Source organism: Arthrobacter dokdonellae, assembly GCF_003268655.1.
Lineage (GTDB): Bacteria > Actinomycetota > Actinomycetes > Actinomycetales > Micrococcaceae > Specibacter > Specibacter dokdonellae.
The window spans coordinates 1541971-2464716 of record NZ_CP029642.1 but is presented as its reverse complement, the minus strand read 5'-3'; the positions used below and the strand labels follow the sequence as shown (position 1 = coordinate 2464716).

At 67.1% G+C, this 922746-nt stretch carries 804 protein-coding genes, 12 tRNA genes, 6 rRNA genes, 15 pseudogenes and 3 riboswitches (2 of these 840 cut by a window edge); of the genes and pseudogenes, 321 read left to right on the top strand and 516 right to left on the bottom strand.

What is annotated here, in order from left to right; all coding sequences use genetic code 11:
* From DMB86_RS10975 to DMB86_RS10965, 3 genes are all read right to left on the bottom strand, one after another.
* On the bottom strand, window positions 1–566 hold the beginning of the coding sequence (locus tag DMB86_RS10975; protein WP_113717851.1) for an ABC transporter ATP-binding protein. 1177 nt of this gene lie to the left of the window's left edge; only the first 566 of its 1743 coding nucleotides appear in the window; the start codon lies at window positions 564–566; the stop codon falls past the left edge of the window.
* 140 nt (window positions 567–706) lie between these two features.
* Window positions 707–1405 (bottom strand): PIG-L deacetylase family protein, encoded by a 699-nt coding sequence (locus DMB86_RS10970; protein ID WP_227878321.1) that lies wholly within the window; start codon window positions 1403–1405, stop codon window positions 707–709.
* Between the two features lie 29 nt (window positions 1406–1434).
* Entirely contained in the window at window positions 1435–2265 is an 831-nt protein-coding gene (locus DMB86_RS10965; protein ID WP_113717850.1) for a trans-aconitate 2-methyltransferase, read from the bottom strand.
* A 43-nt stretch (window positions 2266–2308) separates the two neighbouring features.
* Between DMB86_RS10965 and DMB86_RS10960 the strand changes: the two genes are divergently transcribed.
* On the top strand, window positions 2309–4846 hold the full coding sequence (locus DMB86_RS10960; RefSeq protein WP_113717848.1) for a DEAD/DEAH box helicase: 2538 nt from the start codon (window positions 2309–2311) through the stop codon (window positions 4844–4846).
* 30 nt (window positions 4847–4876) lie between these two features.
* Here the strand turns inward: DMB86_RS10960 and DMB86_RS10955 are convergent, their stop codons facing one another.
* Complete coding sequence (locus DMB86_RS10955) at window positions 4877–6184, bottom strand: MFS transporter (RefSeq protein WP_227878320.1); 1308 nt, start codon at window positions 6182–6184, stop codon at window positions 4877–4879.
* Window positions 6185–6404: 220 nt separating this feature from the next.
* Here DMB86_RS10955 and DMB86_RS10950 point away from each other — a divergent pair, with 220 nt between their 5' ends.
* Entirely contained in the window at window positions 6405–6911 is a 507-nt protein-coding gene (locus DMB86_RS10950; protein WP_113717844.1) for a GNAT family N-acetyltransferase, read from the top strand.
* Window positions 6908–8200, top strand: a complete 1293-nt coding sequence (locus DMB86_RS10945; RefSeq protein WP_113717841.1) for an alpha/beta fold hydrolase — start codon at window positions 6908–6910, stop codon at window positions 8198–8200. The genes DMB86_RS10950 and DMB86_RS10945 overlap by 4 nt, the downstream gene beginning before the upstream one ends.
* Before the next feature lie 6 nt (window positions 8201–8206).
* On the opposite strand, the gene DMB86_RS10940 is transcribed toward DMB86_RS10945, so the two are convergent.
* The 5 genes from DMB86_RS10940 to DMB86_RS10920 form a co-directional block, all read right to left on the bottom strand.
* Window positions 8207–9202 carry a TerC family protein gene (locus DMB86_RS10940; RefSeq protein WP_113717840.1) on the bottom strand — a complete coding sequence of 332 codons (996 nt, stop codon included), beginning with the start codon at window positions 9200–9202 and terminating at the stop codon, window positions 8207–8209.
* A 159-nt stretch (window positions 9203–9361) separates the two neighbouring features.
* Window positions 9362–11437 carry an excinuclease ABC subunit UvrB gene (gene uvrB / locus DMB86_RS10935; protein WP_113717838.1) on the bottom strand — a complete coding sequence of 692 codons (2076 nt, stop codon included), beginning with the start codon at window positions 11435–11437 and terminating at the stop codon, window positions 9362–9364.
* Window positions 11438–11467: 30 nt separating this feature from the next.
* Entirely contained in the window at window positions 11468–12673 is a 1206-nt protein-coding gene (gene coaE / locus DMB86_RS10930) for a dephospho-CoA kinase (RefSeq protein WP_113717836.1), read from the bottom strand.
* Between the two features lie 30 nt (window positions 12674–12703).
* Entirely contained in the window at window positions 12704–14095 is a 1392-nt protein-coding gene (locus DMB86_RS10925) for an FAD-binding oxidoreductase (RefSeq protein WP_113717833.1), read from the bottom strand.
* Window positions 14096–14222: 127 nt separating this feature from the next.
* On the bottom strand, window positions 14223–17333 hold the full coding sequence (locus DMB86_RS10920) for an ATP-binding protein (RefSeq protein ID WP_113717832.1): 3111 nt from the start codon (window positions 17331–17333) through the stop codon (window positions 14223–14225).
* Window positions 17334–17445: 112 nt separating this feature from the next.
* On the opposite strand from DMB86_RS10920, the gene DMB86_RS10915 reads away from it, so the two are divergent.
* Entirely contained in the window at window positions 17446–18162 is a 717-nt protein-coding gene (locus tag DMB86_RS10915; RefSeq protein WP_227878319.1) for an IMPACT family protein, read from the top strand.
* A 106-nt stretch (window positions 18163–18268) separates the two neighbouring features.
* On the opposite strand, the gene rpsA is transcribed toward DMB86_RS10915, so the two are convergent.
* Window positions 18269–19747, bottom strand: coding sequence for a 30S ribosomal protein S1 (rpsA, locus tag DMB86_RS10910; protein ID WP_113717830.1), 1479 nt, complete (start codon window positions 19745–19747; stop codon window positions 18269–18271).
* Between the two features lie 209 nt (window positions 19748–19956).
* On the opposite strand from rpsA, the gene DMB86_RS10905 reads away from it, so the two are divergent.
* Window positions 19957–20721, top strand: coding sequence for an ABC transporter permease (locus tag DMB86_RS10905; protein WP_227878318.1), 765 nt, complete (start codon window positions 19957–19959; stop codon window positions 20719–20721).
* Window positions 20722–20732: 11 nt separating this feature from the next.
* Here DMB86_RS10905 and DMB86_RS10900 read toward each other — a convergent pair whose 3' ends face one another.
* From DMB86_RS10900 to polA, 3 genes are read right to left on the bottom strand one after another with little or no spacing between them, the layout of a single operon-like run.
* Window positions 20733–21980, bottom strand: a complete 1248-nt coding sequence (locus tag DMB86_RS10900; protein ID WP_113717826.1) for an NAD(P)/FAD-dependent oxidoreductase — start codon at window positions 21978–21980, stop codon at window positions 20733–20735.
* A 32-nt stretch (window positions 21981–22012) separates the two neighbouring features.
* Window positions 22013–23356 (bottom strand): GNAT family N-acetyltransferase, encoded by a 1344-nt coding sequence (locus tag DMB86_RS10895; protein WP_113717824.1) that lies wholly within the window; start codon window positions 23354–23356, stop codon window positions 22013–22015.
* A gap of 52 nt (window positions 23357–23408) precedes the next feature.
* A complete protein-coding gene (gene polA, locus DMB86_RS10890; RefSeq protein WP_236783371.1) occupies window positions 23409–26054 on the bottom strand; it encodes a DNA polymerase I in 2646 nt (881 codons plus the stop codon).
* Window positions 26055–26169: 115 nt separating this feature from the next.
* On the opposite strand from polA, the gene DMB86_RS10885 reads away from it, so the two are divergent.
* A complete protein-coding gene (locus DMB86_RS10885) occupies window positions 26170–26628 on the top strand; it encodes a hotdog fold thioesterase (RefSeq protein ID WP_113717821.1) in 459 nt (152 codons plus the stop codon).
* A 67-nt stretch (window positions 26629–26695) separates the two neighbouring features.
* On the opposite strand, the gene DMB86_RS10880 is transcribed toward DMB86_RS10885, so the two are convergent.
* Both DMB86_RS10880 and DMB86_RS10875 read right to left on the bottom strand, forming a co-directional pair.
* The gene (locus DMB86_RS10880; protein WP_227878317.1) at window positions 26696–27001 is read right to left on the bottom strand and encodes a hypothetical protein; all 306 of its coding nucleotides are present in this window, start codon (window positions 26999–27001) and stop codon (window positions 26696–26698) included.
* A complete protein-coding gene (locus tag DMB86_RS10875) occupies window positions 27001–28368 on the bottom strand; it encodes an inorganic phosphate transporter (protein WP_113719495.1) in 1368 nt (455 codons plus the stop codon). The genes DMB86_RS10880 and DMB86_RS10875 overlap by 1 nt, the downstream gene beginning before the upstream one ends.
* Window positions 28369–28641: 273 nt before the next feature.
* Here DMB86_RS10875 and DMB86_RS10870 point away from each other — a divergent pair, with 273 nt between their 5' ends.
* Window positions 28642–29625, top strand: a complete 984-nt coding sequence (locus DMB86_RS10870; protein ID WP_113717819.1) for a pirin family protein — start codon at window positions 28642–28644, stop codon at window positions 29623–29625.
* Between the two features lie 223 nt (window positions 29626–29848).
* Here the strand turns inward: DMB86_RS10870 and DMB86_RS10865 are convergent, their stop codons facing one another.
* The 7 genes from DMB86_RS10865 to DMB86_RS10835 all read right to left on the bottom strand — a co-directional run bounded on the left by DMB86_RS10865 (window position 29849) and on the right by DMB86_RS10835 (window position 38584).
* The gene (locus DMB86_RS10865; protein WP_113717817.1) at window positions 29849–32380 is read right to left on the bottom strand and encodes a DUF222 domain-containing protein; all 2532 of its coding nucleotides are present in this window, start codon (window positions 32378–32380) and stop codon (window positions 29849–29851) included.
* A gap of 277 nt (window positions 32381–32657) precedes the next feature.
* On the bottom strand, window positions 32658–33701 hold the full coding sequence (locus DMB86_RS10860) for an LLM class flavin-dependent oxidoreductase (RefSeq protein ID WP_113717815.1): 1044 nt from the start codon (window positions 33699–33701) through the stop codon (window positions 32658–32660).
* A 123-nt stretch (window positions 33702–33824) separates the two neighbouring features.
* On the bottom strand, window positions 33825–35060 hold the full coding sequence (locus DMB86_RS10855) for a pyridoxal phosphate-dependent aminotransferase (protein ID WP_113717814.1): 1236 nt from the start codon (window positions 35058–35060) through the stop codon (window positions 33825–33827).
* Between the two features lie 162 nt (window positions 35061–35222).
* The gene (locus DMB86_RS10850; protein WP_113717811.1) at window positions 35223–36008 is read right to left on the bottom strand and encodes an ABC transporter permease; all 786 of its coding nucleotides are present in this window, start codon (window positions 36006–36008) and stop codon (window positions 35223–35225) included.
* Complete coding sequence (locus DMB86_RS10845; RefSeq protein WP_113717810.1) at window positions 36005–37105, bottom strand: ATP-binding cassette domain-containing protein; 1101 nt, start codon at window positions 37103–37105, stop codon at window positions 36005–36007. Before DMB86_RS10845 ends, DMB86_RS10850 begins: the two co-directional genes overlap by 4 nt.
* A gap of 160 nt (window positions 37106–37265) precedes the next feature.
* The gene (locus DMB86_RS10840) at window positions 37266–38210 is read right to left on the bottom strand and encodes a permease prefix domain 1-containing protein (RefSeq protein ID WP_113717808.1); all 945 of its coding nucleotides are present in this window, start codon (window positions 38208–38210) and stop codon (window positions 37266–37268) included.
* The gene (locus DMB86_RS10835) at window positions 38207–38584 is read right to left on the bottom strand and encodes a PadR family transcriptional regulator (RefSeq protein WP_113717806.1); all 378 of its coding nucleotides are present in this window, start codon (window positions 38582–38584) and stop codon (window positions 38207–38209) included. The genes DMB86_RS10840 and DMB86_RS10835 overlap by 4 nt, the downstream gene beginning before the upstream one ends.
* Before the next feature lie 230 nt (window positions 38585–38814).
* Here DMB86_RS10835 and DMB86_RS10830 point away from each other — a divergent pair, with 230 nt between their 5' ends.
* Entirely contained in the window at window positions 38815–39450 is a 636-nt protein-coding gene (locus DMB86_RS10830) for a uracil-DNA glycosylase family protein (protein WP_113717804.1), read from the top strand.
* Window positions 39451–39590: 140 nt separating this feature from the next.
* Window positions 39591–40721 carry a PQQ-dependent sugar dehydrogenase gene (locus tag DMB86_RS10825; protein WP_113717802.1) on the top strand — a complete coding sequence of 377 codons (1131 nt, stop codon included), beginning with the start codon at window positions 39591–39593 and terminating at the stop codon, window positions 40719–40721.
* Between the two features lie 116 nt (window positions 40722–40837).
* On the opposite strand, the gene DMB86_RS10820 is transcribed toward DMB86_RS10825, so the two are convergent.
* The 3 genes from DMB86_RS10820 to DMB86_RS10810 are packed head-to-tail and all read right to left on the bottom strand — an operon-like array spanning window position 40838 to window position 44124.
* Window positions 40838–41749: a sugar phosphate isomerase/epimerase family protein gene (locus tag DMB86_RS10820; protein ID WP_113717800.1), complete on the bottom strand. Its 912-nt coding sequence runs from the start codon at window positions 41747–41749 to the stop codon at window positions 40838–40840.
* Window positions 41746–42987, bottom strand: coding sequence for a dihydrodipicolinate synthase family protein (locus DMB86_RS10815; RefSeq protein ID WP_113717799.1), 1242 nt, complete (start codon window positions 42985–42987; stop codon window positions 41746–41748). Before DMB86_RS10815 ends, DMB86_RS10820 begins: the two co-directional genes overlap by 4 nt.
* A gap of 3 nt (window positions 42988–42990) precedes the next feature.
* On the bottom strand, window positions 42991–44124 hold the full coding sequence (locus DMB86_RS10810; RefSeq protein ID WP_113719494.1) for a Gfo/Idh/MocA family protein: 1134 nt from the start codon (window positions 44122–44124) through the stop codon (window positions 42991–42993).
* Window positions 44125–44363: 239 nt separating this feature from the next.
* On the opposite strand from DMB86_RS10810, the gene DMB86_RS10805 reads away from it, so the two are divergent.
* Window positions 44364–45455: a LacI family DNA-binding transcriptional regulator gene (locus DMB86_RS10805; protein ID WP_227878316.1), complete on the top strand. Its 1092-nt coding sequence runs from the start codon at window positions 44364–44366 to the stop codon at window positions 45453–45455.
* Between the two features lie 8 nt (window positions 45456–45463).
* Window positions 45464–45886: a pyridoxamine 5'-phosphate oxidase family protein gene (locus tag DMB86_RS10800; RefSeq protein ID WP_113717797.1), complete on the top strand. Its 423-nt coding sequence runs from the start codon at window positions 45464–45466 to the stop codon at window positions 45884–45886.
* Between the two features lie 128 nt (window positions 45887–46014).
* On the opposite strand, the gene DMB86_RS10795 is transcribed toward DMB86_RS10800, so the two are convergent.
* Window positions 46015–46563, bottom strand: a complete 549-nt coding sequence (locus DMB86_RS10795) for an AMIN-like domain-containing (lipo)protein (RefSeq protein ID WP_113717795.1) — start codon at window positions 46561–46563, stop codon at window positions 46015–46017.
* A 133-nt stretch (window positions 46564–46696) separates the two neighbouring features.
* Between DMB86_RS10795 and DMB86_RS21030 the strand changes: the two are divergent.
* Window positions 46697–46837, top strand: a pseudogene (locus tag DMB86_RS21030) (hypothetical protein); the annotation flags it as partial.
* Window positions 46838–46928: 91 nt separating this feature from the next.
* Here the strand turns inward: DMB86_RS21030 and DMB86_RS10785 are convergent.
* Genes DMB86_RS10785 through DMB86_RS10750 form a run of 8 tightly spaced genes read right to left on the bottom strand, consistent with a single transcriptional unit; the run spans window position 46929 to window position 53295 of the window.
* Window positions 46929–47999 (bottom strand): HoxN/HupN/NixA family nickel/cobalt transporter, encoded by a 1071-nt coding sequence (locus tag DMB86_RS10785; protein ID WP_113717791.1) that lies wholly within the window; start codon window positions 47997–47999, stop codon window positions 46929–46931.
* The gene (locus tag DMB86_RS10780) at window positions 47999–49045 is read right to left on the bottom strand and encodes an urease accessory protein UreD (protein WP_335645000.1); all 1047 of its coding nucleotides are present in this window, start codon (window positions 49043–49045) and stop codon (window positions 47999–48001) included. Before DMB86_RS10780 ends, DMB86_RS10785 begins: the two co-directional genes overlap by 1 nt.
* On the bottom strand, window positions 49042–49659 hold the full coding sequence (gene ureG, locus DMB86_RS10775) for an urease accessory protein UreG (protein ID WP_113717789.1): 618 nt from the start codon (window positions 49657–49659) through the stop codon (window positions 49042–49044). Before ureG ends, DMB86_RS10780 begins: the two co-directional genes overlap by 4 nt.
* A gap of 20 nt (window positions 49660–49679) precedes the next feature.
* Window positions 49680–50369 carry an urease accessory protein UreF gene (locus DMB86_RS10770; protein WP_113717788.1) on the bottom strand — a complete coding sequence of 230 codons (690 nt, stop codon included), beginning with the start codon at window positions 50367–50369 and terminating at the stop codon, window positions 49680–49682.
* 8 nt (window positions 50370–50377) lie between these two features.
* Window positions 50378–50872 (bottom strand): urease accessory protein UreE, encoded by a 495-nt coding sequence (gene ureE / locus DMB86_RS10765; protein WP_113717786.1) that lies wholly within the window; start codon window positions 50870–50872, stop codon window positions 50378–50380.
* A gap of 10 nt (window positions 50873–50882) precedes the next feature.
* The gene (gene ureC, locus DMB86_RS10760) at window positions 50883–52595 is read right to left on the bottom strand and encodes an urease subunit alpha (RefSeq protein ID WP_113717784.1); all 1713 of its coding nucleotides are present in this window, start codon (window positions 52593–52595) and stop codon (window positions 50883–50885) included.
* On the bottom strand, window positions 52592–52951 hold the full coding sequence (locus tag DMB86_RS10755) for an urease subunit beta (RefSeq protein ID WP_113717782.1): 360 nt from the start codon (window positions 52949–52951) through the stop codon (window positions 52592–52594). Before DMB86_RS10755 ends, ureC begins: the two co-directional genes overlap by 4 nt.
* Window positions 52952–52992: 41 nt before the next feature.
* A complete protein-coding gene (locus DMB86_RS10750; protein WP_113717780.1) occupies window positions 52993–53295 on the bottom strand; it encodes an urease subunit gamma in 303 nt (100 codons plus the stop codon).
* A gap of 274 nt (window positions 53296–53569) precedes the next feature.
* Between DMB86_RS10750 and DMB86_RS10745 the strand changes: the two genes are divergently transcribed.
* The 3 genes from DMB86_RS10745 (at window position 53570) to DMB86_RS10735 (ending at window position 58148) form a co-directional block, all read left to right on the top strand.
* Window positions 53570–55558, top strand: coding sequence for an MFS transporter (locus tag DMB86_RS10745; RefSeq protein WP_227878315.1), 1989 nt, complete (start codon window positions 53570–53572; stop codon window positions 55556–55558).
* Between the two features lie 203 nt (window positions 55559–55761).
* Window positions 55762–56310, top strand: a complete 549-nt coding sequence (locus tag DMB86_RS10740; protein ID WP_113717778.1) for a hypothetical protein — start codon at window positions 55762–55764, stop codon at window positions 56308–56310.
* 137 nt (window positions 56311–56447) lie between these two features.
* On the top strand, window positions 56448–58148 hold the full coding sequence (locus DMB86_RS10735; RefSeq protein WP_227878314.1) for a S53 family peptidase: 1701 nt from the start codon (window positions 56448–56450) through the stop codon (window positions 58146–58148).
* Window positions 58149–58197: 49 nt separating this feature from the next.
* Here the strand turns inward: DMB86_RS10735 and DMB86_RS10730 are convergent, their stop codons facing one another.
* Window positions 58198–60525, bottom strand: coding sequence for a transglycosylase domain-containing protein (locus DMB86_RS10730; RefSeq protein ID WP_227878313.1), 2328 nt, complete (start codon window positions 60523–60525; stop codon window positions 58198–58200).
* Window positions 60526–60817: 292 nt separating this feature from the next.
* Between DMB86_RS10730 and DMB86_RS10725 the strand changes: the two genes are divergently transcribed.
* From DMB86_RS10725 to DMB86_RS10705, 5 genes are all read left to right on the top strand, one after another.
* On the top strand, window positions 60818–61438 hold the full coding sequence (locus DMB86_RS10725) for an L-threonylcarbamoyladenylate synthase (protein WP_113719489.1): 621 nt from the start codon (window positions 60818–60820) through the stop codon (window positions 61436–61438).
* Window positions 61439–61527: 89 nt separating this feature from the next.
* Window positions 61528–63165, top strand: coding sequence for an FG-GAP-like repeat-containing protein (locus tag DMB86_RS10720; RefSeq protein WP_113717774.1), 1638 nt, complete (start codon window positions 61528–61530; stop codon window positions 63163–63165).
* A gap of 35 nt (window positions 63166–63200) precedes the next feature.
* Entirely contained in the window at window positions 63201–64061 is an 861-nt protein-coding gene (locus tag DMB86_RS10715; RefSeq protein WP_113717772.1) for a glycoside hydrolase family 25 domain-containing protein, read from the top strand.
* Between the two features lie 101 nt (window positions 64062–64162).
* Window positions 64163–64723, top strand: a complete 561-nt coding sequence (locus DMB86_RS10710; RefSeq protein ID WP_113717771.1) for a Dps family protein — start codon at window positions 64163–64165, stop codon at window positions 64721–64723.
* Between the two features lie 7 nt (window positions 64724–64730).
* Entirely contained in the window at window positions 64731–65576 is an 846-nt protein-coding gene (locus DMB86_RS10705; RefSeq protein WP_227878312.1) for an SDR family oxidoreductase, read from the top strand.
* Between the two features lie 25 nt (window positions 65577–65601).
* Here DMB86_RS10705 and hrpB read toward each other — a convergent pair whose 3' ends face one another.
* The 6 genes from hrpB to DMB86_RS10675 form a co-directional block, all read right to left on the bottom strand.
* Window positions 65602–68247 (bottom strand): ATP-dependent helicase HrpB, encoded by a 2646-nt coding sequence (hrpB, locus tag DMB86_RS10700; RefSeq protein WP_113717769.1) that lies wholly within the window; start codon window positions 68245–68247, stop codon window positions 65602–65604.
* A 4-nt stretch (window positions 68248–68251) separates the two neighbouring features.
* Window positions 68252–68575: a putative quinol monooxygenase gene (locus DMB86_RS10695; protein WP_113717767.1), complete on the bottom strand. Its 324-nt coding sequence runs from the start codon at window positions 68573–68575 to the stop codon at window positions 68252–68254.
* Window positions 68576–68611: 36 nt separating this feature from the next.
* Window positions 68612–69274, bottom strand: coding sequence for an MBL fold metallo-hydrolase (locus DMB86_RS10690; protein WP_113717766.1), 663 nt, complete (start codon window positions 69272–69274; stop codon window positions 68612–68614).
* 88 nt (window positions 69275–69362) lie between these two features.
* Window positions 69363–70139 carry an ABC transporter permease gene (locus DMB86_RS10685; RefSeq protein WP_113719487.1) on the bottom strand — a complete coding sequence of 259 codons (777 nt, stop codon included), beginning with the start codon at window positions 70137–70139 and terminating at the stop codon, window positions 69363–69365.
* A 76-nt stretch (window positions 70140–70215) separates the two neighbouring features.
* The gene (locus DMB86_RS10680) at window positions 70216–71253 is read right to left on the bottom strand and encodes an ABC transporter ATP-binding protein (RefSeq protein ID WP_113719486.1); all 1038 of its coding nucleotides are present in this window, start codon (window positions 71251–71253) and stop codon (window positions 70216–70218) included.
* Window positions 71254–71282: 29 nt separating this feature from the next.
* A complete protein-coding gene (locus tag DMB86_RS10675; protein ID WP_227878310.1) occupies window positions 71283–72494 on the bottom strand; it encodes a LolA family protein in 1212 nt (403 codons plus the stop codon).
* A gap of 268 nt (window positions 72495–72762) precedes the next feature.
* Here DMB86_RS10675 and DMB86_RS10670 point away from each other — a divergent pair, with 268 nt between their 5' ends.
* Window positions 72763–73515: a glycosyltransferase family A protein gene (locus DMB86_RS10670; RefSeq protein WP_113717763.1), complete on the top strand. Its 753-nt coding sequence runs from the start codon at window positions 72763–72765 to the stop codon at window positions 73513–73515.
* Between the two features lie 40 nt (window positions 73516–73555).
* On the opposite strand, the gene DMB86_RS10665 is transcribed toward DMB86_RS10670, so the two are convergent.
* Window positions 73556–74470 (bottom strand): alpha/beta fold hydrolase, encoded by a 915-nt coding sequence (locus DMB86_RS10665; protein ID WP_113717761.1) that lies wholly within the window; start codon window positions 74468–74470, stop codon window positions 73556–73558.
* Between the two features lie 54 nt (window positions 74471–74524).
* Window positions 74525–75520, bottom strand: coding sequence for an alpha/beta hydrolase (locus tag DMB86_RS10660; RefSeq protein ID WP_227878309.1), 996 nt, complete (start codon window positions 75518–75520; stop codon window positions 74525–74527).
* A gap of 210 nt (window positions 75521–75730) precedes the next feature.
* Between DMB86_RS10660 and DMB86_RS21525 the strand changes: the two are divergent.
* Window positions 75731–75844: pseudogene (locus tag DMB86_RS21525) on the top strand (GlsB/YeaQ/YmgE family stress response membrane protein); the annotation flags it as partial.
* Between the two features lie 66 nt (window positions 75845–75910).
* Here DMB86_RS21525 and DMB86_RS10650 read toward each other — a convergent pair.
* Both DMB86_RS10650 and DMB86_RS10645 read right to left on the bottom strand, forming a co-directional pair.
* Window positions 75911–76255: a VOC family protein gene (locus DMB86_RS10650; RefSeq protein ID WP_113717757.1), complete on the bottom strand. Its 345-nt coding sequence runs from the start codon at window positions 76253–76255 to the stop codon at window positions 75911–75913.
* A 94-nt stretch (window positions 76256–76349) separates the two neighbouring features.
* On the bottom strand, window positions 76350–77471 hold the full coding sequence (locus DMB86_RS10645) for an alcohol dehydrogenase catalytic domain-containing protein (protein WP_113717755.1): 1122 nt from the start codon (window positions 77469–77471) through the stop codon (window positions 76350–76352).
* A gap of 180 nt (window positions 77472–77651) precedes the next feature.
* On the opposite strand from DMB86_RS10645, the gene DMB86_RS10640 reads away from it, so the two are divergent.
* From DMB86_RS10640 to DMB86_RS10630, 3 genes are all read left to right on the top strand, one after another.
* On the top strand, window positions 77652–78668 hold the full coding sequence (locus tag DMB86_RS10640; RefSeq protein ID WP_236783370.1) for an alkene reductase: 1017 nt from the start codon (window positions 77652–77654) through the stop codon (window positions 78666–78668).
* Between the two features lie 166 nt (window positions 78669–78834).
* Window positions 78835–79857: an isopenicillin N synthase family dioxygenase gene (locus DMB86_RS10635; RefSeq protein WP_113717753.1), complete on the top strand. Its 1023-nt coding sequence runs from the start codon at window positions 78835–78837 to the stop codon at window positions 79855–79857.
* Window positions 79858–79863: 6 nt separating this feature from the next.
* On the top strand, window positions 79864–80520 hold the full coding sequence (locus DMB86_RS10630; protein WP_113717752.1) for a DUF1684 domain-containing protein: 657 nt from the start codon (window positions 79864–79866) through the stop codon (window positions 80518–80520).
* Between the two features lie 33 nt (window positions 80521–80553).
* On the opposite strand, the gene DMB86_RS10625 is transcribed toward DMB86_RS10630, so the two are convergent.
* From DMB86_RS10625 to DMB86_RS10600, 5 genes are all read right to left on the bottom strand, one after another.
* The gene (locus DMB86_RS10625; protein ID WP_227878308.1) at window positions 80554–81468 is read right to left on the bottom strand and encodes an alpha/beta hydrolase; all 915 of its coding nucleotides are present in this window, start codon (window positions 81466–81468) and stop codon (window positions 80554–80556) included.
* A 412-nt stretch (window positions 81469–81880) separates the two neighbouring features.
* Entirely contained in the window at window positions 81881–83464 is a 1584-nt protein-coding gene (locus tag DMB86_RS10615; RefSeq protein WP_113717750.1) for a phytoene desaturase family protein, read from the bottom strand.
* A gap of 4 nt (window positions 83465–83468) precedes the next feature.
* Window positions 83469–84005, bottom strand: coding sequence for an HAD domain-containing protein (locus tag DMB86_RS10610; protein WP_113717748.1), 537 nt, complete (start codon window positions 84003–84005; stop codon window positions 83469–83471).
* A complete protein-coding gene (locus DMB86_RS10605) occupies window positions 83998–84291 on the bottom strand; it encodes a DUF503 domain-containing protein (RefSeq protein WP_113717746.1) in 294 nt (97 codons plus the stop codon). Before DMB86_RS10605 ends, DMB86_RS10610 begins: the two co-directional genes overlap by 8 nt.
* An 83-nt stretch (window positions 84292–84374) precedes the next feature.
* Window positions 84375–84716 carry a YciI family protein gene (locus DMB86_RS10600; protein WP_113717744.1) on the bottom strand — a complete coding sequence of 114 codons (342 nt, stop codon included), beginning with the start codon at window positions 84714–84716 and terminating at the stop codon, window positions 84375–84377.
* 363 nt (window positions 84717–85079) lie between these two features.
* Between DMB86_RS10600 and DMB86_RS10595 the strand changes: the two genes are divergently transcribed.
* From DMB86_RS10595 to DMB86_RS10560, 8 genes are all read left to right on the top strand, one after another.
* Entirely contained in the window at window positions 85080–85838 is a 759-nt protein-coding gene (locus DMB86_RS10595) for an ankyrin repeat domain-containing protein (RefSeq protein WP_113719483.1), read from the top strand.
* Between the two features lie 27 nt (window positions 85839–85865).
* On the top strand, window positions 85866–86750 hold the full coding sequence (locus DMB86_RS10590; protein WP_113717742.1) for an AAA family ATPase: 885 nt from the start codon (window positions 85866–85868) through the stop codon (window positions 86748–86750).
* Between the two features lie 29 nt (window positions 86751–86779).
* Window positions 86780–87877 carry a vWA domain-containing protein gene (locus tag DMB86_RS10585; protein ID WP_113717739.1) on the top strand — a complete coding sequence of 366 codons (1098 nt, stop codon included), beginning with the start codon at window positions 86780–86782 and terminating at the stop codon, window positions 87875–87877.
* Window positions 87870–89036, top strand: coding sequence for an XdhC family protein (locus DMB86_RS10580; RefSeq protein ID WP_113717738.1), 1167 nt, complete (start codon window positions 87870–87872; stop codon window positions 89034–89036). Before DMB86_RS10585 ends, DMB86_RS10580 begins: the two co-directional genes overlap by 8 nt.
* Before the next feature lie 127 nt (window positions 89037–89163).
* Window positions 89164–89694 (top strand): (2Fe-2S)-binding protein, encoded by a 531-nt coding sequence (locus tag DMB86_RS10575; protein WP_113717736.1) that lies wholly within the window; start codon window positions 89164–89166, stop codon window positions 89692–89694.
* On the top strand, window positions 89691–92093 hold the full coding sequence (locus tag DMB86_RS10570) for a xanthine dehydrogenase family protein molybdopterin-binding subunit (protein WP_113717734.1): 2403 nt from the start codon (window positions 89691–89693) through the stop codon (window positions 92091–92093). The genes DMB86_RS10575 and DMB86_RS10570 overlap by 4 nt, the downstream gene beginning before the upstream one ends.
* Entirely contained in the window at window positions 92090–92953 is an 864-nt protein-coding gene (locus DMB86_RS10565; protein ID WP_113717732.1) for an FAD binding domain-containing protein, read from the top strand. The genes DMB86_RS10570 and DMB86_RS10565 overlap by 4 nt, the downstream gene beginning before the upstream one ends.
* A 21-nt stretch (window positions 92954–92974) precedes the next feature.
* On the top strand, window positions 92975–93670 hold the full coding sequence (locus DMB86_RS10560; protein WP_113717730.1) for an SRPBCC family protein: 696 nt from the start codon (window positions 92975–92977) through the stop codon (window positions 93668–93670).
* Between the two features lie 63 nt (window positions 93671–93733).
* Here the strand turns inward: DMB86_RS10560 and DMB86_RS10555 are convergent, their stop codons facing one another.
* From DMB86_RS10555 to DMB86_RS10540, 4 genes are all read right to left on the bottom strand, one after another.
* Entirely contained in the window at window positions 93734–93973 is a 240-nt protein-coding gene (locus DMB86_RS10555; protein WP_171814448.1) for a DUF2188 domain-containing protein, read from the bottom strand.
* A gap of 38 nt (window positions 93974–94011) precedes the next feature.
* Window positions 94012–94980, bottom strand: coding sequence for a flotillin family protein (locus DMB86_RS10550; protein WP_113717726.1), 969 nt, complete (start codon window positions 94978–94980; stop codon window positions 94012–94014).
* Between the two features lie 3 nt (window positions 94981–94983).
* A complete protein-coding gene (locus DMB86_RS10545) occupies window positions 94984–95538 on the bottom strand; it encodes a flotillin family protein (protein ID WP_171814447.1) in 555 nt (184 codons plus the stop codon).
* A gap of 97 nt (window positions 95539–95635) precedes the next feature.
* Window positions 95636–96106: a GatB/YqeY domain-containing protein gene (locus tag DMB86_RS10540; protein ID WP_113717723.1), complete on the bottom strand. Its 471-nt coding sequence runs from the start codon at window positions 96104–96106 to the stop codon at window positions 95636–95638.
* A gap of 362 nt (window positions 96107–96468) precedes the next feature.
* Here DMB86_RS10540 and DMB86_RS10535 point away from each other — a divergent pair, with 362 nt between their 5' ends.
* The 3 genes from DMB86_RS10535 (at window position 96469) to DMB86_RS10525 (ending at window position 98977) form a co-directional block, all read left to right on the top strand.
* Window positions 96469–96960 carry an FBP domain-containing protein gene (locus tag DMB86_RS10535; RefSeq protein WP_113717722.1) on the top strand — a complete coding sequence of 164 codons (492 nt, stop codon included), beginning with the start codon at window positions 96469–96471 and terminating at the stop codon, window positions 96958–96960.
* Between the two features lie 263 nt (window positions 96961–97223).
* Complete coding sequence (locus DMB86_RS10530; RefSeq protein ID WP_129545515.1) at window positions 97224–97907, top strand: MFS transporter; 684 nt, start codon at window positions 97224–97226, stop codon at window positions 97905–97907.
* A gap of 119 nt (window positions 97908–98026) precedes the next feature.
* A complete protein-coding gene (locus tag DMB86_RS10525; protein WP_113717719.1) occupies window positions 98027–98977 on the top strand; it encodes a diacylglycerol/lipid kinase family protein in 951 nt (316 codons plus the stop codon).
* A gap of 54 nt (window positions 98978–99031) precedes the next feature.
* Here the strand turns inward: DMB86_RS10525 and DMB86_RS10520 are convergent, their stop codons facing one another.
* The 3 genes from DMB86_RS10520 to DMB86_RS10510 form a co-directional block, all read right to left on the bottom strand.
* Entirely contained in the window at window positions 99032–100063 is a 1032-nt protein-coding gene (locus DMB86_RS10520; RefSeq protein ID WP_113717717.1) for an aldo/keto reductase, read from the bottom strand.
* A gap of 120 nt (window positions 100064–100183) precedes the next feature.
* Window positions 100184–101008, bottom strand: a complete 825-nt coding sequence (locus DMB86_RS10515) for a class I SAM-dependent methyltransferase (RefSeq protein ID WP_113717714.1) — start codon at window positions 101006–101008, stop codon at window positions 100184–100186.
* 194 nt (window positions 101009–101202) lie between these two features.
* A complete protein-coding gene (locus DMB86_RS10510) occupies window positions 101203–102519 on the bottom strand; it encodes an MFS transporter (protein ID WP_113717712.1) in 1317 nt (438 codons plus the stop codon).
* A 184-nt stretch (window positions 102520–102703) separates the two neighbouring features.
* On the opposite strand from DMB86_RS10510, the gene DMB86_RS10505 reads away from it, so the two are divergent.
* The 13 genes from DMB86_RS10505 (at window position 102704) to arfB (ending at window position 114769) form a co-directional block, all read left to right on the top strand.
* Entirely contained in the window at window positions 102704–103474 is a 771-nt protein-coding gene (locus DMB86_RS10505) for an IclR family transcriptional regulator (RefSeq protein ID WP_113719482.1), read from the top strand.
* Between the two features lie 136 nt (window positions 103475–103610).
* Window positions 103611–104555 carry a shikimate dehydrogenase gene (locus DMB86_RS10500; RefSeq protein WP_113717710.1) on the top strand — a complete coding sequence of 315 codons (945 nt, stop codon included), beginning with the start codon at window positions 103611–103613 and terminating at the stop codon, window positions 104553–104555.
* Window positions 104555–106402: a bifunctional sugar phosphate isomerase/epimerase/4-hydroxyphenylpyruvate dioxygenase family protein gene (locus DMB86_RS10495; RefSeq protein ID WP_113717708.1), complete on the top strand. Its 1848-nt coding sequence runs from the start codon at window positions 104555–104557 to the stop codon at window positions 106400–106402. Before DMB86_RS10500 ends, DMB86_RS10495 begins: the two co-directional genes overlap by 1 nt.
* Before the next feature lie 60 nt (window positions 106403–106462).
* Window positions 106463–107263, top strand: a complete 801-nt coding sequence (gene pcaH / locus DMB86_RS10490; protein ID WP_227878307.1) for a protocatechuate 3,4-dioxygenase subunit beta — start codon at window positions 106463–106465, stop codon at window positions 107261–107263.
* On the top strand, window positions 107256–107855 hold the full coding sequence (pcaG, locus tag DMB86_RS10485; RefSeq protein ID WP_113717705.1) for a protocatechuate 3,4-dioxygenase subunit alpha: 600 nt from the start codon (window positions 107256–107258) through the stop codon (window positions 107853–107855). Before pcaH ends, pcaG begins: the two co-directional genes overlap by 8 nt.
* Entirely contained in the window at window positions 107852–109288 is a 1437-nt protein-coding gene (locus tag DMB86_RS10480) for a lyase family protein (protein WP_227878306.1), read from the top strand. The genes pcaG and DMB86_RS10480 overlap by 4 nt, the downstream gene beginning before the upstream one ends.
* On the top strand, window positions 109281–110156 hold the full coding sequence (locus DMB86_RS10475; RefSeq protein ID WP_113717703.1) for an alpha/beta fold hydrolase: 876 nt from the start codon (window positions 109281–109283) through the stop codon (window positions 110154–110156). Before DMB86_RS10480 ends, DMB86_RS10475 begins: the two co-directional genes overlap by 8 nt.
* A complete protein-coding gene (pcaC, locus tag DMB86_RS10470; protein WP_113717702.1) occupies window positions 110153–110656 on the top strand; it encodes a 4-carboxymuconolactone decarboxylase in 504 nt (167 codons plus the stop codon). Before DMB86_RS10475 ends, pcaC begins: the two co-directional genes overlap by 4 nt.
* Window positions 110653–111864: a thiolase family protein gene (locus DMB86_RS10465; RefSeq protein ID WP_113717700.1), complete on the top strand. Its 1212-nt coding sequence runs from the start codon at window positions 110653–110655 to the stop codon at window positions 111862–111864. The genes pcaC and DMB86_RS10465 overlap by 4 nt, the downstream gene beginning before the upstream one ends.
* Window positions 111865–111874: 10 nt before the next feature.
* Window positions 111875–112567 carry a 3-oxoacid CoA-transferase subunit A gene (locus tag DMB86_RS10460; protein WP_113717699.1) on the top strand — a complete coding sequence of 231 codons (693 nt, stop codon included), beginning with the start codon at window positions 111875–111877 and terminating at the stop codon, window positions 112565–112567.
* The gene (locus DMB86_RS10455) at window positions 112564–113229 is read left to right on the top strand and encodes a 3-oxoacid CoA-transferase subunit B (protein WP_113717697.1); all 666 of its coding nucleotides are present in this window, start codon (window positions 112564–112566) and stop codon (window positions 113227–113229) included. Before DMB86_RS10460 ends, DMB86_RS10455 begins: the two co-directional genes overlap by 4 nt.
* Window positions 113230–113241: 12 nt before the next feature.
* Window positions 113242–114042: an IclR family transcriptional regulator domain-containing protein gene (locus tag DMB86_RS10450; protein ID WP_113719480.1), complete on the top strand. Its 801-nt coding sequence runs from the start codon at window positions 113242–113244 to the stop codon at window positions 114040–114042.
* A gap of 301 nt (window positions 114043–114343) precedes the next feature.
* A complete protein-coding gene (gene arfB / locus DMB86_RS10445) occupies window positions 114344–114769 on the top strand; it encodes an alternative ribosome rescue aminoacyl-tRNA hydrolase ArfB (protein ID WP_113717695.1) in 426 nt (141 codons plus the stop codon).
* Between the two features lie 17 nt (window positions 114770–114786).
* On the opposite strand, the gene DMB86_RS10440 is transcribed toward arfB, so the two are convergent.
* From DMB86_RS10440 to DMB86_RS10415, 6 genes are all read right to left on the bottom strand, one after another.
* Window positions 114787–116028: a nitrate/nitrite transporter gene (locus tag DMB86_RS10440; protein ID WP_113719479.1), complete on the bottom strand. Its 1242-nt coding sequence runs from the start codon at window positions 116026–116028 to the stop codon at window positions 114787–114789.
* A gap of 43 nt (window positions 116029–116071) precedes the next feature.
* Window positions 116072–116818 carry a respiratory nitrate reductase subunit gamma gene (narI, locus tag DMB86_RS10435; RefSeq protein WP_113717694.1) on the bottom strand — a complete coding sequence of 249 codons (747 nt, stop codon included), beginning with the start codon at window positions 116816–116818 and terminating at the stop codon, window positions 116072–116074.
* A 2-nt stretch (window positions 116819–116820) separates the two neighbouring features.
* A complete protein-coding gene (gene narJ / locus DMB86_RS10430; RefSeq protein WP_113717693.1) occupies window positions 116821–117441 on the bottom strand; it encodes a nitrate reductase molybdenum cofactor assembly chaperone in 621 nt (206 codons plus the stop codon).
* Window positions 117438–119168, bottom strand: coding sequence for a nitrate reductase subunit beta (gene narH, locus DMB86_RS10425; RefSeq protein WP_113717692.1), 1731 nt, complete (start codon window positions 119166–119168; stop codon window positions 117438–117440). The genes narJ and narH overlap by 4 nt, the downstream gene beginning before the upstream one ends.
* Window positions 119168–122881 (bottom strand): nitrate reductase subunit alpha, encoded by a 3714-nt coding sequence (locus DMB86_RS10420; RefSeq protein WP_227878305.1) that lies wholly within the window; start codon window positions 122879–122881, stop codon window positions 119168–119170. The genes narH and DMB86_RS10420 overlap by 1 nt, the downstream gene beginning before the upstream one ends.
* A 93-nt stretch (window positions 122882–122974) precedes the next feature.
* Window positions 122975–123361 carry a universal stress protein gene (locus tag DMB86_RS10415; protein WP_113717691.1) on the bottom strand — a complete coding sequence of 129 codons (387 nt, stop codon included), beginning with the start codon at window positions 123359–123361 and terminating at the stop codon, window positions 122975–122977.
* Between the two features lie 205 nt (window positions 123362–123566).
* Between DMB86_RS10415 and DMB86_RS21025 the strand changes: the two are divergent.
* A pseudogene (locus DMB86_RS21025) lies at window positions 123567–123833 on the top strand (AarF/UbiB family protein); the annotation flags it as partial.
* A 147-nt stretch (window positions 123834–123980) separates the two neighbouring features.
* On the opposite strand, the gene DMB86_RS10410 reads toward DMB86_RS21025, so the two are convergent.
* The gene (locus DMB86_RS10410) at window positions 123981–124217 is read right to left on the bottom strand and encodes a pyridoxamine 5'-phosphate oxidase family protein (protein WP_236783330.1); all 237 of its coding nucleotides are present in this window, start codon (window positions 124215–124217) and stop codon (window positions 123981–123983) included.
* 259 nt (window positions 124218–124476) lie between these two features.
* Here DMB86_RS10410 and DMB86_RS10405 point away from each other — a divergent pair, with 259 nt between their 5' ends.
* Together DMB86_RS10405 and DMB86_RS10400 are read left to right on the top strand one after the other, a co-directional pair.
* Window positions 124477–124803, top strand: coding sequence for a DUF3040 domain-containing protein (locus tag DMB86_RS10405; RefSeq protein ID WP_113717690.1), 327 nt, complete (start codon window positions 124477–124479; stop codon window positions 124801–124803).
* Window positions 124804–124960: 157 nt separating this feature from the next.
* Entirely contained in the window at window positions 124961–125623 is a 663-nt protein-coding gene (locus DMB86_RS10400; protein ID WP_113719476.1) for a response regulator, read from the top strand.
* Window positions 125624–125678: 55 nt separating this feature from the next.
* Here DMB86_RS10400 and DMB86_RS10395 read toward each other — a convergent pair whose 3' ends face one another.
* Together DMB86_RS10395 and DMB86_RS10390 are read right to left on the bottom strand one after the other, a co-directional pair.
* Window positions 125679–126284: a sensor histidine kinase gene (locus DMB86_RS10395; RefSeq protein WP_129545514.1), complete on the bottom strand. Its 606-nt coding sequence runs from the start codon at window positions 126282–126284 to the stop codon at window positions 125679–125681.
* Window positions 126206–127276: a GAF domain-containing protein gene (locus DMB86_RS10390; RefSeq protein WP_171814446.1), complete on the bottom strand. Its 1071-nt coding sequence runs from the start codon at window positions 127274–127276 to the stop codon at window positions 126206–126208. Before DMB86_RS10390 ends, DMB86_RS10395 begins: the two co-directional genes overlap by 79 nt.
* A 227-nt stretch (window positions 127277–127503) precedes the next feature.
* Between DMB86_RS10390 and DMB86_RS10385 the strand changes: the two genes are divergently transcribed.
* Together DMB86_RS10385 and DMB86_RS10380 are read left to right on the top strand one after the other, a co-directional pair.
* Window positions 127504–127974, top strand: coding sequence for a pyridoxamine 5'-phosphate oxidase family protein (locus DMB86_RS10385; protein ID WP_113717687.1), 471 nt, complete (start codon window positions 127504–127506; stop codon window positions 127972–127974).
* A 392-nt stretch (window positions 127975–128366) separates the two neighbouring features.
* Window positions 128367–128837, top strand: coding sequence for a pyridoxamine 5'-phosphate oxidase family protein (locus DMB86_RS10380; RefSeq protein WP_113717686.1), 471 nt, complete (start codon window positions 128367–128369; stop codon window positions 128835–128837).
* A gap of 99 nt (window positions 128838–128936) precedes the next feature.
* On the opposite strand, the gene DMB86_RS10375 is transcribed toward DMB86_RS10380, so the two are convergent.
* From DMB86_RS10375 to acs, 4 genes are read right to left on the bottom strand one after another with little or no spacing between them, the layout of a single operon-like run.
* A complete protein-coding gene (locus DMB86_RS10375) occupies window positions 128937–129431 on the bottom strand; it encodes a CoA-binding protein (protein ID WP_113719475.1) in 495 nt (164 codons plus the stop codon).
* Complete coding sequence (locus tag DMB86_RS10370) at window positions 129428–130774, bottom strand: O-acetylhomoserine aminocarboxypropyltransferase/cysteine synthase family protein (protein WP_113717685.1); 1347 nt, start codon at window positions 130772–130774, stop codon at window positions 129428–129430. Before DMB86_RS10370 ends, DMB86_RS10375 begins: the two co-directional genes overlap by 4 nt.
* Entirely contained in the window at window positions 130775–132007 is a 1233-nt protein-coding gene (gene sfnG / locus DMB86_RS10365) for a dimethylsulfone monooxygenase SfnG (protein WP_113717684.1), read from the bottom strand.
* Complete coding sequence (acs, locus tag DMB86_RS10360) at window positions 132004–134073, bottom strand: acetate--CoA ligase (protein WP_113717683.1); 2070 nt, start codon at window positions 134071–134073, stop codon at window positions 132004–132006. The genes sfnG and acs overlap by 4 nt, the downstream gene beginning before the upstream one ends.
* 220 nt (window positions 134074–134293) lie before the next feature.
* On the opposite strand from acs, the gene DMB86_RS10355 reads away from it, so the two are divergent.
* The gene (locus DMB86_RS10355) at window positions 134294–134866 is read left to right on the top strand and encodes a flavin reductase family protein (protein WP_113717682.1); all 573 of its coding nucleotides are present in this window, start codon (window positions 134294–134296) and stop codon (window positions 134864–134866) included.
* Window positions 134867–134901: 35 nt separating this feature from the next.
* On the opposite strand, the gene DMB86_RS10350 is transcribed toward DMB86_RS10355, so the two are convergent.
* The 5 genes from DMB86_RS10350 to DMB86_RS10330 form a co-directional block, all read right to left on the bottom strand.
* Window positions 134902–136098: a 4-hydroxybenzoate 3-monooxygenase gene (locus DMB86_RS10350; RefSeq protein ID WP_113717681.1), complete on the bottom strand. Its 1197-nt coding sequence runs from the start codon at window positions 136096–136098 to the stop codon at window positions 134902–134904.
* A gap of 76 nt (window positions 136099–136174) precedes the next feature.
* Entirely contained in the window at window positions 136175–136954 is a 780-nt protein-coding gene (locus DMB86_RS10345; protein WP_113717680.1) for an IclR family transcriptional regulator, read from the bottom strand.
* A 120-nt stretch (window positions 136955–137074) separates the two neighbouring features.
* A complete protein-coding gene (locus DMB86_RS10340; protein WP_113717679.1) occupies window positions 137075–137965 on the bottom strand; it encodes a helix-turn-helix transcriptional regulator in 891 nt (296 codons plus the stop codon).
* 98 nt (window positions 137966–138063) lie between these two features.
* Window positions 138064–139080 carry an aldo/keto reductase gene (locus tag DMB86_RS10335; RefSeq protein ID WP_113717678.1) on the bottom strand — a complete coding sequence of 339 codons (1017 nt, stop codon included), beginning with the start codon at window positions 139078–139080 and terminating at the stop codon, window positions 138064–138066.
* Window positions 139081–139090: 10 nt separating this feature from the next.
* On the bottom strand, window positions 139091–139513 hold the full coding sequence (locus DMB86_RS10330; protein WP_113717677.1) for an NAD(P)H-binding protein: 423 nt from the start codon (window positions 139511–139513) through the stop codon (window positions 139091–139093).
* A gap of 470 nt (window positions 139514–139983) precedes the next feature.
* On the opposite strand from DMB86_RS10330, the gene DMB86_RS10325 reads away from it, so the two are divergent.
* Window positions 139984–140421 carry a hypothetical protein gene (locus DMB86_RS10325; RefSeq protein ID WP_171814445.1) on the top strand — a complete coding sequence of 146 codons (438 nt, stop codon included), beginning with the start codon at window positions 139984–139986 and terminating at the stop codon, window positions 140419–140421.
* Between the two features lie 5 nt (window positions 140422–140426).
* Here the strand turns inward: DMB86_RS10325 and DMB86_RS10320 are convergent, their stop codons facing one another.
* The 5 genes from DMB86_RS10320 to DMB86_RS10300 form a co-directional block, all read right to left on the bottom strand.
* Window positions 140427–140885 carry a universal stress protein gene (locus tag DMB86_RS10320; RefSeq protein ID WP_113717675.1) on the bottom strand — a complete coding sequence of 153 codons (459 nt, stop codon included), beginning with the start codon at window positions 140883–140885 and terminating at the stop codon, window positions 140427–140429.
* Window positions 140886–140937: 52 nt separating this feature from the next.
* Window positions 140938–142413, bottom strand: a complete 1476-nt coding sequence (locus tag DMB86_RS10315; protein WP_113717674.1) for an MFS transporter — start codon at window positions 142411–142413, stop codon at window positions 140938–140940.
* Window positions 142414–142592: 179 nt separating this feature from the next.
* Window positions 142593–143147 carry a type 1 glutamine amidotransferase domain-containing protein gene (locus DMB86_RS10310; protein WP_227878304.1) on the bottom strand — a complete coding sequence of 185 codons (555 nt, stop codon included), beginning with the start codon at window positions 143145–143147 and terminating at the stop codon, window positions 142593–142595.
* 43 nt (window positions 143148–143190) lie between these two features.
* Window positions 143191–144036 (bottom strand): DUF1206 domain-containing protein, encoded by an 846-nt coding sequence (locus tag DMB86_RS10305; RefSeq protein WP_227878303.1) that lies wholly within the window; start codon window positions 144034–144036, stop codon window positions 143191–143193.
* Between the two features lie 315 nt (window positions 144037–144351).
* Complete coding sequence (locus DMB86_RS10300; protein WP_227878302.1) at window positions 144352–145845, bottom strand: sugar porter family MFS transporter; 1494 nt, start codon at window positions 145843–145845, stop codon at window positions 144352–144354.
* A gap of 383 nt (window positions 145846–146228) precedes the next feature.
* Between DMB86_RS10300 and DMB86_RS10295 the strand changes: the two genes are divergently transcribed.
* From DMB86_RS10295 to DMB86_RS10265, 7 genes are all read left to right on the top strand, one after another.
* Window positions 146229–147329, top strand: a complete 1101-nt coding sequence (locus DMB86_RS10295) for an SDR family oxidoreductase (protein ID WP_171814444.1) — start codon at window positions 146229–146231, stop codon at window positions 147327–147329.
* Window positions 147326–147658, top strand: coding sequence for a hypothetical protein (locus DMB86_RS10290; protein ID WP_113717669.1), 333 nt, complete (start codon window positions 147326–147328; stop codon window positions 147656–147658). Before DMB86_RS10295 ends, DMB86_RS10290 begins: the two co-directional genes overlap by 4 nt.
* Window positions 147659–147723: 65 nt before the next feature.
* On the top strand, window positions 147724–148206 hold the full coding sequence (locus tag DMB86_RS10285) for a hypothetical protein (protein ID WP_227878301.1): 483 nt from the start codon (window positions 147724–147726) through the stop codon (window positions 148204–148206).
* On the top strand, window positions 148203–148865 hold the full coding sequence (locus DMB86_RS10280) for a gluconate 2-dehydrogenase subunit 3 family protein (RefSeq protein WP_113717668.1): 663 nt from the start codon (window positions 148203–148205) through the stop codon (window positions 148863–148865). The genes DMB86_RS10285 and DMB86_RS10280 overlap by 4 nt, the downstream gene beginning before the upstream one ends.
* Window positions 148862–150511: a GMC family oxidoreductase gene (locus DMB86_RS10275; RefSeq protein WP_113717667.1), complete on the top strand. Its 1650-nt coding sequence runs from the start codon at window positions 148862–148864 to the stop codon at window positions 150509–150511. The genes DMB86_RS10280 and DMB86_RS10275 overlap by 4 nt, the downstream gene beginning before the upstream one ends.
* 12 nt (window positions 150512–150523) lie before the next feature.
* Window positions 150524–152317 carry a thiamine pyrophosphate-requiring protein gene (locus tag DMB86_RS10270; protein ID WP_113717666.1) on the top strand — a complete coding sequence of 598 codons (1794 nt, stop codon included), beginning with the start codon at window positions 150524–150526 and terminating at the stop codon, window positions 152315–152317.
* Between the two features lies 1 nt (window position 152318).
* Window positions 152319–153422 (top strand): enolase C-terminal domain-like protein, encoded by a 1104-nt coding sequence (locus DMB86_RS10265; protein WP_113717665.1) that lies wholly within the window; start codon window positions 152319–152321, stop codon window positions 153420–153422.
* Between the two features lie 126 nt (window positions 153423–153548).
* Here DMB86_RS10265 and DMB86_RS20765 read toward each other — a convergent pair whose 3' ends face one another.
* Entirely contained in the window at window positions 153549–154037 is a 489-nt protein-coding gene (locus tag DMB86_RS20765) for a hypothetical protein (protein ID WP_193926253.1), read from the bottom strand.
* Between the two features lie 130 nt (window positions 154038–154167).
* On the bottom strand, window positions 154168–155940 hold the full coding sequence (locus DMB86_RS10255; protein WP_113717664.1) for a glycoside hydrolase family 15 protein: 1773 nt from the start codon (window positions 155938–155940) through the stop codon (window positions 154168–154170).
* 129 nt (window positions 155941–156069) lie between these two features.
* On the opposite strand from DMB86_RS10255, the gene DMB86_RS10250 reads away from it, so the two are divergent.
* The 9 genes and pseudogenes from DMB86_RS10250 (at window position 156070) to DMB86_RS10215 (ending at window position 165067) form a co-directional block, all read left to right on the top strand.
* A complete protein-coding gene (locus tag DMB86_RS10250; RefSeq protein ID WP_113717663.1) occupies window positions 156070–158622 on the top strand; it encodes an ATP-dependent DNA ligase in 2553 nt (850 codons plus the stop codon).
* Between the two features lie 115 nt (window positions 158623–158737).
* A pseudogene (locus DMB86_RS21020) lies at window positions 158738–159040 on the top strand (carboxylate-amine ligase); the annotation flags it as partial.
* A gap of 59 nt (window positions 159041–159099) precedes the next feature.
* A complete protein-coding gene (locus DMB86_RS21015) occupies window positions 159100–159408 on the top strand; it encodes a glutamate--cysteine ligase family protein (RefSeq protein WP_227878797.1) in 309 nt (102 codons plus the stop codon).
* A 316-nt stretch (window positions 159409–159724) separates the two neighbouring features.
* Complete coding sequence (locus tag DMB86_RS10240) at window positions 159725–160648, top strand: SDR family oxidoreductase (protein WP_113717662.1); 924 nt, start codon at window positions 159725–159727, stop codon at window positions 160646–160648.
* 198 nt (window positions 160649–160846) lie between these two features.
* On the top strand, window positions 160847–161248 hold the full coding sequence (locus tag DMB86_RS10235; RefSeq protein ID WP_113717661.1) for a hypothetical protein: 402 nt from the start codon (window positions 160847–160849) through the stop codon (window positions 161246–161248).
* A gap of 61 nt (window positions 161249–161309) precedes the next feature.
* Window positions 161310–161774: a hypothetical protein gene (locus DMB86_RS10230; RefSeq protein WP_113717660.1), complete on the top strand. Its 465-nt coding sequence runs from the start codon at window positions 161310–161312 to the stop codon at window positions 161772–161774.
* 91 nt (window positions 161775–161865) lie between these two features.
* Window positions 161866–162996: an acyl-CoA dehydrogenase family protein gene (locus tag DMB86_RS10225; protein ID WP_129545512.1), complete on the top strand. Its 1131-nt coding sequence runs from the start codon at window positions 161866–161868 to the stop codon at window positions 162994–162996.
* Window positions 162990–164348, top strand: coding sequence for a bifunctional PIG-L family deacetylase/class I SAM-dependent methyltransferase (locus tag DMB86_RS10220; RefSeq protein WP_113717658.1), 1359 nt, complete (start codon window positions 162990–162992; stop codon window positions 164346–164348). Before DMB86_RS10225 ends, DMB86_RS10220 begins: the two co-directional genes overlap by 7 nt.
* A complete protein-coding gene (locus tag DMB86_RS10215; protein WP_113717657.1) occupies window positions 164345–165067 on the top strand; it encodes a glycosyltransferase family 2 protein in 723 nt (240 codons plus the stop codon). Before DMB86_RS10220 ends, DMB86_RS10215 begins: the two co-directional genes overlap by 4 nt.
* Window positions 165068–165099: 32 nt before the next feature.
* Here the strand turns inward: DMB86_RS10215 and DMB86_RS10210 are convergent, their stop codons facing one another.
* From DMB86_RS10210 to DMB86_RS10200, 3 genes are all read right to left on the bottom strand, one after another.
* Complete coding sequence (locus DMB86_RS10210; protein ID WP_113717656.1) at window positions 165100–166083, bottom strand: DNA topoisomerase IB; 984 nt, start codon at window positions 166081–166083, stop codon at window positions 165100–165102.
* Window positions 166084–167148 carry a non-homologous end joining protein Ku gene (gene ku, locus DMB86_RS10205; protein ID WP_113717655.1) on the bottom strand — a complete coding sequence of 355 codons (1065 nt, stop codon included), beginning with the start codon at window positions 167146–167148 and terminating at the stop codon, window positions 166084–166086.
* 210 nt (window positions 167149–167358) lie between these two features.
* Complete coding sequence (locus DMB86_RS10200; protein ID WP_113717654.1) at window positions 167359–167874, bottom strand: hypothetical protein; 516 nt, start codon at window positions 167872–167874, stop codon at window positions 167359–167361.
* A 745-nt stretch (window positions 167875–168619) separates the two neighbouring features.
* On the opposite strand from DMB86_RS10200, the gene DMB86_RS10195 reads away from it, so the two are divergent.
* Window positions 168620–169150, top strand: coding sequence for a DUF6328 family protein (locus tag DMB86_RS10195; protein WP_113717653.1), 531 nt, complete (start codon window positions 168620–168622; stop codon window positions 169148–169150).
* A 59-nt stretch (window positions 169151–169209) separates the two neighbouring features.
* On the opposite strand, the gene DMB86_RS10190 is transcribed toward DMB86_RS10195, so the two are convergent.
* Together DMB86_RS10190 and DMB86_RS21010 are read right to left on the bottom strand one after the other, a co-directional pair.
* Window positions 169210–170142, bottom strand: a complete 933-nt coding sequence (locus tag DMB86_RS10190; RefSeq protein ID WP_227878300.1) for a molybdopterin dinucleotide binding domain-containing protein — start codon at window positions 170140–170142, stop codon at window positions 169210–169212.
* A gap of 56 nt (window positions 170143–170198) precedes the next feature.
* Complete coding sequence (locus DMB86_RS21010; protein WP_227878299.1) at window positions 170199–170405, bottom strand: hypothetical protein; 207 nt, start codon at window positions 170403–170405, stop codon at window positions 170199–170201.
* Between the two features lie 269 nt (window positions 170406–170674).
* Here DMB86_RS21010 and DMB86_RS10185 point away from each other — a divergent pair, with 269 nt between their 5' ends.
* Window positions 170675–171943, top strand: coding sequence for an IS110 family RNA-guided transposase (locus tag DMB86_RS10185; protein ID WP_418202269.1), 1269 nt, complete (start codon window positions 170675–170677; stop codon window positions 171941–171943).
* Between the two features lie 358 nt (window positions 171944–172301).
* Here DMB86_RS10185 and DMB86_RS20760 read toward each other — a convergent pair whose 3' ends face one another.
* Window positions 172302–172775, bottom strand: a complete 474-nt coding sequence (locus DMB86_RS20760; RefSeq protein WP_193926252.1) for a hypothetical protein — start codon at window positions 172773–172775, stop codon at window positions 172302–172304.
* Window positions 172776–173183: 408 nt separating this feature from the next.
* Here DMB86_RS20760 and DMB86_RS10175 point away from each other — a divergent pair, with 408 nt between their 5' ends.
* On the top strand, window positions 173184–174068 hold the full coding sequence (locus DMB86_RS10175; RefSeq protein ID WP_113719472.1) for a cation diffusion facilitator family transporter: 885 nt from the start codon (window positions 173184–173186) through the stop codon (window positions 174066–174068).
* A 287-nt stretch (window positions 174069–174355) separates the two neighbouring features.
* Window positions 174356–174607, top strand: a complete 252-nt coding sequence (locus DMB86_RS21340; RefSeq protein ID WP_236783329.1) for a PPC domain-containing DNA-binding protein — start codon at window positions 174356–174358, stop codon at window positions 174605–174607.
* Window positions 174608–174656: 49 nt separating this feature from the next.
* Here DMB86_RS21340 and DMB86_RS21520 read toward each other — a convergent pair whose 3' ends face one another.
* Complete coding sequence (locus DMB86_RS21520; protein WP_113719471.1) at window positions 174657–174872, bottom strand: pyrimidine dimer DNA glycosylase/endonuclease V; 216 nt, start codon at window positions 174870–174872, stop codon at window positions 174657–174659.
* Window positions 174873–175330: 458 nt separating this feature from the next.
* Entirely contained in the window at window positions 175331–176140 is an 810-nt protein-coding gene (locus DMB86_RS10160) for a GAF and ANTAR domain-containing protein (protein WP_113717652.1), read from the bottom strand.
* A gap of 255 nt (window positions 176141–176395) precedes the next feature.
* Here DMB86_RS10160 and DMB86_RS21515 point away from each other — a divergent pair.
* Both DMB86_RS21515 and DMB86_RS21510 read left to right on the top strand, forming a co-directional pair.
* Window positions 176396–176665, top strand: a pseudogene (locus DMB86_RS21515) (hypothetical protein); the annotation flags it as partial.
* Between the two features lie 146 nt (window positions 176666–176811).
* Window positions 176812–176967 (top strand): DUF72 domain-containing protein, encoded by a 156-nt coding sequence (locus tag DMB86_RS21510; protein WP_335644999.1) that lies wholly within the window; start codon window positions 176812–176814, stop codon window positions 176965–176967.
* 10 nt (window positions 176968–176977) lie between these two features.
* On the opposite strand, the gene DMB86_RS10150 is transcribed toward DMB86_RS21510, so the two are convergent.
* From DMB86_RS10150 to DMB86_RS10135, 5 genes and pseudogenes are all read right to left on the bottom strand, one after another.
* On the bottom strand, window positions 176978–177643 hold the full coding sequence (locus DMB86_RS10150; RefSeq protein WP_113717651.1) for a PAS and ANTAR domain-containing protein: 666 nt from the start codon (window positions 177641–177643) through the stop codon (window positions 176978–176980).
* A gap of 177 nt (window positions 177644–177820) precedes the next feature.
* Window positions 177821–178081, bottom strand: a complete 261-nt coding sequence (locus DMB86_RS10145) for a DUF4235 domain-containing protein (protein ID WP_113717650.1) — start codon at window positions 178079–178081, stop codon at window positions 177821–177823.
* Window positions 178082–178238: 157 nt separating this feature from the next.
* Window positions 178239–178466, bottom strand: a complete 228-nt coding sequence (locus tag DMB86_RS10140; protein ID WP_113717649.1) for a CsbD family protein — start codon at window positions 178464–178466, stop codon at window positions 178239–178241.
* A 90-nt stretch (window positions 178467–178556) separates the two neighbouring features.
* Window positions 178557–178790 carry a catalase-related domain-containing protein gene (locus DMB86_RS21730; protein ID WP_472239152.1) on the bottom strand — a complete coding sequence of 78 codons (234 nt, stop codon included), beginning with the start codon at window positions 178788–178790 and terminating at the stop codon, window positions 178557–178559.
* Between the two features lie 24 nt (window positions 178791–178814).
* Window positions 178815–179774 (bottom strand): annotated as a pseudogene (locus DMB86_RS10135) (catalase); the annotation flags it as partial.
* Window positions 179775–180223: 449 nt separating this feature from the next.
* Between DMB86_RS10135 and DMB86_RS10125 the strand changes: the two are divergent.
* Complete coding sequence (locus DMB86_RS10125; RefSeq protein WP_113717647.1) at window positions 180224–180475, top strand: hypothetical protein; 252 nt, start codon at window positions 180224–180226, stop codon at window positions 180473–180475.
* A 19-nt stretch (window positions 180476–180494) separates the two neighbouring features.
* Here the strand turns inward: DMB86_RS10125 and DMB86_RS10120 are convergent, their stop codons facing one another.
* The 7 genes from DMB86_RS10120 to DMB86_RS10090 form a co-directional block, all read right to left on the bottom strand.
* Complete coding sequence (locus DMB86_RS10120; protein ID WP_113717646.1) at window positions 180495–180911, bottom strand: low affinity iron permease family protein; 417 nt, start codon at window positions 180909–180911, stop codon at window positions 180495–180497.
* A 96-nt stretch (window positions 180912–181007) separates the two neighbouring features.
* Window positions 181008–182789 carry a malto-oligosyltrehalose trehalohydrolase gene (gene treZ / locus DMB86_RS10115; protein ID WP_113717645.1) on the bottom strand — a complete coding sequence of 594 codons (1782 nt, stop codon included), beginning with the start codon at window positions 182787–182789 and terminating at the stop codon, window positions 181008–181010.
* Window positions 182790–182835: 46 nt separating this feature from the next.
* On the bottom strand, window positions 182836–185190 hold the full coding sequence (gene treY / locus DMB86_RS10110; protein ID WP_113717644.1) for a malto-oligosyltrehalose synthase: 2355 nt from the start codon (window positions 185188–185190) through the stop codon (window positions 182836–182838).
* The gene (glgX, locus tag DMB86_RS10105; RefSeq protein ID WP_113717643.1) at window positions 185187–187433 is read right to left on the bottom strand and encodes a glycogen debranching protein GlgX; all 2247 of its coding nucleotides are present in this window, start codon (window positions 187431–187433) and stop codon (window positions 185187–185189) included. Before glgX ends, treY begins: the two co-directional genes overlap by 4 nt.
* 170 nt (window positions 187434–187603) lie before the next feature.
* Window positions 187604–189685 carry a xanthine dehydrogenase family protein molybdopterin-binding subunit gene (locus DMB86_RS10100; protein WP_113717642.1) on the bottom strand — a complete coding sequence of 694 codons (2082 nt, stop codon included), beginning with the start codon at window positions 189683–189685 and terminating at the stop codon, window positions 187604–187606.
* Window positions 189678–190673, bottom strand: a complete 996-nt coding sequence (locus tag DMB86_RS10095) for an FAD binding domain-containing protein (protein WP_113717641.1) — start codon at window positions 190671–190673, stop codon at window positions 189678–189680. Before DMB86_RS10095 ends, DMB86_RS10100 begins: the two co-directional genes overlap by 8 nt.
* Window positions 190670–191233, bottom strand: coding sequence for a 2Fe-2S iron-sulfur cluster-binding protein (locus DMB86_RS10090; protein WP_113717640.1), 564 nt, complete (start codon window positions 191231–191233; stop codon window positions 190670–190672). Before DMB86_RS10090 ends, DMB86_RS10095 begins: the two co-directional genes overlap by 4 nt.
* A gap of 282 nt (window positions 191234–191515) precedes the next feature.
* Here DMB86_RS10090 and DMB86_RS10085 point away from each other — a divergent pair, with 282 nt between their 5' ends.
* The 4 genes from DMB86_RS10085 to DMB86_RS10070 are packed head-to-tail and all read left to right on the top strand — an operon-like array spanning window position 191516 to window position 194157.
* Window positions 191516–192310: a hypothetical protein gene (locus tag DMB86_RS10085; RefSeq protein WP_113717639.1), complete on the top strand. Its 795-nt coding sequence runs from the start codon at window positions 191516–191518 to the stop codon at window positions 192308–192310.
* A gap of 17 nt (window positions 192311–192327) precedes the next feature.
* The gene (locus DMB86_RS10080) at window positions 192328–193056 is read left to right on the top strand and encodes a class F sortase (RefSeq protein ID WP_113717638.1); all 729 of its coding nucleotides are present in this window, start codon (window positions 192328–192330) and stop codon (window positions 193054–193056) included.
* A gap of 50 nt (window positions 193057–193106) precedes the next feature.
* Window positions 193107–193541, top strand: a complete 435-nt coding sequence (locus DMB86_RS10075; RefSeq protein WP_113717637.1) for a cupredoxin domain-containing protein — start codon at window positions 193107–193109, stop codon at window positions 193539–193541.
* A 37-nt stretch (window positions 193542–193578) separates the two neighbouring features.
* The gene (locus DMB86_RS10070) at window positions 193579–194157 is read left to right on the top strand and encodes a hypothetical protein (RefSeq protein WP_113717636.1); all 579 of its coding nucleotides are present in this window, start codon (window positions 193579–193581) and stop codon (window positions 194155–194157) included.
* 112 nt (window positions 194158–194269) lie between these two features.
* On the opposite strand, the gene DMB86_RS10065 is transcribed toward DMB86_RS10070, so the two are convergent.
* From DMB86_RS10065 to DMB86_RS10055, 3 genes are all read right to left on the bottom strand, one after another.
* Window positions 194270–194977: a hypothetical protein gene (locus tag DMB86_RS10065; RefSeq protein WP_113717635.1), complete on the bottom strand. Its 708-nt coding sequence runs from the start codon at window positions 194975–194977 to the stop codon at window positions 194270–194272.
* 2 nt (window positions 194978–194979) lie between these two features.
* The gene (locus tag DMB86_RS10060) at window positions 194980–195384 is read right to left on the bottom strand and encodes a DUF4383 domain-containing protein (RefSeq protein WP_113717634.1); all 405 of its coding nucleotides are present in this window, start codon (window positions 195382–195384) and stop codon (window positions 194980–194982) included.
* Between the two features lie 137 nt (window positions 195385–195521).
* Window positions 195522–196070, bottom strand: a complete 549-nt coding sequence (locus DMB86_RS10055) for a DUF488 domain-containing protein (protein ID WP_113717633.1) — start codon at window positions 196068–196070, stop codon at window positions 195522–195524.
* A 121-nt stretch (window positions 196071–196191) separates the two neighbouring features.
* On the opposite strand from DMB86_RS10055, the gene DMB86_RS10050 reads away from it, so the two are divergent.
* Window positions 196192–196977: an isocitrate lyase/PEP mutase family protein gene (locus tag DMB86_RS10050; protein WP_113717632.1), complete on the top strand. Its 786-nt coding sequence runs from the start codon at window positions 196192–196194 to the stop codon at window positions 196975–196977.
* Between the two features lie 109 nt (window positions 196978–197086).
* Here the strand turns inward: DMB86_RS10050 and DMB86_RS10045 are convergent.
* Window positions 197087–197364: pseudogene (locus DMB86_RS10045) on the bottom strand (MerR family transcriptional regulator).
* A gap of 176 nt (window positions 197365–197540) precedes the next feature.
* Here DMB86_RS10045 and DMB86_RS10040 point away from each other — a divergent pair.
* Entirely contained in the window at window positions 197541–197876 is a 336-nt protein-coding gene (locus tag DMB86_RS10040; protein WP_113719470.1) for an Hsp20/alpha crystallin family protein, read from the top strand.
* An 86-nt stretch (window positions 197877–197962) separates the two neighbouring features.
* Window positions 197963–198193: pseudogene (locus tag DMB86_RS10035) on the top strand (hypothetical protein); the annotation flags it as partial.
* A 430-nt stretch (window positions 198194–198623) separates the two neighbouring features.
* Here DMB86_RS10035 and DMB86_RS20295 read toward each other — a convergent pair.
* Both DMB86_RS20295 and DMB86_RS10020 read right to left on the bottom strand, forming a co-directional pair.
* A complete protein-coding gene (locus DMB86_RS20295; protein WP_129545511.1) occupies window positions 198624–199331 on the bottom strand; it encodes a hypothetical protein in 708 nt (235 codons plus the stop codon).
* A 129-nt stretch (window positions 199332–199460) separates the two neighbouring features.
* Window positions 199461–200123 carry a hypothetical protein gene (locus DMB86_RS10020; RefSeq protein WP_113717630.1) on the bottom strand — a complete coding sequence of 221 codons (663 nt, stop codon included), beginning with the start codon at window positions 200121–200123 and terminating at the stop codon, window positions 199461–199463.
* Window positions 200124–200425: 302 nt separating this feature from the next.
* Here DMB86_RS10020 and DMB86_RS10015 point away from each other — a divergent pair, with 302 nt between their 5' ends.
* Together DMB86_RS10015 and DMB86_RS10010 are read left to right on the top strand one after the other, a co-directional pair.
* Window positions 200426–200971, top strand: coding sequence for a hypothetical protein (locus tag DMB86_RS10015; protein WP_227878294.1), 546 nt, complete (start codon window positions 200426–200428; stop codon window positions 200969–200971).
* A 127-nt stretch (window positions 200972–201098) separates the two neighbouring features.
* On the top strand, window positions 201099–201365 hold the full coding sequence (locus DMB86_RS10010) for a GlsB/YeaQ/YmgE family stress response membrane protein (protein ID WP_113717629.1): 267 nt from the start codon (window positions 201099–201101) through the stop codon (window positions 201363–201365).
* 93 nt (window positions 201366–201458) lie between these two features.
* On the opposite strand, the gene DMB86_RS10005 is transcribed toward DMB86_RS10010, so the two are convergent.
* Window positions 201459–202142 (bottom strand): SOS response-associated peptidase, encoded by a 684-nt coding sequence (locus DMB86_RS10005; protein ID WP_236783328.1) that lies wholly within the window; start codon window positions 202140–202142, stop codon window positions 201459–201461.
* A gap of 354 nt (window positions 202143–202496) precedes the next feature.
* Here DMB86_RS10005 and DMB86_RS10000 point away from each other — a divergent pair, with 354 nt between their 5' ends.
* The 9 genes from DMB86_RS10000 to DMB86_RS21000 all read left to right on the top strand — a co-directional run bounded on the left by DMB86_RS10000 (window position 202497) and on the right by DMB86_RS21000 (window position 211211).
* Window positions 202497–202790 carry a hypothetical protein gene (locus DMB86_RS10000; protein WP_113717627.1) on the top strand — a complete coding sequence of 98 codons (294 nt, stop codon included), beginning with the start codon at window positions 202497–202499 and terminating at the stop codon, window positions 202788–202790.
* A gap of 213 nt (window positions 202791–203003) precedes the next feature.
* The gene (locus DMB86_RS09995; RefSeq protein ID WP_227878738.1) at window positions 203004–203984 is read left to right on the top strand and encodes an App1 family protein; all 981 of its coding nucleotides are present in this window, start codon (window positions 203004–203006) and stop codon (window positions 203982–203984) included.
* Window positions 203985–204189: 205 nt separating this feature from the next.
* Window positions 204190–204375 carry a hypothetical protein gene (locus DMB86_RS09990; RefSeq protein ID WP_236783368.1) on the top strand — a complete coding sequence of 62 codons (186 nt, stop codon included), beginning with the start codon at window positions 204190–204192 and terminating at the stop codon, window positions 204373–204375.
* 241 nt (window positions 204376–204616) lie between these two features.
* Window positions 204617–205618, top strand: coding sequence for a Gfo/Idh/MocA family protein (locus tag DMB86_RS09985; RefSeq protein WP_171814443.1), 1002 nt, complete (start codon window positions 204617–204619; stop codon window positions 205616–205618).
* Between the two features lie 14 nt (window positions 205619–205632).
* Window positions 205633–205884, top strand: a complete 252-nt coding sequence (locus DMB86_RS20290; RefSeq protein ID WP_129545510.1) for a hypothetical protein — start codon at window positions 205633–205635, stop codon at window positions 205882–205884.
* Window positions 205885–206068: 184 nt separating this feature from the next.
* The gene (locus tag DMB86_RS09980) at window positions 206069–206566 is read left to right on the top strand and encodes a substrate-binding domain-containing protein (RefSeq protein WP_113717623.1); all 498 of its coding nucleotides are present in this window, start codon (window positions 206069–206071) and stop codon (window positions 206564–206566) included.
* A 318-nt stretch (window positions 206567–206884) separates the two neighbouring features.
* A complete protein-coding gene (locus tag DMB86_RS09975; protein WP_113717622.1) occupies window positions 206885–208249 on the top strand; it encodes an MFS transporter in 1365 nt (454 codons plus the stop codon).
* A gap of 40 nt (window positions 208250–208289) precedes the next feature.
* On the top strand, window positions 208290–210530 hold the full coding sequence (locus DMB86_RS09970; RefSeq protein ID WP_113717621.1) for a DUF6807 family protein: 2241 nt from the start codon (window positions 208290–208292) through the stop codon (window positions 210528–210530).
* A gap of 441 nt (window positions 210531–210971) precedes the next feature.
* Window positions 210972–211211, top strand: a complete 240-nt coding sequence (locus DMB86_RS21000) for a substrate-binding domain-containing protein (protein WP_236783327.1) — start codon at window positions 210972–210974, stop codon at window positions 211209–211211.
* Between the two features lie 204 nt (window positions 211212–211415).
* On the opposite strand, the gene DMB86_RS09960 is transcribed toward DMB86_RS21000, so the two are convergent.
* The 8 genes from DMB86_RS09960 to DMB86_RS09925 are packed head-to-tail and all read right to left on the bottom strand — an operon-like array spanning window position 211416 to window position 221339.
* On the bottom strand, window positions 211416–212954 hold the full coding sequence (locus DMB86_RS09960; RefSeq protein WP_113717620.1) for a rhamnulokinase: 1539 nt from the start codon (window positions 212952–212954) through the stop codon (window positions 211416–211418).
* Entirely contained in the window at window positions 212951–215005 is a 2055-nt protein-coding gene (locus DMB86_RS09955) for a bifunctional aldolase/short-chain dehydrogenase (RefSeq protein WP_418202268.1), read from the bottom strand. Before DMB86_RS09955 ends, DMB86_RS09960 begins: the two co-directional genes overlap by 4 nt.
* 2 nt (window positions 215006–215007) lie before the next feature.
* Window positions 215008–216174, bottom strand: coding sequence for an L-rhamnose isomerase (gene rhaI, locus DMB86_RS09950; protein WP_113717618.1), 1167 nt, complete (start codon window positions 216172–216174; stop codon window positions 215008–215010).
* Window positions 216171–216566 carry an L-rhamnose mutarotase gene (locus tag DMB86_RS09945; protein WP_113717617.1) on the bottom strand — a complete coding sequence of 132 codons (396 nt, stop codon included), beginning with the start codon at window positions 216564–216566 and terminating at the stop codon, window positions 216171–216173. Before DMB86_RS09945 ends, rhaI begins: the two co-directional genes overlap by 4 nt.
* A gap of 54 nt (window positions 216567–216620) precedes the next feature.
* The gene (gene rhaS, locus DMB86_RS09940) at window positions 216621–217670 is read right to left on the bottom strand and encodes a rhamnose ABC transporter substrate-binding protein (RefSeq protein WP_227878292.1); all 1050 of its coding nucleotides are present in this window, start codon (window positions 217668–217670) and stop codon (window positions 216621–216623) included.
* 47 nt (window positions 217671–217717) lie between these two features.
* Complete coding sequence (locus DMB86_RS09935) at window positions 217718–218755, bottom strand: ABC transporter permease (protein ID WP_113717616.1); 1038 nt, start codon at window positions 218753–218755, stop codon at window positions 217718–217720.
* Entirely contained in the window at window positions 218752–219786 is a 1035-nt protein-coding gene (locus DMB86_RS09930; protein ID WP_227878291.1) for an ABC transporter permease, read from the bottom strand. The genes DMB86_RS09935 and DMB86_RS09930 overlap by 4 nt, the downstream gene beginning before the upstream one ends.
* Window positions 219787–219815: 29 nt before the next feature.
* Window positions 219816–221339 (bottom strand): sugar ABC transporter ATP-binding protein, encoded by a 1524-nt coding sequence (locus DMB86_RS09925; RefSeq protein ID WP_418202326.1) that lies wholly within the window; start codon window positions 221337–221339, stop codon window positions 219816–219818.
* Window positions 221340–221481: 142 nt separating this feature from the next.
* Between DMB86_RS09925 and DMB86_RS09920 the strand changes: the two genes are divergently transcribed.
* From DMB86_RS09920 to DMB86_RS09885, 8 genes are all read left to right on the top strand, one after another.
* On the top strand, window positions 221482–222507 hold the full coding sequence (locus DMB86_RS09920; RefSeq protein WP_227878290.1) for a LacI family DNA-binding transcriptional regulator: 1026 nt from the start codon (window positions 221482–221484) through the stop codon (window positions 222505–222507).
* 515 nt (window positions 222508–223022) lie between these two features.
* Entirely contained in the window at window positions 223023–223643 is a 621-nt protein-coding gene (locus DMB86_RS09915; RefSeq protein ID WP_227878289.1) for a helix-turn-helix domain-containing protein, read from the top strand.
* Window positions 223640–224200 (top strand): DUF6036 family nucleotidyltransferase, encoded by a 561-nt coding sequence (locus DMB86_RS20995; RefSeq protein WP_227878288.1) that lies wholly within the window; start codon window positions 223640–223642, stop codon window positions 224198–224200. The genes DMB86_RS09915 and DMB86_RS20995 overlap by 4 nt, the downstream gene beginning before the upstream one ends.
* A gap of 372 nt (window positions 224201–224572) precedes the next feature.
* On the top strand, window positions 224573–224977 hold the full coding sequence (locus tag DMB86_RS09905; protein WP_113717614.1) for a hypothetical protein: 405 nt from the start codon (window positions 224573–224575) through the stop codon (window positions 224975–224977).
* Window positions 224978–225036: 59 nt separating this feature from the next.
* A complete protein-coding gene (locus DMB86_RS09900; RefSeq protein ID WP_113717613.1) occupies window positions 225037–226005 on the top strand; it encodes a DDE-type integrase/transposase/recombinase in 969 nt (322 codons plus the stop codon).
* A gap of 130 nt (window positions 226006–226135) precedes the next feature.
* The gene (locus DMB86_RS09895; protein WP_113717612.1) at window positions 226136–229477 is read left to right on the top strand and encodes a TerB N-terminal domain-containing protein; all 3342 of its coding nucleotides are present in this window, start codon (window positions 226136–226138) and stop codon (window positions 229475–229477) included.
* Window positions 229474–230874, top strand: coding sequence for an ATP-binding protein (locus tag DMB86_RS09890; RefSeq protein WP_113717611.1), 1401 nt, complete (start codon window positions 229474–229476; stop codon window positions 230872–230874). The genes DMB86_RS09895 and DMB86_RS09890 overlap by 4 nt, the downstream gene beginning before the upstream one ends.
* A complete protein-coding gene (locus DMB86_RS09885) occupies window positions 230849–233098 on the top strand; it encodes a DEAD/DEAH box helicase (RefSeq protein WP_171814442.1) in 2250 nt (749 codons plus the stop codon). The genes DMB86_RS09890 and DMB86_RS09885 overlap by 26 nt, the downstream gene beginning before the upstream one ends.
* Before the next feature lie 392 nt (window positions 233099–233490).
* On the opposite strand, the gene DMB86_RS09880 is transcribed toward DMB86_RS09885, so the two are convergent.
* Window positions 233491–233571: transfer RNA gene (locus tag DMB86_RS09880), tRNA-Leu, on the bottom strand.
* A 187-nt stretch (window positions 233572–233758) separates the two neighbouring features.
* Here DMB86_RS09880 and DMB86_RS09875 point away from each other — a divergent pair.
* On the top strand, window positions 233759–234355 hold the full coding sequence (locus DMB86_RS09875) for an ANTAR domain-containing response regulator (protein WP_113717609.1): 597 nt from the start codon (window positions 233759–233761) through the stop codon (window positions 234353–234355).
* A 512-nt stretch (window positions 234356–234867) separates the two neighbouring features.
* Here DMB86_RS09875 and pyk read toward each other — a convergent pair.
* The 11 genes from pyk to hisI form a co-directional block, all read right to left on the bottom strand.
* Complete coding sequence (gene pyk, locus DMB86_RS09870; RefSeq protein ID WP_113717608.1) at window positions 234868–236352, bottom strand: pyruvate kinase; 1485 nt, start codon at window positions 236350–236352, stop codon at window positions 234868–234870.
* A gap of 69 nt (window positions 236353–236421) precedes the next feature.
* Complete coding sequence (locus tag DMB86_RS09865; protein ID WP_113717607.1) at window positions 236422–237876, bottom strand: glutamate synthase subunit beta; 1455 nt, start codon at window positions 237874–237876, stop codon at window positions 236422–236424.
* Window positions 237869–242551, bottom strand: coding sequence for a glutamate synthase large subunit (gene gltB, locus DMB86_RS09860; protein ID WP_113717606.1), 4683 nt, complete (start codon window positions 242549–242551; stop codon window positions 237869–237871). The genes DMB86_RS09865 and gltB overlap by 8 nt, the downstream gene beginning before the upstream one ends.
* Before the next feature lie 679 nt (window positions 242552–243230).
* A complete protein-coding gene (gene lgt, locus DMB86_RS09855; RefSeq protein WP_171814441.1) occupies window positions 243231–244457 on the bottom strand; it encodes a prolipoprotein diacylglyceryl transferase in 1227 nt (408 codons plus the stop codon).
* 6 nt (window positions 244458–244463) lie between these two features.
* A complete protein-coding gene (gene trpA / locus DMB86_RS09850; protein WP_113717605.1) occupies window positions 244464–245330 on the bottom strand; it encodes a tryptophan synthase subunit alpha in 867 nt (288 codons plus the stop codon).
* Window positions 245323–246747 (bottom strand): tryptophan synthase subunit beta, encoded by a 1425-nt coding sequence (gene trpB, locus DMB86_RS09845; RefSeq protein ID WP_171814598.1) that lies wholly within the window; start codon window positions 246745–246747, stop codon window positions 245323–245325. The genes trpA and trpB overlap by 8 nt, the downstream gene beginning before the upstream one ends.
* A 155-nt stretch (window positions 246748–246902) precedes the next feature.
* Entirely contained in the window at window positions 246903–247733 is an 831-nt protein-coding gene (gene trpC, locus DMB86_RS09840) for an indole-3-glycerol phosphate synthase TrpC (RefSeq protein ID WP_113717603.1), read from the bottom strand.
* A 2-nt stretch (window positions 247734–247735) separates the two neighbouring features.
* Window positions 247736–248020 (bottom strand): HGxxPAAW family protein, encoded by a 285-nt coding sequence (locus DMB86_RS09835; protein WP_113717602.1) that lies wholly within the window; start codon window positions 248018–248020, stop codon window positions 247736–247738.
* A 95-nt stretch (window positions 248021–248115) separates the two neighbouring features.
* Window positions 248116–248712: a Trp biosynthesis-associated membrane protein gene (locus tag DMB86_RS09830; RefSeq protein WP_113717601.1), complete on the bottom strand. Its 597-nt coding sequence runs from the start codon at window positions 248710–248712 to the stop codon at window positions 248116–248118.
* Window positions 248709–250319 (bottom strand): anthranilate synthase component I, encoded by a 1611-nt coding sequence (locus DMB86_RS09825; protein WP_113717600.1) that lies wholly within the window; start codon window positions 250317–250319, stop codon window positions 248709–248711. Before DMB86_RS09825 ends, DMB86_RS09830 begins: the two co-directional genes overlap by 4 nt.
* 45 nt (window positions 250320–250364) lie before the next feature.
* A complete protein-coding gene (gene hisI / locus DMB86_RS09820; RefSeq protein ID WP_113719462.1) occupies window positions 250365–250820 on the bottom strand; it encodes a phosphoribosyl-AMP cyclohydrolase in 456 nt (151 codons plus the stop codon).
* Between the two features lie 136 nt (window positions 250821–250956).
* Between hisI and DMB86_RS09815 the strand changes: the two genes are divergently transcribed.
* Complete coding sequence (locus tag DMB86_RS09815) at window positions 250957–251601, top strand: TIGR03085 family metal-binding protein (protein ID WP_113719461.1); 645 nt, start codon at window positions 250957–250959, stop codon at window positions 251599–251601.
* Window positions 251602–251775: 174 nt separating this feature from the next.
* On the opposite strand, the gene hisF is transcribed toward DMB86_RS09815, so the two are convergent.
* From hisF to DMB86_RS09735, 16 genes are all read right to left on the bottom strand, one after another.
* Window positions 251776–252546, bottom strand: a complete 771-nt coding sequence (hisF, locus tag DMB86_RS09810; RefSeq protein ID WP_113717599.1) for an imidazole glycerol phosphate synthase subunit HisF — start codon at window positions 252544–252546, stop codon at window positions 251776–251778.
* An 11-nt stretch (window positions 252547–252557) separates the two neighbouring features.
* On the bottom strand, window positions 252558–253403 hold the full coding sequence (hisG, locus tag DMB86_RS09805) for an ATP phosphoribosyltransferase (RefSeq protein ID WP_113717598.1): 846 nt from the start codon (window positions 253401–253403) through the stop codon (window positions 252558–252560).
* Window positions 253404–253480: 77 nt separating this feature from the next.
* Window positions 253481–253744 carry a phosphoribosyl-ATP diphosphatase gene (locus DMB86_RS09800; RefSeq protein ID WP_113717597.1) on the bottom strand — a complete coding sequence of 88 codons (264 nt, stop codon included), beginning with the start codon at window positions 253742–253744 and terminating at the stop codon, window positions 253481–253483.
* Between the two features lie 218 nt (window positions 253745–253962).
* Window positions 253963–254448 carry a 6,7-dimethyl-8-ribityllumazine synthase gene (gene ribH, locus DMB86_RS09795; RefSeq protein ID WP_113717596.1) on the bottom strand — a complete coding sequence of 162 codons (486 nt, stop codon included), beginning with the start codon at window positions 254446–254448 and terminating at the stop codon, window positions 253963–253965.
* Window positions 254445–255137, bottom strand: coding sequence for a GTP cyclohydrolase II (locus DMB86_RS09790; protein WP_113717595.1), 693 nt, complete (start codon window positions 255135–255137; stop codon window positions 254445–254447). Before DMB86_RS09790 ends, ribH begins: the two co-directional genes overlap by 4 nt.
* Window positions 255130–255885 (bottom strand): 3,4-dihydroxy-2-butanone-4-phosphate synthase, encoded by a 756-nt coding sequence (ribB, locus tag DMB86_RS09785; protein ID WP_113717594.1) that lies wholly within the window; start codon window positions 255883–255885, stop codon window positions 255130–255132. The genes DMB86_RS09790 and ribB overlap by 8 nt, the downstream gene beginning before the upstream one ends.
* Window positions 255882–256565, bottom strand: coding sequence for a riboflavin synthase (locus DMB86_RS09780; RefSeq protein ID WP_113717593.1), 684 nt, complete (start codon window positions 256563–256565; stop codon window positions 255882–255884). Before DMB86_RS09780 ends, ribB begins: the two co-directional genes overlap by 4 nt.
* On the bottom strand, window positions 256566–257669 hold the full coding sequence (gene ribD / locus DMB86_RS09775) for a bifunctional diaminohydroxyphosphoribosylaminopyrimidine deaminase/5-amino-6-(5-phosphoribosylamino)uracil reductase RibD (RefSeq protein WP_113717592.1): 1104 nt from the start codon (window positions 257667–257669) through the stop codon (window positions 256566–256568). It lies immediately after the preceding gene.
* On the bottom strand, window positions 257666–258505 hold the full coding sequence (gene pnuC, locus DMB86_RS09770) for a nicotinamide riboside transporter PnuC (protein ID WP_113717591.1): 840 nt from the start codon (window positions 258503–258505) through the stop codon (window positions 257666–257668). Before pnuC ends, ribD begins: the two co-directional genes overlap by 4 nt.
* 106 nt (window positions 258506–258611) lie before the next feature.
* A riboswitch (FMN riboswitch) is annotated at window positions 258612–258756 on the bottom strand.
* A 116-nt stretch (window positions 258757–258872) separates the two neighbouring features.
* Window positions 258873–259550: a ribulose-phosphate 3-epimerase gene (gene rpe / locus DMB86_RS09765; protein WP_113717590.1), complete on the bottom strand. Its 678-nt coding sequence runs from the start codon at window positions 259548–259550 to the stop codon at window positions 258873–258875.
* Window positions 259551–259566: 16 nt separating this feature from the next.
* Window positions 259567–261117 (bottom strand): RsmB/NOP family class I SAM-dependent RNA methyltransferase, encoded by a 1551-nt coding sequence (locus tag DMB86_RS09760; protein ID WP_113717589.1) that lies wholly within the window; start codon window positions 261115–261117, stop codon window positions 259567–259569.
* On the bottom strand, window positions 261114–262034 hold the full coding sequence (gene fmt, locus DMB86_RS09755; RefSeq protein WP_113717588.1) for a methionyl-tRNA formyltransferase: 921 nt from the start codon (window positions 262032–262034) through the stop codon (window positions 261114–261116). Before fmt ends, DMB86_RS09760 begins: the two co-directional genes overlap by 4 nt.
* Window positions 262031–262594: a peptide deformylase gene (gene def / locus DMB86_RS09750; RefSeq protein ID WP_113717587.1), complete on the bottom strand. Its 564-nt coding sequence runs from the start codon at window positions 262592–262594 to the stop codon at window positions 262031–262033. The genes fmt and def overlap by 4 nt, the downstream gene beginning before the upstream one ends.
* A gap of 129 nt (window positions 262595–262723) precedes the next feature.
* Window positions 262724–263566 (bottom strand): cytochrome, encoded by an 843-nt coding sequence (locus DMB86_RS09745; protein ID WP_113717586.1) that lies wholly within the window; start codon window positions 263564–263566, stop codon window positions 262724–262726.
* A gap of 126 nt (window positions 263567–263692) precedes the next feature.
* Window positions 263693–263767, bottom strand: a tRNA-Val gene (locus DMB86_RS09740).
* Between the two features lie 4 nt (window positions 263768–263771).
* Window positions 263772–264002: a hypothetical protein gene (locus tag DMB86_RS09735; protein WP_113717585.1), complete on the bottom strand. Its 231-nt coding sequence runs from the start codon at window positions 264000–264002 to the stop codon at window positions 263772–263774.
* A gap of 171 nt (window positions 264003–264173) precedes the next feature.
* On the opposite strand from DMB86_RS09735, the gene DMB86_RS09730 reads away from it, so the two are divergent.
* The 5 genes from DMB86_RS09730 to DMB86_RS09710 all read left to right on the top strand — a co-directional run bounded on the left by DMB86_RS09730 (window position 264174) and on the right by DMB86_RS09710 (window position 264751).
* A tRNA-Gly gene (locus DMB86_RS09730) sits at window positions 264174–264246 on the top strand.
* 24 nt (window positions 264247–264270) lie between these two features.
* Window positions 264271–264344: transfer RNA gene (locus tag DMB86_RS09725), tRNA-Cys, on the top strand.
* A gap of 60 nt (window positions 264345–264404) precedes the next feature.
* Window positions 264405–264476, top strand: a tRNA-Val gene (locus tag DMB86_RS09720).
* A 62-nt stretch (window positions 264477–264538) separates the two neighbouring features.
* Window positions 264539–264611: transfer RNA gene (locus DMB86_RS09715), tRNA-Gly, on the top strand.
* Between the two features lie 68 nt (window positions 264612–264679).
* Window positions 264680–264751, top strand: a tRNA-Val gene (locus DMB86_RS09710).
* Window positions 264752–264814: 63 nt separating this feature from the next.
* Here DMB86_RS09710 and DMB86_RS09705 read toward each other — a convergent pair.
* Together DMB86_RS09705 and DMB86_RS09700 are read right to left on the bottom strand one after the other, a co-directional pair.
* Window positions 264815–265129 carry a DMT family transporter gene (locus DMB86_RS09705; protein WP_113717584.1) on the bottom strand — a complete coding sequence of 105 codons (315 nt, stop codon included), beginning with the start codon at window positions 265127–265129 and terminating at the stop codon, window positions 264815–264817.
* Between the two features lie 12 nt (window positions 265130–265141).
* Window positions 265142–265203, bottom strand: a riboswitch (guanidine-III (ykkC-III) riboswitch).
* A gap of 75 nt (window positions 265204–265278) precedes the next feature.
* Window positions 265279–265776, bottom strand: coding sequence for a MarR family winged helix-turn-helix transcriptional regulator (locus DMB86_RS09700; RefSeq protein ID WP_227878287.1), 498 nt, complete (start codon window positions 265774–265776; stop codon window positions 265279–265281).
* Window positions 265777–265864: 88 nt separating this feature from the next.
* Here DMB86_RS09700 and DMB86_RS09695 point away from each other — a divergent pair, with 88 nt between their 5' ends.
* Together DMB86_RS09695 and DMB86_RS09690 are read left to right on the top strand one after the other, a co-directional pair.
* Window positions 265865–268123, top strand: coding sequence for an MMPL family transporter (locus tag DMB86_RS09695; protein ID WP_113719459.1), 2259 nt, complete (start codon window positions 265865–265867; stop codon window positions 268121–268123).
* An 81-nt stretch (window positions 268124–268204) separates the two neighbouring features.
* On the top strand, window positions 268205–268390 hold the full coding sequence (locus tag DMB86_RS09690) for an antitoxin (protein WP_113717583.1): 186 nt from the start codon (window positions 268205–268207) through the stop codon (window positions 268388–268390).
* 97 nt (window positions 268391–268487) lie between these two features.
* Here DMB86_RS09690 and zapE read toward each other — a convergent pair whose 3' ends face one another.
* A complete protein-coding gene (gene zapE / locus DMB86_RS09685) occupies window positions 268488–269597 on the bottom strand; it encodes a cell division protein ZapE (protein WP_113717582.1) in 1110 nt (369 codons plus the stop codon).
* A 249-nt stretch (window positions 269598–269846) separates the two neighbouring features.
* Between zapE and DMB86_RS09680 the strand changes: the two genes are divergently transcribed.
* The 3 genes from DMB86_RS09680 (at window position 269847) to ybaK (ending at window position 271965) form a co-directional block, all read left to right on the top strand.
* Complete coding sequence (locus DMB86_RS09680; protein ID WP_113717581.1) at window positions 269847–270767, top strand: sulfurtransferase; 921 nt, start codon at window positions 269847–269849, stop codon at window positions 270765–270767.
* A gap of 50 nt (window positions 270768–270817) precedes the next feature.
* Window positions 270818–271276, top strand: a complete 459-nt coding sequence (locus DMB86_RS09675; protein ID WP_113717580.1) for a SufE family protein — start codon at window positions 270818–270820, stop codon at window positions 271274–271276.
* A 176-nt stretch (window positions 271277–271452) separates the two neighbouring features.
* Window positions 271453–271965, top strand: a complete 513-nt coding sequence (gene ybaK / locus DMB86_RS09670; protein WP_113717579.1) for a Cys-tRNA(Pro) deacylase — start codon at window positions 271453–271455, stop codon at window positions 271963–271965.
* Between the two features lie 78 nt (window positions 271966–272043).
* Here ybaK and DMB86_RS09665 read toward each other — a convergent pair whose 3' ends face one another.
* Window positions 272044–273258, bottom strand: coding sequence for an alpha/beta hydrolase family protein (locus DMB86_RS09665; protein ID WP_113717578.1), 1215 nt, complete (start codon window positions 273256–273258; stop codon window positions 272044–272046).
* A 122-nt stretch (window positions 273259–273380) separates the two neighbouring features.
* Between DMB86_RS09665 and DMB86_RS09660 the strand changes: the two genes are divergently transcribed.
* The 17 genes from DMB86_RS09660 (at window position 273381) to DMB86_RS09580 (ending at window position 293954) form a co-directional block, all read left to right on the top strand.
* The gene (locus DMB86_RS09660; protein WP_113717577.1) at window positions 273381–273872 is read left to right on the top strand and encodes a hypothetical protein; all 492 of its coding nucleotides are present in this window, start codon (window positions 273381–273383) and stop codon (window positions 273870–273872) included.
* A 14-nt stretch (window positions 273873–273886) separates the two neighbouring features.
* Window positions 273887–274300 (top strand): peptide-methionine (R)-S-oxide reductase MsrB, encoded by a 414-nt coding sequence (gene msrB / locus DMB86_RS09655; protein WP_113717576.1) that lies wholly within the window; start codon window positions 273887–273889, stop codon window positions 274298–274300.
* A 186-nt stretch (window positions 274301–274486) separates the two neighbouring features.
* The gene (locus DMB86_RS09650) at window positions 274487–275872 is read left to right on the top strand and encodes a DUF6421 family protein (RefSeq protein WP_227878286.1); all 1386 of its coding nucleotides are present in this window, start codon (window positions 274487–274489) and stop codon (window positions 275870–275872) included.
* An 18-nt stretch (window positions 275873–275890) separates the two neighbouring features.
* Window positions 275891–276691 carry an SDR family NAD(P)-dependent oxidoreductase gene (locus DMB86_RS09645; protein WP_113717575.1) on the top strand — a complete coding sequence of 267 codons (801 nt, stop codon included), beginning with the start codon at window positions 275891–275893 and terminating at the stop codon, window positions 276689–276691.
* A 10-nt stretch (window positions 276692–276701) separates the two neighbouring features.
* Window positions 276702–277775, top strand: a complete 1074-nt coding sequence (locus DMB86_RS09640; RefSeq protein ID WP_113717574.1) for a threonine aldolase family protein — start codon at window positions 276702–276704, stop codon at window positions 277773–277775.
* Between the two features lie 161 nt (window positions 277776–277936).
* A complete protein-coding gene (locus DMB86_RS09635; protein WP_113717573.1) occupies window positions 277937–278506 on the top strand; it encodes a DUF3000 domain-containing protein in 570 nt (189 codons plus the stop codon).
* Window positions 278507–278577: 71 nt separating this feature from the next.
* The gene (locus DMB86_RS09630) at window positions 278578–280017 is read left to right on the top strand and encodes an HRDC domain-containing protein (protein WP_113717572.1); all 1440 of its coding nucleotides are present in this window, start codon (window positions 278578–278580) and stop codon (window positions 280015–280017) included.
* Window positions 280018–280204: 187 nt separating this feature from the next.
* Complete coding sequence (locus DMB86_RS09625) at window positions 280205–281509, top strand: thiolase family protein (RefSeq protein ID WP_113717571.1); 1305 nt, start codon at window positions 280205–280207, stop codon at window positions 281507–281509.
* Window positions 281506–283647, top strand: a complete 2142-nt coding sequence (locus DMB86_RS09620) for a 3-hydroxyacyl-CoA dehydrogenase NAD-binding domain-containing protein (RefSeq protein ID WP_113717570.1) — start codon at window positions 281506–281508, stop codon at window positions 283645–283647. Before DMB86_RS09625 ends, DMB86_RS09620 begins: the two co-directional genes overlap by 4 nt.
* Window positions 283648–283748: 101 nt before the next feature.
* On the top strand, window positions 283749–284237 hold the full coding sequence (locus DMB86_RS09615) for a Rieske (2Fe-2S) protein (protein WP_113717569.1): 489 nt from the start codon (window positions 283749–283751) through the stop codon (window positions 284235–284237).
* A gap of 53 nt (window positions 284238–284290) precedes the next feature.
* The gene (locus DMB86_RS09610) at window positions 284291–284653 is read left to right on the top strand and encodes a TraR/DksA family transcriptional regulator (RefSeq protein WP_113717568.1); all 363 of its coding nucleotides are present in this window, start codon (window positions 284291–284293) and stop codon (window positions 284651–284653) included.
* Window positions 284654–284754: 101 nt separating this feature from the next.
* Window positions 284755–286347 (top strand): Na+/H+ antiporter, encoded by a 1593-nt coding sequence (locus tag DMB86_RS09605; protein ID WP_227878689.1) that lies wholly within the window; start codon window positions 284755–284757, stop codon window positions 286345–286347.
* Between the two features lie 103 nt (window positions 286348–286450).
* Window positions 286451–289576, top strand: a complete 3126-nt coding sequence (gene aroA / locus DMB86_RS09600) for a 3-phosphoshikimate 1-carboxyvinyltransferase (protein WP_113719456.1) — start codon at window positions 286451–286453, stop codon at window positions 289574–289576.
* Window positions 289573–290778: an acyl-CoA dehydrogenase family protein gene (locus DMB86_RS09595; protein WP_113717567.1), complete on the top strand. Its 1206-nt coding sequence runs from the start codon at window positions 289573–289575 to the stop codon at window positions 290776–290778. Before aroA ends, DMB86_RS09595 begins: the two co-directional genes overlap by 4 nt.
* Window positions 290775–291596: an SDR family oxidoreductase gene (locus DMB86_RS09590; RefSeq protein WP_113717566.1), complete on the top strand. Its 822-nt coding sequence runs from the start codon at window positions 290775–290777 to the stop codon at window positions 291594–291596. Before DMB86_RS09595 ends, DMB86_RS09590 begins: the two co-directional genes overlap by 4 nt.
* 146 nt (window positions 291597–291742) lie before the next feature.
* A complete protein-coding gene (locus DMB86_RS09585; RefSeq protein WP_113717565.1) occupies window positions 291743–292276 on the top strand; it encodes a GNAT family N-acetyltransferase in 534 nt (177 codons plus the stop codon).
* Window positions 292277–292502: 226 nt separating this feature from the next.
* Complete coding sequence (locus DMB86_RS09580; protein ID WP_171814440.1) at window positions 292503–293954, top strand: DHA2 family efflux MFS transporter permease subunit; 1452 nt, start codon at window positions 292503–292505, stop codon at window positions 293952–293954.
* 36 nt (window positions 293955–293990) lie between these two features.
* On the opposite strand, the gene DMB86_RS09575 is transcribed toward DMB86_RS09580, so the two are convergent.
* The 8 genes from DMB86_RS09575 to DMB86_RS09540 form a co-directional block, all read right to left on the bottom strand.
* Window positions 293991–294968 (bottom strand): aldo/keto reductase, encoded by a 978-nt coding sequence (locus tag DMB86_RS09575; RefSeq protein WP_113717563.1) that lies wholly within the window; start codon window positions 294966–294968, stop codon window positions 293991–293993.
* Between the two features lie 36 nt (window positions 294969–295004).
* Window positions 295005–295640: a hypothetical protein gene (locus tag DMB86_RS09570; protein WP_113717562.1), complete on the bottom strand. Its 636-nt coding sequence runs from the start codon at window positions 295638–295640 to the stop codon at window positions 295005–295007.
* Complete coding sequence (locus DMB86_RS09565) at window positions 295637–296176, bottom strand: ribonuclease FAU-1 family protein (RefSeq protein WP_113717561.1); 540 nt, start codon at window positions 296174–296176, stop codon at window positions 295637–295639. The genes DMB86_RS09570 and DMB86_RS09565 overlap by 4 nt, the downstream gene beginning before the upstream one ends.
* A gap of 56 nt (window positions 296177–296232) precedes the next feature.
* Complete coding sequence (gene dxs, locus DMB86_RS09560; protein WP_113717560.1) at window positions 296233–298221, bottom strand: 1-deoxy-D-xylulose-5-phosphate synthase; 1989 nt, start codon at window positions 298219–298221, stop codon at window positions 296233–296235.
* Between the two features lie 571 nt (window positions 298222–298792).
* On the bottom strand, window positions 298793–301618 hold the full coding sequence (locus DMB86_RS09555) for an aconitate hydratase (RefSeq protein WP_113717559.1): 2826 nt from the start codon (window positions 301616–301618) through the stop codon (window positions 298793–298795).
* A 68-nt stretch (window positions 301619–301686) separates the two neighbouring features.
* Window positions 301687–304494, bottom strand: coding sequence for an HAD-IC family P-type ATPase (locus tag DMB86_RS09550; RefSeq protein ID WP_227878688.1), 2808 nt, complete (start codon window positions 304492–304494; stop codon window positions 301687–301689).
* The gene (locus DMB86_RS09545; RefSeq protein ID WP_113717558.1) at window positions 304484–305998 is read right to left on the bottom strand and encodes a class I SAM-dependent RNA methyltransferase; all 1515 of its coding nucleotides are present in this window, start codon (window positions 305996–305998) and stop codon (window positions 304484–304486) included. The genes DMB86_RS09550 and DMB86_RS09545 overlap by 11 nt, the downstream gene beginning before the upstream one ends.
* A gap of 12 nt (window positions 305999–306010) precedes the next feature.
* The gene (locus DMB86_RS09540; RefSeq protein WP_113717557.1) at window positions 306011–308017 is read right to left on the bottom strand and encodes an APC family permease; all 2007 of its coding nucleotides are present in this window, start codon (window positions 308015–308017) and stop codon (window positions 306011–306013) included.
* Between the two features lie 132 nt (window positions 308018–308149).
* On the opposite strand from DMB86_RS09540, the gene DMB86_RS09535 reads away from it, so the two are divergent.
* Both DMB86_RS09535 and DMB86_RS09530 read left to right on the top strand, forming a co-directional pair.
* A complete protein-coding gene (locus tag DMB86_RS09535) occupies window positions 308150–308821 on the top strand; it encodes a potassium channel family protein (protein WP_113717556.1) in 672 nt (223 codons plus the stop codon).
* Window position 308822: 1 nt separating this feature from the next.
* Window positions 308823–309506 (top strand): potassium channel family protein, encoded by a 684-nt coding sequence (locus DMB86_RS09530; RefSeq protein WP_113717555.1) that lies wholly within the window; start codon window positions 308823–308825, stop codon window positions 309504–309506.
* A 24-nt stretch (window positions 309507–309530) separates the two neighbouring features.
* On the opposite strand, the gene DMB86_RS09525 is transcribed toward DMB86_RS09530, so the two are convergent.
* Genes DMB86_RS09525 through dut form a run of 4 tightly spaced genes read right to left on the bottom strand, consistent with a single transcriptional unit; the run spans window position 309531 to window position 312019 of the window.
* Window positions 309531–310280: a DUF3159 domain-containing protein gene (locus DMB86_RS09525; protein ID WP_113717554.1), complete on the bottom strand. Its 750-nt coding sequence runs from the start codon at window positions 310278–310280 to the stop codon at window positions 309531–309533.
* Window positions 310281–310616 carry a single stranded DNA-binding domain-containing protein gene (locus DMB86_RS09520; RefSeq protein ID WP_113717553.1) on the bottom strand — a complete coding sequence of 112 codons (336 nt, stop codon included), beginning with the start codon at window positions 310614–310616 and terminating at the stop codon, window positions 310281–310283.
* Window positions 310617–310619: 3 nt separating this feature from the next.
* Entirely contained in the window at window positions 310620–311408 is a 789-nt protein-coding gene (locus DMB86_RS09515) for a DUF3710 domain-containing protein (RefSeq protein WP_113717552.1), read from the bottom strand.
* A 53-nt stretch (window positions 311409–311461) separates the two neighbouring features.
* Entirely contained in the window at window positions 311462–312019 is a 558-nt protein-coding gene (dut, locus tag DMB86_RS09510; RefSeq protein WP_227878687.1) for a dUTP diphosphatase, read from the bottom strand.
* A gap of 105 nt (window positions 312020–312124) precedes the next feature.
* Between dut and DMB86_RS09505 the strand changes: the two genes are divergently transcribed.
* Window positions 312125–312604 (top strand): DUF3093 domain-containing protein, encoded by a 480-nt coding sequence (locus DMB86_RS09505; RefSeq protein WP_113717551.1) that lies wholly within the window; start codon window positions 312125–312127, stop codon window positions 312602–312604.
* Between the two features lie 15 nt (window positions 312605–312619).
* On the opposite strand, the gene DMB86_RS09500 is transcribed toward DMB86_RS09505, so the two are convergent.
* A complete protein-coding gene (locus tag DMB86_RS09500; RefSeq protein WP_113719453.1) occupies window positions 312620–312919 on the bottom strand; it encodes a DUF4193 domain-containing protein in 300 nt (99 codons plus the stop codon).
* 303 nt (window positions 312920–313222) lie between these two features.
* Between DMB86_RS09500 and sepH the strand changes: the two genes are divergently transcribed.
* The gene (gene sepH / locus DMB86_RS09495) at window positions 313223–314716 is read left to right on the top strand and encodes a septation protein SepH (protein WP_113717550.1); all 1494 of its coding nucleotides are present in this window, start codon (window positions 313223–313225) and stop codon (window positions 314714–314716) included.
* A 13-nt stretch (window positions 314717–314729) separates the two neighbouring features.
* Here sepH and DMB86_RS09490 read toward each other — a convergent pair whose 3' ends face one another.
* From DMB86_RS09490 to DMB86_RS09480, 3 genes are read right to left on the bottom strand one after another with little or no spacing between them, the layout of a single operon-like run.
* On the bottom strand, window positions 314730–315974 hold the full coding sequence (locus DMB86_RS09490) for an alkaline phosphatase family protein (protein ID WP_113717549.1): 1245 nt from the start codon (window positions 315972–315974) through the stop codon (window positions 314730–314732).
* Between the two features lie 5 nt (window positions 315975–315979).
* Entirely contained in the window at window positions 315980–316660 is a 681-nt protein-coding gene (locus DMB86_RS09485) for a DUF5998 family protein (protein WP_113717548.1), read from the bottom strand.
* Window positions 316661–316713: 53 nt separating this feature from the next.
* A complete protein-coding gene (locus DMB86_RS09480; protein ID WP_113717547.1) occupies window positions 316714–319389 on the bottom strand; it encodes a bifunctional acetate--CoA ligase family protein/GNAT family N-acetyltransferase in 2676 nt (891 codons plus the stop codon).
* A gap of 83 nt (window positions 319390–319472) precedes the next feature.
* On the opposite strand from DMB86_RS09480, the gene DMB86_RS09475 reads away from it, so the two are divergent.
* Window positions 319473–322127: a DNA gyrase/topoisomerase IV subunit A gene (locus DMB86_RS09475; protein ID WP_113717546.1), complete on the top strand. Its 2655-nt coding sequence runs from the start codon at window positions 319473–319475 to the stop codon at window positions 322125–322127.
* A 156-nt stretch (window positions 322128–322283) separates the two neighbouring features.
* On the top strand, window positions 322284–322802 hold the full coding sequence (locus DMB86_RS09470) for a DinB family protein (protein ID WP_113717545.1): 519 nt from the start codon (window positions 322284–322286) through the stop codon (window positions 322800–322802).
* Between the two features lie 156 nt (window positions 322803–322958).
* On the opposite strand, the gene DMB86_RS21420 is transcribed toward DMB86_RS09470, so the two are convergent.
* The 5 genes from DMB86_RS21420 to DMB86_RS09445 all read right to left on the bottom strand — a co-directional run bounded on the left by DMB86_RS21420 (window position 322959) and on the right by DMB86_RS09445 (window position 332695).
* On the bottom strand, window positions 322959–325355 hold the full coding sequence (locus tag DMB86_RS21420; RefSeq protein ID WP_129545508.1) for a DUF222 domain-containing protein: 2397 nt from the start codon (window positions 325353–325355) through the stop codon (window positions 322959–322961).
* Window positions 325356–325515: 160 nt separating this feature from the next.
* Entirely contained in the window at window positions 325516–326520 is a 1005-nt protein-coding gene (locus DMB86_RS09460; protein WP_113717543.1) for a GNAT family N-acetyltransferase, read from the bottom strand.
* 9 nt (window positions 326521–326529) lie between these two features.
* On the bottom strand, window positions 326530–329943 hold the full coding sequence (gene cydC / locus DMB86_RS09455) for a thiol reductant ABC exporter subunit CydC (RefSeq protein WP_171814439.1): 3414 nt from the start codon (window positions 329941–329943) through the stop codon (window positions 326530–326532).
* A 1-nt stretch (window position 329944) separates the two neighbouring features.
* Window positions 329945–331042, bottom strand: a complete 1098-nt coding sequence (gene cydB, locus DMB86_RS09450; RefSeq protein ID WP_113719452.1) for a cytochrome d ubiquinol oxidase subunit II — start codon at window positions 331040–331042, stop codon at window positions 329945–329947.
* Window positions 331043–331099: 57 nt separating this feature from the next.
* Window positions 331100–332695, bottom strand: a complete 1596-nt coding sequence (locus DMB86_RS09445; protein WP_113717541.1) for a cytochrome ubiquinol oxidase subunit I — start codon at window positions 332693–332695, stop codon at window positions 331100–331102.
* Between the two features lie 151 nt (window positions 332696–332846).
* Here DMB86_RS09445 and DMB86_RS09440 point away from each other — a divergent pair, with 151 nt between their 5' ends.
* Window positions 332847–333215: a BlaI/MecI/CopY family transcriptional regulator gene (locus tag DMB86_RS09440; protein WP_113717540.1), complete on the top strand. Its 369-nt coding sequence runs from the start codon at window positions 332847–332849 to the stop codon at window positions 333213–333215.
* Between the two features lie 39 nt (window positions 333216–333254).
* Window positions 333255–334205 carry a M56 family metallopeptidase gene (locus DMB86_RS09435; RefSeq protein ID WP_113717539.1) on the top strand — a complete coding sequence of 317 codons (951 nt, stop codon included), beginning with the start codon at window positions 333255–333257 and terminating at the stop codon, window positions 334203–334205.
* 144 nt (window positions 334206–334349) lie between these two features.
* Here DMB86_RS09435 and DMB86_RS09430 read toward each other — a convergent pair whose 3' ends face one another.
* Complete coding sequence (locus DMB86_RS09430) at window positions 334350–336452, bottom strand: DNA gyrase/topoisomerase IV subunit B (protein ID WP_113717538.1); 2103 nt, start codon at window positions 336450–336452, stop codon at window positions 334350–334352.
* 224 nt (window positions 336453–336676) lie between these two features.
* On the opposite strand from DMB86_RS09430, the gene DMB86_RS09425 reads away from it, so the two are divergent.
* The 3 genes from DMB86_RS09425 to DMB86_RS21455 all read left to right on the top strand — a co-directional run bounded on the left by DMB86_RS09425 (window position 336677) and on the right by DMB86_RS21455 (window position 340478).
* Window positions 336677–336901, top strand: a complete 225-nt coding sequence (locus DMB86_RS09425; protein WP_113717537.1) for a DUF7455 domain-containing protein — start codon at window positions 336677–336679, stop codon at window positions 336899–336901.
* 458 nt (window positions 336902–337359) lie between these two features.
* Complete coding sequence (locus tag DMB86_RS20590; RefSeq protein ID WP_171814438.1) at window positions 337360–337575, top strand: hypothetical protein; 216 nt, start codon at window positions 337360–337362, stop codon at window positions 337573–337575.
* A gap of 41 nt (window positions 337576–337616) precedes the next feature.
* Window positions 337617–340478, top strand: coding sequence for a helix-turn-helix transcriptional regulator (locus tag DMB86_RS21455; protein ID WP_171814437.1), 2862 nt, complete (start codon window positions 337617–337619; stop codon window positions 340476–340478).
* Window positions 340479–340552: 74 nt separating this feature from the next.
* Here DMB86_RS21455 and DMB86_RS09415 read toward each other — a convergent pair whose 3' ends face one another.
* The 4 genes from DMB86_RS09415 to DMB86_RS09400 form a co-directional block, all read right to left on the bottom strand.
* A complete protein-coding gene (locus DMB86_RS09415) occupies window positions 340553–341809 on the bottom strand; it encodes an RNA polymerase sigma factor (protein ID WP_418202314.1) in 1257 nt (418 codons plus the stop codon).
* Window positions 341810–342067: 258 nt separating this feature from the next.
* A complete protein-coding gene (locus DMB86_RS09410) occupies window positions 342068–343324 on the bottom strand; it encodes a DUF4192 domain-containing protein (protein ID WP_113717535.1) in 1257 nt (418 codons plus the stop codon).
* A 98-nt stretch (window positions 343325–343422) separates the two neighbouring features.
* A complete protein-coding gene (locus DMB86_RS09405) occupies window positions 343423–344823 on the bottom strand; it encodes an MFS transporter (protein ID WP_113717534.1) in 1401 nt (466 codons plus the stop codon).
* Between the two features lie 56 nt (window positions 344824–344879).
* Window positions 344880–345869 (bottom strand): proteasome assembly chaperone family protein, encoded by a 990-nt coding sequence (locus DMB86_RS09400; protein WP_113717533.1) that lies wholly within the window; start codon window positions 345867–345869, stop codon window positions 344880–344882.
* Between the two features lie 282 nt (window positions 345870–346151).
* Between DMB86_RS09400 and DMB86_RS09395 the strand changes: the two genes are divergently transcribed.
* The 5 genes and pseudogenes from DMB86_RS09395 (at window position 346152) to DMB86_RS09380 (ending at window position 352134) form a co-directional block, all read left to right on the top strand.
* On the top strand, window positions 346152–347675 hold the full coding sequence (locus DMB86_RS09395) for a leucyl aminopeptidase (RefSeq protein WP_227878686.1): 1524 nt from the start codon (window positions 346152–346154) through the stop codon (window positions 347673–347675).
* Window positions 347676–347948: 273 nt separating this feature from the next.
* The gene (lpdA, locus tag DMB86_RS09390) at window positions 347949–349331 is read left to right on the top strand and encodes a dihydrolipoyl dehydrogenase (RefSeq protein WP_113717531.1); all 1383 of its coding nucleotides are present in this window, start codon (window positions 347949–347951) and stop codon (window positions 349329–349331) included.
* A gap of 129 nt (window positions 349332–349460) precedes the next feature.
* A complete protein-coding gene (gene sucB, locus DMB86_RS09385) occupies window positions 349461–351263 on the top strand; it encodes a 2-oxoglutarate dehydrogenase, E2 component, dihydrolipoamide succinyltransferase (protein ID WP_113719451.1) in 1803 nt (600 codons plus the stop codon).
* 123 nt (window positions 351264–351386) lie between these two features.
* Window positions 351387–351518: pseudogene (locus tag DMB86_RS21400) on the top strand (hypothetical protein); the annotation flags it as partial.
* 187 nt (window positions 351519–351705) lie between these two features.
* A complete protein-coding gene (locus DMB86_RS09380) occupies window positions 351706–352134 on the top strand; it encodes an OsmC family peroxiredoxin (RefSeq protein WP_113717530.1) in 429 nt (142 codons plus the stop codon).
* Window positions 352135–352247: 113 nt separating this feature from the next.
* Here DMB86_RS09380 and DMB86_RS09375 read toward each other — a convergent pair whose 3' ends face one another.
* Both DMB86_RS09375 and DMB86_RS09370 read right to left on the bottom strand, forming a co-directional pair.
* Window positions 352248–355892, bottom strand: a complete 3645-nt coding sequence (locus DMB86_RS09375; RefSeq protein ID WP_113717529.1) for a S41 family peptidase — start codon at window positions 355890–355892, stop codon at window positions 352248–352250.
* 9 nt (window positions 355893–355901) lie between these two features.
* Window positions 355902–357659, bottom strand: a complete 1758-nt coding sequence (locus DMB86_RS09370; RefSeq protein ID WP_113717528.1) for a serine/threonine protein kinase — start codon at window positions 357657–357659, stop codon at window positions 355902–355904.
* Window positions 357660–357774: 115 nt separating this feature from the next.
* On the opposite strand from DMB86_RS09370, the gene lipB reads away from it, so the two are divergent.
* The 3 genes from lipB (at window position 357775) to DMB86_RS09355 (ending at window position 360388) form a co-directional block, all read left to right on the top strand.
* Complete coding sequence (gene lipB / locus DMB86_RS09365) at window positions 357775–358500, top strand: lipoyl(octanoyl) transferase LipB (protein WP_113717527.1); 726 nt, start codon at window positions 357775–357777, stop codon at window positions 358498–358500.
* On the top strand, window positions 358497–359513 hold the full coding sequence (gene lipA / locus DMB86_RS09360) for a lipoyl synthase (protein ID WP_113717526.1): 1017 nt from the start codon (window positions 358497–358499) through the stop codon (window positions 359511–359513). Before lipB ends, lipA begins: the two co-directional genes overlap by 4 nt.
* A gap of 104 nt (window positions 359514–359617) precedes the next feature.
* The gene (locus DMB86_RS09355; protein ID WP_113717525.1) at window positions 359618–360388 is read left to right on the top strand and encodes a DUF4191 domain-containing protein; all 771 of its coding nucleotides are present in this window, start codon (window positions 359618–359620) and stop codon (window positions 360386–360388) included.
* 171 nt (window positions 360389–360559) lie between these two features.
* On the opposite strand, the gene DMB86_RS09350 is transcribed toward DMB86_RS09355, so the two are convergent.
* A complete protein-coding gene (locus DMB86_RS09350; RefSeq protein WP_113717524.1) occupies window positions 360560–360997 on the bottom strand; it encodes an RDD family protein in 438 nt (145 codons plus the stop codon).
* Window positions 360998–361179: 182 nt separating this feature from the next.
* Between DMB86_RS09350 and glnA (DMB86_RS09345) the strand changes: the two genes are divergently transcribed.
* A complete protein-coding gene (glnA, locus tag DMB86_RS09345; RefSeq protein ID WP_113717523.1) occupies window positions 361180–362604 on the top strand; it encodes a type I glutamate--ammonia ligase in 1425 nt (474 codons plus the stop codon).
* Between the two features lie 139 nt (window positions 362605–362743).
* On the opposite strand, the gene DMB86_RS09340 is transcribed toward glnA (DMB86_RS09345), so the two are convergent.
* The 8 genes from DMB86_RS09340 to glnA (DMB86_RS09305) form a co-directional block, all read right to left on the bottom strand.
* Window positions 362744–362944, bottom strand: a complete 201-nt coding sequence (locus DMB86_RS09340; RefSeq protein ID WP_227878685.1) for an AsnC family protein — start codon at window positions 362942–362944, stop codon at window positions 362744–362746.
* A gap of 121 nt (window positions 362945–363065) precedes the next feature.
* Window positions 363066–363977 carry a glutaminase gene (locus DMB86_RS09335; RefSeq protein ID WP_113717521.1) on the bottom strand — a complete coding sequence of 304 codons (912 nt, stop codon included), beginning with the start codon at window positions 363975–363977 and terminating at the stop codon, window positions 363066–363068.
* A gap of 90 nt (window positions 363978–364067) precedes the next feature.
* Window positions 364068–364820 carry an amino acid ABC transporter ATP-binding protein gene (locus tag DMB86_RS09330; RefSeq protein WP_113717520.1) on the bottom strand — a complete coding sequence of 251 codons (753 nt, stop codon included), beginning with the start codon at window positions 364818–364820 and terminating at the stop codon, window positions 364068–364070.
* A complete protein-coding gene (locus DMB86_RS09325) occupies window positions 364817–366367 on the bottom strand; it encodes an amino acid ABC transporter substrate-binding protein/permease (protein ID WP_113717519.1) in 1551 nt (516 codons plus the stop codon). Before DMB86_RS09325 ends, DMB86_RS09330 begins: the two co-directional genes overlap by 4 nt.
* A gap of 150 nt (window positions 366368–366517) precedes the next feature.
* On the bottom strand, window positions 366518–366697 hold the full coding sequence (locus DMB86_RS09320) for a hypothetical protein (RefSeq protein WP_113717518.1): 180 nt from the start codon (window positions 366695–366697) through the stop codon (window positions 366518–366520).
* Window positions 366698–366985: 288 nt separating this feature from the next.
* The gene (locus tag DMB86_RS09315) at window positions 366986–367258 is read right to left on the bottom strand and encodes a hypothetical protein (RefSeq protein ID WP_113717517.1); all 273 of its coding nucleotides are present in this window, start codon (window positions 367256–367258) and stop codon (window positions 366986–366988) included.
* Window positions 367259–367757: 499 nt separating this feature from the next.
* Window positions 367758–370811: a bifunctional [glutamine synthetase] adenylyltransferase/[glutamine synthetase]-adenylyl-L-tyrosine phosphorylase gene (locus DMB86_RS09310; RefSeq protein ID WP_113717516.1), complete on the bottom strand. Its 3054-nt coding sequence runs from the start codon at window positions 370809–370811 to the stop codon at window positions 367758–367760.
* An 8-nt stretch (window positions 370812–370819) separates the two neighbouring features.
* The gene (gene glnA / locus DMB86_RS09305; protein ID WP_113719450.1) at window positions 370820–372160 is read right to left on the bottom strand and encodes a type I glutamate--ammonia ligase; all 1341 of its coding nucleotides are present in this window, start codon (window positions 372158–372160) and stop codon (window positions 370820–370822) included.
* Window positions 372161–372324: 164 nt separating this feature from the next.
* On the opposite strand from glnA (DMB86_RS09305), the gene panB reads away from it, so the two are divergent.
* Window positions 372325–373212, top strand: a complete 888-nt coding sequence (gene panB, locus DMB86_RS09300; RefSeq protein WP_113717515.1) for a 3-methyl-2-oxobutanoate hydroxymethyltransferase — start codon at window positions 372325–372327, stop codon at window positions 373210–373212.
* Between the two features lie 69 nt (window positions 373213–373281).
* Here the strand turns inward: panB and DMB86_RS09295 are convergent, their stop codons facing one another.
* Window positions 373282–374316 (bottom strand): SGNH/GDSL hydrolase family protein, encoded by a 1035-nt coding sequence (locus DMB86_RS09295; RefSeq protein WP_113717514.1) that lies wholly within the window; start codon window positions 374314–374316, stop codon window positions 373282–373284.
* A gap of 7 nt (window positions 374317–374323) precedes the next feature.
* On the bottom strand, window positions 374324–374488 hold the full coding sequence (locus tag DMB86_RS09290; RefSeq protein WP_113717513.1) for an SPOR domain-containing protein: 165 nt from the start codon (window positions 374486–374488) through the stop codon (window positions 374324–374326).
* A gap of 83 nt (window positions 374489–374571) precedes the next feature.
* Between DMB86_RS09290 and map the strand changes: the two genes are divergently transcribed.
* Window positions 374572–375450, top strand: coding sequence for a type I methionyl aminopeptidase (map, locus tag DMB86_RS09285; protein WP_113717512.1), 879 nt, complete (start codon window positions 374572–374574; stop codon window positions 375448–375450).
* A 65-nt stretch (window positions 375451–375515) separates the two neighbouring features.
* Window positions 375516–376310 (top strand): polyphosphate--glucose phosphotransferase, encoded by a 795-nt coding sequence (gene ppgK, locus DMB86_RS09280; RefSeq protein WP_113717511.1) that lies wholly within the window; start codon window positions 375516–375518, stop codon window positions 376308–376310.
* 62 nt (window positions 376311–376372) lie between these two features.
* Here ppgK and nrdR read toward each other — a convergent pair whose 3' ends face one another.
* The 26 genes from nrdR to dinB form a co-directional block, all read right to left on the bottom strand.
* Window positions 376373–376849 carry a transcriptional regulator NrdR gene (nrdR, locus tag DMB86_RS09275; RefSeq protein ID WP_113717510.1) on the bottom strand — a complete coding sequence of 159 codons (477 nt, stop codon included), beginning with the start codon at window positions 376847–376849 and terminating at the stop codon, window positions 376373–376375.
* An 89-nt stretch (window positions 376850–376938) separates the two neighbouring features.
* Complete coding sequence (hisD, locus tag DMB86_RS09270) at window positions 376939–378348, bottom strand: histidinol dehydrogenase (RefSeq protein WP_418202313.1); 1410 nt, start codon at window positions 378346–378348, stop codon at window positions 376939–376941.
* 9 nt (window positions 378349–378357) lie between these two features.
* Window positions 378358–378864 carry a hypothetical protein gene (locus DMB86_RS09265; RefSeq protein ID WP_113717509.1) on the bottom strand — a complete coding sequence of 169 codons (507 nt, stop codon included), beginning with the start codon at window positions 378862–378864 and terminating at the stop codon, window positions 378358–378360.
* Window positions 378865–378866: 2 nt separating this feature from the next.
* Complete coding sequence (dnaE, locus tag DMB86_RS09260; protein WP_236783366.1) at window positions 378867–382376, bottom strand: DNA polymerase III subunit alpha; 3510 nt, start codon at window positions 382374–382376, stop codon at window positions 378867–378869.
* A gap of 141 nt (window positions 382377–382517) precedes the next feature.
* A complete protein-coding gene (locus DMB86_RS09255; RefSeq protein ID WP_113717507.1) occupies window positions 382518–383441 on the bottom strand; it encodes an RluA family pseudouridine synthase in 924 nt (307 codons plus the stop codon).
* A complete protein-coding gene (lspA, locus tag DMB86_RS09250) occupies window positions 383434–384039 on the bottom strand; it encodes a signal peptidase II (RefSeq protein WP_113719448.1) in 606 nt (201 codons plus the stop codon). The genes DMB86_RS09255 and lspA overlap by 8 nt, the downstream gene beginning before the upstream one ends.
* 305 nt (window positions 384040–384344) lie before the next feature.
* Window positions 384345–385016 (bottom strand): DivIVA domain-containing protein, encoded by a 672-nt coding sequence (locus DMB86_RS09245; RefSeq protein WP_113717506.1) that lies wholly within the window; start codon window positions 385014–385016, stop codon window positions 384345–384347.
* 146 nt (window positions 385017–385162) lie between these two features.
* On the bottom strand, window positions 385163–385465 hold the full coding sequence (locus DMB86_RS09240) for a YggT family protein (protein ID WP_113719447.1): 303 nt from the start codon (window positions 385463–385465) through the stop codon (window positions 385163–385165).
* 142 nt (window positions 385466–385607) lie between these two features.
* Window positions 385608–386129, bottom strand: coding sequence for a cell division protein SepF (locus DMB86_RS09235; RefSeq protein WP_113717505.1), 522 nt, complete (start codon window positions 386127–386129; stop codon window positions 385608–385610).
* A 90-nt stretch (window positions 386130–386219) separates the two neighbouring features.
* Entirely contained in the window at window positions 386220–386969 is a 750-nt protein-coding gene (locus tag DMB86_RS09230) for a YggS family pyridoxal phosphate-dependent enzyme (protein ID WP_113717504.1), read from the bottom strand.
* A gap of 53 nt (window positions 386970–387022) precedes the next feature.
* Complete coding sequence (locus DMB86_RS09225; RefSeq protein WP_113719446.1) at window positions 387023–387778, bottom strand: purine nucleoside phosphorylase YfiH/LACC1 family protein; 756 nt, start codon at window positions 387776–387778, stop codon at window positions 387023–387025.
* Window positions 387779–387830: 52 nt separating this feature from the next.
* Window positions 387831–389009 (bottom strand): cell division protein FtsZ, encoded by a 1179-nt coding sequence (gene ftsZ, locus DMB86_RS09220; protein WP_113717503.1) that lies wholly within the window; start codon window positions 389007–389009, stop codon window positions 387831–387833.
* A gap of 232 nt (window positions 389010–389241) precedes the next feature.
* Window positions 389242–390519, bottom strand: coding sequence for a cell division protein FtsQ/DivIB (locus tag DMB86_RS09215; RefSeq protein WP_227878684.1), 1278 nt, complete (start codon window positions 390517–390519; stop codon window positions 389242–389244).
* Window positions 390512–391996 carry a UDP-N-acetylmuramate--L-alanine ligase gene (gene murC, locus DMB86_RS09210; protein WP_113719444.1) on the bottom strand — a complete coding sequence of 495 codons (1485 nt, stop codon included), beginning with the start codon at window positions 391994–391996 and terminating at the stop codon, window positions 390512–390514. Before murC ends, DMB86_RS09215 begins: the two co-directional genes overlap by 8 nt.
* Before the next feature lie 8 nt (window positions 391997–392004).
* Window positions 392005–393114: an undecaprenyldiphospho-muramoylpentapeptide beta-N-acetylglucosaminyltransferase gene (gene murG / locus DMB86_RS09205; RefSeq protein WP_113717502.1), complete on the bottom strand. Its 1110-nt coding sequence runs from the start codon at window positions 393112–393114 to the stop codon at window positions 392005–392007.
* Entirely contained in the window at window positions 393111–394451 is a 1341-nt protein-coding gene (gene ftsW / locus DMB86_RS09200) for a putative lipid II flippase FtsW (RefSeq protein WP_113717501.1), read from the bottom strand. Before ftsW ends, murG begins: the two co-directional genes overlap by 4 nt.
* Window positions 394451–396019 (bottom strand): UDP-N-acetylmuramoyl-L-alanine--D-glutamate ligase, encoded by a 1569-nt coding sequence (gene murD, locus DMB86_RS09195; protein ID WP_227878683.1) that lies wholly within the window; start codon window positions 396017–396019, stop codon window positions 394451–394453. The genes ftsW and murD overlap by 1 nt, the downstream gene beginning before the upstream one ends.
* Window positions 396016–397128, bottom strand: a complete 1113-nt coding sequence (gene mraY / locus DMB86_RS09190; RefSeq protein ID WP_113717499.1) for a phospho-N-acetylmuramoyl-pentapeptide-transferase — start codon at window positions 397126–397128, stop codon at window positions 396016–396018. The genes murD and mraY overlap by 4 nt, the downstream gene beginning before the upstream one ends.
* Entirely contained in the window at window positions 397125–398672 is a 1548-nt protein-coding gene (locus DMB86_RS09185; protein ID WP_113717498.1) for a UDP-N-acetylmuramoyl-tripeptide--D-alanyl-D-alanine ligase, read from the bottom strand. The genes mraY and DMB86_RS09185 overlap by 4 nt, the downstream gene beginning before the upstream one ends.
* 6 nt (window positions 398673–398678) lie before the next feature.
* Window positions 398679–400382: a Mur ligase family protein gene (locus tag DMB86_RS09180; RefSeq protein ID WP_113717497.1), complete on the bottom strand. Its 1704-nt coding sequence runs from the start codon at window positions 400380–400382 to the stop codon at window positions 398679–398681.
* Window positions 400382–402190, bottom strand: a complete 1809-nt coding sequence (locus tag DMB86_RS09175; RefSeq protein WP_335645036.1) for a peptidoglycan D,D-transpeptidase FtsI family protein — start codon at window positions 402188–402190, stop codon at window positions 400382–400384. The genes DMB86_RS09180 and DMB86_RS09175 overlap by 1 nt, the downstream gene beginning before the upstream one ends.
* Window positions 402191–402251: 61 nt before the next feature.
* The gene (gene ftsL, locus DMB86_RS09170) at window positions 402252–402935 is read right to left on the bottom strand and encodes a cell division protein FtsL (RefSeq protein WP_113717496.1); all 684 of its coding nucleotides are present in this window, start codon (window positions 402933–402935) and stop codon (window positions 402252–402254) included.
* Window positions 402932–403948, bottom strand: coding sequence for a 16S rRNA (cytosine(1402)-N(4))-methyltransferase RsmH (rsmH, locus tag DMB86_RS09165; RefSeq protein WP_227878682.1), 1017 nt, complete (start codon window positions 403946–403948; stop codon window positions 402932–402934). Before rsmH ends, ftsL begins: the two co-directional genes overlap by 4 nt.
* Before the next feature lie 221 nt (window positions 403949–404169).
* Window positions 404170–404601, bottom strand: coding sequence for a division/cell wall cluster transcriptional repressor MraZ (mraZ, locus tag DMB86_RS09160; RefSeq protein WP_113717494.1), 432 nt, complete (start codon window positions 404599–404601; stop codon window positions 404170–404172).
* A gap of 532 nt (window positions 404602–405133) precedes the next feature.
* On the bottom strand, window positions 405134–405499 hold the full coding sequence (locus DMB86_RS09155) for a DUF3040 domain-containing protein (RefSeq protein ID WP_113719442.1): 366 nt from the start codon (window positions 405497–405499) through the stop codon (window positions 405134–405136).
* A 214-nt stretch (window positions 405500–405713) separates the two neighbouring features.
* Window positions 405714–406898: a DNA polymerase IV gene (gene dinB / locus DMB86_RS09150; protein WP_113719441.1), complete on the bottom strand. Its 1185-nt coding sequence runs from the start codon at window positions 406896–406898 to the stop codon at window positions 405714–405716.
* Window positions 406899–407111: 213 nt separating this feature from the next.
* Between dinB and DMB86_RS20970 the strand changes: the two genes are divergently transcribed.
* On the top strand, window positions 407112–407711 hold the full coding sequence (locus DMB86_RS20970) for a hypothetical protein (RefSeq protein ID WP_227878681.1): 600 nt from the start codon (window positions 407112–407114) through the stop codon (window positions 407709–407711).
* A 124-nt stretch (window positions 407712–407835) separates the two neighbouring features.
* Window positions 407836–408939, top strand: a complete 1104-nt coding sequence (locus tag DMB86_RS09135) for a polyprenyl synthetase family protein (protein WP_113717492.1) — start codon at window positions 407836–407838, stop codon at window positions 408937–408939.
* A 42-nt stretch (window positions 408940–408981) separates the two neighbouring features.
* On the opposite strand, the gene DMB86_RS09130 is transcribed toward DMB86_RS09135, so the two are convergent.
* Window positions 408982–409335 carry an Rv2175c family DNA-binding protein gene (locus DMB86_RS09130; RefSeq protein ID WP_113717491.1) on the bottom strand — a complete coding sequence of 118 codons (354 nt, stop codon included), beginning with the start codon at window positions 409333–409335 and terminating at the stop codon, window positions 408982–408984.
* 204 nt (window positions 409336–409539) lie between these two features.
* On the opposite strand from DMB86_RS09130, the gene DMB86_RS09125 reads away from it, so the two are divergent.
* Window positions 409540–411129 (top strand): LysM peptidoglycan-binding domain-containing protein, encoded by a 1590-nt coding sequence (locus DMB86_RS09125; RefSeq protein WP_113717490.1) that lies wholly within the window; start codon window positions 409540–409542, stop codon window positions 411127–411129.
* A gap of 82 nt (window positions 411130–411211) precedes the next feature.
* Window positions 411212–413347: a Stk1 family PASTA domain-containing Ser/Thr kinase gene (locus tag DMB86_RS09120; RefSeq protein WP_113717489.1), complete on the top strand. Its 2136-nt coding sequence runs from the start codon at window positions 411212–411214 to the stop codon at window positions 413345–413347.
* A gap of 413 nt (window positions 413348–413760) precedes the next feature.
* Here the strand turns inward: DMB86_RS09120 and istB are convergent, their stop codons facing one another.
* The 5 genes from istB to istA (DMB86_RS09095) all read right to left on the bottom strand — a co-directional run bounded on the left by istB (window position 413761) and on the right by istA (DMB86_RS09095) (window position 420124).
* The gene (gene istB / locus DMB86_RS09115) at window positions 413761–414585 is read right to left on the bottom strand and encodes an IS21-like element helper ATPase IstB (protein WP_227878680.1); all 825 of its coding nucleotides are present in this window, start codon (window positions 414583–414585) and stop codon (window positions 413761–413763) included.
* Entirely contained in the window at window positions 414582–415391 is an 810-nt protein-coding gene (locus tag DMB86_RS20755) for a Mu transposase domain-containing protein (protein WP_193926274.1), read from the bottom strand. The genes istB and DMB86_RS20755 overlap by 4 nt, the downstream gene beginning before the upstream one ends.
* 77 nt (window positions 415392–415468) lie before the next feature.
* Window positions 415469–417928: a tyrosine-type recombinase/integrase gene (locus tag DMB86_RS09105; RefSeq protein WP_227878548.1), complete on the bottom strand. Its 2460-nt coding sequence runs from the start codon at window positions 417926–417928 to the stop codon at window positions 415469–415471.
* On the bottom strand, window positions 417925–419088 hold the full coding sequence (locus tag DMB86_RS09100) for a tyrosine-type recombinase/integrase (RefSeq protein WP_113716834.1): 1164 nt from the start codon (window positions 419086–419088) through the stop codon (window positions 417925–417927). Before DMB86_RS09100 ends, DMB86_RS09105 begins: the two co-directional genes overlap by 4 nt.
* Entirely contained in the window at window positions 419072–420124 is a 1053-nt protein-coding gene (istA, locus tag DMB86_RS09095; protein WP_236783355.1) for an IS21 family transposase, read from the bottom strand. The genes DMB86_RS09100 and istA (DMB86_RS09095) overlap by 17 nt, the downstream gene beginning before the upstream one ends.
* 767 nt (window positions 420125–420891) lie before the next feature.
* On the opposite strand from istA (DMB86_RS09095), the gene DMB86_RS09090 reads away from it, so the two are divergent.
* From DMB86_RS09090 to DMB86_RS09075, 4 genes are all read left to right on the top strand, one after another.
* A complete protein-coding gene (locus tag DMB86_RS09090) occupies window positions 420892–422145 on the top strand; it encodes an IS110 family RNA-guided transposase (RefSeq protein ID WP_113717488.1) in 1254 nt (417 codons plus the stop codon).
* A gap of 82 nt (window positions 422146–422227) precedes the next feature.
* Window positions 422228–422917 carry a hypothetical protein gene (locus tag DMB86_RS20585; protein WP_171814436.1) on the top strand — a complete coding sequence of 230 codons (690 nt, stop codon included), beginning with the start codon at window positions 422228–422230 and terminating at the stop codon, window positions 422915–422917.
* A 339-nt stretch (window positions 422918–423256) separates the two neighbouring features.
* Complete coding sequence (locus DMB86_RS20280; protein ID WP_171814435.1) at window positions 423257–423715, top strand: hypothetical protein; 459 nt, start codon at window positions 423257–423259, stop codon at window positions 423713–423715.
* A 122-nt stretch (window positions 423716–423837) separates the two neighbouring features.
* A complete protein-coding gene (locus DMB86_RS09075; protein ID WP_113717485.1) occupies window positions 423838–424674 on the top strand; it encodes a hypothetical protein in 837 nt (278 codons plus the stop codon).
* 500 nt (window positions 424675–425174) lie between these two features.
* Here the strand turns inward: DMB86_RS09075 and DMB86_RS09070 are convergent, their stop codons facing one another.
* Both DMB86_RS09070 and DMB86_RS09065 read right to left on the bottom strand, forming a co-directional pair.
* On the bottom strand, window positions 425175–426548 hold the full coding sequence (locus tag DMB86_RS09070) for a class II 3-deoxy-7-phosphoheptulonate synthase (protein WP_113717484.1): 1374 nt from the start codon (window positions 426546–426548) through the stop codon (window positions 425175–425177).
* Window positions 426549–426728: 180 nt separating this feature from the next.
* Window positions 426729–427685 carry a lysophospholipid acyltransferase family protein gene (locus DMB86_RS09065; RefSeq protein ID WP_113717483.1) on the bottom strand — a complete coding sequence of 319 codons (957 nt, stop codon included), beginning with the start codon at window positions 427683–427685 and terminating at the stop codon, window positions 426729–426731.
* Between the two features lie 185 nt (window positions 427686–427870).
* Between DMB86_RS09065 and DMB86_RS09060 the strand changes: the two genes are divergently transcribed.
* Together DMB86_RS09060 and DMB86_RS09055 are read left to right on the top strand one after the other, a co-directional pair.
* A complete protein-coding gene (locus DMB86_RS09060; RefSeq protein WP_113717482.1) occupies window positions 427871–428620 on the top strand; it encodes an alpha/beta hydrolase in 750 nt (249 codons plus the stop codon).
* A complete protein-coding gene (locus tag DMB86_RS09055; protein WP_113717481.1) occupies window positions 428610–429263 on the top strand; it encodes a hypothetical protein in 654 nt (217 codons plus the stop codon). Before DMB86_RS09060 ends, DMB86_RS09055 begins: the two co-directional genes overlap by 11 nt.
* Before the next feature lie 20 nt (window positions 429264–429283).
* Here the strand turns inward: DMB86_RS09055 and DMB86_RS09050 are convergent, their stop codons facing one another.
* Window positions 429284–430351: an ROK family glucokinase gene (locus DMB86_RS09050; protein WP_113717480.1), complete on the bottom strand. Its 1068-nt coding sequence runs from the start codon at window positions 430349–430351 to the stop codon at window positions 429284–429286.
* A 165-nt stretch (window positions 430352–430516) separates the two neighbouring features.
* Between DMB86_RS09050 and DMB86_RS09045 the strand changes: the two genes are divergently transcribed.
* Complete coding sequence (locus tag DMB86_RS09045; protein ID WP_113717479.1) at window positions 430517–432331, top strand: AMP-dependent synthetase/ligase; 1815 nt, start codon at window positions 430517–430519, stop codon at window positions 432329–432331.
* Here the strand turns inward: DMB86_RS09045 and DMB86_RS09040 are convergent.
* The 3 genes from DMB86_RS09040 to gcvP all read right to left on the bottom strand — a co-directional run bounded on the left by DMB86_RS09040 (window position 432328) and on the right by gcvP (window position 440593).
* Window positions 432328–433815, bottom strand: coding sequence for a nucleotide-binding protein (locus DMB86_RS09040; protein WP_113717478.1), 1488 nt, complete (start codon window positions 433813–433815; stop codon window positions 432328–432330). The genes DMB86_RS09045 and DMB86_RS09040 overlap by 4 nt on opposite strands.
* 132 nt (window positions 433816–433947) lie before the next feature.
* Entirely contained in the window at window positions 433948–437346 is a 3399-nt protein-coding gene (locus DMB86_RS09035) for a pyruvate carboxylase (protein ID WP_113717477.1), read from the bottom strand.
* A gap of 427 nt (window positions 437347–437773) precedes the next feature.
* Window positions 437774–440593, bottom strand: a complete 2820-nt coding sequence (gcvP, locus tag DMB86_RS09030; protein WP_418202312.1) for an aminomethyl-transferring glycine dehydrogenase — start codon at window positions 440591–440593, stop codon at window positions 437774–437776.
* 226 nt (window positions 440594–440819) lie between these two features.
* Between gcvP and DMB86_RS09025 the strand changes: the two genes are divergently transcribed.
* Complete coding sequence (locus tag DMB86_RS09025; protein WP_113717475.1) at window positions 440820–441656, top strand: ParA family protein; 837 nt, start codon at window positions 440820–440822, stop codon at window positions 441654–441656.
* 66 nt (window positions 441657–441722) lie between these two features.
* Here DMB86_RS09025 and DMB86_RS09020 read toward each other — a convergent pair whose 3' ends face one another.
* The 6 genes from DMB86_RS09020 to gcvH form a co-directional block, all read right to left on the bottom strand.
* Window positions 441723–442670, bottom strand: a complete 948-nt coding sequence (locus DMB86_RS09020) for an endonuclease domain-containing protein (protein ID WP_113717474.1) — start codon at window positions 442668–442670, stop codon at window positions 441723–441725.
* Between the two features lie 144 nt (window positions 442671–442814).
* The gene (locus DMB86_RS09015) at window positions 442815–443408 is read right to left on the bottom strand and encodes a MerR family transcriptional regulator (protein ID WP_113717473.1); all 594 of its coding nucleotides are present in this window, start codon (window positions 443406–443408) and stop codon (window positions 442815–442817) included.
* Window positions 443409–443688: 280 nt separating this feature from the next.
* Entirely contained in the window at window positions 443689–444198 is a 510-nt protein-coding gene (locus tag DMB86_RS09010; RefSeq protein ID WP_113717472.1) for a bifunctional nuclease family protein, read from the bottom strand.
* Window positions 444195–444953, bottom strand: a complete 759-nt coding sequence (gene ftsR / locus DMB86_RS09005) for a transcriptional regulator FtsR (RefSeq protein ID WP_418202311.1) — start codon at window positions 444951–444953, stop codon at window positions 444195–444197. The genes DMB86_RS09010 and ftsR overlap by 4 nt, the downstream gene beginning before the upstream one ends.
* A 16-nt stretch (window positions 444954–444969) precedes the next feature.
* Window positions 444970–445452, bottom strand: coding sequence for an FHA domain-containing protein (locus DMB86_RS09000; RefSeq protein WP_113717470.1), 483 nt, complete (start codon window positions 445450–445452; stop codon window positions 444970–444972).
* 112 nt (window positions 445453–445564) lie between these two features.
* A complete protein-coding gene (gene gcvH, locus DMB86_RS08995) occupies window positions 445565–445951 on the bottom strand; it encodes a glycine cleavage system protein GcvH (protein ID WP_113717469.1) in 387 nt (128 codons plus the stop codon).
* A gap of 276 nt (window positions 445952–446227) precedes the next feature.
* On the opposite strand from gcvH, the gene DMB86_RS08990 reads away from it, so the two are divergent.
* Genes DMB86_RS08990 through crcB form a run of 4 tightly spaced genes read left to right on the top strand, consistent with a single transcriptional unit; the run spans window position 446228 to window position 448436 of the window.
* On the top strand, window positions 446228–446944 hold the full coding sequence (locus DMB86_RS08990) for a hypothetical protein (protein WP_129545505.1): 717 nt from the start codon (window positions 446228–446230) through the stop codon (window positions 446942–446944).
* A complete protein-coding gene (locus DMB86_RS08985; RefSeq protein WP_113717467.1) occupies window positions 446945–447529 on the top strand; it encodes a universal stress protein in 585 nt (194 codons plus the stop codon).
* On the top strand, window positions 447526–448056 hold the full coding sequence (locus DMB86_RS08980; RefSeq protein WP_171814434.1) for a fluoride efflux transporter FluC: 531 nt from the start codon (window positions 447526–447528) through the stop codon (window positions 448054–448056). The genes DMB86_RS08985 and DMB86_RS08980 overlap by 4 nt, the downstream gene beginning before the upstream one ends.
* Window positions 448053–448436, top strand: coding sequence for a fluoride efflux transporter CrcB (crcB, locus tag DMB86_RS08975; RefSeq protein WP_113717466.1), 384 nt, complete (start codon window positions 448053–448055; stop codon window positions 448434–448436). The genes DMB86_RS08980 and crcB overlap by 4 nt, the downstream gene beginning before the upstream one ends.
* Before the next feature lie 325 nt (window positions 448437–448761).
* Here the strand turns inward: crcB and DMB86_RS08970 are convergent, their stop codons facing one another.
* Both DMB86_RS08970 and DMB86_RS20965 read right to left on the bottom strand, forming a co-directional pair.
* Window positions 448762–449811: an FAD-dependent monooxygenase gene (locus tag DMB86_RS08970; RefSeq protein ID WP_171814433.1), complete on the bottom strand. Its 1050-nt coding sequence runs from the start codon at window positions 449809–449811 to the stop codon at window positions 448762–448764.
* 62 nt (window positions 449812–449873) lie between these two features.
* Window positions 449874–450107, bottom strand: coding sequence for a hypothetical protein (locus DMB86_RS20965; protein WP_227878678.1), 234 nt, complete (start codon window positions 450105–450107; stop codon window positions 449874–449876).
* 3 nt (window positions 450108–450110) lie between these two features.
* Between DMB86_RS20965 and DMB86_RS20960 the strand changes: the two genes are divergently transcribed.
* Both DMB86_RS20960 and DMB86_RS08960 read left to right on the top strand, forming a co-directional pair.
* Window positions 450111–450380, top strand: a complete 270-nt coding sequence (locus DMB86_RS20960) for an SRPBCC family protein (RefSeq protein ID WP_227878677.1) — start codon at window positions 450111–450113, stop codon at window positions 450378–450380.
* Window positions 450377–450565 (top strand): hypothetical protein, encoded by a 189-nt coding sequence (locus tag DMB86_RS08960; protein ID WP_129545504.1) that lies wholly within the window; start codon window positions 450377–450379, stop codon window positions 450563–450565. The genes DMB86_RS20960 and DMB86_RS08960 overlap by 4 nt, the downstream gene beginning before the upstream one ends.
* A gap of 12 nt (window positions 450566–450577) precedes the next feature.
* Here the strand turns inward: DMB86_RS08960 and DMB86_RS20580 are convergent, their stop codons facing one another.
* The 10 genes from DMB86_RS20580 to DMB86_RS08915 form a co-directional block, all read right to left on the bottom strand.
* Complete coding sequence (locus DMB86_RS20580) at window positions 450578–450736, bottom strand: hypothetical protein (RefSeq protein WP_171814311.1); 159 nt, start codon at window positions 450734–450736, stop codon at window positions 450578–450580.
* Window positions 450737–450877: 141 nt separating this feature from the next.
* A tRNA-Pro gene (locus DMB86_RS08955) sits at window positions 450878–450951 on the bottom strand.
* 191 nt (window positions 450952–451142) lie between these two features.
* Window positions 451143–452699 carry a ribosome biogenesis GTPase Der gene (gene der, locus DMB86_RS08950; protein ID WP_113717463.1) on the bottom strand — a complete coding sequence of 519 codons (1557 nt, stop codon included), beginning with the start codon at window positions 452697–452699 and terminating at the stop codon, window positions 451143–451145.
* Window positions 452696–453430 carry a lysophospholipid acyltransferase family protein gene (locus DMB86_RS08945; protein WP_113717462.1) on the bottom strand — a complete coding sequence of 245 codons (735 nt, stop codon included), beginning with the start codon at window positions 453428–453430 and terminating at the stop codon, window positions 452696–452698. The genes der and DMB86_RS08945 overlap by 4 nt, the downstream gene beginning before the upstream one ends.
* Window positions 453427–454155, bottom strand: a complete 729-nt coding sequence (gene cmk / locus DMB86_RS08940; protein ID WP_113719437.1) for a (d)CMP kinase — start codon at window positions 454153–454155, stop codon at window positions 453427–453429. The genes DMB86_RS08945 and cmk overlap by 4 nt, the downstream gene beginning before the upstream one ends.
* A gap of 5 nt (window positions 454156–454160) precedes the next feature.
* Window positions 454161–455264 (bottom strand): prephenate dehydrogenase, encoded by a 1104-nt coding sequence (locus DMB86_RS08935; RefSeq protein WP_113717461.1) that lies wholly within the window; start codon window positions 455262–455264, stop codon window positions 454161–454163.
* A gap of 8 nt (window positions 455265–455272) precedes the next feature.
* Window positions 455273–456439, bottom strand: coding sequence for a pseudouridine synthase (locus DMB86_RS08930; RefSeq protein ID WP_113717460.1), 1167 nt, complete (start codon window positions 456437–456439; stop codon window positions 455273–455275).
* Window positions 456440–456556: 117 nt separating this feature from the next.
* The gene (gene scpB, locus DMB86_RS08925) at window positions 456557–457234 is read right to left on the bottom strand and encodes an SMC-Scp complex subunit ScpB (protein ID WP_113719436.1); all 678 of its coding nucleotides are present in this window, start codon (window positions 457232–457234) and stop codon (window positions 456557–456559) included.
* Entirely contained in the window at window positions 457224–458219 is a 996-nt protein-coding gene (locus DMB86_RS08920) for a segregation and condensation protein A (RefSeq protein ID WP_171814596.1), read from the bottom strand. Before DMB86_RS08920 ends, scpB begins: the two co-directional genes overlap by 11 nt.
* 43 nt (window positions 458220–458262) lie before the next feature.
* The gene (locus DMB86_RS08915) at window positions 458263–459144 is read right to left on the bottom strand and encodes a ParA family protein (RefSeq protein WP_113717459.1); all 882 of its coding nucleotides are present in this window, start codon (window positions 459142–459144) and stop codon (window positions 458263–458265) included.
* Between the two features lie 203 nt (window positions 459145–459347).
* On the opposite strand from DMB86_RS08915, the gene DMB86_RS08910 reads away from it, so the two are divergent.
* Complete coding sequence (locus DMB86_RS08910) at window positions 459348–460082, top strand: ABC transporter ATP-binding protein (RefSeq protein ID WP_113717458.1); 735 nt, start codon at window positions 459348–459350, stop codon at window positions 460080–460082.
* A 4-nt stretch (window positions 460083–460086) separates the two neighbouring features.
* Window positions 460087–461760 carry a DUF6297 family protein gene (locus tag DMB86_RS08905; protein ID WP_113717457.1) on the top strand — a complete coding sequence of 558 codons (1674 nt, stop codon included), beginning with the start codon at window positions 460087–460089 and terminating at the stop codon, window positions 461758–461760.
* 234 nt (window positions 461761–461994) lie between these two features.
* Here DMB86_RS08905 and DMB86_RS08900 read toward each other — a convergent pair whose 3' ends face one another.
* Complete coding sequence (locus DMB86_RS08900) at window positions 461995–463356, bottom strand: cation:dicarboxylate symporter family transporter (RefSeq protein ID WP_113717456.1); 1362 nt, start codon at window positions 463354–463356, stop codon at window positions 461995–461997.
* Between the two features lie 128 nt (window positions 463357–463484).
* Between DMB86_RS08900 and DMB86_RS08895 the strand changes: the two genes are divergently transcribed.
* The 3 genes from DMB86_RS08895 to DMB86_RS08885 all read left to right on the top strand — a co-directional run bounded on the left by DMB86_RS08895 (window position 463485) and on the right by DMB86_RS08885 (window position 467120).
* Window positions 463485–465239 carry an ATP-binding protein gene (locus DMB86_RS08895; protein WP_113717455.1) on the top strand — a complete coding sequence of 585 codons (1755 nt, stop codon included), beginning with the start codon at window positions 463485–463487 and terminating at the stop codon, window positions 465237–465239.
* Window positions 465236–465937 carry a response regulator gene (locus tag DMB86_RS08890; protein WP_113717454.1) on the top strand — a complete coding sequence of 234 codons (702 nt, stop codon included), beginning with the start codon at window positions 465236–465238 and terminating at the stop codon, window positions 465935–465937. Before DMB86_RS08895 ends, DMB86_RS08890 begins: the two co-directional genes overlap by 4 nt.
* 238 nt (window positions 465938–466175) lie before the next feature.
* Complete coding sequence (locus DMB86_RS08885; RefSeq protein ID WP_113717453.1) at window positions 466176–467120, top strand: endonuclease domain-containing protein; 945 nt, start codon at window positions 466176–466178, stop codon at window positions 467118–467120.
* 35 nt (window positions 467121–467155) lie between these two features.
* Here DMB86_RS08885 and DMB86_RS08880 read toward each other — a convergent pair whose 3' ends face one another.
* The 3 genes from DMB86_RS08880 to DMB86_RS08870 all read right to left on the bottom strand — a co-directional run bounded on the left by DMB86_RS08880 (window position 467156) and on the right by DMB86_RS08870 (window position 472198).
* On the bottom strand, window positions 467156–468403 hold the full coding sequence (locus tag DMB86_RS08880; protein WP_171814431.1) for a beta-ketoacyl-[acyl-carrier-protein] synthase family protein: 1248 nt from the start codon (window positions 468401–468403) through the stop codon (window positions 467156–467158).
* Window positions 468400–470115, bottom strand: coding sequence for a class I adenylate-forming enzyme family protein (locus DMB86_RS08875; protein ID WP_113717452.1), 1716 nt, complete (start codon window positions 470113–470115; stop codon window positions 468400–468402). The genes DMB86_RS08880 and DMB86_RS08875 overlap by 4 nt, the downstream gene beginning before the upstream one ends.
* 154 nt (window positions 470116–470269) lie before the next feature.
* Window positions 470270–472198, bottom strand: coding sequence for an AMP-binding protein (locus tag DMB86_RS08870; protein WP_171814430.1), 1929 nt, complete (start codon window positions 472196–472198; stop codon window positions 470270–470272).
* 198 nt (window positions 472199–472396) lie between these two features.
* On the opposite strand from DMB86_RS08870, the gene DMB86_RS08865 reads away from it, so the two are divergent.
* From DMB86_RS08865 to DMB86_RS08845, 5 genes are all read left to right on the top strand, one after another.
* On the top strand, window positions 472397–473038 hold the full coding sequence (locus DMB86_RS08865; protein WP_113717450.1) for a GntR family transcriptional regulator: 642 nt from the start codon (window positions 472397–472399) through the stop codon (window positions 473036–473038).
* 42 nt (window positions 473039–473080) lie between these two features.
* Entirely contained in the window at window positions 473081–474601 is a 1521-nt protein-coding gene (locus tag DMB86_RS08860) for an MmgE/PrpD family protein (RefSeq protein ID WP_113717449.1), read from the top strand.
* Between the two features lies 1 nt (window position 474602).
* Window positions 474603–475532 carry a methylisocitrate lyase gene (gene prpB / locus DMB86_RS08855; protein WP_113717448.1) on the top strand — a complete coding sequence of 310 codons (930 nt, stop codon included), beginning with the start codon at window positions 474603–474605 and terminating at the stop codon, window positions 475530–475532.
* A 19-nt stretch (window positions 475533–475551) separates the two neighbouring features.
* Complete coding sequence (locus DMB86_RS08850; protein WP_113717447.1) at window positions 475552–476691, top strand: bifunctional 2-methylcitrate synthase/citrate synthase; 1140 nt, start codon at window positions 475552–475554, stop codon at window positions 476689–476691.
* 97 nt (window positions 476692–476788) lie between these two features.
* A complete protein-coding gene (locus DMB86_RS08845; protein WP_113717446.1) occupies window positions 476789–477118 on the top strand; it encodes a cupin domain-containing protein in 330 nt (109 codons plus the stop codon).
* 11 nt (window positions 477119–477129) lie between these two features.
* On the opposite strand, the gene DMB86_RS08840 is transcribed toward DMB86_RS08845, so the two are convergent.
* The gene (locus tag DMB86_RS08840) at window positions 477130–477618 is read right to left on the bottom strand and encodes an 8-oxo-dGTP diphosphatase (RefSeq protein WP_113717445.1); all 489 of its coding nucleotides are present in this window, start codon (window positions 477616–477618) and stop codon (window positions 477130–477132) included.
* A gap of 321 nt (window positions 477619–477939) precedes the next feature.
* Here DMB86_RS08840 and DMB86_RS08835 point away from each other — a divergent pair.
* Window positions 477940–478150, top strand: a pseudogene (locus DMB86_RS08835) (acetamidase/formamidase family protein); the annotation flags it as partial.
* 107 nt (window positions 478151–478257) lie between these two features.
* Here DMB86_RS08835 and xerD read toward each other — a convergent pair.
* From xerD to DMB86_RS20750, 9 genes are all read right to left on the bottom strand, one after another.
* Window positions 478258–479271, bottom strand: coding sequence for a site-specific tyrosine recombinase XerD (xerD, locus tag DMB86_RS08830; protein WP_113717444.1), 1014 nt, complete (start codon window positions 479269–479271; stop codon window positions 478258–478260).
* Window positions 479268–479960, bottom strand: a complete 693-nt coding sequence (locus DMB86_RS08825) for an NUDIX domain-containing protein (RefSeq protein ID WP_113717443.1) — start codon at window positions 479958–479960, stop codon at window positions 479268–479270. Before DMB86_RS08825 ends, xerD begins: the two co-directional genes overlap by 4 nt.
* Before the next feature lie 7 nt (window positions 479961–479967).
* Entirely contained in the window at window positions 479968–481674 is a 1707-nt protein-coding gene (locus DMB86_RS08820) for a CTP synthase (protein ID WP_113717442.1), read from the bottom strand.
* A gap of 68 nt (window positions 481675–481742) precedes the next feature.
* Window positions 481743–483473: a DNA repair protein RecN gene (gene recN, locus DMB86_RS08815; protein ID WP_113717441.1), complete on the bottom strand. Its 1731-nt coding sequence runs from the start codon at window positions 483471–483473 to the stop codon at window positions 481743–481745.
* Window positions 483466–484569, bottom strand: a complete 1104-nt coding sequence (locus tag DMB86_RS08810; protein ID WP_113717440.1) for an NAD kinase — start codon at window positions 484567–484569, stop codon at window positions 483466–483468. Before DMB86_RS08810 ends, recN begins: the two co-directional genes overlap by 8 nt.
* A gap of 26 nt (window positions 484570–484595) precedes the next feature.
* Window positions 484596–485402 carry a TlyA family RNA methyltransferase gene (locus DMB86_RS08805; RefSeq protein WP_113717439.1) on the bottom strand — a complete coding sequence of 269 codons (807 nt, stop codon included), beginning with the start codon at window positions 485400–485402 and terminating at the stop codon, window positions 484596–484598.
* Entirely contained in the window at window positions 485399–485608 is a 210-nt protein-coding gene (locus DMB86_RS08800) for a hypothetical protein (RefSeq protein WP_113717438.1), read from the bottom strand. The genes DMB86_RS08805 and DMB86_RS08800 overlap by 4 nt, the downstream gene beginning before the upstream one ends.
* 8 nt (window positions 485609–485616) lie before the next feature.
* Entirely contained in the window at window positions 485617–486609 is a 993-nt protein-coding gene (locus tag DMB86_RS08795; RefSeq protein WP_113717437.1) for an HAD-IIA family hydrolase, read from the bottom strand.
* Window positions 486610–486613: 4 nt separating this feature from the next.
* Entirely contained in the window at window positions 486614–487804 is a 1191-nt protein-coding gene (locus DMB86_RS20750; RefSeq protein ID WP_193926273.1) for a tetratricopeptide repeat protein, read from the bottom strand.
* Here DMB86_RS20750 and DMB86_RS20745 point away from each other — a divergent pair.
* Complete coding sequence (locus tag DMB86_RS20745; protein ID WP_193926272.1) at window positions 487733–488677, top strand: hypothetical protein; 945 nt, start codon at window positions 487733–487735, stop codon at window positions 488675–488677. The genes DMB86_RS20750 and DMB86_RS20745 overlap by 72 nt on opposite strands.
* A gap of 141 nt (window positions 488678–488818) precedes the next feature.
* Here the strand turns inward: DMB86_RS20745 and DMB86_RS08785 are convergent, their stop codons facing one another.
* The 11 genes from DMB86_RS08785 to DMB86_RS08740 all read right to left on the bottom strand — a co-directional run bounded on the left by DMB86_RS08785 (window position 488819) and on the right by DMB86_RS08740 (window position 507200).
* A complete protein-coding gene (locus DMB86_RS08785) occupies window positions 488819–489313 on the bottom strand; it encodes an SRPBCC domain-containing protein (RefSeq protein ID WP_113717436.1) in 495 nt (164 codons plus the stop codon).
* A gap of 206 nt (window positions 489314–489519) precedes the next feature.
* Window positions 489520–489636 (bottom strand): 5S ribosomal RNA (rrf, locus tag DMB86_RS08780).
* Between the two features lie 225 nt (window positions 489637–489861).
* Window positions 489862–493038: ribosomal RNA gene (locus DMB86_RS08775) — 23S ribosomal RNA — on the bottom strand.
* Window positions 493039–493615: 577 nt separating this feature from the next.
* Window positions 493616–495150, bottom strand: a 16S ribosomal RNA gene (locus DMB86_RS08770).
* A 1253-nt stretch (window positions 495151–496403) separates the two neighbouring features.
* Window positions 496404–496520, bottom strand: a 5S ribosomal RNA gene (gene rrf / locus DMB86_RS08765).
* A gap of 226 nt (window positions 496521–496746) precedes the next feature.
* Window positions 496747–499923 (bottom strand): 23S ribosomal RNA (locus DMB86_RS08760).
* A 569-nt stretch (window positions 499924–500492) separates the two neighbouring features.
* Window positions 500493–502027, bottom strand: a 16S ribosomal RNA gene (locus DMB86_RS08755).
* Together the 16S, 23S and 5S rRNA genes form the textbook arrangement of a ribosomal RNA operon.
* Window positions 502028–502556: 529 nt before the next feature.
* Window positions 502557–503867, bottom strand: coding sequence for a tyrosine--tRNA ligase (tyrS, locus tag DMB86_RS08750; RefSeq protein ID WP_113717435.1), 1311 nt, complete (start codon window positions 503865–503867; stop codon window positions 502557–502559).
* Window positions 503868–503919: 52 nt separating this feature from the next.
* Window positions 503920–506160: a HelD family protein gene (locus DMB86_RS08745; protein ID WP_113717434.1), complete on the bottom strand. Its 2241-nt coding sequence runs from the start codon at window positions 506158–506160 to the stop codon at window positions 503920–503922.
* Window positions 506161–506330: 170 nt separating this feature from the next.
* On the bottom strand, window positions 506331–506504 hold the full coding sequence (locus DMB86_RS20575) for a type I phosphoribosyltransferase (RefSeq protein WP_171814429.1): 174 nt from the start codon (window positions 506502–506504) through the stop codon (window positions 506331–506333).
* Window positions 506505–506531: 27 nt separating this feature from the next.
* Window positions 506532–507200 carry a DNA-3-methyladenine glycosylase gene (locus tag DMB86_RS08740; RefSeq protein WP_113717433.1) on the bottom strand — a complete coding sequence of 223 codons (669 nt, stop codon included), beginning with the start codon at window positions 507198–507200 and terminating at the stop codon, window positions 506532–506534.
* Between the two features lie 188 nt (window positions 507201–507388).
* Here DMB86_RS08740 and DMB86_RS08735 point away from each other — a divergent pair, with 188 nt between their 5' ends.
* Window positions 507389–509689 carry an HNH endonuclease signature motif containing protein gene (locus tag DMB86_RS08735; protein ID WP_171814428.1) on the top strand — a complete coding sequence of 767 codons (2301 nt, stop codon included), beginning with the start codon at window positions 507389–507391 and terminating at the stop codon, window positions 509687–509689.
* A gap of 186 nt (window positions 509690–509875) precedes the next feature.
* Here DMB86_RS08735 and DMB86_RS08730 read toward each other — a convergent pair whose 3' ends face one another.
* Window positions 509876–510514 carry an SRPBCC domain-containing protein gene (locus DMB86_RS08730; RefSeq protein ID WP_113717431.1) on the bottom strand — a complete coding sequence of 213 codons (639 nt, stop codon included), beginning with the start codon at window positions 510512–510514 and terminating at the stop codon, window positions 509876–509878.
* 68 nt (window positions 510515–510582) lie between these two features.
* On the opposite strand from DMB86_RS08730, the gene DMB86_RS08725 reads away from it, so the two are divergent.
* A complete protein-coding gene (locus DMB86_RS08725) occupies window positions 510583–511479 on the top strand; it encodes a DNA-3-methyladenine glycosylase family protein (RefSeq protein ID WP_113717430.1) in 897 nt (298 codons plus the stop codon).
* 678 nt (window positions 511480–512157) lie between these two features.
* Here DMB86_RS08725 and DMB86_RS20275 read toward each other — a convergent pair.
* A complete protein-coding gene (locus DMB86_RS20275; RefSeq protein WP_129545503.1) occupies window positions 512158–512724 on the bottom strand; it encodes a hypothetical protein in 567 nt (188 codons plus the stop codon).
* A 58-nt stretch (window positions 512725–512782) separates the two neighbouring features.
* On the opposite strand from DMB86_RS20275, the gene DMB86_RS08720 reads away from it, so the two are divergent.
* On the top strand, window positions 512783–513484 hold the full coding sequence (locus tag DMB86_RS08720; protein WP_113719433.1) for a YcnI family copper-binding membrane protein: 702 nt from the start codon (window positions 512783–512785) through the stop codon (window positions 513482–513484).
* Window positions 513485–513527: 43 nt separating this feature from the next.
* Window positions 513528–514118 carry a copper resistance CopC family protein gene (locus DMB86_RS08715; RefSeq protein WP_113717429.1) on the top strand — a complete coding sequence of 197 codons (591 nt, stop codon included), beginning with the start codon at window positions 513528–513530 and terminating at the stop codon, window positions 514116–514118.
* A 570-nt stretch (window positions 514119–514688) separates the two neighbouring features.
* On the opposite strand, the gene DMB86_RS08710 is transcribed toward DMB86_RS08715, so the two are convergent.
* From DMB86_RS08710 to argC, 9 genes are all read right to left on the bottom strand, one after another.
* The gene (locus DMB86_RS08710; RefSeq protein WP_113717428.1) at window positions 514689–515426 is read right to left on the bottom strand and encodes a maleylpyruvate isomerase family mycothiol-dependent enzyme; all 738 of its coding nucleotides are present in this window, start codon (window positions 515424–515426) and stop codon (window positions 514689–514691) included.
* 193 nt (window positions 515427–515619) lie between these two features.
* Complete coding sequence (gene argH / locus DMB86_RS08705; RefSeq protein WP_113717427.1) at window positions 515620–517071, bottom strand: argininosuccinate lyase; 1452 nt, start codon at window positions 517069–517071, stop codon at window positions 515620–515622.
* A 35-nt stretch (window positions 517072–517106) separates the two neighbouring features.
* Window positions 517107–518312, bottom strand: a complete 1206-nt coding sequence (locus DMB86_RS08700; RefSeq protein ID WP_113717426.1) for an argininosuccinate synthase — start codon at window positions 518310–518312, stop codon at window positions 517107–517109.
* 95 nt (window positions 518313–518407) lie between these two features.
* Entirely contained in the window at window positions 518408–518944 is a 537-nt protein-coding gene (locus tag DMB86_RS08695) for an arginine repressor (RefSeq protein ID WP_113717425.1), read from the bottom strand.
* 2 nt (window positions 518945–518946) lie between these two features.
* A complete protein-coding gene (gene argF / locus DMB86_RS08690) occupies window positions 518947–519933 on the bottom strand; it encodes an ornithine carbamoyltransferase (RefSeq protein WP_113717424.1) in 987 nt (328 codons plus the stop codon).
* Complete coding sequence (locus DMB86_RS08685; RefSeq protein WP_113717423.1) at window positions 519930–521288, bottom strand: acetylornithine transaminase; 1359 nt, start codon at window positions 521286–521288, stop codon at window positions 519930–519932. The genes argF and DMB86_RS08685 overlap by 4 nt, the downstream gene beginning before the upstream one ends.
* Entirely contained in the window at window positions 521285–522184 is a 900-nt protein-coding gene (argB, locus tag DMB86_RS08680) for an acetylglutamate kinase (protein ID WP_113717422.1), read from the bottom strand. Before argB ends, DMB86_RS08685 begins: the two co-directional genes overlap by 4 nt.
* A gap of 387 nt (window positions 522185–522571) precedes the next feature.
* Complete coding sequence (gene argJ, locus DMB86_RS08675) at window positions 522572–523741, bottom strand: bifunctional glutamate N-acetyltransferase/amino-acid acetyltransferase ArgJ (RefSeq protein ID WP_113717421.1); 1170 nt, start codon at window positions 523739–523741, stop codon at window positions 522572–522574.
* Window positions 523738–524796, bottom strand: coding sequence for an N-acetyl-gamma-glutamyl-phosphate reductase (gene argC, locus DMB86_RS08670; protein ID WP_113717420.1), 1059 nt, complete (start codon window positions 524794–524796; stop codon window positions 523738–523740). The genes argJ and argC overlap by 4 nt, the downstream gene beginning before the upstream one ends.
* Before the next feature lie 168 nt (window positions 524797–524964).
* On the opposite strand from argC, the gene DMB86_RS08665 reads away from it, so the two are divergent.
* From DMB86_RS08665 to DMB86_RS08645, 4 genes are all read left to right on the top strand, one after another.
* The gene (locus tag DMB86_RS08665) at window positions 524965–525939 is read left to right on the top strand and encodes a quinone oxidoreductase family protein (protein WP_113717419.1); all 975 of its coding nucleotides are present in this window, start codon (window positions 524965–524967) and stop codon (window positions 525937–525939) included.
* Window positions 525940–525987: 48 nt separating this feature from the next.
* Window positions 525988–526605 (top strand): MBL fold metallo-hydrolase, encoded by a 618-nt coding sequence (locus DMB86_RS08660; protein WP_113717418.1) that lies wholly within the window; start codon window positions 525988–525990, stop codon window positions 526603–526605.
* A 291-nt stretch (window positions 526606–526896) separates the two neighbouring features.
* A complete protein-coding gene (locus DMB86_RS08650) occupies window positions 526897–527160 on the top strand; it encodes a type II toxin-antitoxin system Phd/YefM family antitoxin (RefSeq protein WP_113717417.1) in 264 nt (87 codons plus the stop codon).
* A 2-nt stretch (window positions 527161–527162) separates the two neighbouring features.
* The gene (locus DMB86_RS08645) at window positions 527163–527585 is read left to right on the top strand and encodes a type II toxin-antitoxin system VapC family toxin (RefSeq protein WP_227878676.1); all 423 of its coding nucleotides are present in this window, start codon (window positions 527163–527165) and stop codon (window positions 527583–527585) included.
* Window positions 527586–527658: 73 nt separating this feature from the next.
* Here DMB86_RS08645 and DMB86_RS08640 read toward each other — a convergent pair whose 3' ends face one another.
* From DMB86_RS08640 to pheS, 3 genes are all read right to left on the bottom strand, one after another.
* Complete coding sequence (locus tag DMB86_RS08640) at window positions 527659–527838, bottom strand: hypothetical protein (protein ID WP_171814427.1); 180 nt, start codon at window positions 527836–527838, stop codon at window positions 527659–527661.
* Between the two features lie 531 nt (window positions 527839–528369).
* A complete protein-coding gene (gene pheT / locus DMB86_RS08635) occupies window positions 528370–530913 on the bottom strand; it encodes a phenylalanine--tRNA ligase subunit beta (RefSeq protein ID WP_113717416.1) in 2544 nt (847 codons plus the stop codon).
* Between the two features lie 3 nt (window positions 530914–530916).
* On the bottom strand, window positions 530917–532005 hold the full coding sequence (gene pheS / locus DMB86_RS08630; protein WP_113717415.1) for a phenylalanine--tRNA ligase subunit alpha: 1089 nt from the start codon (window positions 532003–532005) through the stop codon (window positions 530917–530919).
* A 184-nt stretch (window positions 532006–532189) separates the two neighbouring features.
* On the opposite strand from pheS, the gene DMB86_RS08625 reads away from it, so the two are divergent.
* From DMB86_RS08625 to DMB86_RS08615, 3 genes are read left to right on the top strand one after another with little or no spacing between them, the layout of a single operon-like run.
* Complete coding sequence (locus tag DMB86_RS08625) at window positions 532190–533317, top strand: hypothetical protein (RefSeq protein WP_129545502.1); 1128 nt, start codon at window positions 532190–532192, stop codon at window positions 533315–533317.
* The gene (locus DMB86_RS08620; RefSeq protein WP_227878675.1) at window positions 533314–533814 is read left to right on the top strand and encodes a hypothetical protein; all 501 of its coding nucleotides are present in this window, start codon (window positions 533314–533316) and stop codon (window positions 533812–533814) included. Before DMB86_RS08625 ends, DMB86_RS08620 begins: the two co-directional genes overlap by 4 nt.
* Window positions 533811–534470: an SIMPL domain-containing protein gene (locus DMB86_RS08615; protein ID WP_113717413.1), complete on the top strand. Its 660-nt coding sequence runs from the start codon at window positions 533811–533813 to the stop codon at window positions 534468–534470. Before DMB86_RS08620 ends, DMB86_RS08615 begins: the two co-directional genes overlap by 4 nt.
* A gap of 65 nt (window positions 534471–534535) precedes the next feature.
* Here DMB86_RS08615 and DMB86_RS08610 read toward each other — a convergent pair whose 3' ends face one another.
* Window positions 534536–536041 carry a long-chain-fatty-acid--CoA ligase gene (locus DMB86_RS08610; protein WP_113717412.1) on the bottom strand — a complete coding sequence of 502 codons (1506 nt, stop codon included), beginning with the start codon at window positions 536039–536041 and terminating at the stop codon, window positions 534536–534538.
* Window positions 536042–536205: 164 nt separating this feature from the next.
* Here DMB86_RS08610 and DMB86_RS08605 point away from each other — a divergent pair, with 164 nt between their 5' ends.
* Window positions 536206–537408 carry an Rv2578c family radical SAM protein gene (locus tag DMB86_RS08605; RefSeq protein WP_113717411.1) on the top strand — a complete coding sequence of 401 codons (1203 nt, stop codon included), beginning with the start codon at window positions 536206–536208 and terminating at the stop codon, window positions 537406–537408.
* Window positions 537409–537441: 33 nt separating this feature from the next.
* Here the strand turns inward: DMB86_RS08605 and DMB86_RS08600 are convergent, their stop codons facing one another.
* Together DMB86_RS08600 and DMB86_RS08595 are read right to left on the bottom strand one after the other, a co-directional pair.
* Window positions 537442–537645: a DUF5302 domain-containing protein gene (locus tag DMB86_RS08600; RefSeq protein ID WP_113717410.1), complete on the bottom strand. Its 204-nt coding sequence runs from the start codon at window positions 537643–537645 to the stop codon at window positions 537442–537444.
* A 78-nt stretch (window positions 537646–537723) separates the two neighbouring features.
* Window positions 537724–538143, bottom strand: a complete 420-nt coding sequence (locus DMB86_RS08595) for a (deoxy)nucleoside triphosphate pyrophosphohydrolase (RefSeq protein ID WP_418202325.1) — start codon at window positions 538141–538143, stop codon at window positions 537724–537726.
* 141 nt (window positions 538144–538284) lie between these two features.
* Here DMB86_RS08595 and DMB86_RS08590 point away from each other — a divergent pair, with 141 nt between their 5' ends.
* A complete protein-coding gene (locus tag DMB86_RS08590; RefSeq protein ID WP_113717408.1) occupies window positions 538285–539520 on the top strand; it encodes an MFS transporter in 1236 nt (411 codons plus the stop codon).
* A gap of 47 nt (window positions 539521–539567) precedes the next feature.
* Here DMB86_RS08590 and DMB86_RS08585 read toward each other — a convergent pair whose 3' ends face one another.
* The 5 genes from DMB86_RS08585 to infC all read right to left on the bottom strand — a co-directional run bounded on the left by DMB86_RS08585 (window position 539568) and on the right by infC (window position 543505).
* A complete protein-coding gene (locus DMB86_RS08585) occupies window positions 539568–540500 on the bottom strand; it encodes a cation diffusion facilitator family transporter (RefSeq protein WP_113717407.1) in 933 nt (310 codons plus the stop codon).
* 85 nt (window positions 540501–540585) lie between these two features.
* Window positions 540586–541497, bottom strand: coding sequence for a TrmH family RNA methyltransferase (locus tag DMB86_RS08580; RefSeq protein WP_113717406.1), 912 nt, complete (start codon window positions 541495–541497; stop codon window positions 540586–540588).
* Window positions 541498–541561: 64 nt separating this feature from the next.
* Window positions 541562–541945: a 50S ribosomal protein L20 gene (gene rplT, locus DMB86_RS08575; RefSeq protein ID WP_113717405.1), complete on the bottom strand. Its 384-nt coding sequence runs from the start codon at window positions 541943–541945 to the stop codon at window positions 541562–541564.
* A 106-nt stretch (window positions 541946–542051) separates the two neighbouring features.
* Window positions 542052–542246 carry a 50S ribosomal protein L35 gene (rpmI, locus tag DMB86_RS08570; protein ID WP_113717404.1) on the bottom strand — a complete coding sequence of 65 codons (195 nt, stop codon included), beginning with the start codon at window positions 542244–542246 and terminating at the stop codon, window positions 542052–542054.
* Between the two features lie 107 nt (window positions 542247–542353).
* The gene (gene infC, locus DMB86_RS08565; protein WP_113719431.1) at window positions 542354–543505 is read right to left on the bottom strand and encodes a translation initiation factor IF-3; all 1152 of its coding nucleotides are present in this window, start codon (window positions 543503–543505) and stop codon (window positions 542354–542356) included.
* A gap of 246 nt (window positions 543506–543751) precedes the next feature.
* Here infC and DMB86_RS08560 point away from each other — a divergent pair, with 246 nt between their 5' ends.
* The gene (locus DMB86_RS08560; RefSeq protein WP_113717403.1) at window positions 543752–544159 is read left to right on the top strand and encodes a DUF1844 domain-containing protein; all 408 of its coding nucleotides are present in this window, start codon (window positions 543752–543754) and stop codon (window positions 544157–544159) included.
* Between the two features lie 93 nt (window positions 544160–544252).
* Here the strand turns inward: DMB86_RS08560 and DMB86_RS08555 are convergent, their stop codons facing one another.
* The 8 genes from DMB86_RS08555 to DMB86_RS08525 all read right to left on the bottom strand — a co-directional run bounded on the left by DMB86_RS08555 (window position 544253) and on the right by DMB86_RS08525 (window position 550951).
* The gene (locus DMB86_RS08555) at window positions 544253–545647 is read right to left on the bottom strand and encodes an MFS transporter (protein WP_113717402.1); all 1395 of its coding nucleotides are present in this window, start codon (window positions 545645–545647) and stop codon (window positions 544253–544255) included.
* 60 nt (window positions 545648–545707) lie between these two features.
* Entirely contained in the window at window positions 545708–546598 is an 891-nt protein-coding gene (locus DMB86_RS08550; protein WP_113717401.1) for an SseB family protein, read from the bottom strand.
* Between the two features lie 5 nt (window positions 546599–546603).
* Window positions 546604–547341 (bottom strand): bifunctional 1-(5-phosphoribosyl)-5-((5-phosphoribosylamino)methylideneamino)imidazole-4-carboxamide isomerase/phosphoribosylanthranilate isomerase PriA, encoded by a 738-nt coding sequence (gene priA, locus DMB86_RS08545; RefSeq protein ID WP_113717400.1) that lies wholly within the window; start codon window positions 547339–547341, stop codon window positions 546604–546606.
* Between the two features lie 57 nt (window positions 547342–547398).
* Window positions 547399–547554 (bottom strand): hypothetical protein, encoded by a 156-nt coding sequence (locus tag DMB86_RS20570; protein WP_171814426.1) that lies wholly within the window; start codon window positions 547552–547554, stop codon window positions 547399–547401.
* Complete coding sequence (gene hisH, locus DMB86_RS08540; protein WP_113717399.1) at window positions 547555–548286, bottom strand: imidazole glycerol phosphate synthase subunit HisH; 732 nt, start codon at window positions 548284–548286, stop codon at window positions 547555–547557. It lies immediately after the preceding gene.
* Window positions 548283–548909: an imidazoleglycerol-phosphate dehydratase HisB gene (gene hisB / locus DMB86_RS08535; RefSeq protein ID WP_113717398.1), complete on the bottom strand. Its 627-nt coding sequence runs from the start codon at window positions 548907–548909 to the stop codon at window positions 548283–548285. The genes hisH and hisB overlap by 4 nt, the downstream gene beginning before the upstream one ends.
* 167 nt (window positions 548910–549076) lie before the next feature.
* Window positions 549077–550174 carry a histidinol-phosphate transaminase gene (locus tag DMB86_RS08530; RefSeq protein WP_113717397.1) on the bottom strand — a complete coding sequence of 366 codons (1098 nt, stop codon included), beginning with the start codon at window positions 550172–550174 and terminating at the stop codon, window positions 549077–549079.
* 378 nt (window positions 550175–550552) lie between these two features.
* Window positions 550553–550951, bottom strand: a complete 399-nt coding sequence (locus DMB86_RS08525; protein WP_113717396.1) for a LysM peptidoglycan-binding domain-containing protein — start codon at window positions 550949–550951, stop codon at window positions 550553–550555.
* 363 nt (window positions 550952–551314) lie between these two features.
* Between DMB86_RS08525 and lexA the strand changes: the two genes are divergently transcribed.
* Entirely contained in the window at window positions 551315–552058 is a 744-nt protein-coding gene (gene lexA / locus DMB86_RS08520; RefSeq protein ID WP_113717395.1) for a transcriptional repressor LexA, read from the top strand.
* 197 nt (window positions 552059–552255) lie between these two features.
* Here the strand turns inward: lexA and DMB86_RS08515 are convergent, their stop codons facing one another.
* Both DMB86_RS08515 and hflX read right to left on the bottom strand, forming a co-directional pair.
* Window positions 552256–554325: an ATP-dependent DNA helicase gene (locus DMB86_RS08515; protein WP_113717394.1), complete on the bottom strand. Its 2070-nt coding sequence runs from the start codon at window positions 554323–554325 to the stop codon at window positions 552256–552258.
* Complete coding sequence (gene hflX / locus DMB86_RS08510) at window positions 554318–555970, bottom strand: GTPase HflX (protein ID WP_113717393.1); 1653 nt, start codon at window positions 555968–555970, stop codon at window positions 554318–554320. Before hflX ends, DMB86_RS08515 begins: the two co-directional genes overlap by 8 nt.
* 157 nt (window positions 555971–556127) lie before the next feature.
* Here hflX and DMB86_RS08505 point away from each other — a divergent pair, with 157 nt between their 5' ends.
* Window positions 556128–556760, top strand: a complete 633-nt coding sequence (locus DMB86_RS08505; protein ID WP_113717392.1) for a class I SAM-dependent methyltransferase — start codon at window positions 556128–556130, stop codon at window positions 556758–556760.
* Here the strand turns inward: DMB86_RS08505 and dapF are convergent, their stop codons facing one another.
* The 7 genes from dapF to DMB86_RS08470 all read right to left on the bottom strand — a co-directional run bounded on the left by dapF (window position 556761) and on the right by DMB86_RS08470 (window position 563882).
* Window positions 556761–557681: a diaminopimelate epimerase gene (gene dapF, locus DMB86_RS08500; protein ID WP_113717391.1), complete on the bottom strand. Its 921-nt coding sequence runs from the start codon at window positions 557679–557681 to the stop codon at window positions 556761–556763. It abuts the gene before it with no gap.
* A gap of 58 nt (window positions 557682–557739) precedes the next feature.
* Window positions 557740–558702: a tRNA (adenosine(37)-N6)-dimethylallyltransferase MiaA gene (gene miaA / locus DMB86_RS08495; protein WP_227878674.1), complete on the bottom strand. Its 963-nt coding sequence runs from the start codon at window positions 558700–558702 to the stop codon at window positions 557740–557742.
* Window positions 558699–560204: a tRNA (N6-isopentenyl adenosine(37)-C2)-methylthiotransferase MiaB gene (miaB, locus tag DMB86_RS08490; protein WP_236783365.1), complete on the bottom strand. Its 1506-nt coding sequence runs from the start codon at window positions 560202–560204 to the stop codon at window positions 558699–558701. Before miaB ends, miaA begins: the two co-directional genes overlap by 4 nt.
* 217 nt (window positions 560205–560421) lie before the next feature.
* Window positions 560422–561699, bottom strand: coding sequence for a coiled-coil domain-containing protein (locus DMB86_RS08485; RefSeq protein ID WP_113717389.1), 1278 nt, complete (start codon window positions 561697–561699; stop codon window positions 560422–560424).
* 42 nt (window positions 561700–561741) lie between these two features.
* Window positions 561742–562278 carry a regulatory protein RecX gene (locus tag DMB86_RS08480; protein ID WP_227878673.1) on the bottom strand — a complete coding sequence of 179 codons (537 nt, stop codon included), beginning with the start codon at window positions 562276–562278 and terminating at the stop codon, window positions 561742–561744.
* Between the two features lie 9 nt (window positions 562279–562287).
* Entirely contained in the window at window positions 562288–563340 is a 1053-nt protein-coding gene (gene recA / locus DMB86_RS08475; protein WP_113717388.1) for a recombinase RecA, read from the bottom strand.
* 320 nt (window positions 563341–563660) lie between these two features.
* The gene (locus tag DMB86_RS08470; protein WP_113717387.1) at window positions 563661–563882 is read right to left on the bottom strand and encodes a DUF3046 domain-containing protein; all 222 of its coding nucleotides are present in this window, start codon (window positions 563880–563882) and stop codon (window positions 563661–563663) included.
* Window positions 563883–563938: 56 nt separating this feature from the next.
* On the opposite strand from DMB86_RS08470, the gene DMB86_RS08465 reads away from it, so the two are divergent.
* Window positions 563939–564424, top strand: coding sequence for a MarR family winged helix-turn-helix transcriptional regulator (locus DMB86_RS08465; protein WP_113717386.1), 486 nt, complete (start codon window positions 563939–563941; stop codon window positions 564422–564424).
* A 203-nt stretch (window positions 564425–564627) separates the two neighbouring features.
* Here the strand turns inward: DMB86_RS08465 and DMB86_RS08460 are convergent, their stop codons facing one another.
* From DMB86_RS08460 to DMB86_RS08395, 14 genes are all read right to left on the bottom strand, one after another.
* Entirely contained in the window at window positions 564628–565068 is a 441-nt protein-coding gene (locus DMB86_RS08460) for a helix-turn-helix domain-containing protein (RefSeq protein WP_113717385.1), read from the bottom strand.
* Between the two features lie 131 nt (window positions 565069–565199).
* The gene (locus DMB86_RS08455) at window positions 565200–565682 is read right to left on the bottom strand and encodes a CinA family protein (protein WP_113719428.1); all 483 of its coding nucleotides are present in this window, start codon (window positions 565680–565682) and stop codon (window positions 565200–565202) included.
* Between the two features lie 17 nt (window positions 565683–565699).
* Window positions 565700–566233: a CDP-diacylglycerol--glycerol-3-phosphate 3-phosphatidyltransferase gene (pgsA, locus tag DMB86_RS08450; protein WP_113717384.1), complete on the bottom strand. Its 534-nt coding sequence runs from the start codon at window positions 566231–566233 to the stop codon at window positions 565700–565702.
* 121 nt (window positions 566234–566354) lie between these two features.
* Window positions 566355–569246: an FtsK/SpoIIIE family DNA translocase gene (locus tag DMB86_RS08445; RefSeq protein WP_113717383.1), complete on the bottom strand. Its 2892-nt coding sequence runs from the start codon at window positions 569244–569246 to the stop codon at window positions 566355–566357.
* Between the two features lie 68 nt (window positions 569247–569314).
* Window positions 569315–571006, bottom strand: coding sequence for a ribonuclease J (locus tag DMB86_RS08440; protein WP_113717382.1), 1692 nt, complete (start codon window positions 571004–571006; stop codon window positions 569315–569317).
* Between the two features lie 2 nt (window positions 571007–571008).
* The gene (dapA, locus tag DMB86_RS08435; RefSeq protein WP_113717381.1) at window positions 571009–571914 is read right to left on the bottom strand and encodes a 4-hydroxy-tetrahydrodipicolinate synthase; all 906 of its coding nucleotides are present in this window, start codon (window positions 571912–571914) and stop codon (window positions 571009–571011) included.
* Between the two features lie 79 nt (window positions 571915–571993).
* Window positions 571994–572803, bottom strand: coding sequence for an alpha/beta fold hydrolase (locus DMB86_RS08430; RefSeq protein ID WP_113717380.1), 810 nt, complete (start codon window positions 572801–572803; stop codon window positions 571994–571996).
* A 106-nt stretch (window positions 572804–572909) separates the two neighbouring features.
* The gene (locus tag DMB86_RS08425) at window positions 572910–573356 is read right to left on the bottom strand and encodes a hypothetical protein (protein WP_113719427.1); all 447 of its coding nucleotides are present in this window, start codon (window positions 573354–573356) and stop codon (window positions 572910–572912) included.
* A 34-nt stretch (window positions 573357–573390) separates the two neighbouring features.
* Window positions 573391–574149, bottom strand: coding sequence for a 4-hydroxy-tetrahydrodipicolinate reductase (gene dapB, locus DMB86_RS08420; RefSeq protein WP_113717379.1), 759 nt, complete (start codon window positions 574147–574149; stop codon window positions 573391–573393).
* Window positions 574150–574159: 10 nt separating this feature from the next.
* On the bottom strand, window positions 574160–574675 hold the full coding sequence (locus DMB86_RS08415; protein WP_113717378.1) for a molybdenum cofactor biosynthesis protein MoaE: 516 nt from the start codon (window positions 574673–574675) through the stop codon (window positions 574160–574162).
* Window positions 574665–575165, bottom strand: coding sequence for a MogA/MoaB family molybdenum cofactor biosynthesis protein (locus tag DMB86_RS08410; protein ID WP_113717377.1), 501 nt, complete (start codon window positions 575163–575165; stop codon window positions 574665–574667). The genes DMB86_RS08415 and DMB86_RS08410 overlap by 11 nt, the downstream gene beginning before the upstream one ends.
* A complete protein-coding gene (moaC, locus tag DMB86_RS08405; RefSeq protein WP_113717376.1) occupies window positions 575162–575689 on the bottom strand; it encodes a cyclic pyranopterin monophosphate synthase MoaC in 528 nt (175 codons plus the stop codon). Before moaC ends, DMB86_RS08410 begins: the two co-directional genes overlap by 4 nt.
* The gene (locus tag DMB86_RS08400; protein ID WP_113717375.1) at window positions 575677–576954 is read right to left on the bottom strand and encodes a molybdopterin molybdotransferase MoeA; all 1278 of its coding nucleotides are present in this window, start codon (window positions 576952–576954) and stop codon (window positions 575677–575679) included. The genes moaC and DMB86_RS08400 overlap by 13 nt, the downstream gene beginning before the upstream one ends.
* Window positions 576955–577064: 110 nt before the next feature.
* Window positions 577065–578720, bottom strand: coding sequence for a molybdopterin-dependent oxidoreductase (locus DMB86_RS08395; RefSeq protein WP_113717374.1), 1656 nt, complete (start codon window positions 578718–578720; stop codon window positions 577065–577067).
* A gap of 113 nt (window positions 578721–578833) precedes the next feature.
* Between DMB86_RS08395 and moaA the strand changes: the two genes are divergently transcribed.
* Together moaA and DMB86_RS08385 are read left to right on the top strand one after the other, a co-directional pair.
* Entirely contained in the window at window positions 578834–579949 is a 1116-nt protein-coding gene (gene moaA / locus DMB86_RS08390) for a GTP 3',8-cyclase MoaA (RefSeq protein ID WP_113717373.1), read from the top strand.
* 2 nt (window positions 579950–579951) lie between these two features.
* Window positions 579952–580233: a MoaD/ThiS family protein gene (locus tag DMB86_RS08385; protein ID WP_113717372.1), complete on the top strand. Its 282-nt coding sequence runs from the start codon at window positions 579952–579954 to the stop codon at window positions 580231–580233.
* Between the two features lie 77 nt (window positions 580234–580310).
* Here DMB86_RS08385 and DMB86_RS08380 read toward each other — a convergent pair whose 3' ends face one another.
* From DMB86_RS08380 to truB, 10 genes are all read right to left on the bottom strand, one after another.
* Window positions 580311–582374, bottom strand: coding sequence for an HNH endonuclease (locus tag DMB86_RS08380; protein ID WP_129545501.1), 2064 nt, complete (start codon window positions 582372–582374; stop codon window positions 580311–580313).
* Window positions 582375–582829: 455 nt separating this feature from the next.
* On the bottom strand, window positions 582830–583540 hold the full coding sequence (locus DMB86_RS08375; protein WP_171814425.1) for an MBL fold metallo-hydrolase: 711 nt from the start codon (window positions 583538–583540) through the stop codon (window positions 582830–582832).
* A gap of 29 nt (window positions 583541–583569) precedes the next feature.
* Window positions 583570–584928, bottom strand: coding sequence for a M16 family metallopeptidase (locus DMB86_RS08370; protein WP_113717369.1), 1359 nt, complete (start codon window positions 584926–584928; stop codon window positions 583570–583572).
* Window positions 584929–584931: 3 nt separating this feature from the next.
* The gene (locus DMB86_RS08365) at window positions 584932–587169 is read right to left on the bottom strand and encodes a polyribonucleotide nucleotidyltransferase (protein ID WP_113717368.1); all 2238 of its coding nucleotides are present in this window, start codon (window positions 587167–587169) and stop codon (window positions 584932–584934) included.
* A gap of 309 nt (window positions 587170–587478) precedes the next feature.
* The gene (gene rpsO, locus DMB86_RS08360) at window positions 587479–587748 is read right to left on the bottom strand and encodes a 30S ribosomal protein S15 (RefSeq protein ID WP_113719426.1); all 270 of its coding nucleotides are present in this window, start codon (window positions 587746–587748) and stop codon (window positions 587479–587481) included.
* Window positions 587749–587910: 162 nt separating this feature from the next.
* Window positions 587911–588855 (bottom strand): bifunctional riboflavin kinase/FAD synthetase, encoded by a 945-nt coding sequence (locus tag DMB86_RS08355; RefSeq protein WP_113717367.1) that lies wholly within the window; start codon window positions 588853–588855, stop codon window positions 587911–587913.
* A gap of 58 nt (window positions 588856–588913) precedes the next feature.
* Window positions 588914–590080, bottom strand: a complete 1167-nt coding sequence (locus DMB86_RS08350) for a GNAT family N-acetyltransferase (protein ID WP_113717366.1) — start codon at window positions 590078–590080, stop codon at window positions 588914–588916.
* Window positions 590077–590520 (bottom strand): hypothetical protein, encoded by a 444-nt coding sequence (locus DMB86_RS08345; RefSeq protein WP_113717365.1) that lies wholly within the window; start codon window positions 590518–590520, stop codon window positions 590077–590079. The genes DMB86_RS08350 and DMB86_RS08345 overlap by 4 nt, the downstream gene beginning before the upstream one ends.
* Entirely contained in the window at window positions 590517–590921 is a 405-nt protein-coding gene (locus DMB86_RS08340) for a hypothetical protein (RefSeq protein WP_418202310.1), read from the bottom strand. The genes DMB86_RS08345 and DMB86_RS08340 overlap by 4 nt, the downstream gene beginning before the upstream one ends.
* Window positions 590918–591862 carry a tRNA pseudouridine(55) synthase TruB gene (truB, locus tag DMB86_RS08335; RefSeq protein ID WP_227878671.1) on the bottom strand — a complete coding sequence of 315 codons (945 nt, stop codon included), beginning with the start codon at window positions 591860–591862 and terminating at the stop codon, window positions 590918–590920. Before truB ends, DMB86_RS08340 begins: the two co-directional genes overlap by 4 nt.
* Window positions 591863–592111: 249 nt before the next feature.
* Here truB and DMB86_RS08330 point away from each other — a divergent pair, with 249 nt between their 5' ends.
* Window positions 592112–593290, top strand: coding sequence for a ScyD/ScyE family protein (locus DMB86_RS08330; protein ID WP_171814424.1), 1179 nt, complete (start codon window positions 592112–592114; stop codon window positions 593288–593290).
* A gap of 101 nt (window positions 593291–593391) precedes the next feature.
* Here DMB86_RS08330 and rbfA read toward each other — a convergent pair whose 3' ends face one another.
* The 5 genes from rbfA to rimP form a co-directional block, all read right to left on the bottom strand.
* Complete coding sequence (gene rbfA, locus DMB86_RS08325; RefSeq protein ID WP_113717362.1) at window positions 593392–593826, bottom strand: 30S ribosome-binding factor RbfA; 435 nt, start codon at window positions 593824–593826, stop codon at window positions 593392–593394.
* Window positions 593827–593922: 96 nt separating this feature from the next.
* Window positions 593923–596820, bottom strand: a complete 2898-nt coding sequence (gene infB / locus DMB86_RS08320) for a translation initiation factor IF-2 (protein WP_113717361.1) — start codon at window positions 596818–596820, stop codon at window positions 593923–593925.
* A gap of 161 nt (window positions 596821–596981) precedes the next feature.
* Window positions 596982–597347: a YlxR family protein gene (locus tag DMB86_RS08315; protein ID WP_113717360.1), complete on the bottom strand. Its 366-nt coding sequence runs from the start codon at window positions 597345–597347 to the stop codon at window positions 596982–596984.
* A 65-nt stretch (window positions 597348–597412) separates the two neighbouring features.
* Complete coding sequence (gene nusA, locus DMB86_RS08310; protein WP_113717359.1) at window positions 597413–598384, bottom strand: transcription termination factor NusA; 972 nt, start codon at window positions 598382–598384, stop codon at window positions 597413–597415.
* A 2-nt stretch (window positions 598385–598386) separates the two neighbouring features.
* Window positions 598387–599016, bottom strand: coding sequence for a ribosome maturation factor RimP (rimP, locus tag DMB86_RS08305; RefSeq protein ID WP_113717358.1), 630 nt, complete (start codon window positions 599014–599016; stop codon window positions 598387–598389).
* A 168-nt stretch (window positions 599017–599184) separates the two neighbouring features.
* Here rimP and DMB86_RS08300 point away from each other — a divergent pair, with 168 nt between their 5' ends.
* The 3 genes from DMB86_RS08300 (at window position 599185) to DMB86_RS08290 (ending at window position 602654) form a co-directional block, all read left to right on the top strand.
* A complete protein-coding gene (locus DMB86_RS08300; protein WP_113717357.1) occupies window positions 599185–600840 on the top strand; it encodes a DUF4439 domain-containing protein in 1656 nt (551 codons plus the stop codon).
* A 74-nt stretch (window positions 600841–600914) separates the two neighbouring features.
* Entirely contained in the window at window positions 600915–601646 is a 732-nt protein-coding gene (locus DMB86_RS08295) for a VIT1/CCC1 transporter family protein (RefSeq protein WP_113717356.1), read from the top strand.
* A 15-nt stretch (window positions 601647–601661) separates the two neighbouring features.
* Window positions 601662–602654: an aminoglycoside phosphotransferase family protein gene (locus tag DMB86_RS08290; protein ID WP_113717355.1), complete on the top strand. Its 993-nt coding sequence runs from the start codon at window positions 601662–601664 to the stop codon at window positions 602652–602654.
* On the opposite strand, the gene DMB86_RS08285 is transcribed toward DMB86_RS08290, so the two are convergent.
* Complete coding sequence (locus DMB86_RS08285; protein ID WP_113717354.1) at window positions 602651–603475, bottom strand: sulfite exporter TauE/SafE family protein; 825 nt, start codon at window positions 603473–603475, stop codon at window positions 602651–602653. The genes DMB86_RS08290 and DMB86_RS08285 overlap by 4 nt on opposite strands.
* A gap of 439 nt (window positions 603476–603914) precedes the next feature.
* The gene (locus tag DMB86_RS08280; protein WP_113719424.1) at window positions 603915–605708 is read right to left on the bottom strand and encodes a proline--tRNA ligase; all 1794 of its coding nucleotides are present in this window, start codon (window positions 605706–605708) and stop codon (window positions 603915–603917) included.
* A gap of 311 nt (window positions 605709–606019) precedes the next feature.
* Between DMB86_RS08280 and DMB86_RS08275 the strand changes: the two genes are divergently transcribed.
* From DMB86_RS08275 to DMB86_RS08265, 3 genes are read left to right on the top strand one after another with little or no spacing between them, the layout of a single operon-like run.
* Window positions 606020–606739: an ABC transporter ATP-binding protein gene (locus DMB86_RS08275; protein WP_113719423.1), complete on the top strand. Its 720-nt coding sequence runs from the start codon at window positions 606020–606022 to the stop codon at window positions 606737–606739.
* A gap of 8 nt (window positions 606740–606747) precedes the next feature.
* A complete protein-coding gene (locus DMB86_RS08270) occupies window positions 606748–607491 on the top strand; it encodes an ABC transporter permease (protein WP_113717353.1) in 744 nt (247 codons plus the stop codon).
* A 4-nt stretch (window positions 607492–607495) separates the two neighbouring features.
* Window positions 607496–608134, top strand: a complete 639-nt coding sequence (locus tag DMB86_RS08265) for a TetR/AcrR family transcriptional regulator (protein ID WP_113717352.1) — start codon at window positions 607496–607498, stop codon at window positions 608132–608134.
* 64 nt (window positions 608135–608198) lie between these two features.
* Here the strand turns inward: DMB86_RS08265 and DMB86_RS08260 are convergent, their stop codons facing one another.
* The 17 genes from DMB86_RS08260 to DMB86_RS08180 form a co-directional block, all read right to left on the bottom strand.
* Window positions 608199–608738, bottom strand: a complete 540-nt coding sequence (locus tag DMB86_RS08260) for a PadR family transcriptional regulator (protein ID WP_113717351.1) — start codon at window positions 608736–608738, stop codon at window positions 608199–608201.
* 12 nt (window positions 608739–608750) lie between these two features.
* The gene (locus DMB86_RS08255) at window positions 608751–610778 is read right to left on the bottom strand and encodes an NADPH-dependent 2,4-dienoyl-CoA reductase (protein ID WP_113717350.1); all 2028 of its coding nucleotides are present in this window, start codon (window positions 610776–610778) and stop codon (window positions 608751–608753) included.
* Window positions 610779–610839: 61 nt separating this feature from the next.
* Complete coding sequence (locus DMB86_RS08250; protein WP_171814421.1) at window positions 610840–611472, bottom strand: DUF998 domain-containing protein; 633 nt, start codon at window positions 611470–611472, stop codon at window positions 610840–610842.
* A 35-nt stretch (window positions 611473–611507) separates the two neighbouring features.
* Window positions 611508–612338: a GNAT family N-acetyltransferase gene (locus DMB86_RS08245; protein WP_335645035.1), complete on the bottom strand. Its 831-nt coding sequence runs from the start codon at window positions 612336–612338 to the stop codon at window positions 611508–611510.
* Between the two features lie 19 nt (window positions 612339–612357).
* Entirely contained in the window at window positions 612358–613521 is a 1164-nt protein-coding gene (ispG, locus tag DMB86_RS08240) for a flavodoxin-dependent (E)-4-hydroxy-3-methylbut-2-enyl-diphosphate synthase (RefSeq protein WP_113717347.1), read from the bottom strand.
* Between the two features lie 124 nt (window positions 613522–613645).
* Complete coding sequence (locus DMB86_RS08235) at window positions 613646–613939, bottom strand: YciI family protein (RefSeq protein ID WP_113717346.1); 294 nt, start codon at window positions 613937–613939, stop codon at window positions 613646–613648.
* 9 nt (window positions 613940–613948) lie between these two features.
* Window positions 613949–614401: a hypothetical protein gene (locus tag DMB86_RS08230; RefSeq protein WP_113717345.1), complete on the bottom strand. Its 453-nt coding sequence runs from the start codon at window positions 614399–614401 to the stop codon at window positions 613949–613951.
* 96 nt (window positions 614402–614497) lie between these two features.
* A complete protein-coding gene (locus DMB86_RS08225) occupies window positions 614498–615103 on the bottom strand; it encodes a MarR family transcriptional regulator (protein ID WP_113717344.1) in 606 nt (201 codons plus the stop codon).
* 63 nt (window positions 615104–615166) lie between these two features.
* Window positions 615167–616498 (bottom strand): M50 family metallopeptidase, encoded by a 1332-nt coding sequence (locus tag DMB86_RS08220; RefSeq protein WP_113719422.1) that lies wholly within the window; start codon window positions 616496–616498, stop codon window positions 615167–615169.
* Window positions 616492–617742, bottom strand: a complete 1251-nt coding sequence (gene dxr / locus DMB86_RS08215) for a 1-deoxy-D-xylulose-5-phosphate reductoisomerase (protein WP_113717343.1) — start codon at window positions 617740–617742, stop codon at window positions 616492–616494. The genes DMB86_RS08220 and dxr overlap by 7 nt, the downstream gene beginning before the upstream one ends.
* 116 nt (window positions 617743–617858) lie before the next feature.
* Window positions 617859–618656: an HpcH/HpaI aldolase/citrate lyase family protein gene (locus DMB86_RS08210; protein ID WP_113717342.1), complete on the bottom strand. Its 798-nt coding sequence runs from the start codon at window positions 618654–618656 to the stop codon at window positions 617859–617861.
* A 37-nt stretch (window positions 618657–618693) separates the two neighbouring features.
* Window positions 618694–619197: a MaoC family dehydratase gene (locus DMB86_RS08205; protein WP_113717341.1), complete on the bottom strand. Its 504-nt coding sequence runs from the start codon at window positions 619195–619197 to the stop codon at window positions 618694–618696.
* The gene (locus tag DMB86_RS08200) at window positions 619194–619847 is read right to left on the bottom strand and encodes a CoA transferase subunit B (protein WP_113719421.1); all 654 of its coding nucleotides are present in this window, start codon (window positions 619845–619847) and stop codon (window positions 619194–619196) included. Before DMB86_RS08200 ends, DMB86_RS08205 begins: the two co-directional genes overlap by 4 nt.
* A 2-nt stretch (window positions 619848–619849) precedes the next feature.
* Window positions 619850–620776 (bottom strand): CoA transferase subunit A, encoded by a 927-nt coding sequence (locus tag DMB86_RS08195; protein ID WP_113717340.1) that lies wholly within the window; start codon window positions 620774–620776, stop codon window positions 619850–619852.
* A gap of 27 nt (window positions 620777–620803) precedes the next feature.
* Window positions 620804–621967: an acyl-CoA dehydrogenase family protein gene (locus DMB86_RS08190; RefSeq protein WP_113717339.1), complete on the bottom strand. Its 1164-nt coding sequence runs from the start codon at window positions 621965–621967 to the stop codon at window positions 620804–620806.
* Complete coding sequence (locus DMB86_RS08185; protein WP_113717338.1) at window positions 621960–624026, bottom strand: acetyl/propionyl/methylcrotonyl-CoA carboxylase subunit alpha; 2067 nt, start codon at window positions 624024–624026, stop codon at window positions 621960–621962. Before DMB86_RS08185 ends, DMB86_RS08190 begins: the two co-directional genes overlap by 8 nt.
* An 8-nt stretch (window positions 624027–624034) precedes the next feature.
* Complete coding sequence (locus DMB86_RS08180) at window positions 624035–625642, bottom strand: carboxyl transferase domain-containing protein (RefSeq protein ID WP_113717337.1); 1608 nt, start codon at window positions 625640–625642, stop codon at window positions 624035–624037.
* Between the two features lie 137 nt (window positions 625643–625779).
* On the opposite strand from DMB86_RS08180, the gene DMB86_RS08175 reads away from it, so the two are divergent.
* Window positions 625780–626382, top strand: coding sequence for an SACE_7040 family transcriptional regulator (locus DMB86_RS08175; protein WP_113717336.1), 603 nt, complete (start codon window positions 625780–625782; stop codon window positions 626380–626382).
* Between the two features lie 47 nt (window positions 626383–626429).
* Here DMB86_RS08175 and DMB86_RS08170 read toward each other — a convergent pair whose 3' ends face one another.
* The 4 genes from DMB86_RS08170 to pdhA all read right to left on the bottom strand — a co-directional run bounded on the left by DMB86_RS08170 (window position 626430) and on the right by pdhA (window position 630563).
* On the bottom strand, window positions 626430–626798 hold the full coding sequence (locus DMB86_RS08170) for an SPW repeat protein (protein WP_113717335.1): 369 nt from the start codon (window positions 626796–626798) through the stop codon (window positions 626430–626432).
* Between the two features lie 131 nt (window positions 626799–626929).
* Window positions 626930–628327 carry a dihydrolipoamide acetyltransferase family protein gene (locus DMB86_RS08165; protein WP_113719420.1) on the bottom strand — a complete coding sequence of 466 codons (1398 nt, stop codon included), beginning with the start codon at window positions 628325–628327 and terminating at the stop codon, window positions 626930–626932.
* A 5-nt stretch (window positions 628328–628332) separates the two neighbouring features.
* Window positions 628333–629343 carry an alpha-ketoacid dehydrogenase subunit beta gene (locus DMB86_RS08160; RefSeq protein ID WP_113717334.1) on the bottom strand — a complete coding sequence of 337 codons (1011 nt, stop codon included), beginning with the start codon at window positions 629341–629343 and terminating at the stop codon, window positions 628333–628335.
* Complete coding sequence (gene pdhA / locus DMB86_RS08155) at window positions 629340–630563, bottom strand: pyruvate dehydrogenase (acetyl-transferring) E1 component subunit alpha (protein WP_113717333.1); 1224 nt, start codon at window positions 630561–630563, stop codon at window positions 629340–629342. Before pdhA ends, DMB86_RS08160 begins: the two co-directional genes overlap by 4 nt.
* 147 nt (window positions 630564–630710) lie before the next feature.
* Here pdhA and DMB86_RS08150 point away from each other — a divergent pair, with 147 nt between their 5' ends.
* On the top strand, window positions 630711–631181 hold the full coding sequence (locus DMB86_RS08150; RefSeq protein WP_113717332.1) for an Lrp/AsnC family transcriptional regulator: 471 nt from the start codon (window positions 630711–630713) through the stop codon (window positions 631179–631181).
* 84 nt (window positions 631182–631265) lie between these two features.
* Here DMB86_RS08150 and DMB86_RS08145 read toward each other — a convergent pair whose 3' ends face one another.
* The 4 genes and pseudogenes from DMB86_RS08145 to DMB86_RS08130 form a co-directional block, all read right to left on the bottom strand.
* Window positions 631266–632018, bottom strand: coding sequence for an ABC transporter permease (locus tag DMB86_RS08145; protein ID WP_171814420.1), 753 nt, complete (start codon window positions 632016–632018; stop codon window positions 631266–631268).
* 23 nt (window positions 632019–632041) lie between these two features.
* Window positions 632042–633295, bottom strand: a complete 1254-nt coding sequence (locus tag DMB86_RS08140; RefSeq protein WP_418202309.1) for an ABC transporter ATP-binding protein — start codon at window positions 633293–633295, stop codon at window positions 632042–632044.
* A gap of 148 nt (window positions 633296–633443) precedes the next feature.
* Window positions 633444–633506, bottom strand: a pseudogene (locus tag DMB86_RS21625) (hypothetical protein); the annotation flags it as partial.
* Between the two features lie 520 nt (window positions 633507–634026).
* Entirely contained in the window at window positions 634027–634305 is a 279-nt protein-coding gene (locus DMB86_RS08130; protein WP_227878669.1) for a putative quinol monooxygenase, read from the bottom strand.
* 201 nt (window positions 634306–634506) lie between these two features.
* Here DMB86_RS08130 and DMB86_RS08125 point away from each other — a divergent pair, with 201 nt between their 5' ends.
* Together DMB86_RS08125 and DMB86_RS20270 are read left to right on the top strand one after the other, a co-directional pair.
* Window positions 634507–634947: a Clp protease N-terminal domain-containing protein gene (locus tag DMB86_RS08125; RefSeq protein ID WP_171814419.1), complete on the top strand. Its 441-nt coding sequence runs from the start codon at window positions 634507–634509 to the stop codon at window positions 634945–634947.
* 232 nt (window positions 634948–635179) lie between these two features.
* Entirely contained in the window at window positions 635180–635791 is a 612-nt protein-coding gene (locus tag DMB86_RS20270) for a hypothetical protein (protein ID WP_129545500.1), read from the top strand.
* 298 nt (window positions 635792–636089) lie between these two features.
* On the opposite strand, the gene DMB86_RS08120 is transcribed toward DMB86_RS20270, so the two are convergent.
* From DMB86_RS08120 to DMB86_RS08085, 8 genes are all read right to left on the bottom strand, one after another.
* Window positions 636090–636353: a type II toxin-antitoxin system RelE family toxin gene (locus DMB86_RS08120; RefSeq protein ID WP_113717328.1), complete on the bottom strand. Its 264-nt coding sequence runs from the start codon at window positions 636351–636353 to the stop codon at window positions 636090–636092.
* Window positions 636350–636637 carry a type II toxin-antitoxin system RelB family antitoxin gene (gene relB / locus DMB86_RS08115; RefSeq protein WP_171814418.1) on the bottom strand — a complete coding sequence of 96 codons (288 nt, stop codon included), beginning with the start codon at window positions 636635–636637 and terminating at the stop codon, window positions 636350–636352. Before relB ends, DMB86_RS08120 begins: the two co-directional genes overlap by 4 nt.
* Before the next feature lie 238 nt (window positions 636638–636875).
* On the bottom strand, window positions 636876–637304 hold the full coding sequence (locus tag DMB86_RS08110; RefSeq protein ID WP_113717326.1) for a VOC family protein: 429 nt from the start codon (window positions 637302–637304) through the stop codon (window positions 636876–636878).
* 144 nt (window positions 637305–637448) lie between these two features.
* Window positions 637449–637742 carry a hypothetical protein gene (locus tag DMB86_RS08105; protein WP_113717325.1) on the bottom strand — a complete coding sequence of 98 codons (294 nt, stop codon included), beginning with the start codon at window positions 637740–637742 and terminating at the stop codon, window positions 637449–637451.
* Between the two features lie 128 nt (window positions 637743–637870).
* The gene (locus tag DMB86_RS08100) at window positions 637871–638878 is read right to left on the bottom strand and encodes an alpha/beta fold hydrolase (RefSeq protein WP_113717324.1); all 1008 of its coding nucleotides are present in this window, start codon (window positions 638876–638878) and stop codon (window positions 637871–637873) included.
* Window positions 638879–639146: 268 nt separating this feature from the next.
* Window positions 639147–639404, bottom strand: coding sequence for a type II toxin-antitoxin system RelE family toxin (locus DMB86_RS08095; protein ID WP_113717323.1), 258 nt, complete (start codon window positions 639402–639404; stop codon window positions 639147–639149).
* Complete coding sequence (locus DMB86_RS08090; RefSeq protein WP_113719418.1) at window positions 639401–639649, bottom strand: type II toxin-antitoxin system Phd/YefM family antitoxin; 249 nt, start codon at window positions 639647–639649, stop codon at window positions 639401–639403. Before DMB86_RS08090 ends, DMB86_RS08095 begins: the two co-directional genes overlap by 4 nt.
* Window positions 639650–639799: 150 nt before the next feature.
* Window positions 639800–640582 (bottom strand): class I SAM-dependent methyltransferase, encoded by a 783-nt coding sequence (locus DMB86_RS08085; RefSeq protein WP_113717322.1) that lies wholly within the window; start codon window positions 640580–640582, stop codon window positions 639800–639802.
* Window positions 640583–640783: 201 nt separating this feature from the next.
* Between DMB86_RS08085 and DMB86_RS08080 the strand changes: the two genes are divergently transcribed.
* Window positions 640784–641407: a maleylpyruvate isomerase N-terminal domain-containing protein gene (locus DMB86_RS08080; RefSeq protein WP_129545499.1), complete on the top strand. Its 624-nt coding sequence runs from the start codon at window positions 640784–640786 to the stop codon at window positions 641405–641407.
* Between the two features lie 165 nt (window positions 641408–641572).
* Here the strand turns inward: DMB86_RS08080 and DMB86_RS08075 are convergent, their stop codons facing one another.
* Window positions 641573–641944 carry a DUF6984 family protein gene (locus DMB86_RS08075; RefSeq protein ID WP_113717320.1) on the bottom strand — a complete coding sequence of 124 codons (372 nt, stop codon included), beginning with the start codon at window positions 641942–641944 and terminating at the stop codon, window positions 641573–641575.
* A gap of 242 nt (window positions 641945–642186) precedes the next feature.
* Here DMB86_RS08075 and DMB86_RS08070 point away from each other — a divergent pair, with 242 nt between their 5' ends.
* The gene (locus tag DMB86_RS08070; RefSeq protein ID WP_113717319.1) at window positions 642187–642621 is read left to right on the top strand and encodes a hypothetical protein; all 435 of its coding nucleotides are present in this window, start codon (window positions 642187–642189) and stop codon (window positions 642619–642621) included.
* A 57-nt stretch (window positions 642622–642678) separates the two neighbouring features.
* Here DMB86_RS08070 and DMB86_RS08065 read toward each other — a convergent pair whose 3' ends face one another.
* A complete protein-coding gene (locus tag DMB86_RS08065; protein WP_113716823.1) occupies window positions 642679–643470 on the bottom strand; it encodes an ATP-binding protein in 792 nt (263 codons plus the stop codon).
* The gene (istA, locus tag DMB86_RS08060; protein ID WP_335645009.1) at window positions 643467–645047 is read right to left on the bottom strand and encodes an IS21 family transposase; all 1581 of its coding nucleotides are present in this window, start codon (window positions 645045–645047) and stop codon (window positions 643467–643469) included. The genes DMB86_RS08065 and istA (DMB86_RS08060) overlap by 4 nt, the downstream gene beginning before the upstream one ends.
* A gap of 211 nt (window positions 645048–645258) precedes the next feature.
* On the opposite strand from istA (DMB86_RS08060), the gene DMB86_RS08055 reads away from it, so the two are divergent.
* The gene (locus DMB86_RS08055; protein ID WP_227878668.1) at window positions 645259–645588 is read left to right on the top strand and encodes a GNAT family N-acetyltransferase; all 330 of its coding nucleotides are present in this window, start codon (window positions 645259–645261) and stop codon (window positions 645586–645588) included.
* Window positions 645589–645764: 176 nt separating this feature from the next.
* Window positions 645765–645941: an RNA-binding protein gene (locus DMB86_RS20560; RefSeq protein ID WP_171814417.1), complete on the top strand. Its 177-nt coding sequence runs from the start codon at window positions 645765–645767 to the stop codon at window positions 645939–645941.
* A gap of 501 nt (window positions 645942–646442) precedes the next feature.
* On the opposite strand, the gene DMB86_RS08050 is transcribed toward DMB86_RS20560, so the two are convergent.
* Window positions 646443–647522, bottom strand: coding sequence for a hypothetical protein (locus DMB86_RS08050; RefSeq protein ID WP_129545498.1), 1080 nt, complete (start codon window positions 647520–647522; stop codon window positions 646443–646445).
* 416 nt (window positions 647523–647938) lie between these two features.
* Between DMB86_RS08050 and DMB86_RS20955 the strand changes: the two are divergent.
* The 6 genes and pseudogenes from DMB86_RS20955 to DMB86_RS08020 form a co-directional block, all read left to right on the top strand.
* A pseudogene (locus DMB86_RS20955) lies at window positions 647939–648040 on the top strand (recombinase family protein); the annotation flags it as partial.
* A gap of 136 nt (window positions 648041–648176) precedes the next feature.
* Window positions 648177–649427, top strand: a pseudogene (locus DMB86_RS08040) (IS256 family transposase).
* A gap of 12 nt (window positions 649428–649439) precedes the next feature.
* Window positions 649440–649974 (top strand): annotated as a pseudogene (locus DMB86_RS08035) (recombinase family protein).
* Window positions 649975–650187: 213 nt separating this feature from the next.
* Window positions 650188–650445: a hypothetical protein gene (locus tag DMB86_RS08030; protein WP_227878667.1), complete on the top strand. Its 258-nt coding sequence runs from the start codon at window positions 650188–650190 to the stop codon at window positions 650443–650445.
* Between the two features lie 83 nt (window positions 650446–650528).
* A pseudogene (locus tag DMB86_RS08025) lies at window positions 650529–651107 on the top strand (sodium:solute symporter family transporter); the annotation flags it as partial.
* A 52-nt stretch (window positions 651108–651159) separates the two neighbouring features.
* A complete protein-coding gene (locus DMB86_RS08020) occupies window positions 651160–651366 on the top strand; it encodes a hypothetical protein (RefSeq protein WP_113717316.1) in 207 nt (68 codons plus the stop codon).
* Here the strand turns inward: DMB86_RS08020 and DMB86_RS08015 are convergent.
* The 6 genes from DMB86_RS08015 to rpsB form a co-directional block, all read right to left on the bottom strand.
* Window positions 651363–651962 carry a DivIVA domain-containing protein gene (locus tag DMB86_RS08015; protein WP_418202308.1) on the bottom strand — a complete coding sequence of 200 codons (600 nt, stop codon included), beginning with the start codon at window positions 651960–651962 and terminating at the stop codon, window positions 651363–651365. The genes DMB86_RS08020 and DMB86_RS08015 overlap by 4 nt on opposite strands.
* 67 nt (window positions 651963–652029) lie before the next feature.
* Window positions 652030–652944: a phosphatidate cytidylyltransferase gene (locus tag DMB86_RS08010; protein ID WP_227878730.1), complete on the bottom strand. Its 915-nt coding sequence runs from the start codon at window positions 652942–652944 to the stop codon at window positions 652030–652032.
* A gap of 467 nt (window positions 652945–653411) precedes the next feature.
* The gene (frr, locus tag DMB86_RS08005) at window positions 653412–653969 is read right to left on the bottom strand and encodes a ribosome recycling factor (RefSeq protein WP_113717314.1); all 558 of its coding nucleotides are present in this window, start codon (window positions 653967–653969) and stop codon (window positions 653412–653414) included.
* A gap of 158 nt (window positions 653970–654127) precedes the next feature.
* Complete coding sequence (pyrH, locus tag DMB86_RS08000) at window positions 654128–654889, bottom strand: UMP kinase (protein WP_113717313.1); 762 nt, start codon at window positions 654887–654889, stop codon at window positions 654128–654130.
* 273 nt (window positions 654890–655162) lie between these two features.
* Window positions 655163–655990, bottom strand: a complete 828-nt coding sequence (gene tsf, locus DMB86_RS07995) for a translation elongation factor Ts (RefSeq protein ID WP_113717312.1) — start codon at window positions 655988–655990, stop codon at window positions 655163–655165.
* 150 nt (window positions 655991–656140) lie between these two features.
* The gene (gene rpsB / locus DMB86_RS07990; RefSeq protein ID WP_113717311.1) at window positions 656141–657004 is read right to left on the bottom strand and encodes a 30S ribosomal protein S2; all 864 of its coding nucleotides are present in this window, start codon (window positions 657002–657004) and stop codon (window positions 656141–656143) included.
* A 350-nt stretch (window positions 657005–657354) separates the two neighbouring features.
* On the opposite strand from rpsB, the gene DMB86_RS07985 reads away from it, so the two are divergent.
* A complete protein-coding gene (locus DMB86_RS07985) occupies window positions 657355–657981 on the top strand; it encodes a M23 family metallopeptidase (RefSeq protein WP_113717310.1) in 627 nt (208 codons plus the stop codon).
* Window positions 657982–658151: 170 nt separating this feature from the next.
* Here the strand turns inward: DMB86_RS07985 and DMB86_RS07980 are convergent, their stop codons facing one another.
* Window positions 658152–659348: an acyl-CoA dehydrogenase family protein gene (locus tag DMB86_RS07980; protein WP_113717309.1), complete on the bottom strand. Its 1197-nt coding sequence runs from the start codon at window positions 659346–659348 to the stop codon at window positions 658152–658154.
* A gap of 449 nt (window positions 659349–659797) precedes the next feature.
* On the opposite strand from DMB86_RS07980, the gene DMB86_RS21620 reads away from it, so the two are divergent.
* Both DMB86_RS21620 and DMB86_RS07970 read left to right on the top strand, forming a co-directional pair.
* Complete coding sequence (locus DMB86_RS21620) at window positions 659798–660040, top strand: helix-turn-helix domain-containing protein (protein ID WP_113717308.1); 243 nt, start codon at window positions 659798–659800, stop codon at window positions 660038–660040.
* A gap of 89 nt (window positions 660041–660129) precedes the next feature.
* The gene (locus DMB86_RS07970) at window positions 660130–660678 is read left to right on the top strand and encodes a hypothetical protein (RefSeq protein WP_113717307.1); all 549 of its coding nucleotides are present in this window, start codon (window positions 660130–660132) and stop codon (window positions 660676–660678) included.
* Window positions 660679–660741: 63 nt separating this feature from the next.
* Here DMB86_RS07970 and DMB86_RS07965 read toward each other — a convergent pair whose 3' ends face one another.
* The 14 genes from DMB86_RS07965 to DMB86_RS07910 all read right to left on the bottom strand — a co-directional run bounded on the left by DMB86_RS07965 (window position 660742) and on the right by DMB86_RS07910 (window position 669504).
* Window positions 660742–664023, bottom strand: a complete 3282-nt coding sequence (locus tag DMB86_RS07965) for a hypothetical protein (protein WP_113717306.1) — start codon at window positions 664021–664023, stop codon at window positions 660742–660744.
* A 215-nt stretch (window positions 664024–664238) separates the two neighbouring features.
* Entirely contained in the window at window positions 664239–664382 is a 144-nt protein-coding gene (locus DMB86_RS20555) for a hypothetical protein (protein WP_171814416.1), read from the bottom strand.
* Window positions 664382–665161 carry a hypothetical protein gene (locus DMB86_RS07960; RefSeq protein WP_113717305.1) on the bottom strand — a complete coding sequence of 260 codons (780 nt, stop codon included), beginning with the start codon at window positions 665159–665161 and terminating at the stop codon, window positions 664382–664384. Before DMB86_RS07960 ends, DMB86_RS20555 begins: the two co-directional genes overlap by 1 nt.
* An 11-nt stretch (window positions 665162–665172) precedes the next feature.
* Window positions 665173–665343, bottom strand: coding sequence for a helix-turn-helix domain-containing protein (locus DMB86_RS21615; RefSeq protein WP_227878728.1), 171 nt, complete (start codon window positions 665341–665343; stop codon window positions 665173–665175).
* 242 nt (window positions 665344–665585) lie between these two features.
* Entirely contained in the window at window positions 665586–665915 is a 330-nt protein-coding gene (locus DMB86_RS07950; RefSeq protein WP_113717303.1) for a hypothetical protein, read from the bottom strand.
* Window positions 665916–666047: 132 nt separating this feature from the next.
* A complete protein-coding gene (locus DMB86_RS07945; RefSeq protein ID WP_113717302.1) occupies window positions 666048–666602 on the bottom strand; it encodes a helix-turn-helix domain-containing protein in 555 nt (184 codons plus the stop codon).
* Entirely contained in the window at window positions 666577–666810 is a 234-nt protein-coding gene (locus tag DMB86_RS07940; RefSeq protein ID WP_113717301.1) for a hypothetical protein, read from the bottom strand. Before DMB86_RS07940 ends, DMB86_RS07945 begins: the two co-directional genes overlap by 26 nt.
* On the bottom strand, window positions 666803–666988 hold the full coding sequence (locus DMB86_RS20265; RefSeq protein ID WP_129545497.1) for a hypothetical protein: 186 nt from the start codon (window positions 666986–666988) through the stop codon (window positions 666803–666805). Before DMB86_RS20265 ends, DMB86_RS07940 begins: the two co-directional genes overlap by 8 nt.
* Window positions 666985–667488 carry a hypothetical protein gene (locus DMB86_RS07935; RefSeq protein ID WP_113717300.1) on the bottom strand — a complete coding sequence of 168 codons (504 nt, stop codon included), beginning with the start codon at window positions 667486–667488 and terminating at the stop codon, window positions 666985–666987. Before DMB86_RS07935 ends, DMB86_RS20265 begins: the two co-directional genes overlap by 4 nt.
* Window positions 667485–668336, bottom strand: a complete 852-nt coding sequence (locus DMB86_RS20260) for a hypothetical protein (protein WP_129545496.1) — start codon at window positions 668334–668336, stop codon at window positions 667485–667487. Before DMB86_RS20260 ends, DMB86_RS07935 begins: the two co-directional genes overlap by 4 nt.
* A gap of 148 nt (window positions 668337–668484) precedes the next feature.
* Window positions 668485–668700: a hypothetical protein gene (locus DMB86_RS07925; RefSeq protein ID WP_113717298.1), complete on the bottom strand. Its 216-nt coding sequence runs from the start codon at window positions 668698–668700 to the stop codon at window positions 668485–668487.
* Window positions 668697–668924 carry a hypothetical protein gene (locus tag DMB86_RS07920; protein WP_113717297.1) on the bottom strand — a complete coding sequence of 76 codons (228 nt, stop codon included), beginning with the start codon at window positions 668922–668924 and terminating at the stop codon, window positions 668697–668699. The genes DMB86_RS07925 and DMB86_RS07920 overlap by 4 nt, the downstream gene beginning before the upstream one ends.
* Window positions 668925–668962: 38 nt before the next feature.
* Window positions 668963–669283 (bottom strand): hypothetical protein, encoded by a 321-nt coding sequence (locus DMB86_RS07915; RefSeq protein WP_113717296.1) that lies wholly within the window; start codon window positions 669281–669283, stop codon window positions 668963–668965.
* Window positions 669283–669504, bottom strand: a complete 222-nt coding sequence (locus DMB86_RS07910; protein WP_113717295.1) for a helix-turn-helix domain-containing protein — start codon at window positions 669502–669504, stop codon at window positions 669283–669285. Before DMB86_RS07910 ends, DMB86_RS07915 begins: the two co-directional genes overlap by 1 nt.
* 94 nt (window positions 669505–669598) lie before the next feature.
* On the opposite strand from DMB86_RS07910, the gene DMB86_RS07905 reads away from it, so the two are divergent.
* Genes DMB86_RS07905 through DMB86_RS07895 form a run of 3 tightly spaced genes read left to right on the top strand, consistent with a single transcriptional unit; the run spans window position 669599 to window position 671902 of the window.
* Entirely contained in the window at window positions 669599–670165 is a 567-nt protein-coding gene (locus DMB86_RS07905) for a helix-turn-helix domain-containing protein (protein ID WP_113717294.1), read from the top strand.
* Complete coding sequence (locus tag DMB86_RS07900; RefSeq protein WP_171814415.1) at window positions 670155–671435, top strand: site-specific integrase; 1281 nt, start codon at window positions 670155–670157, stop codon at window positions 671433–671435. The genes DMB86_RS07905 and DMB86_RS07900 overlap by 11 nt, the downstream gene beginning before the upstream one ends.
* The gene (locus tag DMB86_RS07895; protein WP_129545495.1) at window positions 671432–671902 is read left to right on the top strand and encodes a hypothetical protein; all 471 of its coding nucleotides are present in this window, start codon (window positions 671432–671434) and stop codon (window positions 671900–671902) included. The genes DMB86_RS07900 and DMB86_RS07895 overlap by 4 nt, the downstream gene beginning before the upstream one ends.
* 85 nt (window positions 671903–671987) lie before the next feature.
* On the opposite strand, the gene DMB86_RS07890 is transcribed toward DMB86_RS07895, so the two are convergent.
* The 5 genes from DMB86_RS07890 to DMB86_RS07870 form a co-directional block, all read right to left on the bottom strand.
* Window positions 671988–672061, bottom strand: a tRNA-Ile gene (locus DMB86_RS07890).
* A gap of 82 nt (window positions 672062–672143) precedes the next feature.
* Entirely contained in the window at window positions 672144–673325 is a 1182-nt protein-coding gene (locus DMB86_RS07885; protein ID WP_113717291.1) for a glycosyltransferase, read from the bottom strand.
* Between the two features lie 174 nt (window positions 673326–673499).
* On the bottom strand, window positions 673500–674387 hold the full coding sequence (locus DMB86_RS07880; protein ID WP_113717290.1) for a DMT family transporter: 888 nt from the start codon (window positions 674385–674387) through the stop codon (window positions 673500–673502).
* Window positions 674384–675007 (bottom strand): CDP-alcohol phosphatidyltransferase family protein, encoded by a 624-nt coding sequence (locus DMB86_RS07875; RefSeq protein WP_113717289.1) that lies wholly within the window; start codon window positions 675005–675007, stop codon window positions 674384–674386. Before DMB86_RS07875 ends, DMB86_RS07880 begins: the two co-directional genes overlap by 4 nt.
* A gap of 56 nt (window positions 675008–675063) precedes the next feature.
* The gene (locus DMB86_RS07870) at window positions 675064–675897 is read right to left on the bottom strand and encodes a phage holin family protein (protein WP_113717288.1); all 834 of its coding nucleotides are present in this window, start codon (window positions 675895–675897) and stop codon (window positions 675064–675066) included.
* A gap of 315 nt (window positions 675898–676212) precedes the next feature.
* Here DMB86_RS07870 and DMB86_RS07865 point away from each other — a divergent pair, with 315 nt between their 5' ends.
* On the top strand, window positions 676213–677433 hold the full coding sequence (locus DMB86_RS07865; RefSeq protein WP_227878665.1) for a multidrug effflux MFS transporter: 1221 nt from the start codon (window positions 676213–676215) through the stop codon (window positions 677431–677433).
* Between the two features lie 16 nt (window positions 677434–677449).
* Here DMB86_RS07865 and DMB86_RS07860 read toward each other — a convergent pair whose 3' ends face one another.
* Genes DMB86_RS07860 through DMB86_RS07845 form a run of 4 tightly spaced genes read right to left on the bottom strand, consistent with a single transcriptional unit; the run spans window position 677450 to window position 680648 of the window.
* Window positions 677450–678139 (bottom strand): RibD family protein, encoded by a 690-nt coding sequence (locus DMB86_RS07860; protein WP_113717286.1) that lies wholly within the window; start codon window positions 678137–678139, stop codon window positions 677450–677452.
* Window positions 678132–679259, bottom strand: a complete 1128-nt coding sequence (locus DMB86_RS07855) for a glycosyltransferase family 4 protein (RefSeq protein ID WP_113717285.1) — start codon at window positions 679257–679259, stop codon at window positions 678132–678134. The genes DMB86_RS07860 and DMB86_RS07855 overlap by 8 nt, the downstream gene beginning before the upstream one ends.
* The gene (locus tag DMB86_RS07850; RefSeq protein ID WP_113717284.1) at window positions 679256–679654 is read right to left on the bottom strand and encodes a 6-pyruvoyl trahydropterin synthase family protein; all 399 of its coding nucleotides are present in this window, start codon (window positions 679652–679654) and stop codon (window positions 679256–679258) included. The genes DMB86_RS07855 and DMB86_RS07850 overlap by 4 nt, the downstream gene beginning before the upstream one ends.
* Before the next feature lie 4 nt (window positions 679655–679658).
* Window positions 679659–680648 (bottom strand): zinc-dependent alcohol dehydrogenase, encoded by a 990-nt coding sequence (locus tag DMB86_RS07845; RefSeq protein ID WP_113717283.1) that lies wholly within the window; start codon window positions 680646–680648, stop codon window positions 679659–679661.
* 236 nt (window positions 680649–680884) lie between these two features.
* On the opposite strand from DMB86_RS07845, the gene DMB86_RS07840 reads away from it, so the two are divergent.
* On the top strand, window positions 680885–682855 hold the full coding sequence (locus DMB86_RS07840; protein WP_227878664.1) for a CDP-alcohol phosphatidyltransferase family protein: 1971 nt from the start codon (window positions 680885–680887) through the stop codon (window positions 682853–682855).
* Complete coding sequence (locus tag DMB86_RS20945; protein WP_171814414.1) at window positions 682809–683144, top strand: hypothetical protein; 336 nt, start codon at window positions 682809–682811, stop codon at window positions 683142–683144. The genes DMB86_RS07840 and DMB86_RS20945 overlap by 47 nt, the downstream gene beginning before the upstream one ends.
* Window positions 683145–683386: 242 nt before the next feature.
* Here the strand turns inward: DMB86_RS20945 and DMB86_RS07835 are convergent.
* Window positions 683387–683462, bottom strand: a tRNA-Asn gene (locus DMB86_RS07835).
* A 104-nt stretch (window positions 683463–683566) separates the two neighbouring features.
* Entirely contained in the window at window positions 683567–684760 is a 1194-nt protein-coding gene (locus DMB86_RS07830; protein ID WP_113717282.1) for a pyridoxal phosphate-dependent aminotransferase, read from the bottom strand.
* A 289-nt stretch (window positions 684761–685049) separates the two neighbouring features.
* Here DMB86_RS07830 and DMB86_RS07825 point away from each other — a divergent pair, with 289 nt between their 5' ends.
* Window positions 685050–685829, top strand: coding sequence for a 2-hydroxyacid dehydrogenase (locus DMB86_RS07825; RefSeq protein ID WP_227878663.1), 780 nt, complete (start codon window positions 685050–685052; stop codon window positions 685827–685829).
* Between the two features lie 77 nt (window positions 685830–685906).
* On the opposite strand, the gene DMB86_RS07820 is transcribed toward DMB86_RS07825, so the two are convergent.
* A tRNA-Asn gene (locus tag DMB86_RS07820) sits at window positions 685907–685982 on the bottom strand.
* Window positions 685983–686048: 66 nt separating this feature from the next.
* Window positions 686049–688157: a DNA primase gene (gene dnaG / locus DMB86_RS07815; protein ID WP_113717281.1), complete on the bottom strand. Its 2109-nt coding sequence runs from the start codon at window positions 688155–688157 to the stop codon at window positions 686049–686051.
* A 227-nt stretch (window positions 688158–688384) separates the two neighbouring features.
* On the opposite strand from dnaG, the gene DMB86_RS20740 reads away from it, so the two are divergent.
* From DMB86_RS20740 to DMB86_RS07800, 3 genes are all read left to right on the top strand, one after another.
* Window positions 688385–688768 carry a hypothetical protein gene (locus DMB86_RS20740; RefSeq protein ID WP_193926270.1) on the top strand — a complete coding sequence of 128 codons (384 nt, stop codon included), beginning with the start codon at window positions 688385–688387 and terminating at the stop codon, window positions 688766–688768.
* Between the two features lie 62 nt (window positions 688769–688830).
* Window positions 688831–689208 (top strand): VOC family protein, encoded by a 378-nt coding sequence (locus DMB86_RS07805; RefSeq protein ID WP_113717280.1) that lies wholly within the window; start codon window positions 688831–688833, stop codon window positions 689206–689208.
* Window positions 689209–689597: 389 nt separating this feature from the next.
* Window positions 689598–690602 carry a plastocyanin/azurin family copper-binding protein gene (locus tag DMB86_RS07800; RefSeq protein ID WP_113717279.1) on the top strand — a complete coding sequence of 335 codons (1005 nt, stop codon included), beginning with the start codon at window positions 689598–689600 and terminating at the stop codon, window positions 690600–690602.
* Between the two features lie 232 nt (window positions 690603–690834).
* Here the strand turns inward: DMB86_RS07800 and DMB86_RS07795 are convergent, their stop codons facing one another.
* Both DMB86_RS07795 and dusB read right to left on the bottom strand, forming a co-directional pair.
* Window positions 690835–692109 carry a deoxyguanosinetriphosphate triphosphohydrolase gene (locus DMB86_RS07795; RefSeq protein ID WP_113717278.1) on the bottom strand — a complete coding sequence of 425 codons (1275 nt, stop codon included), beginning with the start codon at window positions 692107–692109 and terminating at the stop codon, window positions 690835–690837.
* 175 nt (window positions 692110–692284) lie between these two features.
* Window positions 692285–693466: a tRNA dihydrouridine synthase DusB gene (dusB, locus tag DMB86_RS07790; protein ID WP_171814413.1), complete on the bottom strand. Its 1182-nt coding sequence runs from the start codon at window positions 693464–693466 to the stop codon at window positions 692285–692287.
* A gap of 238 nt (window positions 693467–693704) precedes the next feature.
* On the opposite strand from dusB, the gene DMB86_RS07785 reads away from it, so the two are divergent.
* Entirely contained in the window at window positions 693705–694301 is a 597-nt protein-coding gene (locus DMB86_RS07785; protein WP_113717277.1) for a TetR/AcrR family transcriptional regulator, read from the top strand.
* A 16-nt stretch (window positions 694302–694317) separates the two neighbouring features.
* Here DMB86_RS07785 and mgtE read toward each other — a convergent pair whose 3' ends face one another.
* From mgtE to DMB86_RS07755, 6 genes are all read right to left on the bottom strand, one after another.
* Entirely contained in the window at window positions 694318–695676 is a 1359-nt protein-coding gene (gene mgtE, locus DMB86_RS07780; RefSeq protein ID WP_113717276.1) for a magnesium transporter, read from the bottom strand.
* Window positions 695677–696092: 416 nt separating this feature from the next.
* A complete protein-coding gene (locus tag DMB86_RS07775) occupies window positions 696093–696701 on the bottom strand; it encodes a response regulator transcription factor (protein ID WP_113717275.1) in 609 nt (202 codons plus the stop codon).
* Entirely contained in the window at window positions 696698–697915 is a 1218-nt protein-coding gene (locus DMB86_RS07770) for a sensor histidine kinase (protein ID WP_113717274.1), read from the bottom strand. Before DMB86_RS07770 ends, DMB86_RS07775 begins: the two co-directional genes overlap by 4 nt.
* A 32-nt stretch (window positions 697916–697947) precedes the next feature.
* Window positions 697948–698775, bottom strand: a complete 828-nt coding sequence (locus tag DMB86_RS07765; RefSeq protein ID WP_113717273.1) for an ABC transporter permease — start codon at window positions 698773–698775, stop codon at window positions 697948–697950.
* Window positions 698776–698780: 5 nt separating this feature from the next.
* Complete coding sequence (locus tag DMB86_RS07760) at window positions 698781–699740, bottom strand: ABC transporter ATP-binding protein (protein ID WP_113719414.1); 960 nt, start codon at window positions 699738–699740, stop codon at window positions 698781–698783.
* Between the two features lie 68 nt (window positions 699741–699808).
* Window positions 699809–700369, bottom strand: a complete 561-nt coding sequence (locus DMB86_RS07755; protein WP_113717272.1) for a hypothetical protein — start codon at window positions 700367–700369, stop codon at window positions 699809–699811.
* Window positions 700370–700490: 121 nt separating this feature from the next.
* On the opposite strand from DMB86_RS07755, the gene DMB86_RS07750 reads away from it, so the two are divergent.
* The 3 genes from DMB86_RS07750 to DMB86_RS07740 are packed head-to-tail and all read left to right on the top strand — an operon-like array spanning window position 700491 to window position 703582.
* Window positions 700491–701684: a type III polyketide synthase gene (locus tag DMB86_RS07750; RefSeq protein ID WP_113717271.1), complete on the top strand. Its 1194-nt coding sequence runs from the start codon at window positions 700491–700493 to the stop codon at window positions 701682–701684.
* A gap of 4 nt (window positions 701685–701688) precedes the next feature.
* Window positions 701689–702393 carry a class I SAM-dependent methyltransferase gene (locus tag DMB86_RS07745; RefSeq protein ID WP_113717270.1) on the top strand — a complete coding sequence of 235 codons (705 nt, stop codon included), beginning with the start codon at window positions 701689–701691 and terminating at the stop codon, window positions 702391–702393.
* A complete protein-coding gene (locus DMB86_RS07740; protein ID WP_335645034.1) occupies window positions 702386–703582 on the top strand; it encodes an FAD-dependent oxidoreductase in 1197 nt (398 codons plus the stop codon). Before DMB86_RS07745 ends, DMB86_RS07740 begins: the two co-directional genes overlap by 8 nt.
* A 101-nt stretch (window positions 703583–703683) precedes the next feature.
* On the opposite strand, the gene DMB86_RS07735 is transcribed toward DMB86_RS07740, so the two are convergent.
* The 4 genes from DMB86_RS07735 to DMB86_RS07720 all read right to left on the bottom strand — a co-directional run bounded on the left by DMB86_RS07735 (window position 703684) and on the right by DMB86_RS07720 (window position 708362).
* Window positions 703684–704391 carry a hypothetical protein gene (locus DMB86_RS07735; RefSeq protein ID WP_113717269.1) on the bottom strand — a complete coding sequence of 236 codons (708 nt, stop codon included), beginning with the start codon at window positions 704389–704391 and terminating at the stop codon, window positions 703684–703686.
* A 351-nt stretch (window positions 704392–704742) separates the two neighbouring features.
* Complete coding sequence (locus DMB86_RS07730; protein ID WP_113717268.1) at window positions 704743–705735, bottom strand: GNAT family N-acetyltransferase; 993 nt, start codon at window positions 705733–705735, stop codon at window positions 704743–704745.
* A gap of 2 nt (window positions 705736–705737) precedes the next feature.
* Window positions 705738–707123, bottom strand: coding sequence for a glycine--tRNA ligase (locus DMB86_RS07725; protein WP_113717267.1), 1386 nt, complete (start codon window positions 707121–707123; stop codon window positions 705738–705740).
* A gap of 183 nt (window positions 707124–707306) precedes the next feature.
* A complete protein-coding gene (locus DMB86_RS07720; RefSeq protein ID WP_113717266.1) occupies window positions 707307–708362 on the bottom strand; it encodes a lactonase family protein in 1056 nt (351 codons plus the stop codon).
* An 87-nt stretch (window positions 708363–708449) separates the two neighbouring features.
* On the opposite strand from DMB86_RS07720, the gene DMB86_RS07715 reads away from it, so the two are divergent.
* A complete protein-coding gene (locus DMB86_RS07715) occupies window positions 708450–708677 on the top strand; it encodes an RNA-binding S4 domain-containing protein (RefSeq protein ID WP_113717265.1) in 228 nt (75 codons plus the stop codon).
* Between the two features lie 2 nt (window positions 708678–708679).
* Here the strand turns inward: DMB86_RS07715 and DMB86_RS07710 are convergent, their stop codons facing one another.
* The gene (locus DMB86_RS07710; RefSeq protein ID WP_418202307.1) at window positions 708680–709324 is read right to left on the bottom strand and encodes an alpha/beta hydrolase; all 645 of its coding nucleotides are present in this window, start codon (window positions 709322–709324) and stop codon (window positions 708680–708682) included.
* 228 nt (window positions 709325–709552) lie between these two features.
* Here DMB86_RS07710 and DMB86_RS07705 point away from each other — a divergent pair, with 228 nt between their 5' ends.
* Complete coding sequence (locus DMB86_RS07705; RefSeq protein WP_113719412.1) at window positions 709553–710341, top strand: SGNH/GDSL hydrolase family protein; 789 nt, start codon at window positions 709553–709555, stop codon at window positions 710339–710341.
* A gap of 104 nt (window positions 710342–710445) precedes the next feature.
* The gene (locus DMB86_RS07700; protein WP_113717263.1) at window positions 710446–710934 is read left to right on the top strand and encodes a hypothetical protein; all 489 of its coding nucleotides are present in this window, start codon (window positions 710446–710448) and stop codon (window positions 710932–710934) included.
* Window positions 710935–710992: 58 nt separating this feature from the next.
* Here DMB86_RS07700 and metX read toward each other — a convergent pair whose 3' ends face one another.
* The 3 genes from metX to DMB86_RS07685 form a co-directional block, all read right to left on the bottom strand.
* Complete coding sequence (metX, locus tag DMB86_RS07695) at window positions 710993–712087, bottom strand: homoserine O-acetyltransferase MetX (RefSeq protein WP_227878726.1); 1095 nt, start codon at window positions 712085–712087, stop codon at window positions 710993–710995.
* 113 nt (window positions 712088–712200) lie between these two features.
* A complete protein-coding gene (locus tag DMB86_RS07690; RefSeq protein WP_113717261.1) occupies window positions 712201–713517 on the bottom strand; it encodes a bifunctional o-acetylhomoserine/o-acetylserine sulfhydrylase in 1317 nt (438 codons plus the stop codon).
* 81 nt (window positions 713518–713598) lie between these two features.
* A riboswitch (SAM riboswitch) is annotated at window positions 713599–713716 on the bottom strand.
* 199 nt (window positions 713717–713915) lie between these two features.
* Complete coding sequence (locus DMB86_RS07685; RefSeq protein ID WP_418202324.1) at window positions 713916–716411, bottom strand: Tex family protein; 2496 nt, start codon at window positions 716409–716411, stop codon at window positions 713916–713918.
* 168 nt (window positions 716412–716579) lie between these two features.
* Between DMB86_RS07685 and DMB86_RS07680 the strand changes: the two genes are divergently transcribed.
* A complete protein-coding gene (locus DMB86_RS07680) occupies window positions 716580–717218 on the top strand; it encodes a VOC family protein (protein WP_113717259.1) in 639 nt (212 codons plus the stop codon).
* A 265-nt stretch (window positions 717219–717483) separates the two neighbouring features.
* On the opposite strand, the gene DMB86_RS07675 is transcribed toward DMB86_RS07680, so the two are convergent.
* Window positions 717484–718305: a CPBP family intramembrane glutamic endopeptidase gene (locus DMB86_RS07675; protein WP_113717258.1), complete on the bottom strand. Its 822-nt coding sequence runs from the start codon at window positions 718303–718305 to the stop codon at window positions 717484–717486.
* Window positions 718306–718365: 60 nt separating this feature from the next.
* Here DMB86_RS07675 and DMB86_RS07670 point away from each other — a divergent pair, with 60 nt between their 5' ends.
* Entirely contained in the window at window positions 718366–719040 is a 675-nt protein-coding gene (locus tag DMB86_RS07670) for a histidine phosphatase family protein (RefSeq protein WP_113717257.1), read from the top strand.
* A gap of 32 nt (window positions 719041–719072) precedes the next feature.
* Here DMB86_RS07670 and DMB86_RS07665 read toward each other — a convergent pair whose 3' ends face one another.
* The 5 genes from DMB86_RS07665 to DMB86_RS07645 are packed head-to-tail and all read right to left on the bottom strand — an operon-like array spanning window position 719073 to window position 723689.
* Window positions 719073–719864 carry a DeoR/GlpR family DNA-binding transcription regulator gene (locus tag DMB86_RS07665; protein WP_113717256.1) on the bottom strand — a complete coding sequence of 264 codons (792 nt, stop codon included), beginning with the start codon at window positions 719862–719864 and terminating at the stop codon, window positions 719073–719075.
* A gap of 28 nt (window positions 719865–719892) precedes the next feature.
* Window positions 719893–720759, bottom strand: coding sequence for a class II fructose-bisphosphate aldolase (locus tag DMB86_RS07660; RefSeq protein ID WP_113717255.1), 867 nt, complete (start codon window positions 720757–720759; stop codon window positions 719893–719895).
* 15 nt (window positions 720760–720774) lie between these two features.
* Window positions 720775–721686 carry a 1-phosphofructokinase family hexose kinase gene (locus DMB86_RS07655; RefSeq protein ID WP_418202323.1) on the bottom strand — a complete coding sequence of 304 codons (912 nt, stop codon included), beginning with the start codon at window positions 721684–721686 and terminating at the stop codon, window positions 720775–720777.
* 56 nt (window positions 721687–721742) lie between these two features.
* On the bottom strand, window positions 721743–722738 hold the full coding sequence (locus tag DMB86_RS07650) for an ROK family protein (RefSeq protein WP_113717254.1): 996 nt from the start codon (window positions 722736–722738) through the stop codon (window positions 721743–721745).
* Between the two features lie 33 nt (window positions 722739–722771).
* Window positions 722772–723689 carry an SIS domain-containing protein gene (locus DMB86_RS07645; RefSeq protein ID WP_113717253.1) on the bottom strand — a complete coding sequence of 306 codons (918 nt, stop codon included), beginning with the start codon at window positions 723687–723689 and terminating at the stop codon, window positions 722772–722774.
* Window positions 723690–724059: 370 nt separating this feature from the next.
* On the opposite strand from DMB86_RS07645, the gene DMB86_RS07640 reads away from it, so the two are divergent.
* Window positions 724060–728655, top strand: coding sequence for an endo-alpha-N-acetylgalactosaminidase family protein (locus DMB86_RS07640; RefSeq protein WP_113717252.1), 4596 nt, complete (start codon window positions 724060–724062; stop codon window positions 728653–728655).
* A gap of 107 nt (window positions 728656–728762) precedes the next feature.
* Here DMB86_RS07640 and hutI read toward each other — a convergent pair whose 3' ends face one another.
* Window positions 728763–729974 (bottom strand): imidazolonepropionase, encoded by a 1212-nt coding sequence (hutI, locus tag DMB86_RS07635; RefSeq protein WP_113717251.1) that lies wholly within the window; start codon window positions 729972–729974, stop codon window positions 728763–728765.
* 152 nt (window positions 729975–730126) lie between these two features.
* On the opposite strand from hutI, the gene DMB86_RS07630 reads away from it, so the two are divergent.
* Together DMB86_RS07630 and DMB86_RS07625 are read left to right on the top strand one after the other, a co-directional pair.
* A complete protein-coding gene (locus tag DMB86_RS07630; RefSeq protein ID WP_113717250.1) occupies window positions 730127–730768 on the top strand; it encodes a LysE family translocator in 642 nt (213 codons plus the stop codon).
* A 148-nt stretch (window positions 730769–730916) separates the two neighbouring features.
* Window positions 730917–731555, top strand: a complete 639-nt coding sequence (locus DMB86_RS07625; RefSeq protein ID WP_113717249.1) for a LysE family translocator — start codon at window positions 730917–730919, stop codon at window positions 731553–731555.
* A 12-nt stretch (window positions 731556–731567) separates the two neighbouring features.
* On the opposite strand, the gene DMB86_RS07620 is transcribed toward DMB86_RS07625, so the two are convergent.
* The 3 genes from DMB86_RS07620 to tdh form a co-directional block, all read right to left on the bottom strand.
* Entirely contained in the window at window positions 731568–732656 is a 1089-nt protein-coding gene (locus DMB86_RS07620) for an NAD(P)/FAD-dependent oxidoreductase (protein WP_113717248.1), read from the bottom strand.
* Window positions 732657–732806: 150 nt separating this feature from the next.
* Window positions 732807–734018 carry a glycine C-acetyltransferase gene (locus DMB86_RS07615; RefSeq protein WP_113717247.1) on the bottom strand — a complete coding sequence of 404 codons (1212 nt, stop codon included), beginning with the start codon at window positions 734016–734018 and terminating at the stop codon, window positions 732807–732809.
* Between the two features lie 73 nt (window positions 734019–734091).
* Window positions 734092–735141, bottom strand: coding sequence for an L-threonine 3-dehydrogenase (tdh, locus tag DMB86_RS07610; RefSeq protein WP_113717246.1), 1050 nt, complete (start codon window positions 735139–735141; stop codon window positions 734092–734094).
* A gap of 125 nt (window positions 735142–735266) precedes the next feature.
* On the opposite strand from tdh, the gene DMB86_RS07605 reads away from it, so the two are divergent.
* Window positions 735267–736283, top strand: coding sequence for a LysR family transcriptional regulator (locus tag DMB86_RS07605; protein ID WP_113717245.1), 1017 nt, complete (start codon window positions 735267–735269; stop codon window positions 736281–736283).
* Between the two features lie 95 nt (window positions 736284–736378).
* On the opposite strand, the gene DMB86_RS07600 is transcribed toward DMB86_RS07605, so the two are convergent.
* Window positions 736379–737374: an ABC transporter permease gene (locus DMB86_RS07600; RefSeq protein WP_113717244.1), complete on the bottom strand. Its 996-nt coding sequence runs from the start codon at window positions 737372–737374 to the stop codon at window positions 736379–736381.
* A gap of 211 nt (window positions 737375–737585) precedes the next feature.
* Here DMB86_RS07600 and DMB86_RS07595 point away from each other — a divergent pair, with 211 nt between their 5' ends.
* The gene (locus DMB86_RS07595; protein WP_113717243.1) at window positions 737586–738935 is read left to right on the top strand and encodes a C1 family peptidase; all 1350 of its coding nucleotides are present in this window, start codon (window positions 737586–737588) and stop codon (window positions 738933–738935) included.
* 38 nt (window positions 738936–738973) lie between these two features.
* Here DMB86_RS07595 and DMB86_RS07590 read toward each other — a convergent pair whose 3' ends face one another.
* The 12 genes from DMB86_RS07590 to DMB86_RS07535 all read right to left on the bottom strand — a co-directional run bounded on the left by DMB86_RS07590 (window position 738974) and on the right by DMB86_RS07535 (window position 754798).
* Window positions 738974–740188 carry a Gfo/Idh/MocA family protein gene (locus DMB86_RS07590; RefSeq protein WP_113717242.1) on the bottom strand — a complete coding sequence of 405 codons (1215 nt, stop codon included), beginning with the start codon at window positions 740186–740188 and terminating at the stop codon, window positions 738974–738976.
* Between the two features lie 66 nt (window positions 740189–740254).
* Window positions 740255–741262: a LacI family DNA-binding transcriptional regulator gene (locus DMB86_RS07585; protein WP_227878661.1), complete on the bottom strand. Its 1008-nt coding sequence runs from the start codon at window positions 741260–741262 to the stop codon at window positions 740255–740257.
* 163 nt (window positions 741263–741425) lie between these two features.
* Complete coding sequence (locus DMB86_RS07580; RefSeq protein ID WP_113717240.1) at window positions 741426–743066, bottom strand: type 2 periplasmic-binding domain-containing protein; 1641 nt, start codon at window positions 743064–743066, stop codon at window positions 741426–741428.
* Window positions 743067–743131: 65 nt separating this feature from the next.
* Entirely contained in the window at window positions 743132–744055 is a 924-nt protein-coding gene (locus DMB86_RS07575; RefSeq protein ID WP_113717239.1) for a carbohydrate ABC transporter permease, read from the bottom strand.
* 27 nt (window positions 744056–744082) lie between these two features.
* A complete protein-coding gene (locus tag DMB86_RS07570) occupies window positions 744083–745135 on the bottom strand; it encodes an ABC transporter permease (protein WP_113717238.1) in 1053 nt (350 codons plus the stop codon).
* Between the two features lie 240 nt (window positions 745136–745375).
* On the bottom strand, window positions 745376–748549 hold the full coding sequence (locus DMB86_RS07565) for a glycoside hydrolase domain-containing protein (protein WP_193926269.1): 3174 nt from the start codon (window positions 748547–748549) through the stop codon (window positions 745376–745378).
* 255 nt (window positions 748550–748804) lie between these two features.
* A complete protein-coding gene (locus DMB86_RS07560) occupies window positions 748805–749812 on the bottom strand; it encodes a phosphotransferase family protein (protein WP_113717237.1) in 1008 nt (335 codons plus the stop codon).
* A complete protein-coding gene (locus DMB86_RS07555) occupies window positions 749809–750678 on the bottom strand; it encodes a hypothetical protein (RefSeq protein WP_113717236.1) in 870 nt (289 codons plus the stop codon). The genes DMB86_RS07560 and DMB86_RS07555 overlap by 4 nt, the downstream gene beginning before the upstream one ends.
* A gap of 154 nt (window positions 750679–750832) precedes the next feature.
* Window positions 750833–752341, bottom strand: coding sequence for an Asp-tRNA(Asn)/Glu-tRNA(Gln) amidotransferase subunit GatB (gene gatB, locus DMB86_RS07550; RefSeq protein WP_113717235.1), 1509 nt, complete (start codon window positions 752339–752341; stop codon window positions 750833–750835).
* Entirely contained in the window at window positions 752341–753921 is a 1581-nt protein-coding gene (gene gatA / locus DMB86_RS07545) for an Asp-tRNA(Asn)/Glu-tRNA(Gln) amidotransferase subunit GatA (RefSeq protein ID WP_113717234.1), read from the bottom strand. Before gatA ends, gatB begins: the two co-directional genes overlap by 1 nt.
* A 3-nt stretch (window positions 753922–753924) precedes the next feature.
* Window positions 753925–754221 carry an Asp-tRNA(Asn)/Glu-tRNA(Gln) amidotransferase subunit GatC gene (gene gatC / locus DMB86_RS07540; protein ID WP_113717233.1) on the bottom strand — a complete coding sequence of 99 codons (297 nt, stop codon included), beginning with the start codon at window positions 754219–754221 and terminating at the stop codon, window positions 753925–753927.
* 79 nt (window positions 754222–754300) lie between these two features.
* On the bottom strand, window positions 754301–754798 hold the full coding sequence (locus DMB86_RS07535) for a GNAT family N-acetyltransferase (RefSeq protein ID WP_113717232.1): 498 nt from the start codon (window positions 754796–754798) through the stop codon (window positions 754301–754303).
* A gap of 339 nt (window positions 754799–755137) precedes the next feature.
* Here DMB86_RS07535 and DMB86_RS20940 point away from each other — a divergent pair, with 339 nt between their 5' ends.
* A complete protein-coding gene (locus DMB86_RS20940; RefSeq protein WP_227878660.1) occupies window positions 755138–756061 on the top strand; it encodes a hypothetical protein in 924 nt (307 codons plus the stop codon).
* A gap of 122 nt (window positions 756062–756183) precedes the next feature.
* Here the strand turns inward: DMB86_RS20940 and DMB86_RS07525 are convergent, their stop codons facing one another.
* Window positions 756184–757644 carry a CoA transferase gene (locus DMB86_RS07525; protein WP_113717231.1) on the bottom strand — a complete coding sequence of 487 codons (1461 nt, stop codon included), beginning with the start codon at window positions 757642–757644 and terminating at the stop codon, window positions 756184–756186.
* A 44-nt stretch (window positions 757645–757688) separates the two neighbouring features.
* Here DMB86_RS07525 and DMB86_RS20545 point away from each other — a divergent pair, with 44 nt between their 5' ends.
* Together DMB86_RS20545 and DMB86_RS07520 are read left to right on the top strand one after the other, a co-directional pair.
* Entirely contained in the window at window positions 757689–757832 is a 144-nt protein-coding gene (locus tag DMB86_RS20545) for a hypothetical protein (RefSeq protein ID WP_171814412.1), read from the top strand.
* Window positions 757833–757841: 9 nt separating this feature from the next.
* Window positions 757842–759395, top strand: a complete 1554-nt coding sequence (locus DMB86_RS07520) for a carboxylesterase/lipase family protein (RefSeq protein ID WP_113717230.1) — start codon at window positions 757842–757844, stop codon at window positions 759393–759395.
* Here DMB86_RS07520 and DMB86_RS07515 read toward each other — a convergent pair.
* The 5 genes from DMB86_RS07515 to ligA form a co-directional block, all read right to left on the bottom strand.
* On the bottom strand, window positions 759365–760333 hold the full coding sequence (locus DMB86_RS07515; RefSeq protein WP_227878659.1) for a DMT family transporter: 969 nt from the start codon (window positions 760331–760333) through the stop codon (window positions 759365–759367). The genes DMB86_RS07520 and DMB86_RS07515 overlap by 31 nt on opposite strands.
* Window positions 760334–760433: 100 nt before the next feature.
* Entirely contained in the window at window positions 760434–760898 is a 465-nt protein-coding gene (locus tag DMB86_RS07510) for a DUF2087 domain-containing protein (protein WP_113717228.1), read from the bottom strand.
* Window positions 760895–761353 (bottom strand): VOC family protein, encoded by a 459-nt coding sequence (locus DMB86_RS07505; RefSeq protein WP_113717227.1) that lies wholly within the window; start codon window positions 761351–761353, stop codon window positions 760895–760897. Before DMB86_RS07505 ends, DMB86_RS07510 begins: the two co-directional genes overlap by 4 nt.
* Window positions 761354–761400: 47 nt before the next feature.
* On the bottom strand, window positions 761401–762231 hold the full coding sequence (locus DMB86_RS07500; RefSeq protein WP_113719409.1) for an inositol monophosphatase family protein: 831 nt from the start codon (window positions 762229–762231) through the stop codon (window positions 761401–761403).
* Window positions 762232–762236: 5 nt separating this feature from the next.
* Window positions 762237–764576, bottom strand: coding sequence for an NAD-dependent DNA ligase LigA (gene ligA, locus DMB86_RS07495; RefSeq protein ID WP_418202306.1), 2340 nt, complete (start codon window positions 764574–764576; stop codon window positions 762237–762239).
* Between the two features lie 1047 nt (window positions 764577–765623).
* Here ligA and DMB86_RS07480 point away from each other — a divergent pair.
* The 4 genes from DMB86_RS07480 (at window position 765624) to DMB86_RS07465 (ending at window position 768263) form a co-directional block, all read left to right on the top strand.
* Entirely contained in the window at window positions 765624–765917 is a 294-nt protein-coding gene (locus tag DMB86_RS07480; RefSeq protein WP_113717225.1) for a hypothetical protein, read from the top strand.
* Between the two features lie 287 nt (window positions 765918–766204).
* Window positions 766205–766573: an NAD-dependent epimerase/dehydratase family protein gene (locus DMB86_RS07475; protein WP_113717224.1), complete on the top strand. Its 369-nt coding sequence runs from the start codon at window positions 766205–766207 to the stop codon at window positions 766571–766573.
* 261 nt (window positions 766574–766834) lie between these two features.
* Window positions 766835–767614 (top strand): type 1 glutamine amidotransferase domain-containing protein, encoded by a 780-nt coding sequence (locus DMB86_RS07470; protein WP_113717223.1) that lies wholly within the window; start codon window positions 766835–766837, stop codon window positions 767612–767614.
* A 268-nt stretch (window positions 767615–767882) separates the two neighbouring features.
* Complete coding sequence (locus DMB86_RS07465) at window positions 767883–768263, top strand: VOC family protein (protein WP_227878658.1); 381 nt, start codon at window positions 767883–767885, stop codon at window positions 768261–768263.
* Window positions 768264–768299: 36 nt separating this feature from the next.
* On the opposite strand, the gene DMB86_RS07460 is transcribed toward DMB86_RS07465, so the two are convergent.
* Window positions 768300–769139: a DMT family transporter gene (locus tag DMB86_RS07460; RefSeq protein ID WP_236783354.1), complete on the bottom strand. Its 840-nt coding sequence runs from the start codon at window positions 769137–769139 to the stop codon at window positions 768300–768302.
* 522 nt (window positions 769140–769661) lie between these two features.
* On the opposite strand from DMB86_RS07460, the gene DMB86_RS07455 reads away from it, so the two are divergent.
* Complete coding sequence (locus DMB86_RS07455; protein ID WP_113717221.1) at window positions 769662–770306, top strand: maleylpyruvate isomerase family mycothiol-dependent enzyme; 645 nt, start codon at window positions 769662–769664, stop codon at window positions 770304–770306.
* Between the two features lie 168 nt (window positions 770307–770474).
* Here DMB86_RS07455 and DMB86_RS20935 read toward each other — a convergent pair whose 3' ends face one another.
* The 4 genes from DMB86_RS20935 to DMB86_RS07435 form a co-directional block, all read right to left on the bottom strand.
* A complete protein-coding gene (locus DMB86_RS20935) occupies window positions 770475–772709 on the bottom strand; it encodes an FHA domain-containing protein (RefSeq protein ID WP_227878656.1) in 2235 nt (744 codons plus the stop codon).
* Entirely contained in the window at window positions 772702–773532 is an 831-nt protein-coding gene (locus DMB86_RS07445; RefSeq protein WP_113719405.1) for a PP2C family protein-serine/threonine phosphatase, read from the bottom strand. The genes DMB86_RS20935 and DMB86_RS07445 overlap by 8 nt, the downstream gene beginning before the upstream one ends.
* Window positions 773533–773585: 53 nt before the next feature.
* Entirely contained in the window at window positions 773586–773822 is a 237-nt protein-coding gene (locus DMB86_RS07440; protein WP_113717220.1) for a hypothetical protein, read from the bottom strand.
* A 223-nt stretch (window positions 773823–774045) separates the two neighbouring features.
* A complete protein-coding gene (locus tag DMB86_RS07435) occupies window positions 774046–774435 on the bottom strand; it encodes a VOC family protein (protein WP_113717219.1) in 390 nt (129 codons plus the stop codon).
* Between the two features lie 497 nt (window positions 774436–774932).
* Here DMB86_RS07435 and DMB86_RS21450 point away from each other — a divergent pair, with 497 nt between their 5' ends.
* Window positions 774933–777881: a helix-turn-helix transcriptional regulator gene (locus tag DMB86_RS21450; RefSeq protein ID WP_113717217.1), complete on the top strand. Its 2949-nt coding sequence runs from the start codon at window positions 774933–774935 to the stop codon at window positions 777879–777881.
* Between the two features lie 117 nt (window positions 777882–777998).
* Here DMB86_RS21450 and DMB86_RS07420 read toward each other — a convergent pair whose 3' ends face one another.
* Together DMB86_RS07420 and DMB86_RS07415 are read right to left on the bottom strand one after the other, a co-directional pair.
* Window positions 777999–778874, bottom strand: coding sequence for a CE1 family esterase (locus DMB86_RS07420; RefSeq protein WP_113717216.1), 876 nt, complete (start codon window positions 778872–778874; stop codon window positions 777999–778001).
* 6 nt (window positions 778875–778880) lie between these two features.
* Window positions 778881–779693, bottom strand: a complete 813-nt coding sequence (locus tag DMB86_RS07415; protein ID WP_113717215.1) for an SGNH/GDSL hydrolase family protein — start codon at window positions 779691–779693, stop codon at window positions 778881–778883.
* Window positions 779694–780017: 324 nt separating this feature from the next.
* Here DMB86_RS07415 and DMB86_RS07410 point away from each other — a divergent pair, with 324 nt between their 5' ends.
* Entirely contained in the window at window positions 780018–781397 is a 1380-nt protein-coding gene (locus DMB86_RS07410; RefSeq protein WP_113717214.1) for a reverse transcriptase family protein, read from the top strand.
* Window positions 781398–781490: 93 nt separating this feature from the next.
* Here DMB86_RS07410 and DMB86_RS07405 read toward each other — a convergent pair whose 3' ends face one another.
* From DMB86_RS07405 to DMB86_RS07390, 4 genes are all read right to left on the bottom strand, one after another.
* Window positions 781491–783833: an HNH endonuclease signature motif containing protein gene (locus DMB86_RS07405; protein ID WP_171814411.1), complete on the bottom strand. Its 2343-nt coding sequence runs from the start codon at window positions 783831–783833 to the stop codon at window positions 781491–781493.
* A 172-nt stretch (window positions 783834–784005) separates the two neighbouring features.
* The gene (locus DMB86_RS07400; RefSeq protein ID WP_227878655.1) at window positions 784006–785085 is read right to left on the bottom strand and encodes an adenylate/guanylate cyclase domain-containing protein; all 1080 of its coding nucleotides are present in this window, start codon (window positions 785083–785085) and stop codon (window positions 784006–784008) included.
* Window positions 785069–785695, bottom strand: coding sequence for a PH domain-containing protein (locus DMB86_RS07395; RefSeq protein ID WP_171814410.1), 627 nt, complete (start codon window positions 785693–785695; stop codon window positions 785069–785071). The genes DMB86_RS07400 and DMB86_RS07395 overlap by 17 nt, the downstream gene beginning before the upstream one ends.
* On the bottom strand, window positions 785688–786629 hold the full coding sequence (locus DMB86_RS07390) for a biotin--[acetyl-CoA-carboxylase] ligase (protein WP_113717210.1): 942 nt from the start codon (window positions 786627–786629) through the stop codon (window positions 785688–785690). Before DMB86_RS07390 ends, DMB86_RS07395 begins: the two co-directional genes overlap by 8 nt.
* Before the next feature lie 211 nt (window positions 786630–786840).
* On the opposite strand from DMB86_RS07390, the gene DMB86_RS07385 reads away from it, so the two are divergent.
* Window positions 786841–788424: an acyl-CoA carboxylase subunit beta gene (locus tag DMB86_RS07385; protein ID WP_113717209.1), complete on the top strand. Its 1584-nt coding sequence runs from the start codon at window positions 786841–786843 to the stop codon at window positions 788422–788424.
* Window positions 788421–788693 (top strand): acyl-CoA carboxylase subunit epsilon, encoded by a 273-nt coding sequence (locus tag DMB86_RS07380; protein ID WP_113717208.1) that lies wholly within the window; start codon window positions 788421–788423, stop codon window positions 788691–788693. The genes DMB86_RS07385 and DMB86_RS07380 overlap by 4 nt, the downstream gene beginning before the upstream one ends.
* A 38-nt stretch (window positions 788694–788731) precedes the next feature.
* Here DMB86_RS07380 and DMB86_RS07375 read toward each other — a convergent pair whose 3' ends face one another.
* Complete coding sequence (locus tag DMB86_RS07375) at window positions 788732–790867, bottom strand: FUSC family protein (protein WP_227878720.1); 2136 nt, start codon at window positions 790865–790867, stop codon at window positions 788732–788734.
* A gap of 132 nt (window positions 790868–790999) precedes the next feature.
* On the opposite strand from DMB86_RS07375, the gene DMB86_RS07370 reads away from it, so the two are divergent.
* A complete protein-coding gene (locus DMB86_RS07370; protein ID WP_113717206.1) occupies window positions 791000–792751 on the top strand; it encodes a DUF885 domain-containing protein in 1752 nt (583 codons plus the stop codon).
* Window positions 792752–793092: 341 nt separating this feature from the next.
* Here the strand turns inward: DMB86_RS07370 and DMB86_RS07365 are convergent, their stop codons facing one another.
* The gene (locus DMB86_RS07365) at window positions 793093–793890 is read right to left on the bottom strand and encodes a hypothetical protein (protein ID WP_193926268.1); all 798 of its coding nucleotides are present in this window, start codon (window positions 793888–793890) and stop codon (window positions 793093–793095) included.
* An 85-nt stretch (window positions 793891–793975) separates the two neighbouring features.
* Between DMB86_RS07365 and DMB86_RS07360 the strand changes: the two genes are divergently transcribed.
* The 10 genes from DMB86_RS07360 (at window position 793976) to DMB86_RS07315 (ending at window position 805596) form a co-directional block, all read left to right on the top strand.
* Window positions 793976–794455: a MarR family winged helix-turn-helix transcriptional regulator gene (locus DMB86_RS07360; protein WP_113717205.1), complete on the top strand. Its 480-nt coding sequence runs from the start codon at window positions 793976–793978 to the stop codon at window positions 794453–794455.
* 183 nt (window positions 794456–794638) lie between these two features.
* Window positions 794639–796075 (top strand): dicarboxylate/amino acid:cation symporter, encoded by a 1437-nt coding sequence (locus DMB86_RS07355; protein ID WP_113717204.1) that lies wholly within the window; start codon window positions 794639–794641, stop codon window positions 796073–796075.
* A gap of 167 nt (window positions 796076–796242) precedes the next feature.
* Window positions 796243–796626, top strand: a complete 384-nt coding sequence (locus DMB86_RS07350; protein ID WP_113717203.1) for a YbjQ family protein — start codon at window positions 796243–796245, stop codon at window positions 796624–796626.
* A gap of 83 nt (window positions 796627–796709) precedes the next feature.
* Window positions 796710–797339 (top strand): TetR family transcriptional regulator, encoded by a 630-nt coding sequence (locus DMB86_RS07345; RefSeq protein WP_113717202.1) that lies wholly within the window; start codon window positions 796710–796712, stop codon window positions 797337–797339.
* A 62-nt stretch (window positions 797340–797401) separates the two neighbouring features.
* Window positions 797402–800071: an MMPL family transporter gene (locus DMB86_RS07340; protein WP_113717201.1), complete on the top strand. Its 2670-nt coding sequence runs from the start codon at window positions 797402–797404 to the stop codon at window positions 800069–800071.
* A gap of 160 nt (window positions 800072–800231) precedes the next feature.
* The gene (locus tag DMB86_RS07335; protein WP_113717200.1) at window positions 800232–800699 is read left to right on the top strand and encodes a hypothetical protein; all 468 of its coding nucleotides are present in this window, start codon (window positions 800232–800234) and stop codon (window positions 800697–800699) included.
* A gap of 99 nt (window positions 800700–800798) precedes the next feature.
* Window positions 800799–802058, top strand: a complete 1260-nt coding sequence (locus DMB86_RS07330) for a sigma-54-dependent transcriptional regulator family protein (RefSeq protein ID WP_113717199.1) — start codon at window positions 800799–800801, stop codon at window positions 802056–802058.
* A 195-nt stretch (window positions 802059–802253) separates the two neighbouring features.
* Entirely contained in the window at window positions 802254–803777 is a 1524-nt protein-coding gene (exaC, locus tag DMB86_RS07325) for an acetaldehyde dehydrogenase ExaC (RefSeq protein ID WP_113717198.1), read from the top strand.
* Between the two features lie 235 nt (window positions 803778–804012).
* Entirely contained in the window at window positions 804013–805023 is a 1011-nt protein-coding gene (gene adhP / locus DMB86_RS07320; protein ID WP_113719404.1) for an alcohol dehydrogenase AdhP, read from the top strand.
* A 156-nt stretch (window positions 805024–805179) separates the two neighbouring features.
* The gene (locus DMB86_RS07315; protein WP_113717197.1) at window positions 805180–805596 is read left to right on the top strand and encodes a DUF779 domain-containing protein; all 417 of its coding nucleotides are present in this window, start codon (window positions 805180–805182) and stop codon (window positions 805594–805596) included.
* Window positions 805597–805648: 52 nt separating this feature from the next.
* On the opposite strand, the gene DMB86_RS07310 is transcribed toward DMB86_RS07315, so the two are convergent.
* Window positions 805649–806203: a TetR/AcrR family transcriptional regulator gene (locus DMB86_RS07310; protein WP_113717196.1), complete on the bottom strand. Its 555-nt coding sequence runs from the start codon at window positions 806201–806203 to the stop codon at window positions 805649–805651.
* Window positions 806203–808338 carry an MFS transporter gene (locus DMB86_RS07305; protein ID WP_227878654.1) on the bottom strand — a complete coding sequence of 712 codons (2136 nt, stop codon included), beginning with the start codon at window positions 808336–808338 and terminating at the stop codon, window positions 806203–806205. The genes DMB86_RS07310 and DMB86_RS07305 overlap by 1 nt, the downstream gene beginning before the upstream one ends.
* 115 nt (window positions 808339–808453) lie before the next feature.
* On the opposite strand from DMB86_RS07305, the gene DMB86_RS07300 reads away from it, so the two are divergent.
* Both DMB86_RS07300 and DMB86_RS07295 read left to right on the top strand, forming a co-directional pair.
* Complete coding sequence (locus DMB86_RS07300; protein WP_113717194.1) at window positions 808454–809104, top strand: Maf family protein; 651 nt, start codon at window positions 808454–808456, stop codon at window positions 809102–809104.
* Between the two features lie 319 nt (window positions 809105–809423).
* The gene (locus DMB86_RS07295) at window positions 809424–811226 is read left to right on the top strand and encodes an acetyl/propionyl/methylcrotonyl-CoA carboxylase subunit alpha (protein WP_113717193.1); all 1803 of its coding nucleotides are present in this window, start codon (window positions 809424–809426) and stop codon (window positions 811224–811226) included.
* A 108-nt stretch (window positions 811227–811334) separates the two neighbouring features.
* On the opposite strand, the gene DMB86_RS07290 is transcribed toward DMB86_RS07295, so the two are convergent.
* The gene (locus tag DMB86_RS07290) at window positions 811335–812753 is read right to left on the bottom strand and encodes an MFS transporter (RefSeq protein WP_113717192.1); all 1419 of its coding nucleotides are present in this window, start codon (window positions 812751–812753) and stop codon (window positions 811335–811337) included.
* A gap of 266 nt (window positions 812754–813019) precedes the next feature.
* Here DMB86_RS07290 and DMB86_RS07285 point away from each other — a divergent pair, with 266 nt between their 5' ends.
* From DMB86_RS07285 to DMB86_RS07275, 3 genes are read left to right on the top strand one after another with little or no spacing between them, the layout of a single operon-like run.
* Entirely contained in the window at window positions 813020–814429 is a 1410-nt protein-coding gene (locus DMB86_RS07285) for an MFS transporter (protein WP_113717191.1), read from the top strand.
* The gene (locus tag DMB86_RS07280; protein ID WP_113717190.1) at window positions 814429–816591 is read left to right on the top strand and encodes a molybdopterin oxidoreductase family protein; all 2163 of its coding nucleotides are present in this window, start codon (window positions 814429–814431) and stop codon (window positions 816589–816591) included. Before DMB86_RS07285 ends, DMB86_RS07280 begins: the two co-directional genes overlap by 1 nt.
* The gene (locus DMB86_RS07275; RefSeq protein ID WP_227878653.1) at window positions 816588–818195 is read left to right on the top strand and encodes an FAD-dependent oxidoreductase; all 1608 of its coding nucleotides are present in this window, start codon (window positions 816588–816590) and stop codon (window positions 818193–818195) included. The genes DMB86_RS07280 and DMB86_RS07275 overlap by 4 nt, the downstream gene beginning before the upstream one ends.
* Before the next feature lie 121 nt (window positions 818196–818316).
* Here the strand turns inward: DMB86_RS07275 and DMB86_RS07270 are convergent, their stop codons facing one another.
* The gene (locus DMB86_RS07270; protein WP_113717189.1) at window positions 818317–818937 is read right to left on the bottom strand and encodes a hypothetical protein; all 621 of its coding nucleotides are present in this window, start codon (window positions 818935–818937) and stop codon (window positions 818317–818319) included.
* Between the two features lie 191 nt (window positions 818938–819128).
* On the opposite strand from DMB86_RS07270, the gene DMB86_RS07265 reads away from it, so the two are divergent.
* Window positions 819129–819854 (top strand): response regulator transcription factor, encoded by a 726-nt coding sequence (locus DMB86_RS07265; protein WP_113717188.1) that lies wholly within the window; start codon window positions 819129–819131, stop codon window positions 819852–819854.
* Between the two features lie 95 nt (window positions 819855–819949).
* Window positions 819950–821347: a sensor histidine kinase gene (locus DMB86_RS07260; RefSeq protein ID WP_171814409.1), complete on the top strand. Its 1398-nt coding sequence runs from the start codon at window positions 819950–819952 to the stop codon at window positions 821345–821347.
* Between the two features lie 17 nt (window positions 821348–821364).
* On the opposite strand, the gene DMB86_RS07255 is transcribed toward DMB86_RS07260, so the two are convergent.
* Complete coding sequence (locus DMB86_RS07255) at window positions 821365–822705, bottom strand: NAD(P)H-quinone dehydrogenase (RefSeq protein ID WP_113719402.1); 1341 nt, start codon at window positions 822703–822705, stop codon at window positions 821365–821367.
* A 193-nt stretch (window positions 822706–822898) separates the two neighbouring features.
* On the opposite strand from DMB86_RS07255, the gene DMB86_RS07250 reads away from it, so the two are divergent.
* The 5 genes from DMB86_RS07250 (at window position 822899) to DMB86_RS07230 (ending at window position 829143) form a co-directional block, all read left to right on the top strand.
* Entirely contained in the window at window positions 822899–823720 is an 822-nt protein-coding gene (locus DMB86_RS07250) for a purine-nucleoside phosphorylase (protein WP_113717186.1), read from the top strand.
* A gap of 123 nt (window positions 823721–823843) precedes the next feature.
* Complete coding sequence (locus DMB86_RS07245; RefSeq protein WP_418202305.1) at window positions 823844–825694, top strand: phospho-sugar mutase; 1851 nt, start codon at window positions 823844–823846, stop codon at window positions 825692–825694.
* 113 nt (window positions 825695–825807) lie between these two features.
* Window positions 825808–826473, top strand: a complete 666-nt coding sequence (locus tag DMB86_RS07240) for a DnaJ family domain-containing protein (RefSeq protein WP_113717185.1) — start codon at window positions 825808–825810, stop codon at window positions 826471–826473.
* A gap of 41 nt (window positions 826474–826514) precedes the next feature.
* Complete coding sequence (locus tag DMB86_RS07235) at window positions 826515–827690, top strand: YihY/virulence factor BrkB family protein (protein WP_227878651.1); 1176 nt, start codon at window positions 826515–826517, stop codon at window positions 827688–827690.
* A gap of 43 nt (window positions 827691–827733) precedes the next feature.
* Complete coding sequence (locus DMB86_RS07230) at window positions 827734–829143, top strand: mycothione reductase (protein WP_113717184.1); 1410 nt, start codon at window positions 827734–827736, stop codon at window positions 829141–829143.
* A gap of 77 nt (window positions 829144–829220) precedes the next feature.
* Here the strand turns inward: DMB86_RS07230 and DMB86_RS07225 are convergent, their stop codons facing one another.
* Window positions 829221–829436 (bottom strand): hypervirulence associated TUDOR domain-containing protein, encoded by a 216-nt coding sequence (locus DMB86_RS07225; RefSeq protein WP_113717183.1) that lies wholly within the window; start codon window positions 829434–829436, stop codon window positions 829221–829223.
* 95 nt (window positions 829437–829531) lie between these two features.
* Window positions 829532–829906 (bottom strand): nitrite reductase small subunit NirD, encoded by a 375-nt coding sequence (gene nirD / locus DMB86_RS07220; protein ID WP_227878650.1) that lies wholly within the window; start codon window positions 829904–829906, stop codon window positions 829532–829534.
* Between the two features lie 272 nt (window positions 829907–830178).
* On the opposite strand from nirD, the gene nirB reads away from it, so the two are divergent.
* The 3 genes from nirB (at window position 830179) to DMB86_RS07205 (ending at window position 835232) form a co-directional block, all read left to right on the top strand.
* The gene (gene nirB / locus DMB86_RS07215) at window positions 830179–832953 is read left to right on the top strand and encodes a nitrite reductase large subunit NirB (protein ID WP_113717182.1); all 2775 of its coding nucleotides are present in this window, start codon (window positions 830179–830181) and stop codon (window positions 832951–832953) included.
* A gap of 186 nt (window positions 832954–833139) precedes the next feature.
* Entirely contained in the window at window positions 833140–834006 is an 867-nt protein-coding gene (gene cobA, locus DMB86_RS07210) for a uroporphyrinogen-III C-methyltransferase (protein ID WP_113717181.1), read from the top strand.
* An 8-nt stretch (window positions 834007–834014) separates the two neighbouring features.
* Window positions 834015–835232 carry a uroporphyrinogen-III synthase gene (locus DMB86_RS07205; protein ID WP_113719399.1) on the top strand — a complete coding sequence of 406 codons (1218 nt, stop codon included), beginning with the start codon at window positions 834015–834017 and terminating at the stop codon, window positions 835230–835232.
* Here DMB86_RS07205 and DMB86_RS20920 read toward each other — a convergent pair.
* Genes DMB86_RS20920 through DMB86_RS20910 form a run of 3 tightly spaced genes read right to left on the bottom strand, consistent with a single transcriptional unit; the run spans window position 835214 to window position 835897 of the window.
* Window positions 835214–835393, bottom strand: coding sequence for a type 2 periplasmic-binding domain-containing protein (locus tag DMB86_RS20920; RefSeq protein ID WP_227878799.1), 180 nt, complete (start codon window positions 835391–835393; stop codon window positions 835214–835216). The genes DMB86_RS07205 and DMB86_RS20920 overlap by 19 nt on opposite strands.
* Window positions 835350–835574: a hypothetical protein gene (locus DMB86_RS21610; protein ID WP_227878719.1), complete on the bottom strand. Its 225-nt coding sequence runs from the start codon at window positions 835572–835574 to the stop codon at window positions 835350–835352. The genes DMB86_RS20920 and DMB86_RS21610 overlap by 44 nt, the downstream gene beginning before the upstream one ends.
* Before the next feature lie 17 nt (window positions 835575–835591).
* Window positions 835592–835897 carry a helix-turn-helix domain-containing protein gene (locus DMB86_RS20910; RefSeq protein ID WP_227878649.1) on the bottom strand — a complete coding sequence of 102 codons (306 nt, stop codon included), beginning with the start codon at window positions 835895–835897 and terminating at the stop codon, window positions 835592–835594.
* A gap of 88 nt (window positions 835898–835985) precedes the next feature.
* On the opposite strand from DMB86_RS20910, the gene DMB86_RS07195 reads away from it, so the two are divergent.
* The 3 genes from DMB86_RS07195 to DMB86_RS07185 all read left to right on the top strand — a co-directional run bounded on the left by DMB86_RS07195 (window position 835986) and on the right by DMB86_RS07185 (window position 837519).
* Entirely contained in the window at window positions 835986–836423 is a 438-nt protein-coding gene (locus tag DMB86_RS07195; protein ID WP_236783353.1) for a putative sulfate exporter family transporter, read from the top strand.
* 78 nt (window positions 836424–836501) lie between these two features.
* Complete coding sequence (deoC, locus tag DMB86_RS07190) at window positions 836502–837209, top strand: deoxyribose-phosphate aldolase (RefSeq protein WP_113717179.1); 708 nt, start codon at window positions 836502–836504, stop codon at window positions 837207–837209.
* Between the two features lie 82 nt (window positions 837210–837291).
* A complete protein-coding gene (locus tag DMB86_RS07185; protein ID WP_113717178.1) occupies window positions 837292–837519 on the top strand; it encodes a hypothetical protein in 228 nt (75 codons plus the stop codon).
* A 111-nt stretch (window positions 837520–837630) separates the two neighbouring features.
* Here the strand turns inward: DMB86_RS07185 and DMB86_RS07180 are convergent, their stop codons facing one another.
* Together DMB86_RS07180 and mfd are read right to left on the bottom strand one after the other, a co-directional pair.
* Window positions 837631–838179 carry an acyl-CoA thioesterase gene (locus tag DMB86_RS07180; protein ID WP_113717177.1) on the bottom strand — a complete coding sequence of 183 codons (549 nt, stop codon included), beginning with the start codon at window positions 838177–838179 and terminating at the stop codon, window positions 837631–837633.
* Between the two features lie 197 nt (window positions 838180–838376).
* Entirely contained in the window at window positions 838377–842012 is a 3636-nt protein-coding gene (gene mfd, locus DMB86_RS07175; RefSeq protein ID WP_113717176.1) for a transcription-repair coupling factor, read from the bottom strand.
* Between the two features lie 168 nt (window positions 842013–842180).
* Between mfd and DMB86_RS07170 the strand changes: the two genes are divergently transcribed.
* The 13 genes from DMB86_RS07170 (at window position 842181) to DMB86_RS07105 (ending at window position 859599) form a co-directional block, all read left to right on the top strand.
* On the top strand, window positions 842181–842681 hold the full coding sequence (locus DMB86_RS07170) for a DUF2505 domain-containing protein (RefSeq protein ID WP_113717175.1): 501 nt from the start codon (window positions 842181–842183) through the stop codon (window positions 842679–842681).
* A 294-nt stretch (window positions 842682–842975) separates the two neighbouring features.
* A complete protein-coding gene (locus tag DMB86_RS07165) occupies window positions 842976–844076 on the top strand; it encodes a glycoside hydrolase family 16 protein (protein WP_227878648.1) in 1101 nt (366 codons plus the stop codon).
* Window positions 844077–844525: 449 nt separating this feature from the next.
* Window positions 844526–845329: a glycosyltransferase family 2 protein gene (locus DMB86_RS07160; protein WP_227878647.1), complete on the top strand. Its 804-nt coding sequence runs from the start codon at window positions 844526–844528 to the stop codon at window positions 845327–845329.
* A 1-nt stretch (window position 845330) separates the two neighbouring features.
* Window positions 845331–846305 carry a glycosyltransferase family 2 protein gene (locus tag DMB86_RS07155; RefSeq protein WP_113717173.1) on the top strand — a complete coding sequence of 325 codons (975 nt, stop codon included), beginning with the start codon at window positions 845331–845333 and terminating at the stop codon, window positions 846303–846305.
* Window positions 846302–847807 (top strand): polysaccharide lyase family protein, encoded by a 1506-nt coding sequence (locus DMB86_RS07150; RefSeq protein ID WP_113717172.1) that lies wholly within the window; start codon window positions 846302–846304, stop codon window positions 847805–847807. The genes DMB86_RS07155 and DMB86_RS07150 overlap by 4 nt, the downstream gene beginning before the upstream one ends.
* The gene (locus tag DMB86_RS07145) at window positions 847804–848910 is read left to right on the top strand and encodes a hypothetical protein (protein WP_113717171.1); all 1107 of its coding nucleotides are present in this window, start codon (window positions 847804–847806) and stop codon (window positions 848908–848910) included. Before DMB86_RS07150 ends, DMB86_RS07145 begins: the two co-directional genes overlap by 4 nt.
* Before the next feature lie 270 nt (window positions 848911–849180).
* On the top strand, window positions 849181–851514 hold the full coding sequence (locus tag DMB86_RS07135) for a hypothetical protein (RefSeq protein ID WP_129545492.1): 2334 nt from the start codon (window positions 849181–849183) through the stop codon (window positions 851512–851514).
* A 121-nt stretch (window positions 851515–851635) separates the two neighbouring features.
* The gene (locus DMB86_RS07130) at window positions 851636–852469 is read left to right on the top strand and encodes a glycosyltransferase family 2 protein (RefSeq protein WP_113717168.1); all 834 of its coding nucleotides are present in this window, start codon (window positions 851636–851638) and stop codon (window positions 852467–852469) included.
* Window positions 852466–856011: a polysaccharide biosynthesis protein gene (locus tag DMB86_RS07125; protein WP_113717167.1), complete on the top strand. Its 3546-nt coding sequence runs from the start codon at window positions 852466–852468 to the stop codon at window positions 856009–856011. Before DMB86_RS07130 ends, DMB86_RS07125 begins: the two co-directional genes overlap by 4 nt.
* Entirely contained in the window at window positions 855998–856417 is a 420-nt protein-coding gene (locus DMB86_RS07120; protein ID WP_113717166.1) for a hypothetical protein, read from the top strand. Before DMB86_RS07125 ends, DMB86_RS07120 begins: the two co-directional genes overlap by 14 nt.
* Complete coding sequence (locus DMB86_RS07115; RefSeq protein ID WP_227878646.1) at window positions 856404–857633, top strand: alkaline phosphatase family protein; 1230 nt, start codon at window positions 856404–856406, stop codon at window positions 857631–857633. The genes DMB86_RS07120 and DMB86_RS07115 overlap by 14 nt, the downstream gene beginning before the upstream one ends.
* 211 nt (window positions 857634–857844) lie before the next feature.
* The gene (nhaA, locus tag DMB86_RS07110) at window positions 857845–859101 is read left to right on the top strand and encodes a Na+/H+ antiporter NhaA (protein WP_113717165.1); all 1257 of its coding nucleotides are present in this window, start codon (window positions 857845–857847) and stop codon (window positions 859099–859101) included.
* A 48-nt stretch (window positions 859102–859149) separates the two neighbouring features.
* The gene (locus DMB86_RS07105) at window positions 859150–859599 is read left to right on the top strand and encodes a VanZ family protein (protein ID WP_171814408.1); all 450 of its coding nucleotides are present in this window, start codon (window positions 859150–859152) and stop codon (window positions 859597–859599) included.
* Between the two features lie 91 nt (window positions 859600–859690).
* On the opposite strand, the gene DMB86_RS07100 is transcribed toward DMB86_RS07105, so the two are convergent.
* Entirely contained in the window at window positions 859691–860596 is a 906-nt protein-coding gene (locus DMB86_RS07100) for a response regulator transcription factor (RefSeq protein WP_113717163.1), read from the bottom strand.
* Between the two features lie 203 nt (window positions 860597–860799).
* On the opposite strand from DMB86_RS07100, the gene DMB86_RS07095 reads away from it, so the two are divergent.
* On the top strand, window positions 860800–862479 hold the full coding sequence (locus tag DMB86_RS07095) for a sensor histidine kinase (RefSeq protein ID WP_227878645.1): 1680 nt from the start codon (window positions 860800–860802) through the stop codon (window positions 862477–862479).
* A 52-nt stretch (window positions 862480–862531) separates the two neighbouring features.
* Here the strand turns inward: DMB86_RS07095 and DMB86_RS07090 are convergent, their stop codons facing one another.
* The 5 genes from DMB86_RS07090 to DMB86_RS07070 all read right to left on the bottom strand — a co-directional run bounded on the left by DMB86_RS07090 (window position 862532) and on the right by DMB86_RS07070 (window position 866121).
* On the bottom strand, window positions 862532–863428 hold the full coding sequence (locus DMB86_RS07090; RefSeq protein ID WP_113717162.1) for a hypothetical protein: 897 nt from the start codon (window positions 863426–863428) through the stop codon (window positions 862532–862534).
* Complete coding sequence (locus tag DMB86_RS07085) at window positions 863425–864258, bottom strand: hypothetical protein (protein WP_113717161.1); 834 nt, start codon at window positions 864256–864258, stop codon at window positions 863425–863427. Before DMB86_RS07085 ends, DMB86_RS07090 begins: the two co-directional genes overlap by 4 nt.
* Window positions 864255–864863: a signal peptidase I gene (locus tag DMB86_RS07080; protein WP_113717160.1), complete on the bottom strand. Its 609-nt coding sequence runs from the start codon at window positions 864861–864863 to the stop codon at window positions 864255–864257. The genes DMB86_RS07085 and DMB86_RS07080 overlap by 4 nt, the downstream gene beginning before the upstream one ends.
* A 12-nt stretch (window positions 864864–864875) precedes the next feature.
* On the bottom strand, window positions 864876–865469 hold the full coding sequence (locus DMB86_RS07075; RefSeq protein ID WP_129545491.1) for a hypothetical protein: 594 nt from the start codon (window positions 865467–865469) through the stop codon (window positions 864876–864878).
* 103 nt (window positions 865470–865572) lie between these two features.
* Window positions 865573–866121 (bottom strand): alternate-type signal peptide domain-containing protein, encoded by a 549-nt coding sequence (locus tag DMB86_RS07070; protein ID WP_113717158.1) that lies wholly within the window; start codon window positions 866119–866121, stop codon window positions 865573–865575.
* 293 nt (window positions 866122–866414) lie between these two features.
* Here DMB86_RS07070 and DMB86_RS07065 point away from each other — a divergent pair, with 293 nt between their 5' ends.
* Window positions 866415–866759, top strand: coding sequence for an Hpt domain-containing protein (locus tag DMB86_RS07065; RefSeq protein ID WP_113717157.1), 345 nt, complete (start codon window positions 866415–866417; stop codon window positions 866757–866759).
* A 75-nt stretch (window positions 866760–866834) separates the two neighbouring features.
* Here DMB86_RS07065 and sufU read toward each other — a convergent pair whose 3' ends face one another.
* The 3 genes from sufU to rfbA all read right to left on the bottom strand — a co-directional run bounded on the left by sufU (window position 866835) and on the right by rfbA (window position 869660).
* Window positions 866835–867308 (bottom strand): Fe-S cluster assembly sulfur transfer protein SufU, encoded by a 474-nt coding sequence (sufU, locus tag DMB86_RS07060; protein WP_113717156.1) that lies wholly within the window; start codon window positions 867306–867308, stop codon window positions 866835–866837.
* 5 nt (window positions 867309–867313) lie between these two features.
* Window positions 867314–868627, bottom strand: coding sequence for a SufS family cysteine desulfurase (locus DMB86_RS07055; RefSeq protein ID WP_227878644.1), 1314 nt, complete (start codon window positions 868625–868627; stop codon window positions 867314–867316).
* A 172-nt stretch (window positions 868628–868799) separates the two neighbouring features.
* Window positions 868800–869660 (bottom strand): glucose-1-phosphate thymidylyltransferase RfbA, encoded by an 861-nt coding sequence (rfbA, locus tag DMB86_RS07050; protein ID WP_113717155.1) that lies wholly within the window; start codon window positions 869658–869660, stop codon window positions 868800–868802.
* Window positions 869661–869712: 52 nt separating this feature from the next.
* Between rfbA and rfbB the strand changes: the two genes are divergently transcribed.
* From rfbB to DMB86_RS07005, 9 genes are all read left to right on the top strand, one after another.
* The gene (gene rfbB / locus DMB86_RS07045; protein ID WP_113717154.1) at window positions 869713–870747 is read left to right on the top strand and encodes a dTDP-glucose 4,6-dehydratase; all 1035 of its coding nucleotides are present in this window, start codon (window positions 869713–869715) and stop codon (window positions 870745–870747) included.
* Between the two features lie 53 nt (window positions 870748–870800).
* A complete protein-coding gene (locus DMB86_RS07040) occupies window positions 870801–872165 on the top strand; it encodes a sugar nucleotide-binding protein (RefSeq protein ID WP_113719394.1) in 1365 nt (454 codons plus the stop codon).
* Window positions 872162–873367 carry an L-2-hydroxyglutarate oxidase gene (gene lhgO / locus DMB86_RS07035; RefSeq protein ID WP_113717153.1) on the top strand — a complete coding sequence of 402 codons (1206 nt, stop codon included), beginning with the start codon at window positions 872162–872164 and terminating at the stop codon, window positions 873365–873367. The genes DMB86_RS07040 and lhgO overlap by 4 nt, the downstream gene beginning before the upstream one ends.
* Window positions 873364–874566 carry an EfeM/EfeO family lipoprotein gene (locus tag DMB86_RS07030; RefSeq protein ID WP_113717152.1) on the top strand — a complete coding sequence of 401 codons (1203 nt, stop codon included), beginning with the start codon at window positions 873364–873366 and terminating at the stop codon, window positions 874564–874566. The genes lhgO and DMB86_RS07030 overlap by 4 nt, the downstream gene beginning before the upstream one ends.
* Window positions 874567–874579: 13 nt before the next feature.
* Complete coding sequence (locus tag DMB86_RS07025; RefSeq protein WP_113717151.1) at window positions 874580–875797, top strand: Dyp-type peroxidase; 1218 nt, start codon at window positions 874580–874582, stop codon at window positions 875795–875797.
* A 158-nt stretch (window positions 875798–875955) separates the two neighbouring features.
* Window positions 875956–880977, top strand: coding sequence for a DUF4082 domain-containing protein (locus DMB86_RS07020; protein ID WP_113717150.1), 5022 nt, complete (start codon window positions 875956–875958; stop codon window positions 880975–880977).
* 172 nt (window positions 880978–881149) lie between these two features.
* Window positions 881150–882439, top strand: a complete 1290-nt coding sequence (locus DMB86_RS07015) for a glycoside hydrolase (protein ID WP_113717149.1) — start codon at window positions 881150–881152, stop codon at window positions 882437–882439.
* Between the two features lie 167 nt (window positions 882440–882606).
* On the top strand, window positions 882607–885402 hold the full coding sequence (locus DMB86_RS07010; protein WP_227878643.1) for a WecB/TagA/CpsF family glycosyltransferase: 2796 nt from the start codon (window positions 882607–882609) through the stop codon (window positions 885400–885402).
* Window positions 885395–886627 carry a glycosyltransferase family 4 protein gene (locus DMB86_RS07005; RefSeq protein WP_113717147.1) on the top strand — a complete coding sequence of 411 codons (1233 nt, stop codon included), beginning with the start codon at window positions 885395–885397 and terminating at the stop codon, window positions 886625–886627. The genes DMB86_RS07010 and DMB86_RS07005 overlap by 8 nt, the downstream gene beginning before the upstream one ends.
* 223 nt (window positions 886628–886850) lie before the next feature.
* Here DMB86_RS07005 and DMB86_RS07000 read toward each other — a convergent pair whose 3' ends face one another.
* From DMB86_RS07000 to DMB86_RS06870, 27 genes are all read right to left on the bottom strand, one after another.
* A complete protein-coding gene (locus DMB86_RS07000; protein WP_113717146.1) occupies window positions 886851–887612 on the bottom strand; it encodes a hypothetical protein in 762 nt (253 codons plus the stop codon).
* Entirely contained in the window at window positions 887612–888949 is a 1338-nt protein-coding gene (locus DMB86_RS06995) for an O-antigen ligase family protein (protein ID WP_129545490.1), read from the bottom strand. Before DMB86_RS06995 ends, DMB86_RS07000 begins: the two co-directional genes overlap by 1 nt.
* Complete coding sequence (locus DMB86_RS06990) at window positions 888950–889780, bottom strand: hypothetical protein (protein ID WP_113717144.1); 831 nt, start codon at window positions 889778–889780, stop codon at window positions 888950–888952. It lies immediately after the preceding gene.
* Between the two features lie 103 nt (window positions 889781–889883).
* Window positions 889884–890744: a glycosyltransferase gene (locus tag DMB86_RS06985; RefSeq protein ID WP_113717143.1), complete on the bottom strand. Its 861-nt coding sequence runs from the start codon at window positions 890742–890744 to the stop codon at window positions 889884–889886.
* Between the two features lie 16 nt (window positions 890745–890760).
* Entirely contained in the window at window positions 890761–891819 is a 1059-nt protein-coding gene (locus tag DMB86_RS06980; protein ID WP_171814407.1) for a glycosyltransferase, read from the bottom strand.
* 10 nt (window positions 891820–891829) lie between these two features.
* Complete coding sequence (locus tag DMB86_RS06975) at window positions 891830–892903, bottom strand: glycosyltransferase family 2 protein (RefSeq protein ID WP_113717141.1); 1074 nt, start codon at window positions 892901–892903, stop codon at window positions 891830–891832.
* Window positions 892900–893769 (bottom strand): glycosyltransferase family 4 protein, encoded by an 870-nt coding sequence (locus DMB86_RS20540; RefSeq protein WP_171814406.1) that lies wholly within the window; start codon window positions 893767–893769, stop codon window positions 892900–892902. The genes DMB86_RS06975 and DMB86_RS20540 overlap by 4 nt, the downstream gene beginning before the upstream one ends.
* Before the next feature lie 281 nt (window positions 893770–894050).
* Window positions 894051–895517, bottom strand: coding sequence for an oligosaccharide flippase family protein (locus DMB86_RS06965; RefSeq protein WP_113717140.1), 1467 nt, complete (start codon window positions 895515–895517; stop codon window positions 894051–894053).
* Between the two features lie 147 nt (window positions 895518–895664).
* The gene (locus DMB86_RS06960; RefSeq protein ID WP_113717139.1) at window positions 895665–896822 is read right to left on the bottom strand and encodes a DegT/DnrJ/EryC1/StrS family aminotransferase; all 1158 of its coding nucleotides are present in this window, start codon (window positions 896820–896822) and stop codon (window positions 895665–895667) included.
* 1 nt (window position 896823) lies between these two features.
* Complete coding sequence (locus tag DMB86_RS06955) at window positions 896824–897501, bottom strand: NeuD/PglB/VioB family sugar acetyltransferase (protein WP_113717138.1); 678 nt, start codon at window positions 897499–897501, stop codon at window positions 896824–896826.
* A gap of 6 nt (window positions 897502–897507) precedes the next feature.
* Window positions 897508–898680, bottom strand: a complete 1173-nt coding sequence (locus DMB86_RS06950) for a DegT/DnrJ/EryC1/StrS family aminotransferase (protein WP_227878641.1) — start codon at window positions 898678–898680, stop codon at window positions 897508–897510.
* Window positions 898677–899687, bottom strand: coding sequence for an NAD-dependent epimerase/dehydratase family protein (locus DMB86_RS06945; protein ID WP_113717137.1), 1011 nt, complete (start codon window positions 899685–899687; stop codon window positions 898677–898679). The genes DMB86_RS06950 and DMB86_RS06945 overlap by 4 nt, the downstream gene beginning before the upstream one ends.
* Window positions 899684–900787 (bottom strand): Gfo/Idh/MocA family protein, encoded by a 1104-nt coding sequence (locus DMB86_RS06940; RefSeq protein WP_113717136.1) that lies wholly within the window; start codon window positions 900785–900787, stop codon window positions 899684–899686. Before DMB86_RS06940 ends, DMB86_RS06945 begins: the two co-directional genes overlap by 4 nt.
* Window positions 900788–900837: 50 nt before the next feature.
* The gene (locus DMB86_RS06935; RefSeq protein ID WP_227878640.1) at window positions 900838–902415 is read right to left on the bottom strand and encodes a sugar transferase; all 1578 of its coding nucleotides are present in this window, start codon (window positions 902413–902415) and stop codon (window positions 900838–900840) included.
* Window positions 902416–902940: 525 nt separating this feature from the next.
* Window positions 902941–905805 carry a helix-turn-helix transcriptional regulator gene (locus DMB86_RS06930; protein WP_113717134.1) on the bottom strand — a complete coding sequence of 955 codons (2865 nt, stop codon included), beginning with the start codon at window positions 905803–905805 and terminating at the stop codon, window positions 902941–902943.
* Complete coding sequence (locus DMB86_RS06925) at window positions 905802–908456, bottom strand: helix-turn-helix transcriptional regulator (RefSeq protein ID WP_171814405.1); 2655 nt, start codon at window positions 908454–908456, stop codon at window positions 905802–905804. Before DMB86_RS06925 ends, DMB86_RS06930 begins: the two co-directional genes overlap by 4 nt.
* Before the next feature lie 231 nt (window positions 908457–908687).
* Window positions 908688–909272, bottom strand: a complete 585-nt coding sequence (gene pth / locus DMB86_RS06920) for an aminoacyl-tRNA hydrolase (RefSeq protein WP_113717132.1) — start codon at window positions 909270–909272, stop codon at window positions 908688–908690.
* 11 nt (window positions 909273–909283) lie between these two features.
* Window positions 909284–909889 carry a 50S ribosomal protein L25/general stress protein Ctc gene (locus tag DMB86_RS06915; RefSeq protein ID WP_113717131.1) on the bottom strand — a complete coding sequence of 202 codons (606 nt, stop codon included), beginning with the start codon at window positions 909887–909889 and terminating at the stop codon, window positions 909284–909286.
* Window positions 909890–910271: 382 nt separating this feature from the next.
* On the bottom strand, window positions 910272–911252 hold the full coding sequence (locus DMB86_RS06910) for a ribose-phosphate diphosphokinase (protein WP_113717130.1): 981 nt from the start codon (window positions 911250–911252) through the stop codon (window positions 910272–910274).
* Window positions 911253–911292: 40 nt separating this feature from the next.
* Window positions 911293–912669 (bottom strand): bifunctional UDP-N-acetylglucosamine diphosphorylase/glucosamine-1-phosphate N-acetyltransferase GlmU, encoded by a 1377-nt coding sequence (glmU, locus tag DMB86_RS06905; RefSeq protein WP_236783364.1) that lies wholly within the window; start codon window positions 912667–912669, stop codon window positions 911293–911295.
* 209 nt (window positions 912670–912878) lie between these two features.
* Window positions 912879–912950: transfer RNA gene (locus DMB86_RS06900), tRNA-Gln, on the bottom strand.
* Between the two features lie 146 nt (window positions 912951–913096).
* A complete protein-coding gene (locus tag DMB86_RS06895; protein WP_129545487.1) occupies window positions 913097–913930 on the bottom strand; it encodes a type IV toxin-antitoxin system AbiEi family antitoxin domain-containing protein in 834 nt (277 codons plus the stop codon).
* 188 nt (window positions 913931–914118) lie between these two features.
* Window positions 914119–915894, bottom strand: coding sequence for an ABC-F family ATP-binding cassette domain-containing protein (locus DMB86_RS06890; protein ID WP_113717128.1), 1776 nt, complete (start codon window positions 915892–915894; stop codon window positions 914119–914121).
* A 24-nt stretch (window positions 915895–915918) separates the two neighbouring features.
* Window positions 915919–916923 carry a 4-(cytidine 5'-diphospho)-2-C-methyl-D-erythritol kinase gene (locus tag DMB86_RS06885; protein WP_418202322.1) on the bottom strand — a complete coding sequence of 335 codons (1005 nt, stop codon included), beginning with the start codon at window positions 916921–916923 and terminating at the stop codon, window positions 915919–915921.
* A gap of 20 nt (window positions 916924–916943) precedes the next feature.
* Window positions 916944–917822, bottom strand: a complete 879-nt coding sequence (gene rsmA, locus DMB86_RS06880) for a 16S rRNA (adenine(1518)-N(6)/adenine(1519)-N(6))-dimethyltransferase RsmA (RefSeq protein ID WP_227878638.1) — start codon at window positions 917820–917822, stop codon at window positions 916944–916946.
* Window positions 917823–918287: 465 nt separating this feature from the next.
* Window positions 918288–919478 (bottom strand): resuscitation-promoting factor, encoded by a 1191-nt coding sequence (locus DMB86_RS06875; RefSeq protein WP_113717125.1) that lies wholly within the window; start codon window positions 919476–919478, stop codon window positions 918288–918290.
* A 243-nt stretch (window positions 919479–919721) separates the two neighbouring features.
* Window positions 919722–920630 (bottom strand): TatD family hydrolase, encoded by a 909-nt coding sequence (locus DMB86_RS06870; protein WP_113717124.1) that lies wholly within the window; start codon window positions 920628–920630, stop codon window positions 919722–919724.
* A gap of 152 nt (window positions 920631–920782) precedes the next feature.
* On the opposite strand from DMB86_RS06870, the gene DMB86_RS06865 reads away from it, so the two are divergent.
* Both DMB86_RS06865 and DMB86_RS06860 read left to right on the top strand, forming a co-directional pair.
* Window positions 920783–921988 carry an AAA family ATPase gene (locus DMB86_RS06865; RefSeq protein ID WP_171814404.1) on the top strand — a complete coding sequence of 402 codons (1206 nt, stop codon included), beginning with the start codon at window positions 920783–920785 and terminating at the stop codon, window positions 921986–921988.
* Window positions 921989–922002: 14 nt separating this feature from the next.
* Window positions 922003–922746: the 5' portion of a DUF58 domain-containing protein gene (locus DMB86_RS06860; RefSeq protein WP_113717123.1), read on the top strand. The gene runs 675 nt beyond the window's last position; only the first 744 of its 1419 coding nucleotides appear in the window; it begins with the start codon at window positions 922003–922005; its stop codon lies beyond the right edge, outside the window.

The window sequence follows — 922746 nt, the reverse complement described above, 5'->3', positions numbered from 1 at the left end:
TGGTGCTGGACCTTGCGGAACGTCGGGACAAGGACGCGGACAATGAGACCGATCGCGACCACCAGGACCGGCAGGATCACCAGCAGCAGCCCGGACAGCGGCACGTCCTGCTTCATGGCCAGGATGATCCCGCCAATGCACATGATGGGGGCGGTGACCATCAGGGTGAAGGACATCAGTGTCAGCATCTGCACCTGCTGGACGTCGTTGGTGGTGCGGGTGATCAGTGACGGAGCGCCGATGACCCCAACCTCCTGGGCGGAGAAGGTCTCGACCTTGTTGAACAGGTCCCGGCGGACCTGCCGGCCCACGCCCATGGCCAGCCGGGCGCTGAGGAACGTGGCCACAATGGCGCAGACGACCTGTCCGGCGGTGATCAGCAGCATCCAGCCGCCCAGGCTGAAGATGATGCCGATGTTGCCCTTGACCACGCCGTCGTCAATGATGTCCGCGTTAAGCGTCGGCAGGTACAGGGTGCCCAGCGTGGAGAGGAACTGCAGCACCACCACGGAGATGAGCGGGACCTTGTGCGGCGCCAAATTTCGGGCGATCAAGCGGTACAGCACGTTTCCTCCTCGTGGCACCGGGCCGGGGGCGCAGGTGCGTCATCATGATAAAAACTACTCCTGCACCGTGGGCGTTGTCAGGGGAGTTTTCTCTGGGCTGATTTTCCAACCACGGCTGTTTCCGGCGTGCTGCCCGGTCGCTATCCGTAGAGTTCGAACGCGACCCTGCCGCCGGCCGTCACCATCTCCACCTGCCGGCGGGCCTGGGACTCCGCCGGGTCTGGGCCGAGCGCCTTGAGGTATTCGGCGTGCTCGGCCAGGGATGCCACGGCGCGTTCAATGCTGCGTTCGCTGACCGGCTGGGCATGGGTGGGGTGGGGCGAGCTGATGGCCACCCGGCGCACCTTGTGCCGGGCCAGGCCCGCTTCGAGCAGTTCCGGGAAGATCCACTCGTTGTCCGCGTCGGAGACGGCGTCAAGCACGCTGCGGCCCACGGCGCGGTGGTCGGCGCTGTTCCAGCGGCCCGGGCCCCATTCGTCCCGGTGGTTGAGGGTGAGCACCAGGTCCGGCCGCACCTGGCGGATGTGCCCGGCAATCTCGCGGCGCAGCTGCAGGCCCTCCTGGACCCGGCCGTCCGGGTGGTCCAGGAACGCCAGGCTGGCGACGCCCACCCGGAGGCACGCGTCTTGCTGCTCCCGCACGCGCAAGGGACCGGACTGTTCCGGCGGCAGGCCCGCGATGCCCGCCTCGCCGCGGGTGGCCAGCAGGTAGTGGACCTCCTTGCCGCCCTCCGTCCATTCCGCCACGGCCGCGGCCATGCCGTATTCCGGGTCGTCGGGGTGGGCAACCACCACCAGTGCCCTCTGCCAGTCCTGCGGGAACGGCTCCAAGTCAACCATCCTGTGTCCCTTTCATTGTGTGCTCCCACTCATTGCTTTTGGCCCACCATGAAGATGCGGCGGAAGGGGTACAGGGTGCCGAAGTCTCCGGCCGGGTAGGCCTCGTCCAGCAGGGCCGAATACTCCGCCTCAAACTCCCGCCCGTCCCGCCCGCCGAGGGCCTGGAGCACGGGCCGCAGCCCGGTGCCCCGGACCCATTCCAGCACGGGGCGGCTGCCCGGCAGCAGCTGGCTGTAGGTCGTTTCCCACACGTCCGCTCGGGCGCCGCCGCGCAACAGGAGCTCGTGGTACTGCCCGGGTTCCCACACGGCGTCCTGGTGCCGCAGTGCACCGTCAAGCTGCTTGCGCCAGCGTGGGGACTGCGCCACCTGGCGCATCAGCGTGTGGGACGGCGAACCGAAGTTGCCCGGCACCTGCACCGCCAGCCACGCGCCTTCCGGCAACCCGCGCAGCCACCCGGACATGAGCTCCTGATGGCCGGGAACCCATTGCAGCGCCGCGTTGGACACCACCACGTCGGTGTCCTGCCCCGGCACCCAGCCGCGGATGTCCGCCAGCTCGAAGGCGAGGTTCCCCGGAAGGCGCGTGCCGGCGTCGTCCGGGGTTCCGCGCGCGCCCTCCGCGCCGGCGCCCCGGGCCGCAGCCACCATGTCCGGGGAGCTGTCCAGGCCCTGCACCCGCGCGCCGGGCCAGCGCCGGGCCAGGGTGGCCGTCAGGTTGCCCGGACCGCAGCCCAGGTCCACGACGCGGCGCGGCGCGGACGCCGTGATGCGGGCGGTGAGGTCGAAGAACGGGCGGTTGCGAAAGTCGCCGAACTCCACGTATTTGGCCGGATCCCAGCCCAGCCGCTTTGTTCCCATGGCGTTATCCTGCCACAGCCCCCGCCCGTAGACTGGGGAGACCATGAACCTTCTTGATCAGCTCTCCGGCCTTGACCCGCAAACCTCCAGCGACGACGACGTGCTGGAGGCCTTTTTGGAGTGGACCACGGACCGCGGGCTGGAACTCTACCCGGCCCAGGAGGACGCCGCGATCGAGCTGGTCAGCGGCAACAACGTGATCCTGTCCACCCCGACGGGATCCGGCAAGTCCATGGTGGCCATTGCCGCGCACTTCAACGCCATGGCGCGCGGCGCCGCCAGTTATTACACCGCCCCGATCAAGGCGCTCGTCTCGGAGAAGTTCTTTGCCCTGTGCGAGATCTTCGGCGCCGCCAACGTGGGCATGGTCACGGGCGACTCCTCCGTGAACCAGGACGCGCCGATCATCTGCTGCACGGCGGAAATCCTGGCGAACATCGCCCTGCGCGAGGGTGAAAACGCGGACGCGGGCGTTGTCATCATGGACGAGTTCCACTACTACTCCGACCCCCAGCGGGGCTGGGCGTGGCAGGTGCCACTGCTGGAACTGCCGCAGTCGCAGTTCCTCCTCATGAGCGCGACCCTGGGCGACGTCACGCGCTTTGAACGGGAGCTCACGGAGTTGACCAACCGCACCACCACCACGGTCTCCTCCGCCGAGCGCCCCATCCCGCTGCACTATTACTACGTCACCACCGGCGTCCACGAGTCCCTCGAGGAACTGCTCGCCACCAAGCAGGTCCCCGTCTACGTGGTCCACTTCAGCCAGGCCGAGGCCATCGACCGGGCCCAAAATCTCATGAGCATCAACGTCTGCACGCGGGAGGAGAAGGACAGGATCGGCGAGCTGATCGCCGGCTTCCGCTTTTCCGCCGGCTTCGGCAAGACTCTCAACCGGCTGGTGCGCCACGGAATCGGCGTCCACCACGCGGGCATGCTGCCCAAGTACCGCCGCCTCGTCGAACAGCTGGCGCAGGCCGGCCTGCTGAAGGTCATTTGCGGCACCGACACGCTGGGCGTGGGCATCAACGTGCCCATCCGCACCGTCCTCATGACGGCGTTGAGCAAGTATGACGGCGTGCGTACCCGCGTCCTGCAGGTCCGTGAATTCCAGCAAATCGCCGGACGTGCCGGGCGGGCGGGCTACGACACCGCCGGAACCGTGATGGTGCAGGCGCCGGAGCACGTCATTGAAAACACCAAGGCCATGGCCAAGGCGCTGGCGAAGTTTGGCGACGACGCCAAGAAGCTGCGCCAGGTGGTCAAGAAGAAGCCGCAGCAGGGCTTTGTCAGCTGGGGCGAGCCCACGTTCACCCGGCTCAGCGAATCCGTTCCTGAGCCGCTGACCTCCAGCTTCACCGTCACGCACGCCATGCTGCTGAACCTGCTGGAACGTCCAGGGGACCCGTTCCAGGCGGCGCGGAAGCTGCTGACCGGGAACCACGAGTCCCCCGCCGCGCAGCGCAGGCTGATCCGCAAGGCCCTGGGCATCTACCGCGAGCTGCTCGGGGCCGGCATTGTGGAGCGCATCCCGGAGAATGAGCTGGAGGCCGACGGCCGCACCGTCCGGCTGACCACCCACCTGCAGCTGAACTTTGCCTTGAACCAGCCGCTCTCCCCCTTCGCCCTGGCAGCCCTGGACCTCTTGGATCCCGAGTCCCCCAGCTACGCCCTGGACGTCCTGTCCGTCATAGAGTCCACGCTGGAAAAGCCGCGGCAGATCCTCAGCGCGCAGCTCAAGCGCGAGCGGACCGAGAAGGTCGCCGCCATGAAAGCCGAGGGCATCGAGTATGACGAGCGCATGGCGATCCTCGACGAGGTCACGTACCCCATGCCGCTGGCCGAGATGCTGTTCGCCGCCTTCGAGGTCTACCGCAAGGCCGCCCCGTGGGTGGGCGACTTTGAGCTGAGCCCGAAATCGATTATCCGCGACCTCTACGAGCGCGCCATGAATTTTGGCGAATACGTCCAGTACTACTCGCTGGCCCGCTCCGAGGGGATCGTGCTGCGGTACCTGACCGACGCCTACAAGGCGCTGCGCCAGACAGTCCCCCGGGACGCGCTCCGCGAAGACCTCGAGGACATCATCTCGTGGCTGGGCGAGCTGGTCCGCCAGGTCGATTCCAGCCTGTTGGACGAATGGGAGAAGATGACCAGCGGCGAGGTGGAGGAGCTGGCCCCCGAGCCTGCCGTCCCTCCCGCCCCGCCGAGGCTCACGGACAACCACCGCGCCTTCCGTGTCATGGTGCGCAACGAGATGTTCCGCCGCGTGGAGCTGGCCGCGGACGACGACTTTGAGGCGCTGGGCGCCCTCGACGGCGACCACGGCTGGGACGCGGACCGCTGGGCGGACGCCCTGGACACGTACTGGGACGAACACGATTACATCGACGCCGGCCCGTCCGCGCGCGGTCCGGCCCTGCTGCACATCACCGAGGGCCCGGAGCAGTGGACGGTCCGGCAGGTGCTGGCGGACCCGGAAGGCAACCACGACTGGTCCATGACGGGCACGGTGGACCTGAAGGCATCCAATGAGGCGGGCGCCGCCGTCGTCCGGCTGGAGGACTTCAGCCGCATGTAGCCGGACGACGCCTGCGTGGGCCGCCGGCAGTTAGACGGCGTTGTCCGCCTTCCCCACGCGCGGCTGGTAGGTGCCGGAGTCCGCGATGTCCGACTTGGAGTAGTCCTTCAGACCCAGCGAGGCCGCAATGGTGATCAGGGCCGAGACCAGGATGTACACGGATACGGCGTAGCCCGTGCCGAAGCTGTGCAGCAGGACCGTTGCGATCAACGCGGCCGGCCCGCCGGCGACAATGGACGCGAGCTGGTAGCCCAGGCCGGCGCCGGTGTACCGGAGTTCCGTCGGAAAGTTCTCCGCAATGATCGACGCCTGGGGGCCGTACTGCATGGCGTGCGGGATGAGCGCCACGGACAGGGCGATGAAGACCAGCCAGGACGCACCGCTGTCCAGCAGCGCGAAGTAGACAAAGCCCCACACGCCGGTGATGGCGGCGCCGAGCTGGTAGATCCGCAGGCGGTTCCGCTTGTCCGAGAGGTGCCCGAAGTAGGGCACGAAGAACAGTTCCAGCGCCGCGGCGACCATGGTGCCGATCAGGACGAAGTTGTAGCTGTAGTTATGGTTCTTGTCCGTCAGGTAGGACAGCACGAAGGCCGTCACGATGTAGAACGGCATCTGCTCGGACATGCGCAGCAGCGCCGAAAGCACGATTTCCTTGGGGTAGCGCCTGATGACCTCCAGGACGGGTGCCTTCTGGGTCTTTTCGGTCCGGACCACCTCGGCGAACATGGGCGTTTCCATGATCCTGATCCGGATGTAGAGGCCGATTGCGACCAGCACCAGGCTCAACAGGAAGGGTATGCGCCAGCCCCAGGCGATGAACGCGTCCGTGCCCATGATGCCGTTGAACAGCGCCATGAGTCCGGTGGACAGGATGATGCCGATGGCGACGCCAAGCTGGGGCCAGCTGGCCATCAGCCCGCGGCGTTTCTGGTTGCCCCATTCCATGGAAAGCAGGATGGAGCCGCCCCACTCCCCGCCGACGGCGATGCCCTGAAGTACGCGCAGCAGGATCAGGACGGCCGGTGCGGCGTCGCCCCACGAGCCCGCGCCGGGCAGCACGCCAATCAGCGCCGTGGAGATCCCCATGATCAGCAACGTGGTGATCAGCATCGCCTTACGGCCGATCCTATCCCCCCAGTGCCCGAATATTGCCGCGCCAATGGGGCGCGCCACGAAGCCGACAAAGTAGGAGGCAAAGGAGGCGATCAAGCCGAGGTAGGGGGACATGTTGGGAAAGAAGACGTGCGGGAACACCAATGCCGCCGCCGCGCCGTAGAGGAAATAGTCATACCATTCAATGGTTGTGCCAATGGTGCTGGCGACTGCCGCCTTTCGCACCTGGCTTCTGTGTTCCTGGCTGCTGATCGCAACTGGTTCCGGCGTGGCCATGGTTTGTCCCGCTTTCAAGAAGTGAATCGCTTAGACGTTTTCCCCCACATTTCTGTCTTAATGAGCGTTGAAAGGTTTGTCAAGGAAATCTGAAGGATTCCTGCGCGGCAGCTGGATTCGCTGACGGGCCCGTTGCGGGGGGCCGCCCGGCACCGGATAAGCTCGTTTCATGAGTTTGATTCGCACCGCATCCCCCGCCGACGTCCCCGCCATCCTTGACATGATCCACGACCTTGCCGCCTATGAAAAGGAGCCGGACGCCGTGGTCAACGACCAGGAGATGCTTCGCGCGCACCTCTTCGGCGACAACCCGCAGGTCTATGCCCACGTGGTGGACAGCCCCGTTGCCGGCGGGCCCATCCTCGGCTTCGCGCTCTGGTTCCTGAACTACTCCACGTGGGAAGGCACCCACGGCATCCACCTCGAGGACCTGTACGTGCGCCCTGAGGCCCGCGGCGGCGGCCACGGCAAGGCGCTGCTGCGAACGTTGGCGGGGATCGCCGTCGAGCGCGGCTACGCGCGGGTGGAGTGGAGCGTGCTGGACTGGAACGAGCCGTCCATCAACTTCTACAGGTCCCTCGGGGCCGCACCCATGGACGGCTGGCACGTGTTCAGGCTCGACGGCGATGCGCTGGGTTCCTTTGGTGCCCCCGCCGCCGTGCGGGCCGGCGCATGAGCGCGGGCAGCAGCTACGTGGTGCGCGGGACGGCCCTGCGCGACCACTGGTTTGATGCCCCGCTGGACCATGCCGACCCCTCCGGGCCGGCCATCAGGCTTTTTGCCCGCGAGATCTACGATCCCGCGCTGGAGTCCGGGAACCTGCCCTGGCTGCTGTTTCTGCAGGGCGGCCCGGGCGGCCGCGGCAACCGGCCGCTGGGCCTGTCCGGCTGGCTGCGGGAGGCGTCCAAAAGCTTCCGGGTGCTCATGCTGGACCAGCGCGGCACCGGCCTTTCCACACCCGCATCCCGGCAGACCCTGCCGCTGGTGGGCGGCGCGGCAGCGCAGGCCGACTACCTCTCACACTTCCGCGCCACCGACATCGTGGCCGACGCCGAACTGATCCGCGCACAACTGGGTTCGGGCCCGTGGTCCATCTTCGGCCAGAGCTACGGGGGCTTCTGCGCCTTGACCTACCTTTCCTTCGCCCCGGAAGGGTTGAAGGAGGTGCTCATCACCGGCGGCCTGGGTCCGCTTGCCGGGCCGGCGGACCAGGTGTATGAGGCCACGTTTGGCCGCCTGCGCGCCCGGAACGCCGAATACTTTGCCCGCTACCCGCAGGACCGTGCCGTCGCAACCCGGATCATGGACCATGTCCGGAACGTGGCGGAGTTCCTGCCCACCGGCGAACGGCTCACCCCGGAGCGCGTGCAGATGCTGGGGAACTACTTTGGCGGGAACACGCGCATCGATGCCCTCCACTATTTGTTCGAGGACGCGTTTGTCCCCACACCCGACGGCGACCGGCTCTCCGACGGGTTTCTCACCCAGATGTCGGCCCAGGTCAGCCGTGCCGCCAACCCTCTTTACGCGCTCATGCACGAGTCCATCTACGTCCAGGGCGCGGCCAGCAACTGGGCCGCGGCGCGCGTGCTGGCCGGCCACCCGGAGTTCCACCCGGACGCGCCGGAGCCGCTGCTCACGGGCGAGGCCGTGTACCCGTGGTACTTCGAACAGGACCCTGCGCTGGTGCCGCTGCGCGGGGTGGCGGAGCTTTTGGCCGTCCGCAGCGATGGCTGGGGTCCGCTGTACGACCCCGCCCAGCTCGCGCGCAACACTGTCCCCGCGGCCGCGGCCGTCTATGCGGAGGACATCTACGTGGACCGGGACATTTCCCTGGCCACTGCCGCCTCCGTGCGGGGCCTGCAGGTCTGGGAAAGCGCCGACTTCCACCACGACGGCATTGCCGACGACGGCGAGGGCATCTTCGCCCGCCTCCTGTCGATGGTCCGCGGGGACGCGGGCTGACCCGCGTCAGCCCGCGTCGTGCGGCTGCCGTTCCTGCTTCCTGGCGTGGATCAGGCTCGCGAAGACCGCCACGGCCATGGTGCCAAGGATGACGGCGAGGGAGAGGAAGGTGGGGATCTCGGGGGCCCAGGCGATGGACCGGCCGCCGTTGATGAACGGGAGCTCGTTGACGTGCATGGCGTGCAGCACCAGCTTCACGCCGATGAAGGCCAGAATGACTGAAAGCGCGTGCTTGAGATAGACAAGCCTGTCCATGAGGCCGCCCAGCAGGAAGTAGAGCTGGCGCAGGCCCATCAGCGCGAAGATGTTGGCTGTGAACACGATGAACGCGCTCTGGGTCAGGCCAAAGATCGCGGGGATGGAGTCGACGGCGAACAGCAGGTCGGTGACACCGATGGTCACAAACACCACCAGCATGGGTGTGAAGGTCCGCTTGCCGTCGACGGTGGTGCGGAGGCGGCCCTCGTCATAGACGTTCGTCATGGGGATGACGCGGCGCACGCCGCGGATCAGGAAGTTCTCCCTGTCCTCATCGTCCTCCTCGCTTTCCGGGCGGCTCTGCTTCCAGGCCGTCCACAGCAGGAACGCCCCGAAGACGTAGAAGATGGCGCTGAACTGTTCAATGACCACGGCGCCCACCATGATGAAGATGCCGCGCAGGACCAGCGCGATGATGATGCCCACCATCAGGACTTCCTGCTGGTAGCGGCGTGGCACGGAAAAGCGGGCCATGATGATGATGAAGACAAACAGGTTGTCGATGCTCAGGCTGTATTCGGTGACCCAGCCGGCCACGAACTGGGCGCCGAACTCGGGGCCGGTAAAGATGAACACCATTGCCGCAAACAGGAACGCGAGGGCCACGTAGAACCCGACCCACAGCCCGGCCTCCTTCATGGAGGGAATGTGCGGGCGCTTGATGACCAGCAGGAGGTCGGCGAGGAGGATGAGTCCCAGGACGGCGAAGGAGCCGACCTCGAACCAGAGGGGCAAATTGTGCATGGTGCACCTTTCAAGGCATGACGAAGAAACATAAGTCTCTCCGCCACCTTGGAGGTGGCCGCTGGGTCCGGCGCGGCAGCGGTGCCGCACGTGTTGACGAATCCAGCGCTTGGGATACTCCCCTACCTGCCCCAGTCTACCTGCTATTCGGCCGGGACCCTACGCGTGTCCGGCCGCACGCATTTGGCGCAGCTCCTTCTTCAGGTCGGCCACCTCGTCGCGCAGCCGGGCAGCCAGCTCGAAGTGCAGCTCGGCCGCGGCCCCGTGCATCTGGGCGGTCAGCTCCTCGATCAGGCCCATGAGTTCGCCGGCCGGCCGGGCGGCCAGCCCGTCGCGCCGCACGGACGGCTTGGCCGTTTCGCGCTTCGTGCGGGCCTCCTGGAGCAGCGCGGCGGTGTCGGCATCCTCCCGGGCGAGCTGGTCGGTGATGTCCGCGATCTTCTTGCGCAGCGGCTGCGGGTCAATGCCGCGTTCGGTGTTGTAGGCCACCTGGATGGCCCGGCGGCGGTTGGTCTCGTCGATGGCGAACTGCATGGAGTCGGTGATCCGGTCCGCGTACATGTGCACCTGGCCGGAGACGTTGCGGGCAGCACGCCCGATCGTTTGGATCAGCGAGGTCCCGGAACGCAGGAAACCCTCCTTGTCTGCGTCGAGGATGCTGACCAGGGACACCTCCGGCAGGTCCAGGCCCTCGCGGAGCAGGTTGATGCCGACCAGGACGTCAAAGACGCCCATGCGCAGCTCCCGCAGCAGTTCCACCCGCCGGAGCGTGTCCACGTCCGAGTGCAGGTATTGGACCTTGACGCCGTTGCCGAGCAGGTAGTCCGTGAGGTCCTCGGCCATCCGCTTGGTCAACGTGGTGACCAGCACACGCTCATTCTTCGCGGCCCGCTCCCGGATTTCACCGAGGAGGTCGTTGATCTGGTCCTTGGACGGCTTGACGATGATTTCCGGATCGATCAGGCCCGTGGGCCGGATGATCTGCTGGACGTAGCCGTCCGACTTCCCCAGCTCGTACTTCCCGGGCGTGGCGGACAGGTAGACGGTCTGGCCGACCCTGTCCAGGAATTCGTCCCATTTGAGCGGCCGGTTGTCCATGGCCGACGGCAGCCGGAAGCCGTGGTCCACCAGGGTGCGCTTGCGTGACATGTCGCCCTCGTACATGGCACCGATCTGGGGCACCGTGACGTGGGACTCGTCAATGACCAGCAGGAAATCGTCAGGGAAGTAGTCGAGGAGGCAGTGGGGGGCGGTTCCGGGCGCGCGGCCGTCAATGTGCCGCGAATAGTTTTCGATGCCGTTGCAGAACCCCATCTGCTCCATCATTTCCAGGTCGTACGTGGTGCGCATGCGCAGCCGCTGGGCCTCCAGCAGCTTGTTTTGGCTCTCCAGTTCCTTGGTGCGCACGGCCAGTTCGTCCTCGATCGCCTTCATGGCACGGGCCATGCGCTCCGGCCCGGCCACGTAGTGCGAGGCCGGAAAAACGTACATTTCCGTCTCTTCCCGGATGACCTGGCCGGTCAGCGGGTGCAGCGTGTAGATGTTCTCAATCTCGTCGCCAAAGAACTCGATGCGCAACGCCTGTTCCTCATACATCGGGATGATCTCCACGGTGTCACCGCGCACGCGGAACGTGCCCCGGTGGAAGTCGATGTCGTTGCGGGCGTACTGCATGCTGACGAATTTGCGCAGCAGGTCGTCGCGGTTCATCGTGGCGCCGCGCGTCAGCGTCACCATGCCGGAAACGTATTCCTCGGGCGTGCCCAGACCGTAGATGCAGGACACCGTGGCCACCACGATCACGTCGCGCCGGGTGAGCAGGGCGTTGGTGGCCGAGTGACGCAGACGCTCCACTTCCTCGTTGACCGAGGAGTCCTTTTCAATGAACGTGTCCGATTGCGGCACGTAGGCTTCCGGCTGGTAGTAGTCGTAGTAGGAGACAAAATATTCAACGGCGTTGTTGGGCAGCAGTTCCCGGAACTCGTTGGCCAGCTGCGCGGCAAGCGTCTTGTTCTGGACCATGACCAGCGTGGGCCGCTGCACCTGCTCGATCAGCCACGCGGCGGTGGCGGACTTTCCCGTGCCGGTGGCGCCCAGCAGGACAATGTCCTTCTCACCGTTGGTGATCCGTTCGGTGAGTTCCTTGATGGCCGTGGGCTGGTCGCCGGCCGGCTGGAAGTCGCTGATGACCTCAAAGGGGGCAACGACTCGGTTGATTTCCTGCGCAAGACTCATGGGCTTAAGGCTACTCCGGTTGCGGCACGGTCAGGATTCCTGGCTGGACCGCTGCAGCCGCCACCGTGCCATCTCCGGCACCGCCGAGGCAAACCACGGCTCCTTGGCATCGGCATAGGCGGCCGTGGTGGCGTCCCCAGCGTGTGCGGCGGCCAGCCCTCGCTTCATGGATTCGTAGCGCGCCCGGACGCCGGCGTCGGCCCGAAGCCAGTCCCGGAACGCCAGCGCGAGCAGGGCCGCCGGTGACCCGTCAACCCTGACGTGCAGGTTCACGGGGCGGCCGGGGTCGGCGGCGTTGTGGAAGCGCTTCTCCCACCGCTCCCCTGGACGGCCCCCGGCAAAGTCGTGCCCCGTGTCCCACCACTGTCCCGCTCTCCGCGGAAAGCCGGCCGCGGCCAGCGCCGGGGCCACCGCATCCGCGTCCGCCAGGGACTTCACACGCAGCTGCAGGTCAAGGACATCCTTGGCGGCCAGACCGGGGACGGACGTTGAACCGATGTGGTCCACGGCGACGCCGGCACACCCGGCCGCCTTCCCGATGCGGGCCGCCAGCCGGACTGCCTGGGCCGGCCAGGCCGGGTCCGGGCCCGTGATGGCGGGCGGGCCGGCAGGAACGGCTGGCACGCCGGCCGCCAGGTTGCGGGCAAACGGCACCAGCCGCGCCTCCCACAGCGCGTCAAGGGCCGCCAGCGCCGCCTCGGGGGTGCCGGAGTTGTCCAGCACGACGTCGGCCGCCGCGCGCCGTTGCGCGTCGCCGGCCTGCGCCGCCATGCGGGCCCTGGCGTCCCCGGGCGTCATCCCCCGGGCCTCCACCATCCGGGCCAGGCGCTGTTCCGCGGGCGCGTCGACCACCACCACCAGGTGGAAGTCGGCCCCCTGCCCGGTCTCCACGAGCAGGGGGATGTCCTGGACCACGATGGCACCCGGCCCGGCGTGGTCCTTCAGGTGCGCGGCCGCGGCCCGGACCAGCGGATGGACAATGGCGTTCAGTGCGGCGAGCCGGTCCTTGTCGGCGAAGACCAGGGAGCCCAGTTTGGGCCGGTCCAGCGCGCCGTCCGCCGCGAGGACCTGCGGGCCGAACTCGGCCGCGACGGCGGCCAGCCCGGGCGTGCCGGGCGCCACGACGTCCCTGGCCAGCCGGTCGGCGTCGACCAGCACCGCGCCCAGTTCACGGAAGCGCACGGACAGCAGGGACTTGCCGGCGGCGATGCCGCCCGTGAGACCAATCGAAAGCATTGACCAAGTGTAGCGGCGCCGTGTCACGGCTCAGCGTGCGGGCGGGATGTTCTGGTTGACGTGGAACACGTTCTGCGGATCATACTGGGCCTTGACACGCGCGAGCCTGGCGTAGTTTTCCCCGTAGGCTGCCCGGACGCGGGCGTCGCCCTCGTCGCCAAGGAAGTTCACATAGGCGCCGCCGGCCGAGGCCGGGTGCAGTTCCTCCCAGTAGCTGCGCGCCCAGGCCGTGATGGAGGAGGCCTGCGCGGGGTCGGGGTCGACGCCGACGATCACCCCGGCCCAGCCGCCGCCCCGGTAGGGGAACGCCGTGGCCGCCGCGTCAATGCGCGCAGCGGCGCCGTCCACAGGGTACAGGTGCATGGTGGAGTGGCCGGTCGGCAGCAGGGCGCCAAATTTTGCGTGGATGTCTATCGCGGTGTCGCTGATTTCCGTGAACATGTCCGCCTTCCAATACCATTGAAGCCCGGCCGGGTAGAACGGATCAAAGGCGCCCTGCAGCGCCGAGAACGGCATGCTCTGCAGGCCCACCAGCAGCGGCCGGCCAAATTCACGCACCGGCGCGGTCACGGCGTCGGCCTCGTCGGCCGGGCCCGTATAGCACCAAACCACGCCGCACGCCTTCCTGCCCCACAATTCTTCGGGGAACGGCGGCGCGGGCGGTATGGTCAGCAGGGCGATCCAACCGCTGAGCTCCTCCGGCAGGGCGGGCAGCAGCTCACGGTACCAGCGCATGACGTCCGGCGCGTCGGCCAGGTCGTAGAGGACCGGCCCGCCCACCACGGTGCCGTTGTCGCCGATGTCGTGGCAGGCGAAGCGGAACGAGGTGACGACGCCGAAGTTGCCGCCGCCGCCGCGCAGCGCCCAAAAGAGGTCGGAGTTATCGTGCGGCCCGGCCGTCACGAGCGTGCCGTCGGCAAGCACGACGTCGGCGCCGAGCAGGCTGTCCACGGTCAGCCCGTAGCGGCGGCTCAGGTATCCCACACCGCCGCCAAGGGTCAGGCCGCCGACGCCGGTGGAGGACAGGAAGCCGGATGGAACCGCCATGCCGAAGGGCACGGTGGCCGCGTCGACGTCGGCCCAGGTGCAGCCTCCGTCCACGCGGACTTCATGGGCGCCGGCGTCGACCTCGACGGCGCGCATGCCGGACAGATCCACGACGAGCGCATCGTCCCAGGTGCCGAGGCCGGCGGCATTGTGCCCGCCACCGCGCACCGCGAGGACAATGTCGTGCGCGGTCGCGAAGCGTACGCACTGTTGGACGTCGCCGGCGTCGGCGCACTTGGCGACCGCCAGCGGCCTGCGGTCAATCATGGCGTTGTAGACGGCGCGGGCCTCGTCGTAGCCCTCGTCGGCGGCTGAAATGAGGGTGCCGCGCAGTTGGGCGGCAAGGTCAGCGATGGGGGCGGCTGTGGATTTCATGGCGTACCCTTCCGGGGTTGTCGGCTGGTTGGCGGCACAGGGTCCGCCTGGATGTGGACAACGCTAGGCGTGCGGGCGTTCGCGTTGCGTTCGCCCGCACCTGCGTGCCTGCGGCGCGGGCTGGTCGTCACCGGGGCGGCAGCCGGCGCGCCAGCATGACGCTGTGCTGTTCCTGCGCCAGGTCCCGTGCCGTGTCGAGCAGCCGGGCCGCGGCGGCCGGTTCCGCCAGGAGCGCCCGGCGCCGCAGCACCTCGGGAAGCCACCAGAGGTCTCCGCGTGCCACTGCCGTCGACTGCGCGGCGGCCAGCACGGCGTCCGCCCCCACCGGTTGGCCGCAGGACTGCAGGGTGTCGGCCAGCAGGCACAGCCAGAACGGCATCCGGGCAAACGCCACCGTCGCGCGCAGCCCTCCGATCCCGCCCCGGATGGCTTCAAGGCCCGGTTCCCCGCCGGACAGCCATCCCCTCAGGATGGCGCCCCACTGCCCGTAGTAGGCAAAGTTGTACCGGGTGCATGTCTCCTCCAATGCCGCCGTCGTGCGGGCCAGCTCTCCAGCATCCGGACCTGCGCATTCGCGGGATGGCATGCCCATGGCCAGCAGCACAGCATGATAGGCCAGTGCCACGGCCAGGCTGTACGGGTGTCCGGAACGCTCGGCGCGGTCCACGGACGCGCGGGAGAGGGCCATCGCCCCCTCGCCATGGCCGGACAGCCAGAGGGCGTGCGCGCCCCAGGCCCGGCTGTGCACGTCGATGCGGGTGCCCAGAATGTACGACTGCGTGTCAGTGCCCAGCGCCCACGCGAGCCTGAAGTGTTGCACGGCCTCATCCAGACGGCCAAGGCTCGTGGCGGCTCCCGCGGCGGCGAAGTGCGCCTGCCCGGACAGCCCCGGCATGTCGCCGGCCAGCGCCAGGGCCCGCAGGGCAAGGGAGTGGGCAAGCTGCGTGTGCCCCTGGACGAACGTCGAGGCGAAGAGTCCTATCAGCGCCCGCGCCAGGTCCCTGGGCCGGTCAAGCCCTCCACACAGTTCGATGATGCGTTCGAGCGTCACGCGCAGTTGGGGGGATGAGTATCCGCGCAACGCAGTCAGCGGTGCGGGCATGCGCAGCAGTACGTCGAGTTCCTGGCCGGCGTTGCCGGCTCGGGGTTCCCGCGATGTGAGGAGGTTCAGTGCGTCCTGGTAGTCCGATATGGCGCGGGCATTGGCGAAGATGCTTGTCGCGGCGTCTCCTGCCTGCAGATAAAAGTGGACGGCCCGGTCCACGTTCCCACTCCTTCGGTACTGCTCTGCGAGTTGGGCTGCAACCGCCGTGGAATTGCCGGGGTGAAGCGCTTCCATGGCTTCGGCCAGGCGCCGGTGAAGCCGCCAGCGCTGGGGAGGCGAAGCCAGTTCATAAGCGCACTGGCGTAAGAGGTCGTGCGAGAAATCGTAGCCGCCGCGCTGTTCACGCAGGATCCGCAGCCGCCACAGTTCGTCAACGGCACGGACCAGCGCCTGTTCCTCGATGCCCGAGGCGCGGGCGATCAGTTCGAGCGGGAATTCCCGTCCGACGGCGGCCGCCAGCGTGGCCACGGTCCTGGCCTGGCGCGAGCATTGCGCCAGGCGCCGGTCCAGCAGTCCCTGGCCCGCGGTCGCGCCGGCAAGCACGTCGGCGAGGCTGGAGCCTGCCATGCCCCGGGCCGCTTCCACAACGTACAGCGGGTAGCCGCCGGTGGCGCCCTGCAGCAGGGATTCCTCCGCCGCAGTGAGCCTGCGGTCCAGGACGGACGCGGCAAGTTCCGCGGAGCTGGCTGCATCCAGTGGCGGCAGCTCCAGCTGTTCCGCCCAGCCGGCGTCGTGCAGGACCTCCAGTCCGGCCCGGGCCGCCGGGGCCCGCAGCAGGTCACCCGGGCGGACACCGGCCGCGACCAAGAGCCTTGCCGCCGGTGCATGGGCGAAGAGGAACGCCAGCCAGTCAAGGGACTCCTCGTCACACCACTGCAGGTCGTCAAGCACCAGCAGCGTGGGCCGGCCGGCGGCCAGGACCGCCTGGGAAACGCCTTCATAAAACGCCCGCCGGCGCCACGCGTCCGCCAGTGCGTTGTCCGGCCCGTTCACCACGTCCGGTTCCCGCCGCGGCGGGTCTCCACCGGTGTCCCGGGGCAGGAGCCTGGCCAGTTCCGTGGTCCAGGCACCATCGGCCGTGGCGGCGACGGCATCGAAGTCGGCGCTGCGCAGCCACTCAGACACCGGGGCGAGGGCCATCCGACCCACACCCCGGAAACACCGCGCGTAGGCCGTGGCGGCCCCTTCCGACGTGGCGGCGGCCAACAGGGACACCAGCAGGCGGGTCTTGCCCACGCCGGCTTCGCCGCGCACCACCACCAGGCCCGGCGCCCCGGCGGCGGCACGCGCCCACCGCTTCAGCAGCAGCCTTTCTTCGCGCCCACGTCCCACCGGGGGCCTTGAGCCGGGGCCCGGCGCGAGCGCCATGACGGCACGCCCGCCGTCGGGCCGGCCGACAGGCAGGTGGCCGAGCAGCCGGCGGGCGAGCTCCTTGGTGCGCCATCCGGGCTTCACGTGCAGTTCCTGTTCGAGGACCGACGCGCACCGGTGATAGGTCCCCAGCGCGGCCGCCGCGTCGCCGGCCCGGCACTGCAGTTCCATCAGTGTTTGGTACCCGGCCTCCTCCAGCGGTTCCAGCTGCAGCCGTCGCCGGGCGGCCCCGAGCGCGCCGTGCAGGTCAGTGTCCGGGGCGCGCGCGACGAGGTCGCACAGTTCCACGCACTGCCGGTGAAGCCGCTCCCGTTCCACCAGGACCCAATCGGAATACATGCCGGGCAGCAGCTGTCCCTTGTAGGCGCCGATCGCGGCAGCAGCGTGCAGGCGGCCCCCGCCGGGGTCGCGTTCCCGTGCCAAGCGAAGCGCCAGTTCCCGGTGCCGCATGAAGTCGTACACATCCGAGCGCGAGCCATCCCCCTCCCGCCACAGCAGTGCGGCGCCATCCGCCTGGATGAGGTGGGCAAGCCCTGGCAGCTGGCGCAGGCCGTGCAACTCGCGACGGAGGTTGGTCCGCGACTGGCCTTCGGAGGAATCGGGCCAGATGAGCCCCGCAAGCCGTACGCGTTCCTGCGGGAGGCCCGCGTGGAGCACAAGGAAGGCCAGAATTTCCAGCGCGCGCCCCGACACCAGCGACGGCGCTGGCGCCGCCCCTTCAAAACTCACGCGCTGCTCTCCCAGGAATTCAAGTCGCAACATGACTCAACGCCCTTAGGCCGCAAAGGACTGACCGGTCCCCACCATTCTTCCACCGGCCGCCCGCCGCCATCAAGAAAGGAATGCTGCCCGTGGCCGCGGCTAGTATGGCGGGGTGACCCCTCCCTCGACGCCTGTCGTTCCCAACAGCTACGCAACCTTGGCCGCGGGGGCGGATTTCCGCCACGAGCTCGCCATCAAGCGTTCTCGCTTCATCACGGTCCTGCGCCGCGTGGGCGACGAGGCTGCTGCCCGCGGGCTGATCACCGAGCTGCGGCGCGAGTTTTCCGATGCCCGCCACCACTGCTCCGCGTTTGTGTTGGGGGCGGACAGGGCGGTGCAACGCTCGAACGACGACGGCGAACCCTCCGGCACGGCGGGGCAGCCGATGCTTGATGCCCTGTTAAAGCGCGAAACCGGGACCGCAGCGGCCCCCGCCGCCGACCTCAGTGACGTTTGCGCCGTCGTCGTCCGCTATTTTGGCGGGATCCTGCTGGGCGCGGGCGGACTGGTGCGGGCATATTCGGAGTCGGTCAGCTCGGCGCTTGAGCTGGCGCCCCTGGTCCGCCGGGACCGGATGCAGCGCTTCACGGTCTCCGCCCCGCACGCGGCGGCGGGGCGGCTGGAAAACGAGCTCCGCAGTGCCGGTTACGTCATGACGGGCAACAGTTACGATGCCGACGGGACAAAGGTGGGACTGGCCATGGCCGACGATGCTGCCGTGATTGCTGCTGCACAGGAACGCCTGGCGTCTTTGACGTCGGGCGAAGGCGCCCTGGTCGCGGCCGGCCGCGACTGGGTGGACACCCCGCTCCCACGGGGCAGCCGCTAGCCGGCCACTGCTGGGTTTCCCCCCGGGCCGGGGCGCCGCGGGTTAAAGGGAGCGGGTCCCCCACCCGGAGGTGGAGGACCCGCTGAACTGCACCCGCCTTGGCGGATTAGTTTCCGGTGAGCTTCTCGCGCAGTGCGGCAAGGGCCTCGTCGGAAGCAAGCGTGCCGGCACCGGTGTCGGTTGCGGCGGGCTCGGACGAGTAGCTGGTCCCTGCGGACTCGCCGGCCTCGCTGCCGTCAGCTGCCGCATCTTCCGCGGCATGCTGGGACACCTGCTTCTTGTGGGCTTCCCAACGTGCCTGGGCGTCAGCGTACTGCTGCTCCCATACGGCGCGCTGGGTCTCGTAGCCTTCGAGCCATTCGTTCGACTCGGGGTCGAAGCCCTCGGGGTACTTGTAGTTGCCTTCTTCGTCGTACTCGGCAACCATGCCGTACAGGGCGGGGTCGAACTCGGTGGAGTCGATGTCCACGCCTTCGTTGGCCTGCTTGAGCGACAGCGAGATGCGGCGGCGTTCCAGGTCGATGTCGATGACCTTGACGAACAGTTCGTCGCCCACGGAGACAACCTGCTCGGCCAGCTCCACGTGGCGCACGGCCAGCTCGGAGATGTGGACCAGGCCTTCGATGCCGTCTTCGACGCGGACGAACGCACCGAACGGAACCAGCTTCGTGACCTTACCCGGCACAACCTGCCCCAGGGCGTGGGTGCGGGCGAAGGTCTGCCACGGGTCTTCCTGCGTTGCCTTGAGCGAGAGCGAAACACGCTCGCGGTCCAGGTCCACTTCGAGCACCTCGACGGTGACTTCCTGGCCAACTTCGACAACCTCGGAGGGGTGGTCGATGTGCTTCCAGGACAGCTCGGAAACGTGGACGAGGCCGTCTACGCCGCCCAGGTCCACGAAGGCACCGAAGTTGACGATGGAGGACACGACGCCGGGACGGACCTGGCCCTTTTCCAGCTTGTTGAGGAACGTGGAGCGGACCTCGGACTGGGTCTGCTCCAGCCAGGCACGGCGGGAAAGCACCACGTTGTTGCGGTTCTTGTCCAGCTCGATGATCTTGGCTTCGATCTGCTGGCCGATGTACGGAGCGAGGTCGCGCACGCGGCGCATCTCGACGAGCGACGCGGGCAGGAAGCCGCGCAGGCCGATGTCGAGGATAAGACCACCCTTGACCACCTCGATGACGGTACCGGTGACGACGCCGTCTTCTTCCTTGACCTTCTCGATATCGCCCCAGGCACGCTCGTACTGCGCGCGCTTCTTGGAGAGGATGAGACGGCCTTCCTTGTCTTCCTTCGTGAGGACCAGGGCTTCGACCTGATCGCCCACGGCGACAACGTCACCGGGGTCGACGTCGTGCTTGATGGAAAGCTCGCGGGAGGGGATGACGCCTTCGGTCTTGTAACCGATGTCGAGCAGAACTTCGTCGCGGTCAACCTTGACAACTACACCTTCGACGAGATCGCCGTCGTTGAAGTACTTGATGGTTGCGTCCACTGCGGCGAGGAATTCTTCAGCAGTACCGATGTCGTTGATGGCAACAACAGGCGTGGTACCAGTCTTCTCGGGGGTCGTGATGGTCATGTAGTAGGGGCTCCGATGTGGATAGTTGGCTTCGCCGGGACGTAGTCCCGGAATTATTATGGTTGCAGGGGTTCCTGCGGATGATACCTGCGGACAGCGCGCGGTGACGTACCCGTTTCGGGGCACAAACCACGCATTACACGCCCGTTTAGTCTAGTGGCCCACGCCAAGGAGCGCAAAATGCCGGCACGACGGCGATAATGGCGTTTGTGGACAATTCGACCCTTCTCGTGCTTGGCCCGAGCGCGTGGGTCCTGCTGGCGGTATTGCTGGCCCTGGCCGCCGTCGTGTGGCGTGTCTGGCTGGACCGGCCGCCGGCCCAGATGGTGGTGGCGGGGTGCCGCGCCCTCATCCAGCTGACCGTCGTCGCCCTGGTCATCGCGTTCCTCGCCAATCGCGGCGCCTGGGCCTTTGCCTTTGTGACGCTCATGTTTCTGGTCGGGGTCTGGACGTGCGGGCGCCGGGTTGCACGGCAGGGCCGGTGGTGGCTGGCGGCTCTCCCCCTGGCTGCCGGCGTGGTGCCTGTTGCCGCCCTGATGTTCGCCGCAGGCGTGCTGCCGTTTTCGGCCCTGGCCATCATCGCCGTGCTGGGCCAGCAGATTGGCGGGGCCATGTCCACCGTGACGCTCAGCGGCCGTCGCGTTGAGGACGAGCTGCTGGTACGGCGTGGTGAAGTGGAGGCGGCCGTGGCGCTGGGGTTCATGTGGCCGGCCGCCCGGCTGATGGTGGGCCGGCCCGTGGCCGGGGAGGCGGTGCTGCCTTCCGTCGACCAGACCCGCACCGCCGGGCTGGTGACGCTCCCGGGCGCGTTCGTCGGCATGATCCTGGGCGGTGCCGCGCCGCTGGATGCCGGGCTGATCCAGCTGCTGGTGTTGATTTCGCTGCTTCTGGTCAACTCCCTGGCCGCTGCAACGACGCTGTGGCTCAGCTGCCGCGGCGCGTGGTGGGCCGGCCCGGACCGCTCCGTGCCCTAGTCCGGATTTCCCTAGTCCGGGTTGCCGAGCACCACGTGGGACCGGCTGTGGGTGAGGTAGTCATCCGCCCAGGAAATGAGTGCGCTCACGCGCTGGCGGTTGCCGGACAGCAAGACCACATGCACGCCGAGCCAGGCAAGGAAGGCGAGGGGCCCCTGTACCTGCAGTCGCTTGCGGCCAATCTCGGCCACCGCGGCGCCACGGCCGATCATGGCCATGTAGCCCTTGTCCAGATAGGCGAAAGGTTCCCGCGTCCCGCCGCGGAGATCGGCGTGGATGTTCCGTGCGGCCCACTTGCCCGCTTGCTGGGCACACGAGCCCAGCTGCGGAAGCTTCTCACCGCGGGCGTCGGTCATGTTGGCGGCATCGCCCAGGACATAGACGCCCGTGGACCCCGGGGCGGTGAGGTCCGGGTTGACATCAATACGGCCGCCGCGCCCTTGTTCGAGGCCGGACTGGGCGACGACGGCGCCGGCCTTCAGGCCGCCGGCCCAGACCACGATCTGGCTGGGCAGGGAGGTGCCATCGGCAAAGTCCACCCCGTCCGGGCGGACTTCCGTCACGCCCGAGCCCATCTTGAGCCGGACGCCCGCCTGCTGCAGCCGCCGGGTGGCATAGCTCTTGTTTTTGTCTGAAAACGGGCCCAAAATGCTCGGCACCATGTCGACCAGGTGGACGCTGGACCTTGCCGCCACGCCGTCCGAATAGTATTTGGGCACCACATACCTGAAGTTTTCGGCGATGGCCCCGGCGGTTTCCACCCCCGTGGGTCCGCCGCCGACCACCACGACATGGACTCCGCGGCTTTCAGCCCCCTCACGCTGGGCCGCGTCAAGGGCCCGGACCATGGCATTGCCGAGGCGGACCGCGTCCGTCACGGAATACAGTGGGTAGGCGTGCTCTTCGGCGCCGGGGGTGTTGAAAAAGTTGGCTTCCGCGCCGGCGGCCAGGACCATGATCTGGGCGTGGAAGGTGTCGCCGTCGGCCGTTGTGACCGTGTGGGCGTGGACGTCGACGGCCTCCACCTTGGCGGTGAGCACGGTGGCGCTGCGGTAGCGCTGGAACATGCCGCGAAAAGTCCGGGTGACGTCGGAGACGCCGATCTGCGCCGTCGCCACCTGGTAGAGCAGCGGCTGGAACTGGTGGTAGTTGTGCTGGTCAATCAGGAGCACCTTCACGCCGCTGCGGCCCAGGGCCTTTACCGCTGCCACGCCGGCAAAGCCACCGCCGACCACAATCACCTCAAATGTCTTGTCCATTTACCCACCCTGCCACTCCTGTGGGCCTAATGCTAGAAGTTCGTCAGGCTGTGGGCGGAGTCGGGCCGGGCGAACAAGGCATCGAAGCGGGCGGCGGCGCCCGGATGTTCCTCCCGGAGCCGCCCCGCGGCGAGCAGCGTGCGTGCCGTGACCGCGCCCAGGTACAGGCTGGAGAGTTCGCTGACGCCCATGGACAGTTCCGCGGCGACGGAACCGTCCTCCGGGCAGCGGGTCACGGTCGCGGTGCCGTGGACCACGTCAATGCGGAAGATCCCTGAGGCATGCCCCAGCGGGTCCCCCACATGGATGGCCACGCGGCCGTCGGCGGCGTAGGGGCGGGCGGCCAGGGCCGCCGGTGCGTCCAGGATTCGCAGCCACAGGTGGTCCTCGGTTTCGGTCCGCTTGTAGTCCCGCTTGGCAGCCATGGCCCATTCCAGCGGATCCACCTCGGGCGCCATGTCCCAGGTGACGCGTTCGATCAGGTCCAGGGAGCCGAGGTAGTTCCAGAGGGCCAGATAGGCGCCCTCCCCCGCCGCCAGCAGGTCCACGATCTTGACCGTGGGTGGACGGGCGGCATCGTCCGGCTTATAGGTGACATAGCCGTCCACGGCGCCGGCGGAATCGTAGTGCAGGGCGGCCCGGATGTTTTTGGCAGGTTCCATGTCCGCGTAGTTGCCCTGCCCCGAGGCGACCAGGCGGTACATGTCGTGCCGGCCGATCGAGCCGTAGGTGGCGGCGTGGACGCGGGCAAAGATTTCATTGTGCAGGTCTCGCACGGCGAGGGCGTCGGCCACCTCCACCGTGCCCAGGGCCGCCGCTCCCGGATTGAGCAGAGTGATCCCGCCACGGCTGGCCACCTCCACCTGGCACACATGCGTGGCCACGCCGAAGCCGAACCGCCCGTAAATGACGGCTTCGGACGCCGTGAGCGCGGCGATCGGGATTCCCGCGGCCTTCGCCTGGGCCAGGTCCGAGCTGATCATGGCGCGCAGGATGCCGCGCCGGCGGTGGCTGGGGCGTACCGTGACGGCGGTGATCTGGTGCACCGGCAGGAGCGTGCCGCCGCCCACATTGAGGGTCTTGCGGTGGTAGGCATAGGTGGCCACGGGATACTCCGGACCCCACGCGCCCGCGGGCGCTGCGGCGTCGGTGAGGTAGGCCCCTGTTGCCATGCGCCCGTCCACCTGCTCCACGGCCGCAAACTTGGCGATGTCCTCCGGCGTGGGGGCGTTGCCGTAAAACCCCAGCGCCACCGCCTGTGTCCACGAGGCGACCTCTGCGGGGACTTCCCCGTCCACGAGGCGGACGGGGAAGGTGCGCAGTTCATAGGGGAACGGCCGCGGGTGGCGGGTGGATGGTTCGCGGTCCGTGCTCATGGTGGTTCCTTCCCTGGAGGGGCGGGGGCGTGCGGCGGGATGGGGCTGGGGCTCAGTGTCCGGCGTCGTTCCAGCTGGCGCCGACGCCCACCTGTACTTCCAGGGGCACGAGCAAGTTGGCGGCGGCGCCCATCTGGGCCACCACCAGGGCCTCCACTGCCTCCCGCTCCCCCGGCCACACTTCCAGGACCAGTTCATCGTGGACCTGCAGCAGCATGCGGGATTTCAGGCCCTGCCTCGTCAGTTCCGCGGCGACGCCGAGCATGGCGTGCTTGATGATGTCCGCCGCGGAGCCCTGGATGGGCGAATTCAAGGCGACGCGTTCCGCCAGCTCGCGCAACTGGCGGTCCGTGCTGGAGAGGTCGGGCAGGTAGCGGCGGCGTCCTTCAATGGTGGAGGTGTAGCCGTCAATGCGGGCCTGTTCGACGACGCCGCGCAGGTAGTCCCGCACGCCGCCAAACCGGTCAAAGTAGTCCTTCACGAGCGTGCGGGCCTCGTCCACGGAGATCTCCAGTTGCTTGGAGAGGCCGAAACTGGTCAGACCGTAGGCCAGCCCGTAGGACATCGCCTTGACCTTTGAGCGCATGGCGGAGGTGACTTCCGCCGGGGCGACGCCGAAGACGTGGGATCCGACGTAGCGGTGCAGGTCCTCACCTTCCGCATAGGCCTGGATGAGCCCGGCGTCGGCTGAGAGGTGCGCCATGATGCGCATCTCAATCTGCGAGTAGTCGGCCGCGAGCAGGCACTCGTAGCCGGCACCGACCACGAACATGTCCCGGACGCGCCGGCCCTCTTCGCTGCGGATGGGGATGTTCTGCAGGTTCGGGTTGTTGGAGGACAGCCTGCCGGTGGCCGCCACGTTTTGCGCGTAGGTGGTGTGAATGCGGCCGTCCTCCGCCACGGACTTCTTGAGCGTTTCCACCATCTGCCGCAGTTTGGAGGCCTCGCGGTGCGCCATGAGCTGGGCGAGGAACTCGTGCCCGGTCTTCTCCAGCAGCGCCTTCAGCGATGCCGCGTCGGTCGTGTAGCCGGTCTTGATCTTCTTCGTCTTGGGCAGCTCAAGTTCCTCGAACAACACCTGCTGGAGCTGTTTGGGCGAGCCCAGGTTCACTTCGTGGCCGATCGCGGCAAACGCGGCGGCCTGCGCGGCCTCCATGGTGGAGGTGAGGTCGTCCATGAGGGTGTCGAGGCGTTCGCGCGAGATGTCGATGCCGGTCAGCTCCATGTCGGCCAGGACCGCGGCCAGCGGCAGCTCCAGCTCGGCCAGCAGGCGGGCTGCGCCGCGTTCGGCCAGCATGGGGGCAAAGTGCCCGCTCAGGAGCAGGGCCACGTAGCCGCGCTGCACGGCGTCGGCAAATTTTGCCCCCTCCTCCAGGCCCAGGTCCAGCTGGCCGGCGTCCGAGGAACCGGCGGCCGAGAAAGTGACCTTCAAGTGCACCTGGCTCAGGTCCGGCAGGTCGTAGCTGCGCCGGTCCGGCTGGATCAGGTACCCGGAAATGGAGGTGTCATCCACCACCCCGGCCAGGGACAGCCCGCGCGGGGCCAGGGCCTTCAGCGCCTCCTTGTATTCGTGGACAACCTTGGGCGCCTCCGAAGTGAGCCAGGACGCCAGTTCCTTGTCCAGTGCCTCATCCGCCGTGCCAAGTTCGACGACGGCTGCCGAGTCCGCGCGCACCAGCGCCACCCCGGTGGCCTCCGCCATGAGGCCGACGCGTTCAGCGAGGACCTCCACGGCGGTCGGCGCCGGGGCCCCCTCGGCCTGGGTTCCGGCGTCGAGCCATTCCCTCAGCGCTACCGCATCCGTGATCATCTGGTGGCGGGGCACCTCGTGGCCCTCGCCGTCGTCGACCGCTTCCTCCTCGGCGAAAAGGTCGAAGAGGCGTTTGCGCAGGGTGTTGAACTGGAGCGCGTCAAAGAGCTCCTCCACGGCGGCACGGTCCGGCGACCGCAGCACGGTGTCCTCGAGCGCCACGGGCAGGTCCATGTCCCGCAGCAGGTGGTTCAGGCGGCGGTTGCGCTTCACGTCGTCAACATGGGCGCGAAGCGATTCACCCACCTTGCCCCCGATGGAATCCAGGTTCTCCAGAATCCCTTCCAGTCCCCCATACTGGTTGATCCACTTGGCCGCCGTCTTGGGCCCCACCCCGGGCACGCCCGGGAGGTTGTCAGCGGTCTCCCCGACGAGGGCGGCCAGGTCCGAATAGCGGTTCGGGGGCACAAAGTACTTGGCCTCCACGGCTGCCGCGTCCATGGGTGGGATGTCCGAAATGCCCTTTTTCGGGTAGAGCACCAGCACCTTGTCCGTGATGAGCTGGAACGCGTCGCGGTCACCGGAAACCACCAGGACCTTCCAGCCGGCCGCCTCGCCTTGGGCGGAGAGCGTGGCGATGATGTCGTCCGCCTCGAATCCGTCAACCGAGATGGTGGGGATGTTCATGGCGGCCATGACCTTGATGATCAGGTCCACCTGGCCGTAGAACTCCTCGGGAGTCTTGTTGCGCCCGCCCTTGTATTCCGTGTACTCGACGGAGCGGAAGGTGGGGGTGTCCAGGTCAAAGGCCACCACCACATGCGTGGGCTTTTGCTGGCGGATCATGGTCAGCAGCATGGACGTAAAGCCGTGGACCGCGTTGGTGTGCTGTCCGCTGTCCGTGGAGAAGTTCTCCGGCGGCAGGGCGTAGAAGGCGCGAAACGCCATCGAGTGTCCGTCGATCACCAACAGGCGGGGCTCCCCGCCGGTCGAGGCGGCAGCGGGAACAAGTGTTTGGGGGGCCGTCTTGGCAGATTCACTCACAGGTGCCAGCCTAGTCATCATGAACGCTAATTACACGCCGCTGCCCTATGCTGCCGAACTTGCCGCCGCCGGAGTCCCGGACGAGTATCACGAATGGCTCGGGACCATGGGAGTGGGGGCCCTGGTGGTGAAGATGGGTATCGTCTTTGGCGAGATGAGTGCCGCGCGCATGACGGCCATTATGCCGGTGGAAGGGAACACCCAGCTGGCAGGGCTGCTGCACGGGGGCGCGCACCTGGTGCTGGCGGAAACCCTTGGATCCTTCGCGGCCGCGTTCCATGCCGGCCCCGCCCGCCGTCCCGTGGGAATTGAAATCGGCGCCACCCACCACCGCGGCATCACGTCCGGACTCGTCACGGGAACTGCCACCGCGCTTCACCTGGGCCGCACCCTGGCCACCCACGAGGTGGTCATGACGGACGCCGACGGCAGGCTGCTCTCGACCGCAAGGATCACGAACATGATTCTGGACGTCTGATCCCCACGCCCTCCCACGCCCCCCGCTGCCAGCGAGACCCGGCTTCCCGGCGTCGTGCTTGAAACCGCTAGACGGTGACGCCGAACCAGCTCATGACGGTTTTGTAGAACACCGGCACAATCAGGATGATGCCCGCCGCCACTGCCAGGCCACAGAAAAGGAAGCAGACCCACGAACCCCACTTGGCGGCCGTGTTGGGACTGGCAGTGTTGTCGCTGCTGATGGCGGTGAGGCGCACCCCGAGGGAGTACATGAGCACGACAAAACCGGCCCCGACGAGCGTGACGACGGCTACGACAATGAAGCCCATCCAGTCGATCACGGGCTTGTTGGCGGTTTGTGCCGCCATGTTGGCGATGGTCGCAAACTGCATTATTTACCCTTCTTACCGGATTGCTTCTTGCCTGCCTTGGGCGACCCTGCGGCGGCGGCTGCCTTGGTCATTGCCTTGAGGACGGCGGTGTCTGCCTGATCCAGGGCTGCCTGCGCACGGGCGCGGACGGCCGCGGTCTCTGCGGCGCGCTTGGCGGCCTTTGCCGCGAGCTTCTCGGCGGCGCGAACCTGCGCAGCCAGGCGGTCGCGCTCCTTCTTGCTCGGGATGTGGAGTGCCTCGCCCACGGCATCAACGTCACTGATGGCGTTGTTGTGGTCCACGGTTTCGCGCTGGGACAGGTAGAACATGACGAGGATCGCGCCCAGCCCCAGCACGGCCACAATGATGACTCCCACGGTGCCGGCGCGGATGACGAGGGCGGCGAGACCGCCGACCAGGGCCGCTGCGGGGAGCGTGAAAAGCCAGCCAAGGCTGATCTTGCCGATGGCGCCCCAGCGCACCGTGGAACCCTTTCGACCGAGGCCCGAACCGATCACCGAGCCGGAAGCCACGTGGGTGGTGGAGAGCGCGAAGCCGAGGTGGCTGGAGGCGAGGATGGCGGCGGCGGTGCTGGTCTCCGCTGCGAAACCCTGGGCGGGCTTCACGTCGGTCAGGCCGGAACCGAGGGTGCGGATGATCCGCCAGCCGCCGGCATACGTGCCGCCGGCAATGGCCAGCGCGCAGGCCGTGATGACCCAGATGTGTGGTCCGGTCCCGGGCGTCTGCAGCTGGGATGCGATCAGCACAAGGGTGATGACGCCCATGGTCTTCTGTGCATCGTTGGTGCCGTGTGCCAGCGCCACGAGGGACGAGCTGAACACTTGGCCGTGCTTGAAACCGCGGCGCTTTTGGGTCAGCTTGTCGCCGGAGTCCGGGTCGGAGCGCCTGGTGATGCCGTAGGCCATCCTGGTGCACAGGTAGGCCACGCCGCCTGCGACGGCCGGAGCCAGCAGCGCAGGGATGATCACCTTGGACAGCACCACCAGGAAGTTCACGGCGCCGAAGGACCACGTGCCGACGATCGCGGCACCGATGAGGCCGCCGAACAGTGCATGTGACGAGCTTGAGGGGAGGCCCAGGAGCCAGGTGAAGAGATTCCACAGCACGGCGCCCATGAGTCCGGCAAAAATCATCTCCGGGGTGATGGCGACACCTCCGGACCCCTCATTGATGATGCCGCCGGAAATGGTCTTGGCGACCTCGGTGGAGAGGAAGGCACCCACCAGATTCAGAATGGCGGCCAGCGCCACGGCCGTCTTGGGCTTGATGGCACCAGTGGCGATGGGGGTAGCCATCGCATTGGCCGTGTCGTGAAAGCCATTCGTGAAATCGAAGAAGAGGGCCAGTGCAATGACAAGCACGACCATGAAGGTGAGATGATCCACCCGCGATCCGTTCTATTGAGGGCAAAAGCGAGACGTCAAAGAGTCTAGTCGGACACGGCGGTCGGCGGTCTTGCGTGTACGTCGCGCCTGCCCCGTGGGGCGAACCAACTTTATGATCCTACGACGGTATTGCCATCCGCCGGAATGCGCGTCCAAGACCCCGCCGCGGTGCGGCTGCCCGCGCTAGGCTTCAGGAATGGAGGTGGTGTGGACAACCTCTGCACGGTGGCATAGCCGATGGATGGATGGTGTGTTGTGAGCAATTTGGAAACTGAGCCGCAGGAACTGCTGTGCCCCAGCAGGCCGGGCACCGTGGAGGTGCTGGAACCCCGGCTGGTGCCGTTAGGCGGTCCCCGGGCCATGACGGTCCGGCGGACCCTGCCGCAGAGGCAGCGCTCCCTCATCGGTGCATGGTGCTTCGTCGACCACTATGGACCGGATGATGTCGCCGGCACCGGCGGCATGTCGGTCCCACCCCACCCGCACACAGGCCTGCAGACCGTCAGCTGGTTGTTTACCGGCGAAATTCAACACGCCGACAGTGCTGGATATCACGCCAGGGTGCGCCCCGGCGAACTGAACTTGATGACTGCAGGGAAGGGCATCAGCCACTCGGAATACTCCACACCGGCCACCACGGTCCTCCACGGCGCCCAGCTGTGGGTGGCCCTGCCCGACGGCGCCCGCTTCATGGAGCCGACCTTTGAGCACTACCGGCCCAGGCCATTCTCCTTGCCCGGGGCCACCCTGAGCGTCTTTCTGGGTACGTTGGCCGGTGAGATTTCTCCGGTGGCGACGCACACGCCCCTCCTGGGCGCGGAGCTCGTGATCGCCGCCGATGCCGCTCTCAGGCTCAATCTTGACCCATCCTTTGAGCATGGCTTCCTGGTGGACTCGGGTTCCCTCACCCTGGCCGGGCAGCCGCTCGCACGTGGCGAGTTGGGGTATGTGGGGCCAGGCCGCTCCTTGCTGGTACTTGAGGCCGGACCCGAGCCGGTCAGGCTGCTCCTGATTGGTGGCACTCCCCTGGGTGAATCAATTGTCATGTGGTGGAACTTCGTTGGACGCAGCCACGATGAAATAGTCGCGGCACGGCAAGCGTGGCAGACGGAGATTGGCGCCGAAGGCGCTCACCCGGCTTCACCGCTCTTTGGACTTCCGGCCGACCAAGAGGATCCACCTCTCCCGGCGCCCGCCCTCCCCACAGTCACTTTGCGGCCAAGGACCAATCCGGCCTGACCATGGCCGCCCGGTGGCCGGGCGGCGATCTCTGCGGGGGCGTCGAGACCCTGGACCCGGTGGCTGGGCTTTTAGAAACTGGTGGCCGGTCTGCGATCTCTGCGGGGGCGTCGCGCCCAGGGTCCCGGTGGTTGGGTCTGTCGAAAGCCGGTGGTTGGGTCTGCCGGTAATCCGGGGGGTGGGTCTGTCAGTAACCCGGGGTCTGTCAGTAACCCGGGGTCTGTCAGCTGTCGGGTTGGTTGTTGTTGTTGGGGTGTTTGAAGTTGTAGTCGAGGAGGCTTTCGAGGGGGCTTTGACTTAGGTCGATCCGGGGTGCCGGGCCGGTTGTGGGGCTGTTTTTGTGGTGGCTGGGGTTTTTGGCGAGGCGTTTTTTGAGCCATTTGGGGTAGGCCGGTGGCTGGGTGTCGCGGGGTGTGGGGGCGTGGTATTTGCCGGTGGGCGAGGTCCAGCCCACGCGCCCGTCGGCGGTGGTGCAGGGCTTCCAGCCGCGCAGCTTGATCCCGGCCCGGTCCGGGTCCCGGTCCTGGCGGTAGCGGCCGTGGCGGTCCTTGTCGTCACGGAAGTGACGCAGCGCGTGATGGAGGCGGCAGCCCGGGTGGGTGTTGGCCCTGGTGGTGGGCCCGCCCTGGCCGTAGGCGATGACATGGTCGATGTCGGCGGTGATGGCCGGGTTGGTGCAGTTCGGGAACGAACACGTCTCGTTCAACGCCCGCAGCAGGGTTTTCTCGGCTTCCCGCAGCCGGTACCGTTCCGGGGCCAGCTCCGCCAGGGGCACGTTGGTGACGGGATCGGTGAGCACGCGCAGGAACGCCCCGGCGTTCTCCAGGAGCCTGCGGGCGGTTTCCTCCGGGATCGGCCCGTGCCCGGCCAGCTGCGCCGGTTCGTTCGTGGCTCCGAGCAGGCCCAGGACCGGGACCGTGATGATCACCTGCGCGCCCGGCAGCGGAGGCCCGGTGATCGCCGCCCCGTTGCGGGCGGCCTCGAGCTGGTCCAGGTAGTCCTGCACGGGATCCTCCAGCAACCCGTCGACCACCCCGTCCACCAGGGCGCCGGCAAGCCCGGCGACCAGCTCCCCAATCATGCCACCGGTCCCACCAGTGCCGCCGCCCGTGCCGCCGGTGGTGGCTCCATTCGTGCCGCCGCCCGGGACGGAACCGTCCCCTCGGGGATGACCGTCCCCCATCACGGAGCCTCCGACCGTGCCGCCGGTGCCGGATGCCGTGCCGGTGCTGCCGGTGCCGGATGCCGTGTCGGTGCTGCCGGTGCCGGGTGGGGTGTCGGGGCAGAGGGTTCCGGTCAGGGGGATGTTTTCCGGGTTGGTCTCCCAGGCCCTGGCGCGGGCGTCGGCGTCCCGGGTCAGGGGCCCGATCACTTCGTGCGAGGGCCCGTGGGCCCAGTCCGGGACCACGTCCACCAGCGTCAACCCGGTATACCCGCCCTCTTCCATCGGGGTGGGGCTGGTGATGGTGTACATGTCCAGGATCTGGCCCGAGAACGGGTCGCTGATGAACCGTGCACCCACGTACGGGCCGCCGACAGGCCCGCCATTGCGGCCGCCGGCCACAGTGTGGCTGCCGTCCGGAGCGCCAGCGGCGCCGCCGGCATTGTTTCCTCCGGGCCCGTCGTGGCGGGTGTTGCCGTTGCTTCCGCCGGTGCTGCTTGAGCCGCCGTTGCTCCTGTCGCTGTCTGCGCCGGTCGTGCGGTTGTCGCTGTTGCTGTCTGCGCCGGTCGTGGGGTTGTCGCTGTTGCTGTCTGCGCCGGTCGTGGGGTTGTCGCTGTAGCTGAGCCCGCCGGTGGTTCCGGCGTTGGTTCCGGCGTTGCTGTCGCCGGTGGTGTTGGTGGTGCCTGCGTTGGTGGTGGTGGGGAGGGGTTGGTTTAGGAGGAGGAGGGTGGCGGTGTCGGCTTGGAGTTGGCCGGGGGTGCGGTGTTCGTCGGGGCCTTGTTGGGTCCGGGCGAGGCGCGTGCATTGGACGTAGGCGCCCTGGGCTGCCGGGGCGGGGATGTGCAGGGTCAGCCAGGACATGCCGTCCTTGCCCGGTTCGAGGGTGAGGGAGCGTTTGGTGATGGCCTGGCGGGTGCGGGTGGTGAGGGTTTCCGGGTGCAGGCCCTCGCGCATCCGCCGGGCCCGGGAGGCGAACCCGCCGGCGGTGGTGCCCGGCGCGGCGGCGAGCAGGCGGGCTTCGAACGCGGTGATGTCGGCCGGGGCCAGGGACGGGGTTTGGGCCAGGGTGCCGGTTTCACCCAGGACCGTGCACGCGTGCCGCCAGGACAGGGTGCCGGTTTCCAGGGCGGTGAGGGTCTCGGGGTGGTGGGCGAGCAGTTCCACGGCCTGGCGGGCCAGGGCGGCCGCGCTGCCCTGGGCGATGCACAGGGTCGTGGCGATCTCGGCGGTCGCGGAGGCTTCGCCCAGCCCGGCCTGCCACGGGTCCAGGGCCACCGCGGCCGATTCGACGGCGGCGGCGGCCAGGTGGCGGGCGAGCAGGGCCGCCTTCAACGCCGCGGTCCTCCCCTCCAGGACCCGCACCGCGGCCAGGGCGGCGATGGTGGCGTCCTGCACGGTGCGCGCGACCTGGACCCGCGAGGCCGGTTCCGGCTCCGGGACCGGGTGCGGGGTGTACGCCGGCAGCCCGGCCAGCCCGGGCGTGTCGGGGCCGAAGGGTTCAATGGAGGGAAGGGACACGGCGGCGATGAGGGCCGCCACATCCGCTGTGGCGGGAACTCCCCCGCTGCCGGGGCCGCTCTCCGGCCTGTCCATGACACCAAGTCTACGCCCTATATACCACACTATCAATAGTTTCTAGAACATTAGTTCTAAACAGTTTCCGCCCCGCCCACGCCACCAATCCCCGGACTGGATACCGCCCACCGGGCCGGACGTGACCTCCGGGCGGAATTCGCCCGCCGGGGCCGGCTCTACCAGGGCGGCGCCAGAGTCTCAGTCGACCCGGGCCGGCCTCGCCCACCGGACCCGGACCCGGGCCCGCCAAGGCCCGCGCGCCGCAGCGGCGCCGAAGGGCCGGGCCGCAGGCGAATCAGCCCTTACGCAGGTTTCCCCTGACGACGGGGGCCACAAGCGTGCCATAAAGCTCAATGCTTTTGAGCATCTGCTCGTGCGGCAGCGTGCCGTGGCTGTATTTGAGATCAAAGCGGGACAGCCCCAGCGCCTTGGCGACCGCGGTGATCTTGCGGGCCACAGTTTCCGGCGAGCCGACCATCAGCGCACCTTTTGGGCTCGCCGTGGCATTGAACTGCATGCGGGTCAGGGGCGGCCAGCCGCGGTCACGTCCGATGCGGTTATGCATCGCGGCATAGTGCGGCCACAATTCCTCCATGGCCTGTTCGTCCGTCTCGGCAATGTGCCCCGGCGAGTGGACGCCGATGGGCTGGTCCGGTTGGCCAAATTCCTTCAGTGCACGGTGGTAGAGCTCGGTGAACGGCGCAAACTGAAGCGGCTCCCCGCCGATGATGGCGAGCATCAGCGGCAGCCCGTAGCTGGCGGCGCGGACCACCGACTGTGGGCTGCCGCCCACAGCGACCCAGGTTTTCAGCGTGCCCGACTCGAGGTGCGGAAAGACCATCTGTTCCGACAACGCCGGCCTCGTCTTGCCGCTCCAGGAGACCGGCTCCTGCTTCAGGAGCTCGGCGAACAGTGCCAGCTTCTCCTCAAACAATTCCTCATACTGTGCCAAGTCCAGCCCAAACAGCGGAAACGATTCCGTGAAGGAGCCGCGGCCCAGCGTGACTTCGGCCCGGCCGGAGGAAACGGCGTCGAGCGTGGAAAACCTCTGGAACACCCGGATGGGGTCATCGGAACTGAGCACTGTGACTGCGGAACCCAGCCGGATGCGCTTGGTCCGTCCGGCGATGGCCGCAAGCACCATGTCGGGCGACGACACGGAGAAATCGTCGCGGTGGTGTTCGCCAACTCCAAACGAGTCCAGCCCCAGGGAATCCGCCAGCACTGCCTGTTCGACGACGTCGCGAATCACCTGCGCGGCCGGCTTGGCGCGGCCGTCCGCGTCCAAGGTGACGTCCCCAAAGGTGTCCAGTCCCAGTTCGAATTCAGCCGCGGTCATGCCTTGCTCCCTTTTCCTTGCCCCAGTCCCGGCCATGAAGCCGAGAAACATGCGTTTGCATCTACAGAGGGGAACTGGCCGGCCTGCGGAACTATTCCCCGCAGCGGGAGGGGTGAAGAAAAACTACCGTCGCGCCGTCGTGGCCTTGCTGCGGTACACGGCCAGGAAGGTGGATATCCGCCGCACGGCCTCCTCGATGTCGCGCACGGAGGGCAGCAGGACAAAGCGGAAATGGTCGGGCGTGGGCCAGTGGAAGGCGGTGCCGTGGGAGACAAGGATCTTCTGGTCCTGCAGCAGGTCGATCACGAACTTTTCGTCGTTGTCGATGGGATACATCTCCGGGTCCAGCTTCACGAACAGGTACATGGCCCCCGACGCGGGAACGCAGGAGACGCCGGGCAGCGCGTTGAGCAGCTGCGAAGCCCGCGTCCGCTGTTCGCAGAGACGTCCGCCCGGCTTCGTGAGGTCGTTGATGCTTTGATAGCCGCCAAGCGACGTCTGGATGGCGTGCTGTGCCGGAACGTTGGAACACAGGCGCAGCGAGGCGATGAGTTCCAGCGATTCCTTGAACTCGGCCATGGCGGCACGCGGTCCGGACAGCGCGACCCAGCCGGCACGGTAGCCGGGCATCCGATACGCCTTGGACAGGCCGCTGAAGGTGAGCATGCAGACGTCGTCGGCCAGGGAGGCCATATGGATGTGGGTGCGGCCGTCGTAGAGGATCTTCTCGTAGATCTCATCAGCAAAGATGACGAGATCGTTCTCGCGCGCCAGTTCGACGAACCGCTCCAGGATATGGCGCGGGTAGACGGCGCCGGTGGGGTTGTTGGGGTTGATGATGACAATCGCGCGGGTGGCGGGGGTGATCTTCGCCGCCACGTCCGCCATGTCCGGCCACCACTCGTTGTCCTCGTCGCACAGGTAGTGGACGGGCACGCCGCCGGTCAGCGTGACGGAGGCGGTCCACAGCGGGTAGTCGGGCGCCGGAATCAGCACCTCATCGCCGTTTTCCAGGAAGGCCTGCAAGGTCATGGAGATCAGCTCGCTGACGCCGTTTCCGACAAAAATGTCATCGACGCCGATCTGCATCAGTCCCTGGGTCTGGTAGTACTGCGAGATGGCGGTCCGGGCGGAAAAGATGCCTTTGGAATCGCTGTAGCCCTGTGCCCCGCGCAGGTGGTGAATCATGTCCACCACGATCGATTCGGGCGCCTCCAGGCCGAACGGGGCGGTGTCCCCCAGGTTCATGCGCAGGATCCGGTGCCCCTCCGCCTCCATCTTCTGGGCCGCGTGGAGAATCGGGCCGCGAAGTTCATACCGTACATTGGCAAGTTTGCTGGAGTGTTGCATGGGGCGCATGAACTCTATTTTCACACAGGCCGGCCCGCGGCCCGCGGCTCCGTCCACATGGCGGTCGCACAGGAAGCAAGCACGACGGCGCCTGCCGTCCCGGGTGCCCCGCGCCGGCCCGGGCCGGAGCGCCGGACCGCGGCACGCAGGCGCCCGGGGCGCCCGGCCACGCTATGCGGAGCGCTGGTAGACGCGGAACGCCCGCGCCGCCAGCCACGTCATGACAACGGCCAGCGCCGCAAGCAGCCCCAACGATCCCCACACGGCGCCCCAATCCGGCGCGGTCTGCAGCGAACCGCGGCCCGCTGTCACCGCCCATTCAAACGGGTTGAAACGTGCCACGTTGCGTACCCACGCCGGCGACAGGCCGGTGTCCATGATGGCCGAACTGAGGAACATCAGCGGGAAAGCGATGACCTGGGAGATGGCGATCAGCGCCGTCTGCGCCCGCGCCAGCAGTGCCATGGCGTTCGAGAACGCCGCGAAGATGAAGGTCAGCAGCACGGCGGCGAGGAGGAGCACCGCAAGGCCCGGCCATCCGCCGTCGAACCTTGCGCCGGCCAGCCAGGCCACGCCGAGCACCACCAGTGTCTGGATGACGGTCAGCACGGCCTGGTAGAGCATCGTGGCGACGACCAGGCCGCTGCGGCTGGTGGGCGAAGAGAGGAAGCGGTCCAGCACGCCCCGGTCCATGTCCTGGATGAAGCTGGTGCCGGCCCAGGCGCTGCCGAACAAGGCCATCATCATCACGATGCCCGGGGTGAGGAAGACCAGGTAGTCGCCGCCGCCGGAGAACCCGGGGATGTCGACCACGGACTTGAACAGCTGGCCGAACAGGAGGAGCCAGATGATGGGCTGGATCAGGTTCATGACCAGGTACGCGGGGACACGCATGAACGCGCGCAGCTGCCGCGCGGTGAGGAACGCCGTGTGGCCGGCCATGGTCAGGGCGCTCATGCCTCGCTCACTTCACTGGCAGCCCCGCTGGGGGCGTCCTGTGGACCGGCGCCCTGAGAACCGGCGCTGTGTGGACCGGCGCCCTGCGAACCGGCGCTGTAGGCGCGCCCGGTGTGGCGCAGGTAGACGTCGTCCAGGCTGGGCCGGGACACGGTGGCCGTGGCCGCCTCTAACCCGGCCGCCGCCAGCTGCTGAAGGACCACCGGCAGCGCGGCGGCGCCGGAATCGACGCGGCCACGCAGGATGTCGCCGTCGAGGAAGGGCTCACGCAAAAGTCCCGCCCTTGAAAGTGACTCAAGGGCGTCCGCCGCCGTACGCCCGTGTCCGTCGGCACCGCTTCCGTGGGCACCTTGCGGCGCCGCCAGCTTCAGCGTGATGGCGTCGCCATGGAGCCCGTCCTTGAGCTCCTCGGGCGTGCCTTCCACCACGATCCGGCCGTGGTCCACGATGGCCAGCCTGCCGGCCAAGCGGTCCGCCTCCTCGAGGTAGTGGGTGGTGAGCAAGATGGTCATTTCCTCGGCGCTGGCCATGGATTCGAGCTCGGCCCACATGTCGGCCCGGGATTCCGGGTCCAGGCCCGTGGTGGGCTCGTCCAGGAACAGCACTTGCGGGCCGTGCATCAGGCCCATCGCCACGTCCAGCTTGCGGGCCATACCGCCCGAGTAGCTCTTGACCTGCCGGTTGCCGGCGTCTGTGAGCGAAAACCGCTCCAGCAGCCACGCAGCCCGGGCCTTGGCCCGGGAGCCGGGCAGGCCTTGCAGCCGGCCGGCGAGGACCAGGTTTTCCCGTCCCGTGTCCATGGGGTCGGAGACCTGCTTTTGGGCGACAAAGCCGATGGTGCGCCGGACCTTTGCTGGGTGGCGTCCGACGTCGATCCCGGCAACGGTGGCCCTGCCCGAGTCGGCGCGGGCCAGGGTGGCGAGGATCTTGACGGTGGTGGACTTGCCGGCGCCGTTGGGGCCGAGCAGGCCGAAGATCGTGCCGGCGGCGACGGTAAAGCTGAGCCCCGCAAGGGCTTCAACGCGCGGCTTGCCGCGCCCGCCCGGGTAGGACTTGGCAAGCCCGCGGGCCTCCAGTGCTGGTTGTGCTTGTGCCATGGTTGGCTCCTTTGGAAAGGAGCCTCCCGTCCAGGTTGCGCTGGCGTAAACTTCCAAGTGTGCCTTGAGTAATTGTTAGCGCAATTCCCGTTTGGGAGACTCAATGGTTGGTACAGGTGGCCTGGATGCTCGAACATCCGGGCCACTTGTATTTGGGTGGTCAGTTCGGTGCCGGGCCGTGCTTTCGCGGGGCGGCGGGGCCGGTGTTGGCGCCGCCGGCGGGAAAGAGCATGCGGGCCAGGATCACCATGGTGGCTGCCAGCGCGGCCAGGATCGCAAGCCAGGACCAGGCAATGCCCACCGTGAACGTCAGCACGGCAAACACGGCGAGGGCGGCAATCCAGAGGGCACCGACATACATGCCAAACCGTGCGGCGGCCGCCGGATCCTGTGAAAAACGGTCCTGCCCCTCAAACCCGCGCTGTACCTCACGCACCCAGGGCTTCTTCCGGTTGGTCTGCGAGATCCCCAGCCGAATGAAGCCCACCACGGATCCCAGGACCACGAACACGCCTGCAACCAGCATGCCCGTCCCCGCCGTCGTGACGAGAGCGCACAGTGCAAGCCCGACGACGCCGGCAGCCGCCGCCGCACCGTAGGCCAGTGCACGGCGCGGCGGCACCGGATAGTTGTGGCCAGTCTCCTGCCGCAGGCTCCAGCAGACAATCACCCCAACGGAAACTGCAAGAACAAAGCTGGACAGCACCGCCATTCCCGGATTTCCGGAGGGTCCCAGAACCATGACGAACAGCAGGAGCGACGCCACCGCCAGCACGGACAGCAGCACCGCGCCGGTGACAAAGCCGGCGTTCGGCCTGACGCGGTTGCGGGCGCAGTCCCTGACCTGCGCCAGTCCGGGGCTAACGGATTCCGCCACCTCCCCCGCCGATTCCTGGCGGATGAGCTCCCCGATGTCGCCAAGTTCCGTGATCGCCGTCGCCGCCGCCTCATCGTCGGTGGCGCCGGATTGACGAAGTTCGTCGACCCGCGCCGACAAATTGGACCTGATCTCCTCCTTCAGGTCCTGCAGCTCCGGCGTCATGGCCAGTCCCGCAAAGGCCTCGTCGAGGTGGCGATGGATGTTGGATTGTCCGGCACCGCTCATGACTGGCCGCCTTTCAGGTTCAGGAGTGTATTGATGACGTGCTGCGTTGCCGTCCAGTCGCGGACATTTTGCTGGTAGACGGCCCGCCCGGCGTCGGTGATCCGGTAATACTTGCGCCGCCCGCCCTGGGTTTCATCGCCCCAGCTGGCCTCGACCAGCCCGTCCTTCACGAGTCGGCGATAGGTGGCGTAAAGCGTGGCTTCCTTGATCTCGTACAGCCCGCCCGTGGCGTCACGGATCATTTTGTAGATCTCGAAGCCGTAGCGCTCGGTGTCACGCAGCACGCCCAGCACGATCGTGTCGGTGTGCCCGCGCAGCAAGTCCGCGGCAAATGGCTCGGTCTGCGGCGCCGGGCCCTTCAAGTTCTGCGTCATGTCAACTACTGTATCAGATCAGGTAATCGACATGGAAGAGGTATTTCAGAACTTCCACGGTCCCCACAAAGGCTGTTGAATTTCTCACAAACGGCGCACTGCCCACGGGCCTAGCACAACCCGCCCGCAGCGGCGGACGGCCAAAGATTGGTAGGCTGAAATGCTGGACAAGGGCCTCGTGGGGAAGCGCCTGTCACATCACTTTCACCCTCAAGGAGACCAAGCCCTCAATGACATCCGTGGCAACTGAATCACCGCGTGAACAGCTCTGGAACCGTCGTTACGACGAGAACATTGCACCCATTACGGAACTCTGCGACTCCCTGGCCGAAGCCCGGCCTGCGCAGCAGGTGGCGTATGTGGATCCGGTTCACGATGTCGATGATTGCCGCATCATCAGCCTCTTCTCCAACGTGGGCGAGATGGACGAGTCCGGTTACATCACGGCGGGCGACGAGCAGGCCACCACCCGCCTGCTGGGGATCCACTGGCAGCTGGGCCTGCGTCCCAGCTACGTGATGCCGTGGAACGTCCACCCCTGGTATACGCCGGGCCAGCCCAACGGAAGGCTCACCGCCCCGCAGATCGAGCAGGGCCTGCGCCCGTTGGCGAAGTTCATGACCCTGGTCCCCCGTGCCTCCGCCCTCGTGGCCCACGGCACCGAGGCCCACCGCCTGGCGGACCAGCTCCTCAAGGCCCAGGGCCCGATGCTCTACAAACGCGGCTTCGGCATTTACAAGGTGCGGTCCCTGAGCGGGCGCAGCTTTGCCGGTTCCGCCGAACGCCAGGCCGGCTGGCTGCTGGAGTCCGCCAAGGCCTACGCGGAATCCATGACCCGCAACGGCATCCCCGTCAAGGGCCGCTAGGGTCCCGCCCACAGCTGTGTTGCACAAGTTGGACCGATTTCCCTGTTTTTCGGCGTTTTCCGGCCAACTGGTGCAACACAGATCTTGAGCAGACGACGCCGGCACCTCCTGTCCCATGCCCGTTCCGTTAGGCTGTGGCCATGGCTGCGACGACGCACGGCCCAGCGCAAGTTCCACGCCTTTCGCGGCGGCGGCTGCTTGCCGCCGGGTGCGCGGTATCAGCATCCGCGGCACTGGCGGCCTGCCAGGCACCTGCGCCGGTCCCCACCGAAAGCGCCTCAACGGTTGTGGGGCTCGCCACGGGCCTTGACTCGCCGTGGTCCATGGCCGTGCTCGCCGACCAGTCAACCCTTGTGAGTGAACGGGACTCGGGGCAGGTGCTGGAGGTGTCGGCGTCGGGCGCCAAGCGCGTCGCCGGCACCGTGCCGGGTGTGGTCCACCAGGGCGAGGGCGGGCTGCTTGGCCTGGCCACGCGGCTGGGCAGCTGTCACCCGGGCGCCGACCCGCACACCGGCTGCCTTGACGTCTACGCGTATCTGACCACGGCGGTTGACAACCGGATCGTGCGGATGCCCTTGCTGGGCGCCGCCGGCAGCAGGTCCTTGGGTCCGGCCACCGTCGTCCTCCAGGGCATCCCCAAGTCCACCAACCATAACGGGGGCCGCATCGCCTTCGGCCCCGATGGGATGCTGTACGCGGGCACGGGCGACGCCGGCAACAACGCCAACGCGCAGAACAGGTCGTCGCTGTCCGGGAAGATCCTGCGCCTCACGCCCGACGGCGGCATTCCCGCCGGCAACCCGTTCCCCGGCAGCCCGGTCTGGAGCATGGGGCACCGGAACGTGCAGGGCATCGCCTGGGACAGCCGCGGCCGCATGTGGGCGTCCGAGTTCGGCCAGAACACCTGGGACGAACTCAACGACATCAAGCCCGGCAAAAACTACGGCTGGCCCACCGTCGAGGGAATGGGGGGCCGGGACCTGGCCCGGTTCACCAACCCGGTGCTTGTCTGGCCCACGGACCAGGCAAGCCCCAGCGGCATTGCCATCAGCGGCACAACCCTGTACATGGCCGCGCTGCGCGGCGAGCGGCTCTGGGTGGTGGACCTGGCCGGGACTCCCACCGCGCAGGCGTTCCTCACCGGGCAGCTGGGCCGCCTGCGCGATGTGGCGTTAACGCACGGCGGCCTGCTGCGTGTCCTGACGAACAACACGGACGGCCGCGGCACCCCCAAGCTTGGCGACGACAGGATCGTGGAACTCCAGCCCTGATCGGGCAACGGCCGGCGTACGCTGGGCCGGATGGCGCGCACGGACTTTCGGCGAGGAACGAGCCCAAATAAATCTTTCTGCGCGCGGCGGACCCAGCGGAAGCCGGCAGGACGCCCCTACGTCAGGTGCGGGGCCACGAGTTCGGCGTAGCGCGCCTTGACGGTGTCGACGACGTCGGCGTAGGGCAGGTTCCAGATGTCATCGTTGAAGATCTCCACCTCGACCACGCCGTCGTAGCCGGCCTCGGCAACCCACCGGCCGATGGAGGCGAAGTCAATGACGCCGTCGCCCATGAAGCCGCGGGACAAGAGCGCATCGGCGGCGATGGGCAGGTTGAAGTCGCACACCTGGTAGGAGGCGATGCGGCCTTCGGCCCCGGCCCGGGCAATCTGCTCCTGCAGGGCCGGGTCCCACCAGACGTGAAAGGTGTCCACCACGACGCCCACGGCCTCGACCGGGTGCGGCGCTGCCAAGTCCAAGGCCTGGCCCAGGGTTGAGAGCACAGCGCGGTCCGCCGCGTACATGGGGTGCAGCGCCTCCAGCACCAGCCGCACGCCGTGCTCCAGTGCGAATGGCACCAGCTCGGCGAGGCGGTCCCCCACCCGCTGCCGGGCCAAGACCAGGTCCTTGCCGCCCGTTTGGACAGCAGGGTCGGCGGCACCTTCCCCTACGCCGCCGTCGACGGCTCCGGGGGCCACGCTGAAGTCGGGCAGCCCGCCAACCACCATGATGACTTCCGTGGTGCCGAGCGCCTTCGCTTCCAGGATGGCCGCCTTGTTGTCGGCAAGGGCAGCCGCCTGGCCGCGGCCATCGGCAGCCGTCAGGAAGCCGCCGCGGCACAGGCTGGAAACCTGCAGGCCTGACGCCTTGACCAGCTCGACGGCGGTGTCCAGGCCGGCTTCGGCGACCTTGTCGCGCCACAGGCCAATGTGCTTCAACCCTGCCGCAACGCTGAGGTCGAGGGCCTCGGCCAGCGATGCCTTCTTGATGGTGGCCGTGTTGATGGACAGCTTTTCAAAGGTCTTCATGCACTGGCCCCTTCCGGCACGGTGGCTTCCGCGGAGACCGCTGATTCGACGCCGGCGGCGTTCAGAAAGCCGGCCATGCGGGTGGCGGCCATCCCGGGGTTGAGCAGCAGCCGGGCCGTGTTGGCGCGGCGGAACAGCTCCACCAGGTGGTTGACGTCGCGGCCCGAGTGCAGGCCGCCGACCATCTGGAAGCCGGCCTGGTAGCCGTTCAGCCAGGCGAGAAACGCGATCCCGGTCTTGTAGTAGTAGGTGGGTGCCTCGAAGATGTGCAGGCCCAGCTCACGCGTCGAGTCGAGGATGGCACGGGCTTCGGCGGCGCGGCCGGCGTCGTACTCCTGCAGGGCGGTTGAGGCGGCAGGGGCGATCGCGGCAAAGATGCCCAGCAGGGCATCCGAGTAGTGCGTGCCGTCGCCGTCGATCAGCTCGGGGTAGTTGAAGTCGTCGCCGGTGTACAGACGCACGCCCTCGGGAAGGGAGGCACGCAGCGCAACTTCGTGGCCGGCGTCGAGCAGGGATACCTTCACGCCGTCAACCTTGGCGGCGTGCGCCTGGATGAGCTGCTGGAAGGTGGCCGTGGCGGCGGCAATGTCATCGCTGCCCCAGTACCCGGCCAGGGCGGGATCGAACATGGTGCCCAACCAGTGCAGGACCACAGGTTCCTTGACCTCGGAGAGCAGCGTGCCGTAGAGGGCCAGGTAGTCCTCGGGGCCGCTGGCCACCTTGGCCAGGGCGCGGGAGGCCATGATGATGACCTTGGCGCCGGATGCCTCGACGACGGAGATCTGCTCGCGGTAGGCGGCCAGCACGGCTTCCAGGCCGGCCGCGCCAGGCCAAACGCCGGCCGGATCGAGCTGGTCGGTCCCGGCACCGCAGGCGAGGAGGTCGCGCACAGTGCGCTCCGGCGTCGCGATCTTCGCCGCCTCGGCGGCGCTGCGGGCAATGAGCTCCTGCGTGGCGGGCCAGTCCAGTCCCATGCCGCGCTGGGCCGTGTCCATGGCGTCCGCGATGCCCACGCCCCAGCTCCACAGCTCGCGGCGGAAGGCCAGGGTGGCGTCCCAGTCGATGTCGGCCGGCGCGCCGGGGACGTTGTTGCCCAGCACCTCCGGGATGACGTGGGCCGCGGCGTAGACCTTGCGGGACGTGATCAGCCCGGCGGGCTTGCGCCACGGCCCGGTGGGGTTGAGGGTGAGTGTTTCAAGCGCACCGGCGGCGCGCGGAAGGGTGATTGAAATCGCCATGGCCTAGAGCTCGATTTCCGGGATGTCCAAGGTGCGGCGCTCGGCGGAGGACCGCAGGCCCAGTTCGGCCAGCTGCACGCCGCGGGCTGCGGACAGCAGGCCAAAGCGGTGCTCGCGCCCGGCCACGACGTCGCGCAGGAATTCCTCCCACTGCAGCTTGAAGCCGTTGTCCAGGTCCGCGTTGGCCGGGACTTCCTGCCATTGCGCACGGAAGGATTCGGTCACGGGCAGGTCCGGGTTCCAGACGGGCTTGGGCGTGTGCGCGCGCTGCTGGGCCACGCACTTGTTCAGCCCGGCGACGGCGGAGCCGTGGGTGCCGTCGATCTGGAACTCCACGAGTTCGTCGCGGTAGACGCGCACCGCCCAGGAGGAGTTGATCTGCCCCACCACTTCGTCGCCGTCGGGCGTCTCCAGTTCGAAGATGCCGTAGGCGGCGTCGTCGGCCGTGGCCTTGTACTCCTTGCCTGCCTCGTCCCAGCGGGCGGGGATGTGGGTGGCGGTCTTGGCATTGACGGACTTGACCGTGCCGATGATGCCCTCCAGGACGTAGTTCCAGTGGCAGAACATGTCCGTGGTCATGCCGCCGCCGTCTTCCTTGCGGTAGTTCCAGGACGGGCGTTGGGCGGCCTGGTGGTCGCCTTCGAAGACCCAGTAGCCGAATTCCCCGCGGATGGAGAGGATGCGGCCGAAGAAGCCTTCGTCCACGAGGCGGCGCAGCTTGACCAGGCCCGGCAGGTACAGCTTGTCGTGCACTACGCCTGCGGTGATGCCGGCTTCCCGGCCGATGCGGGCCAGCTCAATGGCCTCTTCGAGGGTCTCCGCCGTGGGCTTCTCCGTAAAGATGTGCTTGCCGTTGCCCATGGCCTTCTTCAGTGTGGCGGCGCGCAGGCTCGTCATGGAGGCGTCGAAGACGACGTCGACCGTGGGGTCTGCAATGATCGCGTCCAGGTCGGTGGTCCAGTGCGCAACGTTGTGCAGCTCGGCCAGTTCGCGGACCTTCTCGGCGTTGCGGCCTACCAGGATGGGCTCAATGGCAACCTTGGTGCCGTCTTCGAGCGTCAGCCCGGTTTCGCGCAGCGGCAGGATGGAGCGCAGCAGGTGCTGGCGGTAGCCCATGCGTCCGGTGATGCCGTTCATGGCAATGCGGATGACCTTTTTCCTGCCGTCGGTGGTGGTGTCGGCGGCGGCCGTCTGCTCGGTGGTTGATGTCAGCGTCACTGGTAACTCCTTGGAAGCGGCGGGCGGCCGGAACCGGGGGGACCGGCGCGGCCTGGAATTTGGAAAGCGCTTTCCAATATATGCTGTAGCTAACGTCCGGTCAAGGCCCTTGCCCGGCCCGCCGGATCCCTGCGAGCAAACACGAGAAGGACGCCACCGTGAGCGTGAAACTAACAGAAGTGGCCCGGCAGGCCGGCGTGTCGCTTGCCACCGCCTCGAGGGTCCTGAACGGCTCCGACCGCACGCCCGCGGCCGGCATCGCCGACCGCGTGAGGGCCGCCGCGGAGGAGCTGGGCTATGTGGCCAACGCGCAGGCGCAGGCGCTGGCCCGCTCCACCACCGGACTGGTGGGCCTGGTGGTCCATGACATCGCCGACCCCTATTTCTCAGCCATTGCCCACGGCGTCCAGGAGGCCGCCCTGAAACGCCGCCACCAGGTACTGCTGGCCGGCACGGACATTGCCGGCGACACCGAATCGGAGGGCGGGGCCGAGCTCTCCGCCGTCAATGCCTTCATCTCCTACCGCACCGACGCAATCATCCTGGCGGCCTCGCGCCTGCACAGCGAGGACCCCCGGCTTTCCGCCGCACTGGGGCGCTACATCGCCAATGGCGGACGCGTGGTGGCCCTGGGCGCCACGCACATCCCGGGGGCGCAATCGCTCACCCTGCCCAACGAGGAGGGTGCCGCCGCCCTGGCCGCCGCCCTCATCGAACAGGGCCACCGGCGTTTCGCCATCCTGGCCGGGCCGCCGGAGCGCAACACTGCCCGCCACCGCGTGGAGGGTTTCACGCGGGCGCTGGCCGCCGCGGGCCTTGAGCCGGTGGCCGTGGTGCCGGGCGCGTTCAACAGCCAGGGCGGCTTCGACGCCACACTGGAATGCCTGGAACAAGTGGGCATCGCCGACAAGGACGCGGTCACCGGGATTGGAGCGGGCCCCGGGGACGACGCCGGCGCGGCAGGCCTGTGCCTGCTGGCGGCCAACGACGTCATGGCCCTCGGCGCCATGACGGCGCTGCGCTCGCGCGGGCTGCGCATCCCCCAGGACGTGCAGGTGGCCGGCTTTGACGACATCCCCACCCTGCGCGACCACTCCCCCGGCCTGACCACCTACCGGCTGCCCTTGGAACAGATCGGGCGGCTCGCGGCGGAACTGGCGTTGGACCCGTCGCGCAGTTCCGACGCCGCCATCGCGGGCCAGGTGGTATTACGCGAAAGTGCGGGCGCCGCACAGCCGGACGAGGCATAATCAGCACCATGACGACCAACGACGAGCACCCCGGCGAAGCAATGTCCACTCAAGATGCCTGGCGATTTTTGGAACACACCTCGTTTGGCCGGCTGGCGGTCAGCGTGGCCGACGTTCCGAACATCTTCCCCATCAACTACCTGGCGCACGACGGCAGGCTGCTCATGCGCACCAACCCCGGCACCAAGCTGGCCCAGCTGACGGTCAACAACTCGGTGGCCTTTGAAATTGACGGGATCGCGGAGTCGGAGGCCTGGAGCGTGGTGGTGGAGGGCACGGCCCGCGTGGTCGAGTCGCAAAGCGAGATCGACGCCCTGGACCTGCTGCCCCTGGCACCGTGGATCCGGACGAGGAAGTACACGTACGTGGAAATTACCCCGGGCAACGTCAGCGGCTTCCGCTTTGAGCTCGGCACCGAACCGGACCGCTAGGGCAGCCATCTCCCGGTACGATGGCGCGTTCCCCGCCTTGGCAGGGAACGCGCCGTCGTCAGCTGCCCGCAGGAACCGTCAGCTGCCCGCAGGAATCGTCAGCTGCCCGCAGGAACGCGGGTGACCCGCTACCACCTGTGCGCCACGTCAATCACCAGCCGCGACTGGCTGCCCGGACCGGACAGGACAAACACGGTGAACGGGAGCCTGGCCCGCACCCCCATGCCAAGGGTTGTCTGGGATTCAAAGCTGCCGGCCAGGGCCACCTGGCGGAAAGTGGCGAAGCCGGCCGTGTTGACCAGTTCATTCGGGTTGGCGGGCCGGTAGACTTGGGCGCCGGTGGCAACGTTGTATGTGGGATCCTTGACCGTTGCCTGCAGGAAGGCTCCTCCGCGCAGCGGCACCACGGCACCGCTGCCCTCCCTGTGGACCGCCGTGACGTACTGCACGGTGTAGCCTCCGGCGTGGCCGCCGATGTCAACGACGACGCGGTCAAAGCAGGGGTGTTGGCCTGCCCTGACGTTGGTGATGGGCGCGCTGGAGAGGGTGCCGGCCGACTTGGCCAGCGACCCCCAGGTGATCCCGCAGTAGGGTGCTGCCTGTGCCTGGCTTGGCGCGACGAAAACGAAGGCGGCGAGCAGCCCCAGTACTGCCAGCCATGACGTGAACTTTCTCATGGGGAACGCTTCCTCTGTGTTTGGGCGGGGTGATGGGTAGGTCCAGTATCAGCGCCACCGCGGTACGCGGGCGACCCCCTGCACCGAAACGGCGGCGAATCGTTAACGTGCGTCGCCGGTGGTCTCAAACGTTATGCGCCTCAGGCCCCGCCGCCCTTCCGTTACCGGGCGCGTGGACTGGCCGCTGTTTGTGGGTGTCTGCATCGGCACCACGCTGGTGATCGGCTCCGCCTGCGTGCTAAACAACGTCCTGGACCGCGACATCGACACCGTGATGGAGCGGACCAGGAAGCGGGCCACGGTGACGGGCCGCGTCCAGGCCCGCAACCTGACCGGCGTTCCGTGGGCGTGGGTGGCACCCGCCCCTATTGGTATTCGACGCCGGTTTCCAATCCCGGCGCGCCGGTGCGGTCCCGGCGCCAGCCGAGTGCGGCGATCCCCCACACCGCCAGGAACAGGCCCACGAGCAGCAGTCCGGCGTGGCCCAGGTCCAGCCCGGCGAGCCACGTGGTGACGGGGTCCGCCAGGCCCAATGCGTCGTGCAGGATGGCCGCGATGGTCAGCACCGATATGAACAGCGCCGACGTGGCCGAAAGCCCGGTGACCACCATGTTGAATCCGATCCGCCGGGCCGGGTTCATGATCGCCGAGCGGTACATTTTCATCATCGCCATCCCGTTGGCGGTGTCGCACAGCGTCATGGCGGCCGTGAAGGCCAGAGGCAGGGCAAGCAGCGCGGCAATGGAGATCCCGGCCAGTGCGGCGGAGGCGGTCAGCACCAGGAACGCGATCGTGGAGGCGGTGTCAAAGCCAAGGCCAAAGAGGAAGCCGAGCACGTAGATGTCGCGGGGCCGCTTGACGCGCGACAGGGGCTTGTTCATCAGCCGCGCCACCATTCCGGTGGGGGTAAGTTCGCCGTCGGCCACCGTCCCGCCGTGGCGGACGCGCCGGTACAGCACATTCGCCTTGAGGAACGCGGAGCCGTTGAACAGGCCGATGGACAGCAGGAACAGGGCGGAGACGCCGGCCCCAATGCCTGCCAGCACCATGTTGGCTGCGGATCCTTCCTGCAGCATGGTACCCATGATGCCGGCACCGCTGACCACTAGGATGCCGGCGAGAAGCACCACGGAACTGTGCCCCATGCTGAACGCAAAGCCGACGCTGACGGGCGCCCGGCCCTGCGCCGCGAATTTCCTGCTCGAATTGTCAATGGCCGCGATGTGGTCCCAGTCGTAGCTGTGCTTGACGCCGGCCATGTACGCTGCCAGCACCAGTCCCAGCGCCAGCGGGTGGGCGTCGTGGAGCAGCGAAAAGGTCAGCAGTGCCGCCACCATGAAGTGAAGCAGGGCCACCGCCGCAAAGGTGGCACCGGCGCGCCGGACAACAGGCAGCTGCTCGCGCTCAAGGTATCCCATCCGGGCGGTGGCGGTCATCAATACTTCCTCAGGTTCAGCGGGTCCTGGCCGTGCCAGCGGCCACGCAGCAGGTCGACGGCGGCGGCCAGCATTTCATTCAACGGTTCGGTGGTGCCGGAGAGTGCACGCAGCGCCAGTCCCGGACCGTCCAGGAGCGTGATGCCCAGCTGCCCTTGCGGATCCATGGGCGCCAGCGCGGCGTGAAGCTCGTCGACCAACGCCGCGTCGACGCGGGCGTCCATGACCAGCAGCGAACCCAGGTGGGTGTGGCGGTCCATGAAGGACATGCCGTCCACCGGTGAACCCGTCCCGGGCCGGATCAGGAGGTTGTCCAACACGGCCAGCCGGCCGCCAATGGAGATTTCGTTGCGCATCCGTATTTCGTCGTAGCGGAACGGCTTTCCATCCGGCGACCACCCCGGCGTCACCACCTCGGCCATGACGAACGAGGCGCCGGGGTCCATCTCCACCACTGTCACCTGCCCGTAGCTGGCCTCCCGGTAGGCGATCAACGGATCGGGCAGCAGCTCCATGCGGGCGCCGGCCGCCAGCCGGATGTGCAGGCGTTGTTCGGCCCGGCTGTCCGGCGTGCGGTAAACCTTGGTGGCCGACTGCGTCGTCAACAGCAGCTCGGCACCCGGCGCGACGTCGACCTCGATGAGGTACTTGTCCCCGCCAAGGTAGGCGCCGCCGGGATTGATGACCACATAACAAACCTGTCCGGACTCATCGAGGTAATGCGGACGCAAGACCCGCAGCGCGCCGTCGTGGTACTGCTTGACGGCGATCGACCTGTCTCCGCGCCGGTCGATGGACAGGGAAAGCGTCCCGGCCCATGTGGACGGTTCAGCAAGCCGGCCGACGGCGGCGGGTCCGGTGTTCCCGGAGGTCGCGGACCCGGTGTTCCCGGAGGTCGCGTAAAGGAGACCCCGCAGGCCGCCCGCGGCCGAGGAGTCGGATAGTCCCCAAGCGCTCCCACGGCTCGCAAGCTCGCCGCGGGTCCCTAGCGCTTGTGGGCCCAACCGAGGGAATGCCGGTCCGCCCTCAGCGACGGTTTCAGTCACCGTGATTCCAGGTCCAGCATGAGCACGTCGCGCTTAAGCCAGTTGATGACGTGTTCCAGTCCGTCGTCGGTCTTCAGGTTCGTGAAGCAGTACGGCTTGTGGCCACGGAATTCCAGCGTGTCGGCTTCCATCACCGAGAGGTCGGCGCCCACGTAGGGGGCAAGGTCCGTCTTGTTGATGATGAACAGGTCGGACTTGATCATGCCCTGCCCGGCCTTGCGGGGGATCTTTTCCCCCTGTGCCACATCGATGATGTAGATGGAGAAGTCCACCAGCTCCGGGCTGAACGTGGCCGAGAGGTTGTCGCCCCCCGACTCGATGAAGATGACCTGCAGGTCCGGGTGCCGTGCCTCCAGCTCCGCCACGGCGGCCGAGTTCATCGACGTGTCCTCGCGGATGGCCGTGTGGGGGCAGCCGCCGGTTTCAATGCCGATGATCCTGTCCAGCGGCAGCACGCTGTTCGCGGCCAGGATCTTGGCGTCCTCAATGGTGTAGATGTCGTTGGTGATGGCGGCGCTGGAAACCTCCCCGTCCAGGGCGCGGGTGAGGCGCTCCACGAGCTGGGTCTTGCCGGCGCCGACAGGGCCGCCAATGCCAATCTTGATGGGCTTCATGGTTTTCTCCTTCTACGGTTTCAGGACATGAACATGCGGGCCCGCTGGCGTTCGTGCTGCATCTGTGCGATCTCCAGCCCCGGCGCGGTGACGCCAAAGTCTTCCCGCCCCAGCGTTTGGACAAGCACGACGCCGTCACCCACCTCCCGGTGCGCAGCGCGCAGGACGCGCTGGCCGGCATTTTGGCCGATCGGGATGCCCCTGATGGCGTTTTGTGTCAGCGACGTGGCGGTGGAAAACATGTAGGTGGCCAGCAGCTCGGCGGCGGGTACTCCCAGGGACTTTCCCGCCACGGCAAACGCCAGGGCGGGGTGCCCGGCGCAGTCGCCGCGGGCCACGGCCCTGGCGAAGCTTTCCAGTTCCCGGGAAGGTGCCACGGAGCGGGCGATGTCCAGCATGCGCGCACCCATCTTCACGCCCGCTTCACGGATTTCCCGGGGCAGCGCAGCGGCGTGCAGTTCGTGGTCCACCCGGAACAGTTCCTCCTCGCTCGCCGCCTCCAGTGCGAAGCGGATGGCCAGCCCGTCACTGTGGACCAGCTGGATCCGGATGAACTGGGTCAGCCAGTCCGCGAAGGTGGGCTCGTCGTGGACCTGGCCGCGGTGCAGGCTGGTTTCCAGGCCGAGGGAGTGGCTGAAGGACCCGGTGGGCAGGGCCGAATCGCTGAGCTGAAGCAGCGCCAGAAGGTACGCGGGGGCGGTGGAAGTCATGCCGGGCCTCAGTGCGTGTGTCCGGCGTGCCGGAACGGCACGGGCATGACGCGTTCCTGCCGCGAGTACGCCACGCCTACGTGCTTGAGGTAGTCCTCCACGGTGTGGTCGTAGGCCAGCACCATCACTTCCGCGCCGTACTCGGAGCCGGCGCCAAAGAACTGGGCCTGCATGTGCCGGTTGCCCAAGTTGTGGGCCACCACCCCCATTTCCTGGATGGAGGCGGGGGCGATGACCAGCACGTCGGTGTGTTCGACGGCCACGACGATGGCGTTGTGCCCGTCCATGAACAGGACGTCGCCGTCGCGCAGGTCAGGCGCCTTGTCGCCCGCAAGCCGTATGCCCAGTTCCTTGCCGTGGTCCGTGGTGACCCGCTGGATGCGTTTGACCAGGGCGGCGGAGGGCAGCAGCACCTTCTCCTCATGGAGGCCCGCAAGCGAATCCGGGTCGAACGATTGTGTGGCGGGGTCAAACTTGTTGCCCAGGACCTTTTCGATGATCACAGCGCTCTCCTTAAAACAGGAAGTAGCGCTGGGCCATGGGCAGGACCTTTGACGGCTCCGCGGTGACGACCTCGCCGTCCACGCGCACCTCGTACGTTTCCGGATCCACCTGGATGTCCGGGGTGCCTCCGTTGCGCTTCATGTCCGCCTTAGTGAGGTTGCGGATGCCGCGGCAGGGGCGCACCTCGTGCTGCAGGCCAAGTTGCGCCGGCACGCCGGCGTCGACCGCGGCCTGGGACATGAACGTGATGGACGAGGAATGCACGGCCCGTCCCAGTGCGGCGAAGTTCTGGCGCAGGGTCCGCGGCTGCGGGGTGGGGATGGAGGCGTTGGGGTCGCCCATGACGCTCATGACCATCTGGCCGCCCTTGAGCACCATCTCCGGCTTGACGCCAAAGAACGCCGGCTCCCACAGCACCAGGTCGGCAAACTTGCCTTCCTCGACGCTGCCCACGGAGTCGGCGATGCCGTGGGCGATGGCCGGGTTGATCGTGTATTTCGCCACAAAGCGCTTAAGGCGCGCGTTGTCGCCCACGGAGGGGTCGTCGTCATACTTGCCGCGCTGGCGCTTCATGGCGTCGGCCACCTGCCAGGTGCGCAGCACCACCTCGCCCACGCGGCCCATGGCCTGCGAGTCGGAGGAGGTGATGGAGAAGATGCCCATGTCGTGCAGGACGTCCTCGGCGGCGATGGTCTCCTTGCGGATGCGGGAGTCGGCGAAGGCCACGTCCTCCGGGATGTCCGGGCTGAGGTGGTGGCAGACCATCAACATGTCCAGGTGCTCGTCGATGGTGTTGACCGTGTAGGGCAGCGTGGGGTTCGTCGAGGCCGGGAGCACGTTGGGCAGTCCGGCCACCTTGATGATGTCCGGTGCGTGGCCGCCGCCGGCGCCTTCCGTGTGGAAGGTGTGGATGACGCGGCCGTCGATCGCCTTGATGGTGTCCTCGACAAAGCCGCATTCGTTGAGCGTGTCGGAGTGGATGGCCACCTGGACGTCGTATTCGTCCGCCACCCGCAGGGACATGTCGATCGAGGAGGTGGTGGAGCCCCAGTCCTCGTGGACCTTCAACCCGATGGCGCCGGCGCGGATCTGCTCGGCGAGCGGCTCGAGGGCGCTGGCGTGGCCCTTGCCGAGCAGGCCGATGTTGATGGGCATGTTGTCCACGGCCTGGAGCATCTTGGAAATGTGCCAGGCGCCAGGGGTGACGGTGGTGGCCTTGCTGGCGTCGGAGGGGCCCGTGCCGCCGCCGATGAGGGTGGTGACGCCGGAGGCCAGCGCCACGGGGATCTGGTCGGAACTGACAAAGTGCACATGGGTGTCGATGCCGCCGGCTGTGAGGATCTTCCCTTCTCCGGCGATGATGTCGGTGGCCACGCCGATGGTGATGTCCACGCCGTCGGAGATTTGCGGGTTGCCGGCCTTGCCGATCTTGAAGATGTGCCCGTCGCGCAGGGCGACGTCGGCCTTGTAGATGCCGGTGTAGTCGAGCACGACCACGTTGGTGATGACGGTGTCGGGGATGTCCTCGTCGCGGATCAGCTGTCCGTTTTGGCCCATGCCGTCGCGGATGACCTTGCCGCCGCCGTAAACCACTTCCTCGCCGTACTTCGTCAGGTCGTGTTCGATCTCGGCAAAGAGTTCGGTGTCGGCCAGGCGGACGGCGTCACCGGTGGTGGGGCCGTACAGGTCCGAATACTGCTTGCGGCTCAGTTCGAAGCTCATTTGCTGCCTCTCCCTGCCGTGCCGGCGTCGACTCTCCCTGCCGTGCCGGCGTCGAGGGGACCATTCACCCGGTTCTGGAAGCCGTAGACTTCCCGGGCGCCGGAGAGCGCTATCAGGTTGATGGTCTTGGCGTCGCCGGGCTCGAAGCGCACGGCGGTGCCTGCCGGGATGTCGAGCCGGCAGCCCCGGGCCTCGCCGCGCTCAAACTCCAGCGCGCTGTTGACTTCCAGGAAATGGTAGTGCGATCCGACCTGGATGGGCCGGTCCCCGCGGTTGGTGACCTGCAGCGACTTCGATTCTGAACCCCCGTTGCAGGTGATGGGATCGGTACGGAGGATGTATTCACCCGGAATCATGGCATGCCTTTCAATGCACGGCGCTCTGCTGGGACAGGCCGTCAGCGGATGGGGTTGTGGACTGTGACAAGCTTCGTGCCGTCGGGAAAGGTCGCCTCGACCTGGACGTCCTTGATCATTTCCGCGACGCCTTCCATGACGTCGTCCCGGTTCAGGATGGTGCTGCCCCAGCTCATCAGGTCCGCGACCGTGCGTCCGTCGCGGGCACCCTCGATCAGCTCGTAGGTCAGGATTGCCACCGCTTCGGGATGGTTGAGCTTCAGCTGCCGCGCCTGCCTCCGGCGTGCCAGGTCCGCGGCCACCACGACCATGAGTTTTTCGTGTTCCCGTGGCGTCAAGTGCATATGGTTCTCCTCAAGTCTGGAAAGGATTCCAGTGGCCACCCGACATCTACAACTGGCAGGCGACCGTGCCCGGAGATCCGCGGGTAGGGTCAGGCTATCAGAACAGGGGACCCTTCCGGATGGGGCCCGGGACCGCCCGCCGGGTTGACAGAAAGCTCCCAGCTTCGCCGCTGCGCCACGGGACTACCATGGATAGTTGACAGAGGTAACCACCGCCGCTGCCCATGGACGTGACAGCTTCCCAGGGAGTGCGAAAATCGTGGCCAAGGCTTCATTGACACCATCCACGGCATTGACAAATTCGGCCGGCGCACGCGCGCGGGCCCGCCGTGACCGTGACCTCGCCAGCCCCCGCTACAAGTGGATCGTGCTGTCCAACACCACGCTTGGCGTGTTGATGGCCACGATCAACGCGTCGATCCTGTTGATCGCGTTGCCTGACATTTTCCGCGGCGTCGGGATCAACCCGCTGGCTCCCGGCAACACCTCGCTGCTGCTTTGGCTCATCATGGGCTACATGGTGGTGACGGCCGTCCTGGTGGTCAGCTTCGGCAGGCTCGGCGACATGTTCGGGCGGGTGAAAATGTATAACGCCGGCTTTGCGATTTTCACCGTCTTTTCCATCCTGCTCGCCGCCACCTGGCTCAGTGGCGTGCCCGGCGTGTACTGGCTGATCATCATGCGCGTCCTGCAGGGCGTGGGCGGTGCACTGCTGATGGCCAATTCCACCGCCATCATCACCGACGCGTTTGGCGTGGACCAGCGCGGCCTGGCGCTGGGGCTGAACCAAGTGGCGGGCATCGCAGGCTCCTTCCTGGGGTTGATCATTGGCGGCCTGCTGGGACCCATCGACTGGCGGCTGGTGTTTCTGGTCTCCGTCCCCGTCGGCCTCTTCGGCACGGCGTGGGCGTACCTGAAGCTGCACGACAACGGCATCCGGCAACCGGCCCGGCTCGACTGGTGGGGCAACATCACCTTTGCCTCCGGGCTCGTCGCCGTGCTGGTGGGCATCACGTACGGGATCCAGCCGTACGGAGGGCACACCATGGGCTGGACCAACCCGTGGGTGCTTTCCGCGCTGATCGGCGGCACAGTGGTGCTGGCAATCTTCGCCGCCATCGAAATGCGGGTGCCCGAGCCCATGTTTGAGCTGAAGCTGTTCAGGATCCGCGCCTTCACGGCCGGGAACCTGGCCAGCCTGCTGTCCGCCATTGGCCGTGGCGGGCTGATGTTCATCCTGATCATCTGGCTCCAGGGCATCTGGCTCCCCCGCCACGGCTACGACTTCGCCAACACGCCGCTGTGGGCCGGCATCTACATGCTGCCGCTGACGGCCGGCTTCCTGGTGGCCGGCCCGGTGTCCGGCTGGATCTCGGACAGGATGGGCGCCCGCCTGCTGGCCACCGGCGGAATGGTGGTCGCGGCCCTGAGCTTCTGGTGGCTGCTCCTGCTGCCCGTGGACTTCCAGTACTGGACGTTTGCCCTGGCCCTGCTCGTCAACGGGATGGGCATGGGCCTCTTCGCCGCACCCAACCGGGCCGGCATCATGAACAGCCTGCCGCCCAACCGCCGCGGCGTCGGCGCCGGCATGAGCACCACCTTCCAAAATTCCGCCATGGTGCTCTCCATCGGCATCTTCTTCTCCCTCATGGTCACGGGGCTGGCCCGCACACTGCCGGCCACGCTCACCAGCGGGCTCACGGCGCACGGCGTCAGCGCGGCCGACGCCGGCCACATCGCCTCGCTGCCGCCGGTCTCCGTGCTGTTTGCCTCCCTGCTGGGCTACAATCCCGTGCAGACGCTGCTGGGGCCAGCCGCGCTGGCCCGCCTGTCCCCGGTCGACGCCGCGTACCTCACCGGCCGCGGCTTCTTCCCCGCACTGATCTCCGGGCCGTTCGCCGACGGGCTCGCCGTGGCCTTTGGCTTTGCCATCGCCGCCTGCCTGGTGGCCGCGGTCGCCTCGGCGCTGCGCGGGGGCAAGTATGCCTACTCCGAGCCGGCGGGAGTGCCTGCCGGCAGTCCAGGCACGGCGCCGGGCGATGCCGTCCACGGAGGTGGCCCGCCCGCGGGCATCCCGGCTGGACGGTTGCCTGCCGGCGTGACGTCCGACAATTTTCCGCCCGCGCGTCGTGTGCCCGCCGTCGAACGCCGCCGACGGCCGGGTGCGGCGCCCGCCACCGGCCATGCCCAGACCGGCACGGGGCCGGCCCGCCATGCGCCGGCCGCCACACAGCAGCCGGTGCCCCGGCACCGCCTGGAGTAAGACCCTGGACAAAAAAGGGGCACGATGGGAGCTTGCCGCCCGTGGCGGCGCGGGGCCCCCTTGACCTTGCAGGGGAAAAGGCCTGCAATGGAATCAGGGAACCGGTGCGGCCGGCTCCTTGTGCGGGTGTCCGGGCCGCAGGCCCGGGACGGTTGGCGGGAGGTGCCACGATGGTTGTTACAGCCCTTGCAGGACTCACCTTAATGGCTGTGCTGGTGGTGCTGTCCACGGCTGGAACCGTTTGGCTGGTGAAGGTTCGTCCGGCCGTGGAACACGACCCCGACACCCAGTTCTGGTACCTCTTTGCCGGCCTGTGCATCCTCCTGCCGTCCGTCCTGATCACCGCGGTGCTGAACCGCTGGGCGGGCGCGGCGCTGGCGGTGCTCGCGGCGGGTACATGGTGGTGGACGAACAGGGTGGTTTCCCGGCGCATTCACCTGCTGGCCGACGCGGACGCGCGGCACGTTGACGACGCGGAGCGCCGCGCGGTTTCGGCCCGGCACAACTCGTTGCTCGCCCGCTGGCGCCGGTATGAACTGGACCCGGCCGAGGCCATCGACTTCCCGGCGATGTCCGACGTGCGGGTTCCGGAAACGTCGGCCATGGTCAAGGCGATGGCCCTGGCGGAACGGCTGCGGCGCAGCACCGGGCCCGGTGGCACCGCCGAGTACCGGGCCGCCGTCGCCGTTTTGGAGAGCGCATTCAAGACGGCCGAAGACGCCGCGACGCAGGCGGCCGCGGGACGCACCTGACGACCCTCCCGAGGAAGGGGGCCCCGTTCCGTGGATGCTCCCTCCGGGTGTGACAGGCATTGTCTGGGCCCGAAATCGGCCGTAGTATCGCCGTAAACGAGTGGAGGGTGTGTGCCATGCCAGGACAGGAACCGCCAGTGGACGGACCGGACGCAAAAAGACCACCTGTTGACCAACCTTCGGACAACGGACCGCATACCGGGGGCGGGGGCTCCGGTGCGCAGGACCCCGCCGCGGATGCCCCGCGGCGCGGGCGGCATGCGGCTCCACTGGCCGGCCCCGAACTCGTTCCGCTCCCCGGCAGCAGCCGGGAGCCGGCCCCGCAGGCACTCCACCTCCCGCCGCCAAGCGGAACCCCGGACGAGCTGTACATGGAGGACATCACGGTAACCGTCGTGCTGCGGCGTGCCGGTACCGCTGCCGACGGCACCGGGTCGCCCACATCAGCCGCACCGGCAGACGTCGAACTCGCCACCCGGACCTTCACCGGACTGGGTGCCAGGGTGGTGGAGACCGATCCCGTGTCGCGCAGGCTGCGGATCGCCGGGCCCGTGGGACTGCTCTGCTCCCTTTTTGGCACCGAGCTCGACACGGTTTCCAGCGTCGGGCCCAACAATGAAAGCAGCACACACCGCCACCGCACCGGCGGACTGAGCGTTCCGGCGGCGCTGGACGGGGTGGTCACCGCCGTGCTGGGCCTGGACGACAGGCCAACGGCTCGCGCCCCCTTTCACTTCGCGCCGGCGGCCGCCGGCAACGTAAGCTACACGCCGCTGGAGCTGGGCCGCATCTACGATTTCCCGGCCGGCACCGACGGCGGCGGCCAGGTCATTGCCATCATCGAACTGGGTGGCGGGTTTGGCCAGGCGGACCTGGACACATACTTCTCGGGGCTGGGGATCACCGGCCCGACCGTCCAGGCGGTGGGCGTGGACGGTGCCGTCAACGTGCCCGGCGGCGATCCGCAGGGGGCGGACGGAGAGGTGCTCCTGGACATCGAAGTCGCCGGAGCGCTGGCACCGAAAGCCACCTTGAAGGTCTACTTTGCGCCGAACACCGACGCCGGTTTCCTCGACGCCGTCGCCAAGGCGACCCACGACACCCCCGCCCCGGCGGCGATCAGCATCAGCTGGGGCCAGAGCGAGGACCAATGGACGGCGCAGGCGCGCACCGCCATGGACGATGCCTTCATCGACGCCGGCATGCTGGGCATCACGGTAACCGCGGCGGCCGGCGACAACGGCAGCGCCGATGCCCAGGGCGACGGGAGCAACCATGCCGACTTCCCGGCGTCGAGCCCGCATGTGCTCGCCTGCGGCGGCACGCGGCTCGAGGCGGACGGCTCCACTGGAAAGGTGGCCAGCGAAACGGTGTGGAACGACTCCTCCAGTTCAGCCACCGGCGGCGGAGTCAGCGACACCTTCCCCCTGCCCGACTGGCAGCAGCACGTCACGGTGCTGTCCGGCGCCGGCCCCGCGACCACACCCAAGGGCCGCGGGGTGCCCGACGTCGCCGCCGTTGCCGATCCACAGACCGGCTACCAGGTCAGGGTCGACGGGACGGACATGGTCATCGGCGGCACCAGCGCCGTGGCGCCGCTGTGGGCCGCACTCGTTGCCCGGCTGGCCCAGACCCGGGGCAGCGGGCTGGGACTGCTGCAGCCCCAGCTCTACCCCGGAGAGACCCAGGCGCAGGCCGGACCGGGCTTCCGTGACGTGACGGTCGGCAACAACGGCAGCTACCACGCCACGCCAGGCTGGGACGCCTGCACCGGCCTGGGCGTACCCGACGGGACCGCGTTACAGGGGGTTCTGGCGACCGGGACCGGCAAGTCCTAAGCGCCCCCGGCGGGGGCGGTGTGTCCGTCCAGCGGTCAGGTCCAGGCGGTCAGGGATTCGGCGCCTTCGGCGGAGTCACCTTCGGTGTCGGGATCGTTATTTTCGGCGGCACGGGCTGGGGCGCCGGGGCGCGCGTGGCCGCGGGCGGCGCCTGGGTGGCCGGTGCGGCGGGGGCCTGTGTCTGTGGCTGTGTGTCTCCCGGAGCCGGCTGCTCCTGGGTCGCCGGTGCAGGCACGCCGCTGCCGGCCATGGGGTCGTTGGAGCCGGCAACCAGCGGCGCAGTCTGGCTGAGCATGCTCGCCGGCGGTGCCGTCAGCGGGTCGACCTGGTAGGCGGAATTGCCGGCGGCGGCGTTCATGACCGCGGCCCAGTTGGAGCCGGCCAGCTGGTTACCGTCAATATTCGGGTAGTAGACGCCGTTGATGGTGATGTCTTGGTTGACCCACTGGTCACCGTTTCCTTGGTAGCTGCCAAACCAGGCCGCCGTGGCGATGCCGGAGTTGGCGCCCACCGTCCAGGTCTCGACGTTGCCGTCCGTGGTGCCCGTCTTGGCGAAGGCAGTAGCTTTGTCATTGAGCGGGATGGCGTAGCCGGAACCGTGCACCAGCATGTACTGCAAGGCGTACGTCACGCCGGCGGCGACTTCCTTGCTCATGGTCCGCTGGCAGTTCGCCGTCGGGACGGGGTAGCTCTTTCCCGTCGAGTCGGTGATCGAGGTCAGGGCGATCGGCTCGCAGCGCACGCCGCCGTTGGCAAAGGTGGCATAGGCCGTGGCCAGATCGATCGGCGCCACGTTCTCGGAACCGATGAGGTTGGAGATCTTCGAGACGTCATACGGCTTGTTGGTGGTGCCGTTCTTCAAGCCCGCTGCCGTCGCCATCTTTTGGATGTTGCAGAAGTCCAGCTGCGTGGCGGTCTGGAAGGTGACGGTGTTGATGGAGATCGCCAGGCCCAGGTACGCCGTCATCGAGTAGTAGTGGTCCGGGTCGTCATTGGGGAGCAGGTTCGTGCCGCTCGCCGGGTCGTAGAAGCCCGTGGTGGAGCCACAGGAATTCTTCCACGGGTAGTTGGGCGGGTAGTCGCGCACGGACCCGTCAATGTTGGTCATCATGGAGTGCCCGCTCCTGAGCCATTCGGCAAACACAAACGGCTTGAACGTGGACCCGATCTGGAAGCCGCCGGAACCGTGCAGGGGCAGGCCGTTGGCGTCCTTGAGGGGAAGGGAAAAGTTGCCCATGTAGTTGCCCGGCTTCGTGGCCGGGTTGTACACGGTGTTTTGGGCCATCGTGAGGACCTTGCCGGTGCCCGGCTGGACACTGACGACGTCGGCCCCGCGCTGCAGGGGATCCGTGGGGCTCATGGTGTTGTCGACCCGCTCCTGCGCCACCTTTTGCAGCTTGGGGTCAAGGGTGGTCTTGATGGTCAGCCCGCCCTGGTACAGGAACTTGGCCCGGTCCTCCGGGGTGGAACCGTAGGCCGAATTGTTGAGCACCAGCTGCTGGACGTAGTCGCAGAAGTACGGCGCCATGGCCGCCGCGACACAGCCCTGTGTGGGCTTGTTCAGGTGCAGCTTCAGCGGCGCCTTCACGGCGGCGTCATGCTCCTTCTGGGTGATCTTCTTCTGGGCCAGCATTTTGCCCAACACCTCGTTGCGCCGAGTGACCACGTTGTTCGGGTGGGCCACCGGATCGTACACGGAGGGGCTGTTGACGACGCCGGCCAGCGCCGCGGCCTGCGGCAGCGTCAGGTTCTTGGCGTCGGTGTCGAAGTACAGTTTCGAGGCGGCCTGGATGCCGTAGGCGCCGTTGCCGAAGTAGATGAGGTTGAGGTAGCCCTGGAGGATGTCGTTCTTGGACGTCGTCTTCTCCAGGTCGATGGCCTGCTTCATCTCGTTGATCTTGTCAACGATGGTCTTTTGGGCGCCCAGCTTGGCCTGGTCGGTCTTCCCGGCCGTGACCAGGTTTTCAATGATCACGTTGTTCACGTACTGCTGGGTAATGGTGGAGGCGCCCTCGCGTCCGCCCTGGATCGTGGCCACGACGGCGCGCATGATGCCTGTCATGTCGATGCCGCCGTGGTCGTAGAACCGCGCGTCCTCAATGGCGACTATGCCGTTCTTGATGAACGGAGACATGTTGGCCAGGGACACTGTCTGGCGGTCCTGTTCATAGAATTTTGCGATCACGGAGCCGTCGTTGGCCAGCACGGTGGTGCCCTGCGCGGGGGCGTTGAGCTTCAGTGCGCCCGGGCTCGTGTTCAGAAAGGTGTCTGTGCCCGAGACGGCGGCGGTTGCAACGGCGCCGGCGGGCACCATCAGTCCTGCAACCAGGATCCCTGCCACGCCGCAGGCCACGAAGAGCTTCAGCAGGTTGCCCAAGGTCGAGCCGGTGTCCCTCCATATCGAAGAGATCTTTCTTCCTTGCGTTCCTCTGGGCATTCTTAGGAAGGCCTTCCTGTGCTGGCTCGCTGTTCGGCTGCGGTTGCGGGCCGGCGTGTCAATGACAAGCCGTACCGGTACTGGTGGTGTCGTGATCGGGCTGGGCGGCGGCATCCGGAAGGATGGCACAAGTGTAGTGTGCACCCTTTTGGTGGGAATTTCCTGAACGTGGCACACAAAAAGGGCTCACCCAATGCCCGTCCCGTGCCCGGCCGGAAGTATGCTTGCCTGCATGGCCAGATTCTTCGACATCCACCCCCACGATCCGCAGGCCCGCTCGGTGGCCCAGGTGGTGGCGCTGCTGCGCTCCGGCGGACTGATCGCCTACCCGACAGACTCCTGCTATGCGCTGGGAGCCCAGATCGGAAACCGCGAGGCGCTGGACCGGATACGGGCCATCCGCCACTTGGACAGCAAACACCACTTCACGCTGGTCTGCAAGGACTTTGCGCAGCTGGGACAGTTCGTCATGGTGGACAACGACATCTTCCGCAGCATCAAGGCCGTCACCCCCGGGCCGTACACCTTCATCCTGCCGGCCACCAAGGAAGTCCCCCGCCGCATGGCCCACCCCAAGAAAAAGACGGTGGGCGTGCGCATCCCGGACAGCCGCCTGATCCACGCCATCCTCGATGAGCTGGGCGAGCCGCTGCTCTCCAGCACGCTGCTGCTGCCCGATGAGGACGAGCCACTGACCCAGGGCTGGGAAATCAAGGAAACACTGGACAATGTGGTGGACGCCGTGATTGATTCGGGCGACGTCGGCGCCGAGCCCACCACGGTGGTCGACTTCTCCAGCGGCTATGCCGAAGTTGTGCGGCGCGGCATGGGCGACCCCACCCGGTTCGAATAGCCGAAAACTACCGGCCGGTACTCTGGCGACGGTCGTTGCGCAGTGCTTGACTGGTGGATACCCACCAGCCACTAATGAAGCCGCGAAAGATGAACACCCGTCCTGGCCTCCGCCATCCCGGCACAGTTGCAGGACCGCGCGGTCCGCTGCAGCGCCTCGCGGCCATGGCCGCGTGCGCCGCACTGGTTTTGGCCTCCCTGGCGTCGGGGCTCTTCTTCTCGCTGCCGGCACAGGCTGCCTCCCTCTCCGGCAACGATGTTTCGTGGCCCCAGTGCCCGACGTCGGCCGGCGGCAGCGGGCTTCCCCTCCCTCCCGACTCCGCCCAGTTCGTCATCATCGGCCTGACCAGGGGCCTGCCGTTCACTACCAATCCCTGCCTGTCCTCGCAGGTTGGCTGGGCGACGTCACGGAACAAGCCGGCACACGGCTACGCCATGGCCGCCTTCCCCACAGCCTCCCAGCTGGCCAGCTACAAGTCCCAGGGGCCGTGGTCAACAGCCACCCGGGCCGGGCAACTCTCCAATGCCGGCTACGCCGAGGCAACGGCCGCCGTCGCCGCCATGGCCGGCGCCGGGTTCCACCCGCCGGTCGTGTGGATCGACGTTGAGCCGCGCCCCGCGCAGCCGTGGCCGACGGCGACCGCCGCGCAGCAGCGGGAGAACCGCCTGGTGGTGGAGGGCCTGATGCGCGGACTTCACGACGCCGGATTCGCCTATGGACTGTATTCCTTTGCCTCTGGCTGGGCCGCCATCACCGGCTCCTGGCTGCTGCCGGGCGTCCCTGTCTGGGCCACGGCAGGGCGACTGGACTACCCCGCCGAAGCGCAGGACATGTGCACCAGGGCGAGTTTCTCCGGCGGCCACGTATACCTCTCCCAGTGGTACGACGACGTGCGCGACTACGACATCACGTGCAGCCCGTACACGTTCACGGCGCTGGCCATGCCCGGGTCCTCCCTGTCCGGTTCGACTGGCGATTTCAATGGTGACTGGAACAACGACGTGCTGGCACGCGTCAGCTCCACGGGTGAGCTGCGCCTGTACCCGGGCAACGGCAAGGGCGCTTTCACGGGAGGAACAAGGATCGGCTCCGGCTGGCAGGGCATGAGTGCCCTCGACACGGTGGGTGACTTCAACGGGGACGGGCGGACGGACGTGCTCGCGCGCGAAAGGTCCACGGGATACCTGTGGCTGTACCCGGGCAACGGCCACGGCGGATGGCTGCCTCCGGTGAAGGTGGGCAGCGGCTGGAACGGGTTCGGGACCATTCTGGGCCCCGGGGACTTCAACGGCGACCAAACGGCCGACGTGCTGGCCCGCGACGCCACCGGCGCGTTGTGGCTGTATCCCGGCAACGGCCGCGGCGGCTGGCTGCCGCGCGTCAAGGTGGGCAGCGGCTGGAACGCCTTCAACTCCATCCTGGGGCCCGGCGACGCCAATGGCGACGGCACCGCGGACATCCTGGCCAGGCAGGCCTCCACCGGCGAATTGTGGCTGTATCCCGGCAACGGTCGCGGCGGCTGGCTGCCCAGGGTCAGGGTGGGCAACGGTTGGAATTCGATGACGGCCCTCGCGGCCCCCGGAGACTTCAACGGTGACCGCACCCCCGATGTCCTGGCCCGGGATGCCGCCGGCAACCTGTGGCTGTACGCCCGCAGCGGCAGTGGGTCGTGGCTGCCCCGCACCCAGGTCGGCCGGGCCTGGAATTCCATCGACACGATATTCTGAGCGGCACACGGAATGGGAGGACCGCCAGGATGCGAATGGCAGGGAGGCTGGCGGTCCTGGCGGCGTGCGCGGCACTGCTGGCCGGTTGCGCGCCAGCCACGCCAGATCCCCCCGCAAACCCTCCCTACCCCTCCGCGCAGGCGGCCCTGCTGCAGGGCAACGACATTTCCTGGCCGCAATGTCCCGCGTCGGCCGGCGGCTACGGACTTCCCCTTCCACCGGACACGGCCCGGCTGTCCGTCATCGGCCTGACGAACGGGCTGCCGTTCACCGTCAACCCGTGCCTGGCATGGCAGGTCACGTGGGTCTCGAACGCGCGCGTGCCGGCCCATGCGTATGCCATGGCAGCGTTCCCCACCCCAACCCAGCTGCGCGCCCATAAGGCGGCGGGTCCGTGGTCCCCTGCCACCCGGGACGGCCAGCTGTCCAACGCAGGATTCGCCGAGGCAACGGCCGCGGTGGCCGCCATGGCCAAGGCATCGTTCCTGCCCTTCGTGGTGTGGATTGATGTGGAGCCGCACAAGCCGCAGCCCTGGCCGACGTCGAACGCCGCCCAGCGGCGCGAGAACCGGCTGGTGCTGGCCGGCCTGATGCGCGGCCTGCACGACGCCGGACTCGCCTACGGGCTGTACTCGTTCGCCTCAGGCTGGGAATCCATCACCGGGTCCTGGCAGCTGCCCGAGGTCCCTGTCTGGGCCACCGCCGGCCAAGTCTCCGCCGCCAAGGCCCGGGCCATGTGCACCAGGCCAAGCTTCTCAGGTGGCCATGTCTACCTTGCGCAGTGGTACGACGACGTCCGCGACCACGACGTCACCTGCGGACCGTACCGTTTCACGAGCCTGGCGGTCCCCGACCCCCCTGCGCCAGGGACCCTCCGGGGCCAGCCCGCAAGCTAGCCGGTGGCCGTTTGCTCTGGACGCGGCCGGGCGGGTTGGCTAGCGTGGAGCCAGCGCCGCCACCCCGTGCGGCGCACGGCACGTCGACGAAGGAGCTGCACATGGCTGTCAAGAGAACCACGCACGCCGGATACACCGTTCCCGGGCTCTCACTGCAGGACGGCCATCAGGTGGCGGCGATCCTGCAGCCCCGGCTGCACGCGCTCAACGACCTGGCCCTGACGCTCAAGCACGCCCACTGGAACGTGGTGGGCCGCGACTTCATCGGTGTCCACGAGATGCTCGATCCACAGGTCCTGCTGGTCCGGGCCATGGTCGATGAGACGGCCGAACGCATTGCCACGCTGGGCGTCTCCCCGAACGGGCTGCCCGGCGCCCTGGTGGAGGCACGCAGCTGGGACGACTACGCCATTGGCCGTGCCGGCACATCGGCCCACCTTGCCGCCCTTGACGTGGTGTACACCGGCTTCCTCAAGAGCCACCGGAAAGCCTTGGCGGAGATCGGCGAGCTGGACCCCATCACGGAAGACATGGTCATTGCACAGTGTGCCAAGCTGGAACTGTTCCAGTGGTTCATGCGTGCCCATTTGGAGGACGACGCCGGGGACCTCCTCAACGCCGGCGCCAAGACGGAGCGCTCAGCGGCCAGCAAGGCGAAGTAGGCGTCCGGTGGCCGAGCCCCGTCCGGTGGTCGAGCCCCGTCGAGACGCGGGACTCCCATATCCGCGAGTCGCCATTGTCACGGGGGCCGACCGGGGCATCGGCAAGGCTGTGGCCCTGGCGTTGGCGCGTGACGGCTTCAACGTCGGCTTCACCTGGCACGACGACGAGGCCGGCGCCGCCGACACGGCGGGACGCATCGGCAACCTTGGCCGCGCCAGCGCCTCCACCTGGCTGGACACGGCATCCCTGGCGGGTTGCGCCCCCGCCATCGCCGGTCTGGCCGACCGGCTCGGCGGACTGGGAGTTTTCGTCAACAACGTCGGCGTCGGGCTTAGCAAGCCGGTGCTGGACACCCCGCTGTCCGACTGGACACGCCTGCTGGACACTAACCTCAACGGCGCCTTTCTGTGCCTGCAGGAAGCCGCCCGCCTCCTGGTGGCCGGCGGGGCGGGCGGGCGGATGGTGGCCGTCACCAGCATTCACGCCCAGCAGCCAAAATACGGCTATGGGGCGTACTGCGCCTCCAAGGCCGGCCTTGACGGGCTGGTCAAGGTGCTGGCACTGGAACTGGCCGCCCACGGCATCACTGTCAACGCCGTGGCGCCCGGGGAAATCGCGACGCACCTGCCCGCCGCCGAAACCCGCCACCCGCATGACATCCCCCGCCCCGGCATCCCGCTCGGCCATGCCGGCACGGCGGCGGAGGTGGCCGAAGTCGTCGCGTTCTTGGTTTCCCCCGCGGCCGCCTACGTCACCGGCGCCAGCTGGGAGGTCGACGGCGGCATGGCCCGGATGGGCGCCCAGGCCAGTTCCGTTCTGCGCACGGACGGCTGGCGGACGGCGGAAGCCTGACACCGGCCGACGCCTCCGGCCACCCTCAGGGCAGCCTGCGGGCTGCGGACTTCTTCTTCGTCAACGCCGTCGCAGGTGCGGTCCACGGGTCATCCGGCCAGGGATGTTTGGGGTACCGCCCGCGCATCTCGGCCCGGACCTGCGCGTAGGGCCCGGACCAGAAGGAGGCGAGATCGTCCGTGACGGCCAGCGGATGGCCAGCTGGGGAAAGCAGGTGAAAGAGCACGGGTACGCGGTCCCCGGCCAGGCGCGGGGTGGCGGCCCAGCCAAAGCATTCCTGCAGCTTGACGGCGACCACGGGCCGGCCGCCGTCGGAATCCACCTCCGGATAGTCAATGCGGACCCGGGAACCGCTGGGCACCGCGAGCCGCTCCGGGGCCAGCTCGTCCATCCGGCCGGCTTCGGGCCATGGCAGCAGCCGGCGCAGGGCATCAACCAGGCCCACCGCGCCCGGAGAGCTGCCGGCCGCGACCGTCTCCAGCTCCGGCGCCAGCCATTCGTCCAGCCGTTCAAGAAGTGCTGCGTCGGATACGTCCGGCCAGGGCGCTCCAAGCTCCCGGTGCAGCAGGGCCAGCCGGCGCCGCAGCGCGTCCGCGGGTCCGTTCCAGTGGAGCAGTCCGAGACCATTGGACCGCAGCTCGGCCGCCACCGCCGCCCGGCCCTGCGCCGCGGTGGGCTTGACCGGCGTGGAGGCGAGCACGATGGCCCCCAGCCGGCGTTCGCTGCGCGCCGAGACCCTGCCGTTGCGGAATTCTGCCGTCACACCCTCGGACGCTAGATGCCGGGCCGCGGCCAGTGCGGTGCCCAGTCCCAGCGGCGCCGCGGAGCGGATGACCGCTCCGGTGCCCGCGGCGTCCCGGCCCTGTGCACGGGACACCTCGGCCACGGCAAGCCACTCCTGGCCGCTGAGCGGGCTCGCGGCCGGCAGTCCGGCGCGCGTGCCAGACGTGAAGAGGTAGCTGCCGGTTCCCGGAACCTGACGGGCCACCCGGTCCGGATAGGCCAGGGCGACCACGAAACCTGTGACTTCAGCGGCCGGCACCGTGGCGGCGGCCGGCAGGGCGGTGCCTCTTTGCCCGACTTTCTGCCCCCTTCCCTTGGGACCTGCTTCCTGGCGCACAATCCCTTCCATACGCCGGGTGTCTTCCTGCCACCGCCGGGCACCCGGGTCCCGGCCCGACCGCAGCGACGCCGCCAGCTGGGCCAGGTCCGCGCCCTGGGCGCGGTGGTCCCCGGAAACAAGGGCGACGGCCGCAGCCGCCTCACGTGGTCCGACGGCGGCAGCGCCGTCCAGGAGGGCGCGCGCCAGGCGGGGGTCGGCAGGGACGCGGGCCAGTGTCCTGCCGAGGGCCGTTGCCAGTCCCTCCCCGTCCACGGCGCCCAGCTCGCGCAGCGTTTCCACGGCATCGTCCATGGCGGCCTTCGGCGGGGCTGACGGCAACGCCAGCCCCGCCCCTCCGGGAGCACCCCAGCAGGAAAGCACCAGCGCGGCGTGTGCCAGGTCCGCCACGAGGATCTCCGGCGTCTGGTGGGCCGGCGCCGCGGCAAAGGCCTTTTGGTCGTAGCAGCGGACCACCGTACCCGGGCCCAGCCGCGCCGCCCGGCCCGCCCTCTGGTCGGCTGAAGCGCGCGAACAGGACGATGTGACCAGCCCGGACATGCCGCGGGCCGCGTCGCGCCGGGGTTCACGGGACAGCCCGGAGTCGATGACCAGCCGTACCCCGGGCACGGTGAGCGAAGACTCGGCCAGGCTCGTGGAGACGATGATCCGTGGCTCACCCCCTGCCGGGCGGCCGGACACGGCCCGGTCCTGCTCGGCCGGCGACGCCTGGCCGTGGAGTTCGAGCACGTCCGTGCCGCCCCGGCGCAGGCGTGCGGCTATGTACCCCACTTCATAGGCGCCGGGGGCAAAGACCAGCGCATCGGTGCCGGGCTCGGACCGCAGGGCCCGGGCGTGGGCCGTCGCGGCGGTGTCGGCCACATGGTCAAGAAATGCACGGGACACCCCGCGCCCGTCAAGCCGGGGTTCCGGCGACGGGGCCCATACAGTCGCGAGGGGAAACAGGACGGACGGCGAGTCGACCACGGGGGCCGGGAAGCCGGCGTCGTCCGCGAGCAATGCGGCGAAGCGCGCGGCCTCCAGGGTCGCGGACATCGCCACCAGCACCAGGTCCCCGCGCAGCTGGCGGACTTCGGCGAGCATGCCCACCAGCAGGTCCGTCTCGAGCCCGCGTTCGTGCACCTCGTCGAGCACCACGCCCCCGGTGGACTCGAGGCCGGCGTCGGCCAGGAGGCGGCGCAGCAGGATGCCGGGCGTTACGAATTCAACCAGCGTGTCCGGGCCGGCGTGGCGTTCGCCGCGGACGGTGTAGCCCACGCGGCCGCCGAGCGGACTGCCGTCCAGCGCGGCCAGCCGCCGGGCCGCGGCCCGCGCCGCCACCCGCCGGGGCTGGGTGACCACCACGCGCCGTCCGCCCAGCAGGTTGGCGAGCAGCGGCGGGACCAGCGTGGTCTTGCCGGTTCCGGGCGGGGCCTGGACGACGGCGGCGCCGCCGGGGGCTGCGGCTGCGCCGCCGGGAGCTGCGGTATTCAGGGCCGCAGCGAGGCGGTCCAGGGATGCGGCAAAGGCCAGGCCGCGGCCGATCGTCTCCAGGTCAAAGGCTTTGGCCATCGGCTCAGCCGATCTGCAGTTCGCCCATCTCGCCCCAAAAATCACCGTCCACCTTGCGCGACACGATCCGCGGCGTCGAGAGCAGGGCCGGGCGCATGGCCTCCAGGCCGGCCTTGAAGTGGGCGCTGTTGACGTGCGCGCCGGCGGCGTCGTCGTCCAGGAAGGCCTCCACCAGGACAAACTCGGCCTGGTCCTCCACGCTGCGCGACCAGTCAAACCAGAGGTTTCCGGGCTCCTGCCGGGTGGCCTCGGTGAACGGGCCCACCAGGTCCATGAAGCGGTCGGTGTAGTCGGGCTTGGTCTGGAATTTCACGACGATGAAGTACATGCCATCCAGCTTAGGCGAACTGCACGGACGGGCCATCTACCAGCCGCGTCCGCGCCATGCCGGCAGGGACGGGCGCTCGGCGCCAAGGGTGGTGGCGTCGCCGTGGCCGGGCAGCACCACTGCGTCGTCGGGGTAGGCCCCGAACAGGCGTTCCTCGACGTCGTCCAGCAGGGACGTAAACCGCTCGGGATCGTTTTCGGTGTTGCCGACGCCGCCCGGGAAGAGGGAGTCGCCGCTGAAGATCAGCGTGGTGCCGCCGTCGGCCAGGACGTAGGCCATGGATCCGGGCGTGTGGCCGCGGAGGTGGACCGCGTGAAGGCTGATTCCGCCTGCCTCCAGCACGTCGCCGTGTCCCAGCAGCCGGTCGACGGCCACCCCGGATTCTGCTTCGATGCCGGTGGCGTCGTCCCGGCCGGCCGCGGTGGGAACGCCGTCGGCAATTTCGGCCAGGGCCCGCACGTGGTCCCAGTGCCGGTGCGTCGTGGCGACGAGCTCCAGGGCGGCGGGGACCGCGGAGTCGCCCGCCGCGTCGCCGAGCATGCGCCGGATGGCCGGGACGTCGTCGGCGGCGTCGATCAGCACCTGGGCGCCGCTTTGCCGGTGCGTGATGAGGTAGGCGTTGTTGGCCATGGCGGATACCACCGTGCGGCGGACGGTGACGGTGGGCAGCTCGTGGATGAGGGAGGTCGGCTCTGTCATGGGCCAAGCCTAGCGGCCGAGGGGCCCCGCACGAGCGGAGCGAGTGTGGGGAGGCCGGTAGGCGCTAGCGGCCGAGGGGCAGCCGCCTTCAGGACAGCACGTCCTTCGTGGCGAAGCGCCCGTAGGCCAGCGCCCCGAACACCAGCACGTAGCCCAGCTGCAGCACGGCATTGTTTCCAAACGACGTCCACTCGACGGGCTGGCGCAGCAGGTCGGCGAATCCGAGCCACCAGTGGCTGAACAGCCAGGGGTGCAGCCAGTCCAGCTGGGGCAGCGTGTCGAGCACCTGCGCGGCGATGGCCAGCACAATGGTGGCCGCCATGGCACCGACGGGCACGTCGGTCAGGGTGGAAATGAACAGACCCACGGCGGCCAGCCCGAGCAGCGATACGCAGACATAGGCGCCCACCAGCAGAATCCTGCCCCCCGCCGTCCACGCGTCGACCAGCTCTCCGGAGAGCAGGGGCACCGGGCCCGACGGAAACAGGGCCAGGCCGGCCACGGTGCCGGCAAGCAGCACGGCTGCCGTGGCGGCCGCGCAAAAGACCGCGGCCCCCACATATTTCACCAGAAGCAGGCGCGCCCGCCCGGCCGGGGCCGCCAGCAGGTAGCGCAGGGTCCCGAGACTGGCCTCCCCCGCGATGGTGTCCCCCGCGACCACGCCCACGGTCAGCGGCAGGAACAGTGGGGTGCACAGCACCAGGGCCGTCAACACCACGAACAGGCCGTTTTGGGTGATCCGGTCCAGAAACGCAGGGCCGTGCCCGGCGCTGCCGCTTTCCGTGAGTCTGACGGCAATGGCGATCAGCACCGGAATTGCCGCCAGGGCCGCCAGCATGGCCCAGGTCCGGCGACGGCGGAACATGACAGAGAGCTCGGAGACCAGCAAGGGCCACGTCCTGGCACGCGTGCGGCGTACGGGCACGTCGGCCGGAATATTGTCAGCGTGCAACGTCGAACCCCTCCCCCGTCAATTCCACAAAGCGGTCCTCGAGGCTGCCGCTTTCCACGCTGAAGCCGCGGACGCGGATGCCGTCCCGGACCAGGGCGGCCACAATGTCCTCGGGCCGGGGCATGCCGTCCTGGGCCGCGTCCACCGCCCCCGGGAGCTTCGCAGTGACGGGCGGTCCGTCCGTGCCATCCGCCCCAGCCGCACCTGCCGTGGTGTTCGTGGCCGGGCCGGGGACCAGGCCAAGCCCGGCGAGGACGCGGCGGGCGGCTCCGGCGTCGGGCGTGCGGACCACGACCAGCGGCTGGCCCGCCGCACGCAGCCCGGCCAGGGTCCCCTGCGCCACAAGGCGCCCGGCACGCATGACGGCCGCGTGCGTGCAGATTTGTTCCACCTCGGCCAGGAGGTGGCTGGAAACAAAGACGGTGGTGCCTTCCGCGGCAAGGGACCGGACCAGGTTCCTGACCTCGCGGGTGCCCTGCGGGTCCAGGCCGTTGGTGGGCTCGTCCAGCACCAGCAGTTCGCGCGGGCGCAGCAGGGCATTCGCCAGCCCCAGCCGCTGCTTCATGCCCAACGAGTAGGCCTTGACCTTCTTCGATGCCGCATGCTGGAGGCCTACCCGTTCCAGCGCCTCCCCCACCCGCTGCCGGCGGGTGGGGCGCGGCGAATGCGGGTCCGCGGTGTCCAGCCGGTGGAGGTTGGCGGTGCCGGAGAGGAAGGGGTAGAACGCCGGGCCCTCCACGAGGGCGCCCACCCGGGGCAGGACGGCGTCGAGGCTGCGCGGCATGTCCTGGCCCAGCACGCTCACCGTCCCGCTGGTGGCGTTGGCCAGTCCGAGCAGCATGCGGATCGTGGTGGTCTTTCCGGAGCCGTTGGGGCCGAGGAAGCCAAACACGGCGCCGGCCGGGACGCGCAGGTCCAGGCCGTCGACGGCAGTTTGGCGGCCGAACCGCTTGGTCAGTCCACGCGTCTCGATGACGGCGGGACCCTCACGCCCCCTGCCCGCGCCGTCGCGGTCAGTGGCTTGGATTTCCGAGGCGGCTTCTTCCGGCGGGCCGCTCACTTCGCGGCCGCGGCCTGCTGCAGCGCGGCCAGCGGGACAGCGCCAGCGAACAGTGCGCCGTCAGGGGTGATCAGGACGGTGAACAGCGGGGTGGAGAGAGCGTGCCCGCCGGCGACCGGCTCCAGCAGCTGTGCGAGGGCCGGCGAGGCGGAAAGGCTGGCCGGAACGGTGCCGGAAGGTGCCTCTGCGATGGTCGCCCAGCCGTTGCCGGACGCTGCCACCTTCGGCGCCGCGCCCATCTTGGCCGCTGCGCCCGGCGTTCTCTCCGTCAGCGGGGCTGCAACATGTCCCGGCAGCGGGGCTGCACCCGGGACGGGCACCCCGGGCTGCATGGGAACGGCCGGCGCGGTCTTCCTGGTGACGCTGGTGCCCGGAGGCGGGGTGAACACGAAGATGGAGGCCGGCGGGGCCGTGAGCTCCAGCTTGCTGAAGCCGATCGCCAGGGCCGCACTGTCCTGGCCGCGTGCGGAAACGGTGACCCGCAGCGGCAGTCCGGTCGCGGCATCCACGGCGATGGACACCTTGCCGATGAGCGTCCCGCCGCTCCGCGGCACGAGTTGCAGGACGTACGCGGCATGGCCGGCAACTTTGGTGTTCGCGCCAAGGCTAAGCTGCGTGGTCGGGTCTAGGTCCTTGACCAACCCTGCTGCCAGCGCGGCGGGGGTCCGCACGGCATCCGGAGTGTGCTCGGTGAAGCCCGGCGTCAGTGCCTTCGGCAGCCGCGGGTTGGGCAGCGTCAGTTCGGTGGCAGTGTTCTTGCCGGAGTCGTACGTCCACACGGTGGTGCCGTGGCGGATGACGTCCCGCTCGGCCAGCTTGTCCAGGACCTGCACCCGCTGGTTGCCCGCGCCGTCCAGGTAGACGCGCACGGTGTGCGGCGCCGTCAGGAACCCCACCAGCTGGCTGATGTTGGAAGCTGTCAGGAGATTCGCCACGGCCGGTGAACTTCCGGAAGCGGCAGTGCCGTCCGGCGCCGGCGAGCCAAGGCTTGAGGAGCCGGACGTGCCGGGCCCAAGGTCGGGCAGCTGCGGCAGGCCCAAGTTGGCGGTCTCTTCGAGCGTCCCGGAGAGCTGGTGCACCTGGCTGCCGACCATCAGGGCCAGGACCTGCTGCGGTGTCTTGCCCGGCAGGTCGACCCGGGCTGACGCCTGAAGGGGGCCGGCGAGCACTGCCGCGGCGATGACCGCCGGCATGGCCGCGGCCGGCATCCACCGAATCCATCGACGTTTCATGACCGCCCCTCCGCTGTTGGCGTGCGCATCCCACCAGCTTACGCCGCTGCCGCCGCCAGGAGCTGGGAATTTCCTGTCATGTGCGGCGGCAGGCTGTGGGCCGGGTCGCGGAGCCGCAGGCTGTGCGCCGGGTCGCGGAGCCGCAGGCTGTGCGCCGGGCCCGGTTTCTCGTGGTGGCCCGGTTGTAGGGTGGCATCATGACGCGCAGCGGCGGTTTTGGGCAGCACCTTTGCAGGGCCGGTACATGACCCGGATCGCCGTCGTCATTCCGTGCCGCAACGACGCCGCCATGCTTCAGTCCTGTCTGGCCCTGCTGGCGCTTCAGGATAGGCCGGCGGACCGGATCATCGTGGTGGACAATGCCAGCACGGACAACACGGCCGAAGTCTGTGCGGCCGCCGGGGTCCAGCGGATCCTCTCCGCACCGCCGGGCATTGCGCCCACCTCTGCCCGCGGGTTTGATGCCGCAGCCCAGTCCGGTGCGGCAATCCTGGCCCGGCTGGATGCCGATTCACGGCCGCCCGCAGGCTGGCTGGCACGGCTGGAGAACACCCTGGAAGAGGCGGGGCCGTTGTCTCTCGTGACCGGGCCGGGCGACTTTTACGGCGCAAACAAGCTGGTTTGCGGGCTGGGGCGCACGCTCTACCTGGGCGGCTACTTCCACGCAGTGGGCTTCCTGCTGGGCCATGTGCCCGTCTTCGGCTCCAACTTCGCCATGACCGCCGACGTTTGGGCGAGAATCGGCCCCCGCGTGCTGCGCGGTTCGCCCCTGGTCCACGACGACCTCGACATCTCCTACCGCGTGCGCCCGGACATGCAGGTGCTCTTCGACGCCGGGATGCGCATGCCTGTTTCCGCCCGGCCCTTCCGGTCGTGGGGCGCCTTGGGCCTGAGGCTGTCCATGGCGTGGGCGACGCTCCGCTGGGAGTTCCGGGCCGAGCCGCCACTGCGCCGGCGCCGGGAACGACGCCGGCCGCCCGGGCAGCAGGGTCCGTGAACTGCCTGGGGGGCCGGCCGGCTCCCGGTCCGGCCGCGCTTCAGGCTGCCCGCGCAAAGAGGGCCAGCAGGTCCCGGCTCAGCTGGTGCGGCGAGGTCTCGCACGGGCTGTGACCCGAACGGTAAACGGCCAGGCTCGCCCCGATGGACGCGGCGAAGCCGGCGTGCAGGCGGGTGGGCCAAAGATCGTGCTCGCCCACGGCGACCAACTTGGGCAGCGGCGCGCCGGCGAGCACCTTCGTGAGGTCGGGGCTGTGCTGCATGAGTCCGACCATGTCGCGTACCGACTGGCGGCGCGTGAGCTGGAAACGGTCCCTCACAAAGCGCAGCCTGCCGGCCGGCACAGGGATGACATTGGCCTTGATCCCCCAGATCATCAGGGCCGCCCCGGTCCGGCCTCCTGCCAGGCCGGTCAGCGGGCCGATCCTGCTGATGCCGCGAAAGCTTTGCCCGGCAAGCGGCGGACACCCGAGCAGGGTCAGGCTCGCAAACAGGTCCGGTTGCTTGGCCAAAGCGAGACCGGCGACAATGCCGGCGAACGAATAGCCCACCACGTGCGCCGGCCTTTCGGCCTTGGCGGCGGCGTCGCGCAGCACCGCCACGAGATCGTCCGTAAAGAGTGCGTAGCTGTAGTGAAGGCGGGCGGGCGTGAGGTTTTCGGGGCCGGCCCCGGCAGATTCGTACTGGCCGGACAGGTCAAAGCTGATGGCGTTATAGCCGGCCCCGGCCAGGATGGGCATCATGAGGGCGAAGTCTTCCTTGGAACCGGTGGCGCCGGGAACCAGGACCACGGGCTGCCCTGCCGGGTCGCCCAGCTGGGCCATGGCCAGCGAACCGCTCGGTGCGGCAAAGGTGCAGCGGTTGAATTCACTGGGAAGCCGGGCCCAATCAAAGTCCTGCAGTTTGGCGTCCAGCTGTTCTGCGGAATCCAGTGTGGGGTCTTCCTGTTCGGCCATTGCGCTACTTCCGGTCCTGGTCGGGGCGGCCCGGGCGGACATCCGGGCGAGGGCTTAGTGCGCCACCTTGCTTACAAAGGATTGTAGGCGCCGGTACACCTCCTGGGATTCAGGGAAGCGGAAGTTTTGCTGCCAGGTGTGTTCGGTGTTGGGACTGTTCCAGCCGTACACCATCTTCTCGACCACGACCCCGTGGCGTTCCAGGCTGGCGATCAGGTTCAGGTTGGCGGTGTAAAAGAAATCCCGCTCCGATGTGGTGATGAACACCGGCGGACAGCGCGAGTCCAGCCACTCGATGGGCGACATGTAGTGGGCGGCCTCACGCAGGGGCAGCCTGTCCTTGGCGTCGCCGCCCGTGGGGATGAGCATGCGGATGAAGTTCAGGCTTAACACGAAACCCGGATCGAAGCACACCGAGAAGTCCGCCACGCTGCAGTGCTGCACCAGGCCCCTGAGGTGTGCTGCCGGCAGTGCCGGTGCCAGGTCATAGTGGCGGGCCAAAAGCGGGCGAAACGTGGCGGCCGTTATAAGCGCCGCGACCTGGCCGCCAGCCGAGTCGCCGCCAAGCACCACGCGGAGGGGGTCCCCGCCAAAACGTTCGATGTTGTGCCGCACCCAGCCCAGCGCCGCGTTGGCGTCCTGCAGCACGTGGCCCAGATGGAACCGGGGCGCCTTGCGGTAGTTGACGTTGACCACCACCATCCCGGCCGCGGCCTGGCTGGCACAGTACTTGGTCAGTGAGGCCTTGTCCCCCGAGGTCCATCCTCCACCGTGAAAGTACACATACACGGGCAGCAGTCCCTGGGGAGCGGGGTCGGGCGCCATGACGTCAAGCCGCTGGGCAGCGGAGGCCTCATGACCCGTAAAGTCCATTTCCGGCCAATGCTGCACACTGGCAACGGGGTCCACATTGAAACGCGATATTTCACCGTCCCGAACGGCGCGCATGAGCAGCCTCCACGCCCAGACGGGAACCCGGCGCAGCACCAGCCTGGCACGCCGTCCGAAAGCAAAGGTGCCGCGGGGACCACCAGGATCAGGGCCTTCCATGGGACAAGGGTACGCCGCGCGTCAGGGACGGACCTGAATCACCAGATGCCCTGCGCGCAGGCGGATCTGCGCGCAATGCATTCCCGCGGCCGTGTTGCACATCGGCCACGTGACTGAACGCAGGCACGGCGCGGGACTAAGTTGTGGTCAAGACCGATTCATTTAGTCGGTTTTGTCATATCGGAAAAGCAATAAAAGCAATCCGCATTCGGCGGAGGCTGGATCACCAGCCTGATCCTGGGCGTTGTCGGCGCAATCGTCGGCGGCCTGGTTGTCGCAGGCATTTACGGCGCAATCACCGGCCGCTCCAAGTCGGCCGCCTAACCGCCTATCAAACGTTTATGTCAAGGTGGACCGGCACCCGTGGGTGCCGGTCCACCTCCACGTCCACTAGGCGTCCCTGGGGCGCCAGACGCCGAAACGGTTTCCCTGCGGGTCGACCAGGTGGGCGAACTCAATGGCACCGTTGTCGACGAGGGGGACGGCAACGGTGGCGCCCAGGCTGACGGCCTTTTCAATGCTCTCGGCGACATCGTCCACCTGGACGTAGAAGATTGCCCAGTTCCCTCCCCCCATCGTCGAAGTGTCCCATAGGCCGCCACGGTCGCCGTCGACCATGCTGTAACGGGCCTCGGAGGGCGGACCGACGGGCCAGTTGAACATTCCCGAATAGAAGGCGGTGCTGGCCGCCGGGTCAGGGGTGCCGACTTCAAAATAGTTGACGGAGTTGGACATGGCGAACCTTCCGGGAGCATGGGATGGATTCCTGCCCCACCAGCTTCCCTCCGCCGGCGCGCCGGCGCAAGGGATTCACCCCTCCAGCGGCGGCCTAGGGTGCAAGGGTGAAGAGCCGGCGCACCACCCGGCCGTCGGCGAGCGCGTCCAGTCCTTCGTTGATCTCCGCCAGCGGCCTGGTGTCGGTGTGCAGCAGTTCCACCGGGAGGCGGCCATCGCGCCACATTTGGAGGTAGGCGGGAATGTCCCGGGCGGGGTTGGCATCCCCCATGTACGAGCCGAGCAGCCGCTTGCCCATGCCGGCAAACTGCAAGGCCTGCACGCTCAGCACCTGGTCCGGATGCGGCAGCCCTACGGAGACCAGCGCGCCGCCGCGGGTGAGCAGGCCCAGGCAGGATTCCATGACCCGGGCGCTGCCCACGGCCTCGATGGCCACGTCGACGCCGTCGCCCGCGTGTTCGGCGACGAGGGCTTCGGCATCGGCCGGGGCACCGGCCGCGCGTGCGCCGCAGCGCGCCGCGAGCGCCTGTTTTTCCGGGAGGGGGTCGATGGCGATCACCGTTGTCCCGGCAACCTGCGCGGCGCCCATGACGGCCATGAGACCCACGGCGCCGAGGCCAAACACGATGACTGATTCTCCGCCGGACACCTTGGCCGAGTTAAGCACCGCCCCGATTCCCGTCAGGGCGGCACAGCCGAACATGGCGGCAATGTCGAAGGGGACGTCGTTGTCGACCACGACTGCGGATTCCCGGGCCACCACGGCGTAGTCCGAGAAGGCGGAGACGCCCAGGTGGTGGTTGATCCGCTCCCCGTCCACGGTCCGCAGCACTGCCTCCCCGTGCAGCAGGTCGCCGCTTCCGTTGGCCGCCGCGCCGCGGTGGCACAGAGCCGGCCGGCCGGCGTCGCAGGCGCGGCAGTCCCCGCAACCGGGCACAAACACCATGACCACGCGGTCGCCGTCCTTCACGTCCGGGACGCCGGGCCCGACGGCGGCCACGGTCCCGCTGGCCTCGTGCCCCAGTGCCATGGGCAGCGGGCGGACCCTGGAGCCGTCCACCACGGACAGGTCGGAATGGCACAGGCTGGCCCTCTCGATCTTGACGAGCAGCTCCCCCGCCCGCGGCGCGGGCACCGGAATCCGTTCCAGGACCAGGGGACGGCTCCCGGCGTAGGGCCGGGCTGCCCCCAGGGAATGAAGCACGGCGCTGGTCATCAACTGATCCGTCATGGATCCCAATGTACCCCCGCCCGGCCGGGCACCGAAGGGCCGGGGAATAGTCGGGGCAACACGGGGCGTTGACGCCAACGGAACCCATTCCCGATCTTGGAGCTGCATGTGAACCTGTTTTCCCCCGTGACCCTCGGCGACCTCGAACTGCCCAACCGGCTCGTCATGGCGCCGCTGACCCGTTCCCGCTCCGGCCGCGACGGCGTCCCCGGCGACGATGTCGTGGAGTACTACCGCCAGCGTGCCTCCATGGGCATGCTGGTCAGCGAGGGGACGTACCCGAGCTTTGCCGGCCAGGGCTTTGTGCGCCAGCCGGGGCTCGTCACCGCGGATCAGCTTGCCGGCTGGAAGCGCGTCACCGACGCCGTCCATGCGGAAGGCGGGCTGATCATTGCGCAAGTGATGCATGCCGGGCGGGTCACGCATCCCGGAAACACGGGCGGCCGCGAGGTGGTGGCGCCCAGCGCTGTCGCCGTCGACGGGCTCACGCGCACCTATGACGGCAAGGCCCCCTACCCGGTGCCGCACGCCCTCACCACTGAGGAGCTGCCCGCCGTCATCGAGGAATTCGTGCAGGGGTCCCGCAACGCGATGGCAGCCGGGTTTGACGGCGTGGAACTCCACGGCGCCAACGGCTACCTCCTCCACGAGTTTCTGGCGCCGTCCGCCAACCGGCGCACCGACGCGTACGGCGGCCGGCCGGAGAACCGCGCCCGGTTCGTCGTCGAGACCGTCACAGCCGTGGCAGCCGCCATCGGTGCCGGGCGGACCTGGCTGCGCATCTCCCCCGAGCACAACGTCCAGGGCGCCCTGGAGACGGACGCCTCGGACACGCTGGCGACGTACCGGGCCCTGCTTCAGGAAATTGCCCCGCTGGGGCTGGCCGGGCTGAGCATCCTGCACTCGGATCCCTCAGGGTCCCTGGTCCAGGAACTGCGCGCAGCCTTTGGCGGCCCGTTCCTGGTCAACACCGGCTTCGGCACCATCACCACGCTCGAGGACGCGCAGGCCGTCGCCGCCCACGGCTGGGGCGACGCCGTGGTGGTGGGCCGCCCCGCACTGGCGAACCCCGACCTTGTCCGCCGCTGGAGCGAGGGGCTGCCCCTCAATGAGCCCGACCGCGCCACGTTCTACACCGAGGGTGCCTCGGGGTACACGGACTACCCGTTCTGGGCGAACTAACACTCCGAAACAGGTCCTTCCAGCGTATAACGTTCGACGGCGGCGCCCCGGCGGGTGCCGCCGTCGAACTTTGCGCTGCACATGCCTTCCGGCCGCGCAAGTCGGGCACGCAACAAAGGGAAATATTCCTTAGCCATTTCAGTCCCGCCGGGGGCACTCTGGGTATATGAGCACACCACGCACCTCGGTCCCCGTCCTGGATCTGTCCGCCGCACGCACCCCGGACGGGCAGTTCGCCCCGGCCTTCATCGACGCCCTGCGCGACGCCGCCCACAACGTCGGTTTCTTCCAGGTCACCAACTACGGCGCCGGGCCCGGCCAGGCGCAGGAGCTCCTGGACACGCTGGCCGGGTTCTTCCGCCTGCCGCTGGAGCAGCGCCTGGAGCTGGACAACCGCACCTCCGCACAATTCCGCGGCTACACGCGGCTTGGCACCGAGATCACCCGCGGCCGCGCCGACTCCCGCGAACAAATCGACTTTGGCCCGGACCGCGAACCGCTGGCGCAGGTGCCGGCGGACAAGCTTTTCCTGCGCCTGCAGGGACACAACCAGTGGCCTGCGCAATACCCCGAACTGGAACGGGCCGCAGGGCAGTGGGCGGCGCTCATGTCGGGCATTGGCGCGGAGCTGCTGGCCGGCATCAGTGCCGTCCTGGGCCTGCCGGAGGACTACTTTGCCGAACCGTTCGCCGGGACCCCGGCATGGATGGGCAAGCTGGTCCACTACGTGGGCGGCCAGGTGCCGGAAGCGGGCACCCAGGGCGTGGGGTCCCACGCCGACTACGGCTTCGTGACCCTGCTGCTGCAGGACGGGGTGGGCGGACTGGAAGTCCAGCCACACGGCCAGGAGGACTGGATCGCGGTCGAACCCATCCCGGGCGCCCTGGTGGTGAACCTGGGCGAGATGCTGGAAGTCGCCACCAACGGCTACCTCATGGCCACCATCCACCGCGTCACCGCGCCCGCGCCCGGCGTGGACCGCTACTCCGTGCCGTTCTTCTGGTCGCCGCGGCTCGACGCCGTCATCGACACGGTGCCGCTGCCGGCGGAACTTGCCGCGGAGGCCCGCGGCGTCACCGACGACCCCGAGAACCCCATGCTGTCCTCCTACGGCGCCAACGTGCTCAAGGGCTGGGTCCGGGCCCATCCGCAGACGGCGGCCATCCATTACCCCGAACTGGGCGGATAACCGGACATGGACGCCCCGTCCGCGGCCATGGCAGGCAGCGCCGCCACCGCCATCATGGACTGGCGGCTGCGCACCTTCGAGCTCTACTCCCAGGTGCGCGGCACGGCCCGGAGCGACGGCGCCGCAGCGGCCCACGCGCTGTGGGTCCGGGAGCGGGACGCACTGTTCGCCAGCCACCCGGCGTCGGCCCTGAGCGAGGAAAAGAAGGCCCGCTTCCGGGGGCTTGCGGTGGCGCCCTACGACCCCGCCTTCCGCTTCGACTGCCAGCTCTTGCCCGAAGGGGCCGGGGAGGAAATGCTGGTGCGCACCGGCACCGACGGCACGGTCCCGTTTGAACGGCTGGGCACCTTCAGCATCACCGGCGTGGGATCCCTGGCGGCGTGGCGGCTGCGCAGCTACGGCGGCGGCATCTTTGTCCCGTTCCGGGACGCCGGCTCCGGCAAACCCGGCGGCAGCTACGGGGCCGGCCGCTACCTGATCGACACGATCAAGGGCGCCTACCTGGGGCACGCCGACGGAGCGTTCACCCTCGACTTCAACTTTGCGTACAACCCGTCCTGCGCCTATGACGGTGCCTGGGCGTGCCCGCTGCCCGGGCCGGACAACCGGGTGGCCGCGGACGTTCCGGCCGGGGAGCTGTATCTGCCGGAGCTGGCCGGCTGATCACCACGTCGAACAGCTTGGACGGCACGGAAATCAGGCGGTCACCCTCCTAATGAAGGACTGCATGCGCCCGTACACCTCCTGGGATTCCGGATAACGGAAGTTCTGCTGCCACGTGTGCTCGGTGTTGGCGCTTTTCCAGCCATAGACGAGGGAATCCACGGGAACCCCGTGCTGGGAGAGCCTGTCGATGAAGTTCATGTTGGAGGTGTAGAAGAAATCCCGCTCCGAGGTGGTGATGAACACCGGTGGGCAACGGGAGTCGAGCCACTCGATGGGTGACATGTAATGGGACTCCTCCCGCAGCCTGTGTTTTTCCTTCCAGCTGCCCTTGCCCTGTCCGTCGTGGGGCAGGAGCATGCGGATGAAGTTCAGGCTCAGCACAAAGCCCTTGTCGAAGAACACGGAGAAGTCGACGATGCTGCAATGCTGCACGAGTCCCTTGAGCGAGTTGGCTGGCAAGGCCGGTTTCAGCGCATAATGTTCGGCCAGTTCCGGACGAAACGTGGCCGCAGCCGTGAGCGCGGAAATCTGTCCGCCCGCGGAGTCCCCGCCGAGGACTATCCGCCGGGCGTCCCCGCCAAATTCTCCAATGTGGGCGCCGACCCAGGCAAGGGCCGCATTGGCGTCCTCCAGGACGTGGCCCAGATGAAAATGCGGTGCCATGCGGTAGTTCAGGTTGACCACCACCAGGCCGAATGCTGCCTGGCTCGCGCAGTACTTCGTCAGCGAAGCCTTGTCGCCGGACGTCCAGCCTCCCCCATGGAAGTAGACGTACACCGGCAGGTGGCCCTCCGCGGCACGTTTGCCGTCCGGTGCGATGACGTCCAGCCGGTGCCAGCGGATATGGTCGCCCACGAAGTCAATGTCGTGCCACTGCAGAACCCCGGCGACGGGATCCACATTGAGATGCTGCCGCTCGCCCTTGCTGATCGCGTGCATGTACATGCGCCAAACCCACACGGGCACCCGGCGCAACATGCCCCGGACCATGCGGCCGGAGGAAAATGCGCTGCCAGACCCATCATGAACCCTTTCGCCCATATCTAAACGTTAAGCCTTACCGCGAGGTTCCGGCTGTGAAATCCACGCATCCTCTTCGGTTTGGGCGCCGTCGGATCCATCGTTTGGTACACCACCACAAAGAGCACCACCATGAAGGCTGACGGCAAGGTTGCGCTCATCACGGGCGCCTCGACATCCTGGTCAGCAACGCCGGCCGCGCCATGCACGGACCGGCCTTGCGCCGGACACGGCGGAATGCGCCGCCTCCCTGGTGCTCGAGGCCATCGAAACCGAACAGGCGGAACCCTTCGCCGCCAAGACTGCCGGACTGCCGAAGCCGTAGCGCGCCTGGGAGCTACGGCGCCACAGCGGCGGCATGGTCCGCCAGGACCGCCATGGCCGCATTGTGCCCGCCGATCCCGCTCACTCCGCCGCCCCGCCGTGCCCCGGAGCCGCACAGGAAGATCCGTTCATGGCCCGTGTCCACGCCCCACCGCCGGGCGGGGGTGTCGCGTGGGGCCCCGTCCTCCAGAAACGGCCAGTCCAGCGGGCCGTGGAAGATGTTGCCGCCGGGCATGTTCAGGGCCTGCTCCAGGTCAAGCGTCGTCTTGGTCTCCACGCAGGCGTTGCCGTCGGCATCCCTGAGCAGCAGGTCCTCGACGGGTTCGGCCAGCACCGAATTCAGCGATGCCAGCACCGCTGCCTGAAGCTGTGCCCGCATGGCCCCGTTGTTCGCCCCCGTGAGCCATCGGTGCGGGGTGTGGAGCCCGAAGGCAGTCAGCGTCTGCGCCCCGGCGCCGGCGAGTTCGGGCGAGAGGATGCTGGGGTCGGTCAGGGAGTGGCAGTAGATTTCGCACGGCAGCGGCGCCGGAACGGCCCCGCCGGCTGCTGCCCGGAAAGACTCCTCCAAGTGCCCGTACCCTTCATTGATGTGGAAGGTCCCGCCAAAGGCGGCAGCCGGTGAAACGGATTCGTCGCGCAGCCGCGGCAGCCGGCGCAGCATGAGGTTGACCTTGACCTGGGCTCCCTCCGGGCCGTGAACGCCTGCCTCCGCTTCGCCCAGCAGACCCCGGAGCACGGCCGGGGCCACGTTGGCGAGCACGTGGCGCCCGGCGACCACAGTGTCCGTGCCGGAACGGCGGAACGTGACCTCGCCGTCGTCGGCCACGCGGGTCACGAGGGCTCCCGTCAGGAGCCGGGCGCCGGCGTCGCGGGCCGCCCGCTCGAGTTCGGCGGTGACAGCTCCCATGCCGCCGATCGGGAGGTCCCAGTCCCCTGTTTCGTTGCCGATGACGTGGTAGAGGAAGCAGCGGTTCGCGGCCAGGGACGGGTCCTCCAGCGAGGTGAACGTGCCGATCAGGGCGTCGGTGGCGACCAGTCCGCGCACGGTGTCGTTGCTGAAGCGGGCGGTGATGGCCCGGCCGATCGGCTGTTCGACGAACTCGTCCCAGAGGGCGTCGTCGCCGAGCAGGCGGCGCGCCTCGGACCGGGTCGGCAGGGGTTCGCAGACGGTCGGGAAGAGGGCCCGGGCGAGGCGTGCGGTGTTGGCGTGGAAACCGGCAAGGGCCTCATAGTCCGCCCCGGCGCCGAGCCCGGCGAAGGATGCCCGGCTCGCTCCTGCGTCGCCGTGGTCCACGAGGAGTCCGGCCGCCGTGCCTCCGGGGTCCGGCGTGTAGGAGGAAAAGCGGCGCCTGGCCAGCTGCAGGTCCAGCCCCAGTTCGCCGATGATGCGCTTGGGCAGCAGGCTCACCAGGTAGGAATAGCGGGACAGCCGCGCGTCCACGCCCTTGAAGGCCGTGGCGGAGACCGCGGCCCCGCCAAGGTGCCCATCCCGTTCCAGCAGCAACACGCCCTTGCCGGCCCGGGCCAGGTACGCGGCCGCCGTCAGCCCGTTGTGCCCGCCGCCGACAATGACGACGTCGTGGGTGGTGGGGGTCATGGACTCACCTTTCGCGTGGGCGCGGTTCCGAGCCGCCGTCCAGGAAGGCCTCGATGCGCCGGAGGTCCGCGGGCGCAATGCCCCGCCGGGGATCCGGCGAGATGCCCAGAATACCCCGGCCCAGGATGGACATCCACGCGGCGGCCGACTCCTCGTAGTCGAGCTGGTCGTCGATCCACACCGCGCGCCGCGGGCTGCGCCGTTCAATGTCCCGCTGGATGGCCTCCAGCTTCCACCAGCCGGCGCCGCCGGACTGCTCGCCGGCACGCAGCACGGGCCATTTCCGCCCGTCGAGGCCGATGGCCCGGCACAGGTACCTGGGCGCGAGGTCCTCCCAGCTGGTCAGCCACACAAAGCGCACGCCGGGCCGGGCGGAGAGCCGGTTGAGTTCGCCGACCAGCCCCGGCGCGTAGTGGATGCCCAGCATCCCGATGTCCACGTACTCAAACGCGGATTCCCAGTCGGAGCGTTCCCCGGGGCCGAACGGGCAGAGGACCCCGTCCACGTCCAGGTAGACGGCGGCGCGGGCCGCGTCAGTCATCGCCGGTCACCTCACGCCGCTGCACCTCGAGCAGCTCGATTCCCGGGCGGTACGCCACGTAACGTTCGACGGCGTCGAGCACCTCCACCGTGTGGGCCCGGTCCGCTGCCACCAGGGCGGCCCCGATGACGGCGCGCCGGTGCAGATCCTGCAGCCCCACCTCGGCGACGGAAACGTCAAAGCGCCTGCGCACCTCCGCAATCACGGGGCGCAGCACGGACCGCTTTTCCTTGAGCGAATGGACGTCGCCCAGCAACAGGTCACATTCAATCCAGCCGATCCACATAGCTCCATCGTCCTCCTGCACCGCGCGGAGGCACAGGGCCGGACGGCCATGGGGGCGCATGCGGGCTGCCGCAACGGACGGCGTCAGCCCGCGGGGTCGTACTGGAACGCACGCACCTCCTGCGCGCAGCGGCAAGCGGCCGCGATCCTCGCGGCCCATCCCAGAGCCGCCTCGCGAGAGGGCAGATCCAGCACCGTGTAGCCGCCTTCGAGCTGCTTCGTCTGCGTGTAGGTGCCCTCGGTCACGGTTCCGTCGCCATCGACCATGACGGGCGCCACGCTTTCATCAATCCCGCCGCTGAACACCCACACGCCGGCATCCCTCGCCTCCCGCACCACCGCGTGCGCGGCATCCGAAACTGCCTGCAGGTCCTCGTCGGGAAAAACCATGGCTGCACTCGGGAACGAGATGAGGTACTTCGTCATTGTGTCGACTCCTTGATCGCACTTCACGGATGGAATCCATCCTCGCCAATGGGCGCGCTACGCGAAAGCCCCCAAGCTCCCGCACGTCATCCGCAGCGTCCGGCGCGTACAATTGGACCACGAGCCGGTCCGCTTCACGCCCCACATCGTCAAGGAAATTCATGGACCCGCTGGCCTGCTTTCCACAAAAAAGCCCGGCACCGCCTGTCCCCATTCCGCGCAGGGTGGGGAACCAGGATTAGACGCGTCGTATCCCTCGTGCAACACCCCCGGCAGCACCGCCACACGGCCCCATGGAACCCCCAGCGTTCCTTCCCCATGGCAGCAGGCCAGCACGCCCCCGGGCCGGAAGTCGGTGAACAGATGATTGATGTGAAAGAGCCGCCCCCGGACACCCTGGTCCGGGCCATCCAGTCGGGCCGCCTCAAGACGGTCCGGCGAATCTTGCGTCACCACCCCGACATGGCCCGGACCAGGTTCGCAACGCCGGACCCCCACGGTGCAGCCCGGACACTCCTGCACATAGCGACCTGCCCGCCCGGGCACTACCCCCGCTGCGCCGAGACCATCGCCGCGCTGGCGGCGGCGGGGGCGGACGTGAATGCGCGCTGCACGGGGAGCTTTCCCGAAACGCCGCTGCACTGGGCCGCCAGCTGCAATGACATCGAGGCGCTCGAAGCCCTGCTGGACTCGGGTGCGGACATCGAGGCTGCCGGCGCCGTCGTGGACGGCGGAAGTCCGTTGTCGGACGCCGTCGGGTTTGGCCAATGGCAGGCCGCCCGGGACCTGATCGACCACGGGGCCCACATGACGTTGCGCGAGGCCGCGGCCTTGGGCCTGCGCCAGCGCATCCGGGACTGCTTCGCCGACGGCAGGGCGCCCTGCCAGCAGGAGATCAACGACGGGTTCTGGCACGCCTGCCACGGCGGCCAGCTGGTTGCCGCCCACTACCTTCACCGCCAGGGGGCCGACATCAACTGGCGGCCGGACTGGGAGGACCTGACGCCGCTCGACGCGGCCCGGCACGGCAACGCTGCGGACCTAGCCACCTGGTTGCAGGCCCTGGGCGCGCTCAGCGCCGCGGACCGCCCCGCCGGCTGGGAGCGGGCGCGGCCCGGCTAGTCCCGCCCATGGCCCTATGCTGGTGCCATGACGAAGACGTCGATCCTTTCCGCTGCCACCCTGCAGGACAGGCTGGCCGCCACCGGCTACCTGGCCGACGACGGCCTGGCCACCATCGGATACCTGGCCCTGGCCATGGAGCGGCCGCTGCTGCTCGAAGGCGAACCGGGAACGGGCAAGACGGCGCTGGCCGAGTCCCTCGCGGAGGCGTTCAGTCTGCCGCTGATCCGGCTCCAGTGCTACGAGGGCATCGATGCCTCGCAGGCCCTGTACGACTGGGACTTTACGGCGCAGATCCTGCACCTGCGCAGCGTGGAGGCCGGCGGCGGCTCCGGCCTGAGCACGGCGGAGCTGGAAAGCAGCCTGTACGATAAGCGGTTCCTGCTGGCCAGGCCCATCCTGAAGGCGCTCCAGGAAAGCCCGGCAGTGCTGCTGATCGATGAGATCGACCGGGCCGACGACGAGTTTGAGGCGTTCCTCCTCGAGGTCCTCTCCACCTACCAGGTGTCCATACCGGAGTTTGGCACGGTCAAGGCGGACACGCCGCCCATCGTGGTCCTGACCTCGAACCGCACGCGCGACCTCCATGACGCGCTGAAGCGCCGCTGCCTCTACCACTGGATCGACCACCCCGGACTGGCCCGCGAGGTGGAGATTGTGCGCACGCGCCTCCCCCAGGTGCCCGCGCTGCTGGCCGCGCAGGTGGTGCGCACCGTCCAGCAGATCCGCGCCACCGACGGCGTCCTCAAGCCCCCGGGCGTCGCCGAAACCCTGGACTGGGCTCGGGCCATCCACCAGCTGGGACGCGCCGAGCTGGACCTGGCGTCCGCGGCGGCGAGCATCGGCGCCCTGTGCAAGTACCGCGAGGACACCGAGCGCGTCACGGCTGCGCTGGCCAGGATGCTGGGGTGACCGTGCCGGTCCATGGATGGAACACTGGTGTGGTCGAACACAGCGCGGAGGAGATCCTGCTCGCCTTCGCCTCCGCAGTGCGCGCGGCCGGCGTCAAGGTCACGGCCGACCGGGCCCGCAGTTTCGTCGACGCGGTGGGCCGGCTCGACGTCGGCCGGCGACCGGACGTGTTCTGGGCCGGCCGGGCCACGCTGTGCGCCGCCCCGGACGAACTTGGGGCCTACCAGCGCACCTTTGAGGCGTGGTTTGCCCCCGAACCTTCGACGGCGGCCACCAGGGACACCGCCGCCACCACCGTCAGCGAGGCCTCCCTAGCGGACGACGCCGGTCCCTCCGACGGGGCGAAGGAGACTGTGCGGGCCGTCGCCAGCCGGCGCGAGCTGCTGCGGCACCGCGATGTGGCCACCCTGGACGCGGCAGGAAAAGAACTGCTGCGCCGGCTGTTCGCCGAACTGCCGGTCCGGCTGCCCACCCGTCCCAGCCGGCGCCGGCAGCTGAACCCGCACGGGGACATCGACCGGGTCCGCACCCTGCGCGAGCAGCTGAGGCGCGGCGGGGAGCCGGGTCCGCTGCGCCGGGCGCGCGCTCCGCGGCGGCTGCGCCGGATCGTCTGGCTCATTGACGTCTCGGGGTCCATGGGCCCCTACGCCGACAGCCTGCTCCGGCTGGCACACCGCGTGGTTGCCGAGGCGCCGCACGGCGTGGAAGTGTTCACGCTCGGCACGCGGCTGACCCGGGTGACCGGCGCCCTGCGCCTGCCGGACGCCGACGACGCGCTGGGCGTGGCCGGGCGGACCGTGCCGGACTGGTCCGGCGGGACGCGCCTGGGCGAGGTGCTCCGGGCGTTCAACGACCGGTGGGGGCAGCGGGCGGTGGCACGCGGCGCCGTCGTCGTCATTGCCAGCGACGGCTGGGAGCGGGGAGACCCCGCGCTCCTGGGCCGGCAGGTGGAACGCCTGCACCACGTGGCACGGCGGATCATCTGGGCCAACCCGCACCGCGGGAAGCAGGGGTACCAGCCCGTGCAGCAGGGCATCATGGCCGTCCTGCCGCACGTTGACCACTTTGTGGACGGCCATTCACTGAAGAGTTTCGAGGAGTTGTTGGGCGTGGTTGCCAATGCGTGAGGTGTTGAAGGACCTGGGTGCCGCACTGGCGGCGGGACAAACGGTGGGGCTGGGCACGGTGGTGCGCACCTTCCGCTCGGCACCGCGGCCGGCCGGCGCGTCCATGATGGTCGACGCCGACGGCCGGGCGGTGGGCTCCGTCTCGGGCGGCTGTGTGGAAGGCGCGCTGTACGACCTCGCCACGCGCGTGGTGGAGGACGGCACGCCAGTGCTCCAGCGCTATGGCATCTCCGACAACGACGCCTTTGAGGTGGGCCTGACCTGCGGGGGCATCCTGGACGTCTTTGTGGAGGCGGTCTCGCAGGAGAGCTTCCCCGAGCTGCAGGGCGTGGCCGACGACGTCGACGCCGGTGTCCCGGTGGCCGTGGTCACCGTCATTGAACATCCCGACCCGGCCTGGCTGGGACGGCACCTGGTGGTGCACGCCGACGGATTCTCCGGCTCGCTGGGCTCGGACCGGGCCGACCACGCCGTCAGCGACGACGCCCAGGGGCTGCTGGCTGCCGGGCGGAACTCAACCCTGATGTACGGCCCGGACGGCGAGCGGCGCGGGGACGGCATGCGGGTGTTCGTGGTCAGCTTCGCGCCCCAGCCGCGCATGCTGGTCTTCGGGGCCATCGACTTTGCCGCGGCGGTGGCGCGGCAGGGCAGCTTCCTGGGGTACCGCGTCACGGTATGCGACGCCCGCGCGGTGTTCGCCACCAAGGCCCGCTTCCCCGTGGCCGACGAGGTGGTGGTGGAGTGGCCGCACCGCTACCTGCAGGCCCAGATCGACGCGGGCCAGATCGATCCGCGCACGGTGATCTGCGTCCTGACGCACGACCCCAAGTTCGACGTTCCGCTGCTGGAGGTGGCCCTGCGCCACGACGTCGCCTACGTGGGCGCCATGGGCTCGCGCCGCACCCACGACGACCGGCTCGACAGGCTCCGGGAGGCGGGTCTGGCAAAGGAGGAACTGGCACGGCTCTCCAGCCCCATCGGCCTGGACCTGGGTTCCCGCACTCCCGAGGAAACAGCCGTGTCCATCGCCGCGGAAATCATCTCCCTGCAGTGGGGCGGCAAGGGCGGACGGCTCAGCGAAATGGACGTGCGCATTCACCACGAGCCGCTCACCGACGCCGCCCGCGAGGAGCCGGCAGCGGAATCCGGCGCACCCTAACTAAAAACCCTACGGTGGGGTAACGTGGCTCACATCAGGGCTGGAGCGGCAGTCGTGCGCCGCTCCACGGTTTCAGCTGGACGCAGTGACACATTCAGCTGGACGCAGTGACACAAAGGAGATCTCAATGGCGAGTTCCAAGACGATCACCGTCGAAGTTGACGATGTGAGTTACACCGACGACGTCGAGCCGCGGCTCTTGCTGGTCCAGTACCTGCGTGAGCGGCTGGGCAAGACGGGCACGCTGGTTGGCTGCGACACCACCAACTGCGGCGCCTGCACCGTCCACCTGGACGGGGTCAGCGTGAAATCGTGCACCATGCTGGCCGTGCAGGCCGACGGGCACCAGGTCACCACCATCGAGGGCATGGCCACGGACGGAAGGCTCGCCCCGCTCCAGGAAGCCTTCCACCAGTGCCATGCCCTGCAGTGCGGCTTCTGCACTCCCGGCATGATCATGCAGTCGGCCTCGCTCCTGACGGAAAACCCGCACCCGAGCGAGCAGGAGATCCGGGACGGGCTGGAAGGCAACCTCTGCCGCTGCACCGGCTACCAAAACATTGTGGCCGCCGTGAGGAGCGTGGCTGACGGCACCGTGTACGGTGATTCCGGCGTGTCCACGACCGTGGGCGAGACCGAAACGGCAGGTGTGTCATGACTGCCACCACTGAAGTCGGCGGCACCGGAGCAAGCCGCCCCGAAGTTGGCAAAGCCAGATTGCGCAAGGAGGACCGCCACCTGGTCACGGGACGCTCACGCTTCACCGACAACATGGTGCTCCCGGGCATGCTGCACCTGGCCATGGTGCGCAGCCCGTTCGCGCACGCGAAGATCACCGCCGTCGACACGGCCGCGGCCAAGTCCTCCCCCGGCGTCGTGGCCGTGCTTACGGGCGCGGACGTGGCCGGCGAGCAGGGCAGCGTGCCCAACGTCTGGCCCATCACACCTGAGCAAAAGGGACCGGACCACCCGTCCATCGCCGTCGACGAGGTCGCCTTTGCGGGCGAAGTGGTCGCCGTGATCGTGGCACGCACCGCGGCAGCCGCGCGGGACGCCGTCGAACTCGTGGACGTCAGCTATGACGAGCTGCCGGTGGTCATGGACCTGGAAGAGGCCTTCACGGACAAGGTCCTGGCCCATACCTCGCTGGAGTCCAACCTGTCGGCCACGTGGGTGTTCGACTCGGCGGAGGCGGGGACGGGAAGTTCCGTGCAGGAGGCCATCGACAACGCCGAGGTCCTCATTGAGCGCACCTTCTACCAGCAGCGCCTCATCCCTGCCTTCATGGAGCCCCGTTCCATCGTCGTGGACCCGACCGGCGAGCAGGTCACCATGTGGTCGTCCACGCAGGTGCCGCACATTGCGCGCCTCATGGTTGCCCTGACGCTGGGCATCCCCGAGAGCAAGGTTCGCGTCATCGCCCCCGACGTGGGCGGCGGATTCGGCGGGAAGCTGCAGGTGGTGCCGGAGGAGTTCATCACCGTCATGGCGGCCCGGCGTACCGGCAAGCCGTGCAAGTACACTGAAACGCGCAGCGAATCCCTGCAGGCCGGCCACCACGGCCGGGCACAGGTGCAGCGGCTCAAGCTCGCCGCAAGGAAGGACGGCACCGTCACCGGCCTGTCCGTCAACCTGCTGGCCGACATGGGCGCCTACCTGGGCCTGATCGGCTCCGGGATCCCCATCCTCGGGGCCTTCATGTACAACGGCATCTACAAGTTCCCGGCCTACCGCCTTGAATGCAACAACATCTTCACCAACAAGGCCTGGACCGGCGCCTACCGCGGCGCCGGACGGCCGGAGGCCACCTTCGCCGTTGAGCGGATGATGGATGAACTCGCCACGGAACTGGGCATGGACCCGCTGGCCGTGCGGGAAACGAACTGGATCCGGCACGAGGAATTCCCCTTCACCACGGTGGCCGGGCTGGAATACGATACCGGCAACTACGAAGCCGCCACGTCGAAGGCCGTGGACCACTTCGACTACGAGGGACTGCGGGCCGAACAGAAGCGCCGCCGGGACGCCAACGACCCCGTCCAGCTGGGCATCGGGGTATCCACGTTCACGGAGATGTGCGGCCTGGCCCCCTCCCGGGTGTTGGGGGCGCTCAACTACGCGGCTGGAGGCTGGGAGCACGCCCAGGTGCGGGTGCTGCCGACCGGCAACATCGAAGTCGTCACCGGAACTTCCCCCCATGGCCAAGGCCACGAAACGGCGTGGAGCCAGCTGGTCGCGGACAAACTGGGCGTGCCGTTTGAAAACGTCGAGGTGCTCCATGGGGACACGCAGATTTCCCAACGCGGCCTGGACACTTACGGTTCGCGCTCGCTGGTGGTCGGCGGCATGGCCGTCCTGGCCGCGGCGGACAAGGTCATTGAAAAGGCCAAGGCCGTGGCGGCGCACCTGATGGAGGCCAGCGAGGAGGACATCGAATTCGTGAATGGATCCTTCACGGTCAAGGGCACTGAGCAGTCCACGGCGTTCGGGGATGTCGCCTTTGCCACGTTTTCAGCGCACAACCTGCCGGACGGCTTCGAGCCCAACCTGGACTCGGACGCGACCTTCGACCCCGCCAACTTCTCCTACCCGCACGGCACCCATCTGGCCGCCATTGAGGTGGACACCGAGACGGGGCATGTGGGCATCCTGAAGTATGTGTGCGTGGACGACGTCGGCGTGGTGGTCAATCCTCTCCTTGTCGAGGGACAGGTCCATGGCGGCCTGGCCCAGGGCATTGCGCAGGCCCTCTACGAGGAGGCGGTGTACGACGATGCCGGCACGCTCGTCACGGGATCCTTTGTGGACTACCTGGTCCCCGGCGCCGCGGACCTGCCGCACTACATCACGGCCCGCACCGAAACCCCGGCCACCAGTAACCAGCTGGGCGCCAAGGGCGTCGGCGAGGCGGGCACCATCGCCTCCACCCCGGCCATCGTCAACGGCATCCTGGACGCCGTGCGGCACCTGGGCGTGAAGGACATCAAGATGCCGTGCACGCCGTCGCGCGTATGGCATGCATTGGAAGAAGCCAAGACCACCGGAGGTGTGCGATGATCCCGAGCGCTTTTGACTACGCCGCACCGGCCACCGTGGAGGAGGCGCTGGGCCTGCTCGCGGCGGCCGACGCCGCGGGGGACGACGTCAAGGTGCTGGCCGGGGGCCAGAGCCTGCTGCCCGTCATGAAGCTGCGCATGGCCGACCCGTCCATGGTGGTCGACCTGGGCCGGATTGCGGGCCTCTCCGGCGTCACGGACGACGGCGATTCGCTCCTCATCGGCGCCATGACGCCCCACCACGTCATCGCCACCGATCCCCTCGTCGCGCAGCATGTGCCGCTGCTGGCCCGCGCCGCCGCGACGGTGGCCGATCCCCAGGTGCGCCATCGCGGCACCCTTGGCGGTGCCCTGGTGCATGCGGACCCGGCAGGCGACATGCCGGCGCCCGTGCTGGCCACTGGTGCCACCTTCGTGATTGCCGGCCCGAACGGGAAACGCAGCGTGGACGCGGCGGATTTCTTCCAGGGCTACTTCACCACCGCGGTGGAGGAAGGCGAGATCCTCACGGCGATTCGAGTGCCCAAGTACACCGGCTGGGGAGCCCACTATGAAAAGTTCACGCGCGTGGCCCAGCAGTGGTCCATCGTGGCCGTTGCCGCGCTGGTCCGGATGGAGGGCGGCACCATCGCCGAGGCCCGGATCGGGCTGACCAACATGGCCAGCACCCCCTTGCGCGCCACAGCGGTGGAGTCCGCGCTCGCCGGCGCCCCGGCGACCGCCGACGCCGTCGCCGCGGCAGCTTCCCACGCGGCGGAAGGCACCGACCCGGCGAGCGACCTGAACGGCGACGCCTCCTACAGGGCGCACCTCGCCCAGGTGCTCACCAAGCGCGCGGTGCTGGCCGCCATGGGGCTTTAGGGCCGGGACGGACGGGAAACCATGGAACTCAAGCACCATTTCAGCGTTCCCAGCCCGCTGGCGGATACGTGGCACGCCTTCAACCAGTTGGAGGAGATTGCCCCCTGCTTTCCCGGCGCGGTCCTCACCTCCGTGGAGGGAGACACGTTCACCGGGACGGTCAAGGTCAAGCTGGGGCCCATTGCCATGGTCTACTCCGGCAAGGGCGAGTTCACCACCCGCGACGAGGCCACGCACACGGTGGTCATCGAGGCGCAGGGGAAGGACAAGCGCGGCAACGGCACGGCGGGGGCCACCGTCACCGCCGTCCTGGCGGCCGACGGGGGCGGCACGACGGTGGATGTCAGCACGGACATGAACGTCACCGGCAAGCCGGCGCAGTTTGGCCGCGGCGTCATCCAGGACATCTCGGACAAACTGCTGGAGCAGTTCGTGCAGTGCGTCATCGACAAGGTGGGCCAGCCGGTTGAGGAGCCGCCGGTGGACGTGCCTCCGGAGGAAGCGCGGATGGGGAGCGAGACCCAGGAGACCGGAATTCGACAAGCTCAACCACCGGCACCAGCGCAGGCGCCGTCCCAATCAACGGCAACGGAGCTGGACTTGGGCCCGGCCATGTGGCCGGTCCTCGCCAAACGCTTCGCCCCGGCGGCCCTGGCAGTGCTCGGCGCAATCGCCCTGGGCGTCTGCCTTGGCAGGCGCAAGGGCCGACGCCCGTAGGCGCAAGGAAAGGGCACCGCGCACGTCCGGCGGTGCCCCTTCCCTTGTTGCCGCCGCTACCGGTCAGTTGATGTCGTACTCCCGGTAGGCGTGCCCGTCCAGGGCGTGCATCACTATGTGCGACGGCCTGTCGCCGCACTCGGCGTGCGCCGCCGCGACGGCTTCCTTTTGGCTGTGGAACTGCTCGTGCTGGGTGGTGCGGAACTTGTGGAGTTCCCACTTCATCCCGTCCGCGCCGTCGCACGGACGCACGTGGTAGACAGATCGCCGGACGGCCTTCTTCTCAAGCGTTGCAGTGGGCATGGGTACCTCCTGGGTTGTTCTGCAAACTTGCACAGGGCTCAACCGCTCCCACACAAACGCAGCCATCGCCCTCCCTCCAGTTCACTCCTGTGTGCCGGGAATGACAAGTGCCGTTTGTGTGCCGGGAATGACAAGGGCCGTTTGCCTGCCCAGCTGCCTGTGGCAGCGGGTGGATGGCCCGTTGCCACGGGCCTGGGCCGCCAGCTTCCAGACCGCGTCGAGGTCCCCGGCCGTGCAGTACCTCCAGGACCTTGCTGAGGATGGCGGCCAGCCTCGTTGACCTTCTCGTAGGCCTCGGCCTGCGCGGCTATTCCCGCGGCACCGGCCAGCCCCCTGGCTTCCGTGGACTCGGCCTCGGGCTGGCCCAGGAACTTGATGACGGCGCCCTCGGCCTGGCCCTTGGCCTCGATGACGGCGGCGTCGGCATTACCGCGGGCCATGTTCGACGCGGCATCCGCTTCGGCTGCGACGCGGTCGCCCTCGGCGGTGAGCTTGCGCTTGGCCAGTTCCACCGTTGCCTCGATCTCGGCCGCCTCCGAAGCGCGACGGCGTTCCTCCAGTTTCGCGTCGGCCAGCTGGATGAGCCGGTACTTCTCGGCGTCGACCGGCATGCGGACCTCCGTGTCGAGCTCCTTTTCGCGCAGTTCGGCACGGCGCAGGGCCACCTGCTGGTCGTGGATGATGACCTGCTCGTTTTGCTGGGCGGCGGCCAACGGGCCGGCCGCGTCCGCCCGGGCCTGGCGGACGTCGGCCACCTCCTTCAGTTCCGCCCGCTTGATGATCAGCTGCTGCTGGGCCAGCGCCACCTGCTCTTCGGCGATCGCCGTGGCCTGTTCAGCCTCCTGCAGCGACTGGGCCTCGGCCATTTTGGCCCGTTTTTCGGCAAGGGCCGCCTCGGGGCGGCCCAAGTTGTCCAGGTACCCGGAGAAGTCGTCCACGGACTGGATCTGGAACGTGTCGATGACCAGGCCCTGGTTGTGCATGGAGTGCTCGTCCTCCTCCTTCACGCTCTAGGCAAAGCTGGCGTGGTCCTTGATGATGGACTCCACCGTCAGCGTGCCCACGATGGAGTGCAGCGAACCGGACAGCGTTTCCTGCGTGTAGTGGTCGATGGCGTCCTGCTGGTTCAGGAAGCGCTGGGCCGCCTTGCGGACCGAATCGGCGCCGCCGCCGACCTTGACCTGCGCCACGCCCGTGAGGTGGAGCTTGCTGCCGTTCTGCGAAATGCCCTCGATCGTCAGCGACACCTGGCGTGAGGCCAGCGACAGATAGGCGCGCTGGGTGAACGGGTTGATGAAGATCCGGCCAAACACCACGCGCTGGGTGTTGGGGTCCGGCTGGCTTTTGTTGTCCCTGGAGGAGATGACCAGGGCCTGGCCGGGGCTGGCGATGTGCAGGGCCATCCGGGAGATGACGGCGGCGGCGAGCAGCAGCCCAACCAGTGCGGCCTGCCCAATGAACAAGGGGATGAGAGTGAGGATCATGGGGTCCTTCAGGCGTTCGTCGTGGGTCGCCTCGGCTGCGCGGTGCGAAGGCCGCGCGGGCGGCCGTCCTGTGCAGCCCACGTTTGATCCTACGGAAGTTCCCGCAATAATCCACTCGATGGATTTTGAAGCGGCAACCAGTCCGCCATCGAGGCGCGCAGGTGATCCGCCTGGTCGATCACTGACCCGCCAGGCGCCGGCGGACCATGTCGGAGACCGCCTTGCCGTCAAAGCGGCCGGCAATCCTGGGCGTGATCGACTTCATGGCCTGGCCCATCTGGCGCAACGTCAGCGGCTCACCGGCCGCTTCGAGCTCAGCGATGACGTCCTGGACAATTCCCTCGGCCTCAGCATCCGACAGCGGCCGGGGCAGGTATGTTTCGATGACCTCGGCCTCGGCAATCTCGGCCTCCGCGCGCGCGGCTTCGCCGGCTTCCGTGTAAATGGCGGCCGTCTCGCGGCGCTTGGCGGCTTCCTTTTGCAGGAGGAAGGTCACCTGAAGGTCGTCGAGCTCCACAGGGGCCTTGCCGGACTTCTCCCGGGTTTCAATCTCTCCCAGAACGTTGCGGACTGTCGCCAGCGCGACCTTGTTGCCGTCCTTCATGTGCGCGACGACGTCGGCCTTCAACTGCTGCTTGAGAGTGGACATGGTGCTCCTTTGATGGGCGTGAGGTGGCACGGCCACCGGCTGGTGCCATTATCCCCCGGCCGCGACTCCCGGGCCCCAACAGACCGGAGCGGGTGTATGCTTTTCGACGTGAGTCTGCCTGTCTGTTACACGGTGCCCGCGGGGCGTTCGGAGGTTGTCGGCGTTGTGTTCGCCGACGCCAGATAGCGCCGTTTCCCTTCCGGTGGTCCAGCCGCGCCGCGATGCGGCGTGCACGGTCCGCGCCCCGGGCCTGGGGGACGCTGACGATCCCGGCCCGGTCCATCCGATCAACGCCCCGTGTCCAGCCGCGGCCGCTTGCGTGCCCCTTCTGGGCGTCTGGGCAAAACAGACTAGGCAATCCCATGCTTCCCATGACCGAACCCGACCTTCGGGAATCCTTTATCAACGCCTCCCGCCGCGAGCGGACCGAGCTGACCCTGCCGGACGACTTTGGCGCCCTTGACTGGAGCAGCCTGGACTTTCTGGGCTGGCGCGACGCCAAGCTGCCCGCCGTCGGCTACGTCGTCGGCGTTTCGGCCGGCCGGCTGGTGGGCGTCATGCTCCGGGAGGTGAACGGCAGGACGCGTTCGCGGCCCCAGTGCTCGTGGTGTGAGGACGTGCTGCTGCCCAACGACGTGGTGTATTTCAATGCCAAGCGTGCCGGCAAGGCAGGCCGCAACGGCAACACTGTCAGCACGCTGGTTTGCGCAGGGTTCGAATGCTCCGCCAATGCCCGCCGCCTGCCGCCACTCCCTTACCCCGGGTTTGACTTGGAGTCGGGGCGGAAGCGGCGGATTGTGGAGCTGCGCGGCAACTTCGAGAACTTTGTGCAACGAATCAACGACGAAAAGTAGCGGTGCGGCATGCGGCCCGGCCTCCACCGGCCGCATGCCGGTGGATTTCTGTGAGTCTCATCGGTTCCCTTTCCGCATGATTGGCAGGCGCGTAATCTTGAATTGATGCCCCAGGCACCATGCGGACTGCCTTAGGCAGAATTATCCAAGGGACGCATCATGATGATTAGCAGCGACGCAGCCGCCTTATCCTCCCCCGGCACGGCCCGAGAACCGGCGCCTGCCGGACAGGCCCCGAAACATGCGCGGGGCGGTGCGGCCACATGAACCAGTATCGATGTGCCTGGTTGTTGCTGTGCCGGTCCGTCGCCGTGGTGGGTGCCTGCCTGGCGGTGCTCATCTATCCGTTGGCGTCAGCGGTGGCGCTGTGGTGCACTGGTGCCGTGGTGGGGTGTGTCCTGACGTATGCCCGCCGTACAGCGGCCGATGTACCGGCGCCCAAGGCCCGCACGATGCGAAAGGCCGGCATGAATGCCCTGTCCGCCGGGGTTGCGGTCTTGGCCGTGGCCGGATTCACGGTGGTCCTCAACGGATGGGTTTGGGCCCTTATTCTGGTGGCGGCGGTCACGTCGCCATGGGCCATCGAGCGCTTGCTTCGGCACACACCGCCCAGCCCGGACGCAGACGGGCGCCCGGCGCCCGGTGCGGCCGAGTCTGCAGGCGTGCCGGACATCCCGGTCCAGGCAGCCACCTTCGCGCCTTCTGTCCAGGCGCTTGACGACGCGGACATTTGCCAGGCCTGGCGCGGGAGCTATCGGTGGCTCGAAGTCGCACCCACCCTGGCACTCCAGGCGTACATCGTCGCCCTGCGGCAGGCCTATCTCGATGAATTGGACAGGCGCGATCACGACGGACTGGAGGCCTGGCTCGATTCGCGGCCCCGTCCCCGCGGCGGGCCCGACAAGTTTCTCCACCACGGCACCGACGGCCACCACCTGTCCGCCTGAATCCCCTGCGGCGGACCCCAACCGTCCCGGTCCCGAACGGGCTTGCCGCACCACGCTGCCCGCTGAAAGCGGCTAGGCTCAGGGTCAGGTACAACTCCCCCTCTTCCGCAAAGGACGCCATGACAGCGAATAGCCACGGGCCGGCCAGGCTCGCCGCCGTCGTCATCAACCCCGTCAAGTCCCCCGGCAACGGTTTTCGGGCGGAATTTCAGGCCCTCTGCCGCGAGGAAGGCTGGGCCGAGCCGCTTTGGCTGGAAACCACCGAGGACGACCCCGGCGCGTGGCAGGCGCGGCAGGCCCTGGAATCCGGGGCCGACGTCGTCATTGCCGCCGGCGGCGACGGCACCGTCCGCTGTGTGGCGGAGGTGCTCGCGGGAACCGGGACAGCCATGGGCCTGATCCCGCTGGGGACGGGGAACCTGCTGGCCCGCAACCTGGGCATCGGCGTGGCCGACCCCATCGGCGCAGCCCGCGACGTCCTTGCCGGCGCGGACATCGCCGTCGACGCGGTCAAGGCGCACCTTGACCACGCGGAGGACGGCCAGCTCTTCCTCGTCATGGCCGGCCTTGGCTATGACGCGGCCATCATGGCCAACACCGTCGACGGCCTCAAGGACCGCGTGGGATGGCTGGCCTATGTGGAGGCGGGCATCAGGCACCTGCCGGGCAGGCCGGTGCGGGCCCGGATCAGGATCGACGGCGGGCCCGAAGTCAGGCGCCGGATCCGCAGCGTCCTCGTGGGAAACTGCGGGCAGCTGATGGGTGGGGTGGAAATTTTCCCCCAAGCCAGGGTCGACGACGGCGTGCTGGACCTCGTGGCCCTCTCACCACGCGGGCGCTTCGGCTGGTTCAACGTGGTGGCGGGCCTGTTTGGCCGGAACCAGGACAAGAACCGTTCCGTGGAGTACCTGGCCGGCAAGTCCGCAGAAATCATCCTGGACGACCCGCAGGAGTTTCAGCTCGACGGCGACCACTTCGGCTCCGGCAAGCACCTGCTCGTCACGGTGGTACCGGGGGCCCTGACCATCAGGACCTCGGCTTCACGGGCGGAAGCCGGGGTCCTGGGCTGACCTCCAGCCTTGTGCATGGGTGCTTGTGGCCTGCCTGGTGGCGACTTCGGGCGGCTACCGGCCCCCCGCAATCTTGCGGCTGCGCTGCTCCAGGGCCATGGGTCCGTAGGGGTACACGCCGACAGCGGGCCGGCTCACCTCCGCGAGCCTCCGCGTTTCCTCATCGGAGAGCTCCAGCTGCGCCGCGGCCAGGTTGTCCGCCAACTGGTCGGTGGTGCGGGCGCCCAAGATCACGGACGTGACGGCGGGCCGCCCGGCCAGCCACGCCAGCGCCACCTGGGCCGGGCTGGCATCGTGGGCCTTGGCGATCTCGTCCACCGCACCGATCACGTCCCAGGTGTGGGGGTTGTCGTTGCGTTCCTGCCAGGCCTCCATGCCGCGCTGGGGGTTCTCACCCAGCCGCGTTGCCCCCGCCGGCGGCACGTCACGCTTGTACTTGCCGGACAGCCACCCGCCGCCCAGCGGCGACCACGGCAGCAGGCCGATCCCGGCGTCCAGCGACGCCGGAACAATCTCGGACTCAATGTCGCGGACCAGCAGGCTGTACTGCGGCTGCAGGGTGACAGGAGTGTTCCAGCCGTGGGCCCTCGCGAGGTGGACGGCCTTGGTCAGCTGCCAGCCCGTGAAGTTGGAAAAGCCGTAATAGGCGATCTTGCCGCGGCTCACTGAGTCATGCAGGAAGCGCAGCGTCTCTTCCAGCGGCGTGATGGGGTCCCAGGCGTGCATTTGGTAGAGGTCGATCTGCTCCACGCCCAGACGCCGGAGGGAATCGTCCAGCGCGCGGGTCAAATGCCGGCGGGAGGTGCCGACGTCGTTGGGGGAATCTCCCATGGGGAAACGCCCCTTCGTGGCGATGACCACCGAGTCGCGTGCCTCGGGGCGCTTCGCGAGCCACCGGCCAATGATTTTCTCGGACGTCCCGGCGCTGTAGACATCCGCCGTGTCAATGAGGTTGCCGCCGGCGGCCACGTAGCTGTCCAGAATGGCGTGGGAGGCGTCCTCGGCGGCCTCGGCCCCGAACGTCATGGTGCCCAGCGCGTAGTTGGAAACCACGGCGCCGCTGTTGCCCAAAGTGCGGTATTGCATGATGCTCCTCAAGTGGTCGATGGAGGTGCCGGAGATGCGGATCGCGGCAAGGCTGCCGGTGCCGCGGCACTTAATCCACCTTAGGCTGCCGGACGTTCCCTGTGCGTGGCCCTGCCGGTCCTAGGTTCCCGCGCGCAACGCCGTGGCCGCGAAGGTGGTGTAGTGCATCGTGAAGTGCCCGCCGAGCGAATCGACGGCGCTGCCGGCGGCCTCCAGGATGTCGGCCAGCTGCGCGGCCGGCAACCGGGTGAGGCCGCCTGTGGTGGGCAGCAGGTCCAGCCATTGGGCCCGGGTGTAGGGTCGCTCCCACTCGAACTGCCATTGCCCCGGTTCCCGGAACCGGCCGGTCGCCAGGATCGAATCGACCACCTTGGCGTACAGCGCCTGATACGTCCCCAAGGGGCGGCGGGCAGGCTGGCTGCTCAAGGGCGAATCGGGGGCGGCCCGCCTGAAGGCGGCGGCAAACGGTTCGGCCACCTCGGCGGGCGGCTCAAATGCGTGCCCGAAGATCGCCAGGCGGCCGGACGGGCGCAGCACCTCGGCGGCCTTCAGCGCACCGGCCACCGGATCCACCCAGTGCCAGGACTGCGCCGCGATGACGACGTCGAATGTCCGCCCTGCCGGTTCCCAGGCTTCGAACGTCGCCGTCTCGACCGGCAGCCCCGCGGCCCGGGCAAAGCCGGCCATCCGCGCGTCGGGCTCGACGCCGAGCACGGTGCAGCCGGCTGCCTGGAACTGGCGCGCCGCAATGCCCGTGCCGCAACCGACGTCGAGCACCGTGAGGCCGGGGCTTCCGCCCAGAATCCGCGCAACAAGTTCTTCGGGGTAGCTGGGCCGGGCCCGGTCATAACGCTGCGCGTCGGTGCCGAACGATTCGGCGACCGCCCGTGCCTCATGCAGGGCCGCTGACGGCGGCCTGGGTTGCTTCCGCGGCGGACTCGGCATGCGCCCAGAATAGTGGGCGCTTGCCCGCGTGGCAACGGCGCGACCTATGCGGCCCGACTCACGACATAGCGCCGCGCGCCGGTGCGATTCCACCCAGGGCTTCCGGCCCCGTCACGACGGCCGCATGGACGCGGCGGCACGCTCGCTGCAGGCGCAGCGAGGGTGCCGCCGTCGTCCCTTCCGGGGAGGGCGGGTTATCTGCCGAGTTCAGCCGTGGGAACCTTGAAGGTCTCCTTGGCCGTGGCCGCGGAGACCGCGGCGATGAGACAGATGACGCCGGTAAACAGGCTGATTTGGACCCATCCGCCCGGCTTGATGCCGCCCATGGCGGTTACGATGGCCGGGGCAAATCCGGCCATCAGGAAGCCGATCTGGGTGCCGATGGCCAGGCCGGAGAACCGGACCCTGGTGCTGAACATTTCACCGTAGAACGACGGCCAGACGGCATTGGCGGCGCCATAGCCGAAGGCAAAGAACAGGATGGAGACGAGGAACATCAGCGGCACGTTCCCCGAGTCCAGGGAGAGCAGGAACAGCGGGGTCATGACCGCGCTTGCCAGGGCGCCGTAGATGAAGACCGGCTTGCGCCCGATCCTGTCGGCGAGCTTGCCGAACAGGGGCTGGGTGCCAAGGGCCACGGCATTGGCGGCAACCACCAGCCACAACGTAATGGTGTTGTTCACGTGAGCCACGTCCTGGGCGTACTTGATGGCCAGGGCGCCAAAGACGGTGCTGACGGCGGCGATGAAGGCACAGCAAATGACACGCAGCACGTCGCGCCAGTGGTGCTTGAGGAGTTCGGCAATGGGCAGCTTGGCAATCTGGTGGTTCTTCTTCGCTTCCGCGAAGGCGGGCGGCTCGGCCAGCGAGCGGCGGATGAAGAAGGCAATGACCACCACGATGGCGCTGATCCAGAACGGGATGCGCCAGCCGATGCCGTACTTGATGTCGTCCGGCAACGCCACCACGGGGATGAAGATCAGGGCGGCAAGGATCTGCCCGCCCTGGGTGCCGGTCAGCGTCCACGAGGTGAAGAAGGAGCGCTGGTGGTCTTGCGCGTGCTCCAGCGTCAGTGACGAAGCGCCTGCCTGCTCTCCGGCTGCCGAGAGTCCCTGGCACAGGCGGGCCAGCACGAGCAGGATCGGTGCCAGCCACCCCACGGTCGCAAAATCGGGGAGGCAGCCGATGATGAACGTGGATCCACCCATCAGGACCAGCGTAAACAGCAGGACCTTTTGCCGGCCCATCCTGTCGCCAAAATGCCCGAGTATGACTGCCCCGAACGGCCGGGCAACATAGGCGAAACCGAACGTTGCAAACGACATGATGCTGGCATTGGCATCGGCGCTGGGAAAGAAGACATGGGGAAAGATCAGCGCCGCGGCGGATCCGAAAATGAAGAAGTCGTAGTACTCGACAGCGCTGCCCAAAAAGCTGGCCAGCGCGGCCTTTCTGGGCGTACCCGCTTCAGCGGCGGCGCCGGTAGTGGTCAGGGGCATGGTTTGTCTCATCGGTTTCCTTAGGTGACATCAGTGTCTCAAACGCTGGTGAATCAAACGTGAATTCTGTCGGCTTCGTTCCCACATCGTGGCAACGGTTTGTGCCATGTAGAAATCATGACTGTGATCGGGGACACTTGTCAAGGGTTGCTTCCAGCATCTAGTCACAGCTCCCACATTGTGGCAATATATGACCATGACTGTGATCGCTGACACGAAGACCGACATGATTGGCAAGGCCCTGGGGCTGCTGGTGCTGCTGGGCGACGAGCCCCGCGGGGCAAGCGCCTCCGAACTCTCCAAGCTCGCCCGGCTGCCCTTCAGCACCACCTATCGGCTGCTCGGGTCCCTGACCCGTGACGGATTCGTCGACTACGATCCGGCGGGGCGCCTGTACCGCCTGGGCCTGCGCGTGTTTCAGCTGGGCCAGCAGGTTTCGAACCACCATGGGTTCGCGGGAACCGCCATGCCCATTCTCCAGCGCGTCACCGATGTCACCGGCGAGGCCACCATCCTCTCGGTGCGCGACGGCGACCGCCACCTGACCGTCAGCAAGGTGGACGGACCCCGGACCTTCCGGGTGACCAGCGATCCGGGCCACCTTGGCCTGCTGCACACCACGTCCGTCGGCAAGGTGCTGGTGGCGTTTGCCCCGCCCGAGGACCGCCACCGGCTCGTCGAGGAGCTGGAATTGACGGCCCTGACGGCCTCGTCCATCACGGACCGGGACGCGTTCCGCGGGGAGATCGCCCGCGTGCGGGAGCTCGGCTACGCCGTCATGGATGAGGAAAACGAGGTGGGCATGCGGGCGGTCTCCGTACCGGTCATGAACGCCCAAGGCACCGCCTTTGCGTCCCTGGCCATCGCCGCGCCGATATTCCAGCTGACGGTGGAGGAGCTGCTGGCGCATCTGCCGCTGCTGCAGTCCGCTGCCGCGGAGCTGGCCGCCAAGCTGCCGCACCGGTAACCACTCGAAGTTCGTCATACGAACTTCTGTGCAATCTACGAACAACTGCTGTAGAGTAATTCACGTCACCGTTGGGGCCGTCCGGAGGGGAAACCTTCCGGCGCCCGGCGGCGTCAATGCCAAAGGAGTGTCACACATGAGTAGTCGAGCCGAATCGTTTCTGCTGGGCTTGATCGGCGAAGGTGTCCTGCCGTCGCTGACGCCCGCCCTGCACGAAGGCGAGGCGGACCGACAGGGGCTGCGCCTGCTCTACCGCCCCATCGACCTGCTGGAGGTCGGGCTGTCGCCGGCAGCCGTCGGCGACCTGCTCGAGGCCGCGGCCCGCCTGGGCTTCAACGGCCTTAATGTCACCCACCCCTGCAAACAGCTCGTCGTGCCGTTCCTGGATGCGGTCTCCGAGGACGCACGCCGCCTGGGCGCCGTGAACACGGTACTCATCCAGGACGGCCGCTTCATGGGCCACAACACCGACTTTTCCGGCTTCGGCTCCGCTTTTGCCGCCGGGCTGCCGCACGCGGCGGTCCACCGGGTGGTGCAGCTGGGTGCCGGCGGGGCCGGGTCCGCCGTCGCCTACGCGGTGCTGGGCGCCGGAGCGCAGACGCTGGACCTGGTGGACGTCGACGCCGGCCGCGCCGCCGACCGCGCTGCCGAGCTCCGCCGGTTGTTCCCGGACCGCACCGTCACGGGCCGGGGCACCGCCGAACTGGCCAGGCTCGTGCCACAGGCCGACGGCCTGGTGAACTGCACGCCCATGGGCATGAAGGAACACCCGGGCGCATCCTTCGACCTGGAACTGCTGACGCCCCGGCACTGGGTGGCGGACATCGTCTACCGCCCCATCGAGACCGCGCTGGTGCAGTTTGCGCGCAGCCGGGGCTGCCAGGTCCTCGACGGGGGCCGCATGGCCGTGGGCCAGGCCGCGGACGCATTCCGCCTTTTTACCGGCAGGGAAGCGAATGCCGTCCGCATGCGCGCCCACTTCCTGGACCTCATTGCCAAGGAGGGCAGCGCCCTGGAGGGCATTTCCCACCAAGGCAGCGCACAGGAAAGCGACAGCCGTCTGAGCCGGGCGGCCGGCTGATGCGCACAGGAATCGCCACCGTGTGCCTGTCGGGAACCCTGCAGGAAAAAATGGCCGCCTGCGCCAAGGCCGGCTTTGACGGGATTGAAATCTTTGAACAGGACCTGGTCACCTCCGCCATGAGTCCGGAGGAGGTCCGTTCCCGGGCCGCCGGCCTTGGCCTGACCCTTGACCTTTACCAGCCCTTCCGCGACTTCGACGGCGTCGACGACGGGCTGCTGGCCGCCAACCTGCGCCGGGCGGCCGCCAAGTTTGACTTGATGGGCCGGCTCGGCATCGACACCATCCTGGTGTGCTCCAACGTGGCCACGGCAACCCGCGGGGACGACGACGTCCTGGCAGCCCAGCTCTCCCAGCTCGCCGAGCTCGCCGGCCGCCACGGCGTCAAGGTGGCCTACGAGGCCCTGGCCTGGGGACGGTACGTCAACGACTTTGAACACGCCCACCGGCTGGTCCAGGCCGTGGACCACCCAAGCCTGGGCACGTGCCTGGACTCCTTCCACATACTCTCCCGCGACTGGGACACGGCCCCCATCGAAAAGATGGACGCGTCGAAGATCTTCTTCGTCCAGGTCGCCGACGCGCCCCAACTGTCCCTGGATGTGCTGTCGTGGAGCCGCCACTACCGCGTGTTCCCCGGCGAGGGGCAGTTCGAGCTGGCCAAGTTCATGGGGCACCTGGCCCGCACAGGCTATGACGGCCCCGTCTCACTGGAGATCTTCAACGACGTGTTCCGGCAGGCGGACGTTGAGCGGACCGCCGTGGACGCCATGCGGTCGCTGGTGTGGCTGCAGGAGCAGGGCGCTGCCTGGCTGGCCGGCCAAGGCGAAACACGCAGGCTTCCGCTGCGCCTGGACACGCTGCCGCGCGTCCCCGAGCCCACCGGCTTCAACTTTGCCGAAGTCAGGGCCGCGGACACGGCCGCGCTGGAGGCGCTCCTGGCCCAGCTGGGATTCACCTCGCGGGGCCGCCACCGCACCAAGGACGTCCAGCTGTGGACCATGGGGCAGGCCCGTCTGGTCATCAACGAATCCGCCCCAACCGACTCGGAGCCGGCCATCTCCGCCGTCGGATTTGACGTGGAAAACCCGCTGCTGGCCTCCTCGCGCGCCCAACAGCTCAAGGCGCCCGTGGTGCCGCGCAAGACCCAGGCCGACGAGGAAGTGTTCCAGGGCATCGCCGCCCCCGATTCCACGGAGATCTTCCTCTGCCAGGGCACTCCCGACGGCACGGCCGCGTGGACCGGCGAGTTCGGCCCGGAACCGGCAGGACGCAGCGGCGGGGGAAGCGCCGTCATCGACCACGTGAACCTGGCCCAGCCATGGCAGCACTTTGACGAGGCCGTGCTGTTCTACAGCAGCGCCCTGGCCCTGACCGCGCAACCCTTCGCGGAAGTCCCGAGCCCCACCGGCCTGGTCCGGTCCCAGGTCATGGACACCGCCGACCGGGCCGTGCGCCTGGTGCTGAACCTTGCCCCGCTCATCCAGCAGGGTGACGGCGCCAACAGGGCCTACCAGGAGCACGTCGCCTTCGCGGTGGAGGACCTGGTGGCAACCGCCCGCGCCGCCAAGAAGCGCGGACTGCGTTTCCTGCGCATCCCGGCCAACTACTACGAGGACCTGGCCGCCCGCTTCGACCTGGAGCCGGGCTTCCTTGACACCCTGAGGGAGCTGGACCTTTTGTACGACCGTGACGCCGACGGCGCGTTCCTGCACTTCTATACGGCCACCGTGGGCAGCGTCTTTTTTGAAATGGTGGAGCGGCGCGGAGGCTACAACGGCTACGGGGCACCCAACGCCCCGGTCAGGCATGCGGTGCAGTACGACCTGCGCCAGGCGGGAACCTAGGCAGCAGCCGCCCCGGCAGCAAACCAACCGATCCAAGCAACCGAAGGAAAGGAGGGCCCCGTGCCCACCCCCCGGCAGGAAACCCAACAGGAGCTGAGCGCGGAAATCGCGGCCATCGCCTCCAACTACCGCCACTCCGTGGCGGCCGGCGGCGCCGTCGCGACGCAGCCGAGCCTGGATTACGCCCCGTACCGGAGCAGCATCCTGCGCCACCCCACCAAAAGCCTGCACCATGCGGACCCGGAGACCATCGAGCTCTTCTCGCCCGCCTTCGGACACCAGGACGTCAGCCCCCTGGAAGCGGACCTGACCATCGTCCACAACGGCGAGCCGCAGGGTGAGCGGATCAAGGTTGCCGGGAAGGTCCTGGACGGTGACGGACGTCCCGTGGCCGGGCAGCTGGTGGAGATCTGGCAGGCCAACGCGTCCGGCCGCTACATCCACAAGCGGGACCAGCACCCGGCCCCCATCGACCCGAACTTCACCGGGGTCGGCCGCTGCATCACCGGTCCCGACGGCTCCTATGCGTTCACCACCATCAAGCCCGGCGCCTACCCGTGGAAGAACCACCTGAACGCCTGGCGCCCCGCGCACATCCACTTCTCCCTGTTCGGGAGCGAATTCACCCAGCGGATCATCACCCAGATGTACTTTCCGGGCGACCAGCTGTTCCCGTTGGACCCGATTTACCAGTCCATCGTGGACCAGGACGCCCGGGACCGGCTCGTGGCCACATACAACCACGAGCTGACCTCCCCGGAATGGTCGCTTGGCTACAACTGGGACATTGTCCTGACCGGGTCAAAGCGCACCTGGACCGAAAACGAAGCACTTGGCGAGGACGGCGAACACCATGAGTAAGCTCACCCCCACTCCCGGCCAGACGGTCGGCCCGTTCTTCGGATACGCCCTGCCGTTTGACAAGGACAACGAGCTGGCGGTCCCCGGCAGCGCCGGCAGCCTCCGCCTGCACGGCACCGTCACCGACGGCGCCGGGGAGCCCATCCCGGACGCCATCTTGGAAATCTGGCAGCCGGCCGCCGACGGAAGCGTCGCCGCCGAAACCGGTTCCCTGGTGCGTGACGGCTACACCTTCACCGGGTGGGGCCGGGCCTCCACGGACCGCACGGGCAAGTACACCTTCACCACGGTCAACCCCGGTGCCAGCCGCCCGGGGAAGGCACCCTTCATCGCCGTGGTGGTCTTTGCCAGGGGGCTGACGAACCGGCTCTTCACCCGCGCCTACCTGCCCGAGGACGCCGCTGCGCTGGCGGCGGACCCGCTCCTGTCATCCCTGCCCGCGGACCGCCGCGGCACGTTGATCGCGACGCGCGAGGACGGCGGCGGCCTGCACTGGGACGTCAGGCTCCAGGGCGAGGGCGAGACCGTCTTCCTGGAGTTCGACGGCGGCGGGTTCGACGGCGGCGGGGACGCCCGCACCGAGGGGGCGTGAGCGCCGTGCCGGGTAACTTTGGCCTGCTCTCGCCCGTCACCGCGGATCCGCGCCGGCACTCCGCGGCCGGCGACGACGCCGTCGTGGAGGCGGTGCTGGCCGTCGAAACCGCCTGGGCCGAGGTCCTGGAAGACGCGGGACTGGCGCCGGCCGGCGCCGCGGCGGCTGTCCGGAAAGCGGCGAAGGCTGGCGGTTTCAACGCCGCCGATCTGGCCGCCGCGGCACAGGGCGGCGGCAATCCCGTCATCCCCATCGTGGCCAGGCTGCGGGAGCTGGTCTCCGGAGACAACCCCCAGGCATCGGGCGCCGTGCATGCGTCGCTGACCAGCCAGGATGTCCTGGACACCGCCCTCATGCGCCTTTCCGCCCACCACGTCGCCGCGCTCCGGGAGGACGTGGCGGGAGCCACCGCGGCCCTCGCCCGGCTGGCCCGCCGCCACGCCGGCACGCTACAGCCCGCGCGGACCTTGACCCAGCATTCCCTGCCGTCGACCTTCGGGTTGAAGGCGGCACAATGGTTCCACGGACTGGCCGCGGCAGCGACGCGCCTGGACGCCGCAGACTTTCCTGTGCAGTTCGGCGGCGCGGCGGGCACCCTTGCCGCCGGCTCCGCCCTCGCCGCAAAAGGGGGCACCGACGCCTTCACCCTGGCCGACTCCCTGGCCGCCAAACTCGGACTGGCCACCGCACCGGCGCCATGGCACACCAACAGGACCTCGGTAACCGCACTGGGCGACGCCCTGGCCTCGCTGTGCGACGCCGCGGGCAAGGTCGCCAACGACGTCCTGCTCCTGAGCCGCCCGGAATTTGGCGAGCTGGCTGAACCACGGGCCGACGGGCGCGGCGTTTCCTCGGCCATGCCCCAGAAACAAAACCCCGTCCTCTCCATCCTGGCGCGCAGCGCGGCCCTGGCCGCGCCGCAGCAGGCAGCCCAGCTGCACCTGGCCGCGGCCCTGTCCGTGGACGAACGACCGGACGGTGCCTGGCACAGCGAATGGGAGGCACTGCGCACGTTGCTGGAGCTGGCGGGCGGGGCGGCCGCGGCGCTCCGGGAACTGGCCGAGGGCCTGCACGTCTTTCCGGAGGCCATGGGCGCAAACCTGGCCCTCAGCGGGCCGCTCCTGTTGAGCGAGGCGGCGGGTGCCGTAGTCGTGCCCCTGATGGATGGCGGCACGGCTGGCGGCGGCACGGCTGGCGGCGGCAAGGCCAGGTTCCAGGAGGTCGTGGACGCGGCCCTGCAGGCACCCCGGGGAGGGCAGGGCGCCGAATTTGCCCGGCTGCTGCGCTCCGCCGTGCCGCAGGAGACGCTTTCGGACGCGGCCCTGGCCCGGCTGCTGGACCCGTCGGGCTATCTGGGCGAAAGCCGGGCCATCATTGAACGAATATTTGCCGCCTACCCGCGCTGGGCTGCCGAAGGGACAAGCGATGAGTGAGAGTGCAGGGAACGGCACAGCTGCGGGAACCCGCGTGCCGGCAGTCAAGGCGGTGCTGTTGTCGCCCCGGCGCCCGCTTGGGAACCGGCCGCTGCTGGTGGTGGGCTGTTCCCTCGGGACGTCCTCCGTGCTGTGGGAAAAGGTCGGCGCCCTGCTGGGGGACGCCGTCGACGTGGTGGCCTGGGACCTGCCCGGCCACGGGATCTCGCCAGCAGCGGAGGCACCCTTCACGGTCGCAGGACTGGCCGGCGCCGTCGTTGCGCTCGTGGACTCCATCGCGCCCGGGGCCCGCTTCCATTACGCCGGCGTGTCCCTGGGCGGCGCCGTCGGGCTGCAGCTCGGACTTGACCACGGCGCCCGACTCCTGAGCCTGTCGGTGCAGTGTTCCGGGCCAAAGCTTGGCACACCCGAGTCCTGGGCCGAAAGGGCGGAAACCGTCCGCACGCTGGGCACGCCCGTCATGATCCAGGGCTCGGCCCAGCGCTGGTTTGCCGAAGGGTCCATGGCCCGGGATCCGGCCCTCTCCAGCAGGCTCCTGCACGCCCTGCGCGACGCCGACCGCGTCAGCTACGCCCACTGCTGCGGCGCCCTGGCCGCCTTTGACGTCCGAAGCGAACTGGGCCGGATCACCGTCCCGCTGCTGGCTGTGGCCGGCGCGGAGGACACCGTCGCGACGCCGGAACTGATGCAGGACATGGTCGCCGCCATCAACGCTCCTGCAGATAATGGCAACGTCAAGGCGGACGCTCCTGCAGATAATGGCGCATTTTCCGTAACGCTCCCGCACGTGGCCCACCTGGCGCCCGCCGAGGCGCCGGCCAAGGTTGCGGAACTGCTCCGCAGTCTCATCGAAAGGACCCAGCCATGACGGCAACGCCCGCCCCGGACCGCCAAGACGGCCCGGACAACCAAGACGCCCAGGGGGCCGTCCAGCGCGAGGCCACCACGGAGGACGTGTACCGGGCCGGCCTGGCCGTCCGCCGCGAAGTCCTCGGCGACGCCCACGTTGACCGGGCCACCGCCGCCATGGACGATTTCACCGCCGATTTCCAGGACATGATCACCCGGATAGCCTGGGGCGGCATCTGGACCAGGCCTGGCCTGAGCCGGCAGATGCGCTCCGCCGTCACCATCACCGCCATGGTGGCCCACGGCCACTGGGACGAACTGGCAATGCACATCCGGGCCGCCCTGCGTAACGGGCTCGAGCGCGGGGAGATCAAGGAAATCCTGCTCCAAACCGCCATCTACTGTGGCGTACCGTCCGCCAACACGGCCTTCAAGACAGCCCAGGAAGTCTTCGCCCGGCTCGACGCCGAACCGGACGCACCCTCCCAACCCGCCACCCGGAAAGACGAAACCGCATGAACCAGGCATATCTGTATGACGCCGTCCGCACCCCTTTCGGCAAGTTCGGGTCCGGCCTGGCCGGGGTCCGGCCGGACGACCTGGCCGCCCATGTGGTTCGCGAGTCCGTGGCCCGTGCGCCCCAGCTGGAGCCGGACCGGATCGATGAGGTGGTTTTTGGCAACGCCAACGGCGCCGGCGAGGAAAACCGGAACTTGGCGCGCATGGCCACCCTCCTGGCCGGGCTGCCCACCTCCATCCCCGGCACCACCGTCAACCGGCTCTGCGGCTCCTCCATCGACGCGGCCATCATCGCCTCCCGCCAGATCAACACCGGCGACGCGGACCTGGTGCTGGTGGGCGGGGCGGAGTCGATGAGCCGCGCCCCCTGGGTGCTGCCCAAGACCGAACGGCCCTACCCCGCCGGGGACCTGGCCCTGGCCTCCACCACGCTGGGCTGGCGGCTGGTCAATGCCGCCATGCCCGGGGAATGGACCGTGTCCCTGGGCGAGGCCACGGAGCAGCTGCGCGAGAAGTACGGCATCACCCGCGACCGCCAGGACGAGTTCGCCGCGACCTCCCACAACCTGGCCGACGCCGCCTGGAACGCCGGTTTTTACGACCATCTCACCACCGTGGTCCCCGGCACGGGGCTGCTCCGCGACGAAGGCATCCGCCCCGGGTCGACGGCGGAAAGGCTGGCCGGGCTGAAGACCGTGTTCCGCCTGGAGGCAGAGGGGTCCGACGGCGGGACCGTCACGGCCGCGAACGCCTCACCGCTCTCCGACGGCGCCTCCGCCGCATGGCTGGGCTCCGAGGCAGCCGCCGGCATCCTGGGCATGGAACCGCTGGCCCGGATCGCCGGGCGCGGGGCGGCCGGGGTGGACCCGCAGTTCTTCGGCTACGGGCCCGTCGAGGCCGCCAACCGCGCCCTGGCCAAGGCGGGGATCAGGTGGGACCAGGTGGGCGCCGTCGAACTTAACGAAGCGTTTGCGGCCCAGTCGCTGGCCTGCATTGACGCGTGGGACATCGACCCCGGGATCGTCAACCAGCATGGCGGCGCCATCGCCATGGGCCACCCGCTGGGCGCCTCCGGCACCCGGCTGCTGGGCACCCTGGCCCGCAGCCTGCAGGCCACCGGGCAGCGGTGGGGCGTGGCCGCGATCTGCATCGGCGTCGGCCAGGGCCTGGCCATCGTGCTCGAAAACACCACCACCTCCACGAACTAAGGGGAAGACCATGCCCACCATTGCACCATCCGCAGCCGAGGCCGTCGCGGGCATCCGCGACGATTCCACCGTGCTCATTGGCGGCTTCGGCAACGCCGGCCAACCCATGGAACTTATCGACGCCCTGCTCGACGGCGGAGCCACCGGCCTGACCGTGGTCAACAACAACGCCGGGCAGGGTGACGCGGGCCTGGCGCTGCTCATCAAGGAACGCCGGGTCAAAAAGATCATCTGCTCCTTCCCGCGCCAGTCCGACTCCTGGCACTTTGACGCCGCGTACCGGAGCGGGGAGATCGAGCTGGAACTGGTCCCGCAGGGCAACCTGGCCGAACGGATCAGGGCCGCCGGTGCCGGGATCGGCGGGTTCTTCACGCCCACCGGCTATGGCACCATGCTCGCCGAGGGCAAGGAGACGCGGATCATCGACGGCCGCGGACACGTGTACGAGACCCCCCTCCACGCCGACTACGCCCTGGTCAAGGCGCATACGGCGGACAGGGCGGGAAACCTGGTCTACCGCAAGACAGCCCGCAACTTCGGCCCCATCATGGCCGCCGCAGCGAAGACCAGCATTGTTCAGGTCGGCACCATCGTCGACACGGGCGCCCTGGACCCGGAAGTCATCGTCACCCCCGGCATCTACGTCACCACGCTGGTCCGGATCCCCACGCCGGCGCCGGCAGAACGCGAGGCAAAGCAGTGAACATCCAAACGGAGCGCTCCCCCGGCACACGCCTGGGCCGCGAGGAACTGGCGGCCCTGGTGGCCGCGGACATCAAGGCCGGCTCCTACGTCAACCTCGGCATCGGCCAGCCGACTCTCGTCTCCAACCATCTGCGCCCGGAACAGGCCGTCACGCTGCACACCGAAAACGGCATGCTCGGCATGGGCCCGGAAGCGCACGGCGCGGAGATTGACGAGGACCTCATCAACGCCGGGAAGGTCCCCGTCACGGAGCTGCCCGGCGCCTCCTACTTCCATCACGCCGACTCCTTCGCCATGATGCGCGGCGGCCACTTGGACGTCTGCGTGCTCGGCGCGTTCCAGGTCTCCGCCACCGGGGACCTCGCGAACTGGCACACCGGGGCGCCCGACGCGATTCCCGCCGTCGGCGGCGCCATGGACCTGGCCACCGGCGCCAAGGAGGTCTACGTCATGATGAGCCTGTTCGCCAAGGACGGCACCGCCAAACTGGTCCAGAAGTGCACGTACCCGCTCACCGGCGTCGGCTGCGTCACCCGCATCTACACCAGCGACGCCGTCTTCCTCATCACGGCCGACGGCGTGCGCGTGCGCGACATGTTCGGCACCACGCTGGCGGACCTGCGGGAACGCATCCCGGTGCCCCTCGAAGCCGCCCGATAGGATGGGCCGGTGATCGAAGCACAGACCGCCCCGCCCGCGGCCGGCGACCAATACGTGCAGTCGCTGGCCCGCGGCCTGTCCGTCATCAGGGCGTTTGACGCCGACCACCCCGTCATGACGCTGACGGAGGTGGCCCGGCGCACGGACCTCACCCGGGCCACATCCCGGCGCTTCCTGCACACCCTGGTGGAGCTCGGCTATGTCCGCACCGACGGCAAGGTCTTCTCCCTCACCCCGTCGGTGCTGCAGCTGGGCTATTCCTACCTGTCCGCGCTGTCCCTGCCCCAGCTGGCCGAACCCCACCTGCAGGTCCTTTCGGCGCTGCTGGGGGAATCGACGTCGGCGGCCGTGCTCGACGGCGGCGACATCAGCTATGTGGCGAGGGTCGCCGCCCGGCGCATCATGAGCGTGGGCATCACCGTGGGCACCCGCTTTCCCGCCCATGCTACCTCCATGGGAAGGGTGCTGCTGGCCGGCCTGCCGGCGGTGGCGCTGGAGGACTATTTCGCCGCGCACACGGTCACGCCCATGACACCCAAGGCCGTAGCCTCAGAGCCGGAGCTGCGCGCGGTCCTGGCCGGCGTGCGGGAGCAGGGCTGGTGCCTGCTGGACCAGGAACTGGAGATCGGCCTGATGTCCATGGCCGCTCCCGTGCGCGATGCCGGCGGGCACGTCGTTGCCGCCATCAACGTCTCACTCCAGGCACAGGGCGTCTACGCACAGCCCGATCCCGCCGCTTCCCTGGCGCAGGTGCGCGAGCAGCTGCTGCGCACGGCGGCACTGATCTCCGCCGACGTCGCCGCCGGGAAGTAGCGGGCGGCCCTGCAGCCGCGTTTGATGAACTCCTGGCCACGGGGAGGCTCGTTCCCGATGCATCCCTCGCGGAACCTGGATACGAGGACGCGTACGCCTGGATGCTCCGACAAATGGAGGCACGCCTTCCAACGCGCGGCAACGCGGCCCTGTGGCTGTGGGCCAAGATCCGGCGCGGGGACCTGCTGTTCAACTGTCGTTTGCCAGGCGGAGCCGTACTGCTGACCTGCGGCATTCCGCGGGAGGGTGCTGCCGTCCCAATACGACGCACGGCCCAGGCCCGTCGTGCAAGACTTGGAGCATGGATCTGGAGGTATCGCCTGCGCTGACCATCCCGTCGTCGGAGCTGGGCTGGAGGTTCTCGCGTTCGTCCGGGCCCGGGGGGCAGCACGTGAACACCTCGGACAGCCGCGTCGAACTCTTCTGGAACGTCGCCGGCTCCGCCGTTCTCTCCGATGACCAGAGGACCATGCTGGCAGCCCGGCTCGGACGGCGCCTCGTGGCCGGAGTGGTCACCGTGACCGCGTCAGAGCAGCGTTCCCAGCTGCGCAACCGGGAAACTGCGTTGCACAAACTCGGCGAACTGGTCGCGGCGGCGCTTGCCCCCGAGGCACCCGACCGCCGGACCACGAAGCCCACGAGAAGTTCGAAGCGGCGCCACCAGGCCGCAAAGGTGCAGCGGGCGGCAACAAAACAACTGCGCAGGCGGCCGTCCGGCGACTTGTAGCATTCCGAGGTAGCGCCCTATTGCGAACGCGCGGCGGGCTGCCGCGCGGTCGTCCTGACGAACGCGAGGGTGACGACGAGGGCAATGAGGGCGGTGGCGACCAGCAGCGACAGTCCTATGGCGTACTTGTAATGCGTCGCGTCGGGGTTGTACGTCCAGCCCATGATCAGCGGCGGGAAATATCCGCCCAGTCCGCCAGCTGCACTCACGATCCCGCTGACGCTGCCCACCTTCCCCGCCGGGGACAGTGCACCGACCCAGGCGAAGACGCCGCCCGTGCCCAGACCCAGCGAGGCGGCCAGGGCCAGAAAAACCGGTCCGGACTGCACGTCCGCAGCCGGCTGAAGTGCCACCAGCCAGCCGAGGACGGCCACGCCCGCCAGGGAAAGCAGCACGACCGGCTTGGCACCGATCTTGTCAGCCAGCACCCCGCCGATGGGCCGGGCGATCACCGCAGCCACGGCAAAGCCGGCCGTTCGTGCCCCCGCGGCGCTGGGATCAAACGCGTAGACGTCGCGCAGGTAGGTCGGCAGGTAGGTGGCAAACGAGACGAAACCGCCGAACACCACCGCGTACAGGAAACACATCTTCCAGGTCACGGCCAGCTTGGCCGCATCCAGCATCTCGGGGAGCACCGGCTCCTGGCTGGGCCGCCAGTCCGGGGCGTTCTTCATGAAGCACCAGACCACCACCGCCATCACGGCCAGCACCCCGGCCAGCAGGAAGTGGGTGGGCGCGTAGCCGATCCACTTCACCAGGCGGGGGTTGAGGAACGCGGCCAAGGCAGTGCCGACCATGCCGGCCCCGAAAACGCCGGTGGCAAACCCGCGGCGCGCCGGCGGGTACCAGGCACTGACAAACGGAATGCCGACGGCAAAAACCGTGCCTGCCACACCCAGCAGGAAGCCCGCCACCAACACCAGGACAAACGAATTCAGGGTTCCGCCGAGGGCGACCAGCAAAACCGGGGGGATGCTTGCGACCAGCACCAAGGTGAACAACGCCCGGCCGCCGAACCGGTCCGTCATGGGGCCGATCACCACGCGGCCCAGCGAACCGACAAAGATGGGCATGGCCACCAGGATGCCCATGGTCCCCGCTGACAGCTCCATGGCCTTGGCATAGTGGGTGCTCAGGGTGGCGACGACGTTCCAGGCCCAAAACCCCACCACGGAGGCGGCCGTGGCGAGGGCCAGATTAAGCGCCTGGCCCTTCAGTGGCGGCTGGACAACGTGCGTTGTTGGCTTGGTCTGCGGCATGGTCACTCCCTCAATGTGCGCGCCTGGGGTTACGTGCGTCTGTCTATCGTTGCCGGGTGTCGCGGTCGTGCGTGCCCACCTCGGACCAGCCGCTGCGCGGAGCGACGCTGGCGCCCTTGTCCCGCGACCGGTAGACGATGTAGGGGCGGAACAGGTAGTGCAGCGGTGCCGTAAAGGCATGGACCAGCCGCGTGAACGGCCAGATGGTGAACAGCACCATGCCCACCAGCGTGTGGATGTGAAAAGCCAGGGGCGCGGCCGCCATCGAGGTGATGTCAGGCTGGAGGATGAACAGCGAGCGGAACCAGGGCGAGACGGTTTCCCGGTAGGTGATGCCGTGGTCGTTGGAGAACACGCTGGCCACCGTGGTCCAGAGCCCAAAGATGATGGCCGCCACGAGCACCACATACATGAGCTTGTCGTTGTTGGTCGTGGCCATGAACACCGGCCCGGTCTTGCGCCGGCGGTAAATGAGGATGATGATGCCCCCCAGCGTTCCCACGCCGGCAATGCTGCCGACCAGGAGGGCATTGAAATGGTACAGCCCCTCGCTCATGCCCAGCGCTTGGGTCCAGGACTTGGGGATGACCAGGCCGAAGAAGTGCCCGGCAATCACCGCCAGCAGGCCAAAGTGGAAAATCGGGGAGCCGATGCGCAGGAGCCTGGATTCATAAAGCTGCGACGACCGCGTGGTCCAGCCGAACTGGTCGTACCTGTAACGCCAGATGAGCCCCCCAACCAGCACCACGAACATGACGTACGGCAGGACGCCCCACAGGAGGATGTTCACTTTCAGGCCCCTTTCATCGGCAGCAGGCGCGGGTCGTAGGGATCCAGCCCGACGGATTCCACTGGCGGCCCGTAGCCCGCCATGCGCATCACGGCTTGTTCGTCCGCCGGCGACGCGCCGGGCAGCGCGTCGCAGACGGCCTGGACGATGGCTTCGTGGGGCAGGCCGTCGCGCCGGAGCCCGAACTTGATCAGTTCCAGGCTGGGCCGGTAGCGCTGGAGCAGCTCCTTGCCGGCCGGCAGGTCCACCGTGGCCGCGAACTCCAACACCATCGGCAGGTAGTCCGGCAGCTCGCCGTGGGTGTCTACCAGGATGTCGCTGCCCCGGTACACCTTTTTGAACGCGCCAAGCACTTCGCCGCGGCGGCGGGTGTCCCCGTCGGTCCAGTACGACAGGTGCAGGGCGTGGCGCTTGCCCAGGTCAAACTCCTGCACGTACTGGGCCTGGACGCTCATCAGGTCCGTGTCCGCCAGCAGGGAAAGCACTGCGGCGAACGGTTCGGCCGCGCCCGGGAACTCACCCAGGGCGGCCCGCATCAGGGGGACCCTGTCCACCAGCTCCATGTCCGGGTAGGACAGGCACCAGGCTGCGGACAGGAACGTCACCTGGTCCCTGCGGCTCATGGACGCCCCCCGCCGTCGGCGGCGTCGAAGGGCGCGTCGAGTGAAGTCTCCTCGGGCGGCTCGGTGGGATGCCGCTGCGGAAACAGGCCCTGGGGCGCTCCGTTGCCGTCCCAGTTGAGCAGGTTCACGCGGCCGCGCAGGGTGTCGCTGCCGGCAATGGAGTCGGAGGTCTGCCGGTCCTGCAGGGCGTGGAAGGTTTCCACGGCCACCGGGGTGGGGCGGCCGCTGGCCTCGCCGAACGGGGAGTTGCCCATGGCACCCATGCCGGGTCCGCCGTCGAAGTCGAGGGAACAGCCCATTTCCTCCAGGTCGTGGGCCTGCTCGGCGTGGGCCTTGGGAATCACGTAGCGTTCGCTGTACTTGGCGATGGCCATCAGCCGGTACATCTCGTACATCGTCGCCCCGTCCATGCCCACGGAAGCGGGAATGGACTCGTCGGGCTCGTTGCCCAGCGAAATGCCCCGCATGTAGGCCCGCATGGCCGCCAGCTTCCGCAGCACCAGGGTCACCCGGTCAACGTCCCCGGCTGTGAACAGCTCGGCCAGGTACTCCACCGGAATGCGCAGCGCGTCGATGGCGCCGAACAGGACGTCCCGGTCTTCGGCGTCGTGCCCCTGGTCGCGGAGCAGGTCCACCACCGGCGAGAGCGGCGGGATGTACCAGACCATGGGCATCGTGCGGTATTCCGGGTGCAGTGGCAGGGCCAGGTTGTACACCTTGGTCAGCGCATAGACAGGTGACTTTTGCGCGGCGTCGATCCAGTCTTCGGCGATGCCCTGTTCGCGGGCGGCGGCAACCACGGCGGGGTCATTCGGATCCAGCAGGACATCCATCTGCGCCTGGTACAGGTCCTGCGGGTCGGTGACGGAGGCAGCGGCGGTGACGGCGTCGGCGTCGTACAGGAACAGGCCCAGGTAGCGCAGCCGGCCCACACACGTTTCCGAACACACGGTGGGCAGGCCCACCTCGATGCGCGGATAGCAGAAGGTGCACTTTTCGGCCTTGCCGGTCTTGTGGTTGAAGTAGATCTTCTTGTACGGGCAGCCCGTCATGCACTGGCGCCAGCCGCGGCACTTGTCCTGGTCCACCAGCACAATGCCGTCCTCCACGCGCTTGTAGATGGCGCCGGAGGGGCAGGAGGCCATGCAGGACGGGTTCAGGCAGTGCTCGCAAATGCGCGGCAGGTAGAACATGAACGTCTGCTCATACTCCAGCTTGATCTTGTCCTCGGACTCGCGCCGGACCTTCTCCACCATCGGGTCCAGGTGTCCCATCTCCGTGGTGCCGCCGAGGTCGTCGTCCCAGTTGGCGCTCCAAGTGATCTTCGTGTCCTTGCCGGTGATCAGGCTCTTGGGCCGCGCCACGGGGAAGTCGTCGCCGAGCGGGGCATCCACCAACGTCTTGTAGTCGTAGGTCCAAGGCTCGTAGTAGTCCTTCAATTCCGGCTGGACCGGGTTGGCGAAGAGGCCGAACAGCTTCTTCACGCGGCCGCCGGCCTTGAGCTTGAGCCGGCCGCGCTTGTTGAGCTCCCAGCCGCCCTTCCACCTCTCCTGGTCCTCGTACCGGCGCGGATAGCCCTGGCCGGGGCGGGTTTCCACGTTGTTGAACCAGACGTATTCCACCCCCGCCCGGTTGGTCCATGCCTGCTTGCAGGTGACGGAGCAGGTGTGGCAGCCAATGCACTTGTCCAGGTTCATGACCATGCCCATCTGGGCCATAACTCGCATTAGTACTGCACCTCCTGGGAACGACGGCGGATGGTGGAAATGTTGTCCCGCTGGTTTCCCGTGGGGCCAAGGTAATTGAACGCGTACGTCAGCTGCCCGTAGGCGCCGATCAGGTGCGACGGCTTGACGAGCAGGCGCGTGAGCGAGTTGTGGATGCCGCCGCGGCGCCCGGTGGCCTCGGACTTCGGCACGTCGATGGTGCGCTCCTGCGCGTGGTAGACGTACACCACGCCCTCGGGCATGCGGTGGCTGACCACGGCGCGGGCCACAAACACCCCGTTCATGTTCACGCATTCCACCCAGTCGTTGTCGGCGACCTTGATGGAGCCGGCGTCCTGCGGGCTCATCCAGACCGTGGGCCCGCCGCGCGAGAGGGAAAGCATGAGCAGGTTGTCCTGGTATTCGGAGTGGATGGACCACTTCGAGTGCGGCGTCAGGTAGCGGACCACCACCTCCTTTTCGCCGTTGGGTCCGATCTTCGGTTCGCCGAACAGCCGGTGCATGTCCAGCGGCGGTCGGTAGATGGGCAGCGCCTCGCCGATGTCGATCATCCAGTCGTGGTCCAGGAAGAAGTGCATGCGCCCCGTCAGCGTGTGGAACGGCTTGAGCCGCTCAATGTTCTGCGTGAACGGCGAGTACCGCCTGCCGCCGGTTTCCGAGCCGGACCATTCCGGGGACGTGATGACGGGCACCGGCCCGGCCTGCGTCATGGCGAAGGTGATGTGTTTTTCCTCCGAGCCCTCCGCCAGGTCCACGAGCTTGACGCCGGTGCGCTTCTCCAGTTCCTTAAACCCGGCCACCGCCAGCTGTCCGTTGCAGGTCCCCGACAACGTCAGGATGGCCTCGGCCATCTTTGCATCGGTGTCGATGGCGGGCCGGCCGTGGGCAAAACCGCCCATCATGACGCCGTTGGCCTTGGCCAGGGAGTCCAGCGCCGCAGCCAGCTTGTAATTGACGTCCTTGACCGTGAAGCCGAGCGTGTCAGCCAAGGGCCCGACGGCGGCCAGCTTGTGGGCGATGGCGGTGTAGTCCCGCTCGACGACGGTGAAGTTGGGCATGTTCTGCCCTGGGACGCCGTCTATCCCGTCCTGGCGCCAGTCCCGGACCACGCCGCCGGGCTGGGCGATCTGGCCCACGGTGTCATGGATCATCGGCACGGTCACCAGGTCCCTGCGGGTGCCCAGGTGGGCGGCGGCTTGGCGCGAGAATTCCTCGGCCAGCAAGGAAAACATTTCAAAGTCCGTCTTGGTTTCCCAGGGCGGGTCGATGGCCGGGGTGAAGGCGTGCACAAACGGGTGCATGTCCGTCGAGGACAGGTCGTGCTTCTCGTACCAGGTGGCGGCCGGGAAAACGACGTCGGAGAGCAGGGTGGTGCTGGTCATGCGGAAGTCCGCGGACATCAGGAAGTCCAGCTTGCCCTCGGGCCCCGTCTCATGCCACTTCACGTCCACGGGCTTCAGCGACTCCTCGTTGTCCTGGCCCATGACGTTGTTGTGGGTGCCGAGCAGGTTGCGCAGGAAATACTCGTTGCCCTTGGCGGAGGAGCCGAAAAGGTTGGAGCGCCACAGGATGAGCGTGCGCGGCCAGTTTTCCGGGGCGTCGATGTCCTCGATGGCCGGGTTCAGGGTCCGGTTCTTCAGGGACCGGGCCACCCAGGTTTTCTCGTCCGGCGCCTCTCCGGCGGCGACGGCGGCCGCGGCGTCGTCGGCGATGTCCAGCGGGTTCCGGTCAAAGAATGGGTAGAACGGCATCCAGCCCAGGCGCGCCGACTGCGCCAGCGCGTCGGCCGTGTGCAGCCCGTCCAGGCTGCCGGTGGACAGCGGGGACTTGAGGGCGTCGGCGGAATAGCCGTCCTGGCGCCACTGGTCGGTGTGCATGTACCAGTAGCCGGTGCCGATCATGGTCCGCGGCGGCCGCGACCAGTCCAGTGCGTTGGCCAGCGAAACCCATCCGGTGAGCGGGCGGGTCTTTTCCTGTCCCACGTAGTGCGCCCAGCCGCCCCCGTTGCGGCCCATGCACCCGGTCAGCATGACCATGGCCAGCACGGCGCGGTAGGTGGTGTCGCCGTGGAACCACTGGCAGATGCCCGCGCCCATGATGATCATGGACCGGCCCTTGGACTGCTCGGCGTTGCGGGCAAATTCGCGGGCCACGCGGATGCAGGCTTCGGCGGGGACGGAGGTGATCTCTTCCTGCCAGGCGGGAGTGTAGGGCGTGGAAGCATCGTTGTAGTCCGCCGCCCAGTCGCCGGGCAGGCCGTCGCGGCCCACGCCGTACTGGGCCAGCATCAAGTCAAAGACGGTGGTCACCAGGTGGCCGTCCACCATGGCCGTGGGCACGCCGCGCCGGAGCACCGAACCGACGCCCTCTGGATCCTCAAAGCACGGCATCAGGATTTCCGCAGCCTCGGAGGAAACCTCCCGCAGACTCAGCGCCGGGTCGATGCCTTCAAGGTCCAGGTTCCACTTGCCCACTCCCGACTTTGAATACCGGTCCCCGAGCGTGCCGTTGGGCACCACGGCCTGACCCGCTGCCTTGTCGAACATCATGGTCCGGAACGCGGCATCCTCCGTGCCGGCGAGTGCGGGAAGGTCCGCCGCTGTCAGGAACTTGCCGGCACTGCAGGTCCCATCGTCGCGCTTTTCCAGCCGGACCAGGAAGGGCAGGTCGGTGAACCGGCGCACGTAGTCCTGGAAGAACGGCACCTGCCGGTCCACGAAGAACTCCTTCAGCGTGACATGTCCCATACCCATGGCGAGCGCCGCGTCGGTGCCGGCCTGGGCGGGCAGCCATTCGTCAGCGAACTTGGTGTTGTCCGCGTAGTCGGGGCTGATGGCGATGACCTTCGTGCCCCGGTACCGGACTTCGGTCATCCAGTGGGCGTCGGGGGTGCGGGTGACGGGGACGTTGGAACCCCACATCATGAGGTAGGTGGCGTCCCACCAGTCGCCGGATTCGGGGACGTCGGTCTGGTCGCCGAACACCTGCGGGCTGGCGACGGGGAGGTCCGCGTACCAGTCATAGAAGGATGTCATGACGCCGCCGATGAGCTGGACAAAGCGCGTGCCGATGGTGTGGCTGACCATGGACATGGCTGGGATGGGCGAGAAGCCGGACACCCGGTCCGGGCCGTACGTCTTGATGGTGTTCACATGGGCTGCCGCCGCAATCTCCAGAGCCTCGGCCCAAGTGGTGCGGACCAGGCCGCCCTTGCCGCGGGCGTTTTGGTAGCTGCGGCGCTTCTCCGGGTCGCCGGCCACTTCCGCGAAGGCCAAAACCGGGTCCTTCAACCGCGATTTGGCCTCGCGGTACATGTCCAACAGCACGCCGCGGGCGTACGGGAAACGCACCCGGGTGGGCGAATACGTGTACCAGGAGAACGCCGCGCCGCGGGGGCAGCCGCGGGGCTCATACTCCGGGCTGTCCGCCCCCACGGACGGGTAGTCCGTCTGCTGGGATTCCCAGGTGATGATCCCGTCCTTGACGTAGACCTTCCATGAACAGGACCCGGTACAGTTCACCCCGTGCGTGGACCGCACCACCTTGTCGTGGCTCCACCGGTCCCGGTAAAAGATGTCCCCCTTGCGCCCGCCCTCGCGGAAGACGGCGCGGGAATCGTCCGTCTGGTCCCACCTGGTGAAGAAGCGCCCCAGTTTCAACATCGCGTCCGACGCCGGCCCGTCCAGCCCGGCGACAAATGGTTCAGCAGTCATGGCCCCACCCTATGGTTGCCGGAAACACATTGCTAGGATGCGCGAAATAGTCAACAAATGGGTACGCCAATTCCTGCGTGCGCGTTCCGGTTTTCAAGATCTGGCCGTCCCCAGCAGGAGCCCGGAGAAACCACCACGTCCGCGACGCCCCACCACCAGCATGTCCGCACCTTCACTGGCGTCCAGCAGGGCCTGCGGCGGATGTCCTTGGACCAGCCGTGCCGAAACGTTCCCGGGCGTCGGCGTCCCAAGGGCCTTCGTGACGGTTTCGTTGAGGAGTTGCGCGGCGCCATCTTCACGTTCCACGGTGCCCAGGGCATAGGACACGGCGAGGGCCGTGGGCACGCTCCAGCAGGCCACTGCGTCCACGCGCGCGCCTGTCGCGGTGGCGATGCGTGCCGCCGCCTGCAGGCCCGCAATGGAGGCTGGCGACCCGTCAACGCCGACCACCACGGGTCCGGTTCCCGTGTCTTTTGTCATTCGGTGTTCCCTCGTCTCTCGCCGTTCCGTATCTCGCTGGTCGGACCAGCGCTGGTCCGCCTGAGCTCCATGGTGGCGTGGGTTCCGGCCGGCGACTAGGGTCCAAGGGCCCCTCTTGGACCCCTGAATGGTGCCCTCCCGCCTTGCAGGCGGGGACCGCCCGGGACCGCCACAGCCATCGTCGCGGTAACCCTACGCGCGGAACTTGACTACCTGGCGGAGGGCGCAACGCAGAACGGTTTGTCCACAATTTGCCAATGACCCCGGAATCCACATTCCCAAAATCTTCTGGGAATCAACCACCGCCCGGGCGTTGACGATGGAAAGAGTCCACGGGCTGAGGATCGATGATGCGCTGGTTGCGGCGCTGCCGTCCGTTGACCGGGAGACCCTGGCCAAACGGGCCGCCCGTGCCGCGGCCACGATGATCTTCGAAGCTGGGTTCTTCCACGCCGCCCCCCACCCCGGGAACCAGTTCCTCGAGGCCGACGGACGCATCGGTCTGATTGATTTTGGCATGAAATCGCCATGCTCGCGAAGATGGTGGTCTGACAGGGCTGTCAGGGGCCATGGGCGGGTAGCTGGCCAGGACGGCCCGCCACGGGCCGAAGGGCAGCCGTCAGTAGCGTTCGGGCTCGGCACCCAGCACGGACCGGCGGCCGGCCACCGAGACGGGGGTGATCTCCACATAGGCCGACTTCGGCGTCGGGGTCCAGGGGTCCAACGGGAGAAGGTCGGCGGCATCGATCTCGGACTGGGACTCCAGCACCCTGGCCGTGCCCTTGGCCACCACACTCCATGCCGCGCCGTCCTTGATCTTATCGGCCTCGAACGCGACCACGGCATTGATGGTCAATGCCGCCAACTTGGTGCCGGGACGTCGGCCCACCGGCCACCGCCCGAAGGGGCGAAGGCTCGGCTCGGAATGGGGCCTTTGGACCATGGCAAACGGGTGCACGCGGGGCGAAAATGGAAATGCACCATAATCAGGCGCGCGCGAACCAGGAGGCAGGCCCCGTGAAAAGCGGTATGGATGGCAGGACCCCGAACTCCGGGGCCGCCGTGGTCGTTGCCACCTCCTGGCCATCAGTCCCGGAAAAGCTGAAGGAGACGTCATGGAACTGTCTGAACACGAATTGCGCGTACTGCAAGAACTCGAAGATGACTTGCGGGCCGGCAGCCCCCGGCTGGCACGGACCCTAGGCGGCAACGGAAGGCTGGGCCATGCACTCCGCCATGTGGTGCTGGGCACCGCCGGCCTGGGCCTGGGCATCGGCTTGATGTGCTTGGCCCTGGTGCTCAGGTCGGTCCCCGTGGGAGCCCTGGCATTCGCAACGATGACCGCGGGCGCCTACCTTGCAACTCCCCCGCGTGCCCGGTTCGGCGTTCGGCTCAGGCCGCCCGGGAATCGAGACGACTCGCGCTCCGCGTCGGAACAATGACCACCCGCGACGACCTGCCTCTCCTTGTCCATCCAGCCGGCACTGCCGGAGAATGGTCCTCCCGGGCGCGCCGGGACCGCCAGCCACCTGGCAAAGGTGGCATCCCGGGATCCCAGGAAACGGCCCCGGCCTCAAGCAAAGGAATTAACGCACAATGATGGACACGACTCCACCAGCTGAGCGTGCCGCCACGCCACCAGCCATCCGGGTGTTCATACTCGACGACCACGAACTGGTCAGGCTGGGCCTGCAGGAACTCTTGGAGGGCCATGGCTTCACCGTGGTTGGTTCTTCAGGCTCCGCGATGGAGGCGGCGCGCCTGATCCCGGCGCTGCGCCCCGACGTCTCGGTCCTGGACGCCAGGCTGCCTGACGGAACCGGGATTGAAGTGTGCCGGGACGTGCGCTCCGTTGACCCGACCCTCACGTGCCTGATCCTGACAAGCTACGACGACGAGCACGCCCTCCGCGGAGCCGTACTGGCGGGAGCGGCAGGCTATGTCCTGAAGGAAATTGGCGGCACGGACCTGTTGACTGCCATCAAGCTCGCCGCCCGCGGCGAATCACTGTTCGACGTCGACCTCAAGCGCAAGATCATCGACGGTCTCGCCGATCCCGTGCCCTTGGAGCCCCGCGTTGCCGCGCTCACGGCCCAGGAGCGCAAAGTTCTGGCCCTGATCGGCCAGGGCATGACCAACCGGCAAATCGGCGATGAACTCTTTCTTGCCGAAAAGACGGTGAAGAACTATGTGTCCTCCCTGCTGGCCAAGTTGGGCTTCGAACGGCGGACGCAGGCGGCCGTGTTCATCACCCGGAAATAGCCTCCTCCCCATGGCCACGGTCGCAGTGTTGACAACGGAGCAACGCGCCTGATCGTCACGGGGGCGGAGTCAACGGGACCGACCAAAAGAACTTCGTTCCACGCCCGCCGACGCTTTGCACGCTAAAGACGCCCTTGAGTTTCAGCGCCCGGTCCTCCATGTTGGCCAACCCGCTCCGGGTCGACGGCTTGCCAATTCCGCCGCCGTCGTCGTTGACCGTGACGCTGAGGCATTCCCCGCCCGCGGTGACAGCAACGTCGATTTCCGCCGCCTTTGCGTGCCTGACAGCATTGCTGACCCCTTCCGAGACCACGGCGATGAGCTGTTTGGCCAGGTCGGGCGGCACTTCGGAGTCGATGGGCCCGGAGAGGACGATCCGGGGCGCAAATGACAGTGACCTGGACACCTTGCGCACGGTGGTCATGATGCGGCTGCTGAGCAGGTCCGTTTCACCAGTGGAAGTACGCAGCGCATAGATGGTGTCGCGCAATTCCTTGATGGTGGCGTCGAGCTCGTCCGTTATGGCGCGGATGCGCGCAGTGCCCAACGGATCCGTCGTGAAGCGGCCCAGGCTCTGGACATTCAAGCCCGCGGCAAACAGCCGCTGGATGACGACGTCGTGGAGATCCTGGGCAATGCGGTCACGGTCCGCGTACAGCACCAACCGCTCACGGTCACGGTGTGCTTGGCCAGCTCCAACGCCAGGGCTGACTGGGCGCAGTAAATGGTCGCCATTTCCCGCTCCAGCGACGAAAAGGTGGGCTGGCCGTCCCCCCTCACCAGCACCAGCAGTCCATGCTCCGCGCCCTTGGTGCCCAGCCGAGCGAGCAGTGCGGGTCCGGCCGGGGCACCAAGGGCAGGGCCAAGCAAGTCCAACGCCGTGTCAAAGGAAGCAGGACTGCCCGACGACAGGACGCTTTGCACTGCGTCGCGGTCCAGGTCCAGCAGCCGTCCAATCCATTGCGGCGATGTCCCGCCGGATCCTGCGACGACAACCACCTGACCCGCCTCGTTCGGCCCTCCGACGATGAGGGCCAGGGCCGCCCCTGAGGTTTCGAGGGCCGCCTGGGCCACAAGGGCAGGTCCGGGGCCCTCGTCCTCCCGCACGGCTCCCATCATGCGCACGGCCACTTTTCGTCCGGCTTCCAGCCACTGCATCCGCAACTGTGCTTCGGCAAAGAGTTTCGCGTTCTCGATGGCGAATCCGGCGGCGCCGGCAAGCGCAATGGCCAGCACCTCGTCGTCGGCCGTGAACAGTTTCCCATCCTGCTTCTCCGTCAGGTACAGGTTCCCAAAGACAACATCCCGGATCCGGATGGGCACACCGAGGAAGGTGCGCATCGGGGGATGGTGCTTGGGAAATCCGTACGACGCCGGATGGTCGTGGAGGTTGGGGAGCCGGATCGGCCGCGGGTCGCGGATCAACAGGCCGAGGACGCCGTGTCCTGTGGGCAGGGGGCCGATGAGCCTGGCCAACTCCGGGTCAATTCCCTCAGTGACGAAGTGGCTCAGGCCCCCACCTTCCGCGATGACGCCCAAGGCGCCGTCCCGGGCGTCCACCAGTTGACCGGCCGACTGCACGATCCGTTGCAGCAATGAATCCAGGCTCAGCTCCTCGGCGATGGAAAGTACTGCCGGAAGCAACTCCTGCATCCTCTGATCCGACAGGTCGGCGGGGCGGTGCGGCGGCTGTGGCCCGTTGGCGGCTCCCCGTGGCTTGCCCATGTCGTGCCTTCCCCATGCGCGGCCGCAACAAACACCGGATGGCTTGGTGTTGACCGCCTGATAGTCAGGATAGTCCACCGCCCCTGAAGCCGTTATGCACGGCATAGGGCCCTTGTCCCCTACCGGCACCGGCTCGCTGGCCCTAGGCTCACTCCATGACACAGAAACCAGCAGCCGCACGAACGGAAGACCTGCCCGTCCATGAATGCTGGTCCTTGCTTCGCGGGATATCGGTGGGCAGGCTGGCGGTGTGGGACAAGGACCACCCCGACATCTTCCCCATCAATTACACCGTGGACCACGGCACGCTGGTCTTTCGCACGGGTGTAGGCACCAAACTGACGGCAGTGCTGGGCGAAAATCCGGTGGCGGTCGAAGCCGATGGTGTGGACCCTGACACCGGCATGGCGTGGAGCGTGGTGGTCAAGGGCTCCGCCGAGCTCCTCGCCTCGACGGAGGACCTGCTGGACAGCTTTTCGCTGCGGCTCTTCCCCTGGCACTCCGGGCCCAAGGACAACTTCGTCAGGATCACCCCGACGTCGGTGACCGGACGCCGCTTCCGGGTCACGCAGCCGGCGGAGTGGTGGACCGCGCAAGCCAACGCGCCGCGGTCCTCCCCGGAATAATCCAGCGGCAGGAGTGCCCCACGGCCCCAAGGCGCGAACCCTTTCCGTGCTGTGGGCAGTGGAGACGGCTACTGAGGGCGTGGCCGGCGCGGACCTCGGAGTGGCCGTGGGAGCCACAGGATCGACGGCCGTTGGGCCCGGATTGCGGTGCAGGGCATCTGGGTCCGAATCACGCCAGTCCGCAGCCGTCCTGGATGCTTGTGAGCTGCGCAAGGTGTTCCCGTCGGCGCGCCGCCCACGGCCAGCCAGTCTGCCAGCTGGCTGGTCCTTTGGTGCGGCCAAGTTTCGCTGCGCCGGCAGCCCGCCGTCGTGAGCAGGAGCAGCGGGCAGGGCGGTTTGTTGGGGCCTTTGGGCCCTGTTCCCCCTGAAAGCGACGCCGTAGGATCTGGTTCATGAGAGATAAGGCCGTAGCCCCCGAAGCAGGAATCCTGACCCCTGAGCAGTGCTGGAAGCTCCTTTCCGAAACATCCGTGGGACGCCTTGCGGTGACCGTGGACGGCAGGCCCGACGTCTTCCCGGTGAACTACAAGGTTGATGGGGAGTCACTGCTCTTCCGCACCGGAGCAGGCACCAAAATGGAAGCGGTCGGGGCCGATCCACGAGTCGCCATGGAGGCAGACGCAGTGAGTGCGGAGTTTGGCATCGCCTGGAGTGTTGTCGTGAAGGGCCGGGCTGAAGTCGCCCCGTCCGACGCGCGGGTTCTTAATGAGACCGTCCGAGGGCTCTTTCCCTGGCAGGGGGTCGGCAAGGACCGCCTGGTGCGAATCATCCCGGAAACCGTGACCGGCAGACGGTTCACCCTGGACGCCTCCATGACCTGGCGCATCCCGCTGGATGAAGCAATCCGGGCCGGCCTCGAATAAGCGCCTACGCGGCCGCAGCCGCGTCGTCCCCCTGCACAAACGCGAGGAGCGGCTCAAGGCCCGGACCCATTCCGGGATCGGGACATGCCACGGAAAAGGCTACGCCACCACCTGGCGCTTGGAGGAGATCACGCCGGTGTCGAAGCCCGCCAGGTGCAGGCCGCCATGGAAGCGGGCGTGCTCGATCTTCACGCAGCGGTCCATGACCACCTCCAGCCCCGCGGCCTGGGCCTTCATCGCCACGTCCTCATGCCAGGATCCCAGCTGCAGCCACAACGTCTTGGCGCCCACGGCCAGCGTTTCCTCCAGGACGGTCGGGAGATCGTCGTGCTTGCGGAACACGTCCACAAGGTCAGGGACCTCCGGCAGCACGGCCAGCGTCTTGTACACCGGCTTGCCCAGGATCTCCGTCGCCACGGGGTTCACAAAGTAGACCCGGTAGCGGCTCGAGGACAGCAGGTAGGTGGCCACAAAGTAGCTGGCGCGGGACGGCTTGTCCGAGGCCCCCACGATCGCAATGGACTGCGTCCTGCGCAGGATGGCCAGCCGTTCGGGGGCCGAGGGCCCCGTCCAGCGTCGTTCCACGGTGCTCATGCCGATGCCCCGATCGTGCAGGAAGGGGCCGCCGCGCATGCCTCAGGTTCCCCCGCGGATGCCTGGGCCGCGTCCAGTGCCTGGTCCAGGTCCCACAGGATGTCGGCCAGGTCCTCCAGACCCACGGAGATGCGGATCAGGTCCCCGGGCACGCCGGCGGCTTCAAGTTGCTCAGCGGAGAGCTGCTGGTGCGTTGTCGAGCCCGGGTGCAGGACCAGCGTGCGCGAGTCGCCAATGTTGGCCAGGTGGCTGGCCAGCTGCAGCGCGTCGATGAACACCTTGCCCGCCTCCCGGCCACCACGGACACCGAAGGCAAACACGGAGCCGACGCCGTGGGGCAGGTAGCGCCGCCCGCGTTCGTAGTGCGGGTGGCCGGGCAGCCCGGCGAAATTGACCCACGAGACGCGTTCATCGGCGTCGAGCCATGCGGCCACGGCCGCGGCGTTGCGCAGGTGCTCATCCATGCGCTGGGGCAGCGTTTCCACACCCTGCAGCAGCTGGAACGCGGACTGCGCGGACAGCGACGGACCGATGTCGCGCAGCTGCTCGGAGCGCAGCTTCGTCAGGAAGCCGTACTCCCCAAAGTTCCCCCACCAGGACACGTTGCCGTAGGATGCCACGGGCTCGGTCATGGACGGGAACCTGCCGTTGCCCCAGTTGAACCGGCCGGATTCGACGACAACGCCGCCCAGGGTGGTGCCGTGCCCGCCCAAAAACTTGGTGGCGGAGTGGATGACGATGTCCGCCCCGAACTCGATGGGCCGGATCAGGTACGGAGTGCTCAGCGTGGCGTCGACGACCAGGGGGACACCGGCGTCGTGCGCCACTGCGGCCAGCCCCTCCAGGTCCGCGATGTCCCCGGACGGGTTGGCCACGATCTCCGTGTAGACCGCCTTCGTGTTCTCCCGGATTGCGGCCGCGAAATCGGCCGGTTCGGTCGAGTCGATGAAGGTGGTGTCCACCCCGAAGCGGCGCAGCGTCACGTCCAGCTGCGTGATGGTGCCGCCATACAGCTTGGAGGACGCCACAATGTGGTCGCCGGCCCCCGCCAGCGCGGCGAAGGTGATGAATTCCGCCGCCATGCCCGACGACGTCGCGACGGCCCCGATCCCGCCTTCCAAAGAAGCGATGCGCTCCTCAAAGGCGGCCACGGTGGGGTTGCCGATGCGTGAATAGATGCTGCCGTACTTTTGCAGCGCAAACAGGTTGGCAGCGTCGTCGGTGTCCTTGAACACGAACGAGGTGGTCTGGTAGATGGGCACGGCCCGGGCGCCGTGCTCGGCATCGGGCGTACCGCCGGCGTGCAGCGCGCGGGTCCGGAAGCCAAACTGGTGATCGGACATTTAGACAGCAGCCCCTTCCAGAGCTGCGATTGAACCCAGACCTGCGGTTGAGCCCAGTCCGGTGGTTGACCCTGTCGAAACCACGGGCAACCGCGACGTGTCCAGTTCGGTGCCGTGCTTGCGGGCAAGGTCTGCTTCAAGTTCGCGCACGATCGGCAGGATGTCGCGGCCGAACGCGGCGACCTCTTCCTGGAAGTGCAGGTAGCAGGTCAGGAACAGGTTCACGCCGCGCTTCTTGTACTCGACGATGCGGGTGGCGATCTGCTCGGGCGTGCCGATCAGCTGCGTCTTGAAGCCGTCGTTGTACTGGATCAGGTCCTCGAAGGAGGAGTCCGCCCACATGCCCTTGCCGTCCTTGGTGGATGCGCCTGCCTCCTGCACCGCATCCCTGAAGCCCTGCACGGCCGGCTTGTGGGCCTTGGCCACGATCTCGCGCAGGGTCTCGCGGGCTTCCTTTGCGCTGTCGCGCGCGATCACAAAGCCGTTGAGGCCAAAGCGCGGCTTGCGGCCCAGCGGCCCGGCCGCCGCCAGCACGCCGTCGATGTTCTCGCTGAAGCCTTCCAGGTCCTTGCCATTGGAGAAGTACCAGTCCGCCACGCGGCCGGCGGTGGCCTGGGCCGCGGTGGAGTTGCCGCCAAAGAAGATCTCCGGGTGCGCCCGGCCGGGCACGTCCACGGGGCCCGGCCGCAGGGTGAACTTGTTGATGTCGTAGTACTTGCCCGACTGCGAGAATTCACTTTCGGTCCACAGGCCACGCAGGATCCTGATGAATTCCTCCGTGCGCACGTAGCGCTCGTCGTGCTCCAGCCAGGGCAGGCCGAAGTTGGTGAACTCGTCCTTGAGCCAGCCGGAGACGATGTTCACGGCGGCGCGGCCGTTGGAGAGGTGGTCGGCGGTGATCATGAACTTGGCCAGCACACCGGGGTGCCACATGCCCGGGTGGACGGCGGCGATGACCTTCAACCGTTCCGTGGCGCCCAGCAGCGCCAGGGAAAAGCTGGTGGCCTCGTGCTGCTGGTCGGCCCCGTAGGAGGCCGCGTAGCGGGCCTGGGTCAGCGCGTATTCAAAACCGCTGTTTTCGGCGATCCGGGCCAGCTTCTTGTTGTAGTCGAAGCTCCAGTCGGTGCGCTGTTCGATGGTGCTGACCACCAGGCCGCCGGAGACGTTGGGGACCCAATACGCAAATTTGAGCGGCGTGGCGAGGTCTGCGATCGTTTCTGGTGCGTTGCTCATGGGCGTTCCTTCTTGTTGTGCCGGGTCTTTAGGTGCCGGGTCTTTTGGTGCCGGGCAATGGCCGCGGCGATGCCGGAGAGTGACTCTTCGTTTTGCAGCGAGGTGGTGTCGCCCAGGGGCGTTCCCTCAAACATTTGGGTCAGCAGCCTGCGCATGATCTTCCCGGAACGGGTCTTGGGAACGTCGGGGACCACGACGACGGCGGCCGGCTTGGCGATGGGGCCGATCTTCTGTGCCACGTGGGCCCGGAGTGCCTCGCGGATGTCGCTGCCGGCATCCGCAGCGGCAGGCCGGAGGACAACAAAGGCGGCAACGGCGTGTCCCGTCAGCGGGTCCGCCACCGGGGTGACGCCGGCCTCGATCACGGCCGGGTGGGACACCAGCGCCGATTCAATCTCGATCGTGGATAGCCGGTGCCCGGATACGTTGATGACGTCGTCCACGCGTCCCAGGATCCAGATGTCGCCGTCAGCGTCATAGCGCGCGCCATCGCCAGCCAGGAAGTATCCCTGCTTGGCGAACTTGCGCCAGTAGGAGTCCAGGTAGCGCTGCGGGTTGCCCCACACCGTGCGGGCCATGGCCGGGCCCGGGGCGTCAACCACAAGGAGACCCTGCACGTCGGGCGCCACGTCTTCTCCGGCGTCGTCCACTATCCGCACGCCCACCCCGGGCAGGGCGCGGGACGCGCACCCCGGCTTGAAGGCGGCGTCGCCGGGGCGTGGGGACAGGATCGTGGCGCCGGTCTCGGACTGCCACCAGGTGTCCACCATGGGGGCCGTGCCGCGGCCCAGCTGGTCACGGAGCCAGTGCCAGGCCTGCGGGTTGACGGCCTCGCCCACAGTGCCCAGCAGGCGGATGGAGGAGAGGTCGTGGTGGGTCGGGACGCCGTCGGGAAACCAGCCCATGAGCGATCGGACCAGGGTGGGCGCGGTGTAGTAGCTGGTGACGCCGTACCGTTCGATGATGTCGAAGTGGCGGCCGGGGTGGGGCGTGGTGGGGGTGCCCTCGTAGATGACCTGGGTGGCGCCGTTGGAGAGCGGGCCGTAGATCTCGTAGGTGTGCGCCGTGACCCAGGCGAGGTCCGCGGTGCACCAGTGCACGTCGCGGTCCCGCAGGGTCGGGTCCGGATGGCTGAAGAGGAGTTCGTGGCTGTAGGAGGCCTGCGTCAGGTAGCCGCCGGTGGTGTGGACCAGGCCCTTGGGCTGGCCGGTGGTGCCGGAGGTGTACATGATGAACAGGGGCGTCTCGGCGTCAAAGTGCTCGGCCGTGTGCTCGGGGCTGGCATGGCCGACGGCGTCATGCCACCAGATGTCCCTGCCGTCGGTCCACTCGATGTCGGACCCGGTCCGCCGGACCACCAGGACGTGTTCGATGGAGTTATCCCCGGACACGGCGGCGTCGGCGTTGGCCTTGACGGGCACGGCCGCCCCGCGGCGGAAATGGCCGTCGGTGGTGACCAGCAGCTTCGCTCCCGTGTCCTCGACGCGGAACTTCAGCGCCTCGGCCGAGAAGCCGCCGAAAACGAGCGAGTGGATGGCCCCGATCCGGGCCACGGCCAGAGTGATGACGATGGTTTCGACGATGACGGGGAGGTAGATGACCACCCTGTCGCCCTTGCCGATGCCGAGGGCCTGCAGTGCGTTGGCGGCCCGGCAGACCTCATCCTGCAGTTCCCGGTAGGTGACTGCCCGGCGGTCCCCTGGCTCACCCTCAAAGAACAGCGCCACCTTGGCGCCCTTGCCGGCGCGCACGTGCCTGTCCACACAGTTGACCGCGGCATTGAGCCTGCCGCCCGCGAACCATTCGATGGCAGGGACGCGGAGTTCGGTGTCGTGGTCCGGGCTTGCGTCCATGCTCGGGGCACCTGCCGGTTCAAAGGTGTGGGTGGTGTGCCACGGCTCGGCCCAGTCCAGCCGGAGTGCCTGTTCAGCCCAAAATGTCACGCGGGCGCCATCCGCCTGGGCCGCCCGTGACGTGGCACCGGCGGGTACGGCGGTCTGTGCGGGGGCAAGGCTCACGGGGGCAGGGGCCGAGCTGGCAACGGTCGAACTCAAAAAATACTCCATCAATGCTGGCGGGGACCGCTCGATTCCCTCACCATGAGACCCCACAACGCCGCCCCGCACCAAATTTGCTGGTCACAAATGGTCACTCCATAGAACCACGGCGCGCTTTAGCCATGATTCGTCACGAAAAATCGTCCAATAGTTCATCGCGGTGATACTTTGTCATCCAGGACTGCAGCCGCAGGCCGGGCCGCTTCCGGCCGCACTGAACGGAGGATCCATGGCGCCATCAACTGCGCTCGCCGACCACAGGCCGGCGTCCCAGCACGGATTTGCCGACATGCTCAGTGCGGACGATTTCAAGGCCGTGTTCCGAAACCACCCGGCGGGCGTGGCCGTCATCACCGCCGACGTCGGGGCGGGGCCTGTCGGCCTGACTGCCACCTCGGTCATTTCCGTCTCCGCCAGCCCTCCCCTGGTCGTGTTTTCGCTGTCGTCATCGTCGTCCTCAACGCCCACCGTCAAAAAGGCGGAGACGGTGGTCATCCACCTGCTCGGAGCCGACCAGATCGACCTCGCCAAGAATTTTGCCACCAGCGGCATTGACCGGTTTGCCGACACCGGCATCTGGTCCCGGCTGATCTCCGGTGAGCCGTACCTGCCGCAGTCGAACGCGTGGATGCGCGGCCGGATTGTCAACCAAATGGATGTCGGGGACTCCACCGTGGTGGCCGTGCAGGTGCTCCAGGTGGACCTGCCCCGGGACGACGAACGGGCCGCCCAGCAGGCGCGGCCGCTGGTGTACCACAACCGCACCTGGCACTCCCTGAGTGAATCCTCGGTCATGGCATAAGCTCTTCGTGCGCTGAGGCGGGCGCGGGGCAGGCCTTAGCCGTGGGGCCAGCCGGTGTAGGCCTCGGCCAGGTATTGCTGCCCGTAACGCGAGGTGGCAACGCTGTTCAGCTCGCCGAGGATGCGCTTGCGCTCAAAACTGCTTTGGTCCTCTCTGCTGTGCAGCATGCTGGTCATCCAGTAGGAGAAGTTCTGCGCCTTCCAGACCCGCTCCAGCGCCTTGGCGCTGTAGCCGTCGAGCAGGTCCCTGGAACCGGTCCCGTAAAACGATTCGACCGCCTCGGACAGCACCTTCACGTCCGCCAGCGCCAGGTTGAGGCCCTTGGCTCCGGTGGGCGGCACCGTGTGGCCCGAGTCGCCGGCGAGGAAGAGGTTCCCGTGGCGCAGGGGTTCGCAGACGTAGGAGCGGAAGGGCAGCACGGTCTTTTCAACGATGGGACCTCGCTGGAGCGTGAATCCGTCGGGTCCGTCCACGCGCTTTTGCAGTTCGTCCCAGATCTGCTGCTCGGTCCAGGCGCCGGCGTCCTCTTCCGGATCGCACTGGAAGTACATCCGCTGCACGTGCTCATTGCGCTGGCTGATCAAGGCGAACCCGTGGGCCGAGTTGGCGTAGATCAGCTCGGGGGCACTGGGCGGGCCCTCCGTCAGGATGCCAAACCAGGCGAACGGGTAGCTGATGAAGTTGTCGGTGCGGTCCGTGGCGGGGATGGCCCGCTTGCAGATGCCCCGCGAGCCGTCGGTGCCGGCGATGATGTCCGCATGCACCTCGACGCGCTGCCCGCCCGCGTCGGTGAAGCGCATCTTGGGCACCCCCGATTCCAGGTCGAGGACCTCGGTGTCCGTCACGGAGAAGCGGACGTCGCCGCCGTCGCGCTTGCGCGCCGCGGCCAGGTCCACAAAGACCTCATTCTGGGGATAGAGCCACACCGATTCCCCCACCAGGTCCTGGAAGTTCAGGCGGTGGCTGACGCCGTTGAAGCGCAGGTCGATCCCGTCGTGGCGGTGGCCGTGTGTGAGCACCCGTCCGTCGACTCCCGTATCCGTCAGCATTCTCACGGACCCGGCCTCGAGGATTCCCGCCCTTTGGGTGGTTTGGATCGTGCTGTGGTCCCGCGTCTCGATGACGATGTTGGCGATGCCGGCGCGTGCGAGCAGGTGGGAGAGCATGAGCCCTGCCGGGCCGGCACCGACGATGCCGACCTGGGTGGTGATGATGTGGGGCTCGGTGTTCATGGGCGTCTCCTGTGTCAGCTGTGAAGCGGGTCTCCCCCAACTGTGGCACCGGCAGCGGCGCCCGGCCGCCTCTTTCTCAATGAATGGGAATGCGGGGTGCGTGGCCAGGCTGCTCCCCGATGGCGCGTGCGATGCCGCGCGCGCCGGTCAGCAGGGCAGGCAGAACCGACTGGACGCTGCCGCTCCCCCGGGCCACCACCACGCCCAATGCGGCCGTGGCAGCGTTTCCCCGGCCGCGGACGGGCACGGCGATCCCCATGGTGTCCGCGTCCACCAGCCCGTCAAAGGACGCAAAGCCCTGCGCCCGCACTTCCGCCAACACCCGCCGGAAACCGTCCGGACCGCCTTGGCCGGGCAGGCCGGCCTGGGGGTGGCGCGCGAGATAGCCTTCCTGCACCTGGGACGGGGAGAACGCCAGCAGCACCACGCCCGACGAGCTCTTGTGAATTGGAAGGCGGCCGGCGACGCGGGCTTGGTTTACAACGGAGTCCCGGCCCGACAGCCGCTCAATGAAAAGCACCTCATCATCGCTCAGGACGCCGAGCTGGGTGTGCTGGCCCACCACCGCCTGGACATCCTCCATGTACGGCATGGCGGCTTCACGCAGGTCCAGGGCAGTTGAGCTGCGGCTGGCCAGCTCCCACAACCCCAGCCCGAGCCTCACGCGTCCGCCGTCGTCCCTGCGCAAAAAGTCGTGGCCGACCAGCTGGTCCACGAGCCGGTACGCCGTGGCCAGGGGCAGGCCCGCCCGTGCCGCGAGTTCCCGCACCGTCATGGCGGGCACTTCGGGATCAAAGGACTGCAGTATGCGCACCCAGCGGTCCAGCGACGAGTCCCCGGACTTCGAATTTGCCATAGGGACATGGTTGCATGCCGCCGGTGCCCTGTCCCGTCCGCCTTGGACCGCCGGACGCAATCATGCGGGCTGCGCCGCGGGAGCGGGCCCGGGGCCAGGCGACGGCGGCCAGGTGGCGGCTCAGGAGTTGAGCCTGGCCTCTTCAACCCTTGAATGCTGCTCGTTGGTCGCCGCCCAAATGGACAGCAGCCGCAGCGCCTCCTCGGTCGTCGAACCGGGCTCGGCGCCGTAAACCACCAGGGACTGTCCGACGTCCGCCGGCAGGTCCATCACCTCGAAGGTCAGTTGCAGGTCGCCGACCACGGGGTGGTGAAGGACCTTGAACCCGGTGTCGTGGTAGCTGACATCGTGTGCGGCCCAGAGCCGGGAGAAGTCCCGGCTCTTGGTCGACAGCTCACCGACCAGATCCTGCAGGCCGGCGTCGTGCGGATCCCGGCCGACTTCCGTGCGCAGGTTCGCCACGACGTCGGTGGCGGCCTTTTCCCAGTCGCTGAAGAAGTCACGGGCGCCCTTGTCGAGGAAGAGGTAACGGACGGTGTTGACGGTGCCGTCAGCCTCGGGGTGGCGGTACAGCTCGGAGTACAGGGCCCGGCCCATGGTGTTGGCGGCCAGCAGGTCGCGGCGGTTGTTGCGCACAAACGCGGGCGCATCCGCCAGCCCGTCGACAACGCGCTGCACCGCCGGGCGTACGGTCCGCGCCGGCGTCCGGCGCCGTCCAGGCCTGATGGCCGCCGTCCTCGTGGCGAGGTGAAAGAGGTGTTCACGTTCAGCCTCGTCCAGTTGCAGTGCCCGGGCGAGGGCGTACAGCACGCTTTCTGAGACGCTGCCGAAGTTTCCGCGCTCCAACTTCGTGTAGTAGTCGACGCTCACTCCGGCGAGCAGGGCGACTTCCTCGCGGCGCAGCCCGGCGACCCGGCGGTTGACTCCATACGCGGGCAGCTTCGCCAGTTCCGGAGTGATCTTCGCGCGGCGCGAGGACAAGAACTCCCTGATTTCATTCCGTGCATCCATAGGAACCAACTTTACCGGGCGGCCGCGCACCGAGGGAGGGTCCGTGGGTACCTCCCGCGGCCGATAGCGGCGCCTCCCTCCGCGGCCGGCCCGGCCATTCAGCGGCGGCGCGCGGACGTCGCCAGTTCGTTGGCGCCGTAGCTGTTGTCGTCCGGATTCATCGTCACACCGGGGGCCACCAGCGCGTCGATGCGGTCCAGGATGTGCTCGGACAATGCCACACCGGCAGCGGGCAGCTGGGAGTCCAGCTGCTCCATCGTCCGGGGCCCGATGATTGCGGAGGAGACGGCCGGGTGGTTGATCACAAAGGCGATCGCGAGCTCAATGAGGCTCATCCCGGCGTCGTCAGCGACATCGGCGAGCGCGTCGACGACCTGAAGCTTCCGCTGGTTCGCTGTGCTCGTCATGTCGAAGCGGGCGCCGGGGCGCGCAGCCGAGGTGGGGGTGGGCGCCGACTCCTTGCGCCACTTTCCGGAAAGCCACCCGCCGGCCAGCGGGCTGTAGGTCAGGATTCCCATGCCGTGGCGCCGTGCGGTTGGCAGGATGTCCTCCTCGATGCCGCGGACCAGGATCGAGTAGGGCGGCTGCTCGGTGACGAACCGGGCAAGGTGTCCCTCGCGTGAAGCGATCTGGGCCTCGACGATCTGGCTGCCGGAGTATGACGAGGACCCGATGTAGCGCACTTTGCCCTGCCGGACCAGGTCGGTCAGGGCGCCAAGGGTCTCCTCGACGTCCATCAGCGCACTGGGGCGGTGCACCTGATAGAGGTCGATGTAGTCGGTGCCGAGGCGCCGGAGGGAATTCTCCACCGCCTGCATGATCCATTTCCGGGAGCCGCCGCCGCGGTTGGGTCCCTCCCCCATCGGCATGAAGAACTTGGTGGCCAGCACCACGTCGTCGCGCCGTCCCGCGAGTGCCTTCCCGACGATTTCTTCCGAGCCGCCGGCGGAGTACACGTCGGCGGTGTCGACGAAGTTGATGCCGGCGTCGAGGGCGTGGTGGATGATCCGGGTCGAATCGGTGACGTCCTGGTTTCCCCAGTCGCCAAACATCATTGTGCCCAGGCACAGCGGACTGACTTCGAGGCCGGTGCGTCCCAAAAGGCGGTATTCCATGACTTGCTCCTTATTTGGTGGATGTCAGCGTGCCGAGGTCCCGGCGCACTCTGTCCGGTTCGGCGTTGTCGGGCATGGTGGACTGGTCCCGCACGCGGGCGATCTGGTGCCGGGCGATGACCCCGTCCGCGGGGCTCCCGGCGTGCCGCGTGTCGCCCTGCGGCAGGGTGATCGCCAGCTGGTCGCCGCCGTTGTAGTCGAACCAGCCGGGCCGCGCTATCGTGTAGGGGTTGCCGCTGGCCCGGACCAGCCGTTCGCCGCGCCGTTTCCAGTCGTGGGCGCTGCCGTCGAGCCGGCCGGCACGCGAGGCATCGCGCACGAGGGCACGGGTCGTGAAGCCTTGCCGGACTGCCTCGGTGACGACGTAACGGCCGACACGTCCCGTCGCCCCGACGACAAGCAGCGTCCCGGGCCCCTCCGTGTTCTCTGTCATGCCGCGCCTCCTTCAGATTCCTTGTCCCGGTCTGGCCGGGGGGGGTGTTGCCGTCCGGCCGGTTTATGCCGCTGTATCCTGTCGACACCAGGCTGGCCGGCGCTTTTCCAGTCAACACCTGCCGGGCCCATCCTGGGAGTCCCTGCGGATCGGGGTACCGGCGGTACCTGTTCCACCTGGTAGACCGCCGGCCTTGACGGGAATGGGCCGACGGCAGCGCATGCCCTGTTCTGGAGCGCGTCGGAACTCGGACCGGGCGGAGCTGTCACTGTTTCATGGACGGGGAAGGCGGCCGAAGCTAGGATGGGATCGTCAGCGATGGCGCTGAACGCCTAAGCAAATGGCGGGGGTTCAAACCTCCATGATTATCCTTCCACCGTTGGGCTTTCGATGATGCTTGCAATGATGCACTCACACGGTAAACGCACCGCCAACTGCCCCAGCCACCGCTCCACGCAGACGGTGGGGCAATGGCACTTCAGGCCACGGCGTTGGTCGTCGCTGAGGGAACGGCCATGACCATTACTCCGGCAACAGACGCACACACTGAGGACATGAGGGGCCCGGACGGGCGGCCGTGGTGCGAGGACTGCGACACGGACGAAAACCTTGTGGTCGAGTCCATCGGGCCCCTGTCCCCGGCCGCGCGTGACCTGGTGGAAGTCGAGTACTCCTGCGCCGTGTGCGAGGGCTACTACGCCCACGTAGCCACGGTCGGCCAGGTGGCCAACCTCCTTGACATGGAGCCTGCGGCGCCGGGCGTGCTGCACTTCGGACACGAATACATCCACTGCGGGGAAGTCATGCAGGATGCCGGCGCCGACGACGCGCCGGACTTTTCGGGCTTCATGAGCACCGCCAAGATACTGCGCTGCCGATGCGGTTTTCGTCTGGTCCGACCCCTTTAGCCGGCTCACCTGGTCCGCGCCGCCACCTGGACTGCTGGCGGCAGGACCAGCACCGGGCAGGATGCCTGGTAGATGATGCGGTGCGCGAGCATTGGTGATCGCGTTGCCACCGGCCGTCCCGGCGCGTCCAGGACAAGCAGGTCCGCTCCGGCGGAGGCGCTCACAAGCACCGCCCCTGGAGCGCCGCGCCTCAGTTCGCAGCGCACGTTGAGCCCGCTGCCACCCGCCCGGGCGACAGCGGCGGCCACGTGCTCCTTTAGTTCGGCTTCCGCCGCCCGTTGGTCCGCTTCGACGTCGCGGCTCACGCCCGGCATCCGTCCGCCGGGGGACGACGGCGGGCGGGCCGGACGCCAGGCCTGGACGGCCACCAGTTCGGCATCCCGCCACCGCGCCTGTTCGAGCCCTGCCGCCAACGCCCCTGGGGACCCGCTGGAAGCGCTGACCCCCACAACTACCCGTGCCATGATCGACTCCTCGCTTCCCGTTCCGGGCCCGTCGAACGGTGGTTAAATGGTCTTACCGTCCGGCCCCGGCTTGCCCGGCGCCTTCGTTGCCGCCCCCGACTTTGGAAAGGGGGTCGGCGATTGATTCAAGCGACTGCCGCTCCGCATTCACCCCGAATATCAGGGCGATGATTCCGCCGGCGGCCATGACGGCCGCGCCGAGGTAGTAGCCTGCGGCCAGCGGTCCCCGGCTTGATCCGTCGCCAATCATGGAGCCGTAAAGGACAGGGGCAACGGCACCGGCGATCTGTCCGATGGCGAAGAAATAGGAGATCGCCTGGCCGCGCAGCTCAAGGGGGAAAATTTCGCTGACCGTCAGGTAGGCCGAGGACGCGCCGGCCGAGGCAAAGAAGAACGCGACGCACCAGAAGATGGTTTGCGTCGTGGCGTTCAGCAATCCCGCTTGGAACAATGCCGCGGACACCGCCAGCACAAGGCCGGAGAGCGCATAGGTGCCGAAGATCATCTTGCGCCGTCCGATGGTGTCGAAAAGCGGGCCGAGGACCAGCGGGCCGAGGAGGTTGCCAACGGCGAACGGGAAAAAGTAGAACGTGATGCCGCTCAGTGAGACGCCATAGAACTTTTGCAAGACCAACGCGTAGGTGAAGAAGATCGCGTTGTACAGGAACGACTGGGTGATCATCATGCTCAAACCCAGAAAGGTCCTTTTCGGGTACTCGCGCAGGAATACCCGCGCCACCTGGCGGAACGGAACGCTGGGCAGCGGGGAGACTTCCAGTGCCTTGGAATCATCCACCTCGGGGAGTTCGTGGCCGGCGGCCCGGATGTCCGCTTCGATCTCATCGACGGTGCTCTCGGCCTCATCCTCACGCCCGTGCGTCATCAGCCAGCGCGGACTCTCCGGGATGTGCCGCCGCACGTAGATGATGATCAGGCCTAAAAGCGGCCCGATGAAGAAGCCGATGCGCCAGCCCCAGCTGTTGGCGAAGCCCGTGTCCGCCAACAGGAACAGGTTCGCTGTCGCACCGAGGGCCGCGCCCGCCCAGTACGTGCCGTTGACGGCGATGTCCACCCGCCCGCGGTAGTGCGAGGGGATCAATTCGTCGATGGCGGAGTTGATGGCCGTGTATTCGCCGCCAATGCCCATGCCGGCGATGAACCGGAAGATCCATAGGAACCACATGGCGAAGGCGAGGCCGCCAATGCCGCTGCCTGCGAGGTAGATGGCCAAGGTGAGGATAAACAGGCGCTTCCGGCCGAGTTTGTCGGCCAGCCTGCCGAAATAAAGGGCCCCCACCACTTCGCCGAGCAGGTAGATGGTCCCGGTGAGGCCGACCTGGGCCGATGACATGTGCAGGTCGTGCTGGAAACCGGCCGTGGCGACAATTTGGACTTCCAGCCCGTCGAGGATCCACGAGACGCCAAGCCCAAAGATGACAGTCCAATGGAACTTTGTCCAGGGCAGCCGGTCCATTCGTGCCGGCACGAGTGAACGCACCTGCCGGGCCCCCGCATTGCTTGTGACCATTCTTATTGCCTCGATCCCACACCCGGTTCATTGCTGAACGGCGGTCGCCTCGACCTGGGCCGCGCTGGTCCGGGTCGGACCCATCTTAAATTGCTATGCCTTAGAACTGTTCTGTGCCAAAAAACTGCCCTGGGCCAAGCGCGGTCCCTTGTCGGCACGGCGCCGGGCCCCATCAAGGCTTACATGAACGCCGTCACCATCGCCTTCACGAATGCGGGCAGGTCGTCGGGCTTGCGGCTGGTCACCAGGGTCCAGCCCAGCTCCGGGCACACGTGGACTGGTTCGTCGATCCATGTTCCGCCGGCGTTGCGGACGTCCGTGCGCAGGCTCGGCCAACTGGTGAGGGTCTTGCCGGGAAGGACGCCTGCCTCCACCAGCATCCACGGACCATGGCAGATGGCCGCCACGGATTTGTGGGCAGCAACGATGGCGGCCACGAAGTCCACAGCCTCCGGACTGAGCCTGAGCTTGTCAGAGTTGGTGGTTCCACCCGGCAGGACCAGGGCGTCACAGCGTTCCACGGGAATTTCCTGAACTGTCTTGTTGATGTGGAACGTGTCCGCCGGTTCCGTGTCATGGTGGAACGCCTGCAGCTCGCCGGGGGCAGTCGACACTAAGACCGGTGTGCCCCCGGCAGCAACGACCGCCTCCCACGGGGCGACGAGTTCAATTTGTTCCACGCCCGAGGGTGCGGCCAGAAACGCGATGGTCTTGCCGTCCAATTCGTGTGCCAACTGAATATTCCCTTCGCCTTGTACTGTCCAGATGTGTGGGTCGTCATGCCCGCATGTCCGCATACCGGGCTTTGACCATCAGGTACAGGCCATAGCAGATGAGTCCTGCGCCTACGAAGACGAGGACATACACACCGTAGGGCTGTGCGCGCAGGCCCTTGAGGGCGCCGTCCAAGCCGGTCGATTGCTGGGGGCGCGCCCCCAGTGAGGACATGATGAACAACAGCCCGACCAGCAGCAGGACGATCCCCTTGGCCACGTATCCCGCCACGCCTAGGACGGTGACGAAGGTGCGTACGGGTCCGGAGTGCGGAAGGATCAGTTGTTTGCGGAACGCGCGTGCCAACCCCCTGATGATGAATCCAAACCCGACGACGGCGATGACGCCGCCGAGCCCAATCAGGGCCGTCGGTCCCCAGGGCAGCTTCATGATCTTCGCCGTCCAGTCGCTTGTCGACTGGCTGCTGCTACTCGCATGTCCGACGGCGAACGCGACGAAGGTCACGGCGAGGAGGGCATAGGCGATGACCTGGGCCAGGGAGGACAGGGTGTGCAACAACCCGCCCTTTCGGTGGACGCCCGCGCCGCCCTTGCGGGGGCCGTGGTCGAAGAAGGCGTTTCCCAGGTTCCACAGGCAGAGGACCGCGCACGCGATGCCGCCCACCCACAACATCACGAGTCCTCCCGGGTCTGCAGCGATCAAGGCCACGGCACCGCTCAGGTCAGCCTTGGCACCGGTCGCCCCGAAGGCAATCCTGATTGCCACAGAACCGATGAGGACGTGCAGCAGCCCGCTGACGACAAAGCCGGCCCGGGCCGCCGCCGTGAACAGCGGCGACCGTTTCACACGCTCAGCAGTGTCGGTGGCGTCCCGCAATTCTTCCTTCACCGTTGACCCTTCACCCGAATCCGGCCTTCCTACCTGTGCAAAACGCCTTTGCGCGTCCGGCCAGTAATGGCTGTTACAACAAATGGCACCATGCTGATCATCGCCTGCCGGATGGGCCGTTGTCGGTTGGTGGGTTGCGCAGCATTGACGTCATGGCCGGCGCTGCTTCCCGGGCTTGAAGGACCGCGGATCCACTCTCCGGAATACAGCGCGCAGTGGAAAACCGGCCTCCCTTTGCCGCCATGGCGGCTCATCATTTAACGCTATTCCCATTCCCCGACATACGCAATGAAATGCCCGGACACGCTGGCGGATTCAGCGCCGGTCCAGTTTGGTCTTGTCTTCCAGCTCCAGCCGGCTCACCTCCGGCAAAAGGGCCTTGACGAACCAGAAGGACAGCGCCGCAAAGAAGGCGAAGCCGGCGTACACGAAGCCCAGCCCGACGGCGGCACTCATGACCGGGAAAAGGAGCGTGACAAGGAAGTTGAAGATCCAATTGAAGGCTGTGGCCACGCCGAGCGCAAGGCCGCGCATCTTGTTGGGAAATACCTCGCCGAGCACGACCCACATGACCGGACCCCACGTCGCGGCAAAGCAGATGACGAACAGGTTCGCACCCACCAGCGCAATGGCCCCCCACGGGGCGGGCAACGTGATTGACGTGCCGGAACCGGCGGCATGCGCAAAAGCGAGCGCGGCTGCCACCAACCCGATGAACATGCCAACCGATCCCGCCAACAGGAGCTTTTTCCGTCCCACCCTGTCGACGAAGAATATCGCGACAAACGTCAGCGCCACGTTGATGGAGGCCGTGATGACCGAGGTGGTGAACGAGTCCTGCTGGCTGAAGCCCACGGACTGCCACAGGGTCGTGGAGTAGTAAAAGATCGCGTTGATGCCCACCAGTTGCTGGAAGGCGGCCATCCCGATGCCGATCCACAGGATCGGCGCCAGCCCCAGTGCCGGCCCGCGGAGGTCCCGGTAGGTGGAACGCCGCTCGTCCTCAATGCTCTCCTGGATTTCCGCCAAGCGCTTTTCCGGGTCGGCGGCTCCCGTGACGGTCCGGATCACGTCCAAGGCCTCATCCTTGCGGCCGGCCCGAATCAGGAATTGCGGTGATTCCGGGATGCGCAGCGACAGCAGCCCATACACTACCGCGGGAATCACACCCACCAACAACATCCACCGCCATGCCGGCAGGCCCCACCACAAGGCATTGCCCGCGGCACCGGCCACGCGGGCCAGGGACGCATCGGAAAGCAGGGCGAGAAAGATGCCCACTGTGATGGCGAGCTGCTGAAGGGAACTGAGTCCGCCGCGCAAACGTGCCGGGGCGATCTCGCCGATGTATGCCGGCGCGATCACCGATGCGATGCCAATGGCCAGACCGCCGATGACGCGCCATGCCATCAAGTTCCAGTCGGCCACCGCCAGCCCTGACCCGATGGAACTGACGACAAAAAGGCCCGCCGCAAGCACCATGACCGCTTTCCGGCCCCACACGTCGGCCAGCTGGCCCGCGAACCACGCTCCCACGGCACATCCCAGAAGCGTGATGGCGACCGTGAATCCAAGCACCGCCGCGTCCAAGGTGAATGTCTTCTGGATGGAATTGACAGCCCCGTTGATGACCGAGGTGTCGAAGCCGAACAACAGCCCGCCAAGCGCGGCGGCCACCGTGGCGGAATAGACCTTGCGCCGGACCGAGCGGAGCCCCTGCCCGCCGTCCTGCATTGGCCGGCCACGCCCGGAGTCCCCTTGCCCCCGGATCCCGCCCTGCCGTGGTTCTTCATCTCCGTGCGTTCTCATGCCACTCCCCGCTTCCCGGCCGGACCTGCGGTGAATCGTCTGCCAGCAGAGCCGGCCTACGCCCGGCTGACACTGTGACGGCCCGTCAACGGGCCTTCGGGCATCGTCCGGCGTCGCCCGGAACTGCCGTGAGGCCGCGACAAAGCAAACCGCTAAGGTCATTGTGCGCCCGTCTGCCGTCCGCGGACAATTGCCAGTCCGGCGGTGGGCTGTGGACAATGTCCGGGAGCAGCGATAGCGTCGAGAGAGGTGGAGATCACACGCCGGGCAGGCCGAACGGACCATCGTGCGGGGCCTGCGGAGCTTGGCTCAGGCGTGGGACTCCGCTGGCCGGCAAGCAACGTCGGCCGCGCATCGCCGATTCTCTTGCCGAAGGATGTCCCATGAATGCTTCCACGGAACCGTCCACCACAACGCACGGCGCATCCGCCTCCCCTTCCCCGGTTTCCCCAGTGCCGGCGCCCGTGGGCGCGGGCGGCGGGCGGCGGGTCGTGGTCGTCACCGGTGCCAGCGGAGGCATCGGACGGGCCACCGCCGTTGCCTTTGGCCGGACGGGGGCCAAGGTGGCGCTCCTGGCCCGCGGCGCGGCGGGGCTCTCTGCCGCGGCTGCCGAGGTCGCGGCCGCGGGCGGGACACCGCTGCCCATACCCGTGGACGTGGCCGTCGCGGACGAGGTGGACGCTGCTGCCCGGCGCATCGAGGAGGAGCTCGGGCCGATCGACGTGTGGGTCAACGTCGCGTTTACGTCAGTCTTCGCGCCATTGACCGAAATCAGTCCCGAGGAATACAAGCGCGTCACCGAGGTCTCCTACCTTGGCTACGTGTACGGCACCATGACCGCCCTGCGTCTCATGGGCCCGCGGAACCGCGGCACGATCGTCCAGGTGGGCTCGGCCCTGGCCTACCGAGGCATCCCGTTGCAAAGCGCCTACTGCGGGGCAAAGCACGCAATCCAGGGATTCAACGAGGCCCTGCGTTGCGAACTCCTGCACGACCGCAGCGGCATCCACACCACCATGGTCCAGATGCCTGCCGTCAACACGCCCCAGTTCTCCTGGGTGCTCTCCCGCCTTCCACGCAAGGCCCAGCCGGTGCCTCCCATCTACCAGCCCGAGGTGGCAGCCCGGGCCGTGCTCTACGCGGCCGACCATCCCCGGCGGCGCGAGTACTGGGTGGGCGGCAGCACCATGAAAGTCCTCGCAGCCAACGCGTTGGTTCCCGCGGTGCTGGACCGGTACCTGGCCCGCACGGGCTACGAGTCGCAGCAGACCGGGGAGCCGAAGCCGGAGGACCAGCCGGCCAACCTGTGGAAACCGGCCGACGTCGAACGCGACTACGGCGCGCACGGCGCCTTCGACGACCGGTCCGCGGCCTCCAGCACGCAACTGTGGGCGTCCCAGCATCACGGGCTGCTGGCCGCCGCCGGCACGGCACTTGCCGGTGCGGCCGCGGCCCTGGCACTGGTGCGGCGGACGGCGCGATGAAGCCGCTGGAACTGGTGCGCATCTGCTGCGGGGCGTGCGAGTTGATCTGGCCGTCGGGGGTCTACCGGGTGCTGTCAGGAGGGCCTCCGCCCAAGGGCGCGGTCGCCGTCATGCGGATCCTTGGCGCACGGCACGTCGCACAGGGCATGGTGCTGGCCGGGGCGGACCGGCTCTCGGCCCCGCACACGCTGCACAGGATGTTCTCCCTGGTCGACTTGGCACACTGCGCCACCATGGTCGCCTTGGCCGCAGCTTCCCGACGCCTGCGGCGGCCCGCCGCCATCGACGCGGTCATCGCAGGTTCCTTCGCCGCCCTGGAAAACGCATGAGCCGAGGTCCCATGGCTGGCAAGAACCCAATCCCGGCGAAGCACACGATACTGGCAGGAGCGACAATGACCGCCCACTTTAAACGACACGAACAATCCCCCGAGCTGGTTGCGGAGGCACTGGTCGGCATCGACCGGATGGTGCACAACATCGAGACCGGACGGTTCGAGCGCTCCCTGTCCGCGGTGACCGCCGTGGGATCGCTGGTGACCGCGGCGGAGATTTTCTTTGAGCATGACAAGGCCAGTTTCGGCAACCCGTGGATGTGGGCGCCGGTCGTCCTCGGCCCTGTCGGGGCGGCGGCCGGCGTCGCCGGGTTCTTCAGCCGGCGCATGGCCAAGACGGCCCTGCCCGTGGCCTCGGCCATCATCGTTGCCAACGGGCTCCAGGGCACCTGGCTGCATGCGCGGGGCATCGCGCAGAAGCCGGGCGGCTTCGCCAACCTGCGTTACAACATGGAGATGGGACCGCCGTTGCTGGCGCCCCTGCTGGTCACCATGGTCGGGGCCATGGGGCTGCTGGCGGGCATCCTGAGGCGGGAACGGTGAAAGCTCCCAAAACTGGCCAATCGAAGACGCTGCCCCTGGCGGCGCACGACGGCGGGGGCCGGTTTCCGGGGCTGCGCACCGAGGACCTGTCGGGGCACTGGGACCCTTCCACGTCGTCGGTGGTGATGCAGCGCCTGGGCCGCCAGCCGCACATGCGTTTCCTGACGCCCGCCGAGGAGGCGGCCGCGGACGCCCTGTTCAACCAGTTGCTGGGCCAAAGGGAGGAACCCCGCATCCCGATCGTGCAGATGGTGGACGCACGGCTGGCCGAAGCTGAAACCGACGGCTGGCATTATGAGGGGATGCCCGACGACGGGCGGGCCTGGCGGGTCTCGCTGGCCTGGCTGGACGACGACGCCCGGCTCCGCTGCGGCGGGCCGATTGCGCGGGCCAGCTGGGATGAGCAGCACCGGGTGCTGCAAAGCATCCAGAACCTCGGCAAGGACCGCTGGCATGACTGGCCCGCGTCCCACGTGTGGAGCCTGTGGACCCGCTACGCCTGTACGGCGTTCTACTCCCACCCGTGGGCGTGGGACGAGATCGGCTTCACCGGTCCGGCCTATCCGCGCGGGTACAAGAACCTTGGCCTGAACGCCCTTGAGCCCACCGAAGTGGCCGATTCAAGGCCGCGCCAGGACCCGTTGCGGAGGCGGACATGACGGGCGTCCGGGACCGCAACGAGTCCGCCTGGCTGCTGCCGGCCGGCCCCGGCCTTGACCCCGGGCTGCGGGAGGGCATGCGGCGCTTCGACGACGGCGACGAGGTGGACCTGGTGGTGGTGGGCGCCGGCGCCGGCGGTTCCACGCTCCTGCAGCGCCTGGCCCGGGCCGGGTGGCGGGTGCTGGTCCTGGAGGCCGGCCCGTTTTGGGACCCTGAAACAGACTGGGTCAGCGACGAGGCCGGTTCCCATGACCTGTACTGGACGGAGCCGCGGGTCATCTCCGGCACGGACCCGGTTCCGCTGGGGTCAAACAACTCGGGGCGCGGTGTTGGCGGTTCCATGGTCCACTTCGCCGGCTACGTCCCCCGCTTTCACCCCAGCGACTTCCACACGTACTCGGCGGACGGCGTCGGCGCCGACTGGCCCCTGCGCTATGAAGACCTCCGCCCGTTCTACCAGGACGTGGAAGGGGAACTGCCCGTGGCCGGGGAACACTGGCCGTGGGGGGACCCCCACGGCTACCCGCACCGGCCGCACCCCGTGTCGGGCAACGGCGAGGCGTTTCTACGCGGGGCCCTGAAGGCGGGCGTCACGGCGAAGGTGGGGCCGGTGGCCATCGCCAACGGCCGGTTCGGCAACCGGCCGCATTGCATCTACCGCGGGTTCTGCCTGCAAGGGTGCAAGGTCAATGCCAAGGCCTCCCCGCTCATCACCCACATCCCTGACGCCCTGGCCCACGGCGCCGAGGTCCGTGCAGACACCATGGTCACGCGCGTGGCCGTGGACGGACGCACCGGTCGGGCCACCGGCGTCCACTATGAGCACCGCGGAACGGAACATTTCCAGCGTGCCCGCATGGTCGCCGTCGCCGGCTACTCCATCGAGACACCACGGCTGCTGCTCAACTCCGCCACGCAGCGTTTCCCCGACGGACTGTGCAACGACTTCGACCAGGTGGGCCGCTATCTGATGGTCCAGGGGGCGCCGCAGACCGCCGGCCGCTTCGATGCGGAGGTGCGCATGTGGAAGGCGCCGCCGCCGGAGGTCAGCAGCGAGGACTTCTACGAAACGGACCCCGCCAAGCCTTACAAGCGTGGCTTCTCCATCCAGACCGTTTCGCCGCTGCCCATCACCTGGGCCGAACACGTCATGGCCCAGGGCCACTGGGGCACGGATCTGCGGAAGTACATGAGCGACTACGTGCACTGGGCGTGCCTGGGCGCGCTGTGCGAGTTCCTCCCCCAGGCCGGGAACCGGATCACGCTCGCGGATGAAAAGGACCGCCGCGGCATGCCGGTGGCCAATTTCAGCTACTCGCAATGTGACAACGACAAGGCACTGATGCGGGCGGCGCAAGCCCGCATGGAAGACATCCTCTCCGCCGCCGGCGCCGACGAGGTCATCACCATCGACCGCTATGCCCACCTGGTCGGCGGCGCCAGGATGGCGGCCAGCGAAGACGCCGGCGTGGTCAACGCCGACTGCGTGAGCTTCGCCGTACCCAACCTGCTCATTGTGGACGGTAGCGTGCTGCCCACCCAGGGCAGCGCGAATCCGGCCCTGACCATCATGGCCATCGCCGCCCGCACGGCGGCTGGCCTTATCGCCGGCAGCCGGGCCGGCACCGGACACAGGCAGCACTGAAAGGACATCATCATGGCCAAGGAAACAGTTTCGGACTTTCTGCTCGGGCGGCTGCGCGAATGGGGAGTGGACCACGTATTCGCTTTCCCCGGCGACGGAATCAACGGAACGCTCGCCGCGTTCGGCCGGGCGGAAAACAAGCCAAAATTTGTCCAGTCCAGGCACGAGGAGATGTCCGCCTTTGAAGCCGTCGGCTACGCGAAGTTCACCGGCCGCCTGGGGGTGTGCATGGCGACCTCGGGGCCCGGCGCCATCCACCTGCTCAACGGCCTCTACGACGCCAAGCTGGACCACGTGCCGGTCGTCGCCATCGTGGGCCAGACTGCCCAAAGCGCCATGGGCGGTTCCTACCAGCAGGAAGTCGACCTGCTGAGTCTGTTCAAGGACGTCGCCGGCGACTACGTCCAGATGGTCACCGTCCCGGAGCAGCTCCCCAACGTCCTGGACCGCGCCATCCGGATCGCGCTGGCTGAACGTGCCCCTACCGCGATCATCATCCCCTCAGACGTGCAGGAGATGCCCTATTCAGCGCCCACCCACGCGTTCAAGATGGTTCCCTCGAGCCTGGGCGTGCAGTGGCCGACCATCAGTGCCGACGCTGCGGCCATCCGGGAAGCGGCCGCCATCCTCAACGCCGGCAAGAAGGTGGCCATGCTCATTGGCGCCGGCGCCCGCGGCGCCCGCAAGGAACTGATGGAGGTGGCGGACCTGCTGGGCGCCGGGGTGGCCAAGGCACTGCTGGGCAAGGACGTCCTTTCCGACGAACTCCCCTACGTCACCGGCTCCATTGGGCTGCTCGGCACCCGTCCAAGCTACGAAATGATGCGCGACTGCGACACGCTGCTGACGGTGGGTTCCAGTTTCCCCTACACCCAGTTCATGCCCGAACCGGGCCAGGCCCGCGCCGTGCAAATCGACGTGGACGCGAAAATGATCGGACTGCGGTACGGCTACGAGCGCAACATCGTCGCGGACGCGAAAACGGCACTGGAGGCCCTGATCCCGCTGCTGAAGCCCCGCGAGGACACCTCCTGGCGCACCACCATTGAGGACAACGTGGCCCGCTGGTGGGAAACCATGGACAAGGAAGCCCAGGTTTCCGCAGATCCCATCAACCCGATGCTGCTGTTTTCCGAGCTTTCCGGGCGGCTGCCGTCGAATGCGATCGTCACGGCGGATTCGGGTTCAAGCGCCAACTGGTACGCCCGCCAGCTGCGGTTCCGCGACGACATGCGCGGCTCCCTCTCCGGCGCCCTGGCCACCATGGGGCCCGGCGTGCCGTACGCCATCGGGGCGAAGTTCGGCTGCCCCGACCGCCCCGTCGTCGCCTTTGTCGGGGATGGCGCCATGCAGATGAACGGCATGGCGGAGCTGATCACCATCAAGCATTACTGGCAGGAATGGGCCGATCCGCGCCTCATCGTGGCCGTTTTGCACAACGACGACCTCAACCAGGTCACGTGGGAGATGCGCGCCATGGAGGGAGCCCCGGCATTTGAGGCCTCGCAGGCGCTGCCCGATGTCCCCTACGGCGAATTCGCCAACCTGCTGGGCCTGCAGGGCATCACGGTGGACAAGCCCGACGACGTCGGCCCCGCCTGGGAGCGCGCGCTGGCCGCCGACCGGCCCACCGTCCTCGACGTCCGTGTCGATCCCGATGTCCCCCCGATTCCACCGCACGCCACCTTCCAGCAGGCGCTGGACAGCGCCAAATCCGTCATCAAGGGCGACTCCAGCGCCTGGGGATTCATCAAGGAGGGAGTTAAGACCAAACTGCAGGAGGCACTCCCGCACAAGGAAGGCTGAGATGGACGGGGATCCGGCCGTCGAGGAACTGCAGGCCGCGGCGTATACTGTGCCCACCGACGCGCCGGAGGGGGACGGCACCTTCGCCTGGGACTCCACCACACTGGTTCTGGTGAAAGTCCGCGCTGGCGGCACCACAGGCTTCGGTTGGACGTACGGGCCCGCCGCCTGCTCGGCCCTGGCCGAGGATCTCCTCTCCCCCGTGGTCCTGGGCATGCCCGCCCTCGACGTGGGCCGTGCGTCCCAGGCCATGGCACACGCAACGCGCAACACCCCGCGTCCAGGAACCGCCAGCTATGCCATCTCGGCAGTGGACTGCGCCCTGTGGGACCTGAAAGCCAGGCTGCTCCACCTGCCGCTGCACCGCCTGCTGGGAGCCGTGCGCGACGATGTCGGAATCTACGGCAGCGGAGGTTTCACCACCTACAGCAGGTCCCAGCTCGCCGACCAGCTGGCAGGCTGGGTCCACGGCCAAGGGATCCCGCGGGCCAAAATAAAGATCGGCGAATCGTTTGGCACCAGGGAAGACCGGGACGTCGCCAGGATGCGCCAGGCGCGCGACGCCATCGGACCCGGAGCCGCGTTGTTTGTCGATGCCAACGGCGCCTACACGGCCAAACAGGCCATCAGGGTCATGCAGAAGGTCCACGACCTGGACATCAGCTGGTTTGAGGAGCCCGTGTCCTCGGACAACCTCGCGGGCCTGCGCGAGGTCCGCGGACGCGTGGACGCCGACGTCGCCGCCGGCGAATACGGGACGGACCTTGGCTATTACTGGCGCATGTGCGCCGCGGATGCCCTGGATTGCGTGCAGGCCGATGTGTCCCGCTGCGGGGGCATCACCGGGTGGTTGCGGATCGCCGCGCTCGCGGCGGCCTGCAACCTGGAAATTTCCGGGCACTGCGCCCCGCATATGACCGTCCACGCCGCAGCCGCCACGCCCAACTTCCGGCACTTGGAGTGGTTTCATGACCATGTACGCATCGAAAACATGTTTTTCGACGGCTGCCTGGACCCGCAGGGCGGCGAGCTGCGACCGTCGTCGGAGCCAGGGAACGGGCTGGCCATCCGGACGAGCAGCCTGGAGAAATTCCGGGTGGCCTGACCGCGGACACGTGCCGGGCGCAAGATCTCCCTCGTCCAACTGACCCGCAATAGATGTCGAAAAAACGTGATTTCGAGGCGTTTTTCGACATCTACTGCGGGCCAGTTTCGGGGGAACTACTGTGGGTCAGAGGTGCCGCTTGGGACGGACCTGACCGCCATGCGGGTCCTCCACATACGTTTCACCGTCACCAGAGGTGTAAATGATGGCGTCCGGAACCCGCTGGTGCTTCGCGGCCTCTTTCGCGCGCGCCGTCGGCGGCCCGTTGATGGTGGGAACCTCCGGGTCCCCATCCGTTCCTTCTGGCGCGCCGGGGGCCCCACTGTCGCCCGGTGGCACGGCCGCGCCGGCGTACGCGCCGGTCCCCGAGTGAGCCCGGGCGGCCTGCGTCATTTCCCCAAAAGTGTGAACGCCCCTGTGCGCCCAGCTCACGCGCATGCGAACCGAGCCGTCGGCGGCGCGGTCGATTTCCGTCTCAATTTCGGACTCGGGGGCACCCATGTCCTGCAGCTTTCGACGGTAGGCGCCAACCACGTCAGCCAGGGTCTCCTCGCTCCATTCGCCGGAATGCATCCGCGTGGAAATCTCCACGGGGTCTCCTGGTAAATCCTTCATGTGTGCAAGCCCCTCGTCGCCGACTATAAATTCAGCCTACGCGGCCGCGGTGAGGCTGCCAAGGGCGGCAGGTCCGTCTCGGCCGGCGATCCCGCGGAACGGGGCACAGGGCGACCTCCCGGCCGGGCAGTCAAATGACGATGGGGGCGTGGTTGCCCACCGGTTCCGCAAGGCGCTGGGAGGCTTCCAGCATGGCGGCATGCACAAAGGCCTGCGGGAAGTTGCCGCGGAGCTGGCGCTGCTCAATGTCGTATTCTTCAGTGAAAAGGCCGGGAGAGCCGCAGGCTGCACGGTTGCGTTCAAACCATCGGACTGCTTCCTTCTCCTCCCCGTGCAGGTGCAGGGCGGTGGCCATGGTGAAGCCGCACAGCAGGAACGCGCCTTCGGCGTCGGCCAACGGCCGCGGGTCCTGGCTGAAGCGGTACAGGTATCCCTTCCTGCCCAGCTCCCGGTGGATCGCGGCAAGGGTCACGGCGCTGCGGACATCGTCCGGAGGCAAGGCGCCGCGCACCATCGGCAGAAGCAGCGAAGCGTCCACCCGCGGGTCCCCCGGCGCCCGCTGCCACCGCCCGCTCGGATGCAGGCAATCCTCGGACACGTCAGCCGTGATCACGTCCGCCAAAGCCGCCCACCGCGATCCCTGGGCGGCCGGCGCGTGTGCCGCTATCCCCCGCAGGCCCGCGACGCAGATGAGCCGCGAATGCGCCCACCGCCGGTTGTCCAACTCCCAGATGCCGGCGTCCGGTTCCCGCCAGCGCTGCTCGATCGCACCGATGCATGTCTCCACGGCACGCCAATGGTCCAGCTCCAGCCGGTCGAGTCCGGCCGCTGCCGCAAAGAGCAGCAGGCTCTCCCCGAAGGCATCAAGCTGGAACTGCTTGTTAACCCAGTTGCCCACCTTGCTGGAACCTCCGGGATAGCCAGGCAGTCCCACGTCGACTTCGTCAGGAACCCTGCCACCGTCCACCGTGTAGGCCGGGTGCATCTGCGGGCCGTCCGCAAGAAGCCTTCCGGTCACGAAACGGACCGCGTCATCCACCAGGTCAACGGCGCCGCAGGCGGCGGCCGCCTCGCCGACGAAACACTGGTCGCGGATCCAGGCATAGCGGTAATCGTAGTTGCGCTTCTCATTGGCCCTCTCGGGCAGTCCCATGGTTGCCGCCGCCACCATGGCGCCGTTCGACCCCGTCATCCCGCGCAGGACGGCATATGACTGGCGCGCGTCGTCGGCGGCGATGGTGTTCTCCAGTCCGGGTACGGCCTTACTCCAGGCTTCCTCGGTGGCAACCCAGGACGCGTCCGGATCCGGCGGCGTCCGCGGCAGACGCGCCGAGGAAATTTCAAGCACCAGGTCAAGTTCCTCCCCCTCGGGGATGTCAACCTCCATCGACAGCACGCCGTCGTCGATCCGCGCCCCCTCCGCGCCGGTGAGCCGAACGCGCAGATCCCCCGACCGTGCCGTCCATACACCATCCGACAGCGCCAGCCGGGTCATCCTGTGCCTGCCGAAGTTGGCGCGTGCGTCCAGTACCACCCTGACGGGCGCCGGGCCGTCGAGGCCGCGGATCCTGCGCAGGATGACGGCCCGCTCGGGATCCCCCGGGTACATCAGGGCCTCCCGGCACCCGATCAGGCCCGCATGCGTGGTCCAGCGGCTGTTCCAGATGAGCGTGCCGTCTTCGTAGCTGCCGCCCCAAACCGAGTGGAGGTCCCGCGGGGTCACGGCGAACACCCCCTGCCCGCCCACCAGGGCCGAGAACACGGCGTCGTTGTGCCAGCGCGGGGCGCACATCCACACCACGTCACCGCGGGGACCCAGCAGGGCGCCGCGTTCACCGTCGGCGAGCATGGCGTACTCGCGCAGGACATGAGGGGGGAAGGGTTCGTTCGAATCGTGCAACATCTTGTGAGTCTAGGCTCTGAGCGGGCCTGCTGCCAGAGTCGCGCCGTCCCCGAACCGACTCCCGGGGCCGGCGCCGGCGGTCGCCGGCAAGGTCTGGCGCAGTCCATCCGATGGGGACAGACTGTAGGCATGGCAGCCAAAGACAGCGCGCGCACCACGCAAGACGTCACCATTGACGGCCACCGGCTGTCCCTCACGAACCTGGGCAAGGTGCTCTACCCGGAAACGGGCACCACCAAGGCCGACGTGCTGGACTACTACACCAAGGTGGCCCCGTACCTGATCGCGGCGGCGCACGACCGCCCGGCGACCCGCAAGCGCTGGGTCAACGGCGTGGGCACTGCCGCCGACCCGGGCATGATGTTCTTCCAAAAGAACCTCGACGACGCCACCCCCGGCTGGGTGCCACGCGGCACCCAGAAACATAAGGACCATTCCAACAGCTATCCGCTGGTCAACGACCTCGCGACCCTGACCTGGCTGGGCCAGATTGCCACCCTGGAAATCCACGTGCCGCAGTGGCGCTTCGACGCCGACGGGAACCCGGCGCGTCCGGACCGGCTGGTCCTGGACCTCGATCCGGGCGACGACGTCGGCCTGGCGGAATGCGCCGAAGTGGCGCGTCTGGCCCGCGCCATCCTGGCGGACATGGGCCTGGACCCGGTTCCGGTCACCAGCGGCAGCAAAGGCATCCACCTTTATGCCGCCTTGGACGGGACACAGGACTCCGGCCAGGTTTCCGACGTCGCACACGAACTCGCCCGGGCACTGGAATCGGACCACCCCGACCTGGTGGTGTCGCGGATGCGCAAGGACCTGCGCGCCGGCAAGGTGTTCGTGGACTGGAGCCAGAACAACGCCAACAAGACCACTGTGGCCCCATACTCGTTGCGGGGCAAGTCCCGCCCCTGGGTGGCCGCCCCGCGCACCTGGCGCGACCTGGCATCACCCTCGCTTGCACAGCTGGACCACAAAGAGGTCCTCCAACGCCTTGCCCGGCGGGGCGATCCGCTCGCCGCGCTCGACGACGGCGGCCAGGACGACGGCGGCGGCAAGACAGCCGGCGACGGCCCGGCCAACGGCGACGGCCCGACAGCCGGCGGCGGCAAAACAGCCTACGGCGGGCGGCACGGTCTGCCCCCTGCGGGGAACGACCCCCTGGCCGTCTACCGCGCCAAACGCGACCCCGCGAAGACGCCCGAACCCGTTCCCAGGGGCCCCGGCGACGGGGCGGGAGGGGGGAACACCTTCGTCATCCAGGAACACCATGCCCGCCGCCTCCACTGGGACTTCCGGCTCGAACACGACGGAGTCCTGGCATCCTGGGCGCTGCCCAAGGGCGTGCCGACCGACCCGGGCAAAAACCACCTGGCCGTCCAGACGGAGGACCACCCCCTGGACTATGGCAGCTTTGAGGGAACCATCCCCGCGGGCGAATATGGTGGCGGCGAGGTGTCCATCTGGGACAGCGGCAGCTACAAGCTGGAAAAGTGGCGCGACGGGAGGGAGATCATCGCGACCCTCACCGGACAGCCAGGTGGCGGACTGGACGGTCCGCGGCGTTACGCGCTGATCAACACCTCCGGCCACGGACCGAAATCCCAATGGCTGATCCACCTGATGAAGGACCAGGGAAGCAGGAACGCGGCTGCCCCGACGCCGTCCGGGACGGCGCGCACGCCGATGCTCGCCACGCTTGGAACCGGCGCGGACCTGGATGGCGGTTCCGAATGGTCCCTGGAGTTCAAATGGGACGGCATTCGCGCCCTCGCCACCGTCTCCGGCGGAAGCGCGACGCTGACCAGCCGCAACGGGAACGACCTGACGGACGTCTACCCTGAGCTGGCCGCGGAACTGGCCGAGGCGCTGCCGGCCGATTCCGCGGTGCTCGACGGCGAGATTGTTGCGCTTGACACCTCCGGAAGGCCCGACTTCGGTGTCCTGCAAACCCGCATGAAGCTCAGCCGTCCCGCGGAGGTCCGACGTGCCGCCCAACGCACCCCCGTGCACTACCTGGCGTTCGACATCCTGGACATTGGCGGCACCCCCACCACGGGCCACGAGTTCGCCAAGCGCCGTGCGCTGCTTGAAGAACTGATGGGCCGGCTCCCGGCCATCAAGGCCGCCGCCGCAAAGGGGACACGTCTTCTCGACGACGCCACCTCCGTCCAGCTATCGCCGATCATTCCCGGTACGCTCAAGTCCGCCATGGCCTCCAGCCGTAAGCTGGGGCTCGAGGGGCTGATGGCAAAACGCACCGACAGCCCCTACCGGGAGGGGCGCCGGAGCCCCAGCTGGATCAAGCTCAAGCACGACCGCACACAAGAGGTCGTCGTCGGGGGCTGGCGGGACGGCAAGGGCGCCAGGGCCGGCACGGTGGGCTCCCTCCTGGTGGGCGTGCCCGACGCCGATGGCAGGCTGACGTACGCCGGACGCGTCGGCAGCGGCTTCAGCGAGCGCGAGCTGACCGAACTCGGGCACACGGTGCGCGGGCTGGCCAGAAAGACAACGCCCTTGGCCGGGGTTCCCAAAGCCGACGCCGTCGACGCGCACTGGGTCACGCCCAAGTTGGTGGGCGAGGTCGCCTACACCGAATGGACCGGTTCAGGACGTCTTCGCCACCCGGTCTGGCGCGGCTGGCGGCTCGACAAGGACGCATCGGACGTTGCCCGGGAGGACTGAACGACGCGCACTTTCGGAGTCGAGGAGGAATTTCTCCTGGTGGATCCGCGGAGCGGCCAGCCTGTGCCCGCGGCCTCGTCCGCGCTGACGGCGCCCGCCACGGCCCCGCACTGGCATGCCTCAGGTGCCGGTGCCCGCATCGCCGGCGTGGCTGCCGTTCCTGCTGGCCGTGAGTGCCAATCCCCCCTTCTGGAACGGTCGCGACACCCGCTATGCGAGCTTCCGTTCCAGGGTATGGAACCGCTGGCCGTCCTCCGGCCCCACGCCGATCTTTGGTTCGGTGCGCGCCTACAACCGCCTTGTGGAGAGGATGCTGGATACTGGAGTGTTGCTGGATCCGGGCATGCTCTATTTTGACGCCAGGCTGTCGCAGCGGTTTCCGACCGTGGAAATCCGCGTTGCCGACGTCTGCCTCGACGTGGAAACCGCGGAACTGGTCCCCGGCCTCTCGCGTGCGCTCGTGGAAACCGCACAGCAATGTGGCCGGCGGCGCGAAACGGACTCGGCAGCGAACTCCTGGACCCCGGTTCCTCGCGCCCTGTGCCTGCCGCGCAGTTCGGCGCGAGCCTGCTGGCGCACGTATCGGACACGCTTGGATCAGGGGGTGAAGGAACGCGGATCCGCCACCTGTTGCATCGCAGCCTGGCACATGGCAGCGGGGCCGACTGGCAACGCCGCGAGTATTCCCGGCGCGCGAACGCCGTCGACGTCGTCATGGCAGCCATCGCGGAGACCCAGGGCCGCACTCCCGACAAGGATCCAGGGGCCACACCGGCAACGTCCTGACCCCTCCGTGGAGGGGTGGCAGGAGCACCAGTGGCCAGCTAGAGTGTGGATACCGGCGGCCTCCGCCGGGGGTCGAGCAGCCGGCCGCGGAGTCATTTCAGTGCCAAGGTAACCGCAGACACTTTCATGAAGATCAAGGATCCCGTGATGTCGAACTCCTCTGTAAACCCTTCCCCCAACCCGCTCGAGTCAGGCCTGAGTCCCGACCATGAGGACCCGTCCTGGGACTACGGCGACCCGTTTGAGGCGGCACGCGTCATCTGGACAGGCGCAGGCGCGACGGGCGCTGCTGAGGCCACGGGTGAAAGGAGCCCCCATGTCCCAACCGCCAACAGGTGACGCCGCAGCGTCGGGCGGCGGTGCACCGCTCATCGACCCTCGCACCGCCTACGTCAGCGAACGCTTTCCCGGCCAGCAGCAGGACTACCCCGGCTGGACGGAGGCCATGGATCCGGTACCGGACCACGGTGAGGACACCTATCAGGGCAACCACCGCCTGGACGGGCTCACGGCGCTGATCACCGGCGCCGACTCGGGGATTGGGCGGGCCGTCGCCATCGCCTACGCCAGGGAAGGAGCGGACGTCGCCTTCACCTACCTGCCCGAGGAGGACAGCGACGCTGCGCAAACGGTGCAACTGGTCGAAGACGCCGGGCAGCGGGCGCTGGCTCTCCCCGGGGACCTCCGGGACGAAGCATTTTGCCAGGAGGTAATCGCCCAGACCGTCGACAACCTGGGTAAGCTCGATATCCTCGTCAACAACGCCGGCTTCCAGATGACGATCGATTCACTGGAAAACCTGGAAACCAGCCAGCTCGAGCGAACGTTCGAAACCAACGTGTATTCCCTGGTCTGGCTGGCCAAGGCGGCACTCCCGCACCTACACCCCGGTGCCTCAATCATCAACACGACATCGATCCAGGGCTATCACCCGTCACCGACACTGCTTGACTATGCGGCGACGAAGGCGGCCATCGTCAGCCTGACCTATTCCCTGGCCGGTTCCTTGGGCGAGCGCGGCATCCGCGTCAACGCCGTGGCTCCAGGGCCTGTCTGGACTCCCCTCCAGCCGCCTACCCAGCCCGTGGAAAAGATCAAGAACTTCGGTCAGGACACGCCGTTGGGACGGGCCGGCCAGCCGGCCGAACTGGCAGGCGCCTATGTTTATCTGGCGGCACCTGACAGCACCTACGTCTCCGGCGCGGTCATTGGCGTCACCGGCGGCCGGTACCTGGGATGAACACGCCGGCGAAGGGTCAGGGCTCCCGGAACCCCTTACTGGAAGCTCCCTGACATTAACGGCATTTTGACCGGGTGGATATTCGGCAGGCGGCCGGTGCCGGGGGTGGGGTTTCAAGGCCGGTGTGGTTAGAGTGAAGACAGAGGTCTCCCTTGGGAAATACGGCAGACAATTGCACGTTCAGGCAAGGAGTTGTCCATGAAAGCGAAATTAGCATTCGTTGCGGGGCTGGGTGTCGGCTATGTGGTGGGCACCAGGGTCGGCCGTCGCGGCTATGAAAACCTCAAAAGCAGTGCCCGGTCCCTGTGGGAAACGGACAAGGTCCAGGAAACCGTCACCCACGTGGAGGAAACCCTCAAGGAGGAAGCCAACGCGCTCGGCAGCCGGCTGGTCGGCAAGGTCACCGGGTCCGACACGACGACGAAGGACGATACGGGAAGCGCGCCAACCGCAAAAGCCACTGCGGCGGCCGGCACGGAGTCCCAGCCTCACGGCGTCCATCATGCACCCGACGTTGAGTCCGACCCTGCCCTGAACGACGACGTCGGCCAGGACTGGACGGACGAAGGCGGTGCGCTTCCGTCGGGTCCGGCACAATAGCAGGTCCGCCTGGAGCGACATCAAAGACCATTCCACTTCCGGAGCGATGGAGGAGCAAGCAATGAACAATGAGGCCGCCAACGGGCCAACAAAGGACAACAGCCCGGCACATCACCCCGTGCCGGAGGAGTCCGGCTACGGCTCTCCCGACCCAGAAAGCGAAGTGGCGCCCGCCGATGCAGTGAACCCTGGCTCCGCGGACCCGACCCTGCGCGGGCAGCAAACAGACGCCGAGGCACTTGATGCCGATCCGAGCCTGGGCCTGCCGGAACCAAACTTCCTCGACAGCGAAGAGTCTGGAAGCGACGGGGAGCCGGGTGCGGGCCGCCTGGGCGGAACCGACGACCAGTTCCGCGACGAAATTGACATGGCTGATCCGGCTGCCGCCCGGGTCGAGCCTTCCGACGAAACCCCATGGGAAGCCCCTTCGACGGACGCCCCCCTTGACGAGGACAATGCCGGGCCAACGAGGCCGGAACGGGAGGCGTTCTCCTCAGAACCGGCAGAGGAGGCATCCGGAGAATAGCGGCCAGCCCAAGCGAAACTCGTGATTGGTTTGGCCAGTGCAGTCCCACCCAGTCCGCGCCCATGCGTTTGAACCCTAAGGAGCAGGCCCAGTGAGTGTACCGCCCCCGGCGCCAGCTGCACCACGCGAGGCGGTCCGCGACAAACCCGCACCCCTCGGAGTTCGCTTGGACGTGGCAGCGGCGCCGCCCCAGCGCGCAAGCGTCGCGCCCCTGGACGGGACCTACACCGCAGCACGGTCATGCCAAGGGGATGTTGCGGCCTTGCTGGATTTGGCCCGCGAGCTGGGCCGCACAGTACCGCTGCCCCAGCGTGGAAAAACCTTGGATCGCTGGCAGTCGCTCGCCACACTGGGCGCCGCCGACCTCACGGCAGCGCGCATCATCGAGCCGCACCTGGACGCACTGGCGATCCTCGCCGATGCTGGCAGGGAAGAACTGCACACCGACGGCAGCACGTGGGGGGTATATGCGGCGCAGGGGCCCGGAGGGCAATTGCTCGCCACACCGGCAGGCGGCGGCTGGCAGCTGGACGGAGACAAACCGTGGTGTTCGCTCGCGGATAGTCTCAGCGATGCACTCATCGTGGCGCAAACCGAAAATGGCAGCCAACTGTTCGCCATCGACCTTCACAGCGAAGGGGTGACAGTTTCGGGACCGCCCTGGACCGCACTGGGCCTGCCCCAAGTGCCCAGCCGGCGGTTGTCGCTGGCAGGGGTTCCTGCAGTACCGGTGGGCGGGCCCGGCTGGTACGTCCAGCGGCCCGGTTTCGCCTGGGGAGGGGCGGGCGTGGCGGCCATCTGGCAGGGGGCCGCCACCTCGCTTGCCAGACGGCTCCTGCAACACTGCCGTTCACGGAAACCGGACCAGATTGCCCTGTGGCACCTGGGCCGCGCCGACCAGGCGCTGTGGGCCGCCAGGTCTGTTTTCCAGGCCGCGGCCGCGATCGCCGACAGCACAGGCGCACCCGCCGCCGAAGGAGAAGGACAGGCAGCCATCGTCGCAGGGCGCGTGAGGGCAACCGTTGTTTGCACAGTCGAGACCGTCAACTCGGTGGCGGCACACGGCATGGGCCCGGAACCCCTGGCGTTCGAGCCCGAGCATGCCCAGCGGGTGGCGGATCTTGAACTGTATCTGCGCCAAGACCATGCTGAACGTTCAGTCGCGGCACACGGCGCCACGATCCTGGCCGCTGCAGCGGAGACAGGATCTGTGCCATGGTAGCTTTCACCCACGACCAGGCCACCACTCCTGAAGCGGAATGGCTGGCCAGCCCGCGAATTGCCCAGATGTTGGAACTGCACATTGACTGGGCCACTGTCCAGACGCTTGTAGTGCTGGCAGCACATCCCGACGACGAGACGCTCGGGGCGGCCGGCCTGCTCCAACAGGCAGCCGCACACAACGTGCCCATAGAGGTGATTGTCGCAACGTCGGGTGAGAACTCACACCCCCACTCCCCCACACATGCCCCGGTTGATCTGGCTGCCGTCCGTGCTGTCGAGCTGCGGACGGCCCTCGAACTGCTGGCCCCCACGGCGATCCACACGATCCTCGAAATCCCCGACGGCGGGATCCACGCCCACAGGCACGAATTGGAAAACGCCATTGTCTCCGCCGTGGGAGGCCGTGGCAATACCATCATCGTCGCACCCTGGTCCAGCGACGGCCACACGGACCACGATGCCGCCGGCTCCGCCGCCTCCGGGGCCGCACGCGCAACCCACAGCCTGCTGCTGGAGTACCCCATTTGGCTGTGGCATTGGGGCAGTCCAGGCCACGGGCAAGTTCCCTGGCCAGCGCTGCGGCGGCTGGAACTGACCCGGGAGGAACAGGAGGTGAAGGCAGCGGCGATCCTGAGCCACGCCAGCCAAATCTCCTCGCTGTCCGCTGCCGCCGGAGACGAGGCACTCCTTAGCCCGGACCTCCTGTCCCACTTCGACCGCGGTTTCGAGACGTTCATCGACGCGGCAGGACGGTTCACGGCCGAAGGACCGGCCTACCCGGGCTGGCTGCAGACACAGTTCAACGCCATCCACGCTTCCGGCGCCGAACCGTGGCATCCGGATACCTGGTATGAGATACGGAAGCGTTCGCTCCTGATGGCTGCGCTGCCTCGGGCACGCTTTGATTCCGCACTTGAACTCGGCTGCTCGACAGGGGCACTGACGGCGGAACTGGCGTCCCGTTGCCGGCAGGTGCTGGGTGTCGATGCGAGCGTCGAGGCCGTCGCGTCGGCCAGGACGCGTACCAAAGCCTGCGGCAACGCCACCATCGTGGAGGCGTTCCTTCCCGAGGGATGGCCCGAAGGTCTCTTTGATTTGTTTGTCCTCTCAGAAACCGGCTACTACTTCTCCGAGACCACGCTGGCCCGCATCATTGGGCGCGTCGCCGCGTCGACGCTGCCGAACGCCTTCCTGGCGGCCTGCCACTGGCGCCATCCCATCTCCGGGTGGCCCCTGGGCGGCGACGACGTTCACCGCCTTTTAGGCGCGGACGGACGCCTTGCGTTGGCTTGCAGCTACGCTGAAGACGACTTTGTCCTCGATGTTTTCCACATCCGGGACGCACCATGAGACAGGCCATACGCGAAGTTTCCGTCGTCGTCCCGTCACGGAACGAAGCACTGTTGCTGCCCTACGCGCTCAACGCCCTCGAAGCCGCCATGGACCACTTCGCGCGGGAGGAGCCCCGCGTGCGATCCTCGCTCACAGTCGTGCTTGACAGCACCACGGACGATTCCGCACGGATTCTGGCAGCGCATCCAAAGGTCCGCGTGAGCAGTGTTTCCGCCGGACGCGTGGGTGCCGCCCGGAATGCCGGCGTCGCTGCCGCAATATCGCGGGCACAAACAACGCTGCCACATCTTTGGATCGCCTCGACCGATGCGGACAGCACGGTGCCGGTCGACTGGCTGGTGCGGCATTACGGGTTCGCGACGGCCGGCTCGGACGTATTGGCCGGTACGGTCGAACCCGTTGCCGCGGACTTGGGTGGTGCCGCCCTGGCGCGGTGGTTTGCCTGCCACGATTTGCGCGAAGGACATCCCCATGTCCACGGGGCCAATCTGGGATTCCGTGCGGAGGTGTTCGACACGTTGGGCGGTTTTGGGGACCAAGGCCTCCACGAAGACCGGGACTTCGTAGCGTTGGCCCACAAAACGGGCTACGCCGTCTCGGCCACGGATTCCTGCCGCGTCAGCACGTCCGGCCGCCTCCATGGGCGCCTCGAGGGTGGCTTCGCGGCTTTCCTAACGACGTTGGATTCGGGCAAGGCGCCTTCCCGTGTACTCTGAAGGCCGGGATCGCGCCGCACTCGCCTTGCCTGCTAAGGTGCCGGATTGCCGGACAACAGCGCGAGGACGGCCCGGTCCCTCTGACGTCCGTGCGCGGCGACGGTTCCCTGCTCAAAGAGAGCTATGACGCGGGGATTCACATAAGAGTCCCTGGCAATGGATGGTGTGTTGTGCAGCCATTCGGCAGCATCGCGTATGGCCGCCGTGACGGCCTCGGGGGACGTGGCACCGGTGCGGAACGAGCGGGCCAGGGAAAGTGCCGCCACAACAGTGCCCTGCCAGGTACGGAAGTCCTTGGCGGTGAATCCGTGGCCGGCGGCCTCGCCCAAGTAGCCGTTGACGTCGGCGTCGGAGATTCCATGCCATTGTTTTCGCCGTCCGGACCTCGAGGCATGGCAGAGGGCAGGGCCCGATCCAGGAGTGCGCGGCACAGAGACAAAGTAGTTCACCAAAAGCTCATCCTTGACGCGCAGGTCCCAGTCGCCGGCGGACTTGCCACGGAACACCAGGTGCAGGACGTCGCCTTGGACACTGACGTGGCGCCGCTGCAAAGTGGTGGCCCCAAAGGATCCGTTTTCCTCCGCATATGCCGCCCCGCCGACGCGCAAGCCGGCCCGGTCGATGAGCCGAACACCGGCCGCCACTGCACGGCGGCGCTCATCCACACTTTGCTTCAGGTCGCGCGTGACCATCCTGCGAATGGCCGGCAGCCGCTGTGCGAAGGCCAGGGAACGGATGTACTTTTCGCTGTCACGGATTTCGCGCCACCGCGGATGGTAGATGTACTGGGTGCGCCCGGCGTCGTCCACTCCCGTTGCCTGAATGTGCGCGTTGGCCTGGGTGGCGATCCAAACATGCGTCCAGGCCGGCGGTATGGCCAAGCCGTCGATGCGATCGAGGGTCTTTTCGGAGCTGATGCGACGGCCACGGGCGGAGACGTAGGTGAAGCCTCGTCCGGCCACGCGCCGGCTGATGCCGCCTGTGCCGGGGTTCACCCGGCGAAGCGCTTCGACCACCTACGCTCCCTTGCTCAGGCCCGAGGACGCGGCGGCGGTCTTGGAACCAGTATTCTTCGCCGCGGTTTTCCGGGAACTCCTCTTCGTCTCCGTGTCCGCTTTGCTGCCCGCGTCGCTTTTGCCTTTTGTGGCGGCAGCTTTTTTGCCGGTGCCCTCCTTGGCCGCACTCTTGTCGGCGGCGCTCTTATTGCCTGTGCTCTTTTTGACGGCGATCTTTTTGCCGGCGGCCTTTTTAGGCGACGCAGCTTTCCCGTCCGGGGTGCCGCCGGTGCGTTTTTTGTCTATGCTGCGACGCAGCGCGTCCATCAGGTCTATGACATTGCTGTCTCCCGTGCCCGCTTCCGCCTCTGCCGCCTGGTGGCCGAAGGTCGCGGCCGTGTCCAAGGCATCACCCTGCTTGAGCTTTTCGTCAATGAGGGTGCGCAATTCGGTTTGGTATTCATCTTCGAAGTCTCCCGGATTGAAATCTGCCCTGAACTGGTCCACCAAGGCCGAGGACATTTTCAGCTCCTGCACGCTGATTTTGGTTTTCGCGGGCACGGCCGGGGATTCCACTTCGCGGACTTCATCGGCCCAGAGGATGCCCTGCAAAACCAACACCTGTCCCCGCACGCGCAGGGCACCCAGCCGGGTCTTCTGCCGTAGCGCGAACTTCACAACTGCTGTCAATTCGGTGTTCTCCAGCGTTTGAACCAGCAACTGGTATGCCTTCGGTGACTTCGAGTCAGGTTCCAAATAGTAGCTGCGCTCCAGCATGATTGGATCGATTTGGTCATTGGGGACGAACTGGACAACCTCGATCTCGCGGCTCTTCTCCGCGGGCAGCGACGCCATGTCCGCATCCGTGAGCACCACTGTGCGTTCGCCGTCGTCGTAGGCCTTGTCTATGTGTTCGTAGTCAATCTTTTTTCCGCAGACTTCACAGCGCCGTTGATAGCGGATCCTTCCCCCGTCGGCGTCATGGACCTGGTGCAAACTGACATCGTGGTCCTGCGTGGCAGCGTAGGCCTTGACCGGAACGTTGACCAGACCGAAGGCGACGGAGCCTGTCCATATTGACCTCATGCACCCAGTCAAGCATTCCGCACCTCAACTGAACAGAGCGGGCGGACGCGCAGGGAGGCACGCAGCCGGCCTCCTGCGCAGCTTTGCGGCCCGCCGTACGGGGGCGCGCAGCTTGGCGGCCCGCCCGTGCGGGGGCGCGCGGCAAGGCTGCGTCAGCACCGTTGTTTCGGCGCCGCGGTAGAGCCTTTCCCTGGTGCTGTCCGGCCCGAGCTAGGAATTATCGGCGTCCTGCTCCGGCAGCCGCCCCGCGCCGCCGGACGGTCCGCCTTCGCCGGACCCGGTGGCGCCGCCGCGCGGACCGTCCACGCCCCGGGACCCGGCATCGTCCGGTCCCGCTCCCCTTGTATCGTCACGCGTCTGATCGTCACGCGTCTGATCAACGTCGGGGTCGAGGTCATCGGCGCGTCGACGTCCCTCCGCGGACTTCGCACCCTGGTCACTGGCCACGGAGCGCCGTTCCTCGGCGCGGATCCTCAACCGTTCGGCCTCGACCTCCGCCTGATCGGCCTCCGCCGACACGCGGGCGGCCTCCGCCTGTGACGCCCGCGCGTCCAATTCCGATTCCTTGGCCTCCATTCGCATGGTGGCCGCCTTCTGCCGGTCCTCTTCATGCTGCTTCTCGACGCGACGCCTGCCGCGCCTGCGGCCGACTGTGGCCAGCACTCCTATGATGATCAACAAAACGATGATGCCAATAATGATCCAAACCCATTGCATCGTGGACATTTTGTGCCTTTCTATATTTGTGCCGCCGGCCAAATCCGTAGGTCGGTCATGACCAGGGTCGCCACCACTTAGCCGTGACGGGACATTGCGGTTGCCGGGTGTGCAGCCACGGCAGCTTGGCCGACATCACAGTTTCCGGCAGGCGGAGGCACCCACCGGACGCGGTGACGCACGGGACGGCGCGACAGCCACATTTCGGGGCCCCGCATGTTGTATCCCATGTAGCCAGCCAAAATCCCCGATCGATAAACTTTAAATTGTGACCAGGGTTGGTTAGGGGATAAGGCCATGGCTGGCCGCGCCGAGATTGATGGCCCGGCCGTTCCAAGGTCGTCTTCGGGCGAAAAGGAAGTCGTGATGTGGGACGATGCGGAAGAAAACCCCATGACAACTCCGTCAGTTACCGAATTCTTGGCTCTTAGCTCGACCAATCCCAGACTACAAAGCTGGCGGATGCAAAACAAGGGGCCGCATTGCCTCCCGCAGTCAATTCCCTGCTGATTTTTTGGATGCGCGCGTAGACTTGGGAAAGGCCTGAAAATTGGTCGCCCAGAGCTATTCCAGGGTTTGCGGGGCAAACAGAATAGAGGCTCTCATGGCTCGTTTGGCCGAAGAGATGATTGCCGGGAACCACACCATGGAACTCCCCCGCGACCGTCCTCCCTTCCATGACGGTCGCCGCCGCGTTCGCCCTGCACGGAGGTGCGGTCCTGTTGTCCAGGCCTTCGCGGTAAAGGAATAAGGCGTGCGTGCGGAAGACAGTTCCGTTCAGTACGGCGGGGGCGACGCCGGCAGCGGGCGCCATGAAACCCGCAATGAGCAGCGGGACCGGAATTGGGACGATCTGCTTCAGGAGCTGCGGGTCATGCAGACCGGAACGCAGATCATCGCCGGTTTCTTGCTGACGCTGCCGTTTCAGCAGCGGTTCAAGGACCTGCCGGCACCGGCTGTTGGCTGGTACCTGACTCTCGTAGCCTTGGCGGCAGCCGCGACCGCCTTGATGTTGGTGCCCGTGGCAGTGCATCGGGAACTTTTTGGACTGCAGATCAAGGAACGTCTGGTTGCCGCCGGACATCACACCGTTCGGATTGTTCTGTGGCTGGTTGGCATGCTGGTGGCCGGTACGACCGGCCTGATCTTCTATGTAGTCCTCGGCCCGTGGCAAGCCGCACTTGCCTCGGGCCTTCTCCTGCTTGGACTGCTGGCCTCATTGGTGGCATATCCAACGCTTGTCCGGTTCAGGAATCTGAAGCAAAGCCGTCCCGGCCGTCCCTGATCAACAGTGAGCGTCGAGGGAATGGGTGCGTCCCATGGGTCAGGCCTCGTCACGGGCGCCTACGGCATCTGGCCCACCAACGCCGGAGACTGACCCGCTATCCGCCTGCGGCGATCAGGGCCTGCGGCGCGGCCTGCTTGATGCGCGTCTTGAGCCAGGCCGGCTGGACGGCTGCAGGCCAAGGTAGATGGGAAGCTGCACGGTTCTGCCCTCCTCGATGACGCCGACATCCGTTCGACAACCACAGCGGCGTTCTTAAAGGCGGGTTGCGTGGATACCGGATTCCATTCCGTCAAGGTCCGTGCGTTGGCGGCGGTGGGCGCATCGCCAGGCTCCCCGCCGGCATCCCGGTATCCGTCATGGAACGGGGCAAAAAGGGTGCAGGGGCGGATGTCCGAAATTGTGGCTTGTGCCACGGGGTGCCCACGCCGGGACCGGACCGACACTTCGTCGCCCTCACTGACGCCCAGGCTTTGCGCGTCGGCGGATGACACTTCGACCCATACATGCGGGTCCGCGGCGTTGAGCTGGGGCGTGCGGGCAGTCTTCGTCCGGTAGGCCTGCTCACCGACCGTGGCACCGGTCAGCAGGTCATGTCCGAACGTTTCGCAGCGGTCCGGATTTGTCGGAAACAGCCCCTCCGTGCACAGCCGCAGGATCCCGCAGCCCGGCCGGCCGATCTTCCCCCTCATCAGGTGCAGGTTGTTGACCTGGCATGCCGACGCCGTGGCCTGTGAGGATTGATGGAAGCCCTGCAGGACGGTGGACAGCGGCCGTTCGGAGGTGCCGAAGATTTCCGCGGCCCGCCGGACATCGGAGGCGGAGACGCCGCAGGTCCTGGCCACCGCCTCGGGTGTCCATTTATCAACGGCAGCGCGGACGTCGTCGAACTTGAGGGTACGGGCACTGATGAATTCTTCGTCAACCCAGCCGTTGGCGATGACCTCCCTGATGAGCCCGCGCATGAGGGCAAGGCTGGTACCGGGCCGCACGGCAAGATGGATATCCGCCTAAAGCGCCACCGGCGTTTCGCGGGGATCAACGCAGACTATGCGGGGACGTTCCGGACCGGCGCACCGGTCAAGGACCCGGCTCGGGTGTTGCCGTCCATGTGCGGTGTCCCGATGCCGGCCTTGCCCAGCACCGCCAAGGCAGAGTATTCCTCGAGGAAAAGTTGGCCGCTGGTGTAGAAGGCGTGGCTCAGCGGTCCCTCTTCGCTCAGCAATGATCGGCTGCGGTCAACAACGCGCGCCATGGCGGTGTCCCAGTCTGATTCGACGAGAACGCCATTCCCGGACCAGCGGCACCCTGACCCGGTCGCTGTTGTTGATGCCCCGTTACCTTTTTAGTAGCCCCTTGAGCAGTAGATTTGGGGTTGTTGGCCTGTCAGTCCCGGCATGATTGAAGCCCCCAGTCATCCATGATCCGGGGGGTGTTGTCACCGGGATCTGATAGGCGCCAGGGGATCGCTAATGGGGACCGGACCAGCGCAATGAAACACCGTGTAGGTCAGCCGTAACGTGGATGCCGGGCCTTGCCGCCGCAGGACATGCCAACACCACATTGCACGACACAAATTCTGGGAGGTTTGCGTTGATCAAGGACCATGAAAAAGTCGACATCTTCATCGGTGTCGACGTCGGCAAGAGCAATCACCACGCCGTCGCCATCGACCGCGCCGGCAAGAAACTCCTCGACCGGGCCCTGCCCCAGGACGAGGCCAAACTACAAGCCATCATCCGCTCCGTCGCCAGCAAGGGCACCGTGCTGCTGGTCGTGGACCAGCCCTCCACCATCGGCGCCCTGCCCGTCGCCGTGGCCCAGGCCGAGGGCATCCTGGTCGGCTACCTGCCGGGCCTGGCCATGCGCCGCATCGCCGACCTGCACCCCGGCGAGGCCAAGACCGACGCCCGAGACGCAGCCATCATTGCCGAGGCAGCAAGGTCCCTGCCGCACACCCTGCGCTCCATCGTCGTCGCGGACGAGCAGGCCGCGGAGCTGTCCATGCTGTGCGGCTTTGACGACGATCTGGCCAAGCAGGCCACCGCGACCTCGAACCGAATCCGCGGGCTCCTGACCCAGGTTCACCCGGCCCTGGAACGGGTCGTGGGCACGCACCTAGACCACCCCGCGATGGCCGAGCTGCTGATCAAGTACCCGGCCCCGGAGAAGCTGCGCAAGGCCGGCCAGAACCGGGTCGCAACCCTGCTCTCACGCCATGCGCCGCGGGCCGGGAAACGCTGGGCGGCGGAGGTGTTCACCGCCCTGGGAGAGCAGACCGTCGTGGTCGCCGGAACCGGCGCCGCCGGCATCGTGCTGCCCCAGCTCGCCGCCATGCTCAAGCAGCTGCGCACCGCCCGGGACGAAGTCCTCGCCCAGGTTGAGGTCCTCGTGGAGGCCCACCCTCTTCACGAAGTCCTGACATCCATGCCGGCGGTCGGCGTCAGGACCGAAGCGCGCATCATCACCGAGGTCGCGGGCAAGGAATTCAAGACCGCCGGCCACCTGGCCTCCTACGCCGGCCTGGCCCCGGTGACCTGGCGTTCCGGGACCTCGATCCGCGGCGACCACCCCTCCAAGAAGGGCAACAAGGCCCTCAAACGGGCGTTCTTCCTCTCGGCGTTCGCGGCGCTGAAGGACCCGCTGTCACGGGCCTACTACGACCGGAAACGCGCCGAGGGCAAGCGGCACAACCAGGCACTCATCGCCCTTGCCCGGCGGCGTTGCGACGTCCTGTTCGCCATGCTTCGCGACGGCACCTTCTACGAGGCACCAGCCGCCAAAACCGCCTAACCACCGAGGACTACCAGCTGGCGGGCACGCACCGCCAGCCACTACCCCCTGCCCAAAACGGCGCCCCAAAAGTATTTGAAGAAAAGCCGTCGAAACCCTTGACGAAAAACATAGGGACACCCCCCCGGTCCACCATGACTTCTCCTTAAATTGTCGGTCCCTGCCCGTGCGGCATGGGTTGCGGCGGGCGACGGCTGCTTCATCCACTGATGGCGGCTCTGCTGATTGCGACTGTAGTGATGCCGCCCGCAAAAGGCCATGGCTTGCGCCGCATCGGCCGCCGTCATGGTGGCGCTCCGAGGAAACCGACGCCCAAGTTCGTCCCATCATGGACGGGGAAGTGGCCGCCGCGGCCGTGTCATTCCTTCGCGGAACCGGCGTCCTCGACATAGGTCTTTCCCTCTTCGTCGGTGTACACGAGGAGATCAGGGGATGGCTGGTTCGCCGCTGCCTCCGTCGCCCGGCGGGTGGGCGGTGCGTCAATGGTCGACCGCTCAGCGTCGCCCAGGACCGCGCCCAGCCCCTTGGCGTCATCAGTCGTCCCACCCGTGGGAATATCCTCGCCGTGTCCCCGCGAATTCTCCGACTCCGGCGTTGTGCCCTGTCCCATTTCGGCGAAGGTGCGCATCCCTGCGTGCTGCCAACTCACGTTGACATCGGCCGAACCGTCCTCCGGTGTCTCAACGGAAGTCTCTATCTCCCCATCAGGAGCGCCCATTTCCCGCAGCTTGTCCTGATAGGAAGCCACCAGCTCCATAAGGCTCTCCCGGGTCCACTCCCCCGAGCGCATGCGCGTTGAAATTTCCACCGGTTCATTGTGGGAGTGGGTCATCTGATCCTCCTGGTCCTTGATGGCGCCCGCCCTGTCGGGCTGGGTTGGCCGGTTCTCTGCCTCACCAGCCACACCCGACTCTAACGATGCCCTGCCGGAATATCCATGACCCACATCCGCTTGCCCCGTTAAGCCCGCGGTGAATGTGGGCCGACGAGTTCACGGCCCCGACGCTGCGTCCGGCCCCCTACTTTTGGCATTGCGGGCACTCAACTTTGGCGACCTGCCGGAGGCCGTTGCCACCGCGCTTTCAGCTTTCGCCGCCGCGGAGCAGAATGAACACAACGGGGTTGTCCAACCCGCCCGCGCTGCCATGGGAAGGAGCCCGATGTGACCAGATCCGTCCAAGATTCCTTCCCGCAAAAGAAGCAGCCACAATTTTCTGCCACGGTGGTTCTTGCGTTCTGCATGAACGTGGTGGTGGCCCTGGCAAAGACTGCCGCGGCGCTCATCACCGGATCGGCCTCCATGGTGGCTGAGTCGGCGCATTCGTGGGCGGACACCGGCAATCAGATTTTTCTGTTAATCGCCGAGCGCAAGTCCGCACGCCCCCGCGACGCGGCACACCCGATGGGATATGGACGCGAAGCCTACGTGTGGTCCATGTTTGCCGCCTTTGGCTTGTTCACGGCGGGCGCGGCCGTCTCGATCATGCACGGCGTGCAGCAGCTTCTTACGCCGGAGCCCGCCGGTGACTTTACACTGGCCTACGTGGTCTTGGCAACGGCGTTTGTCCTGGAAGGCACGTCATTCCTGCAGGCCCTGCGCCAAGCCCGCGGCGACGCCCGGAAGCAGGGCCGGGCAGTCCTTGACCAGGTGCTCAACAGTTCGGACACCACCACCCGCGCAGTCTTCGCCGAGGACGGTGCCGCCCTGGCCGGGCTGGTCCTGGCTTTTGCCGGAATCCTCGCACGCCAGCTCACCGGTTCGCCCGTGCCCGACGCCGTCGGCTCCATCCTGGTTGGCGTGCTGTTGGGCATCATCGCCGTCGTGCTGATCCAAAAGAACAGGCGCTTTCTGGTGGGGCAGGCGGTGACGGCCGAGCTGAGGAAGTCCGTGGCCCGCCAGCTCATGGCCGGCACGGACATTGCGCGCATCACGTACCTGCATCTGGAATTCGTCGGTCCCCGCAAGCTCTACCTGGTGGCCGCCGTCGACCTTGCGGGGAACCGCCCCGAATCAGCAGTGGCACAAAGCCTGCGCGCCATCGAACGCGGCCTTGAAAACCACCCCGGCATTGAGGAGGCCGTCCTGACCTTGGCGACCGCCGACGAGCCCTCCCTGCCATTTTGACGGCCCGATGGTGACGGCCCCATGGTGACGACGCTCAGACGGTCTTTCGAACCATGCCCGCTTTCAAACTACGAAGGGAAACGCACCATGAAACCGACATTGTCGTACGAGGAACACGGACTGCGGCGATTCGTCCTGGTCCTGGACAAGGGCGAGCAGGCCTGCCGGGCCATTGGCGATTTTGCCGCGGAGTACCTCATCACCGCGGCCAGCCCGACCGCCATTGGAGCGGCCAGCGGCGCCACACTGGGGTATTTGATCCGGAAACCAGCAGCTACGTCTCCACCGTGTTTGACGAACAAATGGAACTGGCATCATGTCTGGGCGACATCGCCGACGACCACGGCAAGCCGACACTGCACGCCCACGCGGTACTGGGACGGCGTGACTCGACAGCCGTGGCAGGCCACCTGCAGAAGCTCGACGTCCTCCCCACCCTGGAAGTTATCCTGATGGAAGCCCCGGCACACCTGCGCAAGCGCCTGGACCCTGCCACGGGGCTGGCCCTGATGGACCCCGCCAGCTCCGCCGGCGCTTAGGCCGCCCACATGCAGCGCGGGCCCCCGTCGCACAACGGTTCGGCACAGGCTAGTGGGAAACACCCCCATGGCTGTCCTTCAGTCGCTCCCACGAGGCAACCGGCCCCTCCGTCACGGTGAACAGCGGATGCGGTTCGGGCATCCGCACATCCGTCCCGGCCTGCGCGACCAATGGGCTGCGCAGTTCCGGTTTGCAGGCTTCACGCCAACATGCCAACAATGCCTGCCGGTCGAAGTACCGCGGATGCACTGACCACAGTCTCATAAACGCTGACACTACCGGATGATCAAAGCACCGACGGCGGGCCTTTGACGCCGGACAGCTGGCGTCGCGTGCGCGCCTGGCCGCGGGTGAACTGACAACCCGGATCGATATTCTTCGGCAGGCGCGGACGGGAACCGGCTTTCCAAACCGCGCCTTCACTGCATGGGCGGGGTGTTGATCAAAGCCCCGGATTGCCAGGGGAATCGTCGATGACCGTCAACTATTCCTTGTACCACTGCAACGGCTTCAACGAACCAGCGGATGCATCTGACGTGCACACATTGCAAAACGGACGAGCACCTGATGGTGGAATCCATCCAACCGCACGTACCCCGCACACAAGCCCAGGTGGCAATGTAATACAGCCCGGCGGAGGCGCCGGCAGTGACCGTTCCCAGCGTGGTGCTCCGCTGTCAATGCGGTTTTCGGATGTCAATGCCCACGGAGTAGACCCCGGGCTATTCGTCGAAGTGCGTCTCCACCGTGTTCTTGGTGACGTTCGCCAGCAGCGCTTCGGCAACGCCACGCAGTTTTTGGTTTCTCGACGAAGCCGCCCTGCTCAGAAGCTCGAACGCGGCGGACTGTGAGCAGCGCTGCTGTCCCATGATGACGCCCACCGCCAGATCAATTGCCGTGCGCGATTTCATGGCTTCCTGGAGGTCGTCCGCCTTCTGCTGCTTGACTCCGATCCGCACGGCCAGGCGCAGTGCCCTTTGGGCCTGTGCCGCGTACTGTTCGGCGCTGGCAACAATCCCCTCGTTAAAGACGCGGGGGGCGCTGGAGAAGAAATTAAGTGAAGCGGATGCCCCTTGTTCCAGCACCAGCGGAACGGCCAGGACGCTGTGCACGCCTTCCCTGAGCAGTGCCTGGGCATAGCCCGCCCACCGGCCGTCCGTGAGCGTTTCATCGACGACCACCGTGCGCTCCTCCAGCAGGGCCGTCAGGCAGGGGCCCTCTCCCATGCGCTCCTGGATCTCATTGAGCACGCGTGCCCTGTCCGTGTTTCCGGCTCCCGTCAGTGCGCGCCGGCGCCGGTACAACGTCACGGCACAATCCAAGGGCGCGCCGTCACCAACCGCGGCCAAAGCCGCCGAATAGTCGCAGAGTTCACGGAGAAATTCACTGACGTCCGCACTGTCCAGGACGAGGTCCTGCAGTTGTTCAGAAACGGTGACCGCGGAGATCCCATCGTCACTCCCCTGGAAAACGTCGGGCACCGGCTCCGGATTCAGCTCCGGACGTTCGTCGTCGGATACTTTCGTTGTCATCGCAAAATCCTTTGTCAAGCGTCCGCGTATTCCAGGGAAACCCGGCTCGCGGCTGCGCTCCCCTACCCCCGGCGGGACCACGACACACTGTCTTGGGAATGCCACGCAGCGACGGGTCTCCGCTGCTTGAAGGCCGCTTAAAGTCTACGCCATTCGGCCTCCCCGGCCCCGGAATGCGCCGTCGGGCATCACCTTGTCGGTGGCGCATGGACAGAGCAGCCGTGGAATGGAGGTGCTTGACGCGGCTCTGCAGGCGTGGTGGCCCGGCCCTCTCGTGGAAGGGGCTGGAAGGATGATGAGCAACAGGAAGCCTGCAGCGAGGATCGTGACCTCCGGCTGGCGCTACGCAGACTGGCGGGGCAGTTTCTACCCGGCGGGCCTGGCACAGCGCAAGGAATCAGCAAGGGCCCACGGTTCATCACCCACGTGCTCCGGCTGCGCAACGTCGATGTCGCGCTGGCGAACTTCTTTGCCTCCGGGGTGCTGGCGCTCGGACATAAGCTGGGCCCGGTCCTGTGGCAATTGCCGGAACGGAGCGTGTTGGACATCGAGGTGCTCGGCGCGTTCCTGTCCCGCCTTCCCCAACGAATGGAGGCAGGGCAGTCCTGGCGCGGGGCCATGACGACCGGCTCGGGGACCGGAGTTGGACAACGGTCGACGCCGGCCGGCCAATGCGCCACGCGCTGGAGGTCCGGCACGCGAGCTTCGCCACGCCTGAGTGCCATGACCTGCTGCGAGAGCACAATGCGGCCCTGGTCCAGGCCGACAGCACCGCGCGCTGGCTCGCCGTCTCGAGGCCTTGGACCGCGGGGGGCGGGCCGCAGTGACGACGGCCCCTCAGCGGCCGTCCGGCGCCCTGTGAGCCCGTGGGTGTGCCCCCGCGGTGGCCACCGAACGGACAACTTCCTCTGCAAGGTCGCGAACTTTCCTCTGGGAGTGCTGCGAGGCTTGGGCCAACATGGCGAAGGCGGCGTCAGCGTCGATTCGGTAGCGGCCCATCAAGATGCCCTTTGCCTGTTCGATGAAGTGGCGCTTCTCTACGACCCCGGCCACCGCCGCATCGGCGGCGGCCGCCGTCTCAGCATCCATGATCCGCGTCAGGTCGATGAAGTGCCCGCGGATGGCACAAACACGGCCGCCGGCATCTTCCATGCTCTCTCCGACCATGATGACCCGGCGCGTGCTGCCGTGCCCGTCAATAATCCGGTGATGGCTGACCATTGTGCCGCCGTTGGCGACGACGCCGCGAAAAATCCGTTCGAATTCATCCCGGTCCGCAGGATGCTTGTGGGCCAGGACCAGGCCGGTGGTCGGGACAATATCCCCGGGCTCGAAACCGTGGATGATGAATGAGCCCTCGGACCAATTCCAGAGCCCGGAATCCACGTCGAACCTAAAATCGCCGACGGCGAACCCCGTTCCGGGCGGAAGGATGTAGGAAAAGGTCTGGTGCGGGCCCGTCAAGGCGCTGGACCCGGCGGCCATGGCCTCCACTTTGCGCATGACGTCCGCTCCTCTGGTACAAGACTCCCGCGCCCAGGCCAATCTGCTCAGGCCTACTCGATGTTCTCCAGCGTAGGCCTTTCACCGGAACAGGTCCACCGGTCGCGGTTGCATCCACTCACACGAAACCCCGGCTACGGTCGCGCGAAGTGCGTCGGCTGCCTTGTTTCGACTGTCCTATACCTCGGCGGGATTGCGTCCGAGGCGGAGGGCGGCCTTCCGCCCGAGTCGCTGCGTCACCACCTGGATCACGGCACCGGAGGCCGCGGTGGCCAGTGCGAAGGCCAGCACGCCGGGCAGGGGGTTTCGGAGGTTTCCGGCGTCCTTGGGCGGTTCGTTTCCCGTGCTCTTGCGCCAACCCGCTTCCAGTGCCTTGCGTGCTGCGGCGCCCGCCGCCAGGGCGGCGCCCATGCTCAAGAGCTTGATCAGGATCTTCATGGCATTGTCTCCAATTTTTCCAGGAGGCGTTGTTGCCTCCAGCGTGTTGCCACCGGGGCTTAGGCACGCGGCGCTGTTTGACGGAACAAACCAAACTGATTGAACAGGGAAGAGGACGGCGCCTTGATGCTCCGTCCTCCTCCTGCAACCGTCCTGGCTACTCCGGACGGGCCGCCCCGCCTTCGGTGTCGTCCACATGACGCCTGTCGGCGTCCTCGTGGAGATGCGCCTTGAGGTCGGCAACCTTGTCTTTCACAGTGCCCTTGACTTGGTCAGCCTTGCCTTCGACGACCATGGAATTGTCGTCGGTCGCCTTGCCGAAAGCCTCCTTGGCCTTGCCGGTGACCTTGTCCTTTGCTGCATCAAACTTCTCGCCCAAACCCATGACAGTCCTCCTTGGTTGTGCTGCTGATCAGTCGAGCCTACGCTGCTTGAGCGTGACTGGACAGGCGCCGCGGACCGCGCCCGTCGACGCCTACTCCCCCGGCGCGTGCCTCTCCCAGACACAGTGTGCCGCCAAGAGGGTGCCCAGCTGCGCAACAACCTCCTCCGGATTTCCCTGCACTATTCCCGGCGCTGCCGCGTCGATGTTGGCCAGTGCCACCAACTGCCTTTCGCGGACGACCTGTTCATAACACTTGCCCAGTTCAAAGGTGTACGCCTGAACCACGTGGTCCTGCTCCGTGGCAGACAGGCTGCGGTAGAACAACGTGGCCTGGGAGAAATGGTCGCTCTCGTCCCCGGTGTCGGGGAAGACTTGAACGCCCAGTTCCCAGGATGGAAAATTGCCGGATTCGATGGCGTCCGCCAGATCGCGGCGGTGGAAGTCCGGATCCATGCCGTTCACAATCTGGGCCTCCTCCCAAACCAGCGAATGCACGCCCAAGGCAGGCTTCCAATGGAACTTGACCAAGGACAATTCGCCCTCCCCGTTGCCCAGGCGGAAGGTCTGGACCCCGAATCCTTCCATCATGCGGAAGGACCGGGGAATGCCCCGGTCTGCCATGAACCACAGGGTGTGCGCCTGGGCCTCGGTGTGCAGCGAAACGAAATCCCAGAAGGTGTCATGGGCGCTTTGGGCCTGCGGTATCTCCCTGTCCGGAGGGGGCTTCGCCGCGTGGACAACATCGGGGAACTTGATGGCGTCCTGAATGAAGAAGACGGAAATGTTGTTGCCCACCAAGTCAAAGGTTCCCTCGTCCGTGTAAAACTTGACGGCGAAACCACATGTTTCCCGGACGACGTCGGCCGAACCGCGGGATTCCACGACGGTGGAGAAGCGGACAAAGACTGGAGTTTCCACGTCCGCGGCCAAGTACCCCGCCCGGGTCAGCCCGGTCCGGGTGCCATACGACTGGAAGACGCCGTGCGCGCCGGCGCCGCGGGCATGCACGACACACTCCGGGATGCGCTCATGGTCAAAGTGGATGATCTTTTCCCGCAGGTGGTGGTCCTGCAGCAGGATGGGTCCGCGGCGGCCGGCCTTGAGCGAATGGTCCGTGTCCATCAGCCGCGCAGCCTGGGCCGTGGTCAGGTAGTCCCCGGACTGGCTTCTGGAACCTTCCGGTTCGCCCGTGGGCGTGCCGGTCGGTGAGACGAGCTCCGGACCATGCTGGTCGGGCTCCGTCGCTTCCTCCAGCGAGGGCGGCTGCGAGGACGGTGTGCCGGGAAGGGGCTTGCTGTGATGAGTCATGCGCCCTCCTGCTGATGGCCGGGACGTGCTCAACGCTTTCAACGATGGCCGCGTTGCCTGTCTGCGTGGAATTGCTCAAGAATGGCACTAACGCCGATCAGCATGTCCTCGGTGACCGGATCCAGCTCGAGTCGAGTGCCGCCAGGTGCTCGGCGGTGAGGCGAACGTCGTGGATGTGCGGGTCCAGCATTTTATGGACCCCCATGAAGTCCCGCCCCACGACGTTCCGGTGGGCGTGCTTCAACGTCCGTCCTTCAGGGGGCGGGCAGCTGAATATGTCATCGTCGAAAACTCTTCCCAAGCCGGGCTGCCCCGGGGCTATGATGCAGGAAGAACAGTGGGTGCCGCTCGCAAACGGGGCAGGAACACGTCCAGCAAGCAGCGCGGGCCAACGGCCCGGCCAACTGACAGGGACGGTTTCGGGCCGGCGAAGAACAGAGGAAGCAGTCATGCAGTACACCAAGCAGCAAATCATCGATTATCTGGTTGCCCGAGGCGATGCCGGCAAGGCGGCCGAGGCGGAGGCGGACCTCCCTGCCGTTGTCGACACGGACAGCGACCCCGAGCTGCTCGCCCGGCTGGACGTGCAACCCGAGGACTTGATGGGCACCCACCCGCCGGGGCCCGCGGGATTGGGCGGGCAGGCCGGTCTCGGCGACGCTGACCGTTTGGCCGGGCCGGGCGAAGGGCTCGAAAGCTAGCTTTGGCGGAAAGGCCGGGCTAGCCGGCCACCACGTCGCCGTGCGCGTTGTCAGGAGTGTCGGGGTCCTGCTCGTCCGCCTCGGCCCGAATCTTCCTGGTCTGGCGCTGCAGGGCCTTCTCGCCGTTTTCCTCCGCGCCGTACAGCTTGGAGTTGGTGACCTTCAGCTCCATCATCAACGCATCGAGCTTGAGGTTGATGGCGAGGTTGTCCCGGTTCTGGGTGTTTTGAATGATGAACACCATCAGAAAGGTCACGATCGTGGTCCCGGTGTTGATGAGCAGCTGCCAGGTGTCGGAAAAGCCCAGAAGGGGCCCGCTGACCGCCCAGAGGATAAGCACGGCCACCGCGCCGATAAAGACGGGGGGACGGCCAAGGGCGGTCGACGTCTTCGTGGTGAAACGGCTGAAGACGTCTTCCTTCTTGCGTGGACTCACGGAATTCTTTTCTGTAGGAAACAAGGCTGATCATAGCCGCATGGCCAGGTGCGGCCGGAGTCCCGCGACATGCCCGTGCTCTTCCATTGGGGGAGATCACGCAACGACTGCCGCGCTGTAAGGGGGCAGTTGGAGCCCTTCGGCGCCGTTTCCGGGCGTGGGAACTATGTCGTCGTCCGTGGCCAACAGCAGGGCGGATCCCGAGACTGGGACGGGGCGCGCAACGGCGGAGAAGTTGAACGCGATGCAGAGTCCGCCTCGATGGAGAACAAGCCATTTGTCCCGCTCACTGAACTCGACCGTCGTGCCGGCAAAACCGGCGCGGACCAGCTGCGGGTTCGCCCGCCGCAGGGAGATCAAGCGCCGGTAGAGCGCCAGCAATCGCGCGTGGTCGCCGTCGTCCGCCTCCGGCCAGTTCAGCTTGGACCGCGTGAAGGTCCGGGGGTCCTGGGGGTCGGGCACGGTTGCCGGATCCCACCCCATCTGTTCGAATTCCTTCACCCTGCCCACGGCGGTGGCCTCCCCGAGTTTCGTGTCAGCGAAGGAGGTGAAGAACTGCCACGGGGTGCTCGCACCGAATTCCTCGCCCATGAACAACATTGGGGTGAAGGGACACATCAGCGTGGCGACGGCGGCAAGCGCCAGCTGCCCGTAGCCCAACGTCTGCGACGGCCTGTCTCCGGCGGCACGGTTGCCGATCTGGTCGTGGTTTTGGTTGCACACCACCAGGGCTGCCGGCCCAACCAGGGCGGGGTCGATGGGGCGGCCGTGGTGCCGGCCGCGGAAGCTGGAGTAGGTGCCATCGTGGAAGAACCCGCGTTGCAGGACCTTGGCCAGGGCGCCCAGCGTTGTGAAATCCCTGTAGTACCCGTCGGACTCGCCGGTGACGTTGGCGTGCACGGCGTGGTGGAAGTCGTCGCTCCACTGGCCGGCAAGTCCATAACCGTTGACGTTTCGCGGGTAGACCAGCCGCGGGTCGTTGAGGTCGGATTCCGCGATCATGGACACCGGACGGCCGGTTTCGGCCGAAACGGTGCCGGCGAGGGCTCCGAGTTCCTCGAGCAGGCGCATGGCTCGGGCGTCCTTGAACGCGTGGACGGCGTCAAGCCGAAGGCCGTCCACATGGTAGTCGCGCAACCACATGCCGGCGTTGTCAAGGATGTACCCGCGAACGGTGTCCGAGCCGGGACCATCAAGATTGACGGAATCGCCCCAGGTGTTGCCCTCCCCCGGCAGCAGGTACGGACCGAAGCGGGGCAGGTAATTTCCGCTCGGGCCCAAGTGGTTGTACACCACGTCCTGGATGACGCCGATTCCCGCCGCATGCGCGGCGTCGACGAACTTCTGGTAGGCCGCCGGTCCGCCGTAGGCTTCGTGCACCGCATACCAGAGGACGCCGTCGTACCCCCAGTTGTGCGTGCCGTCGAAACCGTTGACCGGAAGCAGTTCCACGAAGTCGATGCCAAGCTCGGACAGGTAGCCCAACCTTTCACTGGCGGCCTCGAGTGTGCCTTCGGAGGTGAAGGTGCCCAGATGCAGTTCGTAGATGACTGCCCCGGCCAACTGGCGGCCCCGCCACCGCGCGTCCTTCCAGCTGTGGACGGACGGGTCGAAGGTCCGTGAGAGGTCGTGGACGCCCCTGGGCTGGCGCCGGGACCGGGGGTCCGGCAGGGGTGTGGTCTCCGCATCCAGCAGGTAGCCGTAGTCGACTTCTTCCCCGGCCGGCGCATCGGCCGCCGTCCACCATCCCTCGTTGCCGGCCGCATCGCCCGCGCGGCGGCTCATGGGATGCTTCCGGCCCGCGGCCACAAGCGTGACCGTTTCCGCTTCGGGCGCCCAGAGGTCAAAGCGTCCGGTTCCCTGTCCATGCAACGTCATGTCACCATTCCCTCGCCTTCCGTGGTTCGCAGTTCCACACTTCCCGCTATTTTGTCCATCCCCCGTCTCCGCGCTTGCCCGCAGGGGCGAGGAGGGCCACGGGGTAGTCATTCATGATGTCGGCCACGGCTGACTCGCCCGGACCAAAGGTCCTGCCGGTCAACTCATCAGTCATTTCCGCGTCGAAGGTGACGGCGGTGTCCTGCCAGCCGCCGTCTTGTTCCAGGCGTCTGGGCAGGCGCGTCACCAGCGTCAAGGCCCCGTGGCCCGGTGTGCTCCCACGATCGAACCCGAGCAGGTGCACCGCGGCCGCACCCGTCGCCGCAACAGGCGCATAGCCGGCGAACAGCCCGGGACGGTCGCGGCGCAGCCGCAGCGCCCGCGAGGTGACCAGCAATTTGGCCGAATCGGCTCTGGGCGACGCAGGGCGCCCACCCGAATCGAGTTCCTGAAGCGCGCGGCGGCGCGCGGCGAAATCGACAGGCCGGCGGTTGTCCGGGTCAGTCAGGGACCGGTCCCAGAATTCAGTGCCCTGATACACATCCGGCACCCCGGGCATGGTCAGCTGCACCAGCTTCGCCGCGAGGGCGTTGGATGCCCCGTAGGGCTCCAGCAGTGAAACCAGGGAATCCAGTTCCCGACGCACGTCGTCGTTGTCGAAGGCAGCGTCGACGGCGGAGGCAACGCTCGCCTCAAAGCCAGGGTCCGGGTCGGTCCAGTTCGTTGAGTTGCCCGCTTCCCGTGCCGCCTTCTGCGCGTAGGACTGCAGCCGTCCCCGGTCCGCCGGCCAGACCCCGGCGACGGACTGCCACAGGAGGTTGGCAAACGGGCCGTCCGGCAACGGCGCCAGCTGCTGCAGCCTGTCCAGGGTGCGCTCCCATTCCGGCGCCAGCTCGGCCAGCACGGAGATCCTGGCCCGGGTATCCTCGCTGCGCTTGGTGTCGTGGGTGCTCAGCGTCGTCATGGACAGTGGAAGACCGCCCAGGCGGCGGCTCATCCGTGCGTGGAATCCATCCGGCTCGAGGGCGAACTCGGTCGGATCGGCCCCCACCTCGGTGAGGCTCCCCAGCCGGGTGTACCGGAAAAAAGCGGTGTCCTCCACGCCCTTGGCCATGACCATGCCGGAGGTCTGCTGAAAGCGCCGCCCGAGCTCGCCGCCGTCGTCCGTGCCTGCGTTCAGCAGGAGCGGGAGCAGCTGATTTACCGCAGCCTTCAGGGCCGGCCGTCGGCGGGCCGCGGCCGCGCACGCTTCCCTCAGGACGTGCCGTCCGTGCGGCAGGTAGGTGCGGTAGACAGGCATCGCGGCAATGATTTCAGAAAGCGCGTCCGCGGAATCCTTCTGGCTCAGGCCGGCGCTGGAAGGCACCAGGCGGGCCAGCCGCAGCACTTCCGAGTGCAGGATGCCGTCGGTGACCCGGCGCTTGGTGCCATGGATCATCTGCCCGTAGTCGGCCGGCGCGCCGCCGCGCAGCCCGGCATCCAGGGCGTCGAGCCCCACCTGGCCGCGGGCATCGACCAGGACCCGGTCCACGTCCGCCAGGGCGTCGTAGCCGGTGGTTCCCTCACAGTCGAAGGTAGCGGGGAGGGTCTCCCCCGGCTCGAGTATCTTCTCGATCAGCAGGTAGCGGCCGCCCGTGGCCTCGCGCAGCCTGCGAAGGTAGCTCTCAGGGCAGGCCAGGCCGTCCGGATGGTCAATCCGCAATCCGTCGACCAGCCCTTCCCGGAACCAGCGGAGGATCTCCACGTGCGCGCCGTCGAACACCTCGGGGACTTCCACGCGGATGCCGGCGAGCGAATTGACGGCGAAGAAGCGCCGGTAGTTCAACTCGTTGTCGGCACGGCGCCAGCCGATGAGTTCGTAGTTCTGGCGTCCGTGCACCGTGCGTGGATCGTCGCCGCGCGTGTAACTGCCCGCGGCGAGCGGAAAGCTGTGCTCGTGGTACGTCAGCTGTCCGTCCTTGACCTCCAGGGCATCCAGGTCGGAGTCGTCGCCCAGGATCGGGATCCGGACGCGGCCGTTGCCGGCTTCCCAGTCAACGTCGAAGGCCTGGGCGTAGGGCGAGGCCCTGCCTTCCTTCAGCAGGGACCACCACCAGGGGTTTTGCGACGGGGTGGCCACGCCCACATGGTTGGGAACGATGTCCACGAGAATCCCCAGTCCCGCTTCGCGGGCCGCCCGGGAAACAGCCAGCAGCCCCTCGGGGCCGCCGCGCTCCGGATCGACGGCGGAGGGGTCTGTGACGTCGTAGCCGTGGGTGGAGCCCCTTTCGGCCGTCAGGATCGGCGAAAGGTAGATCCAGTCCACGCCGAGAGACTTCAAATAGGGCACGGTCCCGGCCGCGTCCCAAAGGGTGAAGTCCGCGTTGACCTGCAGCCGGTACGTCGAAACCGGGGTCCTCACGGAGACGTGGCCTTCGCGGTTCCGGCCGGTGCGCCCGACGGCTGGGCCGCCCCGGTCCCGTCGGTGGCGTCGGCGTCGTCCTCATCGGAAGCCATGGCGGCCATGGACGCGGCGGCCGAGTAGTCCACCTCGGCCTCCGGACCCGAGTAGGCGCGCAGCACGACGAGGGACTTCGCTTCCAGTGTGAGCACGGATCCGGCCTTGAGCGGTTCGGCGTCGTCGCCGTCGGCGGTGTCAACCAGAATTTCCCAGAACGGCGAATATTCCTCTCCCGGGAGCTGGAAGTCCACGCTGTCGACATGGGCGTTGAAGCCCATGAGGAAGCTGTCGTCGGTGATCCGCCGGCCGCGGGAATCCTGTTCCCGGATGCCGTCCCCGTTGTAGAACACGCCGATGGTCCGGCCGAACCCGCTGTCCCAGTCGTCGGGACGCATCTCCGTGCCGTCGGGTTTGAGCCAAACGATGTCAGGAAGCTTTTCGCCCTCGCCACGGACTACTGGCCGGCCGTCGAAGAAGCGGCTGCGCCGGAACGTGGGGTGATCGTGCCGGATCTTGTTGACCACCGCGGTGAATTCCACCAGCGGCTGGTCCATGGCGTCCCAGTGCACCCAGCTGAGCTCGGAGTCCTGGCAGTAGGAGTTGTTGTTTCCCTGCTGGGTGCGGCTGAGCTCGTCGCCGTGCAGGAGCATCGGGACTCCCTGCGAGAGCAGAAGTGTGGCGATGAAGTTGCGCTGCTGGCGGGCACGCAGCGCGAGGACGGCGTCGTCGTCGGAGTCGCCTTCCACGCCACAGTTCCAGGAGCGGTTGTGGGACTCGCCGTCGTTGTTGTCCTCACCATTGGCTTCATTGTGCTTGTCGTTGTAGGACACGAGGTCGCGCAGTGTGAATCCGTCGTGGGCAGTGACGAAGTTGATGGACGCCACGGGCCGCCGGCCGGAGCTTTCGTACAAATCGGCCGAGCCCGTCAGGCGCGAGGCGAACTCGCCGAGCGTGGACGGCTCACCACGCCAAAAGTCACGGACCGTGTCCCGGTATTGACCGTTCCATTCGGTCCACTGCGGCGGGAAGTTGCCCACCTGGTAGCCGCCCGGTCCAACGTCCCACGGCTCAGCAATGAGCTTGACCTGGGAGACGATCGGGTCCTGTTGTATCAGTTCGAAGAATGTGGAGAGCTTGTCGACGTCGTAGAACTCGCGGGCCAGGGTGGAGGCGAGGTCAAACCGGAATCCGTCCACGTGCATGTCCGTGACCCAGTACCGCAGCGAGTCCATGAGCAGTTGCAGGGAATGGGGGTGCCGGACGTTGAGTGAATTCCCGGTTCCGGTGTAGTCCATGTAGTGCTTCAGGTCGTCGTCGACCAGGCGGTAGTAGGCCGCGTTGTCGATGCCCTTGAACGACAAGGTGGGGCCCAGGTGGTTGCCTTCGGCCGTGTGGTTGTACACCACGTCAAGGATGACTTCGATGCCCGCCCGGTGCAGGTCCCGGACCATGGCCTTGAATTCCTGGACCTGGTGCCCGGCGTCGCCATCCGAGCTGTAGGTGTTCTGGGGTGCGAAGAAACCAATGGTGTTGTACCCCCAGTAGTTGTTCAAACCCTTCTCCACGAGTGTGCCGTCGTTGACGAACTGGTGGACGGGCATGAGCTCCACCGCCGTGATTCCGAGTTTTTTGAAGTGCTCGATCACGGCCGGGTGGGCGACGCCGGCATACGTTCCGCGCTGCTCCTCCGGGACCTCTGGGTGCAGCTCGGTCAGGCCCTTGACGTGGGCCTCGTAGATGACGGTTTCGTGGTAGGGAATGTGCAGTTGGCGGTCGCCGTCCCACTCAAAGAAGGGGCTGATGACCACGCTGTACATCGTGTGCGGCGCCGAGTCGCTGTCATTGCGGGAGTCCGGATCGCCGAAGTCATAGGAGAAGAGCGCGGGGTCCCAGTCTATTTGTCCGTGAATGGATTTGGCGTACGGGTCAAGGAGAAGCTTGTTGCCGTTGAACCGTTGGCCATGTTCGGGCTCGTAGGGGCCGTGCACACGGTAGCCGTATTTCTGACCGGGCTGGACCTGCGGCAGATAGCAGTGCCAAATATACCCGTCCACTTCAGTCACTTCGATGTGCGTTTCCGAACGGTCGTCCGCCAGGAGGCACAGCTCCACCCTTTCGGCCTGCTCGCTAAACAAGGCAAAGTTCGTGCCCGTCCCGTCAAACGAGGCTCCCAGCGGGTATGCGTTTCCGGGCCAAACTTCCATGGGTCCTCCTGAGGCTGCTGCTGTTGAGGTCGCGTCGCGGGCACCGGGGCGACCGACGCCCGCCACCACGACCGGTGACACCAACCCTACTCACCCATGCCGACCCTTTTTGCCATTTCGGGCGTGGCGTCCTTTCGAGGGAAGGCTTGTCCTTTCCGGGGAGGACACGGTCAGAGGAACTTGTCAGGGGTGAGCGGCAGGTCCCGTATCCTGATCCCCGTCGCGTTGTAGGTCGCGTTCGCGATCGCCGCCGCCGCTCCGACGATGCCGATTTCACCGATACCCCTGGCGCCAAGCGCGCCGGCCCGATGGTCGGCTTCATCGAGCCAGCCGGCATCGACGTCGAGAATGTCGGCGTTGGCGGGGATGTGGTACTCGGCGAGGTCGTGGTTCATGATGCTGCCGAACCGGGCATCCATGATGCCCGCCTCATGCAGGGCCATGCCGATTCCCATGGTCATTCCACCAATGAACTGTGAGCGTGCGGTGCGCGGATTGATGATGCGCCCGGCAGAAAACACGCCTAGCATCCGGGCGACCCGGACCTCGCCGGTGTCCGCGTTCACCCTGACCTCGGCGAACTGGGCACCAAAGGAATGCATCGCATAGCGTTCGCTGTCGGGATCTTCCGGCGCCTGCGCCTGCGTTTCGACGCCGGCTGCAGGACTGTCACCGTGCTCCTTCCGGAAGGCATCGGCCGCGGCGATGATCGTCCCGCCCCAGCTTGCCGTGCCCGAGGAGCCCCCCGCCACGCTGGCTACGGGCAGGGACGTGTCCCCGATGTCAAGGCGGACCTCATCCATGGGACAGCCCAGCGCATCCGCCGCAATCTGGGTCAGGGTGGTCCAGGTGCCGGTGCCCAGATCCGCCGCACCGATCTGGACCGTGTAGATGCCGTCGCTGCCGAAGGAGATTCGAGCGGCATTGCCGGGGTTGCGGTAGAACGGGTACGTCGAGCTGGCAGTGCCCAGGCCCACCCACCAGCCATCCACCAGCAGGCTCCGGGGTGTCGCTGGGCGCCGGTGCCAGCCAAACCGCTCGGCGCCCTGGGTGAAACAGGCCAGCAGGTGGCGGCTGGAGAATGGCTTTCCGGAGTCCGGATCACGCTCCGGCTCGTTGCGCGCGCGCAGCTCAACGGGGTCCAGCCCGCAGGCCTCTGCGAGCTCGTCCATGGCCACTTCCGGACCAAACATGCCCGGACACTCCCCCGGCGCGCGCATCCACGACGGGATGGGGACATCCAGCGGGACCAGGCGGTGCGTGGTCAACCGGTTCGGCGCTGCATACATCATTCGCGACGGCACCGCGGACTGCTCCGCGAACTCCTTGATTTTGGACGTCTGCTCCACCACCTCCTGCGAAATGGCGGTAAGCCTGCCGTCGGCATCCGCGCCCAACCGCACATGCTGGACCGTGGGCGTCCGATAGCCGGCGAGCGAAAACATCTGCTGGCGCGTCAGGGCAAATTTGACCGGGCGGCCGTTGCTGCACTGCGCCGCGAGGGCGGCCAGGACCACGTGCGCGTGCGGAAGGCCCTTGGACCCGAAACCGCCGCCCACGTGGGGTGCGACAACCCGGACGTCTTCAGGATCCAGCCCAAAGAGCGGCGCCATGGTCTGCCGGACCGAATGGACGCCCTGGGTGGAGTCGTACAGCGTCAGCTGTCCGCCGTCCCACGACGCGACCGTGGTGTGCGGCTCCATGGGATTGTTGTACTCACTGGGCGTGGTGTACGTATGGTCAATGACGACGGCGGCGCCCGCCAGCGCGCCCTCAACGTCGCCTTCACTGGTGTCTGTCTCATACCCGGCGTTGGCCGCCTCGGGGGCGTATTGCCCGGGATGGTCCGGGGTGAACAGGGCGTCGTGACCGGCCTTTTCGTATTCGACGGCGACCAGGCCGGCCGCGTGGCGCGCGGTTTCGGGTGTTTCCGCGATCACCGCGCCAATGAACTGGCCTCGGAAGCCGACGTGCGGTCCCTGGAGGACGGCATACTCCGCGTCGTCGGTCCGGGCCAGCCTCGGCGCGTTCAGATGGGTGAGCACGGCTATCACGCCGTCCAGTCCCTCCGCCGCGGCCGTGGTGATGCGCCTGACTTTGCCCAGCGCAATGTCCGCCTGGACCGGGTACAGGTACGCCGGGTGGTCCACCTGGTGTTCGTAGGCGTAGGGCGCGGTGCCCCGCACCTTCGCGATGCCGTCAAGGCGGCGGGGGCTGGTGCCCATGGCGTTGGATTGCAGCAGTTCAGACATCGGCGGGCCTCCCGGTCAGATCGCGGAGCACCGCGACCATGGTGTTACGGACCATGGGTATCTTGAAGGCGTTGTCCCCGAGCGCCGATGCGGATTCAAGTTCAGCTTCCGCAGCCTGGCGGAAATTGTCCTCGGAAGCCTGCGCACCCCGCAGGATTTCCTCCGCGCGGGCAGCGCGCCAGGGTTTGTGGGCCACCCCTCCGAGGGCGAGTCGCACGTCGCCGATGGTGCCGCCGTCGTCCATGGACACGACGGCGGCCACGGACACCAGCGCGAACGCGTAAGAGGCCCGGTCACGCACCTTCCGGTACGCGGACCGGCTATACGTTCCCGGCGGCAGGTCCACGGCGGTGATCAGTTCGCCGTGCTCCAGCAGGGTGTCCCGGTCCGGTGCGTCGCCGGGAAGACGGTGGAGCGCGGTCAGCGGTATGGTCCGCGCGCCGGCAGCGCCCAGGATCACGACGTCGGCGTCGAGCGCCGCCATCGCGACCGCCATGTCCGAGGGGTGGACGGCCACGCAGCGCTCCGAGGCGCCCAGGATGGCGTGGTTGCGGGTGTAGCCCTCCACGGCGGAGCAGCCCGACCCCGGCTCGCGCTTGTTGCACGGCGTGGTCACATCCTGGAAGTAAAGGCAGCGGGTGCGCTGCAGGAGGTTTCCGCCCGTGGTGGCCATGTTGCGGAGCTGCCCCGAGGCGCCGGCCAGCAGTGCCTCGGAGAGCACGGGATAGCGCTTCCGGATGAGCGGATGGGCAGCGAGGTCGCTGTTGCGGACCATGGCCCCTACCCGCACCCGGCCGCCGGGAAGTTCTTCTACAGTGTCCAGCGGGAGCCCGCTGACATCCACCAGTAGGTCCGGGGCGGCGATGCCGAGCTTCAGGTGGTCCACGAGGTTGGTGCCGCCGGCCAGAAACCGGGCGCCGGGCCGCGCGGCGACTGCGGCAACCGCACCGGCGGCATCGTGGGCACGCTGGTACTCGAAGGGCCTCATGATGATGCACCTGCCGTCCGTGGTGAAGCAGTGCCGGCACCGCCTCCGGCTGCCTGTTCCGCCGCGACGTCCCGGATCGCGGAAACAATGTTCACGTAAGCGCCGCAGCGGCACAGGTTTCCGCTCATGCGCTCGCGGATTTCCGCGTCATTCAATGCAACCGGCGCGTTGAGATCGGCCGTGACGTGGCTCGGGTTTCCGGCGGCGGCTTCCCGCAGCATGCCCACGGCGGAACAGACCTGCCCGGGGGTGCAGTAGCCACACTGGAAGGCGTCCCGGGCCAGGAAGGCTTCCTGCACAGGGTGCAGGGCGGTGCCTTTGCCCAGCCCTTCGGCCGTGACCACTTCGGCTCCGTCCTGTGCAACGGCGAGGACCAGGCAGGAGTTCACGCGCCGGCCCTCAAGCAGCACCGTGCAGGCACCGCATTGGCCGTGGTCGCACCCTTTTTTCGGGGAGGTGACTCCCAATCTGTCCCGGAGCGCGTCCAACAGCGTGGTGCGCGTGTCCAAGGCCAGCGTTCTTTTTTCACCGTCCACCAGCAGGGTGGTTTGAATGTCCATGAAACGTGCACCTCCGGTTGGTACGGGTGTTTCGCAGGGGGCCGGTGCGGGTTCACTCAACCGGCGTGCCCCTTTCGTAACCTAGCCCAGTGCCCGCCGGCGGACAACCCCGCGCAAGGAAACTAGATGCGGCGCCGTGGGCGGTCTGGGCGGCCAGGCGGCCCGGGCGGCTGCAAGCGGGGCAGGAAATGTTCCAGTTTCTCCAATCCGCGGTCCACAGTGCTCCGAATCACACCTGACGCTCCGGTATCGGGCCGTCACCTAGATGAGGAGAAATCTCTTATGAATAAGAAGTCTGCTTTCCTGATTGCACCGGCACTGGCGCTTGCGGCCGTGTCGTTTTCCGGCGCCGGCGCCATGGCCGCCGACGGCGGAACCACCACCTACCAGGCCAACCTGGGCGCCGTTAACGGCAGCAACGCCACTGGCAGCGTCATGATCTCCCTGACCGGGGACCAGGCAACGGTCACCGAAAACGTCAGCGGCCTCGCCGCCACGTTCAATGGCGCGCCTTACCCGCACGTGCAGCACATCCACATCGACGGGATGGGCACCTGCCCGACTCCGGCTGCGGACACCAGTAAGGACGGGGTCATCAGCACCACCGAAGGCGGCGCCGCCTACGGCAAGATCGGCACCACGCTTTCCAGCAGCGGCGACACCAGCGACAAGGCCGCCCTGGACTTGAAAGTGGCGGGCATGGGCGCGTCATACACGTATAAGCGCACCTTCACCATGAACGCGGCAACGGTTGCCTCGCTCAAGGCAGGGACCGGCGTCGTGGTGGTCCACGGACTGGATCCGGCAACACTTCCGGCGGCCGCCCAGAAGGAGAAGAGCGACCTGGTTCCCAGCCTGCCGCTGGCCGCCACGTCGCCGGCACTGTGCGGCACCGTTGTGGCCTCGCAGATGGGCGCCATGCCTGGCGGAGCACCCGGCACAGGCGTGACGCAGGCCGTTGCACAGTCCAGCACCGGATCCACACCGGAGCTTGGCCTGTTCGCGGGAGCCGGTGCACTGGTGCTGGCCACCGGCGCATTCGTGGCTCTGCGCCGCAAGAAGACCGCGTCGAACTGACGGCGGCCTGATTCCCGATGAATAAGCACACCAGCCGCCGCGGGCGCCTCACCGCCTCCGCGGCGGCCGGCGTCCTGCTCGCGGGCATTGCGCTCGGGGCCACGGCCTGCGGCCCGCAAAGTCCGACGGCAGGGGCCGCGCCGCAGCCCGCTACGCTGCAGGCTTCAGCACACCCGAGCTCGATCCCACGTCCGACGCCGGCCGCCGTTTCCCCCGCGCCACCCGCGAAGCCTGCCAAGCCTGCCAAGCCAGCGACGCCGGCAACGTCCGGGCCCATCCTGCCGGCGTCCGTCCCTGTCAGCCTGCAGGTGCCCCAGGTCGGCATCAACACCGCGCTGGTACCTCTGGGCCAGGCTGCGAATGGCGAAATGGACGTGCCCGGCGGCGAGCCAGGCGACCCCGGCGGCTGGTACAAGTACTCGCCCACGCCCGGACAGCTTGGCCCGGCCGTCATCCTCGGCCATGTCAACAACCTTGCCTCGCCCGAGGGCCTGTTTTACCGGCTCCACGAAATGAAGCCGGGAGAACAGTTCTCAGTGACACGGACCGACCACACCGTGGCCGTCTTCCGGGTCGACAAGCTGGCCCTGGTCAAGAAGGCAACGTTTCCGACCCTGGCCGTCTACGGCAACACGAACCGCGCTGAAATCCGCCTCATCACCTGCGGCGGATTTGATCCCGCAACGGGTGAGTACACCGAAAACACGGTCGTCTACGGCCACCTGGTCTCCAGCCACCGGTCGTAGGCCTCCCGGGCCGCAGGCCCGAGGGGAAAATAGTTTTGGATTGGAAGATCATGAGCAAGCACAACAAACTTGTCGCGGCCGTGGCCCTGGCGGCCATGCTGGGCCTTGGCGGCTGCAGCACGGCCGCGCCCGCCGGTTCCGAACCCGCCACCGCGGGCTCCGCTGCGGCGTCGGGCCAGCCGGGGTCGGGCATGGCCGGCCAGCCGGCGTCGGACATGGCCGCATCGGGGGATGCCATGGCGGGAATGATTCACATCGAATCGGGCCATTACCGCAACGCTGCCCCGGTGGCGGCCGGATCCATGGTCACCGTCATGAATATGGGCAACGCCGCCTACACAGTCACCTCCGACGACGGACACAGCTTCAGCGTCACGGTCCCGGCCGGCGCCATGGCATCCTTCGAGGCCCCTGGGAAGGCCGGCAGCTACCCGTTCCACAGCGACGGCCGGTCAGCCATGCACGGTGTCCTGACCGTCCACTAGACGGACAGGGTCGATGAGAAGAAAAGGGACTAAGGCAATGAACAAGCGCTACCTGGCACTCGCAGGCCTGGCGGCAGGAGCAATCCTGCTGGGCGGCTGCGCTGCGGGGACGGCGTTGCCGCCCGCGGCCCCGCCCGCCACGTCACAAGGAACCGTCCCGATCCCGGCAGCCAAGGAGAACGCGCCACAGCCGCCGCAGGCCGCCGCGATGGTCTGCTCGGCGGAGGCCAAGGACAACGTCACCAAGATCCTGGGACTCAAGTCACCTCCCAGAACAACCCTGTCGTGGAACGGCACCATCTATTCCTGCAACTACTCCCTGCCGTCCGGAAGCTTGACGATGTCCGTCCACGTTTACTCGGCGGGCCCGGCCGCGCAGGCGGGTGCCAGGTCGCTTGCGAAGTCACTGAACGCGACGCCCATCCGCGGCCTCTCCAATCTGGGGCTGCCCGGCTACCAGTCGGACGCGGGCACCGTGGTCTTCGCCAAGGACAACATGACACTGCACGTCGACGCCACGATGATGTCTGGGACCGTTGGCTTCAACCGGGTCCCGCGCACCGATTTCGCCTACCAAATGGCCACCACCATCCTGGCCTGCTGGAGCGAACACTAAGCCGCGCCCGTGCGGCGCCGGACGAGGGCACCTTCCTTTTCGCGTGGGTGTGCGCCCGGCGAGCGGCGCCGGGGTTTTCCCCGTGCGCCGCTGCCCTGGTGGTGGCCGTTTCTCAATGATGGTGGCCGGAATGCCTCAACTGCTCCAGATTGCCCGGCAGCGAGCCGGGGCTGGTGGCGCCGTGCCCGGAGTGCGGGACGGCCAGTTGCCCGGCTGTGGACGCCGCAAGCCCCACAGAGGTTACGGACGCCACGACGATCGACGCGGCAAACATGGTGGCCACAACCGCCAGGGCCGACGGCGTCCGACCGGCCCTTGGGCGGGAAGAGGTCCGCAGTGCCCTGTTATGTTGCCAGCCGACCACCGCAAGAACTGACAGTTCCAGCACCAGCAGCGAAGCCACGGTCAGGTCCAGGAACCTCGACTCCTCCGGCAGGCGCCACGCGCCAATGAGGATCAAGGCGAGGTGAACCGACGCGGCCCCCACGACGGTTCGGGCCGCCACGCCGGCCAAGGGCAGGCGCCCGGTCCGCCAGGAGGCCAAGGCGTAGACAAGCGCTGCCCCCGCCCATGCCGACGACGCGAGTGCGGCCGCCCACCGCCACCACGCCGCTCCCCCCGTGGCGCCGGTTGCGCCGGTTGCGCCGGAAAGCAGGCTCGAGGAGGCAGCGCAGCCAAGCGCGGCAATGCCCACCGCGGCAATGCCGACGTACAGGCTGACAAGTTGGCTCCCGGACCCGGGGGAGATCTGGCGCCGTGTGGGACGGGCGCGCGGGGAATGACGCCGGGGACGGACTCCAGCCGTCTGGAGGGCGGCCATGGCTAGGCGGTTCGGGCGCTGACGGTCCGGTCCTGGGACAGACCGACCGCCAACAGCACCAATGCGCTGGCCAGGTGCAGGACGTTGTCAGCGCCATTGAGGGCGATGATGTTCAGTGCGGACGTGGTCAGGAACAGGCCCACAATGCCCACGAGGAGGTAGACCGCGCCGACGGTTGAATTGGCGGTCTTTGCCGCCGTGACGGAGCCCAGTCCGGCCAGCAGCAGCGCGGCCCCGATGGCGAGGTGGATGATGTTATGCAGGGGGTTGACCTCGAAGATGATCAGGTTCCGGCCCTCCGTGGCGAAGAACCCGATCCCGCTGGTGACAAAGAATCCGACGAGGCCCACCAACAGGTAGACGGCTCCGAAGATGGTGGCCAGCAGCCGGTTTGGTGATGTGCGCATGGCTTGCAATCCTTTTCCTAGTGCGGAGATACCTGTCCGCATCGACTCTTACGGGAACCGGTTGGATCCCGTGAGAGTCATTCGTAGGCATGCCGATTTTGGATTGCACCGATCCAACAAGTCTGTTTTCCAGCGCGTCACGCCTGGGCGTCGCTGCTTGAGTCTTCGGGTGGGTAGGTGATGGTCGTGCCGTGAACGCGTGCGAAGGATCGCAACACGTGCGGGGTCGCCTTCTTCTCGGTCATGATGTCCAGGACCCTCACGCCTCGTACCGCCAGGGCATCTCCAATCATGGACCGGTGGCAACGCCATGGCACGGCTTCGGCACACATGATCGCCACGTCATTGTGTTGTGCCCGCTCCACCAAGTCATCGACGGCTTCGGCGAACTCACGCGTCTGCATGTAATCGGCGTAGCCCTGAAACGACCTGTTGCGCCAGCCTCCGTTCGGGCTGTCCTTGCGCACATGCCGCAGACCGCCCAGCGCCTTCGCCCGGCGGTAGGTCAGGCCTTCGGCCCGCAGACTGGCAGCCAGGGCCTCCTCCATGAATTGAGGATTGTGGCCCGACTTCGGAATCGTGCGCACGTCCACCAGCTTCTTCACCCCGTGCGACTTCAGCAGGGCGATGAATTCATCGATCGGATGCGTCGAATGTCCAACGGTGTAAATCGTCGTGTCGTTCATCCAGCAACAGTACCGATCCCAAAATACTGTGGGCGTCCCGGGCCGCTCCTTGGCGCACTCCGGGCGCGTTTGTAGACTGTAGGCGAACCCACCTATCTGGCTCGCACGGGAGGGAAGGGGAATGGCCTCTTTTTGGGAACTTCACCACGCCGATGCGCCGCTCCTGCTGCCCAATGCGTGGGACCTCGGATCCGCGCTGGCATTTGCCGAGGCCGGCTTCTCCGCCGTCGGCACCACGAGCTTTGGCATCGCGGCAAGCGCTGGCCTGCCTGACGGCGCCCGGTCCAGCAAGGCGGCGACGGCCGCATTGGCGACGCAGTTGTGTAGCCTGCCCGTTCACATCACGACGGACATTGAGGACGGCTACTCCGACGATCCGTCCGAGGTTGCGGATTTCGTGGCCCAACTGGCGGCCTTCGGCGTGGCCGGGATCAACGTGGAGGACAGCACCGACGGTCATCTGGTGGACCCGGCAGTGTCCATCGCCAAGGTGGCGGCCGTCAAGCGAAGCAGCCCGGCTGTGTTCATCAATGCGCGCGTGGACAACTTATGGTTTCGCGAACAAGCCACAGTGGACGCCGTCGTTCGCCGTGCCAGCGCCTACGCCGACGCCGGCGCGGACGGGATCTTCGTGCCCGGGCTTGCGGACCCGGAGGACATTCGCAGCGTCACGGCCGCAATTGGTCTGCCGGTCAACGTGCTGGCGCATGCCTCCCTGACCGTTGCCGAACTGGGTGGGCTGGGAGTCCGGCGGGTGAGCTCGGGCTCCCTGCCATACCGCGCAGCGTTGGACGCGGCCGTGAACATTGCCAATGCCCTGCGCGGCGGCAGGCACGTGCCTGCCGCCACCTCCTACTGGGAGATACAGTCGCGGCTTGTGTCCTTCAGTCACGACAGCGCGGAATGACCGGCAGCGCCAGCCCTCAAGCCCGCCGGAACGGCGGCGAGGCGCGGCCAGACACTGAGGCCGCTGTCCGGGGACGCCGTCCGGCGCCGTGCAGCAGGCGGCCTGAACCTTACGGACGGCGGGCGCCCCGTCCCTGGAGGTCTGTGTTGCGGCGGTTCCTGGCGGCCGCGGCGCGGCCGCGGGCGAGTTCGGCCCGGAGGGCCGCGTTTTCGGTTTTCAGGCTCAGGACCAGTTGGATGCCGGAGAGCTTGAGGCCTTGGGCGAGAAGTTCTGGTATGCGTCTCAGCGTCGCCAGGTCGTTGTCGCTGTAGCGGCGTGTCCGCCTTCCGTCCGCAACGGCTCCAGAAGTCCCTTGCGTTCGTAGGGCCTGAGGCTTTGGTGGCCCATCCCGACGAGTTCTGCCGCGACCGAGATGGCATATACGCCCCGGTTCAGCAGAGCCCTGGCGACCATGAGGCCCACCTTTCCCCTTTGCGTCCTACAACAAATTCCCTTGCACCAGTGTGTCAGGCGTGGTCACCCAGCAGGTGCTGGGGACCTGGGCCCGCCCGGCAGCCATTCCGATGGATGCGTGGCGGGACGGGGACACCTTTGAGGTCGAGTTTGACCTCCCCGGCGTCAGCCCGGAGTCGCTCGACCTGGATGTGGAACGCAACGTGGTCACCATCAGGGCCGAACGCCCAGCCTTGGACGGCAACAAGGAGATGCTCGCCGCCGAACGGCCCCGGGGCGTGTTCAGCCGCCAATTGGTCCTGGGTGAAAACCTGGACACGGAGCACATCCAAGCCAGCTACGACAGCGGGGTCCTGACCCTGCGCATCCCCGTGGCGGAGCGGGCCAAACCGCGGAAGATCTCAATTGACAGCAAGGGAGGAGACCGCCAGGCCATCAACGCCTGACCGGAAAGAACCTGACGGCGTTGCCGGCACCGATGGTCCCCGGCCGCGCGGCCGGGGACCATCCCACCCGGCGGAAGGAGATCGAGATGACCGCCTGGCGCCGATACGACACGCTACTGCTGCCTGCTTTCCACGAACGCTTCGAGCGACGCTGGGGCAAGGGCATCGCACCGTTCCTGGATCCGGAACTCCACGAAGCACCCATGCCACGGGCGCATTGGATCAATGCCGACACAGGGGCCGCACTGGCCGTGGTCCCGGTCTGGACGGACGACGAAGCACGCCGCTCCTTCGCCGCCTTCTATCTGCCACCCGCAAAAATACCGCCCCCGCACTTCGGCCGGCAGCATTTTGCCGCGCCACCTCTTCAGAATCGACCTCGCGTGTGGCAGAGTCGAAGTGTCCCAGTCCTTCTTATCCTGGAGAGTCCCATGATCGAGATGTTGCATGACGCAGGCGTCAAGAGCGAGTACGCCTATGCCGGGGGTTTCGCGTCCATCCTGCTTTCCCTTGGCTCGTGGATGGTAAGCCGCGCCAAGAAGAACCATTCCAAGGCGCAATCCGACCGATGGGGAATTTTCGTCGGCCATTGGGCGCCGACGTTTTTTGCTCTCGGAATCGCGCTGAAACTCGAAGAAAAGAAATAACAGAGGAGGGCCGCGGCCCCAGATCCCCGCCAGGGAAGTCTCTGGGATCTGGGGGCATCACCCCCACGGGCTCTCGGCAGCCATCGCGGATCAGGTGGTTCTAGCTCTTAAGCCCAAGCGCCCCTGCCACCGTCTCGGCGTCGTCATCGGGGCCAACCGCTCCAGGCTCAGTCCAGACCAAGAAAGGGCTGCCCTCAACCACGATGAAGGACAGGTTCCTGCTGCGATCCTTTTTGTCATTGACGCCGCTCAGGACAGCGTTGATTTCCCTCGTTGCCCGCGCCAGCCCGGCGTCGTGAAATGACGCCACCGCGTCGTCCGCGGTTTCCCACAATCCGTGGACAAGGCAATCGCCGGCGGGGCTCGCAAAGCAATAAATCTTGTGAGTGACCGGACCAAGTACCCACGAGCGCTTATGCGGTTTGACCGGCTTCTCCATCTTGAGCCCGAGCGCCTTTTTTATCGTGTCAAGATCATCGTTGGGACCAAGCGCCCCAGGTTCATCAGGGCCCTCCGCACTCGGAGTCGTCCAGACGAGGAACGGCCTGTTCGCAACCACAACAAAGGACAGGTTCCTGCCCTCTTCCCTTGCCGCTCCAGCTTTCGCCAGAATAGTGTTTATTTCACTCGTGGCTCTCACAAGTTCAGCATCGTGAAAAGATTCCGCAACTCCTGCCGACGTTTCCCACAGCGACGAAACGATGCAGTCAGCCGCGGAATTTGGATAGCAATGGACGACGTGATGAGTGCTTATCCACCACGAACGCTTCTTAGGTTTTGCAGGCATTGCCCGTTCTGACGATTCCACACCAATCACCTTCGCTGAATAATCCCGATGCGCGAGCCACGTACGCCTCGTGCCAGCCAAGACGAGCATCCCACCTGCATCATTCCGGGTCAACGGTTCTCGAGGCGATATAGCGGCAGCCCGGCACGCTCAGTCCAGCCCTGCGTCGTCCAGCCCTGCCTTGTCCACTTTGCGGTGGAAATGCATGCCGGCCATGCCGCCCAGCAGCGAGCCAACCAGGGCCGCGACCGCAACAACGATGACCGCGAGAATGCCGGCGGGGCCTATGGTTCCCTCGTCGATCGGAATCCGAGGGAAACTGTTGAGCTGGGCCAGAATGTTGAAGCGAGATCCGGCAAGTGCGCCGACCACCGCGACGACGATGGCGATGGCAACGGCCCACAGCCAGACGGCGAGCCCTTGTTTCATTCCGTTGAAGCGTGCCATTCGTCCGGCAACATAACCACCGCAGTAGTAGGCGATGAGGATGATCACGATCAGGACGACAACGCCGGCCAGTCCCACTGTTGCGGGATTCTTGCTCGCAGCTCCCGCCACCTGATCGGTGGTGGTTCCGGTGGCGAGAGCCACCACCGTCCCGGCAGCAGCGGCAAGGGCTGTGAGCAACACGGCGGTCCCAGTGGCCGTGAGCCAACCGAAGAAGGCCGAGCCGACCTTCACGCCGCCATACCTTTCCACCTCCCGGCCCACGACGCTTTCGCGGTCACGTCCGGCCCGGGGACGGGACTGCGCGCGCGGCCCGTCCTTGTCATCGGCGCCATCACGGGGCGTCATGTCTGGATTGGTGCTCATTCTTTCCTCCTCGGCCGCGGACGCCGGGGCCGGCGGCAACTTCGGCTTTGCCGTTCGCGCTGATTCCCGGTCGGGGCCCCGCATGCTCGACGGCGGCGCCAGACCTGAACGGGCACGGGGTTGAGCCACGGTGTCCGCCCCCGCTGCTTGAGGCAGTTGAAGAACAATGGAATCCCGGGCTGCCGGCCCGGCATCCACTGCTGTTCCTGCATCATAGTCCCCGGTTGGCAGAGCAGCGCAAGGGCGGGCTCGCGAGGAACCAGCCGGCTGCCGGTGGCGGCACTGCTTGGCCATGGTCCTGAGTGGAGGGTCCGTGGGGACCGGCCGGCGGCTGGTCCGCCTGCGACTGGGAACGGACCGCCCGCACCACGCCCTTCCCGGCCCGGACCGCGCGCACCGGCCAGGAACAGTGGCTGCAAGTCCCCGTCGGCGTGCGCAGCCAGCCCTGGGGACGGCTCGTGGTCCCCACAAACACACGGGATGACGAGCTGGCGGCCACAGTCCTGGAACGTGCCGCCCAGACCCTGGCCACCAACCGCCTGGCAGATCGCGACCAACGCGAACTCACCCACCGGGCGCAAGCCGGGCTGCAGCAGTTCGCCGAATCCGAGCTCGCAGGCATCCTCGACGCCGAGGCAAAGGGCCGGGACGGGCTCCTGGACCTGCTCGGCCACTACCTCGAATCGGGCGGGAACAAGGCCGCCCTGGCCCGCAACGGATACGTCAGCCGGCCGACCACATTACGCCCGGCTCGCGAAGCTGGAGGAGCTGCTCGCCGCCGACCTGGACGACGCCGAATCCCGCACCTCCCTCCACGTGGCCCTACTCCTGCACCGCCTGCGGAGTGAACCGGCGTAAGCGGCATCATGCCATCGCGACTGCCTCATCAAAAGGTCTTGAATGTCAGCGGCCATGCTGTTTAGATCGGGAGCACGGTCACCTTCCGCGACCGTTCTACCGATAGGACGTGCAGTCATGGGGATTCTCGGATTTCTGCTTCTCGGACTCATCGCAGGAGCCATTGCCAAGGCGATCCTGCCCGGCCGGCAGGGCGGCGGCTGGTTGCTCACACTCGTACTGGGCGTCGTGGGCGCAATCCTCGGTGGCTGGATCGGGTCATTGATTTTTGGCGGCGGCCTCGGCAATTTCTTCAACATTCGGACCTGGCTGCTTTCGATCCTCGGCGCCATCATCGTGCTGCTGATCTACGGCGCTATTGCCGGCCGCAGAAGCCGGGTGTAGAGGGCATCGGGACGTGCCGTCCGCGACGCAGTGCCTGTCCGCGGACGGTTTCGTGCACCCGAGGGGGTCAAGGGGCAGAAGCCCGGACTGTTCCTAGGCTGGTTCAATCAGCTCCGGTGAATCGTTGCGGACGTTGCCGACGCCCTTGCCGACCTCGCGCGGCACCAACACCGGATCCGGCATGGCATCCACGAGCGATTGGATGTCGGACTTGTCCGTCAAGGCCGGGTCGAGCCAGTCGCCCAGCATGTCCCGTGGCACGACCACGGGCGTTCTGTCGTGGACGTGGCCCAGCGCGTCGGGGGCCGGCCTGGTCAGAATCGTCATCGTCATCAGCCAGTCCCCTTCATGTCCTTCAGGAACGTCGGGATCGCGCCAGAACTCATAAAGGCCAGCGAAACCCAACAGCTCGTTGTTCTCGGGGTGAAGGTACGTCGGGATCTTTTCCGCGCCGCGCTTTTCCCATTCGTAATACCCATCCGCCGGGATCAGGGCCCGCCGTTTGACCGCGGCCGACCGGAACATCGGCTTCTCCAGAACCGTTTCGGAGCGGGCATTGATGGCTCGTGAGCCGACGCTCCTTGACTTGGCCCAGACCGGCACGAGGCCCCATCGGGCCGTCTCCAGCCGCCGCGACGGCTGCCCTTGGAGACCGCGGCCAATCACAATCCGCACCGGGTCGGTCGGTGCCACATTCCAACTCGGTGGCAAATCCTCAGCGACGACCTCGTCAATCTCGAAGGCCGACACGAGGTCGCTGTTAGCTTTGGAAACCACAAATCGTCCACACATACGGTGAGCCTAGCCGCGGCGGGTGCGTGTCGCTAGGCGTTCCTGTCGCGAAACAGCCCCCTGGCCCACACACCGTGCGACATCGCCCTGTAGTACACCTTTCGGCTCTACACGCTTTTCTTCGACCAACCCTGCAACAAGGCAACTCACCCTGCCGCCACCGATCCCTCTCATGCTGCTGTTGACACCACTTGGATAGAGCAAGTAGAGTGCGTCCCCGGCGCCGCTCGAGTACGCGGAAGTCGAGTAGCCACCACTCGTGCCAACCTTCAGGGTTTTTCATAGCCTGTCCATAGGATATTCAGCGTGGATTCAGTCATTGAATAGAAGGTCTCCGCCGTGGCACACAGGTATCCTGCACTCGTTGCAGGCACGACAAGTTCAGGCGCATTCGCTGGCGAGGGCGACGGTGCCGGCATCATGGTGCCGGACGATCTGTATCCAGCCGTCTCGTCTCCCCGCTTCGAGGCGGCACAGCTGGCCCTGAGCGAGGCTTGGGCGCACCGCCCGCCAGCCTACTCATGGGAGCGCGCCGTGTTTGAAAAGGCAGTGATACCCGCCGCCCGCGCGGAGCTATACGCCGCATGGCTGGAAGCCGCCGAGCAACGGGGAATCGCGTCCGATCCGCTGTAATCGCGGAGGGACAACGCGAAACACGCCCTTGAGCGGGGACGTGCCGCCTAATGCGGCGGCCCGGATGACGGGGGCTGCAGGACGGCTGTCCGGGTTGTGTGGGAAAGTGGAGGCATGGCCCCGACTCCGCACCAATGCCGGCAGGACGCTCCCGATCAGCAGGACCGCAGTTCCGTGTATGAGCCGCCAGCGAGGGCACTGCTCGCTTCGGTCATGCACATATCCGACGTAGCTCATGGGGTCCGCACGCGGTTGGCCAGAGCCGCCGGCTTCGCGCCCACCATCGTCGCCTACCCCGGTTACGGCAGTACCACGTGGGTGCGCGTGCTCGCCCGGGTCGTCTTGACGACCACGAAGCCTGCTGCCACCACGGACAAGGTCCGCGGCTGGCGGGCCTTCACCAGCGTGCCCGTCCGGAACAGCGAGGTCGAGGTGGAAATCGGCGGTGTCATCCATCCAGTGCATGCCGACGCCGGTGGACTCGTGGACGTGGTCCTGGAAACTTCCCTCGCACCGGGCTGGCACCCCGTCTCTCTGCGCAGCCCGGACACGGCCCCCGCCGAGGCCCGAGTCCTGGTCGTAGCTCCGGAAGCCACGTTCGGCATCGTGACCGACATCGACGACACCGTCATGGTGACGGCACTGCCCAGGCCGCTGCTGGCCCTGTGGAACACACTGGTCCTGAGCGAGCGGGCACGGACGCCGACCCCGGGCATGGCGGTCCTGCTGGACCGGATCGCTGCCCGGCACCCGGAAGCGCCGGTGCTCTACTTGTCGACCGGGCCGTGGAATGTGGCACCGGCCCTGGCACGATTCCTTGCGCGGAATCTGTATCCGGAAGGCGTCCTGTTGCTCACCGACTGGGGACCGACACGGCAGCGCTGGTTCCGCAGTGGACGGGAGCACAAGTACAACAATCTGCAACGGCTCGCCCGGGAGTTCCCGGGCGTCCGGTGGCTCCTCGTGGGCGACGACGGCCAGCACGACCCGGCAATTTATGCTGACTTCGCCCGCGCGCACGCGGGGCAGACAGCCGCGATAGCCATCCGCCAGCTCTCCGCCGGCGAGGCCCTGCTGGCCGGTGGCCGCGCACACGAGGACGTCCACGCCACCGATCATGGCGCGGTGCCTTGGGTGTCCGCGCCGGACGGAGCCGGTCTCGCCGCGCAGTTGAAAGACGCCGGTATTCTCTGAGCTCGGCCTTCCCGAAGCCCGGGACGATTCCGGAGGATGTCCGCGACCGTCGCCGGGATCGGCTCCCCAGCAGGACCAGCGGGACTTTCATGCGGGCCATGGCATTGTCACCGAAAGCTGGAGCCCTCTCGGGCGCGGCGGAGACTTGCTGAAGGACCGGACCATAACCGCCATTGCGTGCGTACACGGGGTCAGCCCTGCTCAGGTGATTCTGCGCTGGCACGTGCAACTCGGAGCCGTTCCGATACCAAAGTCGGCTGATCCGACGCGCCAGCGCGAGAATTTGAATATATTCGCTTTTGAGTTGGGCGAGCTCGAGATGGAGTCCATAACAGCGTTGAACAAGGGTCGGATTTGGCACCAGGACCCCAATGAGTACGAGGAATTTTAACAGCCTGTCGTGTGGTGCGGCATCACCTTCAGAACCTGCGGTGAAGGGGTCTTTCCACATCACCGTGCATGTGATCCATCGAGAAAGTCGAAACATCAGGAGGGTCGCAGATGGCGGTCGCAGCACGGGAGTGCAAATTCGAAGAAGGGCCAGCGTTCCACGGCATGTCACTACCCCAGAAAAACGAACGGGATCATCCATCGACAAAGGACGCGCTTCGTATCCAGCTTGTAGCTTCTTCATGACCCGCCCCGAGGAGATCCGGATCGCGGTGATCGGATCCGGGAAGATGGGATCGGTCCATGCCAGGAATATCACCAGGACCCCCGGAGCGCGATTGGTCGGTGTGGCAGGGGGCTCAGGCGCGGACTCGTTGGCCTCTCGGTACGGCGCCGGGCACCTCGGCATCGAGGGCGCATTTGCCCGCCGGGATATCGATGCAGTGGTCATTTCGTCGCCCAACCGTTTCCACGCCGATCACATTGTGCGGGCTGTCGAGGGCGGCAAGGCTGTCCTGGTCGAAAAGCCGGTGGACCTCGATCTGGACCGAGTGGATCAATGCATCAACGATGTCGGCCAGGCTTCCGATCGGGTGGTGGTCGCCTTCAACCGTAGATTTGATCCATCCTTCGCCGCCGTGCACCACAGAATACTCGCAGGGGAGATAGGAGCCGTGGAACAACTCGTTATCATCAGTCGCGACCCTGCGCCACCGCCGCTGGAGTACGTACAGACATCGGGGGGCCTCTTCCGAGACATGATGATCCACGATTTCGACATGGCACGCCATCTCGTGGGCGACATCGTTTCCATTCAAGCATCCAGTCAGACGACAGATCCGGACCTTGGCGCCCTGGGCCACGCCACTGGGGCCGTGGCGACGCTCACGGCAACTTCGGGCGCACTCGTCACCATCGTCAATTCCCGCAGCAACGCGACCGGATACGACCAACGAACCGAGGCGTTCGGTGCCCTCGGGACGCTGGCCGTGCGGAATCCCACTCCGACATTGGTGACCGCATCCAACCGGTATGGCACTCATGCGGGCGATCCGTTCATCACGCACTACGCCGAACGGTACAGTACTGCTTACCGTCGTGAAATCGAGCACCTGGTCGCGGTAGCCCGCGGCGAGGAAAAGCCCCTCGCCACACTCCATGATGGCCGCGCAGCGCTTGTCCTGGCCCTGGCTGCGGGCGAATCAGCCGCTTCCGGGGGTGCCGCCTTCGGGCTCCTGGCCTAAGGAGAGGAAGACGGATGCTCTCAAGCGCACCATCGCTGTCGAATTCAGATGCGCACCAGCGCCTCGAAGCGGATCGCACCTTCCGGCCGGCGCTCACCACTGCGAGCCTGCCGCTTGAGGATATCGGGCGGATCGCAACCGACGTAATGAAACGATTCACCTCCCTGCTTTTACCGTTGTGGCTCTCGGTGCCGGGAATATTGCCGACAAGCACAAACATTCCTTTACCGTCGCCGACGGTGCCGGAGAAAGCGGACGGGAACTGACTTATCTGGACCTCTTCCAACAGCAACGGGTCCAAGACGTCTTGATCACTCCATTCGGATATGTCCTTCAACGGCTGGACGCGATGCGTTCCGAGGGATACCGTCCGTTCTCGTTGTCCGGCTTGCAGGTGCGGCGCACTTCTGCTCTGCTTCGGTTGACGAAGTCGCCGGTGGCAGGGCAGCCATGGCCCACCTCTTGGACGCCGGGCCGGTCCGTCCGGCGTTCGCCGGCGGCCCCTTCACACTCCAACAGGTCGAAGGCCGTTATCGGGGCGCACATGCCGCCAAGGGAGTCGGCGTCACCGTCAAAATTTTTGAGACATTAAATCTCAAGTTTGAGCCAGGACACCAGATCGGCGAACTGACCAGCGGTCTTCGGCCGACCATGCGGCCCAACGCGGCATTTGCTGCCAAAGACCAGCTGGCGCTCGGTCTCCTGGAGTCATTCACCGCCAACGGGCTCCGCTTTCCCGAAGATATTGCCATAGTTGGCTTCGACGACGTCGACTTCGCTTCCCAGTCGAGCATCCCGCATACGTCCGTCAGACAGCCCCGGCAATACATCGGGGAACGCCCAGCAGAACTTCGGTGCCATGAAATCGACAACAAAATCGACCACGTCCATCGCCAAGTCATGTTTACGCCCGAAATCGTCTCCCGGCATAGCAGCGTGCGCAGCTAGGGAACCGGACTCCGCCCGCCGCGCGACGACGGATTCAGCCACTGGACCAGGCGGGCCGCTCGCCATTGCGCGCAGGCACGCAGACCGTCACCGGGAAGTCTGTCCAGCGCCCAAATCAAGGATTTCCCTAGCGGGTGCCGGTCAGATGCAGATCGGCCGGCTTAGCGTCTTCTCCCCTGGTGGCTGCCGCAGCCTAGGTTTAAAATGCTTGCACATAGACCATTGACACATTGAATCGATTCATGGTTCTATATTGGAAAGCGTTTACCAGTCTTCTGGTGGCCTCAGCGCTCGACTTTAAAGATCAAAGGAGATCCCATGCATGACCAAGTGTCCGAAGCCGCAACAATGCCGTTGATGCCACGACGCGCGACGCTGAGCGGATGGATCGGCAGTGCGCTGGAATATTACGATTTTTCGATTTATGCATCGGCTGCAGCTTTGGTCTTTCCACAGGTTTTCTTTCCCAAGGGGAATGCCTCCATCGCAGTCATCGCGTCACTGGCGACCTACGGCGTGGGGTACCTAGCCCGGCCGCTCGGAGCGTTCGTGCTGGGCAATCTGGGCGATCGTCATGGCCGCAAAAACATCCTCGTTTTTGCCATGCTGCTCATGGGCTTCTCGACGTTCCTGGTCGGTGCGCTGCCGACGTACCAGCAGGTGGGCCTGCTGGCGCCGATCCTTCTTGTGGTTCTGCGCCTGGTCCAGGGATTCGCGGTCGCGGGGGAACTTGGTGGCGCCAGTGCCATGATCGTCGAGCACTCTCCGGAAGGTCGCCGCGGCTTTTACGCAAGTTTCGCCCTGCAGGGGACTCAGGCCGGCGGAATCCTTGCCGCGGCCAGTTTCATCCCGCTGTCCGCATTTCTGCCGTCGGCACAGTTTCTGGCGTGGGGCTGGCGGGTGCCGTTCTTCCTCAGCGCCATCGTGGTCATCGCCGGCTTCATCATCCGTCGTCGGGTGGCGGAGACCCCTGCATTTCTCGAAGAAAAGGCGACACGGCAGATCGCAAAGGCGCCCGTGCTGCAAGTATTTCGTGAAAGCGGTGGCGCGCTCGTCAGGGCCATCTGCATGGGACTGGCGAACGTCATCGGGGTGACCGTGGTGGTCTTTGGTGCCGCCTATGCAACCCAACCCGCGTATGGGATCAAGATGAGCCCCGCCACCTACTTATGGATGCCCGTGCTCGCGAATCTCGTCGCCATCGTCCTGATACCCTTCTTCGGGAGGCTCTCTGACCGGATAGGGCGCCGTCCCTTGATGATCTTCGGCCCGCTTAGCGCCGGAATCCTTTCGTTCTTCTACCTTTGGGCCGTCAGCCAAAAGAACATCGCCCTCACCGTGGTGCTGGCGATCCTGATCTTCGGTGTCCTCTACCAAATGTGGAACGCATCGTTCTCCAGCTTCTTTCAGGAACTGTTCCCGACCCACACGAGGGTCACGGGCTTCGCCGTCTCCCAGAACATTGCGCTCCTCCTCGTGGCGTTCCTACCAAGCATCTTTACCTTGATCGCGCCCCCTGGCTCAACGCTTGTCCCGCTTGTGATCGGAGGGCTCACCCTCGTCCTGTCCGTCATCTCAGCCCTTGCTGCCTGGTTTTCCCGGGAAACGGCCAAGCTCGGCATGAATGAGCTAGGTGTACTGACACCTGCAGTCGCGGTGCCGCCGTCCGGAAAAGACTCCTAATGCGCATGGGCGACTCAGATGAACGCCATTTAGTAGGAAAATGATGCCAGCATGTTCTGCATCGGGGCAGGAGGGTAAAGTCGTGGTATCATTCTCCGAAATCGGTCAGGAGTCACCCCGTCGGATCCATCCAGACGCAGCCAGGGTGGCCCTGGTCGGAGTGCACGGTTTCGGCACACATCATCTCCGCAACCTAGAAAGGCTCCAGGCCAGCGGCTTGGTCAGCCTCGTTGCCGTCGCAGACCCGAATCCGCCTGCCCCTGGCACCCTCCCGCACGAAACCGCCATATTCAGCACCCTGGAGGAGTTGCTGGCAGAAACCCCGGCACTTGACCTTGTCATTGTGGCAACCCCCATTCAAACGCACGCGCCACTTGCGCTCACTGCGCTTCCCCACGCAGACCTTTACCTGGAAAAGCCCCCCGTTGCCTCGATCGCCGACTTCAACGCCCTTCAGGACGCCGCAAATAGAGCCGGCAGGAGCATCCAGGTCGGCTTCCAAAGCCTCGGGTCCGACGCGTTGGAGGCCATTGGCGACCTCATCTTGACCGGTGAGATCGGAACCCTTCTGGGCATTGCCGCCACCGGACGGTGGGTGCGTGACCGTGCCTACTACAAACGCTCAAGCTGGGCAGGCAAACGCCGCCTGAACGGCGTCGACGTCGTCGACGGAGTGGCTACCAATCCGCTGGCACACGCCGTCGCCACCGCGTTGAGGATTGCAGGGGCACGGACGGCGGAAGATCTTGCCTCCGTGGAAACGGACCTCTACCACGCCAACGACATCGAGTCCGACGACACGTCGATCATCCGGATCCGTACCGCCACCGGCCTGCCGATCACGTGCGCGCTCACCCTGTGCGCCAGCGAGTCCGTCGAACCGTACATCACCCTCCAAGGCAGCGAAGGCACAGCCATTTTCCACTACACAGAGGACCGCCTCACTGTCAGCTCTGCCGCCGGCGACCGACACGGGCTGTTCGGCCGGACGGACCTCGTCGAGAACCTGCTGGAGCATCTGCGCCAGCAACATCACCCCCAGAGCCCGACACGCAGCGTGGCACTGATCAGTCCGCTCTCGGACAGCGGCGCTTTCATGCGCGTGGTTGAAGCCATCCGCAAGGCCCAACCTCCACTCCAAATCCCCGAAAAGTACCGCCTCTGGGTAGGAGACGGCGACGCGGCCCATGCCGTGGTCGCCGGAATCGAAGATGCGTTGGAACGCGCAACGGCGGCCCACGCCACCTTCAGCGAGCTCGGCCTGCCCTGGGCGCGGCCCGCCGCCCCCGCCGTGGAAAAGCCATCCCTACGCTTACACAACAAGGGTGAACCGGACGGTAGTCACAGCGGCCTCGCCGTCGTGGCCACCCTGCAAAGCGGCGCCGGTCTCGCGACGCGGCTCTCACCCCGGCCGTACCTCCACCCAGTGCGCACCCTCGACGGCGTCACCGTCAGCGACCATCTACCGGCCGACCACCCCTGGCACCTTGGCGCAGGAATTGCCCTGCAGGATGTAAACGGCGTCAACTTCTGGGGCGGCAAAACCTACACACGCGCTACAGGCCGCTATGAAGAACGGCCGGACCATGGACGCATCATCGACGTGTCAACAACGTCCCGGCCGGACCTCCTGGACCAAGCCCTCCATTGGAAGGCACCGGACGGAGAGGTGCTGCTGCGCGAACGCCGCATTACCCGAGGCCGGCTGGTGGACCGCCGGACGTGGCGACTTGACCTGACATCGGAGCTGACCGCCGGCGTCGACGCCTCGCTGGGTGGCCCGGGCTCAAACGGTGCGAGCGGAAGCGGCTACGGCGGACTCTTCTGGCGCATCGCAGCCTGCTTGGGTGCTGATGTCTTCACTGACGAAGGCCAAGGTGAAGCCGAAGTCCATGGCGTCGCCTCTCCCTGGCTGGCCGTGACGGCAGATTTTCCAGAGGGCCCGGCAAGCCTGGTTTTCGCCGCTCCTGCCGAGGCGCGCGATCCTTGGTTTGTCCGGATGTCCGACTATCCCGGAGTGGGTTCAGCTCTGGCCTGGGACCGACCCGTCTTACTGGCTGCAGGGGACTCCGTTATCCGCTCCTACACAATGTGGATCTCGGACGGCAAGGTGTCTCCGTCCGAGGCAGCCAGATTTGCGTCCGATCGCGCTTCCGGGGAACCTGCCCATGACGGTGGAGCCTTTCCCGAGCCTGACGATGCCGCCAAGACCGCACCGAAGCCGGCGGCAGACGCGGCAGCAGGACCCACTGCACCGCCGCATATGGCACCGACTGTGTGAATAGGCGCCGCAAGTCCGTTTTCGCCGAATCCCGGACGGCACGTGGCACCGTCGGCCGTCCAATATCGTCCGCTGAGATGACGGGCAGCAATGGCGGACGTGTGGGCATCGTCGGAGAGCCCGTGGCAGGCACAGCGGAGCCGGAGCGGTACCGTATGATTGCTCTCCCCCATGAAGAACTGGCCCGGGATCTGGGGCAGGAACTTGCACGCAGCCACGACGGCCCATTCGTGATTGTGGTGGCGCTGACGGGCTGGCCACCTCGGACGGGCGGATCCGGGGATTCCAGCAAGGATTGGCCCACGCCGGCCGCCCGGCCGCGGAGATCATCCGTGTCCCGTTCAACCGGGCCGGGGCTACGAAGCCGGCGTCAAGATTGCCCGGAAGCTCAACGCTGTCGCGAGACAGACAAGGCTGTGCATCTTCGCCGGGAACGACGTCATGGCCAGCGGAGTGGCAGCCGGACTGCGCGAAAACGGGCTTAAAGTTCCACGTGATGTCCTGCTTGCTGGATTCGATGACATCGAATGGCTGCAGGACTTCCGGCCGGCGCTCACCACTGTGGGCCTGCCGCTTGAGGAGAGCGGGCGGTTCATAACTTTGGGTGCACTGTCGGACGACGCGACTTCTGTCAGGATTGCCGGGCGAGTCATTCTCCGCGAAAGTACGGGTGGTGCCTAAGGGAACTGCCCCCGTCCACCCTTGTCAACGGCCTGCTCATACGCCCTTGGAAGGTCCCGCAACCGTGTGAAATACAAGGGACTCGTCCGCCCGCTGAAGGCAGGAAGCAGGACGCCACGGCCGCCGGTCCCTGCTGAACGGGCCATGGCTCAAGGCGATCGGGCGTCCCTCGCGTTGAAAGATGGGGGTGGACTTGAGGGCCGGTTACCGCCGGACCATCGACTCCGGCGCCGCGCTGGGCTCGTAGGCTTTGAGCCGGGTGCCGGCGGCAACGAGGCCGCGGAGTGAGTCGGGCCCGCCCGTGACGGTTCCGGCGGCGCGCGCCTGGATGAGGACGTTTCCCAGGGCTGTTGCCTCGACGGGGCCGGCGATGACCTTCTTGCCTGTCGCGTCGGCCGTAAGTTGGCACAGCAGGGTGTTTTGCGAGCCGCCCCCCACTATGTGGATCACGTCCACGGCCTGCCCCGACAGGGCCGAGGCATCGTGCACCGTGCGTGCGTAGGCTGCCGCGAGGCTGTCCAGGACGCAGCGCACGACGGCGGCCGGCCGGTTCTCGAGCGCTGCGGCCGCTGCGTTGGCCGCGGCCAGGATGCGGGCCGGCATGTTGCCGGGTGCGATGAAAGCCTCCGCGTCCACGTCGATGAGCGGTCCGCCCGCCGGCTCCGCCGCGGCCGCGGCCAGGAGTTCCGCCAGGGCCGGCCCGGGCCGCCGCGCCGCCGGGGCCGGGGACCCGGCGGCGGGCGTGTCCCGGCGCTCCTGCGTCCACGTGCGCATGGATTCGCTGAGCAGCCAGAGCCCGCCCGTGTTGCGCAGGTAGCGGATGGTGCCGTCCACGCTGCGTTCGTTGGTGAAATTAGCAGCGCGGCTGGCCTCCGTCAGGACGGGGTGGGTGAGCTCGACGCCCACCAGGGACCAGGTGCCGGAGGAGACGTAGGCAAAATTGCGGCCGGCTGCGGGAACGGCCGCGACGGCGGAGGCGGTGTCGTGCGACCCCACGGCTACCACCCGGGTCTCCCCGGGCAGCCCGGTGGCGGCCGCCACGGCCGGGAGCAGCGTGCCAACCGTTTCGCCCGGCTGGATCAGCGGCGGAAAAAGCCCGGCAGGCAAGCCGAGGACCGTGAAGAATTCGGTGGCCCATTCCCCGGCGACGGCGTCGAACAATCCGGTGGTGGAGGCGTTGGTGGCCTCCGTGCGTCGGGCCCCAGTGAGCCGGAAGGCAATGAGGTCCGGGATCAGGAGGGCCTGCAGGCCGGCCAGGCTGGCTTCGCTGGCGAGCTGGTAGATCGTGTTGAACGGCAGGAATTGCAGCCCGGTGGTGGCGTAGAGCCGTTCCGGGCCCAGCGCCTGGTGGACCCTTGCGACGGCGGCGTTGCTCCGGCCGTCCCGGTAGCTGTGCGGCTGGGCCACGAGGGCGCCGGCGGCGTCCACGAGGCCGTAGTCCACCGCCCAGGTGTCAATGCCGATGCTCGCGATCCGCTCCGCCCGCAGTGCCGCCGCCACGGCGGCAGCTGACAGTCCCGTCAGGACCTCAGCGAACAGTGCGCCGAAGTCCCAGCGCAGGGCGCCGTCGATTTCTTGGACGCCGTTGGGGAAGCGGTGCACTGTCTCCAGCACTGCCCCTGTATCGGTGTTGACGCGCCCGAGCATGACCCGGCCGGAGGAGGCACCGATGTCAATGGCGACGAACGCCTCCCCGCCACGGGCAGCCGCGGGGTGGCGTTCTGTTTCGGCGGTGTCGTTCATCGCAGGAAGGCTGCGGCCACGCCAGCGTCGACGGGGATGTGCAGCCCCGTCGTGTGCGACAGCTCGGCGCTGGTGAGCACGGCCGCGGCGTTGGCCACGTTCTCGGGCAGGACCTCGCGCTTAAGCAGTGTCCGCTGGGCATAGTACTCGCCCAGCTTTTCCTCCTCCACACCGTACACGGCGGCGCGCTTGGCGCCCCAACCGCCGGCGAAGATGCCGGAGCCGCGGACCACGCCGTCGGGGTTGATGCCGTTGACGCGCACGCCGTACTCGCCCAGTTCGGCCGCCAGCAGGCGCACCTGGTGGGCCTGGTCGGCCTTCGTGGCGGAGTAGGCGATGTTATTGGGCCCGGCAAAAACGGAGTTCTTCGAGGAGATGTAGACGATGTCCCCGCCCATGTCCTGCTCGATCAGCACCTTCGCGGCCGCCCTCGAGACCAGGAAGGAACCCTTGGCCATCACGTCGTGCTGCAAATCCCAGTCCTTTTCACTGGTTTCCAACAGGGGTTTGGAGATGGAGAGCCCGGCGTTGTTGACCACCAGGTCCAGCCCGCCAAAGGCCAGCACGGCCGCGTCCACCGCGGACTGCACCGCGGCCGCATCGGTGACATCGGCCCGGATGCCCACGGCCACGTCGGGGCCGCCCAGCGCGGCGGCCACGTCCTGGGCCGCGTCCAGGTTGAGGTCGGCAATGACCACGCAGGCGCCTTCGGCGGCCAGCCGGGTGGCAATGGCCTTGCCGATGCCCGACGCCGCACCGGTCACCAGTGCGATGCGCCCGGCGTGGGACTTGGGCCCGGGCAGGCGGGCCAGCTTGGCCTCCTCCAGCGCCCAGTACTCGATCCTGAACTTCTCCGCCTCCTCGATGGGAGCATAGCTGGAGAGCGCCTCGGCGCCGCGCATGACGTTGATGGCGTTGAGGTAGAATTCCCCGGCCACCCGGGCCGTCTGCTTGTTCGCCCCGTAGGAGAACATGCCCACGCCCGGTATTAGCACGATGGCCGGGTCCGCCCCGCGCATGGCGGGCGAATCGGGCTGCGCGTGGCGCCCGTAGTACTCGGCATAGTCCCTGCGGTACTCGGCGTGCAGCTCCTTGAGCCGGGCGAGGGAGTCCTCCACCGACGCACCGGCGGGCAGGTCCAGGATAAGGGGGGCGACCTTGGTGCGCAGGAAGTGGTCCGGGCAGCTGGTGCCCAGGGCACCCAGTCGCGGGTGTTCGGCCGAGGCCAGGAAATCCAGCACGGCGGGGTCATCGCTGAAGTGGCCCACGGCGGCCTTGTCCGTGGAGGCCAGCCCCCGGATGGTAGGAGCCAGGGCGGCCGCCTTGGCCCGGCGCTCGGCCTCCGGTAGTGCTTCGAACGCGGGGAGCCTTGGACCGAAAGGGGCTTCCTTGCCGTGGTCCTTGATGTACTTTTCCGCGGTGTCGATGATCCAGCGCGAATTAGCCTCCGCTTCCTCGCTGGTTGCGCCCCAGGCGGTGATGCCGTGCCCACCTAGGATGGTGCCCACGGCGTCGGGGTTGTTCGCCTTGATGGCGGCAATGTCCAGGCCGAGCTGGAAGCCGGGGCGCCGCCACGGCACCCAGGCCACCCGGGAACCGAAAATCCGCGCAGTCAGATCCTCGCCGCCGGCCGCCGTGGCGATGGCGATGCCGGAGTCCGGGTGCAGGTGGTCCACGTGCGCGGCGTCGAGAAGGCCGTGCATGGCCGTGTCGATCGACGGGGCCGCCCCGCCCTTCCCATGCAGGCAGTAGTCAAACGCCGCGACCATCTCGTCCTCGCGCTCCACCCCGGGGTAAACATCCTGCAGGGCGCGCATGCGGTCCAGGCGCAGCACGGCCAGGCCGGACTCCGCCAAGGTGCCCAGGTCCCCGCCGGAACCCTTCACCCACAACAGTTCCACCGGCTCCCCCGTGACGGGGTCCGCGGCAATGCCTTTTGCCGAGGTGTTGCCGCCCGCATAGTTCGTGATGCGCTTGTCCGCACCCAGGCGGTTGGACCGGGAAATCAGCTCATCAACAGTCGTGTTGGTGTTGTTGGCAATACCGTTCATGGTTACGCTCCCCATCCGGCCTGGGTTCCGCCCACGCGCTCTTCGTTGATTTGTTGTTGGTAGCCGCTGGCGGCATAGGCGGCCAGCGGGTCCGCGGGCAGCCCCCGGGATGCCCGCCACTGCGCCAGGTCCGGGCGGACGTCGGTGTAGAACGCGTCCATGAAGAGCGCGTTCGCACCCAGCACGTCCCCGGATTCCTGCGCCTCCGCCAGGGCCGACCGGTCCACCAGAAGCGCCCGGGCCGTCATTTCCTGCACGTTGAGCACCGACCGGATCTGGCCCGGAATCTTCTCCTCCAGGTTGTGGCACTGGTCCAGCATCAGCGCCACACCGGAGTCCTGGCCCAGGCCACCCCCGCGGATCACCTCAAACATGATGCGGAAGAGCTGGAACGGGTCCGCCGCCCCCACAATGAGGTCGTCGTCCGCGTAGAAGCGTGAATTGAAGTCAAAGGACCCCAGCTTGCCCAGGCGCAGCAGCTGCGCCACGATGAACTCGATGTTCGTGCCCGGGGCGTGGTGCCCCGTGTCCAGGCACACCTTTGCCTTCTCCCCCAGGGCCAGCGTGTGCGCGTACGAAGTGCCCCAGTCCGGGACATCCGTATGGTAAAAAGCCGGCTCGAAGAACTTGTACTCCAGGACCATGCGCTGGCCATCGCCCAGCCGCGCGTAAATCTCCTGCAGCGACTCGGCCAGCCGGTCCTGGCGGCCGCGCAGGTCACCCTGGCCCGGATAGTTCGTGCCGTCCGCCAGCCAGATCTTCAAGTCCCGTGAACCGGTGGCGTCCATGACGTCGATGCATTCAAAGTGGTGGTCGATGGCCTGGCGGCGGACCTTCCTGTCCACATGGGTCAGCGACCCGAACTTGTAGGCATCGTCCTGGAACGTGTTGGAGTTGACCGTGCCCAGACCCACGCCCAGGCCCGCGGCGTGGCTCTTCAGGGCCTCATAATCGTCCACCTTGTCCCACGGGATGTGCAGCGCCACCGCCGGGGCAAGGCCGGTCAGCTCGTGGACCTTCGCCGCATCGGCGATCTTCTCCTGGACGGTCCGCGGCGTGCCCGGGGTGCCAAAGACCTTGAAGCGGGTGCCGGAGTTGCCGTACGCCCAGGACGGCACCTCGATCGCCAGGCGTTGGAGGGTCGGAACTAATTCGGCGAACGTGGTCATGCCGTTTCTCCTTGGTGCAGGGTTGTTTGGCGAGAATTGAGGCCGTCGGCCTGGTCTTCCAGATTCTTGGACTGATCGTCCAGATTGAAGACTTCCTCCAGGAGGGTTGCACCCTGATCAGCGCGGCCCTCAATCCCGTTGAATAGGGAGCCCATGTGGCGCTCCCACTCGGCGGCGGCCTCCGAGGAGGCCAGGTACTCTTCTCCGGCGTCTACCGAATCGGTCTCGAAGTAGCCCACAAGGAGGCCGTCCGCGCGAAGGAAAAGGGAATAGTTGCGTCGGCCCGACGCCTGGATTTCCCGGAGCATCGAGGGCCATACTTCTCTGTGGCGCTCCTTGTACTCGGGGATCTGCAAAGGATCCACCTGCAGGGTGAAGCAGACGCGGGTCATTCCTACTCCGGTGTGTGGGAGGGCCGGGACGGGGTGACCGCCCCGGCCAAGTGGTCAGAAGTTGAACTTGCCGATGTTCGACTTATCGAATGTGGTTGGCTTGCCCAGCAGGACCGTACCGTCCGGGCCGACCTTGTATTCTCCAAGTTTTCCGGCCTTGAACGAGTCGCCGTCCTTTCCGGTGATGGTTCCGTCAATCAGTGCCTTGGCGGTGTAGGCGGCAAGGTAACCCAGGTCGCTGGGATTCCAGAGCGCGAACGACCCCACGGTGCCGTCCTTGATATAGGCGCGCATTGCATTGGGCGTGCCCAGGCCTGTCAGCGCGATTTTTCCTTTGTACTGCGACGTGGACAGGTAGCGGGCGGCGGCGGCAATGCCCACTGTCGTCGGTGAGACAATGCCCTTGAGGTTGGGGTATTTTTGCACCAGGGCCGCTGTGTCATCGTAGGAGGTCTGGTCGTCGTCGTTGCCGTATACCGTGGTGACGACCTTGAGATCGGGGTACTTCGTGCCGATGTAGGCGATCATCGCCTTGTTCCAGGCGTTTTGGTTGGTGGCGTTGGCGGTGGCCGACAGGATGGCGATGTCACCCTTGCCACCGATTTCCTTGGCAATGTTGTCGGCCTGGGCCTGGGCGATTCCCTGGGTGGAGGCCTGATTGACGAAGACGTTGCGGCAGTCCGGATTGACATCCGAATCGAAGGTGACGACCTTGACGCCAGCGGTCATGGCTTGTTTCAGGGAAGTGCACAAGGCGCTGGGATCGTTGGCGGAGAGGACAATGGCTCCAACGTGCTGCTGTGTCAACGTGTTGATGTAGCTGACCTGCGCCGATGCTGTCGCGGCGGTGGGACCCACTTCCTGGTACGTCCCGCCGAACGCGGTCACGGCAGACTTGCCGCCGTCGCCGTCAGAGGCCTGAAAGTAGTTATTGCCGAGTGACTTCGGCAGGAAGGTGATCTTGTAGTTCTTGGAGCCGCCCGAGGCGGAGGGACTGCCGCCTCCTGACGAGCAGCCGGTGAGGATGAGAGCGAAACCCAGAACACCGGCAGCGAGGCCGAGGAGTCGACTCGGCTTCCGGCCGGCCTTTAAGTGAGACATCATTGTTTCTTCCTTCGTCGAGTGTGGCAGGGCATGTGGTGGGTCTGGCGTCAACCGGCCCGCGGTCTGCGCCGCCGGGTCCGGTTGATGATCTGCGGGGTGATCACGGACAGTATCAGGACCACTCCGGTGACAATGGTGATCGCGTCGGAGCTGACATTCGCGAGCTGGAGGGCGCTTTGGAGCACACCGATTAGGAGGACACCGGCAATGACGCCGGGAAGGGCGCCCTTGCCGCCAAAGATGGAGACGCCGCCGAGGAGCACGGCAGCGATGACGGAGAGTTCAAGGCCGGTCGCGTTGTCGCCGCGCGCACTGGAATACCGCAACGTCCAGAACACACCGGCCAAGGCCGAGACCGCCCCCGTCAGCAGGAACGAGATGAACTTTGAACGGTTGACGTTGATTCCTGAGAAGGTGGCCGTGTCGGAACTGAGGCCGAGGGCGACCAGGCCGCGCCCAAAGGGTGTGAAGTGCAGGACGGCTGCGAACGCCAGGATGAGCACCACGATCAGCACCATGATCACAGGGATCCCTGTGGTCCCGATGTCTGCCTGGGCGAGGTTCAACCAGAACGCGGGGAAGTTGGCGATCGCCGTGGTGCCGAGCAGTCCGACGGCGATCCCCCGGTAGAGGGCGATGGTGCCGATGGTGACGGCAATCGAGGGCAGACCGATCACGGTGACCAGGAAGCCGTTGAGCGCACCGCAGACTAGCCCGAGCCCAAGGCAAAGCACAATTGACCAGCCGAACGGGGCCCCGGCCTGGGTGAGTAGACCCAGAAGGACGCTGCTCAGCCCCACGGTGCTCCCAACCGACAGGTCGATTTCACCGGTCATGATGACGAACGTCATGGGCAGCGCGATCATGAGGATCGGGGCCGTGTCCAGGAGCAGGAAGGTCAGCGTCGTGGTCGAGCTGAAGTAGGGCACGGCGATCGCAGCCACCACCCAAGCGAGGATCAGCGCCCCGATCACGGTCGCTTCCCTCGATACCAGCAGCCGTCGCCAGAGCGGGCTGCCATAGGCCGGAATCCTGCGGTCGCTGCCACCGAGCGGTCCTCTGGAATTAACGTCGATGCTGGTCATGAGCTGATCTCCCTGGCCGCGATGAGCCGTCTGGACACTCGCAGGGCGAGGTAGCGGTCGAGCACAATGGCCCCGATGATGAGCAGCCCGACGACTGCCTGCTGCCAGAAGCTCTGGACGCCAAGGATCGGCAGTGCCCGGCTGATGGTCGTGAGGAGGAAGGCGCCGATGGCGGCGCCGTAAATCGAGCCGCTGCCACCGAAAATGGCCACGCCTCCAATAACGGCGGCACCGACGGCCTGAAGTTCCAGTCCGGACCCCGTCTGCGAGTTACTCGTGCCGTAGCGGGCGGCGAAGAGCACGCCGGCCAGCCCGGCCAGCGCACCGGAAATGATGAACGCACCAAGTATCCTGCGGCGTACCTTCAAGCCAAAGAGTTCGGCCGCGGCGGGATCTGAGCCGATGGCGTAGAGTTCGCGGCCGCTGCGCTTGTTGCGCATGTACCAGCCGGCCACCAGCACCACTACCATGGCGATGATGAACAGGTACGGAATGGCGGCCACTGAGTTTGTTCCAATATCAAGGAAGGAGGCGGGCAGCTGGGACGGGTTGATCTGGTTGCTGCCCGTCCACAGGACGTTGATCCCCCGATAGGCATACAGCGTCCCCAGCGTGATGACCAGCGCGGGAACCTTGGCGAAAGACACCAGGACTCCGTTGACGAGTCCCAGGACGGCCCCGGCGGCAGCCCCGATCAGAAACACGGCTATCACCGGGACGCCCGGAACACCGATGAAGAGCTGCCCGGTCAAGTAGGCGGTCAGTCCCACGACAGAGCCCACTGAGAGGTCCACGCTGCGGGTGATGATGACCATGGCCTGCCCGACGGCGAGCAGGAGCAACATTGCGGGGGTCAGGAGCAGGTCCCGCCACCCGTCGGTCGAGAAAAGAAAGCTCGGGTTGACGATGGTCGTGGCAACGACAATGACAACAATGACCAGGAAAATGCCCGTCTCCCGGGCCCGGGCGAGCCGGCCAAGCCCGTGCCGGACTGCCGCGAGCCCTGGCCGGGGCCGCGCTCCAGAGTTCATTGCGGCCTTGCGTGGTGACAGTGTTGTCATCAGTCGGTCTCCCCTGCAGCATGCGTGGCGGCGTACATGATATTTTCGCCGGTCGCCACCGCGCGGTCGATTTCCGCGGTGATCCGGCCTTCTCGGACCACCAGGACACGGTCCGCCATCCCCAGCACCTCCGGCAGTTCAGAGGAGATCATCAAGATGGCCAGTCCCCGGCCGGCCAGTTCACTGATCAACCGATGGACTTCAGCCTTGGTGCCAACATCGATCCCCCGCGTGGGCTCATCGATGATCAAAACCTGCGGGTTGGTCGCCAGCCATTTTGCAAGGACGACCTTTTGCTGGTTACCGCCGCTGAGGGTCCCCACCAAGGTATCCAGCGAACTTGCCTTGACCTGCAGGCGGCTCGACCATATTGCTGCCGCCGCATTTTCGGCTTTCGAACCCAGAAAACCCCACCTTGAGAGTCCCTTGCGGATCGCCAGCGTCGAATTGCGTGCCACGGAGGATTCCAACACGAGGCCTTGTTTCCGCCGGTCTTCCGGAACAAAGCCGATGCCTGCCTGCATGGCCGCGCTCGGGTCGCCTTTGGGTATCCGTTTCCCGGCGAGGGTGACACTCCCCGCGCGATACCCGTCCACTCCGAAAATGGCGCGCGCAATCTCACTTCTTCCAGCCCCAACCAGCCCAGCCAGGGCGACGATCTCACCGGAACGGACCGTAAAGGAGACATCATGGAAGAGCCCCGTTGACTCAAGGTTTTCCACGCGGAGGACCACCTCGCCGATGTCCGCTTCCTGCTTGGGAAACAGGTTGCTCACCTCACGCCCAACCATGCGCCGGACAATCTCATCTTCAGTGACCTCCCCAATGGCGTCGCTGGAGATGAAGGCGCCATCGCGCATGACCGTGACCATGTCGCACAGCGCAAAGACCTCCTCAAAGCGGTGCGAGATAAACACCAATCCCCGGCCTTCATCCCTCAGGCTCCTGGCCACGGCGAAGAGCCGCTCAACTTCCAGGCCACTCAGCGCCGCTGTGGGCTCATCCATTACCAGCAGTCGGGCATCCAATGAAATGGCTTTGGCGATCTCAATGATCTGCTGGTCCGCGATCGAAAGTCCCTCCGCCAGGCGGTCGGGGTCAATGCTGACCGAGAGGCGCCCGAATATTTCCATCGCCTCGGCGCGCATCGCCCTGCGATCGATCCGACCCATGCGATCGGTGGGCTGGCGCCCCATAAAGATGTTCTCAGTGACGGAGAGGTCCGGGAACAGCGTCGGCTCCTGATAAATGACAGCGATGCCGGACTGCTTCGCAGCTGCCGTCGAAGTAAAGTCAACCGGCTCGCCGCGGAACAGGAAGGTCCCCCCGTCCCGCTGGTAGAGTCCGGCAACAATCTTTACCAACGTCGACTTACCGGCGCCGTTTTCCCCGACAAGGGCGTGGATGGAATTGGCATTCACCGTCAGCGTGGCGGATGTCAGGGCCACGACAGCGCCAAAGGACTTCGCCACGCCCTCGAGCTCAAGGACCGGAGGGCCCGCCGCCTGCGAATCCATCGACATTGATAATCCTGCTTCCACGACGTCTGACAAGGACAATGAAACGTTACAATGAACTCAATGTACCTGCCCCGGTTGGGCGGGTCAAGGGATTTGGTTCATCGTTTCATCCGGCATAATCGAAGTGGGGCATGGCAGGGAATTAATGGCAGAAAGTGAGGTTTCCGGGGTGGCTGCAGCAAGCATGAAGGAGGTCGCGGCACTCGCTGGGGTGTCCCTGGGAACGGTTTCCAACGTCCTGAATCGTCCCGCTAAGGTTTCAGTATCCACGGTTGCGAGGGTCCAAGCGGCCATCCACCAGCTCGGCTATATTCGAAACGACGCAGCGCGACAGCTTCGTGATGGCCACAGCAATGCCATCGGCCTGCTGATCTTGGATGTCGCCAATCCCTTCTTCACGGACATCGCCCGGGGGGCCCAAGTTCAGGCGGCTGCAGCGGGGTACTCGGTACTTCTTGGCTACAGCGATGACAAATCTGAACTCGAAGGAAGATACCTTGATCTCTTCGAGGAACAGCGAGTCCACGGAGTGCTAATCTCCCCCATTGGGAACGTGGATGAACGGCTTCACCGCCTCCGCCAGCGCGAAATTCCCGTTGTGCTGGTAGACCGTGTCAGCACCGATCCGTCCTTCAGCTCGGTGTCGATGGACGACGTTGCCGGCGGGATCCTTGCCGTCGAGCACCTGGTTTCCCGCCATCGACGGCATATCGGGTTCGTCGGTGGTCCACTGTCCATCCGACAAGTCGAGGAGCGGTTCCTCGGCGCCAGCCAAGTGGCGGCTGCCAAGGAGGGGGTCAGCCTGGAACTGGTGCCAACCGCAGGTCTGAGCATCGCCGAGGGCCGCCGGGCCGGCGCCAGCCTCGCCGGCCGGCCCACGGGGACCCGCCCCGACGCGATCTTCGCCGCGAATGACCTCCTCGCGCTGGGCGTCTTGCAGGCGGTCCTCCGAAGCGGCCTTCGCGTGCCTGAAGACGTAGCGATCGTTGGCTACGACGACATCGGATTCGCCGAAGCCGCCGTGGTTCCTCTCACCTCAATCCATCAGCCCAGCAATGAGTTCGGCCGCACGGCAATGGATCTGCTTCTCCAGGAGGCCAACCACCCCGAGCAGAAAGCCACAAGGATAGTTTTCAAGCCCACGCTCGTTGAACGTGACAGCAGCGGATAATTCGGGACCGGCCAGGGCTGTCCGACAGCTCAAATGTAGACCGCCTCCTCATGGGGCATCAAGAAACCTCGGGGACGTCCCGTTACCGGATCGCACCATTGCGCAGGCATGCCAGCCAGAATGTGACGGCCCCCCCAGCTGCACGATCATCCCGAGGCCAAACGCGGCAAAGCGTGCCGCTAAAGCAGTGCGGGAAGCCCACCAGTCCACTGCACAAATCCGTGGACAAATCCGTGGACAAATTCAACGTCGGTCACGCGCTTACGGCGCGCCGACCTGCGGAAACACTGTGCCCGAGGCGGGACTCGACCCAGCTTTCAGCCCTTGCAAACACTGGGAAGTGACAAACCAACGCGGCAATACGACCCAATCTGCCGCTGTCCGGGCCAGTCCCGAGGGAAATATGTTCCCGGCGGGAACAGCCCGCAATGGAACCACTATCCTCGACCTCTTCTAACCGCAAAGATGCGATTGTCACCGTTCGGTGACACAATGAAGGTAGAAGGGACGACGCCTTGAAATCTGAGAGCACCATAGACACTCCGTCCGCGGCCGGTGCATTGATCCGCCGCCAACGAATAAGTCAGGGACTGACCCAGCAAGCCTTGGCCGATGCCGCCGGTGTGTCGCGGAAATTTCTCATTGACCTCGAATCGGGCCACGAACGCGCAGAACTCGGCAAGGCCATGGAGGTGTTCGCAGCGCTCGGCCTGTCCCTCGCAACGGCAACACCCATCCCCCGCGGCAGCGACCATGACCCGGAACGGCGCGACTACGCAGCCACGTTCGCGGACCTTCTAGCCAACAGGGACTTTGAATTCGCCATCAAGATGCTCGCCGACTACGCCAGCGCGTCCCTGAAAGCCGGCAAGCCGTTACTCCAACGAAGCCCCCAGCTCAAGGATCCGCAATGGTCCGCAGCCCTGGCCGGGATCACCAACTACACCGCCCACCGCCTCAATCAACCCGCCCCGGCCTGGACAAGACGCATCAAGCCCCTCAAGCACCCATGGATGCCGGCTGATTCCTACCGGAGCGTCCGCGAACCAATGAAGAAACTTACCCAGTCCGAGACACCGAACGAGCTCGCCGCCTTGAACGTCTTCATCCGCGAACGCAGCCTGGCCACCGCTTGAGCGTCGGTGAACTTACTGGCGAGCAAATCCTGGCCCTCCTCCATGAACTCGCCAACCGGCTGGAAGCACGTGGCACACATGGTGACATCAAGTTGGTTGGCGGCGCCGCGCTGATCCTGCAGGGTGTCGGCAACCGCCCCACCGCAGACATCGACGCCAGCTACGCCGAGAAAACCAGCGTCAACTCGATCGTGGCCGAGATGGCCACCGACTATGACCTGGCTCCAGACTGGCTCAACTCCAACGCATCAGCATTCATCCCCGACAACGCCACCTGGGTCACCCTCGAGGAACTCGACGGGCTAACCATCCAGGCCGCTGACGACGAAACCCTCCTGGCGATGAAGATCGCGGCCGAACGAGACAAAGACACCCTCGACATCGCCCGGCTCCTGCGCAAACTCAACATCACCAACGCCGTCGACGCCGTCGACCTCGCTTTCGAGAAGTACGGCGAACACTCCATCCCACTCGCCGCCAGCCGCGATAACTACCTCATCGTCGTCGACGACGCCCTCGACGCAGCAACAACCCTCAAGCCCGAAACCAACCACTAGCAAAGGCGCCTCCGACGCCAAAATACCCACCTTCGAGTCACATCAGCGCGTCAGCTTTCGCCACCGCAGCCACAACGTTCCACGCATCTGCACGAGGCCGTCAGAACAGGACCACAACTTGCGTCAAATAGGGGACCGCAGCGAAAGTGGAACGGTTCAATGAATCGCCACCACCAATGCTCTTACCTCCAGGGCTGAAAAGTGAGTGCAAGAGAAAGTGCCACGAAATGCCAGCCAACATGTCCACTCCACCCATACTTTGTATAAACGAGCCATCTGCGACACAACCGTGAGTCAAGACGGCTGCGGCCCTCTGCGTCAAGCTGGTTGTGAGCCACCCGGTTCTTTCTGAATTGATTGAAGGAGACAGCCATGACAGTTGCGACCCATGGATCCACTCGTGAGGAAATCCGTGAATTCTTGCACGAGTACTACCTACAGCCGCACGGGACAAAGACTGCGTGGCTTGCCGCCCAGCAGGTGCCTGACTGGACGTTGCGGCGGTGGCGGAAGCTGGTATACGAGGGCGATCTCGACCGGAACCTGGTTCCAAGGGATCATGGAGTTATGGCCCGCACATCTGGCGAACGGTCCGCGTTTGAAAAAGCGCGTGCCCGGGAGATCGCTAAACACCAATCCGAAGTCGAACAGCTCAAGGACCGCATCCGGGAACTCGAGGGATCAAATACGGCCCTGGGAAAAGCTATCGGGCTCTTGCACGACTTGAACGTGCCAGAGCCCGCGACACACAAGACGAACGAGCCGAAAAGTTCATAGCCGCCGAGAATCACCTCATCCGGACCCTGGCGGAGTTCTCCGGCTCCCAACGGCAGGCGTTGAAACTGGCGGGCGTATCGCGTTCCACGTGGCATTACCGCCAGCATCCGCGTGAACAAGTCCAGGACCCGATCCACCAGGCTGAGCGCGCCTACGAGTGCCGCATCAGTCCCAGGGACCGGGAGCGGATCAGCGAATACATCATGCTGGGCTGGGCCGATCAGGTCTCCGTGGACCACTCCTTCGCCACGGCGTGGGACAACGGCGTCATGCTCGCCTCCCGGCGTACCTGGTGGCGCATCGCAGCCCAGATCGAGGACCAGATGCTCCGCCCCACGATCCCGACCAAACGCGATAACAAGCAAGGCCGGCGGGCGAAACCCGTGGTGAAGGCCACCGGACCCTGCCAGGCCTGGTCCTGGGATATAACCGATGTCTACTCACCCTGGAAGGGGAAAGCCTTCAAGGTCTACTCCGTGATGGACATCTTCTCCCGCCAGATCGTCGGGTGGCGGGTGGAGGAACGCGAAGCCGACCACCTGGCCGTGGAAATGTTCGAAACGGCCATCGCCGAACACGGTGCACCCCAGCTGGTGCACGCCGATTCCGGGCCGGCCATGAAATCCAACCTGCTCCGCGATGCCCTCACCGCGCACGGCGTGGAGCTATCCCATAACCGGCCCTATGTGAGCAACGACAACCCATTCAGCGAGTCCGGGTTTCGGACCATGAAATACCGGCCAGGCTACCCTCGCATCTTCAAGACCGTAGAGACCGCCAGGTCCTACATCGACGACTACGTGCCCTGGTACAACACCAAGCACAAGCACTCAGGCATCGCACTCTTCTCGCCCTCACAAGTCCATGACGGCTCCTGGAAGGAGGCCTGGAATGCACGCGACCACGCGCTTCAGCGCTACTACACCCAGAACCCCGGAAGATTCCGCCAGCGACCCACCACACCTGCCCCAGCCGACCTAGTCGGCATCAACCTCCCCCCAACAAAACCGGCCATACAAAGCGCTTAGTGACTCCACACAGCTTGACAATTTTCGCGGTGCGCGACTCAAGCGCGAATATGTGGCACCGCGGGAACAAATTGATGCGAAGATGTGTCCAGCGCTACCAGTGGTGTAGCCGCGCTGGTCTTGGGATGGAATGGATGACATGGGGTTTTACGTTCGCAAGAGTCTGAAGGCGGGCCCGTTTCGGTTCAATCTCAGCAAGTCGGGTCTCGGCATCAGTGCGGGAGTTCCGGGTTTTCGGGTCGGCACGGGTCCTCGGGGAAACTACGTACATATGGGCACCCGCGGTGTTTACTATCGAACAAGTCTCGATCAGAAGCATCGACGACAATACCTTACGGACCCTCATGCCTATCCAGCACATCCGACAGATATTGGCGCATCTGAGATCCATTTTGTGGACGTGACCGGCGCTTCACCACAACAGCTCACGCCGACCGGGTCCGATGACCTCATTGAGCAGTTGAATCAATCCGCTCACCGCCGACCATTGACTCGTTGGGTTGTTCTGGCTATTGTTTTCGTCGGCCTCTTCACGTTGCCTTTCGGGTTGCTGGTCTGGCTCCTGGGCATTCCATTCATTTGGTGGGTGGTGCAGCGCGACCGGGGCCGTCGAGCGGTCGTTGTCTTCTACGACGTTAATGACCAGCATGCTCAGCATTTCGAATGGATCCATGCTGCGGGTGCAGACCTTGCCCACGTCAAAGGCATTTGGCGCATCAACGAGTCCGGTGTGCTCGCGACAGGCCATCAGCAGAAGGTTAATGCCGGTGCAGGGGCACTGGTTCGCCGAACTCCGGTGACCATTTCTAATCATGGCCCGAAGCACCTGGTGACCAACATTTCGGTGCCCAGCATGAGCACGGGAAAGATCAATCTGTATCTTCTACCTGATCGGATCCTCCTCGAAGAAAACAGGACCTTCACGGACATCAGCTATGACGCTGTGAGGACCACCCATCGGATCGAGCAGTTCATCGAATCCCCTGCTGCTATTCCTTCCGACAGTGTTCAAGTCGGCACACCGTGGCAGTACGTCAACCTCAAAGGCGGCCCAGACCGCCGATTTTCGAATAACCCAGTATTGCCGGTCATGCGCTACGCCTGTGTGGAACTCGTCAGCTCGTCAGGGTTCCGTTGGATACTGCAGATTTCTAACACAGAATCCGCAGAGAAGTTTTCTCGCTCACTCCAATCGAAACCCCTTCTCGTGCCGCTCGAACACGAACATAGCCAAGCGACCATTCCAGCGCCACCACCGGTTCTGCCCTCGCCGCCCCTGCGTCATGTACCAGGACCTCAGCCGCAATCTTCCCCCAGCGCTTCAGTCAGTGGGCAGGGGGTATGGCGCAAGGAACAAGCGGTCGAATGGACGGCGCCAGACCAGTCCAGAGAGATTAATGGATACAACTTGGCTCGAGGTTTCATCTACATAGGCACGTTGAATTCCACACCGGGGAGCCTCGCTGATCCGGCTCTTGTTGATCCCGAGCTTCCAATCAATTCACAGCATCCAGATCTAGAGGGCAGCTGCCTGGCGTATTGGCCGTCGTATGCCGGGATTACCCCTGAAGGAAGGGCCGCGTTCCTGGGCTGGCTGGCCAGCGACCGGCGCCATCCCTCTACTCCGATCGGCTATGTATTCATCTACTTTTACGGTCTCGAACGCCGCGTTTTGGTCGATATCCAGGCTGATCCGTCACTGGCCCGGGAACTTCCGGCGATTCGAACCGAGGTCACTGAACTGCTCGAGGCCTACGGGGAGCAGAGCGGGTCCTTCCACGGGTATGCGTCCGGGTTAGTCGAAGTCATCGATTTCCTGCTGGCACGATTCCACGGCACCGGTCCGGCCAAGCTTCCCGCCCTGACACCAGATAAATGGCCGGTACCTTTCGCCCTACGAGCCGGACTGGGATCATTTGCCGCTTCGGGCACCCGTCTCCCGGCCGACTGGGCCCTGGCCTGGGCCTGGTACCACCCCGATATTTACCCTCGGACCCCCGTCACCCGGTGCCCCGAAGAATTCAACCAGCTATTCACCATCAGGTTCAGCCAGGCATTCCCCAAGGGCATGCTCCTGCGGAACGGCAAGTCCAGGATGAAGATAACGTACGCGGCTGCGAGTTCGGCGATCGGATTCGTCACGCAAACGCTGGATGACGTTCCTGCCGTGTTCGAGCAGAAAGCCGCAGGCCAAAGGCTTTCGGAACTGTTTGGCTCCGTCACCAACGAGCTCGATGGATACAGCCGGTGGCTGGGCCGGAATCCAAGCGGGAAAGGAACACTTCAGGCAGCAGCGCTGCTGCCCCCGGAGCTTCTCGAAAGCCGGCCCGGGGAGGTCGATGACTTCAAAGAATGGGTAAGCGACCAAATGGAAACCCCGGGCGCACCGTTGACCGGTGCAGACATCATGAATCACTGGCCCTCCACGTCTGGGGACAAACTGGGCAAACCCGAATCCGTCCAACTCGTCCAGCTTCTCGGGCACCTGAATATCGGCATGGAACCGGACGTAAGATTCGGCGGACCCAGCGTGTCCAGCTTGGCCCCCATTGTCCTGTTCGAAGCCGGACCAGACATGCCTTCCGCACCAACCCCGGCTTATGGTGCGGCCGCGACCATGCTTCATCTTGCGGTCGCGGTGGCAGGCTCGGATGGCACCCTCCACCCAAGTGAAATGGACCGATTGAGCGCACAGCTGCAATCGACGCTGGCACTCACCCCAGCCGAGAAGACTCGGCTCCAGGCACATCTGAGCTGGCTCTGTGCCACCGAGATCAGGCTCACCGGACTGGCCAAACGAATCGGCCAGCTCAACCAGGACCAGCGCGCCGCCATCGGAGACCTCGTGATCACCATCGCGGCCGCGGACGGGCACATTGCAGCAGCCGAAGTCACCGTAATCCAGAAGATCTACAAGCTGCTGGGCCTGGACCCGGAATCCGTGACGGGCAAACTCCACTCCGCCCTCACAACGCCCCCACCGGCGGTAACCCCCATCACCGTCAGGCCGCCCGGGACTCCGGATACCACTTTCCCACTCCCCGGCCGGACCACGGCCGTAACGGACCCACCGACCTCTGACCCGACAACCCTCGACAGGCACGTCATGGACGCAAAACTTGCCGAAACCGCCGCAGTATCGGCGCTCCTTGCGGACATCTTCCAGGATAACCTCGACAGCACCTCCATGATCCCACCCAGCCTGGATCCAGCACCTGCCGGTCAGGGAGCGGAGAGCCCGAGAATCGGGAATCTCGACGACGGCCACTCCGCGTTCCTGCGGGCCCTGGCTGACCTCGAACACCTGGACCGTGCCCGGTTTGACGACCTGGCGGCAGAACACGGGTTGCTGCCCGACGGGGCACTGGACGTCCTCAACGAAGCCGCCATGGACGCCTCCGAGGAGCCGCTGCTGGAAGGCAGCGAAATCCTGACCATCAATTCCTACGCACTCAAGGAGCTCCTGTCATGACGGAGTCGACACCGAGCATCATCCGCCCCCGCGAACGGGACGCGATCCTGCAATCCCTCCGAGCCGGCGTCGTGCCCAGGGCCGGCCAACAACATATCCAAGTCGGACGTGTCCACGAAGTCAGGGCACTTTTGAACGACATCGAACGCATCAGGGACGGCGGATCCGGCAGCCGGTTCGTGATCGGCGAATACGGGTCGGGAAAGACCTTCTTCCTGCACGTGATCCGTTCCGTTGCGCTGCAACAAAAACTGGTCACCGTCCACGCCGACCTCTCCCCGGACCGGCGCCTCCACGCCACGGGCGGGCAGGCGCGAAGCCTGTATGCCGAACTGATGCGGAACATGTCCACCAGGGCCGCCCCGGACGGCGGCGCGGTCTCGAACGTCATCGAACGCTTCGTGACCCAGGCACTGGGCGAAGCCCGGGAAACCAACACCCCCGCCGAATCCGTCATCCGGTACAAACTCGGACAACTGACGGAGCTGACCGGCGGATATGACTTTGCAGAAGTCATCGCCAAGTACTGGCAGGGCCACGACACAGGCAACGAGCAACTCAAATCCGATGCGGTGCGCTGGTTGCGAGGAGAATTTTCCACCCGCACGGACGCACGCGTGGCCTTGGGCGTGCGTACGATCATCGATGACTCGAACGTTTATGACCAGCTCAAGCTGTTGGCAATATTTGTCCGGCTGGCAGGCTTCGGCGGACTTCTGGTCTGTCTCGACGAGATGGTCAACCTCTACAAACTGGCAAACACACAGGCCCGAAATTCCAACTATGAACAGATCCTCCGCATCCTCAATGACTCCACCCAGGGCACCGCGGTAGGCCTGGGCTTTATCTTTGGCGGCACCCCGGACTTTCTCCTGGATACTCGCCGGGGGTTGTACTCCTACACCGCTCTTCAATCCCGACTGGCGGAAAACTCCTACGCAACTGGGGACCGGGTCGACTATTCCGGACCTGTCCTCAGACTCGCCAACCTCACGGCCGAAGACTTCTACATCCTGCTCTGCAAACTCCGGAACGTTCAGGCCGGAGGCAACTCGGAAGCGTATCTGGTCAATGATGAAGGGATACAGGCCTTCATGAACCACTGCTCCCAGCGCATCGGAGACGCCTACTTCCGCACACCCCGAAACACGATCAAGGGCTTCCTTGATCTGCTAGCTGTTCTGGAACAAAACCCGGGGCTGCATTGGACTGACCTGGTCGGCTCCTTCGCCGCCGTCAGGGAATCAAACCCGGACCTCGAACCACTGGACAGCCCGGAGGCGACGGCAGCTAATGTCGTTCAGCGGCCACCATCCGCGGCATCCTCTACTGAACCCGTCTCTGTATTTGCACAGGAAGATCCCGACGGCGATGAACTCACCAGCTTCAGGCTCTGAACTGGAAACCGACCCGGCCGCCGCGTACGGCCAGCTGCATCCCCGTATCCAGGAATGGGTCTGGAAACAAGGCTGGAAATACCTCAGGAACACCCAAGCACAGGCAGTCGCACCGATCATGGCGGCGGATCGCGATGTCATCATCAGTGCCGCCACGGCCTCCGGCAAGACAGAAGCCGCATGGATCCCGATCTGCTCCGTCCTTGCCGCCCAAGTCGACTCCGGCACCGGGCTCCCAGGGGTCAAGGCCTTATGCGTCAGCCCGCTGAAGGCCTTGATCAACGACCAGTACGGCAGGCTGGAATCCCTCGGTGCCGCAGCCGGTGTTCCGGTCCACCGGCGGCACGGCGATGTTCCCGGCTCCGCACGCAAAGCCCTCCGCGATGCCCCCGACGGCATACTACTCATCACGCCTGAGTCTCTCGAAGCGTTGTTCGTCAACCAGGGGAGCACAGTAATGAAGCTCCTGGGCGGGCTGCAATACGTCGTCATCGACGAGCTCCATTCCTTCATAGGCAGCGAACGAGGGGCACAGTTGCAGTCGCTGCTCCACCGTGTGGAACTTGCCATCCGTCGTAGGGTTCCCAGAGTCGGTCTTTCGGCAACTCTGAGCAACCTAAGCATCGCCGCGCAATTCCTACGCCCAGAAGCCAGCTCCACCGTCACCTTTGTTGGTGACACCGACGATGACCGTGCAGAACTGAAACTGCAGCTGCGCGGCTACCTCAACACGATCCACACCCCAACACTTCAGACGCAGGACGATTGGGACGACCTGGCGGGCGGAACTATCAAAGCTGAGATTGGCAATCACCTCTTCGAGACCCTTCGCGGTAAGGACAACCTCGTTTTTGCAAACTCAAGGGCCAATGTGGAAATATATGCCGACATCCTCCAACAAATCAGCGACAGCCGCCGCGTCCCCAATGAATTCCTCCCCCACCATGGCAGCCTCTCCAAAGAGTTCCGCGAAGATGTTGAGGAACGCCTTCGCTCAAGAGTTAATCCCACGACCGCGATCTGCACATCGACTCTTGAAATGGGCATCGATATCGGATCGGCCGACTCCGTTGCGCAGATCGGCTCGCCGGGAGGCGTCGCAGCCCTCCGCCAGAGGCTGGGCCGTTCGGGAAGACAAGAGGGAAACCCCTCCGTCCTTCGCCTGTACATCTCCGAAGAGGGGATCGACGACCGCACGCCGCCGGTCGACCAACTCAGGTCAGAGACACTCGAGACCATCGCCATCGTCGAACTGATGCTGGCTAGATGGTACGAACCACCCAACGTCGACAGTCTCCATCTGTCCACACTTGTCCAGCAGATCCTCTCCACCATCGCCCAGCACGGGGGCGCAGCGCCCGCCCAGCTTTTCAGCGCCCTGTGTGCCAGTGGCCCGTTCCAGTGCGTGCCCGCGCCCATGTTTAGCGAGCTACTTCATTGCATGGGTCATGCCAATCTTCTAATTCAGGCGACCGACGGTTTACTCCTCCCCGGCATAGCTGGCGAGAGACTCATCAACCACTATTCCTTCTATGCCGCATTTGAATCGAGCGAGGAATACAGGCTCGTCGCCGCAGGCAGGACCCTTGGCTCGATCCCCATTGACCAACCCCTCCTAGCCGGCGGGCTACTGATCTTCGCCGGACGCAGATGGGTCATCCGAAACGTGCATCTCGACGCGAAAATCATAGAAGTCGAACCCTCCAAAGGCGGCAGACCCCCCACCTTCTCCAGCAAAGGTCCACTCATCGCGGACGGGATCAGAAAAGAGATGCGCCGCATCTACGAAACAACGGACGTCCCTGCCTATCTGGACAATACGGCCCAGCGATTGCTTCTGGACGGCCGAGCGGCCTACAGAAGGTTGGGCTTAGACAAGGCGACAATCGTGCCCTGGGGCGACGAGACGATCCTGTTTCCCTGGGCAGGCGACCGGGTCATGAACACTTTGGCCGTTCTTCTCTCGGTCAATGGCATCGACACCAGTTTGGACGGAATCGCACTTAATTGTGCCCATACCACGCCGTCCATTCTCCGCACAGTCCTCGACGAGCTGGCAACAAGCGACTTGCCCGATGCCATCACTTTGGCACAAAACGTCGCGGCCAAGGTTCAAGACAAACACGATAAGTATCTCAGCGAGGATCTGCTCAACTCCTCCTACGCGGCGAAGAATCTTGATTTGCCCAGAACGAAGGAAACAATTTCCCGCCTCACACCATGAAAGGGTCTGCCCACGGTTTGGTCGTCAGCGCACCTGCGTCCTATCCGGGTGCCTGTACTCCCCAATCCGAAAGATTTCAGGCGCCGCCCACTGGATGCGGGAGGAGGCACCCGCCGAGCCAGCCCCGTCCCGGGAATCTTTTGAACTGACCGAATTCAGCAATTTGCCACGACCAACGTCGAAGTCGACTTCGCGGCCAGCTCACGTTGTAAACGCTCCATTGAACCATGAACAGGTATACGGAATTGTCGCTCACAGACTGGAAGGGATGGTGCATCGATCATCCACCGCTAAACCAGCACTGGATACCCATCCAGCCAGCTGCATAAAACGCGTGTACAGCGTACACACCAGATCAAGCGCTTGAAACGCGCTGACGTGCGGTAATACGGTGCCCGAGGTGGGACTCGAACCCACACACCTCTCGATACTGCATTTTGAGTGCAGCGCGTCTGCCATTCCGCCACTCGGGCCTCTGCCGGGAGCCCAAAGGACTCCGTTACAAAGATCACGCGCCGGTTCGGGAATCGCTCCCGAACAAGTGCGCGAAACCACTCTACATGCAGATAGGCTGTTTTGTAGAACCACCGCCACCCGTGCGCCCCGGCTTCGGACCCCGCGTCCGAGCCCACCCGCCAACAGCTTTCCAAGGAGCCATCAGTGTCCGAACAATCGGAATCCACCACGCCCGCACGCCGCGTCATCGTCGCCGAGGACGAGACCCTGATCCGGCTGGACATCATGGAGATCCTGCGCGGCGAGGGCTACGACGTGGTGGGCGAGGCGGACAACGGTGAAAAGGCTGTGGAACTGGCCAAGGAGCTTAGGCCCGACCTGGTCCTCATGGACGTCAAAATGCCCGTCATGGACGGCATCACGGCGGCCGAGCACATTGTCAAGGCCCGCATTGCCCCCGTGGTCCTGCTGACCGCCTTTAGCCAGAAGGAGCTCGTCGAGCGGGCCCGCGACGCCGGCGCCATGGCCTACGTGGTCAAGCCCTTCACACCCGCCGATCTCATCCCCGCCCTGGAGATCGCCCTCTCCCGCCACGAGGAAATCAAGGCGCTCGAAAACGAGGTGTCCGACCTCCAGGAACAGTTCGCCACCCGCAAGCTCGTCGAACGCGCCAAGAGCCTGCTCACCACCAAGATGGGCCTCTCCGAACCCGAAGCCTTCCGCTGGATCCAGAAGACCTCCATGGACCGCCGCCTGAGCATGCGCGAGGTCGCCGAGACCATCATCAACCAGGTCAACTAGCAGGGCCTTGACGAGGGCCACGCACGATACGGACCCGCGGCGAGCCTGCGAGCCGTAGGAACGGACCCGCGGCGTGCCTGCGAGCCGTAGGAACGGACGCCCGCTCAACATACGACGCCGGAACCCACCCAGGGTGCCGGCGTCGAACTTTAATGTGCGTGGGTTAAATACCAAGACGCACTTGTTGCTGAAAACAAGAGCGGATTCAGCAATGAGCGCGTCTCAGTGAACACCTTCGGGGCGGTACAGGCGGACCAAGAGCCGTGAAAAGTGGACGAGCGCGCCGAAATGCGGCCATTCATGCGCCGACGGGGTTGTTGTTGGCTCCGCGCCCGCTCCGACTGTACACATAAGGCGGAATTGCCCCGAAAATCCGCGGTGACTTTACACATATGGCGCCCCTTGAGATTTCCAAGGCGCCATATGTGTACAGTCGACGCCGCCAGCTCAGCCGAGGCCACCGTATGTGTACGTTCACGGGTCCTCGCGACCCTGTTTTCGTATCCGGTCGGTTAGGCGGTGGGCCAGGGGCCAACCTTTTCCCGGTTCAGCGGGACGCCGTCGGCGCCCTTGCCAATGTCGGCCAGGTCGCCCACCTTGTGCGCCTTGACCAGGTTCGTGGAACCGGCCTGTCCGGGAGGGGAACCGGCCGCGATGACAACCATGTCGCCTTCGGACACCAGACCCTTCTCCAGCAACGTGCGGTCGACCTGCTCGGTCATGGCGTCGGTGTGGGCCACCATCGGCACCAGCACCGGCTCAATGCCCCACGTCAGGGCCAGCTGGTTGCGCACCTGCTCCACCGGAGTGAACGCGAAGACCTGCCGGGACGGGCGCAGCCGCGACAGGCGGCGAGCCGAGTCGCCGGACTGCGTGAACGTCGCAATGTACTTGGCTTCCAGCTGGTCAGCGATCTGCACGGCGGCGGCGGTGATGACGCCGCCCCGGGTCTTCGGCTCGGAGCCCAGGCCCGGGATGCGCTTGAGGCCGTCCTTCTCGGTGGCCTCAATGATGCGGGCCATGACCTTGACGGTCTCGATCGGGAACCTGCCGACGCTCGTCTCGCCGGAAAGCATGACCGCATCGGCGCCGTCGAGCACCGCGTTGGCGCAGTCCGAAGCCTCTGCCCGGGTGGGGCGCGGGCTTTCAATCATGGATTCGAGCACCTGCGTGGCCACGATGACCGGCTTGGCCCAGCGTCGCGCCAGGTCCACGCAGCGCTTCTGCACGAGCGGGACGTCTTCCAGCGGCAGTTCCACGCCAAGGTCGCCACGGGCCACCATGATGGCGTCGAACGCATCGACGATGGCCTCGAGATTGTCCACTGCCTGCGGCTTTTCGATCTTGGCGATCACGGGGACGCGGCGGCCTGCCTCGTCCATGATCTCGTGGACACGCGAGATGTCCGCGGCGTCCCGGACAAAGGACAGTGCCACGAGGTCCACGCCGCACTTGAGTGCCCAGCGCAGGTCGTCCTCATCCTTTTCGCTCAAGGCCGGAACGTTGACCGCAACACCTGGCAGGTTGATGCCCTTGTTGTTGGAGACCTTCCCGGGCACAATGACCTCGGTGACGACCTTGACATCGTCCACCAGGGTGGCCCGGACGGAAACCTTGCCGTCGTCAATGAGCAGGATGTCCCCGGCCTTGACGTCCTCGGTGAGGGATTTCAGCGTGGTGGAGCAGATGTCCTTGGTGCCCGGGACGTCCTCGGTGGTGATCGTGAAGACGTCGCCCACGGCCAGATCGTAGCCTTCGCCGTTGGCGAAGCGGCCCAGGCGGATCTTCGGGCCCTGGAGGTCGGCCATGATGGCGACGCTCTTGTGCAGCTGGTTTGATGCCTTGCGCACGTTGTCGTAGGTGTTCTGGTGCACGGTGTAGTCGCCGTGGCTCATGTTCATCCGGGCAACGTTAACGCCCGCGTCCAGAACGGCCAGGGTGTTCTCGAAGCTGGCGATGGCGGGCCCAAACGTGGCCACAATTTTTGCGCGTCTCAATTTACCTACCTAATGGTGTGGTTGACAGTGGAAATCCTTGGTCCCTGCTTCAAGCCTAGCCGTTGGCCGCTAAACACGGATAGCCGAGTCGCTGGGTGAGACGGGCGCGTCCAGGTTCGTCTCGCCCATCAGGAACTTGTCAACCGCCGCGGCGCAGGCGCGGCCCTCCGCGATGGCCCACACAATCAACGACTGTCCCCGCCCGGCGTCCCCGGCGGCGAACACGCCGGTGCGGCTCGTCATGTAGTGGCCGTCGCGCTCCACGTTGGAACGCCCGTCCAGCTCAACGGGCAGCTGGTGGGTCAGCTCGGCGGTCTCGGGACCGGTGAAGCCGAGCGAGAGGAACACCAGGTCGGCCGGGATGGTCCGGTCGGTGCCCTCCTTGGGCACGCGCCTGTTCCCCACATACTCGGTCTCGGCGATCTTCAGCCCGGTCAGCACCCCGTTGTCGCCGAGGAATTCCACCGTGGAGGCCAGGTAGCTGCGTTCCCCGCCTTCCTCGTGGGCGCTGGCCACTTCAAACAGGTTCGGGAACGTCGGCCACGGCTGGGCGGAGCCGCGCTCCAGCGGCGGCTGCTTCCCGATGGCGAGGGTGGTCACGGACGCCGCCTGCTGCCGGTGCGCCGTGCCCAGGCAGTCCGCCCCGGTGTCGCCGCCGCCCAGGATGACCACGTGCTTGCCGCGGGCATCGATCTGGTTCTCCACGCGGTCCCCGGCCACCACCCTGTTCGACTGCACCAGATAGTCCATCGCAAAGTGCACGCCCTCCAGCGCGCGCCCGGGGATGGGCAGGTCGCGGGGCACCGTGGCCCCCGTGCACACCACGACGGCGTCGTAGCGCCTTCGCAGTTCCTCCCACCCGATGTCCTTGCCCACCTCGATGCCGGTGCGGAAGCGGGTCCCCTCGGCCGCCATCTGCTCCAGGCGGCGGTCCAGGGTCTCCTTCTCCAGCTTGAAGTCCGGGATGCCGTAGCGCAGCAGCCCGCCAATCCTGTCGTCGCGCTCATACACGGCCACCGTGTGTCCGGTGCGCGTGAGCTGCTGGGCCACGGCCATGCCCGCCGGGCCGGAACCGACGACGGCGACCGTCTTCCCCGTGAGCCTGGCCGGCGGCAGCGGGTGGACCCAGTCCTGGGCGAAGGCCTCGTCAATGATGGAGACCTCCACCTGCTTGATGGTCACGGCCGGCTGGTTGATGCCGAGGACACACGCCGTTTCACACGGTGCCGGGCAGAGCCGGCCGGTGAATTCGGGGAAGTTGTTGGTGGCGTGCAGCCGTTCAATGGCCTCCTGGCCCTTGTCGCGCCACGTGAGGTCGTTCCACTCGGGGATGAGGTTCCCCAGCGGGCAGCCCTGGTGGCAAAACGGCACGCCGCAGTCCATGCAGCGGCCGGCCTGCGCCTTCAGGACGCCTTTTTCCTGGGCCTCGTACACCTCTTTCCAGTCCATGATCCGGACCGGGACGGGCCGCCGGGCCTGGGTGATGCGTTCCCGATTCTTCAAAAAACCGCGGGGATCAGCCACCGGTAACCTCCAAAATTTTCTGCCAGACGGAATCGCCGTCGGGGTCTTCGCCCAGCCCGGCTGCTGCCAGGCGGGTTTCCAAAACTGCCGCGTAGTCGCGCGGGAGTGCCTTCGTCAGGCGGGCGGTCGTCGCCGGGAAGTCGGCCAGCAGGGCCTCGGCCACCGCCGATCCCGTCTCGTCCCGGTGCTTCACCAAAAGTGCGTGGACAATGTCCGCGTCGCCGGCGTCGAGCGTCCGGAGCTGCAGCTCGCCCGAGTCCAGGGCCGCCTTGTTGACGTTGCTTGCCTGGAGGTCCAGGACATAGGCCGTGCCGCCGGACATGCCGGCCCCGAAGTTGCGGCCGGTGGGCCCCAGGATCAGCGCCTGCCCGCCGGTCATGTATTCGCAGCCGTGGTCGCCAATGCCTTCGACGACGGCCGTGGCGCCGGAGTTGCGGACCAGGAAGCGCTCGCCCACCTGGCCGCGCAGGAACATCTCCCCGCTGGTGGCCCCGTAGCCGATGACGTTGCCGGCAATGACGTTCTCCGCTGCGGTGAAGGCATTGGCCCGGTCGGGCTGGACGGTGATGCGCCCGCCGGAGAGGCCCTTGCCCACGTAGTCGTTGGCGTCGCCGAACAGCCGCAGCGTGATGCCGGCCGGCAGGAAGGCGCCCAGCGACTGGCCGGCCTGGCCGGTCAGCGTCACGTCGATGGTGTCCGGCCCGAGCACGTCGATGCCGAACGTCTTGGTGACGTGCCAGCCCAGCAGGGTGCCCACCGAACGGTCCGTGTTGACCACCGGGACGCTGATGCGCACCGGGGCCCGGTCCGCCAGCGCCTCGGCGCTCATGGCGACCAGCTGCTGGTCAAAGTGCTTCTCCAGCTCGTGGTTCTGCGTGGTCAGGCTTCGCACCGGCACGGACGCGGGCACGCCGGCGTCGGACAGGATCGGCGACAGGTCCAGTCCCGCCGTCTTCCAGTGGTTCAGGGCGTCCCGCGTGTCCAGGAGGCCACCCTGCCCGATGGCTTCCTCGAGGGTCCTGAAGCCGAGCCCGGCGAGGATTTCGCGGACCTCCTCGGCCAGGAATTCAAAGAAGTTCACCACGAATTCCGGCTTGCCGCTGAACCGCCGTCGCAGTTCGGGGTTTTGCGTGGCCACGCCGACCGGGCAGGTGTCCAGGTGGCACACCCGCATCATCACGCAGCCGGACACCACCAGCGGCGCCGTGGCGAAGCCGAATTCCTCGGCGCCGAGCAGTGCGGCGACCACCACGTCGCGGCCGGTCTTCAGCTGCCCGTCCACCTGCACCACCACGCGGTCGCGCAGCCCGTTCAGGCGCAGCGTCTGCTGCGTCTCCGCCAGGCCCAGCTCCCACGGCATGCCGGCGTGCTTGAGCGAGTTCAGCGGGCTGGCGCCGGTGCCGCCGTCGTGCCCGGAAACCAGGACGACGTCGGCCTTGGCCTTGGTCACGCCGGAGGCCACCGTGCCAATCCCCATCTCGGAGACCAGCTTCACGTGGACCCGAGCCTCGGGGTTGGCCCGCTTGCAGTCGTAAATCAGCTGCGCCAGGTCCTCGATCGAGTAGATGTCGTGGTGCGGCGGCGGCGAGATCAGCCCCACGCCGGGGGTTGAATGCCGGGTTTCGGCAATCCAGGGGTAGACCTTCTTGGCCATCAGCTGGCCGCCCTCACCCGGCTTGGCGCCCTGGGCCATCTTGATCTGGATGTCCTGGGCGTTGGTGAGGTAGAGGCTGGTCACGCCGAAGCGGCCGGAGGCGACCTGCTTGATCGCGGAGCGGCGCTCCGGGTCCAGCAGGCGGTCCACGTCCTCCCCGCCCTCGCCCGTGTTGGACTTGGCGCCGAGGCGGTTCATGGCGATGGCCAGGGTCTCGTGGGCCTCGCGGGAGATGGAGCCGTAGCTCATGGCCCCCGTCGAGAAGCGCTTGACGATGCTGCTGACCGGCTCAACTTCCTCCAGGGGCACCGGCTGGCGGACGCCGTCGCGGAACTTCAGCAGCCCACGGAACGTCATGAGCTTCCCGGCCTGGTCGTCGATCCCCTGGGTGTACTTCTTGAAGATGTCGTAGCGGCGTTCCCGCGTGGCGTGCTGCAGCCGGAACACGGTGTCCGGGTTGAACAGGTGCGGCTCGCCTTCGCGGCGCCACTGGTATTCGCCACCGCCGGCCAGGGGCTGGTGCGGGACATCCACGCCGTCGACCGGGTACGCCTGCGTGTGCCGCGCACCGACCTCCGCAGCCACGACGCCGAGGCCGACGCCGCCGAGCTGGGAGACGGTGCCGGTGAAGTATTCACTGACGAGTTCCTGCGACAGGCCCAGCGCCTCAAAGGTTTGCGCCCCGCAGTAGGAGGCCACGGTGGAGATGCCCATTTTGGACATGATCTTCAGCACGCCCTTGCCCAGGCCCTTGATCAGGTTGTGGACTGCCTGCTCCGCGCTCACGCCGGTGATGTCGCCGTTGCGGACCAGCTCCTCGACCGATTCCATGGCCAGGTACGGGTTGACGGCGGCCGCGCCGTAGCCGATCAGCACGGCCACATGGTGGACCTCGCGGACGTCGCCGGCTTCCACCACCAGGGAAACCTTGGTCCGGTTGGAGCTGCGCAGCAGGTGGTGGTGGACGGCGCTGAGCAGCAGCAGCGACGGAATCGGGGCCCAGGCGGCCGAGGAGTCGCGGTCGGAGAGCACCACGTACTGAACGCCGCGGTTGATGGCGCCGGACACCTGCTCACAGATCTCGGTGAGCCGGGCACGCAGGGCCGCCTCGCCGCCGTCGAACTTGTACAGCCCGCGCACCTTCATGGCGATGCGCTCCCCTCCGGTGCCGTCGGCGCTGGCGGGGCTCTCGATGTTGGCGATCTTGGCCAGTTCGTCATTGTTGATCACGGGGAACGTCAGCGCCACCTGCGGCATCCTGACCTTGGCGCGGGAGAGCAGGTTGCCCTGCGGGCCGATCGCCGTGTTCAGGGAGGTGACGAGCTCCTCCCGTATGGAGTCCAGTGGCGGGTTGGTGACCTGGGCGAAGGACTGCACAAAGTAGTCAAACAGCAGGCGCGGGCGCTTGGACAGCACGGCCACGGGGGTGTCGGTGCCCATGGCGCCCAGCGGCTCGCCGCCGGTCTGGGCCATGGGGCCAAGCAGGATCTTCAGCTCCTCCGTGGTGTAGCCGAAGGTGCGCTGGCGGTGGACGACGGAGGCGGCCGTGTGCACCACGTGCTCGCGTTCCGGCAGCTCGGCCAGGCGGATGGTGTTTTCCTTCACCCATGCGGCCCACGGGTTGGCCGCGGCGAGCTGGTTCTTGATCTCCCCGTCACGGATGAGCCGGCCAGCTTCGGTGTCCACCACAAACATCTTCCCGGGTGCCACCCGGCCCTTTTCCACGATCCTCTCGGCGGGAAGGTCCAGCACGCCGACCTCGGAGGCAAAGACGACCAGGCCGTCGTCGGTCACCCAGTAGCGGCACGGGCGCAGGCCGTTGCGGTCCAGGGTGGCGCCCACCTGGTTGCCGTCGGTGAAGGACACCGCGGCAGGGCCGTCCCACGGCTCCATCATGAGGGAGTGGTACTCGTAGAAGGCCTTGCGGTCCGGGTCCATCGTGGCGTGGTTTTCCCAGGCTTCGGGGATCATCATCATGATGGCTTCGGTGATGGGGCGGCCGGAGAGCCACAGGAGCTCCGCCACCTCGTCGAACGACGCGGAGTCCGAGGCGCCGGGGGTGCAGATCGGGAACAGTTCCTCGGGCGCGTCCCCCAGCAGCGGGTGCGACATGGTGGACTGGCGGGCCCGCATCCAGTTGCGGTTGCCCTTGACCGTGTTGATTTCGCCGTTGTGGGCGATGGTCCGGAACGGCTGGGCCAGCGGCCACGACGGGAACGTGTTCGTGGAGAAGCGCGAATGCACCACTGCCAGCAGGGTCTTGAAGCGCCCGTCGGAGAGGTCCGGATAGAACGGCTCCACCTGGGCCGTGGTCAGCATGCCCTTGTAGACGATGGTCTTGGAGGACAGGGAGGGGAAGTAGACGCCGAACTTGTGCTGGGCCCGCTTGCGCAGCCGGAATGCCTTGGCGTCCAGGGCATTCGCCTCGCTGCGGGTCGGTGCAGGCGCCGGCCGGGTTGCCGTGGGGGCCTGGGCCGGCACGTCCCGGGCGGGCAGGTCCTGGGCGGGCAGGTCCTGGGCCAGGAACAGCTGGCTGAAGTGGGGCATGCAGGCCCGGGCGCTGGCGCCTACCAGGTCCGCCACGACAGGGACCTCGCGCCAGCCCAGCACCTTCAGGCCGTCGCGTTCGGCCAGCGCTTCAATGCCTGCGCGTGTTGCCGCCAGCTCCTTGGGATCCGTGGGCAGGAAGGCGGTGCCCACGGCGTACTCCCCTGCGGGCGGCAGTTCCAGCCCGGCAACGGCACGGAAAAATTCGTCGGGGATTTGAACGAGGATCCCGGCACCGTCTCCGGTGCCTTCGTCGGCACCCACGGCGCCGCGGTGTTCGAGGTTGCGCAGCGCGGTCAGTGCGTTTTGCACTATGTCGTGACCGGGCGTGCCGCGCAGGGTAGCGACGATTGCCAGTCCGCAGGCGTCCTTCTCTGTCTCGGGGCGGTACAGGCCGGCCTGCTCCGGAATGGCGGCAAAGCGCGTGAAAGGCGACAGTGCGTGGCCGGCGGACAGCTGTGAAGCTCGAGTCATGGCGGTTGGGTCCTTCCCCTGGTCGAACGGTGGTTGGGGACGACGATGGCCCTTGGCGACCGGGGTGGAATCCCCGGGAAGCAGAATTGGTGCGCAACAACGGCGTTGCGCCGTCGCCTGCTGTGACAAGCACCCTTGGACGGTTCTTCCTTGGTGCAGGTGCACAACCTGGCCCGGCGGTGTCCCGGGCCGTCAGTACGCGGCGGATTTCACTATATAGGGGACCGGACGCAAGTGAATACATCGGTCTTGAAATATGGACACATATGCACGATCCGTAATAATCTTGAATCTTCGGGGTGTTCGTCGCCTTCATCCCGTCAGACGCTCCTGCAGATCCGGGCCGGTATTCACCCACGCTCCTGCAGCGGCAGTGCCACTAGCACAAGCGCCGCTGCGGGAGCGTCCTTTAAAGAGCCCCCGATCCCGGTATCCGCAGGAGCGCTCTAAAAGGTTGCCTGATCTGCAGGATGGTTCTCCAAAAACTCCCCAGACCTGCAGGAGCGTTCTCCAAAAACTCCCCCCGATCTGCAGGAGCGTGTGGAATCCGCCGGCGGGGCGGGCCTGGTCCGCACAGCCTGCCGGCGGGTCGGATGCAGGAAGGGCGGCCCCTGACGGGACCGCCCTTCCTGTGTGCTGTTGCCGGCAGCCGCTGCCGCCGATGGACAACGTGGGGCTGCTAGCCTCCGGACTTCTTCGATGCATCCGTAGTGGATGCGCCCCCGGAAGGGGCTTCGTCCGACCCTCCGCCGCCTACCGCGCCAGGTCCCCCGCCCCTCGCCTCCGGGCCGCCCACGTCAGTGGCGCCGGAGCCAGGGGCATCGGAGTCAGTCGCCTTGAGGTCGGTTGCCTTGGGCGCGACGTGCCTGGCCCCCGCTTCGCGGTCCCCCGCATCCCGGGCGCCGGCATCGGATGAAGCGGCGCCGGCGGGCTGCGCCGCGGAGGCACCGGCGTCGTCCGTGCCCGTGGTGCCACCCGCCTGATCCGTGCCCGCGGTGCCGGCCCCAACCGCGGCCGGTTCGCGGCCGGGCAGGTAGACGGATTGGGCCACGGACTTGCGGCGCACGAACGTCAGGATCAGGAAGACGAGCAGAGCGGCCGTGAAGACCAAGATGCTGGTCCACACGTTCAGCCTGGCGGTGATGCCAAAGAAGGTGAGGTGCTCGGCGGCGTCGATGCGCAGCATTTCAATCCACAACCGGCCCGCAGTGTAGATCATGGCGTACATCAGGAACAGGCGGCCTCGGCGCATCCGGAAATGCCTGTCGATGAGCAGCAGCGCAACCACGCCCAGAACGTCCCATACGCATTCATACAGGAAGGTGGGGTGGAAGAGCGTATCCGGGCTGAAGCCGCTGGGCACGAATTGCGGGTCCACATGCAGGCCCCAAGGCAGCGTGGTGGGTCCGCCAAACAGTTCCTGGTTGAAGTAGTTGCCCCAGCGGCCGATCGCCTGGGCCAGCAGGATGCCCGGCGCAGCGGCATCGATGAAGGCGGAGATCTTCACTCCCGCACGGCGGCAGCCGATCCACGCGCCGATGACGCCGAGCACCACGGCTCCCCAGATGCCCAGCCCGCCCCGCCAGATCTGTGGAATCAGCCAGAGGTTGCCCGTGCCGTTGTAGCCCGGGCCGAAGTAGGCGTCGGGGGAGGAAAACACATGGTAGAGCCGGCCGCCGATGATGCCGAACGGGATGGCCCAGATGGCGATGTCCCAGATGGAGCCCTCGGGACCGCCGCGCCGCTTCCAGCGGATGCTGGTCAGCCAGATCGCCGCAATGATGCCCAGGAGGATGCACAGCGCGTACGCGTGGATGCGCAGCGGGCCGATGTCGAAGCCGGACCACACCGGCGCGGGAATGGCGGCCGGTGCAGAGGCGGCCAAGGAATGGGCGGTGAAGGTCACTGGCGGTTACGCTCCCGTAGTGGTGGTCGGTGTCGCAGGGTCGAAGGCCGTGCTGAGTTCCCGGGCGAGTTCGCCCACGGCCGGCACGCCGCCGTCGCGAAGCGCCGCCACCAAGGCGGTGCCCACAATGACGCCATCGGCGTAGGCCGCAATCTCACGCACATGCTCGGGCTTGGACACGCCCAGGCCCACGCAAACGTGTTCGGCGCCGGCTCCGTGGGCTGCGGCCACCACGGCCTCGGCCGCGCTGGACACCGACGCACGGGCGCCGGTCACGCCCATGATGGAGACGGCGTACACAAAGCCGCGGGTGGCCTGCACCGTCATGGCCACGCGTTCCGGCGTGGACGACGGGGCCACGAGGAATACGCGGTCCAGCCCGTACTTGTCCGAGGCGGCGAACCATTCTTCGGCTTCGTCGGGGATGAGGTCGGGGGTGATAAGCCCGGCGCCCCCGGCCTCGGCCAGCCGGCGGGAAAATTCGTCAACACCCATGCGCAGCACGGGGTTCCAGTAGGTCATGACCAGCACCGCGGCGTCGGTTTGCGCGGTGACGGCTGCAACGACGTCGAACACGTCCGCGACGCGGAACCCGTTGGCAAGGGCCTGCGTGGTGGCTGCCTGGATGACGGCGCCGTCCATGACGGGGTCCGAGTACGGGATGCCGATTTCAATGATGTCAGCGCCGTTGCGGGCCACCGCGATCGCGGCGTCAATGGCCGTCTGCTTGTCCGGGTAGCCGGCCGGCAGGTACGCGACCAGGGCCTTGCGGCCCGCGGCCTTGGCGCGGTCGATTGCCGCTGCGGACTTGCTGGCGGCGCCTTGGTTGCCGGCGGACTTGCCCCCGGTGGCCGGGGCGGTTGCTTCACTCATGCGTGGCATCCTCTGCGTTCTCGTCGGCGTTTGCTTCTGCCGTTGGTGCGGCGCCCTTGGAGGAGCGGGTGGAAAGCGTGGTGCCCTTGACGTGGCCGTCCTCGTCCAGCATGCCGAACCACTCCGCGGCCGTTTCCACGTCCTTGTCGCCGCGGCCGGACAGGTTCACGATGATCACAATGTCCGACGGCGTTGCCGCGCCTTCCGTGAGCCGCTTGCCGACCTTGATGGCGCCGGCCAGGGCATGGGAGGACTCGATGGCCGGGATGATGCCTTCGGTCTGGCTGAGCAGCTTGAACGCGTCCATGGCCTCCGCGTCGGTGATGGGTTCGTAGCTGACGCGCCCGATGTCTGCCAGGTAGGCGTGCTCCGGGCCCACTCCCGGGTAGTCCAGGCCGGCCGAGATGGAGTGGGATTCGACGGTCTGGCCGTCCTCGTCCTGCATCAGGTAGGACCGCGCGCCGTGGAGCACCCCGGGGCGGCCCAGCGTGATGGTGGCGGCGTGGCGGCCGGTTTCAACGCCGTCGCCCCCCGCCTCGAAGCCGTAGATCTTCACGCCCGCGTCGTCCAGGAAGCCGTGGAAGATCCCGATGGCGTTGGAGCCGCCGCCGATGCAGGCGCAGACGGCGTCCGGCAGCCGGCCGATCTGCTCGAGGATCTGGGCGCGGGCCTCCTCGCCGATGACCTCGTGGAAGAAGCGGACCATGGCGGGGAAGGGGTGGGCCCCGGCCGCGGTGCCCAGCAGGTAGTGGGTGGTTTCGACGTTGGCGACCCAGTCGCGCAGCGCGTCGTTGATCGCGTCCTTAAGTGTCTGGGAGCCGTTGGTCACGGGCACCACGGTGGCGCCCAGCAGCTGCATGCGGGCCACGTTCAGGGCCTGCCGGCGGCAGTCCTCGGCGCCCATGTAGACCACGCATTCCATCCCGAGCAGGGCAGCGGCCGTGGCACTGGCCACGCCGTGCTGGCCGGCGCCGGTCTCGGCGATGATGCGGGTCTTGCCCATGCGCCTGGCGAGCAGGGCCTGGCCAATCACGTTGTTGATCTTGTGCGAGCCCGTGTGGTTCAAGTCTTCGCGCTTGAGGAAGATGCGCGCTCCGCCGGCGTGCTCGCCGAAGCGCCTGGCCTCGGTCAGCAGCGACGGGCGGCCGGAGTAGTTCTTGTTCAGCTCGGCCACTTCGGCCAGAAACTCCGGATCCACCTTGGCCTTTTCAAAGGTGTCCTCAAGCTCGTCCAGAGCGGCGATCAGCGACTCCGGCATCCATCGTCCACCGTAGCTGCCGAAGTAGGGCCCCGGCGCGTGGCGCAGGGACTGCTCCGTGATGCGTGCGTCCGGTCCGTTGCCGCCGGCCAGGAACGCCGTTGCGGCGTCGTCCATGCCGGCGGGTCCTGATGACGAAGCTGTGGGCTCATGGGCCATCAGTTCCACCGTCCTGTTCGTTGCTCATAGTTGCGAATAAGTCGTTGGCCCGCCGGCCGGCCGGCATGCCTGGGCCGCGCCGCTCCAGGCCGGGATGTACACGGCCCTTCCCGGCCGTGCGTGCCCGGCCCTTCCGGGCCGGAAGCCGGACCGGGCTAGCGTGCGTCTTGGTGCAGGTCCTGCATTGCCGCCGTGCCGGCCTGCTTGAATTCTGTGATCCGCTCCAGCGGGGCGGCGTCCCTGACGAGTGCCTCGCCCACCAGGATGGCGTGGGCGCCGTGCCCGGCGTAGTGGCGCACGTCCTGCGCGTCGCGGACACCCGATTCGGCAATCACCACGGGGCCGGCCGGAATGTTCCCTGCCAGGGCGGCGAAGTGGCCGCGGTCCACCTCTAGCGTCTTCAGGTTTCGGACGTTGATGCCGATGATCTGGGCGTCCACGGCCACGGCGCGCTCAATTTCCTCCGCGGTGTGCGTTTCGACGATGGCGTTCATGCCGAGTTCACGGGCCAGCGCCAGGTAGTCGCGCAGTTCGCCGTCGTTCAGGGCGGCCACGATGAGCAGCACCAGGTCGGCACCGTGGGCCCGGGCCTCCCAAATCATGTAGGGGTCGCAGGTGAAGTCCTTGCGCAGGACGGGGATGCGCACCGCTGCCCGCACGGCATCCAGGTCGGCCAGGGAACCGCCAAACCGGCGCTCCTCCGTCAGCACGCTGATCACCGAGGCACCGCCGTCGGCATACCGGCCGGCCAGTGCCCCGGGATCGGCGATGCCGGCCAGCTCCCCCTTTGACGGGCTGCGGCGCTTGACCTCGGCGATGACGCGCAGCTCCGGAAGCGCGCCGGCGACCCCGCCCAGGGCCGCAAAAGCATCCAGGGCGGGCGGCGCCGCGGCGGCCCGGTCCTTCAGTTCCGCGAGGGGCACCGTCCGCATGCGGGCGTCAAGGTCCTCCCTGACCCCCGCAATGATGTCCTGCAAAACAGTCACGGTCAGTGGCCGTTGTTCTTCAGCTTGCTTCCGCCAACGCCGAACCCGGCGACCTTCATGGCCACTCCGACGATCAGGCCGATGGCAATGATCGCCACACCGATCCAGAACAGGATGGTGGCGCTTTCACCAATGAGGAAGGCGATGCACCCTACAATGACCCCGACCAGCATGACCGTGACGCAGGTCCACGCGGCCGGGCTGTTCCCGTGACCCAGTTCAATGCTGTGGTCGATGGGACCTTGCGTGCTGACCGTTGCGGACGTGGTGGCCGACTTGTTGCTCATGGTAACTCTCCCTTTGATGCGGATACTGCAATACATTCTGCCATTAGAAGCTTGCGGAAGCCGAAACCCGGCCGCGCTGTGGACGTCGCCGCAGCCTAGGCCGTCGGGTCGTCGCCGCGGCTGAGCCAGTCCCAGCTGTCCACTTCGTCGATGGGGTCGCCCGGGCCGGGGCGCTCCGCGGAGGAGGTGGCGGCGTCGTACTTGGTCCGCACGGTCCAGCGGCGGCCGACCCACAGGATGAGTCCGGCGGCAGCTGCCAGCACGATGGATGCGGCCAGGGCGGCCAGGGGGAACCATGTGGTGGTGGCGTCGCTGGCAACGCCGACGACGCCGGTGGCCTTGCCCACTTCGGCCATGGCCGCTGCGGACGGATCGGCCAGCACGCCAAGCACGACGGCGATGATGCCCAGTGCGCTGAGCAGCACGATCGCGCCGGCGATGATCCGTGCCACGCGCCCGGCGATGGTCGTGGCCAGTACGCCCGCCAGTGCAACCAGGGCCAGCGCCGAGACGGCGACGGCGGCCTTGCTGCCCGGGACGTTCAGGGCGGCCTGCTGCACGGCGCCTTGGGCGAAGGACACGTGGATCCAGGTTTGGGTGGTGGTGCCAAAGACGGCCAGCGCCGCGAGCACGGCAAGCATGACCAGCGTGGACTTGCGCTGCCAGGTCGGTACGGATGGTTTGGCGCTCATGAAAGGTTCCCCGTGACGTTGGCGGATGTGAAAGGGCGGTTCCCTGCGGCTTCCGCGGTGGCTCCCCAGGCGGCTTCCCCCAGCGCCCGAAGCGACGCCGCGGCATGGACCGCGCGCAGCGGCGCCGCGGCCTTGTTGACGGTCTCCTGGGCCTCGGTCTCGTTGACGGAGTCGGCCACGATCCCGCCGCCGGCCTGGACATAGGCCTTGCCATCCAGCAGCAGGGCGGAACGGATGGCGATCGCCATGTCCATGTCGCCGGCAAAGTCCAAATAGCCCACCACGCCGCCGTAGATGCCGCGGCGGTGGGGTTCCAGCTCGTCCAGGAGGCGCAGGGCGCGCGGCTTGGGCGCGCCGGACAGCGTACCGGCCGGGAAGGTCGCGGCCAGCACGTCGTACGGCTTCTTGTCCTTGGCCAGGGTGCCCACCACGGTGGACACCAGGTGCATGATGTGGCTGAAGCGCTCCACCTCCATGAACTGGGTGACATCAACCGTGCCGGGATTGCACACCTTGGAAAGGTCGTTGCGGGAGAGGTCCACCAGCATCAGATGCTCGGAACGCTCCTTTGCGTCCGCGAGCAGGTCCCGGGCCAGGAACTTGTCCTCCTCCAGCGTCTTGCCGCGCGGGCGCGAGCCGGCAATGGGGTGCGTGATGACCTCGGTGCCGCTGACGCTTACCAGCGCCTCGGGCGAGGAGCCCACGATGGAGTAGGGCTTGCCGTGCGCATCCTCGAAGCTGTACAGGTACATGTAGGGGCTGGGGTTGGTGTTGCGCAGCACCCGGTACACGTCCAGCGCGGAGGCTTTGCAGGCCATTTCAAAACGCCGAGAAATCACCACCTGGAACACCTCGCCGTCAACGATGGCTTCCTTGCCCCGGTCAACGGCCTTCAGGTAGTCGTCCCGGTCCCACCGTTCCTGGACGCTGTCCGCAAAGGATGCCTCCGGCACGTCCATGACGGACATCGGCTGGACGACAGGGGTGCGCAGCTGCTCCAGCATGCCGCGGACCCGCGCGACGGCGTCGTGCCAGGCCGCGTCCACGTTGTCGTCGGTGCCGTTGACATTGATGGCATTGGCGATCAGCAGCACCGTGCCTTCGGTGTTGTCATGGACGGCCATGTCTGAAATGAGGTTCAGCGCCAGTTCGGGCAGGTGCAGGTCATCCTCGGGCGGGGACGGCAGCTTCTCCCAGTGCCGCACCGATTCCCAGCCGACAAAGCCGACCAGCCCGGAGGTGAACGGAGGCAGGCCCTCGAAGCGCTCGGTGGCGAGCAGCTTCAGCGTGGCCTCCATGGCGTCCACGGGGTTGCCGGACAGGGGAACGCCGACCGGCGGCTGGCCCTGCCAGTGGGCGGCGCCGTCGTTGGTGGTCAGGGTCGCCCCGGACTTCACGCCGATGAAGGAGTAGCGGGACCAGACGCCCCCGGCGGCCGCGGACTCCATCAGGAACGTTCCGGGGGCCTCCGCGGCGAGCGTCCGGTACAGGCCGATCGGCGTTTGCGCGTCGACCAGCACCTTGAGGCGGACGGGGACCACCCTGCGGTTCCGGGCGAGCTCGCGGAACTCCTCGAGCGTGGGGCTGATGACACCAAGGTCTTGCATGAAGGGAATGTACTTTCGTCTCAGCGGGCGGGTGGACGGGCGGGTCTAGGCGCCGCGGCTGCCGACCACGGCGGCCAGGTCCCGGCCTTCGAAGCAGGTCCGGGTCCCCGTGTGGCATGCGGCCCCCACCTGGTCGGCGGTGATGAGCAGGGCGTCGCCGTCGCAGTCGATCGCCACCGCCTTGACAAACTGGGCGTGGCCCGAGGTGTCCCCCTTGCGCCAGTATTCCCTGCGGGACCTCGACCAAAACGTCACCCGGCCCGTGGTCAGCGTGCGCCGCAGGGCCTCGTCGTCCATCCAGCCAAGCATCAGCACCTCGCCGGTGTCGAATTGCTGCACGACGGCGGCCACGAGCCCGGCCGCGTCGCGCTTGAGCAGGGCGGCCACGTCCTCGGCAAGCACCGCGTCGGAAGCGGCGGCGGGCGCCTTCGCGGCATGCTTGACGGAAGCACTGCTGACAGGTGGAACTGTGGATGGCTGGGGTTCTGGGTTCTGCGGCATCAAGGCCAATTCTAGTGCCACACAAACGGCACCGGCGGCCCGTACCGCTCGTCCGGAGGACACAATCCGGTTCGTGATGCCCGTTTCGGCGCTTCCCGCTGCCCATGCGGTCCAATACATGCTAATTTCACAAGTGATGCAATTTGTTGAACCATCCCGTGAAGTCCTCGCCGAGACCCTGCTGGCTGCCGGTCCGGGAGCGCCTACACTCTGTGCCGGATGGCGCACCCAGGAACTGGCGGCGCACCTCTTCCTGCGCGAGCACAGCGCGAAGGTGGGCGTGGGGCTGGTCCTCAAGCCGTGGAACAAGGTATCGGAAAAGGCGACGGCAAAACTCGCCGCCGCCGCCTCGACGCCGGCAGCCTTTGCCGAACTGGTGGAGAAGTTTCGCGGCGGGCCGCCCAAGCTCTCGCCGTTCGCCCTCCGGAGCGTGGACCGGAGCGCCAACCTGGTTGAATTTTTTGTCCACACGGAAGATGTCCGCCGGGCCACCGACCGTTGGGCACCCCGTGCGCTGGACCCCGGATACTCCAGCGACCTCTGGGCCGAGCTCATCAAGCGTGCCGCGATTCTGTACCGCGGAGTGGACCTGGGTGTGGTGCTGGTCAACCCGTCCGGGCCCCGCCACGTCGCCAAGCGGGCTCCGGTTTCGGTCGCGATCATCGGCGACCCCGGCGAGTTGCTCATGCACGCCAACGGCCGCACGGGCCAGGCCCTGGTGTCCTTCGAAGGCCAGGCCGACGCCGTCGCACTCCTCCGCACCGCCCCCGTCGGCCTCTAGCCAAACACAAACGCTCCTGCAGATCCGGGGCACCAGCCACCGATGCTCCTGCAGATCCGGGCTTGATAACGAACCCCTCCCTCAGGCACCGCCGGCAGGTTAGGCCGGCCTGCACGCCGCAGCTGCCCGGGCGTCCGCCAAACCACCCCCGAAACTCCGGGAGCGCCGGTAGGGCTAGCGGACTTCGTAGCCGGCTTCGCGGATGGCCTTCTTGACGTCGGCGATCGCGTTGTCCGGACCGAAGTGGAAGATCGACGCCGCGAGCACGGCGTTCGCACCGGCCGCGACCGCCGGCGGGAAGTGCTCCGGCCTGCCGGCGCCGCCCGAGGCGATGATTGGCACGTGCACGGCGGCGCGGACCAGACGGATGAGCTCGAGGTCGAAGCCTTCCTTGGTGCCGTCGGCGTCGATCGAGTTCAGCAGGATCTCGCCCACGCCCCGATCGGCGGCCTCCCTGGCCCATTCGACCGCGTCGATGCCCGTGCCCTTGCGGCCGCCGTGCGTGGTCACTTCGAAGCCCGACGGCGTGCGCCCCTCCCGGGTGCGGCGCGCGTCGACACTGAGCACCAGGACCTGGGAGCCAAAACGCCGGGTGATCTCGTCAATCACGGCCGGGCGGGCGATGGCGGCGGTGTTGATGGAGGCCTTGTCCGCCCCGCAGCGCAGGAGCCTGTCGACGTCGGAGACCTCCCGCACTCCCCCGCCCACCGTCAGCGGAATGAACACCTGCTCGGCCGTGCGCGAGACGACGTCAAAGGTGGTGTCGCGGTTGCCCGAGGAGGCCGTGACGTCAAGGAAGGTCAGCTCGTCGGCGCCGGCGCGGTCGTAGCGCTGGGCCAGTTCAACGGGATCGCCGGCGTCACGCAGGTTTTGGAACTTGACGCCTTTGACCACCCGGCCGCCGTCAACGTCCAGGCAGGGAATGACCCGAATGGCAACACTCATTGCTGTTCCCCTTAGATGCGGCAGGCGTGGATGCTGCTGACCAGGATGGCGCGGGCGCCCAGGTCATAGAGTTCGTCCATGACACGGTTGGTGTCCTTGGCCGAAACCATGGAGCGGACGGCGACCCAATCGGAGTCGCGCAGCGGCGACACCGTGGGCGATTCGAGGCCGGGGGTGAGCGCGGTGGCCTTTTCCATGAGGGCCTTCGGCACGTCGTAGTCGAGCAGGACGTACTGGCTGGCCACCAGGACGCTGTGAAGGCGGCGGATCAGCACCTCGACGCCGGGCGGCGGGGTGACTCCGCGGCGCCCGATCAGCAGTGCCTCGGAATTGAGGATGGGTTCGCCAAAGATCTCCATGCCGGCGGCCCTCAACGTGCTGCCGGTTTCGACGACGTCGGCAATGGCGTCTGCCACGCCCAGGCGCACGGAGGATTCCACGGCACCGTCCAGGCGGACCACCTTGGCGTTGATGCCCAGCTTCCCCAGGTACTCGCGCAGGAGTCCGTCGTAGCTGGTGGCCAGGCGCTTGCCTTCGAGCTCGGCCGCCGTGCTGAAGTGGCCGATCGGACCTGCAAAACGGAACGTGGAGACGGCAAAGCCAAGCGGCAGCAGCTCCTCGGCGTCCACTTGTGCGTCCAACAGCAGGTCGCGGCCGGTGATGCCGACGTCAAGCGTCCCGGCGCCGACGTAGACCGCTATGTCGCGGGGACGCAGGAAGAAGAATTCAACATTGTTCTCCGGGTCCACCATGACCAGTTCGCGGCTGTCGCGCCGCTGGCGGTAGCCCGCCTCGGCCAGCATGGCGGAGGCGGCTTCGGACAGGGCTCCCTTGTTCGGGACGGCAACTCTAAGCATGGGTTTTTCCTTCAGGTCGGTCAACGAGGCTCCGGTGGTCGGCGCCGGTTCAGGGATTTGGCACGCCACGGCAGTGGCTATAGATGCTTGTAAACGTCCTGAAGCGTCAAACCTTTGGCGATCATCATGACCTGCAGGTGGTAGAGCAGCTGGGAGATCTCTTCGGCGCAGGCCTCGTCCGATTCATATTCGGCGGCCATCCACACTTCGGCGGCTTCCTCAACCACTTTCTTGCCGATACCGTGAATGCCTGATTCCAGTTCGGCGACGGTTCGGGAGCCGGCGGGCCGGGCTGCGGCCTTCTCACTCAGCTCTTCATATAGGGATTCGAAGGTCTTCACGGTCTCCAGCCTAGTGGGTGGGCGCCGGGTTCACGGATTTCACGGCGGGCATCGTCCGACATGTGAAATTCGTCCACCGGCCGAATGGGCGGCGTCTGGCCCCCCACAAATCCGTTGAGGTTCGAGATAATGACACCATCAACGCCGGATGGGCGTCGTGATCTCGAACCTCAACGATGCGGGGCGTCGTGATCTCGAACCTCAACGGTGCGGGGCGTCTAGCCCGCGTTGGCGAGGGTCAGGGCGGTGGCGAGCGCGGCCGTGACCGCTTCGTGGCCCTTGTCCTCGACGGAGCCGGGCAGGCCGGCCCGGTCCAGGCCCTGCTGTTCGGTGTCGCAGGTCAGGACGCCAAAGCCGACGGGCTTGCCGGTGCGGACACTGACGTCGGTCAGGCCCATCGTGGCGGCCTGGCACACATAGTCAAAATGCGGGGTCCCGCCGCGGATCACCACGCCAAGTGCGACGACGGCGTCGTAGTTGGGAGCCAGCCGCGCCGCTGCGACGGGCAGCTCAAAGCTGCCGGGGACGCGGATCACGGTGGGGCTGCCGATGCCGGCGTCGGCGGCGCCGCGCAGGGCCCCCGCCAGCAGCCCGTCCATGATTTCGGTGTGCCAGCTGGCTGCGACGATGGCCAGTTTCAAGTGGGACGCCTGGGACTTTTCCTCGCCGTTGAATCCGATGGCAGGTGCTCCGTGGCCGCTCATGTCGTGGGTCCTTCCGTAAGGGTGTGGGGTGTTCCGTTGGGTGTTGTGACCTCAAGGGTATGGTGCATGCGGTCGCGCTTGGTTTCCAGGTAGCGTAGGTTTTCAGCGCGGGCAGGGACATGCGTGGCGACGATCTCCGTGACGGTGATGCCGTGCCGGGAAAGGTCCGCTGATTTCAGCGGGTTGTTGCTCAGAAGGCGGACGCGGGACAGGCCCAGCGCGTGGAGGATGCCCGCGGCGGCGGCGTAGTCGCGCCCGTCCACGGGAAGGCCCAGCTGCTCATTGGCTTCCACGGTGTCCGCGCCCGCCTCCTGCAGGCTGTAGGCGCGCATTTTGTTCGCCAGCCCGATCCCACGGCCCTCATGGCCGCGCAGGTAGACCAACGTGCCGCCCTGGCTCTGGATCATTTCCAGCGCAAAGTCCAGCTGCTCGCCGCAGTCGCAGCGGAACGAGCCAAAGACGTCGCCGGTGAGGCATTCGGAATGCAGCCGGACCAGAGGCCCGGCCCCGTTCCCTTCCGGTCCCCCACCGGGTGCGCTCAGGCTCAGGTGTTCGGCTCCGGTGGCACGGTCAATCCAGGCCTGCGCCTGGAAGACCCCGAAGGATGTGGGCAATATCACGACCGGTCCGCCCGTAACATTTGCGTCGGGAACGGTGCCGTCAGGTCCTGCCGTGGCTGCCTCACTCATGGCGCACACCTGCCGCCGCAGCAGGGGCCATGGAAGAGGCGGACACAGGGAGGCTGGCCGCAGCAGCGGACACAGGGGCGGCGGCCGTTCCGTCAAGCGCCGACCCGCCGGCCGGTCCCGACGCGTCCAGGTGGGCCACCAGGTCCGCGATGGAGATCAGCACCAGCGCATGGGCGTCCGCGAACTCACGGAGACCCTCGAGCCTGACCATCTGCCCGGCGTCGTCCACCACCTCGGCGATGACCGCCACGGGTTCGCAGCCGGCGAGCTTGCACAACTCCACTGAGGCTTCGGTGTGGCCCGGCCGCTGCCGCACTCCCCCGGGCACGGCACGCAGGGGGAACATGTGGCCGGGGCGGGTGACTGCCTCTGGTCCCGACGACGGGCTGGCGAGGACGGTGGCGGTCAGGGACCTGTCCGTGGCGCTGATGCCCGTGCTGACCCCGCCGGCGGCATCGCAGGAAACCGTGTAGGCGGTGCCTTTGGCGTCCTGGTTGTGCGCCACCATGGGCGGCAGGGCCAGGACCTCGGCGCGGGCGTCCTCCATGGGGACGCAAATGACGCCGGAGCTGTGGCGGATGGTCCAGCCCATCAGGGCCGGGGTGCTGTGCTGGGCGGCGAAGATGATGTCACCTTCGTTTTCGCGGTTTTCATCGTCCACGACCAGCACGGCTTCTCCGGCGGCGATGGCGGCGACGGCCGCTGAGACGGGGTCCAGCAGCGTGGCGGGATTGGTGAGCGCGCTCATGGCCGCACCTCGTCGACGGCGGACGGAGCGGAGGCAGCGGAGGCCGAGGCACCGACGGGGACGGCAAACTGCAGCAGGCGTTCGGCGTATTTGGCCAGCACGTCCACTTCCAGGTTCACCTGCCCGCCCATCGCCTTGTCGCCCAGCCCGGTGTTGGCGAGCGTCACCGGGATCAGTCCCACCTCGAACCATTGCTGCGCGTCGGTCGCCGGGCTCACGGCAGTCACCGTGAGCGAGACGCCGTCGACGGCGATGGAACCCTTTTCGGCAATGTAGCGCGAGAGACGGGCCGGGGCCGAGAAGCGCAGTCGGTCCCAGTTGCCCTGATTTTCCCTCTCCAGCAGCGATCCCACGCCATCCACATGCCCCTGGACCACGTGACCGTCCAGGCGCCCGCCTGCGGGGACGCACCGTTCCAGGTTGACGGTGGCTCCGGCAGCCAGCGCGCCGGTGGTGGTGCGCTGGAGGGTCTCGCCCATGACGTCGACCTCCACGGTGGTGCCGGCGATCCGCGTGGCCGTCAGGCAGACGCCGTTGACGGCGAGGGAGCCGCCCAGCGACAGGCCGTTCACGGTCCCGCCCGAGGGTGCCGTATCCACGACCAGTGTCGCGCTGTCCGAGTCAGCGTGTTCGTCCAGCCGGACGACGGTGCCCCGGCCTTCAATGATTCCGGTAAACATTTAGTGCTGTCCTTCTGTGGTCGGGGCCGGCACCTTTGCCGGCATGAGCGTGAGCTTGAGGTCCGGGCCCAGCCGTTCGACCGGGCCAGAGGTGGTGGCGTCCCATTCCCACTGTTGTGCCTGGGCGAGGGTGTCTATGCCGAGGTCGTTCAGAGCGGGAATGCCGGATCCAAGCAAGGTGGGGGCCAGGTAGACGATCAACTCGTCCACGAGCCCGGCGGCCAGGAACGCGGCACTGATCCTGGAGCCGCCCTCGATCATGAGGTGTCCCACTCCGAGGCTGTGGAGTTCCTGCACGACCTCGGCCGGATCGTGGGTATGCAGTTGCAGGAACCCCGGGGTGGTCCGGTTCCGGGCCGCGGCGTCCGCGGGAATATCCCGCAGGCCCATGACAACCCGCAGCGGCTGGTGCTCCGATTCGCTGCCGTTCGCGTCGCGGGCGGTCAGCCGGGGGTTGTCTGCGAAGACGGTGCCGGTGCCCACCACAATGGCGTCCACCCGGGCCCGCAGCGTGTGCGAGTCCTGCCGCGACTCCGGGGAGGTGATCCACTGGCTGGTACCGTCCGCGGCGGCGATCCGGCCGTCCACGGTCTGGGCCAGCCGGGCCGTGACAAACGGCCGCCGCGCCCTGACTGCGGCAAACCACTGCCGGTTCAGCTCCAGCGCCTGCTCCGCCATGAGGCCGGAGCGGACGTTGATGCCTTCGAAGCGGAGCCTGTCCGCGCCGCCGGCGGCGGGCGCGTGGGGATCGTCCGCCGCGTAGACCACGTTGCCGATCCCGGCATCGATGATGGCCTGCGAGCAGGCGGGGGTCCGTCCCTGGTGGTTGCACGGTTCCAGCGTGACCACCATGGTGGCCGCGGACAGGTCACGGCGCGTGCCGGACAGTGAGTTGATGGCGTCCACTTCGGCGTGCGGCGTGCCGGCCCCCAGATGCCGGCCGATGGCCAGCACCGTGCCGTCGGCGTCAATGATGGCGGCGCCCACCAGCGGATTCGCGCCACGCACGCCCTGCCGTGCCACCGCCAGGGCCGTCTCCATGGCGACGATGACGGCGTCGCTGAAGGCGTCGGACTCAAGGTGGCTCTCTGCCGTGGGATTCATTTCCGGGCCTCCATCCTGCCGGTGGCGTCCTGGTCAACGGCACCCACCCCAACGGCCCATGCTTGGCCACTGCCCGCTTCGACACTGCCAGTCTCGACAGTGCCCGGGGTCTGGCTGCGCACGGTGATGTCGGGGAACGTGGCATCCACGGACACCGTCCCGCCGGCCGCGGACGCGTTGCTGCCCAACCGCCACCAGACGAAGAAGCCCGCCAAGGTGAACGCCCCGTAGAAGATGTACATGAACGCGGAGGCATAGTAGCCGGCGCCGAAGAGCAGCGGCACGCCCACAATGTCCACCGCAACCCAGATGAGCCAGAACTCCACCCAGCCCTTGGCCATGCCATAGGTGGCCAGCAGGGAGCCCATGAAGATCCAGGCGTCGGCCCACACGGGTTCGTAGGAACCCAAGGCCCGGAAAACGGGGGTGAGGATCGCCGTGCCGCCCACGAGGGCGGCCGCCAGCAGCCAGCGGGTCCGGGCTGCGGCCCAGCGTGGGGCAACCGCTGCGCCCGGGGAGGCTCCGGCGTCGGCAGTGACGGTGCGGGACTGGCGCCAGCGCTGCCAGCCGTAGACGGAGACGGCGATGAACATGATTTGGCGCCCGGCCTGGCCCAGCAGGTTGGCGTAGACGGGCGAACCGAACACCGAGCCCATGAAGACCGTGAAAAGGAGAGCGTTGCCGATGATGCCCACCGGCCAGGCCCAGATTTTGCGGCGCATGCCGCCGAGGGCGCTGGCGAGCCCAAAGAGATTGCCTATCACTTCACGCCAGAGGAGGAACCCGCCGCCGGCGAATTCAAGCTTGGCGTCAAAGAGCCACCGCAGAAAGTCCACTGTTACCTACCCTTTCGAACCGCGATGGCTCCGGGGGTAACGTACAGATCTGGCGCCGGCAGGGGTTCCGCAAAGTGCGGCACCCGAGGCGCGGAGGCCAAAAATGTTCGTGCTTCTCCCATCCAGACTTTAACTGTCGGTACTGGAATTTCACCAGATCAACCGTGCGCCACCTGCTGTTTCCAGCCGGCTGCGCGCGGGTCGCGGACTATAACCGCCGGTTCGGAATTACACCGACCCCGGAGCACGTTGATATTGCATTGTTTTGGTACTGCTGCTTTCGTACTGCTATGCCCACCGTGGCGGGCGTCTCTTCCATTATGGCACTTCTGCCGCCGCCCCCAAATCGGCGGGGTTTCATGAAGGCTCAGCCGAAGGCGAGCCGGCCCTTGGCCCGCAGCGACTCGATGGCCTCCGCGGGCGAGGGCTTGCCGTACACGGCCGAGCCGGCCACGAAGACGTTGGCGCCGGCCTCCGCGGCACGGGTGATCGTTTCCTCCGTGATGCCGCCGTCCACCTGGATGGCCACATCCACCCCGGCACCGTCAATGGCGGCGCGGGCCCGGCGGATCTTCGGCAGCATGACATCCAGGAACGCCTGCCCGCCGAATCCGGGCTCCACCGTCATGATCAGCAGCATGTCCAGCTCCGGAAGCATGTCCAGGTAGGGTTCCACCGGCGTGGCAGGGCGCAGCGCCATGCCCGCCCTGGCCCCGCGGGCGCGCAGTTCGCGGGCCAGCTTGATGGGCGCGTCGGAGGCCTCGACATGAAACGTCACGGAGGCAAGGCCTGCATCGGCGAACTGCGGCGCCCAGCGGTCCACCTGGGAAATCATCAGGTGCGCGTCCAGGGGCACGGGGCTGACCTTTTGCAGCCGTTCCACCACCGGCAGGCCGATGGTCAGGTTCGGTACAAAGTGGTTGTCCATGACATCCACGTGCACCGCATCGGCCTTGCTGATGCGGGCCAGTTCGGCCTCGAGATTGACGAAGTCGGCGGAGAGGATGCTGGGGTTGATGCAGCACCGCGGTGCGGAACGGGGCATGGTGCCCGCCTTTCGGTTACGGTCGGCTCTTGCGGATGAGGGCCAGGAACATGGCGTCGGTCTGGTGCAGATGCGGCCACAGCTGGGCCGTCATCCGGTCGGTGGGCAGCGGGGACAGCCCGTTACCTGCGCCAAGGTTGCCGGTGAGGCTGGCGGCGTCGAGGGCCGCACCGGCGTCGAGCAGTTCCAGGTCGTCGCGCTTGCGGACGGCGTCGTCCACCACGGCGATCGTTTCCGCCGTGTGCGGGGAGCACGTTACATAGGCCACCACTCCCCCGGGTTTGACGGCGTCCAGGGCCGAGTTGAGCAGCTCACGCTGCAGCGGCCCCAATGCGGAGACGTCGGAGAGCTGGCGGCGCCAGCGGGATTCGGGCCGGCGGCGCAGGGCACCGAGCCCGGTGCATGGGGCGTCCACCAGGATCCTGTCGAACGACGCCGGATGGTCGCGTCCCACGTCGCGGCCGTCACCCGTGCGGACGGTCCAGGTGTCCTCCGGGACCGCGGCCATGGCCTGGGCCACGAGCTTGGCGCGGTGCGGGGCGGGCTCGTTGGCCAGGATCCAGGCTCCCTTTTCGGCCGCGAGGGCGGCCAGCAGCGAGGCCTTGCCGCCGGGGCCGGCACACAGGTCCAGCCAGCGTTCCTCTCCCCCGTCGAGCTCCGATTTCAGGTCTACGCCGGCCATTGCGCGGGCCACCAGCTGGGAGCCCACGTCCTGGACGCGCACGGTGCCGTCGCGGACGCTGGAGAGCCGGCCCAGGTCGCCGCCGGAGGACAGCGCCGAGTCGATAACCAGCGGGCCGGGGGTGAATCCGGCGGCGAACGCCTCCTCCAGGCTGCCGATCCCGGGCAGCGCCACGAGGTTCACCACGGGGGCGGCGTTGTCCGCCTCGAGGAGTGCCGTAATTTCGGCGACGTCGCGGCCGTGGGCCACCAGCGCCTGGCGCAGGGCCCGGACGATCCACTCGGGATGGGAATGCTTCAGGGAGGCGATCTTGACCTCATCGGTGAGCCCCGCCGTCAGCTCCGCCAGCCATTCGGGCAGGTCCTTCGCCGCCACCTTGCGCAGGACGGCGTTGATCAGTGCCGACGGGCCGGCGCCAATGACGGCACGGGCCAGGCCCACGGTCTGGTCCAGGGCGGCGTGTGCCGGGACCCGCATGGCCACCAGCTGGTGCACGCCGATGCGCAGGGCGTCGAGGACGGCCGGGTCCAGCTCGGACAGCGGCCGGTCCACGCACCGGGCCAGGATGGCGTCATAGGTGCCCTGGGCGCGCAGCGCGCCGTAGGCAAGTTCGGTGGCAAAGCCCGCGTCGCGACGGTCCAGGCGGTGGTCCCGGATGCGGGCCGGCAGCACCAGGTTGGCGTAGGCGTCGTCGCCGGAGACGGCACGGAGCACCTCGAAGGCAACCAGGCGGGCGGGGTCGGCCGCGCGCGTGCGCTGGGCCGGGGCCGACGCGGTGCGGTTGCGTCCGGTGCTGCGGTTGCGCTCGCGCCCGGCTTCGTCACGGCGCCGGACGCCGCCTGAGTGGCTGGAACGGCCTGTCGGCCCGCCTTGCTCGCCGGTCATTCAAACACCACATCTTCCTTGTTCGCCAGGCCTCGGGCCCAGTCGCTTGCCTTCATGGATTTCTTGCCGGCCGGTTGCACCAGGCCCAGCTCGACGGCGTGGGACCCCGTGCCCACCAGCACGGCCCTGGCCTCCGTCCGCAGTTGCCCCGGGGCCAGCGCGGTGACGTCGGGCCGGGGCACGACCGGCCCAAGCTTGACGCGCTGGCCGGACAGCTGCGTCCAGGCGCCGGGTTCGGCGGTCACGCCGCGGACCCGCCTGTCGATGGCCAGCGCGGGCTGCCGCCAGTCGATGCGCCCGTCCTCCAGCGTCAGCTTGGGCGCCAGCGAAACCTCGCCCTGCTGCGGCAGCGCGGTCAGGCGGCCCGCGGCCAGGCCGTCGATGGTCTGGGCCAGCAGCACGGCACCGCGGTGGGAGAGCCGTTCCAACAGCGCCTCGCTGGTGTCCGTGGGGCGGACGGTCTCGGTCATGGTGCCGTAGATGTTGCCGGTGTCCAGGCCCTTGTCGAGCAGGAACGTGGAGGCGCCGGTGACGTCGTCGCCGTGGATGAGCGCATGCTGCACCGGGGCCGCGCCGCGCCAGGCGGGCAGGAGGGAAAAGTGGAGGTTGACCCAGCCATGCTCCGGGATGGACAGCGCCGATTCGGGCACCAGGGCGCCATAGGCCACGATGGCGGCCACCTCGGGCCGTGCGGCCGTGACGGCTTCCCGTGCGGCGGCGTCGACCTTGTCCGCCTTGATGACGGGCAGGCCAAGTTCGGCGGCCCGCGCGGCCACGGGCGACGGCGTCAGGATCCTTTTGCGTCCAAGCGGGGCATCCGGCCGGGTCAGGACGGCGACAATCTGGTGCCCGGCGGTCCGGAGCGCCTCCAGGGACGGCAGTGCGGCGGCGGGGGTTCCAGCGAAAAGGATCCTCATCCCGCGGCGCCTGCGCCGAAGGCCGAGCCGACCGTACGGGCGCGCTGCGTGAGGGTTTCGGCCGTGACGTGGTGGTAGTTGGCGGTGCGGATGGCGCGCAGGGCGCTCTTGCGGTCCTCGCCTTCCAGCCTGTCCACGTACAGCTTGCCGTCCAGGTGGTCGGTTTCATGCTGGAAGCACTTGGCCAGCATGCCGGTGGCCTCCATGTCCAGCGGCTCGCCGCTCATGTCCACGCCCGTGATCCGCACCCAGCGGTGCCGGCGCACACTGAAGCCCAGACCCGGGACGGACAGGCAGCCTTCGGGCTCATCCGGGGCGAAATCGTCACTGGCGGCAATGACGGGGTTGATCACGTGGCCCTCATGTCCATCCACCGCATAGGTGAAGATGCGCTTGCTGACGCCCACCTGCGGCGCCGCGAGCCCGGCGCCGCGCACGTCCGCCATGGTCTCGGCCATGTCCTCTATCAGCTTGGCCAGGTCGGGGCCAAACTCCGTCACATCCGATGCCTTGGTCCGCAGGACGGGGTCGCCAATGATGCGAATGCTCAAAATGGCCATGGGTGTGGACCTCACTTTTTTAGGAACGTGCCTTTGCGTGCTGCATGACAGCTTCGGCACCAGTCTAGTTGGCAGGTCCGGCCGGCTGGCCGGGCCCGGGCGACGGTTCAACCCTCCGCGCCAGGCGGTTCAACCGGCAGGCGGGGCGATGGGCAGCAGCGGTGCCCCTGCCTGTGCGGCCTCCAAGGATGTCTGCCACACCCGGCGCAGGGAAGCGAACTTGAACCAGTGATGTTTAAGCACGGCCGGATTGGCGCGCAGCGTGCGCACTTCCGTCTCGCCCACGGCCACGCCCAGCAGGACGGGGTCCTGTCCATATTTCCAGGCTTCCCAGGCGCCGGCGGCCTCGTCCACGATGGATTCCTCGGCCTTCATGCCTGCCACGAGCTGCATGACGACCTTCGCGTCGAGGCCCTTCACCTGCCCGTTGCGGTCGGTGCCCTTGGTCTTGTAGTCGATGATGCACAGCTTCCCGCCGATGGTGGCCACCAGATCCAACGTGCCGGCGTAGCCGAGGGTTTCATTCCATACCGTAATTTCCGGCGCCAGGGGCTGAACCTGGTATTCGTCCCACCAGGCGTCGAAGCGGACGGCGAAGTTCTCCTCTCCTTTTTCGGCCAGCGCGGCCCGCGCCTCCGGCATTTGATGGGGCCGTCCCAGCGCGCGAAGCGCCACCTGTTCGCAGTAGTGGTGGACCCTGTCCCCACGGGAGGCCGCCGCGTCCCGGTACTGTTCGGCGGCATTGGAGCTGTCCCGCACCACGGTGCGCAACTGGCCCGGATTGCCGACGGCGGTGCCGAGGTCGGGGTGGCTGGCCACGGCGCTTGCCGCCATGTAGCCGATCCAGCCGTCAAGACTCGTCGACTGCTGGCCGATCACCGTGGTGATGGAGGGAACCTTGGGCGGATCCGTGAGCGATCGGGCGTACATGCGCCCCAATTCGGTGGTGTGTGCCAATGCTGGTGCCGTCATGGTTCCACTATTTCACTACCCGCCGACACTTTGCAGACCGGCGGCGCCCGGCTGTGGATAACGCAGGTTGCGGGCACGAAAAAGCCCCGCTTCCCTGCGTGGAGCAGGCGGGCGGGGCTTTTCATGTGGTGGGCGATACTGGGTTCGAACCAGTGACCTCTTCGGTGTGAACGAAGCGCGCTACCACTGCGCCAATCGCCCAAAGTCATCCGCCTGGATCGTTGCCGAACCAGCGGTTTTCCTTGGTGCGTTCAAAACAATAGCCCAAATCCCGCGTGACTGCATAATCGGCCCCCTGGCGCCACAGCGGCCCGCCAAGGCGCGCCGCCGCGCCACCATTGGTGACCAGCCGCGCACCTTTGTCCGGGCCCACCAACGCCCCCATGACGGCCTGGCCGGTCTCAAAATGCCTGCGAATAACAGCGCTGTAATTCATTTTCGCCGATGAAGTTCCGCGCCGTTGCGGCGATCGGAACCCGACCTGCCGTCACCGCCCCGGTGCCGCGCGTGATCGATTTGGCGTTTAGGAAAAGGCTCGGGTACAGTTTTCATCGCAGCAACACGGAACAGCGGCGCGGAAACGCGACCGACTGCGAACTGATGCTTTGCGGTTGTAGCTCAGCTGGTAGAGCACCACCTTGCCAAGGTGGATGTCGCGAGTTCGAATCTCGTCAACCGCTCGCAGGACACCGTTCAGCACTCACGGTGGGGTGGCCGAGAGGCGAGGCAACGGCCTGCAAAGCCGTGTACACGGGTTCGAATCCCGTTCCCACCTCCATTTAGGCTGAACCAAGGTATTTCGCTGGGCACGGATGTAACGGTGCCAGTGTGATGCATTGGGCGATTGGCGCAGCGGTAGCGCGCTTCCCTGACACGGAAGAGGTCACTGGTTCGATCCCAGTATCGCCCACGAATGAACGTCATTGTTCGTTCACCTGGCGAAAGTCGGATAACGTAGTACTGCACGAAAATGCGGTTGTAGCTCAGCTGGTAGAGCACCACCTTGCCAAGGTGGATGTCGCGAGTTCGAATCTCGTCAACCGCTCGGATGTAAAGCAAGGAACTGCCGGAACCCTCGGATTCCGGCAGTTTTTTCCCATCCACCACCCCTTGGGGCGATTGGCGCAGCGGTAGCGCGCTTCCCTGACACGGAAGAGGTCACTGGTTCGATCCCAGTATCGCCCACGACCCTTAACGTACGACGGCGACGCAAGCCTTGCGTCGCCGTCGTACGTTAAGCGTCGTATGCTAGTGGGCCAGCTTCAGCCCCACAATGCAGCCGACCAGGCCCAGCAGGAGCAGCACCTTCAGCAGCGACACGGACTCCGTCCCGGTTGCCATGGCGTAGGCGACGGTCAGGGCCGCGCCGATGCCCACCCATACCGCGTAGGACGTGCCGACAGGCAGCGTACGCATGGCCCAGGCAAGGCCGCCCATGCTGGCCGCGAGGGCGGCCACGAAGACGATGCTGGGCAGCAGCTTGCTGAAGCCCTCGCCCCTGCCCAGGGCAGTGGCCCATACGGCCTCAAGCACTCCGGAGACAATCAAGACAATCCACGTCATGGGAATTCCTCCACCACGCCGTCTTGTCGCTGGCCGGGTACGGCGCACCTCGTCCGGGTGCCTGCTGGCTCCTGCCATCCTGGCACACCGGACTGCGCCGGCCTGGCACACCGGACTGCGCCGGCGGCAATGTCCCCGGCGCACCAGACTTACGTCGCCGGCGCGGGAGGCGCCCCGGCTGCGGGCACCGTGAGGGCATTCCGCGCCGCTTCCGTGGCCGCGGTCATGTCCATCAGGAACCGCGTCACCAGCTCAACCTCCGGGGCCGTGTACTTCTCCACGGCGCCTCGCAGCTGCTCGGCCAGCGGCGTGAACAGGGCGCGCCCCACGTCCCGGGCGTGGTCCGTCATGGCCAGCTCCACCTGCCGGCGGTCGGACTCGCTGCGCCGGCGGTTCACGTGGCCCGAGCGTTCCAGCCTGTCCACGAGGGCCGTGGTGGCAGGGGAGCTCAGGTTCAGGGCCTCCCCCAGTTTTCCCGGTGTCAGCGGGCGCTCCGGAGTGCTGGGGCGGATGAGGAACCCCAGGGCGTTCAAATCCGTGCGGTGCAGTCCGTTCACGGCGGCGGTCCGTTCCACATAGCGGTCCGATTCATACGTGAACCCGCGCATGGCAGCCATGAGTTCTCCAGTGCGATCAAGTGGTTCCATGCGACCAATCTTCCGTCATGCGCGGCTCAAAGACACAATTTTTATCTCCATCGCATAATATCTCGTCAATGGAAGTACTATGGTGGCCATGGACCTTCGCGACCGTTCCCCCAAGAAGTGGCTGCGGCTGACGCTGCCGGCAGTGCTGATCGTCATCTGGTTGTTGATCGCCGGCGTGGGCGGGCCCACGTTCGGCAAGATCTCCGACGTCTCGACCAACGACCAGGCCGCTTTCCTGCCCGCCAGCGCCGAATCCACCGCCGTCCAGGCCTGGCAGAAGCGCTTCGTGGACAGCAGCACCATCCCGGCCGTGGTGCTCGTCACCTCCGGGACGGAGTTCAGCGCGGCGCAGCTGGCCCGGCTGGCGGCGCTGCCGGACAAGCTGGGCGCCGTGCCCGGCGTCCAGAAGGCCTCGGGCGGGGCTGCGGCCGGGATTGCCGGCCCCATCCCGTCCCGGGACAAGCTCGCGGTGGAGTTCATCGTCCCCGTGGCCGACGCCGGGGAACTGAAGACCGTGGTCGACGGGCTCCGCGGGGTCCTGGCGGCCCAGGCGACGGAGGGCATGAGCTACTACGTCACGGGGCCCGCCGGGCTCACCGCGGACCTCATCGGGGCTTTTGCCGGGATCGACGGCGTGCTGCTGCTGGTGGCGCTGCTGGCCGTCTTTGTGATCCTGCTGGTCGTCTACCGCTCCGTGGTCCTGCCGGTCCTGGTCCTCTTCACCTCCGTCGTGGCGCTCTGCGCGGCGATCCTCGTGGTGTACGCCCTGGCCAGCGCGGACGTGATCAAGCTGAGCGGGCAAAGCCAGGGCATCCTGTCCATTCTGGTCATAGGCGCCGCCACCGACTATTCGCTGCTGCTGGTCGCGCGCTTCCGGGAAGGCCTGCACGAGGTGAAGTCCTCCTGGACCGCCATGGGACGGGCCCTCCGCAGCGCCTGGGAACCGATCACCGCCTCCGGCACCACCGTGATCCTGGCCCTGCTGTGCCTGTTGGTCTCCGACTTGAATTCCAACCGCAGCCTGGGGCCCATCGCCGCCATCGGCATCTTCTTTTCCCTGCTGGCCGCGCTCACCTGCCTCCCGGCCCTGCTGGCGCTCTTTGGCCGCACCGCCTTTTGGCCGTTCCGGCCCAAGGTGGGGCACGGGCACGCCCACAAGCATGCCGCGGAGGGCACGGCGGCAATGGCCCCGTCCAAGGGCGACGACGTGGCGCACGGACTCTCCGGCATTGGCGGGCTGTGGCGCCGCGTGGGACTGCTGGTGGCCCGCCGGCCGAACCTGACCTGGGTGATCACCCTGGGCGTGCTGGTCCTGGCCAGCAGCGGCGTACTGCAGCTCCAGGCGCACGGGGTGTCCCAGACCCAGGTCATCCTCGGCCCGAGCAACGCCGTGGACGGCCAGGCGGCGCTGGCACGGCACTTCGACGCCGGCAGCGGCAGCCCCGTGGTGATCGTCGCCGACGCGGACAAGCAGCGCGAGGTGCTCTCCGCCGTCGAACGCGCGCACGGGGTCGCGGGCGCGGCCGTCCAGACCGAAGGAGGCCGGCCCGGCACCGGAGCGCCGGCCGTGGTCAGGGACGGGCGCGTGCTGATCAATGCCACCCTGGCGGACCAGGCCGATTCCGACCGGGCGGAACAGGTAGTGGTCAACCTCCGGTCCGGGCTGCCCAAGGTCGACCCGGATGTGCTGGTGGGCGGCGTGACGGCCATCGCCCTGGACACCAACACGACGGCGCAAAACGACCTGGTGAAAATCGTTCCCCTGGTCCTGGCGGTCATCCTGCTGGTGCTCATGGCGCTGCTGCGCTCCCTGGTGGCGCCGCTGGTCCTGATCGGTTCCGTGATCGTCTCCTACACGGCGACCATGGGCGTGTCCGCGCTGGTGTTCAACCACGTCTTTGGCTTTCCCGGCGCCGATGCGACGGTTCCGCTCTTTGGCTTCGTGTTCCTGGTGGCCCTCGGCGTCGACTACAACATCTTCCTCATGACCCGGGTCCGCGAGGAGTCCCAGCTCATGGGAACCCGCGCCGGGGTCCTGCGCGGGCTCGGCAAGACCGGCGGCGTCATCACGTCGGCGGGCGTGGTGCTGGCCGCCACGTTCGCCGCCTTGGGCGTCATTCCCCTGCTGTTCCTGGCACAGCTGGCGTTCATCGTCGCCTTCGGCGTGCTGCTGGACACCGTCATCGTCCGGTCGCTGCTGGTCCCGGCGCTGTCCTACGCCATCGGGAGGCGCATGTGGTGGCCGTCGCGGGCGGGACGAGGGCCCGGTCCGGCACCCGCCCGGGGCGGCGACGGCGGCGGGGCGCAGCTCTCCGCAATTCACGCCCAGCGGATTCACGGGGGATGAGCCGTTGACATCCCCGCCGCGCCCACTAGGCTGTTGAGAGGTTGGGGCGCCAATGGCCCCAGGAGTGAAGGGAGGTGCCCATTGTCTATTTTTGACGATATCAAGGGCGAGGCCGAGGGGCTGTTGCAGGGACACGCAGATCAGGTCAAGGACGGCATCCAGAAGGCTGGCGACTTCATCGACAGCAAGACAGGTGAGAAGTTCAAGGACCAGATCGACGGCGTCCAGCAGGCTGCTTCGGATTTTGTGGACAGGCCCAAGGCCTGATTCCGCTCCTCCGCCCCTGAATTGACGTCAAGGGAGGCGCCGGTCCCGTCGAGAGACGGCACCGGCGCCTTTTGCGTTTGAGGTCGGCTGCGTCTTCCTAGGCGCCCAGGCCCACCGGCTGCGGAGCGGACGCGGAACCGTCGCCAGCCCCGCCGTCCGGCTCCTCCCTCGCTTCCCGCGCCAGGGCCGTCAGGCGGGACACGGCCCGGAAATACTTCTTCTGGTATCCGCCGGCCATCATTTCCGGGGTGAAGAGGGTGTCAAGCGGTGCGCCGCTGCCAAGGATCGGCACGTCTTTGTCGTACAGGCGGTCCGCCAGGACCACAAAGCGCAGGGCCACCGCCTGCTCGGTGATGGTGTGCACATTGCGCCAGACGACGGCGTCGATCCCGTCAATCAGCTGCCGGTACCGGGAGGGGTGGACACCGGCCAGGTGGTCCACGAGCGTGCCGAAGTCGTCAACCGCCACGGTCTTGCCGGCAAATTCCCTCCGCATGGTGGCGTCGAGGTCGCTGTTGGGCAATGGTTGCGGCGGCGTGGGCAGCCCGCGGTGCCGGAAGTCCTCGCCGTCAATGTGCAGGATCTCAAACTGGTCTGCCAGCACCTGGATCTCGCGCTGGAAGTCGACCGCCGCGAAGCGCCCGTCGCCCAGCGCCCCGGGCAGCGTGTTGGACGTGGCCGCCAGCTTGACACCGGCGTCGGCCAGTTCACGCATGAGACGGGACATCAGCACGGTGTCGCCGGGGTCGTCCAGCTCAAACTCGTCGATGCAGACCAGCTTGTAGCTGCTCAGCGCCTCCACCGTCTTCCGGAAGGACAGTGCGCCCACCAGGTTCGTGTATTCGACGAAGGTGCCGATCGCCTTGGGACCTTCCACCTGGTGCCACAGCGAGGAGAGCAGGTGCGTCTTCCCCACACCGAATCCGCCGTCCAGGTAGATGCCCGCCCGCGAACCAGACTTCTTTGCCCCGTCGCCAAAGAACTTGCCGCCAAGGAGCCTGCGCAGCCCGCCCGCCGGTTTGCCGGCAGCCTGCGATCCGAAGCTTTCCAGCACCTGCACGGCCTCGGCCTGCGACGGCTGCGCAGGGTCCGGACGGTAGCTTGCGAAGGAAACCCCGCCAAAGCGGGGCGAGGGAACAAATCCCTTTAGCAGTTCCTCCACCGACACCGCCGGGCGGCGGGTGGAAAGTTGCGCAACGTGTACCAAGGACTGATCCATTCATCGGAAGGAATTTTCGTGCATGTTTCATGGCGCGGCATTCGCCTCCTCAAGAATACCCGCTGAGATATTGCGCCACGTTAACGCGAGGGAGTAAACGCCGCACGGCCGTGGTTACTGTAAAGGAGAGGACAGACCGCCGGCGAAGGCCGCGGCTGCTAAATCCCGCCCTCGCCCACGGACTGTGCCGGAACTTCCCGGTCCGGACGGGTGCGAGCCGTCTATGGAAGGGGCACCATGCCTGTTGCAGTTGATACAAATGAGAAGTTCGCGTCCTATGCACACCCCGAGCGGCTGGTTTCGACCGAGTGGCTCGCGGCAGCCCTGGCCCGCGGCGCCACCAAGGATGGCAGCCTGGTGGTTGTCGAGTCCGACGAGGACGTGCTGCTGTACGAGACCGGCCACATCCCCGGCTCGGTCAAGGTTGACTGGCACACGGACCTGAACGACGACGTTGCCCGCGACTACATTGACGGCGCCGCTTTTGCCCGCCTCGCCGCCGCGAAGGGCATCTCCCGCGACACCACGGTGGTCGTCTACGGCGACAAGTCCAACTGGTGGGCCGCGTACGCGCTGTGGGTCTTTACCCTGTTCGGGCACCAGGATGTCCGCCTGCTCGACGGCGGCCGCGACAAGTGGATCGCCGAAGGCCGGGAACTGACCACCGATGCGACCGAAATCACCACGGCCGCGGACTACCCGGTGGTGGAGCGCAACGACGCCCCGATCCGTGCCTACAAGGAAGATGTGCTGGCACACCTGGGCAAGCCGCTGATCGATGTCCGCTCCCCCGAGGAGTACTCGGGCGAGCGCACCCACATGGCCGCCTATCCGCAGGAGGGCACGCTCCGCGGCGGCCACATCCCCACCGCCGCGTCGATCCCGTGGGGCCGCGCCGCGGACACGGACGGCACGTACCGCAGCCGCGAGGAGCTCGAGGCCCTGTACCTGGGCGAGGCCGGGCTGAACGCCGGCGACGACGTCGTGGCCTACTGCCGCATCGGCGAACGTTCCAGCCACACCTGGTTCGCGCTGAAGTACCTGCTGGGCTTCGAGACCGTCCGCAACTACGACGGGTCCTGGACCGAGTGGGGCAACAGCGTCCGGGTGCCGATCGCCAAGGGAACCGAGCGCGGCGAACTGCCGTCCTCAAACTAGTGCCCGCCGCAGTTGGTCCTTCCACCACAAAGAAACGTACCCTTTAGTTGATGACTACTTCACAGGCACTTCCGCAGGCGCTGGCCGAGATCGTGAACGATTTCCAGGAACTCGAGGAGCGTGACCGCCTCACGCTGCTGCTGGAATTTTCCCGGTCCCTGCCGGCCCTGCCGGAACGTCTAACAAACCACCCGGAGCTGCTCGAACAGGTCGTGGAATGCCAGTCGCCGCTGTTTCTGACGGTCGAGGCGGAACGGACGGACCACGGCGACGTGGTCCGGCTGTTCTTCCAGGCGCCGCCGGAAGCGCCCACCACGCGCGGCTTCGCCTCGGTCCTTTTCGAGGGGCTGGACGGGCTGACGGCGGAGGAAATCCTGGCGGTGCCGGACGACATGCCGGAGCAGCTGGGCCTGACCCGGGCCATTTCGCCGCTGCGCATGCGCGGCATGTCCGCCATGCTGGGCCGCGTCAAACGCAAGATTGCCGGCGGCCTCCGCCCCGCGCCCTGAGGCGGCGGATTACCCGAATCGAAACGGCAGCTGATGCCGTTTTCGGAGCGGGCCGGAATCGAAACGGCAGCTGATGCGGTTTTTTGCCCGTCCGGCGTGCATCAGCTGCCATTTCCATGGCGTTGCGTGAACGGCGCCTAGCCCGGCGCAGCTCAAGCCGCTGCCATAATGGGCCCATGGGAAAGCACAAGCCTGCGGCGGGTGCGCGTGCCAACGTGAACACCCCCGCCACCGCCGCCCTTACCGCCGCGGGCGTGCCCTTCACTGCCCACACATACGCGCACGATCCCGCCGCAGCCAGCTACGGCATGGAGGCCGCCGATGTCCTGGGCGTGGCGCCGGAACGCGTCTTCAAGACCCTGCTGGCCGACGTCGACGGCACCCTGACGGTGGCGCTGGTGCCCGTCAACGGCAGCCTGGACCTCAAGGCGCTCGCGCACGCGTCGGGCCACAAGAAGGCCACCATGGCCGATCCCGCCCTGGCCCGGCGCCGCACCGGCTACGTCCTGGGCGGGATCTCACCCCTGGGCCAGCGCCGGCACTCCCCGACCGTCGTGGACGAATCCGCGCTGCGCTTTGAAACCATTTACGTCTCCGGCGGCCGGCGCGGGTTCGACGTGCAGCTCTCCCCCGACGACCTCATCGCCCTGACCCGGGCAACAACGGCCCGCATCCGGCACGGGGCGTAACGCGCGGCGGCGCGTGCCGCGCTGTACGGCGTCCGGAGCGGGACGAGGGGCTGGCGGCGTGGTGGGCGCCGCGACGGCTCAGTCCCGCGGCAGGCCGTAGCGGCCCAGGCGGGGGCGCAGCCACGTCTCGACGGCGCCCTCCCAGCGCTCGGGGTCGATGTTCCATTCCTTGGTGTGCCGGGCCTTGCTGAACGGCTCGAACGTGACCATTTCGGGGTTGCGGCGGGCCAGTTCGGCGGTCGGCTCATAGGGCACGAAGTCGTCGTCGATGCTGTGGAGGACCAGCGTGGGGGTGCGCAGTTCGACGGCGCGGGAGACCCAGTCCATGCTCTTGAGGTCGACCGGGGCGGCGAGTCCGGTGATGCGCCGGCCCAGGGGATGGCTGAGCATGAGCTGGCCGTACCTGCCCACGTAGTCGGGGATCCGGTTCAGCTGCGCCTGGTGGGCCAGGACATTGACCCAGTCGATGACAGGACCGTCCAGCACCATGGCCAGGACGTGCCGGCGGTTGCGGGCCAGGTCCGCCGCCTGCAGGCTGATGGCCCCGCCCATGGAGTACCCAAAGAGCACCACGTCCTTGGCCCCGTGTGACACGGCATAGTCGATGGCAGCTTCCGCGTCCCGCCACTCGGTGATTCCCAGGCCGTACCGCCGGTCTGCAGCATAGGGGGCCTCGCCGTCGTTGCGGTAGGAGACCAGCAGTGCGTTCATGCCCAGCCGGTGGGCGGCTGGAACGGCCCGCAGCCCTTCGCTGCGGGTGGCGCCGCGTCCATGGACCATGATGGCCCAGGTGGACAGCGCGTTGGGTGCCCGGACCAGCCAGGCGGGCGCGGGCCCGTCCGGCAGCGCGATGGTGACGTCCTCACTGTCCAGGCCCAGCTCCCGGGGATGCGCATGGATGCTGCCGGACCACCAGCCCCGGGTGGCCGTCCGCAGGTCCCCGCCCACCACATCGAGCACCTCCCGTGTGACGCTGCCTTCGCGCGGCACGTAGCTGACAATCCGTCCCACGACGGCATGCGCCCGGCCCCCGTCAAAATAGATCGCATACGTGCCGTCCACCGTGGTGTCGGGCGTGGCGGCGAGGACCACCTGCAACTCGGGGCCATGGGGTATGACGGCGAGAATGGAGACGTCCTCGCGGGTCTTCTCCGGCGTGACGACCCTGCGGGCGAAATAGGCGGCCAGTGCCGAGGTGGCCGTCACGACGGAGACCGCGGCGGCCCCGGCCGCGCCGGCGCCCAGCATGCCCCACTTCATCCAATGCCCTGACTGCCGCACAGTAGTTGCCATGGTCCCATTCTGCCCACGGGCAGCCCGCCTGATCGAGCGGCGCACCGGCCGGGGCCCAACAAACCCGGCAACATTTCGGCCACGGACCCGTCATTGGCCCTGCGTCCGCCTATGCTGGAGCCATGAGCGACACGATCATTATCCTGACCGAAGAACCCCTCGGCCCCGGCGACGCCGACAACATCACGGACCTCTACAGCCCCGGGGACGACGTCGAGCTGCTGCTGCTGGTCCCGGCCGACACCAGGCGCCACCTGCTGGTGGACGTCATCGACCAGCTGACCATGCTGGACCTGCCCGCCGCGCTGCGGGAGTTCCGGGAAAAGCCGGACGCCGCCACCGTGCGCACCGCTGCCGAGGAGACGCTGCAAAGCTCGCTGGCCGTGCTGCTGGCCGCCGGGGCCAAGGCGACGGGCCGTGTTGCCGAGGGCGACGCCGTTGCCTCCCTGGTGGCCCAGGTCACCGATTCCGGGGCCCGCCAGGCCGTGGTGGTCACCCGCCCGCACGCGGTGGCCGACACCTTCCGGCAGGACTGGGCGCATCAGGCGCAGCGCAAGCTGGGCCTGCCCGTGCTGCACCTGTACGCGGGCTCGGGATTTATTGGCGACTCCTAAGCGTTAAGGACAACATGAGCGATTTTGTTGCACCATCCGTAGTGAAGACCGACGAACAATGGAAGCAGGAACTGACACCCGAGGAGTTTGCGGTGCTTCGCCAGGCCGGCACCGAGAGGCCGTTCACCGGCGAGTACTGGGATTCCACGCAGGAAGGGGTGTACGCGTGCCGGGCCTGCGGGGCCGAACTGTTCACGTCCCGCGAAAAGTTCTCCTCGCACTGCGGCTGGCCTTCCTTCTATGCGCCGCTGGCGGAGGGGACGGTGCGGTACCTGCACGATAATTCCCTGGGCATGAAGCGCGTTGAAGTCCGCTGCGCGGCGTGCGATTCCCACCTGGGCCACCTTTTCGAGGGCGAGGGCTATGACACCCCGACCGACCAGCGCTTTTGCATCAACTCGGTGTCGTTGACGTTGAAGACCCCCTGAGCAGGCGCACGCGGACCTGGCGTCCCCGGCGGCGCGCCCAGCATATCCAATGCTGGGGCAGCGCCGCTTTTTCCGGCCCTCGAGCACGATAATAACTGTTGCTCAGGAATATTGAACATAAGATTTCCTGTTCCATTGGTAGGCTCGAAAAAAATGCCGCCACACCTTGGAAAGGATGACTCCGACATGAGCATCACTGCGGAAGCACGGGGAACCGCCCCCGGAACCAGCCACCAGGCGCTCGCCACCGACCCGGCGTGGCTGGCCCTGAAGAAGGCGGCCACCAGCCTGCAGGACGTCCAGGCCAAGGACGGCTCCGTCCCGGATCCGGAAGACCACGCGCGCGCCAAGGAACTGATCGGCACCGTCACCGGTTCCATCCAGGAGCTGGCCCCGCACTTCCCGCACGACTCCGACTACCTGCGCCTGGCCGTGGCCGACTTCGAGAAGTGGGTGGCGGCCGGGCTGGGCGTCCCGGACTTCCTCGACTCCCTGCTGGCCTTCAACCAGCAGGAGCAACGGGTGGACGGGCTGGGCCACCTGGTGGTGTTCCCCATGTACACGCAGAACGGCTCCACCTCCCGCTTCGTGGAGGCCGTGCTGGTGGAGGTCATCTGGCCGGAGTTCATCGGCGAACTGGAAGCCGGCAACTACTCCAACAAGCTGTTTGTGCCGCTGCGCTTCATCGACTTCACCCGCGGCTACGACAGCAACTCCGCTGTGCTGTTCCCGGAAAGCGTCGCCGTCCGCGAGACGCCGACGTTCACCTGGGGCGCCATCTTCCAGGACCGCGAGGCCGCGCGCTTCCGCCGCGTGGTCCGGGAGGCCGCGGCGGTGACCCGGCTGGACCTGCCGGCGGACGCCGTCGAGCTTCTGGACAGCCAGTCGCTGACGCAGGAAACGTTCGTCATGTGGGACCTGATCCACGACCGCACGCACATGCGCGGGGACCTTCCCTTCGATCCGTTCATGATCAAGCAGCGCATGCCGTACTTCCTGTACTCGCTGGAGGAGCTGCGCTGCGACCTGACCGCGTACCGCGAATCCGTGGCGGTGGAGCACGACGAAACCGCCTCCCCCGAGGCGCGCCGCCACGCCAAGCTGGTCCAGTACGCCGTCATCTTTGACCGGATCTTCCGCTTCGCCATCACCGGAACGCGGGTGCGCAACTACGACGGCCTGGGCGGGCAGCTGCTGTTCGCCTGGCTCCACCAGCACCACGTGTTGCACTGGACCGACACCAAGCTGACCATCGACTGGGCGGAGGTGCCGGACATGGTCATCGCCCTGGGCCATGAGATCGAGGACCTGTACTGGCGCTCCATCGACCGGCCCAAGCTGGCGCATTGGTTGGCCGCCTACGCCCTCGTTTCCGGCACGCTGACGCCCAACCCGGCCTCGACCTGGGCCAAGGGCCCGGACGCGCTGCCGCTGACGGCCCCGCTGCGCGAGGTCACCGACCAGGTCATGGACGACGAATTCCCGCTTTCCATGTTCTACGAGGCCCTCTCAAAGAAGATGCGCGGCGTCATTGAGTCCACCTCCGGCATCACCGGCGCCAGCGAAGCGTAAGTGGGTACTGTTGGAGGCATGAAACCAACTCCCGCACCGCTCGTGCTCGTGGCCGGCGGCAGCAGCGCCGCCGGCATCGCCGTTGCCGCCGCGCTGGTGTCCGCCGGATTCCGCGTCCTCACCGCAGGGTCCGACGGCGGACGCATCGGGGCGGCGGCCGCCCTTGCCGGCGGTGCCGTCCCCCTCGTGTGCGACCTCTCGGACCCTGCGGCCGTCGCCGGCCTGGCGGACACCATCCACCGCGAGCATGGCCCGGTCGGAGGCCTGATCCACCTGGTGGGCGGCTGGCGCGGCGGCAAGGGACTGGCAGCGCAGTCGGACGCGGACTGGGACTTCCTGCACCGCTCCGTGCTGACCACCCTGCGCAACACCACGCGTGCGTTTTACGACGACATCGCGGCCTCCCCGACGGGCCGGATCGCCATCGTCTCCTCCACCTCCGTCACGGCCCCCACACCGGGCAACGCGAACTACGCCGCCATCAAGGCGGCGGCCGAGACCTGGATCCAGGCGCTGGCCGCCGGACTGGCCGCGGATGCCGTGATCGGCGCCGCCGCCGGGGAGCTGCTGGCCTCGGCCGGACCGGCCACGGCGGGCGCCGCCGGCGGCGCAACCACGGCGGAAGCGGTGCCGGCCGGCGACGGGCCGGCCGGCGTCGTGCTGGTGGTGAAGGCCCTCGTGGACGACGCCATGCGCGCCGCCTCCCCCGAACGAAAATTTCCCGGTTTCACCGACGTTGCCGTCCTGGGGCAGACTGTGGTGCGGCTCTTTTCCACTCCCGCGGTGCAGCTCAACGGCAACCGCATCGAACTCAACTAGAAGGCTTGCAGTGACCACTGACACCGTTTCCTCCCCCGCCCGCCTCCACGACCCCGCGGTCCGCAGCTTTGCCTCGGACAACTATTCCGGGGTCCATCCGGAGGTGCTGGCCGCTCTCGCCGCGGCAAACGAGGGCCACCAGGTTTCCTACGGTGAGGACGTATACACCGCACGGCTGCAGGACAAGCTGGTGGAACTGTTTGACCGGCCCGTTGAGGTGTTCCCGGTGTTCAACGGCACGGGCGCCAACGTCACGGCCCTGCAGTCGCTGCTGCCGCGCTGGGGAGCCGTGGTGTGCGCGCAGACCGCCCACATCAACCGCGACGAAAACGGCGCCCCGGAACGAGTGGGCGGGATGAAGCTGCTGGCCGTGCCCGCCCCCGACGGAAAGCTGACGCCGGAACTGATCGACAAGGAGGCCTGGGGCTTTGGCGACGAGCACCGCGCCCAGCCGCTGGCCGTCTCCATCACCCAGACCACGGAACTGGGCACCTGCTACACCCCCGCCGAGGTCAAGGCCATCTGCGACCACGCCCACTCGCTGGGCATGAAGGTCCACATGGACGGCGCGCGGCTGGCCAACGCGGCGGCCTTCCTCAACGTCCCGGTCCGCGAGTTCACCTCCGAGGCCGGCGTGGACATCCTCTCCTTTGGCGGCACCAAGAACGGCATCATGTTCGGCGAGGCCGTCGTGGCGCTCAACCCCGGGGCGGCGGACGGGCTGATCTACCTGCGCAAGATGAACATGCAGCTGGCCTCCAAGATGCGCTTCATCTCCGCGCAGCTGCTCGCCCTGCTGGAGGACGGCCTGTGGCTGAAATCGGCCGGCCACGCCAACGCGATGGCAGCCAGGCTGCGTGCCGCCGTCGACGCGATCCCCGGCGTCCAGCCCACGCAGGCCACCGAGTCCAACGGCATCTTCGCCGTCCTGCCCGAAGGCGTCGCGGACCGGCTGCGCACCAGGTTCCGCTTCTACGACTGGAACGAGGCCGCCCGCGAGGTGCGCTGGATGTGCTCCTTCGACACCACCGAGGACGACATCGACGCGTTTGTGGCGGCGATCCGCGGCGAGGTCGGCGCCTAGGGCAGGCGCCCGGCCGCGCACTGCTGCACGCCCGGCCGCGCACTGCTGCACGCCCGGGAGCGACGCGGCGGCGCGCCAGGGAGCGGCGCGGCGGCGCGCCGGGGAGCGACGCGGCGGCGCGCCTGCGTCAAATCGGCCCGGGGACGCCATAGCCTGCCTAGGTGAGCGCACAACCGCAGCTTCCGGCAGACTTCCAGACGGCCCTGGCGTCGCTGCGTACCGCCCGGAACCGCCCCGAGCTCAAGCTCGCGGAAATCCCGGCCCCGTCCCGGCTGGCCCCCTATGGCGTGGCCCTCGGCGCGGAAATCATGAGCGACGGCGAGGAGATCGCCACCGGGCGCTTCATCCTGCTGTACGACCCCAACGGATCGTCCCTGTGGGAAGGCACGTTCCGGATCATCACCTACATCCGCGCCGAGCTGGAGGCGGACATCGGCAACGACGCCTTGCTGGGCAACGTCGCCTGGGCCTGGCTGGTGGAGGCCCTGGACGACCACGGCGCCGACCACCGTGCCGCCGGCGGCACGGCCACGCGCATCCTCTCCGAAAGCTACGGCACGCTGGCCGAACGCCCGGACGCGATCGACATCGAACTGCGTGCCTCCTGGACCCCCACCAGCCCGGCCATGACGGCGCACCTGGAGGCCTGGTCCACCATGGTGTGCACCTTTGCCGGCCTGCCTCCCGTGCCCGACGGCGTAACCCTCCTGCCCCAGCGCCGCAAGCGCTGACGGCCCTCCCCTGCTGACGATCCTGCCGCCGATCGTGGGGCCTGAACGGCGTTCGCTAGACTGAAGGCATCATGAGTGAACCTGCCACCACAGCCCACCGTCGCGTCCGGAACAAAAAATCCACCGGGTTGGGCACTCCCCGGCACAACCAACCGGCTGCCGCATCCGCCACACAGGCTTCCTGCGGAGCCCCGCCCTCCACCGGAGTCGCGGAGCCGCCGTTGACCTCGGTGGTGATTGACGGCCTGCGGGTGGAGCTCGGCGACCTGCCGGAACTGGTGGAGCTGGACATGCCGCGCGACGGCGTTCCCGAAGTCATTTCCACGGTTCCCGCGCTCCAGCGCTGCGCCGCCGCCCTGGCCGCGGGCCAAGGGCCGGCGGCGGTGGACACCGAAAGGGCCTCCGGCTTCCGTTACGGACAGCGCGCCTTTCTGGTGCAGATCCGCCGGGAAGCCGCCGGCACCTGGCTCATCGACCCCGAAGCGTTCGGGGACCTGAAGATCATCGACGAGGCCCTGCGCGGCGTGGAGTGGATCCTCCACGCGGCCAGCCAGGACCTGCCGTGCCTGGCCGAAGTCGGCATGTGGCCGGACAAGCTCTTTGACACGGAACTGGCCGCCCGCATAGCCGGCCTGCCGCGCGTGGGCCTCGGGGCCGTCGTCGAATCCCTGTTGGGGTACCACCTGGCGAAGGAACATTCCGCCGCGGACTGGTCGCGCCGCCCCCTGCCCGAGCCGTGGCTGCGCTACGCGGCGCTCGACGTGGAAGTGCTGGCAGAGCTCGAGGAAGAACTCGTGGCCGTGCTGGCCAGCGACGGCAAGCTCGACTATGCAGCCCAGGAATTCCAGCACCTCATTGACGCCGGCGTTCCGGCACCGCGCGTCGACCCGTGGCGGCGCACCTCGGGCGCGCACTCCATCCGCAACCGCGTCCAGCTCGCCGCGGTCCGCGAGCTCTGGCAGACCCGGGACAAGCTGGCCGAACACCGCGACGTCGCCCCCAGCCGGCTGATCCCCGACTCCGCCATCATTGCCGCGGCCAAGGCCATGCCCTCCACCGTTCCGGCGTTGTTGAACCTGGCCGGGTTCCACGGCCGCGCCGCCAAGCGTGACGCCCCCAAGTGGCTCCATGCGCTGCAGACGGCCAAGGCAAGCACGGACCTGCCGCCGCTGCAGGTTTCCACCAACGCCCCGCCGCCCCCGCGGGTGTGGGCCGACCGCGACGCCGCAGCCGCCGCACGCCTCGCCACGGCCCGGACGCGGCTCAACGACCTCTCACAGCACCTAAACATTCCGGCCGAGAACATCCTCACCCCGGACCACCTGCGGCGCATCTGCTGGCGGCCGCCGTCGGCCATCACGGAGGCCTCCGTCGCGGCCGCCCTGGCCGAACTGGGCGCCCGCGCGTGGCAGGTCGAAATGACCGCGCCGCTGCTGGCGGAGGCCATGTCCGACCCGGCACCCCTGCCGCCCAAGGAGTCCAGGCACACCCAAAACGGCGACGACGCCTGACGCCCCCGGTCGCTCCCCGCGGCGTGCAGGCCCGCGCCAGCTCCTTGCACCCCTTCTGCGTGCCCGATCGCTTGAACCCTCGTGTTGAACTCTTTAGTTACTGACGAGTAACATGATGTGTGACACAACTGCGCGCCTCCCGTGAGGCGCGCGGCGCAGGCATGTCTTTCGCACTGAGGAGCCATACGTGAGCCAGAATCGGCAGATCAGGGACGTCGTCTTCGTTGACGGTGTCCGCACCCCCTTCGGACGGGCCTCGGACGTGGGCCTCTACGCCAACACCCGCGCCGACGACCTGGTGGTCAAGTGCATCCGCGAACTGATGCGCCGCAACCCCCAGCTGCCGGCGGAACGCATTGACGAGGTGGCCATCGCCGCGACCACGCAGACCGGCGACCAGGGCCTGACCATCGGCCGCACCGCCGCGCTGCTCGCGGGCCTGCCGAAGTCAGTCCCCGGCTTCGCCATCGACCGCATGTGCGCCGGCGCCATGACCGCCGTGACCACCACCGCCTCCGGCATCGGCGTCGGCTCGTACGACGTGGTCCTGGCAGGCGGCGTGGAGCACATGGGACACCATCCCATGGGCGCCGGCGCCGACCCCAACCCCCGCTTCATGAGCGAGCGGATCGTGGACCCCGCCGCCCTGACCATGGGCAACACCGCGGAGAACCTGCATGACCGCTTCCCCGCCATCACCAAGGACCGCACGGACGCGTATGCCGTGGCCAGCCAGGCCAAGTTCGCCGCGGCCAGCGCGAACGGCCGGATCCAGCCGGACCTGGTGCCCGTCGCCACGATGAAGCCCGGCCAGGGCTGGACCGTCAACACCGTGGACGAGCCTCCCCGGCCCGGCACCACCCTCGAGGACCTGGCCGCGCTGCGCACCCCGTTCCGCGCCCACGGGCGGGTCACGGCGGGCAACGCCGCCGGCCTCAACGACGGCGCCACCATGGCCCTTCTGGCCTCGTCCGACGCCGCCGCCGAGCTCGGCCTGCCGGTGAAAATGCGCCTGGTCCAGTTCGCCTTCGCCGGCGTCGAGCCCGAGGTCATGGGGATCGGGCCGGTCCCCGCCACCGAAAAGGCCCTCAAGCTGGCCGGACTCGGCATCGAGGACATCGGCCTGATTGAAATCAACGAGGCCTTCGCCGTCCAGGTGCTCAGCTTCCTGGACCACTTCGGCATCGCCGACGACGACCCGCGCGTCAACCGCTACGGCGGCGCCATCGCCGTCGGCCATCCCCTCGCGTCATCCGGCGTACGCCTCATGACCCAGCTGGCCCGGCAGTTCGAGGAAGACCCGTCGGTGCGCTTGGGGCTGACCACCATGTGCATCGGCCTGGGCATGGGCGCCACCGTCATCTGGGAAAACCCGCACTGGACCCCGACGGTTTCGCTCCCCGGCCGCCCCCTAACCTCGCAAGCTCGGCCAGGAAACCCTGCTGCCGTGGCCCCAGGCTCAACCACCGACGACGAAGGGAGCGCAGCATGAGCGCCCGGGATTTCCAGCAGCTCACGGACCTTGTCCCCGACGAGGTGGTGACACACTCCTACGTCCAGGACATCCCCCTGCCCGGCGTGGACGGCGCCCCGAGCGCCGGCACCCTTGCCCTGATCACCCTGGACAACAGCCTGGACCACCGCCGGCCCAGCACGCTCGGCCCCAACACGCTCGTGGAACTGGGCACCGTCCTGGAGGCGCAGCGGGACAGGGCGGCGCGCGGCGAGATTGCCGGCGTCGGCGTCACCGGCAAGCCGTACTTTCTGGCGGCCGGCGCCGACCTCTCCGCCGTGAAGAGCCTCAAGGACAAGGACGCAGGACGCCTGATGGCCCGCCTGGGGCACGACGTCTACTCCACGCTGAACGACCTGGGCGTGCCCAGCTTCGTGTTCATCAACGGCCTGGCCCTGGGCGGCGGCCTGGAAATTGCCCTCAACGCCACCTACCGCACGGTGTCCACCGGCGCCGGCGCGCTGGGCCTGCCCGAAGCCTTCCTGGGCCTGGTGCCCGGCTGGGGCGGCGTCTACCTGCTCCCCCGCCTCATCGGCCCGGCCAACGCCGTGACGGTCATGCTGGAAAACCCCCTCTCCAACAACCGCACCCTCAGCGGCGCGGCCGCCTTCAAGCTCGGCATTGCCGACGCGATCTTTGAACCGGCGGACTTCGTGGAGCAGTCGGTCAACTGGGCCGCCCGCGTCCTGGCAGGTGCCGAGACGCCCGCCCGCCCCCATGCTGTCTCCGAGCCGTTGAGCGAGGCGGACAGCGCGGCCTGGGATGCCGCCGTCGAACATGCCAAGGCCTTGGTGGAGGCCAAGACCTCCAACGCCGCCCCGGCACCGGCCCGCGTGATCGAACTGCTGGAGAAGGGCAGGAACTTCACCCGCGCGGAGTCCTTTGCGGCCGAGGAAGACGCGCTGGCGGACCTCATGCAGACGCCCCAGTTCCGCGACACCGTGTACGCGTTCCTGGACCTGGTGCAAAAGCGCGGCAAGCGCCCGGCCGGCGCGCCCGACGCCAAGCTGGCCCGTCCCGTCACCAAGGTCGGCGTGGTGGGCGCCGGCCTCATGGCCGGGCAGTTCGCGCTGCTCTTCGCGCGGCTGCTCAAGGTGCCCGTCGTCATGACAGACATTGACCAGGAACGCGTGGACAAGGGTGTGGGCTACGTGCACGGCGAAGTGGACAAGCTGCTGGCCAAGGGCCGCATCAGCCCGGACGCCGCGAACCGCACGAAGGCGCTGGTCACCGGATCCGTGTCCAAGGAGGCGTTCTCCGACGCCGACTTCGTGATCGAGGCCGTGTTTGAAGAGCTCGAGGTCAAGAAGCAGGTGTTTGCCGAGGTGGAGGCCATCGTCTCCCCGGAGTGCATCCTGGCCACGAACACCTCCTCACTGTCCGTGACGGCCATGGCGGAGGGCCTGGAACACCCCGAACGGCTGGTGGGGTTCCACTTCTTCAACCCCGTGGCGCTCATGCCGCTGCTGGAGATCGTCCGGGCACCCAAGACCGACGACGCCGCCCTCGCCACCGCCTTTGCCACCGCCAAGGCGCTGCGCAAGACTGCCGTGCTGGTCAAGGACGCGGCCGCATTTGTGGTGAACCGCGTGCTGCTGCGCCTCATGAGCGAGGTCTTTCAGGCCTTCGACGAGGGCACCGACGCCCACACGGCCGACACCGCGCTGCGCCCCCTGGGCCTGCCGATGACCCCTTTCACGCTGCTCGCCATGGTCGGCCTGCCCGTGGCACAGCACGTCACGGAGTCCATGCACGCCGCGTTCGGCGACCGGATCGCCGTCTCTGCCAACCTGCAGGCGCTCGTCGACGCCGGCAAAAAGGGGCTGTGGGAGAAGACGGAGGACGGCTCGCACCATATTCCGGCCGACACCCTGGCCCTGCTGTCCTTCGGCACCACGCCCTCCACCGCCGAGGAACTGCTGGGCAGGACCCGGGACGCCCTCGCCGAGGAGATCGGCCTCATGCTGGCCGAGGGCGTGGTCGCAGGGCCGGAGGACATCGACCTGTGCATGATCCTCGGCGCCGGCTGGCCCATGCACCTGGGCGGCATCACCCCGTACCTGGACCGCACGGGCGCCTCGGAGCGTGTCAACGGCAGGCGCTTCCACACCGCCTAACACCCCGTTGCCCACGCACGACGCCGGCCGCTCACCTTGGGTGAGCGGCCGGCGTCGTGCCACTTGGCCAACGCCCAGACTTCGCTGGTAGGAATAATCCCATGACTCTTGAGCCTTCCCCCGTGTCGTCCGCTGCGTCGTCCCCTGTGTCCTCCCCCAGCCGCCGCAACGTCCTCCGGGCCACCACCGCCGTCTCCGGCGGCGCCTGTGCCCTGGCGCTGGCCGGGTGCGTGCCGGCAGCGTCACCGGCCTCCAAAAGGGTGTCCGCGCCGCAACCCATCCCCACCACGGGGACGCCGGTGCGGGTGGGAAAGGTCTCCGAGCTGGCCGTCGGCGCCACCGCCGCGGGCACGGCCAACGGGGTCAACGTGGTGATCTACCGTCCGGACGCGGCCACGGTGCTGGCCTACAGCGACGTGTGCACGCATGCCGGCTGCGCGGTGGCGCCTGACGGCGCCGACTTCAAGTGCCCGTGCCACAGCTCGGTGTTCAAGGGGACCGACGGCACGGTGGTGTCCGGGCCCGCCAGGGAGGCGCTGCCCCGTTTCGCGGCGGCCATCGACGGCGACTGGATCACCGTGAGGGTCTGACCGGCCGCCACGGGCATCCTGACGCGCCCGCCGCGATCGGGGTAGCCTAAGGGATGCCTCATGACGAGCTGTTCCGGGAGTTATTGGCCGCGCGCGTGGAACATGCGCGGGGACAGGTCACCAGGCTGCGCGGTGAAATCCGTGAAGTGACGCTCGCCCACCGCGATACGCCGGCGGATGATGAACACGACCCCGAAGGGTCCACCGTGACGTTGGAGCGGGAGCGGGCCGTTGCCCTGTTGGCGTTCCTTGACGCCCAAGTGGCTGAGTTGCGGGAAGCGCAGGAGCGACTGGCGCACGGAACCTTCGGCATTTGTGAACGTTGCGGGCAACCGGTTCCGGCCGAACGGCTCGAGATCCGGCCGGAGGCGAGGCACTGCGTGACCTGTGCCGGGATTCGGGCGCGCGAGCATTGATGCCGGCCCCCGCCATGCACCGCGGAGGGCGCCAACACCATCACTGCCCCGGATGCCGCCGACGCGTCGGGGATTGACGACTACGCTGTTTTTAGTCCCTGATGAACGAAAAAGCGGTGGTGGTGGCGTTGGGAACCTTGGCAGTGATTGTTGGATTGATGCTGGCTACGGTCCTCATGGTTGGGCTCGGGGACCGCATCCGTCTGCCGTATCCGGTGCTGATGATTATTCTTTCTGCCGGTGCGGCATTCATCCCCGGGTTCCCGCAGGTCAAAATCGAGCCCGAACTGATTCTGCCGCTCTTTTTGCCGCCGCTGCTGTTCGCCACCGCGTTGAAGTCATCATGGTCCGTGTTCCGGGTTCGCTGGCGCAGCATCGTGTTGTTGGCGGTTGCGCTGGTCGTGGTGACGACGGCAACGGTGGCGGGGGCCGCCTGGTTGCTGGTGCCCGGAATAGGCATACCGGCGGCCATCGCCCTCGGCGCCATGGTGGCCCCGCCTGATCCGGTCGCCGTGGAGTCCATTGCCGGGAAGGTCCGGATGCCCCGCCGGCTGAGCGGTGTGCTGCAGAGCGAGGGGTTGTTCAACGACGCCACCGCCATCGTCATTTTTCAGACGGCCGTCGCGGCTGCCGTGGCCGGCCAGGACGTAGGGCCCGGCATCATCGTTTCATTTCTGCTCGGGGCCGTCGGCGCGGCCGCCATCGGCCTGGCCGCCGGCTGGGTCACCAAGAAGCTGATGGACTATGTCACCAATCCCGTGGGGCACAGCGCGGTCACCCTGGTGGTCCCGTTCGCGGTGTACATAGCGGCGGATTCGGTCCACGCCTCGGGCGTCGTTGCCGTCGTCGTCACGGCCTTGGAGATCAGGCGCGGCAGCCGCGCCGGTGCTGCGCAGGAGCGGGTCACCGTTACCGCCTTCTGGGACGTGGTGGAGCTGATGGTGACGGGCGTCGCCTTTGGCCTGGTGGGCTTGGAAGTCCGCCAGGCCGCCGAAGGCCAGGAGACGAACATTGGCGCGCTGACCTGGCCGGCGGCACTGATCTGCGTCCTCTGCTTTGCCGTCCGCGCCGCGTGGCTGGCACTGCTGGTGCTGCCGAGCCGGCGTCGCGGAGCCGGCGCACCGCCGTCGAACGCGAAGGACGTCGCGGCGCTCACCTGGTGCGGCATGCGCGGACTGGCAACGTTGGCGCTTGCACTGGCCCTGCCGTCCACGCTGGCTGACGGCTCGCCGTTCCCAGGCCGCGCGCAGATAGTCCTGTTGGCCGTGGCCGTACTGTTGAGCACGCTGGTCTTGCCGGGATTGACCTTGCCGTGGCTGATGAAACGGCTTCGCCTGTCGGAATCGCCGGAAACGCAAAAGGAGATCGAGCAGGATCTCGCTTCCCGGGCCGAGGGCGCGGCCATGGCTGCCGTGCAGGCTTCCGATCTCCTCGACGGCGTGGATGAGAAGAGGATCGAATGGGTCAAAAGGCAGCTGCTGCAGCTCCACACTGAGCTGGCGGGCACGCCCACCGACGCGGCCAAGGAGGAACGCTCCGAGTTCCGGGGCTGGGCCATCGCCGTCCAGTCCCTTGCCCTCGACGCAGCCCGGCAGGAAATGGTGACCGCGCGCGGCGAAACGGGCTCGGACACGGTCGCTGCCGACCAGGTGCTGCGCCGCCTGGATTTACGCACCATGTTGGTGCCGGACTGATAAAAACGCCCCTGCCCATTCCCGCCGTCAACGCGTAGGCTGGCAGCAAAGCCCCCGTACGGGCGGACGCAGAGACCTTGTCAATGGGAATCGGGTGCGAATTGTGCATTTGTCAGTCGTGGGAACCACCGACCTTGTCCGCGGGACCGTTCTGGTCCCCAACTCCAAATACCACGCCCACCGCGCGCTGATCCTGGCCTCCCTGGCCCCCGGCACCAGCCGGATCCGCGGCCTCAGCGACGCCCGGCACGTGCAGTACACCGTCTCCGCCCTGCGCTCGCTCGGCACGCGGATTGAGGTGGAGGGGGATACGTTCATTGTCCACGGCGGGCCGTATCGCGCGCGCAACGGGACGGTGTCCGCGGGCAGCTCCGGCAGCACCCTGTACTTTCTGGCCGGACTGGCCGCCCTGGCGGACCGCGATGTGACGGTCACGGGCCAAAAATACTTCGCCCATCGGCCCATCGGCCCGCTCCTGGCAGGACTGGGCCAAATGGGCATCGAGGCCCATTCGCCCAACGACTGCCCGCCCCTGCACGTCAAGGCGCGCCGCCCCACCGGAGGCGTCGTGCACATTGCCGGCACCCTCTCCCAATGGGTGTCGGGGCTGCTCATGGCCGCCCCGTTCGCGCTCGATGCGACAACGGTGGTGGTGGACGGGCCGTTGAACGAGCGCACCTACGTGGAGCTGACCGTGCGCATGATGCGCCAGTTCGGCCTGCAGGTGGACGTTGCCGGCGACTGGCAGCGCTTCCACATCCCGGCCAACCAGCAGGCCCGCCCGGTGGACCTGGTGCTGCCGCCGGACATCGGCTCGGCCGCGTTCGGCCTTGCCGTGGCCGGGATGCACCCCGCCGACATCCTGCTCAAGGGCCTGCGCCAGACCAGTTCCGACGGCACCGACCACCCCGAGTCCGAGCTCCTGGACATCGTCTCCGCCATGGGCCTTCCCATGAAATACGACGCCGGGGCGGACTGCGTGCGCGTGCGCCACAACGGCATGCGGCTGGCCCCCGTGGAGGTGGACTGCCGCACCGTGCCGGACATGCTGCCGGTGCTGTCCGTGATGGCGGCCCTTGCCGACGGCGAAAGCGTGTTCCGCCATGTGGAGCATGTGCGCCTGAAGGAGTCCGACCGTGTGGTGGCCATGCTGCAGTTGAACTCCATGGGCGCGGACCTGGACTTTGACGGCACCGACCTGCGGGTCCGCGGCGTGCCGCGCCTGGCCAGCGCGCACCTCTCGTCCTTCAACGACCACCGGGTCCTGATGTCGCTGGCCGTTGCCGCCTCCGCCGCGGAGGGCCGTTCCCTGCTCACCTACCCCAACGCCTACCGCATCTCCTACCCCATGTTCCTGGACGCCATGCAGACGCTGGGGCTGGACATGGAGGTGGAGGCCGGTCCGGCGCGCGAGGGCGCCACGACGGCACTGGCCGAGCAGGCCGCCGTCAGCGACTCCCTGGCCCGCGCGGAGTCCGCCGGGGAGCTCACCGCCTCCGACTGGATCCGCAAGTGGGCGGCGGAAAAGCCGCACGCCCTGGCCGTGGTCGACGCCCGCTGGGACACGGCCCCGCACTTGAGCTGGCAGGCGCTGGACGACGACGTGGACCGCGCCGCGGCGGTGTTCCTCTCCCTCGGCGTGGAGCACGGGGAGCGGATCGCCGTGCAGCTGCCCAACTGGCGCCAGTTCGTGGTGATCGCCGCCGCGGCCATGCGGATCGGGGCCGTCATCTGCCCCATCATGCCCATCTTCCGCCAGCGCGAAATGGCGTACGCGCTGCAGCAGTCCCGGGCCAGGATCCTGATCGTCGCCGACAACTTTCGCGGCCGCCAGCACTCCGACGAAACGGCCGCCCTCCTGGACGCGGCAGCGGCCGGGCGCGATCCGTTGCTGGATGGCATCATGGTGGAACACGTGTTTGTGGTCCACGGCACACCCGGCACGGCCCGGCTGATGCCGCCCGGCACCGGCTCGCCGGGCCCGGTGCGGTGGCAGGTCTGGCACCAGGCCAGGGCAGCAGCGCACGTGGACCGCGCCGCCATCGACGCCCGCGCGCCCCGCCCCGACGACGACGCCCAGCTTCTGTTGACCTCCGGCACCTCCGGCCCGCCCAAGGGCGTGGTCCACACCCACCGCAGGCTCTCCCGCGCCGCCGCGCTGCAGGCCGCCCAGCTCGGCCTGAGCGGATCCGACACCGTCTTCATCCCCTCCCCGCTGGCGCACCAGACCGGCTTCCTCTACGGCATGTGGCTGGCCTTTGTGCTGGGTGCCCCGCAGATCGTGCAAAGCGTGTGGGACGCCGACCGTGCCCTCGCCGTCCTCCACAACTGGGAGGGCAGCTTTGTCCAGGCCGCCACGCCGTTTCTGACCGACCTGGTGCACGCGGTTGAGGGCGGGGCGCGCGCCCCGGCGCGGCTGCACACCTTTGTGGTGACCGGCGCCGCCGTCCCCCGGGCCCTGGCCGAACGCGCCACCCGCGTGCTCGGCGCCGCCGTCTGCGGCGCCTTCGGCACCACGGAAACCGGGCTTGCCACCCTTTCCGCCCCCTACGACCCGCCGGCGAAGGCCTGGGGCACCGACGGCCGGGCGCTGCCGGGCGTCCGGCTGCGCATCATCGACGACGACGGCCGGCCGCTTCCCCCCGGCGCGGACGGCAACCTCGAGATCTCCAGCAACACCGTCTTCGACGGCTACCTCGACCGGCCCGAACTGGCCGCGGAGACCTTTACGACCGACCACTGGTACCGCACAGGCGACGTGGCCACCCTGGACGACGACGGCTACCTGCGCATCACCGGGCGCGTCAAGGACGTCATCAACCGGGGCGGGGAGAAGCTGCCGGTCTACGAGATCGAACAGCTGCTGCACACGCACCCGGCCGTCGGCGAGGCCGCCATCGTGGCCATGCCCGACGCCCGGCTGGGCGAACGTGCCTGCCTCTTTGTCGCGCTGGCCCCCGGCGCCAGCCTGACGTTCGCCGGGATGCAGGAGTTCCTGGACGGCCACGGCGTCAGCAAGCACTACTGGCCCGAGCGGCTGGAGATCGTGGACGCGGTCCCCCGCAACATTGTGGGCAAGGTGCAGAAGTTTGTGCTCCGCGAACGCGCCGCCCGGCTCGCGCCCCTCACGGGGCACGGGACGTCACCGGCGCAAGGTACGGCGTCGTCCGCGGACGGACAGGCGCCCGGCGGGCAGGGAGCGGACGACGGACGGGAGGGACGGCCATGACGGTTGGCCAGCTGGCGGGCCTGGACGGGCGCGGCACCGCCGTCGACCCCGGAAGCTACGAGCGGCTTCTCGCCGGGGTGACGGAGTGGGTGGAGGGGCCCGGCGAAAAGTGGGCGGGCGTGATCGAGGCCACCGGCGCCGTCCCGGCGACTCTGCGGACGGAGCTGAGGGAACGCGGCTTTCTGGGGCTGGCCGCGCCGCGCGAACTTGGCGGTGCGGGGCTTTCCTTCACGCAGTGGATGGGCCTGATGGAGGTGTTCTCGCGGTCGCACGCGTCGATCCGGATGATTGTCCACGTGGTCAACGGCACGTGGCGCTCCATGAACCCGCACGCCACCGAGGAACAGCGCCAACGATTCGTGGTGCCGTCGGTGGCCGGGGACATCACCGTGGCCTTCACGCTCACCGAACCCGACAACGGGACCGGTGCGGACATCACCTCCACTGTGCGCCGCGACGGGGACGTGTACCTGCTCAACGGCCACAAGCACCTGATCACCTTCGGCGTGGACTGCGACTACTGGCTGCTGTTCGCCCGGCTGGAAGGCAGCCTCGGCAAGGACGGGACGGTGGCCCTGCTGGTGGGGCGCGAATCCCCCGGCGCCACCGTGGAGGACACCTCGAACACCATGGGCGTGCGCGGCACCGACCACGCCCGGCTGACGTTCCGCGACACGCCCGTGCCCGTGGCCAACCGGCTGGGGCGGGAGGGCGACGGGCTGGCCATTGCGCTGGGCGGCTTCCTGACGCCGAGCCGGATCTCGGTGGCCATGAGCTGCGTGGGCCTGGCCGAACGGGCGCAGGAACTGGCCGTGGCCTACGCCAGGCGGCGCGTCACCTTTGGCAAGCCCATCGCCTCCCGGCAGGCGATCGCCTTCATGCTGGCCGAAAACGCCGCCGACATCCAGGCCGCCCGGGCCCTGGTCATGCACGCCGCCGCGCAGTGGGAGGACGTCGCGGGCGACGCCGCGGCGCTGTCCTCGATGGCGAAGCTGACGGCGGTGGACATGCTCACCCGCGTCACCGACAAGGCCCTGCAGGTCCACGGCGGGCTGGGCTACTGGAAGTCCGAACCCATCGAAAGGGTTTACCGGGACGCCCGCGCCCAGCGCTTTGAGGAAGGCACCAACGAAATCCAGAAGACGGTCATTGCCAAGGACCTCCTTGACCGGGCGGCAGCACAGGAAGAGGCAGGCGCGTGAGCGGAAAGTACGACGGAAAAATTGCCCTGATCACCGGCTCGTCGCGCGGGATCGGCAGGCACCTGGCCCTGGCGCTCGCCGCGGAGGGGGCCGCCGTCGTCGTCAACTACCGGCGGAACGCGGACCTGGCGGACGACGTCGCCGCCGAGGCCCGGCGGTTAGGTGGGCGGGCCATCTCGGTCAAGGCCGATGTGGAGGACCCTGCCGGCATTGTTGAACTGTTCGACGCCGCGGCCGCCGAGTACGGCCGCCTGGACTACTTCGTCAACAATGCCGCCGCCGCGGCGTTCAAGAAGATCGTGGACCTGAAGGTCCATCACCTTGACCGCTCCTACGCCATGAACCTGCGCCCTTTTGTCCTGGGCGCGCAGGAGGCCGTGAAGCTGATGGACAACGGCGGGCGGATCGTGGCCGTGACCAGCTACGGCAGCACGCGCGGCTTCGCCAGCTACGCCGCGCTGGGCCCGTACAAGGCGGCGGTGGAGTCGTTCATCCGCTACATGGCTGTGGAATTTGCCGGCTACGGCATCAACGTCAACGGGGTCAACGGCGGACTCATCCAATCCGACTCGCTCGACTATTTCTACGGGATGCCTGGGATGGCGCCCATGGAGCGGGTGCTGGAAACCATCCCGTTGGGACGCCCCGGGACTGTCGCGGACATGGCCAACGCCGTGGAATTCCTGCTCTCCGACAAGTCCGCGTACATGACCGGGCAGACCCTGGTGGTGGATGGCGGAATGACGGTGGCCGCGGCCCCCTACTACCACCAGGTCACGGAGCCGTTGACGCTCCCGGACCGGCCGACGCGCGAGTAGACCCGGGGCGCCGCCGGGTGCGGGGACGGGGTGCGGCGCCGGGTGCGCCGGGTGCGGGGACGGGGTGCGGTCCCGGGTGCGCGGGCGGAGTGCGGCGCCGGGTGCGCGGGCGGAGTGCGGCGCCGGCCTCCCGTACGCTGGGACGCATGACTGTTGCGCTCCACGACTCCGTCTCCATCCGTCCCCTTGAACCGTCCGACGCCGACGCCCTGGCGGTTGCCTATGCACGGAACCGGACCTACCTGCAGCCGTGGGAACCGATCCGTCCGGACAGCTTCTACACCTCCGCCGGCCAGCACGAGCGGCTGTCCGCCTCACTGGCCGAGCGGACTGCCGGCCGCAGCTTCTTCTGGGCCATGTTCGACGGCTCCGAACTGTTGGGGTGCATTTCCCTCACCGACGTGGTCCGCGGCGCATTCCAGAACGGGCACGTCGGCTACTGGATTGCCAGCGACTTTCAGGGGCGCGGCCTTGCGACGGCGGCCGTGGCCTTCGTCGCCTCCTTCGCCACCGAAATGGGCCTTCACCGGCTGCAGGCCGCGACGCTGGGGCACAACACGGGCTCCCGGAAGGTGCTGGGACGCAACGGGTTTGTGGAGATCGGACTGGCGCCGGAGTACATCAAGATCAACGGCGCCTGGCAGGACCACGTGCTGTTCCAGAAGGTCCTGCACGGCTGACGCCTGGTCCCGGCCGGGCCGCTGAAGGCGCTACGGGCGGCGAGGGCACGGATACGGCGGGGTGACCGGCGTCGTACGTCGCCAAAACTGCACAATCGGCGCACGCCGGAGTCTCAACAAGCGCAACCAGCGGCGGGCCAGGTCTCGACAAGCCTCACCGCCGCGCCATAGGATGTGTAACCTGTTCCCGCCGCCCGCACCCGGCTTTCCACCCTTAAGGTCCTCCATGTCACGGGACACTCCCGGCACTGTCAACCAATCCACGGTTGATCCCACGGCAAGGTTGTCGCGCCAGTCCACGACCGTCATCGTCACGCTGCTGGCGGCGACGTTCGTCGTCATCCTGAACGAAACCATCATGAACGTTGCCCTGCCGCGCCTCATGACGGATCTCGGCGTCAGTTCGAGCACTGTGCAGTGGCTCGCCACCGGCTTCATGCTGACCATGGCCGTGGTCATTCCCACCACGGGTTTCATCCTCCAGCGCCTCACCACCCGGCAGGCGTTCCTGACGGCGATCGGCTTCTTCTCGGCCGGCACTGCGCTGGCGGCTGCGGCGCCCGGATTCCCCGTCCTCATGCTGGCGCGCGTCATTCAGGCCTGCGGCACGGCCGTGATGCTTCCGCTGCTGATGACCACCATCCTGACCCTGGTGCCCGTGGCACGCCGCGGCATGGTCATGGGCAACGTCACGATTGCCATTTCCGTTGCCCCCGCACTGGGGCCGACGGTCTCCGGCTTCATTCTGGAGCACTTTGCCTGGCGGTTCATGTTCATCTTTGTCCTGCCGGTGGCGCTGGCCGCCATGGCCGTTGGCGCCCGCTTCCTGACGAACGTGGGCGAAACGGGGCACCAGAAGCTCGACGCCGGATCAGTCGCCCTGAGCATCCCCGCCTTCGGCGGCGTGGTCTATGGCCTGAGCCAGATCGGGGCGGCGGCACCGGGCAGCGGACCCAACGTTCCTGCGATCGCCGCCCTGTCTGTCGGCGTGGCTGCGATGGCCCTTTTCGTGGCACGCCAGCTGCGGCTGCAGCGCAGCGGTGCTCCCCTGCTCGACCTGCGCGCATTCAACTACCGCATGTTCACCGTTTCCACGCTGCTCTTGGTCGTGGCGATGATGGCGCTCTTCGGCGGCGTCCTGCTGCTGCCCATCTACCTGCAATCGGTGCTGCACGTCGACGCGCAGACCACGGGCTTGATCCTCCTGCCCGGCGGGCTCGTCATGGGACTCTCCGGTCCGTTCATTGGGCGGCTGTTCGACAGGATCGGACCGCGGCCCTTGACCGTTTCCGGCTCCGTCCTGATGGTGCTGTGCCTGTGGCAGTACTCGCAACTGACCGGCCACACCGCCATCTGGTGGATCATCACCGTCCAGACGGCGCTCAACCTGGGCCTGGCCCTCATGTTCACGCCCGCCTTCACGACTGGCCTCAACCCGCTGCCGCCTGCCCTGTACTCTCACGGCTCCGCCATCATGAGCACGCTGCAGCAGGTCGCCGGGGCGGCCGGGACCGCGCTGTTGGTCGCCATCTACGCGCTGGTCTCCGCCCGCGGGGACCTCGTCGCGGGCATGCGTGCCGCCTTCCTCGCGGCCACGTTCATGGCGCTGGGCGCCGTGGTCCTCGCCGCCCTCATGCGACGCACGGCACCCGGGGAGGAACTGGCCGACAAGCCATGAAAGCGCCCCGCAACCGCAGGAGCGTCGGCTGGGCGGCTAGAAGAGGGCGACCTTGGGCGTCCGCGGGAAGATCGCGTCAAGCGCGGCGAGGTCGGCGGCCGTCGGCGTCCACGAGGCCGACGCGGCGTTCTGCCGGACTTGTTCCGGCCTGGTGGCCCCGGCGATGACGCTTGCCACCGACGGCTGGGCCGCGAGCCAGGAGAACGCCACGTCCAGTTCGGTGAGCCCGCGTTCGGCGGCAAAGGCGCCAAACGCCTTCAGCTGGCCAAGATCGGCGTCGGAGACCATGTTCTGGCGCGTGTGTGTCAGCCGGCTGCCCTCCGGTGCCGTGCCGGAGCTGTATTTGCCGGTCAGCAGCCCGTTGGCCAGCGGGAAGTACGGCAGCACACCCAGCCCGTAGGCCTCCGCCGCGGGCACCACTTCCAGCTCGGCGCGACGGTCCAGCAGGTTGTAGTGGTTTTGGCTGGAAATGAAGCGGCTTCCGCCGACGGCGCGGGCGGTGAACTCGGCCTCGGCGACCTGCCAGCCGGCCATGTTCGAGTGTCCGATGTACCGGACCTTGCCGTCCTGGACGAGGCGGTCCATGGCGCTGAGGGTTTCGGCAATGGGGGTGAACGGGTCCGGCGTGTGGAACTGGTACAGGTCGATGAAGTCGGTGCCCAGCCGCCGCAACGACGCCTCCACGGACTGGATGATGTACTTCCGGGAGCCGCGGCGCCCCCAGTCCACGCCGTTGGCTCCCGAGGCGTCCATGCCGACTTTCGTCGCCACTATGACGTTGGCCCGTTCGGCGCCCAGGGCCTTGCCGAGGATCGTTTCGCTCAGGCCGGGGGTCCTACCGTAGGTGTCGGCGACGTCGAAAAGCGTGATGCCGGCGTCCAGCGCGGCATGGACGACGGCGTTGCTCCCCTCCTGCGTCTGTGTCACGGTGCCGTTGCGGCCCAGGTTGTTGCACCCGAGCCCCACGGTGGAGACGGTCAGACCCGAGGTGCCCACTTGGCGGTAGTCAGTCATGGCTCCACCCTATCCAATGGCGACGGACGCCGACGTCTAGAGCGAGAAGGTGGCGCCGGCGGGACCGTGCTTGGCCTTGAGCGCGCCGAGGTCGGTGGCAGGCGCCGAGGCGACGGAGAGTTTCGTGAAATCGAGCTTCTCCTCACGGATGCATACCTTGATGTTGGCCACGGCGCGGGCGGCGTCGGGCGCCAGGATGTAGATGTTCAGCTTGCCGGTGCCGTGCGCACCGCCTTTGAACTCGGTCTTTTCCACGATCCCGCTGCCGCGCCAGGCCAGGTGCGCGGTGAGCGCCTCGCGGACCCTTGCCTCCAGGTGCCGGTCCCGATCGGTGACGCGGTCGTTCTTCAGGGCGAACTGGGCCACCACGACAAACTGGTCTTCCCGGGGCAGTTCCGCGTAGCCGTCGGCCACGCACTGCTCCCTGAAGGCCGCCAGCATACCGAAGGCTTCCTCCACGGCGTCCACCGCCGTTTCGTCGGAGGTGCTTTGGCGGCCCACGGTTCCGTGGTTCACCACAAACCAGGCGCCGTCCTCCCCCGCCTCCCCCTCGTCAACCCAGGCTTCACGGAAAACCAGCGCCCCGGCGTCGTCCGCCCGGTACATGCGCACGATGTTTGGATCGGCGGCCGTCCCGTCGGCGGGGTCCAAAGAATCCTCGGTGTCGCTCATGGCAGTGTCCTTCCCAGGGTGAGCCAGGCCGCGTCGCGGCCGTCGAAGGGCGCCTGTCGGGACGCCGCGGCGTCCATCAGGGCAGCGGCGGCCGATTCCATGCGGGCGCACAGTCCGGCCGGGTAGTGCATTTCACGGCGGTGTTCGTCGAATTCGTCCTCGTCGTCCACGTAAAGCCCCCGGTCCTTGGTGCGGACCACGTCCAGGTCCATGTCAACCATGTGGAATTCCACCACGGCGGGCCGTATCCGCTTCCAGGACAGCTCGCAGGCCAGGTCAATGTAGAGTTCGACACCGCCCGGGTGGGCCTCGTCGAAAAACGTCGCCACCCAGTCGCCCGCGTACGGGACGAGAAGGACGGCGTCGGAGGCGGTGTAGAGCGCGGCGCCGGGACGTGAAATGAATTCGCCGGTGCCCTGGAATATCCAGTGGCCGTGGCTGTCGGAACCCAGATAGCGGCCGGGCACCACCCAGTGCGGCGTGCCGTCGTACTTGCGGTTGCGGGCAACGACCAGGTCGCCGGGAGCGGGTGTCATGGCGGGACGCGCCTCCGGCTGTGTTTCATGGTGTTGAGCGGCCTGGCGCACCGCGGTCACAGGATGGGCAGCTGTCCGGTGCGCGGTGCCGGCTGGCCAGGCAGCGGGCGGGCGAAGGGCACCCTGGTGCCCAGCACCTGTTCGACGACGTCCTGCGCCACGCGCTGGGCGGTGAGGCCGACGCGTTCGAGGACTTCAGCGCGCGTGCCGTGATCCAGGAACGCGACGGGCAGGCCGACCTCGTTCAGGGCGGTGTCGACGCCGGCGGCGCGCAGCTCCTGGCGGATGCGCGAGCCCACGCCTCCGGCACGCACGCCGTCCTCCAGGACAATGACGATCCGGTGGCGGGAGGCCAGCGTGATGATGGAGCGCGGCACGGGCATGACCCAGCGCGGGTCCACCACGGTGGAGGTGATGCCCTGGGCACCGATGCGCCCGGCAACGTCCAGGGCCAGCTCGCTCATGGCCCCGACGCTGACAATGAGCACGTCGGATTCCAGCTCGCCACCGCCCTGCAGTGCAGTCTCCGTGCGGGAGAGCACGTCAACGCCGTCGGCGAGGCGTTCCACCGCCTTGACTTCGGGGCCGACCCTGCCCTTCGAATAGCGGACCACGGTGGGCGCGTCCGTGACTGCCACGGCCTCGCGCAGTTCCTCGCGCAGGCGCTCGGCGTCGCGCGGGGCGGCCAGGTGCAGGCCCGGCACGATCTGCAACATGGACAGGTCCCACATGCCGTGGTGGCTGGCACCGTCCGGCCCGGTCACGCCGGCGCGGTCCAGGACCACGGTGACGCCGGCCTGGTGCAGTGCCACGTCCATGAGGAGCTGGTCAAAGCCGCGGTTGAGGAAGGTGGCGTACATGGCCACGACGGGGTGCAGCCCACCAAAAGCCATGCCCGCGGCCATGGTGAGGGCGTGCTGTTCGGCGATGCCGACGTCGATCACGCGCCCCGGGTGCCGCTCCGCCATCTTCTGCAGGCCGACGGGGATCAGCATGGCGCCGGTGATTCCGACGATGTCGGAACGTTCGTCGGCGATCCGGGCGATTTCCTCGCCAAAGACGCCCGTCCAGGACATTCCGCCGGACGTCTCCACGGACACGCCGGTTTCCGGGTCGATGACGCCCACGGCGTGGAATTGGTCGGCTATGTGGGCGCGGGCGGGCGCATAGCCGCGGCCCTTTTCGGTGAAGGCGTGAACAATCACCGGCCCACCGTAGTTCTTGGCGGCCGTGAGGGCCGCCTCCATGCCCTTTTCGTCGTGGCCGTCCACGGGGCCCACGTATTTCAACCCGAGGTCGTCAAAGAGCCCCTGCGGGGCCCACCAGTCCTTGATGCCCTTTTTGGCCGCGTGCAGGCCCTTGTAGAGAAACTGGCCGGCGGAGCTTCCATCCTGGAGCCGGTGCTTGCCCCAGTCCATGGCGGCCTCGTACTTGCGGTGCGTGCGCACGTGGTCGATGGCGGGGCGCAGCGAGGCAAGGTGGTCGGCCAGGCCGCCGACGGTCGGCGCGTAGGAACGGCCGTTGTCGTTGACCACGATCACCACGCGGCGGTCCTTGTCCGCGGCGATGTTGTTCAGGGCTTCCCACGTCATGCCGCCGGTCAGGGCGCCGTCGCCGATGACCGCGACGACGTACCGCTCGCCTTCGCCGGTGAGCTTGCGCGCCCGGGAGATCCCGTCTGCCCAGGAAAGGGAGGAGGAGGCGTGGGACGATTCGACGATGTCGTGTTCGGATTCGGCCCGGGACGGGTAGCCGGACATTCCACCTTGCTGGCGCAACGTTGAAAAGTCGTGCCGGCCGGTGAGCAGTTTGTGGACGTAGGACTGATGCCCGGTGTCAAACACAATGGAGTCGCGTGGGGAGTCGAAAATCCGGTGGATGGCCAGGCTCAGCTCCACGACGCCCAGATTGGGACCCAGATGCCCGCCGGTCTGGGAAACGTTGCTGATCAGGAAGTCCCTGATTTCCTGCGCCAACGCCACCATTTGGGTGTCGCTGAGCCTGCTCAGATCCCGCGGATGCGCGATGGTTTCCAAAAGTCCCATTGGTACCTCCCTGGGTCAACTCTCAACGTCTAAGGATATCGCGTCAAGGCGGGGGCGCCCGACACGGGCCTGCATCAACCCCGCGGGGCGGGTCCCCCGTGGTTTGCCCGCCGACCAGGCGGTGCTGCTGGGTATGGAATGACTTGGCGCACCCTCGTTGCAATGCCTATTGCATCGCCCTTTCCCACTACACCGAGGTACGCGCCCTCAATCGCCACGAATAACGATCCAACACCATTCCCAATGTTCCCTTCGCTGCCCCTTGACTACCCGGCGGGGACAATTCAAGAACCTTTTATGGCGGAAACCACCCCTTCCAATGGCGCAATGTGGCGCATCCGGTACAGAATCTGGAAGAGGCTAAAATGGGGACCAATAAAGAACACAATAATGGCTGCGGCCGGAACAGAAACTGCGACCGGAAAATGACTGGAAAACACCACTTCCTCATTGGATAGTGACAATGCCTACCCGCCACCTTTCAATTTCTTGCGTGACAGGCCGGCCGCAACGCCGCAGGGGCGGGCACCCGGAACGTCCGGGTGCCCGCCCCTGCGGGCGTGGGCCTGCGCTAGTTCGCGGAGATCTGGCGCAGCACGTACTGCAGGATGCCGCCGTTGCGGTAGTAGTCGGCCTCGCCGGGCGTGTCGATGCGCAGCACGGCGTCGAAGCTCACGGACTTGCCGTCCTCGGCGGTGGCGGTGACCTTCAGCGTCTTCGGCGTGGTGCCGTTGTTCAGCTCGGTCACGCCCTCGACGGAGAAGGTCTCCGTGCCGGTGAGGCCCAGCGACTCGGCGTTCTGGCCGGCCGGGTACTGCAGCGGCAGGACGCCCATGCCGATCAGGTTGGAGCGGTGGATGCGCTCATAGCTTTCGGCGACAACCGCCTTGACGCCCAGCAGCGCGGTGCCCTTGGCCGCCCAGTCACGCGAGGATCCGGAACCGTACTCCTTGCCTGCCAGGACCACCAGCGGGGTGCCGGCAGCCTGGTAGTTGACGGACGCATCGTAGACGTAGGCCTGCGGACCGCCCTCAACCGTGAAGTCGCGGGTGAAGCCGCCCTCCACGTTATCCAGGAGCTGGTTGCGGATGCGGATGTTCGCGAAGGTGCCGCGAATCATGACCTCGTGGTTGCCACGGCGCGAGCCGTAGGAATTGAAGTCCTTGCGCTCCACGCCGTTGGCCAGCAGGTACTGCCCGGCCGGGGTGTCGGACTTGAAGGAGCCCGCGGGGCTGATGTGGTCCGTGGTGACGGAGTCGCCGAGCTTGAGCAGCACGCGGGCGCCGGCGATGTCCTGCACGGGCTCCGCCTCAGCCTTCATGCCCTCGAAGTACGGGGGCTTGCGCACGTAGGTGGACTTGGGGTCCCATTCGAAGGTGTTGCCCTCGGGGGTCTCCAGCGCCTTCCAGCGGTCGTCGCCGTCGAAGATGGTGGCGTAGGAGTTGGTGAACATCTCGCGGTCGATCGAGGCGTCCATGACTTCCTGGACTTCCACCGGGTTCGGCCAGATGTCCTTCAGGAAGACGTCGTTGCCGTCGGCGTCCTGGCCCAGCGCGTCGGCCTCAAAGTCGAAGTCCATGGATCCGGCCAGGGCGTAGGCGATGACCAGCGGCGGGGAGGCCAGGTAGTTCATCTTCACGTCCGGGTTGATGCGGCCCTCGAAGTTGCGGTTGCCCGAAAGGACGGCCGTGACGGAGAGGTCGTTGTCCGCGATCGCCTGGGAGATCTCGGTGTCCAGCGGGCCGGAGTTGCCGATGCAGGTGGCGCAGCCGTAGCCCACGGTGTAGAAGCCGAGCTTCTCCAGGTACGGAACCAGGCCGGACTTTTCGTAGTAGTCGGTGACCACCTTGGAGCCGGGCGCAATGGAGGTCTTGACCCAGGGTTTGGAGGCCAGGCCCTTGTTGACGGCGTTGCGGGCCAGCACCGCGGCGGCCAGCATGACGGACGGGTTGGACGTGTTGGTGCAGGAGGTGATCGAGGCGATCGAGACGGCGCCGTGGTCGAGTTCAAACTCGACGCCGGATTCGTTCTTCACATGGATCGGCGCCGACGGGCGGCCCTCGGCACCGGACGCTGCGGACACAAGCACGCGCTCGGTGTCGTGCTGGTGGCTGCCCGGGTGGGTGAAGGACGGTGCGTCCGAGGCCGGGAAGGATTCCTCCAGCGACTCGTCGACGGTGTTGCCTTCGGCGTTCGCGTCACCGGCCACGTAGTTCTGCAGGTCCGAGCGGAACTGTGTCTTCGAGTTGGTCAGTTCGATCCGGTCCTGCGGGCGCTTTGGTCCGGAGATGGACGGCACCACGGTGGAGAGGTCGAGCTCGAGGTACTCGGAGAACTGGATCTCGACGGAGGGATCGTGCCACAGGCCCTGTTCCTTCGAGTAAGCCTCCACGAGGGCCACCTGCTCGTCGCTGCGTCCGGTCAGGCGCAGGTAGTCCAGGGTGACGTCGTCGATCGGGAACATGGCTGCCGTCGAGCCGAACTCCGGGCTCATGTTGCCGATGGTGGCGCGGTTGGCCAACGGCACCGCGGCCACGCCTTCGCCGTAGAACTCAACGAACTTGCCGACGACGCCGTGCCTGCGGAGCTTCTCGGTGATCGTCAGGACCACGTCGGTTGCGGTGGCGCCGGCGGGGATGGAGCCGGTCAGCTTGAAGCCGACGACGCGCGGGATCAGCATGGAGACGGGCTGGCCCAGCATGGCGGCCTCGGCCTCGATGCCGCCCACGCCCCAGCCAAGCACGCCCAGGCCGTTGACCATGGTGGTGTGGGAGTCGGTGCCGACCAGCGTGTCCGGGTAGGCGCGCAGCACGCCGTCGACCGTGCGTGTCATGACCGTGCGGGCCAGGTACTCGATGTTGACCTGGTGGACGATGCCCATGCCCGGGGGGACGACCTTGAAGTCTTCGAAGGCGGTCTGGCCCCAGCGCAGGAACTGGTAACGCTCACCGTTGCGCTGGTATTCGATCTCCATGTTGCGCTCGATCGCGCCGGAGTTGCCGAAGACGTCGATCTGCACGGAGTGGTCGATGACCATCTCGGCGGGGGCCAGCGGGTTGACGCGGGTGGGGTCCCCGCCCAGTTCCTTGACGGCCTCACGCATGGTCGCCAGGTCAACGATGCAGGGGACGCCGGTGAAGTCCTGCATGATGACGCGCGCGGGCGTGAACTGGATTTCGGTGTCGGGCTCCGCGTTGGGGTCCCACCCGGCCAGGGCCCGTACGTGGTCTGCCGTGATGTTGGCGCCGTCTTCGGTGCGCAGGAGGTTCTCCAGCAATACCTTGAGGCTGAACGGAAGGCTCTTCGCGCCTTCAACCGAGTTCAGCCGGAAAATCTCGTATTCGGTGCCGGCTACATTAAGTACGCCTTTGGAACCGAAACTGTCCACATTAGTCATGGATGGACTCCTCTCGCCACTACTTTTATCTTGGTCACGCAGGGGTCCGCATGCCAGTTAGGCTCACCTTACTCACGTTCGGACACAGCCCCGCGCTTCTTGAGGAAGCGGTACAGCAGTTCTACGGCGAGGCACCCCGTTGCGGTTACGCCAATCGTAACCGCCAGCAGCGGCCCGGACGGGATGTCCAGGGCAAAAAAGTTCCGCGCGAACGGCAGCACCATGACCAGCACCAGCGCGGCGACGATGGCCGCCACGAGCAGCGCGCGCCAAAAATCGAACGGCCGGGCCAGAGCGCCCAGCACCCACAGTGCCACCAGGAGCACCGTCACCGTGGTGGCGGTCTGCGCGGACGTGGTGGCCTGGGCGGGCGACAGCCCCGGCTCTGGGAACGCGAGGGCAAAGGAGTACACCGCCATGATGCACGCGGCCACGATGGTGCCCGCGGGTATGGAGAACATCAGTGCGCGCCGCAGGAAGCCGGGCTGGTAGCGCCGGGCGTTGGGGAGCAGGGCCAGGAAGAAGGCCGGGATGCCGATCGTCATGGAACTGACGATGGAGAGCTGACGGGGCAGGAACGGGTAGCGCCACAGCAGGATGCCGATGGCAATGGAGATGAGGACGGCGTAGGCGGTCTTGCTCAGGAACAGGTTGGCCACCCGCTCGACGTTGGCAATGACGCGACGTCCCTCGGCGACCACGGACGGCAGGTGGGAAAACTGTCCGTCCAGCAGCACCAGACGGGAGACTGCCTTGGTGGCCGCGGCGCCGCTGCCCATGGCGATGCCCATGTCGGCGTGTTTGAGGGCCAGGGCGTCGTTGACGCCGTCGCCCGTCATCGCCACCACGTGGCCGCTGGCCTGCAGGGCGAGCACGATGGCCTTCTTCTGCTCGGGCGTGACCCGGCCCAGCACGCATTCGCGTTCCAGCACGTCCGCCAGGGCGGCCGGCTCCTCCGGCAGCCCACGCGCGTCGTAGCCGTCGCCGGAAAAGGACATGCCCACGCTGCGGGCCACGGCCGCCACCGTGCGGGGGTTGTCGCCGGAGATGACCTTCAGCCCCACCCCCTGTTCACGGAAGTACGCCAACGTGGCGCCGGCGTCGGCGCGCACCTTTTCCCGGAACACCAGCAATGCCACGGGTCTGAGCCCGGAGAGGTCAAAGTCGCCGTCGTCCGCGCCGAATGCGTTCATGTCAGGCGCGGTCATGTCAGGCGCGGTCATGTCCGGCGCGGTCAGGTCCGGCGCCGGTGCGCCCGGCGCCGGGCGGTGTGCCAGCACGACGGCGCGCAGACCCCGCCCGGCCGCCTCGTGGGACTCCGCCAGCGCCGCGTCACGGGACGCCGCCAGCGCCACGTCACGCGAGGCCGCCACTGTTGCGTCCGCGCCAGGGCCGCGCGCGCCGGGTCCGTCCGCGCTGCCGGCCAGTACGACGTCCGGGGCCCCGAAGACCCAGGTGCCGCGGCTGTCTGCCGCTTCGCAGCCGCTGGACGCGCCCTCGCGTTCCTCCGCGCCCGCGCCGTCGCCAGGCCGCATGACCGGGCCCGGGGCGAAAGTGACGGCGCTGTACTTGCGGACGCTGCTGAACGGGACCACCGCCACAGGCTCGGCAGCCGGGGTATTGGTGAAGTCGGCAGCCAACGCGGCCGCCGTGGCGTTGGCGTTGGGGTGCGCGGCGCACCAGGCCAGGACGGACTCCCAGCCGGGGACAGGGGCCAGGACCGTGGTGCCGGCCAGCTCCATGCGGCCCTCGGTCAGCGTCCCCGTCTTGTCCAGGCACACCATGTCCACGCGGGCCAAGCCCTCCACGGCGGGCAGCTCCTGAACCAGGACCTGCCGCCGGGCCAGCTTCACGGCGGCCATGCCGAAGGAAATGCTCGTGAGCAGCACCAGGCCCTCGGGGATCATGGCGACAACGCTGGCCACGGCGCTGATGACCGCGGTACGCCAGCGCCCGGAAGCGAGGGACTCCGCCCAGCCGCCGTTGGCGTTCATCTGTCCGTTGACCACCAGCACAATGATGGGGATCAACGCCCAGGCGATGTACAGGATGATCCGGTTGATGGAGTTGCGGATCTCGGAGTTGACCAGCGAAAAGCGCCGGGCCTCGGCCGTCAGGGCGCTGGCGTACGATTCGGCGCCCACCCGGTGCACGCGCGCGGCACCGTGGCCGGCCACGACGGCCGAGCCGGACAACGCCGTGTCCCCGGCGCCCTTGACAACAGGATCGGACTCCCCCGTGAGCAGGGATTCGTCGATTTCCAGGGACTCGGCGGCGAAGATCACGGCGTCGGCCGGGATCTGGTCGCCGGTGCGCAGCAACAGCACGTCGTCAAACAGGACATCGGCAACGGCCACCTCCAGTTCGCCGCCGTCCCGGCGCACCAGCGCCTGGGGTGCGTGCAGGACGGCCAGCCGGTCCAGGGTCCGCTTGGCCCGGTATTCCTGCACCACGCCAATGGCGGCGTTGGCGAGCACGATGAAGCCGAACAAGGCGTCGCGGGGGTCGCCGACCAAAAGCACCAGTGCCAGTGCGCTGCCCAGCACGGCGTTGAACAGCGTGAACACGTTGGACCGGACGATGGCCCAGATGCTCCGGCTGCTCCCCTGCGCCACGGCATTGCCCAGCTCCGCGACCTGGCGCTCCCGCACCTGGGCAGGATCCAGGCCGTTGCGTTCAAGCTCCGCCGCATCCACCGGCGCCAGCGCTTCCCGCGCCGCCGCCAGGGCCGCCCGCTGGTGCCCGTCACGCCGCTCAGCCAGGACCGTGCCCCTGGGCCTGCTGCGCGTCAGGTCCCGCGGCGCCCGGGGCCTGGCGGCCTGTTGGGCGGCTGCCTGTTCCGCGGGCTGATCCGCGGCGGGGGGTTTAGCGCCCAACAGCGCCCCTGCCCGGCGGATTCACAGGGACCAGCAGGGCCACGGTCTCCACATGGTGGGTGTGCGGGTACAGATCGAACGCGCGCAGCTTGTCCAGCCGCCAGCCGGCCGCGGCAAAGTACTTGACGTCCCGGGCAAACGCGGCCGGGTCGCAGGAAACGTAGGCGATGGCTTGTGGGGCGGCGGCCGCCAAGGCACGCACCACGGCCTTTCCGGCCCCAGCGCGCGGCGGGTCAAGCACGACGGCGTCAAAGCGGCGCCGCTGTCCCCCTCCCAACGCGCCGGCCTGGTCCCCGGCGGAGCGGCTCCGCCGGCCCCGTGCCTCCCGGGTCCGGGCGTCCAGCACGCGCTCCACACGGCCCTGGAGGATCTCGACCTGGCTGGCGGCGTGGAGGTTTTTGCGGGCGTCGCGGCTCGTGCCGGATGAGCCCTCCACGGAAAGAACGGACCCGGCGGGGCCGACGGCGTCTGCCAGCGGAGCCGTGAACAGGCCCGCCCCGGCGTAGAGATCGGCAACGTCGGCACCGTCATTGAGGTGGCCGCCGGCGTTGAGGAATTCCAGGGCGGCGTCGGTAAGGACCTGGGGCGCCTTGCGGTGGATCTGCCAGAAACCGTCGCCGCTGACACGAAATTCATGGTCGGCGGTGGTTTCCCTGACCCAGCCGCGGCCGTGCAGGACGGTGACGGCGCCCGACTCCGGGTCCCAGCGGGCCACGGACGGCGGGACCGGGCGGTCCTGCAGCTCCCTGTCAATGCGCTTGAGCGCCAGTCCGGCGGCCTTCTCCCCCAGCCCGGGGGCGGGTGCCAGCAGCACCAGGGTCCCGGAGCCGTTGGCGGGTGCGGCCACCTCCACCCGTTCCATGCCGCTGAGGTCCAGCTCCCACAGCCGCAGCGCGTCGACGTCGGGAACGGCCAGCGGCATCCCCTGCACGGGGAGCACATCGTGCGAGCGGTGGGCGTGCATGCCCAGCCCGCCGGCCGGCGTGACGGCAAAGCCCACGCGGGTCCGCCACCCCAGCCCGGCCTGCTGCCCGGGCGTGCCGTCCGCGTCGACGTCTTCCACGCCGGCGCCTAACAGGGCATCCACGGCCCCGGCGGACAGCCCTCCAAGGCGTTCCAGCTGCTCACGGACCACGTCCGTCTTCAGCGCCAGTTGGCGCCGGCGCGCAATATGGCCAAACTCGGCGCCGCCGATCGGGGCGGCGCCGCGGGACGCGGCTTCCAGGGCATCGGCCTCGGGCCAAAAGTGGGCCACCCTGTCGGGGGACGCCTCCACCACCTGGGTGACGTCGGCGCGCCAAAACGTGGCTCCGTCGTCGTGCTCGGTCAGGTTTACCTCCACGACCTCGCCGGGAATGGCGTGGCGGACAAAGATGACCCGGCCCTCGTGCCGGGCAACGCAGTGGCCGCCGTGTGCCACCGGTCCCACGCTAACGGTCAGCCGGCGCGTGCCGCCGGGACGTCCGCCGTCGGGGGCGGTGGTGCTGTGGGAGGGCTCGCTCATGGGGTCCGGTTCCTACTCTTGGTACTTTGTGGCTTCGGTGGAGGACTTCAACTGCCACGGCACGCTGGCCACCACCACGCCGGGTTCGAAGTGCAGCCGTGTCTTGATGCGCAGGGCCGTCTGGTTGTGGACCAGCTGCTCCCACCACTTGCCCACCACGTATTCGGGGATGTACACCACGATCAAGTCGCGCGGGGAGTCCCGGCGCATGGCCTTGATGTGGTTGATCAGCGGCGTCAGCGTCTCCCGGTAGGGGCTGGCCAACACGGTCAAGGGTACCGGGATGTCCAGCCTGTCCCAATCCGCGATGGTCTGTTCGGTCTCGGCGGCGTCCAGGTCGACGGTGATGGCTTCCAGCGTGGACGGGCGCGACGCGCGGGCGAAGGCCACGGCGCGCATGACCGGCTTGCGCACGTGGGAGACCAGGATCACGGCGTGGATGCGCGCCGGCAGCGCCCGCGTGGAGGAGTCCGTCTCCACGGCGAGTTCCGTGGCGACGTTGTCGTAGTGGGCGCGGATGCTCCACATGATGGCAAACAGCACGGCCATGGCCAGCAGCGCAATCCAGGCGCCCTGTTCAAACTTGGTCACGAGCACAATGAGCAGCACCGTCAGGGTCATGCAGAAGCCCAGCGTGTTGATGGCACGGGAGCGCATCATGCGGAAGCGGATGTGCCTGTCCTTGACCACGCGCAGTTCGCGTGTCCAGTGCCGGACCATGCCCATCTGGCTGGCGGTGAAGGAGATGAACACGCCCACAATGTAGAGCTGGATCAGCTTGGTGACGTCGGCGTCGAAGGAGATGATCAGGATCAGGGCCCCGATGGCCAGCAGGATCACGCCATTGCTGAAGGCCAGCCGGTCGCCGCGCGTGCGCAGCTGGCGGGGCAGGTAGCCGTCGCGGGCCAGGATGGAGGCGAGGACGGGGAAGCCGTTGAAGGCCGTGTTGGAGGCAAACACCAGGATCACGCCGGTGGCGGCCACAATGATGAAGAACGGGATGGACCCGGCGCCGAAGACGGTGCCCGCAATCTGGCTGATCGAGGGGTTCTGCACGTAGCCGGCGGGCAGCGGGTGCCCGTTCTGCAAGAACTCGGTGGCCGGGTCGGCCACGATGTGCACGCCGGTGGCGTTGGCCAGGAACAGGATGCCCGCCATCATGCCCGCGGCGACGATGCCCAGCAGCAGGAGCGTGGTGGCGGCGTTCTTGCTCTTGGGCTTGCGGAAGTTGGGCACGCCGTTGCTGATGGCCTCCACGCCGGTCAGGGCCGCGGCGCCGGAGGAGAAGGCCCGCAGCAGCAGGAACCCGCCGGCCAGGCCCGTCAGGCCCTGGCTGAACGCCGCGTCCGGGATGATCTCAAAGCCGGCCGACGGGGCCCTGCCCAGCGTGCCGGTGGACGCCTGGAAGAGGCCCACGGCCGTCATGGAGAAGATGCAGAACATGAAGATGTAGGTGGGGACGGCAAAGACGCTTCCGGCCTCGCGGATTCCGCGCAGGTTCACCAGGGCCAGGACAATGACGCCGACGACGGCGATCGCGGCCTGGGTGCCGTGCCAGCCGGGAACCGCCGTGGCCAGGTAGTTCGCGGCCGAGGACATCGACACGGCCACCGTGAGGACGTAGTCGACCATGAGCGCGGAGGCCACCGTCAGGCCGGCCGTCCTGCCCAGGTTGACGGTGGCGACCTCGTAGTCCCCGCCGCCGGACGGGTACGCGTGCACGTTTTGCCGGTAGGACGCCACGACTGTGAGCAGCACCACGATGACGGCGGCGCCCACCCAGGGGGCGAGCGACACGGAGGCCACGCCCGCGAGGGCCAGCGTCAGCAGGACTTCATCCGGCGCGTACGCCACCGAGGAGAGCGCATCCGAGGCGAAAACCGGCAGCGCAATGCGCTTGGGCAGCAGCGTGTGGGCAAGTTTGTCGCTGCGGAAGGGCCGCCCGACCAGGACCCGCTTGAACGCGTTGAAGAAATTCAGCACGCGGGTAACGCTAGTCGCTCGCGGGGCTAAAGTCATGACAGGGCACACTCATGGCAGACTTCAACGCATGAGCCGCAGTTTCGTCCCGACTTGACCGGCAGGCGGCAAACGGGTCAGATTGGTAGCCGCACTGTGTTGCAGTGCCCATAATCACCACGAGGAGCATCGATGGCACATTTTGTGATCATGGGCTGCGGACGTGTCGGCGCCACCTTGGCGCACGCGCTTGAAGATGCCGGCCATTCGGTGGCCATCATCGACCAGGACGAACGCGCGTTCCGGCGGCTGCGCACCGGATTCGGCGGCCGCAAGGTCACCGGCGTCGGCTTTGACCAGGACACCCTGCGCCAGGCCGACATTGAAAACGCCTACGCCTTCGCTGCCGTGTCCAGCGGCGACAATTCCAACATCCTCGCGACCCGCGTGGCCCGGGAAACGTTCCACGTGGAGCACGTGGTGGCCCGCATCTACGATCCAGGCCGGGCCGAAATCTACCAGCGCCTGGGCATCCCCACCGTGGCGGCGGTCCGCTGGAGCGCGGACCAGGTGCTGCGGCGGATCCTGCCGGAATCCGCCATCAAGGGCGATTTCCGCGAACCGTCCGGGCGGCTGATCCTGACCGAGCTGGCCCTGAACCCGGGATGGATCGGACACCACATCGTGGACCTGGAAAAGGCCGCGCCGCTGCGCGTGGCGTACCTGACCCGCTTCGGGGAGGGCATGCTGCCGGCGGCGGATACCAGCTACCAGCAGGGCGACACCGTCCACGCCATGGTGCAGGGCACGGACACGGCTGAGGTGGCGCGCATTCTGGCCGCCCCGCCAGTAAAGGAGATCTAAGGTGCTGGTTGTCATTGTCGGGGCCGGCAGCGTCGGCTGCTCGATTGCCCGTGAACTGCTGGCCCATGGCCACGAGCTGCTGCTGATTGATCCCAAGCCGGAGGTCATCGGCAAGAGCGGCCTGCGCGGTGCCCGCTGGCTGGTGGGCGATGCCTGTGAGATCACCACGCTGCGCGAGGCAAAACTGGACGAGGCGGACGTGGTGGTCTCCGCCACCGGCGACGACAAGGTCAACCTGGTGGTGTCGCTGCTGGCCAAGACCGAGTTTGGCGTGGGCCGCACGGTGGGCCGGGTGAACAATCCCAAGAACGACTGGATGTTTGACGATTCGTGGGGCGTGGACGTGGCCGTCAACACCCCGAGGCTCATGACCGCCCTGGTGGAGGAGGCCGTGGAAATCGGCGACCTCGTGCGCCTGCTGACCCTTCAGACCGGCGTGGCGTCGCTCGTGGAGTTCACGGTGCCGGCCGAATCCCACATCATCGGCCTGACGGTGGGGAAGGTCGAGTGGCCCCAGGACGCCACGCTCGTGGCGATCCTGCGCGACGAGGCGCCCATCACCCCCAGCGCCGACGACGTGCTGGAAGCCGGCGACGAACTGTTCTTTATTTCCACCATCGCCGCCGAGGACGGGTTGCGGGCCCTGCTGTCGTCCGACGGCCGGGCGGGCCGGCCCGGACGCTAGGCGGCCGGTCTGCGCCGCGGGCGGTCAGCCGGCCTTCACCGGCCGGCTCACCAGCCACGCGGTCCAGAGGCCGAAGGCGTACAGCGGCACGCCCATGAGCAGGCGCATGGCGCCGAGGGCGTCGACGGCCCCCGCGTAATACAACGGCAGCTGGACGGCGAGCCGCGCCGCCATCACGCCGACGATGATCCAGGTGGCAGCCCGGTAGGCGCGCAGGCGCGCGGGCTTCTTGCGCCACTGCACGCCCTCGTTGCGGGCGTAGCCAAACAACAGGCCCAGCACGGGCCAGCGGACGGCAATGGAAACCACCATGGCCGCAATGTAGCCGGCGTTGGTGAAGAACCCGACGGCATAGTAGTTCTCCGCCTTCCCCGTCTTCAGCGCGAGGAAGGCGGACAGCGCCACCCCCGCGATCCCCGCCAGTGCCATGGTCAGCGGTGTGCGCTGCGCCAGCCGCGCCACCAGGAAGGCGGCCGCCACGGCAACGGAACCGCCCAGCGACCAGGTCAGGTTGCCGGTGAGTGTGAAGACCGTCAGGAACACGAGCCCCGGCAGCACGCTTTCGGCGATGCCGCGGATGCCGCCGGCGGCGGCCAGCAGGTCGATTTCGCCGCTGTCCTTGCGCACCAGCGCGGACCGTGCGGCCAGGGCCTGTTCCAGGCCGGCGCGGGCATCGGTTGCCGCGGCGCCTGCGGACCGGGGATCGTCCGCGCCGGGGAGGGCGGGCGTGGCCGGTGCGGCTGTGCCGTCGTCGTCGGGTGTGGTCCTTGGCAACTAGCCCTCCTGCGTTCCAATGATCTCGTAGCGTGGGTTGAACATGGTGGGCAGGCCGCCCCGAAGGGAGACCATGCCCTCAACGCGCAGGCGCGTGCCGACGTCGATCCCTGGCACGCGGCGCCGGCCCAGCCACACGAGCCGCAGACGGTGGCTGCCGCCGTCGCCCGGCATGCGGTGGAACTCCCGGTCAGTGACGATGGCACTGAATTCCGGGCTGGAGGACAGCGGAAGGATGGTCACGGCGTCGATCACGCCGCTGCTGACCGCGCGGCCGCGCAGGGGCAGCTCGTTGATGGGGACAGGCAGGGGCCGGTCACCCTGGTTGGTGGGCACGGGTCAGCCGATCGCTGTGATTTCCGGTCCGCGCCGGAACGGTTCGCCACCCTGGGCGGGAACGGCTTGGTCGGCCGCCACGGCGCCGTCGGGGCTCGCAGCCGCATCCCGGGGGAGCCGCAGGACCAGCAGGTCGCGCGGCGGCAGCGGGGTTTCCCCGCGCACCACCACCACGCCCCTGAACAGGTCCTCCAGCTGGCGTGCGGCGTCCGGGTTCACGGCTGCGTCGCCGCCCAGGACGCCGCGCAGGAACCAGCGGGGACCGTCGACGCCGATGAAGCGGGCCACGCGGTAACCGTGGCTGCCGTCGGTGGCCTGGGCGGGCACCTTGGCCAGCACTTCCTTGCCGAAGGTGCCGTCGAGAATTTCAATTTCGCCGCCCTGCGAGCCGACCGAGAGCCCGATTTGTTCACGGATGTCACGCCAGAGCTCTTCCGAACGCGGTGCGGCAAAGGCCTGCAGCTGCAGGCTGGACCCGTTCAGGTCCAGGGTGACGGCGATGACGCGGTTGGTGCTTTCCTCTACTTCAAGGCGCAGCGCCAGCCCTTCCCGCGGGGTGATCAGCAGGGCGCCAAGGTCCACATAGCCGTCGGTGCTGGAAACCTCGTCCGCGTCGAGGGGGCCGTGGACGGAGCGCTCGTAGACGGTGTCCGACGGGTCCGGCGGCAGGGGCAGCGTGCCGTCGTCGTCCGACGCGGCGCCGGCGTCCGTGCCGGCCTGCCGGGAGTTGCCGTCGGACGCGGCGTCGCCCGCGGTGTCATTCTTCTTTTTCTTGCCAAACCCAAAAGCCATGGGGTGGAAACTCCTTGTGAATGTTGGAACCGAACGATTCTTAGAGTCCGGTCTTAGAGTCCGGCCGGGCCGGCCCCGGCCTGCCCGCCGGACGGCGCAAAGCCGCCGGGCTGTCCCAAACCGGCCGGCTGCCCAAACCCGCCGGTAGAGCCAAACCCGCCGGTGCCCCGCACCGAATCCGGCAGCTGGCCAACCGGCTCGAACGTGGCGTGTTCGACGCGTTGAAACACCATTTGTGCAATTCTATCTCCCCGGGACAGGGAGATGGAGTGGTGCGGGTCGGTGTTGTGGAGGGTGACCGATATTTCCCCACGGTAGCCGGCGTCGACGGTGCCGGGACTGTTGACAATGGTCAGGCCGTGCCTGGCGGCCAGGCCCGATCGCGGGTGCACCAGCGCCACAAAGCCGAACGGCAGGGCGATGGACACGCCGGTGGGAACGAGCGCGCGCTCCCCCGGCGCCAGCACGACGTCGATCCTGGTGCGCAGGTCGGCGCCCGCGTCTCCGGGATGGGCATAGGAGGGGGCCTCGATGCCGTCGTCGAGCATGTGCAGCAGCACCGCAAGCGTGGGCGCGCCCCCGGCGGGGAAATTGTCAGTCAGATTGGTCACAACAGTTCACTCTATCCCGAACGGGGGCGGGCTTTCCCACGGCTCCCAGGCCCGGATGTCTGGGGCAAAGATGAATTACCGCCCAAAAGGTGAAAAACTGTTCCCATGTCTTCCACACCGGCCGCCAGCGCCACACCCCTGTCCACAGCGACGTACACCGAGAAGTTGTGGCCCAACCTGGGCGTATGGGTGATTGTGCTGGGCCTTTCGGCGGCCGGCATCCTCATCCTCATCCCCATCAGCGTACTGGCCGGCTACCTGGCCTTCGCGGGCCTGCTGGTACTGCAGACAGTCCTCCTGATCGTGTGGACCCCGACCATCGAGGTCACGGCGGACACGCTGCGCGTGGGCCGGGCCGTGATCGAGCGCGAGTACGTCGGGGAGGTCACGTACTATCTGGCCGACGAGGCCACCGCCCAGCGCGGCACCCGGCTCAACGGCCTGGCGTACCTTTGCATCCGCGGCTGGATCAAGCCTGTCGTCAAGGTCGAAATCACGGACCCGCAGGACACCACGCCCTACTGGCTGACCTCCACGCGCAACCCCGAGCGCCTGGCGGCCGCCCTGGGCGCGTCCCGCCGTTGACCCCGGCCCCCTGAATCAGCCTTCGCAGTCCCTGCAGTACATCAGGCCGTCCTTTTCACGCGCCAGCTGGGAACGGTGCCTGACCAGGAAGCAGGATGAACAGGTGAATTCGTCCGCCTGGGCCGGGAGGACCTCCACGGCCAGCTCCTCGCCCGACAGGTCGCCGCCGGGCAGCTCATAGCTGTCTGCCAGCTCGGCCTCATCCAGGTCAATGACGGTTCCGGACTGTCCGGAAGGCCTGACCGCGAGGGAGGCCAGAACGTTGCCGTCGCTGTCGTCGTCGTTCTTGCGTGGCGCGTCATAATCCGTTGCCATTGCGTCCTTCACCAATTCCTGTTTCTCGTGCCGTTGCCAAGGCGTTGGCAGGCCCTGCGCGCGGTTTCCGCGGCAAATGCTGCCCATCACCCTAGAGTGTGAACGTCCCGGAGGCGGCCGGAAATGCCCGCGTTCGCGTTGGGCGTAGCAATCGGGCACCCGCGGCACGGGCAGGGACGCCGGTGCCCGAAAATGACGCATGTTTTTTGCGATCCATTCACGCCACGCCTGCCCCGGTAGTAGTAAAAACCTGCGTTCGGTGGCAAAGTTTCGAAGTGAAACCAGTCGACTTTGGAGGGCAGCATGGCGGATCTACGTTTAGTGGGTGTGCATGATGATGGCAAGCACCTGCTACTCAGTGGACCCGGCGGCGAAATTTACCTGCTGCCCATTGATGAAGCACTGCGCCTGGCAACCACCCGCGCACCGCGCAAGGCATTCCCCGGAGGCTCCGCCCCGGCCAAGATGTCCCCCAGGGAAATCCAGGCGCAAATCCGCGCAGGTGCCACCGCGGCCGACGTCGCCGAGCATTCCGGCATGTCCCTGGAACAGGTCCGCCGCTACGAGGGTCCGGTGTTGGCCGAACGGGAGCATGTGGCCCAAATGGCACGCAAGGTGGAGGTCGCCGCCGCGTCGCCCGGCAACGACGGCTACCGTTCCGCCTTTGGCGACAACGCGGCCACGTTGGACGAGATGGTCATGCACCGTCTCTCCGCGTTTGGGATCGACCCGCGCACGGTGCGCTGGGACGCCTGGCGCGTCCATGACGGCGCCTGGAGCGTGACGGCCGATTTTGAGCCCGGCAGCGAGTGGGCCGCGAGCAGCATCGGCGAGCCGGCCCCGGCCCGCTGGACGTTCCATCCCGGGCGCAAGGCCCTGCTCAACGCCAACCGTTGGGCCCAGCAGCTCAGCGAAATGGAGCCCGTGGACGGCCCCGTGCCCGAACGCCGGCTCAGCGCCGTCGCGGACCGCCCCTTCGACTTTGAGGCTGACGCGCCCGAGTCCCCCGACGTTCCCGCGGTCCCTGAGGCGCCGACGGCCGATGGCGACGGCGACGAGGGTGCCGGGTCCGGCCTGCTGGACATGCTGCGCTCGCGCCGCGGCCGGCGCCTGGGGCTGGATGAGGACGACGACGACGAACTGGCCGCGATGCTCGGCACCCACGTGCCGGCCGCCCATCCGCGGGACGCGGAGGACGGCGCCGGCGGCCACGACGAAGACGCGGCCCTGGCAGCCGAGGACGCCGGCGACGCCGACGGCCACGACGAAGACGCGGCCCTGGCAGCCGAGGACGCAGCGCCCGGCGACGCCGGCGACGCCGACGGCATTGCCGCTGGCTCCTCCGAACCCGCGGACGGGCACCCCGCCCCGGCGCACGGCCGCAAGCGCCTGCGAGCCATCCCGTTCCTTTCGCTGGCGCCGAAGCTGCACGGCGGCGAGGACGACCACCATGCCGTGGGCGTGGGCGAGGTCAGTGCCGACACCCGCGAGATCACCCTGTCGGGGGCGCCGTCACAGCGCCGCGGCGCCCGGGACCACAGCGTGGACACCGCGGCACCCGGGGTCATGTCACCCGGGACACCGGCAGCCCAGACACCGGCGGCCACGGCACCCGGAGCCAAAGAGGGCCCGGCGGCCACCCCACCCGGAGCCAAGTCACCCGAAGACCGGGACGCGGAAGCGGGTCCGTCGGACAGTGAAGTGGCCGCCAGGCTGGAACGCAAGGCGGCCGGCAAGCCAAAGCGCTCGAGCGTGCCCAGCTGGGACGAGATCGTGTTCGGCACCAAGGGCGACTGACCCTTCGTCGCGGCTAGCGGCGGCGCTTGCCCTTCACGGGGCGGCCGCCGGTGGCACGCTGTGTGGCGGGAATACGCAGCAGCGGGACCTCGCGTTCTGCCTTGGTGATGGAGCCGTGCTGGCCCACCACCTCAATGGCCTGCGGGCGCACGCGCCGGAGGTCGTAAAACGCAATGGTTTCCCGGGCCACTATCAGGACGTCGCCAATCCGCCCGGCTGCCTCGGGGCGCACATCGCCAAACCACCCTGCCTCCACGGACTCCTCGCGGGTGAGCACCCATGCCCTGGTCCCGAACCGGTCCAGCCACGCAGCCACCAGGGCGTCGCGGACGTCAGGGCCGGCTTCGGGCTCCAGATAAAGGTGCACCATGCGCGGCTCGCCCGCCGTGTGGCGGACGCCGTCCACCAGCTCGGGGTACTGGGAGTAGTCGATGCGGGCGGAACGGGGCACGTCCACCATGCCGTGGTCGGCCGTGAGCAGGATCAGGGTGTCCGCGGGGACGGTCGCGGCCAGGCGCTTCATGCCGGCGTCGAGTTCCTCGAGCTGGTGTTCCCACTGCGCCGAATCCGCCCCATGTCCGTGCCCGGCCTTGTCAAGCTCGCTCCAGTACAGGTATACGAGCATGGCCGGGTGCGCGGCGAGCGTCTCGGCCGCCAGCTCCACGCGGGCCTGCGGCGAGGTGGCGCCCAGGAAAGTGCTCCCCCGCAGGGCAGCGAGCGTCATGGGCGAGCGCTCAAATTTCGGCAGGCTGATGGTGGCCGTGGGCAGGTGCCCGTCGAGTTGTTCAAACACTGTGGGGAACGGCTGCCAGCGCAGCGGGTCCACGCCGGCGTCCCAGTTGCCCAGCAGGTTCACCACCTTGTCCTGCCCCGGGTCCAGGACGTCGTAGCCGAGCATCCCGTGCAGGCCGGGCACGACGCCGGTGCCCAGGCTGGCCAGGGACGTCGCCGTCGTGCTGGGGAATGCCGCGTGGAGGGTGCGCGGATGCTCTCCGCCGCTGTCGGCGGCCATGACGCCGCGCAGGAACGGGGCGTGTCCGGCCTTTTGCTTCAGCTGTGCCTTGCCGAGCCCGTCCACCAGCACCACCACGATCCGCTGGGCGGCAGGCAGCCTGAGCGAGTTCGTGAAGCGGGCGTCGCCCATGGCGGCGGCGGCGCTGGTGAGCACGTCAGCGACACTGCCGCTGCCGTAGGCGGGCGCCGCGGGAAGGGCTGGCTGGCGGGAGAGCGCGGTGCCGCCCTGGGGTGCCGGCTGCATCCTTGTCAGCGCCGGTAGTGGTTACGGCCGGGGCGCTGTCCCAGCACGGGAAACTTGGGCCGCGGCGTTGCCATGTGCTCCGGGATGGAGACGGCCGTGTTGACGGCCCGCAGGGCCCGCGCAAACGCCTTGGCGTCGGCCACGGCCTGCAGGCCCTCGGCCTCGGCGCTGATGCGCAGGGTGATGTCCTCCTGGGCGATGGTGCCGGTGTAGCCGTGGTCGGCGTCGCACTCGGGGTCCCCGCACGACGCCGGCCCCATGTCCACGCGCTGACCGCCGGACCAGGCGATGGCCACCGTCAGTTCACGGGCGGGGTCGGAGGGCTTGTAGTCCTGCGGCTGGGCATAGATGTAGCTGAGCACGACCGAACGGATCTGGCCCACGGGCACGGACTCGGTGGACACCTGCGCCACGACCTGTTCGCCGGCGTCATCCAGCTGCTGGTCGTCCACGTGGGTGATGACCAGCATCTCTTCGGTCAGCACCAGAACGGTGATGTGGCGGTGCACCTCGGTGCGATCAAAATGGGTTTCCAGGTGGACCAGGTGGGCCAGGCTTTCCTGCCCGTCCAGTGCGTCGTTGACCACGTCCGCAACCAGCCGCGGGTAAAAGCCGGAGCGCTGGAGCGCGGATTCCAGGTTGCGGCCGGTGGTGTTGGCCGGGGCGCCGGCTCCGAAGGTGTTCATTGCCCCATTTTCGCACTTGGGCGCGGAGGAAAGCGAACCGGCGGCCGGATCGCTTAGGAGCGCATGGCCCGCCGGGCGCTGTCCGTGCGCTGGGCGGGGTTGCCAATGCGAAGTTCGACGGCGAGCACGGTCACCCGGGTGGGCCCCACCAGGATGGGGTTGAATTCCATCCACGCGATTTCCGGGTGCTCGTCCTTCATCAGTCCCACCCTGGCCACGAGGTCCTCCAGCGCGGCGACGTTGCCGGCGGGCAGCCCTGCGTAGCCGAACAGCTTCAACGCCGCGCGCGGGGAGCGGACCAGTTCCGCCGCGTCTCCGGCGGACAACGGCGGCACGCGGTGGGCCCAGTCGTCCAGGAGGTTGACGGCGTCCCCGGAGAGGCCAAAGGAGACGACGGGGCCCAGCAGCGGATCCTCTATGGCGCGCAGGGTGCAGGACTGGCCCACCTCGGCCATGCTTTGCACCTCAAGGCCTCCGGCACCGTACGGTTCGAGCAGCTTGCGCATTTGGGCGATGTTGCGGCGCAGGGACGCGGCGTTTTCAATGTTGATCCTCACCCCGCCCAGGTCCAGCCGGTGCCGCAGCGCCGTATCCAGGGTCTTGATGGCAACAGGCCAGCCGAGCCGCTCGGCGGCGGCGACGGCGTCGTCGTCGGTGGTGAACGGGACGGACTCCAGCACGCGGATGCCATAGGCGCCCAGCAGGCGGCCTGTGCGTTCCGCGTCCAGCGTCAGCAACCCGTCGCCGGAGACGCCGTCCAACCACTCGTCCAGCAGGGCCTCCGCCGCTTCCGTGTCGACCCCGGAGGGGGGATCGAAGGCGGGTGTCTCCCGGGTCAGCCATTGTGCGTAGCGCGTGACGGCTGCCAGGGCCGCAACGGCCGCGCCGGGGCTGGAGTAGCTCGGCAGGCTGCCGGCCAGTTGGCGGTCAACCAGGATGCGGGTGTCCACGATCCCGGTAAAGGCCGCCACTACGGGCTTGCCGGCCTCCTCGGAGCAGGCCTTGAGCGTCGCGGCAATCGTGTCCACCGTGAGCCCGGGCGCCGGCAGCAGGGTGACGATGGCCGAGTCGACCCCGGGAAGTGCCAGCGCCTCAAGGATTGTCCGCCGCAGCAGGGGCAGCGCCCGGGACTGGCCCGTGTCCAGGGCCAGGGAGGACGACACGTGGGCAACGCTCAGGCCGTGCTGCTCGGCTGAATCCGCCACCACCGTGCCCAGGGCCAGGGAGTTACTGAAGATGGCGAGCCCGGGACCCTGTGGCAGTGGCTGGCCGGTGACGATCTGCGCGACGTCGGCCAGTTCCTCGATGGTGTTGACGCGGATCACGCCGGACTGGCGCAACATGGCGTCCAGCGCCCCCGCCGGCGCCTGGGTGGTGCGGACCGCGTGGCCCGGGGGCAGGCGCAGACCCATCGTGTCCGACTTGGCCACAATCACCGGCTTGGTCCGGGCCAGGCGCCGGGAGATCCGGGCGAACTTCCGCGGGTTGCCAATGGATTCCAGGTAGAGCCCGCAGGCGGTGGTGTTGGGATCGTCCTCCCAAAACTGCATGAGGTCGTTGCCGGAGACGTCGGCGCGGTTGCCGGCCGACAGCACGGTGGAGACACCCACTGCACGCCGGCTCAGGGACGCGTACAGCGACGCGCCCAGGGCGGCGGACTGGCTGAACACCCCCAGTCCGCCGCGCAGCGGCAGACCGGGGGCCAGGGACGCGTTCAGCAGGACGGCCGGATCCGTGTTGGCCAGGCCCAGCGAGGCCGGGCCCACCAGCCGCATGCCGTCGGCCCGGGCCTGGCGCACCAGGGCCCGCTGGCGCGCGAGGCCGTCCTCGCCGTCGTCGGCAAAGCCGGAGGTGGCGATGACCACACCCTTCACGCCGGCGGCGCCGCACTGGGCCACGACGGAGGCGACCTGTCCGTAGGGGACGGCAATCAGCGCCAGGTCCACAGGTCCCGGCACCTCGGCAACGGTGGCGTAGGGAATCATGCCGGAAACCTCCAGGGCCTCCTTGTTGACGGCGTCGATCCGGCCCGAAAAGCCGCCCTCCACGACGTTTTCCAGCAGCTGACGGCCCAGGCTCCCCCAGGCGCGGCCCGCGCCAATGACGGCAACGGAAGCCGGTGCCACCAGGCCGGCGACGCTGCGGGCCTCGGCACGATGCTCCCGGGCTGCCATGACGGCGCGGGACTTTTCGGTGGGGTCGATGTCGAAGGCCAGGGACACCACGCCGTCGTCAAAGTGCCGGTGGACCTCGTACCCGGCGTCGGAGAACACTTGGAGCATCTTGCGGTTTTCCGGCAGGACTTCGGCGGTGAACTTGTCAATGCCGTTTTCCCGGGCCGCGGCGGCCAGGTGTTCAAGCAGAATCGAGCCCAGGCCGCGGCCCTGCTGGGAGTCCGAGACGTTGAACGCCACCTCGGCCTCGGCAGGATTGTCCAAGCGGTCGTAGCGGCCGATGCCGATGATGCGCCCGTGGTGGGTGATGACGAACGCCACCCGGTCCCGGTAGTCAAGTTCGGTGAAGCGGCGCAGTTCCTTCGGCGTCAGCTGGGACTTGTAGGTGAAAAAGCGCAGGTAGATGGAGTTCTGCGACTGGGCCATGTGGAAGGCCTGGACGGCGTCGGCGTCGGCCTGGGTCATGGGGCGCAGATGCCCGGTGGCGCCGTCGCGCAGCACGACATCGGCTTCCCAATGTGCCGGATAAACGCGTGAGGGCCCTGGCTTCACCATAGAATCACTGTACCGACTTGTTTGTCCGCAAGGGCCCCTGCCGGACTGCAACACCCGCCACACTGATAGGAACCCCCGCCGCCATGGCCAAGCGCCAACCACCCGTAGCCGATGAGCTCACCGGAAACTTCACCGAAAATATCGTTGAAATTGATGTGTCCAGTGAAATGGAAGGCTCCTTCCTGGAGTACGCCTATTCGGTGATTTATTCGCGCGCGTTACCGGACGCGCGCGACGGGCTGAAGCCGGTGCAGCGGCGCATCCTGTACATGATGAGCGAGATGGGCCTGCGTCCGGACAAGGGGCACGTCAAGAGCGCCCGCGTGGTGGGGGAGGTCATGGGCAAGCTCCACCCGCACGGCGACACGGCCATTTATGACACCTTGGTGCGCATGGCTCAGGACTTCTCGCTGCGCCTGCCGCTCATTGATGGACACGGCAACTTTGGCTCGCTCGACGACGGCCCCGCGGCCCCCCGCTACACGGAGGCCCGGATGGCGGCCCCGGCCCTGGAGCTGACCGGCAACCTGGGCGAGGACGTGGTGGACTTTGTCCCCAGCTACGACAACGAGATGACGCAGCCGGCGGTGCTGCCGGCCGCCTTCCCGAACCTCCTCGTCAACGGTGCCAGCGGGATCGCGGTGGGCATGGCGACCAACATGGCCCCGCACAACCTTGGCGAGGTGATTGCCGCCACCCAGCACCTGATCGCCAACCCGGCTGCCACGCTCGATGACTTGATGGCGTACGTGCCCGGCCCGGATTTGCCCTCGGGCGGCCGGATCATTGGGCTGGCTGGCATCCGCGACGCCTACGCCACGGGCCGCGGTTCCTTCAAGACGCGGGCCAAGATCGCCGTCGAACAGCTCTCCCCGCGCCGCGTGGGGCTCGTCGTCACGGAGCTGCCGTACCTGGTGGGCCCGGAAAAGGTCATTGAAAAGATCAAGGACGCCATCAACGCCAAGAAGCTGGTGGGCATCTCCGATCTCGTGGACCTGACGGACCGCAAGCACGGGCTGCGGCTGGTCATTGAGATCAAGAACGGGTTCAACCCCGCCGCCGTCATGGCCCAGCTGTACCGCTTCACGCCCATGGAGGACTCCTTCGGCATCAACAACGTGTGCCTGGTGGACGGGCAGCCGCAGACTCTGGGCCTGGTCGAGCTGCTGCAGGTGTTCGTGTCGCACCGCATCGACGTGGTGCGCCGCCGCACCGCCTTCCGGCTGGGGAAGAAGAAGGACCGGCTGCACCTGGTTGAAGGCATGCTGTTGGCCATCGTGGACATCGACGAGGTCATCCAGGTCATCCGCACCTCGGACGAGGTCGCCGCGGCGCGCGAACGCCTCATGGCCATCTACGACCTCTCCGAAATCCAGGCCAACTACATCCTGGACCTGCAGTTGCGCCGGCTGACCCGCTTCTCCATGGTGGAACTGGAAGCCGAGCGCGACGAACTCCGCAGCGAGATTGAGTCCCTCGAGGCGATCCTGGCCTCCAAGGAGCTGCTCCACCAGCTGGTCTCGGACGAGCTCGGCGAAGTGGCGGCCAAGTACGCCACCCCGCGCCGCACCGTGCTGCTGGAATCGGAGGCCATGGCGCCGTCGGTCGCGAAGGCCCTGGCCGCCTCCGGTCCCGCGGGCAAGGGCAAAATTGCCCCGCTGGCCCTGGAAATATCCGACGACCCCTGCTGGGTGCTGCTCAGCGCCTCAGGACAGATCGCGCGCACCTCAAACGCCGAGCCGCTGGCCGACACCGGTGCGCGGGGCAAACACGACGTCTTCACCTCCATAGTGAAGACCACCGCCCGTGCCGAAATCGGCGCGCTGACGTCGTTGGGCAGGATGCTGCGCCTGCAAGTGGTCGACATGCCGGTGCTGCCGCCCACCAATGCCCTTCCCAACCTGGCCGGCGGGGTGGCCGCCAAGGAATTCATCACGCTCACCAAGGGCGAGGCCCTGGTCGGCTTTATCCCGCTCAACTCCTCGTTTGCCGTGGGCACCGCCCAGGGCGTGGTCAAGCGGATCACTCCCGAGTACCCGCTGAACCGGGACGAATGGGAGTACATCTCGCTCAAACCCAAGGACTACGTGGTGGGTGCCGCCGTGGCCACCGACGACGACGACCTCGTGTTCATCACGCAGGGCGCACAACTGCTTCGCTACAGTGCCGGCAACGTCCGGCCGCAGGGCCGCACGGCCGGCGGCATGGCCGGCATCAAGGTCGGGGCCGGGGACGCCGTGCTCAGCTTTACTGTGGCCTCCCCCACCGATGACGACGCCGTGGTGGTCACGGTGGCGGGCGGCCAGGATGTCCTGCCGGGAACGGCGTCCGGCAGCGCCAAGGTCACTGCGCTGTCCGAGTACCCGGCCAAGGGGCGTGCCACCGGCGGCGTCCGGGCGCACAGGTTCCTCAAGGGCGAAGACCGGCTGACGGTTTCCTGGGCCGGCCACGGCCCCGCGAAGGCTTCCACGTCCGGAGGCGTGGTGCGCGCGCTGCCGGTGGAGCACGGCCATCGCGACGGCTCTGGTGTGGCCTTGTCCGCCGCTATTGACGTGGTAGGTCCGAGTTTGAACGGGATCTCCGACGGGCCAGGCGGAACTGGTGCGGCTGCCGAAGCGGCCGAAGCTGCCGCTGTACCCGAAGTACAGGCCGGGTCCAGCACCAGTCCGGCACCGTCCTCGGACGCATCGCCAATTCCGGAGGCCACCCAGGAGGCCTTCGAGCTGCCCGTGGAGTGAACGCCGCCGCCCCCGGGCCCTCGTTAGTACCCACGCGCTCCCGTTGCCCGAAAGCTCGAAACGGGTCCCTCGCTCCAACGGGCCCATGCCGGGGAACCCCGCGGGCATGGGTGCAACCACGGCGTCATGCCTCCAAGCCCGGCATAGAATGGCCCCATGCCGATCATTCCTGATGAAAAAGACTGGACCTGGGTACTGTCCAAGCCGTGCCCCGAGTGCGGCTTTGATGCCGCGAGCGTCACCCCGGCCACAGCAGCCACCACCATCCCGGCGTTGCTGCCGCGCTGGCAGCAGGCCCTCAAGCGCGCCGGCGTCGACGTCCGCCCGGACGATTCGACCTGGTCGGTTCTGGAGTACGCGGCGCACGTCCGCGACGTGTTTGACGTCTTCACCGGCCGCCTGGAGCTCATGCTGTCGGAGGAGAACCCCACATTCCCCAACTGGGACCAGGACCAGGCCGCGCTGGACGGCGGCTACGCCTCGCAGGACCCGGACAGCCTGGCGGCGGACCTCGTACAGAACGGTGAGGACGCCGCGGCTGCCTTTGGCGCCGTTCCACCGGAACAGTGGGCCCGCTGCGGGCTGCGAAACAACGGGGCGACGTTCTCGGTCCTCACACTTTCGGGCTATTTCATGCACGACCTGATCCACCATCTTCACGATGTCGACGCCTAACACGACCGGTGGCGCGGCGGGACTCCATCACCTGACATGGACGAGCTTCGCCGTTGTCGGTCTCCCTGCCGCTACGGGACAGACCTAAGCTGCGTTGGGCGTGTGGTAGTTGGCCGGAAGTCCAGGTCTGACAACGCCCTGCCCGTAGACGAGGTTCTAGTAGGGGCAGGGTTCGTTGGTTTGGGTGTGGAGGTAGGTGCGGCCGGTGGGTGTGGTGGTTTTGGTTTGTTGGGGGCTGTGGGGTTCGACGGTCCAGCCGGTGTCGGGGTTGTCTTTGAGTTGGTGGCAGTAGGTGTCGCGGGGGCGGAGGTTTTCGACGCTGGTTTCGCCTTTGGGCAGGGGGGTGCCGTCGGGGTGGTGGCGGTTCATCCAGTAGGGGATGGTGTGGTCGAGTTCGCAGCTCGCGGCGGGGTGGTCGCAGCCGATGCCGGTGCATACGGGGTCCCGGCGGCGTACTTCGGCGGCGATGTCTGCCGGTGGGTGGTAGCGTTGCCGGCCGACGGTGAGCCTGGCCGTGGTGGCGGGGTCGGTCAGGAGCCGTTCCCACCAGTAGGATCCGGCGGCGAGTTCGCGGGCCTGTTCGGGCGGGATGGGGCCGTAGCCGTCCAGGTAGCCGGGCTCTTCGGAGTGGCCCAGCAGTGTCAGGGCCGGCACGGTGACGGAGATCTTCGCCGGAATGCCGAAGGTGAACCGGGGCTCCGGCACCGGTTCTGGGACTGCGACCGGCACCGGGACCGGGGGGCCGGCCGCGTCCCGGGCGGCGCTGCCCGCGGGCCCGCCGCCGTTGGCCCTGCCGCCTTGGGTGCTGCCGCCGCCGTTGGCGCCGCCGCCGTTGGCGCTGCCGCCTTGGGTGCTGCCGCCTTGGGTGCTGCCGCAGCTGTTGCTGCGGCCGGCGCGGTTGGTGGTGGGGTGGAGGGTTTGGTGGAGGAGGTCCAGGAGGGTGTCGGCGCGGTAGTTGTCCAGGGAGCGGGAGGGACGGCCGGTGGGGGTCGTGGCGGTGCTGGGCGCCCCGCCGGGCAGGGTGCCTTCGTGTTGGGCGTGGCGGGCCCAGGCGTCGAGGGTGTCGTAGAGGGACTTGGCGGGGGCGGCGTCCAGGACGGCGCTGAGTTGGGCCATGCCGTCGGGCAGTGCGGTGAACCAGACCCGGCGTTGGGTCCGGGCGCGTTGGTGGCGTTCGGTGAGGGGTTCGGGGTGGTGTTTGTGGGCCAGGGCACGGATTTTGCGGGTCAGGGCCCGCGGGTTCGTCCGTGCGGCCCCGGGCAGGAACAGCGGCTCGATCAGTGTCTGGACGTCGGCGGGGACGTTTTCCAGCCCGGCCAGGATGGCCTTGATCCGTACCGGGTCCAGCAGCCCGTCCCGGAACAGGGCGGTGGTGGCGGGCAGGTTGTTCGCCAGGGTTTCGGCGTCATCGAGGAGCTGGTGCGCGGTGCCGATCCCCACGCAGTGCACGGCCATGATCTCCGCGGCCGCGTACCGGGACCGGTGCCAGGCCTCCCCCAACTCCCCTGCCCGCTCCAGCTCCCCGTCCCGCCCAAGTCCGCCCGGCCCGGGCTCCCCGTCCGGCCCAAGTCCGCCCGGGCCGGGCTCCCCTGCCCGCCCCAGCTCCCCGTCCCGCCCAAGTCCGCCCGGGCCGGGCTCCCCGGTGTCCTGGAGCTTCCCGGTGTCGTGGAGTGTTCCTGCTTGGAGCTTGCGGGCGGTGGTGGCGGGTTGTTCGCTGGGCAGGGGCGGGCGGCGGGTGGCGAAGACGGCCAGGGCGTCGTTTTCCATGGCGCGGGCGAAGGCGCAGAGCCGGTTGGCGGCGTGGATGTAGTCCAGCAGGTCGTTCTCCCCGAGCCTGTGCGGGTCCAGGTGTGCCAGGGCGTCCGCCCCGGCCACCGGGGACCAGGCCACATGGGCCGGGTTGGCCGGCCGCGGGGCCTCGGGCAGGTCCGGGACGGACGCCTGGAGGATCCGTACCCGGCCCAGGTCCGCCGGGCCCGGAAGCAGGGACACGGCCGGGTCGCACTGGTCCGGGACCGCCCACGGCGCATCGGCCATCGGGAAGGGAAACACCGCGGTCCCGCCGGTTCCGTCGGGAGCGGCCCGGTCCGCCCAGCCGTCCTCGGGCATGGAGGCGATCAGCCGGTCAATGTCCTCGTCGCTGGGCCAGCCGGCCCGGTCGTCGGGGACGGCGGGCTGGCGGGCGCACGCGGCCCCGCTCGTGGCCGTGAACAGTTCCCCGGCGTAAGGGTCCGAGGCGATCAACGCCGCCAACGCCGCCTCCGGCACCACGCCAACGGCGTCGCCCATCACGCCTGCCGTGGCGGCACTTGTCCCCGCGGTGGCGGCGGATGCCTGCGCGGCTTGTGCCGCCGCAGCTTCCGAAACGGTGCCGGGCTCCCGGGACGGCGCGTCCCCGGCAACGGCGGCTGCCGGAAAAGCTGGCCCGGCGAGGACTGACGCGGGACGCGCACGCTTGTGCTCCTCCGGCCTGCGGCCGGGGGTCTGATCCAAAAGAGGCGGTCCGGCGGGGGTGGAATCCCCCGTGCTGCCGGGCCGATCCATCGTGCCCATAAACCAAGTCTAGATCACACAATCGGGAAATATAAGTACGTCTAGGAAATATATTCTAGTCATTTTTAAACCCAAAACCCAGCAGGCCGACGGCCCGATCACCGTGCCTCGAAGCGACTGCCACTCCCTGACAGCGGGTTTTATCCTAGCCTCCACAAGGTCAACCGCCAGAACCCCCATCCCCCAGATGCTTATCCCATGCGAGGGTGCACCGTAGGGCCCGGTATCCCATTTTTTCGTAGAGGCCCTTCGCGCCCGTGGGGTTCTCGGTGTCAACGTCCAGGCAGGCATGATCCATGCCGGCCAACTTGTAGCGGGCCATTGCGTCCGACAGCAGTGCTGGGGCAATCCCGCGCCCGCGCCATGCGCGCCGCACGCCCAGCAGCTCTGTGTAGCCTTCCTCGCGGCCTTCCTTGGAAAAGCGTTCGGGATCGTACAAGGAAAGCTGGTAGCCAGCCACTTCACCAGTTGCTGCGTCCAACGCCACGGCCGACCACGCCGGCCGGAGATCGTCGTTCGAGAGGAGAATCCCCCACTGCTGCACACTGCGCGGTTCGGATCCCCAGTGGTCGGCAAAGGCTTCGTTGTGCGCCAGACGCACGGCCTCGGCCAGCTGGGGCGTGAACGTCACGATGCGGATGCCTGCCGGCGCGGGCACCACGGGAGCACCGGCCAGCGGACGCAGCATCTCCGAGTAGTACCGGACCACGGCATAACCGGCTGCTTGCAGCAGCGCGGCATGCGCGGTGCTGCCCTCGTGCGTATGGGTGCGCACCAGAGGCCCCGCCTGCCCGTCTTCGGCAAACCTGGCCCGGACCCGGGCTTCCAACCACGTCAGCAGGGACGAGCCGATGCCGCGACGCTGCCACTTCGGGTCCACGCCACCAAACACCACGGCCTTGGCGCCCGCCGGGTTTTTCGCCACCCGGGCGAATGCGCGCATAGCGCCGGTACCGTCAAATCCCGCCACCGTGTTCAGTGCTGCGGGATTGGCATCGTCCAAGAAGTGCGCGGCCAATTCCGACCGGGAATCATGCCACGGGGCATTCTCTGCAGAAGCGATCCGCTCAACCACCGCCAGCCATTCGTCGAGGTCCTCGGTGCCAAGCGGACGGAATCTGAGGCCGTCAGCGGCGGGCACCGGCACGGCATCGGCGTTCTCCATTCCCCCAGCCTAAACGCCGACACCCTCCAGCACCACGGATTCCGCATTCCCGTCCAGCACCAGGTGGGTGTCTCCGCCCGCGGCAAGGACGCTGTCGTGAGTCACCATGACCACCGCGGCCCCGGAGAGCGCTGCGCGAATGTCCGCAACAAGCTCCCCGGCCTCGTCGGCCCCCAAGTGTGCCGTTGGCTCGTCGAGAAGTACGACGCCGGCCCGCGCCACGAGCGTGCGGGCCACCGACACGCGGGTCCTCTGGCCTCCGGAGAGGTGGTGGCCGCCTGGCCCCACGCGGGTGCCCAGGCCATCCGGAAGGCCGCGGTACCAAGGTCCCAGACCCACGGTCTCGAGCGCGTCTTCGAGTTCCGCGTCGGTCGGGGCGTCGGCAGCTGCACGGGCCAGGGCCACATTGGAACGGAGCGTGGAATTGAAAAGGTAGGATTCCTGCGGGCACCAGGCGACCTGCCGCAGCGACCCGGCGCCGGCCGGTTCCCCGTTGAGGGTGTAGCTTCCAAATTCGGGCTTCAGGAAGCCCAGCAGCACGGCCAGCAGTGTCGACTTGCCGGAGCCGGAAGGGCCGCTGACGGTCCACCACCTGCCCCGTCTGGTGCCGCCGCTGAAGCCCTCAAACACGGGTGCTGCGGCATCCGGGTACCGGGCCGTGACGCCGTTCAGTTTCAGCGAAGTGACGGGCGCGCCGAACCCGCCGTCGACCACCGTGCCCTCAACGACCGGACCGTCAACGACCGTGACGTTTCCGCTGTCCAGCAGGGGCATGGTCCGGGCCATCATGGCGCCCAGCACGGGGAGCTGTTCAACGGCGTCCAGGTACTGCCCGAGGGGTTCGGACAGGGCGAGCATGAGCAGTGCAGCCACGGCCGCGGCACGTGGGTCGGCGCCAGCGACAATGGAGGCCGTGGCGACAGCCACTGCGGCCAGCGACGTCAGCAGTGCCACCGCCGACTGCCCCAGTCCGTTGCTCCAGGCCAGGCGGCGCAGCGGCGCCGAGACGGACATGTCGCGCGCGGCGAACTCGCGGGCCGCGGGCTCCCCCACGCCGTTGGCGTGCAGCTGCCCGGCGGCGGCCAGCAGTGTGGTGGCCCGGCCGGCCAGCCAGGAACGGTGCAGCGCGGCTGCCGCCGAGGCTTTCCGCTGCACCGCGAAAACCACCAGAGGGAGAACCACCAGCGCCAACACGCCCAGCACGGCCACGGGGGCCGCGGCCGCCGGCACCAGCCACAGGACCGAGGCGAGCACGGCAAGGAATGACAAGACGGCCGCGGGAATCGGCACCACGGCGCGCGGCAGGGCGTCGCGGAGCTCGTCGACGTCGGCCACGAGGGTCCCGAGCGAGCCGCCCGAACGCGTCAGCCGTCCCCAGTGCCGCACGTTCCCGCCCAGGGCGTCCCACACCTTAAGGCGCAGCTGCGCGGCCCACCGGAACGCCGCGTCATGGGTGAGGAGACGTTCGCTGTAGCGCAGCAAGGAGCGGCCCACGCCAAAGGCGCGCACGCCGACGATCAGGACCATGAGGTACATGATGGGCGGCTGCGCGGCGGCCCATACGATCAGCCAGCCCGAAATTCCCGACAACGCAGCGGCGCTGAGCGTGGCCAGCGCCGCGACCAGGACGCCGGCGGCTAATCGGGGCGATCGCCACGGCAGCTGCCGCAGCCACCGCCAGCGGAACGCGGGCAGGGCGGTGTCGGGGGTGGGGCTGTCGACCAGGGCGGCTTCCGGGACCAGGGCGGTGGCCGGGGACTTCCCGGCCACCACCGGTCGAAGCGGGTCTTCGCCGACCGCGCGCAAAATGCCGGCCAGGAGGGGGTCGTGCGTGGCCACCACCAGGGCCACGGTGCCGTGCAGCGAGGCCAGCGCCTGCCGAACCGCGTGGGCCGACTCCGGGTCCAGATGGGCGGTGGGCTCGTCCAGAAGGGCCAGGCCGACGGAGGGGTCCGCAGCGATGCGGGCCAGCGCACGGGCCACGGCAACGCGGCGGAGCTCGCCGGGGCTGCACTCCAGCGGCGAACGTCGGGCCAGGTGGGCCGCATTGACGCGCGCCAGCGCCGTGGAGACTGCCGCTGCGGGAACGGGGACGGCGGAGGGCCCGCCTGCGTAGAGAGCCACTTCGGCGGCCACGGTGCTTTCCGTGAACACGGGGTGCTGGGAGACCCACACCGAAGTGCCCGCCGCAGGACGGACCAGGCGGCCGTTGATTTCGGCCCCGTCCACGGTCCCGGCCATCGCGGCGAGGGCGGTGGTCTTGCCCGTGCCGCTGGGGCCGTCCAACACCAGCACTCCGCCGCGCGGGACCTCGGCGGTGAAGCCGCTCAGGGCCGGCTCCGACCGCCCGGGATAGGACACCGAGAGGTGGGCGGCGCGCAGGACAAACGTCCCGGCGTCGTGCTTCCCCCCGTCGGAAGGGTCACCACCGGGATCTTCGGGGCGGAAAGCGGCACCGGCGGACTTGCCGGACTTGCCGGACTTGAGAATTTCATTGACGCGGCGCAGCGCCTCCACGCCGTCTTCGCTGCCGTGGTGGGCGGCGCCGACGTCGCGCAGGGGGCGGAAGCACTCGGGAGCCAGCATGAGGGCGAGCAGGCCAGCCTCGAGCGACATGTCACCGGCCACCAGCCGCACGCCAATGAACACGGCCACGACGGCCACGGAGATGGTGCTGACCAGTTCCAGGGCCATGGAGGAAAGGAACGCCGTGCGCAGCGTTCCCATGGTGGACTTTCGGTACTCCTCGGAGACTTCGGCGAGCGCCTGGCGCTGGGCCCCGGCACGGCGCAAACCCACCAGCACGGGAAGCCCGCGGGCCAGCTCCAGCAGGTGGTTGGACAGGCGGTCCAGGCCGCGGGCGGCCCGTTCCACCCGCTCCTGCGTATGGAAGCCGATCAGGATCATGAAGACGGGAACCAGCGGCAGCGTCAGGGCCACGACCAGCGCGCTGACCCAGTCGGCGAGCAGGATTTGCAGCCCGACGGCGGCCGGCAGCACGGCGCAGGAGACAAGCGCGGGCAGGTAGGCCGTGAAGTAGGTGTCCAGCCCGTCAAGTCCCCGGCTGGCGAGCATCCCCTCGGCTCCCGTCCCGGCCACGGCACCGGTTCCGGCACCTGGCGCGCCTCCGCCCAACCGGTGGGCCATGAGGCGGGCGCGCAGCTCCTCCTTGGTGCCAAGTGCGGCCCGGCGGGCCAGGACCTGCTGGCCCCACGCCGCCGCCGCCATCAGCACGGCGCCCGTGGAGCCCTCCAGGGCAAGCCGCCCAAGCGGGGGCTGCGTGCCGCCCGCCCACGCGGCCAAGGCATGTGCCAGTGCGGACATGAGCAGCACAAGGGCCACGGCCTTCAGCGCGGCGAGCCCGGCCAGTCCGGCGAGCGCGGTGCGCGTGTGACGGCCTGGGGGCAGCGCGGGGCGGGCCACGCTAGTCCTTCCCCGCCGCGGCAGAAGCCGCATTGCCGGACACGACGGCGTCCCCATGTCCGACGGCGTCCCCATGTCCGACGGCGGGCGCAAAATCGTGCGGTTCGGGCAGGTGTGCGGTGCTGATGCGCTTGCGGAAGATCCAGTAGGTCCAGGCCTGGTACGCCAGGACCAAGGGGACGCCCACGGCCGCCACGACGGACATCAGCCCCAGGGTGTAGGGCGACGACGAGGCATTGGCCACCGTGAGGTTCCACGCGGAGTCGAGCGTGGAGGGCAGCACCACCGGGAACACGCCGCTGAAGATGGTGGCGCTGCCCAGCAGCAGGAACGCCCCCAGGAACAGGAAGCTGCGGCCTTCCAGGTCCCTGCGGTTGGCGGTCCACGCCAGCAACGCAGCTGCCACGGCAAGGACCAGGAGCACCCAGCTGAACCACTTGCCGTTGGCCAGGGCCACGGCGACGGCCCACACCGCCAGCGGCAGCAGGCCCAGGGGCAGCCAGCGCCCCACGAGGCGGCGGGCACGCAGGCGTACCGCGCCGTCGGTCTTCAGGGCCAGGAAGGCGGCTGCCTGGAGGAGGCAGAAGGCCACCAGCGCCACCCCGCCCAGGACGGCGTACCAGGTGAACCAGGCGAAAGGTCCGCCCACGCGGTCGCCGTTGGCGTCCAGCGGCAGGCCGGTGGTGGTCAGGGCCAGCATGGCGCCGATCCCGAACGCGGCTGTGAAGGAGCCGATCCCGATGGCCCAGTCCCACACGCGTCGCCAGGTGTCATGGTGCACCTTGCCGCGGTACTCAAAGGCCACCGCACGGAAGATCAGGGCCAGCAGCACGAACACCAGCGGGACGTACAGGCTGGAAAACAGCGAGGCGTACCAGAACGGGAAGGCGGCAAAGGTGGCACCCCCGGCGGTGATCAGCCAGACCTCATTGCCGTCCCAGACCGGCCCCACGGTGTTCAACAGCAGCCGGCGTTCCTTTTCGTCGCGGGCAAAGACTTTCATGAGCATGCCGACGCCCAGGTCGAATCCCTCCAGGAAGAGGTATCCGGTCCACAGCACGGCAATGAGAAAAAACCACAGGGTGGGAAGGAAATCCATCATTCAGTCCTTAGATCCAGGCGGGCGGTTCCGGGCAACGGTCTCCGGGCAAAGGGGTCAGTACGCAAAGGCCAGCACATCGTCGCCGTCCGCCTTCCCGCCCGGGCCGCTGCCGGCGTCGTCCGTTCCATCTGCCCGGCCGTGCCCCAGTTCCGGCATGGCCGAGGGCACGCCGCCGCGGATGTACTTGGTCAGCAGGAACACCTCAACCACCAACAGCACGGCGTAGACGGTGCCCAGCGCCGCCAGGGAGAAGATCATCTCCCCCGCCGAGACGCCGGGCGAGACGGCCGCCGCTGTGAACATGAACACCTGGTCGACGCCGGACATGGACGGGTTGGGCGCCACCACAAAGGGCTGCCGGCCCATTTCGGTGAAGATCCAGCCGGCGGCGTTGGCCCCAAAGGGGGCAAGGATGCCCACCAGGGCCAGGCGCATGATCCACCGTGGCCGCGGCACGGTGCCCTTCCGCGTGGCAAAGAGCGCCACGGCCGAGGCCAGCGCGGCGAGCCCGCCGAAGCCGATCATCATGCGGAAGCCCCAGTAGGTGACAGGCATGACGGGCACGTAGTTGATGGGCTGGCCGGCCCGGTCGCCGTAGATCGGGTTGTCCGGGACGGTGGTGCCGTACTTCGCCTGGTACTCCGGCACCAGGGTGTTGACGCCCTTGATGTCCGTGGTGAAGTCGTTGTGTGCCAGGAAGGAGAGCAGGCCAGGGATTTCCATGACGGCGACCACCTTGGAACAGTCGCGGCTGCTGAGGTCGCCGATGGAAAGGATGGAGAAGCTGGTGCCGTCGTGGCACGCTGCCTCGGCTGCGGCCATCTTCATGGGCTGCTGCTGGAACATCAGCTTGCCGGACATGTCTCCGGACACGGCGGATCCGGCAAACGCGATCATGGCCACCACGGCGCCGATCCGCAGCGACTTGATCCAGACGGAGTGGTCTCTTTTGTCGCGGCCGGGGATGGTGGCGGACTCACCCACGATGACGCGGCCCCGGGCGTCGACGGTGTCGATGCCGTCACGGCGGCGGCGCCACAGGTGGTACCAGGAGATGCCGAGCAGGAACGCGCCGGCCACGGCCAGTGCCCCGGTGATGGTGTGGAAGAACGCCACCAGTGCGGTGTTGTTCGTGAAGACGGCCCAGGCGTCGACCATGTGCGGGTAGCCGTCGATCATTTTCACACCCACCGGGTGCTGCATCCAGGAGTTGGCCACCAGGATGAAGTAGGCGGAGACGACGGAGCCGCACACCGCAATCCACAGGCAGGCCAGGTGGATCCTGGCCGGCAGCTTTTTCCAGCCGAAGATCCACAGGCCCAGGAAGGTGGACTCAACAAAGAAGGCCAGGAGCGATTCCATCGCCAGCGGGGCGCCGAAGACGTCGCCCACAAAGCGGCTGTACTGGCTCCAGGCCATGCCGAACTGGAACTCCTGGACAATGCCGGTGGCCACGCCCATGATGAAGTTGATCAGGAACAGCTTGCCCCAGAATTTGGTGGCGCGGAGGTATTCTTCCCTGCCGGTGCGGTGCCATGCGGATTGCAGGACAGCCACCAGCAGGCCCAGGCCAATGGTCAGGGGCACCATCAAAAAGTGGTACACGGTGACAATCCCGAACTGCCACCGGGCAATGTCCAGAGCTTCCATCAACTTCCCTCAATCCACGATCCGTGAAGTGCCGATTCCTCAAATTCTACAACTCGTAGAAATTTAAGTTCTACCCTGTGTAGAACATTGCTGTCAAAACCTGTACATTAGAGTTTGAACAACTTGGCACCATATAAATGAAGGATCGGGCATGGCTACACTTGGGGACCTGGAACGGGCCGTGATGGATCTTTTGTGGGAACATCCCGAGGCCATTACGGCCAACGCCCTCCGCGACCTGCTTTCACAGCGGTCGTCGGGGGCAGACGCGCGGCCACTGGCCGTCACCACCGTCTTGACGGTGCTGTCGCGGCTGGAGAAAAAAGGACTGGTGGAGCGTGAGCGCTCCATCCGCCCGCACCGCTACCGCGCCGTGACGAGCCGCGCCGACCACACGGCCGAACTCATGCTTGAAGTGCTGGGCTCCGCGCCGGACCGCGAGGCCGTGCTGGCGCGCTTCATCGGCACGGTCAGCGAGGGCGAAGCGGCGACCCTGCGCAAGCTGCTGGGGCGCGACTAGCAGTCCCGGTCGCCACTGCGCAGACGGTAGCGTTAAGACATGTTCTGGAGCTCGTGGTTCCTCGCGGGCCTGGCCGTCACACTTGCATGGCCGGTGCCCGTGCTGTTGTCGCGCGCCCAGTGGCCCGCCAGGGCCCCCTTTCCGGCCATGGTGCTCTGGCAGTCCATCGCCCTGGCCGGCGGGCTCTCCATGATCGGCGCGATGCTCTGCTACGGCATCGTGCCGCTGGGGGACAACCTCGCGGCCGGGCTGCACGGGCTGCTGCGCATCGTCACCGGCCGTGAGTCCCTGGACAACCTGGGCCTGCTTCACGCCTTCGCGCTCAGCGCTGCGGCCCTGCTTTCCGTCCACCTCGTGTTCACGCTGTGGCTGACGTATTTCCGCATCAACCGCCAGCGGCGCCGCCACCGGGACCTGCTCAACCTGCTCAGCTCCCCTGCCGGCGACCGCCCCGACACCCTCGTCATCAACCATGAGGCACCCGTCGCCTATTGCCTGCCGGGCGGCTCCCGCTCGGTGACGGTCCTTTCCGACGGACTGATGACGCTGCTCTCCCCCGAGGAACTGCGCGCCGTGCTCCTGCACGAGCAGACGCACCTGGCCCAGCGCCACCACCTGCTGTTGTGGGCCTTTGCGGCCTGGCGCTCGGCGCTGCCGTGGCTGCCCACGTCCCGGCTGGCCCAGCGCGCCGTCTCGTCGCTCATTGAAATCATGGCCGACGACGTCGCCCTGCGTTCGGTCGGCAAGTCCACCCTGGTCACGGCCATCGCCCTGGTCGCGAGCGGCCCGGCAAGGCTGCCGGCCGCGTCCCTGGTGGACGCGGCGGGGCACCACATTGACACCCCGGAGACGACGTCGGCCCGGCTCGGCAGGCTCCTCACCCCGGCTCCCCCGCTGGGCCCTGGCCTGCAGGCGGCGGTGGTGGCCGCGGCGCTGCTGCTGCTGGCTGTGCCCACTGCGCTGCTGCTGGTGCCCGGCCTGTTCTCCTGACCGCCCCCTCCGACGCTCGCTGAGTTGCGGAGCACGTTTCCCCGACGCTCGCTCACCAGGTGCAGGAGCGTCGTGAAATCAAGCCCCGGACCTGCAGGAGCGTCGTGAAATCAAGCCCCGGACCTGCAGGAGCGTCGGTGGGTGTTACGCGTCGATGCGGTCCGCGTCCAGATGTTCGCTGCCGGCCACAATGAATTCCTTGCGCGGGGCCACCTCGGCGCCCATGAGCAGCTCAAAGGTATGTTCGGCACGGTCGGCGTCGGCGCTGGTGACCCGGCGCAGCATGCGGTGGCGCGGGTCCATGGTGGTCTCGGCCAGCTGCTCGGCGTCCATCTCGCCCAGACCCTTGTAGCGCTGGATCGGTTTCTTGTAGGCTTTGCCGGACTTTTCCAGCTTCGCCAGCAGCCCGTGGAGCTCCTTTTCCGAATACGTGTAGACCATCTCGTTGGCCTTGGAGCCGGCGTGAACGATCTCGACCCGGTGCAGCGGCGGGACGGCCGCGTACACGTTGCCGGCGTCGATCATGGGACGCATGTAACGGAAGAACAGGGTCAGCAGCAGGGTGCGGATGTGGGCGCCGTCAACGTCGGCGTCCGTCATCAGGATGACCTTGCCGTAGCGTGCCGCCTCCAGGTCGAAGCTGCGGCCGGAGCCGGCACCCACCACCTGGATGAGAGCGGCGCATTCGGCGTTGGCCAGCATGTCCCCGACCGATGCCTTTTGGACGTTGAGGATCTTGCCGCGGATCGGCAGCAGCGCCTGGAAGTCCGAGGACCTGGCCAGCTTCGCCGTGCCCAGGGCGCTGTCGCCCTCCACGATGAACAGCTCGCTCTTTTTGACGTCGTTGCTGCGGCAGTCGGCCAGCTTGGTAGGCAGTGAGGAGGTTTCCAGCGCGTTCTTGCGCCGCTGGGTCTCCTTGTGCACGCGGGCCGAGATGCGCGACTTCATCTCCGAGACCACTTTTTCCAGCAGGGTGGCGGCCTGGATCTTCTCACCGCGCGCCGTGGATTCGAGCTTGGCCTTGAGTTCCCTTTCCACCACCTTGGCCACAATGGCCTTGACGGCGGGAGTGCCCAGGATCTCCTTCGTCTGGCCCTCAAACTGGGGCTCGGCCAGACGGACGGTGAGCACGGCGGTCATGCCCGCCATGACGTCGTCCTTTTCAATCTTGTCGTTGCCCGCTTTGAGCTTGCGGGCGTTGGCCTCCACTACTTTCCGGAACGTCTTCAGCAGGGCCTGCTCAAAGCCCTCCTGGTGCCGCCCGCCCTTGGGCGTCGCGATGATGTTCACGAAGCTGCGCATGGTGGTGTCGTAGCCGACGCCCCAGCGAAGGGCAATGTCCACCTCGCAGTCCCGCTCGACGGCGGTGCTTTCCAGGTGCCCGGAGGCGTTGAGGACGGGGACGGTTTCGGTGAAGGTGCCATGGCCCTGCAGGCGCCAGATGTCGGTGACTGAACCGCCCACGGAAAGGAAGTCGACAAACTCGGAGATGCCGCCGTCGTGGTGGAACACTTCCTCGTGGGAGGCGAACTCGCCGGGCGAGCCGGGAACGCGGCGTTCGTCACGGACGGTGATCTTCAACCCTGGGACCAGGAAGGAGGTCTGGCGGGCGCGGGAGACCAGCTCCTCGTAGGAAAACTTCGCGTCGGGGGTGAAGATCTGCCGGTCGGCCCAGTAGCGGATCCGGGTGCCGGTGACACCGCGTTTGGTGGTGCCCACCACGTCCAGGCTGGACTTTTCGGTGAACGGGGTGAACTCCACGTCGGGTCCGGCGGACTTGCCCGAGTCCTTGAAGTGGCCCGGCTCGCCGCGCCGGAAGCTCATCTGGTACGTCTTGCCGCCGCGGTCCACCTGGGCGTCCATGCGGGCGGACAGGGCGTTGACCACGCTTGCGCCGACCCCGTGCAGCCCGCCGGACGCGGCGTAGGACGTGCCGCCGAACTTGCCGCCGGCGTGGAGCTTGGTCAGCACCACCTCCAACCCGGTGAGCCCGGTCTTTGGTTCGACGTCCACGGGGATGCCGCGGCCGTCGTCGTGCACTTCCACCGAGTTGTCCTTATGCAGGATCACCTTGATGTCCTGTCCGTAGCCTGCCAAGGCCTCGTCCACGGAGTTGTCAATGATCTCCCACAGGCAGTGCATGAGGCCGCGGGAGTCCGTGGAGCCGATGTACATGCCGGGGCGCTTCCGAACGGCCTCCAGCCCCTCCAGCACGGAGAGGTGGCGGGCGCTGTAATCGGAATTCATTCGTGCCACGGCTGGCTGGCTCCTTGTGACTGTGACTGGTGCGGTGCGGGCCCGCGCTGCAAAGAAGGCGCGCCCACTCAAGGTTAACGCCTGGCGGGCGCCGCCGCGGACAGGCATGCCGCAGGTCCGCGGGCTACGCGGTTAGCGAAAGTGCGCCGTGGCAGGCACGGCCGGCACGGAATTGATGGTTGTATGAAGTACAGGAACTAGAGAAGGAGGCCATGATGACTACCACCGCCATTGCCAGCCGCGAGCTGAGCACGCTGGACCGCTGCGACCGTTGTGGTGCACAAGCCTATGTACGGGTTGTCCTGGAATCCTCCGGAGGCGAACTGCTTTTTTGCGGACACCACGCCCGCTCCGTGGAGGTTTCACTGAAGCCGCTTGCTTCGGAATGGCACGACGAAACGTCCCGCCTAAACGAAAAGGCCCCCGTTTCCGTCGACTAGCCTTGATCGCTTCATGAGGGTCCCGATGATTTCGGGGCCCTCATTTTTGTGCCCGCACCATGTGCCTGGATGCGACACTGGACCGCACGACGCCGGCCCCCACCCGCTGCTCGTCCGGAACCTCGGCCGGGGGCAACCGCTCCAGGCCGAAAAGAGAAAGACCTGCACGTTGTCTTGAAAAGCCTCCGTCAGGGCGCTGACGGCTGCCCCGGGCGGCCAATGGCGTTCAGCCGTCTGGTCAGTACGCCACCGCGGGTTCCCGCTGCTACCAGGGCCGTTTTTGTCCCTGATTCCCTCCCGCCGCTTGGAGCAGGGCCAGCGTTGCCGGCTAAGGCGCCTTAGCCGCACATGCCTCCCTGGATCGGCCCGTAAATAAGGCATCTGCCCGATGCTGTGGGATCCCCAACGGCGAAGGATGGAGTCATCAAACAAGGAACTTCTCAGGCAAGGGGACGGCAATGAACGACTTCATGGCACTCATGACGCGTCAGCAAAACGAGCGCGAGCTGGCGCTGGCACTGGAACGCCGCAGGCTACTGCGCGGCGCGGACGGGTCAGATCCACGGTTCCGGCGGAATCCGACCGTGACGCAGCGGCTGTGGCGTCGGCTGCGGACGCGCATCCGCGGCAGCCTCGCCGGCGCCCCGGGTGCCGCGATCCACTCCAACGCATGACGGCCCTGCTGCCCGGCCGCGCGGCGTGGCAGGATGAATACATGCAGTCGTCGCAGGCCAGCAGGACCATGATCGGGCGCGAGGAAGAACTGCGCGCGCTCGCGGAATCCTATGGGCTCGCGCTCCAGAGCAAGCCCCAGGCCGTCGTCGTGGCCGGCGAGGCCGGCCTCGGCAAGACCCGGCTGTTGCGCGAGTTTCTCCACGGCACCGCCGCTTCGGCCCGGGTCCTCTCCGGCCAGTGCGTGGACCTGGGGCCGCTGGCCGCTCCCTACGCGCCCATCGCCGCGGTGCTGCGCTCCCTCGCAAGTGAAATCGGGCTCGCGGAACTCCTGGACCTGGCCGGCCCCGGCCGGGACGCACTGGCACTCCTGCTTCCCGAAGCCGGCACGGCGGAACCGGCCCTCCCCACGGCCAACCTCGTGCTGGAGGCGGTCAGCACTGTCCTGGAACGGGCTGCGGAGAGCCTGCCAACCGTCGTCGTGGTTGAGGACCTGCATTGGGCGGACGAATCCTCCCTGGCCGTGCTGGGATTTATCCTGCGCGCCTTCGACGGTGGCCAGTTCATGCTGGTCATGACGTACCGCAGCGACGACGTGCACCGCGGCCACCCGCTGCGCGCGTTTCTGGCCGAGGTGGAACGGGGCCGGTACGCCAAGAACATCCAGCTCGGCCGGCTCGACCGCGACCAGGTGCGCCAGCAGGTTGAAGCGATCACGGGAGCGCCCGCCAGCTACGAGCTCGTGGAAAATGTGCTGTCCCGCAGCGATGGCATCCCGTTCTTCGTCGAGGAGCTGGTGGGGGTTGACGGCTGTGCCACCGCCACGGAACTGCCGTCTTCACTGCGGGACCTGCTGCTGGCCCGGTACGAGCGCATGGACGAGCCCGTCCAGTACTTCCTGCGTGTCATTGCCGCCGGCGGGACGTGCGTGCCGCACCTGCTGGCGGAGAGCGCGTTCGATCGAACCCTGGACGACTTTGAGGCCTCTGCCCGTCTGGCGCAACAGGCCAACCTGATCGGAATCGACGGGGACAGCTACACCTTCCGGCATGCCCTGCTGCGGGAGGCCATCCATGCCGACCTGCTGCCCGGCGAACGCACACGGTTCCACACCCGCTACGCGCAGGCCCTGGAATCCGGGGATCCGGCGCTCCGCGACACGGCCGCCGTTGCCTACCACTGGGACGCGGCCAATGTTCCGGACAAGACCTTCAAAGCCTCCGTGACCGCCATGGGCGAGGCCTGGCGGAGCTTTGCCTACACGACGTCGGCCCGCATGGGAGAACGTGCCCTGGAGCTTTGGGACAGCGTCGACAGGCCGGAACAGGCCGCGGGAATGCCGCGATACCGCCTCATGGGACGCACGGCCGAGGCCCACAACCTGGCCGGCGACGGCGAACGCTCCCTCGCCGTCATCCGGCTCGCGGCAGGCGAGCCCGCAGCAACGGGCCACGCCCGTGCACGGCTGCTCGCCGACCAGGCCCGGTACCTGGGCTTCAACGCCAAGGCCGGATCCGAGGAACTGCTCCTGCAGGCCCTCGAACTGGTCCCGCCCGACACAGATGACAACCTGCGCGCCAGGCTGCTGAACTGGCTCGCGGCCCGGTACATGCTGGCCGGGACGCTGGACGAGGCAATCGCGGTGGCGACGGAAGCACTCAACCTGGCCACCGCCGCCGGAAACGACGAGGAGCGCTCCGTGGCCGCCAACCTGCGCGGCGTGTCCCGCATCAACGCCGGCGATGTTGCCGGCGGCCGGGAGGACCTGGAGTCCGCCGAAGGCCTCGCCGAAGGCAAGGCCCAGGCGCTCCTGCGCTTCCGGGTCAACTATTCAGACACCTTGAACCTGCTGGGCCTGTACAACGAATCCATCGAGGTCGCGGAGGCGGGCATTGCCCGCGCACGCCAGCTCGGCGTGGAGCGCACCACCGGCGCCCTGCTCTCCTCCAACGCCGTTGAACCCTTGTTTGCCCGGGGTGACTGGAGCCGCGCGGCCGCCCTGCTTGAACGCAACCTGCAGCTCTCCCCTCCGAGTTCCTTCCATGCCTACCTCATGCGGTCAAAGATCTGGTCAACACTGTGGGGTGGGGACATTGTGGGGGCGGATACGCTCTTCCGGCGCTGGCAACCCCTGTTGCGGGAGCTGGCGCGCGTGGAAATGCAGTCACGGCTCCACCTGGCGATCCTCAGCGCGGAACTGGCCTGGGCACAAGGCGAACTGGACCATGCATGGCAGGAGGCCTCCTTCATCCTCAGCCCCGCGTTCAGGCCGCTGCCGGGCTACGATCTGCCCCTGCTGGCCGTCGCGGCCAGGGTGCTGGCCGCCCTCCGCCGGGCCCGTGTCCAGGGTCCGGCCGACGACGAGCGGCGCCTGCGTGCCGTCCTCACCAGGGACTCATTCTGGCCCACCCACCGGGCCTGGCAGGCGCTCCATGACGCTGAGTTGGGAGGGACGCAGGGCACCGGCGACGACCCGGCCGAGTGGAACCGTGCCGGTGTCCACGCGGCGGCGCTGCCGGCCCACCTCCGCCACTACATCGGCCTCCGCACCGGCCAGGCCCAACTTGCCGCCGGTCACCGGACGGAGGCGGCGGCCACGCTCCGCGCCGCCGTCGACGGCGGCAACGCCTTGGGCGCCCACCTGGTTGCGAAGCTGGGCGGCGACTTTGCCGCACAGGCGGGGCTCGCGCTGGACGGGCCCCGCCAGCGCCCCAACGACGACGAACTGACAGGCCGGGAACGCCAGGTCCTTGCGCTGGTGGCCGACGGGCTGAGCAACCGCGAAATCGGCGAGCGTCTGTTCATCAGCGGCAAGACCGTCAGCGTCCATGTCTCCGCGATCATGCGCAAACTCGGTGCCTCCAGCCGCACCGAGGCCGCCAGCCGTGCCCTCAAACGGAACTGACCCGCAGTAGATGTCGAAAAACGTCCACTTTTCGCGGATTTACGACATCTACTGCGGGTCAGCTCATGACACGATCAGTCCAGGTAGTCGCGCAGGACCTGGGAGCGTGACGGGTGCCGCAGCTTGGACATCGTCTTGGACTCTATCTGGCGGATGCGCTCGCGCGTGACCCCGTAGACCTTGCCGATTTCGTCTAAAGTCTTCGGCTGGCCGTCCGTCAGGCCAAAGCGCATGGCCACCACTCCCGCCTCGCGTTCCGAAAGGGTGTCCAGCACGGAGTGCAGCTGTTCCTGCAGCAGCGTGAAGGAGACGGCATCGGCGGGGACCACCGCCTCGGAGTCCTCAATGAGGTCGCCGAACTCGGAGTCGCCGTCTTCACCCAGTGGCGTGTGCAGCGATATGGGCTCTCGGCCGTACTTCTGGACCTCAACGACCTTCTCAGGCGTCATGTCCAATTCCTTGGCCAGCTCTTCCGGAGTGGGTTCGCGGCCCAGGTCCTGGAGCATCTGGCGTTGGACGCGGGCCAGCTTGTTGATGACCTCCACCATGTGCACCGGGATGCGGATGGTGCGCGCCTGGTCGGCCATGGCCCGGGTGATGGCCTGTCGGATCCACCAGGTGGCATAGGTGGAGAACTTGAACCCCTTCGTGTAATCGAACTTTTCGACTGCACGGATCAGGCCAAGGTTGCCTTCCTGGATGAGGTCAAGGAAGAGCATGCCGCGTCCGGTGTACCGCTTGGCCAGGGACACGACGAGGCGGAGGTTGGCTTCCAACAGGTGGTTCTTGGCACGCTTTCCGTCGTGCACAATGCGCTGCAAGTCGCGCTTGAGCTGGACGTCCATCTTGGCGGCCTCTGGCGAGTTCAGCTTCTCGGTGGCAAACAGACCGGCCTCGATGCGCAGTGCCAGGTCGACTTCCTGCTCGGCGTTGAGCAGCGCAACCTTTCCGATCTGCTTCAAGTAGTCCTTGACCGGGTCCGCCGTGGCCCCGGCGGACATGACCTGCTGGACAGGGGCGTCGTCATCGTCGGAATCGGAGTAAACAAAGCCGGATCCCGTGGGGGCAGGCAATGCGGGCTTTTCGGAGCCTGCCTCGGGGTCTTCCTCTTCTACGGCAACGTCGGCAGCTTCCTCATCGTTCTTGGAAGCCCTGCCGCGGCGGGTTGCGGCCGCCTTCGGCGCAGCCTTGGCCGGCGAGCCGGCTGCAGCCGCGGCAGCCTTCTTCGCGGCAAGGGTGGTCGCGCGCTTCTGGGCCGGGGTCAGTGGCGCGTCGGCCGGCGCATTCAGCTCGATTGTTGTGGAGTCTTTGCTCTTGGAAGTAGCAGACACAGAAAACCTTTCTTGCGGCGGTCTGTGGAGTTACCTGCGGGCAACACCACTATGACCCTGTCAAGTCCGCGCTGCCTTTACGCATCACTTCATACTTGGAGGGTCAGTACGTATAACTCCCGGAACGGCGGCATTGTTCCCACCGCCACACACAAGGTTTATTCGAAAGAACCGCCAGCACGAAATCCAGCGCAAAACACGGACCCAACCGGGTCTAGGCAATCATTGTCTCATGTTTTCCCCCCGGTCCGGCACGGTTCAGGCTGCCTCCACCTGCCGCCGGTAGCCGGGCCAGGCAGTCTGCTGGTCCTTTGCCCAGGCGGCAACGAATCCTACCTGCAGGAGCCGGTCCAGCAGCTGCGCCAGCTTGTACCCCGGGCTGAATTTTTGGGATTCCAGGAAATACGCACCGGCCCAGGTGCCCCTCCCCCGGCACCACTGAATCCAACCCAGCAGGCAGAGCAGCGGCGCCTTGCCCTCTCCGTCCACTGACCGCACCAGGTACAACAAAAGCTCCTCCGCCACGTCCATGCGCGCCCAGTTGGGCGACGGCGCCCGACGCCGGTCACCGACACTGCCACCCAGCAGGACGTCGCTGAAGAGCTCCGCGGCCGCTGCGATCCCGGCGTCGGACTCGTCCAGGATCTCGATGTCATGGCCCGCGGCGCTGCTGGCCCCATACCAGTTGCGCGGCACGGCCGGCTCGGGCAGGTCCGGCTGCAGGAACCCGGTGCCCAGCACGCCAGCCAGCGACGTTTCAGGCGTCGTGGCGAAGGAAACCAGGACGGCGTCGCGCACGGCGGTGTTGCCCAGGCTGGCCAGGAGGTATCCGCACATGGTGACGTCGGGCCGCTCCGGCCAGTGCGCCAGGGTGCGCTCCCACGCGCCCAGAGTCACGACGAGTTGGTTTTCCGCCGTCCCGTGCACGCCGAGGATGCCCAGGACAGGCTCAGCCGTCCGCTCCACCTTCGCCGCCCGTTCCGGGTCCTCCACGGCCGTCATCGACGGAACCCGTTCCCTGGGGCTCTCTTCGACCGTGCTGCCCCGGTAGACCAGTTCGGCGCTGACAAAGCTGCCGGTGATCTTGCTGTTGCTGTACCCTGGCCACGGGCAGCAGGCCGGGTTGACGCAGTAGATGCACCGCCAATGATCGCGGCCCACGTACCAGGCATCGCGAACCGGCAGACCCTCCCGGGTGAGCGCGTCCAGCAGGGCATCGAAGACGTCCTGGCAGGGGAAATCGTCCGGATCGGTCCAGTCCGGGCCGCCGAAGATGGCCACGAGGGAGCCATCGGCCTGCTCGTCGCTTCCAAGCTGGCAGGCGGCGACATCGGCAAAGTGGTTCAGGTCGCCGGAACCGTCTGTCGGCAGGTCCAGGCGCATGGTGGCGCGCAACGCCTTGCCCCGCATGCCGATGCACACCACGCTGTTTTCCGGCCAGTACCCGACAATGTGCGGGATGAAGGCGAGCAGGTCCTCGCCGGCGCTGACTTTGATCTTCTCTTGTTTGCTCATGCCTCAAGGCTGGCCAAAGGAAGGGCCTGGGAACAGGGGCAACCGCGAAAGCCGCCTGATCTGTGGATAACGGGTGGCCCGTGGCCACCTATTTACCGTTAGTCGCTGTCCTGCCCGTGCCCCGGGCCGGGTCCGGCCTGATCCGGCCGCTGCCCCGCCTGCCGCCCGGCGCGGACTTCTGCACGGTACTGTGCGCGGCGCCGGCGGTTATCGGCCAGGGCCTGCCGCAGCGGCGGCACGTTTTCGCCGGCCAGGGCCATGCGGCGCCGGACCTTGCCGCGCACGCGGATGACAGCCACGGCGCCCACGGCCAGCACAATGAACTGGAAGGACAGGGCGATGCGAAAAGAGTCCAGCGAGTAGAGGTTGCCGTGGGAAAAGCCGTTGTTGTTCAGCAGGTCCAGGATCAGGCCCACCACGTACATGGTGACCAGGGCGGCGAAGAAGCCGCCAACATTCACTATGCCGGAGGCAGTGCCGATGCGGTGCGAGGGGTTGAAGGTGCGGGCAAAGTCAAAGCCGATCATCGAGGCGGGGCCACCCAGGGCCAGCGCCAGCACCAGCAGGACCAGCAGCCACAACGGCGCCTGTCCGGGGTATAGGATCACGGCGAGCCATGCCGCGGTAATGGTGAACGTCACCGCCAACACCATGGTGGAGCGGCGCAACGGGTGCCGGCCCACCCATCCGCCCAGCAGCGGCCCGCAGATGATGCCGACCACCACGAACAGGCTCAGCACCACGCTGGCCTCTGCCGGGTCCAGGCCCTGGCCGGAAACCAGGAACGGGTACCCCCAGGTCATGACGAACACGTTGCCGGCGAACTGTGTGGCGAAGTGGCTCCACATGCCCAGCTGCGTCCCCGGCTGCTGCCAGGCCCTGGCCAGGTCGGCGGCGGTTTCCCTCATGCCCGGCTGCACCACAGGGCCGGCGGATTCGGGGGCGTTGCGCAGCAACATGGACGCCAGCACGCAGGCCAGCATGCCCAAGGCGGACAAGCCCAGGAACGCAGGGCTCCAGCCCCAGACGTGCAGCACGATGGCGAACGGGGCTATGGAGATCAGCTGGCCGAACTGCCCGAGCTGTCCGGTGAGCTGGGTCAGCAGGGGAACCCGCCGTGCCGGGAACCATGCCGGGATCAGCCGGATGACCGAAATGAACGTCATGGCGTCGCCGGCGCCCACAAAGACACGTCCGACAACTCCTGCGGGCACGGAGGTCGCCGCGGCCAGCTGGAGCTGCCCAATGGTCATCACGGCGGCTCCGGCGGCGATCATCAGCCGGGGACCGAACCTGTCCACCAGGACGCCCACGGGAATCTGCAACACCGCGTAGACCAGCAGTTGGATGACGGTAAACGCGGAGAGGGCGGACGCTGATGCGTGGAAACGGTTTGTCGCTTCCAATCCCGCCACGCCAAACGAGGTGCGTTGCGTCACTGCGACGAGGTAGGCGAATACGCCGGTTCCCCAGATGGCCCATGCCCGTTTACTGTCCACACCGAAAGCCTATGCCCGGCGGGCTGCCGGGGTGCCCCATCCTCGCCCGTCAGGGCCTAGATGTTGCCGGAATCACCGTCGCCGGTGACGCCGGAAGACGATCCCGCGCCGGATGGGCCGTCCCGGCTGGCCAGGTAGGCCTCGACGGCAGCCCCGAGCTCGTCCGCGTCCGGCAGCTCGTCGTTGTCCCCGGCCAGCAGGGACCTGCGCTCCGTGCCTTCGCTGTGCTCGTCATATTGTTTCTCGAGGTTGCGCACCACGGCCTGCACCTCGGCAGACGCCTCGACCTGTTCGGTGATCTGGCGTTCCACGGCGCGTCCGGCCTCGCGGAGCCGCTCGCTGGGCAGCATCAGCGATGCGGCCGCGCCGAGGTATTCCAGCCCGGCGACGGCGGCCGGCGGGTACTCGGCGTCGGCCAGGTAGTGCGGGACGTGGATGGCATAGCCCACCACGTTGCGCCCTTCTGCAGCCAGCCGGTATTCGAGCAGGTGGCCGATGGCGGAGGGAATGTCCAGGGTGGTCTTCCACGCCGAGATGCCCTCAATGAGTTCGGGGCGGTTGCCGTGCACCGTGGCGCCAATGGGCCGGGTGTGCGGCACCGGCATGGGCACCGAGTGCACCCATGCGGTCAGGTTCACGTCCAGTCGCCGGACCAGGCCCAGCACGGCCGAGGTGAACCGCTCCCATTGCAGGTCCGGCTCGCTGCCATTGAGGAACAGGAAGGGCTTGCCCAGAGCGTCGACCATCCGGTACAGCACCAGCGACGGCGCCTGATAGTCGCTGAGGTGGTCCTCGGTGAACGTCATGCGGGGCCGGCGGGAGCGGTAGTCGATCAGCTGGTCCACGTCGAAGATGGCCACAGGCTCGGCCGCCAAGTGGTCGATGAGCTCGCCGGCGATCTGATGGATGACGTGCCCGGCGTCGGAAAATCCAGTGAAGGACATCAGCAGGTTCAGCCCGCGCAGGTCCTCGCCCTCCAGCAGTGCCTCATTAAGGGCATACAGGGACTCGGGGTCTTGAAAGGGCGTGTACGCAATGTTGTTCATAGTCTTCCTCACCAACTTATGTCTCTCACCAGCACAACACCGCCGGTGCCCGGAATCATCCCGGCGGCGCGCATCGCGTCCGGCCGCCTGCGGGTGGCAGCTTTCCCGGAAGGCGGCTCAGCGTTCGACGTACATACGGTACCGCAGCCGGGGAGGCGGAATTTTTCCGGTCGCGCCGAACTTGGCGGCCGCGCCTCAAAGAGACCCGGACATCCAAAGAGACTACGATCGGTGGGTAGTGCCACCCATTCATCCCACCACTACCGTGAGGACACATACAACGTGAGTGCGAGCAACACCATCAGCTTCAATGTCATCAGTTCCGACCTCAAAAAGGTCTCCGCGGATGCACTTGTCATTGGCGTCGGCAAGGGCGACGACGGACCCGTCATCCTTGACTCCCCCCTTTCGGCGTCCGCCGTCGCCTCGCTGAAGGCGTCGCTGGACGCCTTGGGCGTCAGCGGTGCGGCCGACCAGTTGGTGCGCCTGCCGGGCCTGCCGGACTCCGGCGCGAAGGTGCTGGTGCTCGCCGGTGTCGGCAAGCTGTCCGGGACGGAGATCACCGAGGAATCCCTGCGCCGGGCCGCCGGTTCCGCCGTCCGCCAGCTGGCCGGCCTCAAGCACGTGGTCCTGGCCCTGCCGACGACGGCGGTGGACCAGGTTTCAGCCCTCGCCGAGGGCGCCGCGCTGGGCGCGTACCGGTATGCCAGCCTGCACTCCGGCAAGGACGCGGCGAAGGAGGCGGTGTCCAAGGTGACGATTTTCTCCTCCCTCGCCAAGGATCCGGCGCTGGCGGCGGCCCTGGACCGGGCCGCCGTCGTCGCCAAGGCCGTCAACGCCACGCGCACGCTGGTCAACGAGCCCCCGAGCCGGCTGTACCCGGCGACGTTTGCCGAGGCGGCCAAGGACCTGGCCAAGGGCCTTCCCGTGAAGGTGACGGTCATGGACGAAAAGCGCCTGCTGAAGGACGGCTACGGCGGCATCATGGGCGTGGGCCAGGGTTCCTCGCGCCCGCCGCGCATGGTGAAGCTGGAATACAAGTCCGACAAGGCCGTGGCCGACCTGGCCCTGGTGGGCAAGGGCATCACCTTTGACTCAGGCGGCATCTCCATTAAGCCCGGTGCCGGCATGATCACCATGAAGTGCGACATGGCCGGGGCGGCCGCCGTGCTCAACACCGTCCTGGCCGTGGCCGGCCTGGGCCTGCCGGTCAACGTCACCGGGTGGCTGTGCATCGCTGAGAACATGCCCTCCGGCACGGCCATCCGCCCCTCCGACGTGCTGACCATCTTCGGCGGCAAGACCGTCGAGGTGCTCAACACCGACGCCGAAGGCCGGCTGGTCATGGCCGACGGTCTGGTGGCCGCCTCGCAGGAATTCCCCGACGCCATCATCGACGTCGCGACCCTGACCGGCGCGCAGGTGGTGGCCCTGGGGCACCGGACCGCCGGTGTCATGGGGGACGACGGCGTCAGCGCGGCCCTGAAGGCCGCCGCCGACAGGGCCGGCGAGCTGGTGTGGCCCATGCCGCTGCCGGAGGAGCTTCGCCCCACGCTGGATTCGCCCGTGGCGGACCTGGCCAACATTGGTGAGCGCATGGGCGGCATGATGACTGCAGCGGTGTTCCTACAGGAGTTCATCGGCAAGGACAGGAACGGGACGACCATTCCATGGGCCCACCTGGACATTGCCGGGCCCGCCTTCAACGAGGGCTCCCCCTATGGCTACACCCCGAAGCAGGGCACCGGCATGGCCGTGCGCACCCTCGTGGCCTACGTCGAGGACGTGGTGGCCCGCAGCGTTTAACAGGCACGGTGCTTAGCAGGGACTGTGTGGTTGGCGCCGGCGCCCGGTGTCCAACCACACAGTGAGTATGACCACAAACGGCTTTACTGTGACAGTGCCGAGGTGGAGCATGAAACATCTGGGCGCTAAGGTGATTGCTGAACGTATTTGTCCTTGGCCTATATCGTCACAGGACACAAGCGGGGCTGCCACTTACGCATGCGGCAGCCCCGCAACAACAAAAAGTGCGATGGCGCGAACACGTGCGCCATCCGAACGCGAGGGAGCGTCTAAGTGGCCGAACAGGCAGCTGGGCAAGAATTCGACATCCTGATTCTCGGCGGTGGCAGTGGCGGATACGCCGCGGCCCTGCGTGCCGTCCAATTGGGGCTGACCGTGGGATTGGTGGAAAAGAACAAGCTGGGCGGCACCTGCCTCCACAACGGCTGCATCCCCACTAAGGCCCTGCTGCACTCTGCAGAGGTTGCCGACCACGCCCGCGACGGCGCCAAGGTTGGCGTTAACGTGGAGCTGACCGGCATCGACATGAACGCCGTCAACGCGTACAAGGACGGCATTGTCGCCGGCAAGTACAAGGGCCTGCAGGGCCTGATCAAGGGCAAGGGCATCACCGTCATCGACGGTGAGGGCAAGCTCACCGCGGCCAACACCGTCACAGTGAACGGCGTGGACTACACCGGCAAGAACATCGTCCTCGCCACCGGATCCTACTCCCGCAGCCTGCCAGGCCTGGAAATCGGCGGCAAGGTCATCACCTCCGACCAGGCGCTCACCATGGATTACGTGCCCAAGAGCGTGATTGTCCTCGGCGGCGGCGTCATCGGCGTCGAATTCGCCTCCGTCTGGAAATCCTTCGGCGTGGACGTCACCATAGTCGAAGGCCTGCCGTCGCTGGTCCCCAATGAAGACCCCGCCATCATCAAGGTCCTCGAGCGCACCTTCCGCAAGCGCGGCATCAAGTTCAACACCGGCACCTTCTTCCAAGGCGTCGAGCAGAACGACGACGGCGTCAAGGCCACCCTCGTGGACGGCAAGACCTTCCAGGCGGACCTCATGCTCGTCGCCGTCGGCCGCGGCCCGTCCACCGCGGGCCTTGGATTTGAGGAAGCCGGCGTCACCATCGACCGCGGCTTTGTCATCACCAACGAGCGCCTGCACACCGGCGTCGGCAACATCTACGCCGTCGGCGACATCGTCCCGGGCGTCCAGCTGGCCCACCGCGGCTTCCAGCAGGGCATCTTCGTGGCCGAAGAAATCGCGGGCCTGAACCCCGTCGTGGTGGAGGACATCAACGTCCCCAAGGTAACGTTCTGCGATCCCGAGATCGCCTCCGTGGGCCTGAACGAACCGCAGGCCAAGGCAAAGTTCGGCGACGACAAAGTTGAAACCACCGAGTACAACCTGGCCGGCAACGGCAAGAGCGCCATCCTGGGCACCGGCGGCATCATCAAGTTCATTCGCGAGAAGGACGGCCCAGTGGTGGGCGTGCACATGATCGGCACCCGTGTAGGCGAGCAGATCGGCGAGGCACAGCTCATCGTGAACTGGGAAGCGTACCCGGAGGACGTTGCGGGTCTCATCCACGCGCACCCCACCCAAAACGAAGCCCTGGGCGAGGCAGCCATGGCATTGGCCGGCCGACCGCTCCACGGCTAGCAGGACCCTTGCTTAGTGCACCCGGCGCCCGCGCCGGGTGCACTAAGCTCAAATACAAACAATCATTACTCATGAATTTTATGCTTGGTGCTTTTGTGGGCACCGCACAAAAAGGAGAACGGGGACGAAATGTCTGAATCCGTGAACTTGCCCGCCCTGGGTGAAAGCGTCACCGAAGGAACCGTCACGCGATGGCTCAAACAGGTCGGCGAACGAGTTGAGGTCGACGAGCCCCTGTTGGAGGTCTCCACCGACAAGGTCGACACCGAAATTCCGTCGCCGTTTGCCGGCATCCTGGAACAGATCCTGGTTCCCGAAGACGAGACCGCTGAAGTGGGTGCGCCGCTGGCCCTGATCGGCTCCGGCGATGGCCCCGCAGCCGATGCCCCCGCCGCTGAGGCTGCACCGGCAGCCGCGCCGGCACAGAGCCCGGCCGGGGAGCCCACGCCCGCCGCGGCTGACGAGGCGCCCGCCGCTGCTCCCGAGGCGCCTGCCGCGGAGCAAGCACCCGCCGCGCCGTCCGAAGACTCCTTTGACGTCAAGCTGCCCGCCCTCGGCGAGTCGGTCACCGAAGGCACGGTGACCCGGTGGCTGAAGGCCGTTGGCGACACTGTCGATGTTGACGAGCCACTGCTGGAAGTCTCCACCGACAAGGTCGATACCGAGATCCCCTCACCCGTCGCAGGCACGCTCCTGGAAATTCGGGTTCCCGAAGACGAGACCGCGGAGGTGGGCGGAGTCCTCGCCGTAATCGGTTCCGGCAAGGCGGCCGCTCCCGCGCCCGCTCCCGCTCCCGCTCAAGCGCCCGCCCAGGCTGAGGCGCCGGCCGCTCCGGCCCCGGCTGCCGCTCCCGCGCCTGCCGCAGCTCCCGCCCAGGCTCCTGCTGCCGCTCCCGCCCAGGCTCCTGCTGCCGCGCCCGCCCCTGCCTCAGCTCCGTCTGCACCTGCCGCTCCCGCCCCTGCCTCAGCTCCGTCCGCGCCTGCCGCCCCAGCAGCAGCCGAGTCCAACTACGTCACCCCGCTGGTGCGCAAGCTCGCCAACCAGCAGGGCGTGGACATCTCCACGGTTTCGGGAACGGGAGTGGGCGGACGCATCCGCAAGCAGGACGTCCTGGCAGCCGCGGAGTCCGCCAAGGCCCCCACAGCCCAGGCAGCCGACAGCACCGCCGCGTCCGCGCCCAAGGCCGCTCCCGCCGTCGTGCCGTCCTCACTGCGCGGCACCACGGTCAAGGCACCGCGGATCCGCCAGGTCATTGCCCGCCGGATGCGCGAGTCGCTGGATATCTCCACGCAGCTCACGCAGGTGCACGAGGTGGACATGACGCGCATCGTCAAGCTGCGCAACCAGGCGAAGGGCCAGTTCCAGGCGGTGAACGGCACCAAGCTGACGTTCCTGCCGTTCATTGCCAAGGCGGTCACCGAGGCGCTCAAGCAGCACCCGAAGGTCAACGGCGAATACAATGAGGAAACCCAGGAGATCACCTACCACAACGCCGAGCACCTGGCGATTGCGGTGGACACTGACAAGGGCCTCCTGGTCCCGGTCATCTCCAACGCCGGCGACCTGAACCTGGCCGGACTGGCTGGCAGGATCGCCGACGTCGCCGCACGCACCCGCAGCGGCAAGATCGGCCCCGACGAGCTCTCCGGCGGCACGTTCTCGATCACGAACATCGGCTCGGTCGGCGCCCTGTTCGACACCCCGATCATCAACCAGCCCAACGTGGCCATCCTGGGCACCGGGGCGATCGTCAAGCGCGCAGCGGTCGTGGCCGATGCCGACGGTGACGACACCATCGCCGTCCGCCATATGATGTACCTGAGCCTGACGTACGACCACCGCCTGGTGGACGGCGCGGACGCCGGCCGCTTCCTGCAGACCCTGAAGGCCCGTCTGGAAGACGGCGCGTTTGAGGCCGATCTGGGCCTCTAAGCTGCCAGACAGGACCCGGCGGGGTTGCCTTCCCCACGGAAGGCGACCCCGCTCCCTGTTTATAGACACTTTGTCGCTAAACTGGGGTCATGACTGTACATACAAGGATTCTGGTATTCCTGCATGGCTGTCCTCATTGCCGCGATCGTCGGCTGCCGCAAGGCTGCGGCCAAGCAGGAGGTCTCCACGGGCCTGGCGCACGCAGTCGGAGGCATGGCACTGATCAACATTGCCGTGGCAACCCTCCGGAACTGACCCCTCGACGAGTATGCGGCGTCTTCCCTGCCTGCCCGGTTTATGACCACCGGAAGTGCTGGGGAAGGCGCCGTTTCGTGTTTTGGGCATAGGCTGGAAAGAAGCGCTGCCAAGGCGGCGCTCCACAGCGCACGCCCGGCCGCTTCCCGCGGGCCGGGTGCGCCACCACCTCTACCAAGGAGTGAACATGGCTACGATTCGCAACGCCCACACCGGATGGGTCGGCGACCTTCCCACCGGCACCGGACAGGTCACGCTGGACAGTTCCGGGCTCGGCACGTTTGACATCACCTGGAAGGCCCGCGCCGAAGCCGCCGAGGGCAAGACCAGCCCCGAAGAGCTCATCGCCGCGGCTCACTCGTCCTGCTTCGCCATGGCCTTCAGCAACGCGCTCAGCGAAGAAGGCAAGGCTGCCGACTATGTCAACACCTCCGCCGCCGTCACCTTCGTTCCCGGCACCGGCATCACGGGCAGCCACCTGACCCTCGCGGCCAAGATCCCGGGCATCAGCCAGGAGGACTTTGACCGCGTCGCCAACGCGGCCAAGGCAGGCTGCCCCGTCTCGGCGGCCCTGGCCGGGATTGAAATCACCCTCGACGCCACGCTCGACGCGTAGCACCCGCGCCCTCCCACGCGGGGGGCGGGCATGTGGGCCCGTCCAACCGGGCCCAGGGTACAGATATGGCGGCTCCCACCTCGTGGGAGCCGCCATATCTGTACCCTCGCGGCTTAGGGGCGGGGCGGGAGCGGCGCGGTGGCCAGGTTCCGGTAGCCGGCCAGCTCGGGCGGACGCACCGTGGGGATCTCGCGCTGCATCTCCAGCAGGACTCCGATGGCCGCCTCCAGCTGGGGGTCGTTGCCGGCCAGGTGGTCGTGGGGCGCGAACGGCACCTCGATGTCCGGGTCGACGCCGTAATTTTCCACGTGGAAGCCCTGCCCTTCCCGGAACCAGAAGGCGTAGCGGGGCTGTGTGACGCCCGTGCCGTCCGCCAGGGAGAACTTCCCGTCGATCCCCACGACGCCGCCCCAGGTGCGCATGCCGATCACGGGGCCAATCCCGCGCAGCTTCGCCACCGCGGTGATGATGTCGCCGTCGGATCCGGCAAACTCGTCCGTCAGCACCACCACGGGACCACGGGGTGACTGGGCCGGGTAGATCTCCGGCCCGTGCCCGCGCGAGATGGCCCAGGCGTCCATGCGCTTGCTGATGGCCTCGGCCACCAGCGGGGAGGTGTGCCCGCCGCGGTTGCGACGGACGTCGACCACCAGGGCGTCGGCCGCCGTTTCCGTGTCCAGGTCGCGGTGCAGCTGCGCCCATCCGCGCGGCATCATGTCCGGCACGTGGAGGTAGCCGAAAGTGCCGTTGGAGGCCTTGCGCACCATGGCGCGGTTGTCGGCGACCCACTGCTGGTAGCGCAGCCGTTCCTCGCTTTTCAGGGGCACGACGGCGACCCTGCGCCGGGCGGGTCCCTCACCTGCTCCCTTCGTTCCGCCCGTGCTGCGTACAGTGAGCTCGACGATCTTTCCGGCGGTGCCGGCCAGCAGCTCGCCCGGCCCGGCCTGCGGCACGGGCACGCCGTTGACCGCCTCAAGGATTTCGCCGGGGCGGGCAGCGACGCCAGGCGCCTCCAGGGGCGAGAACGCCCCGGGGTCGGAGGACTCTCCCCCGATGATGGAGGCGATGGTCCAGCCGTCAGCCGTAGGCTCAAACACGGCCCCCAGGAGGCCCTGCGCGCCGGCTCCTTCCTCGACGTCGGGCACGGGCGTCACATACGCGTGGGAGGTGCCCAATTCGCCGTGCAGCTCCCACAGCAGGTCCACGAGGTCGTCGTGGCTGCCGAGCCGGTCCACGATGGGGCGGTACCGGGCATGGACGGCGTCCCAGTCGGTCCCGGCCATGTCCGGCGTGTAGAAGAAGTCGCGCTGCAGCCGCCAGGCTTCATCAAAGGCCTGTCCCCACACCTGGATGGGGTCCAGCCGGAGCACGATCCGGTCCAGGTCCACTTCGGTGACGTCCGCGTCGTCGTCGTCCGCCTTGGCCGCGGAGGACAGCACGGTGACCTTTTCACCATGGACCGCCGCGATCCACCGGCCGTCGGCGCTGACGCGGAAGCTGTCCAGCTCCTCCACCACCCGGGTGACCTTCCTGGTGGCCAGGTCCAGACGGTCCAGGGCTGCTGCGGCCGGCTTGTCGGACGTGTTCGCCAGGCCCTCGCCCGTGGTGCCGCCGCTCCTGTCAACCTGCCACAGGAGGCCGCCGTCGACGGGCTTCAACGCCACATAGCGGTCCTGCCCGGCGGGCACGGCAATAATCCTGGCCGCGAGGCCTGCCGTGTCCACGGTGGTGCGCACGTCCGCGGCACTCCCGGCGCCGACCCCTCCGCCGGGCCACGACCCCGGGGCGCCGGGCTCCGTGGCATCGGCCTGCCGGGCGCTGGACCCTGGGGTACCGGTTTGCGGCCTGCCGTCCACGTCGGGGCCGAACGGCGAAGGCGTGTCTGCGGCCAGTGCCAGCAGGAAGGGCTTCGTGGACGCCGGGAAGCTCAGGTCAAAGGAGTGCGTGTCGTAGACAGGGTCAAAGCTGCGCCGCGACAGAAAGGCAACATATTTTCCGTCGCGGGTGAAGTCTGCGCTGAAATCCAGGAAGCGGCCGTCGGTGAGGTCGACGATCCGCTCCTGTCCGTCCTTCGGCGCCACCCCCGCGAGGCGGAGCTTGGAACGGTTCTCCCCCGTGTCCAGTGGCTCATTCCACAGCAGCCAGGCGGAATCGGGGCTGAAGGCCAGCTCCCCCACCGACCCGGCGGACGTTTGGGCGATCAGCTCGGTGGTTCCCGCCGCCACGTCCACGAGCAGCACCTCACCAAACTCGGTGCCAAGGGCGATCCGGCTCCCGTCCGGGCTGGCGGCAGCCTGGGCCGCCCGGGTCCGGGACGGGTAATCGATGCGCCGCAGTTCGTCCTGTCCGGCTGCCGCGGCGGAAGCGGGCTGCCCGGCAGCCGCGCCGACTGCGGCGTCCTCTCCGGCGGTGGCTGCCGGATCCTTCGGGGACTCCGAGGGCGTGCCGGCCTGCCCGGCGGGGACGGCCTGCCCGGCGGGGGCGGCGGGGGCGGCGGGGACGTCGGCTTTAAAGGTCTCCGCGTTGACCGCATGGGCCGAGACGGGCTTGGGCAAGTCCACCGATTCGGCGTTGCTGTCCTCGCTGGCGGCCGACTGCGGTGCGGGGGCCGCAGTCCCTGGGCCTGCGATCGCCGCGCCTGCCGCCGGTGCGGCGGCCGGCTGCGGCGAAGAATCGCCCAACGCCCTGATGTAAAGGGCTTCCTCTCCGCCGTTGTCCGCCACATACATGACGTGGCCCGCACCGAGCGGCCTGCCCAGGCGCGACCGCGCTCCGGGTTCGGCGGCGATGACGCGGGCGGGTCCGCCGCGGTGGGTCAGCAGATGCACCGTGCCGTGTGCCTCGACCACGCTGGCCCGGCCGTCGGCCGTGGGCACCACTTCGTTGAGGTGCTTGCCGGCCTGAAGGAGGTGCGGCGTGCGGGCGCCGTTGACGGCCCCAAGGCTGATGTCCAGCTGCACGGCCTCGCTGTCCAGGTTGTCAAGCGAAAACAGGTTGCCGGCGGATTCAAAGACAATGCGGGCGCCGTCGCTGCTGGCGTGTCGGACGTAAAACCCCTCAAAGTCCGTGTGCCGGCGCAGCCCGGTACCGTCCGGGAGAACCGAGTAAAGGTTGCCGTGGCCCTCATGGTCGGAGAGGAAGGCAATGCGCCCCGACACCCACATGGGGTCGCACAAGTTCCCGTCCAGTTTCGGGACCAGGCGGGAGAATTCGCCGGAACCGTCCACGTCGATCCACAGCTTTCCGGCGGTCCCGCCGCGGTAGCGTTTCCATGCGGCGGGCTCGCGCGAGAGCACGGAGGACACCACCACCGGGCGTTCGTCGCCCACGACGGGGCCAAAAACCACGCTGTCCACGGGCCCGTAGTTAAGGCGTTCGCGGCGCCCGGTATCAAGGTCGACGGCGTAGGCCCACGTCAGGCGGGAGTCCGCCTGTTCCCACGCGCTGGTCGCCACCACCCTGCCATCCGCGGTGAACCCTTTCACCTTGGTTCCCGCATGCCCCCAGTAAGTCAGCTGGGTCGCCGCACCTCCGTCCACGGGCGCGGCCACCACCTCCGGCGCCTCCCCGCGGGTGACGGTCCACACCAGGCTCGTCCCGTCCGGGGTGAACCGCGGGTTGCGCGGAGGGGACTGTTCTGCCGAGACCCGCCAGGCCCGGCCACCCGCCACGGGGGCAACCCAGACATCGTCCTGGGCTGTGAAGGTGATCAGGTCCTTGTGCAGGTGCGGGTAGCGAAGGTAACTGGAGGAGGTCATTTACGTATCTTAGCCACCGCCCGGAAGTATCTGCTGGACCACCCACCGCGAACCGGCCTGGACCAGGACAATGAGGAGCCGCTGCTGCTGTTCACGCGGCTGGGCGTACACCACGGCGCCCCGGGCATCCTGTTCCGCAAAGGCGCTTGTCGTGACGGTGGCCGACACCGTGACCGCGGCGTACGGGGCATCGGATCCACCCGAGACAAGCTGCTCCTTGGCGACGGCAACCCCGGAGATTGTAGTGTCGAGCCCGGTGAACGAATGACCCGCGCCGGCCAGCGCACTGACCACCTTCGCGTCGGCTGCCATGGCCGGGGACCCCGCCGCATTCACCGTCTCCAACAGTCCACGGTCCGCAGTGGACAGGGCATAGGACCGCACCCAGCCCAGGGCCGCCAGGGCCGTCTCCGGCGCGTCCGACATGAGACCGTCCCGGACCTGCTCGGGAATCTTCACGGCCTGCGGCCCCAGCGACGCCAGCACGGCCGCATTCCGTGAAGTCGAGTCCGCCAGCCGCTTCCCCGCGGCTGCGGCCTGCTTGCCGGCAGGCTCGGCGGACTCGGCGGCCGAAGCGCCGCCCACCGCGGCCGTGGCGGACGTGGTGGCCGGTGCTGATGCGGCCGCCGGCGACCGGGAGTCGGCGGCTGCCCCGCTTCCGGCCGTCACGTGCCACCCGGCGAAACCCGCGCCGGCCAAGGCAACGGCGGCCGCCGCCACCACGTATGGCATCACCAGGTGCCCACCGGCCGACCCGCCGCCACGCCGCTGTCCGCTTCGCCGGTCCCCCGGCCATGAACGGCCCTGCCGGCGTCCCGGTCGGGCTAAGCGCAACCTGCGCCTGCGCAGCAGCGGCCAGAACAGCCCCTGCGCCGGTGCGCGGACGTCGCGCCGGGTGAGCAGTTCCGGCAACACGCTCGGATGCACCGATTGCGCCAGGGCCAGGGGTTCGGCCCGGGCGCTGCGGAAGACCGCCTGGGCCAGCTCGGCCGCGGTCGGGCGTTGGGCCGCGTCCTCGGCAAGGCCCGCCTCGAGGGCGGCGGCGAGTTCGTCGGGCACCTCGCGCGCATACATGCCCAATGGCATCCTGTCCCGGGTGGCTGCCGGCGCGTGTCCCGTCAGGGCAAACCAGCCCACGGCGGCCATCGCGTAGACGTCGGAGGCCGGGGACACGACGTCGTCCATCAGGCAGAAGAAGCCCGGCGTGCCCGCATCGCGTCCGTGCGGCTGGACCGCGAGACGGGCAAGCCCGAGGTCCCCCAGGACAGGCTTTCCGAGTGCGGTCAGCAGCACGTTGCCGGGTGCCACGTCCCCATGGACCACGCCGCGCCCGTGCAGATATGACAACACCTTTCCTAACGGCGTCAGGACGGTGACGCACTCGCCCACGGACAACGGCCCGCGGGCCGCCACCATGTCCCGGACGGAGCCTCCGGCTGCATAGTCCATCAGCAGCGCCGACCCTCCCTGCCACGGTCCACCCAGCCGGACCAGCCCGTGCATGCGCACCAAGTGCTCGTGGTCATAATGGGCCAGGATCCGCCACTCTTGTGTGATCTCCGTTTCATTGTGACGTGTTGCCGCCGTCAGCCCGGAGAGGCCTTCCCCGGCCGCAGCAAAGCACTTGGCCGCCAACGGCGCGCCCCCGTCCACCGGCCGGACCAGCCAGACCTCCGCCTGGGCGCCGCCGCCCAGCCGGCGCACGGCATCGAACCCGTCCAGGACAGGGGGCTGCCCCTGGCGCGCCTCGACCCTGTTTGCATCCATAGGTCAGTGATAGTCCCTTTTCGCGAACCTTGCCGAAAGTTATCCACAGGCACGGAGCACATCCGCGTTTCTAGGCGATTTAGACGAAGTACGTTCGTCCCCTAAACTGGCGTACATGACTGTTGAGTTCACAGAGGTCGGTTTTGCCCCGGATTTTGTCGACTATAGCGGCGCCTGGGACCAACAACGCACCGTTCACGACGCCGTCGTCGCCGGCACTGCGGGAAACACGGTGCTGCTGCTCGAACATTCCGCTGTCTACACGGCTGGAAAACGCACCGAAGATCACGAACGTCCTTTCGACGGCACCCCGGTCATCAACGTGGACCGCGGCGGAAAGCTGACATGGCACGGCCCCGGCCAGCTGGTCGCCTACCCCATCCTGAAGCTGCAGGATGCCCATGGGATCCGCGAATATGTCACCACGCTGGAAGAAATCATCATTGAAACGCTGGCCGCCTTTGGCGTGGCCGGCGTCCGGGTCCACGGCCGGGCCGGCATTTGGCTGCCGGCCGACGACTTGGGCCCCGACCGGAAGATCGCCGCCATCGGCATCCGGGTCCACGAGGGCGTGACCATGCACGGCATCGCCATCAACGCGAACAACGACCTTGCGCCCTACGCCCAGATCATCGCCTGCGGCATCACCGACGCCGGCACCACCACCATTGCTGCCGAAACCGGCGTCGACGTCGCTCCCGCGGACCTGGTTCCCGTCCTGAAGGCTGCGGCCACCCGCCTTTTGGCCCCGCTTGTCGTCAAGCCGGCCCCGGCGCTTCCCGAACTTAAAACTGCAGCCGGCTCCCCTGAGCACAGCCCGGCGGAAGGAGCACTCCTGTGACGCTGGCACCCGAGGGTCGGAAGATGTTGCGGATTGAGCAGCGCAACGCGGCCGTGCCGGTGGAGCGCAAGCCGGAATGGATGAAGGCCAAGGTCGAGATGGGCCCGGAGTACATTGCGATGAAGAACCTGGTCAAGGGCCAGGGCCTGCACACGGTGTGCGAGGAGGCCGGCTGCCCGAACATCTTCGAGTGCTGGGAGGACCGGGAGGCCACGTTCCTCATCGGCGGCTCCGAATGCACCCGCCGCTGTGATTTCTGCCAGATCGACACGGGCAGGCCCTCCCCGATCGACAGGTTCGAGCCCACCAAGGTCGCCCGGTCCGTGGTGCAGATGAACCTGCGCTACGCGACCGTGACCGGGGTGGCCCGCGACGACCTGGCCGATGAGGGCGTGTGGCTCTACGCCGAAACGGTGCGCAAGATCCACGAGCTGAACCCGAACACGGGCGTGGAGCTGCTCATCCCGGACTTCTCCGGCAAGCCCGGGCACATCAAGGCGATCTGCGACTCCGCCCCGGAGGTGTTCGCCCACAACGTGGAGACCGTCCCGCGGATCTTCAAGCGCATCCGCCCGGCCTTCCGCTACGACCGCTCCCTGGACGTCCTCACCCAGGGCCGGGACCACGGGATGGTCACCAAGTCCAACCTGATCCTGGGCATGGGCGAGACCCGGGCCGAAATCTCCACCGCCCTGCAGGACCTGCACGACGCCGGGACCGACCTGATCACGATCACCCAGTACCTGCGCCCCTCCGAACGGCACCTGCCCGTGGACCGCTGGGTCAAGCCGCAGGAATTCCTGGAACTCTCCGAAGAGGCCGAGGAGATCGGTTTCCTGGGCGTCATGTCCGGCCCCCTGGTGCGTTCCTCCTACCGGGCCGGGCGCCTGTGGGCCACGGCCATGCGCAAAAAGGGCCGCGACATCCCCGAACACCTCGCCCACATCGCCGAAGGCATCGAGGACTCCGGACACACCCGCCAGGAAGCCGCCTCCCTCATCGCCGCACACTAGCCCGCCCGCATTCTCCCAGCCGCATTCCGCCGGTCCGCCCACGGGCAGCCCGGCGGTTCCTCTGCGCACCGAACATGCCCAACACCCGCTAGAATTGACGTACTATGGCCAAATCCACTGACTCAGCACACGCCGCCGCCGACAAGCCGAAGCGCTCACTCTTCAACCGCGCCCCGAAGGACGGTGCGAAGAAGAAGGAGAAGAAGCCCGGCCGCCTCAAGCAGATGGTGGACATCTTCAAGATGACCCGCCGCCACGACCCCATGGTCACCTGGCTCATGCTGGGCATCTTCTTCGGCGTGATCCTGGTCGCGCTGCTCGTGTCCCTGCTGGTTCCCCCGCACTCCTGGATCAACGGCCTGCTGATCGGCATCCCGCTGGGCCTGCTTGGCGCGCTCCTGTTGATGTCCCGCCGCGCCGAACGAGCCGCCTATGCCCAGATTGAAGGCAAGCCCGGGGCCGCCGGCGCGGCCCTGAGCTCCCTGAAGAAGGGCTGGATCTTTGACGAGCAGCCCGCCGCCGTGAACCCGCGCACCCAGGACGTGGTGTTCCGCGCCATCGGTAAGGCAGGCATCGTTCTGGTCACCGAAGGTCCGTCCACGCGCGTCAAGGGCCTGGTGGATGCCGAACGACGCCGCCTGACCCGCATTCTGCCCAACGTCGCCATCACGGTGATAGAGACCGGCAAGGGCGACGGCCAGGTGCCCATTGCCAAGTTGACGAAGAAGATGAACAAGCTCAAGGGCGAACTGACCAAGGTCGAGGTCGGGGCCGTCAACAAGCGCATCTCCTCCATGGGCAACAAGCTGCCCATCCCCAAGGGCATCGACCCCTACAAGGCTCGCCCCGACCGCAAGGCAGCACGCGGCCGGTAGGAAGGCGCCGCGTCACGCTCCGGCAGGAAGGCCCGTTCCCGCGTCCATCCGGACGCCAGGACGGGCCTTCCTGCATTCCACAGCCTGGGACGAAGCGAGGGCCGGGCCACGCCGCAATCCTTCAGCCCCGCCCCCGCAGAGAATCCACGCTGGCGGCAATAAGGGAATCCGTCAGCGCCGGACCAGGATCGTTTTCATCGCGCGGTCGTGCAGGCCGCGTTGGTCGGCGTCGGCGATGACGGCCGGAATGAGAAGGCACAGGAGCACTGTGCGGACCACGCCGGCCAGCAGGCCGGCAGGGGCGCCGTCGAGCCTCTGGACGGCGATGCCCGCGATCCTGTGGCCCACGCTATAGCCGAGGGTCCCCACGAGAACCATTTGTTCAACGGCGAAAATGCCCAGGATGGCCATGGAGTTGGTGTGGAAAAATGCCGCCGCAATCAGGTAGCACAGGCCCCAGTCAAGGCAGATCGCGAGTATCCGCCGCCCGGCGCGGGCCATGGAGCCGCGCCCGGATTCGGGCAGGCCCAAGCGTTCGCCCGGGTATTTGGATATATTGGAAGTGTCCGGCCCGCTGAGCCAGGACCCGATGTCTTTACGATCTACCACCCCTCCAGCCTACCGGTGGTGAGCGCCGGTGTACTCACGGGTTGCCCGCCGGGGTGGTTGTAACGTGCCGGAAACATTTCCGACACCCTTGAGTAACGGCATCGACATAGTCTTTTGTCAGTTGCGTACAGCACCCATGGTCGAACCCGTTCGACCGGAATCCAGAACGCCAAGGAGCGTAGATGTTCAAGAACGCGGAAGAAGTCCTCCAGTTCATCAAGGACGAAGATGTGAAATTCATCGACATCCGATTCACCGACCTGCCCGGTGTCCAGCAGCACTTCAATGTGCCCGCAAAGACGGTGGACCTCGACTTCTTTGTCCACGGCCAGCTGTTCGACGGCTCCTCCATCCGCGGTTTTCAGGGCATCGCCGAATCCGACATGCAGCTCATCCCGGACCCCACGACCGCCTTTGTGGATACGTTCCGCCTGGAGAAGACCCTGGCACTGAACTTTTCCATCGTGAACCCGCGAACCGGAGACCCGTACCACCGCGACCCCCGCGGCGTGGCCGAAAAGGCCGAGGCGTATCTGGCGTCCACCGGCATCGCCGACACCGCCTTCTTCGGCGCCGAAGCCGAATTCTTTGTCTTCGACAACGTCCAGTACGAATCCTCTCCACAGGGCTCCTTTTACAAGATCGATTCCGAAGAGGCCAACTGGAACACGGGCCGGAAGGAAGAGGGAGGCAACCTCGGCTACAAGACCCCCGTCAAGGGCGGCTACTTCCCCGTGGCACCCATCGACCACCAGGCCGACCTCCGCGACGCCATGTGTATCGAACTGGACAACGCCGGCCTGGCCGTTGAGCGATCCCACCACGAGGTCGGCGCGCCGGGACAGGCCGAGATCAACTACACCTTCAACACGCTGGTGCACTCCGCGGACGACCTGCAAAAGTTCAAGTACGTCATCAAGAACACGGCCTGGGCCTGGGGCAAGTCGGTGACGTTCATGCCCAAGCCCGTCTTTGGCGACAACGGCTCCGGAATGCACTGCCACCAGTCGCTGTGGAGCAACGGCGCACCGCTGTTCTACGACGAGAAGGGTTATGCCGGCCTTTCCGACCTGGCCCGCTGGTACATTGGCGGCCTGCTCAAGCACTCCTCGGCGGTGCTCGCGTTCACAAACCCGACGGTGAATTCCTACCGCCGCCTGGTCAAGGGCTTTGAGGCGCCAGTCAACATGGTGTATTCACAGGGCAACCGCTCCGCCGGCATCCGCATCCCGATCACCGGTTCCAACCCGAAGGCCAAGCGCCTCGAGTTCCGCGCGCCGGATCCTTCCTCCAATCCGTACCTGGCGTTCTCCGCCCAGCTGATGGCCGGCCTTGACGGCATCAAGAACCGGATCGAACCCCCGGCTCCCATCGACAAGGACCTGTACGAGCTGCCCCCGGAAGAAGCCAAGGACATCCCCAAGGCCCCGGAGTCGCTCGAGGAGGCCCTCACCGCCTTGGAGAACGACAACGAGTTCCTGCAGGCCGGCGGCGTGTTCACCCAGGACCTTATCGACACCTGGATCGAATACAAGCGCGAATACGAGATCAAGCCCCTGCAGCTGCGCCCAAACCCCTACGAGTTTGAGCTCTACTACGGCTGCTAGCCAGCCCTAGCTGCCGCTGGCTGCCCTTCGACGGCGTGCCAATGCCGGCGGGGCGTGTGACCTTCATACGTCCCCTCCGGCATGGCACGCCGTCGTTGTTTAAGGCACGACGGCGGCGCCGACGCAGCCCGTCACTCCCCTACCGCTTGCCGTACTTTTTGTGGACGGCCTGCTTGCTGACGCCCAGGCAGAGGGCGATGGCCTCCCAGGACAGGCCCGCCGACCGCGCACGGGCCACCATTTCGGACTCCGTCCGGGCAAGCTGCCTGCGCGCCTCGGCGACTGCGCCAAGCGCCTCCGCCGGCCCCTTGCCGTCCATGTTGCCCAGCAGTGTTTTCACTGTCACCACCTCCACATGTCAACATTAGTTGACAGCGGAGGCGAGGGTCAACCTTTATTGACGAACGGGTGGAACCTGACCCGCTGCGGTCCCGAGCCTGCCGCTACCGGTGCCGCCGGGGTCAGAAAATGGACCAGCCAGTGCGCGTGGTGAAGGCGTCCAGGGCGGCGATGCCTGCCACGGAGTTCCCGTTGGGACCCAGGGCGGGCCCCCAGACAGCGACGGCGCAGCGTCCGGGAACAATGGCCACAATGCCCCCGCCCACGCCGCTCTTGCCGGGAAGGCCGACGCGGTAGGCAAATTCGCCGGCCGCGTCGTACGTGCCGCAGGTAAGCATGACGGCGTTGACGCGCCTGCTCTGGTTCGGGCTGAGGAAAGGCGTGCCGCCGGAAGAAACGCCATGGCGGGCCAGGAAACGGGAGGCCAGGGCCAGGTCCTCGCAGGACATTCTCAACGCGCACTGGTTGAAGTAGTTTTCCAGCACCAGCTCCACCGGGTTCTCCAGGTTGCCGTAGCTGGCCAAAAGGTGCGCCATGGCTGAATTGCGGTGCCCGTGCTGCGCCTCGGAGGCGGCCACGGCGTCGTCGAAGTCGACCGACGGGTTGCCCGACTCCTTGCGCAGCAGGCCGCGGACGGAGCGGGCGGCGTCGCCCGTCAGCGTCAGGAGCCGGTCCGTGACCACGATGGCGCCCGCGTTAATGAACGGGTTGCGCGGGATCCCGTTGTCCGCCTCCAGCTGCAGCATGGAGTTGAAGGGCGTACCTGACGGTTCGCGAAACACCCGCCTCCAGATGGAGTCGTAGTCGTAGGACATGACCAGGGCGAGCGAGAACACCTTGGAGATGCTTTGGATCGAGAACGGCTCCTGCCACTGTCCGGAGCCGTGGACGGGTCCGTCGGACATGGCCACGCACATGCCGAAGTTGTCCGCAGGAACGCTGCCCAGTCCGGGGATGTAGGACGCCACGGCGCCTTCACCCAGCAGGGGCCGGACCTCGTGGACGATGTCGTCCACAATGCCCTGTAGGTCCATGAGCTGCCCGCTTTCACTGTTGTGCCGCCGTCGAAGGCGCGGAAGGATAAGGGCGGCCGGCCAAGCAGCCGGCCGCCGTTGGGGAGCGCGCTAGAGGACCTTGGCCAGGAAGTCCTGCAGACGCGGCTGCTCCGCGTGGGAGAAGATGGCCTCGGGCGTGCCCTCCTCGCAGATGACGCCGGCGTCCATGAAGATGACACGGTCGGCCACCTCGCGGGCGAAGCCCATCTCGTGCGTGACCACCACCATGGTCATGCCCTCGGCCGCGAGGTCGCGGATCACCTGGAGCACCTCCCCCACCATTTCGGGGTCAAGGGCGCTGGTGGCCTCGTCAAAGAGCATGATGCCCGGATTCATGGCCAGGGCGCGGGCAATGGCGACGCGCTGCTTCTGCCCGCCGGAGAGCGATGCCGGGCGCGCGTCGGCCTTTTCGGCGAGCCCCACGCGCTTCAACAGTTCCATGCCCTTGGCGCGGGCACCGGCCTTGTCCAACTTCTTCAGCTCCACGGGGGCCAGCATGATGTTTTGGATGACGCTCATGTGCGGGAACAGGTTGAAGTGCTGGAAGACCATGCCAATGTGCTGGCGCACCGCGTTCAGGTCCACCTTGGGGTCGGTGAGGTCGAACCCGTCCACCGAGACGGTGCCGCCCGTGATGTCCTCGAGCTTGTTAAGACAGCGCAGGAACGTGGACTTGCCGGATCCCGACGGGCCGATCACGCACACCACTTCACCCTCGGCCACGTCCACGTCAAGGCCCTTGAGGACTTCATTCGTGCCGAAGGACTTTTTCAGGTCCCGGACACTGATCTTTGCCGTCTTGTCGATGGTGGTGGCGGTCATTTGTTGAACTTCCTGTCCAGGACGTTGGAAAACTGGGTCAAGATGAAGATCACGATGAAGTACAGGGCTGCCACAATCAACAGCGTCTCACCGGTGCGGAAGTTGGACGCGTAGATTTGCTGGCCCTGGTAGGTCAGTTCCGCGAAGCCGATGACTGCCAGGAGGGAGGTGTCCTTCAAGGTGATGACGAACTGGTTGATGAACGACGGCGTCATGATCTTGATGGCCTGCGGCACCACCACGCGGCGCATGGAGGTGACGTAGCTCAGTCCCAGGCTGCGGCTGGCCTCCAGCTGTCCGCCATCCACCGACTGGATGCCGCCGCGGACAATTTCCGTCATGTAGGCACCGGCGTTCAGGCTCAGGGTGATCACCCCGGCGGTCAGCACGTTCAGCGGCTGACCGGTCAGCTGCGGCAGGCCAAAGTAGAAGAAGAAGGCCTGGACGAGCAGCGGTGTGCCGCGGAAGATCTCCACGTAGATGCTGGCAACGACGCGCAGGATCCTGTTTTCGCCCACCTTGAAGAAGCCGAAGACGATGCCCAGCACCAGGGCGATGACCAGAGACAGCGCCGTGGCCAGCAGCGTCATGCCCAGGCCCTTCATGAGCGCCGGGAAGCTGTTCGCCAGCAGCTGGAAGAAGCTGGTCTGCTTGGCGGTTTCAGGCGCGGCAAGGTACTTGTCGAGGATCTTTTGGTATTCGCCGCTGGCCTTCAGGTTGGCCAGGCCCTTGTCGAACGCGGCGAGAAGATCCGCATTCTGTCCCTTGTTGACGGCGAAGCCGTAGGAGCTTCCCTGCTCCTTGGGTGTGACAATCTTCAGCCCGTTGTTTTGGCTGACGCCGTAGGCGAGGACGGGGTAGTCGTCAAAGACGGCCACGGAGTTGCCGGCCTTGACGTCGTCGTACATGGTGGCGGAGTCCGCCAGTGCCTTGACGGTGAAGCCGTACTTGGCCTTGATGGAGTTGGCGAAGGATTCGCCTTCGCTGCCGCGCTTGACGGAAACCGACTTGCCCTTGAGGTCCGCATAGGTCTTGACGGCGTCGTTGCTCTTGGCGACGGCCATCTGCACGCCGGAATCGAAGTACGGATCGGAGAAGTCAAAGATGAGCTTGCGCTTGTCCGTGATGGACATGCCGGCAATGACGCCCTGCACCTGGTTGGACTGCAGGGCCTGCAGGGCCGCGTCGAATCCGAGGGACTTGATGTCAACCTTGAACCCCTGGTTGTCGGCGATGGCCCGCAACAGGTCCATGTCGATGCCGACCAGGTCGCCGCTGCCGTTGCGGAACTCAAACGGGGCGAATGTGGTGTCCGTGGCGACGGCAAAGGTCTTGCCCTTGGCGTCTGCCGCGGCTGCGGGGGCGGGAGCCATGGGCGCAGCCGCGGGTGCAGTCGCCGGGAGGACGGCGGGTGCGGGCGCCGGGAGCACGGCGGCGGAGGCTGAGGCAACGCCCAGGAACAGGGCCAGGACGGTCAGTGCGGCGCCGAGCGCAGCCCTTCCGCGTCTGGTGGCCAACCGGTAAGTGTTCAAGATCTTCGAAACCATCCTTCGTTTTCGTGGGGCATGCGCGGCGCGTTGCGGGGATGCCGGGACATCCGCCGAGGGCACAGCAAAAACTGCACTTGAAGGCCAGGGGTGGCCCTCAGTGCAGGTGTCAGGGATAGATTCTATGCGAAACGGTGCAGAGCGCGGTGGTCAGTCGGTTTCCGGGCCCCAGCAGTAGGGGCATTCGCGGTCGCAGGCGACCATGCCATGGACGCCGCCCGGCCCGGACGTCGATGCGGTGCCGGAGGCGGGCGGCACGTTTGCCGGCGGGGCGTCGTGCGGGCCGGCGTAGGGGGTGCGCGGACTTGCGGTGGTCAGCGACTGCGGCATGGCGGGGTCTCCCTTGACTCCTGGTTGGACTCCCGCCCGTCCGCGGATGCGCGGGACTGGCGGTGCGGCCGGCCGTGCCCAGCCGGTGTATTTAACACGATAGTGTGGGCCGAGGCTCCTCCGGTCAGCGCCGCGAACAAAAAACAGGCGGCAAAACTGTGAGGTTGCCACCTGTACGCGTTTGTCAAAGCAATAGCGTGGCTGCCCGGACAACCGGACAACCACGCTATTTGCCGTCCCTGATTCCCGCCAAGCCCCGTCAGGCATTGCCCGGGGCCGTGGGGTTCGTCAGGCCAGGGTCGTGGTCGGAGCCGAATACGGCCAGATCCACTGCCCAGCCAGCGTCGTGGTCGGGTCGGAGCCGAATACGGCCAGATCCACTGCCCAGCCAGCGTCGTGGTCGGAGCCGAATACGGCCAGATCCACTGCCCAGCCAGCGTCGTGGTCGGAGCCGAATACGGCCAGATCCACTGCCCAGCCAGCGTCGTGGTCGGAGCCGAATACGGCCAGATCCACTGCCCAGCCAGCGTCGTGGTCGGAGCCGAATACGGCCAGATCCACTGCCCAGCCAGCGTCGTGGTCGGAGCCGTCGAATCAGAAGCCGAATACGGCCAGATCCACTGGCCCTGCGGGGCAGCGGAGGCCGTGGCAACTTCTGAGTGCGGTCCGGTCAAGGCACCCTGTGGGGCTGTGGCGGCTGAGGCCCCGCCAAAACCGAACAGCATGGCAATAGCGGTAAATAGTGCACCCAATGCGGCAACCCTGCCGATCCGTGAGTGTGTCTTGGGTTGACTGCTCTGCATGGAAAACCCTTTCGAATCATGGTGCTTACGACAGGCCGGATGGCCCCAAGTCCCTCCCCCAGGTGGGAACAGCCTTGCAGGCATAATTCTTATGAGAATGCGCTTGTCAACTCCAGTGTCATCTACCCCGGCCCAAATTGTCCACCATTGTCAGAAGTTAATTGGCGGTGCGCGTTTTCAGCCGCCAGTGCGGCGCGGGCCGGTGACGGGGGCAGTGTTGATTGGCCACGCGTAGCTGGCCACGACGAGCTGCCCGGCTATCCGTAAAACAGGCGTTCAAAGACTGCCCGCGCGCGCCGGGTGAGCCCCAGGTAGTCCTCCTCAAAGACAGCCGCATTTCCGGGCTCGTACCCGCACCAGCGGGCCACGGCTTCCAGGTCGCCGCGGGCGGACGGCAGCAGGTCGGAGGACTTGCCGGTCCACATCACGTTGGCGTTGCGGATTTTACCGGCCAGGCGCCACGCCGCCTCCAGCACGGACGCGTCCTCGCCGTCGACCAGCCCCAGTGCATGCGCGGCGTGGAGTGCAGGAACTGTCCGCGTGGTCCGCAGCGACGGTTCAGCGTGGGCGTTTTGCAACTGCCACAGCTGGACCAGCCATTCAACGTCGCTCAAGCCTCCGCGGCCCAGCTTCACGTGCCGGGCGGGATCGGCGCCGCGGGGCAGCCGCTCCGATTCCATGCGCGCCTTGATGCGCTTGATCTCCCGCAGTTCCGCCCCGCCCACGGCTGCCGGGTACCTGACCGGGTTCACCATGTCGATGAAGTCCGCGGCCAGCTCGTCGCTTCCGGCCATGGGCAGCGCCCGGAGCAGCGCCTGAGCCTCCCACGGGGACGACCACCGGGCGTAGTACTCGCGGTATGCCTCAAGGGAACGCACCAGCGGTCCGCTCTTGCCCTCCGGGCGCAGATCCGCATCTATGCTCAACACGCGTTCGGCCATGATGGCCGGCCGCACGGGCTGGGTGAGCATGGACGTCAACTTCGCTACGACCGCCTGGGCCTGGGCCTGGGCTTCCCCTTCGTCGGCGCCTTCCACTGCCCGGTGCACGAACAGGACGTCGGCGTCGGATCCGTAGCCGATCTCCCTGCCGCCCTGCCGGCCCATGGCGACGACCAGCACGCGGGCAAGCGGGGGGCCGCCGCCTTGGACGTCGGCCTCGGCCACCAGCAGCGCACCGAGCACCGCCGCGCGGTCGGCATCGCTGAGCGCGTCGGAGACCTGGTCCTGGGTGAGGAGTCCCGAACAGTCAGCGACGGCGGTCCGCAGGATCTCGCGCTGCCGGATCAGGCGGATCAGCCGGATGGCGTCGGACGGGGCCGGATGGCGGGACATTTTGGACTGGATCTCGGCCCATTGCGCGTCGAACGCCAGGGGCCGCAATTCCTTGTCGTTGCCAAACCAGGCTGTGGCCTCCGGGGACACCTCCAGCAGGTCGGTCACCAGACGGGAACTGGAGAGGACGTGGCACAGCCGTTCGGCCGCCGCCTGGTGGTCCCGCAGCATTCCCAGGTACCAGTGGGAGGTTCCCAGCGCCTCGCTCACCCGGCGGAAGGCGAGGAGTCCGGCGTCGGGGTCCACGCCGTCGGCCAGCCAGCCCAGCAGGACCGGCAGCAGCTGGCGCTGGAGGGCCGCACGGCGGCTCACGCCGGCCGTCAGCGCCTCGATGTGCCGCTGGGCGCCGGCCGCGTCCCGGTAGCCCAGCGCGGCCAGGCGCGCACGGGCGGCGTCCGTTGTCAGGGCGGCGTCCGCGGCGCTCAAGTGGGCGGCCGACGCCAGGATGGGCCGGTAAAAAATGAGCTCGTGCAGCGCTTGCACCTGCCGCTTGACCTTGCCCCAGTCGGCCAGCAGGGATTCGGCGCTGGGCCGCTTGAGGTTCATGGGCCCTGTGACCGCCCGGGCCAGGGCACGCAGCTGGTCCGGGGCGGTGGGCACCAGGTGGGTCCGGCGCATGTGGACCAGCTGGATCCGGTGCTCCAGGACCCGCAGGTAGCGGTACGCCGCGTCCAGGTGGGCGGCATCGCTCCGGCCGATGTATCCGGCCCTCATGAGGGCGTGGATGGCGGCCGTGGTGGCGCGCACCTGCAGGGAGGGGTCATTCTTGGCGTGGACCAGCTGCAGCAGCTGGACAGTGAATTCCACGTCGCGCAGCCCGCCCTTGCCCAGCTTGATCTGGCGGCCGGCTTCCGAATCGCGAATGTTGGCCGTGACCCGCCGGCGCATGCCCTGCACGGACGCCACGAAGCCCTCGCGCTCCGAGGAGGTCCAGATCAGCGGGGCCACGGCGCGTTCGAAGCGTTCCCCCAGTGCCCTGTCCCCCGCGATGGCGCGGGCCTTGAGCAGGGCCTGGAATTCCCAGTCGCTGGCCCAGCGCTGGTAGTAGAACAGGTACGACCCCAGCGTGCGGACCAGCGGGCCGTCCCTTCCCTCCGGGCGAAGGTTGGCGTCCACTTCCCACAGGCCCGGCTCGCGCTCGGGGGCGTAAATTGCCTTTGACACGGCCGCTGCCAGCGCACTCCCCACGGTGACGGCGCGTGCCTCGTCCAGCCTGCCGGCGTCGTCCGGCCCGTCGCCGGCATCATCGATGACGTACATCACATCGACGTCGGAGATGTAGTTCAGCTCCCGCGCGCCGCATTTGCCCATGCCGATGACGGCAAGCCTCAGGGCGGCGACGTCCGCGCGTGGAAATTGCCCGGCAACCTCGGCACGGGCCACGGACAGGGCGGCATCCAGCGCCGCCGCGGCCAGGTCCGCCAGTTCGGCGCCCACCATCGGCATGGCATCCTGTGGCGACGCGGCGCAGAGGTCCCGGATGGCCAGGTCAGCCAGATGGCGCCGGTATTGGGTGCGCAGCGCCACCCGTGCCTCCGTGCCGGCCAGCCGGGCGACAGGCATTTCCGCGGCCGGGTCGGCCCGCACCGCCAGGAGCATCGACTGCCGCAGCGCGGCGTGCGGCACCGCGACGGGTTCCGGGGACCTCGGAGCATCCACGACGTCGATGTGCTCGGGGTGGCGGATCAGGAACTCGGCGAGGGCCTCGGAAGCCCCGAGCAGCCGGAACAGGGCCTCGTTGGGGACCGTCCGGCCTGTTTCAGGATCCGCGGTGGTGAGCTTGCCGTACGCCGCGGGGACGGCACTGAGGAGGCGGACCAGCGACTGAAGGGCCAGGTCTGGATCATTGGCGCTTCCCAGCGACCTGAGGAGTTCCTCCCGGTCGAGTCCGGCCAGCTCCCGGAACCCCAGGAACCTCTCACATTTTTCAAGGTCGGAGAACCCGAGTGTGATCAGGGTGCGGGTCAGGGAACTCATGGGCGGCCCTAGAGCACCCCCAGGTAGCGGTTGATTTCATAGGGCGTGACCTGAAGGCGGTAATCCTGCCATTCGTCGCGCTTGTTCCGTAGGAAGTGGTCAAAGACCTGCTCGCCCAGGATCTCGGGCATGAGCTCGGACTCTTCCATCTGGCGGACGGCGTCGTGCAGGCTCGAGGGCAGGGGGTGGTGTCCCAGCGCGCGGCGCTCGGCGGTGGTCAGGGCGCTGACATCCTCCACGGCGGCGGGCGGGAGTTCATAGCCTTCCTCGATGCCCTTCAACCCGGCACCGAGCAGCACGGCGTAGGCCAGGTAAGGGTTGGCGGCGGAGTCGATCCCCCGGTACTCCAGCCGCGATGCCTGTCCCTTCCCGGGCTTGTAGAGTGGCACGCGCATCAGGGCCGAGCGGTTGTTGTGGCCCCAGGACACGTAGCTGGGCGCTTCTCCCCCGCCCCACAGGCGCTTGTAGGAGTTGACGAACTGGTTCGTCACGGCGGTGAATTCCGGCGCGTGACGCAGGATGCCGGCCATGAACTGGCGGGCGGTCTTGGAAAGCTGGAATTCGGCGCCCGGCTCGTGGAACGCGTTGGTGTCGCCTTCAAACAGGGAGAAATGCGTGTGCATGCCTGAACCGGGGTGATCGGAGAACGGCTTGGGCATGAACGTGGCATAGGTGCCCTGCTGGATGGCGACCTCACGGATCACGGTGCGGAACGTCATGATGTTGTCCGCGGTCGCCAACGCGTCGGCGTAGCGCAGGTCAATCTCGTTTTGGCCGGGACCGCCCTCGTGGTGGCTGAACTCCACCGAAATGCCCACATCCTCGAGCATGGTGACCGCCGTCCGGCGGAAGTCTTGGGCAACGCCGCCGGGGACGTGGTCGAAGTATCCGGCCTGGTCCACCGGAATGGGGATGCCGTCCGGGCCCGGCCTGTCGCTTTTGAGGAGGTAAAACTCGATCTCGGGGTGCGTGTAGCAGGTGAAGCCCATATCCGCCGCTTTGGCCAGGGTCCGCTTGAGGACGTTGCGGGGATCTGCGGTGGAGGGTTCGCCGTCGGGCGTGAGAACGTCGCAAAACATGCGGGAGGTTTGTTCGGTGGTCCCGCGCCAGGGCAGGATCTGGAAGGTGGAAGGATCCGGCTGTGCCAGCATGTCGGATTCGAACACGCGTGAGAGGCCCTCAATGCTCGACCCGTCAAAGCCCAGTCCCTCGGTAAAGGCGCCCTCGACCTCGGCCGGGGCGAGCGCTACAGACTTCAGGGAGCCCACGACGTCGGTGAACCAGAGCCGGACAAACCGGACGTCGCGTTCCTCGATGGTGCGCAACACAAATTCCTGCTGACGGTCCACTGCGGACCTCACTTCCTCTTCACTCACCGCGGATGGCTCGACCTTGCGCAGGATCCCGGCAACCTTGGCTGGCGCCACCGCCCGGGGCCCTCTATTCATACTCTACTCAGCCCTTCCGGTCGCCAGGGACGAAATTGCGCACCGAGTCGTAATAAGCTCTAGGCATGCCTTCACCAAGCACCCCCGGCCCTGCCGTTCCCGCCGCGCCCGCCGCCGCGGAGGTGGCAGCGCCGTATGGGTCCGCCCTCCCCGCCACCGCGTCCCGCGTCCGCACCCACCACCTGCAGGCGGCGAAGCTCAACGGCCAAAAGTTTGCCATGCTGACCGCCTACGACCAGTACACCGCCCAGATCTTTGACGAAGCCGGGATCGAGGTGCTGCTGGTGGGCGACTCCGCCTCCAACAACGTCCTGGGCAACGAGACCTCCCTGCCCATCACGCTCGATGAGATGATCATCTTCTCCCGTGCCGTCACGAACGGGGCCAAGCGCGCCCTGGTGGTGGCGGACCTGCCTTTCGGCAGTTACGAACAGTCCCCCGAGCAGGCGATCGCCTCCTCCGTGCGCCTCATGAAGGAGGGGCTGGTGCACGCGGTGAAAATGGAGGGCGGCGCCTACTACGCCCCCACGGTCCGGGCGCTGACCCAGGCCGGCGTCCCGGTCATGGCACACATCGGCTTCACGCCGCAAAGCGAGCACATGTTGGGCGGCTACCGCGTGCAGGGGCGCGGGGATGCAGCCCAGGCCATGGTGGACGACGCCGTCGCCCTGGCTGAGGCGGGCGCGTTTTGCGTGCTCATGGAAATGGTCCCGGCCGCCACGGCCGCCGCCGTGGACGCCGCGGTGGCCGTGCCGACCGTTGGCATTGGCGCCGGCAACACCACCACCGGCCAGGTCCTGGTCTGGCAGGACATGGCCGGGCTGCGCACCGGCAAGATGGCCAAGTTCGTCAAGCAGTACGCGCAGCTGCGCACCATTCTCTCCGACGCCGCCAAAGCCTACGGCGACGAGGTGCGCACCGGCGCGTTCCCCGGCCCGGAGCACACCTTCTAAATCCGGCCATCCCGCCCCGCCCCGGCCCGTCCCCCGGGCGGCAGGGCCGCCCGGCCCCGTGGGCCGCCATCAGGCGGGCTGCGGGTCCTCGCCCTGCCGGTGCCGCACCACGAGGCGCCGGACGGCGATGCCGTGCCCCCGCCTGCCGGACACCATGCTCACTTCCGTTCCCGAGTGGCGCGAAGCCCGGAACGCAAACCAGGCCAGCGGCCGCCGTCGTCCCTTTTGATAGACCCGGTGCGGAACACCGGCGAGATTGCCGGTGCTGTACCCGGCGGCGGCAACCACGCTGGGCAGCATGACCCTCGCCGCCTCCGCATACCCGTGGACGGAGGGGTGCAGGTGGTCGGTGAAGAACATTTCTTTTCGGTGGCGCCGGAAGATCGGTCCCAACAGGTCCGCCAGGGAAACGGTCCGTCCGCCATTGCGCAACACCACGATGGTCTGCCCGGTGGCCAGCATCCTGCTCACCCAGTGCGCACCAAAGCGCAGCGGCTGAAGGAACACCGGCACCGTGCCCAGGTCCGGGCAGGAAGCGAGCACCACTTCGCTGCCGCGGCTCCGCAGCGCGCGGACCGTCCCGGCAAGGGCGTCCAGCGACCGGCTGATGTTGCGCAGGTGCAGGACGTCATTGCCGCCAACGATGATGACGGTCACGTCCGGCTTCAGGTCACGGACGTCCAGTGCCTCCATCTGCACACGCAGATCCTCGGACGTGGCACCGATGAAGGCGAAATTCTCCAGCACCACCGGCCTGTCGGTGACCCCGGCCAGCCCGTCGGCAAGCATGTAGCCAACGGAGCCCTCCGGCACCCCGGCGCCGTAACCCACGGCAAGCGAGTCCCCCAGGATGACCAGCCGCAGGGGCTCCTGACCGTCGTGGCGGCCGAAATATCCGGTCGCCGGCACGGTATCCAACGGTTCCCGCGGTGCCAGCCGTCCATAAGCCAGGAGTCCCTCCAGCACCGTCAGGACGCCAAGGCCGGCCGCGGCGCCCCCTGCGACGGCGGCGAAGGTCCAGGCCGGGTGGGGAACGCGCGTTTCAGGCCCGGAACGGGAGGGCAGGTGCCCGTCCCGCGCCGACCGCCGGTGGTTCCCCTGCACGGCGGCCTCAGTCGTCTTCCTGGGCTTCCCAGTTTTCGTTGCGCTCGTGGACCTTGGCCAGGGCGGCCTCGGCCTCCTCCCGCGTGTTGTAGGGCCCGATCAGTTCCTTCCACCCGGACTGCGCATCCTGCTCGACCTGGTGCGTGTTGACGTTGTACCAATACTGCGGCATTTTTCCTCCATCGGCCCGGGGCGGTTGTTGCCATCATAGGCCCCGCCACCACGCCGGTGCAGCAAAACTTATAGGATGGTTCCATGTCTTCCACCGCAACTTCAGCACCACTTGGCACACTGGTTCCCGGGACGGTCAGCGCGCAGCTGCGGGTCCCCGCGTCCATCCCCCGTCCCGAATATGTGGGCAAGGCCGGCCCCGCGCCGTTCACGGGCTCCGAGGTCAAGGACGCCGAAACGCTGGAGCGGATCCGCATCTCCTCGAAGATTGCCGCGCAGGCCATCGTGGAAGTTGGAAAACACATCGTCCCCGGCGTCACCACGGACGAGCTGGACCGCATCGGCCACGAATTCCTGGTGGACCATCAGGCCTACCCTTCCACGCTCGGGTACCGCGGCTTTCCCAAGTCGCTGTGTTCCTCCCTCAACGAGGTCATCTGCCACGGCATCCCGGACAGCACCGTTGTACAGGACGGGGACATCATCAACATTGACATCACGGCCTACAAAAACGGCGTCCACGGCGACACGAACTGGACCTTCACCGTCGGCGACGTCGACGAAGAATCGCGCCTGCTGGTCGAACGGACCCAGGAATCCTTGAACCGGGCCATCCGGGCAGTGGCGCCGGGACGAGAAATCAATGTCATCGGGCGCACCATTTCCGCGTACGCCAAACGCTTTGGCTACGGCGTGGTCCGGGACTTCACCGGCCACGGCGTGGGCGAGTCCTTCCACACGGGCCTGATTATTCCGCATTATGACGCCGCGCCCGCCTACAACACCGTCCTCCGGGAGGGCATGGTGTTTACCATCGAACCCATGCTGACACTGGGCGGGGTCGAATGGGACATGTGGGCGGACGACTGGACGGTTGTCACCCGGGACCGCAAGCGCACCGCCCAGTTTGAGCACACCATGGTGGTCACCGCCACGGGTGCCGAAGTTTTGACCCTGCCCTAAACTTTTGACCCTGCCCTAAACTTTTCCGCGGCAAGCCTTTGCCACTTTCACGTCTGGAGCCCTGCATGTCCAAGAAGCACCCGTCCACGCAGACTGTCATCGGGATTGACATTGGCGGCACCGGCATCAAGGGCGGGATCGTCGACCTGGGCAGCGGTGAGATGTTGGGCGAACGGTACCGGATCGACACCCCGCAGCCGTCCACCCCGCAGGCGGTGGCCAAGGTGGTCAAGGAGATCGTCGACGAACTCATGACCCGCAAGCACGCCCCGGACGACGACGCGCCGGTGGGCATCACCTTCCCCGCGATCATCAGCCACGGCATCGCCCGCTCCGCCGCCAACGTGGACAAGTCCTGGATTGACGCCGATGTCGACAAGATCTTCACGCAGGAGCTGGGCCGCGACGTCCAGGTCATGAACGACGCCGACGCGGCCGGCCTCGCCGAGGCACGTTACGGCGCCGGCAAGGGCGTCAAGGGCACGGTGCTGGTCATCACGCTCGGCACGGGCATCGGATCGGCATTCATCCATGACGGCAAGCTCATCCCGAACGCCGAGCTGGGCCACCTGGAAATCGACGGGTTCGACGCCGAATCCAAGGCCTCAGCCAGCGCCCGGGAACGTGACGGGCTGACCTGGGCTGAATACGCCGTCCGCCTGCAGCGGTACTTCTCCCATGTGGAATTCCTGTTCTCCCCCGAGTTGTTCATCATCGGCGGCGGGATTTCCAAGCGGAGCGAGGACTACCTGCCGGCACTGTCGCTGCGTACGAAGATCATCCCGGCGGAGCTGGCGAACAACGCCGGCATTGTGGGTGGCGCCCTGCAGGCGGCCGTGCACTTCAAGATCACCAAGTAGGCAGATCAGCGCCGGCGGCGGAACTGCCGCAGCGGCCCAGGGGGACGCCAGGACCTGCGGACCTAGTCGCTGCGCGGGGCCGCGCTGCCGCCCGGGTACGCCTCCCGCAATTCCTTGATGGACTTTTCAAAGTCGTCCAGGGATTCGAAGGCCTGGTAGACACTGGCAAAGCGGAGGTAGGCGACCAAGTCGAGGCGCTGCAGGGGCGCCAGGATGGCCAGTCCGACGTCGTTGGCGTCAATTTCGGCGGCCCCGCTGGCCCGGATGGATTCCTCGACCTCCTGCGCCAGCATGGCGAGGTCGTCGTCCGTGACGGGGCGGCCCTGGCAGGCCTTCCGCACGCCGCTGATGACCTTGCTGCGGCTGAAGGGCTCCGCGACGCCGGAGCGCTTGGTCACTGACAGGCTGGCCGTTTCCACCGTGCTGAAACGCCGGCCGCATTCGGTGCACTGGCGCCGGCGGCGGATGGAGGAGCCGTCGTCGGCCAGTCGCGAGTCAACCACGCGCGAGTCGGGATTACGGCAGAACGGGCAGTACATCCAGCTCCCTTCAGGAACAGTTGGTGTCAGTCTATGACTACATGTGCCGGAATTACAATCACGTAATTACTACATGTAGTGGTTGGCGCTTATGCGAAGCGGGCGGTGACGGCATCGCCGTGGGCGGGCAGGCCCTCGGCCCGGGCCAGGGCCACCACGTGCCCGGCGACCTGCCGCAGGGCCGCCTTGTCGTAGTTGATCACCTGGACGGCACGCAGGAACGTGGTCACGTTCAGCCCGGAGGAAAAGGCCGCCGTGCCGCCGGTGGGCAGCACGTGGTTGGAGCCGGCGCAGTAGTCGCCAAGGCTCACGGGGCTGTAGTCGCCCACGAAGACGGCGCCGGCGTTGGTGATCCGGGCTGCGACATCGACCGCGTTTTCGGTCACAACCTCGAGGTGTTCGGCCGCATATGCGTTGCACACGGCCACCCCCTGTGCGAGGTCGTCCACCAGCACGACGCCGGACTGCGGGCCGGAGAGCGCCGTTTGCACACGCTCCCGGTGCCCGGTACCGGCCACCTGGGCCGCCAGTTCACGGTCGACGGCGTCGGCCAGCCCGGTTGAGGTGGTTACCAGGACCGAGGCCGCGTTGGGGTCGTGCTCGGCCTGGCTGATGAGGTCGGCCGCGACGAAGACGGGGTTGGCGGTGTGGTCCGCCAAGATGGCGATCTCCGTGGCCCCGGCCTCGGAATCAATGCCCACCACACCCTTGACAAGCCTTTTTGCGGTAGCCACGAAAATGTTGCCGGGACCGGTGACGACGTCGACGGGTTCCAGGGCGGCGCCGTCCCCCCGTGCGGTGGTGCCCGCCGGGATACCGTAAGCGAAGGCGGCAATGGCCTGGGCCCCGCCCAACGCGTAGACCTCCTCAATGCCGAGCAGGGCCGCGGCTGCCAGGACCGTCAGGTCCGGCAGGCCACCGAATTCCTTTTGCGGCGGTGACGCCAGGGCCACGGAACCTACGCCCGCGGCCAGGGCGGGAACCACGTTCATGATGACCGACGACGGGTAGGCCGCCAGCCCGCCCGGCACGTACAGGCCAACGCGGCGTACCGGGATCCAGCGCTGGGAGATCACGGCGCCGTTGGCGACGGGCAGTTCGACGTCGGCCGGGAGTTGGGCGGAGGCGAACGCCGTGGCACGGGCGATGGACTCCTCCAGCGCGGCCCGCACCGTGGGGTCGAGCCCTTCCAGGGCTTTGGCCAGCGCCTCGGCCGGAACCCGGGGGTGGTCCTGGGCGACGCCGTCGAACTTCTCGGCCAGCTCGGCCAGGGCGGCAAAGCCGCGGGAACGGACGCCGGCAATGATGCCGGCGACGGCCTCCTCGGCCGTGGTGAGCGTGGTGGCGGCCGTGCGGGGAACGGCGTGCTTGAGTTCGGCGAGTGTCAGCCGACGCCCCCGCAGGTCAATGCGCGCAAACGTGAAGTGTCCAGCCGTTTCCGGCTCTGGTGCCGTGACGGCTGGGGGCTGGGTGGAAACGGGGGTATCAGGGTTGCTCACACGGCAAGTTTAGCGGCCGGGGCGGGGCGGGGGCACAAATGTGTAGGCGAGGAAGGCGTAAATGAACACCGCCACGGAGGTCGCCAGCGGCCACAGCAGCAGCACCGAGGGCGAACGGAGGGAAAACACGATGCTGGGGCTGGGCATGTTGTCCGGCGGGGTCTGGAACAGGTCCCCGGCAAAAACCCCCGTGCGCCAGGCCAACACCGAGCCCAGCAGCCCGCCGGCCAGCACGGCCACGAGCCGCACCTTGGCGCCGGAGCCGTGGCGGGCAGCCCAGCGGATCAGCAGGGCCGCGGCGGTGAGCCCGCCCAGCACCATCAGGCCCGCGAGCACCAGGTCGCGGGCCACCCAGACGGTGTAGTCCTTGCCCTGTCCATAAAACGCGCCGCCCGGGGCCGCGAGCCACCACGCGATTCCGGCCGCCACGCCGCCGGCGGCGGACAGGCCGAGCCAGCGCAGCCAGCCGGCCGGGGCGGCCGCCGTGGTCCGGCGGGTGCTGTGCACGCCCGTCATGCTCAGCCCTCCAGACATGCCGGACCCAGCAGGACCTTGAGGTCGCCAAAGAGTGCGGGGGTCGGGTTGACCCGGTGGTGAAGCGGCAGCTTCATGACTTTCACGCTCCGTGTGCCGCTGAGGTGCATCTTGACCTCGGTGTTTCCGCGGTGGGTGCCCAGGACGTCCTTCAGTGCCAGCAGCACCGGCTCGGTGGCCTTGTGCTCGGGCATGTGGATCACCAGCGGGCCGGTCATGCCCTCGCTGAGGTCCGGCACCGAAAGTTCCATGGCATTGAGGGTGATGGCGCCGTCGTCGCGCTTTTGCAGGCGCCCCTTGATCACCACAATCAGGTCCTCGGCGAGGATGGTGGCAATCGGCCCGTAGACCTGGCCAAAGAACATGACCTCCACGGAACCGCCCAGGTCCTCGACTTCACAGCGGGCGTAGGGATTGCCGCTGGTCTTCGCGATGCGCCTCTGCAGGCTGGTGATCATGCCCGAGATGGTGATGATGTGCCCGTCGGCGGGGCCGTCGTCGGAGATCACCTGCGTGATGGACATGTCCGCGTTTTGGCTCAGGATCCCTTCCAGGCCCTGCAGCGGGTGGTCGGAGACGTACAGGCCGAGCATGTCACGCTCAAAGGCGAGCTTGTCCTTTTTCTCCCACTCGGGCAGGTCGGGGATGTCAGTGACCAGCGCGGATTCGGGTTCCTCGTCACCGCCGAGCCCGGCGAAGAGGTCGAACTGGCCCACGGCCTCGTTGCGCTTGAGCGTGATGACGGAATCGATGGCTTCTTCGTGGATCATGGCCAGGGCGCGGCGCGGATGTCCCAGGGAATCGAAGGCCCCGGCCTTGATCAGGGATTCAATGGTGCGCTTGTTGCACACCACAGCCGGGACCTTCATGAGAAAGTCGGAAAAACTCTCAAAGTTGCCCTTTTCACGGCGGGATTCCACGAGTGCGTTCACCACGTTGGATCCGACGTTGCGGATGGCGCCCATGCCGAAGCGGATGTCCCTGCCCACCGGGGTGAAGTTCAACGCCGATTCGTTGACGTCCGGGGCGAGGACGGTGATGCCCATGTGGCGGCACTCGTTCAGGTACATGGCCGACTTGTCCTTGTCATCGCCGACGCTGGTGAGCAGCGCGGCCATGTATTCGGCCGGATAGTGCGCCTTCAGGTACGCGGTCCAGTAACTGACGACCCCGTAGGCGGCCGAGTGGGCCTTGTTGAAGGCGTAGTCGGAGAACGGCAGCAGGATGTCCCACAGGGTGGTGACGGCGGCGTCGGAGTAGCCGTTGTCGAGCATGCCCTGGTGGAAGCCGGCGTACTGCTTGTCCAGTTCGGACTTTTTCTTCTTGCCCATGGCGCGGCGCAGGATGTCGGCGCGGCCCAGCGAGTAGCCGGCCAGCTTCTGGGCAATGGACATCACCTGCTCCTGGTACACGATCAGCCCGTAGGTGCCGCCAAGGATCTCGGCCAGCGGCTCCTCAAGCTCCGGGTGGATGGGGGTGATCGGCTGCAGGCCGTTCTTGCGCAGCGCATAGTTGGTGTGCGAGTCGGCGCCCATCGGGCCCGGCCGGTACAGGGCCAGGACGGCGGAGATGTCCTCGAAGTTGTCCGGGCGCATGAGCTTGAGCAGCCCGCGCATGGGGCCGCCGTCGAGCTGGAACACTCCCAGCGTGTCGCCGCGGGCCATCAGCTCGTAGGACTCGTGGTCGTCGAGTTCCAAATTTTCCAGGTCCAGGTCGACGTCCTGGTTGGCCTTGATGTTTTCCAGCGCGTCCGTGATGATCGTGAGGTTTCGCAACCCCAGAAAGTCCATCTTGATCAGGCCCAGGCCCTCGGCCGTCGGGTAGTCGAACTGCGTGATGACCTGCCCGTCCTGGAAACGGCGCATGATCGGGATGACGTCGATGATGGGATCGGAGGACATGATGACGCCGGCGGCGTGGACGCCCCATTGGCGCTTGAGCCCCTCCAGCCCCTTGGCCGTTTCAAACACCTTGGCTGCCTCGGGGTCCGTCTGCAGCAGCTGGCGGAAGTCTCCCGCCTCGCCGTAGCGCTTGGACTTGGCATCCTCAATGTCGTGGAGCGGGATGTCCTTGGCCATGACGGCCGGCGGCAGCGCCTTGGTCAGCTGCTCCCCCATGCTGAAGGGGTAGCCCAGCACGCGGGAGGAGTCCTTCAGCGCCTGCTTGGACTTGATGCTGCCGTAGGTGACAATCATGGCCACGCGCTCGTCGCCGTACTTTTCGGTCACGTACTTGATGACCTCGTGGCGGCGCCGGTCATCGAAGTCCACGTCAAAGTCGGGCATGGAGACGCGTTCAGGGTTCAGGAACCGCTCAAAGATCAGCCCGTGCCGGAGCGGGTCCAGGTCGGTGATGCGCATGGCGTAGGCCACCATGGACCCTGCGCCGGAGCCACGGCCCGGCCCCACGCGGATGCCGTGGTCCTTGGACCAGTTGATGAAGTCGGCCACCACCAGGAAGTAGCCCGGGAACCCCATCTTGATGATGACGTCCAGCTCATAGTCGGCGCGGGCGCGGACGTCGTCCGGGATGCCCGCCGGGTAGCGGTACTTTAGACCCGCATCGACCTCCTTGACGAGCCAGGACGTCTCGTCGTCCCCGGGCGGGCAGGGGAACTTCGGCATGTAGTTTGCGTCGGTGTTGAAGGAGACCTCGCAGCGCTCGGCGATCAGCAGCGTGTTGTCGCAGGCTTCGGGAAGTTCGGAGAAGAGGGCCCGCATTTCTGCCGGCGACTTCAGGTAGTAGCCGCTGCCGTTGAACGCGAAGCGGGACCCGCCCTGGTCGTAGGTGGGCTCCAGCAGGGTGGATCCGGACTGGAGCGCCAGCAGGGCCTCGTGGGCCTTGGCGTCGTGTTCGTGCGTGTAGTGCAGGTCGTTGGTGGCGACGAGTGGGATGTTCAGGTCCTTGGCCAGCCGCAGCAGGTCCTTCGTCACGCGCCGTTCGATGTCCAGCCCGTGGTCCATGAGCTCACAGAAGTAGTTTTCCGCGCCGAAGATGTCCTGGAACTCTGCGGCGGCCGCCCTCGCCTCGTTGTACAGTCCCAGGCGGAGCTTGGTCTGCACCTCCCCCGACGGGCAGCCGGTGGTGGCGATCAGGCCGGGGTGGTACTCGTTGAGCAGCTCACGGTCCAGCCTCGGGTACTTGCCAAAGACGGAATCGAGCGAGGCCAGCGAAGAGGCCCGGAAAAGGTTCCGCATGCCCTGGTTGTTGTAGCTGAGCAGCGTCATGTGGGTGTAGGCGCCGCCGCCGGAGACGTCGTCGCCGCGCTGGCTTTCATCGCTGCGCCACTTGACGCGGGTCTTGTCCGTGCGTGCCGTGCCTGGGGTGACGTAGGCCTCGACCCCGATGATGGGGCGCACGCCTGCGTCCGTGGCCTTCTTCCAGAAGTCGAATGCGCCAAACAGGTAGCCGTGGTCGGTGGTGGCCAGCGCGGGCATGCCCAGCCGGTTGGTCTCCTCAAACAGCTCCGTCAGGCGGGCGGCCCCGTCAAGCATCGAATATTCGGTGTGCGTGTGAAGATGGACAAAACTGTCAGTCGATGAGCTAGCCACCCCACCATCCTACGTGTGAAAAGGTGAGCGCAGCGGGCAATGGCATGCCGCGGCGCCTCCTACCAGCAACCGCGCCAGCGTCGGTCAGGGCTCGCCGCGCAGCGCCTTCAAGGCGTAGTCAAGGTCCTGCGGATACGGGCTGGTGACGGCCACCGGCTTTCCCGTGGACGGATGCGTGAAGCCGAGCTTGTGGGCGTGCAGCCACTGCCTGGTCAGGCCCAGCTCGGCCGCGAGCTTTGGGTCTGCGCCATAGGTAAGGTCGCCTGCACAGGGATGGCGCAGGGCCGAGAAGTGCACGCGGATCTGATGGGTGCGTCCGGTTTCCAGATGGACCTCCACGAGGGTCGCCTTCCCAAACGCCTCCAGAACTTCGTAGTGGGTGACGGAGGCGCGCCCGTCCTCGATAACGGCGAACCGCCAGTCGTGTCCCGGGTGGCGGCCGATCGGCGCGTCAATGGTGCCCTGAAGCGGATCGGGAAGCCCCTGGACCACGGCATGGTAGACCTTGTCCACGGTGCGGTCGCGGAAGGCCTGCTTCAGTACGGTGTACGCATGTTCCGTCTTGGCCACCACCATGGCCCCGGATGTCCCCACGTCCAGGCGGTGGACAATTCCGGCCCGTTCCTGCGCCCCGGACGTGGAAATGCGGTAGCCGGCCGCGGCGAGGCCTCCCACCACGGTGGGACCCACCCAGCCGGGCGACGGGTGCGCGGCGACGCCCACCGGCTTGTCCACGACAACGAACTCCTCGTCGTCGAGCAGTATTTCCAGTCCGTCGACGGGCTCGACGACGACGGCGAGCGGGTCGCGCCGTTCGGGGATGGTCACCTGGATGCTGGCGCCGGCCCGGAACTTCTCCGACTTCCCCACGGCGGCGCCGTCCTGGAGCACGTTGCCCTCGGAGCACAGCAGCGCCGCCACCGACCGGGAGATGCCCAGCAGCTCGGCCAGGGCGGCGTCGACGCGGCGGCCGGCCGCCTCCACAGGGACCGTGAACGTCTCAGTCATGGGCGGAATCCCCCGCCTCCCCCGCGGGACCCGCGTCCGGGCCGGCACCCGCTGTTTCCGCGGCACGGGCGCGCCGGCCGGCCAGCGGGATCCCCAGAAGTGTCAGCAGGCAGACGGTGATGACGCCCCCCACCACGGCCATGTCCGCCATGTTGAAGATGGCAAAGTGCGGGAAGGAGATGAAATCCACCACGTGGCCCATGCCAAACGACGGCTCGCGGAAGAGCCGGTCGGTCAGGTTGCCCAGAGCGCCGCCCAGCAGCAGTCCCAGGCCCAGGGCCCACCAGAACGATCCGATGCGGCGGGAGAGGACAATGATGAACACCGCAACCGCGGCCATGACCAGCGTAAAGAACCAGGTGAATCCCTCGCCGATGGAGAACGCCGCGCCGGAGTTGCGGATGTAATACCACTGCAGGATGCCGGGGATGACCGGTGTGCGCTGGCCTTCCACCATGGTGCCGGTCACCCACAGCTTGGTGAGCTGGTCGCACACGTAGGCCAGCGCCGCGAATCCCACCCAGACCAGAAGGAAGGCACGACGCCGGGTGCGGGCTTGGGTGCCGCCCCCCGCCCCGGCGGCCGGTGCGGCGGGCATGTCTCTCTGGTGGGGGTTGGTGGCAGGTTCCTGCGGGGAGTCGTCGCTCATGGTTCTTTCATTGTCGCTGGTGTCAACCGACACCGGTGGTCGCTGATGCCGGAGGGTTGTGCGGTCCCCGGCGGGGCACACCACCATCATAGGTGTCCATGCGGCCGGGCGCGGCACGGGCTTTGCGGCCGGCCGCATACGGGGCGGGTGCCGGCGTTGTTAACGGCGCCAAGCCGGCGGTGCGGGGATTCCCGCACCGCCGGCTTGGCGGTTGCCCGGCCTCGCGGCCTGGGTTCGTGTGACTGCAGGAGTCCCTAGGACTCCGAGTTGCCTTCGGCGAAGTCTGGGGAGGCAACGGAGCCGCGGGCATCGAGGTCGCGGAGCTGGCCTTCGATGTAGGTCTTCAGGCGTGAGCGGTAGTCGCGCTCAAAGCCGCGGAGCTGTTCGACCTTGCGTTCCAGGACGGAGCGCTGCTGCTCGAGGGCGCCGAGGGTCTTCCGGCTCTTTTCCTGCGCATCGTTGACGAGCGAGCTGGCTTCGATCTGTGCCTCGGCAATGATCTTGTCCCGCTGCTCGACGCCCGCGTTGACGTACTCGTCGTGCAGCTTCTGTGCCATGGCCAGGACGCCGGCGGCGGATTCGACACTGCTCGTGGCGCCCGCGGGGGCGGCGGCGGGTTTGGACTCCACGACGGGCGCTGCCTCAACCACCGGCTCGGGGGCGGCCGGTTCGGCCGGGGCAGCCGGAACGGACTCCGCCACGTCGGGAGCCTTGGCCGCCAGCGGCGCCGCTGCGGCCGGGGCAGCCTTTGCGCCCGTCCCGCCGTCAGCAAGCTGCTTGCGCAGGTCATCATTTTCCTGATGAAGGCGGCGCAGTTCCACAACTATCTCGTCAAGAAAGTCGTCAACTTCGTCCTGGTCGTAGCCTTCACGGAACTTGGTCGGCTGGAACCGCTTGTTGACAACGTCTTCTGGCGTGAGCGCCATCTAGTCACCTCGTTGGTCTAAGTAAATTTCGAATCCGGCCGAAGCCGTTCAAACTGCGGTGCCTAATGCAAATCATGTGATCCGCACTTAGGCTGTCTCGGTTTTTACAATATAGCCTTTTGGCGTTGAAAACTAACGCCGCGGCGTTAAACCGCCAAACTCCTTGTAACGCTCATCGCAATGCCGACCGCCACCAGCAGCAGCAGGAAGCCGATGTCCAGGGCAACGCTGCCGATGCGCAGCGGAGGAATCAGGCGCCGCAGCGTACGGAGGGGCGGGTCCGTCAACCGGTAGATGAAGGAGGCTCCCACCAGCGCGGCCCCGCGGGGACGCCACTCACGCGCAAAGACCTGGATCCAGTCAAATACCAGCCGGACCAGGAGCGTGAGGAAGTACAGCAGCAGCAGCAGGTAAAGCAGCCCAAAAACGAGGCTTAATGGATTTGACACGCGCGTGAACACATTCCCTTGGGAGCGGATGAAAGTGGAACTGAAACCAATTAAGCGTACCCGTTTCCACAGTTACCGTATATAACGCATTGCCCGGACACCAGGTGTCCGGGCAATGCGTTATGGCTGGCGTGGACGCCTGTCAGCTCTGGTTGAAGAAGCTGGCCTGGGTGTCGGAGATCTTCTTGTCATCGCCCAAGACCTCGATGTAGGACGGCGAGAGCAGGAACACCTTGTTGGTGACACGTTCGATCGAACCGCGCAGGCCGAAGACCAGGCCGGCGGAAAAGTCAACCAGCCGCTTCGCATCGGCTTCACCCATGTCGGTGACATTCATGATGACGGGGATGCCGTCACGGAAGCTCTCCCCGATGATCTTGGCGTCATTGTAGGAGCGCGGGTGGACAGTGGTAATTTGACGCAAGCTTGCAGCCTCTTCCCGATTTGATGCGGCACGCTTGATGGGGGTCACCGGTGCCCGGTATTCGTCGTCGCCCGCCTTGGGGGCCGCGGGTTGGGCCACGGGTGCCGGAGCCGGCTCCCGTTCGAGGTCCGCAGCGGGGTCCTCACCCTTGGGTATGGAGGGGGCCTGCTCGGCCTCGTAGTGCTCGTCACCGTCGGCGAGCCCAAGATAGATCATTGTCTTGCGCAGAGCGCCAGCCATGGTAGCTCCTCGTTAGTTAAGCATTCTGCCCTTTAAGCATGGTGCGGTGGACCGGCTCTAACATTCCTGTTGTCGCCAACACCTAAAACGCTACCGCACGGCAGGGCGGGGGCCGAGTATATCGGAACCGACACGCAGGTGTGTCGCCCCGGCGGCAATGGCCTGTTCCAGGTCCTGGCTCATGCCGGCGGAGATGGCCGCCGCGCCGGGGTGTTGGGCCACCACGGCCGCGGAAACCCGGGCCAGCAGGGCAAAGGCCGCTGCGGGGTCCACGCCCAGCGGCGCCACGGCCATGACGCCGGCCAGCGAGAGCCCCGGGGTGTCCGCCACCGCGTCCGCGAGGGCCGGGACGTCCGACGGCGCCGCCCCTCCCCGGCCCCTCGGGCCGGCCCCCCGCTCCCCGCCACTGCGGCCGGACTGGGAGAGATCGACCTGGATGAAGCATTCAAGTGGCGCGCGCCCGTCGCGGTCCTGCTGGACCGCCACGGCCCGGCCCAGTGCCGCCACGAGCGACGCCCTGTCCACCGAGTGCACGGAATGGGCGTATTGCACCACCGATTTGGCCTTGTTGCCCTGCAGCTGCCCGATGAAGTGCCAGCGCAGCGCAGGGTCGGCGACGGCAGCCGCCTTGGCCGCCGCCTCCTGGTCGCGGTTCTCCCCCACGTCCGCCACGCCCAGGCCGCGCAGGAGCGTGACGTCGGCGGCGGGGTGGAATTTCGTCACGACGATCAGTGCCGGGACATCCGCGCGGTCGGCGGCGTCGGCAGCGCGGCGGATCCGTGCGTTAACGGAAGCGAGGTTGTCCGCGAGCTGGGAGGTGCGGTCGTCCAGGGTGTTCATGCGTGGGGTACCTTCGCTGTGGAAAACTGCCGGAAAACGTCGGGGCACGGCGCTCAGTCCGGGCCGGAGGCAAGGGCGGCGAACCCGACGAAGCGCCCTTCGGCGGCGCCGTCGCGTACGGAGCGCCGGTGGGAGAAAAACGAGTCGTGTTCGAGGGTGCACACGCCCACGTTCCGTGCGCGCACGCCCAGGCCGTCAAGGCGGGCTGCGACGGCGGCAGGCAGGTCCAGCGCGGGCGTGCCCCAGGACGTCGTGGAGCGCGCTGCCGGCTCGACGGCGGAAACCGCTGCCCGCATCTCCACCGGCACCTCGTAGCAGCGTCCGCACACGCTGGGGCCGATCCACGCCTGAAGGGTCACCGCACCGGCAGTCCGGAGCCCGGAAACTGTGGCGGCAATGACGCCCTTTTCCACGCCGGGCCGGCCCGCGTGGGCGACGCCGAGCACGGGCGCACCGTCGGCGTCCGCACCGGCAAAGACCACGGGCACGCAATCGGCGACCATCACGGCCAGGCTGGCCGAACGCGAGACCATAGCATCCGCCGTCGGCCCGGCGGGCAGGGTTCCGGAGGCCGGAGCGGGGGCCGGCACACGCACCTCGGCCACGTCCCTTCCGTGGACCTGGTCCATGTATTGCAGGTGGAGTCCGGAGGAGGCGCCGGCCATTCCGGTCACACGGGCGTCGACGGCCGCCCTGTTCGCGGAAACCCGCGCAGGAGCGTCGCCAACGTGAAAGGCCAGGTTGCCGGCCGCGGCATCCGTGAACCCGACCCACAATCCGGGACGGACTTCTTCAGAGAACCACAGCACGGGCAACCCGGCCTCCCCGCGCAGCCTGGCGCTGCGCTGTCAACGGGCGCGACTACTTCAGGAAGTCCGGCACGTCGAGGTCGTCGGAACGGTGGCCCGTGAGGTCGGGCTCAACGATCGCCGGCAGCTCCACGTCAAAGCCGCCGTCTGCCGGCACGTGCGCCGCGGACTGCTGGCCCCACTGGTTCAGGTTTGTCACCGAGGCGCCGGTGGAGGGAACCGTGGCGGGCACCGGCGGCGCGGCCTGCGCGGCCGCGGCCTTCTCGGGTACGTCCGTGACGCTGTCCGGGGAGTCAAAGCCTGCGGCGATGACCGTGACGCGGGCCTCGTCGCCCAGGGCGTCGTCAATGACGGCGCCGAAGATGATGTTGGCTTCGGGGTGGGCCACTTCCTGGACCAGGCGGGCTGCCTCGTTGATCTCGAACAGGCCCAGGTCGGAACCGCCCTGGATGGAGAGCAGCACGCCGTGGGCGCCGTCAATGGAGGCTTCCAGCAGCGGTGAGGCGATGGCGAGTTCGGCGGCCTTGACGGCACGGTCCTCGCCGCGGGCCGAACCAATGCCCATGAGGGCCGAGCCGGCACCCTGCATGACGGACTTGACGTCGGCGAAGTCGAGGTTGATCAGGCCGGGCGTGGTGATCAGGTCCGTGATGCCCTGGACACCCGAGAGCAGGACCTGATCGGCCGAGCGGAACGCGTCAAGGACGGAGACGTTGCGGTCACTGATGGAGAGCAGGCGGTCGTTGGGGATCACAATGAGGGTGTCGACCTCGTCGCGCAGGGCCTCGATGCCGTTCTCGGCACTCGTGGCGCGGCGACGGCCCTCAAAGGTGAACGGGCGCGTGACCACGCCGATGGTCAGGGCGCCGAGTGAACGGGCGATCCGTGCCACGACGGGCGCGCCGCCGGTGCCGGTGCCACCGCCCTCGCCGGCCGTGACGAAGACCATGTCCGCGCCGCGGAGCACCTCTTCGATTTCCTCCTGGTGGTCCTCCGCCGCCTGCCGTCCGACGTCGGGGTTGGCACCGGCTCCGAGCCCGCGGGTCAGTTCGCGCCCGACGTCGAGCTTGACGTCCGCGTCACTCATCAACAGCGCCTGGGCGTCGGTGTTGATGGCAATGAACTCAACGCCGCGCAAGCCCACGTCAATCATGCGGTTCACTGCGTTTACGCCGCCGCCGCCGATGCCGACGACCTTGATGACGGCCAAGTAATTCTGGGGTGCTGCCACGTTAAGTGTCCCTTGTTCGTATCTTGCTTGAAGTTCTTTGGTTGCTGCTGGGCCTTGCAGCTTCAAGCGGTACTTGAAACTACGTAGCTTAACCTTCAACTTGAAGGTTATAGTTATGTCAACTAACTCTTGTCAGTGACGCTATGGTGCATCACGCCCGCATGCAATAACCGCCGCCGCGTGTCGCGTGAATCCGCGACAAAAAAGCGGCCCGGCGTCTTTTTGCGCACCCCTAGCGTGTCACAGGATGGCGGGGCGCGCTGACGTCGTACACCTTGACCGGCGGGGGCGGGGGTGCCCCGTCTGTCGGCACCGGCGCCGGTGCGTTGACCAGGGCGTCCAGGACCTGGGCCTTCAGCTCCATGTCGGAAGCATTGCCCCAGACCACCGTCTTGCCATCAACCATTTGCAGTTCGACGGCGTCCGGCGACTTTGCCGAGGCACTCGCCAGCTTGCCCAGGACAGACTTCGGCAGCGTGGCAAGCACCGCAGTGATGGCCCGGAAGGTGGCCGTGCCGACAGCGGCCGTCCCCCCGTTAATCAGGGGCAACGAAACCTTCGACTGGTCCGCGACCTTGCCCAGCGGCACGCCGTCCTGGTCCACCTGGATCCAGGCCGGGCCGACCTTCAGCAGCGCCACGGGAACACGCTCCACCACGTGCACCAGAAGCGTGGACGGCGGACGCGCCTCAATGCTCGAACGCTTGATTTGGGGCACCTTGGCCAGCAGCGCATCCACGTCGCCCTGCGTCACCTGCGGCAGCGGACGCCCGATCAGCGGCGCAACCGCCGCCTGCAGCGTCTTGTCCGCGATCAGCCTGCCCCCGTCGAAGGTGACCTTCTTGACGGCCAGGGCCGGCGAAAACAGTGCCAGCGCCATGACCACGGCCAGGACGGCGGCGATCCCCGCCGCGCCCAGCCAAACGCGCCTGCGCCTCCGCTTGTGCGCCGGCTCGGGAAACGCCAGCACCCGGGCTCCGCCCTCTCCCCCGGCGGTGCCCGGCGCGGCGGTCGCGTTGCCGGCGGTGCGGGGCGCGGCTGCCCGTTGGGATCCCCGCCCGAAGCGTGGCCACAGGCTGTACCTGGTGCCCCGCGCATCGGCCTCGTCGGATCCCGCGCGCCGGGCGCCGGTCTTCCGGTCGCCGGCGCGTGGGTCACCGGGCTGCTGCGCGCCGGACGGCGGGTGGTCCCGTCCGGTCCCGGAATGCCTGGCGCCAGCCCGTTTCGCAGCCACCGTGGCACGGCCGTCGGGTCGGGAGGCCTCGGGGCCCCCCGACGCCGCCCCGGATGTCCGGTCCGTGGCGACGGAGTCCTCGTCGGGCACCGGCGCGACGGACACCTTGGCGTTGGTCGCCCGGGCCTTGGGCGCGGGGGCGCCGGAGCCGGCCTTCGCCGCGTCGTCCCCGGGAAATTCCTGGTGCGGCAGGTTCCTGCCGGGCCCGCCCTGTTGCGCAGCCGGGGTTGCGGTGGGACGCGTGCTGATAATGCGCGGGCGCCTTGGCTCAGCCACGGGGACCCCCCGGGGTGCTGGCCGATTCACTGCCGGACGGCGCGTTGAGGGCCGCGACCAGGGCCGGGCCGTAGCCGGTCACGTCGCCGGCGCCGACGGTGAGGATGATGTCGCCCGCCTGCGCGGCGTCGGCCAGCGCCGCCACGGCGGCCGCCGGGTCCGGAGCGTAACCCGGCGGGACCGACAGGGCATCGGTGACCAGCCGACTCGTGACGCCCGGGATCGGGTCCTCGCGGGCGGGGTAGATGTCCAGCACGGCCACGGTGTCGGCCAGGTCCAGCGCGCGGGCAAACTCGGCGGCGAACGCCTGGGTGCGGGAAAACAGGTGGGGCTGGAAGAGCACGTGCACCTTGTGGCCGGCGGCCACGGTACGTGCCGCCGTCAGCGCCGCCGTGACCTCCGTGGGGTGGTGGGCATAGTCGTCAAAGACCCGCACGCCGCGGCCCTCCCCCTTGGCTTCGAACCGGCGTGCGGCACCGCTGAACGTGGCAAGGGCCGCCGTGGCGTCATGGACGTCGACGCCCAGGGCCAGGGCCACGGCAACCGCAGCGGCCGCGTTGCTGATGTTGTGCGCACCCGGCACCTGAAGGTGCAGGGGCACGGACAGGCCGGCTGCACCGTCCCCGAGCAGGGTTGCCGGGACGGCCAGCGTGGTGTCCGTGTCCAGTCCGTGGCCGGAGCCGGCCGCGACGCGGAGGTCGGCGGAGGCGGAAAAACCGTAGGTGACGGTGCGCGTGCCCGACTCCGCGGCCAGCCGGGCGAGGCGGGCCGATCCGGCGTCGTCCGCACAGGCCACCAGCACGCCGTCCTCCGGCAGCAGTGCGGTGAACGCTTCAAAGGCTGCAAAGACCGCCTCCGGCGTGCCGTAGTGGTCCAGGTGGTCCGCCTCCAGGTTGGTGACCACGGCGATGCGGGGCCGGTAGTTCAGGAAGGAGGCATCCGATTCGTCCGCCTCGGCAACAAAGACATCCGCGGTGCCGTGTGCGGCGTTGACGCCCAGCCCCTGCACGGTCCCGCCCACGGCAAAGGACGCGTCCACGCCCGCACCGCGGAGCATGACGGTGATCATCGACGTGGTGGTCGTCTTGCCGTGCGTGCCGGCCACGGCCACCACGCGGTCCCCCGCCATGGCCGCGGCCAGCGCCTGGGAGCGGTGCAGCACGCGCAGTCCCCAGTCCGTCGCGGCCAGCAGTTCGGGATTGTCGTCGCGGATGGCAGTGGAAACCACCACGGTGTCCACGGCGGCAACGTTGGCCCGGTCATGGCCCAGGTGCACCACTGCACCGAGCGCCGACAGTTCCATGAGGCCGGCGGAGGCCTTGGCGTCCGAGCCGCTCACCGGCACGCCCTGCCCGAGCATGATGCGCGCAATGGCGGACATCCCGGCCCCGCCCATGCCGATGAAGTGGACGCGGCCCAGCTCGTTCAGGGACGGCGCCGTGTAGGGCCCCCCCTGCGCTCCGCTGTTTGCCGCCATTTTGCCGCTCACTTTCCTGCCGCCTCAAGGACCATGTCCGCCATGCGGCCCGCCGCGTCGCGGATCCCGAGCCCGGCCGCGCGCGCTGCCATCGCGGCCAGCCGGTCGGAGTCCCGGCACAGCGGGATGACGTTGTTTTCAATCCAGGCCGCATCAAACTGGGAATCCGGCACCAGCAGGGCGGCGTCGGCCGCCACCAGTTCCGCCGCGTTGCGCGCCTGTTCGCCGTTGCCCACCGGCAGCGGCACAAAGACTGCGGGAAGCCCGACGGCGGCGACCTCGGACACCGTCCCGGCACCGGAGCGGCACAGCAGGACGTCGGCCGCGGCGTAGGCGTCCTCCATGGCGTCCACATACTCCACCTGGCGGTACAGCGGCGCGGTGAGCGGGCCGCCGTCGTTCCCGGAGACCTGCTTGCCGTTGCCGGTGATGTGCAGCACCTGGATGCCGGCGGCACCCAGTGCCGGGGCGGCCCCGGCCACTGCCTGGTTCAGGCGCAGCGCGCCGAGCGAGCCGCCGGTGACAACCACCGTGGGCAGCTCGGGCTCCAGGCCCAGCCGGGCACGGGCCGGCGCCTGCGCGGCCGCGCGGTCCAGGCCCGCCACCGCGGAGCGCATGGGCATGCCCACCACGCTGCCATTGCGGATCCGTGTGGCGGCAAAGGCGGTCCCGACGCGTGTGGTGTAGCGGGCCCCCACCTTGTTGGCGAGCCCGGCCTTGGTGTTGGCCTCGTGGATGACGATTGGCACGCCGAGTGACCTCGCCGCCAGATACATCGGCGTGCACACGTAGCCGCCCACCCCGACCAAGACGTCGGCGTCGGCGGTGCGCAGGATCTCCTTGGACCGGGCGACGGCCCGGCGCATGCGCCCCGGGAGTTTCAGGAGGTCCGGGGAGGGCCTGCGCGGCATGGGGATCCGGTCGATGACGGCCAGCTCGTGGCCGGCTGCGGGGACCAGCCGGGCCTCGAGGCCGTCGGCGGTGCCCACGGCCAGGATCGCGGCGCCGGGCACGCGGTCGCGGACGGCGGCGGCGATGGCCAGCAGCGGGCTGACATGACCTGCGGAACCGCCGCCGGCCAGGACCACGGAAAGAGCGGAGGGGTACGTTGCTGTCATGGTTCTTTCAGGGCGCCTTCTGCGGCGGCGCGGGGTTGCGGGGCGGAGCGGGCAAAGGAGAGGACAACCCCCAGGGCGGCGAGCGTCATCACCAGCGCGCTGCCGCCGTAGGAAATCAGGGGCAGCGGCACGCCGATCACGGGAAGGAGGCCGGCCACCATGGCGATGTTCACAAAGGCCTGGCCGATGATCCAGGCCAGCACGGATCCGCAGACCACGCGGGCGAAGGTGTCGTTGCGCTTCATGATGACCCGGAAGATGGCGAAGGCCAAGATGGCGTAGAGGACGATGATGGCCAGCGTGCCGATCAGGCCCAGTTCCTCCCCCAGGATGGCGAAGATGAAGTCGTTGTGGGCCTCCGGGATCCAGCTCCACTTTTGCCGGCTCTGCCCCAGGCCCACGCCAAACCATCGTCCGGAGGCCAGGGCGTAGAGCCCGTTCTGGGCCTGGTCACACAGGCCCTGGCCGTTGTCGCAGTTGCCGAAGAAGCCCGAAAGCCGGGCGGTCCTGTTGCCGCTGAACACGGCCATCAGCGCGGCCACCCCGACGCCGAGCCCGAGGGCCGCCAGCAGCACACGCTTGCTGCCGCCGCCAAAGTAGAGGCCGGCGCCGATGATGGACATGGTGATCACGGCGGTGCCGAGGTCGTGCCCGCCCAGGATCAGGCCCACCACGACAATTCCGGCGGGAACCACGGGCATCACGGTGTGGCGCCACTCCCGGACCAGGTCACCCTTGCGGGCCAGGACCATGCCCATCCACAGGGCCAGGGCCAGCTTGGCGGCCTCGGAGGGCTGGAAGCTCAGCGTGTCACCCAGGTTGATCCAGTTCCTGTTTCCGCCCACCGTCTTGCCCAGCGGGGTGAAGACGGCCAGGAGCAGCACGACGGCCAGGCCCAGGACCGGCCAGGCGATTTTTTTCAGGCCCGGCGGCGGAACGAAGGAAAGGACCATCATCAGCAGCATGCCGGCTACGGCAAAGATGCTCTCCTTGACGAAGAGCGAGTACGGGTCCTCGCCCGCGGAGATGGATTCGGCGGCGGAGGCCGAGAGCACCGTCATCAGGCCGATGCAGGTCAGCGCCACCGTGGTGCCGATGATCCAGTAGTAGGGCGCGCTGGGGCGACCGGCCACGTCATTCAGGCGGTCCCGCAGCGTGTGCAGGGGGCCCCGGCGGGCGGGGGTTTCTGCGGTGCCCGCAGTGGCAGCCGTCTTTCGCGCCTCGGCTGTCGTTCGCACCTCGGCGGAGCTTGCCGCGTCGCGGCCCTCGGCGGCCTTCAGCTTCTCGGGGGCATGACCCCTTGCGGAGGTCCCAGGTTGTGCCGGCGTTCTGGCCATTATGACTCCTTGTTGGCCCTCGCCCGTTGTTCCAGCAGCTCACGGACGGCGTCGATGAACGCCTGGCCGCGGTGGGCGTAGGAAGAAAACTGGTCCATGGAGGCGGACGCCGGAGCCATGAGCACGGTGTCTCCGTCCGCGGCCAGTCCGGCGGCGGCGGCAACAGCCTGCGCCATGACGGCGTCGCCAAAGATGGGTGTTTCCACCATCCCTTCCTTGCCAGTTTGGGCCCTGCCGGGCTCAATGACCGGCACATCCGGGGCGTGTCGGGCCAATGCGCCGGCCAGCGCGCTGCTGTCCTCCCCGATCAGGACCACAGCCTTCAGGCGGCCGGCATGGGCGGCGACAAGCTCGTCGTACTCGACCCCCTTGGACAGCCCCCCGGCAATCCAGATGACAGGCTGAAAGGCGGAAAGTGAGGCGGAGGCCGCATGCGGGTTGGTGGCCTTGGAGTCGTTGACCCACAGCACGCCGTCGGCCTTGGCCACAGGCTGGATGCGGTGCTCGCCCGCCTCATAGGCCACCAGGCCGTCGCGCACGTTCTCCGGCGTGAGTCCGTAGGCCCTTGCCAGGGCCGCGGCGGCCGCCGCGTTGGCCACCAGGTGCCGGGGCACCAGGTCCGCCAGGTCGCTGACCTGGGCGAGCTCGACGGCGGAGTCCTTGCGTTCGGCGATGAACGCGCGGTCCACGATCAGCCCCTCGACCACTCCAACCATGCTGATGGCCGGCATGCCCGTGGTGAAGCCGACCGCCCGGCAGCCTGCGCGGACCTCAGCCTCCTCAACCATGTGTTCGGTCTCAATCTGCTCGGCATTGTAGACGCAGGCGACCTTGGTGTTGGCGTAGACCTTGGCCTTGTCTGCCGCGTACGCCTCGAAGCTGCCGTGCCAGTCAACATGGTCCTCGGCTAGGTTCAGGCACACGCTGGCCACCGGTTCCAGGGATTGGGTCCAGTGCAGCTGGAAGCTGGAGAGTTCCACGGCCAGCGCGTCATAGCCTTCCGGATCACGCACGGCATCGAGGATGGGCGTGCCGATGTTGCCGGCCGCAATGGCGCGCAGGCCGGCGGCCTGGAGCATGAGCTCCACCATGGAGGTGGTGGTGGTCTTGCCGTTGGTGCCGGTGATGGTGATCCATTCCGCCGTCCTGCGGCCCTCGCGGGTGCGCACGCGCCAGGCCAGCTCGACGTCGCCCCAGATCGGGATTCCAGCCTGGGCCGCGGCGGCCAGCAGCGGGTGGGTGGGCTTGTAGCCGGGGCTGGTGATCACCAGCTCGGCCGGCTCCCCGCCCACCAGGGGCAGGAGCGTGGAGGCTGGCTGGCCCAGGATGACTTCCTGGACCCCCACGATCTTCAGGGTCTCGGCGGCGCGGCGGGACTCGTCGTCGTCCGAGGCCGCCACCACGACCACGCGCGCGCCGAGCTCGGCCAGGGTATCGGCGGCGGAAAAGCCGGTCTTCGAAATGCCGGTCACCACCACGCGCAAGCCGGACCAGTCGGCGTCCCAGCTGGTCAGTGCGGCCAGGCGGCCCGCATCGTTGGCGACGGGGCCTGAAGCAGTGTTTGTCACAGTCGAACTATCCATTCAGCGTAAAAGGCACCCAGGCCCACGGCCACCATGAGGCCGGCGAGGATCCAGAACCGCACCACCACCGTCACCTCGGCCCAGCCCTTGAGCTCAAAGTGGTGCTGCAGCGGCGCCATCCGGAACACTCGCCTGCCCTTGGAGAGCTTGAAGAAGCCGACCTGGATGATGACGGAAAAGGTGATCAGCACGAACAGTCCGCCAATGATGAAGAGGAGGATTTCGGTGCGCGAAAGGATGGCGAAACCGGCGATGGCACCGCCGATCGCCAGCGAACCGGTGTCGCCCATGAAGATCTTTGCCGGCGAGGTGTTCCACCACAGGAAGCCGATCAACGCGGCAAACATGATGACGGCGATCAAGGACAGGTCCAGAGGGTCGCGGACCTCGTAACAGACGGTTTCCGAAGGAATCTTGCGTGAGCCGCAGCCCTGGCTGCTCTGCCACAGGCCGATGAGCGTGTAGGCCCCAAACACCAGGATGGCGGCGCCGGTGGCGAGGCCGTCCAGGCCGTCGGTGAGATTCACGCCGTTGGTGGTGCCGGCAATGATCAGGTTGGACCAGATGACGAAGAGGACCACGCCCAGCGCGGCCCCGGCGAAGGCCAGGTTCAGGGTGGGAATGTCACGGGCAAAGGAGATGAAGGTGCTCGCGGGGGTCCGGCCGCTGCCGTCCGGAAAGCCGAGCGCCATGACTGCGAAGGCAATGCCCACGACGCCCTGCCCGGCCAGCTTGCCTTTGGCGTCCAGGCCCATGCTGCGCTGGTTGGAAATTTTCAGGAAGTCATCCAGGAACCCCACCAGGCCCTGCCCCACCATCAGGAAGAGCATCAGCAGCCCGGAAGCTGTAGGGCCGGGGGAATCGGGGTTAAGAAGCCAGAGGATCAGATGCGTGAGGAAATAGGCGCCCACCACGGAGCCGACCACCACCGTGCCGCCCATTGTGGGCGTGCCGCGCTTGATCTGATGGGTGGTGGGGCCGTCGTCGCGGACGATCTGCCCATAGCCCTTTTTCACCAGGAGGCGAATGAAAAGCGGGGTACCAACCATGGCGAACGCCAGGGCCAGGCCGGTGCCGATGAGCAATGCAATCATGCCTGCTGGGTCCTTTCACCGGGTGTCTGTTGGGGGGGGTCCGCCGTGGCGTCGCTAGTGGGTAATGCTATCCGATCGGCCACCAGCCGGTCCCCCAGAAAACGCAGCCCCGCACCGTTGGAGGACTTGACGAGCACCACGTCGCCGGGCGCAAGCTCGCGTTCCAGGACCGCGAAGGCGGCTTCGGCGTCGGGCACAAACATCGATTCCTTCCCCCAAGACCCTTCCATGACGGCGCCGACGTGCATGGCGCGGGCCGCGGCGCCGACAACCACGAGGCGGGAGATATTCAGCCGCACGGCCACCCTGCCGACAAGGTCGTGTTCCAGGACGGAGCTGTCGCCGAGTTCGCGCATCTCCCCCAGCACGGCCCAGGTGCGGCGGTTGCCACCGTCGCCCAGCTCGGCAAGGGTGCGCAGGGCTGCCCGCATGGATTCGGGGTTGGCGTTGTAGGCGTCGTTGATGACAGTGACGCCGTCCGCGCGGTCCGTGCGCTCCATGCGGTAGCGGCTGGCGGCGCCCTGCGTGGTCAGCGACGCGGCGATGTCCGCCGGCACGGCGCCGGCGGCATGGGCCGCCGCGGCCGCGGCAAGCAGGTTCGCGACGTGGTGCAGGCCCAGCAGCTGGCTCTTCACCGGATAGGTGCCGGGATCGCCGGGAAAGGAAAGATCGAATTCGGGGTGCCCGTCCGTGGTCCGCACGTTGCGTGCGTGGACGGCGCCTTCCCCTGCCGCTCCGGCGTCGGGGCCGTGCCCGACGCCGGCGTCGGCGCTCGTGAACCAGGTGACGCGCGCGGAGGCGCGTGTTGACATGGCACGTACGCGGGAATCGTCAAAGTTCAAGATGGCGGTACCGTCGGAGGGCAGTGCCGCGACGAGTTCGCCCTTGGCCTGGGCAATGTTGTCAATGGAGCCGAATTCGCCCGCGTGCGCGCTGCCCACGCACAAGACCACGCCAATGTCCGGATTCACCAGGCCGGCGAGGTAGTTGATCTGGCCGATCTTCGTGGCCCCCATTTCAATGACCAGGTAGCGCGTGGTTTCCACGGCCCTGAACACCGTCAGGGGCACGCCGACCTCGCCGTTGTATGAGCCCATGGGCGCCACGGTCCCGCCCAGCGGCGCCAAGATGCCGGCCAGGAGGTCCTTGGTGGTGGTCTTGCCGGCCGAGCCGGTGATGCCGATGACGGTCAGGGGCGAATGCGCCCGGATCCGGCGCACCACCTCGGCCGCCAGCACTCCCATGGCGAGCACGGCGTCGGCGACGACAACCGCCGGAAACCACGTTTCGGCGTCGTCCGCGTCCTGCGCCGAGGAGACGTCGCGCTCGGCCAGGGCCAGCACCGCCCCTGCGGCAAAGGCCGAAGCGGTGAAATCGTGTCCGTCGGCGTGTTCGCCCGCCTTGGCCACGTACAGGCTGCCGTCGACGGCCTCGCGGGAATCGGTGACGGCCAAGGCCACGTCGATGCGGATGAGGGGATCCGTGCCCGCGGAAAGCCGCCCGTTGCATAGCTCGGCAATGTCAGCCGCTGAAAAATCAATCATGTCGGTTTACGACTCTATCCTGCTGGCAGTAGCGGCGGGGAATCCAAAATGTGCCAGGGCGGAGCGAAGTTCGACCCTGTCGTCGAGGGCAACGTTGACGCCCTTGACTTCCTGGTTGACCTCGTGGCCGCGGCCCGCCACCAGGATGGTGTCCCCCGGGCCGGCGAGCTCCACGGCGCGGAATATCGCGTCGGCGCGCCGGTCGAACTGTTCAATGGTCCGGGCCGGCGTGCGGGCCTCATTGGCGGCCGCGGCACCCTGAAGCACCTCGGCCCGAATGGCCGCGGCGTCTTCGTCGTGGGGGTCGTCGTCGGTGATGATTACCACATCGGCGCCATCCACGGCGACGGCACCCATGATGGGGCGCTTGGTGGCGTCGCGCTCCCCCGTGGCGCCGAACACCACAATGACCCGCGAGCCTGTTTCCGGGGAACGGATGGCGGCCAGGGCCCGCGCCAGGGCGTCCGGGTTGTGGGCGAAGTCCACCACGGCCACCGGCCGGGTGCCCACGAGCTGCATGCGCCCGGGCACGTCGACCGTGAAGGGATCGTGCGCGTCCAGGGCGGCCTGGAGTGTCGTCTCGAGGCGCCGCATGGCCGACGGCGTGACTTCCGGGCCGACCTCACCGTCGGCTTCGGCGGAAGCGAGGAGCTGCTCGGCCACCATCACGAGCGCCAGCGCCGCGTTGGAAACGTTGAAGTCCCCCGGCAGGCCCGTGCGGACCGAAAGCGCGGTGCCGTGCGGGCCGTGCAGCTGAAAGCGGGAGCCGATGCCGTCCCGTCTCACACCGGAGACCCGCCAGTCCGCCGCGGTGCCGGCCGCCGGGGTCCCGGCGGCCGTCGTGGCGAGTGTCCGCACCGGGATGGTCGACTCGGCTGCCAGGCGCCGGCCCCACTCGTCGTCCACGGTGACAACCGCGCGCCGGGCACGCGCCGGCGTGAACAGTTGGGCCTTGGTGGCGAAGTAGCCTTCCATGCCGCCGTGCAGGTCCAGGTGGTCCTGGGTCAGGTTGGTGAAGCCGGCCACGTCAAAGACCACCGAGTCCACGCGGCCAAATGCCAGCGCATGGGAGGACACTTCCATGGAGGCCGCTCCCAGCCCGCGCTCTGCCATGACGGCCAACAGGGCGTGGACCTCAGTGGACTCGGGTGTGGTCAGCTTGCTCGGGATGGGATCGTCGCCGGCAAGGATTTCAATGGTCCCGATCAGGCCGGTTCTGTTCCCGAGGGCGCGCAGCAGCGAGTTGAGGAAATACGTGGTGGTGGTCTTTCCGTTGGTTCCTGTCACGGCAAACAGCGGCATGGCTGCCGCGCCCCTGTTCCCGGTGCCGTAAATGAGGGCCGCCACGGCTCCCGTGGCGGCGCGGGGGTCGGCGCAGGTGAGCACGGGGACCGGGAGGGAGGAGCCCACCTGGCGCGCGCCGGCGTCGTCCGTCAACACGGCAACCGCTCCGGAGGACACGGCGGCGGCGGCAAACGCGGCGCCATGGGTGTGCGCCCCGGGCAGGGCGATGTAAAGGTCCCCGGGCAGGACGCTGCGGGAGTCAAGGCTGGCACCGGTGACGGCAGGCTGCGCGCCGGTCCCGGGGTCGGCCCCGGCGACCGCCGCAATTTTCCCAAGCGCCACGGCGCCATGACGCACCGGACGCACCGGTGCTGCTTGCTTTTCCACCAAATCCTTGTCTTTCCTGTCGGGGCTGCCTGCCGGCATTATTTGTAGAACTTCGGCGGCATGGCGGGTGGTGTGGTGGACGGCGGCACGTTGTAGGTGTGCAGGACCTGTCCCATCACCTGGTTAAATGTAGCCCCCTGCGTCACGCCGTAGATGCTGCCCTTGGGCCGCTGGACGGTGATTGCCACCACGTACCGCGGATCCTCCATGGGTGCCATGCCAATGAACGACGACGTGTACCCGTCAAAGCCGACACCGTTCGCCGCCGGCGCCTCGGACGTTCCGGTCTTGCCGCCCACCCGGTAGCCCGGGATGTGGATGGCGTTGTAGTGGGACATGGTGGCCACCCCCTCCAGCATGACCCGGTCTTCCGCCGCGGTTTTGGGTGTCATGACCCTGATGCCCGGAGCCTGCTTGACGGTCGCCACAGTGCCGTCGGCGGACGTGGTGGAGTCGATGATCTGGGGCTTGAGCCGCAGGCCGTCGTTGGCCACCGTCTGGTAGATATAGGCGGACTGCAAGGGCGTCTGGGCCACGCCCTGGCCGAACAGCACCGTGTACTCCTGGCGGCCGTCCCACTGCTGCCACGGGACCAGGATTCCTGGGCTCTCGCCCGGCAGGTCGATTCCGGTCTTCTGGCCAACGCCAAACTTGTGCAGCCAGTCGTAGCGCTGCTGCTTGGTCATTTTGGAACCGGCCATGACAGTGCCGGTGTTCATCGAATCGGCAATGATGCCGGCCAGCGTGCGCTTTTCAGTACCGTGGACAAAGGCGTCGTCGAAGGTCTGGCCGCCGATGGTCAGCGAGGGCGGTACCAGGAAGTGGCTCATCGGGTTAAAGAGGCCCATTTCCATGACGCCCGTCGTGGTGACGATCTTTTCGGTGGATCCCGGCTCCACGACGTCACTGACAGTCCGCGACCCCACGTTGGCGGTCTTGGAGGCGCCAGGGTTGTTGGGGTCATAGGAATCGCTGTCCGCAATGGCGATCACCTTGCCCGTCTTCACGTCCAGCACGGTGATGCTGGCCCAATCGGCGCTGTATTGGTTCTTTTGCTGCTGGGCTGCCTGCTGGGCGTAGTACTGGATGTCCTCGTTGATGGTCAGCTTGACGGTTTGCCCGTCAACCGCCGGCGTGGTTTCGACGGGCGCCGTCGGGATGATGATGCCGTTTTTGCCGGCCTGGTAGGTGCGCGAGCCGTCCTTGCCGGTGAGCTTGGCGTTCATGGTCTGCTCGATGCCGGCCAGCCCGTTCCCGTCGGAGCCCACGAAGCCGACGATGGGTCCCCCCACCGACCCCATGGGATACACGCGCTTGGTCTGGGCCTGCGAATAGATGCCGGGCACGCCCAGGGCCGCGACCTTGCTTTCAACCGCGGGGCTGACGTCCCGGACGATGTAGTTGAACACCTTCGTGCCGGTGGCCGCCTTCCGGACCTGGTCCACGGGCAGGGAAAGGACGCCGGCCAGTTGCTGGAGGCCCTCGTCACGGGTGAACGATTGGGTGGTTTGGGTGGCTGGGTCATAGTGCTTGTACTCGGGGTACAGGGCGCTGTTGACCTGGTTGACGGTGATGTCGTAGCGCAGAATGCTTTCCGCAAGCACCTTGCCGTTGGCGTCCACGATCTTCCCGCGCACGGCGGGCATGACCTGCTTCACTGTGCGCTGGGTCTGCGCTGCTTCCGCCATTTGCCCGACGTCCAGGCCCTGGATCATCACGAGCTTGCCGGCAATGATCAGGAGGAATACAAGCATGGCGATGAAGCCGATGCGCATGCGGCCGCGGCCAACCTTGTTCAGTTGGTGTGCACTTGCGCCCCGTGCCGCCTTGGTGGAGTCTTGTGCCACTGCTTTTCCTTGCCGTCTAGCCTTCGCGGTCCCTTGGGCCCGCCTGGTGCTTTACTAAACCTTAGCTGGCCTTCTGTGCCGGGGCCGGGATGGTGCCGCCGTTCAAATCAGGTGTCACCGCCGCCGGAGCCGCCGCAGCGGTGCCGGCCTTCTTCTTGGCTGCCGCGGCCGCGGCGCCGCCGTCCTGTGCGGCAGTCGTGGTCTTGGCCGCCGGTGGCGCGGCCGTGTCCGCGGCAGCCGGGACCGGCTGGTTGATGTCGGCCGGTGGAAGCACGGACAACGGCTTCGTGTCGGCGGCGGCCGGCAGCGGGGCCCCCGTCACCTTCTTGGTGCGGACGTCGATCTGGCCCGACGTCGCCGCCGGGACCATGCCCATGCCGACGGCCCGGGCCACCAGGCTTTGCGGTGCTTCCTGGGCGGACAGGTTCAATTGCAGCGCCTGGTTGGATTTTTCCAGCGCGGACTGCTGGTTCTTCAGGTCCACCAGTTGGTACTGCCCTTCGGAGACGGACACGCTCATCACCAGCACCGCGGCCAGGGCACCGACCATGAGCAGGAACAGGGACACCACCAGGGGTGTGCGGCTGCGCCGCGGAGACGAAACGACCAGCGACAGCGGCGTCCGGGTCCGTGGCGCCCTGACTTCACTGGCCGGCTGCCCTGACGGGCGCAGTTCCTCCGCGGAGAGGGCCCGCGCGTTGCTGCCGACTGTCGACGGGATCATGCGTGCTGCGACCTGGCTCATGCGGCGCTCCTGACTTTCACTTTTTCCACTGCCCGCAGCCGCGCCGAGGCGGCCCGGGGATTTTCTGCAATTTCTTCGTCGGTGGGAATTTCCGTTCCCTTGGTCAGGCGTTTCAGCGTGGCCTTGTGCTCCTCGAGTTCCACGGGAAATCCCGCCGGTGCGCTGGAGCGCGATCCCGCGGCAAAGACGGACTTGACGATCTTGTCCTCCAGCGAGTGGTAGGACATGACAACGGCCCGTCCGTGCAGGGCCAGCGCGTCGACGGCCGCCGGGACTGCCCGTTCCAGCACGCCCAGTTCCTCGTTGACCTCGATGCGCAGCGCCTGGAAGGTCCGTTTGGCGGGGTGTCCGCCGGTGCGGGCAGCTCCGGACGGGACCACGTGGCGGATGATCTCCACAAGCTCGCCGGTATGGGTCAGCGGCGCCTTGTCCCGCGCGGCCACGATGTGGTTGGCGATGCGGCCGGCGAACTTTTCCTCACCCCATGTGCGGATGATGCGCACCAGGTCCTCTTCGGAATAGGTATTGACGACGTCGGCCGCCGTTTGTCCGCGGCTGGTGTCCATGCGCATGTCCAAGGGCGCGTCAAAGGAGTAGGCGAATCCGCGCTCACGCTCGTCCAGCTGCAGGGAGGAGACGCCCAGGTCCATCAGGATGCCGTCGATGGCGCGGACGCCAAGGTCGTCAAGGACGGCGGCGAGTTCGTCGTAGACGGCGTGGACCAGGTCGGTGCGTCCGGCGAAGGGTGAAAGTCTCTCGCCGGCCAGGGCGAGTGCCTCGGTGTCCCGGTCGATGCCGATCAGGTGGAGGTCGTCAAAGCGTTGGAGCATGGCCTCGCTGTGCCCGCCCATGCCGAGCGTGGCGTCCACGACGATGGGGGTGCGCCCCGCTTGGCGGGCCGCCTCGAACGCGGGGGCCAGCAGGTTGATGCAGCGGTCCTTCAAAACAGGTGTGTGGCGGGCGGACGTGGGTGGCGTGGGGATCTCCGACGTCATCACGCCTCCGTTTCTCATGGCTTTCTATGGGTCCGCAGTACTGCTCAGGTTCAGCGCCTGGTGGGGCGCCGATTGTGGTTCTTGGACCAGATCCCCCTCCGCGCCGAGCATTGTCCCGCCTGGCTCCGGGGAAGGTGAGCCAGGTTTGACACCGCTGGGCGGGTGGAGATCTCATCCAAGATCCGGCCATATCCGCTCCCGACGGGTGTGCCCGCCGGTGATTGGCCTTTCGGTGTTGCTTAGCTGTGGCCGGGGATGGCGTCCTCGTCGATTTCCGAGAATGCCTTCTCCTGTGCCTCGAGGTAGCTGTCCCAGGCGCCCGCGTCCCAGATTTCCGCGCGGTTGCCGGCACCAATGACCACCAGCTCCCGGTCGAGTCCCGCATAGGCGCGGAGTGTGGCCGGGATGGTCACACGCCCCTGCTTGTCCGGCACTTCGTCCGAGGCACCGGAGAGAAAGACGCGGATATAGTCCCTGGCCTGCCGGTTTTGCATTGGCGCGCCGACCATGTCCGCGTGGACTTTTTCAAACTCCCTGGCACTAAAGACGTAAATGCAGTTTTCCTGCCCCTTGGTCAGGACAAGTCCACCGGCCAGTTCCTCCCGGAACTTGGCTGGAAGGATGATCCGGCCCTTTTCGTCAAGGCGCGGTGAGTGTGTTCCGAGAAACATCACCGACCACCTTCACATCAAGACGCTGGAGCCGCCTTCCACCATTTCCCTCTTACGCGCTCCACATTACTCCACAAACCTCCACCGTCAACGCCGCGGCATCCTCAACGCGGCGTGTCGTGGCGCGGATCCCTTGCGGGTGCTGGGATCCGGCGGGTGGTGCGTTGTGGAGGGATCTGGACGCCGCGCGCCGCCGTCCTGCCCGAAAATCGGAAACCAGGGCCGGTTTTCGGCCTCGTGGCCGTCGTGGGGGCCCTGAAACTGGCCCGGTGGGACACAGTGGAGCGCCGCGGTGGGGCGAAGTGGAGCGCCCCGGTGGGACGAAGTGGAGCGCCCCGGTGGGACGAAGTGGAGCGCCCCGGTGGGACGCCTTGGTGGGGCAAAGCGGGGCGGGAGTTTTGGACACAAAAAAAGGCCCGCACTGCGGGCCTCGTGGGCGGGCCCCGACCATCGGACGATACGGAAGCCGTACGATTTCCGGCCGCGGTCGGGCAGCCCTGTTTTTCACACCCCTCGCGCCGGGGCGTTCGTGCTATTGGTCCTTGCGGCGCTCTTCCCAGCGTTCCTCAAGATTGTTCATGAAACCGCTTTTTTGCCTGGTGGCTGACTTGGCCCCGGCGCCGGGGCGGCCGTTGAACTTCGGCCGGGAGATGGCAAAGTATACGCCGACCCCCATGATGAGAAACCCGAGGATGCCAACGGCGATGACCTTGAGGGCGACCCCGCCCAGCAACACCATGATTCCGACAATCATGATCAGAACACCAATCACAATGTGCCGTGTCGACAATGAACGCGCCGGATCCGATGCCAGTGTGTGGGCGAACTTCGGGTCCTCGGCGTGCAACTGCTGCTCCAATTGGTCAAGCAGTCTTTGCTCGTGCTCCGAGAGGGGCATGACGACCTCCTTCATTTCAGGGCCATGGGCGTCTTAACCCGTTAACGCCTTCAGTACCCGTATTAGTTCCCTGCCGGCTGACTTCCGGCGATTTGTGCCGGCCACCGGAGAGCACCAACGAGCTTGAAGTCGTTGCTGAGTAAACTCCTACTACTAACAATAGGCGTGTTTTGGTGGAACTGAAACCCGGTTGCGGCCCGTCGCGGGCAGCTTGTCAAAAAGCCTTCCGGCCCCCTTCGCCGCGGTTGTTCCCGGCCCTCTTGAGCAGCCTTGCGGGCACAATTCCGGCTGTGCCAAACTTGGCGGCAATGGCGTCCGCCACCACTTCGGCGCTGCGTCCGTTGTCCTCGCGGGGGTCCAGGGCCAGTTGCAGGGGTGCCGTGGCCGCCGGTTCCAGCGACTCCACCCGGACCCCGATCAGCCTCACGCTTTGCGGCCGTGTGCCGAGGGCGCGCAGCAGCCCGGTGGCGCCGGCGTAGATCTGTCCGGCGCTGTCAATCCCCGCGGTCATCGCCTTCGAGCGGCTGATGGTGGAGAAGTCCGAGTATTTGACCTTCAACGCCAGGGTCCTCCCTGCCAGCCCGGCCTCCCGCAGGCGCCCGGCCACGCGGTGGGAAAGCCGCAGCAGTTCCTTGGTGAGGACGTCGTCGTCGAAGGTGTCCACCGTGAAGGTCTCCTCCGCGCCGATGCTCTTTTCCACGCGGACCGGAGTGACCGGCCGCGGATCGATGCCCCAGGCCAGGTTGTGGAGCGCGAGGCCGCCGGCGCCGAGCGTTTTTTGCAGCACACCCACCGGCGTGGCCGCCACATCGGCCACAGTGAAGATGCCCAGCCGCTGCAGCGTCTCCAGCGTCTTGGCGCCCACGCCCCACAGCGCCTGGACGGGCAGCGTGTGCAGGTACTCCACGGTGCGGTCCTTTTCGATGAGAAGCATGCCGTCCGGCTTGCAGCGCGTGGAGGCGATCTTGGCCACAAATTTGGACGCCGCAATGCCGACCGAGGCGGTGATGCCCAGCTCCGACTCCACCTGCCGGCGCACCATGGCGCCGATCTCAAGGGGCGTCCCCAGCCGGCGCAGTGCACCGGAGACATCGAGGAAGGCCTCGTCCACGCTGAGCGGTTCCACCTTGTCCGTGATGGAGTTGAACAGGCCCATCACCTGGCGGGAGACCTCCTGGTAGGTCCCGTGCCGCGGTTCGATGACGACGGCGGACGGCGCCATCCGCATGGCCGTCGCCATGGGCATGGCGGAACGCACCCCCAAGGCCCTGGCCTCGTACGACGCCGAGAGCACCACCGAGCGTCCCTCAGGGAAGCCGACTATCACCTGCTGTCCGCGCAGTTCCGGGCGCCGGCGCAGTTCCACCGAGACAAAGAACGCGTCCATGTCCACATGCATGATGGTGCAGTCCGTCTGGTCCAGCACCCTGCCCGCCTGCCCGCGCCGCAGTTCGGCCTCGGCGCGGCTGCTCTCCGGCCGGCGGGGGCGTTCCGGGATGCGGCGCACTTGCTGTTCCACAGATACAAGCCTAGCGTCCGGGCGGCCCTGAGGCCGCGCGTGGGTAAACTGGAGAAGATCCGTTGCACCGCTACCGGCAGCTAAGGAAAATACGTGAAGAGCAGCCCCTTTATTGCCCGCCTGGGCCACCGTGACAGGTGGACGTATCCGGCCGCGGCAGCCCTTGCGGGAGCGCTCCTGCTCACCGGGTGCTCCGGCGCGCCGGCCACGTCGGCGGCCTCCCCGTCATCAGGGGCGCCGGACGGGTCGGCAACCACGGCCCCCGCAACGGCGGCCTCGGTCCCGGCCGGTTCAGCGACGCCAGGGGCCGGTTCGGCGACGGCTAAGGCGGGGGCCACGCCAACGGCCCAGACGGCCACCAAGGGACTTGTGGCAGGCTTCCCCACGAAGCTCATCCCGCTGATGAAGGGCGCCACCGTGCAGGCGTCCAGCCTTCAACGTTCCACCCCGCTTTCCGTGGCATCGCTGACGGAAACCGTCACGGCCAAGCCTGCTGACGTCATGGCCTATTACACGAAGGTGTATCTTGCCCAGAAGTTCACGGCGCTGCCGGGCGATTCCGTCGACGGCACCCCGTCAAAGACCTTTGTGCGTTCGTCCGGACAGGAGAATGTCAATGTGGCCGTTGTCCAGACGGGAACCACGGCGACGGTGACGGTCGGGGCCAACGTGTTCCCTGCGTCCCTTAAATAGGCCCTTGCCAGGGAATACGGCAATTCCGGGCACAAGGACCATTCCAGCAACCGCACGGAACGCCCGCCATGCGTCCACACCCAGCGGACGCTCCACACCATCCACAGCAAGGACCCACCCCAGCATGACCGCATTTGCCGCCACTCCCAAGGAATCAACGGCCGCTGAGCAGGACGCATTTGTCGCTGCGGTGGCGGTGAAACTGAAGGAATTCCTGGCTGGAAAAAGCACGCTGCTCTCAGCGATCTCCCCCGATTCACTGGTGCTGGTCGATTCCATTGCGTCGCTCGTCACGGGCGGCAAGCGGATGCGCGCACTCCTGTGCTACTGGGGCTGGCGCGGTGCCGGCGGGGCGCCGGACGCCGAGGAAGTCATCATGGCCGGCGCAGCACTGGAGCTGTTCCAGGCCGCCGCACTCATTCACGACGACATCATTGACCGTTCGGACACCCGCCGCGGCGGGCCCAGCGTGCACAGGCAGTTCGGCACCCTGCACGCCGCCCGCGGCTGGGTCCTGGACCAGGAACGGTTCGGCCATGCGGCGGCCATCCTGACCGGTGACCTGTGCCTGTCCTTCAGCGAAGAAATGTTCGCCGCCATCGGCTCCCGTGCCACCGGCCGTGCCCGCGACGTGTTCAACCTGATGCGCACGGAGGTGATGGCGGGGCAGTATTTGGACATCCTCGAGGAGGTTTCCGGCCCCACCAAGCCGCACAGCACCGCCGTCGCCCGCGCCGCGGCCATCATCCGCTTCAAGAGCGCCAAGTATTCATCCGAACACCCCCTGGTGCTCGGCGGAGCGCTGGCTGGGGCCTCCGCACAGCTGCTCGAGCGCTACAGCGCCTTCGCCCTGCCCCTCGGTGAGGCCTTCCAGCTGCGCGACGACGTCCTGGGCGTCTTTGGCGATCCGGCACAAACCGGCAAGCCGGCGGGGGACGACCTCCGCGAAGGAAAGCGCACCGTCCTGGTGGGCCTGACCATTGAGGGAGCCGGCGAGTCGGAACGGCAATTTGTTGACAGCCACCTGGGGCGGCAGGACCTCAGCGACGCCCAGATCGAAACATTGTGTTCCATCATGGTGGATTCCGGCGCGCTGGCGGGAACGGAAACCATGATCGCCGAGCTCAGCAGCACGGCCTTCAGTGCACTGGCGGAGATGCCCATTGACGATGCCGTGTCCGAGGCATTGTCAGCGCTGGGGCGGGGTGCAGTGTCGCGCACGTCCTAGCCGGAACTCCCGGCCCGGGCCGCTTCGCGGCAGCCCGGCCCCCTACCAGCCGAGGGCTGCGGCGCGGCGGCGGATTTCAGTTTTGCGGCCCTCACGGAGCGCGTCAATGGGACGGCCCGGCAGGGAACTGTCCTCGGTGAACAGCCAGGTGATGGCTTCCTCGTCGTCGAAGCCTGCGTCGTGCAGGACGGTGATGGTGCCGCGCAGGCTGTCCACTATTTGGCCGTCGCTGAAGAATTCAGCCGGGACGGCGCGAATGGAGCGTTCGCCGATCCTGGCCGCCAACAGGGACCCGTCCTTGACGAGGGCATGGACCCTGGTGACGGACACGTCCAACGCGGCCGCCACGTCCGGCAGCGGCAACCATTCACTGACTACTTTTTCAACATTACTCACGTGTTCAAGGTTCCCACAGGATCGTCGGCTGCGCACACCCTGGCGGTGGCGGCAGGCCCGGCTGTGAATTACACCGCTGTGGTTAGGGCAGTTTACGCCCAATGCACTGTCCGTTGCGCGGTTTTGGTGTAAATTCACATTAGTCACACAAGTAACACCATGATCACGAGCACCAACCGTCACGGAAACCAGAGGATCACACCCATGACTTCCCAACGCCCTTCCCGGCCCGCGCCTGCCAGCGGGATGCAGCTGGCGGCTGTTGCCACCGCTGCCATTCCCGTTGTCATGCTCTCGTCGCTGGCACTGGCCCATCCCGCGGAGGCCGCAACGGCGCCGACGGGGCCCAGGATTCTTCCATCTGCGGTCACCCATGGCGGACTTGCCGCGGCAGTGCGGGCGAGTCCCAAGGCTGCCGGGATCCCCACCTCCGTGGTGGCCGGTTCCATTCCGTCGCGCATCGCGGCACAGTCACCCGTCGCGAAGACCTACAGGGTTGCGCCGGGGGACACCATCTCCGCCATCGCCGCGCGCCACGGGCTGTCCACCAGCGCCGTGCTGGCCCTGAACAGGCTCAGCGCCACGAGCATCATCTACCCGGGGCAGCAGATCAAGCTCGCCGGCGGCAGCGCGGCCGCCGCGCCCGCGCCATCGGCCAAGGCTTCCGCCGTCACGTCCAGGGCCACGGCCACGTATGTGGTCAAATCCGGGGACACCATCGGCGCCATTGCCGCCAGGCACGGACTTTCCACCGCCTCGGTGCTGGCAGCAAACGGCATGAACAACGCCACCATCATCTTCCCCGGCCAGGTGATCAAGCTCGGCAGGTCCGCCGCCGCGCCCGCCCCCAGGCCGGCAGCGGCCAAGGCGGCCACCCCGACGGCCACGAAGGCGCCGTCCGGGAGCTCTTATGTCGTCAAGGCAGGCGACACGCTTTCCGGGATTGCAGGCAGGCACGGACTCTCCACGGCCTCGGTGATGGCGGCCAACGGCATGAACAACGCCACCATCATCTACCCCGGCCAGGTGATCAGGCTCGGCAAATCGGCCGCGGGGCCCGCCTCCGCGCCGGCCAAGCCGGCCGCTGCCAAACCGGCCGCTGCCAAGACAGCATCGGGCGGCACGTATGTCATCAGGGCGGGCGACACGCTTTCCGGGATCGCCTCCAGGCACGGCGTGGGCCTTCAGGCGCTGGCCTCCGCGAACCGGATTTCGGTCAACGGCACCATCTACGCCGGCAAGACGCTGACCATCCCGGGACTCAGCGCGGCATCCAGCTCGGTCACGCCGATCAAGCCCGCCGCCCCGAGCGTACCCAACACGTTCCTGCACTACACGTATCCGGATGCGGTGGTGGCCGATGCAAACAAGAACCTGCGCGCGCTGCTCGCCGCCCCGGCGCCCACCAGGGCCCAGATGAAGGAGATGGTGGCACGTACGGCCGCCAGCATGGGCGTTGACCCGTCCCTGGCCATGGCCTTCGCGCAGCAGGAATCAGGATTCAACCATCAGGTGGTCTCCCCCGCCAACGCAATTGGCACCATGCAGGTCATCCCGGACGCCGGCGACTGGGCCTCAGGAATGGTGGGACGCAAGTTGAACCTGCTCAACCCGCAGGACAACGTCACGGCAGGGGTGGCCATCATCCGGGCCCTGCTCAAGGACGCCAAGACCGTCGACCTGGCCATTGCCGGCTACTACCAGGGCCAGTATTCAGTCAGCGTCCACGGCATGTTCCCGGATACCAAGAAGTACGTGGCCAGCGTCAAGGCCAACCAGAAGCTGTTCCGCTAAAACGACGTGCAATAACCACGGCAGGGGCCGCCAGCGAGTGTTGCTGGCGGCCGCCTTCCGTTTCACCCAATAGGATCGAAGGGTGCAAGCGGAGCCTTTTGATCCCCTGATCGGGACCACAGTTGACGACCGGTACCTGGTCCTGGCCAAGGTGGCGCGCGGCGGCATGTCCACCGTGTACCTGGCCAAGGACGTCCGCCTCAACCGCAACATCGCCCTAAAAATCCTGCATGCGCATCTGGCCACCGACAACGCCTTCATTGAACGCCTGCAGCGTGAGGCCTGGAGCGCAGCAAGCCTCTCCCATCCCCATGTAGTCCAGATCCACGACCACGGCGTCGGCGCGGAACACGCCTACCTGGTGCTCGAATACATCGATGGCCACACCCTGCGAGACATCATCAATTCCCGCGCCCCGTTAACGCCGCGGCAGGCCCTTGACCTGTTGGACCCCATTGTGGAAGGCCTGGCGGCCGCCCATGCCGCAGGCCTGGTCCACCGCGACGTCAAGCCCGAAAACGTCCTGGTCTCGCGCAGCGGATGGGTCAAGATCGGCGACTTTGGCCTGTCGCGCGCAGTCACCACCACCACCAGCACGGGCACGCTGCTGGGCACCGTCGGCTACATCGCGCCCGAACTGGTGAACGGCGACGGCGGCGACGCCCGCAGCGACATCTACTCCGCCGGTATCATGCTCTACGAACTCCTGACCGGCGAGCAGCCGTTCCGCGGCCAGGTGCCCATCGCCGTGGCCATGCAGCACGTGCGCGACGACGTCCCGGCGCCGTCCGCCGCCGTCCCCGGCCTGCCGCCGGAGATGGACGAGCTGGTCCGCTACATGACCGAAAAGGACCCCGACAACCGGCCGGCCAACGGGGCCTCGCTGCTGGAGGACCTGCGCCACATACGCCACACCCTGACACCGGAGGAGCTCGACGCCGGGGGGAGCGGCCCGGGCGGTGGGCCGGCCACACGTGCGGTTGATGCCGCCGCGCCGACCGCGCCCCTCCCCCGCGGCATGGCCGGGTATCAGGAAAACCCCACCGAAGCTCTCGGCCATCGGGGCCCCCAAGACAACGGCACCGCCGTCATCGGCGCACCTTCCTACCCCACCAGCGTGCTTCCCCCGGCCCACCGCCTGTACGTGGACGACGCGGACCGCGCCGCCCTGCATGCCGCGGGCAACGAGACGGCCGGCCTTGAGCCGGGTGGCGGCGTCGAACGTGAACGCGCGGCGGGCGGACCGTCCAAGCGGGAGGCACGCGCCGTTGCAAGGCAGCGTGCCAAGGCGGCCGCGCGGCCGGTGGCGACCCTGGGCACCGCGCACCCCCGCCGACGTGCGGCCATCTGGATTCTGATAGTGGTGCTGCTCGGCCTGATCGTGGCGGCGGCCGGATGGTTCCTCGGGATGGGGCCCGGCGCCCTGGCAACGGTGCCCGAGGTACACAACAAGACCGTGGCGCAGGCCCAGTCGCTGATCCAGGCCCAGGGCTTTCAGCGGGCGGCAACCTCCGAAGTCTTCAATGAAAAAACTGCGACGGGACTGGTGGTCGACACCGATCCCACGGGTGGGACCGAGCAGCGCAAGTTTCAGGGCGTGACGATCCTGGTTTCCAAGGGCCCCATCCTTTATCCCGTTCCAGCGCTTTTTGGCAAGTCGCTGGCCGATGCCAAGGCGGCGCTCACCGGCGGACACCTCGCCGTCGGCGCCGTCACGGAGGCTTACGACGAAAAGAACAAGGCGGGGACGGTCGTGAGCCAGAATCCGGCCTCCGGCACCGATTTCCGTGGCAACACGAAGGTCGACCTGGTGGTATCCAAGGGACCCAAGCCCATCCCCGTGCCGTCGTTGGTTGGCAAGACGTCCGCGGATGCACGGGCCGCGTTGCAGGGCGTGGGCCTGGTGGCAGCCGTCGCGCCCGAACAGGTCAACAGCGCCACGGTCCCCGCCGGCGCAGTGGTGTCCCAGTCGCCGGCGGACGGAATCCTCACGGCAGGCGGCACCGTCACCTTGACGATTTCCAAGGGCCCCAAGCTGGTCATGGTTCCCGACCTGGTGGGCAGGCAGGTCGACGATGCCCGGGCGCAGCTCAAGGCACTCGGATTCAAGGTGAAGGTGGAAGAACTGCTCGGAGGCTTTTTCGGCACCGTCCGCTTCCAGGACCCGCAGGGCGTGGAAGCCCCCGAAGGCAGCACGGTGACCCTGCGGGTCATCTAGCCAGCTCACCTCCGGCGGCGAACGCGGCATTTTCTCGGCCGCTACCCGACTGACGGCCGCGGGCGGCCTGACAGTCTCCTGTCGTGGGTTCAATTCCCGCCCGGGGCACCATGGGGTGGCTCTGACCTGCGGTTATGTTCCGCAGGTCAGAGCCACTTTAGGCCAAAAACGGCCCAAGTCACGTTTCACTCACGTTTTTGAATTTCCATGACGAGGGTGTGGGCGCCCTGGGTGAGCCTGTCGATCGCTGATTCTGCCAGCAGGGTCGTTATGTGAGGAAAACACAGTGCACCTATCGGTCTGGTGACGCGCACCGTCCTTCACGTCATTGACGCATGAACCAAAGCCAAGCTGTCGCCTGCCAGCGGGATGGGACCACCGCGTTGCCACGAGTATGGGACCACTCGTTAGTGTTATTTAGCATTGCGGGTCTCCTTGTTTTCGTCAATAGTGGCGCGCCGGTTTCCGTTGGCGCGTTGGCGCCAGGAGGGGCCCTCGATGACGAGGGTGTGGGCGCCCTGGGTGAGCCTGTCGATGGCTGATTGGGCCAGCAGGGTGTCGGCGGTCATGGCCATCCATTCAGCGGGCTCGCGGTTGGAGGTGATGATGGTGGATTTGCGGCGGTGGCGTTCAACGACGATTTCGTAGAAGTCGTTCGTCTCGGTCGCGTCCAGGGCCTTGATGGCAAAGTCGTCCACGATGAGCAGGTCCACGGCGGCGATGCGCCGCATTTCGGCCTCGAGGCTGTTATCGAGCCGGGCGGCCCGCAGCCGGGTGAAGAGCTTGTCGGCGCGGGTGAAGTGCACGCTCATCCGCCGCCGGATCCCGGCGTGGCCCAGGGCGGTGGCGAGGTGGGTTTTGCCCACCCCGACCGGGCCGAGCAGCAGCACGGAGTGCCCGGCCTCGGCGAAGGCCAGGGTCGACAGGTCCGAGAGGAGCATCCGGTCGTACCTCAGGTCCGCGGCGTCATCCCAGCTTTCCAGGCGCATGGCCGGGTCCAGGCCGGCCCGGGCGGCGCGCAGAGCGGCGGAGCGCGAGTCGCGGCGGGAGAGTTCATCGGCGAGCAGGAGTTCCAGGAACGCCGCGTGCCCCATCTTTTGCTGGCGGGCCAGCACGAGGCGTTCGGGCAGGGTGTCCTTGAGCCCGGAGAGTTTCAGGGCCCGCAGGATCCGTGAGAGGTCCGTGCTGACCGGGTCCACCGGCCCCGCCGGGATGGTCGCGGTGCTGGGGTGGTTCAACGTGCATCCTCCTGTGCTGTCTGCGTTTCCCTGGCTTGTTCCGGCGTTTCGGCGTGGGAGAAGACCAGGTGCAGCTGCACGCCGCGCCCGTACCGGGGGCCGGCGCCGACCCCGATCTCCCCGCCGGTCCCTGAACTGGCGGCGGCACCGGTCCCCTCATTGGCCAGCCCGGCCCTCGTGGTGGCAATAGCGGTCCCAGCGTTGGCCAGGGCGATCCCAGCGTTGGCCAGGCCGGTCCCAGCACTGGCAGCGCCGCCGGTCCCGGCACTGGCCAGGGTGGTCCCCGCGCCGGCAGAACGCCCCGCCGCCGCGGGCCCGGCCGCCGCGGCGGCGTATTCGGACGGGTCGCGGGCGAAGCGCGCCGTCCCGGCCGCGACGGCGACCGGCATCAGGGCCGGGATGTTTTCGACGGCCTTGGCCAGCATCGAGTCGATCTTGCCCACGGCGATGACGTCCAGGTCCAGGGCCTTGGCGCACGCCGCCTCCACCGCGGCCGGCCCGTACTGGCGCACGAGGCCAATGAGCCGGTAGACGGCGCGCATCCTCGTCCAGGGCAGCGGGTCATCGAGGATCCGTTCGGCGTAGATGCCGATGTTTTCCCCGTGCCCGGCGCACAGCCCGATCAGGTGGGTGATGTCCCGCAAAGCGTAGGCGCTCTTGTGCTCGGGCAGATCTGACGCGTCGGTGGAGCGGGTCCCTGGCCGCATCCTTGGGTGGGTCTTGATCAGCTGCCCGCGGTGGTAGATCTTCACCAGCTCGCTGTCGGCGCGCACGGCAACCTGGGAGCCGATGTAGTCCCCGGGCACCGAGTACAGGGCCTTGCCGATCTCGAGGTGTTCTCTGAACTCGAATGAGTCATATATATCATCGCGAATCGCCGGCGTCAGCCAGCGGGCTGGTGGCCGATGGTCGGGATGCCGAGGGCGACGGATGTGTTGGTGCGCCGTTGCACTTGGGCCAGTTTGTCTTCGGCGCCGGCGAGACTGACTTCGAGGCCTTCGACTTCACCGAGCCAGCCTTGCTCATGGGCTTCGACGACGCGGGCTTTGAGGTTGTCGCGGATCTCGAGTAGGCGGGTCTGCTGGTTCGGATCGGGCCAGAGCAGGGAGCAGCGGATGCAGGCGTGTTCGTGGATGCAGTTGCTGCCGAACGCGCGGCCGCAGGTCCCGACCGATACCTTGCGGCGTTGGAAATGGCCAAGGAATTGCTGCCACTCGTCGTCGGTGGGCTCGCGGTATTCCTCGCTCGGTCGCAGGGCGCGGCGCCGGGCTATAAACGCCCGGTGGGCGGTGATCGTTTCCTCTGGATAGACGGCCTTGTATCCCATGGTGACGCCGATGTCCTGGTGGCCGGCGATGACCTGCGCGATGTGCGGCGGAAGCCCGTTCATGATTGCATCGGTGATGAAGATCCTGCGGAAATCATGCGGGGTGAACCGGAGCGGCTGCCCGTCATCAGGGCCTGTCAGGCCGGTGCGTGCCAGCGCTTCGTCGAGCAGGGTGGAGACAAATCGTGCGGTAATGGCACGGTGTTCGCCGTTGACGAGGTGTTGGAACAGGAGCGGGGCAGGTCGGCGCCAAACCAGTTCGTGTTCGTCTCTGGCGCTGACCAGGGGGATGGTGCCCTCGGGTTTGCGGTGGCGGCTGATGATCGTGGAAAGCACCTCGGCCAGTTCGGGGCTGACCACCAGCAACCGTTCGGTGTCGGTTTTAGACGGGGCGATCTGCAAGAGCGGAACGAGTTCCCCACTGTCCGGCAGCCGGTATTGGATCAGGCTGTGGTGGCTGATCTCAAGCAGTTCCTCGATGCGGACGCCGGTGTGCCGCAGCACCTCGATGACCGCCCACGCCCAAAATGCATGGTCTTCATCGCGGTTGAGCAGGGTTTTTTTGGCGGTGTCCGGGTTGGTGACCCAGACGTTGGCCTGCGTGCCGTGCGGACGTTTAATCCTGGTCATGGTGATGCCGTCGGAGGTGAACGGTTCGCCGGGCGCGGCGCGTAGCCCGGCGGCGAGGAGCGCTGTTGATTGACGGCGCCAGGTGGTGGTGGAGTTGGTCAATACGGGCATTACCGGCAATCGGGAGCGGGTGCGGCTGTCCATGCGCGCCTTGCGGTGCCGCACCATTTTCCGGCGTGACAGATCGTCCTGGCTGATAGGACACGGTGCCACCCATGGGGCCCACCGGCTAGGGTCTTCTAATGCCCACTGGGACAGGTCGAGGTAGAACGCCCGGACCGCTGCCAGAATATCCAGGTGCGACAGTCGCTCGGTCTCGATCTGGATTTCCTTGCCGTCGCGGACAATGGTGCGAATTTTGGTGCTCAGTCGTCGCTTCCACGCCCCGGCAATATTGCGGGGTAGGTTCAACGATTCGATGCCCTGGTGGTGGCGTTCCAGGTCGGCCCAGAAGCAGCGGACCAGCGCGTAGGCCAGCGACAGCAGTGTGGAGTAGTCGACGGACGGCTGCCGCTCACGCAGGTAGTCGACCAGCAGGTCGCGTATTGGGATGCAGGCAATGTTGTAGCGGTCGACGAGTTGTTCGACGGTGCGTTGCCCGGTGCTGTGGATCTGTTTGAGGCTCGGTACGTCTGCTGTAATGATCCCGGTTTGCCGCAGGACGCGGATGCTCGCCCCGGCTGAGGGTGCTTTGGCGCGAATCTCCTTCTCCAGGTCGATGACCTCGAGGACATCACCGACGGTGATGTCCTCGACTGTGCCGCCTTTTGCGGCGACGATCACGGCGCAACGAAACAGCACGTGCTTGCCCACGTCGGTGCCGACTGTCTCGTCACGCTCGCAGTGGTCGCCCAGCCGGGCGAATCCTTCACCGTCGCGGGTACGGGTCAGGTGACGGACCAGCTTGCGTTTCTTTCCTCCGGTCAGCAGCCACCGCAAGGACGGGCGAACCACATCGAGTCCGACGGCGATCAGGAAGGAACTGGTCATCACCTCCAGCCGGGAGGGCGAGTAGTCGCCGCGCTCACGTAGCCACCGGGCGGGCAGCTCGGCCCAGTCGTCGCCCGCCGCGTCCGCTCCGCTGGCCAGCCATCGTTCCTGCCAGGTGTCGCCCGGGTGCTCTGACAACCAGTCCAGGAGCATCAACAATCCGCGAAGGCCCAGCAGCCGCATCGATTTCGATACCGGGGCACACAGCGCTTCCGACGCCCGTTGATCCAAGGTCCGCCTGTCAACGCCGGTGGCCGGCCACCGATCGACGGTGGGCCTCGGGGGAAACCGTGCCCGCCATGCGGCCACGTCCCTGGTGTCATCCGACTGTGGTGGCCAGTCGCCGTTGGTGTCTTTGCTTTGTTCTGCCGGGGCCATAACGGCGCTGATGCTCATGGTGTGGCCTTTCCAAAGAGCACGGCGAGGGTTTCTGGCGAGTAGCCCGGCGCCGCCGGGGGCGGCTGCTCGATGCGGTCGCGGGCGGAGTGGTGCGCCAACACGCGGGCGATCACGTCCTCCTTTCGCGGCGTGATGTAAATCTGGGTGGTCGTCAGCCGGGCATGACCAAGGACGTATTGCACGTCTGTGAGCGGCATCGAGGGGTCCTCGGCCATCCGGTAGGCAGCGGTGTGCCGAAGCGCGTGTAGCGTTGCTTCTTGGCCGGCCGCCTGGCCGGCACGCTCAAACATCCGGTGTGCCGCGTGGTAGGTCAATGGCCGCGCCGGCCGGTCCAGCGTCCACCACAACGGCTGCAGCGGACCCTGCCCGATCGCATCTTTCATCTCGACCTGATACAAACGTAGCCACACAAACGCGTCTGGTGACGCCGGCAATTCCTGCACTTCCCGGGTTCCCTTGCGCACCACCGTTATCAGTTGCCTTCCGGGGTCCACGCCTCCCTGAGTGGCCGATAACAACTCCGAGGCGCGCGCACCGGTAGACACGTAGAAGGCCACCATGGCGCGGTCCCTGTTCGAGCGCAACTTCGCGAAGATGTCGTCGAAAACCCGATCAGGGATGCTCCGTGGAATCCTGCGCTGCGGCTTGGGCCGGTACAAGCCCGACTTTTCCAGCCGGTAGGGATCCATAGGATTGTGATGGGCGTTCGCCCGTCCGGTGCGTCGGGACCGAGCAAGCGGGAACGGATTGACCAACGGGCCCGATCCGACATCGCGGTGGAAATCGTAGAAGCCCCGCAGCACCGTCTCGCTGTGGAGCCGGGCCGAAATTGAATACCCGCGGCCTTCCCGGGCCACTACCGCCAGCCAGCGGCAGAAATCCCGCGCCTCGATCCGGGATGCACGATCCCAGGCCACGCCAATCGCCCACAAGAAACGGAACCAGCGCAGCAGATCCATGCCATACGAGCGGACGGTTGCCTCGCTGCGCCCGGCCGCCAGCAGATCAGCGAAAAACGCCTCGACGGCATGGACTGTTCCGCCGTCCGCGCCCACCAGCCGATACGGCTCCCACCGCGACCCGGTTGCCTCCAGCGAACCGACCGCAGGCACACGCAGATATTCCAACTCCCTGGAACAATCAGATTCTTCGACCATGATCCAAGACGCTATGTCCCCAGCTGACCCGTCCCTCTGCGACATGCCCAAACCCGGCAGGCTGTTCAGTCAACAGGTGGTGGTCACGGTGCACCTTCGCGTCCTTGAACAAGGGCACGTCATAGTCCGCCGGGGCCGGCAACAAGGCCGGGGCTTCCTCGGCGGTGAAGACCTCCGCCGGGCGCGCCTGCGTCGTGCCATGAATACGCATCCCGGCCTTTTCCTGGCACCAGAACACCGCCCGGGCCTGGGCATCTTCCAAGTCCGCGAAGACCTCGCCGGCAAAGAAATTCCCGCGCACATACTGCACCACCCGCTCCACGCGGGGCTTATCGGTCGGTGTCCTGACGCGGGCGGCATCGGTGGCGAACCCGGCATGGGCGGCGTAATCGAGCCAGCCCGTGGAGAAACGCGGATTCACCGGCTCCGCGGCCGTCACCACCGGCTTCATGTTGTCCGGAATCAGGACCTTGAAGACACCGCCAAAGAACGCCCACGCCATCTCGCACCCGGCAACCACCGCCGCCAGGGTCTGGGTATACGTCAGCCAGACGAACATGTGCCGGGAATACACGGCGGTGAAGATCAGCGCGTGCACCTTCCGGTCCCGGCCCGTCTCGGCGTCGGTGATGGTGCCCATGTAGGCGAAGTCGATCTGGCACTCCACCCCAGGCTCTCCATCGGCGACGCGCACCGTCGTCGCCTTGACCCGGTACCCGCACCGCTCCGTCGCGAAACGGTGCAGCGTCCGATACGGCACCTGGCAGCCCTGGCGGGCCAGCAGCTCGTGGACCTTCACCAGATTCAGCGCCCGGCCCGCCTTCCCCGTCCCCGTCCCGGTGACCCAGGCCCGGATCTGCTCCTCATGCCCGGCCAGCTCCTCCCACGCCTGCCCGTGCCCGTTCGGCCGTGACGGGCGGACGGCGGCGACCACGGCCCCGACGAGCTCGTCAGTGACCGCGCCGGGCCCGGCGTCGCGCACCAGGCCCGCCGCCTCAGCAGCCTGCACATAACGGCGTGCCGTTTTCCTATCCACCCCGGCCCGCTCGCCCACTGTGCGCAACCCCGCACCAGCAAGCCATGCCCGTAAAACTTCCCGAATCTCAACCACGCTGACCTCCCTGAAAACCATCCCCGTTGACCTCCACGCCGAGAACACTGACGCGATGTTCAAACAAGGAAGCGGAGAACTCCCCGGCACAACACGCCGGACGGTCCCATGACTGGCTAAACAAGTGGTCCCATGAAGGTGGCAAAAAACGGGCTACAGCGGTCCCATCCTCCTGGCAGGCGACACAAGCCCGCAGTTCTCGACAGACGTGCAGGTATAAGTCCACGTAAGGAATTTCGTAGGAGGCAGTGGGCTATGTTTGGTGCATGACAGATCGATCATCTGGTGACTGAAACGATGGCATTGCCTGAGGGTATCGGCCTCAAGGCGACGGCTCAGCTACCTCAGCTTCCCCCAGCATTTCGGCCTAGCAAATGGGCGGCTTCGCCGCGCCAGTGGGTGCCGAAAATGTGTGCGCTTCCGTGGCGCCGTGTGTGCGCTTCCGTGGCGCCGTGTGCCCTTGCCCGGCGGTGTTGCCGGGGTGATGATGGTGGTGTCTGTGATCGTCGACGCCGGTGCGACTATGATGCCTTGAGCTTGTGGACTAGCTTGGCGCGGAGGGCTTCCATGGGCACCGTGGATTGTTGCTTCGAGCACGCGTATCAGTTTCCTTAGTTTTATCCCGCCCTCCCCTTCACGGGCACGCACCCCGTGCCGGGGCGCAGCATGTCTGTACCGTTGGAGGGATTGTGATGGGAACCAAGGATCCGAATGATGTGGTGTACCGCCGTGTGGCGGGCATGGATGTGTCCAAGAGTGATGTGAAGGTTTGCGTGAGGGTGCCCTCGACCCAGCGCAACCGGTACCATTCCGAGGTCACGACCTGGGGTGCGACGGTGCCGGAGATCATGAAGCTGAAGGCGTTCCTGGAAGAAGCGCAGCTGGAGTTGGTCGTGATGGAGTCCACCAGCGATTATTGGAAGCCGTACTTCTACCTGCTCGAGGACACCGTCCCGGTGCAGCTGGTCAACGCCCGCCAGGCACGGAACCTGCCAGGGCGCAAGACGGACGTTTCCGATGCCCACTGGCTGGCGAAGACCGCCTCGTGGGGGATGCTCGCACCTTCGTTCGTGCCACCCCCGCCAATCCGGGTGTTGCGGGATTTGACCCGGGCCCGCAGCACGATCACCTTCGGGCGCGCCAGTGAACTGCAGCGGCTGGAGAAGTACCTGGAAAGCACCGGAAGCAAGCTCTCCTCCGTGGTCTCGGACCTGGACGGGGTGACCTCCACGCTGATCCTGCGCGCCCTGGCCGGCGGTGAACGCGACCCGAAGGCGCTGGCCGCCTTGGCCAAGGGCCGGCTGAAGAACAAGACCGACGAGCTGGAGCAGGCCCTCACCGGGATCCGCTTCACCGCACACGACGCGTTCATGGTCGCCTTCCACCTGGACGAGCTGAACGCCCAGCAGGCACGCCTGGCCGCCCTCGATGCGCAGATCACCGAGGCGTTTGCGCCCTTTCGCACCGACATCGAACTGCTCTCCACGATCCCGGGCGTGAAGACCACCATCGCCCAAGTCATCATCGCCGAAACAGGCGGGAACATGGCCGCGTTTCCCACCTCGGCCCAACTCGCTTCCTGGGCCGGCGTCGCGCCCGGCAACAACGAATCCGCCGGCCGCCACAAGCCCGCCGCGACCAGCAAGGGCGACAAGTACCTCAAGGCCGCCCTCGGGCAGGCCGCGCTGAACATCGCCAAGCAAAAGGGCGGCTTCCTGCCCACACGCTACAAAAGAATCGCCAACCGCCGCGGCAAGCCCCGCGCCATCGTCGCCACCGGACACACACTCATCACGGACATCTGGAACATGCTCGCCAACGGCGTCGCCTACGAAGAACCACACCCGCGCCGATACGACCAGGCCAACAACGACAGGACCCGCCAACACGCCCTCAGGGCACTCAAGCAGCTTGGATACGAGGTGACACTCACCCAGGCGGCCTAACCCACCCTATTTTCGTATCAGTTCGCTGGCAAGATCACTACGAATTTCACTGCTGGTCGCCTTCGTCGTTTTCGCTTCTACTGTGACGTTTTCCTCATATTTCGTCGGTTCTGCAATTGCCCCGTTCACAGCTGGCTACCAGCGTGTCGATGGAGTGGTGACCGGTCTAGTCCATATCGACTCTCGAGCAGATAGACAATGCCAGCAGAATATTGTTTTCACTCTTGACGGAAAGCAAGTCGAAGGAACAACTCGCGAACCAATCGAATGCGCGAAAGCCCCTCCGATGGGCACTGTACTGCAGATTGCTTTAGAACCAAGCTCCCCTCATGCCATCCATGTCGTTGACCCTCGTTCCAACGCGTACACCTGGCCGTGGGAAATGGGGATGATGGCAATCATGTCCATCGCTTTGACTGGCTTATATCTGGCGAAGGCGGCTATCCCATACCGGCAAGTTCGCCGCCTTATCGCCAAGTGTCCGATCTGGCACGAAGTCACTGCCACTTTGAAGGGGCGTTCTCAGGACGGCGGCCGGACGACTCTCCTGCTTGAAGCCGAAAACACCGCGGGCCAACGACAGCAATTCGTCCTCCGCCACCGTGGCCCGAGCCCATGGCATCCCTTACCGAAAGTTGGAGTCCCTTTCGTACTTGCCATGGCAACCGATGGAGGAAAAGCCGCACTCCTGTCAGAGAAAAACGATCCAAAGCTCTGGCTCGTACAACTAGAAGTACCGAACGCCTTCGAACTCCGAGCGATGGGAGCATGACTTTCAGCCGACATCGCCTTTGAAACCCGGCAAGCCCACACTCCTCATTGATCGCCTATCTGTTACCGATTCGACAACGGAGCTGTAGCGGTCATGGCATCGCCAGTGTCCTTGGGCGTGCAATAACTGCCCAGCATTCGACGCGATTGATTTTTCACGCCCCACGCTGAACCAAGTGCGAACCCGGACCTTGAAGATTGCATTCCACTACCCTCAGGCATCCAGTCTTCGGCCACGTACGGCTCCTGTTCGTCCCGGTGGGTCTAGGACTCAACTGCACCGCAATATTGAGCATGATCGCAAGGTGCCAGCCGAACCCGGAGGTATTAAGTGGAGACGATGAAAATTGCACGACTACTCGCTGTCGGATCCATCGTCGTCATTGCTGTTTCGGGCTGCACTATTACCGCACTGGTCGATGCAGCGCCACCCCCAACTGTGACAGTCCCAACGGTGGCACCCGCCGGCTCTGCACCGACCTTAACGCCAAAGACATCACGGGTGCTCATCGGGACGTTCCCAGGCCAGAACAACAAGGGCGAGGTCGTGATCACGGAGACACCCGACAGCATCGTCCTGACATTGAAGGACTTTTCCACTCCTCCAGGGGATGATCTAACTGTCGAATGGAATCCAGGAGCCATGACCAAAAATGCGGCCGGGGACAACGTCGTAGAGGACCCCGCCATGTTCCTAATCGCATCACTAAAGTCCCTCACCGGAACCCCTCAAAGCATCACGATCTACAACTACAAGACCCGCGAAGCGTTCGGCACGGCCAATCTGCACGAAGAGTGATAGTGCAGATGATGGGTGACGTCCAAACGACGATGGTGCAGCGCCCCGAATCCCGATCACCTAATTGAGTAATCCGTGTCCTTTCCGGGATAACCTGCCAGTAACGACGGAACGGGGACAGGGTGCAGGCGGAACTGATGCAACTCACTAAAGATTTGCAGATTCCCTCTGCCCTGGCGCCCGCCGGCGAGGCCCCCGTGTGGCAGTCAGCGGCCGTCAGGAAAGGCCGCCTCAAAGGCGCGATCATTTCCACCGCAGCCTTCATCGTGCTGGCCGCTACCGCCGTCGTCGTTTTGGCGTTGTTCACGCATCCCTTGTGGGGGAACTATCCACAGGTGCGCGCCACGGTCGCGGGACGGGTCGAGTTTCACGGCGGTAAGAGCACCATCTGCCGCGTCGACCTGCAGTTCATGCTCGACGGCACGCTGCACACGGCCAGCGTGACTGATGCGGATCCTTGCTCGTTCCTGCCGCATCCGGGCGCTCAGGTCGTGCTCGCCTACGACCCGAAGGATCTATCCGGGGTGCTGATCGAAGGACATGACAGTGGCATCCGTGCTGCGACAGGCTTGATCGTGATCAACATCGCCATCGTGCTCCTGCCCGCGCTGGCCATCATGCTTGCCTTCGTCCGCTCATACAGGCATGCCCGAAAAGCCGCAGGCAAGAAGCCCTGGCGTGAAGTCACGGCCGTTGTGAAAGGCGTGAACGCCGACACGATACCAACCAGCCTGCTTCTGCAGGTACCAGTCACCGACGGCACCGATCGGGAATGTCTTCTCCGCTACCGCGCCCAGGATTTGCCAGAATTTGCGCCGAAGCCCGGCAGCCCGGTCACCCTCTGGCTCGTGGCCGACGGCGAGGGCCACGCCATCATCACAGCCCCCGGCTGCGGCGCCGTCACCGACGCCACAATATCGACCCCCAATAGCTTCGAGCTCCGCACTTTTGGATTGTAAGCGTCACCAGGACGCCACCCATGTCGTGAACCGCTGGGCGTTCCGGCTACGGGCACGATCGCGGCCCTACCGCCTAAGTTGTGAACTGGCACCACAGCTGGTGAGTTCCCAAGGGCCGGAGACGAGAATGTTGTCGGCGATCTTCGTCCCGCCTGGTTCAAGTTTTCCGGTATCCGAGTCATCTCCGAGAAGAATCGTGGACAGGGAGCCTTTGAGCGAGGACATATTTACGATTTCACCGCTGCGTCTCGTATCGCTACAACCAACCTGACAGTCAGGATCCGCGTCAGGTGGAACAAGGCCAAGCACGTCGTTCTGGCATCCTCGCTCTGCAACGCGAAATACTGCACCCGTCTCTGGTCGCAAGCAGCCGCGAACTGTCTCTGTCCACCTGTTCCTGCAGGGTGACGAATGTGGGCAACGGCGAAGCTCGGGCACGCAGTGCCCATGCTTCCCCGCGAAGGGGCGGGCGGCGCAAAAACGCGCGGGCGGGGCGGTTGCTACTTGCTTTGCCCGAGCGCCCCCGCGACGAGGAACGCCATTTCGAGGGACTGCTTGTGGTTCAGGCGGGGGTCGCAGACGGATTCGTAGCCTGTCAGGAACGCTTCCTGGTCGATCGGATCCGCGCCACCAAGGCACTCGGCGACGTCGTCGCCGGTCATCTCCACGTGCAGTCCGCCGGGGAAGGTGCCCAAGGCCTGGTGGACTTCGAAGAAGCCGCGCACCTCGTCGATGACGTCGTCAAAGTTGCGTGTCTTGTAGCCGTTGGGAGAGGTGACGGTGTTGCCGTGCATGGGATCGGTCACCCACAGCACCTGTGCGCCGGAGGCGGTGACCTTCTCGACCAGGCGGGGCAGCTTCTCGCGGATGTTGGCCGCGCCCATGCGCGTGATGAACGTCAGGCGGCCGGGTTCGCGGTTCGGGTCGAGTTTCTCAATCAGGCGCAGGGCGTCGTCCGGGGAGGTGGACGGGCCCAGCTTCACACCGATGGGGTTGCGGACGCGGGAGAGGAAGTCCACGTGCGCCTGGTCCAAGGCGCGGGTGCGTTCGCCGATCCACAGGAAGTGGGCGGACGTGTCGTAGGGCGTCCCGGTCCGTGAGTCGATGCGGGTGAGCGCGCGCTCGTAGTCCAGGAGCAGGGCCTCGTGGCTGGCGAAGAACTCTACCGTCTTCAGCGCTTCGAAGTCGGCCCCGCAGGAGGCCATGAACTTGATGGCACGGTCGATGTCCTTGGCGAGCTTCTCGTAGCGGCTGTGCGCCGGGTTCGAGGTGAAGCCGCGGTTCCATTCGTGGACCAGGCGGAGATCGGCGAAGCCGCCCTGCGTAAAGGCGCGGATCAAGTTCAGCGTGGAGGCGGAGGTGTGGTAGGCCCTGAGCATGCGCGAGGCGTCGTGCCTGCGCGATTCGGGCGTGAATTCAAAGCCATTGACAATGTCGCCGCGGTACGCCGGGAGCGTGACGCCGTCGCGTGTTTCGTCGTTGGAGGAACGCGGCTTGGCGAACTGCCCCGCCATGCGGCCCATCTTGATGACCGGCAGCTGCGCCCCGTAGGTGAGCACCACGGCCATCTGCAGGATGGTCTTGACACGTGCGCTGATCCTGTCTGCCGTGGCGGCCTCGAACGTCTCGGCGCAGTCGCCGCCCTGGAGCAGGAACGCCTTGCCCTGTGCGGCCTGGGCCAGGCGGGAGCGCAGCACGTCCACCTCGCCGGCGAAGACCAGTGGCGGCAGTGAGGAAAGCTCCTTCACGCTGGCGGAGAAGACATCGGGGTCGGCCCAGGAGGGCTGCTGCGCGATGGGGAGTTCGCGCCAATCGTCAAGGCCGGGGTACACGGCTGCGCCGGGGATGGATACGCCGGCGGCAGGTGCGGGCATTGCTGGGATCTTTAGGTCAGTCACACTTCAAGGGTATCGCTCCAAGGCGCCATCGCGCCGAACGCGTCCGAGTCATGAGACGGCGGGTACCCGCCGAACCCGCTGCGCGCTTTAGCACGACGCCGGCACCCGGTGCGCGCTGCCGGCTGCCCGCTGCTGTTGAGCGCAGCCGGTTGCCCGCTACTGTTGGGGCGTTTCCGGCGGGACGGCCTCGCCGGCGGCACCGTCATCGACCGACGCGTCGGCGTTAGGGTCCCCGGCGTTTGAGTCCTCGATGGCACCGTCCTCGGCCGCGAGGCGCGGACGTGGAGGTTCAACTTTTGCGCCAATGACGGTAACGGTTCCGGGCGCCACGGTGGTGGCCGGATCGACTCTGACGGCGTCGCCGGCTTTGCCCTCCGGGACCTTCCCGGCACCGGCCTTGGCGCCGGCTGCCCTGCCCGCCTTCTCCGCCTTTTCCGCCGCGATCTTTTCCTTCACTGTGCTGGCATAGGAATCCACGTACTCCTGCCCGGAAATGCGCATGAGTTCGTACATGATCTCGTCCGTCACGGAGCGCTGCACGAACCGGTCGTCCTGCAGGCCCTGGTAGCGGCTAAAATCCAGGGGCTCGCCAAAAATGACGCCCAGGCGGCGGATGTTGGGGATGCGCTTGCCGATCGGTTGGACCCTGTCGGTGCCGATCATGGCCACCGGGATCACGGGCACGTTCGCGGTGAGCACCAGCTTCGCCACGCCCACCTTGCCACGGTAAAGCCGGCCGTCGGGGCTGCGCGTGCCCTCCGGATAAATGCCCAGCAGGCCGCCGCCGTTGAGCACGTCGACGCCGGTCTGGAGCGAGTTGGCGGAGGCCTTGCCGCCGGAGCGGTCCATGGGCAGCTGGTTGGTCAGCTTGAAGAACGCGGCCGTGAGGCGCCCCTTCAAGCCGCGGCCTGTGAAGTAGTCGCTTTTGGCCAAAAACACCACGGGCCGCGGCACCATCAGCGGCATGAAGATGGAGTCCGAAAAGGACAGGTGGTTGCTGGCCAGCACGGCCGGCCCCTCCGCAGGCAGGTTGTCCAGCCCCTTGGTCCACGGGCGAAACAGAATTCTCAGGACCGGTCCGAGGAAAATCTTTTTAAGCACCCAATAAATCACTGTAAAGTTCCTCTCCGGCGGGGCCGGGGTCAGCCAGGCGTGGTCAACACGTCCAACCGCATCGACCATAACAACAGTAGTCTAGTGAGGGAGGCGACACAGGAGGCCACGTGGGCGTGCGTCACCCTTGGTGTCTGCACAGCCTTGGCGCATATACTCATGGCACTTGACTTGACGGAGGCCCCATGACGACGGCGCAAGCGTTCCACTCTGACGGACATGGCAGTTTGGCGCGGGTCGGGGTGGCCGTGTGCCACGGCTTCACCGGCTCACCGGTCAGCGTGCGTGCCTGGTCTGAGTTCCTCGCCGACGCCGGCTTCTCCGTGAACATGCCGCTGCTGGCGGGCCACGGCACCACCTGGCAGGACCTCTCACGCACGCCATGGGAACACTGGTACCGGGACTTTGAAGCCGCCTACCTGGAACTTTCCTCCCGTTGCGACACCGTTTATGTCGCCGGCCTGTCCATGGGCGGCACCCTGGCGCTGCGGGTGGCGGCCAAGCATGCCGTGGGAGGGGTCGCCGCCGTCAATCCCGTGCTCACGTTTGGCGACCCGCGGGCCAAATATTCCGGCCTGCTCAAACACGTGCTCAAAAGCACGCCAGCCATCGGAGATGACATCAAGGCGCCGGGCATCACCGAAGGCGCGTATGCGCGCACGCCCGTTGCGGCCGTCCATGAGCTGGGCAAGCTGCTCGCGGACACCATCGCGCTGCTGCCAAGCGTGGTGGCGCCCACCCTCGTGTTCCGTTCCTCCGTGGACCATGTGGTGCCGGAGTCCAGCATGGCCCTGCTGAAGGCCCGCATCGGCGCGGAGAAGTTCGAGGTGGTGTCCCTCGCCAACAGCTACCACGTGGCCACGATGGACAACGACGCCCAACAAATCTATTCCCAGTCCAGTGACTTCTTCCGGAGGCAAGCACGTGCAATCTGACCACGGCCACGACACCCCGAGCACGGGTGGCCACGACAGCGACGAGGCAGCGTGGCTCGACCTGGTGGCGAGACTGCAGGAACCCGACGACGTCTTCATGGCTGGCCCGGACGACGCCGGAACGCCCGACAACGCCGCACCGGCAGGTGGCGTCGAAGCGCCCGGCGGCACACCCGGGGAGGGACACGCGCCGCCGGCCGGAGATGCCGGAACATCGGGCGTCATGCCCGGCGACGCCCCGGCGCCCGGCGACGCGATCCGGGCCAAGGGCGTGGACGATTTCGATCCCCTGGGCGTGTGGGGCCGCCAGCTGTCACCGGCGCCCCACGAGCCGGGGTTCGACAACGTCCCCGGCGGTGCGGGGACGCTGGGCCCGCGGGACTACGAAGCTGAGGACCTGGAAGGGGAATTTGTCCCGGGCGAACCCCCCAGCCTGGCCGGTGCCGATCCCGCCGTCGTACTGTCCTGGATCGGCGCGGCCGGCGGACCCATCTTTCTGGTGCTGGCCGCCATCTTCTGGCGCGGAATGCCGCTGGTGGGCGTCATTGGCGTGATCCTGGCCTTCCTGGCAGGCACGTCCTACCTGATCTATCGCCTGCCCAAGAACCGCGACCATGATGGCGGCGACGGCGCCGTCGTCTAGGTGGGCGACGGCGGGCGGGCCTAGGCGTGCCTGCGGCGGGCGCTCCTTTGGCGCCTTCGCCGCACGCCGAGCCTGTCGGACTGGCGCAGCCGGGAGAGGTCCGCTGCCCCGATCAACCCGGCGGCGGGACCAAGCTGCGCCCCTGTAATGACCGCCTCCTGGCGGAAGCCCCGGCCGGTGAGGTTTTTGGCATAGGCGCGCCGCGCAGGGGCCAGGAGGAGGTCTCCGGCCGCGGAGAGTCCCCCGCCAATGACAAACAGTGCCGGGTCCAGCGCCGCGGCCAGGTTTGCGATGCCCAGGCCCAGCCAGTCCCCCACCTCCTCCACAAGTTCCCCGCAGGTCGCCTCCCCGGCCAGCGCCAGCTCCGTCACCAACGTGCCGGTGATGTCTGCGGCGTGGCCGTCAACGGCGGCCAGCAGTTCGGCCGCCATCGGGGACTTGGCCAGCGCGAGCTCCCGCGCCTCCCGGCCCAGTGCGTTGCCGGAGGCGTACTGCTCCCAGCAGCCGCGGTTTCCGCACTCGCAGCGGTGTCCGCCGGGCATGATGATCTGGTGTCCGAACTCCCCCGCCATCCCGAAGCTGCCGCGCTCCACGCGCCCGTCCACCACCAGCGCGCCGCCGATCCCGGTGCCCAGCGTCAGGCAGACCAGCCGGTCGCGGCCGCGACCGGCACCAAAACGCCATTCGGCCCACGCAGCAGCGTCTGCGTCGTTGGCCAGTGTCACCGGCCGGTTCAAGAGGGATTCAAGGTTTTCCCGCAGCGGCTCGTTGCGCCAGGCCAGGTGCGGGCTGAAGACGACCGTGCCGCCGTCGAGGTCCATCCATCCGGCCGCGCCGATGCCCACGCTGTGCAGGTCGTGACGCGCGCCGAGCTCGTGGACGAGTTCCACGATGACGGCTTCGACGGCGCGTGGGTCGCGGCCTGGAGTGTCGCGCCGGAGCTCCTCGCGGATGTTGCCCAGTCCGTCCACCACGCCGGCGGCGACCTTGGTTCCGCCGATGTCTACGCCCAAGGCGAGGCTTCCGCCGACGGCCGCCCGCCCTGGAAATCGCAAGGTGGGCCTGAAGACGGGACGGGGCTGCTGCATTCCTATGATTCTAGCCACCATCGGCAGCGCCCCCCCGGATTGAATGTGTGATGCAAACAACATAAAGTTACTGACGAGTAACTTATCCGGTCCGCCAGACCCTGGCGCCCCCCGGATAGAGTAAGGCCAAACCTTACTTGGACTGTCGTCAGCAAAGGAGCCAAAGTGCGCGAGATAACCGTTCCGGCCCAGGTGGTCAGCCCGAGGACCATGAACACCACCGACTTCGTGCTGCGCCAGGCGCGGCTGGAATCAAATCCTGCGTTGTTCTCCCGCCGCAATGCCGACAACGTTTGGGTTGACATCTCCGCCAAGGAATTCCACGCCGACGTGTGCGCGATCGCCAAGGGCCTGATCGCCTCGGGCATCCAGGTGGGCGAGCGCGTGGGCATCATGGCCCGCACCCGCTACGAGTGGGCCCTGGTGGATTTCGCGATTTGGTTTGCCGGCGCGGTGTCTGTGCCAATCTACGAAACGTCCTCACCGTCGCAGGTGGCCTGGAACCTGGGCGATTCCCAGGCCGTGGCCGTCATCGCCGAATCGGCCGGCCATGAAAACGTGATCCGCCAGGCCGCCCGCGATGAGGGCCTGACGGCGCTCAAGGACGTGTGGCAGATGGAGGGCGACGGACTGGACGTCCTGCGGGACGCCGGCCGCGGCGTGCCTGACGACGTCCTGGAGGTCCACCGCACCTCCAACGGCCTGGACGACGTTGCCACCATCATCTACACCTCCGGCACCACCGGCCGGCCCAAGGGCTGCATGCTCATGCACCACAACTTCGTGGACCTGAGCGAAAACGCCCTCGCCGTGCTGGGCAAGGACGTGGTCCCGCCCGGTTCGCAGACAGTGATGTTCCTGCCCATGGCCCACGTCTTTGCCCGGTACATCTCGGTGCTGGCCGTCGCCGCCGGCGCCAAGGTGGGACACACCCCGGACATCAAGCACCTGCTCGAGGACCTGCAAAGCTTCAAGCCCACCTTCATCCTTGCCGTGCCCCGCGTCTTTGAAAAGGTGTACAACTCCGCCGCCCTCAAGGCCGAGGGCGACGGCAAGGGCAAGATCTTTGCCGCGGCCGCCCAGACAGCCATCGACTTCTCCCGCGCCAGCCAGGGCGGCAGGGTCCCGCTGGTGCTCAGGGCCCGGCACGCGCTGTTCGACAAGCTGGTCTACGGCAAGCTCCGCGCGGCCATGGGTGGCGACGTCCGCCATGCCGTCTCCGGTGGCGGGCCCCTGGGCGAACGCCTGGGCCACTTCTTCCACGGCATCGGCCTGCAGATCCTGGAGGGCTACGGACTGACCGAGACCACCGCGCCCATCACCGTCAACCGCCCCGAACGCATCAAGATCGGCACAGTCGGCGCACCCCTGCCGGGCAACGCGGTCAAGATTGCGGACGACGGCGAGATCCTCACCCAGGGAGTGTGCGTCATGAAGGGCTACTTCGGCCGCGACGACCTGACGGAAGAAGCCTTCGTGGACGGCTGGTTCCGCACGGGAGACGTCGGCGAACTCGACGACCAGGGCTTTTTGAAGATCACGGGCCGGAAAAAGGAAATCATCGTCACGGCCGGCGGCAAGAATGTGGTCCCGGCACTTCTGGAGGACCAGATCCGCGCCGACGCGATCGTCTCGCAGTGCCTGGTCATTGGCGACAACCGTCCGTTCATCGCCGCCATTGTCACCCTGGACGAGGAAGCCCTGCCGCAGTGGGGCCGTCACCACGGCCTGCCCGAGGGCATCACGGTGGCCCAGGCGGCCAAGGAACCGGCGGTCATTGACGCGGTCCAGCGAGCCATCGACAAGGCGAACGGTTCCGTTTCGCAGGCTGAGGCGATCAAGGCGTTCCGGATCGTCGATACCGATTTCACCGAAGCCTCGGGGCACCTGACGCCATCCATGAAGGTCAAGCGGGCCCAGGTCCTGAAGGACTTTGACACCGTCGTGGAGGATATCTATGCCGCGAGGAAGCCCCACTAAGGGCGCTGCAACTCCGTCACCACCAGCGCAGCCAGCTCCTTGACGGCGAGTCTGGTGGCGGGCCGCAGCTTGTCCAGTTCAACGCGCGAGCCCTCCGCCAGGTGCCTGTCGTAGGGAATGCGCAGCACATTGCGCACCCGGGACTTGAAGTGTTCCTCGATCTGGGCGATGTCCACCTGGGTGTCCCCGCCTGACATGTTGACCACCACGATCGCGTTGGCGACCAGGTCGTGTCGGCCATGGGCCTCAAGCCAGGACAACGTCTCCGAGGCGAGCCGCGCCTCGTCTACGCTTCCGCCGGAAACCAGCACCACGGCGTCGGCCTTCTCCAGCGTCCCCTTCATGACCGAGTGCACCATGCCGGTGCCGGAGTCGGTCAGCACGATGGAGTAGTACTTGCTCAGGATGTCCGTGACGGCGCGGTAGTCGGCATCGTCAAATGCCTGGGCCACGGCAGGGTCGGTGTCGCTGGCGAGCACATCAAGCCGGGAGCCGTCACGCGCCACATAATTGGACAGCTGCGAGAAGGTGGTGACGTTAAAGCGGTCCCTGACCAGGTTCCGGGCGGTGAAGTCGGCACTGCCGGGCGAGCGGTCGGACAGCGTGCCGCGGTCCGGGTTGGCGTCCATGGCGATGACCCGGTCCTCACGGGTGTCGGCCAGGACCATGCCCAGCAGCGTGGTGACGGTGGTCTTGCCCACGCCGCCCTTGCGGGACAGCACGGGCACAAAGCGGGTGCGCTCCCCCAGCCGCGAGGAAATCAGGTTGTCCTGCGCCCGCTCCAGCCGGACCTTGTCCGAATCCCCCACGTTGACCGAGCCGAAGGATGCCTTGTACAGCCAGAGCCGCCAGCCGCCCACGGGAGGCGCGGCCGCCTTGTTCAAGAGGCGGTCGCTGGTGAGCGCGGCCGCGGGCTCCGGGCCGTCCTCACGCTGGCGGCGCAGGCTGGCGCCGGGATGGGGCGGCACCGCCGCCTCCGACGGCGCCCCCGACGCCGCGCTGGTGTCCTCCCCTCGCGGTGCCGCCGGTTCCGGAGTGGCCGCCGTCGCCCCGGGTGACTTTTGCCCCAGGGGGGCCACAGTGGACTGCGGCATGTTCGCGGCAGCGGGCGGCGCTGCGGCGGACCCGGCGGCAGGCACGGTAGCCGGATGGCTCAGCACAGTCGCCGGAGTGACAGGCGCAATGACCTGCACCGCACCGGTGGAAGCGGGGTCGCCGAAAGGCGCGGACAGTTCCAGCCCGGCGTCGGCCCCGGCGGCGGCTGAGCGGTTGGAAACGTCCATGGTGGCCTCCGCTGCCGGAGCGTCCGGCACTCCCGGCTCTGTTGCTTCGGGTGCGTCCGGCTCCGGCGCCTCAGGTGCGTCCGATTCCTTCGTGCCCGTCTGCGTGGTCTCGGTGCCGTCCAGCACCGGCGCGTCGGGGGTTTCAGGCTCCGGGGCCTCCGGCGCCGCGTTCTGCGCCGGCTTGCTCTTCTTGTTCGCCATGTCTCCACTACCACTCAAAATGCCGCCGCGGCCGGAAGGAATTTTCCGGCCGCGGTTGCGGTGCTCATTGATTTTCAGTGTAGCGCAGCGTGCGGGGAACCGGCCTGCCGCGGACCGTGCGTGCCGGACCGGTCAGCCGGCCACCACGACCAACAGGTCCCCGCCCTGCACCTGTGCCACGCCGTCCACGGCGAGCCGGGAGACGGTGCCGGCCACCGGCGTCGTGATGGACGCCTCCATCTTCATGGCTTCGATGGTGGCCACGGTGGCGCCGGCCTCCACGGCGTCGCCCACGGCCACCTTCAGGCTGACAGCGCCGGCGAACGGTGCGGGGATCTGTCCGGCCACCGCCGCGTCCGCCTTTTCCGCGGCCTTGACGGTGCTTTCAACGCTGCGGTCGCGCACCACCACCGGACGGCTTTGGCCGTTGAGCTTGCAAGTGACCGTGCGCATGCCCTTTTCATCCGGCTCCGAAATGGTCTCCAGGGAGGCGATCAGGCGGACGCCGCGGCCCAGCGCCATGACGTGCTCCTGGCCGCGCTGGAGCCCGTACAGGTAGTCGCGCGTATCCAGCACGGACACGTCGCCGTACGTCTCACGGACCTTCGCGAAGTCCTTGGTGGGCCCGGCAAACAACAGCCGGTTCAGGGCTGCGCGGCGGCTTTCGCTGTCCCCGGCCAGTTCTTCGCTATCCTGCGGGCTGAGCGTGCCCCTGCGCTCGACGACGGTGCGGCCCTGCAGTGCCTTGGTGCGGAACGGCTCGGGCCAGCCTCCGGGGGGCGTGCCGAGCTCGCCGCCGAGGAAGCCCACCACGGAGTCGGGGATGTCATAGTTCTGCGGGTTTTCCTCGAAGTCGGCGGGGTCGGCCTTGAGGCCCACCAGGTGCAGGGCGAGGTCGCCCACCACCTTGGACGACGGCGTGACCTTGACCAGGTGCCCCAGGATCCGGTCGGCGGCCGTGTACATGTCCTCGATTTCCTCGAAGCGCTCGCCCAGCCCCAGCGCGATGGCCTGCTGGCGCAGGTTGGAGAGCTGGCCGCCCGGGATCTCATGCTGGTATACGCGTCCGGTGGGCCCGGCCAGGCCGGACTCAAACGGGGCGTACACGCGCCGCACGGCCTCCCAGTACGGTTCCAGGGAGCTGATCGCGGCCAGGTCGATTCCCGTGTCGCGTTCGGTGTGCGCCAGTGCCGCGACCAGGGCCGAGGCGGACGGTTGGCTGGTGGTGCCGGCCAGCGAGGCGGAGGCGACGTCGACGGCGTCGACCCCGGCGTTGATAGCTGCCATCAGGGTGGCCAGCTGGCCGCCGGCCGTGTCGTGGGTGTGCAGGTGGACCGGCAGGTTGAAGCGTTCCCGCAACGCGGTGACCAATGTGGCCGCGGCGACCGGGCGCAGCACTCCGGCCATGTCCTTGATGGCCAGAATGTGGGCGCCGGCGTCGACGATGCGCTGGGCCAGGGCCAGGTAGTAGTCGAGGGTGTAGATGTCCTCGGCCGGATCCAGCAGGTCGCCGGTGTAGCAGAGGGCCACCTCGGCCACAGCGGTGCCGGTGGCGCGGACGGCCCGGATGGCGGGCTCCATCTGGTCCACGTCGTTCAGGGCGTCAAAGATGCGGAAGATGTCGATGCCGCTGGCGGCCGCCTCCTGGACAAACGCGTCGGTGACCTCCGCCGGGTACGGCGTGTAACCGACCGTGTTGCGGCCGCGCAAAAGCATCTGCAGGCAGATGTTGGGCAGCGCCTCGCGCAGCTGGGCCAGGCGCTCCCAAGGGTCCTCGCCCAGGAAGCGCAGGGCGACGTCGTACGTGGCGCCGCCCCAGGCCTCCACCGAGAGCAGCTGCGGGGTCAGCACGCTCACGGCAGCGCCGGCCGCCACCAGGTCCCGGGTGCGCACGCGCGTGGCCAGCAGTGATTGGTGGGCGTCGCGGAAGGTGGTGTCCGTGACGGCCACGGCGGTCTGCCGACGCAGCGCGGCGGCAAAGCCTTCCGGACCCAGCTCGGCCAGCTGCTGGCGCGAGCCGGCGGGTGCGGTGGCCACCTCGACCTCCGGGAGCTTGCGGGCGGGGTCTTCGTGGACCGGCAGCGCGCCGTTGGGCTGGTTGACGGTCACCTCGGCCAGCCACGTCAGCAGCTTGGTGCCACGGTCGGAGGAGACGCGGGCGTTCAGGAGCTCGGGGCGTTCCTCAATGAAGGACGTGGCGACGTCGCCGGCGTTGAACGCCGGGTCCTCCAGCACAGCCTGCAGGAAGGGGATGTTGGTGGACACGCCGCGGATGCGGAACTCGGCCAGCGCGCGGCGGGCACGGGCCACGGCCGTCTTGTAGTCGCGGCCGCGGCAGGTGAGCTTGACCAGCATGGAGTCGAAGTGCGGGCTGATTTCGGCGCCTGCGTAGATGGTGCCGCCGTCGAGCCTGATGCCTGCGCCGCCGGCCGAACGGTAGGTGGTGATTTTTCCGACGTCGGGCCGGAAGCCGTTGGCGGGGTCCTCGGTGGTGATGCGGCACTGCAGGGCGGCCCCCTTGACGTGCACGCTGTCCTGGGTCAAACCAAGGTCGGCGAGCGTTTCGCCCGCGGCGATGCGCAACTGGGCCTGGACCAGGTCCACGTCGGTGATTTCCTCGGTGACGGTGTGCTCCACCTGGATGCGCGGGTTCATTTCAATGAAGACATGTTGGCCGGCCCGCTCCCCCACGGTGTCCACGAGGAATTCGACGGTTCCGGCGTTGACGTAGCCCATGGCCTTGGCGAACTTCACGGCGTCCGCGTGCAGGGCCTTGCGGATGTTCTCGTCGAGGTTGGGGGCGGGGGCGATCTCCACGACTTTCTGGTGGCGGCGCTGCAGCGAACAGTCGCGCTCAAAGAGGTGGATGACATTGCCTTCGGCGTCTGCCAGGATCTGCACCTCGATGTGGCGCGGGCGAAGCACCGCCTGCTCCAGGAACATGGTGGGGTCGCCAAAGGCGGCGTCCGCTTCGCGCATGGCGGCGTTGAGGGCCTCGGGGAGTTCCTCGCGGGTGTCCACCCGGCGCAGGCCGCGCCCGCCGCCGCCGGCCACGGCCTTGGCGAAGACCGGGAAGCCGATCTCCTCCGCAGCCGCAATCAGCGTGGCAGGGTCGGCGCTGGGCTCGCTGGACTTGAGCACCGGGATGCCGGCCTCGCGGGCCGCCTTGAGCGCCTGGAACTTGTTGCCTGTCATCTCCAGCACCGCGGCGGGCGGCCCCACAAAGGTGATGCCTTCAGCGGCCGCGGCCGCGGCCAGGCCGGGATTCTCGGACAGGAATCCGTAGCCCGGGTAGATGGCATCCGCGCCGGCTTCCTTGGCGACGCGGATCACCTCCGCCACGTCAAGGTAGGCGCGGACGGGGTGTCCCTCCTCGCCGATCAGGTATGCCTCGTCCGCCTTTTGACGGTGGATGGAGTTGCGGTCCTCATGGGGGAAAACGGCAACCGTCTTGGCGCCGAGCTCGTAGCTGGCACGGAAGGCACGGATGGCAATTTCGCCGCGGTTGGCGACCAGAATCTTTGAAAACATGTCACTCCTGTGTGAAACGCCGGCATGGCGGCCCGCCGGCCGCTGTGGCAGCAGGCGGGCTGGTGGAAATGATGGTTCCGGAAAGGTGGCTGGGGTGACCCCGGCGCCCCATGGGCGGTAGCGCGTCTGAATCGTTGCTTTAGAAATAACTAAAGTGGTGCCAGTCTGGCCCCACGGCCCCCGGAGCGCCAAATGGTGTGTCGCAATTCACGTCCGGGGACCGTAACATTCCCAACCGACCCACCCGATGGGCCCACGCGATGGGCCCACGCGCCCGAGGGCCCCGGAGCGAGGAACGAGCTCTGGGAGGGCGTCTGGGCCCACGCGCCCGAGGGCCCCGGAGCGAGGAACGAGCTCTGGGAGGGCGTCTGGGCCCACGCGCCCGAGGGCCCCGGAGCGAGGAACGAGCTCTGGGAGGGCGTGGGGACTAAAACACTTCGGCCAGTTCCTCGATGGACGGGCAGGAGCAGACCAGGTGGCGGTCGCCGTAGGCCTGGTCGATCCTGCTCACGGGCGGCCAGTACTTGGCACGGGGATCCACGCCGGCAGGGAAGACGGCCTCTTCCCGGCTGTACGGATGATCCCAGTCCCGGGTGAGGCTCTGTGCCGTGTGCGGGGCGTTGGCCAGCGGGTTGTCCCCGGCGGGCCAGAGCCCGTCCTGCACGGCCGCGATTTCCTTGCGGATGGCGGTCATCGCGCCAATGAACCGGTCCAGCTCGGCCAGGTCCTCGGATTCGGTGGGCTCCACCATCAGGGTGCCTGCCACCGGGAAGGACATCGTGGGGGCGTGGAAGCCGTAGTCGATCAGGCGCTTGGCGACGTCGTCCACGCTGACTCCGGAGTCCGCGGTGATGCCGCGCAGGTCCAGGATGCACTCGTGCGCGACGAGGTCGTGTGCGCCCGTGTACAGCACCGGGTAGTGATCGCTGAGGCGTCGGGCAATGTAGTTCGCCGACAGGATGGCGGTCTGGGTGGCCAGGCGCAGCCCGTCCGGACCCATCATGCGGATGTAGGCCCAGGAGATCGGCAGGATCGACGCCGAGCCGTAGGGTGCGCTGGAGACCAGCCCCACCGAGGAGTCCAGGCCCAGCTCGCGGGCGGGCAGGTGCTTGGCCAGGTGCGCGCCCACACCCACCGGACCCACGCCCGGCCCGCCGCCGCCGTGCGGGATGCAGAAGGTCTTGTGCAGGTTCAGGTGGGAGACGTCGGCGCCAAACGTGCCGGGCCGGGCCAGCCCCACCAGGGCGTTCAGGTTGGCGCCGTCAACGTAGACCTGGCCGCCGGCGTCATGCACCATGGCGCAGATGGCACTGATGGACGTCTCAAACACGCCGTGCGTGGACGGGTAGGTGACCATGATGGCGGCCAGGCGGTGTTCATGGACGGTGATCTGGCGCTTGAGGTCGTCGACGTCGATGTTGCCGAAGCCGTCCGTGGCCACCGGGACCACCTTGAGCCCGGCCATGACGGCGGAGGCGGCGTTGGTGCCGTGGGCGGAGGTGGGGATCAGGACCACGTCGCGATCCGGGTTGCCGTTTTCCACATGGTAGGCGCGGATGGCCATGAGCCCGGCAAACTCGCCCTGCGAGCCGGCGTTCGGCTGGACGGAGACGGCGTCGTAGCCGGTGATCTCCGCGAGCCACTCCTCCAGCTGCGTTGCCATCTCCACAATGCCCACCGTGTCCGACGCCGGCGCGAAGGGGTGGAGGTTGGCGAATTCCGGCCACGTGATGGCGGCCATCTCGGCGGTGGCGTTCAGCTTCATGGTGCACGAGCCCAGCGGGATCATGCCCCGGTCCAGCGCGTAGTCGGCGTCAGAGAGGCGGCGCAGGTAGCGCAGCATCTGCGTTTCCGAGTTGTGCGCGTGGAACACGGCGTTGGTCATGTAGTCCGTGGTGCGGGCCGGGACGGGCAGCGCGACGCCGGACGCGTCCGCCGGCAGCACCGTTCCGTTGGCGTTGGCTGCGCCCGGGGACACCCGTGCCGCGAGCAGCCCGGCCAAGGCCGCCGCGTCGGCTTCCGTGGTGGTCTCGTCGACGGCGATTTGCAGGTGGTCGTGGTCCACCTGGCGCAGCAGGTAGCCGGCCGAGTGGGCGGCGGCAACCAGTTCGGCGGCGGAGTGGCCGCTGCCGGCCGCCACCCGGACCTTGACGGTGTCGAAGAAGTTGCCGTGCACCACGGTGTGTCCCGCGGCCGTTGCCGCGTCGGCCACGGCCAGGGCCAGCGCGTGGACGCGGGTGGCGATTTTCCGCAGGCCCTCGGGACCGTGGTAGACGGCGTACATGCCGGCCATGACGGCCAGCAGCACCTGGGCGGTGCAGATGTTGGAGGTCGCCTTCTCGCGGCGGATGTGCTGCTCGCGGGTCTGCAGGGCCAGGCGGTAGGCCTGGTTGCCGGCTGCGTCCTTCGACACACCCACCAGGCGTCCGGGCAGCGAACGCTCCAGGCCCTGGCGCACGGCCATGTAGCCGGCGTGCGGGCCGCCGAAGCCCATGGGCACCCCGAAGCGCTGGGAGGTGCCCACGGCCAGGTCGGCGCCCAGTTCCCCGGGCGATTCCAGCACCGTCAGGGCCAGGAGGTCCGCTGCCACGGCAACCACAGCCTTGCGCTCCTTCGCGGCGGCGATGATCGGTGCGATGTCGCGGATGAGCCCTGAGTCTCCCGGGTATTGCAGGAGGAGGCCGAAGAACTCGACGTCCGGCAGGGCGCCGTCGTCCTCAAAGTTATGCACCAGCACGGGAAGGCCCATGGCCCTGGCCCTGGTGTTGATGACGGCCAAGGTCTGCGGGAAGACGTCGGCGTCCACCAGCATGACGGCGTCGGGCTTGGCGGCGCGGTTGCTGCGGCGCATCAGGGCCACGGCCTCGGCGGCGGCGGTGCCCTCATCCAGCATGGAGGCGTTCGCGGTGGTCATGCCGGTCAGGTCGGCCACCACCGTCTGGAAGTTCAGCAGCGCCTCGAGGCGGCCCTGGGAAATTTCCGGCTGGTACGGCGTGTAGGCGGTGTACCAGGCGGGGCTTTCCAGGACGTTGCGCTGGATGACGCCGGGCGTGTGCGTGCCGTAGTAGCCCTGGCCGATGAAGGACTTGTTGACGGTGTTCTTCGCGGCGAGGGCCTTCAATTCCGCCAGCATGGCCTCCTCGGAGACCGCCGCCTGCAGGCCCAGCGGCTCGGTGGTGTAGATGGATTCGGGCAACGCCGCCGTGGAAAGCTCCTCCAAAGAGCCAAATCCTAGGGTGGTCAACATATGATGAACGTGGGGCTGTGCACCAACCCCGATGTGCCGGTCACTGAAAAGGGCCGACACCAGGCTGTTTGGGTGCTGGCTGCCGGTCATGTTGTCTGGGGTGTTTGTCAATGGGTTCTCCAAGTCGCGAACGTTCCACAGCCATTCTATGGCTCGCCCAACATGCCCCCGGCACCCGCAGGCAGCCCCTGGTTTTTGAACGCGACGCAAAGGTAATGGTTCATCCGTGCAAGTAGTGAGCATCAGCAGCCTCAAGGGCGGCGTCGGCAAGACGTCTGTCACGCTCGGCCTGGCTTCGGCAGCACTGGCCGCAGGCCTTCCCACCCTGGTGATTGACCTTGATCCCCATGCAGACGCCACCACCGGGCTGGGGGTCCACCCGGCCGGGCAGCAGGACATTGGGCGCATGATCAAGGGCGCGCGAAAGGCGGACCTTGCCGCCAATGTGGTCCCGTCCGGTTGGCTGGCCGCCCACAAGCACGACGGCGCGCCGCTGCCCGTGCTCGACGTCGCCATGGGCTCGGCCTTCAGCGGCATTTACGACCGCCCCGACCTGGGACGGCGCGACCTGCGCCGCCTGTCGACCATCCTGTCCAACGCCGACCGGGACGGCAAGGCGCCCTACCAGCTGGTCCTCATTGACTGTCCGCCGTCGCTGAACGGGCTCACCCGCATGGCGTGGACCGCCAGCAGCCGCGTGCTGCTGGTGGCCGAGCCCGGGTTGTTTTCGGTGGCCGGCACGCAGCGGACGCTGCGCGCCATCGAATTGTTCCGCAGCGAGTTCGCCCCTGCCCTGGTGCCGGCGGGCATCGTGGCGAACCGCGTGCGCAGCGGCTCCAACGAGCACAGCTACCGCCTGGGCGAGATGAAGACCATGTTTGGCGAGCTGCTGCTCTCCCCCACCATTCCGGAACAGGCGAACTGGCAGCAGATTCAGGGGGCCGCGCATCCCATCCACCAGTGGCCCGGCGATTCGGCCAAGAACTCCTCCGCCCTGTTCGACAAGCTGCTGGACTCCGTGCTGACCCAAAACGCCACGCGAAGCCGCCTGTACCGCGGCTGACCCTCCCGCCGCAACTGGCCCGCAGTAGATGTCGAAAAATCGCGAATCCTGCCGCTTTTTCGACGTCTACTGCGGGTTACTTTGCGTTGCCCGCCAGCCACGACCGTACAGCGCGTCGCGGATCTTCCGGACGGCCTGCCTGGCGTCATCCTGCATGTGCGCTTTGCCGATACGGACCTCAATCCAGCCAGCATCTCCGTAGTCTTCCTGGCGCCGAATGTCGCGGACCTGCTGTTCGATGTCACCATGGGTGCCGCCGTCGTATTCCACGGCTACGCGGTACTCCGGGAACGAAGCATCCGGGGTGCGGGACCTGCCGTGGGCAAGCTGCACACGGACGTTGATTTGCGGCTCCGGCAATCCGGCCCTGCCGAGTGCGAGCCGCAGACGGGTTTCGGGGGCCGAATCGGACCCGACGCGGGCCAGCGCCAGCGCCGCACGCGCCTTTTGAATGCCCGGCGTGCCCTTGTGCCGCTCCAACATGGCCGCCAGCTCGACGATGGTGGCGTAGGGTTCACTCCGTCCCTCAAACTCCGGGCGCGGAATCCGGATCAGGTGGTCCGCGACGACGACGAGCTCATCGACACTCATCCTGCGGGCACAATCCAACCAAGTTCGCGCACGCGTGGTGATCCACAGCCCATCGAGGCAGACGACTTCATTGTCGCGAAATTTTGTGGTGTGCCCGCAGACACCTTTGCGCCGCGGTTCATCATGCGGCGCCTGCCGTGAAATGTGCAGCAGGGAGGAATCCGCCACAGGAAGGAAACCCGGCAGCATCCAGATGGCAAAGGCCGTGGCATGGGAGGCCGCCGAATGCCCGGTTGCCTGTGTGTAGGGACGCGTCAGCAAGCCCAACGGAAGGTCGCTGCCGCCAAGGCTCTTGATGCCTCGGCTCAGGCTGACGATTTCACGGTGCCTCAGCCGGCCGGGCCCAACCCCGAGTTCTTGGGCAAATCGTGTGGTGAAAGGCCCCAGATGCAACTCCGGGGGAAACTCCTGCGGATGGAACATGTCCACATCATGGCAAGTCCTGCTCCGGGCCGTTTAAGTTATCCACAGTCTCGCGTGACGCGCACAAGTAACCCGCAAAAGATGTCGAAAATACGTCGAAAATCGACGTTTTACGACATCTATTGCGGGCTAGCTGGCAGAAGGTTAGGAGATCTTGCGCTCGGCGCGGCGGCGGCTGAGCTCGTCGTCGGGGAACGACTGGACTGGGGCGTGCTCGCTGGGCAGTGCGGCAAGGCTGCCTTCAACCTCGCGCCAGACGCGGCCCACGGCAATGCCAAAAACGCCCTGGCCGCCCTGGACAAGGTCGATGACTTCGTCGGCGGAAGTGCACTCGTAAACGGAGGCGCCGTCGCTCATGAGCGTGATCTGGGCCAGATCCTCCACGCCACGCTCGCGCAGGTGGTCCACGGCCGATCGAATCTGCTGCAGTGACACGCCGGTGTCCAGGAGGCGCTTGACCACCTTCAGGACCAGGATGTCTCGGAAGCCGTAGAGGCGCTGCGAGCCGGACCCGGCGGCCCCGCGGACGGCTGGCTCCACCAGTCCCGTGCGGGCCCAGTAGTCCAACTGCCGGTAGGTGATCCCGGCGGCCTTGCACGCAATGGGGCCGCGGTAGCCGGCGTCTTCATCCAGCACCGGCAGATCCTCGGTGAAAAGCAGTCCCTGGGCGCCAGCCGTCAAGGCGGCGCCGGGGACGGCAACGGCGTTGAGTTCGCCGGCATCACTCTTCGGACTCACGTGGATCCTCCTGTTCGCGGTCCCCCGAACGGATATTGCCGCACCGAGGGCTGGGCGCAACACGAATGGCTCGGACGCGGGGTCCTAACCACCAGTGTGACTGCACCGGCCACAGCTTGCAATGGGGAACTGATTACTTCGACGTTAGAGCGGCGCGGCACCAAGGTCAAAGACGCCACGACAACTATTTTGCCGTGTCGAAACTTTCAGCCTCAGGTTTAACGTTAGACACCCCGGAAATCCATCCCCCACATGCTTGCGGGCAGGTTCTCACGCGACGCTACTTGTCGAAATCCTCGGGCTCAACGTCGTTGAGGAACTCGCGGAATTGGCGCACTTCGCGTTCCTTGGCCTCGGCGTCGTCGTCCACGGTTTCGGAGGAGTCACGCTCATCGTGCTCGGCAATGAGCACCCCGGCCTCCTCGACCAGCGCCTCGGACGCCCAGATGGCGCAGCCGGCGCGCTGTGCAACGGCAATGGCGTCGGAAGCCCGGGAGCCGACCGTGGTGCCGTCGTCGAACAGCAGCTCCGCATGGAACACGCCGTCCTCAACCTTGGTCAGGTTCGCGCGCACCACTCGGCGGCCCAGGGCCAGCACCACGGCGCACAGGAGGTCGTGGGTGAGGGGGCGCGGCGGCACCACGCCCTGCTCGGCCAAGGCGATGGCCGTGGCCTCCGACGCACCGATCCAGATGGGGATGTGGCGCTCCCCCAGGCGCTCCTTGAGCAGGACCAGTGGCTGGTTGGACGGCATCTCGATGCGGACGCCCACAATTTCCACTTCGATCATGGCGTTTCCATGGAGGAAATCTTTGACTGCACCAAGGCGCTGTGCAGGCTCAGGCACAGTTCGGCAATTTCCCGGGCGGCCTCCGCAGCGCGGGCGGCGGAGGTGCTGTCTCGCCGTGAGGAGAGGGGTGCCACGGCCCTTTCGACCAGACCGAACTCGCGGTCGGCGGCCGCCTGAAAGGGCCTCAGGTGGCGAGGCTCCAGGCCGTGCGCGGCCAGGTCGGTGCAAGCCTTGGCCACGCGCAATGCATGGTCGTCAAAGCAGCCGCCACGCATTTCCACCAAACCGAAGCTGACCATGGCCTCCAGCAGCTCGGCGCTGGCCCCGCATTCGGCGCGCAGCTGCTCTGTGTTCAGCCGGCGCGGGCGGCCCTTCAACTCCACGGCGAGGTCGTCGGAGACCATCCTCGGGGCGATGGAGACGCCCGGGGGAAGGTTGGACGGCGCCTCCCCCTGGTCTATGGCATCCAAGTATTCCCGGATGACCTTCAGGGGCAGGTAGTGGTCGCGTTGGAGCGCCAACACAAAGCGCAAACGCTCCACGTCGGACTCGCGGAACTGGCGGTAGCCCGCCGGTGTCCGCTGAGGGGTGATGAGTCCTTTTTCCTCGTAGAACCTGATCTTCGACGCCGTCACGGACGGATAGTCGCCCGTGAGCTGGGCCAGGACCTCGCCGATGTTGAAAACGGCCACAGGGCCGGGCCGGCGGCTGCTGGACTGGACGTCCACCAGCCGCCTGCCGGCGCTCTGGTTCACACTTGCCACCGGGTTCTCAGGAATTCGCGGAGGCGTCTGCGGTGCTGAAGTAGTACGTCAACCGGAACTTGCCGATCTGCACTTCGTTGCCGGTGCGCAGCAGCACCGAGTCCACACGATCGCCGTTCACATACGTGCCGTTCAGGCTGCCGGAGTCGGTGAGTTCAAACCCGCCGGGCACCTTGAAGAACTGCACATGCCTGCGCGAGACCGTGACATCGTCAAGAAAGATGTCTGCGTCAGGGTGCCTCCCCACGGTGGTCACGGCGCTGTCCAGCAGAAAGCGCGCCCCGGCGTTGGGACCGGCGTGGGCAATCAGCAGCGCGGAACCTGCCGGCAGCGACTGCACAGCGTTTTGCTCGTCTCGCGCGAGGGCCGGCGTCTGGACGGGGCCGCTTCTGACGGGAGGGAGCTGAATGGACGTGGTGTCCGAAGCACCCGGCTGATCCTGGGAATCCGCCTGACCATTCACTCCGGCGCCGTTACCCGTGTCAACCATTGGTACTCCTCCTTAGCTTCGTAAACAAAAAATCTGCCTGCAATGTTGATGGGCCGCGCGGCTGGCCACCTCTGGGGACAGCCGGGCCGGGCCCGCGCATGTTCCTTGACGTCTAGCCTACCTTTTCCTGGTACTCGGCGGCGCTGAGCAGCGATCCGTGGGTGGAGGCATCCGCCAAAGTGATTTCCACGAGCCATCCGGCGCCGTAGGGATCCGAATTGATCAGGGACGGGTCGGCGTCGAGCGCTTCATTCCGCGCCCTGACGGTACCGGTGAGCGGCGCATAGATGTCGCTGACGCTCTTGGTGGACTCCACCTCGCCCACCACGGTGTCGGCGGTAACGTCCGTTCCGGCGTCGGGCATCTGGACGTAGACCACATCGCCCAGCGCGTCCTGGGCGAAGTCGGTAATGCCAACCCGGACCACGCCGTCGGCGTCGGGCACGCCGATCCATTCGTGCTCGGCGGTGTAGGACAGGTCTGCGGGAATGTTACTCATGGGCGCACCTTTCATGGTTCATCGCCGCGGCGATGAATGTGAAGTTGTTAGCTTGGGCCAAAGCCGGCCACGGGTATTGCTCCGCGTGGCCACATCCAGTCTTTAGTGTGGAAGGCTTCTTGACAAGTCGAAGGTTGATTCGATCCCTTTCTGGAACCGCGCGGGTGCGTGCCCTGACACGGAGCACGGAGGGGTGACATGATTCCTTGTATGAGCGAATCGACTGCACCACGTCCGGAGGAGTCACCCCCTCCAGTGGACGGCGCCGGACCTGCAATGCAGAGGAAAAGGCTGCCTGTGTGGCTGCTGCGCACCATTGTTGCCGTGGTGGCAATCGTGGTGCTGGTTCTGGCCTACTACATTGCCTCAGTGACGGTGCCGCTGGCCTGGGCCACCTCCGTCCGGGACCAAACCGGCGGCAAGCTGGGCAACGCCGTCCCGCTGGGCATGTTCTACGGCTTCGTGTTTTCCTTCGTGCCGGTGACGGTTGCCTGGCAGGCGCGCCGCAGAAAGCTAAACAAGTGGGTGCGCGTCGTCGTGCTGGTCGTGGCCGTGCTGCTGACCCTGCCGAACCTGCTCACGCTCGCCGTGCTGTACGGGACCACGGCTTCAGCGGTGGATGCCCGCTCCATCTGGACCACAGGGGGCGCCAACTGGTTTGGCACCTGGAGCCAGATCTTCATGGTGGCCGGCGTCGTGTGCGCGGTGGCCGTGATCTTCCTGGGCCGGGCCTGGATTCGGCGCGGCCGGAAGATCCGTCAGATCAAGGCCGCGGAAAGGCTGGTTCGGGACAACGAACGGGCCAAGGCCAGGGACGCCGACCGCGCCCGACGCGCGGCCGAGAAGGAGGCCCGGGCGGATGTCCGGGCCGCGGGCAGGAGGACCAAGGGCGCCGCGCGTCCTGGCCGCGACACTCCTCCGGCAGGAGCCCCGCAAGCCCCGACGACGCCTGACGGAGCCGCCACGCCGCCGCCTGGCACCCCGGAGGCCTGAATGGAGCCGCAACCTGACCGGGGCTCGCGACCGGAACCGGCGCAGCAGCCGGATAATGCACCGACGGACCAGGCGCAGCCGACGCCCCGGCAGGCATGCGTGCTCGCCGGCGTTTTCCCCGGCCAGCCCCGTGCCGTGGTGTACGAGGCCGCCACGCTGGCCGCGGCACTGGGCCACGAACTGGTCTGCGCGTACGTCAACCCCGGCCGCTACGTGGTTTCCGAAGCGTCCGACGGCTCCGTGGCCAGCGCGTCTGTCGACCCGGATTTCGACGACACCGCCGAAGCGGTGTTCCCGGCGGAACTCGCCGCTGACCTGAACCGGCAGCTGGCGCCCCAAGGCCATCCCTGGCGGCCGCTGCTGCTGGCAGGCGAGGTGGCAGAGGCGCTGTCCCATTGCGCCGACACGCTGGACGCGGCGCTGATTGTGGTGGGCACACACGGCGATGTCCATGCCACCATGCGAGAACTCTTCAACCATTCCGTGGCCACCCGCCTGGCGCGCCGCCAGCACCGTCCCGTCCTGGTGGTCCCGACCCACCACGGCCAGCACGGCAGCGATTCAGCGTGGGCCGGCCGCCCGTGACAGGCACCGCACCACGACCATTCCTGCGTCCGCAGTCCCTGGGGTTCGTGGCCCTGGGCGGGACGTTTGGCGCGGCCGCCCGCGAGGGCCTGGTCCTGGGCATGCCCGACGCCGGCCCGGTCCCTTGGCCAGTGTTCCTCGTGAACCTCGCCGGCGCCTTCGTGCTGGGATTCCTCTATGAGGAGTTGGCCCGGCCGCGTTGGGCGGGCACGCGCGGCGCTAAGCTGCGGCTCCTGCTGGGCACCGGCTTTTGCGGCGGCTTCACCACCTACAGCACTCTTGCCACGGGAACCGCGGCCCTGGCCGGATGGACATCCGGTGCGGTCTCGCCTGGGTTGGGATGGGCTGCCGCCTATGCGCTGGGAACGGTTGTTTTCGGAGCCTTGGCAACCTGGTGCGGAATTCTGGCCGGTTCTAGGCGGTTCCAGCCGGCCGCGGCAACAACTCCCACCGTGATCGGCAGTACCGGCCGGGACGGCACCAGCACGAGCAGCCCCGGCAGCGCGGACGGCGGCGGCACAGGGTGAACGCATGGGTTTTTGCGGCGCTGGCCGTGGCGGGGGGCGTGGGTGCAGTGGCCCGCTTTGTGGTCGACGGACTCATTCGCAGCCGGTTCAGGACAGTTTTTCCGTGGGCCACGTTCGCCATCAACGTCACGGGCTCGCTGGCGCTGGGCGCCCTGACCGCATTAACGGCCGGGTCACTGCTGCCCGCCAGCGCCAGCTTCATCGCCGGGGCGGGGTTTCTGGGCGGCTACACCACATTCAGCACTGCCAGTTATGAGACCGTGCGGTTGTTGGGCGAACATCGCTATGCGGCGTCGCTGGCCAATGCCTTGGGCACGCTGCTGGTGTGCCTCGGCGCAGCGGCCCTGGGCTACTGGGCCGCTTCCGCGTGGACCGGGTGAGGCGGGCCCTTCTAAACTCTAAACGGGGTGGGGCGGCCCCGCCCTGGCCGGGCGCCTCGCGGGTCAAATCCCCAGGCAGCGGCGTAGAGAGGTGCAGGCAGCGCGCGGGCGTTAAAGTTAGACGGTCCGCACAGAGACGGCGAATCGCTGTACGGACCTAGCCGCGACTGACTTTGAGAAAAGCGTCTTGGCTACCAAGAACCTTACATGGATGGTGGCGGGAACGCGTCATTGCATGCCGTGGGCAAATCCGTGCGTCCGCCCCGCCATCCGAAACGCCAGGTCCGGGCACAGCTGCAGCCAGTGGGCACGCCTGACGCAACGCTTAGTGGCTCCTCAGGGACGCACCAAGACGCAGCACGCTGCCTGCGGCCCCGAACGCCGTGTTCCGGGCCACGAAGCCGCGCCGCATCATGGCCAGCCTGCCCATCCGGCGCGACATGGCCGCCATGCGCTGCGTCTTGGTCCGCCGCTGGTGGTCGTACGCCGCCAGCCCGTCCGCCACGGTGGCCGCGTTCCCAAGGCAGCGCCCAAGCGCAGCTCCGTCAACGAGCGCTTCACAGGCCCCCCTCCCCAGGAACGGCGCCATGGAGTGGGCGGCATCTCCGACCAGGACGGTGTTGCCGCTGGCGTAGGAGGGAAGCGGCGGGGCCTCAAACAATTCGTGGTGCAGGATGGACTCTTCCTCGATCCGCTCCAGCACTTCCGTGACCCCCGAGCGCCAGGACCCGAATACGTCCCGCAAGTGCTGGCGGTGGGGAGGTTTAAACGTCCCCCCGGCATCCAGGCAGGCGTACCAATTACTGGAATCCGGACCGGCGGGCGTAATGCCGAACATCGCTCCGGGCGCCCACGTTTCCCCGTAGCTGGAAACCGTTCCGTCCACGGTGCCGCGCCACACCACGGCCCCGAGCGGACGTGCCGTGAACTGCGCGCCAAAAACAGTCAGCCGGGTGTCGCTGAATGTGCCGTCCGCACCCACCACAAGGTCGACGCCGGCGAGGCCCCGCTGGTCCTCGACCTTATGGCCAAAGTGGACGTCGACGCCGTCGGCCAGGATGGAAAGCAGTGTGGGCCGGGATACCAGGCACAGGCCCCCATCCCTTCTCATGGAGACCAGGGTCCTTCCGCCGGGCGTGCGCAGGCCGGCGGTCCCGGTCTCCGACACGCGGGTGGCGGCTCCGCGTACCTTGTCTCCCACGCCCATTTCATCAAGTGCGCCCAGCGCCTCAGGCCACATGCCCAGCGCCGTGCCGGTTCGCGGAAGCGCCGGGGACCGCTCGTACACGGCCACGCTCCAGCCCTGCTGTGTCAGGGCCCGGGCCGCAGCCAGCCCTCCGACTCCACTGCCGACGACAACTGCATTTCCCTTCATAGGGACGAGCCTACGCCCGGGAAGCATCCAGTTCGACTGCCGGGCCGCGGGGCCATATGGGCTCACTTGCACCAAAACGTCTGCGCCCCGATGTCTGAGGTGCAACAATTCCATGGCAGGTCAACCAAGGAGAATGTCATGGAAACCAGTACGGACCGGATGGAGCGCGAGATCCACATCGCCGCCACCGCCGCCGGGGTGTGGACGCTTGCCAGCCGCCCGGGCTGGCGGATCAACGATGGCGAGGTGGTGGACCACGCCTTGACCCTGCCAGCGACGTCAATGTCGTCACCCACCCGGTGCACGGCACCTTCCGCATCAAGACGGTGGCCCTCGATGCACCCCGGCATGCGGCATTCCGCTGGGTGGGCGACCAAGACGGCGCAGCCACCACTTTGGTCGAATTCTGGATCGAGGGCGCAGCCTCCGGCGTAACGCTTCGCGTGGCGGAGAGCGGCTTCCGCTCGCTGGGCGTCAACGAGGACGAGCTGCGGAAGCACGTCGAAGGGAATGCCGAGGGGTGGAGGATCGAGCTGGACGCGGCCCGCTCGTGGGCGCTGGAGTCATGATGCCACGCTCGACGGCGGAGGTGTTCGCCGCCGTGGGCGGCTCCCACCGGCGACAGCTGCTCGTCATGTTGGCCCGCGACGGCGCCGCATCGGCATCCTCGCCGGCACCGTCATTGAACGTCTCACGGCAGTCCGTGGACCGCCACCTGCGCATACTGTCCGGCGCCCGCTGCGGAAGCAGATAGGGCCGGCCGGTCCTACCTATTCAGCGCGTTGCGGCGCACCCAGCCGATGACCCCGGTGGCCACGAACAGGATGATCCCGACGATGGCCAGCCAGACAAGGCCCTTGATGACGAATCCCAGGATGGCAAGGATGACCCAAATGACAAGGAGAACGACTATTAATCCAATCATTGGCCCAAGCTACACCCCCGGGTGGCGAATGCCCAGCACACAGTCGTGTCGGGCATGTCCACACGCACAAAGCGGCCGAAACGGGGGCCTTAAACAAACGTGGGGCAGTGCCCACGTGGACACTGCCCCAGGTTGGTGCGGTCGGGCTGACAGGATTTGAACCTGCGACCCCTTGACCCCCAGTCAAGTGCGCTACCAAGCTGCGCTACAGCCCGAAAGTCCAGCGTCCGGGAGGCATCTCCCGTGGCCGAACCACCTGAAAAAGCTTACCCCATAAAACGCGCTGGGATGACCATTCCCGCTGTGACGGGGATCTCGGATCTCGACAAGCCCCATCACCGGTGGACAGGCCCGATCACCGGCGGTCAATGTCCGCCGCCGGTTCCCGCCAGACTCCACCAGCGTGTTATTTCTTGCGGCTGCGCTTTTCCCGCACCCGCATGCTGACCTCAATGGGCGTGCCTTCGAAGCCGAACGTCTCGCGCAGGCGGCGGGTGATGAATCGGCGGTATCCAGGGTCCAGGAATCCGGTGGTGAACAGCACGAACTTCGGCGGGCGGCTGGAGGCCTGGGTGCCGAAGAGGATGCGCGGCTGCTTGCCGCCGCGGACGGGATGCGGGTGTTCGGAGACCAACTCGCCCAGGAAGGCATTGAGGCGCCCGGTGGGAATGCGGCGGTCCCAGTTTTCCAGGGCCAGGTCCAGGGCCGGCACCAGCCTGTCCTTGTGCCAGCCCGTCTTGGCCGAGATGTTCACGCGCGGCGCCCAATCCACGTGCGCCAGATCCTGGTCGATTTCGCGTTCCAGGTACTTGCGGCGTTCGTCGTCCAGCAGGTCCCACTTGTTGAAGGCCAGCACCAGGGCGCGGCCGGACTCGATGGCGAGCTGCAGAATGCGCACGTCCTGCTCGCTGAGGATCTCGTCGACGGCCAGCAGCACCACGGCCACCTCGGCCTTTTCCAGTGCCGTCTGCGTGCGCAGGGAGGCGTAGAAGTCGGCGCCCTGGGCCATGTGCTGGCGCCGGCGGATGCCGGCCGTGTCCACAAAGCGCCAGGTGCGGTCCCCGAGCTCGATGAGTTCATCGACGGGGTCGCGCGTGGTGCCGGCAACGTTGTCGACCACGACCCGGTCGGTGCCGGCCAGCTTGTTCAGCAGCGAGGACTTGCCGACGTTGGGCCGTCCGATCAGCGCAATGCGCCGGGGGCCGCCGGTGCGCTCCACGCCGGCGACGGCGGAGAACTCGGGCAGCACGTCCATGACCTTGTCCAGCATGTCCGCCACGCCTCGTCCGTGGACGGCGGAAACCGGGTACGGCTCCCCCAGGCCCAAGCCCCACAGCGTGGCGGCCTCGGCTTCCTGGACCATGTCGTCGACCTTGTTGCCGACCAGGATGACGGGCTTCTTGGACCGGCGGAGCATGCGCACAATGGCTTCGTCGGACGCGGTGATGCCCACCATCGCGTCCACCACCAGCAGCACGGCGTCGGCCATTTCCACGGCGACTTCGGCCTGCTCGGCCACGCGCAGGTGGATGCCGCGGGCGTCGCGTTCCCAGCCTCCGGTGTCCACGAGCGTGAAATTGCGCCCGTTCCAGTGCGCCGTGTACTGCACGCGGTCGCGCGTCACGCCGGGGGTGTCCTCCACCACGGCCTCGCGACGGCCCAGGATGCGGTTGACGAGCGTGGACTTGCCCACGTTCGGGCGTCCCACGATGGCCAGGACGGGGTCCTGGCGCAGGGCATCCTCGGAGGTGCCGTCGTCGAACCCGCCGGCCAGCAGCGCCGCGTCCTCGTCCTCAAGGTCATAGTTCGCCAGCCCGGCCAGGAGCCCTGCGGCGCGGGCCTCGGCGTCCTCGTCGGTGATTTCCGCCAGCCTCTCGGCAACATGGTCCTCACCCGTGGGCACGTAGTCCTGGTGGCCAAGCTCACCCTCGCCGGGGGTCGTGGCAGACGTGGAGTCGCTCATGGTTGCTGTCCTTTGTGCTTTGAAGGTAGGTGGTCATCCGCAGGCAGTTCCTGCCCGGTGGCGGCTACGGCGGACTGTATGTGTCCGGCCAGCAGGTGTTGGATTCTTTCGGTCGCCCTGTCCATTGAAACACGGCCGGAAACCCCGCTCTCACGGACAATCCGCAGCGGCTCCCCAAACACCACGTGCAGACGGCGGCGCGGCCTGGGAATGGTGTTGCGAGGTTCCCGCCCCACCCGTGTGCCCAAAATGGCGACAGGCACGACGGCGGCGCCCGAGTTGAGAGCCAGCCAGGCCACCCCGCCGTTCACGTGGGCGGCGTCGCCGATCCCCCGGGTGCCTTCGGGCAGGATGCCCACACAGCCGCCGCGCTCCAGCACATCCTTGGCGAACTGCAGGGCCTGGCGGTCGCCGGCGCGGTCCACGGGGATCTGCCCCGAGGTGTCCAGGACCCAGCCGAGGAAGCCCTTGAACATCTCGTGCGCGACCATCACGTGCATGTGCCGGCTGGCGGCGCCGACCATGACCGGTCCGTCCAGGAAGCTCAGGTGGTTGGCGGCAAAGATCACCGGTCCATGGGCGGGAATGTTTTCACGGCCGGCCACGGCGGTGCGGTAGACCACGTGGTCCAGCACCCGCCCCACCGGACGGCTCCAAAGCGTCTTCCAGCGGGGAGGGGCCGCAGCCAGGCTCCGGAGCTGACCGCCCGCTGCCCCTTTCTGGCGGCTCATGCAGCGGGGCCCTCGTTCACGGAGAGCCGCACCACGTTGATCACGGCGTCCACGGTTTCCTCAAAGTCCAGCGCGGAGGAGTCCACGGTGTACACGCCGTCGGCGGCGCGCTGGAAGTCCACCACGGTGGAATCCTTCGCGTCCCGGCCCACCACTTGTTCGTGCAGCTGGGCCCGGGTCTGGGTGCTGCCGAGCTGGAGTCCGCGGCGGCGCATCCGCGCTTCCTCGCTGGCCGTGAGAATCAGCCGGGCCTCGGCGTGCGGCGCCACGACGGTGGTGATGTCACGACCCTCCACCACGATGCGGCTGTTGCACCGGGTGATGGCTTCCTGTTGGCGGCGCACCAGTTCTCGGCGTGCGCCGAGGTTGGTGGCCACGGCGCTGACGGCCTTGGAAATTTCCGGTTCTCGAATGGCATCGGTGACATTGATGCCGTTGACCCGCACGAACTCGCCATCCGGGGTCAGGCTCTGCTCAATCTTCAAGGTGCGGGCGGCGGCCTCGACGGCGGCGGCGTTCTCGAGGTTGATGCGCCCGTTCAGGCAGTGCCAGGTGACCGCCCGGTACATGGCCCCCGTGTCCAGGAAAGCCAGGCCCAGCCGGCGCGCCACGGCCTTGCTGACGCTCGACTTGCCGGAGCCGGAGGGTCCGTCCACGGCCACCACCAGGGGCTTGCCCAGGCGGATCCGCTCCGGGACCACCGGTTCGGGAAAAGTCACAAACATGTCCGTCACAGAATTACCTTCCATCCACGCTCCGTCAGGTCCTCCACCAAGCGTGCGCGCTTGGACGGCAGCACCGAAATCTCCACCATGCCCACCTGCAGCCCGGCCGAATGGTCCATGCGCAGGTCCTCCACGTTGACGCCGATGTGGCCAATCTCCGTCAGCAGCCTGGCAATCTGACCGGGCCTGTCATCGACCAGCACCGTGAGCCAGGTGTACTGCTGCGCCGGCCCGCCGTGCTTGCCGGGAATACGGGTCTGCCCGGCGTTCCCCTCCGCCATCAGCTGGGCCAGGTCCAGCCGCGCACCCGGCGCGGTCGGGGCGCGCAGCGTGTTGATCAGCCGGTCCAGGTCCGCCCGGACGCCCTGCATGATCTCCAGCAGCTTGGGCGCATTGGCGCCGAGGATCTGCACCCACAGGGCGGGGTCGCTCGCGGCGATCCGGGTCACGTCGCGCAGGCCGTTGCCGGCCAGCGAGAGCGCATGCGGCGGCGTTTCCTGCAGCCGGCTGGCCACGAGCGAGCTCATGACCTGCGGCAGGTGGCTGACCAGGGCCACGGCGGCGTCGTGCTCGTCCGGGGTGAAGCGGAACACGACGGCGTTGAGGTCGATCGCCAGGGAGTGCGCCACCTTCACGGCATGCTTCGAACTGACTTCCGACGGGCACAGCACCCAGGGCATGGAGTTAAACAGCTCGCCGAGCGCGGCCACCGGCCCGGACTTCTCCCGCCCGGCCATGGGGTGCGTACCCACGTAGCGCTCCAGCATGCCCTTGTCCGGGCCCAGGATGCCAACAAGTTCCGTGGCCACGGCCACCTTGACGCTGGCAATGTCAACCACGACGGCGGCCGCGTACGTTTGCAGGGCACCCGCCACCACCGCCGCGGTGACGTCGGGCGGCGCCGCCACGACCACCAGCTCCGGACTGAGGACCTCGGCCGCGTTAAAGGCGCGGCCGGCGCCGATGTCCACGGCGACGGCCTCCGCCGACGGCGACGGGTCGGAGACGACCACGTCGATGCCGTGGGCGCGCAGGCCAAGCCCGATGCTGGCACCGAGCAGCCCGCTGCCCAGGATCAGGACAGGCCCCGTCAAATGCGTTGGATTCATCCCTTGGCCTACATCCCCACTTCTGCGAGCAGGTGGCCCACCTCGTGGCGGCCCAGGATGCGGATGCTGCCCTGGCGCTGGTCTCCCAGCGCAATCGGGCCGAACTTGACGCGGACCAGGCGCTCCACCGGGTAGCCCACCGCGTCAAACATGCGCCGGACAATGCGGTTCTTGCCGGAGTGCAGCACCACCTCGGCCAGCACGTGGCCAGGGGTGGAGTCGACCAGGCGGAAGGAGTCAACCTTCGCCCAGCCGTCCTCGAGTTCCACGCCGTCCTTCAGCTGGGCGCCGACGCCGTGCGCCATAGGTCCGCGGACCTGGACCAGGTACGTCTTCTCCACCCCGTATTTGGGGTGGCTGAGGCGGTTGGAAAGCTCGCCGTCGTTGGTCAGGAGCAGCAGGCCCTCGGTGTTCGTGTCGAGGCGGCCCACGTGGAACAGGCGCTCACGCGTCTGGCGCTTCTTCAGGAAGTCGGAGACGCAGGGGCGCCCCTCGGGGTCGTCCATGGTGGACACCACACCCTTGGGCTTGTTGAACACCATGTAGATCATGGATTCATTGGTCTGGATGGTCATGCCGTCCACGGCGATTTCCGCCGTTTCCGGGTCCACGCGCAGCCCCAGCTGGGTGACGGTGACGCCGTCGACCTGGACGCGGCCTTCCAGGATCATGTCCTCGCACAGGCGGCGGGAGGCGACCCCGGCCATGGCCATGACCTTCTGCAGGCGGACGCCTTCCGCATTGTGGATGTCGACGTCGTCCGTGGTGCGCTCGGGGCGGCGGTTCTGTTCGGTGGGACGGTTTTTGACCGGGCCAAGGTTGCGCCCGTACTGGTCGTTCTTAAAGGGGCGGGCGCCCGTCTGCGACGGCTTGCGGTTTCCGGATCCGGTGCGGGCCGCGGCGCGCGCGCCAAACGTGCTGGCGCCGGAGGCGGCGCCGCCCTTGGGGCCGCCAAACTTGCCGCCGGACCGGGGGGCTCCGGACTTGGGCGCGCCGGGCTGGGACGCGCCTGCGCCCTTGTAGCCGCCCGACTTCGGGGCGCCGGACTTGGGGGCGCCTGCGCCCTTGTAGCCGCCCGACTTGGGCGCGCCGGACTTGGGGGCGCCGGAGCGGGGATTGCCGCCTCGCGGCTGGTGCTGCCCGGACGAACTCCCGGAACGGGGCGACGGTGTCATTGGTATGTCCTTAATGCTTCTTTAGTTGTGTAGCTGTACGTGGGTGTCCCTGGACGGTTCAGGTGCGGTGCATTGGGGCAGGCCGTCATGGTACGGGCCTGGGTTGACGGGGAGGGCCTAGAGGCTGGCCTCATCAAAATCATGAAGGTTTTCCAGCCCTGGCAGGTGCTGTGCGATTTGCGGCAACTCGTCCACGCTCCCAATCCCCAACCGTTCCAAAAAGTACGCTGTGGTGCGGTACAGGAATGCCCCTGACACCGGATCGGTGCCCACTTCCTCAATCAAGCCACGCTGTGCCAGCGTCCTCACCACCGAGTCCACGTTCACGCCACGGATGGCGGAAACGCGGGCCCGCGAGACCGGCTGGCGGTAAGCGATCACCGCCAAGGTCTCCAAGGCCGCCTGCGTGAGCCGGGCCGTTTGGCCGTCCACAACAAACTGTGACACGATCCCGGAATATGCGGCCCGTGAATAAACACGCCATCCCCCGGCAAGTTGCCGCAGTTCAAAGCCGCGCACCGGTAGGGTGCCACCATCCCTAGTATAGCCGTCATACTCCCGCGCCAGTTCGTGCAGCAGCTCACGTACCTGGGCCGTGGGCAGGCCCACCACGGCGGCCAGCTGTTCCTCCGCTACGGGCTCGTCCACCACCATCAGCACTGCCTCGAGTGCCCCGCGGGCACCGCCGGGGCCGGGTGTGTACTCGGCGGGACCGGCCGCCGCCTCGGCGGGGCCCGATTCCCCCGCCGGATTTCCGTCCGCCGCGGTCCCGGGCCGCAGGTCTTCAGTGCTCATGGTGCGCCCCTTGGTGCCGGCCGTCGTGGACGTCGTGGCCGGCGTCGTGGTCACTGTGGTTGTCTGCGTTCTGGGCCGCATGCTCGCGGCCGTCTTCGTCATCAAAATCGCTGTCCGTCAGCAGGCTGCGCCGGGCGCCTGCGCTCCAGTGCACCAGCAGCTCCCCCAGCGGGCTGGCCTGGTCGAAGGAAATGACGGCGTCGCGAAAAAGCTCCAGCAGGGCCAGGAACCGGGCAATGACCACCATATTGTTTTCAGCGTCGGCGCTCAGGGCACGAAAGGAGAGGGGACGCCCGGTCCACCCGTCGCCGGCGGGATCATCGGGGCCCGGCATGCCCTCGGTCAGCATGGAGGTGATGATCGCGGCCTGTTCACGGACGCTGACCGGGGCAATGTGCAGGTGGGCCAACCCCACTTCCGTGGGTGCGGCCTCCCTGGGCTCCATGGCCCTGGCGGCGAGTTCGGCGAACTGCTCCGGGGGGTGGCGCCAGACCAGTTCCGGCAAAAGCGCGGCAAAGTGCGGTTCCAGGCCGGCCATCCGCGGGTATCGCATGGCCTCGCGGTCCAGCTCGGCGCCCAGCAGGAAGGCGACCTCCTTGAAGGCCTTGTATTGCAAAAGCCTGGCGAACAGGAGGTCACGGGCCTCCAAAAGGGCCAGGTCGTCGTCGTTCTCCACCTCGCCGGCGGGCAGCAGCCGGGCGGCCTTCAGGTCCAGGAGGGTGGCGGCGAGGACCAGGAATTCGCTCGCCTCGTCCAGCGCCCATTCCCCGCCCGGCACCTGCAGCGCCTTGAGGTAGGCGATGAACTCGTCCGTGACAGTGGCGATCGCCACATCCGTGATGTCCAGCTCATGTTTGGAAATCAGTCCCAGCAGCAGGTCGAAGGGGCCGGTGAAATTCTCCAGCCGAACCTGGAAGCGTGCCTTGCCTGGCGGAGGTCCCTCCTGCGGCCTCTGTGCGGCAGCGCCGTCCACGTCAGCCGGGATCCCCGCGGCGCCATCCCGGCGGTCCAGGGTTTTGCTGTCCAGTTTAGGGTGCGCCGCCACGGGCGATCAGCTCTTTGGCCAGGCGGCGGTAGGAGTCGGCGCCCTGGTGGTTGCTCGCGAAGGACGTGATGGGTTCGGCGGCCACGGACGCGTCGGCGAACTTGATGGTGCGCTTGATGACGGTCTCGAAGACCTTGTCGCCAAAGGCCTCCACCAGGCGGGCCAGGACTTCGCGGCCGTGCAGGGTGCGGGCGTCGTACATGGTGGCCAGGACGCCGTCGACCTGCAGCCGCGGATTCAGCCGGTCGGTGACCTTGTCGATGGTTTCAACCAGCAGGGCAACGGCCCGCAGGGCAAAGAATTCGCAGATCAGCGGGATGATGACGCCGTGCGCGGCGGTGAGCGCGTTGACGGTCAGCAGGCCCAGGGAAGGCTGGCAGTCGATCAGGACCACGTCGTAGTCGTCCTCGACCTTGCGCAGGGCGCTGGCCAGGACCTGTTCGCGCGCCACCTCGTTGACCAGCTGGACCTCCGCCGCGGAGAGGTCGATGTTGGCCGGGAGGATGTCGATGTTCTCGATCTCGGTCTTCAGGATGGCGTCGCGGATGTCCACCTTGCGGTCCATCAGCACGTTGTACACGGTGATGTCCAGCTCATGCGGGTTCGTCCCGAGTCCCGCGGACAGCGCGCCCTGCGGGTCAAAGTCCACCAGCAGGACCCGGCGACCAGCCTCGGCCAGGGCGGCACCGAGGTTGATGGTCGACGTCGTCTTGCCCACCCCGCCTTTTTGGTTCACCATGGCGATGACGCGGGCTGGGCCGTGGGACGTGAGGACGGGAGGCTCGGGGAAATCGGTCACGGGCCGTCCGGTGGGTCCCAAAACGTCTTCGCCCGCAAGTGCCGTTGCACCCTGCTCGTTGCTCACCTGTCAGTCCACACTTTCGCCGCTTTGCTGATTCACTTCCAAGTTGATTCACAACCAACTTGATTCACTGGTGGCTTCCCGCTGCCACCCACTACGTTACCGGGTGGGCGGGGCAAGTTTTGGACATTTGCGTGCTTTGCCTTTTGAGCCTTGACCCTCAAGTTGAGGCTGAATGTTCAGCGGCGAGCCTATACTTCGAATTGATGAGCAACGCTAAAAAACCTTCCTCGAAAAGTTCCGAACGACGCAAGGACGTGGTCCGGGCCGAAAAGCTGCAGGCAGGCTACGGCACCACCGCAGTCTGCGGCGTGGTCAGCTTCAGCCTCCACGCCGGACAGGCCCTGGCCCTGGTGGGGCCCAACGGCGCCGGCAAGTCCACGGTGGTGAAAACGGTGGTCGGCCAGCTTGAGGCGGTCTCCGGCACCGCGCTGATCAACGGCGCCACGGTGGATGACAGGACCCTGGATTTCCGGCGCGAAGTTGCCGTGGTGTTCGACGACGACGCCTTCTTCCCCGCGCTGACGGTGGAGGAACACCTGGCCATCGTCTCGGCCGGGCATGGCGTGCACGACGTCGAGGACGTGATCGCCGCCGAACTGGACTTCTTCGGGCTCGGCCGGCTGGCCAAGTCCCGGCCCTACAACCTTTCGTCCGGGCAGCGCCGCCGCATGCTCCTGGCCTCCGCATTTGTCCGGCCCCGCTCGCTGCTGGTCCTGGACGAGCCGGAACAACGGCTCGACACCGGCATGCGGCACCGGCTCGCCGAACGCCTGCGGGCCGAGGTGGACAACGGCCTGGCACTGCTGGTGGTCACCCACGACCCCGACTTCCTTTCCACCGTGGCCACCAAGGCCCTGTTCATCGCGGACACCATCCACGCCATGACGCCGTCCCAGGCCGCGGTGGCCATCTCCTCCGAGAACCCCCACGTTGACTAGCGCCATGTCCATGGAAACCAGCGACCGGTTCAGCGCCCGGGAAATCAGGCAATACACGTTCCGGGCCGGCCTCAGCCGCACAGAGGGCGGCGTCATGGAGCTTGTCTCGGAGGCCTACACCTTCGTGCTGGGCGGGCTGACCCTGCTCACCATGGCGGGCGCCATCATCGTGGGCCTGCGCAACAGCCTCGGCGTGGGGCATGAATCGGCGCTGACCGCCACGGTGATCGCGCCGGGGTTCCACTCGGTGACCCTGCTCCAGGCCAGCGCCACCGTGCTGCTCACGCTCGCCGCGGCCCTGCTGTCCGTTGAGATGACCGTGGGTCCCATCACCATGACGCTGCCGCAGACGGCGTGGTGGCTGGGACTGCCGGTCAGGCGCCGCGGCTTCATCCAGCCCGGCTTCCTGAAGTCCCTGATCTGGCCCGCGGCTGCGGGCGTCGTCGTGATGGTGCCGGTGGCGCTGGGCATGTCCTCCTCGCCGTCGCCGGGCCGCATTGCCCTTTCCGTGCTGTGCGGGGTCGGGCTCGGCTGGCTGCTCTACGGGATCGCGGCGTGGTGCCAAATCACCAACTCCGGGTCCTGGCTAAAGGTGCTGACCGGGGTCGTGACACTGGTGGCCCCGCTGACGCTTGTCGCCACAGCGCTTTATAACAACACGGCCGGGGCCGGGGCAATCACGGGCGCGCAAACGGCCTGGCTCGAATACCTGCCCACGAGCTGGCCGCTTTTGGTCGCCGGCGGCGCCCTGTGGCCGCTGGTGTTGGTGGTCATTGCCGTGGTGTTGCTGGCCGCCGTCTACTGGAACCTTGAGCGGATCACGACGGCGAAGCTGAAGGAGGGTGCCGCGGCGGGCGCCTACGTCGCCGGCTCCCTGATGTCCATGGACGCCTCGGAACTTTCGCGCTCCCTGGGCGGTGGCCGCACCTCGGGAAAGTCCAAGGTGCGGCTGCCGCTCGTCTTCCACGGCGGCACGGTGTTTTCGCGAAGCGTCAAGACGCTCCTGAGCACCCATGCCACCATGGCGTTGCGGTCCCCCATGTCGCTGCTTCGCGTCCTGGTGCTGGCAGCCATTCCGGCCAGCCTGGCCGCGGTGCAGTTCCTGGGCAACTCCGTCCTGATTGCCGTGGTGCTGTACTTCTGCGCCCACTTCGCGGCCACGTCGCTGGGGGCCACGGCCCGGTTTGCCAACGGCAACCCGGCCGTGGACATGCTCATGCCGCTGCCCGCCCGGATAGTCCGCCGCGTCCACTACGTGCTGCCGGCCGTCGGCATGGCGGTGTGGGCGCTGGTGTGCTTTGGGCTGCTGCTCGCGCTGGGGGTCGGCTCACCGTCCCTGCTGGTGCTGGCCGTGCTGGCCGGGCCCGGGCTGGGCGCGGCCACCCTTCGCGCCGCGTTCCGCCCGGCCCCGGACTGGAACATGCCGGCCGTCGCCACGGCGTCCGGCCCCATTCCCACCGGCGCGGTGCGGGCTCTGCTGGTGGGCCCGGACCTGACGCTGATTTCGCTGCTGCCGGTGCTGATCTGCCTGATCTCCGGCGGCGTTCCCGTCATTGCGTTCCCCGCGCAGCTGGGGCTGACACTGCTCGCCTACGCGTGGGGTACCCGCGTGCGCAAGCCAAAGTCGGCGAAGTCGGGCGGCATATTCGGCCTGCCGCCGGCCCCTGTGGCCAAGTAGCCGGACCCTTCACCCGGGCCGCGGCACAACCCGGTGCCGGACAGTCGGCACAGATGTGCGGCGACCGGGCGGTGCGCCAGGTCCGGCATGAACCGGGCGCATGCGAAGGGGGCCGGACGGCGCAGGCCAGGTCCCGGCGTCGTACATCAACGAACCGGCGGCAAAACAAAAGCGGGCGGCCCCCTCAAGGAGGAAGCCGCCCGCTTTGACGCGTGAACTTTGACCCAGGACTCCTTAGACCGAGACGGGCACGCGCTCGTCGTCGCGCGAAGGCAGCGCCGCGGCGTCAGGTTCCGAGGCATGGCCGTCCGGCTCCAGGGACAGCTCGTCGAAGGGGCTGCGGCCGGAGAGCACTTCGCGGGCCTGGTCGAGGTCCAGCTCGTGCGTCCACTTGCCCACCAGCAGGGCGGCAACAGCATTGCCGGTGAAGTTGGTGAGGGCGCGGCACTCGGACATGAACTTGTCGATGCCCACAATCACGCCCATGCCGTCGAGCAGGACAGGCTTGTGCGCCTGAAGTCCCGCGGCGAGCGTGGCCAGGCCGGCGCCCGTGACTCCGGCGGCGCCCTTGGAGGCGATCACCATGAACACCAGCAGGCCGATCTGCTCGCCGAGGTTCATGGGCATTCCCATGGCGGTGGAGATGAACAGCGAGCTCATGGTCAAGTAGATGGCGGTGCCGTCAAGGTTGAAGGAGTAGCCGGTGGGGACGGTGATGCCGACCACGGGCTTGGAGACGCCCACGTGCTCCATCTTGGCGATGAGGCGCGGCAGGGCGGATTCGGAGGAGGAGGTGGCGAAGATCAGCAGGTATTCGCGGGCCAGGTAGCGCATCAGGGCGAAGATGTTCAGCCCGGTGACCAGACGCAGGATGGAGCCGAGGATGACCACGATGAACAGGGCGCAGGTCAGGTAGAACGCACCCATGAGGATCGCCATGGAGCCGATGGCGGCCCAGCCGGTGGCGCCGACCACGGCGGCGATGGCACCGAACGCGCCGACCGGGGCCACCCACATGATCATCATCATGAGCTTGAAGACCACCTTTTGGATGTTCTTCACCGCGTTGAGCACGGGCTCGCCGGCCTTGCCGAGGGACTGGAGCGCAAAGCCGACCAGCAGCGCCAGGACCAAGGTGGGCAGCACGGGGATGTCGCCGGGGATCAAGTCCAGCAGGAACTTCACCGTGGCGTTGTCCGCGGATGCGGCGGCCGTCTTGTACGGCTGCAGGTGCAGGCCGGCGCCGGGGTGGACGATGTTGCCGACCACCAGGCCGATCGCGAGCGCCACGGTGGACATCACCATGAAGTACACCAGGGCCAGCCCGCCCACCTTGCCGACGGTGGCCGCCTTGGCGATGGAGCCTACGCCCAGCACGATGGTGCAGAAGATGATGGGCGCGATGACCATCTTGATCAGGGCGATGAACATGGTGCCCAGCGGGGCAAGCGACTTGCCGACGCCTGGGGCCAGGAGCCCAATTGCCGCACCGAGGACCACGGCCGCGATGACAGCGACGTAGAGCCAGTGGGTCTTGTCCATTTTGCGCCGTGCGGGCTTTGCCATCGTGGCTGTCCCTCCGCGTTGAGAGCTCATGTCACTCCTTGTGATCTTCGGTGATTAGCATTGGTAGGTGTGGCGTGCGATCCGCCTCACACAACAGTGCCCGCTGAAGTGACTAATCTCACCGTTGCGTTCATATTGGTCGCACGAAAGGTTTGCCCATGTCTTCGCGCTTCTGGCGTGGCTGGAGCATTGCCGGGAGGCTGTTCACCGCCAACCTGCTCTTTGTGCTGCTGCTGACCGCCGGCGTGTCCGCCGTGATGGTGTCCGACGCCGGCTCCCGCACCTATGAGCAGACCCGCCAGCGCATGCTGTCCGTCGCCACGGCGCTGGCCGACTCCCCCATGGTGCTTTCGGCCGCGGAGGGACCCAACCCGTCTGCGGCGCTGCAGCCCTACGCCGTCGCGGTCATGCATGACGCCGGCGTGGACTTCATCACCGTCATGGACCCGCAGGGCATCCGCTGGACCCACCCCAACCCGGCGGAAATCGGGAAGCCGTACGTGGGGTCCATCGCGCAGGCGCAGGCCGGACACACGTATTTTGAGACCACGGCGGGAACGCTGGGCCCCTCCGTCCGCGTCATCGTGCCCATCAAGGACACGGCCGGCGCGGTCGTGGGCATGGTGGCCGCCGGCGTGACGGTCAGCAACGTCGAGGTGCTGGTGGCGGCACGGCTCCCGGATGTGCTGGGGCTGGCGGCGGCGCTCCTGTTGGCCGGTTCGCTGGCCTCCTGGCTCCTGGGCCGCTACCTCAAGCGGGTGACGCTCGGCTGGGGCCCGGAGGAGCTGGCGCAGCTGTTTGCCTACTATGAATCCGTGCTCCACTCCGTGCGGGAGGGACTGGTCCTGGTGGACACGCGCGGCTCCATGGTCCTCTACAACGACCACGCCGCCCTGCTGCTGGGCATGGACGCCCCCGCGGGGAATCCGGCCGCAAGGTCGGCTGAAGGTCCGGCCGAAAGGTCTGATGGAGGTCCGTCCGGACGTTCGACGCCAGGTGTCCGGCCCGGGCGCGCGGGCCGCCGTCCGGCGTCCGGTCGGGCGACGCCCGCCGCTCCGCGGCTGGAGTCGCTGGCACTCCCCGAATCGTTAAAGGAGCTGCTGCGCAGCGGGCGCACCGCCACCGACGAGGTCCACCTCGCCGGCGACCGTCTCCTGGTGGTCAGCCAACGCCCGGCCCGGGCCCCGGGCAGCAATGCCGCAGCCGGCACGGTGGCAACGCTGCGGGACCACACCGAGCTGACCGCGCTGGCAGGCAGCCTCAGCAGCACCCAGACCCTCGTCGAGGCACTGCGGTCCCAAACACACGAGCACGCGAACCGACTCCATGCCATCATTTCCCTGATCGAGCTGGACCGGGCCCGGGAAGCCCTGGACTTTGCCACGGCGGACCTCTCCGACACGGTCCGGCTGGGCGGCGAGTTTGTGGGCACCCTGGACGAGCCGTTCCTGGCAGCGCTGCTGGTGGGCAAGGGCGCGCAGGCGGACGAGCGCGGCGTGAAGCTGGAACTCAGCGGCTCCGGCACCCTCCCGCCCGGCCGGCTTGACGCACGGGAACTCGTGACACTGCTGGGCAACCTGGTGGACAACGCCATCGACGCGGCGGCCGGCCACTCCGGGGACGCGACCGTCTGGGCCGACCTGCTGGTGGCCGACGGCACGCTCACCATCACCGTGGCGGACAACGGCCCCGGCCTGCCCACCACCGACCTGGACCTGCTGGGCAGGATCGGCACCACCGAAAAAACGTCCGTGGCCCCCGGCGGCCGCGGCTACGGGATAGCCTTGATCCGCCGCGCCACCGCCGCCCTGGGGGGCACGCTCACGGCCGACAACGACGGCGGCGCCGTCATGACCGCCGTCGTGCCCCTGACCACCACTGACACCGCCGCCGAGACCAAGGAAAAAACATGATCGGATCCCCACCCATCCGGGTGCTGGTGGTGGACGATGAACCCGTCGCGCTCGCCGCCCATGCCGAGTATGTGCGGCGCCTTGAGGGCTTCGAGGTGGCCGCGACCGCGGGCGGAATGGGCGCCGCGCTGGCCGTCCTGAACGATCCCGCAACCCGGCCCATCGAGCTGATGCTGCTGGACATGAACTTGACCGACGGGCACGGCCTGGACCTGCTGCGGCGCGTCCACGGACTCGGGCTGGTGCCGGACGTCGTGGCCATCACGGCCGTGCAGGAAATCCACGTGGTGCGCTCGGCCATCGCCCTGGGCATCACGGCCTACCTGATCAAGCCGTTCACGTTTGCGGCGTTCCGGGAGAAAATGGAGAGCTACCGCGGCTACCACTACGCCCTGGCGGACCGGACGCACACCAGCCAGGATGCGATTGACAGCGCCCTGTCCACGTTGCGGCCGCGAGGGAGGCTCCAGCTGCCCAAGGGGATGCTGCCCGAAACGCTCAGGGCCGTGGCCGACTGGCTGCGGATCCAAGGCCGTGCCGCCTCCGCCACCGAAGTTGCCGCCGGGCTGGCGATGTCCCGCGTCACGGCCCGCCGCTACCTAGACCACTTGGTGGAAACCGGCTCCGCGGCGAAGGCACCGCGCCACGGATCGCCCGGCCGGCCGGAACTGGAATACAGCTGGCTCCGCGCCCGTTGAAGTTCGAGATCGCCACCTCCCCCACCGTTGAAGTTCGAGATCACCACCTCCCCCACCGTTGAAGTTCGAGATCACCACCTCCCCCACCGTTGAAGTTCGAGATCACCACCTCCCCCACCGTTGAAGTTCGAGATCACCACCTCCCCCACTGCGGGGTAGTAATCTTGACTTCTTCGGGTTCAACTGCGGGCTGTGGATAACTTAAAAAACGAAACGGAATTCGGGCCAGACTGGAGCCATGACCAACGCCCAGCCCCTGCCTGAATGGTTGCGTGGACGATCGTTCACCTTGGGAGAGTCCGACGAGTGCGGTCTTAGCCGACGGCGCGCGGCGGGCCGTGACCTGCATACGCCCAGCCGCGGCATCCGCGTGCCGTGGGGAGTCCAGCAGGACTTGGCTGATCGCGTCCGCCCGCTTTTGGCGCTGACGCCGGGTGGAATCGCAAGCCATAGCACTGCTGCGCTTCTGTGGGGAATCCCGCTTCCGCCTTGGTTGGCGGGCAGCTTTGACATCCACATTTCCAAGGCCGCCTCGAGCGATCCACCGTGGCGGGCGGGCGTCACGGGACATCACACGAGGTTCAAGCCGGGCGAAGTGGCCCGGCATCGGGGGACGGATGTGACGTCGCCACTGCGGACGTGGCTGGATTTGGCCGGAATGCTCGAACTCGATGATCTCGTCGCCGCCGGCGATTTCCTCGTCTGCGAACATGACCGGATCTTCGGTCCCAAACGAGCGGCCCTTGTAGAGCTCGTCACGCTGCGGCAAACGGTCAAACTCGAGTTCCGGCGAAGGGGAATCGTCAAGGCCCGCGAAGCCGCCGACCTGATCAGGTCAGGCGCCGATTCGCCCCCGGAAACGAGACTTCGCCTCGCACTGGAGCGTGCAGGCATCCCTCCCCTCGTACTTAACCACGTTGTTAAGGATGCTGCCGGAAATCACGTCTCGTGGCCGGACTTGGCGCTGCCGGAATGGAAGACGGCCCTTGAATACGACGGCGAGCACCATCTGGGAGTGAAACAGCAGGCCACCGATGACGCCCGCAACCGCCTGATGGCCTCGCTAGGCTGGACGCAACTAAGAATCACCAAGGACATGCTGGATGACAATGAGGGAAAAGCCGCCATCGCGCTGGTGCGCCGGGCCCTTCACGCCCGCGGCTGGGCTGGCCCACTCCACTGAGGCGTCGTTATCTCGAACCTCAGCGGCGGGGGCGGTCAGACGGCGGAGAAGGCCACCACGCAGTTTTGACCGCCAAAGCCGAACGCGTTGGTCACAGCGTGCCGGACCGACATGGCGCGGGCCTCGTTCGGCACATAGTCGAGATCGCATTCCGGGTCCGCGTCCGTGTAATTGATGGTGGGCGGCACCGCGGCATCGGCGATGGCGCGGACGCAGACCAGCGCACCGAGCGCGCCTGCCGCCCCGATCAGGTGCCCTGTCATGGACTTGGGCGCCGTGACCGCGAGCGCGGCGGCCTGCGCGCCAAAGGCCTGGTGGATGGCGGCGGTTTCCGTTTTGTCGTTGGCCTTCGTGGACGTGCCGTGGGCGCAGACCAGTTCGACGTCGGACGGGTCCAGCCGCGCCTTGTCCAGCGCCTTCGTGATGGCCCGGGCAGCGTAGGTCCCGCCCGGCTCGGGGGCCACGATGTGGAAGGCGTCGGCCGTCATCGCACCCCCGGCGACTTCCGCGTACGCCCGGGCGCCGCGGGCGCGGGCGTCGGAGAGGCGTTCCAGGGTGAACACGACGGCCCCTTCGCCAAACACAAAACCGTTGCGGCCTGCGTCGAACGGGCGCGACGCGCACTGCGGGCAGTCATTGCTGGTGGACAGTCCGCGCATGGCGGTGAGGCCGGCGAACATGACGGGGGTGATGGCGGCGTCGGCCCCGCCGGCCACCACCACGTCCGCGTCGCCGTCCAGCAGCAGCCGCCGGGCCTCCAGCAGCGCATGCGTGCCGCTGGCGCAGGCCAGCGCGCTGGCGTTGACCCAGCCGTGCACGCCGAGATCGATCGCCACCTCGCACGCGGCCATGTTGGTCAGCGACGACGCCACAAAGCTGGGGCTGACGTACCGGGCCCCGCGCGCGCCCAGCACGTGCACGGCCTCCTCGATCTCCGGGAAGCCGGATACCGCGCTGTTAATGACGACGGCGGCCTCCATCCCTTCCAGCGTGGGCCCGAGCCCGGCGTCCGCCAGGGCCTCGCGGGCGGCGGCGATGGCCAGCTGGGTGCAGCGCGAGGACCGGTTGAGCCGCTTGACCGGCAACAGCGCGGATGGGTCGAAGCCCTTGACTTCCGCCGCGATGCTGGTGGTGAACCCCGTGGCGTCAAAGGCGGTGATGGTGCGGACGCCGCTGCGCCCGGCAAGCAGCGCCTCCCAGGTGGCCGGCGCCGTGTTGCCCAGCGGGGTGAGCGCGCCGATGCCCGTGACAACCACCCGTTCCGAGGCCTCGCGGACCTTCACCGCTGCTCCCCGCGGCCGCCGTTTCGTGCCGCGGGTTCCACGAACAGCCCGGCCGCGCGGTCGCCCACGGCCTGTTCGGCAAGCCGGTAGTGGATCTTCTTCCCGGTGGCCGTCACGGGAACGGAGTCAACGAAGGCATACGCGCGGGGCCGTTTGAAGTCGGACAGCGCCGGGCTGGCCAGGCAGTGCCGGTCCAGCTCGTCGGCGGTGACGGCGCCGCCCCCCGCGGGCACGCCGTCCGCCGCAGCCGGCGCGTCGCGGCGGACCACGTACGCCACGACCTTGGCGCCCCAGTGGTCGTCGGGCAGCCCCACCACCACGCTGTCCTGCACCCCCGGGTGGGAGCCGAGCACCTCCTCCACCTGGACGGGGTGGATGTTTTCGCCGCCGGAAATGATCATGTCGTCCTTGCGTCCCACAATGGTGATGAACCCGTCGTCGTCCCACGTGCCCAGGTCGCCGGAGTAGAGCCAGTTGTGCACGAACTTTTCTTCGTTGACCTCAGGCAGGTTGGCGTAGTTGAAGCCGGACTTGGGCGTGCGCATGATGATCTCGCCCTGCTCGGTGTTGTCCCGGGCCGCCAGTTCGTGCGGTTCGGCGCGCCGGTCCGGGAAGATCCTGACGATTGCGACGTCGTCGTCGGTGCAGGCGCGGCCGGCCGTGCCCGCATGTTCGGGAAGGTCCTCCGGGCGCAGGAACGTGTTCCAGAATGCCTCGGTGGTGCCGTAGCCGTTGAAGATTCGCGGGGTGAGCAGGTCCTGGTAACGCAGCACGGCGGCCTTGGTCAGCGGCGCCCCCATCGTGACGATGCCGCGCAGCCCGGACAGGTCCCGGGGGTTCCTTTCCTGCTCGTCGGCGAGCATGCCCAGCGAGACCGGCGCCCCGATCAGGAACGTCAGGCCGTATTTGCCCACCCAGTCGAGCACGGTGGCTGGGTCGAAGGCGCGCATCGGCACCACCGAGCCGCCCACGTAGAACAGCGGGTTCGGCCCGCCGGAGTACAGCCCGCCGCGGTGGAACCAGGGCGTCATGTTCAGCGTCCTGTCCTGCGGGGTGAGCGGGAAGTGCATGATGACGTCGTGGGCGCTCATGACCTCCACGATCGAAGGCAGCGAGACCCCTTTGGGCAGGCCGGTGGTCCCGGAGGTGTACAGCCGGGTCGTTTCCTCATACGTCGAGGCCGGGCCGCGCCGCCGCGGCGGGGTTTCCGGTGCGGCTGCCACGACGTCGGCGAAGTCACGCACCCGGTCCGGGAGTCCGGCGTCGTCCGTCTTCCCCACGGACAGCACGACGGCGGATGAGCCTGCCGCTTCCACCCCGGCGAGCGCCGCGCCCGCCACGGCGGCGTCGACGATGAAGACCGAGGGATCGCTGTCGCGCAGGATGAGCGCGGTCTCGCCGGAGGACAGACGGTAGTTCAGGGGTATGCCGACGGCGCCGAGGCGCTGGGTGGCCAGGTAGAGCCAGGCGAATTCAACAGAATTGAACAGCTGGTATGCCACGTGGCTGCCCTCCCCCACGCCCAGGCCCGCGAGCGCGGCCGCGACCTTGTCGACGTCCGCGTCAAGCTCGGCGTAGGTCCAGTCGCGGCCCGCCACGGGGTCCACGATGGCCACCCGGCCGCCGAACCTGCCCACATTGCGGCGGAAGCCGGCGTTGTAGGTGAAATCGTGTTCGAAGTAGTCCTTGAAGCGGCTCGCGTCGTACGCCATGGAATGTCCCCTTCGCCGGGCCCTGCCGCGGGTGCGGCGGGCATCGCAGTGTCGCCGGCCGCCGGCACCATCGCCGCGGTGGCCTTGATATGCACCCTACTCTGGCGCGCCGGGGCGTCAAGGGGCGGTCCTGGAGCGGTGGTCATCTCCAACCTCAACGGCCCGAGCGGTGGTCATCTCCAACCTCAACGGGGGCAAGGATCGGGACCAGCGCGTCGATGACGGCCGGGTCCTCGATGGTGGAGGGCACGGTATAGGCGTCCCCGTCGGCAATCTGGCGCATGGTCTTGCGCAGGATCTTCCCGGAGCGGGTCTTGGGGAGCGCGTCCACGATGGTGGCGTTCTTGAAGTCGGCCACCGGCCCAATCTCCCGGCGCACCAGGGCCACAAGCTCCGCCTGCAGCGAGTCGGGCTCGATCGACACCCCGCTCTTGAGCACCACGAAGCCCACGGCCTTCTGCCCCTTGAGGGCGTCCGCCACCCCGATCACCGCGCATTCGGCCACGGCCGGGTGCTTGCCCACCACCTGTTCAATGGCGCCGGTGGAGAGGCGGTGCCCGGCCACGTTGATGACGTCGTCGGTGCGGCCCATGACAAACACGTAGCCGTCCTCATCCACGTAGCCGGAGTCGCCGGTGGCGTAGCAGCCCTCAAACGCGCTGAGGTAGGAGTCCACGTAGCGCTGGTCGTCGCCCCACAGGGTGGTCAGCGTGCCCGGCGGCAGCGGCAGCCGCAGCACGATGTTGCCTTCGTGCCCCGCGGCCACGGGCTCCCCCAGGCCGTCCACGACGCGCAGGTCGTAGCCGGGCATGGGCAGCGTGGGCGAGCCCGCCTTGATCGGCAGCGGCTGGAGCCCGCGCGGGTTGCCCACGATCCCCCAGCCGGTCTCGGTCTGCCACCAGTGGTCCACCACGGGCACCCCTAGCACCTTGGTGGCCCAGTGGTAGGTGTCGGTGTCCAGGCGCTCCCCGGCGGTGAACAGCGTCTGGAGGTGCCCGACGTCGTACTTCCCCAGCAAGGCTGCCTCCGGGTCCATCTTGCGGATGGCGCGGAGGGCGGTGGGCGCGGTGAACAGGGCCTTGACCCCGTGCTGGGAAATGACACGCCAGAACGCCCCGGCGTCGGGGGTGCCCACGGGCTTGCCCTCGTACATGAGCGTCGTGGCGCCGGCCAGCAGCGGCCCGTACACAATGTAGGAATGCCCCACCACCCAGCCCACGTCCGACGCCGTCCACCACACGTCGCCGGCGTGGATGTCGTAGAGGTTCGCCATGGTCCACAGAAGTGCGACGGCGTGCCCCCCGTTGTCGCGGACCACCCCCTTGGGCGTCCCCGTGGTCCCGGAGGTGTACAGGATGTACAGCGGGTCGGTGGCCTTCACGGGGACGGGCGCCGCCGGCCGGGCCGATGCCAGCGCGGCGTCCCAGTCCACCTGGTTCCAGTCCAGGTCGCCCGGGTCCGTGGCAAAGCCGTCGCGGTGCTTGACGATGACGGGCAGCTCCGGTGCGCCCGCCGTGGCCAGGGCCTCATGGACGGTGGGCAGGTATTCCACGTGGCGGTTCGGTTCCAGGCCGCCCGAGGTGGTCACCACCACCTTCGGCGCGGCGTCCCTGATGCGCACGGCCAGCTCGTTGGCCGCAAATCCGCCGAACACCACCGAGTGGACCGCGCCCAGACGGGCCGCGGCCAGCATGGCGATGGCCGCCTCGGGAATCATGGGCAGGTAGATGACCACGCGGTCTCCCCTGCCCACCCCCTGGGCGCGGAGCACCCCGGCGAAGGCGGCCACGGCGGCCGCCAGCTCGCTGTAGGTGTAGGAGGTCACGCGCCCCAGCATGGCCGAATCGTGGATGAGGGCCACCTGGTCTCCCCGGCCGGCCGCCACGTGCCTGTCCACGGCGTTGAAGGAGGTGTTGAGCTCGCCGTCCGGGAACCAGCGGCTGATCGGGGCGTCCGCCCCGCTGTAGGCCCGCGTGGGTTCGACATCCCAGTCCAGGGCCCGTGCCGCGTCGAGCCAAAACCCCTCCGGGTCCTGCAGGCTGCGCCGGTATTCGTCGGTGTACTTACGGCCGTTCCGGGACATGGCGTCCTCCATCCGCGTTGATGTGATGCCTGTCATGCTAGCGGGTGGCGGTGGATAGAGGCAAGGATTTTGTATACACAATTCCTGCTTTGTTGGAATTTCTTGCGGATCGCTACCCAATTTTTGCTTCTATGTATACACTAAGGAGAGCGGCAGCAACAGCAGCCGGATCAGGGCGGCGGGCGGACGGAGCGGTTCATGCGGGCAAGCGAGAAGGCATATGCCACGCTGCGCGGCGACATCGTCGATTGGCGGCTGCCACCGGGCACGGTCCTGGCCGAAGTGGAGCTGTCCGCACGCCTGGGCGTCTCACGCACCCCCGTCCGGGAAGCCCTCGCCCGGCTGACGGCCGAGGGCCTGGCCGAACCCCAGAGCGGCCGCGGCACCGTGGTCAGCGGCATCTCCCTGGACCACGTCGAGGAGCTTTTTGAACTGCGCTCGGCCCTGGAGTGCCGCGCCGCGGAACTGGCCGCGCGGAACCGGGACCGGGAGGTGTTCCTTGAACTGCACCGCCAGCTCGCCGACGCCGGCCGCCTCATCAGCGACCACGACCCCACGCGGCACAGCTACTACCGGCTGGCCGGCGAGTTGGACACCGCGATCGACGCCGCCGCCGGCAACCACTATCTGGCCCAGGCCCTGAAAAGCCTGCGCGTGCACCTGGTGCGCGTGCGCCGGCTCTCCAAGGACAACCCCTCCAGGCTGCGCGACGCCGCCCGGGAACACGCCGACATTGCCCTTGCCATAGCCAACGGCAACGCCGCCGTCGCCAGCGCCGCCACCACCGTCCACCTCGACAAGAGCCTCCGCCACCTGCTTCAGGGCGGCGCAACACCCTAACGCCTGCATTCACCTGTCCCCTTCCCCCGAAAAGGAATCCCCATGGTTGCCCAGCACACCGTCCGTGTCTACAAGAGCGAAGAGAACCTGCCCCGCGAGGACCAGCTCGCCTACAAGATCGCCAAGGTGGCCGCCGATCCCGTGGCCGTCACCCCCGAGGTGACGGACATGATCATCAACCGCGTGATCGACAACGCCTCCGTGGCCATCGCCTCCCTGAACCGCGGGCCCATCGTCGCAGCCCGCGCCCAGGCCCTGTCCCATGCCCCGTCCACGGGCGGTTCCGGCGCCAACGTCTTCGGCATCAAGGAGCGGGTCTCCCCCGAATGGGCCGCCTGGGCCAACGGCGTGGCCGTGCGCGAACTCGACTACCACGACACCTTCCTGGCCGCGGAGTACTCCCACCCCGGCGACAACATCCCGCCGATCCTCGCCGTCGCCCAGCACACCGGGGCCGCCGGCGCGGACCTCATCCGCGCCATCGCCACCGGCTACGAGATCCAGGTGGACCTGGTGAAGGCCATCTGCCTGCACAAGCACAAGATCGACCATGTGGCGCACCTCGGCCCGTCCGCCGCCGCCGGGATCGGCACCCTCCTGAACCTTGAAGTGGAGACCATCTTCCAGGCCGTGGGCCAGGGGCTGCACACCACCACGGCCACCCGCCAGTCGCGCAAGGGCGAAATCTCCACCTGGAAGGCACACGCCCCCGCCTTTGCCGGCAAGATGGCCGTGGAGGCCGCGGACCGCGCCATGCGCGGCCAGACCTCCCCGGTCCCGATCTACGAGGGCGAAGACGGCGTCATCGCGTGGATGCTGGACGGTCCGGACGCCCAGTACACGGTGCCGCTGCCGGCCGACGGCGAGGCCAAGCGCGCCATCCTGGACACGTACACCAAAGAGCACTCCGCCGAGTACCAGGCGCAGGCGTGGATCGACCTGGCCCGCAAGCTGCACGGCGAACACCCGGAAGCCACCGACCCGGCCAACGTGAAGTCGGTGCTGATCAAGACCAGCCACCACACGCACTATGTGATCGGCTCCGGCGCCAACGACCCCCAGAAGTACGATCCCACCGCTTCCCGGGAAACCCTTGACCACTCCATCCCGTACATCTTCACGGTGGCCCTCCAGGACGGCTCCTGGCACCACGTGGACTCCTACTCCCCCGAGCGGGCCGGCCGCCCCGACACCGTGGCGCTGTGGCACAAGGTCACCACGGAGGAGGACGCCGAGTGGACGCGCCGCTACCACTCCCTGGACATCGCGGAAAAGGCCTTTGGCGGCACCGTGGAGATCACGCTCAACGACGGCACGGTCATCACCGACTCCATCGCCGTCGCAGACGCGCACCCGCTGGGCGCCCGCCCGTTTGCCCGCGAGCAGTACATCAACAAGTTCCGGACCCTCGCCGCCGGCCTCGTCGAGGAAGCCGAGATCAACCGCTTCATCGCGGCAGCGGAAAACCTGCCCAACCTTGCCGCCGGGGAACTGGACCAGCTCAACATCACCGCGGCGCCCGGCGTCGTCGACCTCGCCGCCGCACCCAAGGGACTGTTTTAACATGCTGTATTCGAAGAAAACCGCCGAGGAGAAGCGCCGGGACCTCCGCGCCATCCTGGTCCCGGGCGCGGCCCGCCAGTTCCCGGGGGCCTTCAACCCGCTTTCGGCCCGCCTCATCGGGGAAAAGAAGTTCGACGGCGTCTACATCTCCGGCGCGGTCCTCGCCAACGACCTGGGGCTGCCCGACATCGGCATGACCACCCTGAGCGAGGTGGCCACGCGCGGCGGACAGATCGCCCGCATGACGGACCTGCCCTGCCTGATCGACGCGGACACCGGCTTTGGCGAGCCCATGAACGTGGCCCGCACCATCCAGGAGCTGGAAAACGCCGGCCTGGCCGGCTGCCACATCGAGGACCAGTTCAACCCCAAGCGCTGTGGCCACCTGGACGGCAAGAACATGGTGGACCTGGACACGGCGGTCAAGCGCATTGCCGCCGCCGCCGACGCCCGCCGCGACCCCAACTTCCTCATCATGGCCCGCACCGACCTGCGTGCCGTCGAGGGCCTGGACGCGGCCATCAACCGGGCCAAGGCACTCGTGGACGCCGGCGCAGACGCCATCTTCCCGGAGGCCATGAAAAGCGTCGCCGAGTTTGAGGCCGTGTGCAAGGCCGTGAACGTGCCGGTGCTGGCAAACATGACGGAGTTTGGCAAGAGCGAACTGTTCACCCGGGATGCGCTGGCCACGGCCGGCGTGGCCATGATCATCTACCCGGTGACCCTGCTGCGCAGTGCCATGGGGGCCGCCGAACGGGTGCTGGATGCCATTGCCGACGACGGCACCCAGGAGGCCGCCGTGCCGGACATGCTCACTCGCGCCCGGCTCTATGAACTGGTTGACTACGAGGCGTATAACCAGTTTGATACAGGCATCTTCAATTTTCAGGTTCCCGGCCTGGACATCACCACCAACAACGCGAATCTCTAGGCCCTAAGGAGCACCCACTGTGAGTGACGAAGACGTACGTAAGGGCCTGGCCGGCGTCGTGGCCGACTACACGGCCATTTCCAAGGTCAACCCGGAGTCCAACTCCCTGCTTTACCGCGGCTACCCGGTGCAGGAGCTGGCCGCCGCCAAGTCCTTTGAGGAAGTGGCACTGCTGCTGTGGAACGGCGAACTGCCCACCGAGGAGGAGCTGACCGCGTTCGAGGCCTTTGAACGGGCCAACCGGGCGCTGGATGCCAACGTGCGGGCCGCCATCGACCTGCTGCCGCTGGACTGCCATCCCATGGATGTGGGCCGCACGGCCGTCTCCGTCCTCGGCGCCAACCACGCGCTCGCCGAAGATTCCTCGCCCGCGGCGGAACTGGAAAAGGCCAAGGAGCTGTTCGCCCAGTTCCCGGCCGTCGTCGCCTACGACCAACGCCGCCGTCGCGGTTTGGCAGCGGTGGAGCCGCGGGAGGACTTGGACTACGCGCACAACTTCCTGTGGATGACCTTCGGCGAGGAGGCGGCCCCGGAGGTGGTTGACGCCTTCCGCGTCTCCATGGTGCTCTACGCCGAGCACTCCTTCAACGCCTCCACCTTCACGGCGCGGGTGGTGACGTCCACGCTCTCGGACCTGCATTCGGCCGTCACCGCCGCCATCGGCGCCCTGAAGGGTCCGCTGCACGGCGGCGCCAACGAGGCCGTCATGCACACCTTCGACGAGATCGGCATCCGCAAGGAGGAGTCTCGCGAGGAGGCCGCGGCACGCGCCAAGGCGTGGATGGAAAACGCCCTGGCGCAGAAGAAAAAGGTCATGGGCTTCGGCCACCGCGTCTACAAGAACGGCGATTCGCGCGTGCCCACCATGAAGGGCGCGCTGGACAAAATGATTGCGCACTTCGACAGGCCGGAAATCCTGGGCCTCTACGACGGGCTGCAGCAGGCCATGGCGGAGGCCAAGGCCATCAAGCCCAACCTGGACTACCCGGCCGGCCCCACCTATCACCTGATGGGCTTCGACACCGACATGTTCACGCCCATCTTCATCGCCTCACGCATCACCGGATGGACGGCGCACATCATGGAACAGCGCGCGGCCAACGCGCTGATCCGCCCGCTGAGCGCCTACAACGGCGTGGACGAACGCCACCTGGGCTGACGCGGACGTTGAGGTGTCGGGCACACCGGCACTGTCCGGTGATTGCAGGTAGTGTAATTGGGACCTAGCCCACACCGCGCACAGTTGAAGGAGCACCGTGGAAAAATCGTCATTGACCGCACTAGCCAGGGAACTGCTGGGAAACGCCAAGGCGGGCACCAACGGGCGCAGCGCCCGGACCGTCTACGGCGGGCATGAACGGGTCCTGCGCCAGACGGTGATCGCCCTGACGGCCGGCTCCATGCTGGACGAACACGACAACCCCGGCGAGGCGACGGTCCAGGTGCTCAGCGGCCGCCTGGTCCTGGCCACCGGGGACGTCTCCTGGGAAGGGTGCACCGGGGACCATCTGGTGGTGCCCAACACGCGCCACTCGGTCAAGGCCCTGGAGGATTCAACGTTCCTGTTGACGGTCGCCAAGCCCTGACGACGCGGCAACTAGTCGTCCACAGGGGTGCGGGAGCTGGAGGCGACGGTCTGGTTGTCGGGGTTCATCTCGATGCGCCAGTCTGCCCGCTCCCCGGCCAGGAACGCCGGCAGCCAGTGGATGGCGTCCGCCCACATCAGCTCTTCCGGCAGTTGTGACACCGGGTACCAGTGCGGGGCGATTTCATCGCTTTCCCCGGCCTCCCCGGCAAAGAGCCGGCACAGGTAGACGGTGGTGTCCATGTCCCATTCGGGCCTGGCCGGAAACACGAAGCGCACCGTGCCCGCCGGAATCAGGTCGGGCTCCAGCACCGTAATGCCGGATTCCTCGTCCACCTCCCGACAGATGGCCTGTGCCGTGGTTTCGCCCGGTTCAACGTGCCCGCCAATCCCGACCACCTTGCCCACGCCGAAGCCTGTCTTTTTCAGCCCCAGGAGCACCTGCTCCATCCCGTGGGAGGTGCGGAGCAGGAAGCACAGGGTCACGGCAGCGGCAGTCATGCTTCCAGCGTAGGCGCGGAACCGGCGTCGTCCCGTATGGCACGGCGACCGCCACGGCAGTTCCCCTCCGCCGCGCCCAGTCCGTGTCCCTCACCCGCTGAACTGCTCGGGGAAAGCGGCTGTTCCCATCACCGCGGCTCTCCATCGCCGGCGCGTCCGCCTACCGGCTGATCGAGGCCAGCAATCGCAGCGCCCACATCCCGGAGGTCGTATCCTCGCCCGGAGCCGGGAGCCACGGCGGCCGGCGGCACCGTACACCTCCAATCCCCTGCACCAAAAGCTGCCCCGCCCCTGACGCTGCGCCGGCATCTTTCGGGCAACAACGGCGGCGGCTTCCTCACCGAGTAATTCCCCCGATGCCTACAAGGCGGTCTGGGACTTCACCGGCCAGGTGGCCACCTCCCGCCATGTGCCGGAGGTCCGCTTTGAGGGCCTGATCCATCCCGGCCTCATGGGCACCGCGCCGTCGGCGCCATTGCTGGCGAAATGGAACAAGCGCGAAGGGGACCTGATCGCCACCGATCCGCTGCGCGGCATCGGCGCACCCCGCGCCGCGAACGCCTAACCGCCCTCTCACCGGGCGCGCCGGCCGGCCCCGTGTCCGGGCGGGCCGCATGTCCCGGCCGTGATCTTAAGGACCTACCCGAGCGCCCGCGGATGGGCTGCCGCGTACACTTCCCTGAGGGTCTCGGCCGTGACCAGCGTATAGACCTGTGTGGTGGTCACGGAGGCGTGGCCCAGCAGTTCCTGCACCACGCGCACATCGGCGCCGCCCTCCAGCAGGTGGGTCGCGAAGGAGTGGCGCAGGGTGTGCGGGGACACGTCCGCGGTGACGCCTGCCCGCTCCGCCGCAACCTTCAAGATGCTCCAGGCGCTCTGCCGGCTGATCCGGCCGCCCCGGGTGTTAAGGAACAACGCGGGGGAGCCTTTCCCCTTGGCAGCCAGGCTGCCGCGCCCGCGCACCAGGTAGGCATCGAGGGCACGCAGGGCGTAGGAGCCGATCGGCACCAGCCGTTCCTTGGAGCCCTTGCCGAACAGCCGCACCAGCGACGGGCCGTCGTCGTCCGGGCCGGCCAGGACAAGGTCATCCACGTCCAGCCCGACCGCCTCGCTGATGCGTGCCCCTGTTGAGTAAAGGAATTCAAGCATCGCCGTGTTGCGCAGGCCGGCTGCGCTGTCCGAGCCGGCAGCCTCCAAAATGGCGGTGACGTCGTCGACGCTGATGGCCTTGGGCAGGCGGCGCCCGGGCATGGGCGGATGGACGTCCACGGCGGGGTCGGCGTCCGTGAGTCCCTCCAGCGCCCAGAACCTGTGCAGGCCCCGCACGGCCACAATGGTGCGTGCGGCGGAGCGGAGGCCCAGGGCCGAGCCGCCGTCGCCGCCGTCGGCGAGGGCCTGGGCGAATGCGCTCACGTGGTGCCTGGTGATGTCGCCCGGCGTCGTGACGGGCACGTCCGCCAGGAAGTGTTCGTAGCGGGCAAGGTCGCGCCGGTAGGCCTGCAGCGTGTTGGCGGCCAGGCCGCGCTCCACGCCGACGTGCTGGAGGTAGTCGCCGATGGCCCGGTCCAGTTCGGAGGCACCGCCGGCACGACCCTGCCCGGCCGCAGACGTGGCGGCCACAGACGTGCCGGCAACTGCCGCGTGTCCCGTCATTGGCCGCGCTGGCTGGGATGCGCCGGCCAGGGGGCGCGTGCCTGCCGCAGCGTGGTGAAGCCGTTCCGGGCGGCGGATTGCGCGGCCAGGATGCCGACCACGGCCGATGGGTTGTGGATCCGCCCCTCCATGGCCGCGGCCGCGGCGTCGTCGAGGTCCACCCAGCGGAACTGGATCTCGGCCTCCTCGTCCGTGCGCACGTGCCGATCGGCTTCGGGAATCCAGGAGAGGGAACGGGCCAGGTAGATCCGGATGGCCTCGCTGGAGGAGCCGGGCGAGGTGAAGAAATCGACCAGCACGTGCCAATCCGCGGCCTGCAGGTCCGCTTCCTCGGCCAGTTCGCGGGCGGCGCCCGCCACGAAGTCCTCGCCCTCCACGTCAAGCAGGCCCGCGGGGATCTCCCACAGGTCCATCTGGACAGGATGGCGGTACTGGCGCAGCAACAGCACCTGGTCGTGGTCATTGAGGACGACGACGGCCACGGCGCCCGGGTGGGCAATGTAGTCGCGGGTGAGCGGTTCCGTGCCGGGCGCGAGGCTGAAGGTGTCCGAGACAACGTCCCAGATCCTCCCCCGGTACACCGTCGTGGAGGACTGGAGCGCACGGCGGCTGGGCGTGTCAGCCACCGGCCGTGCATCAACAGCGGGAGGCTGCGTGTCCGCCGTCGACGGCGAGCCGGGTGAGGTCATGACAGAGCTAGACCTCCAGCAGCCGGGTGGCGTTCTGGCGCTCCAGCGCGGCAGCAATCAGGCCGGCGAAGAGCGGGTGCGGCCGGGTGGGGCGCGAGCTCAGTTCCGGGTGCGCCTGGGTGGACACATAGTAAGGGTGCACCTCGCGGGGCAGTTCCACAAACTCCACCAGCTTGCCGTCGGGCGACGTTCCGGAGAACACGAGACCGGCCGCGGCAAGCTGGTCGCGGTACTTGTTGTTGACCTCGTAGCGGTGGCGGTGGCGTTCGGCGACGTCGGTCCGGCCGTAGGTTTCGGCAATGACCGAGCCGTCGGTGAGGACGGCCGGGTACAGGCCCAGGCGCATGGTGCCGCCGAGGTCGCCCTTGCCGTCCACGATGTCCAGCTGCTCTTCCATGGTGGCGATGACGGGGTACTCCGGGTTCACGTCAAACTCCGACGAGGAGGCGCCTTCCAGCCCCACCACGTCGCGGGCGTACTCGATGACCATGCACTGCAGGCCCAGACACAGGCCCAGCGTGGGGATCTGGTTTTCCCGGGCGTATTTCAGGGCGCCGAGCTTGCCTTCCAGGCCGCGGATGCCGAAGCCGCCGGGCACGCAGATGCCGTCCACGTCCGAGAGGGCCTTGATGGCCCCGGCCTCGGTGGCGCAGTCGTCGGACGGGACCCAGCGGATCTTGACCTTCGTGCTGTTGGCGAAGCCGCCGGCCCGCAGCGCCTCGGTCACGGACAGGTAGGCGTCCGGCAGGTCGATGTATTTGCCGACCAGGGCGATCTCGATGTGGTGCGCCGGGTTGTGGACGGCCTCGAGCAGCGCGTCCCACTTGGTCCAGTCCACGTCCTTGAACGGCAGGTCCAGCGCGCGGACGATGTAGGAGTCCAGGCCCTGGGAGTGCAGCGTCTTGGGGATGTCATAGATGCTGGGGGCGTCCGGGCAGCCGATGACGGCTTCGACGTCCACGTCGCAGGCGCGGCCGATCTTGGCGTGCATTGCCTCGGGCAGCACGCGGTCGGAGCGCAGGATGATGGCGTCCGGCTGGATGCCCAGGGAGCGGAGGGCGGCCACGGAGTGCTGCGTCGGCTTGGTCTTCAGCTCCTGGGACGGGCCGATGTAGGGCACCAGGGAGACATGGGCGAAGAACACGTTGTTGCGGCCCACGTCCTGGCGCACCTGCCGTGCGGACTCCAGGAACGGCTGCGACTCGATGTCGCCGACGGTGCCGCCAATTTCGGTGATGATGACGTCCGGGGCGTTCGGGCCCTCGGCGGGAAGGCGCATCCGGCGCTTGATCTCATCGGTGATGTGCGGGATGACCTGGACGGTGTCGCCGAGGTATTCGCCGCGGCGTTCCTTGGCAATGACCGTGGAGTACACCTGGCCGGTGGTGACATTGGCGGAGCCTTCGAGGTTCTCGTCCAGGAAGCGCTCGTAGTGGCCAATGTCGAGGTCGGTTTCGGCGCCGTCGTCCGTGACGAAGACTTCGCCGTGCTGGAAGGGATTCATTGTGCCCGGATCCACGTTGAGGTAGGGATCAAGCTTTTGCATAGTGACCGAGAGGCCGCGTGCGCGGAGCAGGTGGCCGAGGCTGGACGCCGTCAACCCCTTGCCGAGCGAAGACGCGACACCGCCGGTGACGAAGATGTGTTTGGTCGTTTTGGATTGACCACTGAACCGGGAATTTGATCGTTGCACCACGGAATTCGAGCCTATCATCTTATGAGCCAATAATGATCCGCCACCGCCGGCCACGCAGATGGCAGCCGGCAGGTAACACGTTGGTCCTACGGTGCTGCCGCCCGGGCGTCCGCCAACAGTTCCCTGGCGTGTGCCTGCGCGGTGGCCGAATCCTCCTGTCCAGCCAGCATGCGGGCCAGTTCGCGCACCCGCTCCGAATCATCCAAAAGCCGCACGTTGCTGGTGGTAATGCCCCCAGTGGAGTTGTTGCCCACTGAGCTTTTGGTCACGAGGATGTGCTGGTCCGCGAAGGCGGCGACCTGCGGCAGGTGGGTGACCACCAGAACTTGGACATGCCGGGCCAGCATGGCCAGCCGGCGCCCAATTTCGACGGCGGCCTTGCCACCCACACCGGAGTCCACCTCGTCGAACACGAAGGTGGGGACGGGGTCGACGGCGGCCAGCACCACTTCCAGCGCCAGCATCACGCGGGAAAGTTCACCCCCGGAGGCGCCCTTGCCCAGCGGGCGCGGCGAGGTGCCGGCGTGGGGCTGGAGCAGGAAGGTGATGTCGTCGGCGCCGTGGATGCCGCGTTCGGCCGGTGCCAGCTCGATGACCAGTTTTGCATCCGGCATGGCCAGTGCCTTCAGTTCCGCGCTGACCTGCCGGGAGAGGGCGTCGGCCGCGGCGCGGCGCAGTTTCGTGACGTTGGCGGCGAGCTTTTCGAGTTCCCTCAGGGACGCCGCCACCTCGGCCTCGAGAGTTTCAATCCGGCCGGAGTCGTCGGTGAGCTCATCCAGGCGCGCCCGGGCGTTGTCCGCCCATTGCAGGACTTCGTCAACGGTCGGGGCGTACTTGCGCACCAGCACTGCCAGTTCGCCGCGGCGGTCCTCCACCTCGGCCAGCCTTCCGGGCCCCTCGGAATCCAGCGAGGTGGCATAGCCGGCCAGGTCACGCGCAATGTCCGCCAGCAGGTAGCCAACTTCGGAGACGCGCTTGCCCAGCCCGGCCAGTTCATCGTCGGAGTCCGCCACGGTTTCCAGCAGCCGCTTGGCGGTGTCCACCAGGGTCACGGCGTCCGCAGCGTCTCCATAGTCCTCGGACAGCAGCGCCTCGTGGGCGCCGAGGGACGCCTTGCGCAGTTCCTCCACATTGCCCAGCTTGACGGCCTCGGCCTTCAGGAGCTCGTCTTCGGCTTCCTGGGGCGCGACGGCGTCAATCTCCGCCAGGGCGGCCGCCAGCGATTCGGCCTCCCGCAGCCGCTCCCGGCTGGAACTGCGCAGCAGCTCCAGCTCCGCCTGCGACGCCCCCCACCGCTCAAAAACCTCCACGTACGTGGCCATCGCTGCCGGGAACTGCTTTTGGGCTTCGGCGGCGAACTTGTCCAGTGCCTCACGCTGGGGTCCGGCGCCCTTGAGCCGGATCTGGTCCGACTGCCCGTGCACCGCCACCAGGGTCTCCCCCAGCTCGGCCAGCACGCCGATGGGTGCGCTGCGCCCGCCCACGTGCGCCCTGCTGCGCCCGTCGGCACCCACGGTGCGGGCCAGGATCAGCTCGGCGCCGCCGTCGAACTCGTCGATGTCCGCCCCCGCCTCCTGGGCGCGGGCCAGGGCCGCATGGCCGGCCGGGAGCGTGAGCGTGGCCTCGGCGGAGGCGCTCTTGGCACCGTTGCGCACCGCACCGGCGTCGGCCCGGTTTCCCAGCAGAAGTCCGACGGCGGTGACCACCATGGTCTTTCCGGCACCGGTTTCGCCGCTGACCACGCTCAGGCCCGGGCCCAGGGGCAGGGTGGACTCGGAGATGACGCCGAGGTCGCGGATCCGTATTTCCTCAATCATGAAGCGGCCAGACCCCCTCAAGGTTGTTTGGCTGGTCGTTGCGGTAGGCGGGGTGGCCGGCGCCGTCAGGGCCGCCGGTGACGGTCAGGTCCGGCACCGGCGGTACCCGGCCGGCATGCGGCCCGTCCGGCTGGGTCTTGGGCTTGGGCGGGCGGATGACTGGAAGCTGTGTGGTGGGAGGAGCCGTCTCCTCGCCGGACGGGCCCCGCCAACCCTGCACGGGCAGCTCGAATTTGCGCACCAGGCGTTCGGAGAACGGCGACTGCTGGGTCCGGGCCAGCTTCACCGGCTGGTTGGAGCGGGTCACCTCGATGCGGGAGCCGGGCAACAGGTCAACGGTGCGGCGGCCGTCGCACCAGATCACGCCATGGGCGCCGTTGCGGGTGAGCACTTCCACAGCCAGCGTGGACGTCGGGGCCACCACGAGCGGCTTGGCGAAGAGCGCGTGGGCGCTGATGGGCACCATGAGCAGCGCCTCCACCTCCGGCCACACCACGGGGCCGCCGGCGGAGAAGGCGTAGGCGGTGGAGCCTGTGGGCGTCGCCATGACCACGCCGTCGCAGCCGAAGGAACTCAGCGGCCGGCCGTCCACCTCCGTGACCACTTCGATCATGCGTTCTCGGTTGCCCTTTTCCAGGGCAACCTCGTTCAAGGCCCAGGTGTGGGTGACCACCTTGCCTTTGACCCGCACAGTGACGTCCAGGGTCATGCGCTCCTCCACGGAGTATTCACGCCGCACCACCCAGTCGACGGTCTGGACCAGGTCCGCCCGCTCGCTCTCCGCCAAAAATCCCACGTGGCCCAGATTGACGCCGAGCAGGGGGAGGTCGTGGTCGCGCACGAGCTCCGCGGCACGCAGGATGGTGCCGTCCCCGCCAAGCACCATGACCAATTCAATGTCGGCCAGGGTGACGTCGCGGTCCAGGATTTCCATGCTGACATCGGAGACGCCCAGGTAGCCGGTCATGTCCGCCAGCTCGTCGGCGTACATGACCGGCACAATGTTGTTGGCGTGGAGCTGCACGCACGCTTCAAGTGCGGCAATCATCGATTCCTCGCGCCCCGTGTGGGCAAGAATCAAGACGCGGCGTGTCATGTGCGTGGGCTTCCTCAAGGTAGGCGTCAGGGCCAGAGCTGTGCCAGCAATCCCTCCACGGCACGGCCCTGTTCTTCGATCTTATGTGTCCCCGCCGACACTTCGCGGCTTGCCCACAGAAAATACTCCACATTTCCGTCCTGCCCGGGCAGTGCGCTGGTGCCGAGCCCACGCAGGGCCAGGCCGTTGGCCAGCGCGGACCGGGCCACCTGTCCGACGGCGCGCCGCCGTTCGTTTTCGCTGCTGACGACGCCGGTCCTCGCCAGCCGTTCGCGGCCCACCTCGAACTGTGGCTTGACCATGAGCAGGAGGTCCCCGCCTGGTCGTGTCGCGAGGGCGAGGGGTCCCATGACCAGGGTGAGGGAAATGAAGGACAGATCGCACACTGTCAGGTCGGCGGGTCCGCCGATCTCAGCGGCGTCCATGTAGCGGATGTTGACGCCTTCATGGACGTCCACGCGGGGATCCCCGCGCAGTTCCTGGACCAGCTGGCCATGGCCCACGTCGACGGCGGCCACGCGGACGGCGCCGTTGCGCAGCAGGACGTCGGTGAAGCCACCGGTGGAGGCGCCGGCGTCGAAGCACCGTTTGCCGGCGACAGTGACCTGCGGAAAGCAGGCCAAGGCGCCGGCCAGCTTGTGGCCGGCGCGGGAGACGTAGTCGGGGCCGGCGTCGCGGGCAATGTCAATGTCGGCATCAGGGCCGACTGACAGGGAAGGCTTGGCCGCCGGTGTGCCATTGACGCTGACCCGCCCGGCCTTGATCAGGGCGGCTGCCAACGTGCGGGAGCGGGCCAGCCGGCGGTCCACCAGTTCCTGGTCGAGCCGGGTCATTCGGCCCCGCCATCGGCCCCGGCCGCGGAGCCGGTTCCGGTGCCGGCAGCAATGTGTGCTGCGGGGTCGGCGTCAAGCTCGCGCTGCAACTGTTCCATGAGCGATGTGTAGAACCCGCTGTGGTCGGCGGTGGGCAGCCCTGCGGCCTCCCCCGCGCGAGCCACAACAGCATCCACGGCGGGGTCGCCTGTGAGTTCCGCATCCATGCGATTCATTATTCCGGGTTTTTCCACACCAGCCGTGGGCCGGTGACTGTGTCTGTTTCAGGGACGGCGGCCCACCAGGCGGCACAGCCGGCGCGCCAGGCGTTTAGGTCGTCCTGGCTTCCGGTGATGGTCAGGACGCCGTCCGCCACGGCCGCGGCAGCGGCACCGCAGGTAACGCGTCCGGCGTCGTGCTCCACCTCGGGATACGGCTGGTACAACTCCTTGAGCGAGGCGATGATGAAGCGCGGGCGCTCGGCGGACCTGGCCTCGAGCGCCGATTCCGCGGAGTCAACGCCGGTGAGCACCAGAGCCGTGGCCATGCCGGCGTTGTTGCCGCCGAGGATGTCGGTGTCCAGGCGGTCGCCGACCACCAACGGCTTCCGTGCGCCCAGGCGCCGGGCCGCCGTATGGAACAGCGGCGCCTCCGGCTTGCCGGCCACGAGGGGGTCGTGGTCGACGGCAGCGCGCACAGCCGCCACCATCGTCCCGTTGCCGGGCGCGATGCCCCGGTCCTGCGGGATGGTCATGTCCGTGTTGGTGGCGATCCACGCGGCGCCCGCGTTGATGGCAAACGCGGCCTCGGCGAGGGCCTGCCAACCCAGCTGCGGGTCAAAGCCCTGGATGACGACGTCGGGGCGTTCCTCCGCGCTTTCCACGGACGTCATGCCCACCAGCTCAATCTCGCGGACCAGTGCCGCACTGCCCACCACCAGAACCTTGCTGCCCTGAGGAAACTTTCCGGCCAGGAGTGCGGCGCCGGCCTGGGCCGAGCTGACCACCTGGTCGTCTTCGGCGGGGGCGCCGAGTTCGCGGAGGTGCGCCGCCACGTGGGCCGGGGTGCGTGAGGCGTTGTTGGTCACGTACCCCAGCTTCACGTCGACGCCGGCCAGTCCCCCCAGCGCGTCGATGGCGCCGGGGATGGGGTTCGGCCCGGCGTATACCACGCCGTCCAAATCGGCGAGGACGGCGTCAAAACCGCTCAGCAAGGTCTCCGAGGGCAAGGCTCTAGTCCTCGTCCCGGTGTTCGGACTCGCCAAGATCCCCGTCCCGCTGATCGAGCTCGGCGTCCGGCCGATCTACGGCCTCTTCCGCGCTGGCTTCGTCGGATTCCACGTCGTCGGACTCGAAGTAGTCCGATTCGGCGTCGTCCACTTCGGTCTCGTCGTGTTCGTTGGTGGGATTGTCCCGCCCGGCGGACGCCGGCGCGGCGGCCGGCTCCATGACATCGGAGACGCGCACCCGGGGCGCGTCCAGCGGGATGTCCTCATCGTCGCCCAGGTCCACGATGATCGAGTCTGTGGTGTCGTCGAGGCCGAGGGCCTCCTCGGCCACCAGCGCCTGGCGTTCCCACGTCTTGGCCTCCGCCTTGCGGTCGGCGGCGCGCAGCACCATGGCGTAGGCCCGGAAAAGACGGGGACTGAAGGAGAAGGCGCGATTCATGTCCAACTGCGGGATTTCCAAAACTGACAGTGCGGCGTCGAGGTCGCCGAGGTCGCCACGGGCACCGGATTCGACGATGGCCAGTTCCACCTTGCCGGCAGTGTCCAGCGTTTCGGCTTCTTCCGACTGGATCAAGTCCAGTGCCTTGTCCGGTCGTCCCAGCCCGCGTTCGCAGTCGGCCATGAGCGGCAGGTGCACATTGGAACCGCTGATGCGGCGGTACGTGCGCAATTCCCGAAGCGCTTCCGAGTAGTTGCCGGCGGCGTAGGCGGTCATGGCGACTGCCTCACGGACGCAGGCCAGGCGGCCACCTCGGCGGCTTGCGGCCAGCGCGTGCTCGAAGGCCAGCTCCGGCTCAAAGTCGATCAGCCGACCGGCCATGACCAGGTGTTTGGAGACCCATTCGTTGTTGCGGGAATCCAGGATGCGCAGCTGGGCCCGGGTGACTTTATCGAGCTCTTCACCGGTGACGTCCTGGTCAATTTCCGGCGAGCGGGCGCGGTCCGCCCGATTCGAGCTGCGCAGGTCTGCTGAGTTGCGGGGCGGCGGTGTGCGGGGGCCGCCGCCTTCGCGGTCTCCCTGGGGACGGCTGCTATACGGGCGGTCGCCCCCTTGGCGTGCCGGGCGTTCCCCACGGCCGTCGCGGCGGTCGTCGCCGGCGCTACCGCGGTCGTCCCGGTTGCCATGAGGGCGATCCGAGCCGCGCTGGCCTCGGTCACCAAAGGGCTTGCGGTCTTCACGTCGTCCGTTGACCACGGGGCGGTCTGCGCCGCGGTTCTCACGATTACCGTAGGGACGGTCCCCACCCGAACGGGCCGGACGGTCACCGTAGGGACGGCCACCCTGGCCGCCACGGTCGTCACGATTACCGTACGGACGGTCCCCACCCGAACGGGCCGGACGGTCACCGTAGGGACGGCCACCCTGGCCGCCACGGTCGTCACGATTGCCGTACGGACGGTCCCCACCCGAACGGGCCGGACGGTCACCGTAGGGACGGCCACCCTGGCCGCCACGGTCGTCACGATTGCCGTACGGACGGTCCCCACCCGAACGGGCCGGACGGTCACCGTAGGGACGGCCACCCTGGCCGCCACGGTCGTCACGATTGCCGTACGGACGGTCCCCACCCGAACGGGCCGGACGGTCACCGTAGGGACGGCCACCCTGGCCGCCACGGTCGTCACGATTGCCGTACGGACGGTCCCCACCCGAACGGGCCGGACGGTCACCGTAGGGACGGCCACCCTGGCCGCCACGGTCGTCACGATTGCCGTACGGACGGTCCCCACCCGAACGGGCCGGACGGTCACCGTAGGGACGGCCACCCTGGCCGCCACGGTCGTCACGATTACCGTAGGGACGGTCCCCACCCGAACGGGCCGGACGATCACCGTAGGGACGGCCACCCTGGCCGCCACGGTCGTCACGATTACCGTAGGGACGGTCCCCACCCGAACGGGCCGGACGATCACCGTAGGGACGGCCGCCCTGGCCGCCACGGTCATCGGGCCCGGTGTAGGGTTTGCGTTCCTTGCGATCCCCGGCGGGCGGACGTTCACCGTAGGGGCGGCCGCCGGAGACGCCGCGGTTTTCGCCGTTAAAGTCTCCGCCGCTGCGTCCCTGTGAATTTCCTTCGCGGTTGCCACCGTGTTGCTCAGCCATGCCGACTCCTAAACCTTTGAGCGCACCAACTGGCACAGTAACAGCCGCTCTTCACTATTGATCTCATACTGCCAAAATCTTGGGCCCAAATGACCCCACTACAGTCTAGTCGAGGCTCGGAGCCCCACCCATGAATCTGGCGTACTTGGCCAAGATGAGTGGCCAATCACAGTACTTGTCGTATTGCTCCCGCCCCAGTACGCCGTCGGCCCAGCCGTTGTGAACGAGCGTCACGCGCGTGCCTCGCTCGACGGGGTCAAACTTCACCGTGAGGGTCGTCGGGGCGAGCGGATTCCCCGCCAAATACCAGTCGAGCCCCAGGGACGAAGGCGGCAGCCACTCCCGAACTTCTGCCCACAGCTGCTCACGGCCGTCCGGGGCGTTCTCGATAAGCCTGCGACCCTCGAAACCGGCGTGGGCTTCCGAACCGTACCCGCTATAGGCCGCCATGGGCCACCACAGATGGACGCCATCGGTGAAGCCGTCAAAGGCGAATTCGGCTTGTACGGGGACTAGCACTGCGGCAGTCCGTGCTTCGAGTCCGTTGCCCTGCGCGAATTCGGAACGCCGCTTGGGAGCATGCGAAAAAATACCGTCCATCTTCCCAGCCTACAGAGGCATCCTTCACCGTCACTACGTACGACGTCGATTGGTTCCCACGGGGTTTTCGGCCTGCCGTTCGGACTGGTGGGGCTTGAGAATATTGCGGTGGCTGCGGCGGTCTGATCCGGGCGTGTGGTAGTTGGTTGTTAAAGTTGGGGAGGCCCCAACACTGGTGTGTTGGGGCCTCTACCCTTGTTGGTGTTGTCCGGCGGTGTCCTACTCTCCCACATCCTCTCGAATGCAGTACCATCGGCGCTGTGGGTCTTAGCTTCCGGGTTCGGAATGGGACCGGGCGTTTCCCCCACGCTATGACCACCGTAACTCTTCCTCCGCCCGCGGTGCCGGCCCCTTGGTGTTGGGGTTTCGGTGGTGCGGGGGAATTCTGTAGTTGGTGTCCTGTTGTGGACAACAGTATTTGATTATACACGCCCTTCCCGGCCCCTTTGGGGGGGTGGGTGGGTGTGCTGGTTTTTCCCGGGGCGCAAACCTGTTGGGTTTGTTGTTGGGGAACCATATAGTGAACGCGGGCATGTGGTGTTGTTTTTGTGGTGTAAGTTATCGGCCTATTAGTACCGGTCGGCTTCACGAGTCTTTAGTCCTCGCTTCCACGTCCGGCCTATCAACCCAGTGGTCTGCTGGGGGCCTCTCACACGCTAGGTGCATGGAAATCTCATCTTGAAGCGGGCTTCCCGCTTAGATGCTTTCAGCGGTTATCCCATCCGAACGTAGCCAATCAGCGATGCACTTGGCAGTACAACTGACACACCAGAGGTTCGTCCGTCCCGGTCCTCTCGTACTAAGGACAGCCCTTCTCAAATTTCCTGCGCGCGCAGCGGATAGGGACCGAACTGTCTCACGACGTTCTAAACCCAGCTCGCGTACCGCTTTAATGGGCGAACAGCCCAACCCTTGGGACCTACTCCAGCCCCAGGATGCGACGAGCCGACATCGAGGTGCCAAACCATGCCGTCGATATGGACTCTTGGGCAAGATCAGCCTGTTATCCCCGAGGTACCTTTTATCCGTTGAGCGACGGCCATTCCACAATGTGCCGCCGGATCACTAGTCCCGACTTTCGTCCCTGCTCGACATGTCTGTCTCACAGTCAAGCTCCCTTGTGCACTTACACTCGATACCTGATTGCCAACCAGGCTGAGGGAACCTTTGGGCGCCTCCGTTACTCTTTAGGAGGCAACCGCCCCAGTTAAACTACCCATCAGGCACTGTCCCTGACCCGGATTACGGGCCGAAGTTAGATGTCCAAAGTGACCAGAGTGGTATTTCAACGATGACTCCGCCGCCACTGGCGTGACGGTTTCACAGTCTCCCACCTATCCTACACAAGCCACTCCGAACACCAATACCAAACTATAGTAAAGGTCTCGGGGTCTTTCCGTCCTGCTGCGCGTAACGAGCATCTTTACTCGTACTGCAATTTCGCCGAGTTTATGGTTGAGACAGCGGGGAAGTCGTTACTCCATTCGTGCAGGTCGGAACTTACCCGACAAGGAATTTCGCTACCTTAGGATGGTTATAGTTACCACCGCCGTTTACTGGGGCTTAAATTCTCAGCTTCGCCGCACGAGTGCGGCTAACCGGTCCTCTTAACCTTCCAGCACCGGGCAGGAGTCAGTCCGTATACATCGTCTTGCGACTTCGCACGGACCTGTGTTTTTAGTAAACAGTCGCTTCCCCCTGGTCTCTGCGGCCCACACCCGCTCACGGGACGCGATGGTCCCTTCACGGGGCAGGCCCCCCTTCTCCCGAAGTTACGGGGGCATTTTGCCGAGTTCCTTAACCATAATTCTCTCGATCGCCTTGGTATTCTCTACCTGATCACCTGTGTCGGTTTGGGGTACGGGCGGTCCGAACCTCGCGTCGATGCTTTTCTTGGCAGCATGGGATCACCAAATTCCCCCTTGCGGGGGTCCCGTCAGATCTCAGGAGCGCCAACCCAATGGCCACGCGACGGATTTGCCTATCGCGTTCCCTACATCCTTAGACCGGGACAACCATCGCCCGGCTTGGCTACCCTCCTGCGTCACACCTGTTAATACGCTTGCCTCCCCGGTTCAGTTCCCACGCGCCCCACACATTCCTGGCCCGAAGGCACGCAAATGGTGGTTTGGGCGGTTAGTATCACCGGCTCAACATTGGCGGTTCTTCACCGGTACGGGAATATCAACCCGTTGTCCATCGACTACGCCTGTCGGCCTCGCCTTAGGTCCCGACTTACCCAGGGCAGATTAGCTTGACCCTGGAACCCTTGATCATTCGGCGGACGGGTTTCTCACCCGTCTTTCGCTACTCATGCCTGCATTCTCACTCGTGTGGGCTCCACCGCTAGTTCACACTGCGGCTTCCATGCCCACACGACGCTCCCCTACCACTCCAAACCCCTGAACCACGGAACGAATCCACGGCTAGGGTACATGTTTGAAATCCACAACTTCGGCGGTGTACTTGAGCCCCGCTACATTGTCGGCGCGGAATCACTTGACCAGTGAGCTATTACGCACTCTTTTAAGGATGGCTGCTTCTAAGCCAACCTCCTGGTTGTCTAAGCAATCCCACATCCTTTCCCACTTAGCACACGCTTAGGGGCCTTAGTTGGTGGTCTGGGCTGTTTCCCTCTCGACTATGAAGCTTATCCCCCACAGTCTCACTGCCACGCTCTCACTTGCCGGCATTCGGAGTTTGGCTGACGTCAGTAACCTTGTAGGGCCCATTAGCCATCCAGTAGCTCTACCTCCAGCAAGAAACACGCAACGCTGCACCTAAATGCATTTCGGGGAGAACCAGCTATCACGAAGTTTGATTGGCCTTTCACCCCTACCCACAGCTCATCCCCTCCATTTTCAACTGAAGTGGGTTCGGTCCTCCACGCGCTCTTACACACGCTTCAACCTGGCCATGGGTAGATCACTTCGCTTCGGGTCTAGATCACGCCACTGCAACGCCCTGTTCAGACTCGCTTTCGCTACGGCTTCCCCACACGGGTTAACCTCGCGACGTAACACTAACTCGCAGGCTCATTCTTCAAAAGGCACGCCATCACCACAACAACCACCCCCAAGGGGGCGCGGCGGCTCTGACGGATTGTAAGCACACGGTTTCAGGTACTATTTCACTCCCCTCCCGGGGTACTTTTCACCTTTCCCTCACGGTACTTGTCCGCTATCGGTCATTAGGTAGTATTTAGGCTTATCAGGTGGTCCTGACAGATTCACACGGGATTTCTCGGGCCCCGTGCTACTTGGGAAAAATCACCCGGAGGCGTGCCATGCATTTCGGTTACGGGACTCTCACCCTCTACGGCAGGCCATTCAAAGCCCTTCACCTATACACGCACCTAACCCCCCACCGGCCCGGCAGGACCAGTACGGCAACTCCCACAACCCCGACCATGCAACGCCCGCCGGCTATCACACATGGCACGGTTTAGCCTGATCCGCGTTCGCTCGCCACTACTGACGGAATCACTATTGTTTTCTCTTCCTGTGGGTACTGAGATGTTTCACTTCCCCACGTTCCCCCCACACACCCTATATATTCAGGTGCGGGTCACCACCTGGCCTCACGACCGGTGGCGGGGTTTCCCCATTCGGACACCCTCGGATCAAAGTTCGGTTATCAACTCCCCGAGGCTTATCGCAGATTCCTACGTCCTTCTTCGGCTCCTAATGCCAAGGCATCCACCGTGTGCCCTTAAAAACTTGACCACAAAAAACAGTCAACACACACTAAAACACTTATCGAGAGAACCATGAAACCGCCACCACCAACACCCCACAGGGCGCCGGCAGCATCAGATCCAGGTTCAAACATACTCAAAGAAATTGCTTCCTTTATAAGATGCTCGCGTTCACTATATAGTTCTCAAACAACAACCCCAACACACACCACCCCGCCAGGGAACACCAACACCCCAAAAAGGGGCACCGGCACCACCCGGCGAACCGGCCATGCACGGGAAAACCACGAAACACAACACCCCCACCCCCCCAACCAAGGGAAGGCAACGGGAACGTTGTTGTTCCAGGACCCAACAGTGTGCCAAACACCACCCAACACCACAAACCAACCCTCCATGATCCGTTCCCCACCCCCTTTCCACGCAAGCGCAAAAAAGGAGCCGTACTAGAACCGGGCCGGCCCGTGCCGCCAGGCACCTGCTTTATTGATATTCCACCCTTGAGCGGCCCGCCCGGAAACATGCGTCCCGGCAGCAGGCCATACTCCACGCACCCCCCACGAACGGTCCATGCGGACCCCGTGCAGGTGCCTGGTGCTCCTTAGAAAGGAGGTGATCCAGCCGCACCTTCCGGTACGGCTACCTTGTTACGACTTAGTCCCAATCGCCAGTCCCACCTTCGACCACTCCCTCCCTTGCGGGTTGGGCCATGGGCTTCGGGTGTTACCAACTTTCGTGACTTGACGGGCGGTGTGTACAAGGCCCGGGAACGTATTCACCGCAGCGTTGCTGATCTGCGATTACTAGCGACTCCGACTTCATGGGGTCGAGTTGCAGACCCCAATCCGAACTGAGACCGGCTTTTTGGGATTAGCTCCACCTCACAGTATCGCAACCCATTGTACCGGCCATTGTAGCATGCGTGAAGCCCAAGACATAAGGGGCATGATGATTTGACGTCGTCCCCACCTTCCTCCGAGTTGACCCCGGCAGTCTCCCATGAGTCCCCGGCACTACCCGCTGGCAACATAGAACGAGGGTTGCGCTCGTTGCGGGACTTAACCCAACATCTCACGACACGAGCTGACGACAACCATGCACCACCTGTAAACCGGCCGCAAGCGGGGCACCCGTTTCCGGGCGTTTCCAGTCCATGTCAAGCCTTGGTAAGGTTCTTCGCGTTGCATCGAATTAATCCGCATGCTCCGCCGCTTGTGCGGGCCCCCGTCAATTCCTTTGAGTTTTAGCCTTGCGGCCGTACTCCCCAGGCGGGGCACTTAATGCGTTAGCTACGGCGCGGAAAACGTGGAATGTCCCCCACACCTAGTGCCCAACGTTTACGGCATGGACTACCAGGGTATCTAATCCTGTTCGCTCCCCATGCTTTCGCTCCTCAGCGTCAGTTAATGCCCAGAGACCTGCCTTCGCCATCGGTGTTCCTCCTGATATCTGCGCATTTCACCGCTACACCAGGAATTCCAGTCTCCCCTACATCACTCTAGTCTGCCCGTACCCACCGCAGATCCGGAGTTGAGCCCCGGACTTTCACGGCAGACGCGACAAACCGCCTACGAGCTCTTTACGCCCAATAATTCCGGATAACGCTTGCGCCCTACGTATTACCGCGGCTGCTGGCACGTAGTTAGCCGGCGCTTCTTCTGCAAGTACCCTCAACCACACAACGTGCGGCCTTGTTCCCTACTGAAAGAGGTTTACAACCCGAAGGCCGTCATCCCTCACGCGGCGTCGCTGCATCAGGCTTGCGCCCATTGTGCAATATTCCCCACTGCTGCCTCCCGTAGGAGTCTGGGCCGTGTCTCAGTCCCAGTGTGGCCGGTCACCCTCTCAGGCCGGCTACCCGTCGTCGCCTTGGTAGGCCATTACCCCACCAACAAGCTGATAGGCCGCGAGTCCATCCAAAACCACAAAAGCTTTCAACCCCCCACCATGCGGCAGAAAGTCAATATCCAGTATTAGACCCAGTTTCCCAGGCTTATCCCAGAGTTAAGGGCAGGTTACTCACGTGTTACTCACCCGTTCGCCACTAATCCCCGATGCAAGCACCGGATCATCGTTCGACTTGCATGTGTTAAGCACGCCGCCAGCGTTCATCCTGAGCCAGGATCAAACTCTCCGTTAATAAAACAAACAGACACACAACAACGCACCGGAAAAAGACACGAAGCCATGCACTAAATTCGAAACCAGCTAAACGATCATGCATCACCACAGGGGCGGCAACACACAACCAAATAACCAATCCATAAAACAATAAATTGGTATCAATAAAACTTGGCACACTATTGAGTTCTCAAACAACAACCGCGTCCGAGTAATCACTAAATGTTTTTCTCACTTAGATTTCATCGGCACAACATCTATACTTTATTTCATCGGAATTCACTTTGTCCAATCCGCACCCTGTGCGGCTCATCACTCCATAAATCCCACAAATCCCACATTCCAACCAAACAAACCCAATCGAAAAGACGACTGTATTCATTCAAATAATTAAGGGTTTTGGCTTCTTGCGACATGGCGGGCCCTTCCCCGCAAGCAGGGTGCCCAGCGTCGCGCAAGCAACAGATAGAACACTACACAGCCACCCACCCCCAACGCAAATCAAACACAACCCACCCCACCACACACCAACAAGACAGGGGCAAATCCGCCGGCTACTTGTACACCTGCCGCCGGTGGGCGCCTCGAACAGTGGCAAGCAGCCGTCCACCATCGACGTCGTAAAGCACTCTGGTAGTCCCCGACGCGTATCCGCTACGCATTGCTCTCCCCGACAAGCCTTGGCGGCTTGTGGGCCTGGATCCAGTTCGAGCCCACCGGGACACTATGAGGTGGGGGTGGCTAGGTTTGCTGCCCGTCCGGGGTGGCCATTGTCCGGCGAGGATGCGACGGCCAACCCCTGTATCCAGTTTCTGAAGTTCTTTCGCGGCAGCGGTGGCGAGCTCGACGATGTATGGGATCACGCGCCAAACTCAGGGCGTAGCTCGTCCAAGCCTGCGCAACCTCCGTCATCTGCAGCCTTGGCGGCCAGTATTCCGAGAGGCCAAGAGGCATCTCCAGCTGTACAAGCAGTTCAAAGCCCTCAGGACTGATGAGCGCTGCTGCCGGCTTGCCGTTCTTTGCAATCTGCACGCGCCCGTGAGACTACCTCGGACGTCCCACGGCGTCGGCAGGCCCGGCCACTCCCCAACGCATGAATGGTCCGCGACGCCGGTGTAGCAGCTGAGTACCCAATCGAAGGACACTCGCGAACGTGCATCGGACATCGGTCGTGCATGTCCAGGCGTGGAACGGACGGCGTGCGGTGTTTGTGGGGTTAAAGTTGGGGAGGCCCCAACACTGGTGTGTTGGGGCCTCTACCCTGTTGGTGTTGTCCGGCGGTGTCCTACTCTCCCACATCCTCTCGAATGCAGTACCATCGGCGCTGTGGGTCTTAGCTTCCGGGTTCGGAATGGGACCGGGCGTTTCCCCCACGCTATGACCACCGTAACTCTTCCTCCGCCCGCGGTGCCGGCCCCTTGGTGTTGGGGTTTCGGTGGTGCGGGGGAATTCTGTAGTTGGTGTCCTGTTGTGGACAACAGTATTTGATTATACACGCCCTTCCCGGCCCCTTTGGGGGGGTGGGTGGGGTGTGCTGGTTTTTCCCGGGGCGCAAACCTGTTGGGTTTGTTGTTGGGGAACCATATAGTGAACGCGGGCATGTGGTGTTGTTTTTGTGGTGTAAGTTATCGGCCTATTAGTACCGGTCGGCTTCACGAGTCTTTAGTCCTCGCTTCCACGTCCGGCCTATCAACCCAGTGGTCTGCTGGGGGCCTCTCACACGCTAGGTGCATGGAAATCTCATCTTGAAGCGGGCTTCCCGCTTAGATGCTTTCAGCGGTTATCCCATCCGAACGTAGCCAATCAGCGATGCACTTGGCAGTACAACTGACACACCAGAGGTTCGTCCGTCCCGGTCCTCTCGTACTAAGGACAGCCCTTCTCAAATTTCCTGCGCGCGCAGCGGATAGGGACCGAACTGTCTCACGACGTTCTAAACCCAGCTCGCGTACCGCTTTAATGGGCGAACAGCCCAACCCTTGGGACCTACTCCAGCCCCAGGATGCGACGAGCCGACATCGAGGTGCCAAACCATGCCGTCGATATGGACTCTTGGGCAAGATCAGCCTGTTATCCCCGAGGTACCTTTTATCCGTTGAGCGACGGCCATTCCACAATGTGCCGCCGGATCACTAGTCCCGACTTTCGTCCCTGCTCGACATGTCTGTCTCACAGTCAAGCTCCCTTGTGCACTTACACTCGATACCTGATTGCCAACCAGGCTGAGGGAACCTTTGGGCGCCTCCGTTACTCTTTAGGAGGCAACCGCCCCAGTTAAACTACCCATCAGGCACTGTCCCTGACCCGGATTACGGGCCGAAGTTAGATGTCCAAAGTGACCAGAGTGGTATTTCAACGATGACTCCGCCGCCACTGGCGTGACGGTTTCACAGTCTCCCACCTATCCTACACAAGCCACTCCGAACACCAATACCAAACTATAGTAAAGGTCTCGGGGTCTTTCCGTCCTGCTGCGCGTAACGAGCATCTTTACTCGTACTGCAATTTCGCCGAGTTTATGGTTGAGACAGCGGGGAAGTCGTTACTCCATTCGTGCAGGTCGGAACTTACCCGACAAGGAATTTCGCTACCTTAGGATGGTTATAGTTACCACCGCCGTTTACTGGGGCTTAAATTCTCAGCTTCGCCGCACGAGTGCGGCTAACCGGTCCTCTTAACCTTCCAGCACCGGGCAGGAGTCAGTCCGTATACATCGTCTTGCGACTTCGCACGGACCTGTGTTTTTAGTAAACAGTCGCTTCCCCCTGGTCTCTGCGGCCCACACCCGCTCACGGGACGCGATGGTCCCTTCACGGGGCAGGCCCCCCTTCTCCCGAAGTTACGGGGGCATTTTGCCGAGTTCCTTAACCATAATTCTCTCGATCGCCTTGGTATTCTCTACCTGATCACCTGTGTCGGTTTGGGGTACGGGCGGTCCGAACCTCGCGTCGATGCTTTTCTTGGCAGCATGGGATCACCAAATTCCCCCTTGCGGGGGTCCCGTCAGATCTCAGGAGCGCCAACCCAATGGCCACGCGACGGATTTGCCTATCGCGTTCCCTACATCCTTAGACCGGGACAACCATCGCCCGGCTTGGCTACCCTCCTGCGTCACACCTGTTAATACGCTTGCCTCCCCGGTTCAGTTCCCACGCGCCCCACACATTCCTGGCCCGAAGGCACGCAAATGGCGGTTTGGGCGGTTAGTATCACCGGCTCAACATTGGCGGTTCTTCACCGGTACGGGAATATCAACCCGTTGTCCATCGACTACGCCTGTCGGCCTCGCCTTAGGTCCCGACTTACCCAGGGCAGATTAGCTTGACCCTGGAACCCTTGATCATTCGGCGGACGGGTTTCTCACCCGTCTTTCGCTACTCATGCCTGCATTCTCACTCGTGTGGGCTCCACCGCTAGTTCACACTGCGGCTTCCATGCCCACACGACGCTCCCCTACCACTCCAAACCCCTGAACCACGGAACGAATCCACGGCTAGGGTACATGTTTGAAATCCACAACTTCGGCGGTGTACTTGAGCCCCGCTACATTGTCGGCGCGGAATCACTTGACCAGTGAGCTATTACGCACTCTTTTAAGGATGGCTGCTTCTAAGCCAACCTCCTGGTTGTCTAAGCAATCCCACATCCTTTCCCACTTAGCACACGCTTAGGGGCCTTAGTTGGTGGTCTGGGCTGTTTCCCTCTCGACTATGAAGCTTATCCCCCACAGTCTCACTGCCACGCTCTCACTTGCCGGCATTCGGAGTTTGGCTGACGTCAGTAACCTTGTAGGGCCCATTAGCCATCCAGTAGCTCTACCTCCAGCAAGAAACACGCAACGCTGCACCTAAATGCATTTCGGGGAGAACCAGCTATCACGAAGTTTGATTGGCCTTTCACCCCTACCCACAGCTCATCCCCTCCATTTTCAACTGAAGTGGGTTCGGTCCTCCACGCGCTCTTACACACGCTTCAACCTGGCCATGGGTAGATCACTTCGCTTCGGGTCTAGATCACGCCACTGCAACGCCCTGTTCAGACTCGCTTTCGCTACGGCTTCCCCACACGGGTTAACCTCGCGACGTAACACTAACTCGCAGGCTCATTCTTCAAAAGGCACGCCATCACCACAACAACCACCCCCAAGGGGGCGCGGCGGCTCTGACGGATTGTAAGCACACGGTTTCAGGTACTATTTCACTCCCCTCCCGGGGTACTTTTCACCTTTCCCTCACGGTACTTGTCCGCTATCGGTCATTAGGTAGTATTTAGGCTTATCAGGTGGTCCTGACAGATTCACACGGGATTTCTCGGGCCCCGTGCTACTTGGGAAAAATCACCCGGAGGCGTGCCATGCATTTCGGTTACGGGACTCTCACCCTCTACGGCAGGCCATTCAAAGCCCTTCACCTATACACGCACCTAACCCCCCACCGGCCCGGCAGGACCAGTACGGCAACTCCCACAACCCCGACCATGCAACGCCCGCCGGCTATCACACATGGCACGGTTTAGCCTGATCCGCGTTCGCTCGCCACTACTGACGGAATCACTATTGTTTTCTCTTCCTGTGGGTACTGAGATGTTTCACTTCCCCACGTTCCCCCCACACACCCTATATATTCAGGTGCGGGTCACCACCTGGCCTCACGACCGGTGGCGGGGTTTCCCCATTCGGACACCCTCGGATCAAAGTTCGGTTATCAACTCCCCGAGGCTTATCGCAGATTCCTACGTCCTTCTTCGGCTCCTAATGCCAAGGCATCCACCGTGTGCCCTTAAAAACTTGACCACAAAAAACAGTCAACACACACTAAAACACTTATCGAGAGAACCATGAAACCGCCACCACCAACACCCCACAGGGCGCCGGCAGCATCAGATCCAGGTTCAAACATACTCAAAGAAATTGCTTCCTTTATAAGATGCTCGCGTTCACTATATAGTTCTCAAACAACAACCCCAACACACACCACCCCGCCAGGGAACACCAACACCCCAAAAAGGGGCACCAGCACCACCCGGCGAACCGGCCATGCACGGGAAAACCACGAAACACAACACCCCCACCCCCCCAACCAAGGGAAGGCAACGGGAACGTTGTTGTTCCAGGACCCAACAGTGTGCCAAACGCATGAAAACCCACACACCCACCAACCCAAACAGTCCTTTCCACACACCCCCGCAAGGGAAAGTGCCGTACTCAAACCAGGTCGCCGGATGCCGATCATCGGCTGCTTTATTGATATTCCACCCTTGAGCGGCCCGCCCGGAAACATGCGTCCCGGCAGCAGGCCATACTCCACGCACCCCCCACGAACGGTCCATGCGGACCCCGTGCAGGTGCCTGGTGCTCCTTAGAAAGGAGGTGATCCAGCCGCACCTTCCGGTACGGCTACCTTGTTACGACTTAGTCCCAATCGCCAGTCCCACCTTCGACCACTCCCTCCCTTGCGGGTTGGGCCATGGGCTTCGGGTGTTACCAACTTTCGTGACTTGACGGGCGGTGTGTACAAGGCCCGGGAACGTATTCACCGCAGCGTTGCTGATCTGCGATTACTAGCGACTCCGACTTCATGGGGTCGAGTTGCAGACCCCAATCCGAACTGAGACCGGCTTTTTGGGATTAGCTCCACCTCACAGTATCGCAACCCATTGTACCGGCCATTGTAGCATGCGTGAAGCCCAAGACATAAGGGGCATGATGATTTGACGTCGTCCCCACCTTCCTCCGAGTTGACCCCGGCAGTCTCCCATGAGTCCCCGGCACTACCCGCTGGCAACATAGAACGAGGGTTGCGCTCGTTGCGGGACTTAACCCAACATCTCACGACACGAGCTGACGACAACCATGCACCACCTGTAAACCGGCCGCAAGCGGGGCACCCGTTTCCGGGCGTTTCCAGTCCATGTCAAGCCTTGGTAAGGTTCTTCGCGTTGCATCGAATTAATCCGCATGCTCCGCCGCTTGTGCGGGCCCCCGTCAATTCCTTTGAGTTTTAGCCTTGCGGCCGTACTCCCCAGGCGGGGCACTTAATGCGTTAGCTACGGCGCGGAAAACGTGGAATGTCCCCCACACCTAGTGCCCAACGTTTACGGCATGGACTACCAGGGTATCTAATCCTGTTCGCTCCCCATGCTTTCGCTCCTCAGCGTCAGTTAATGCCCAGAGACCTGCCTTCGCCATCGGTGTTCCTCCTGATATCTGCGCATTTCACCGCTACACCAGGAATTCCAGTCTCCCCTACATCACTCTAGTCTGCCCGTACCCACCGCAGATCCGGAGTTGAGCCCCGGACTTTCACGGCAGACGCGACAAACCGCCTACGAGCTCTTTACGCCCAATAATTCCGGATAACGCTTGCGCCCTACGTATTACCGCGGCTGCTGGCACGTAGTTAGCCGGCGCTTCTTCTGCAAGTACCCTCAACCACACAACGTGCGGCCTTGTTCCCTACTGAAAGAGGTTTACAACCCGAAGGCCGTCATCCCTCACGCGGCGTCGCTGCATCAGGCTTGCGCCCATTGTGCAATATTCCCCACTGCTGCCTCCCGTAGGAGTCTGGGCCGTGTCTCAGTCCCAGTGTGGCCGGTCACCCTCTCAGGCCGGCTACCCGTCGTCGCCTTGGTAGGCCATTACCCCACCAACAAGCTGATAGGCCGCGAGTCCATCCAAAACCACAAAAGCTTTCAACCCCCCACCATGCGGCAGAAAGTCAATATCCAGTATTAGACCCAGTTTCCCAGGCTTATCCCAGAGTTAAGGGCAGGTTACTCACGTGTTACTCACCCGTTCGCCACTAATCCCCGATGCAAGCACCGGATCATCGTTCGACTTGCATGTGTTAAGCACGCCGCCAGCGTTCATCCTGAGCCAGGATCAAACTCTCCGTTAATAAAACAAACAGACACACAACAACGCACCGGAAAAAGACACGAAGCCATGCACTAAATTCGAAACCAGCTAAACGATCATGCATCACCACAGGGGCGGCAACACACAACCAAATAACCAATCCATAAAACAATAAATTGGTATCAATAAAACTTGGCACACTATTGAGTTCTCAAACAACAACCGCGTCCGAGTAATCACTAAATGTTTTTCTCACTTAGATTTCATCGGCACAACATCTATACTTTATTTCATCGGAATTCACTTTGTCCAATCCGCACCCTGTGCGGCTCATCACTCCATAAATCCCACAAATCCCACATTCCAACCAAACAAACCCAATCGAAAAGACGACTGTATTCATTCAAATAATTAAGGGTTTTGGCTTCTTGCGACATGGCGGGCCCTTCCCCGCAAGCAGGGTGCCCAGCGTCGCGCAAGCAACAGATAGAACACTACACAGCCACCCACCCCCAACGCAAATCAAACACAACCCACCCCACCACACACCAACTAGACCACCGGATACCTCAGCCGGCGAGCTCCACCATGGAAAGCGTGCGCTTTCCGCGACGCATCAACAGGTACTTGCCATGCAGCGCATCTGCGGCGCCAAGAACAGCGTCCGGGTCGGTGATCTTGGAATTGTTGACATATGCACCGCCCTCCCCCACTGTACGGCGCGCTGCCGAGTTGCTATTGGAAAGGCCGGACACCACCAGCAGGTCAACGATGGAAAGCCCTTCGGCCGGCGCGGATGAACGCGGCAATTCGCGGGTTGCAGAGGCAAGGGTTTCCTCGTCCAGCTCATCGAGGTTGCCTTGGCCGAACAGCGCCGCCGAGGCGGCAATGACCTTCGACGTCGCATCCACCCCGTGCACGAGGGATGTGACCTGAAAAGCGAGCGTGCGCTGGGCCTCGCGGAGGTGTGGCCTCTTGGCAACGGAAACCTCGAGTGCGGCGATTTCCTCCCGCGAGAGGAAGGTGAACACCTTCAGTCGGTCGGCCACGTCGGCGTCGGCCGTGTTGAGCCAGAACTGGTACATGTCAAACGGGCTGCACATGGCGGCGTCGAGCCAGATGGCGTTGCCTTCGCTCTTGCCGAACTTGGTGCCGTCGGAATTGGTGATCAGCGGTGTCCCCAGCGCGTGCACGGAGGCGCCCTCGACCTTGCGGATCAGGTCGGTACCGCTCGTAAGGTTGCCCCACTGGTCGGATCCGCCCTGCTGTAGCACACAACCATACTGGCGGTACAGCTCAAGGTAGTCCATGCCCTGGAGTATCTGGTAGCTGAATTCGGCGTAGCTGATGCCCTCGTCCGAGTTCAGGCGGGAGGCAACAATGTCTTTCTTGATCATGGTGCCGACCCGGAAGTACTTGCCAATGTCGCGGAGGAAATCGATGGCGCTCATGGGCGCGGTCCAGTCCAGGTTGTTGACCATGCGGGCAGCGTTTTCCCCCTCAAAGGACAGGAAGCGCTGCACCTGGCCCTGCAGGTAGCCGACCCACTCGGACACCGTTTCCTTTGAGTTCATGGTGCGCTCTGCCGTCGGACGCGGATCCCCGACCAGGCCCGTGGAGCCGCCCACCAGGCCCAGCGGCTGGTGTCCGGCCAACTGCATGCGCCGCATGGTCAGCAGCTGCACCAAGTTGCCCAGGTGCAGGCTGGGGGCAGTGGGGTCAAAGCCGCAGTAGTACGTGATGGGCTCGCCGGCCAGCAGTTCTTCGAGCGCGGCCTCGTCGGTGGAGACCTGGACCAGGCCGCGCCACTTAAGCTCCTGCCAGACGTTGGCGAAGCTGGGGTCGTTCTCGGGGGCGCGGAGTTCAGTTTGCAAAGACACACCACAAAATTACCAGCACGACGCCGGTTCTCCCGCCTCGCGCGCCCGACCCTTACGCTTCGATTCCCTCCGGCAGCGGCTCGGCGGCTATCAAGCGCAGTCGCTGGGTGGGGCGGGTCATGGCAACGTAAAGGTCGCCGACGCGTCCGCCTGCGCCGGCCAGCAAGGCCGCCGGTTCCACAATGACCACCCCGTCAAACTCAAGGCCCTTGGCCTCGTGCGGATCGATCACCACGATGTCCTGCTCGACGGAGCCCGCACCGTGGCCCACCCTGTGGCCGTAGACGGCACGCAGGGCGGCGGCCGTTTCAGCGACCATGCCGCGCGGGGCAATGACTGCCACAAGCCCGCCGTCCACTGCCGCTGTCTCTTCGTCCATGACCGCCACCACCCGCTCGATCAAGGCACCTGCGGCAACGTGGTCAACAATCGGTTCCCATTCGCCGTCGCGCACGGCCTTGGGGGCGGAGACCACCTGGCCGGCCGCATTGGCCATGCGCACGGCGGACTCGGCGATCTGCGCCGGCGTGCGGTAGTTGACGGTCAGCTCCTCCATGGACCACCGCTCCCCCATGAAGGGTGAAAGGGCCTGGCGCCACGAGTCGGCGCCGGCCGCGGAACTGGTCTGGGCGATGTCACCCACGATCGTGAACGATTTCACGGGACAGCGGCGCACCAACAGTCGCCACTGCATGGGAGAGAGCTCCTGCGCCTCGTCGACCACCACGTGGCCATAGGCCCAGGTCCTGTCGGTCAGCGCCCTGTCGGCATTGCTCAGGTGTTCGCCGTCGACCACGTTGTAATCGGCCAGCTGTTCGGCGGTGAGCATGCCGTTCACGCCGGAGTCCTCCAGCTGCTGGTCCATGTTGGCGATGGCCTTTTCGGCGTTGGCGAGGTCGCGCCGGCGCTGGGCGTCGTGTGCGGCCCCTGCACGGCCACCTGTGATGTCAAGCTCTCCCAGGAGTTCGGCTGCCTCATCCAGCAGCGGCACGTCCGACTCCGTCCACGGCGCATCCTCAGGGCGCAGGAGCAGCTCGCGTTCCGCGTCCGTGAATCCGGGTGCCACGGCGCGCAGAATCTCCGGCTTGCTGAACAGCTCACGGACCAGCTTTTGCGCGCCCATGGGCATCCAGCAAAGGTTGAGCATGATGCGCACGTCCCGGGAGGAACGGACGTCCTCGGCCAGGTAGGAACGGTCAGCGGTGTTGCCCGTGCCGCTGGCTTCGATGTGCTCGCGCAGTTGATCTGTCAGCTCGCGCAACAGGATCTTCACAAACGTCAGGCGGGCCTCGTTGTGCGGCTTGCCCGTGGCGCGCGCCTTGTCCCTGGCCCGGCGCACTTGGCGGGCGGTCAGCACCAGGCGGGTGCCTTCGACGTCGAGCCTGGCATCGCCTCGCGGGAGCCGCTGGCGGTTGGCAACGGCGTTGGCGATGACTCGGGCCATGTCGATGCGGCCCTTGAGGCGTGCCACCTCCGGGGATTCGACGGCGGTGGCGCTGATGCCGGGCAGCAGGTGGCCGACGCTTGCCATGACAACGCCGGTCTCGCCAAGAGAGGGTAGGACCCGTTCGATGTACTTCATGAACGCGCTGGAGGGGCCCACCAGAAGCACCCCGGCGGAGGCCAGCCGCTCGCGGTGCGTGTACAGCAGGTAGGCGGCACGGTGAAGGGCCACGGCGGTCTTCCCGGTTCCGGGCCCTCCCTGCACAACGAGTGCCCCGCTCAGGGGCGAACGGATGATGCGGTCCTGTTCGGACTGGATGGTACCCACGATGTCGCTCATGCGGCCAGTCCGCTTGGAGTTCAGTGCCGCGAGTAGCGCGCCCTCCCCCTGCAAGTGTTCGCCTTCCACGAGCATGGTGTGGTCCAGGACTTCATCTTCAATGGCCTTGACGTTGCGACCCTTCAGGATCAGATGACGGCGCCGGCGCACTCCCAGCCGCTCAAAGGCGGTGGCCTGGTAAAACGTGCCGGCCTCCGGCGCCCGCCAGTCAACCATCAGCTGGCGCAGGTCCTCGGTGGAGAGGCCGATTCGTCCGATGTAGCGCTGCTCGCCGTTGTCCAGGTCCAAGCGTCCAAAGACGAGCTTGTCGTCAACGGCGTTCAGCTGGGCCAGCCGCGTCTCATACAGCGCGGCAAAGGCATCTCGCTCGGAACGGTTTTGGTGCGTGCCCATCGACTTGGTGCGGCGGACTTCACTGAGCTGTTCGATCTTTTCTGCGCGAAGTTCGTCCAGTCGGGCGTAGAGGCCATCAACGTAGAAACGTTCATGGGCCAGCTCGGCGTCATACATGTAAAAGGCTCCTGTGTACCGAAGGCGGTCGTCCAAAAGGCGGACCGTCAATTCTATACCCGCCAGCGCGGCAAGGGGTACGCGCGTTGGCAGGTGGGTGTCATGCGTACTGGCCGCCTCACCCCTTACATTGCTGCACGTGCGGGAACGTGCAGCGCTGGCGGCACCGACTACACGTGCAGCAGGGACAAAACATCGCGGCCGGGAAGATTGGTCCTGCCCGCTAATGCCTCAATTTCCAGAACGACGCCGGCGCCGGCAACCACCGCGCCCGCGCGCTCCAGCAGCGCCGCCGCGGCACCGAGCGTGCCACCCGTGGCAAGGACGGCGTCGAGATTTAACACACGTGTGCCGGTGGGAACTGAACCTGGTTAAGCGCCACGACTCGGAACGATTAACGCGGACCGGCGAGGAGTGCGGACCACTCCGGGCTTGAACCTGGACACGGTGGGGTCGCCGTCAATCCAAAAGCGCCAGGGGTAGTCGACCGTTCCCCCCGGGCCGCTGATACCAACCCGCGGGCCCGTCATGACGCGCGTCGACGGCTCGGCAGGCAGCGTGACGGTGACCTCGCCTCCCAGCGCGGGAAGCCCGTTGTGTACGGCGCTGATGCCCATGGCCTTGGTCAGCCTGGCAGGTCCTTGCGCGAGCTCGTAATCGCGCTTGGCGGTGGGACGGCGGGATCGGGCCAGTTCCAGTCCCTCCACAATCTCGCCGGCTCTCATCAGGCACCCCGACGATGTTCCAACCGGGCGGCACACAAGGTTCGCGCAATAGTGCATGCCGTACGTGAAATAGACATACAGATGACCCGGCGGCCCGAACATGACGGCGTTGCGGTTCGTCTGTCCGCGGTAGCTGTGCGCCCCGGGGTCCGGGTCAGGGGAATTGGCCGGGCCCAAGTACGCTTCGACCTCCGTCAAACGTACGACGACGGGCCCTTCAGGAGTCTCGTGCCTCACCAGTGCGCCCAAAAGGTAGGGCGCGACCTCTGTAGCCGGACGCTGCAGCAGTTCAAGGATGTCGGCAGGGGGGACCATGATTCCACGTTAGCAGGAGGCCAGACGCACATTCGAGCCGGCCGGCTGCCGTGGTCAAGCGCGCCGTGTGGATGGTCCGTGGCCCTGTTTTCGCGTTGTCGCCTCCACAGAATGTCTTGTTCTAGAAGTTCTCCACATCCCGAATATGTTTTCTGATAATGTCGGTGCCCGTCGGTAGTGTTGTGCGTATGGAAGCAACGGCAAGGGTGCCGGGACAGACCGGCACCCCGACAGGGACAGGGACCGCTGGTGGACACATCCACCAGCTGATCACCCTTGCCGCGTCCCTGACGGCAGCCGCCACCGCCGCATCCACCGCCGCATCCACCGCCGCGGCTTCTGGATCGGCGGCAGCCACTGCCGCCGGCGGTTCCGGTGCTCCCAGTGATCCGGTGGTCCCGGCCCCGCTGGGCGTGAGCCTGGAGTCCCTCGGCGATGCCGAACTGATCGCCTGGGGCCGGACCGTTGAACAGCTCAGCCGGTACGTCCAGGCCCTGCAGGTCCAGGCCGCCGGGACCATCGCCACCCGCACCCACGAGGGCCGCTACCTGCGGGAGGGACACAAATCCCCCGCCGACGTCCTCACCGACGCCCTGCTCCTCAGCCGCGCCGAAGCCGGCCGCCGCCTCAACCTCGCCCAGCACTTCCTGCCCGCCACGGACCCCCTCACCACCGTCACCACCCCCTGCGACCAGCCCGTCCTGGCCACCGCGTTCTTTACCGGCACCACCACCGCCGAACAAGCCCTGACCGCCTCCCACTACACCGCCGACGCCGCCCACCTCGCCCACGCCGGACGCACCACCGCCGAAAAAGCCCGCGAGCTCGAAACCACCATGACCACACACGCCCAAACCCAAAACCCGGACTTCCTGCGCCGCATCGGCACCCGCGCCATCAACATCATCGACCCCGACGGCGACAAACCCACCGAGGGCGAACTGATCGCCAAACAAGGCATCCGCTTCCACCGCGCCTACCGCGGCCTGATCAAAATCACCGGCCACGCCACCATCGCCCAATACGAAAGCATCATGGCCTACATCGGCCACTCCACCAACCCCGCCCCCCACAAAGACATCAACACCATCAACCCCAACAACCATGACAACGGTGACGGCGGCAACAACCATGACAACGGCTCCGGCTCCGGCTCCAGCGACATACTGCCGGGCCAAATGAACCTCATGGACCTCCTCCACGCAGCCACCGCCACCGGAAACGCGCCCACACTCGCCACCCCGACACCGCCACCAGCCCCACCGTCCGGACGAGCCCAGCCGTCCGAACCAGCCCAACCGTCCGAACCAGCCCAACCGCCGGGACGAGCCCAGCCACCAGCCCCGGCAAGCCCCGCCCCCGGCGCCGCCGCGGACAACTCCTGGCCGCCACCCCAAGGCCCGGCCCCGGACTGGGCCCAACCCGCCACCACCGATGGCGACACCGGAGGAACCGTCCCCGGCAACATCGGCGCCGCCCAGGACGGCGCCGCCACGGACGGCACGGCCACGGACGGCGCCGCCACGGGCGGCACGGCCACGAGCGACGGCAAAGACGCCGGCATCAGGTTCATCTTCCCGGCATCACCCCCGCCGGCAGGACTCGGCTGGCAACCCCAACCCGCAGCCACCACGACCCACGGCACCGACACGCCCACCATCACCGCTGGCGGCAGCAGCCCTGACGATGTCGGAAGTGAGGGCGGGGCACAGTTTTGGGCCACTCCCGGCCTTGACCCCACCGAGCGCGGCGCCCCCGACAGATCCGGGACCGAACCGCCCTGGCCACACCTGGTCCACGGAATCCAGATCCCCGAACCCGGCTCCGACATCGACCTGCCCGGACTGGACCCCATCGACCCGACCAACACCGACCCCGCCGTGGCCGACAAACGCACCCACGCCCAAAAACTCCTCGACGGCATGATCGACTGCCTCCACCTCGCCGCCCGCACCGAACTGCTGCCCCTCAACGGCGGCATGAAACCCCAACTGATCATCTCCACCACCGAAGCCGACCTCCAAGCCAGCCGCACCCAAGGCAAAGGCGGCGGCATCGCCTTCCTGCCCTACACCGGACCCAGCAACCTCTCCCTCTTCGACACCAAACTCTGCGACGCCGACGTCACCACCATGATCCTCGGCGACGGCCAAAAAATCCTCAACGTCGGACGCACCCAACGCCTCTTCACCCACACCCAACGCAAACTCCTCATCGCCCGCGACATCGGCTGCACCTTCCCCCACTGCACCCGCCCCGCCCGCTGGTGCGACGCACACCACATCATCCCCTGGCAGGACGGCGGGGAAACCAGCATCGAAAACGGCGCCCTGGCCTGCGAATACCACCACACCCTGATCCACCAAGGCCACTGGAGCGTCCGCCTCCTCAACGGCATCCCCCACTACACCCCCACCCACGGCACCGACCCCAACCGCCGCGACCTCCGCAACCCCTACCACCACGGCCTCACCCTCCCCGAACACTAAACCCAAACCCTCAACCCCCAAGGGCACCACAGGCCCAACCACCACCGACACGCAACACCAACGGGCCCAACGACGAGCAAGGTTCAGAATCCGGTCAGGCTCAGCCACCGGGGTATGGGGGTCTCGAGGAACGCGACCACCGGAGCGGTATGTAATCTGTACCGACTGCCTCCGGCCAGAACAGCGTCAGGGGGTGCCTGCGTCGTCCGTTCCGGTGTAGAAGGCGGTGGTGCGCTTGGCTGATTCCCGGGCGGCCTCCGGGGAGGCGCCATTGGCAATGGCGGCGTCAGCCCAAGCCTCGCTGCTGGCGGCCATGAACGGGTTCAAGACCGCGGGTGGCGGCTGGTGCGCGGGACCGGTGGGCACCCCGCGGAGGTATTGGTACAGCCCGAGCAGGGCGGCATCCCAGCCCACGCCGACTGCCCCCGGACCGTAGGTGCCCATCATTTCCGGGTCCACCGTAGCCGTGTGCCGCAGTTCCACAAGGGCGTGGTCGATGTTGGTGGGTGTCACGGTGAATTCAAGCTCGGAGTCCGGACCATTGCCCATCACCCAGGAAACGCGAAAGCCGCGCCCGGTATGGCAATCCAGGACCTCTCCCGACGCATTGCCTTCCAAGGCGTAGTGTCCCCCGACACTGAGGTCGCCGGTAACGGGGAGGAACCACTGTTGAATGTTCTCCGCCTCAGTGCACGCGGCCCAGACTTCATGTGCCGGTGAAGAGACTTCTCGTTGCAGGACCACCGAGGTGGCGTCCTGATGGTTGAGTTGGGTGTTCTTGACGAGTCGGGTGATGCCTGCGAGTGTGTCCAAAATGTCGGCCATGCAGCCAGACTAGGCGAGGGGTGCTGTTCCGGCAACAGCAGTCCGCGCTCCCGTGGCAGGATGATTCCATGGGACAAGCAGAGCCATTCCATCCGCCTTTTGAACCGGGCATCTTCGATTTTCTGGCGGCGCGCGCCGTGGCGGGGGTGGAGGAAGCAACGTCAACCAGCTATGCCCGCACGCTCTCCCTTCCCGGAGGCCATGGTTGGTTCCGGCTGGCATGGGACGGCAGGCGGCTGCTGTTGGACCATGAGGTCGAAGACGCCGCGGACTCCCCTACGCTGTCCGCCCACGTCCGGCACCTTTTCAACCTGGACCACGACCCCGCAGCCGCGGACGCGGCCCTGGGCATGGACCCGCTGCTGTCCGGGAGGGTGGCAGCCCTACCGGGAATCCGGCTGCCGGGTTGCGTGGACCCGAACGAAATCCTCATCCGTGCGATGATCGGCCAGCAGATCACCGTGGCGGCGGCCACGACCGCGCTGCGGCAGTTGGTTGCACTCAGCGCTCCCAGCCGCCTGCCGCACGGTTCCATGAAGCGGTTCTTTCCCACCCCGGCACAGATCGCGGCAGACGGACGCACGATTCTGCGCGGCCCGCAGCGCCGGATCGACAGCATCATCGCTGTCGCGGGAATGCTGGCGGACGGATCCTTGCGCCTCGATGCTTCTGACACGCCCGAATCGTTGGCGGAGAAGCTGCTGCCGCTTCCCGGGATCGGGCCCTGGACCGTGGGCTATGTCAGCATGCGGGTGCTGGGCAGCAGCGACATCTTTCTCCCTACGGATTCGGCCGTCCGCAACGGCTTTGGCCTGCTCCGCGGCGACTCGCTAAGCACGGCCCGGTCCATCAAGGCGCCGGAGCTGGCCCGCATGGCCGAGCCACTTCGACCGTGGCGCTCCTATGCCACGCTGCATTTCTGGCGCGTATCCGGGGAAAAGCCAGTCCGAGGGGTCTCCCGTTGAGGCTCGAACAGCCCCGCGGCAGGCTGGGGCCCATGACTGTCGGATTCCTTCCACTGACCGTCGCTGATGCCGACACCCTCACGGATTTTCTCTGTGGCAATACCATTCCTTTTCATGCCGGTTCCTACGCGGATGTCGCTTCGGTGGGCAGCCGCGCATCGTCGGGCCGATTCTGGAGCAGCGACTCGCAGGCCTGCTGGATCAACGCGGACGACACCCGGCTGGGACTGGTGGTCGTGGAAGACCTGCGGGGACGACACGACGGTCTTCGATCTCCGGCTGGCCGATGTTCACGGCGGCAAGGGCCACGCCGTCCACGTCCTGCGTCCCCTGTGCGACCACGTCGTTGCCTCCAAGCCCAACATTCAGCGCTTTGAGGGACAGACTCCAGAGGATAACGTCGCTATGGAGCGGATAGCGTCGATGACCTGACTTTATCGCCAGCAGCCGTGTATGCCGTGGGCATATCCGGGCGCGGAGAAGGCGGGCCGAATGTTCGCCTTCTCCGGGCTCCTGGCCGGCTACTACCCGGTTCCGGCGCAGCCGGCAGGACCTGCTCACGGAGCCGTCGTTGCGGGAGTTCAGCACGTCATAACGGTTCATTCGGGGCAACCGCAGCTATTTTTCTACCCACCGTAGAACACGTACGATGGGCTGAGACACAATGCGGACCTTAGCCTATGCAGCGGGAGTGGATATGACGGCATGCGGTTCGGGCACTGCCCGCGGCTGGGTCGCCGCCGGCTTTGCGACGGCCGTGGCTACCGCGTGCCATGTGGCGGCGGGCGGCACTGCGCCCGATCCCCAGTTGTTGTTGTTTTCGCTGTCAGTGTCCGGGCTGGCGTGCTGCCTGCTGGCACGGCGACACCTATCGCTGGGCAGGCTGGCTGCGGGTGTTGCGGCCAGCCAGGCCATCTTCCACCGGCTCTTCAGCATTCCTCCCGCCGCGCCGCCGGACACGTCTCGGATGATGATGGCAGGCATGGACCATGGCGGAACCGGCCCGACCGCCATCGCCGCCCACGCGGCCGTTGCGCCAATGGTGCATGCGGGCAGCAGTGGATGGCAGATGTGGCTTGGCCACGCCGTCGCGGCCGCATTGCCAATGCTTTTCCTCCGTTTCGGGGAGACGAGCGTTTTTCGACTGATGGAAACGCTCCGGCTCAAGGCCACCACACCCATCTCGGCGATCGTGTCCGGACTGCCATCCCGCACACCCAAACGGCCCATGACGGACTCGGCCAAGCGCCCGCATCCACCTCCTTTCCGCCACTGGCGGACCCCACCCGTGAAAGGCAGCACCATGAAAACCTCCCTACGCCGCACCCTCAAGACCGTCACCACCGGAGCACTGGCCGCGGCCATGCTTTCACTGGGCGTGGCGGCCGCGTCCGCCCACGTCACGGTCAGTCCAGACGACCCGGCGGCCAACGGCTACACCCACCTGTCGTTCAACGTTCCGAACGAGTCGGTTGCGGCGAAGACTGACAAAGTGGTGGTCAACCTTCCCGCTGACGCCCCGTTCACCTCCGTTTCCGTCCGGCAGCTGGAGGGGTGGACGGCCAAAGTGATCACCAGCAAGCTGCCCAAGCCGGTCATCATCAACGGGACCACCGTGACCAAGGCACCGAGCGCGGTCGTGTGGACGGCCGACGCGGCGCATGAGATCGGGCAGAACGAGTACCAGACCTTCGCGCTCTCCGTGGGCAAGCTTCCCAAGGCCGGGACAACCATCACCATGCCGGCCGTGCAGACGTACACCGACGGCTCCACGGTCGAATGGAATGAAACGGCGGTCGCCGGAAAGGCCGAACCCGAACACCCCGCCCCGTCTTTCGTCACCACCGCCGAAGACGCCGCCGCACCGGCCGCAGCGGCCGAAGGGCAGTCGTCGAACAACGGCCTGTCAATTCTGGCCTTGGTCCTCGGTGCGGTGGGCCTCCTGCTGGGAGGCTCCGCCCTCGGCATTGTCATTGCCGGCCGCCGGAAATCCGCCGCCAAGTAGTCCTTCCACTCCGTTTCCGCCATCAACCAGGAGGGATGCCGTCATGGCACCTCACGCTCCACGCAACCATCACCGACATCCCCTGGCCACAGCCCTGCTGTCGGCCCTGACATTGGCCATGTTGATCCTGCCTGCGGCGGCCGCGCAGGCCCACGATGTCCTGGAAGGCACCAGCCCGACCAATGGCTCAACGGTGGCCTCCGTGCCGGCGTCGATTGGAATGACGTTCGACCACACGCCCATCGCCATCGGATCGGAAATGCTCGTCAAGGACGCACGTGGAAGCAACTGGGCTTCAGGAGCCGTGAACATTGTCGATAACCACGTCACCCAGGCTCTGAAACCCGGTGCACCGGCCGGCAAGTACACTGTGGAATGGCGCATCGTGTCATCGGATTCGCACCCCATCGAAGGCACATTCACCTTTACCGCACGCGGCCCCGCAGGCATCTCAGGACCGGCCGTTGGTCCGGGGACCCCAGCCTCCGCCCAAAGCACCGCCGTTACAGCGGCGGCCGCTGGCGGCGTCGGAATTCCGTGGGGAGCCGTGGGCCTCGGCGCCGGGGTCCTTTTGGTGGCCATTGCGTTGTTGTGGGCCGCCCGGCGTCTGATTGCCCGGACGGATGGAGACTAGGCCTTGCGCGTGTAGGCGGGGACAGTCAACGGTGCGAATACGACCACGCTGATCACGGCTTCCAGCACGGCCCACCCGGCCGCCATGCCAGCGTCGCCTCGGTTGCCGGGATGGCGCACAGCCGTCACGACGTGGAAAGCCGGGGTTGACGCTGGCAAACGTTGTCCCAGAGGGCTGGGGCTACTATGCTTATCGCGCCTTCTCCAATTCACGCGTTGCGGCGAGGGTTCCCGGAGTCCCGACAGTTTGGAGGACAGGACCAGGTATTCGATGGCGCCGAGGACTTCAACCACGGGCGCGTCCTGGCCTGTGACGCCGGTGAGCTGACGGCCAATCTGTGCCACGAGCGGACGTCGCAGCTAAAGATCCTGGCATCGCCGGCCTCCGGGCGCAGAAGCGTGGCAGGCAGGGAGATGGTGGTAGCCGTGGACGTCGATGGCCGGCTACGAAGGTCGGATGGTGGATACCATGTCCGGTCCCTTCCCCTCAAGCGGTTCCTCGTGGTTTCCAGTTTTCCCGCCACCGCCTACATGGGGCTTACGCGCGCCTTGCCTGCCGTCGGGCCAACCACTACTGCGCGGCATTCAGGGCCGAAGGCCAGGGCAGGAGTTTCGGCAGGTCAACGGAGTCGGCCGCCGCCTCGGCGCGCAGGCTGTCCATGGTGGGGGTGCGCCCGGCCAGCCAGGCGGCGATGTCCGTCAGCATGCCCTGCACGGACACGGTGTTCGCGCCGTTTCCCACGGTGATGGTTGGAAGTGCCAGAGGCAGCAGCACCAGGCGGGTGCCCTGCGGCACCCGCGTCGCCAGGAACGCGATCAGGTAGAGGCAGAATTCCTTGGACCAGGTTTCCGGTCCGCGCCCCACATTGAGGTCCGCGAGGTGGATGACCAACTCGCGCCACAGCGCCAGCGCGCCGTCGTACACCGTGCCGTCGCGGTAGTTGATGCGCAACGTCCATTGCTCGTCGTCCAGCCCCGCCAATGCGGAAAGCACGCGCGACAGGGCGGCGTCCAGCTTGTCTTGGTGCTCCGCGGCGGGGTTCCCCGCCGCCATCTCAATGGCCTGCGTCCGCCCACCCATCCCGCCGTCGTAAAACTCAATGGATTCCCCGCGCAGGGCATACTCCACCTGGCGGGCCACGGCGTCGGCGACGTTGGCAACATGGGCCAGGATGTGCCCGCGCGTCCAGCCGGGCAGTTCGGTGGCGGCGCGGACGTCGTCGTCGCTTAGCTTGGCCGCTTTGCCGGCCAGCGCGTCCGCTGCGGCCCCCAGGCGGTCCGTCAGCTGTGCAGTCGAGATCTCAGTCATTGCCCCAGCATAGCGGCCGAGGGGCCCGCTGCGAGCTCGCGAGCGGTGGGAGGCGGCTATGCGATAGCGGCCGAGGGGCCCTCTGCGAGCTCGCGAGCAGTGGGAGGCGGCTATGCGATAGCGGCCGAGGAACGGAAAATGCCCGCATCCTCTCCCTGAATGCGGACATTCTTCGTTACACGGACGACGCCGGTCAGGCCAGGAAGGCGCGCGCGTCGCCCAGCTGCCCCTCCAGGGCGGCGAGCTGCTGGAGCACGGCTGACGGGGCCGTGCCCCCCTGAGAGTTGCGGCTGTTCAGCGATCCCTCCGTGCTGAGCACCGTCCGGACCTCTGGGGTGAGATGGGCCGAAATGCGTGCGTATTCCTCGTCTGTCAGGTCCCACAGCTCCACTCCGCGGGACTCAGCCACCTTGACGGCGGCCCCCGACAGCTCGTGGGCGTCGCGGAACGGCACGCCCTGGCGGACCAGCCATTCGGCGATGTCGGTGGCCAGCGCAAAGCCCTGCGGGGCAAGGGATTCCATGCGTCCGGTGTTGAACACCAGCGTGGCGATCATGCCCGAAACGGCCGGGAGGAGCAGTTCCAGGGTATCCGCCGCGTCGAAGACGGGCTCCTTGTCCTCCTGCAGGTCCCTGTTGTAGGCCAGCGGCAGGCCTTTGAGCGTGGCCAGCAGCCCTGTCAGGTCGCCGATGAGGCGCCCTGCCTTGCCCCGGGCCAGTTCGGCCACGTCGGGGTTCTTTTTCTGCGGCATGATGGAGGAACCTGTGGAGTAGGAATCATGCAGCGTCACAAAGGAGAACTCCTTGGTGGCCCACAGGATCACTTCCTCCGAAACGCGGGACAGGTCCACCCCGATCATGGCCGCGACCCACGCAAACTCGGCGAAGACGTCGCGGGAGGCGGTGCCGTCGATGGAGTTCCAGGCTGCCGAGTCGAAACCCAGGTCCGCGGCGACGGCGTTCGGGTCCAGACCCAGCGAGGAACCGGCCAGCGCGCCCGAGCCGTAGGGGGACACCGCGGCGCGCTTGTCCCAATCGACCAGGCGCTGCACGTCGCGCAGCAGGGCCCAGGCGTGGGCCAGCAGGTGGTGGCTGAGCAGCACCGGCTGGGCGTGCTGGAGGTGCGTGCGACCGGGCATGGCGACGCCGTGGTGAACCTTCGCCTGCCCAACGAGGGCGTCGACCACGGAGAGCACTCCCCCGGCGATGATGCGTGCATGGTCCCGCAGGTACATCCGGCCCAGCGTGGCAATCTGGTCGTTGCGTGAGCGGCCCGCGCGGAGCTTGCCGCCCAGGGCGGTGCCGGCGCGCTCGATCAGGCCGCGTTCCAGGGAGCCGTGCACGTCCTCGTCGGTTTCCGACGGACCGTAGGCGCCTGACTTCACGTCCTCTTCCAGCTCCGAAAGCGCCGTGAGCATGCCCGCAAGTTCGGCGTCGTCGAGCAGCCCTGCCGTGTGCAGGACACGGGCGTGGGCCTTGGACCCGGCGATGTCGTACAGCGCCAGGCGCCAGTCAAAGTGCGTGGACTTGCTCAGGGCGGCCAGGGCATCGGCAGGCCCGCCCTGGAAGCGCCCGCCCCAGAGCGCGCCTTCGTTGGTCCCCGAACGCCCCCCAACCTCGCTTCGCTCTGCCGGGGACCCCTGCATCCGTACGCCCGGATTCTCAGCGTCAGTCATGACAGCTACTTCCCTGCGGTGCGCTGGTCGCGGGTGGAGGCCACCTTGGAGGACATACCCCAGAGCTCGATGAAACCGCGTGCCTGCGACTGGTCAAAGGTGTCGCCGGTGTCGTAGGTGGCCAGGTCAAAGTCGTACAGGGACGTGTCCGAGCGGCGGCCGTTCACGATGGCCGCACCGCCGTGCAGGGTCATGCGGATGTCGCCGGAGACGTACTTCTGGGTGTCCTCGATGAAGGCGTCCAGGGAGCGCTTGAGCGGGGAGAACCACTGGCCGTCGTAGACCAGCTCGGCCCAGCGCTGGCCCACGGTGGCCTTGAAGCGGGCCTGCTCGCGCTCGACGGTGATGTCCTCGAGGTGCTTGTGCGCGGTAATCAGCGCCATCGCGCCGGGGGCTTCGTAGATTTCGCGGGACTTGATGCCCACCAGGCGGTCCTCGACGACGTCGATCCGGCCCACGCCCTGCGCGCCGGCCCGGCGGTTCAGTTCCTGGATGGCCTGCAGCGGTGTCACCTTGTGGCCGTCGATCGCGACGGGGACGCCCTGGGCGAAGGTAATGATGACCTCGTCCGGCGCCGGCGGGAATTCCGGGGTGGCCGTGTAGTCGTAGATGTCCTTGGTGGGCGCGTTCCAGATGTCCTCGAGGTAGCCAGTTTCCACGGCGCGGCCCCAGACGTTCTGGTCAATGGAGTACGGATTCTTTTTGGTGGTCTCGATGGGAAGGCCCTTGTCCTCGGCGAACGCGATGGCCTTGTCGCGGGTCAGTGCCAGGTCGCGGACGGGGGCGATGCATTTCAGGTCCGGCCCCAGGGTCTGGATGCCGACCTCAAAACGGACCTGGTCGTTGCCCTTTCCCGTGCAGCCGTGGGCCACGGTCGTGGCGCCAAATTCGCGGGCGGCCTTGACCAGGTGCTTGACGATGACGGGGCGGGAGATGGCCGAGACCAGCGGGTAGTGGCCCTGGTAGAGGGCGTTCGCCTTCAGCGTGGGCATGGCGTAATCGTTGGCGAATTCGTCGCGGGCGTCGGCCACGTACGCCTCGACGGCGCCGCAGGCCAACGCACGCTGGCGGATGTCCTCCAAGGACTCCCCGCCCTGCCCGACGTCCACGGCAACAGCGATGACTTCGGCGCCAGTGGCTTCCCCGATCCAGCCAATGGCAACGGATGTGTCGAGGCCACCGGAGTAGGCCAATACAATGCGGTCAGTCACGTTCTTTTTCTCCTCGTGTCAATGAAATCCGTGCGGCCTGGCGGCGCCACGGTTTTTGTTCGCTTGGTTCTAGATTAGGTGGTGCAGGCAGCCGGTCAGCCTGAGGCGCCGGATTCGGCGGCAAATTGCAGGAAGCGCTCGGCCACCTGGGCCCCGCCTTGCGGATCGCGGGTGATGATCATGACCGTGTCGTCCCCGGCAATGGTGCCAAGGATGCTCGGCATGACCGAATGGTCAATGGCCAGGGCCAGGAAGTTTGCGGCCCCCGGCGGGGTCCGCAGCACGGCGATGTTGGCGGAGGCCTCCGCGGTGACGAGCAGTTCCCCGCACAGGCGCACCAGCCGCGTGTCCAGCAGTTCCTGGGACGACGGCGAGTGGACGCCGCGCTCCCCTCCCTCCCGCGGCACGGCGTAAATCAGCCCGCCGTCCTTGCCACGCACCCGGTAGGCCCGCAGCTCCACGAGGTCGCGGGAGAGCGTCGCCTGCCCCACCACCAGGCCGTCGTCGGCCAGCAGGGTGGCCAGTTCCGCCTGGGAGCGGACGGCCTTGTTGGCCAGCAGCGCCGTCACGCGGGCCTGGCGTGCCGTCTTGGTGGTGGGCATGGCGGCCCCGGCGGAAGGCGATCTGGACATGGTCAGGCGCCGGCCGCTTCGGTGGCAGCCTGCAGCGCCAGGGCGTCCTCGGCAGCCGTCTGCTCCACCAGCCACACCATGAGGGCCTTCTGGGCGTGGAGGCGGTTTTCGGCCTCGTCCCACACCACGGACTGGGGGCCGTCGATGACGGAGGCCGCGATCTCGTACCCGCGGTAGGCGGGGAGGCAGTGGAGGACAATCGCGCCGGCATCCGCCTTGGCGAGCGCGGCGTCGTCGAGCGCATAGTCCCTGAACAGTTGGAGGCGCGCCTCCTTTTCTTCCTCCTGGCCCATGGACACCCACGTGTCGGTGACCAGGACGTCCGCGCCGGAGACGGCGTCGGCCGCGCTGGTCGTGACCAGCACCGAACCGCCGGTGAGGGCGGCGCGTTCCTCGGCGGCCGCAACCACGGAGGCGGCGGGCAGGTAGCCCTCGGGGCCGGCGACGCGCACGTGCATGCCGGCCGTGGCGCCGGCCAGGAGGTAGGAGTTGGCCATGTTGTTGGCCGAATCGCCCAGGTACGTCATGGTCAGACCGGCCAGCGTGCCCTTGTGTTCCTGGATGGTGAGCAGGTCCGCGAGCAGCTGGCAGGGGTGGTAGTCGTCAGAGAGGGCGTTGATGACGGGCACCTTGGAGTTCGCGGCCATTTCCTCCAGGCCGTCCTGCCCGTAGGTGCGCCACACGATGGTGGAAACCATGCGCTCGAGCACCCTTGCCGTGTCCGCCACGGACTCCTTGTGGCCGATCTGGGCCTCGCCGGGATTGATGATCAGCGGGTTGCCGCCCAGCGCGGCCACGCCGGCGGCGAAGGAAACGCGGGTGCGGGTGGAGGTCTTGTCAAAGATGACTGCCACCGTCTGGGCACCCGCGCCATCGCCGGCAAAGGTGGTTTTGGCATAGGGCGCCTTTTTCAGTGCGGCGGCCAGGGCCAGGACTTCTGCCTGCTCTGATGGGCCGAGGTCGGTGTCGACCAGGAAGTGCCGGGTCATGAGGATGCTCCTTCGGTGGGCTGGGCCGCGACGGCCGTCTTGATGAGGGCCGGCAGCGCCGCGAGGAAGGAGGCGGCTTGTTTGGCCGTCAGATTCAGCGGCGGCGCCAGGCGGATGGTTTTAGGGCCCGGGGCATTGACTATGAAGCCCGCGTCCAGGGCTGCGGTGACCACTCCGGCGGCCACGGGCCGGTCCAGGTCGAAGCCGATGAGGAGGCCGTGCGCGCGGATGTCCGTGACGGCGTCGATCCTGGCCAGTCCGTCCGCGAAGACCCTGCTGACGGTGCGTACGTTGGCCAGGACGTCCTGGACCTCCAGCACATGCAGCGTGGCCAGGGCCGCGGCGGTGGCTACCGGGTTCCCGCCAAAGGTGGTGCCGTGCTGCCCGGCGGACAGGAGCGACGACGGGCCCTCGCCAAAGGTGACGATGGCACCGATGGGAAATCCGCCGCCCAGGCCCTTGGCCAGTGTCATGGCGTCGGGCTGGATCCCCGCGGCAAGTCCGGCAAACCAGTCGCCCGTGCGGCCCACGCCGGTCTGCACCTCGTCGACAATGAGAAGCGCGCCGGCCCGGGTGGTCAGTTCGCGCGCCGCCTGCAGGTATTCGCCGGAGAGCGGGCGGACCCCGGCCTCGCCCTGCACGGGTTCGATGACGAGGGCGGCAACGGTGTCATCCAGGGCGTCCCGCAGGGCATCGATGTCGTTGAAGGCAATGTGGCGCACGCCGCCGGGCATGGGTTCAAACGGTTCGCGGTAGGCCTGCTTGGCGGTGAGGGCCAGGGCCCCCATGGTGCGGCCGTGGAACGCGCCGTCGAGGGCAAGGATGGTGCCGCGGGCGCGGCCGTCCGCTGCCGGATTGGCCTTGCCGTGCGCCCTGGCCAGCTTGAACGCGGCCTCGTTGGCCTCCGTGCCCGAGTTGGCGAAGAACACCCTGGACCCCGAGGGGGCATCACTGAGTTGCAGCAGTTTTTCCGCCAGCGCAATCTGCGTCGGGCTGGTGAAGAAGTTCGAGACGTGGCCCAGGGTGGCCAGCTGGCTGGCGATCACCGACGTGACAAACGGGTGGGCGTGGCCCAGCGCGTTCACGGCGATGCCCCCGAGCAGGTCCAGGTATTCGTTGCCGTCCGCGTCCCACACCACGGCGCCGGCGCCGCGTACCAGCACCCGCTGCGGACTGCCAAAGACGCCCATCAGCGAGTTGCCGTAGCGGGCCAGCCACTGCTCGCCGGTGCCGGTGCCGACCACAGCGGCGGCCGTCGCCCGGAGCTGTGTCGACTGGTCCGTCGCGGCGTGCCCGTTTGCCGTGTCTTCCGTTACTGCCGGTTCCGGGTTCGGCCCCGCTGTTTCACTGCTCATGATGCGTCCTCTTCGTCGGGAAAAACCTGGGTGCCGTTGCCGGCAGTGGTCATCAGTTCCAGCAGCATGGAGTGCGCACTGCGCCCGTCGACCACGGCGGCACGGGCCACGCCGCCGTCGACCGCGTTCAGGCACGCGCCCATCTTCGGGATCATGCCCGACTCCAGCGACGGCAGCATGGCGCGCAGCTCACCGGCGCCCAGGGACGACAGGAGCGAGGACTTGTCCGGCCAGTTCGCGTAGAGGCCCTCGACGTCGGTCAGGATGACCAGGCGCGAGGCCTCGAGCGCCACGGCCAGCGCAGCGGCGGCGGTGTCCGCGTTGACGTTCAGGACGGTCGATGCATCCCCCACCTCGGGGGCCACCGTGGAGATCACGGGAATGCGGCCGGCTTCCAGCAGGTCCAGGATGGCCCCGGGATTCACGCCCACCACCTCCCCCACGAGGCCCAGGTCCACGGGCAGCCCGTCCACCACGGTGCCGGTGCGCTCGGCCTGCAGCAGGGCGCCGTCCTCGCCGGACAGCCCCACCGCGTACGCGCCGTGCGAATTGATCAGCCCCACCAGTTCCCGGCCCACCTGCCCGGTCAGCACCATGCGGACCACATCCATGGCCTCGGGGGTGGTGACCCGCAGGCCGCCCTTGAACTCGCTCTTGATGTCCAGGCGCTTGAGCATCGCATTGATTTGCGGCCCGCCGCCGTGGACCACCACAGGTTTTATGCCCACGTGGTGCATGAACACGATGTCCTCGGCAAACGCGCGCCTGAGGTCGTCGTTGATCATGGCGTTGCCGCCATATTTCACCACCACCACGGTGCCGGCAAATTGCTGGATCCACGGCAGCGCCTCAATCAGCGTCCCGGCCTTGTCCTGCGCGGTTTCCACCGAATTCATGTTCTCTTCCTTCAATTCGTCTCAGTTGTGCCGCCTCCCGGCTGCAAGCCTCCCGGCTGCGGACCTCCGGCGGTGGCCCGCCATTTTCCGCCCGGCTATCCGACTCCTCGGCCGCGGGCGGCCTGCGGGTCTCCTCTACGCCGGGCTACAAAAATGCCGGCTGCGCCAGGAGACCCGTTGAGGGGGCTTATCCCGCCGGAGATGGGCCCTCAGCGGAAGCGGCGACGGCGGAGGAGCCAGGGTTTCCGTAGACCGCGTCAGGGAGGCCGGGGCCGCCCGCGGCCGATTGGCCGGAAAGCGGCCGAGGGAATCCCGGTCCGCAGCCGTCGTCGCTTCCAGCGGGCCCCCGCCGGGGTCTCGACGGGCTCGACCGGCTCGACCACCGGCTTACGACGAGTAGGCGCTGTTTTCTTCGACGTAGGCATGTGTGAGGTCGTTCGTCCAGATGGTGGCGGAGGCCTCGCCGGCGCGGAGATCGATTTCGACGGTGACTTCGCGGGCGGTCAGGTCCACGAGGTCGCGGGAATCCCCAATGCCGCCCTTGCGGCAGATCTGGACGCCGTTGATGCTGACGTTGATCTCGTTGGGGTCGAATACGGCGTCCGTGGTGCCAACGGCGGAGAGGACACGGCCCCAATTGGGGTCGTTGCCGAAGATGGCGCATTTGAACAGATTGGAGCGTGCCACGGAGCGGGAGACAATTTCGGCGTCGCGTTCACTGTCCGCGTTGACGGTAGTGATGGCGATGTCATGGTTGGCCCCTTCGGCGTCAGCGATCAGGGCCCGGGCCAGCGCGGCACAGACGTCGGTCAGTCCGGCGGTGAATTCGTCCATGTCGGGGATCACAGTGGAGGCGCCCGAGCCGAGCAGCAGCACAGTGTCGTTGGTGGACATGCAGCCGTCGGAGTCGGCGCGGTTGAAGGTAACGCGGACGGCGTCACGCAGGGCTGCATCCAGTCCCTCTGCCTCCGCCTCGGCGTCGGTGGTGATGACAACCAACATGGTGGCCAGTCCGGGAGCAAGCATGCCGGCACCCTTGGCCATGCCGCCAATGGTATAGCTGTTGCCGTTGGCGTCCGGGGCCGACGTCCAGGCCGCTTCCTTGGCGACGGTGTCGGTGGTCATGATCGCGGTGGCCGCGGCAGCCCCGCCGTCGGACGCCAGCGCGGCGGCGGCGGCCTCCACCCCCGGCAGGATCTTGTCCATGGGCAGCTGTTCGCCGATGAGGCCAGTGGAGCAGACGGCCACGTCCGTCGCGGACATGCCCAGGACGTCGGCCACCTTCTCCGCGGTGGTGTGCGTGTTTTGGAAGCCTTCGGGACCGGTGCAGGCGTTGGCGCCGCCGGAGTTCAGGACCACGGCGTCCACCCGGCCGTCGCCGAGGACCGTCCGTGTCCAGTGCACCGGCGCGGCGGCAACACGGTTGGACGTGAAGACCGCCGCGGCGCTGTGCTGCGGGCCGTCGTTGACCACCAAGGCAAGGTCGGGGTTGCCGGACTTTTTCAGCCCGGCGGTGGTGCCGGCGGCCCGGAAGCCCTGTGCAGATGTCACGCTCATGGTGCTACTCCTTGGAAGGAAAGGCCGGTGGTTTCCGCCAGGCCGAGGGCAATGTTCATTGACTGTACCGCTCCGCCGGCGGTTCCCTTGGTGAGGTTGTCGATGGCGCAGCAGGCCACCACGCGGTTCACATTGGCGTCGTAGGCGATCTGCAGGGCGGCGTAGTTGGAGGCCTGGACCGACTTGGTGGACGGCCAGCGGCCCTCGGGGAGGACAGTGACGAACGGCTCGTCCGCGTACGCGTCGACCCAGAGCTGGCGCAGTTCAGCAGCGAGGCCCGGCGCGCCGCCAAACTTGGCGGCATAGTCCGGCGCCACCTTGGCCGTGGCCGTGGTGAGGATGCCTCGGCTCATGGGAGCCAGTGTCGGCGTGAAGGACACTTTCACATCCAGGCCGGAGGCGTTGGAGAGGCCCTGCTGGATTTCCGGCGTGTGCCGGTGGCCGCCGCCGACGCCGTAGGGGCTCATGGACCCCATGACCTCGGAGCCGATCAGGTTGATCTTTGCTGCTTTTCCCGCCCCGGACGTTCCGGAGGCCGCGACGATCACGACGTCGTCGGCCAGCAGCGCCCCTGCACTGAAGCCGGGCAACAGGGCGAGCAAGGAGCTGGTGGGGTAGCAGCCGGGGACCGCGATGCGCTTGGCACCTTGGAGCTTGGCGCGGGCGCCGGGGAGTTCGGGCAGCCCATACGGCCAAGTGCCGGCATGCGGGGAGCCGTAAAACCTTTCCCATGCGGCCGAATCCTGCAGGCGGTGGTCGGCGCCGGCATCGATGACCAGCGTTTCCGCCGGCAGCTGGGCCGCGACGGCTGCGGACTTGCCGTGCGGCAGGGCCAGGAAGACGACGTCGTGCCCGCCGAGGTTTTCCACCGTGGTGTCAACCAGGATGCGGTCCGCCAGCGCGTGCAGGTGGGGCTGCAGCTCGCCCAGGCGGGTGCCTGCGTTGCTGTGGGCCGTGATGGCGCCGATGCTCACATCCGGGTGGCTGGCCAGCAGGCGCAGCACCTCTCCCCCGGCATATCCGCTGGCTCCTGAAACGGCTACTGAAATCGTCATAAATCGACTATACAGCAGGATTATTCATTCTTGTCGATATTTATCCACCGGATTCCCGGACGGGCCGTTTGTTCGCCCCTATGATGGAAACAGGCGCTTGCCGTGCGACGGCGGCCGCCGGCCCGACGCAGTTGAAGCCCAAGCATTTGTACAGAAGTGGAGAACACCATGACCCCGCAAAGCCGCGCCATTGTCGCCAGAGGCCCCGGCGGTCCCGAGGTCTTGGAACTCAGGGAGGTTCCCGTCCCCGAGGCCGGCGCCGGGGAACTGCTGGTCCGCATCGCCGCCGTCGGCGTGAATTTCATCGAGACCTACCAGCGGGACGGAACCTACGACGTACCCTTCCCGTTCACCCCGGGCGCCGAGGCCGCCGGCACGGTCGTGGCGGTGGGCCCCGGCGTTGAGGAATTTGCCGTGGGAGACCGTGTCGCCACCGCCGAAGGCCGGGGCTGCTACGCCGAATACGCCATTTTCCCCGCGCAGAAGGCGCTGCCTGTCCCGTCCTCCGTGCCCTTGGACGTCGCCGCAGCCCTCCCGCTGCAGGGCATGACCGCCCACTACCTCATGAACTCGACTTATCACGTGGAGCCCGGCCAGAGGGTGCTGCTCCATGCCGGAGCCGGCGGCGTGGGCCTGCTGCTGACCCAGATGCTCAAGGAGCGTGAAGCCAGGGTGATCACCACCGTCTCCACCGACGAAAAGGAAGAGCTCTCCCGCGTGGCAGGGGCGGACGACGTCCTGCGCTACGAAGGGTTTGCCGAGGCCGTTCGCGAACTGACCGACGGAGACGGCGTCGATGTGGTGTACGACGGCGTCGGGAAGGACACGTTCGAAGGTTCCCTTGCGTCGCTGCGCATCCGCGGCATGCTGGTGCTCTTTGGCGGGGCGTCCGGCCAGGTGCCGCCCTTTGACCTGCAGCGCCTGAACTCTTCCGGGTCCCTGTTTGTCACGCGCCCGACGATGGTCCACTACCTGCGCAACCCGCAGGAGCGCCGCTGGCGTTCTGCCGAAGTCTTTAACGCTGTCGCCGCAGGCAAGCTGACCGCCCGTATAGGCGCACGCTTTCCGCTGGCCGAGGCGGGCGCCGCCCATGCGGCGCTCCAGGGGCGCCGGACCACCGGGAAGGTCATCCTGGTCCCGTAAGCAACGGCGGACGATACCCTATTTCCTGCCACAACTAAGGACGCCATCATGCATGAGCTGCCGAACGAAGCGTTTCAGCTGGACAATTCCCGCGGTGCCAACGGGTATGTGATTCCGCTGGACCGGGGGTTCGCCGTCGTGGATCCGGGCATGAAGTCCGGGGCCCGGGCGGTCGTCGCAGAGGTGGCGGGGGCCGGACTGACAGGGGCAGTCACGGATGTCCTGCTGACTCACTACGACGTCGACCATGCTGGCGCTGCGCTGGCCGTCGCCGCTGAAAACGGTGCGAAGCTGTGGATCGGCAGGGCCGACGCGGACATCCTGGCCGGCCGCCGGTCCCCCGGCACGTTCGCGCGTCGCGTGTTGTCCTCAATGGGGCGCCCGAAGCTGCCCGGCATTGTCCACTTCCTGGGCGAGACGGAGGGCTTCCCCGAGGAAATCAGGGCGGTGCCGACGCCGGGGCACACGCCCGGGCACTTCGCGTTCGTTTGGCGGCAGACAGTCTTTTCGGGAGACGCCGCCATGGTCCGCGCAGACGGCACGCTGAGGCAGTTTCCGGCGCTGTTGATCACGGACAAGGCACAGGCACTGGCCTCGACGGCAGTGCTGGAGGACCTGGACGTCCAGTGGATCTGCCCCGGCCACGGAAGGCCCGTGCAGCGCTAAGACCCTGCATTCGAACCTGTCCCCCACTTCCGTTCCGACGAAGCTCCAGGCCGAGTTTGCCTCGCGAGCCCCGGTGTCCAGCAGTGCCTCGGGCCGGCCATAGTAGGCCTCACCGAAGCCGTCCGTGCAGTTCAGCGGAATCGGCACCCCGCACGTTGGGACCGCATCGACGCGCTCGGCTCCACGGCGGCGACCGTGTGGCCTGGCGGTTCAACATCGGAGGGGTCCGCAACGGGGGCGCCTTTGCACACTTATGTACAAGTGTCCGTGGGCTGGTTGTACACATGAAGAATGGATGTGGCGATCAGTGCATTGCGGGCGGAGCTGGCGAGCTGGGTCGAGCGGGCCCGTGCGGGTGAGGAGATCATAGTGACTGATCGAGGAACACCGGTGGCACGGCTCTCAGCGGTGGATACCGCGCGCCTTCTGGAGCAACTCACCCAGCGCGGCATATTGAGCAGGCCGCCTCGGGCCGGACGGCCCACAGCGCGCGGAGCGTCGCGCCTGCACGCTCGCGAATCCGTGTCTGAACTGGTCAGTGAGCAGCGCCGCTGAGCATGGCGATTGTGTATTTCGACAGCAGCGCCTTCGTCAAACTGGTCGTCGAGGAGGACGGAAGTGAGCTGGCCGCCGCCCTCTGGGACGGATGCGACGCCGCCGTCGCGTCTCGGCTTGCCTACCCGGAGGTACGTGCCGCGCTGGCGGCTGCCGGTCGCGATCACCTGCTGGATGCTGCCGACCAGCGCCGCGCCGAGGCACAGTGGGAGGAATTCTGGTCCGCGACACGACCCGTCGAGATAACCCAAACCATCACCATGCACGCCGGCGAGCTGGCCAGCGCACATGCGCTTCGTGGTGCCGACGCTGTGCATCTGGCCAGCGTGCTTGCAAGTCGGTGCCGCCGACACCCTGCTCGCCGTTTGGGACAGTCGGCTGCGCATCGGAGCCGAGGCTGCTGGCATCCACGTTGCGCCCGGTGAGTAGGGAAGTCGTCACCCTGCTCGATTGAGTCCGGGGAGGAGCCGATGACCACGGGAGCTGACAGGTGCGCATCTACGAGGACCGGGGTGGGCCGGCGTCCTGGACTCCAAGGTAGTGGGCCAGCGCCAGCTCGACCTCTCCGAGCCGATCTCGGGTGAGGTGGTCCACGGGAGCGCCGACGGTCGACGTAGGAACAATGGTGACGACGGACAACGGCGAGTTCGACGGGAATCGGATCAGGCCCAGTCGCATGCCGCCCGTTTTACCTCAGGTTTGACAATGTTGCACATGCCCCATCCACGAGCCCGTCAAGGAAACCCCGAAAGGTCACCAGCTTTGGTGATCCTTCGGATCAAAGGCAAGCACGGATCGATTCTGTGAAGCTTGCCGCATTGGCGGGAGTCCCGGCATCGGCGATGAAATCCTTCCTCGAGCTGTTGCCGTGCCTCCCGCTGAAAGACAAAATCGACGCCCATCACAGCGGACGGATCGGCCACGAGTGCGCCACGGGCGCTCACGACCTCCTCGCGTAGCCAAGACCCGGGCACCGCCGTCCGGCGCCACTTGATCGGCGGACTCGAGAACCGTCCTGCGCTCCCACCATAAAGTGCGCCCTGTGGAGAAGGGTTCAAACGCGGTTTGTCTATTCTTCCCCGCCGCAGCAATGGGCACTTTGCTGCGGCGGGAGCCAGGCAGGCCTGAACTAACACCCCAAACGTTAACACGCCGGCTGCCTTGTGCCCCGGGTGGTACCGGACCTTGTATTTCACGAGCGCCGGAGGGTCACCGCTGCGTGGCGCCGAACCTTTCGCCGGCCAGTTCAACGGCGGCCGCACGTGCGGCGGACGCCTCGTCGGCCGTCAACGTGCGGTCCGCCGCGCGGAAGCGCAGTCCGAACGCAAGGGACTTGCTGCCCTCAGGAATGCCCTTGCCCTGGTACTCGTCGAACAGGGCGACGTCCTCGAGCAGCTCCCCGGCGCCCTCGCGCAGCGTCTCCAGCACCGAGGCGGCAGGAATCTCCGCCGGGACCACCAGGGCCACGTCCTGGGTGGCGACCGGGAAGGTCGAGATCGGCTTGGCCACGATGACGTCGGCTGCGGCGTCAAACACCATGCTGGCGTTGATTTCCATGGCCACCGTGCGGGCAGGCAGGTGATGCTCGGCCAGCAGCTTGGGATGCAGCTCGCCGGCATGGCCCACCACCTCGCCGGAGCGCAGCGTCAGCACGGCGGCGCGGCCCGGGTGGAAGGCCTGGTGCGAGCCCTGCTCCACCACCAGGTCGACGCCGGTCACGTCCGCCACGAGCCGGGCGGCGTCGATGGCGTCGGCCCAGTCCCAGGCACGCGGCGTGTGGTGCGGGGCGGCGGGGGTGTCCCTGCCCGTGAAGAGCGCGCCGATGGTGAGCGGCTGGTAGGGGATGCCGTCGTACAGGGCGTCGAGGACGTCGTCGGACGGCTTGGCTCCCAGCGGCGGGATGGACGCACTGCCCAAGGTCCCGGACGGCAGGAAGACCAGCCCGGACTCGAACAGCGCCAGGTCGTGGAAGCCGCGGGAGTGGTTGCGCCTGGCGGTCTCCATGAGGCCCGGCAGTACCGAGGTGCGCAGGTAGCCGTATTCCTCACTCAGCGGGTTGGCAAGCTTCACCGCGGCCCGCGGGGCGCCGGCTTCGGCGACGCCAAAGGTTTCGTTGTCGTCCTTGGACACGAACGGGTAGGCGAGGATCTCGGTCAGCCCGGAATCCGCCAGGGCCTGGACTGCGCGGCGGCGCTGCTGCTGTGTGCGCGAATAGCCGCGGCCGGGCGGGGCCACGGGGAGGGTGGCGGGAATGGCGTCGTAGCCCACCAGGCGGGCCACTTCCTCCGTGAGGTCCTCGGGGGTGACCAGGTCCGGGCGCCAGCTCGGGGCGGTGACGTTCCAGCCGCCGTCGGCCGTGTCAACCACGGCGCCCAAATCCGCCAGGGAGCCGACAATCTGCTCCGGCGTGAAGTCGATGCCGATGCGTGCCGCCGCAAACCCCGACGGCAGGAACACCGCGACGGGTGCCGGCTCGACGCCGGCGTCCGTGACGGTGGTGTCCTCGGTGCCGCCGGCCAGCTCCACGAGCAGGTTCACGGCGCGCTGGGCGGCCTCGTCGGCCACCTCCCAGTCCACGCCTCGCTCGAAGCGCTTGGAGGCCTCGGACGGGAGCTTGTGGCGCCGGCGCGAGCGGGCAATGGAGACTTCCTCGAAGTGGGCGGCCTCAACCAGGACCCTGGTGGTCGCGGAGGTGACCTCGGTGGCGGCCCCGCCCATGACGCCGGCCACGCCGATGGCACCCGAGGCGTCGGTGATCAGCAGGTCCTCGACGTCGAGCCTGCGGACCTTCCCATCGAGTGTCTGCAGCGTTTCCCCGGCGGCGGCCCGGCGCACCACGATGTCCCCGGAGAGCTTGTCGGCGTCGTAGAAGTGCAGCGGTTGTCCGAGCTCCAGCATCACGTAGTTGGAGATGTCCACCGGCAGCGAGATGGAGCGGATCCCGGCCAGGCGCAGCCTGGCGGACATCCACGTCGGAGTTGGCGCAGCCGCGTTAATTCCGTGGACAGTGCGGGCCACGAAGCGGTCGCAGCCGGGCAGGCCATAGATCGGCGCCTGGTCCTCAAGGCGGACGGGATGACCCGGACCCGTGGCCGCGGTGACCGCAACCAGGGCGGCCGGGTCGGTGAACGGGGTGCCCGTGGCGTGCGCGTACTCACGGGCGGCGCCGCGGATGCTGAACGCGTAGCCGCGGTCCGGGGTCACATTGATCTCGGCCGCTTCGTCGCGCAGGCCCAGGAGCTCCAGCGCGTCGCTGCCCAGTTCCGGGTCGAGGCCCAGGGTGGAGAGCACCAGGATGCCGTCGTGGTCCTCTCCGATGCCCAACTCGCGGACCGAGGCGATCATGCCCGCGGAGACGTGACCGTAGGTCTTGCGCGGGGAAATGTGGAAGTCGCCGGGGAGCACGGCGCCGGGCAGGGTGACCACCACCTTGTCCCCCACCTCGAAGTTGTGGGCGCCGCAGACGATGCCCTGCACGCCGGAGGGGTCAATGCCGTCCCCCTCCAGGGCCTGCTGCGCGCCTTCCGGGACCACGCGGACCGAGCACCAGTTGATGGTCTTGCCGTTGCTTTGCGGCTCAGGCTCCTTGGAGAGCACCTGGCCCACCACAATGGGCCCGCTGATCGAATCCAGCGGGCGGTGGACGGCTTCTTCCTCAAAGCCAACCTTGACCAGCTCGGTCATGACGTCTTCGGCAGTTGCTCCTGCCGGCACCTGCGCATACTCGCGCAGCCAAGTCAGTGGAATACGCACCGCTTAGATCTCCATCCCAAAGTGTTCGCTGAATCGTACGTCGCCCTCGATCATGTCGTGCATGTCGGAGACCTCGTTGCGGAACATCAACGTCCGCTCGATGCCCATGCCGAAGGCAAATCCTGAATATGCGTCCGGGTCGATCCCGGCCGCACGCAGCACGTTCGGGTTGACCATGCCGCAGCCGCCCCACTCGATCCAGCGCGGGCCGCCCTTGGCGCCCGGGTGCCAGATGTCCAGCTCCGCGGAAGGCTCGGTGAACGGGAAGAAGTTCGGGCGCAGGCGGATGCTGGCCTCGTCGCCAAACATCTGGCGGGCAAAATGCTCCAAGGTGCCGCGCAGGTCCGCCATGGACAGCTTCTTATCGATGGCCAGGCCTTCGAACTGGTGGAATACGGGCGTATGCGTGGCGTCGAGCTCGTCGGTGCGGAACACCTTGCCAGGGCACAGCACGTACACGGGCAGTTCACGTTCCAGCAGCGAGCGGACCTGCACCGGGGAGGTGTGTGTGCGCAGGAGCAGGTGCGCCTCGGGCGGCTCCACGAAGAAGGTGTCCTGCATTTCGCGGGCCGGGTGGTCCGGCTTGAAGTTCAAGGCGTCAAAGTTGAACCACTCGGACTCCAGCTCGGGGCCCTCGGCGATTTCCCAGCCCATGCCCACAAAGATGTCGCACACGCGGTCCTGCAGTGTGGACAGCGGGTGGCGGGCGCCGGCACGGCGGCGGCGCGGGGCCGCGGTGACGTCGACGGTTTCCTCGACCAGGATGCGGGCGGCGTCCTCGGCCTCGAGCACCTCGGTGCGGGCTGCGAGCGCCTTGGCAACGCGTCCACGCGACGCTCCCATCAGCTTCCCCGCGGCTGCCTTGAATTCCTTGGACAGCCCGCCGATCTCCCGGTTGGCCAGGCTCAGCGGCGACTTCTCGCCGGTGTGCGCCAGGCGGGCGGCCTTGAGCCCGTCCAAGGTGGTGGCGGCGGCAAAGGCTGCGAGCGCCTGCGCGACGGCGGCGCCCACGCCGGCTTCGTCGAGGGGGTCCGGGACGGCGGGGTTGGAAGATTGCGGCGCGGCGGCCGCCTTCTGGGGAGTGTCAGACATCTACAGTTTTTACCTAAGCTCGTGTGCGGGTAAGTGGCGGGGCGCATCGGGCCGCCGTACTTAGTCTAGAGGACGGCCCGCGCGGTTTTTGAATTGCGCCGGCGCCGTTCCGGGACCCAAACGGCTCCGATTCTTTACCTGCCCGCCGTCCCCTTTCCGCGCACCCGTTGCTACGCTTGCGGGCATGCCCACTCGTTCAGCGCTCCCCGCAAGGCGTACGACGCCGGTCCCGCGCAGTGCGCTGCCGACGCGCCTTGCGCTGGCCGCCTGCCTTGCGCTGTGCCTGGCAGGGTGCAGCGCCGTCACCGGACGGATCACGCTTTACACTCCGGCGCCCGCCGCGCTGCAGGATAACGCGGACTGCCTGGCCACGTCGTATTGGAACGAACCCCTCATGACCGCCCCGCCCGAGGTTGCGGACAGGATGGGCAGCGTGCCGCAGGGTTTCGTGCCGGTGGGCGCCGTTGAGTGCTCACCGGGGCAACGCATCTTCCGGCAAGTGGGCACGGAGCCGGCCTGGGCGTCCATTCTGGAAAAGCACCTCTCCGGGGACTACGGCCCGCTTCTTGCCGCCCTGGCGGAACAAAGTGAGCGGCAGGACGGCGGATCCTGCATCGCCATGGCGGAGACAATCCCGGACCTGTGGCTGGTCGATTTGGCGGGGAGGGCGGTGCACATCGTGTGGCCGCACGACGCCTGCGGATTCACCAAGCCCGGGGTCCGGCAGGCCCTGGAGGCCCTGAAGGTGACGTCCTCGACGTCCATCGACGTCAGGCCGTCCGACGCCGTCGAGCCGGTCACGCCGCCGCCCGCGCGCATCCTGGCCGGCGCCAACTGCATGACCACGGCCCATTGGTATGAAGTCAACGGCGTGGCCGACCCCTCCGCCAGGGACATGGGCGGCATTCCGGAGGGCTTTGTGCCCGTCTCGGCGGTGCAATGCACCGCCTTCGGCAGTAACGTCACCGACCCCCGGGGCACCTGGCGGACCATCACCCAAAAGCGGCTCTCCGGGGACTTGGCGCCCCTCGTGAAGGCCCTGCACACACCCAGCGACAAGGCGGTGGGCAGGCTGGCCTGCGAGGCAAGCCTGGAGATCATTCCGGACCTCTGGCTCGTGGACGCCGCGGGCAGGGCCATCCACGTGCAATGGCCGTTGACGGCCTGCCAGAAGTCCAAACCGGGGACCAAGGAGTTGCTGGCACAGCTGCACGTTACGGAGACAACAGTCTTGAAGGCCGTGCTGCAGCCGGCCCCTCAGCCCAAGACCCTTCCCACGCCCGCGCCGACGTCCACGAAAGCGCAGCGATGAGGGCCACCCTGCGGGCACGGCAGCTGGCAAATGCGCTGAACCTGTCCACGGCCGGCGGCCTGCTGCTGGCGGCCCTGAGCCGGACGCCGGTGGAACGCGGCCCGGACGGGCTGCTGCTGGGCACCGGCTACCGCCCGCCCCTGCCGCTGGCCGGCGCCTTCACCGTCGGGAACGTGATTTTTTACCGCGCGGACCGGGCGTTCATCGACTCGCGCCCGGAGCTGCTGGGACACGAGGCCGGCCATGCCACGCAGTATGCCTGGTGCCTGGGTTTGCCGTTCCTGCCGCTTTATGCGGCCTGCGCGGCCTATTCCTGGTGGCGCACCGGCGATCCGGGCAGCCGGAACTTCTTCGAGCGCAACGCCGGGCTGGCCGCCGGGGGCTACCGGGAACTGCCCACCCTGGTCCGGCGGCCCGCGCCACGGAACTTTTTGCGAACCGTCACGTTATCCAAGGCAGCAGGCACCACGCGTCCCAAGGAAAGGCCCCACTCATGAGTGAATCCGCCAACACCGCAGGCCATGCCAACACCATCACCGTCACCGGACGTGGCGCCGTCAACGCCGAGCCCGACTACTTCCACATCAACGTCGGCATCGAGGCCCGGCGAGACACCGTCAAGGCAGCCTACGCCGCGGCGACCGGCGCCGTCACCGCCATCCAACAACGCCTGATCGACTTGTCCGTGGCCCAAGACGTGGTGGGGACGGAGGCGCTGAATGTACATGCTGACGAGCAGTGGCTGGAGGGGAAGACCAGAGCCGTCGCTGGCTACATCGTCACCACCACACTCAACGTCATGCTCCGTTACGATGAGGGCGCGGCGGATATCATCGCCGCCGTGGTCGACGCCGGCGGTGACGCCGTGCGGATCCACGGACTCCGCCCGGGGGTGTCCGATCTCTCGGCAGCCCAGGACGCTGCCCGGGCCGTGGCCTGGGCAGACGCCGTGCGTGCCGCCGACATGTATGCGGCCCTGGCCGGACGCACCCTGGGCGCCGCCACGGCCATCACCGAGGTTTTTGATCAGGGCATGGTACCCATGGCAAGGGCAATGTCTGGGGTGGACGACGCGTCCCTTTTGGCCCTGCCGGTGGAAGCGGGCCAAAGCAGCATTACGGCCACCGTCCAAGTCACCTGGCAGCTGCTTTAGGGGCCACCTACGCACCGACGGCCGGACACCCCAAGTGCCAGGCCGCCGTCGTACGCCTGCCGGAATCAGGCCTCCGGGATGGTGATCTCGCGCTTGAGGATCTTTCCCGTGGGCCCCTTGGGCAGGGTGTCCATGATGATGACCCTGCGCGGGAACTTGTAGGCGGCCACCCGGTCCTTGACGAAGTCCCTGATGTTGGCGGCGAGCGCCTCCGGGTCCTCGGCGCCGTCGGCCCCGGCCTTGAGCGCCACCGCGGCGTAGACCTCCTCCCCGTGGACGTCGTCGGGGCGGCCCACGACGGCGGCCTCCGCCACGGCCGGGTGCTCGTACAGGACCTCCTCGACTTCCCGCGGGTAGACGTTGTAGCCGCCGCGCAGGATCATGTCCTTCTTGCGGTCCACAATGAAGAAGACGCCGTCCTCATCCCTGCGGCCCAGGTCCCCCGTGCGGAACCAGCCGTCCGGAATGGCCGCCGCCGTGGCCTCCGGATTGTTCCAGTAGCCCTTCATCACGTAAGGCCCCGCCACGGCGATCTCCCCCACCGCGCCGGGTTCGACGTCGTTCCCCGCGTCATCGACCACCCGCAGTTGCGCGCCGGTCACCGCTGTGCCGACGGAGCCCGGCTTGCGGACCCCGTCCATCTGGTTGAAGGTGACTACGGGTGAGGTCTCGGACAGTCCGTAGCCTTCGAGCATGGTGGCGTCGAACGTGCTTTCAAACTCGTGCAGGATCTCCAGCGGCAGGGGCGAGCCCCCCGACGCGGCCAGTCGCAGGCTGGAAAGATCGTACTTCTCACGCCCGGGCGTGCGCAGGAGCGCAATGTACATGGTGGGGACGCCCTCGAAGATGGTGACCTTGTCCCGCTGGATGATTTCCAGGGCCTTGACGGGATCGAACCTGGGCAGGATGGTCACGGTGGCTCCTGCCAGCACGGCGGAGTTCAGGGCGCACGTCTGGCCGAAGATGTGAAAGAAGGGAAGCCCGCCAAAGATCACGTCGCCGTCCCGGCTGCTGAACAGGCCGACGGAGACCTCGGCGTTGCTGCGCAGGTTCTCATGCGTCAGCTCCGCGCCCTTGGGCTTGCCCGTGGTGCCGGAAGTGTAAAGGATGACGGCGGTGTCCCCCTTTTCCGCGGGCGCCACCCCGGTGAGGGGTTCGAGGGGTGCCAGCAGCGCCATGAAACCGGCATCGATGGGTATGACGGACGTGCCGGTCTCCTCGGCGGCAGGCGCCACCTCCCCCATGACGCCCTCCCACGCGAATGCGAGCCTGGCACCCGAGTCCTTCAAGTGGTACGCCACTTCGCGGGACTTCAGCAGGGGGTTCAGCGGCACCACGATGGCCCCGTAGCGGAGGATGCCATAGTAAATGGGCGGCATTTGCGGCAGGTTGGGCGAGACCAGCGCCACCCGGTCCCCCCGCTGCACGCCGCGGTCGGCAAGCAGCGCCGCCACCTTGGCGCTGAGGACCTCCAAGGCCGCAAAGCTGATTTCGACGTCGTCCATCTTGATGGCGGTGCCCGCCGGGTCTCTTTGCGCGGACGTGCCCACAATGGTGGCCAGGTTGGTCATAACGGCTCCTTAAACTCCACAGGGAGAGGCCTGGGCGCCTCATGGTCACAGCCTAGCGCCACGTGGTGTGATCTGGGCCATACCGGCACCTGCCGCCGGGCGCGGCAGCGGGGTAGCAGAGGAGCCCGTTGACACGGAATAGAAAACATGTTCGAATCGTTTCCATGCGGTGGAACAAGCAGCAACTCGACCAGCCACTCTTTCCGCTCCAGGACGCGCCGGGAGCGGACGCTTCGGAGCTGGACCGGTCCGCCCAGGACCGGTCCGCCCAGGACGGGTCCGCCCAGGACGGGGCTCCTGCGCTGCCGCTGCTCCCCTTGGCCGGCCTGGTCAAGAGTGTGCAGACGCCGGAGTTTGCCGGCATCACCTTCCACGAGGTGCTCGCCAAGAGCGCACTGAACAAGGTGCCGGCCACGTCGTCCATGCCGTTTGAGTGGACAGTGAACCCGTACCGCGGCTGCTCCCACGCCTGCGTCTACTGCTTTGCCCGGAAGACCCACACGTACCTGGACCTCGACGCCGGGGCGGACTTCGACTCGCAGGTGGTGGTCAAGGTCAATGTTGCCGAGGTGCTGCGGAAGGAGCTCCACAAGCCGTCCTGGCACCGGCCGCACGTGGCCCTTGGGACCAACACCGACCCTTACCAGCGCGCCGAGGGCCGCTACAGGCTCATGCCGGGCGTCATCGCCGCTCTGGCCGATTCAGGCACGCCGTTTTCCATCCTGACCAAGGGCACGCTGCTGGCACGGGACATCCCGCTGCTGCAGGAGGCGGGCCGGCAGGTCAGTGTGGGCATGGGCATCTCCCTGGCCCTCCTCGACGAGGGCCTGGCCGCGGCCATCGAGCCGGGCACGCCGGCACCGAAGGCCCGCCTGGCCCTGATCTCCAAGCTGCGCGACGCCGGACTGCCGTGCGGCGTCATGGCCATGCCCATCCTGCCGTGGCTGACCGATTCCGAGGAGTCGCTGGATGCCTTGTTTGCCGCACTGGGCCGCGCCGGCGCCACCGGCGTCAGCGCCGGAGCGCTGTACCTGCGCCCAGGCACGCGCGAGTGGTTCATGCAGTGGCTGGCCCGGGAACAACCTGCCCTGGTGGGCCGCTACGAGCGGCTCTACGGCCAGGGTTCATATGCGCCCAAGGACTACAGGCAGTGGCTGGCTGCGCGTGTCAACGCGGCCAAGCGCCGCCACGGCTTTGCCGGCCAGGCCGGCTTCATCCACGATCCCCGCCAGGAGGAAGCGAGCTACCCGGCGGGCAGCCTGCCCTCCGGGGAGGCGGGCCACCGCGGCGGGGCGGCGACACGACAAAGGGCAGGTGCCGCCATGCACGCCCCTGCCCTTGCCGATCTTGCGCCGACGCTTTTCTAGCCGCGGCCGGGTGCCACGCGGTCGCAGCGGTGGCTATCCGCTCTTGCGGCGGAATTCGCGCTTGTGCTGAGCGGCCCCATGCTGGGAGTTGATTTTGGCACCGTTCGCAGCCTCCACGCTCCCGTGATGCTGGTTCTTTTTGTTCTCCAACGCCTGGCGGAACTTTTCCTTCATTTCTTCGCTGGCGCCGCCGGTCTCGGCCGGGGCTGATTCGTTGTGGTTCTCGGACGATGTCACTGCACAACCTCCTTGCGGTTATTGGCTAACCCCCAGTGTGGCACAGCGCCCGCCTTGTTCGACACCCTGGCCTGTTGTTCAGCCCCGTGCCTTCAGGGTCCGCAACGCCTGGACGATGGGCAGGTCTGCCGGAATCCACGGCAGCTCCAGGACTTCCGCCCCGTCCAGGTCCACCCAGCGCAGCACGTCATGGTCTTCCAGAGGCTCCGGCGAGCCGTCCGTCACCTGCACCAGCCACACCCGCATGGCTGCGCCGGCGGCGAGGGGCCAGCCCTCCGGCGTCGGGCCGTCAAGTTCGGCGCCGAGGCGGACCGTGACGCCGAGCTCCTCGGAAAGTTCACGGTGCAGCGCCTCCGTCGGGCCTTCTCCAGGCTCCACCTTACCCCCCGGGAATTCCCACATGCCGGCAAATGCCGGGGGTGCGGTACGCCGGGCGGCCAGCAGGCGCGTGGGACGGGCCAGCGAGTCGACTAGCGCTCCGCCCACAATTTGTTTCATTGAAGTCACGGACCCAGCCTAGGCGCAACTAGACTTGTTGCGGACAGTGCCGTCTCGTCCACCTTGTCCGCGGCACCTCACGCCGCCCGCCACCCGCCGCTCCGGCGGGAAGGCGACAACGCCCCTTTGGGAGACCGCTCCATGACCACCACCGCCACGCTGCCCGGGACCAGGCCCGCCTCACCGAACGCCGCCGCCTGGGCCATCTTCGCCCTGGCCATGGGCGGATTCGGCATCGGGACCACCGAATTCGCCATGATGGGACTGCTGCCCAACGTCGCTCAGGGCGTGGGCGTCTCCGTGCCCGAGGCCGGCCACGTCATCTCCGCGTACGCGCTCGGCGTCGTGGTGGGAGCCCCGCTCCTGGTGGCCATCAGTGCCAAGTGGCGGCGCAAGACCCTGGCGCTGGCCCTGATGGGCCTGTTTACGCTGGGCAACCTGTCCTCGTTCTTTGCCCAGGACTACACGTCGCTGATGGTCACCCGCTTTGTTGCCGGCCTGCCGCACGGGGCCTACTTTGGCGTGGCGGCCGTGCTCGCCGCGTCCCTTGTGGCCCCGACCAAACGGGGCCGGGCCATCGCCATGGTCATGATGGGCCTGGCGGTGGCCAACGTGGTGGGCGTTCCGCTGGCGACGCTGGTAGGCCAGCAGCTGGGCTGGCGTCTGATGTTTGTGCTGGTCGCCTTCATCGGCCTCGTGACGATGGTGTTCATCGCCGTGTTCATTCCCTCCCAGAAGGCCCACCCGGATGCGAGCCTGCGCCGGGAACTGGGAGCCTTGAAGCGCGGCCAGGTGTGGCTGACCCTGCTCGTTGGCGTGGTGGGCTTTGGCGGGTTCTTCGCCGTCTACACCTATGTTGCCAACACCATGACGGATGTGGCCGGCTTCCCGGCGGACTTCCTGCCCGTCATTGTCGGCCTCTACGGCCTGGGCATGGTGGCGGGCAGCTTCGTGGGCGGGAAGCTGGCCGACTGGTCAGTGCTGGGCAGCATGTACCTCCTGATGGCGTTCATTGCCCTCATGCTCGTGACCTACGCTTTCACGGTCCACATCCAGTGGCTGGCGCTGGTCATGATCTTTGTCATCGGGGCGTCGGGGTCCATGCTGATCCCGTCGTTGCAAACGCGCCTGCTGGATGTCTCCCCCGGCGCGCCCACGCTGGCTTCATCGCTGAACCACTCCGCCCTGAACATGGCCAACGCGCTCGGCGCCTTCGCCGGGGGCCTCGTCATCTCGTGGGGTTGGGGTTTTACGGCGCCCGCACTGGTCGGCGCCGTCATGGCAGTGCTTGGCCTCGCCGTCGCCCTGGTGAGCGGCTGGCTCGACAAGCGCGCGAAGGCCGTCGCCGTGGTGCCCGCAGGCTCAGCCGGTCGATAAGGCGCGCCTGGCCCGCCGCCGTCGTCCATCATGGGGGTACGGCCGGGCTAAGGCCGCCCTGCCTTGGCTGCCGAGTAGATGTCAGGCTCCAGATAGATGACCGTCGCGATGGGAACGGCACTTCGCACGCGCTCTTCGGCGGCGTCGATGGCCTGGGCGATCTGGGCGCCGGTCTCCGCTTCCGTCACGGCAATCTTCGCCGCAACCAGGAGTTCCTCCGGGCCCAGGTGCAGCGTCTTGAGGTGGATGATGCCGCTCACGCCGGGGCCCACCAGGGACGCCTCGATGGCCCGGAGGTCCTCCTCGGTCGCCGCTTCACCCAGGAGCAGGGACTTGGTCTCCAGGGCCAGCACCACGGCGACAGCAACCAGCAGCAGGCCGATGAGCCCGGTCCCCGCCGCGTCCCAATGACCGTTGCCGGTCACGATGGTCATGGTGACGCCGAACAACGCAAAAACCAGGCCCAGCAACGCGGCGGCGTCCTCCAGCAGGACCGCTGGAAGCTCCGGCGCCTTGGCGGTCCGGATGAACTGCGCCCATGACTTGGAGCCGCGGGTGTGGTTGGACTCCTTGATGGCTGTGCGGAAGGAATTGCCTTCCAACAGGATCGAGCCGACCAGCACCACCAGAGGCACCCAAGCCCACCGGGCATCCATCGCGTGCGGGTGCTGCCACTTTGAATAGGCCTCGTACAAGGCGAACACGCCGCCCACGCTAAAGAGGATGATGGAGACCAGGAAAGCGTACACGTATCGTTCGCGGCCGTAGCCGAAGGGGTGTTCGGCGCTGGCCTGCCGCTTGGACCGCTTTCCGCCGATCAGCAGCAGGAACTGGTTGCCTGAATCGGCGAGCGAGTGGACGGACTCGGCCAGCATGGACGAGGACAGCGTCAGCAGGTAGGCCAAGAATTTCAGCACCGCAATGGACAGGTTTGCCGCCAGCGCGGCGATGACCGCCTTGCTGCCTCCTCCGTGAGCCACGATGGATTCCCCTCAATAATCAAAGGGCCTAACCGGCCCCGGCTTCATAGTGTACTGGCTGCCGTGCCGTCGGTGGATGAAGGCCTCACGCCGCGCGGCGTTGGGCCCGGGCGCTGGCATAGAGGCATACGGTGGCTGCGGTGCCCAGGTTCAACGACTCGGCCTCGCCGTAGACGGGGACGGCCACCCGGTGGTCCGCCAGCGCCTTTTCCTCCCCCGCCAGGCCCTGGGCCTCGTTGCCGAACAGCCACAGGGTGGGGTCCTCGAGGGCGTATTGGGAGTCGGGAATCTGCTGTTCAAATGCCCTGGCCGCGCTTTCATCCTGCAGCAGGTCAAGGTTGAGCGAACCGTAGCCGTCCGCTGCCAGAATGCCGACCCCCGCCTCCTTGGCAGCGGCCACCGCCTCGGCCAGGTCCACGCCCCGCACCACGGGCAGGTGGAACAGCGAACCGGCTGTGGCGCGCACCGCCTTGGGGTTGTAAATGTCCACGCTGGAGCTGGAGAAGATCACGGCGTCGGCGCCCGCGGCATCGGCGGCACGCAGCACGGTCCCGGCGTTGCCGGGGTCCTGCACGCGGCAGAGCATGGCAATCAGCTTCGGCTTGGCGGCGAGCACCTCCTCCAGCGGCACGTCCACAAAGTTGCATATCGCCACGATGCCCTGCGGGGTCACGGTGTCTGTCATGGCCGCCAGCACCATGTCGCTGGCGATGCGGACCTGCAGGTGCGAACCCGGGTTGGAGGCGAGGTCGAGCAGCTCGTCATGCCGCTTGAGGCACTCCACCGTGGCGTAGACCGCCTCGACGACGGGGCTTCCGCCGGCGTCGAGGCAGTCGCGGTGCGCCTGCAGTGCCTCGCGGACGCCCTGGGGTCCTTCGACGAAGAACTGGCGACGCTTTAAACGCCCCGAGCGCCCTGCCAGCTTCGCAACTTCCCTCACTCGATCTGCTCGAGGATTGGTCATTGCATCAGCTGGCGGGCGCCCGGGTTCACTCATGTTTAGGACTTTAGCAGTCCGCCTGCATGAATACGGAACGCGTGGTTCCGGCTCAGAACCGGTGTTACTTTGCCGCCGCGGCCGAGGTGTCGGCCGGCAGGGCCGCCTTGGCGAGCTTCACCAGTGCGGCGAATGCGCCGGCGTCGTTCACGGCCAGATCGGCCAGCATGCGGCGGTCGACCTCGATCTCGGCGGCCTTCAGGCCCTGGATCAGACGGTTGTAGGTCAGGCCGTTGGCGCGGGCCGCAGCGTTGATTCGCTGGATCCAGAGGCGGCGGAAGTCGCCCTTGCGCTTGCGGCGGTCGCCGTAGCTGTACACAAATGAGTGCAGCAGCTGCTCCTTGGCCTTGCGGTACAGGCGCGAACGCTGTCCGCGGTAGCCCTTTGCGCGCTCAAGAATAACCCGACGCTTTTTGTGGGCGTTTACCGCCCGCTTCACACGTGCCACGTGCGTACTCCTTCAAGTTTTGTATCCCAAGCCAATCATGCCGGGGAAGGCGTTTATGGAAGGGTCCGGACCCAAATACGGGGTCAACACCCATTGACTTGCGAAATTAGATGCCGAGCATCTTCTTGATGTTGCGGACGTCTGCCTTGGCAACCGTGAGGTCACCCTTGAGGCGGCGCTTCAGGCTGGAGGGCTTGTGCTCCAGGTAGTGGCGGCGGTTGGCGCGCTGGCGGCGCAGCTTGCCGGTACCGGTCAGCTTGAATCGCTTCTTCGCACCACTGTGTGTCTTCATTTTAGGCATGAGGACCTGTCTCCTTACGTATCCACCGGCGCTGCCTGTGGTTCTCTTGCAGCGACCGGTTGGGTCACTGTCGGGGTGTGTATTCACCGCCAAAAGGGGCGTTGGCCCTATTCGGCTGAGTCTTTGGTGTCGGCGGCGGCTGCACTCTTGGAAGAGGCAGGCTTGGCCGCCGGCTTTGTCGCTGCCTTCGCAGCCGGCTTGCCCGCAGGCTTTGCCGCCGGCTTGGCCATCGGCTTCGGCATCGGGATCGGCTTGGCAGCAACAGGCTTCGGTGCCGCGACGGGCCTCGGTGCAACCGGCGCGGCCGCCGGCCGGGCCGCGGCGGGAGCCTTGGCCGCGGGGCGGGCCGCGGGTGCCTTGGCTGCCGGGCGTGCGGCGGGTGCCTTGGCCTCGGGGGCCTTGGCGGCTGCCTCCGGAGCCTTGGTTTCCGGGGCCTTGGCCTCGGCAGCCTCGGCGGCTGCTTCCGGTGCGGCGGCGGCCGGGGCGGCAGCCTCGGCGGGCGCTTCCTGCGCGGCGGCGGCCGGGGCTGCTGCCTCGGCGGCGTCGTCGTTCAGGTGCAGGCCTTCAGGCAGGAGGTCCGCCAGGGACTGCGTCATCGGTACCTTGTTGTCCCGGTCCACGTCAACGCGGGCGGTGCCATTGGCCACGGCCTCGTTGTGGGCCTTGGCGTCGGCGCGCTGCTGCTGGCGGCGGGCCTCTGCCTTGGCTTCGGCCTTGTTCTTCAAGGGCCCGATCACCATGACCATGTTGCGTCCGTCGATGCGGGGGCTGGATTCGATGACGCCAACCTCGGCCACGTCTTCGGCAAACTTCTGGAGCAGGCGGATGCCCATCTCCGGACGCTGCTGCTCACGGCCGCGGAACTGGATCATGGCCTTGACCTTGTCCCCGGTGCCGAGGAAGCGGAGCGCGTGCCCGCGCTTCGTCTCGTAGTCGTGCTTGTCGATCTTGAGGCGGAAGCGGATTTCCTTCAGAACGGTGTTCGTCTGGTTCTTCCGGGCTTCACGCGCCTTGACGGCCGCCTCGTACTTGAACTTGCCGAAGTCCATCAGTTTGCACACCGGCGGCTTCGCCGTCGGCGCTACCTCAACCAGATCCAAGTCGGACTCGGAAGCCAAACGGAGGGCGTCCTCAATGCGGACGATCCCTACTTGTTCGCCTGCCGGCCCAACCAACCGCACCTCTGGGACGCGGATTCGATCATTGATTCGTGGCTCGCTAATGTGTAACTCCTGTTGACGATAAGAAACGTGTGCCATCAGCAAAGAAGAAGGCCTCCCATCGCTGATGCAATCGGAGGCCTCAAAGGATTGGCGCCGTGATGCCCCTGCGGGGGCTGCGGCCAGCCTTCATGTTCGAAGGCGCCAACCGGAACCAGACAACGCCATTGCTGGGTCGAAAGGTGGGAGAGGACTCCACTTGCAAACTGGACACGTGCTTCGTTTGCGGGGTTGTGGCCCCGCTGAAGTAACAGCACCCAGTCGGTCTGTGACAAGCTTAGCAGTATGAGCACCCCAGATAATAATTCGGACACCGGCCACCGCAACAGCTTCGCCCCCGAGGAGTCCCTTGGCGACGCGGAAGCCGCCTCGGTGGTGCGCGACATCGCCGAAGTTCCGGCGGTTGAGGTCATCACCACGGCTGCCGTCCACCTCATGAGCGCCGCAGCCGTCAAGTGCGGCCTGGCCGCGGGCCCCGACGCGGAGGACCTGAAGGACCTGGACGAGGCCCGGAAGCTGATCACCGCTCTCGCCGGCTTCGTCACGGCTGCCGCGCCCGAGATTGGCAGCCAGCACGCCGGCCCGTTGCGCGACGGCCTGCGGTCCCTGCAGCTGGCGTTCCGTGAAGCCTCCGAATTCCCGGACGCCCCGGGCAAGGGCCCGGGGGAAAAGTTCACCGGAGCAGTCAACTAGCCGTCCCCGAACTGTGTGCCGGAAGCTGCACGAATTCCCCGAATTTTTCGGGTTTTTCGTGCAGCTTCCGACATGTTTAAGCGCCAAGTCTGCCTAGGGCGCGTCCGGCTGCCGGGCGGCGTCAGGCTCGCCCTGGAGCTGTCCCCAACCGGCCGCGGCCGGCACGCCGGACGGCTCCGCCACGATTCCGGCCACCTCCCGCGGGGCCACCTGCCGCGGGGCCAACTGCCGCCGACGCCGGTACTGGATGCCCAGGCCCGCAATGGCCAGCACCGCGGCAATGATGCCGATGACGACAAACCCGGCCCAGGGGCCCACCTGATCAATCATGGCGCCGGCAAAGGGCGCTCCCATGGCACTGCCCATCGTCATCGACGAGCCGTACCAGCCCATGGCCTCGCCGCGGCGGCGCTCGTCGACCAGGTCGGCAATGTGTTCGGCGCTCGAGGTCAGCACCGGGGCGCACAGCAGCCCGGGCGGAATCGAGAGCAGCCCCAGCGTCCAGGCATTGTCGGCCAATCCCATGGGGATGGTCAGCAGCGCCATGGCGCCCAGCAGCCAGAGCGGATTGATCGACCGCTTCAGGGAGCCATAGACCAGGCCGCCCAGCAGGGAGGCCCCGCACCAGAAGAAGAACACCACGCCCAGTTCGCCCACCTGGTCATTGGCACGCAGCAAGGCCACCATGCCCACGTCCGTGCCGGAGAGCACCAGTCCGGCCCCCAGCGACGCGCCGAGGACGGCCAGCACCGCCAGGTTTACCCAAGCCAGGTTGCTGCGTGTCCTGCCCCAAAAGCTTCCCGGCCGGCTTCGCGACGCCTGCAGCGTTCCGACGGCCACCTCGAGTCCGCTTTCCGAAGGCGCCGGCCCCACGGCGGCGGCGGGACCGGTCCAGGCACCCCGTTGTCCGGAACGCGTGGGCGGGTTGGTCCACATCAGGAGCAGGCCGGCCAGCGCGGAGGCAACGCCAATGATGACCAGGCCCACGACGGTGTGGATGGTGGTGGCGAGGACGACGCCGGCTGCCGGACCGACCATGAACGTGATCTCCGCGCCCATCGAGTCGAGCGCGTAGGCCGTGCGGCGCTGTTCAGGCGGCACCATGACCCCGAGTGCCTGACGGACCACGGAGAAAATGGGCACCGCAAACAGCCCGCCAATGACTGCGGCGACGACCAACAGCTGGTAGTTCAGAAAGGGCGCCACGGACCAGACGGCCACCTCGGCGAAGACGGAGGGAATGAGCGCGCGGCGCAGGCCAAGGACGTCCACCTGGCGTCCGCGCCATGGGGCACCGAGGGCCAGGCCGATGGTGATGGCGGCGGCTACGGTGCCCGCCGCTGCATAGCTGAGGTGGAGGGTCTGAACGACATGCAGCGTCAACAGCACACCGGCTGCCGCGTGGGGAATCCTCGCGATCATGGCGATGACCAGCAGCCGCCGCACCGGACCAAGCGACAGGAGCTGCCGGTAGCTGGCAAAGTTCACGTGGCTCTTCTTTTCTCTGGTGGTCCGTCACAAGAGAGCGCAGGCAGCCTTGCTGTGGAATTAGGGGGGCGGGCCGGGATGGAGCAATCGCACCTGAGCGGAGTCGACTGCCTGCGCGAACACTTCATTCCCCGCCCAGAAACTTTGCAGGGCATGCAGAATGGTGTCCACCGCGGCTTGGTCAAGCCCGGGTTGGAGGGTGATGGAGACCGCAAGTTCCGGTCCGGCGCCGCCGCCGGGAACCAGCCGCCCAGACTGTCCGGTCCTGATGTCCCACAGGGATTCTATGCCCTTGGCGGCGCTTGCGGAAATGCCCAGAATGGCGGGGTTTCCGGCGGCAGCCACGGACTCCTCCAGCACTTGCGCAACGGCTGGGTCCGCATAGCTGGGATGCCAGTCCTGCTGCTGCGCCAGGGCCCACACTGCGGGCCGGCGGACCACAAACCGCCTGTCACTTCCGGGGTCCAGCACCAGCAGCTGCGCTTCCTCCGCCACCGCGGACAGCGCGGCCCGCGCGGCGTAGACGGCGACCGGCCGCGCCTGGGGATGCCACTCCGCGAGGGCCCCCGCGCTCGTAAAAGCGGGGAGGGCACGCCGGCCGTCCGGCGCCCGGAGCGTGACAAGGGCCATATCGGACTCCTTGTCGGACACCAGCCCGTTCTCCCCCACCGTTTGTTCGGCGAGTTGCGCCACGATCGGTACGAAGAGCCGTGCCTGTGCCAGCGAGGCGACCACCTCCGCCTCCGAACCGTCCCCCGCCAGCAGCCCCGCAACCGCATCGGTGTAGCGGGAGTCGGCAGCGCCGTCGTCGGCGTCAAAGTTGTGGTACTTCCCGCCCTCCGGCAGCTCCCGGCCGGACCACGGCTGGCCGGCCGAGTCCGCGGGGCCGCCGGCGCCGGCGAGGGCCGCGGCGATGTGTCCGGGAAGCTGCTTGTGGGGCAAGTCAGTCATGGCGTTCAGCGGCGTCCGGCCACGTCCAGCGCCTGGGGCAGCGTGAACTTGCCCGCGTACAGGGCCTTGCCGACAATGGCGCCCTCAACGCCGTCGCCGACCAGCCCGCGCAGCACGCGCAGGTCCTCGAGGCTGGAAATTCCGCCGGACGCAACCACGGGCTTGGCGGTCCGCGAGCACATTTCACGCAGCAGTTCCACGTTGGGGCCGCGCAGCGTGCCGTCCTTGGTGACGTCGGTGACCACGTAGCGCGCGCAGCCGGCGTCCTCCAGCCGGGCCAGGACCTCCCACAGGTCCCCGCCTTCCTTGGTCCAGCCGCGGCCGGCCAGGGTGGTGCCGCGCACGTCAAGGCCGACGGCGATCCGCTCGCCAAAGCGTTCGATGGCCCGGGCGGTCCATTCAGGGTTTTCCAGTGCCGCGGTGCCCAGGTTGACGCGCGCGGCGCCCAGTTCCAGGGCGCCTTCCAGTGAGGCGTCGTCCCGGATGCCGCCGGACAGCTCCACCTTCACTTCGAGGGCCTGGACCACTTCCCGGAGCAACTGTTGGTTCGAGCCTCGGCCGAACGCGGCGTCCAGGTCCACCAGGTGGACCCACTCGGCGCCGTCGTTCTGCCAGTTCAGGGCAGCGTCCAGGGGCGAGCCGTAGCTGGTTTCCGAGCCGGCCTCGCCCTGGACGAGCCGGACGGCCTGGCCGTCGGCGACGTCGACGGCGGGCAACAGTTCCAGGATGGGGGTGGTGGTCATCGGGTCCTCAACAGGTTGGTGGCGGGATGGGCGGGGCTGTACGGGCAGTGCGGCTGCCTAGCCCTTCAAGGTGAACAGGTAGGCCGCCACCAGGGACATGGCGGCGAGCGCGGCAAAGCTGATGGGGATCCAGCGGGGCGTCTTTTGCTGGTAGAAGGTGTAGGCGCCCCCAATGAGGAGTCCGCCGAGGGCCATGAGCAGCAGCGAGTACATCTAGTCCCCACGCCCTGCCCGGCTGACGCTGGCGCGCCGCCCGGGGTCCGTCGGGGGCGTGGGCCCAGCCGCCTTCAGTGACTGCACCCAGTTGCGCAAGAGGCGCGCCCCGGCATCGCCGGATTTTTCCGGGTGGAACTGCGTGGCGCACAGCGGGCCGTTCTCCACGGCGGCGATGAACGGCGCGCCGTGCTCTGACCAGGTGACCGCCGGCGGTTTCATCTTCGGCTGAATGACGTCAAAATCCCAGGTCTGCACGGCGTAGGAGTGCACAAAGTAAAAGCGCTCGTTCTCCACGCCGTTGAACAGCAGGGAGCCTTCCGGGACCTTGACCGTGTTCCAGCCCATGTGCGGGACCACTTCCGCCGGGAGCAGTTCCACGGTTCCCGGCCACTCCCCCATCCCTTCTTCGCGCACGCCGTGTTCCACACCGGCCTCAAACAAGACCTGCAGTCCCACACAGATGCCCAGGACGGGCCGGCCGCCGGCGACACGGCGTCCGATCATGCGGATGGCGTCGACCGACTTCAGCTCCGCCATGACTGAACCGAACGCGCCCACTCCGGGCACCACAAGGCCGTCGGCGCCCAGGACGTCGTCGGGGCGCGCGCTCAAGGTCACCGCGGCCCCGGCACGTTCGAGCGCGCGCACGGCCGAGCGGACGTTCCCGGACCCGTAGTCCAGGACCGTGACGGCCGGCCGCGGGGCGGGTTGCGCCGCTGTCCCGCTCACAAGAGCCCCTTGGTGGACGGGATGCCGGTGACGCGAGGGTCCTTTTCCACGGCGGACCGCAGGGCGCGGGCAAAGGCCTTGAACTGGGATTCGACAATGTGGTGCGGATCCCTGCCTGCGATGACTGTCATGTGGAGGCAGATCCGTGCGTGCAGGGTGATGGCCTCAAAGACGTGCCGGGTCAGTGACCCGGTGAAGTGGCCGCCGATGAGATGGTATTCCTGGCCCGCCGGCTCGCCGCTGTGGACCAGGTACGGACGGCCGGATACATCGACCACCGCGTTGGCCAGCGCCTCGTCCAGCGGGATCGTGGCCTCGCCGAAGCGCCGGATTCCGGCCTTGTCGCCGAGGGCCTCGCGCAGCACCTCGCCCAGCGAGATCGCCACGTCTTCCACCGTGTGGTGGGCGTCGATGTCAGTGTCCCCGGTGGCCTTGACCTTCATGTCGATCAGCGAGTGCTTGGAGAGCGCCGTGAGCATGTGGTCGTAGAACGGCACGGACGTGTCGATCTCCGAAACCCCAGTGCCGTCCAGGTTGATTTCGACCAGCACGCTGGATTCACTCGTGGCGCGTTCCAGGCGTGCCGTGCGTCCCCGGCCGGGCTGCGGGCGGTTCTCGGTCATGGTTCAACGGTCCTTTGCTTCGTCGGGCGCCTGCTGCCGGGCATGGCATGGCACCGGCAACTTTGGTGTTGGTGTACCACCAGTTTAGACGCACTGGCGGTGTGCCCTGCCCGGCCCAGCGGCGGCCACGGGCGTCAGCGGGGCACGACGCCGGGCCGGTCCCAGGGCTATTTCGCCAGGATGGCGCGCAGTCCGTCAAGGAAGGCGCTGGTCTCGGCCTCCGTGCCGGCGGTGACCCGCAGGTGGCCGGCGATCCCGACGTCACGGATCAGCACGCCGGCGGCAAGCAGCTGTTCCCAGACGGAGGCCGGGTCCGCGAGGCCGCCGAAAAAGACGAAGTTCGAATCGGACGGGGCCGGCGCGAGGCCCATCCGCACCAGTTCGTCCACGATGCGGTCGCGCTGGACCTTGATGGCCTCCACGTTGGCGAGCAGCGCGTCCGAGTTTCGGAGGGCCGCGACAGCGGTTGCCTGGGTGATCGCGGAGAGGTGGTAGGGCAGGCGCACAAGCCGGACGGCGTCGGAAATCTCGGGCGCTGCCGCGAGGTAGCCCACCCGGGCACCAGCCAGGGCGAAGGCCTTGCTCATGGTGCGCGACACCACCAGGCGAGGACGCCCCTCGAGCAGGGCCAGGGCGCTCCGCGTGCCTGCGTGGGCGAACTCAGCGTAGGCCTCATCGACGATCACGATCGCCTCGGAGGCCTCCCCGGCCTCATAAACAGCCTCGACGACGTCCAGTCCCAGGGCCGTGCCCGTCGGGTTGTTGGGTGAGCAAAGGAACACCACGTTGGGGGCGAGGGACCGCACCTGCTCGGCGGCGGACGCCGCGGAAAGGCTGAAGCCGTTCCCCCGGGTGCCTGCGACGTAGGCGGTGCCGGTACCGCTGGCCAGCAACGGGTACATCGAATAAGTGGGGGGAAATCCCATGGCGCTGCGTCCGGGGCCCCCGAACGCCTGGAGGAGCTGCTGGAGGACCTCGTTCGAGCCGTTGGCGGCCCAAATGTTGTCTGCCGTCAGGCCGTGGCCCAGATATGCGGCGAGGGCCCTGCGCAGTTCGGTGAACTCCCGGTCCGGGTAGCGGTTCAGCCCGTCCAGTTCATCCGCAACGGCCTTGAGGATGGCTTCCTTGGCATCCAGCGGAACGCCGAAGGTGTTCTCATTGACGTTGAGGAGGATGGGAACGTCCAGCTGCGGGGCGCCATAGGGATGCTGGCCGCGCAAATCGTCGCGAAGCGGCAACTGGCTGAGGCGTTCAAACTGGTCCATGCTTCCAGTTTAAGTGGCAGGGCCGTGGGAAGAGAACTTGTGACGTCCCATGCCCCCCCGACCTGTACCCATCACGCCCCGCAGGGAGCGGGTGGTGGGCCCACAGCCGCGAGGGACCCGCTGGGAGCCTGCGAGCAGTGGGAGCGGGTGGTGGGCCCACAGCCGCGAGGGACCCGCTGGGAGCCTGCGAGCAGTGGGAGCGGGTGGTGGGCCCACAGCCGCGAGGGACCCGCTGGGAGCCTGCGAGCAGTGGGAGCGGGTGGTGGGCCCACAGCCGCGAGGGACCCGCTGGGAGCCTGCGAGCAGTGGGAGCGGGTGGTGGGCCCACAGCCGCGAGGGACCCGCTGGGAGCCTGCGAGCAGTGGGAGCGGCTGGGGACTATTTGCCCAGCGGCACGTACAGGCGCTGTCCGGCCTGGAGGACGCCGCTGCCTAGTTCGTTCAGGGTCACAATGTCGGCCACGACGTCACGGACGTCACGGGTGGAGTCAGCGGCCGCCGCGATGGACCACAGGCTGTCGCCCTGGAGCACAGTGACGGGTACGGTGGACGCGGCCAGGCCCGCGGCACTGTCCTTGGTGGCCGCATTCGCGGGGCTGGCCAGGGAGCCCAGCACGAACGCCAACAGAGCAAACGCCAGGACGGCTGTGACCGCCAGGGCAGGAAGCCCCAGCAGCAGCATGCGGCCGCGGCGCGTCAGCCGCAGCGGCATGGTTGCGGGCGCCTGGAAGGCCGCCGCTCCGACGGGGCTTGCATGGGAAATCACCAATGCACTCATGACTTTGTTCCTTTCGCGCCAGGGGCCTGTCACCTGTGGTCCCAGGGGGAACCGCAAAAGCTTCTGGCGACCGGACTTCCATACGCTGTTCGTTCGATAGAACATATGTTCTATCTTCGTAGTATCAGTTTTAGCATCTATTAACGACTCCTGCCAAGACTCGATAGAACAAATGTTTGAAATTCGTCCATCGCGGGCTTAATCTTGAGGTACAGGATGCGCCAACAGGAGCCAACAGGAGCAGTCCACCAGCAGGCACTGACATTGAGCGGGCCCGGAGTTGCACCGAGCGGCACCGGGCGGCACCGACCCAGAGCAGGCACCGACATTATTGGCTGCATCCGCAGAAAGGATCGAAGGAACATGGCACTACCCGAACCTCCGCATCGAATCCCGCAGGCTCCCAGCCGGGCCGGCATGAAAGGGCTGACGGTGCGGCAGAAGAAGATTCTGGAATGCATCCAACGCTCCATCGCCGACAAGGGATATCCGCCGTCCATGAGGGAGATTGGCGACGACGTGGGACTGGCAAGTCTCTCCAGCGTCACCCACCAGCTCACACAGCTCGAACGCCACGGCTACCTGCGCCGCGACCCCAAGCGCCCGCGCGCCATGGAAGTGCTCATCCCCCTGGTCATCGACAACGGCGTCGTGGCCATCGAAGGCGTCAACGAGCCGGAACAGGTCCGCAGTTCCAATGGCCTGAACTTTGCCCAGCTGAGCAGTTCCTCGGACACTGCCTTTGTCCCGCTTGTGGGCCGGATCGCAGCGGGCGGGCCCATCCTCGCGGACCAGGTGGTTGACGACATCATGCCCCTCCCGCGCCAGATTGTGGGCAGCGGTGAGCTGTTCATGCTCAAGGTGGCCGGCGATTCCATGATTGACGCCGCAATCTGCGACGGAGACTGGGTGGTTGTCCGCCGGCAGAACTCGGCCAACAACGGTGACATTGTCGCCGCCCTGCTGGAGGACGAAGCAACGGTCAAGACCTTCCGCCAGCGCGACGGACACACGTGGCTGCTGCCACAGAACACGCGATACGAGCCCATCCTCGGTGACGAGGCCACGGTCATGGGCAAGGTCGTCTCCGTCCTCCGCAGCCTGTAGACGTTCCCCGCGGGACCCAGCAGCGCCCCCGGCAACCAGGCCGGGGGCGCTTCCGTGTTGTTGACGTGCGCGAACCGAAGCGGCGGAGCCGGCATTTTTTGTAGGAGGCGTAATGGAGACGCCAAAGGCCGCCCGCGGCCGACGCGTCGGATAGCCGACGGAAAAATGTCGGGCCGGCGCCGCAAACGGCGAAGCGGCTACTTCCCGGACAGCCTTTGGAGCGCCGCGAGGGCCACGGAGCGGTCCTTGGTGGACCAGAACGGCGGCAGGGCGGCACGCAGAAAGCCGCCGTAGCCGGCGTTTGCCAGACGGGAATCGAGGACCGCCACCACGCCGCGGTCGCTGCTGGAACGGATCAGCCGGCCCACGCCCTGTGCCAGCCGGATGGCGGCATGCGTTGCGGAAATGGCGATGAACCCGTCCCCGCCGCTTTGGGCCACGGCCCGCGCACGTGCTGTCACGAGGGGGTCGTCCGGACGCGGGAACGGGATCCGGTCGATGACCACCAGCCGGCAGGAAGCGCCTTGGACGTCCACTCCCTGCCACAAGGACATGGTGCCAAACAGGCACGTGTCCGGCTCGTCGGAAAACTCCTTGATGAGCCCGGCCATGGACGAATCCCCTTGGCACAGGATCCTGACCTTGAGCTTTTTGCGCAGCTTTTCCGCGGCGTCCTCCGCCGCCCTCCGGGAGGAGAAGAGCGCCAAGGTACCGCCGCCGGCGGCAGTGATGAGCGCCTCCAACTCGGCCAGCTGTTCGGGAGAATTGCCGAAGCCCGGCTTGGCCAGGTGAGCCGCCACGTACAACATGCCCTGTTTGGGGTAGTCAAACGGTGAGCCGACGTCGGCTCCCGTCCAGGCCGGTGCGTTCGCACCCAGCAGGCCAAGGCCGCCGGCCGTGGCCTGGAACGACTCGCCGATGGCCAGGGTGGCGGAGGTGAGCACCACTGTATGGTCGGAAAAGAGGCCCTCACGGAGTTTGCCTGCCACGCTGAGCGGGGCAATGTTGATGACGGGAGGTTCGCTGTCGTCGGCCTTTTGGTAGCCCTTGCCCGGGGCAAATGTTCCGGTCCGGGCGGTCCACACCACTTCGCGGGCATCCCGGGCGGTGAGCAGCCGTTCGCACAGGTCAAAGATCAGGTTCAACCGCGACCTGGCAATGGACCGGCCACCGTCCGCCGCTGCATTGCCGTCCGGCTTGGAGTCGGAGAGTGCCACGCGTGCGGCGTCGCGCAACTGTTCGATGGCGGCGGTGTGTTCCTCATTGAGCCCGTTGGGCAGCAGCCCGCTGGGCGTGCCGGAAAAGGCCATGTCCAGGGCCGTCGCGGCGGCGTGGAGCGCCTCCACCGAGACGCCGGTGTGCTTGCGTGTGCTTGATGCCGCGGCCTGGACCATCTGCACGGACAGCTGGCCGGTGACGGCCCCGGTGACGCGGTCCTGGAGCTCGTGGGCCTCGTCCACCACCACGACATCGTAGTCGGGCAGCACCGCAATGCCTTCAAAGGCGCTGATGGCCAACATGGCGTGATTGGTCACCACGATGTCCGCCTCGGCGCCCTTGGCCCGGGCCAGTTCGGAGAAGCAGACTTCCGCAAGGGGGCATTTCTGTGCACCCAGGCACTCCATCGAGGTGACCGAGACCTGGCGCCAGGCCTTGTCGGTGACGCCGGGCATGAGTTCGTCGCGGTCACCCGTTGGGGTGTCCTCGGCCCATTCGCGCAGCCGGACCACTTCCCGGCCCAACGGTGAGGACGGGCCCGACTTGGCGCCGGGCAGGTGCACCACGGTGGCGTCTTCGCCCAGGCTGAACAGGGCGCCCTCAGAGGAGTCCTCGGAGGGGAAACCGCCGCCAAGCTTATGCTTGCACACGTAGTTGCTGCGCCCCTTGACCAAGGCGACGTCGATGGGCCGCGGCAGCAGCGGCTCGAGCGCTGCCAGCAGCCGTGGCACGTCACGGCCCACGATCTGGGCCTGCAGGGCCAATGTGGCCGTGGCCACCACGGACGGTTTGTCGCTGGTCAGGGAATGCACGATCAACGGGATCAGGTAGGCCAGCGACTTGCCCGTTCCGGTGCCTGCCTGCACCAGCAGGTGGTCACCGCTTTCAATGGCTTCCACCACGCGTCGGACCATCTCGTGCTGGCCGTCGCGGCGCTGGCCGCCCATGGCTGCCACGGCGCTGTCCAGCAGTTCCAGCGCCTGGGCGGTCAGCGCCTCCGGGCTTTCAGCGTCGATGTCCGCGTCAGCCGTGGTGGCGGCCTCACTCATGCTGGACAAACGGCTCCACCTCGCTGGCCAGGTCCTCGCGGACCATGACCTTGGCAACCGTCCCTTCCTCGCCGTGTTCGACGCTGATGATCTCGGCGTCACTGCGGTGGAGGCGGTTCAGTACATCGCCGCGGTCGTAGGGAATGAGCAGCGTCAGGGCCACGCCCGGCCGCGGTATGGCCTCACTGATGGCAGCCAGGAGGTCATCGATCCCCTGCCCGGTGCGTGCCGAGACCACTACCGTGCGCGGCTCGCGCTGGCGCAGGCGTTCCACCACGAAGGGATCGGCGATGTCCGCCTTGTTCAGGACGATGATTTCCGCGATCTTCAGGGCGCCGACCTCGGCAAACACGGAGCGGACGGCCGCAATCTGGCCTTCCGGGTCCGGGTGGGAGGCGTCCACGATGTGCAGGATGAGGTCGGAATCGGCCACCTCTTCCAGGGTGGACCGGAATGCTTCCACCAGCTGCGTGGGCAGTGAGCGGACAAAACCCACCGTGTCCACGAGGGTGTAGCCGAGGCCGTCGGCCGTTTCGGTCTTTCTCACCGTGGGATCGAGGGTGGCGAACAGGGCGTTTTCCACCAGCACGCCGGCGTCGGTGAGCCGGTTGAGCAGCGAGGACTTTCCGGCGTTCGTGTAGCCGGCGATGGCCACGGACGGTACGGCGTTGCGCTTGCGGTTGGCCCGCTTGGTTTCCCGCGCCGGCTTCATGGCGGCGATTTCCCGGCGCAGCTTGGCCATGCGCGTGCGAATCTTGCGCCGGTCCAGTTCCATCTTGGTTTCACCGGGACCGCGGGATCCGATGCCGCCGCCGGCCGTGCCGACGCGGCCGCCGGCCTGCCGGGACATGGATTCGCCCCAGCCGCGCAGGCGCGGGAGGAGGTATTCCATCTGGGCCAGCTCGACCTGCGCCCGGCCCTCGCGGGACTGGGCGTGTTGGGCGAAGATGTCCAGGATCAGGGCCGTCCGGTCGATGACCTTGACCTTGACAACTTCCTCGAGCGTGCGCCGCTGTGAGGGGGCAAGGTCGCCGTCGATGATGACGGTGTCCGCGCCGGTGGCCTGCACAATGTCCTTCAGTTCCTGGGCCTTGCCCTGTCCCAGGTAAGTGGCGGGGTCCGGCTTGGCGCGGCGCTGGACCAGGCCGTCCAGGACTTCAGATCCGGCGGTTTCGGCCAGGGCAGCCAGTTCGCGCAACGAATTTTCGGCGTCGGCCATGGTGCCTTCGCTCCACAGCCCAGCCAGGACCACCCGTTCCAAACGAAGCTGGCGGTATTCGACTTCGGTGACGTCTTCGAGTTCGGTCGAAAGGCTGGCCGTGCGCCGCAGGGCGTTGCGATCGGACAGCTCCGTCTGGTCGCCGTCAAAGCTGTTGTGTCCGGAGTCCAGCGGCGAGAGTGCCTGGGCCCGGCCGATGATCGGGTGGGACACGCCTGCCCCGGACTGGGGGTCGTCGGCGTCGAGCCGTGCCTCCTCGCGGACGGCCCGGCCGGCGGCGGCGTCCTTGGCCAGGATGCGGTCAATGACGGCCTCGATCTCGGCGACGGATAGATCCGAGCCGGCATCCCCGGCGGAACCTGCGGCGGACGTGCCGCGGGGATCGTGGTCGTCGGAGGGACCGTGGGGTGCGGATGGGTTGGTCATGTTCTCCTTAGTGGGGTTATACCAATCGTAGTCCCGGGCACCGACAGGCACACCTTTGCCTGCTGTCCTGTGGATAAGGGCGACGGCCCGGCGGCAGCACCTCCCGCGGAGCGCCCAAATACCCCTTGGCCGCAATTGCCACTAATCTGGCAGGACTATGGGTACTCAGGGCGCAGATCATTATTTCACTTCACAGCCGTCAACGCCGCTGAAACGGCGTCCGCTGACGGTGTGGTTGGCTGGCGCCGAACGCACACTGCAGACCGCGGGCGGCATTTTCAGCCCGGACGGTGTGGACAAGGGCACCACCGTCCTGCTGAACGGTGCCCCGCCGCCGGCCGCCGAGGGAAACCTTCTGGACATTGGCTGCGGCTGGGGGCCGGTGGCGCTGACCCTGGCCCTGCGCTCCCCCGGCGCCGCCGTTCATGCGGTGGATGTCAACGAGCGCTCCATCGAACTCACCACCGACAACGCGAAGGCCCTGGGCCTGTCCAACGTCCACGCGTCCACGCCCGACGCCGTCGACCCGGAGCTGCGCTTCAACACCATCTGGTCCAATCCGCCCATCCGCGTCGGCAAGGCCGAGCTGCACTCCATCCTGCTGATGTGGCTGCCCCGGCTGGCCGACGGCGGCACCGCCTACCTGGTGGTGCAAAAGAACCTCGGCGCGGATTCCTTGCAGCGCTGGCTGGCCGCGGAACTGGACGAACGCTTCCCTGAGGCGAGCTTCAAGGTCTCCCGCGACTCAACGCACAAGGCGTTCCGGATCCTGAAGGTTGTCCGGCGGTAGCTAGGCAAGCACTCCGTCGGCCACGATCACGGCCGGCCCGCTCAGCTCGACGTGTTCGCGGCCGTCCGCACCGGGAAAGAAGCGCACGCCCACCGTCCCGCCCGGCACGGCCACGGCCCAGTCGTCCGGGGCGGTGGCGCCGGCCCAGAAGCGGGTCGCGACCGCCGCCGCGCAGGCCCCCGTGCCGCAGGAGAGGGTCTCCCCGACGCCACGCTCGTGCACGCGCATGGTGATGTGGCCGACGTCGTCCGTCACCAGGGGATCGGCAGGCACGGCAAATTCAACGTTGGTCCCGTAGGGCGGGACGGGGGTCACGGCCGGCGCCGCGCCGAGCCGTGTGCCCTCAAGTTCGGCGAGGTCCGCCAGGGCCACCACCGTGTGCGGGTTGCCCATGCTCACCGACAGGGCCGGGCGGGCCACGTCCAGGCCGGCGGCCTCCACGAGCGAATCCGTGCCGCGTTCCCCGGCCTGCTCGGGGAAGATGAACTCCCAGGGTCCCATGTCGACGCGGTAGCCGGTCCCCGTCCGGGCCACGACCTTGACGCCGCCGCGGGTGCCGATGGTCAACGCCTCCCCCTCGGCGAGGGAGGCCAGGCCCTGGTCGATCAGGAAATGCACAAAGACCCGCACGCCGTTGCCGCACATCTCGGACAGCGAGCCGTCGCCGTTGCGGTAGTCCATGAACCATTCGGCGTCGGGGTTGTCCGCGAGCAGCGCCGCGCCTTCCGGCAGGTGCATGGAGCGCACGGCGCGTATGAGCCCGTCGCCACCAATCCCGCGGTGGCGGTCGCACAACAGCGCCACCTGCTCCGGGGCGATGTCGCGTTCCCCGTCGGGGTCGGCGACGAGGACGAAGTCGTTGCCGGTGCCGTGGCCCTTGGCAAAACGGAGCCCGGTCAATGGCACAGCTGCTTCAGTCATCGGGGAACCCTTTCATGGAACAAGCTTATGGCACAGGCGTACGACGCCGGGCGGCCGCTCAAGCGCCCCGCCCACCTTGGGCGTGGCTCACCAGGGCGGCCGCGGCGTCCACGAGACCGGGCCCGGACCAATCGAGCCACTGCACGCGCGGGTCGGCACGGAACCAGGTCAGCTGGCGGCGGGCAAACTGGCGGGTGGCCGTGATCGTGTCCTCCGCGGCGGCCGCCGCGGTGGATGCGCCGTCGATGACGCGCAGGAATTGCTGGTAGCCGAGGGCCTTCCGCGCCGTCCGTCCTTCGCGCAGGCCCTGCGGAATGAGCGCCTCGACCTCGGCCTGCAGCCCGGCGTCCACCATGGCGTGCACCCGGGCGGCCAGCCGCAGGTGGAGCTCGGAGCGGTCCCCGTTCAGCCCGATCTGCAGCGTGGGCTGGACATGTTGCCGGCGCGGCATGAAGGAGCTGAACGGGCGCCCCGTCAGCTCGTGCACTTCCAGGGCCCGGACCACGCGCTTGCCGTCGCCGATGCGCGCGGCGGAGACCGGATCCACCACCGCCAGGCGGGCCGCGAGCGGCGCCAGCCCGCCTGCGTCGAGCTCGGCTTCCAGGCGGGCGCGCACCTGCGCGTCGGTGCCGGGGAACTCCAACACGTCCAAGGCGGCGCGCACGTACAGTCCGGAGCCGCCCACCAGGATGGGCAGCTTCCCACGGGACTGGATGTCGGCAACGGCGGCCCGCGCCATCGACTGGTATTCCGCCACGGTGGTGTCCTCGCTGACGGCCAGAAAGTCCATCAGGTGGTGCGGGATGCCGCGGCGTGCGGCCGCCGGCAGCTTGGCCGTGCCAATGTCCATGCCGCGGTAGAACTGCATGGAGTCGGCGTTGACTGCCTCGCCGTCAAACCGTTCGGCGAGCTCCAGGGCCAGTTCCGACTTTCCCGAGCCGGTGGGGCCGACGACGGCGACAACGGGCAGCGCGCACGGAGCCTGCCTCGCGGCGGGCAGGCCGGCGTCGGCCGCGCTCACGCGGTGCGGACGGGCAGCGCGGGCATGCCCAGGCTCACGGCGTTCTTCGCACCGGACGCCGTGCCGGAACCGGGGGCCGGCACGCCGCAGGACTCCGCCTGTGACCTGTCCCAGGCGTCGCCGGCCGCCGAGCGGCGCAGCAGATAGTCGGCGGGGGAAGGATCTGCCACCAGGTGGAAGGCGGCGGCCCCGGTGACGGGCACGGTGACGAGGTCGCCGGGGCGAGGGGTCCCGGCTCCTTCGGGGACGCTGAAGTGGACCAGCCTCTGGTCCCGGGCCCTGCCGGAGAGGCGGTGCGTTTCGGCGGCCTTGCGGCCGGACTGGGCCGTGACCATGACCTCCACGGTGCGGCCCACCTGCTTCGCGTTTTCCTCGGCCGCGATCCTGTCCTGCAGGGCGGTCAGGCGCAGGAACCGTTCCTGCACCACTTCCTTGGGCAGCTGGTCCGGCAGCTCCGCGGCCGGGGTGCCGGGGCGTTTGGAGTATTGGAAGGTGAAGGCGGTGGCAAAGCGCGACTTCTCCACGACGTCGAGCGTGGCCTGGAAGTCTTCTTCCGTCTCCCCGGGGAAGCCCACAATGATGTCGGTGGAGATGGCGGCGTGCGGCATCCGTTCGCGCACCTTGTCCAGGATGGCCAGGAACTTCGCGCTCCGGTAGGAGCGGCGCATGTCCTTGAGGACCTTGTCCGAGCCGGACTGCAAAGGCATGTGCAGCTGGGGCATGACGTTGGGTGTCTCGGCCATGGCGGCGATGACGTCGTCGGTGAACGCGGCAGGGTGGGGGCTGGTGAAGCGTACGCGTTCCAGTCCCTTGATGCCGCCGCAGGCGCGCAGCAGCTTGCCGAAGGCCAGGCGGTCGCCGAACTCGACGCCGTAGGAGTTGACGTTTTGGCCCAGCAGCGTGACCTCGATGGCGCCGTCGTCCACGAGCGCCTGGATCTCGGCCAGGATCTCCCCGGGCCGGCGGTCGCGTTCCTTCCCGCGCAGCGAGGGTACGATGCAGAAGGTGCAGGTGTTGTTGCAGCCCACGGAGATGCTGACCCAGCCGGAGTACACGGCTTCGCGCCTGGTGGGCAGCGTGGACGGGAAGACGTCCAGGGACTCCAGGATTTCCATCTGGGCGTCGGCGTTGTGGCGGGCGCGTTCCAGCAGCACCGGGAGCGCCCCGACGTTGTGGGTGCCAAAGACTACATCAACCCAGGGGGCGCGCTTTTGGATGGTGTCGCGGTCCTTCTGCGCCAGGCAGCCGCCCACGGCGATCTGCATGCCCGGGTTGGATTCCTTCACGTGGGCCAGCATCCCAAGGTTGCCGTAGAGCTTGTTGTCCGCGTTTTCCCGCACGGCGCAGGTGTTGAAGACGATCACATCGGGAATTGGACGGTCGGGGACGGGCCCGCCGCCGGCGTCGGCGTCGCGCGCCGGCGCGTCACTGGCGTCGGCCACGGCCACCATGCCGGCCGCTTCCAGCAGTCCCGCCATGCGCTCGGAGTCGTGGACGTTCATCTGGCACCCGTAGGTGCGCACCTCGTAGGTGCGCGGCCGGCGGGAAGTGGTGGTGGCGGAAGAATCAACGCCGTCTAGGGTCAGGCTCACCCATCAAGCTTAAGTCCTGGGGCGGATAGTCGGTAAATGGGCCCCGGCGGGCACCGGCCGGGCTGTTCTGAGCAACGGTCACCGCGAGCTGTGCGCACAGCCGCGCAGCGCACCTGGATATCGGGGGTCAGTACCAGTTGTTGGCGACTTCGTGGCCCCAGGCGCCGCACGGGGAACCATAGCGGTCGTTGATGTAACCTAGGCCCCAGTCGATCTGCGTGTGATAGTTGGTGAGCCAGTCGGATCCCGTATCCGAATACTTTCCCGGCGGCAGGGCCTGGGCGATGCCATAGGCGCCGCTGCTCGGGTTGGTGGCGTTGGTCAGCCATCCGGACTCCTGCGTCCACAGCTGCAGCAGGCACTGGAACTGGCTCTGCGGCCATCCGTACACACTCAGCCGGGACGAGGCGTAGGCCTGCGCTCCCGAAGGGTCGTTGACGGCGCCGCCGGGGATGTTGGGCAGGAGGACCTCCACGGGAATGAAGCCGCTGCTGGCCTGGGCGGGCACCGCCGGCTGGACCGGTTGGGCCTGCTGCTGGGCCGCTGAAGCCGCCGCCGCGGCGGCCGCCGCGGCTGCCTGCCGCGCCGCTTCCAATGCGGCGGCCCGTCGCTTGGCTTCCTGGGCCGCTTCGTAGGCGGCCTGGGCTTCCTGGCCCTGCCGGTACTTTTGCTCAACGGCGTTGGTGGTGTTGTTGAGCATGGCCAGCTGCGCCGTCAGGGTCGCGCTGTCCTTCTTTCTGGCCGCGAGCTGGTCGGCCACCGCCCGCTGCGCGGCGACGGCCTTGTCCAGGGCCGATTGGGAGGCCGCCGTCAGGGCGGCCTGCTGGGCCTCCGCGGCCTGCCGGGACTGGGCCAGTGACGCCGCCACGGACTCGGCGGCCTTGGCCCGCACGGCCCTGCCGGCGGCCTGTTCGCCCACCTGGGCCAGCATGTCCAGGCCCTGCAGCGCATTGGTGGAGCCCAGGCTCGTCAGGGTGGTGAAGATGCCGAGGTTGGCCCCGCCCGACTTGTAGCTTTGGACTGCCGCCGCGGCAACGTCCTTTTGGTAGCCGGACGCCTGCTTTTCGGCGCGGCTGGTCTGTGCCTGCAGGACGTTGACCTGGCCGGTGACCACATCCAGCTGCGCCTTTGTCGCGGCGTACGCTGCCCCGGCCTGGACTGCCGCGGTGCCGAGGGTGTCGGATTCGGCGGACAACGTGTCCAACAGGGCGTTGATCTTGGCGACTTCGGCCTGGGTGGCAGCGGCGTTCCCCTTGGCCTTTTGGACGTCGGACCACGTGGGGTAGCCGGTGGGCGGCCCGTCATCGGCGGAGACAGGACTTGCCGAAACGCCCGAAACGACGATGAACCCGGCCGCAACTGCTGCGGCCAGGGTGCTCACCAGACGACGTGGAAGACTGATCATAGGTGGCAAGCATAACCGCGGCAGGGGCGCATTCCGCGGGATTTACTCCGGTGATTCGCCGTCGAGCTGCTCATCGATGAGCCGCTCCACCACGGCGAAGGCATTCGAGGGCCCGAAGCCCTTGCGCGCCAGCATGGCCACCCAGCGCCGGGTGTACTTGTCCCGCTCCGCCGTATCCGCCAGATTCATGGACCCGCGCAGCTTGCGCCGCACCAGGGCCTCGGCACTGGCCGCCTCGTCGTCGTCGCTGACCTGGGCCAGCGCCTCCTCGGCCAGGTGAGCGGATATCCCCTTCTCCGCGAGCTCGCGCTGGAGCGCGCCCCTGGCGAGCGACCGGTTTTGGGCCCTGCTGCGTACCCACAGCCGGGCGAATTCGGCGTCGTCAATGAGCTTGACTTCCTCGAAGCGGTCCAGCACGGACTCGGCGACGTCATCCGGAACGTGACGTTCCGCCAGCTTTTGGGCCAGCTGATGGCGGCTCTTGGGCGAGTTGGTCAGCTGCCGCAGGATGATGGCCCGGGCCACCGACGCCGGATTCGCGTCGGGGTCCAGTTCCGGGGCCGGCCGCTTCGTGTTCACGGCAGCCCCTTAGAAGCCGTCGACGGCCTTCAGCTTCGGGGCTGCCTCCGCCGGAGGTTCCGCGGCGACGCCCACACCCAGCTTGACCTTGATCAGGCGCTCGAGTTCCTCCGCCAGCTCGGGGTTGTCCCGCAGGAAGCGGCGGGAGTTCTCCATGCCCTGGCCGAGCTGGTCGCCGTCGTAGGTGAACCAGGAACCTGACTTGCGGATGATGCCGTGCTCCACGCCCATGTCGATGATTCCGCCTTCACGCGAAATGCCCTGGCCATAGATGATGTCGAACTCGGCAACCTTGAACGGCGGTGCCATCTTGTTCTTGACGACCTTGGCCTTGGTCCGGTTTCCGACGGCGTCCGACCCCTCCTTCAATGTCTGGATGCGGCGGACGTCGATGCGGATGGAGGCGTAGAACTTCAGCGCCTTTCCACCGGTGGTGGTCTCCGGGCTGCCGAAGAACACGCCGATCTTCTCACGCAGCTGGTTGATGAAGATGGCGGTGGTCTTGGTCTGGCTCAGGCGCCCGGTGATCTTGCGCAGGGCCTGGCTCATCAGGCGCGCCTGCAGGCCCACGTGGCTGTCGCCCATGTCGCCCTCGATTTCGGCGCGCGGCACCAGCGCGGCCACGGAGTCGATGACAATGACGTCCAGCGAGCCGGAGCCGATCAGCATGTCCATGATCTCCAGCGCCTGCTCGCCGGTGTCCGGCTGGGAGACCAAAAGTGCGTCCGTGTCCACACCGAGCTTGGCGGCGTAGTCGGGGTCCAGGGCGTGCTCGGCGTCGATGAACGCCGCAATGCCGCCGTTCTTTTGCGCGTTCGCGACGGCATGCAGCGCTACGGTGGTCTTACCCGAGGATTCCGGGCCGTAGATCTCCACGACACGGCCACGCGGCAGTCCTCCGATGCCCAGCGCAACATCCAGGGCGATGGATCCGGTGGGAATGACTTCAATGGGCGCCCTGACATCGTCACCCAGGCGCATTACCGAGCCCTTGCCATACTGCTTGTCAATCTGGGCCAGCGCTGCGGCCAGCGCCTTTTCACGGTCTGCGGGAGCGGCCATGGTTCACCTCGGTCTTTCATCTGTGCCGAATCTTCGGCCCCGTCCTTCCGGCACTTCCTGCACCGGGTCCGGGTGGTGGTTTGGTTTCTTCCTGCGGACTTCCCCGTGGGGGCAACTCCGTGGCGTTACGTTGGTTAAAACGCTAGTTCAAGGCTCTGACAATGTCCGCCGAAGTCCGCCGCTGCGGGCAAATTTGTGGAGAACTTTCTTCCCCTGCCGCACCGGTCCGTTCAATTCTAGGGCGCTTCGAACAGGTATTCGATTCTTCGCACGGCGTGTCGCCAGCCAAAGTTGTTAGATCGTCGCTGTCATGTCCACGGTCATTTCTTCACGGGGATGTCGCGCCCCAGGCGCCGCGCCTCCGGCACGTCCTGCATTTGGCACACCTCAAGCCAGACCTCCCGCGGGTCGTATCCGGCAGCGAGGGCGTCAAGGGCCGTTTTCCCGCCTACCCCGGCCAAATGCAGTTCCCTGGCAAGGACGCGGGAATACCCGGGGGTGAACTCGTCGTCCATCAATCGCCAAAACTCGCTTGCTCGCACAGTCCCATTCTTGCACGCCGGGCGCCGTCCGGCGTGCGCAGAATAGACTGGTTCCCATGAGTACAGCAGCTTCAGCGCAGGGTGATGCCACTCCTCCCCTTGCACCCGAAAAGGAGGCCGCCATGGAGGCGCTGGAGGTTGAACTCAGCCTGTTGTGGCGCCGGGCCCGGGCCACCAGCCATTCGCTGTCCCGCAGCGTCCATCCGGATCTGGAGCCGGCCGCATATGGACTGCTTTCGGTGCTGCTGCACCAGGGCGGCATGCGGCTGACGGAGCTGGCCAGGAGCATCGGTGTCGGGAAGCCGTCCGTGAGCCGCCAGATCAGTTTTCTGGAAAGCGTGGGGCTGGTCCGCAAGGACGCCGATCCCCGTGACGGGCGCGCGCAGATGATTGAGCTCACGCCCCGGGGCCTGGCCAAGATGCGTGAAGTCCATGACGGCCGCCAGCGTGCCTTTCACAGCCTGCTGGCCCATTGGGACACGGCGGACCTGGCCACCTTGGCCGCCTTAATTGCCAAGCTCAATGACGACGGCGGCCGCTGAGGACCGCGGCCGGCCCGCCGTGCGGCACGGCTGCCGGCGCTGGACATGCAGCAAAGCGGGCCCCCTCCAAGGACGGGGCCCGCTTTGCTGTCCGGGCCGGCCACACACTGTGCCTGCCTGCAAGGATCTTGGCGCCGCATGCCGGTTTCCTCCGGCGCGGCAGTGACGGAAGGCGTAAGGGCCGTTCCAGGCGCTGTGCACACCTAGAAGGCGTTAGACATGAGTCCCTTGCGCAGTTCTTCGGAGAGTTCCTCGTTGAGGTCGCGGCCATAGCGGGCTGCGAATTCCTGGGGAACGGTGTCCGGGACGGCCACGCCTTCGGCTATGGCCAGACGGTCGCTCACCTCGCGGAGCATGAGTGACAGGGGCACGTCAAGGGCGGAGCAGATGGAGGAAAGCAGCTCGGAAGACGCTTCCTTCTGCCCACGCTCCACTTCACTCAAATAGCCCAGTGAGACGCGTGCGTTGTGTGAGACTTCGCGGAGTGTGCGGCCTTGACGCTGGCGAACATCCCGCAGAACGTCTCCAATTTCGTGGCGTAGAACCACCATTTTGCGCTCCTTCTGCTGATGCTTTGCCTCATCCGCCAAACCCACATCCCGCCAGCGCACCACGCCGTTTACGGATACGGGTTGTTTCACCATCGGTATCGCCTTACTCCTTGCCATTTGCATACGTCCTCTTCGGCTGGTCCGAAAAGGGCAACGCCTATCGTTGGTGATCTTATCCTAAGGGTGATCACCACCCAATGCGTTCACTATCCCTAACTATCCGGTCACAACTTTTGTTCCCGGGCCGCCGCGACCACCTGCTGCAGCAGCGCCAGCGCCTCGTCCACGGCCTGCTGGCGGACCATGGCCCGGTCCCCGCCGAAATGGTATTCGTAGGCCTGGACCTCGCCGTCGATGGCCACACCGATGAAGACATCTCCCACGGCCTTGCCCTGGTGCGGTTCAGGTCCGGCCACCCCGGTGGTGGACAGCCCCACCCGCGCTCCCGCCAGGTGGCAGGCGCCCAGCGCCATGGCGCAGGCCACCCGCGCGTCGACGGCTCCGTGCTCGGCCAGCATTTCGGCCGGCACGCCCAGCGCCCTGACCTTGACGTCGTTTTGGTAGGCGATGACGCCGCCGTTGAGCATGCCCGACGCGCCGGGAACCTCCACCAGGGTGGCGGCAAGCAGTCCGCCGGTCAGCGATTCGGCCGTGGCAACGCTTAGCCCGGCGGCCGCTGCATCAGCCACCAGCGTGTCCAGGTCCATGCCCGGAACCGCCACGGCTACGCCGCCCCGCGGCCGGCGCTGCGCAGCTGCCCGGCCTTGATGAGGTAGTCGATGCCGGTGACCACCGTGACGGCCAGCGCCGCCAGCATGACCACCAGCGCCGCGACGGAAAGCCACGGTACGGCAGGTGTGACGGGGAGCAGGAAGAGGAAGATGGCCACTGTCTGCAGGACGGTCTTGAGCTTGCCGCCCCCCGAGGCGGCCATGACGCCGTAGCGGATCACCACAAAACGCAGGGCCGTGATCCCCACTTCCCGGACCAGCATCAGGATCGTCACCCACCACCACAGCTCGCCCACGGCGGACAGCATGATCAAGGCCGAGCCGATCAGCAGCTTGTCCGCGATCGGGTCCGCGATCTTCCCAAAGCTCGTGATGAGCCCGCGCGCCCGGGCGATGTCGCCGTCGAGCTTGTCTGTGTAAATGGCCACCAGGAACAGCACCACCGCCGCCCAGCGCCACCAGCCGTACGCGGTGGCGTCGGCCAGGAAGAACCAGATGAAGAACGGCACCAGCACGATGCGCAGCATGGTCAGGGCGTTCGGCAGGTTCCAGTTTGAGGGTCGGGGCGGGGCTGGTGCGGCGTTATCGGTCACTGTGCAAGGCTATCGCCATTCGGCCCGGGGCCGGTAGGCGCCCGGCAGCCCGGCCTCACCGTCCGGTCAGCGACCATGCGTCCTCGCCGCCGTCCTCGTCGTCACCGTCGTAGTAGTCCACGGCCTCGGTGCGGCTGGCCAGGTCCTCGGCCACCAGGTCCGTGCCCCAGCCGTGGTTGGCGTTCGCGTTCTCCGTCAGGGCGGCCGTCATGGCGTCCCCGACTGCCGGGCCCGGCCCGCCGTCGGACGGTCCGCCTTCCGTTGGCGCGACGCCAGCTCCGCCTTCGGCAGGACCCTCGCCCGCACCGCCGCCCCGGATGGCGGCCAGCGTGGCGGCAAGGTCGTCGGGCTTGACGAGGACGTCGCGCGCCTTGGAACCCTCGGAAGGTCCAACCACGCCGCGCGATTCCAGCAGGTCCATCAGGCGCCCGGCCTTGGCGAAGCCGACCCGCAGCTTGCGCTGGAGCATCGAGGTGGAGCCAAACTGCGTGGTGACCACCAGCTCGGTGGCCTGCAGCAGCAACTCCAGGTCGTCGCCGATGTCGTCTTCGATCTGCTTCCTGGGTGCCTCAACGGCCACGTCGTCGCGGTAGTGGACTGTCAGCTGGCCCTTGACATGGTCCACGACGCGCTTGATCTCGGCCTCGGTGACCCAGGCTCCCTGGACACGGATCGGCTTGGACTTGCCCATCGGCAGGAACAGGGCGTCGCCCTGGCCCAGCAGCTTTTCGGCGCCCGGCTGGTCCAGGACCACGCGGGAGTCCGTGACGGAGGACGTGGCGAACGCCATCCGGGACGGGACGTTGGCCTTGATCAGGCCGGTCACCACGTCCACGGACGGGCGCTGCGTGGCCAGCACCAGGTGGATGCCGGCGGCCCGGGCGAGCTGGGTGATGCGCACAATGGAGTCTTCGACGTCGCGCGGGGCCACCATCATCAGGTCGGCGAGCTCGTCCACGATCACCAGCAGGTACGGGTACGGGCGGATGATGCGCTTGGAGTCGACGGGCGGATGGACCTTGCCGGCCTTGACCGCCTTGTTGAATTCGTCAATGTGCTTGAAGCCGTAGTTGGCCAGGTCGTCGTAGCGCTGGTCCATTTCGCGCACCACCCACTGCAGCGCCTCGGCGGCCTTCTTGGGGTTGGTGATGATGGGGGTGATCAGGTGCGGGACGCCCTCGTAGGCGGTCAGTTCCACACGTTTGGGGTCGACCATGACCATGCGGACCTCGTCGGGCGTGGAGCGCATCAGGATCGAAACAATCATGGAGTTGACGAAGGAGGACTTTCCGGCGCCGGTGGCGCCGGCCACCAGCAGGTGCGGCATCTTGGCCAGGTTGGCCACGACGAAGCCGCCCTCGACGTCCTTGCCGACGCCCATGACCATGGGATGGTCGGTGCGCCGGGCGTTGGCCGACCGCAGGACGTCGCCGAGGACCACGATCTCCTTGTCCGCGTTCGGGATTTCGATGCCGATGGCGCTCTTGCCCGGGATCGGGCTGAGGATGCGCACGTCCGAGGACGCCACGGCGTAGGAGATGTTCTTGCTCAGGGCCGTGACGCGCTCCACCTTGGTGCCGGACGCCAGCTCAATCTCATACCGTGTGACGGTGGGGCCGCGGCTGAAGCCGGTCACGGCCGCGTCCACATTGAACTGGTTCAGGGTGTCGGTCAGCGCCGCCACCACTGCGTCGTTGGCATCCGTGGCGTCCTTCGCCGGCGGCCCGGCGGGCAGGAAGTCCGATTCCGGCAGGGTGTAGGTGACGTCCCCGGAGAGCTGCAGCTGCTCCGACCGCGCAGGGATCGGCGCGGGCACGCTGCTGGGCGGGGCTGGCATGGCCCGGGTGGCGGCGCCGGCCGTCACGATCCCGATGGCCTCGGTGACCGCGTCCGGCGCGGCCAGGTGGCCGTCCGCGGCCTCGTGGCCGGTGGAGGTGGGCAGGCCCTGGCGGGCCTTGATCCTGTCCGCGGCCAGCTCGTCCCGCGTGGGACGCCGCACGCCCGGCGGCAGGGACGGCACGGCAGGCGCTGCCCCGGTGTCGTCGTCGGCCACGTCAACCAGTGGCGTGTCAAAGGCACCGTCAGTGTCGTAGCCCGGCTCGAGCGTGTCCGCGGCCGCCTTCTTGCGGCCGCGCAGGGCGCGGGGCTTCTTCTCCTTGGGAAGGTCTTCGCGGTCGTAGAGGTAGCTCTGGTCGTGGCCGTCGGCAACGTCGTCATGCCGCGGAGCGGTGCCGACGAGCTGTTCGTAGAGGCTGCGCAGCCGGTCGGGAATGTGGCGGATGGGTGTGGCGGTGAGGATCAGGAGGCTGAAGAAGGCCAGGATCGAGAAGACGGCGACGGCCAGCACCGGGCTGGCCGCGCCGACCAGGCCGCCGCCGATCATGCCGACCATGCCGCCGGCGCGGCTGACGCCGGCAAAGCCGCTGCCGGCGTCAGGCATGCCGCCGGCCACGTGTGCCAGCGCGCAGCCGGAGATGACCATGAGGGAGAAGCCGATGGCGACGCGGTTGTTGGCGCGGACGTTGGTGGGCTGGCGGAACACCAGGATGGCGAAGATCAGCAGCATGGGCGGCAGCATGGCCGCGAACCAGCCGAACGTGCCCTGAAAGACGCCGTGGACGGCGTCGGCCACGCCGCCGGTCAGGCCCCACCACTCAAAGGTGGCGATGAGCGCGGCGAGGAGGATGAAGAACAGGCCGCTGCCGTCGCGGCGGTCCTCGTGGGCGATGCCGCTGACGTCGGCGCCCATGCGGCGGATGGCCCCGCCGATCAGGTGCCCCAGCCCCTGCCACAGGCCGGCGACAAAGCGCACCGGCCAGACATGCTGCGGTTCGGGAACGGTTTGCCTGCTGCGGGTGCTCGGCATTTTGGCGGTCTTCGCAGGGCGCGCGGACGCGCCGCCTTGCTTGCCGGCGGACGCGCGAGCGGGGGAAGAACGAGTCGCCATACCTCCCAAGCTACCTTGTTTGGCGCAACTTTCCGCGGATTTCGGCTTCCAACGGCCGCGGTGGCGGGCTATGCCTCCAGGACCACGGGAATGATCATGGGGCGGCGGCGGAGCCTGCGGTTGACCCAGGTGCCGATCACCCGGCGCACCACCTGCTGGAGCTGGTGAGTGGTGTGGTCGGTGCTGGCCGTCACCGCTTCCTCGAGGGCCGCGGCGATCTGGGGCTTGATCTCGTCAAAGACGGAGTCTTCCTCGGCCACGCCGCGGGCGTGGATGTCCGGGCCGGAAACAATCTTGCCGGTGGAACGGTTGACCACGGTGATGATCGAAATGAAGCCTTCGTCGCCGAGGATGCGCCGGTCCTTGAGGTCCTCATCCGTGATTTCGCCCACGCTCTGCCCGTCCACGTACACGAAGCCACACTCCACCTGGCCGGTGATCCGCGCCCGCCCCTCGGCTAGGTCGATCACTGCGCCGTCGCCGGTCAGCAGCACGTTCGACGCCGGGACCCCTGACGACTGCGCGATCTTGCCGTTGGCGATCAGGTGGCGGGTTTCCCCGTGCACGGGCATGACATTCCTGGGCTGCAGGATGTTGTAGCAGTAGAGCAGTTCGCCTGCGGCCGCATGGCCGGAGACGTGCACCTTGGCGGTGCCCTTGTGGATGACGTCCGCGCCAAGCTTGAGCAGGCCGTTGATGATGCGGAACACGGCGTTTTCGTTGCCCGGAATCAGCGAGGAGGCGAGGATCACGGTGTCGCCCTGGCCGACGGCGATCTTGTGGTCGCCGTTGGCCATGCGGGACAGCGCGGCCATGGGTTCTCCCTGGGATCCGGTGGACATCAGGACCACCTTGTTGTCCGGCAGGGCGCCCACGTTCTTCAGGTCCACGAGGACGTCGGCCGGCACGTTCAGGTAGCCCAGCTTCGCGGCGATGCCCATGTTGCGCACCATGGAGCGGCCCACGAACGCCACCTTGCGCCCATGCAGCACGGCGGCGTTGAGCACCTGCTGGACGCGGTGGACGTGGGAGGAAAAGCTGGCGACGATGATGCGCTTGTCGGCCTTGCCGAACATGGCCTCCAAGGTGGGTCCGATCTCGGCCTCGCTGGTCGTGAAGCCGGGGACGTCGGCGTTGGTCGAGTCCACCAGGAACAGGTCAACGCCCTCCTCGCCCAGGCGGGCAAAGTGGCGCAGGTCGGTGCGCCGCCCGTCCAACGGCAGCTGGTCCATCTTGAAGTCGCCGGTGTGCAGGACGTTGCCGCCCGCGGTGCGGATGAACACGGCCAAGGCGTCCGGGATGGAATGGTTGACGGCCACAAATTCACACTGGAACGGGCCCAGGTCCTCCACCTGGCCCTCGGTGACGGTCAGCGTCCACGGCTTGATGCGGTGTTCGGCGAGCTTGGCCTCGACGAGCGCCAGCGTCAGCTGCGAACCGATCAGCGGGATGTCGCTGCGCAGGCGCAGGAGGTAGGGAACCGCGCCGATGTGGTCCTCGTGGCCGTGCGTGAGGACCAGGCCCACCACGTCCGCAAGCCGGTGCTCAAGGTAGGAAAAGTCCGGCAGGATCAGGTCGACGCCGGGCTGGTCCTCTTCGGGGAAGAGCACCCCGCAGTCCACGATGAGCAGCTTGCCGCCTATTTCAAAGACGGTCATGTTCCGACCGATCTCGCCAATGCCGCCGAGCGGAACAATCCGCAGCGTGTCGGCCGGCAATGGTGGCGGAGTGCGCAGCCCCGGCTCGGTCATTTGGGTCATGGCTACAATTCCATTCCAGCTTCCGCGAGGTCAGCCTTGATCAGGGCGATGTCGGCCTCGCCGGGCTCCACGAGGGGAAGCCGGACCACCGAGTTGGACAGGATGCCCTGCCACTTGAGAATCTGCTTGACGGCAACCGCGCCCTGCACATGGCCCATGGTGGCCCGCACCACCGGGTCCAGCTCAAAGTGCAGGCGGCGGGCCGTGGTGAAGTCGCCTGCGGCCGCGGCGTCGATGAGGGCGCGGAACTTTTGCGGCGCCACGTGGGCGCTCACACTGACCAGTCCGACGGCGCCGGCGGCCATGAGCGGCAGCGTCAGTCCGTCGTCGCCCGAGTAGACGTCAAGGTCGGTGTTGGCCAGCACGCGGGTGGTGGCGCTGAAGTCCGCCTTGGCGTCCTTGAGGGCGGTGATGCGAGGGTGGTCGGCCAGCTTGATGATGGTCTCGGTGGCGATGGGAACGCCCGCCCGGCCCGGGATGTCATAGAGCATGACGGGGAGTTCAGTGGAGTCGGCAATCGCCTCAAAGTGGGCCTGGATGCCGGCCTGGCTGGGCTTGTTGTAGTACGGGGTCACGATCAGCAGGCCGTGGACGCCCAGGGCTGCGGCGCGCCGGGACAGGTTGATGGAGTGGCGGGTGTCATTGGTGCCGGTGCCGGCGATGACGCGGGCCCGGTCCCCCACGGCGTCCAGGACGGCCTGGAACATGCCAAGGTTTTCCTCGTCCGTCAGGGTGGAGGTCTCGCCCGTGGTGCCGGTGACCAGGATGCCGTCGCAGCCGCCGTCGACCAGCTTGGTGGCCAGGCCCGCTGCCTGCTTGTAGTCCACGGCCCCGTCGGCGGTGAAGGGGGTGACCATGGCTGGCACCAGCGTTCCGAAGGGGCGGGTGGCAATATCAGACTCAGACATGGATAAAACGTTACCTGCTCGGCGGCCGTTTCGTTCAACGTGCGCCACTTCGTGGACGGCCGCCCTGCGCCTTTCCGCGTCAGCGGTTGGCCGCGGCGCGCGCCTCCTGCAGGAACGGCAGCCATGCGTCGAGGATTGGCTGCGCCGGGAAGAGCGTGCTGCCGTGGTTCCGCCCGGGGAGTTCCACCACCCGGGCGTTGGGCATGAGTTCAGCCGCGCGCCGGGAGTCGGCCAGCCGGTCCCGGTCGGCCGTGCCGGCCAGCAGCAGTCCGGGCAGCTCCAGCGCGGCGACGGCGGATTCGGCGATGGCGGGCTCGGCCTCGGTCTGGCGGAAGTAGGCCTGCAATGCGTGCGCATCATTGGCGAGGAACGCCGCCCTGGTCTGCGGATCCAGCGGTGCGCCGATCCTCGCCTCCCAGCCCGCGACGAAGGCGGGCATCCCGCCGGAGCCGAGTGCGGCGTCGTACTCCGGGAAGAACAGCTTCCCCACACTGCCGGGCTGGATCCGGAAGGTGCCGCCGAGCGTGGTGAGGGACAGCAGGCGTTCCGGAGCGGCCACGGCGAGCGAGAAGCCGACGCGGGAGCCCACCGAATAGCCGCCAAAGTGGGCCTGCGGTGCATCCGCGGCATCCAGCACGGCCAGGGCGTCTGCCACCAGAACGTCCATCGCGTAGGCCGGCTGCGTGTGCGGCTTGCCGGAGCGGCCGTGCCCGCGCAGATCCATGGTGATGACCCGGTGGTTCCCGCGCAGCGCCTTGGTGTAGCCGAAACCGCGCCAGATGGCGCGGCTGAGGGCGCTGCCGTGGATCAGGAGGATGGGATCCCCCTCCCCCACCACGTCATAGGAAAGTTCGACGCCGTCATCCGGGTTGTGTGTGCTGCTCACCATCGTCTTCCCGCTCCTATCAATCTATGTTGCAGTTGTTGCCCTAAATTTGCCTAAATTTGCCGAGAAACCGCTTTCCGAGTGCAACTTGTCCAACACAGAATGTGGTTCAGCCGGCGCGGTACATGCCCACGGCGTCGCGCATGGCCTTGCGGGCACGCTTGCGGTCTCCGGCGGCGTCGTACGCGCAAGAGAGCCGGAACCAGGAACGCCAGTCGTCCGGGGCCGACTCGGCCTCCAGCCTGTACTTTTCAAATTCCGCGTCGGCGGCCTCCCTGATGATGCGGCCGCCGGGGGTGCGCGGAAGGTTGTCCACCGGCAGGCCGCCCTCGGACTCGAGAATGTTGGCCAGCTTCTCCGTGCGGGCTCCGAAAAGCACCTCACTGATGAGCGCCCAGGCGGCCACGAGCGGGACGAGGAAATAGGCGGCGCCCATGACCTTGGCCTGCCATTCCGGGGAAACAAACATCAACGTGAACGAGCGCTGGACCATGACCACCAGGTAGAACACCAGCAGCAGGCAGATCAGCGCAACCCAGATCTTGGTCTTGGACATGCGCAGCCCGGATCCCTCTGTCTTCGCCACGGATTCAGCCTTCAAGGTCAAGGTAGCCGTCGAGGCCCACGGTCAGGCCCGGGCGGGTGCCCACGGTGCGCACGCCCAGCAGCACGCCGGGCATGAAGGAAGCATGGTTGAAGGAGTCGTGGCGGATGGTCAGCGCCTCCCCCGGGCTGCCCAGCAGCACCTCCTGGTGCGCCACGAGTCCGGCGAGGCGGACGCTGTGGACGGGGACGCCGTCCACAGACGTGCCGCGGGCGCCGTCGAGCTCCGTTTCGGTGGCGTCGGGCGCTGCCGGGACGCCGGCGTCGGAGCGGGCCTTGGCGACGAGCTGGGCCGTGCGCAGCGCGGTGCCGGAGGGCGCGTCCACCTTGCGCGGGTGATGCAGTTCGATGATTTCCACCGACTCGAAGTATTTGGCGGCCTTGGCGGCAAAGTGGGTCGCCAGCACCGAGCCCAGGGCGAAGTTGGGGGCTATCAGCACGCCCGTTTCGGGGTGTTCCGCCAGCAGGTCCCGCAGGGCGGCAAGGCGGCCGGCGTCCCAGCCGGTGGTGCCCACCACGGCGTGGATTCCGTGTTCGACGGCGAAGCGGACGTTGGCCTCGGTGGAACTGGGAACGGTCAGGTCAACAACCACCTGCGCGCCCTTTTCCACCAGAAGGTCGAGCGGATCGGTGCGGCCCAGGGCCGCCACCAGCTCCATCCCGGCGGCCCCTTCGACGGCCGCAACGGCGGCGGTTCCCATTCGTCCCTTGGCACCGAGCACGGCCACCTTCAGCATTTCACTCATGCTTTTAAGACTACTGGCTTTCACGCCCCGGATTGTCCGCGGCATTCATGGACGGGTCCGGAGCCGCGCCGCCGGGAAGCGCGCCGGCGCCCACCCATTCGGCGGTTCCGTCGGTGAAGAACTGCTCCTTCCAAATGGGCACCTCGGCCTTGATGCGCTCCACCAGCTCCGAACATACGGCGAAGGCCTCGGCCCGGTGTGAGGACGCGACGGCTGCGACCAGGGCGGGCTCGCCTATCCCCAGGGGCCCCACGCGATGTGCCACCCAGACACGCACGGGGTGCCCGTCCGGATCCGCGGCACCCTCCACCACGGAGGCCACCACGGAATCCAACACGCCCCGGGCGAGCGGATGGGCACTGTAGGACAGCCGCGCAACCTCTTTTCCGCCGTCGTGGTTGCGGACGACGCCGCTAAAGCTCACCACGGCCCCGGCGGTCTCCGATTCCACGGCGGCGATCGCGGCGTCCACGGAGATCGGCCCGGCACTCAGCAGCGCGGCCACCACCTCGACGTTAGTGTCCATGGCCGCCGGCGACCTGCTCGCAGATGTGCCTGATAAGGGGGTCCAGCACGGCCAGTCCGTCCATGACGCCGGAGGGCGAGCCGGGCAGGTTGACCACGAATGTCCGCCCGGCCAAACCCGCGTGCCCGCGGCTGAGCACGGCCATGGGCGTCTTGGCGAGGCCGGCGGCGCGGATGGCCTCCATGATGCCGGGAACCTCGCGGTCCAGCACGGGCAGGGTCATTTCCGGGGTTTCGTCGGTGGGGCTCAGCCCGGTGCCGCCGCTGGTGATCACGACGGCGGGATGCCGCCCCAGCAGGGCGCTGAGGGCGGCGCCGACAGGCGCGCCGTCGGGGACCACCACCGGTTCGCCGGTCTCGAAGCCGTGCTCCCGGAGCCAGCCGGTGATGATGGGCCCGGTCTTGTCGGGGTAGACGCCCAGGGCCGCGCGGGTGGAGGCGATGACCACCCCGGCCGCGCCCGGGCCGGCACCGGATTCGCAGCCGTTCATGCGCCGGCTCCCGCCGGGGCGCCGGACGCGGGGTCCATTGTCCAGTCCCCGCTCTTGCCGCCGGACTTGGCCAGCACCTGAATGCCGGAGATGACGGCGTGCTTGTCCACGGCCTTGACCATGTCGTAGACGCTCAATGCCGCGATGGACACGGCCGTCAGGGCTTCCATCTCCACGCCCGTGACGCCGCGTGTCTTGACCGTGGCCGTGATGGTAACGGCGGTGGCACCCAGGCCAAAGTCAACCGTGACCTTGGATAGTGGCAGCGGGTGGCACAGGGGAATGAGATCCGGCGTCCTTTTGGCGCCCATGATCCCGGCCACGCGCGCCACGGCCAGGGCGTCGCCCTTGGGCAGCTCGCCGGCGCCCAGCAGGGTCATGACCTCGGCCGTGGTGTGGACCGTACCGGCGGCCGTGGCCTCGCGCACGGTGACCGCCTTGGCGGAGACGTCCACCATTTGGGCAGTGCCGTCCCGGCGCAGATGGGTTAATTCAGGGGGCTGCGTGTTGTTCACAACAGCCATACTTCCACTTTTGACCCGGCGTGCAATTCCGTCACGCCCGCGGGGACGTGGATGAGGGCGTTGGCCTGGGCCAGCGGCCCTAAAAGGTGCGACGCCGGGCCGCCAACCTCGCGCACGGAGGCTGCCGATTCGTATCCGGGCCCTTCGTAGATGCCCCTGCGGACCTGGTGCTTTCCCTCCGGCGAGCTGAGCGGGTGGCCCAAGGCCGCCAGCACCCGCGGGCGTGGCGTGGGGACGCCCAGCAGTTCAGTCAGCGCGGGGCGAAGGAACAGTTCAAAGGAGACCACGCCGCTGACGGGATTGCCGGGGAAGCCGATGAACGGCACGCCACGGTAGGTGCCCAGCGCCTGCGGACCGCCGGGCTGCAGCGCCACGGAGAAAAAGTCCACCTCGAAGCCGGACAACGCCTGCTTCACCACTTCAAAGGCACCGGCGCTGATGCCTCCCGTGGACACGACCAGATCCACGGTGTCCACGTACTCGTCCAGCACCATCAGGAGTGCGTGCGGCTCGTCCCTCACCACGGGGGCCAGCACCACCTCAACTCCGGCCTGCTGCAGGTTGGCGCGCAGCAGAGCCATGTTGGCGTCGAAAATCATGCCTTCCGGCAGCCCGTCAGCCGCCCGGGGGTCTCCGGGCAGCAGGACCTCGTCCCCCGTCGTGACCAGGAGCACCCGGACCCGCGGGTTGACCGTCAGTGAGCTGCAGCCCAGGGCGGAGGCGAGCCCGATGTGTGCGGCGTTCAGCAGCGCACCGCCGGGAATGGCCAGGGCTCCGGCGGCCAGGTCGCTTCCCCTGGCGCGGACAAAGGTGCCCGGGGCGGTGGCGGGAAGTTCCACCGTGCCGCCCTCCTCGGGGAAGTGTGCGGGGTTTGCCTTCTCCACCGGAACCACTGCGTTGGCGCCCGGCGGCAGCATGGCCCCCGTCATGATGGGCGCGGCCATGCCCTCCTGCAATGGCGGCGGCACGCTGCCGGCGGGGATTGCCGCGGCGACGCGGTAAACGGTTGATTTTATGGAATCAACGTCTTTGGATTGTTTTTCGGCGTCGTTCACCCGGACGGCAAAGCCGTCCATTTGGGAGTTGGCGAACGGTGGCAGGTCGAGGGGCGCCGACAGCGCCGCGGCCAGCACGCGCCCCGGCGCGTCGGCCAACGGGACCCGGGTTCCGGCGTCGTGCAGCACGGCGGTCCCTTTCCCGCCTTTCCAGGCATGGGCCAGGACCTCGAGCACGGCCTTTTGATGCTCGGTGACTGTTCTTCGCATCGGTTTTCCTCCAGGAGCAACGCACTGCGGACTTTAAGCCCATCCTAGGCGAGGCACCCCGCGACGGCGGCGACCGGCGCGTGCCTGTTGGCCGGTGCCGCGGCCCACGTCTATGCGGCGTTGAACTCGACCGTATGCCAGCCGGTGGCGCCGTCCGGCGCCGGCGGTGCCACGTCCCCGGTCTGCACGGCGCCGGTCCCGTCCACGGCGCGCACTTTAAGCTGGTGCTTGCCGGGCGTGAGGGTGAGGGGCGCCTGCCATTGGACCCAGGTGTCCTTGTTCAGCGCGGCCGCCAGCGAGGCACTTTGCCAGGGGCCGCCGTCGAGCTGGACCTGCACGCCCGCAATGCCGCGCTGGGGCGCCCACGCCACCCCGGCCGCCGTGAACCGTCCGGCCGCAGGATTCGCGCCGGAGCGCGGGACGTCGATGCGCGACGCCGTCTTGATGGGCCCGCGCGCGCTCCACCCCAGCGGCGTCCAGTACCCCTGGTCGGCGGCGAAGGTGGTGACCTTCAGTTCAGACAGCCATTTCGTGGCCGACACATAGCCGTAGAGGCCTGGCACAATGAGCCTGGCCGGATAGCCGTGCACCAGGGGAAGCGGCGCGCCGTCCATGCCCACCGCGATCATGGCGTTCCGGCCGTCCGTGAGCGCCTCGAGGGGTGTCCCGGCCGTGAAGCCGTCCGTGCTGCGGGAGAGCACCATGTCCGCCCCGGGCTTGACGCCGGCCTCCGCCAGAAGCTCACGCACCGGCCAGCCCAGCCAGCGCGCGTTGCCCACCAGGTCCCCGCCGACGTCGTTGGACACGCAGCCAATGGTCACATAGCGCTCCACGAGCGGCTTGGCCAAGAGTTGGGCAAAGGTCAGCGAGACCTCACGCTCCACCATGCCGTTGACTGTGAGCTTCCAGGTGTCCGAGTTCACGGCCGGGACCACCAGCGCCGTGTCGATGCGGTAAAAGTTGGTCGGGTCCGTGACGAGCGGGGTGATGCCGGCAATGTCCAGAACGGCCGCCGCCGGGACCTGCGGTGCGGGCTTGAGGGCACGGGGAAGGGTGACCTTGGCCCGCAGGTCCGCCACCACCACCGAGGCCCGGCGCAGCATGACCGCCGCACCCCCCGCAAGCAGCGCCACGGCTGCCCCGGCCCCCATGTAGCCCAGGAAGGTGCGGCGGGTGGCGTTCCGTGCTGCGAGGGCCGCGGAGGGTGCCGCGGACGCTGCCGGGGGCATTGCCGGGGGCATTGCTGAGAGCATTGCCGGGGAAGACACGGAAGCCGTGGATGGGGCACGTAGGCGGCGGCCGGCGTCGTACTCCGCCTTCAACTCCGCAGCCAGGCCGGGCTGGAGGAACCTGCCGCGCACCCACGCGAGCAGCGCCATTGACAGCCCGCCAGCGAGCACGGGGGCCACGAACGCTACGCCGGAAGCGTCCGGGCGGGAGGCGACCGCCACGATGCCGGCCAGGCCGAACAGCGCGATGAGGGCAAGGCCAACGCCGCGCCGGGCTTGCTCAAGCAGCCCCGCGGCCGCAGCCAGCACGGCCATGACCACCACCATGGTGACCAAAAAGACGGTCTTGTCGGAGGTGCCGAAAAGGTGGATGGCCCACTCCTTCATGCCTCCGGGGAGGGCTCCGATGACGCCCTGACCCACTGCGCTCACCGGCGACGCCGACGGGCTGACGACGGCGGCAACAAGTTCGCCGACCGCCACGCCCACGCCGGTGCACACCACCCCGGCCAAACCCCAGTACCCACGTGCCTGCATGGCATCCTTTCCGTTCGCCGAAACCACGGCGACCCCATGTCACAATTCTAGATTCGCGGTCGGGACAAAGCGCCGCCGGGTCCCAGACGGCGCCGATGGCGTAGCGTGGAGGCATGGACACTGGACGCGTAACACTGGGCATGCCGGCGGTACCTGCGGGCGCCACCGGGCCGGCGGCCGTGTCTGCGCGGCCGGCATTGGAGGGTCTCCTGGACCAGTTCGGCCGGGTTGCCACGGACATGCGCCTGTCGCTGACGGACAAGTGCAACCTTCGCTGCCGGTACTGCATGCCGGAAGCAGGGCTGGAATGGCTAAAGAAATCCAAGCTGCTCACAGCTGGCGAAATTGTGCGGCTGGTGGGCCTGGGCGTAGACCGCCTGGGGGTCCGCGAGCTGCGGCTGACCGGCGGCGAGCCCTTGGTGCGGGCCGACCTCGTGGACATCGTTGCCGCCCTGCGCCGGAACCACCCCGCACTGCCCATCTCGCTCACCACGAACGCCGTGGGGCTGGCCGGCAAGGCGCAGGCCCTGGCCGATGCCGGGCTGACGCGGCTGAACGTCTCCATGGACACGCTGCACCACGACGCCTTCCTGCAGCTGACACGCCGCCCGTTCCTCGACCAGGTGCTGGCCGGGATCGAGGCCGCCGACGCCGCGGGCCTGCGCCCCCTCAAGGTCAACGCCGTGCTCATGCGGGGCGTCAACGACGACCACGCCGCGGAGCTGCTGGGCTGGTGCCTGGCGCGCGGCTACGAGCTCCGGTTCATCGAACAGATGCCGCTCGACGCCGACCACGGCTGGACGCGCAGCGGCATGATCACAGCCGCCGAGATCCGCGAGCTGCTGGGCCGCGACTTTGTGCTCTCCCCCGATCCCCGCTTGCGTGATGGCGCCCCCGCCGAACGCTTTGAGGTCAGGGACCGCGGCTCCGACGAACTGCTGGGCACCGTGGGCGTCATTGCCTCCGTCACCGAGCCGTTTTGCACCGACTGCCGCCGCACGCGAATCACGGCCGAAGGCAAAGTGATGAGCTGCCTGTTCTCCCGCACCGAAGTGGACCTGCTGGCGCTCTTGCGTGCCGGCACTTCCCCGGACGACGACGATGCCGTCGCCGCCCGCTGGCAGGACGCCATGTGGGCCAAGCCGAAAGCCCACGGCATGGGCCACCCCGGCCTGGGCGACGCGGACTTTGTGCAGCCGGATCGCAGCATGAGCGCCATAGGAGGCTGAGAATGGACGTACGGTTTTTTGCCGCCGCAGCGGCGGCCACGGGCGTTGAGTGGCAGGTAGTGGAACTTGCCTCCGTGGCCGGCTCGGCCCCGTTCACGCTGGGCGACCTAGCCAAGCTCCTGATGGAGTCCTTTCCAGTGTCCGCCTCGTCGAGCACGCCTCCGCTTCCTGAGCTGCTGACGCGCTGCAGCTTCCTGGTCAATGAGGTCTCCCAGCGGAACCTGGCGGCCGTCCTGGCACCGGACGACGTGATCGACGTCCTGCCGCCGTTCGCCGGAGGATAACCGACTTTCGCTGTTGGCGGGAAGTTGGTCGGGCCCGACGTTGGACGGGACCTGCCGCTGGTGGTCGGTTTCTGTGGTCAGCAGCGTTGGGGGCGTTGCCTGCGTGTGGGTCCGGGCAGTGGCGGGGCGGTGGAGATGTAGCAGTGTCCGGTGGGTGTGGTGACGGTGGTTTCCGGCGCGGCTGTGCCGTTGGAACTGGTGGTGCTGGTCCAGCCGGGTGCTTCCTTGGCCTGGTTGCAGGCGCGGCACATGCCCTGGCCGTTGGTGATGCTGGTGTGCCCGCCTGCGGCCCAGGACTTGATGTGGTCGTAGTCGCGGATCGGTGCGTCGCAGTACGGGGTGGCGCAGGTTTGGTCGCGCAGGCGCAGGAATTCCTTCATGCCTTCCGGGAACAGCCTGCCCCTGGAGTCCATGGCCAGCAACGCGTTGGTTTCCGGGTGGGTGAAGAGGCGCTTGATCCACACCGTGGGCGAAAACGCCGCCGCGCGGCCCGGGGGCCGGCCGTCCGCCCCGCCGCTTTCCACCCGGTCGCTTTCCCCGCCGGCGACGGCACCGTCGCCGGTGTCGGCGTCGCTGCCGCTGTTCATGCTGCCGGAGTCGGTGTTGGTGGGCGTGCCGTAGATCATGGCGCGGGCTGCCGGTGCGGGGATGGGTTCGTGGCCCACGAGCAGGGCGGGGTCGCTGGCGCCGTCGAAGAGGGCGCGGTCGGTCATGATGAGTTCCAGGGCGATGTCGGGCTCGGTCACGGTGGTGCACAGCCACGCCCGGCCCGGGCGGCTGCCTTCGCCCGCCCAGTCCGCCGTCCAGTCCGCCGTCCAGTCCGCGGGCCAGCCGGAGGTGCCCGCGGGGTTGTCGGAACTGGCGGTGCTGGCGGTGTCTTGGTTGCCGCCGGTGCCGGGGTCGTCTGTGTTGTGGGTGCAGGGGGTGTGGCGGGTGAGGCGGTGGAGGAGGGTGTCGGCCATGAGTTGGCCCTTGCCGCGTTCGTCTCCGGCGGCCTTGGCGCTGTCGGCGATCTTGGTCAGGAGGTTGTAGGCCCGCACGCCCTGGCGCAGCGGGACCAGGGCGCTGAGCAGGGTCATCCCGTCGGCGGCCGGGCGCAGGGAGACGTTGCGTTCGGATTCGGCCCGGGCGAAGCGTTTGGCGACGGCGGCCGGGTCCAGGGCCAGGGCGGCGTTTTTCGCCGCGGCGGCCAGTTCCCGGCTGCCCATTGTGGCGAGTTTTTCCTGGTCCGCGCACACGAGCGCGTCGACGCGGGCCCGGTCCCCGGCGGAGAGGCAGGCGGTCTCCCGGGCCAGGATCCGGGCCCGGTACTCGCTGAGGATCCCGGCGGAGAACGCGTTCATGGTGTGCGGCATTTCGCGCACCACCACGTGCGCGAGCCCGCACAGCATCCGTCCCCGGGACGCGGACTCGTGCCGGGCAAGGCCCACCTGTTCCGCGACGCCCTTGCCCAGTTTCTCCCGGGGCACCCCGGACCTGGCCTGGAGCAGGCGCTGCTGGGCAACAAAAACGGCCTGGGCCTGGGCCTGCGCCGCGGCCGCCGCGTTCTTCACTTCCTCCAAACGGGCCATCACCTCCACCAACGCGGCAGGATCCACCCTGTCCACCACGCCAGCATCAAAACCCGCCGCGACGGCCCCCGGGGTGTCCGTGGTCCCGGCAGGGTTTCCAGTGTTGCCGCCGAGGGTGCCGCCCAGGGCCAGGACGACCTCGGTGGCCGCGGCGGCCTGGGCCTGGGCCTTCGTGGCGGTTCCCCGGGCGGTGGAGACGAACTGGGCCAGGTCCGCCAGGTTCCCCGCCGCGGCCCCGGCCCGGACCTGCTGCTCCAGCCGCTCGGCGCCCTCCACCGCGCGGCGGCGGGCATCACCGGCGAGTTCATGGGCCAGGGCCGCATCCAACTGCGCCAGCACCACCGCATCAAACACCCCCGCACACTGCTCGAGCAGGAGCCCGGCCGTGGACAACAGCACCGCACACCCCGCACCCGAGGACACCGACGCCGTGACAGGCGCCACGGATCCATGACCAGCCAAGGCCCCGGCACCCGCCAGGGGCACCGGAGCCGGCGGAACGGCAGCGGGGGACGCGGCGGCAGGCGCCCCGGTGTCCGTCCCCTGCTCCACCCACTCCGGTGCCGCCACCCTGCCCACCCGCCCTTCCAGTCCCTGGAGGAATCATGGCGAATATATATTCGTCAAGAGTCTGAAATTCCCTGATCCTTTACTACCTTCATTCTATGGTCAGGTACCGGCATCCAGGCGGGAAACAAGCCGCGAACGGCACATCTGTGGACAACTATTTTCGGCGCAACATCATCGTCGACCAAGGCCCAAAACCCCTAAAACCCCCGACAACCCGTGACAGGCTCAATCAGCGGCGACGGGCTCAATCAGCGGCGCCCTACCCTAGATTTCGACGGGCACCATCGCCGGGACCAGGGTCTCGACGTCCTCACAGGGCCCGGTGCTCGACCACCAGGTATCGACGACAGGCCCGACCACCGACAAGCTCAGTCACCAGGTATCGATGTCAGGCTCAATCACCGACAGGCGCGATCACCGGCGGGCGACTTGCCGGGCGAGGAAAACTGCCTCGGTTATGGGCATGCCAAGGCCTTTCCGTGCCCTGGCAGGATGTTTGTGGCGGCGCAGGCCAACAGCCGGTCCAAGGCGCGGCCGGCCATGGCACCGTCATGGTCAAACATGGGATGCAGCCGCTGCGGCCCGGTGACAGTGGACAGCGGATGCCCGGTGACGAGGGCGTCTCCCGTGGCCAGGCAGCCGGACGGTAGCAGGAAGGAGGTGTGGCCAGGCGTGTGTCCGGCGGTGTCAATGGCCTGGGGTGCCCCGGGCAGCCCGGCGAGGACATCGTTGGTAAAGACGCCGGACGCAGGTACGCAGGTCGGTCGCGCGCCGCCGGCTGCGAGGATGTGGCGGGCCCACCGGAAGACGCGGGGCCGCCAGGCCTTCCCCAGGACTTGCCGCGGGGAGACCTGGTTCTTCTCGCGCCCGATCATCTGGCCGTGTTCCGCTGCTCCACTGAGGACGGGAATGTGGAATTCTTCCGTCAGCATGCGGGCGGCACCCGTGTGGTCCACGTGGCCGTGGGTGACGAGCAGCGCCGCCATGTTCCGCGGTTCAAGCCCCAGCTGCCGGATGGACTTCACAAAGTCACCGACATCGCCAGGATAGCCGGAATCGATGACGGAAAATTCCCTCCCGTCGCGAAGGATGATCCAGTTGGACGCCGGACCCTCAATGAAAAACACGCCGTCGGCACATTCCAGCGGCGCGGCGGTGCTGTCCAAACCGGATTCCTTCGGGGCTCGGCCACCGGCTACAGGCCGAAGGTCTCGGATTCCTCAAACGGCCCAACCACTGTCACGGTGCGCGGGGCCGCGACGAGTTCGCCTGCCAGTTCCCGCACTTGTTGGGTCGTGACTGCGCGGATGCGGTCGAGAGTCGCGTCAATGTCCAGGAATTCACCGGTGACCAGTTCGGCCCGGCCCAGCCGCGACATGCGCGAGCCGGTGTCTTCGAGTGCCAAGACAATGCCGCCGGACATCTGGCCCAGTGCCTTGGCAAGCTCGGCCTCCGTGATGCCGTCCACCGCGAGCTTCTCCAGTTCGGCGGTCAACAGCCCGATGACTTGGCCCACTTTCTGTGGCGAGCAGCCGGCGTACATGCCAAAGTAGCCGGCGTCGGCATAGGAGGAGGCGAAGGAATACGTCGAGTAGACCAGGCCCCGCTTTTCGCGGATCTCCTGGAACAGGCGCGAGGACATCCCGCCGCCAAGGACGGAGTTCAACACGCTCATGACGTAGCGGCGGGGGTCGGTGGCTGTCAGCGACGGACAGCCCAGGATGATGTTGGCCTGCTCCACCTGGCGCTTGATCACGTGCAGTCCGGCGGTGCCGGCAATGGCAACCGGTGCGGAGTCGCGGCGCGGGGCCGGGGCAACGCCGTCGTCCAAGGACCAGCCTGCGGTGCGCAGGGCCGAGAGGACGTGATCGCAGACGGCGTCGTGGTCCAGGCCGCCGGCAGCGGTGATGACGAGGGTCTCGGGCCGGTAGTGCTTGCGGTAGTGGGCCCAGACGGAATCGCGGGGCACAGCTTTAATGGCCTCCGGCGTGCCGCCGATGGGGCGTCCCAGGGCGTGGCGGCCCATGACGGCCTCAACAAACTTTTCGTGGGCGACGTCGGTGGGGTCGTCGCTGTCCATGGCGATTTCTTCCAGGATGACGTCGCGTTCCTGCTCCAGCTCGGCCGGGTCCAGCACGGCGGAGGTGACCATGTCGGCGATGACGTCGATGGCCATGGGGAGGTCGGTGTCCAGCACGCGTGCGTAGTAGCAGGTGCTTTCCTTGGCCGTGGCCGCGTTGGACTCCCCGCCCACCTCGTCAAAGGCGGAAGCGATTTCCAACGCGGTCCGGCGCAGGGTGCCCTTGAACAGCAGGTGTTCAAGGAAGTGGGTCGCGCCGTGTTGGCCCTCGGTTTCATCCCGGGAGCCAACACCGACCCAAAAACCAATTGTCGCGCTTCGCTGCCCCGGCATGGACTCGGTCAGGACCCGCACTCCCCCGGGCAGGACGGAACGGCGCACTGCTGCGCCGCCCGCCGTGCCCGAGATGAGCGAGGAACCTGAATCTGCCAGCCCGTCGGCGGCGGAGGTCAGCGGCAAAAGGGTGATTGCCATGAATTATTCAGCAACGCCTTCGGAAACTGCTTCTTCGGCGTGCTCTTCCTCGGCGACAACCGGGGAAAGGGACAGCTTGCCGCGGTCGTCGATCTTGGTGATCTCCACCTGGATCTTCTGACCGACGGACACAACGTCGTCAACGTTGTCAACGCGCTTGCCACCTGAGAGCTTGCGCAGCTCGGAGATGTGCAGCAGGCCATCCTTGCCCGGCGTGAGCGAAATGAACGCGCCGAACGTGGTGGTCTTGACAACGGTTCCCAGGTAACGCTCACCGATTTCCGGAACCTGCGGGTTCGCGATGGCGTTGATCGCTGAACGGGCGGCGTCCGCTGAGGGGCCGTTCGTTGCACCGATGTAAACCGTGCCGTCATCTTCAATGGAGATGTCGGCGCCGGTGTCTTCCTGGATCTGGTTGATCATCTTGCCCTTCGGCCCGATGACCTCGCCGATCTTGTCAACGGGGATCTTGACCGCGATGACGCGGGGCGCGAACTCGGAGAGCTCGTCCGGGACGTCGATGGCGGCGTTCAAGACGCTCAGGATGTGCAGGCGCGCCTCGCGGGCCTGCTTCAGTGCCGCTGCCAAAACGGAGGCCGGGATGCCGTCGAGCTTCGTGTCCAGCTGGATGGCCGTGACGAACTCCGACGTGCCCGCAACCTTGAAGTCCATGTCGCCGAAGGCATCTTCCGCGCCAAGGATGTCGGTCAGGGCCGCGTAGCGGGTCTGACCGTCCACCTGGTCGGAGACCAGGCCCATGGCGATGCCGGCAACCGGTGCCTTCAGGGGCACACCGGCGTTGAGCAGCGACAGCGTCGATGCACACACGGAACCCATGGAGGTGGAGCCGTTGGAGCCAAGGGCCTCGGAGACCTGGCGGATCGCGTAGGGGAATTCCTCACGCGAGGGCAGTACGGGCACGAGCGCCCGCTCGGCCAGGGCGCCGTGCCCGATTTCGCGGCGCTTGGGCGAGCCCACGCGGCCGGTTTCACCGGTGGAGTACGGCGGGAAGTTGTAGTTGTGCATGTAGCGCTTGCGCGTCACCGGCGACAGGGAGTCGATCTGCTGTTCCATCTTGAGCATGTTCAGCGTGGTGACACCCATGATCTGGGTCTCGCCGCGTTCGAAGATGGCGGAGCCGTGCACGCGCGGCAGGACCTCGACCTCGGCGGTGAGCTGGCGAATGTCCGTCAGGCCGCGCCCGTCGATGCGGACCTGCTCGGTCAGGATGCGCTGGCGGATGACCTGCTTGGTCACGGAACGGAAAGCCGCGGACAGCTCCTTTTCGCGGCCTTCGAAGTCGCCGGCCAGGGCCGCAACGGTCTCGTCCTTCAAGGCGTCGGAAGCGGCGTCGCGCTCCTGCTTGTCGGCAATGGAGAACACCTTGGCCAGCTTGTCGGAGGCTGCGCCCTCGACGGCGGCGTAGGCGTCCTCTTCGTAGTCCAGGAAAACCGGGAACTCGACGGTGGGCTTGGCGGCGCGTGCCGCCAGGTCGGCCTGGGCGTCGCAGAGGGCCTTGATGAACGGCTTGGCGGCCTCGAGGCCCTCGGCCACAACCTCTTCGGTGGGGGCCTGGTGGCCCTGTTCCTTGATGAGGTTCCAGGAGTTGTCAGTGGCTTCGGCTTCCACCATCATGATGGCTACATCGTCACCGGCGACGCGGCCGGCCACCACCATGTTGAACACGGCGTTTTCCAGCTCGGAGTGCTTGGGGAAGGCGACCCACTGGGCGCCGTTGCCGTCGTCGACCAGGGCCACGCGGACGCCGCCGATGGGGCCGGAGAACGGCAGGCCCGACAGCTGGGTGGACATCGACGAGGCGTTGATGGCCACGACGTCGTAGAGCACGTCCGGGTTGATCGCCAGGATGGTGACGACGATCTGGACCTCGTTGCGCAGGCCCTTCTTGAAGGCGGGGCGCAGCGGGCGGTCCATGAGGCGGCAGGCCAGGATGGCGTCCGTGGACGGGCGGCCTTCACGGCGGAAGAAGCTGCCCGGGATGCGGCCGGCGGCGTACATGCGCTCTTCCACATCGACGGTCAGCGGGAAAAAGTCAAAGCCTTCACGCGGGTGCTTGCCGGCCGTGGTGGCTGAAAGCATGACGGTGTCTTCGTCGATGTAGACCATCGCGGAGCCCGCTGCCTGCTGGGCAAGGCGGCCGGTCTCAAAGCGGACCACGCGCTTGCCATAACGGCCGTTGTCAATGACGGCCTCTGCGTACTGAATCTCGGGACCCTCCATGGAGAGTCACCTCCATTTCCTTGTAGGTGTTCATAAACACTCGCACCGCAGAAAGTCTCGCTCCGCCTGCCGAGGCGGCCCACCGGATCATGCTGTGGGTACCTGTACAACACCCGGTCTTCGATCGAGGTCCACGGGCGCCCCGCGGGGCCGTTCCCGGAGACCACTACCGAGGACCGCGAATGCGCGGCGGACGGTGAGGTTCCGTGGGTCAAGCTGCGCTCCGGCACGCGGATGTGTGCCGGCTCGCGTCAATACTGTGAAGGCGGCCTTCCCCGCAGCACGGGGAAGGCCGCCTTTCACACCATGCTAGCGGCGCAGGCCGAGGCGCTCGATGAGCGTACGGTAGCGCGTGATGTCGGTGTCCTTCAGGTAGCCGAGCAGGCGACGACGGCGGCCGACCAGGCCCATGAGGCCACGGCGGGTGTGGTGGTCGTGCTTGTGCATCTTCAGGTGTTCGGTCAGGTCGGAAATGCGTCGTGAGAGCATCGCGATCTGGACCTCAGGCGAACCAGTGTCACCTTCGCTGGTTGCAAATGCCTGCATGATTTCTTGCTTCAAAGCGGCTTCAAGTGCCACAAATAACTCCTTGAGATGTGCCGTGAACGTGGTGTCACCGTGCGCCGGGAGTCCCGTCAAACACAGCAGAATCCAGCCACCACGGACTGCAGCCGGACCCAATCCCCTAGTTTACGGCAGAAGCAGGCGTTAAGTCGAAGTGGCCGTGCGGCGGAAGGCCCGTCAGGCCTGCAGAATTTCCAGGCTCTGCTCCACGTCGTGGTGCATCTGCTCGATCAGCGCCTCGGGGCCGGTGTAGGCCACCATGCCGCGCAGCCGCCGGACAAACTCCACCACCACCCGTTGGCCGTACAGGTCAAACGCCTCGACGGGCTCTTCCGGACGGCCAATGACAAAGGCCTCCACCTGCCGGCTGACGCCCACGAAAGTGGGGTTTGAGCCCACCGAAATCGCGGCCCGCCAGCGGTGGCCGTGCTCGTCCCTGAGCCAGCCGGCGTAGACGCCGTCGGCCGGGATGATGCCGCACGCGTCCGGGGAGAGGTTCGCCGTCGGGAAGCCCAGGGCGCGCCCGCGCGCCGCCCCGTGCACCACCTCCCCGCTCATGCTGTGCGGGCGGCCCAGAACCTCCGCGGCCGTGTCCACGTCCCCCTTGGCCAGCGCCTCCCGCACCCAGGTGGAGGACCATCGGCGGTCGTGCCCTTCGTCATCGACAGGCACGACGTCGAACCCTAGTTCGCGTCCGAGCGCCACCATGGTTGCCAGGTCGCCGGCGTTGTCCCGGCCGAAGCGGACGTCGTGGCCCACCACCACGGCGCAGGCCCCGAGGGTGTCGACGAAGACGTTGCGGACGAATTCCTCCGGAGTCTGCCGGGCGAACTCCAGTGTGTAGGGTGCCACCAGCACGCCGTCCATGCCCTGCTGCTCCATGGCGGCCAGCTTGTCCGCCAGTCCCATGATCTGCGGCGGAGCGGACTGCGGGCGGTGCACCAGCGCCGGGTGCGGGTGGAAGGTCAAGGCCACGGCCAGCCCGCCGCGGCGCACGGCCTCCGCCTTCACCTGGCCCAGCACCTGCTGGTGTCCGCGGTGCAGCCCGTCAAAGTTCCCCAGCGCAACCACGCTGGGACCCAATCCCTGCGGAACCTGCTCCAGTGAGTTCCAAATGTGCACTACGTATCCTCTTGCTTGTGGCGTGCCGGCAAGCTGCCCGCGGGCAGACTTTTCAAGGTTACCGCCTGGCGGCGGGCGGTCCGTCCCACGGGGACTGCGGCCTGCCCGGATCGGTCGCGGCCAGGGTCAGAATCCACCGGTCCGCCGGCGTGCCGCGGTCGTTGAACTGGCCGCGGACCTGGCCCTCGAGGGTGAAGCCCAGCTTCCAGGCCAGCTTGCGGCTGCCCCAGTTCGGCACCATGGCCGACCAGTGCAGAAAGCTGAGGTTGAGCTGGTTGAACGCATAGTCCGCCAGCAGCCGCACAGCGCTCTCCGCCGCGCCGGTGCCCCGGGCGTGCTCGCCGAAGTTGATGCCGACGGCGGCCGCACCGGGGTGCTTGCACTGCAGGTCGACGGTGCCCAGGAGGCGGTCCGTGCCGGGATCCGCCACCGCAAACGTCAGCGTCTTCCCACTGCGCCAGCCCTCGGGGGTGATGGTGTTGATGAAGTGCGCGGCGTGCGCGGGTGTGTAGCCGAGCGGGACGGTGGTCCAGCGGACGGCCTCGGCGTTGGAGCAGTTGGCCACCAGCTGTTCGGCATCCGAATCCTGCAGTTCCCGCAACAGCACGGATCCGTCGGTCAGGCGGGGCACCACGGGTTGCAGCTGGAGTTCCTTCGCCGCTTCCCGCACCAGCACCCAGCCGTCGGCGATGGCGCCGTCGACGTGCCCGCCGCCAGGGATCTCCGCAACGAACCGGAAGCCGCACCGTTCCGCCAAGGCCCGGCTGGCGTGGTTGCCCGCCGTGGTGTGCCAGTGCAGCACGGTGAGCCCCAGCGTGCCAAAGGCGTGGTCACAGGCCAGTTCCACGGCGCGGCGGCCACTCCCCCGGCCGCGGCCGGCGGCCAGCAGCTTGATGCCGACGGAGGCGGCGCCGCCGCCGGGCGTGCGGTTCACGTTTTGCAGGCTCAGCGTGCCGACGACGCATGCGCCGGCGTCGAGCTGTTCAACAATGGCAAATCGCAGCAGCGAGCCGTTGTCCCAGCCCTCGGCAACGGGTCCCTCGATCAACTGGCGCGCGCGTTCCACGGTCATCCCGGCGTCGGACCCGGCCCACTTCACGTTGAGGGCGTCGTGGTGGATGGCGGCAAAGACGGCAGCGTCGGCCGCCGTGAAGCGCCGCAGGGAGGTCGGGCCGCTGCCCAACGGCAGTGCCGGCGTCGTACGTTCCATGGCGGGTGCGCTCACGCGGCTGCCGCCGCGCGGTGCCGGTAGAGCCACCAGAGGCCCACCAGCGGCAGCACCAGCGGCACGTAGCCGTAGCCCTGGCCGAACAGGCTCCACACGGTGGCATGCGGGAACGCGCGGGCATCAAAGACGCTCAGCAGGCCCACCACCAGCACGCCGGCCAGCTCAATGCAGATCGCCACCGCGGCGGTCACGGCCCACCTGTGGCCTGCGCGGGCCAGGGAGACGGTGGCCACGATGTACACTGCGGCCGCGAAGGCTGAGAGGAGGTAGGCCACCGGGGCGTCGTTGAAGCTGGTGGCAATCTGAAAGCCGGCCCGGGCGCTGGCGGAGATGGCGAAAATGCCGTACACGGTGATCAGGAGGCGCCCGGCGCCCGTGGTCCGTCCCGGTGCGGGTGCTTCCGGGACGTTGCCGGCATTGCTTGTTTTGTTCTTCATTGTCCAATTCCAGGTTGCAGGTGCTGTGCGGCAGGCCCCAGGCCGTACCAAATCTGTGCCATGCGGGCCATCATGACCACCACCGTCACGCCCACCGCCCCCATGACGTAGTTCGACCAAAACGTCCGTTCCATCATGGCCCAGTAAAAGCCGGCCACGGGCAGGGCCGCCGCGGTGAACATGTAGCCCCAGAACTCCCAGCCGGCGCCCGTCAGGTGTTCGCCGGTGGTCAGGCGGACCAGGGAGGCCGCCGCGTAGACAATGATGAAAAGTTCGACGGCGGCCAGCGAGAGCAGGGTGATGTCGTTGGGTTTTTTCTTCATCACCGCCGCGGTGACGCACATGATGGTTGAGGCCAGGCCCACCACCAGGCCTGCGTAAAACCAGCCGTCCACTGTCACTGCGCGGCCTCCTTCGGCCCGGACAGCCCGGGTCCGGGGTCCGGGGGGAAGACCAGGACGGGTTTGGCGTGCCTGCCAACGTCGGCCAGCAGTGCCGTGAGCGTGCCGTCGGGGGCGAACGCGGCGGCAGGATTGGCGGCCGTGTGCAGGCCGTCCGGGCTGGCGGGGATGCGGCGGCCGAAGGAGAGCTCCGCGGCCTCTTCCGCCGTCAGTTCGCGCACGGGCATGAGCGCGCGGGCGGCGTCGGCGATGTCGAGGATGTCCAGCTTTTCGGCCAGCTGTTCCAGCGTGCGGGCCTGGGCGATGGAGTACGGGCCCACGCTGGTGCGCCGCAGCGCCGTCAGGTGGCCGCCCACGGCCAGCCCGGCGCCGAGGTCGCGGGCCAGGGCGCGGATATAGGTGCCGGAGGAGCACTCGACCGTGGCGTCCACGTCGATGTATCCGGCCTGGGGGCCGTTTTCATGCTCTCCGCGGCGGATGGCATGTATGTCGAAGGAATGGATGGTCACGGGGCGCGCCGCCAGCTGCACGTCCTCCCCTGACCGCACGCGGGCGTAGGCCCGTTCACCGTTGACCTTGATGGCGCTGACGCTGCTGGGCACCTGGCTGATGGGCCCGGTCAGCGTCGCGATGCCGGCGCGGATGGCGGCGTCGGTGACCGCCGCCGTCGTCGCCGTGTGGGTGGGCTCGCCCTCGGCGTCGTCCGTGACGGTGGAGACGCCGAGCCGGATCGTGGCGTCGTACGTCTTGGTGGTGCCGACGATGTAGGTCAGCAGCCGGGTGGCCTTGTTGACGCCCACCACCAGGACGCCCGTGGCCATGGGGTCCAGCGTGCCGGCGTGGCCCACTTTCCGGGTCCCCGCAAGCCTTCGCATCCGGCCAACCACGTCATGGCTGGTCCATCCCTGCGGTTTGTCAACGATTACCAGTCCAGAAAGCACGCTTTGAAGTATATCGGCCGGAAAACAAATGCTTGACGCTGTGACGTTCATCACATAAGCTGGGTCGACGCGTCCGGCCCCGCCCGGACGGCGTCTTGTGGAGAGTTGATGCTGGGGCAACATCCAGTTCACCGGGCCGGCAACGGCCACGCGTGTCTGGCCCGTTGCCGCACGGCCACCGACTGCGGAGGACGGGTCCCCCTTCATCGCTCCGCCCGTCATCACCGGGCCTTCCCACAAGGGAACATCATGAGGAAAAGTTTCGCGGCCATTGCGGCCGCCTGCACCGTTGCACTGGCCCTGACGGCCGCGCCGGCACAAGCCCATCCGGGCAATCCGCCGTCCACCGGGACCACCCACCACACCCAGTCGTTCAAGCACTTCCAGCCTTTCTGGCACACCCATCCGGCCAAGCCCGGCAAGCACCAGCTGCCCAAGGAAGCCGTCACCGTGGCCTCCGGACTTGCCGGGCCGATGAAGGCCGCCTTTGGGGCCAAGGGCGGATATCTGGTGGCAGAGGGGTTCAGCGCCCAGCTTACGGCCGTTTCGGCCAAGGGAGCCAAGACCGTACTGGTCAGCGAGGCCGGGCAGGAAATCGGCGGGGTGTCGTACGCCCATGGCACCACCTACTACTTTAACAACGACACGGACCCCGAGGCTGAGGAAGGCTCGGTGCTGCTCCCGTCCCGCCTCATGAGCATGGACAGCCGCGGGAAGATGCGGCAAATGGCCGATCTGTCCGAGTTCGAGGGAGCACACAACCCCGACGGCAGGACCGTCTACGGCGTCCGTGACGTTTCGGCGGCGTGCCTGGCCCAGGCTCCCGCGCTCCGGCACACCGGCGAGGTGTTCTCACACCCGTACTCTTCGGCTCCGGGCAATGGCGGCGTGTATGTCGGTGACGCAGGTGCCAACAACATCACGTTCGTCTCCACCAGCGGAAAGGTGCGGCTCGTCAAGCAGCTTCCACCCGAGCCGGTCAAGATCGACGCGGCGGTTGCGGCCTCCGTGGCAGAAATGGGCATCGACATTCCCGCCTGCATGATGGGGCACACCTACTTTGCCGAACCGGTACCCACCGCCGTCTCCCTCAGCGGCGGCTGGCTCTACTACACTGTTCTGCCGGGCGTGCCCGGGATGGATCTCGCGGCCGGCAAGGCCTACCGGATGAACTTGCACAGCGGAAAGACCCAGCTGCTGGCCTCCGGACTGTCCGGGCCCACCGGGATCGCCGTTGACGGGCAAAACCGCGTGTACGTGGCCGAGCTGTTCGGCCCGGGCGTCAGCGTCATCAAGAACGGCAAGGCCACCGTGGTGCTGCCGGCCATGATGGCGTCCGACGTCGCCATCAGCGGCAACACACTCCTGGCAGCCACTGCGGCGCTGGCTGAGACCGGCGGAAACCTGGTGACCCTGCGGTTGCGCTAGCGGCGGCAGCAGTGTCTCCGTCCTCGAGAGACAACCCCCAAGTACGACGGCGGCCGGCCGCCCTTTTCGCGAAGGGTGACCGGCCGCCGTCGTGCTTGGGACTATGCGTCCTGGTCCTCTTCGTCCTTCTTGTACGGGTCCGCGTCCCCGGCGAACTCGGCGTTGGCGGAGAGTTCGGCCAGCTTGGCGTCGCGTTCCTTGGCCACGCGGAGCAGGGCTTCCAGGTTGGAGGCGTTGACGGGGATTTCATCCGCCACGAACTCAAGGGTGGGCGTCAGGCGGACGGTGATGTTCCTCCCCACCTCGGCGCGGAGCACGCCCTTGGCGCGCTCCAGACCCGTCTTGGCGTCGGACTGGGCCGTCTCGTCGCCAAGGACCGTGTAGTAGACGGTGGCGTGCTGGAGGTCGTTGGTGACGCGGGCGTCGGTGACGGTGATGCCTTCGACGCGCGGGTCCTTGACCCGGCTGCGGAGGCCTTCGGCCACGACGACCTTGATGCGCTGGGCCAGTTTGGCAGCGCGGGCTGAATCAGCCATGGTGTTCTCCTTGTCGGCGAATTCTTGTGGGGGAAGGCAAAGCCGGCCGGACGCCCGGGAGGGGCGCCCGGCCGGCTTTGCTGAGGCGTTTGGCCGTCAGGCGCGCGGCTTCTCGCGCATCTCGAACGTCTCGATGATGTCCTCGACCTGCAGGTCGTTGAACGAACCCAGGCCGATGCCGCATTCGAAGTCGGTGCGGACTTCGGTGGCGTCATCCTTGAAGCGCTTGAGCGAGTCAACGGTGAGCTTGTCGCCCACGACCTTCCCGCCACGAAGCACACGTGCCTTCGCGTTGCGGCGGATGATGCCGGAGCGGACGATCGAGCCGGCGATGTTGCCGAACTTGGAGGAACGGAACACTTCGCGGATTTCCGCGGTGCCCAGCTGGACTTCCTCGTATTCAGGCTTGAGCATGCCCTTCAGGGCCAGCTCAATGTCATCGATGGCGCCGTAGATGACCGAGTAGAAGCGCATGTCGACGCCCTCGCGGTCGGCCAGTTCGGCAACGCGCTCGGCCGGCTTGACGTTGAAGCCGATGATGATGGCGTTGTCCACCGTGGCCAGGTTGACGTCGTTCTGCGTGATGGCACCCACGCCGCGGTGGATGACGCGCAGCTGCACGCCTTCGCCGACGTCGATCTTGAGCAGCGAGTCTTCCAGGGCCTCCACGGCACCGGAGACGTCGCCCTTGAGGATGAGGTTGAGCGTGTCCACCTTGCCCTCCGCGACGGCCTGGTCGAAGTCTTCCAGGCTGATGCGCTTGCGCCGCTTGGCCAGTGCGGCGTTGCGGTCGGCAGCTTCACGCTTTTCAGCGATCTGGCGGGCTGTCCGCTCGTCGCCGGTGACGAAGAACGTGTCACCTGCCCGTGGCACGTTGGACAGGCCCAGGACCTGGACCGGACGCGACGGCCCGGCCTCGGTGATGCCGTCGCCGTTCTCGTCGAACATGGCACGGACGCGGCCGTGGGCGGTGCCCGCGACGATCGTGTCCCCGACATGCAGGGTGCCGGACTGCACCAGGACGGTGGCCACGGAACCGCGGCCCTTGTCCAGGTTCGCTTCAATGGCGATGCCTCGGGCGTCCTTGTTCGGGTTGGCGCGCATGTCCAGGGCTGCGTCGGCCGTCAGCAACACCGCTTCGAGGAGTTCCTCGATGTTGATGTTGTTGCGGGCGGAGACGTCCACGAACATGGTGTCGCCACCGTATTCCTCGGGCACCAGGCCGTACTCGGTCAGCTGGCCGCGGATCTTCTCCGGGTTCGCCGTGTCCTTGTCGATCTTGTTGACCGCAACCACGATCGGCACATTGGCGGCCTGGGCGTGGTTGAGGGCCTCAACGGTCTGGGGCATGACGCCGTCGTCCGCGGCAACCACCAGGATGGCGATGTCGGTGACCTTGGCACCACGGGCACGCATGGCGGTGAACGCCTCGTGGCCGGGGGTGTCAATGAAGGTGATCTCACGCGGGATGCCTTCATGATCGTGCACGATCTGGTAGGCACCGATGTGCTGGGTGATGCCGCCGTGTTCGTCGGCAACAACGTCCGACTTGCGGATGGCATCGAGCAGGCGGGTCTTACCGTGGTCCACGTGGCCCATGACCGTGACAACCGGCGGGCGGACCTCAAGGTCCTCGTCGCCTTCGGCTTCCAGCTCGGCCTCGAAGTCGATGTCGAAGCTGCTGAGCAGCTCGCGCTCTTCGTCCTCGGGGGAAACGACCTGGACCTTGTAGCCCAGCTCCTCGCCCAGCAGGGCGAAGGTGTCCTCGTCCAGGGACTGGGTGGCCGTGGCCATTTCACCCAGGTGGAAGAGCACTGTCACCAGTGCCGCCGGGTTCGCCTCAATCTTGTCGGCAAAGTCCGTGATGGAGGAACCGCGACGCAGGCGCACCACGGTGTTGCCGTCGCCACGGGGTACGCTGACGCCGCCCAGGGACGGAGCGCTCATCTGCTCCAGTTCCTGGCGCTTGGCACGCTTCGACTTGCGCTGCTTGCCACGGCCCGCGCCGCCCTTGCCGAAGGCGCCCTGGGTGCCGCCGCGGCCGCGGCCGCCCTTGCCAAAGCCACCACCGGCGGGAGCGCCGCCCGGTGCGCCGCCCGGCGTGGAGCCGGGCGCGCCGGGACGGCCGCGCCCGGCGCCGCCGGGACGGTCGTTGCCGCGGCCGGGAGCCGCGGGGCGCTCGGTGCGGTTGGGCATCATGCCCGGGGTGGGCCGTGCACCGCCGGGGCGCGGTGCACCCGGACGGGGTCCACCGGAACCGGGGGCTCCAGCGGGACGGGGAGCGCCCGGACGGGGCGCACCGGGGCGCGGGCCACCCGGACGGGGTCCACCGGTGCCTGCCTCGGCGCTGCGCGGGGCACCCGGACGGGGCATGCCCTGCGAGGTGGCAAACGGGTTGTTTCCTGGACGCGGGCCGCCGGCGCCTCCGCCGGAGCCAGCCGGTCGCGGGGCGCGGTTGCCGTCACGGTTCTCGCCACGCTCGGGGCGCCCGGACCGCGGCATGCCCTGCGAGGAGGCGAATGGATTGTTGCCCGGGCGCGGTCCGGCGGCGGCGTGGCCTGCCGAAGCAGCAGGTGCCGGAGCGGAAGGTGCCGGAGCGGAAGGTGCCGGAGCGGAAGGTGCCGGGGCGGAAGGTGCCGGGGCGGAAGGTGCCGGGGCGGCGGGTGCGGCAGGCGCCGCGGGGGCAGCGGCGGCGGGTCCGGCCGGCTTGGACGGTGCGGCAGCCTTCTGGCCGGGCGCTGCCGCCGGTGCCGCCGAGGTTGCTGCGGCAGGGGCTCCCGACGGCTTGGTCTGGGCGGGCGCCGCAGGGGCTGGTTTGGACTCCGCCGTCTTCGGGGCGACGGGGAATGCGTCGCGAAGCTTCTTCACGACGGGGGCCTCAATGGTGGAGGATGCCGAGCGAACGAATTCGCCCAGTTCCTGCAGTTTGCTCACTGCTTCTTTTGAGGTGATGCCGAGCTCTTTTGCAAGCTCGTGTACGCGGGCCTTGGCCACATTTCTCCTGTCCGGGTCCGCACCGGACAGGTACGAACCACTTAATTCTTACTGCAACATTCCATGTCGGAATGGGCGGCGTGAGAGAGCACAAAGATGCTCATTTTTGGGCACTCATCGCTGGGTACTCATCGGGTTTCCATCGGTTTTCTGACCCGCTTTCACAAAGGGACAATGTCGGTTCGTAGTGGCTGGATGCCGTCTCCTGACAGGCCTGCAAGCTGGTCAACAAGTTCGCCTGCATTGGTGATGCCCGGAAGGGCCCGCCCAATGGCATGGCGTTTGACAGCCAACCGCAAACAGTCCGGGCTGGGGTGCAGCCACGCTCCCCGGCCAGGCATACGACGTCGTAAATCAACCAGCGCTTCCGGTTCACCGGATCCGCTGGCTGTCCTTACAAGCCGTACCAGTTGATCCCGGGCGGCGGTCTGCCTGCAGCCAATGCAGGTCCGTACAGCTCCGGTAAAGTCGGGGGCGGGGCCCCCTGCTCTGACAGCGTTCTTTACCAACTGCGCGATGCCTAACACTTTTTTGGTCGCAGACGGCCCTTGGGCCCGGTCCCTACCAGTCTAGCGCGCGGACGGGCCGCGACCTATTCAGCGGCGGCGTCGGAGCTGATGTCGATGCGCCAGCCGGTGAGCTTGGCGGCCAGGCGGGCGTTCTGCCCCTCCTTGCCGATGGCCAGGGACAGCTGATAATCAGGGACCACCACACGTGCCGAGCGGGCGGCCGCATCGACGATGGTGACCGAAATCACCTTCGAAGGGGACAGGGAACTGGCGATGAAAGTGGCTGGATCGTCGTTGAAGTCGACAATGTCGATCTTTTCATCGTTCAGTTCCGTCATGACGGCGCGGACGCGTGAACCCATTTCGCCGATGCAGGCGCCCTTGGCGTTGACACCGGCCTTGTTGGCCTTGACGGCCATCTTGGTGCGGTGCCCTGCCTCGCGGGCCAGTGCCACGATTTCCACGGTGTTGTCCGCGATCTCCGGGACTTCCATTTCGAAGAGCTTGCGGACCAGCCCCGGGTGCGAGCGGGACAGCGTGATGGACGGGCCCTTAAGGCCACGGTGCACGTCCACAACGAATGCGCGCAGGCGGTTGCCGTGCCGGTAGCTTTCCCCGGGGACCTGCTCGTTGGGCGGCAACACACCTTCGACGGTGCCCAGGTTGACCTGGATCATGTTTGGGTTGTTGCCCTGCTGGATCTGGCCGGCGACCAGCTCGCCCTCCTTGCCGCGGAATTCGCCCAAGACGTTGTCATCCTCGACGTCGCGCAGGCGCTGGAGGATGATTTGGCGCGCGGTGCTGGCGGCGATGCGGCCGAACCCTGCGGGGGTGTCGTCAAATTCGCCGATCCGCTCCCCGTCCTCGTCCAGCTCGGCAGCCCAGATGGTGACGTGGCCGCTCTTGCGGTCCAGCTCGGCGCGGGCCTGCTCGATGGCTCCGGGGGTCTTGTGGTAGGCCATGAGCAGTGCCTGCTCGATGGTGGGGATCAGCAGATCGAGAGGGATTTCACGTTCGCGCTCCAGTATTCGCAACGCGCTCATATCAATGTCCATGGTCAGCTTTCCTCTCCGTCGACAGCGTCGCCGCCGGTCGGTTCAAATTCCAAATCAAGCTCGGCCTCTTCCAGGCGAGCAAACTCTATTTCCACAACGCCACGTCGGATCGCTGAAAACAACACTTTTTCAGGTTCCCCCTGCTTGGCCTTCATCCCCTTTTTCACGGGAAGTTCCGGCAGCAGCTGGACGCCGTCGTCGTCCACGGCCAGGATGCGTCCCACCAGGTTTTCCCGGCCGACGGCGTTGACCTTGACCATGCGGCCCAGGGCACGACGCCAGTGCCGTGGTTCCGTCAGGGGACGAGTGGCACCCGGGGAGGAGATTTCCAGGGTGTAGGGCGGGGCGTCGTCGTCGGGGTCGGCGTCCATGGCGTCGGACAGCGACTTCGAAACCGCGGCGATGGCGTCCAGGCCAACACCGCCGGTTTCGGTTTCGGGCAGGTCGACCACCACGGAAACGGTGCGGTGGGCACCGGCCATTTGTACCGAAACGTCCTCCAAGTACAGGCCGGCCGCGGAAACAACGGGCGCCAGCAGGGCGGTCAGCCTCTGCGCTTCGGCGACGGGGTCGACGATCGAGTGAACGTTCCCCGAGCGTCGGGCCGATTTCGACCTCTCCGGCTTGGCCATAGAACGACCGCCTCCCTTAAATGATGTTGTGGATATCTAGACTACCGAGTTTCCGGGTGTGCCGCAGAACGTTTCCACTGTGAGTATGAACGCAGGACGGGCGCCTGCGGGGGTGTAGGCCAGCCCCGGCGTGCGTTGGGCACCCGCATCATGAGAACATGGTCAGTTGTGACCAATTCCGCCTGCCCCGCCGAACCCGCGAAGGGCCCCTCCGGGAATCCTGCGCCCAGAAAGTCGGGCCGGCCGCTGCGGACAGGCCCCCGGCGCGCGTCCCTGCCTGCCGGCGCCCCCGCCACGGCGTCCGGCGCCCCGGCGCTCCTGGTGTTTGGCGGCGACGGCCTGCTTGTCCGTTCCCCGGCCGCCATTGATTCGGCTGGCTGGCCGGCCCCGGAAGACACGGCCACCAGCATCCCGGACGACGCCGGCACCCCCCTTTCGGCGCCACCCGCACCTTCCGCGCCTTCGGCGCCACCCGCACCTTCCGCGCCTGCCGCTGTGAGTCAGTCAAGCAACGAGACCGGTGCGGAACCGGATGCGGACGCCGGGACCGCGCCACAGCGCGTGCCGGCCCCCGGGCCCGAAGTCGGGTCCGGGCCATTGACCCGGCGTGCCAGGCGGCTGGCCGACGACGACAGCCCGGCAGCCGCCGTCGTTCCCGGGATTGCCGCGGAAAGCAATGCCCCTGCCCTCGCACCATCAGCTTCTCCCCCGGTTTCAAGGCGGCGCGGCCGCGTGCGGGCGCGGCTGCGCGGATTGTTGTTTCTGCTCCTCATTGGCGCCATTGTTCTGGGCCTGGGAACGGTGGTCCCCGCCACCGATGCCGACGCCGGTGCGTCCGCGACCGAAGTCAACCGGGAAGCAGCCCGGGCCCAGACGGCGGTGCTGCTGACGCAGGCCCGCACGGCCCGCGACACCGAAAAGGACCCCGCAGCCAGGGCACTGCTGGCCCAAGGCGCCGGCGACCTGGCGGTCCAACTTGCCGCACTCGGCGGCGCCGGGCCCGAAGCCGCGGCGCCGGAAGCCGCCACGTCGCCTGTCGCCAAGGGCATCACTACGGCGGGATTCGCGCAGGCACTCGGCGGCAGCGCCGGCACCCTCCTGGCCGACGCCTTGACCGCCGACGCCGCCCTGGGCAGGACGTTTGCCGCCGCCGGCACGAACAGGCTGCTGCTCGCCTCCGCCCTGGACAACCGCCTGGGCAGGGCAGCCCCCGCGTCGACGTACCTGCCCGCAGCCGTGCAGCCGGTTCCGGCCGCCCCCGCCACCTGCAAGAACACGCGGGAACCACAGGACGGGGCCAACGTGGACACGGCCCTCTCCGCCGCATCCCGGGCCGAGCAAAAGGCCGTCTACGCATACCAGGTGGCCGGTTCCCGCCTGGCCGAGCCAGGTTTGAGCCGGGCCGTGGAACTGGCCGCCGTCCACGAAAACAGCCTGGAACTCCTCAATGACGGGCTGGCCCGGCGCTGCCTGCCGACCGTGGCGGCGGTGCCGGGATTCGCCCTATCCCGGGACTTCACGCAAGCGCCGGCGGCAGCACTGGCGCAGCTGGAAGGCGAGCTTGCCCTGGTCTACGGAGACCTGGCCGCGCTCAGTGCGCCAGCAGCCGGCCCCCCGACAGCCGCCCCCGCCACGAACGCGGCCCCGAAACCGGCGGCTGCCGCCGCCCGTGTGACCGGACTGCGGGAATTGGCCGTGGCCGGACTGGTGGAATCCGCCAGCCTGCAGCGCGAATGGGGCGGTGGCCTGGACGCCCTGCCGGGCCTTGCAACTACCTCGCAGACCGCCGCCCCGACCGTGCCGTCCTCCGCATCGGCCGGCTGAAGGCTAGGCATGCCTCACCGAGGACATCCTCACCTTGCTGGCGGCAACTTTCCGCCGGTGGTTTGCTTGAAATCATGAAGCGAGCAGATGATTTGGGGACCCGGCCGCGCCTGCCGCGCACAGCCGAGATTGCCCAGCGGCTGAACTGGCTGCGTGCCGGCGTGCTCGGCGCCAACGACGGCATCGTCTCCGTCGCCGCCGTGGTGGTCGGCGTCGCCGGGGCGACGGCGTTCACCGGCCCCATCCTCACCGCCGGCATGGCCGCATTGGTAGGCGGCGCGATCTCCATGGCCCTGGGCGAGTACGTGTCCGTCAGCAGCCAGCGGGACAGCCAACACTCCATGATTGAGGAAAAGCGCCGGGATCTGGCGCAGCAGCCCTCCCTGAACCTGGCCGGGCTGGCCACCCTTTACGAGGAAAAGGGACTCTCCCGGGACACCGCGGCACTGGTGGCGCGCGAACTCACGGACCACGATGCCCTGCGTGCACACCTGTCCGCCGAGCTCAACCTCGCCGAAGACGACGTCGTCAGCCCTTGGCATGCCGCCTTCGCCTCCGCCATCGCGTTCACGCTGGGCGCCGTGCTGCCCATGCTGGCCATCCTGCTCCCGCCGGCCGGCGCGCGCGTCCCGGTGACCTTTGTGGTGGTCCTGGCGGCGCTCGGCATTACCGGCTGGATCGGCGCCACGATCGGAGGCGGCTCCAAGCCGCGGGCCGCCTCCAGGGTGGTGCTCGGGGGCGCGCTGGCGTTGGCCGCCACCTTTGGAATCGGCAGCCTGCTGGGCGCCAGCGGCCTGGTGGGTTGACGGTAGGCTGGCTGCATGGCCGCCACCGTTGACATCCCCGACGACCTGAAGCGGCGGCACGCCCGCAGCCCCGGCGGCCGGGCTTGGCTGGCCGGGCTTCCCGGTCTCATCACCTCGGCGCTGCGGCGGTGGCAACTCACCGTGGACCTGCCTCCGGGAACACAGCCGTGGCACGGGCACACGGGGATCGTGGTGCCGGTGCGTCTCGGGGACGGAACCGCGGCCGCCCTGAAGATCGCGTTTCCCTTTGCCGAGGCCGTGCTCGAACCCATCGCCCTGTCCCTGTGGAACGGGCACGGGATGGTGCGGATACTGGAACACGACCCGGCCACCTGCTCCATGGTCACGGCCCGGCTGGATGCAGGGGCGTCACTGTTCGACGTTCCCCTGGCCGAGGCGGTGGACGTCTGGGGCGGCCTGGTCCGGCAGCTGTCGATCGAGCCCGATGACAGGCCCGGATGGGACCGGATACCCCAGATTGCCGCAACCGCGGAGCGGTACTGCGACGAACTTCCCGCCCGCTGGGACGACCTCAACCGGCCGTTCCCGCTGTGGCTGCTGGAAGCCGCCTTGGAGGTATGCCAGACACGCGGGGCCGTCGCGCGCCGCGAGTCGCGGGACGTGCTGGTCCACACGGACCTGCACTATCTGAACATCCTGGCGTCACTGGACGGCAGCGGCTACCTGGCCATCGACCCGCAGCCGCAGGTCGGGGACGCGGAATTCGCCGTGGCCCCGTGCCTGTGGAACCGTATTCAGGACCTGCCGCCCCGGAACGCCGAAGCCGCTCTCCGGCGTCGTTGTTCAGACCTTGCCGCCGGTGCCGGTCTGGACGCGGACCTGGCGGCAGCGTGGTCCGTGGTCCGGGAAGTGGAAAACGCTTTGTCGTACATGGAGGCACGGAACCACGGCGGGGATGCCCAGCGTTCACTGTGGGTGGCGGCCACGATGGCGGGCAGGTCTCTGCCAGGACTGCCTGCTGCGCACGACCTCAAGACCCTGGACTAGCTGCCGAGGACGGCAGCTGCCCAGGCCGCGACGCCGTTTTCGTTCCAGACGTCGATGCCCAGTTTCACAATGAGCACCGTCACCACGCCCAGGAACACGACCCGGATGAACTTGTTGCCCTGCTTCACCGCCGTGCGTGCGCCGAGGTACCCGCCTGCCATGTTGGCCGCGCCAAGCACCAGGCCCACACCCCACAGCAGGGAGCCGTGGGGCAGGAAAAACATCAGCGCCCCGGCATTGGTGGCCAGATTGACGATCTTGGCCTTGGCGCTGGCTTCCAGGAATGCGTAGCCCATGAGGCTCACCAGGGCGATCACCAGGAACGATCCTGTGCCCGGACCGATCAGGCCGTCATAAAAGCCGATCACGCCGCCGATGCATCCGGCCAGGATGTAGTGCTTCCGGCCCGCGTGCCGCAGGGCCGTCAGCTCGCCCATGCCCGGCTTGAACGCCGTGAACAGCAGGACAGCGACCAGCGCCGCCACGATGATGGGCTTGAACACCGAACCGGGCAGGCTCGCCGCCACGACGGCACCGCCCACGCTGCCCGCCAGGGCCACCGCGGCCATGGGAAGCGCCGTGCGCAGGTCGGGTTTCACCCGCCGATAGTAGGTGACGGAGCTCGTGGCGGTGCCAAAGATCGAGCCCATCTTGTTCGTGGCCAGCGCCTGTATCGGCGTAATGCCCGGGACCATCAGCATGACCGGCAATTGGATCAGCCCTCCCCCGCCCACCACCGCGTCGATCCAGCCGGCGGCAAACCCGGCCACCAGGATCAGCAGTATCGTGGCCGTGGTCACATCCTCAAAGCCGGACATCATGCGTCCCTCTCAATTGTCATCGGGGCTGCCAGCCGGCGGCGGCCGGTGGCCGGGCCTGTCGAGACCGTACGTGGCCGTGGTTGCGTCCGGCGGCGGACCGCTGTTTTTACGTCCGGCTATCCGACCGCCGGCCGCGGGCGGCCTTACGGTCTCCTTTACGCCGGACTTTCAAAAACAGCGGCTTCGCCGCCTCGTGCCACAGGACCGCCCCGGGCCGCGCGCATTGCGCGGCCCGGGGCGGCGGTGACATGGGCACCAGGGGCAGGAGCCGGCATTTTTTGTAGGCGACGTCAAGGAGGCGCCAAAGGCCGCCCGCGGCCGTGGTGTCGGATAGTCGCCGGAAAAATGCCGGGCCTGCGCCGGAGTCAACCACGGCCCCGCCGGGCCTCGACAGGCCCGACCACCGGACGAACAGGCCCGGCGACCCGGGCCTGTCGGACTATTGGTGGTCGAGGATGTACTTGACGGCGTCGGCGACGGGCACGTTTTCGGCGCTGCCGGTGGCGCGGTCCTTGATTTCGACGAGGCCGTCCACGAGCCCGCGGCCGACAGCCAGGATGGTGGGGACGCCCAGAAGCTCGGCGTCGCCGAACTTCACTCCGGGGGAAACCTTGGGGCGGTCATCGTAGATGACTTCCAGCCCGGCTGTTTCCAGCTCGGCGGTCAGGGACTCAGCCGCTTCAAAGATTTCGGCCCCACGGCCCACGGCGACCACGTGGACGTGTGCCGGTGCCACGTTCACGGGCCAGAGCAGGCCCTTGTCGTCGTGGTTCGACTCCGCCAGGGCCGCGACCGCGCGGGTGATGCCAATGCCGTAGGAACCCATCGTGACCACTGCCAGTTTCCCGTTCGAATCCAACACCTTCAGGTCCAGGGCCTCGCTGTACTTGCGGCCCAGGGCGAAGATGTGTCCCATTTCGATGCCGCGGGCGGCTTCCAGGGGGCCGGAGCCGTCCGGGGCGGGATCGCCCGCCCGCACTTCGACGGCTTCGATGGTGCCGTCCCAGCCGAAGTCGCGCCCGGCGACCAGGCCGAAGACGTGCCTGCCGGGCTCGTTGGCCCCGGTAACCCACGCCGTGCCGGGGACGACGCGCGGATCCACCAGGTACAGCAGCTTGGTGGAGGCCTCCGCGCCCAGCACGGCGCCGTCGAGTGTGAGGCCCGGGCCGATGTAGCCCTTGACAAGTCCGGGGTGCTTCTTCAAGTCCGCCTCGTTGGCCGCCTCCACGCCCACCTCGCCGCCCACGGCGAGGTGCACGCCGATGTTCGCCTCAATGCGCTTGAGGTCCACGGCCCGGTCGCCGGGGACGCCGATGACCACGATCTGCCGTTCACCGGTGGGCAGGTCGATGGCCAGCACCACGTTCTTCAGCGTGTCCGCCGCCGTCCAGTCGCCGTCGTCCTTGGGTGCCAGGTGGTTGGCCGCCGCGACGAGCGTGTCGATGGTGGGCGTGTCAGGCGTGTCGCGGACCACGGCGGCGGGTGCGTCGGTGAAGTCGATGTCCTCCGGGACCACCGTGGTGACGGCCTCAACGTTGGCCGCATAGCCTCCGGCGGACCGCACGAAGGTGTCCTCGCCGATGGCGGACGGGTGCAGGAATTCCTCGCTCTTGGACCCTCCCATGGCGCCGGCCGTGGCGGCGACGGGGATGACTTCCAGGCCCAGGCGCTCAAAGATGCGCAGGTACGCGCCGCGGTGGGCCACGTAGCTGGCGTCCAGTCCGGCGTCGTCAATGTCGAAGGAGTAGGAGTCCTTCATGATGAACTCGCGCCCGCGGAGCAGGCCGGCGCGGGGACGGGCCTCGTCGCGGTACTTGGCCTGGATCTGGTAGATGGACAGCGGCAGGTCCTTGTAGGAGGAATACAGGTCCTTGACCAGCAGCGTGAACAGTTCCTCGTGTGTGGGGGCCAGCAGGTAGTCCGCGCCCTTGCGGTCCTTGAGGCGGAAGATGCCGTCGCCGTACTCCACCCACCGGTTGGTGACCTCGTAGGGCTCCTTGGGCAGCAGCGCCGGAAAGTGGACCTCCTGGGCACCGATGGCGTCCATCTCCTCGCGCACGATGGCCTCCACCTTGCGCAGCACGCGCAGGCCCAGCGGCAGCCACGTGTAGATGCCGGGGGCGGCCCGGCGGATGTAGCCGGCGCGCAGGAGCAGTTTGTGGCTGTCCACCTCGGCGTCGACGGGATCCTCACGGAGGGTGCGAAGGAAGAGTGTGGAAAGGCGAAGGGCCACGCGGATTTTCCGTTTCTTGAGCAGTTGGGCGCCCGCCGTGGGTTGGCGGGCCAGTACCAATCTACCGGTTCCTGCCGTCGGGCGGCACACAGCCGGCGCAACGCCCGGGGCCCGATGTTCCGTCGCCGGACCTGTGGACAAGGACGGTCGTGGGGGTTAGCTTTAATTCATCATCTGGTGAATTGCCGGTTCCGGGAGGTCATGTGTCACACAGGGCAGAACTGCCAACCCCCTTCGCCGCGGTACGGCCTCCGGTCCCGGCCAGCCCCGGCGCACCCGGCCGCCCGGCCGGCGGGTCCGGCAGCGTCACCGTGGAAAACCTGGTGGTCCACCGCGGCAGGACGGACGTGTTGCGGGACCTGAGCTTCACGATTCCCGCCGGCCGGATCACGGGCCTGCTCGGCCCCTCCGGCAGTGGCAAGACCACGCTGATCCGGGCACTTGTGGGCGTGCAAAGGATCACCGGCGGGGAGGTCCGCGTGCTGGGACGTCCCGCTGGCGACCCTACCTTGAGGCACGACGTCGGCTACGTCACCCAGGCGCCGAGCGTGTACCGGGACCTGAGCGTCCTGGACAACGTGCGGTATTTCGGCGCCATGCACAGCCGGAGCCGGGCTGACGCACTGGAGGCGGTCGCCGCCGTCGGGCTCTCAGACTTCCTTAAGCGGAAGGCCGGCGACCTCTCGGGCGGCCAGTTCAACCGGGTCTCCCTGGCCTGTGCACTGGTCTCCAAGCCGCGGCTGCTGTTCCTGGACGAGCCCACCGTGGGCCTGGACCCCGTGCTGCGCGCCGACCTTTGGTCCCAGTTTGCCGACATGGCCGCCGCCGGCACCACGCTCGTCATCTCCAGCCACGTCATGGAGGAGGCCGGGCACTGCGATTCGCTGCTGCTGCTGCGCGACGCCCGGCTGCTGGCCCAGCTCACACCTGCCGAGCTTCGCCGGCGCGGCGGCACCGACGACCTGGAATTGGCATTCCTGCGGCTGATCCAGGCCGAGGGCACGGCGGGACCAGGGGGAACGGCACGATGAACTGGCGGATGATGTGGGCGACGAATGTGCGCGTCCTGCAGCAGCTCAAGGGCGATCCCCGCAGCATTGCGCTGATCCTGGTGGTTCCCTCGGTGCTGCTGGCCGTGGTGTATTGGCTGTACCAAAACGAGCAACTGCCGCCCGGGGTGCCCAGCACCTTTGACCGGGTGGGGCTGATGATGCTGGCGATCTTCCCTTTCATTGTCATGTTCCTGGTCACCTCCATCACCATGCTGCGCGAGCGCACGTCCGGCACCCTGGAACGGCTGCTCACCACGCCCATCCACAAAGGTGACCTCCTGTTTGGGTATGCGCTGGCATTCTCCCTCATGGCGGCCCTGCAGTCGGTGGTGGCCACGGCCGTGGCATATTGGGTGTTCGGCATGGACATCCAGGGAAACGCCGGGTGGGTCGTCCTCGTGGCGGTCGTCAATTCGGTGCTGGGCGTGGCGCTGGGCCTGCTCTGTTCCGCGTTCGCCACCACGGAGTTCCAGGCCGTCCAGTTCATGCCCGTGGTGGTGATCCCCCAGATCCTGCTGTGCGGGCTGTTCGTGGCCCGGGACCAGATGAACTCCGTCTTGGAGGCCATCTCCAACGTGCTTCCCCTGACGTACTCGGTCGATGCGCTGCAGGAAATTGCTGGCCACGCCAGCGCGACCTCGGCCATGGGCACGGACCTGGTGGTGGTGGCCTGCTTTGTGGTGGCCGGCCTGCTGCTCGCCTCCCTGACCCTGCGTCGCCGGACGGCGTAGCCGGGTGCGCACCTCGCCGCGGCGCGGCCGCCGGCAGGGCCGCACCACCTCCCGCGAACTGGTCCTGGGCAGCGCCCGCAAACTGTTCGCCGAGCATGGCTACGCGGCCACCAGCCTGCGCGAAGTGGCCCGCGACGCCGGCGTGGACCCGGCGATGGTCCACCACTGGTACGCCGGCAAGGAGGAGCTGTTCAACGCCTGCGTGGAGCTGCCGGTGGATCCTGCGCAGGTGTTGGGCGCGGTCAGTGAAACACCAGCCGAGGTACGGGGCGAAGCCTTGCTGCGCGCACTCCTCACGCTGTGGGATTCCGCCGCCCAGCCGGCCCTGCTGGCACTGCTGCGCAGCGCCACGGCCTCCAAGGCCCAGGGCGCGCTGATCCGGCAGGTCCTCTTCAAGCGCATCCTGACGCGGGCCCTGGCCGGGCTGCCGGGCAGCCGGGAGGAACTGGACCGCCGGGGGGCGCTGGTGGCGAGCCAGCTGATCGGGCTCATGGTGGCCCGGTACCTGCTGCGGGCCGACCCGCTCGCCTCGGCCGGCCACGACGAACTCGTGGCACTGGTCGGACCGGTCCTGCAGCACTACCTGACCGGCACCCTGACCGGCGAAGGCACCGCCACGGGCAGCCCCGCCCCCGGCATGTAACCACGTGACGCAAGCACCGACTGCCGCCAGGGTCCGGGACAAAGGCCGCTTTCCAGGCGCCTCTTTAGGCACCTGTGTGGAACGCAGTGGACAGCGTTTCGGCGCACCAGGCCAGCCACGACTCCTCGAAGGCGATGCCGGCCCGCAACACTGCCCGCTGCAGCTCATTGGCACGGTCCAAGGTTGCGCCGGCCGGAAAGTCGCGGGCCTCGATGGTCCGGTACCGCTCGAGGGTGTCCCGGTGCAGCTGCCGGTGCCGCAGGATTTCCGCGTCCAGGCCCACGGTGCCCAGCACGGCCGCGGCCCGGAGCCGGACCAGCAGGGCGTCGCGGACGGGCCGGGGATCCGCTGCCACCAGGCTCCACCGTTCCAGCTCAGCGCGCCCGCGCGGCCGGACGTCAAAATGCCGCTGGCTGCCGCGCGCAGTGGCGCGGCCGCGGGCCACGATCAGCCCGTCCTCTTCAAGCCTTCCCAGTTCCCGGTAGATCTGCTGGTGGGTGGCCTGCCAGAAGTAGCCCAGCGACTTGTCAAAGCGCCGGGCCAGTTCGGCGCCCGTGCACGGCTTTTCCAGCAGCGACGTCAGGATCGCGTGCGGCAGCGACATGGAAAGTGACCTTTAGATCCGCGCCGCGAGGCGGGTGCCCTGGTCGATGGCGCGTTTCGCGTCCAGCTCCGCGGCCACGTCCGCTCCCCCGATCAGGTGCACGACGGCGCCCCCGGCCTCCAGCGCGGCCTGCAGTTCGCGCCGGGGAACCTGACCGGTGCACAGGATGACGGTGTCGGCTGGGACCACCGTGTCTATGCCGTCGACGCGCAGGTGGAGGCCGGCGTCGTCGATCCTTTGGTACTCGACGCCCTGGACCATCGCCACGCCCTTGGCCCGGAGCTCGGCGCGGTGGATCCAGCCGGTGGTCTTGCCCAGTCCTGCGCCGACCTTGGTTTCCTTACGCTGGAACAGGGCCACGCGGCGGTACGGGCGAGGGTGTTCCGGCCCGGTGATGCCGCCCGCCCCCGAATAGCCGGAGTCGATCCCCCACTGGCTGTTGAACTTTTCCGGGAGCAGGGTGGCGCTGGTGCCGGTGGCCGTGATGTATTCCGCCGTGTCGAAGCCGATGCCGCCGGCCCCCAGGATGGCCACGTTGGTGCCGACGGCTTTTTTGTCGTGGAGCACGTCCACGTAGCTGAGCACGCTGGGGTGGTCCACACCGTCGATCGCGGGGATGCGCGGCAGGACGCCGGTGGAGAGGACCACCTCGTCGAAGCCGCCCGCCAGCAGGTCCTCCGCCGTGGCGTAGGTGTTCAGCCGCAGCTCGATGCCGCGCAGCTGGATTTGGCGGTCGAAGTAGCGGATGGTCTCGTGGAATTCCTCCTTGCCGGGGATCTGCTTGGCGATGTTGAACTGCCCGCCGATCTCTCCCGCGGCCTCGAACAATACCACCTGGTGGCCGCGCTCCGCGGCCGTGACCGCGAAGGCGAGCCCGGCCGGGCCGGCCCCCACAACTGCCAGCTTCTTGGGTGTGCCGGCGGCCTCGATCACGAGTTCCGTTTCGTGGCCGGCGCGGGGATTGACCAGGCAGGAGGCCGTCTTGCCGGTGAAGGTGTGGTCCAGGCAGGCCTGGTTGCAGGCGATGCAGCTGTTGATTTCGTCCCCGCGGCCCTCCGCTGCCTTGCGCACGAAGAAGGGGTCGGCCAGAAAGGGGCGGGCCATGGAGACCATGTCCGCGTGACCGTCCGCCAGCAGGCCCTCGGCCACCTCCGGGGTGTTGATCCGGTTGGTGGTGATCAAGGGGATGCCCACCTGGCCCATGACTTTCCTGGTGACCCAGGCAAAGCCCGCGCGCGGCACGGAGGTGGCGATGGTGGGGATGCGGGCCTCGTGCCAGCCGATCCCGGTATTGATGAGCGTTGCGCCCGCCTTTTCGACGGCCTGCGCCAGTTGGATCACTTCCGCCAGGGTGGAACCGCCCTCGACCAGGTCCAGCATGGAAAGGCGGTAGATGATGATGAAGTTCTCCCCCACGCGTTCGCGGGTGCGCCGGACGATCTCCACCGGGAAGCGCATGCGGTTTTCGTAGCTGCCGCCCCATTTGTCCGTGCGCTGGTTGGTGCGCAGCGCCACGAATTCGTTGATCAGGTAGCCCTCGGAACCCATGATTTCCACGCCGTCGTAGCCTGCGCCCTGGGCGAGCCCGGCTGCCGCGGCGAAGTCCTCGATGGTCTGCTCCACCTCGTCCCCGCCCAGCGGGTGGGGCATGAGCGGGCTGATGGGCGCCTGCACGGCGCTGGGCGCCACGAGGTCCTGCTGTGCTGCGTAGCGGCCAAAGTGGAGCAGCTGCAGGGCTATTTTGCCGCCCTCCGCGTGCACGGCGTCGGTCACTACCCGGTGGCGCGCGGCCTCCTCGGGCGTGCTGAGTTTCGCCCCGCCCTTCATGGGCCGCCCGGCGTCGTTCGGTGAGATGCCGCCCGTGACCATCAGGGCCACGCCGCCGCGCGCCCGTTCGGCGTAGAACGCGGCCATCCTCTCGAAGCCGCCGGGGAGTTCCTCCAGCCCCAGGTGCATGGATCCCATTAAAATCCTGTTCGGCAGCGACGTGAAGCCGAGGTCCAGGGGCGTGAAAAGGTTTGGGTAACTGCCAGCAGACATTTATGCACTCCTTTGCGCAACAAGTTGCATAATCGTATCGCAGAAAAGCTGCGGGATCCCCTCAGGGGACGCGGCCGGGGGCACGGGAAGCCGCGCCGGCGGCCAGCACCAGCCAGAGCAGCACAAGCAGGAGGAAGGCGCGCTCCACCAGGCCACCCACCTGGGCGCGCTGTGCCGGCACCAGCAGGACCAGCGCGGCCACGGCGGTCCAGGCGATGGGCATCCCGCCCCGGAACGGAACCTGGCGGGAGAGGATCAGGATCCCGGCGGCCGCACAGGCAAAGGCAACCAGGGCCAGCAGCAGGTGGATCCGTCCGTGTGCCGTCGGACCCGTCGCGGCGAACCGGCTGCCGCCGTCGAGAATGTCAGTGGGAAAGAACGCCAGCAGCACCGAGCACGCGGCCCAGCCGCCGAGCAGAGAAAGCCCCACGGCTCCCCGCGTGGCACCCGGGACGCTCCGGACGAGCGGAACCAGGGCACAGGCGGTCAGCAGCCCGCGCACGATGAAGTTGACGCTCATGACCCACCCAAACGGACCGACGCCAAGGTCGCTCTCCGCCTGCCGGACCGGGCCGTAGTGCGGTGGCAGGAGCTGGGCAACGACATCCAGTGCAACGTACACCACGGCGCCTGCCAGTGTCAGCCACGCCCACCCCCTTGCCGCGCCACTGCGGCGCATCCGCTCCGATCCCATCACCATCCCCTTCGCGCCGTCGCGATCGTGGCACCTTAGAACAGCACGGTGGCGAAGGTGCCCACCTGCTCAAAGCCGACCTTTTCATAGACGGCGCGGGCGCGGTGGTTGAAGTCATTGACATACAGGCTGGTCACCGGCGCAAGCTGTTGGGCATAAAGCACGACGCCGGCCATGTACCCCGCGCTCAGCCCCAGTCCGCGGTAGCTCGGGTTCATCCACACCCCCTGGACCTGGGTGGCGCGCGGGGTGACGGCGCCGAGATCGGCCTTGAAGACCACTTCGCCGTCGGGTTCGCAGTGGCTGAAGGAGTGGCCGTTGTTGATCAACCACGCCACACGGCGGCGGTAGTTTTCCTCCCCGCCCAGGAAGGGCGAGTAGCCTACTTCTTCCTCGAACATGGCGGCGGCCGCGGCCAGCACTTCGTTGAAGCGGCTGTTGGTGCTTGGCTTCAGGGCCGGGTTGGGGGCCATCCGCGGCGGTCCGGCGATGACCAGCAGCGGCTGGTTGGGACGGACCTCCTGGGCGCTGATGCCCGCCCCGGACAGGGTCTCCATGAGGCCCAGGACCGCGGCGGCGGGACCGAAGATCGACGCGTGCGGCTGCCAGTGGGAGGCGATCCAGCGCCCGAAGTGCCCGGCCTGGGCGGCGTCGACACCAATGGGGACCACATTGGAACCCACCCAGCAGGCGGCGGCCAGCTGGGTGCCGCCGTGCTCAAAAAAGCCAAGGATCACGGCACCGCGCTGCGCGGGCACGGCGCTGCCGCCCGCGGTGAGCAACGCATCCATAAATACGTTAGCCACGGGATCGCGCGCCACGAGGGCCCGGAGCGCGGCCGTGTCCTCGTGGACCAGGACGCGCACGGGGCCCTGGACTGCGCCTTTAGGAGACGCTGACCACGGGGCCACCCGGGAGCGGATTGTCGGCATCGGACTCCATCTCTTCGGCGATTCGCATGGCTTCTTCAATCAACGTTTCCACGATCTGGTCCTCGGGGACGGTCTTGATGACCTGGCCCCTGACGAAGATCTGGCCCTTGCCGTTGCCCGAGGCCACGCCCAGATCCGCCTCCCGGGCCTCGCCGGGCCCGTTGACAACGCAGCCCATGACGGCCACGCGAAGCGGCACCTCCATGCCTTCCAGGCCCGCGGTCACTTCCTCGGCCAGCTTGTACACGTCCACCTGGGCCCGGCCGCAGGACGGGCAGGAAACAATTTCCAGCTTGCGCGGACGCAGGTTCAGCGACTGCAGGATCTGGTTCCCGACCTTGATCTCCTCCACCGGCGGCGCGGAGAGGGACACGCGGATGGTGTCGCCGATGCCCTTGGAGAGCAGCGCGCCGAAGGCAACCGCGGACTTGATGGTGCCCTGAAACGCGGGTCCGGCCTCGGTGACGCCCAGGTGCAGGGGCCAGTCGCCCTGCTCGGCGAGCATCTCGTAGGCGGCCACCATGACCACGGGGTCGTTGTGCTTGACGGAGATCTTGAAGTCGTGGAAGCCGTGCTCCTCGAAGAGGGACGCCTCCCAGACGGCGGACTCGACCAGGGCCTCGGGGGTGGCCTTACCGTACTTCTTCATGATGGAGGGCTCCAGCGAGCCGGCGTTGACACCGATCCGGATGGACGTGCCGTGGTCCTTGGCGGCCTGGGCGATCTCCTTGACCTGATCGTCAAACTTGCGGATGTTGCCCGGGTTCACGCGGACGGCCGCGCACCCGGCCTCGATGGCGGCAAAGACGTACTTGGGCTGGAAGTGGATGTCCGCGATGACCGGGATCTGCGACTTCTTGGCAATGATGGGCAGGGCGTCGGCGTCGTCCTGCGAGGGGCAGGCGACCCGGACGATGTCGCAGCCGCTGGCCGTGAGCTCGGCAATCTGCTGCAGCGTGGCATTGATGTCCGTGGTCTTGGTGGTGGTCATGGACTGCACGCTGACGGGGAAGTCGGAGCCGACGCCCACGGAACCGACCTTGATCTGCCGGGTTTTGCGCCGGGGGGCAAGGACAGGAGGCGGCAGTGGCGGCATTCCGAGGCTGACCGAGGTCAAAATATGCTCCTTGAAGTTTTCCAGGCGATGCGTTCCCGGCGCCTGATTTCGGGCGTCGCGATTCGTTTGCGCATCGTCTGTTCTAAATTGTAGGCGTGTTGGCGCCGTGGGTGGGCGGCGCTGCCTACGGCAGGTACTTGCTCAGCTGGCCGGTGACCGGCTTCCACTCGGAGACCTTCAGGCCCGTGACGCCTCCGCCGGCGCTCATGGGATCCTGCTTGAGGATTTCATGGAGCGCGGCTTCGTCCACGGCGTTGAAGATCAGCAGCGCGCCCGCGCCGTCGGCATACGGCCCCGAGGCCAACACCACTTCGGCCTCGGCCTGAGCCGCCAGCCATTCGCGGTGCTTGGGCCGGTGTTCCGTGCGGGCATCCTCGGCTTCGGGGCCATAAACGTATTCAACAGCAAAGATCGTCATGGTTTCACCCTATAGCAGGAGGGCTTTGGCCGCGCAGGCCACCACGGCCGCCCACAGCAGCGACGCCAACGTGCCGATGATGAATCTCTCACTGGCCGCCGGGGCCTGCTTCAGTTCGGGATACCTGCCCAGGCCCTTGATGGCGACCACGTAGGCGATGGCCACCGGCTGGCCCGCCAGGATGGCCAGCACGACGGCGGCCCGCTCCAGCACGCCGATCAACAGTCCCCCTCGCAGGACCCCCGCATCGGGGGCCGGCGGGGCGGCCGGGGCGGCCGGCGGGGCGCCGTCGTCGAGGTCGGCCGCTGCGTGGCGGGCCCCTTCTGGGTCGCCCGCGTGAAGCTCGTGGGCATCGGCGGCGCGCACGGAGTGCGACTTGGCCAGCCGCAGGACGCCGGCGGTCAGCGGCCAGCCGCCCAGGCAGGCCACGGCCGCGGTCAGTACGATCCACAGAAATGTCATTCATCCTCCAGTCCGCTTCCCAGCGTAGCCAGTCGGGCCGACAATGCCGCCCGGGCCCGCCAGTGCGGCGGATTTCCGCCCCCGTCCGGGATCCGGCTAGGTGTCGGCGTGGGCCAGGAGCAGTTCGGCTGCGGCGCGCCCGCCCTGCTCCTCCTGCCAGCCGGAGCGCAGGATGGCCTTGCTGACCGCCTGTGGGCTGATACCGAGCATCTTGGCGGCCGCAACCTGGCGGCGGTTTGCGATCCGGTCCAACGCGTCCAGCACCCGCCACTCCGCGTCCGTGCGTCCCCGGACCAGCCCGCCGACGAGGACCAGGACGGCTTCCGCGGCCGTGCCGTGGCCGCCCCGCTCCGGCGCCACAGCGGCCTCCACGGCGAGCGGGACGCGCTCCCCCGCCTTCTTGGCCCTGTCCACTGCGCGGCGGGCCAGAATGAACGCGGCACCGGAGCCTTCGCGCGGACTGGACGGGAGCGGCTGGTCCACGCCGCCGATGCCGACGCCCACATACCATTGGCCGGTGCGCAGCGCGCGCAGGGCGGCCTCCACCACGGCTCGCGGTTCGTCCAGCACGCCCTGGATTTCATCGCCCACGGAGCGCTCAAAGGGCAGGGCCACCGGGATGTCCTCGAGCGCGGCCAGCAGCTCGGGGACCCGGTCGATGCCCTTTCGGCTGCCGCGCTGATCGATCGTCATGACAAACATGACTAAATCATAATCGGTTGATATTTGATTATCAACCATATTCGTATGCAACGGGGGGTCTGCCTACCCGAACAGGTTGACCGGCTTGACGATGTCCGCGTAGATCAGCAGCGCCCCCATGACCATCAGCAGGCTCGCGGCCACGTACGTCACAGGAAGCATCTTCGCTATGTCGAAGGCGCCGGGATCCTTCTTCCTGAAGACCTTCGCAACGGTCCGGCGCGCGCCTTCGTACAGCGCCCCCAGGACGTGCCCGCCGTCGAGCGGCAGCAGCGGGATCAAGTTGAAGACGAACAGGGCCAGGTTCACCCCGGCCATCAGGCCGACCAGTGTGCCCACGCGGGCGCTGAGCGGGACCTGTTCCATCGAGGCCACCTCCCCGGCCACCCGGCCCACGCCGACCACGGAGATGGGGCCGTTGGGATCGCGGGGCTGGGAACTGAAGGCCGCCTGGGCCACCCCCACCAGCTTTTGCGGCAGATGGAAAACGACGCCGCCAATCTGGGCGATGTTGTTTCCCACCGCGGGCAGCACCGCGCCCGCGGATTGGGGCACCATGGCGGACGTGGGTGCCATGCCGATGAAGCCGGCCTCCACCGTGACGGCCTTGCCGCCGGCGTCGACCTTGGCGTTGCCGCTGGCGTCGAGCACGGGCCGGGCAGTGCGGACCGGCGTGATCGTGGTGGTGATGGTCTTGTCCCCGCGCTGGTAGCTCATGTCGACGGACTTGCCGGCGGAGGCCCGGATCCACTCGGTCAGGGTGGCCCAGTCGGTGACCGTCTTGCCGTCAAAGGTCTTGATGGTGTCGCCGGGGAGCAGCCCGGCGGCCGCTGCCGGGGTCTTGGTGCAGTGGGCCAGGTCCGTGGGCTCCGGCGCGCCGTAGGCAACCTGGCAGGCGCTGACCTGGGACAGCGTGGTGGTCGCCTGGGGCGAACCAAAGCCCATGAGCAGCACGCCGGTCAGGACAATCCCGATCAACAGGTTCATGGTGGGCCCGCCGAGCATGATGATGATCTTTTTCCACACGGGCAGCCCATAGAACACGCGGTTTTTATCCTCCGGGCCCACGTCCTCATGGGCCAGGCTGCGGGCCTCCGTGGCCAGCGTCTGGAACATGCCGGTGCTGGAGGGACGGACGCTGCCGTCCACCGGGTTGGGCGGGTACATGCCAATCATGGCCACGTAGCCGCCGGCGGGGATGGCCTTGAAACCGTACTCGGTCTCGCCCTTCTTGCGCGACCAGATGGTGGGGCCAAAGCCGATCATGTACCGGGTCACGCGGACGTTGAAGAGCTTGGCCGGCACCAGGTGGCCCACCTCGTGCAGCGCGATCGAGACCACCACGCCGAGTGCGACGAAGAGCACGCCGCCGATGAATAGCAATACGGTCACAATGAACTTTCTGGCTCTGGCCTTGCGGGCACGTCCGTCTTCGCCGACAGCAGCTCGTTGGTTCGCCGCCGGGCCCACTCTTCAGCTTCCAGCACGGACTCCAGCGTCAGCCGTGAAACGGGTGAATGTTCGCTGAGAACTTCCGCAATGGTGTCCACGATGTCCAGGAAGCCGATCCTCCCCCCATGGAACGCGTGCACGGACTCCTCGTTCGCCGCGTTGTAGACGGCGGGGCAGGTGCTCCCCCGACGCGCCGCCTCCTTGGCAAGTTCGACGGCGGGAAACGCCACGTTGTCCAGCGGCTCAAACGTCCACTTGGTGGCCTTCGTCCAGTCGCACGGTTGCGCGGCACCCGGCACCCGGTCCGGCCAGCCGAGCCCGAGCGCGATGGGAAGTCTCATGTCCGGCGGGGATGCCTGGGCGATGGTGGAGCCGTCGGTGAACTGCACCATGGAGTGGACCACGGATTGCGGATGCACCACGGCCTCGATGCGGTCCAAAGGGACGTCAAAGAGCAGGTGCGCCTCGATGACTTCCAGTCCCTTGTTGACCAGGGTTGCGGAGTTGGTGGTGACCATGGGCCCCATGTCCCAGGTCGGGTGCTTGAGTGCCTGCTCCGGGGTGACGGCGGCCAGTTCAGCGCGGCTCCGCCCGCGGAAGGGGCCGCCCGAGGCCGTGATGACCAGCTTGTCCACCTCGCCGGCGGTGCCGGCCCGAAGGGCCTGGGCGAGTGCGGAATGTTCGGAGTCCACCGGGACCAGCTGTCCGGGCGAGGCCGCATCCTTGACCAGCGCCCCGCCCACAATGAGCGATTCCTTGTTGGCCAGCGCCAGGATGGCCGTGGTCCCCAGCGCCGCCAGCGTCGGAGCGAGGCCGATGGAGCCGGTGATGCCATTCAGGACCACGTCCGCAGCGTCCGGGCCGTCGGCACCCCACGCGGCGATGGCGGTGGAGGCGTCGGGGCCGGACACAATCTCCGGCGCATAGCCTTCCGCCCCGGCCGCGGCGGCACGGGATGCGATCAGCGCGCGGAGGGGTCCGGCGTCGTCCGTGGCAGTGCCTACCGCGAGGGCCCGGGTCAGGACGGCCTGCTCAGCCAGCAGCTCAAGGTTGCCGCCGCCTGCGCTCAGCGCCGTCACCGTGAACCGCGGGGTGCCGTCCGCGAGCACGGCGCCGCCAATCACGTCCATCGCCTGGGTGCCGATGGATCCGGTGGAACCAAGGATGATCACGTTTCGCTGCTGCATCCTTCCAGTATTCCCCACCTGCCCCCTTGCCTGCTTCCCTTGTCTGCTTCCCCACCAGCTGCAGGAGCGTCGACGGAAAACCGCCCGCAACTGCAGGAGCGTCTAAAGTGCCCTTGCTACCGTCCGGCGCGACGCAGGGTCGCGCGGGCGTGCAGCAGGATGGGACCGTCCACCATCTGTCCGTTGTACGCAAACACGCCGGTGCCGGCGGAATCGGCGGCGGCCAGCAGGTCTAGCGCGGCGGCCACCGCGTCATCGCCGGGCCGGTAGGCGTCACGGATGACCGGCACCTGGCTGGGGTGGATGCAGGCCTTGGCGCCAAAACCGCTGGCCACCGCGTCGTCCGCCTCGGCCGCGAGCCCTTCGACGTCGGGGATGTCGGCGTAGATGGAGTCGACGGCGACCTTGCCGGCGGCGCCGGCGGACAACAGCAGCTGCGAGCGCGCGTGGGTTGCCACGGCGCGGTACGTGCCGCCGGAGAAGCGGCTGGAGGTGCCGCCCAGTGAGGCCACCAGGTCCTCCGCCCCCCACATGAGTGCGACGACGTTGGGCAGCCTGGCCAGGGCGGGTGCGGCCAGGATGCCTGCGGCGGTTTCGCACAGCGCCACCACCTGGTAGTCGGCGAGCGCGGCGACGGCGTCCGGGTCCTCCGCCTTGGCGACCATGATGGTGCGGTACCGGGTCCGGGCCAGCGCGGCCAGGTCCAGCCCGCTGTCCGCGGTGCCGAGGGCGTTGATGCGCACCATGGTGGCGGCGGGGTCCAGCGGCGTAGTCACGAGGTGTTCGCGGGCCGCCGCCTTGGCCTCCGGCGCTACGGCGTCTTCCAGGTCCAGGATGACGGCGTCGGACCGCTCCGCCGCCTTGGCGTACCGTTCGGGACGGTCGGCCGGGGCGAACAGCAGGGCCGGGCCCATGGTGAAGGTTCCGTGGGGATCGCTGATGGCGTGCTCCTTATTCGCTGGGCGTGAGCCAGAACAGGGCGGTGCGGCTGGCCTTGCCCACCACGGTCCCGTCCTGGTTGCGGCCGGTGTGGGCCATGGTGACGATGCCCTGGCCGGGCCGTGAGGCGGAGAGCCGCTTCTCCGTCACCACCGTCTCCGTGTACAGCGTGTCGCCGTGGAACAGCGGGTGCGGAAAGGATATGTCCGTCATGCCCAGCTGTGCCACGATGGTCCCCTGCGTCAGCTGCGCCACCGACTGCCCCACCATGGTGGCCAGGGTGAACATGGAGTTCATGAGCCGCTGGCCGAACGGCTGCGTGGCGCTCCACGCCGCATCCAGGTGCAGCGACTGCGTGTTCATCGTCATGGTGGTGAAGAGGACGTTGTCCGTCTCCGTCATGGTGCGTCCGGGGCGGTGCTGGTAGACGACGCCGGTCTCCAGCTCCTCGTAGTAAAGTCCCCTTTGCGTGACCACCGGGGTCTCCACAGGCTCGGCCGCCGGCTGGCCGCTCATACGGTGTCCAGGTCGTGCATCTCGAGGTTCAGCGGCGCGCCGGTGGCGGCCACAATTTCCTCCGCGGTCACGCCCGGGGCCAGTTCCTTCAGGACCAGCCCGTCCGGGGTCACCTCGATCACGGCCAGGTCGGTGACAATCAGGTCCACGCAGCCCTTGCCCGTGAGCGGCAGGGTGCAGCTTTCCAGGATCTTCGGGTTTCCTGCCCTGTCGGTGTGCTCCATCATGACAATCAACTTCTTGGCGCCGAACACCAGGTCCATGGCGCCGCCCATGCCCTTGACCATCTTGCCCGGGATCATCCAGTTGGCGAGGTCGCCATTTTGGGCCACCTGCATGGCACCCAGGACGGCAACGTCCACGTGCCCGCCGCGCACCATGCCAAACGACAGGGCGGAATCAAAGAACGCCGCGCCCTTGTTGACCGTGACCGTCTCCTTGCCGGCGTTGATCAGGTCCGGGTCCACGTCCGCGTCCAGCGGGTAGGGGCCGGTGCCGAGTATCCCGTTTTCCGAATGCAGCACCACCTCCACACCCTCCGGAATGAAGTTTGGGATCAGGGTGGGCATGCCGATGCCCAGGTTCACATACTGCCCGTTGTGCAGTTCCCGCGCCACCCTGGCGGCCAGTTCGTTGCGTGTCAGTGCCATGGTCATGCCTCCTTCGAAGTGGATTCAACGAGGCGGGACCGTGATGGGGCCCCGGGAGCGGCTTCGGGCGCCCGCGATGGGGCCACGGCCCCGGGGGTCCCCGGCCGAGCTTGCGAGGTTGGGGCGGGGCTGGGGACGGGCGGGGGGACCATCACGGCCTCGCCCGGATCCACTGTGACGGTGCGCTTTTCAATGCGCTTTTCGCTTCCGGGGGTGCCGGCCGGGACGTGGACCACGCGCTGGACGAAGATGCCCGGGACGTGGACGTGCTCGGGGTCGAGTTCGCCGGGCTCCACCAGCTCCTCCACCTCGGCTATGGTGATCTTCCCGGCCATGGCGCACAGCGGATTGAAGTTCATGGCCGTGGCATGGAATACCAGGTTGCCGTGGCGGTCGCCCTTCCAGGCATGGACCAGCGCAAAGTCGGGGTTCAGGGACTCCTCCAGCACAAAATCGGCGCCGTTGAAGGTGCGCACCTCCTTGGGCTGGGAGGCAATCGCAACGCCGCCGGCGCCGTCGTACTTCCTGGGAAGTCCGCCCTCGGAGACCTGGGTGCCCACGCCGGCTGCCGTGTAGAACGCAGGGATGCCCGCTCCCCCGGCACGGAGCTTCTCGGCCAGCGTTCCCTGCGGCGTGAGCTCGACCTCCAGTTCCCCGGCCAGGAACTGCCGGGCGAACTCCTTGTTCTCCCCCACATAGGAGGAGACAGTGCGGCGGATCCGCCCGTCGGTCAGCAGCACGCCCAGGCCCCAGTCGTCCACGCCGCAGTTGTTCGAGATCGTCTCCAGCCCCGAGGTGCCGGCGTCGTGCAGGGCCTGGATCAGGGCGACGGGGATGCCGCACAGCCCGAAACCTCCCACGGCCAGGGACGCGCCGTGGTGGATGTCATGGACGGCCGCGGCGGCGGATGCAACCACTTTGTTAATCATCGCTGGTGCCTTTCGTTGGTGCGGCCGTCACAGGCCGAGTTCGCGGGCTATAAGCATGAGCTGGACTTCCGTGGTCCCCTCCCCAATCTCGAGAATCTTTGAATCCCGGTAGTGCCGGGCGACCGAGAACTCGTTGATGAACCCGTAGCCGCCAAACACCTGCGTCGCGTCGCGGGCGTTGTCCATGGCCGCCTCGCTTGCGACCATCTTAGCGATGGCCGCCTCCGTCTTGAACGGTTTCCCGGCCAGCATGCGGGCCGCGGCGTCGTAGTAGGCCAGGCGCGCCGTATGGGCCCGCGTCTGCATGCGGGCGATCTTGAAGGACATGCCTTGAAAGTGGCCAATGTTGTGGCCGAACGCCGTGCGTTCCTTGGCATACTTGACGGCCTCGTCCACGCAGCCCTGCGCCGCGCCGGTGGCGAGCGCGGCGATGGCGATGCGGCCCTCGTCCAGGATGGAGAGGAAGTTCGCGTAGCCGCGGCCCCGGACGCCGACCAGGTTCTCTTCCGGCACGTGGACGTCCACGAGGGTCAGCGGGTGGGTGTCGGAGGCGTTCCAGCCGACCTTGTTGTACGGCCTTTCCACCGTGAAGCCGGGCGTTCCGTTGGGCACCAGGATGGTGGTGATCTCCTTCTTGACGGAACCATTGGCCCGCTGGGAGGTGCCGGTCACGGCCGTCATGGTCACGAAGGAGGTGATGTCGGTGCCGGAGTTCGTGATGAACTGCTTGTGCCCGTCAAGAATCCACTCCCCGCCCTCAAGGCGTGCCTTGGTGGTGGTGCCCCCGGCGTCCGATCCGGCGTCGGGCTCGGTCAGCCCAAAGCCGGCGAGCGCCTCGCCGCTGGCCAGGGACGGCAGCCACTGCTGCTTTTGGGCTTCCGTGCCGAACCGGTAAACGGGCATGGCGCCGAGCGACACCCCCGCCTCCAGTGTGATGGCCACCGACTGGTCCACGCGGCCCAGCTGCTCCAGGGCCAGCGCCAGGGCAAAGTAGTCCCCGCCCATGCCGCCGTATTCCTCCGGGAACGGGAGCCCGAAAAGGCCCATGTCGCCCATCTGCTTGACGATCTCGTAGGGGAAGCTGTGTTCCTCGTCGTGCCTGGCGGACACCGGTGCCACCACGTTGTCGGCGAAGTCGCGGACGGTGTCGCTCAAGTCCTGGTACTCGTCGCTGAGCTCGAAATCAGGCATGTTGTTCCCCTTCAGGAGTGTGTGTTTGTATGGTGGCCACAATTTGGTCCGCCTTGACCAGGGCGCCCGCCGCGACGCTGAGGTGCACGATCCCTGGCAGTGCCGCGGTGAGCTGGTGCTCCATCTTCATGGCCTCCACCGCCAGCAGCACGGTGCCCGCCTCGACGCGGTCCCCGCTGGCCACGTTGACCACCGTGACCGTGCCGGGCATGGGGCTGCGCACCTCCGGCTCGGCGGCCGCGTCCTCGCGCTCGATCCCGGCCAGCATGCGCACGGTGGCTTCCTCGCGCGTCAGCACGGGCACGCGGGCCGTCCAGCCGCCGCTGCCCAGGACCACGGCGCCGTCTTGCACCACTGCCTGGTACTGTCGGGCTTCCCCGTCCCAGAGCAGTGTCATCAGGTTGTCGCGGAGCCCCTCCAGCAGCGCCGGGTGCTCCGTGGTGCCTTCCGCGTCGCTGACCCGTACGACGCCGGACCCCACCGTGCCGCTGACCGTCACCACGGCGGTGCGGCCGGGACCGGCGCAGGATGTCCGCCACGGGGCAGGATCGCCCAGCCGCCACCCGTCGGTGCGTGACCACGGGGTGTCGGCCGGCCCGGCCACCGGGCCCCGGGCCCACAGCGCGGCCGCGGCGTACTCGGCCGGCCCCAGCTGGCGGAAGGACAGCTCGGGCAGCTTGCGTTCGATCAGGTTGGTGTCGAGCCGGCCGGCCTGGACGTCGGGGTCGGCCAGGAGCAGGCGCAGGTATTCGACGTTGGTCGGCAGGCCGAGAACCACGTAGTCGCGCAGGGCCGTGTCCAGCCGTGCCAGCGCCTCGGCCCGGACGCCGCCCCAGGCGATGACCTTCGCGAGCATGGGGTCGTAGTTGGCGGAGATTTCCAGGCCCTGCAGCAGCGAGCTGTCCACGCGTACATCGTCGCGGGCGGCGATGGATTCATCCAGCACGGCCACCGTGCCGGCCGACGGCAGGAACCCCTGCGCCGGATTTTCCGCGTACACCCTCGCCTCCACCGCGTGGCCCACGAGTTCGACATCGTCCTGGGCCACCGTGAGCTTCTCCCCCGCCGCGATGCGGACCTGCCACCCGACCAGGTCGAGGGCCTGCCCGTTGGCACGGACCACCATTTCGGTGGCGGGGTGCTCCACCTGCAGCCGCGTGTTCATTTCCATGAAGAAGAACTCTTCGGGATGCTCGTCGGAGACCAGGAACTCCACGGTGCCGGCCCCGGTGTAGTTCACGCTGGCGGCGGCGGCACAGGCGGCCGCGCCAATGCGTTCCCGGGTGGCGCCGCCGTCGTCCAGGGAATCCAGCAGCGGCGAGGGCGCCTCCTCAATGACCTTCTGGTGGCGGCGCTGCAGGGAGCATTCGCGTTCGCCCAGGTGGATGACGTTGCCGTAATTGTCGCCGAGGACCTGCACCTCGATGTGGCGCGGGGTGGAGACGAGCCGTTCCAGAAACAGGGTGTCGTCGCCGAACGAGCTGGCGGCCACGCGCCGGGCGGTGGCGAGGGTGGCCGGCAGTTCCTCCGGGCCGCGGACGGCGTGCATGCCCTTGCCGCCGCCGCCGGCCGACGGCTTGATGAGCAGCGGATAGCCGATGTCCGCGGCGGCCGCGATCAGGTCCGCGTCGGTGAGGCCCGGCTCGGAGATGCCGGGGACCACGGGCACGCCCGCGGCGGCGACGTGGTTTTTGGAGCGGATCTTGTCCCCCATGACGTTCAGTGCCTCGATGTTGGGGCCGATGAACGTGATGCCGGCGTCGGCGAGCGCCTGCGCGAAAGCCAGGTTTTCGGACAGGAAGCCGTAGCCGGGGTGGACAGCCCGGGCGCCGGATTCGCGGCAGGCGGCCACCACGGCGTCAATGGAGAGGTAGCTTTCGCTGGCAGCCGCCGGGCCGATGCACAGCGCTTCGTCGGCCTCGCGCACGTGGCGCGCTCCGGCGTCGGCCTCGGAATACACGGCGACGGAGCGGATGCCCAGCGCGCGCAGGGTCCGGATGACGCGGCAGGCGATTTCGCCGCGGTTGGCCACCAGTACGGTGTCAAACAAGGGGGTCATGGTGTGGCTCACATTCTGAAGAGGCCGAAGGAGGTGTCCGGCAGCGGTGTCCGGGCGCAGATGTCCAGGGCCAGGCCCAGCACGGTGCGCGTGTCCGCCGGGTCAATGACGCCGTCGTCCCAGAGCCGGGCCGTGGAGTAGTAGGGGCTGCCCTGGTCCTCGTACTGGGCCTTGATGGGCGCCTTGAACGCCTCCTCGTCCCCGGCGGACCATTCCTCGCCACGCCTCTCGTGCTGGTCCCGCTTGACCGTGGCCAACACGGAGGACGCCTGGTTGCCGCCCATCACGGAGATGCGCGCGGCGGGCCACATCCACAGGAACCGCGGCGAGTAGGCACGGCCGCACATGGAATAGTTGCCGGCGCCAAACGAGCCGCCCACGATGACCGTCAGCTTCGGCACGCGCGCGGTGGCGACGGCGGTGACCATCTTGGCTCCGTGCTTGGCGATGCCGCCCTGTTCGTAGTCCTTGCCCACCATGAAGCCGTTGAGGTTCTGCAGGAAGATCAGCGGGATGCCGCGCTGGTCGCACAGCTCGATGAAGTGGGCGCCCTTGAGCGCCGATTCACTGAACAGCACGCCGTTGTTCGCCACAATGCCCACCGGGTGGCCGTGCAGCTTGGCGAAGCCGGTGACCAGGGTGGTGCCGTAGTTCTTCTTGAATTCGTGGAAGCGGCTGCCGTCCACCAGGCGGGCGATGACTTCCCGGATGTCGTAGGCCGTGTTCAGGTCGGTCGGGACGGCCCCGTAGAGCTCGGCGGGGTCGGCCGAGGGCTCGACGGCGGCGTCCACGGTCCAGGCGGGCACCGGGTTCTCCGGCAGGGTTGCGACGATGTCGCGGACAATCGCCAGGGCGTGCCCGTCGTTCTCGGCGAGGTGGTCCACCACGCCGGAGACGCGGGCGTGGACGTCCCCCCCGCCCAGTTCCTCGGCCGTGACGATCTCGCCGATCGCCGCCTTCACCAGGGGCGGGCCGCCGAGGAAGATGGTCCCCTGGTTGCGGACAATCACCGTTTCATCGCTCATGGCCGGCACGTAGGCGCCCCCTGCCGTGCAGGAGCCCATGACGGCGGCGATCTGCGGGATCTTCCGGGCGGACATCTGCGCCTGGTTGAAGAAGATCCGGCCGAAGTGCTCCCGGTCGGGGAACACCTCGTCCTGCCGGGGCAGGAACGCGCCCCCGGAATCCACCAGGTAGATGCACGGCAGTCGGTTTTCCAAGGCGATTTCCTGCGCCCGCAGGTGCTTTTTCACGGTCATGGGATAGTAGGTGCCGCCCTTGACCGTGGCGTCGTTGGAAACCACCATGACGTGGCGCCCCTGGACCACGCCGACGCCGGCGATGACCCCCGCGCCCGGGGACGCGTCGTCGTACATCCCGTTGGCCGCGAGGGGTGCGATCTCCAGGAACGGGCTGCCGTCGTCCAGCAGCCGGTCCACGCGGTCGCGCGGCAGCAGCTTTCCGCGGGCCACGTGCCGTTCCCGGGATTTCGCGGGGCCGCCCAGCGCCGTGGCGCGCAGCCGTTCGCGCAGTTCGGCCACCAGTTCCCGCTGCGCGGAGCCGTTGCGCACAAATGCGTCACCGTCCGGTTCCACGTGACTTTGCAAAGTCTCCATTGACCAGTCATCCGTTCCTTGCCCCGGGACACTCCGGCGGTGCCTGACACCACCCGCATCCACATGCTAAGTTAATGGTTATTAACTGAGTTTCAGGTTAGTCCGTGAATTTGATGATGTCCAGCACAAGGGAAGACATGAGCGAGTCCCCCGCCACCGCGCGCACCCGGGCCAAGGCCAACCGCCGGACGGTGCTACTGGATTCCGCCGCCACCCTGTTTGCCCAACGCGGCTTCAACGGCGTGTCCATCGAGGACCTGGGCGCCGCGGCCGGGGTGAGCGGGCCTGCCGTATACCGGCACTTCAGCGGCAAGCAGGCCCTGCTGGGCGCCCTGCTGGTGGGAGTCAGCGAGGACCTGCTGGCCGGCGGACGGGCAGTCCTTGCCGCAGGGAACGACGACGCCGCCTCGCTCCGCGGGCTCGTCGCCTTCCACGTGGACTTTGCCCTGGCCCAGCCCGACGTGATCCGCGTCCAGGACCGGGACTTCGACAGCCTCAGCGCCGCGGACCGCCGCCAGGTCCGCACCCTGCAGCGCGCCTACGTGGAACTGTGGGTCGACGTGTTGGGCCGGCTGTACCCCGACCGCGGCGCCGAGGTCCGGCGCCTGCAGGCCCACGCGGTGTTTGGCCTGATCAACTCCACCCCGCACAGCGTGCAGGTGCATGGGCACCGCCCTATCGCTGCCGCCGCCCGCTCCGTGCTCGAGGCGATGGCGTGGAACGGCCTCGCCCGGGCATAGGGAAAGCGCCGGAAGATCCGGCGCTTCCTGGTTTGGCGCTAATGAAATTAGTGAGCCGGCAGGCCGTGGTCGTGGCCCACGGTGTGCTGACGCATGCTCGGCTGGACGGCGAGCACGGCCACGATCAGGGCCACCCCGCCAGCAATCCAGGACGTCCATGCCGCGCCCATACGGCCGCTGTAGCCGCCGATCCAGGGCGAGATGAACAGCAGTGCGCCCAGCACCGCTTGGGCCCATTCAACAGCCGGCGTCCCGGGGCTCATCAGGTTCCAAACTCCTGCAATGATCAGCAGGACTCCAAAGCCGATCATGAGAACCATGGAACTGCCCTGCTGCGTTGTCCAGATTGTCGACAGCGCGGCGTAAAGGCCCGCAATGATGGCAACATAATCTTGCCAGCGGTTCCACTTCTTCATCGATACCAACCTCCTTTGGGTTTCCCATCAGTTGGCTCCCTAAGTGGGGGTCACTTCAAATATACGTCCGCTCAGGCAGCTATTCCAGAGGTCGATGATTGCAGTAAAGCCGCGGTTCAGGACAGCCCCGTTCAGGCCAGCGCCAGCGCCATCGCGGGATCGGACATCACCGCACCGACGTCCGCCAGGAACCGCGAGCCCTGCTCCCCGTCCACCAGCCGGTGGTCGAAGGACAGGCTCAGCGTCATGACCTGCCGCAGCGCAATGCCGCCCTGGTGCTCCCACGGCGTGCTGCGTACGGCCCCCAGCGCCAGGATCCCCGCTTCTCCCGGGTTCAGGATGGGCGTGCCGGCGTCAATGCCGAAGACCCCGATGTTCGTAATGGAGAAAGTCCCGCCGGAAAGCTCCCCCGGCGGCGTCTTTCCGGACCGGGCCACGGCGGCCAGTTCCCCGAGCGCCACGGCCAGCCCGCGCATGCCCAACTGCTGCGCGTCCTTGATGTTGGGCACCACGAGTCCCCTGGGCGTCGCGGCGGCAATGCCCAGGTTGACGTAGTTCATCGTGACGATCTCGTTGGCCTCGGCGTCCCAGCGCGAGTTCAAGGACGGCTGCCGGGCGATCCCCAGGCACACGGCCCGGGCGGCCAGCGTCAGCGGCGTGAGCTTCACGTCCGCGAACTCCCGCAACCCCCTCAGCTTCGCCAGGAACTCCATGCCGGCCGTGACGTCCACGGTCAGGAATTCCGTCACGTGCGGCGCCGTGAACGCGCTCTGGACCATCGCCGCGGCGGTGAACTTCCGCACGCCCTTGATGGGGGTGCGCACCTCCCGGGCCGCGTTGCCGCTGCCGGAGGGAACGCCCGCGCGGGACGCGGTCGACGCCGGGGCCGCCGCCGCGGCACCCTGCGCGTGTCCCCCGGCATAAGCGACGACGTCGTCGCGGGTAATCAGGCCGCGCTCGCCCGAGCCCACAAGCTCGGCCAGGTCGATCCCCATGTCTCGTGCCAGTTTGCGCACCGGCGGCGTGGAGCGGGGGCGGTCCGCCTGGACGCGGGCTTCCGCGTCCGGTCCTGCCACCCGGGAAGCGGCGGCCGGCACGGTGGTTGCGGCCGGCACGGTGGTTGTTGCGGCTGGCACGGTCGTGGTCGTGGTCGTGGAGCCGGACGGCGCGAACTGCCGGGCCCGGCGGGCGGGCCGCTTCGAGGACTCCGGATCGGCGCCGTAGCCGACGAGCGTGGGCACGCGCTTCTGCGCAGGCTCGGAGACGGGCTCGCTGCCAGCGGCGGCTGTCGCCGCGACCTCGAACGCGATGATGACCTCACCCACCTCGACGGTGGTTCCGGGCTCGTGCGTGATGGCGGTGACGGTGCCGGCGTACGGTGAGGGCAGTTCGACGACGGCCTTGGCGGTTTCGACTTCCCCGATCACCTGGTTCAGTTCCACCGTGTCGCCCACGGCCACGTGCCAGCTGACGATTTCCGATTCCGTGAGTCCCTCGCCAAGGTCCGGCAGCTTGAATTCCTGGATCATGGTGGTCATCCTTCCAGCCCCGAAAGGGAGTTGGGGCGGCCCAGGACGCGGTCAACGCCGTCGAGCATGCGGTCAAGGTCGGGAAGGTGGTGCTTTTCCAGCTTTGAGGGCGGGTAGGGAACGTCGAAGCCCGTGACGCGCACTGGTGCGGCCTCCAGGTAGTTGAAGCAGCGCTCGGTGATGCCGGCGGCAATTTCGGCGCCCAGTCCCAGGGTTTCGGAGGCCTCGTGGGTGATCACCAGGCGGCCGGTGCGGCGTACGGATTCCTCCAGCGGCGCGTAGTCCAGTGGGGACAGGGAACGCAGGTCGATCACTTCGACGGAAATGCCGTCGTCGGCCGCGGCCTTGGCGGCGTCGAGGGCGGTGGTGACAAGCGGGCCGTAGGTCACCAGCGTCACGTCGGTACCGGCGTGCACCACGCGGGAGGCGCCCATGGCCGGGGCGCAGGAGAGGTCGGCGTCGAGGTCCACCTCGCCCTTGGCGTGGTAGCGGCGCTTGGGCTCGAAGAACAGCACCGGGTCGTCGCAGGCGATGGCCTGGCGCAGCATGGTGTAGGCGTCCTGCGGATTGGAGACGCTGATGACGCGCAGCCCGGAGGTGTGCACAAAGTAGGCCTCCGGTGATTCGGAGTGGTGCTCGGGGGAACCGATGCCGCCGCCAAACGGCACGCGGATGGTCAGCGGCATCCGGACCTGCCCGTGCGTGCGCATGTGCAGCTTGGCCACCTGGGAGACGATCTGGTCGAAGCCCGGGTAGATAAAGCCGTCGAACTGGATCTCGCAGACGGGCCGGAAACCGCGGTAGGCCAGGCCCACGGCGGTGCCGATGATGGCGGACTCCGCCAGCGGCGTGTCAATGACGCGGTGCGAGCCAAAGTCCTTCATCAGGCCGTCGGTGACGCGGAAGACCCCGCCCAGCGTGCCGATGTCCTCACCCATCAGGACCACCTTGGGATCGTCCTCCATGGCCTTGCGCAGCCCGGCGTTGATGGCCTGTGTCAGTGTCAGAGTGCTCATGACCTGCTCCCTTCCAAGGTGGCGCCGTCCGTGGGCGCGAAGCCCGCCAGGTAGCGTTCGTAGTGGTCGCGCTGGCGGTCCAGGATGGCGTGTTCGGTCGTGTACACGTTGTTAAAGACGCTCATCGGCGCTGGGTCGGGCATGTTGATGCAGCCGTCGCGCAGCTCGGCGGCCATGGCGTTGGCGCGCGCGGCAACCCCTGCCTCGGCCTCGCCGTCGAGCTTCCCCCGGCCTTGCAGGAGGGCCTTGACCCGCGCAATGGGGTCCTTGGCGCCCCACTCGTCCAGTTCGGTGACGCCCCGGTAGCGGGTGGGGTCGTCGGCGGTGGTGTGCGCGCCCATGCGGTACGTGACGGCTTCGATGAAGCTGGGACCTGCGCCGCTGCGTGCCCGCGCGGCGGCCCAGCGGGTGGCGGCCAGCACGGCGAGGACGTCATTGCCGTCAACGCGCAGGCTGGGGATGCCGTAGCCCGGCGCGCGGCCGGCGATGGGCGCGTGCGCCTGCAGGCCCACGGGCTCGGAAATGGCCCAGTGGTTGTTCTGGCAGAAGAAAATGACGGGGGCCTGGAAGCTGGCGGCGAAGACCATCGATTCGTGGACGTCGCCCTGGCTGGTGGCGCCGTCGCCCAGATACGCGATGGACAGCGCCTCCTTGCCGTCCAGGACCAGGCCCATGGCGTAGCCGGTGGCGTGCAGGGTCTGGGCGCCAATGATGATCTGCGGGGTGGCCATGTTGAACTTGTGCGGGTCCCAGCCGGTGTTGGCGCTGCCGCGCCAGGTGCTCATGATGCCGGCCAGGTCCGCGCCGCGGAGGTAGGCCACACCGTTTTCACGGTAGGTGGGGAAGATGAAGTCGTCCATGTCCAGGGCCCGGAGCGATCCGACCTGGGACGCCTCCTGACCCAGCATGGGCGGCCAGAGGGCCAGCTGGCCCTGGCGCTGGAGCGCGGTGGCCTCGACGTCGATGCGCCGGATGGTGACCATGTCCGAGTAAAGCTGGAGGAGTTGTTCGTCGTCGACGTCGGCCACATACGGGGCAAGTTCCTCGTCGGCAACGCTGGTGCCGTCCGCGGCAATAAGTTGGTGAATTCCGGGTTGCGGTGATGCCCCCGGCCTGGCTGTTGCGTCCAGCACGGCAGTTCGCCTCCTTGACTTCCCGCCGGGGCCGGGGCCCTGGCTACGGGCCGGCGCATCTTGTGGATGTCGGCCCCCAGGCCGCATGCGCTGGGTTGTTGCGCGCGGCAGGGCCGCGTCGTCGCAACCCTTAGCTGTGACGATACTCACAGCATGCAGCTGGCGCAATGTCCTTCGCGGAAATTGAACATCGTGCACGATCCCTGCCGCCTTCACCGTGCTAATCTGCGCATTATGCATACTTTGGACGGCACCGATGCCCGCATACTCCTGGCCATGGTCCAGGACCCGCGCCAGACCGTGGTGGCGCTGGCACAGCAGCTGGGACTTTCCCGCAACACCGTGCAGGCGCGGATGGCCTCCTTGGAGCTGCGGAACGCGTTTTTGGCCTTTGACCACCGCATCAGCCCGGCCCTGCTGGGCTACCCGCTCACGGCCTACATTTCCATCCATGTGCAGCAGCAAAAGCTCGCGGCCCTGGCAGCCTCGCTGGCCGGCATCCCTGAAGTGGTGGAGGCCCACGGTCTCAGCGGGCGGGCCGACATCCTGGCGCGCGTGGTCTCCACGGGTGCCGAGGACCTGTTCCGCATCAACGGCAAGATCCTGGCCTGCGACGGCGTGGAGCGCACGGAGACGTCCCTGGCCATGAACGAACTGGTGCCCTTCCGCCTGACGCCTCTCCTGGAACGGGTCCTGGACAAGTAGCCGGCGCCCGCGCATGCGCCCGGACGGGCCACGCCGGAGCCATGAATGGGCCGGAGCGCTCCTGCTTCATGAGCAGAATCGACCCTACTCCCAGCGGAAAAACCGAATGGCGAGGAACGTGAAGACGAGCGCATAGCCGACGAGGGTGAGGAGGGTCGCCAACGGAGGTGCCGCATTGAACGCCGAATAGAGGATGGCCCGCACCGCCGCGCCGCTCGGTGAATACCACATGATCGACCGCAGCGGCTCGCCTGTTTGCACGGGCTGGACCCACAACCCTGACAGGAAGAGGAGGACGAAGAAGAGCGGGCCGGCAAGGACTCCGGCCATCGTCTGGGTCGGGGCCAGGGCCACGACGAGCAAGCCCAGGGCGAAGAGTTCCACAACGGAGAGCGCGACGGAGATGATGAAGAACGGAAGGTCAACGGTGAGTGGCGCACCGAAGACCAGCATGCCGCCAACGATGACGATGGCCGTGGCCAGCACGGCCAGGACAAGGTTAAAGATCAGCTGCGCGCCCAGCAGGCGTGACGGGTGCACCGGCGTCGTGGAGACGCGTCTGAGCCAGCCGATTTCACGGTCCCGCACGAGCGTGTTGGGCAGGGAGATCGCGATCGCAATATATGAGACAACGAGAATCGTTGGAATGTACAGGTCGATCACCGTCAGGCCACTGCCGGACACGTCCCCCGGGACCTGTCTGCTGATGAAACCAAAAAGAATCAGCAATACAACGGGCAACCCGAGGCCGACAAGCGGGTAGGGCTCACGCAGGGACAGCTTCGCCTGCACTTTGAGAAGCGCTGTGAGCTGCGCCCGCGACCGACGACTGAGCATTCCGCCTCGATTCGAGCGCATGCTCAGGCCTTTCCCGGCGCCGTCGCTGCGGCTGCCCTGGTGAGCAGGATGAAGGCGTCGTCGAGGTTGCCGCGCCTTACCTCAAGTTCGGACACCTGGACACCCGCGGCGGCGAGGGCGTTCATCAGCTTCGCGGCCAGGTCGCCTGTGCCCGTCACCGCCACTGCGCGGTGCTGTCGTTCCACCGTCTGCACGCCCTCGACGGCATACAGCAGCTCATCCGCGACGGGTGGTGATGGAATGAAGCGCAACCTGGTCCCGCCTGCCTTGGCCGCGATGGCGTCCGGAGTGTCCAAGACGCGCATCCGTCCGCCGTCGATCAGGGCCACGCGGTCGCAGAGGGTTTCTGCCTCATCCATGAAATGGGTCACGAGGATCACCGTGACGCCACGGTTCCTCATGCCGTCGATAAGGGCCCAGGTACCCCGGCGGGCCTCGGGGTCGAGCCCGGTTGTCAGTTCGTCCAGGATCGCAATCTTTGGGTTGCCAATCACTGCCAACGCAATGGATACCCGCTGTTTCTGACCACCCGACAAATTCTTGAATGCGGTCCGTCCGATCTCCTGTATGCCCAGGGACCCAAGAACTTCCTGCGGATCCAACGGGTCCGAGTAGAAGGAGGCAAACAGCTCGATGGCCTCGCGCACCCGCATCCTCGGCGGCAGGGCGCTTTCCTGGAGTTGGACCCCCACGAACTCTCGGACCTTGTCCCTGTCCCGTTGCGGGGACAGGCCGTAAACGCGCACGGAACCGGCATCGGGTGCGCGAAGACCGGAAATACATTCAACTGTCGTGGTCTTTCCGGCTCCGTTGGGGCCGATGATCCCGAATATCTCTCCCTCCCGGATGGAAAAGGAGACGTCATCGACTGCCGGACGGCTTCCGTAGCGTTTGACCAGATTTTTGACCGTGATGATGGTGCGTTCCTCGCGGGGATCCCGGTCGCTTCCGGACGGATTCGTCAGGTCAGCCATGCACACGATACTAGTCCCCTCCCCTCCGGCACGACACGGCACACGGTCAACGCACCACACCCGGGCACGGCGCCCAAGGCAACGGGACGGCGAAAGGCCCCGTCCGGCGTCCAGCACCGTGCCCAGCCAGCCCAGGAAGAACGCGAACGGGATGGAGACGATGCCGGGGTTGGCCAGCGGGAACCAGTCGAAACTGGCGCCGGGGATCATGGCCTTCCCGCTGCCGGAGACCACCGGCGAGAAGGCGATGAGGATGATCGCCGCCGCCAGGCCGCCGTACATGCTCCACAGGGCGCCCTGGGCGGTGAACTACTTCCAGAACAGGGAGTGCAGGATGGTGGGCAAGTTGGCGGAGGCCGCGATGGCGAAGGCCAGCGATGGCGAAGGCCAGCGCCACCAGGAACGCGATGTTCTGCCCGTTCGCCAGGATGCCGCCGGCAATGGCGACGACGCCGATCACCACCACGGTGCGGCGGGCGACCGTGACTTCCATTTCCGGCTTCGGCTCGGCCTTGACAATCACGTTGGCGTAAATGTCGTGGGCAAAACGAGACAGCCGCGGTGATGGTCAGGCCGGCCACCACGGCAAGGATGGTGGCGAAGGCGACGGCGGCTCCGTAGCCAAGCACCGGCGTGAAGGCTCCGTAGCCAAGCACCGGCGTGAAAAGGTAGAAGATGCCGATGAGCCAGTTGGCCCAGACCACCGACTTGCGGGCCTCCTTGCCAGGCTCATCTTCCATGGCAGGAGGGGGCAGATACGCCAGTCCTACCGGGAACGCCAGCAAGACCAACTCGGCGCACTCGGTCTTGTGTTGGACGGACCGCTACTCTTTCGCCGCGGACTCCACCGGCACGCAACTTCGACCCTTCAGGAACCCCAACAAGGACCGGGAAGCCTGAACGAAGCAATACAGCGCTGACATCTACCGGCCCGCCAGGGGAACCTTCAACGGACGAACACCATCGAAGGAAAAGGAACCGCCGAGGAAGGCAGGTCCATGGCAGTCCGGGGTTTACAGGCCCGTTACGGGATAGCTTCGTTGGATGCCTGCCTTCGCGCGGCCCCACGCGCTGGCCTTGACCCGCGCTTGGTGGGAATGGAAAGCGTCAGGGTTCCGGAAGCACTCGGCGACATCCCACACTCGTGGATCGTCAGTCTGGTTCACCGCGAAAGAAATGCAGCCAGGTTCATCGTGAGTCAGTTCGACGTGTCGAGGGAGGAACTCAATGACGACGGCAATCTCTTCGTCGCCGTGGCAGATCAGTTGTCCAGTCAAATCGATGTTCTTCACAACGAGGAGTGTGCCACAGGCCACTAGGAAGCCGTAATGAAGGTGGCGTTCCGCAAGCCGAACGTCTACCGGGAGGCGCGCGCATCCGCGCATCGGGAGGCGCACCCGTGGTGTTGATGCGCCGCGAAGACTACCCTCAGGGGCATGGGCCGTTCGACGAAGTTTGGGAACTACACCGACAGGGCTGTGCGGGCGGTGGTCTTGGCTCAGGAAGAGTCAAGGTTTATCCATGACCGGTATATCGGTCCCGAGCATCTGCTGTTGGGGATTTTGCACGCTGATCCGGATGCGGTGCAGACGGTGCTGGGGGTCTGGCCTGACGACGTGCGTGATGCGATAGTAGGTTTCGTTCCCCCTTGGCCGCCAGATACCTCAGAAACAATTCCGTTCACCCCCGAGTCCCTGGATGCGCTCAAGGCGGCGCAGCGCGCCGCACAGGCGCTGCATTTCGATCACGTCGGGATCAAGCACCTACTGTTCGGGGTGCTGAGTGTCCATGGCGACCGTCTGGATCGGGCGCTGGCAGATGCGGGTGTGCAACGAGACAGTGCGCAAACACGGTTAATGGCGGCACTTGCGCAGGGGAGGTCTGCTGGCCAGGATAGGGCAACAGGCTGCTATCTCCCGCCCGCGACCGGCTGACCTGATCAAGATGGGCCCCGATGCCGTTTTCAGAAGTCGTCTGCACAACTTTGGTGCGACCGTAAGCGGAACCTCTAACGGAATGATTCTGGTGACCAAGTTCAATCGATTCGAATCACCCGAGCTGTCTCCAATGCGCTTGTCCGCCTCTCCCAGCCACATATTCCGTCGACTGTGGGCACCCACAGGCAGCTTCGAAGCCACATGATTTGCGCTCAGTTAGACTGACGTCATGCATCTTGCCTTCGGCTACTTCAGTGGCAGCGAATCCTATCCGGAGCAGCCCAAAGAACTCCACAAAAAGATTGCAACGTCCGGAACGTGTAGTGATCGGTGGCATCTGGCTGGCCGCGACGATTTGTCTCCTGAAGTTATCGCAATCCTGGCACAAGACTCCGACCCGGAAGTCAGAAGCAGTATTGCCGTGAACCAGCTCACCCCGGCAGTCATACTGGCTTCGCTTGCGAATCAGCATCCAGACCTGGTTCCGCCGATTTCCATCCATACGAACGCCCCACCCGCGCTCAAAGAGCTAGCTCCGATTCTCTGGCAAACAGATGGGTCAATATTCCAGTACCTCGTCGACAAGGGAGCAACTCAGGAGGAATCTACCGATCTCCGGATACTGCACAGTCGCTTAACCCGTCAACACCATAACCGAATAAAGAAGGCACAGATGAGTCTGCCGCCGGACGAAGCCCCCTACATGGAGCCACCGCGCACGCCCCTGCTGGGAGGCGTCTGGAGAAGCATACACACTGAGCCAAGCAACGATGCACCACCGCCATACGATCCACAATTCCTGCGCGATGCAGCTCACTACTGGGAACACTGGTCCAAGTAGCACCCCAACGTCGTGGCACGACAGACAGGGCATGAGCCTGGTTGGCAGCGACAGGGTTTGGATGGCCCGATATCCCGACGCCACCGGCGGGCGGTTATCCTGGCCGTGCATCTTGCCGATCACGGATTAATGCAGAGCAGACACCCGCGCCCTGCCGGCGAACCCCTGCACCGATGGCCTGCCCGCAGGGGAACCTTGAACGGGACAAGCTAGTGTCGGGCATCTGCTGCGGCTTCGATCCCCGCCGATTCAGTCCAACTTTGGCTACTGAGCGCCCCGTAAATCGGGAATCCCGTGTTCATCCATAGATACTGCTGCGATGATCAACATCAATCACCAAAATGACCAGGCGTGCATCTTGCAGATCGCAGACAATTCGATAATCGCCGACGCGATACCTCCACAGGCCAGAAAGCCCTCCAGTGAGGGCCTTGCCTCGGTCCCGGGGGTTTTCGAGTGTGGTGATCGCTCGGAGCGCGGCACGAATGCGCCGGGCATTCTGGAGGTCAGCCTTCCGAAACCAATTCGCCGCGTCGGGCGCTAGCTCGACCTCCCAGCTCACTCGATCTCATCCAGAATGCTGGCATCAGCCAAGGCATCTTTTAGCCCAAGCTCGCGCTCGATCACGGCAAGCGGCACAGATTGGACACGGCCCGATCGAAGATCCGCAGCACGAGCAATGATGCGCTGTTCCCATTCCAATTCCGAAAGGTCTCGCTCCAATACCTCGCGCACAACGTCGCCTAGGCTGCGCCGGGTTGCTTTGGCGAGCGCTTCGACACGCTCACGCAGTTCTTCAGGAAGCCGCACCGAGATGGGCCGGCCAAGAGGTGTTACAGTACTCATGTAAACATTGTAGACGATGTATACGTTGACCAACAGTGCTCGTGCTCGTGCTCCTGCCTACACGAGCAATGCCGCTGACGTACTGCACTTCTGTTTAACTTCTCGTTGCCCAAACGAAACCTCGACTGCGTGTCCGCGATGCTGCCCGTAAGCGCAACCTTCAGTGGGACAGCTGCAACGTTTCGATAGCGGATCGGCTTGTGCAAGGACCTGTGTGGGCCGCTGGCACACCGAGGTGCTACGCGTCGGGGTTCCAGACGATCTCCCAGAGATGACCGTCGGGGTCGGCGAAGTAGCCGGAGTAGATGCCCCACGGACGCCTGTGCGCTGGCGCGGGCAGGGTGCCGCCGGCGGCTTCGGCTTGCGCGAGCAGTGCGTCAACCTCAGCCTGCGACTCGGCCGGGATGCCCAGACTGAACTCGGTTGAGCTCCGCGGACCGGCGGGCGTACTGGCGTCTTTGGCCAGGTTAGTGCGTTCGTACAGGCCGATCATCAGCCCGCTGTCGAGGATGAAAAAGGCGATCCTCCCATCAGCGCCAGTGACGTCGTCATGGAGTTCCTGCGCGACGACGCCCTCGGTGGGCCAGCCCAGGCCGTCACGGTAGAAGACGACCGATCGATCGAGATCGTCCACAGCCAGCGTGATGAAAAGGATCTTTGGGTGCACGGTCAGCTCCTGTCGAACGATTAGTCACGGGTCATCGGGCCAAGCCTGGTAGCAGGAGTATAACTGTCACAGCACCAACATTGATTCGGCCGACAATCGGCCCCGCCGCTGGCGCGTTTCAGCTGGGGAACGGTACACGGGACGCTATCCGCGAAGCCCTCCCCAACCGAACCCGCTCTCCGCAACGAAATCCTGCAATTCGCTACGCAGACGTGCCGTGAATCCGTCTGCGCCTTCGGGCGGATAAAGCCAGAACCCCATTTCCTCGTCAAACACGAAGACTCGGAGAAGCAAGTCCGTACTGACGATCGTTGATGACGTGACCGGCTCGGCCTTCGCCGTCACCACATCCAAATGGGTGCGCTCGAGCTCATCCTGAGTCAGAATCGCCTCGAGCGCTGGCCGTGCCGCGAGCAAGATTTCTTCCACGATCATCATGAATACATAATCGCAGCCGGCAGAGACCTGGGCCAGGGGTTCCTGTTCATGGAACCTTGAGCGGGCAGCCAGGACTTCGTCTCGTCGGCCTCGGCGTCAGCCGGCACTTGAATGTTGCAGGGTCAACGTTAGGGTTCCCGTGCTTGTCGCGGAGGGACAAGTTTCGTTTGGGCATGGTGGTTACTGTTTAACTGGGCAGCGCTGATCGATTCAACGGCGTTGGTTAGGGCTGACATGGATATTGGGCCGCCATGTCCTTCATCCTCGACGATGATGAGCTGGCTGTTACTCCAGCGTTGGTGCAGCTGCCACGGAGTGATGGCGGGTCCGCTGACATCACGGCGCCCGTGGATGAGGTAACCGGGTATCCCCTCGAGTTCGTGGATCCTCGCCAAGATTTCTTGGTCGCCCTTGAGAAATCCATCGTTGGACCAATAATGCGTTACCAGGAGCGCGAACGTCATGCGCGTTCGCTCGTCTTCGAACATTGGGCCGGGCTGCCAATACGGGCTCAGCGAGATGTGCAAGGCTTCCCACCGATCCCAAGCGAGGGCGGCCAAGCGGGCATCGTCCCGATCTTCGCCGGCTAGCCGCCGCGCGTAGGCTTCCACCACCCGCTCACCAGGCTTCGCTGCAGCGGCGGTCGCAAAGTCGCTCCACGCCTCCGGAAATATGCGCTTGACTCCTTCGGTGATCCACTCGACGTAGTCGCGGTTTGTTGTTGTCACCGCCACTACGGCGATGCCCAGGAGGCGGCCTGGGTGCTGCAGCGCGTAGGCAAGGGTGAGCGTGCTTCCCCACGAAACGCCCGTGACGATCCAACTTTCGATTTCAAGGTGTTGGCGCACGGATTCGATGTCGTCGATGAGCGTTTGCGTGGTGTTTTCAGCGAGGTGCTCCAGATCATCCTGGGCCGTGGGAGTGCTTTTGCCGCATCCGCGTTGATCAATGCCGATCGTCCAGAACCGGGATTCGTCGTGTCGCTTTCGGTAGCCCCCTTTCCCCAAGGAGCCGCCGGGGCCACCGTGCAGATAAAGGACTGGAACGCCTGACGGATTTCCGGATGCCTCCCAATAGATCCTCGCATTGCCAATATTGACCCATCCGTGGTCACGGGGCACCTGCTCAGTCATCATGCCTCAACGATAGGTCAGAGCACTTGGCGGCTCAGGACGGAAATGACCATTCGTTCCGCGCCAAGGCCACTCCGCCGTCGGCAACCGGAGTATCTATAAAGGCCTGGGAGACGGAAGCGTCGACGCAGCCGTGACTATTGTGGGCGGGGTGGAACCCGGGCACCCCACTACGGTGCCGAGCTGCCGAAACCACGAAACATTGTCCTCCCGTTACGGGAACCTCCTGCGGGACGTCGGGGCGGCCAACAGCTGATTCGTCTGAGGGCAGTCAGCGTTCGTAGACGTTGCTACGATGACCAAGCGTGATCACTGCTACAACGAGGATGTTGTCGTCAACCGTGTAGACGATGCGGTAGTCCCCTATGCGAACTCTGAGGCCAGGACGCCCTTGGAGGGCCTTGGCGCCCGGCGGTCGTGGATCTTGACCGAGGAGCGCGATCGCTCCACGAATGCGGTCGCGATCCTGATGGTCAATTCGTTTCAACGCGCGAACCGCTGCAGGACGCAACTCGACTTGGTAAATCATACCCAGCCCAGATCGGCTTTCACTTGAGCCCAAGGGATGTTTGGGCCCTCCTCTGCCATCGCCTCATCAAATGCGGCGACATCTTCGGCTTCTTCCAGAGCTTCGAGCATCTGCTCGTACCGCTCAGGGCTGACAACCACGGCAGCGCGATGACCGCGGCGTTCGATGAAAACCGCTTCGGTCTTCGAGCGATCGATGACGTCTGAAAAGTGGTTGCGTGCGTCTGCGACGCTGACTATGGACATAGACAAATTGTACATCTAGAACCATGAAATGTACATGATGTAGGTTCTTTGAAAGGAAAGCCGCGCTGATCGCAATACCCACCGAAGGAACCTCTTGCGGGACGCTAGTTAGCGTTTGTTGGGCTGATGTTGCGTAAAGTAGCTCCGCCTCTACCCGGTGACACCTCTGCCTGGTCGTTGTAGACGGAAGGCTGCCGTGATGTGGGGGAAGCTGACGAGGCCTGTGTCTGGTGATGCGGTTTGTTCGCCGAGGTATCGGATTTTCGCCAAGACGGCGTGCTGGTCGGATCTCTGCGTAACGAAGGACCAGGAACTGGCGAGCTGAACGAGTTGCCCGACCGTCAGCTCGTGGTTGAAAGGGAGTTCCTTGCGTTCAAAGGTGCCTCGTCCGGCAAATTCTCCAGGCACGCTGAGCGTTTGGTCTGCAGGGGTTCCGTCCGATTCGACGATGGTGGCGAGTGCCTGCACCCACGTGTTGGTGCGGTCCCAAGTGTGCCATGCCATGCCCATCATGCCGTTTGGCTTGAGTACACGATCGCATTCATGTGTTGCCTGTTCGGGCTCTACCCAGTGCCAGGCTTGGAGGCAAATAATGGCGTCGACGCTCTGATCGCCCAGGGGGATGCGTTCTGCCGATCCGCTAGTAGTCGTGATGCGATTAGCGACTCCGGGTGGCAGTTCCTCGCAGGACTTTCGGAGCACAGACAACATGTCGGCGGAGGTATCAACCGCGGTGACGGTGTGTCCGAGTGTTGCGATGGTCCGTGTCCCTAGTCCTGTACCGGATCCTAGGTCCAGGACTGCCAGTCGCTGGTCGCTCAGTGGAGATCCTAATAGCCACGAGACCGCCCCCGCAGACCAGGTCGGACGAACATCATCATGCAGTACAGCGCTGTGGCTCAATGCTTTTGTTGCGCTGTGGAACTGATTCATGCCTTCAGCCTAGTGTCCGGCGAGACCCCGTCTTGAATACCTAAGGTCCGCTCTTGCCGGCGTATAGAATCTGGCGCGTTAAAGGAACCGAGGCGCGGTCGCTCGATATTTTATCGGGATTGAGTCCGCCCACCCAGGTCGGTGCGAGTGCTTGTGGCAGAGTTGCCTGTGATCGAGTGGCCAAGAAAGGTTGATGCATTCGTGGATCTTGAAAGTAATCCGGAACTGGCGTCCCGACTGTGCCGTGAAGCGCAGGGGCGATTGATGCGTCGCGTGGCCCAGCTGACGGACGACGACGTCCAATCGCCAAGTCGTCTGCCAGCCTGGACCGTGGGCCATGTACTGACCCATCTCGCTCGCAATGCTGACGCCCATGCGCGCCGCCTGTCAGGTGCGCTGAGCGGCCATAATGTTCCCAAATACGAAAGCGGCGAGCAACAGCGCAGCACCGAGATTGAAGACGGGGCCACGCGGTCGGCTGGCGAGATCATCGCCGACCTGCAAGCCAGTTTGGACAGTCTTGAAGAGATATTCACGGAATCCACTGCGGCAGGATGGCCCAACGGACACTTCCTCGGCGGAGGGTATTACGGTGTAGCTGGTTGCCCAGCACACAGGCTCCGCGAGGTGGAGATGCACCACGTCGACCTTGGACTGGGCTACACCCCTTTGGATTGGCCGGACGAGTATGTTGCCTGGGATCTTCAGCAGTTGCTTGCAACCGCCCCCGAGCGGCTTGATTCTTCCAATAGTCGTCGGTTTTTTATGGCTTGGTTGGCTGGGCGCGGGCCGCTCGACACCGGGACAACACTGAACCCCTGGTAACTCCCTCGAGTCTCACGGCCAAAGATGGAAGACGCCCGTCTCAGATGCGGAACGGGCTATGGGACATGCAGACTCATGGCCCGTGAGTTGGCCAAGATGAAGTAGACACTGTTCTGCTTTCGGTAGATCAAATCTGTCGGGTGCCGCAATATGCAACCAACAAGGTCATGCTGGGCGCGGCCCAATTCCTGGCTCCATCCAACCGTGCTGGACGTCGCTAATTCGAGCAGGCAGGCTGATTCTTTTTGCGAAGTCGACTTTCCAACTGTCTAGTTCGTACAGCTCACCCAACTGATCGATGTTTATCGACACAGAAATTGGTATCTCGTCGGCATCCAGATACCAGCCTTCGACCAGCTGCCTGCCGAAATGGCGGTCTGTGTTCGCTGGTTCAAACCGGAAGCTTCCCATCCCGCCGTCGTCCATGTCACGCACATTCAGTTCCTCCATCGGAGTCAAAGTCCGCCAGCCATCTGAGACATTCGCCAATAGTGCGTTGACAAGCAGGATCTCACCCGCATTCAGAGGACGGTCCATAGGTCGATTCTCCATCCACTTCTGGTTTTCTTGCGATTCAACCAGAGTAGATCAAGGTAGCCTTCGGAAGCAGTCAATCGGGAGACACCCCAAAGAACTCGGCAGGCAGGTCGGCCTCTGGGAAGTACTTTTGCTGTCAATCTACTCCCACGGGGAACCCCTACTGGGACTTCGCCAGTTGCCATCGGTTTTTCGCATGTCTAAACATGAATCAGTGAACTCTGCCGTGCAATACTGGCGAAATGCTGAACGATTACTGGCCTCTCACCCAATTGAAGCTTGTAACCAAGCGTTTGGAGCTCCGTGTCCCAAACGATGATGAGCTATCCGAGTTGGCCCGGGTCGCGGCCAACGGCGTGAACGAGCCTGGTGAGCAGCCTTTCTTGACGCCATGGACCAATCTTCCTCCTCGTGAGCGGGCACTCCACGTGATGCAGCAGCATTGGAGCCGCCGGGGCGCGTGGTGTGTGGAGGATTGGGCGTTGGAAATGGGCGTATTTCGTGGAGATCAGCCTGTAGGCATGGTCACGCTGAAGGCACGCAGTTTTCCTGTACTGCGTGAAGTAAAAACCGAGTCGTGGCTTGGCTGTCAACTGCAACTTAGAACTGACCACTGGCGGCAGTTTGTTTTGACCAGTGGCGGCAGTCGGTTGACCATGGGCGGCAAGTACTTTTGACCAGTGGCCAGGCGCCGGGGGTGTGCTGGGGTTGCGGCGCCTGACCATGGTGCGCGGTTAGTTCATCGGGTGGGTTCCTTTCCCGTTTTGGGCTTGCATGAGGCGCACGGACTCACCGCTGGTTTGGCAGAGGTGCGCGTGGTGCATGAGCCGGTCCACGGTCGCGGTGGCGATGGTTTTTGGCATGAGCTCATCGAACCCGGAGGGGTGGATGTTGGAGCTGATCGCGAGGGAGCGTTTCTCGTAGGAGGCGTCCACGACGCGGTAGAAGCCTTCGGCGGCGTCGCCGGAGACAGGCAAAAGGCCAATATCGTCAATGCAAATCAGATCGACATTGGTGACGCGGGTGATGGCTTTGTTGACGCTGTCATCGATGCGGTGCCGGCGTACGAGCGCGCCGAGGTCCTCCAGGCTCAGCCAAGACACGGAGAGGCCTTCATCGATGGCCTGCTGGCCCAACGATTCCAGCAGCAGGGTCTTACCGGTGCCGGAGGGGCCGCAAGCGATCAGGTTCTCCCGCCGCCGCACCCATTCCAGAGTTCGCAGGAACGAGGTCGTCGCCACGGGCAGGGTGGAGAGGGATTCCTCCCACACATCGAAGGTTTTCCCGGTCGGGAACCCCGCACGTTTGCGCCGGGTGGTGAGCATGGACCGGTTCCGCCCGGTCGCTTCGGCCTCGAGCAGGACCCTGACGACCTCGGTGGGGTCCCAACGCTGGGCTTTCGCGGTGGCCAGGACGTCGGCGACAACGGCGCGGGCGTGGGGCATCCGGGTGGTGCGCATCAGCGCAATCACCTGTTCTACTGCCACGTCTGCCAGCGGCGCCGGAGCCAGGGTTGCGGCGCTCATTCTGCTGCTCCTTCAAGATCGGTGATATCGGCGGGAATGGTCTCCTCGCCGGGCGTGGTGGTCGGGTTGGTGGTGCCGAAGTTCGCCCAACCGCTGGTGCCTTGGGACAGCCATTGGCTTTGATCGGTCACGGCATGCCGGGTGTTGTTGATGGTGCTGGATGGTTCGCCGGTAGCGGTGTTGGTGATGATGGAAACCAGGTCCTCATGGGTGAAACGGTGGTGCACCGCGGCAGCTCCCAGGCCCTGGTCGACGACATCGTTGCCCATGACCTTGGCGAGCGTGGCAGCCCGTTCCATTTTGTGGCGGATCTTGTTCGTGCCGGCTGCCGCGGCCTCCTTGAGCCAGAGTGCTGCCCCGGCGCCCAGGGCCAGGAATTCCTCTTCGGCCCTGTTGCTGGGGCGGATGACCCGTTCCAGGGCGCCAGCAGAGGCTGGTGGGAAATGCGCGTCAATGACCGCTGGTACGCCGGGGCGGGTGAGCTTATGGCGAGCGACTTCCACCGGCCCGGCCTTGTCAACGTGCACGATGATGACGTGGGTGTCGGTACCACGCACCCACACCCGTTGCCCCATCAGGGTGTGCGGGACGGAATAGCGCGAATGCTCATACGTAACCATGGGCGTGTTCGGCGGGACCTGGCGGACCTGACCGAAACTCGCCGTGACCGGCACCGCCGGAACCGGGTGAAGCTTAGGCTGTTCCACCAACCGGAGCATGTCCTTGGGGATCTCCAGCGTGGCGCGGTGCACGGAGGAATTCACATCCTCCATAAACGCCTCACAGGCCTGCTCCAGCTCGGCGAAGGAGCCGTACTCCGGACGCAGGTTGGTGTCTTTGGGCACGAGGTCGGCTTTAGCGATCTTCACCGCGTTTTCCACCCCGCCCTTGGAGGCAGGGTCTGCCGGCATGCACGTGTGCACGGCGGTGGAGTAGTGCCGGGCGAACGCAACGATCTGCGGGTTGCGGACCGGAACGCCGGCGACATGCTCGACCGTGACTGTTTTCTCATTGTCGGTCAATACATACGTTGGTACACCATTAATCAGCCTGAATGACCTGTCAAGGGCCGCGAATACGCTCGGCATCGTCTTATCCCGCAAGGGAATGACGATACGGAAGCGTGAGTACGCCATCCACGCGACGAACAACACGGTCTTGGCGCCGTCAACGACAGGACCGTCTCCGTAGTCCCACTGGAGCCACAGCCCTGGGGCCACAGTCCAGGGCCGGTGAACCCTGGCGTTCTGGGCCCGGTACTTCGATTTCAACCCGGCCAGCACATAGCGGGTCGTGCGGATCGAACCGGCGTATCCCAGATCAACGAGCTTGTCGTGAACAACGTCGCCGCGGATCTTTCCGCGGGACTGCTCCACCAGCTGTGTCATCGCCGGCAGGTACGGGTCAGTGATCCTGCCACGCTTGCGGGCGATCGGCGCTTGCGCACCGGCAGCCCGTGCTTTCACATACGAACGGACAGTGTTGTGTGAGACACCGCAAACCACCGCGGCACCTCGATACGACTGGGTCATGTCATAAGCAGCTAAAATTTCCATGAACTCTCCTGGAGACTTCAAAATAAGCCCCTTCCTTCCCGCAAAGGGTGAAATTGAAACGATTGGCATCGTCATTTCACCCCGAAGGAAGGGGCTCTCCCCGTAAAGACACGGGGATGGACAAGGGAATCCCAGCACACCCAGCCACCGGACGGCGGCGAACTACTGGTCAAAACACTTGCAGCCACTGGTCAAAACCACTGCCGCGAACGGTCAATCAAAAATGCCGTCTATGGTCAGTTTAAAGTTGCAGCTAACACTTGGCCTTGATTTTCACCGACAGGGTATCGGTACCGAGGCCCGGACGGCCTTGTTGAGCCTTGCTTTTAAGGAACTGGGAGCTGTCACCGCGCTGACCGAAGTTTTCCAGGACAACGTTGGTTCGCAAGGCGTCTCGCGTCGGCTCGGATATCTTCACGATGGCATTTCGCGGGATGTTCTAGCCGGGCGAGCTGTAGTATCCGATCGTCTGCGTCTAGATGCTTCAGCTTGGGTCCCGACCGATCCCGAAGATCTGCTCGTCACCGGCCTGGCGAAAGCCCGTTCATTCTTCAGCATTTAGAAAGCATCTTAGAGCGACGCCGCCCGTAGGCGGAACGGCTTGCGGGACGCAGCCAGGACGCTAAGCAGCGCGAAAACGACGACATCGAGCGGAGCTGTCCACAGCAAACCCTTTTGTAAAGGGCACAGATTACAATGGGTCGAGCAGCTACACCCCGAACAGGTAGGACTCCCGGCATGGCCCACATCAGCGTCTCCGCCTTCGGCACCGTCATGATTTTTCGGGTTCCCGAGGATGCCGACATGAGCGGATTCAGTTTTGCCGGCTTCCGGAACCGTGCCGATGCTCAACAGCAACTCAACACCTACCTCGAGGGCCTGGGCTACGACGTGAGCCAATCCTATTTGTGGTGATCGTGCCGGATGGCGGTAGGGGTTCCGGACGCACGAAACCCCTTCCGCCGCTCTCTCCCCTTCAGCAGCACCTGTCGAGGGTGTCTCCTCGGCCGATCGTCTATCGAACGCGTGACTCCGCCACCCCGCCGCGCATCTGCGGGGTCCAGACCCGACTGGACTGCGACGGCGTCACCGACGTACCAGGGAGTGGGCTCGGCCCGCGAGCCCGTATAGCAGGAGGTAGGCACGTTGCCTACCTCCCAGAGCGGTCGTACCGATGGAGAAGAAGAGGATGGTCCATCGCGTTCAGCGTGAGGGCACTGTGACAGGAGCACCTCGTCCGCCACGCCGACCCGCATCCTTGAGTGAGGTCGTCGCCGTCGTGAGCCTCGTGACGACATTGGTGAGCATCGCCGTCACCGTGACGGCACCGCTGCTCGCGAGCTAACTTCAAAATTTCTCGGCGGCGCCAGCGGACCCTGGGGTCGCTCGACGGAGTTCGCGGTTGTCACCGCCCCCTCACGGAGCGAGTGGTTGGCCACCGTCCACCACCGCATTCACCAGACGATTGTTCACGTGTTCGCGCACGATCCAAGCTGCTCCGGCGGTCGGGGTGATCGCCTCGAAGACGCCGACCGCTGGCGTTCGACCAGCCAGTCGGTGAACGCTCGTCGTTCCGTGACCGAGCGCAATGACCACCTCGATCCCATGCGAGACGAGGACCTGGGCCGCGTCCAGTATCCGGTGGCTCGACGCGGCCGTCAGCGGAGCGGAGCTGGAGAAGCCGCCACGGAACAGCAGGACGACGTCGCATTCCCTGTGAGCGTGTCGCTCCGCTGCGAGTTTTTCCAAGGCGTCTGCGTACGGTACGCCCGGATCGTTCACGCCCCGCTCGGATGCGACGCGACGGCTCCGGGACCGGAGCTGGTCGCCCGCCTTTCCGAGCGTCTCGCGGACGTCCACCGCAGTTTGCCCGCCGGTGGCCGGGCCGATGGAGACGATCGTGATGGGATCGTCGACGAGGTCCACGAAGCCCCAGTCGTCTGGGGAATTGTGTAGGGGATCAACCGATATACCGGGCACGGGCAAGAGCTCCTGAACCGCACCGTTGAACTGGCGCCGTTGCTCGTGGTTTAGCGACTGGTGTTCGTCGCTGACGATGGTGCGTGCGATCCAAGCTTCGGTCTGGACCGTCGTCCACCAGAAGAAATCGGGAGCGCCCGAATCGTGGTCGATCCCGATCCGGTAGCGCAGACGTCGCCCGAGAACCTGCAGAAGCCCACGGTCCTGGAGGAGGCAACGGCGATCGATCCGGTTTGGCAGGGAATCGAGGTGCCGGGACGGTCGGACGGTTGGCCACTCCACACCGCTGCCGAGCCAGCCTCCGCCAGTATTGATCACTTCGAGGTCGAACTGCACCGCCCAGGGCCAGCCACCGATGCTGAAGCCCACGGCTTCCTCGACTTCATCGCGCATCCGTTCCACGTGTGCGAGCTCCTCCGCGTCGTAGAACCGCAACCGAATCTCGAGGCCTTGACCAAGCTTCTTCTTCTTGACGCCGGGGCCAATTGGGCCGAATCCCGCGATCTCGGCGGTCAAGAGCGCGCGTCCCGCACGCCGAAGGGCGTTGCTGTCAACGCCTTCCTGGTCAGGCGTTGCGACGAGCCGGTGTCCGGTCTCGACTACACAACTCGCGATTGAGTAGCTCGGACCCGTGTTTTTGTTCCCCACGTCACCATCCTGTCCTAACGATGCGCTGGGTGCAATTTTCTACGGGGATGGCTGCGACCGATCAGAAAAGGTTGGCGACGGCGTCGACGCGTAGCGGGCGAAGAGGGTCGTGGCGACGCTCACCAAGGTCCATGACCGGACACTTGCGGTGCCCGTAAGCCGGTCCTCCACCGGACACACCCGTCCCTGACCTGCATCGTCGCGGCTTCGGGCCACCGACTGTGTCGTAAGGGGTGTCCGATGACTTGTCCGGTGATCGGTCCCTATGTGACACACTGAACTGCATGTCTAAACTATTGGTCGGCCGTGCCCGCGTGTCCACGGAAGAGCAAGACCTCACCGCGCAGCGAGATGCCCTGGCAGCCCTTGGCATTGAGCCGGAACGGACCTAAGTTGACCAGGTAGTGCCCATTAGGGTGGTGTAACAGCCCACCTCGGGCGTGTTGCTACCGGACGTAAGGCGGCCACCGCGTGATTCTTGAAACGACCTACCAAAGTACGTTTCGAAAGAGAGCCCACGCGATGACCGCACCCCATGTTATCGATCCTGCCCGCTTCCTGTCCGAACAGCTTGAGCAGGCATCACCGGATCTGATGCGATCCATGCTGACCACCTTTATCAACGCGCTGATGAGCGCCGAGGCGGACGCTGTTTGCGGCGCCGAATACGGTGCCCGCTCCGAGACCCGGACGAACTCCCGCAACGGGTACCGCCACCGGGACTTCGACACCCGGGTCGGGACCCTGGACGTTGCCATCCCCAAGGTCCGGCAAGGGTCCTATTTCCCGGACTGGCTGCTCGAGCGACGGCGCCGCGCCGAGGCCGCGCTGACCACCGTCGTGGCGACGTGCTACCTGCTCGGGGTCTCCACCCGACGGATGGAAAAGCTCGTCGAAACCCTCGGCATCACCCGGCTGTCGAAGTCCCAGGTCTCGGTCATGGCCGCCGACCTGGACGCGCAGGTGGAGGAGTTCCGCACCCGGCCACTGGATGCGGGCCCGTACACGTTCGTCGCCGCCGACGCCCTCGTGCTCAAGGTCCGGGAGGGCGGGCGGGTGGTCAACGTCCACGCCATGGTCGCTACCGGCGTCAACGCCGACGGGCACCGCGAGGTCCTGGGCATCCAGGCCTCCTCCGCCGAGGACGGGGCCGGCTGGCTGGGCTTCTTCCGTGATCTGGCCGCCCGCGGTCTGACCGGGGTGAAGCTGGTGACCTCCGACGCGCACGCCGACCCGGTCGCGGCGATCGGGGCGACCCTGCCCGGCGCGGCCTGGCAGCGGTGCCGCACACATTACGCCGCGAACCTGATGTCCACTACGCCCAAGTCTTCCTGGCCGTGGGTGAAGACGCTGCTGCACTCGGTCTACGACCAGCCCGACGCCGCCTCCGTGCATGCCCAGTTCGACCGCGTGCTGGACGCGCTGGAAGGGAAGCTGCCCAAGGTCGCCGACCATCTGGAGGCCGCCCGGGCCGACATTCTGGCGTTCACGGCCTTCCCCAAAGGTCTGTGGCGTCAGGTGTGGTCCAATAACCCCCAAGAGCGGCTCAACCGGGAAATCCGCCGCCGCACCGACGTGGTCGGCATCTTCCCGGACCGTGCCGCGCTGATCCGCCTCGTCGGGGCCGTGCTGGCCGAGCAGCACGACGAATGGATCGAATCCCGCCGCTAACTCGGACTCGACCTCATCCAACAATCCCAAGCCGTCGGCACCGCGCCGGCGACAGAGACAGAACAGGAGGACTCCCACCCTGATCTGGCGCTCAGCGCCTAACCAAAATCAAGAATCACGCGGCAAAGGCGTTACACCACGTCAATGGACTTGACCGTTGACCATGGCTTTACCTGCAAGAACATGAATCGCACCGGACTTCGCGAAGCCCTCGCCGCATGCCGTGCCGGAGATACCTTCGTCGTTACCAAACTCGACCGCCTGGCCCGGTCCGTCCGGGACGCCCACGAGATAGCCGACGACCTCGCCAGCCGTCGAATTAAACTCGGCATCGGCGGCCCCGTCCATGACCCTGCCGACCCCATGGGGAAACTGCTGTTCAACGTCCTAGCGATGATCGCCGAGTTTGGAGCCGACCTCATCAGCATGCGCACCCGCGACGGCATGAAAGTCGCCAAGGCCAACGGCCGACTCCGGGGAAAGCAGCCAAAATTCACCGTGAAACAGGAAGCACACCTCCTCGAACTGCACGACGACGGCAATACACACCATGGCCGAAATGGCAGAACTATTCTCCATCAGCCGATCCACCATCTACCGGGCCGTTGAACGCGGACAACGCAAGAAACCCGGCATAATCACTCCGTGACCTCTTCCCGTCACCACCGAACGATGACGTGCGGCTCTCATTCGTTGCCCGACACTGCGACAGCTTTGCATCGGGCATTTCGCTTTTTCGCAAGCCCTATCCACGCCAGGATCGACACCGGGATGTCGTTAGCGTGCATTTCCGTACCGATCAGATCCCGGCTCCCTGCATTTCCCCCGGCCCGCCCCTCCCGTGCCAGGCAGGGTGCGCGTCGTGGCACCGCGCCGCCAGGCACGTTCCGTCCGGGCCGCCACCAGCGTTTCGCAGGAGGTCGCCGAGCAGTCAGCGGTGGGCGAGGTCATGGTGCGGTCGCTGATCCGTTCCCAGCTGCGGCTGGCGCAGGTGGTCAGCGGCGGCTTTGTGGCGGCACTGCTGATCTGCTGGATGGCCGTGCGGTGGGTTCCGGCCTTCGCGGAATGGCGGATCCTGGGCATTCCGGCCGCGTGGCTCATGCTCTGCGCGGGCGTCTAGCCAATCATTGGCCCCTGTGCGTGGCTGTACGTGCGCGCGGCAACCCGCAACGAGGACAGGTACTGCGATCTGGTGGAGGGCAAGTGAGCCCGGCCACCGGCTATGCGGCAGTCGTCTCCGTGTCCATCATCACCGCCCTGATCGGCTTTTACGGGCGGCGGTTCTCACGGACCACCAGCGATTTCTACGTGGCCTCGCGGACGGTGCCGCCCTGGTGGAATGCCTCCGCCATGGGCGGGGAGTGCCTCTCGGCGGCCAGCGTCCTGGGCATTGCCGGGCTGATCATTGTGTCTGGGATCGACGCCTTGTGGTTCCCCATCGGCTACACCGCCGGCTACCTCATGCTGCTGTTCTTCGTGGCCGCGCCCCTGCGCCGCTCCGGCGCCTACACCATCCCCTACTTCGTTGAGGCGCGCCACGACTCGACCGCCGCGCGCCACGTGACGAGCGTGCTGGTGGTGGTGCTGGGCTGGTTATACATAGTCCCGCAGCTGCACGGCGCCGCGTTGACCATTCGCACCACCACGGGCCTGCCGTCGTGGGTGGGGGCCGGGGCCGTCGTCGTGATTGTCTGCCTGACGGTGGTCACCGGAGGCATGCGCTCCATCACGTTTGTCAAGGCGTTCCAGTACCGGCTCAAGCTGACGGCGCTGGCCGTGCCCGCCGGGACGGAATTCTTCCCGCCGGCCGGGCCGCCGAGCGGCGCAGGCCTCGATGCTGTTGGGCGCACAGGTGGGGCTCGAGTCGCCGTGGCGCGGCATCCTGACACAGCCTGCGGCGTGGACGGTCCCGGCCGCCTTTGCCGTGATGGTGGCGGTGTCGCTGGCAACACCGGGGCGGCAGAATCCCGGGACTGCGCGGTTCATGTCAAAGCTGCACGTGCCCGAACGTCTGCACGCCGTGCCGGGACAGGTCCGCTAGGCGTCCGAGGCGATGTCGATGGCGGCCATCAGCTCCACCACCCGGTCCAGAAACGCATCCACCTGGCTTTCCTCGTAGCCGTCGGCGCCCTTGGCGGGGGCGAAGACGGCCCGGCGGACCACGTCCACGCTCAGCTCGCCGTTGTCCTCGATGTAGGTGAGGAGCTCGCGGCACAGCAGGTCGACGTCGTCGGTGTTATAGCTTTGGACACGCTTGCGGGTGGGCCGGCGGAACCGCTCGCCGTCGGGGCGGTGCAGGCGGCCGCGCAGCAGCGAGGCGGACTTGCCGATCTTCAACATCCAGGCCTTCTCGCCCTCCGCCTTGATCAGCAGCTCCTTCTCGCGCAGGACAAATTCGTCCTCGATCCGGTCCATGGCCGCGTCGACGGCCTGGGCGTTGTAGCCGCCCCGGGCAGGGTCAAACGACGCCGTGCGGACGTCGTGGCTGGTGATGGCCAGGCCGTTGGTGTCGGCATTGAGGAAGTAGGACCGGGCACGGTCCAGGAACACGTCGACCTGCTTGACGTTGTACCCGATTTCCTTGGGGCCAACCAGCTTGAACTTGGAGTTGGTGCGGGACTTCTCTTCCACGGTCACATTCATTCCTCGGGGGTGGAGCTTGCTTGGACGGGAACCGGCGCCGGATGCGCCTGGAGGGCGCGCATCAGATCCGGCCTAGAACGCTAAAGGTGGCATAGGCGACGGGCGCGGCGAACAGGATGGAGTCCAGCCTGTCCATCACGCCCCCATGCCCGGGCAGCAGGTTGCTCATGTCCTTCACGCCAAGCTCGCGCTTGACCATGGACTCGGCAAAGTCGCCGCCAGTGCCTGCGAAGACCATACCAACGGCCAGCACAAATCCCACCCACCAGTGCACGTCCAGAAACAGCACTGTCGCCGGAATGGCCACCAGCATGGCACCGCCCATGGACCCGGCGAAGCCCTCCCATGACTTTTTGGGACTGATTTTTGGCGCCATGGGATGCTTGCCGAACAACACGCCAACCAGGTAACCAAAGGTGTCGTTGGCAACCACCAGCAGGAGCATGATGACCACCTCGATCATCCCTGGGTTCATGGCGGAAAAGTCGAGGGTGAGCCCGGTCGTGGGCGGACGGACCCCCTGCATCATGAGCAGGACAAAGCTGAGCAGGAAGGGGATCCACATCAGGACGAAAACGCCGGCCAGGACGCTCTTCACGGCGCCCGGCTCACCATCCAACGACCGCCACAGCAACGTGGCCGCGGCACTGGCCACCAAGGCAAAGAGCAGGCCTTCGGAGCCCGCAAAATAGGCCGACGCCGGCATGGCCAGCGTGCCGACCATGACGGGTGTCAGTGGAAGCTTGATGCCGCGGGTGCCGATTGCGCGGGACACCTCCCACACGCCGACCGCCACGAACGCGGTGGCGACCACCACGAACCCGAGCGGGAAAAACAGGAGGCTGCCCAGGACCAACACCAGCAGCGTGACCCCCACACCGATGGCCGCCGGCAGGTCGCGGCCTGCCCTGGGTGTGCGCTGCGGTTTGGGAGCCGCCGCGAACACGGGAACGGGTGCGATGGGTCCGGGCGGCACCGGTACTGCCGGCAGGCCCGTCACCGACGCGGCGCTCACCGGCGGCCTAACGGCGTCGTCATTCCGAGACGCCCTGGACCGCCTGGCACCGTTGGCGGGAGCAGCCTGGCCGGGAACAGAACTGGCAGGTGAGCGCCGGCGCCTTGCCGGTGCATCGTTTGCAGCAGGTTCCCCGGCAGCGCTGTCCGATGGAGCCTTCCCCGCGGCGTTCTTTACAGGCGCGGCCTTCGCAGGCTCCGGTTTTCCGGGCGACGCCTTCGCAGGCACGGCGTTTGCCTGCGCCTTCTTTGCGGGCTCTGGCTTTCCGGGCGCAGCGGCGGGTGCCACGCCCTTCATTTCGGCAATGCGGCGCGCTTTGCGCGTGGGAAACTGGTGGACGTCCAGGTCCGGCGAGGGACTTGGTCCCGCAGTCGGTGCGGCAGGCTCCTCCCCTGGAGAACCGGCCGGCGCAGGCTTAGGGTCCGTCATTAGACCTCGAGAAGCTCGAATTCCTTGCGCTTGAGCAGCTCGTCGATGTTGTCGGTGTGTGCCTTCGTGAGGGCGTCAAGTTCCTTTTCGGCGCGCGAGCCCTCGTCTTCACCGGCGTCGCCGTCCTTGACGAGCTTATCCAGCGTCTCCTTGGCCTTGCGCCGGATGTTGCGGACCGAGACCTTCGCTTCCTCGCCCTTGGTGCGCACCAGCTTCACGTATTCGCGGCGGCGCTCCTGGGTCAGCTCGGGCATGACCACGCGGATCACGTTGCCGTCGTTGGAGGGGTTGGCGCCGACCTCCGACGAGCTCAGCGCCCGCTCAATCTCGTGCAGGACACTCTTGTCAAAGGGCGTGATGAGCAGCGTGCGTGCTTCCGGGACCGCGAAGGAAGCGAGCTGCTGCAGCGGGGTCGGCGCGCCGTAGTACTCCACCAGGACCTTGTTGAAGAGCGCGGGATTGGCGCGGCCGGTGCGGACAGCGGAGAAGTCCTCTTTGGCAACCTCAATGGCCTTGTCCATCTTTTCCTCGGCCTCGAGCAAAGTTTCTTCGATCACGTCTGTCTCCCTCAACTTAGATAAAAATCGTTACTCGTCCGCGGTCTGGGCGCGGCAATCCTGCAACCATCCTACCGTGAGCCGGCACGCATCCGGGCCCAGGTACAGACCCCCTCCGCGACGCCGCCGGCGCTTCCCGGGTCGCGGCAGGCAGGCTGCTAGGGCGTGACCAGTGTGCCCAGTTCCTCGCCCAGGATGGCCCGGGCGACGTTGCCTTCGCCTTCCATGCCGAACACAAGCATGGTGACGTTGTTGTCCCTGCACAGGCTGAAGGCGGTCTGGTCCATGACGCGGATGTCGCGGGCCATGGCCTCGTCGTAGCTGAGGTGGTCCAGCTTAATCGCGGCGGGGTCCTTTTTGGGGTCCGCCGTGTAGACGCCGTCGACTCCGTTCTTGGCCATCAGGACCACGTCCGCGTGGACCTCAAGGGCGCGCTGGGCGGCGACGGTGTCGGTGGAGAAGTACGGAAGCCCCGCGCCTGCCCCGAAGATGACCACGCGGCTCTTTTCCATGTGCCGGATGGCGCGCCGGGGAATGTACGCTTCGGCGACCTGGCCCATCGTGATGGCGCTCTGGACGCGGGTGTCCACGCCGGCCTGCTCCAGGAAGTCCTGCAGGGCCAAGCAGTTCATGACAGTGCCGAGCATTCCCATGTAGTCGGCGCGGGAGCGGTCCATGCCGGAGGCGGAGAGTTCGGCGCCCCGGAAGAAGTTGCCGCCCCCCACCACGATGGCGACCTCCACGCGATCCACGGTGCTGGCGATCTGCTTGGCAATGTCGCGGATGGTGTCCGGGTCGACGCCGAGCTTGCCTGCGCCGAAGACTTCACCGGAGAGCTTCAACAGCACACGGCGCCGCTTCGGGGTCCCGGACGGGTTGTGGGCGATGTCCTGCGTGGGGCCTGGGGTGTTCGTTGTCATTTTGCCTTCCGTGGGAACCGGCCGTACGTAGGTTGGGCCAACGTTCCACAATGCAGTTATGTCAGTACAGCCATGTTCAATGCGCCTTGCCGGGCAGCGCCGCTCCCAGGCAGCGCCCCTGTCACAGTGTCAGCGGCACCGCAAAGTGCGACGGCCCGCCCGGGCGCCTCTAAGATCCTAACCGACTCCGGGCATAAAGAAGGGGCAGCTGCCCCAGGCGGCTGCCCCTTCGCGTGTCACATCAGCGGATGCGGCACGTCAATGCATGTTGCGTTACGCTCCAACGCGGAAGCGGGCGAACGCGGTTGCCTTCACGCCAGCCTCGTTCAGGACGGCGCCGACGGACTTCTTGGCGTCCTTGGCGAAGGCTTGGTCGACCAGGACGATTTCCTTGAAGAAGCCGGTCAGGCGGCCTTCAACGATCTTCGTCATGGCGGCCTCGGGCTTGCCCTCGGCCTGCGCGGTCTCGGTGGCGATGCGGCGCTCGTTCTCGACGGTCTCCGCGGAAACTTCCTCGCGGGACAGGAACGTCGGGGACATGGCCGCGATGTGCACCGCCACGTCGTGGGCGACTTCCTGGTTGGCGCCGTCGATGGCGAACAGCACGCCAACCTGGGCCGGGAGGTCCTTGGAGGTCTTGTGCAGGTAGGCGTCAACGGTGGCACCCTGAACGCGTGCGACACGGCGGATGGCAACCTTCTCGCCCAGCAGCGCGCCAGCCTCAATGACCAGCTCGGACAGGGGCTTGCCGTCGACATCCGCGGCGAGCAGGGACTCGACGTCGGAGGCGCCGGAAGCCAGAGCCGTTTCCAGCACCTTGTTGGAGAACTCGATGAACGGGGCAGCCTTGGCAACGAAGTCGGTCTCGCAGTTGACTTCAACCATGACGCCGACGCCGTTCTCAACCTTGGCGGCAACCAGGCCTTCAGCGGTGGAGCGGCCTTCACGCTTGGTGGCGCCCTTGAGGCCCTTGATGCGGATGAGCTCCATGGCCTTCTCGGCGTCGCCGTTGGCCTCGTCGAGAGCCTTCTTGACGTCCATCATGCCAGCGCCCGTGCGCTCGCGCAGTGCCTTAATGTCAGCGGCGGTGTAGTTCGCCATATGAACCCCTCAGTGTAGATATTTGTGTTTTTGTCACGTGCTTCACGGAACGCTGGCAGGACCGCCCCGCCACTGGGGCGGTGCGATCCTGCCAGCGTCTAAGCTCTTCCATGCCGGCATCGCTTGCAGACGCGTGCCGACGGGCAGGATTTACTTTTCGGTTGCAGCTTCTGCGGCAGCGGGAGCGTCTTCGGCGGGGGCTGCTTCCGCGGCCGGAGCGGCCTCGGCGGCAGGGGCTTCGGTTGCCTTGTCGCCTTCGAGGAGCTCGCGCTCCCACTCGGCCAGCGGCTCCGCAGGAGCTTCCTGGTTGCCCGTGGCCTTGGCGTTGCGGGCGATCAGGCCCTCGGCGACGGCGTCGGCGATCACGCGGGTCAGCAGGTTCACGGAGCGGATGGCGTCGTCGTTGCCCGGGATCGGGAAGTCGACGTCGTCCGGGTTGCAGTTGGAGTCCAGGATGGCAACAACCGGGATGTTCAGCTTGTGTGCCTCGTCGATGGCGAGGTGTTCCTTCGGGGTGTCGACAACCCAGAGCAGGGACGGGGCCTTGCCCAAGTTGCGGATGCCGCCGAGGTTGGTCTGCAGCTTGGTCAGCTCACGCTTGAGGAGCAGGAGCTCCTTCTTGGTGTGGCCGGAGGAGGCTACGTCGTCGAAGTTGATCTCCTCGAGTTCCTTCATGCGCGAGATGCGCTTGGAAACCGTCTGGAAGTTGGTGAGCATGCCACCCAACCAGCGCTGGTTCACGTAGGGCTGGCCCACGCGGGTGGCCTGCTCCGCAATGGCTTCCTGCGCCTGCTTCTTGGTGCCGACGAACAGGACCGTGCCGCCATGGGCAACGGTGGCCTTGACGAACTCGTAGGCGCGGTCGATGAAGGACAGCGACTGCTGGAGGTCGATGATGTAGATGCCGTTGCGCTCCGTGAGGATGAATCGCTTCATCTTCGGGTTCCAACGGCGGGTCTGGTGTCCAAAGTGGACGCCGCTGTCAAGCAGCTGGCGCATGGTTACGACGGGCATGCCGGCGCTCCTTCTTGTTTTATTTACGGTTCTTTAGCTTTTCAACCTGCGGCGGAGGATTCCGCCGTGGTCTTGCTCCTGGCACCCTATTGCGCGTCCATGTCCCGCCGCGAGGCGGACCGTATGGGCGCAATCCATCGGCAGGACCCAGGTTTCCCGTGGGCACCTCGTCAGGGTGGGGTGCGCGTAGTCAGCGCGCAAAAGAGCGCGCTGCTCCCACCATGCTACTACAGGGCCGCCGGGGGCCCGACCACTGGCGTGCCCTCCACAGGCGGGCTTCGGCACGGCGTTGTCCCCCTTCCCTCGAGGAGTTGCAGCGGTGACGCCGCGAGGAGGGCAAGCTGGGAGGCATGAACGCCCTCCCTCGATTCCGGCCGCGGCGGGCGGCCCAGACAGCGGCACGGCTGGCGGCACTGCTCGCGCTTTTGGCAGCGTCCACGGGCGGTGCCGCGGGTACGCAGGCCCCGGACACGGTAGCCGCCGTCGTGGTCGCCCCACGCACGCCTTCCCCAGGTACGACGGCGGCCCGCCCCCTCCCGGCGGCTCTCGCGTGGGGCTGGCCGCTGCCGGGGAAGCCGCGGGTGGCCCACGCCTTTGACCCGCCGGACAAACCGTGGTTGGCGGGCCACCGCGGCGTGGACCTGCTGGCCGGCCAGGGCTCCCCCGTCCTCGCGCCCACGGCCGCGGTGGTGTCTTTTTCCGGCGTCGTGGTGGACCGGCCGGTCCTTACCGTTGCCACGGCGGACGGTCTCAAGCTCAGCTTCGAACCCGTCGACTCCCCGCTGCAAATCGGCGACTCCGTTGCACGCGGCGCGCAGCTGGGGACGCTGGCCGGGCCCACACACTGCGACGGCGGCCCGCCGGGCGAGGACAGCTGCCTGCATTGGGGCGTGCGGCGCGGCGAAACGTATCTGAACCCGCTGCAGTTCATCCTCGACCTGCGCCCGTCAGTGCTGTTGCCGGTGGCCGGCGATTGACCCCACCCCGTTGACGTTCGAGATCACCACGCCCCGCCCCGTTGACGTTCGAGATCACCACGTCCCAGTGGAGGTGCTGGGGTGGTGATCTCGAACGTCAATGTTCGGATCGGTGGTGATCTCGAATGTCAACAGGTCTGGACAGGTGCGCGGCCTTCGGTGTCCGGCCCTTAGACGATCGCGGAGATGCCGGTGATGGCGCGGCCGGTGACGAGAGTGTTGATCTCGTAGGTGCCTTCATAGGAGTAAATGGCCTCGGCGTCGGCGAAGATCTTGGCCATCTCGTAGTCGGTCACAATGCCGTTGCCGCCGAAGATGCTCCGACCCATGACCACGGTCTCACGCATGCGGGCGGTGGTGAAAGCCTTCGCGAGGGCGGATTGTTCATCCTTGGCCAGGCCCTGGTCCTCAAGCTGGGCCAGGCGCACCATCATCCCGGTGCAAGCCACGATGTTGCCCAGCATCTTCACGAGTTGGTCCTGCACGAGCTGGAAAGAGGCGATGGGACGGCCAAACTGCTGGCGTTCCACGGCGTAGCGCCGCGCTGCGTCGAACGCCGCCATCTGCTGCCCGACGGCCTGCCACGCGACGGACAGCCGCGTGACCTTCAGGACCTTGTTGGTGTCGCGGAAGCTGTTGCCCCCGGCCAGCTTGAACGAGTCCGGGACCACCACGTTCTCCAACGTGATGTCGGCATTCTGCACCGTGCGCAGGGCCGTCTTGTTTTCAATTTTCGTGGCAGTGTATCCCGCCAGCGAAGTGTCCACCATAAAGGCCTTGACCTGGTTGTCGGCCAGGTCGCGGGCGTAGATGACCACCCAGTCGGAAAAGGTGGCGTTGCCGATCCAGCGCTTGGCGCCGTTGAGAATCCAGTTGCCGCCGTCGCGCACGGCGGTGGTGCGGGTACCGCCGGCCACGTCGGAACCGCCCAGCGGCTCCGTGAGGCCAAAAGCGCCAATCTTCTTCAGCGAGTAGATGTCCGGCAGCCAGGCCGCCTTTTGTTCCTCGGACGCCAACAGCTCAATGGCGCCGGTGAAGAGCCCGTCGTGAACGCCCATAAACGTGGCGATGGAGGCATCCGCCCGGGTGAATTCCGCGTGGACAATCCCGGCAAAGACATTGGAGTGGCCCTGCCGGCGGACGGGACTCATCAGGTTCGCCTTGGCGAGCTTGGGGATCAGTTCCATGGGGAACTCGCCACGGTTCCAGCAATCGACGGCAATTGGCTTGATTTCCTTGGCCAGGAAATCACGGATCTCCTGCAGGCGCTCGCGTTCGGCGGCGGAGAGGAGCTGCTCGAAGCCATAAAAGTCACCGTCGGCGTAGGGGAGGTTGTTCAGGTCAACAGCGGCGTTGGGCACGGTCATTCCTTTGCTGGCAGCGTGATGGAGGCGGGGCACCGGCGAAGCTCCGCCATTGTTACTCATGAGTAACTTATCGTATGGGCGCAAGTCAGGCAACACTTCCGGCCGTGGACCTCGACAGGCTCGATCACCGGACGGGCCGTGGACCGGTTCGATCACCGGACGCAAAAAATCCCCGGAACCGTCATGGTTCCGGGGATTGGTAGGGCCACTCGGACTTGAACCGAGGACCTTAGGATTATCAAACCGTCTCTTGACGTGGTTTCTCTTGGGCGCGTTTCGCCCCGGAATGACGCGGAATATCGGGGTTTGGCGGGGTTGATTCCTTGACGTGGAATGAAGCCGATTCGTTTGTTTTCGTTGGGTAAACGTTGGGTAAACGACGGGATTTACCTTCCTGCGCCATCGCGGCGGCGGTAGGCTCGATCAACACCGAGGGCGGAGGGACGCCGATGGAACTAAAGACCTATACCGTCAAGGAACTTGCGGCGGCTCTCGGCGTTTCCGACGCTACGGTGTACCGGCGGAAAAGCGCATGGCCACACCTACGAGTCGGAGGTGACATCCGTTTCACGGAAGCCCAAGTCGCCGAGATCGTCGACATGCTTACCGTTCGCCCAATCGAGCCACCTTCCGAACCGCCGCGTAAGCGATACGGGATCATGGCCAGTCGCGGTCCAAGGCCTAGCCGCTAATGGACGACGTCAACCTCATGGAACAAGGGCCTTTTAATTGTCGGCGCCTGGGGCTAGGCTCCAGACACCACCAACAAATAGGAACCATCATGAGCATGCACCTCATCGCCCGCACTGCCGTCGCCCTCGCTGCGGCGTCCGTCCTGCTGGCCCTGACAGGCTGTAGCGGCCCCTCTCAGGCCGCCGCGCCGGCTCCCACGGCAACGAGTAAGCCCACCACCTACTACGGCGAGGCGGCGTCTGCCGTAGCGGCCTCGGTGTCTGGTTGCACCAACGTGACTGCACTTGATGTGGCGCAAGGGCCAGTCTCCGGGCTTACATCCTTAGCGTCGTGCGTCTTGGACGGTCGAACAGTCACGTTCTATGGCTGGACTGATCCATCTAAAGGCGGCTCGATTGCGGAGACGCTGGCAGCAAATGCGGACGCCGAAGTTTGGTATGCAAACGGGGACGGCTGGACGGCCATTGTCCAGTACGATAATCAGCTCATGTACCAGTTAACAAATCAGGCGGACAAGCTGCTAGCGGACGGGTTCGCTGGCGCAACAAGGGCGCCAGCCGATATTCCGGGTGAAAAGTCGGCGGCTGAAAAGGTAGTCGCCGCGTTGGGCGGCAACGTTGCCCACTACAAGCCTTAGGTCGGAGCCGCCCAAGCCGTTGTGAAGGCGTTGGGCGGCTCAGTGGTTCAGTCCAAGTAGCGGCTATCGGGCCGGGCGGCGTCCGGCGTCGTTGTTAGCCGCCTGGAAACCGCCATCTACAGCATTCACCGCGATCTGGACCATATCGCCGCGCATTTCCTTCCCGTCAATGTAGACGTGAACGATTGGGGCGCCGGAACTGTTCGGCGGCAGCTTGCCGGTGTCGTTCATGTACTTCAACGCCGGCGCACCAATGGACTCAGCCGAAGACCGGCGGATCACGGACTCGCCCGGCGTCAACCATGCCGCGACCGTATCCGTCCCGATAGGCCCGTTAGAATGCCCACCATTAGCGAGGTACTGTGCCGGACCAACCGGGCCACCACCCGCACGGTAAATAGGGCCACCACCGGAACGCGTCACACCACCCGAGCCACCCTGACCGGTAGAGATGTGATTCTCGGAGTAGATCGAGTTGATGCGGTTCGTTATCGTCGTACCGCGCATGTTGAGGATGTACGACTGCAACGCACGGGCGTCCGCCATGGCCTGATTCGTGTCCACTTCAAGTTTGGTCGGCTTCACTTTCAGGTTGCTCACGTCGTAGAGCTTGTCAATGTACGCCTGAATGGAGGGCGTGAGTTCACCCTGGGCGCGTAGTGCGTTCTCCATCGCAACCTTTGACGCCGCGTAGGCTTGCGTCCCTGCTGCGGTCTTCCCGGTCGCCGTAGCGACGGCCTGGGCTTCCTGCTGGTCTGCCTGGACCTTGCGCTGTATGGCCTGCTGGTTCGCTATGGCTGCGTCCGTGTTGCCGGTAATGACGGTCCCGTTTTTTGCCATGGACGCGGTGACTGCGTTGGTTGCCGAGGCTGAGGCTGTCTGTGCCGTTGCGAGGGACAAGTTGCCGTTGTTGAGCAACTGCAAGGCACCGTTCAACAATCCCGCCGCGTCATTTTGCAGCTGCATGGACAGGGTTTGCGCGTCCGTCTGGGCTTTCGCCTGAGCGGCTGCGGCGGCTCCTGCCGTGTACTGGGAAGCGGTGACCCCGTAGGCGTTCGCCACACCATCTAGCGCCATTGACTGCTGGTCTGAGGCGGCTGAGATGTTCTTAGACGCTGCGACGGCTTTCTGGATCTGCTGGTTGTTCACGTCCAAGGCACCGTTGACGGTCGCCATGGCACCGACTAGGCCATCCTGCGCCGTAGTCGTGTCCGTGGTCGCCCCAACGTAACCGCTGGTCGCCTCTGACGCGGCCTGAATCTGAGCTTGCGCGGTTGCCATCTTCGCCGCCACCTGGTCATGCGCACCGGCAACGCCAAGCAGGTCATCGGTGAGCAGCTTCTGGGAGATGCCCAGCTTCAACGCTGCGTCATACGCTCCCGCGTCCTGCAACGCTTTCGCGGCGGTTGCGCGGACGTTCACGCCTAGGGCGTCGTTGTCCTCTTTCAGGGCTTGCGTGTAGTCCGTTACGGCGGCTGTGGCCTGTCCTTGGGACGCGGCGGCGGTCGCCCCTGCAATGGTGATTCCGGCCAACGCTGCAAGCAGGATACCAATCACTGGAACGGCGAGGTCTGCGGCAATGGCAGTCATGTTGAGCGCAGCGGCAATGTCGCGGATGATGGGCGCAATGGCGTTGCTTGCCACGAACCGCAGCGCAAGCCCGAGGGATGTTGCGGTGGTGACGAGTCCGGCCAGGATAGGCAGCGGCAGGTTGTTGGCGATGTCAACGAAGCTGTTGAGGAATCCGAGGATGACGGGGCCGAGGGGTGCGAACGCGGTAAGCAGGTGGCCGGCGGTCGTTACGAGTCCCTCGATGAGGGTCATCACACTTGGGAGGTTGGCGACGGCGTAGTTCACAAACGACGTGAACCCGTTGGTCGTGGGCATTCCTGAGAGCCAGCCAACGAACGCGGACAGTTCCGCTGTTCCGGCGTTGATCAGCGGGTTCATGGCCTGTAGACCGTTCAGCACGCCGGTTAGCGCGGTGCCGCCCATTTGCCCGAGTGATGCGGACGCATTCCCGATTAGCTGCGTGAGGAACGGCATCCGCTGGTTGACGTCACCAACGACGGATTCGAAAGATCCCAACATGCGAACGGCGGCGGTTTGGGCGAGCTGGTCAAGGTCGCCTTTCAACACGCCCAGGCCGACCCCGTATTCCTGCCCGGTGACGGTTCCCTGCGCCATGGCATTCTTGATGCCCACGACGGCGAGGACGCCAGCGCCCGCCATAACACCGAACGCGGCACCCAAACCAATAGCGGCGGCGCCAATGGGGGCTGCGGCTGCGAGTATTGCCGGGGACAGGGCGATCAGGGTTTGAATGCCCGTGACGCGTTGCTTGTTCGCGGTGACGTTACCGTTGGTGCTATTGGTGTCGTCTTCCGTCGCCTTCTCAACTTGCCGCGTCGCGGCTGCCACGGCGTTCTGCGCCGAAAGCTTCCGCTGAATCGTCGACGTCGAATCCTTGTTGACCGCGTCGAGGTTAGCTTCCGCGATCTGCAAAGACCGCTTCGCCGAGGAGAGCTTGTCCGTTGCGAACGTATCGCTTACAGAGCTGTCCGTAACGCCGTTTCGGGCGTCGATCTGCTTCTTCAGGGCAGAGTTGTTCCAGATGATCTGGTCGGCTTCGTTCTTCTCAGCCGCCGCAGCGTGCTTACGCTGGATCGCCTCGTCAATGAGGGCGTTGGACGCCTGCCCACGGGTGACGAGTTCGGCCTGTTCCTTGGCGCGCAGTTCATCCGTAGCGGCCGACTCCGCTTTGATAGCGGTAACGCTGCCCTTGCGGGCCTCATCCATACCAGCCTGGGCATAGTACACGGCGGCGCGGGCCTGATTGCTCGCGTTGATGATGCGCTTATATTCTTCCTCGGCGGCGTCAAGCTCCGCCTTGGACCGCTGATTGATGGGCATCGCAACGGCATGGGAGGCCGCGCCGCTTGACCCGTCGTGCGTGCTGATCGATCTGGAATACGCGGCCCGCATAGCGTTGATGCGGGCCGTCGCAGCGGCACGGTCCTTATCCGCCCGTGTCTGCGCTTCAATCGCGGCGGTCAGGTTCCGTTCGGCAACGGTGACAGCCGTAATTTCCGAGAGCGCCGCCCCAACATTCGCGTCAACCTTGACCTCGGGGTGCAGGGCGCCTAGCTCGTGCGCGTCAGCGCCCACCAGTGACATTTGAGACAGGGCGGCGGCAACGTTCGCGTCAACCTTGACGGTGGGGTTCAGGGCGCCAATCTCGGCGGCGTCGGCCTTGATTTCTGCAACGCTGACGTCCCACTTGCGCATGTTGACGTCAAGCTCTGCGGTGATCGAGCCAACAACAGTTGGGCCGTTGTCTGTCATGAGTGGATTCCTTAAGTGAGTGAGGGAGCCGAGACGGCGCGCCGATTAGTGGCGTGTCGTGCCCGGTTCCCTCCTGGGGAATCCGTAAGGTCTTGCCTGATCCAGTGGCGGCTCCTGGCCTGCCTGCTGGGGGTTTGACGTAGCGGGGCTATGTAATTTCGGGGTTGTTCGTTTGCGTCGGACTGGCGTTTAGGCCCCGTCCGGTCAGGTCGCCTTTACGGCGCGGCCTTGGGTGTGCGGCCTAACAGGGTGTCAAGGTGGCCGCGTTCCTGGGCTTCGATGATCTGTTCCGGTGTCATGAGTTTCAGCCCTGCCTCATCTACTTGTGCGAGGGCTTGCATTTCGGCTGCGGTTGCCATTACTCGGGCCACGCTTCGGCCGCGCCTACGAGGCGCACTCCCAAGTGGGATACTTCCTCGGCAGTGAAGGGCCTGTCACGCTGCACGATGGCGCCGTTGGCTCCCTTGTATATGTATTCCGCGATGGCGCGGTGGTCGGGTTCGTCGATCTTGCGGAGCTTGGCAACCCGGGCGGCGACGGTTTCCGCGTCGAACCGGATGGGGCTGTCGTGTGATCCCAGATAGTTGGGGACGTGTTCAATGGCAAAGACGGTGCCTTCGGTCCTGATTGACAAAGTGCCGCGCCCGAGGGAAACGCGGCCGTCGTTTTCCTTGGGGACGGGTCGCCCGTCATCCTGGGCGATGCCCAGGGCTTCGGCTCGGCGGTGCCATGAGGCGACTGTCGCGTTGCGTTCCTCCACGACGGCCTGGAATTCTTCCCGTGCGTCATAGATTGCCTGGTAGAGGTTGGCGAGGCGCTGCCCGTCTTTGCTGGCGTAGTCGGTCATCTCGTCGTGGAGGATCTGGCAGTCCCGCAACCGTGCGGCTTCCTTCGCCGCGTCTGCCTTGCGACGCGTGGCGGCTGCCCGGAGTCGGGCGAATCGTCCAAGAGATTCCTGGGCTACGATCTGGTCCGGGGTGACCGTGTCGTCGCCGTTAATGACTTTCTCTTCAAGTTCCGCAACAAGGTCCTGGGCTTCCTTCGCTGCGGCGTCGGCGGCGTCGACGTCGGCGTCTGTCACTTCTGGGCGTGTTGCCGGGGGAACGGTCTTCGGTTCCCTGTCAGTGGTGCGGGCCATGGGGCCACCTTTCAAAAACGGTATGTGTCAAGGTCTTCTGTTTCGGAGATTAGCCAGTGTTGGCCGATCTTCTGAGCGGGGAGCTTGCCCTGCTCGCACAGCCGCCGAACCTGGCGTTCGGAACAGTGGAGCAGGGCAGCTATTTCTCGTGGTGTCAGCAATCCCTTTACTGATACTTCCATTGTCCCAGAAGTGCTATAATCGCGTCCGCGTGCGGACATCTCGCTATCTTTTATCGCGGCAACGTTCAAGGCGTGCAGCACGTCGACTATCTGGGAGGACAGCCGGCCCCCTGCGTTAGCGTGGTGGGCTTCCTTTAGTCCCAGCACCAACAGGCGCACCACAGCATCCGCAACAGCGGCAGGAACCACCACGGCGCCGTCAGGGCGAATCAGGTTCGCAGCCTCGGGCGGAACATCCCGCCTCAAAGACGGTTCCCAGCGTTCGGCCAAAACCACTGGGTGGCGTCGGCGGGGTTTTCCCACTCAGGCCACCAGCCGGGCCGGTAGGCCTGGAAAATGTCCGCTGGGGTATTGAACCCGCCTTCAAGGTGAAGACTTCCGTGTGCGATCATCTGTGACGTGTCACCGTCAACAAGAACGGTTATGTGCCCGCCTTCACCAAAAACGGGAATCCCGTAGGCCCGGAACGCAATCATGCAGTCGTCCGGGCCGGCATCGGGAAGGCCTACACTTGCGCCGTCCTCAATGGGGCCGAACGCTTCAAGCAAATATTGCGGCTCTTCAGCGGTCATAATTTGCGCTCCTGATAATTGATGGTTCTAGGGTTGGATGTGTTGCATTCGGTGGTTGCTTGCTTGTAATTCCGGGGTTTCTTGGCAGTCTTTCGGGCGCTGTCGTTGCCTTCTTGCGGCCCAATCCAACGTTTACCCAACGTTTTGCCCGTCGCCGCCGTCGTTTTCGGCGGCTTCCCGCAACCGTTTGAGAAGTGAATCCCGGGCCTGGGCGATGGTGAGATCACGCTCTGCCTGCTTCAACATGGCTTGCGCAATGCACCGGGCATTCTCCACACGGTGCGGCATGGCACGCTCAGCGGCCCGTACAGCCCTTTGCGCGTCCCTGGCGTACGATTCCGCCTTGGACAGGCTGATAGGCGGTCTGGCGGGCGACTGGCGGCGGTGTGAGTCACGTAGCGAGTCCCCGGCCAGCTTGCACAAATTCCAAAACTCGATCCGGGGATGATCCGGGGCGTACACGGCGGCGAGGTCCCGCAAGCTGTCTTTCGTGGGCCGGTGCGTGCCACGCTCCAACTTCGAGATGGCACCCGGCGAGATACCGGCCAACGTGCCCGCCTGCTCCTGGGTCATCCCGGCGCGGCGCCGCAACCATGCAAGCCGCTCCCCCACGCCGGCACGCAACCGTTCACGCTCGAGGGTCCCAACGGTTCCCCTGTCGTCAGCGGCGCTGTTTGGCTTTGCCATGGTGGTTTCCTTTCGTGGTGCGGTCGGCGGCGGAGCAAGCGCGCTCCCCTGTCGGGTCTCTGTAGCTGATGCGCCTGTGCGTGTCAGTCTCCGGGATGACCGGCGTCTTGTGTTTGCCCTCGGCGGCAAGCGCCCGAGCCCTCCAATAAACCATCTGGAATTTGAAGTAGTCCCGCTGTTCGGCCAGGGACGGTTCAGTGTCAGTCATCGGCTTGTCCTGGTCCTGACGCGTGCGTGTCTTGTACGGGAACGCGCTTGTGCCATGCGGCCGTCCGTGTTGGGCATTCGTCTTGGTGTTGGATGCGGATGCTGTAGACGGTGCCGTTGTCGTAGCGGTTGATTTGGCGGGTGGCTTGGCAGTGGGGGCAGTGGATTTTCTTGGTCATGGTTGGGCTTCTTCGAGGGTGTCGGGGTCTGCTGCTGCGATGGCTCGCTGGCCTTGTTGCTGCTGAATTTCCCACAGGCCCCTTGCGCGTCCTTGCCGGAATGCTTCCAGCGTTGCGGCGGGGTCTAGGTCGCCGGGTGTGATGAGGTGCTGGAACATTGGGTCGGATGGGTTGGATGGGTCGGTCCCGTCCTTGGCGCTGTAGTAGCCCATGAGTTGTGCGCCTTGTAGGCGGCTTTTCTCGGCTGCGGTGAGGAACTGTTGCCCGGTAGTGGCTTTCGGGCTTTGTGGGTGCCAGTGGGGGCCGTCCATGAAGATGATTCCGGGGGTTCGCTTCGTGCTGTCGTTGGCGACGGTTACGGCGGCGGTGCTGAGTTCCGGGAAGGGGTGTTCGTTTCGGTGTTCCCAGAGCAGGGTGAGGATGGATGTGGTCACCCATTCGGGGCGTAGTTGGTGGAGTAGTTCAGCGAGTGCTCGGGCTTGGGGTTCGGTGATGGTCACGAGGCTGCACGCTCCTGGGTGGTGTGGTGGCCGGCGAGTTGGGCGGCGTGGATGATGCGGTCGCGTAGTGGTGCGTTGGTGCCGAGTGTTTGGCGTGCTTTGTCCATGTAGTGTTCGCTGCGGTCTGGGCCGAGGTTGCCGAGGTATTGGCGGGCTTTGTCGTAGCTCGATGAATCGTCATCTTGTGCAAGCAATGATGGTTCGTGCGCGGTTGGTGACGAGACAGCGCGACGGGAGCGGCTTGTAAGTTGGCTTGGTTGATTGCTTGCTTCAACTTGGGAGTTAAGAGCTTGTAAGTATGGAGGAACTTTTTGTTCTAGAACTTGGGGGGTTTCTGGAACTTTTTGTTCTTCACCCGAGAGGAGTTCTGGAACTTTTTGTTCTAGACCATCTGGAACTTTTTGTTCTAGAACCTCGGGGCCGTTACATGACTTATCCACAGGCTGGGTAACCGCTTGGAGACGTTCCATGTCGATTTCATGTTGAGCGTTGCGCTTGCTCGGGATGGCTCGCTCCACCACTCTGAGGATGCCAAGGTCTATAAGTTCCTTGACAGCCCGATTCCATAGGCGGAGCGCCACTGCTGGCGTTTTGTCCTGTCCTAATGCTTCGAGTGCTGCCGCCTGGGCGTTCCCGAAGAATCGCAGCGGCTTGGCAGGGCCACCGTCGCGGTCTTTCGCCGCCTTCGGGACGCCGCGCCGGTCGTAGCTCGTCCATGCCATATGGGTAAGGACCTTGTACTGATTCCCGGTCAGGCTCCCGGCGTACTTGTGGACCTGCTGGGCGTTATCTGATCCCATATCGGCCTGCACTTTCGCGGGCTGACCGGGCAGTGGGTAGTTCAACATGGGGCGTGGCTCCCGTGTCCTGTCGGCCTCGTGTCGGTGGCGGGTTGAGCCTGTGCGGGGTCCTTTGGCGGTATCTGTTGGGCCGGGGGTACCGGGCAGGCGCTCATCTCTGCCCGGTAGTCGGTGGGTGTGTCGGGCGGGTGGTCGGTCATGCATCCCCGCTGATGGGTTCGGAGTCCAGCACGGCGGCAATGGCGACCATGTCGTCATCCGCTGCCAGCATGGTGCGGGCGTACTTCTTCGCTTCCTCGGGACGGTCCCCGAGGGCTGCGAGCGCGGCCAGACGGGCGTTCACGTTGCGCCGGTTCAGTGCCCGTTCCCAATCCGCGTAAGACGCGTTCGCGGGCTGCTCCTGGGTGGTCATGACTTCCTGCCTGCCGGCACCCGTGTAGCCGTCATCAGGAGCGCTTGATACTGGGCCTCGGTGAACCTGATTTCAGTACCGAACCGCAAGTGTTCCCACTGCTTCAAGTTCCGGTAAACCTCGGTCTTGGTGATGCGGAGTGCTGCGGCAACGTCCAGGACCGTGTAGGCACGCTCCGGGGTGGCAACGGCGGGGGAAATAATGGTGCTGGTAGACTGGGACATAACGATCTCCTTGTGATTTGTCTGTTGCGGGTGGTTGGTTAGGCGGTCTCGGTGATGGTGTCACCGGGGCCGCTGCTGTTTTTTCGGGTGCAGGCGGGTGAGCCGACCCAAACGCGGGTTATTCCGCCGCGCCGTGTCGGCCTGTTCGTGATGTGGAACCCGGCCTGCTGGATGATGCCGCGCCGTGCGGCCGTCTTGAAGACCGAACCCCACTGCTGAACACTGGGCGGGTCAGCCACACCCTGGCGCTGCTGTAGCTGGTAGGCGTCAAATGTCCGGCCCGTGCGCGCCTCGGCTTCAATGGCCTGGATGGCTTCATCCGCCCAAGCGAGGTTTTCAAGTACTGCGGGCTGGACCATTAGGCGCTCTTCGGCTCTAGGTTGGACTCTTCCCAAGCCAGGATGTCCTCCATGCGGTAGAACACCCGCTTGCCCAACTTCATGCTGCGGGGGCCTTTGTGCTGCATGCGCCACACGTAGACGGTCTGGACGGGGATTCCGTAACGGGCGGCGAGCTGCTGCACAGTATGCAGTTCACCGCCAAACCCGATCTCTTGCTTTGAAACTGCGGGCTGGGACATAGCGGCCTCTCTTAATTCTTCGGTATCTGATACTCAATTATGCAGTATCGAAAGACTAGGTGTCAATAACCGAGATTTTCGGTAGGATGAGCGTATGAGCAAACCGAACCCAGACCAGAACGTAGGGGCCTTCATCCAAAGACGACGTGGCGAACTCAGGGTGAGCCAGGGGGAGCTGGCGGCGGAAGTGCAAGGGCGCGGCCTGAACTGGTCGCAAGGCACCTTGTCTCGTGTCGAACTCGGGGAACGTCCAGTGCGGCTGACCGAGGCCCTCATCCTGGCCGACGCCTTGTCAGTTCCGCCCGAGCTTCTTTTGATGGCAACTGACGCGGTTGTGGATGTATCAGACGAGAGTCTTCAAAACTTCCTTTGGATGGGATTATCCGACTTGAACGCGATGCAAGCGACGTTGTTGGCACTGGGGGAGGCTCTGGACGTCTCTAAACGCCGTTGGGCCGAGGCGTCTGTGCGGATGGCCGAAATTGCAGGACGTTGGAAGCAATCAATCGATGCCCCCGACGACGTCGATAAGACTGAGGCCGTTGAACGGTTTGCACAGCAGCCGTATACGACCTTTGATCGTGGAGAGGATGACTTCGAGAGTGGCGCGTTCGATGCGCCGGCTACAAGCTCCCAGACTGGCCGGGGGAATGATGCCTAGGCCGCCGCTCCCCATTGGGTCGTGGGGGAAGATCACCCGTTACGGCATCGTGGAGCAGGACGGGAAAACACGGCACCTGGACGTCAGGAACCACGGCGGCAAGTTCTACCGCGTCAAGGACAAGGACCACGAACACCCGCTGCACGTCGCCGGCTGGGTTGCCAAGGCCCGCGTCCGTGACCTGGATGGCGTGACCCGGCTTGCGGAGCGTGGCGGGCAGAGTCCAGCCAAGGCCGAACGCAACCTAATCCAGCACCTGACGGAACGCACCGTGCCCGTCATGGATGACCTGAAACCCAACAGCCGGATAAGCCTGCTCTGGGAAATGTTTGAGGCTCACCTGATAAACGAGAACAAGGCCAGCGCGACCCTGACCCGCTATCGCTATGCGTCCGGGTACATCCTCAAAGGCCTCGGCAACGTCCGCATTCAGGAAGCAACCACACAACGCCTTGACGGCTTCATACAGGCCCTCAAAACGAACACGGGGGAATCTGTAGCCAAGTCCGCCCGCGTGGTCCTGTCCGGCATGTTCGGGCTTGCCGTCCGGTATGGGGCGGCAGACCGTAACCCGATCCGGGACGTGGGCACCATCAAGATGGAATCGAAACCGGCCCGGGCGTTGAGTGTCGACCAACTCAACGGCATATTCGACGCGATACGCCACTCCCCCGAAGTGTTGAACCCGAAAAACAAGATCACGCCAGAGCAGACAGTCAGCGAGTATTGCACGGCGGCGGACCTTACCGACGTCGTCACCATGTTTGCCGCTACCGGGTGCCGTATCTCCGAAGTACTGGGCGTTCGGTGGTCAGATATTGACCTGAACGGGAAGACGGTAGCGATCAACGGCAAGGTGAACCGGATACCGGGCGCCGGGATGATCCGGGAAGACCTGACCAAGACCAAGGCCGGCCAACGACTCCTGCCGCTGCCCAACTTTGCCGTGTCCATGCTCATGCGTCGGCAGGTAGAGGCGTTCGGGAACGTTCACGACGTCGTGTTCCCGTCCACCACCGGGAACCTGCGCGACCCGTCCGGGGTTAGCAAGCAGTGGCGTAAGGTCCGTACAGCCCTTGGAATGGACTGGGTGACCTCTCACACGTTCCGCAAGACGGTAGCGACTGTGCTGGACGGTGAGGGCATGTCAGCACGTATCGGGGCGGACCAGCTCGGGCACGCCCAAATTTCCATGACCCAGGACGTCTACATGGGGCGCGGCGTGGTCCATACCGAGGTTGCCGCCGCACTGGACAGGATCATTAGATGAATCTAAAAGACTGGGTTACAGTCGTCGCAAGTTTGGTGATTGGTTTAGGTTCAGCGTTTCTCACCAACCTATATTCCAGTCGTCGGGCTGCTAAAGAACGGGAAGCAGAGGACCGTAAAACGGCCCGCGAACGATCCCACGAAATGAACAGGTCGCTCCGCAACTACCAGCGAGTCCTAGATGACGTGGCGACGGACTGGGAGACCTACAACATCTACGGGACCAAGTCCACCATAAAGCAGTCTTACGATGACTACATTGAACTGCCCAGGGCAGAGGCCTACCACTACTTCCACCTATTCTCTGTTGAAGATCAAAGACTTTTGAAGTGGCCTATCCTGCACGGGGAATTCTCCGATAGCCCTCCCCATGACCCAATGTTGCCGGTTGAGCGTTTGACCCAAGCCGCCAAGATCCTCAGCCGGTATCTGTCGTCTCCGGCGTCGACCAGCCTGACCGTCGATTGATTTGAATTCGTTGGGTAAACGTTGGATTGGGGTGTTAAACCAATCGCAGGTCAGGGGCTAATGTGCCTCTGACCTGCGCTTATAGTAGGGCCACTCGGACTTGAACCGAGGACCTTAGGATTATGAGTCCCGCGCTCTAACCAGCTGAGCTATGGCCCCCTGCGGCGCGCCCCCCCTGCCGGCATACCTGCGGCATCTCCTGCCTGGGAAAAGCACTCCTGCAATAGTAATGCGTCCTGCACTAAATTGCGTGATCCTCGTAGCTGCCGCCACGGTAGATGTCCTCGAAGGTGTCCAGCGTCTTCGCCAGGCCGTGGCGGGCCACCATGTCGTGGCTCGCGGCGCCCATGGCTTCGCGGTCCTCCGGCGAGAGTCGCATGATCGTGGTGATCTTCTCCGCCAGGTCGTCGCTGTCGTTGGGCCGGAAAAGATAGCCGTTGACGCCGTTCTCCACGAGGTGCGGCAGCGCCATGGCGTCGGCCAGCACCACGGGCGTGGAGGCGCTCATGGCCTCAAGGGTCACGAGCGACTGCAGTTCGGCCGTTCCCGGCATGACGAACAGGTCCGCCAACAGGTAGATTTGACGCAGTTCCGCGTCGCTGATCAGCCCGGTAAACGCGACACGGGAGGACAGCCCCAGCCTTTCCGCCTGGGCCTTCAACGCCGCCTTGACCTCGCCGCCGCCAACCACCACCAGGTGCAGGTCGAGGTCCGCCGGGGTTTTGGCAACCGCGTCAATGAGCACGTCGATGTGCTTTTCCTCCGCCAGCCGGCCCACAAAGGCCACAGTCGGGTATGGGTTGCGCTCCAGGGGTTCCCCGGGCGCCAGCTCATAGTTGCCGGCCTCGATCCCGTTCGAGAGGGGCAGCACTTTTCGCAGGAACGCGTGTTGGTGCATGGCCTTGGCGGCAAGCGGCGTGGGCGTGGTGACGACGTCGGCCTGGCTCATGACCTTGCCCATGTCACGCCAGGACACCCGGCCCACAATGTTCTTGAACCATTGCGGGAACGGCAGGAAGGGGTTGAGGTTTTCCGGCATGAAGTGGTTGGTGGCCACAATGCGGATCCCGCGGCGCTTGGCCTCGTACAACACATGCTCGCCGATCATGTAATGGCTTTGCACGTGCACCACGTCAGGCTTGATGACATCGAACAGCGCCGTGATGTCCTTCTTGATCTCCCACGGCAGGCAGACCCGGAAGTACTCATGAGTGGGGACGGGACGGGAGCGCAGGCGGTGCACGGTGGCTTCCGGGCGCTTTTCGGTGTACATCGGGCCGCCGTCCGGACGGAAGGTCATGACGTGGACGTCATGGCCGCGTGCCGTCATGCCGGAGGCCAGCCTGAAGCAGAACTGCGCGGCGCCGTTGATGTGCGGCGGGTACGTGTCGGCGGCAATCAAGATGGTCAGCGGCCTGTGCATGCTGTCCTCAGGGGTGGATGTCACGGATAATACTCCTGGTGGATTGGTCGGCCGCTGGAGCGTTCCGGCGGCCCAACGCAAGGAGACCGCAGGGGCTCCCTACGCCGTCGTACTTCGAAAAGGGGCGGGTCCCGCGGGCGCGGATCCCCTGTGTGCCACAAACCGCCTTCGCGGCTACCTCTTGGCATCCGCCCGGCGCTTGACCACATCCGGATGATGCCGCGACAAGGCGACCACCCCAACGATAGCAAGCAAAGCGGCTCCGGCCATGGATATGGCAACCACGGGCGGCACGTCGGGACGCAGCTCGCCCAGGATGGTGATGCCGATGGCAATGCCGATCATCGGGTCAATTACGGTCAGCCCGGCGATGACGAGGTCCGGCGGCCCGCTCGCATAGGCGCTCTGCACAAACCAGCTGCCCAGGCCGCCGGCCGCGGCAATGGCGATGATCGAGTACCACTGCACATTGAGCAGGAACAGGCCGTTGGGGTCAAAAACCTGCCGCGAGATGATGCGGGTCAGCACGGCGACGAAACCAAAGAGGACGCCTGCGCCGAGAATGAAAAAGAACGCCCTCAGCCGGTGCTTGAACAGCACCAGTGAGCCTCCAAATATCACAATGACAATGGCGAGCAGCATCACCACTGTCAGTTCCTCGGACGTCCGCACGTGGGTGTTCTCACTGACCACGTTGACGGCCATGAGGACAAACAGGGCGCTGCCGGTGACGCACGCGGTGATGGCGACCACCGTGGCGCGGTTGAGCCGGATGCCCTGGTCGCGGGAGTTGACGATGGTGGTGATCACCAGGGCGATGGCGCCAATGGGCTGGATGACCGTCAGCGTCCCCAGCGTCAGTGCCACCACGTTCAAGGCCATGCCGGCGCCGAGCAGGAGCAGGCCGAAGACCCAGCGCGGGTTGCGGAGCAGGCGCAGGAAGCCGGAGCTGCCCAGCGCCAGGCCGCCGGTGTTATTTTGCACAGCAGTGCCTTGGCGCTGTGCGCCGAAGGCCAGGAAGAAAGCCGCGACCACGGCGCAGGCCACCGCCAGCCACATCATGGGCGACCGGTCCGCGGGGACGGCGGGGAAACCTCGCGCTCCCGGCGTTTGGCAAGGAGCGAACGAAAATACTGTCCGAAGGCGATCACATGCATGACCATGGCCGCGCCCAGAAAGACCCAGGCGAGGACGGCGGTGAAGTCCGAGTCGAGGGCCTTGGCGAGGAGCAGCATCGGCGTGCCGACCATCAAGGCGGCCGTGCGCGCCTTGCCCAGCAGCGTCACCTTCAGGCCCGCATCCCCGCGGAAGAAATACAGTGTGGCGGCCAGAAGGACGACGTCGGGAATGAGCAGGAGCAGCAGGAGCCAGAGCGGCAGGATCCCGGCAAGGACCAGGGTGATGGTCACCGCCACCAGGGCCACCCGGTCGGCCAGCGGGTCCATGATCCGGCCGAGCTGGGAGGTCTGGTTGAGCTTGCGGGCCACATAGCCGTCAATCCAGTCGGTGCAGCCCATCATCGCCAGGACGAAAACGCCCCAGCCGTACTCGCGCGGGCCCAATACCAGCCAGACAAACAGCGGGGTCCCCAAAAACCTGACCACGGTGATGATGTTGGGGACGGTGATGATGGCGCCCGGGTTGCCCGTGGGCGTGCTCGGTCCGGCCGGCATGTTCGTCATCTCTCCCCGCAGCTAATGGAACAGTCCTCCGCTGTCCGGCGGCATGTCCATGGAATTTACTTCTTGAACAACTTTCGCAGGAACACAGTGCAAGCGGCAGCCGACACGGCGAACACCGTGAGTGGTTTCCATCGCGTTTTGGCGGTTTCCATTGCCTGAGACAACGCACCGCTGGCAGCCGACCGCGCGGACTCGCTGGCCTTGTCCTTGGCCAGGTCCACAAAGTGGGTGGTCACCTTCTTCACGTCCGCCTGCTCCAGCATCTCCTCCCGGAGGGAAAGCAGGTGGTCGCGGCGTACCGCGGTGCGTTTGACCAGCTCCGGCTGGCTCGCCTTGGGGCCTTGCTCGGCAGCCTTGGCTGCCTGTTCCGCCTTGGCCTTCTCCTTGGCGATCTCCGCACCCTCTTTTTTGAGCTTCTTTTCGGCCTTGCTCATCGGCTCAAGCGTCGAGGCGTCAAAGTCGCGGCCTTCCCTGGCAATGCCCAGGTCGTGCCGGATCCCGCGCCACGCGTCTTCGGGCATCAACGGCAGCAGCGCCTTGAATTTGCGGTACGCCACGAACCCGGCCATGGCAATCACCACAAGCAGGGCGGCACTGATGACCAACGCTGAGAGCCAGAGAGGCAGGATGGTCGCGAGCCCGGCAATGGCCGCAACCACCAGTGCGATCACCAGGAGTGCCAGAAAGACGAGGGCGATGACGCTGAAGGCGGCGAGACCGCCCACCTTGGCTTTCTTGTCGCGTAGTTCAAGCTTGGCCAGCTCAATCTCGTCGGTGACCTGGCGTGGCACGAGCCGGGCGGTGGTCTTGATCGCTTCCACCAGGGTGGGGCCGTCCGGTCCCGAGCGTACTTCCGAGCCGCTGTGCACTATTTGATGCGCCACTGCCATGGAACCGCCTCCAATATTTGGTTCCCCGCCCATTTACCAAGGCGGCGGAATCTTTTTGCGCCCCAACTGCTGCGGCGCTGCCGTAAACACAAAATTACCATCCATCGTCTGCAAGGATTCCACTTGCCGCGGAATACCGGCGACAACCCCGGTGTTGGCGCCTTTGTGTCACGGGAATTTCCGTCGCGGAAACCATCACCCGCGCGGCGTTCCAGCCCTCAACAATATGCGCATACCATGGGACTTTCGTGTTGTGCCTTGGCAGGGACCGCACCGACTTTCCCCGTTTCTTCCAGCCCGCTAGGAATCGCGTCCTTGTCTTCCCCGACCCACCCCGGCGACAGCCTGTCCCACCGGCAAAAACTCATCTACGTCCTGGTGCTCGGCCTGCTCACCGCGCTTGGCCCGTTCACGATTGACCTTTATCTGCCGGCCTTCCCCGTCATCGGCCACGAGCTGAACGTCAGCGCCGCGGCGGTGCAGCTGACCCTCACGGCCACCACCGTCGGTTTTGCCGCGGGACAGCTGCTGGTGGGCCCTTTCAGCGACAAGTTCGGGCGGCGGATGCCGCTGATCCTTGCCACGACCCTCCACGTGGCGGCCTCGGTGGGCGCGGCCCTGTCCACCGACATCACGATGTTGGGCGTGTTCCGGGTCCTGCAGGGCATCGGCGCCGCCGGTGGCGGCGTGGTTGCCATGGCCATGATCCGCGACCTCTTCGGCGGCTACCGCCTGGTCCGCATGTTTTCCTACATGGCCCTGGTTAACGGCATGGCTCCCATTTTTGCCCCCGTGATCGGCTCCCAGCTGCTGGGTATCATGGACTGGCCCGGCATCTTCTGGTTCCTGGCCGGTTACGGGGCCCTGGTGGTGGTGGCCGCGTTTGTGTTCATCGTTGAGACGCTGCCCCTGGAACGTCGCACGTCCGACGGCGTGCGGGTCGCCGACCGCTACAAGGCCGTGTTCAGCGACCGGATCTTTGTTGGCACCCTGTTCGTGGGCGGCCTGAACTTTGCCGCCCTCTTCACCTATCTTTCGGCGTCGACGTTCCTGTTCCAGACAACGTACGGCTTCAGCCCGCAGGAGTACGGCTTCCTCTTTGCCGTCAATTCCCTGGGCGTCGTGGCGGGCGTGCAGACGGCCGCCCGCATCATGCGTCACACGGGTCCGCAGTGGGTCATTGCCGGAGCCACCGTGGCCCAGGTTGCCGCGGCCGCCGCCATGGTGGTGTCCGACCAACTGCACCTTGGATTGTGGGGCGTGATCGTTCCACTGTGGTTCTTCATCGCGGCCACCGGCTTCATGTTCCCGTCCGTGCAGGTGCTGGGCCTGGCACGCAACGGCCGCCAGGCAGGCACGGCGGCCTCGCTGTTGGGGGCGGCCACGTTCGGCTTTGCCGGCATGATCACGCCCGTGGTGGGCCTGATTGGCGTGAAGACCGCCACCCCGATGGCCGTCATCATGGGCGGTGCGATCCTGTTGGCCATGGCCGCCCTCTGGCTCATTGTCCGGCCGCGCACGGTCCCGGGCCTCTAACTCTTTCCCGGGGGTCCTAACCTGCGAACCGGTCTGAGAGCGCGTAGCGTAGCAGGACGACATCGCCCATCGGCACGGCCTGCGCCAGGCTGGCGTGCCGGACCGCATTCCAGGGAAAGGCCGCGTCGCCCACCAGCCGCGGCGCGCCGGAATCGCCGACGAAAAACGGTGCCACCACGAGTTGCAGTTCATCGGCGAGCCCGCCGGCCAGGAACTGGGTGTGGACCCTGCCCCCGCCTTCGACCATGAGCCGCCGGATCCCCCGGGCGTGCAGATCCTCACTCACCGTTTCCATCGACACCCGCGGACCGGTGTCGATCACCGTGGCCGCCGCGCCCAGGCGCCTCCTGAGATCGGACGCGGACGGGCTCGCACAGTAGACCAGCTTCTCCCCTCCGCCCGCGGCGAAGAAGCTGGCGGCCGGGTCAAGGTCCCCGACGTCGGTCACTGTCACCTTCACCGGCGAGGGCGTGAGGCCGCGGGCCACCCGGGCGTCGGTCAGCGCGGGGCTGCGCACCAGGAGGCGGGGGTTGTCGGCGCGGATGGTGGCCGCACCCACCAGGATCGCGTCGCATGAGGCGCGCACCCCGTCCACGCGGTCAAAGTCGGAGTCGTTCGAGAGCACCAGGCGGCCAGGACCGGCGTCGTCAATGTAGCCGTCGATGGACATGCAGCAGCTCAACAGCGTGTACGGCCGTTCAGCCATCCCAGGGCCTTTCCCGGGCCGCGCGGGCAGGCGCCGCGCCGGAAAGAACCCCGGCAAGCCGGCCCGCGGCCGCCTCCCAGCTCCGTGCCAGCAGTTCGGTGCGCCGTTCGAGGGCCGCGGCGCGCAGCCGACGGCGCAACGCTCCATCGCCCAGCCATGCGCGCACTGCGCCGGCGAGTGCTTCCGGATCCTCCGGCGCAACGACGATGCCCGGCACGGTCCCCGACGCGGTTCGGCCGAGCGTCCCGGGCACGCCGCCGACCTGCGGGGCGATGACGGGGATGCCGCGGACCAGCGCCTCGGCGATGGCCATTCCGTAGCTTTCCTCCCTGGACGCAAGGACCAGCACGTCCGCCGTCGCGTAGAGGGCATCCAGCTCAGCGCCGTTGCGGGGTCCGGGAAAGTGGACCCGGCCGGCCAGGTCGCCGTTGCGGACCTTCCGGAGCATGTCCGCGGCGAAGGCGGGCTCCATGTCCAGGGCGCCGGCACAGGTGCAGTCCCAGTCAAGTCCCGCGACGCCGGACAGTGCCTCCAGCAAAATGTCGAGGCCCTTGGTGGGGGTCACCGCGGCCACACACAGCAGCCTGCCGCCGCTGGCCGTCCCCGGCGCGGTGGGTGCCCCGTCCACCCCGGGTTCGACGACGTGGACCCTGCCCTCGTGCACGTCAAAAGCGTTAACCAGGCGCGACCGTGCCCACAGGCTGGTGGCGACGACGGCGGCGGCGGCCGCCAGGACCTCGTTGGGCAGGCCCCTGGTTGCCCCGGACGTGCCGCTGCGCGCGCTGCCGGCCGTCCCTCCGTCGTTCCTGGCGCGCGGGACCATGTGCACCAGCAGCACCAGTGCCAGCCGGGCCGCGAGCGCCGTCTGGTCGCGGACGCACGGCGCGAGGAGGCCGTCGAGGAGCACGGTGGCCCCGCGCGGCAGGCCGTCCAGCACGGCGGCGAGCGCCGCGGCGCAGGAGGCGTCCGGCTCCGGCCAGGCGCCGGGCACGGCATGCTCCACCACGGTCCAGCCCCCGGCCGCCAGCTCCCGGCACATCCGCCGGTCATAGGTGTTGCCCCCGCTGGGCCGTGCCGGATCGTCGATGCCCTCGGGAACCACGACGTGCACGGTGTTCACAGCGCACGCTCGTAGCTGGCCCAGGCAATGTGGGATTCGTGCAGGGTGACTGCGAGGCCGTCCAGCTGGAACGCCTCCGGGCCCAGGCCGCCTGCCTGGATGCGTGCGGCCAGCCGGTCCGCCACCTCCTTGGCCAGCATCTCGGTGGTGGTGTTGCGCCCGGAAAAGGCGGGATCGTCGTCGAGGTTGCGGTAGCCAAGTTCCTCCACAACGGCATGGAGTTGGGCAGCGGCCGTGCCGATGTCCACCACCGTCCCGCTGCCCCCGAGCTCCGCCCGCTTGAAGGTTGCGTCGATGACGTAGGTGGCCCCGTGCAGGCGCCGGGCCGGACCAAAGGACTCGCCGGTGAAACTGTGGGCGATCATCATGTGATCGCGGACGCTGACGCTGAACATGGCTTTACCCGTTTCCATACGATATGACGTGGCACAGTGCGGGCAGGCTGCCGTCTGCCAGGCGGGGCATGACGGCGGGGAGCTCGTGGAACGGCGTCGTCCCCGTCAGCAGCGCGTCAAAGGCCGGGTCGCGGAGCAGATCCAGGGCGAGGGCCAGCCGCTGCCCGGTGCTGCGGTTGCGGCGGCGGGCAGGGGCGACTGCGCCCACCTGGCTGGAGCGGATGGCCAGCCGCCCGGAGTGGAAGGCGCCGCCCAGGGACAGCCGCACCGGGGCGTCGCCGTACCAGCTCAAATCGACGACGGAGCCCTCCGGAGCGAGCAGGTCAAGGGCGAGCTGGAGTCCGGCCGACGTGCCGCTGGCGTGGAAGGCGAGGTCTGCGCCCGCAGCCGCGGCGGGGGCCGCACCGGGCAGTGCGAACCGGACACCCAGCGCCTGCGCCACTGCGGCCTTTCCAGGGTCGGTGTCGACCAGTGTCGCCTGCACGGCCGGAATCCGGTTGAGCAGGCGCGCCACGGCACAGCCCACCATCCCGGCGCCCACCACCGCAACGCTGTCCCCCACCAGCGGCGCAGCATCCCAGAGCGCATTCACGGCCGTCTCCACCGTGCCGGCCAGCACGGCGCGCCGGGCGGGGACGCCGTCGGGCACCACCAGGACGGCCGAGGCCGGCACCACGTAGGCGCTTTGGTGCGGGAAGAGGCAAAACACGGTGCGGCCCAGCAGCTCCGGCGGCCCTTGTTCCACCACACCGACGTTGAGGTAGCCGTACTTGACCGGCCCCGGAAAATGTCCGTCCTGGAAGGGGGCGCGCATGGCGTCGCGCTGGCCTGCCTGAACGCCGCCACGGAACACGAGTGCCTCGCTGGCCCGGCTGACCCCCGAATACAGGGTCCGCACCAGCACCTCGTCCGGGCCCGGCGCGCGGAGCCTTTCCGGGCGGATCTCGCCGGCACCGGGGACACGGAGCCAGAACGCGAATGCCTCATCGCCCACAGGAAGTCCACCCCCGTTCGTTTCCCGGACAGGCCCAGGATTGCCCCTATCCTAATACTGATACCGTCAGCCAAAGGGAGGCGCCGTGCGTTCGGTTCAGTGCGGCCCGGCCGCCGGGCTCCTGTCCCAGCTGGCGTTCCTGTCCGCGCTCTCCCTGGCATTTGGCCTCGGCTCCGCCCGCTGGGGCATCGGCCTTGCCGCCGCCATGGCGGCGAACGGTTTGCTGGCCGGCGCCATTGCCCGCAGGAACCACGGCGGCCTGGGACCGGCGGACTGGGTCACGCTGCTGCGTCCTGGCCGGGGGCGCCGCCGCGCTCGTGGCGGACCTTCTGGCTGCCCCGGCCGGCGGCCCGGCCCTTCGGCCGGGCGCCGTCGCCGTTCTTGTGTCCTTGGCCTTTGCCGTCATCGCCCTGGACGCCGTTGACGGCCACGTCGCGCGCCGCACGGGGACGACGTCGGAGCTGGGCGCGCGCTTTGACATGGAGGTTGACGCGTTTCTCGTCTTGGTGATGAGCGTATATGCCGCGCCGAAATTCGGACCCTGGGTGCTGGCGATCGGGCTGGCCCGATACGTGTTCGTCGCAGCCGGCTGGTTCCTGGCGTGGCTGCGCGGATCGGCGCCCCCACGCCATTGGAACAAGGTGGTTGCGGTGGTGCAGGGCCTGGCACTGGCGGTCGCAGCGGCGGATGTCCTGCCCCGTGCCTTCATGGCCGTTCTGCTTGGCGCCGCGCTGGTGCTGCTGGCGGAATCGTTTGGGCGGGAATCCTGGTGGCTGTGGCGGAACCGCCACGAGGCCGGTGATGCCGAGGCCGGTGATGCCGTGGGCGCGGATTCCGCGGGCAGGGGTTCCGGCGCGGGTTCACGCGTCGGCCACCCACGTGGCGGCGTTGTTGTGCCGCCCGCGGCGCTCACGGTGACCGCGGGCATTGCGGTCTGGGGTGTGCTGCTGGCGCCGCAACACTGGGGGCAGGTCGTGCCGACGGTGTTTGTGGGCCTGCCCCTGGAGGTCCTTGCCATCGTGCCGGCCGCCTTCCTGCCGCGGGCATGGCGGAAGGCGGCGGCGTTGGCCATCGGCCTCTTTCTTGGTCTGGCCGCAGTGGGGAAGGCCCTGGACATGGCCTTCTTTATGGCGTTCGACCGCCCCTTTGACCCCGTCAACGACTGGTATTACTTTGGGCCCGGGCTCGGGGTGATCGGCGATTCCATCGGCCCGGCCGGGGCCGTTGCCGTCGTGGCGGGTGCGCTGCTGTTTGCGGCCGCTGCCTTGTTCCTCCTACCGCTTTCCGTGCTTCGCCTGACGGGTGCGGTGGCTGCCCACCGCGGCGTATCGCTTCGCGGTGCCGCCGGCTTCGCAGTGGTGTGGGCGCTGGCAGCCGTCTCCGGCCTGCAGTCCGCACCCGGCGTGCCTGCGGCATCGTTTGGCACGGCCGGGCTGGTCCGGTCCCTGGCTGTCCGCGTGCAGGACGGTCTGGCCGACCGCGCAGCCTTTGCCGCCGAGCTCGCGCGGGACCCGGCCGGTGCCGCAATTGCCGGCGGCAGTTCGGCCGCAGGTGACGGCCTGGGTTCCGGTGGCGATCCGGCCGCCGGTGGAGGTCGCTCCCAGACGGGCCTGCTGACGGCACTGAAGGGCAAGGACGTGCTGCTGGTCTTTGTGGAGAGCTACGGCCGCGTTGCCCTGGAGGATCCGGCGCTCGCCCCGGGCGTGACCGCCACGCTCAGGGACGGAAACGCCAGCTTGCGGGCTGCAGGTTTTTCCTCCCGCAGCGCCTTCCTGACGTCGCCGACGTTTGGCGGAGCGAGCTGGCTGGCACACTCCACGCTGCAGTCCGGATTGTGGGTGGACAGTCAACAGCGCTACAACCAGCTGCTGACCAGCAACCGGACCACCCTTACCGGGGCCTTTTCGCAGGCAGGCTGGCGGACCGTTTCCGATGTCCCTTCCGACACCACCGACTGGCCCCAGGGCGCACGGTTCTACCAGTTTGATGCACTGTACGATTCGCGCAACGTCGGCTACGGCGGACCAAAGTTCAGCTACGCGGCCATGCCCGACCAATATGTTCTCTCCGCCTTCCAGCGGCTGGAACTGGCGCCGGCCGGCAGGGGTCCCGTCATGGCGGAGATCGACCTCGTGTCCAGCCACACGCCCTGGACGCCCCTTGGGCGACCCCGGCAAGGTCAAGGCCCTCTACGGCCAGTCCGTTGAATATTCGCTGGGAACCATCTTCTCCTTTGTGGCTGCCCATCCCGACCCGAACCTGGTGATGATTGTCCTGGGCGACCACCAGCCCAGCGCCCAGGTGTCCGGTGCCGGCTCGGGCCGCGACGTCCCGGTCTCGATCCTTGCCCACGACCCACCGGTCATGGACCGGATTTCGGCATGGGGCTGGAAGGCGGGCATGGAGCCCGGCCACGATGCGCCGTTGTGGCCCATGAGCGGCTTTCGGGACCGGTTCCTGGCGGCGTTCAGCCCGGACGTGAAGATCCTGCCCTAGGCCCGCTGGCATTCCGCCCCCAGATCGCGGTTTCACGCCGGGAGCCGCCGGTGACTGGCGGCGTTCGATCAACAGGCCCGCCAGGCCCAGGATGATGGCGGCGATTTCAACGGCGGCGGCTGCCGCAGATGTTGCACCTGTCCAATTCTAACGTTGCAGCCGTTTGCCGGGGCGGCTGACTTTTTTCGGGCGGATTAAATGACTAAACCCCCGCACTCGGCCCGAGTGCGGGGGTTTAGTCATGGCTCCTCCGACTGGACTTGAACCAGTAACCCTTCGATTAACAGTCGAATGCTCTGCCAATTGAGCTACGGAGGAATGAAGCAGACATTAGATTAGCAGCGCATTTTCGAAAAAGCCAAAACGCGTCAATTCCTACCGGCTGCCGTCCGAAATTCCCGGGCCTGGCGACACGGGCGGCCTTACGCTTCGATCCAGGCCTTGAGCCGGCTCAAACCTTCCTGGATGTCATCGACGGGGAGGCCGGAATAGGCGAGCCGGGCATACAAGCGGTCCTCCCCCGGCTGGGGCCGGCCGAAATGCAGCCTGGTGCAGAACGACACACCCGTCGCGTGCAGTGCCTCGGTGGCGAAGTCCGGCAGGTCGGTGATGCCCTTGATCGCCATTGCCTCGGTCACGTCCGGGAAGAGATAGAACGTTGCATTCGGCTTGGCAACGGTGACGCCGGGCATGGCGTTGAGCAGGTCCGCGGTGGCGTCGCGCCGGGCTGCCAGCTCCGCCAGGATCGCCCGGGGGCCGGACTGGTCACCAAGGATCGCCTCGACGCCGGCATGCTGGACGAAGTGTGCCGTGCAGGACTCGTCATTGGTGTTGAGCTTGGCGAACGCCTTGGAGACTTCCGGCGGTGCAACGGCGCACCCCAGCCGCCAGCCGGTCATGGCGAACTTCTTGCTGAACGTGTACAAGATGACGGTGCGTTCCGCCATTCCGGGGAGCGCCGCAATCGATCGCGACGTGCCCGAATAGCGCATCTCAAAATATGCCTCATCGGAGAGAACCCACAGGTTGTGCTGCTGGGCCAGGTCGGCAATGGCCCTGCGTTCCTCGTCGGTGGATTCGGCCCCTAGGGGATTCTGCAGGTCGTTATAGATGATGGCCTTGGTCTTGGGGCCGATCATCGCCTCCACCTGTGCGAGGTCGATGGCGAATCCTGTCTGGGTGGGGAGGTAGCGGTACGGTCGGGCGATGCCCCCGTGGTACTCGATCTGGCTCTCGTAAATCGGGTACCCGGGGTTGGGGTACAGGACTTCGTCATCGGGATCCATGACCGTCTGCACGAACTTGCCAATCACCGGCTTGCCACCCGGATGCACTGTCACCTGCCCGGGATCGATCGTCATGCCTCGTTTGAGCCCGATGTCTTCGGCGAGCACTTCGCGCAGCAGCGGTATGCCGGCAGCGGGGCAGTACCCCGTGTTGCCGTCGGCAATGGCCTTGTCCAGGGCCTCGACAATGTTCCCGGGCGTCGCCAGGTCGATGTCGCCGAGGTGGAACGGGTAGACGCGATGTCCGTGTGCGGCCCACTCCGCCGCAGCCTGCGAGACCGCGAACGCCGTCTCCGTGCCCAGCCGGGCCAACCGCCGTGCGAATGCCATGTGCCACCTCGATAGTTGAGCATTCCCTTTCAGGCGTCCCCGTGCCACCATCAAGGGCGCCGACACGAGTGCCTGAATCCGGCGCCTGAAAGCTCGGTCCCGGATTCTGATCGTACGGCCGCACGTGGGCTATCCTCAAGGGGTGACGGATAAACACGTACTGGTCAGTGTTCCCGATACTGCCCTGCGGGACGCTCTCGGTGAGCCTCCCGAAGGGGTCGGGATCGTCGAGTGGGACATGTCAGGGCCGGCGCCGGCCGCGAGAATAGACATCGTGGTGCCGCCGTACATGAGCGGCACCGAGGTGCTGGGGGCCTTGAGGGGCGTGACGACCGGGCTTGTGCAAAGCCAGTCCATCGGCTTCAACGGGGTTGCGGATGCGCTGCCACCGGGGCACGTCTTCGCCAACGCGGTCTCCGTGCACGAAACCTCGACGGCGGAACTGACACTCGCCCTCATTCTGGCCTCCCAACGCGGCCTCCCCGACTTTATTCGGGCGTCACAAGAGCGCAGGTGGGCACCGGAGCGGCGCGCGTCGCTTGCCGACCGCACGGTGTTGCTTGTGGGCTATGGCGGCGTGGGCCAGGCGGTCGAGGAACGGCTTCAAGGGTTCGAGACGACCGTTGTGCGCGTCGCCTCCCGTGCGCGCGAGGCGGCCCGCGGGCACGTGCACGGCATCGACGAACTCCCGAATCTCCTCCCTCAGGCAGACGTCGTCGTGGTCGGCGTGCCCCTCAATGAGTCCACCGCGCACCTCGTGAACGACCGGTTCCTCTCGCTGATGCGCGACGACGCGTTGCTCGTGAACATCGCGCGCGGGGCGGTCGCCGATACCGAAGCCTTGCTGGACCACGCCCGCCGCGGCCGGCTGCGGTTCGCACTCGACGTGACGGATCCCGAGCCGCTGCCTGACGGACACCCGCTGTTCGGGTTGCCCAACGTCTTGATCACCCCGCATGTTGGCGGGGCGTCGAGCGCCATGATGCCCAGGATGGCACGCCTGTTGCGCAGCCAGGCGGACCGCATGCTCAGCGGTCAGGAACCACTTAATGTCGTCCTGCGCACCTGAGCCTGCGCGCCTGGGCCAACGACGGAATTGAGGATGGAAAAATCCCCGCACTCCATATGAGTGCGGGGATTTTGTGTTGGCTCCTCTGACTGGACTTGAACCAGTAACCCTTCGATTAACAGTCGAATGCTCTGCCAATTGAGCTACAGAGGATCGCGCAGGAACAACAATAACAAAGGCACGCGCCGTTGCGAAATCGGCCGGCTGGCGCCGCCGGGCTCAGTCGCCGCGCAACGCCCGGCGGGCCATTTCAAGCTCCATCAGCTCGCGCTGGAGGAGCTGGTATCCCTCCGGATCAACCGCCGGGTCCATGCGCTGCAGGGCGCCGAGCCGCTCCTGCTTCAACCGGGTGATCTGCCCCTCGAAGAGCCGGCGCAGCATCGCCCGGCAATACCGTTCAAGTGACTCATCCGCCTTGGTGGGGAGCGGGCTCATGGCCAGCTCGGCCACGAGGTTCCCCAACTCTTCGGGCACGTTCTCCCGGACCGCTTCCAGCCACTGGGACGACGCCGTGAGCACCTCCCCCGCAGCCGCAATCCCCGAGTGGACGGCACCGTACGCGGCAACCTGGAATTCGGTGGCGGCAAAGTGCTGCCAGTTTCCGGCCGTGAGCAGCCCCGGGTGCTGGAGCACCACTTCGAGCGCCTCCCGCTCCATCCGCGCCTGGGGGTCGCGCGGGTCCGGCCGGAGGAACCTGGGTTCGGCGGGCTGTTCGGCGGTCGGCTCGGCACGCTGCCCGGCGGGCTGCTCGGGCCGCTGGCCATATGCGGGACCTGCGCCGCCGCCCTGCGGCCCCGCGCCCTGCCAGGATTCGCCCTGTCGGGATCCGCCCTGCGGGGACGCCCCCCGGAAGTGTGCGCCCTGCGCGGACGGGCCGTTCCCGGTGCCCCGCTGGGAGGCTGCCTTGCCGGCACCGTATGGGGTCCGGGCTGGCGACGCCGGGGATGCGAACTGCCGGGATCCCGTGGCGGCGCCGTGCTGGGAGGGGGCGGCGTGGGCGCGCTTGTCCGCCAGCTTGACCGCACGCAGGACCTCGTCGGGGTCCGCGATGCCCAGCCACCCGGCGAGCTCCTGGCTGTAGCCCATCCGGGTGGATCCGTCGCGGATGGCGGCCACGACGGGCGCCGAAGCCCGCAGGCCGTTGACACGCCCCTCGACCGTGCTCAGGTCAAACTTGGCCAGGGTGGAGCGGATGGCAAATTCAAACAGGGGGCGGCGGGAGCGGATCAGCGAGTGGACGGCCTCGTCGCCGCGGCGCTGGCGCAGCTCACAGGGATCGGCCCCCGTTGGTTCGACGGCAACGAAGGTCTGGGCCGTGAAGCGCTGGTCCTCGTCGAAGGCCTTCAAGGCAGCCTTCTGGCCGGCCGCGTCGCCGTCGAACGTGAAGACCACCTCGCCGCCGGTGCCGTCGTCGGACAGCAGGCGGCGGGCCACCTTGATGTGGTCGGCGCCAAAGGCCGTGCCGCACGTGGCGACGGCGGTGTCCACGCCTGCGAGGTGGCAGGCCATGACATCCGTGTAGCCCTCCACCACCACCAGCTGGCGCTTGGAGGCGATGTTCCGCTTGGCCAGGTCGATCCCGTACAGGACCTGCGACTTCTTGTAGAGCTGGGTTTCCGGGGTGTTCAGGTACTTGGGGCCCTGGTCGTCGTCGAACAGCTTGCGGGCGCCAAAGCCGACAGTGTCCCCCGCAATGTCCCGGATGGGCCAGATGAGGCGGCCGCGGAAACGGTCGTAGATGCCCCGTTGGCCCTCCGAGAACATGCCCGTGAGCTTCAGTTCATCCTGCGTGAAGCCCTTGCCGGAGAGGTGCTTGAGGAGCGAGTTCCAGCCCTGGGGCGCGAAGCCGACGCCGAAGTGTTCCGCGGCGCTGCGTTCAAAGCCACGCTCGGCCAGGAACGCCCGGCCCGCGGCCGCCGCCGGGGTCAGGAGCTGGCCGCGGAAGAACTCGCCGGCAATCTTGTGGGCGTCCAGGAGGCGCTGCCGGCGGCCGATCTCCTCACGCCGCGGACCGGTTCCGCCGTCCTCGTAGTGGAGTTCGTATCCGATGCGCCCGGCCAGCTTCTCCACGGCTTCGGAGAACGGGATGTGGTCCATCTTCTGGATGAAGGAGATGACGTCGCCGCTCTCCTGGCAGCCAAAGCAGTGGAAGTAGCCCATCTGCGGGCGCACGTGGAACGACGGGCTGCGCTCGTCGTGGAACGGGCACAGGCCCTTGAAGGACCCGATTCCGGCCGATTTCAAGGTGACGTAGGCGTCAACGACTTCCTTGAGGTCGGTGCGCGTGCGCACCTCATCTATGTCTTCCCGCTTGATCAACCCGGCCACCCGGCCAGTTTACGTGAGTTTGCCATCCCCCGGACCCCGCCGGCCGGCGCCTGTGGAGATCGCCCCGACGTGACCGGGCACGCATGTCCCGGTGTCCGGAATCACCGCCTTTGCGGGCCTTTCCGCCGAATCGCGGCGATAGAATTTAAACGCCCCCCATGAGGTGGACTCCGGGTCGAGAACGACCCGCAAAGAACCGATCACGCCGTCCCCAAGGGAGCCCCACAGTGTTTCAGGCCGAGCGCCACACCGTCCGTCATGCCAGCCGCCACGGCGGGTTCTCCTCCGTGCGCCGCAGCGTCGGCTCGGACATCCTGCTGGCCCGCCACGGCAGCGCCATCTCCTCGATGCGCCTGGACCGCGGCAACGGCAGGGTGGTGGCCACGCTGGCGGATGGAAGCTGTGACAGCGCCCCCAACCTGATCGATCCCAACCTCCACATGCCCGGCACGCTCGACGACGACACCAAACTCCTCGCCGCCGTCTGCGCCGCGACCTTGGGTCTCGCCGCCGTGATGACCGCCGTCGTTGCGGTCCTGTATTCCCTCGCCAGCCCGGAGCAGCTGGCCGCCTTCGCGACGACCCTGGGAAGTTACCCCTCCAGCATGTAGTGCGGGTAAGGCGGGGACCGAATGTCATGCGCCGCCGCCACGGCGGTGGTAGCCTCGGCCCCATGATCGGGCGCCTGCACCACCTTGTCATCGACTGCCGCGACCCGGAGGCCCTGGCCGGATTCTACGCGGCGCTGCTCGGCCGGCCCGTCACCTTCCGCTCACCGGACTTTGTGGTGGTCGCGGAAAATGACCACAGTTCGGGACTCGCCTTCCAGCTTGCCCCCGACCATGTGGCGCCCCGCTGGCCCGACCCCGCCTACCCGCAGCAAATGCACCTGGACGTGATGGTTGACGACGTCGAGGCCGCGCACGCCCGGGTCCTCGCCTTGGGCGCCGAACGCCTGGGCGGACCAGGCTCCCACGTCTATGCCGATCCGGCCGGGCACCCGTTCTGCCTGATACCCCGCCCTGGCTGGGCGGAGCAGATCGAGGCTTGAGCACGATCGGCGCGGCGTGGCGGGACGAGAAGGTCCACCAGGATGGCGCGCCGACAACCGTGCCGTCGCAGCCACGGCGCCCGCCAGAAAAAGAAACTCGACAATCACGCCGGGTGGGTGGAGCATAAAAGGTGCGCATGCGCCCCGGCACCTTCCATTCAGGCCCCCGCCATGCGTCGTGGATTGGATTCACCGCCCGCGGCACGCCGTGGGGCGGGGTGCGCGGACTTCAAGGTCAGTAGCGTCCAGGCACCACAACCAATCTGGCACAGTGCGCCTCGCAGCTCTAGGGCGCCGCCAAGATTGGAAGAGCGGCCGCTTGGGGGAAGGGCCCCTCTCGTCGCGGCACTCCGCCCGGACCGCCGCACTGTTCGAGAAGGGAACGTCTGATGAGACGTAATCATCAAACTCGTCTATCGCTGCACAAACCGTCGTTGATCTTTGCCGCGCTGCTGGCGCTGGCCCTCCCGCTTGCCCTTTCCGCCCCCGCGGGCGCCCAGAGCCTGAAGCAGACCACCACCACGCAAGGGCAGCATGCCACAAACCATGCGCCGCACACCTGGTCGGTCCAGGTGGGGCAGGAATCCCCGAACCAAGCCATCCAAGGCATGGCCTTTCTGCCGACCAACGTCTATGTCGATGCCGGTGACACGGTGTCGTGGACGGCGAAGTCGGCGGAAATCCACACGGTGACCTTCCTTGCCGCCGGCCAGTCGCTGGAGTCGACGCAGCCGTTCAATCCGTCGGATCCCGCCCAACTTTTCCGTCAGGGCGGGAGCACCTACGACGGACATTCGTACTACAATTCCGGTGTCATGACGAACGTCACCAACAGTGGCTTTCCGGCCGTAACGAACTATCGCCTGACTTTTCCGGCTGCGGGCACCTTCACCTACTACTGCCTGGTCCACGGGGCAATGATGAAGGGCACCGTTCACGTGGCCAGGGCCGGGACACCGTACCCGTTCACCCAAAGGCAGTACAACCAGCTGGCCACGTGGCAGTCGCTCGCGATCCTTTGGGATGGGCTGAAGCTTTGGCATGAAACCGCCAGGCTTGGGGACCCGCACCACGTGTACGCCGGCGCCGACGACGGCACCGCGATGGTCATGCGGTTCATCCAGCCCACCGTGAAGGTTCGTGTCGGGGAGAAGGTCACGTTCATCAACAACGGCATGGCCGCACCCCACACGGTCACCTTTGGCGCGGAACCGGCGAACTTCGCAGTACCCTTGGGCGACCCGGCAACCTTCGCCGGAGGGGACCTTAACTCGGGGCTGATGCTTCCCGGATCCACCTTTACGGTCACCTTCACCAAGGCGGGCACGTTTAGCTACATCTGCGCACTCCATGACTACATGGGAATGGTGGGCACCGTGGTCGTGAGGAACTAGCCGCGACCCCAACCAGGACCGGCCCGCGGGAACCCACCGCAAGGTGGGCTCCCGCCGTCGTGCTGGCCGTGGGCAGGCTGACCTTCATCGTCCTGATCCTGAAGGGCCTGCTGGGCCCTGTCGGCCTGCGTCCTGTGGACGGTGGTGTGCGCAGGCATCGGCATCCGCTGGTTCCGCTGGAAATCGCGCTGACGGTCTTGGCGGCCGGTGCGGCGTGGCAAGTGCCGCGTCGCTACAGCAGTGTCCGCTCCATTCCCACCAGGCGCTCGTGGAGCGCCAGCGCCGACACATCGGTGAGGGAGGCGATCTGGTCGATGACCACGCGAAGCCGGGCGCCGTCGTCGTCCGCCTCCCGCCAGTCCGCTGCGAACATGGTCTCCAGGTGCGCGTCCCCCGTCGCGCTGAGGACGGCCACGAGCTCGCTGAGGATGTCCTGCTGGCGCTGATAGATGGGCTGGCGGTGGTCGGTGGTCATGACGAACGTGGTGGCCAGCCCTTTCATGACGGCGATCTCCACGGCGGTCCCCTGAGGCACGACGACGTCCGCCGCGTAGCGCGTCAGCCGGCCCGTCCCGTAGATGGCCTGGGTGGCGGCGACGGCGCTCTGGCAGAAGCGGCCGATCAGCTGGCTCGTCATGTCCTTCAGCGCGGCCATCGAGGCCCGGCTGCCGTCGGCGTGGCGCACCCAGACGTCGGCGGCCTCCAGCCGCGACAGGGCCGCGTCGATCTCGGCCGTGTCGACGCCGGGCAGGTACCACTGCTGCGTATACCCCAGGACGCGGTTGCGCTGGTCCTGGTTGGCCAGCCACTTCAGCTGCACGTGGCCGGCGACGATGGCGTCCTCCACGTCGTGGACGGAGTAGGAAATGTCGTCCGCGAGGTCCATCACCTGCGCCTCGATGCACGTCTTGCCGGCCGGCGCTTTCCGGCGCAGCCATTCAAACACCGGAAGGTCGTCGGCGTAGGCGCCAAACTTGCTGGTCCGGCGCCCGCCCACCAGCGGCGCGTCAGCGGCCAGCCACGGGTATTTGGAGGAGGCGTCCAAGGAGGCGCGGGTCAGGTTCAGGCCGGCCGAACCGCCGTCGTCCATCATGACCTTGGATTCCAGGCGGGTCAGCAGGCGCAAGGTCTGTGCATTGCCCTCGAAGCCGCCAATGTCATGGGAGAGGTCGTTGAGGACGGACTCGCCGTTGTGGCCGAACGGCGGGTGGCCGAGGTCGTGGGACAGGCAGGCGGTGTCCACCACATCCGGGTCGCAGCCCAGGGTCCGCCCCAGCTCGCGGCCGATCTGCGCCACCTCAAGGCTGTGGGTAAGGCGGGTGCGGACAAAGTCGTCGGTGTCCGGGGCCACCACCTGGGTCTTGGCGCCGAGGCGGCGCAGGGCCGAGGAATGCAGCACGCGGGCCCGGTCGCGTTCGAACACGGTGCGGAAACTGCTCTTGCGGGCTTCCTGCACCCAACGCTCCACATCGCTGGGCGAATACTCTGGCTGCGCGGGGGTAGACATATCCCTTAGTTTAGGGCCATCCGGCCCGTGTCCCGCGGACGTTGCGGACAGCCGGCGGCGGCCCGATGTTTTTCCGTCCGGCTATCCGCCGCGTCGGCCGCGGACGGCCTTTGGCGTCTCCTTTGCGCCGGACTACAAAAAACACCGGCTCCGCCGCCTTGGAGACTGACCGCTGTCAGCCGCCGGAGACGTCGAGCTCGGCGCCGGCCAGATCCGTCTGCTGCAGGCCGCTGAGCGTGCGGTCCTTCAGCCAGCCGTCCGGCAGCGCGGTGCGCTTGGGCGTGCCGGCGCGGCCGCGCGGGCCCTCGGCGTCGGCCCCGGGGTACGGGCTGTCCGCATCCAGCTGGTCCAGCAGCCCGCGCAGGACCTCCAGGGTGGGGACGGCGGCGAGCTGGGCGCGCAGTTCCCCGCCGACCACATAGCCCTTGAAATACCAGGCCATGTGCTTGCGGATGTCGCGCAGGGCCTTGTTTTCGTCGTCGAACGTGTCCACGAGCAGCTCGGCGTGCCGGTAGACCGCGGCGGCCACCTCGGCGAGGCCGGGCTTGTGTCGCCTGTCGCTGCCTTCGAAGGCGGCCATGAGGTCCCCGAAGAGCCAGGGCCGGCCCTGGCAGCCGCGGCCCACCACCACGCCGTCGACGCCGGTCTGGCGCACCATGGCAATGGCGTCCTCGGCGCTCCAGATGTCGCCGTTTCCGAGGACGGGAACGTCGGGAAGGGCCTCGCGGAGACGCGCGATGGCGTCCCAGTCCGCGTGGCCCGAGTAGAACTGGCTGGCGGTGCGCCCGTGCAGCGCCACGGCGGCCACCCCGGCGTCGCGGGCGATCCGGCCGGCCTCGAGGTAGGTCAGGTGGTCGTCGTCGATGCCCTTGCGCATCTTGATGGTCAGCGGCAGCCCGCCCTTGGATGCCTCGCGGACGGCCGTCTGGACGATGGCGGTGAATAGGTCCAGCTTCCAGGGCAGCGCCGCTCCCCCGCCGCGGCGCGTCACCTTGGCGACCGGGCAGCCGAAGTTCAGGTCGATGTGGTCCGCGTGGTCTTCCTCGACCAGCATGCGCACCGCCCTGCCCACCGTTTCGGGGTCGACGCCGTACAGCTGGACGGAGCGTATTTTCTCGTCGTCGTCGTGGCTGATCAGGCGCATCGACTCCGGGGTGCGCTCCACGAGGGCCCGGGAGGTGACCATTTCGGAGACAAATACTCCGCCGCCGTGCTCGCGGCACAGGCGCCGGAATGCCGTATTGGTGATTCCAGCCATGGGGGCCAGCACCACCGGCGTATCCACGGTGATGTTGCCAAGTTTGAGCGGCGGCAGGTCCAGCTTGGTGTCGCTGGCGGGGATGTCTGTAACAGTCACCTGACAATTCTCTCAAATGCGTCCAAATTAATCGTCCGCCGGCAGCCCAGCGCGCCGAACGTACAGATCCGGCGACCCGGCGGGCCGTCAAGTCGCCAGACCTGTATACCGGGTGGGGAGCAGCTGGATCCGGCGACCCGCCAGACTTCGGGTGCCGCCCGCGGGTGCAATAGACTCGCTGGGGCGGCCCCCTCCCGCCCCGCCTTCCGCCCGCCACTGCCAGCAGCAAAGGATCCACATGCCGCGCGTCTCAGCGACGAAACAGTCCATCCTGGCTGCCGCACTGGAACTGGGCGCACTGCACGGGATCTCGGGGACCACCATGGATGAAGTGTCCGAACGGGCCGGCGTGGCCAAGGGCAGCGTCTATTACAACTTTGCCTCCAAGGACAAGCTCTTCGAGGAGCTGCTGACGGCCGGCGTCAGCTCCCTGTCCGGCACCCTCCGCGGCGCGCGCCAGTCCGCCGGCGGAATTGCCGGGATCGAGGGCATGGTCACCTCCATGCTCGCGTTGATTGCGGACAACAGGTCGCTGGCCAAGTTGATGGCCGCGGAAATCTTCCGCACGGACCGTCCTTGGCAGGAATCGATGGGGGTGCTCCGCCGTGAGGCCATCTCCGAATTTGAAGCAGCCCTTGCGCCCCTGGTCCCGGCGGCCACACCGCCGGGATCGCTCCCGCTGATGGCCGCGGGCATGTTCGGCGCCACGCTCATGGCAGGGCTGGAATGGCTCATCTTCAGCCCGGAGACGCCCCTGACCGAGGTCTGCGCCGCCGTGTTGTTCACGGTCTCCGGTGGCCTGACGGCTCCCGACGCCGCGACTTCCGGACCCTGAAGCCGCACCGGCAGCGCTAGAGCCTCAGGACGCTCGTGGCGATGAGGAAGTAGATGATCAGCCCCGTGGCGTCCACGAACGTGGAAATAAACGGGTTCGAGAACACGGCCGGATCCGCCCTGACGGCCTTGCCCAGCAGCGGCATGAGCCCGCCAATGCTGGCGGCCATGGTGCAGACCCCGAGCAGGGTCAGCCCGATGACCAGCCCGATCGGCACCGTGAAGGCGACGGCGGAAATCGTGAACCCCAGGGCCCCCAGCAGCAGTCCCAAAAACGCGCCCACGCGCACTTCGCGGGCAAGGACCTTCAAGACATCGCCCGGACGCACATCACCAAGTGCCAGGGCGCGGGTGATGGTGGTGGCCGCCTGGTTGCCGGTGTTTCCGCCCGTGCCGATGAGCAGGGGTATGAACAGGGAGAGCACCACCTGCTGCTCCAGTGTCGCTTGGAAGGCGCCGATGACCTGGACGGTGAGCGTTGCGCCGAGGGCCAGCACCAGCAGCCACACCACCCTGGCCCGCACGATGCTCCTGACAGGGGTGGCCAGGTAGGGCCGGCGGAGCGGTTCCGTGCCGCCGGAGCGTGCCGCGTCCTCGCTTTCGGCGTCCTCCAGAATCTGCAGGGCGTCGTCAACGGTCAGGATCCCCACCAGGCGGTCCTCGGCGTCGACAATGGGCAGCACCAGGACCTTGGCATCGGCGCAGTAGCGGGCCGCCTCCTCGGCGTCCTGGGTTGCCGGGGCGCTCAGCGGCTGCTTCATGATGTCCGCCATAAGTTCGGGGCCGGCGCCGCGCAGGAGGTCACGAAGGGACACCACGCCCACCAGGTGGCGCCCGGTGTCGGTCACGGGAATGGTGTAGACGCTTTCGGCGTCGTCGAGCCGGGCCCGCACGCGCGCCAGGGTTTCCCCGACCGTCAGCGAGGGATGGGTGACCACAAACTCGGGGCTCATGTAGCGTCCCACGGCGCCCTGCGGGTAGCCGAGCACCGTGCTGGTGAGCGCCCGGTCCTTCTCGCTGAGCCCGGAGATCAGGCGGTGCGCGACGGAGGCCGGCAGCTCGTCCAGGAGCGCCACGCGGTCGTCAGGGCTCAGCCCGGCGAAGACCTCCGCGACGTCGGCCTCCTGGAGGCCCGCCAGCAGGTCCGCCTGGAGCGCCGCGTCCAGGCGTTCGAAGACCTCCACCGCGCGGTCCTTGGACAGCGTGCGGTAGGCCAGGGCGCGGTCGATGGTGCTCAGGCGCTCCAGCTGCTCCAGCGTTTCGGTCACGTCAAGGTGCCGCAGCACGCGCGACGCGCCCGCAACGTCATTGGCGGCCAGTGCCCTGGCCAGCAGTTCCGCGCTGGCGTCAAAGGTCAGGTTGGGGGATTTGATCATGGTCCGGTGCCCTCCGGTGAACGCACACGCAGGCATTCCACGGCGTGGACCGTGGCGTGTACTGAAAATGGGATGAGTGGAAAAGTGGTGCAACCGCACGCGTCGACTTCACCGTGGGAATCACCAACGCTCCGCGTTCGGTCCACCCCAACACTGCCGGACCGTGAGGCGGCGAGGCGGATCGAGCGGGCTAGGAGGAGGGAGTTTCCGGACGGCACAGGAGGGGCGCGCGCGGTGCGGTAGTTCGACTAGGTCCGTCGTCCATGCGTGCCTCTCACCTCCCTCGTCCCAGGGCCCCGGAATCCGCCGCGGCTGCCGTTGCAGGCAGGCACGGCCCGTCCGGGCATCCCCTCCATCCTAGGCCACGGCGGGGCCCGACCCTGAATCACGGCCGGCCCCACGCCGTCGCACGTCCGTCAGAGGAGCCAGCCGTTTTCCTCGGCGATGTGCACGGCCTCCGCGCGGGTCCTGGCGCCGGTCTTGCCCATGCCGCTGGACAGGTAGTTGCGCACCGTCCCCTCGGAGAGGTGCGTGGCGGCCGCAATGTCCGACACGGTGCCGCCGCCGCCGGCGGCCCGCAGCACGTCGGTTTCGCGCTCCGTCAGGGGGCTGTCGCCGGACGCCATGCTCTCCACGGCCAGCGCCGGGTCCACCACGCGCAGCCCCGCCGCGACCTTCCGCACGGCGTCCGCGAGCTGCCGGGCCGGGGTGTCCTTAACCACGAACCCGCCCGCCCCGGCCTGCAGCGCGCGGCGCAGGTACCCGGGCCGGCCGAAGGTGGTGACCATGAGCACGCGGCAGCGGGGCGCGTCGGTGCGCAGCCGCGCCGCGGCGGAAATACCGTCCAGCCCGGGCATTTCCACATCCAGGAGGGCAACGTCCGCGTTGTGAAGCACGACGGCGGCACTCACCTCGTCCCCGCGGCCCACCTCGGCGACCACCTCGATGTCCCCCTCCAGGCCAAGGAGCGCGGCGAGGGCGCCTCGCACCAAGGCCTGGTCGTCGGCAATCACGAGGCGGATCACAGGCTGAGCCTGAGCCGGAAGCCGCCCAGTTCGGACCGGCCGACCTCCAGCGTCGCGCCGGCGGCCGCCGCGCGTTCGCGCAGGCCCCTCAGTCCGTTGCCGGCGGCGCCGGTTCCGGGCTCCGGCGGGCGGGGCCCGACACCGTCGTCGTCGACCTGGAGCCGGCGGGCGGACAGGGTGACGCGGCAGTGGCCGGCGCCGCCGTGCCGGATAACGTTGGTGACCCCTTCGCGCAGCGCCCAGCCGAACAGCTCCCGGGAGCCGGCGGGGACGGCGTCGGCGGCTCCGGGAAGCTCGGCGTCGATGCCGGCGGCCGCGAGCGCCGTGCGGGCGTTGGCCAGCTCGCTCAGGACGTTCACGCCCCGATATCCGGCCACGGTGGCCCGGACGTCCTCCAGCGCGCCGCGGGCCAGGTCCTCCAGGTCAGCGATCTCCGCCGCGGCCTTCCCGGGGTCGGCGGGCAGCAGGCGTCCGGCCAGCTCGGCCTTGACGGCAATGACGGTCAGGGAATGGCCCAGGATGTCGTGCATGTCCCGGGCCACGCGGCTGCGTTCCTCCCGCACCGCCAGTTCCGCAAGCTCGTGCTGGGTCTGGCGCAGTTCCCGGATGGTGGCCAGCTGGCGGGAGAAGGCCATCATCATCAGGCCCACGGACGCGATGGTGACGGCCTGGGAGTAGGCGTTGGCGGTGCCCGCCCCCTGGGCCAGGTTGATCAGTAGGGCGCCGCCGGCCAGGCTGCCGACGGCGGCGAGCGCAGCCACCCTCGGCAGGCCCTGGCTCGCCACAAAAACGGCCACGAACGTCCACAGCCAGGTCGCCCCCAGGGAGGCGTCGGGATAGGCAAGGAAGCCGAGGTTGAGGGCAAAGAAAGACACGGCGAGGACGGCCTTGAAGAGCTGGCTGCGGTACCAGCTCAGCGGCGGGCCCAGCAGGAAGACGGCAATGAACACCAGCAGGTGGACCCACTTCACCGCCGAGACCCACGGCGGATTCTCCGCGGAGGCGAACCCGCGGAAGTTGCCGGCCAGCAATATCAGGCAGGCGACGCCGGCACCCGTCAGCCAGCGGCGCGTGCCGGGCCCGGCAAGGAGTTCGCGCAGGCTGGGGACGTGGCCCGGGGGCGGGAACCAGCCCACCTCCCCCTGCCTGCGCGGTTCCTGCCCGCGCGGTGCCTGCCTGCGCGGTGCCTGCCTGCCTGGTGCCGTGGATGCCATAATGCCCACTTTATTCTTTCCCGGTCCCGCCGCTACACCCTCTTGGTGTCGCGGCGGAAGGCGAGGGCGGCGCCGACGCCAAACACCGCCAGCCAAAGGATGACGTTGCCCACGGCCAGCCAGTTGAACGCCTCCCCGCTCAGGGGGGCCCGGGCAATCTCGCCGAGTCCGTAGGTCGGGGTCCAGACGCCGATGTCCTGCAGCGGCTTGGCCATCTGGTCCAGCGGCTGAAACAGCCCGCCGAAGAACGCCAGGAACGCCAGGGCCGGGCCCATGAACTGCATGACGTTTTCGCTGGGCACCAGGTAGCCGACCATCAGGCCCATGGCCGTGAACACGAGGGAGCCAAGCCACGCGGCGGTTCCGGCCTCGATCCAGACGTGGATCGGCAGGCGCACCCCGATCACCAGGCCCGTGGCGAAGGTGGCCAGCACGGCCACCAGGCCGATGGAAAGGCCGCCGAGGATCTTCACGGAGATGTTCGCGGCCGGGTGCAGCGGCGTGAGCCGCAGCTGCCGGCTCCAGCCGAGCTGCCGTTCAATCGCCACGGCGCCGCCGGCGGAGGTGGAGGCCATCATGGCCCCGTACACCGCCATGGAGATCATGATGAACGCGGCCACGGACGGGGCGCCCTGGGCCACGGTGCGGCCTGCCTCAATGGACGTGTCCCGGTACTGGAGCCCAAAGGCCAGGAACATGACGACGGGAAAGGCGACGGTAAAGAACAGCGTGCGCCGGTTGCGGAAGCGCCGCTTGATCTCGATGCCGAGCAGTGTGGCGTTGAAGGAGCCGAGGGGCGGGACGTTGCGGGGCCCGGCGAGGGTCGACGCTGCGGGCCCTGCCGCGGGAAGGGTGGTCATGGCGGTTACTTTCCTGTGGTTTCGAAGGATTCGTCGGTTTCGTCCTGGTCCCCGGTCAGGGCCACGAACGCGTCTTCAAGGTTGTGGGAGGTGATTTCGAGGTCGACGGCGTCCGTGGCGGTGAGCAGGTAGCGTGCCACGGCGTCGGAGTCCTTGGTGCGGACGCGCAGCTTCCCTGCGCTGCTCTCCACGGAGTCGACGCCGGGGATGGCGGCAAGGGTGGCGGCGTCGGCGTTGCCCGCCGTGGCGGTCACGGTCCGTCCGGAGGCGAGGTTCTTGATTTCCGCGGCCGTGCCGTCGGCCACGATTTCCCCGCGGCGCACCAGCACGATCCTGTCGGCGTAGGCGTCCGCCTCCTCCAGGTAGTGGGTGGCGAAAATGACGGTGCGGCCCCTGGCGGTGTCGGCGCGGATGGCCTGCCAAAAGTCCCGGCGGCCTTCCACGTCCATGCCGGTGGTGGGCTCGTCGAGGATGAGCAGGCCGGGGTCGGAAAGCAGCGCCATGGCGAAGCGGAGGCGCTGCTGCTGGCCGCCGGAGCACTTTTCCACCCTGCGCCCGGCAAGGTCGAGGATTCCGGCCCGTTCCAGGACTTCGTCCACGGGCTGCGACTGGGCAAAAAGCGACGCTGTCAGGGCCACCGTCTCCCGGACCGTCAGGTCCTTGAGCAGGCCTCCCGTCTGCATCACGGCGCTGACCAGGCCGTGCGCGATGGCGGCGCGGGGGGACCGCCCAAAGATGGTGAGGCTCCCGGCGTCGGGCCGGGACAGTCCCAGCAGCATGTCGATGGTGGTGGTTTTACCGGCGCCGTTGGGCCCGAGGAAGGCCACCACCTCGCCGGCGCGGATCTGCAGGTCGACGCCGTTGACGGCACGGACCCTGCGGGAGCCGGCACCGAAGGACTTGTGCAGCCCGGTGGCGTCGACGGCCAGCAGGCCTGTTCGGTCCGGTCCCACGCCGCGGGGCATTGTCGGGGCGGCGAGTGTGAGGGGGTTGGTCATGGTGCTTCCTTCCGGGTGCGTGGCTGCTGCGGGGATTAGAGCGAGACTGCCCGGAGCCGTGGGGCGGCGGTTGCCCGGGAACGGGACAGGGTGGCGAAGCGCTGGGCCGCCAGGGCAATGCTGAGATAGAGCATGATCGAGGTGGTTCCCAGGGCCCCGGCGGCGGCGCGTTGGACCGCGGCGGGGGCCAGGACGACTCCCACCTGGTCAAGGCCCAGGTGGAAGGCGAGACCCACGATCCACAGCACCACCGTCGTCCAGTTGCCCTGCCGGACCAGCCGTCCGCCGTCGCGCCACACACGGACCAGGCGGCCCCGCCACCAGCCGACGGCGGCGGCGGAAAGCAGCCCGGCCCCCAGGGCCGCATAGGCTGCCGCGGGAATCGTGGCGTGACCGGCCAGCGCGGCGATCTGCCCGGCCCCGACCACCCCCAGCACCAGCATGAGCAGGTAGGGCCTGTTCTCCCGGACGGGCTGGACGCTGAGCTGGCGGTAAAGGATCCACGCCAAGGCCGCGGCCGCCAGGAGAAGGTAGGGAAGTTGCTGGATCATGATGTGCTGCCTCTTGCTGGGAATTGTCCGGCCCGGTTGGGCCATGGATTAATTCTTGCGGCGGAAGGCCCCGAGGCCCCCACACGCCCGTCACCGGATCGCCATGACATTTGTCATCGGCCCGGCCGCCATTGTGTTCTTCACGGGCGTCGCCTAAGAATGGACTATGACAGTCACGCTGAGGTCCCTGGAAACGGCAGTTCCCCGAACGGTCCTGGTCCAGCCCGAGGCGCGGGACGTGTTTGCGGCCCAGCCGGGACTCACCCGGCTGGGGCAGAGGCTGGTCCGCACCTGCTTTGACTCGGCGGCGATCGACACCCGGCACACGGCCGTGGCGGAGATGTCAGCCACCTTCCACAGCGACAACCCCCAGTTTTTCGACGTCGGCACCGGGCTCCTGCTCACCCCCAGCACCAAGGAGCGCAACGACCTCTTCACGGTGGAGGCCACCGCCCTGTTCATCGAGGCGGCCGCCAAGGCGCTGGCCGCGTGCGACGGCGTGTCCCCGGCCGATGTCACCCACGTCGTCACGGTTTCCTGCACGGGATTCTTCAACCCGGGACCGGACTACAAGATTGTCCGGGCCCTGGGCCTGGCCGCTTCCGTGCAGCGCTACCACCTCGGGTTCATGGGCTGCTACGCGGCGTTCCCCGCCCTGCGCGCGGCCAAGGCCTTTTGCGACGCCGACCGGGACGCCGTGGTGCTGGTCGTGTCCGCCGAGCTGTGTTCGCTGCATGTGCGCACCTCCAACAATCCGGACACCATCATGGGATCGTCGCTGTTTGCCGACGGCGCCGCCGCCGCGGTGGTGACGGCCCGCGAGCTGCCCGCCACCGCCCCGGCGCTGGCGCTGGACCATTTTGAAACCGTGCTCACGCCCGTGGGCGAGGATTCCATGGCCTGGAACATTGGCGACCAGGGCTTCGAAATGGTGCTGGACAGCTACGTGCCGCACATCATCGACGACCACATCGTCGGAGCCCTGGAGCCGCTGCTGGCCCACGAGCCCGCCTTGGCCGCCGGGGAGTACCGCGACATCCGGCACTGGGCCATCCATCCCGGCGGCCGCAGCATCCTGGACAAGGTGGAGGCCAAGCTCGGACTGTCCGAGGACCAGCTGGTGCCCGCCAGGGAGACGCTGCGCAACTACGGCAACATGAGCAGCGCCACCGTCATGTTCGTCCTCAAGCACATCCTGGACCAGCCCGCGGCGGAGGAATCGGAAAGCATCTGCGCCATGGCCTTCGGCCCGGGCCTGACCGTCGAAACCGGCCTGTTCACCAAGGTGTCCCCGGAGCTGGAACCGGTGTCCGGGCACGCCGGCCTGGACCACGCCCTGGACCACGCTGCCCGGGGCTGAGTCCGTGCGGTTCCTGCGGGAGCGCGCCATGGACGCGGTGGAGGACATGGACCGGCCGGACTGCGACGCCGCCCGGCTGGAACGCACCTACGCCCAGTTTCCGCTGGTCAACGCTGTCGTATCGGGGTGGCATGGCGTCTACCGGCGGCGGATCCGCCCGCTGCTCTCGCCCACCACTGCAACCACGCTCCTGGACATCGGCTGCGGCGGCGGCGACATTGCCCGGAAGCTGGCCGGCTGGGCCGCCCGCGATTCCCTGGTGTTGGACATCACGGCGATCGACCCCGACCAGCGCGCCCTAGATTTCGCCACGTCCCGGCCCCCGCACCCGCGGCTGGCGTTCCGCCGGGCCTTCAGCTCCGACCTCGTCGGCGAAGGCGCCTCCTTTGACCTGGTCATTTCCAACCACATGCTCCACCACCTCACCCCGGCCGAGCTGCAGGGCCTGCTGGCCGATTCGGAACTCCTGGCCCGGCGGGCCGTGATCCACAGCGACATCGCCAGAAGCCCTGCCGCCTACGTGTTGTTTGGGGCCGGGACGGCGCCGTTTTTCCCGGGGTCCTTCATCCGCCGTGACGGACTGACCTCCATCCGGCGCAGCTATACGGCGGCGGAACTGCGTGCCGTGGTCCGCCCCGGCTGGAGCGTCCGGTCCGAAAGGCCGTTCCGCACCCTGGTGCAGTTCACGCCCGGGAATGTGCGTGCCTGAGGCTGCGGGGACCGCGGACATGGGCATGCTGGACGTGGCCATTGTGGGCGGCGGCCCGGTGGGGCTGTACCTTGGCATCCTGTTGATCCAGCAGGGATTCTCCGTCAGGATCCTGGAGCAGCGTGCCAGTTTGAGCCCGCACTCCCGCGCCATCGGCATCCACCCGCCGGCCCTGGCCGCCCTGGCGCAGGCAGGCGTCGGCGCCGTGTTGGAGGCCGACGGCGTCCACATCCGTGACGGCGTCGGCCGCAGCCGCGGCCTGCTGGTCCGGCGGCTGTCCTTTGCCGAGGCCTCGCCGGCGTCGCCGCACATCCTCACGCTCAAGCAGGCACGCACGGAGGCGATCCTGGAGGGCCGGGTCCGTGAATTGGCGCCCGGCGCGCTGCTGCGCGGCGTCCGCGTCGAGTCGATGCACGACGCCGGAACCCACGTCGTGCTGGCTGCCTCGCCTGAGGCCGGGGAACGGCTGGGGCCGGGGGCCGCCGGCGCCGCGTGCACCTTCCGCGCGCGGCTGGTGGTGGGGGCCGACGGCGGCCGCTCCACGATCCGCCGGGAGCTCGGCATCCCGACGACGGACCGGGACTACCCGGACACCTACCTGATGGGCGACTTCCCGGACACCGGCAGCGACGGCGCCACAGCCGTGCTCTATCTGGAACCGGGCGGCATCGTCGAGTCGTTCCCGCTCCCGGAAGGGCTGCGCCGCTGGGTGGCGCACACCGATTCCCTGCTCGACGGCGCCTCGGCCGGCGACCTGGCGGGCCTCATCCAGCAGCGGACCGGCGTCACGGTGGACGCCCGCGCCAACAGCATGGTGAGCGCATTCGGCGTCCGCTCCAGGATGGCGGCGCGGATGGTGCGGGGCCGGGCGGCGCTCGTGGGCGACGCCGCGCACCAGATCAGCCCCATCGGCGGGCAGGGCATGAACCTGGGCTGGCTGGATGCCGCCGCCTTGGCGCCGGTCATTGACGCTGCCTTGCGCGGCCAGGACACGGGGCCGCTGCTGGAACGGTTTGAGCGCACCAGGATGTCAGCCGCACGGCGGGCCGCACGGCAGGCGGGATGGAACATGGCGCTGGGACGGCCCCTGCCGGCGTCGTTCCTGGCAGTCCGCAACTCAACGGTGGCCTGGGCCCTGGAAAGCACGCGGCTGCGCAATGTGGTGGCGCGCCGCTTTACCATGCAGTGACCCGCCCCATCCGTTGAAGTTCGAGATCATGACCCCTCCAAACGTTGAAGTTCGAGATCATGACCTCTACGAGCGACGGGGGCCGGCAGCCCGCATGCCCCTCAGTAACCGGCGGGCCAGGCGAACGCGGCCGGCGCCGCTGCCTTTTCCGCGCCCTTGGTGATGACGATGTCGACGTCCTCGTGGCTGGCCAGCTGGATCGAGGCCGGGTTGCCGGACTGCTTCTTGCCGTCGACGAACGTGGTGATGGTGTAGCCGCCGGACGTGGAGTAGGAGCCCACGCGGCCGGCCGACAGTGCCACGTCCCATTCGGTGAAGACCTCGCCCAGGTTGAAAGGCTTGACGACGGGCGATTCAACGTGGATGATGCCGGTGGCGTCGTGCGTGTGGAGCGGCGAGATCAGCTGGGCGCCGAGGTCGATGCCAATGTCGCCGGGCACCGCGATGGGCTTGCCGTCGGCCGTGATGCTCAGGTGGGTGTGGATGTGTTCGGCAGTGCCCTCCGCGGTCAGCATGGTCAGGCCCGCCGCCTTGGCCCGGGCCGAGGCATCGGCCGGTGCCGCCCACGGCGGGATCTGGGTTGAGCCCTGTGATGCGGAGACCGTGGCGCCGGTTGCTGCGCTGTTCGCTGCGGCGTTGCCTGCCGAGTTGGTGCTGATGACCACTCCGGCCACGACCGCCACGGCTGCCACGCCCGTGCCGGACCAGATCATGGCGCGGCGCCGGCGTACCTTCGTCTTTCCGGCGGCGGCTGCCGCCGAGGCCTTGCCGCGTGCCGCGTCGATCTTCTTGTGGGAATTCGGTTCCATGCATGTCTCCTCACGGCCAGGTCGTCACCGGGCCCGGATTCGATGGTCCCACGGCCACCTTGGCGTAAAGCGCGTTCCCGGGACTTTTACAGGGAATGCGGGGCAAATCCACAGCGGACGGCTGCGTCGGGCAGGTCGGGCCGCCCCTCCCCACGGCCCCTCCCCACCGACGCTCCTGCAGATCCGGGGGACTTTCCACCGACGCTCCTGCAGATCCGGGGACTTAATGCGGAACGCTCCTTCACCGGCTGCAGGAGGGACGCGAAAATAGTGCCGTTATCTGCAGGAGCGTCGAGGCGGGGCGTTCGTGCGGGAGGTCGTTATCTCGAACGTCAACGGCTGCGGGGCCGCCTATTCCCCGACGACCAGCGTTTCGTTGCCGCGGACCTTGGCCGCGCCCACCTCGATCATGGGATTGACGACGGCGGCCACGGCTTCCATGGAGTCGTCAAGCTCCAGCAGCACCGGGTACTGGTGGGCGATCAAGGCGAGAAGGTCGTACACCGCCCTGACGGCAGCGTCCCGCTCCAGCGAGGGCTCCACGCCGAGGAACACTTCCGACGCCGGGGCTGCCGCGGCCGGCGCGTCCGTCGCACCGGCGCCCTGCGAGTAGCTGACGGCAAACGCCTCGATGCGGCCCTTCCTACTTGGCTGCACGGACTCGCCAAAGGCACTTGCGGGTTCGGCCCGCAGCACCAGCGCGCCGTGCGCTCCCGTGAGGTCGTCCAGGAACATGCGCTGCACGGCGCCCGGGGTCAGGGGGCCGGTGGGGTCCCACTGGTTCACGGCCTCGTAGTACCGCCCCACCACGTCTGTCAGTTCGACGGAGCCGGTGGCCAGGTCCTGCACGCGGGCGGTGGCCTCGGCCTCGGTGCCCTCGCCGAACACGGGCAGCTTCAAGGCGCCCGGGCCCACCTCGACCACACGGTTGCGCTGCAGGACCGGCAGGCCCAGGGCCGCAGCAAAGGCAGCGCCCGAGGTGCCCGGGGCAACCTTGGTGCGCAACGCCGTCGTGCCGACCAGGCCGGCGGCCAGCGCGCCGTCGGCCTCACGGCGCAGCATGGTCACCAAGGTGGCGCCGACGCCTGCGCGGCGGTGGTCCTTGGCAACCTCCACATAAGCCCAGAGCCGTGCGGGGTGCAGCGTGGTGGAATAGACGACGGCGGCCGCGACGGGGATGCCCTCGTCTTCGGCCACGATGGTGCGCCGCCATGGGCCACTGTCCGATTCCGGCGCCAGCGCGGCGCGGAACTGGCCGGCCGCGGCGGACTCGGCGTCCCCCCAGACTTCCCGGAGGGTGAGGTCGTCGCCGTCGCGCCAGGGCCGGTACGAAAGTTCCGCCACGCCTAGGCGCCCAGCAGGCGGGAGGCCAGGTAGGACTGCACCTTGTCCAGCGAGACGCGCTCCTGGCTCATGGTGTCGCGTTCGCGGATGGTCACGGCGTTGTCCTCGAGCGTGTCAAAGTCCACCGTGATGCAGAACGGCGTGCCGATCTCGTCCTGGCGGCGGTAACGGCGGCCGATGGCGCCGGCGTCGTCGAACTCGATGTTCCAATGGCCGCGCAGCTTGTTGGCGAGCTCCTTGGCCTTCGGGGAAAGCTCCTCGTTGCGGGAGAGCGGGAGCACGGCGGCCTTGACAGGGGCCAGTCGCGGGTCCAGTTTCAGCACGGTGCGCTTGTCCACGCCGCCCTTCGCGTTCGGGGCCTCGTCCTCAACGTAGGCGTCCACCAGGAACGCCATCATGGAGCGGGTCAGGCCGAAGGAGGGCTCGATCACGAACGGCGTGAAGCGTTCCCCTGTGGCCTGGTTGAAGTAGCTCAGCTCGGTGCCGGAGCCCTTGGTGTGGGAGCCGAGGTCGTAGTCGGTGCGGTTGGCGACGCCCATGAGCTCGCCCCACTGGCTGCCCTGGAAACCGAACTTGTATTCAAAGTCGATGGTGCCGGCGGAGTAGTGGGCACGTTCGTCCTCGGGGACGTCGAACTGGCGCATGTTTTCCGGGTTGATGCCAAGGTCCAGGAACCATGCCCAGCACAGGTCGACCCATTCCTTGAACCACTTTTCGGCGTCCTCGGGGGCGGTGAAGAACTCAATTTCCATCTGCTCAAACTCGCGCGTGCGGAAGATGAAGTTCCCGGGCGTGATTTCGTTGCGGAACGCCTTGCCGATCTGGCCGATGCCGAACGGGGGCTTCTTCCGCGACGTGGTGAGCACGTTGTTGAAGTTCACGAAGATGCCCTGCGCGGTTTCGGGGCGCAGGTAGTACAGGCCGGCGGCGGAATCGACCGGGCCCAGGAACGTCTTGACCAGGCCGGAGAACAGCTGCGGCTCGGTCCACTGGCCCTTGGTGCCGCAGTCCGGGCAGACGATGTCGTCCATGCCGTTTTCCGGCTCACGGTTCTTCTTCGCGACAAACGCCTCGACGAGGTGGTCCTGGCGGTGGCGCTTGTGGCACTGGGTGCACTCGACCAGCGGGTCGGTGAACGTGGCGACGTGGCCGGAGGCTTCCCACACGGCCTTGGGCAGGATGATGGAGGAATCCAGGCCCACCATGTCCTCGCGCCCGCGCACAAAGGACTGCCACCATTCGCGCTTGATGTTTTCCTTCAGCTCGACGCCGAGCGGCCCGTAGTCCCAGGCCGACCGCGAACCGCCGTAAATCTCACCGGCCTGGAACACAAAGCCGCGACGTTTCGCGAGGGAAATGACCTGGTCAAGCTTGGATTGGGGCGCCACTGATTACTCCTAGTAATTACGAGGCCGCTGGGTGCGGTCCGTCCGGGGACCAGCCTACCGGCAGGCGCTGCCCGGGGCGGAATTCGCGTGCCCGCCGGACCCGGTGCCGGTCTGGCGCATGATGCACGACGCCGGACCCCGGCCCCCACCGTTGGCCCGCCCTTTGCGGGACCCGGGCGCCGCTCAGGCAAGCACCACGCAGGTGGGGCTGCCGAACGCGAGGGTCTGCACGGGAGCCGCACCGGGCAGCCCGTCACCGTCCAGTTCAAACACGGCCACCGAGTCGGAGTACTGGTTTGCGACGAAGATCTTGTTGTTCCCCAGGGCAAAGTGCCGCGGCCAACTGCCGCCGCACGGGATCTGGACCAGGAATGCCGGCGGTGTCGGCGCGGCCCCGTCCAGGCCCGACACGTCCAGCACCACCAGCGTGTTGGGTCCGCGTACCGCGCCGTACAGCTTGGTGCCGTCACCGGAAAGCTGGATGTGGGAGGGGGCAAAGTCCTTCGCGCCCGCCACCTCCTCCGCCGTGCGCGCCAGCGGCGTCCGGAAGAGCCACTTCCAGAAATGGCCTGCACCGGCACCCGGAGCCACCTCGGCCCGGCGCAGCACGTGAACGTACCCGTCCAGTTCCCCGGACACAAGCAGGAAGTCGCCCTTGATGGCAACGTGGCGCGGCCCGGTACCCGGCGGCAGCTCGGCGGAACCCAGCCGGACCTGGGTCCGGGCTGAGTATTCGTCGACCCGGTCGGCACCCAGGTCCGACACCAGCACGGTGCCCCACGGCGTGGCCGTCACCTGGTGGGCGTGCGACCCCGCCTGCCTGCCACTGACCGGGCCGCTGCCCGGGTGGGACAACAGGGCCGGGGGTCGCGCCGTCGTGCCTTCCAAAAGCCCGGCAAGCGGTGTCACGGAGGCCGTGCCCGAGGAGTAGTTGGCAGCCCAGACGTCGGCACCGACGAGCATGAGATGGCAGGGGTCGGCGCCCCCGGAGGGCGCCCGGCCGCGGACCTCGAGCGTTTCCGGGTCGAGCGCCGTGATCCGGCCGTGGGGCAGTTCCTCGACGGCGAGCAGCGATCCGCCGCCGGGCGTCACGAAGGAAGGATTCACGGAGCCGCCGCCCCCCGCCTGGCGGGGCCCCACCGTGCCGTCCGGCGCCAGCGAGAAACGCGCCACGCCGGGTCCCTCGCCGTAGGGTGCCTGGGTGTAGCCGCTGACAAATACGTGGCCGGTGGCGTTCATGTGGACCTCCTGGGGGCGGGCTGGTATCAATCACCACGCTATAGCCAGCCGGCGTGCACGTCGCCCTCCATGCGGCAGAATTGACCCATGAGTTCACATGAGACCACCGAGATCACCATCCGCGACGACATGATCCGTCTCGGGCAGCTGCTCAAGCTCGCCAGCCTGGTGGAAGACGGCGTGGAGGCGGCGGACCTGATCAGGAACGGCATGGTGCAGGTCAACGGCCAGATCGAGGAGCGCCGCGGCCGCCAGCTGCACGGCGGCGACACCGTCACGGTGGGCGGGGAAACCGTGCGGATCACCGCACCCTAGCGTTACTTCAGGACCTTGTACTGCAGGAATTCACCCACGTGCGCCATTTCCTGGGCGTTGATGCCGTGCCACATGCCCGTGTACAGGACTTTGGTGAGCTGGGAGTGGGCCCGCAGCCACGTGTTGGTGTACTCGACGGCGGCGGCAGGGACCACGGGGTCGGCCTGGTCGCGGCCCCAGAAAATCTCGGGTTTCGCGGCGGCCGTGGCGGCGTCGTCAAAGAACGGGTCGCCATCTGCCTCGACCACAAATCCTGACAGCCCGACGACGGCCGCATAGTCCGCGGGCCGGTGCCGCAGGAGCGTGGTTGCCATGCACATGCCCTGGGAGAACCCGAGGAGCGACACCGACGAGTGCCCAGCGCGGACGGCGTCCAGCCAGGCCTCGAGGCCCGCTGCCGCTTCCGTCACGCTGTCCACCGAGTAGGAGAGGTCACTGTCCAGCGGGAACCAGGCACGGCCCGGTCCGGCCTGGAGCCGGGCCCCGACGGAAGCGACCGTGAATTCGGCGGGGAGCTGCGCGGCCAGGCCGAAGAGGTCGGCCTCGTCGGCGCCGTAGCCGTGAAACATGACAAGCAGGGGCGTGCCGGCCCGCTCGTTTTCGGGCCGGGACCACAGGACCTGGGGGGATTCACTCATGTGCCCCATCGTTTCATGTCCGTGGTGCCGGCGCGATTCGGCACGGCCAGGCACGGCCTGGCGGCGGGATGTGCGGCGCGGTTTTGCGGCGCGGTTTTGCGGCGCGGTGCCGCGTGGTGGCGTGATTTGGCCGGGTGAGGGCAGTATGGATGTGTGAGCGAATTTAGTGAAGCAGAAAAGTCACAGCTTTCCGGCACTGTCGAAACGGCCCGCCACCCCTGGAGCCGCTATGTCGCGATGGGCGACTCCTTCACCGAGGGCATCGGCGATCCCGAGCCCAGCAGCCCGGGCGGGCACCGCGGCTGGGCGGACCGAATGGCCGAGGAACTGGCCCGCGGCCGCGAGGACTTCAAGTACGCCAACCTGGCCATCCGGGGCCGGCTCCTGCGGCAGATCCTGGCCGAGCAGCTGGAACCCGCCCTGGCCCTGAAGCCGGACCTGATCAGCATCTCCGCGGGCGGCAACGACCTCATCCGGCCCGGTTCCGACCCGGACACACTCGCCGAGCGTCTGGACGCCGCCGTCGGCAGGATGTCCGTTGCCGGGGCCACTGTGCTGCTGTTCAACGGGCCGGACGTCCGGGACACCCCGGTGCTGGGCATGGTCCGGGGCCGCATAGCGGTCTACAACGAAAACCTGCGTACCATCGCCTCCCGCCATGACGCGGTCGTGGCGGACATGTGGTCCATGCGCGAACTGAAGGACCCGCAGATGTGGTCCGCGGACAGGCTTCATTTTTCGCCGCTGGGCCACCACAACATCACCATCATGGCGCTGAACACCTTGAACGTCCCGCACGAGCTGCTCCCCCAGGTGCCCACGCCGCTGGCGCCGCAGAGGTGGCAGGCCGCTCGGGCTGAGGACCTCGTGTGGGCACGCGAGTTCCTCATGCCGTGGGTCCTGCGACGGCTGCGCCACAGATCGTCCGGCGACGGCATGTCCGCCAAGCGGCCCACCCCCGGCCCGGTGTTTGGGCCGGGCATCGGCTCGGCCCTGCCCGGATCAGGGGGCCAGATGCGGGGCTGAAGGCGGCCCCGTTCCCCCGTGAAGCACCGCGCCACATGATGTCAGGCAGACTAAGATGAGGGAAGGTGCGGAATCCGCGCCACTGAAGCCTGAAGAGGTGTGTTGTGCTGACCATGCTCGACCCTGCAGCGACAGGAGCTGTTGCCGCGTCATCTTCCGGTTCCGGCGCGCTGCCCCCGTGGTTCATTCTGGTGTTCTTTGCCGTGGTCCTGGTCGCCAACTTCGCCCGGGCGGCGTCCCGCCGCAAGCGGGCACGGAGCGCCTCGCCCTACGCCACGACGCCCCGGTCCGGCAGGCCGGGCAGCCCGGGCTACTCGCAGCCCGGCGGGCCGCAGTCCGTGCACCAGGCAACGCCGGGCACGGTGCAGCAGTCCCCGGCCATCCCGTACGGCGGCACGCTGCTCAACGGTGTGCCGATGAAAAGTTACGACGCCGTCCAGGGCCACCAGACCATCGGGTTTGCCAACGAGCGCATGAAGGCCGAGGCCGAACTCAAACGCCAGCTTGATGCGCTCGACGCCGCACGCCGCGCCGGCCAGGTCACGGCGGAGCAGTACGCCGCCCACCGCGAGGCGATCTTCAAGAACTTCTAGCTTCAACTGTCGGGGAAGCGATCGCCGGCAGGCGGAACGGGACCCGGTTTTTTGGGGCTTAATCCGTGAAGAACGATTCCCGGAGCAGATCGCCGACGGCGGCCACTTCGGTCAGGAAGCCGTCGTGGCCAATGGCGGAGTCGATGCGGCGGACCACGACGCGCCCGGGGAGGGCTTCGGCCAATTCATCCGACTGCGCCGGGAAGTAGAGGCGGTCGCTGTTGACGGCGGCCACCAGAAATTCCACGCCCTCGGTGCGGGCCAGTGCCTCAGGCAGTGTGCCGCGCCCCCGCGCGACGTCGTGGCTCATGAGGGCTTCGGTGATGGCCACGTAGCTGTTGGCGTCGAAGCGGGTGACCAGCTTCTGCGCCTGGTGGTCCAAATAGCCTTCCACCTGGTAGCGGCCCGCGCCGCCCCCGACGGCGGGACGCAGCCGGGCGTGGCCCAGCGGGTCCTCACCGGGTTGCGCAAAGCGGCCAAAACGGGCGCCCATCTCGGCCTCGGACCGGTACGTGATGTGGGCGATCCGCCGTGCCAGACCCAAGCCCAGGGTGGGGGCCGCGCCGTCGTAGTAGTCCCCGCCGGCAAAGTGCGGGTCCTGGCGGATGGCGAGCACCTGGGCCTGGGCAAAGGCGATCTGCTCGGCCGTGCTGGCGGCGCAGGCCGCCACCACGGCACAGCGCCGCACGCGTTCGGGGTACGTCACCGCCCATTCGAGGGCGCGGGCGCCGCCCATCGAACCACCGATGACGGCGTGCCAGGACGTGACCCCCAGCGCGTCAGCCAGGCGTGCCTCCGCGTGGACGGAGTCGCGGATGGTGACGAAGGGGAAACGTGAGCCGTAGGGCGCGCCGTCCTCGGCAATGCTGGAGGGGCCGGTGGTCCCGTAGCAGCCGCCGAGCATGTTCGCGGCCACCACGAAGTACCTGTCGGTGTCGATGACTTCACCGGGGCCGACCAAACCTTCCCACCAGCCGTCCTCCTCGGACTCCCCGCGGCTGACATGGGTGCTGCCCGTGAGTGCGTGCTGGATGAGGACGGCGTTGCTGCCGTCTTCATCCAACGTCCCCCAGGATTCGTAGGCCACCGTCACGGACGGCAGTCCGCCCCCGGCCTCCAGCGCCAGCGCGCCAATGTTCACCGAGCGCAGCACGCCGCCGCCCTGCCCGACGGCGCCGGACCAGGGGCTGCCGCCGGGGTTGGACGTGTCGGGGTCGGTGCCTGGGGTGAACACGGTATCCTCCGCCGCCGTCCTGTCCGCGGCACTCACGCTGATTTTGCTGCCCGGAACCCGGCTTCGAGATCGGCAATGATGTCCTCGACGCCTTCCAGGCCCACGGACAGGCGTACCAGGCCGGGGCGGACGCCGGCGGCCAGCCGCTGCTCTTCGCTCAGCTGGGCGTGCGTGGTTGACGCCGGATGGATCACCAGGGAGCGGACGTCGCCCAGGTTGGCCACGTGCGAGTGCAGCTCCAGGCCGTCCACGAAACGCCGCCCGGCCTCGAGCCCGCCCTTGATGTCGAAGGAGACGATGGCGCCCGTCCCGTTCGGGCCGTACTTGCGGCCGCGCTCAAACCATGGGCTGGACGGGATGCCGGCGTAGGCCACGGCGTCGACGTTCTCATTGGCTTCAAGCCAATTGGCCACCTTGACGGCGTTGGCGACGTGGCGTTCCACCCGCAGGCTCAGCGTCTCGATGCCCTGCGCGATGAGGAAGGCGTTGAAGGGGGAGATGGCGGAGCCGAGGTCGCGCAGCAGTTGCACGCGGGCCTTGAGGATGTAGGCCAGGTTGGCGCCGAGGGCGCTGCCCACGCCGAGGTCGCGGGCGTAGACCAGGCCGTTGTAGCTCTCATCCGGAGTGTTGAATCCCGGGAACCTGTCCGGGCTGGCGGCGAAGTCGAACCTGCCGCCGTCGACGATGATGCCGCCGATGGCGTTGCCGTGCCCGCCCAGGTACTTGGTGGCGGAATGGATCACGATGTCCGCGCCCCATTCCAGCGGGCGGATCAGGTACGGCGTGGCCAGGGTGTTGTCCACGATCAGCGGCACGCCGGCGTCGTGGGCGATGGCGCTGATGTTTTCCAGGTCCAGCACGTCCTGGCGCGGGTTCGAGACCGTCTCGCCGAAGAACGCCTTCGTGTTGGGCCGGACCGAGGAGCGCCATTCATCCAGGTTGTCCGGATCGGAGACAAACGTGACCTCGATGCCGAGCTTCTTCAGCGTGTGGGCCAGCAGGTTGAACGTGCCGCCGTAGATACTGGGGCTGGACACAATGTGGTCCCCGGCCTCCGCCAGGTTGAGGATGGCGAACGTGGTGGCGGCCTGCCCGGAAGCAAGGAGCAGGGCCCCCACCCCGCCTTCCAGGCTGGCGACGCGCTGTTCGACGGCGTCGGCGGTGGGGTTGCCGATGCGCGTGTAGATGGGCTCCAGTTCGGTGAGCGCGAACCGTGCGGCGGCGCTTTCCGTCGAGGGGAACACGAACGACGTCGTCTGGTAGATCGGCAGCGCCCGGGCGCCGGTGGCGGCATCCGGCTGCTGGCCGGCGTGGATCTGACGGGTTTCAAATGACCAAGCGTTGCTCACTTCGAGCTCCTTACACACTAGAGGCCGTCCACGTCCCGCGCCCCGGCGTCCGGGGACGCAGGGGGCGGGAGGGGAAGTTGCGGCCCGCGCTTGCACCGAGCCCGGTTGGCCCAGCGCCAGGTCTTCACCCGGGGCACCCCGCCGCGGTAAGGAGGGTTGCCGGCCAGCGAGCCGGGGCTTGTCGCTGGCACTCATGACCTGTTACCAGTGTGCGAGAGCGCTCCGCCGCGCCGCAACATTGTGACGGCTTTATGACCCTGGCCGAACATGTGCTGGACATTGGCGCCGAAAACTGGGCAGGGCCGAACAAGTGCCGTGCCGACCACCTGCAGCATCCTGTCCTTGGCGTCCCACGTCGGAGGAGTGCCGCGGCGGAGCGGACCCTGCGCTGTCCCGCCCTACCCGCGCTTGCCCAGTCCGGCCCGGCGCAGAGCCTCTGCCATGGCGGTGTCCGCCGCCGGTGCCGCCGGCCGGGCCTGGCCGGTCGACGGAGATCGGGTCTGGCCGGATCCATCCACCGGCCGGCCCTGCCGCCCCTGCCGGGCCTGGCGCGCCCCCTGGGCACCGCCCCGCGGCGAGTTACGCGCCGGTGTTCGGGAGCCGGCGTCGTCCGCGGGAGCATTTGTCGTGGACCCGGCTCTGGCTCCGGCCTTGGCGCCGGCGGCATTGGCCCCGTCGTCCAGGCGCAGGGTGAGCGAGATGCGCTTGCGTTCCGGCTCCACGTCCAGCACCTTCACGCGCACGACCTGGCCGGACTTGACCACGGTGTGCGGGTCGGAGACGAACGTGTTTCTCATGGCGGAGACGTGGACCAGCCCGTCCTGGTGCACGCCGATGTCCACGAAGGCGCCGAATGCGGCGACGTTGGAGACGGTGCCCTCCAGGATCATGCCCGGGCGCAAGTCGGTGATCTTCTCAATCCCCTCGCTGAACGTGGCGGTTTCAAAGCGCGGGCGGGGGTCGCGCCCCGGCTTTTGCAGCTCGGCGACGATGTCCGCCACGGTCGGCAGGCCGAAGGTTCCGTCCGTGAAGTCCTGGGGGTCGACGGCGGCCACGGCCGCCACGCCGCCGGAAATTTCCGCGGGCCCGGCACCGACGGCGGCCAGGATCCTGCGGGCCACGCCGTACGCCTCGGGGTGCACGCTGGAGGCATCCAGCGGCTCCGCTCCCCCGGTGATGCGCAGGAAGCCGGCACACTGTTCGTAGGCCTTGGGGCCCAGGCGGGCCACCTTGAGCAACTCGCGGCGCTTGCTGAACGGGCCGTTTTCGTTGCGGTGCGCCACAATGTTTTCGCTCAGCAGGGGCCCCACACCGGCCACCCGGGCCAGCAGCGCCGGGGACGCCGTGTTCAGGTCCACACCGACGGCGTTGACGCAGTCCTCGACCACGGCGTCCAACGAGCGCTCCAGCTTGGCCGGGGTGAGATCGTGCTGGTATTGGCCCACGCCGATGGACTTGGGATCGATCTTGACCAGTTCCGCGAGCGGGTCTTGCAGGCGGCGGGCAATCGAGACCGCGCCGCGCAGGGAGACGTCCATGCCGGGCAGTTCGGCGCCGGCCAGGGCGGAGGCGGAATAGACCGACGCACCGGCCTCGGAAACCACCAGCTTGGCGACCAAGCGATCCGGATGGGTCCTTTTGAGTTCCGCGAGGAGTTCGGCGGCGAGCTTGTCGGTTTCGCGGCTGGCCGTGCCGTTGCCGATGGCGATGAGTTCCACATGGTGCTTTTCCACCAGGGCAGCAAGCGTGGCCAGGGCCTCGTTCCAGCGCCTGGCCGGGGCGTGCGGGTAGATGGTGTCCGTGGCGGCCACCTTGCCGGTGCCGTCCACCACGGCCACCTTGGTGCCCGTGCGCAGGCCCGGGTCCAGGCCGAGCGTGGCCCTGTTGCCGGCGGGCGCGGCAAGCAGGACGTCGCGCAGGTTGGCGGCAAACACGCGCACCGATTCCTCCTCGGCGCTTTGGAACATCCGCACGCGCAGGTCCACGGACAGGCGGGTGAGGATGCGGGTGCGCCAGGCCAGGCGGGCGCCGGTCATGAGCCAGGTGTCGGCGGCCCGGCCGGCATCGGCAATGCCTAGGGAGTGCGCCACGGCGCTTTCATAGCGGGCGCGGGCCTGCGCCTGGGCGTCGGCGTCGCGGGTGTCCGCCTCCGAAAGGTCCAGTGTCAGCACGCCTTCCTTTTCGCCGCGCAGCAGCGCGAGCACCCGGTGGCTGGGCAGCGTGTGCGGCGGCTGGGAAAAGTCAAAGTAGTCCTTGAATTTCTCTCCGTCGGCGGCCTTCCCTGCCTTGCCTGTTTTGACTGTGGATCGCAGCCGGCCCGTCTTCCACAGCCTTTCGCGCAGCCCGCCCACCAGGGCGGCATCCATCCCTGCCCGTTCGATGAGGATGGCGCGCGCGCCGGCCAGCGCGTCGTCGGCAGTGGCCACGGCGTGCTCCGGATTCAGGAACCTGTCCGCGATCGCGGCGGGGGCCTGCGCGGGGTCCTTGAGGAGCGCCTCGAGCAGGGGCTCCAGGCCGGCTTCCCGGGCGGCGTCGGCCTTGGTCTTGCGGGTGGACTTGTAGGGCAGGTACAGGTCCTCCAGGTCCGACTTCGTCGTGGCGGCCTCGATGGCGGCGCGCAGCCGTTCCGTCAGCTTGCCCAGCGCGTGGACGGTCTCCAGCACCGCACGACGGCGGGACTCCAGCTCGCGCAGGTAGCGCAGCCGTTCCTCCAGCTCGCGCAGCTGGGCGTCGTCGAGCGTCCCTGTCACTTCCTTGCGGTACCGGGCAATGAAGGGGACGCTGGCGCCGTCGTCCATCAGGCCGACGGCGGCACGCACCTGGGCGGGCCGGACGCCCAGCTCCGCGGCAATGGCGGCGCCGATGCGGGCCTCAACCGCCGCGGCGGAGGGCAACAGCAGGGCGGGGGAAGCGGCGTCGGGCTCGGTGGGGCGGGTGGATTCAGTCACCTCTCAATTCTGCCCCAGATTTGAATACTGCCTGCCCCCGCTGCGGTCAGACATCCTATGTGAGTTAGGCGACGCTAAGTCGAGAGCCCGATCACAAAGTGCCAAGATAAACGCATGCGAATGGACCACGTTTCTTACGCCTGTGAATCAGATGGCTTGGCCGCCACCACGGAGCGAATCGCGACCGCACTGGGGGTCGACGCAGTGCGCGGAGGCGTGCACCCGCGCTTCGGCACCCGCAATATGATCATTCCCCTCACCGACCACCACTACCTTGAAGTTGTCGAGGTGTTGGACCACCCCGCCTCCGACAAGGCGCCGTTCGGGCAGGCCGTCCGCGCCCGCTCCCAGGCAGGCGGCGGCTGGATGGGCTGGTGCGTGGCTGTGGACGACCTCACGCCCTTCGAGGAACGTCTGGGCCGCAGCGCCGTCCCGGGCAACCGCAAGTTCCCCGACGGCCGCGAGCTTGTCTGGCAGCAGATCGGCATCAAGGGCCTCATCGCCGACCCGCAGGTGCCCTACATGCTCAAGTGGGAGGGCGACCCCGCCCTGCACCCGTCCCTGGCCCGTCCGTCCGCCGTGCGGCTGGCGTCCCTGACCATTGCCGGCAGCGCCGAGCGCCTGACCGAATGGCTGGGCCAGCCCGTCGAGCAGCCGCTGGAGGACGTGGCCGTGGAGTGGATTGCCCCGCGCGGCACCCCCGGCATCATGTCCGTGACCTTTGAAACAGCCAACGGCAACGTCACGATTTAGTTTTTCGGGCTCACGACAGCGGCACCCACCCTTGCGGGGGCGGGTGCCGCTTGCGTTCCCGGCAGGCGGGGTCCCCGCCAGATTCGGCGGTGCAGATGACGCGGGTTCGGGCGGGTCCACCCAATCGGCGGTGCAGATAAAGCGGGTTCGGCAGCCGCCACCCCACGTTATCTGCGCCACCAAACCCAAGACCGGGAGCCAGCCCACGTTATCTGCGCCACCAATACCGGTGAACCCAGGCAACGACGCCCGCCCTCGGCTGCGGTTACCCGAAGCCGAGTGCGGGGCCAAGGGTGAAGGCGGCGATGTCCACGAGCGAATGCGCCACGACCAGCGGCATCACGCGCCCGTACCTTTTGTAGAGCCAGCAGAACAGCAGGCCCATGACAAAGTTGCCAACGAATGGTCCGAAGCCCTGGTACAGGTGGTAGCTGCCGCGGATCAGCGAGCTGAGCAGGACCGCGGCCAGCGGCGCGAGCCCGATCCGCTCCAGCCGGTCCAGCAGCCAGCCGACCATGACCACTTCCTCGAGCAGGCCGTTGTGAATGGCCGAGAGCACCAGCACCGGAATGGTCCACCAGTATTGGTGGAGGGCGCTGGGGATGATCTCCGTGGTGATCCCCAGCGCCCGGCCGGCGGCATACAGCCCCAGCGACGGCACGCCGATGACCACCAGCAGGCCCAGGGCGCCGAGCCCGTCGCGGACGGGGCGCCGGAAGTCGAGCCCGATCCTGCGGAACACCGATTGTCCGGGCTCGGCGAGCAGGTAGAGCACCAGGAACACCGGCACCACTGCGAAAAAGATGTCCAGCAGCTGGTACGTCAGGTCGAAGAACTCGCGGTTGCTGCGGACCACGTTCAGTGTGGATGTGCCCTGCGCGATGGGCGCCCGGGACATCTTGTCCAGCAGCTGCACCACCGAATACACGGCCGACTGTCCGAGTGAAAGTCCCAGCACCAGCAGCACCTCAAACACCAGCCGACGCCGCGACCGCGCCCCCCAGTTCCACCGCACCGTCGCGGCCCCGCCGCCCAAGGCGGGCGGACCGGCGTCGTACTGGTCATTGCGGGGCGTGGCGTCATTCATGTACTAAATGATGCCCGGTCTTGCACCCATTGCGGTTGAGGCTGGCCTAGGCTCTTTGGCATGAGCGCTCCACGCCAGATCATCATGGTCCGTCACGGACAGTCGGCAGCCAACCAGGACCAGACCATTTACAACCGGATCCCCGACTACCGGATTCCGCTGACCGGGCTGGGCGTGGCGCAGGCGCGCGAAGCGGGTGAGCAGATTCGCCGGCAGCTGGACGGGCAGAAGGTCAGTGTCTATGTTTCGCCCTACCTGCGCGCCTACCAAACACTGCAGGCGCTGGAACTGGGCGACCTGGTGGAGCGGACCATGGAGGAGCCGCGCCTGCGTGAACAAGACTGGGCCAACTTCCAGAACCCGGCGGAGATTGCCGACCAAAAGGAGCTGCGCAACGCATACGGGCACTTCTTCTACCGCTTCCGCGAGGGGGAATCGGGGTCCGATGTGTATGACCGGGTGTCCTCGTTCCTGGAGACGCTGTACCGGCACTGGTCCCGGCCGGAATACGCGCCGAACACGCTGCTGGTGACGCACGGGTTGACCATGCGGCTGTTCTGCATGCGCTGGTTCCACTGGTCCGTGGAGTATTTCGAGTCGCTGAACAACCCGGGCAACGCCGAGGTCCGCACCTTGGTGGCCGGGGACGGCCGCTACACCCTGGATGTGCCGTTCGAGCAGTGGATTCAGGCCGATCCCGGCACCACCGTCATGGACGCGCCGCTGAGGTTTTAGCGTGGTGATCTCGAATCTCGACGGGCGGGGGGCTAGGGCTCGGGGGCGACGATGACTTCCGTGCCGGCGTCCTGGAAGGCTGCCAGCTGCTCCGCGGTGATGCCGGAATCGGTGATGAGCTTGTTGAAGCGGTGTTCCTCCATGGTGGCGAAGGCGCGCTTGCCGATCTTGGAGGAATCGGCCACCATGTACGTCTCCGAGGCGCGGCCGGCCATGCGCGAGTTCACCGACGCCTCGCCTTCGTCATTGATGGTGGGGCCGGAGCCGGGTTCAATGCCGTTGACGCCGATGAACGCCAGGTCCAGGGCCACCTTTTGCAGGATGGAATCGGCGTAGGGGCCCACCAGTTCATAGGAGCGCGGGTTGACGATTCCACCGGTGACCATGATCTTCAGGTTGGGCCGGATGGCCAGCTGCGCGGCGATGTTAATGGCGTTGGTGACCACCGTCAGGGTGGGCCGGTTCGACTGCTCCATCAGGTCCTCGCGCGTGGAGAGGACCTGCGCCAGCGCGGTGCTGGTGGTCCCTCCGCAGAGGCCGATCACGGCGCCCTTGGGAATCAGTGCGCTGGCGGCCAGGGCAATCTGGTGCTTTTGCAGGGCGTGGTCGTCGCGGTTGTAGCGGCCCGGCAGCTCGTAGGAGACGGAGCCGGACGTGGCGCCCCCGCGGGTGCGGGTCAGGAGGCGTTCATTGGCCAGGGAGTCGAGGTCGCGCCGGGCCGTGGCCGGGGAGACGCCGAGCTTTCCCACGATCTCCTCGACTTCCACCTGGCCGTCGGCGGCCAGGATGTCGAGAATGGCGGCCAGCCGTTCGGTCCGGTTCATGGAAACTCCCCTCGGATGCAAGGTGCACTTAAAGGGCACGTCCCATTTTGGGCGCGGTCCCTGCCCCCGCGAACAACGCTAGCAGCCGGGCGACCTCCGGAACGAGTGCGGCGCGCCCCGCGCCGAGGTACTTGCGTGAATCCACGACGGCGGGGTTGGCCTCGAGGTACTCACGAACGGCACGGGTGAAGAAACCGTTGAGGTGTGTGGAGACGTTGATCTTCGTCATGCCCGCCGCGATCGCCGCCACAATGTTCGCGTCGGAGACGCCGGAGGAGCCGTGCAGCACGAGCGGCACGTCCAGGGCGGCCTTGAGGGCGGTGATCCGGTCCAGGTTCAAGGCGGCCGAGCGCTCGGTCATCGCGTGGGAGGAGCCCACGGCGACGGCCAGGGCGTCGACGCCGGTGGCGGCCACAAACGCGGCGGCCTCGGCGGGGTCGGTCAGCACCCCGGGCGCGTGCGCGCCGTCCTTGCCGCCCACCTTGCCAAGTTCGGCCTCCACATAGACGCCCCGCGCGTGGGCGTAGGCGGCCACGCGGGCGGTCACTTCCACGTTCTCCGCATAGTCGAGGTGGGCGCCGTCGTACATGATGGAGCCGAAGCCCAGGTCGACGGCCTCGCAGGCGAGGGCCTCGTCCTCGGCGTGGTCAAGGTGAACGGCCACGGGCACGGACGCCTTGCGGGCCGCGGCCAGGGAGGCGGCCGCCACGGGCTCCAGCCCGCCGTGGAACGTCGCGCAGTTCTCGGAAATCTGCAAGATCACGGGCAGCCGGGCCGCCTCGGCTCCTGCGATGAGGCCTTCGAGCGTCTCCAGGTGGATGACGTTGAAGGCGCCCTGGCCGGTGCCGGCCGATGCTGCCTGCTCCATGATGCCGCGGGTGGTGGCCAATGCCATGGGATGAATCCTTATTTAGTGGTCGGTGATGATGAGTTGTGCGGCGAGCCCGGCGTGGCGCGGGGAAATTTCCCCCGCCCCCGGCGTCAGCACCGCGGCTGCGCCCCAGGACGCGGCAAGGCGCAGGATCTCCCGCAGGTCCGTGGTCCCGCCGGCAAGTGCGACGGCGGCCGCGGCCACCGCTGCGTCCCCGGCGCCCGTCGGGTTGCCGGCCAGCGGGGCGGGCAGCTTCGCCTGGAGGTGGCCGGGGCGCCCGGCCTCGAAGGCGAGCATGCCCTCCTCCCCCACGCTGACCAGGACGCGCCGCGCGCCCAGGCCCATGAGCTTGCCGGCCGCGGCAACCAGGTCCGTCTCGCCCATGGCGTCCATGAGCTCGTGGTGGTTGGGCTTGAGCAGGTCCGCCCCGGCCCTGGCGGCGGACAGGATCCCGGCGCCGGAAGTGTCAATGATCGCCGGGACGCCGGCGCTGTGCGCCAGTGCCACCAGCCCCGGGTAGAAGTCGGCCGGGGCCCCTTCCGGGAGGGAGCCGGAGCCCACCAGCACGCCGGGGCGCAGCGCCTCGTCGGCCCGGCCGCCGTCTGGCCGGCCGCCCAACCCGTCGACGACGGCGGCTCTCAGAGCCTGCCATTCGGCACGGCTGAGCGCGGGGCCGGCTTCGTTGAAGATGCTGGTCAGCCCGGACACCGTGTCCACGAACGCGATGGTGCGCCGGGTAGCGGAGGCCACGGGCACCAGTCGGCACGGTATGCCCGATCCCGCGAGGTCGTCGGCGAGCTGCGCGCCGGAGGCACCGCCCGCCGTCGTGACCGCCAGGGTGGGAAAGCCCTGCTGGTGGGCCACGCGGGAGACGTTCAGGCCCTTGCCGCCGGCCCGGTACAGGGGCGTGGGGACGCGGTGGGAGGAGCCCGGCTCCACGCCGTCGACCATGTAGGTGACGTCCACCGCCGGGTTGGGCGTAACGGTCAGGACCAGCTTGCCCGCGCTCACCGGGACACCCCGGCGGACAGACTGCGGGCCTTGAGGGCGGAACCGATGAGTCCGGCGTTTTCGCCCAGGACCGCGTGGACAAGGCGGGGGCGGCGGTGGAAGGAAAGCAGCGCGTCGATGCGGGCCGCCAGCGGTTCGAACAGGGCCGGGCCGGCCATGGACAGCCCGCCCCCCAACACCACCGTTTCGGTGCCCAGGATGGACACGCACTGGGCGACGCTGAACGCGAGCGCGTTGACGGCGTCGTCCCACACCTGCCGGGCGGTGGCGTCGCCGGCCCCGGCTCGGGCCAGGACATCGCGCGCGCCGTCCACGGGGCGGCCGCCGGACTCGGCGTAGCGCCGGGCAATGGCACCGGCGGAGCCCAGCGACTCCAGGATGGCCATGCCGCCGTCGGGCGAGGGGACCATGGCATGGCCGATTTCGCCGGCATAGCCGCCACCCGCCACGCGGCGCCCGTCGCACAGCACAGCGCCGGCAATTCCGGTGCCGATCACCAGCACCAGCACGTCGGACCCGCCAACGGCCGCGCCGATGCGGAACTCCGCCTCGCCAGCCATGGAGACGTCATGGCCGAAGGCCACCGGCAGGCCCAGCGCCCCGGTGAGGGTCCGGGTGAAGGGGAAGTCTCGCCAGCCCAGGTTGGCCGAATAGACGCCGATCCCGTTGGCCTCGTCCACAATCCCGGGCACCGTCACGCCCACGGCCGCGATGACCGTGTCCGGGTGCCGCGTCTGGTAGTCGCGCGCAAGTTCCGCGATGCGGGCGCAGACCGTTTCCCCGGAGCGTTCGCCGTCCAGCGGCGTGGGGTGGCGCTGCAGGTCCGTCACGGCGTGGGAGGCGGCGGTCAGCTCGCCGCGCACCAGCCCCACTTTCATGTCCGTCCCGCCCACGTCAAAGGCCAGCACGGCCGGGCCCGCTGCGGGGCGGCTGGCCCCGGCCGGGACTGCGGGGCGGCTGGCCCCGGCCGGGACTGCGGAGGGAATGCTCATCACGTTGCTTGCCTTCGTGGCGGCCGCGCGGCCCTAGGCGGTCTCGTCCAGAATGACGGAGCGGGTCAGGTTGCGCGGCAGGTCCGGGTTCATGCCGCGGGCGCGGGCGCGCTCCAAGGTGACGCGGTGGACGCGGGCCAGTTCGGCGAGCGGGTGCACGTCGTTGTTGATGTAGCGTGCGCCGGTCTTTTCCATGTCCTTCTCCAGGCCCTCGGGCTGCCGGCCGAACATCCAGGTCACGCGGTTGGGCGCGGCGATGGAGATGGGGCCGTGGCGGTATTCCTTGGCGGGGTACGACTCGGTCCAGCCTTGGACGGCCTCGCGCATTTTCAGGCCGGCCTCGTGCGCCAGGCCCACGGTCCAGCCGGTGCCCAGGAAGGTGAACTGTTCAGCGTCGATGAGCTCCTGCTCCACGGGCGCCGTGACTGCCGCCTTGGCGTCCTCGACGGCGGCCGACAGGTCCACCCCCACGCCGGTGAGCAGGTAGGCCAGTGCCGTGGTGGCGAAGCGGGTCTGCACCACGGACTTCTCGTCCGCATAGGGAAGTGCGACGACGGCATCCGCCAGCGCCATGATCGGCGAGGAGGTGTCCCCCACCAGGGCAACGGTGCGCACGGTGCCCTTGAGTTCGGCCAGGACCTCCAGCACCTCCGTGGTGGTGCCGGAGCGGGTGATGGCGATGACGGCGTCGTAGCCGCGGTCCCCGCCCAGGAAGGCCTCGGAGGCGGCGAAGGCATCGGTGACGCCCTTGCCGGCGGATTCCCGGGCTGCGGCATAGCTCTGGGCCATGAACCAGGAGGTGCCGCAGCCGATGACGGCCACGCGCTGGCCGTCGGCCGGCAGCAGGCTTTCCTCCCGCGCCTGGGCGATGGCCCTGGCCCACACCTCAGGCTGGCTGGTCAGCTCTGCTTCCATGAAGGGGCCCAGGTCCGAAACGGCGGTCTCGCTCATTGTGTGCGTACTCCTTGAGGTGGGGGATCCGGCAGCCGCGGGGCAGGGCCGGCGATTTCATTCTATAGACCAAGCCTACCACGTAATGATTGTTAATGACTGAAACCATGAGTAAATAATCAACTTAACGCCAAGCGAGCCTGCCGGCCCTTGGCAGAAGACCCGACCGATCCCTGGGTGACCCGGCGGAACTCGTGGAACCGGTCCTTGTAATCCAGGTCACCCGCGTGGAATACTGCTCCTGTTATCCATAACAACCATTGGGGGCCGGCGGGGCCGCCACACCTGGCCCCGCCCGTCTCCGGCCCGCACGCCGGGCATTCCCCGGCACACCTGAAGCATTTCCCTTCCCGCAAAAGGACATTCTTTCGTGAACTCCCCCCAACCTTGCACCCTGGCGGCACCTCCGCCCCAGGTGCGCCCGAGATCGCACCGCGCCACGGGCGCCGCGGCCGTGCTGGCCCTGGTGGCCACCCTGAGCGTCGGCATGGGGTCCGCCGCCCAGGCCGCCCCGGACCCGTCCGGCACGCCCGTCACCCCCTCCCAGTACACGCTCATCGGGGCCGACTCCCAGTCGCCCGCCTACCCGGCCCCGCCCGCCCTGGACGGAACGGCGGCCGGCGCCTTCGACAACGACTACGCCTCGCAGTGGACTGTCGCCTACAAGGTGGTCAACGGGGTCGGCGTGGCCGACCCCCTCCCCCACTGGATCTCCTGGGACGTGGGCGGATCCTTCACCCTGACCGGGCTGGACTACTCCGCCAAGAACCAGGCCAACGGCCCCGTGAAGAACTACAAGGTCTTCGCCACCGACAACCGCGCCGTGGCCACGGACCCGGCCGGCGACTGGGGCGCACCCGTGGCGTCGGGCACCCTGGCCCAGCCGACGTCGAACACCCAGGTGCAGACCATCCTCTTCGACAGTCCGGTCAAGGCCCGCTACGTGAAGTTTGAGGCTGACAGCACCATCAACGGCAGCAACAACGTCTCCGCCTCGGAACTGCGGGTGCGCGCCACCGGCGACACCACGCCCGCGCCCGTCCCGCCGACACCGCCGGCGGATCCGGCAACGCCCGTCGCCATCAGCAACGGCAAGGGCCTGACCGTTCAGGTGGGCAAGGAGTTTCCGCAGGTCATCTCCTACGACCTCAGCGGCAAGTCCCTCGCCGGGCAGGCGGCGAAACTCAGCACGTTCACGCTCAACGGCAAGGACCATGCCGCCACCACCACCATGACGGCAGGGAGGGATTCGGCCCGCTACACCTCCACGTTTGCCGACTTCCCGAACCTCACCATTGAATCCACGCTCACCGCCACGGCGGCCAACACGGTGGAATTCGCCGTCACGAAGATCTCCGGCAGCGCCGCCGCCACCCTTGACCAGCTCGCCATCCCGAACCAGTCACTGGTCTCCGTGGACTCCGGCGACCCGGCCGCGCAGCTGGCCCGGACCAAGATCTCCACCGACTCCACCACCACGGCCGACCAGTTCACCGCCGTCACGGGCAACACCAAGGCCGACGCGGCCGACGTCGGCACCCCGTACGGCTTTGTCAGCAACTCCCAGCTCTCCGCCGGGCTCATGACCAACGCGACTGACGACTCCGCCCAGGACAACAACAACAACTGGAACTCCCGGCTGCAGTCGCGGATCGTCGACGCCGGCAACGGCGCCAAGCGGGCCGAACTGTCCGTGGGCAACTACACCTATGCGGCGGCCGGAGCGACGGACCCCCGGGTGAAGTTCTACCAGCTCCCCAAGACCACCGTGGTGCTTTCGGCCGACGCCAACAATGACGGCAGGGTCACTTGGGAAGACGGCGCCATCGCGTACCGCAACGCCATGACGGCACCGCTGGGCGCCGCCCGCGTCCCAGAGCGCGTGGTCCAGCACATCCCGTTTAACTTTGCCTCCGAGGCCACCAACCCGTTCCTGAAGACCCTGGACAACGTCAAGCGGATCTCGCAGACCACCGACAACCTGGGCCAGTGGGTGCTGGAGAAGGGCTACGCCAACGAGGGCCACGACTCCGCCCACCCCGACTACGGCGGAAACTACAACACCCGCGCCGGCGGCCTGGCGGACTTGAACAGCCTGGCCAAGGAAGGATCAAAGTTCAACGCCGACCTGGCAGTGCACGTCAACGTCACCGAGGCCTACCCGCAGGCCAAGAGCTTCAGCGACGGCATGATCTCCGGGCAGGTCAACGGCTGGGACTGGCTGAACCAGTCGTACCACATCGACCAGCGCAACGACCTGGGCACCGGCGCCGTCCTGGACCGCTTCGCCGAGCTTCGCAAGGAAGCCCCCGGCATCAAGACCGTCTACATCGACGCGTATTACTCCAGCGGATGGCTGGCCGACCAGCTGGCCACGCAGTTGCACAAGGTGGGCTTCGAGGTAGCCACCGAATGGGCCTACAAGTTCGAGGGCAACTCCATCTGGTCGCACTGGGCCAACGACAAGAACTACGGCGGTGCCACGAACAAGGGCATCAACTCCAACATTGTCCGGTTCATCTCCAACACCCAGCGCGACGTCTGGAACACGGACCCCCTGCTGGGCGGCGAACAGATCAAGGACTTTGAGGGCTGGACCGGCCAGGACGACTGGAACGCGTTCTACAACAACATCTGGTCCAACGACCTGCCCACCAAGTTCATCCAGCACTTCGACCTCACCAACTGGGACTTCGGCAAGTCCGCAACGCTGGCCGGCGGGGTGAAGATCGCCATGGTGGACGGCAAGCGCCAGGTCACCATGGGCAACGCCGTGGTCCTGGACGGCGGCACCTACCTGCTGCCGTGGCAGGACGCGGCAAACAACTCCAAGACCACCTCCCCCACCGACGCCGACAAGATGTACTTCTACTCGGCCGACGGCGGCACCACCACGTTCACGCTGACCAGCCAGTTCGCCAACAAGCGCAACTTCACGCTGTACAAGCTCACCGACCAGGGGCGGGTGAAGGTTTCCGACATCAAGGCCGCCAACGGCCAGGTGACGCTGACCGGCGACAAGGCAACCCCTTACGTGCTGGCCCCCCAGGGCGACCAGCCCGTAAACAAGAGCGCCAACTATGGCGACGGCTCCATGCTCACGGACCCCGGCTTCAACGCCGGCAATCTCGACGCCTGGAACCCCACCGGCGGCGCCGCCGTCTCGCGCACAGCGACGGGCGACAATGTCGCGGTGCTGGGGACGTCGTCGTCGTCCATCTCCCAGAACGTCAAGAAACTGGTGAAGGGCAGGAAGTACACGCTCAGCGCCAACGTGGAAATCGCGGCCGGCAGCCGCCGCGCCGTGACCCTCGCCGTCACGGGCAAGGACCTCAACGCGGCCAACACCTTCGACATCACGCCCGCCAAGAACCAGGTGGGTGCCGATGCCAAGAAGGGTACCTACTCGCAGCGGGCCTCGGTGCAGTTCACCGCCCCGGTCAACCAGAAGGTGGACGTCTCCATCAGCGCAGTGGCCGGCGCCGCGGCCGTCACGCTCGATGACGTGCGCATCATGGAGGACACCACGACGCCGGTGGCCGTGCCCGCGGGCAGTCCCGGAAAGCTCGTGGCCAGCGCCAACTTCGAGGGCAACCAGCCCGGCTGGGGCCCGTTTGTGAAGGGCGACGCCGGCGGATCCACCGACCCGCGCACGAGCATCAGCGACCTCCACGCCCCGTACTCGCAGAAGACGTGGAAGAACACGTACAGCCCGTACAACTCCGGAACGCTCAACGGCCTGGCCGTGGATGACGTGCTGGACGGGAACAACTCGCTGAAGTCGCATGAGGAAAACACCGGCCTGGTTTACCGCACGGTGCCGGCCACGGTGCCGTTCACGGCGGGCCACTCCTACAAGGTGTCCTTCAAGTACCAGACGAACGTTGCCGGGCAGTGGCAGTGGGTGACCGGGGCTGACACCGTCTCCGGCGGCACGCTGACATCGAAGGACCTCAAGGACGAAGCCATGGCACCGGCGTTGGACACCGCAACGTACTCCCGGACGTTCACGGCCGGCTGCGGCGAAAACTGGGTGGGCCTGCGCAAGACCGGCGCGGCCAACGGCGCGGACTTCGTGATCGACGACTTCACCGTGACCGACCTTGGCGCCGTCACCGGCGGAGCCTCCTGCGCCGCAGTGGCAGGGCCCGCCAATGCGGACCTGAACCCGGGCACCACGAACAGCTACATCACCACGTTCACCAACAACGAGGCCACGGACTCCACCAACGTGGCGATGTCGCTGGGCACCCTGCCCGCCGGCTGGACCGCACAGGTGGCGGTCAAGGGCGGCAACCTGGCGGGCACCGTCAAGCCGGGCGCCACGGCCAAGACGACGTGGATCATCACGACCCCGGCGGGCGCCGCCGGGACCAGCGCGGTGATCCACCCGTCCGCCACGTACTTCAACAACTGCACCACGAAGACGGTGGATTCGGATTCGGTCCTCGCGGTCAGCAGCCAGGCCATGGTGCCGGCGTCGTCCATGACGGCAACCGCCGACTCCGATAACCTGGACTCCGGTCCGGGCGAGGGCCCCGTGGCCAATGTGCTGGACGGTGACCTGGGCAGCATCTGGCACACCCAGTACGACCCGACCATCACGAACTACCCGCACTGGGTGCAGCTGGACCTCCACGGTGAATACACCGTCAGCGGCTTCGGCTATCAGGGCCGGCAGTCCGGCGGCCAGAACGGCAAGGTGAAGGGCTACACCGTCTTCACCTCCGAGGACGGCACCACCTGGACGCAGGTGGCCACGGGCAACCTCGTGGACGCCACTGCCATGCAGGACATCACGTTCCCGGCCGTTGCGGCCAAATTCGTGAAGTTCCAGGCGAACAACGCCCTCAACGGCCTGCAGTTCGCCGCGGCCGCCGAGATGCGGGTCTACGGGACCGGCGGGACCGCGGCCACGGGCTTCGACCCGTCGCCGCGCCCGGCGGACACGGCCTGCACGCCGTAGCCCGGCTACACAACTGACCCGCAGTAGATGTCGAAAATCCCACGGATTCGTGGGATTTTCGACATCTACTGCGGGTCACTTTTTTGATGCGGCCGGGGCTTTCCGCGCTAGACGGCCCGGACGCCGGCGCGCCAGACCGTATGCGTCAACGGGATGCCGGGGCGGTAGGCCAGGTGTGTGGCCGACGGCGCCTTGAGCATGTGCAGATCCGCCCTGTGCCCGACGGCGATGGACCCCACCGCGCGCCGTCCGTCCTCGTCGACGCCGGTTTCCCGGTGCAGCGCCAGGGCCCCGCCCCAGGTGGCTGCACGCACGGCCTCGTGCACGGAAAGCCGCATTTGCAGCACCGCCGTGGTGACGCAATACGCCACCGAAGACGTGTAGGACGTGCCGGGATTGCAGTTGGAGGCAATGGCCACCTGCACGCCCGCGTCCAGCAGCCGCCGCGCCGGCGCCAGCGGCTGCCGCGTGGACAAGTCGCACGCCGGCAGCACGGTGGCGACGGTGCCCCGCTCCCCCGTTCCCGGCCCCGCCTCCCAGCCGGACCACGACTGCGCCAGGAGGTCGACGTCGTCGTCCGTCAGGTAATTCACGTGGTCCACGCTGGCCGCGCCGAACTCCAGGGCGAGCGCCACGCCGGCTCCCGGGCCCAGCTGGTTGCCGTGCACGCGCAGGCCCAGCCCGGCGTCGCGGCAGGCAGTGAGCACCCGGCGCGACTGCTCCGCAGTGAACGCGCCCGTCTCACAAAAGACGTCCGCCCACTGCACGTACGGCCGCACGGCCTGGAGCATTTCCCCGCAGACCAGCTCCGTGTACTCGTCCGCGTCCGCGCCGGCGGGGACGAGATGTGCGCCCAGGTAGGTGGCCTCGTCGGCGATGCTGGCGGCAATGCGGGCGCTGCGGGCCTCGTGCTCCACGTCCAGCCCGTAGCCGGTCTTCGTCTCCAGGTACGTGGTGCCCTGCGCGACGGCCTCGGCCACCCGGCCCAGCGCCAGGCGCGTGAGGTCGTAGTCGCCCGTGGCGCGGGTGGCATCCACGGACACGGCAATGCCGCCGGCGCTGTAGCTTTCCCCGGCCATGCGTGCCTCAAACTCGGCCGTCCGGTCGCCGGCGAAGATCAGGTGCGAGTGCGAATCCACCCACCCCGGCAGCACGGCCCGGCCCTGCGCGTCGGTGACGGTGTCAGCGGCCGGCGCGTGAACGGCGTCGCCAATCCAGGCGATCCGCTCCCCCTCCAGCACCACCGCCGCATTGCGCCGGGTGCCCTGGTCATGGTCCTGCGTCATCAATTCGCCGATGTTGGTGATCAGTTCGCTCATCTCCCCAGCGTACGACGCCGGCCTGCCGCCTTTCGTGGGAAGGCTGCGGTGTCGTCTGGGATGGCAGACGGGCCCCTCACGGCCGTGGGCCCAGGCCCGGCCGCCGGGGGTCGAGTTTGTCGAGACCCCGGCGAGCCCGGACAATTGTCCCCATGACCCTGATTTCGCTGCTGGGCTTTGCCGGCCTGTGCCTCATGTTGGCCCTTATCCCCGGACCGGACACGTTCCTGGTGCTGCGGATCTCCATGTCCCGTGCCCGTGCCGGCATCACGGCGGCGGCGGGCTCGGGAACCGGAGCGCTAGTCTGGGCGGCACTGGTCGGTGTGGGCCTGGCGGCCATTGTGGAACAGTCGGCCGAGGTGTTCCGCTGGATCAAGATTGCCGGCGGGCTGTACCTGCTGTATTTGGGCGTCTCCTCGTTCCTGAAAGCGCGCAAGGCCGCCAAGGAAGGCCTCGCCGTTGAGGGCCGGCAGCAGCCGCTGCGCCACAGCTGCCCCGCCGCCTACGGTTCGGGGCTGCTTTCCACCTTGCTCAACCCTAAGGTGGGCCTGTTTTACCTGGCCGTGGTGCCCCAGTTCATCCCGCACGGCGGCAACACCTTGGGCATGGCGATGGTCCTGGGCCTGACGCTGGCCACCATCGGCTTCCTCTACTTGGCGGTCATCGCCGTGGTGGCCTTCAAGGCCATGCAGTGGCTGCGCAAGCCCAAGGTCAACACGATTATTGAGCGCATCAGCAGCGGCATCCTGGCCGTGCTGGGAGTGGGCGTCATGGCCTCCGGGGCGTCGAGCTGAGCCACCGGGACTTTGAACGTGAGCCCGGTTGCGTGCCTGCAACGCGCCACTTCTGAAGTGGCGCACCGTCCATGCCGGACCGTGCGCAGGTTCAAAGTCTCGTCGCACACATTGCACGCGGGAGCCCGATGGCCGGACAATTGACAGCATGACCCTGTTGTCCCTGCTGGCGTTCGCCGGCCTGTGCCTGCTGCTGTCCCTGACCCCGGGGCCGGACACCTTTTTGGTGCTCCGCATCGCCTTGAACCGGGCGGCCGCCGGCGTGGCCGCGGCGGCCGGCTCGGCATCGGCCGCGATCGTGTGGGCGGGGCTGGTGGGCCTGGGCCTGGCGGCCATTCTGGAGCAGTCGGCGGAGGTGTTCCGGTGGGTCAAGATCGCCGGCGGCATCTACCTGGTCTACCTCGGCGTTTCGTCGTTCCTGAAGACCCGGAAGGCCGCACGGGCAGGGATGACGGAGGGTGCCGACGCCCCACTGCGCTACAGCAAACGGGCCGGTTTTGGCGCCGGCTCGCTGTCCACGCTACTCAACCCCAAGGTCGGCCTGTTCTACTTGGCCGTGGTGCCGCAGTTCATTCCACACGGCGGCAACACTTTCGCCACGGCCATGATCCTTGGCGCCATGGAGGCCGCGATTGGCTTCTGCTACCTGGCCGTTGTGGCGGTCGTGGCCTATAAGGCCATGAAGTGGCTGCGCCGGCCCAAGGTGAACAGCACCATGGAGCGCGCCAGCAGCGGCATCATCGCCGTTTTGGGCGTGGGCGTGCTGGCGTCCGGCGCGGCAAGCTGAGCCGCGTTTCGCCTAGGCAAGCCCCGCGCGCTGGGGGCTGAGCACCTCGGCCAGCCGGCCGTCGTCGTCCGGCAGGGTGCCCGTGACCAGCCCGGCGGCCAGCACCGCCAGAGCGGCGGAGGTCTGGATGCCGTAACCGCCCTGTCCGGCGAGCCAGAAAAAGCTTGGTACGTCCGCGTCGAATCCCACCACGGGCAGGCCGTCCGCCGGTTGCGTGCGCAGCCCCGTCCAGGCACGTACGACGCCGGTAATCCCCACCGTGGTGAACTCGCCAATGCGCTGGATGAGTCCGGTGATGTCCTCATCCACGACCTGCGCGTCGCCGGGCTCCGCCGGAACCGATTCGCAGGGCGAAATGAGCAGGTGGCCGCCGTCGGGCCGGTAGTAAAACGATTCGTCGGCTGGCTCCACCATGGGTCCGGCGGGATCCACCGGCTTGTCCGTGGAGACGATTGCGACGCTGCGCCGGTGTGCTTCAAGCCCGCGCGGACGGGCGCCAAACTGCGCGGCCACCGGATCGGCCCACGCGCCGGCCGCGTCCACCACGGTGCCGGCGGTGATGGTGTGCGAGCCGGTGGACACGCGGTAGCGCCCCTCGGAGGATTCCACGCCCGAAACAGGTGATCCGGTCAGCACGACCGCTCCCGCGGCGACGGCCTGGCTGCGGTAAAACTCCAGCAGCGCCGGAACGTCCACCTCCATGGCCGTTACGTCCAGGGCCGAGGCCTCAAACTTTTCCCCGCGCAGGTCGGGGCTGCGGTTCATGGTCTCCGCATGGGTCAGGGCGGTCAGGTTCTCGTTGTCCGCCACCAGCCGGGCCACCTCCTCCGCCGTGCCGAGCGTCAGCAGGGGCCGGGGCATGAGAATGGGCGCCGGCAGCCGTTCCGAGATGCGCTTCACCATGCCGATGGTGCGGTGCGTCAAGTCCCGGATGGGCGCCGGCCCGTAGCTGGGCTGCATCTGCCGGGCCGAACGTGACGACGAGTGGTACGCCAGCATGGGCTCCGCCTCCACCAGCACCACGGCCCGCTGCGGGGCCAGCCGCCAGGCCAGGGACAGCCCGGCTACTCCTCCGCCAACAATCAAAACGTCACAGTCCATGAGCCCATGGTGGCACAAAGCAGGCACGGCCGCCGGTCACGACGCCCGCGCCTGCTCTTCAAACGGTCCGCCACCCGGTTCCGAATTCCGTCCAACTTCTGCAACACAGTCGGGCGGACGCGGCGGGAAGGGGGAGGGACCGGCGGCGGATCAGGCGTGCGCGCCGCGGGCGGCCACGAACGCGGCGACGCAGGCCTCGACGTCGTCCGCGCTGTGGGCGGCGGAGAGCTGGACCCGGATGCGGGCGGCGCCACGCGGGACCACGGGGAAGCTGAAGGCGGTGACGTAGACGCCGTGGTCGAGCATGGAATCGGCCACGCGGGCGGCCTCCACGGCGTCGCCAAACATGACCGGGACAATGGCGTGCTCGCCCGGGAGCAGCTCGAAGCCTTCCTCGGCCATGCGGCGGCGGAACAGCGCGGCGTTCTCGAACAGGCTGGTGCGCAGCTCGGCGGAGCCGGCCACGAGCTCCAGCGCCTTCAGGGTCGCAGCCACGATGGCCGGGGCGAGGGAGTTGGAGAACAGGTAGGGGCGGGCCTTCTGGCGCAGCATGGCGACGATTTCCCGGCGGCCGGAGACGTAGCCGCCGGACGCGCCGCCCAGGGCCTTGCCGAAGGTGCCGGTGTAGATGTCCACGCGGTCCGAGACACCGGCGTGTTCCGGCGTGCCGGCACCCGTGGCCCCCATGAAACCGACCGCGTGGGAGTCGTCGACCATGACCAGCGCGCCGTATTTGTCAGCCAAATCGCAGATGGCGCCCAGCGGGGCCAGGAAGCCGTCCATGGAGAACACGCCGTCGGTGACCACGATGGTGCGGCGGGCCCCGGCGCCGTCGTTCAGCTGCGCGGCGGCCCGCAGCTGGGCCTCCAGGTCCGCCATGTCCTGGTTGGCGTAGCGGAAGCGGGCGGCCTTGGACAGGCGGATCCCGTCGATGATGGAGGCATGGTTCAGGGCGTCGGAGATGATGGCGTCCTCCGCGCCGAACAGGGACTCGAACACGCCGCCGTTCGCGTCAAAGCAGGAGGAGAAGAGGATGGTCTCCTCCGTGCCGAGGAACGCGGAGACGGCCGCTTCCAGTTCCAGGTGGAGGTCCTGGGTGCCGCAGATGAAGCGGACACTGGCCATGCCGAAGCCGTGGGAGTCCATGGCGTCCTTGGCCGCGGCGATGATGTCAGGATGGTCGGCCAGGCCGAGGTAGTTGTTGGCGCAGAAGTTCAGCACGGGGGCGGTGCCGCCGTCCAGCGGGCCGGCGGTGACGTGGCTCGACTGGGGCGAGGTGATCCGGCGCTCGGTCTTGAACAGGCCCGCTGAGCGGATTTCCGCCAGCTCGGCGGTGAGCTGGTCCTTCATGGAGGTGTACATCGGTAACTCCTTGGGTTGGTCGGTGGGGCGACGGCGCGGGCCGGGTTCCGGCGTCGTCCGCTTTGGAAGGGGGTCAGGAAAAGACGGTCCAGTCAAGGACCGCTTTGCCACCCCGGCCGGAGCGGGCAATCTCAAACGCCTGTTCCCACTCGGTGGCGGGCAGGCGGTCGGTCACCACGGAGGCGACGGCGGCGCGCAGCACCGGGTTGGAGGAGAGCATGGCGGACATCGCGTACCAGGTCTCGAACATTTCCCGGCCGTAGATGCCCTTGAGCGTGAGCATGTGGGTGACGACCTTGCCCCAGTTGATGTCGATGGACTCGCTGGGCAGGCCGAGCATGGCGATGCGGCCGCCGTGGTTCATGTTGTCGATCATTTCCGGCAGGGCCGTGCGGTGGCCGGACATTTCCAGGCCGACGTCGAAGCCCTCGCGCATGCCGAGCTCGCGCTGGGCGTCGCGAAGGCGGGTGGTGGCGACGTTGACGGCGAGGTCCGCGCCCATGGACTCGGCCATCGCCAGGCGCGGCTCGGAGACGTCTGTGATGGCGATTTTGCGGGCCCCGGCGTGGCGGGCCACGGCCACGGCCATCAGGCCGATGGGTCCGGCCCCGGTGATGAGCACGTCCTCGCCGACCAGGCCGTAGCTCAACGCGGTGTGGACGGCGTTGCCCAGGGGGTCGAAGATGGCGCCGAGTTCCGGGGTGATGGAGGGGTCGTGGTGCACCCAGACGTTGGATTCGGGGATCACGACGTATTCGGCAAAGGCGCCGTCGCGCTGTACGCCCACGGAGACGGTGTTGATGCACATGTGGCGGCGCCCGGCCCGGCAGTTGCGGCACATCCCGCACACCACGTGTCCCTCGCCGGAGACCTTGTCGCCCACTTTGACGGTGTCCACGTTCTCGCCGATTGCCACCACCTCGCCGTAGAATTCGTGCCCGGCGATCAGCGGGGCGTTGATGGTTTCCGCGGCCCAGGCGTCCCAGGCCTGGATGTGCAGGTCGGTGCCGCACAGTCCCGTGGCGGCGACCTTGATCTTCACGTCCCGGGTTCCGGTCTCCGGCTCGGGGCGGTCGACGAGTTCGAATCCCGGGTGCGCGCCGGACTTGTACAGTGCTTTCATGGAACGGCTTTCTGCTGGCTTGGCTGTGGGTTTCCCTGGCTCCATTACAACCCGGCAGACCATTTAGCACAATCGAATTTTGCTCCATCAACGATTTAGTGAACGCTAAATGATAGGCTGGCGCCGTGGAACTACACCAGCTGCAGATGCTGCGCGAACTGGGCGAGCTGGGCAGTGTCAAGGCGGTTGCCGAAACCATGTCCGTCACGCCGTCCGCCGTCAGCCAGCAAATCTCCCTGCTCCAGCGCCAGGTGGATACCCCGCTCACGCGCAGGGACGGCCGGAACCTGGTGCTCACGGACGCCGGCCGGGTGCTCGCCGACGCCGGCGCCGACGTCATCAACGCCATGGCGACGGCGAAGGCGGCGATCGGCGCCTACCAGCACGAACGCCACGGCACGGTCTCCGTCAGCGGCTTCCACAGCGCCGGCCAGGCGCTGTTTGCGCCGCTGGTGCGGCGGCTGGACGAGCTGCGGCGGGAATCCGGCATGCGGGAAATACCTGTGGCGGACGACCGTGTACGGCCGGGCGTGGCGGGCGGGCCGGGTTTGGCGGGCGCCGCCGTCGGCGTTCCCCGTGTCCGCCTGTCCGACGAGGACGTGGCGCAGCACGACTTTCCCGCACTGACGGCACGGTACGACCTGGTGCTGGCGCACCGCATGGACCACAGCCCGGCGTGGCCGGAGTCCCGGGTCCGGGTCATCCCGCTGGCGCACGAGCCCCTCGACATCGCCTTGGCGGTGGACCATCCCCTGGCGGCCAAGGCGGAACTGTCGCCGCAGGACGTGGTGGACTACCCCTGGGTGGCAAGCCGCAGCGGATACTCCCCCGCCGACGTGCTGGCCGCCATCGGCGCCGTGGCGAGCCGGCCGGTGAACGTGGTGCACCGGATCAATGACTACTCGACGGCCGCCGCGCTGGTCTCCACCGGCGACGTCATCGGCCTGCTTCCCCGCCACACGGCCAGCCCGGCGCTGAACCCCGGTGTCACGCTGCGGCCGCTGACCGGGATCAGCACCCGGCGGCGCATCGACCTGCTGGTCCGCCCCGAAAACCTCAAGCGCGCCTCGGTCATGCTGGTGGCCGAAGCCCTGCAGCAGGTCATGGCCGACCTCACGGCCTCCCGGCCCCTCCCGGGCTGACGCGGAAGGGATCAGCCGCCGACCTGCCCCGGGAATGCCACGGGCGGGAACGGGGTTCCGACTCCGGCCCGCGCGGCGGCACGGGCGGGACGGACTCACCGTGAGCCGCCATAGCGGATGCGCGGGTCAAGGGCCAGGTACAGGATGTCGGCGGCGAACGTGGCGGCTACGACAAGTACGCCCACCAGCAGCGCGGCACCGAGCAGCGTGTAGGACTGCTTCGCCGTCGCTGCCTGCCAGGCGAGGCTGCCGATCCCCGGATAGTTGAAGAACACCTCAAGCGGCACCTGGACGCCGAAGATCACCGGCAGCCGCGTCGCCGCCAGGGTGACGACGGGGATCGCGGCGTTGCGGGCCACATGGCGCACCAGGATCCGCAGCTCCGAGGCCCCGATGCTGCGGGCCTTCGTGGCGTAGTCGGTGGCAAGGCATTCGGCAACGCTGGCCTGAAAGTACCGGCTGAATAGTGCCACGTTGCCCACCGCCAGCGTCAGCACCGGCAACACGAGCCCGGCCGGCGAGGAGAACACGTCACCCAGCGCCCACCGCGGGTTGTTGAATTGCAGGAGCCCCGCGTCGTACCCCAATAACAGCGTCAGCAGGAGCCCAAGGACAAAGACCGGGATGGCGTAGCCCGCGAGGTTGAGCGCTGCGGCGAGTGCGCGGATCCACGCCGGTCCATGGCCGCTGCCCAGCCATGCCCCAAGCACCAGTCCGGTTGGCACGGCCAGTGCCAGGGCCAGCCCCATGAGCACGAGCGTGTTGACAAGGGGCCCGGATGCAAGCTGACGCAGGCTGACGCCGGCTGCGTAGTCGTTGACAATGCCATAGGGGCTGTGCGGATGTGGGCCCGCAAACGTAAGCTGTCCGCGGAGCAGGGAGCCAAGGAACCGAGCGTACTGGACGGGGAAGGGGCTGTCGAACCCGTTCACCTGGTTGAATGCCGCAATCTCGGCAAAGGAGGCACGCTGGCCCAGCACGGCGCGCGCCGTGCTCCCCGTCTGGGCGTAGAGCATGGCAAAGACCACCGTGACAACGATCCACAACGCCACCACCGACTGCAGGATCCTGCGGGCCACGTAGGCGATCACGGCGTCAGTATAAACCCGTCCCGCTCCAGGTCCCGGCCCCTGGCGGTACGCGCCCAACAAGAACGCAGGCCATGGTGGCAGGGCGCCGGCCACGGGCCGCCGCACACGAACATTTCATCCCCCCACGGCATCCCGGCCGGCCATGGCCGGTCCGGCGGCCTCGACCGTCGAAACGTTGCCGCCGCGCGCGAATCGGGATAGAACGGAAGACATGACCACCATCACCGACACGGCCGCCACTTCCCTGACCACGGGACAGCTTGCGGGCCTGCACAAGTCCTTTGCCGCCGACCCGGTCCTGAAGCGCACACAAAACGCCATCGCACGGGTCAGTGTGGACGAACTCGCCGTCGACCACCAGCTCGCCACGTCCCTCTCCACCACCGTCTCGCACCGGATCGACGACTGGAAGGTCACCAACCAGAAGAAGTCCGGCCGGTGCTGGCTTTTCGCGGCGCTGAACCTGCTGCGCGCCGGCGCCAAGCAGGTGCTGGATGTCAAGGAGTTCGAGTTCTCCCAGAATTACGCCATGTACTTCGACAAGCTGGAGCGGGCCAACTACTTCCTCGAGTCCATGCTGGACACGGCCGAACGTCCCGAGGACGACCGCCTGGTGTCCTACCTGCTGCAGACGGTGGTGGGCGACGGCGGGCAGTGGGACATGGCGGTGAACATCTTCGCCAAGTATGGCGCCGTGCCCAAGTCGGCCATGCCCGAGACCGAATCGTCGTCGAACACCGGCCGGATGAACTCCGTGCTCCGCTCGCTGTTGCGCCGCGCCGCGCAGGAGCTGCGCACGCTCCGCCAGGCCGGTGACACGGCCGGGGCGGAACAAGCCCGTGGGCGGATCATCACGGAGGTCCACAGGGTCCTCACCCTTCACCTGGGCACGCCGCCAACGCAGTTCGAGTGGGAGTACACCGACGACAAGAAGGCCTTCCACCGCGAAGGAGTCATGACCCCGCAGGAATTCCTGGCGAAGTACACCACCATCGCGCTCGGGGACTACGTGTGCCTCGTTGACGACCCCCGGGCCGAGCACCCGAAGGGCAGCACGCTGACGGTCGAGCACCTGGGCAATGTGGTCGGTGCCGCCCCGGTGCTCTACCTCAACGTGGACATCGGCCTGGCCAAGCGCCTCGCCAAGGAGGCCATCCTGGACGGGGAGCCGGTCTGGTTCGGCTGCGACGTGGGGCCGCAGATGGTCCGCAAGGACGGCATCTGGGACGCCCGCCTCTACGACTACGCGGGCCTTTACGGCGCCGAGTTGGCCATGGACAAGGAATCCCGGGTCCGCTTTGGTGAATCGGCCATGACGCACGCCATGCTGCTGACGGGCGTGGACGTGCTCGACGGCGAAACGCGCCGCTGGCGGGTGGAGAACAGCTGGGGCGAGGAAAACGGCGACCAGGGCTTCTACACCATGGCGGACAACTGGTTCGACGAGTACGTCTTTGAGGTCGTGGTCGACAAGTCGCGCCTCTCTCCCGAGCTGCGCCGGGCCCTGGGAGCCGAACCCATCGTGCTGCAGGCCTGGGATCCCATGGGTGCGCTGGCCTAGGACCGTCTCCGGGGATTCATGGGCCGGTGGATTGGGTGCTAGGCGGTGGTGCGGGCGGGCTGTCCGTTGTTGAAATACTCCACGAGTTCCGCGGGCAGTGCCGGAACCTCCAGCGCCCCGCCGTTCGAACGCAGCGACTGGGCGGCGAGGACCCCGGCGGCCACGGCTTCACGGGCCGCGACCGGGGACGTCTCCGTGGCACCGCCGTCGCGCGCAAAACGCAGGAACTCGGCGATGAGCAGCGGGTCGGCGCCGCCGTGGCCGCCCTCGCCGTCGCGGATCTCCACCTTTTCATCCGGTTCCACGAAGCCGTCCTGCGTGCGGGTGGTCCAGACATGGATGAAGTCCCCGGGGTTGTCGCCAAAGTTCTCGATCCGGCCCTTCGTGCCGATGACGGTGTAGTTGCGCCAGTAGTCCGGGGTGAAGTGGCACTGCTGATAGGAGGCCAGGGCCCCGTTGTCCAGCACCATCTGCATCATCGAGATGTCCTCCACGTCGATGACCGGGTTCAGGTCCACCTGCTCGGTGGGCGGCCAGTTCTCCAGCGAGAACCAGTCCCACATGCGCCGGTCCCTGTTGTCCCGCCGGCTGGCGACGTCTCCATACACGGCAAGGTCGCCGATGGCGGAGACCCGCTTCGTGTAGCCGCCGGCGAGCCAGTGGATCACGTCGATGTCGTGGGCACCCTTTTGCAGCAGCAGGGACGTGGTGTTGGCGCGCTCGGCGTGCCAGTCCTTGAAGTAGTAGTCGCCGCCGTTGCCCACAAAGTGGCGGCACCACACGGCCTTGACCTCGCCGATGGTCCCGGCCTGGATGAGCTCGCGCATCTGGACCACGACGGGCATGTGGCGCATGTTGTGCCCCACGTACAGCCGGGTACCGGTCTCAAACGCGGCAGTCAGGATGGCGTCCGCGGCCTCCAGCGTCACGTCCAACGGCTTTTCGCAGAACGTGGGGATGCCGGCCCTCAGCGTCTCAACCGCAATCTGGGCGTGCCGGTTGTCCGGGGTCAGCACCAGCACCGCATCCAGCCCGGCACCCAGCAGTTCGGCCAGGTCGGCGGTGACAGCCGCCGTCGGAAGTTTCTGGGCCGCATCAGCCCGGCCGCGCTCGGAAACGTCGCAGACCATAACCACTTCCGAGCCTCGGCCCGGCTTGTGCACGAGGCGCCACAGGGACGCCCGCAGGCCGAACCCGACAATGCCGACGCGCAAGTCCCTCGTGGCCCGTTCCCGGTCCGGAACGGCCTCCATCAAATCAGTCACAACGATTCTTCTCTCTAGGTTCTTGAATTCTTCAGCTTCTTGAATGTCAAAAAGTCAGGGGGCGGCCGGCGCGGAATCACGCACGAAAAGCTGCCAGGGAAATTCCAGGACCTGCGGCGGCCCCGACGGGTCCATGGCCCGATCGACGAGGAAGTCCGCCAAGCCACCAAAGAAGCCGACCGGGCCGACGCTGGTCAGCGACGGGGCCATCGCCTCGCCCTGGAGGGTGTTGCCAATGCCCACCACCGCCACGTCCCCGGGCACGTCCAGCCGCAGCCGCTGGGCGGCATGCACCGCCGCGATCGCCACAAAGTCGGACGTGGCAAAGACGGCGGTCGGCGGGTCCGGCTGCCGCAGCAGCGCGACGGCGGCTTCATAGGCGCCGACCTCGTCCCCGGCGAACGTGGCCACATAGTCCTGGCGCAGCTCGAGCCCCGCGCGTTCAAGCCCCCGCACATAGGCCCCGTACCGGACGGACTGCGGGGCCCTGAGGCTGCTCGCCGGGGTCAGGCACGCCACCTTTGAGTGGGTCTCCGTCAGGTGGTCCATGGCCTGGCCCATGGATGTTCCGGCCAGGGAGCGGACCACGTCAAAGCCATTGGGTTCCAGGGTTTCGCTGAAAACGACGAGCCGGTTGTTGCGCGCCAGTTCGGCGAGGAGTTCTGCGTCCCCTTCATCGTCCGCGGCATCAATGAAGATGACGTCGGCACCCTGCCGCTTGATGGCGGTGCGCCAGTCGGTGTCCGCGAGGATCATGGGCGTGATGCCGGCCGGGCCGACGGCGGCCCCCACCGCCTTGCTGACGGACAGGGACCAGGGGTCCGAGAGCATGGTCAGGGAAAGCATCATCAGGTTCGACTTGCCCGTCCGAATGGCGCGCGCCGCCTGGTTGGGGCGGTAGCCCAGTTCCAACGCCGCCTCTTTGACCCGCAGCACCGTTTCGGCGGACACGCCCGGCGAATTGGTCTTCCCCGCCCGGCCGGACAGCACATAGGACACCGTCGCCGTCGAGACTCCCGCCGCCTGGGCCACGGTGCGGATGGTGGCCCGCTGTGGAGACACATGCGCCACATTCATCGAACTCCCCCTGATTTCCTCAAATGGTCCTTGCCAAACGATCCCCGCACAGCGCGCAGGAACGCATTTCCTGAGCCTACAGGCGCCGTTGCGGCCGCAACGTGCTGCCGCGACGGCGCGTGCCGGCGGGCCCTGGCCGCCGCCCCCCTTACGCGAGCTCCTTCTGGTATTCCTCGCGAATCTTGTCCCCGCCGCCGTTCTTCCACTTGGCCACTGCGGCGTCCCACGTGTCCACGCCGGCGCGACCGGTCAGGATGTCGGTGGCGGTGTCGCGGGCGGACGTGGTGAGCTTGGCACCCACCTTGGAATTGGTGTCCGAGTAGGTGCCCGCGGTGGGGTTCCGGCTGGCGTACTTCAGCAGTTCCTTCGAGGCATCGTAGATGGCCTGCGTGTCCTGCGTGAATGACGCACTGTAGATCGGGTTTTCCGGGCTGGACATGATCTGCAGCGCACTGACCAGTCCCGGGGCGTTGGTGTTGCCGTCCTTGGTGAACACCGGGTTGCCGTGGCTGTCGAAGGTGAAGTCCTTTCCCTCGGTGCCGAAGTTCTTCTGCAGGTATTCGGCGCTGCCAAAGGGTGCAGCCATCCAGTTGTAGAAGTCCAGAATCTCCCGGATCCGTTTTTCATCCGTGGTCTTCTTCAGCGGCGTGAAACCGACCGTGCCGTAGCCCATGTCATAGACGGGCGTGGCCTTCCCGTCGTGTCCGAACGGAATCAGCACCTCGCCATGGCGGGTGGGATCGGCCTGCCGGGCTTCGCTGATACCGGTCGGGCCCACGGAGACATAGGCCGCCATCTTGTTGGCCACAAAAGGCGGCATGAAGCTGGAGAGCGTGGTGTCCGGGTTGAAGTAGCCGGCCTTGAACACCTTGGCGGCGAATTCCAGCATTGCCTTGTACTCGGGGGTCTCGTACATGTGGGTCAGGGTGCGGTCCTTGTTCAGGCGCCACGTGGTGGGCACACCGAACCATTCGCCGAACATGTGCATCTCGTTGACGTAGTCGCTGCCCAGCACGAAGCTCCCGGGGAAGGCCTTGGCCACTTCGGCGCCTTTCGCCATGAAGTCGTCGGTGGAGGTGAACTTGAAGCCGCCCACCTTGGACCACATTTCCGGGTTGCCGATCATGACCTGGCCCATCGGCGTGGACGGGATGGGTGCGCCCCAGATCTTGCCATTAACGACGGCGGTCTTCCAGGAGTCGGGCTTCAGCGCGGCGAGATTGGGGTACTGCAGCACGGCATCCCCGGACAGGTACTTGGTCATGTCGGTGAACTTGGCTTCCAGCATGGGCCCGACGTTCGGGATGCCCTGATTCGGCGGAAGCCACATCAGGTCCGGGATGTCGCCGCTGGCGAGCATGGTGGCGAACTTGTCCGGGTAGCCCGGGTCGGTGCCGATGGTCAGGTTCAGCTTGGCGCCCAGGGCCGTGTTCAAGCGCTGCCAGAAGGGGTTCGAGTCCATACCCGGCGGTGGCGTGGCGAACGTTTCCGTGTAGGCCGACAGGTCCTGCGTCAGGGGCGCCTTGGAGGTGGTCTTGATGAAGCTCTTGGGCATGGAGAGAAACCCGGGCTGCAGGCCGTCGGCGTTGCCGGGGAGCTCGGGCTTGATGCCGGTGAACTCCTTGTACGTTGGCAGCTTGACCGCGGCGGAGGCGGCGGCGCTGCCGCCCGATGCGGACGGTCCGCAGGCCGTCAGTGAGGTGCCGATGGCGAGGGTTGCCGCGCCGGCGCCAAGCATGCCCAGAAATCCTCGCCGGCTGTAACCGGTGGTGGTAGCTGTTGACATCATGCGTCCTTTCGTTGGTGATTCTTGAAGGTTGAAAGCTGGATGGTTCAATGAGGGCCGGGAGGATTTCATCCCTTGACGGCACCGGTGATGACACCCTTGGTGAAGTGCCGCTGGAGGAACGGGTAGACGAGCAGGATCGGAACCAGGGCGATGACCACCACCGCCATTTGGAGCGATTGCGGCTGCGTCTGCACGGCGACGCCCAGCTGGTCCGCCGTCATCGACTTCCCCTGCAGGACGTAGGAACGCAGCACCACCTGGACGGGCCACTTCGATGTGTCGTTGAGATAGAGGAGCGCGTTGAAGAACGCATTCCAGATTCCCACCGCGTAGAAGAGCCCGACGACGGCGGTCACGGCCTTGGACAGCGGAAGCACCATCGTCCACAGGATCTTCCAGTCGCTGGCCCCGTCGATGCGGGCACTTTCGATCAGCTCGGCGGGGATGTTCATGAAGAAGGATCGCATCACCACAAAGTTAAAGCCGCCCAGCGCCCCGGGCAGGATCAGGGACCACAGGCTGTCAATCAGGCCCAGCTGCTTGATCATGAGGTACATGGGGATGATGCCGGCGCTGAACAGCATGGTGAACAGCACCGCGAGGACCACGGGGCGGCCAAAAAGCACGGGCCGGCTGGTGGCGTAGGCCAGCAGAATGGTGACGAAGAGCGCGATGGCCGTTCCGACGACGGTGATGAAGGCGCTGACGGCCAGGGCGCGGACCATGAGGTTGCCGGAGAACAACGTCCGGTAGGCATCCAGGTTCGGGTGCGTGGGCCACAGGACGTAGCCGCCGGATTGCAGGATCTGGTGGTTGTCAGCGAAGGACGTCGAAAACACGACCAGCACGGGCAGGCCGATGTAGGCGGTGACGACGAAGACGGTCAGCGCCTTGAGGCCGGAATACAGCGGGGACGGCTTTTCCTTCCAGGCGGGCCTGGCCGGCGAGTAGCTCAGCCCGGAGGCTTTGTGGTTCTTCAACAAAGTCATGAGAGTTCTCCTTGCGGCCGGCGGAGCCTAGCCGACCTTCTTTTGAAAGAGCCCGGCTTCGCCGAACTTGTGGGCCAGGGAGTTGGCGCCCCAGATGAGCAGTGCGCTGATGACGCCCTTGGCCAGGCCGGCCGCGGCGCCGGCGCTCCAGTCGCCGCCAATCACGCCCGAATAGTAGACGTAGGTGTCCAGGACCTCGGCCGCGCCGGGCCCGACATTGTCCCGCTGGAGGATGAACTGTTCAAAGCCGACGCTGAGGATGTCCCCGATGCGCAGGATGAGCAGAAGGATGATGACCGGTCGGAGCGCAGGCAGTGTGACGTGCCACAGGCGGCGCCAGCGCCCGGCGCCGTCGGCCGCCGCGGCTTCGTAGAGGGAGACATCCACTGTGGACAGTGCCGCCAGAAAGATGATCATGGCCCATCCGGCGTCCTTCCAGACCAACTGGAGGGTGGCCATCAGGGGGAACGTCGCCGGATCGGTCATGAACGGGATGGACCCCATTCCCATCAACTTGAGCGTGTTGTTGATAAAGCCGGCGCCGCCGAGGAATTCCTGGAAGAAGGTGATGACCAGGACCCAGGACAGGAAGTGCGGCAGGTACACGATCGACTGGAATACGTTGCGCAGGCGCCTTGGCGAGAGGGAATCGACAACAAGGGCCAGGATGATCGGCACCGGAAAGAACAACACGAGCTGTGTGACCGCGAGAACCATCGTGTTTCTGAAGGCGTCCAGGAAGTCGGGATCGTCAAAGAGTCCGACAAATTTTTGCAGCCCGACAAACGGTGCCTCAAAGATGGTCAGGTACGGCTGGTAGTCCTGGAACGCGATCACGTTTCCAAGGATGGGAATGTAGGCGAACAAGAGCATGACCAGCACGCCGGGCACCATCATCAGCACCATCTGCCAGTCGCGGCGCCAGCGGACCTTGAACGGAACGCCGTGCGCGGAGGCGTTCCTTGCGGCCGTGCGCTTTCGCCGCCGCGTGCGCCGGTCCGGGCTCCGTTCCAGGGAAGGCACGAGGGCCGCGGCGGGAGTGCCAGCTTCCAGGGTTTCCTGACGTGTCGTCGGGCTCATTGCTGCTCCTGGTGTCGGTTCGGTGGTTAGCGGGTGCACACGACAAACGCCACGGGCTGTGATGCCCGCCACACGTGTTAACCGTTTAACAAAGGTAAACCACCGATACTCCAGATGCAAGAACATGATTCAAATTATTCGAATAGCTCATGCTCACTCATGCGCGGCGGCCCGACAACTTCCGGGACCCCGGATTGACGCCGTTGCCGCGCCGCAGCGGGTTTACAGGGTCGGCCACAATCACGCGCCGTTGATGACCAGCAGCGTCCCGCGCCCGGGTTCCACCGTGATGGCCGAACCGGCCACGTACTGGCTCCCGGGCTGGAAGGCGTCAATAGCCGGGGCCGCAATTCTCGAAACGGCCAAGGACTCAAACCCGTCCGCAAACCCCAACGTCACGGCAACCGGCACCTCTGCCCAGCTCGCCAGCGCTGTCACCAGCCCCGATGGCGTGATCCACGACGTCGCCAGGACGTCCGGGTGGCTGGTGCGCACCGGCGACGCCGGGTCCCAGTGCCCCACCATGGGCGCGCCGGCCAGCCCGTGCGCGGCCCAAAAATCCCACAGCGGCCTGTTGTCCACACGGGGAGCCCTCCCGGTCATGCCAAACACCAGCCCGCGCCACGGGTTGCCGCCGCCCTCGAGCATCTCACCCATGAGCCCGAACGGGATGCCGGAGACCTCCACCAGCCAGTACGCCGGGTCCGCGTTGTCGTAGTCGAAGTACTCGCCGAGCCAGAGCCTGTCGGTGTACGGCAGCTGTTCCAGATACATGTTGGCGCTTGAGGCAAACCCATCCTTTTCGTTGAACTGGTTGGCCGAGTGGATGTCTATTTCCGGGTCTGCGCAGCGGCGCTCAAGCACCTTGCGGACCCGCTTCATGGCGTGCCGGTCGAAGGCGATATCGTCCAGGTAAATCCCGTCCAACCCCGTCCGGCGCACCAGCTCGTCCAACCCGCGGATGTACCAGTTCTGCAGGCGCGACTCCCCCGCCGTGACCACTGCAACGTCGTCAACATTGGGCGCATGCCAGGCCGAAACGTAGTCGCCGCCGGCGTGTTCCTGCAGCCAAATGTGCCCGTTGCCCGGCCCGCGGTTGAAAATCTCCCCGTTCAGCGACAGCATGGGCAGCAGGTCGGGACTGTGCGCCGTCAGCTCCCGCACGGTGTCATAGACCTTGACCTTCAGCCCGGCCGCGTGTGCCTCGGCGGTGTATCTGGCCAGCCCATCCGCGGCCAGCAGGGGATCGTTGATGTAGGGCGCCAGCGCCGTCGCGTGGTGAACGTTCACCACGGTGGCGCCAGCAGCGGCAATCTCCGCCACGCTGCCCTGATCGTGAAAGTACCTGTTGGCCAGATGGCGCTGCGGGTTGATCGGCTTGAACGGGGTCAGCAGCAGCCGGAAGGCGTAGTTGAGCCGGTCCCCCGGTGCCAAGGCCCGCCCGCCGCTGAAGGCCTCAAGCACGACGGCGCCGCCTCCTTCCCCGTGCTCCTCCCGGAGCGACACTCCCGCTGCGCCGGGGGCGTCCGGGTTGGCCCAGGATGTCGGCGCATTGAGCGGCTTTTCGCGGTAGAAGTTCGTGTTCAACGGGCGTTCGTAGTTGTCGTCGCGCAGGGAGAGCTGTACCCCGATGTTGGCGTCGCCCAGCCAGATCGCGTCCTGGTTGCGCTCGGCCACGTCCCAGGTCCAGCCAAGGTCCCCGGGACGCTTGCCGCCGGGCACACCCAGGCCCATGGCAAACGGCACGGCATCGGCGCACAGGGGCATGGTGAGCCGCACGTCGTCCAGCAAAACCCCGTTGCCGGACCCGTGCGGGACGTGCAGCCGGACGGCGAAGTCGGCAGCACCGTCGGCCTCCAGATGCCCTTCCACGGTGACGGTGAGGGACGTCTCCGTGCTGGTCCAGGTGCAGCGCCAGCCGATCCGGGCCGGCCCGTCGACCGTGAATTTCAAAGGTGCGCAGTGCCAGGCTACGGGGCCGGAGACGAGGCCCGGTACAAGGTCAAGGGGCCGCGCCAAGAGGTCGCGGGCCGGTCCGTCCGTGCCGGTGACCGCTGCCGTGAAGGTCGACGCCAGCCGCGCCGGCAGACCGTTGGCGGCCAACATCATGGTACGGCCGAGGATGCGCAGCGTTCGGGTCGCTTCATCAAGGGTGACTGGCGCAAAGGGCTGCACCACCTCGTCGTCCTGGGCCAGTGTGGAATCAAGCCAGGCCAGGCGGCGCAGCAGCTGCGGGTCGTCGGAGTTGGGGGCGCTGCCGTGTTCGGTATCCGCTGCCTCCTCACCCGCCGCGGCCACTTCGAGCCCAAGCTCGACGGCGGCACTGCCGGCCGGGCATGAAACGCCAATGACGGCACGCACGGTGGTCCCGGCGCCATCCGCCGGGACCGGAAGCACCACGTAGAGGGCCTGGACGGAGCCCGCGGCCGCGGCCAACGCCCTGGTGAAAGGGCGGCCGAGCCGGTCCACGCCGGCCGTGTTCAGGCAGCGGGCCGCGCCCTCCCCGCAGTCCGCCGCATCCTGTCCGACACCGTCTCCGGCACCGGCACCGGACACCGACACGGTGATGCCGTCCAGCCCGGCCAGCGCGTATAGCCCCAGCTGCAGCACGTAGGCTTCTCCCGGCAGTGCCCGCGCTGTGAGCCCGCCTGCCGGACCCGCGGCGCGGGCGTCCACCGCCGCCACCGCAACAGGCCCGTCGACAAGCCAGTGCGCCGGGATGGCCGAGCGCATTGAAATGGGATGCCGCCGGTCCTCGGCAAACAACAGAAACGGGACACCGGCAAACTGCCCGTGGAAAGCCTCGAGTTCCTGCGCTGTGGCAGTGAAGTTCATCGGCGCGAAGGAATCCCACTGGCTGGCGGCCTCGTAACGCACGGCCACGGCCGTCGGGTGCCCTTGCCCGGGCTGTTTCTGCGGTCCCGGCCACACGCTGCCGGCAACGTCGCGCACCCAGGCGGGGTCCGCCGTCGGCCGTGCCGGGAGGTTCCGGGCCTGTGGGTAGTGGGCGGGCCCCACCATGGCGTAGGGCAGGTAGTAAAAGTAGTAGCTGCCGGCACCGTCCACTGGTTCAAAAGTGAAGCGGCCGGCCGCTGGGGTGTGTTCGCCAGCCAGCACGTTCCGGACGCGCTTCCCGGTGGCGGCGGAGACCACAATCACGTCCACGGCGGCGGGGTCGGGATCCTGCCGCCGCCACGGCAGGGTGACATTGCAGGCCCGCGGCGGTCCGCTTAAATGCTCCCGCGCTGTGTGGTCAGGCGCTGCACGGTCCGGTGCTGGGACCTCCACCACGATCCTGTGGTTTCCATACAGGAGCTTGTCCCACTCTCCCGTTCCGCACTCAAGTTCGGGATGCAGGCGCTCTTGCGGGGAGATGGTGCGGACTGCCGGCACGGCAGTTTCCGGGGTGCGCATGGGTTTATCTCCAGGTGATCGGCAGTGGTGCCTCCATGCTTCCCTGAAAGAAGGTGACCGTAAAGCACCATTACGAATCTAAATCATTCATATTGCCACTTGGCCCCAAATGCCAGCTCCTAAACGGCAACCGGCGGTGCAGCTAACGCGAGCTACAAGGCCCACAGGTCGCAGGAGCTGCACCACCGATCGCCTGTGACGGCCTGAAGTCCCGTTGAACGCCCGGATTGCCACCGAAGACTCTCCGGGCCGGATTTATCGAAGCCTCAAAGTGGCGCAGGATCGAGGCGGGGCCGGGGAGCCCCCATCGAGGCGGAGCTTCAGCCAGCCGATGAGGGCGTCGGCCTGCAGGCGCTGGAACGCACGCAGGGTGGGGAGCCCGGGCGGGTCCGGGCGGCGGGACATGTCCAGGAAGTATCCGGCGTAGCCGGCCAGGACGCCGTCCACGTCACCGGCACGAACCCCTGCGAACACGGGATGTGCGCGCAGCTGCACGTCCGGGTCGCTGCCCGGATCCAGGGACTTGACGTTGATCATCACGGACAGTGCGTCCACCCAGGGCGCCCCCAGCGCGGCCCACGGCCAGTCGACCAGGACCGCGCGGCCCGGGCCCCGACGTGATCCGTCCATTCTACTGCCGGCGGGACCGATCAGCAGGATGTTGTCGGTGCGCAGGTCCCCGTGCACCAGAGAGGTGCCTGCCATGGCGGCCAGACCGTGCCGGGCCAGCCCGGCCAGCCGCTCTACATTCCCGGCGGCCCACGGATCGAGCCCCTTCATGGGCCGTTTGGCCAGCTTCGCCCAGCCGCGGAAGGCGCCGCGGAGCGCATCCGCGCATCCGGGCAGGTCTGCAACACCTGCCATGTTTGCCCGTGCCACCGTCTGGAGCGTGTCCAGCACCTGTTCCAGCTCGGCAGCCACCCACGGTTCCGCGGGGTGCCGGCCGTCCACGTCGGTGAACGCCAGCGCAACCCAGGTGCCGTCGTCGTACGAACCCAGGAAGTTGGGCACGGGCAGGCCTGCCGGGAGGGCGGCGGCCACTGCGGCCTCCCGCCGGTGCAGGGCGGCGGAGGTGGCATTGACCTCGGCGCTGACGGCCTTGACGAAGGCGCGGCGCCCCGAGGCCAGGCGCACCCGGTCCGCCGACCCGGGTGAAAAACCGCCGGGCTGGGAGCGTGCCTCCACCACGGACCCACCGAGGATCGCCTCGATGCCGGTGCGCACGCCATGGGGAAGCTCGTCCCAGCCGATCCGCGTGTTCACTGTCGTGCTGGTGGTGCCGGGACCGGTTCCGGGGCGGGCGCGAGAGTGAGGACGGCCGCGTCGTCGGACACCTCGCCGATCACGGCCTGCCTGCTGCGCAATTCATGCATCAGGGCCAGGGCGTCCAGGGTCGTCTTGGTGCGTTCCAGGAATTCCTCCGGCCCGCTGACCAGTCCAAGGTCGACCGCGCGCCACGCCCCGTCGGTGGCCATCACCATCAGCTCGGGACGGCCCAGCTGGACCAGGTGCGCGTGGTCGGCCGCCTCAGGCTCGCGGCGGGCCACCCACAAGTTGCCGGGCGTGTTGCGCCGTTCGCGGTCGAGTATGAGCAGGCGGGCGCGATCCGCGGGGCCCGCCGCGGGCGGGGTCCCGACTGACTGGCTCCCCTGGGTCCCGTCCTCCGGGGAACTGCCCATGACGGCGTCCACGGCGGCGTCGGCGTCGCCCGCGCGCACGAGGTGGATGGCGCCGTCGTCCGTGCGCACGACGACGGTGCAGTCGGCCAGGCTGGCGACCTCCACGCCGTCGTGATTGAGCTGGGCAACGGAGATGGCCGCGGACGGGAAGCGGATCCGCTCCGCCCCGACCAGGGGCGTGGCGGCGGTGTCGACGGCGGCCAGCGCGGAGGCCAGCCGGGCCCGCACACCAGAGCGCGCCGGGTCCGTGCAGGGCCCGGCGAGGGCTATGGACAGCGCCTGCGCCAGCCACTGTGGATCTGACGCGGCGGGCAGGCCCAGCGGCTCCAGGAGCGGCGTTGCACCGTCGATCACCCAGGCGTTGAGCCCGTGGAAGCCGCAGGCGTCCTCCATGACATGGGCGTCGCCCTCGAACTGCACGCGGGCACGGATCTCCCAGCCAAAGGTCATGGCTTCATCCTGCCACAACGAAAACCGCGCCCGTTCCCGCCCTTCACACCCGATGGGAACGGGCGCGAAAGGCGGGGACGGGCGCGCGGCCGGGTCTCGACCACCGGGTCTCGACAAGCTCAACCACCTGGCTCACCCGGCGAGGCGGCGGAAACTACCCTTCGACGCCGAGCGTCTTGAGGATCAGCTCCCGCACGCGGCCGGCGTCGGCCTGGCCTCGGGTGGCCTTCATGACGCCGCCAACAATGGCACCGACGGCCTGCACCTTGCCGCCGCGGATCTTATCGGCCACGTCCGGCTGGGCCGCGAGTGCCTCGTCGATGGCGGACTGCAGGGCTCCGTCGTCGGACACCACGGCCAGGCCGCGCTTCTCGACCACCTCCGCCGGCGTGCCTTCGCCATCCAGGACGCCGTCCAGGACCTGGCGGGCCAGCTTGTCATTGATGGCGCCCGAGGCGATGAGCTTCTCGATCTCCACCACGACGGCGGGGCTGACGCCCAGCGCGGCGGGGTCGACGTCGGCCAGCTTGGCGCGGCGGGCGATCTCGCCCATCCACCACTTGCGGGCGGCGGCGGCCGTGGCACCGGCGGTGACGGTTTCCTCGATCTCGTCCAGCAGGCCGGCGTTGACCACGTCGCGGAATTCCAGGTCCGTGTAGCCCCAGTCGGCCTGGAGCCGCTTGCGGCGCTCGGCCGGCGGCTCGGGCAGGCGGGAGCGCAGCTCCTCGACCCATTCGGCCGTGGTGACGATGGGCACCAGGTCCGGTTCCGGGAAGTAGCGGTAGTCGTCGGCGTCGGACTTGGGGCGCCCCGACGTGGTGGACTTCGTGTCCTCGTGCCAGTGGCGGGTTTCCTGCGTGATCAGCACCCCGGAATCCAGGACTGCGGCGTGGCGCTGGATCTCAAAGCGGACGGCGTTTTCGACGGCGCGCAGCGAGTTCACGTTCTTGGTTTCGGTGCGGGTGCCGAACTTTTCCTGGCCGTAGGGACGCAGGGAGACGTTGGCGTCGCAGCGGACGTTGCCGCGTTCCATCTTGGCGTCGGAAACGCCGAGGTTCTTCACGATTTCCCGGATGGCGGCGACGTACGCCTTGGCCAGTTCGGGGGCACGGGAGCCGGCGCCCTCGATCGGCTTGGTGACAATTTCCACCAGCGGCACGCCGGAGCGGTTGTAGTCCACCAGCGAGAAGTCCGCGCCCTGGATGCGTCCGGTGGCGCCGCCCATGTGGGTCAGCTTGCCGGCGTCCTCCTCCATGTGCGCGCGCTCGATCTCCACGCGGAACACGGTGCCGTCGTCGAGCTCAATGTCGATCCAGCCGTCGTGGCAGATCGGGTCCTCGTACTGTGAGGTTTGGAAGTTCTTGGGGGTGTCCGGGTAGAAGTACTGCTTGCGGGCAAAGGTGCAGTGCGGGGCGATCTTGCAGTTCAGCGCCAGGCCGATCAGGATCGAGGACTCCACGGCCTTTTTGTTCACCACGGGCAGCACGCCGGGCAGGCCCAGGCAGACTTCGTTGACGTTGGAGTTGGGTTCGTCGCCAAAGACGTTGGGGGCGGAGGAGAACATCTTCGTCTTGGTGTTCAGCTCGACGTGGACCTCAAAGCCGAGGACGGGATCGTACTTTTCCATGGCTTCCTCGAAGGAGACGATGGTTTCGGTGATCATTAGTTGGCCTCCTTGGCGGCAACAGGTTCGTCGCTCTCGCGGGTATCGACAGGCTCGGCCGCCGATTCGGCCAGCGAGGGCGCCTGGTCCAGGATCGGCCCGCCCCACTGTGCTTCGAGCAGGGATTCGAGAACGGCTCCGACGCGGTACAGGCGCGCGTCCTCGCGGGCGGGAGCCAGCAGCTGGATGCCGACGGGCAGGCCGTCTTCGTCCGCCAGTCCGCCCGGCAGTGTCAGGCCGGGCACGCCGGCCATGTTGGCCGGGATGGTGGCGACGTCGTTGAGGTACATGGCGAGGGGGTCGTTGAGCTTCTCGCCCAGCTTGAACGCCGTGGTGGGCGCCGTCGGGGAAATCAGCACGTCCACCTGGTCGAAGGCGGCGGCGAAGTCGCGCTGGATCAGGGTGCGCACCTTCTGGGCCGAGCCGTAGTAGGCGTCGTAGTAGCCCGCCGAGAGGGCGTACGTGCCCAGGATGATCCGGCGCTTGACCTCGTCGCCAAAGCCGGCGGCGCGGGTGGCGCCCATGACGCGTTCGATGGTGAGCGGGCCCTCGGCGGGCAGGGTGCGCATGCCAAAGCGGACGCCGTCGAACTTGGCCAGGTTGGAGGACGCCTCGGACGGCATGATCAGGTAGTAGGCACCGAGCGCGTAGCCGAAGTTGGGGCAGGAGACCTCCACAATTTCGGCGCCGGCGCCGCGCAGCAGCTCCAGGGATTCGTTGAAGCGGTTTTCGACGCCGGCCTGGTAGCCCTCGCCGTGCAGTTCCTTGATGATGCCGATCTTCATGCCGTTGACGCTGCCCAGGCGGGCGGCGTCGGCCAGACCGGTGGACGGGTCCGTCAGTGAGGTGGAGTCCTGGGGGTCGTGCCCGCCGATGACTTCCTGCAGCAGCGCGGAGTCAAGCACGGTGCGGGAGACCGGGCCGATCTGGTCCAGCGAGGACGCCATGGCGATGGCGCCGTAACGGGACACCGCGCCATAGGTGGGCTTGACGCCCACGGTTCCGGTGACGGCGCCGGGCTGGCGGATGGAACCGCCGGTGTCCGTGCCCAAGGCAAGGGGTGCTTCAAAGGCGGCGACGGCGGCCGCGGAACCGCCGCCGGAGCCGCCGGGGATCCGGTCCAGGTCCCACGGGTTGCGGGTGGGGCCGTAGGCGGAGTGCTCGGTGGAGGAGCCCATGGCGAATTCGTCAAGGTTCGTCTTGCCGAGGATGGGCATGCGGGCTGCGCGGAGCTTCTTCACGACGGTGGCGTCGTACGGGCTCATCCAGCCTTCGAGGATTTTGGAGCCGGCCGTGGTGGGCTGGCCCTTCGTGACGATCAGGTCCTTGACGGCGATCGGCACGCCGGCCAGTTCATGGAGTTCCTCGCCGGCAGCGCGTCGGGCGTCGACGTCGGCCGCAACGGCCAGCGCCTCCTCCGCGTTGACGTGCAGAAACGCGTTGATTCCGCGTTCGCCGGCGTCCACGGCGGCAATGCGGTCCAGGTGCGCCTGGACCAGTTCAACGGACGTCATTGTCCCCGCGGCCAGCTTGGCGGCCATTTCGGCCGCGCTGGTACGGATCAGTTCATGGGCATTCATGGATCAGCTCTCCTCCAAAATGGCGGGCACCTTGAAGCGGCCGTCCGCGGAATCAGGGGCACCCGAGAGTGCCTCCTCGGCGGTGAGCACATGACCCACGACGTCCTCGCGCATGACGTTGGTCAGCGGGATCGGGTGGGACGTGGCCGGGACGTCCGCCCCGGCGGCCTCGCTGACGCTCTTGACCGAATCCACAATCACCGCCAGCTCTGTGGCCATGCGGTCCAGTTCGTCGTCGCTCATCTCGATGTGGGCCAGTTGCGCCAGGTGCGCCACCTGCTCACGGTTGATCGCAGCCATGGATCTCCCCTGCAGAAAGTAAATATTGTGTCCGTACTACCTTATCTCCCGTGGCATGGGGATAAATCCGGCGTTTGCGCTACAGCTCCTGACGGTACACGCGCAGCATCTTGCCGTTCTCCGGGATGGGCCAGTCGCGCTCCGGCGCGCGCACGAAGCCGAGCTTGCGGTAGAGGGCATGGGCGCCGTGCCAGTCCTCGCCCGTGGTCAGGCTCACGGCACGGATGCCGTCGGTGCCCCGGGCCCGGTCCAGGATGTAACGGACCATCGCTGCGCCGGCCCCGCTGCGCTGCACGGTCGGATCCACCACCAGCAGCCGGAACTCGAGTTCGTCGGGCAGGGCGATGTCCGCCCATTCGTCGCCGTGCACGGCCAGCGTCGCCGATCCCACCACCTCGCCGTCTCGCTCGGCCACGATCACCGGCGCCACCGCGGCCCGTTCCGCCACCCGCAGGACCTTCTGCATGTACGGGTACTCGGCGCTGTCAAAGTACCCGGCACCCAGGTACGCGTCCGCCGTGATGCGGGCAACGGCATCGTAGTCGTCAGCGGTGGCCGGGCGGATGGTCAGGTTCATGCGTGCTGGTTCCTGGCTTTCTGGGATTGGTTTCCTGGGCAGGTTTCCTGGGCAGGTTCGACGGCGGACCTCCCCTTCCCAGTGTTTCGCACCCGGGTGCCGCGTGGGAAATCCCGGCCGCGAGTCCTCGCCCGGAGTTCGAAACTGCAGCTGGTGCGATTTTTTCGATCCCCGAACTTTGAAACTGCAGCTGGTGTCGTGAGATCGCCGGATCCGGTGCATCACGTGCAGTTTGGAATCCAAGGGACGGCAACGGACCGCATCAGCTGTGGTGTGGACTCGGACCAGGCCTGTGGATAACTCCGGATGCCCGGCACCCCCATGGACCAGACTTGAACCATGGTCGCCCGTTCCAGCCATTTCAAGCTCCTGGCCCGGAGGTCCTTCACCTTCGGGGAGGGACTCGCATCCGGCGCCACGCGCGGCCATTTGCGCGCCAAGAACCTGAGCACGCCCAGCAGGGAGGTCCGCGTTCCCCGCGGAAACCAGCAGAGCCTGTTGGACCGGGTGCGCCCCTACACCGTCCTGTACCGTGGCGGTTTCCTGTCCCATGTGACGGCGGCCCAACTCCATGGCCTGCCGCTGCCGTGGTTTGACGATGAAATCAAGACCGTCCACGTCACGGCTGCGCCACCGTCATCGCAGCCGCGGCGCCGGGGCGTCATCGGCCACACCAACGCCGTGAATCCCGACGACATCATGCTCCTTGACGGAGTTCCGGTCACGACGCCTGCGCGGACTTTTCTGGACCTTGGCGCGATCTTGTCCCTCGACCAGCTGGTGGCCGTGGCAGATTTCCTGGTGTGTGAACACCACAGACCGTTTGAACCTCCCCGGCTGCCCGTGGTTCCGGCGCAGGCCCTCCGTTCCTACATCGAACGACAGCACCACGTTCGCGGTCTCAACGCGGCCAGGGCTGCCCTGGACTTGATGCGGATCGGCGTGGACTCCCCCCAGGAGACTCGGCTGCGTCTACTGCTGCAGCGTGCCGGCTTGCCCGTCTTCACAACCAATTACGCCATACCGGGAGATCCGGACGTCTGGCCCGACCTTGCCTGCGAAGAGTTCAAGACCAGCGGTGAATACGAGGGCGAGGTCCACCAGACCCCGCAAAAGCAACTGTATGACCGCAACCGCGACGAGCGGACCGCCGCGCGGGGGTGGCTGCTGGTCAAGGTATACAAGGCCGACATGCGCCGCGGCGACGCCTACGTCGTCGAAATGTTCAAGCGGGCGCTGCGCCGGCAGGGCTGGGAGGGGTAGCCCCGTCCGCCCTGCGTGTGGTGCTTGTGCCGCCGCCGGGTTCGAAACAGCAGCTGATGCGACGATTCCGCACGATCCACTGCATCATCTGCAATTTGGAGTCGGACGACAGTCGTGGCTGCTCAGCGGTCCTTCGGCCACGCGGCGTCGGCCGAACCGTAGCCGCGGGCCTGCACGCCGGTCCAGGCCGGGACGCCGTCGACCACCACGGCGGCCGGAAGCCGGAGCCCCGGGCCCCAGTCCGTGTCTTCCGGTTCCCAGGCGAAGCTGTCGGCCGCCGGCAGATCGCCGGATTCCGTACCGGGCCCGGTGCGCATGAGCTCCATGGCGGTGCGGGCCAGTGAGAGCCGGGCGTTGTGCACCGTGCCGTCCAGGCGCTCCCGCCACGCGTCGATGGCCGCGGCGGCCGTGAGGTAACCGGTGGCGTGGTCCAGTGCCTGGACGGGCAGTGGGAAGGGCCGGTCGCGGTCGAAGTGTTCCATGCCGGCGTGGGCGATGCCGCAGCTCATCTGCACGAGTGAGTCAAAGCCGCGGCGCAGCGCCCAGGGGCCGGTCCAGCCGTACGCGTCGAGGGCGATGTTGACCAGGGCGGGGTGGCGTTCGGCCAGGGCGGCGTCGGAGAGGCCCAGCCGGTCCAGTGCGTCGGGGCGGTAGCCGTGGATGAAGATGTCGGCGCCGGCCAGAAGTTCCGCCAGCCGGGCCAGGCCTTCAGGCGTCTTGGCGTCGAGCCGGGCGCAGTGCTTGCCGAGCGTCATTTCCGGTTCAAGTGCCGGCTCGTTCCAGTCGGGCGGGTCGATCCGCAGGACCTCGGCCCCGTACAGGGCCAGGAACCGGGTGGCGACAGGGCCGGCGATCACCCGCGTCAGGTCCAGGACTCGGACCCCGGCCAGCGGGCGGGCAGCGGTGGGCGAGGCCAGCGGGCGGGCAGCGTTGGGCACAGCGACGGTGGGGGCAGTGCTGAGGCGCGCGTCGGTGAGTGAGCCGCGGCGGCGGGTTCCGGCGTCGTGCCTTCCAAAGGGCGGCACGCGGCGCCCAGGTCCCCAGTGGACCAGCGGCTCGGCGGAGAGCGCGGCACCCTGCGAGTGGTCCAGCCACTGCCGCCGCGTGCGCATCATCGCCGCGCACCCGTCGGCGGCAACAATCCCGGCCTCCAGTTCCTCCCCCGCCCGGGTCACCACGGCCTCCGCCACCTGTTCACGCGCGGCGTCCGGTGGCAGGCGCAGGACGGCGAGCGCGGCGGCACGGTGGTGCGGGGCGTTGGTGTGGAGGCGGATCCAGCCATCGGCACAGGGGTAGTCGCCGGCAATGGAGTCCCACGCCGGGGGCAGCTCCCAGCCCGTCGGCGTGAAGGAGAGGCCGAACCAGGCCGATGCCAGGGCCCGGTCCACGGTCACCTGCGGGGTGGCTGCGGCGTGCGAAGTCGCGGTGAGCCGGCCGGAAAGCCGCGCCACCGCGGTCCCGGCCGCCGCCAGGGAGGCAACCGCCAGCCCGGTGACGTCGAACGCGGAGGGCAGGGACCCTCGACCCGTGAGCTGCACATGCTCCGGGGCGGCAAAGTTCGCATCGGTGACCGTGAGGTTCATGGCATCAGGTTACGCCGCGTAGGCCCTTGTGGCACGGGTCATCCATGCTGGCCGCGGAACCGCACGGCCGCCAGCAATCCCTGGACCGCGCCCGGCTGGCCGCCGCGCCCGGCTGGCCGCCGCGCCCGGCTGGCCGCCGCGCCCGGCTGGCCGCCGCGGCCGGGGCAGCTGCCAGCCCCGTTCCGTAGCATGGAAGCATGTCCGCCCAGCATTCGTTGATTGACCCCAGCACGCCGCCCATCGTCCAAACGACCACGGGATTGGTCCGCGGCATGTGGCGCCCCTCTCCCGAAACCGCTGCGGGCCCTGGCGCGTTCGGCCATTCCGCGGCGTTCCTGGGCATCCCGTTCGCCGAGGCCCCGGTCGGCGCGCTGCGCTTTGCCGCGCCGGTGCCGCATGGGCCGTGGGACGGGGTGCGCGACGCCGTCGAGCAGGGTGCCACCGCGCAACGCCCCGGGCCGCCGGAACCCACGCTCATCCCGGAGCCGTCCGTGCCGGGCGGCTCCACGCTGAACGTGAACGTCTTCACGCCCGCCCCGTCCGTGGCCGCGGCGCTGCCCGTCCTCGTGTACATCCATGGTGGCGGCTTCACCGCCGGTTCCCCGGCCAGCCCCTGGTACGACGGCGCCGCGTTCAACCGCGACGGCGTGGTCACGGTCAGCGTGGCCTACCGGCTCGGCTTCGACGGCTTTGGCATGGTGGACGGCGCCCCTGACAACCGGGCCGTGCTCGACTGGCTGCGGGCCCTGGAATGGGTGCAGGAGAACATCGCGGCGTTCGGCGGCGACCCGGCACGGGTGACAGTGGCCGGGCAGTCGGCCGGCGGCGGCGCGGTGCTGACGCTGCTGGGCATGCCCCGCGCGCAGCCGCTCTTCGCGCAGGCCTATTGTCTGTCCGGCGCGCTGGGCGACGTGCCCCGGGAGAAGGCGCGGGCGCTCGCCGGACGCCTGGCGGCCCTGGCCGGCGTCGAGCCCACCTTGGACGGATTCGCCTCCGTGCCCGAGGAACGGCTGCTCGAACTTCAGCGCAAGGCACTGGAACCCGGCGGCGGGATGTTTTCGATGGTGCGCCGGGTGATTGAGGGCGGACTGTCGCTGGGTCCCATGGTCGACGGCGAACTCATCACCGCGCCCACGCCCGACTCCCTGCGCACCGGCACCGGGGCCGACAAGCCGCTGGTCCTGGGCACGGCCGACGATGAATTCGGCATGGTCCTCGCCGGCTTGCAGTCGAAGCTGCGTCTCGTTCCCTCCCGGCTTTTGCTGGGGCAGGCCGGGCTGGCGCGGGGACACCGGAGCGACTACCTGGCCGCCAACAAGGACGTGGCGCGGCTGGGCCCGGCGGCGGTGCTGGGCAGGTATATCAGCGACTCCGTCTTCCGCACCACGGCGCTCCGGGTGGCCGAGGCCCGGACCGCGGACCCAGTGGCCGGGCCTGAATCGGCCGGGAGCCGGGCCGGCACCTGGCTGTACCGGTTCTCGTGGCGCTCCCCCGCGTTTGGCAGGGCCGTCCACTGCCTGGATGTGCCGTTCTTCTTCGACTGCCTGGACGCGGATCGGATTGACGCCCTGGCCGGCAGGACTCCCCCGTGGGAGCTCGCCGACGATGTCCACTCGGCCGCCGTGTCCTTCGTGATCTCCGGCGATCCCGGGTGGGACACGTATGCCGGCGGCCGCCGGACCAAGGTCTTCGACACGCCGTCCTCAGTCGTGGCGGACGGCTACGCGTCCGTGCGCCCGCTGCTCGCCTGATTCGCGGTGCTGCCGGCGGGAGCAGGCTTGCGCCGCCAGCGGCCGACGCCGGACAGCCGGCCCTGGCTGATCGCGATCCCCACCACGGCGATAACTGCGCCGACGGGCTCGTTCCAGGTGACGGGTTCGGCCAGGACGGCGACGCCCAGGCTGACGCCGACGACGGGTGTCAGGTACGTGACGGTCGACGCGTTGGCGGCGCCCCACGCGGCCACCAGGTTCGTGTTCCAGACGTAGGCCAGACCCGTCCCGGCCATGCCAAGGATGAGGATGCTCAGCACCACCCGAGGGCTGATGTGGACAGGTGCCGTAGCGAGCCATGGGGCCAGGGCCAGCATGATCAGGGCGCCGAGGCCCACCTGCACCGTCGCCAGGGACAGCGAAGGAAGGCCGCGCGGCGAGACGAAGCGCCGCAGATGGACAAAGCCCATTCCGTAGCAGGCGGTGGCCAACAGGCATGCGGCTTGGGCGGCCAGGGCGCCGCCGCCGGTGCCGCGCCAGGGTCCCAGGACAATGAGGACGCCCAGGAAGCCGGCGCCCAGACCCAGCATTCGCATCGTGGTGGGCCGCTCCCGGGGAAGTGCCGCCATCGCTACGAGCGTCGTCATGAGCGGGGTGGTGGCGTTGTAGATGCTGGCCAGGCCGGAGCCGATGGCCTGCTCCGCCCAGGAGTACAGCAGGAACGGTGCAACGCACAGCAATACGGAGACGACCGCGAGGTGGCCCCACACGGCGGGCTCGGTGGGCAGCTTCTGCCGGGTGGCAAGGGAAATGCCCGCCAGTGCGACGGCGCCGGACCCGAGGCGGCCCAGCACCACCTGGGCCGGTGAGAGCCCCTCAAGGCCGATGGCGATGAACAGAAAGCTGGCGCCCCAAACGAGGGCGACGGTGACAAATTGGGCCAGCGGCCACTTGCTGGTCGTTTCCTGGGTCGGCACGCGGATCCTTCGTGACAGTAGCTCCAGGCCGCCGCCGGATTCGGCAGGGGCCACTGGGTAGACGCCTGCCGGCGGCGAAACGTGATATTGCGTGGCGCACCTAGGGCCGGCTGTACGCCGAGCCGTCGGCGTTGCGCTGCACCATCCCATGGTCCACGAGTGCGCGGCGCAGCGTGGGAATGTCCGCCGTGACGGTGCCCAGCAGCAGGTTGACGTCGCGCTCGGACAGCACGGTGTCCGCCGGGATGAGCCGGTCCGCCAGATGTCCGAGCAGCTCGCTCCGCAGGGCGGGATTCATGGGCAGCTGCGTCAGCCTCCCGCCGTCGAAGAACTTGTCAATGCCTTCGGGCTTTGGTTCCGTGTTGGCGGCCAGGATGTCGGCCAGCGCCGCCGGGACGGGATCGAAGGTGCCGGCCGCCAGCAGGCCCACTTGGACCAGTCGGCGCAGTTCCTTCTCCGTTGCCTGCTGCTCAACGCCCAGCACCCGCGCGGCGTAGACCTTCATCAGCCGGCCGTTGGCCAGGGCCGCCACCACCGGCTGCCACGGTTTTGCCGCAGCCGTCATGTACCCTCCCCCTGTTGCTGGATGTTGCACACCAGCTGCCACACGTACCCGTCCGGGTCCGTCATGGTGCCGACGTACTGTTTCCGCCCGCTGGAGTGGTCGATGACGTGAGGTTCCACGGCGGTGCCGCCGGCCGACCGCGCGGCGGCCAGCAGCTGGTCCACTTCGGCCGTGGACCCGATGGCGCAGCTGAGCACGCCGTCGCCGCCTGCATGGCCAAGTCCCGTGCCGGGTTCCAGTCCCGTGCCGGGTTCCAGTCCCGTGCCGGGTTCCAGTCCCGTGTTCCGGGCGAAGTCCGCCGGTTCCGCCAGGAACAGGGTCAGCCCCGGAAGTTCAAGGCAGACGATGCCGAACATCTGCTTCGCACCCGCCATCCCCAGTCCGTCGCGGTAAAACGCCAGGGCCCGTCCGGCGTCGGCCACGACCCTGGACAGAACCACGCCGTCAGTTTTCATGTTCCTCATCCTGTCTGTAGCCACCGGACGATCCACCAGCCGCCGGATCAATCCACAGGCGCGAAGTTGCCTTCCAGTCCCGGCACACAGGCTCCGGTCCACACGGAGAGCACCTCTTCGCGTGGGGGCAGTCCGTTGATCGCCGGGCTCAGCTCCGCCCGGTGCACCCACGCTCCGGCTTCCTCGGCGATCAACGCGGCGGCGGCAAAGTCGTGCTCAAACAGCCCATATTCCAAATAGGCGTCCACGCCGCCCTCGGCCACGGCACACAGCTCCAGCGCGGCGGAACCAAGCCGGCGGAAGTCGCCAAACTTGTCCATGCGCCCGTTCAGCTCGGAGACCAGGCGGCGGCGGACCACCGGATCGGACGTCAACGCAGTGGACAGGAGCGTGCCGCCCCGCGCCTCCAGCGGGCCGCGGAGCCGGCGTACGCCCTGGACGCCGTCGGCCCGGACCTCATCCAGCCAGGCCCCTTCCCCGCGGGAGGCGAAGTAGGTGCGCCGCAGGGCAGGTGCGTTGACCACCCCGGCCAGCCATCCGCCGTCGGGCCCCATGACGGCCACGGACGTGCCGTAGTAGGCCACGTTGCGGATGAAGTTCATGGTGCCGTCGAGCGGGTCGATGCTCCACCGGTAGCCGGACGGTCCGGAGGGGAGGGCCGGGGCCAGCTCCTCGCCGGTGATGACGTCATGCGGGCGGGCGTCGGCGATGACGGCGCGCACGGCCCGCTCGGCGGCGACGTCGAAGGCCGTGACCCAGTCGGCGTCGGACGATTTTTCCGTGGCGCCGAAGCCGGCGGGGTCGCGTGCGGCCAACACGGCGGCCCCGGCGGCGGCCGCACGCAGGGCCACCTCCAACAGTTCATCCACAGCTGGCATCTGGCTCATGCGTCCTCTCCTTCTTCAACAATTCCGGCGTCTACAAGGCCTGCGTCCGGCTCCTCGGCAGCCCCGGCGGCCGGCCCCTCCGCAAGGAGGCGCACAAAGCCGTCTTCGTCCAGCACGGTCAGTCCCAGCGATTCGGCCTTGTCCAGCTTGGTGCCGGCGTTCTCCCCGGCGACCACGTAGGACGTGTTTTTCGAGACCGAGCCCGACGCCTTGCCGCCGCGGACGATGATGGCCTCCTTGGCCTCGTCGCGGCTGAAGTTGGGCAGGGTGCCCGTCACCACGATGGTCAGGCCCTCCAGGGTGCGCGGGGTCGATTCATCCACATCATCCTCCATCCGCACCCCGGCGGCGGCCCACTTCTCCAGGATTTCAAGGTGCCAGTCCACGGCGAACCATTCGATGAGGGCCTCGGCAATGATGGGCCCGACGCCGTCCACGTCGGCCAGCGCTTCTTCCGAGGCAGCCCGGATGGCGTCCATCGAGCCGAAGGCCGTGGCCAGCGCACGCGATGCCGTGGGGCCCACGTGCCGGATGGACAGGGCCACGAGCACGCGCCAGAGCGGCTGCGACTTGGCCTTTTCCACTTCCTCGAACAATTTTTCCGTGGTCTTGGTGGGCACCGAGGGCTTCTTGGCGGCGGCCTTGGTGTAGAAGTACGGGACCTGCTGGAAACGGCCGGTCCCTTCGCCCTTGGACCGGATTTCCCGCCACACCACGACGTCGGAGAGGTCCAGGTCGGCGACGTTGAAGATGTCCGCCTCGCTGGTCAGGGGCCCCGGACCGGCAGGGGCAATGACGCCGCCGTTTTCAGCCGGGTCGGGCCCGGGGCCGGTGGTGAGGGCGAACGCGGCCTCGTAGCCCAGGGCCTCGATGTCGAAGCCGCCGCGGCCGGCGAGGTGGGCCACCCGCTCCGTCAGCTGGGCGGGGCAGGACTTGGCGTTGGGACAGCGGATGTCGATGTCGCCTTCCTTGGCGGGTGCCAGTTCGGTGCCGCACGACGGGCAGTGCGTGGGCATCACGAATTCGCGTTCTTCCCCGGTGCGCAGCGCCACGACAGGGCCCACGACTTCCGGGATGACGTCACCGGCCTTGCGCAGGACCACGGTGTCGCCAATGAGCACGCCCTTGGCCTTGACCACGTCCTGGTTGTGCAGGGTGGCCATTTCCACGGTGGATCCGGCCACCTTGACCGGGGTCATGACGGCGTAGGGGGTGACGCGGCCGGTGCGTCCCACGTTGACCCGGATGTCCAGCAGCTTGGTGTGGACTTCCTCCGGCGGGTACTTGTAGGCCACGGACCAGCGGGGCACGCGGGACGTGTTGCCCAAGGCGCGCTGGGTGGCGAAGCTGTCCACCTTGACCACGATGCCGTCAATTTCATGGATGAGATCGTGCCGGTGCTCGCCGTAGTGCGCGATGAAGTCCAGCACTTCCTCCAGCGTGTCCAGGACCTTAAAGTAGGGGCTGGTGGGCATTCCCCATTCCTTGAGTTGCGCGTACGTTGCCGACTGGGTTTCGGTGGCCAGCCCCTCGCGCGCTCCGATGCCGTGCACGTACATGCTCAGCGGCCGCTTGGCGGTTTCCGCGGGGTCCTTCTGGCGCAGCGAGCCTGCCGCGGAGTTGCGCGGATTCGCAAACGGGGCCTTGCCGGCCGCCACCATCTTCTCGTTGAGTTCAACGAAGTCCTTGGAGGCGATGAACACCTCGCCGCGGATCTCCACTTCGGCCGGGAAGCCGGTTCCGTGCAGCTTCTGCGGGATGTCCTTGATGGTGGCCACGTTGTGGGTGATGTCCTCGCCGGTGGTGCCGTCCCCGCGCGTCGCGGCCCGCACCAGCACGCCGTCGCGGTAGAGCAGGTTCACCGCCAGGCCGTCGATCTTCAGCTCGGTCAGCCATTTGGGCGCCGGCCCGTGCTGCTTCTCCACCGAGGCCTCGGCCCGGCGCAGCCAGGCCTCCAGCTCGGCCAGGGAGAAGACGTCCTCAAGCGAGTACATGCGCGCCAGATGGTCGACGGCGGCAAAGGCCACCGACACGTCCCCGCCCACGACCTGGGTGGGGGAATCGTTGGTGACCAGTTCGGGATGCAGCGCCTCGAGTTCCTCCAGTTCGCTGTAGAGGACGTCGAATTCGGCATCCGAGATGAGGGGGGCGTCTTCGTTGTAGTAGGCGGCCCGGTACTTTTGGACCAGCTCAACAAGTTCGGAGTACCGCTCCCGTGCCTGCGCCGACGGGGTCTGGGCAGGCTCGATCGCGTGGGCGGCTCCGTCGGACGCTGCGGAATCGGGGACGACAGGCTCGGACAGTTCGTCGGCGGGGTTCTCAGGCTGGCTAGTCACGGTTCCATCTTGCCGTAAATCGTCGTGTGGCGCTTGCCCCTTCCGGCATGGGCGCGGCCGTGCGGACGAGGGTCCCAGCGGAACTGTTTACTACTTTCAATAGCTACGAACTTGCATTCCGGCAGCGGCCATGGCGCCGAGCGGGCTATGGCCGGAAGAGGGTCGACGCGTGTAGGTTGTTGATCAGTGTCCCATTTGCGCTGGACTCAAGGAGTTGGCGACTGTGAAGGAACTTCGGAACATGCCCCTGTGGGCGACCATACTGTCATCTTGCGCGGCCGCAGCCGCAGTGACTTTTGTAGTCATCGGGCTATTCGACGCGGTTACCGGTGCGGGGACGACGCAAGTCTTTTTTGACGCTGTGATTGCGGGCGCTCTGGCGCTTGGCGCGTGGTCCGTCGCAGTCAAGGGAAAGCCTGCGCTTTCGAGGCGCCGGGACACCCCTCCCAACCGTCGGAGCCCTCTCGACTGGTGACGTGGGCCCCCGTTTTCCCGGGATGAGGAAGTCCTTGCAGACTGGTCCGCCAACGAACCACTAGTGCTTGAACCTATTTTGGGTCAGGCAAATCCACCATGGTGGAAGCGATCGCCCCAGCATGCGGTTTGTCACTCGAAGGTGGTTCGCCAGGCGCCCGCTGCACCACGAGGTCTACCGAGCAGAATGGCGTGGCCATCAATGGATTCGGACTCCAAGGCGATCTGTCGGGTGCTGCTGGCAAGGTTCTCAATGTCTGAGCTGGAGCCACTTTCGGTGCGCAAAAGAACGGATGCGGATGATACTGCAATCTGCCTACTTCGGCTTCGAAGCGGGCAAGTTCGCAGGCTCCTCCTTCGGTTACCGCTTGCAGTTCGCCATCAATATAGATGTCCAGCTCGGAAATGAATTACTGCATCGCCACCAGAAATGGTCCCGCGACCCGGCGCCTCTGCGTGCGTGGGCCATGCTCATCTCCGGCGGCCGAGTACGATCTCCGGTGTCCCGCAAATCGTTGCCCCATGGGAGGCACCTCTCTTGTCAAGGGCCTCAAAAGCAGCGAGCATGAACGCATGATGATCGTCGAAGATGTCTGGCGCGCCGCGAGGCCCGCCTTGGCGGCAATTTTGACTCCGGATGAGCTCGAGTGCACCCATCTGGACGTGGTGACGACCAAGGATGAACCGGTCGACTCATCAGCGATCCTCAAGGACAACCTGCTTCTGCGAGTCATCGTCCACGACGAGGACCTGCGAGTCTGGATTCAGCCAACCGAAGAGGCGATCGACTTCACAACCCGTCTCCGCAGCGATTTGCAGGATTTCGTCGCGGAGAGTGAATTCGGTTGGGGCGAGCGTCGCGGGTAATGTTCGGCAATGGATCCACATCCGGACTGCGAAGACCGCCAATCCAAGCAAAAAGTCACAATGGAGATGAACCACCACGCTTCACCGCCCCCATCCGTGAAGACGGACCAACGTTGCCGCCTGCCTCCGACGACGTAAACCCGTTTTCCCGTGAAGGGTACGCCCCCGGCAAAGTCGCTGCTGAACAGGTCGCGCTTGATTCTGGACTTCCCGTCACGGTCCTCAGACCATCAAAGGTCCATGGCCAACGGGCGCGAAATGCTCGAACCAGCAGCATCGTCGATAGGATGCTCGGCGGAAACCAGCGCATCGAACTTGCCCAGGCCGATACCATCGATCACCTCACGGCCGCCAGCAATGCAGCTGCCTTGATCAAGACCGTCGCGCAGCGCCCGGGCCGCCGCATCCTCAACGCCGCGGACCCCGATACGCCAACAGCCTCGGAAATCGTGGGGGTCATCGCGGCCCAACTCGCCTGGGTAGGGCAGATCACCCGCATCGAAGGTGACCCGGATCGGGGCAGCCACCCCTGGATGACACCGATGATCCTGGATTCAACGTCTGCATTCGAACTTGGCTACCAGCCGGTCGGCAATGGACTTGACCTCATAAGCGAAGAAGTCCAATGGCTGTTGTCCAAGAAATCTGACCGGTAAGCGTTCCCTCAGGGGTCACAGGATGAACACCATCGTTGCCTGATATCAGGAGACTCAGCGCCCGTGGGCGGCAGCCCAGATCGAGATCAACCGCATGATGCCCGCGGGGGTTCCCGGCCCTGGCCTGACGGCCACTTCTGGGTGGACAGTCATCCCGCGCAAGTGGCTGCGCGTCCAAAGCATCTGAGCGGGGAGCGTTCAGTGGGCTGGCAGGTTGTCAGGCACGCGCCTAGGGTGGGCATTGGACGAAAGGAGCACTTCATGAAGAAAATCCTCATGGTACTGACCAGCGTTTCCGAGATTGCCGATACCGGAGAGAAGACCGGCTACAACGTCGCCGAGGCCGCGCACCCCTGGAAGGTGTTCAAGGATTCCGGGCATTTCGTCGACTTCGCCTCCATCAAGGGCGGCCAGCCCCCTCGCGACGAGGTGGACACCCACGATCCCATCCAGGTCGCCTTCACGGAGGATGAAGCCGCCCGGGCCGGCCTCTACAACACCGCCCGCGTCGACGTCGTCGATCCCGAACAGTACGACGCCGTCTATCTCGTGGGTGGCCACGGCACCATGTGGGACTTCGCGGACAGCGAGGGCCTGCAGAAGCTGGTGGCAGGCGTCTATGAGGCCGGCGGCCTGGTGGGCGCCGTCTGCCACGGACCGGCCGGCCTGCTGAACGTGAAGTTGGAGAACGGTCTCGGCCTCGTCCAGGGGCGGAAGGTGGCTGCGTTCACCAACGACGAGGAGGTCGCCGCGGGCAAGGACAAGGTCATCCCGTTCTTCCTGGCGGACAGGCTTGAGGAGCAGGGCGCGACCCACGTCTCGGCCGGCGTCTTTGAGGAGATGGTGGTGGTCGCGGACCGGCTGGTGACGGGACAGAACCCCGCTTCCGCCGCCGGCGTGGCCAAGGAAATGGAGAAGCTCTTCGCGGACGTCATCCACCAGGAAAAGGCCGAGGAGCAGCACGAGTCCGAGGCCGTGCGCGCGGAGAAGGATGCCGAGAAGAGCGCCAAGAAGAGGGCGGCGGCGGAAGCGGGGCACTGACGCCCATAACGCACTGAACGCCGTTGGCAATCCCGATGAACGAGGCGTGATGTTCGAGATCTTCGTCGTTGAGGACATCGATGTTGGCGAGGCAGTCGTCCATGGGCGGCGCGGCGGGCAGTGACCGGCAGTGCTCCTGCTGCATGGGCACCCGCGGACGGGCGCGACCTGGCATAAGGTCGCGCCCGCTCTGGTGGCGCGTGGCTTTCGCGTTGTGTCGTGCCGAAGGACGCCTTCCATGTCCGCTCCTCAAGGTAGCTTGGGAAACATGAACGAACGCGTTGGACAACTTGCATCCATCTCCCTTGACTGCCCGGACACGGGGCAGCTGGCGGACTTCTACACCCAGCTGCTCGGGCTCACGGAGGCTTTCGCCAGTCCGGATCGGGGCGTGGTGGCCCTCGCCGGCGCCGGTCCCATGCTGACGCTGATGCGCGTCGAGAACTTTGTCGCGCCACGTTGGCCGGCCGGCCCCCAGCGGCAGCAGATGCACCTGGACGTTGCCGTGAAAGAACTGGAAGACTCGACCAGTGCCGCCGTCGAACTGGGTGCCACACTTGCTGAGTACCAGCCGTCCCCAAGGCAATGGCGGGTGTTGCTGGACGCTGCCGGGCACCCCTTTTGCCTCACGGCCGTGCGCCCCGGCTGACAGCCAAGTGCAGGACCTGTCCGGGCCCGCATCCGTTCATTCACTCGTAGCGTCCCGGGTTGGCAGGGCTACGGCCCGGCTTTCCCTTTTGGTGCGCGGACGAAGGCTTAAACGCGGCCTGATTTCGCTGACCAGGACGCTGAAGACAATCAGGACCGCCCCCGCAATGGCCACGCCCGGCAGCCGGTCTCCGGCAATGCGTCCGATGATTCCAGCCCAGACGGGCTCCCCGGTGTAGATGATGGTTGCCCGGGTGGGCGAAACCGACTTTTGTGCCCAGTTCATCGTCGCCTGGATGACGCAGCTCGCTGCCCCCAACCCCACCGACGTGGCCACCCAGACCCAGGAGAAACCCGGAATTCCTTCATGCACCACGGGCACCGCGATGAAGCCGAGGAAGCCGCAGACGAACAGCTGCACCACGGTGACCCGACCCAGATTGACCTTGCCGGCAAACAAGCTGATCAGGATAATTTCTCCGGCTATCGGCAGGGTGCTGACCAACGTGGCGATGTCCCCGGGTCCCAGGCCCACGCGCACGGCAGAGGGGCCAGCAAGGAGGACCAGTCCGACAAAGGCCAGGACGACTCCAACAAACGCCATGGCCGTGGGTCTCTTGCGGAACACCGCCCACTGCAGGAATGGCACCATGGGCACATAGAGGGCGGTCAGGAACGCGGACGTGCTGCTGGCGACCGTTTGCAGGCCATAGGTCTGCAGACCGTACCCCAAAAAGATCATGATGCCGATCGCCGCCCCGGCACCCAGGTCCGCCCAGGTCATCCCCGGCAACACCTTGCGAAACAACACGCAGGCCAAGAGCCCCGCCACCACGAACCGCAGCCCCACAAAGAACATCGGACCGCTGTACCGCATTGCCACATGCACCGCCAGAAACGTCCCACCCCAGACAGCCGTGACCGCAACCAGCGCAAGTTCCTGCCGGTTCAAGGAAAGGGATCGAAATCGACCCGGGATGTGCCTCACCTGCACATCCTATGGTGCACAATCACGGACGCGCGAAACGCTGCCGCCCGCCTGACCGGCCCTCAGCCGGCACAGCACATCCAGCTGCTGCATGGCCCGGGTCATCGCCACGTGACAGTCCACGGCGCCATCGGTGCCGGTGCCGAACGAAACCGGGTCCACCACGACAACCAGGCCGAACTCGAGCCCCTTCGCCAGCTCGGGCGCCAGCCACCTGACCCGGGGCGTCGGTGGCGGCTGATCCCCGCCATGCGCTGCCGATCACACCGGCAATCCCGCCGGCCTGCGCGGCCAGCGCGGCGTCCAGGACGGGGCCAAGCTCCGCCGTCGAGCCGAAGGCCCCCGCACGCTATAAACTGAAAACAGGCGGAGCTTATCCTGTTCCCCTTCCCGCCGGCACCCGGAGGTTCCATGCCGAAAGGCTCCCTGCGCAGGACGATTTGGCATGCTGTCCATGCGGAGCGGGCTGCCCTCGCCGAGGACCTTGCCACGCTGAACGACGACCAATGGGCGCAACCGTCCCTGTGCGGCCGGTGGACCGTTCAGGACGTCACCGCCCACCTCACCGCCGCCGCCAGCATCGGCCCCGTGCGCTGGTTTTCCAGCGTCATCGGGGCCCACTTCGACTTCGACCTGCACAACGACCGCCGCCTGGCGGAGCATCGCGGCCTGACGCCCGCCGAAACGCTCATGCGGTTCCGCGCCGTCATGGGCAGTTCGACCTCGCCCTTGGGACCTTCCGAGGCCTGGCTGGGCGAGGTGGTGGTGCACAGTGAGGACATCCGCCGTCCGCTCGGGATAGTCCGCGACGTGCCGCTGGACGTCCTTGGATCCGTCGCCACCTCTTTTGCCCGGCGGAACTTCACCGTGAACAGCCGGAGCATGATTGAGGGGCTGCGCGTCGAAGCCTCCGACGGACCCGTGGTGGCAGGCGACGGCCCGCTCGTCACCGGGACCACCTTGGCGCTGATCATGGCGATGGCCGGGCGCGGCGCCTACTGTGACGAGCTCACCGGTCCGGGTGTCGAAACCCTCCGCGCACGCTGCGCGTCCTGACGCCGGCTCGATCGTCACAGGCGAGGGTGGCCGAGGATGTCGATATGGAGATTTGAGGCCGATAAATCAGACTCAAATCTCCATATCGTCATCCTCGCGGCGCGGGCGCGGGTGACCGAGACTAACCTGAACCCGGGAATGTCCGGCGGGACGTCCGCCGGACATTCCTCAGAGAAGCCCTTCAAAGACCAGTGAGACGCCGTCGCCCAGGTCCGCGATGTCGCCGTTGCGCAGGAGGACCTGCTCGCCCTGGTCCAGACGCCGCGGGACCTGCCCCTCTCGGACCAGCACAGTGCCATTGGTGGCCTCGAGGTCGACCAGCAGCACGTCCCAGCCTTCGAGGCGGACCTCCACATGAGAGCGGGAGATGTCGCCTTTGCCACTGTCCACCTGGACCAGTCGGGGCATCACGCCACCCAGGACCCGAGAGACGGAGGGATGGCGGCCGATGACCAGCGAATGGTCCAGGTCGAGCACCTCTCCGGTGGAGATGTGCATGCGTCCCAGCCGCGGCCTGCCCACCTCACGCGGTTCCGAATCGATGGCGGCGCCGCAATCGGAGCAGTGGGAACGGCTCGGCGGGTTGGCATGACCGGCCGGACACAGCCTCGCCAGCACCATGGGCCCGGTGGCCGGGCGCGACTCCAGCGGCGCGGTCGCCGGCCCTGCCCCGGCGCCGGAGGCGCCATTTTCGGCGCCGCTACCACTGCCATCGCTGCCGGTGAATTCGTTGGCCATCACCGTCCGGCCGTCGAGCTCCGATTCTACGGAGCCGTCGGCGTCAGTGTCATTGAAGTCATGGTCATTGGTGCCGTGGGCGGTGCCGTCGGAGTTGTCGGCGGCCGTTTGAGAGGCGGCCGGAGCGCGTTCGGCGCTGCCGTCACCCCCCGGCACCGGGTCCGTGAGGAGGCTCGACGGCGGCTGCCACGCGGGTGCCGCCTTCCCACCGGGTGCCTCCCCGCCAGATGCCTCCCCTCCGGGTGCGGTCTCGCCGCCAAGGGCGTCCCCGCCAGGTGCGTCGCCGCCTGCCACCGCTCCGTCCTGGGCCTCCTGTTCTTCCCACTCCGATCCGGCAGCAGGCTGTTCACCTCCAGGCTGTTCAACGGACGGGCGTCCAATCGCGGGGGGCAGTTGTGGCTGCGGCGGAATGTTGGCGGCTACCGGGCCACGCGCATCCTTGGGAACATCATGGCCGTTCCCGTCATACCTGCCGGCCTCGTCTTCGACCGAGTGCGGTTCGGTGGCCCCCAAGAGGCTGTCTTCGTTGGCGGGGGCGCCGCCTGCCGGTCCGGCTGCGTCGTCAAATGCCGCAGTGCTTTCGGAACCTCTGACGTCCCCGGCGCCGGACTCAAGCTGGACGTCGTCGTGGCCGCCCCAAGTGCCGGCGTCCGTGACTGCATCGTGAACGTCGCCATGGGGTTCATCGGCTTCGACGCGAAAGTCATCGTGGAGTCCATCGGTTTCGTCGTGGATGGCAGGGTGGTCGGAGCCGGAAGGCTCGTCCAGCTCCGCGCTCCACTCCGCGTCCGCGGCCATGGCAAAGCCCGCGTAGTCGTCGTCGTCAGGGTGGGCGCCCGCACCTTCAACGCCCACAGCCGCATGGTCCAGTGAATCGATCCCGTCCACAGGTTCATCGCCCGCTTCCTCGTCGCCGGCGTCGTCCGCTGCGCCTGTGCCGCGGACGGCGTCCGCTTCGTCCCCGACAGCTTCGCGGTCGCCTGTCGGTTCCGCCAGGCCAGCAGCCGCAACGGATCCGAGGCCGCCCGCGGGGCTGCCGAAGGGTGTGCCGGGCAGGGCCGCGTCCAGCGGTGGCACGGCGGACGCCTCGGGGGCGGCGGAGTCCATGCCGGTGGGCGCCACTGCCACTGCCAAGGCGGCCTCATCGGGGCCCGCATCATTGGCGGCCTGAATCGGCGCCCCTTCGTCGGAGCCGCTCACAGCGCCTGTCCCGGCCGGCACGCCGCGCCGCAGCTCCGACATCAGCACCACGGCCTCACCCACGGGCAGGCCGGGCGCGGCGCCTTCCTCCGGCAGCCCGCCGTCGAGCGTCAACACCAGCGAGTCGGGCAGCGCCAGGGAGCGCTCGCTCCACGTGGTGACGTCGCGGCCGGAGACTCCGTCTTGCGCGCCACCCGTCTCCACGGCCAGCGACATTCCGCCGCGCAGGATGACGTGCAGGCGGTCGCTGGCAACGAGGATGCCGAAGGGCGGCATGCCCGTCAGGTCGGTGCCAAAGATTTCCGTCACGGCGCTGAGCACGCCGTGGATGGTGGGAGTGGTGCCGCCAAGGTACTCCCAAAGCTTGCCGACGGCGGCGGGATCGGTTCCTGCTTCCAGCACGATGACGGCGCCCGAGCGCACAATGCCAAGCCAATGGCCGGTCCGGTAGGTGGTGTCAGCCATGGTTCTCCTCATGCGGGGTGGTCTTCTGGGCGCCTGCGTGCGCGGCGGTGCCTTCGCCGAGGCTGGCATCGACCACCACCAGCGTGACGTTGTCGCGGCCGCCGGAGCGCAGCGCGGCCTGAATCAGCGAATCCACCACATCCTGCGGGCGGTCCAGGGCGCTCAACGCGCGGCGGATCCCTTCGTCGTCGACCTCTCCGGTGAGGCCGTCGGAGCAGACCAGGATCCGGTCGCCGTCTTCGACAGGGAGCAGCCAGTAGTCGGCTTCGGTGTCCGGGCCGGTTCCGAGGGCGCGCGTCACCACGTGGCGCCGCGGATGGACCAGTGCCTCGGCGGGCGTGATGAATCCGCCGTCCACCAGTTCCTGGACCTCCGAGTGGTCCACGCTGATCTGGCTAAAACGACCTTGGCTCAACCGGTAGGTGCGTGAATCACCCACGTTGAACACCAGCCAGTACGGCACCCCGCGCTCCTCGACCAGGACAACACCAGTGACCGTGGTCCCGGCCCGGGCCTGGGAAAGTTCCCGGATCCTGGCATCCGCCTGCCGCAGGGCCAGTTGCACGTCCACGGCCGTGGCGCTGCGGGATCCCGCGGCGAGCACCTCCTGCTGGCTGAGCACGCTGATGCATTCGCGGCTGGCCACTTCGCCGGCCTCATGGCCGCCCATGCCGTCGGCCACAGCAAAAATGGGGTCGGCCGCCAGGAACGCGTCCTCGTTCAGCTCGCGTCGCAGTCCGCGGTCGGTGCCGAAGGCATAGCTGAGCGTCACGCCTTGGGGCCAGTCCGACGTCGACCCCTCCCCTGGCTGCGCGTCCGGCACGCCGCCATCGGCCGGCACACCGCGGTCGGCTCCGTCTGCCGTAGCCGCTGCGCTCACGCCCGACCCACTTGGAAGGAGCGGTCGCCGAAGTGCACTGTGGCGCCAATCCCGGCCCGCGCGGCCATGTCACCCCTGAGTGTGGAGGGGCGTCCTGCGGTGTTGGCGACGGCGCTGCCGTAGGTGGAATTCCTGTCCGTCACCCACAGGCCTTCTTCGGAGGGACGGCCAGGCAGGTGCGTCTTCGACACGGACCTGCCGGCGTCCCGGACGGAGACGAGGTGTTCAATCATCTCCCCATCGTATCCGGCGGGGTTGCGGCCAAATAAATGCCACTGCTCGAACGCCCCCTGCGCTGCCGCCGTCAAAGGACACGCGCAGGCGCGTGCCTGCGGTGGCAGGCCTGATGCAGGTGGCGCCCCGGTCGTCGGCGTCCGGCACCACGGAAGTGGCGGCAGGGCTGCCGGGGCCCGTCGGGGCGCTGCTGCGTCCAGTACAACAAGCTTGGCCGGCCGGTTACTCCGGTGGGTTTTGATGCAGACACAGGATGTTGCCGTCAGGATCCTTGAACCAGGCAGCCTTTTCCGCCCCCACGATGCAAACATGGTCCGTGGTCTTCAAATCCGGAAGGTCGTAGTCCTCAAACGCCACGCCGCGGGTGCCCAGGTCTCCAATCGCCGCCGTAATGTCCGGCACTTCGAAACTCATCGCCGTATGCGCGGAGGGCTTCGCTTCAGGGTCTTCCATGAGGGCGAGCGTCGCCGAGCCCTCAAGACCAAAAATCAGGTTGCCGTCGGCCGATTGCCCACGAAATTCCAGGCCGAGGGCGTCGGCATAATATGTTCTGGCCCGGGCGGCGTCCGTGACCGGAAGAATGGTTGTTGCCGGGCTGGATGAAAGGGACATTGCCACCATCTCCTTGGGAAAGTGTGTGATCAATTTTACGCCGGAGCGTCGGAGATGCACGGCTTTTCCGGTCCGTGCAGGCGGTCCGGGCGGACCGCCTGCGGTTACGGACCGTTTCAGGTCTCGGGCACCCAGGACGGGGCAGGGACTCCGGCCCCGGTGAGGGCATCGCAGCGGATAAATTGAGTGCCGATTCGGGTCAATGGGCACAGCTGACCGGTTAGCACCGGCGCCAATCCCCCCGACGTTCCCGGATCCTGTATGGCAACGGCAGGGGCCGGGACGGCGAAGGCCAGAAGCAGGGCGGCGGCGGCAAGTCCCGCCCACCGCGGTGCAGGATGTGAAGCATACATGCTCTTGCCTTTCCTTGGATATGAATCTGATGTCTCCACCCTCCTCCCCGGACCCGCCGGCGGCATCCGGAACCGACCCTCAGAAATTCACGAAAAACCCTGAGATTCCGCGCCCGCCGCGCTCGGCGGTGCGAAGCTTGTAGCGTGGGAGAAAACAGGGGTGCCGACGGCGCTGACATTGTGGGGCGGGCAAAGGAGTTGGGCGCCCTTGCCGGGTTCCTGGCCAGCGCGGCTGCCGGCACGGCCGGGACCCTGGTGGTCTCCGGGGATGCCGGCGTCGGGAAGACCGCCTTGGTGCAGCACGCCTGCAATGCCCCCGGCCTCGCGGCCTGGATCTTCGCCGGTGCCTGCCTGCCGCTGGCCTCGATGACTGTCCCGTTTCTGGCGTTGCGATCGGCCTTGCGCAGCGCTCCCAGGTTTGACGGCGATGCGCGCCCGACGCTGCCAAAAGCCGGCGAAGCGCCACACAACGTTCCCGTCGCGATTGACGGCTGGCTTGAAGAGCTCTGCCAGCGCCGGCCGGTGGTCCTGGTCATTGACGACCTGCAGTGGGCGGACCAAAGCACCTTGGATGTGCTCATGTACCTCATCGCCGGCCCGCCCAGCCGGCGCCTGGCCATCATCGCCACCCTGCGCACCGGCGAGGTTGCCGAAGACCACCCGCTGCATCGCTGGCTCGCCGACATCCGGCGCCTGCCCCGCATTGACTGGCTGGGACTCGGACCCCTGGACCGCCTGGACACCGAGGCCCAGATGGCGCGCCTCCTGGGCGCCCCTCCGCACCAGTCCCTGCTTCAGGAAGTCTTCACACACACTGCGGGAAACGCCTATCTCAACCGGCTGGTCGTTGCGGGCCTGGAACCTTCAGCGCGCCATTTGCCGGCCGAGCTGCCCTCCGACCTCAAGGCGGCTGTCCTGCGCTCCTGGCGCAGCCTGTCCGCGGGGTCGCGGCGGCTCACACAGCTCATGGCGGTGGGCGGCCGTCCCTTGCGGGCGGAGGACCTCGGCGCCGTCGCACGGCCGGATGGCGGGCGCGACGGCGTCCTGGTGCTTATGCACGAGGCGGCCGATGCGGGCATCGTTGAATGCAGCCTGGACGGGACGCACTGGTGGTTCCACCATCCGCTGCTCGCCGAGGTCCTTGAGCAGCGCCTGGACGCGGACGAGCGCATGCGTTGGCATGCCGCCTTTGCCGCCCATGAGGAGAACACGCTGGCCGGTCACGAAGCGACGGATTTTCAGTCGCTGGCCGCATTGGCAGACCACCATTACGCGTCCGGCCACGCCGGGGACGCCTACCGGTGGGCCCTGCGTGCCTCGGCTGCCGCGGGGCATGCAGGCGGAACGGCCGAGATGCTGCGCCTGCTTCGACGCGCGGTGGCCCTGCGCAGCGGTCTTCCCGACGCAGCGGAGAGCCAGCAGGAGCTGTGGTCCAGGCTGCGCGCTGCCGCCGAGGAGACAGGCTCCATGGACGAAGAACTGGAGGCTGTGGAGGCATTGTTGGGCGGGACCGGGATCGGCGAACGGCCACTGGATGCCGCGGAACTGCTGGTGCGGCGCGCGCACCTGCGCTTTTCCATGGGGCGTTCCTTCATGGCCATCGAGGAGATGCGCGCGGCGGTCCGGCTCGCCGCCGTCGAGCCGGAAAGCTGGCAGCATGCGCTTGCACTCGCCGAACTGGCCCATGTCGGCGTGTGGAACGACGAGGCCGAGGCGGAAAGCCACGCCGCGCGTGCCCTCACCATTGCCCGGGCTGCCGGGAATCCCCGCGCGCTGTCCTATGCGCTGACGGCGAATGCCATGGTCGCCGTGGTCGGCAGCCGCGCGCAGGCGGCACGGACACTGGCGGCCGAGGCCGTAGCCGCGGCCGCGGAGGCCCGCGAATTCTGGGCCTTCGTCCACGCCACGATGTGGCTGGCCAACGCCACGCAGACGTGGACCAGTCAGCAGTTTGCTGATCTCATGCGCGCAGGGAGACAGCAGCTGGTCAGGCTCGGGGCGCCGCACGTGTACATCGCCAAAATGGCAGCCGCGGAGGCCGAAAGTTATCTCGCCGTCGGCCGTTGGCAGGAATGCGGGCAGGCGCTTCGCATAGCGCTTGGTTCGGATCCCGGCACAATGGGCGACGTCGCCGCCCGCCTCACGGCGGCCCGGCTCGCAGCCTGTCAGGGACGGAGGGATGAGGCACGGGCCCACCTTGCACGCGCCGAGGAACTGTACGCACAAAAGTCCGAGTTCATCAACCTTGGCTTCGATGCGATCCGCGCCGAGGTCGCCCTGGCTGTGGGGAACCCGGAGGCGGCGTACGAAGCGGCCATGACGGGGGCGACCGCGGGAGGGCTCGCGCCGACCATGTGCGAGTGGCTTATCCCACTTGCAGCCCATTCCCTCGCCGATCAGATACGGGTGGCCAGGGATGAGGGGACACCCACCGCCGCCCTGACAGAGATGACCGACCAACTGGTGCAGCGGTTCCCGGCCACGCTCCGGGACCAAGGTGAAGCGACCGAGCTCCACACCCTTCAAATTGCTGCGCTTAACCTTCTGTACGCAGCCGAAGTGGGCCGGGCCCGTGAGAGTGCAGGCAATGCCAAGGACTGGATCCGGGCGGCTGACGCCTGCGGGGCGGCAACCTTGCGCTGGGAGGAGGCCTATTCCTGCCGGCGGGCGGTGGAGTCACTGCTGCTGCACGGTCACACCCAGCGCGGCTTGGCTGCATCCGTTCTCCGCCGCGGCATGGCCCTCGCCGAAGAACTCCAGGCCGGGCCCATCCTGGAACATCTACGCGAACTCGCCACACGCGCCCGCATCGACATGGCCCGTCAAGTCGTCGGTCCAGCGGTCGGCGATTCGACAGGTGCCCACGCCGAGCTCCCTGGGCTCACCCCGCGGGAGCGCGAGATTCTCGAATATGTCGTGGCAGGGCGCACATACGCGGAGATTGCCGGGGCGTTGGTGATCAGTGAAAAGACCGTAAGTACGCACATCTCCAACCTGCTGCGCAAGACGGGTGCCGCCAACCGCCTTGACCTGTCCCGGCTCGCAACCCGCCACGCAGCTGTCTCCGAAGGATTGAAACCGGATCAGAAGTAAGGGACCCGGGTGTTACCGGTCCCCGAGCCCAAGGTAATGAGGGTGGCGGAGACACGGTTTCCGGCCGCACCCGCCTGCAGCGCCCGCTTGCGGCGGGGCGCCCGCTTGCAGCGGGGTTCAGCCCCGCAGCACGGGGAAGAAGTCCGCCACGGCTTCCATCGTGCTCAGGTCCTGGGTGGTCCGGCCCAGGACGAAGATCGCCCGCTTGCGCCGGTTGGGGACCACATGTCCGCCACCCACCACCGTGTACAGGGTCACGGGGAGGCGGCGTTCCTGCGTGTAACGCCGTACCCGCACCGATGTGCGTCCGCTCTCGGCCCGATGCGGCAGCACGGTTTCCACCGGCGGTTCCGTGATGCCATTGCGGTCAGCAAAATACTGTGCCGTGTCCGGTGCGGACGGCCCGGGGTTGCGGGCCCACCGGCCCCACAGGGTGCCTTCGCCACGATACGGCACCACGCGGTCGCGCGTTCCGTGGATCAGCAGCACGGGCAGCGGGAGCGACCGGTCGGCAAAGGCAAGCCCGCCGGGGCGTGGCAGCGTGGCACTGATGATCGCCGCGCCGTCGAGCTTGTCCGGAATTTCATGGATCAGCCGGATCACCATCTGCCCGCCGTTGGAGTAGCCGGCCGCAATCACGGGGACAGGTCCGTAGAGGGCGTGGAAGTGGTCAGCCAGGGCCGTCATGAACGCGACGTCGTCCACCGTGTGGACGTCCCGGGCTGCATGGTTCCACGCCCTCTTCAAGCCGTCCGGATACACCACCGCCACGCGGCCTCCCGCCGCCAGTGTGTCAAAACTCTGCCCGCTGAAGGCCCTCACCGCAAGGCCCGTCTGGCTTGAGCCGTGGAGCACCAGCAGCACGGCCGACGGCGTTTCCACGGCACCGTCCGAGGTCCCCACAGCCGTCCAAAAGGTGCGCTCACGTCCGTCCACGGTGATCATCTGGCTGCTGATCCGGGTATCCCACCGGGGCTGCGTGCGCGATCTCATCGCCGCCTACTTGGCCCGGACGGTGGGACTTGGCATGGTGGAGACCTCTTCCTTGATGAGCTTTTCCAGCTGCGCCTGCAAGTACCGCTGGCCCGCCACGGACGGGTGTTCCCCGTCCGGACCCACCAGCTCGGCGACCTGCCCGATGAACCAGCCCTGCCCGATCGGGTCAACGAAGAGGGCGGCGGACGCTGACGCCGCCCGTTCCAGCGCGTCCCGGACGGTGAGCCGGGCGGCCTCGGGTTGCGTCGTGTAGGCCTGGGGTCCCACCACCAGCAGCACCGCGTGGGGCGATTTTGCCTTGGCCGCTTCAAAGGCCTTGCCGGCCGCTGCAGTGATGGCCGCCTGTGATGCCCCCATGTCGTTGTCGGAGCCGAAGAACACCACCAGCTGCGTGTCCGCGGTGACCGTCTGGGCCACCTGGGTACCAAAAGTGGAGCCGTTGTCGCCGACGGCGACATAGCCGCTGCCGTTTTGGGAGCCGTTGACCACGTCGAAGTCGTCGTCGGGGTCGAGCGGGGCGGCGCTGATCAGGCTGGGCCAGGCCTCCGCGGGGGTGGACCCCATCCCGGTGCTGAGGGAGTCGCCGATCACCACCACCTTGTGCGGTTCGGCCTGGGCGGTGTGGCCGGCTCCGGCCGACGGTGTCGCCGCAGCATGGGCCGTGCTGGTCGCGGCCGAGGGGGCTGCGCCGGAATCGGCGCCACCGGGGGTCACGACGCCTTGGCAGCCCGACAACGCGAACATGGCCACAATGGCCAGCCACGTCACCACCGCCCAGCTGCCACGGCCGACGCGAATTTGCGCGCTCCTGCGCATCCCTGCCCGCCCTTCTGCCGGCCGTTGATCCCATAGCGCGGTGAGGAGTGAGAATCCCACACCGGCAGAGTGTTCTTCGAACGCAAGCGTACGCGGGGCACCTTGGCGTTTCCCGAAGAGGGCATCCCGGCGGCGCGTAGGTTAGGGTTGGCGCATGCGACGGCTTCTGGATGAGGCGGGCGGGCATCACGGTGCACCACCCTCTCCGGGGCTACCCCGGAGGACGAAGACTGGCCTCCAGCAAGCGCCTCGGGCGCCACTCTGCGCTCCGCGCAGCCGCGCGCCCGAACAGACAGACAGGTCATCCACGGGGCCGTCGCACCCATGATCCCCGCAGGTCAGGCCGTCGCGCCCGCGGCCGCCGTGCTGGCACGCTCCTCCCGGCCCACCCCTGACGCGCTCGCATCAGCCCTGTCCCACGCATTTCTCGCCGCCGATGACTGGTCCAAGCCGGCCCTCATGACGGCGGGAACAGGTATCTTGGGTGCACGACGTCGTTGGCTGGGTCCGTTGGCCACGCACGTTCTGCGCAGCTACCACCGGCCCCCGACAGACGCACCGCGCGAGCTGGCCGCCGTCGTGCTTGGGTCCGAGGCGTTCGGCGAGGCACTCGAAAAGGCCGCAAGGCAGCGCAGGCCCATCACTCTGGTGCGCTACGCTGCCGAGCCGGCCGTGGCCCGGGCGGCACGGGTCCCCAGGCTGGACACCTTGGCTGAACTGGCGGAAGTTCTGGACCTCAGCGTGGGCGAGCTGGAGTGGTTCTCCGACCCCGGGCAGTGGAACCGGACCGCCTCAAGCCGGCGGCTACAGCACTACCGCTACCAGTGGCGCAGCAGGCCCGGGCGGGTGCCGCGGCTGCTCGAGATCCCGCTTCCACGGTTGCGCGGGCTCCAGCGAACGGTCCTGCGCGAACTGCTGTCGCCTATCCCGCTGCACGATGCCGCCCATGGCTTTGTGTCCGGCCGGAGTGCTGTCAGCGGGGCGGCCCTGCATGCGGGAACGGAGGTGGTCGTCAACCTCGACCTGGCCGCGTTCTTTGCGCACGTGTCACCGGGCCGGGTGTACGGGGTGCTGCGGCAGGCCGGTTTTACTGAGGCGGTGGCACACCGGCTGACGGGACTGTGCACGCATGCCGTGCCGGTGGGCGTGATCGCGGAGATGCCGCCCGGAGGAGAGCCCGGGGACCGCTTCGCCCTGCGCAAGGCGCTTGCGACGGCGCACCTCCCCCAGGGCGCACCCACTGCGCCCATGCTGGCCAACCTGGCTCTCCGGCGCCTGGACTCCAGGCTGTCCGGCTGGGCTGGGGCGTTCGACGCCGTCTACACCCGCTACGCCGACGACCTCGCCTTCAGCGGTGGCACGGAACTTTCCAGGCGCGCGGACGCATTTGTGCGCGGCGCGGCCCGGATTGTGGCCGACGAGGGCCATTCGCTGAACCGCCTGAAGACCAGGGTCCACCGTGCCGGTGTCAGGCAGAGCGTGACCGGCGTGGTGGTGAACACGCGCACGAATGTGGCGCGTCCGGAATTCGACCGGTTGAAGGCCGTGCTGCACAACTGTTTGCTTCTTGGACCCGAAGGCCAGAACCGGGACGGCCATGACGACTTCCGGGCGCACCTGCTGGGCCGAATCGCATGGGTGACCAGCGTCAATCCCGACCGCGGCGCCAAGCTGCGCGCTGTGTTCGACGCCATCAGCTGGTAGGCCCGCCCGGCGGTCGGGCCTGGCGAAGCCCGTTGGTGTTGCGTGTCGGTGGTGGTTGGGCCTGTGGTGCCCTTGGGGGTTGAGGGCTTGGGTTTAGTGTTCGGGGAGGGTGAGGCCGTGGTGGTAGGGGTTGCGGAGGTCGCGGCGGTTGGGGTCGGTGCCGTGGGTGGGGGTGTAGTGGGGGATGCCGTTGAGGAGGCGGACGCTCCAGTGGCCTTGGTGGATCAGGGTGTGGTGGTATTCGCAGGCCAGGGCGCCGTTTTCGATGCTGGTTTCCCCGCCGTCCTGCCAGGGGATGATGTGGTGTGCGTCGCACCAGCGGGCGGGGCGGGTGCAGTGGGGGAAGGTGCAGCCGATGTCGCGGGCGATGAGGAGTTTGCGTTGGGTGTGGGTGAAGAGGCGTTGGGTGCGTCCGACGTTGAGGATTTTTTGGCCGTCGCCGAGGATCATGGTGGTGACGTCGGCGTCGCAGAGTTTGGTGTCGAAGAGGGAGAGGTTGCTGGGTCCGGTGTAGGGCAGGAAGGCGATGCCGCCGCCTTTGCCTTGGGTGCGGCTGGCTTGGAGGTCGGCTTCGGTGGTGGAGATGATCAGTTGGGGTTTCATGCCGCCGTTGAGGGGCAGCAGTTCGGTGCGGGCGGCGAGGTGGAGGCAGTCGATCATGCCGTCGAGGAGTTTTTGGGCGTGGGTGCGTTTGTCGGCCACGGCGGGGTCGGTGTTGGTCGGGTCGATGGGGTCCAGTCCGGGCAGGTCGATGTCGGAGCCGGGTTCGGGGATCTGGATTCCGTGGACCAGGTGTGGCCAGGGCGGTTCGGTCCCGGATCTGTCGGGGGCGCCGCGCTCGGTGGGGTCAAGGCCGGGAGTGGCCCAAAACTGTGCCCCGCCCTCCCTTCCGACATCGTCAGGGCTGCTGCCGCCAGCGGTGATGGTGGGCGTGTCGGTGCCGTGGGTCGTGGTGGCTGCGGGTTGGGGTTGCCAGCCGAGTCCTGCCGGCGGGGGTGATGCCGGGAAGATGAAACTGATGCCGGCGTCTTTGCCGTCGCTCGTGGCCTCGCCATCCGTGGCGGCGTCATCCTGGGCGGCGCCATCCTGGGCCGCGTCGTTGTTGCCGGGGACGGTTCCTCCGGTGTCGCCATCGGTGGTGGCGGCCTTGCCGTCATTAGCCGTGGTGGCGGCGGGTTGGGCCCAGTCAGGGGCGGGGCCTTGGGGTGGTGGCCAGGAGTTGTCCGCGCCGGCGCCGGGGGCGGGGCTTGCCGGGGCCGGTGGCTGGGCTCGTCCCGGCAGCTGTGCTGGTTCGGACGGTTGGGCTGGTCCCGGCGGTTGGGCTGGTCCCGTCAGCTGGGCTGGTCCGGGCGGCTGGGCTGGTGGCGGTGTCGGGGTGGCGGGTGTGGGGGCGGTTCCGGTGGCGGTGGCTGCGTGGAGGAGGTCCATGAGGTTCATTTGGCCCGGCAGTATGTCGCCGGAGCCGGAGCCGGAGCCGTTGTCATGGTTGTTGCCGTTGTCATGGTTGTTGCCGTTGCCGGTGCCGTTGGGGTTGATGGTGTTGATGTCTTTGTGGGGGGCGGGGTTGGTGGAGTGGCCGATGTAGGCCATGATGCTTTCGTATTGGGCGATGGTGGCGTGGCCGGTGATTTTGATCAGGCCGCGGTAGGCGCGGTGGAAGCGGATGCCTTGTTTGGCGATCAGTTCGCCCTCGGTGGGTTTGTCGCCGTCGGGGTCGATGATGTTGATGGCGCGGGTGCCGATGCGGCGCAGGAAGTCCGGGTTTTGGGTTTGGGCGTGTGTGGTCATGGTGGTTTCGAGCTCGCGGGCTTTTTCGGCGGTGGTGCGTCCGGCGTGGGCGAGGTGGGCGGCGTCGGCGGTGTAGTGGGAGGCGGTCAGGGCTTGTTCGGCGGTGGTGGTGCCGGTAAAGAACGCGGTGGCCAGGACGGGCTGGTCGCAGGGGGTGGTGACGGTGGTGAGGGGGTCCGTGGCGGGCAGGAAGTGCTGGGCGAGGTTGAGGCGGCGGCCGGCTTCGGCGCGGCTGAGGAGCAGGGCGTCGGTGAGGACGTCGGCGGGGGATTTGTGTCCCTCCCGCAGGTAGCGGCCCTCGTGGGTGCGGGTGGCGATGGTCCCGGCGGCCTGGACCTGCAGGGCCTGGACGTACCGGCTGAGCTGTTCAACGGTCCGGCCCCAGGCGATCAGTTCGGCATCGCCGAGGGACTCCAGGCTCACGCCCAGCGGGGCCGGGACCACCGGATCACTGGGAGCACCGGAACCGCCGGCGGCAGTGGCTGCCGCCGATCCAGAAGCCGCGGCGGTGGATGCGGCGGTGGATGCGGCGGTGGCGGCTGCCGTCAGGGACGCGGCAAGGGTGATCAGCTGGTGGATGTGTCCACCAGCGGTCCTTGTCCCTGTCGGGGTGCCGGTCTGTCCCGGCACCCTTGCCGTTGCTTCCATACGCACAACACTACCGACGGGCACCGACATTATCAGAAAACATATTCGGGATGTGGAGAACTTCTAGAACAAGACATTCTGTGGAGGCGACAACGCGAAAACAGGGCCACGGACCATGCCTCGATAAGCCGCGCGAACACCGGTCCGGTCCACCGAAAGCAATGGCCAGCGATCAGTCGACGATGATGCCCTGGCCCTCGCCGCGCTGGAGTAGGACAGGGGAAATCTCACCGAAACCGCGCACGTGCTCCATGGGCAGCTCCGTGAGAACGAAGCGGCCGTCGCCTGCGAGCGCCGTTGCCGTGACGGAGTCAATCAGCACGGTGCCGGGTTCAGCCAGGGACGTGAGGCGTGCTGCGAGGTTGACTGTGGGACCGTAAATGTCGCCGAGCCGGGACAGCACCCGACCCCACACCATGGCCACGCGGGCCTCAGGCAGAAAATCATCGGCCGCCATGGCTTCAGCCAAGGCCAGCGAGATCTGGGCGCCCGCGACCGGGGTCTCGCAGTTGAACAAGACTTCGTCGCCGATCGTTTTCACCAGGCGTCCGCCGCCCACGCTGATGATCTCTGCGCAGATGTTTTCGAACCGCTGCACCAGCTTGGCCAGCGTCTTTTCATTCATGCGCCGCGACAGGGACGTGTAGCTGACCAGGTCGGCGAAGCCAACGGCGCGCGCGAGCGGAAGCGGCGTGTCGTCCTCGTCGCCTTCGCGCCCAAGTGCGCTTTCGGCCAGGCCGTCGGCGGCACGGACGGCCAGCCGCTGGATGCCGGCGTTGAGCTGGCGCCTGTACGAATACACCAGCAGTTTCTCGAGCGGCGCAATGAGGTTCGGCAGTTCGGACACCACTGCGCGGCGCGCCTCGGCATCGCTGACGCCATGCTCGGCGACGAGGTCCTCGACAAGTGCCTCGATCTGCCAGACGGCCATGCGGTCGGTCATCTGCCCGATGGACCGGGTGACCGAAATGGCTGTCTCCTCGGTCAACAGTCCCTCACGGACCATGGTCACCACGGTGTTCAGGGCCTCCTGGTCCCGCTGGGTGAAGGCAACGTCGTCGTCCCCCAAGTTGGGGAAGCCCATGGCGCGCCAAATCTTGCGTGCCGACAGCAGTGACACACCGGCTCCGGCAGCGACGTCGCGCCGCTTGAGCGTGCGTTCACCGCCCAAAAGCTGCGTTTCCAAAGCTTTTGTCTGGCTGCGTGAGGCCGGCGGAAGCAGCGACGCGGGTGGATCAATGGTTTCTTCCAAGCTTGCGAAGCTCCTTTCCAGTCACGTTTCTTCTCATGCCGCCCCCGTCTGAGCCAACTTGATCAGCGTAGTACGCCGCGACCGGAGCTTGCTGAAAGGACGCACGGAACACTTGTGCCCAAATACGGTGCGTGTAGTTCCGGAATTCCAGAATGTGCGGCACATCGTGAACGGTCAACACGCCGCCGGTCACCATGTGGAACTCCAGATCTCCTGCTCCCACCATGCGTTGGCGCAGTTTTTGGCGCAGGTCCAGGCTCTCCACGCGTGCCAGATAATAGTCTTCCTGCTGCCGGCGGACCCGACCCCTGCGCACCACCACCCGCTGGTTGGTCAGCACGTAGCTGGTGCCCGCCCAACGCACCACCCGGCGCAGCGGATAGGCCACCAGCAACAGCACCACAGCCGTCAGCAACACGACGATGGCGGGTTGGCGCAGCTCCCCCGCGTCGGGCGCCCAGCCGGCAAACTGTGCCGGCTGAAGCTTGGCCAGCGCGGCGGACGCCGCCATGAGCAACAGCAGTCCCACGGCAATCGGCCAGACCAAAATCCGTGAATGGGGACGGCATACCAGTTGAACCTGCTCCCCTTCGGCCAACCACTTACGCATAATCCACACCGCCGGCATGCCCTGCCCTGCGCAAATGCACCACGTCGCCGGCGCTGACAGCATGCATCACCCCGCCGGCATCGCGCAACTCCAAATCCCCTGTGCGGCCCAGCCGCACGGCCGTGCCAAAGAGCATCCTGCCCCCGGGAAGTTCCGCCCTCACATCCGTTCCGAGCGTGGACATCAGGCCGGAAGCCAGCGCATGCGCGGACTCGCCTCCGCCCAGCGGCCGCAGCGCATCGCCGCCCACCGCAACAAACTCGTTGTATAGCCGGGCGAACCGGGTCAAGTACGCAGGCAGAAGGACATTCCGGTCCACCGCGACGCCGGTTTCCAGTTCCAGGGACGTCGCCTGGTCCACCGGCAGTTCCACCCGTTGCTGGCTGATGTTCACACCCATCCCAACGACGACGGCGGGTCCCGGCCTTCCGGCGTCGTGCGCCCGCCCGGTCCCCCGCGCGGCATCACGGGAAGGCACGACGAGCTGGGCGAGGATGCCAGCCAGCTTGCGGCCGTTGAGCAGGACATCGTTGGGCCACTTGAGGACAGGCTCGGCAGCGCTTTCGGCCGACACCGCCTGGCACAGGGCAATTCCGGCGAGGACGGACAGCCAAGCGTGGCCGGCCGGGTCAAAGGCGGGGACGCCGGCATGCGCGGAGGCCTCCGTTGGCCGCACCAGCACGCTGGAGATCATGGCGGCGCCTGCGGGAACCTCCCAGGCCCGGTCCAGGCGGCCCTTGCCGGCCACCTGCGAATTGGCGATCAGCACGCTCAGGTCGGGCCAGGCTCCGGGCTCCGCCGCGGCCGCGGCGGCAAGGTCGGCATTGGTGGAGCCGGTCTCCCCCACAACATCCGCACGGCGGAACGGGCCGCGGGGGTGGGTCAGCGCAGACTTGAGTGCACTTTCATCCAGTGAGGGAGGTGTGCGGCTCATGGCACCAATCTTATCCGGCGCGGCCAGCCCGCCCGTGCGCGCCCGCCGCCCGGCGTCGCGGTGGAGGAACTGCCATTCACGATGGCCGACTTTGTCGGGTATCTACACAGGCAGGGGCCGTATCCATTACTAGACTGTCAGTAGTGTTTGCCCTTTTGTGCGGTTCCTACTTAAGGGAAAGCAAGCTGCCACCTATCGAGCCGGAGTACAGATGAACCACGACCTTTCGACAACTGCAGGCAAGATTGCCGATTTCCGTGACCGGACGGCCCAGGCGGCGGTGCCCTCCGGCGAGGCTGCGGTCGAGAAGCAGCATGCGAAGGGCAAGCACACGGCCCGCGAGCGCATCGACCTCCTTCTGGACCCGGATTCCTTCGTTGAATTTGACGCCCTGGCGGTGCACCGCTCGCACGCCTTCGGCATGGAGAAGAAGAAGCCGCTGGGCGACGGCGTGGTCTCCGGCTACGGCACGGTGGACGGGCGCCTGGTGGCGGTGTACAGCCAGGACTTCAGCGTCTACGGTGGCTCGCTGAGCCAGGTCAACGGCGAAAAGATCGTCAAGGTCCAGGAATTTGCGCTGCGCAACGGCTGCCCGGTGGTGGGCATCAACGACGGCGGCGGCGCCCGCATCCAGGAAGGCGTCGCCTCGCTGGCCATGTTCGCGGACATTTTCCGCAACAATGTCCACGCGTCCGGCGTCGTGCCCCAAATCTCCCTCATCATGGGCCCCTGTGCCGGCGGCGCCGCGTACTCCCCCGCGCTGACTGACTACGTGGTCATGGTGGACAAGACCTCCCACATGTTCATCACGGGCCCCGACGTCATCAAGACCGTCACCGGGGAGGACGTGGACATGGAAACCCTGGGCGGCGCGCGCCAACACAACGCCAACACGGGAACCGCCACGTACCTGGCCACGGACGAGGCGGACGCCATCGAATTTGTCCGCGAGCTGCTGGACTTCCTGCCCTCCAACAACCTGGCCGAGCCGCCCGTCACCGACCACGACCAGGACCTGGAGCCCGACGACGGCGACCTCGCCCTGGATGCGCTGGTCCCGGACTCCGCCAACCACCCCTATGACATGCGCGCCGTGATCGGGCAGGTCCTGGACGACGGCCACTTCCTGGAGATGCAGGCGCTCTACGCGCCCAACGTCATGATCGGCTATGGCCGGATCGAGGGCCACACCGTGGGCGTGGTGGCCAACCAGCCGCTGCAGTTCGCCGGCACCTTGGACATTGCCGCATCCGAGAAGGCGGCCCGCTTTGTGCGCCACTGCGACGCTTTCAACGTCCCCATCATCACGCTGGTCGACGTCCCCGGCTTCCTGCCCGGCAAGGACCAGGAATTCCAGGGCATCATCCGCCGCGGCGCCAAGCTGCTCTACGCCTACGCCGAGGCCACCGTGCCGAAGCTGACCGTCATCACCCGCAAGGCCTACGGCGGAGCGTACATCGTCATGGGTTCCAAAAAGCTCGGCGCCGACCTGAACCTGGCCTGGCCCACTGCCCAGATCGGCGTCATGGGCGCCCAGGGCGCCGTCAACATCCTCTACCGCCGCGACCTCGCCGCAGTGGAGGCCGACGGCGGCGACGTCGAGGCCCGCCGGGCGGAGATTGTGCGCGGCTACGAGGAAGAACTGCTGAACCCCTACCAGGCCGCCGAACTTGGCTACGTCGACGCGGTCATCGCCCCGTCCGACACGCGCATCCAGCTCATCAAGGGCCTGCGTGCCCTGCGCGACAAGCGGTCCAGCCTGCCGGCCAAGAAGCATGGGAACATCCCGCTGTGACGGCACAGGAGAACTCGCCGGCGGCCGGCGGCCCGGCGCCTGGAACCCCGGCGCCCGAGCCCTCCGCGGCCCAGGTCCCGTTGCTCTCGGTGACCCAGGGCAACCCGACGGCCGAAGAGCTGGCGGCCGTGACCGCCGTCGTGCTCGCCCTGCAGGCACACACCGGAGACGCCCCCGTTAGCCCAGCGGCACGGGCCTGGGCCCGTCGTGCGCAGCTGCACCTGCCGCCGCGCCCGGGCACCGGCGCCTGGCGGCGTTCGGGCCGCTGATTCTTCCGGATTTCCGGCCACCCCCTGCCCCGGGTCCCTCAGGCCGCCGCCGGCTCCTGGCGGGTGCCGCGGTCCCGCAGCAGGTGGGCCATGGTGTCAAGCGAGTTGGCGATCCGGTCGGTCGCGTCCAGCACGGCGACCTGCACGGTTTCGACCGCGATGGGGTCCTTTTCCATGGAATCCTTCAGCCCCACGTAGGACGCGCGCAGGCTGACGACACCGCGCGGGGCGGCACCGCCGACGATCGCGCTCTCACAGGCCTGCAGCGTGGCCGCGCAATCGGCGATGAACGGGGCGAGCTGGCGCATGAGGTCATCCACGGGGTGCTGGGCGGCGCGCAGCGAGAGCCTGGCGGCATCGATCACCATGGCGGCCTGGACGAACAGGTGGCTCTGGACGAGCACGCCCTCGGCGGTGAAGAGCGTGGCCTGGCCCGCCACGGGCTCGGCCGCCGTGCGGTCCAGGGACGCCTGGGCGTTGGAACGCGCCAGCCGCGCCTTGATGCGGCTGGCATCGATCTTAGCCTTGTTCAGGCCTGGGTCGGTGATGGCGAGCAGGTAGGTCCGGTAGGCCCGCAGCAGATCGGCAATGCGGGCCGGCAGATAGGCACGCTCCCAGGCCGGCCACACCATGGTGGCCGCCACCGCCAGGACCCCCGCCACCACGGTGTCCAGCAGCCGCGGCAGCACCACGACCGCAGCGGGCGAGCCGGCCAGGTCCAGCAACGCCACCAGGTACGCGGCAACCCATATCCCCATGAAGAAGGCGTTCGGTGCACCGGAGATCCGGACACAAAACACAAAGACGACGATCACCGCCACCAGCGCATACTTGTTTTCGTCTCCGATCAGGGCTGTTGCGGCGGTGCCGATCCCCAGCCCTATCAGGGTCCCGACCAGCCGGGAACTGGTGCGCTGCAGCGTCGCACCAAAGTCCGGTCGCAGCAGCAGCAGGACCATCAACGGTATCCAGTACCCCCTGTCGGTGCCCGGCAGCAGCCTCGCCAGGGCGTCCGTGCCCGTGACCATGACCATCAGGCGGATGGCGTGCCGGGCGATGGCCGAGTCCAGGCGCAGGTTGGCCCGCAATGTCCCCAGCGGCGCCTGCAGCGACATGCGCACCCCGCCCACCTGCGCGGCGGGCTCGGCCACGCGGCCCTCGACGGCGCCCGGGCTCACCATGCGCGCGCCGGCCCGCAACTGGCCGGCCAGCGCCCGGCAGTGCAGGGATGCAAACCGGCCCGTCGGCGAGTCAGTGAACCCGTCCATCACCTCGGTCAGCGCGGCCGCGGCCGCGGTGACGGGGTCCATGGCGGCCGGGTCGAACACCTTTCCGCGGCGCAGCGACTCCGAAATTGCATCCAGGGCGTCACCGGCAGCAAGCAGGAAATACTGGACGGCGTCGTGCTGGGCCGTCTTGTCCACCCGTTCGAAGCGTTCCAGGCAGTAGCCCAGCGCAATCACTTCCAGCCGGATCCGTTCCGCCTCGTCCAGCAGGCCGCGGTAGGACTGCATGCTCGGGCCCATCCCGTGGCCGAATCCGGTGATGGTCTCCCGTGCCTTGGTCAGCAGCACCCCGGCGCCGGGCGCCGTCATTTTCGGGTGCTTCGACCGGGTCCGCTGGGCCAGGCCTGCGTATAGGTCGGCCAGCACCGCCCGTTCGGGGGCGTGGCGGTGCAGCGGCCAGCCGGCAATGGCCAGAAAGCTTTGCAACAGTCCGGCGGCCGTGATGGCCGCGGCGATCCCCAGCGCGCCCGAAAGCGGCATCGGGAACCTGTTCAGGACGATCGCGACGGCCGTGCCGGCGATGCCGACCTGTGCCACGTTGAGCCCCAGGGACAGCAGCATGCCGGTGGTGAAGGAAAAAACGGCGACCAGCAGCAGCGACAGCGGCAGCGAGTGGGCACACAGGACCGAGAGCCCGCCGCCGATCCCCGCCGCCACGGACGTCCCGGCCATCCTGGCAAACCGCAGCCGGTAGCTGCCGGGGCGGTCGGCAAACGCCGCAAACAGCGCACCCACGGCCCCGAAGACGGCGACCGGGAAGTTGCCGCTGGCCACGCCGATGACGAGCACAATGCCGACCCCGAAGGCGTTGCGCGCCGCAACGACGGGGTCCGATTGGGAAAAATCCAGTCGCAGCGACTTCTTGAAAGTCGCCGCCACTGCCTGCATGGCGGACACGAAACCCAGTATGTCAGGCTCCGGCGCCAACGGCGGGAAAATCTCCGCTTCCTCCGCCGGTGTCCCCGCCCCCGCCACCGGACGTGGCCCGGCGCGATAGGGCCGGCGCGATAGGGTCGGAGGATGACCTTAACTTCGGGCCGCCCGACCCGTCCCGCCAGCCCCATCGATGCTGCAGCGAACGCCTACACGGAACGGTTGATCGAGCTCGATCCGGGCTTTGCCACGGAGTTGGGCCTGCCCGGCCACGAAACCGAATACCGCGACCATTCCCCCGCCGGGCTCGAGGCCTCCGCCACTGCGGCCCGCCACGCGCTGGCCGCGCTGGACGGTCTGGAGCCTGCGGACGACGTCGACCGTGTCACCCTGCACGCCATGCGCGAACGCCTCGGGCTGGCCCTGGAACTCCACGACTCGCGCTGGCCGCTGGCGGACCTGAACAACATCGCCTCCCCGGCGCAGGACATCCGGTCCATCTTTGACCTGATGCCCACGGCCACGGTGGCCGACTGGAGGCACATCTCGGGCCGCCTGGCCAACGTCCCGGGAGCCGTGGTCGGCTACATCGCATCGCTGCGCGAGGGTGCGGCCCGCGGCCTGGTCGCGGCCCGGCGCCAGGTCTCCACGGTGATCGAGCAGTGCGAGCGCCACGCGGCGGCGGACGGCTTCTTTGTCTCCCTGGCCGCCGGTGCGTCGCTGGAACCGGGTTCCGCGACGGACGCTCCCGCCGGGCCGGGCGCCGTCGCGGCGGACGACGGCGGCACACGGCTCCCGGCCGACCTCACCTCCGAACTGGCCGCGAATGCGGACCTGGCGCGCTCCGGTTACGGTGCGCTCGTCGCGTTCCTCCGGGACGAGCTGCTCCCGCAGGCACCGGCGGCGGACGCCGTCGGCCGGGAACGCTACGAGCTGGCCTCACGGGAATTCCTGGGCACCGCCGTCGACCTCGACGAGACCTACGCGTGGGGCGTCGCGGAACTGGACCGGATCATTGCCGAGCAGGAGGCCGTGGCCGGGCACGTCCGGCCCGGCGCGTCCATCGGGGAGGCCAAGGCGCTGCTGAACGCCGACCCGGCCCGCCAACTGCACGGCACCGATGAGCTCGTCACGTGGATGCAGCGGCTCTCCAACGCCGCCGTTGCGGACCTGGCCGGAACGCAGTTCGACATCCCGGAGGTCATGCGCACGCTCGAGTGCAGGATCGCGCCCACCCAGGACGGCGGGATCTACTACACGGGCCCGTCCGAGGACTTCGCCCGGCCCGGGCGCATGTGGTGGTCGGTGCCGGAGGGCGAGGACACGTTCACCACCTGGGCCGAGACCACCACGGTCTACCACGAGGGCGTGCCGGGCCACCACCTCCAGGTGGCGACGGCGACCTACCAGAGCGGGTTGCTGAACGACTGGCGCCGCAACGCCTGCTGGGTGTCGGGTCACGGCGAGGGCTGGGCGCTGTACGCCGAACGGCTCATGGACCAGCTGGGCTACCTTTCCGACCCGGGCGACAAGATGGGGATGCTGGATGGCCAGCGCATGCGCGCTGCCCGGGTCGTGTTCGACATCGGCGTGCACCTGGGCCTGGCCGTGCCCCCGCAGTGGGGCAGCGGCACGTGGACGGCCGAGAAGGGGCGGGAATTCCTGGCCAGGAACCTGGACATCTCCGCCGGCCAGCTCGACTTTGAGTTCCACCGCTACCTCGGCTGGCCGGGCCAGGCGCCGTCGTACAAGATCGGCCAGCGCCTGTGGGAGGAGATCCGCGACACCCGTGCCGCCCGGGACGGGGACGCGTTCTCGCTGCGCGACTTCCACACGCAGGCGCTGAACCTGGGCTCCGTCGGCCTCGACACGCTCAAGGTGGCACTGCTGGGGGGCTGATCAGGCCTCCGGCAGGACTGGCCAGTTCCGCGAAATGTAGTCACGGGACGGGCCGCAGGACCCGCCGAGGCCAGGGCATCGGCCAGGATGGGGCCGGGTGCAATGACGTTGACGCCCTGCTCGCCGGCCGTCGAGGACATGTTGACGAGCGCCTGTCCGGACCCGGATCCGGGCAAGACCGCCAACCCGTACTTTAGGCACAGGACCGCGCCACGGAGGTTGACGCCAAGCACGCTGTCGAATTCCGTGCTGGACCATTCGGCCGAGGTACCGGTGGGCGCCCGCCGCCGGCCGCCACAAGTTCCTCGTCGCGCCCAGGCTGCCATCCGGCTGGCTGCTGCTCACGGCGTTGGTGGCTGCACGGCGCCGCCGCTGCTGCCGACGCCTGGCCCGGCAGGCGACCAGCTTGCAGCGGCGCGGTTCACGGGCAGCAGGAAGCCGACGGCGATCAGCCACAGCATCCCGCCAAAGCGGCCGATCGGCAGCAGGAACTGCAGCGGCTCCACGCCCAGGGACAGGAAGCTCAGCTCCGAGAGGGCGGCGAGCACCAGCCCCGTCCAGGCCAGCCATCGCGGCACAAACTTCAGCACCAGCCCCGGCACGGCCAGACCGGCCACGAGCAGCCCGATGCCGGTCACGAATCCGACCCCGCCCGTGAGGAAGGCCAGGAATGCCAGCGCCTGGACCAAGCCTGGATCGCCCGTGACCTCCGGCCGGCCCGCCAGCCACGTGAGCATGCCGGAGAACATCAACATCAGGGATGCGCCGACGCCGCCAAAGAACGAGATGGCCGGTCCCGGCACCCTGATGCCGAGGCGCAGCTGACGGGCGTAGGTCGTGGCTGCGTAGATCCCCAGCGGCACGGCCGAGCCAAACTGGAGCATGCCCAAAACGGTGACGGCGGCCCGGTTGTCCCGGTAGAAGGCAACCACATCATCCGTGGCCGAGAACGGGGAGACAAACACCTTGCCGTCCGACAGCATCCCCGACAGCAGGAGCGCGAGCAGGAACAGGCCCAGGCTGACGGCCGCCAGAACGCCCGGGTGGGGGCCTGTCGGCCGTCGCCGCCCGGTCGCGGCCGTCCGCTGCGTTCCACCCCGTGCCGACCGGGACCCGCCCCGTGCCGCTTGTTCAGTCATGGCCAAGATCATCCTCCCGAAATATATTCATATAACGAATGATTCATCTTATGAATCATTTAGTCAAGGATGTATTCTGGGTTTCATGGCAACACCTGACGACGGCACAGCGCCCGACAACGGCACACCGCAGCGAACGGCCTTTCTCCTGTCGCAACTGGGTTCGCTGTCCTCGGACCGGTTTGCCGAACGGACCCGGAAGCTGGGACTGACGCCCGGCGACGCCGGCACCCTCCGGCTGATCGGCCGCACGCCCGGGCTGAGCCAACGCGCCCTCGCCACCCGTCTGGGCTCGCTGCCCAGCCGCGTCGTCCAGTTGATCGACTCACTGGAAGGCCGCGGGCTCGTGGAGCGGGCCCGCAGCAGCACCGACCGCCGCAACTACGAGCTGCACCTGACCGCCGAAGGCAGGTCCAAGCTCCGGGAGCTGCGTACCGTTTCAGAGGCGCACGAGCAGGAAATGCTGGCCGCCCTCTCCCCCGACCAGTCCGCGGAACTTGCCCGGCTGCTGTCCCTGCTGGCGCAGGCAAACCACGCTGACCCGGACGTTCACAGGGAGACCTGACCCGATCCCCAGGCACCCTTCCACGAGCCGTCCGCACGGTCCGCCACGCCGCGTCACATTCGTGCCGATACGTCACGAAGGCGCACAAAGTGCACGTTGTTATCCATCATTCGGCAATCGTCGGGCGTAATACGGGGAAACACAAATTCTGCGGTGCTATTTTGCCCCGCCTACCGTGGTCCCATGACTTCCAGGACCAACGACCCCAGGGCCCGCCGCCTTCCGAAGTGGACCGGCAACTTCGGCCTACAGATCATTGCCGGCCTCGTCGCCGGCCTCATCCTGGGTCTCGTCGCCCGGAACCTCGGCGGCGACCCGGTCAAGAACCCCAACGCACTGACCGCCACGCTGACCGTCATCGGCTCGAGCTATGTCTCGCTGCTGAAGGCCGCCGTCGTGCCGCTGGTGTTCACGGCCGTCATCTCCTCCATCGCAAACCTGCGCCAGGTCACCAATGCCGCGCGCCTGGCCTGGAACACGCTGCTGTGGTTCGCCATCACCTCGCTGATCGCCGTGAGCATTGGCATCGCGCTGGGGCTGGTGTTCAAGCCCGGTGCCGGCACCGGCCAGTCCGCCCCGGCCGACTACACCGGCAAGACCGGCGACTGGTGGGCCTTCCTGACAGGCCTGTTCCCGTCCAACTTCCTCGGCCTTGAGGCCTCCAGCAAGGCCGGCGAAGCTGGCGCCATCGCCACGAGCGTGAACTTCAACGTCCTGCAGGTCCTCGTGATCGCCATTGCGATCGGCATCGCGGCACTGAAGGTCGGCAAGGCCGCCGACCCGTTCCTCAAGCTCAACGGCTCCGCCCTCGCCGTGATCCAGAAAGTGCTCTGGTGGATCATCCGCCTGGCACCGATCGGCACCGTCGGGCTCATCGGCAAGGCCGTCTCCACCTACGGCTGGACCACCATGGGCGCCCTGGGCAAGTTCACCATCGCCATCTATGCGGGCCTGCTCCTCGTGCTGCTCGTGGTCTACCCCGTCCTGGTCAAGTCCCACGGACTCTCCGTCAAGCAGTACTTTTCCGGCGCGTGGCCGGCGATCCAGCTCGGCTTCGTCTCCCGCTCCTCGATCGGCACCCTCCCCCTGACACAGCGCGTGGCCGAGCGGAACCTCGGCGTCCCCCGCGCCTACGCCTCCTTCGCAGTCCCGCTGGGCGCCACCACCAAGATGGACGGCTGCGCCGCGATCTACCCGGCCGTCGCCGCCATCTTCGTCGCCCAGTTCTTCGGCATCCACCTGACCTTCGGCCAGTACCTGCTGATCGTGCTCGTCTCCGTGCTCGGGTCCGCCGCCACGGCAGGCACCACGGGCGCCGTCGTCATGCTCACGCTCACGCTCTCCACGCTGGGACTGCCGCTGGCCGGCGTCGGGCTGCTGCTGGCGATCGACCCCATCCTGGACATGGGCCGCACGGCCATCAACGTCGCCGGCCAGGCGCTCGTGCCAACCATCGTGGCCAAGCGCCAGGGCATCCTGGACGAAGCCCTGTACAACGCGCCCCGCAACGGCAACCCCTTCGCGGACGACGCCCCCGACGTCGGGACCCCGGCGGCGGACGCCGGCACCGCGGACGACGCCGATCGGCCGGGTTCGGAGCGCGAACTCACCCACGCCTAACCGGGCAGGGACATCATGCCCGCCCCTTGACGGAAGCCATCCCGACAACTCCCGCCGCAGCCCGGAATTCCGGATCGCGGCGGGAGTTTCTGGGTTTGTGGTCGTAGGATGCCCCATGGAAAGACACCCAGCCCGGCCCCGCCGCCGGGTCATTGAAAGGCTCCAGAATGATCATCGTGACCACAAACGACCTCCCGGGCTACAAGATCGACGCCGTCTTTGGCGAGGTCATGGGCCTGACGGTGCGCTCCCGGCACATCGGCGCCCAGCTCACGGCAGGCTTCCGCGCCCTCGGCGGCGGCGAACTGCCCGAGATGACCAAGGCCCTGTACGAAAGCCGCCAGGAAGTGGTCGCCCGCATGGTGGCCGAGGGGCAGGCCAAGGGCGCCAACGCGATTGTGGCCGCCCGCTTTGACACCTCCGAGATGGGACAGAACTGGACCGAGGTGTGCGCCTACGGCACGGCCGTCTTCGCCATTCCGCTCGCCGAGGGCCAGCCCGGCGCCACGGGCCAGTCGGCCTACCTGGCGGCGAACCCGCAAGCCCGGTAGCGCGCCCCGGGTAGGTGTGCGCCTCCCTACCACACCCACCCGTTAACTTGCATTGAGTGCAAAGTTGCACTTAGTGTAGTTACATGCCCCTTCCCGAAACGCCTTCCCCGGTGACACCCGTCTCCCGCCGCGAGCTGAACAAGGTGGCCACTCGCGACGCCATCGCCGGCGCGGCACTGGATTTCCTCCGTGCGCGCTCCTTCAACGAGTTCACCGTCGACGACGTCGCCGCCGCCGCCGGCGTCTCCCGGCGCACGTTCTTCAACTACTTCCCCTCCGTCGAGGCGGCCGTCGCCAGCTTCACGCAGCGCTACCTGGACGGCGTGATCGAGGAGATGGAAACCCGGCCCGTCGACGAACCCATCCTCAAATCCGCCGAGTACGCTCTTTCCGCAAGCGGCCACAGCCGCGAGCTGGCCGCCCTGGCCGAGACGTGTGCCCTCACCCAGGACCCCTCTCTGGGCCGATTCCAGCTGCAAGCCTGGGAGGCGTGCAGCGCCAAGATCACCGCCGTCGCCCGGCACCGCCTTCCGGCGGGCACCGACGAGCTGTACATCAACGCCCTGGTGGGGGCCGTCGTCGGCGGCGGCCGCGCCGCCCTCTTGGTCTGGCTCAACGAACGCGGATCCGACACGTCCGCCGAATCGGTAGCCCGGCTGCGTGATCTCCTCGGCGCCGCCGTCGCCCACGTCCGCAACGGATTCCGCTCCTAACCCCCACACCGCCCCGGCCCGCCTCCGCACGGCGCGGCCACCCAAACACAAAAGGAACCATCATGGCACATTGGCTATATCGACTCGGTCGTTTCTCGGCCAGGCGCGCCTGGCTGGTGATCACCGCCTGGGTGGTGATCCTGGGACTCGTCGGCGGTGCCGTGGCAATTTTCATGGGCACCACCAGCAACGATTTCCAGATCCCGGGCACCGAGACGCAGCAGATGGCCGACAAGCTCAAGGCCGATCTTCCGGATGCGTCCGGCGGTTCGGGCACGGTGGTGTTCACCAGCACCGACGGCAAGGCGTTCACCCCTGCGCAGGAAAAGGACATCTCCGCCGCACTGGCCACGACGACGTCCATCCCGTCGGTCAAGGGCGTTGTCGATCCTTTTGAAACCACGGCCACCCTCAACGCATCGCAGGCCAAGCTGGCCGACGGCGCCAAGGCGCTCACCGCCGGGGAGGCCCAGGCCGCGGCGGAAAAGGCGAAGCTGGACGCCGGCGCCACGGAATTGGCCGCAAGCAAGGCGCAACTGGAGGACAAGCAAAAGCAGCTGGTCGCCCAAAAAGTACAGGCTGCTGCGCTCCCCGCCGACTCCCCGCAAGCACAGGCAGCCGCCTCCCTGATTGCCGAAGCCCAAGCCAAGATCGACGCCGGCATGGCCCAGTGGCAGGCAGGCCAGGATCATCTTGTCGATGGCAAGGCCCAGTACGACGCCGGACTCGCCACCCTCGCCGCCAAGAAAGCCGAGCTGACCACGGGCCAACGCTCCGCTGACGCCGCGGCCGGCTTGCGCTTTGTCTCGGAAAACGGCAAGGCTGCCATTGCGCAGATCCAGTTCAAGGTGTCGATGGACGCGGTGACCCCGGCCAACAGGACGTTGCTGCAGGAGAAGCTGAATACGCTCGGGTCCAAGGGAGTCACCGTGGACTACAGCAAGGAAATCACCCAGGACGTGTCCGCACTGTTCGGCATCAGCGAGGTGCTCGGCATTGCCGTGGCCGCCGCCGTGCTCATCATCATGCTTGGCACCCTCATCGCCGCCGGCCTGCCGCTTCTCATGGCCCTTGTCGGTGTCGGGATTGGCGTGGGCGGCACCATGTCGCTGACGGGGGTCATCTCCATGTCCTCCATCTCCCCGATGCTTGCCCTCATGCTGGGTCTGGCGGTTGGCATTGACTACTCCCTGTTCATCGTCAACCGTCACCGCCAGCAGCTTCTGGCCGGCATGGACATGCGCGAATCCATCGCCAAGGCCACGGGCACCTCCGGCAATGCCGTGCTGTTTGCCGGCCTGACCGTGGTCATCGCCCTCGCGGCGCTGTCCGTGACGGGCCTGCCATTCCTGGCCATACTGGGACTGGCGGCCGCGGCAACCGTCGCCATTGCCGTTCTGATTGCACTGACGCTGACCCCCGCGGTCCTCTCGCTCATCGGCCGTCGGGTGATCCCCAAGCGCACCTGGGCCAAGAACGCCGCCGCGCGGACCTCGCACGACGCCGAAGCTGCCGGGCTCTCCGCCGGGGAGACCACAGCTCGCGACGACGCCAAGGATGTCGCCCGCAGCGCCCGCGGCTGGGGCGGGCTCGTCACCAAGCACCCAGTGATTTCGCTGGTCACCGCAGTGGTGGCGCTGGCCGTCATCGCCATCCCGGCCATGGGGCTTCGCCTGGCCCTGCCCGACGGCGGCTCCGAACCCGTCGATTCCAGCGCGTACAAGGCGTACACCATCACGGGCAACGACTTTGGTGAGGGCATGAACGGGCCGATCGTCGTGGTCGGTTCCCTGCCGGCGGGGCTGGACAAGGCCTCCGCCACGGAGCTGAACCTGGACGTGGCCGATCAGCTGCGCAAGGTGCACAACGTCAAGGCCGCCATCCCCCTGACGATGAGCAGCAACTTCCGCACGGCCGTCTACCAGGTCATTCCGGCTGAAGGCCCGGCAAGCTCCAGCACCGTCCAGGTGGTCCACGATCTCCGGGCCGAAGGTGTGGCCATCAAGGCCGATCACGGCGTGAGCATCGGCCTGACCGGCCAGACGGCGGCAAATGTGGATGTCTCGGCCAAGCTGGGTTCGGCGCTGCCGCCGTACCTGGCCATCGTGGTGGGGCTGTCCCTGGTCCTGTTGATCCTGGTGTTCCGCTCCATCCTGGTGCCGGTATTGGCGACGGCGGGCTTCCTCCTTTCGCTCGTGGCGGCGTTTGGCGGCGTGGTGGCGGTGTACCAGTGGGGCTGGCTGGGCGGCATCTTCGACGTCCCCAACCCCGCGGCGGTGCTCAGCTTCCTGCCGATCATCCTGATCGGCGTGCTGTTTGGCCTGGCCATGGACTACCAGGTGTTCATCGCCTCCGGCATGCGCGAGGCCTTTGTGCACGGGCAAACCGCCAGGCAGGCCGTCCGCACCGGCTTCAAGCACGCGGCGCCGGTGGTGACCGCAGCTGCCATCATCATGACCAGCGTGTTTTCCGGCTTCATCTTCTCCCATCTGACCATGGTGCGCCCGCTCGGCTTTGCCCTGGCGTTCGGCGTGCTGACCGACGCATTCTTGGTGCGCATGACGATCATCCCGGCGGCCATGCACCTGCTGGGCAAGTCGGCCTGGTGGATCCCGAAGTGGCTGGATCGGATCCTGCCCGACGTGGACGTGGAGGGAGCAAGGCTGGTTTCGCTGTCGGAAACGGGTTCCGCCGCCAAGCATGCCGATCCGGAGCCCGCGACCGCCGGCTGACGCCGCTGGATTCACGGCCGCCCGGCTGGCCGCCCTTCCGCGGCTTCCGGGCGCGGCTTCCGAGCGCGGCGCCATGCGCCGTCGCCGTCCATGTACAGCGCGCCGGCGGACTGCCACAATGGGAGGTCAATGGCCCACCAGAGACGCCGGGAGGAACATTGTGAGCGAGGACCCGCAGGCACGGCAGGAACTGTCGGCGCGCATTGAACAGCGCAGGGCGGCCCTTACGGCCTTCCTCCGCAGTGCCCGTCCGCGCAGGAACCGTCTGGCCAACATCAGCATTGTGGGCAGCGCGCTGGCGGCACTCGTCACAGTGGGTCCGGCCGCCGGCGGCACGCGGTTCACCGGCGCCGTCCAGGGCCTCTTCTCCCTCAGGGACGATTCACTCGTGTGGCGGATCCTCTGCCTGGCGGCGGTCCTGCTGTCCCTGGCAGCGGCGCTGGCCACGAACCTGGCCAACTCGCACGCCGTCGCCGACCACGTGTCGGCGGCCGAGGCCTGCAACGCCGAACTGGACGGCCTGGAAACCGCCCTGGCGTTTGGGAACCTGCCCACCGAAAACGCCGTGGACCTCTACCGGCAATACGTGGCCAAGGTGCCCTTCATCGAGGATGCCCCGCGGAGTTAGCCTGACCCGGTCCGCTAAACTGTGAGGTACGCCACGTGGACCGGCTCCAGTGCCAGCCCGCGGCGCGGACCCGCCGACTTCCCTGCCCTTGGAGCGCCCATGTCCCATCCCGTGCAGAGCATGCCCTCCCGTGGCCAGGCGCGGGCGCTGGTGCGCGAATCATGGCAGCGGTCGCGCCAGGCGCTGCCCTCGCCCGAGGCGGCCACGCCGCCGGTGGTCTGGGAAAGCCGCGAGCTCGAGGAGTTCCGCCGCGGCCACCCGCTGGCTGCCATCATGCCCGTCATCCAGCAGCTGCTGATCCAGCCCAGCCACGACACCGGACTGCTGGTTGCCGTGGGCGACGAACACGGCCGCCTGCTGTGGGTTGAGGGCGATTCCGCGGCCCGACGCAACGGCGAGCGCATCAACTTTGCCCAGGGCGCCGACTGGTCCGAGCTGGCCGCCGGAACCAGCGCCCCCGGCACCGCGCTGGTGCTCGGCCGGGGCGTCCAAATCCGGGGCGAGGAGCACTTCAACCCCGCCGTCCACTCCTGGAGCTGCACGGCCGTGCCACTGCACGACCCGGATTCCGGCGGCATCCTGGGCATCGTGGACATCACGGGCGGGATCGACGCCGTCGGCGCCAACACCCTCTCCCTGGTCCAGGCCACTGTCGCGGCGGCCGAGGCGCATCTGCGCATCCAGCGGTTGGAACGCCGGGCCGGGGAACCCCGCGGCAGCGCAGCCGGGCGGACCGCGGCGGGCGGGAAACCGGCGTCGTCCGCCAAGCCGCTCTACCGCGACAGCCTGCAGATCCTCGGCCGCGACCAGGGCCTGCTGCACCTGGCCGGCCAGGCGCTCACGCTCAGCGAACGCCACACCGAAATACTGGCCATGCTGGCATTGCACCCGGCCGGGCTCACGGCCGAGGAGCTGACCGGCATGGTCTACCCGGAGGGCACCTCGCTGACCAGCATCCGCGCCGAAATGGTCCGCCTGCGCAAGCTCCTGCACAGGCACGGGCCGTCGCTGGTCCCCGCATCGCGCCCCTACCGGCTCCCCCGCACCCTGGTGGTCGACGCCGGGCAGGTTCTCAGCTACCTGGACCGCGGGGCGCACCGGCTGGCCCTGAACATCTACAAGGGCGCCGTGCTGCCCCGCTCCGAGGCGCCCGCCCTGGGCGAACTGCGCAACCGCGTGGGACTGCTGCTGCGTGAGGCGATCCTGGGCGACGCCAGCGCCGACGTGGTTCTGGCCTACCTGCAGCTTCCCGAGGCAGCGGACGACGTCGAGGCCTGGCGCAGCGCCCTGCGCCTCCTGCCGCCGCGCTCGCCCCGGCGCGCCGCCGTCGTCGCCCATCTGGAGGCGCTCGAAGCGTAGGCCGACGGTCCCGGTGGGCGGCCTGTCGAGATCCAGGTGCTCGATGGCCGGGCTTCCCCCTCCCCGCCCGTCCCTCCCCCGCGAACGGTGGCCTGCCAAAAGTGTGACGCAGCGCATGCAACGTGGGCGCAACGTGGCCCCACGTACGCTTCAGGGCAAGGACATCGAGGTCCCCACCGCAAAGGAGTTTAGACAATGACTGTTTATGCACAGCCCGGCACCGAGGGTTCGAAGGTCACGTTCAAGGACCGCTACGAGAACTGGATCGGCGGCGAATGGGTGGCCCCCGTCAAGGGCCGGTACTTTGACAACGTCACCCCCGTGACCGGCAAGGTCTTCTGCGAGGTGGCCCGCGGCACAGCCGAGGACATCGAGCTGGCCCTGGACGCCGCGCACAAGGTCGCCCCGAGCTGGGGACAAACATCCGCCACGGAACGTGCCGCCGTGCTGAACAAAATTGCGGACAGGATTGACGCCAACGTTGAGCTGCTCGCCGTCGCGGAATCGTGGGACAACGGCAAGGCCGTCCGCGAAACCCTCAACGCGGACATCCCGCTCGCCGCGGACCACTTCCGCTACTTTGCCTCCGTGGTCCGCGCCCAGGAGGGCCGACTGACCCAGATCGACGACGACACCACGGCCTACCACTTCCACGAGCCCCTCGGGGTGGTGGGCCAGATCATCCCCTGGAACTTCCCGATCCTCATGGCCGTGTGGAAGCTGGCGCCGGCCCTCGCGGCCGGGAACGCCGTCGTGCTGAAGCCGGCCGAACAGACGCCCGCCTCCATTCTGGTCCTGATGGAGCTCCTTGCCGACATCCTGCCGGCCGGCGTGATCAACGTCGTGAACGGCTTTGGCGTGGAGGCCGGCAAGCCGCTCGCCTCCAGCAAACGCATCCGCAAGATCGCGTTCACCGGCGAGACCACCACGGGCCGGCTCATCAGCCAGTACGCCTCCCAGAACCTGATCCCGGTCACGCTGGAGCTCGGCGGCAAGAGCCCCAACATCTTCTTCAGCGACGTCATGGACAAGGATGACGCGTTCTACGACAAGGCCCTCGAGGGGTTCACGCTCTACGCCTTCAACCAGGGCGAGGTCTGCACCTGCCCGTCGCGCGCACTGGTCCAGGGCTCCATGTACGAAGCCTTCATGGCCGACGCCGTGGCCCGCACCGAGGCCATCATCCAGGGCAACCCGCTGGACACCGACACGCAGATCGGCGCGCAGGCCTCCAACGACCAGCTCGAGAAGATCCTCTCCTACATGGACATCGGCAAGCAGGAGGGCGCCAAGCTGCTCACGGGCGGCGAGCGCAACATCCTCCCCGGCGACCTCGCCGGCGGCTACTACGTCAAGCCCACCATCTTCGAGGGCACCAACGACATGCGCATCTTCCAGGAGGAGATCTTCGGCCCCGTGCTCGCCGTCACGAAGTTTGACGGCTACGCGGACGCGCTCCACATCGCCAACGATACCCTTTACGGTCTCGGCGCCGGCGTGTGGTCCCGGAACGGCAACACCGCCTACCGTGCGGGCCGCGAAATCCAGGCCGGGCGCGTGTGGGTCAACAACTACCATGCCTACCCTGCCGGCGCGGCGTTCGGCGGCTACAAGTCCTCCGGCATCGGGCGCGAAAACCACGCCATGATGCTGGACCACTACCAGCAGACCAAGAACCTGCTGGTCAGCTACAGCGAGGACAAGCTCGGCTTCTTCTAGACCGCCCGGGTGCCCGGCGCACCACCCTTCCCCGTCACCACCGCCACGGACGCTCCTTCAGTAACGGGGCACCATTCACGGATGCTCCTTCAGTAACGGGGCACCATTCACGGACGCTCCTTCAGTAACGGGGCACCATTCACGGACGCTCCTTCAGTAACGGGGCACCATTCACGGACGCTCCTTCAGCGCCCTGACCAGCACCACTTTCACGAAAGGAAATTTCATGTCAACGATGCAAGCAGCAGTAGTCAAGGAATTTGGCACGGCCCTCAGCGTTGAGGAATACCCGCTGCCCACACCCGGCCCCGGCCACGCCCTGGTCAGGCTCATCTCCAGCGGAGTCTGCCACACGGACCTGCACGCTGCCGAGGGCGACTGGCCGCTCAAGCCCAGCCCGCCGTTTGTCCCCGGCCACGAAGGCGTGGGCGAAGTGGTGGCGCTCGGCGAGGGCGTCACCTCCCTGGCCGTGGGGGACCTCGTGGGCAATGCCTGGCTGTGGACGGCCTGCGGCGGTTGTGAGTACTGCCGCACCGGGTGGGAGACGCTGTGCGAGTCCCAGCAAAACGGCGGCTACAGCGTGGACGGCTCGTTTGGCGAGTACATGCTGGTTGATGCCGCGTTCGCCCCGCGCATCCCCGATGGCGCCGACCCCGTGGAGATCGCCCCCGTGCTGTGCGCCGGCGTCACGGTCTACAAGGGCCTAAAGATGACGGAGACCCGCCCCGGACAGTGGGTCGTCATTTCCGGCATCGGCGGCCTGGGGCACATTGCCGTCCAGTACGCCGTGGCCATGGGCCTGCGCGTGGCCGCCGTCGACATTGCCGACGACAAGCTGGCTCTGGCCCGCAAGCACGGTGCCGAAATCACCGTCAACGCCCGCAACGAAGATCCGGTTGAGTCGATCCAGCGCCAGACCGGCGGCGTCCATGGCGTGCTCGTCTCCGCCGTCCACCCGGCCGCCTTTGGCCAGGCCATCGGCATGACCCGCCGCGGCGGCACCATCGTGTTCAACGGCTTGCCCCCGGGCGACTTCCCGGCACCGATCTTTGACGTGGTGCTCAAGGGACTGACCATCCGAGGCTCCATCGTGGGCACCCGCCAGGACATGGAAGAGGCCATTGACTTCTATGCCCGCGGCCTGATCCACCCCACGGTCTCCACCCGCAGCCTGGGCGAAATCAACGAAGTCCTCGATGAGATGCGCGCCGGCAAGATCGACGGCCGCGTGGTCATCAAGTACTAAACGCTCCCGCAAGACTTGGGGTAAGTTCCCAAACGCTCGGTTGCAACCGGGGAGTTTTCCCCCGACGCTGTCTCACCGCTGGCTGAATGCACCGTGCCGGTGAGGCAGCGTCGCCAGGTCGGTCCCTACCGTCCTCAAACGACAAGGAGCAGTTCAATGGCTACAAGATCAGGCATCCTCGAAGCAGGAATCACCATTTCGGGCGAAACACAGTCCAGGGTGGCGCTGAGTTCACCGGCCCTTGAACTGCTCCAAAAGTTGTGGGGCCAGCACGGACCCCTGATGTTCCACCAGTCGGGCGGCTGCTGCGACGGCTCCTCCCCCATGTGCTATCCGGCGGGGGAGTTCATCACCGCCGAGGCGGACATGCTGCTGGGACTGTTTGAACTCCCCGAATGCGGGCCGCTGGAGTTCTGGATGTCCAAGGAGCAGTTCAACTACTGGTCGCACACGCACCTGACGGTCGACGTCGTGGCCGGACGCGGCAGCGGATTCTCCGTCGAGGCCCCGGAGGGCAAGCGGTTCCTGATCCGCTCCCGCCTGATGCAAGGCTCCGCTCCCGCCATCGGTTGAGGTTGGAGATCACGACGCCTCAGGCGGAGCGCAGCGGTGGTGATCTCCAACCTCAACGGCCGGCGGCGGGGTCGTCGATGATGCCCTGCACTATCGCGCCATACTGCTGGATGAGGTCCTCGTCCGCCATTTCATCGGGGTCCAGCAGCCCGAGCACGCGGGTCCCGGCCCCCAGCCCCATGACCACGCACACCACCAGCTGCGACTTCTGCCGGGCCGGCGAGGTGTCGTCGATCTGCTCGGACATCCAGCTGATGTAGCGGTCCCGGAGTTCGGCCCGGGCGGCATCCTTGTCGGGCGCGTCCTGGACCAGCAGGGCCACCATGGACCACGGCTCCGATTCGTCGTCCTGGCGCCGGCGCAGGATCCTGCGGACCAGGGCGAACCCGAGCGGTTCGTCCTTCTCCAGCAGCACGTCCGAGCTGGGCACTTCCGGCGCGGCCGCAGCGTAGAGCTTTGCCTTGCTGCCCATCACCTTCATGACCATGGCGGGGGAATAGCCGGCGAGCGCCGCAATGTCCTTGACCGTCACGGCAGTGTAGCCCCGTTCGCCAAAAAGCTGCCGTGCGGCCTGGATGACGGCATCCCGCGTGCCGGGCCGGCCCATCACGCGCCCACGCGGGCATGCGCCGTGGCGGCCGGTTCGGGCCGCCCGCCCAGGTCCAGGTCCACGACGGCCGGCCGTGATGCCAGGAGTACCTGCACGGACTCGCTGCGCAGGCCCTCCGGGTCGAGGCCAGTGAGGATGTAGCGGCCGGCCGTGGGCAGCGGAACCTCGTACCGTCCCGACCCGTCGCTGAACGTGGACATCACAAATTCGCCCGTGGCCTTGGTCAGCGTGACCAGGGCATGGTCCAGCGCCCGTCCGCCGTCGGCCAGCATGCCGGAAAGCGTCAGCCTGACGGTGAGCTGGATGTGCTGGGTGCTGGAGGAATCCACAAAATCCAGGACCTGGGAGCTGGGGGCCCAGCCGTCGGCGCTGGAGACAATCAAGTAGCGCCCGGACGCCGGCAGGACCAGCGAGTAGCGGCCGTTGTTGTCGGCCCGGCTCCAGTCGGCCGGCTCCCCGTTGGTGTGCAGCGCGTTGACCACGGCCTGCCGGATTGGTTTCTCCCCCGCGCCGACCACGGTCCCGCTGACCACTATCTCGCTCTTCTCCGCCGGGCCGCCAGCCGCGCTGGCGGCACGAGGAACGACGCCGGCCGGCAGTCCCGCCGCGCGGGCCGCCCCTGCGGCGCCCGGAGCCGCACCCGCGGCACCCGCCTGGGCACCGCCGTCGAACGCCCCCATGGAGCCGCCCGCCAGGCCGGGGGCCGTCTGGACGCGCGGAATGAACACGGTGACGCCGATGGATAGCAGGGCCGCGAGGGCCGCGTACCAGAAAACTTCCTTGAACGCGTCCTCGGTGGGCAGCGCCAAGGGGCCGACGTGGACCACCGCGGACGTCAGGACGGCCCCGACGACGGCGGACATGGTGGAGGTGCCGACGGCGCGCAGCAGCGAGTTCAACCCGTTCGCGGACGCCGTTTCCGTGATCGGCACCGAACGCATGATCAGGGTCGGCATGGCGGCATAGGCGATGGCCGTGCCCATGCTGACCACCGTGGCGCCCAGGATCACCATCCACACCTCGCCGGTCAGGAAGACGCGCGCCACGTAGGAGACGGCCAGCACCAGCGAGCCGGCTATCAAGGTGATCTTGGCGCCGTACCGCTTGGTGATGGCCGCCGAGACCGGCGCCAGGGCCACCATCGCCAGGCCGGAGGGGATCATGCAGAGACCTGCCACCACCACGCTGAGGCCGAACCCGTAGCCGCCAATGTTGGGCAGCTGGAGCTGCTGGGTGGTGCTGAGCATGTTTGCGTACATGGAGAAGCCCACGAGGATGGAGGCGATGTTGGTCAGCAGCACGGGCTTGCGGGCGGAGGTGCGCAGGTCCACCATGGGCTGGCTGACCCGCAGTTCGTACGGGAACCACAGGGCCAAAAACACCACGGTGCCAATGAACAGCAGGATCACCGGTTCGCTGGTCCACCCCCACTGGCCGCCCTTCGATATGGCCAGCAGCAGCGCCGTCAGGGCGGCGGTCAGCAGGAGCGCGCCGACGGCGTCGAACTTGCCCCGGGTGCGCACGGCGGATTCGGGCACGATGGCCACGACGGCAATGATGAGCAGCACGCCGATGACGGCGGAAATCCAGAAGATGGCCTGCCAGCCGAGCGATTCGTAGATCACCCCGGCCAGGGGCAGGCCCAGCGCGCTGCCGATGCCGAGGGTGGCGCTCATCAGGGCGACGGCGGAGGCCACCTTTTCGCGGGGCAGCTCGTCGCGCATGATGCTGATGCCGACGGGGATGAGCGAGGCGGCCAGGCCCTGGAACGCGCGGCCGATCAAAAGCATGATGAACGTCCCGCCGGCCGCCGCGATGACGGAGCCGATGACCATGGTCACCATGGCCACCACCATCATGCGGCGTTTGCCGAACATGTCCGCGAGCCGGGAAATGATGGGCGTTGCAATGGCGCTGGTGAGCAGGGTGATGGTCACCAGCCAGGAGGAGTTGTCCGCGGACGTGTGCAGAATCTGGGGGAAGTCCGGCAGCAGCGGCACCACCATGGTCTGCTGCAGCGCCACCACGGTCCCGGCCAGGCACAGGATGGTGATGACGAGCGAGGTGCGCTTGGGTGCGGCCGGCTTTCTGTCGGCGCGGGCGGTCTCACGGACGGCCAAATGGGACGGCACGGATTTCCTTCGCAGGGTTTGGGGATGGGTGAACGCGTGTTCACCCATTCAGTGAACCACCGTTCACCGATATCCGTCAAACCGTACGACGTGCCGAGCAATCTAGGCTGGAGTCATGACCCCTGCCCTCATTCTGGCTTCCGCCTCCCCCGCCCGCACCAAGCTCCTGCACGACGCCGGCATCGCGCACCGCATAGTGGTTTCCGACGTCGACGAGGACGCCGTCACGGCTGACGCCGGCGCCCTCTCCCCCGTCGACACCGCGTTGCTGCTGGCACGGGCCAAGGCGGAATCCGTCGCCGCCGGGATCGCCGAGGGCCTGGTGCTGGGCTGCGACTCCGTCTTTGAGCTTGCCGGCGTGGCCTACGGCAAGCCCTGGGAGCCGGAGGTGGCGCGCGATCGCTGGCGCATGATGCGCGGGAACTCAGGTGTTTTGCATACCGGCCACTGGCTCATTCCGCTGGCTGGCACTGGCGCGGGCGACGCCGGAGCCCCTGTTGGGCGCGGGGCGGTCACCAGCGCCGTGGTCCGGTTTGAAGACGTGACGGATGCCGAGATTGACGCCTATGTGGCCACAGGCGAACCGCTGCAGGTGGCCGGCGCGTTCACGATCGACGGCCTGGCCGGCGCCTTCATCTCCGGCATCGAGGGCGATCCCCACACTGTGGTGGGCCTGTCGATTTCCACCCTGCGCCGGCTGTTGGCACACGCGGGCGTGTCCATCACGGACCTGTGGGCCCGGCAGCATGAAGCAGAGCCTGGATGATCACCAATGGCGCTCCACTTGGCAAGTGGAGCGCCATTTGAAACGTATGGGGTCCAGCTTCATGGGATGGCAGCAGGCCCGGATCCACCATCGGGGGACCTTGCGGAAGGGCGTTGGGCGTTCCTTCCTGTGCGCTGCCCCCGCGTCTGCGTCCGTGGATCACATGCCACGCACGGCGGGCCACCTCGCACGCCGCACGCCCCGGCGTTTTGTAGGAACCCGACAAAACCCTGCGCCGTCCCACGCCGAAACAGCATGATGCATGGGCCAAACCCTCACAATCACGCTAGGCTCAGGCGGAGAATAGAAGGAGTCCCGTGTGACCAATTCACAGCCGGCAGGCGCCAGCCCGCTCAGCAAAGTCCTGATCGCCAACCGCGGCGAAATTGCCGTCCGCATCATCCGCGCGGCCCGCGACGAGGGCATTGCCTCCGTGGCTGTCTACGCCGAACCGGACAGGGAGTCCCTGCACGTGCGCATGGCCGACGAGGCGTTCGCCCTCGGCGGCACCACCGCGGCGGAGTCCTATCTGGTCATCGACAAGATCCTTGACGCGGCCCGCCGTTCCGGCGCGGACTCCGTGCACCCCGGCTACGGCTTCCTGGCCGAAAACGCCGAGTTCGCCCAGAAGGTCATCGACGCCGGCCTGACCTGGATCGGCCCGCCCCCGGAGGCCATCGACGCACTGGGTGACAAGGTCAAGGCCCGCCACATCGCCGAAAAGGTGGGCGCGCCGCTGGTCCCGGGCACCAAGAACCCGGTCGAATCCACGCAGGAAGTCCTCGACTTCGCCGACGAGTTCGGCCTGCCGCTGGCCATCAAGGCGGCGTACGGCGGAGGCGGCCGCGGCATCAAGGTGGTCCGCAGCCGCGAGGAAATCCCCGAACTGTACGAATCCGCAGTGCGCGAGGCCGTCGCGGCGTTCGGCCGCGGCGAATGCTTTGTGGAACGCTTCCTCGACTCCCCCCGCCACGTCGAAACCCAGTGTCTGGCAGACGCGGCGGGCAACGTCGTCGTTGTTTCCACGAGGGACTGCTCGTTGCAGCGCCGCAACCAAAAGCTGGTGGAGGAGGCCCCGGCTCCGTTCCTCACCGACGAGCAAATCGCGCGGCTTTACGAATCCTCAAAGGCCATCCTGAAGGAAGCCAAATACGTTGGCGCCGGAACCTGCGAATTCCTGGTCGGCACTGACGGCACCATCTCCTTCCTGGAGGTCAACACGCGCCTGCAGGTGGAGCACACCATCTCCGAGGAAGTCACGGGGATCGACCTGGTCCGTGAGCAGTTCCGCATCGCCCGCGGCGAGGAAGTCGGCTACGGGGATCCCGAAGTCCGCGGCCATTCCTTTGAGTTCCGCATCAACGGCGAGGACCCCGGCCGCGGCTTCATGCCGGCACCGGGCACGGTCTCGCGGATCACGCTGCCCACCGGCCCCGGCATCCGTGTCGACTCCGGCATCACCGAGGGCGAAGTGGTCGGCGGCAACTTCGACTCCATGCTGGCCAAACTGATCGTCACCGGCGCCACGCGCGAACAGGCCCTCCAGCGTGCCGGCCGCGCCCTGGCCGAAATGGAAATCGGCGGCATCCCCACCGTCCTGCCGTTCGACCGAGCCGTGGTCGTGGACCCCGCCTTCGCCCCCGCCGGCGGCGCCCCGTTCACCATCCACACCCGCTGGATCGAGACGGAATTCAACAACACCATCCCCGCCTTTGACCTGGCCGCCGCCGCGGAGGCCGCGGACGACGCCGGGACGCGCCAAAGCGTGACCGTCGAGGTGGGCGGCAGGCGGCTTGAGGTGACGCTGCCGGCGTCGTTCGCCGTAGGGAACAGCGCCGGCGGGGCCGCGGCGAAGAAGGCCAAGAAGTCCGGGCGCAACCGCAATGCCGGCCCGGCGGCCGCGAACGGCAACGCGCTGACCTCGCCCATGCAGGGCACCATCGTAAAGGTGGCCGTGGCCGACGGCGACGTCGTGGCCGAGGGCGACCTGATTGTGGTCCTGGAGGCCATGAAGATGGAGCAGCCGCTCACCGCGCACCGGGCAGGCACCGTCACGGGACTCGGCGCCGCCGCCGGCGACACCGTCTCCGCCGGCGCCGTCCTGGCCACCATCGAGGACTGAGCCGCCCCACCCCGTCTGTGTTGCAGATCTTCGACCAAAACCCGCGAAAAACGCTGAATTCGGTCCTGAATTCGGTCCAAGACCTGCAACACAGATGTCAGGGCCGGGTCAGCTGACGTTGGAAACGTACTCCAGGTCGCGGGTTTCCTTCATGACCAGCAGCGCGATGAGGGTCAGGACGGCCATCGCCGAAAGGTACAGTCCCACCAGGACGGTGCTGCCGCCGGCCGCCTGCCACAGTGCCACGGACACGAACGGGGCCAGCGCGGCGCCCAGGATGCTGGACATGTTGTAGCTGACGGCGGAGCCGGTATAGCGGACGTTCGTGGGGAACAGCTCGGGCAGCAGCGCACCCATGGGCCCGAACGTGAGGCCCATCAGGGTGAAACCGATGATCAGCAGTGCCATGACCCCCACCGTGCCCGCGCCGAACAGCGGCACGAACGTGAAGCCGAAGACGATGATGGCGGCGGTGACCCACAGCAGCATCTTCCGGCGGCCGTACTTTTCAGCCAGCGGCCCGGCCACCAGCGTGAAGATGCCGAAGAACACGACACCGACGATCAGCATGATCAGGAACTCGTTGCGCGTGTACCCCAGTCCGGCCACGAAGTTGTTGATGGCCTCCGGCGTCATGGTCTTCCCCGCTGCGGCGGCCTTCGCCTTGGCTGCCTCCAGCGTGGCCGGCGCGGTCCCGTAGGAGAGCGTGAACGTGGTCATCAGGTAGAACACCACATAGGTGGCCAGCATGACGAAGGTGCCCAGGATGAGCGGGCGCCAGCTCGTCGAAAAGACGCGTCCCACGGGCAGCTTGGACACCTCGCCCTGATCGATGACTCTTTGGAAGGCCGGGGTTTCCACCAGTTTGAGGCGGACCCACAGCCCGATGATGACCATGACGGCGCTGAGCAGGAACGGCAGGCGCCAACCCCAGGCGGCGAACTGCGCGGTGGTCAGCGTGAAGCTGAGGGCCAGGAAGATGCCGTTGGCCAGGATGAAGCCGATGGGGGCGCCCATCTGTGGGAAGGTTCCCCAGATGGCGCGCTTGCCCTCCGGGGCGTTTTCGGTGGCCAGCAGCGCCGCCCCGCTCCACTCCCCGCCCAGGGCCAGGCCCTGCATGAAGCGCATGACCACCAGCAGCGCCGGGGCCCAGAACGTCCAGCCGGGCACCAGCGCCGTCGGCAGGCAGCCGATCAGGAACGTCGCGACGCCCATGGTCAGCAGCGACGCCACCAGGGTGCCCTTGCGGCCCACCTTGTCGCCAAAGTGGCCGAAGATGATGGAGCCCAGCGGGCGGGCGACGAATGCGACGCCGAAGATCGCGAAGGAGCTCAGCAGCTGCGTGGTGACGTCGGCGTTGGGGAAGAACAACGCGGGGAAGACCAGGACGGCAGCCGTGGCGTACACGTAAAAGTCGTAAAACTCGATGGTGGTGCCGATCAGGCTGGCCACGATCACGCGGCCGCGCGTGTTGGCCGTGTCCGGATTGGGGACCGCGATTGGCGCCGCGGTGTGGGGGATGCTCATAAAAGTGACTTTCGGATGGTTCCTGTGCGGGCGTCGCGGGCCGCACAAGGACCCCACCCACACCCTTGTTCCTTGATCCTATCGAGCCGCGTCCACGCAATGGACAATCCATCTTGCTATGTGGACGGTCATTGACGCGCCCTCACTACTGCCCGAACCGATGGTGAGCGGGATGTCACAGGGAGTTCACACCGGGTGACCACGTCGGAAACGGCGGTTCCATAGCCTCGGATGCAGGAACACTCATTCAACGCTGGAGGTTACTCGTGAACGTCGACGCAACTACGGAGCCGGCCTACGCCACCGGGGCGCCCACCAGGACTCCGGCAAGGGGCCGGTGGATCCACGGCTGGGACGCCGAGGACGTGCAGCAATGGGAGGGCGGCGGCCGCACCATTGCGCAAAGGAACCTGCGCTGGTCCATCGCCTGCGAATTCCTCGGCTTTGTGGTCTGGCAGCTGTGGTCGATCGTGGTGGTGTACCTGCCCGCAGCCGGCTTCCACTTCAGCTCCTCCGAACTCTTTTGGCTGATTTCCGTCCCGTCCCTGGTGGGCGCCACGTTGCGCATCCCCTACACCTTCATGGTGGCGCGCTTCGGAGGCCGTAACTGGACCGTCGTCTCCGCACTTCTGCTGCTGGCCCCCACGACGGGACTGGCCGTTTGCGTGGCCAACCCGGGCACCCCGTTCGGTGCCATGCTGGCCGTTGCCGCGCTGGCCGGCCTGGGCGGCGGCAACTTCGCCAGTTCCATGGCCAACATCACCTACTTCTTCCCGGCTCGCGAGAAGGGATGGGCGCTGGGACTTAACGCTGCCGGCGGGAACCTTGGGGCCGCCGTCGCACAGCTCATGGTCCCGGTGGCCGTCACGGCGTTTGCGGCGGGCGCACTCAAGCTGCCGCTGGCTGGCCTGTTGTGGGTGCCGCTGATCCTGGTCGCCGCGTGGGGCGCCTGGAAATGCATGGACAACCTCTCCAGCGCGAAGTCAGACATCGCGGGCTCGCTGGCCTGCCTCAGGGAACCCCATCTGTGGATCCTGGCCCTGCTCTACGTGGGCACCTTCGGCTCGTTCATCGGCTTTTCCGCCGTGTTCCCCAAGCTGATCGTGGACACCTTCGGCCCGCACGTCGGGTTCAGTCTCGGCACCGCCACCATCTCGCTGGCCTTCCTGGGCGCGCTGGTCGGTTCGCTGGCCCGGCCCTGGGGCGGCAGGCTGGCCGACCGCTGGGGCGGCGCGCGCGTCACGGTGGCCTGCTTCGCCGTCCTGGCCCTCACCGCCCTGACGCAAATGCTGACGCTCCCGCTGGGCAGCTTCCCGCTGTTCATCGGCCTGTTCCTGGTCCTGTTTGCGGCCGCCGGCGCCGGCAACGGCTCCACATACCGCATGATCCCGGTGGTCTTCGCCATCCGCGCGCGCAGCCAGGACGCACGCACCCAGGGCGCGGTCAGCCAGGGCGCGGTCAGTGCGGCCCGCCGCGCGTCGGCCGCACTCGGCCTGATTTCCGCCCTCGGCGCGTATGGCGGCTTCCTGGTCCCGCAGGTCCTCAACGCGTCCCGACTGGCCAGCGGCAGTTATGCCGGCGCCTTCATCGGGTTCGTGGCCGCATACCTGCTGCTCATGGGCCTGACGTGGTTTGTGTACCTGCGCCGCTCCCCCACCTCGCTGGCCGGCGTCTGATGGGCGCGGCCACGGGCACGGCCACCCACTGCCCCTACTGCTCGCTCCAGTGCGCCATGACCGTGACGCCGGGAGCAGGCGCACCGGGGATTGCCGGCCGCGACTTCCCCACCAACCGCGGCGGGCTGTGCCGCAAGGGCTGGACCGCGGCGGCCCTCCTGGGCCACCCGGAACGGCTCACCACCCCCCTCCTGAGAGCGGACGACGGCGTGCTGCGCCCCGCCAGCTGGGACGCCGCCCTCGGGAGGGTGGCCGCGCAGGTCCTGGCGACCCGCGCGGCCTACGGCGCGGACGCCGTCGGCGTGTTTGGCGGCGGAGGGCTCACCAATGAAAAGGCCTACCAGCTGGGCAAGTTTGCCCGGCTGGCACTGGGGACCTCGCGGATCGACTACAACGGCAGGTTCTGCATGGCCTCGGCCGCGGCGGCCGGCAACCGCGCCTTCGGCGTGGACCGCGGCCTGCCGTTCCCCGTGGCGGACCTGGACACGGCCCACACCATCCTTCTCCTGGGCTCCAACGTGGCCGAGACCATGCCCCCGTTTGTCCAGCACCTGCAGGGCGCCCGGGCGTCCGGCGGCCTGGTGGTGGTGGACCCCCGCCGCACCGCCACCGCGGACTTCACGGCCGACGGCGCGGGCCTGCACCTGCAGCCCGTCCCGGCCACGGACCTGGCGCTGCTGCTGGGCCTGTGCCACATCGTGATCCACGACGGCCTGGCCGACCGGGCCTACATCGCCGCCCGGACCACCGGCTACGCCGCGCTGGCCCGAAGCGTTGTCGCCTGGTGGCCGGAACGGACCAGCAGTGTCACCGGCATCCCCGTGGCGCAGCTTCGCGAAACGGCCCGGCTGCTGGCCGACGGCGCCCGCAGCGGCGGCAGCTACATCCTCACCGGCCGCGGCGTGGAACAGCACGTGGACGGCACCGACACCGCCACGGCGGCCATCAACCTGGCCCTCCTGTTGGGCCTGCCCGGCTCCGCGCACAGTGGCTACGGCACGCTGACGGGCCAGGGCAACGGGCAGGGCGGGCGCGAACACGGACAGAAGGCGGACCAGCTGCCCGGCTACCGCAAGATCACCGACCCGGCCGCCCGCGCGCACGTCGCCGGGATCTGGGGCGTCGAGGACGCGGCGATCCCCGGGCCGGGGCTTCCGGCCGTCGAGCTTCTGGCGTCGCTGGGACAGCCCGGCGGGGTACGGACGTTCTTTGTGCACGGCGCCAACCCGGCCGTGTCCGCACCGGATTCCACCCGGGTCGCCTCCGGGCTGCGCCGCCTGGACTTGCTGGTGGTGTGCGACTTTTTCCTGTCCGAGACGGCGGCGCTGGCGGACGTGGTGCTGCCCGTGCTGCAGTGGGCCGAGGAGGACGGCACCGTCACCAACCTGGAGGGCCGCGTGCTGCGCCGCCGGGCCGCCGTCGCGCCGCCGCCGGGGGCACGTTCCGAGCTGTGGATCATGGCGGAACTGGCGGCCAGGCTCGGCGCCCCGTCCACCTTCAGCGCCGATCCCGAGGTCGTCTTTACGGAGCTGCGCGCGGCGTCGGCCGGCGGGCTGGCCGACTACTCCGGCATCGACTACCCGCTGCTGGATGCCGGGGAGGCCGCATTCTGGCCCTACCCCGCCGGCAGCACGGGTACCCCGCGGCTCTTCCTGGACGACTTTGCGCACGACGGCGGCCGGGCCGTCCTGGCCCCCGTCTCCCCCGCCGCCGGGGCCCGGGACGCGTTGTTTGGGGGCGGCGCCGCCGGCGGCCCGGCCACGTTGGCCCTGGCCACGGGGCGCCTGCTGGAGCACTATCAGTCCGGCGCCCAGACGCGGCGCGTGCCGGAGCTCGCCGCCGCCCGACCGGCCGCCCGGCTGCTCATCCATCCCGCGGCGGCCGCGGCCCGGGACATCGCCGACGGCGGGCCCGTCACCGTGGCCAACGACCGCGGCGAGGTGCACTGCACCGCCGAATACAGCACGGCCCAGCGCCTGGACACCGTGTTCCTGCCGTTCCACTTCCCGGGCTTGCAAGGCGCCAACCTGCTGACCTCCTCCGCCACCGACCCCGTGTCCGGGATGCCGGAGTTCAAGACCAGCTCCGTGACGGTGTCCCCCGCCCCCACGGAAATGTCAGGCATCGTGGGCACCCCGCGCGCCGAAAGGAAAATCCCATGAGGGAGGCCACGGCATCGACGGCCGGAATGGCACGCACAGGGGCTCCGCACATTGTCGTCATTGGCTTCGGACCGGTGGCCTCCCGGCTGGTGGACGAACTGCTGCCGGCCGTCCGTTCCGGCGATCTTGCCGTCACGGTGGTGGGCGACGAGCCGCACGCCGCCTACAACCGTGTCCTGGTTGCCGACCTTGGCGTGGGCCGGACCACGGTGGATGACATCGCGCTGGCGGACACGGCGGAACTGGAGGCGGCCGGCGTCGTGCTTCAGCTGGGACGCTGCGTGCGGCGCGTGGACCGCGCCCGCCGGCTGGTCCACCTCTCCGACGGCCGGGACGTGCACTACGACAGGCTGGTCTTCGCCACCGGTTCCCGGCCCGTGGTGCCCAATCTCCGTGGGCTCAATGCGGACCCGCAGCTGCCGGTTTCCCTGCCGGCCGGGGTCATCACGCTGCGCGACCTCAAGGACGCCGCCGCCCTGCGCCGCGCTGTCCTGGACGGCCGGCGCGTGGTGGTGCTGGGCGGCGGGATCCTGGGCCTGGAGGCGGCACTGGCCGCGGCGGAGGAAGGCGCCCGCGTCGCGGTGGTCCACCACGGAGCCCACGCGTTGGCCCGCAGCATCGACGCCGACGCCGGCAGGGTCTTGGCGGCGGCGCTGCGGGACCGCGGCGTCACAGTGGCCTCCGACGCCCGTTCGACGGCGGTGGTCCTGGGCGCCGCGGCGGCGGCAGCGCCCGCGGAACCGTCCTTTTCGGCCCTCGAGCTCGACGGCGGCGGGCGCATTTCCGGGGACCTTCTGGTCCTCTCCTGCGGCGTGCGTCCGCGGACCGAGGTGGCTGCCGGTTGCGGCCTGCGGACGGACCGCGGCATCCTGGTGGACCACGCCCTGCAGGCACACCACGACCCTCACGTGTTCGCCATCGGCGACTGCGCCGAGGTCCACTGCCTTGACACCAACTGCCTGCAGTGCCGCGACAGCGCCGGCCCGCTGGGCATGATCGGGCCGGGATGGCGTCAGGCGGAATGGCTGGCCGCGTTTCTGGTCCGGCCCGAAACACCCGCTCCGCCGCTCCCCGCCGAACCGGCGCCCGTCATGCTGCTGAAGGCCCGCGGCGTCGACGTGGCGGCCGCCGGGAGCGTTGCCGCCGGGCCGTTCGACGCCCTTCCCGGGGATCCTGGTGGCGCGCACCCCGGTGGGGGCGGCGCGCCGCTGCGGGTCGCCGTGTGGGCGGATCCCGATCACGGCAAGTACGTGAAGATGGCCACCCGTGGCGGCGTGCTGGAGGGGTTCGTCAGCGTGGGCATGCCGCGGGCGGCCGCCGAACTGGTGCTGCTGTTTGAACGCCGCGCCGAACTCCCCGCGGACCGTTCGGCGCTGCTGGTCCTGGACAGCGCGGGCCCGGCGGCCGCGGCCCCCAGCGATCCTTCACGGACGGTCTGCCGCTGCGCCGGCGTCGACCAGCAGACCATTGCCGGTGCCATCGTGGACGGCTGCGGGACCGTGTCCGACGTGTCCGCCCAGACCCGGGCCGGCACCGGCTGTGGCGGCTGCCACGGCGACGTGCGGGCCCTGATCGAGGAGCATTTTCAGGCCGCGCCCGCCTAGCCCCACTTCCGTGGCGGACACCGCACGGTCCACGCCGCTCGTCACGGCCTTTGGTGCAGGGTCCGCCCCAAGGTTCCCACGGACGGCAAGGTTCCCACGGACGGCCCGGGCGCCCTGGCCACTACGGCGCGGCGGTGGCCGGCGCGGGCGCCGCGGTTGCGGATGCGGCCGCAAGTTTGGCCGCAATGCCCTTGGCCTGCTTTTGGATGGCGGCGCCGTAACCCCCGTCCAGTGCGGTGTTCCTCAGCAATGCCGCATCGGTGTCGCGGGACCCCGCCGCGGCTGCCTCCAGCGACATCAGGTCGGACTGCAGTTTCTCCGGCAGCTTGGCGAATGCCGAGCGATGGTGGATGAGGCCGTACGCCACCACGTGGGCACGGTCTCCGAACCCGGCCTTCGCCTGGATGTCGATGCGCAGTTCCCTGCGGAGCAGACGGACCTCCGGACGCTTGGCATGGTGCTTCGCGGCGGATTTTGCGGCCGGTGCACCGGGGGCCGTGGAGGCGGATGGCGCAGAACTGGACAACTGTGCAGCGGGTGCAGCGCTCCGGCTGACCGTTGACGTCGGGGAGGCGCCCGCCGCGGAAGCGGCCGCCGCACCGAAGATCCCGGCTCCGATGAGCACCGCGCCGGTTGCCGCGGCCGTGGCCCGCCTGCGCCAACGCTTGCCCGACGGCGCCCCGGTGGCGGGGGTGCCTGACGCGCTGTCCATGCCGGCGCTGTCCACGCTGGATCTTTTCATGATGGCTCCTTCTTGGCTCGCCGGGCTTCTTGGCTCCCCCGGCGCGGCGGGGCCCTGCCCCGTTCTGCCCGGTTGGTGGGAATTCCACTATGGCGCACCGGCGTCCATCCCCGGTTTGGGGAATGTAAGCGCCAGGTAAAGAATCCGCGGCGCAGCTCCCCAGGCCCGCCTGCAGGCGGTTCAATGGAACCATGGCACAAGCGACCGGCCAGGCAGCGCCGCAGTCCCGCGGCCTGATCCTGATAGTGGAAGACGACGGCGCGATCGCGGACGTCCAGCGCCTGTACCTGCACCGCGCCGGCTTTGGCGTCCACATCGAGGCCACCGGTGAGGCGGGCCTCGAGATGATCCGCAGCCAGCGACCGGTTGCCATTGTCCTCGATGTGGGCCTGCCCGGCATGGACGGCATCGAATTCTGCCGCCGGCTGCGCGCCCGCGATGATTGGACCCCGATCATTTTCGTCACTGCCCGGGATGAGGAAGTGGACAAGATCCTGGGCTTGGAGCTGGGAGCGGATGACTACATGACCAAGCCGTTTTCCCCGCGCGAGCTGGTCGCCCGGATCAAGACGGTGCTCCGCCGCGGGCAGGCCGGTCCGCGCAGTGGCGTCCTGTGCGTCGGGTCCGTGGTGCTGGATCCGGACAACCGCACCGTTACCGCCAGCGGCGTTCCCGTGGAATTGACGGCCCGGGAATTCGATGTGCTGGCCTACCTGTTGGCCACGCCCGGGCGCGTCTACAGCCGTGAACAACTCCTCTCCGCGGTGTGGGGACAGGCGAGCTACACCCCCGGGCGGACTGTTGACGTCCAAATTGCCGCCCTCCGGTCGAAGCTGGGCGCCGCCAGCCCCATCCACACCCTGCGCGGGGTGGGCTACACCGCACGCAGCCTGCCGGCCACAAGCGCCAGTCCATGAGGGGCGGGGACCGCGCACACCCGGCCCGCCTGGAGCCACGCAGGCGTGACCGCCCGACGTCGTGGCTCCACTCGGTGGGCGGAGGGATAACACTGGTGACGGCGGCCGTCGCCGTCCTGGCGGTGCTCGTCACGGGGCTGGTTGCCTTTCCCCTCATCAGGTCGGCCGCCGTGGAGCAGGCCCGGCAGCAGCTCGCCCGCCAGGCCGACGCCTACGCGGCGGCCCCCGCGGCATCGCGCGCGTTGGACCTGCGGGAACGCTCCCTGCTGGGGCCGGACACGTACAACCTGTCCACCATCAGCGCCTCCGGAACCGTCAAGGGCGCCGCCGCCCGCCTCCTGGCGCCGGCCGACGTCGCACAGGTGCTCAGCGGGCAAAAGGTGACGCGCACCCTGGACACGGGCGGCGGCCAGGTGCTCGTGGAAGCACGGGCCCTGAAGCGGGGCGGCGGCGTGGTGTTGACCCGTTCGCTGCGGGATGTCAACGCGGCGGCCGCCCAGGTGCTGCAGCGCACGCTGCTGGCCCTGGCCATCGGGCTGTTGATTGCGGTCCTCGCCGGGACGTTCCTGGCGCGGCGACTCTCCCGCCCGCTGGTGCGCACCGCGGAGGCCGCCCGCCGCATCGCCGCCGGCGAGCGGACCGTCGAGCTGGCTCCGTCCGGCATGACCGAGGTGCGGGCCATCGGCGAGGCGGTCAACACCTTGGATCATGCCCTGCTGGCCAGTGAGGCCCGGCAGCACGAATTCCTGCTGTCCATCTCCCACGAGATCCGGACCCCGCTGACGGCGGTGCGGGGATACGCGGAGGCCATGGTCGACGGACTCGTCCCGCCCGACGACATCGCCCGCGTGGGACGGGTCCTCGCCGCTGAAACGGACCGGCTGGACGGATTTGTCCGGGACCTGCTGGCGCTGGCGCGCCTGGAGGCGGAGGATTTCGCCTTGGAGGTCGGTGCCGTCGATGTCGCGGCCCTCCTGGACCAGGTGAAGGACGCCTGGCGCGGGGCCGCCGTCCAGGCGGGCGTGCAGCTGGAAGTCCTCCTGCCGGCCGGTGGCGGACCGCTGCACGTCGTGACGGATGGGCAGCGCCTGCGGCAGATCATCGACGCCCTGGTCGGCAACGCGCTGCGGGTGACGCCGGAAGGAAAGCCGCTCGTGCTCGAAGCCAAGCTGGAATATCCGCAGGCAGCGCCGGTGTCCGCGGCAGGGCCGGGGAAGGGGCCGGCCCACGGTCCGGGACCCGCCGTCGTTGCGGTGGATGTGCGGGACAGCGGTCCCGGGCTGACCGTCCAGGACGCCGCCGTGGCGTTTGAACGGGGTGTCCTTTACCGGCGGTATGCCGGGCAGCGTCCAGTGGGCAGCGGGCTGGGGCTCTCCATCGCCGCCCGGCTGGCCCAGCGGCTGGGACTGCGGCTCACGGTGGAGCCGGTCGGCACGGAGACCGCCGGCGCCTGCTTTTGCATCCGGCTGCCGCGCGGCGCCGGCCCGGAATGACCCTGCGGCGGCGCTGGCTACATGTGGACGTGGAGGCGGCGGGCGGCCTCCGCGATGGAACCAGACAGTGACGGGTACACCGTGAACGTGTTGGCGACGTCGTCCACGTGCAGCTTCTGCGCCACGGCCAGGGCGATGGGGAAGATCAGCTCGCAGGCGCCGGCACCCACCACGACGCCGCCGATTACGGTCCCGGAGCCCTTGCGGGCAATGATCTTGACGAAGCCGTCGTTGACGTTGCGCATCTTGGCCCGCGCGTTGGTCTGCAGGGACAGCTTGACCACGTCGCCCTGATACCGGCCGGAGGCCAGCTCGGCCTCGGAGACGCCCACCGAGGCGATTTCCGGGGACGTGAAGATGTTGGAGGAGACCTGCGTGAGCTTCAGGGGGCGGACCGCGTCGCCCTGAAGGTGCGCCACGGCGATGCGGCCCTGCATCGCGGCCACCGACGCCAGCGCCAGCACACCCGTGCAGTCGCCCGCCGCGTACACGTTCGGGGCACTGGTGCGGGAGACGCCGTCAACCTTGATGTGGCCGCTGCGGGTCAGCTCGACCCCGGCCGCCTCCAGACCGATTCCCGTGGTGTTCGGGATGGAGCCGACACAGACCAGGCAGTGGGTGCCGGTGATCCTGCTGCCGTCGCCAAGGGTGACGATGACGCCGTCGGCCGTGCGCTCGACGGCCTCGGCGCGGGACCGCGAAAGCACTGTCAGGCCCCTTCGCGCAAACACGTCCTCCAGGACGGCGGCGGCGTCGGAATCCTCGCCGGGCAGCACCTGCTCCCGGCTGGAAATCAAGGTGACCTTGGAGCCGAGGCCGTTGAACGCGGAGGCAAATTCGGCGCCGGTGACGCCCGAGCCCACCACGATGAGTTCCTCGGGCAGTTCGTCGAGGTCGTAGATCTGGGTCCAGTTCAGGATCCGTTCCCCGTCGGGCCGGGCCGTGGCCAGCTCGCGCGGGTGGGCGCCGACGGAGAGCAGCACGGCGTCGGCCTTGATGATTTCCTTGGTCTCGCCGCGGTCCACCTCGATGGTGCGGCGGTCAAGCAGGCGGCCGCTGCCGATGACAATGCGCACGCCCAGCGCCTCGAGGCCGCGGCGGATGTCCGTGGACTGCTCGCGGGCCAGCAGCTTCACGCGTGCGTTGACCAGCTTGAGGTCCGCGCGCAGCGCGGTCTTGAGGTCGCCGTCGTTCGCGTTGAAGCTCACACCCAGTTCGGCGGAGTCGATGCTGCGGTTCATGGATTCGGCCGTGGCGATCAGCGTCTTGGACGGGACCACGTCCGTCAGCACGGCGGCGCCACCCAGGCCCGCTCGTTCGACGACGGTCACCTGGGCGCCCATCGCGGCGGCGACCATGGCGGCTTCGTAGCCTCCGGGACCACCGCCAAGGATCGCCAGGCTGGGGACGGCAAAGGGCTGGGTTACATCTTGATCGCTGGTCACAATTGTTCATTCTCGCCTATCCGCCCGCAGGCACCAAGTTCTACAAGGCTCCGAAATGGCGGCGTCCGGCTGTGTGGCGCACGGGCTTGGACGGTAAGTTGGTCTCGTGAACACACCAGAGACTTTTGCCGAAACCGGCCCGACGGAGCTCGCCCGTCGGGCCGCCGCCCACATTGCCCAGGCCACGGGCGTGGAAGAGCACGACCTCGCCCTGGTCCTGGGCTCCGGCTGGGGTGAGGCGGCCGGCCTCATCGGCGAGACCACCGCCACCGTCAACGCCGCCGACGTGCCCGGGTTCTCCGCCCCGGCGGTGGCCGGCCATGTGGGCACCCTCACCTCCATCCGCACCCCGGATGGCAAGAACGTGCTGGTGCTGGGCTCGCGCACGCATTTCTATGAAGGCAAGGGCGTCCGTGCCGTGGTCCACGGCGTCCGGACCGCGGCCGCCGCCGGCGCCAGGACCATGGTGCTGACCAACGGCTGTGGCGGGCTCAACGAGTCATGGGCCCCGGGCACGCCGGTGCTGATCAGCGACCACATCAACCTCACGGCCACCTCGCCGCTGGAAGGCGCCACGTTTGTTGACCTGACCGACCTTTACTCCTCCCGCCTGCGCTCGGTGGCCCGCGAGGTGGATCCGTCGCTGGACGAGGGCGTATACGCCCAGTTCACCGGCCCCCACTATGAGACCCCGGCCGAGGTGCAGTACGCCAAGCGGATCGGAGCCGACCTGGTGGGCATGTCGACCGCGCTGGAGGCCATCGCCGCCCGCGCCGCGGGCATGGAGGTGTTCGGCATCTCCCTGGTCACCAACCTGGCCGCCGGCATCAGCCCGGTGCCGCTCAGCCACGCCGAGGTGATCGAGGCCGGCCAAGCCGCGGGCCCGCGCATCTCACGCCTGCTCGCGGACATCATCGCCAGGCTGTAGCCCCGCTGTCTTGTTCTGCGCCGCCCCCGCGGCGAACGTGGCGGCGCCCCGCCACGGCGGGCGCGGCGCCGGTCAGGACCGGCCGGATACCCCGCGGCGGTCCGCTGCCGCTACATTGGTCCAGTGACCCATTCCTCGCAGATCCGTTCCGAGTCCGCCGCAGCACTCGAAACCGCCGCACTCTCCGCCGCAGCCGCGCAGTGGGCGTCCCACGACCCCGACCCGGCCACGGCCGCCCAATTGCGCGTGCTCGTGGCGCGTTCCAGCAGCAGCAAGGAGGCGGCCGCCGAGCTCGAGGACAGCTTCGACGGCAATCTGCAGTTCGGCACGGCCGGGCTCCGCGCCGCCATGGGCCCGGGCCCGAACCGCATGAACCGGACCGTGGTGCGCCGCGCCGCCGCAGGCGTGTCCGCCCACCTGCTCGACCTGGCCCGGCACCAAGGCGGGACGCACGACGGCGCCACCGCCTCCCAGCCGGAATCAGCCCAGCGGGCCCCCGCCTACGTCCCCCGCGCGGTGGTCGGCTACGACGCCCGGCACAACTCGGAGGCCTTTGCCCGGGAGACCGCGGCCATCTTCACGGAGGCAGGCATTGAGACGTTCCTCCTCCCGGCGCCGCTGCCCACCCCTGTCCTGGCCTATGCCGTCCGCCACCTGGACTGCGAGGCCGGTGTCATGGTCACCGCCAGCCACAACCCGTCCAAGGACAACGGCTACAAGGTCTACCTCGGCGGCCGTGCCGTGGCGCCGGAGGCCCGCGGCGTGCAGATCGTGGCGCCGCATGATGCCCGCATTGCCGCGCACATCGCGGAGGTTTCACACACCACGGAGGCCGGCGACACCTCCGCCATCGCCCTGGCTGACGCCGGTTGGAGCGTGCTGGGCGACGAGATTGCCGAAAGCTACAAGACGGCCGTGACGGCACTGGCCGACCCCGGGAAGTTCCCCGCACGGGAACTGCACATCGTGCACACGTCCATGCACGGCGTGGGGCATGACACCGCGCTGGATGTGCTGACCAGGGCCGGATTCACCGGCATCCACGCGGTCGCTGAACAGTCCGCCCCGGACCCGGACTTCCCCACCGTCGCCTTCCCCAACCCGGAGGAACCCGGCGCCATGGACCTGGCGTTCGCCCTCGCCGAGAAGGTCGGGGCCGACGTCGTGCTGGCCAACGATCCCGACGCCGACCGGGCCGCCGTCGGCGCCCTGGACCCGGCCACCGGCCAGTGGAGCAAATTCCACGGCGACGAGGTTGGCGCCCTGCTCGGCGCCCACCTGGCCGCCCGCGGGGGCCGTGCCGGAACAGGCACAACGCCGGACACCGCCCAGGTGCCCGTGTTCGCCAACTCGATCGTGTCCAGCAGGCTCCTGGCCCGGATTGCCGCCTCCGCGGGATACCGGCATCAGCAGACTTTGACGGGCTTCAAGTGGATTTCGCGCGTGCCGGGACTGACATTCGGCTACGAGGAGGCGCTGGGGTACTGCGTGGCCCCCGAGGTGGTCAGGGACAAGGACGGCATGTCCGCCGGACTGCTCATCGCCGAGATGGCTGCCGCGCTCAAGGCCGCGGGCCGCACCCTGTTTGACGTGCTGGACGACCTTGCCCTGGAGCACGGGCTGCACGCAAGCGGCCAAATCAGCATCCGGGTGGAGGACCTTGGCCAGATCACCGCCATGATGACCCGGCTGCGCGCCCAGCCGCCCACCGCCTTCGACGGCTCCCCCGTCACGGAATTCACCGACCTGGCCGTGGGAACCCCGGAGCTGCCCGCCACCGACGGCGTCCTGTACCTGACAGCCAGCGGCAGCCGCGTGATCGTGCGCCCCAGCGGCACCGAGCCGAAGCTCAAATGCTACCTGGAGGTCATGGTGCCGGTGGCCGGCCGCGGGGATTTGGACGCCGCCCGCAGGGAGGCCGCCCGCGCCCTGGAGTTCGTGGCGGCGGACGTCAAGGCGGCGCTGGGACAGTAGCTGTCGCGCCCGGGGCCAGTACCCATCAAGGGCGTTGACCGGGGCCGGGACCCCTGCCTACGGTTGTTTACACGCAAGTGCCGGCAGGGGAAGCACGGAAACGGGGTGGCAGGATGGCAAGCGGCAGCACGCAACGCAGATTGCGCGACCATGCCCTCGAGGTGGCCCGGTACCGGGACGCCCGGGATGCTGCGGAGACGCCCGTACCGGCCGATGAATACGCCCAGGCCGCCGGCCGCACCTTCGACGCGGAGGGCGACGGGCGGGATACCACGCCGCGGGCCTTTCATGAATCGGACCAGGTCTGGGAGGTTGCCAACAATGCCATTGATGCAGCGATGGCCCGCGGGGACTTCGACAACCTGGCCTACGCCGGCAAGCCCATCCCCGGCCTGGGCGGCACCGATGATCCCGACTGGTGGATCAAGGGGCTGCTGCAACGCGAACACGTCAGCGGGCTCGGCCCTCCCGCACTGATGCTGCGCAAGGAGGACGCTGAACTCGACTCGACACTGGACGCCGAGGCCTCCGGGGCGCGCGTGCGGGCCATCCTGGCCGACTTCAACGCACGGATCATCGAGGCCCGCCGCCAACTGACGGGCGGCCCGCCCGTGACCACCCGGCTGCGGGACGTCGACGCCGAACTCGCCGCGTGGCGTGCCCGGGCCGAAGCACGGGCGGCCCCGGCCCAGCGGGCCGGAGCCCCCTCCACGGAACCCGGTCCGGTTCCCGCCCGCCGCAGCCGCATGGCGCGGCTGTTCCGCCGCCGCACACGCTAGGGTGAAACCATGTCCACGGCCCCCACGGAAGGGACTTCCAGATGAGCCAGTACGCCGCACCGAGCTACTCCGCCCTTGACAAGGTGAATGCACCGCCGCCCGACGACCCGCGGAAACCCAAGGAACCGGACCGCCTGCCGGCGCAATCCTGGAAGTACGTGCTCAAGCGAACCCTGGGTAAATTCAGTTCCGACGCGTGCACCGACATGGCGGCCGCGCTGACGTACTTTGGAGTCTTTTCGCTCTTCCCGGCCCTTCTGGCACTGGTGTCCATCCTGGGACTGGTGGGGCAGGCCCAACAAACCACCAAAGTCATGCTGGACCTCGTGGAACGCCTGGTGAGCAGGGAAATGGTGCAGACCCTCCAAGGCCCCATTGAGCACCTGGTCTCCTCGCCGGCCGCCGGCTGGACGTTCGCCCTTGGCCTGGTCACGGCCCTGTGGTCCGCTTCCGGCTATGTGGGCGCGTTCAGCCGCGCCATGAACCGCATTTACGGCACCGACGAGGGCCGCCCGATCTGGAAGCTGCGCCCTGCCCTGCTGCTGGTGACATTGGCAGCCGTGCTGATGATTGCCGCCATCGCCCTGATGCTGGTGGTTTCCGGGCCGGTCGCCAAGGCCATCGGCGGCCTGCTGGGCGTGGGCGACGCCGCCCTCGGCGTCTGGAACATCGCCAAATGGCCGGTGTTGGCCATTCTTGCCATTGTGCTGATCGCAGTCCTGTACTATTTCACGCCCAATGTCAGACAGCCGAAATTCCGCTGGATCAGCGTCGGCGCGGCAGTGGCCCTGGTCGCCATGGTGGTGGCCTCCGCCGGGTTCGGCTTCTACGTCAGCAACTTCTCCAAGTACGACAAAACCTACGGCACCATCGCGGGCATGATCGTGCTGCTGCTGTGGATCTGGATCCTGAACCTCATGCTGCTCCTGGGTGCCGAACTCGACGCGGAGCTGGAGCGCGGCCGCCAGCTGATGGCCGGCATCAAGGCAGAGTCGGAACTGCAGCTGCCGCCGCGGGACATCGCGGCCAGCGCCAAGAAACGCGACAGGAAGCTGCTGCTCGTGGCCGAGGGCCGCTCGCTGCGCCGGCACGCCGTCCCCGAGCCGGGCCCGGACGCAGCCGAGGAAAAGCACGCGCTCTGGTGGACCGCCGGGGTCGGTGCCGCCGTCGTGGTCGCCACAGCGCTGCGCCGCAGGCGAAAAGACGCCGCCCAATGACGCATCGCGGAACCGGCCGGGCCGGAACCTGAGAGGGCACAGGATGGACACGGAACGATTTGACCTGGTCATCATCGGCACCGGCTCGGGCAACACCATCCCGGGCCCGGAATTCGCACCTCTGAGCGTCGCCATTGTCGAGGACAACCTCTTTGGCGGCACCTGCCTGAACGTGGGCTGCATCCCCACGAAGATGTTCGTCCATCCCGCCGAGCTGGCCGACTCCCCGCGCCATGCCCGGCCCCTGGGTGTCACCACGGAGCTGCGCAAAGTGGACTGGCCGGGCATCCGCGAACGCATCTTCACCCGGATCGACGGCATTGAGGCGGCCGGCCGCAGCTACCGGGAAGGCCCGGAAAACCCCAATGTGACCGTCTTTGCCGGCCACGGCCGGTTTACGGGCCCCAAGACGCTGTCCGTCCACCTGCACGACGGCGGAACCCGGGTGATCTCCGGCGCCCGGTTTGTGCTTGCGGCCGGGTCACGGGCCGTGGTGCCCGCGATCGAGGGCCTGGACGGCGTCCCGTTCCACACCTCCGACACCGTGATGCGGATTGACGGGCTGCCCGCCCGGATCGCGATCCTCGGCGGCGGGTTAGTGGCCGCCGAGTTTGCCCACATCTTTGCCGGTCTCGGCTCCGAGGTCACGCAGATTGTGCGCGGGCCGGCCCTGCTCCGCCACCTCGACGCGGACGTCTCCAGGACGTTCACGGAAGAGGTTTCCGGCCGGTACACGGTCCTGTTGGAAACGGAGGTGGAGAAGGCGGCGGAAGGAGGCTCCGGCGTCGAACTTCACGTGAAGGGTCCGCGCGGGACGTCCACCGTGACGGCGGACCTCCTGCTCGTGGCCACGGGCCGCCGGCCCAATTCAGACACCCTGGATGTGGCTGCGGCCGGCGTCGAGGTGGACGCGGACGGCCGGGTGGTGGTGGACGAATTCCAGCGCACCACCGTGGAGGGCATCTTTGCGCTGGGCGACCTCAGCTCCGAATACCAGCTCAAGCACGTCGCCAACCATGAAGCGCGCGTCGTCCGCCACAACCTCCTCCACCCGGAGGCGATGATGGCCGCCGACCACCGCTTCGTGCCGGCCGCCGTGTTCAGCGACCCGCAGATCGCATCCGTGGGACTCACGGAGGAGCAGGCCCGGGAAGCCGCCGTGCCGTATGCGGTGAAGGTGCAGAACTATGCTGACATCGCCGCCGGCTGGGCCCGGGAGGACAAAGGGCATTTCCTGAAGGTGCTGGCGGATCCGGAGACTGGCCTGCTGCTGGGCGCGCACATCATCGGGCCGGAAGCGGCCACCGTCATCCAGCCGCTCATCCACGCCATGTCCTTTGGGCAGGCGGCACACGATGTGGCGCTCGGCCAGTACTGGATCCACCCCGCCCTGAGCGAACTGGTGGAGAACGCGCTGCTGGGCCTGCCTGCGCCGGGTGCGGGTGACGAATAGCGTACGTACGGGCAATAGACAGCAGTCCAACCGGAATCCGCAGCGGTGCCTTGCAGTGACTTGTCAGCAGGCGCCCGTCAGTCCCGGACCTTCGTCAGCGCGCTGCCCTTGTGCATGGCGATGTGGTCCGTCGTGCTGCTCTTGATCTCGTATTGCGGGTCCTCGGGCGTGCAGCGGCGGGTGTGGCCCTTGTAGTCGGTGTCTTTTGTGTGGACCTTCGTGATGGTTCCTTCGACATGGCCGGCCTCGGAATTCCACCGAACGTGGTCCCCCACCGCAAATTGATGTCCCATGCCTTCCGATTGTGCCCGTTCCCGGTGGGCGGATCAAGGGGCCGCCCGGATCAACGGCTCGTCCGGAGCCGCGCACAGTCGGAGGCCCGCCGGCCCTACAGTGCCACCTCGACGGCGCCATCCACCACACGCACCGGGTAGGTGCCCAGGCGCAGTTCAGGGTTGCCGAGGCACTTGCCCGTGGCCAGGCTGTACACCTCCTTGTGGAGCGGCGAGGCGATGGTGTGCATGGTGCCGCGCGAACCGACAATGCCGCGTGCCATGACGTTGGCGCGCGTGGCGGGATCGGCATTGGAGAGGGCAAAGACGCGGCTCTCCCCCACACGGAACAAGGCCACCTGGCGGCCGGCGACGAGCGCGGCCTCGCCCCAGGAATCGTCGAGTTCGGCGAGCGGGCAGACCCGGTGCCAGGTGGCACTTCCGCGCGGGGCGGGCTGAAGTTCCAAGCGGGTTTCCATCAGCGTTTCCATGGGCGTTTCCTTTTCCTGGGGGCACATGTGCCGCGGATCCAATCGACAAGGAGAAACACTACGGATGCGGTGTTTCCCCCACCGGTCCCGGACATTGCCGGTACGTAAACCTTCCCTCACCGCGCCACGGGACCGTTCCGTGAGGTGAAAGTTAACGCGCCGAAACATAAGCGAAACGGCAGGGCAATGCCCGTTCCCTAGCCTTGAAGCACACCTTGGACACCTCCCGGCCCGCAAGGCCGGGCATGGGACCCGACCGAAAGGGCTGGCGCATGAGCGAACAACTACAGGGCGGAAAGTCCGCTGAAGTGGGAACAACACCGCGGCGCGCCGTCGTCGTGGGCGGCGGGCCCGCGGCCCACCGATTTGTCGAGGCCATGCACGCCCGCGGCCTGGACGGCTGGCACGTCACGGTCCTGGCCGAGGAGGTCCACACCCCTTACGACCGTGTGGCCCTGAGCAAGGCCCTGACCGAGACGGAAATCGACCTGTCCCTGGGCGACGCCGCCATGTGGGCCCACCCCGCCATCACCTTGGCCACGGGGAGCCGCGCCGTCGAAATCGACCCCATCGGGCGGACCGTCACCACCACGACGCAGGACGGCTGCCCCAGCAGCCACCCCTATGACGAGCTGGTCCTGGCCACCGGCTCCAACGCCGCGCGGCTGCCCATCCCCGGCGCCGAGGCGGGCCACGTGTACCGCACCCTGGACGACGTCCGTGCCCTGAACCGCGAGGTCGCCCTGCTCAAACAAAGACTGGGCCGGAAGGTCAGGGCCGCCGTCATTGGCGGCGGCCTGCTGGGGCTGGAAGCGGCGGCCGGCCTCATCGCGCTCGGCGCCGACTCCACCGTCATCAACGGGGCCGGCTGGCTCATGAACACGCAGCTCGACGAGGGCGCCGGGCAGGCCCTCGGCCGCCTGGTCGCCGCCAAGGGCATGGCCGCCACCGCCGGGGTGTTCCCCTCCGCCGTTGAGACGGACGACGCCGGGCACGTCACCGGGGTGCTCATGGCCGACGGCGCCGTGGTCGGCGCCGACCTGGTGGTGACGGCGATCGGCGTGCGGCCACGCGACGAGCTGGCCCGGGGCGCGGACGGCGGAGCGGCCCACGGCTTCACCCTTGGTCCGCGCGGCGGCGTCGAGATCGACGACGCCTGCGCCACCGCCGTGCCCGGCGTCTGGGCCGTCGGCGAGGTGGCCAGCTTCGGCGGCATGTGCCTGGGCCTGGTGGCGCCCGCCAACACGATGGCGGAGATCGTGGCCGACCGCCTGCACGGCGGCGACGCCACCTTCCCCGGCTTCGACACGGCCACCAAGCTCAAGCTGTCCGGCGTGGATGTGGCCAGCTTTGGCGACGCCTTTGCCCGCACCCAGGACAGCCTGGAAGTGGTCTATGCCGATCCCGCCCGCGGCGTCTACCAAAAAATCGTCACCAGCGCCGACGCCAAGACCCTGCTGGGCGGCATTTTCGTCGGCGACGCGGCGCCCTACACCAGCCTGCGCCCGCTGCTCGGGCGCGAACTGCCGGCCGAGCCGGGCGCGTTCCTGTCGGCAGCAGGCAGAGGGGACGCACCCGCCGTCGAACTTCCCGACGACGCCGTCCTGTGCTCGTGCAACAACGTCTCCGCCGGCAGCATCCGCGACGCCGTCAACGGCTGCGGCAGCTGCGAGGGCGCCGAACCGATAAGGGACCTGCCGGACCTGAAGGCCTGCACCCGGGCCGGCACCCAGTGCGGCTCCTGCGTGCCGCTGCTGAAAAAACTCATGGAGGGCGAACTCACCAAGTCCGGCATCGCCGTGTCGAAGGCGTTGTGCGAACACTTTGCGATGTCCCGCGCCGAGCTTTTCGAGGCCGTCAGCGCCCTGGAGCTGCGCAGCTTCGTGGACATCCTGGCCCGGTTCGGCGTCGATGAAACCGCCCGCGCCGGCCGCGGCTGCGACATCTGCAAGCCCACCGTGGCCTCCATCCTGGCCAGCCAGCACAGCGAATACGTGCTCGACGCCGGCCGCGGCACCCTGCAGGACACAAACGACCGCGCCCTGGCCAACATGCAAAAGGACGGCAGCTACTCAGTGGTGCCGCGCATCCCGGGCGGGGAGATCACGCCGGACAAGCTGGCCGTGATCGCTGCCGTGGCCCAGGAATTTGGCCTGTACACGAAGATCACCGGCGGGCAGCGGATCGACCTGTTCGGCGCCCGGCTGGAACAGCTGCCTCACATCTGGAAGATCCTCATCGACGCCGGCATGGAATCCGGCCAGGCCTACGGGAAGTCGCTGCGCACCGTGAAGTCCTGCGTCGGTTCCACCTGGTGCCGCTTCGGCGTGCAGGATTCGGTGGCCATGGCCATCCAGCTGGAACTGCGCTACCGGGGCCTGCGCAGCCCGCACAAACTCAAGCTGGGCGTCTCCGGCTGTGCCCGCGAATGTGCCGAGGCACGCGGCAAGGACGTGGGCGTGATTGCCACCGCGGACGGCTGGAACCTGTACGTGGGCGGCAACGGCGGAGCCACCCCGGCCCACGCGCAGCTCCTGGCCAAGGACCTCGACGACGCCACGCTGATCAGCTACATCGACCGCTACCTGATGTACTACATCCGCACCGCCGACCGCCTCCAGCGCACCGCCCGCTGGCAGGAGGAGCTCGGCCCGTCGACCGGCTCCGGAGGGTCGGGCGGACTGGCCCACGTGGTGGACGTGGTGGTCAACGACTCCCTCGGCATCGCGGCGGACCTGGAGGCCGCCATGGCGCTGCACGTGGAGAACTATGAGGACGAATGGGCCGCCACCCTGGCCGACCCCGAGCGGCTCAAGCGGTTCCGGTCCTTCATCAACGCCCCGGAGGCCGCCGACGCCGAGATGGCGTTTGTCCCCGAGCGCGGGCAGGTGCGCCCGGCCACCGCAAGTGAAAAAGCGAAAGGCCCCGTGCTGATCGCCAGCCACATCCCGGTCCGCGGCGCCGACCGGGATGAGGCCCCCGTTCGAGATGCCCCCGCCGTCGAGATTCGAGATAACCACCTCCCCCGCCGTCGAGATTCGAGATAACAACGTCCCCGGCCGTCAAGTGGCTGAATCGATATCGCAGATCTTGGACAGCTTCCATCGATATCGCTGAAGTTGGACGGAAAACGGCCCGAAAGTCGTTTTTCCGTCCAACTACTGCGATACGGATGCCGCTGGCACGGGCGCCCACCCTCCACAGTTCCCACCCGAAGCAAAGGCAGGCACACCATGACGACGCGCATCAGCACCAGCCGCACCGGCACCAGCCGCACCAGCCGCCCCGGCCGGATCACCCTGGTCGGCGGCGGTCCCGGCCCGGCAGACCTACTCACGCTCCGCGCCGTCAAGGCACTGGCCACGGCCGACGTCGTCTACTTCGACCGGCTCGGCCCCACCCGGGACCTGGCGGAACTGGCGCCGCACGCCATGTTCGTGGACGTCGGCAAGACGCCGGGGCACCATAAAGTGCCGCAGGAGGAGATCCAGGGGCGGATGGTGGACGACGCCCGGGCCGGGCTGCACGTGGTCCGGCTCAAGGGCGGGGACCCGTTCGTGTTTGGCCGCGGCGGCGAGGAGATGGCTGCGGCCGTGGCCGCCGGCATCCCGGTCACGGTGGTGCCCGGCGTCTCCAGCGCCATTGCGGTGCCCGGCGCCGCCGGCATCCCGGTGACCCACCGCAATGTCAGCCACCTGTTCACCGTGGTCTCCGGCCACGCACCCCTGGAGCCGCACGAATACCAGCACCTGGCCGGATTGGGCGGGACCATCGTGGTGCTCATGGGCGTCGGCACGCTGCCGTCGATGGTGGCGGGACTGCGCCTGGCGGGACTGGCGAATGTTACGCCGGTGGCCGTCGTCGAACGCGGTTTCAGTCATACGCAGCGCACCACCACGGCCACGCTGGGTAGCATTGTCAACGCTGCCTCGGCGTGCCGCAACCCCGCGGTCATTGTCATTGGCGATGTGGTGTCCGTGGCGGGCGGGGCCGGCCTGGCGGCCGCGGATTTCCTGCCTGGCGAGGATGCCGGCAGGGCGCTGCCTGAGATCGCAACCCCCGGCGCGGCTTTGCACCAAAAGGCAAGGCAGTCGGCGTGAAGGAGACCATGAGGCATTTAGGTGAGACCGTCCTGGCGGGTCCGCTGGAAGGATTCCGGATCGGCGTCACTTCCCACCGGCGTGCCGGAGACCTGATCGAGGCGTTGGAGCGGCGCGGCGCCCAGGTTCTGCACGCCCCGGCGCTGAGGATCGCACCGGTGGAAAGCGATGAGATCCTGCTGGCCGAGATCGCGGCGGTCATTTCGGCGGCCCCGGACGTTGTCATGGTGACCACGGCCTACGGCATGCGGCGCTGGCTCGAGGCAGCGGACGCCGCCGGACGCGGGGAGGAACTCCTCACCGTCCTGGGCAGGGCGGAGATTTATGTGCGAGGCCCCAAGGCCCGCGGTGCCGTCCGGGCTGCCGGGCTGGACGACGCCGGCATCAGCGCCGACGAGACCACGGCCGCCCTGACTGGGCTGGTCATCGAGTCCGGGATCAGCGGCAAGGTGGTGGCCGTGCAGGTTCACGGCTACACGGACGCCGACGCCCTGGCGCGGCTGCGCGACGCCGGCGCGACCGTGCTTACCGTGACGCCGTACCGGTGGGTCAGCGCCCAGGACGGTGACCGGCTGTCCCAACTGATCGACGCCGTGGCCAACCGGGAACTCGACGTGCTCACCTTCACCAGCGCTCCCGCCGCCGACGCCGTGCTGAGCGCCGCCGCCGAATCGCCACAGGGCACGGCATTCCTCGCCGCGCTGCGTGGCGGCTCGGAAGGCGCGCTGCGCAGAAGCGTTGGACACGCAACGAACTTAGGCTCCCGGGACACCGGCACCCCGCAAAACGGCGCCCGCCGCGTCGGCGGGAGTGCCGCCGTGGCAAGTGCCGCCGTCGGGCCCGTCACCGCCGCCCCGCTACTGGCCGCGGGGATCACGCCGCTGGTGCCGGAACGTTTCCGCATGGGGGCGCTGATCAGGCTGGTCTGCGAACATCTGGAGGCGGCCGGCGCGCTGGGGGTGGAGACATCCACCGGACTGCTGGAGGTGCGCGGGCAGTCGCTGCTCGTCGACAACGTGCCAGTGCCTCTCGCGCCTGCGGCGCTGCAGCTGCTGAAGGCGCTCCTCGACGCGCGCGGCGCGGTGCGTTCCCAGGACGAACTGGCCGCCGTGTTGGGCCTGGGCGGACATGCCCTGCACATGGCCGTCAGCCGACTGCGCGGCGCGCTGCCGGACCCGGGCGTGGTGGAGACCGTGGTCAAGCGAGGCTACCGGATCCGCCTGTAGCCGGCCCCGGCGAGGGTGACGAATTCGCCGGCCGGCCCCTCCAGGACCCGGGATCCCTTCCACACGGCCCGGATGCGCCGTTCCAGCCGGATGCCGGCGACGGGAACCTCCACGAGTTCACCGCGCTCGACGGCGGCGCGGACCGCGAAGTCGCTGAGCACCGCGCGCCCGCGCCCGCCTCGACGGCGCTGCGCACCGCGGCGTTGATGTTCGGCGATTCCACAAAGCCGACGTCGGCCCTCCCTGGGCGACCTGTTCAAAGATGTGGCGCGAGTTCTCCACGTCCAGTTCCACCACGACGGACGGCTGGATGTGCTTGAACGCCGTGAGCCAGCCGGGCATGGGGTATTCGGCGACGGTCAGGCTGGCGCCCACCCGCAGGCGCCCGCGCCGCTCGGTTCCCAGCGCGCCGGACTGCTCCTGCAGCGTGCGCACGGCGGCCAGCACGGCCCGGGCCTGGCGCAGGATGTCCCCGCCTGCGGCCCGGGCGGGGATCCCCCGGTCCGGCGGTCCAGCAGCGCCAACCCCAGGTGCTGCTCCAGCCGGGCCATGGCACGGCTGGCGTTGGGCTGGGCCATGCCGACGCGGCGCGCGCCCGCGCTCAGGCTGCCCTGTTCCGTCACGGCGACGAAAAGTTCGAGGGCGGCCAGGTCGGGCCATCGCATGCTCATATCAAAGGGATACGGCCATATCCATCATTGACGGCTACCCGGCCCGTGCTATGCCGCCAAAACCCTGCTGCGGGCCGGCGTCGTGCTCCTGGGGTACCAGCTGCTCATCAGCGACGTGCTCTCCCTGGGTGCCGGGATGATCCTCGTGGTGGTGTGCATTGTGGGCCTCGGCATTGGCGGGACGCTGGTCATGGGAAAGTGGCTTGGCGTCGGCCCCACCCACCGGCTGCCCGTAGCCTGCGGCTTTTCCCTATGCGGCGCGGCGGCCGTCGCCGCCGTCGACGGCGTCATTGAAACCAGGGAACGGCGGGAGGTGATGACCGCCGTCGCCCTGGTGGTCATCTTCGGCACCTTGATGATTCCCGTGGTGCCCGCTGCCGCAGCCCTGCTGGGCCTGGGGAACTACGACGCCGGCCTGTGGGCGGGCGGTTCCATCCACGAGGTGGCCCAGGTGCTGGCCGCCGCAGCCACCGTGTGGGTGGCAGGGCTGTCGCTGGCCGGCGTGCTGATCTTTGTCTGACGCCTGTGACACCATTAGGTAACACACCATCAGGTAGCTCAGTGAACACACTGAAACCACACAGGAAGGCAAGTACCCATGACGCCGCACGCCACATCCACACCCCAGGATGCCACCTCCGGGCTCGCCAAATTTATCGACCACACGCTGCTCAAGCCCGAAGCCTCCGAGGCGGACATCCTGCGCCTGTGCCGGGAGGCCGCGGAGCACCACTTCAAGTCAGTCTGCGTCAACCCCGTCTGGGTGAAAACCGCCAACCGCGCGCTCCTGGGCACCGGCGTGCTCACCTGCGCCGTCGTCGGCTTCCCGCTGGGCGCCCACAATACCGACGTCAAGGTGTTTGAGGCCCGCGGCGCCACCATGGACGGGGCGGACGAGGTGGACATGGTGATCAACATTGCCGCGGCCCGGGCCCTGGACAAGGACTCGCTGGTCAGCGACATTTCCGCCGTGGCCGAGGTGGTCCACGGCGAGGAGTCCATCCTGAAAGTCATCATTGAAACGTCCCTGCTCAGCGACGCCGAAAAGGTCCTGGCATGCCAGGCCGCAGTGGAGGCCGGGGCCGACTTCGTCAAGACGTCCACCGGCTTCAACGGCGGCGGCGCCACGGCGGCCGACGTCGCCCTGATGCGCCAGACCGTGGGCCCCGACATCGGCGTGAAGGCATCCGGCGGCGTCCGCTCCCTGGAAAAGGCGCAGGAAATGCTCAACGCCGGCGCCACCCGCATCGGCACCAGCTCCGGCATTGCGATCGTCACCGGGACCGCGAGCACGGAAGCATACTAAAACGTACTAAGATCGGGGTAGATCAGAGCACCGGGAGCACCGGTGCAGCCACCCAGATCCCCGTTCGGGGTTAGGAGGACCCGTGTCCAACAACGCCAAGTTCCGCTCCGAGAACAACCTGGTGCAGTCCATCATCCTGTTCATCGTTTTCTTCGGCCTGTTCCTCTGCGGCATTTTCGCCATGTCCTTCTGGAGCCTGGAAAGCCCCGAGCACGCGTTCATCCCCGGCGGCATCGCGTTCCTGTGCGTGTTCCTGGCCCTGATGATCCCCATGACGTTTATCGGCCGCTCGGACTCCGCAGGAGAGTAGCCGCTTGCCTTTGACTTGGGCCTGATGGGCTCTTTCCACCGGTGGAAAGGGCTCAACAGGCCCAAGTCATTTTTTGGCAGGAAGCCTTCGGCAGGCACGACGCCGGGACCCTCACCTTCCCCAGAGGTGCGGTGCGGGACGCCGGGAGCCGGGCAGGGCGTTGTTTTCACGCCACGAATGGAGCCATTCCGGCAGTTTCAGGCTGGCCGGGGGCGCCCCGAATTCCTCAATGACGCGCTCGTTGCTGACCGGCCCATCGGCTGAGAGCAGCCGGGCGGCAACATACGCGCGTGCGTAGATTTCGCCGTCGGCCACCATGCGCTGCTCAAAGTAGATTGCCTTCGCGTCGAGGCCAATGATCCGGGACTCAATGGCGTAGCGCTGCCACAGCTTCACGGACTTCCTAAAGGCGATGCTCTCCGCGCTGACCACGGGGCGCCACTTCAGTTCCTGCATGCGCGCCCAGATGCCGCTGCGCTTCATGAGGTCAAAGCGGCCCAGGTCCATGAGCGAGAAGTACATGCCGTTGTTGAGGTGCATGGCCATGTCGACGTCGGTGGGCCACGCGCGCGTGCGCCAGGTCGAGGCCGCCCAGATGGACAGCGGGCTGCGGCGCCCCGACAACGTGAGGTGGATGAGGGTTCGGATCAGCAGGTGCATGGCTCCATGTTACCCGCGGGTAACATCATCCCCCGTCGACGTTCGAAATAACCACCTCCGGCGACGCGGCGGAGGGGTCGTCATCTCCAACCTCAACTGTGGAACGCATCAGACTCGAGACGGGTTTTGCGCCACCGCGGAGGCGTCGTTATCTCGAACCTCAACCGTGGGGGGCACAAAACTGAGGCAGCCCCAGCTCAGGCCGTGGCGGGCACCGGCTCGAAGATGGCCTCCAGCACGCCCTGCGCCCACGTGAGCACCTCGGCGTCGGCCAGGTCCCGGCCGCCAATGCGCGCCGTCTTGGGCTTCGGGATCAGGACGGCGTTCAGGGCCGGCTTCACCATGGCGCCGGGGTACATCCGGTTCAGGCGCATCTGCTTGGACTCCGGCAGGTCCGCCGGTGCGAACTTGATGAAGTTGCCCTGCAGCGCCACGTCGGAGAGCCCGGCGGCGCGGGCGTGGACCTTGAAGCGGGCCACGGCAATGAGGTTCCCGGCGGCCGGCGGCAGCTCTCCGTAGCGGTCCACCAGCTCGGCCACGACGTCGTCAATCTCCGCAAGCGACGCGGCAGCGGCCAGCTTCCGGTAGGCCTCCAGGCGCAGCCGCTCCCCCGGCACGTAGTCATGCGGCAGGTGGGCGTTGACGGGCAGCTCGATCTTCATCTCCGCGGCCCGCTGCTCGCCCTCACCTCGGAATGAAGCCACGGCCTCGCCCACCAGGCGGATGTACAGGTCAAAGCCCACGCCCTGAATGTGCCCGGACTGCTCGCCGCCCAGCAGGTTGCCGGCGCCGCGGATCTCCAGGTCCTTCATGGCCAGTGCCATGCCGGCGCCGAGCTCGTTGTGCGCGGCGACGGCCTTGAGCCGTTCCAGCGCCACTTCGCCCAGCGGCTTGTCCGCCGGGTACAGGAAGTACGCGTAGGCGCGTTCGCGGCCGCGGCCCACGCGCCCGCGCAGCTGGTGCAGCTGGGAGAGCCCGTAGTTGTTGGCCTGCTCAACAATGAGCGTGTTGGCGTTGGAGATGTCCAGGCCGGTCTCGATGATGGTGGTGCACACCAGCACGTCGAAGCGCTTTTCCCAGAAGTCCACAATGATCTGCTCCAGCCGGGACTCGCTCATCTGCCCGTGCGCAACGGCCACGCGGGCGTCCGGCACCAGCTGCTGGATGTGCGCAGCCGTGCGGTCAATGGATTTAACCCGATTGTGAACATAAAACACCTGGCCCTCGCGCATGAGCTCCCGGCGGACGGCGGCGGCCACCTGCTTGTCGGTGTACCCGCCCACATAGGTCAGCACCGGGTGGCGCTCCTCGGGCGGGGTGGCCAGCGTGGAGGTTTCGCGGATGCCCGTCATGGACATCTCCAACGTGCGCGGGATGGGCGTGGCACTCATGGCCAGCACGTCCACGTTGGTGCGCAACTTCTTCAGCGCCTCCTTGTGCTCCACGCCAAAGCGCTGCTCCTCGTCGACAATCACCAGGCCCAGGTCCTTGAACGCGAAGTCCTTAGAGAGCAGCCGGTGCGTGCCGATCACCACGTCCACCGCGCCTGTGCGCACGCCCTCGACAATCTCCTTGGCCTCCTTGCCGGTCTGGAAGCGGGACAGCGGCTGGACGCGGACCGGGAACCCGGAGAAGCGTTCATTGAACGTCTCGTAGTGCTGCTGCGCCAGCAGCGTGGTGGGCACCAGGACGGCCACCTGTTTGCCGTCCTGCACCGCCTTGAAAGCTGCCCGCACGGCAATCTCGGTCTTGCCGTAGCCCACGTCGCCGGAAATCAGCCGGTCCATGGGCACTTCCTTTTCCATGTCCGCCTTGACCTCGTTGATGGCCACCAGCTGGTCCGGGGTCTCCACGTACGGGAACGCCTCTTCCAGTTCGGCCTGCCACGGGGTGTCCGGGCCAAAGGCGTGGCCGCGGCTGGCCATCCGCGCGGAATACAGCCGGATGAGCTCGCCGGCAATCTCCTTGACGGCCTTGCGCGCCCTGCCCTTGGTCGCCGCCCAGTCCGAGCCGCCCATCTTGGACAGCGCCGGGGCATCCCCGCCCACATACGCCGTCACCTGGTCGAGCTGGTCGGTGGGCACAAACAGCTTGTCCCCGGGCGCGCCGCGCTTGGACGGCGCGTATTCGAGCACCAGGTATTCGCGCAGCCCCACGGCACCACCGGCCCCGGCCCCCGCCACCTTCCGCTGGATCAGCTCCACGAACCTGCCCACGCCGTGCTGTTCGTGCACCACGTAGTCGCCGGCGTGCAGCTGGAGGGGGTCGACGGCGTTCCTGCGCTTGGAGGGCATCTTGAGCATGTCCCGGGTCGAGACGGCGGAGGCCCGGCCCAGCAGGTCCGCCTCCGTCAGCAGCCCCAGCTTCAGCGAGTCGAGCACAAAGCCGCGGCCCACGTCCGCCGTGGTCACCTCGATGATCCCGGGCGCCGGTTCCTTGTCCAGGGATGCCACGCGCGACGCCGGAATGTTGGCTTCGTGGAACAGCTCGGCCAGGCGCTGGGCGGGTCCCGGACCCTCGGTGGCCACCACCACCCGCCACTGGTCCCTGACGCGGGATCCGATGAACTCCATCATTTCCGCCACGTCGCCGCGGTAGCCGCGCGGTTCCCGGGCCTGGAGGTTGATCACGTCCACGTCCGGCAGCAGCTCCTCGTCCTGGGCCAGGGAGCTGATGGACCACCAGCTGACCCCTTGCGCCAGCGCGGCCTCGCGGGTTTCGGTGAGGGACTTGAAGGAAGCCGCCGCCAGGTCGATGCCGTGCGAGGACAGGTCCAGGGGCGCGGCACCGCCGTCGGACGCGGTGGACCAGGCGGCCTCCAGGAATTCCTCGTTGGTGGATTCCAGGTCGTGGGCTCGGGCGCGGACCTTCTCCGGCTCCAGGACCACGGCCACGGAGCCGGCCGGGAACAGCGAGGTCAGGGCCACCATGCCGTCCACCAGCGCCGGCGCCAGGGACTCCATGCCTTCCACGGCGATGCCGCCGGCAATCTTTTCCAGCATTCCGGCCGCGGCGGGCATGCTGTCCTTGAGCTTGGCGGCGCGGCCCATGACGGTGGGCGTGATGAGGATTTCCCGGCACGGCGGGGCGTACAGCCCGGTCGGGTGGGTGACGTCCCCCTTCACCGACGTCAGGGAACGTTGGTCGGCCACCGAGAACCAGCGCATCGCCTCCACCTCGTCGCCGAAGAACTCGATGCGGATCGGGTGGCTTTCGGTGGGCGGGAACACGTCCAGGATGCCGCCGCGCACGGCAAATTCGCCGCGGTGCGTGACCATGTCCACGCGCGCGTACGCCGCGTCGGCCAGCCGCTTGACCAACTCGGTGAACGGCACCTCCTCGCCCACCGTGAGGCGGACGGGAACCAGTTCGCCCAAGCCGGCCACCACCGGCTGCACCACCGCCCGGATGGGTGCGACGACGACGCGAAGGTGCTCCCCGGCGTCGTACTCGGGGTGCGCCAGGCGGCGCAGCACGGCCAGGCGCCGGCCCACGGTGTCCGAACGCGGCGAGAGGCGCTCGTGCGGCAGGGTCTCCCAGCTCGGAAACTCCGCCACGGCCCCCTCCGGCAGAAAGGAGCGCAGGGCGGCCACGGTGTCCTCCGCCTCGCGGCCCGTGGCCGTGACGGCAAGCACGACGCCGGGTCCCCCCCCCAGGGCATGGGCCGCGGCCAGGCCGTCCGCCACCTCCGCAAGCAGAACGGGGCCCAGGCCCGAGGGTGCGCTGAACTGAAGGTCGGGGCTGCGCTGGGCATGGTCCGCGGCCGCGTTGGCGCGCACCCGGGCAAACAGCGGATCCCCGGCGAGGGCGGTGCGCAGGCCGTTGAGGCTCATGGGCGGATATTCTCCTAGGGGCGTGGACGGGCGGGCGTTACTTTCGGGAGCAACACGAAAGCCCGGAATTCACAAGTGAACGCCGGGGACCGTTCCAGCTTACTCCCGCCGCGGCGGGCCACGGTAAGGTGGTGCCCGCACCCCTTACCCGTCCCCTTCGGAGGAACCATGGCGCTGACCGCCGCAACCACCCTGTCCGCCACCGCCCAGCGCGTCACCGACGTGTTTGCCGACGAGGAGTTCGTCAAGCACGTGAGTTTCACGGTGGGCGGGGAGTTGAAGTCTTTTGAGATCAACGGCGCCACCACGGGCGCCTTCACCACCAAGACGGTGCGCACGCTGCCCACCACGCGCATGCCGGAGATCGCCCGGAAGGTGGTCGGCGCCACCCTGACGGTCACCCAGCTCGAGGAGTGGGGCGCCCCGGCCGCGGACGGTTCCCGCAGCAACAACATCAAGCTGACCGTGGCCGGCGCCCCGCTGGACGTCACGGCCGTGCAGAAGCTCACGGCTTCCGGCGATTCGACCCTCGTGGAACTCAGCGGCGAAGTGAAGTCGGCCATCCCGTTCCTGGGCGCCAAGATCGCCTCCGCCGCCGAGCCCGTCATCGGCAAGGCCCTGAACCTGCAGGCCACGCTCGCCCAGGAATGGCTGACAGAACACCCGTAGGCAACGGTTTTGCGCCGGAACACCGGTGGGCGCCGCGGCGCACACCGGTGTCCCAGGCACAGCCCCGGAACCCGGTTCGGACACGCCGGGTCCGTTACCGTTTTGTTATCTGTGGGCCTGTTCGGGTAGCGTGGACCCCGGTCTCCTGAAGTTGCCCGGCCCTGTGGCCGGACGCCTTTTCACGCACGCCCGACGGCGGCCGTGTCCGCCGAGGGCCTGGGGGTCCCCGGCGCGGCAGGTGTTGCCGTCACCTCATGAGAACGTCCTCCAGCGACGTCCCTACCCGGGAGATATATGTCTTTTAAGCACAACTATGCCCAAAAACCACGCCACCAGGGCGCAGCGGCCGCCCGACGCGGCTCCGCGGCACGCAAGGCGCTGCTGCTCACGGCCATCGGTGTGATGTCCCTGACAGGCTGCGGCCTGGCTTCCCCCTCCAACAACGGCAGTGCAGCCGTTGGGTCCAACGCCGAGTTGGCCGCCGCAAGCACCCCCCTGGCCAGGGCGAAGCATTCCCCGAAGCCAAAGCCCACGCACACGGCGCGCCCGAAAGCTTCCGCCGCGCCCACGGCCCGCCCCACGGTGGCGTCCCCCGCGCCCACGGTGGCGCCGAGCGCCTCGCAGTCCCCCACGTCAGGGACGGCAGTTTCCACAGCGACGCCCACGGTGGCCTCCAGCCCTGCTCCCGCCCCCACGTCCAGTCCCGCGACGGCCGCCAGCCCGGCCGCGCCGGCCCCGGCCGGTGACGGCACACAGGCCGCGGTCAAGTTCGGGTGGGGTTCCGCTGTTGCCGGTGACGAGTTCTCCTACACGGGGGCTCCCGATTCCACCAAGTGGAGCGTATACAACAGCGCCGGCCACGCGGGCAACGGCACCCGCACCCCGAAGGCCTGGTCCGTTGCCAACGGCATGGCGACCGTCAGCGGTGACGCCGAAGGCAACACAGGAGGCATGTCGGCGAAATTTGCCCAACAGCAGTACGGCCGGTGGGAAACCCGGATGCGGACCAACGCCCGGGACCCGCAGTACCACCCGGTGCTAATTCTCTGGCCCAACAACAACGCCTCGTCCAAGTGCGCGGAAATTGACTACGCGGAAAGCACCGAGGCGACGGCGCAGATGAAGTTCTTCCTCCACTACGCCTGCGGCGGCTCCGACTTCCAGACCACCACGTCGACGCCGATCGACACCACCCAGTGGCACAACTACGCCGTGGAGTGGACCCCGTCCGGAATCACCGGCTACATCGATGGCGTAAAGACCTTCACCGACACCAACCCTGCCCACCAGCCTGGCGTCGGCATGCACCAGACCCTTCAGCTGGATTGGTTCCCGAACGGCGGGGCCACCAGCCCGTCCCAAATGCAGGTTGACTGGGTGCGCGTCTACAAGTAGGCCGCCACCACGCTGCACGGCGCAAGGGCCGCCGGAGGTCCCAGTGACTCCCGGCGGCCCTTGTTGCATGTTGGCGCACTCGGCAGTGGAGGCGTGGACGCGGTACGCAGTCTGCCGTCCAAGTAGCCACCCCGAAAAAACAAGTACTGGAACGGGCAATTCGAGTAGTGCGTACTCTACCGGCTGCCATCTCTCGGACGTACGGTTTTCCTAGCCGCCAGGGAAAAGCAAGACGGGGCGGCAGGTCCAGGTCTCAATCGAAAATAGTACGTAAATAGTTTTGCTGGCGACCACCTCGGGGGGCAGCCGCGGCAGGGACACGCGGGCCGAACCGGGCTTTGCCGTGTCTTCCGCACCTTGTGGAGGAACCAATGACCTATTTGGGCCTAGCAAAAGCAGACAGTACCGAGCAGGATCGCCTGCACCCAGAACTTCCCTATCCTTCCGTCGTGCACAGGCATCCGTCCGTCAGCCTGGTCATCCCCACGCTCAATGAGGCACGGAACCTGCCGTGGGTGCTGCGTCGCATCCCTGCCTTCGTGGACCAGGTCCTCATTGTCGACGGCCGCTCCGAGGACGACACCGTCAAAGTGGCCCGGGCCGTCCGCCCGGACGTCGAGGTGGTCCTGGAACCTGAAAAAGGAAAAGGCGCGGCCATTCGTGCCGGGTTCGCCGCCAGCACCGGCGACCTGATCGTCATGATCGATGCGGACGGCAGCATGGACCCGGGCGAGATCGGCTGGTACACCGAACTCTTGAGCAGCGGCTTCGACTTCGTCAAGGGCTCCCGATACCTCACGGGGGGCACGTCAGACGACCTCACGTGGCTTCGCGGACAGGGAAACCGGGCCCTGACGGGCCTGGCCAACATGGCGTGCCACCGCCATTTCTCGGACCTTTGCTATGGCTACGTCGGCCTGCGCCGGCAGGTCCTGCCCCTTTTGGAACTCGCGTCGAGCGGCTTCGAAATTGAAACCGAGCTGGCAATTCGTGCGGCCCTGGCGGGGCTGCGCATCGCCGAAGTGCCCACCCACGAATTGAACAGGCTCTCCGGCACATCCAACCTGCGCACGTTCCGGGACGGCTGGCGGGTGCTGCACACCTTGGTAAAAGAGTGGTACGAATGGGATTCGCCCACGGCCGGCGCACGCGCCGAGTCAATCCTGCGGGTCCACTACCATGAGCTTCCGGTCGAGATTACCCGCTCACCCGCCGACCCGGCCGCGCTGCTCACCCCGGCAGTGGGGGTTTGAGATGCCACCCGTCGTGCTCCCCTCCGCCAGCGTGGTCATTTGTGTGTACACCGAGGACCGCTGGGCCTGGCTCCAGCAGGCCATCTCCTCCGTCCAGGCGCAGACGGCCGCCCCGCACGAACTGATCATCGTCGTAGACCACAACCTTCCCCTCCAAAAGCGGCTTTTGCACGAGGTCACAGGCGCCTACGTGCTGGAGAACAACGGCGCCAAGGGGTTGTCGGGGGCCAGGAACACTGGAGTCCTCGCGGCCACGGGGGAGATCATAGCCTTCCTGGACGACGACGCCGTCGCAGGGCATGATTGGCTGCTTCGCCAGCTGGAACTCTACGACGACCCCGCCGTGTTTGCCGTGGGCGGCCGGATCGAGCCCCTGTGGGAGAACGGCCGGCCAAGCTACTTCCCGCAGGAGCTGGACTGGATTGTGGGCTGCTCCTACCGCGGCCTGCCAAGGGTCGCGGCCCAGGTCCGCAACGTGATCGGGGCCAGCATGTCCTTCCGCCGCACGGTCTTTGAGGAGGTAGGCCTTTTCGACGAACGTCTGGGCCGGACGTCGTCGCCGCGCGGCTGTGAGGAAACCGAGCTGTGCATCCGGACTGCCGCCCTGCGCCCGGGCGGGCGGGTGGTCTACGAACCGGCGTCACTGGCTTCGCACCATGTCCCGGCGTCCCGGGGCACCATTGGCTACATGCTGGCCCGCTCATGGGGCGAGGGGATCTCGAAGGCGCAGGTCTCCGGCCGGCCCGGGGCGCGGCGGCGGCTGGGCCCGGAGCGCCGGTACGTCGCCGAGGTGCTCCCGCGGGCAATAGTCCACAGCCTGGCATCCGGCGAGGTGGCCGGCCTGGCTCGCAGCGGGACAATTCTTTCCGTGCTGGCAGCAACCGCTGCCGGGTATCTGGTCGAACGGGCAACGCACCCGCTGGCCGCGCTGTACGCCCTGCGGCGCAGCACCGGCGAAATGGATGAGGCATCGTGACCAGTACAAGGGCCGGGATCCGGACCATCATGGCAACCGTGGCGTTGGCGCTCGCGGCGGGCATGGCCTCCGCGGGGGCAACACCACCGGCAGCCGTGTCCCCGAGCGCCGTCGCAGCGGCATCCCCCAAGGTAGCAGACACGAGGCCGAACGGCGTCGCGCCCGGGGTGGCGGCACCGGGCACCGCGACGGTGGCAACCCCCGCTGCGGCACCCACGTGCCAGCCCCTGACGGCGCCGCCCGCCAACACGTTCCCGGGATCCATTGTTGCGGCGGACAATTTTGAATCGGGAAGCCTCTCCAGCTGGGCCGTCATGACCGGCGCCGACGGAATGGCGGACGTGGTGGGCAGCCCCGTTTACACGGGCGGCTGCGCCGGGCACCTGCACACCAGCACGTCCAAGGGCTCCCTGGCGAACCTGCAGAAGGCCATTCCGGCGGGCACGGCCGAGGTCTACGCGGACGGCGAGTTCGACGTCACGACGCCGGGCACGACGGGCTCCACGAACTCATACTTCCGGTTCTTCAACGGCACCACACGGATCGCTTCCGTCTACCGTTACGCGAACAACGGGCAGCTGTGGCTGGAGGCACTCTCCCCCACCGCCGGCTGGGTACGCACCAAGCTGACCACCCGGGCCATCCCGCTTTCCGCTTGGAATCATATCCAGGCTGCCGTGCTTCCGAACGGTGCGGCCACCACCGTGCAGGTGTGGCTCAATGACTCCCTGGTGTACTCAAGCACAGGCGTGGACGGGCCCAACGTGCCCGTCACCTCCGTGATGCTGGGCAGCGAAAACAACAACCAGCAGGGGGACGTCTACTTCGACGACGTGGTCATCAAGGCCGCCACCGGCACCCAGACTTCCTGCAGTGCCGCCCTGCCCACCAACTCCATGCCGGGACAACCGTTGGTGGCGGACGGATTTGAATGCGGCAACCTGGCCAACTGGACGGTCCACATGACCGGCGACGGCACCGCCGGCGTCCAGTCCACAACCGTTCACGACGGCGCGCTGGCTGCGACTCTGGTCACCGACACCAACACCAGCTCCATGGCCAACATGTCCCATGCGCTGCCGACGGGGACCAAACAGACCGATGTGGACGGCTGGTTTGACATCACGGCCATAGGGCCGACAGGCAACGACGTGCCGTACTTCCGCTTCTTCACCGGAGCAACCCGCTTCGCCGACGTTTACCGGTACAACTCGACCGGGCAGCTGTGGCTGCGCATACTGACGCCGGCGGCAACCTTCTCCTACGTGCGGCTGACCAGCTACTCCGTCCCGTTGGACACATGGCACCGGGTGCAGATGGAGGTGGCGCCGAATGGCACGGCCACCGCCATCCAGGTCTGGTTCGACGGCGTCCTGCTGTACAGATCCTCCGCTGTCGCCACATCGGCCACCAACGTCTCCTCGGTGATGCTGGGTTCCGAGCACTACCCGCAGCCTGCGACCATCAACATCGACAACGTCATTGTAAAGGTACTCCCGTGACCGCCAGCCAGCTCGCAGCACCATCACCGGTACAGACCGGCGCCCACTTCGACGTCCACGGACTCGTTCGCATCGAGGTGGCGCCCGGAACACCCGGAGCCCCGCAGCTCGTGGACATGCTCTCCCCGTTCCACAGGGCGCGCCGTGCGGAGGAGGCGTGCGGAATCAAGGTCACCGGGACCACCATCCCCCTTGACGTCCCGTCGCATGCCGAAGACGCCTACCGGTACTCGGATGACACGCTTTTTCTCCCCAGGGACCGCGTCACGGTGACCGTGACCGACGAGGGGTTCACGGTGGCCGGCCGCGGAGAGCTTCTGACCGCTGTCATACCGCTGCTGGACCGCCTCTGCGTGCTCAACGGGGCAGCCATGGTCCACGCGGCCATCGTCAATTACAAGGGCGCCGGCGTGCTGATGCCCGCCTGGGGTGGAGTTGGAAAGACCAGCACCGTCGCCAAGCTGGTACGCATCGAAGGAGTCCAATTCATGGCCGACGACTGGGCGTTCCTCCGCGTTGACGGGACTGTGCTGGGTTATGCCAAGCCCATGTTCATCAAGGCGCACCACCAGCCCATCTACCCGCAGTTGTTCGAGGGGCCGCGCAAGCCGCTCGTGCCCAAGGGGCTGACCAAGCCGCTGGAGCGTGCCTCCACCATGGTCCACCCCGTGATCGTCCGGTACCCCCGTACCGCGGCGTTCACCCGCCACTGGTCCCCGGAGCACCGCATGGTCCACCCGGAGCAGGCCTTCGGCGCGGAGAACATTGCCAGTGAGGCACCCACCCGCGTGGCAATGTTCCTCGAGCGGCATTCCGGCGCGGACGCGATCCTGGAACCGCGCAGTGCCGAGTGGATGACCACCCGGATCGTGGGCAATTTCCACTCCGAGCTGCCCGGCGTGTCCCGCAGCTTGATCGAGGCACTTGGCGCCACAGGGCTGATGCCACTGGAGCGCTACTTTTCCGAAAAGGCCGATGTGGTGCGCCGCGGGCTCGGAGGCCTGCCGTGCCACGTGTTGAAACTGCCCGCCAGTTGGTCGGCGGACCGGACCAGCGACCACGTCACCGCCACTGTGCAGGCACTGCTCAATGAATGGGCCTAGCTCCGTGGAGGGCCCTGTGGCCCGGACGACGGCGCCCCCCAGCTCCGCGGTTGTCCCCGCCCGCGGCGCAGCCCCCTGGATGGTCGACGGCTGCGTGGCCGGCCCGGCGCGCAACCGAAAAATTCTTTCTGTGCCGGCGGCAACCGCCGCCGGTTATTTGGTGGAGCGGGCAAGGCACCCGCTGGCCGCGGTGCATGCCCTGCGGGGCGGCACCGGCGATATGGAGGTGGCATTGTGAACAGGCCAGGAACCGGAATTCGTAGCATGGTGATGACGGCAGCACTTGCGCTGGCGGCGGGACTGGCGGTCACGGCCGCCACCCCGCCGCCCAGCAGTGCGCCCAGCGCCAGTCCGCCGCCCGCAGCCGCAACGCAGGCACCGCCGGCGGCCGCCACAACGGCACCGGCCACGCCGTCGCCTGTTGCCACGGCGTCGACCAGCCCGGCGGCCACGGCACCTGCCACCACGGCGCCGGCCGCGCCAGCACCGGCCACCACGGCACCGGCCGCGCCAACACCAGCGCCAAAGGTGGGCACACCGGCACCAAAGGTGACCCCCACCACGGTAGCGCCCACACCGAAGCCAACCGGCGTAACCGCAAAAGCGATTGTCAAGGCAGCCCCCAAGGCGGCCGCGAAGGTAACGCCGAAGGCCGCGGCTGCGCTTGTCTGCAAGCCGGCCACCGCGCAGCCCACCAACTCCTTCCCCGGGACCACCGTTGTTGCTGACAACTTTGAGTCCGGGAACCTGTCCAAGTGGGCCGTCCACACCGGCGGCACCGGCACGGCAGCGGTCGTCTCCAACGCCTGGGTCACGGGAGCCTGCTCCACCCACCTGCACGCCACCACGGCGTCCGGCTCAATAGCCACCCTGACCAAGGCCATTCCAGCCGGCCTGGGCGAGGTATACGCGGACGGCTACTTCGACGTCCAGACCGCTGCGCCTGCCGGGGCCGCGAACTCCTACCTGCGGTTCTACATCGGCTCCACACGGATTGCCTCCATCTACCGCAACACCTCCGGAGGCCAGCTCTGGCTCAACACCCTCAACTCCACCGGTTCCTCGGCGCTGTTCAGGCTGACCAGCGCGGCCGTCACCACCGGACGGTGGCACCAGCTCCAGGTGCACCTCCTGCCCAACGGGACCACATCCGTCCTGCAGATCTGGCTGGACGGCACCATGATCTACCACACCAACAATCTGGACGGCCGCACAGGCGCCATCTCCTCGGTCGCCACAGGCAATGAATTTGCCGGACAGCAGGGAGACCTCTACCTGGACAACCTGATCATCAAGGCCAAAGCGCAGCCTTCAACAGCGCTTGTCTGCAAGCCGGCCACCGCGCAGCCCAGCAACTCCTTCCCCGGGACCACCGTTGTTGCTGACAACTTTGAGTCCGGGAACCTCAACAACTGGGCCGTCAAGACTGGTGGCGATGGAACAGCTGCCGTTGTCTCCAACGCCTGGGTCACGGGAGCCTGCTCCACCCACCTGCACGCCACCACGGCGTCCGGCTCAATAGCCACCCTGACCAAGGCCATTCCAGCCGGCCTGGGCGAGGTGTACGCGGACGGCTACTTCGACGTCCAGACCGCTGCGCCTGCCGGGGCCGCGAACTCCTACCTGCGGTTCTACATCGGCTCCACACGGATTGCCTCCATCTACCGCAACACCTCCGGAGGCCAGCTCTGGCTCAACACCCTCAACTCCACCGGTTCCTCGGCGCTGTTCAGGCTGACCAGCGCGGCCGTCACCACCGGACGGTGGCACCAGCTCCAGGTGCACCTCCTGCCCAACGGGACCACATCCGTCCTGCAGATCTGGCTGGACGGCACCATGATCTACCACACCAACAATCTGGACGGCCGCACAGGCGCCATCTCCTCGGTCGCCACAGGCAATGAATTTGCCGGACAGCAGGGAGACCTCTACCTGGACAACCTGATCATCAAGGCCCAGTCCAATGTCGACTGCAACACCGAGGTGCCCACCGACACCTTCCCCGGGACCACCGTGGTGGCGGATGGATTTGAGTGCGGCAACCTCAACAAGTGGACGCTCCAAAAGGGAGGCGATGCAACAGCGACTGTCCAACAGACCACCGTCCACACGGGACTGAATGCAGCCAGCCTGGTCACCTCCACCAACAACCTGTCGCGGGCAAACCTTTCCCACTCCATTCCGGCGGGGTCCACGGACGTGTACATGGACGGGTGGTTTGACATCACGGCCATCGGGCCGGTGGGCAATGACGTGCCGTACTTCCGCTTCTGGACCGGGTCCACCCGGTTTGCGGACATTTACCGGTACAACTCCACCGGCCAGCTGTGGCTGCGCGTGCTGACCCCTACAGGAACAGACGCCTACACACAGCTGTCCAAGACGGCGGTCTCGTTGAGCGCCTGGCACCACGTCCAGATGCGTGTGGCTGCCAACGGCGTGGCCACCACCATCCAGGTCTGGTTTGACGGCGTGCAGGTGTACAACTCGGCCGCGGTCAACACCTCCGCCACCAGCACCACCTTGGTGATGCTGGGCTCGGAGCACTACCCGCAGCCGGCGTCCATCAACATCGACGACGTGATTGTCAAGTCGGTCCCGTGACCGCCATCCAGCTCGCGGCATCAGTCCCGGTGCGCGCCGGCCGCCCGATCGGGGCCCGGCGCGCCACCGGACTGGTCCGCGGGCCGGGCCGGTCCCGCCGGAAGAGTTCAGGCTGGGCCCAATGAACAGGCCCAGCCGGGAACTCCCCGTCTCCGTGATCGTCCCTGCCCGCAACGCAGCCCACTGGCTGGCGGACTGCCTGGCGAGCATCAACGCCCAACATCCGGCGGAGATCATTGTGGTGGACGGCTGCTCGACCGACGCCACGGTGGAGATTGCCCGGGCCGCCGGAGCGCTGGTGCTCTCCGACGGCGGCCGGGGCGTTCCCGCAGCCCGCATGATGGGCGCCCGGGCCGCCAGCTGCGAGGTGCTCGCCCTGATCGATGCTGACGTGCTGGTCCCCTCCGGGGCACTGGAATCCCTGCTTGCCGAGTTCACTGACGGGCATTATGACGGCCTGCAGTTCGCCTTGGCGAGCCACTCGGATTCCGCCGATTACTGGGGACAGGCCCTGGCCTGGCACCACAACCACAGCCGCGTGCGCGAGTGGTTCTGCGTGTGCGCCACGTTGATGCGCCGCGAGCTGCTTCTGGAGTTCGGCTTCGACGAAAGATTCCGCTCCGGCGAGGACATTGAGCTTCGCGTCAGGCTGCAGGAGGCGGGTGCCCGGCTGGGCGTCTCACGCAAGACCACGGTGGCACACCGTTTCAGCGGCGGCTTTGAAACCGCACGCGACCAGTGGGTGCAGGACGGCGCGGGCCTGGCCCGGACGGCCGCCAAGCACCCCTCGCGCGCCGGCTGGGTGGTGGCGCTGCCACTGCTCGCCGCCGTCCGCGGCGTGGGCCTGTCAATCGTGCACGCCCCGCGCTACCTTCCGTACTGGGCGGGATTCCTCGGCTACAACTATCAATCGATGTTCTCGGAATGGTTGCGCGGCACCAGGGTCGCCCCATGACCGGCCGCGACCTTCTGGACCGGCTCCGACCCGGCCCTGTGCAAAGCGAGTCCATGGGGGCCAACACGCTTGCGCTGGCGGCCGCCCGCGTGGCACCCATGGTGGTCGGCTTCCTCTTCTGGGCGCTGGCGGCTCTCTCTCTCGCCCCGGAGCGGCTGGGCCTGGGCTCGGCGCTCGTTTCCGCCGTCCTGCTGTGCGTCCAGCTTGCCCTTCTCGGCGTGGGTCCGGCCATTGTGTCCCTCCTCCCCAGCCAGCACGACGGCGGCCCGCGCCTTCTCAGCGCCTCGCTGGCTGCCGTCGCGGGCAGTTCCGTGGTGGTGGGCGCGCTGCTCGTTCTCGTCACCCGCGCCCTGGGAGGTGCCACTGGCGCCGCGTGGGACAGCGCCGCCGTGGTGGCCGCCTTCCTGGCGGCCGCAGTCCTGGCCACCCTGGCCTATCAGCTGGACCATATCGCGGTGGCCCAAGCAAGCTCCCACCAGGCGCTGACGCGCAGCATTGTGCAGGGAGTCGTGCAGCTGGGCACCTTGGGCGTCGCCCTGCTGGCGGGCGACCGGAGCGTACTGACGCTCCTGGTCTCCGTGGCCGCGGGTGCACTGGCCAGCGTCGCACTCGGGGCTGTCCAACAGTACCGCCGCGGCTGGCGCCCGGCACGCTTCAGCCAGGTCGAGGCGCGCCTGCTGGTCCGCCATGGCCTGCCCAACCATGCCCTGATGCTCTCCGACCGGGCACCAGGCTACCTGCTGCCGCTGGTCGTCACCGCCGCGGTGTCCGCGACCGCCACGGCGTCCTGGTACATGGTGTGGATGCTGTCAATGGCTGTGTTTTTTGTGCCGCAGTCGGCCGGCTATTCGCTGCAGGCCAAGCTCGCCGGGCAGGGCGCTGCCGGGCCGGACGGCACTGGCCGGGGCCCCCACGGGGATGGCGTCCCCGACTGGGCCGGCCCGGTGCGGGAGATGGTGCGCAAGGCGCTGGGACTGAGCGTCGCGCTCACGGCGGGTGCCGCCGTCGTCCTGGTGCTGGCCGGGCCGGTGCTGCTCACCTTGCTGGGACCCGTGTATGCGCGCGGCTGGCCGCTGCTGCTCATCATGGCCCCCGCCCTGCTGGTGGGCTGCGTCACTCAGGTGTATTACGGGCTTTGCCGGGCCCGGCACCGCCTGGCCGAGGCCACCGCGGTGGCCGTGGTGGCGGCGTTGATCGCCGTGGTGCCGGCGGCGGCCCTGGCGTCGCAGCGCGGCCTTCAGGGCGTCTCGCTGGTCTGGCTGGCAGGGCAGGTGGTCGCGGCCGCGCTGGCCACCTGGCGACTGCTTGTCCTGACCGCTCCCGGGCCGATGACCCTCGTGGCAGCGGCCGGATCAACACGGGTTTGGGCCGCCCGGGGGCCTTCGGCGGCCCTGGCCACAGCCTGGCATCCGGCGGGCCACAAATCTGCGCCCGCGCCCAGGCACCGGGGGGCTTCCGGCCTCCCGGGTGGCTGGCGCAACGCCGCGCCGGCCCTGTCAGCCCTCGGGCACACCGCCTGGCACAACCCCGCGTACCCGGTACACCCGGCCAGGCACCTGGGGTCCTCGCGCCTCGAGATTCCTTGGCGCAGCGCTGTTCCGGCCCTGTCCACCGCCGGGCAGACCGCGTGGCGCAGCACCGTGTCCATCGTTCAGGCCCCCACGCGAAAGGCCGCTCCCGCTGTCGAGGCCGCTTGGCGCCGCGGGTCCTCCCGCCTCCATCGTGCCGGGCCCAGCCCGGAGGGTGGCCGGCCCCCGCTGGCCACGTCGTTGCGCCGGGGGGCGGCATCGTCGGCCCTGGTCCTGCTGGCCGGTGCGGCACTGGCCGTCGGCGTATGGGGCGCGCTCCACGCAGACATCAGCAGGATCGGCTCGCTCGGCGCCATCACGGCACTGCCGGCGGCCTACTTCCCGGCCCTGGCCGCCGCCGTCGCGGGGGTGGCGCTGTCCCTGGTGCGGCGCCGCCAGCATGTGTGGGTGCTGCTGGTGCAGCTGGCGGTGTTGATTTTCCTGCTGCACGGCCTGGATCCGATGATCCATGGGACGCCCAGACTGGAGGCCAGCTACCGGCACCTGGGGATTGCGACGTACATTGGCGCCAACGGACAGCTGGACACCAATCTGGACGCGTACTTTTCGTGGCCTGGATTCTTTGCGCTGCTGGCCATGTTTGCCGACGCCACGGGGATGCACTCGCTGATGCCAATCGCCACTTGGGCGCCCCCGGCCGTGAACCTGCTACTGCTGCCGGTGATGCTGGCCATCGCACGCCGCCTGACCGGACACTGGCGCACCACCTGGGCTGCGGTGTGGCTGTTCTACCTGACCAGTTGGGTGGGCCAGGACTACCTGGCACCCCAGGCGTACGCCTACATTGTGGGGCTGACCGTGATCACGGGGACGCTCACGGCATTTGGCGGCCGCGCCTGGAAGGGAACGGCCGGACGGTGGGGAATTGCCGCCCGGTGGCGCCGTGTCGTGGACCGGCTGGATCCGAGGGTCCACCCTATGCCGCGCCTCTCCCGGCCCGTCTCCGTGATGCTTGCCCTCTCCCTGGTGCTGCTGCTGACGGCCCTCACCGCCGCCCATCAGCTGACGCCGTTTGCGGTGGCCGCCGTGCTGTTGGGGCTGCTGCTCACGGGCCAGCTCAGGCTGCGCGTGCTGCCAGTGGTCGCCGTCCTGCTCCCCATTGCCTGGCTGGTGCTCGTGGCCACCCCGTACCTGGTGGGCCACGTGGGCACCTTGTTTGGTTCCTTCGGGGACATCAGCCAAACCCTCGGGGTCACCCAGCGCGTGGCAGGCGACCCGCACCACCGGATCGTCATCACGGCCCGCCTCGCCGAATCGGCCCTCATGTGGGCGGCCGCAGGCACCGGCGCCTGGCTGCTGGCCCGGCGGCACCGCCCATGGCTGGCCGCGGCCGCCGCCGCCGGCATACCCCTGCTGCTGCTGCCGCTGCAGCCGTACGGCGGCGAACTGCTGCTGCGGGTGTACCTGTACAGCCTGCCGTTCGCCGCATGCCTGGCAGCAGCACTGCTTCTTCCCGCGGGAGCGCGCCGGCCCGGGCTGTGGCGCACGGCGGCGATCGCCGTCGTCGGGCTTGCCCTGGCGGGCACCACGCTGGTGACCCGCTACGGCAATGACGCCCTGGAGACGTTCTCGCCGGGCGAACTGGCGCTGGTGCGCCAGCTCGACGCCGCCGCGCCGGACGGCGCCGTGGTCATCGAGGCTGTTCATGACACCCCGTGGCGCAACGTCAAGTACGCCACGTACAGTTACCGCACGCTGCTGCCGGGCGTGCCGCAGTCAAATGCCCCTGAGCTGGAGTGCACCTACGTTGAACGGCTTGCCCGGCGGTCCGGCGCCTACCTGCTGGTCACCGAAAGCCAAGTCGATTCGGCGGAAATGCTGGGCATCGGTCCGCCCGGCGCGGTGCAGAATTTTGTTGACACGTGCCAGCTGCGGAACGGATGGCGGGTCCTGGCCCACACCCCGTCCGGAATTCTCATCCATATCGACGGAGCCCTCCATGCGAACCCTTAATTATCTGCCGGACCTGGCGCTGGCCCTGGTGGCCGTCTCGGCCGTTCCGCTGGCCGTGACGGGACCGGTGCCGCTGCGGGCCCTGGTGCTGGGTGCCTTGGTGCTGTGTGGTCCGGGAGGGGCGGCGGCGCTGTGGTTCCGGCGGATCTCCCCCAACCGCCGGTCCAGGCTGGCCATGGGAACCGCGCTCCACGTTGCACTGGCCATCGCGCTGAGCCTGGCAGCCTCCCTGCTCGTGGCCACCGGCATGGTCTACTTCCACCTCTGGAACCCCTCCGCCGGCATGTGGGTGGTGGCCGGGCTGACGCTGGCGCTCCTGGCGGCGCAGCGGCTGCCCCGGATCACCATGGAACAATTCCTGTACGGCCAAAACGGCTCCAAGACGGTTTCCCATGCAGGCCACTAGACGCACGGTCCGCCGCCGCTGGGCGTCCAGGGCAGCCCACTCCACCTCAACGTGGTCCAGGGCCGGGGTCCTCGCTGCGCTGCTGTCCACCCTGTTCCTGGGCGCCTGTTCCCCGGGCGCAGCCGGCTCGCCCGACGCGCCGGAGCCAGCCCAGCCGTCAGCCGTGAAACATGTCTTCGTCATCATGCTGGAGAACGTCTCCTACGACTCCGCCTACGGCACCAAGCCCATCTACCCCTACCTCGCCAACACCCTGCGCCCCAGCGGAGAGCTGCTGAGCCAGTTCTACGGCGTGGCGCACTGGAGCCTGGGCAACTACCTGGCCATCCTCGGCGGCACGGCACCCACCAAGGACATCCAGGGGGATTGCACCCACTACACCGACATGACGGACGCCAAGCCCGCCGCCGATGGCCAGGTCACCTCGAAAAACGGGTGCGTCTTTCCCCAGTCCGTCCCCACCCTCGCCGGCCAGCTCGCGGCCAAGAACCTGACGTGGAAGGGATACATGCAGGACATGGGCAACGATCCCTCCCGTGAACAAGCCACCTGCGGACGTCCCAGCCTGGGCACCGACAACGCGGACCTGACACAGAATGCCGTGCCCGGGGACAACTACGCGGCCCGGCACAACCCGTTCGTTTATTTTTCCTCGGTGCGCGACACCCCGGCCTGCGCCGCAAATGTGCGTCCGCTCGGCCAGCTCACCACCGACCTGCGCAGCGCCGCCACCACCCCCAACTTCGCCTTTATCTCGCCCAGCCTGTGCGACGACGGCCACAACGAATGCCCGGCGCCCCGGACGCCGGATGCCTGGCTGTCCACCTGGATTCCGCGCATCACTTCCTCGCCCGCGTACAAGGACAGCATGATCGTCATCCTGGCCGACGAGGCCAAGAACGATTCCCGCGCCTGCTGCATGGAACCATCGGGTCCCAATGTGGCTTACCCCGGCGGGCCGCCCAGCTCGACCCTTCGCCAGGCCGAGGGCGGCGGCACCGGCGGCGGACGCATCGGCGCCCTGGTCCTCTCGCCCTACGTGAAGGCCGGCTCCACCAGCACCGTTCCCTACAATGACTACTCGCTGCTGCGCTCCATTGAAAACCTGTTCAGCCTCCCGCATCTGGGGTACGCCGCGCAGCCGGGCCTCAAGGCCTTCGGCCCGGATGTCTGGGACCTGCCATCCAACACGCCGCCCGCAACACCAACGCCCTGAGGTTCCCGCAGACGCGCCGCAGGATGTCAGCACCGGCCATGCACCACTTCTCCCCGTCGAGGCAGCCGGCCCGGCGGGGCAGCAGGGCCGCGATCAAGTAAACTGATATCAGGTGCGCCGGGAAGTCTGGTCGGCAATGTCTTTGCCGAACCCAAAAGTTCCCCCGACATCGGGCTGGAAACTTTGCACCAATGAGAGGGCGTGCCAGCCCATGAATGCACCCGTCGTCCGCCGCGTTTTTACCCGCGGCAGCTACACCGAGCTCGCCCGGATCAACACCATCCTGCGTTCGGAAACCGTGGGCGGGGCCCTGCTGCTCGCCGCGACCATCATCGCCCTCATCTGGGCAAACTCACCGCTGGCGGACGGCTACTACGCCCTGCGGGACTTCCGGATCGGCCCCGCCGCCTGGCACCTGGACCTCAGCCTGGGCGGCTGGGCGTCCGACGGCCTGCTGGCCATCTTCTTCTTCGTGGCCGGCCTGGAACTCAAGCGCGAATTTGTGGCGGGCGATCTGCGCAACCCGGCCCGCGCCGTCGTGCCCATCACTGCCGCGGTGGGCGGCGTGCTCCTTCCGGCGCTGCTGTTCACCCTGGTCAACCTGGGCCAGGGCCCGGCCGTGCTGAAGGGCTGGGCCATCCCCACGGCGACGGACATCGCCTTCGCCCTCGCCGTCCTTGCCGTGATCAGCACGCACCTGCCCAGCGCCCTGCGGACCTTCCTGCTGACCCTGGCGGTGGTGGACGACCTCATCGCCATCGCGATCATCGCCGTGTTCTATCCCGGCGAGCTGCACCTGCAGTTCCTCGCACTGGCCGCGCTGCCGCTGCTGGCCTTCACGTGGCTGGTCCAAAAACGCGTCAGGTCCTGGTACCTGCTGCTGCCCTTGGCGCTTGCCGTCTGGGCCCTGGTGCACGCGTCGGGCATTCACGCCACGGTGGCCGGTGTGCTGCTCGGCTTTGCCGTCCCCGTGGTCCGCTCCGCCAAAAGGGGCGGGCCCGACGCCGGTCCGGGCCTGGCCGAGCACTTCGAACACCGTTTCCGCCCGCTCTCGGCCGGCGTGGCCGTGCCGTTGTTTGCCTTCTTCTCCGCCGGGGTGGCGCTGGGCGGCGCCGCCGGGCTGAAGTCCGCGTTCACCGACACCGTGGCGTTGGGGATCGTGCTGGCCCTGGTCGCCGGGAAATTCCTGGGCGTCCTCGGCTCGACCTGGCTGGTCACGAAAACCACGCGTGCCACGCTCGACGACGGCCTGGCCTGGATCGACGTCGCCGGCCTGGCGCTGCTGGCCGGGGTGGGGTTCACCGTCTCCCTGCTGATCAGCGGGCTCAGCTTTGGCGAGGGCAGCCCCCACTACAACCACGCGAAGGTTGCCATTTTGGCCGGCTCCGTCATTGCCGCGCTGCTCGCGTCCGTGGTGCTGCGCAGCCGGAACCGGCACTACCGGCGGCTCGCCGCGAGCGGTGGTTGATCCGGTAAAAACGCTGCCGTCCGCCCGGCAGACCCTACACTGGGACATGTGAAGCACTCCCGCCACCGCGTGACCCTGGTCCTCGTCGTGCTGTACTTCGTGGCGCTCGCCGCCATAGTGTTTTGGCCGTCTCCCGTGGACAGGCCCATCGACGGCGCGCTCATGCAGGTGATCGGGTGGCTGCACGGCCACGGGCTCCCACAATGGTTCATCGGCTACCGCAAGGTTGAATTTGCGGCGAACATCCTGATGTTTGTGCCTTTTGGCGTCATCATCGCAGCACGGCTGCAGCGCAAGTTTTGGTGGGTGGCGGTCGCGGCCGCGGCCGTGCTTTCCGGCCTCATCGAACTGGCACAGGCAGTATTCCTACCAGCGCGCGTCCCGGCCTGGAGCGACATCGTGGCCAACACCAGCGGGGCCCTCGTCGGCGCCGTGCTCCTTGTCATTCTCCGGGCTGCCGCCACCAGCCGTCCCCGGCGCACACCGGCCCGGCCATAGCGGCTGTCGGGCACGGCAACGCCGCCGTCCCCGTCGCACCACGGGGGCGCCGTTGCGCGGACCCGTCATCTTGCGGGAGCGTGGAGAACGCCTACAGCGCCAGCTTGTATCCGACGCCGCGGACTGTCTTGATCCAGCGCGGCGAGCGCGGATCGTCGCCAAGCTTCCGGCGCAAGTTGGCCATGTGCACTTCAATGGTGCGCTCGTCGGCGTCGCTGATGTAGCTGCCCACCTCATACTCCTCGCCGCGCAGCCGGCGCACCAGATCGCCCTTGGAACGGACCAGCCTCCCGCTTTCCATCATGGCCAGCAGCAGGTCGAATTCGGTACGGGTCAAGTCCAGCTCCACCCCTTCAAATTCCACCGTGCGAGTGGCTTCGTTGAGTGACAGCCCATCGTGGACCAAGGTGGCCTGCCCGCCGGCATCCTGCCCCTGCCGGGGCTCCCGCCCCGGATCCGGCTCCGGACGGACGGAACACGCCACAGCGGCCCCCGAAGGGCTGCCGAAAGTCGGCCCGTCCGCAGCGGGGCGGACGCCGTCGCCCGTTGGACTGGAAGCATGTGGGCTGGAAGCCGCGGGGCTGGCAGCCGGCCCGGCATCAGAAGCCGGCGCCGCCCGGCTCCCGAGCCGGGGACGGCGCATCAGCGCGCCCACGCGGGCCCGGAGTTCGCGGGGGCGGAACGGCTTGGTCAGGTAGTCGTCCGCGCCGGTCTCAAGCCCCAGCAGGGTGTCCAATTCGTCGTCCCTGGCGGTGAGCATGATGATGTAGCTGTCACTGAACAGGCGGATGCGCCGGGCAACTTCAAAACCATCAATGTCGGGCAGGCCCAAGTCCAGTGTGACCACGGCCGGATGATGTTCACGCACTGCCTTCACGCCTGCCGCCCCGCTGTTCGAGGTGTGGACGTCAAAACCCGACTGATTAAGAACAACCTTGATTAGTTCACGAATGTCCTGGTCGTCCTCAATGACCACAGCAACCCGCGGACTGTCCATTACAACCCCACCAATTCCAAGAGACCCGCCCTGCAACAGGGCAATGACTAGCCGTGCAGCAATGCACGCATTTGAACAGTATGACATCATCGTTGTCTATGGCTGGATCCTTGTCGGGATCGTGGCCCGGCCGCAAAGACTCGTTGAGGCCCAGCGAATCAACGGATTCCGTGGGTGCAGCGCATTCCCGAGATGGAAGTTCCTTGACTGAATCCACAGCAGACAGGCTCATTCGCCGTCACTTTTACGAGCGCACCTTACATGTCAAGGTCATTCTCACGCAGGCGCCGCTGAGCCTGACGGTCATTTTGATGGTGGTGCATGCTGCGGCCATCTACCCGCAGATCTTCGCGGACCCCCTCTTCATCGCCGGCCTGTGGATGCACGCCGCCGTTCTTGCCCTCTGCGTCCTGGTCCCTTGGGACAGGCTCCCCTACGCCAGCTTCCTGGCCATTCCGTACCTGGATTTTGCGGCAGTCGGATTTACCCGCCAGGGCAGCTTGCAATACGCAACGTCGGCAGGATTGCTGATGCTTTTTCCCGTGTTTTGGCTGGCAGCCTCGGGTCTGGCGCGCAAGACCGCAATTGTCACCAGCACCCTCGGAACCTTGTTGATCGTCTGGATCCCCATCCTGCTTGCCCCTGCCCCGGTGACCGGGGAACAGCTGGGCAAACCACTGCTGTTTCCCTTCATGATGATGGGATTCGCCATGACCGTGGTGACGCTGACGGCGAGCATGGACAGCCAGCGCCAGCGGGTATTGGCCAAGGACACCCAGCTGCGCGCGGCACTGAACGCCAGCCGCCAGCGCGAACAACTGCTCGCCACCGTCCTCGACACGGTGCCCGTGGGGCTGGTGGTGGTGGACGGCACCGGCCGTGACCAGTTGATGAATGCCACCCATCAGGCCGTGCACCGCCTGGCCGTGCCGGAGCACCTGACTGATCCGGCGGAGAAGGACCTCCTGGTGTTCGCTCCGGACAAGGCCACTCCCCTGGACCCGGAAGAACGTCCTGTCCGGCGCGCCGTCAAGGGACAGGCCTTTACCAACTATCAGGTCTGGATCGGCTCCGGGGAGAAGGCCCGGGCCTTCTCCACCACGGCGCGGACCATCAGGAGTGAGTACGGCAGGTACGACGGCGCCGTCATTGCCTTCCACGACAATACGGACATGATTGCCGCACTGGCCGCGAAGGACGACTTTGTTGCCAATGTTTCGCACGAATTCCGTACCCCGCTGACATCGATCCAAGGATATCTGGGCCTGGCCCTGGAAGAACCCGAGCTCCTTCCCGGGCCTGTCGTGAAGTATCTGGAAGTGGCCGAGCGCAATGCCGAACGGTTGAGCAGGTTGGTCCATGACCTGCTCACCACCGATTCCATCACCGTGGCGAAGTCCCTGACGGATGTGGCCGGCCTGGTTGCGGACAGCCTGTCGTCGGCGCGTCCCGCCGCGGACGTCACCGGCGTCGAGCTGGTTACCCAGGCACCTTCCAGCCTTCCCGCCATGGTGGACCCCGTCCGGTTCGGCCAGGTGCTGGACAACCTGGTGTCGAACGCCATCAAGTATTCGCCGGACGGCGGAACAGTCACCGTGCGCGCCTGGGCCGACGGCGGTGACCTCCTGTGCGAGGTGCAGGACACCGGACTGGGCATGAACAGCGCCGAGCAGGCGGATGCGTTCAAAAAGTTCTTCCGAGCCGATCCGGCCCTGAAGCGCTCCATCCCGGGCCTCGGCCTGGGCCTGCTGATCACCAGGTCCATCGTGGCGAAGCACGGCGGGACCATTTCCGTTTGCAGTGAGCGCAACGTGGGGACCACCATGCGCATCGTGCTCCCCCACGCAGTTTCCGCTGCCGACATGCCTGCGGCGGAGTCGTAGCCCGCGCCGCCGCCGGCGCGCCCGGCACCCACTGCCAAGTTCGGGGCCATGCTCAGTACAGGCCGGAGCCCCAGTCGTAGTACTGGACGGTCTTGTAGACGGCGTCCCCCACGGTCGTGCCGTTCACGGGCTGGATCCGGAGACTGTAGTTGGCGTAGTACGGCGCGCCTTGTCCGTTCGCGGGCCGGGGGAACGTCACGGTGATCCCGCCCCCGCCCACGGTGGTCTCCATGCCGTAGCCCGGCGCGGCGGCCACGAGTGTGACGACATAGCTGGTGCCGGCGGCCCCGGTCCAGCTGAGGGGCAGCGCGGCCGTGGTGGCACCCTTGACGAGTGCTTGGGCGCTGACCACGGGAACGGCGAGCGGCGACCTGCCGTCCGGACGGGCGTCGTAGCAATTGCTGGAGGTGGCTGCGAAGTAGTTGTAGGTCCGGTAGATCGGGTCCCCGGCAACGGCGCCGTTCATGGGCAGCACCCGGAGGACGTAGTGTCCATAGGCGGCCGCCGTCCGCTGGAGCGTGAACGTCGCAGTGGGAGCGGTGACGGTGGCGGCTCCCGGATAGCTGTAGCCCTTGTCGTCATAGGCCAGGGAGACCACGTAGGAGGTGGCCCTGGCCGCCGCCGGCCACGTGAATTTAATGCCGGCAGCGTTTTCGGTGACCTTGGCCGGATCCGGCTGGCAGGTAACCTGTTCAGGATCCAGCACAGCCGGCCGGGGGTCCAGCACGGGGTTGGCGGTCACCACGTTGGCGGCCGGCGGCGGCGTTGCCCGCCCACCGGCGGTGATGGCGATGGTGGCCGTGGCGCTCTGCTGCCAGTTGGCCACGGCGGCAATGGTCCCCCCGCCCACCAGCACGGTCGCCAGGAACACCACCACGGCGGCCCTGAAGCCCGGCAGCGGGCGCAGCCGCCCGGCCGCGGCGCGGTCCGGGGGTGTCTGGTCTCTCATGGCTTGCGTCTCCGGGTGCGTAGCGCGGCGCAAAGGAGCAGTCCCCCCACGAACATCAGCAGCTGCGCCGGCCGCTGGTCGTCGCCCTCCACATTACTGTGCATCGCCCGCACGGCGGATTGGACGTCCTGAGGTTCGACGCCGGATGTCCTGCCCGCCGGGTCGGCCGCGGACACTGCGGCGGGACCCTCGGCAATGACGTTGGCCGGCACGGCCTGCCGCACCGTGTGCGGATCCGTGGGAATGCCGGGGGCGGGGCAGGCGGCGACGGTGGCCGGGCCGCCGGTGCCACGCATGAGGAAGACCAGCTGCACGCTTGCCGTCTCGCGCCGTGTCGCGTTGCTTGCCGAGGCGTCCATGCCCAGGGCCAGGTCCAGGCGCTTGGTCTCTCCGGGTGCCAGGCCCCAGCCCTGGAACACGCTTCGGCAGCTTCCGGGCGACGGCAGCGGTACGGTGGATGAACCGTGGCCGCGCGAACCGGCCACCAGGTCAAGGGATTCGGTCAGGATGGCGATTCCACCCACGGACTGTACGGCCAGGGCGATTTCCGCCGGTTCCGTCCCGCCGTTGCGGACCCAGATGCTTCCAGGCCGGGACTCGCCGGGCACCATGCCTGCAAGGTGGGGAAAGATGACCGGCGCCTGCCCCCGGGTGAAATGCACGCCGTCGCTGCTCAGCAGCATTTCCGGGCCGTCCGCGGCGGAAGCGGCCGCCGCCGCCAGCACGGCCAGCGCCACTGCCAGCACCGCACCTGCCAGGAGAGCCGCCATGCGGAAACGGTCGTGTCCCGGTCGGCAAAACGCCGGCCCGAGCGGTGTCATGCGTGTCATGCGGCGTGCCCGGATTCCTTCGGCGCGCGCTTGCGCCCCCGGACTCCCTGCACCATGCTGACGGCGCCAAAGCCGATGAGTCCGACGGCCGCAATGGGCATGAGGGCTCCGCGGTCCGTTTGGCCCAGCCTGTTGGCCAGGAACCCGACATAAGGGACGGCGTAGAGCAGCTTGCCCCTGACCTGCTGGGCGTGGACGGGTGCGTCGTCGGCCAGGGAGTTGTTGTCGCCTTTGGTGGTGAAAACCCGCTCCCCGGACTCCGTGGTGCCCACGGACACGATGCGGTGGCTGATCACGGCAGGTTTCCCGGACTCGATTTGGTACGTGATGATGTCGCCCACCCGCAGGCTGGCAAAGGACGTCGGCTTGACCACCAGGAACGTTCCGGGGGCGTACTTGGGCGCCATGGAGTTGGTCAGGACGGTGTACGTCTGGGAACCGGTGACAAGCGGCGCCAACACCAGGACCAGGGCGGCCAGCGCGACGGCAATGAACATCAGGAAGGCCGCTCCGCGCGCCGCCAGGCGCAACCAACGCTCCGGCGCGGTAAGCGGGCTGGCGTTGGCAACCTTGCCGGCAGCGGCTGGTGTCTGGAGGGCGGTCATGGCGGTCCTTTTCTATTGCTGGGTGACGACGATGGGAAGGGAGATTCCGGCGGTGCTCCCGGCCAGGCCGGCGGGAGTGGCAGCGTTGAGGCTCACCTGAAAGCAAAACACCCCGGTGCCGCCCTTGACGATGGTCATGGCGGGCAGGTCGGTGGGCAGCGCCGAAGCGTAAAGGGCGGCGCTGGAACATTGGTCCAGTGAGCCTGCGGCTGCTTCCTTGATGGTCAAATAGCTTGCCAGTCCGCTTCCGGTGTCAGTTTTGGCGGGCGCAGAGCCGATGGCGGCCCGGATGGTGAAGTCGCCGCCGGCGTTGGTGACGTTTCCCAGCTGGACACCGGCGTAGGTGGCCTGGCCGGGGAGGACGGTGCCGGCAGCCGTCGTCGTGAGTGCTATCGCGGCGGCGGTGCCGTTGGGGAGCGTCATGTCTGTGGTGTTGCTGGTCTGGGTGTCGGTCAGGCTGACCCTAAAATCTGCTGCCTGGATGGTGCCGGCGTTGGCGCTGACGGCCGTGTTCCAGAGTGCGTAGCTGCCCTGGACGGTCAGCAGTCCCAGGAGGACGGCGGCCAGGACCAGGCCGGCCGCCTTCAACATGGGGGAACTTCGCATGACATCTCCGCAAAGGGGTGGCGGTGTGCCTGCCATGGCCGGCACACCACCGGGGTCTTCGAACTGGTCCAGCCGCTCCCCTGCGGGGAATTGGCTGCCGCTGCTACGAGTTGTTCGCGGAGGCGGGCGCCTGCTGCACCAGCGCGTAGCCGATGTTGCCAAGGCTGTAGGAGGCGTTCGTGGCGGTGCGGCCGGTGGCCGAGGACTTGAACGTGAACGTGGTGGATGCCTTGACCACGCCGGAGTCGCTGGGCTTCAGGATGGTGTCCGGCAGGACTTGGGTGCCCTTGGTCAGCGTGGTGGCGCCGGCGGTGGCGGCGCCGCCGAAGGCCGCGGATCCGGTCCCGTCAGCGCCGACGCCGGTGACGGCCAGCTTGGCGGTCATCAGGTCGCCGGTCAGGGTGACGGTGACGTCCTGCGTGTAGGTCAGGACGTCGCCCGGGACCACGCGGTAGGCGGAGATGTCGGCGATGGTGGTGCCGGCGGCGTTGGTCCACCTGCCGGTGCTGGCCACCAGGTTCAGGTCACCCGAGACCACCGAGCCCATGCTTGCGTTCTGTGCCTGGTTCCAGGTGGCGAGCGTTCCGCCACCGCCGACCAACAGGATGACGCCTACGCCGGTTGCGATTGCGCCTTTGACCATCTTGTTCATTGTGAGACCCCTAGTTCAACGTCATTCCGCTGCAGGTTTTCCTGCCGATGGGAACAACAATCCTGCACGCGACTCAAGGAATCACCGCCAAAACCGGGAAGAAACCCGGAAGAATGGCGCAAGATTTCCGAAATGCCCAAAACGCCAAACACAACCTCAGGTTTCCCGCAGGGTATGGGAAATCTGCCCCGGATACCTGCCGCTGTCTGGCCGCGGCAACTACAGTTGGACCCTAATAGAGGCACGCGACGGGGAGGGGAACGCACGTCATGACACAGCGATGCGCCCCCTTGATGAGCTTGGACCAGCTGCACGACCTGGAGGATTCCCTGGGCGGGGAGGCTGCTGTGTGCAAGGGCTTCGTCAGCAACTACGTGGACATGTGGACGGGCCGGTTCCAAAGGCTGTCCACGGCCATCGGCTCGGAGGACCTGGATGCCGCCATGGACGCGGCCTTGAGCCTGTGCACTTCCAGCCACATGGTCGGCGCAACGCGCCTGGAGCAGTGCGCCGAGGAGTTGATCGGAATGCTGCGCGCCGGCTGCCTGCAGCAGGCGTCCATGGCGTTGCCTTCACTTGGACGATGTGGGAGGCAGACCGTCCACCAGCTCGTGGAGAAATACGTCAAACGCGCCTAGGCCACACCCGCGCGCCCAAACGGGGGTCCGGGCGGTGGCGGCAACACCAGACGTGGACGCCGTGGCGGTGTCCCGCTACACCGTCTGCTTCAGCGCGTCCTCCGCGGCGACCCAGGCGAGCATGGCGCACTTGACCCGGGCCGGGAACTTGGAGACTCCGGAGAGCGCCGCGGCGTCGCCCAGGACTTCCTCGTCGGCCGTCAGCTTGCCGCGGGAGCGCATGACTTCGCGGAAGTTCCCAATCAGCTCCTGCACCTCGCCGGCGCCCAGGCCCACCACGAGCTCGCTGAGGATCGAGGCCGACGCCATCGAAATGGAGCATCCGTCCCCCGCCCAGTGGATGCCCGAGACCGTCCTGTGGTCCCCGCTGCCCTCCGTCTCCACGCGAAGCGTGATCTCGTCCCCGCACACGGGGTTGAGCTGGTGGCACTGCCCCGTCCCGGCCGGCAGGTGGTCCCCCGCCAGCTGGTTGTTGGGCAGGTCCGCGCCGGTGCGGGCCTTGGCCTGCTCCAGGATGATCTGCTGGTACAGCGAATCCAATGCGCTCATGGGGTTCAGGCTCCCGTGATTCCAAAGTAGGGACGCACGCCGGCCACTGCGGCCAGGAACGCGTCCACCTCATCCGTGGTGTTGTACAGGTAGGCGCTGGCGCGGGTGGAGGCGCGCAGGCCGAGCCGCCGGTGCAGGGGCTGCGCGCAGTGGTGGCCCACGCGCACCGCGATGCCGGCGGCGTCAAGGAACTGCCCGACGTCGTGCGCGTGGACGCCGTCCACCTCAAAGGCGGCCAGGCCGGCGCGGGCCGTGCCGGCGGAAGGGCCCAGCACGCGGATGCCGGGGATGGCCTCCAGCCCGGCCACCATGCGCTGGCCCAGCGAGGCCTCCCAGTCGTGGACGCGCTGCATGCCGGTCTCGCTGAGGTAGTTGACGGCGGCGGCGAAGGCGGCGGCCTGCGAGATGGGCTGCGTGCCGGCCTCGAAGCGCTGGGGGGCGGGCAGGTAGCCGGCGCGATCCATGGTGACGGTGGTGATCATGGAGCCGCCGGTCAAAAACGGGGGCATGGCGTCCAGCAGCGCGGCGCGGCCGTAGACGGCGCCGATCCCGGTGGGTGCGAGCATCTTGTGGCCGGAAAACACCGCAAAGTCCACGTCCAGTGCCTTGACGTTGAGGGCCAGGTGGGGGGCGGACTGGCAGGCGTCGAGCACCACCAGGGCGCCGACGTCGTGCGCCATGCGGGTCAGCTCCACCACGGGGTTGATGACACCGGTGACGTTGGAGACGTGGGTGAAGGAAAACACCTTCGTGCGGGAGGTGAACAGGGCCGCCGCGGCCTCCATGTCCAGCAGGCCGTCTTCCATGATGGGAATGAATGTCAGCGTGGCGCCGGTGCGCCGGCACAGTTCCTGCCACGGGACCAGGTTGGCGTGGTGTTCCATCTCGGTCACCAGCACCTCGTCGCCGGGGCCGACGGCGAACTGCCGCGCCTGCTTGTCCACGTCGCCGACGCTGGCGTTGCCGAAGGAGTAGGCGATCAGGTTCAGCCCGGCGGTGGCGTTGGCCGTCCAGACCAGCTCGTTCTCCGCCGCCCCGATGAACGCGGCCACGGTGGCGCGGGCGTCCTCGAAGACGTCCGTGGCGGCGACGGCGAGCGTGTGGGCTCCGCGGTGCACGGCGGCATTGCGCTGCTCGTAGAACTCCTGCTCGGCTTCCATCACGCTGAGAGGCTTTTGCGACGTTGCCCCGGAGTCCAGGTAAACCAGCGTGTTGCCGTTGACCTGTTGGTCGAGGATGGGGAAGTCGTTGCGGATGCGGCGCACCTCGGCATCCGTCAAGGGCCCGTCATGGAAGTGGTCAGCGGATGTCAATGCCAAAACGCCTGCTCCTTAAGTGCGGTGCCGGACCGGGGCCGGCCGGGCAGCGGGATGGTGGCCTGGTCGTCGCCGGCTTCGCGGCCGGTGGCAAATAAGTCACGTCCAACGCACTTAATTATCGCACCGATTCGACGCATCCCGCTCCGGGTGTCGTCAGGTCACGCCAGCAGCGTCAGCCGAGCAGCTGCAGCAGGTACGCGCCGTACCCGCTTTTGACGAGTTTTTCGGCGCGCTGGCGGAGGTCGTCGTCGCTGAGGAAGCCCTGGCGCCATGCCACTTCCTCCGGCGCCCCGATCTTCAGGCCCTGCCGGCTCTCCACGGTGCGCACAAAGGTCGAGGCGTCGTTGAGGTCGCTGAACGTTCCGGTGTCCAGCCAGGCCGTGCCGCGGGGCAGCAGTTGGACCTGGAGGTCCCCGCGTTCGAGGTAGGCGCGGTTGACGTCGGTGATTTCCAGTTCCCCGCGGGGCGAGGGCTTGAGCTCCTTGGCGATGTTGACGACGTCGTTGTCGTAGAAGTAGAGGCCGGGCACGGCGTAGTTGCTGCGGGGGTTCGCCGGTTTTTCCTCCAGCGAGACCACCTTGCCGGCGGCGTCGAAGTCCACCACGCCGTAGGCGGCGGGGTCCTTGACCCAGTAGCCGAAGATGGAGCCGCCGCTGAGGTATTCGTGCTTTTGCAGCTGCGTGCCCAGGCCCGGGCCGTAGAAGATGTTGTCGCCGAGGACCAGGGCCACGGTCTGGTGGCCGATGTGCTCCTCGCCGAGGATGAACGCCTGGGCCAGCCCGTCAGGGGATGGCTGCTGCCGGTACGTGAGGTTGACACCGAATTGGGACCCGTCGCCCAGGAGGCGCTGGAACTGTTCGGCGTCGTGCGGGGTGGTGATGATCAGGATGTCCCGGATGCCGGCCAGGATCAGCGTGGAGAGCGGGTAGTAGATCATCGGCTTGTCATAGACGGGCACCAGCTGCTTGCTGATGCCCAGGGTGATCGGGTGAAGCCGCGAGCCGGTGCCCCCGGCGAGAATAATTCCGCGCATTTGTTACCGACCTTTCCCGGCCCCTGGGCAGCTCGGCGCTACGCTGGGGTTCATGCAGAGACTTTTGGTGACCGGCGGGGCCGGTTTTATTGGGTCCAACTTTGTCCACTATGCCATGGCCCACACGGATTGTGCGGTGACTGTGCTGGATAAGTTGACGTATGCGGGGAACCGGGCGTCGCTGGCCGGGCTGGACGCGGGCCGGTTCACCCTGGTGGAGGGGGACATTTGCGACGCCGTCCTGGTGGATTCGCTGGTGGCTGGGGCGGACGCGGTGGTCCATTACGCGGCGGAGTCCCATAATGACAACTCCCTGGCGGATCCGTCGCCGTTTGTGCAGACAAACCTGGTGGGGACCTTCACGCTGTTGGAGGCGGTGCGTCGGCACGGCACCCGGTTCCACCACATCTCCACCGACGAGGTCTACGGGGACCTGGCACTCGACGACCCGGAACGGTTCACGGAATCAACGCCTTACAACCCCTCGAGCCCGTATTCGGCCACGAAGGCCGGCTCGGACCTGCTGGTGCGGGCGTGGGTGCGCTCGTTCGGGATCGAGGCGACGATCAGCAACTGCTCGAACAACTACGGCCCGTTCCAGCACGTGGAGAAGTTCATTCCGCGCCAGATCACCAACGTGATCGACGGGATCCGGCCCCGCCTGTACGGGGCGGGTGCGAACGTGCGGGACTGGATCCACGCGGACGACCATTCCTCGGCCGTGCTGGCCATCCTGGACAAGGGCGTGGCCGGGGAGACGTACCTGATCGGTGCCGACGGCGAGCACAACAACAAGGATGTGATCGAGCGGATCCTTACCGTCATGGGCAGGGACGCCGGCGACTACGACCATGTCAGCGACCGTCCCGGACACGACCTGCGCTATGCGATCGATCCGACCCGGCTGCGCACCGAACTCGGGTGGGTCCCTGCCCGTGCCGATTTCGACGCCGGGCTGGCCTCGACCATTGACTGGTACCGGGCCAACGAGGCCTGGTGGCGGCCGCAAAAGGCCGCCACGGAAGCCAAATACTCCCGCCAGGGCGAACAGGTCCAGACACCCGCCGGTGGGGCGGGCCGCCGGTGAATTCCCTGGAGTTTTCCAAGCCGCTCGGCTCCCGCCCGACGCCGATTCCCGGCATGGTGTTTTTTGACCTGCCCGTGCACGGGGACAACCGGGGATGGTTCAAGGAGAACTGGCAGCGGGAGAAGATGGCCGGCCCCGGGCTGCCGGATTTCGGGCCGGTGCAAAACAACATCTCCTTTAACGAAACGGCCGGCACCACCCGCGGCATCCATGCCGAGCCGTGGGACAAGTTCATCTCCGTCGCCACCGGGTCCGTGTTCGGCGCCTGGGTGGACCTGCGCGAAGGGGACTCGTTCGGGACCGTTTTCACCGCCGTCATTGATCCCTCCACCGCCATCTTCGTCCCGGCCGGTGTCGGGAACGCGTTCCAGACGCTGCAGGACAACACCGCCTACACGTACCTGGTCAACGCCCACTGGTCCCCCGAGGCGACGTACACCTTCCTGAACCTGGCCGATGAGACCGCCGCCATCGCCTGGCCCATCCCGCTGGAGTCCGCGGAGGTCTCCGAAAAGGACCGCACCCATCCCCGCCTCGCCGAGGTGGAGCCCATGCGCGGGAAGCGCACCCTGGTCCTGGGCGCCAACGGCCAGCTCGGCCGGGCCTTGGAGAAGCTGTACCGGGGCGACGCGGATGTGGACTTCCGCAGCCGCACCGAACTTGACCTCGCCGCTGCGGAGCCTTTCGCCGGGATTGATTTCTCCCGCTACGCCACGGTCATCAATGCCGCGGCGTACACCTCCGTGGACGAGGCCGAAACCCCGGCCGGGCGCGCGGCGGCGTGGGCCGTGAACGCCACCGCCGTCGCCACGCTGGCACGGGCCTGCACCGTTCACCGCACCACCCTGGTCCAGGTCTCCAGCGACTACGTCTTCGACGGCACCATCGACGTCCACGACGAGGACGAACCCCTCTCCCCCCTGGGCGTGTACGGCCAGTCCAAGGCCGCCGGGGACACCGCCGCGGCCACCACGCCCCGGCACTACATCCTGCGCACCAGCTGGGTCATCGGGGAGGGCAGCAACTTCGTCGCCACCATGGCCTCCCTCGCCGGCCGGAGCATCCGACCGGCCGTGGTCAACGACCAATACGGCCGGCTGACCTTCACCGAAGACCTCGCCGCCGCCATCCACCACCTGCTCACCACCGGGGCCCCCTTTGGCACCTACAACATCTCCAACGCCGGACCCGTCCAGACGTGGGCAGACATCGCCGGGGACGTCTACGAACTCCTCGGCCACCCCCGCGACCACGTCACCGGCATCCCCGCCGCCGAGTACTTCGCCGACAAACCCGACACCGCACCCCGCCCCACCCATTCCACGCTGAACCTCACCAAACTCCAGGACACAGGATTCATGCCGCCCCCCGCCCACGAACGCCTCGCCCAGTACCTCAGCGCACGGCGGGAGCCGTGAGGACGGGCAGTGCCGCCGTCGTCGGCGGAGGCATCATTGGCACCGCCGTGGCAAGGGAACTTCTGCTGGGCGGTACGGCGTCGGAAGTGACCTTGTTTGAAAAGGAAGCCGAGCTGTCCTTTCACCAAACGGGGCACAACAGCGGGGTGGTCCACGCCGGGCTCTATTACGAGCCCGGCGGGCTGAAGGCCACGCTGTGCCGCCGCGGCGTGGGCCTGCTGCGGGACCTTGCGGCCCGGCGGGATGTCCCGTTTGAGGAATGCGGCAAGGTGGTGGTGGCCCGGGACGCGGTGGAGCTGGAGCGGCTGCAAGCCATCTTCCGGCGCGCCGTTGCGAACGGGGTGCCGGACGTCCGCATGGTTGACGGCAGCGAGCTGGCCGACATCGAGCCGCATGCGGTGGGCGTCGCCGCGCTTCACTCCCCCACCACCGCCATTACCGACTACCGTGCGGTCACCGCCGCCCTGGCCGCTGAGTTCACGGAGGGCGGCGGGGTGGTCCGGCTGAACAGCCTGGTGCGCGGAGTGGTGGAATCCGGCATTGGGGTGCAGGTTGAACTGGATTCCGGGCTGGAGGACTTTGACCTTGTCATCAACTGCGCGGGGCTGCAGTCGGACCGGCTGGCGAAGAGATCGGGGGACGCCAGGGAACCCCGGATCGTGCCGTTCTTTGGCGAGTACTTCCTGCTCCGGCCCGAACGAAGCAGCCTGGTCAACGGGTTGATCTACCCGGTGCCCGATCCGCGGTACCCGTTTCTGGGCGTTCACCTGACCAAGCGCGTGGACGGGGCCGTCATGGTTGGCCCCAACGCCTTCCTGGCTGGCGGGCGCGAGGCCTACCGCGGCCGGCAGTTCTCCCCGGGCGACCTGGCCGACGTGGCCGGATTCCCCGGATTCTGGCGCTTCGCCGCCGGGAACATGCCTGCCGCGGTCCGCGAGGTGCGCACAGTGCTGAGCAGGCGCGCCTTTGTGGGTGAGGCCAAGGCCTATGTGCCGGAGCTGGCCATGGCCGACGTCGTTCCCGGCCACCGCGGCATCCGCGCCCAGGCGATGAACGCCGACGGCAGCCTGGTGGACGACTTTGTCATCACCGGCAGCCGGCGCATCCTGCACGTGCGCAACGCCCCGTCGCCGGGGGCGACGTCGTCGTTGGCGATCGCGGAGCACATTGTGCGGCAGGCCGCGGCGAGGCTGGTCGAATGAACCAGGATGTGACGCTCCGACGGCAATGGATCGCGACGGGCGTGGCGGTGGTTGCCTCCGCCGCTGTCATTGCCATTGCTGCGACGGGAGCACGGTCGGAGCCTACCGCCACCCCTGACCAATCCACGGCCGTAATCAGCGTGAGCGACGCCGCGTGCGGATCCGGAGCCGGAGCACGGTCCACGGGACCTGTCACGTTCACGCTCCGGAACGAATCCACGTGGCCGACGGAGGTTTACCTCGTCAAGCAGCCTGGCCTCGGCACCTTGTTTCGATCGGTGATTCTTGGGCCCGGCTCCTCCTTGAATGAACGCGCAGTGCTGGGTCCCGGCAGCTATTCCTTCCAGTGCCTTCAGGGAGGCCAGGTTCGCTCAATCTCCGTTCCCTTCGTCGTCACCGGCGAGGGCTCTTCGGATGACACTCCTGCCATCAAGCAGGCCTCCTCGGGTGAACTGCAGCAGTCCAACAGTCTTTATCTTCGGTATGCCTCGCAGACGCTTGGGACCATGGCCCCGCAGTTGCGCGGGCTCACGGCGGCCCTGGCGGCCGGCGACCTTGCTTCAGCCCGCCTTTATTGGCTGGATGCACGCCAAACCTGGGCTGGACTCGGCGCAGCTTATGGCAGTTTCGGTGATGCCGGGGGCAACATACAGGGCGTTCGCAATCCTGCACTGGCGCCGGCGAACGATCCGGATTTTACCGGCCTGGGACGCATCGAATACGGGCTCTACCATGGGGAGTCCGCACAGGCGCTGAATGAGGTGGCGGTCAAACTGGAAAAAGACGTGGCCGACCTTGCCGGGCAGCTGCGTACGCTGCCGCTTGTCCCCGGCTCGCTGCCGCTCCGTGCCCACGAAATTCTGGAAGACACTTTGCGTGACACGCTGTCGGGACAGGACGACCAAGGAGCCGGCATGGCGTTCGCGATCACGTCGGCGGATGTGTTGGCCACCCGCGCAACGGTCGCGGACTTGGCCGGACCGCTGGAGTCCCGCCGCCCGGGCATCACGGCCACCATCAACGCCACGCTCAATGCCGTCAACACCGCTCTGGCACCACTCCACAGGAACAATTCCTGGATCACCCTCGCCGACGCCACGCCAAGCCAGCGCCGGTCCGTCAACGCAGCGGTTTCTTCCGCCCTTGAAGCACTGGCGGACGTACCCCAATTACTCGCACTGCCACAAGGCAGTGAATAGGAAGGGCTCAGGCATGTCACCGGAATCCATACCCTCCCGGCGCAGGGACTTCCTGCGCGGCGCGTTGACCACGGGAACGGCGGCTGCCGCTGCCGCGGCAATTGCTGCGGCAGCACCCCCCGCACACGCCGAGGGTGCGGCGGCAGCATTCCCCTTTGAAGGGGAACACCAGGCCGGGGTGTATCTTCCGGCCAAACCACAGGCTGCCTCTACTTTTGCCGTCTTCGCATTGACTGCCACGAACAAGGCAGGGTTGAAGGCGTTGCTGCAGGCCGTCACGGACCGTATCCGGATCCTCACTGCCGGCGGCACTCCAACTCCTGCCGGTTCGGGCGCGCCACCAGCGGATTCCGGCGTGCTCGGACCCGCCATGCCGTCTGACGGGCTGACGGTGACCGTCGGGCTGGGCCACGGCGCCTTCGACAAACGGTTCGGTCTCGCCTCGATGAAACCGCACGGTCTGGGTCCCATGCGCATCTTCCCGGACGACGTTGCCGACCCGGCCTGGCTGGGCGGAGACGTTCTCCTGCAGATCTGTGCCAACTCACCGGATACTGTGCACCATGCCCTCCGGGACATCACCCGGCACACCCGTGCCTGGATCCAGCCCCAGTGGCAGATCAACGGCTTTGTCTCGCCTCCCCGCCCGTCCGGCACCCCGCGAAACCTGTTCGGCTACAAGGACGGGATCGCGAACCCCTCGGAGCGGGATGGGCTTGTGTGGATCACGCCTGGTTCCGGGCAGCCGGAGTGGGCCGTCGGCGGCACCTTCATCGTGGTCCGGCTCATCCGCATGCTCGTCGAATTTTGGGACCGCGTTTCCGTCAATGAGCAAGACACGATGATCGGCCGTCGCCGCGATTCCGGGGCGCCGCTGGACGGCTCCTTGGAAAGGGACACGCCGCAGTATGCAAAAGACCCCAACGGCGCTGTCATCCCGCTGGCCGCGCACATACGGCTGGCCAATCCACGGACACCCTCGTCTGACGGCACCAGGTTATTGCGCCGTGGGTACAACTACGTCCTTGGCCAGGACCCGACGGGCAACCAAAATGTGGGTCTCATCTTTGCGTGCTACCAGGCCAACATCCAAAAGCAGTTTGAGGCGGTTCAGGAGCGGCTGGCTGGCGAGCCGATGACCGACTACATCCAGGCATTCGGCGGCCAGTACTTCATCGGCCTGCCCGGAGTCACCGGCAATGGCGTCCTGGGTGCGGGCCTGTTCAAGTAGGTGTGTTCCTGCACCGTTGTTCCGGAAACCAAGTAACGCGTACGGGAAAGCAAGTAGTGCCGGCAATAGTCAAGTAGTCAGTACTCTGGAGATCGCCTCACTTACCGCCCTAGGGTGGAGCCAACGTGAAGAGTTTCGGTCGCACAGTTGGGTCTGTCATGCAAAAAAAGAACGTGCTTCACCTGCCTGCGGCGCTCAGGTGGGCGGTGCTCCCGTCTATTTTGGCGCTCGTCGTCGTTTTCCTGCCCGCAGCGGCAGCACCCGTGGCGTCCATGCTTCCCGCGGCAGTTGCCGCGTCGGATCCCTGTGCCGCACCCGTCGCCAGCGCCATTGCATGCGAAAACAGCAAACCGGGCTCGCCCCAAAGCGAGTGGGCTGTCTCGGGCGCAGGCGACTCAACGATCCAAGGCTATGGCACTGCGATGAGCGTCAATGTTGGGGAGACCGAGCAATTCAAGGTCAGCACTCCGGCCAAGGCCTACACCATCAACATTTATCGGCTCGGCTATTACCAGGGGCTGGGCGCACGGAAGGTGGCAGCCAACATCCTGCCCACGGCCACTCTGCCCCAGTCCCAGCCCGCCTGCCAACAATTCTCTGCCACGGGGCTGGTCGATTGCGGCAACTGGGCCGTGTCGGCGTCGTGGGCGGTTCCTGCCACCGCAGTTTCCGGCGTCTACCTCGCGCGACTCGTCCGCACCGACACCGGCGGAGCATCGGTCATTCCGTTCGTGGTGCGCAACGACGCCAGCACGTCCGACGTTGTCTTCCAAACTTCAGACGAAACCTGGCAGGCCTACAACACGTACGGCGGCAATAGCCTGTACCAGTGCACGGTTTCGTGCCCACCGGGCAATCCTCAAGGATACAAGGCAGCATTCAAGGTTTCCTACAACCGGCCATTTCACACGGCCCTGGACGACTCCGGACACAGCTGGGTGCTATACGCCGAAGAACCGATGATCATGTTCATGGAACAAAATGGCTATGACGTGAGCTATATCTCGGGGCTTGATACAGGCACCCGCGGTTCCCTGCTCCTCAACCACAAGACATTCCTGTCTGTGGGACACGACGAGTATTGGTCAGGCCAGCAGCGGACCAACGTGGAGTATGCCCGCGACCACGGAGTGAACCTCGCCTTTTTCAGTGGCAACGAGGTTTTTTGGCGGACACGATGGGAAGGCAGCCAAGCGGGAACAGCGACACCCAACCGAACACTTGTTGCCTACAAAGACACCCACTTCAATACACCCACGGACCCTGTCGAATGGACAGGTACGTGGGTTGACCCTCGATTTGGAACGGCGACTGGAGGAGGGAATCCACAAAATGCGCTCACCGGCCAACTGTTCCTTGTCAACAGTGGGACCACCGACATAAAAGTTCCGGCACAGTACAGCAACCTGCGGCTGTGGCGAAATACTGCCGTGGCCAAACTCACGGGCACACAATCTCTTACGCTCGGCGCCGGCTTGGGAACGCTTGGATACGAATGGGACGTCGACGCGGACGATGGTTTCCGGCCGGCCGGCCTGATCGACATGTCGTCCACCACATACGACGCCCCTCAGGTCTTTACAGACTACGGAACTAACGTGGCACCGGGAACGGCCACCCACAGCTTGACCTTGTACAAGGCGGCCAGTGGAGCCTTGGTCTTCGGTGCCGGGACAGTGCAATGGTCCTGGGGGCTGAATAACTTTACGACTGGTGCGTCCACGGATTCCAATATGCAGCAGGCAACCGTCAACCTGCTCGCCGACATGAAGATCCAGCCAGCGACGCCCATGGCCGGGATAGTCGTCAGTGCTGCGTCAACTGACACCGCACCCCCCGTTTCGACCGTAAGCACTCCGGCTACCGGCACTTCCGTTGCGGATGGTTCGACTGTAACCATTACAGGCACGGCGGCCGATTCCGGCGGCGGTGTAGTTGCCGGCGTCGAGGTCTCCACCGACAGCGGCAAGACATGGCACCCGGCCACCGGAACCACGAATTGGACCTACACCTGGAAGGCTGCGCACGGCTACCCGGGCACCACCATCAGGACGCGCGCCACCGATGACAGCGCCAATCTGGAGGTACCTGGCCCAGGCCGGGCCTTGGCCATCACATGCCCCTGCAGCTTGGTCGGCACCGGTACGGCCCCCGCCGCACCCGATTCCGGTGACGCAAACTCCGTAGAAGTCGGAGCCAAGTTCACTTCCGACGTCACGGGCACGATTTCCGGAGTCCGGTTCTACAAGGCGACGGCGAACAGGGGAACGCACGTGGGCAACGTGTGGTCCGCGTCGGGAGCGCTGCTGGCCACTGCCACCTTCACGGGTGAGTCTGCCAGCGGCTGGCAGACGGCAATATTCAGCAAGCCACTGGATGTCACGGCCAACACGCCCTATGTCGTTTCCTACTTCGCACCTCAGGGCCACTACGCCCAGGATTCCGGTTACTTCTACCCGAACCCTTCGCCAATGCCAGCCGGAAGTGGCAGCGCGGACAGCCCGCCCCTGCACTTCAACCGCAGCACGGCGACGAATCCAAACGGCTTCTACGTTTATGCGTCCAAGTCGACGTTCCCGTCAGGAATCTATCAAGCAGAATATTACTGGGTGGATGTGATTTTTAGTCCAACCAGCACTGCCCTCCCGGCAGTCTCCTCCTCGACGCCTGCGCCGGGAGGCACATCCGTCGCGATATCAGCGGCGCCTTCCGCCTCGTTCAACCAGGCTGTCACTTCATCAAGCGTGGCGTTCGGGCTCAAGGATTCCGCGGGGGCAACCGTCACCGGCACCACGACTTACAACGCCACCACCAACACCGCCACTTTCGCCCCATCAACACCGTTGTCTTACAGCACCTCCTACACCGCCACCGTCTCCGGGGCCACCAACGCGACCGGCCAAACGATGGCTGCTCCCTACAGCTGGTCCTTTTCCACCACGGCAGCTCCGCCTGCCCCGAATGTGACCGCCACGACGCCAGCCAACAACGAAACGGGAACATCCCCGGGCGTTGCCCCATCCGCTACCTTCAGCCAGGCAGTCACAGCAGCCAGCGTGACATTCGCACTCAAGGATCCAGCCGGCGCATCAGTGCCCGGCACCACCAGTTACAACGCCGCCACCAACGCCTCCACCTTCACCCCAACCGAATCCCTGGCCTACAGCACCACCTACACAGCCACCGTCTCTGGTGCCACCAATGCCACCGGCCAAGGCATGGCCGCACCATATATCTGGACCTTCACCACGGCGGCGCCTCCGCCGGCCCCGGCAGTGACGGGCACGGCGCCAGCTAATAACGCCAACGGTGTCGCGATATCCACGACACCATCGGCGACGTTCAACACGGCCGTCGCACCATCAAGTATTGCCTTCTCGCTGATGGACGCCGCCGGAACTTCCGTCTCGGGCACCATGAGCTATGCGACCGCGACCAAGACGGCCACATTCACACCCACTTCACCCTTGAACTACACCACCGCCTACACGGCAACCGTTTCCGGGGCCACCAATGGCACCGGCCAAACCATGGCAGCCCCCGTAACCTGGTCGTTTAGCACTACGGCACCACCGCCTGCGCCGACGGTGACGTCCACCACGCCAGCCAATAACTCCACCGGAACCTCCCCAGGAATTGCCCCGTCCGCGATCTTCAGCCAGAACGTCTCAGCGTCCAGCGTGACGTTTACACTCAAGGACGCGGCCAGCGCCGAGGTTCCCGGCACGACTTCGTACGCCCCCGGAACAAATACAGCCACCTTCACACCGACCACATCACTGGGCTACAGCACTACCTACACGGCGAGCATCTCAGGGGCAACCAACAGCACCGGCCAGAGCATGGCAACGCCCTACACATGGATTTTCACCACTAGCGCGGCGTCCGCGTGCCCCTGCAGTGTCTTCAGTCCCACGGCCATACCGACCACACCAAACACCGCCGATGGGAATGGCGTTGAACTGGGAATGAAGTTCCGCTCCGACGCACCTGGCAACATCACCGGTATCCGCTTCTACAAGGGGAGCGCCAACACTGGAACCCATACCGGTTACCTGTGGAGCGGCACCGGATCGTTGCTCGGCTCCCTCACCTTCACCGGCGAGACCGCCAGCGGATGGCAACAGGCGAATTTCGCCAGTCCCATCGCCATCTCCGCGGGTGTCACCTACATCGTCAGCTACTATGCTCCCAACGGAAACTACTCCTCCGACGGCAACTACTTCAGTGCCAGCAAGGACACGGGACCATTGCATGGCCTCGCGGACGGAACCGACGGCGGCAACGGCGTCTTCAACTACGGCAACGCAGCCTTCCCCACCGGCAGCTGGAACAAAACCAATTACTGGGTCGACGTCGTCATGAGCGCCACGGCCCTGCCTGCGCCGTCCGTGACTGGAGTTACTCCCGCCAATAACGCCACGGGTAGCATCGTCACAGCGGCCCCATCGGCTACGTTCAGCCAGGCGGTGACCGCTTCAAGTATTACGTTTACCCTAAAGGACGCCTCTGGTACGAAAGTAGCCGGTTCCATCGACTACAACACGTCCACAAACACCGCCACCTTTACCCCCACGGTTGGGCTGGCCTACAGCACCGTCTACTCTGCCACCGTCTCGGGAGCGACCAACAGCACCGGCCAGAGCATGGCAACCCCGTACACGTGGTCTTTCACAACGGGCACCGCACCAGCATGCCCCTGCAGTGTCTTCAGTCCCACGGCCATACCGACCACACCAAACACCGCCGACGGCAACGCCGTTGAACTGGGAATGAAATTTCGCTCCGACGTCCCCGGCAACGTCACCGGCATCCGCTTCTACAAGGGGACCGCAAACACTGGAACCCATACCGGTTACCTGTGGAGCGGCACCGGTTCATTGCTCGGCTCCCTCACCTTCACCGGTGAGACGGCCAGCGGATGGCAACAGGCGAATTTCGCCAGCCCCATCGCCATCTCCGCGGGTGTCACCTACATCGTGTCCTATTACGCACCTAACGGAATATATGCCGCTGATAGCAACTACTTCACTGCCAGCAAGGACACCGGACCATTGCACGGCCTCGCGGACGGCACCGACGGTGGAAACGGGGTCTACAACTACGGCAACGCGGCCTTTCCTACCAACACCTGGAACAAATCCAATTACTGGGTCGACGTCAATTTCACAAGCTATTGAAGGTTCGGCCAACTTGAATCGCATGAATAATTCTCGAAAGCAGAAATTGCGGCGTGCCTCGTGGATGGCAGTTAGCCTCCTAATCCTTACGACGGCGTGCACCCCCGCCACGCCCTCGACCTCTCCTTCAGCGACCGAATCGGAATCTACTTCAGGTGCGGCCCAACCTGGCGTGGGACAGGACAGCCCCCAAGGCATATCCGGACTTGGCGTCAACGCCAATGTTCACAACTGGAAAGGCGGACAGCTCAAACCCGCCATCCACAAGATCGCGGACCTCGGAGACGTTACTTGGCGCGTGATCATCGACAAAGCTGACTGGGAACCGGCGAGGTACGGTACGCCGCTGTCCTACGACTGGGACTACTATGACTCGATATACTCCGCCGGTAAAATGTCCGACCTGTTCAACACCATCGAATACATAAACAGTTTCCCCGGCCAACAGGTCATGATCAATGTCATGGGCCCTGTTTCGTCGTGGATGGGCGGGAACCACATCCAACCCACTGATGAGGACTATTGGGTCCGCATGATCGCGTCGATGGTCTACTACGGAAGAGTCGTCCGACATCTCGACTTCAAGCTTCTGGGACCAATGAACGAAGAGGACCTGAATGGAGTTGAAGGTCCTCTCGTCGGTCCCGAGCAGTACGTGCGACTGCTATCGAAGTTGTCGAAACAACTCGACCGTTTGGGATTGAAGGACATCCGTTTTGTCGCGCCTGATACCGCCGGCCACGATCGCGCTCTGTCCGAGTACCTTCCTGCGCTTGAGTCGGTCCCGGCGCTCTGGGACCGGATTGCGGTATTTGGGATTCACAGTTACGACGGACAAACATCCGACGCCGCGGATGTCGTTGCACAAGTGGCCGGCCGGAGGCCGGCAACCTGGGTAACCGAGTTCTCCGGACCCTGTCCGGGATGTGATGAGGGGGCGCCGAATCCCGCGGATTGGTCGAGCGCGCTGACGACCGCGGGTTTCGCCGTCTCGCTGATGCAGCAGGGCGTGTCCGGATTGCAGTTCTATGACGCGTGGGACGGATACTACGAGCACCATGCCAGCATGGGTTACTGGGGCGCCCTCGCATACTTGCCCGCTACGGGCACGTACAGCCCGAGAAAGAGCTACTACGTACTCGCACAGTTGATCAAATTCACGCCGCGGAATTCTTTTCTAATATCGTCGTCGTCGAACGAGGTCGGAATGAAATGGATTGCGTTGCGCTCGCCGGACGGCGTTCGGTTAACAATTTTGGGCGTAAACCCGTCGGACGCGACGCAGCGTGCCGCCATAACGTTGCTCGATGAACGCATCAGCTCAACTCTCGCGTTGTACATCACGAACGCCGAAAAAGATATGTCGCAGTCGAAGGCTGTTTCAATGACATCTGGAAGCACTGAAGTATCCATTCCACCCAAAACCGTATTCACATTCACGGGTACAATTGCTCGTCAATAAATCACGAGGGGATTTTTCATGATAAAAGTTAGAGGTCTCGAGGCATGGCTGGAAGCTAGACGTCGATTGCGCGACAAGCAAAGTTCGCGACCGCGCCTTGATGCGAGATGCTACAACCCCGGTCGGCACGACGGCAGCACTCTCACTCGACGATTCAAGGCAGCGTCATGATACCCAGATTTAACGGAAATACGCTCGGAGGTTCGGTTCGTACGTCCGGCGACCGGTTCAGGCCTGCAAAACAGGTGGTGCTGGGTGGGACGACCGTCAATTTGTGCGAATTTGGCGATGCTGTCGCTGACATCGTGGATGCCTCCATGTCGCCCTCCATGAAACCTCTTGCGGTGGTCTCCGCCAATCTCGACCACGTTTTTCACTTCGGATCGGGCGGCAAATGGGCTGACCATCTGGAGACAGCCGGGGTGACCTGGATGACGCTACTGGATGGAGCTCCCTTACGGGCCAAGGCGGAGCGCCTTACAGGTACGAAGTGGCCGCGGTTAGCGGGCAGTGACTTGATAAATCCATTGCTGGACAAGTTCGAATCGGCTGCTGTTCGAATCGGATTTCTCGGCGGCAGCGCTTCGGTCCAGGCAGAGTTGAAACGAAAGCTTGCTCTAAGCCGCCCTGGCCTCGAAGTCTCCGGCTACTGGTCCCCGACACGATCTGAACTCGCCGATACCGAGGCCTCATCACGGCTCGCGGACGAAATCGCGGCCGCTGGGACGGACATTCTCGTTGTTGGACTCGGCAAGCCACGGCAGGAACTCTGGATAGCTCAGCACGGGGCAAGGACCGGGGCCAGGGTTCTTCTTGCTTTCGGCGCCGTCGTGGATTTTCTGGCCGGCAGGATTGCACGAGCACCGGAAATTGTTGCCCGCGCCGGCCTGGAATGGACTTGGCGTCTCGCGCTGGAGCCGCGCCGGCTCGCCAACCGTTACCTCGTCCAGGGCCCGGAGGCGTACCTACGCCTGTTGACGTCGAGTGGGACCGCGACGACGTTCCCCCTCCACTCCGCCGGACGGACAATGATCCAATTGCCTCTGGATGATGACGACCGCGACGAGCCCGTCGACTATTGCGATCGATTGCAGACTCGTGGCGCCGAGAACAATCGGTTCGTACAACGAGATGACCTCGCCGACCTGACAGCGGTCATCGTGACTTTCAACAACGCCAACGACATTGATGCTTTGCTGGACGATCTTCGGCACGAAGTTTGCGCGCAAAGCATCAAGGTCGTGATTGTGGACAATGGATCCTCCGACGGAACTGTCGACAGTATCCATGCTCATTCAGACGTAGTCGTCGCCTACACTGACGGAAACCTTGGCTACGCAGGCGGAATTAACGCCGCACTCCGCGCCGCGGGACCCCGTGCAGACGTCATCATCCTAAACCCGGATCTGCGCATCCGGCCGGGAGCCCTCAAAATGATGCGTCAGCGACTACGTTCTTCGCATGCCGCCGTCGTAGTTCCGCGGCTAGTGGACCAGGACGGAACGACCTACCCTTCGCTTCGGAGGGAACCCGATCCGCTTAAGTCATTGGGGGACGCACTCTTGGGAAGCCGGGTGCCACGCCGTCCGGCCTGGCTGTCGGAAATTGACTACGACATGGAAAGCTACAACTATGCACATCGAGTGGACTGGGCGACGGGTGCTTCCCTACTCATAGCGGCGGACGTCGCGGACACGTTGGGTCCGTGGGACGAAAGGTTCTTCCTGTATTCGGAGGAAACGGACTTTTGTCGGCGTGTCAGGACACAAGGGGGCAGCATCTGGTACGAACCCGACGCCGTGATGCAACATACCCGCGGCGGGTCAGGCTCGTCACCGGCACTTGTTGCCCTCATGGCGATCAACCGTGTCAGGTACGCACGCAAGTACGCGCCCGGCACCTACGCCCGTGTTACGCAAGCGAGCGTCCTACTTGGCGCATCTATCCGGTTCTGGCAGGAGGGACACAGGCTCGCTGTCAGGCACTTGTTCGACGACGGGGGGTGGAACCAGTTGCCTGGACCGTCGGAGCACGATATCCCCAACCGACAGCTCCACGACTTCCCGTCGGGCACGATCATCATCCCGGCGCACAATGAGGAAAACGCCTTGTCCCGAACCTTGGACGCACTCCATCCGGTACTAGCAACGGGGAAAGTCGAAGTCATCGTTGCTTGTAACGGTTGCACGGATGCTACGTCACGGGTGGCCTCTGGATACGACGGTGTGCGTGTGATTGAACTTGAGAACGCATCCAAGACCGCCGCCCTGAATGCCGCCGACGATGCAGCAACATCGTGGCCACGAATCTACCTTGACGCGGACATTGAAATCGGCCCCGCGGCCGTGCGTAGGATCTTCGAAGAACTCGGTGCGGGCCAACTACTCGCGGTTGGCCCGCGGTCGAATTACGACGACGCAGGTGCCCACTGGGCCGTAAGGTCGTTCTACCGTGCGCGCAGGCGAATTTTCAACGACCGTGTCAGCTTGTGGGGCGCTGGAGCCTACGCTCTATCCGAGCGCGGACATGAGCGCTTGGGCATTTTTCCGAACGTGACGGCCGACGACCTTCTGGTCGATCAGCTGTTCTCCGCTTCGGAGAAGGCTGTGCTGGACACGCCACCGACACAGATCCGGACGCCTCGCGACCTCGCTGGCCTGAGTGCCGTCCTGCGACGCACATATCGTGGGAAGGCAGAGCTGCTTGACGCCATTGCCGAGACTCCCGACGCTTCAGTTCCACCGGCAAGTCGGGCCAAAGAGCGAACCATTCAGACGGTTCGACGACTGGCCGAATCAGCCACTAGCCCTGTCAGTGTTTTCGATGCCGCCGTCTATACAGCGTTGGTCACGGCTGCCAGGCTGTCTCTGAACTTGAACCGACACTCCACCGCCACCAACGTCTGGGAGCGGGACGAAAGTAGCAGGGCCGCATTCCCGGCAGGAGACGATTCGGATGTATAGCGGTAGCAAAACCAGCCGGGAGGGCGCGGAGGAGACACCGGCCAACAGGCCTGGTCCTCCACGACTGCTCTACAGCTTCCCGCATGTCCTCGACCGGCCGGGGATCGCCAACACGGCGCTGAATCAGGTCACGAGTCTGGCGCGACTCGGGGTTCCCATCACGTTGTTCTGCGCATCGGTCGGCAACGCAACGCTGCCTTCCACCGTTACAGTTCACGAGACCCTTTCCCTGAAGGGAAACCGCATACCCCACCGCGCAATTGGAGTGCAACGCGCTTATTCCTACCACGACTGGGTTGTGTCCAAATGGCTGGCTAAAAACGCGACATCCATCGATCTAGTCCATGCGTGGCCCCGCGGATGCCTACGTACACTCATGACGGCGCGCACGTTTGGAATCCCTGGTCTGAGGGAGGCGCCCAACCCGCACACGGCAAGTGCATTCCGCGAAAACGCGGCAGCGGCCGCAGATGCAGGGACCATTGTCAGCAAACAAGACTCACATGCGGCTCTACGGGGAGTCCTGCGGCGCGAGACTGCAGAATTTGACGCGGCCAAATACATCTTGGTCCCTTCCGACTACTGCAGGAACGAATTCATAGGCGAAGGGATTGCCCGCGAAAAGCTGCTTCAGCACAGGTACGGTTGCGATATTGCGATTTTCGACAATCCCCGGCCCGACTCGAAAGAGGACAAAACTTTCCGGGCAGTTTTTGTTGGAAGCGGCGGCCCGCGCAAAGGCCTTCACGTGGCTTTGGCCGCATGGAAGCAGGCTTCTCTTCAGGATGCAAGCTTGGTGGTCGCAGGAACCCTTGACAGCGAGTATGCGCGGTCGTTACACGACTACCTTCAGATGGACACCGTTGAGCACATCGGCTTCGTCGCGGACGTCGCCGGACTAATGGCCCAAAGCGACGTCCTCATGCTGCCGTCGTGGACTGAAGGCAGTGCGCTGGTAACGTTTGAGGCCCAGGCGAGCGGCTGCGTACCGTTGGTAAGTGTGGCCTCCGGGGCGCTGGGTCTCCCCGGACGTGACTACCTTTCACATTCCGTTGGTGATTCTGATAGTCTGGCCCAGCAGTTGGCCGAGCTGGCCACGAACCGCGGCCGCCTGGCGGAATTGTCCCAGCATTGCATTTCACAGCGCGACAATCTCACGTGGGATCAGGCTGCGGCCCGTCTCTTGGACTGCTACGAAACTGCGGTTGCGACATGCCGGACTTGAGGCATGCCGGACTTGAGGTATGCCGGACTTGAGGTATGCCCGACTTGAGGCATGCCCGACTTCGGCAGCAAGCTCCCACGCGTCTAGCGGAATTTTCGTTCGCCGTCGATCGTTGTTGGTATGGGCTCGAGGGCGCGTCGCGAGCAAAGTGTCTGGACTGCTACTTGTCCCCGTTCCCGTCCCGCGCGGGCAGGGGACCAGTAGCAATCAGTCTGGCTTGGCGTCACAACTTTAGATGGGCGTTAGCGGCTTCCGACTCTCCTTCTCCAGTCATGGCGGCTTCGCGTTCACGTAACGGGCGAACTATGACATAACGACGACGCCGCCTCGCCACGGCTCGGAGGATCCGGTCCCAGATCTGAGGAAGTCCAATTGCGAGTCCAACTGTTAGGACACCCAGCGCCAGTTCCGCATTTCGGTTCCTGACCGCAACGTAGGTAACATTGGGAACCTGAGGCGAAAGATCCGTCGTGATATAGGCGTTGGAGTGGATACCCATTGACTGCTGCGGTTGCCGGGCAAGCTTCCCGATCTTTGCCACGACGGCCCCAAGTTCACCCGTGACCTCAGCGCCCGACTCGCCCACAACCTCAACGGTGATGACAGGCTGGTCAAAGCTGTTTTGCCACTGCCCGCCATTGTTGGGAACGTACACAGCAGCGCCATGGCGTACACCGGTCCCGTAAAGCGGGGAACTCGTTGTGCTGAGCTCCGGATTGTCGTTTTGTCCGTTATACAAACGGTCTATCATGGCTGCATAATAGACAGTCTTGGCAGATGAAGCGCGTAGCGAATTGCCGCCTACGGACTGTGGGGGCGCCAGGAAGATAACGTTGACACTGGTGTAGTACACACCGGTCTGGATGTGGGCCAGATAGACGACCGGCAGCATGGCTGCGACGGCAAAGCCCGCAACGTACCATCTACGGATAATGGTAAACCCGCTGCGGCGCAAGCGCCTGCGCATGCCCTCCACGATGTCCATCAGGTCCCACCACCTATCGTATCGAGCTCCGGGTGCCTTGCTAGGTTCCAATATGAACCGCACATACCGATAACGAGGAAGAGCATCCCGCATGCTTGGGGAAACGCGAAGCAGTCGAAGAAGGCCGTCAACATGGCGCCACCGATCAAAGACGCCGCAAGTGCCGCGCCCATCGCACGCATCACAGGGGAACGCTGCCGACGCCGCCCTCGAAAGGAGACCACCACAGACAGAAGTAATAGGGAAAAGAAAGCTGCGAGACCGACAAGACCCAGTTCAATTGCCGAGCCCAGATATTGGTTGTCCAAAATCCTATAGGATGGCAAAAACGTGCCGAATCCACGTCCGAAAAGCGGACTCACCCCAATGTACGCAAGTGCTGTCCCATATCCATCGGTTCTCGAGGCCACGCTGGAATCTTCCCCGGAGAACATGCCGATTATGGTGCCCATCATGCCGGGAACCAATACGTAGACCATGACCAGCACCACGCCGAAGGAGGCAAGCATGACGCGCCTGACTGCCGACGGCCATGTCGGCACAAGAATGAGGATGACGGCAGCAAGCCCCAAAAGAGCGGACCTCGTTACGGAGAGCACCGACGAGAGCGTAATCGCTGCAACCGGGAACCACCGAAGGAGCCACGCACGCTTCTTGTCGTATATGGCAACCGTCAGGCAGAACGGCAATGCCATGACCAGAACCATGGCATACTCCAGCGGGTGGGATGCCGTCGCTGCGGCTCGCACGAACCCGGCCCGTGCCACGATTTCCCCGTCGGAGCTCGCGGTCAGTCCTGGGATCTGGATCATGTCGACCAAGCTCAGGCCACTGAAAAATTGCACAAGGCCTAGGAGTGCATACAGACCTCCTAGCAGTGAAAGCCTGCGAACGAGCAATATGAAGCGCTCATGATTGGGGATTCCATCGTTGGCTACGAGAAGCACGCCGGCAAAGGCAGCAACGCGAATGAGCCCGTTGTCCGCGACCCCAATGTCGGAATCCGGCCGCGCGCTCAACGAGGCGACGGTATAGCTGGCTAGGACTGCTCCGCAAAAAACCACCAGGCAAATGCGTACCGGCTGCAGTCGTCGCGTAAGCCGTGTCTGCGGATGCCGGAGATGGTGCCAGCCCCACCATAGCAGCGAGGCAACCGCAAACAAGCCTGCGGGTGCACCCGCTCCCCCGAGTGCCCCGACACGCTGATCCGATGGGATGGCGATGAGTAGAACCAAGTAGATCGTCAGTACAGTCACAGCATCGGGCGGTTTGATTCTGTACACTGCACCGGCATGGCCTCGGTTCCGCGCCGTTTCATAGTCCTTGAGCACGGTCACCTAAACCTTGTCGGCCAACGCTTTGGCCTCTGTGTCGACCCTGGATGCGATATTGGATGTCTGGAGCGGTGAATGAATCTTTAGTCCACCATCCGAGGGCAATCGTGTGACGTCCTTCGAGAATTTACCGACAAGTTCATGTGTGCCGGCCGCACGACGGTTCACGGGACCGGAGTCCGGGACGGACCGGGCGGCGACGCCTTCCGGCGCGGCCAGGCTCCGAGACTTCCTGCGGCGTCGGCGGGACAGCTTGCTGTCGATTATTGCGGTAGCAAGAACCGTCACGGCACCGCCGGCTCCAACAGCAGCGATTACCAGCCGGATCCGGTTCTTGGTTTGGGGATCAGATTTGGAGTCGGAGACGATGTCCATGGTCGAGATGCGGGAGCTTTTTGGGACTTTCAACTGATCTTGCAAGGACGCCAGATTTTGCGGGACGACGACTTGCACGTCCTTCAAGATCTCAAGGGCATCATTATTGCTGGCAGCCGTGACCGTGACCAATAGGATGGGCCCGGCAGCCAACGGGTCCTTTTGGACGTAGTACTTCGCCCCGGTGTATTTCCCCACGACGCCATCGCTTACCGCGTTGGAATTGAGTTTGACAGTCAGTACGCTCAGCGCCTGATCAAGGCCACCCATGTATAGGTACGGGTTTTCTCCGTCGACGACTGCCGTAGCGGGAGGAACGAGGACAATGCTGGCAGTTGCTTGGTATGTAAGGGGCACATTGCGGTACAGCAGGAACCCGCCGCACAACGTGAGCGCTATGCCTACAAGCACGATGTACCATCGTCGCAGCATTCCCTCGAACAGATCATGGAGGAACATCAGGGCAGCCTTCCCAGTTCAGCAACTCGGTGCACGACCGGTTCGTGTATCCCCATTTTCAAGACTTTACTCATTCCCAAGACCATCCCCTCGTTAATTACAGCTATTTTCTCGCTGCCAGCCTGGCTTTCAGCCTGTCCAGCCCGTTTTTTCCAGCCACTTGCAGAACAATTCGCTTGACAACAGCTCGCCCCATCTCGTTTGCTACGCGGTACGGCGTCTTCCATACCATTTCCGCCCCCAATTCCCTAGGCCCAGGGGCGAGAACGTCTGAAATAAGCAACCCGAAGTTGGCCGAGTAGCCATTGAGCGCAACCCGCCTGCCTCTGACTCGATTGCTCACGTTGAGCCCATGGACAACCTGCAACCACGCCGGTGCGCCTCCAACTTCAACGACAGGCATCTGCAGTCCGAGCCGGTTGTGCCAATCGGCCCAGCAACATGCCGGTTCCGTCCAGCCCTCGCGCACGGAACAGAATGCGTTGCTGCGGTCCTTCCGAATGTAAAGCTTCCTGTCCTGCTTGATAAGTCCGTTTGTCAGGTAGAGGACGGCACGCGGGACAACGACGGTAACTTCTTGCAATCGACGAACGAAGTCGTGTGCGATGCCGTCATCATTGTCAAGGTTTGTGGTAATTAGAACATCGCCGCACCCACCAGTCACCGCTTTCAGATCCGAAATTAGATCACTATGGCCGATTTCCGCCCTATAAATGGGAGTGAACGTCCCGTCATTCGACCACAATTCAATTTTTTCCAACAACCAATCCGGAGATTCTGGATCAAAATAGATTATCCAATGGAAATCTTTGATGTCTTGCAGTTTCACAGACGGCAGGCAGTATCGCTCGAACAGAACAGCTCGCTGCTGCAGCCAGCCTTCTTGCGCCCTGACCATGCTTTCCCTGCCCGCCGACGGCAGATTGAACCGAGTCAGAATGACGTGATCGATATTCGGGTTCATTGTCTCACTTTCTTGATCAACCGGACCACAATACCCTTTCGTATATTCGCTCAAGGTCAACTCGCAATCCATCCAGCGAATATCTCCCGAGAATCTCCGCAGAAGCCTTTCGGCCCAGTTCCGCAAGCTCGGATTGTGGACGGTCAAGCGCGGCAATAGTCTCTCGGACCAGTCCGGTCAGATCCTCGACCGGGGCGCAGTAGCTGGGATCGAAAAACTCGCGTCCACCGCCTCCGGCGAAGCCAACTACGTAACATCCACTCGCCATCGCCTCGGCAGCAGGGAGTCCGAAACCTTCGTGCTCGCTCAGGCTTACGAAGAGCTGGCAAGTTTGAAGAGCCTGCCCAACCTGCAACTCGGACATGCCCGTGACGGGCAGGAATTCCCACTGTCCGTCGTCCAATGCTCCCGAGGCCCGCATGATGTGAAGGAATTGATCCAGTTCATGAGCCCGGCGAGTCGGGACATATCCGATGGCGTGACGGTGTTGGCCTTCCAGCCCGGGATGGAACAGCTTTGAGTCCACAACGTTGCGAACTACCTCAACCCGCACATCGGGGAAGGCATATTCGAGTAGTTCTGCGTTGTCCTCGGACACCGTCATCAGGGACAGTATGTTATGGACTCCGGCCAGCGGGTGTCCGGCCGTGGAGCTGTTCAACGGAATCTGATCGAAAGTGTGATGCGCATTCTGGTTAAAGATCATTTTGCGGCAATCATCTGGCAGGAACTGCAGCCCAGGTCCATAACATTCGGGCACAACCAGGATGTCGTTGGCCCGAAAATGGAGAGAGTCCAGCTGCTGCAGCCTCGTGTCGTTCTCGAACCAGCCACATCGGAAACCGTTTCGGTCATGCAGGACGGCGGCGCTGATGCCCATGGAATTGAGCATATCGACATGCCTGTAGATGACCCGCACCCCACCGCTGGGCGTCATTCCGCTTGGGGCGAGGTAATACACGCGTGTCTCACCGCCAGACGGCCGAACATCAATAACCGGCGGCCTGCGCCATTTCAGATCGGACGCGCCCACGATGCCCTGAACCTTTTTTCTTGCCCACGACTTGATGTGCATGAACGCCTCCCTAGTATCCATACCGTTGCCAGCGACGCCACCGCAGCCGGCCGCCAACCTCGGAGTCGAGATAGCTTTGGGCCAACAGCAAGCGCTCGCGGATACCGGAAACGTTGCCTGTCCGACACTTCTGGTACGCCTGCCAGGCAGGCATCCGTGTAACGTCTGCGTTGACGCGGTGGGCAAACTCGACCGCGCGTTGCACCTCATCTTCGGCTGAGTGGTCTTTCGGGTCGACGGATGCAGCCCAGTAAAGCGCCTCGGTACTCGCCCGGCGTCGGGCCATCTCTGCCAAAACCAAGGCCCCCCGGATTTGCTTGCCATCCGCCGTTTCCAGAAATGACTGGTAGGCGCGGAAGCGTTCCTCCAAGTCTTTGGCCACAGTGCCGAACCCGGTCTGCATCATGCTCTCAGGATGGACCCGCCGGTAGGCCTGATCCGGTCCATTGACCCGTCCGACGTCAGCAGCAGCTGCGACCCGCAGCCACATCTCAAGGTCTCCCGAATGCGGGAGCTCCGCGCGGTAGTAACCGACACTGTGATGCACGCTTGTTCGAACCACGGCTTCGGGACTGTAGATAATGCCGAGTCCCCTGTTAAATTGCGCCCGGACCCAGCGCTCCCCTGGCCACACCGACCAGCTTCGAACGTTGGTACCTCCCCTCTTTGGTTGGTCCGTAAATACTTGGGGATGACCATATACGAGGCCGACGTTGGGGTATGCCTCCATGAGGGAGGTCGCCCGGCCAAGTGCCCCCGGTGCCAGCAGGTCATCGGCCGATAGCAGCACCACGTAGTCCGATTCCACGGCCGACAGTCCTTCGTTGTATGTCGCGATATGGCCACGGTTCGTTTCGTGGCGCGTGACGGAAACGGCCTCGTACCGGTCAGCCAACCGTTCCGCAACCACAAAGCTGTCATCGGTAGAGGCGTCGTCGATTACGTGCACGCTCGTTCGCACACCCGTTTGGTTAACGATGCTCTCCACGCATTCCGTCAAGAAGCGGCCATAGTTGTAACAGGGAACAACAACGGCGACATGCGGCTCAAGCTGGGGTACCTGGGCTCCGGCCCGGCGGATCATTGCGCTGCCTTTCGGAAGTCGACGACTGCGGAACCGGCTCCGGTCTCCTCTAATGCTCGGAGGATCCTGCCACCCACCCGGTCCCACGATGCCCTGGCGGCATGCCTTGATGCCACGGCTCCGGTTGTCCGCGCACTCTCCGGGTTGGCCAGGCTCAACATCGCCGCCGAGATCTCGGCGCCATTTTTTGGGTCAACAACGACAGCACCCGCACCTAGCAGTTCGCCGGCGCCGCCCACACCAGTGGCGATTACGGGCAGGCCAGCCGAACCCGCCTCAAGATACGAGATGGGTGAGGGGTCGAACAGGCTAGGCAGGACAAAGCACGTTGCGGATTCATAGAGTTTGTCCAATAACTTTTGAGCCGAAGGTTCCTCCCGTGGCAAAAAGCCGTGCACTTGTACACCGGGTTCTTCGATGGCGGGCGCTCTGCCAACAATGTCGAGCCTGGCGGCAGGAAATCGGCGGCGGACGATTCGAAAGGACTCCAGGACACTCGCACCGTTCTTGCGCTTCCAGTCAACGCCGACAAAAAGGTACCGGGGGGCGTTCCAGTCCTTGCCCGCATTAGCCACGAAACGCGGACGATGTCCCATCCCGACGACGCGGATGCGTTCCTCCGGCAGTCCATATTCCTCCGCAAATGACCCAGCAGCCCATCTAGTGCTCACACAACAAGTGTCCGCTCGGCGACTTGAGGCCCTCTGTCGTCGGATCCACTCCTCGACGTGGCCAGACGGAAAGCCTGCCTGGCGTATGTCGGAGTCTGGATGCTGCCACATCTGCTGGAGCGTTCCGTCATCATAGGTGAGACAATGCAGCCCTTCCGGAAGCACCGCATCAAGTTCGTACATTTCAGTACCCATGGCCACGACAGCGTCCAGCCGGCCTGCACGACGGATGGAGGCCGCCAAGGCGCGGGTGCGTGCTCTTTGCCGCACGGGCATTCTGTCAGCCACCGCGCCTCGTTCCCCCCCGGCGCGCGAGGCAACGGCGACCCACTGGTGAATACCCGGTGCAAGCCGGGCCGATATGGGAACGACTTCCACACCGTTTTGTATCAGGCCGCCGCTAAGCCCGGCCGGTGTCCCCGACCAGTTTGCTGGCGACAAAGCGTCCGGCGCCGGATATAACAGACCGATCCTCATTATTTCCCCCTTGCCTCGGCAGCCGATTGGCTGCCAATGATCGTTATATACGCGCCGTCGCCGACACCTGTCTGGCCGGTGTGGTCCTTCCGCGCCGCAATTTTGTTCCAGAGCGCCTGAACAGGTATCACCTGAACGAGGATCTTGCGCGTCATGCCAAGGTAAATTGTGGCTCCCACGGTTCCACCGATGCTGACAGTTAACCATGCAGACGTAAATGGCAGCGTAACTGCCCACGCGGCCACGGCCGCCGTAGCTGCCGCCAAGGTCGGATGCACCAGCGACGTGAAGACACCCTTGATCCTCGTACCCGTGGCCTTGCGGAGCGCCACCAGATAAACCGGAAGCGTGATGCATGAAATGACTACGATATGAGCGACGCCGGCGCCGATCATGCCACCAAAATGGATACCTGCGGGCAGTGCTGGCAGGAGCCCGGCCAGTGCAATGGCCTGGACCCAAAAAAGAACGCCCGTCCGCCCGGTGGCAATGATGACGTTGGCACACAACAAGCCCAGGATGAAGCTGATGCCATAGAACGACAACACGGCCAGCACCGGACCCCCTGCTGTCCACTGGGTACCGTAGACGGCTTCAATAATCGGCCCAGAGAAAACGAAAGTAAAGCCTGCAATAGGAAATGCGACCCATGCCACCGTGCGGACAGCGGCAGCCACCGCAGCGGGGACGTCACCCCCATCGCGCAGCACCGCCGACACGCCTGGCAGCACCACTTGATTGAGCATCGAACCCATGACGGCCGTCGACCATGTCGAGATATTAAAAGCGAGCATGTAGATGCCAAGGTCGGCGGCCCCCATCAAGCGCCCCACGAAAAGGTTGTCAACATTAAGCAGCACTTGGCTCATAAGGTTTGCCAGGGCCAGCGGCAGTCCAAATCCCAGCAAAGGTGCTATGACTGTCTTATTGAAACGCGGCCAGTAAAATCGGGATGCTGCCCTCAGCATCATGGTTCCCATGACCGCTTGGCCGATGACGCGCGACCACGCGAACGCGTCCGCCCCCCAGCCCGCGATGCCGAAGCCAAGAAGCGCTCCACTGCCGGCCACGAAGGACACCGCCGTGGCACGGAAGATCAAGTCCTGGCGGAAGTCGCGCTGCAGGATGGCACCGGGTACTGCGAAAGGACCGATCAGCGCAACGGCTATAGACATGATCTGGATAGTTGATGCGGCCGCGCCATTCCCGAGCGCCTCGGCTATGTCGCCAGCGAAAAACGCCATGGGGGCGGCCAGCAGGAGGCTCGTCCCGATGGCTATTGTCGACACAGTCGGTGCAATCTTGTCGATATCGAGATCCGAGCGGGCAACCGCCGAAGCAACGCCCAGCTCAGCCAGGCTGACAACGAACGCGTGGACAGTGATGGCCAAGGCAAAGATCCCAAACTCCTCAGGCACCATAATGCGCGCTACGACGGCCATCACGGCGATGTTGCTAAAGCGCATGACAAGCGTGCTGCCAGCGGTCCAAAATGCCCCCCGCCGGACAGATCCGGCCAAACTGGCGTCTCCCGCGGGCTTCGCGTTGGCACGAGGCAATAGCCTGCTGTCGAATCGACTTGATCGGGCTTTGATAGGTGACGATGTCACTGTCTACCGCCTCGTCCCGCGAGGCTCCGAGGGCCCCGATCGCGTTCCCGCTGTGCCGCTAACGGCGCCGGCGAGCACCCCGACAACCCGCTCCTGCTGCCCCGCTGTGATGTGCGGGAAGATCGGCAGCGACAGGATACGGCCGGCGGCAGCCTCGGCCACCGGGAAATCCCCAAGGCCGCGTCCCAGGTGGGAGAACGCCTTCGTCAGGTGGACCGGCGTCGGATAGTGGATCCCGGCGCCGATGCCGGCTGAATGGAGGGCGTAGAGCACCCGGTCCCTGTCATCGACCTGGACCACGTACAGGTGCCAGACGTCCTCATAGCCAGCCCGGGAAACAGGTGCTTCCGCGCCCGGGACAGCGGAGAGCAGCTCCCCGTAACGGGCCGCCGCCGCCCGGCGCAGTCCGTTCCAGCGCGGCAGGCGCTTGAGCTTGGCGCTCAGAACCACGGCCTGGATGGTGTCCAGCCGGGAATTCATGCCCACCACGTCGTGCACGTACTTGGAACTGCTGCCGTGCCCGCCCAGCATGCGCACCTGCTCGGCGATGTCCGGATCGTCCGTTGTCACCGCCCCCGCGTCGCCGGCGGCCCCGAGGTTCTTCCCCGGGTAAAAGCTGGTTGCCGCGGCCAGGCCGAACGACCCCGAAACCTTGCCGTCTCGGTGCGCGCCCTGCGATTGCGCCGCATCTTCAATGACCACGGCACCGCAGGAGGAGCCAATGTCCAGGATCTCCGCCATCGGCGCGAGCTGGCCAAAAAGGTGGACCGGCAGGATGGCCTGGGTCTTGGCCGTCACCGCTTCGGTCACGGCAGCCGGATCGATGAGCAGGTGCACCGGATCGACGTCCACCAGCACGGGGACGGCACCAATCCTTGCCACAGCCTCCGCCGTCGCCACAAACGTGTTGGCCGGCAGGATCACCTCTCCCCCGGGCCGCACGCCGCCGGCGCGCAGGGCGAGTTCCAGCGCGTCGGTGCCGTTGCCAACGCCGACGCAGTGCCGCGTCCCCGTAAAACCGGCGTAGGCGGTCTCAAACCGGCCCACGGCCGGACCGCCAATGAAAGCGGCTGTGCGCAGCACCTCATCAATTTCGGGACGGATGTCGTCCAGAATCTCGGCCTGTTGGGCCTGCAGGTCAACCAGTGGAATCGATTCCATGTCAGTCCCCCTCTTTCCTATCGATCGGCACTTGTCTTGCCGGACCCGGCGGCATCATGGGGCGGGCCGGGACCCCCACCCAGGTTTCGCAGTCGGGCACGTCCTGTACGACGGCGGCCCCCATGCCTATGGTGGCCCCGGCGCCTATGGTGCACCGTTCCCTGACGCTGGCATTCATGCCCAGGTAGGCGCCCCGGCCAACCCGGACGCCGCCGCCCAACGAGACACCCGCCGTCACCGTGGCGAAATCTGCCACCTGGTTGTCGTGGGTGAACGTCACGTGCGGCATCGCGACCACGTGTGCGCCGATCTCCACACCGGCGGTCAGCACCACATTGCCCAGCAGAATGCTCCCCGGGCCCACCGTCGAGTTGTCCGAGACAACGGCCGTCCGGTCAATGACCCTGGCGTACCGCTCGGTCCCAACCCCCAAGTCGCCAAGCCGGCCCACGATCGCCTGCCGCGCGACACCCTTGCCGGCACAAACCACGAACTTCGCCTTGGGGAACGCGCCGGCGTCGTCGATCCTGCCCAGCACGCGCATGCCGTCCACGGTGGCTCCAACCAGCGCGGGATCGTCGTCCAGGAACCCTCGCACGGAGTAGCTCTCGCCGGCGTGGACCGACGCCAGCACTTCGCGGGCCAGGCCGCTGGCCGCCACAAGGATCAATTCAGTCACGGACCCTTACCCCCTATCGGCGGACCACACGGCGTCGATCACGCGGTCCTGTTCATGGTTGGTCAGCTGGTGGTAAACGGGAAGTATCAGCGTGTTGTCCGTAAGCCGCTCCGTCACTGACAGGTCTGCGGTGCCGGTATCCAAGCCGCTGTAGGCAGGCTGGCGGTGCGATGCCATGATGCCCCGGCGCGCGGAGATGCCCAGGTTCGCGAGGTGCAACAGAACGTCCTCACGGCCGCTGCCAAATTCGGGGAGAACCTCGAGCCAAAACGACTGGAAATTGCTGGTCCCGTGGTCCGGGTCTCGGGAAAGCCGCAGACCTGGAACGCCCGCCAGTCCTTCCGTGTAACGTGCGACGATCTCGCGGCGGCGCCTGACAGCCTCGGCCAGCCGGCCCAGCTGGACGATGCCCACCGCCGCCTGCATGTCCGTCATGCGAAAGTTGAAGCCGATTTCGGAGTATTCCTCCTGGGGTGCCAACAGTGACGAGTGCCGGTCCGCGGCAGAGGCGCTCATGGCGTGTTCACGCAGCTTTGATGCCCGCCCGGCCCAATTGGCGTGGCAGGTGGTGAGCATGCCTCCCTCGCCGGTGGTCAGGATCTTTCGCGGGTGGAAGGACCATGCCGCCACTTCCGCGCCGGCCGCGACCGGCCGTCCCTTGTAGGTGGATCCGGCACCGCAGGCTGCATCCTCGATCACCACGATTCCCCGCGAGTCGCACATGGCCCGGATGGGGTCCAGGTCGACGGGCATGCCGCCCTGGTCCACCACAATCACCGCCCGTGTGTTGGCCGTGAGGGCCGCGGCGATGGTTGCGGCGGTGACGTTCCCGGTTTCGGCCTCGACATCGGCGAAGACCGGCCGTGCGCCCACATAAGTGGGCGCGTTGGCCGTCGCGATGAAGGAAAAGGAAGGAACGACGACGTCGTCGCCGGCCTTGACGCCGGCCGCCACGAGTGCAAGGTGCAGGGCCGTGGTGCAGTTGGACGTGGCGACAGCGAACTTCGCCCCCTGTGCCTGCGCGAATTCGGTTTCAAACTGCCTCACCTTGGGCCCCTGTGCGACCCAGCCTGAGGCAATGACCTGTGCGACGGCGTCGGCCTCCTCCGTGCCAAGCCACGGCTTCATGACGTTGATGCGGGGCGGGGCCGCCACGCCTGCGGTGCTGTGCGTGGTCATCGTGAACCCGCTGCCCCGGCGCCCACCGAACGCCCCGCCGCGATCTCCTCGCGCAGGGGCATCCACCAGTCCACAAGACTGCGCAGTCCGTCTTCCAGCCCGGTGGTCGCGGAAAAGCCCAGGTCCCGCCGGGCAGCGGAGACGTCGGCGAGCCGCCGGGCAACGCCGTTCACGGCGCGTTCCGGTCCGTGCTGGACGCCCAACGGCGAGTCCATGGCCCTCAAGAGCGCCTCCGCCAGGCCAAGGAGGCTGGTTTCCGTGCCGCTGGCGATGTTGTAGGAGCCTTCGGTGATGTCGCTTCCGGCGGCAAGGATGTTGGCGCGGGCGATGTCCTCCGTGTACACAAAGTCCATCGTTTGACGCCCGTCGCCATAGATCAGCGGCGGCAGGCCGTCGACAATGCGTTCCATCCAGCGCACCAGGACCTCCGTGTAGAGGCCGTGCACGTCCATCCTCGGGCCGTAGACGTTGAAGTAGCGCAGGAGAACGTAGTCCAGGCCGCTCATGGCCCGAAAGCTTCTGGCCATGCCCTCGTTGAAGGACTTGGCCGCCCCGTAAAAAGTGTCGTTGTTGTGGTGGTGATGGCGTTCGGAGGTGGGGAACTCCTCCGCCATCCCATAGACGGAGGCGCTGGAGGCGGCAATCACCTTGTCCACCTTGTGCTCCGCGGCGGCCTCAAGGACAGTGAACGTCCCGTCCACCAGCACTTCCAGGGCCAGCCTCGGCTCCTCCGCGCACTGGGTGATGCGGATGGCCGCCTGGTGGAACACAATGTCCTTGCCGCGCGTCAGGTCATGGACGGCGTCGCGGTCCCGCAGGTCCGCGTCCACCAGGGTCACCCTGCCCGAGGCAAGTGCCGGTTCCAGATTGGCGCGGCGCCCCCGCACCAGGTTGTCCAGGACATCCACGTGCGCCGCCCCGGCGTCGAGCAGTTGGTCAACAATTGTTGAACCAATGGTTCCCGCCCCGCCTGTCACCAGTACAGTGGCCCCTTGCAGCTTAGTCATCGTGTTCCCTCCAGTTGAACGTTGCCGTCTGCAACAAAACTTTGTTCGCCACCGTTTTCCAGGCTCCGGCTGGCCGCTTCCAGGACATTGAGCACGCGCAGTCCGGCGGCCCCGCTGGTCCGTGAGGGGCGTCCTTCCCTGATGCTGGCGGCAAATTCGGCCACCATCTGACCCAGTGCTTCCTTTTCCGGCAGTGCCGGCGACCAAGTGTCGCCCAGCCGGTACGAAATTGCCTGGGCCTTGCGCTGGGCTGCCGTGGTGGTGGCCTTCTCAAAATTGACGCCCCGGTCATAGATGCTCAGCCGCTGTTGCGGGTTGAGGTCGTCCCAGACCAGGGTCCGCTTGGAACCGCCAATGACCATCTGGCGGATCTTGGTGGGGCTGAGCCAATTGACATTGATGTGGGCCATGGCGTTGTTGGGGAGCGCGAACGTCAGGTGGCCCACGCAGGACTTGCCCGTGCCCAGCGGGTCCGCGCCGTGTGCGGCCACGGTCTCCGGGCGCAATCCTTCGGGCATGATGAAATCGATGACGGAAAGGTCGTGCGGTGCCAGGTCCCAAAAGACATCCACGTCCGGCTGGACCAGGCCAAGGTTGATCCGCACGGAATCGATGAAGAGAATCTCGCCCAGTTCGCCGTCGGCAATGAGTTGGCGGATCTTGATCGCGGCCGGCGTGTAGCAGTACGTGTGGTCGGCCATGAGGGTCAGCCTGCGGGACGCTGCCAGCTCCACCATTTCCAGGCCCAGCTCGCGGCTGGCGGCCAGCGGCTTCTCGACAAGCACGTGCTTGCCGGCTTCCAACGCCTGCAGCGCCACGAGGTGGTGGGTGCGGGCCGGCGTGGCGATGGCGACCGCGTCGACATCGGTCGAGGCGAGCAGTTCAGCCAGGCTGGAAAATACCGGAACATCCCCGAGCGGGCCGGCGATCGCCCGGGCCCGGGACAGGTCCATGTCGACAATTGCGGCGAGTTCCCAATCCGGACCGGCCTTGAAATTCCGGGCCAGGTTTGGGCCCCAGTAGCCCGCGCCGATAACGGCGGCCTTCAGGCGAGTACCGTCCGGCCGCGGCTGTGGCAGGGAATTTGGGCTTGAGACCATGACGCTATCCATTTCTCTTGTCTGTAAATGCTGTGGGCGGAGGACGCAGCCTAATACGCGCCCTCCGGGGCATAAACGGCCTTGGCCGTGCGCCACAGGATGATGAGATCGCCCGTCAGCGACCAGTTCTCCACGTAGTAGAGGTCCAGCCGGACAGCCTCATCCCAGGCCAGGTTGGAGCGTCCGTTGATTTGCCACAGCCCCGTAATGCCCGGTTTGATCAGGAGGCGGCGGTGGGCCGGCGCGCGGTACTGCGCCACTTCCCTGGCCAATGGCGGCCGGGGCCCCACCAGGCTCATGTGGCCGACCAGGACGTTCCAGAACTGGGGAAGTTCATCGAGGGAGAACTTGCGCATCCAGCGGCCGCACTTTGTCACGCGCGGATCGTTCGCCATTTTGAAGAGCACCCCGGCGCCTTCGTTGCTGCCGGCCAACGCCGCAACCTGCGCGTCGGCGTCGACCACCATGGAGCGGAACTTGAGCATCCTGAACGATTCCCCGTTCCGCCCAATCCGCTCCTGGCGGAACAGTGCCGGTCCGTGGCTGTCGAGACGGACAATGAGGCCCAGCACCAGCAACAATGGAGTCAGCACCGCCAGGGCCATGGAGGAAAGGACCACGTCGGCGGCCCGCTTGTAAACGTGCTTTCCCCCTGAATACCGGGGCATCTCCACGTGCATGAGTGGGAGTCCTTCCACTGGGCGAAAATGGACGCGGGGCCCGGCCACGTTCGTCAGGCTCGAGGCGAGGACAAGTTCCGTGGCGAGATCGCCCAGCCGCCAGCCAAGTTCCTGGATGGTCTGGGGACCGCCGGGCAGATTGCCGGCCACAATGACGGCGTCGGCCCTGGAACGACGCACCACCCTGGCGATGTCCGCCATGTTCGATTGCACGGGCACCCGGTACCACGAAGGATCGATCTCCGTGTCCAGGTCCAGGGACGACACTGCGACGCCGGCGACGCGGAAGCCGGTGGACGGATTTGCCTGGAGTTGGGAAATGACGTAGCGGACGTCGTCCGTGGAGCCAAGGACCACGGCATTGGAAAGGTAGCTGCCGGCAGCGCGCCGTCGCGCGATCCAGCGGCGCCACAACCAGCGGTCCGCGACCAACAGGACCATCCCGAGGGGCAGCGCCATCGCGAAGAAGCCGCGGACTATGTCCAGTTGGAAAACCACCATGATGATGGCGAGCAGTCCAAAGGCCCGGAGGGTTGACGTCAGGACGCGCTTGTATTCCGTGGCGCCGGCGCCGAGCGCCTGGCGTTCACGGGTCCGGAACAATGCCAGGTCCGCGTTCCACAGGATGAGGATCAGGAGGCTGATGCCGACATACTCGTAGGGCGGTACCTGGTTGGCGACGTTCGCATTGTCCAGTCCGAAACGTCCAAAGTAGGCTGCTGCGACCGCCGCGAGGGAGACTGCCAGATCCGTCAAGGCAAGCCTGCGGGCATACAACACCGGCCAGCCGGCACGGGATTTCCCGGAGGGAGACGGTTCGCGAAGCGTCTCCGCGTCCCAGGCGGTGTGCTTGGGGCGGTTCGTGCTTTCAACCGCCGGACCTGCGTCATAAAGGAACGGTGCGGACGCCGGTTCGCCTACCACGGCGCTGCTCTTGAGATCACTCACTGGGTCCTCGCTCCCGTGCTCAGTGCCGGAACGTTCCCGTATGGTCTGCAAGTAAGGGGAGCCGACGACGGCTGGGGGAAAGCCTTGGTCTCAGAAGGCTTATCCGCCGCCGGCTCCGAATGTGGAGCCTGATGCCAGGCATCAGGCAGGGTGAGCAACCGGGGCAGCGGCAAGATTGCCGATGCGCCCCCATGCCGGATTCCGGCAGGAAGGAACCGGCCCGTGGATGGGCATGCGATTCCGAAGGACTCAGCGTTGCCGGTCAAGGACTTGGTGGGTGTCCGGGGGGCAGGCAGTGCACCTGTTACCTCCGGAACGCCCGCGCCAAGGAAGACCCGTTCGGCCAACGTTGACTGCGATCCGACCATGGAGAGACCTTCTTTGTGTGAGACCTTTGATTGCTGTCTCCCATTCAAGTCGAGCCATGTATGTTCCACACGAGTGGTGGATACTCGTCTATTGAAGGTCCGCCGGCACAAGTAGCGCGGTACTACTTAGGTAGTACTCGGGCACTACCTGCCCCGGTTACTCGGTGGCAGTGCCGGAAATGACGCCGGCCAGTTCCTCGCGGCCTGAAATTCCCAATTTGGCGTAGGCGCGGTAAAGGTGGCCCTCGACGGTGCGGAGGGACAGCATGAGTTGCTGCGCGATCTCACGGTCTGTGCGTCCCGCGGCTGCCATGGTGGAGATTTCCATTTCGCGGCGTGTCAGCCGGCCCGTCGGTGGCCGCGTGTCCGCCGCCTTGGCAGGCCGCACCATGCCGGGCGTCTCCACACCCATCCCGTCCGCCGCCTTGCGCAGGCTGGAGCGCGCACTGCGCACCGCCTCGAGTGATTCGCTCTCCCCCAACAGCGCAACAGAGCGTTGCAGGGCTCTCTCCGCGAGGCCGAACATGCCCGCCGCGCCCAGTGCCTCGCCAGCCACGGACAAGCGCTCTCCGTCCTGGGCCCCGAGCGCCTCGGCATACTGGCGCAGGGCCCGGGCCCATTGGCCCTCCACGCGGGCCGCCACGCGCGCAAGTCTGGGGACGACGCCTTCATCCCCCAGCTCCAGGGCCATGGCCAGGGCATTCAGCTCCAGGGTGGTGGAGCCCTCGGCGAGCGCAGAGTCGGCGAGGGCAACCAGCTCGACGGGGGTCCCGGCGTCGTGCCTCAACAAGAACTGTGCCGCCGCCATGTACGCGCGTTCGTGGGAGAGCACCACAAACATCCCGGCGCCTTCCACGTGGTCATCCACCAGCCGCCGGGCCAGCTCCACCTTGCCCAGCCTCGCGGCGGCGTAGGCAGCCATGGCGGTGCAAAAACCCAGCAGCTGCTGGGAGTCGCTGATCCGGAGGGCGTCGATGCCGGCGAGCAGGACCGGCAGGGCGTCCGCGGCCTTGCCGCCGCGCAGAAACACCATGCCGCGCACCACGTCGGCGCCGCCGCCGAAGGAGAAGACCACCGGACCGGCCTCGAGGGAGAATTCCGCCATCACGTTGGCGGCCCCCTGCCAGTCCCCGCAGCACACGGCCGCGGCCAGATGACGCAACAGGATGGATTCCGGCAGGAAAAAGACATCGTTCTCCTCCGAATGTTCAATGGCATAGGCTTCCCGGGCCCGGGCCATCCCCTGTTCCGGAAAACCCTGTGCGCTAAGCCGCTCGGATTCCATGGTCAAGGCCATGGCCCGGAAAAGCCGGGCCATGGGATCAGAGAGGCCGTCAACTTCGGTCAGCAGGGCGATCGGACACGCCATCGCCGAAAAGCGGCCCCGGCGCGAGAGTGCCATCAGATCAACCAGCAGCGCTCCGGACTCGCTGAGGGCATGAATGGACTCCGCCTCCCCGGGATGCGAGCGGGCCAGTTCCACACCCCTTCTGCGCAGCACGGCGGCGTCCGCTTCGAGCGACTCAACGGGCATGCCCAACGCCGATCTGGTGGTTGCGCGCAACAAGGTGCCAAACAGCAGGTCAGGCAGGTTTCCGGCGTCCTGCACCACCGAATCCACGATGGACAGTGCGCGCTGGTAGTTGCCCAGGTTGTAGTGGGCGCGGGCCCGCACCATGTCCGCCCGCAGTCGGAACTCCTTGCCCCCGACCAAATTGGCCAGCTCCAGGGCTGTGTTGGACTGGTACATCCTGCTGGCGAGGACGGCGACCGCAAGCAGCCTTTCATCGGGGACGTCCACGCCGATTTCAACCGCCCACACCACGCGGCGCAGCAGGCCTTCCTTATTGGCTGGATCATTGCCGAGCCGGCCAATCAGTCGTTCGTGGAGCAGGCGGCTCTGGGTCACTGACACCATTTCCCGCACCACCTCCCCGTAGATGGGGTTGGCAAGCCGGAGGAGCCGGGAGGGTCGCGGGCCGTAGCGGACCAGGCGCCAGTCCAGGAGTTCGCGAAGGGCTGCGGTGCCAACGAGCTCCTCGATGGAGGAATCCTCCACCGGCTCAGAGAGAGCGATGAGGTTAAGCGCTTCGGAGCCCGCTTCGGAAAGGTCCCGGAGTTGGCTGCGGACGGCTTGTTTCAGGTCATTCCCATGGACGGGCGTGGTCGGGTCGGCAACCCAGACGCCCCAGCGCTTCGTGAGGGTACGCCTTTGCACGGCCTGTGTCACCAGCATCTGGAGGAACAGCGGGTTGCCGCCGGATGCCGACCAAAAGTGCCATCCCGTCGACTCAAGGACCGGCCCTCCCAGCATGGTCTCGCAAAAGTCACGTGCCTGTGCCTGGTCCAGGGGGCGCAGCACAATGTTTTCCGCCATGCCTGTGGCCCACAACTTTGGCAGCGGATCGGGCAGGCCGTGCCTGCTTGAATGGGAAGCCACCAGGTTCACAATCCCGGACCTGACGAGGCTCACGATCAGCTCGGCCGTGGCCGTGTCCATGGAATGGGCGTCATCGACCACCATGAGGGGCAGGTCCTGCACGACGTAGTGGCCGTCATCCGCTGCGGGGATGGCAGCCTTCCCGGCCGGATCGGGGTGGGCCGGGCTTTCCGGGCCGGGGTGGGCGGGGCCTTCCGTGCCGTCGTGGGCCGGGCCTTCCCTGCCGTCGTCAAGGGCTTCCTGCCTGAGCCGAAGTTCATCCAGCACGGCCCGCAACACGTCCATGCGGATACTCGCGCCCTCGGTTCCGGCCGCGGACAGGTAAGGCGCCATGACGCCAAACGGGATCTTCGCCAGCGACTGCGAACCGTGAACGGTCAGGACGGGCACGTGCTCCTGTGCGGCTTCCGTCAATTCACGCAGGATGGTCGACGCCCCGAAGCCGTTGTCCGAGGTGACGAAGACAGCCCGGCACCCCTCGGAGCGGATGGCCGAGACGATGTCCGCCAGTTCGTTGGCACGGCAGAATGGCGGCTTGTGCAATTCCCACGGCTGCTCCGGCGGACCCGTGGGGCCCGTCACCAATCCATCCCCTGCTCAAGTTCGGACCGTGAAGTAATGCCCATCTTCGCAAACACCTGATACAGGTGCCCTTCCACTGTGCGGATGGAGACGCCAATGGTGGACGCAATCTCCCGGTTGGCCATGCCGCGGACGGCCAGGGCAGCGACCTGCCGTTCCCGCGTGGTCAGGGGTACCGCGGCGTGGTGGGGAACCACCGGCAGCACGGGCACCTGCGGCATGAGCAGGTCGAGTCTGTGTTGTGCCTCCCGGGCCAGCCGCGCTTCACCGGCGTTCCGGGCCAGGTCCAGGGCAACGACGGCGCAGCGCGACTCAACGGCGGCAAGCTCCAGGTCGTGTGCGCCTTCCGCCGCCTGGAGGGCCAGGGCAGCGCTGCCTTTCCGGTGTGCGCGGGCCAGCGCAACACTGACGGCGGCCATGGGTCCCTGGCGCTTGAGCGAGGTCTCCTCCAGGAGCCTGTATTGTTCGTTATTGCCGTGGGTGGTGGCTCCAAAGAGGTCCATGGAGGCTGTGGTGAAGCGGCCCTTGGCAGTGTCTATTTCAGCATTGGCCACCAGTTGGGCGGCGGCGGTGGGCTCGTCGAGCCAGCGCAGCGCCATCAGCTCAAAGAACTCCGCCATGGAGCGGTTGACCCACAGGGTAAGGGGCTCGGTTTCCTGCGCCTTCGCCAAATAGCGCCGCGCACTGGGCACGTCATTGATTTGCGCAAACACGAATGCCAGCGCGGCATACACCAGTTTCAGGCTGTTGTAGGTGTCGCGGACTTCCAACTGCGCCGCCGCCACGAGCAGCACATCCGCCGCCGCTGCCCCGCGGCCTGCATACGCGTACGTCAGCCCCAGTGCCAGCTCCATGACACCGCCCCGCCGCTGCGTCCGGCCGGACGAATAGTCCACCGCATCCTTAATCATCGACTCGCAGGCCCTCCACTGCCCCGTCCACGTCAGGGCAAGGACCAAGGCCCTCAGGTGCCAGTCGCCCATGCGCGGCGCCAGGTCGTATTCCTCGGCCTCGGCAGTGATGGCCCCGGAAAGTGCGACGGCGTCCATCTCCCGCCCCGTGGTGGCCAGGACAAGAGCCAGCAGGCTGGAACAGTTGAGCCGGAATTCCCTGTCACGGGGGTCCTTGCTGCCGGCTTCCAGGTCCGCCGCCACCTCCGCGAATTCCCCGCGGTGAACTTGAAATTCAAAGCGCGCCAACATCAGCAACTTCAGTGCCGCCGTCGTGTCTTCATCCCCGGACGCCTGCTGAATCCGCCATTCGACGTCGGCCAGGAGCTCTTCAATCCGCGAGTAGCCGTCCGGCACCCATAGAAGGGAACTTGTCAGGTCTGCGGCCCATGAAGCGTACTCCTGCAGCGGCAGGGCGGAAAGGACATCCGGCGCGACGGCATTAAGGGCGTCGACGGACATGGCGTAGTTGGCCAGCATGAAATAAGCCCGGCCGTGAATCTGTGCTGCCTGCACCTCGCGCTCATGGCCGTGGGGAATATGGGCGCAACAAGAAAGGGCAAGCTGTGGCTCAAAATAGCGCAACGCCGCCTCTCCGGCAGCCAGGGCGGCCTCGGGCTTCAGGACCATGCCGGCGTCGTTCACCCACGCGGCAAAGGTCAGGAGCTGCTGCGTGTCCATCGTGTCCGGCTCCATCTCCAGCACCCCGGACATCTCATGGAAGCGCTGGGCCTTTTCCTTGGCAGTGAGCCGGCTCCTCAGGGTTTCGCCGAGATATGGTTCGGCCAGCGAGGCTTCACCGTTGATGCCGGGCCGGATGGTCAGCAAGCCCCGTTCCTCCAGCTCCGAGACGGCCTCCGGCCCGAGGGCCCGCATCGCCATGGACAGGGGTACCCTGCGCAGGAGTGCGAGCTTCTCCACGCCGCCGCGCACGGATTCGGGCAGGCGTGCCATCCTGGATTCGACCAGGTCCGCCAGAACAGTGTCCGCGCCATCGAGCCTCGGACCCGCCAGCACCCAGACGCCGCCGTGCTGGCGCAGCGCCCCGGTGTTCAGGTCCTCATTCACCAGCGCCTGCAGCACCTGCGGATTGCCGGCGCTGGACGCGTACAGCGCAGAGACCACCGACTCGGCCACCGCTCCCTTGAGGGCCTTGGCGAGCAGGGTGCGGACCTCCCCCTTGGTGAAGACGTCCACCCGCTCCGTGGCGATCAGCCCGTCCTTGACCATCCACACCAGGTCATCGGGCAAATCGGACGCGCTGCGGGCCAGGACCAGCAGTTTGGCCGCGTCGCTGAGCACCAGTTGCATCACGACGCCCATGCTGGCCGTGTCAATGCCGGGGAGTTCGTCCAGGACAAGAACGGTGGGCCGTCCCAGCGCCTCCATTTTGACCAGGTCCACCAGCCACTGCAGGGTTGCGGCGGGCGAATCGGGCTGATGGTCGCCCAGCCGTGCCATGAGAACGCTGAAGGCCCCGTAAGGAACCTCGGTGTCGGATCCGGTGCCAAATACGCGGACCACGTGTGTGCGGGGGCGGATCCGCTCTTCGACGCGGCGCGAAAGGATCGTTTTACCCACGCCTCTCGGGCCGATGATGGCAACTCCGTGAAGCGTGGCGTCGTGGAGGTTTCCCAAGACCGCGTCCAGGGTGTCCTGCCGCACCAATGAGGACCAGCGGCGCCGCTCTTCGGCACCCATGGCCCTTCGCCGAGACCGCAGCTCCGCCCCATTGTTGCGTTGAGGTGCAGCGTCTCCCCACACGCTTGACATGCTCAAACATCCCCTTAATCACGAGGCGCGCGAGAACCCCACTAATCCCCGCTGCCGTGATTCAAGCTGAGTATAACAGCGAAAATTGACGCACACGATGCAAGATTGGGAGATTTCTTGAAAATCTGTTGGATTCGCAGTCGAAACGGACGATCCGGGTCAGTGCTCCGTGCCGTGAAACTTCTGCTGCGCGGCGACCAGTCCGCCGGTGATGAGGAGCTCCGCGGCGTCGGCTGCGTTGCCGACCAGGAAGGGGAGGTCCTTGTTTTCGGTGCTGGAAAAATCCTTCAGCACGTGGCTGGCGGCGTCCGCCCGGCCGGGAGGGCGCCCCACTCCGGCGCGGATCCGGTAGTAGTCCTTGGTGCCCAGGGTCTTGGAAATGTCGCGCAGCCCGTTGTGGCCGCCCTCGCTGCCGCCCAATTTTAACTTGACCGTGTCAAACGGGATGTCGATCTCGTCATGGACGGCCACCACGTGGTCGGCCGGGACGTCGAAGAACTTGGCGAGTGCCGCCGTCGGCCCTCCGGCCAGGTTCATGAACGTACCGGGCTTGGCGAGGATGAGCTTGGGGCCGCCGATGCCGAGGCGCGCTTCGGCCACGAGGGCGCGCGATTTGTGGGTCTTGAACGTGGCGCCGAGGCGGGAGGCAAGTTCCTCAACCACCAGGTAACCAATATTGTGCCGGTTACGGCTGTAGCCGGGCCCGGGATTTCCGAGCCCGACTACCAGCCAGGTGTTGCCCATATGAGTAGCTGTTACTCCGCTGCGGAAGCGGCCGATGCGGCCTCGGCAACAGCTGCATCGGCGGCCTCGTCGGCGCCGGAGACGGCCGGCTCGGCGAGGTGCACGACCAGCAGCGACGGGTCGGTCAGCAGTTCGACGTTGGCCGGCAGGACCAGGTCGCTGGCAAGCACGTGCTGGCCGGCTTCGCGGCCGGTGATGTCGACCTCGACGTGGGCCGGCAGGTGCGTGGCGTCCGCGGAGAGGCTGACGGACATTTCTTCCTGGTTCACGACGACGGCCGGGGCCGGCTCGCCGACGAGGACGACGGGAACGTCAACAATGACCTTCTCGCCTTTCTTCACGGTCAGCAGGTCGATGTGCTCGACGATCTGCAGCACGGGGTCGCGCTGGACGTCCTTGACCAGGGCCAGGTGCTCCGCGCCGTCGACCGTTATGGTCAGCAGTGCGTTGGCGCCGCGGATGGCACGGACGGTGGCGCGCTCCGGCAGGACGATGTGCAGCGGGGCGGCGCCGTGGCCGTAGATGACTGCGGGGATCTGCGCGGCGCGGCGGATGCGGCGGGCAGCACCCTTGCCAAATTCGCTGCGGGTTTCCGCAGTGAGGTTCAAGTCAGACATGAAAAAGCTCCTTCATACTTTGATGTGGGCGTGGACTAAACAGGTCAACACAATCCGTCAAAGCTTGAAGGAGCTGTGGGACCCAGTCGATCACGGACGCTACGAGCGTCCCTCGCCAAGGTTTACCGTGCAAGTTTAGCAGACCGATGACATGGCGCCGGCCCAGCATTTTTCCGTCCGGCTATCCGACGCGTCGGCCGCAGGCGGCCTTTGGCGTCTCCTTTACGCCGGCCTACAAAAAATGCCGACTCCGGCTCCCGGGTCGAATCAACGGGACAGGCAGCGGTCCCGGGGTTTCCGTAGGCGACGTCAGGGAGGCCGAGGCCGCCCGCGGCCGATGGCCGGAAAGTCGCCGAGGGAACTCCTGGACCGCTGCCGAATGTTACGCGTTGCCGTCGAACAGGGACGTGACAGAGCCGTCCTCGAAGACTTCCTTGATGGCGCGTGCCAGCAGGGGCGCGATCGAAAGCACCGTCAGCGTGGGGAAGCGCTTCTCGGCCGGGATGGGCAGCGTGTTGGTGACAACCACCTCGCGCGCGCCGCAGTTGGCAAGGCGTTCGGCGGCCGGGTCGGAGAACACGGCGTGGGTGGCGGCGATGATGACGTCCTTGGCACCGGCGTCCTTGAGCACGCGGACGGCCCCGGCGATGGTGCCGCCGGTGTCGATCATGTCGTCGATGAGCACACAGGTGCGGTCCTCGACCTGGCCCACCACGGTCTTGGAGACGGCCTGGTTCGGCACGGTCAGATCGCGCGACTTGTGCACGAACGCCAGCGGCGCCCCGCCCAGCCGTTCGGCCCACTGCTCAGCCACCCGCACACGTCCGGTGTCGGGCGAAACCACGGTGACGGCGTCGTCCCCCACCATTTTGCGGATGTGTTCGGCCAGCAGCGGGATGGCGAACAGGTGGTCCACGGGGCCGTCAAAGAAGCCCTGGATCTGGGCGGTGTGCAGGTCCACGCTCATGATGCGGTCGGCGCCGGCCGTCTTGTAGAGGTCCGCCACGAGGCGTGCGGAGATCGGCTCGCGGCCGCGGCCCTTCTTGTCCTGTCGGGCGTAGGGGTAGAACGGTGCCACCACGGTGATGCGGCGGGCGGAGGCGCGCTTCATCGAGTCCACCATGATCAGCTGCTCCATGAGCCAGTTGTTCAGCGGCGCCGGGTGGGCCTGGATGATGAACACTTCCTTGCCGCGCACGCTCTCCCCCGAGCGGACGTAGATCTCACCGTTGGCAAAATCGTAGGCTGACATCGGCAGCAGCTCGGTGTTCAGGCAGCGCGCCACTTCTTCGGCCAGTTCAGGGTGGGCTCGGCCGGACGCCAACACCAGTTTCTTGTCGCCGTTGTAGCTCAGTTCGCTCATGGGTTCGCTTTCTTGCGGTGGTGGGGGCGGTGAGAAGTCTTTAGTTGGATTTGACGGCCGCCGCGGCGGAGATGCTGCCGGGGCGGTGCGCCTCGGTCCAGCCTTCCGCGTTGCGCTGCGGGGCCACAGTGACGCTCAAGGCGCCGGCCGGAACATCCTTGCGGACCACTGCCCCCGCCCCGGTGAAGGCACCGTCCCCCACGGTCACCGGAGCGACAAAGACGGTGTTGGAACCGGTGCGCACGCCCGAGCCGATCACCGTGCGGTGCTTGTTCACGCCGTCGTAGTTGGCCGTGATGTTCCCGCAGCCAATGTTGGTGTCCTCACCAATTTCGGCATCGCCGGCATACCCGAGGTGGCTGAGCTTGGAGCCGCGGCCGATCGTCACATTCTTGGTCTCGTAAAAGGCGCCGATCTTGCCGTCCGCGCCCAGCACCGTGCCCGGGCGCAGGTAGGTGAACGGGCCCACGTGCGCGCCGGCCCCGATGATGGCGCCGGAACCGTGCGTCCGGGTGACCTCCGCGCCGTCGGCGATCGCCACGTCGGTCAGCGTCGAGTCCGGACCGACGACGGCGTCCCTCGCCACCGTCGTTTTTCCGTGCAGCTGGGTGCCGGGCAGGATGGTGACGTCCTCGTCGAGTTCCACGGTGGAGTCGATCCAGGTGGTGGCAGGGTCGATGACGGTGACGCCGCGGCGCATCCAGCCTTCAACGATGCGGCGGTTGTGCTCTGCGCCCAGCGCGGCGAGCTGGACGCGGTCATTGGCGCCTTCGACCTGCCAGCGGTCCGCGGTGACCACGGCGGCGACGCGTCCGCCGCGCGCCCGGGCCAGGCCCAGCACATCGGTGAGGTACATCTCACCCTGGTTGTTGTCGGTGGTGACGTGCTTGAGTGCCTCGCGCAGGACCTTGGCGTCAAAGGCGTAGATGCCGGAATTGATTTCGCCAATTTCACGTTCGGCGTCGCTGGCGTCCTTGTGCTCGCGGATGCCCAGGACCGTGCCGTCCTCTTCGTGGCGCAGGATGCGGCCGTAGCCGGCGGCATCGTCCAGGACCGCCGTAAGGACCGTGACGGCGTTGTTGTCCCTTTGATGGGTGGCCGTCAGCTCTTCGAGAAGTTCGGTGGTCAGCAGCGGGACGTCGCCATAGGTGACCACCACGGTGCCTTCAGTTTCGGTTTCCGCGTCCAGTGCCTCAAGCGCGGCCTGGACGGCACGGCCGGTGCCCGGGACCTCGTCCTGATCGACGATCAGTGCGCCAGCGTCCAATTCTGCGATGTGCGCCGCGACCTGGTCGCGTTCAAAACGGACCACCACGGCCAACCGCTCCGGGTTCAGCCCACGCGCCGCGGCCAATGCGTGGCCCACCATGGAGGTGCCGCCAATGGGGTGCAGGATCTTGGGTAAGCGGGACTTCATCCTTGTTCCGGCGCCGGCTGCCAGCACGATCACGGCGGCGGGTTGGAAAGAATTGTTGTCTTGGGGGCTCACTAAGTGGCACTCCTGCCCGGACACAGGTCCGTGAAAAACGTACGCAATGGGAAACAATCCCATGTTACCCGTTCGCGGCCGGTGCCCGTCCACCGCCTGTTCAGGATGCGGGCTGCTGGAGCCTGACTCGGGCCGGGTTCCGCCCATAGGATTCGAACCTATACTCCACAGCTCCAAAGGCTGGGGTGCTGCCGTTACACCAGGGCGGAATGTGGGCTGCTGCCGAACAGGTGCAACCCACGAGAATATAGTGTGCCACGGCGGGCGCCGGTTTCGCGACTTGGCAACCGCTTTGAACTGGAGCGCCGTAGGCTGCGTACGGGGCTCCACTTTTCAAGTGGAGCGCCGTACGCCATCAATGGCGCCTGTTTTCCAGGGTGCGGAGCGCGTTCCGGACCAGTTCCACCATGACCTCGGGGTGATACATGGCGTCGCTGGCCTTGACGTGCAGGGTTGGCACGTCCCGGATGGTCAGGACGTTGAGCCTGCGCAGGTCCTCGGCCCAGGCCGATGCCGAGTTGTGGTACTTTTCACCATCCGTTTCAACACCCAGAATGCCCTCAACCAGCAAATCCAGATGCCCCATCCCACGGACCGAGGCCTGCCCCTGGACATTGAAGCCGGCGTCGCGGAGACAGTATCGCCCGCACGTCTCGGCGATGGACTGGGATTGGGGGTCAACCTTGTCCAGGATGCGCCGCATGGCCGCATCCTTGCGCTTGTCGAAAACGCGCCGCAGTTGGGACATGGTGCACTTCTTCTTCACCAGGGCCGACTCCACCGCGCACAGCGCTTCCAGTTCGGTTCCGCACTGGACGCAATGGCGCAGTACATCCCACAGTGTGAGCCTGCCCTTGAACCGGTGCACCTTGCACCCGGGCACCGGCCGCCCGTGAATCACCGCCACATGCGGAATCGGCGGCGTATTCAAGACCCACAAGCCCATCTTTTCCGCCCTGCTGAAGCAGCCGAGTTGGGCTTGGTTCGTCGCCAGCAGCACGTCAAAGGCGGTGGCGTCCGGCAGGGCGTAGACGGACCTGGCCAGGCGGCGCACCCGCCCCTCCGCGACGGCCCTTTGCAGGTCCCAGTCGGTCAAGCCTCGCTTGATCAGGTCCGGGCGCCGGGCAGTGGTTGATCCCATGGCCGCAATGACGGCTTCCACAGGCTTTCGGCTGGTGAGAGTGTCCATGGTCCCAGCTTGCGGCGAAACCCGCCACGCCCGCAGTCTTGTCGCCACGGAATGTGGACAAGTCCGGGGCCGCGGCGCCTGTGGAGGGACGCCTGCCACTTTGGACGGGAGCCGCAATGCTGCCCTACAACGCTCCACTTCAAAAGTGGAGCTCCGTTGTGGTCCAACGGCGCGCACCTGTCCAAGCGCTACTCGAGCACTTCTGAGGCCTGGAGCCATTCCAGCTCCAGCGTCTCCTTCTCACCCGCCAGCTCGGCCAGCTTCGCATTCAGCTCGGCCAGGGCATCGTAGTCGCCCACCTTCGCGGCCATCTGGGCGTGCACCTTCGACTCGGCGGCGGCCAGCTTGGACAGCTGGCGCTCCACGCGGTTCAGGTTCTTGCGGGCGTCGCGTTTCTCCGCCTCGGACGGCCCGGACGGCCCGGCAACCCGTGAGGCCGCAGGCTTTGATGCCGACAACGCCTCCTCGCGCAGCTCCAGGTACTGGTCCACTCCCCCGGGCAGCCCGCGCAGCTTGCCGTCGCCCAGCATCGCCATCTGGTGGTCGGTGACGCGCTCCAGCAGGTACCTGTCGTGCGATACCACCACCAGCGTCCCCGGCCAGCCGTCCAGCACGTCCTCCACAGCCGCCAGGGTGTCCGTGTCCAGATCGTTCGTTGGCTCGTCAAGCATCAGCACGTTTGGTTCGCCGACCAGCAGGCGCAGCAGCTGCAGCCGCCGCCGCTCCCCGCCGGACAAATCCCGCACCGGCGTCCACTGCTTGTCCTTGGTAAACCCGAGCTGCTCCACCAGCGCCCCGGCCGTCATGTCCTTGCCGCCCACCTCAAAGGACCGCTTCTCCCGCTCAATGACCTCCAGCACGCGCAGGTCCAGAACGTCGTCCAGCTCGCGGACCTCCTGCGTCAACACGGCAGTCTGCACCGTCTTGCCGCGTTTGAGCCGGCCGGACGACGGCGGGACCTCGCCGTTGAGCAGGCGCAGCAGCGTGGTCTTGCCCGCACCGTTCACGCCGACCAGCCCCAGCCGCTCCCCGGGAGCCAGACGCAGCGTGATGTTCTTGAAGATCTCATTCTCCCCATACGACAGGGACACGTTCTCCAGGTCCAGCACGTCCTTGCCCTGCCGTGCAGTGGCCATGCGGGAGAGCGCAACGGTGTCACGCGGTTCCGGGACGTCGGCGATGATGGCGTTGGCGGCCTCAATGCGGAACTTCGGCTTCGCCGTGCGGGCCGGCGCGCCGCGGCGCAGCCATGCCAGTTCCTTCTTGACCAGCTGCACGCGCTTATTCTCAATGACGGAGTTCATGCGGTCACGTTCGGCGCGGGCCAGCACATACGCCGCATATCCGCCGTCGAAGGGGTCAATCACGGCGTCGTGCACTTCCCAGGTGCGGTTGCAGACTTCGTCGAGGAACCAGCGGTCGTGGGTGACCACCACGAAGGCGCCCTCGTTGGCCCGCCACCGCTGCTGCAGGTGCTTGGCCAGCCACGCCACGCCCTCCACGTCCAGGTGGTTGGTCGGCTCATCCAGCATGATGACGTCGTCGTCGCCGATCAGCAGCTTGGCCAGGGCCACCCGCCGTTTCTGCCCGCCGGAGAGCGAATGGATGTTCGCATGCCAGTCCACCTCGCCCACCAGCGCGCCCATGATCTCCCGGATTTTCCGGTTGGAGGCCCATTCGTGGTCCGCGGCTTCGCCCACGATCGCGAACCCCACGGTGCTCTCGCCGTCGAGCACGTCCGACTGGTCCAGGTAGCCCACATGCACGCCGGCGCGCACGGTCACGCGCCCGGAGTCCGCGGTCTGCCGCCCGGCCAGCAGGCGCATCAGCGTGGACTTGCCGTCGCCGTTGCGGCCGACGATGCCGATGCGGTCGCCCTCTTCAAGCCCCACCGTGACACTGTCCAGGACACTGCGGGTGGCAAAGGCGATGCTTAGATTTTCTCCACCAAGGAGGTGTGCCACGTCAAACCACTTTCATTAAGGTAATCAAACTATTCGTTGCGCGCCGTGCACGGGGCCCTCCACGGCCTGGGCGTCCAAGCCGTCGCCGGCCAGCTGGGCGACCAGGTCCAGCGCATGCGCCCGGTCCCTCGCGAGCATGGCCACGGTGGGTCCGGACCCCGAGACCAGGGAGGCCAGGGCACCCAGCCGCGTTCCGGCGTCGAGCACGTCCTTCAGCGCCGGGGCCAGGTGCAGCGCCGCGGGCTGGAGGTCGTTGGCCAGGCAGGGGGCAAGCAGCAGCGGGTCCGCCGCGCGCAGGGCCGCCAGGATGGCCGGATCCACCTGCTCCGGCTCCGCGGGCTCGGCCCCGGCGCGCAGCGAGTCCAGCGCGCCATAGACCACCGGCGTGGACAGCCCGAAGCCCGATTCGACCAGGACCCAGTGCAGCGGTTCCGGCGCCAGGGCGGACGTGAGCCTGTCCCCCACACCAAGCCCGACGGCGGCACCCCCCAACAGCGCGAACGGCACGTCCGCGCCGAGCTCGGCAGCGATGAGGGAGAGTTCCTCCCGGGACAGGCCCGTGTGCCAGAGGGCGTCGCACGCCACGAGCGCCGCCGCCGCGTCCGCCGATCCCCCGCCCATGCCGCCCGCGATGGGCACGCGCTTGGTGATTTCCAGGTGCACGCCGCAGGCGTTCTCGCTGACGTCTGCGACGAGTTGGGCGGCCCGGACGGCAAGGTTGGACGCATCCAGGGGAATCCCCGCCAGCAGCTCCGGGGCCAGCGTGCTTTGCGCGCTGACGCCGACGGTGACGTCGCTGGACGGCGTGCCGGGCTTGGCCGTGGCCAGGACCTCTTCATAGAGCGACACTGCCAGGTAGGTACTGGAAACAGAGTGGTAGCCGTCGTCGCGCAGCGGGCCCACGCGGAAGGACGCGTTGATCTTGCCGGGTGCCTGGGCTCGGACGTGTTTGGGCTGCCCCGTCCAGTCGTACTCCGCGCCGAAGGCCTCGGTGAAAAGGTCCGCAGGCCGGCTGTCGCCGGGGTTCAGGGGTTCCATGGATGCCTTGCCTACGCCGTCATCGGGATCTTGGCCTCGGCGATGCGGGCAAAGGCGGCCACGTCGATCACTTCGCCGCGGGCGGTCGGATCCACGCCGGCTTCACGGAGGCAGCGTTCGGCCTCCGCGGCGCCGCCGGCCCAGCCGGCCAGCGCGGCGCGCAGCGTTTTGCGGCGCTGGGCGAAGGCGGCGTCGACCACGGCAAACACCTGCGCGCGGGAAGCCCTGGTCACGGGTGGCTCGCGGCGGGTGAACTCCACCAGGCCGGAGGAAATCTTCGGGGCCGGCCAAAACACGTTCATGCCAATCACGCCGGCCTTGCGCATCTGCGAATACCAGGCGCCCTTGGCCGAGGGCACCCCATAGGTCTTGGATCCGGGTCCGGCCACCATGCGGTCAGCCACCTCGTCCTGGACCATGACCAGTCCGTGCTCCAGCGACGGAAAGTGCTCCAGCAGGTGCAGCACCACCGGCACCGCGACGTTGTACGGCAGGTTGGCCACCAGCGCGGTGGGCTGGGCCGGAAGCTCCGTGACGCGCATGGCGTCCGCCAGCACGACGTCGAGGTTGCCCGCCTTCTCCGGCCGGAACGCGGTCACGGTGGACGGCAGCTTGGCGGCCAGGACGGGGTCAATCTCCACGGCCACCACGCGCGCGGCGGCGTCCAGCAGGCCCAGTGTCAGGGAGCCCAACCCGGGGCCCACCTCCAGGACGGTTTCGTTCGGGTCGACCTTCGCGGCGGCCACGATCCGGCGGATGGTGTTGCCGTCGATGACAAAGTTCTGGCCCAGCGTCTTGGTGGGTCGGACGCCGATCTCCTCCGCCAGGCGGCGGATCTCGGCGGCGCCAAGGAGCGGCTGGGTCGCGGGGCTGGGCTGGGTCGAGGTCACTGGACAATCGTATCCGCTCCCGGAGATGCGGCGGGTCGGGGCGCCTGCGGCGGCCGGGGCGTCACGGACGACCATTTCGGCGGTCGAATTCTCCCAGCGTACAGATCTGGCGGGTTGGCGGCTCGCCAGGTCGCCAGATCCGTACGTTCGGCGAGCCCGACGCCGGACAAGTCGCCGTACCCGCACCATGGGCGCCCGGCGGGTCGCCGACACGTCTTCTCTGTGCGCCACCGAAGCGCGTGGGAGGAAGGTGCGTGGGAGGAAGTGCTGTCGCCATAGCGGTACAACCGACGAGGAAGGGCCAGGTCGCGACCAGCACCAGCTCAACCAGCGGGTTTCGACGGCCGCAATCATGGGTGCTTAAAAGCAACGCTCCCCGCGGCTTGGCCAGCCATGGGGAGAGTTGTACGTATTTCGATGAACTCCGGTTCGACCTGCTCAGCCGCCGCCCTCAGCGAGGCGGTCTCAGCCGGCAGCGCCTGCACAGCCCCAGGGCCCGAGGCCCCGCTGCGCGTAAACCTTGTTGGCGATGGCGATCTGCTGGCCCTTGGTGGCCAGGCTGGCGTTGGGGGCATAGGCACCGCCGCCGTTGCCGATCCAGGTCTGGATGTCGAACTGCAGGCCGCCGTAGTAGCCGTTGCCGGTGTTGATGGCCCAGTTGCCGCCGGACTCGCACTGGGCGATGCGGTCCCACATCGCTTCGTTGGCCATGGCGGGCGCAGCCGCTCCGGTGTTGGCCGCTGCCGGGGCGGCTGCCGGGGCCGCTGCCGGGGCGGCAGCGGCAGCCTGCTTCGGGGCCGGGCGGGACTTGGAGCCCACCGCAACCTGAGCATCGACCGGTGCTGCCAGGACCTTGGTCCCGGTCTCGCTGCGGCTGACAACATGGCCGTCAACGACCACTGTGTGGAACAGGGTTTCCAGCATACCGGGCACGCCGGTGCGGACGGTCTTGGTCTGGTCCTTGTACATGGTCGGGTCGACGGTCTGCTGGGTTTTGAACGCCAGCGCCGACTGTTCGGACGCCGTCCCGGCCTTGTTGACGCGGGAGACCTTGACAACCATGTTGGCCACGACGTCGGACACGGCCGGCACCGAGATCATGTCCGTGGCGCCGAGCTTGACGCCGGACTCGGCCAGCACGTCGGAGACAGTGGCCGCGGTAGTGGTCTTTACGTCCGTCTTGCCGTCGGCAATGACGGTGACCTTCTTGGGCGTGATGATGCTGATGTCGCTGGCGCTGGCCAGGAGGGCGTCGGCCGGTGCGGAGACGCGGGCGTTGGCGGCGACGCCCAGTTGGCTGATCAGCCCCTGGATCTTGTTGGACGTGGTGGTGACGGTGCGCTCGGTGCCGTCAAGGTTCACCGTGATGTGCTTGGCCGTGTCGACGGTGATGGCCGTGCCGCTTTTCACGGGGGTGTCCAGTGCCGGGGTGACGTTGTCATTGGGACCAACCTTGACGTGGGCCTTGTCCAGGACCTGCGCCACGGATCCGCCAAAAGTGGAAACCGAACTTGCCGTGCCGTCAACCGTGAGGCTGATCGACTTGTTGGCACCGGTGAAGGTCAACAATCCCGCCACGAGGGCTACGAGGACAGCGGCCTGCCCGGCAATCTTTAAAAAGTTCAGCTTGCCGTCTGTGGCGAAGAGGTTGGTCACTTGTTCCCGTAACTACTAGAGCACCCGGGCACGGGGAATGGCGGAGCAGTCTTGCGCGGTCTTGCCCCAAGGCAAATAACGGCAAAAAAAATGTCCATCGCGAACGGCTGCGACAGGACCCAAATGAACGGTGGATCCCACTGCTTTTCATCCGTGGGCCTTCCCCGACCCCGGCTAATAGTCCCCCAGCGTAACCTGATCGTTACCAAATAGCCAAGATTTGATAACGGCAACAGCGCCTCGCTACGCGTCCCAGGAGCCGTAGACGGCCTCCGTGTTCGCCCGCAGCAGCATCCCCAGGCTGTCCAGTCCGCGGCCGGTCAATTGTGCCATGCTTTGCACCGTATACGGCAGCATATAACTGGCGTTGGGGCGGCCGCGGTGCGGATGAGGCGTCAAGAACGGGGCGTCGGTTTCGACCATGATCAACGCGGGATCGGCCACGTCGAGGGCCTCCCGCAAATTCCTTGCATTTTTAAAAGTGAGGGTGCCCGAAAATGACATGTACCACCCCATTTCGTTACAAATCCTGGCCAGCTCCGCGTCTCCGGAGAAGCAGTGGAACACCACGCACGACGGCGCCCCCTCCTCCCGCAGAACGTCCACAACATCGCCGTGGGCATCGCGATCGTGGATTTGCAGCGCGAGCCCCCTCCTTTTGGCAATGTCGATGTGGCGTCGGAAGGAGTATTTCTGGTCTGAAACGCCGTCGGGCCCGGTCCGGAAATAGTCCAGGCCGGTCTCGCCGATGGCGCGGATCCGCGGGTGCGCGGCCAGGGCTTCGATTTCCGCCAGCGCGTCATCAAGGGCACCGGCCCCGGCCAGTTCGGGGGCATCGTTGGGGTGGATGGCCACGGCGCCGAGAATGCGCGGATCCCTGTCCACGGCCCGGACCGTAAATCGGGACGATTCCAGGTCGCAGCCCACCTGCACGGCGCCGGAGATGCCGACGGCCTCAGCGGCGTCGAGCGCGTCTTTCAGGGCAACGGGTGAGTCGCCAAAGTCAAAGTGCGTGTGGTTGTCGTACACCGGCACGGGCAGGCCCTCGGGGGCGGGCGCGAACCCCGGGCGGCGTTTTCCGGCGTCGGGCTTGGGGTCCCGGTCCCTGGACTGGTCTCGGCGGTAGGGGCGGGGCACGTCAGGGGAGCACATGGTTGCCAATTTTACCCGGGTTTATCTTCGGGTTCCCGGCCATAAACGGCGCAAACCAGAGATACTAGTAGCGTAGGTCACAAACAGGCAGTCACTGGCCCGGGGACACACACGGGCGACACGGGCGGTCGAACGGACCTGAAAGGTTGGGCATGCACCCGCGCGAGACACTTACGGCGGCACAGAATTCCGGCCCGGACGCCGCCGGCGGGACGGACACGGCCGGGACGGACACGGCCGGCCCGGACGCCGCCGGGCAGCAATCACAGCAAACCTGGCAGGCCCGGCAAGCCGCGCCGAGTCCCAACGGCCACCGGCCCGCGCAGCCCACCACGGCACCGCGGCAACGTCCCATGGATGCCGAGCGGTTCGCCGCGCTGAGCCGGGACATCATGGCCGCCATGAACACGGTGATCGACGGCAAGGAAGAGGCCGTGGAGCTGGCCCTGACGGTCATGCTGGCACGCGGCCACCTGCTGTTGGAGGACGTGCCGGGCGTGGGCAAGACCCTGCTCGCCAAGGCGCTGGCCCGCACGCTGGACTGTTCGGTCAGCCGCATCCAGTTCACCCCGGACCTGCTGCCGAGCGACATCACGGGCGTGTCCATCTACAACCAGTCGGCCCATGGCTTTGAGTTCCGCCCGGGCGCCATTTTCGCCAACCTGGTCATCGGCGACGAGATCAACCGCGCCTCGGCCAAGACCCAGTCGGCCCTGCTGGAGTCCATGGAGGAGCACCAGGTCACGGTGGACGGGACGTCATACGCGCTGAACGAACCGTTCATGGTCGTCGCCACCCAGAACCCGATCGAAATGGAAGGCACGTATCCGCTGCCGGAAGCCCAGCGCGACCGCTTCATGGCCCGGATTTCCATGGGATACCCGGATACGACGGCGGAACTCGCCATGCTGGAAACCCACCAGTCCGTGAACCCCCTCGAGGCCGTGCGCGCCGTGGCAACCACTGCGGACGTGGCGGCCATGCTGGACGTGGTGGCGGCCACGCACGTCTCCGCCGCCGTCAAGGAATACACCGTGGCCCTGGGCCAGGCCACCCGCACCAGCGACCACCTCCGGCTCGGCGCCAGCCCGCGTGCCCTGCTGCAGCTGCTGCGCGCGGCCAAGGCCTCCGCCGCCCTGGCCGGGCGCCGCTTTGTGCTTCCGGACGACATCCGCAACCTGGCGGAGCATGTCCTCGCCCACCGGCTGATCGTGGACCGCAAGGCGGCGAGCATGGGCACCACCGCGGCCGACGTCATAGCCGACGCCCTGGCCCGCCTGCCCGTCCCCGCCGCGCCCCAGGCAGCCCAGGCGCCCCAGCCGGCCCGTCTCCCGGGCGCCCGGCCCGGCGCGAGGTAGGCCACGGCACGGCCATGAACTGGATTCCCGAGAGGATTTTCCGGCCGCGCGGCTGGGTGATGGTCGCCCTGGGCCTGGTGGCGCTGCTCCTCGCACAGCTGCTGGGCCGCCGCGACCTCCTGGTGGTCGCCGTGTTCCTGCTCGCCCTGCCGCCGCTGGCCAGCGCCGGCCTTCGGCTGCTGTCCCCCGGCTTCACCGTCAAGCGGCGCTTCTCCCCCGCCTTTGTGGAGGCCGGCACGACGGCGTCCGTCACCGTGGACGTGCACGGGACCACCCCGGGCGGCGGCCCAGCGCGCCTTACCGAACAGCTGCCCGCCCACCTCATTGACGTGCGGCGGTTTGACTACCCGAATCCGGTCACCCCGCGCAGCCTGCTCAGCCGCTACCAATACACCTTGCGCCCCACCCGCCGCGGCGTTTTCACCATCGGCCCGCTGACCGCCAGGTTTGGCGACCCCTTCGACGTCGCGCTGCTGACCAGGGAACTCGACAAGGGCGAGCCGCTCACGGTGGCGCCGGCCGCCGTCGTCCTTCCGGAAATCTCGCTCACGGGCGGGCGGGGGCAGGACGGTTCGCGCATGACGCGCCAGCAGGCCAACCCCAGCGACGACGACGTCATGACCCGCGAGTACCGGCACGGGGACCCGCTGCGGCGCGTGCACTGGCCCGCCACCGCACGGCAGGGCAAGCTGATGGTCCGCGCCGAGGAATCCGTGACGACACCCGAGGCGGCCCTGGTGCTGGACCAGCGGGCATGG

What these genes read in the sequence shown, in the direction of transcription:
- DMB86_RS10970 (WP_227878321.1), bottom strand. Translation starts at nt 1,405, where the DNA reads ATGGTTGACTTGGAGCCGTTCCCGCAGGACTGGCAGAGGGCACTGGTG.
- DMB86_RS10965 (WP_113717850.1), bottom strand. Translation starts at nt 2,265, where the DNA reads ATGGGAACAAAGCGGCTGGGCTGGGATCCGGCCAAATACGTGGAGTTC.
- DMB86_RS10960 (WP_113717848.1), top strand. Translation starts at nt 2,309, where the DNA reads ATGAACCTTCTTGATCAGCTCTCCGGCCTTGACCCGCAAACCTCCAGC.
- DMB86_RS10950 (WP_113717844.1), top strand. Translation starts at nt 6,405, where the DNA reads ATGAGTTTGATTCGCACCGCATCCCCCGCCGACGTCCCCGCCATCCTT.
- DMB86_RS10945 (WP_113717841.1), top strand. Translation starts at nt 6,908, where the DNA reads ATGAGCGCGGGCAGCAGCTACGTGGTGCGCGGGACGGCCCTGCGCGAC.
- DMB86_RS10940 (WP_113717840.1), bottom strand. Translation starts at nt 9,202, where the DNA reads ATGCACAATTTGCCCCTCTGGTTCGAGGTCGGCTCCTTCGCCGTCCTG.
- uvrB (WP_113717838.1), bottom strand. Translation starts at nt 11,437, where the DNA reads ATGAGTCTTGCGCAGGAAATCAACCGAGTCGTTGCCCCCTTTGAGGTC.
- coaE (WP_113717836.1), bottom strand. Translation starts at nt 12,673, where the DNA reads ATGCTTTCGATTGGTCTCACGGGCGGCATCGCCGCCGGCAAGTCCCTG.
- DMB86_RS10925 (WP_113717833.1), bottom strand. Translation starts at nt 14,095, where the DNA reads ATGAAATCCACAGCCGCCCCCATCGCTGACCTTGCCGCCCAACTGCGC.
- DMB86_RS10920 (WP_113717832.1), bottom strand. Translation starts at nt 17,333, where the DNA reads ATGTTGCGACTTGAATTCCTGGGAGAGCAGCGCGTGAGTTTTGAAGGG.
- rpsA (WP_113717830.1), bottom strand. Translation starts at nt 19,747, where the DNA reads ATGACCATCACGACCCCCGAGAAGACTGGTACCACGCCTGTTGTTGCC.
- DMB86_RS10900 (WP_113717826.1), bottom strand. Translation starts at nt 21,980, where the DNA reads ATGGACAAGACATTTGAGGTGATTGTGGTCGGCGGTGGCTTTGCCGGC.
- DMB86_RS10895 (WP_113717824.1), bottom strand. Translation starts at nt 23,356, where the DNA reads ATGAGCACGGACCGCGAACCATCCACCCGCCACCCGCGGCCGTTCCCC.
- polA (WP_236783371.1), bottom strand. Translation starts at nt 26,054, where the DNA reads ATGGCGTTTCGCGCCTTCTACGCCCTGCCGCCGGAGAACTTCTCCACG.
- DMB86_RS10885 (WP_113717821.1), top strand. Translation starts at nt 26,170, where the DNA reads ATGAACGCTAATTACACGCCGCTGCCCTATGCTGCCGAACTTGCCGCC.
- DMB86_RS10880 (WP_227878317.1), bottom strand. Translation starts at nt 27,001, where the DNA reads ATGCAGTTTGCGACCATCGCCAACATGGCGGCACAAACCGCCAACAAG.
- DMB86_RS10875 (WP_113719495.1), bottom strand. Translation starts at nt 28,368, where the DNA reads ATGGTCGTGCTTGTCATTGCACTGGCCCTCTTCTTCGATTTCACGAAT.
- DMB86_RS10865 (WP_113717817.1), bottom strand. Translation starts at nt 32,380, where the DNA reads ATGGACAGGCCGGAGAGCGGCCCCGGCAGCGGGGGAGTTCCCGCCACA.
- DMB86_RS10860 (WP_113717815.1), bottom strand. Translation starts at nt 33,701, where the DNA reads ATGACCGCGGCTGAATTCGAACTGGGACTGGACACCTTTGGGGACGTC.
- DMB86_RS10855 (WP_113717814.1), bottom strand. Translation starts at nt 35,060, where the DNA reads ATGCGCCCCATGCAACACTCCAGCAAACTTGCCAATGTACGGTATGAA.
- DMB86_RS10850 (WP_113717811.1), bottom strand. Translation starts at nt 36,008, where the DNA reads ATGAGCGCCCTGACCATGGCCGGCCACACGGCGTTCCTCACCGCGCGG.
- DMB86_RS10845 (WP_113717810.1), bottom strand. Translation starts at nt 37,105, where the DNA reads ATGGCACAAGCACAACCAGCACTGGAGGCCCGCGGGCTTGCCAAGTCC.
- DMB86_RS10840 (WP_113717808.1), bottom strand. Translation starts at nt 38,210, where the DNA reads ATGAGCGGTGCCGGACAATCCAACATCCATCGCCACCTCGACGAGGCC.
- DMB86_RS10835 (WP_113717806.1), bottom strand. Translation starts at nt 38,584, where the DNA reads ATGACGCAGAACTTGAAGGGCCCGGCGCCGCAGACCGAGCCATTTGCC.
- DMB86_RS10830 (WP_113717804.1), top strand. Translation starts at nt 38,815, where the DNA reads ATGACATCCGTGGCAACTGAATCACCGCGTGAACAGCTCTGGAACCGT.
- DMB86_RS10825 (WP_113717802.1), top strand. Translation starts at nt 39,591, where the DNA reads ATGGCTGCGACGACGCACGGCCCAGCGCAAGTTCCACGCCTTTCGCGG.
- DMB86_RS10820 (WP_113717800.1), bottom strand. Translation starts at nt 41,749, where the DNA reads ATGAAGACCTTTGAAAAGCTGTCCATCAACACGGCCACCATCAAGAAG.
- DMB86_RS10815 (WP_113717799.1), bottom strand. Translation starts at nt 42,987, where the DNA reads ATGGCGATTTCAATCACCCTTCCGCGCGCCGCCGGTGCGCTTGAAACA.
- DMB86_RS10810 (WP_113719494.1), bottom strand. Translation starts at nt 44,124, where the DNA reads ATGAACGGCATCACCGGACGCATGGGCTACCGCCAGCACCTGCTGCGC.
- DMB86_RS10800 (WP_113717797.1), top strand. Translation starts at nt 45,464, where the DNA reads ATGACGACCAACGACGAGCACCCCGGCGAAGCAATGTCCACTCAAGAT.
- DMB86_RS10795 (WP_113717795.1), bottom strand. Translation starts at nt 46,563, where the DNA reads ATGAGAAAGTTCACGTCATGGCTGGCAGTACTGGGGCTGCTCGCCGCC.
- DMB86_RS10785 (WP_113717791.1), bottom strand. Translation starts at nt 47,999, where the DNA reads ATGACCGCCACCGCCCGGATGGGATACCTTGAGCGCGAGCAGCTGCCT.
- ureG (WP_113717789.1), bottom strand. Translation starts at nt 49,659, where the DNA reads ATGAAGCCCATCAAGATTGGCATTGGCGGCCCTGTCGGCGCCGGCAAG.
- DMB86_RS10770 (WP_113717788.1), bottom strand. Translation starts at nt 50,369, where the DNA reads ATGACTTCCACCGCCCCCGCGTACCTTCTGGCGCTGCTTCAGCTCAGC.
- ureC (WP_113717784.1), bottom strand. Translation starts at nt 52,595, where the DNA reads ATGAGCTTCGAACTGAGCCGCAAGCAGTATTCGGACCTGTACGGCCCC.
- DMB86_RS10755 (WP_113717782.1), bottom strand. Translation starts at nt 52,951, where the DNA reads ATGATTCCGGGTGAATACATCCTCCGTACCGATCCCATCACCTGCAAC.
- DMB86_RS10750 (WP_113717780.1), bottom strand. Translation starts at nt 53,295, where the DNA reads ATGCACTTGACGCCACGGGAACACGAAAAACTCATGGTCGTGGTGGCC.
- DMB86_RS10740 (WP_113717778.1), top strand. Translation starts at nt 55,762, where the DNA reads ATGGCTGTGCTGGTGGTGCTGTCCACGGCTGGAACCGTTTGGCTGGTG.
- DMB86_RS10725 (WP_113719489.1), top strand. Translation starts at nt 60,818, where the DNA reads ATGGCCAGATTCTTCGACATCCACCCCCACGATCCGCAGGCCCGCTCG.
- DMB86_RS10720 (WP_113717774.1), top strand. Translation starts at nt 61,528, where the DNA reads ATGAACACCCGTCCTGGCCTCCGCCATCCCGGCACAGTTGCAGGACCG.
- DMB86_RS10715 (WP_113717772.1), top strand. Translation starts at nt 63,201, where the DNA reads ATGGCAGGGAGGCTGGCGGTCCTGGCGGCGTGCGCGGCACTGCTGGCC.
- DMB86_RS10710 (WP_113717771.1), top strand. Translation starts at nt 64,163, where the DNA reads ATGGCTGTCAAGAGAACCACGCACGCCGGATACACCGTTCCCGGGCTC.
- hrpB (WP_113717769.1), bottom strand. Translation starts at nt 68,247, where the DNA reads ATGGCCAAAGCCTTTGACCTGGAGACGATCGGCCGCGGCCTGGCCTTT.
- DMB86_RS10695 (WP_113717767.1), bottom strand. Translation starts at nt 68,575, where the DNA reads ATGTACTTCATCGTCGTGAAATTCCAGACCAAGCCCGACTACACCGAC.
- DMB86_RS10690 (WP_113717766.1), bottom strand. Translation starts at nt 69,274, where the DNA reads ATGACAGAGCCGACCTCCCTCATCCACGAGCTGCCCACCGTCACCGTC.
- DMB86_RS10685 (WP_113719487.1), bottom strand. Translation starts at nt 70,139, where the DNA reads ATGTTCCGCCGTCGCCGGACCTGGGCCATGCTGGCGGCCCTGGCGGCA.
- DMB86_RS10675 (WP_227878310.1), bottom strand. Translation starts at nt 72,494, where the DNA reads ATGCCGGCCGCGGCCATGCCGGCGGTCATCGCCGCGGCAGTGCTCGCC.
- DMB86_RS10670 (WP_113717763.1), top strand. Translation starts at nt 72,763, where the DNA reads ATGACCCGGATCGCCGTCGTCATTCCGTGCCGCAACGACGCCGCCATG.
- DMB86_RS10665 (WP_113717761.1), bottom strand. Translation starts at nt 74,470, where the DNA reads ATGGCCGAACAGGAAGACCCCACACTGGATTCCGCAGAACAGCTGGAC.
- DMB86_RS10660 (WP_227878309.1), bottom strand. Translation starts at nt 75,520, where the DNA reads ATGGAAGGCCCTGATCCTGGTGGTCCCCGCGGCACCTTTGCTTTCGGA.
- DMB86_RS10650 (WP_113717757.1), bottom strand. Translation starts at nt 76,255, where the DNA reads ATGTCCAACTCCGTCAACTATTTTGAAGTCGGCACCCCTGACCCGGCG.
- DMB86_RS10645 (WP_113717755.1), bottom strand. Translation starts at nt 77,471, where the DNA reads ATGACCAGCGCCGTGCTTCATTCCCTGGGGGCAGCCCGGCCCTACGCC.
- DMB86_RS10640 (WP_236783370.1), top strand. Translation starts at nt 77,652, where the DNA reads ATGGCGCCGCTGACCCGTTCCCGCTCCGGCCGCGACGGCGTCCCCGGC.
- DMB86_RS10635 (WP_113717753.1), top strand. Translation starts at nt 78,835, where the DNA reads ATGAGCACACCACGCACCTCGGTCCCCGTCCTGGATCTGTCCGCCGCA.
- DMB86_RS10630 (WP_113717752.1), top strand. Translation starts at nt 79,864, where the DNA reads ATGGACGCCCCGTCCGCGGCCATGGCAGGCAGCGCCGCCACCGCCATC.
- DMB86_RS10625 (WP_227878308.1), bottom strand. Translation starts at nt 81,468, where the DNA reads ATGTACATGCACGCGATCAGCAAGGGCGAGCGGCAGCATCTCAATGTG.
- DMB86_RS10615 (WP_113717750.1), bottom strand. Translation starts at nt 83,464, where the DNA reads ATGACCCCCACCACCCACGACGTCGTCATTGTCGGCGGCGGGCACAAC.
- DMB86_RS10610 (WP_113717748.1), bottom strand. Translation starts at nt 84,005, where the DNA reads ATGACTGACGCGGCCCGCGCCGCCGTCTACCTGGACGTGGACGGGGTC.
- DMB86_RS10605 (WP_113717746.1), bottom strand. Translation starts at nt 84,291, where the DNA reads ATGTGGATCGGCTGGATTGAATGTGACCTGTTGCTGGGCGACGTCCAT.
- DMB86_RS10600 (WP_113717744.1), bottom strand. Translation starts at nt 84,716, where the DNA reads ATGACGAAGTACCTCATCTCGTTCCCGAGTGCAGCCATGGTTTTTCCC.
- DMB86_RS10595 (WP_113719483.1), top strand. Translation starts at nt 85,080, where the DNA reads ATGATTGATGTGAAAGAGCCGCCCCCGGACACCCTGGTCCGGGCCATC.
- DMB86_RS10590 (WP_113717742.1), top strand. Translation starts at nt 85,866, where the DNA reads ATGACGAAGACGTCGATCCTTTCCGCTGCCACCCTGCAGGACAGGCTG.
- DMB86_RS10580 (WP_113717738.1), top strand. Translation starts at nt 87,870, where the DNA reads ATGCGTGAGGTGTTGAAGGACCTGGGTGCCGCACTGGCGGCGGGACAA.
- DMB86_RS10575 (WP_113717736.1), top strand. Translation starts at nt 89,164, where the DNA reads ATGGCGAGTTCCAAGACGATCACCGTCGAAGTTGACGATGTGAGTTAC.
- DMB86_RS10570 (WP_113717734.1), top strand. Translation starts at nt 89,691, where the DNA reads ATGACTGCCACCACTGAAGTCGGCGGCACCGGAGCAAGCCGCCCCGAA.
- DMB86_RS10565 (WP_113717732.1), top strand. Translation starts at nt 92,090, where the DNA reads ATGATCCCGAGCGCTTTTGACTACGCCGCACCGGCCACCGTGGAGGAG.
- DMB86_RS10560 (WP_113717730.1), top strand. Translation starts at nt 92,975, where the DNA reads ATGGAACTCAAGCACCATTTCAGCGTTCCCAGCCCGCTGGCGGATACG.
- DMB86_RS10555 (WP_171814448.1), bottom strand. Translation starts at nt 93,973, where the DNA reads ATGCCCACTGCAACGCTTGAGAAGAAGGCCGTCCGGCGATCTGTCTAC.
- DMB86_RS10540 (WP_113717723.1), bottom strand. Translation starts at nt 96,106, where the DNA reads ATGTCCACTCTCAAGCAGCAGTTGAAGGCCGACGTCGTCGCGCACATG.
- DMB86_RS10535 (WP_113717722.1), top strand. Translation starts at nt 96,469, where the DNA reads ATGCTTCCCATGACCGAACCCGACCTTCGGGAATCCTTTATCAACGCC.
- DMB86_RS10530 (WP_129545515.1), top strand. Translation starts at nt 97,224, where the DNA reads ATGAACCAGTATCGATGTGCCTGGTTGTTGCTGTGCCGGTCCGTCGCC.
- DMB86_RS10525 (WP_113717719.1), top strand. Translation starts at nt 98,027, where the DNA reads ATGACAGCGAATAGCCACGGGCCGGCCAGGCTCGCCGCCGTCGTCATC.
- DMB86_RS10520 (WP_113717717.1), bottom strand. Translation starts at nt 100,063, where the DNA reads ATGCAATACCGCACTTTGGGCAACAGCGGCGCCGTGGTTTCCAACTAC.
- DMB86_RS10515 (WP_113717714.1), bottom strand. Translation starts at nt 101,008, where the DNA reads ATGCCGAGTCCGCCGCGGAAGCAACCCAGGCCGCCGTCAGCGGCCCTG.
- DMB86_RS10510 (WP_113717712.1), bottom strand. Translation starts at nt 102,519, where the DNA reads ATGAGACAAACCATGCCCCTGACCACTACCGGCGCCGCCGCTGAAGCG.
- DMB86_RS10505 (WP_113719482.1), top strand. Translation starts at nt 102,704, where the DNA reads ATGACTGTGATCGCTGACACGAAGACCGACATGATTGGCAAGGCCCTG.
- DMB86_RS10500 (WP_113717710.1), top strand. Translation starts at nt 103,611, where the DNA reads ATGAGTAGTCGAGCCGAATCGTTTCTGCTGGGCTTGATCGGCGAAGGT.
- DMB86_RS10495 (WP_113717708.1), top strand. Translation starts at nt 104,555, where the DNA reads ATGCGCACAGGAATCGCCACCGTGTGCCTGTCGGGAACCCTGCAGGAA.
- pcaG (WP_113717705.1), top strand. Translation starts at nt 107,256, where the DNA reads ATGAGTAAGCTCACCCCCACTCCCGGCCAGACGGTCGGCCCGTTCTTC.
- DMB86_RS10475 (WP_113717703.1), top strand. Translation starts at nt 109,281, where the DNA reads ATGAGTGAGAGTGCAGGGAACGGCACAGCTGCGGGAACCCGCGTGCCG.
- pcaC (WP_113717702.1), top strand. Translation starts at nt 110,153, where the DNA reads ATGACGGCAACGCCCGCCCCGGACCGCCAAGACGGCCCGGACAACCAA.
- DMB86_RS10465 (WP_113717700.1), top strand. Translation starts at nt 110,653, where the DNA reads ATGAACCAGGCATATCTGTATGACGCCGTCCGCACCCCTTTCGGCAAG.
- DMB86_RS10460 (WP_113717699.1), top strand. Translation starts at nt 111,875, where the DNA reads ATGCCCACCATTGCACCATCCGCAGCCGAGGCCGTCGCGGGCATCCGC.
- arfB (WP_113717695.1), top strand. Translation starts at nt 114,344, where the DNA reads ATGGATCTGGAGGTATCGCCTGCGCTGACCATCCCGTCGTCGGAGCTG.
- DMB86_RS10440 (WP_113719479.1), bottom strand. Translation starts at nt 116,028, where the DNA reads ATGCCGCAGACCAAGCCAACAACGCACGTTGTCCAGCCGCCACTGAAG.
- narJ (WP_113717693.1), bottom strand. Translation starts at nt 117,441, where the DNA reads ATGAGCCGCAGGGACCAGGTGACGTTCCTGTCCGCAGCCTGGTGCCTG.
- narH (WP_113717692.1), bottom strand. Translation starts at nt 119,168, where the DNA reads ATGCGAGTTATGGCCCAGATGGGCATGGTCATGAACCTGGACAAGTGC.
- DMB86_RS10420 (WP_227878305.1), bottom strand. Translation starts at nt 122,881, where the DNA reads ATGACTGCTGAACCATTTGTCGCCGGGCTGGACGGGCCGGCGTCGGAC.
- DMB86_RS10415 (WP_113717691.1), bottom strand. Translation starts at nt 123,361, where the DNA reads ATGACAAAAGACACGGGAACCGGACCCGTGGTGGTCGGCGTTGACGGG.
- DMB86_RS10405 (WP_113717690.1), top strand. Translation starts at nt 124,477, where the DNA reads ATGGAACTGTCTGAACACGAATTGCGCGTACTGCAAGAACTCGAAGAT.
- DMB86_RS10400 (WP_113719476.1), top strand. Translation starts at nt 124,961, where the DNA reads ATGGACACGACTCCACCAGCTGAGCGTGCCGCCACGCCACCAGCCATC.
- DMB86_RS10390 (WP_171814446.1), bottom strand. Translation starts at nt 127,276, where the DNA reads ATGCAGGAGTTGCTTCCGGCAGTACTTTCCATCGCCGAGGAGCTGAGC.
- DMB86_RS10385 (WP_113717687.1), top strand. Translation starts at nt 127,504, where the DNA reads ATGACACAGAAACCAGCAGCCGCACGAACGGAAGACCTGCCCGTCCAT.
- DMB86_RS10380 (WP_113717686.1), top strand. Translation starts at nt 128,367, where the DNA reads ATGAGAGATAAGGCCGTAGCCCCCGAAGCAGGAATCCTGACCCCTGAG.
- DMB86_RS10375 (WP_113719475.1), bottom strand. Translation starts at nt 129,431, where the DNA reads ATGAGCACCGTGGAACGACGCTGGACGGGGCCCTCGGCCCCCGAACGG.
- DMB86_RS10370 (WP_113717685.1), bottom strand. Translation starts at nt 130,774, where the DNA reads ATGTCCGATCACCAGTTTGGCTTCCGGACCCGCGCGCTGCACGCCGGC.
- sfnG (WP_113717684.1), bottom strand. Translation starts at nt 132,007, where the DNA reads ATGAGCAACGCACCAGAAACGATCGCAGACCTCGCCACGCCGCTCAAA.
- acs (WP_113717683.1), bottom strand. Translation starts at nt 134,073, where the DNA reads ATGGAGTATTTTTTGAGTTCGACCGTTGCCAGCTCGGCCCCTGCCCCC.
- DMB86_RS10355 (WP_113717682.1), top strand. Translation starts at nt 134,294, where the DNA reads ATGGCGCCATCAACTGCGCTCGCCGACCACAGGCCGGCGTCCCAGCAC.
- DMB86_RS10350 (WP_113717681.1), bottom strand. Translation starts at nt 136,098, where the DNA reads ATGAACACCGAGCCCCACATCATCACCACCCAGGTCGGCATCGTCGGT.
- DMB86_RS10345 (WP_113717680.1), bottom strand. Translation starts at nt 136,954, where the DNA reads ATGGCAAATTCGAAGTCCGGGGACTCGTCGCTGGACCGCTGGGTGCGC.
- DMB86_RS10340 (WP_113717679.1), bottom strand. Translation starts at nt 137,965, where the DNA reads ATGGATGCACGGAATGAAATCAGGGAGTTCTTGTCCTCGCGCCGCGCG.
- DMB86_RS10335 (WP_113717678.1), bottom strand. Translation starts at nt 139,080, where the DNA reads ATGGAATACCGCCTTTTGGGACGCACCGGCCTCGAAGTCAGTCCGCTG.
- DMB86_RS10330 (WP_113717677.1), bottom strand. Translation starts at nt 139,513, where the DNA reads ATGACAGAGAACACGGAGGGGCCCGGGACGCTGCTTGTCGTCGGGGCG.
- DMB86_RS10325 (WP_171814445.1), top strand. Translation starts at nt 139,984, where the DNA reads ATGGCACTTCAGGCCACGGCGTTGGTCGTCGCTGAGGGAACGGCCATG.
- DMB86_RS10320 (WP_113717675.1), bottom strand. Translation starts at nt 140,885, where the DNA reads ATGGCACGGGTAGTTGTGGGGGTCAGCGCTTCCAGCGGGTCCCCAGGG.
- DMB86_RS10315 (WP_113717674.1), bottom strand. Translation starts at nt 142,413, where the DNA reads ATGGTCACAAGCAATGCGGGGGCCCGGCAGGTGCGTTCACTCGTGCCG.
- DMB86_RS10300 (WP_227878302.1), bottom strand. Translation starts at nt 145,845, where the DNA reads ATGAGAACGCACGGAGATGAAGAACCACGGCAGGGCGGGATCCGGGGG.
- DMB86_RS10295 (WP_171814444.1), top strand. Translation starts at nt 146,229, where the DNA reads ATGAATGCTTCCACGGAACCGTCCACCACAACGCACGGCGCATCCGCC.
- DMB86_RS10290 (WP_113717669.1), top strand. Translation starts at nt 147,326, where the DNA reads ATGAAGCCGCTGGAACTGGTGCGCATCTGCTGCGGGGCGTGCGAGTTG.
- DMB86_RS10285 (WP_227878301.1), top strand. Translation starts at nt 147,724, where the DNA reads ATGACCGCCCACTTTAAACGACACGAACAATCCCCCGAGCTGGTTGCG.
- DMB86_RS10275 (WP_113717667.1), top strand. Translation starts at nt 148,862, where the DNA reads ATGACGGGCGTCCGGGACCGCAACGAGTCCGCCTGGCTGCTGCCGGCC.
- DMB86_RS10270 (WP_113717666.1), top strand. Translation starts at nt 150,524, where the DNA reads ATGGCCAAGGAAACAGTTTCGGACTTTCTGCTCGGGCGGCTGCGCGAA.
- DMB86_RS10265 (WP_113717665.1), top strand. Translation starts at nt 152,319, where the DNA reads ATGGACGGGGATCCGGCCGTCGAGGAACTGCAGGCCGCGGCGTATACT.
- DMB86_RS20765 (WP_193926253.1), bottom strand. Translation starts at nt 154,037, where the DNA reads ATGAAGGATTTACCAGGAGACCCCGTGGAGATTTCCACGCGGATGCAT.
- DMB86_RS10255 (WP_113717664.1), bottom strand. Translation starts at nt 155,940, where the DNA reads ATGTTGCACGATTCGAACGAACCCTTCCCCCCTCATGTCCTGCGCGAG.
- DMB86_RS10250 (WP_113717663.1), top strand. Translation starts at nt 156,070, where the DNA reads ATGGCAGCCAAAGACAGCGCGCGCACCACGCAAGACGTCACCATTGAC.
- DMB86_RS21015 (WP_227878797.1), top strand. Translation starts at nt 159,100, where the DNA reads ATGTGGCCGGCGGCGCGAAACGGACTCGGCAGCGAACTCCTGGACCCC.
- DMB86_RS10240 (WP_113717662.1), top strand. Translation starts at nt 159,725, where the DNA reads ATGTCCCAACCGCCAACAGGTGACGCCGCAGCGTCGGGCGGCGGTGCA.
- DMB86_RS10235 (WP_113717661.1), top strand. Translation starts at nt 160,847, where the DNA reads ATGAAAGCGAAATTAGCATTCGTTGCGGGGCTGGGTGTCGGCTATGTG.
- DMB86_RS10230 (WP_113717660.1), top strand. Translation starts at nt 161,310, where the DNA reads ATGAACAATGAGGCCGCCAACGGGCCAACAAAGGACAACAGCCCGGCA.
- DMB86_RS10220 (WP_113717658.1), top strand. Translation starts at nt 162,990, where the DNA reads ATGGTAGCTTTCACCCACGACCAGGCCACCACTCCTGAAGCGGAATGG.
- DMB86_RS10215 (WP_113717657.1), top strand. Translation starts at nt 164,345, where the DNA reads ATGAGACAGGCCATACGCGAAGTTTCCGTCGTCGTCCCGTCACGGAAC.
- ku (WP_113717655.1), bottom strand. Translation starts at nt 167,148, where the DNA reads ATGAGGTCAATATGGACAGGCTCCGTCGCCTTCGGTCTGGTCAACGTT.
- DMB86_RS10200 (WP_113717654.1), bottom strand. Translation starts at nt 167,874, where the DNA reads ATGTCCACGATGCAATGGGTTTGGATCATTATTGGCATCATCGTTTTG.
- DMB86_RS21010 (WP_227878299.1), bottom strand. Translation starts at nt 170,405, where the DNA reads ATGGCGCGCGTTGTTGACCGCAGCCGATCATTGCTGAGCGAAGAGGGA.
- DMB86_RS10185 (WP_418202269.1), top strand. Translation starts at nt 170,675, where the DNA reads ATGCCGGGCCTTGCCGCCGCAGGACATGCCAACACCACATTGCACGAC.
- DMB86_RS20760 (WP_193926252.1), bottom strand. Translation starts at nt 172,775, where the DNA reads ATGACCCACTCCCACAATGAACCGGTGGAAATTTCAACGCGCATGCGC.
- DMB86_RS10175 (WP_113719472.1), top strand. Translation starts at nt 173,184, where the DNA reads ATGAACGTGGTGGTGGCCCTGGCAAAGACTGCCGCGGCGCTCATCACC.
- DMB86_RS21520 (WP_113719471.1), bottom strand. Translation starts at nt 174,872, where the DNA reads ATGAGACTGTGGTCAGTGCATCCGCGGTACTTCGACCGGCAGGCATTG.
- DMB86_RS10160 (WP_113717652.1), bottom strand. Translation starts at nt 176,140, where the DNA reads ATGACAACGAAAGTATCCGACGACGAACGTCCGGAGCTGAATCCGGAG.
- DMB86_RS21510 (WP_335644999.1), top strand. Translation starts at nt 176,812, where the DNA reads ATGCGCCACGCGCTGGAGGTCCGGCACGCGAGCTTCGCCACGCCTGAG.
- DMB86_RS10150 (WP_113717651.1), bottom strand. Translation starts at nt 177,643, where the DNA reads ATGCGCAAAGTGGAGGCCATGGCCGCCGGGTCCAGCGCCTTGACGGGC.
- DMB86_RS10145 (WP_113717650.1), bottom strand. Translation starts at nt 178,081, where the DNA reads ATGAAGATCCTGATCAAGCTCTTGAGCATGGGCGCCGCCCTGGCGGCG.
- DMB86_RS10140 (WP_113717649.1), bottom strand. Translation starts at nt 178,466, where the DNA reads ATGGGTTTGGGCGAGAAGTTTGATGCAGCAAAGGACAAGGTCACCGGC.
- DMB86_RS10125 (WP_113717647.1), top strand. Translation starts at nt 180,224, where the DNA reads ATGCAGTACACCAAGCAGCAAATCATCGATTATCTGGTTGCCCGAGGC.
- treZ (WP_113717645.1), bottom strand. Translation starts at nt 182,789, where the DNA reads ATGACGTTGCATGGACAGGGAACCGGACGCTTTGACCTCTGGGCGCCC.
- glgX (WP_113717643.1), bottom strand. Translation starts at nt 187,433, where the DNA reads ATGGAAGTTTGGCCCGGAAACGCATACCCGCTGGGAGCCTCGTTTGAC.
- DMB86_RS10100 (WP_113717642.1), bottom strand. Translation starts at nt 189,685, where the DNA reads ATGTCTGAACTGCTGCAATCCAACGCCATGGGCACCAGCCCCCGCCGC.
- DMB86_RS10095 (WP_113717641.1), bottom strand. Translation starts at nt 190,673, where the DNA reads ATGAGGCCCTTCGAGTACCAGCGTGCCCACGATGCCGCCGGTGCGGTT.
- DMB86_RS10090 (WP_113717640.1), bottom strand. Translation starts at nt 191,233, where the DNA reads ATGGACATTCAAACCACCCTGCTGGTGGACGGTGAAAAAAGAACGCTG.
- DMB86_RS10085 (WP_113717639.1), top strand. Translation starts at nt 191,516, where the DNA reads ATGAATAAGAAGTCTGCTTTCCTGATTGCACCGGCACTGGCGCTTGCG.
- DMB86_RS10080 (WP_113717638.1), top strand. Translation starts at nt 192,328, where the DNA reads ATGAATAAGCACACCAGCCGCCGCGGGCGCCTCACCGCCTCCGCGGCG.
- DMB86_RS10075 (WP_113717637.1), top strand. Translation starts at nt 193,107, where the DNA reads ATGAGCAAGCACAACAAACTTGTCGCGGCCGTGGCCCTGGCGGCCATG.
- DMB86_RS10070 (WP_113717636.1), top strand. Translation starts at nt 193,579, where the DNA reads ATGAACAAGCGCTACCTGGCACTCGCAGGCCTGGCGGCAGGAGCAATC.
- DMB86_RS10065 (WP_113717635.1), bottom strand. Translation starts at nt 194,977, where the DNA reads ATGGCCGCCCTCCAGACGGCTGGAGTCCGTCCCCGGCGTCATTCCCCG.
- DMB86_RS10060 (WP_113717634.1), bottom strand. Translation starts at nt 195,384, where the DNA reads ATGCGCACATCACCAAACCGGCTGCTGGCCACCATCTTCGGAGCCGTC.
- DMB86_RS10055 (WP_113717633.1), bottom strand. Translation starts at nt 196,070, where the DNA reads ATGAACGACACGACGATTTACACCGTTGGACATTCGACGCATCCGATC.
- DMB86_RS10050 (WP_113717632.1), top strand. Translation starts at nt 196,192, where the DNA reads ATGGCCTCTTTTTGGGAACTTCACCACGCCGATGCGCCGCTCCTGCTG.
- DMB86_RS10040 (WP_113719470.1), top strand. Translation starts at nt 197,541, where the DNA reads ATGGATGCGTGGCGGGACGGGGACACCTTTGAGGTCGAGTTTGACCTC.
- DMB86_RS10020 (WP_113717630.1), bottom strand. Translation starts at nt 200,123, where the DNA reads ATGAGCACCAATCCAGACATGACGCCCCGTGATGGCGCCGATGACAAG.
- DMB86_RS10010 (WP_113717629.1), top strand. Translation starts at nt 201,099, where the DNA reads ATGGGGATTCTCGGATTTCTGCTTCTCGGACTCATCGCAGGAGCCATT.
- DMB86_RS09995 (WP_227878738.1), top strand. Translation starts at nt 203,004, where the DNA reads ATGCACATATCCGACGTAGCTCATGGGGTCCGCACGCGGTTGGCCAGA.
- DMB86_RS09985 (WP_171814443.1), top strand. Translation starts at nt 204,617, where the DNA reads ATGACCCGCCCCGAGGAGATCCGGATCGCGGTGATCGGATCCGGGAAG.
- DMB86_RS20290 (WP_129545510.1), top strand. Translation starts at nt 205,633, where the DNA reads ATGCTCTCAAGCGCACCATCGCTGTCGAATTCAGATGCGCACCAGCGC.
- DMB86_RS09980 (WP_113717623.1), top strand. Translation starts at nt 206,069, where the DNA reads ATGGCCCACCTCTTGGACGCCGGGCCGGTCCGTCCGGCGTTCGCCGGC.
- DMB86_RS09975 (WP_113717622.1), top strand. Translation starts at nt 206,885, where the DNA reads ATGCATGACCAAGTGTCCGAAGCCGCAACAATGCCGTTGATGCCACGA.
- DMB86_RS09970 (WP_113717621.1), top strand. Translation starts at nt 208,290, where the DNA reads ATGATGCCAGCATGTTCTGCATCGGGGCAGGAGGGTAAAGTCGTGGTA.
- DMB86_RS21000 (WP_236783327.1), top strand. Translation starts at nt 210,972, where the DNA reads ATGGCCAGCGGAGTGGCAGCCGGACTGCGCGAAAACGGGCTTAAAGTT.
- DMB86_RS09960 (WP_113717620.1), bottom strand. Translation starts at nt 212,954, where the DNA reads ATGAACGACACCGCCGAAACAGAACGCCACCCCGCGGCTGCCCGTGGC.
- DMB86_RS09955 (WP_418202268.1), bottom strand. Translation starts at nt 215,005, where the DNA reads ATGAACGGTATTGCCAACAACACCAACACGACTGTTGATGAGCTGATT.
- rhaI (WP_113717618.1), bottom strand. Translation starts at nt 216,174, where the DNA reads ATGACCACGTTCGCCGAATTAGTTCCGACCCTCCAACGCCTGGCGATC.
- DMB86_RS09945 (WP_113717617.1), bottom strand. Translation starts at nt 216,566, where the DNA reads ATGACCCGCGTCTGCTTCACCCTGCAGGTGGATCCTTTGCAGATCCCC.
- rhaS (WP_227878292.1), bottom strand. Translation starts at nt 217,670, where the DNA reads ATGATGTCTCACTTAAAGGCCGGCCGGAAGCCGAGTCGACTCCTCGGC.
- DMB86_RS09935 (WP_113717616.1), bottom strand. Translation starts at nt 218,755, where the DNA reads ATGACCAGCATCGACGTTAATTCCAGAGGACCGCTCGGTGGCAGCGAC.
- DMB86_RS09930 (WP_227878291.1), bottom strand. Translation starts at nt 219,786, where the DNA reads ATGAACTCTGGAGCGCGGCCCCGGCCAGGGCTCGCGGCAGTCCGGCAC.
- DMB86_RS09925 (WP_418202326.1), bottom strand. Translation starts at nt 221,339, where the DNA reads ATGTCGATGGATTCGCAGGCGGCGGGCCCTCCGGTCCTTGAGCTCGAG.
- DMB86_RS09920 (WP_227878290.1), top strand. Translation starts at nt 221,482, where the DNA reads ATGGCAGAAAGTGAGGTTTCCGGGGTGGCTGCAGCAAGCATGAAGGAG.
- DMB86_RS09905 (WP_113717614.1), top strand. Translation starts at nt 224,573, where the DNA reads ATGACAGTTGCGACCCATGGATCCACTCGTGAGGAAATCCGTGAATTC.
- DMB86_RS09895 (WP_113717612.1), top strand. Translation starts at nt 226,136, where the DNA reads ATGGATGACATGGGGTTTTACGTTCGCAAGAGTCTGAAGGCGGGCCCG.
- DMB86_RS09890 (WP_113717611.1), top strand. Translation starts at nt 229,474, where the DNA reads ATGACGGAGTCGACACCGAGCATCATCCGCCCCCGCGAACGGGACGCG.
- DMB86_RS09885 (WP_171814442.1), top strand. Translation starts at nt 230,849, where the DNA reads ATGAACTCACCAGCTTCAGGCTCTGAACTGGAAACCGACCCGGCCGCC.
- gltB (WP_113717606.1), bottom strand. Translation starts at nt 242,551, where the DNA reads ATGACTCGAGCTTCACAGCTGTCCGCCGGCCACGCACTGTCGCCTTTC.
- trpA (WP_113717605.1), bottom strand. Translation starts at nt 245,330, where the DNA reads ATGAGTGAAGCAACCGCCCCGGCCACCGGGGGCAAGTCCGCCGGCAAC.
- trpB (WP_171814598.1), bottom strand. Translation starts at nt 246,747, where the DNA reads ATGGCCCATGAGCCCACAGCTTCGTCATCAGGACCCGCCGGCATGGAC.
- DMB86_RS09835 (WP_113717602.1), bottom strand. Translation starts at nt 248,020, where the DNA reads ATGAGCAACAAGTCGGCCACCACGTCCGCAACGGTCAGCACGCAAGGT.
- DMB86_RS09830 (WP_113717601.1), bottom strand. Translation starts at nt 248,712, where the DNA reads ATGAGCGCCAAACCATCCGTACCGACCTGGCAGCGCAAGTCCACGCTG.
- DMB86_RS09825 (WP_113717600.1), bottom strand. Translation starts at nt 250,319, where the DNA reads ATGCAAGACCTTGGTGTCATCAGCCCCACGCTCGAGGAGTTCCGCGAG.
- hisI (WP_113719462.1), bottom strand. Translation starts at nt 250,820, where the DNA reads ATGCCGCAGAACCCAGAACCCCAGCCATCCACAGTTCCACCTGTCAGC.
- DMB86_RS09815 (WP_113719461.1), top strand. Translation starts at nt 250,957, where the DNA reads ATGCAATTTGTTGAACCATCCCGTGAAGTCCTCGCCGAGACCCTGCTG.
- hisF (WP_113717599.1), bottom strand. Translation starts at nt 252,546, where the DNA reads ATGAGTGTTGCCATTCGGGTCATTCCCTGCCTGGACGTTGACGGCGGC.
- hisG (WP_113717598.1), bottom strand. Translation starts at nt 253,403, where the DNA reads ATGCTTAGAGTTGCCGTCCCGAACAAGGGAGCCCTGTCCGAAGCCGCC.
- ribH (WP_113717596.1), bottom strand. Translation starts at nt 254,448, where the DNA reads ATGAGCGGCCACGGAGCACCTGCCATCGGATTCAACGGCGAGGAAAAG.
- DMB86_RS09790 (WP_113717595.1), bottom strand. Translation starts at nt 255,137, where the DNA reads ATGAGTGAGGCAGCCACGGCAGGACCTGACGGCACCGTTCCCGACGCA.
- ribB (WP_113717594.1), bottom strand. Translation starts at nt 255,885, where the DNA reads ATGAGCGCGCTCACCAATCCCGCCACGCTGCTGGACCCCGTCTCAGCG.
- DMB86_RS09780 (WP_113717593.1), bottom strand. Translation starts at nt 256,565, where the DNA reads ATGTTTACCGGAATCATTGAAGGCCGGGGCACCGTCGTCCGGCTGGAC.
- ribD (WP_113717592.1), bottom strand. Translation starts at nt 257,669, where the DNA reads ATGAATCCCACGGCAGAGAGCCACCTTGAGTCCGACGCCTTCAGCGAC.
- rpe (WP_113717590.1), bottom strand. Translation starts at nt 259,550, where the DNA reads ATGCCCCGTTCCGCACCGCGGTGCTGCATCAACCCCAGCATCCTCTCC.
- DMB86_RS09760 (WP_113717589.1), bottom strand. Translation starts at nt 261,117, where the DNA reads ATGACCGGCGAGCAAGGCGGGCCGACAGGCCGTTCCAGCCACTCAGGC.
- fmt (WP_113717588.1), bottom strand. Translation starts at nt 262,034, where the DNA reads ATGAGGATCCTTTTCGCTGGAACCCCCGCCGCCGCACTGCCGTCCCTG.
- def (WP_113717587.1), bottom strand. Translation starts at nt 262,594, where the DNA reads ATGGCCATTTTGAGCATTCGCATCATTGGCGACCCCGTCCTGCGGACC.
- DMB86_RS09745 (WP_113717586.1), bottom strand. Translation starts at nt 263,566, where the DNA reads ATGACGGCACCAGCATTGGCACACACCACCGAATTGGGGCGCATGTAC.
- DMB86_RS09735 (WP_113717585.1), bottom strand. Translation starts at nt 264,002, where the DNA reads ATGAATTACAGCGCTGTTATTCGCAGGCATTTTGAGACCGGCCAGGCC.
- DMB86_RS09705 (WP_113717584.1), bottom strand. Translation starts at nt 265,129, where the DNA reads ATGACGTGGATTGTCTTGATTGTCTCCGGAGTGCTTGAGGCCGTATGG.
- DMB86_RS09700 (WP_227878287.1), bottom strand. Translation starts at nt 265,776, where the DNA reads ATGGAACCACTTGATCGCACTGGAGAACTCATGGCTGCCATGCGCGGG.
- DMB86_RS09695 (WP_113719459.1), top strand. Translation starts at nt 265,865, where the DNA reads ATGGACCTTCGCGACCGTTCCCCCAAGAAGTGGCTGCGGCTGACGCTG.
- DMB86_RS09680 (WP_113717581.1), top strand. Translation starts at nt 269,847, where the DNA reads ATGCCTGTTGCAGTTGATACAAATGAGAAGTTCGCGTCCTATGCACAC.
- DMB86_RS09675 (WP_113717580.1), top strand. Translation starts at nt 270,818, where the DNA reads ATGACTACTTCACAGGCACTTCCGCAGGCGCTGGCCGAGATCGTGAAC.
- ybaK (WP_113717579.1), top strand. Translation starts at nt 271,453, where the DNA reads ATGGGAAAGCACAAGCCTGCGGCGGGTGCGCGTGCCAACGTGAACACC.
- DMB86_RS09665 (WP_113717578.1), bottom strand. Translation starts at nt 273,258, where the DNA reads ATGGCAACTACTGTGCGGCAGTCAGGGCATTGGATGAAGTGGGGCATG.
- DMB86_RS09660 (WP_113717577.1), top strand. Translation starts at nt 273,381, where the DNA reads ATGAGCGACACGATCATTATCCTGACCGAAGAACCCCTCGGCCCCGGC.
- msrB (WP_113717576.1), top strand. Translation starts at nt 273,887, where the DNA reads ATGAGCGATTTTGTTGCACCATCCGTAGTGAAGACCGACGAACAATGG.
- DMB86_RS09650 (WP_227878286.1), top strand. Translation starts at nt 274,487, where the DNA reads ATGAGCATCACTGCGGAAGCACGGGGAACCGCCCCCGGAACCAGCCAC.
- DMB86_RS09645 (WP_113717575.1), top strand. Translation starts at nt 275,891, where the DNA reads ATGAAACCAACTCCCGCACCGCTCGTGCTCGTGGCCGGCGGCAGCAGC.
- DMB86_RS09630 (WP_113717572.1), top strand. Translation starts at nt 278,578, where the DNA reads ATGAGTGAACCTGCCACCACAGCCCACCGTCGCGTCCGGAACAAAAAA.
- DMB86_RS09620 (WP_113717570.1), top strand. Translation starts at nt 281,506, where the DNA reads ATGAGCGCCCGGGATTTCCAGCAGCTCACGGACCTTGTCCCCGACGAG.
- DMB86_RS09615 (WP_113717569.1), top strand. Translation starts at nt 283,749, where the DNA reads ATGACTCTTGAGCCTTCCCCCGTGTCGTCCGCTGCGTCGTCCCCTGTG.
- DMB86_RS09610 (WP_113717568.1), top strand. Translation starts at nt 284,291, where the DNA reads ATGCCTCATGACGAGCTGTTCCGGGAGTTATTGGCCGCGCGCGTGGAA.
- DMB86_RS09605 (WP_227878689.1), top strand. Translation starts at nt 284,755, where the DNA reads ATGAACGAAAAAGCGGTGGTGGTGGCGTTGGGAACCTTGGCAGTGATT.
- DMB86_RS09595 (WP_113717567.1), top strand. Translation starts at nt 289,573, where the DNA reads ATGACGGTTGGCCAGCTGGCGGGCCTGGACGGGCGCGGCACCGCCGTC.
- DMB86_RS09585 (WP_113717565.1), top strand. Translation starts at nt 291,743, where the DNA reads ATGACTGTTGCGCTCCACGACTCCGTCTCCATCCGTCCCCTTGAACCG.
- DMB86_RS09580 (WP_171814440.1), top strand. Translation starts at nt 292,503, where the DNA reads ATGTCACGGGACACTCCCGGCACTGTCAACCAATCCACGGTTGATCCC.
- DMB86_RS09575 (WP_113717563.1), bottom strand. Translation starts at nt 294,968, where the DNA reads ATGACTGACTACCGCCAAGTGGGCACCTCGGGTCTGACCGTCTCCACC.
- DMB86_RS09570 (WP_113717562.1), bottom strand. Translation starts at nt 295,640, where the DNA reads ATGAGCGACACCGAGGATTCTTTGGACCCCGCCGACGGGACGGCCGCC.
- DMB86_RS09565 (WP_113717561.1), bottom strand. Translation starts at nt 296,176, where the DNA reads ATGACACCCGCTCCCGGCGACCTGGTCGTTGCCCGCAACCGCAAGTAC.
- dxs (WP_113717560.1), bottom strand. Translation starts at nt 298,221, where the DNA reads ATGGGACTTTTGGAAACCATCGCGCATCCGCGGGATCTGAGCAGGCTC.
- DMB86_RS09555 (WP_113717559.1), bottom strand. Translation starts at nt 301,618, where the DNA reads ATGACTAATGTGGACAGTTTCGGTTCCAAAGGCGTACTTAATGTAGCC.
- DMB86_RS09545 (WP_113717558.1), bottom strand. Translation starts at nt 305,998, where the DNA reads ATGAGCGAGCCCTCCCACAGCACCACCGCCCCCGACGGCGGACGTCCC.
- DMB86_RS09540 (WP_113717557.1), bottom strand. Translation starts at nt 308,017, where the DNA reads ATGACTTTAGCCCCGCGAGCGACTAGCGTTACCCGCGTGCTGAATTTC.
- DMB86_RS09535 (WP_113717556.1), top strand. Translation starts at nt 308,150, where the DNA reads ATGGCACATTTTGTGATCATGGGCTGCGGACGTGTCGGCGCCACCTTG.
- DMB86_RS09515 (WP_113717552.1), bottom strand. Translation starts at nt 311,408, where the DNA reads ATGGCTTTTGGGTTTGGCAAGAAAAAGAAGAATGACACCGCGGGCGAC.
- DMB86_RS09505 (WP_113717551.1), top strand. Translation starts at nt 312,125, where the DNA reads ATGTCTTCCACACCGGCCGCCAGCGCCACACCCCTGTCCACAGCGACG.
- DMB86_RS09500 (WP_113719453.1), bottom strand. Translation starts at nt 312,919, where the DNA reads ATGGCAACGGATTATGACGCGCCACGCAAGAACGACGACGACAGCGAC.
- sepH (WP_113717550.1), top strand. Translation starts at nt 313,223, where the DNA reads ATGGCGGATCTACGTTTAGTGGGTGTGCATGATGATGGCAAGCACCTG.
- DMB86_RS09490 (WP_113717549.1), bottom strand. Translation starts at nt 315,974, where the DNA reads ATGCAGCCGGCACCCCAGGGCGGCACCGCGCTCTCCCGCCAGCCAGCC.
- DMB86_RS09485 (WP_113717548.1), bottom strand. Translation starts at nt 316,660, where the DNA reads ATGAACACCTTCGGAGCCGGCGCCCCGGCCAACACCACCGGCCGCAAC.
- DMB86_RS09480 (WP_113717547.1), bottom strand. Translation starts at nt 319,389, where the DNA reads ATGGTGAAGCCAGGGCCCTCACGCGTTTATCCGGCACATTGGGAAGCC.
- DMB86_RS09475 (WP_113717546.1), top strand. Translation starts at nt 319,473, where the DNA reads ATGGCCAAGCGCCAACCACCCGTAGCCGATGAGCTCACCGGAAACTTC.
- DMB86_RS09470 (WP_113717545.1), top strand. Translation starts at nt 322,284, where the DNA reads ATGCCGATCATTCCTGATGAAAAAGACTGGACCTGGGTACTGTCCAAG.
- DMB86_RS21420 (WP_129545508.1), bottom strand. Translation starts at nt 325,355, where the DNA reads ATGGGCACGATGGATCGGCCCGGCAGCACGGGGGATTCCACCCCCGCC.
- DMB86_RS09460 (WP_113717543.1), bottom strand. Translation starts at nt 326,520, where the DNA reads ATGGAGAACGCCGATGCCGTGCCGGTGCCCGCCGCTGACGGCCTCAGA.
- cydB (WP_113719452.1), bottom strand. Translation starts at nt 331,042, where the DNA reads ATGGATTTCCTTCCCACCCTGTGGTTTTTTCTCATTGCCGTGCTGTGG.
- DMB86_RS09445 (WP_113717541.1), bottom strand. Translation starts at nt 332,695, where the DNA reads ATGGAAGCTCTGGACATTGCCCGGTGGCAGTTCGGGATTGTCACCGTG.
- DMB86_RS09440 (WP_113717540.1), top strand. Translation starts at nt 332,847, where the DNA reads ATGGCTACACTTGGGGACCTGGAACGGGCCGTGATGGATCTTTTGTGG.
- DMB86_RS09435 (WP_113717539.1), top strand. Translation starts at nt 333,255, where the DNA reads ATGTTCTGGAGCTCGTGGTTCCTCGCGGGCCTGGCCGTCACACTTGCA.
- DMB86_RS09430 (WP_113717538.1), bottom strand. Translation starts at nt 336,452, where the DNA reads ATGAATTCCGATTACAGCGCCCGCCACCTCTCCGTGCTGGAGGGGCTG.
- DMB86_RS09425 (WP_113717537.1), top strand. Translation starts at nt 336,677, where the DNA reads ATGACTACCACCGCCATTGCCAGCCGCGAGCTGAGCACGCTGGACCGC.
- DMB86_RS20590 (WP_171814438.1), top strand. Translation starts at nt 337,360, where the DNA reads ATGAACGACTTCATGGCACTCATGACGCGTCAGCAAAACGAGCGCGAG.
- DMB86_RS21455 (WP_171814437.1), top strand. Translation starts at nt 337,617, where the DNA reads ATGCAGTCGTCGCAGGCCAGCAGGACCATGATCGGGCGCGAGGAAGAA.
- DMB86_RS09410 (WP_113717535.1), bottom strand. Translation starts at nt 343,324, where the DNA reads ATGAGCAAACAAGAGAAGATCAAAGTCAGCGCCGGCGAGGACCTGCTC.
- DMB86_RS09400 (WP_113717533.1), bottom strand. Translation starts at nt 345,869, where the DNA reads ATGAACAACATTGCGTACACGCCCTTTCAAGACCCCGAGTCCCTGTAT.
- sucB (WP_113719451.1), top strand. Translation starts at nt 349,461, where the DNA reads ATGTCTGAATCCGTGAACTTGCCCGCCCTGGGTGAAAGCGTCACCGAA.
- DMB86_RS09380 (WP_113717530.1), top strand. Translation starts at nt 351,706, where the DNA reads ATGGCTACGATTCGCAACGCCCACACCGGATGGGTCGGCGACCTTCCC.
- DMB86_RS09375 (WP_113717529.1), bottom strand. Translation starts at nt 355,892, where the DNA reads ATGACCTCCTCCAGTTACCTTCGCTACCCGCACCTGCACAAGGACCTG.
- DMB86_RS09370 (WP_113717528.1), bottom strand. Translation starts at nt 357,659, where the DNA reads ATGGATGCAAACAGGGTCGAGGCGCGCCAGGGGCAGCCCCCTGTCCTG.
- lipB (WP_113717527.1), top strand. Translation starts at nt 357,775, where the DNA reads ATGACTGTTGAGTTCACAGAGGTCGGTTTTGCCCCGGATTTTGTCGAC.
- DMB86_RS09355 (WP_113717525.1), top strand. Translation starts at nt 359,618, where the DNA reads ATGGCCAAATCCACTGACTCAGCACACGCCGCCGCCGACAAGCCGAAG.
- glnA (WP_113717523.1), top strand. Translation starts at nt 361,180, where the DNA reads ATGTTCAAGAACGCGGAAGAAGTCCTCCAGTTCATCAAGGACGAAGAT.
- DMB86_RS09335 (WP_113717521.1), bottom strand. Translation starts at nt 363,977, where the DNA reads ATGGACCTACAGGGCATTGTGGACGACATCGTCCACGAGGTCCGGCCC.
- DMB86_RS09330 (WP_113717520.1), bottom strand. Translation starts at nt 364,820, where the DNA reads ATGACCGCCACCACCATCGACAAGACGGCAAAGATCAGTGTCCGGGAC.
- DMB86_RS09325 (WP_113717519.1), bottom strand. Translation starts at nt 366,367, where the DNA reads ATGGTTTCGAAGATCTTGAACACTTACCGGTTGGCCACCAGACGCGGA.
- DMB86_RS09320 (WP_113717518.1), bottom strand. Translation starts at nt 366,697, where the DNA reads ATGCCGCAGTCGCTGACCACCGCAAGTCCGCGCACCCCCTACGCCGGC.
- DMB86_RS09310 (WP_113717516.1), bottom strand. Translation starts at nt 370,811, where the DNA reads ATGAGTTCCCTGACCCGCACCCTGATCACACTCGGGTTCTCCGACCTT.
- panB (WP_113717515.1), top strand. Translation starts at nt 372,325, where the DNA reads ATGCCTTCACCAAGCACCCCCGGCCCTGCCGTTCCCGCCGCGCCCGCC.
- DMB86_RS09290 (WP_113717513.1), bottom strand. Translation starts at nt 374,488, where the DNA reads ATGCCGCAGTATTGGTACAACGTCAACACGCACCAGGTCGAGCAGGAT.
- map (WP_113717512.1), top strand. Translation starts at nt 374,572, where the DNA reads ATGTCTTCCACCGCAACTTCAGCACCACTTGGCACACTGGTTCCCGGG.
- ppgK (WP_113717511.1), top strand. Translation starts at nt 375,516, where the DNA reads ATGTCCAAGAAGCACCCGTCCACGCAGACTGTCATCGGGATTGACATT.
- nrdR (WP_113717510.1), bottom strand. Translation starts at nt 376,849, where the DNA reads ATGTACTGCCCGTTCTGCCGTAATCCCGACTCGCGCGTGGTTGACTCG.
- DMB86_RS09265 (WP_113717509.1), bottom strand. Translation starts at nt 378,864, where the DNA reads ATGACGGGCGTGCACAGCACCCGCCGGACCACGGCGGCCGCCCCGGCC.
- dnaE (WP_236783366.1), bottom strand. Translation starts at nt 382,376, where the DNA reads ATGCTTGACGGGGCCGCCCGCCTGACGGAGCTGTTTGAGGAGACCAAC.
- DMB86_RS09255 (WP_113717507.1), bottom strand. Translation starts at nt 383,441, where the DNA reads ATGACTGAGACGTTCACGGTCCCTGTGGAGGCGGCCGGCCGCCGCGTC.
- lspA (WP_113719448.1), bottom strand. Translation starts at nt 384,039, where the DNA reads ATGCCCGCCGCACCGGCCGCCGGGGCGGGGGGCGGCACCCAAGCCCGC.
- DMB86_RS09245 (WP_113717506.1), bottom strand. Translation starts at nt 385,016, where the DNA reads ATGGCGCTCACGCCAGAAGACGTTGTCAACAAGCGGTTCCAGCCGACC.
- DMB86_RS09235 (WP_113717505.1), bottom strand. Translation starts at nt 386,129, where the DNA reads ATGGCTGGCGCTCTGCGCAAGACAATGATCTATCTTGGGCTCGCCGAC.
- DMB86_RS09230 (WP_113717504.1), bottom strand. Translation starts at nt 386,969, where the DNA reads ATGAACACCCTGGACGACCGCACCTCCCAGCTCGCGGACAACCTCGCT.
- murC (WP_113719444.1), bottom strand. Translation starts at nt 391,996, where the DNA reads ATGGCGGCAAACAGCGGAGCGCAGGGGGGGCCCTACACGGCGCCGTCC.
- murG (WP_113717502.1), bottom strand. Translation starts at nt 393,114, where the DNA reads ATGACAGCAACGTACCCCTCCGCTCTTTCCGTGGTCCTGGCCGGCGGC.
- ftsW (WP_113717501.1), bottom strand. Translation starts at nt 394,451, where the DNA reads ATGGCCAGAACGCCGGCACAACCTGGGACCTCCGCAAGGGGTCATGCC.
- mraY (WP_113717499.1), bottom strand. Translation starts at nt 397,128, where the DNA reads ATGATTGCATTGCTCATCGGCACCGGCCTGGCCCTGGCGTTCGCCATG.
- DMB86_RS09185 (WP_113717498.1), bottom strand. Translation starts at nt 398,672, where the DNA reads ATGATTGATTTTTCAGCGGCTGACATTGCCGAGCTATGCAACGGGCGG.
- DMB86_RS09180 (WP_113717497.1), bottom strand. Translation starts at nt 400,382, where the DNA reads ATGCCGGCAGGCAGCCCCGACAGGAAAGACAAGGATTTGGTGGAAAAG.
- ftsL (WP_113717496.1), bottom strand. Translation starts at nt 402,935, where the DNA reads ATGAGCCAGGTCGCAGCACGCATGATCCCGTCGACAGTCGGCAGCAAC.
- rsmH (WP_227878682.1), bottom strand. Translation starts at nt 403,948, where the DNA reads ATGAGAAACGGAGGCGTGATGACGTCGGAGATCCCCACGCCACCCACG.
- mraZ (WP_113717494.1), bottom strand. Translation starts at nt 404,601, where the DNA reads ATGTTTCTCGGAACACACTCACCGCGCCTTGACGAAAAGGGCCGGATC.
- DMB86_RS09155 (WP_113719442.1), bottom strand. Translation starts at nt 405,499, where the DNA reads ATGCCCCTCTCGGAGCACGAGCAAAGACTGCTTGACCAATTGGAGCAG.
- dinB (WP_113719441.1), bottom strand. Translation starts at nt 406,898, where the DNA reads ATGCATGTGGACATGGACGCGTTCTTTGTCTCGGTGGAACTGCGCCGG.
- DMB86_RS09135 (WP_113717492.1), top strand. Translation starts at nt 407,836, where the DNA reads ATGACCGCATTTGCCGCCACTCCCAAGGAATCAACGGCCGCTGAGCAG.
- DMB86_RS09125 (WP_113717490.1), top strand. Translation starts at nt 409,540, where the DNA reads ATGACTTCCCAACGCCCTTCCCGGCCCGCGCCTGCCAGCGGGATGCAG.
- DMB86_RS09105 (WP_227878548.1), bottom strand. Translation starts at nt 417,928, where the DNA reads ATGAGCATCAGCGCCGTTATGGCCCCGGCAGAACAAAGCAAAGACACC.
- DMB86_RS09100 (WP_113716834.1), bottom strand. Translation starts at nt 419,088, where the DNA reads ATGGTCGAAGAATCTGATTGTTCCAGGGAGTTGGAATATCTGCGTGTG.
- DMB86_RS09090 (WP_113717488.1), top strand. Translation starts at nt 420,892, where the DNA reads ATGGGAACCAAGGATCCGAATGATGTGGTGTACCGCCGTGTGGCGGGC.
- DMB86_RS20280 (WP_171814435.1), top strand. Translation starts at nt 423,257, where the DNA reads ATGAAAATTGCACGACTACTCGCTGTCGGATCCATCGTCGTCATTGCT.
- DMB86_RS09070 (WP_113717484.1), bottom strand. Translation starts at nt 426,548, where the DNA reads ATGCCCGCACCTGCCGCCGGCGTATCCATCCCCGGCGCAGCCGTGTAC.
- DMB86_RS09060 (WP_113717482.1), top strand. Translation starts at nt 427,871, where the DNA reads ATGACGACGGCGCAAGCGTTCCACTCTGACGGACATGGCAGTTTGGCG.
- DMB86_RS09050 (WP_113717480.1), bottom strand. Translation starts at nt 430,351, where the DNA reads ATGCAGCAGCCCCGTCCCGTCTTCAGGCCCACCTTGCGATTTCCAGGG.
- DMB86_RS09040 (WP_113717478.1), bottom strand. Translation starts at nt 433,815, where the DNA reads ATGGCGAACAAGAAGAGCAAGCCGGCGCAGAACGCGGCGCCGGAGGCC.
- DMB86_RS09035 (WP_113717477.1), bottom strand. Translation starts at nt 437,346, where the DNA reads ATGTTTTCAAAGATTCTGGTCGCCAACCGCGGCGAAATTGCCATCCGT.
- gcvP (WP_418202312.1), bottom strand. Translation starts at nt 440,593, where the DNA reads ATGTTGACCACCCTAGGATTTGGCTCTTTGGAGGAGCTTTCCACGGCG.
- DMB86_RS09020 (WP_113717474.1), bottom strand. Translation starts at nt 442,670, where the DNA reads ATGTTCCATCCGCAGGAGTTTCCCCCGGAGTTGCATCTGGGGCCTTTC.
- DMB86_RS09010 (WP_113717472.1), bottom strand. Translation starts at nt 444,198, where the DNA reads ATGATCGAAGTGGAAATTGTGGGCGTCCGCATCGAGATGCCGTCCAAC.
- DMB86_RS09000 (WP_113717470.1), bottom strand. Translation starts at nt 445,452, where the DNA reads ATGGTTGACACGGGTAACGGCGCCGGAGTGAATGGTCAGGCGGATTCC.
- gcvH (WP_113717469.1), bottom strand. Translation starts at nt 445,951, where the DNA reads ATGAGTAACATTCCCGCAGACCTGTCCTACACCGCCGAGCACGAATGG.
- DMB86_RS08990 (WP_129545505.1), top strand. Translation starts at nt 446,228, where the DNA reads ATGCAGAGGAAAAGGCTGCCTGTGTGGCTGCTGCGCACCATTGTTGCC.
- DMB86_RS08985 (WP_113717467.1), top strand. Translation starts at nt 446,945, where the DNA reads ATGGAGCCGCAACCTGACCGGGGCTCGCGACCGGAACCGGCGCAGCAG.
- DMB86_RS08970 (WP_171814433.1), bottom strand. Translation starts at nt 449,811, where the DNA reads ATGAAGGGAAATGCAGTTGTCGTCGGCAGTGGAGTCGGAGGGCTGGCT.
- DMB86_RS08960 (WP_129545504.1), top strand. Translation starts at nt 450,377, where the DNA reads ATGATGCCACGCTCGACGGCGGAGGTGTTCGCCGCCGTGGGCGGCTCC.
- DMB86_RS20580 (WP_171814311.1), bottom strand. Translation starts at nt 450,736, where the DNA reads ATGATTGGATTAATAGTCGTTCTCCTTGTCATTTGGGTCATCCTTGCC.
- der (WP_113717463.1), bottom strand. Translation starts at nt 452,699, where the DNA reads ATGAGCGACTCCACGTCTGCCACGACCCCCGGCGAGGGTGAGCTTGGC.
- DMB86_RS08945 (WP_113717462.1), bottom strand. Translation starts at nt 453,430, where the DNA reads ATGAGCCGCCAGAAAGGGGCAGCGGGCGGTCAGCTCCGGAGCCTGGCT.
- cmk (WP_113719437.1), bottom strand. Translation starts at nt 454,155, where the DNA reads ATGTTTGTGACTTTTCCCGAACCGGTGGTCCCGGAGCGGATCCGCCTG.
- DMB86_RS08935 (WP_113717461.1), bottom strand. Translation starts at nt 455,264, where the DNA reads ATGAATCCAACGCATTTGACGGGGCCTGTCCTGATCCTGGGCAGCGGG.
- DMB86_RS08930 (WP_113717460.1), bottom strand. Translation starts at nt 456,439, where the DNA reads ATGACACCGTCGCCCCGTTCCGGGAGTTCGTCCGGGCAGCACCAGCCG.
- scpB (WP_113719436.1), bottom strand. Translation starts at nt 457,234, where the DNA reads ATGAGCACTGAAGACCTGCGGCCCGGGACCGCGGCGGACGGAAATCCG.
- DMB86_RS08910 (WP_113717458.1), top strand. Translation starts at nt 459,348, where the DNA reads ATGAGCAACGCTAAAAAACCTTCCTCGAAAAGTTCCGAACGACGCAAG.
- DMB86_RS08905 (WP_113717457.1), top strand. Translation starts at nt 460,087, where the DNA reads ATGTCCATGGAAACCAGCGACCGGTTCAGCGCCCGGGAAATCAGGCAA.
- DMB86_RS08900 (WP_113717456.1), bottom strand. Translation starts at nt 463,356, where the DNA reads ATGAGCTCTCAACGCGGAGGGACAGCCACGATGGCAAAGCCCGCACGG.
- DMB86_RS08895 (WP_113717455.1), top strand. Translation starts at nt 463,485, where the DNA reads ATGTCTTCGCGCTTCTGGCGTGGCTGGAGCATTGCCGGGAGGCTGTTC.
- DMB86_RS08890 (WP_113717454.1), top strand. Translation starts at nt 465,236, where the DNA reads ATGATCGGATCCCCACCCATCCGGGTGCTGGTGGTGGACGATGAACCC.
- DMB86_RS08885 (WP_113717453.1), top strand. Translation starts at nt 466,176, where the DNA reads ATGACCAACGCCCAGCCCCTGCCTGAATGGTTGCGTGGACGATCGTTC.
- DMB86_RS08875 (WP_113717452.1), bottom strand. Translation starts at nt 470,115, where the DNA reads ATGGCGTACGACGCGAGCCGCTTCAAGGACTACTTCGAACACGATTTC.
- DMB86_RS08870 (WP_171814430.1), bottom strand. Translation starts at nt 472,198, where the DNA reads ATGTCCCGGAACGGCCGTAAGTACACCGACGAATACCGGCGCAGCCTG.
- DMB86_RS08865 (WP_113717450.1), top strand. Translation starts at nt 472,397, where the DNA reads ATGCGGGCAAGCGAGAAGGCATATGCCACGCTGCGCGGCGACATCGTC.
- DMB86_RS08860 (WP_113717449.1), top strand. Translation starts at nt 473,081, where the DNA reads ATGGTTGCCCAGCACACCGTCCGTGTCTACAAGAGCGAAGAGAACCTG.
- prpB (WP_113717448.1), top strand. Translation starts at nt 474,603, where the DNA reads ATGCTGTATTCGAAGAAAACCGCCGAGGAGAAGCGCCGGGACCTCCGC.
- DMB86_RS08840 (WP_113717445.1), bottom strand. Translation starts at nt 477,618, where the DNA reads ATGACTGCCGCTGCCGTGACCCTGTGCTTCCTGCTCCGCACCTCCCAC.
- xerD (WP_113717444.1), bottom strand. Translation starts at nt 479,271, where the DNA reads ATGACGGGACACGCGGCAGTTGCCGGCACGTCTGTGGCCGCCACGTCT.
- DMB86_RS08825 (WP_113717443.1), bottom strand. Translation starts at nt 479,960, where the DNA reads ATGACCTCACCCGGCTCGCCGTCGACGGCGGACACGCAGCCTCCCGCT.
- DMB86_RS08820 (WP_113717442.1), bottom strand. Translation starts at nt 481,674, where the DNA reads ATGATAGGCTCGAATTCCGTGGTGCAACGATCAAATTCCCGGTTCAGT.
- recN (WP_113717441.1), bottom strand. Translation starts at nt 483,473, where the DNA reads ATGATTGAGGAAATACGGATCCGCGACCTCGGCGTCATCTCCGAGTCC.
- DMB86_RS08810 (WP_113717440.1), bottom strand. Translation starts at nt 484,569, where the DNA reads ATGACACGCCGCGTCTTGATTCTTGCCCACACGGGGCGCGAGGAATCG.
- DMB86_RS08805 (WP_113717439.1), bottom strand. Translation starts at nt 485,402, where the DNA reads ATGACCCGGCTCGACCAGGAACTGGTGGACCGCCGGCTGGCCCGCTCC.
- DMB86_RS08800 (WP_113717438.1), bottom strand. Translation starts at nt 485,608, where the DNA reads ATGGATGCGGAACTCACAGGCGACCCCGCCGTGGATGCTGTTGTGGCT.
- DMB86_RS20745 (WP_193926272.1), top strand. Translation starts at nt 487,733, where the DNA reads ATGAGGGCGATCCGAGCCGCGCTGGCCTCGGTCACCAAAGGGCTTGCG.
- DMB86_RS08785 (WP_113717436.1), bottom strand. Translation starts at nt 489,313, where the DNA reads ATGGACGGTATTTTTTCGCATGCTCCCAAGCGGCGTTCCGAATTCGCG.
- DMB86_RS08745 (WP_113717434.1), bottom strand. Translation starts at nt 506,160, where the DNA reads ATGTATGACGCCGAGCTGGCCCATGAACGTTTCTACGTTGATGGCCTC.
- DMB86_RS08740 (WP_113717433.1), bottom strand. Translation starts at nt 507,200, where the DNA reads ATGGTCCCCCCTGCCGACATCCTTGAACTGCTGCAGCGTCCGGCTACA.
- DMB86_RS08735 (WP_171814428.1), top strand. Translation starts at nt 507,389, where the DNA reads ATGGAAGCAACGGCAAGGGTGCCGGGACAGACCGGCACCCCGACAGGG.
- DMB86_RS08730 (WP_113717431.1), bottom strand. Translation starts at nt 510,514, where the DNA reads ATGGCCGACATTTTGGACACACTCGCAGGCATCACCCGACTCGTCAAG.
- DMB86_RS08725 (WP_113717430.1), top strand. Translation starts at nt 510,583, where the DNA reads ATGGGACAAGCAGAGCCATTCCATCCGCCTTTTGAACCGGGCATCTTC.
- DMB86_RS08720 (WP_113719433.1), top strand. Translation starts at nt 512,783, where the DNA reads ATGAAAACCTCCCTACGCCGCACCCTCAAGACCGTCACCACCGGAGCA.
- DMB86_RS08715 (WP_113717429.1), top strand. Translation starts at nt 513,528, where the DNA reads ATGGCACCTCACGCTCCACGCAACCATCACCGACATCCCCTGGCCACA.
- DMB86_RS08710 (WP_113717428.1), bottom strand. Translation starts at nt 515,426, where the DNA reads ATGACTGAGATCTCGACTGCACAGCTGACGGACCGCCTGGGGGCCGCA.
- argH (WP_113717427.1), bottom strand. Translation starts at nt 517,071, where the DNA reads ATGCAGGGGTCCCCGGCAGAGCGAAGCGAGGTTGGGGGGCGTTCGGGG.
- DMB86_RS08695 (WP_113717425.1), bottom strand. Translation starts at nt 518,944, where the DNA reads ATGTCCAGATCGCCTTCCGCCGGGGCCGCCATGCCCACCACCAAGACG.
- argF (WP_113717424.1), bottom strand. Translation starts at nt 519,933, where the DNA reads ATGACCCGGCACTTCCTGGTCGACACCGACCTCGGCCCATCAGAGCAG.
- DMB86_RS08685 (WP_113717423.1), bottom strand. Translation starts at nt 521,288, where the DNA reads ATGAGCAGTGAAACAGCGGGGCCGAACCCGGAACCGGCAGTAACGGAA.
- argB (WP_113717422.1), bottom strand. Translation starts at nt 522,184, where the DNA reads ATGAATTCGGTGGAAACCGCGCAGGACAAGGCCGGGACGCTGATTGAG.
- argJ (WP_113717421.1), bottom strand. Translation starts at nt 523,741, where the DNA reads ATGAGCGTGACATCTGCACAGGGCTTCCGGGCCGCCGGCACCACCGCC.
- argC (WP_113717420.1), bottom strand. Translation starts at nt 524,796, where the DNA reads ATGACGATTTCAGTAGCCGTTTCAGGAGCCAGCGGATATGCCGGGGGA.
- DMB86_RS08665 (WP_113717419.1), top strand. Translation starts at nt 524,965, where the DNA reads ATGACCCCGCAAAGCCGCGCCATTGTCGCCAGAGGCCCCGGCGGTCCC.
- DMB86_RS08660 (WP_113717418.1), top strand. Translation starts at nt 525,988, where the DNA reads ATGCATGAGCTGCCGAACGAAGCGTTTCAGCTGGACAATTCCCGCGGT.
- DMB86_RS08650 (WP_113717417.1), top strand. Translation starts at nt 526,897, where the DNA reads ATGGATGTGGCGATCAGTGCATTGCGGGCGGAGCTGGCGAGCTGGGTC.
- DMB86_RS08645 (WP_227878676.1), top strand. Translation starts at nt 527,163, where the DNA reads ATGGCGATTGTGTATTTCGACAGCAGCGCCTTCGTCAAACTGGTCGTC.
- DMB86_RS08640 (WP_171814427.1), bottom strand. Translation starts at nt 527,838, where the DNA reads ATGCGACTGGGCCTGATCCGATTCCCGTCGAACTCGCCGTTGTCCGTC.
- pheS (WP_113717415.1), bottom strand. Translation starts at nt 532,005, where the DNA reads ATGTCTGACACTCCCCAGAAGGCGGCCGCCGCGCCGCAATCTTCCAAC.
- DMB86_RS08625 (WP_129545502.1), top strand. Translation starts at nt 532,190, where the DNA reads ATGCCCACTCGTTCAGCGCTCCCCGCAAGGCGTACGACGCCGGTCCCG.
- DMB86_RS08620 (WP_227878675.1), top strand. Translation starts at nt 533,314, where the DNA reads ATGAGGGCCACCCTGCGGGCACGGCAGCTGGCAAATGCGCTGAACCTG.
- DMB86_RS08615 (WP_113717413.1), top strand. Translation starts at nt 533,811, where the DNA reads ATGAGTGAATCCGCCAACACCGCAGGCCATGCCAACACCATCACCGTC.
- DMB86_RS08610 (WP_113717412.1), bottom strand. Translation starts at nt 536,041, where the DNA reads ATGACCAACCTGGCCACCATTGTGGGCACGTCCGCGCAAAGAGACCCG.
- DMB86_RS08605 (WP_113717411.1), top strand. Translation starts at nt 536,206, where the DNA reads ATGCGGTGGAACAAGCAGCAACTCGACCAGCCACTCTTTCCGCTCCAG.
- DMB86_RS08595 (WP_418202325.1), bottom strand. Translation starts at nt 538,143, where the DNA reads ATGAAACAAATTGTGGGCGGAGCGCTAGTCGACTCGCTGGCCCGTCCC.
- DMB86_RS08590 (WP_113717408.1), top strand. Translation starts at nt 538,285, where the DNA reads ATGACCACCACCGCCACGCTGCCCGGGACCAGGCCCGCCTCACCGAAC.
- DMB86_RS08580 (WP_113717406.1), bottom strand. Translation starts at nt 541,497, where the DNA reads ATGAGTGAACCCGGGCGCCCGCCAGCTGATGCAATGACCAATCCTCGA.
- rpmI (WP_113717404.1), bottom strand. Translation starts at nt 542,246, where the DNA reads ATGCCTAAAATGAAGACACACAGTGGTGCGAAGAAGCGATTCAAGCTG.
- infC (WP_113719431.1), bottom strand. Translation starts at nt 543,505, where the DNA reads ATGGCACACGTTTCTTATCGTCAACAGGAGTTACACATTAGCGAGCCA.
- DMB86_RS08560 (WP_113717403.1), top strand. Translation starts at nt 543,752, where the DNA reads ATGAGCACCCCAGATAATAATTCGGACACCGGCCACCGCAACAGCTTC.
- DMB86_RS08550 (WP_113717401.1), bottom strand. Translation starts at nt 546,598, where the DNA reads ATGACTGACTTGCCCCACAAGCAGCTTCCCGGACACATCGCCGCGGCC.
- priA (WP_113717400.1), bottom strand. Translation starts at nt 547,341, where the DNA reads ATGACCACCACCCCCATCCTGGAACTGTTGCCCGCCGTCGACGTCGCC.
- DMB86_RS20570 (WP_171814426.1), bottom strand. Translation starts at nt 547,554, where the DNA reads ATGTACTCGCTGCTGCTCATGGCCCTCGGCGGACTCCTCATTGGGGGC.
- hisB (WP_113717398.1), bottom strand. Translation starts at nt 548,909, where the DNA reads ATGACCGAGAACCGCCCGCAGCCCGGCCGGGGACGCACGGCACGCCTG.
- DMB86_RS08530 (WP_113717397.1), bottom strand. Translation starts at nt 550,174, where the DNA reads ATGGACCAGTTTGAACGCCTCAGCCAGTTGCCGCTTCGCGACGATTTG.
- DMB86_RS08525 (WP_113717396.1), bottom strand. Translation starts at nt 550,951, where the DNA reads ATGAGTGCATTGGTGATTTCCCATGCAAGCCCCGTCGGAGCGGCGGCC.
- lexA (WP_113717395.1), top strand. Translation starts at nt 551,315, where the DNA reads ATGGCACTACCCGAACCTCCGCATCGAATCCCGCAGGCTCCCAGCCGG.
- DMB86_RS08515 (WP_113717394.1), bottom strand. Translation starts at nt 554,325, where the DNA reads ATGAGTGAGGCCGCCACCACGGCTGACGCGGACATCGACGCTGAAAGC.
- hflX (WP_113717393.1), bottom strand. Translation starts at nt 555,970, where the DNA reads ATGACCAACCCATCCGCACCCCACGGTCCCTCCGACGACCACGATCCC.
- DMB86_RS08505 (WP_113717392.1), top strand. Translation starts at nt 556,128, where the DNA reads ATGGGTACTCAGGGCGCAGATCATTATTTCACTTCACAGCCGTCAACG.
- dapF (WP_113717391.1), bottom strand. Translation starts at nt 557,681, where the DNA reads ATGACTGAAGCAGCTGTGCCATTGACCGGGCTCCGTTTTGCCAAGGGC.
- miaB (WP_236783365.1), bottom strand. Translation starts at nt 560,204, where the DNA reads ATGAACGTCCACGACTCCGAGCGCATGGCGGGACTGCTGGAAGCGGCC.
- DMB86_RS08485 (WP_113717389.1), bottom strand. Translation starts at nt 561,699, where the DNA reads ATGATCAGTCTTCCACGTCGTCTGGTGAGCACCCTGGCCGCAGCAGTT.
- recA (WP_113717388.1), bottom strand. Translation starts at nt 563,340, where the DNA reads ATGGCCGCTCCCGCAGACCGTGAAAAGGCGCTGGCCGCAGCGCTGGCC.
- DMB86_RS08465 (WP_113717386.1), top strand. Translation starts at nt 563,939, where the DNA reads ATGAGTACAGCAGCTTCAGCGCAGGGTGATGCCACTCCTCCCCTTGCA.
- DMB86_RS08460 (WP_113717385.1), bottom strand. Translation starts at nt 565,068, where the DNA reads ATGGTGAAACAACCCGTATCCGTAAACGGCGTGGTGCGCTGGCGGGAT.
- DMB86_RS08455 (WP_113719428.1), bottom strand. Translation starts at nt 565,682, where the DNA reads ATGGACCTGGACACGCTGGTGGCTGATGCAGCGGCCGCCGGGCTAAGC.
- pgsA (WP_113717384.1), bottom strand. Translation starts at nt 566,233, where the DNA reads ATGCTGCGCATCGTGCTGGTGCCGTTCTTCATCTGGTTCTTCCTGGCC.
- DMB86_RS08445 (WP_113717383.1), bottom strand. Translation starts at nt 569,246, where the DNA reads ATGGCGACTCGTTCTTCCCCCGCTCGCGCGTCCGCCGGCAAGCAAGGC.
- DMB86_RS08440 (WP_113717382.1), bottom strand. Translation starts at nt 571,006, where the DNA reads ATGACCCAAATGACCGAGCCGGGGCTGCGCACTCCGCCACCATTGCCG.
- dapA (WP_113717381.1), bottom strand. Translation starts at nt 571,914, where the DNA reads ATGTCTGAGTCTGATATTGCCACCCGCCCCTTCGGAACGCTGGTGCCA.
- DMB86_RS08430 (WP_113717380.1), bottom strand. Translation starts at nt 572,803, where the DNA reads ATGGTGAGCAGCACACACAACCCGGATGACGGCGTCGAACTTTCCTAT.
- DMB86_RS08425 (WP_113719427.1), bottom strand. Translation starts at nt 573,356, where the DNA reads ATGTCCAAGACCAAGATCTGGGTTGCGCTGATCTGCCTGCTGCTGGTG.
- dapB (WP_113717379.1), bottom strand. Translation starts at nt 574,149, where the DNA reads ATGAGTGAAATGCTGAAGGTGGCCGTGCTCGGTGCCAAGGGACGAATG.
- DMB86_RS08415 (WP_113717378.1), bottom strand. Translation starts at nt 574,675, where the DNA reads ATGGACACTAACGTCGAGGTGGTGGCCGCGCTGCTGAGTGCCGGGCCG.
- DMB86_RS08410 (WP_113717377.1), bottom strand. Translation starts at nt 575,165, where the DNA reads ATGAACGGCTGCGAATCCGGTGCCGGCCCGGGCGCGGCCGGGGTGGTC.
- moaC (WP_113717376.1), bottom strand. Translation starts at nt 575,689, where the DNA reads ATGGCTGTTGTGAACAACACGCAGCCCCCTGAATTAACCCATCTGCGC.
- DMB86_RS08400 (WP_113717375.1), bottom strand. Translation starts at nt 576,954, where the DNA reads ATGCGAAGAACAGTCACCGAGCATCAAAAGGCCGTGCTCGAGGTCCTG.
- DMB86_RS08395 (WP_113717374.1), bottom strand. Translation starts at nt 578,720, where the DNA reads ATGCAGGCACGTGGGTACTGGGGTTTGGCCGGGGTGGTGTGCACCGGC.
- moaA (WP_113717373.1), top strand. Translation starts at nt 578,834, where the DNA reads ATGGACACTGGACGCGTAACACTGGGCATGCCGGCGGTACCTGCGGGC.
- DMB86_RS08385 (WP_113717372.1), top strand. Translation starts at nt 579,952, where the DNA reads ATGGACGTACGGTTTTTTGCCGCCGCAGCGGCGGCCACGGGCGTTGAG.
- DMB86_RS08370 (WP_113717369.1), bottom strand. Translation starts at nt 584,928, where the DNA reads ATGGCAATCACCCTTTTGCCGCTGACCTCCGCCGCCGACGGGCTGGCA.
- DMB86_RS08365 (WP_113717368.1), bottom strand. Translation starts at nt 587,169, where the DNA reads ATGGAGGGTCCCGAGATTCAGTACGCAGAGGCCGTCATTGACAACGGC.
- DMB86_RS08345 (WP_113717365.1), bottom strand. Translation starts at nt 590,520, where the DNA reads ATGAAGAACAAAACAAGCAATGCCGGCAACGTCCCGGAAGCACCCGCA.
- DMB86_RS08330 (WP_171814424.1), top strand. Translation starts at nt 592,112, where the DNA reads ATGAGGAAAAGTTTCGCGGCCATTGCGGCCGCCTGCACCGTTGCACTG.
- rbfA (WP_113717362.1), bottom strand. Translation starts at nt 593,826, where the DNA reads ATGGCTGATTCAGCCCGCGCTGCCAAACTGGCCCAGCGCATCAAGGTC.
- nusA (WP_113717359.1), bottom strand. Translation starts at nt 598,384, where the DNA reads ATGGACATTGATATGAGCGCGTTGCGAATACTGGAGCGCGAACGTGAA.
- rimP (WP_113717358.1), bottom strand. Translation starts at nt 599,016, where the DNA reads ATGGCCAAGCCGGAGAGGTCGAAATCGGCCCGACGCTCGGGGAACGTT.
- DMB86_RS08295 (WP_113717356.1), top strand. Translation starts at nt 600,915, where the DNA reads ATGAAGCGAGCAGATGATTTGGGGACCCGGCCGCGCCTGCCGCGCACA.
- DMB86_RS08290 (WP_113717355.1), top strand. Translation starts at nt 601,662, where the DNA reads ATGGCCGCCACCGTTGACATCCCCGACGACCTGAAGCGGCGGCACGCC.
- DMB86_RS08285 (WP_113717354.1), bottom strand. Translation starts at nt 603,475, where the DNA reads ATGATGTCCGGCTTTGAGGATGTGACCACGGCCACGATACTGCTGATC.
- DMB86_RS08270 (WP_113717353.1), top strand. Translation starts at nt 606,748, where the DNA reads ATGATGTGGGCGACGAATGTGCGCGTCCTGCAGCAGCTCAAGGGCGAT.
- DMB86_RS08260 (WP_113717351.1), bottom strand. Translation starts at nt 608,738, where the DNA reads ATGTCGCTGCCGCACGCGATCCTGACGTCGCTGCTGGAAAAGCCGTGC.
- DMB86_RS08255 (WP_113717350.1), bottom strand. Translation starts at nt 610,778, where the DNA reads ATGTCTGCTGGCAGTTACCCAAACCTTTTCACGCCCCTGGACCTCGGC.
- DMB86_RS08250 (WP_171814421.1), bottom strand. Translation starts at nt 611,472, where the DNA reads ATGGGATCGGAGCGGATGCGCCGCAGTGGCGCGGCAAGGGGGTGGGCG.
- DMB86_RS08235 (WP_113717346.1), bottom strand. Translation starts at nt 613,939, where the DNA reads ATGACGATCTTTGCTGTTGAATACGTTTATGGCCCCGAAGCCGAGGAT.
- DMB86_RS08230 (WP_113717345.1), bottom strand. Translation starts at nt 614,401, where the DNA reads ATGACATTTCTGTGGATCGTACTGACCGCGGCCGTGGCCTGCCTGGGC.
- DMB86_RS08225 (WP_113717344.1), bottom strand. Translation starts at nt 615,103, where the DNA reads ATGTTTGTCATGACGATCGATCAGCGCGGCAGCCGAAAGGGCATCGAC.
- dxr (WP_113717343.1), bottom strand. Translation starts at nt 617,742, where the DNA reads ATGCAGCAGCGAAACGTGATCATCCTTGGTTCCACCGGATCCATCGGC.
- DMB86_RS08210 (WP_113717342.1), bottom strand. Translation starts at nt 618,656, where the DNA reads ATGGGCCCGGCCCTGCTGTTCGCCCCGGCCGACCGTCCCGAACGGTAC.
- DMB86_RS08205 (WP_113717341.1), bottom strand. Translation starts at nt 619,197, where the DNA reads ATGAGCGGCCAGCCGGCGGCCGAGCCTGTGGAGACCCCGGTGGTCACG.
- DMB86_RS08200 (WP_113719421.1), bottom strand. Translation starts at nt 619,847, where the DNA reads ATGGCACTGACACGCAACGAACTGGCCGCCAGGGTGGCGCGGGAACTG.
- DMB86_RS08195 (WP_113717340.1), bottom strand. Translation starts at nt 620,776, where the DNA reads ATGATTAACAAAGTGGTTGCATCCGCCGCCGCGGCCGTCCATGACATC.
- DMB86_RS08190 (WP_113717339.1), bottom strand. Translation starts at nt 621,967, where the DNA reads ATGCCTGATTTCGAGCTCAGCGACGAGTACCAGGACTTGAGCGACACC.
- DMB86_RS08185 (WP_113717338.1), bottom strand. Translation starts at nt 624,026, where the DNA reads ATGACCCCCTTGTTTGACACCGTACTGGTGGCCAACCGCGGCGAAATC.
- DMB86_RS08180 (WP_113717337.1), bottom strand. Translation starts at nt 625,642, where the DNA reads ATGGAGACTTTGCAAAGTCACGTGGAACCGGACGGTGACGCATTTGTG.
- DMB86_RS08175 (WP_113717336.1), top strand. Translation starts at nt 625,780, where the DNA reads ATGAGCGAGTCCCCCGCCACCGCGCGCACCCGGGCCAAGGCCAACCGC.
- DMB86_RS08170 (WP_113717335.1), bottom strand. Translation starts at nt 626,798, where the DNA reads ATGAAGAAGTGGAACCGCTGGCAAGATTATGTTGCCATCATTGCGGGC.
- DMB86_RS08165 (WP_113719420.1), bottom strand. Translation starts at nt 628,327, where the DNA reads ATGATCCAGGAATTCAAGCTGCCGGACCTTGGCGAGGGACTCACGGAA.
- DMB86_RS08160 (WP_113717334.1), bottom strand. Translation starts at nt 629,343, where the DNA reads ATGAGCACTCTGACACTGACACAGGCCATCAACGCCGGGCTGCGCAAG.
- pdhA (WP_113717333.1), bottom strand. Translation starts at nt 630,563, where the DNA reads ATGCGGCCTGGGGGCCGACATCCACAAGATGCGCCGGCCCGTAGCCAG.
- DMB86_RS08150 (WP_113717332.1), top strand. Translation starts at nt 630,711, where the DNA reads ATGCATACTTTGGACGGCACCGATGCCCGCATACTCCTGGCCATGGTC.
- DMB86_RS08145 (WP_171814420.1), bottom strand. Translation starts at nt 632,018, where the DNA reads ATGCTCAGTCGTCGGTCGCGGGCGCAGCTCACAGCGCTTCTCAAAGTG.
- DMB86_RS08140 (WP_418202309.1), bottom strand. Translation starts at nt 633,295, where the DNA reads ATGTACGGCGGCCTGGCGGCGGCGATCATCCTCATCGCCTTCTCGCCG.
- DMB86_RS20270 (WP_129545500.1), top strand. Translation starts at nt 635,180, where the DNA reads ATGCATCTTGCCTTCGGCTACTTCAGTGGCAGCGAATCCTATCCGGAG.
- relB (WP_171814418.1), bottom strand. Translation starts at nt 636,637, where the DNA reads ATGAGTACTGTAACACCTCTTGGCCGGCCCATCTCGGTGCGGCTTCCT.
- DMB86_RS08105 (WP_113717325.1), bottom strand. Translation starts at nt 637,742, where the DNA reads ATGATGATCGTGGAAGAAATCTTGCTCGCGGCACGGCCAGCGCTCGAG.
- DMB86_RS08100 (WP_113717324.1), bottom strand. Translation starts at nt 638,878, where the DNA reads ATGATGACTGAGCAGGTGCCCCGTGACCACGGATGGGTCAATATTGGC.
- DMB86_RS08095 (WP_113717323.1), bottom strand. Translation starts at nt 639,404, where the DNA reads ATGATTTACCAAGTCGAGTTGCGTCCTGCAGCGGTTCGCGCGTTGAAA.
- DMB86_RS08090 (WP_113719418.1), bottom strand. Translation starts at nt 639,649, where the DNA reads ATGTCCATAGTCAGCGTCGCAGACGCACGCAACCACTTTTCAGACGTC.
- DMB86_RS08085 (WP_113717322.1), bottom strand. Translation starts at nt 640,582, where the DNA reads ATGAATCAGTTCCACAGCGCAACAAAAGCATTGAGCCACAGCGCTGTA.
- DMB86_RS08075 (WP_113717320.1), bottom strand. Translation starts at nt 641,944, where the DNA reads ATGGACCGTCCTCTGAATGCGGGTGAGATCCTGCTTGTCAACGCACTA.
- DMB86_RS08070 (WP_113717319.1), top strand. Translation starts at nt 642,187, where the DNA reads ATGCTGAACGATTACTGGCCTCTCACCCAATTGAAGCTTGTAACCAAG.
- DMB86_RS08065 (WP_113716823.1), bottom strand. Translation starts at nt 643,470, where the DNA reads ATGAGCGCCGCAACCCTGGCTCCGGCGCCGCTGGCAGACGTGGCAGTA.
- DMB86_RS08055 (WP_227878668.1), top strand. Translation starts at nt 645,259, where the DNA reads ATGGTCAGTTTAAAGTTGCAGCTAACACTTGGCCTTGATTTTCACCGA.
- DMB86_RS20560 (WP_171814417.1), top strand. Translation starts at nt 645,765, where the DNA reads ATGGCCCACATCAGCGTCTCCGCCTTCGGCACCGTCATGATTTTTCGG.
- DMB86_RS08020 (WP_113717316.1), top strand. Translation starts at nt 651,160, where the DNA reads ATGCTGTTGGGCGCACAGGTGGGGCTCGAGTCGCCGTGGCGCGGCATC.
- pyrH (WP_113717313.1), bottom strand. Translation starts at nt 654,889, where the DNA reads ATGACAACGAACACCCCAGGCCCCACGCAGGACATCGCCCACAACCCG.
- tsf (WP_113717312.1), bottom strand. Translation starts at nt 655,990, where the DNA reads ATGGCGAACTACACCGCCGCTGACATTAAGGCACTGCGCGAGCGCACG.
- rpsB (WP_113717311.1), bottom strand. Translation starts at nt 657,004, where the DNA reads ATGCCCGTCGTAACCATGCGCCAGCTGCTTGACAGCGGCGTCCACTTT.
- DMB86_RS07985 (WP_113717310.1), top strand. Translation starts at nt 657,355, where the DNA reads ATGAACGCCCTCCCTCGATTCCGGCCGCGGCGGGCGGCCCAGACAGCG.
- DMB86_RS07980 (WP_113717309.1), bottom strand. Translation starts at nt 659,348, where the DNA reads ATGACCGTGCCCAACGCCGCTGTTGACCTGAACAACCTCCCCTACGCC.
- DMB86_RS21620 (WP_113717308.1), top strand. Translation starts at nt 659,798, where the DNA reads ATGGAACTAAAGACCTATACCGTCAAGGAACTTGCGGCGGCTCTCGGC.
- DMB86_RS07970 (WP_113717307.1), top strand. Translation starts at nt 660,130, where the DNA reads ATGAGCATGCACCTCATCGCCCGCACTGCCGTCGCCCTCGCTGCGGCG.
- DMB86_RS07965 (WP_113717306.1), bottom strand. Translation starts at nt 664,023, where the DNA reads ATGACAGACAACGGCCCAACTGTTGTTGGCTCGATCACCGCAGAGCTT.
- DMB86_RS20555 (WP_171814416.1), bottom strand. Translation starts at nt 664,382, where the DNA reads ATGGCAACCGCAGCCGAAATGCAAGCCCTCGCACAAGTAGATGAGGCA.
- DMB86_RS07960 (WP_113717305.1), bottom strand. Translation starts at nt 665,161, where the DNA reads ATGGCCCGCACCACTGACAGGGAACCGAAGACCGTTCCCCCGGCAACA.
- DMB86_RS21615 (WP_227878728.1), bottom strand. Translation starts at nt 665,343, where the DNA reads ATGGAAGTATCAGTAAAGGGATTGCTGACACCACGAGAAATAGCTGCC.
- DMB86_RS07950 (WP_113717303.1), bottom strand. Translation starts at nt 665,915, where the DNA reads ATGACCGCTGAAGAGCCGCAATATTTGCTTGAAGCGTTCGGCCCCATT.
- DMB86_RS07945 (WP_113717302.1), bottom strand. Translation starts at nt 666,602, where the DNA reads ATGGCAAAGCCAAACAGCGCCGCTGACGACAGGGGAACCGTTGGGACC.
- DMB86_RS07940 (WP_113717301.1), bottom strand. Translation starts at nt 666,810, where the DNA reads ATGACTGACACTGAACCGTCCCTGGCCGAACAGCGGGACTACTTCAAA.
- DMB86_RS20265 (WP_129545497.1), bottom strand. Translation starts at nt 666,988, where the DNA reads ATGACCAAGAAAATCCACTGCCCCCACTGCCAAGCCACCCGCCAAATC.
- DMB86_RS20260 (WP_129545496.1), bottom strand. Translation starts at nt 668,336, where the DNA reads ATGTTGAACTACCCACTGCCCGGTCAGCCCGCGAAAGTGCAGGCCGAT.
- DMB86_RS07925 (WP_113717298.1), bottom strand. Translation starts at nt 668,700, where the DNA reads ATGACCACCCAGGAGCAGCCCGCGAACGCGTCTTACGCGGATTGGGAA.
- DMB86_RS07920 (WP_113717297.1), bottom strand. Translation starts at nt 668,924, where the DNA reads ATGTCCCAGTCTACCAGCACCATTATTTCCCCCGCCGTTGCCACCCCG.
- DMB86_RS07915 (WP_113717296.1), bottom strand. Translation starts at nt 669,283, where the DNA reads ATGGTCCAGCCCGCAGTACTTGAAAACCTCGCTTGGGCGGATGAAGCC.
- DMB86_RS07910 (WP_113717295.1), bottom strand. Translation starts at nt 669,504, where the DNA reads ATGTCCCAGCCCGCAGTTTCAAAGCAAGAGATCGGGTTTGGCGGTGAA.
- DMB86_RS07905 (WP_113717294.1), top strand. Translation starts at nt 669,599, where the DNA reads ATGAGCAAACCGAACCCAGACCAGAACGTAGGGGCCTTCATCCAAAGA.
- DMB86_RS07900 (WP_171814415.1), top strand. Translation starts at nt 670,155, where the DNA reads ATGATGCCTAGGCCGCCGCTCCCCATTGGGTCGTGGGGGAAGATCACC.
- DMB86_RS07895 (WP_129545495.1), top strand. Translation starts at nt 671,432, where the DNA reads ATGAATCTAAAAGACTGGGTTACAGTCGTCGCAAGTTTGGTGATTGGT.
- DMB86_RS07885 (WP_113717291.1), bottom strand. Translation starts at nt 673,325, where the DNA reads ATGCACAGGCCGCTGACCATCTTGATTGCCGCCGACACGTACCCGCCG.
- DMB86_RS07880 (WP_113717290.1), bottom strand. Translation starts at nt 674,387, where the DNA reads ATGATGTGGCTGGCGGTGGCCTGCGCCGTGGTCGCGGCTTTCTTCCTG.
- DMB86_RS07875 (WP_113717289.1), bottom strand. Translation starts at nt 675,007, where the DNA reads ATGACGAACATGCCGGCCGGACCGAGCACGCCCACGGGCAACCCGGGC.
- DMB86_RS07870 (WP_113717288.1), bottom strand. Translation starts at nt 675,897, where the DNA reads ATGGCAGTGGCGCATCAAATAGTGCACAGCGGCTCGGAAGTACGCTCG.
- DMB86_RS07860 (WP_113717286.1), bottom strand. Translation starts at nt 678,139, where the DNA reads ATGGCTGAACGGCCGTACACGCTGTTGAGCTGCTGCATGTCCATCGAC.
- DMB86_RS07850 (WP_113717284.1), bottom strand. Translation starts at nt 679,654, where the DNA reads ATGTTCAGCGTCAGCGTCCGCGATCACATGATGATCGCCCACAGTTTC.
- DMB86_RS07830 (WP_113717282.1), bottom strand. Translation starts at nt 684,760, where the DNA reads ATGGCATTCGCACGGCGGTTGGCCCGGCTGGGCACGGAGACGGCGTTC.
- DMB86_RS07825 (WP_227878663.1), top strand. Translation starts at nt 685,050, where the DNA reads ATGAGCGGCACCGAGGTGCTGGGGGCCTTGAGGGGCGTGACGACCGGG.
- DMB86_RS07805 (WP_113717280.1), top strand. Translation starts at nt 688,831, where the DNA reads ATGATCGGGCGCCTGCACCACCTTGTCATCGACTGCCGCGACCCGGAG.
- DMB86_RS07800 (WP_113717279.1), top strand. Translation starts at nt 689,598, where the DNA reads ATGAGACGTAATCATCAAACTCGTCTATCGCTGCACAAACCGTCGTTG.
- DMB86_RS07795 (WP_113717278.1), bottom strand. Translation starts at nt 692,109, where the DNA reads ATGTCTACCCCCGCGCAGCCAGAGTATTCGCCCAGCGATGTGGAGCGT.
- DMB86_RS07785 (WP_113717277.1), top strand. Translation starts at nt 693,705, where the DNA reads ATGCCGCGCGTCTCAGCGACGAAACAGTCCATCCTGGCTGCCGCACTG.
- mgtE (WP_113717276.1), bottom strand. Translation starts at nt 695,676, where the DNA reads ATGATCAAATCCCCCAACCTGACCTTTGACGCCAGCGCGGAACTGCTG.
- DMB86_RS07770 (WP_113717274.1), bottom strand. Translation starts at nt 697,915, where the DNA reads ATGGCATCCACGGCACCAGGCAGGCAGGCACCGCGCAGGCAGGCACCG.
- DMB86_RS07765 (WP_113717273.1), bottom strand. Translation starts at nt 698,775, where the DNA reads ATGACCACCCTTCCCGCGGCAGGGCCCGCAGCGTCGACCCTCGCCGGG.
- DMB86_RS07760 (WP_113719414.1), bottom strand. Translation starts at nt 699,740, where the DNA reads ATGCCCCGCGGCGTGGGACCGGACCGAACAGGCCTGCTGGCCGTCGAC.
- DMB86_RS07755 (WP_113717272.1), bottom strand. Translation starts at nt 700,369, where the DNA reads ATGGCCCAACCGGGCCGGACAATTCCCAGCAAGAGGCAGCACATCATG.
- DMB86_RS07750 (WP_113717271.1), top strand. Translation starts at nt 700,491, where the DNA reads ATGACAGTCACGCTGAGGTCCCTGGAAACGGCAGTTCCCCGAACGGTC.
- DMB86_RS07735 (WP_113717269.1), bottom strand. Translation starts at nt 704,391, where the DNA reads ATGGAACCGAATTCCCACAAGAAGATCGACGCGGCACGCGGCAAGGCC.
- DMB86_RS07720 (WP_113717266.1), bottom strand. Translation starts at nt 708,362, where the DNA reads ATGAACGCCACCGGCCACGTATTTGTCAGCGGCTACACCCAGGCACCC.
- DMB86_RS07715 (WP_113717265.1), top strand. Translation starts at nt 708,450, where the DNA reads ATGAGTTCACATGAGACCACCGAGATCACCATCCGCGACGACATGATC.
- DMB86_RS07710 (WP_418202307.1), bottom strand. Translation starts at nt 709,324, where the DNA reads ATGGGGCACATGAGTGAATCCCCCCAGGTCCTGTGGTCCCGGCCCGAA.
- DMB86_RS07705 (WP_113719412.1), top strand. Translation starts at nt 709,553, where the DNA reads ATGGGCGACTCCTTCACCGAGGGCATCGGCGATCCCGAGCCCAGCAGC.
- DMB86_RS07680 (WP_113717259.1), top strand. Translation starts at nt 716,580, where the DNA reads ATGCGAATGGACCACGTTTCTTACGCCTGTGAATCAGATGGCTTGGCC.
- DMB86_RS07675 (WP_113717258.1), bottom strand. Translation starts at nt 718,305, where the DNA reads ATGAATGACGCCACGCCCCGCAATGACCAGTACGACGCCGGTCCGCCC.
- DMB86_RS07670 (WP_113717257.1), top strand. Translation starts at nt 718,366, where the DNA reads ATGAGCGCTCCACGCCAGATCATCATGGTCCGTCACGGACAGTCGGCA.
- DMB86_RS07665 (WP_113717256.1), bottom strand. Translation starts at nt 719,864, where the DNA reads ATGAACCGGACCGAACGGCTGGCCGCCATTCTCGACATCCTGGCCGCC.
- DMB86_RS07660 (WP_113717255.1), bottom strand. Translation starts at nt 720,759, where the DNA reads ATGGCATTGGCCACCACCCGCGGCATCATGGAGCAGGCAGCATCGGCC.
- DMB86_RS07655 (WP_418202323.1), bottom strand. Translation starts at nt 721,686, where the DNA reads ATGGTCGACGGCGTGGAGCCGGGCTCCTCCCACCGCGTCCCCACGCCC.
- DMB86_RS07650 (WP_113717254.1), bottom strand. Translation starts at nt 722,738, where the DNA reads ATGAGCATTCCCTCCGCAGTCCCGGCCGGGGCCAGCCGCCCCGCAGTC.
- DMB86_RS07645 (WP_113717253.1), bottom strand. Translation starts at nt 723,689, where the DNA reads ATGAGCGAGACCGCCGTTTCGGACCTGGGCCCCTTCATGGAAGCAGAG.
- hutI (WP_113717251.1), bottom strand. Translation starts at nt 729,974, where the DNA reads ATGAGCGAACTGATCACCAACATCGGCGAATTGATGACGCAGGACCAT.
- DMB86_RS07630 (WP_113717250.1), top strand. Translation starts at nt 730,127, where the DNA reads ATGACCCTGATTTCGCTGCTGGGCTTTGCCGGCCTGTGCCTCATGTTG.
- DMB86_RS07625 (WP_113717249.1), top strand. Translation starts at nt 730,917, where the DNA reads ATGACCCTGTTGTCCCTGCTGGCGTTCGCCGGCCTGTGCCTGCTGCTG.
- DMB86_RS07620 (WP_113717248.1), bottom strand. Translation starts at nt 732,656, where the DNA reads ATGGACTGTGACGTTTTGATTGTTGGCGGAGGAGTAGCCGGGCTGTCC.
- DMB86_RS07615 (WP_113717247.1), bottom strand. Translation starts at nt 734,018, where the DNA reads ATGTACACCTCCATGAAGGACCAGCTCACCGCCGAGCTGGCGGAAATC.
- tdh (WP_113717246.1), bottom strand. Translation starts at nt 735,141, where the DNA reads ATGAAAGCACTGTACAAGTCCGGCGCGCACCCGGGATTCGAACTCGTC.
- DMB86_RS07595 (WP_113717243.1), top strand. Translation starts at nt 737,586, where the DNA reads ATGACCACCATCACCGACACGGCCGCCACTTCCCTGACCACGGGACAG.
- DMB86_RS07590 (WP_113717242.1), bottom strand. Translation starts at nt 740,188, where the DNA reads ATGGAGGCCGTTCCGGACCGGGAACGGGCCACGAGGGACTTGCGCGTC.
- DMB86_RS07580 (WP_113717240.1), bottom strand. Translation starts at nt 743,066, where the DNA reads ATGATGTCAACAGCTACCACCACCGGTTACAGCCGGCGAGGATTTCTG.
- DMB86_RS07575 (WP_113717239.1), bottom strand. Translation starts at nt 744,055, where the DNA reads ATGACTTTGTTGAAGAACCACAAAGCCTCCGGGCTGAGCTACTCGCCG.
- DMB86_RS07570 (WP_113717238.1), bottom strand. Translation starts at nt 745,135, where the DNA reads ATGAGCCCGACGACACGTCAGGAAACCCTGGAAGCTGGCACTCCCGCC.
- DMB86_RS07565 (WP_193926269.1), bottom strand. Translation starts at nt 748,549, where the DNA reads ATGCGCACCCCGGAAACTGCCGTGCCGGCAGTCCGCACCATCTCCCCG.
- DMB86_RS07555 (WP_113717236.1), bottom strand. Translation starts at nt 750,678, where the DNA reads ATGACCTTTGGCTGGGAGATCCGTGCCCGCGTGCAGTTCGAGGGCGAC.
- gatB (WP_113717235.1), bottom strand. Translation starts at nt 752,341, where the DNA reads ATGATCACCGAAACCATCGTCTCCTTCGAGGAAGCCATGGAAAAGTAC.
- gatA (WP_113717234.1), bottom strand. Translation starts at nt 753,921, where the DNA reads ATGAATGCCCATGAACTGATCCGTACCAGCGCGGCCGAAATGGCCGCC.
- gatC (WP_113717233.1), bottom strand. Translation starts at nt 754,221, where the DNA reads ATGGCTGCGATCAACCGTGAGCAGGTGGCGCACCTGGCGCAACTGGCC.
- DMB86_RS07535 (WP_113717232.1), bottom strand. Translation starts at nt 754,798, where the DNA reads ATGAACCTGACCATCCGCCCGGCCACCGCTGACGACTACGATGCCGTT.
- DMB86_RS20940 (WP_227878660.1), top strand. Translation starts at nt 755,138, where the DNA reads ATGGTCGCCCGTTCCAGCCATTTCAAGCTCCTGGCCCGGAGGTCCTTC.
- DMB86_RS07525 (WP_113717231.1), bottom strand. Translation starts at nt 757,644, where the DNA reads ATGAACCTCACGGTCACCGATGCGAACTTTGCCGCCCCGGAGCATGTG.
- DMB86_RS20545 (WP_171814412.1), top strand. Translation starts at nt 757,689, where the DNA reads ATGCTGGCCGCGGAACCGCACGGCCGCCAGCAATCCCTGGACCGCGCC.
- DMB86_RS07520 (WP_113717230.1), top strand. Translation starts at nt 757,842, where the DNA reads ATGTCCGCCCAGCATTCGTTGATTGACCCCAGCACGCCGCCCATCGTC.
- DMB86_RS07510 (WP_113717228.1), bottom strand. Translation starts at nt 760,898, where the DNA reads ATGACGGCTGCGGCAAAACCGTGGCAGCCGGTGGTGGCGGCCCTGGCC.
- DMB86_RS07505 (WP_113717227.1), bottom strand. Translation starts at nt 761,353, where the DNA reads ATGAAAACTGACGGCGTGGTTCTGTCCAGGGTCGTGGCCGACGCCGGA.
- DMB86_RS07500 (WP_113719409.1), bottom strand. Translation starts at nt 762,231, where the DNA reads ATGCCAGCTGTGGATGAACTGTTGGAGGTGGCCCTGCGTGCGGCCGCC.
- DMB86_RS07480 (WP_113717225.1), top strand. Translation starts at nt 765,624, where the DNA reads ATGATGATCGTCGAAGATGTCTGGCGCGCCGCGAGGCCCGCCTTGGCG.
- DMB86_RS07475 (WP_113717224.1), top strand. Translation starts at nt 766,205, where the DNA reads ATGCTCGGCGGAAACCAGCGCATCGAACTTGCCCAGGCCGATACCATC.
- DMB86_RS07470 (WP_113717223.1), top strand. Translation starts at nt 766,835, where the DNA reads ATGAAGAAAATCCTCATGGTACTGACCAGCGTTTCCGAGATTGCCGAT.
- DMB86_RS07465 (WP_227878658.1), top strand. Translation starts at nt 767,883, where the DNA reads ATGAACGAACGCGTTGGACAACTTGCATCCATCTCCCTTGACTGCCCG.
- DMB86_RS07460 (WP_236783354.1), bottom strand. Translation starts at nt 769,139, where the DNA reads ATGCGGTACAGCGGTCCGATGTTCTTTGTGGGGCTGCGGTTCGTGGTG.
- DMB86_RS07455 (WP_113717221.1), top strand. Translation starts at nt 769,662, where the DNA reads ATGCCGAAAGGCTCCCTGCGCAGGACGATTTGGCATGCTGTCCATGCG.
- DMB86_RS20935 (WP_227878656.1), bottom strand. Translation starts at nt 772,709, where the DNA reads ATGGCTGACACCACCTACCGGACCGGCCATTGGCTTGGCATTGTGCGC.
- DMB86_RS07440 (WP_113717220.1), bottom strand. Translation starts at nt 773,822, where the DNA reads ATGATTGAACACCTCGTCTCCGTCCGGGACGCCGGCAGGTCCGTGTCG.
- DMB86_RS07435 (WP_113717219.1), bottom strand. Translation starts at nt 774,435, where the DNA reads ATGTCCCTTTCATCCAGCCCGGCAACAACCATTCTTCCGGTCACGGAC.
- DMB86_RS07420 (WP_113717216.1), bottom strand. Translation starts at nt 778,874, where the DNA reads ATGAGATCGCGCACGCAGCCCCGGTGGGATACCCGGATCAGCAGCCAG.
- DMB86_RS07415 (WP_113717215.1), bottom strand. Translation starts at nt 779,693, where the DNA reads ATGCGCAGGAGCGCGCAAATTCGCGTCGGCCGTGGCAGCTGGGCGGTG.
- DMB86_RS07410 (WP_113717214.1), top strand. Translation starts at nt 780,018, where the DNA reads ATGATCCCCGCAGGTCAGGCCGTCGCGCCCGCGGCCGCCGTGCTGGCA.
- DMB86_RS07405 (WP_171814411.1), bottom strand. Translation starts at nt 783,833, where the DNA reads ATGGAAGCAACGGCAAGGGTGCCGGGACAGACCGGCACCCCGACAGGG.
- DMB86_RS07395 (WP_171814410.1), bottom strand. Translation starts at nt 785,695, where the DNA reads ATGCGTAAGTGGTTGGCCGAAGGGGAGCAGGTTCAACTGGTATGCCGT.
- DMB86_RS07390 (WP_113717210.1), bottom strand. Translation starts at nt 786,629, where the DNA reads ATGAGCCGCACACCTCCCTCACTGGATGAAAGTGCACTCAAGTCTGCG.
- DMB86_RS07385 (WP_113717209.1), top strand. Translation starts at nt 786,841, where the DNA reads ATGAACCACGACCTTTCGACAACTGCAGGCAAGATTGCCGATTTCCGT.
- DMB86_RS07375 (WP_227878720.1), bottom strand. Translation starts at nt 790,867, where the DNA reads ATGCAGGCAGTGGCGGCGACTTTCAAGAAGTCGCTGCGACTGGATTTT.
- DMB86_RS07370 (WP_113717206.1), top strand. Translation starts at nt 791,000, where the DNA reads ATGACCTTAACTTCGGGCCGCCCGACCCGTCCCGCCAGCCCCATCGAT.
- DMB86_RS07365 (WP_193926268.1), bottom strand. Translation starts at nt 793,890, where the DNA reads ATGACTGAACAAGCGGCACGGGGCGGGTCCCGGTCGGCACGGGGTGGA.
- DMB86_RS07360 (WP_113717205.1), top strand. Translation starts at nt 793,976, where the DNA reads ATGGCAACACCTGACGACGGCACAGCGCCCGACAACGGCACACCGCAG.
- DMB86_RS07355 (WP_113717204.1), top strand. Translation starts at nt 794,639, where the DNA reads ATGACTTCCAGGACCAACGACCCCAGGGCCCGCCGCCTTCCGAAGTGG.
- DMB86_RS07350 (WP_113717203.1), top strand. Translation starts at nt 796,243, where the DNA reads ATGATCATCGTGACCACAAACGACCTCCCGGGCTACAAGATCGACGCC.
- DMB86_RS07345 (WP_113717202.1), top strand. Translation starts at nt 796,710, where the DNA reads ATGCCCCTTCCCGAAACGCCTTCCCCGGTGACACCCGTCTCCCGCCGC.
- DMB86_RS07340 (WP_113717201.1), top strand. Translation starts at nt 797,402, where the DNA reads ATGGCACATTGGCTATATCGACTCGGTCGTTTCTCGGCCAGGCGCGCC.
- DMB86_RS07330 (WP_113717199.1), top strand. Translation starts at nt 800,799, where the DNA reads ATGTCCCATCCCGTGCAGAGCATGCCCTCCCGTGGCCAGGCGCGGGCG.
- exaC (WP_113717198.1), top strand. Translation starts at nt 802,254, where the DNA reads ATGACTGTTTATGCACAGCCCGGCACCGAGGGTTCGAAGGTCACGTTC.
- adhP (WP_113719404.1), top strand. Translation starts at nt 804,013, where the DNA reads ATGCAAGCAGCAGTAGTCAAGGAATTTGGCACGGCCCTCAGCGTTGAG.
- DMB86_RS07315 (WP_113717197.1), top strand. Translation starts at nt 805,180, where the DNA reads ATGGCTACAAGATCAGGCATCCTCGAAGCAGGAATCACCATTTCGGGC.
- DMB86_RS07310 (WP_113717196.1), bottom strand. Translation starts at nt 806,203, where the DNA reads ATGGGCCGGCCCGGCACGCGGGATGCCGTCATCCAGGCCGCACGGCAG.
- DMB86_RS07300 (WP_113717194.1), top strand. Translation starts at nt 808,454, where the DNA reads ATGACCCCTGCCCTCATTCTGGCTTCCGCCTCCCCCGCCCGCACCAAG.
- DMB86_RS07290 (WP_113717192.1), bottom strand. Translation starts at nt 812,753, where the DNA reads ATGAGCATCCCCCACACCGCGGCGCCAATCGCGGTCCCCAATCCGGAC.
- DMB86_RS07280 (WP_113717190.1), top strand. Translation starts at nt 814,429, where the DNA reads ATGGGCGCGGCCACGGGCACGGCCACCCACTGCCCCTACTGCTCGCTC.
- DMB86_RS07275 (WP_227878653.1), top strand. Translation starts at nt 816,588, where the DNA reads ATGAGGGAGGCCACGGCATCGACGGCCGGAATGGCACGCACAGGGGCT.
- DMB86_RS07270 (WP_113717189.1), bottom strand. Translation starts at nt 818,937, where the DNA reads ATGAAAAGATCCAGCGTGGACAGCGCCGGCATGGACAGCGCGTCAGGC.
- DMB86_RS07265 (WP_113717188.1), top strand. Translation starts at nt 819,129, where the DNA reads ATGGCACAAGCGACCGGCCAGGCAGCGCCGCAGTCCCGCGGCCTGATC.
- DMB86_RS07255 (WP_113719402.1), bottom strand. Translation starts at nt 822,705, where the DNA reads ATGGTCGCCGCCGCGATGGGCGCCCAGGTGACCGTCGTCGAACGAGCG.
- DMB86_RS07240 (WP_113717185.1), top strand. Translation starts at nt 825,808, where the DNA reads ATGGCAAGCGGCAGCACGCAACGCAGATTGCGCGACCATGCCCTCGAG.
- DMB86_RS07235 (WP_227878651.1), top strand. Translation starts at nt 826,515, where the DNA reads ATGAGCCAGTACGCCGCACCGAGCTACTCCGCCCTTGACAAGGTGAAT.
- DMB86_RS07230 (WP_113717184.1), top strand. Translation starts at nt 827,734, where the DNA reads ATGGACACGGAACGATTTGACCTGGTCATCATCGGCACCGGCTCGGGC.
- DMB86_RS07225 (WP_113717183.1), bottom strand. Translation starts at nt 829,436, where the DNA reads ATGGGACATCAATTTGCGGTGGGGGACCACGTTCGGTGGAATTCCGAG.
- nirD (WP_227878650.1), bottom strand. Translation starts at nt 829,906, where the DNA reads ATGGAAACGCTGATGGAAACCCGCTTGGAACTTCAGCCCGCCCCGCGC.
- nirB (WP_113717182.1), top strand. Translation starts at nt 830,179, where the DNA reads ATGAGCGAACAACTACAGGGCGGAAAGTCCGCTGAAGTGGGAACAACA.
- cobA (WP_113717181.1), top strand. Translation starts at nt 833,140, where the DNA reads ATGACGACGCGCATCAGCACCAGCCGCACCGGCACCAGCCGCACCAGC.
- DMB86_RS07205 (WP_113719399.1), top strand. Translation starts at nt 834,015, where the DNA reads ATGAGGCATTTAGGTGAGACCGTCCTGGCGGGTCCGCTGGAAGGATTC.
- DMB86_RS21610 (WP_227878719.1), bottom strand. Translation starts at nt 835,574, where the DNA reads ATGCCCGGCTGGCTCACGGCGTTCAAGCACATCCAGCCGTCCGTCGTG.
- DMB86_RS20910 (WP_227878649.1), bottom strand. Translation starts at nt 835,897, where the DNA reads ATGCGATGGCCCGACCTGGCCGCCCTCGAACTTTTCGTCGCCGTGACG.
- deoC (WP_113717179.1), top strand. Translation starts at nt 836,502, where the DNA reads ATGACGCCGCACGCCACATCCACACCCCAGGATGCCACCTCCGGGCTC.
- DMB86_RS07180 (WP_113717177.1), bottom strand. Translation starts at nt 838,179, where the DNA reads ATGCACCTGCTGATCCGAACCCTCATCCACCTCACGTTGTCGGGGCGC.
- mfd (WP_113717176.1), bottom strand. Translation starts at nt 842,012, where the DNA reads ATGAGCCTCAACGGCCTGCGCACCGCCCTCGCCGGGGATCCGCTGTTT.
- DMB86_RS07170 (WP_113717175.1), top strand. Translation starts at nt 842,181, where the DNA reads ATGGCGCTGACCGCCGCAACCACCCTGTCCGCCACCGCCCAGCGCGTC.
- DMB86_RS07165 (WP_227878648.1), top strand. Translation starts at nt 842,976, where the DNA reads ATGTCTTTTAAGCACAACTATGCCCAAAAACCACGCCACCAGGGCGCA.
- DMB86_RS07155 (WP_113717173.1), top strand. Translation starts at nt 845,331, where the DNA reads ATGCCACCCGTCGTGCTCCCCTCCGCCAGCGTGGTCATTTGTGTGTAC.
- DMB86_RS07135 (WP_129545492.1), top strand. Translation starts at nt 849,181, where the DNA reads ATGACGGCAGCACTTGCGCTGGCGGCGGGACTGGCGGTCACGGCCGCC.
- DMB86_RS07130 (WP_113717168.1), top strand. Translation starts at nt 851,636, where the DNA reads ATGAACAGGCCCAGCCGGGAACTCCCCGTCTCCGTGATCGTCCCTGCC.
- DMB86_RS07125 (WP_113717167.1), top strand. Translation starts at nt 852,466, where the DNA reads ATGACCGGCCGCGACCTTCTGGACCGGCTCCGACCCGGCCCTGTGCAA.
- DMB86_RS07120 (WP_113717166.1), top strand. Translation starts at nt 855,998, where the DNA reads ATGCGAACCCTTAATTATCTGCCGGACCTGGCGCTGGCCCTGGTGGCC.
- DMB86_RS07115 (WP_227878646.1), top strand. Translation starts at nt 856,404, where the DNA reads ATGCAGGCCACTAGACGCACGGTCCGCCGCCGCTGGGCGTCCAGGGCA.
- nhaA (WP_113717165.1), top strand. Translation starts at nt 857,845, where the DNA reads ATGAATGCACCCGTCGTCCGCCGCGTTTTTACCCGCGGCAGCTACACC.
- DMB86_RS07100 (WP_113717163.1), bottom strand. Translation starts at nt 860,596, where the DNA reads ATGGACAGTCCGCGGGTTGCTGTGGTCATTGAGGACGACCAGGACATT.
- DMB86_RS07090 (WP_113717162.1), bottom strand. Translation starts at nt 863,428, where the DNA reads ATGAGAGACCAGACACCCCCGGACCGCGCCGCGGCCGGGCGGCTGCGC.
- DMB86_RS07085 (WP_113717161.1), bottom strand. Translation starts at nt 864,258, where the DNA reads ATGACACGCATGACACCGCTCGGGCCGGCGTTTTGCCGACCGGGACAC.
- DMB86_RS07080 (WP_113717160.1), bottom strand. Translation starts at nt 864,863, where the DNA reads ATGACCGCCCTCCAGACACCAGCCGCTGCCGGCAAGGTTGCCAACGCC.
- DMB86_RS07075 (WP_129545491.1), bottom strand. Translation starts at nt 865,469, where the DNA reads ATGCGAAGTTCCCCCATGTTGAAGGCGGCCGGCCTGGTCCTGGCCGCC.
- DMB86_RS07070 (WP_113717158.1), bottom strand. Translation starts at nt 866,121, where the DNA reads ATGAACAAGATGGTCAAAGGCGCAATCGCAACCGGCGTAGGCGTCATC.
- DMB86_RS07065 (WP_113717157.1), top strand. Translation starts at nt 866,415, where the DNA reads ATGAGCTTGGACCAGCTGCACGACCTGGAGGATTCCCTGGGCGGGGAG.
- sufU (WP_113717156.1), bottom strand. Translation starts at nt 867,308, where the DNA reads ATGAGCGCATTGGATTCGCTGTACCAGCAGATCATCCTGGAGCAGGCC.
- rfbA (WP_113717155.1), bottom strand. Translation starts at nt 869,660, where the DNA reads ATGCGCGGAATTATTCTCGCCGGGGGCACCGGCTCGCGGCTTCACCCG.
- rfbB (WP_113717154.1), top strand. Translation starts at nt 869,713, where the DNA reads ATGCAGAGACTTTTGGTGACCGGCGGGGCCGGTTTTATTGGGTCCAAC.
- DMB86_RS07040 (WP_113719394.1), top strand. Translation starts at nt 870,801, where the DNA reads ATGGTGTTTTTTGACCTGCCCGTGCACGGGGACAACCGGGGATGGTTC.
- DMB86_RS07030 (WP_113717152.1), top strand. Translation starts at nt 873,364, where the DNA reads ATGAACCAGGATGTGACGCTCCGACGGCAATGGATCGCGACGGGCGTG.
- DMB86_RS07025 (WP_113717151.1), top strand. Translation starts at nt 874,580, where the DNA reads ATGTCACCGGAATCCATACCCTCCCGGCGCAGGGACTTCCTGCGCGGC.
- DMB86_RS07020 (WP_113717150.1), top strand. Translation starts at nt 875,956, where the DNA reads ATGCAAAAAAAGAACGTGCTTCACCTGCCTGCGGCGCTCAGGTGGGCG.
- DMB86_RS07010 (WP_227878643.1), top strand. Translation starts at nt 882,607, where the DNA reads ATGATACCCAGATTTAACGGAAATACGCTCGGAGGTTCGGTTCGTACG.
- DMB86_RS07005 (WP_113717147.1), top strand. Translation starts at nt 885,395, where the DNA reads ATGTATAGCGGTAGCAAAACCAGCCGGGAGGGCGCGGAGGAGACACCG.
- DMB86_RS07000 (WP_113717146.1), bottom strand. Translation starts at nt 887,612, where the DNA reads ATGGACATCGTGGAGGGCATGCGCAGGCGCTTGCGCCGCAGCGGGTTT.
- DMB86_RS06990 (WP_113717144.1), bottom strand. Translation starts at nt 889,780, where the DNA reads ATGTTCCTCCATGATCTGTTCGAGGGAATGCTGCGACGATGGTACATC.
- DMB86_RS06985 (WP_113717143.1), bottom strand. Translation starts at nt 890,744, where the DNA reads ATGAACCCGAATATCGATCACGTCATTCTGACTCGGTTCAATCTGCCG.
- DMB86_RS06980 (WP_171814407.1), bottom strand. Translation starts at nt 891,819, where the DNA reads ATGCACATCAAGTCGTGGGCAAGAAAAAAGGTTCAGGGCATCGTGGGC.
- DMB86_RS06975 (WP_113717141.1), bottom strand. Translation starts at nt 892,903, where the DNA reads ATGATCCGCCGGGCCGGAGCCCAGGTACCCCAGCTTGAGCCGCATGTC.
- DMB86_RS20540 (WP_171814406.1), bottom strand. Translation starts at nt 893,769, where the DNA reads ATGGGTACTGAAATGTACGAACTTGATGCGGTGCTTCCGGAAGGGCTG.
- DMB86_RS06965 (WP_113717140.1), bottom strand. Translation starts at nt 895,517, where the DNA reads ATGCGCTTTAGCAACATCGCCGTGATGGCCGTCGTAGCGCGCATTATG.
- DMB86_RS06960 (WP_113717139.1), bottom strand. Translation starts at nt 896,822, where the DNA reads ATGGAATCGATTCCACTGGTTGACCTGCAGGCCCAACAGGCCGAGATT.
- DMB86_RS06950 (WP_227878641.1), bottom strand. Translation starts at nt 898,680, where the DNA reads ATGACCACGCACAGCACCGCAGGCGTGGCGGCCCCGCCCCGCATCAAC.
- DMB86_RS06945 (WP_113717137.1), bottom strand. Translation starts at nt 899,687, where the DNA reads ATGACTAAGCTGCAAGGGGCCACTGTACTGGTGACAGGCGGGGCGGGA.
- DMB86_RS06940 (WP_113717136.1), bottom strand. Translation starts at nt 900,787, where the DNA reads ATGGTCTCAAGCCCAAATTCCCTGCCACAGCCGCGGCCGGACGGTACT.
- DMB86_RS06925 (WP_171814405.1), bottom strand. Translation starts at nt 908,456, where the DNA reads ATGGGTGCCGAAGAGCGGCGCCGCTGGTCCTCATTGGTGCGGCAGGAC.
- pth (WP_113717132.1), bottom strand. Translation starts at nt 909,272, where the DNA reads ATGGGCAACACCTGGCTGGTAGTCGGGCTCGGAAATCCCGGGCCCGGC.
- DMB86_RS06915 (WP_113717131.1), bottom strand. Translation starts at nt 909,889, where the DNA reads ATGTCTGACTTGAACCTCACTGCGGAAACCCGCAGCGAATTTGGCAAG.
- DMB86_RS06910 (WP_113717130.1), bottom strand. Translation starts at nt 911,252, where the DNA reads ATGAGCGAACTGAGCTACAACGGCGACAAGAAACTGGTGTTGGCGTCC.
- glmU (WP_236783364.1), bottom strand. Translation starts at nt 912,669, where the DNA reads ATGAAGTCCCGCTTACCCAAGATCCTGCACCCCATTGGCGGCACCTCC.
- DMB86_RS06895 (WP_129545487.1), bottom strand. Translation starts at nt 913,930, where the DNA reads ATGGACACTCTCACCAGCCGAAAGCCTGTGGAAGCCGTCATTGCGGCC.
- DMB86_RS06870 (WP_113717124.1), bottom strand. Translation starts at nt 920,630, where the DNA reads ATGTGCTCCCCTGACGTGCCCCGCCCCTACCGCCGAGACCAGTCCAGG.
- DMB86_RS06865 (WP_171814404.1), top strand. Translation starts at nt 920,783, where the DNA reads ATGCACCCGCGCGAGACACTTACGGCGGCACAGAATTCCGGCCCGGAC.